This window comes from Bacillus sp. FDAARGOS_235 (assembly GCF_002073415.2).
Taxonomy (GTDB): domain Bacteria; phylum Bacillota; class Bacilli; order Bacillales; family Bacillaceae_G; genus Bacillus_A; species Bacillus_A toyonensis.
In genome coordinates this window covers 4,066,713-4,989,458 of record NZ_CP020437.2, presented here as the reverse complement: position 1 = coordinate 4,989,458, position 922,746 = coordinate 4,066,713, and the positions used below count along the sequence as shown (strand labels likewise).

The 922,746-nt window shown below is 35.3% G+C and carries 945 protein-coding genes, 15 pseudogenes, 8 riboswitches and 2 other annotated features (1 of these 970 cut by a window edge); of the genes and pseudogenes, 217 read left to right on the top strand and 743 right to left on the bottom strand.

All coding sequences use genetic code 11. The annotated features are described in order from the left end of the window. From A6J74_RS28125 to A6J74_RS28110, 4 genes are all read right to left on the bottom strand, one after another. Positions 1-1,202, bottom strand: partial view of a putative mucin/carbohydrate-binding domain-containing protein gene (locus A6J74_RS28125; RefSeq protein WP_000826218.1) — the 5' portion only. It extends 1,027 nt beyond the left edge of the window; 1,202 of the gene's 2,229 nt are visible here — the first part of the coding sequence; it begins with the start codon at positions 1,200-1,202; the stop codon falls past the left edge of the window. A 339-nt stretch (positions 1,203-1,541) separates the two neighbouring features. Next, the gene (locus tag A6J74_RS28120; RefSeq protein WP_000158953.1) at positions 1,542-2,141 is read right to left on the bottom strand and encodes a nitroreductase family protein; all 600 of its coding nucleotides are present in this window, start codon (positions 2,139-2,141) and stop codon (positions 1,542-1,544) included. 549 nt (positions 2,142-2,690) lie between these two features. Further along, on the bottom strand, positions 2,691-3,206 hold the full coding sequence (locus A6J74_RS28115) for a heme-degrading domain-containing protein (protein ID WP_002039094.1): 516 nt from the start codon (positions 3,204-3,206) through the stop codon (positions 2,691-2,693). Between the two features lie 499 nt (positions 3,207-3,705). Further along, positions 3,706-4,077: a DUF1304 domain-containing protein gene (locus tag A6J74_RS28110; protein ID WP_000402901.1), complete on the bottom strand. Its 372-nt coding sequence runs from the start codon at positions 4,075-4,077 to the stop codon at positions 3,706-3,708. Between the two features lie 487 nt (positions 4,078-4,564). Between A6J74_RS28110 and A6J74_RS28100 the strand changes: the two are divergent. Further along, positions 4,565-4,693 (top strand): annotated as a pseudogene (locus A6J74_RS28100) (VOC family protein); the annotation flags it as partial. Positions 4,694-4,857: 164 nt separating this feature from the next. Here the strand turns inward: A6J74_RS28100 and A6J74_RS28095 are convergent. From A6J74_RS28095 to spxA, 8 genes are all read right to left on the bottom strand, one after another. Then, positions 4,858-6,177 carry an aromatic amino acid transport family protein gene (locus tag A6J74_RS28095; RefSeq protein ID WP_001014167.1) on the bottom strand — a complete coding sequence of 440 codons (1,320 nt, stop codon included), beginning with the start codon at positions 6,175-6,177 and terminating at the stop codon, positions 4,858-4,860. A 972-nt stretch (positions 6,178-7,149) separates the two neighbouring features. After that, on the bottom strand, positions 7,150-7,368 hold the full coding sequence (locus A6J74_RS28090) for a helix-turn-helix domain-containing protein (RefSeq protein ID WP_000974630.1): 219 nt from the start codon (positions 7,366-7,368) through the stop codon (positions 7,150-7,152). A 10-nt stretch (positions 7,369-7,378) separates the two neighbouring features. Next, a complete protein-coding gene (locus A6J74_RS28085) occupies positions 7,379-7,861 on the bottom strand; it encodes a DUF2975 domain-containing protein (RefSeq protein ID WP_000815888.1) in 483 nt (160 codons plus the stop codon). 296 nt (positions 7,862-8,157) lie between these two features. After that, entirely contained in the window at positions 8,158-8,490 is a 333-nt protein-coding gene (locus A6J74_RS28080) for an IDEAL domain-containing protein (RefSeq protein ID WP_000987479.1), read from the bottom strand. Positions 8,491-8,651: 161 nt separating this feature from the next. Beyond that, positions 8,652-9,065: an Rrf2-family transcriptional regulator SaiR gene (gene saiR, locus A6J74_RS28075; RefSeq protein WP_001083461.1), complete on the bottom strand. Its 414-nt coding sequence runs from the start codon at positions 9,063-9,065 to the stop codon at positions 8,652-8,654. Between the two features lie 218 nt (positions 9,066-9,283). Next, positions 9,284-9,418, bottom strand: coding sequence for a BA3454 family stress response protein (locus tag A6J74_RS28070; RefSeq protein ID WP_000573526.1), 135 nt, complete (start codon positions 9,416-9,418; stop codon positions 9,284-9,286). A 111-nt stretch (positions 9,419-9,529) separates the two neighbouring features. Continuing rightward, the gene (locus tag A6J74_RS28065; RefSeq protein ID WP_000573525.1) at positions 9,530-9,664 is read right to left on the bottom strand and encodes a BA3454 family stress response protein; all 135 of its coding nucleotides are present in this window, start codon (positions 9,662-9,664) and stop codon (positions 9,530-9,532) included. Positions 9,665-9,710: 46 nt separating this feature from the next. Next, positions 9,711-10,106 carry a transcriptional regulator SpxA gene (gene spxA, locus A6J74_RS28060; protein WP_000236192.1) on the bottom strand — a complete coding sequence of 132 codons (396 nt, stop codon included), beginning with the start codon at positions 10,104-10,106 and terminating at the stop codon, positions 9,711-9,713. Positions 10,107-10,633: 527 nt separating this feature from the next. Between spxA and A6J74_RS28050 the strand changes: the two genes are divergently transcribed. After that, complete coding sequence (locus A6J74_RS28050; protein ID WP_000860824.1) at positions 10,634-10,978, top strand: winged helix-turn-helix transcriptional regulator; 345 nt, start codon at positions 10,634-10,636, stop codon at positions 10,976-10,978. A gap of 227 nt (positions 10,979-11,205) precedes the next feature. Here A6J74_RS28050 and A6J74_RS28045 read toward each other — a convergent pair whose 3' ends face one another. Together A6J74_RS28045 and A6J74_RS28040 are read right to left on the bottom strand one after the other, a co-directional pair. Then, a complete protein-coding gene (locus tag A6J74_RS28045; protein WP_000146293.1) occupies positions 11,206-11,943 on the bottom strand; it encodes a GntR family transcriptional regulator in 738 nt (245 codons plus the stop codon). A gap of 32 nt (positions 11,944-11,975) precedes the next feature. Beyond that, positions 11,976-13,037, bottom strand: coding sequence for an oxidoreductase (locus A6J74_RS28040; RefSeq protein ID WP_000176604.1), 1,062 nt, complete (start codon positions 13,035-13,037; stop codon positions 11,976-11,978). Positions 13,038-13,650: 613 nt separating this feature from the next. Between A6J74_RS28040 and A6J74_RS28035 the strand changes: the two genes are divergently transcribed. Both A6J74_RS28035 and A6J74_RS28030 read left to right on the top strand, forming a co-directional pair. Then, positions 13,651-14,661 (top strand): aldo/keto reductase, encoded by a 1,011-nt coding sequence (locus A6J74_RS28035; protein WP_000040531.1) that lies wholly within the window; start codon positions 13,651-13,653, stop codon positions 14,659-14,661. 79 nt (positions 14,662-14,740) lie between these two features. Continuing rightward, the gene (locus A6J74_RS28030; RefSeq protein ID WP_000951541.1) at positions 14,741-15,157 is read left to right on the top strand and encodes an SRPBCC family protein; all 417 of its coding nucleotides are present in this window, start codon (positions 14,741-14,743) and stop codon (positions 15,155-15,157) included. Between the two features lie 44 nt (positions 15,158-15,201). Here the strand turns inward: A6J74_RS28030 and A6J74_RS28025 are convergent, their stop codons facing one another. The 5 genes from A6J74_RS28025 to A6J74_RS28005 all read right to left on the bottom strand — a co-directional run bounded on the left by A6J74_RS28025 (position 15,202) and on the right by A6J74_RS28005 (position 18,985). Further along, positions 15,202-15,768 carry an SGNH/GDSL hydrolase family protein gene (locus A6J74_RS28025; RefSeq protein ID WP_000855189.1) on the bottom strand — a complete coding sequence of 189 codons (567 nt, stop codon included), beginning with the start codon at positions 15,766-15,768 and terminating at the stop codon, positions 15,202-15,204. A gap of 16 nt (positions 15,769-15,784) precedes the next feature. Further along, entirely contained in the window at positions 15,785-16,612 is an 828-nt protein-coding gene (locus A6J74_RS28020; RefSeq protein ID WP_002048673.1) for an MBL fold metallo-hydrolase, read from the bottom strand. 25 nt (positions 16,613-16,637) lie between these two features. Next, on the bottom strand, positions 16,638-17,195 hold the full coding sequence (locus tag A6J74_RS28015; RefSeq protein WP_001017279.1) for a DUF7010 family protein: 558 nt from the start codon (positions 17,193-17,195) through the stop codon (positions 16,638-16,640). Positions 17,196-17,222: 27 nt separating this feature from the next. Then, entirely contained in the window at positions 17,223-18,071 is an 849-nt protein-coding gene (locus A6J74_RS28010) for a phosphotransferase (protein WP_000355232.1), read from the bottom strand. Between the two features lie 164 nt (positions 18,072-18,235). Beyond that, positions 18,236-18,985 (bottom strand): Nif3-like dinuclear metal center hexameric protein, encoded by a 750-nt coding sequence (locus tag A6J74_RS28005; RefSeq protein WP_001027988.1) that lies wholly within the window; start codon positions 18,983-18,985, stop codon positions 18,236-18,238. An 84-nt stretch (positions 18,986-19,069) separates the two neighbouring features. Here A6J74_RS28005 and A6J74_RS28000 point away from each other — a divergent pair, with 84 nt between their 5' ends. Continuing rightward, positions 19,070-19,279 carry a hypothetical protein gene (locus A6J74_RS28000; RefSeq protein ID WP_000801649.1) on the top strand — a complete coding sequence of 70 codons (210 nt, stop codon included), beginning with the start codon at positions 19,070-19,072 and terminating at the stop codon, positions 19,277-19,279. 31 nt (positions 19,280-19,310) lie between these two features. Here the strand turns inward: A6J74_RS28000 and A6J74_RS27995 are convergent, their stop codons facing one another. The 3 genes from A6J74_RS27995 to A6J74_RS27985 all read right to left on the bottom strand — a co-directional run bounded on the left by A6J74_RS27995 (position 19,311) and on the right by A6J74_RS27985 (position 22,570). After that, positions 19,311-20,087: a GNAT family N-acetyltransferase gene (locus tag A6J74_RS27995; RefSeq protein ID WP_000240318.1), complete on the bottom strand. Its 777-nt coding sequence runs from the start codon at positions 20,085-20,087 to the stop codon at positions 19,311-19,313. Positions 20,088-20,277: 190 nt separating this feature from the next. Then, a complete protein-coding gene (locus A6J74_RS27990) occupies positions 20,278-21,780 on the bottom strand; it encodes a class I adenylate-forming enzyme family protein (RefSeq protein ID WP_001259977.1) in 1,503 nt (500 codons plus the stop codon). A gap of 256 nt (positions 21,781-22,036) precedes the next feature. Then, on the bottom strand, positions 22,037-22,570 hold the full coding sequence (locus A6J74_RS27985) for an NAD(P)H-dependent oxidoreductase (protein ID WP_000855237.1): 534 nt from the start codon (positions 22,568-22,570) through the stop codon (positions 22,037-22,039). A gap of 124 nt (positions 22,571-22,694) precedes the next feature. On the opposite strand from A6J74_RS27985, the gene A6J74_RS27980 reads away from it, so the two are divergent. Beyond that, positions 22,695-23,018 (top strand): winged helix-turn-helix transcriptional regulator, encoded by a 324-nt coding sequence (locus A6J74_RS27980; RefSeq protein ID WP_001072967.1) that lies wholly within the window; start codon positions 22,695-22,697, stop codon positions 23,016-23,018. A gap of 261 nt (positions 23,019-23,279) precedes the next feature. Here A6J74_RS27980 and A6J74_RS27975 read toward each other — a convergent pair whose 3' ends face one another. Beyond that, positions 23,280-24,080: a hypothetical protein gene (locus tag A6J74_RS27975; protein ID WP_000418467.1), complete on the bottom strand. Its 801-nt coding sequence runs from the start codon at positions 24,078-24,080 to the stop codon at positions 23,280-23,282. 357 nt (positions 24,081-24,437) lie between these two features. On the opposite strand from A6J74_RS27975, the gene A6J74_RS27970 reads away from it, so the two are divergent. Next, the gene (locus A6J74_RS27970; RefSeq protein WP_000795997.1) at positions 24,438-25,640 is read left to right on the top strand and encodes an ankyrin repeat domain-containing protein; all 1,203 of its coding nucleotides are present in this window, start codon (positions 24,438-24,440) and stop codon (positions 25,638-25,640) included. 284 nt (positions 25,641-25,924) lie between these two features. Here the strand turns inward: A6J74_RS27970 and A6J74_RS27960 are convergent, their stop codons facing one another. From A6J74_RS27960 to A6J74_RS27935, 6 genes are all read right to left on the bottom strand, one after another. Continuing rightward, positions 25,925-26,200 carry an ArsR/SmtB family transcription factor gene (locus A6J74_RS27960; protein WP_000660069.1) on the bottom strand — a complete coding sequence of 92 codons (276 nt, stop codon included), beginning with the start codon at positions 26,198-26,200 and terminating at the stop codon, positions 25,925-25,927. Positions 26,201-26,451: 251 nt separating this feature from the next. Beyond that, positions 26,452-29,802, bottom strand: a complete 3,351-nt coding sequence (locus tag A6J74_RS27955) for a trifunctional glycoside hydrolase family 18/polysaccharide deacetylase/glycosyltransferase family 2 protein (protein WP_000414308.1) — start codon at positions 29,800-29,802, stop codon at positions 26,452-26,454. 204 nt (positions 29,803-30,006) lie between these two features. Further along, positions 30,007-31,344, bottom strand: a complete 1,338-nt coding sequence (locus tag A6J74_RS27950) for an anti-sigma factor domain-containing protein (protein ID WP_000981230.1) — start codon at positions 31,342-31,344, stop codon at positions 30,007-30,009. Further along, on the bottom strand, positions 31,334-32,056 hold the full coding sequence (gene sigI, locus A6J74_RS27945; protein ID WP_002093524.1) for an RNA polymerase sigma factor SigI: 723 nt from the start codon (positions 32,054-32,056) through the stop codon (positions 31,334-31,336). The genes A6J74_RS27950 and sigI overlap by 11 nt, the downstream gene beginning before the upstream one ends. 583 nt (positions 32,057-32,639) lie before the next feature. Further along, positions 32,640-33,401: a glycosyltransferase family 2 protein gene (locus tag A6J74_RS27940; RefSeq protein ID WP_000140994.1), complete on the bottom strand. Its 762-nt coding sequence runs from the start codon at positions 33,399-33,401 to the stop codon at positions 32,640-32,642. 98 nt (positions 33,402-33,499) lie between these two features. Continuing rightward, positions 33,500-34,132 carry a LysE family translocator gene (locus A6J74_RS27935; protein ID WP_000254117.1) on the bottom strand — a complete coding sequence of 211 codons (633 nt, stop codon included), beginning with the start codon at positions 34,130-34,132 and terminating at the stop codon, positions 33,500-33,502. A gap of 418 nt (positions 34,133-34,550) precedes the next feature. On the opposite strand from A6J74_RS27935, the gene A6J74_RS30535 reads away from it, so the two are divergent. Both A6J74_RS30535 and A6J74_RS27925 read left to right on the top strand, forming a co-directional pair. Continuing rightward, a complete protein-coding gene (locus tag A6J74_RS30535; RefSeq protein WP_002104975.1) occupies positions 34,551-34,748 on the top strand; it encodes a hypothetical protein in 198 nt (65 codons plus the stop codon). A gap of 18 nt (positions 34,749-34,766) precedes the next feature. Beyond that, on the top strand, positions 34,767-34,988 hold the full coding sequence (locus A6J74_RS27925) for a hypothetical protein (RefSeq protein ID WP_000265911.1): 222 nt from the start codon (positions 34,767-34,769) through the stop codon (positions 34,986-34,988). A 435-nt stretch (positions 34,989-35,423) separates the two neighbouring features. On the opposite strand, the gene A6J74_RS27915 is transcribed toward A6J74_RS27925, so the two are convergent. Then, entirely contained in the window at positions 35,424-36,134 is a 711-nt protein-coding gene (locus A6J74_RS27915; protein WP_000033276.1) for a hypothetical protein, read from the bottom strand. Between the two features lie 1,116 nt (positions 36,135-37,250). Then, positions 37,251-37,730, bottom strand: a complete 480-nt coding sequence (locus A6J74_RS27905; protein ID WP_000801034.1) for a GyrI-like domain-containing protein — start codon at positions 37,728-37,730, stop codon at positions 37,251-37,253. A gap of 109 nt (positions 37,731-37,839) precedes the next feature. Between A6J74_RS27905 and A6J74_RS27900 the strand changes: the two genes are divergently transcribed. Continuing rightward, complete coding sequence (locus tag A6J74_RS27900) at positions 37,840-38,802, top strand: helix-turn-helix transcriptional regulator (protein WP_000755055.1); 963 nt, start codon at positions 37,840-37,842, stop codon at positions 38,800-38,802. A gap of 165 nt (positions 38,803-38,967) precedes the next feature. Here A6J74_RS27900 and A6J74_RS27895 read toward each other — a convergent pair whose 3' ends face one another. The 8 genes from A6J74_RS27895 to A6J74_RS27855 form a co-directional block, all read right to left on the bottom strand. Further along, the gene (locus A6J74_RS27895) at positions 38,968-39,717 is read right to left on the bottom strand and encodes an ABC transporter permease (protein ID WP_000837814.1); all 750 of its coding nucleotides are present in this window, start codon (positions 39,715-39,717) and stop codon (positions 38,968-38,970) included. Next, positions 39,718-40,479 (bottom strand): ABC transporter ATP-binding protein, encoded by a 762-nt coding sequence (locus A6J74_RS27890; RefSeq protein WP_000063311.1) that lies wholly within the window; start codon positions 40,477-40,479, stop codon positions 39,718-39,720. It abuts the gene before it with no gap. Positions 40,480-40,801: 322 nt separating this feature from the next. Then, a complete protein-coding gene (locus A6J74_RS27885) occupies positions 40,802-41,143 on the bottom strand; it encodes a DUF1048 domain-containing protein (protein WP_000891987.1) in 342 nt (113 codons plus the stop codon). 75 nt (positions 41,144-41,218) lie between these two features. Further along, positions 41,219-41,539: a PadR family transcriptional regulator gene (locus tag A6J74_RS27880; RefSeq protein ID WP_000429488.1), complete on the bottom strand. Its 321-nt coding sequence runs from the start codon at positions 41,537-41,539 to the stop codon at positions 41,219-41,221. A gap of 486 nt (positions 41,540-42,025) precedes the next feature. Then, a complete protein-coding gene (gene hcp, locus A6J74_RS27875) occupies positions 42,026-43,312 on the bottom strand; it encodes a hydroxylamine reductase (protein ID WP_002093521.1) in 1,287 nt (428 codons plus the stop codon). Between the two features lie 740 nt (positions 43,313-44,052). Beyond that, complete coding sequence (bla2, locus tag A6J74_RS27865) at positions 44,053-44,826, bottom strand: BcII family subclass B1 metallo-beta-lactamase (protein ID WP_000742460.1); 774 nt, start codon at positions 44,824-44,826, stop codon at positions 44,053-44,055. A 136-nt stretch (positions 44,827-44,962) separates the two neighbouring features. Beyond that, the gene (locus A6J74_RS27860; RefSeq protein ID WP_000739854.1) at positions 44,963-45,700 is read right to left on the bottom strand and encodes a glycoside hydrolase family 25 protein; all 738 of its coding nucleotides are present in this window, start codon (positions 45,698-45,700) and stop codon (positions 44,963-44,965) included. A gap of 34 nt (positions 45,701-45,734) precedes the next feature. Beyond that, positions 45,735-46,016, bottom strand: a complete 282-nt coding sequence (locus tag A6J74_RS27855; protein ID WP_001028133.1) for a MazG nucleotide pyrophosphohydrolase domain-containing protein — start codon at positions 46,014-46,016, stop codon at positions 45,735-45,737. A 124-nt stretch (positions 46,017-46,140) separates the two neighbouring features. Here A6J74_RS27855 and A6J74_RS27850 point away from each other — a divergent pair, with 124 nt between their 5' ends. After that, the gene (locus A6J74_RS27850; protein ID WP_000171769.1) at positions 46,141-46,431 is read left to right on the top strand and encodes a DUF3784 domain-containing protein; all 291 of its coding nucleotides are present in this window, start codon (positions 46,141-46,143) and stop codon (positions 46,429-46,431) included. A 29-nt stretch (positions 46,432-46,460) separates the two neighbouring features. Here A6J74_RS27850 and A6J74_RS27845 read toward each other — a convergent pair whose 3' ends face one another. Beyond that, on the bottom strand, positions 46,461-46,742 hold the full coding sequence (locus A6J74_RS27845) for a hypothetical protein (protein ID WP_000397728.1): 282 nt from the start codon (positions 46,740-46,742) through the stop codon (positions 46,461-46,463). Between the two features lie 133 nt (positions 46,743-46,875). Between A6J74_RS27845 and A6J74_RS27840 the strand changes: the two genes are divergently transcribed. After that, positions 46,876-47,070 carry a hypothetical protein gene (locus A6J74_RS27840; protein WP_000819659.1) on the top strand — a complete coding sequence of 65 codons (195 nt, stop codon included), beginning with the start codon at positions 46,876-46,878 and terminating at the stop codon, positions 47,068-47,070. Positions 47,071-47,170: 100 nt separating this feature from the next. After that, positions 47,171-48,208: a serine hydrolase domain-containing protein gene (locus A6J74_RS27835; RefSeq protein WP_001050191.1), complete on the top strand. Its 1,038-nt coding sequence runs from the start codon at positions 47,171-47,173 to the stop codon at positions 48,206-48,208. 36 nt (positions 48,209-48,244) lie between these two features. Here the strand turns inward: A6J74_RS27835 and A6J74_RS27830 are convergent, their stop codons facing one another. From A6J74_RS27830 to yeiL, 4 genes are all read right to left on the bottom strand, one after another. Next, the gene (locus A6J74_RS27830; protein WP_000666948.1) at positions 48,245-48,493 is read right to left on the bottom strand and encodes a hypothetical protein; all 249 of its coding nucleotides are present in this window, start codon (positions 48,491-48,493) and stop codon (positions 48,245-48,247) included. 280 nt (positions 48,494-48,773) lie between these two features. After that, a complete protein-coding gene (locus A6J74_RS27825) occupies positions 48,774-49,817 on the bottom strand; it encodes a flavin-containing monooxygenase (protein WP_000653873.1) in 1,044 nt (347 codons plus the stop codon). A 150-nt stretch (positions 49,818-49,967) separates the two neighbouring features. After that, positions 49,968-50,321, bottom strand: coding sequence for a glyoxalase superfamily protein (locus tag A6J74_RS27820; RefSeq protein WP_000632408.1), 354 nt, complete (start codon positions 50,319-50,321; stop codon positions 49,968-49,970). A gap of 13 nt (positions 50,322-50,334) precedes the next feature. After that, positions 50,335-51,027 carry a transcriptional regulator YeiL gene (yeiL, locus tag A6J74_RS27815; RefSeq protein WP_000754827.1) on the bottom strand — a complete coding sequence of 231 codons (693 nt, stop codon included), beginning with the start codon at positions 51,025-51,027 and terminating at the stop codon, positions 50,335-50,337. A 108-nt stretch (positions 51,028-51,135) separates the two neighbouring features. On the opposite strand from yeiL, the gene A6J74_RS27810 reads away from it, so the two are divergent. The 3 genes from A6J74_RS27810 to A6J74_RS27800 all read left to right on the top strand — a co-directional run bounded on the left by A6J74_RS27810 (position 51,136) and on the right by A6J74_RS27800 (position 52,644). Beyond that, on the top strand, positions 51,136-51,582 hold the full coding sequence (locus tag A6J74_RS27810) for a DMT family transporter (protein ID WP_002005482.1): 447 nt from the start codon (positions 51,136-51,138) through the stop codon (positions 51,580-51,582). Positions 51,583-51,595: 13 nt separating this feature from the next. Next, positions 51,596-52,060, top strand: coding sequence for a DMT family transporter (locus A6J74_RS27805; protein ID WP_000965802.1), 465 nt, complete (start codon positions 51,596-51,598; stop codon positions 52,058-52,060). 89 nt (positions 52,061-52,149) lie between these two features. Beyond that, positions 52,150-52,644 carry a YhfM domain-containing protein gene (locus A6J74_RS27800; protein WP_000901690.1) on the top strand — a complete coding sequence of 165 codons (495 nt, stop codon included), beginning with the start codon at positions 52,150-52,152 and terminating at the stop codon, positions 52,642-52,644. A 40-nt stretch (positions 52,645-52,684) separates the two neighbouring features. Here A6J74_RS27800 and aiiA read toward each other — a convergent pair whose 3' ends face one another. Beyond that, complete coding sequence (gene aiiA, locus A6J74_RS27795) at positions 52,685-53,437, bottom strand: quorum-quenching N-acyl homoserine lactonase AiiA (protein WP_000216616.1); 753 nt, start codon at positions 53,435-53,437, stop codon at positions 52,685-52,687. A 182-nt stretch (positions 53,438-53,619) separates the two neighbouring features. Here aiiA and A6J74_RS27790 point away from each other — a divergent pair, with 182 nt between their 5' ends. Then, positions 53,620-54,639: a zinc-binding alcohol dehydrogenase family protein gene (locus A6J74_RS27790; RefSeq protein WP_000643755.1), complete on the top strand. Its 1,020-nt coding sequence runs from the start codon at positions 53,620-53,622 to the stop codon at positions 54,637-54,639. Between the two features lie 45 nt (positions 54,640-54,684). Here the strand turns inward: A6J74_RS27790 and A6J74_RS27785 are convergent, their stop codons facing one another. From A6J74_RS27785 to A6J74_RS27735, 11 genes are all read right to left on the bottom strand, one after another. Then, complete coding sequence (locus A6J74_RS27785; protein WP_001284434.1) at positions 54,685-56,076, bottom strand: amino acid permease; 1,392 nt, start codon at positions 56,074-56,076, stop codon at positions 54,685-54,687. Positions 56,077-56,593: 517 nt separating this feature from the next. Beyond that, on the bottom strand, positions 56,594-57,523 hold the full coding sequence (locus tag A6J74_RS27780) for a GNAT family N-acetyltransferase (RefSeq protein ID WP_001013823.1): 930 nt from the start codon (positions 57,521-57,523) through the stop codon (positions 56,594-56,596). Positions 57,524-57,636: 113 nt separating this feature from the next. After that, positions 57,637-58,836, bottom strand: a complete 1,200-nt coding sequence (locus tag A6J74_RS27775) for a multidrug effflux MFS transporter (RefSeq protein ID WP_000758025.1) — start codon at positions 58,834-58,836, stop codon at positions 57,637-57,639. Positions 58,837-59,441: 605 nt separating this feature from the next. Then, on the bottom strand, positions 59,442-60,749 hold the full coding sequence (locus tag A6J74_RS27770; protein WP_000434824.1) for a condensation domain-containing protein: 1,308 nt from the start codon (positions 60,747-60,749) through the stop codon (positions 59,442-59,444). Positions 60,750-61,183: 434 nt separating this feature from the next. Continuing rightward, complete coding sequence (locus A6J74_RS27765) at positions 61,184-61,369, bottom strand: hypothetical protein (RefSeq protein WP_001253134.1); 186 nt, start codon at positions 61,367-61,369, stop codon at positions 61,184-61,186. 188 nt (positions 61,370-61,557) lie between these two features. After that, positions 61,558-61,782, bottom strand: a complete 225-nt coding sequence (locus A6J74_RS27760; RefSeq protein ID WP_000486799.1) for a hypothetical protein — start codon at positions 61,780-61,782, stop codon at positions 61,558-61,560. 631 nt (positions 61,783-62,413) lie between these two features. After that, a complete protein-coding gene (locus A6J74_RS30155; RefSeq protein ID WP_000099743.1) occupies positions 62,414-62,563 on the bottom strand; it encodes a hypothetical protein in 150 nt (49 codons plus the stop codon). Positions 62,564-62,841: 278 nt separating this feature from the next. Further along, positions 62,842-63,378: a DinB family protein gene (locus A6J74_RS27750; protein ID WP_001172125.1), complete on the bottom strand. Its 537-nt coding sequence runs from the start codon at positions 63,376-63,378 to the stop codon at positions 62,842-62,844. Positions 63,379-63,959: 581 nt separating this feature from the next. After that, positions 63,960-64,184 carry a hemolysin XhlA family protein gene (locus tag A6J74_RS27745; RefSeq protein WP_000390465.1) on the bottom strand — a complete coding sequence of 75 codons (225 nt, stop codon included), beginning with the start codon at positions 64,182-64,184 and terminating at the stop codon, positions 63,960-63,962. A gap of 411 nt (positions 64,185-64,595) precedes the next feature. Beyond that, positions 64,596-64,874 (bottom strand): hypothetical protein, encoded by a 279-nt coding sequence (locus A6J74_RS27740; RefSeq protein WP_000693588.1) that lies wholly within the window; start codon positions 64,872-64,874, stop codon positions 64,596-64,598. 664 nt (positions 64,875-65,538) lie between these two features. Further along, the gene (locus A6J74_RS27735) at positions 65,539-65,928 is read right to left on the bottom strand and encodes a hypothetical protein (protein WP_000608945.1); all 390 of its coding nucleotides are present in this window, start codon (positions 65,926-65,928) and stop codon (positions 65,539-65,541) included. A 579-nt stretch (positions 65,929-66,507) separates the two neighbouring features. On the opposite strand from A6J74_RS27735, the gene A6J74_RS27730 reads away from it, so the two are divergent. Beyond that, positions 66,508-67,251, top strand: a complete 744-nt coding sequence (locus A6J74_RS27730) for an SDR family NAD(P)-dependent oxidoreductase (RefSeq protein WP_000768009.1) — start codon at positions 66,508-66,510, stop codon at positions 67,249-67,251. A gap of 113 nt (positions 67,252-67,364) precedes the next feature. Here the strand turns inward: A6J74_RS27730 and bshB2 (A6J74_RS27725) are convergent, their stop codons facing one another. Together bshB2 (A6J74_RS27725) and A6J74_RS27720 are read right to left on the bottom strand one after the other, a co-directional pair. Beyond that, positions 67,365-68,027, bottom strand: a complete 663-nt coding sequence (gene bshB2 / locus A6J74_RS27725) for a bacillithiol biosynthesis deacetylase BshB2 (protein ID WP_000439466.1) — start codon at positions 68,025-68,027, stop codon at positions 67,365-67,367. A 15-nt stretch (positions 68,028-68,042) separates the two neighbouring features. After that, positions 68,043-68,393, bottom strand: a complete 351-nt coding sequence (locus A6J74_RS27720; protein WP_000407039.1) for a YojF family protein — start codon at positions 68,391-68,393, stop codon at positions 68,043-68,045. A 261-nt stretch (positions 68,394-68,654) separates the two neighbouring features. On the opposite strand from A6J74_RS27720, the gene A6J74_RS27715 reads away from it, so the two are divergent. Continuing rightward, positions 68,655-69,980, top strand: a complete 1,326-nt coding sequence (locus A6J74_RS27715; RefSeq protein ID WP_000438005.1) for an ArsB/NhaD family transporter — start codon at positions 68,655-68,657, stop codon at positions 69,978-69,980. Positions 69,981-70,051: 71 nt separating this feature from the next. Here the strand turns inward: A6J74_RS27715 and A6J74_RS27710 are convergent, their stop codons facing one another. The 5 genes from A6J74_RS27710 to A6J74_RS27690 all read right to left on the bottom strand — a co-directional run bounded on the left by A6J74_RS27710 (position 70,052) and on the right by A6J74_RS27690 (position 74,127). Then, positions 70,052-70,279: a coiled-coil domain-containing protein gene (locus A6J74_RS27710; RefSeq protein ID WP_001047296.1), complete on the bottom strand. Its 228-nt coding sequence runs from the start codon at positions 70,277-70,279 to the stop codon at positions 70,052-70,054. 99 nt (positions 70,280-70,378) lie between these two features. Continuing rightward, entirely contained in the window at positions 70,379-70,930 is a 552-nt protein-coding gene (locus A6J74_RS27705) for a GNAT family N-acetyltransferase (RefSeq protein ID WP_000178483.1), read from the bottom strand. Between the two features lie 224 nt (positions 70,931-71,154). Then, positions 71,155-72,054 (bottom strand): iron-hydroxamate ABC transporter substrate-binding protein, encoded by a 900-nt coding sequence (locus A6J74_RS27700; protein ID WP_000728190.1) that lies wholly within the window; start codon positions 72,052-72,054, stop codon positions 71,155-71,157. A 21-nt stretch (positions 72,055-72,075) separates the two neighbouring features. Then, a complete protein-coding gene (locus tag A6J74_RS27695; RefSeq protein WP_000653816.1) occupies positions 72,076-73,092 on the bottom strand; it encodes a FecCD family ABC transporter permease in 1,017 nt (338 codons plus the stop codon). Further along, positions 73,093-74,127, bottom strand: coding sequence for a FecCD family ABC transporter permease (locus tag A6J74_RS27690; RefSeq protein WP_000902729.1), 1,035 nt, complete (start codon positions 74,125-74,127; stop codon positions 73,093-73,095). A 275-nt stretch (positions 74,128-74,402) separates the two neighbouring features. On the opposite strand from A6J74_RS27690, the gene A6J74_RS27685 reads away from it, so the two are divergent. After that, positions 74,403-75,167 (top strand): DUF817 domain-containing protein, encoded by a 765-nt coding sequence (locus tag A6J74_RS27685; protein WP_000499378.1) that lies wholly within the window; start codon positions 74,403-74,405, stop codon positions 75,165-75,167. 128 nt (positions 75,168-75,295) lie between these two features. Here A6J74_RS27685 and A6J74_RS27680 read toward each other — a convergent pair whose 3' ends face one another. Continuing rightward, positions 75,296-76,333 (bottom strand): DUF4003 domain-containing protein, encoded by a 1,038-nt coding sequence (locus A6J74_RS27680; protein WP_002048703.1) that lies wholly within the window; start codon positions 76,331-76,333, stop codon positions 75,296-75,298. Between the two features lie 192 nt (positions 76,334-76,525). Next, the gene (locus tag A6J74_RS27675; protein WP_001081119.1) at positions 76,526-76,981 is read right to left on the bottom strand and encodes a DinB family protein; all 456 of its coding nucleotides are present in this window, start codon (positions 76,979-76,981) and stop codon (positions 76,526-76,528) included. 192 nt (positions 76,982-77,173) lie between these two features. Here A6J74_RS27675 and A6J74_RS27670 point away from each other — a divergent pair, with 192 nt between their 5' ends. After that, positions 77,174-77,662: a DinB family protein gene (locus A6J74_RS27670; RefSeq protein WP_000902402.1), complete on the top strand. Its 489-nt coding sequence runs from the start codon at positions 77,174-77,176 to the stop codon at positions 77,660-77,662. Positions 77,663-77,775: 113 nt separating this feature from the next. Here the strand turns inward: A6J74_RS27670 and A6J74_RS27665 are convergent, their stop codons facing one another. The 3 genes from A6J74_RS27665 to A6J74_RS27655 form a co-directional block, all read right to left on the bottom strand. Then, complete coding sequence (locus tag A6J74_RS27665; protein ID WP_000771157.1) at positions 77,776-78,252, bottom strand: DUF2690 domain-containing protein; 477 nt, start codon at positions 78,250-78,252, stop codon at positions 77,776-77,778. Positions 78,253-78,269: 17 nt separating this feature from the next. Next, on the bottom strand, positions 78,270-78,782 hold the full coding sequence (locus tag A6J74_RS27660) for a YjfA family protein (protein ID WP_000473732.1): 513 nt from the start codon (positions 78,780-78,782) through the stop codon (positions 78,270-78,272). A gap of 299 nt (positions 78,783-79,081) precedes the next feature. After that, positions 79,082-79,975: a LysR family transcriptional regulator gene (locus A6J74_RS27655; protein WP_000403868.1), complete on the bottom strand. Its 894-nt coding sequence runs from the start codon at positions 79,973-79,975 to the stop codon at positions 79,082-79,084. Between the two features lie 123 nt (positions 79,976-80,098). Here A6J74_RS27655 and A6J74_RS27650 point away from each other — a divergent pair, with 123 nt between their 5' ends. Next, positions 80,099-81,064, top strand: coding sequence for a quinone oxidoreductase family protein (locus tag A6J74_RS27650; protein ID WP_000645240.1), 966 nt, complete (start codon positions 80,099-80,101; stop codon positions 81,062-81,064). 66 nt (positions 81,065-81,130) lie between these two features. Here A6J74_RS27650 and A6J74_RS27645 read toward each other — a convergent pair whose 3' ends face one another. The 4 genes from A6J74_RS27645 to amyS all read right to left on the bottom strand — a co-directional run bounded on the left by A6J74_RS27645 (position 81,131) and on the right by amyS (position 86,506). Continuing rightward, positions 81,131-81,841 carry a histidine phosphatase family protein gene (locus A6J74_RS27645; RefSeq protein WP_001042060.1) on the bottom strand — a complete coding sequence of 237 codons (711 nt, stop codon included), beginning with the start codon at positions 81,839-81,841 and terminating at the stop codon, positions 81,131-81,133. Positions 81,842-82,001: 160 nt separating this feature from the next. Further along, complete coding sequence (locus tag A6J74_RS27640; protein WP_000256477.1) at positions 82,002-82,526, bottom strand: GNAT family N-acetyltransferase; 525 nt, start codon at positions 82,524-82,526, stop codon at positions 82,002-82,004. Between the two features lie 6 nt (positions 82,527-82,532). After that, positions 82,533-84,434, bottom strand: coding sequence for an endonuclease MutS2 (locus A6J74_RS27635; protein ID WP_001095216.1), 1,902 nt, complete (start codon positions 84,432-84,434; stop codon positions 82,533-82,535). A gap of 530 nt (positions 84,435-84,964) precedes the next feature. After that, a complete protein-coding gene (gene amyS, locus A6J74_RS27630; RefSeq protein WP_000919644.1) occupies positions 84,965-86,506 on the bottom strand; it encodes an alpha-amylase in 1,542 nt (513 codons plus the stop codon). 217 nt (positions 86,507-86,723) lie between these two features. Here amyS and A6J74_RS27625 point away from each other — a divergent pair, with 217 nt between their 5' ends. Together A6J74_RS27625 and pepF are read left to right on the top strand one after the other, a co-directional pair. Continuing rightward, positions 86,724-87,515, top strand: coding sequence for an arylamine N-acetyltransferase family protein (locus A6J74_RS27625; RefSeq protein ID WP_000129201.1), 792 nt, complete (start codon positions 86,724-86,726; stop codon positions 87,513-87,515). Positions 87,516-87,633: 118 nt separating this feature from the next. Then, positions 87,634-89,421 carry an oligoendopeptidase F gene (gene pepF, locus A6J74_RS27620; RefSeq protein ID WP_000137585.1) on the top strand — a complete coding sequence of 596 codons (1,788 nt, stop codon included), beginning with the start codon at positions 87,634-87,636 and terminating at the stop codon, positions 89,419-89,421. Positions 89,422-89,471: 50 nt separating this feature from the next. On the opposite strand, the gene A6J74_RS27615 is transcribed toward pepF, so the two are convergent. From A6J74_RS27615 to A6J74_RS27575, 8 genes are all read right to left on the bottom strand, one after another. Further along, the gene (locus A6J74_RS27615) at positions 89,472-90,518 is read right to left on the bottom strand and encodes an agmatine deiminase family protein (protein WP_001244197.1); all 1,047 of its coding nucleotides are present in this window, start codon (positions 90,516-90,518) and stop codon (positions 89,472-89,474) included. Positions 90,519-90,625: 107 nt separating this feature from the next. Next, positions 90,626-92,368, bottom strand: a complete 1,743-nt coding sequence (locus A6J74_RS27610; protein WP_000823352.1) for an amidohydrolase — start codon at positions 92,366-92,368, stop codon at positions 90,626-90,628. Positions 92,369-92,551: 183 nt separating this feature from the next. Beyond that, positions 92,552-93,373 (bottom strand): MerR family transcriptional regulator, encoded by an 822-nt coding sequence (locus tag A6J74_RS27605; protein WP_000288097.1) that lies wholly within the window; start codon positions 93,371-93,373, stop codon positions 92,552-92,554. Positions 93,374-93,475: 102 nt separating this feature from the next. Further along, positions 93,476-94,453: an agmatine deiminase family protein gene (locus A6J74_RS27600; protein ID WP_000435610.1), complete on the bottom strand. Its 978-nt coding sequence runs from the start codon at positions 94,451-94,453 to the stop codon at positions 93,476-93,478. 254 nt (positions 94,454-94,707) lie between these two features. After that, the gene (locus tag A6J74_RS27590) at positions 94,708-95,640 is read right to left on the bottom strand and encodes a bestrophin family protein (RefSeq protein ID WP_000233832.1); all 933 of its coding nucleotides are present in this window, start codon (positions 95,638-95,640) and stop codon (positions 94,708-94,710) included. A 182-nt stretch (positions 95,641-95,822) separates the two neighbouring features. After that, entirely contained in the window at positions 95,823-96,239 is a 417-nt protein-coding gene (gene psiE / locus A6J74_RS27585) for a phosphate-starvation-inducible protein PsiE (protein WP_000916784.1), read from the bottom strand. A gap of 322 nt (positions 96,240-96,561) precedes the next feature. Then, positions 96,562-97,719, bottom strand: a complete 1,158-nt coding sequence (locus tag A6J74_RS27580; RefSeq protein ID WP_000758193.1) for an agmatine deiminase family protein — start codon at positions 97,717-97,719, stop codon at positions 96,562-96,564. Between the two features lie 300 nt (positions 97,720-98,019). After that, complete coding sequence (locus A6J74_RS27575) at positions 98,020-99,147, bottom strand: serine hydrolase domain-containing protein (RefSeq protein ID WP_000915198.1); 1,128 nt, start codon at positions 99,145-99,147, stop codon at positions 98,020-98,022. 257 nt (positions 99,148-99,404) lie between these two features. Between A6J74_RS27575 and A6J74_RS27570 the strand changes: the two genes are divergently transcribed. Continuing rightward, a complete protein-coding gene (locus tag A6J74_RS27570; RefSeq protein WP_000798811.1) occupies positions 99,405-99,635 on the top strand; it encodes a hypothetical protein in 231 nt (76 codons plus the stop codon). A gap of 112 nt (positions 99,636-99,747) precedes the next feature. Here A6J74_RS27570 and A6J74_RS27565 read toward each other — a convergent pair whose 3' ends face one another. Then, complete coding sequence (locus A6J74_RS27565) at positions 99,748-100,980, bottom strand: MFS transporter (protein WP_002039244.1); 1,233 nt, start codon at positions 100,978-100,980, stop codon at positions 99,748-99,750. Positions 100,981-101,066: 86 nt separating this feature from the next. Between A6J74_RS27565 and A6J74_RS27560 the strand changes: the two genes are divergently transcribed. Both A6J74_RS27560 and A6J74_RS27555 read left to right on the top strand, forming a co-directional pair. Continuing rightward, entirely contained in the window at positions 101,067-101,918 is an 852-nt protein-coding gene (locus tag A6J74_RS27560; RefSeq protein WP_000351717.1) for a LysR family transcriptional regulator, read from the top strand. Further along, a pseudogene (locus A6J74_RS27555) lies at positions 101,911-102,421 on the top strand (DUF3916 domain-containing protein). Before A6J74_RS27560 ends, A6J74_RS27555 begins: the two are co-directional and overlap by 8 nt. Before the next feature lie 106 nt (positions 102,422-102,527). Here the strand turns inward: A6J74_RS27555 and A6J74_RS27550 are convergent. After that, positions 102,528-103,472, bottom strand: a complete 945-nt coding sequence (locus A6J74_RS27550) for a glycerophosphodiester phosphodiesterase (protein WP_001226355.1) — start codon at positions 103,470-103,472, stop codon at positions 102,528-102,530. Between the two features lie 574 nt (positions 103,473-104,046). Beyond that, entirely contained in the window at positions 104,047-105,660 is a 1,614-nt protein-coding gene (locus A6J74_RS27545) for an FAD-dependent oxidoreductase (RefSeq protein ID WP_000804116.1), read from the bottom strand. Positions 105,661-106,170: 510 nt separating this feature from the next. Between A6J74_RS27545 and A6J74_RS27540 the strand changes: the two genes are divergently transcribed. The 5 genes from A6J74_RS27540 to A6J74_RS27520 all read left to right on the top strand — a co-directional run bounded on the left by A6J74_RS27540 (position 106,171) and on the right by A6J74_RS27520 (position 110,724). After that, positions 106,171-106,515: an ArsR/SmtB family transcription factor gene (locus A6J74_RS27540; RefSeq protein ID WP_000571879.1), complete on the top strand. Its 345-nt coding sequence runs from the start codon at positions 106,171-106,173 to the stop codon at positions 106,513-106,515. Positions 106,516-106,546: 31 nt separating this feature from the next. Further along, positions 106,547-107,545, top strand: coding sequence for an NADP-dependent oxidoreductase (locus A6J74_RS27535; RefSeq protein ID WP_001202456.1), 999 nt, complete (start codon positions 106,547-106,549; stop codon positions 107,543-107,545). A gap of 178 nt (positions 107,546-107,723) precedes the next feature. Next, complete coding sequence (locus A6J74_RS27530) at positions 107,724-109,190, top strand: protein adenylyltransferase SelO (RefSeq protein ID WP_000164897.1); 1,467 nt, start codon at positions 107,724-107,726, stop codon at positions 109,188-109,190. A gap of 254 nt (positions 109,191-109,444) precedes the next feature. Beyond that, complete coding sequence (locus A6J74_RS27525; RefSeq protein WP_001102708.1) at positions 109,445-110,539, top strand: response regulator aspartate phosphatase; 1,095 nt, start codon at positions 109,445-109,447, stop codon at positions 110,537-110,539. Next, positions 110,536-110,724: a Phr family secreted Rap phosphatase inhibitor gene (locus tag A6J74_RS27520; RefSeq protein WP_000592018.1), complete on the top strand. Its 189-nt coding sequence runs from the start codon at positions 110,536-110,538 to the stop codon at positions 110,722-110,724. Before A6J74_RS27525 ends, A6J74_RS27520 begins: the two co-directional genes overlap by 4 nt. 73 nt (positions 110,725-110,797) lie before the next feature. On the opposite strand, the gene A6J74_RS27515 is transcribed toward A6J74_RS27520, so the two are convergent. From A6J74_RS27515 to A6J74_RS27490, 6 genes and pseudogenes are all read right to left on the bottom strand, one after another. Further along, entirely contained in the window at positions 110,798-111,397 is a 600-nt protein-coding gene (locus tag A6J74_RS27515; protein ID WP_000275803.1) for an FMN-binding negative transcriptional regulator, read from the bottom strand. Positions 111,398-111,538: 141 nt separating this feature from the next. Further along, entirely contained in the window at positions 111,539-112,066 is a 528-nt protein-coding gene (locus tag A6J74_RS27510) for a GrpB family protein (RefSeq protein ID WP_000813515.1), read from the bottom strand. A gap of 23 nt (positions 112,067-112,089) precedes the next feature. Next, complete coding sequence (locus A6J74_RS27505) at positions 112,090-112,437, bottom strand: DUF4260 domain-containing protein (RefSeq protein WP_001172067.1); 348 nt, start codon at positions 112,435-112,437, stop codon at positions 112,090-112,092. A gap of 39 nt (positions 112,438-112,476) precedes the next feature. After that, positions 112,477-112,605 (bottom strand): annotated as a pseudogene (locus A6J74_RS27500) (transporter); the annotation flags it as partial. 50 nt (positions 112,606-112,655) lie between these two features. Beyond that, positions 112,656-114,047: an FAD-binding oxidoreductase gene (locus A6J74_RS27495; protein ID WP_000406563.1), complete on the bottom strand. Its 1,392-nt coding sequence runs from the start codon at positions 114,045-114,047 to the stop codon at positions 112,656-112,658. 129 nt (positions 114,048-114,176) lie between these two features. After that, positions 114,177-114,575, bottom strand: a complete 399-nt coding sequence (locus tag A6J74_RS27490; RefSeq protein ID WP_000737890.1) for a DUF2871 family protein — start codon at positions 114,573-114,575, stop codon at positions 114,177-114,179. A 255-nt stretch (positions 114,576-114,830) separates the two neighbouring features. On the opposite strand from A6J74_RS27490, the gene A6J74_RS27485 reads away from it, so the two are divergent. Beyond that, a complete protein-coding gene (locus tag A6J74_RS27485; RefSeq protein WP_000636222.1) occupies positions 114,831-115,334 on the top strand; it encodes a GNAT family N-acetyltransferase in 504 nt (167 codons plus the stop codon). 372 nt (positions 115,335-115,706) lie between these two features. Here A6J74_RS27485 and A6J74_RS27480 read toward each other — a convergent pair whose 3' ends face one another. Next, positions 115,707-116,744 (bottom strand): glycosyl hydrolase family 18 protein, encoded by a 1,038-nt coding sequence (locus A6J74_RS27480; RefSeq protein ID WP_000769449.1) that lies wholly within the window; start codon positions 116,742-116,744, stop codon positions 115,707-115,709. Positions 116,745-117,475: 731 nt separating this feature from the next. Between A6J74_RS27480 and A6J74_RS27475 the strand changes: the two genes are divergently transcribed. After that, the gene (locus tag A6J74_RS27475) at positions 117,476-118,120 is read left to right on the top strand and encodes a TetR/AcrR family transcriptional regulator (protein ID WP_000255295.1); all 645 of its coding nucleotides are present in this window, start codon (positions 117,476-117,478) and stop codon (positions 118,118-118,120) included. 152 nt (positions 118,121-118,272) lie between these two features. Here the strand turns inward: A6J74_RS27475 and A6J74_RS27470 are convergent, their stop codons facing one another. Further along, positions 118,273-121,002, bottom strand: coding sequence for a sensor domain-containing protein (locus A6J74_RS27470; protein WP_001225481.1), 2,730 nt, complete (start codon positions 121,000-121,002; stop codon positions 118,273-118,275). 1,020 nt (positions 121,003-122,022) lie between these two features. Here A6J74_RS27470 and A6J74_RS27465 point away from each other — a divergent pair. Continuing rightward, the gene (locus tag A6J74_RS27465; RefSeq protein WP_002104930.1) at positions 122,023-122,367 is read left to right on the top strand and encodes an ATP-binding cassette domain-containing protein; all 345 of its coding nucleotides are present in this window, start codon (positions 122,023-122,025) and stop codon (positions 122,365-122,367) included. Positions 122,368-122,670: 303 nt separating this feature from the next. Here A6J74_RS27465 and A6J74_RS27455 read toward each other — a convergent pair whose 3' ends face one another. Next, entirely contained in the window at positions 122,671-123,414 is a 744-nt protein-coding gene (locus tag A6J74_RS27455; RefSeq protein WP_001220647.1) for a M15 family metallopeptidase, read from the bottom strand. 257 nt (positions 123,415-123,671) lie between these two features. Here A6J74_RS27455 and A6J74_RS27450 point away from each other — a divergent pair, with 257 nt between their 5' ends. Continuing rightward, complete coding sequence (locus tag A6J74_RS27450; RefSeq protein WP_002104927.1) at positions 123,672-123,926, top strand: SunI/YnzG family protein; 255 nt, start codon at positions 123,672-123,674, stop codon at positions 123,924-123,926. A 101-nt stretch (positions 123,927-124,027) separates the two neighbouring features. On the opposite strand, the gene A6J74_RS27445 is transcribed toward A6J74_RS27450, so the two are convergent. Together A6J74_RS27445 and A6J74_RS27440 are read right to left on the bottom strand one after the other, a co-directional pair. Continuing rightward, a complete protein-coding gene (locus A6J74_RS27445) occupies positions 124,028-127,294 on the bottom strand; it encodes a VaFE repeat-containing surface-anchored protein (RefSeq protein WP_000044813.1) in 3,267 nt (1,088 codons plus the stop codon). 509 nt (positions 127,295-127,803) lie between these two features. Then, a complete protein-coding gene (locus A6J74_RS27440) occupies positions 127,804-128,097 on the bottom strand; it encodes an ArsR/SmtB family transcription factor (RefSeq protein ID WP_000209596.1) in 294 nt (97 codons plus the stop codon). A 646-nt stretch (positions 128,098-128,743) separates the two neighbouring features. Here A6J74_RS27440 and A6J74_RS27435 point away from each other — a divergent pair. Beyond that, complete coding sequence (locus A6J74_RS27435; RefSeq protein WP_000473492.1) at positions 128,744-129,097, top strand: hypothetical protein; 354 nt, start codon at positions 128,744-128,746, stop codon at positions 129,095-129,097. Positions 129,098-129,484: 387 nt separating this feature from the next. Here the strand turns inward: A6J74_RS27435 and A6J74_RS27430 are convergent, their stop codons facing one another. Next, a complete protein-coding gene (locus A6J74_RS27430; RefSeq protein WP_000773514.1) occupies positions 129,485-129,925 on the bottom strand; it encodes a hypothetical protein in 441 nt (146 codons plus the stop codon). A gap of 637 nt (positions 129,926-130,562) precedes the next feature. Between A6J74_RS27430 and A6J74_RS27425 the strand changes: the two genes are divergently transcribed. Then, entirely contained in the window at positions 130,563-131,816 is a 1,254-nt protein-coding gene (locus A6J74_RS27425; RefSeq protein WP_000513031.1) for an ATP-binding protein, read from the top strand. 368 nt (positions 131,817-132,184) lie between these two features. Here A6J74_RS27425 and colA read toward each other — a convergent pair whose 3' ends face one another. Then, positions 132,185-135,100 (bottom strand): collagenase ColA, encoded by a 2,916-nt coding sequence (colA, locus tag A6J74_RS27420; RefSeq protein ID WP_000679545.1) that lies wholly within the window; start codon positions 135,098-135,100, stop codon positions 132,185-132,187. A gap of 203 nt (positions 135,101-135,303) precedes the next feature. After that, positions 135,304-135,981, bottom strand: a complete 678-nt coding sequence (locus tag A6J74_RS27415; protein ID WP_000052098.1) for an MgtC/SapB family protein — start codon at positions 135,979-135,981, stop codon at positions 135,304-135,306. A gap of 314 nt (positions 135,982-136,295) precedes the next feature. Between A6J74_RS27415 and A6J74_RS27410 the strand changes: the two genes are divergently transcribed. Then, complete coding sequence (locus A6J74_RS27410; protein ID WP_001100446.1) at positions 136,296-136,814, top strand: GNAT family N-acetyltransferase; 519 nt, start codon at positions 136,296-136,298, stop codon at positions 136,812-136,814. A gap of 47 nt (positions 136,815-136,861) precedes the next feature. Here the strand turns inward: A6J74_RS27410 and A6J74_RS27405 are convergent, their stop codons facing one another. Continuing rightward, positions 136,862-137,770, bottom strand: coding sequence for a VOC family protein (locus A6J74_RS27405; RefSeq protein WP_000249862.1), 909 nt, complete (start codon positions 137,768-137,770; stop codon positions 136,862-136,864). Positions 137,771-137,944: 174 nt separating this feature from the next. After that, complete coding sequence (locus A6J74_RS27400; RefSeq protein ID WP_000488649.1) at positions 137,945-138,856, bottom strand: VanW family protein; 912 nt, start codon at positions 138,854-138,856, stop codon at positions 137,945-137,947. 381 nt (positions 138,857-139,237) lie between these two features. Here A6J74_RS27400 and A6J74_RS27395 point away from each other — a divergent pair, with 381 nt between their 5' ends. Both A6J74_RS27395 and A6J74_RS27390 read left to right on the top strand, forming a co-directional pair. After that, positions 139,238-139,564 (top strand): hypothetical protein, encoded by a 327-nt coding sequence (locus tag A6J74_RS27395; protein WP_000283716.1) that lies wholly within the window; start codon positions 139,238-139,240, stop codon positions 139,562-139,564. A gap of 114 nt (positions 139,565-139,678) precedes the next feature. Continuing rightward, entirely contained in the window at positions 139,679-140,770 is a 1,092-nt protein-coding gene (locus A6J74_RS27390) for a DUF3900 domain-containing protein (protein ID WP_000345043.1), read from the top strand. A gap of 451 nt (positions 140,771-141,221) precedes the next feature. Here A6J74_RS27390 and A6J74_RS27385 read toward each other — a convergent pair whose 3' ends face one another. The 8 genes from A6J74_RS27385 to A6J74_RS27350 all read right to left on the bottom strand — a co-directional run bounded on the left by A6J74_RS27385 (position 141,222) and on the right by A6J74_RS27350 (position 146,346). Beyond that, positions 141,222-141,569, bottom strand: a complete 348-nt coding sequence (locus A6J74_RS27385; protein WP_000609017.1) for a hypothetical protein — start codon at positions 141,567-141,569, stop codon at positions 141,222-141,224. A gap of 385 nt (positions 141,570-141,954) precedes the next feature. Further along, positions 141,955-142,800: an exonuclease gene (locus tag A6J74_RS27380; protein ID WP_000786410.1), complete on the bottom strand. Its 846-nt coding sequence runs from the start codon at positions 142,798-142,800 to the stop codon at positions 141,955-141,957. 189 nt (positions 142,801-142,989) lie between these two features. Beyond that, a complete protein-coding gene (gene cspB, locus A6J74_RS27375) occupies positions 142,990-143,190 on the bottom strand; it encodes a cold shock-like protein CspB (protein ID WP_001179148.1) in 201 nt (66 codons plus the stop codon). 216 nt (positions 143,191-143,406) lie between these two features. Beyond that, positions 143,407-144,306: a WD40/YVTN/BNR-like repeat-containing protein gene (locus tag A6J74_RS27370; RefSeq protein WP_000449503.1), complete on the bottom strand. Its 900-nt coding sequence runs from the start codon at positions 144,304-144,306 to the stop codon at positions 143,407-143,409. Between the two features lie 16 nt (positions 144,307-144,322). Further along, positions 144,323-144,766, bottom strand: coding sequence for a flavodoxin (locus A6J74_RS27365; protein ID WP_001062761.1), 444 nt, complete (start codon positions 144,764-144,766; stop codon positions 144,323-144,325). A gap of 139 nt (positions 144,767-144,905) precedes the next feature. Beyond that, a complete protein-coding gene (locus tag A6J74_RS27360; RefSeq protein WP_000070943.1) occupies positions 144,906-145,526 on the bottom strand; it encodes an acetate uptake transporter in 621 nt (206 codons plus the stop codon). A gap of 86 nt (positions 145,527-145,612) precedes the next feature. After that, complete coding sequence (locus A6J74_RS27355) at positions 145,613-146,008, bottom strand: NUDIX hydrolase (protein ID WP_080609740.1); 396 nt, start codon at positions 146,006-146,008, stop codon at positions 145,613-145,615. Beyond that, positions 146,005-146,346 (bottom strand): ASCH domain-containing protein, encoded by a 342-nt coding sequence (locus A6J74_RS27350; protein ID WP_001268354.1) that lies wholly within the window; start codon positions 146,344-146,346, stop codon positions 146,005-146,007. Before A6J74_RS27350 ends, A6J74_RS27355 begins: the two co-directional genes overlap by 4 nt. A 139-nt stretch (positions 146,347-146,485) precedes the next feature. Between A6J74_RS27350 and A6J74_RS27345 the strand changes: the two genes are divergently transcribed. Then, a complete protein-coding gene (locus A6J74_RS27345) occupies positions 146,486-147,043 on the top strand; it encodes a CatB-related O-acetyltransferase (RefSeq protein ID WP_000966319.1) in 558 nt (185 codons plus the stop codon). A gap of 52 nt (positions 147,044-147,095) precedes the next feature. Here the strand turns inward: A6J74_RS27345 and A6J74_RS27340 are convergent, their stop codons facing one another. Beyond that, positions 147,096-154,568: a DUF7507 domain-containing protein gene (locus A6J74_RS27340; RefSeq protein ID WP_001116424.1), complete on the bottom strand. Its 7,473-nt coding sequence runs from the start codon at positions 154,566-154,568 to the stop codon at positions 147,096-147,098. A 116-nt stretch (positions 154,569-154,684) separates the two neighbouring features. Here A6J74_RS27340 and A6J74_RS27335 point away from each other — a divergent pair, with 116 nt between their 5' ends. Further along, positions 154,685-155,434, top strand: a complete 750-nt coding sequence (locus A6J74_RS27335) for a (S)-benzoin forming benzil reductase (protein ID WP_001271043.1) — start codon at positions 154,685-154,687, stop codon at positions 155,432-155,434. A gap of 35 nt (positions 155,435-155,469) precedes the next feature. Here A6J74_RS27335 and A6J74_RS27330 read toward each other — a convergent pair whose 3' ends face one another. The 6 genes from A6J74_RS27330 to A6J74_RS27305 form a co-directional block, all read right to left on the bottom strand. Beyond that, positions 155,470-156,309 (bottom strand): GNAT family N-acetyltransferase, encoded by an 840-nt coding sequence (locus A6J74_RS27330; protein ID WP_002093485.1) that lies wholly within the window; start codon positions 156,307-156,309, stop codon positions 155,470-155,472. A gap of 60 nt (positions 156,310-156,369) precedes the next feature. Beyond that, a complete protein-coding gene (gene argH / locus A6J74_RS27325) occupies positions 156,370-157,878 on the bottom strand; it encodes an argininosuccinate lyase (RefSeq protein WP_000813956.1) in 1,509 nt (502 codons plus the stop codon). Positions 157,879-158,100: 222 nt separating this feature from the next. Further along, a complete protein-coding gene (locus A6J74_RS27320; protein WP_000751360.1) occupies positions 158,101-159,210 on the bottom strand; it encodes a serine hydrolase in 1,110 nt (369 codons plus the stop codon). 115 nt (positions 159,211-159,325) lie between these two features. Continuing rightward, positions 159,326-160,273 carry a nucleoside hydrolase gene (locus A6J74_RS27315; protein WP_073990662.1) on the bottom strand — a complete coding sequence of 316 codons (948 nt, stop codon included), beginning with the start codon at positions 160,271-160,273 and terminating at the stop codon, positions 159,326-159,328. Positions 160,274-160,381: 108 nt separating this feature from the next. Then, positions 160,382-161,815, bottom strand: coding sequence for a sodium/pantothenate symporter (gene panF / locus A6J74_RS27310; RefSeq protein WP_001104810.1), 1,434 nt, complete (start codon positions 161,813-161,815; stop codon positions 160,382-160,384). A gap of 3 nt (positions 161,816-161,818) precedes the next feature. Beyond that, positions 161,819-162,097 carry a YhdT family protein gene (locus A6J74_RS27305; RefSeq protein WP_000800723.1) on the bottom strand — a complete coding sequence of 93 codons (279 nt, stop codon included), beginning with the start codon at positions 162,095-162,097 and terminating at the stop codon, positions 161,819-161,821. A gap of 272 nt (positions 162,098-162,369) precedes the next feature. Here A6J74_RS27305 and dhaS point away from each other — a divergent pair, with 272 nt between their 5' ends. After that, positions 162,370-163,854, top strand: a complete 1,485-nt coding sequence (gene dhaS, locus A6J74_RS27300) for an aldehyde dehydrogenase DhaS (protein WP_000080298.1) — start codon at positions 162,370-162,372, stop codon at positions 163,852-163,854. A 50-nt stretch (positions 163,855-163,904) separates the two neighbouring features. Here the strand turns inward: dhaS and fabG (A6J74_RS27295) are convergent, their stop codons facing one another. Further along, the gene (gene fabG / locus A6J74_RS27295; RefSeq protein WP_000506443.1) at positions 163,905-164,645 is read right to left on the bottom strand and encodes a 3-oxoacyl-ACP reductase FabG; all 741 of its coding nucleotides are present in this window, start codon (positions 164,643-164,645) and stop codon (positions 163,905-163,907) included. A 285-nt stretch (positions 164,646-164,930) separates the two neighbouring features. Here fabG (A6J74_RS27295) and A6J74_RS27290 point away from each other — a divergent pair, with 285 nt between their 5' ends. Continuing rightward, on the top strand, positions 164,931-165,080 hold the full coding sequence (locus A6J74_RS27290; protein WP_001035815.1) for a YfhD family protein: 150 nt from the start codon (positions 164,931-164,933) through the stop codon (positions 165,078-165,080). A gap of 74 nt (positions 165,081-165,154) precedes the next feature. On the opposite strand, the gene A6J74_RS27285 is transcribed toward A6J74_RS27290, so the two are convergent. The 17 genes from A6J74_RS27285 to fdhF form a co-directional block, all read right to left on the bottom strand. Beyond that, positions 165,155-167,008 carry a terpene cyclase/mutase family protein gene (locus A6J74_RS27285; RefSeq protein WP_000928185.1) on the bottom strand — a complete coding sequence of 618 codons (1,854 nt, stop codon included), beginning with the start codon at positions 167,006-167,008 and terminating at the stop codon, positions 165,155-165,157. Between the two features lie 99 nt (positions 167,009-167,107). Continuing rightward, positions 167,108-167,533, bottom strand: a complete 426-nt coding sequence (locus A6J74_RS27280; protein WP_000447810.1) for a divergent PAP2 family protein — start codon at positions 167,531-167,533, stop codon at positions 167,108-167,110. Positions 167,534-167,612: 79 nt separating this feature from the next. Then, a complete protein-coding gene (gene rarD, locus A6J74_RS27275) occupies positions 167,613-168,554 on the bottom strand; it encodes an EamA family transporter RarD (protein ID WP_080609737.1) in 942 nt (313 codons plus the stop codon). Positions 168,555-168,646: 92 nt separating this feature from the next. Next, positions 168,647-168,895, bottom strand: a complete 249-nt coding sequence (locus tag A6J74_RS27270) for a DUF1294 domain-containing protein (RefSeq protein WP_000871326.1) — start codon at positions 168,893-168,895, stop codon at positions 168,647-168,649. Between the two features lie 182 nt (positions 168,896-169,077). Then, positions 169,078-169,479, bottom strand: coding sequence for a hypothetical protein (locus A6J74_RS27265; protein ID WP_000367294.1), 402 nt, complete (start codon positions 169,477-169,479; stop codon positions 169,078-169,080). A gap of 42 nt (positions 169,480-169,521) precedes the next feature. Continuing rightward, positions 169,522-169,746, bottom strand: coding sequence for a hypothetical protein (locus tag A6J74_RS27260; protein ID WP_000752368.1), 225 nt, complete (start codon positions 169,744-169,746; stop codon positions 169,522-169,524). Between the two features lie 15 nt (positions 169,747-169,761). Then, the gene (locus tag A6J74_RS27255; protein WP_000957522.1) at positions 169,762-170,811 is read right to left on the bottom strand and encodes a P-loop NTPase; all 1,050 of its coding nucleotides are present in this window, start codon (positions 170,809-170,811) and stop codon (positions 169,762-169,764) included. A gap of 118 nt (positions 170,812-170,929) precedes the next feature. Further along, positions 170,930-171,166: a molybdopterin converting factor subunit 1 gene (gene moaD / locus A6J74_RS27250; RefSeq protein WP_000628491.1), complete on the bottom strand. Its 237-nt coding sequence runs from the start codon at positions 171,164-171,166 to the stop codon at positions 170,930-170,932. Positions 171,167-171,170: 4 nt separating this feature from the next. After that, entirely contained in the window at positions 171,171-171,635 is a 465-nt protein-coding gene (locus tag A6J74_RS27245) for a molybdenum cofactor biosynthesis protein MoaE (protein WP_000531609.1), read from the bottom strand. Continuing rightward, the gene (locus A6J74_RS27240; RefSeq protein WP_000533691.1) at positions 171,616-172,920 is read right to left on the bottom strand and encodes a molybdopterin molybdotransferase MoeA; all 1,305 of its coding nucleotides are present in this window, start codon (positions 172,918-172,920) and stop codon (positions 171,616-171,618) included. The genes A6J74_RS27245 and A6J74_RS27240 overlap by 20 nt, the downstream gene beginning before the upstream one ends. An 18-nt stretch (positions 172,921-172,938) precedes the next feature. After that, entirely contained in the window at positions 172,939-173,955 is a 1,017-nt protein-coding gene (locus A6J74_RS27235) for a molybdopterin-synthase adenylyltransferase MoeB (protein WP_000392759.1), read from the bottom strand. A gap of 24 nt (positions 173,956-173,979) precedes the next feature. Then, positions 173,980-174,759, bottom strand: coding sequence for a formate channel (locus A6J74_RS27230; protein WP_000863999.1), 780 nt, complete (start codon positions 174,757-174,759; stop codon positions 173,980-173,982). 191 nt (positions 174,760-174,950) lie between these two features. Beyond that, entirely contained in the window at positions 174,951-175,967 is a 1,017-nt protein-coding gene (gene moaA, locus A6J74_RS27220) for a GTP 3',8-cyclase MoaA (protein ID WP_000836454.1), read from the bottom strand. A 20-nt stretch (positions 175,968-175,987) separates the two neighbouring features. After that, on the bottom strand, positions 175,988-176,785 hold the full coding sequence (gene fdhD / locus A6J74_RS27215; protein WP_000802702.1) for a formate dehydrogenase accessory sulfurtransferase FdhD: 798 nt from the start codon (positions 176,783-176,785) through the stop codon (positions 175,988-175,990). A 16-nt stretch (positions 176,786-176,801) separates the two neighbouring features. After that, positions 176,802-177,146 (bottom strand): Na-translocating system protein MpsC family protein, encoded by a 345-nt coding sequence (locus A6J74_RS27210; protein WP_000163332.1) that lies wholly within the window; start codon positions 177,144-177,146, stop codon positions 176,802-176,804. A gap of 115 nt (positions 177,147-177,261) precedes the next feature. Further along, entirely contained in the window at positions 177,262-177,744 is a 483-nt protein-coding gene (locus A6J74_RS27205) for a helical membrane plugin domain-containing protein (protein WP_000729912.1), read from the bottom strand. 14 nt (positions 177,745-177,758) lie between these two features. Continuing rightward, on the bottom strand, positions 177,759-180,698 hold the full coding sequence (gene fdhF / locus A6J74_RS27200; protein ID WP_000999391.1) for a formate dehydrogenase subunit alpha: 2,940 nt from the start codon (positions 180,696-180,698) through the stop codon (positions 177,759-177,761). 360 nt (positions 180,699-181,058) lie between these two features. Between fdhF and A6J74_RS27190 the strand changes: the two are divergent. Together A6J74_RS27190 and A6J74_RS27185 are read left to right on the top strand one after the other, a co-directional pair. Next, a pseudogene (locus tag A6J74_RS27190) lies at positions 181,059-182,237 on the top strand (spore germination protein); the annotation flags it as partial. Beyond that, positions 182,233-182,727 (top strand): annotated as a pseudogene (locus A6J74_RS27185) (Ger(x)C family spore germination C-terminal domain-containing protein); the annotation flags it as partial. The pseudogenes A6J74_RS27190 and A6J74_RS27185, both read left to right, overlap by 5 nt. A gap of 79 nt (positions 182,728-182,806) precedes the next feature. Here the strand turns inward: A6J74_RS27185 and A6J74_RS27180 are convergent. The 6 genes and pseudogenes from A6J74_RS27180 to A6J74_RS27155 all read right to left on the bottom strand — a co-directional run bounded on the left by A6J74_RS27180 (position 182,807) and on the right by A6J74_RS27155 (position 191,509). Next, on the bottom strand, positions 182,807-184,189 hold the full coding sequence (locus A6J74_RS27180; protein WP_000054729.1) for an APC family permease: 1,383 nt from the start codon (positions 184,187-184,189) through the stop codon (positions 182,807-182,809). A 497-nt stretch (positions 184,190-184,686) separates the two neighbouring features. Next, positions 184,687-184,827: a hypothetical protein gene (locus tag A6J74_RS27175; RefSeq protein ID WP_001116187.1), complete on the bottom strand. Its 141-nt coding sequence runs from the start codon at positions 184,825-184,827 to the stop codon at positions 184,687-184,689. A 57-nt stretch (positions 184,828-184,884) separates the two neighbouring features. Then, on the bottom strand, positions 184,885-188,247 hold the full coding sequence (locus tag A6J74_RS27170) for a tubulin-like doman-containing protein (protein WP_000175115.1): 3,363 nt from the start codon (positions 188,245-188,247) through the stop codon (positions 184,885-184,887). A 76-nt stretch (positions 188,248-188,323) separates the two neighbouring features. Then, positions 188,324-190,423 carry a vWA domain-containing protein gene (locus A6J74_RS27165; protein WP_000702105.1) on the bottom strand — a complete coding sequence of 700 codons (2,100 nt, stop codon included), beginning with the start codon at positions 190,421-190,423 and terminating at the stop codon, positions 188,324-188,326. Between the two features lie 257 nt (positions 190,424-190,680). After that, positions 190,681-191,013 (bottom strand): annotated as a pseudogene (locus tag A6J74_RS27160) (VOC family protein); the annotation flags it as partial. 160 nt (positions 191,014-191,173) lie between these two features. After that, positions 191,174-191,509: a hypothetical protein gene (locus A6J74_RS27155; protein WP_000842915.1), complete on the bottom strand. Its 336-nt coding sequence runs from the start codon at positions 191,507-191,509 to the stop codon at positions 191,174-191,176. Between the two features lie 136 nt (positions 191,510-191,645). On the opposite strand from A6J74_RS27155, the gene A6J74_RS27150 reads away from it, so the two are divergent. After that, on the top strand, positions 191,646-192,038 hold the full coding sequence (locus A6J74_RS27150) for a hypothetical protein (RefSeq protein ID WP_000555013.1): 393 nt from the start codon (positions 191,646-191,648) through the stop codon (positions 192,036-192,038). Between the two features lie 40 nt (positions 192,039-192,078). On the opposite strand, the gene A6J74_RS27145 is transcribed toward A6J74_RS27150, so the two are convergent. The 10 genes and pseudogenes from A6J74_RS27145 to A6J74_RS27100 form a co-directional block, all read right to left on the bottom strand. Continuing rightward, a complete protein-coding gene (locus tag A6J74_RS27145; RefSeq protein ID WP_000440863.1) occupies positions 192,079-192,798 on the bottom strand; it encodes a class I SAM-dependent methyltransferase in 720 nt (239 codons plus the stop codon). Between the two features lie 82 nt (positions 192,799-192,880). Beyond that, on the bottom strand, positions 192,881-194,575 hold the full coding sequence (locus A6J74_RS27140) for a peptide ABC transporter substrate-binding protein (RefSeq protein ID WP_000823458.1): 1,695 nt from the start codon (positions 194,573-194,575) through the stop codon (positions 192,881-192,883). A gap of 444 nt (positions 194,576-195,019) precedes the next feature. Next, positions 195,020-196,735 (bottom strand): peptide ABC transporter substrate-binding protein, encoded by a 1,716-nt coding sequence (locus tag A6J74_RS27135; protein ID WP_000823479.1) that lies wholly within the window; start codon positions 196,733-196,735, stop codon positions 195,020-195,022. Positions 196,736-197,039: 304 nt separating this feature from the next. Beyond that, entirely contained in the window at positions 197,040-198,743 is a 1,704-nt protein-coding gene (locus tag A6J74_RS27130) for a peptide ABC transporter substrate-binding protein (RefSeq protein ID WP_000730158.1), read from the bottom strand. A gap of 347 nt (positions 198,744-199,090) precedes the next feature. After that, positions 199,091-199,309, bottom strand: a pseudogene (locus A6J74_RS27125) (C4-dicarboxylate ABC transporter); the annotation flags it as partial. A gap of 22 nt (positions 199,310-199,331) precedes the next feature. Then, positions 199,332-200,369 carry an LCP family protein gene (locus tag A6J74_RS27120; RefSeq protein WP_000526735.1) on the bottom strand — a complete coding sequence of 346 codons (1,038 nt, stop codon included), beginning with the start codon at positions 200,367-200,369 and terminating at the stop codon, positions 199,332-199,334. A gap of 17 nt (positions 200,370-200,386) precedes the next feature. Further along, positions 200,387-201,385: an ECF-type sigma factor negative effector gene (locus A6J74_RS27115; RefSeq protein WP_000376642.1), complete on the bottom strand. Its 999-nt coding sequence runs from the start codon at positions 201,383-201,385 to the stop codon at positions 200,387-200,389. 12 nt (positions 201,386-201,397) lie between these two features. Further along, positions 201,398-201,931 carry an RNA polymerase sigma factor gene (locus A6J74_RS27110; protein WP_000864737.1) on the bottom strand — a complete coding sequence of 178 codons (534 nt, stop codon included), beginning with the start codon at positions 201,929-201,931 and terminating at the stop codon, positions 201,398-201,400. A gap of 195 nt (positions 201,932-202,126) precedes the next feature. Beyond that, positions 202,127-202,933, bottom strand: coding sequence for an ABC transporter permease subunit (locus A6J74_RS27105; RefSeq protein ID WP_001041420.1), 807 nt, complete (start codon positions 202,931-202,933; stop codon positions 202,127-202,129). Continuing rightward, positions 202,926-203,819, bottom strand: a complete 894-nt coding sequence (locus A6J74_RS27100; RefSeq protein WP_000626573.1) for an ABC transporter ATP-binding protein — start codon at positions 203,817-203,819, stop codon at positions 202,926-202,928. The genes A6J74_RS27105 and A6J74_RS27100 overlap by 8 nt, the downstream gene beginning before the upstream one ends. 164 nt (positions 203,820-203,983) lie before the next feature. Between A6J74_RS27100 and A6J74_RS27095 the strand changes: the two genes are divergently transcribed. Beyond that, positions 203,984-204,577, top strand: coding sequence for a TetR/AcrR family transcriptional regulator (locus A6J74_RS27095; protein WP_001013009.1), 594 nt, complete (start codon positions 203,984-203,986; stop codon positions 204,575-204,577). Positions 204,578-204,602: 25 nt separating this feature from the next. Here A6J74_RS27095 and A6J74_RS27090 read toward each other — a convergent pair whose 3' ends face one another. The 8 genes from A6J74_RS27090 to A6J74_RS27050 form a co-directional block, all read right to left on the bottom strand. Beyond that, on the bottom strand, positions 204,603-205,634 hold the full coding sequence (locus tag A6J74_RS27090) for an oxidoreductase (protein WP_000719743.1): 1,032 nt from the start codon (positions 205,632-205,634) through the stop codon (positions 204,603-204,605). A 267-nt stretch (positions 205,635-205,901) separates the two neighbouring features. After that, positions 205,902-208,325: a DNA topoisomerase IV subunit A gene (gene parC, locus A6J74_RS27085; protein WP_001147488.1), complete on the bottom strand. Its 2,424-nt coding sequence runs from the start codon at positions 208,323-208,325 to the stop codon at positions 205,902-205,904. A gap of 1 nt (position 208,326) precedes the next feature. Continuing rightward, complete coding sequence (gene parE / locus A6J74_RS27080) at positions 208,327-210,291, bottom strand: DNA topoisomerase IV subunit B (RefSeq protein WP_001062195.1); 1,965 nt, start codon at positions 210,289-210,291, stop codon at positions 208,327-208,329. Positions 210,292-210,665: 374 nt separating this feature from the next. Beyond that, positions 210,666-211,079 (bottom strand): CoA-binding protein, encoded by a 414-nt coding sequence (locus A6J74_RS27070; protein WP_000151385.1) that lies wholly within the window; start codon positions 211,077-211,079, stop codon positions 210,666-210,668. A gap of 79 nt (positions 211,080-211,158) precedes the next feature. Continuing rightward, complete coding sequence (locus A6J74_RS27065) at positions 211,159-212,400, bottom strand: S1C family serine protease (RefSeq protein ID WP_000542629.1); 1,242 nt, start codon at positions 212,398-212,400, stop codon at positions 211,159-211,161. A gap of 203 nt (positions 212,401-212,603) precedes the next feature. Then, the gene (locus A6J74_RS27060) at positions 212,604-213,281 is read right to left on the bottom strand and encodes a response regulator transcription factor (protein ID WP_001044679.1); all 678 of its coding nucleotides are present in this window, start codon (positions 213,279-213,281) and stop codon (positions 212,604-212,606) included. 18 nt (positions 213,282-213,299) lie between these two features. Next, positions 213,300-213,752, bottom strand: a complete 453-nt coding sequence (nrdG, locus tag A6J74_RS27055) for an anaerobic ribonucleoside-triphosphate reductase activating protein (protein ID WP_000867069.1) — start codon at positions 213,750-213,752, stop codon at positions 213,300-213,302. Next, positions 213,749-215,605: an anaerobic ribonucleoside triphosphate reductase gene (locus A6J74_RS27050; protein WP_000941742.1), complete on the bottom strand. Its 1,857-nt coding sequence runs from the start codon at positions 215,603-215,605 to the stop codon at positions 213,749-213,751. The genes nrdG and A6J74_RS27050 overlap by 4 nt, the downstream gene beginning before the upstream one ends. Positions 215,606-215,830: 225 nt before the next feature. Between A6J74_RS27050 and plsY the strand changes: the two genes are divergently transcribed. Next, positions 215,831-216,427: a glycerol-3-phosphate 1-O-acyltransferase PlsY gene (gene plsY, locus A6J74_RS27045; protein WP_000258971.1), complete on the top strand. Its 597-nt coding sequence runs from the start codon at positions 215,831-215,833 to the stop codon at positions 216,425-216,427. Between the two features lie 108 nt (positions 216,428-216,535). After that, positions 216,536-216,826, top strand: a complete 291-nt coding sequence (locus tag A6J74_RS27040; protein WP_001054451.1) for a HesB/YadR/YfhF family protein — start codon at positions 216,536-216,538, stop codon at positions 216,824-216,826. Between the two features lie 28 nt (positions 216,827-216,854). Here the strand turns inward: A6J74_RS27040 and A6J74_RS27035 are convergent, their stop codons facing one another. After that, complete coding sequence (locus tag A6J74_RS27035) at positions 216,855-217,274, bottom strand: acyl-CoA thioesterase (RefSeq protein WP_000495823.1); 420 nt, start codon at positions 217,272-217,274, stop codon at positions 216,855-216,857. Between the two features lie 109 nt (positions 217,275-217,383). On the opposite strand from A6J74_RS27035, the gene A6J74_RS27030 reads away from it, so the two are divergent. Beyond that, positions 217,384-218,676 (top strand): glycoside hydrolase family 18 protein, encoded by a 1,293-nt coding sequence (locus tag A6J74_RS27030; protein ID WP_000614830.1) that lies wholly within the window; start codon positions 217,384-217,386, stop codon positions 218,674-218,676. A gap of 83 nt (positions 218,677-218,759) precedes the next feature. Here A6J74_RS27030 and sspN read toward each other — a convergent pair whose 3' ends face one another. The 4 genes from sspN to A6J74_RS27010 form a co-directional block, all read right to left on the bottom strand. Further along, a complete protein-coding gene (gene sspN, locus A6J74_RS27025; RefSeq protein WP_000527987.1) occupies positions 218,760-218,894 on the bottom strand; it encodes an acid-soluble spore protein SspN in 135 nt (44 codons plus the stop codon). A gap of 43 nt (positions 218,895-218,937) precedes the next feature. After that, the gene (locus A6J74_RS27020; protein WP_001254699.1) at positions 218,938-219,081 is read right to left on the bottom strand and encodes an FbpB family small basic protein; all 144 of its coding nucleotides are present in this window, start codon (positions 219,079-219,081) and stop codon (positions 218,938-218,940) included. 148 nt (positions 219,082-219,229) lie between these two features. After that, a complete protein-coding gene (locus tag A6J74_RS27015; RefSeq protein ID WP_000528769.1) occupies positions 219,230-220,177 on the bottom strand; it encodes a 3'-5' exonuclease in 948 nt (315 codons plus the stop codon). Positions 220,178-220,292: 115 nt separating this feature from the next. Further along, the gene (locus A6J74_RS27010) at positions 220,293-220,868 is read right to left on the bottom strand and encodes a redoxin domain-containing protein (RefSeq protein WP_000269081.1); all 576 of its coding nucleotides are present in this window, start codon (positions 220,866-220,868) and stop codon (positions 220,293-220,295) included. Positions 220,869-221,118: 250 nt separating this feature from the next. Between A6J74_RS27010 and A6J74_RS27005 the strand changes: the two genes are divergently transcribed. Beyond that, positions 221,119-221,376: a hypothetical protein gene (locus A6J74_RS27005; protein WP_001083872.1), complete on the top strand. Its 258-nt coding sequence runs from the start codon at positions 221,119-221,121 to the stop codon at positions 221,374-221,376. A 23-nt stretch (positions 221,377-221,399) separates the two neighbouring features. Here the strand turns inward: A6J74_RS27005 and A6J74_RS27000 are convergent, their stop codons facing one another. Then, positions 221,400-223,049, bottom strand: a complete 1,650-nt coding sequence (locus A6J74_RS27000) for an ABC transporter ATP-binding protein (protein WP_000666371.1) — start codon at positions 223,047-223,049, stop codon at positions 221,400-221,402. A gap of 117 nt (positions 223,050-223,166) precedes the next feature. Next, on the bottom strand, positions 223,167-225,890 hold the full coding sequence (acnA, locus tag A6J74_RS26995) for an aconitate hydratase AcnA (protein ID WP_000238588.1): 2,724 nt from the start codon (positions 225,888-225,890) through the stop codon (positions 223,167-223,169). Positions 225,891-226,180: 290 nt separating this feature from the next. Here acnA and sspO point away from each other — a divergent pair, with 290 nt between their 5' ends. Beyond that, positions 226,181-226,330, top strand: a complete 150-nt coding sequence (gene sspO / locus A6J74_RS26990; RefSeq protein WP_000043209.1) for a small acid-soluble spore protein SspO — start codon at positions 226,181-226,183, stop codon at positions 226,328-226,330. A 39-nt stretch (positions 226,331-226,369) separates the two neighbouring features. On the opposite strand, the gene pdaB is transcribed toward sspO, so the two are convergent. Continuing rightward, the gene (gene pdaB, locus A6J74_RS26985; RefSeq protein WP_002039311.1) at positions 226,370-227,095 is read right to left on the bottom strand and encodes a polysaccharide deacetylase family sporulation protein PdaB; all 726 of its coding nucleotides are present in this window, start codon (positions 227,093-227,095) and stop codon (positions 226,370-226,372) included. Between the two features lie 46 nt (positions 227,096-227,141). Further along, positions 227,142-227,405 (bottom strand): hypothetical protein, encoded by a 264-nt coding sequence (locus tag A6J74_RS26980; RefSeq protein WP_001146300.1) that lies wholly within the window; start codon positions 227,403-227,405, stop codon positions 227,142-227,144. A 121-nt stretch (positions 227,406-227,526) separates the two neighbouring features. Between A6J74_RS26980 and A6J74_RS26975 the strand changes: the two genes are divergently transcribed. Together A6J74_RS26975 and A6J74_RS26970 are read left to right on the top strand one after the other, a co-directional pair. Next, positions 227,527-227,649: a small acid-soluble spore protein P gene (locus A6J74_RS26975; RefSeq protein ID WP_000517651.1), complete on the top strand. Its 123-nt coding sequence runs from the start codon at positions 227,527-227,529 to the stop codon at positions 227,647-227,649. Positions 227,650-227,774: 125 nt separating this feature from the next. Next, positions 227,775-228,155 (top strand): Hsp20/alpha crystallin family protein, encoded by a 381-nt coding sequence (locus A6J74_RS26970; protein ID WP_000516750.1) that lies wholly within the window; start codon positions 227,775-227,777, stop codon positions 228,153-228,155. A 50-nt stretch (positions 228,156-228,205) separates the two neighbouring features. Here the strand turns inward: A6J74_RS26970 and A6J74_RS26965 are convergent, their stop codons facing one another. Further along, positions 228,206-229,444, bottom strand: coding sequence for an MDR family MFS transporter (locus A6J74_RS26965; RefSeq protein WP_000676818.1), 1,239 nt, complete (start codon positions 229,442-229,444; stop codon positions 228,206-228,208). A gap of 67 nt (positions 229,445-229,511) precedes the next feature. Beyond that, positions 229,512-229,919: a hypothetical protein gene (locus A6J74_RS26960; protein WP_000965132.1), complete on the bottom strand. Its 408-nt coding sequence runs from the start codon at positions 229,917-229,919 to the stop codon at positions 229,512-229,514. Positions 229,920-230,055: 136 nt separating this feature from the next. On the opposite strand from A6J74_RS26960, the gene A6J74_RS26955 reads away from it, so the two are divergent. Beyond that, positions 230,056-231,258, top strand: coding sequence for a serine-tRNA(Ala) deacylase AlaX (locus tag A6J74_RS26955; protein ID WP_000435882.1), 1,203 nt, complete (start codon positions 230,056-230,058; stop codon positions 231,256-231,258). Positions 231,259-231,457: 199 nt separating this feature from the next. Here the strand turns inward: A6J74_RS26955 and A6J74_RS26950 are convergent, their stop codons facing one another. Continuing rightward, entirely contained in the window at positions 231,458-231,901 is a 444-nt protein-coding gene (locus A6J74_RS26950; protein WP_000432590.1) for an NUDIX hydrolase, read from the bottom strand. A gap of 104 nt (positions 231,902-232,005) precedes the next feature. On the opposite strand from A6J74_RS26950, the gene A6J74_RS26945 reads away from it, so the two are divergent. Beyond that, positions 232,006-232,587 (top strand): DUF6434 domain-containing protein, encoded by a 582-nt coding sequence (locus A6J74_RS26945; RefSeq protein WP_001247737.1) that lies wholly within the window; start codon positions 232,006-232,008, stop codon positions 232,585-232,587. Positions 232,588-232,595: 8 nt separating this feature from the next. Here the strand turns inward: A6J74_RS26945 and A6J74_RS26940 are convergent, their stop codons facing one another. From A6J74_RS26940 to A6J74_RS26910, 7 genes are all read right to left on the bottom strand, one after another. Further along, positions 232,596-233,687, bottom strand: a complete 1,092-nt coding sequence (locus A6J74_RS26940) for an acetyl-CoA C-acyltransferase (RefSeq protein WP_001077971.1) — start codon at positions 233,685-233,687, stop codon at positions 232,596-232,598. After that, entirely contained in the window at positions 233,680-235,143 is a 1,464-nt protein-coding gene (locus A6J74_RS26935; protein WP_000511382.1) for an acyl-CoA synthetase, read from the bottom strand. Before A6J74_RS26935 ends, A6J74_RS26940 begins: the two co-directional genes overlap by 8 nt. Before the next feature lie 65 nt (positions 235,144-235,208). Next, the gene (locus A6J74_RS26930) at positions 235,209-235,784 is read right to left on the bottom strand and encodes a biotin transporter BioY (protein WP_001093347.1); all 576 of its coding nucleotides are present in this window, start codon (positions 235,782-235,784) and stop codon (positions 235,209-235,211) included. 123 nt (positions 235,785-235,907) lie between these two features. After that, positions 235,908-237,521, bottom strand: a complete 1,614-nt coding sequence (locus A6J74_RS26925) for a long-chain fatty acid--CoA ligase (RefSeq protein ID WP_000980192.1) — start codon at positions 237,519-237,521, stop codon at positions 235,908-235,910. A 143-nt stretch (positions 237,522-237,664) separates the two neighbouring features. Continuing rightward, positions 237,665-238,453: a helix-turn-helix domain-containing protein gene (locus tag A6J74_RS26920; protein WP_000505596.1), complete on the bottom strand. Its 789-nt coding sequence runs from the start codon at positions 238,451-238,453 to the stop codon at positions 237,665-237,667. Positions 238,454-238,719: 266 nt separating this feature from the next. Next, complete coding sequence (locus A6J74_RS26915) at positions 238,720-239,280, bottom strand: GNAT family N-acetyltransferase (protein ID WP_002109358.1); 561 nt, start codon at positions 239,278-239,280, stop codon at positions 238,720-238,722. After that, on the bottom strand, positions 239,277-239,480 hold the full coding sequence (locus A6J74_RS26910; protein WP_000810202.1) for a hypothetical protein: 204 nt from the start codon (positions 239,478-239,480) through the stop codon (positions 239,277-239,279). The genes A6J74_RS26915 and A6J74_RS26910 overlap by 4 nt, the downstream gene beginning before the upstream one ends. 153 nt (positions 239,481-239,633) lie before the next feature. Between A6J74_RS26910 and A6J74_RS26905 the strand changes: the two genes are divergently transcribed. Both A6J74_RS26905 and A6J74_RS26900 read left to right on the top strand, forming a co-directional pair. After that, positions 239,634-240,446 (top strand): hypothetical protein, encoded by an 813-nt coding sequence (locus A6J74_RS26905; RefSeq protein ID WP_000061811.1) that lies wholly within the window; start codon positions 239,634-239,636, stop codon positions 240,444-240,446. 171 nt (positions 240,447-240,617) lie between these two features. Beyond that, positions 240,618-240,830: a CsbD family protein gene (locus A6J74_RS26900; protein WP_000160404.1), complete on the top strand. Its 213-nt coding sequence runs from the start codon at positions 240,618-240,620 to the stop codon at positions 240,828-240,830. Between the two features lie 24 nt (positions 240,831-240,854). Here A6J74_RS26900 and A6J74_RS26895 read toward each other — a convergent pair whose 3' ends face one another. From A6J74_RS26895 to A6J74_RS26885, 3 genes are read right to left on the bottom strand one after another with little or no spacing between them, the layout of a single operon-like run. Then, positions 240,855-241,106, bottom strand: a complete 252-nt coding sequence (locus A6J74_RS26895; protein WP_002039315.1) for a DUF2164 domain-containing protein — start codon at positions 241,104-241,106, stop codon at positions 240,855-240,857. 17 nt (positions 241,107-241,123) lie between these two features. Continuing rightward, positions 241,124-241,576 (bottom strand): peptidoglycan recognition protein family protein, encoded by a 453-nt coding sequence (locus A6J74_RS26890; RefSeq protein ID WP_000402959.1) that lies wholly within the window; start codon positions 241,574-241,576, stop codon positions 241,124-241,126. A 15-nt stretch (positions 241,577-241,591) separates the two neighbouring features. After that, complete coding sequence (locus A6J74_RS26885; RefSeq protein ID WP_001223363.1) at positions 241,592-242,395, bottom strand: protein phosphatase 2C domain-containing protein; 804 nt, start codon at positions 242,393-242,395, stop codon at positions 241,592-241,594. Between the two features lie 144 nt (positions 242,396-242,539). On the opposite strand from A6J74_RS26885, the gene A6J74_RS26880 reads away from it, so the two are divergent. Further along, the gene (locus tag A6J74_RS26880) at positions 242,540-243,349 is read left to right on the top strand and encodes a YitT family protein (protein WP_000617799.1); all 810 of its coding nucleotides are present in this window, start codon (positions 242,540-242,542) and stop codon (positions 243,347-243,349) included. A 19-nt stretch (positions 243,350-243,368) separates the two neighbouring features. Here A6J74_RS26880 and A6J74_RS26875 read toward each other — a convergent pair whose 3' ends face one another. Next, positions 243,369-243,740: a VOC family protein gene (locus tag A6J74_RS26875; protein ID WP_000834553.1), complete on the bottom strand. Its 372-nt coding sequence runs from the start codon at positions 243,738-243,740 to the stop codon at positions 243,369-243,371. Between the two features lie 235 nt (positions 243,741-243,975). On the opposite strand from A6J74_RS26875, the gene A6J74_RS26870 reads away from it, so the two are divergent. After that, the gene (locus A6J74_RS26870) at positions 243,976-245,508 is read left to right on the top strand and encodes a BA3702 family sensor histidine kinase (RefSeq protein ID WP_000087665.1); all 1,533 of its coding nucleotides are present in this window, start codon (positions 243,976-243,978) and stop codon (positions 245,506-245,508) included. A gap of 53 nt (positions 245,509-245,561) precedes the next feature. On the opposite strand, the gene A6J74_RS26865 is transcribed toward A6J74_RS26870, so the two are convergent. From A6J74_RS26865 to hutP, 10 genes are all read right to left on the bottom strand, one after another. Next, a complete protein-coding gene (locus A6J74_RS26865; protein ID WP_000975464.1) occupies positions 245,562-246,173 on the bottom strand; it encodes an alpha/beta hydrolase in 612 nt (203 codons plus the stop codon). A 24-nt stretch (positions 246,174-246,197) separates the two neighbouring features. Further along, positions 246,198-247,136: a ring-cleaving dioxygenase gene (locus tag A6J74_RS26860; protein ID WP_000412734.1), complete on the bottom strand. Its 939-nt coding sequence runs from the start codon at positions 247,134-247,136 to the stop codon at positions 246,198-246,200. Positions 247,137-247,513: 377 nt separating this feature from the next. After that, positions 247,514-249,088 (bottom strand): FMN-binding glutamate synthase family protein, encoded by a 1,575-nt coding sequence (locus A6J74_RS26855; protein WP_080609731.1) that lies wholly within the window; start codon positions 249,086-249,088, stop codon positions 247,514-247,516. A gap of 67 nt (positions 249,089-249,155) precedes the next feature. Further along, positions 249,156-250,283 (bottom strand): alkene reductase, encoded by a 1,128-nt coding sequence (locus A6J74_RS26850; protein WP_000204426.1) that lies wholly within the window; start codon positions 250,281-250,283, stop codon positions 249,156-249,158. Between the two features lie 564 nt (positions 250,284-250,847). Further along, positions 250,848-251,309, bottom strand: a complete 462-nt coding sequence (locus tag A6J74_RS26845) for a CarD family transcriptional regulator (RefSeq protein ID WP_000486323.1) — start codon at positions 251,307-251,309, stop codon at positions 250,848-250,850. 280 nt (positions 251,310-251,589) lie between these two features. Continuing rightward, the gene (hutG, locus tag A6J74_RS26840; protein WP_000399847.1) at positions 251,590-252,561 is read right to left on the bottom strand and encodes a formimidoylglutamase; all 972 of its coding nucleotides are present in this window, start codon (positions 252,559-252,561) and stop codon (positions 251,590-251,592) included. Next, the gene (hutI, locus tag A6J74_RS26835) at positions 252,540-253,811 is read right to left on the bottom strand and encodes an imidazolonepropionase (protein ID WP_000887554.1); all 1,272 of its coding nucleotides are present in this window, start codon (positions 253,809-253,811) and stop codon (positions 252,540-252,542) included. Before hutI ends, hutG begins: the two co-directional genes overlap by 22 nt. 12 nt (positions 253,812-253,823) lie before the next feature. Further along, a complete protein-coding gene (gene hutU, locus A6J74_RS26830; RefSeq protein WP_000416716.1) occupies positions 253,824-255,482 on the bottom strand; it encodes a urocanate hydratase in 1,659 nt (552 codons plus the stop codon). A gap of 23 nt (positions 255,483-255,505) precedes the next feature. Continuing rightward, positions 255,506-257,023, bottom strand: a complete 1,518-nt coding sequence (gene hutH, locus A6J74_RS26825) for a histidine ammonia-lyase (protein ID WP_000631856.1) — start codon at positions 257,021-257,023, stop codon at positions 255,506-255,508. A gap of 103 nt (positions 257,024-257,126) precedes the next feature. Continuing rightward, on the bottom strand, positions 257,127-257,567 hold the full coding sequence (gene hutP, locus A6J74_RS26820) for a histidine utilization transcription antiterminator HutP (RefSeq protein ID WP_000926519.1): 441 nt from the start codon (positions 257,565-257,567) through the stop codon (positions 257,127-257,129). Between the two features lie 195 nt (positions 257,568-257,762). Here hutP and A6J74_RS26810 point away from each other — a divergent pair, with 195 nt between their 5' ends. Next, entirely contained in the window at positions 257,763-258,710 is a 948-nt protein-coding gene (locus tag A6J74_RS26810; protein WP_001129127.1) for a class I SAM-dependent methyltransferase, read from the top strand. 25 nt (positions 258,711-258,735) lie between these two features. Here the strand turns inward: A6J74_RS26810 and A6J74_RS26805 are convergent, their stop codons facing one another. Next, positions 258,736-259,296 (bottom strand): DJ-1/PfpI family protein, encoded by a 561-nt coding sequence (locus A6J74_RS26805; protein ID WP_000725025.1) that lies wholly within the window; start codon positions 259,294-259,296, stop codon positions 258,736-258,738. Beyond that, entirely contained in the window at positions 259,293-259,880 is a 588-nt protein-coding gene (locus tag A6J74_RS26800) for an AAA family ATPase (RefSeq protein ID WP_002093451.1), read from the bottom strand. Before A6J74_RS26800 ends, A6J74_RS26805 begins: the two co-directional genes overlap by 4 nt. A 245-nt stretch (positions 259,881-260,125) precedes the next feature. On the opposite strand from A6J74_RS26800, the gene A6J74_RS26790 reads away from it, so the two are divergent. Together A6J74_RS26790 and A6J74_RS26785 are read left to right on the top strand one after the other, a co-directional pair. Next, positions 260,126-260,422 (top strand): hypothetical protein, encoded by a 297-nt coding sequence (locus A6J74_RS26790; protein ID WP_000262403.1) that lies wholly within the window; start codon positions 260,126-260,128, stop codon positions 260,420-260,422. A 106-nt stretch (positions 260,423-260,528) separates the two neighbouring features. Then, complete coding sequence (locus A6J74_RS26785) at positions 260,529-260,960, top strand: DUF2621 domain-containing protein (RefSeq protein WP_000889376.1); 432 nt, start codon at positions 260,529-260,531, stop codon at positions 260,958-260,960. Between the two features lie 70 nt (positions 260,961-261,030). On the opposite strand, the gene A6J74_RS26780 is transcribed toward A6J74_RS26785, so the two are convergent. The 3 genes from A6J74_RS26780 to A6J74_RS30755 all read right to left on the bottom strand — a co-directional run bounded on the left by A6J74_RS26780 (position 261,031) and on the right by A6J74_RS30755 (position 262,501). Beyond that, the gene (locus tag A6J74_RS26780) at positions 261,031-261,537 is read right to left on the bottom strand and encodes a CcdC family protein (RefSeq protein WP_001028440.1); all 507 of its coding nucleotides are present in this window, start codon (positions 261,535-261,537) and stop codon (positions 261,031-261,033) included. A gap of 90 nt (positions 261,538-261,627) precedes the next feature. Then, complete coding sequence (gene ccdA, locus A6J74_RS26775; RefSeq protein WP_001152675.1) at positions 261,628-262,335, bottom strand: cytochrome c-type biogenesis protein CcdA; 708 nt, start codon at positions 262,333-262,335, stop codon at positions 261,628-261,630. A 16-nt stretch (positions 262,336-262,351) separates the two neighbouring features. Beyond that, complete coding sequence (locus tag A6J74_RS30755; protein ID WP_073990665.1) at positions 262,352-262,501, bottom strand: peptidase T; 150 nt, start codon at positions 262,499-262,501, stop codon at positions 262,352-262,354. 317 nt (positions 262,502-262,818) lie between these two features. Here A6J74_RS30755 and A6J74_RS26765 point away from each other — a divergent pair, with 317 nt between their 5' ends. Together A6J74_RS26765 and A6J74_RS26760 are read left to right on the top strand one after the other, a co-directional pair. Further along, positions 262,819-263,727 carry an EamA family transporter gene (locus tag A6J74_RS26765; protein WP_000947024.1) on the top strand — a complete coding sequence of 303 codons (909 nt, stop codon included), beginning with the start codon at positions 262,819-262,821 and terminating at the stop codon, positions 263,725-263,727. 156 nt (positions 263,728-263,883) lie between these two features. Beyond that, entirely contained in the window at positions 263,884-265,029 is a 1,146-nt protein-coding gene (locus tag A6J74_RS26760; RefSeq protein ID WP_000146709.1) for a M20 peptidase aminoacylase family protein, read from the top strand. Between the two features lie 37 nt (positions 265,030-265,066). On the opposite strand, the gene A6J74_RS26755 is transcribed toward A6J74_RS26760, so the two are convergent. From A6J74_RS26755 to A6J74_RS26745, 3 genes are all read right to left on the bottom strand, one after another. Further along, the gene (locus A6J74_RS26755) at positions 265,067-266,011 is read right to left on the bottom strand and encodes an ABC transporter permease (protein ID WP_000482778.1); all 945 of its coding nucleotides are present in this window, start codon (positions 266,009-266,011) and stop codon (positions 265,067-265,069) included. Beyond that, the gene (locus A6J74_RS26750; RefSeq protein WP_000180632.1) at positions 266,004-266,915 is read right to left on the bottom strand and encodes an ABC transporter ATP-binding protein; all 912 of its coding nucleotides are present in this window, start codon (positions 266,913-266,915) and stop codon (positions 266,004-266,006) included. The genes A6J74_RS26755 and A6J74_RS26750 overlap by 8 nt, the downstream gene beginning before the upstream one ends. 90 nt (positions 266,916-267,005) lie before the next feature. Then, on the bottom strand, positions 267,006-267,581 hold the full coding sequence (locus tag A6J74_RS26745) for an FtsX-like permease family protein (RefSeq protein ID WP_000050639.1): 576 nt from the start codon (positions 267,579-267,581) through the stop codon (positions 267,006-267,008). A 174-nt stretch (positions 267,582-267,755) separates the two neighbouring features. On the opposite strand from A6J74_RS26745, the gene A6J74_RS26740 reads away from it, so the two are divergent. Then, on the top strand, positions 267,756-268,355 hold the full coding sequence (locus tag A6J74_RS26740) for a hypothetical protein (RefSeq protein ID WP_001222411.1): 600 nt from the start codon (positions 267,756-267,758) through the stop codon (positions 268,353-268,355). Positions 268,356-268,447: 92 nt separating this feature from the next. On the opposite strand, the gene alsR is transcribed toward A6J74_RS26740, so the two are convergent. Next, positions 268,448-269,347 carry an acetoin biosynthesis transcriptional regulator AlsR gene (gene alsR, locus A6J74_RS26735; protein WP_000423218.1) on the bottom strand — a complete coding sequence of 300 codons (900 nt, stop codon included), beginning with the start codon at positions 269,345-269,347 and terminating at the stop codon, positions 268,448-268,450. 152 nt (positions 269,348-269,499) lie between these two features. Between alsR and A6J74_RS26730 the strand changes: the two genes are divergently transcribed. Together A6J74_RS26730 and A6J74_RS26725 are read left to right on the top strand one after the other, a co-directional pair. Then, positions 269,500-269,865: a CidA/LrgA family holin-like protein gene (locus A6J74_RS26730; RefSeq protein ID WP_000872363.1), complete on the top strand. Its 366-nt coding sequence runs from the start codon at positions 269,500-269,502 to the stop codon at positions 269,863-269,865. Then, a complete protein-coding gene (locus A6J74_RS26725; protein ID WP_000578968.1) occupies positions 269,862-270,539 on the top strand; it encodes an LrgB family protein in 678 nt (225 codons plus the stop codon). The genes A6J74_RS26730 and A6J74_RS26725 overlap by 4 nt, the downstream gene beginning before the upstream one ends. An 11-nt stretch (positions 270,540-270,550) precedes the next feature. On the opposite strand, the gene A6J74_RS26720 is transcribed toward A6J74_RS26725, so the two are convergent. After that, on the bottom strand, positions 270,551-270,964 hold the full coding sequence (locus A6J74_RS26720; protein WP_080609725.1) for an NUDIX hydrolase: 414 nt from the start codon (positions 270,962-270,964) through the stop codon (positions 270,551-270,553). Between the two features lie 140 nt (positions 270,965-271,104). On the opposite strand from A6J74_RS26720, the gene A6J74_RS26715 reads away from it, so the two are divergent. Then, complete coding sequence (locus tag A6J74_RS26715; RefSeq protein ID WP_000624210.1) at positions 271,105-271,305, top strand: DUF3903 domain-containing protein; 201 nt, start codon at positions 271,105-271,107, stop codon at positions 271,303-271,305. 318 nt (positions 271,306-271,623) lie between these two features. Here the strand turns inward: A6J74_RS26715 and A6J74_RS26710 are convergent, their stop codons facing one another. From A6J74_RS26710 to A6J74_RS26640, 14 genes are all read right to left on the bottom strand, one after another. After that, positions 271,624-272,379, bottom strand: a complete 756-nt coding sequence (locus A6J74_RS26710; protein WP_000974639.1) for a sulfite exporter TauE/SafE family protein — start codon at positions 272,377-272,379, stop codon at positions 271,624-271,626. Positions 272,380-272,487: 108 nt separating this feature from the next. After that, positions 272,488-272,634, bottom strand: coding sequence for a BC1881 family protein (locus tag A6J74_RS26705; RefSeq protein WP_000849372.1), 147 nt, complete (start codon positions 272,632-272,634; stop codon positions 272,488-272,490). 248 nt (positions 272,635-272,882) lie between these two features. Continuing rightward, positions 272,883-273,386: a hypothetical protein gene (locus A6J74_RS26700; protein WP_002109353.1), complete on the bottom strand. Its 504-nt coding sequence runs from the start codon at positions 273,384-273,386 to the stop codon at positions 272,883-272,885. A 70-nt stretch (positions 273,387-273,456) separates the two neighbouring features. After that, a complete protein-coding gene (locus tag A6J74_RS26695; protein ID WP_000386795.1) occupies positions 273,457-274,464 on the bottom strand; it encodes a nuclease-related domain-containing protein in 1,008 nt (335 codons plus the stop codon). 276 nt (positions 274,465-274,740) lie between these two features. After that, a complete protein-coding gene (locus A6J74_RS26685; protein ID WP_001181408.1) occupies positions 274,741-275,784 on the bottom strand; it encodes a GH25 family lysozyme in 1,044 nt (347 codons plus the stop codon). Positions 275,785-275,918: 134 nt separating this feature from the next. After that, the gene (locus tag A6J74_RS26680; protein WP_000818435.1) at positions 275,919-277,682 is read right to left on the bottom strand and encodes an ABC transporter ATP-binding protein; all 1,764 of its coding nucleotides are present in this window, start codon (positions 277,680-277,682) and stop codon (positions 275,919-275,921) included. Then, on the bottom strand, positions 277,682-279,433 hold the full coding sequence (locus tag A6J74_RS26675; RefSeq protein WP_080609722.1) for an ABC transporter transmembrane domain-containing protein: 1,752 nt from the start codon (positions 279,431-279,433) through the stop codon (positions 277,682-277,684). Before A6J74_RS26675 ends, A6J74_RS26680 begins: the two co-directional genes overlap by 1 nt. A gap of 124 nt (positions 279,434-279,557) precedes the next feature. After that, entirely contained in the window at positions 279,558-279,779 is a 222-nt protein-coding gene (locus tag A6J74_RS26670) for a YneF family protein (protein ID WP_001123316.1), read from the bottom strand. A gap of 78 nt (positions 279,780-279,857) precedes the next feature. Continuing rightward, positions 279,858-280,298: a sporulation inhibitor of replication protein SirA gene (gene sirA / locus A6J74_RS26665; RefSeq protein ID WP_000860637.1), complete on the bottom strand. Its 441-nt coding sequence runs from the start codon at positions 280,296-280,298 to the stop codon at positions 279,858-279,860. 156 nt (positions 280,299-280,454) lie between these two features. After that, complete coding sequence (gene tkt, locus A6J74_RS26660) at positions 280,455-282,455, bottom strand: transketolase (protein ID WP_000019759.1); 2,001 nt, start codon at positions 282,453-282,455, stop codon at positions 280,455-280,457. Between the two features lie 289 nt (positions 282,456-282,744). Beyond that, the gene (phnE, locus tag A6J74_RS26655) at positions 282,745-283,548 is read right to left on the bottom strand and encodes a phosphonate ABC transporter, permease protein PhnE (RefSeq protein ID WP_000047884.1); all 804 of its coding nucleotides are present in this window, start codon (positions 283,546-283,548) and stop codon (positions 282,745-282,747) included. Further along, positions 283,548-284,342, bottom strand: a complete 795-nt coding sequence (phnE, locus tag A6J74_RS26650) for a phosphonate ABC transporter, permease protein PhnE (RefSeq protein WP_001000771.1) — start codon at positions 284,340-284,342, stop codon at positions 283,548-283,550. The genes phnE (A6J74_RS26655) and phnE (A6J74_RS26650) overlap by 1 nt, the downstream gene beginning before the upstream one ends. Beyond that, the gene (gene phnC / locus A6J74_RS26645; protein WP_000569223.1) at positions 284,339-285,112 is read right to left on the bottom strand and encodes a phosphonate ABC transporter ATP-binding protein; all 774 of its coding nucleotides are present in this window, start codon (positions 285,110-285,112) and stop codon (positions 284,339-284,341) included. The genes phnE (A6J74_RS26650) and phnC overlap by 4 nt, the downstream gene beginning before the upstream one ends. 95 nt (positions 285,113-285,207) lie before the next feature. Continuing rightward, positions 285,208-286,146 (bottom strand): phosphate/phosphite/phosphonate ABC transporter substrate-binding protein, encoded by a 939-nt coding sequence (locus tag A6J74_RS26640; protein ID WP_000915069.1) that lies wholly within the window; start codon positions 286,144-286,146, stop codon positions 285,208-285,210. 185 nt (positions 286,147-286,331) lie between these two features. On the opposite strand from A6J74_RS26640, the gene A6J74_RS26635 reads away from it, so the two are divergent. Beyond that, positions 286,332-287,915, top strand: a complete 1,584-nt coding sequence (locus A6J74_RS26635) for a bifunctional metallophosphatase/5'-nucleotidase (RefSeq protein WP_001075251.1) — start codon at positions 286,332-286,334, stop codon at positions 287,913-287,915. A 30-nt stretch (positions 287,916-287,945) separates the two neighbouring features. Here the strand turns inward: A6J74_RS26635 and A6J74_RS26630 are convergent, their stop codons facing one another. Further along, positions 287,946-288,185: a DUF896 domain-containing protein gene (locus A6J74_RS26630; protein ID WP_000931861.1), complete on the bottom strand. Its 240-nt coding sequence runs from the start codon at positions 288,183-288,185 to the stop codon at positions 287,946-287,948. A gap of 45 nt (positions 288,186-288,230) precedes the next feature. Then, a complete protein-coding gene (locus A6J74_RS26625; RefSeq protein ID WP_000991792.1) occupies positions 288,231-288,887 on the bottom strand; it encodes a YneB family resolvase-like protein in 657 nt (218 codons plus the stop codon). 141 nt (positions 288,888-289,028) lie between these two features. Between A6J74_RS26625 and lexA the strand changes: the two genes are divergently transcribed. After that, positions 289,029-289,649 carry a transcriptional repressor LexA gene (gene lexA / locus A6J74_RS26620; protein ID WP_000413736.1) on the top strand — a complete coding sequence of 207 codons (621 nt, stop codon included), beginning with the start codon at positions 289,029-289,031 and terminating at the stop codon, positions 289,647-289,649. Between the two features lie 114 nt (positions 289,650-289,763). Here lexA and A6J74_RS26615 read toward each other — a convergent pair whose 3' ends face one another. From A6J74_RS26615 to A6J74_RS26440, 36 genes and pseudogenes are all read right to left on the bottom strand, one after another. Continuing rightward, positions 289,764-290,567 (bottom strand): DUF4097 family beta strand repeat-containing protein, encoded by an 804-nt coding sequence (locus tag A6J74_RS26615; RefSeq protein ID WP_000976110.1) that lies wholly within the window; start codon positions 290,565-290,567, stop codon positions 289,764-289,766. Then, the gene (locus A6J74_RS26610) at positions 290,568-291,110 is read right to left on the bottom strand and encodes a DUF1700 domain-containing protein (RefSeq protein WP_001031393.1); all 543 of its coding nucleotides are present in this window, start codon (positions 291,108-291,110) and stop codon (positions 290,568-290,570) included. After that, positions 291,103-291,426 (bottom strand): PadR family transcriptional regulator, encoded by a 324-nt coding sequence (locus tag A6J74_RS26605; RefSeq protein ID WP_001102631.1) that lies wholly within the window; start codon positions 291,424-291,426, stop codon positions 291,103-291,105. The genes A6J74_RS26610 and A6J74_RS26605 overlap by 8 nt, the downstream gene beginning before the upstream one ends. Positions 291,427-291,653: 227 nt before the next feature. After that, positions 291,654-293,453: an ABC transporter ATP-binding protein gene (locus A6J74_RS26600; protein WP_001106590.1), complete on the bottom strand. Its 1,800-nt coding sequence runs from the start codon at positions 293,451-293,453 to the stop codon at positions 291,654-291,656. Next, positions 293,450-294,652, bottom strand: coding sequence for a nucleotidyltransferase domain-containing protein (locus A6J74_RS26595; protein WP_000409751.1), 1,203 nt, complete (start codon positions 294,650-294,652; stop codon positions 293,450-293,452). Before A6J74_RS26595 ends, A6J74_RS26600 begins: the two co-directional genes overlap by 4 nt. A 1-nt stretch (position 294,653) precedes the next feature. Then, a complete protein-coding gene (locus tag A6J74_RS26590) occupies positions 294,654-295,127 on the bottom strand; it encodes a lasso peptide biosynthesis B2 protein (RefSeq protein ID WP_001028388.1) in 474 nt (157 codons plus the stop codon). A 36-nt stretch (positions 295,128-295,163) separates the two neighbouring features. Then, entirely contained in the window at positions 295,164-295,472 is a 309-nt protein-coding gene (locus tag A6J74_RS26585; protein ID WP_000260275.1) for a lasso peptide biosynthesis PqqD family chaperone, read from the bottom strand. Next, complete coding sequence (locus tag A6J74_RS26580; protein ID WP_000460441.1) at positions 295,435-296,406, bottom strand: aldolase; 972 nt, start codon at positions 296,404-296,406, stop codon at positions 295,435-295,437. The genes A6J74_RS26585 and A6J74_RS26580 overlap by 38 nt, the downstream gene beginning before the upstream one ends. Positions 296,407-296,482: 76 nt before the next feature. Further along, the gene (locus A6J74_RS26575) at positions 296,483-296,608 is read right to left on the bottom strand and encodes a paeninodin family lasso peptide (RefSeq protein WP_000712621.1); all 126 of its coding nucleotides are present in this window, start codon (positions 296,606-296,608) and stop codon (positions 296,483-296,485) included. Between the two features lie 15 nt (positions 296,609-296,623). Beyond that, entirely contained in the window at positions 296,624-298,561 is a 1,938-nt protein-coding gene (locus tag A6J74_RS26570; protein ID WP_001274520.1) for an asparagine synthase-related protein, read from the bottom strand. Between the two features lie 291 nt (positions 298,562-298,852). Continuing rightward, positions 298,853-300,016, bottom strand: a complete 1,164-nt coding sequence (locus tag A6J74_RS26565) for an aminotransferase class I/II-fold pyridoxal phosphate-dependent enzyme (RefSeq protein ID WP_000557691.1) — start codon at positions 300,014-300,016, stop codon at positions 298,853-298,855. 30 nt (positions 300,017-300,046) lie between these two features. Further along, positions 300,047-300,742, bottom strand: coding sequence for an HAD family hydrolase (locus tag A6J74_RS26560; protein ID WP_000236583.1), 696 nt, complete (start codon positions 300,740-300,742; stop codon positions 300,047-300,049). 1 nt (position 300,743) lies between these two features. Then, positions 300,744-301,721 (bottom strand): ATP-grasp domain-containing protein, encoded by a 978-nt coding sequence (locus A6J74_RS26555; protein WP_000509383.1) that lies wholly within the window; start codon positions 301,719-301,721, stop codon positions 300,744-300,746. After that, positions 301,708-302,313, bottom strand: coding sequence for a sugar transferase (locus A6J74_RS26550; protein WP_000825901.1), 606 nt, complete (start codon positions 302,311-302,313; stop codon positions 301,708-301,710). Before A6J74_RS26550 ends, A6J74_RS26555 begins: the two co-directional genes overlap by 14 nt. 611 nt (positions 302,314-302,924) lie before the next feature. Then, positions 302,925-305,159 (bottom strand): right-handed parallel beta-helix repeat-containing protein, encoded by a 2,235-nt coding sequence (locus A6J74_RS26545; protein ID WP_080609716.1) that lies wholly within the window; start codon positions 305,157-305,159, stop codon positions 302,925-302,927. A 338-nt stretch (positions 305,160-305,497) separates the two neighbouring features. Continuing rightward, a complete protein-coding gene (locus tag A6J74_RS26540) occupies positions 305,498-307,057 on the bottom strand; it encodes a lipopolysaccharide biosynthesis protein (RefSeq protein WP_001222558.1) in 1,560 nt (519 codons plus the stop codon). 18 nt (positions 307,058-307,075) lie between these two features. Then, a complete protein-coding gene (locus A6J74_RS26535) occupies positions 307,076-308,344 on the bottom strand; it encodes a hypothetical protein (protein ID WP_001084457.1) in 1,269 nt (422 codons plus the stop codon). Between the two features lie 43 nt (positions 308,345-308,387). Next, complete coding sequence (locus A6J74_RS26530) at positions 308,388-309,356, bottom strand: polysaccharide pyruvyl transferase family protein (protein ID WP_000370972.1); 969 nt, start codon at positions 309,354-309,356, stop codon at positions 308,388-308,390. Between the two features lie 63 nt (positions 309,357-309,419). Continuing rightward, the gene (locus A6J74_RS26525) at positions 309,420-310,628 is read right to left on the bottom strand and encodes a glycosyltransferase (RefSeq protein ID WP_000730211.1); all 1,209 of its coding nucleotides are present in this window, start codon (positions 310,626-310,628) and stop codon (positions 309,420-309,422) included. 119 nt (positions 310,629-310,747) lie between these two features. Then, positions 310,748-311,920 carry a glycosyltransferase family 1 protein gene (locus tag A6J74_RS26520; protein ID WP_000510526.1) on the bottom strand — a complete coding sequence of 391 codons (1,173 nt, stop codon included), beginning with the start codon at positions 311,918-311,920 and terminating at the stop codon, positions 310,748-310,750. Positions 311,921-311,955: 35 nt separating this feature from the next. Further along, positions 311,956-313,017: an EpsG family protein gene (locus A6J74_RS26515; RefSeq protein WP_000154274.1), complete on the bottom strand. Its 1,062-nt coding sequence runs from the start codon at positions 313,015-313,017 to the stop codon at positions 311,956-311,958. Between the two features lie 35 nt (positions 313,018-313,052). Continuing rightward, entirely contained in the window at positions 313,053-313,946 is an 894-nt protein-coding gene (locus tag A6J74_RS26510) for a glycosyltransferase family 2 protein (protein WP_000793795.1), read from the bottom strand. 5 nt (positions 313,947-313,951) lie between these two features. Beyond that, a complete protein-coding gene (locus tag A6J74_RS26505) occupies positions 313,952-315,061 on the bottom strand; it encodes a glycosyltransferase family 1 protein (RefSeq protein ID WP_000537132.1) in 1,110 nt (369 codons plus the stop codon). Further along, positions 315,046-316,203, bottom strand: coding sequence for a glycosyltransferase family 4 protein (locus A6J74_RS26500; RefSeq protein ID WP_000253762.1), 1,158 nt, complete (start codon positions 316,201-316,203; stop codon positions 315,046-315,048). Before A6J74_RS26500 ends, A6J74_RS26505 begins: the two co-directional genes overlap by 16 nt. Positions 316,204-316,236: 33 nt before the next feature. Then, the gene (locus A6J74_RS26495) at positions 316,237-318,063 is read right to left on the bottom strand and encodes a polysaccharide biosynthesis protein (protein ID WP_000222377.1); all 1,827 of its coding nucleotides are present in this window, start codon (positions 318,061-318,063) and stop codon (positions 316,237-316,239) included. A 295-nt stretch (positions 318,064-318,358) separates the two neighbouring features. Next, the gene (locus A6J74_RS26490) at positions 318,359-319,021 is read right to left on the bottom strand and encodes a CpsD/CapB family tyrosine-protein kinase (protein ID WP_000323603.1); all 663 of its coding nucleotides are present in this window, start codon (positions 319,019-319,021) and stop codon (positions 318,359-318,361) included. After that, positions 318,970-319,710 carry a YveK family protein gene (locus A6J74_RS26485; RefSeq protein WP_001031073.1) on the bottom strand — a complete coding sequence of 247 codons (741 nt, stop codon included), beginning with the start codon at positions 319,708-319,710 and terminating at the stop codon, positions 318,970-318,972. The genes A6J74_RS26490 and A6J74_RS26485 overlap by 52 nt, the downstream gene beginning before the upstream one ends. Before the next feature lie 341 nt (positions 319,711-320,051). After that, positions 320,052-320,282 (bottom strand): BhlA/UviB family holin-like peptide, encoded by a 231-nt coding sequence (locus tag A6J74_RS26480; RefSeq protein ID WP_073990767.1) that lies wholly within the window; start codon positions 320,280-320,282, stop codon positions 320,052-320,054. 171 nt (positions 320,283-320,453) lie between these two features. Further along, complete coding sequence (locus A6J74_RS26475; RefSeq protein WP_000716771.1) at positions 320,454-321,449, bottom strand: GH25 family lysozyme; 996 nt, start codon at positions 321,447-321,449, stop codon at positions 320,454-320,456. 68 nt (positions 321,450-321,517) lie between these two features. Then, entirely contained in the window at positions 321,518-322,339 is an 822-nt protein-coding gene (locus tag A6J74_RS26470; RefSeq protein ID WP_000190134.1) for a M23 family metallopeptidase, read from the bottom strand. 255 nt (positions 322,340-322,594) lie between these two features. After that, positions 322,595-323,563 (bottom strand): lysozyme family protein, encoded by a 969-nt coding sequence (locus A6J74_RS26465; RefSeq protein ID WP_000025073.1) that lies wholly within the window; start codon positions 323,561-323,563, stop codon positions 322,595-322,597. Between the two features lie 238 nt (positions 323,564-323,801). Continuing rightward, positions 323,802-324,188, bottom strand: a complete 387-nt coding sequence (locus A6J74_RS26460) for a hypothetical protein (RefSeq protein WP_000464429.1) — start codon at positions 324,186-324,188, stop codon at positions 323,802-323,804. 397 nt (positions 324,189-324,585) lie between these two features. Then, positions 324,586-325,455, bottom strand: coding sequence for a DnaD domain protein (locus A6J74_RS26455; protein WP_000511428.1), 870 nt, complete (start codon positions 325,453-325,455; stop codon positions 324,586-324,588). Positions 325,456-325,603: 148 nt separating this feature from the next. After that, a complete protein-coding gene (locus A6J74_RS26450; protein ID WP_001189063.1) occupies positions 325,604-325,798 on the bottom strand; it encodes a hypothetical protein in 195 nt (64 codons plus the stop codon). Between the two features lie 11 nt (positions 325,799-325,809). Beyond that, a pseudogene (locus A6J74_RS26445) lies at positions 325,810-326,567 on the bottom strand (ORF6C domain-containing protein). 186 nt (positions 326,568-326,753) lie between these two features. Next, the gene (locus A6J74_RS26440) at positions 326,754-327,017 is read right to left on the bottom strand and encodes a helix-turn-helix domain-containing protein (RefSeq protein WP_000283429.1); all 264 of its coding nucleotides are present in this window, start codon (positions 327,015-327,017) and stop codon (positions 326,754-326,756) included. Positions 327,018-327,219: 202 nt separating this feature from the next. Here A6J74_RS26440 and A6J74_RS26435 point away from each other — a divergent pair, with 202 nt between their 5' ends. Next, positions 327,220-327,879, top strand: coding sequence for a LexA family protein (locus tag A6J74_RS26435; RefSeq protein WP_002104824.1), 660 nt, complete (start codon positions 327,220-327,222; stop codon positions 327,877-327,879). A 611-nt stretch (positions 327,880-328,490) separates the two neighbouring features. On the opposite strand, the gene A6J74_RS26430 is transcribed toward A6J74_RS26435, so the two are convergent. From A6J74_RS26430 to A6J74_RS30150, 3 genes are all read right to left on the bottom strand, one after another. Beyond that, positions 328,491-330,089 carry an SIR2 family protein gene (locus A6J74_RS26430; protein WP_098155535.1) on the bottom strand — a complete coding sequence of 533 codons (1,599 nt, stop codon included), beginning with the start codon at positions 330,087-330,089 and terminating at the stop codon, positions 328,491-328,493. A 174-nt stretch (positions 330,090-330,263) separates the two neighbouring features. Continuing rightward, positions 330,264-330,476 (bottom strand): DNA-binding protein, encoded by a 213-nt coding sequence (locus A6J74_RS26425; RefSeq protein ID WP_080609713.1) that lies wholly within the window; start codon positions 330,474-330,476, stop codon positions 330,264-330,266. A gap of 233 nt (positions 330,477-330,709) precedes the next feature. Beyond that, on the bottom strand, positions 330,710-330,862 hold the full coding sequence (locus tag A6J74_RS30150) for a hypothetical protein (protein WP_000383803.1): 153 nt from the start codon (positions 330,860-330,862) through the stop codon (positions 330,710-330,712). A gap of 159 nt (positions 330,863-331,021) precedes the next feature. Here A6J74_RS30150 and A6J74_RS26415 point away from each other — a divergent pair, with 159 nt between their 5' ends. From A6J74_RS26415 to A6J74_RS26405, 3 genes are all read left to right on the top strand, one after another. Continuing rightward, positions 331,022-331,690: a hypothetical protein gene (locus tag A6J74_RS26415; protein ID WP_080609710.1), complete on the top strand. Its 669-nt coding sequence runs from the start codon at positions 331,022-331,024 to the stop codon at positions 331,688-331,690. A gap of 318 nt (positions 331,691-332,008) precedes the next feature. After that, a complete protein-coding gene (locus tag A6J74_RS26410; RefSeq protein ID WP_098155538.1) occupies positions 332,009-333,385 on the top strand; it encodes an AAA family ATPase in 1,377 nt (458 codons plus the stop codon). Continuing rightward, entirely contained in the window at positions 333,366-334,343 is a 978-nt protein-coding gene (locus tag A6J74_RS26405; protein WP_255410452.1) for a DUF4435 domain-containing protein, read from the top strand. Before A6J74_RS26410 ends, A6J74_RS26405 begins: the two co-directional genes overlap by 20 nt. Positions 334,344-334,481: 138 nt before the next feature. On the opposite strand, the gene A6J74_RS26400 is transcribed toward A6J74_RS26405, so the two are convergent. The 21 genes from A6J74_RS26400 to A6J74_RS26300 form a co-directional block, all read right to left on the bottom strand. Beyond that, positions 334,482-335,537: an N-acetylmuramoyl-L-alanine amidase gene (locus tag A6J74_RS26400; protein ID WP_080609705.1), complete on the bottom strand. Its 1,056-nt coding sequence runs from the start codon at positions 335,535-335,537 to the stop codon at positions 334,482-334,484. Next, on the bottom strand, positions 335,534-335,764 hold the full coding sequence (locus A6J74_RS26395; protein WP_080609702.1) for a BhlA/UviB family holin-like peptide: 231 nt from the start codon (positions 335,762-335,764) through the stop codon (positions 335,534-335,536). The genes A6J74_RS26400 and A6J74_RS26395 overlap by 4 nt, the downstream gene beginning before the upstream one ends. A gap of 122 nt (positions 335,765-335,886) precedes the next feature. Next, complete coding sequence (locus tag A6J74_RS26390; protein ID WP_080609700.1) at positions 335,887-336,285, bottom strand: hypothetical protein; 399 nt, start codon at positions 336,283-336,285, stop codon at positions 335,887-335,889. 14 nt (positions 336,286-336,299) lie between these two features. After that, positions 336,300-341,684 carry a phage tail spike protein gene (locus A6J74_RS26385; protein WP_080609698.1) on the bottom strand — a complete coding sequence of 1,795 codons (5,385 nt, stop codon included), beginning with the start codon at positions 341,682-341,684 and terminating at the stop codon, positions 336,300-336,302. Then, positions 341,681-343,138 carry a distal tail protein Dit gene (locus A6J74_RS26380; RefSeq protein WP_080609695.1) on the bottom strand — a complete coding sequence of 486 codons (1,458 nt, stop codon included), beginning with the start codon at positions 343,136-343,138 and terminating at the stop codon, positions 341,681-341,683. The genes A6J74_RS26385 and A6J74_RS26380 overlap by 4 nt, the downstream gene beginning before the upstream one ends. A 41-nt stretch (positions 343,139-343,179) precedes the next feature. Further along, entirely contained in the window at positions 343,180-345,573 is a 2,394-nt protein-coding gene (locus A6J74_RS26375; protein ID WP_105299446.1) for a phage tail protein, read from the bottom strand. Between the two features lie 266 nt (positions 345,574-345,839). Further along, complete coding sequence (locus tag A6J74_RS26370) at positions 345,840-347,087, bottom strand: hypothetical protein (RefSeq protein WP_016126312.1); 1,248 nt, start codon at positions 347,085-347,087, stop codon at positions 345,840-345,842. Positions 347,088-347,317: 230 nt separating this feature from the next. Continuing rightward, positions 347,318-347,680 (bottom strand): hypothetical protein, encoded by a 363-nt coding sequence (locus tag A6J74_RS26365; RefSeq protein ID WP_000415924.1) that lies wholly within the window; start codon positions 347,678-347,680, stop codon positions 347,318-347,320. Positions 347,681-347,686: 6 nt separating this feature from the next. After that, positions 347,687-348,274, bottom strand: coding sequence for a major tail protein (locus A6J74_RS26360; protein ID WP_016126314.1), 588 nt, complete (start codon positions 348,272-348,274; stop codon positions 347,687-347,689). After that, on the bottom strand, positions 348,275-348,604 hold the full coding sequence (locus tag A6J74_RS26355; RefSeq protein WP_016126315.1) for a hypothetical protein: 330 nt from the start codon (positions 348,602-348,604) through the stop codon (positions 348,275-348,277). After that, the gene (locus tag A6J74_RS26350; protein WP_080609687.1) at positions 348,601-348,957 is read right to left on the bottom strand and encodes an HK97 gp10 family phage protein; all 357 of its coding nucleotides are present in this window, start codon (positions 348,955-348,957) and stop codon (positions 348,601-348,603) included. The genes A6J74_RS26355 and A6J74_RS26350 overlap by 4 nt, the downstream gene beginning before the upstream one ends. Then, positions 348,950-349,249 carry a phage head closure protein gene (locus A6J74_RS26345; protein WP_080609683.1) on the bottom strand — a complete coding sequence of 100 codons (300 nt, stop codon included), beginning with the start codon at positions 349,247-349,249 and terminating at the stop codon, positions 348,950-348,952. The genes A6J74_RS26350 and A6J74_RS26345 overlap by 8 nt, the downstream gene beginning before the upstream one ends. Continuing rightward, positions 349,246-349,518, bottom strand: coding sequence for a head-tail connector protein (locus A6J74_RS26340; protein ID WP_141438375.1), 273 nt, complete (start codon positions 349,516-349,518; stop codon positions 349,246-349,248). Before A6J74_RS26340 ends, A6J74_RS26345 begins: the two co-directional genes overlap by 4 nt. A 2-nt stretch (positions 349,519-349,520) precedes the next feature. Next, positions 349,521-349,811, bottom strand: a complete 291-nt coding sequence (locus A6J74_RS26335) for a hypothetical protein (RefSeq protein WP_080609678.1) — start codon at positions 349,809-349,811, stop codon at positions 349,521-349,523. Between the two features lie 36 nt (positions 349,812-349,847). Next, on the bottom strand, positions 349,848-351,011 hold the full coding sequence (locus A6J74_RS26330) for a phage major capsid protein (RefSeq protein ID WP_080609676.1): 1,164 nt from the start codon (positions 351,009-351,011) through the stop codon (positions 349,848-349,850). 13 nt (positions 351,012-351,024) lie between these two features. After that, positions 351,025-351,609: an HK97 family phage prohead protease gene (locus tag A6J74_RS26325; RefSeq protein ID WP_080609674.1), complete on the bottom strand. Its 585-nt coding sequence runs from the start codon at positions 351,607-351,609 to the stop codon at positions 351,025-351,027. Then, positions 351,575-352,786 carry a phage portal protein gene (locus A6J74_RS26320; RefSeq protein ID WP_080609672.1) on the bottom strand — a complete coding sequence of 404 codons (1,212 nt, stop codon included), beginning with the start codon at positions 352,784-352,786 and terminating at the stop codon, positions 351,575-351,577. Before A6J74_RS26320 ends, A6J74_RS26325 begins: the two co-directional genes overlap by 35 nt. Positions 352,787-352,801: 15 nt before the next feature. After that, positions 352,802-354,490 carry a terminase large subunit gene (locus tag A6J74_RS26315; protein WP_016126323.1) on the bottom strand — a complete coding sequence of 563 codons (1,689 nt, stop codon included), beginning with the start codon at positions 354,488-354,490 and terminating at the stop codon, positions 352,802-352,804. Beyond that, positions 354,487-354,861 (bottom strand): hypothetical protein, encoded by a 375-nt coding sequence (locus A6J74_RS26310; protein WP_000985228.1) that lies wholly within the window; start codon positions 354,859-354,861, stop codon positions 354,487-354,489. The genes A6J74_RS26315 and A6J74_RS26310 overlap by 4 nt, the downstream gene beginning before the upstream one ends. 271 nt (positions 354,862-355,132) lie before the next feature. Beyond that, positions 355,133-355,438 (bottom strand): HNH endonuclease, encoded by a 306-nt coding sequence (locus tag A6J74_RS26305; protein ID WP_044880923.1) that lies wholly within the window; start codon positions 355,436-355,438, stop codon positions 355,133-355,135. Beyond that, positions 355,439-356,032, bottom strand: a complete 594-nt coding sequence (locus tag A6J74_RS26300; protein ID WP_016126325.1) for an NUMOD4 domain-containing protein — start codon at positions 356,030-356,032, stop codon at positions 355,439-355,441. Positions 356,033-356,166: 134 nt separating this feature from the next. On the opposite strand from A6J74_RS26300, the gene A6J74_RS26295 reads away from it, so the two are divergent. Then, entirely contained in the window at positions 356,167-356,373 is a 207-nt protein-coding gene (locus A6J74_RS26295; RefSeq protein ID WP_000834523.1) for a hypothetical protein, read from the top strand. Between the two features lie 57 nt (positions 356,374-356,430). Here the strand turns inward: A6J74_RS26295 and A6J74_RS26290 are convergent, their stop codons facing one another. Beyond that, positions 356,431-356,745: a hypothetical protein gene (locus A6J74_RS26290; protein WP_080609670.1), complete on the bottom strand. Its 315-nt coding sequence runs from the start codon at positions 356,743-356,745 to the stop codon at positions 356,431-356,433. Between the two features lie 260 nt (positions 356,746-357,005). Next, positions 357,006-357,620, bottom strand: a complete 615-nt coding sequence (locus A6J74_RS26285) for a hypothetical protein (RefSeq protein ID WP_016126327.1) — start codon at positions 357,618-357,620, stop codon at positions 357,006-357,008. A gap of 180 nt (positions 357,621-357,800) precedes the next feature. Here A6J74_RS26285 and A6J74_RS30145 point away from each other — a divergent pair, with 180 nt between their 5' ends. Together A6J74_RS30145 and A6J74_RS26275 are read left to right on the top strand one after the other, a co-directional pair. Next, a complete protein-coding gene (locus A6J74_RS30145) occupies positions 357,801-357,962 on the top strand; it encodes a hypothetical protein (protein ID WP_000352022.1) in 162 nt (53 codons plus the stop codon). 270 nt (positions 357,963-358,232) lie between these two features. Beyond that, positions 358,233-358,655, top strand: a complete 423-nt coding sequence (locus A6J74_RS26275) for a type II toxin-antitoxin system HicB family antitoxin (protein WP_016126328.1) — start codon at positions 358,233-358,235, stop codon at positions 358,653-358,655. Positions 358,656-358,808: 153 nt separating this feature from the next. Here the strand turns inward: A6J74_RS26275 and A6J74_RS26270 are convergent, their stop codons facing one another. The 6 genes from A6J74_RS26270 to A6J74_RS26245 all read right to left on the bottom strand — a co-directional run bounded on the left by A6J74_RS26270 (position 358,809) and on the right by A6J74_RS26245 (position 365,449). Next, a complete protein-coding gene (locus A6J74_RS26270) occupies positions 358,809-360,656 on the bottom strand; it encodes a P-loop NTPase fold protein (RefSeq protein WP_016126329.1) in 1,848 nt (615 codons plus the stop codon). Between the two features lie 97 nt (positions 360,657-360,753). Next, positions 360,754-361,029, bottom strand: a complete 276-nt coding sequence (locus tag A6J74_RS26265; RefSeq protein ID WP_044880924.1) for a helix-turn-helix transcriptional regulator — start codon at positions 361,027-361,029, stop codon at positions 360,754-360,756. 239 nt (positions 361,030-361,268) lie between these two features. Then, positions 361,269-361,403, bottom strand: coding sequence for a hypothetical protein (locus A6J74_RS30525; RefSeq protein WP_255410451.1), 135 nt, complete (start codon positions 361,401-361,403; stop codon positions 361,269-361,271). Between the two features lie 212 nt (positions 361,404-361,615). Beyond that, on the bottom strand, positions 361,616-362,470 hold the full coding sequence (locus A6J74_RS26255; RefSeq protein WP_044880925.1) for a retron system putative HNH endonuclease: 855 nt from the start codon (positions 362,468-362,470) through the stop codon (positions 361,616-361,618). A gap of 32 nt (positions 362,471-362,502) precedes the next feature. Further along, positions 362,503-364,620, bottom strand: a complete 2,118-nt coding sequence (locus A6J74_RS26250) for an AAA family ATPase (protein WP_016126332.1) — start codon at positions 364,618-364,620, stop codon at positions 362,503-362,505. Positions 364,621-364,945: 325 nt separating this feature from the next. Continuing rightward, complete coding sequence (locus A6J74_RS26245; protein WP_080609668.1) at positions 364,946-365,449, bottom strand: sigma-70 family RNA polymerase sigma factor; 504 nt, start codon at positions 365,447-365,449, stop codon at positions 364,946-364,948. Between the two features lie 616 nt (positions 365,450-366,065). On the opposite strand from A6J74_RS26245, the gene A6J74_RS26240 reads away from it, so the two are divergent. Continuing rightward, positions 366,066-368,033: an SIR2 family protein gene (locus tag A6J74_RS26240; protein ID WP_255410450.1), complete on the top strand. Its 1,968-nt coding sequence runs from the start codon at positions 366,066-366,068 to the stop codon at positions 368,031-368,033. A gap of 187 nt (positions 368,034-368,220) precedes the next feature. Here the strand turns inward: A6J74_RS26240 and A6J74_RS26235 are convergent, their stop codons facing one another. Further along, positions 368,221-368,595, bottom strand: a complete 375-nt coding sequence (locus A6J74_RS26235) for an ArpU family phage packaging/lysis transcriptional regulator (protein WP_080609664.1) — start codon at positions 368,593-368,595, stop codon at positions 368,221-368,223. Positions 368,596-368,599: 4 nt separating this feature from the next. After that, the gene (locus tag A6J74_RS26230; protein WP_065223348.1) at positions 368,600-368,887 is read right to left on the bottom strand and encodes a hypothetical protein; all 288 of its coding nucleotides are present in this window, start codon (positions 368,885-368,887) and stop codon (positions 368,600-368,602) included. A 125-nt stretch (positions 368,888-369,012) separates the two neighbouring features. On the opposite strand from A6J74_RS26230, the gene A6J74_RS30140 reads away from it, so the two are divergent. Further along, positions 369,013-369,177: a hypothetical protein gene (locus A6J74_RS30140; RefSeq protein WP_080609662.1), complete on the top strand. Its 165-nt coding sequence runs from the start codon at positions 369,013-369,015 to the stop codon at positions 369,175-369,177. Positions 369,178-369,314: 137 nt separating this feature from the next. Here A6J74_RS30140 and A6J74_RS26225 read toward each other — a convergent pair whose 3' ends face one another. Beyond that, positions 369,315-370,070 carry a DNA cytosine methyltransferase gene (locus A6J74_RS26225; RefSeq protein ID WP_080609660.1) on the bottom strand — a complete coding sequence of 252 codons (756 nt, stop codon included), beginning with the start codon at positions 370,068-370,070 and terminating at the stop codon, positions 369,315-369,317. A gap of 48 nt (positions 370,071-370,118) precedes the next feature. Next, the gene (locus A6J74_RS30520) at positions 370,119-370,394 is read right to left on the bottom strand and encodes a hypothetical protein (RefSeq protein ID WP_255263926.1); all 276 of its coding nucleotides are present in this window, start codon (positions 370,392-370,394) and stop codon (positions 370,119-370,121) included. A 357-nt stretch (positions 370,395-370,751) separates the two neighbouring features. Between A6J74_RS30520 and A6J74_RS26215 the strand changes: the two genes are divergently transcribed. Beyond that, positions 370,752-371,135, top strand: coding sequence for a DUF7668 domain-containing protein (locus A6J74_RS26215; protein ID WP_080609656.1), 384 nt, complete (start codon positions 370,752-370,754; stop codon positions 371,133-371,135). A 75-nt stretch (positions 371,136-371,210) separates the two neighbouring features. Here the strand turns inward: A6J74_RS26215 and A6J74_RS30135 are convergent, their stop codons facing one another. The 15 genes from A6J74_RS30135 to A6J74_RS26150 all read right to left on the bottom strand — a co-directional run bounded on the left by A6J74_RS30135 (position 371,211) and on the right by A6J74_RS26150 (position 377,526). Further along, positions 371,211-371,378, bottom strand: coding sequence for a hypothetical protein (locus A6J74_RS30135; protein ID WP_176543021.1), 168 nt, complete (start codon positions 371,376-371,378; stop codon positions 371,211-371,213). A gap of 37 nt (positions 371,379-371,415) precedes the next feature. Further along, positions 371,416-371,988, bottom strand: coding sequence for a dUTP diphosphatase (locus A6J74_RS26210; RefSeq protein ID WP_078206683.1), 573 nt, complete (start codon positions 371,986-371,988; stop codon positions 371,416-371,418). Between the two features lie 94 nt (positions 371,989-372,082). Further along, entirely contained in the window at positions 372,083-372,205 is a 123-nt protein-coding gene (fbpA, locus tag A6J74_RS26205; protein ID WP_000553935.1) for a Fur-regulated basic protein FbpA, read from the bottom strand. A 2-nt stretch (positions 372,206-372,207) separates the two neighbouring features. After that, entirely contained in the window at positions 372,208-372,837 is a 630-nt protein-coding gene (locus tag A6J74_RS26200; RefSeq protein ID WP_098155541.1) for a hypothetical protein, read from the bottom strand. Beyond that, entirely contained in the window at positions 372,834-373,004 is a 171-nt protein-coding gene (locus A6J74_RS30130; protein ID WP_080609654.1) for a hypothetical protein, read from the bottom strand. The genes A6J74_RS26200 and A6J74_RS30130 overlap by 4 nt, the downstream gene beginning before the upstream one ends. Positions 373,005-373,020: 16 nt before the next feature. Beyond that, complete coding sequence (locus A6J74_RS26190; RefSeq protein ID WP_080609652.1) at positions 373,021-373,851, bottom strand: ATP-binding protein; 831 nt, start codon at positions 373,849-373,851, stop codon at positions 373,021-373,023. After that, positions 373,787-374,545, bottom strand: coding sequence for a conserved phage C-terminal domain-containing protein (locus A6J74_RS26185; protein ID WP_080609650.1), 759 nt, complete (start codon positions 374,543-374,545; stop codon positions 373,787-373,789). Before A6J74_RS26185 ends, A6J74_RS26190 begins: the two co-directional genes overlap by 65 nt. Then, positions 374,542-374,814, bottom strand: coding sequence for a hypothetical protein (locus A6J74_RS26180; RefSeq protein ID WP_080609648.1), 273 nt, complete (start codon positions 374,812-374,814; stop codon positions 374,542-374,544). The genes A6J74_RS26185 and A6J74_RS26180 overlap by 4 nt, the downstream gene beginning before the upstream one ends. Before the next feature lie 22 nt (positions 374,815-374,836). Then, positions 374,837-375,463: a hypothetical protein gene (locus tag A6J74_RS26175; protein ID WP_080609647.1), complete on the bottom strand. Its 627-nt coding sequence runs from the start codon at positions 375,461-375,463 to the stop codon at positions 374,837-374,839. Between the two features lie 33 nt (positions 375,464-375,496). After that, on the bottom strand, positions 375,497-375,661 hold the full coding sequence (locus A6J74_RS30125; RefSeq protein WP_176543022.1) for a hypothetical protein: 165 nt from the start codon (positions 375,659-375,661) through the stop codon (positions 375,497-375,499). Positions 375,662-375,731: 70 nt separating this feature from the next. Then, entirely contained in the window at positions 375,732-376,049 is a 318-nt protein-coding gene (locus tag A6J74_RS26170; protein ID WP_141545853.1) for a hypothetical protein, read from the bottom strand. Beyond that, positions 376,039-376,197, bottom strand: a complete 159-nt coding sequence (locus A6J74_RS30120; RefSeq protein ID WP_176542664.1) for a hypothetical protein — start codon at positions 376,195-376,197, stop codon at positions 376,039-376,041. Before A6J74_RS30120 ends, A6J74_RS26170 begins: the two co-directional genes overlap by 11 nt. A 2-nt stretch (positions 376,198-376,199) precedes the next feature. Beyond that, positions 376,200-376,466, bottom strand: a complete 267-nt coding sequence (locus A6J74_RS26160) for a hypothetical protein (protein ID WP_000483547.1) — start codon at positions 376,464-376,466, stop codon at positions 376,200-376,202. A gap of 108 nt (positions 376,467-376,574) precedes the next feature. After that, positions 376,575-377,282 carry a Rha family transcriptional regulator gene (locus A6J74_RS26155; protein WP_080609642.1) on the bottom strand — a complete coding sequence of 236 codons (708 nt, stop codon included), beginning with the start codon at positions 377,280-377,282 and terminating at the stop codon, positions 376,575-376,577. Further along, on the bottom strand, positions 377,257-377,526 hold the full coding sequence (locus A6J74_RS26150) for a helix-turn-helix domain-containing protein (protein WP_098155543.1): 270 nt from the start codon (positions 377,524-377,526) through the stop codon (positions 377,257-377,259). Before A6J74_RS26150 ends, A6J74_RS26155 begins: the two co-directional genes overlap by 26 nt. A gap of 142 nt (positions 377,527-377,668) precedes the next feature. Here A6J74_RS26150 and A6J74_RS26145 point away from each other — a divergent pair, with 142 nt between their 5' ends. The 4 genes from A6J74_RS26145 to A6J74_RS26130 are packed head-to-tail and all read left to right on the top strand — an operon-like array spanning position 377,669 to position 379,946. After that, the gene (locus A6J74_RS26145; protein ID WP_016126352.1) at positions 377,669-378,133 is read left to right on the top strand and encodes a helix-turn-helix domain-containing protein; all 465 of its coding nucleotides are present in this window, start codon (positions 377,669-377,671) and stop codon (positions 378,131-378,133) included. A gap of 22 nt (positions 378,134-378,155) precedes the next feature. Then, complete coding sequence (locus A6J74_RS26140; protein ID WP_080609640.1) at positions 378,156-378,584, top strand: ImmA/IrrE family metallo-endopeptidase; 429 nt, start codon at positions 378,156-378,158, stop codon at positions 378,582-378,584. Positions 378,585-378,600: 16 nt separating this feature from the next. After that, positions 378,601-378,759: a hypothetical protein gene (locus tag A6J74_RS30115; RefSeq protein ID WP_080609638.1), complete on the top strand. Its 159-nt coding sequence runs from the start codon at positions 378,601-378,603 to the stop codon at positions 378,757-378,759. Between the two features lie 41 nt (positions 378,760-378,800). After that, positions 378,801-379,946, top strand: a complete 1,146-nt coding sequence (locus A6J74_RS26130) for a tyrosine-type recombinase/integrase (RefSeq protein ID WP_080609636.1) — start codon at positions 378,801-378,803, stop codon at positions 379,944-379,946. Between the two features lie 114 nt (positions 379,947-380,060). Here the strand turns inward: A6J74_RS26130 and glnA are convergent, their stop codons facing one another. From glnA to hflX, 4 genes are all read right to left on the bottom strand, one after another. Beyond that, positions 380,061-381,395 carry a type I glutamate--ammonia ligase gene (glnA, locus tag A6J74_RS26125; protein ID WP_000135333.1) on the bottom strand — a complete coding sequence of 445 codons (1,335 nt, stop codon included), beginning with the start codon at positions 381,393-381,395 and terminating at the stop codon, positions 380,061-380,063. 48 nt (positions 381,396-381,443) lie between these two features. Then, the gene (gene glnR / locus A6J74_RS26120; RefSeq protein WP_000656783.1) at positions 381,444-381,833 is read right to left on the bottom strand and encodes a transcriptional repressor GlnR; all 390 of its coding nucleotides are present in this window, start codon (positions 381,831-381,833) and stop codon (positions 381,444-381,446) included. Positions 381,834-382,007: 174 nt separating this feature from the next. Then, positions 382,008-383,279, bottom strand: a complete 1,272-nt coding sequence (locus tag A6J74_RS26115) for a methionine gamma-lyase family protein (RefSeq protein WP_000460315.1) — start codon at positions 383,277-383,279, stop codon at positions 382,008-382,010. Continuing rightward, positions 383,272-384,546, bottom strand: a complete 1,275-nt coding sequence (gene hflX, locus A6J74_RS26110; protein ID WP_000391423.1) for a GTPase HflX — start codon at positions 384,544-384,546, stop codon at positions 383,272-383,274. The genes A6J74_RS26115 and hflX overlap by 8 nt, the downstream gene beginning before the upstream one ends. 92 nt (positions 384,547-384,638) lie before the next feature. On the opposite strand from hflX, the gene A6J74_RS26105 reads away from it, so the two are divergent. Then, entirely contained in the window at positions 384,639-385,262 is a 624-nt protein-coding gene (locus A6J74_RS26105; protein ID WP_000312260.1) for a trimeric intracellular cation channel family protein, read from the top strand. A 100-nt stretch (positions 385,263-385,362) separates the two neighbouring features. Then, a complete protein-coding gene (locus A6J74_RS30110; RefSeq protein WP_000181509.1) occupies positions 385,363-385,500 on the top strand; it encodes a hypothetical protein in 138 nt (45 codons plus the stop codon). A 32-nt stretch (positions 385,501-385,532) separates the two neighbouring features. Here the strand turns inward: A6J74_RS30110 and spoVK are convergent, their stop codons facing one another. Further along, positions 385,533-386,489 carry a stage V sporulation protein K gene (gene spoVK / locus A6J74_RS26100; RefSeq protein WP_000438193.1) on the bottom strand — a complete coding sequence of 319 codons (957 nt, stop codon included), beginning with the start codon at positions 386,487-386,489 and terminating at the stop codon, positions 385,533-385,535. A 265-nt stretch (positions 386,490-386,754) separates the two neighbouring features. Between spoVK and A6J74_RS26095 the strand changes: the two genes are divergently transcribed. Together A6J74_RS26095 and A6J74_RS26090 are read left to right on the top strand one after the other, a co-directional pair. After that, positions 386,755-387,720: a tyrosine-type recombinase/integrase gene (locus A6J74_RS26095; protein ID WP_000450335.1), complete on the top strand. Its 966-nt coding sequence runs from the start codon at positions 386,755-386,757 to the stop codon at positions 387,718-387,720. Positions 387,721-387,833: 113 nt separating this feature from the next. Next, complete coding sequence (locus A6J74_RS26090) at positions 387,834-391,586, top strand: Gly-Xaa-Xaa repeat protein (RefSeq protein ID WP_080609630.1); 3,753 nt, start codon at positions 387,834-387,836, stop codon at positions 391,584-391,586. 80 nt (positions 391,587-391,666) lie between these two features. On the opposite strand, the gene hfq is transcribed toward A6J74_RS26090, so the two are convergent. Beyond that, positions 391,667-391,891: an RNA chaperone Hfq gene (gene hfq, locus A6J74_RS26085; RefSeq protein WP_000813896.1), complete on the bottom strand. Its 225-nt coding sequence runs from the start codon at positions 391,889-391,891 to the stop codon at positions 391,667-391,669. A gap of 21 nt (positions 391,892-391,912) precedes the next feature. Next, positions 391,913-392,866, bottom strand: a complete 954-nt coding sequence (miaA, locus tag A6J74_RS26080) for a tRNA (adenosine(37)-N6)-dimethylallyltransferase MiaA (RefSeq protein ID WP_000504365.1) — start codon at positions 392,864-392,866, stop codon at positions 391,913-391,915. Between the two features lie 180 nt (positions 392,867-393,046). Here miaA and A6J74_RS26075 point away from each other — a divergent pair, with 180 nt between their 5' ends. Then, complete coding sequence (locus tag A6J74_RS26075) at positions 393,047-393,292, top strand: hypothetical protein (protein WP_000814421.1); 246 nt, start codon at positions 393,047-393,049, stop codon at positions 393,290-393,292. 62 nt (positions 393,293-393,354) lie between these two features. Here the strand turns inward: A6J74_RS26075 and entD are convergent, their stop codons facing one another. The 8 genes from entD to gabP all read right to left on the bottom strand — a co-directional run bounded on the left by entD (position 393,355) and on the right by gabP (position 402,332). After that, positions 393,355-394,287, bottom strand: a complete 933-nt coding sequence (gene entD / locus A6J74_RS26070; RefSeq protein WP_000734608.1) for a cell wall-binding protein EntD — start codon at positions 394,285-394,287, stop codon at positions 393,355-393,357. A 347-nt stretch (positions 394,288-394,634) separates the two neighbouring features. After that, on the bottom strand, positions 394,635-396,491 hold the full coding sequence (locus A6J74_RS26060; protein WP_000704651.1) for a PTS fructose transporter subunit IIABC: 1,857 nt from the start codon (positions 396,489-396,491) through the stop codon (positions 394,635-394,637). Between the two features lie 13 nt (positions 396,492-396,504). Beyond that, positions 396,505-397,416 (bottom strand): 1-phosphofructokinase, encoded by a 912-nt coding sequence (pfkB, locus tag A6J74_RS26055; RefSeq protein ID WP_000640839.1) that lies wholly within the window; start codon positions 397,414-397,416, stop codon positions 396,505-396,507. Next, on the bottom strand, positions 397,413-398,165 hold the full coding sequence (locus A6J74_RS26050) for a DeoR/GlpR family DNA-binding transcription regulator (protein ID WP_000957292.1): 753 nt from the start codon (positions 398,163-398,165) through the stop codon (positions 397,413-397,415). The genes pfkB and A6J74_RS26050 overlap by 4 nt, the downstream gene beginning before the upstream one ends. A gap of 158 nt (positions 398,166-398,323) precedes the next feature. After that, positions 398,324-399,487 (bottom strand): iron-containing alcohol dehydrogenase, encoded by a 1,164-nt coding sequence (locus A6J74_RS26045; protein WP_001179087.1) that lies wholly within the window; start codon positions 399,485-399,487, stop codon positions 398,324-398,326. A 117-nt stretch (positions 399,488-399,604) separates the two neighbouring features. Beyond that, positions 399,605-400,147: a DUF420 domain-containing protein gene (locus A6J74_RS26040; protein ID WP_000228316.1), complete on the bottom strand. Its 543-nt coding sequence runs from the start codon at positions 400,145-400,147 to the stop codon at positions 399,605-399,607. A gap of 318 nt (positions 400,148-400,465) precedes the next feature. Continuing rightward, the gene (locus tag A6J74_RS26030) at positions 400,466-400,804 is read right to left on the bottom strand and encodes a hypothetical protein (RefSeq protein ID WP_002039366.1); all 339 of its coding nucleotides are present in this window, start codon (positions 400,802-400,804) and stop codon (positions 400,466-400,468) included. 133 nt (positions 400,805-400,937) lie between these two features. Then, positions 400,938-402,332: a GABA permease gene (gene gabP, locus A6J74_RS26025; RefSeq protein ID WP_000360092.1), complete on the bottom strand. Its 1,395-nt coding sequence runs from the start codon at positions 402,330-402,332 to the stop codon at positions 400,938-400,940. Between the two features lie 269 nt (positions 402,333-402,601). Here gabP and A6J74_RS26015 point away from each other — a divergent pair, with 269 nt between their 5' ends. Next, positions 402,602-403,684: a chitinase gene (locus A6J74_RS26015; protein ID WP_000932453.1), complete on the top strand. Its 1,083-nt coding sequence runs from the start codon at positions 402,602-402,604 to the stop codon at positions 403,682-403,684. A gap of 57 nt (positions 403,685-403,741) precedes the next feature. Here the strand turns inward: A6J74_RS26015 and A6J74_RS26010 are convergent, their stop codons facing one another. Both A6J74_RS26010 and A6J74_RS26005 read right to left on the bottom strand, forming a co-directional pair. Next, on the bottom strand, positions 403,742-404,959 hold the full coding sequence (locus A6J74_RS26010) for a M20 metallopeptidase family protein (protein ID WP_000573500.1): 1,218 nt from the start codon (positions 404,957-404,959) through the stop codon (positions 403,742-403,744). A gap of 112 nt (positions 404,960-405,071) precedes the next feature. Next, positions 405,072-405,965: a metallophosphoesterase gene (locus tag A6J74_RS26005; protein ID WP_001091710.1), complete on the bottom strand. Its 894-nt coding sequence runs from the start codon at positions 405,963-405,965 to the stop codon at positions 405,072-405,074. Between the two features lie 63 nt (positions 405,966-406,028). On the opposite strand from A6J74_RS26005, the pseudogene A6J74_RS26000 reads away from it, so the two are divergent. Then, a pseudogene (locus tag A6J74_RS26000) lies at positions 406,029-406,249 on the top strand (formate/nitrite transporter family protein); the annotation flags it as partial. A gap of 140 nt (positions 406,250-406,389) precedes the next feature. After that, positions 406,390-406,662 carry an HU family DNA-binding protein gene (locus A6J74_RS25995; RefSeq protein ID WP_001043903.1) on the top strand — a complete coding sequence of 91 codons (273 nt, stop codon included), beginning with the start codon at positions 406,390-406,392 and terminating at the stop codon, positions 406,660-406,662. Positions 406,663-406,693: 31 nt separating this feature from the next. Here A6J74_RS25995 and A6J74_RS25990 read toward each other — a convergent pair whose 3' ends face one another. From A6J74_RS25990 to A6J74_RS25965, 6 genes are all read right to left on the bottom strand, one after another. Further along, entirely contained in the window at positions 406,694-407,161 is a 468-nt protein-coding gene (locus A6J74_RS25990; protein WP_000954488.1) for a GNAT family N-acetyltransferase, read from the bottom strand. Positions 407,162-407,332: 171 nt separating this feature from the next. After that, the gene (locus tag A6J74_RS25985; RefSeq protein WP_001005320.1) at positions 407,333-409,750 is read right to left on the bottom strand and encodes a heavy metal translocating P-type ATPase; all 2,418 of its coding nucleotides are present in this window, start codon (positions 409,748-409,750) and stop codon (positions 407,333-407,335) included. Between the two features lie 95 nt (positions 409,751-409,845). Continuing rightward, a complete protein-coding gene (copZ, locus tag A6J74_RS25980) occupies positions 409,846-410,052 on the bottom strand; it encodes a copper chaperone CopZ (RefSeq protein WP_000436967.1) in 207 nt (68 codons plus the stop codon). A gap of 203 nt (positions 410,053-410,255) precedes the next feature. Further along, the gene (locus A6J74_RS25975; protein WP_000349642.1) at positions 410,256-410,558 is read right to left on the bottom strand and encodes a metal-sensing transcriptional repressor; all 303 of its coding nucleotides are present in this window, start codon (positions 410,556-410,558) and stop codon (positions 410,256-410,258) included. Between the two features lie 450 nt (positions 410,559-411,008). After that, positions 411,009-411,236, bottom strand: coding sequence for a hypothetical protein (locus A6J74_RS25970; RefSeq protein ID WP_000849103.1), 228 nt, complete (start codon positions 411,234-411,236; stop codon positions 411,009-411,011). 308 nt (positions 411,237-411,544) lie between these two features. Beyond that, positions 411,545-412,615, bottom strand: a complete 1,071-nt coding sequence (locus tag A6J74_RS25965) for a helix-turn-helix transcriptional regulator (RefSeq protein ID WP_000273065.1) — start codon at positions 412,613-412,615, stop codon at positions 411,545-411,547. An 87-nt stretch (positions 412,616-412,702) separates the two neighbouring features. On the opposite strand from A6J74_RS25965, the gene A6J74_RS25960 reads away from it, so the two are divergent. Next, entirely contained in the window at positions 412,703-413,392 is a 690-nt protein-coding gene (locus A6J74_RS25960) for a class I SAM-dependent methyltransferase (protein WP_001104348.1), read from the top strand. Positions 413,393-413,436: 44 nt separating this feature from the next. Here the strand turns inward: A6J74_RS25960 and A6J74_RS25955 are convergent, their stop codons facing one another. The 6 genes from A6J74_RS25955 to A6J74_RS25930 form a co-directional block, all read right to left on the bottom strand. Next, positions 413,437-414,255 (bottom strand): alpha/beta hydrolase, encoded by an 819-nt coding sequence (locus A6J74_RS25955; protein WP_001098325.1) that lies wholly within the window; start codon positions 414,253-414,255, stop codon positions 413,437-413,439. 14 nt (positions 414,256-414,269) lie between these two features. Beyond that, complete coding sequence (locus A6J74_RS25950; RefSeq protein WP_000025775.1) at positions 414,270-415,091, bottom strand: ABC transporter ATP-binding protein; 822 nt, start codon at positions 415,089-415,091, stop codon at positions 414,270-414,272. Positions 415,092-415,105: 14 nt separating this feature from the next. Beyond that, complete coding sequence (locus A6J74_RS25945; protein WP_000920443.1) at positions 415,106-416,128, bottom strand: FecCD family ABC transporter permease; 1,023 nt, start codon at positions 416,126-416,128, stop codon at positions 415,106-415,108. After that, positions 416,121-417,128, bottom strand: coding sequence for a FecCD family ABC transporter permease (locus tag A6J74_RS25940; RefSeq protein ID WP_001173039.1), 1,008 nt, complete (start codon positions 417,126-417,128; stop codon positions 416,121-416,123). Before A6J74_RS25940 ends, A6J74_RS25945 begins: the two co-directional genes overlap by 8 nt. Before the next feature lie 27 nt (positions 417,129-417,155). After that, entirely contained in the window at positions 417,156-418,121 is a 966-nt protein-coding gene (locus tag A6J74_RS25935) for an iron-hydroxamate ABC transporter substrate-binding protein (protein WP_001035500.1), read from the bottom strand. Positions 418,122-418,424: 303 nt separating this feature from the next. Next, a complete protein-coding gene (locus A6J74_RS25930; RefSeq protein WP_080609627.1) occupies positions 418,425-419,183 on the bottom strand; it encodes an exodeoxyribonuclease III in 759 nt (252 codons plus the stop codon). A 154-nt stretch (positions 419,184-419,337) separates the two neighbouring features. On the opposite strand from A6J74_RS25930, the gene A6J74_RS25925 reads away from it, so the two are divergent. Genes A6J74_RS25925 through A6J74_RS25915 form a run of 3 tightly spaced genes read left to right on the top strand, consistent with a single transcriptional unit; the run spans position 419,338 to position 421,353 of the window. Then, positions 419,338-419,934, top strand: a complete 597-nt coding sequence (locus A6J74_RS25925; RefSeq protein ID WP_000551292.1) for a bifunctional transcriptional activator/DNA repair enzyme AdaA — start codon at positions 419,338-419,340, stop codon at positions 419,932-419,934. Beyond that, complete coding sequence (locus tag A6J74_RS25920) at positions 419,915-420,445, top strand: methylated-DNA--[protein]-cysteine S-methyltransferase (RefSeq protein WP_001089819.1); 531 nt, start codon at positions 419,915-419,917, stop codon at positions 420,443-420,445. The genes A6J74_RS25925 and A6J74_RS25920 overlap by 20 nt, the downstream gene beginning before the upstream one ends. Next, complete coding sequence (locus A6J74_RS25915) at positions 420,442-421,353, top strand: DNA-3-methyladenine glycosylase 2 (RefSeq protein WP_000123492.1); 912 nt, start codon at positions 420,442-420,444, stop codon at positions 421,351-421,353. Before A6J74_RS25920 ends, A6J74_RS25915 begins: the two co-directional genes overlap by 4 nt. A gap of 39 nt (positions 421,354-421,392) precedes the next feature. On the opposite strand, the gene pepT is transcribed toward A6J74_RS25915, so the two are convergent. After that, positions 421,393-422,625 carry a peptidase T gene (pepT, locus tag A6J74_RS25910; RefSeq protein ID WP_000807008.1) on the bottom strand — a complete coding sequence of 411 codons (1,233 nt, stop codon included), beginning with the start codon at positions 422,623-422,625 and terminating at the stop codon, positions 421,393-421,395. A 196-nt stretch (positions 422,626-422,821) separates the two neighbouring features. On the opposite strand from pepT, the gene A6J74_RS25905 reads away from it, so the two are divergent. After that, the gene (locus A6J74_RS25905; protein ID WP_001241268.1) at positions 422,822-423,466 is read left to right on the top strand and encodes a YczE/YyaS/YitT family protein; all 645 of its coding nucleotides are present in this window, start codon (positions 422,822-422,824) and stop codon (positions 423,464-423,466) included. Positions 423,467-423,585: 119 nt separating this feature from the next. Here the strand turns inward: A6J74_RS25905 and A6J74_RS25900 are convergent, their stop codons facing one another. The 3 genes from A6J74_RS25900 to A6J74_RS25890 all read right to left on the bottom strand — a co-directional run bounded on the left by A6J74_RS25900 (position 423,586) and on the right by A6J74_RS25890 (position 425,716). Beyond that, on the bottom strand, positions 423,586-423,903 hold the full coding sequence (locus A6J74_RS25900) for a hypothetical protein (RefSeq protein ID WP_000738320.1): 318 nt from the start codon (positions 423,901-423,903) through the stop codon (positions 423,586-423,588). Positions 423,904-424,228: 325 nt separating this feature from the next. Next, on the bottom strand, positions 424,229-424,804 hold the full coding sequence (locus tag A6J74_RS25895) for a histidine phosphatase family protein (RefSeq protein ID WP_000102868.1): 576 nt from the start codon (positions 424,802-424,804) through the stop codon (positions 424,229-424,231). 108 nt (positions 424,805-424,912) lie between these two features. Beyond that, the gene (locus tag A6J74_RS25890) at positions 424,913-425,716 is read right to left on the bottom strand and encodes an alpha/beta fold hydrolase (protein WP_000882567.1); all 804 of its coding nucleotides are present in this window, start codon (positions 425,714-425,716) and stop codon (positions 424,913-424,915) included. A 435-nt stretch (positions 425,717-426,151) separates the two neighbouring features. Here A6J74_RS25890 and A6J74_RS25885 point away from each other — a divergent pair, with 435 nt between their 5' ends. After that, complete coding sequence (locus A6J74_RS25885) at positions 426,152-428,872, top strand: sensor domain-containing protein (RefSeq protein WP_000773577.1); 2,721 nt, start codon at positions 426,152-426,154, stop codon at positions 428,870-428,872. Positions 428,873-428,976: 104 nt separating this feature from the next. Here A6J74_RS25885 and A6J74_RS25880 read toward each other — a convergent pair whose 3' ends face one another. Genes A6J74_RS25880 through A6J74_RS25865 form a run of 4 tightly spaced genes read right to left on the bottom strand, consistent with a single transcriptional unit; the run spans position 428,977 to position 432,331 of the window. Next, entirely contained in the window at positions 428,977-430,041 is a 1,065-nt protein-coding gene (locus A6J74_RS25880) for an undecaprenyldiphospho-muramoylpentapeptide beta-N-acetylglucosaminyltransferase (RefSeq protein WP_001035077.1), read from the bottom strand. Between the two features lie 48 nt (positions 430,042-430,089). Continuing rightward, on the bottom strand, positions 430,090-430,440 hold the full coding sequence (locus tag A6J74_RS25875; RefSeq protein WP_002104803.1) for a DUF6572 domain-containing protein: 351 nt from the start codon (positions 430,438-430,440) through the stop codon (positions 430,090-430,092). Continuing rightward, the gene (locus A6J74_RS25870) at positions 430,437-431,348 is read right to left on the bottom strand and encodes an SDR family oxidoreductase (RefSeq protein ID WP_000739100.1); all 912 of its coding nucleotides are present in this window, start codon (positions 431,346-431,348) and stop codon (positions 430,437-430,439) included. Before A6J74_RS25870 ends, A6J74_RS25875 begins: the two co-directional genes overlap by 4 nt. Beyond that, complete coding sequence (locus tag A6J74_RS25865; RefSeq protein ID WP_000932618.1) at positions 431,345-432,331, bottom strand: UDP-N-acetylglucosamine 4,6-dehydratase family protein; 987 nt, start codon at positions 432,329-432,331, stop codon at positions 431,345-431,347. Before A6J74_RS25865 ends, A6J74_RS25870 begins: the two co-directional genes overlap by 4 nt. A gap of 415 nt (positions 432,332-432,746) precedes the next feature. Between A6J74_RS25865 and A6J74_RS25860 the strand changes: the two genes are divergently transcribed. Both A6J74_RS25860 and A6J74_RS25855 read left to right on the top strand, forming a co-directional pair. Then, positions 432,747-433,925, top strand: coding sequence for a DUF2515 domain-containing protein (locus A6J74_RS25860; RefSeq protein ID WP_000376157.1), 1,179 nt, complete (start codon positions 432,747-432,749; stop codon positions 433,923-433,925). Then, a complete protein-coding gene (locus A6J74_RS25855) occupies positions 433,900-434,301 on the top strand; it encodes a CBO0543 family protein (protein ID WP_033661972.1) in 402 nt (133 codons plus the stop codon). The genes A6J74_RS25860 and A6J74_RS25855 overlap by 26 nt, the downstream gene beginning before the upstream one ends. Before the next feature lie 22 nt (positions 434,302-434,323). Here A6J74_RS25855 and A6J74_RS25850 read toward each other — a convergent pair whose 3' ends face one another. The 10 genes and pseudogenes from A6J74_RS25850 to A6J74_RS25805 all read right to left on the bottom strand — a co-directional run bounded on the left by A6J74_RS25850 (position 434,324) and on the right by A6J74_RS25805 (position 442,555). Beyond that, a complete protein-coding gene (locus A6J74_RS25850; RefSeq protein WP_000214609.1) occupies positions 434,324-434,749 on the bottom strand; it encodes a YfmQ family protein in 426 nt (141 codons plus the stop codon). 56 nt (positions 434,750-434,805) lie between these two features. Continuing rightward, complete coding sequence (locus A6J74_RS25845) at positions 434,806-435,477, bottom strand: LrgB family protein (RefSeq protein ID WP_000242990.1); 672 nt, start codon at positions 435,475-435,477, stop codon at positions 434,806-434,808. Between the two features lie 23 nt (positions 435,478-435,500). Next, positions 435,501-435,857: a CidA/LrgA family holin-like protein gene (locus tag A6J74_RS25840; protein ID WP_000878481.1), complete on the bottom strand. Its 357-nt coding sequence runs from the start codon at positions 435,855-435,857 to the stop codon at positions 435,501-435,503. Between the two features lie 33 nt (positions 435,858-435,890). Then, positions 435,891-437,324 (bottom strand): MocR-like pyridoxine biosynthesis transcription factor PdxR, encoded by a 1,434-nt coding sequence (pdxR, locus tag A6J74_RS25835; RefSeq protein ID WP_000454969.1) that lies wholly within the window; start codon positions 437,322-437,324, stop codon positions 435,891-435,893. 68 nt (positions 437,325-437,392) lie between these two features. Further along, positions 437,393-438,166, bottom strand: coding sequence for an alpha/beta fold hydrolase (locus tag A6J74_RS25830; protein ID WP_002048821.1), 774 nt, complete (start codon positions 438,164-438,166; stop codon positions 437,393-437,395). 23 nt (positions 438,167-438,189) lie between these two features. Beyond that, on the bottom strand, positions 438,190-438,870 hold the full coding sequence (gene bshB2, locus A6J74_RS25825) for a bacillithiol biosynthesis deacetylase BshB2 (protein WP_033657348.1): 681 nt from the start codon (positions 438,868-438,870) through the stop codon (positions 438,190-438,192). A gap of 54 nt (positions 438,871-438,924) precedes the next feature. Beyond that, the gene (locus tag A6J74_RS25820) at positions 438,925-439,116 is read right to left on the bottom strand and encodes a hypothetical protein (protein WP_000006467.1); all 192 of its coding nucleotides are present in this window, start codon (positions 439,114-439,116) and stop codon (positions 438,925-438,927) included. A gap of 225 nt (positions 439,117-439,341) precedes the next feature. After that, a pseudogene (locus A6J74_RS25815) lies at positions 439,342-439,452 on the bottom strand (GntR family transcriptional regulator); the annotation flags it as partial. A gap of 38 nt (positions 439,453-439,490) precedes the next feature. Beyond that, complete coding sequence (locus A6J74_RS25810) at positions 439,491-440,477, bottom strand: phosphatidylinositol-specific phospholipase C (RefSeq protein WP_001060371.1); 987 nt, start codon at positions 440,475-440,477, stop codon at positions 439,491-439,493. A 236-nt stretch (positions 440,478-440,713) separates the two neighbouring features. Next, positions 440,714-442,555, bottom strand: a complete 1,842-nt coding sequence (locus A6J74_RS25805; protein WP_000781569.1) for a S8 family peptidase — start codon at positions 442,553-442,555, stop codon at positions 440,714-440,716. 295 nt (positions 442,556-442,850) lie between these two features. On the opposite strand from A6J74_RS25805, the gene A6J74_RS25800 reads away from it, so the two are divergent. From A6J74_RS25800 to A6J74_RS25785, 3 genes are all read left to right on the top strand, one after another. Then, on the top strand, positions 442,851-443,648 hold the full coding sequence (locus A6J74_RS25800) for a cell wall hydrolase (RefSeq protein WP_000771179.1): 798 nt from the start codon (positions 442,851-442,853) through the stop codon (positions 443,646-443,648). 303 nt (positions 443,649-443,951) lie between these two features. Next, positions 443,952-445,289, top strand: coding sequence for an NAD(FAD)-utilizing dehydrogenase (locus A6J74_RS25795; protein ID WP_000272423.1), 1,338 nt, complete (start codon positions 443,952-443,954; stop codon positions 445,287-445,289). Positions 445,290-445,745: 456 nt separating this feature from the next. Next, positions 445,746-447,665, top strand: a complete 1,920-nt coding sequence (locus A6J74_RS25785) for an LTA synthase family protein (protein WP_000791016.1) — start codon at positions 445,746-445,748, stop codon at positions 447,663-447,665. Between the two features lie 113 nt (positions 447,666-447,778). On the opposite strand, the gene A6J74_RS25780 is transcribed toward A6J74_RS25785, so the two are convergent. Both A6J74_RS25780 and A6J74_RS30515 read right to left on the bottom strand, forming a co-directional pair. Beyond that, positions 447,779-450,562: a dynamin family protein gene (locus A6J74_RS25780; protein ID WP_001217640.1), complete on the bottom strand. Its 2,784-nt coding sequence runs from the start codon at positions 450,560-450,562 to the stop codon at positions 447,779-447,781. A 329-nt stretch (positions 450,563-450,891) separates the two neighbouring features. Then, positions 450,892-451,029: pseudogene (locus tag A6J74_RS30515) on the bottom strand (IS6 family transposase); the annotation flags it as partial. A gap of 113 nt (positions 451,030-451,142) precedes the next feature. Here A6J74_RS30515 and A6J74_RS25775 point away from each other — a divergent pair. Continuing rightward, positions 451,143-451,331 carry a hypothetical protein gene (locus A6J74_RS25775; RefSeq protein WP_000461139.1) on the top strand — a complete coding sequence of 63 codons (189 nt, stop codon included), beginning with the start codon at positions 451,143-451,145 and terminating at the stop codon, positions 451,329-451,331. Positions 451,332-451,609: 278 nt separating this feature from the next. Here A6J74_RS25775 and mutL read toward each other — a convergent pair whose 3' ends face one another. From mutL to A6J74_RS25310, 90 genes and pseudogenes are all read right to left on the bottom strand, one after another. Then, positions 451,610-453,553 (bottom strand): DNA mismatch repair endonuclease MutL, encoded by a 1,944-nt coding sequence (gene mutL / locus A6J74_RS25770; RefSeq protein WP_000516451.1) that lies wholly within the window; start codon positions 453,551-453,553, stop codon positions 451,610-451,612. 8 nt (positions 453,554-453,561) lie between these two features. Beyond that, positions 453,562-456,234 carry a DNA mismatch repair protein MutS gene (mutS, locus tag A6J74_RS25765; protein WP_000195987.1) on the bottom strand — a complete coding sequence of 891 codons (2,673 nt, stop codon included), beginning with the start codon at positions 456,232-456,234 and terminating at the stop codon, positions 453,562-453,564. A gap of 326 nt (positions 456,235-456,560) precedes the next feature. Beyond that, positions 456,561-457,103, bottom strand: coding sequence for an outer spore coat protein CotE (gene cotE / locus A6J74_RS25760; RefSeq protein ID WP_001288802.1), 543 nt, complete (start codon positions 457,101-457,103; stop codon positions 456,561-456,563). Between the two features lie 126 nt (positions 457,104-457,229). Continuing rightward, positions 457,230-457,661: a YlbF/YmcA family competence regulator gene (locus A6J74_RS25755; RefSeq protein WP_000870465.1), complete on the bottom strand. Its 432-nt coding sequence runs from the start codon at positions 457,659-457,661 to the stop codon at positions 457,230-457,232. Positions 457,662-457,664: 3 nt separating this feature from the next. Continuing rightward, the gene (gene miaB / locus A6J74_RS25750) at positions 457,665-459,194 is read right to left on the bottom strand and encodes a tRNA (N6-isopentenyl adenosine(37)-C2)-methylthiotransferase MiaB (protein WP_001005380.1); all 1,530 of its coding nucleotides are present in this window, start codon (positions 459,192-459,194) and stop codon (positions 457,665-457,667) included. A gap of 431 nt (positions 459,195-459,625) precedes the next feature. Further along, complete coding sequence (locus A6J74_RS25745) at positions 459,626-460,492, bottom strand: 2-oxoacid:ferredoxin oxidoreductase subunit beta (protein ID WP_000190160.1); 867 nt, start codon at positions 460,490-460,492, stop codon at positions 459,626-459,628. Beyond that, a complete protein-coding gene (locus tag A6J74_RS25740) occupies positions 460,479-462,236 on the bottom strand; it encodes a 2-oxoacid:acceptor oxidoreductase subunit alpha (protein ID WP_000625412.1) in 1,758 nt (585 codons plus the stop codon). The genes A6J74_RS25745 and A6J74_RS25740 overlap by 14 nt, the downstream gene beginning before the upstream one ends. Before the next feature lie 227 nt (positions 462,237-462,463). After that, complete coding sequence (locus A6J74_RS25735; protein WP_000688026.1) at positions 462,464-463,387, bottom strand: dipeptidase; 924 nt, start codon at positions 463,385-463,387, stop codon at positions 462,464-462,466. A 58-nt stretch (positions 463,388-463,445) separates the two neighbouring features. Next, a complete protein-coding gene (gene spoVS, locus A6J74_RS25730; protein WP_000404341.1) occupies positions 463,446-463,706 on the bottom strand; it encodes a stage V sporulation protein SpoVS in 261 nt (86 codons plus the stop codon). Between the two features lie 149 nt (positions 463,707-463,855). After that, positions 463,856-464,650 carry a TIGR00282 family metallophosphoesterase gene (locus A6J74_RS25725; protein ID WP_001221099.1) on the bottom strand — a complete coding sequence of 265 codons (795 nt, stop codon included), beginning with the start codon at positions 464,648-464,650 and terminating at the stop codon, positions 463,856-463,858. Between the two features lie 147 nt (positions 464,651-464,797). Then, complete coding sequence (gene rny, locus A6J74_RS25720) at positions 464,798-466,363, bottom strand: ribonuclease Y (RefSeq protein WP_000204713.1); 1,566 nt, start codon at positions 466,361-466,363, stop codon at positions 464,798-464,800. Between the two features lie 484 nt (positions 466,364-466,847). Further along, positions 466,848-467,270, bottom strand: a pseudogene (locus tag A6J74_RS25710) (recombinase RecA family protein); the annotation flags it as partial. Between the two features lie 268 nt (positions 467,271-467,538). Continuing rightward, positions 467,539-468,162: a PDDEXK family nuclease gene (locus A6J74_RS25705; protein ID WP_000301533.1), complete on the bottom strand. Its 624-nt coding sequence runs from the start codon at positions 468,160-468,162 to the stop codon at positions 467,539-467,541. Positions 468,163-468,259: 97 nt separating this feature from the next. Then, a pseudogene (gene recA, locus A6J74_RS25700) lies at positions 468,260-468,868 on the bottom strand (recombinase RecA); the annotation flags it as partial. 144 nt (positions 468,869-469,012) lie between these two features. Continuing rightward, a complete protein-coding gene (cinA, locus tag A6J74_RS25695) occupies positions 469,013-470,251 on the bottom strand; it encodes a competence/damage-inducible protein CinA (protein WP_000990726.1) in 1,239 nt (412 codons plus the stop codon). A gap of 20 nt (positions 470,252-470,271) precedes the next feature. Continuing rightward, positions 470,272-470,850, bottom strand: coding sequence for a CDP-diacylglycerol--glycerol-3-phosphate 3-phosphatidyltransferase (pgsA, locus tag A6J74_RS25690; protein ID WP_001052980.1), 579 nt, complete (start codon positions 470,848-470,850; stop codon positions 470,272-470,274). 63 nt (positions 470,851-470,913) lie between these two features. Continuing rightward, the gene (locus tag A6J74_RS25685) at positions 470,914-471,828 is read right to left on the bottom strand and encodes a helix-turn-helix domain-containing protein (protein WP_000137455.1); all 915 of its coding nucleotides are present in this window, start codon (positions 471,826-471,828) and stop codon (positions 470,914-470,916) included. Positions 471,829-471,849: 21 nt separating this feature from the next. Beyond that, complete coding sequence (locus tag A6J74_RS25680; RefSeq protein ID WP_000574107.1) at positions 471,850-472,635, bottom strand: DUF3388 domain-containing protein; 786 nt, start codon at positions 472,633-472,635, stop codon at positions 471,850-471,852. A 138-nt stretch (positions 472,636-472,773) separates the two neighbouring features. Then, positions 472,774-473,022 carry a DUF3243 domain-containing protein gene (locus A6J74_RS25675; protein WP_000114447.1) on the bottom strand — a complete coding sequence of 83 codons (249 nt, stop codon included), beginning with the start codon at positions 473,020-473,022 and terminating at the stop codon, positions 472,774-472,776. A gap of 75 nt (positions 473,023-473,097) precedes the next feature. Beyond that, positions 473,098-473,811 (bottom strand): elongation factor P 5-aminopentanone reductase, encoded by a 714-nt coding sequence (gene ymfI / locus A6J74_RS25670; protein WP_000759598.1) that lies wholly within the window; start codon positions 473,809-473,811, stop codon positions 473,098-473,100. A gap of 100 nt (positions 473,812-473,911) precedes the next feature. Continuing rightward, on the bottom strand, positions 473,912-475,198 hold the full coding sequence (gene yfmH / locus A6J74_RS25665; protein WP_000411962.1) for an EF-P 5-aminopentanol modification-associated protein YfmH: 1,287 nt from the start codon (positions 475,196-475,198) through the stop codon (positions 473,912-473,914). After that, on the bottom strand, positions 475,199-476,473 hold the full coding sequence (yfmF, locus tag A6J74_RS25660; RefSeq protein WP_000772426.1) for an EF-P 5-aminopentanol modification-associated protein YfmF: 1,275 nt from the start codon (positions 476,471-476,473) through the stop codon (positions 475,199-475,201). It abuts the gene before it with no gap. 209 nt (positions 476,474-476,682) lie between these two features. Continuing rightward, entirely contained in the window at positions 476,683-477,642 is a 960-nt protein-coding gene (locus tag A6J74_RS25655) for an ABC transporter permease (protein WP_080609625.1), read from the bottom strand. Continuing rightward, the gene (locus tag A6J74_RS25650; RefSeq protein ID WP_001085263.1) at positions 477,643-478,701 is read right to left on the bottom strand and encodes an ABC transporter permease; all 1,059 of its coding nucleotides are present in this window, start codon (positions 478,699-478,701) and stop codon (positions 477,643-477,645) included. It lies immediately after the preceding gene. Continuing rightward, positions 478,694-480,226 carry an ABC transporter ATP-binding protein gene (locus tag A6J74_RS25645; protein WP_000456934.1) on the bottom strand — a complete coding sequence of 511 codons (1,533 nt, stop codon included), beginning with the start codon at positions 480,224-480,226 and terminating at the stop codon, positions 478,694-478,696. Before A6J74_RS25645 ends, A6J74_RS25650 begins: the two co-directional genes overlap by 8 nt. A 118-nt stretch (positions 480,227-480,344) precedes the next feature. Then, a complete protein-coding gene (locus A6J74_RS25640) occupies positions 480,345-481,430 on the bottom strand; it encodes a BMP family lipoprotein (protein WP_000725766.1) in 1,086 nt (361 codons plus the stop codon). Positions 481,431-481,518: 88 nt separating this feature from the next. Continuing rightward, positions 481,519-482,244, bottom strand: a complete 726-nt coding sequence (locus A6J74_RS25635) for a GntR family transcriptional regulator (protein ID WP_000114182.1) — start codon at positions 482,242-482,244, stop codon at positions 481,519-481,521. A 233-nt stretch (positions 482,245-482,477) separates the two neighbouring features. After that, positions 482,478-482,579: riboswitch (purine riboswitch) on the bottom strand. 204 nt (positions 482,580-482,783) lie between these two features. Beyond that, the gene (locus A6J74_RS25625) at positions 482,784-485,168 is read right to left on the bottom strand and encodes a DNA translocase FtsK (protein WP_001118764.1); all 2,385 of its coding nucleotides are present in this window, start codon (positions 485,166-485,168) and stop codon (positions 482,784-482,786) included. 218 nt (positions 485,169-485,386) lie between these two features. Next, the gene (locus A6J74_RS25620) at positions 485,387-485,590 is read right to left on the bottom strand and encodes a YlzJ-like family protein (RefSeq protein WP_000605018.1); all 204 of its coding nucleotides are present in this window, start codon (positions 485,588-485,590) and stop codon (positions 485,387-485,389) included. Further along, the gene (tepA, locus tag A6J74_RS25615) at positions 485,587-486,336 is read right to left on the bottom strand and encodes a translocation-enhancing protein TepA (RefSeq protein ID WP_000139820.1); all 750 of its coding nucleotides are present in this window, start codon (positions 486,334-486,336) and stop codon (positions 485,587-485,589) included. Before tepA ends, A6J74_RS25620 begins: the two co-directional genes overlap by 4 nt. A 103-nt stretch (positions 486,337-486,439) precedes the next feature. Continuing rightward, positions 486,440-488,110, bottom strand: coding sequence for a ribonuclease J (locus A6J74_RS25610; RefSeq protein WP_080609623.1), 1,671 nt, complete (start codon positions 488,108-488,110; stop codon positions 486,440-486,442). A gap of 603 nt (positions 488,111-488,713) precedes the next feature. Next, entirely contained in the window at positions 488,714-489,592 is an 879-nt protein-coding gene (gene dapA, locus A6J74_RS25605; RefSeq protein WP_000564769.1) for a 4-hydroxy-tetrahydrodipicolinate synthase, read from the bottom strand. 11 nt (positions 489,593-489,603) lie between these two features. Beyond that, positions 489,604-490,836 carry an aspartate kinase gene (gene dapG / locus A6J74_RS25600; protein ID WP_000692465.1) on the bottom strand — a complete coding sequence of 411 codons (1,233 nt, stop codon included), beginning with the start codon at positions 490,834-490,836 and terminating at the stop codon, positions 489,604-489,606. Positions 490,837-490,859: 23 nt separating this feature from the next. Then, positions 490,860-491,906: an aspartate-semialdehyde dehydrogenase gene (asd, locus tag A6J74_RS25595; RefSeq protein WP_000414844.1), complete on the bottom strand. Its 1,047-nt coding sequence runs from the start codon at positions 491,904-491,906 to the stop codon at positions 490,860-490,862. 150 nt (positions 491,907-492,056) lie between these two features. Continuing rightward, positions 492,057-492,656 carry a dipicolinate synthase subunit B gene (gene dpaB / locus A6J74_RS25590; RefSeq protein WP_001049474.1) on the bottom strand — a complete coding sequence of 200 codons (600 nt, stop codon included), beginning with the start codon at positions 492,654-492,656 and terminating at the stop codon, positions 492,057-492,059. Continuing rightward, positions 492,653-493,555 (bottom strand): dipicolinic acid synthetase subunit A, encoded by a 903-nt coding sequence (gene dpaA, locus A6J74_RS25585; protein ID WP_000954729.1) that lies wholly within the window; start codon positions 493,553-493,555, stop codon positions 492,653-492,655. Before dpaA ends, dpaB begins: the two co-directional genes overlap by 4 nt. 167 nt (positions 493,556-493,722) lie before the next feature. Continuing rightward, positions 493,723-493,974 carry a YlmC/YmxH family sporulation protein gene (locus A6J74_RS25580; protein WP_001239743.1) on the bottom strand — a complete coding sequence of 84 codons (252 nt, stop codon included), beginning with the start codon at positions 493,972-493,974 and terminating at the stop codon, positions 493,723-493,725. 129 nt (positions 493,975-494,103) lie between these two features. Beyond that, complete coding sequence (locus A6J74_RS25575) at positions 494,104-495,345, bottom strand: M16 family metallopeptidase (protein ID WP_000592990.1); 1,242 nt, start codon at positions 495,343-495,345, stop codon at positions 494,104-494,106. Positions 495,346-495,431: 86 nt separating this feature from the next. After that, entirely contained in the window at positions 495,432-496,331 is a 900-nt protein-coding gene (locus A6J74_RS25570) for a polysaccharide deacetylase family protein (RefSeq protein WP_000868233.1), read from the bottom strand. Between the two features lie 151 nt (positions 496,332-496,482). Continuing rightward, positions 496,483-498,621 (bottom strand): polyribonucleotide nucleotidyltransferase, encoded by a 2,139-nt coding sequence (gene pnp / locus A6J74_RS25565; RefSeq protein WP_000076735.1) that lies wholly within the window; start codon positions 498,619-498,621, stop codon positions 496,483-496,485. Positions 498,622-498,781: 160 nt separating this feature from the next. Next, on the bottom strand, positions 498,782-499,051 hold the full coding sequence (rpsO, locus tag A6J74_RS25560) for a 30S ribosomal protein S15 (RefSeq protein ID WP_001229392.1): 270 nt from the start codon (positions 499,049-499,051) through the stop codon (positions 498,782-498,784). Between the two features lie 100 nt (positions 499,052-499,151). Further along, positions 499,152-500,123 carry a bifunctional riboflavin kinase/FAD synthetase gene (gene ribF, locus A6J74_RS25555; protein ID WP_000766713.1) on the bottom strand — a complete coding sequence of 324 codons (972 nt, stop codon included), beginning with the start codon at positions 500,121-500,123 and terminating at the stop codon, positions 499,152-499,154. A 43-nt stretch (positions 500,124-500,166) separates the two neighbouring features. Beyond that, complete coding sequence (gene truB / locus A6J74_RS25550; RefSeq protein WP_000399359.1) at positions 500,167-501,090, bottom strand: tRNA pseudouridine(55) synthase TruB; 924 nt, start codon at positions 501,088-501,090, stop codon at positions 500,167-500,169. 85 nt (positions 501,091-501,175) lie between these two features. Continuing rightward, on the bottom strand, positions 501,176-501,532 hold the full coding sequence (rbfA, locus tag A6J74_RS25545; protein ID WP_000776439.1) for a 30S ribosome-binding factor RbfA: 357 nt from the start codon (positions 501,530-501,532) through the stop codon (positions 501,176-501,178). 15 nt (positions 501,533-501,547) lie between these two features. Next, a complete protein-coding gene (locus A6J74_RS25540; RefSeq protein ID WP_000582364.1) occupies positions 501,548-501,829 on the bottom strand; it encodes a DUF503 domain-containing protein in 282 nt (93 codons plus the stop codon). After that, positions 501,826-503,886, bottom strand: a complete 2,061-nt coding sequence (gene infB / locus A6J74_RS25535; RefSeq protein WP_000036352.1) for a translation initiation factor IF-2 — start codon at positions 503,884-503,886, stop codon at positions 501,826-501,828. The genes A6J74_RS25540 and infB overlap by 4 nt, the downstream gene beginning before the upstream one ends. A gap of 4 nt (positions 503,887-503,890) precedes the next feature. Next, on the bottom strand, positions 503,891-504,202 hold the full coding sequence (locus A6J74_RS25530; protein ID WP_001286525.1) for a YlxQ family RNA-binding protein: 312 nt from the start codon (positions 504,200-504,202) through the stop codon (positions 503,891-503,893). Next, on the bottom strand, positions 504,203-504,475 hold the full coding sequence (rnpM, locus tag A6J74_RS25525) for an RNase P modulator RnpM (RefSeq protein WP_000071127.1): 273 nt from the start codon (positions 504,473-504,475) through the stop codon (positions 504,203-504,205). Between the two features lie 11 nt (positions 504,476-504,486). After that, complete coding sequence (gene nusA / locus A6J74_RS25520; RefSeq protein WP_000102596.1) at positions 504,487-505,593, bottom strand: transcription termination factor NusA; 1,107 nt, start codon at positions 505,591-505,593, stop codon at positions 504,487-504,489. A gap of 17 nt (positions 505,594-505,610) precedes the next feature. Beyond that, complete coding sequence (gene rimP, locus A6J74_RS25515) at positions 505,611-506,081, bottom strand: ribosome maturation factor RimP (RefSeq protein WP_000359095.1); 471 nt, start codon at positions 506,079-506,081, stop codon at positions 505,611-505,613. A gap of 333 nt (positions 506,082-506,414) precedes the next feature. Beyond that, positions 506,415-510,716 carry a PolC-type DNA polymerase III gene (locus A6J74_RS25510; RefSeq protein WP_000060010.1) on the bottom strand — a complete coding sequence of 1,434 codons (4,302 nt, stop codon included), beginning with the start codon at positions 510,714-510,716 and terminating at the stop codon, positions 506,415-506,417. A 124-nt stretch (positions 510,717-510,840) separates the two neighbouring features. Next, positions 510,841-512,541 carry a proline--tRNA ligase gene (locus A6J74_RS25500; RefSeq protein ID WP_000814324.1) on the bottom strand — a complete coding sequence of 567 codons (1,701 nt, stop codon included), beginning with the start codon at positions 512,539-512,541 and terminating at the stop codon, positions 510,841-510,843. 109 nt (positions 512,542-512,650) lie between these two features. After that, entirely contained in the window at positions 512,651-513,907 is a 1,257-nt protein-coding gene (rseP, locus tag A6J74_RS25495; RefSeq protein ID WP_001090232.1) for an RIP metalloprotease RseP, read from the bottom strand. A 17-nt stretch (positions 513,908-513,924) separates the two neighbouring features. After that, a complete protein-coding gene (dxr, locus tag A6J74_RS25490; RefSeq protein ID WP_000790354.1) occupies positions 513,925-515,067 on the bottom strand; it encodes a 1-deoxy-D-xylulose-5-phosphate reductoisomerase in 1,143 nt (380 codons plus the stop codon). Between the two features lie 23 nt (positions 515,068-515,090). Further along, positions 515,091-515,882 (bottom strand): phosphatidate cytidylyltransferase, encoded by a 792-nt coding sequence (gene cdsA / locus A6J74_RS25485; RefSeq protein WP_000813595.1) that lies wholly within the window; start codon positions 515,880-515,882, stop codon positions 515,091-515,093. A 17-nt stretch (positions 515,883-515,899) separates the two neighbouring features. Then, complete coding sequence (uppS, locus tag A6J74_RS25480) at positions 515,900-516,676, bottom strand: undecaprenyl pyrophosphate synthase (protein WP_000971308.1); 777 nt, start codon at positions 516,674-516,676, stop codon at positions 515,900-515,902. 85 nt (positions 516,677-516,761) lie between these two features. Further along, entirely contained in the window at positions 516,762-517,319 is a 558-nt protein-coding gene (frr, locus tag A6J74_RS25475) for a ribosome recycling factor (protein WP_000531505.1), read from the bottom strand. A gap of 2 nt (positions 517,320-517,321) precedes the next feature. Next, the gene (gene pyrH / locus A6J74_RS25470; protein WP_000042662.1) at positions 517,322-518,044 is read right to left on the bottom strand and encodes a UMP kinase; all 723 of its coding nucleotides are present in this window, start codon (positions 518,042-518,044) and stop codon (positions 517,322-517,324) included. A 66-nt stretch (positions 518,045-518,110) separates the two neighbouring features. Next, on the bottom strand, positions 518,111-518,998 hold the full coding sequence (gene tsf, locus A6J74_RS25465; protein ID WP_001018579.1) for a translation elongation factor Ts: 888 nt from the start codon (positions 518,996-518,998) through the stop codon (positions 518,111-518,113). Positions 518,999-519,101: 103 nt separating this feature from the next. After that, positions 519,102-519,803 (bottom strand): 30S ribosomal protein S2, encoded by a 702-nt coding sequence (gene rpsB, locus A6J74_RS25460; RefSeq protein WP_000111485.1) that lies wholly within the window; start codon positions 519,801-519,803, stop codon positions 519,102-519,104. 347 nt (positions 519,804-520,150) lie between these two features. Next, positions 520,151-520,930: a GTP-sensing pleiotropic transcriptional regulator CodY gene (gene codY, locus A6J74_RS25455; protein ID WP_000421291.1), complete on the bottom strand. Its 780-nt coding sequence runs from the start codon at positions 520,928-520,930 to the stop codon at positions 520,151-520,153. A 77-nt stretch (positions 520,931-521,007) separates the two neighbouring features. Continuing rightward, positions 521,008-522,399 (bottom strand): ATP-dependent protease ATPase subunit HslU, encoded by a 1,392-nt coding sequence (gene hslU, locus A6J74_RS25450; RefSeq protein WP_000550076.1) that lies wholly within the window; start codon positions 522,397-522,399, stop codon positions 521,008-521,010. 22 nt (positions 522,400-522,421) lie between these two features. Further along, the gene (hslV, locus tag A6J74_RS25445; RefSeq protein WP_000526274.1) at positions 522,422-522,964 is read right to left on the bottom strand and encodes an ATP-dependent protease proteolytic subunit HslV; all 543 of its coding nucleotides are present in this window, start codon (positions 522,962-522,964) and stop codon (positions 522,422-522,424) included. Positions 522,965-523,006: 42 nt separating this feature from the next. Then, positions 523,007-523,906, bottom strand: a complete 900-nt coding sequence (gene xerC, locus A6J74_RS25440) for a tyrosine recombinase XerC (RefSeq protein ID WP_001101240.1) — start codon at positions 523,904-523,906, stop codon at positions 523,007-523,009. A gap of 65 nt (positions 523,907-523,971) precedes the next feature. Next, positions 523,972-525,276 carry an FADH(2)-oxidizing methylenetetrahydrofolate--tRNA-(uracil(54)-C(5))-methyltransferase TrmFO gene (gene trmFO, locus A6J74_RS25435; RefSeq protein WP_000212000.1) on the bottom strand — a complete coding sequence of 435 codons (1,305 nt, stop codon included), beginning with the start codon at positions 525,274-525,276 and terminating at the stop codon, positions 523,972-523,974. Between the two features lie 48 nt (positions 525,277-525,324). After that, complete coding sequence (topA, locus tag A6J74_RS25430) at positions 525,325-527,403, bottom strand: type I DNA topoisomerase (protein WP_001286961.1); 2,079 nt, start codon at positions 527,401-527,403, stop codon at positions 525,325-525,327. Positions 527,404-527,547: 144 nt separating this feature from the next. Continuing rightward, entirely contained in the window at positions 527,548-528,417 is an 870-nt protein-coding gene (gene dprA, locus A6J74_RS25425) for a DNA-processing protein DprA (protein ID WP_000818051.1), read from the bottom strand. 88 nt (positions 528,418-528,505) lie between these two features. Continuing rightward, positions 528,506-529,408: a succinate--CoA ligase subunit alpha gene (gene sucD / locus A6J74_RS25420; protein ID WP_000115185.1), complete on the bottom strand. Its 903-nt coding sequence runs from the start codon at positions 529,406-529,408 to the stop codon at positions 528,506-528,508. 19 nt (positions 529,409-529,427) lie between these two features. Beyond that, complete coding sequence (gene sucC, locus A6J74_RS25415; RefSeq protein WP_001020779.1) at positions 529,428-530,588, bottom strand: ADP-forming succinate--CoA ligase subunit beta; 1,161 nt, start codon at positions 530,586-530,588, stop codon at positions 529,428-529,430. Between the two features lie 194 nt (positions 530,589-530,782). Further along, complete coding sequence (locus tag A6J74_RS25410) at positions 530,783-531,556, bottom strand: ribonuclease HII (protein WP_001171132.1); 774 nt, start codon at positions 531,554-531,556, stop codon at positions 530,783-530,785. A gap of 56 nt (positions 531,557-531,612) precedes the next feature. After that, the gene (gene ylqF / locus A6J74_RS25405) at positions 531,613-532,503 is read right to left on the bottom strand and encodes a ribosome biogenesis GTPase YlqF (RefSeq protein WP_000236689.1); all 891 of its coding nucleotides are present in this window, start codon (positions 532,501-532,503) and stop codon (positions 531,613-531,615) included. A 20-nt stretch (positions 532,504-532,523) separates the two neighbouring features. Beyond that, positions 532,524-533,075, bottom strand: coding sequence for a signal peptidase I (gene lepB, locus A6J74_RS25400; protein WP_000712442.1), 552 nt, complete (start codon positions 533,073-533,075; stop codon positions 532,524-532,526). A gap of 101 nt (positions 533,076-533,176) precedes the next feature. After that, positions 533,177-533,521: a 50S ribosomal protein L19 gene (rplS, locus tag A6J74_RS25395; RefSeq protein WP_001186517.1), complete on the bottom strand. Its 345-nt coding sequence runs from the start codon at positions 533,519-533,521 to the stop codon at positions 533,177-533,179. Between the two features lie 146 nt (positions 533,522-533,667). After that, positions 533,668-534,402, bottom strand: a complete 735-nt coding sequence (trmD, locus tag A6J74_RS25390; protein WP_000686907.1) for a tRNA (guanosine(37)-N1)-methyltransferase TrmD — start codon at positions 534,400-534,402, stop codon at positions 533,668-533,670. Then, complete coding sequence (rimM, locus tag A6J74_RS25385; RefSeq protein ID WP_000170280.1) at positions 534,402-534,917, bottom strand: ribosome maturation factor RimM; 516 nt, start codon at positions 534,915-534,917, stop codon at positions 534,402-534,404. The genes trmD and rimM overlap by 1 nt, the downstream gene beginning before the upstream one ends. 121 nt (positions 534,918-535,038) lie before the next feature. After that, positions 535,039-535,266, bottom strand: coding sequence for a KH domain-containing protein (locus A6J74_RS25380; protein WP_000737399.1), 228 nt, complete (start codon positions 535,264-535,266; stop codon positions 535,039-535,041). Positions 535,267-535,280: 14 nt separating this feature from the next. Further along, the gene (gene rpsP, locus A6J74_RS25375; protein ID WP_000268750.1) at positions 535,281-535,553 is read right to left on the bottom strand and encodes a 30S ribosomal protein S16; all 273 of its coding nucleotides are present in this window, start codon (positions 535,551-535,553) and stop codon (positions 535,281-535,283) included. A gap of 101 nt (positions 535,554-535,654) precedes the next feature. Further along, on the bottom strand, positions 535,655-537,004 hold the full coding sequence (gene ffh / locus A6J74_RS25370; RefSeq protein ID WP_000863463.1) for a signal recognition particle protein: 1,350 nt from the start codon (positions 537,002-537,004) through the stop codon (positions 535,655-535,657). Between the two features lie 12 nt (positions 537,005-537,016). Beyond that, on the bottom strand, positions 537,017-537,349 hold the full coding sequence (locus A6J74_RS25365; RefSeq protein WP_000891061.1) for a putative DNA-binding protein: 333 nt from the start codon (positions 537,347-537,349) through the stop codon (positions 537,017-537,019). A 133-nt stretch (positions 537,350-537,482) separates the two neighbouring features. Next, complete coding sequence (gene ftsY, locus A6J74_RS25360; RefSeq protein ID WP_000007643.1) at positions 537,483-538,472, bottom strand: signal recognition particle-docking protein FtsY; 990 nt, start codon at positions 538,470-538,472, stop codon at positions 537,483-537,485. Positions 538,473-538,486: 14 nt separating this feature from the next. Further along, a complete protein-coding gene (gene smc / locus A6J74_RS25355; RefSeq protein ID WP_000479010.1) occupies positions 538,487-542,056 on the bottom strand; it encodes a chromosome segregation protein SMC in 3,570 nt (1,189 codons plus the stop codon). Between the two features lie 146 nt (positions 542,057-542,202). Then, positions 542,203-542,940: a ribonuclease III gene (rncS, locus tag A6J74_RS25350; protein ID WP_001146877.1), complete on the bottom strand. Its 738-nt coding sequence runs from the start codon at positions 542,938-542,940 to the stop codon at positions 542,203-542,205. A 59-nt stretch (positions 542,941-542,999) separates the two neighbouring features. Then, positions 543,000-543,233: an acyl carrier protein gene (gene acpP / locus A6J74_RS25345; RefSeq protein WP_000786062.1), complete on the bottom strand. Its 234-nt coding sequence runs from the start codon at positions 543,231-543,233 to the stop codon at positions 543,000-543,002. Positions 543,234-543,302: 69 nt separating this feature from the next. Continuing rightward, positions 543,303-544,043: a 3-oxoacyl-[acyl-carrier-protein] reductase gene (fabG, locus tag A6J74_RS25340; RefSeq protein WP_000911780.1), complete on the bottom strand. Its 741-nt coding sequence runs from the start codon at positions 544,041-544,043 to the stop codon at positions 543,303-543,305. Then, positions 544,043-544,987, bottom strand: a complete 945-nt coding sequence (fabD, locus tag A6J74_RS25335) for an ACP S-malonyltransferase (protein ID WP_000515916.1) — start codon at positions 544,985-544,987, stop codon at positions 544,043-544,045. Before fabD ends, fabG (A6J74_RS25340) begins: the two co-directional genes overlap by 1 nt. Positions 544,988-545,001: 14 nt before the next feature. Then, positions 545,002-545,994, bottom strand: a complete 993-nt coding sequence (plsX, locus tag A6J74_RS25330; protein ID WP_000684090.1) for a phosphate acyltransferase PlsX — start codon at positions 545,992-545,994, stop codon at positions 545,002-545,004. Continuing rightward, positions 545,991-546,584 carry a transcription factor FapR gene (gene fapR / locus A6J74_RS25325; protein ID WP_000747351.1) on the bottom strand — a complete coding sequence of 198 codons (594 nt, stop codon included), beginning with the start codon at positions 546,582-546,584 and terminating at the stop codon, positions 545,991-545,993. Before fapR ends, plsX begins: the two co-directional genes overlap by 4 nt. An 88-nt stretch (positions 546,585-546,672) precedes the next feature. Continuing rightward, positions 546,673-548,721 carry an ATP-dependent DNA helicase RecG gene (gene recG, locus A6J74_RS25320; RefSeq protein WP_001000818.1) on the bottom strand — a complete coding sequence of 683 codons (2,049 nt, stop codon included), beginning with the start codon at positions 548,719-548,721 and terminating at the stop codon, positions 546,673-546,675. A gap of 289 nt (positions 548,722-549,010) precedes the next feature. After that, entirely contained in the window at positions 549,011-550,687 is a 1,677-nt protein-coding gene (locus A6J74_RS25315) for a DAK2 domain-containing protein (protein ID WP_000027120.1), read from the bottom strand. A gap of 22 nt (positions 550,688-550,709) precedes the next feature. After that, positions 550,710-551,072 (bottom strand): Asp23/Gls24 family envelope stress response protein, encoded by a 363-nt coding sequence (locus A6J74_RS25310; protein WP_000021109.1) that lies wholly within the window; start codon positions 551,070-551,072, stop codon positions 550,710-550,712. Positions 551,073-551,448: 376 nt separating this feature from the next. Between A6J74_RS25310 and rpmB the strand changes: the two genes are divergently transcribed. Then, positions 551,449-551,637 carry a 50S ribosomal protein L28 gene (gene rpmB / locus A6J74_RS25305; protein ID WP_000124776.1) on the top strand — a complete coding sequence of 63 codons (189 nt, stop codon included), beginning with the start codon at positions 551,449-551,451 and terminating at the stop codon, positions 551,635-551,637. A gap of 73 nt (positions 551,638-551,710) precedes the next feature. Here rpmB and spoVM read toward each other — a convergent pair whose 3' ends face one another. The 17 genes from spoVM to A6J74_RS25220 all read right to left on the bottom strand — a co-directional run bounded on the left by spoVM (position 551,711) and on the right by A6J74_RS25220 (position 569,704). Further along, positions 551,711-551,791: a stage V sporulation protein SpoVM gene (spoVM, locus tag A6J74_RS25300; RefSeq protein WP_001213599.1), complete on the bottom strand. Its 81-nt coding sequence runs from the start codon at positions 551,789-551,791 to the stop codon at positions 551,711-551,713. Positions 551,792-551,857: 66 nt separating this feature from the next. After that, the gene (locus A6J74_RS25295; RefSeq protein ID WP_002048799.1) at positions 551,858-552,538 is read right to left on the bottom strand and encodes a thiamine diphosphokinase; all 681 of its coding nucleotides are present in this window, start codon (positions 552,536-552,538) and stop codon (positions 551,858-551,860) included. Between the two features lie 100 nt (positions 552,539-552,638). Then, positions 552,639-553,283: a ribulose-phosphate 3-epimerase gene (gene rpe, locus A6J74_RS25290; RefSeq protein WP_000589965.1), complete on the bottom strand. Its 645-nt coding sequence runs from the start codon at positions 553,281-553,283 to the stop codon at positions 552,639-552,641. 2 nt (positions 553,284-553,285) lie between these two features. Continuing rightward, on the bottom strand, positions 553,286-554,167 hold the full coding sequence (gene rsgA, locus A6J74_RS25285; protein ID WP_001113946.1) for a ribosome small subunit-dependent GTPase A: 882 nt from the start codon (positions 554,165-554,167) through the stop codon (positions 553,286-553,288). Positions 554,168-554,436: 269 nt separating this feature from the next. After that, complete coding sequence (gene prkC, locus A6J74_RS25280) at positions 554,437-556,410, bottom strand: serine/threonine protein kinase PrkC (protein ID WP_000904737.1); 1,974 nt, start codon at positions 556,408-556,410, stop codon at positions 554,437-554,439. A gap of 8 nt (positions 556,411-556,418) precedes the next feature. Then, positions 556,419-557,171, bottom strand: coding sequence for a Stp1/IreP family PP2C-type Ser/Thr phosphatase (locus A6J74_RS25275; RefSeq protein ID WP_000648690.1), 753 nt, complete (start codon positions 557,169-557,171; stop codon positions 556,419-556,421). 4 nt (positions 557,172-557,175) lie between these two features. Then, the gene (gene rlmN, locus A6J74_RS25270; protein WP_000450536.1) at positions 557,176-558,264 is read right to left on the bottom strand and encodes a dual-specificity RNA methyltransferase RlmN; all 1,089 of its coding nucleotides are present in this window, start codon (positions 558,262-558,264) and stop codon (positions 557,176-557,178) included. Positions 558,265-558,268: 4 nt separating this feature from the next. Further along, positions 558,269-559,603: a 16S rRNA (cytosine(967)-C(5))-methyltransferase RsmB gene (gene rsmB / locus A6J74_RS25265; protein WP_001249655.1), complete on the bottom strand. Its 1,335-nt coding sequence runs from the start codon at positions 559,601-559,603 to the stop codon at positions 558,269-558,271. Further along, positions 559,600-560,544 carry a methionyl-tRNA formyltransferase gene (fmt, locus tag A6J74_RS25260; RefSeq protein WP_000598797.1) on the bottom strand — a complete coding sequence of 315 codons (945 nt, stop codon included), beginning with the start codon at positions 560,542-560,544 and terminating at the stop codon, positions 559,600-559,602. The genes rsmB and fmt overlap by 4 nt, the downstream gene beginning before the upstream one ends. 23 nt (positions 560,545-560,567) lie before the next feature. After that, positions 560,568-561,038: a peptide deformylase gene (gene def, locus A6J74_RS25255; RefSeq protein ID WP_000279472.1), complete on the bottom strand. Its 471-nt coding sequence runs from the start codon at positions 561,036-561,038 to the stop codon at positions 560,568-560,570. A gap of 11 nt (positions 561,039-561,049) precedes the next feature. Beyond that, the gene (priA, locus tag A6J74_RS25250; protein WP_000666740.1) at positions 561,050-563,455 is read right to left on the bottom strand and encodes a primosomal protein N'; all 2,406 of its coding nucleotides are present in this window, start codon (positions 563,453-563,455) and stop codon (positions 561,050-561,052) included. Then, positions 563,452-564,657 carry a bifunctional phosphopantothenoylcysteine decarboxylase/phosphopantothenate--cysteine ligase CoaBC gene (gene coaBC / locus A6J74_RS25245; RefSeq protein WP_000911718.1) on the bottom strand — a complete coding sequence of 402 codons (1,206 nt, stop codon included), beginning with the start codon at positions 564,655-564,657 and terminating at the stop codon, positions 563,452-563,454. The genes priA and coaBC overlap by 4 nt, the downstream gene beginning before the upstream one ends. Before the next feature lie 171 nt (positions 564,658-564,828). After that, positions 564,829-565,041, bottom strand: a complete 213-nt coding sequence (gene rpoZ / locus A6J74_RS25240) for a DNA-directed RNA polymerase subunit omega (protein WP_000933967.1) — start codon at positions 565,039-565,041, stop codon at positions 564,829-564,831. A gap of 2 nt (positions 565,042-565,043) precedes the next feature. Beyond that, positions 565,044-565,661: a guanylate kinase gene (gmk, locus tag A6J74_RS25235; RefSeq protein ID WP_001257739.1), complete on the bottom strand. Its 618-nt coding sequence runs from the start codon at positions 565,659-565,661 to the stop codon at positions 565,044-565,046. A 13-nt stretch (positions 565,662-565,674) separates the two neighbouring features. Further along, a complete protein-coding gene (gene remA, locus A6J74_RS25230) occupies positions 565,675-565,938 on the bottom strand; it encodes an extracellular matrix/biofilm regulator RemA (RefSeq protein ID WP_001251456.1) in 264 nt (87 codons plus the stop codon). Between the two features lie 67 nt (positions 565,939-566,005). Next, positions 566,006-566,881, bottom strand: a complete 876-nt coding sequence (locus A6J74_RS25225) for a YicC/YloC family endoribonuclease (protein ID WP_000625871.1) — start codon at positions 566,879-566,881, stop codon at positions 566,006-566,008. Positions 566,882-566,980: 99 nt separating this feature from the next. Then, positions 566,981-569,704: a calcium-translocating P-type ATPase, SERCA-type gene (locus tag A6J74_RS25220; protein WP_001104768.1), complete on the bottom strand. Its 2,724-nt coding sequence runs from the start codon at positions 569,702-569,704 to the stop codon at positions 566,981-566,983. Positions 569,705-569,809: 105 nt separating this feature from the next. Here A6J74_RS25220 and A6J74_RS25215 point away from each other — a divergent pair, with 105 nt between their 5' ends. The 3 genes from A6J74_RS25215 (at position 569,810) to A6J74_RS25205 (ending at position 573,529) form a co-directional block, all read left to right on the top strand. Then, entirely contained in the window at positions 569,810-571,519 is a 1,710-nt protein-coding gene (locus A6J74_RS25215; protein WP_000863272.1) for an Rqc2 family fibronectin-binding protein, read from the top strand. Between the two features lie 330 nt (positions 571,520-571,849). Next, positions 571,850-572,920, top strand: coding sequence for a M24 family metallopeptidase (locus A6J74_RS25210; RefSeq protein ID WP_000172784.1), 1,071 nt, complete (start codon positions 571,850-571,852; stop codon positions 572,918-572,920). An 84-nt stretch (positions 572,921-573,004) separates the two neighbouring features. Then, positions 573,005-573,529: a DinB family protein gene (locus A6J74_RS25205; protein ID WP_001012024.1), complete on the top strand. Its 525-nt coding sequence runs from the start codon at positions 573,005-573,007 to the stop codon at positions 573,527-573,529. A 32-nt stretch (positions 573,530-573,561) separates the two neighbouring features. On the opposite strand, the gene A6J74_RS25200 is transcribed toward A6J74_RS25205, so the two are convergent. Continuing rightward, positions 573,562-573,930, bottom strand: a complete 369-nt coding sequence (locus tag A6J74_RS25200) for a YoqO family protein (protein WP_001208472.1) — start codon at positions 573,928-573,930, stop codon at positions 573,562-573,564. 16 nt (positions 573,931-573,946) lie between these two features. Then, entirely contained in the window at positions 573,947-574,312 is a 366-nt protein-coding gene (locus tag A6J74_RS25195) for a YoqO family protein (protein WP_044810435.1), read from the bottom strand. 296 nt (positions 574,313-574,608) lie between these two features. Here A6J74_RS25195 and A6J74_RS25190 point away from each other — a divergent pair, with 296 nt between their 5' ends. Further along, positions 574,609-575,994: a hypothetical protein gene (locus A6J74_RS25190; RefSeq protein ID WP_000537882.1), complete on the top strand. Its 1,386-nt coding sequence runs from the start codon at positions 574,609-574,611 to the stop codon at positions 575,992-575,994. Between the two features lie 165 nt (positions 575,995-576,159). Beyond that, positions 576,160-576,414, top strand: a complete 255-nt coding sequence (locus A6J74_RS25185; RefSeq protein WP_001003941.1) for a YbeF family protein — start codon at positions 576,160-576,162, stop codon at positions 576,412-576,414. A gap of 90 nt (positions 576,415-576,504) precedes the next feature. On the opposite strand, the gene pyrE is transcribed toward A6J74_RS25185, so the two are convergent. The 39 genes from pyrE to panE all read right to left on the bottom strand — a co-directional run bounded on the left by pyrE (position 576,505) and on the right by panE (position 620,203). Continuing rightward, entirely contained in the window at positions 576,505-577,137 is a 633-nt protein-coding gene (gene pyrE, locus A6J74_RS25180) for an orotate phosphoribosyltransferase (RefSeq protein ID WP_000711460.1), read from the bottom strand. Further along, positions 577,134-577,850, bottom strand: a complete 717-nt coding sequence (gene pyrF, locus A6J74_RS25175) for an orotidine-5'-phosphate decarboxylase (protein ID WP_000083496.1) — start codon at positions 577,848-577,850, stop codon at positions 577,134-577,136. Before pyrF ends, pyrE begins: the two co-directional genes overlap by 4 nt. Continuing rightward, positions 577,835-578,764, bottom strand: coding sequence for a dihydroorotate oxidase B catalytic subunit (pyrD, locus tag A6J74_RS25170; RefSeq protein ID WP_001081058.1), 930 nt, complete (start codon positions 578,762-578,764; stop codon positions 577,835-577,837). Before pyrD ends, pyrF begins: the two co-directional genes overlap by 16 nt. Continuing rightward, positions 578,761-579,540: a dihydroorotate oxidase B electron transfer subunit gene (pyrK, locus tag A6J74_RS25165; protein ID WP_000983367.1), complete on the bottom strand. Its 780-nt coding sequence runs from the start codon at positions 579,538-579,540 to the stop codon at positions 578,761-578,763. Before pyrK ends, pyrD begins: the two co-directional genes overlap by 4 nt. Continuing rightward, positions 579,537-582,755: a carbamoyl-phosphate synthase large subunit gene (gene carB / locus A6J74_RS25160; RefSeq protein WP_001126140.1), complete on the bottom strand. Its 3,219-nt coding sequence runs from the start codon at positions 582,753-582,755 to the stop codon at positions 579,537-579,539. The genes pyrK and carB overlap by 4 nt, the downstream gene beginning before the upstream one ends. Next, positions 582,740-583,837 carry a carbamoyl phosphate synthase small subunit gene (locus A6J74_RS25155; RefSeq protein WP_000828663.1) on the bottom strand — a complete coding sequence of 366 codons (1,098 nt, stop codon included), beginning with the start codon at positions 583,835-583,837 and terminating at the stop codon, positions 582,740-582,742. Before A6J74_RS25155 ends, carB begins: the two co-directional genes overlap by 16 nt. Then, the gene (gene pyrC, locus A6J74_RS25150) at positions 583,834-585,120 is read right to left on the bottom strand and encodes a dihydroorotase (protein ID WP_001108362.1); all 1,287 of its coding nucleotides are present in this window, start codon (positions 585,118-585,120) and stop codon (positions 583,834-583,836) included. Before pyrC ends, A6J74_RS25155 begins: the two co-directional genes overlap by 4 nt. Then, positions 585,104-586,018, bottom strand: a complete 915-nt coding sequence (gene pyrB / locus A6J74_RS25145) for an aspartate carbamoyltransferase (RefSeq protein ID WP_000018838.1) — start codon at positions 586,016-586,018, stop codon at positions 585,104-585,106. Before pyrB ends, pyrC begins: the two co-directional genes overlap by 17 nt. A 148-nt stretch (positions 586,019-586,166) precedes the next feature. Further along, entirely contained in the window at positions 586,167-587,450 is a 1,284-nt protein-coding gene (gene uraA / locus A6J74_RS25140) for a uracil permease (RefSeq protein WP_000435917.1), read from the bottom strand. Between the two features lie 146 nt (positions 587,451-587,596). Next, on the bottom strand, positions 587,597-588,139 hold the full coding sequence (gene pyrR / locus A6J74_RS25135; protein WP_001156491.1) for a bifunctional pyrimidine operon transcriptional regulator/uracil phosphoribosyltransferase: 543 nt from the start codon (positions 588,137-588,139) through the stop codon (positions 587,597-587,599). A 204-nt stretch (positions 588,140-588,343) separates the two neighbouring features. Further along, complete coding sequence (locus A6J74_RS25130) at positions 588,344-589,252, bottom strand: RluA family pseudouridine synthase (RefSeq protein ID WP_000005847.1); 909 nt, start codon at positions 589,250-589,252, stop codon at positions 588,344-588,346. A 4-nt stretch (positions 589,253-589,256) separates the two neighbouring features. After that, positions 589,257-589,715: a lipoprotein signal peptidase LspA gene (lspA, locus tag A6J74_RS25125; RefSeq protein WP_000642173.1), complete on the bottom strand. Its 459-nt coding sequence runs from the start codon at positions 589,713-589,715 to the stop codon at positions 589,257-589,259. Positions 589,716-589,839: 124 nt separating this feature from the next. Further along, a complete protein-coding gene (locus A6J74_RS25120; RefSeq protein ID WP_001002952.1) occupies positions 589,840-590,169 on the bottom strand; it encodes a TraR/DksA C4-type zinc finger protein in 330 nt (109 codons plus the stop codon). A gap of 156 nt (positions 590,170-590,325) precedes the next feature. Continuing rightward, positions 590,326-593,091 (bottom strand): isoleucine--tRNA ligase, encoded by a 2,766-nt coding sequence (gene ileS2, locus A6J74_RS25115; protein WP_000455941.1) that lies wholly within the window; start codon positions 593,089-593,091, stop codon positions 590,326-590,328. A gap of 71 nt (positions 593,092-593,162) precedes the next feature. Further along, positions 593,163-593,387 (bottom strand) — a binding site (T-box leader). Positions 593,388-593,438: 51 nt separating this feature from the next. Then, complete coding sequence (gene divIVA / locus A6J74_RS25110; protein WP_001131611.1) at positions 593,439-593,945, bottom strand: septum site-determining protein DivIVA; 507 nt, start codon at positions 593,943-593,945, stop codon at positions 593,439-593,441. Between the two features lie 89 nt (positions 593,946-594,034). Then, on the bottom strand, positions 594,035-594,802 hold the full coding sequence (locus tag A6J74_RS25105; protein WP_000029703.1) for a YlmH family RNA-binding protein: 768 nt from the start codon (positions 594,800-594,802) through the stop codon (positions 594,035-594,037). A gap of 15 nt (positions 594,803-594,817) precedes the next feature. After that, the gene (locus A6J74_RS25100; protein ID WP_000214326.1) at positions 594,818-595,081 is read right to left on the bottom strand and encodes a YggT family protein; all 264 of its coding nucleotides are present in this window, start codon (positions 595,079-595,081) and stop codon (positions 594,818-594,820) included. A gap of 6 nt (positions 595,082-595,087) precedes the next feature. Further along, positions 595,088-595,558: a cell division protein SepF gene (locus A6J74_RS25095; RefSeq protein WP_080609620.1), complete on the bottom strand. Its 471-nt coding sequence runs from the start codon at positions 595,556-595,558 to the stop codon at positions 595,088-595,090. Between the two features lie 19 nt (positions 595,559-595,577). After that, positions 595,578-596,252: a YggS family pyridoxal phosphate-dependent enzyme gene (locus tag A6J74_RS25090; RefSeq protein WP_000218001.1), complete on the bottom strand. Its 675-nt coding sequence runs from the start codon at positions 596,250-596,252 to the stop codon at positions 595,578-595,580. Further along, complete coding sequence (pgeF, locus tag A6J74_RS25085) at positions 596,249-597,067, bottom strand: peptidoglycan editing factor PgeF (RefSeq protein ID WP_001209015.1); 819 nt, start codon at positions 597,065-597,067, stop codon at positions 596,249-596,251. Before pgeF ends, A6J74_RS25090 begins: the two co-directional genes overlap by 4 nt. A gap of 118 nt (positions 597,068-597,185) precedes the next feature. Beyond that, positions 597,186-597,470, bottom strand: a complete 285-nt coding sequence (locus tag A6J74_RS25080) for a YlmC/YmxH family sporulation protein (protein WP_033657297.1) — start codon at positions 597,468-597,470, stop codon at positions 597,186-597,188. Positions 597,471-597,641: 171 nt separating this feature from the next. Further along, a complete protein-coding gene (sigG, locus tag A6J74_RS25075) occupies positions 597,642-598,421 on the bottom strand; it encodes an RNA polymerase sporulation sigma factor SigG (RefSeq protein ID WP_000197755.1) in 780 nt (259 codons plus the stop codon). Positions 598,422-598,578: 157 nt separating this feature from the next. Continuing rightward, positions 598,579-599,298 (bottom strand): RNA polymerase sporulation sigma factor SigE, encoded by a 720-nt coding sequence (gene sigE, locus A6J74_RS25070; protein WP_000976947.1) that lies wholly within the window; start codon positions 599,296-599,298, stop codon positions 598,579-598,581. Positions 599,299-599,317: 19 nt separating this feature from the next. After that, the gene (spoIIGA, locus tag A6J74_RS25065; RefSeq protein ID WP_000261971.1) at positions 599,318-600,235 is read right to left on the bottom strand and encodes a sigma-E processing peptidase SpoIIGA; all 918 of its coding nucleotides are present in this window, start codon (positions 600,233-600,235) and stop codon (positions 599,318-599,320) included. A 385-nt stretch (positions 600,236-600,620) separates the two neighbouring features. Further along, positions 600,621-601,775 carry a cell division protein FtsZ gene (ftsZ, locus tag A6J74_RS25060; protein WP_000888977.1) on the bottom strand — a complete coding sequence of 385 codons (1,155 nt, stop codon included), beginning with the start codon at positions 601,773-601,775 and terminating at the stop codon, positions 600,621-600,623. Positions 601,776-601,814: 39 nt separating this feature from the next. Beyond that, a complete protein-coding gene (gene ftsA / locus A6J74_RS25055; RefSeq protein WP_001087556.1) occupies positions 601,815-603,122 on the bottom strand; it encodes a cell division protein FtsA in 1,308 nt (435 codons plus the stop codon). 401 nt (positions 603,123-603,523) lie between these two features. Further along, positions 603,524-604,294 carry a cell division protein DivIB gene (gene divIB / locus A6J74_RS25050; RefSeq protein WP_000798216.1) on the bottom strand — a complete coding sequence of 257 codons (771 nt, stop codon included), beginning with the start codon at positions 604,292-604,294 and terminating at the stop codon, positions 603,524-603,526. 98 nt (positions 604,295-604,392) lie between these two features. Then, positions 604,393-605,298, bottom strand: coding sequence for a UDP-N-acetylmuramate dehydrogenase (gene murB, locus A6J74_RS25045; protein ID WP_000437055.1), 906 nt, complete (start codon positions 605,296-605,298; stop codon positions 604,393-604,395). Positions 605,299-605,360: 62 nt separating this feature from the next. Then, a complete protein-coding gene (murG, locus tag A6J74_RS25040) occupies positions 605,361-606,455 on the bottom strand; it encodes an undecaprenyldiphospho-muramoylpentapeptide beta-N-acetylglucosaminyltransferase (protein WP_001265419.1) in 1,095 nt (364 codons plus the stop codon). A 101-nt stretch (positions 606,456-606,556) separates the two neighbouring features. After that, a complete protein-coding gene (gene spoVE / locus A6J74_RS25035) occupies positions 606,557-607,648 on the bottom strand; it encodes a stage V sporulation protein E (protein WP_000753526.1) in 1,092 nt (363 codons plus the stop codon). A 90-nt stretch (positions 607,649-607,738) separates the two neighbouring features. After that, positions 607,739-609,091, bottom strand: coding sequence for a UDP-N-acetylmuramoyl-L-alanine--D-glutamate ligase (gene murD / locus A6J74_RS25030; protein WP_000860109.1), 1,353 nt, complete (start codon positions 609,089-609,091; stop codon positions 607,739-607,741). Beyond that, the gene (gene mraY, locus A6J74_RS25025) at positions 609,092-610,066 is read right to left on the bottom strand and encodes a phospho-N-acetylmuramoyl-pentapeptide-transferase (protein WP_000893065.1); all 975 of its coding nucleotides are present in this window, start codon (positions 610,064-610,066) and stop codon (positions 609,092-609,094) included. A gap of 22 nt (positions 610,067-610,088) precedes the next feature. Next, entirely contained in the window at positions 610,089-611,564 is a 1,476-nt protein-coding gene (locus A6J74_RS25020; RefSeq protein ID WP_000766294.1) for a UDP-N-acetylmuramoyl-L-alanyl-D-glutamate--2,6-diaminopimelate ligase, read from the bottom strand. Positions 611,565-611,772: 208 nt separating this feature from the next. After that, a complete protein-coding gene (locus tag A6J74_RS25015) occupies positions 611,773-613,689 on the bottom strand; it encodes a stage V sporulation protein D (RefSeq protein ID WP_001266239.1) in 1,917 nt (638 codons plus the stop codon). A gap of 81 nt (positions 613,690-613,770) precedes the next feature. Further along, complete coding sequence (locus A6J74_RS25010; protein ID WP_000739950.1) at positions 613,771-615,921, bottom strand: penicillin-binding protein; 2,151 nt, start codon at positions 615,919-615,921, stop codon at positions 613,771-613,773. A gap of 21 nt (positions 615,922-615,942) precedes the next feature. Beyond that, complete coding sequence (gene ftsL / locus A6J74_RS25005) at positions 615,943-616,305, bottom strand: cell division protein FtsL (protein ID WP_000182809.1); 363 nt, start codon at positions 616,303-616,305, stop codon at positions 615,943-615,945. Between the two features lie 15 nt (positions 616,306-616,320). Continuing rightward, entirely contained in the window at positions 616,321-617,253 is a 933-nt protein-coding gene (rsmH, locus tag A6J74_RS25000; RefSeq protein ID WP_000472506.1) for a 16S rRNA (cytosine(1402)-N(4))-methyltransferase RsmH, read from the bottom strand. Positions 617,254-617,622: 369 nt separating this feature from the next. Then, the gene (gene bshC / locus A6J74_RS24995) at positions 617,623-619,239 is read right to left on the bottom strand and encodes a bacillithiol biosynthesis cysteine-adding enzyme BshC (RefSeq protein WP_000405028.1); all 1,617 of its coding nucleotides are present in this window, start codon (positions 619,237-619,239) and stop codon (positions 617,623-617,625) included. Positions 619,240-619,318: 79 nt separating this feature from the next. Beyond that, the gene (panE, locus tag A6J74_RS24990; protein WP_002093362.1) at positions 619,319-620,203 is read right to left on the bottom strand and encodes a 2-dehydropantoate 2-reductase; all 885 of its coding nucleotides are present in this window, start codon (positions 620,201-620,203) and stop codon (positions 619,319-619,321) included. A gap of 294 nt (positions 620,204-620,497) precedes the next feature. Between panE and A6J74_RS24985 the strand changes: the two genes are divergently transcribed. Further along, positions 620,498-620,971 (top strand): N-acetyltransferase, encoded by a 474-nt coding sequence (locus tag A6J74_RS24985; protein WP_001212123.1) that lies wholly within the window; start codon positions 620,498-620,500, stop codon positions 620,969-620,971. 33 nt (positions 620,972-621,004) lie between these two features. Here the strand turns inward: A6J74_RS24985 and A6J74_RS24980 are convergent, their stop codons facing one another. The 3 genes from A6J74_RS24980 to A6J74_RS24970 form a co-directional block, all read right to left on the bottom strand. Further along, positions 621,005-621,511: an RsfA family transcriptional regulator gene (locus A6J74_RS24980; protein ID WP_000246458.1), complete on the bottom strand. Its 507-nt coding sequence runs from the start codon at positions 621,509-621,511 to the stop codon at positions 621,005-621,007. Between the two features lie 129 nt (positions 621,512-621,640). Beyond that, a complete protein-coding gene (gene rpmF, locus A6J74_RS24975; protein ID WP_001984764.1) occupies positions 621,641-621,814 on the bottom strand; it encodes a 50S ribosomal protein L32 in 174 nt (57 codons plus the stop codon). 61 nt (positions 621,815-621,875) lie between these two features. After that, the gene (locus tag A6J74_RS24970; protein ID WP_000872142.1) at positions 621,876-622,376 is read right to left on the bottom strand and encodes a YceD family protein; all 501 of its coding nucleotides are present in this window, start codon (positions 622,374-622,376) and stop codon (positions 621,876-621,878) included. A 213-nt stretch (positions 622,377-622,589) separates the two neighbouring features. On the opposite strand from A6J74_RS24970, the gene A6J74_RS24965 reads away from it, so the two are divergent. Continuing rightward, positions 622,590-623,771: a nucleotidyltransferase gene (locus A6J74_RS24965; RefSeq protein WP_002048873.1), complete on the top strand. Its 1,182-nt coding sequence runs from the start codon at positions 622,590-622,592 to the stop codon at positions 623,769-623,771. A 26-nt stretch (positions 623,772-623,797) separates the two neighbouring features. On the opposite strand, the gene A6J74_RS24960 is transcribed toward A6J74_RS24965, so the two are convergent. Together A6J74_RS24960 and A6J74_RS24955 are read right to left on the bottom strand one after the other, a co-directional pair. Next, the gene (locus A6J74_RS24960; RefSeq protein WP_000476315.1) at positions 623,798-624,823 is read right to left on the bottom strand and encodes a SepM family pheromone-processing serine protease; all 1,026 of its coding nucleotides are present in this window, start codon (positions 624,821-624,823) and stop codon (positions 623,798-623,800) included. Further along, positions 624,816-625,607, bottom strand: coding sequence for a patatin-like phospholipase family protein (locus tag A6J74_RS24955; protein ID WP_000662585.1), 792 nt, complete (start codon positions 625,605-625,607; stop codon positions 624,816-624,818). The genes A6J74_RS24960 and A6J74_RS24955 overlap by 8 nt, the downstream gene beginning before the upstream one ends. Positions 625,608-625,720: 113 nt before the next feature. On the opposite strand from A6J74_RS24955, the gene ylbJ reads away from it, so the two are divergent. Further along, complete coding sequence (gene ylbJ / locus A6J74_RS24950; protein WP_000273078.1) at positions 625,721-626,950, top strand: sporulation integral membrane protein YlbJ; 1,230 nt, start codon at positions 625,721-625,723, stop codon at positions 626,948-626,950. Here ylbJ and coaD read toward each other — a convergent pair. Both coaD and rsmD read right to left on the bottom strand, forming a co-directional pair. After that, positions 626,942-627,433: a pantetheine-phosphate adenylyltransferase gene (coaD, locus tag A6J74_RS24945; RefSeq protein ID WP_000200597.1), complete on the bottom strand. Its 492-nt coding sequence runs from the start codon at positions 627,431-627,433 to the stop codon at positions 626,942-626,944. The genes ylbJ and coaD overlap by 9 nt on opposite strands. Then, positions 627,430-627,996, bottom strand: coding sequence for a 16S rRNA (guanine(966)-N(2))-methyltransferase RsmD (gene rsmD / locus A6J74_RS24940; RefSeq protein WP_001266984.1), 567 nt, complete (start codon positions 627,994-627,996; stop codon positions 627,430-627,432). Before rsmD ends, coaD begins: the two co-directional genes overlap by 4 nt. A 649-nt stretch (positions 627,997-628,645) precedes the next feature. On the opposite strand from rsmD, the gene A6J74_RS24935 reads away from it, so the two are divergent. Continuing rightward, complete coding sequence (locus A6J74_RS24935) at positions 628,646-629,035, top strand: DUF7147 family protein (protein ID WP_000616007.1); 390 nt, start codon at positions 628,646-628,648, stop codon at positions 629,033-629,035. 56 nt (positions 629,036-629,091) lie between these two features. Here A6J74_RS24935 and A6J74_RS24930 read toward each other — a convergent pair whose 3' ends face one another. The 6 genes from A6J74_RS24930 to A6J74_RS24905 form a co-directional block, all read right to left on the bottom strand. After that, entirely contained in the window at positions 629,092-629,358 is a 267-nt protein-coding gene (locus A6J74_RS24930) for a YlbG family protein (protein ID WP_002093356.1), read from the bottom strand. A gap of 125 nt (positions 629,359-629,483) precedes the next feature. After that, entirely contained in the window at positions 629,484-629,936 is a 453-nt protein-coding gene (locus tag A6J74_RS24925; protein ID WP_000634357.1) for a YlbF/YmcA family competence regulator, read from the bottom strand. A gap of 114 nt (positions 629,937-630,050) precedes the next feature. Then, entirely contained in the window at positions 630,051-630,623 is a 573-nt protein-coding gene (locus A6J74_RS24920) for a histidine phosphatase family protein (protein WP_000134950.1), read from the bottom strand. A gap of 77 nt (positions 630,624-630,700) precedes the next feature. Beyond that, positions 630,701-630,946: a YlbE-like family protein gene (locus tag A6J74_RS24915; RefSeq protein WP_001206442.1), complete on the bottom strand. Its 246-nt coding sequence runs from the start codon at positions 630,944-630,946 to the stop codon at positions 630,701-630,703. Between the two features lie 11 nt (positions 630,947-630,957). Continuing rightward, the gene (gene ylbD, locus A6J74_RS24910) at positions 630,958-631,404 is read right to left on the bottom strand and encodes a YlbD family protein (RefSeq protein WP_001143329.1); all 447 of its coding nucleotides are present in this window, start codon (positions 631,402-631,404) and stop codon (positions 630,958-630,960) included. A gap of 111 nt (positions 631,405-631,515) precedes the next feature. After that, complete coding sequence (locus A6J74_RS24905; protein WP_000735382.1) at positions 631,516-632,550, bottom strand: CAP domain-containing protein; 1,035 nt, start codon at positions 632,548-632,550, stop codon at positions 631,516-631,518. A gap of 206 nt (positions 632,551-632,756) precedes the next feature. On the opposite strand from A6J74_RS24905, the gene A6J74_RS24900 reads away from it, so the two are divergent. Continuing rightward, a complete protein-coding gene (locus tag A6J74_RS24900; RefSeq protein WP_001160934.1) occupies positions 632,757-633,122 on the top strand; it encodes a YugN family protein in 366 nt (121 codons plus the stop codon). Positions 633,123-633,168: 46 nt separating this feature from the next. Here the strand turns inward: A6J74_RS24900 and A6J74_RS24895 are convergent, their stop codons facing one another. The 7 genes from A6J74_RS24895 to ctaB form a co-directional block, all read right to left on the bottom strand. Next, complete coding sequence (locus tag A6J74_RS24895; protein WP_000535796.1) at positions 633,169-634,167, bottom strand: formamidase; 999 nt, start codon at positions 634,165-634,167, stop codon at positions 633,169-633,171. A gap of 242 nt (positions 634,168-634,409) precedes the next feature. Beyond that, positions 634,410-635,315 (bottom strand): cytochrome c oxidase assembly factor CtaG, encoded by a 906-nt coding sequence (ctaG, locus tag A6J74_RS24890; protein ID WP_000069006.1) that lies wholly within the window; start codon positions 635,313-635,315, stop codon positions 634,410-634,412. Between the two features lie 86 nt (positions 635,316-635,401). Beyond that, positions 635,402-635,734 (bottom strand): cytochrome c oxidase subunit IVB, encoded by a 333-nt coding sequence (gene ctaF / locus A6J74_RS24885; RefSeq protein WP_001007827.1) that lies wholly within the window; start codon positions 635,732-635,734, stop codon positions 635,402-635,404. A gap of 3 nt (positions 635,735-635,737) precedes the next feature. Further along, on the bottom strand, positions 635,738-636,361 hold the full coding sequence (gene ctaE, locus A6J74_RS24880) for a cytochrome c oxidase subunit III (RefSeq protein WP_000557861.1): 624 nt from the start codon (positions 636,359-636,361) through the stop codon (positions 635,738-635,740). Further along, positions 636,361-638,196, bottom strand: coding sequence for a cytochrome c oxidase subunit I (gene ctaD / locus A6J74_RS24875; protein WP_170957719.1), 1,836 nt, complete (start codon positions 638,194-638,196; stop codon positions 636,361-636,363). Before ctaD ends, ctaE begins: the two co-directional genes overlap by 1 nt. 60 nt (positions 638,197-638,256) lie before the next feature. Then, positions 638,257-639,306: a cytochrome c oxidase subunit II gene (coxB, locus tag A6J74_RS24870; protein ID WP_000745274.1), complete on the bottom strand. Its 1,050-nt coding sequence runs from the start codon at positions 639,304-639,306 to the stop codon at positions 638,257-638,259. A 93-nt stretch (positions 639,307-639,399) separates the two neighbouring features. Continuing rightward, entirely contained in the window at positions 639,400-640,323 is a 924-nt protein-coding gene (gene ctaB, locus A6J74_RS24865; RefSeq protein ID WP_001015063.1) for a protoheme IX farnesyltransferase, read from the bottom strand. Positions 640,324-640,821: 498 nt separating this feature from the next. Between ctaB and ctaA the strand changes: the two genes are divergently transcribed. After that, complete coding sequence (gene ctaA, locus A6J74_RS24860; RefSeq protein ID WP_001188753.1) at positions 640,822-641,757, top strand: heme A synthase; 936 nt, start codon at positions 640,822-640,824, stop codon at positions 641,755-641,757. An 84-nt stretch (positions 641,758-641,841) separates the two neighbouring features. On the opposite strand, the gene pyc is transcribed toward ctaA, so the two are convergent. The 3 genes from pyc to A6J74_RS24840 form a co-directional block, all read right to left on the bottom strand. Next, the gene (gene pyc, locus A6J74_RS24855) at positions 641,842-645,288 is read right to left on the bottom strand and encodes a pyruvate carboxylase (RefSeq protein ID WP_000164045.1); all 3,447 of its coding nucleotides are present in this window, start codon (positions 645,286-645,288) and stop codon (positions 641,842-641,844) included. A gap of 332 nt (positions 645,289-645,620) precedes the next feature. Further along, positions 645,621-646,799 (bottom strand): FtsW/RodA/SpoVE family cell cycle protein, encoded by a 1,179-nt coding sequence (locus A6J74_RS24845; RefSeq protein WP_000822961.1) that lies wholly within the window; start codon positions 646,797-646,799, stop codon positions 645,621-645,623. Positions 646,800-646,924: 125 nt separating this feature from the next. Further along, positions 646,925-647,212 (bottom strand): Fpa/YlaN family protein, encoded by a 288-nt coding sequence (locus tag A6J74_RS24840; RefSeq protein ID WP_000135695.1) that lies wholly within the window; start codon positions 647,210-647,212, stop codon positions 646,925-646,927. 150 nt (positions 647,213-647,362) lie between these two features. Between A6J74_RS24840 and A6J74_RS24835 the strand changes: the two genes are divergently transcribed. Next, complete coding sequence (locus A6J74_RS24835; protein ID WP_001289791.1) at positions 647,363-647,860, top strand: hypothetical protein; 498 nt, start codon at positions 647,363-647,365, stop codon at positions 647,858-647,860. Between the two features lie 42 nt (positions 647,861-647,902). Here A6J74_RS24835 and A6J74_RS24830 read toward each other — a convergent pair whose 3' ends face one another. Together A6J74_RS24830 and A6J74_RS24825 are read right to left on the bottom strand one after the other, a co-directional pair. Beyond that, positions 647,903-649,231: a PhoH family protein gene (locus A6J74_RS24830; protein WP_000358079.1), complete on the bottom strand. Its 1,329-nt coding sequence runs from the start codon at positions 649,229-649,231 to the stop codon at positions 647,903-647,905. 246 nt (positions 649,232-649,477) lie between these two features. Next, positions 649,478-649,933, bottom strand: a complete 456-nt coding sequence (locus A6J74_RS24825; RefSeq protein WP_000024575.1) for a pyridoxamine 5'-phosphate oxidase family protein — start codon at positions 649,931-649,933, stop codon at positions 649,478-649,480. A 145-nt stretch (positions 649,934-650,078) separates the two neighbouring features. On the opposite strand from A6J74_RS24825, the gene A6J74_RS24820 reads away from it, so the two are divergent. Then, positions 650,079-650,279, top strand: a complete 201-nt coding sequence (locus A6J74_RS24820; RefSeq protein WP_002093346.1) for a YlaI family protein — start codon at positions 650,079-650,081, stop codon at positions 650,277-650,279. A 35-nt stretch (positions 650,280-650,314) separates the two neighbouring features. Here A6J74_RS24820 and A6J74_RS24815 read toward each other — a convergent pair whose 3' ends face one another. The 3 genes from A6J74_RS24815 to typA all read right to left on the bottom strand — a co-directional run bounded on the left by A6J74_RS24815 (position 650,315) and on the right by typA (position 652,910). After that, positions 650,315-650,590 (bottom strand): hypothetical protein, encoded by a 276-nt coding sequence (locus A6J74_RS24815; protein WP_001258146.1) that lies wholly within the window; start codon positions 650,588-650,590, stop codon positions 650,315-650,317. 15 nt (positions 650,591-650,605) lie between these two features. Further along, positions 650,606-650,908, bottom strand: a complete 303-nt coding sequence (locus A6J74_RS24810; protein WP_000893661.1) for a YlaH-like family protein — start codon at positions 650,906-650,908, stop codon at positions 650,606-650,608. 157 nt (positions 650,909-651,065) lie between these two features. Continuing rightward, entirely contained in the window at positions 651,066-652,910 is a 1,845-nt protein-coding gene (gene typA, locus A6J74_RS24805) for a translational GTPase TypA (RefSeq protein WP_000914753.1), read from the bottom strand. A gap of 140 nt (positions 652,911-653,050) precedes the next feature. On the opposite strand from typA, the gene A6J74_RS24800 reads away from it, so the two are divergent. Then, on the top strand, positions 653,051-653,230 hold the full coding sequence (locus A6J74_RS24800) for a DUF5325 family protein (protein ID WP_000400129.1): 180 nt from the start codon (positions 653,051-653,053) through the stop codon (positions 653,228-653,230). A 44-nt stretch (positions 653,231-653,274) separates the two neighbouring features. Here the strand turns inward: A6J74_RS24800 and A6J74_RS24795 are convergent, their stop codons facing one another. Beyond that, entirely contained in the window at positions 653,275-654,066 is a 792-nt protein-coding gene (locus A6J74_RS24795; RefSeq protein ID WP_001158714.1) for an inositol monophosphatase family protein, read from the bottom strand. Between the two features lie 88 nt (positions 654,067-654,154). Beyond that, on the bottom strand, positions 654,155-654,343 hold the full coding sequence (locus tag A6J74_RS24790; protein ID WP_001250164.1) for a hypothetical protein: 189 nt from the start codon (positions 654,341-654,343) through the stop codon (positions 654,155-654,157). 206 nt (positions 654,344-654,549) lie between these two features. On the opposite strand from A6J74_RS24790, the gene A6J74_RS24785 reads away from it, so the two are divergent. Continuing rightward, the gene (locus A6J74_RS24785) at positions 654,550-655,176 is read left to right on the top strand and encodes a YktB family protein (protein ID WP_000175081.1); all 627 of its coding nucleotides are present in this window, start codon (positions 654,550-654,552) and stop codon (positions 655,174-655,176) included. 80 nt (positions 655,177-655,256) lie between these two features. Here A6J74_RS24785 and A6J74_RS24780 read toward each other — a convergent pair whose 3' ends face one another. Beyond that, positions 655,257-655,526, bottom strand: coding sequence for a UPF0223 family protein (locus A6J74_RS24780; protein WP_000456543.1), 270 nt, complete (start codon positions 655,524-655,526; stop codon positions 655,257-655,259). Between the two features lie 378 nt (positions 655,527-655,904). Between A6J74_RS24780 and speA the strand changes: the two genes are divergently transcribed. Together speA and A6J74_RS24770 are read left to right on the top strand one after the other, a co-directional pair. Next, positions 655,905-657,377 carry an arginine decarboxylase gene (gene speA, locus A6J74_RS24775; RefSeq protein WP_000084886.1) on the top strand — a complete coding sequence of 491 codons (1,473 nt, stop codon included), beginning with the start codon at positions 655,905-655,907 and terminating at the stop codon, positions 657,375-657,377. A gap of 75 nt (positions 657,378-657,452) precedes the next feature. Continuing rightward, positions 657,453-658,283 carry a protein-glutamine gamma-glutamyltransferase gene (locus A6J74_RS24770; protein WP_000635336.1) on the top strand — a complete coding sequence of 277 codons (831 nt, stop codon included), beginning with the start codon at positions 657,453-657,455 and terminating at the stop codon, positions 658,281-658,283. A 37-nt stretch (positions 658,284-658,320) separates the two neighbouring features. Here A6J74_RS24770 and A6J74_RS24765 read toward each other — a convergent pair whose 3' ends face one another. The 4 genes from A6J74_RS24765 to A6J74_RS24750 all read right to left on the bottom strand — a co-directional run bounded on the left by A6J74_RS24765 (position 658,321) and on the right by A6J74_RS24750 (position 659,302). Next, on the bottom strand, positions 658,321-658,449 hold the full coding sequence (locus tag A6J74_RS24765; RefSeq protein ID WP_000536785.1) for a GapA-binding peptide SR1P: 129 nt from the start codon (positions 658,447-658,449) through the stop codon (positions 658,321-658,323). Between the two features lie 45 nt (positions 658,450-658,494). After that, the gene (locus A6J74_RS24760; protein WP_000536788.1) at positions 658,495-658,623 is read right to left on the bottom strand and encodes a GapA-binding peptide SR1P; all 129 of its coding nucleotides are present in this window, start codon (positions 658,621-658,623) and stop codon (positions 658,495-658,497) included. A gap of 59 nt (positions 658,624-658,682) precedes the next feature. Further along, positions 658,683-658,811 carry a GapA-binding peptide SR1P gene (locus A6J74_RS24755; protein WP_000536778.1) on the bottom strand — a complete coding sequence of 43 codons (129 nt, stop codon included), beginning with the start codon at positions 658,809-658,811 and terminating at the stop codon, positions 658,683-658,685. A gap of 194 nt (positions 658,812-659,005) precedes the next feature. Beyond that, positions 659,006-659,302, bottom strand: a complete 297-nt coding sequence (locus tag A6J74_RS24750) for a DUF3055 domain-containing protein (RefSeq protein WP_000462031.1) — start codon at positions 659,300-659,302, stop codon at positions 659,006-659,008. Between the two features lie 133 nt (positions 659,303-659,435). Between A6J74_RS24750 and A6J74_RS24745 the strand changes: the two genes are divergently transcribed. Next, the gene (locus A6J74_RS24745; RefSeq protein ID WP_001163290.1) at positions 659,436-659,828 is read left to right on the top strand and encodes a DUF1885 family protein; all 393 of its coding nucleotides are present in this window, start codon (positions 659,436-659,438) and stop codon (positions 659,826-659,828) included. Between the two features lies 1 nt (position 659,829). Here A6J74_RS24745 and A6J74_RS24740 read toward each other — a convergent pair whose 3' ends face one another. Beyond that, positions 659,830-660,057 (bottom strand): hypothetical protein, encoded by a 228-nt coding sequence (locus tag A6J74_RS24740; RefSeq protein ID WP_000705227.1) that lies wholly within the window; start codon positions 660,055-660,057, stop codon positions 659,830-659,832. 268 nt (positions 660,058-660,325) lie between these two features. On the opposite strand from A6J74_RS24740, the gene A6J74_RS24735 reads away from it, so the two are divergent. After that, a complete protein-coding gene (locus A6J74_RS24735) occupies positions 660,326-661,720 on the top strand; it encodes an MBOAT family O-acyltransferase (RefSeq protein WP_000232073.1) in 1,395 nt (464 codons plus the stop codon). 13 nt (positions 661,721-661,733) lie between these two features. Continuing rightward, positions 661,734-662,951 (top strand): DHHW family protein, encoded by a 1,218-nt coding sequence (locus tag A6J74_RS24730; RefSeq protein WP_000793843.1) that lies wholly within the window; start codon positions 661,734-661,736, stop codon positions 662,949-662,951. Between the two features lie 98 nt (positions 662,952-663,049). Here the strand turns inward: A6J74_RS24730 and lpdA (A6J74_RS24725) are convergent, their stop codons facing one another. The 4 genes from lpdA (A6J74_RS24725) to pdhA form a co-directional block, all read right to left on the bottom strand. Next, positions 663,050-664,462 (bottom strand): dihydrolipoyl dehydrogenase, encoded by a 1,413-nt coding sequence (gene lpdA / locus A6J74_RS24725; protein WP_000260107.1) that lies wholly within the window; start codon positions 664,460-664,462, stop codon positions 663,050-663,052. 5 nt (positions 664,463-664,467) lie between these two features. After that, positions 664,468-665,757 (bottom strand): pyruvate dehydrogenase complex dihydrolipoyllysine-residue acetyltransferase, encoded by a 1,290-nt coding sequence (gene pdhC / locus A6J74_RS24720; RefSeq protein ID WP_000863414.1) that lies wholly within the window; start codon positions 665,755-665,757, stop codon positions 664,468-664,470. Positions 665,758-665,850: 93 nt separating this feature from the next. Next, complete coding sequence (gene pdhB / locus A6J74_RS24715) at positions 665,851-666,828, bottom strand: pyruvate dehydrogenase complex E1 component subunit beta (RefSeq protein WP_000068163.1); 978 nt, start codon at positions 666,826-666,828, stop codon at positions 665,851-665,853. A gap of 3 nt (positions 666,829-666,831) precedes the next feature. Further along, positions 666,832-667,947 carry a pyruvate dehydrogenase E1 component subunit alpha gene (gene pdhA, locus A6J74_RS24710; protein ID WP_000536895.1) on the bottom strand — a complete coding sequence of 372 codons (1,116 nt, stop codon included), beginning with the start codon at positions 667,945-667,947 and terminating at the stop codon, positions 666,832-666,834. Positions 667,948-668,461: 514 nt separating this feature from the next. Between pdhA and A6J74_RS24705 the strand changes: the two genes are divergently transcribed. Further along, complete coding sequence (locus tag A6J74_RS24705) at positions 668,462-668,608, top strand: YjcZ family sporulation protein (RefSeq protein ID WP_000274562.1); 147 nt, start codon at positions 668,462-668,464, stop codon at positions 668,606-668,608. Positions 668,609-668,776: 168 nt separating this feature from the next. Further along, the gene (gene def / locus A6J74_RS24700) at positions 668,777-669,334 is read left to right on the top strand and encodes a peptide deformylase (protein ID WP_000957052.1); all 558 of its coding nucleotides are present in this window, start codon (positions 668,777-668,779) and stop codon (positions 669,332-669,334) included. 59 nt (positions 669,335-669,393) lie between these two features. Here the strand turns inward: def (A6J74_RS24700) and A6J74_RS24695 are convergent, their stop codons facing one another. After that, positions 669,394-670,167 (bottom strand): Cof-type HAD-IIB family hydrolase, encoded by a 774-nt coding sequence (locus tag A6J74_RS24695; RefSeq protein WP_000998284.1) that lies wholly within the window; start codon positions 670,165-670,167, stop codon positions 669,394-669,396. A 546-nt stretch (positions 670,168-670,713) separates the two neighbouring features. On the opposite strand from A6J74_RS24695, the gene A6J74_RS24685 reads away from it, so the two are divergent. Both A6J74_RS24685 and rnjA read left to right on the top strand, forming a co-directional pair. Next, entirely contained in the window at positions 670,714-670,926 is a 213-nt protein-coding gene (locus tag A6J74_RS24685; RefSeq protein ID WP_000576438.1) for a DNA-dependent RNA polymerase subunit epsilon, read from the top strand. Positions 670,927-670,930: 4 nt separating this feature from the next. After that, a complete protein-coding gene (rnjA, locus tag A6J74_RS24680) occupies positions 670,931-672,598 on the top strand; it encodes a ribonuclease J1 (RefSeq protein WP_000670378.1) in 1,668 nt (555 codons plus the stop codon). Positions 672,599-672,636: 38 nt separating this feature from the next. On the opposite strand, the gene A6J74_RS24675 is transcribed toward rnjA, so the two are convergent. From A6J74_RS24675 to A6J74_RS24630, 10 genes are all read right to left on the bottom strand, one after another. After that, positions 672,637-673,302 (bottom strand): potassium channel family protein, encoded by a 666-nt coding sequence (locus A6J74_RS24675; protein WP_001290442.1) that lies wholly within the window; start codon positions 673,300-673,302, stop codon positions 672,637-672,639. An 83-nt stretch (positions 673,303-673,385) separates the two neighbouring features. Next, positions 673,386-674,252, bottom strand: coding sequence for a hypothetical protein (locus A6J74_RS24670; protein ID WP_001167326.1), 867 nt, complete (start codon positions 674,250-674,252; stop codon positions 673,386-673,388). Positions 674,253-674,499: 247 nt separating this feature from the next. Next, entirely contained in the window at positions 674,500-675,630 is a 1,131-nt protein-coding gene (locus A6J74_RS24665; protein ID WP_000218680.1) for an N-acetyldiaminopimelate deacetylase, read from the bottom strand. A 61-nt stretch (positions 675,631-675,691) separates the two neighbouring features. Beyond that, on the bottom strand, positions 675,692-676,414 hold the full coding sequence (gene dapD, locus A6J74_RS24660; protein WP_000783253.1) for a 2,3,4,5-tetrahydropyridine-2,6-dicarboxylate N-acetyltransferase: 723 nt from the start codon (positions 676,412-676,414) through the stop codon (positions 675,692-675,694). Positions 676,415-676,485: 71 nt separating this feature from the next. Beyond that, on the bottom strand, positions 676,486-677,370 hold the full coding sequence (locus tag A6J74_RS24655) for a transcriptional regulator CcpC (RefSeq protein ID WP_002039481.1): 885 nt from the start codon (positions 677,368-677,370) through the stop codon (positions 676,486-676,488). 182 nt (positions 677,371-677,552) lie between these two features. Then, the gene (gene cbpB / locus A6J74_RS24650; protein ID WP_000623575.1) at positions 677,553-677,996 is read right to left on the bottom strand and encodes a cyclic-di-AMP-binding protein CbpB; all 444 of its coding nucleotides are present in this window, start codon (positions 677,994-677,996) and stop codon (positions 677,553-677,555) included. Between the two features lie 169 nt (positions 677,997-678,165). Further along, positions 678,166-678,357, bottom strand: a complete 192-nt coding sequence (abbA, locus tag A6J74_RS24645) for an antirepressor AbbA (RefSeq protein WP_001188532.1) — start codon at positions 678,355-678,357, stop codon at positions 678,166-678,168. Positions 678,358-678,474: 117 nt separating this feature from the next. Beyond that, the gene (locus tag A6J74_RS24640) at positions 678,475-678,993 is read right to left on the bottom strand and encodes a ribonuclease H-like YkuK family protein (protein WP_000348651.1); all 519 of its coding nucleotides are present in this window, start codon (positions 678,991-678,993) and stop codon (positions 678,475-678,477) included. A gap of 74 nt (positions 678,994-679,067) precedes the next feature. Further along, positions 679,068-679,217 (bottom strand): hypothetical protein, encoded by a 150-nt coding sequence (locus A6J74_RS30105; protein WP_000440536.1) that lies wholly within the window; start codon positions 679,215-679,217, stop codon positions 679,068-679,070. 215 nt (positions 679,218-679,432) lie between these two features. Then, a complete protein-coding gene (locus A6J74_RS24630; RefSeq protein WP_000055152.1) occupies positions 679,433-679,669 on the bottom strand; it encodes a YkuJ family protein in 237 nt (78 codons plus the stop codon). Between the two features lie 233 nt (positions 679,670-679,902). On the opposite strand from A6J74_RS24630, the gene A6J74_RS24625 reads away from it, so the two are divergent. Then, positions 679,903-680,139, top strand: a complete 237-nt coding sequence (locus A6J74_RS24625; RefSeq protein ID WP_000717877.1) for a glutaredoxin family protein — start codon at positions 679,903-679,905, stop codon at positions 680,137-680,139. Positions 680,140-680,251: 112 nt separating this feature from the next. Here the strand turns inward: A6J74_RS24625 and A6J74_RS24620 are convergent, their stop codons facing one another. The 4 genes from A6J74_RS24620 to fadH form a co-directional block, all read right to left on the bottom strand. Further along, positions 680,252-680,740 carry a DUF3993 domain-containing protein gene (locus A6J74_RS24620; RefSeq protein ID WP_080609615.1) on the bottom strand — a complete coding sequence of 163 codons (489 nt, stop codon included), beginning with the start codon at positions 680,738-680,740 and terminating at the stop codon, positions 680,252-680,254. A gap of 55 nt (positions 680,741-680,795) precedes the next feature. Then, complete coding sequence (locus A6J74_RS30100; RefSeq protein WP_000544074.1) at positions 680,796-680,924, bottom strand: hypothetical protein; 129 nt, start codon at positions 680,922-680,924, stop codon at positions 680,796-680,798. Next, on the bottom strand, positions 680,924-682,141 hold the full coding sequence (locus A6J74_RS24615; protein ID WP_000564311.1) for an EAL domain-containing protein: 1,218 nt from the start codon (positions 682,139-682,141) through the stop codon (positions 680,924-680,926). The genes A6J74_RS30100 and A6J74_RS24615 overlap by 1 nt, the downstream gene beginning before the upstream one ends. 255 nt (positions 682,142-682,396) lie before the next feature. Continuing rightward, the gene (gene fadH / locus A6J74_RS24610) at positions 682,397-683,161 is read right to left on the bottom strand and encodes a 2,4-dienoyl-CoA reductase (RefSeq protein WP_000660910.1); all 765 of its coding nucleotides are present in this window, start codon (positions 683,159-683,161) and stop codon (positions 682,397-682,399) included. 241 nt (positions 683,162-683,402) lie between these two features. On the opposite strand from fadH, the gene A6J74_RS24605 reads away from it, so the two are divergent. After that, complete coding sequence (locus A6J74_RS24605) at positions 683,403-684,260, top strand: metallophosphoesterase (protein ID WP_002048880.1); 858 nt, start codon at positions 683,403-683,405, stop codon at positions 684,258-684,260. 97 nt (positions 684,261-684,357) lie between these two features. Continuing rightward, the gene (locus A6J74_RS24600) at positions 684,358-684,594 is read left to right on the top strand and encodes a hypothetical protein (protein WP_000283739.1); all 237 of its coding nucleotides are present in this window, start codon (positions 684,358-684,360) and stop codon (positions 684,592-684,594) included. A gap of 168 nt (positions 684,595-684,762) precedes the next feature. On the opposite strand, the gene A6J74_RS24595 is transcribed toward A6J74_RS24600, so the two are convergent. After that, on the bottom strand, positions 684,763-686,871 hold the full coding sequence (locus A6J74_RS24595; RefSeq protein WP_000421687.1) for a polyphosphate kinase: 2,109 nt from the start codon (positions 686,869-686,871) through the stop codon (positions 684,763-684,765). A gap of 117 nt (positions 686,872-686,988) precedes the next feature. Then, a complete protein-coding gene (locus tag A6J74_RS24590) occupies positions 686,989-688,518 on the bottom strand; it encodes a Ppx/GppA family phosphatase (RefSeq protein WP_000661381.1) in 1,530 nt (509 codons plus the stop codon). Between the two features lie 176 nt (positions 688,519-688,694). Between A6J74_RS24590 and A6J74_RS24585 the strand changes: the two genes are divergently transcribed. Next, positions 688,695-689,153 carry a YkyB family protein gene (locus A6J74_RS24585; RefSeq protein WP_000804859.1) on the top strand — a complete coding sequence of 153 codons (459 nt, stop codon included), beginning with the start codon at positions 688,695-688,697 and terminating at the stop codon, positions 689,151-689,153. Positions 689,154-689,184: 31 nt separating this feature from the next. Here the strand turns inward: A6J74_RS24585 and A6J74_RS24580 are convergent, their stop codons facing one another. Beyond that, positions 689,185-689,847: a YkyA family protein gene (locus A6J74_RS24580; RefSeq protein WP_000922477.1), complete on the bottom strand. Its 663-nt coding sequence runs from the start codon at positions 689,845-689,847 to the stop codon at positions 689,185-689,187. 645 nt (positions 689,848-690,492) lie between these two features. Beyond that, positions 690,493-691,146 (bottom strand): diguanylate cyclase domain-containing protein, encoded by a 654-nt coding sequence (locus A6J74_RS24575; RefSeq protein WP_000680808.1) that lies wholly within the window; start codon positions 691,144-691,146, stop codon positions 690,493-690,495. Between the two features lie 164 nt (positions 691,147-691,310). Here A6J74_RS24575 and A6J74_RS24570 point away from each other — a divergent pair, with 164 nt between their 5' ends. Then, entirely contained in the window at positions 691,311-691,544 is a 234-nt protein-coding gene (locus tag A6J74_RS24570; RefSeq protein ID WP_000939445.1) for an SPP1 phage holin family protein, read from the top strand. Between the two features lie 31 nt (positions 691,545-691,575). Here the strand turns inward: A6J74_RS24570 and A6J74_RS24565 are convergent, their stop codons facing one another. Beyond that, on the bottom strand, positions 691,576-692,076 hold the full coding sequence (locus A6J74_RS24565) for a hypothetical protein (protein WP_000708172.1): 501 nt from the start codon (positions 692,074-692,076) through the stop codon (positions 691,576-691,578). A gap of 434 nt (positions 692,077-692,510) precedes the next feature. Between A6J74_RS24565 and A6J74_RS24560 the strand changes: the two genes are divergently transcribed. The 3 genes from A6J74_RS24560 (at position 692,511) to metE (ending at position 697,538) form a co-directional block, all read left to right on the top strand. Beyond that, on the top strand, positions 692,511-694,052 hold the full coding sequence (locus A6J74_RS24560) for an MDR family MFS transporter (protein WP_000449890.1): 1,542 nt from the start codon (positions 692,511-692,513) through the stop codon (positions 694,050-694,052). 116 nt (positions 694,053-694,168) lie between these two features. Beyond that, the gene (locus A6J74_RS24555; protein WP_000062054.1) at positions 694,169-694,726 is read left to right on the top strand and encodes a PadR family transcriptional regulator; all 558 of its coding nucleotides are present in this window, start codon (positions 694,169-694,171) and stop codon (positions 694,724-694,726) included. 206 nt (positions 694,727-694,932) lie between these two features. Beyond that, positions 694,933-695,121, top strand: a riboswitch (cobalamin riboswitch). Positions 695,122-695,249: 128 nt separating this feature from the next. After that, positions 695,250-697,538, top strand: a complete 2,289-nt coding sequence (gene metE / locus A6J74_RS24550; protein WP_001007623.1) for a 5-methyltetrahydropteroyltriglutamate--homocysteine S-methyltransferase — start codon at positions 695,250-695,252, stop codon at positions 697,536-697,538. A 37-nt stretch (positions 697,539-697,575) separates the two neighbouring features. Here metE and A6J74_RS24545 read toward each other — a convergent pair whose 3' ends face one another. Together A6J74_RS24545 and nucA are read right to left on the bottom strand one after the other, a co-directional pair. After that, positions 697,576-697,965 carry a competence protein ComJ gene (locus A6J74_RS24545; protein WP_000424018.1) on the bottom strand — a complete coding sequence of 130 codons (390 nt, stop codon included), beginning with the start codon at positions 697,963-697,965 and terminating at the stop codon, positions 697,576-697,578. A 35-nt stretch (positions 697,966-698,000) separates the two neighbouring features. Next, positions 698,001-698,435 (bottom strand): DNA-entry nuclease, encoded by a 435-nt coding sequence (nucA, locus tag A6J74_RS24540; RefSeq protein WP_000811503.1) that lies wholly within the window; start codon positions 698,433-698,435, stop codon positions 698,001-698,003. 238 nt (positions 698,436-698,673) lie between these two features. Here nucA and A6J74_RS24530 point away from each other — a divergent pair, with 238 nt between their 5' ends. Beyond that, positions 698,674-699,423, top strand: a complete 750-nt coding sequence (locus A6J74_RS24530) for a DUF3967 domain-containing protein (RefSeq protein WP_000387494.1) — start codon at positions 698,674-698,676, stop codon at positions 699,421-699,423. Between the two features lie 38 nt (positions 699,424-699,461). Here the strand turns inward: A6J74_RS24530 and A6J74_RS24525 are convergent, their stop codons facing one another. After that, the gene (locus A6J74_RS24525; RefSeq protein ID WP_000420366.1) at positions 699,462-700,736 is read right to left on the bottom strand and encodes a sensor histidine kinase; all 1,275 of its coding nucleotides are present in this window, start codon (positions 700,734-700,736) and stop codon (positions 699,462-699,464) included. Between the two features lie 311 nt (positions 700,737-701,047). Between A6J74_RS24525 and A6J74_RS24520 the strand changes: the two genes are divergently transcribed. Together A6J74_RS24520 and A6J74_RS24515 are read left to right on the top strand one after the other, a co-directional pair. Next, entirely contained in the window at positions 701,048-701,248 is a 201-nt protein-coding gene (locus A6J74_RS24520) for a hypothetical protein (RefSeq protein ID WP_000929282.1), read from the top strand. 118 nt (positions 701,249-701,366) lie between these two features. Further along, positions 701,367-702,530 (top strand): aminotransferase A, encoded by a 1,164-nt coding sequence (locus A6J74_RS24515; protein ID WP_000434560.1) that lies wholly within the window; start codon positions 701,367-701,369, stop codon positions 702,528-702,530. A 13-nt stretch (positions 702,531-702,543) separates the two neighbouring features. Here A6J74_RS24515 and malR read toward each other — a convergent pair whose 3' ends face one another. From malR to A6J74_RS24495, 4 genes are all read right to left on the bottom strand, one after another. After that, positions 702,544-703,566 (bottom strand): maltose operon transcriptional repressor MalR, encoded by a 1,023-nt coding sequence (gene malR, locus A6J74_RS24510; protein WP_000219032.1) that lies wholly within the window; start codon positions 703,564-703,566, stop codon positions 702,544-702,546. Between the two features lie 285 nt (positions 703,567-703,851). Next, positions 703,852-704,694 carry a maltosaccharide ABC transporter permease MalD gene (gene malD / locus A6J74_RS24505; protein WP_001022595.1) on the bottom strand — a complete coding sequence of 281 codons (843 nt, stop codon included), beginning with the start codon at positions 704,692-704,694 and terminating at the stop codon, positions 703,852-703,854. Then, positions 704,695-705,996: a maltosaccharide ABC transporter permease MalC gene (gene malC / locus A6J74_RS24500; RefSeq protein ID WP_001195001.1), complete on the bottom strand. Its 1,302-nt coding sequence runs from the start codon at positions 705,994-705,996 to the stop codon at positions 704,695-704,697. A gap of 76 nt (positions 705,997-706,072) precedes the next feature. Beyond that, positions 706,073-707,332: an extracellular solute-binding protein gene (locus A6J74_RS24495; RefSeq protein WP_000709915.1), complete on the bottom strand. Its 1,260-nt coding sequence runs from the start codon at positions 707,330-707,332 to the stop codon at positions 706,073-706,075. Between the two features lie 326 nt (positions 707,333-707,658). Between A6J74_RS24495 and A6J74_RS24490 the strand changes: the two genes are divergently transcribed. Continuing rightward, positions 707,659-709,419 (top strand): alpha-glycosidase, encoded by a 1,761-nt coding sequence (locus tag A6J74_RS24490; RefSeq protein ID WP_000910467.1) that lies wholly within the window; start codon positions 707,659-707,661, stop codon positions 709,417-709,419. A 39-nt stretch (positions 709,420-709,458) separates the two neighbouring features. Here the strand turns inward: A6J74_RS24490 and malL are convergent, their stop codons facing one another. Beyond that, positions 709,459-711,135: an oligo-1,6-glucosidase gene (gene malL / locus A6J74_RS24485; RefSeq protein WP_000415210.1), complete on the bottom strand. Its 1,677-nt coding sequence runs from the start codon at positions 711,133-711,135 to the stop codon at positions 709,459-709,461. Between the two features lie 265 nt (positions 711,136-711,400). Between malL and A6J74_RS24480 the strand changes: the two genes are divergently transcribed. Beyond that, positions 711,401-712,501, top strand: coding sequence for an ABC transporter ATP-binding protein (locus A6J74_RS24480; RefSeq protein ID WP_000818939.1), 1,101 nt, complete (start codon positions 711,401-711,403; stop codon positions 712,499-712,501). A gap of 64 nt (positions 712,502-712,565) precedes the next feature. On the opposite strand, the gene A6J74_RS24475 is transcribed toward A6J74_RS24480, so the two are convergent. The 3 genes from A6J74_RS24475 to A6J74_RS24465 all read right to left on the bottom strand — a co-directional run bounded on the left by A6J74_RS24475 (position 712,566) and on the right by A6J74_RS24465 (position 713,846). Continuing rightward, positions 712,566-713,075, bottom strand: a complete 510-nt coding sequence (locus A6J74_RS24475) for an SDR family NAD(P)-dependent oxidoreductase (protein WP_080609612.1) — start codon at positions 713,073-713,075, stop codon at positions 712,566-712,568. Between the two features lie 64 nt (positions 713,076-713,139). After that, a complete protein-coding gene (locus A6J74_RS24470) occupies positions 713,140-713,238 on the bottom strand; it encodes a hypothetical protein (RefSeq protein ID WP_000145640.1) in 99 nt (32 codons plus the stop codon). A 152-nt stretch (positions 713,239-713,390) separates the two neighbouring features. Continuing rightward, a complete protein-coding gene (locus A6J74_RS24465; RefSeq protein ID WP_000769093.1) occupies positions 713,391-713,846 on the bottom strand; it encodes an RDD family protein in 456 nt (151 codons plus the stop codon). 131 nt (positions 713,847-713,977) lie between these two features. On the opposite strand from A6J74_RS24465, the gene A6J74_RS24460 reads away from it, so the two are divergent. Beyond that, entirely contained in the window at positions 713,978-714,409 is a 432-nt protein-coding gene (locus tag A6J74_RS24460) for a DUF3997 domain-containing protein (RefSeq protein WP_000758796.1), read from the top strand. Positions 714,410-714,455: 46 nt separating this feature from the next. On the opposite strand, the gene A6J74_RS24455 is transcribed toward A6J74_RS24460, so the two are convergent. Continuing rightward, positions 714,456-715,220, bottom strand: coding sequence for a hypothetical protein (locus A6J74_RS24455; RefSeq protein ID WP_000973887.1), 765 nt, complete (start codon positions 715,218-715,220; stop codon positions 714,456-714,458). 36 nt (positions 715,221-715,256) lie between these two features. Beyond that, positions 715,257-715,985: a DUF4184 family protein gene (locus tag A6J74_RS24450; RefSeq protein WP_001116885.1), complete on the bottom strand. Its 729-nt coding sequence runs from the start codon at positions 715,983-715,985 to the stop codon at positions 715,257-715,259. 116 nt (positions 715,986-716,101) lie between these two features. On the opposite strand from A6J74_RS24450, the pseudogene A6J74_RS30750 reads away from it, so the two are divergent. Together A6J74_RS30750 and A6J74_RS24440 are read left to right on the top strand one after the other, a co-directional pair. Further along, positions 716,102-716,346 (top strand): annotated as a pseudogene (locus A6J74_RS30750) (hypothetical protein). Between the two features lie 10 nt (positions 716,347-716,356). After that, complete coding sequence (locus A6J74_RS24440; protein WP_000567990.1) at positions 716,357-717,109, top strand: AAA family ATPase; 753 nt, start codon at positions 716,357-716,359, stop codon at positions 717,107-717,109. Between the two features lie 28 nt (positions 717,110-717,137). Here A6J74_RS24440 and A6J74_RS24435 read toward each other — a convergent pair whose 3' ends face one another. The 3 genes from A6J74_RS24435 to A6J74_RS24425 all read right to left on the bottom strand — a co-directional run bounded on the left by A6J74_RS24435 (position 717,138) and on the right by A6J74_RS24425 (position 719,303). Continuing rightward, complete coding sequence (locus tag A6J74_RS24435; protein WP_000552062.1) at positions 717,138-718,313, bottom strand: acetyl-CoA C-acetyltransferase; 1,176 nt, start codon at positions 718,311-718,313, stop codon at positions 717,138-717,140. 139 nt (positions 718,314-718,452) lie between these two features. Next, positions 718,453-718,902, bottom strand: coding sequence for an NUDIX hydrolase (locus A6J74_RS24430; protein WP_000540531.1), 450 nt, complete (start codon positions 718,900-718,902; stop codon positions 718,453-718,455). A gap of 107 nt (positions 718,903-719,009) precedes the next feature. Continuing rightward, positions 719,010-719,303: a DUF3928 family protein gene (locus A6J74_RS24425; RefSeq protein ID WP_000288323.1), complete on the bottom strand. Its 294-nt coding sequence runs from the start codon at positions 719,301-719,303 to the stop codon at positions 719,010-719,012. A gap of 177 nt (positions 719,304-719,480) precedes the next feature. Here A6J74_RS24425 and A6J74_RS24420 point away from each other — a divergent pair, with 177 nt between their 5' ends. Next, positions 719,481-720,098, top strand: coding sequence for an ImmA/IrrE family metallo-endopeptidase (locus A6J74_RS24420; protein WP_000371630.1), 618 nt, complete (start codon positions 719,481-719,483; stop codon positions 720,096-720,098). Between the two features lie 29 nt (positions 720,099-720,127). On the opposite strand, the gene A6J74_RS24415 is transcribed toward A6J74_RS24420, so the two are convergent. The 4 genes from A6J74_RS24415 to A6J74_RS24400 are packed head-to-tail and all read right to left on the bottom strand — an operon-like array spanning position 720,128 to position 722,335. Further along, a complete protein-coding gene (locus tag A6J74_RS24415) occupies positions 720,128-720,412 on the bottom strand; it encodes a hypothetical protein (RefSeq protein WP_001190630.1) in 285 nt (94 codons plus the stop codon). A 51-nt stretch (positions 720,413-720,463) separates the two neighbouring features. Then, positions 720,464-721,225 carry a DUF1129 domain-containing protein gene (locus A6J74_RS24410; protein ID WP_000868628.1) on the bottom strand — a complete coding sequence of 254 codons (762 nt, stop codon included), beginning with the start codon at positions 721,223-721,225 and terminating at the stop codon, positions 720,464-720,466. Positions 721,226-721,238: 13 nt separating this feature from the next. After that, on the bottom strand, positions 721,239-722,006 hold the full coding sequence (locus tag A6J74_RS24405; RefSeq protein WP_000952881.1) for a DUF1129 domain-containing protein: 768 nt from the start codon (positions 722,004-722,006) through the stop codon (positions 721,239-721,241). After that, positions 722,006-722,335, bottom strand: coding sequence for a PadR family transcriptional regulator (locus tag A6J74_RS24400; protein ID WP_000107973.1), 330 nt, complete (start codon positions 722,333-722,335; stop codon positions 722,006-722,008). Before A6J74_RS24400 ends, A6J74_RS24405 begins: the two co-directional genes overlap by 1 nt. A 196-nt stretch (positions 722,336-722,531) precedes the next feature. Between A6J74_RS24400 and A6J74_RS24395 the strand changes: the two genes are divergently transcribed. Beyond that, entirely contained in the window at positions 722,532-723,308 is a 777-nt protein-coding gene (locus tag A6J74_RS24395) for a 3-hydroxybutyrate dehydrogenase (protein ID WP_000258447.1), read from the top strand. 118 nt (positions 723,309-723,426) lie between these two features. Here A6J74_RS24395 and A6J74_RS24390 read toward each other — a convergent pair whose 3' ends face one another. The 4 genes from A6J74_RS24390 to A6J74_RS24375 form a co-directional block, all read right to left on the bottom strand. Further along, on the bottom strand, positions 723,427-723,588 hold the full coding sequence (locus A6J74_RS24390; RefSeq protein WP_000393323.1) for a YvrJ family protein: 162 nt from the start codon (positions 723,586-723,588) through the stop codon (positions 723,427-723,429). A gap of 66 nt (positions 723,589-723,654) precedes the next feature. Then, a complete protein-coding gene (gene mtnA, locus A6J74_RS24385) occupies positions 723,655-724,716 on the bottom strand; it encodes an S-methyl-5-thioribose-1-phosphate isomerase (RefSeq protein WP_000103030.1) in 1,062 nt (353 codons plus the stop codon). Then, the gene (mtnK, locus tag A6J74_RS24380; protein WP_000542699.1) at positions 724,713-725,894 is read right to left on the bottom strand and encodes an S-methyl-5-thioribose kinase; all 1,182 of its coding nucleotides are present in this window, start codon (positions 725,892-725,894) and stop codon (positions 724,713-724,715) included. Before mtnK ends, mtnA begins: the two co-directional genes overlap by 4 nt. Positions 725,895-725,984: 90 nt before the next feature. Beyond that, positions 725,985-726,125, bottom strand: a riboswitch (SAM riboswitch). Between the two features lie 72 nt (positions 726,126-726,197). After that, complete coding sequence (locus A6J74_RS24375; protein WP_002093326.1) at positions 726,198-727,061, bottom strand: carbon-nitrogen family hydrolase; 864 nt, start codon at positions 727,059-727,061, stop codon at positions 726,198-726,200. Positions 727,062-727,075: 14 nt separating this feature from the next. On the opposite strand from A6J74_RS24375, the gene A6J74_RS24370 reads away from it, so the two are divergent. The 6 genes from A6J74_RS24370 to A6J74_RS24345 all read left to right on the top strand — a co-directional run bounded on the left by A6J74_RS24370 (position 727,076) and on the right by A6J74_RS24345 (position 732,097). Beyond that, on the top strand, positions 727,076-728,266 hold the full coding sequence (locus A6J74_RS24370) for a pyridoxal phosphate-dependent aminotransferase (protein WP_000765541.1): 1,191 nt from the start codon (positions 727,076-727,078) through the stop codon (positions 728,264-728,266). Between the two features lie 52 nt (positions 728,267-728,318). Continuing rightward, positions 728,319-728,424, top strand: a riboswitch (SAM riboswitch). A 64-nt stretch (positions 728,425-728,488) separates the two neighbouring features. Then, positions 728,489-729,733 (top strand): 2,3-diketo-5-methylthiopentyl-1-phosphate enolase, encoded by a 1,245-nt coding sequence (mtnW, locus tag A6J74_RS24365; protein WP_000014211.1) that lies wholly within the window; start codon positions 728,489-728,491, stop codon positions 729,731-729,733. Beyond that, a complete protein-coding gene (locus A6J74_RS24360) occupies positions 729,730-730,389 on the top strand; it encodes a 2-hydroxy-3-keto-5-methylthiopentenyl-1-phosphate phosphatase (RefSeq protein WP_000027454.1) in 660 nt (219 codons plus the stop codon). The genes mtnW and A6J74_RS24360 overlap by 4 nt, the downstream gene beginning before the upstream one ends. Further along, positions 730,386-731,024, top strand: coding sequence for a methylthioribulose 1-phosphate dehydratase (locus A6J74_RS24355; RefSeq protein WP_000811318.1), 639 nt, complete (start codon positions 730,386-730,388; stop codon positions 731,022-731,024). Before A6J74_RS24360 ends, A6J74_RS24355 begins: the two co-directional genes overlap by 4 nt. Next, complete coding sequence (locus A6J74_RS24350; RefSeq protein ID WP_000057312.1) at positions 731,002-731,514, top strand: 1,2-dihydroxy-3-keto-5-methylthiopentene dioxygenase; 513 nt, start codon at positions 731,002-731,004, stop codon at positions 731,512-731,514. The genes A6J74_RS24355 and A6J74_RS24350 overlap by 23 nt, the downstream gene beginning before the upstream one ends. A gap of 307 nt (positions 731,515-731,821) precedes the next feature. Then, positions 731,822-732,097 carry a hypothetical protein gene (locus tag A6J74_RS24345; RefSeq protein WP_000054649.1) on the top strand — a complete coding sequence of 92 codons (276 nt, stop codon included), beginning with the start codon at positions 731,822-731,824 and terminating at the stop codon, positions 732,095-732,097. Positions 732,098-732,152: 55 nt separating this feature from the next. On the opposite strand, the gene A6J74_RS24340 is transcribed toward A6J74_RS24345, so the two are convergent. The 4 genes from A6J74_RS24340 to A6J74_RS24325 form a co-directional block, all read right to left on the bottom strand. Further along, positions 732,153-732,485, bottom strand: coding sequence for a DUF3909 family protein (locus tag A6J74_RS24340; protein ID WP_000365606.1), 333 nt, complete (start codon positions 732,483-732,485; stop codon positions 732,153-732,155). A 5-nt stretch (positions 732,486-732,490) separates the two neighbouring features. Further along, positions 732,491-733,369 carry an NAD(P)-dependent oxidoreductase gene (locus A6J74_RS24335; RefSeq protein ID WP_000428222.1) on the bottom strand — a complete coding sequence of 293 codons (879 nt, stop codon included), beginning with the start codon at positions 733,367-733,369 and terminating at the stop codon, positions 732,491-732,493. Positions 733,370-733,373: 4 nt separating this feature from the next. Continuing rightward, positions 733,374-734,510: a serine hydrolase domain-containing protein gene (locus tag A6J74_RS24330; RefSeq protein ID WP_000591853.1), complete on the bottom strand. Its 1,137-nt coding sequence runs from the start codon at positions 734,508-734,510 to the stop codon at positions 733,374-733,376. Between the two features lie 91 nt (positions 734,511-734,601). After that, positions 734,602-735,894 carry a GGDEF domain-containing protein gene (locus A6J74_RS24325; RefSeq protein WP_001023176.1) on the bottom strand — a complete coding sequence of 431 codons (1,293 nt, stop codon included), beginning with the start codon at positions 735,892-735,894 and terminating at the stop codon, positions 734,602-734,604. 330 nt (positions 735,895-736,224) lie between these two features. Between A6J74_RS24325 and A6J74_RS24320 the strand changes: the two genes are divergently transcribed. The 3 genes from A6J74_RS24320 to A6J74_RS24310 all read left to right on the top strand — a co-directional run bounded on the left by A6J74_RS24320 (position 736,225) and on the right by A6J74_RS24310 (position 737,857). After that, on the top strand, positions 736,225-736,842 hold the full coding sequence (locus A6J74_RS24320; protein ID WP_000180374.1) for a nitroreductase family protein: 618 nt from the start codon (positions 736,225-736,227) through the stop codon (positions 736,840-736,842). A gap of 234 nt (positions 736,843-737,076) precedes the next feature. Further along, entirely contained in the window at positions 737,077-737,295 is a 219-nt protein-coding gene (locus A6J74_RS24315) for a hypothetical protein (protein WP_000100489.1), read from the top strand. Positions 737,296-737,491: 196 nt separating this feature from the next. Beyond that, complete coding sequence (locus A6J74_RS24310) at positions 737,492-737,857, top strand: DUF3915 domain-containing protein (RefSeq protein WP_000468033.1); 366 nt, start codon at positions 737,492-737,494, stop codon at positions 737,855-737,857. 97 nt (positions 737,858-737,954) lie between these two features. Here the strand turns inward: A6J74_RS24310 and ptsP are convergent, their stop codons facing one another. The 4 genes from ptsP to glcT form a co-directional block, all read right to left on the bottom strand. Continuing rightward, positions 737,955-739,667, bottom strand: a complete 1,713-nt coding sequence (gene ptsP / locus A6J74_RS24305) for a phosphoenolpyruvate--protein phosphotransferase (protein ID WP_000174209.1) — start codon at positions 739,665-739,667, stop codon at positions 737,955-737,957. Beyond that, positions 739,667-739,930, bottom strand: coding sequence for a phosphocarrier protein HPr (gene ptsH / locus A6J74_RS24300; protein WP_000411080.1), 264 nt, complete (start codon positions 739,928-739,930; stop codon positions 739,667-739,669). The genes ptsP and ptsH overlap by 1 nt, the downstream gene beginning before the upstream one ends. Positions 739,931-740,065: 135 nt before the next feature. Continuing rightward, positions 740,066-742,129, bottom strand: a complete 2,064-nt coding sequence (gene ptsG, locus A6J74_RS24295) for a PTS glucose transporter subunit IIABC (protein ID WP_080609609.1) — start codon at positions 742,127-742,129, stop codon at positions 740,066-740,068. A gap of 339 nt (positions 742,130-742,468) precedes the next feature. Continuing rightward, a complete protein-coding gene (glcT, locus tag A6J74_RS24290; RefSeq protein ID WP_000073869.1) occupies positions 742,469-743,317 on the bottom strand; it encodes a glucose PTS transporter transcription antiterminator GlcT in 849 nt (282 codons plus the stop codon). A 165-nt stretch (positions 743,318-743,482) separates the two neighbouring features. Here glcT and A6J74_RS24285 point away from each other — a divergent pair, with 165 nt between their 5' ends. Then, on the top strand, positions 743,483-744,289 hold the full coding sequence (locus A6J74_RS24285) for a Cof-type HAD-IIB family hydrolase (protein ID WP_000594219.1): 807 nt from the start codon (positions 743,483-743,485) through the stop codon (positions 744,287-744,289). Positions 744,290-744,362: 73 nt separating this feature from the next. On the opposite strand, the gene phnF is transcribed toward A6J74_RS24285, so the two are convergent. The 6 genes from phnF to scpA form a co-directional block, all read right to left on the bottom strand. Next, complete coding sequence (gene phnF / locus A6J74_RS24280) at positions 744,363-745,094, bottom strand: phosphonate metabolism transcriptional regulator PhnF (RefSeq protein ID WP_073990542.1); 732 nt, start codon at positions 745,092-745,094, stop codon at positions 744,363-744,365. Next, positions 745,024-745,812 carry a glucosamine-6-phosphate deaminase gene (gene nagB / locus A6J74_RS24275; protein WP_001024199.1) on the bottom strand — a complete coding sequence of 263 codons (789 nt, stop codon included), beginning with the start codon at positions 745,810-745,812 and terminating at the stop codon, positions 745,024-745,026. The genes phnF and nagB overlap by 71 nt, the downstream gene beginning before the upstream one ends. Positions 745,813-745,816: 4 nt before the next feature. Next, positions 745,817-746,959 carry an N-acetylglucosamine-6-phosphate deacetylase gene (nagA, locus tag A6J74_RS24270; protein WP_000856951.1) on the bottom strand — a complete coding sequence of 381 codons (1,143 nt, stop codon included), beginning with the start codon at positions 746,957-746,959 and terminating at the stop codon, positions 745,817-745,819. A 214-nt stretch (positions 746,960-747,173) separates the two neighbouring features. Beyond that, on the bottom strand, positions 747,174-748,076 hold the full coding sequence (locus A6J74_RS24265) for a ComEC/Rec2 family competence protein (RefSeq protein ID WP_000676376.1): 903 nt from the start codon (positions 748,074-748,076) through the stop codon (positions 747,174-747,176). Positions 748,077-748,155: 79 nt separating this feature from the next. After that, the gene (gene scpB, locus A6J74_RS24260; RefSeq protein WP_000375175.1) at positions 748,156-748,728 is read right to left on the bottom strand and encodes a segregation/condensation protein ScpB; all 573 of its coding nucleotides are present in this window, start codon (positions 748,726-748,728) and stop codon (positions 748,156-748,158) included. Between the two features lie 160 nt (positions 748,729-748,888). Beyond that, complete coding sequence (scpA, locus tag A6J74_RS24250) at positions 748,889-749,632, bottom strand: segregation/condensation protein A (RefSeq protein WP_001199746.1); 744 nt, start codon at positions 749,630-749,632, stop codon at positions 748,889-748,891. A gap of 169 nt (positions 749,633-749,801) precedes the next feature. On the opposite strand from scpA, the gene A6J74_RS24245 reads away from it, so the two are divergent. Then, positions 749,802-749,897, top strand: a complete 96-nt coding sequence (locus A6J74_RS24245) for a YjcZ family sporulation protein (RefSeq protein ID WP_000510194.1) — start codon at positions 749,802-749,804, stop codon at positions 749,895-749,897. 98 nt (positions 749,898-749,995) lie between these two features. Continuing rightward, the gene (locus A6J74_RS24240; protein WP_000283584.1) at positions 749,996-750,514 is read left to right on the top strand and encodes a DUF309 domain-containing protein; all 519 of its coding nucleotides are present in this window, start codon (positions 749,996-749,998) and stop codon (positions 750,512-750,514) included. Positions 750,515-750,534: 20 nt separating this feature from the next. Here A6J74_RS24240 and ribT read toward each other — a convergent pair whose 3' ends face one another. Both ribT and A6J74_RS24230 read right to left on the bottom strand, forming a co-directional pair. Beyond that, positions 750,535-750,903, bottom strand: a complete 369-nt coding sequence (gene ribT, locus A6J74_RS24235) for a GNAT family N-acetyltransferase RibT (protein WP_000908405.1) — start codon at positions 750,901-750,903, stop codon at positions 750,535-750,537. A 471-nt stretch (positions 750,904-751,374) separates the two neighbouring features. Beyond that, a complete protein-coding gene (locus tag A6J74_RS24230; protein ID WP_000853789.1) occupies positions 751,375-751,812 on the bottom strand; it encodes a peptidylprolyl isomerase in 438 nt (145 codons plus the stop codon). A gap of 188 nt (positions 751,813-752,000) precedes the next feature. Here A6J74_RS24230 and A6J74_RS24225 point away from each other — a divergent pair, with 188 nt between their 5' ends. Continuing rightward, positions 752,001-752,867, top strand: a complete 867-nt coding sequence (locus A6J74_RS24225) for a DUF1002 domain-containing protein (RefSeq protein WP_000850510.1) — start codon at positions 752,001-752,003, stop codon at positions 752,865-752,867. A 30-nt stretch (positions 752,868-752,897) separates the two neighbouring features. Here A6J74_RS24225 and A6J74_RS24220 read toward each other — a convergent pair whose 3' ends face one another. From A6J74_RS24220 to dacF, 14 genes are all read right to left on the bottom strand, one after another. Next, entirely contained in the window at positions 752,898-753,701 is an 804-nt protein-coding gene (locus A6J74_RS24220; protein WP_002048921.1) for a Cof-type HAD-IIB family hydrolase, read from the bottom strand. 96 nt (positions 753,702-753,797) lie between these two features. After that, entirely contained in the window at positions 753,798-755,270 is a 1,473-nt protein-coding gene (gene spoVAF / locus A6J74_RS24215; protein WP_000165603.1) for a spore germination protein SpoVAF, read from the bottom strand. Further along, positions 755,257-755,826 (bottom strand): stage V sporulation protein SpoVABEA, encoded by a 570-nt coding sequence (gene spoVAEA, locus A6J74_RS24210; protein ID WP_001254416.1) that lies wholly within the window; start codon positions 755,824-755,826, stop codon positions 755,257-755,259. The genes spoVAF and spoVAEA overlap by 14 nt, the downstream gene beginning before the upstream one ends. Positions 755,827-755,831: 5 nt before the next feature. Beyond that, complete coding sequence (gene spoVAE, locus A6J74_RS24205; RefSeq protein WP_000348323.1) at positions 755,832-756,182, bottom strand: stage V sporulation protein AE; 351 nt, start codon at positions 756,180-756,182, stop codon at positions 755,832-755,834. A gap of 3 nt (positions 756,183-756,185) precedes the next feature. Beyond that, positions 756,186-757,202, bottom strand: coding sequence for a stage V sporulation protein AD (gene spoVAD / locus A6J74_RS24200; protein ID WP_001241169.1), 1,017 nt, complete (start codon positions 757,200-757,202; stop codon positions 756,186-756,188). A 13-nt stretch (positions 757,203-757,215) separates the two neighbouring features. Further along, positions 757,216-757,674, bottom strand: a complete 459-nt coding sequence (spoVAC, locus tag A6J74_RS24195) for a stage V sporulation protein AC (protein ID WP_080609606.1) — start codon at positions 757,672-757,674, stop codon at positions 757,216-757,218. 14 nt (positions 757,675-757,688) lie between these two features. Beyond that, on the bottom strand, positions 757,689-758,105 hold the full coding sequence (spoVAB, locus tag A6J74_RS24190; protein ID WP_000568663.1) for a stage V sporulation protein SpoVAB: 417 nt from the start codon (positions 758,103-758,105) through the stop codon (positions 757,689-757,691). Continuing rightward, positions 758,098-758,694, bottom strand: a complete 597-nt coding sequence (locus A6J74_RS24185; RefSeq protein ID WP_002044763.1) for a stage V sporulation protein AA — start codon at positions 758,692-758,694, stop codon at positions 758,098-758,100. Before A6J74_RS24185 ends, spoVAB begins: the two co-directional genes overlap by 8 nt. A 139-nt stretch (positions 758,695-758,833) precedes the next feature. Further along, positions 758,834-758,935 (bottom strand): methionine/alanine import family NSS transporter small subunit, encoded by a 102-nt coding sequence (locus A6J74_RS24180; protein ID WP_002093318.1) that lies wholly within the window; start codon positions 758,933-758,935, stop codon positions 758,834-758,836. Continuing rightward, positions 758,932-760,458 carry a sodium-dependent transporter gene (locus A6J74_RS24175; RefSeq protein WP_000450075.1) on the bottom strand — a complete coding sequence of 509 codons (1,527 nt, stop codon included), beginning with the start codon at positions 760,456-760,458 and terminating at the stop codon, positions 758,932-758,934. The genes A6J74_RS24180 and A6J74_RS24175 overlap by 4 nt, the downstream gene beginning before the upstream one ends. Positions 760,459-760,593: 135 nt before the next feature. Next, positions 760,594-761,352: an RNA polymerase sporulation sigma factor SigF gene (sigF, locus tag A6J74_RS24170; protein WP_000350732.1), complete on the bottom strand. Its 759-nt coding sequence runs from the start codon at positions 761,350-761,352 to the stop codon at positions 760,594-760,596. A 12-nt stretch (positions 761,353-761,364) separates the two neighbouring features. Beyond that, on the bottom strand, positions 761,365-761,805 hold the full coding sequence (gene spoIIAB / locus A6J74_RS24165; RefSeq protein WP_001243394.1) for an anti-sigma F factor: 441 nt from the start codon (positions 761,803-761,805) through the stop codon (positions 761,365-761,367). Continuing rightward, positions 761,806-762,156, bottom strand: coding sequence for an anti-sigma F factor antagonist (gene spoIIAA / locus A6J74_RS24160; RefSeq protein ID WP_000059133.1), 351 nt, complete (start codon positions 762,154-762,156; stop codon positions 761,806-761,808). A gap of 170 nt (positions 762,157-762,326) precedes the next feature. Beyond that, positions 762,327-763,517, bottom strand: a complete 1,191-nt coding sequence (gene dacF, locus A6J74_RS24155; protein WP_000831987.1) for a serine-type D-Ala-D-Ala carboxypeptidase DacF — start codon at positions 763,515-763,517, stop codon at positions 762,327-762,329. A gap of 166 nt (positions 763,518-763,683) precedes the next feature. Here dacF and A6J74_RS24145 point away from each other — a divergent pair, with 166 nt between their 5' ends. The 4 genes from A6J74_RS24145 to A6J74_RS24130 are packed head-to-tail and all read left to right on the top strand — an operon-like array spanning position 763,684 to position 767,078. After that, positions 763,684-764,103, top strand: coding sequence for a GntR family transcriptional regulator (locus tag A6J74_RS24145; RefSeq protein ID WP_000548029.1), 420 nt, complete (start codon positions 763,684-763,686; stop codon positions 764,101-764,103). Then, positions 764,069-764,950, top strand: a complete 882-nt coding sequence (locus A6J74_RS24140) for an ABC transporter ATP-binding protein (protein WP_000922131.1) — start codon at positions 764,069-764,071, stop codon at positions 764,948-764,950. The genes A6J74_RS24145 and A6J74_RS24140 overlap by 35 nt, the downstream gene beginning before the upstream one ends. Then, positions 764,940-766,001 (top strand): ABC-2 transporter permease, encoded by a 1,062-nt coding sequence (locus tag A6J74_RS24135; RefSeq protein WP_000468553.1) that lies wholly within the window; start codon positions 764,940-764,942, stop codon positions 765,999-766,001. The genes A6J74_RS24140 and A6J74_RS24135 overlap by 11 nt, the downstream gene beginning before the upstream one ends. A 12-nt stretch (positions 766,002-766,013) precedes the next feature. Next, positions 766,014-767,078, top strand: coding sequence for an ABC transporter permease subunit (locus tag A6J74_RS24130; protein ID WP_000486529.1), 1,065 nt, complete (start codon positions 766,014-766,016; stop codon positions 767,076-767,078). A gap of 24 nt (positions 767,079-767,102) precedes the next feature. Here the strand turns inward: A6J74_RS24130 and A6J74_RS24125 are convergent, their stop codons facing one another. Together A6J74_RS24125 and A6J74_RS24115 are read right to left on the bottom strand one after the other, a co-directional pair. Then, positions 767,103-767,648, bottom strand: a complete 546-nt coding sequence (locus A6J74_RS24125) for a hypothetical protein (protein ID WP_000821090.1) — start codon at positions 767,646-767,648, stop codon at positions 767,103-767,105. Positions 767,649-767,750: 102 nt separating this feature from the next. Then, positions 767,751-768,170 carry a MarR family winged helix-turn-helix transcriptional regulator gene (locus A6J74_RS24115; protein ID WP_001003306.1) on the bottom strand — a complete coding sequence of 140 codons (420 nt, stop codon included), beginning with the start codon at positions 768,168-768,170 and terminating at the stop codon, positions 767,751-767,753. A 159-nt stretch (positions 768,171-768,329) separates the two neighbouring features. Here A6J74_RS24115 and A6J74_RS24110 point away from each other — a divergent pair, with 159 nt between their 5' ends. Continuing rightward, positions 768,330-769,001: an SIMPL domain-containing protein gene (locus A6J74_RS24110; RefSeq protein WP_001161463.1), complete on the top strand. Its 672-nt coding sequence runs from the start codon at positions 768,330-768,332 to the stop codon at positions 768,999-769,001. 134 nt (positions 769,002-769,135) lie between these two features. Further along, positions 769,136-770,425, top strand: coding sequence for an NCS2 family permease (locus A6J74_RS24105; protein WP_000676245.1), 1,290 nt, complete (start codon positions 769,136-769,138; stop codon positions 770,423-770,425). Between the two features lie 35 nt (positions 770,426-770,460). Here the strand turns inward: A6J74_RS24105 and corA are convergent, their stop codons facing one another. The 9 genes from corA to spoIIM all read right to left on the bottom strand — a co-directional run bounded on the left by corA (position 770,461) and on the right by spoIIM (position 778,791). Then, positions 770,461-771,423, bottom strand: coding sequence for a magnesium/cobalt transporter CorA (gene corA / locus A6J74_RS24100; RefSeq protein ID WP_002039517.1), 963 nt, complete (start codon positions 771,421-771,423; stop codon positions 770,461-770,463). Positions 771,424-771,632: 209 nt separating this feature from the next. Beyond that, complete coding sequence (locus A6J74_RS24095) at positions 771,633-772,937, bottom strand: pyrimidine-nucleoside phosphorylase (RefSeq protein WP_001243092.1); 1,305 nt, start codon at positions 772,935-772,937, stop codon at positions 771,633-771,635. A 7-nt stretch (positions 772,938-772,944) separates the two neighbouring features. Beyond that, positions 772,945-773,766 carry a purine-nucleoside phosphorylase gene (locus tag A6J74_RS24090; RefSeq protein ID WP_001078444.1) on the bottom strand — a complete coding sequence of 274 codons (822 nt, stop codon included), beginning with the start codon at positions 773,764-773,766 and terminating at the stop codon, positions 772,945-772,947. A gap of 12 nt (positions 773,767-773,778) precedes the next feature. Beyond that, on the bottom strand, positions 773,779-774,963 hold the full coding sequence (gene deoB / locus A6J74_RS24085) for a phosphopentomutase (RefSeq protein WP_001046074.1): 1,185 nt from the start codon (positions 774,961-774,963) through the stop codon (positions 773,779-773,781). A gap of 364 nt (positions 774,964-775,327) precedes the next feature. After that, positions 775,328-776,056 (bottom strand): FixH family protein, encoded by a 729-nt coding sequence (locus A6J74_RS24080; protein WP_016109062.1) that lies wholly within the window; start codon positions 776,054-776,056, stop codon positions 775,328-775,330. A 294-nt stretch (positions 776,057-776,350) separates the two neighbouring features. After that, a complete protein-coding gene (gene xerD, locus A6J74_RS24075) occupies positions 776,351-777,241 on the bottom strand; it encodes a site-specific tyrosine recombinase XerD (RefSeq protein ID WP_000390076.1) in 891 nt (296 codons plus the stop codon). Positions 777,242-777,247: 6 nt separating this feature from the next. Further along, the gene (locus A6J74_RS24070; protein WP_001250432.1) at positions 777,248-777,478 is read right to left on the bottom strand and encodes a YqzK family protein; all 231 of its coding nucleotides are present in this window, start codon (positions 777,476-777,478) and stop codon (positions 777,248-777,250) included. 103 nt (positions 777,479-777,581) lie between these two features. After that, entirely contained in the window at positions 777,582-778,037 is a 456-nt protein-coding gene (fur, locus tag A6J74_RS24065; protein WP_000392657.1) for a ferric iron uptake transcriptional regulator, read from the bottom strand. Positions 778,038-778,143: 106 nt separating this feature from the next. Beyond that, a complete protein-coding gene (gene spoIIM, locus A6J74_RS24060; RefSeq protein WP_000269108.1) occupies positions 778,144-778,791 on the bottom strand; it encodes a stage II sporulation protein M in 648 nt (215 codons plus the stop codon). A 126-nt stretch (positions 778,792-778,917) separates the two neighbouring features. Between spoIIM and A6J74_RS24055 the strand changes: the two genes are divergently transcribed. Beyond that, positions 778,918-779,469, top strand: a complete 552-nt coding sequence (locus tag A6J74_RS24055) for a GNAT family N-acetyltransferase (protein ID WP_000803486.1) — start codon at positions 778,918-778,920, stop codon at positions 779,467-779,469. 25 nt (positions 779,470-779,494) lie between these two features. Here the strand turns inward: A6J74_RS24055 and A6J74_RS24050 are convergent, their stop codons facing one another. Beyond that, entirely contained in the window at positions 779,495-780,034 is a 540-nt protein-coding gene (locus A6J74_RS24050; protein WP_000067046.1) for an NUDIX domain-containing protein, read from the bottom strand. Between the two features lie 74 nt (positions 780,035-780,108). Here A6J74_RS24050 and mciZ point away from each other — a divergent pair, with 74 nt between their 5' ends. Together mciZ and A6J74_RS24040 are read left to right on the top strand one after the other, a co-directional pair. Next, positions 780,109-780,237, top strand: a complete 129-nt coding sequence (mciZ, locus tag A6J74_RS24045; protein WP_000870289.1) for a Z-ring formation inhibitor MciZ — start codon at positions 780,109-780,111, stop codon at positions 780,235-780,237. A 53-nt stretch (positions 780,238-780,290) separates the two neighbouring features. Then, on the top strand, positions 780,291-781,205 hold the full coding sequence (locus A6J74_RS24040; RefSeq protein ID WP_000747219.1) for an aldo/keto reductase: 915 nt from the start codon (positions 780,291-780,293) through the stop codon (positions 781,203-781,205). Positions 781,206-781,270: 65 nt separating this feature from the next. Here the strand turns inward: A6J74_RS24040 and A6J74_RS24035 are convergent, their stop codons facing one another. The 3 genes from A6J74_RS24035 to A6J74_RS24025 all read right to left on the bottom strand — a co-directional run bounded on the left by A6J74_RS24035 (position 781,271) and on the right by A6J74_RS24025 (position 783,076). Beyond that, positions 781,271-782,098 (bottom strand): aldo/keto reductase, encoded by an 828-nt coding sequence (locus A6J74_RS24035; protein WP_000547987.1) that lies wholly within the window; start codon positions 782,096-782,098, stop codon positions 781,271-781,273. A gap of 121 nt (positions 782,099-782,219) precedes the next feature. After that, positions 782,220-782,744: a GrpB family protein gene (locus A6J74_RS24030; protein WP_001227193.1), complete on the bottom strand. Its 525-nt coding sequence runs from the start codon at positions 782,742-782,744 to the stop codon at positions 782,220-782,222. Positions 782,745-782,812: 68 nt separating this feature from the next. After that, a complete protein-coding gene (locus A6J74_RS24025) occupies positions 782,813-783,076 on the bottom strand; it encodes a YqkE family protein (protein ID WP_000727568.1) in 264 nt (87 codons plus the stop codon). Positions 783,077-783,277: 201 nt separating this feature from the next. Here A6J74_RS24025 and A6J74_RS24020 point away from each other — a divergent pair, with 201 nt between their 5' ends. Further along, on the top strand, positions 783,278-784,867 hold the full coding sequence (locus A6J74_RS24020; protein ID WP_000265571.1) for a bifunctional metallophosphatase/5'-nucleotidase: 1,590 nt from the start codon (positions 783,278-783,280) through the stop codon (positions 784,865-784,867). Between the two features lie 129 nt (positions 784,868-784,996). Here A6J74_RS24020 and A6J74_RS24015 read toward each other — a convergent pair whose 3' ends face one another. After that, a complete protein-coding gene (locus tag A6J74_RS24015) occupies positions 784,997-785,473 on the bottom strand; it encodes a ribbon-helix-helix domain-containing protein (RefSeq protein WP_000151924.1) in 477 nt (158 codons plus the stop codon). A gap of 122 nt (positions 785,474-785,595) precedes the next feature. On the opposite strand from A6J74_RS24015, the gene A6J74_RS24010 reads away from it, so the two are divergent. Both A6J74_RS24010 and A6J74_RS24005 read left to right on the top strand, forming a co-directional pair. Continuing rightward, a complete protein-coding gene (locus tag A6J74_RS24010; RefSeq protein WP_000898944.1) occupies positions 785,596-786,594 on the top strand; it encodes an alpha/beta fold hydrolase in 999 nt (332 codons plus the stop codon). 133 nt (positions 786,595-786,727) lie between these two features. Beyond that, positions 786,728-788,047 (top strand): Na+/H+ antiporter family protein, encoded by a 1,320-nt coding sequence (locus A6J74_RS24005; RefSeq protein WP_000994821.1) that lies wholly within the window; start codon positions 786,728-786,730, stop codon positions 788,045-788,047. Between the two features lie 23 nt (positions 788,048-788,070). On the opposite strand, the gene A6J74_RS24000 is transcribed toward A6J74_RS24005, so the two are convergent. Both A6J74_RS24000 and A6J74_RS23995 read right to left on the bottom strand, forming a co-directional pair. Further along, positions 788,071-788,934, bottom strand: coding sequence for a LacI family DNA-binding transcriptional regulator (locus A6J74_RS24000; RefSeq protein ID WP_000201332.1), 864 nt, complete (start codon positions 788,932-788,934; stop codon positions 788,071-788,073). Between the two features lie 99 nt (positions 788,935-789,033). After that, positions 789,034-789,516, bottom strand: a complete 483-nt coding sequence (locus A6J74_RS23995; protein ID WP_000233395.1) for a GNAT family N-acetyltransferase — start codon at positions 789,514-789,516, stop codon at positions 789,034-789,036. 81 nt (positions 789,517-789,597) lie between these two features. On the opposite strand from A6J74_RS23995, the gene A6J74_RS23990 reads away from it, so the two are divergent. Further along, positions 789,598-790,521 carry an alpha/beta hydrolase gene (locus A6J74_RS23990; protein ID WP_000819220.1) on the top strand — a complete coding sequence of 308 codons (924 nt, stop codon included), beginning with the start codon at positions 789,598-789,600 and terminating at the stop codon, positions 790,519-790,521. Positions 790,522-790,532: 11 nt separating this feature from the next. On the opposite strand, the gene A6J74_RS23985 is transcribed toward A6J74_RS23990, so the two are convergent. Beyond that, a complete protein-coding gene (locus tag A6J74_RS23985; RefSeq protein ID WP_000360799.1) occupies positions 790,533-790,778 on the bottom strand; it encodes a DUF2552 family protein in 246 nt (81 codons plus the stop codon). Between the two features lie 252 nt (positions 790,779-791,030). Between A6J74_RS23985 and A6J74_RS23975 the strand changes: the two genes are divergently transcribed. From A6J74_RS23975 to ribH, 5 genes are all read left to right on the top strand, one after another. After that, the gene (locus A6J74_RS23975; protein ID WP_002039507.1) at positions 791,031-791,273 is read left to right on the top strand and encodes a CDGSH iron-sulfur domain-containing protein; all 243 of its coding nucleotides are present in this window, start codon (positions 791,031-791,033) and stop codon (positions 791,271-791,273) included. Between the two features lie 189 nt (positions 791,274-791,462). After that, positions 791,463-791,606, top strand: a riboswitch (FMN riboswitch). A gap of 307 nt (positions 791,607-791,913) precedes the next feature. Beyond that, on the top strand, positions 791,914-793,026 hold the full coding sequence (ribD, locus tag A6J74_RS23970) for a bifunctional diaminohydroxyphosphoribosylaminopyrimidine deaminase/5-amino-6-(5-phosphoribosylamino)uracil reductase RibD (RefSeq protein ID WP_000132003.1): 1,113 nt from the start codon (positions 791,914-791,916) through the stop codon (positions 793,024-793,026). After that, positions 793,008-793,652, top strand: coding sequence for a riboflavin synthase subunit alpha (gene ribE, locus A6J74_RS23965; RefSeq protein WP_000493931.1), 645 nt, complete (start codon positions 793,008-793,010; stop codon positions 793,650-793,652). The genes ribD and ribE overlap by 19 nt, the downstream gene beginning before the upstream one ends. 12 nt (positions 793,653-793,664) lie before the next feature. Then, entirely contained in the window at positions 793,665-794,858 is a 1,194-nt protein-coding gene (gene ribBA, locus A6J74_RS23960) for a bifunctional 3,4-dihydroxy-2-butanone 4-phosphate synthase/GTP cyclohydrolase II (RefSeq protein WP_000469017.1), read from the top strand. Between the two features lie 18 nt (positions 794,859-794,876). After that, positions 794,877-795,338, top strand: coding sequence for a 6,7-dimethyl-8-ribityllumazine synthase (gene ribH, locus A6J74_RS23955; RefSeq protein ID WP_000230897.1), 462 nt, complete (start codon positions 794,877-794,879; stop codon positions 795,336-795,338). A gap of 22 nt (positions 795,339-795,360) precedes the next feature. On the opposite strand, the gene A6J74_RS23950 is transcribed toward ribH, so the two are convergent. The 8 genes from A6J74_RS23950 to A6J74_RS23915 all read right to left on the bottom strand — a co-directional run bounded on the left by A6J74_RS23950 (position 795,361) and on the right by A6J74_RS23915 (position 802,124). After that, the gene (locus tag A6J74_RS23950; RefSeq protein WP_000549775.1) at positions 795,361-795,681 is read right to left on the bottom strand and encodes a hypothetical protein; all 321 of its coding nucleotides are present in this window, start codon (positions 795,679-795,681) and stop codon (positions 795,361-795,363) included. Positions 795,682-795,863: 182 nt separating this feature from the next. Beyond that, a complete protein-coding gene (gene bioB / locus A6J74_RS23945; RefSeq protein ID WP_000815851.1) occupies positions 795,864-796,862 on the bottom strand; it encodes a biotin synthase in 999 nt (332 codons plus the stop codon). 1 nt (position 796,863) lies between these two features. Continuing rightward, the gene (bioC, locus tag A6J74_RS23940) at positions 796,864-797,673 is read right to left on the bottom strand and encodes a malonyl-ACP O-methyltransferase BioC (protein WP_000608928.1); all 810 of its coding nucleotides are present in this window, start codon (positions 797,671-797,673) and stop codon (positions 796,864-796,866) included. Continuing rightward, positions 797,639-798,379: an alpha/beta fold hydrolase gene (locus A6J74_RS23935; protein WP_000661287.1), complete on the bottom strand. Its 741-nt coding sequence runs from the start codon at positions 798,377-798,379 to the stop codon at positions 797,639-797,641. Before A6J74_RS23935 ends, bioC begins: the two co-directional genes overlap by 35 nt. Beyond that, positions 798,376-799,563 (bottom strand): 8-amino-7-oxononanoate synthase, encoded by a 1,188-nt coding sequence (bioF, locus tag A6J74_RS23930; protein ID WP_001077303.1) that lies wholly within the window; start codon positions 799,561-799,563, stop codon positions 798,376-798,378. Before bioF ends, A6J74_RS23935 begins: the two co-directional genes overlap by 4 nt. Further along, entirely contained in the window at positions 799,529-800,257 is a 729-nt protein-coding gene (bioD, locus tag A6J74_RS23925) for a dethiobiotin synthase (protein WP_000012507.1), read from the bottom strand. The genes bioF and bioD overlap by 35 nt, the downstream gene beginning before the upstream one ends. Further along, on the bottom strand, positions 800,254-801,645 hold the full coding sequence (bioA, locus tag A6J74_RS23920; RefSeq protein WP_000217835.1) for an adenosylmethionine--8-amino-7-oxononanoate transaminase: 1,392 nt from the start codon (positions 801,643-801,645) through the stop codon (positions 800,254-800,256). The genes bioD and bioA overlap by 4 nt, the downstream gene beginning before the upstream one ends. Positions 801,646-801,767: 122 nt before the next feature. After that, positions 801,768-802,124: a hypothetical protein gene (locus A6J74_RS23915; RefSeq protein ID WP_000727842.1), complete on the bottom strand. Its 357-nt coding sequence runs from the start codon at positions 802,122-802,124 to the stop codon at positions 801,768-801,770. A 140-nt stretch (positions 802,125-802,264) separates the two neighbouring features. Beyond that, positions 802,265-802,485: a binding site (T-box leader), on the top strand. Positions 802,486-802,763: 278 nt separating this feature from the next. On the opposite strand from A6J74_RS23915, the gene nhaC reads away from it, so the two are divergent. Then, the gene (gene nhaC / locus A6J74_RS23905) at positions 802,764-804,137 is read left to right on the top strand and encodes a Na+/H+ antiporter NhaC (RefSeq protein ID WP_000253727.1); all 1,374 of its coding nucleotides are present in this window, start codon (positions 802,764-802,766) and stop codon (positions 804,135-804,137) included. A 58-nt stretch (positions 804,138-804,195) separates the two neighbouring features. Here nhaC and cpdB read toward each other — a convergent pair whose 3' ends face one another. Continuing rightward, positions 804,196-806,547: a bifunctional 2',3'-cyclic-nucleotide 2'-phosphodiesterase/3'-nucleotidase gene (gene cpdB / locus A6J74_RS23900; RefSeq protein WP_000748632.1), complete on the bottom strand. Its 2,352-nt coding sequence runs from the start codon at positions 806,545-806,547 to the stop codon at positions 804,196-804,198. Between the two features lie 365 nt (positions 806,548-806,912). Between cpdB and A6J74_RS23895 the strand changes: the two genes are divergently transcribed. Continuing rightward, on the top strand, positions 806,913-807,692 hold the full coding sequence (locus A6J74_RS23895) for a GDSL-type esterase/lipase family protein (RefSeq protein ID WP_000755809.1): 780 nt from the start codon (positions 806,913-806,915) through the stop codon (positions 807,690-807,692). A gap of 72 nt (positions 807,693-807,764) precedes the next feature. Next, positions 807,765-808,211 (top strand): MarR family winged helix-turn-helix transcriptional regulator, encoded by a 447-nt coding sequence (locus A6J74_RS23890; RefSeq protein ID WP_000445820.1) that lies wholly within the window; start codon positions 807,765-807,767, stop codon positions 808,209-808,211. Positions 808,212-808,235: 24 nt separating this feature from the next. Here the strand turns inward: A6J74_RS23890 and A6J74_RS23885 are convergent, their stop codons facing one another. From A6J74_RS23885 to argC, 7 genes are all read right to left on the bottom strand, one after another. Further along, complete coding sequence (locus A6J74_RS23885; protein WP_000291941.1) at positions 808,236-808,442, bottom strand: hypothetical protein; 207 nt, start codon at positions 808,440-808,442, stop codon at positions 808,236-808,238. Positions 808,443-808,500: 58 nt separating this feature from the next. Continuing rightward, positions 808,501-809,061 (bottom strand): DUF2062 domain-containing protein, encoded by a 561-nt coding sequence (locus tag A6J74_RS23880; RefSeq protein WP_002044856.1) that lies wholly within the window; start codon positions 809,059-809,061, stop codon positions 808,501-808,503. A gap of 137 nt (positions 809,062-809,198) precedes the next feature. Then, complete coding sequence (argF, locus tag A6J74_RS23875; RefSeq protein ID WP_000108847.1) at positions 809,199-810,149, bottom strand: ornithine carbamoyltransferase; 951 nt, start codon at positions 810,147-810,149, stop codon at positions 809,199-809,201. 12 nt (positions 810,150-810,161) lie between these two features. After that, positions 810,162-811,322 carry an acetylornithine transaminase gene (locus A6J74_RS23870; protein ID WP_000200530.1) on the bottom strand — a complete coding sequence of 387 codons (1,161 nt, stop codon included), beginning with the start codon at positions 811,320-811,322 and terminating at the stop codon, positions 810,162-810,164. Further along, positions 811,319-812,086 (bottom strand): acetylglutamate kinase, encoded by a 768-nt coding sequence (argB, locus tag A6J74_RS23865; protein ID WP_001286767.1) that lies wholly within the window; start codon positions 812,084-812,086, stop codon positions 811,319-811,321. Before argB ends, A6J74_RS23870 begins: the two co-directional genes overlap by 4 nt. Positions 812,087-812,097: 11 nt before the next feature. Then, complete coding sequence (argJ, locus tag A6J74_RS23860; protein ID WP_000598404.1) at positions 812,098-813,321, bottom strand: bifunctional glutamate N-acetyltransferase/amino-acid acetyltransferase ArgJ; 1,224 nt, start codon at positions 813,319-813,321, stop codon at positions 812,098-812,100. A gap of 10 nt (positions 813,322-813,331) precedes the next feature. Then, complete coding sequence (gene argC, locus A6J74_RS23855) at positions 813,332-814,369, bottom strand: N-acetyl-gamma-glutamyl-phosphate reductase (protein ID WP_000861262.1); 1,038 nt, start codon at positions 814,367-814,369, stop codon at positions 813,332-813,334. 224 nt (positions 814,370-814,593) lie between these two features. Between argC and A6J74_RS23850 the strand changes: the two genes are divergently transcribed. After that, positions 814,594-814,779 carry a YqzH family protein gene (locus A6J74_RS23850; protein WP_001003216.1) on the top strand — a complete coding sequence of 62 codons (186 nt, stop codon included), beginning with the start codon at positions 814,594-814,596 and terminating at the stop codon, positions 814,777-814,779. Positions 814,780-814,810: 31 nt separating this feature from the next. Here the strand turns inward: A6J74_RS23850 and A6J74_RS23845 are convergent, their stop codons facing one another. Then, positions 814,811-815,605, bottom strand: coding sequence for an SDR family oxidoreductase (locus tag A6J74_RS23845; protein ID WP_000147784.1), 795 nt, complete (start codon positions 815,603-815,605; stop codon positions 814,811-814,813). A gap of 9 nt (positions 815,606-815,614) precedes the next feature. Beyond that, a complete protein-coding gene (locus A6J74_RS23840) occupies positions 815,615-816,568 on the bottom strand; it encodes an MBL fold metallo-hydrolase (RefSeq protein WP_000125108.1) in 954 nt (317 codons plus the stop codon). Between the two features lie 165 nt (positions 816,569-816,733). Between A6J74_RS23840 and proI the strand changes: the two genes are divergently transcribed. Further along, positions 816,734-817,573, top strand: coding sequence for a pyrroline-5-carboxylate reductase ProI (gene proI, locus A6J74_RS23835; RefSeq protein ID WP_000027275.1), 840 nt, complete (start codon positions 816,734-816,736; stop codon positions 817,571-817,573). Between the two features lie 49 nt (positions 817,574-817,622). Here the strand turns inward: proI and sdaAA are convergent, their stop codons facing one another. The 4 genes from sdaAA to rnz form a co-directional block, all read right to left on the bottom strand. Then, positions 817,623-818,501, bottom strand: a complete 879-nt coding sequence (sdaAA, locus tag A6J74_RS23830) for an L-serine ammonia-lyase, iron-sulfur-dependent, subunit alpha (RefSeq protein ID WP_000489451.1) — start codon at positions 818,499-818,501, stop codon at positions 817,623-817,625. 18 nt (positions 818,502-818,519) lie between these two features. Further along, entirely contained in the window at positions 818,520-819,179 is a 660-nt protein-coding gene (sdaAB, locus tag A6J74_RS23825) for an L-serine ammonia-lyase, iron-sulfur-dependent subunit beta (protein ID WP_000877455.1), read from the bottom strand. A gap of 48 nt (positions 819,180-819,227) precedes the next feature. Then, on the bottom strand, positions 819,228-819,362 hold the full coding sequence (locus tag A6J74_RS30510) for a hypothetical protein (RefSeq protein WP_255257361.1): 135 nt from the start codon (positions 819,360-819,362) through the stop codon (positions 819,228-819,230). 692 nt (positions 819,363-820,054) lie between these two features. Continuing rightward, positions 820,055-820,978, bottom strand: a complete 924-nt coding sequence (rnz, locus tag A6J74_RS23815) for a ribonuclease Z (RefSeq protein ID WP_000397436.1) — start codon at positions 820,976-820,978, stop codon at positions 820,055-820,057. Between the two features lie 189 nt (positions 820,979-821,167). On the opposite strand from rnz, the gene A6J74_RS23810 reads away from it, so the two are divergent. From A6J74_RS23810 to A6J74_RS23800, 3 genes are all read left to right on the top strand, one after another. Continuing rightward, complete coding sequence (locus A6J74_RS23810; protein WP_000665711.1) at positions 821,168-821,419, top strand: DUF3932 family protein; 252 nt, start codon at positions 821,168-821,170, stop codon at positions 821,417-821,419. 195 nt (positions 821,420-821,614) lie between these two features. Then, positions 821,615-821,782: riboswitch (M-box (ykoK) riboswitch) on the top strand. 332 nt (positions 821,783-822,114) lie between these two features. Continuing rightward, positions 822,115-824,820: a magnesium-translocating P-type ATPase gene (gene mgtA / locus A6J74_RS23805; protein ID WP_000481704.1), complete on the top strand. Its 2,706-nt coding sequence runs from the start codon at positions 822,115-822,117 to the stop codon at positions 824,818-824,820. A gap of 124 nt (positions 824,821-824,944) precedes the next feature. After that, on the top strand, positions 824,945-825,646 hold the full coding sequence (locus A6J74_RS23800) for an MgtC/SapB family protein (RefSeq protein ID WP_000262352.1): 702 nt from the start codon (positions 824,945-824,947) through the stop codon (positions 825,644-825,646). Positions 825,647-825,687: 41 nt separating this feature from the next. Here the strand turns inward: A6J74_RS23800 and A6J74_RS23795 are convergent, their stop codons facing one another. After that, positions 825,688-826,926, bottom strand: coding sequence for a DNA polymerase IV (locus A6J74_RS23795; protein ID WP_001208869.1), 1,239 nt, complete (start codon positions 826,924-826,926; stop codon positions 825,688-825,690). Positions 826,927-827,067: 141 nt separating this feature from the next. Here A6J74_RS23795 and A6J74_RS23790 point away from each other — a divergent pair, with 141 nt between their 5' ends. Next, positions 827,068-827,268, top strand: a complete 201-nt coding sequence (locus tag A6J74_RS23790) for a hypothetical protein (RefSeq protein WP_002093303.1) — start codon at positions 827,068-827,070, stop codon at positions 827,266-827,268. Between the two features lie 46 nt (positions 827,269-827,314). On the opposite strand, the gene A6J74_RS23785 is transcribed toward A6J74_RS23790, so the two are convergent. Together A6J74_RS23785 and A6J74_RS23780 are read right to left on the bottom strand one after the other, a co-directional pair. After that, positions 827,315-828,433, bottom strand: a complete 1,119-nt coding sequence (locus A6J74_RS23785) for a tripeptidase T (RefSeq protein ID WP_000609821.1) — start codon at positions 828,431-828,433, stop codon at positions 827,315-827,317. Positions 828,434-828,560: 127 nt separating this feature from the next. Beyond that, positions 828,561-829,106, bottom strand: a complete 546-nt coding sequence (locus A6J74_RS23780) for a GNAT family N-acetyltransferase (RefSeq protein WP_002044843.1) — start codon at positions 829,104-829,106, stop codon at positions 828,561-828,563. 187 nt (positions 829,107-829,293) lie between these two features. On the opposite strand from A6J74_RS23780, the gene prli42 reads away from it, so the two are divergent. After that, on the top strand, positions 829,294-829,386 hold the full coding sequence (gene prli42 / locus A6J74_RS29855) for a stressosome-associated protein Prli42 (protein ID WP_000549039.1): 93 nt from the start codon (positions 829,294-829,296) through the stop codon (positions 829,384-829,386). Between the two features lie 72 nt (positions 829,387-829,458). Here the strand turns inward: prli42 and A6J74_RS23770 are convergent, their stop codons facing one another. The 19 genes from A6J74_RS23770 to A6J74_RS23665 form a co-directional block, all read right to left on the bottom strand. Further along, entirely contained in the window at positions 829,459-829,698 is a 240-nt protein-coding gene (locus tag A6J74_RS23770; protein WP_000281158.1) for a DUF3894 domain-containing protein, read from the bottom strand. A gap of 114 nt (positions 829,699-829,812) precedes the next feature. Further along, positions 829,813-830,373 (bottom strand): L,D-transpeptidase, encoded by a 561-nt coding sequence (locus A6J74_RS23765; protein ID WP_001146537.1) that lies wholly within the window; start codon positions 830,371-830,373, stop codon positions 829,813-829,815. 16 nt (positions 830,374-830,389) lie between these two features. Next, complete coding sequence (locus A6J74_RS23760) at positions 830,390-831,358, bottom strand: aromatic acid exporter family protein (protein WP_000472694.1); 969 nt, start codon at positions 831,356-831,358, stop codon at positions 830,390-830,392. Between the two features lie 100 nt (positions 831,359-831,458). Continuing rightward, entirely contained in the window at positions 831,459-832,181 is a 723-nt protein-coding gene (locus A6J74_RS23755; protein ID WP_000590222.1) for an amino acid ABC transporter ATP-binding protein, read from the bottom strand. Further along, the gene (locus A6J74_RS23750; protein ID WP_001046918.1) at positions 832,174-832,833 is read right to left on the bottom strand and encodes an amino acid ABC transporter permease; all 660 of its coding nucleotides are present in this window, start codon (positions 832,831-832,833) and stop codon (positions 832,174-832,176) included. Before A6J74_RS23750 ends, A6J74_RS23755 begins: the two co-directional genes overlap by 8 nt. Positions 832,834-832,869: 36 nt before the next feature. After that, positions 832,870-833,649, bottom strand: a complete 780-nt coding sequence (locus tag A6J74_RS23745; protein ID WP_000735465.1) for a transporter substrate-binding domain-containing protein — start codon at positions 833,647-833,649, stop codon at positions 832,870-832,872. A 250-nt stretch (positions 833,650-833,899) separates the two neighbouring features. Continuing rightward, positions 833,900-834,313, bottom strand: coding sequence for a BrxA/BrxB family bacilliredoxin (locus A6J74_RS23735; protein ID WP_001979317.1), 414 nt, complete (start codon positions 834,311-834,313; stop codon positions 833,900-833,902). A gap of 143 nt (positions 834,314-834,456) precedes the next feature. After that, on the bottom strand, positions 834,457-834,864 hold the full coding sequence (locus tag A6J74_RS23730) for a YjdF family protein (RefSeq protein WP_002044836.1): 408 nt from the start codon (positions 834,862-834,864) through the stop codon (positions 834,457-834,459). Between the two features lie 119 nt (positions 834,865-834,983). Further along, positions 834,984-835,448, bottom strand: coding sequence for an NUDIX hydrolase (locus tag A6J74_RS23725; RefSeq protein ID WP_000542539.1), 465 nt, complete (start codon positions 835,446-835,448; stop codon positions 834,984-834,986). 70 nt (positions 835,449-835,518) lie between these two features. Continuing rightward, a complete protein-coding gene (locus A6J74_RS23720) occupies positions 835,519-836,223 on the bottom strand; it encodes a DUF421 domain-containing protein (RefSeq protein ID WP_000550952.1) in 705 nt (234 codons plus the stop codon). Between the two features lie 99 nt (positions 836,224-836,322). Then, complete coding sequence (locus tag A6J74_RS23715; RefSeq protein WP_000831188.1) at positions 836,323-837,501, bottom strand: FtsW/RodA/SpoVE family cell cycle protein; 1,179 nt, start codon at positions 837,499-837,501, stop codon at positions 836,323-836,325. Positions 837,502-837,841: 340 nt separating this feature from the next. Next, entirely contained in the window at positions 837,842-839,155 is a 1,314-nt protein-coding gene (locus A6J74_RS23705; protein ID WP_000257669.1) for a dihydrolipoamide acetyltransferase family protein, read from the bottom strand. A gap of 15 nt (positions 839,156-839,170) precedes the next feature. Then, positions 839,171-840,154 (bottom strand): 3-methyl-2-oxobutanoate dehydrogenase subunit beta, encoded by a 984-nt coding sequence (gene bfmBAB / locus A6J74_RS23700; RefSeq protein WP_000290072.1) that lies wholly within the window; start codon positions 840,152-840,154, stop codon positions 839,171-839,173. 13 nt (positions 840,155-840,167) lie between these two features. Beyond that, the gene (bfmBAA, locus tag A6J74_RS23695) at positions 840,168-841,169 is read right to left on the bottom strand and encodes a 3-methyl-2-oxobutanoate dehydrogenase subunit alpha (protein WP_000852549.1); all 1,002 of its coding nucleotides are present in this window, start codon (positions 841,167-841,169) and stop codon (positions 840,168-840,170) included. Between the two features lie 27 nt (positions 841,170-841,196). Continuing rightward, the gene (gene lpdA / locus A6J74_RS23690; RefSeq protein ID WP_000090439.1) at positions 841,197-842,618 is read right to left on the bottom strand and encodes a dihydrolipoyl dehydrogenase; all 1,422 of its coding nucleotides are present in this window, start codon (positions 842,616-842,618) and stop codon (positions 841,197-841,199) included. 4 nt (positions 842,619-842,622) lie between these two features. Beyond that, positions 842,623-843,726 (bottom strand): butyrate kinase, encoded by a 1,104-nt coding sequence (buk, locus tag A6J74_RS23685; protein WP_000056190.1) that lies wholly within the window; start codon positions 843,724-843,726, stop codon positions 842,623-842,625. An 87-nt stretch (positions 843,727-843,813) separates the two neighbouring features. Next, positions 843,814-844,914 (bottom strand): leucine dehydrogenase, encoded by a 1,101-nt coding sequence (locus A6J74_RS23680; RefSeq protein WP_000171363.1) that lies wholly within the window; start codon positions 844,912-844,914, stop codon positions 843,814-843,816. A gap of 34 nt (positions 844,915-844,948) precedes the next feature. After that, a complete protein-coding gene (gene yqiS / locus A6J74_RS23675; protein WP_000763063.1) occupies positions 844,949-845,848 on the bottom strand; it encodes a phosphate butyryltransferase in 900 nt (299 codons plus the stop codon). A gap of 195 nt (positions 845,849-846,043) precedes the next feature. Next, positions 846,044-848,116: a sigma-54 interaction domain-containing protein gene (locus A6J74_RS23665; protein ID WP_000811003.1), complete on the bottom strand. Its 2,073-nt coding sequence runs from the start codon at positions 848,114-848,116 to the stop codon at positions 846,044-846,046. A 137-nt stretch (positions 848,117-848,253) separates the two neighbouring features. Here A6J74_RS23665 and A6J74_RS23660 point away from each other — a divergent pair, with 137 nt between their 5' ends. After that, positions 848,254-848,487 carry a DUF2627 domain-containing protein gene (locus A6J74_RS23660; protein WP_001190186.1) on the top strand — a complete coding sequence of 78 codons (234 nt, stop codon included), beginning with the start codon at positions 848,254-848,256 and terminating at the stop codon, positions 848,485-848,487. 100 nt (positions 848,488-848,587) lie between these two features. On the opposite strand, the gene A6J74_RS23655 is transcribed toward A6J74_RS23660, so the two are convergent. Continuing rightward, entirely contained in the window at positions 848,588-849,316 is a 729-nt protein-coding gene (locus A6J74_RS23655) for a glycerophosphodiester phosphodiesterase (RefSeq protein ID WP_000172598.1), read from the bottom strand. A gap of 50 nt (positions 849,317-849,366) precedes the next feature. Here A6J74_RS23655 and A6J74_RS23650 point away from each other — a divergent pair, with 50 nt between their 5' ends. Then, a complete protein-coding gene (locus tag A6J74_RS23650; RefSeq protein ID WP_001247671.1) occupies positions 849,367-849,513 on the top strand; it encodes a YycC family protein in 147 nt (48 codons plus the stop codon). Between the two features lie 228 nt (positions 849,514-849,741). On the opposite strand, the gene A6J74_RS23645 is transcribed toward A6J74_RS23650, so the two are convergent. From A6J74_RS23645 to accB, 17 genes and pseudogenes are all read right to left on the bottom strand, one after another. Beyond that, complete coding sequence (locus A6J74_RS23645; protein WP_000395075.1) at positions 849,742-851,067, bottom strand: glycosyltransferase family 2 protein; 1,326 nt, start codon at positions 851,065-851,067, stop codon at positions 849,742-849,744. Positions 851,068-851,266: 199 nt separating this feature from the next. After that, positions 851,267-852,685: a glycan biosynthesis hexose transferase WsfD gene (wsfD, locus tag A6J74_RS23640; RefSeq protein WP_001193753.1), complete on the bottom strand. Its 1,419-nt coding sequence runs from the start codon at positions 852,683-852,685 to the stop codon at positions 851,267-851,269. A 402-nt stretch (positions 852,686-853,087) separates the two neighbouring features. Then, positions 853,088-853,313, bottom strand: a pseudogene (locus A6J74_RS30745) (hypothetical protein); the annotation flags it as partial. Between the two features lie 246 nt (positions 853,314-853,559). Next, positions 853,560-854,354 carry a sporulation transcription factor Spo0A gene (gene spo0A, locus A6J74_RS23635; protein WP_000411416.1) on the bottom strand — a complete coding sequence of 265 codons (795 nt, stop codon included), beginning with the start codon at positions 854,352-854,354 and terminating at the stop codon, positions 853,560-853,562. A 288-nt stretch (positions 854,355-854,642) separates the two neighbouring features. Then, positions 854,643-855,941: a SpoIVB peptidase gene (gene spoIVB / locus A6J74_RS23625; protein WP_002048975.1), complete on the bottom strand. Its 1,299-nt coding sequence runs from the start codon at positions 855,939-855,941 to the stop codon at positions 854,643-854,645. 118 nt (positions 855,942-856,059) lie between these two features. Continuing rightward, positions 856,060-857,799, bottom strand: coding sequence for a DNA repair protein RecN (gene recN / locus A6J74_RS23620; protein WP_000947738.1), 1,740 nt, complete (start codon positions 857,797-857,799; stop codon positions 856,060-856,062). Between the two features lie 261 nt (positions 857,800-858,060). Continuing rightward, the gene (argR, locus tag A6J74_RS23615) at positions 858,061-858,510 is read right to left on the bottom strand and encodes an arginine repressor ArgR (protein WP_001032581.1); all 450 of its coding nucleotides are present in this window, start codon (positions 858,508-858,510) and stop codon (positions 858,061-858,063) included. A 142-nt stretch (positions 858,511-858,652) separates the two neighbouring features. Continuing rightward, on the bottom strand, positions 858,653-859,495 hold the full coding sequence (locus A6J74_RS23610) for a TlyA family RNA methyltransferase (protein ID WP_001274740.1): 843 nt from the start codon (positions 859,493-859,495) through the stop codon (positions 858,653-858,655). A 3-nt stretch (positions 859,496-859,498) separates the two neighbouring features. Then, positions 859,499-861,391 carry a 1-deoxy-D-xylulose-5-phosphate synthase gene (dxs, locus tag A6J74_RS23605; RefSeq protein WP_000366442.1) on the bottom strand — a complete coding sequence of 631 codons (1,893 nt, stop codon included), beginning with the start codon at positions 861,389-861,391 and terminating at the stop codon, positions 859,499-859,501. A 301-nt stretch (positions 861,392-861,692) separates the two neighbouring features. Continuing rightward, positions 861,693-862,583, bottom strand: coding sequence for a (2E,6E)-farnesyl diphosphate synthase (gene ispA / locus A6J74_RS23600; protein ID WP_000150368.1), 891 nt, complete (start codon positions 862,581-862,583; stop codon positions 861,693-861,695). Further along, positions 862,583-862,813 carry an exodeoxyribonuclease VII small subunit gene (gene xseB, locus A6J74_RS23595; RefSeq protein WP_000428977.1) on the bottom strand — a complete coding sequence of 77 codons (231 nt, stop codon included), beginning with the start codon at positions 862,811-862,813 and terminating at the stop codon, positions 862,583-862,585. The genes ispA and xseB overlap by 1 nt, the downstream gene beginning before the upstream one ends. Further along, positions 862,803-864,161, bottom strand: coding sequence for an exodeoxyribonuclease VII large subunit (gene xseA / locus A6J74_RS23590; protein ID WP_000415263.1), 1,359 nt, complete (start codon positions 864,159-864,161; stop codon positions 862,803-862,805). Before xseA ends, xseB begins: the two co-directional genes overlap by 11 nt. A 26-nt stretch (positions 864,162-864,187) precedes the next feature. Beyond that, the gene (gene folD, locus A6J74_RS23585; protein WP_000226729.1) at positions 864,188-865,048 is read right to left on the bottom strand and encodes a bifunctional methylenetetrahydrofolate dehydrogenase/methenyltetrahydrofolate cyclohydrolase FolD; all 861 of its coding nucleotides are present in this window, start codon (positions 865,046-865,048) and stop codon (positions 864,188-864,190) included. Positions 865,049-865,071: 23 nt separating this feature from the next. After that, the gene (nusB, locus tag A6J74_RS23580; protein ID WP_000830246.1) at positions 865,072-865,464 is read right to left on the bottom strand and encodes a N utilization substance protein NusB; all 393 of its coding nucleotides are present in this window, start codon (positions 865,462-865,464) and stop codon (positions 865,072-865,074) included. A gap of 347 nt (positions 865,465-865,811) precedes the next feature. After that, the gene (locus A6J74_RS23575; RefSeq protein WP_000807630.1) at positions 865,812-866,204 is read right to left on the bottom strand and encodes an Asp23/Gls24 family envelope stress response protein; all 393 of its coding nucleotides are present in this window, start codon (positions 866,202-866,204) and stop codon (positions 865,812-865,814) included. Between the two features lie 22 nt (positions 866,205-866,226). Beyond that, entirely contained in the window at positions 866,227-867,579 is a 1,353-nt protein-coding gene (accC, locus tag A6J74_RS23570) for an acetyl-CoA carboxylase biotin carboxylase subunit (protein ID WP_000592880.1), read from the bottom strand. A 16-nt stretch (positions 867,580-867,595) separates the two neighbouring features. Beyond that, complete coding sequence (gene accB / locus A6J74_RS23565) at positions 867,596-868,084, bottom strand: acetyl-CoA carboxylase biotin carboxyl carrier protein (protein WP_000472854.1); 489 nt, start codon at positions 868,082-868,084, stop codon at positions 867,596-867,598. Positions 868,085-868,554: 470 nt separating this feature from the next. Here accB and A6J74_RS23560 point away from each other — a divergent pair, with 470 nt between their 5' ends. Then, positions 868,555-868,749 carry a hypothetical protein gene (locus A6J74_RS23560; protein ID WP_000638008.1) on the top strand — a complete coding sequence of 65 codons (195 nt, stop codon included), beginning with the start codon at positions 868,555-868,557 and terminating at the stop codon, positions 868,747-868,749. 125 nt (positions 868,750-868,874) lie between these two features. Here the strand turns inward: A6J74_RS23560 and A6J74_RS23555 are convergent, their stop codons facing one another. Genes A6J74_RS23555 through A6J74_RS23515 form a run of 9 tightly spaced genes read right to left on the bottom strand, consistent with a single transcriptional unit; the run spans position 868,875 to position 874,399 of the window. Next, on the bottom strand, positions 868,875-869,534 hold the full coding sequence (locus A6J74_RS23555) for a SpoIIIAH-like family protein (RefSeq protein ID WP_000914719.1): 660 nt from the start codon (positions 869,532-869,534) through the stop codon (positions 868,875-868,877). Between the two features lie 15 nt (positions 869,535-869,549). Further along, positions 869,550-870,212: a stage III sporulation protein AG gene (gene spoIIIAG, locus A6J74_RS23550; RefSeq protein WP_000368888.1), complete on the bottom strand. Its 663-nt coding sequence runs from the start codon at positions 870,210-870,212 to the stop codon at positions 869,550-869,552. Continuing rightward, positions 870,202-870,834, bottom strand: coding sequence for a stage III sporulation protein AF (spoIIIAF, locus tag A6J74_RS23545; protein ID WP_001161043.1), 633 nt, complete (start codon positions 870,832-870,834; stop codon positions 870,202-870,204). The genes spoIIIAG and spoIIIAF overlap by 11 nt, the downstream gene beginning before the upstream one ends. A 12-nt stretch (positions 870,835-870,846) precedes the next feature. Continuing rightward, entirely contained in the window at positions 870,847-872,019 is a 1,173-nt protein-coding gene (spoIIIAE, locus tag A6J74_RS23540) for a stage III sporulation protein AE (protein WP_000944633.1), read from the bottom strand. A 10-nt stretch (positions 872,020-872,029) separates the two neighbouring features. Then, complete coding sequence (spoIIIAD, locus tag A6J74_RS23535; RefSeq protein ID WP_077393170.1) at positions 872,030-872,413, bottom strand: stage III sporulation protein AD; 384 nt, start codon at positions 872,411-872,413, stop codon at positions 872,030-872,032. A 23-nt stretch (positions 872,414-872,436) separates the two neighbouring features. Beyond that, positions 872,437-872,640 carry a stage III sporulation protein AC gene (gene spoIIIAC, locus A6J74_RS23530; protein WP_000020914.1) on the bottom strand — a complete coding sequence of 68 codons (204 nt, stop codon included), beginning with the start codon at positions 872,638-872,640 and terminating at the stop codon, positions 872,437-872,439. Positions 872,641-872,654: 14 nt separating this feature from the next. Next, the gene (gene spoIIIAB, locus A6J74_RS23525; protein WP_015000953.1) at positions 872,655-873,170 is read right to left on the bottom strand and encodes a stage III sporulation protein SpoIIIAB; all 516 of its coding nucleotides are present in this window, start codon (positions 873,168-873,170) and stop codon (positions 872,655-872,657) included. Beyond that, the gene (gene spoIIIAA / locus A6J74_RS23520) at positions 873,164-874,090 is read right to left on the bottom strand and encodes a stage III sporulation protein AA (RefSeq protein WP_000665879.1); all 927 of its coding nucleotides are present in this window, start codon (positions 874,088-874,090) and stop codon (positions 873,164-873,166) included. The genes spoIIIAB and spoIIIAA overlap by 7 nt, the downstream gene beginning before the upstream one ends. A 27-nt stretch (positions 874,091-874,117) precedes the next feature. Next, a complete protein-coding gene (locus tag A6J74_RS23515; RefSeq protein WP_000816054.1) occupies positions 874,118-874,399 on the bottom strand; it encodes a YqhV family protein in 282 nt (93 codons plus the stop codon). Between the two features lie 191 nt (positions 874,400-874,590). Here A6J74_RS23515 and A6J74_RS23510 point away from each other — a divergent pair, with 191 nt between their 5' ends. Next, complete coding sequence (locus A6J74_RS23510) at positions 874,591-875,169, top strand: GNAT family N-acetyltransferase (RefSeq protein ID WP_001164996.1); 579 nt, start codon at positions 874,591-874,593, stop codon at positions 875,167-875,169. Next, positions 875,150-875,470 carry a hypothetical protein gene (locus tag A6J74_RS23505; protein ID WP_000866179.1) on the top strand — a complete coding sequence of 107 codons (321 nt, stop codon included), beginning with the start codon at positions 875,150-875,152 and terminating at the stop codon, positions 875,468-875,470. Before A6J74_RS23510 ends, A6J74_RS23505 begins: the two co-directional genes overlap by 20 nt. Positions 875,471-875,504: 34 nt before the next feature. On the opposite strand, the gene efp is transcribed toward A6J74_RS23505, so the two are convergent. Genes efp through A6J74_RS23485 form a run of 4 tightly spaced genes read right to left on the bottom strand, consistent with a single transcriptional unit; the run spans position 875,505 to position 878,131 of the window. Further along, a complete protein-coding gene (gene efp, locus A6J74_RS23500) occupies positions 875,505-876,062 on the bottom strand; it encodes an elongation factor P (protein ID WP_000626519.1) in 558 nt (185 codons plus the stop codon). 21 nt (positions 876,063-876,083) lie between these two features. Then, positions 876,084-877,145, bottom strand: coding sequence for a Xaa-Pro dipeptidase (pepQ, locus tag A6J74_RS23495; protein ID WP_000411034.1), 1,062 nt, complete (start codon positions 877,143-877,145; stop codon positions 876,084-876,086). 4 nt (positions 877,146-877,149) lie between these two features. Next, entirely contained in the window at positions 877,150-877,590 is a 441-nt protein-coding gene (gene aroQ / locus A6J74_RS23490) for a type II 3-dehydroquinate dehydratase (protein WP_000735144.1), read from the bottom strand. Positions 877,591-877,642: 52 nt separating this feature from the next. Beyond that, positions 877,643-878,131 (bottom strand): YqhR family membrane protein, encoded by a 489-nt coding sequence (locus tag A6J74_RS23485; RefSeq protein WP_000076902.1) that lies wholly within the window; start codon positions 878,129-878,131, stop codon positions 877,643-877,645. A 244-nt stretch (positions 878,132-878,375) separates the two neighbouring features. On the opposite strand from A6J74_RS23485, the gene A6J74_RS23480 reads away from it, so the two are divergent. Together A6J74_RS23480 and A6J74_RS23475 are read left to right on the top strand one after the other, a co-directional pair. Beyond that, positions 878,376-879,296: a DUF1385 domain-containing protein gene (locus A6J74_RS23480; RefSeq protein ID WP_000797102.1), complete on the top strand. Its 921-nt coding sequence runs from the start codon at positions 878,376-878,378 to the stop codon at positions 879,294-879,296. A 79-nt stretch (positions 879,297-879,375) separates the two neighbouring features. Further along, the gene (locus A6J74_RS23475; protein WP_001014465.1) at positions 879,376-879,777 is read left to right on the top strand and encodes an SA1362 family protein; all 402 of its coding nucleotides are present in this window, start codon (positions 879,376-879,378) and stop codon (positions 879,775-879,777) included. On the opposite strand, the gene A6J74_RS23470 is transcribed toward A6J74_RS23475, so the two are convergent. From A6J74_RS23470 to splB, 3 genes are all read right to left on the bottom strand, one after another. Then, complete coding sequence (locus tag A6J74_RS23470; protein WP_000643926.1) at positions 879,774-880,436, bottom strand: HAD family hydrolase; 663 nt, start codon at positions 880,434-880,436, stop codon at positions 879,774-879,776. The two genes, A6J74_RS23475 and A6J74_RS23470, sit on opposite strands and share 4 nt — an antisense overlap. Before the next feature lie 53 nt (positions 880,437-880,489). Next, positions 880,490-880,918: a transcriptional regulator MntR gene (mntR, locus tag A6J74_RS23465; RefSeq protein ID WP_001143071.1), complete on the bottom strand. Its 429-nt coding sequence runs from the start codon at positions 880,916-880,918 to the stop codon at positions 880,490-880,492. Between the two features lie 144 nt (positions 880,919-881,062). After that, a complete protein-coding gene (gene splB / locus A6J74_RS23460; RefSeq protein ID WP_000802126.1) occupies positions 881,063-882,088 on the bottom strand; it encodes a spore photoproduct lyase in 1,026 nt (341 codons plus the stop codon). A 116-nt stretch (positions 882,089-882,204) separates the two neighbouring features. On the opposite strand from splB, the gene A6J74_RS23455 reads away from it, so the two are divergent. The 3 genes from A6J74_RS23455 to A6J74_RS23445 all read left to right on the top strand — a co-directional run bounded on the left by A6J74_RS23455 (position 882,205) and on the right by A6J74_RS23445 (position 884,242). Then, entirely contained in the window at positions 882,205-882,522 is a 318-nt protein-coding gene (locus A6J74_RS23455; protein WP_000556090.1) for a PadR family transcriptional regulator, read from the top strand. 5 nt (positions 882,523-882,527) lie between these two features. After that, positions 882,528-883,199, top strand: coding sequence for a DUF1129 family protein (locus A6J74_RS23450; protein ID WP_001095941.1), 672 nt, complete (start codon positions 882,528-882,530; stop codon positions 883,197-883,199). 200 nt (positions 883,200-883,399) lie between these two features. Continuing rightward, on the top strand, positions 883,400-884,242 hold the full coding sequence (locus A6J74_RS23445; RefSeq protein WP_000111888.1) for a hypothetical protein: 843 nt from the start codon (positions 883,400-883,402) through the stop codon (positions 884,240-884,242). Positions 884,243-884,270: 28 nt separating this feature from the next. Here A6J74_RS23445 and A6J74_RS23440 read toward each other — a convergent pair whose 3' ends face one another. Then, positions 884,271-885,107, bottom strand: a complete 837-nt coding sequence (locus A6J74_RS23440; RefSeq protein WP_000514090.1) for a lipoate--protein ligase family protein — start codon at positions 885,105-885,107, stop codon at positions 884,271-884,273. Positions 885,108-885,277: 170 nt separating this feature from the next. Here A6J74_RS23440 and A6J74_RS23435 point away from each other — a divergent pair, with 170 nt between their 5' ends. Beyond that, the gene (locus tag A6J74_RS23435) at positions 885,278-885,661 is read left to right on the top strand and encodes a rhodanese-like domain-containing protein (protein ID WP_000108653.1); all 384 of its coding nucleotides are present in this window, start codon (positions 885,278-885,280) and stop codon (positions 885,659-885,661) included. Between the two features lie 35 nt (positions 885,662-885,696). Here A6J74_RS23435 and A6J74_RS23430 read toward each other — a convergent pair whose 3' ends face one another. Continuing rightward, positions 885,697-886,233, bottom strand: coding sequence for a hypothetical protein (locus tag A6J74_RS23430; protein WP_002048959.1), 537 nt, complete (start codon positions 886,231-886,233; stop codon positions 885,697-885,699). A gap of 314 nt (positions 886,234-886,547) precedes the next feature. Here A6J74_RS23430 and A6J74_RS23425 point away from each other — a divergent pair, with 314 nt between their 5' ends. From A6J74_RS23425 to A6J74_RS23405, 5 genes are all read left to right on the top strand, one after another. Next, positions 886,548-887,525, top strand: a complete 978-nt coding sequence (locus A6J74_RS23425) for a LacI family DNA-binding transcriptional regulator (RefSeq protein WP_001273954.1) — start codon at positions 886,548-886,550, stop codon at positions 887,523-887,525. A gap of 97 nt (positions 887,526-887,622) precedes the next feature. Continuing rightward, complete coding sequence (locus tag A6J74_RS23420; RefSeq protein WP_002005730.1) at positions 887,623-888,204, top strand: TetR/AcrR family transcriptional regulator; 582 nt, start codon at positions 887,623-887,625, stop codon at positions 888,202-888,204. A 71-nt stretch (positions 888,205-888,275) separates the two neighbouring features. Then, positions 888,276-888,608, top strand: coding sequence for a DMT family transporter (locus A6J74_RS23415; RefSeq protein ID WP_000312340.1), 333 nt, complete (start codon positions 888,276-888,278; stop codon positions 888,606-888,608). A gap of 1 nt (position 888,609) precedes the next feature. Then, the gene (locus A6J74_RS23410; protein ID WP_000312621.1) at positions 888,610-888,924 is read left to right on the top strand and encodes a DMT family transporter; all 315 of its coding nucleotides are present in this window, start codon (positions 888,610-888,612) and stop codon (positions 888,922-888,924) included. Positions 888,925-888,939: 15 nt separating this feature from the next. After that, positions 888,940-889,197, top strand: a complete 258-nt coding sequence (locus tag A6J74_RS23405; protein WP_000267968.1) for a DUF3975 family protein — start codon at positions 888,940-888,942, stop codon at positions 889,195-889,197. Positions 889,198-889,207: 10 nt separating this feature from the next. Here A6J74_RS23405 and A6J74_RS23400 read toward each other — a convergent pair whose 3' ends face one another. The 11 genes from A6J74_RS23400 to gcvT all read right to left on the bottom strand — a co-directional run bounded on the left by A6J74_RS23400 (position 889,208) and on the right by gcvT (position 897,793). Next, positions 889,208-889,399: a hypothetical protein gene (locus A6J74_RS23400; RefSeq protein WP_001042435.1), complete on the bottom strand. Its 192-nt coding sequence runs from the start codon at positions 889,397-889,399 to the stop codon at positions 889,208-889,210. 250 nt (positions 889,400-889,649) lie between these two features. Further along, a complete protein-coding gene (locus tag A6J74_RS23390; RefSeq protein ID WP_000595334.1) occupies positions 889,650-890,246 on the bottom strand; it encodes an ABC-2 transporter permease in 597 nt (198 codons plus the stop codon). Between the two features lie 32 nt (positions 890,247-890,278). Next, on the bottom strand, positions 890,279-890,911 hold the full coding sequence (locus tag A6J74_RS23385) for an ABC-2 transporter permease (RefSeq protein ID WP_001186575.1): 633 nt from the start codon (positions 890,909-890,911) through the stop codon (positions 890,279-890,281). A gap of 14 nt (positions 890,912-890,925) precedes the next feature. Next, the gene (locus A6J74_RS23380) at positions 890,926-891,594 is read right to left on the bottom strand and encodes an ABC-2 transporter permease (protein WP_001249435.1); all 669 of its coding nucleotides are present in this window, start codon (positions 891,592-891,594) and stop codon (positions 890,926-890,928) included. Further along, a complete protein-coding gene (locus tag A6J74_RS23375; protein WP_000891283.1) occupies positions 891,575-892,447 on the bottom strand; it encodes an ABC transporter ATP-binding protein in 873 nt (290 codons plus the stop codon). Before A6J74_RS23375 ends, A6J74_RS23380 begins: the two co-directional genes overlap by 20 nt. Positions 892,448-892,450: 3 nt before the next feature. After that, entirely contained in the window at positions 892,451-892,825 is a 375-nt protein-coding gene (locus A6J74_RS23370; RefSeq protein ID WP_001021357.1) for a GntR family transcriptional regulator, read from the bottom strand. A gap of 116 nt (positions 892,826-892,941) precedes the next feature. Then, positions 892,942-893,133, bottom strand: a complete 192-nt coding sequence (locus A6J74_RS23365; RefSeq protein ID WP_000535934.1) for a hypothetical protein — start codon at positions 893,131-893,133, stop codon at positions 892,942-892,944. A 70-nt stretch (positions 893,134-893,203) separates the two neighbouring features. Continuing rightward, positions 893,204-893,407 (bottom strand): DUF3929 family protein, encoded by a 204-nt coding sequence (locus A6J74_RS23360; protein ID WP_002039587.1) that lies wholly within the window; start codon positions 893,405-893,407, stop codon positions 893,204-893,206. A gap of 449 nt (positions 893,408-893,856) precedes the next feature. Then, the gene (gene gcvPB, locus A6J74_RS23355; RefSeq protein ID WP_000795714.1) at positions 893,857-895,332 is read right to left on the bottom strand and encodes an aminomethyl-transferring glycine dehydrogenase subunit 2; all 1,476 of its coding nucleotides are present in this window, start codon (positions 895,330-895,332) and stop codon (positions 893,857-893,859) included. Next, positions 895,329-896,672 (bottom strand): aminomethyl-transferring glycine dehydrogenase subunit 1, encoded by a 1,344-nt coding sequence (gcvPA, locus tag A6J74_RS23350; RefSeq protein WP_000903222.1) that lies wholly within the window; start codon positions 896,670-896,672, stop codon positions 895,329-895,331. Before gcvPA ends, gcvPB begins: the two co-directional genes overlap by 4 nt. Before the next feature lie 20 nt (positions 896,673-896,692). Continuing rightward, positions 896,693-897,793, bottom strand: coding sequence for a glycine cleavage system aminomethyltransferase GcvT (gene gcvT, locus A6J74_RS23345; RefSeq protein ID WP_000631761.1), 1,101 nt, complete (start codon positions 897,791-897,793; stop codon positions 896,693-896,695). Between the two features lie 390 nt (positions 897,794-898,183). On the opposite strand from gcvT, the gene A6J74_RS23340 reads away from it, so the two are divergent. Beyond that, positions 898,184-899,866 (top strand): DEAD/DEAH box helicase, encoded by a 1,683-nt coding sequence (locus tag A6J74_RS23340; RefSeq protein ID WP_001100044.1) that lies wholly within the window; start codon positions 898,184-898,186, stop codon positions 899,864-899,866. Then, positions 899,853-900,647, top strand: a complete 795-nt coding sequence (locus A6J74_RS23335; RefSeq protein ID WP_001183954.1) for a YqhG family protein — start codon at positions 899,853-899,855, stop codon at positions 900,645-900,647. The genes A6J74_RS23340 and A6J74_RS23335 overlap by 14 nt, the downstream gene beginning before the upstream one ends. A gap of 50 nt (positions 900,648-900,697) precedes the next feature. Here the strand turns inward: A6J74_RS23335 and A6J74_RS30505 are convergent, their stop codons facing one another. Next, positions 900,698-900,829, bottom strand: coding sequence for a hypothetical protein (locus A6J74_RS30505; RefSeq protein ID WP_000064664.1), 132 nt, complete (start codon positions 900,827-900,829; stop codon positions 900,698-900,700). Positions 900,830-900,926: 97 nt separating this feature from the next. Beyond that, positions 900,927-901,154 (bottom strand): hypothetical protein, encoded by a 228-nt coding sequence (locus tag A6J74_RS23325; protein ID WP_000032702.1) that lies wholly within the window; start codon positions 901,152-901,154, stop codon positions 900,927-900,929. A gap of 72 nt (positions 901,155-901,226) precedes the next feature. Here A6J74_RS23325 and A6J74_RS23320 point away from each other — a divergent pair, with 72 nt between their 5' ends. Then, positions 901,227-901,343, top strand: a complete 117-nt coding sequence (locus A6J74_RS23320; RefSeq protein WP_073990725.1) for a GTP pyrophosphokinase — start codon at positions 901,227-901,229, stop codon at positions 901,341-901,343. Positions 901,344-901,483: 140 nt separating this feature from the next. After that, on the top strand, positions 901,484-902,116 hold the full coding sequence (locus A6J74_RS23315) for a VC0807 family protein (RefSeq protein WP_001073100.1): 633 nt from the start codon (positions 901,484-901,486) through the stop codon (positions 902,114-902,116). 65 nt (positions 902,117-902,181) lie between these two features. On the opposite strand, the gene A6J74_RS23310 is transcribed toward A6J74_RS23315, so the two are convergent. The 10 genes from A6J74_RS23310 to comGA all read right to left on the bottom strand — a co-directional run bounded on the left by A6J74_RS23310 (position 902,182) and on the right by comGA (position 907,800). Beyond that, positions 902,182-902,382 (bottom strand): YqzE family protein, encoded by a 201-nt coding sequence (locus A6J74_RS23310; protein ID WP_000106086.1) that lies wholly within the window; start codon positions 902,380-902,382, stop codon positions 902,182-902,184. Between the two features lie 38 nt (positions 902,383-902,420). Then, positions 902,421-902,918 (bottom strand): shikimate kinase, encoded by a 498-nt coding sequence (locus tag A6J74_RS23305; RefSeq protein ID WP_000836652.1) that lies wholly within the window; start codon positions 902,916-902,918, stop codon positions 902,421-902,423. Between the two features lie 120 nt (positions 902,919-903,038). Beyond that, positions 903,039-903,689 (bottom strand): 2OG-Fe(II) oxygenase, encoded by a 651-nt coding sequence (locus tag A6J74_RS23300; RefSeq protein WP_000183875.1) that lies wholly within the window; start codon positions 903,687-903,689, stop codon positions 903,039-903,041. Between the two features lie 174 nt (positions 903,690-903,863). Next, complete coding sequence (gene comGG, locus A6J74_RS23295) at positions 903,864-904,235, bottom strand: competence type IV pilus minor pilin ComGG (RefSeq protein ID WP_000743702.1); 372 nt, start codon at positions 904,233-904,235, stop codon at positions 903,864-903,866. Further along, entirely contained in the window at positions 904,232-904,705 is a 474-nt protein-coding gene (gene comGF / locus A6J74_RS23290) for a competence type IV pilus minor pilin ComGF (protein ID WP_000477944.1), read from the bottom strand. The genes comGG and comGF overlap by 4 nt, the downstream gene beginning before the upstream one ends. After that, positions 904,675-904,977: a hypothetical protein gene (locus tag A6J74_RS23285; protein WP_000829525.1), complete on the bottom strand. Its 303-nt coding sequence runs from the start codon at positions 904,975-904,977 to the stop codon at positions 904,675-904,677. The genes comGF and A6J74_RS23285 overlap by 31 nt, the downstream gene beginning before the upstream one ends. Next, complete coding sequence (gene comGD / locus A6J74_RS23280) at positions 904,970-905,425, bottom strand: competence type IV pilus minor pilin ComGD (protein ID WP_000810404.1); 456 nt, start codon at positions 905,423-905,425, stop codon at positions 904,970-904,972. The genes A6J74_RS23285 and comGD overlap by 8 nt, the downstream gene beginning before the upstream one ends. After that, on the bottom strand, positions 905,422-905,721 hold the full coding sequence (comGC, locus tag A6J74_RS23275) for a competence type IV pilus major pilin ComGC (RefSeq protein WP_001178691.1): 300 nt from the start codon (positions 905,719-905,721) through the stop codon (positions 905,422-905,424). Before comGC ends, comGD begins: the two co-directional genes overlap by 4 nt. Before the next feature lie 11 nt (positions 905,722-905,732). Continuing rightward, positions 905,733-906,770: a competence type IV pilus assembly protein ComGB gene (comGB, locus tag A6J74_RS23270; RefSeq protein ID WP_002093281.1), complete on the bottom strand. Its 1,038-nt coding sequence runs from the start codon at positions 906,768-906,770 to the stop codon at positions 905,733-905,735. Next, positions 906,757-907,800, bottom strand: a complete 1,044-nt coding sequence (gene comGA, locus A6J74_RS23265; RefSeq protein WP_001013172.1) for a competence type IV pilus ATPase ComGA — start codon at positions 907,798-907,800, stop codon at positions 906,757-906,759. Before comGA ends, comGB begins: the two co-directional genes overlap by 14 nt. Positions 907,801-908,004: 204 nt before the next feature. On the opposite strand from comGA, the gene A6J74_RS23260 reads away from it, so the two are divergent. From A6J74_RS23260 to A6J74_RS23250, 3 genes are all read left to right on the top strand, one after another. Then, a complete protein-coding gene (locus tag A6J74_RS23260; protein ID WP_000434112.1) occupies positions 908,005-908,700 on the top strand; it encodes a helix-turn-helix transcriptional regulator in 696 nt (231 codons plus the stop codon). A 125-nt stretch (positions 908,701-908,825) separates the two neighbouring features. Next, positions 908,826-909,068 (top strand): DUF2626 domain-containing protein, encoded by a 243-nt coding sequence (locus tag A6J74_RS23255; RefSeq protein WP_000440717.1) that lies wholly within the window; start codon positions 908,826-908,828, stop codon positions 909,066-909,068. 107 nt (positions 909,069-909,175) lie between these two features. Further along, on the top strand, positions 909,176-910,570 hold the full coding sequence (locus tag A6J74_RS23250; RefSeq protein ID WP_001094350.1) for an L-cystine transporter: 1,395 nt from the start codon (positions 909,176-909,178) through the stop codon (positions 910,568-910,570). Between the two features lie 62 nt (positions 910,571-910,632). Here A6J74_RS23250 and A6J74_RS23245 read toward each other — a convergent pair whose 3' ends face one another. Both A6J74_RS23245 and A6J74_RS23240 read right to left on the bottom strand, forming a co-directional pair. Next, complete coding sequence (locus tag A6J74_RS23245) at positions 910,633-911,025, bottom strand: hypothetical protein (protein ID WP_000875407.1); 393 nt, start codon at positions 911,023-911,025, stop codon at positions 910,633-910,635. Positions 911,026-911,112: 87 nt separating this feature from the next. Then, complete coding sequence (locus tag A6J74_RS23240; protein ID WP_001008324.1) at positions 911,113-911,328, bottom strand: DUF3912 family protein; 216 nt, start codon at positions 911,326-911,328, stop codon at positions 911,113-911,115. A 252-nt stretch (positions 911,329-911,580) separates the two neighbouring features. On the opposite strand from A6J74_RS23240, the gene A6J74_RS23235 reads away from it, so the two are divergent. Continuing rightward, positions 911,581-911,892: a hypothetical protein gene (locus tag A6J74_RS23235; RefSeq protein ID WP_001092832.1), complete on the top strand. Its 312-nt coding sequence runs from the start codon at positions 911,581-911,583 to the stop codon at positions 911,890-911,892. Positions 911,893-911,927: 35 nt separating this feature from the next. On the opposite strand, the gene A6J74_RS23230 is transcribed toward A6J74_RS23235, so the two are convergent. From A6J74_RS23230 to A6J74_RS23205, 6 genes are all read right to left on the bottom strand, one after another. Next, positions 911,928-912,416 carry a hypothetical protein gene (locus A6J74_RS23230; RefSeq protein WP_000764243.1) on the bottom strand — a complete coding sequence of 163 codons (489 nt, stop codon included), beginning with the start codon at positions 912,414-912,416 and terminating at the stop codon, positions 911,928-911,930. Between the two features lie 66 nt (positions 912,417-912,482). Then, on the bottom strand, positions 912,483-912,860 hold the full coding sequence (locus A6J74_RS23225) for a nucleoside 2-deoxyribosyltransferase (RefSeq protein WP_000675235.1): 378 nt from the start codon (positions 912,858-912,860) through the stop codon (positions 912,483-912,485). 94 nt (positions 912,861-912,954) lie between these two features. Then, positions 912,955-913,215 carry a DUF3966 domain-containing protein gene (locus A6J74_RS23220; protein ID WP_079519680.1) on the bottom strand — a complete coding sequence of 87 codons (261 nt, stop codon included), beginning with the start codon at positions 913,213-913,215 and terminating at the stop codon, positions 912,955-912,957. A gap of 95 nt (positions 913,216-913,310) precedes the next feature. Then, complete coding sequence (locus tag A6J74_RS23215) at positions 913,311-914,369, bottom strand: undecaprenyldiphospho-muramoylpentapeptide beta-N-acetylglucosaminyltransferase (RefSeq protein ID WP_000724783.1); 1,059 nt, start codon at positions 914,367-914,369, stop codon at positions 913,311-913,313. Between the two features lie 18 nt (positions 914,370-914,387). Further along, positions 914,388-917,786, bottom strand: coding sequence for a methionine synthase (metH, locus tag A6J74_RS23210; protein WP_000649700.1), 3,399 nt, complete (start codon positions 917,784-917,786; stop codon positions 914,388-914,390). After that, a complete protein-coding gene (locus tag A6J74_RS23205) occupies positions 917,786-919,618 on the bottom strand; it encodes a bifunctional homocysteine S-methyltransferase/methylenetetrahydrofolate reductase (protein ID WP_000770363.1) in 1,833 nt (610 codons plus the stop codon). The genes metH and A6J74_RS23205 overlap by 1 nt, the downstream gene beginning before the upstream one ends. 70 nt (positions 919,619-919,688) lie before the next feature. Then, positions 919,689-919,798: riboswitch (SAM riboswitch) on the bottom strand. A gap of 202 nt (positions 919,799-920,000) precedes the next feature. Further along, positions 920,001-920,110: riboswitch (SAM riboswitch) on the top strand. Between the two features lie 95 nt (positions 920,111-920,205). On the opposite strand from A6J74_RS23205, the gene metI reads away from it, so the two are divergent. Further along, a complete protein-coding gene (metI, locus tag A6J74_RS23200; RefSeq protein ID WP_000103907.1) occupies positions 920,206-921,318 on the top strand; it encodes a cystathionine gamma-synthase/O-acetylhomoserine thiolyase in 1,113 nt (370 codons plus the stop codon). Continuing rightward, the gene (gene metC / locus A6J74_RS23195; RefSeq protein WP_000122270.1) at positions 921,315-922,478 is read left to right on the top strand and encodes a cystathionine beta-lyase; all 1,164 of its coding nucleotides are present in this window, start codon (positions 921,315-921,317) and stop codon (positions 922,476-922,478) included. The genes metI and metC overlap by 4 nt, the downstream gene beginning before the upstream one ends. The last annotated feature ends 268 nt before the right edge of the window (positions 922,479-922,746 follow it).

The following is a 922,746-nucleotide window of genomic DNA, read 5'->3' as shown; positions in this document are numbered from 1 at the left end:
CTTTCAAAGACAGGTGTAAAATCAACTTGTCCATTCTCACTATAATACTGATTCATTAAATCTGGTAAAGAATGGTCACCTTTTTTGAAAGCTGTATTGCTAGCTAGTTTTCGATAACCTTGATACATTTTCGCAAAAGCTTCATCGCCAGCTTTTTGTTTCGCCATCGTTAAAAGAATAAGTTTTTGTCGTAAATCTAAGTCATCATAATTTTTATTTTCTTTCATTAAAGAATTGTATAAATTCCGTTCTACTTGTTCCTTCTTCCCAAAATTAAACAACCAACCAACTTGATCTGCTTTTTTGCTGTATTTACTATATTGATATTGAACACCAAATAGATTATTAGAAACTTCTCCTGTAAATATTCCTTGATTATCAAAACCAGCTTGGTATCCATGAGCGATTTCATGTAAAGTTCCCCAACTTAGTTTATCTAACCACATCTTTGTACTATCTGTACTATTGGCTGTCCAATTTGCGCCATAATAGGCACCGCCAGCACCGGATATATCTGCTTTTAAGAAATAACGATTTTGACTTTTTTTATTTTCAACCGTTGAGCCATCTAAACCAATAATTGAATCATACATCGCAAAAATATCCTCATAATATGCAATTAACTCATCCAACGATTGAAAATCTTTTAAAGATCTTACTAACTCTTTATCTTTTTTAGGTACAAATAATTGAAAACTCTCCCCTTGAATTAACGCATACTCCCCATCAAATTGATCCCATGTACTAAAAAATTGAGATACACTTCCTTGTTGTTTATAAATGGGAAGAGGCTTAGTAGAACTTTCATTTCCTATTTGGTACTCAAGTGTAGCGTGCTCTTCACCATACGGAGTATCTATGAAAGGAACTAAAGGCGTATCGCCTTGAATCGTAATCCATTCATTTCCTACTTGTATGGATTTTTCATTTTTTGAGTCATTAGACAATAAACGTACTGTTAATTTGTCTTTAAAATTAGGATTCGTTTGTCTTACCTTTAATGGTGTATTTCTCTGCAAAATAAATCCTAAATCATGTCGATCATGATATTTCCCCTTACTTATGCCCGCCTGAAATATCCAAGTAGGCTCTTCTAAACTAGTAATTTCTTTTACATTTGTTCGTTCATCAGCATGTAAGTGTATATTTCCTATGAGGAAAAACATTGTATACATTATGCCTATAACAAGTAATCTTTTCATTTGCATATCTCCTTTTCTATTTTTTATATACAAAATACAATAAAACAAATTCCTCCTTCGTTACTTAAAACTGTAGTCCATAAGTTATTTCCCAGTGTAATTATTATAGTTACATTAATTCATGATTATCAATCATTAGATATATGTAATTTTACATATACAAATTTTTAACATTTAATAATAAAATATCTTTGGCTATACTCCTTTATCACTTTCAAAAATTAATCAAAAAAACACGAAGACTTAAATGTCTTCGTGTTTTTTTTAATATATATCGTTACACTTGTGATTGAATTAATAACTAGAATCTTTTTACTCATTCCTTATGAATAATGTTTATTATTTATGAAATTTCACACGCTCTTCAAGCGGTTGGAATTCTTTTTCACCTGGTGCAGCTGTTGGATTACCAAATGGCATTTGTGCAATTAGTTTCCAATTAGCAGGAACATTCCATTCTTGTTTTACCTCATCATCAATTAATGGATTATAATGTTGCAAAGATGCCCCTAATCCCTCAGCTTCTAAACCTGTCCACACGACTAATTGGTGCATACCTGATGCTTGGTGTGACCAAATTGGGAAGTTTTCAGCATATGCAGCAAATTTTTCTTGAAGCGATTTAACGATAGCCTCATCTTCAAAGAATAATACTGTTCCATAACCAGCTTTAAAAGAATCCATTTTTTGTTGCGTTCCTGAAAAATCTCCATCTCCAACTACTTTTCTTAATGTTTCAGTTGTAATATCCCATAATTTATCATGAGCTTCACCAAATAATACAACTAATCGCGCAGTTTGAGAATTGAAAGCTGATGGAGTATGTTTCACAGTAAACTCCACGATTTCTTTAATTTTTTCATCTGATACTTGTACCTCTTTATTAATTCCATAGTAAGTACGTCTTTCTTTCAGTGCGGTATAGAAATCTTTTGTCATAATTCATTTCCTCCTAATTTTTAATATTCTTCAAAATGATATATTGCGAAGATAATATGGGTTAAAATGAGTTCATTTTTGAATCATTGAACTCCATAACACCAATTGCTAGTCATTCTGAATCTAACTAAACTGCTTCATTTAAACCACTTTAGTTTACTAAAAAAACATTTTATAACATCGTTGAGACAATCTAGTGATCATTCGGTACTATTTTACCCATTCTCTATTCATGTATCCTGCTTGTTTCATATTTACACAAATATGAAAATAACCTTAAATTGCTGGTCAAAAAAGCCAGGTAGCATGAATAACACATTACCTGGCTTTTTACAGTTTTAATTTAAATTCAGCTAAACATTACCAATGAATAGTATTAAAAACTATACCCGTCACTTATTTAATGATTAACATCTTATAAATTACATGTCAAACTTTAATACTGTTTTAACATCCATACTCTTACAGCAAACAAACAATAAAAAACACAAAAACGAACAGGAATGTGTTCGTTTTTGTCTCTATATTTAACAATTGAATTTACTTTTATTATTGATTCAAATGATGTTTAACTGCTCTTATTACCAATTCGTGATCTTCTTCTGGCGGCAATCCTGAAACTGTTATCATTCCAATAACTCCTACGTTTTTTACTCTGATAGGAAAGCACCCACCAAACGCAGCATATTCCGAAGTATCTAAAAGATATTTTTCATTATATGAGATTCCAGTTATTTCACTTTGTATCTGCATATAATAAGAGCTATGATCATGCAGGGAAACAACTCGTTTTTTACGCTCAATCCATTTCGTATTTTCCGCATTTGTCCCTGTCATCTTAAAATGAAATAATTGCACACCGTTTTTTGTTATATCAACAGCAATCAATTTCCCCTCTCGCTTTGCTGTTTCAACGATAAATAAACCTAGTTGCAAGGCATCTTCATTTGTAAAAGAGGAAAATTGAAGTGTTTCCTCCTCTTTTAAAATTTGTTTACTAATTTCATTCAAATTTGAAGTACTCATATCTTTAACCTCCATAATCGTTTTATGCCACTCTGGCATTTTTTCGAAATTATTAGGCCATATAGTACAACCTTTTAATCAATCTGATTCTAAATAAACTGCTGTAACATCGTTGGTAAATAGTAGTACCGTAAAGCTTGTTTTCTTCTTACTGGTGCTATTATGAATGATATTCAAAGTTATAAAAAGTACTATTCTACTTATCCCTATCTTACAGAGACTATTATGAAATATATTTAACATCTTAAAAATGTATGTACTAAAGAATAATATTTTTAATCACTAACTTTTTTGATCAATCGTTATAATCCAATGTCATCAAAATTTTTATCAATTATTACACTATCCAACAATAGGAGGAAACAAAGATGGATGAAAATGTATCCAAAAGTTGAAAAGCAGTTGAGTCCCTTGAGGGAATAGTTATAATTCACTACATATAGAAATAGACATACAAAAACGCCATCCTTTCCTATGATTCTACAGAAAGAATAGCGTATTTTTCAAAAATGAGTTCTTTTATTGAGAAACTTTGATTCTATATTATAGATAAAAGAGCAACTAGTGCTAAAACAGCTGGAAGTCCTTGTTTCACAATAATTGATTTATTAGATGTGAAACCTCCGAAAATAGCTGCTATCACCACACAAATCACGAAAAATAATTGGACCATATAACCAATTGGATTGAGCCCAAGTACAAGTCCCCAAATGAGACCAGCCGCTAAAAATCCATTATATAAGCCTTGGTTTGCAAACATAATGGCTACATTTCGATCTCCTTCTAAATGCTTCCGTAATTTGAAAGCACGTTTCGCTACTTTTGAATCAATAAAAAACATTTCAAGGATCATGATAAACAAATGTTCTAATGCTACGATCCCGACTAAAATAGCTACGATTATTTCCACACTATTCTGCCCCCTACACTCTCTATTCTTTAATATTCTCTACATTTTTTTGCATCTGTAATAGAACATGAATAAGTATTTTGCGTTCTTCTCCACTGATATTTACGAACATTTCCTTCATAAAATGTTCCTTTTCTTTCTTGTCAAAATATTAATTGATATATCAATTATTGATACATCAATTAATATACATCTCTCTTTTTATTTTTGCAAGTTCTTTTGTTCAATTGGTTTTATTTTGTTCCAGCAACTTTAAACCAATTCAAAACATCAGTTCGCATTTCTAGAAATCATAATTACTTTAAGTTCATTCTGACAATCATATTTAACTAAATATATAAAAGAATTGAGTTATATCTCCATCAATTTATAAAAATTAATTTTTTCTAAAAACAGATACTTTACGTTTTTTATAGTAATAAAAATCATTTTTTGTTTCAGAGGCAATCCATTTTGTTAGCTTGATGGGCATAGGATAGCACCATATGACGAACCAATTATCTTTCAAGAAGACGGCTAGAAATCTGGATTTGGTACAGGAGTTGCCTACTTCCCCGATCCAGATGGTACTAATTTAGAGCTAATTGCTCCAAAAGGGCCATTCAGACGTGAATAGTTAAAATAAATTAATACCGAAACAAGCCATCTTCTGCCTGGAAGATGGCTGTTTGTCGGCAAGTTGATGGAATGACTAAAAAAGGACAAACTCTCCAATGCGAGAAGTTTGTCCAAAAAGTTTTTCGTGTCCACTATTTTCACACTAAAATTAACAATCGTGAATTAGAATAATGACTTAATACTTGCTAAAACAGTAAGTACACCTACAATAATAACAAATACGTTACTCATTTTCCCTTTGTATTTAGCTAGTACTGGTACTTTATTGATTGCATACATCGGTAATAGACATAAGATAGCAGCAACTAATGGACCGCTTAGAGAATCAATAAGTCCAAGAATACTTGGATTTGTATAAGCAACAAACCAGCATGATAATACAACAAAAGTAAGGACGATTGTCTTAATTGTTTTTTCTTCTATATCTTTTCCACGTGATTTACCGAACTTAATAATCATGTCACGCATTACTTCAAATGCTCCGATATAATGGCCAAGGAAAGATTTTGTAATAGCCACAAAAGCAATGATTGGAGCTGCAATAGTGATTACAGGTGAATTAAGCTCATTAGCAAGATATGAAAGGATTGATAAGTTTTGCTCTTTTGCCATTTTTAAATCCTCTGGAGTCAAGCTTAATGTACTACTCCAAACGAAGAACATAACTACAGCGAATGTCATGATATAACAAACTTTTTGTATTTGCGCACATTTAGCATCAGTAGCTTCTATTCCATACGTAGCTCTCTGTTTCACAACAAATGATGAAATCATAGGTGAATGATTAAATGAGAATACGATGATTGGTAGAATCATTAATATCGTTCCAAAATAGCCTGTACCTGTTGAAGCAGTAGAAACAGCTGAAAAACTAAGCATTGACGTATTCCACTGTGGAATTAAAGATATTGCGATAAAAAGTAGAGAAGCTATGAAAGGATACACTAGCATACTCATTACCTTTACAGTAATATCTTGACCAAAATTCAGTATAGCGATAAGACCAAGAACTAATACAAGTGATAAAATAGCCCTTGGAGGTTCTGGCATGTGCAATTGATGCACGATAAAACTACTTGCAGTATTTGTAAGCGCAACCGAATACATTAGTACGATTGTATAAATTGAACCGAAATATACGATGTTAAAAATGATACTCGCTTTATTTCCGAAATACTCTCTAATTGTACCTGTGATCCCCTCATCAGCAGAATTAGAAGCGTATATCATTTTAGCAAGTGCCCTATGTGAGTAATACATAACTGGATATGCAAGCAATGTAATTAGTAGTAATGATAATAAACCACCTGAACCTGCATTAATCGGTAAAAAGAGCACCCCTGCTCCAATTGCAGTTCCAAATAGGCTCAATGCCCATGTAGTATCCTGCTTATGCCACTTTTTCGGATCTGCATATTGCTCATTTTTTAGTGCGGTATTTTCAGCTTGAACTTCTATTTTCTTTGCAGTATTCCCGTTCATATAATAACTCCCCCTTGTATCCTATTCTTACGTCTCTCTTTATAGCTAACGAATATCTTCCTTTTTTGGAAAATGAATTCCTTACAAGTTGCCCCACATTGCATGTCCTTCATCATAATGAATCCAAATTGAAACATTCGCTAGTTAGCGTCCTAATATAATTGTTAGCGTTAACAAAAAAGTTTACTCGTAGTATCCGCTCTTTATATAAAGAACCCTTAAGAGAACAATATAGAATAGACTTCATAAATACGTTGCAACATTTCTAATAACGGTGTATTACTTTAGTGGTTTCTCTTTTTTTACTTATAACAGTAATTTCAGCTAAACCGGCCTCTCTTCATTTATGAGGCATTTCTTTCTCAATTCTACACATCACTTTAATAACTTCGGCAGCATTTATGGTATTGATTACACAAGCCACTGAAGCACTTTACATACATTTCCGCCTCTAATCACACACCTTTCTTACTAGTAATCGCATTTTTTATATTTTCTCCAGAGATAATAAATTTTCTCTCGACGCCCTCATTATAACGTGTATATTTATAAAATTAATATTTTTATATTTTCAGATTTTTTTACCAGGAAAAATTTTCAATATATAATGAATTTCAGCCATAATGCAGTAATTTTTTCCATTATTTTAAGATATACCAGTTACTTAATGCATTCCACCTCATACACTAAAACTATTGTAATAAATAATTAATGAATATATTTCCAAAATAGAAAAATAAATTTTTGGGATATATATTATTAATACCGAATTTATATACATTTATTGGAAAGTGATATCTCTTTTCCACCAAAGTTTTCTATAAGAATTGAACTCATTTTTCGGACAATACGTTTTTTAACTTGATGACAATAAGGAAACCCACTAGCATTTTACAAAAACTACGCTAAGCCGAAAAATATAATAAGCCCCCCATATGGAAGGCTTATTTACAAAATAATCATTGTCTATTTTTATTGATTCTCTTCGTCTCTTTTATACTCCAAAATATCACCTGGTTGACAATTCAAAGTCTTACATATCGCTTCTAATGTTGAAAAACGAACCGCTTTTGCTTTCCCGTTTTTCAAAATAGAAAGATTTGCCATCGTAATCCCAACCCTCTCTGAAAGCTCCGTTACGCTCATTTTTCGTTTTGCTAACATCACATCAATATTAATAATGATTGCCATATCCTCCACCTCAGACCGTTAAATCATTTTCTGATTTTATATTAATAGCTTCTTGTAAAAGTCTTTGTAGAACAGCAGCAAAAACGGCAATTACCATAGAGGCGAAAATAATAACCAATCCAATTGGTATAAAACTTGGAGGGTCAACTCTTGCCGCCATAAGATAATAGAGTGGCATACCTAGCAAGTACAAGGTACTAATCGTGATGGCACTGTATTTAATATTCTTTAAAGCCTTTACCGATAATTCCGAGAACGCTTCGTTCTTATCAATATAGCTTAAAAGTTTAAATGCTTGATACAGAGCAAGGTAAAAAGGTATCGCTGCCGCGTACATATCGATTAAAACGAGAGATTTCATATAAGCAATATTCGGATACAATTCTCCAGCAAAATCCCCAATCTTAGGCACCAAAAATATGCACAATATAAGGACTAGGATTCCTATAAAAATAATAGCTAGCTTTAAAAAGAGTGTCGTAACTTGTTTCATAAAAGCACCTCGCTTATTTAATAACAAAATGATTTTATCACACCATTTATTGTTTAACAATAAATATTAGTTGTTTTTTATTATATTATTATTGTTAATATAATATCCTTTTCATTTCAACAAAAATAAAAAGCATTTCTCATTACAAAGAAATGCTTTTACTTTAAAATATTAATTTTATAAATCATGTTATTGAATTTCTCCTGAACTCCCTAATTTAATGGGTTTTTTTCACACAAAACAATTGATTTTATCACAACTAAAGATTCCAAAAAAAATTATATTTAATATAATTTTTAAACTCCCCCATTCACTAGCTCGTTTATCGAATTTAATTTTGAAGAAAGCTTGATAAACCATTCTTCATCCCCTGTTAATAATGCAAGATCTATAAGATAAAGGATTTGTTCCTTGTTTATTGCTTTTGATTCAGGGAGTTTTTTTACGTGTTTACTTAAAAAGGACATTGTTCTACTTATTGTATCTCTGTTGTCACATTTAACAACATTAACCTTAACTACTTCCCCTACATGATCAAATGATTCAATATAACCAAGTATTAATTCACCCTCTACTGATATTCCTCGAACCCAATCTCCTACTTTTAAAACAGGATTATTTGACATCATACTTTTTCACCTTCCTACAAATGATTTTAGAATTAATTTATTAGGATTCGTTCCTCGTTTTTTAGAGACGACAAACAAGATAGACAAAACAACTCGAACTGTAATATTTTCCATTACATTTAGATATTAAGAACTCCACGGCCATATAGAAATTAAGCCGTTTATCGTTCTTGATTGATTAGATCGACTACTTCTTTCATCGTATAGTTCTTTAAATATTCACCTAGATGTTCTTCAGCACCTAAGAAAATAGTGAAAAGAACTTTTCGCATATTCGAACCTACAATACACTGGTCATTCGATTCTGGACATTTAGGTTGCAAAGCACCTTCTGAGGTTATTTGATAAATATGCCAGAGATTAACTTCACTTAAATCTCGAGCGAAAATAAAACCTCCACCAATTCCCTCTTTTGATTGTATAAACTTATGTTTTTTTAACAAACTTAGCACTTTGCGAATGCGTACTGGATGAACACCTGCACTTTCTGAAATAGCATTGCTTGTTGACATCCGGTCTGGCTGTAGTGCTAAATAAGTTAAACTGTGAATGGCCAAGGTAAAGTCACTGTTCATGGTCTTCCTCCTACGATATAAATTGCTAATCACTTTCCAACTTACTGTAACTATAAATATTACAGATAGGTTTGTCAAACGTTAAGATTTATAAATAATTTTTACTATGAAGAAATACATTCATTTATATTCTATACGAGCTCACCGATGTCTATTAGTTACATTTATCTTTTTGAACTACCTATTATCATTTATGTTTTTTAAGTCTAAAAATAATTTTAAAAATCCCACTGTTTCTTGACTTGTTCTTCTGCCAACTGTTTAATTTTTGTCCAGATTGTATCTTTGCTCACAATAACATTTGTTTGATAATTTCTATTTTTATAATTCACTGTAACGCATACTTCAATCATCTCTTGCTTCCTCCTTTCAAAAAAATTTCACTTATTTATATTTAATCCCTGAAAAGTTTTGGATTTAGCTAGAATCTCTAACCTATAACTTCATTTTTTAAATAATCAAACTTAAAAACCCCACTGTTTCTTAACTTGATCTTCTGCCAATTGTTTAATTTTTGTCCAGATCGTATCTTTGCTCACAATAACATTTGTTTGATAGTTTCTATTTTTATAATTCACTGTAACGCATACTTCAATCATCTCTTGCTTCCTCCTTCCAAAAATTCCCTTTAAGAAATATTACTTATTAATTAGCCAACTTTTGCAATTCTATGTTCAGAACTGTTCGAACGCTACGTGGTAAAAATTTACGAATTTCTTCCTCGTTAAAACCAATCTGCAATCTTTTTTCATCCAACATTATTGGGCGGCGCAACATTTGAGGATACTCAATTATTAATTTATAAAATTCATTAAGCGATAGCGCCTCGATATTTATATTTAATTCCTGAAAAATTTTGGATCTAGTTGAAATAATTTCAGTAGCCCCTTCTTCAGTTAAACGAAGAATTGATTTAAGTTCATCGACTGTAAGAGAGTTTGATACGATATTTTTTTCGGTATAATCAATTTGATTCTCTTCAAGCCATGCTTTTGCTTTTCGGCATGAACCACAGCTTGCTGTCGTATATAAAATCACCATATTTTATTCACTCCTTTAATGTTCTTTATCAAACGTACAATTATTTTAAATATGGATTATTGAAATGTATTAAAAAAAATTACAGTTTAGAATCAAATTCACGTAATGTTATTTATTCGACAATGTTTAATTTATCTCAACTATCCGTTTCCTTTTAAAATGATGCTTTCATACAATTACTGTATCTACATTTTACAGACGATGACAACTTACTTCTTAAAACTATACTGTAATTTTAAACTTTACAGTTAGATTAATCAACTGTTAAGTCTTGGATTAAATCTATCAACGTAACAAATCGTTTTCTTTTGTGTGAATGTCCCCATAGTTATTATTCTCACCAATTTCAAATGCACTTCAAAGTATATTATACTCATTTCTTGCTTACATGTGCTATTATGGAATATATTTAGCACAATAAATAGTACGCACTTTAAAGTGTTATAGGCACTAAAAAGAAATAATTTTAGTATTCAAACGTATGTAGGCCCAAAACTGTCATCTAAATTCATCAAAGGAGTTTTTTTATGAAAACATATAATATTCCTGTAGAAGCGACTTTAGAAGTTATTGGTGGAAAGTGGAAAGTTGTTATCCTTTGTCATTTAAAAAAAGGAACAAAAAGAACGAGTGAATTAAAACGTTTAATGCCTGGTATTACACAAAAAATGTTAACACAGCAATTACGTGAACTGGAAGAAGACGATGTAATCCAAAGAAAAGTATATGATCAAGTACCACCGAAAGTAGAGTATTCTTTAACAGATTACGGTTCATCTTTAGGAGCCATACTCGATTCCCTCTGCGCTTGGGGAGAAGGTCATCTTGAAAAAAACGGGAACACATCCATGCTTATTACAGCTGATGAATAATAAAGTGAAACTTTAATCAGTGGGGGGTGTTCACCCCCCACTGATTATTAGCCTTCACCAATCGGGCTTTTATGGGCAGTGAGACTCCCACCTAACCTCTTTGCTTTCGCTGAATTTTGAGGTGGGAGTCTCACTGCCCTCAAATAGCGGGATACCTATTCCTCTATTTGTGTAAATTCTACCGAAGACATAAAAAAAGGTTGAGACACTACTTGCCTCAACCTTTTTTATGTCTCTTTATAACTTTTTGCGGTAATAACTGTTTCAAATTCAAAGGTTTCTGGTAGATGATCGGCATAAGAGTACTCGAATGTGCGTCCATCCGTTAAGTAGGCCACTTGTTCAACTCTCATTAGAAAATCTTGATTTGTTAAGTTCATAAACTGCTTTTCTCGATCATCTGGTCGAACTCCTTTAACCCTGACAACGGATGTCCCTACTTCAAAACCAAGTTTATTTTGAATGTGTGAGTATATCGATTCCTCTAAAACGGAAGCTTCAACACCTGGGATGACCGAAATCGGCATCCACGTATGCTCCATAATCGTCGGAATGCCGTGGATGATTCGAAGGCGGATGATTTTATAGACGAAATCACCGATTAAAACTCCCAATTTTTCAGCAACAATTTCATCGGCACCGACAATCGTAAACTCGATAATTTTACTTTCTACCTCACTGCCGTAAACAGCTTTCGTACCTGTTAAAGTTTGAATCATTCGTGCCTTTTCCTGTTGACGCCAATCTTGAACCACGGTTCCACTTCCACGCCTGCGGATGATGTAGCCATCTCTGACTAACAAATCCAGCGCTTTTTTAATAGTAAGTGCTGAAACGCTAAATTCTTCAGCAAGGACGGGGCTACTCGGGATTTTTTCGTTAATTTTATATTCGCTGTCTAAAATTTGCTGTTTAATTTTTTGGTAAATGCCGAGGTATTTTACTTGTGTTGATCCACTTGCCATTTCCATACCTCCTTTATACTGTATTCCCTCTTCTATTCATTCAAATGTAAAGCCTCAAGTTTGTAAACAGAAGGTGATGGAGCAGCAAATCCGTTTTCCAAGATTTCAATATTCGTTACTGCTTCTTCGTCTTTCACAAGTTTTGGTGCACCATTTACGATTGTTTCATACGCTGCATCATAGAAACGACCGTAATCACCAAGCGGCGTTTTAATTTGTTTTTCAATCCAATCACCGTTTGCGTTACGATATTTAGCAATTCCATAGTACATCGGCGAATCTTCACCAAATCCTGCACTCTCAGGCATAATACCCGCTTTCAGATCATTTTCCTGCTGATCTTCACCGTATTTAATAAATGAACCATTTGTTCCATGAACGATAAAGCGTGGATAATCTTTCGCTACGACATGGTTCGTTTTCAGCTTAATCTTCAACTGATTTCCGTAATGTAGACCAACATCGAAATAGTTATCAACCGCACCTTCCACTTCATTATTACGAATATCGTATGTCACCGTATTTGGACGGCCGAATAGTGAAATCATGCGGTCCATCGTATGAATACCTAAACTGTAAAATGAACCTTCTTCTTGTGGAGCTTCATGAGTGATTGAACCAGGACGGAAATAATCAATATGTGATTCAATCTCAATAATATCACCAAGGAATCCTTGTTCAACTACTTGCTTCACAGCTAAAAAATCACCATCAAAACGGCGGTTTTGATAAGGCATAACGACTACGCCTTTCTCTCGTCCTAATGCTAATAATTCTTTGGCGTGTTCTACTGTATCGCAAAATGGTTTTTCAACGATAACTGATTTTCCAGCTAATATAACTTTTTTTGCTAATTCATAATGCGTATGTGCTGGCGTACAAATTGTCACAACTTGAATTTCTTTGTCATTCAACAATTCGTCTAAATCAGTAGTGAAGTAAACACCTTTTTCCTCATATGGAGCCGCTAATTTTTCATTTATTTGACGTACAAAAATTGTTTTTACTTTTATATTATTACGTGTCTTTAGATAAGGTAGGTGATAACGGTTAGCTGATTTTCCAAATCCAATAAAGCCCATTGTTAATGTCATGTTCTTCAACTTCCTTGCTCATAAATTTTCGTTTCTATATTTATTATATATTTTTATGATAAAAAGTATATAGTTTTATTTTTGAAATTATATATTAAATAAAAAGTCAGGATAAAAATCATTTCGATTTTCATCCTGACTTTTTACTATTTTTGTGTAATACCAAACATTAATTTTTTTAATTCGCACGTTCTCTATTTGTCTTTCTTTAAATGACAAAGAATAACTACTTTCCACGAATAATTTCTAAAGTTTCCTCCACAGGAATAGTGTGTGTCTTCATGTAAAAACCCCTTTAATAATTTTATAAAACAAATAAGCTAAAATATTTTAATATTACTTTTAAGTATCTATAGCACTTTAAAGTACGTACTTTTCATTATGTAAAATACATTTCATAATAGCATTTGTAAGAGTTGCATAAGTAATTCAGTAGTAAATATTACCTATGTTATCTTTTAGGTATCCATCGTACTTTAAAGTACTTACTTTTTTAACTGTTTCAATACTTTTATCATGCATTTTGCCGGACGATGAAATGGCATGTTTTAATTTTCACATCCATTCACAATGATTAATTAATTTTTAAATACATTTTAGGAGGATATCTATAATGAGTAAATTACTAAAAGAAAAAATCGGTTTTGGTACAGCTCCACTAGGGAATATGTACCGTAATATCCCAGAAGAAGAAGCAATCGCTACAGTGGATGCTGCTTGGGAGAATGGCGTTCGTTACTTTGATACAGCTCCACTTTATGGATCTGGATTAGCGGAAATCCGTCTTGGTGAAGCACTATCAAAAAGAAATCGTGATGATTACTTTTTAAGCACGAAAGTGGGTCGAACTATTTCGGATGAGCTAGAAGATCCATCTGCACGTGATTTAGGTGAAAAAGGCGGACTTTTCGAATTTGGTCGTAAAAATAAAATGATCAATGATTATAGCGCAGATGCAACACTTCGTTCTATCGAGCAAAGTTTGAAACGTTTAAAAACAGATCGTCTAGACTTTGTTTTCATTCATGATTTAGCACAAGACTTTTATGGCGACGAGTGGATTTCACAATTTGAAACGGCTCGAACAGGGGCATTCCGTGCGCTAACACGTTTACGTGAAGAAGGAGTCATTAAAGGTTGGGGACTTGGAGTAAACAAAGTAGAATCAATTGAACTTATGCTTGATTTGGAAGAAGCGAAGCCAAATATCTCCTTGTTAGCTGGTCGTTATTCACTATTAGACCACGGGCGTGCCTTGCAACGAGTAATGCCTGCAGCTGTTAAGCATAATATGGATATTGTTGTTGGTGGCCCATACAGCTCAGGTATTCTTGCTGGAGGTGCTCACTTCGAATATCAAAAAGCATCACCAGAAATTATTGCAAAAGTTGAGAAAATCAAAGCTCTTGCAAATCGTCATGAAATCAGCATTAAAGCTGCTGCTTTACAGTTTTCATTGGCTAACCCAGCGGTTGCTGCCGTTGTTCCTGGTGCAAGTAAACCGGAACGAATTGTAGAAGACCAAAATGCATTAAACACAGTAATTCCCGCAGCATTCTGGGAAGAAATGCGCGAACAAAAACTAGTAGCACCTAATGCACCACTACCAATCAACGTAAAATAAAGTGAAACTTTAATCAGTGGGAGCATCCCCCACTGATTATTTCCCCGCAAATAGCGAGTTAAAAAGGAGCATAATAAATATGGCACATACTACTACATCTATGACAATTTTCGGTTCCCTTGAACAAGTATGGCAATTAATCGGAGGTTTCAACTCCCTTCCAGACTGGTTACCTTATATACCTAGCAGTAAATTAACTGAAGGCGGTCGTGTACGTCACCTAGCTAATCCAGATGGTGATACGATTATAGAACGCTTAGAAGTATTCAATGAGAAAGAACGCTACTACACGTATTCAATCATGAATGCACCATTCCCAGTCACTAATTATCTATCTACAATCCAGGTGAAAGAAGGTACTGAAAGTAACACATCGTTAGTAGAGTGGTCTGGCACTTTCACCCCTGTAGAGGTTAGTGATGAAGAGGCAATAAATCTGTTTCATAGCATCTACAGCGATGGACTGAAAGCATTGCAGCAAGCATTTCTAGATTGAGCTACTAAAAACAATGAAAAGCAAAGCGATATCGCTTTGCTTTTTTATAAAATCCCTTTTAACTTTTCACCAATCAACTTCGCTACATACTCATACCCTTCTGGTCCAAAGTGTAGCCCATCTCTTTCATCATTTTCTACAAATGTTTTATAATTCCGTTCTTGAATCATTTCAGCATACAAATTTAGAAAATAGCTTCCTGTTTCTTTCGCCACTTCCTCTACCACGTCTGCATACTGACCGAGCACTTTATTTGTTCTATTATGCTGTCTTTCTTCATCAACTGGTGCAGGACTAATAAGCAGTACTTTACCTGACGAAATATGGTTCACAATCTTCTCTAAATTTTCTTTGTATGTTTGTAATGACCCTTGTGAAAAAGAAACTGCATCATTCGTGCCAAGAAAAACTGTTACGAAATCTGGTTTATGTGATAATACATCTTCTTCAATCCTATTTAACGCATCGAATGTATTATCACCTGGAACACCTGCATTCACCACTTCCCAATTTGAGAATATCCTTTGTAACCTTGGTGTTAATCTAGGTGTACCATCAAAAAATACATCATCAGCTGTAATACTATCACCGAAGCATACTAACGTTTTCATTAAACTTGCTCTCCTTTTACGTATGAAATAACTTTCCTTCTACCGCCCTAATATATCTTTCAGCAGAACGTTCCACTGCCTCATTTGCATTCTCTTTTACTACGCGATGAAAAGCGTTGTATAAACGATTAAACTGTAACGGCTTCACTCGATTCACCATTTCTTCCACTTTTCTCGCTGGTAATGGAATTAAGTTTGGATAGCTGTACATAAAACTTACCCATCGCTCATCCGCTACAACTTGAATAATATCACCTGTTAACAAAATTCCTTTTCCATCATTACCTTCTTCCCAATGTAAGACAGATCCACCTTTAAAATGACCTCCTAGACGATGAATGACCAATCCATCAGCTAATTGTAAAGACTCACCAGACCAATAAATAATACGACTACTCGGGCGCATCACCCACTCTTTATCATCTTCGTGTATATAAATTGGTACATCAAATGTCTCTGCCCATTCTACTTGCGTTGAATAATAATGAGGATGAGACAATGCAATTGCATCTAATCCGCCAAGCTCTTTTATTTTCGCAATTGTCATTTCATCTAAATAAGTAATGCAGTCCCATAGTAATCGATATGATTCTATTTTCACTACAAATGCTGTTTGACCGATCGCAAACCCTGGTTTGGTCGTAATACTATAAAGCCCGTTTTCTTCTTCGATTATTTCATTTTTATATGTATCACTTATTTGCAAGTTTTCTAAAGTCGTCCAAGACTGCCCTTTCGGATTCACATATTGCCTTTCTTCATCACAAATATGACAACTCACCGGTTCCTCTACACTCGCTGCATACTGCACACCACACGTTGTACAAACGAAATTTTTCATCATAATTCCCCCTATCCCTATATTTTTATTAAGCTGATTTTTGTTGATACTGATCTGCTTTTTTATTTTCAATTAATAAACTTATATAAGTAAGTAAATAAACAGCTGTAACCGACAATGGAATCACCGTAAATCCTTTTTCTGCAAACAGAATCCCGCAAACTGACGTCACGAATACAGTCCCTACTGACAATAGACCATAACTTTTGCTTTCATAAATCCATACGTACGGGATAAAATGAACACCTATTAACATTGCTACTACAAAAGGTAACCATTCTGGAAATTGAAAATAGGCAAGTAATACAAGCGGAATATTCAATACATTTATCCCACCAATTAATCCTGCCAAAATCCCTAACGGATTTCCTTTCGCAAACATATCAATTTTCAATATAGCAGCTATCATTAAGCCGAAAGGAAACACACATCCCATACCGATTAAATATACCCACACCACTTGTTTTTCAGAAAGAACAAAGCCCGTTATACTCATAACCATCCAAAATAAAACACCAGCTAATATAATCGGTAATCCTCTCTTCGTTTTGATTGCTAAATCCTTTTTCGCTTCTGCAATATTCATCTCACCATCTCCCCAAAAATATTTGTGCTATAAAGTAGTCTCAACCTCGCCCATCCAATAACGCCAAGCTGCTAAATAATCTTCTAAATCTTTCGGGTGGTGTCTTAAACACGTATCTATCCGCAAATATAAACCTATGACCATTTCTTCATATAAATTACGGTCTTCTCTATGAAATACACTTTGTTTCATCACATAATCAATTGCTTCTTTCGTTAAATCTTCCGGAGTTGAACAAAACGCGTAAATTAAATCGTATATAGGATCTCCTAATACTGGTAAAGGATCAATTACTCCATGTAACCTATTCTCTTGAACTATAAAATTATGGAATCTGAAATCGCCATGTAATAAAAATGGCTCATCTATTCCAGCCCCTCTATTCGGACTATTTGCTAACTTAAAAACAAGTCTACATTCTTCATCACTTATGTACGACTTTACATTTTCGTGAGCTTCCATCACAGTTACTGTTAAAAATTCATTCCAAGATTGAACCGTACTGTCCTTCCATCCCCAGCCACTCACCTTTGGAACTTTTTCATACTTATTGATAACGTCCTTTACAAGTTTGCACAGTATACTTCGTTTATGGCCAGATTTGCACGAAGTAGTCCCCTCAAGAAATGAATAAACAATATATCGACTTAACGGATCCTTATATAAAAGCTTTGGAAACGCATCATTCTTTTTATAAAACTGAAGAAAATAAGCTTCTTCACGTATTACATCCGATTCATTCAGTTTTACAACGTATTGTTCATCCAACAAATATATTGTACTTGTCGTTCCCCCGTTCAAACCTTTCATGTTTTTTGGATAATGTAAAATAACCTTCTCTTTAACTAGTTGTGCAGCGATTATTGAAATGTCCATTCCCTCACCCTTACACTCTGAATATTCCCTTAATTCAAAAGGAAACTTTACTATTATTTGACAGACATAAGGGGATTCCTCCCACCCATCTTAATATAACAAATTACACTTTCATTACTTCATCATATAATTCATTCCATTTATGATATTGCGATGCGATTTCTTTATTCCAAATGATCTTCATTTAATCTAGTAATTTCTATTGCACGATCTCTCTCTTGTAATTTACGAGCCAAACTTTCTACACCAAACACTTCTGTAAATGTGTGGCTACCTACTATTAAGTTGATACCTTTAAATTTTGCATGTTGCACTGTATATAATGTTTTTTCTCCTGTTATATACGTATCACAACCTTTTTCTAATGCTCGCTCAATCAAATTTGTATTGTTACCTGCACCAGTTAAAATCGCAATCCGTTTTATTGGTTTATCGTGATTCCTCCAGCTCTTCACTTTCTCTTCCATTCTTTCTTCAAGTTTTTCAACCAAGTTTGAAAATGCAATCGCTTCTTCAAATTCTCCTATTCCAGGTAATTCCTCTTCCTCATACGTAGAGTATTCTAGAATTGTATCTATCCCCATTTCATTAAATAATGACGTACACGTACCAAATTCAATAAAATCTAACGGCAAATGAATCCAAAAATGATTCATTTCATATTGTTTTAATTTCTCAATACAAGCCTCTTCCATGCCAAACAAAAAATTCCAAGGAGCATGATGTGTAACTATCATATCGACTCCATTTTTATACGCTTCCTCAATCGTCTCTAGTGTCAAATTTGTTGTGTAACCGATTTTGTGAAACTCCTCTTTACTTATATGAGTATAACCATATTCATCATCGCCGTATTTATGAAGATGCTCTCCAAATAGCGATTTTATATGTTCGTTAAACTGCGTTATATTCATTTTCATTTCTCCTTTCATTTACTTTTATATTTCATAAATAAGGAAATACTAAATAACAACGTTACATACATATAGGAGGACAATATGAAACCTGAATTTTTAAAAGCTGTACATGATGCGATTGGAAATGTCGAACACATTCATATAGAAGAAAGCGGCGCAGACAGTTTACTTATTCACCACGATGATGCGCAGCAATTAAAACAAGTTGCTGAGACTTTAGAAAATAATAATTTTCGCTCCGCTTTAAGAACAACGGGAAATGCTTCATATATTGAAGTGTTGAATAGATAAGGAGAAGTCCCGGTTATATGCCGGGCTTTTTCTAACCCTCATTAAAAATTTTATAATAAAGCTCTATCTCCGTTTTAAACAAACAATTATTTCTCCAAAATATCCTCTGCATCTTTTCATTCGACGTATGTGTGCTCCCAATATAATAGGTAGCACCCATTTCCTTTAACATATGTAGAGATTGAAGATGCAGTTGGGAAGCAATTCCTTTCCCGCGACAATAAGGCATTACCCCAAAATAAAATAATCGTCCTTCACTTTCTGTTCCAGATTCTATATGCGGTATGGACATACCAATTGACTCATTTTTATCATAAAAAACAATACATGACTTTTCCCTGCCCTTACCTAACTCTGTTTGCACTGAATAAAAATGCTCATCGATAGTTAAAATTGAAGTTTGATTTCCTGAATTCAACATACATTGCTTCCAAATGTATTTAAATTCTTTTTCTGATAAGGTTTCTTCTATTGAACAATATGTATATTGTTTTTCAAGCGCCTCTACATTGTTTAACCCTCTACACACTTCTATTTTTGCTGCGTGCAAAGAAAAACCTGCATCAAGTAACACTCTCGTACTTGAGTTATAACCATTAAACCTTTTGTTTAATACAATACTCGCTCTTTTTAACTCCCAGTTAAAACAAACCTCTTCAAATCTACATATCTTCTCTGTATAAGTTTGTACATCATAAAATACATCCTCTTCTATTTCTTCAATTGTGACTGCATTTGGTAAGCCATTTAATATTTTTTTAGAAGAGCCAAATAAATTTTTGATAACTGTAAGATCGTTCTTCACCACTTCGTTTCCCCTACCCCTGGTTCAATACATTCACCTGAAGTTTCATTTATATCTCACTCTCGGTTATTGATTGAATATTCTTTATTATCTTACGCAAAATACAAAATTTAGTAAATTATTATGTTTTTTATAAACAAAAATCCAGTTATACATACTGCATAACTGGATTTCTCATTATTTAATACCCTTTTTATTTTGCAAAAAAAGCATCCCTTAATTCCCTCTTCAACACTTTCCCTAAAGCATTTTTCGGTAAGTCTTCCATAAATACAACTTCTGGTATTTTATAGCTTGCCAATTTTTCTTTACAATGCTGCATAATCTCTTCTTCTGTTAAAGATGTTTGAATGTCTTTTACAATATACGCTGTTGGAACCTCTCCCCAAAAATCATTGGGAACTCCAACTACTGCAACTTCTAAAACACCATTGATTTCATGAATAACATCTTCTACTTGATCTGGATATACGTTGTCACCACCGCGTACGATAACATCTTTATATCTTCCCATAATATGTAGGAATCCATCATCATCTATCATGCCAGCATCACCCATGTTAAACCAATTATCTTTTACTACCTTTTTCGTCGCCATTTCATTATTCCAATATCCTTTAAACATGTACGGGCTTCTTACGTGAATCTCTCCAACTTCATTTGTTGTTAGTTCATGTCCTGTTTCTGGGTGAACAATTTTTAACTCTACATGTTTTAGTGTTTTCCCTACAGAAGACATCTTTTCATTTCCCATCATTGGATGCCATGAAGTTACAACCCAACCTTCTGTACTACCATAGCCTTGCACCATATAGATTCCTATTTCCAAATATTTTTGAATGAGCGTTTCTGGCACTTTTGTTCCACCGCTTTGTGCTACTTTAAAGGTTGAAATATTACGTTCTTTTTTATTTAGTTCATCAAGCATGTAGCTATAAACAGCCGGGAATGCAAGCATCGTAGTAATTTTCTCTTCTTCAATCTTATCCCAAATAAGAGTAGGATTCGAATCAGCTAAGAAAATCATCGTAACACCATGATAAATGCAATTTAAAATAGAAAGCACGCCACTCATATGAAACAATGGATGCACGGATAAAAAGCGTTCACCTGCTGGAATTTCTCTTTGCCCCGCAATCTCAGTAAAATAGTGATGTAAGTTTTTATGACCAATTACACATGCTTTTGCCTGTCCAGTCGTTCCTGAAGTAAATAAGTAAATTGCATCATCATCTTCATGAACGTCTACGGTCGGCTCTGTAATTGGCTGTTCTTGTAATTTTAATTCAAATGAACCAAAGCCTTCTTTTGTCGTTTCAATTACATAAGGAATTTCTTTAACAGCATCAACCTTTAATAAAACTTCACTAAACTCTTCATCAATAACTAGCACTTTTAATTTCGCTTCTTTTACAATCATTTCCAATTCATAAACAGTAAGCTGATGATTTAGCGGGATAAATATCGCTCCAATTTTTAAGCTTGCCATCATAACGCTTGGAAACGGGTGATTATTTTTGCATAAGATTCCTATACGATCCCCTCTTTGCACACCGTTATGTAACAAATAATGCGCAAACTGATTTACTCGTTCATTATACTGCTGAAATGAATATCTTTTTTCTCCGCCTACAAGCGCTTCCAAATTTGGTGATTGCATTGCTCTCTTTTGTAATAATTGTCGCATCGTTCTCAAATAAAACTCCCCTTTATATATGTTAGGGTTTTTATTTTACCAGATTAACTATTAATTTACTAAAGATTACACTTAGTGAATTTAAAACGAATAAAGTGAAACTTTAATCAGCCCTCACCAATCGGGCTTTTACAGGCAGCCCAAATCTCACCTAACTCCCTCGTATTCGCTGATTTTTGAGGTAGGAGTCCTGCTGTCCACAAATAGCGGGATTTAAAAATAGCCATCTACTTATCAAGTAAATGGCTATTTCTCCTTATATATTAGAATACTTCTTATTCATCACATATTGCACATACTCAGGCGCACTATTATTAATCTCTTCATCACTTAGCTTATATTCTGCACCATATAAATAAAACGAAGGTATAAACTCCATTCCCGTGTATAAGCTTGTAGCGTGAAATGGTTTCGTCAACTCAGCCATTGTGATCCCGCTATTTTCATAGTCTATTTCTAATCCACCTATAGAAATAGCTACACCAAACTCTTTTCCCTTCACTTTATCCCCTTTAGATCCGTAAGCAAATCCATATGTTAATACATCATCGAACCATTTTTTTAATAATGGTGGTGAGCTATACCAGTAAAGTGGAAATTGGAATATATATCGGTCGTGCTCTACTAACAGCTTTTGTTCTTCTTCAATATTAAACTCCCAATTTGGTGCCACTTTATATAATTCATGCACCGTAATTTCATCCGAATATTTCTCAAGTTCTTCTACCCATCTTTTATTAATTCGAGACTTTTCAATATCAGGATGTGCTACAATTACAAGTGTTTTCATATATTTTCTTCCCCCTTATAAATAATTCAAACGCTTTAGTATTAGTATGAATGAGTCACATATAATTGAAAAGTACGTACTTTCAGGTACTATAGGAACCTTGAGGTACCTTTGGAGGTGTTATATGAATCAAAATGATGACTGCCCAATTGCAACGACACTCGATGTAATTGGCGGAAAGTGGAAAGTTTATATTTTATGTGTTTTGATGGATGGAAAAATGCGAACAAATGAAATTAAACGAGAAATTCCAAACCTTACACAAAAAGTTCTTACACAGCAACTTCGGCAACTTGAAGCTGATGGGATTATCCATCGTACCGTATATCAAGAAGTACCACCAAAGGTTGAGTACACGATAAGTGAACACGGAAAATCTTTAATGCATATTATGAATGAACTATTTGAATGGGGAAAAGATCATCAGATGAAAAGATTAAATGACTAAAAGAACACTATCAATTTTGTTCAATCTTCTATGTCAAGAATTTTTCTAAAATTTCATAATAGGGTACCGTAACATGTGATTAACCTAAGGTTGAAAATTCCCCCAAAAATGGTAATTTTGTATTTTTATCGTTTTTTTGGGATAACTTGTTTTCTTAAGTTAATGGACATGGGACGTACCCACCATCTATCAATCCAAGAAGATTTAATTAGGAAAATGAAATTTTATAAAGTTTCGTATATACTTACTACATTTCCCTTATTAAACGCTCGCTCTATTTTTTCTAATCTCAATTGTACGTAAGCTATAAAGGAGCACCCCTAAACCAAGAATTTTTTCATTATTAGACGCATTAGAACCTAATGTAATAGTAGGTACATTTAAACCCATAAACCTTTCACTCCATTCTATAGGCATATATCCTTGTTTACCGATTGCTAATGTACGTCCTTCTATTGTACGGAGAGTGCTTTGAATAAAATCAAACTCAACTTCTACATCTGACAATTTTGTAGCTTTATCAGTCATCAAAGTACCACGTATCATAGTAAATCCTTGTATCATTTTTTCTTTAAACATACCAATCTGGTTATAATTCGAATCATAAGTTACCCAATCATATCCGTCCACTTCAGTATGAAAATATGCTATAATTTCCCCGCTACTTGTTTCTAATCCATAAACATCTTTATTATGTAAAAAAGGTATCACTGAAAAAAGAATATTAGATGAAACTATCTTTGTTCCTGCAATATATCCACCATCAGGATGATATAAACCAAATTGCTTGTTTCGTTTAGGTAATTCTAATACGACAAAAGTATCAACATCCCAAAATGTTGCATTACTTTTTATAGTATTTTTTTGTATCAGCTTCCCTTTTCTTAACTGCCAAAATCCAATTCCAAAAAAGATAGAAGAAGCGATAACAAAAAAGATAATCTGCCCCCAATTAACATGTCCCCAATCGTCATATACAGCGCATAACGCAAGAATAAAAATACCCGTTCCAATTAACAGTTTAAACTTCCCTTTTCTCTTATAGTAATCAAATAATTCCATTTCTATATTTCCACCCCTTATTTGTGTTCCCTGACTATTAATATATCAAAAATACAGAATGCCCTCTATCCAAAAATATGGGTTCCACTGCCCATGTCATTTGTTACTCTTCATAATTATCAACTTAATAAATTTTATTGCTGTCAATTGAGTTTTCATAAACTTTGTACATAAAGAACAGATAACTTAATGAACATGAAAGCCTTTTACCAACAAACTAAGATGAAATGTTATAATATATGTAAAAATCAAATATTCTTTAAAAATTACGTAAAGTGCTGCTTAAGATTATTAGTATGTTAGAGATTCCAAATAATTATAACGTTACCAGTTCAAATATTAATAGAGGTGAAATCATTGAAGAATCAATATATAGCAACACTTGTCGAAATCGTGTTAAAGCATATACCCAATGCAGCTGAGAAATCGATGTTATTTGCATTTTACAATGGGGTCGTCACGACGTATAGTTACTTTCATTATGAATCTATGAAAGTATTTGAACATGGCTCAGAAGGACTTCCATCTAATGAAATTATGGACAATATTCAAAGAGTACGTCATACCGGGGAATCGAACTGGACTGCATTTGTTTTAACTGTCAAAACAAATGGTTTATATGAAGTTGATTATTATGACGATTTAAATCCTACTTTAGAATGCAGTTCTGCACTACTTTTACTTGCATACAGCCATTATCATATTGAACCAACCTCTGATTTTGGTAAATCACAACTACAAAGCGCTATTAAAGCCGAAAGTTTTAAGAAAACGTTAAACTACGCGTGTATGAGAAATGACATAGAAACAGTTAAAGAAAAGTTAGTAAACATTAAATTATCTACATTAAATAAAAAAGGACCTGATAGAAAAACGCCACTTCACATTGCTTGTCTAAATGGCAATATTGAGATTGTTACATTACTAGTAGAAGCAGGAGCAGATTTGAAAATTAAATATCATGGAGAAACACCTTTTGCCCTAGCATGCGGAAAAGGTAACGTAGAAATTATTAAATATTTAATTTCTAAAGGTGAAAATGCAAATGATATCATGGTCGGAAAAGTCACTCCTCTTCATTTAATTAGTAGTTCTGGTAATCAAGAAATTGTTCAATATATTTTAGAGCGTATTACAAATATAAATGCGGTGACAAACAGTAAACGTTCAGCTCTCCACTACGCAGTGGAGGATAACAATCTTGAAGCAGCAAAGGTTTTAATAGACAACGGTATTGATATGGAATTACTAGAAGAATACAAAAGGGGTGCATTAAGCCTTGCTTGCGGCCGCAATAAACCAGAGATGGCAGCGCTGTTGTTAGAAAATGGAGCTAATATCCATAGTACAGGACAAGGAAAAATCACACCGTTACATAGTGCATGTGAACAAGGCTTTATTGAAGTAGTTCGAGTGTTACTACAACATCAACCGAACTTGCATGAGAAAGCAACATTATACAGTATGCCAAAGAATGAAAAATTAAAAGAAACCCCCATCGAAACAGCCGAACGCCTTGGATACGATGAGATAGTCGAACTTTTGAGCTCAAAATTATGAGAAAGAATGAAAGTAAAATCAATATTTTTGTATTTTAGAGATAATACCATATCACTATCAAGCTAATTAAAAAGATACTCCTTAAAAGTAAAAAACGCTATTCTCTCTGTAAAATCATAGAAAAGAATAGCGTTTTTCATTTTGAAATCGTTTCATTTTGCTACTTGCTAGCTTCACGTTAAGAGTAGCAAAAAAATTGTCCAACAGGATGCCTATATCATTTAAATAAATAGTGTTATGGATAGTTATATAATTTGTTACTGCGAAGTCTAGCAAGTCATCATTTATACTAAACATGCCAATATTGATTTTGTGCGATTGTCCGTTACCTCATAATAAATTTCTAATCCTTTTCGAGTACCTGTTACGATTTTAGCAGCCTTTAGTTTGGATAAATGTTGACTAATTGTACTTTGGGGCATTTGTAAATTTCCATACATTGTTGTTACATTTGTAGCGCCTTTTGCAAGCATTATTTTTACTAAGGATAAACGGACAGGATGTGCCAATACCTTTAATACTTCAGCGATTTCTACATACATTTCTTTTTTTTCTTTCATGTTTCTTTCTCCCCTTTTATATAAATATTAATGATATCCATATATATAATTCGTAAGCATATATGTTTTTGTGTCCGTCATTTTAAAAAAATATAAAAAAACTTTACCCCGAAAACAAAGGAGTGCCTTAACATAACGTTTCACTATCAGTAATGAATAGAAATTTCGTTATGGAAGCAGAAGGTTTTATGTTACTACTCTATATTCAACTAGCTAAAATCAATGAAAAAGAGAGCAGATAATCTGTTCTCTTATGATGCCTCCTTATGTTCCGTGGAATGTTTAACACTCCCCATTCTCTTTAGTTTATTCCACCCTACTGCTACTCCTCGAATCGATGAGAATATAGATTTAATGACAACATACGTCATAAATTGACGATAAATAAAGCGTTGTAAAATTAACCATGCTAATGGTTTTGGATTCTCTTTCTCTAATTTAAATGCAAATAGTGAAGCGAGAAGATCTATGACAAAGAATACAAGATAAAATCCTAATACTTTTAGCGGATTGCTACCAAAAAGCCCCATAATCATTAATATATCTGCTAAAGGTGCAATAAATTGCAGAACATATTGGAATAACCACATATTGGGCAATGCAATAAATCCTAATGCTTTATGTTTGGAATGAAACAGCGCTTTTCGATGTTTCCAAAGACATTGGAGTGTACCGTATGACCAACGATATCGTTGTTTAATGAGACTTTTCACATCTTCAGGTGACTCCGTAAAAGCATATGCTTTTTCTTCATATACAATTCTATGTCCTTGACGTAAAAATGTAATAGTAAGATCCGTATCTTCTGCCAATGTGTCTTCGCTTAAATAACCAGATTCAACTACATTCTTTTTACGCCATGCTCCAATCGCTCCAGGAACAACTGTAATACAATTTAACTCATCAAAAGCTCTACGTTCTAAGTTAAATCCTGTAATATACTCAACATGTTGCCAAGTAGTCAATAAATTCCGTCTATTCCCAACTTTAACATTCCCTGAAACTGCCGCTACATTATGATCTTCAAAGTGTCTAATCATTAAAGAAATAGCATCTTGTGCAATAATAGTATCCGCATCTAACGTAACAATGATTTCTCCTCGTGATTGCTGAAACCCTAAATTCATTGCCGATGATTTTCCGCCGTTTTCTTTCTGAATTAAACGAACTTTAGGATGCTTATAAAATGTTTCTTCCATTACTTTTGACGTACCATCTTTCGATCCGTCATCCACAACAATAACTTCAAACTCTCTATAATCACTATCCAAAATGGAGCGAATCGTCTTAGCTATCACCTTTTCTTCATTATATGCTGCTATGACAACAGTAACGAAAGGTTGATAAGAAGAATTAGTAAATAAGCGGGCGCTTACTGTCTTTTTCTGCTTGTATGCAAAATAAATTAAAAATAGGAATCGAAAAATACCTAATCCAATAGCAATATAAAAAATCGTTGTTAATATATGCTTTGCATATCCCGCTCCTGAAAAGACAGCTTTATTGTAAAGTAAATATTGCTTACCCTCAGAAGAAACAGGTGGCATAATTTCATCTCGTTCTTTATTCATTAAATCTGAAATTGTTACAAAACTATATCCATGCTTTTTTAGGTCTTTAATAATGATCGGGAGCGCCTCTACTGTATGGGTACGATTCCCTCCCGCATCATGGAGAAGAATAATATTTCCCTCTCCCTTATAAATAGGATTAAGAGCACGTCTTACTAATTCATTTGTTGATGGTGTTGCCCAGTCTTCGGGATCAACTTTTTCCCCTACCATTGTATAGTTCATATTTTGTGCACGTAAAATAGGCAATATTTCATTTGATGAATCCGGGTTAGCATCCGCTTCATATGGTGGTCTAAATAAAACCGTAGAATGTCCAGTTACTTCCTGAATTAAACGTTGCGTCGTATTAAGTTCTACTTTCGTTCGTAGTAAAGACGTATCAGCTATGTTAGGATGCTTGAAAGTATGATTGCCAATTTCATGCCCTTCATCGTATATTCTTTTTACAATATTAGTATTTAGTTGCGCGTTTTCACCAAGTACAAAAAAAGCAGCATTTATTTTATTCTCTTTTAATATATCTAATATTTCTGGCGTATATTTCGGGTCTGGTCCATCATCAAATGTTAATACTACTTGTTTTCCATTTGGTTTTCCATATCGTTGCACTTCATACGCAGATGGTAAGGAGTGATATACTTCATCTGTAAGGTAACCATCTTTGCCTACTTTAAAATCTCTCATTCCATTTTTTCTTTCATTCTCAATCTGTAACATTTCACCTTGTCCAGAATAATTTACTTCATCTAAACTATTGATTTTATGTAATACATTAGGATTTTTTTGTACCTCAATAGGATTTTTTAAAACCTTCCATATTGTAGGGTCTTCTGCTCCTAGTCTCCATAATGCAAACCCCTTTGCATTGTTGTCCATTGCGATTTTTACTTGATTATAGAGAGTAACACCGTCTAAGAACCAAGCAGTATGTTCTTTCTCTCCTGTTTTATATCTAAAATAAGGGTTTCCACTCATCTTATCCCATTGTATTTTCATATTTGAATCATGAGCCATTGCCATAACTTCTGAGAAAGTTAAAGACTTCGCAGCTACTTTACTATTTACTTCCCAATCATATCCATAGTTACCGAAAGCAACTATAAGCTTATTAGACGGAATATTCAGTTCTTTCAATGTATGTTGGAACCATTTATTTGAAGCAATTGGTCCTGGTTCCCCAGCTCCATAGTGCTCATCGTACATCATTACAATCATTCGATCTATTATTTTTGCTAACGTACTATAATCAAAAGCCTTATCATTAGCTGGAACATCTTGTGTAACGAGTAAATCATGTTCATGAAATTCCGTAGTAAGTTCTTTCATAAAATTTGTTAAGTTTTCTCTATCACTTTCAGGTACAGCCTCAAAGTCAATATTAATACCTGAAAACTGATTCTTTTTAACTTGGCTTACTAAATCATTAATAAACTTTGTCTTTACATCGTTTGAAGAATTCAGTAACTTATGAATTAGCCCACTATCAGGACCAGAAGCTTCCTCAGTATAGTTAGTAAGCAAAGGCATAATCTTCACTTGATTTTTTTCTGCCAACTTTACTATCTCAGGTTTTATCTCACTTCTAATCGTTAAATCTGCTTTTAAATGATACCACTCTGGTACTAACGTAGTTAATGAATCGATATTTTCTTTTAAAGAAGCGGTACTATTTTCATCCCAGTTTACATAAAAACCATACACTTCTTTAGGTTGTTTACTATCCTTCGGCGAATTCACCAAATTTTTATTATCCTTCGTTTCGGTATTTAGTTTAAATTCTTCCTTCTTTAACTGCTGATCACTAAGTTTTTGATTAATTGGTACAAGTTTAGTATCTTGTTGTACAGCGGTATTCATATTTGGAATTTCTGGTGTTGAAAAAATACTTTGAAAGAAAAAATAAAATACAACACTTACACTAACTATTGAGATACATAGAAACCAAATAAAGGCTATGTTTCTCCTTCCTTTCGGATCATAAAAAACAGGTTTTTCTTTATCTTTCTCTTGTTGAATGTTTTTCTCCATTATATTTTTCACATACTCCTTCTTAATAGAACTATAAAATAATAAAGTGCAACTTTAATCAGCCCTCACCAATTGTGCATTTACAAGCAGCCCAACTCCCACCTAACTTCTTTGCCCCAGCCAAATTTTGAGATGGGAGTTTTACTGCCCACAATAGCGAGATACATCCTTTTAGCTTTGAAATGACTCTCTCACTTCCAGATTCTATTGATTCTTCTTTTCATTCCCTTGCTGGTGGCCTCTATTTTCTTGTTGAGACCCCCTACTATTGTTCCCTTTCTCGTTTCCATCATTTTCTTTCTGGGATCCTCTTCCATTGTTCCCTTGCTGATTCCCATTATTTCCTTGTTGAGGATTTCTTCCATTGTTCCCTTGCTGATTTCCATTTTTCTCTTGTTGAGATCCTCTTCCGTTGTTCCCTTGCTCATTTCCATTATCCCCTTGTTGGGATCCTCTTCCGTTGTTCCCTTGCTCATTCCCATTATTTCCTTGTTGAGATCCTCTTCCGTTGTTCCCTTGCCCATTTCCATTATTCCCTTGTTGTGATCCTCTTCCGTTGTTCCCTTGCCCATTTCCATTATTCCCTTGTTGTGACCCTCTTCCGTTGTTCCCTTGCTGATTCCCATTATTTCCTTGTTGAGATTCTCTACTGTTATTCTCCTGCTGATTCCCTCTATTTTCTTGCTGAGATCCTCTTCCATTGTTTTCTTTTATTTGCTTCGATGGCTGTTCCTCTGTTTTCTTTTGTTCTTTCTGCTCTTGCTTTTCATATTTTTTTTCGTCTACAGGAGACAAATCCAGTGATGCATTAGGAGATGACTCCGGCTGTGATTGCACCTCTTCTTCATTTTCCACCGGATTAGACGGCATGGCAGGGGGAGTAAGCGATTTGTTCTTTTCATTCTCTTGCTTTATATAGACACCTGTGCCAATTCCAGCTTTTCTAGCATTCTCTCGTACTTGCATCGTGCTACTTTGATATTCAACTGTAATATGTTTTAGCTCATATTCTTTCTTTAATTCTTTCATTGCCTTTTCCAACTGTGGTTCTAGTGCCTTGTCCTTTGCAACAGCTGTTAGCATAACTTGCTTATCATTCGTTAAATACTTATCCTCTTGGCTTTGCTTTATAATAGTACGTATTACTTCTTGCAATTGTTTATTTTCCCATTGCTTCAATTCTTTTAAAATACGCCTTCCATCATCATTACAAGCCTGTAAATCTATAACACGAAAATCCCTCGTTACGCTCACCTCTAAACTTGGATTTATATCAACTGAGACGTAAGCAAATACTTTTTCTTCTGGTTGGTTGTAGAAAAACAACACTGCAAATAGAAAACAAGCAACAAGTATTGATGCAGGCTTTAAAAAGGAAGGAATCGAAAAATGCGATGCTTTTTGTTCTTGCTCATCAAATGAGATTTCCTCCCCGATCATGCAAGAATCCCCTTTTCTTTTACACGTAATAAACTCTCCATTTGGTGTTAAAACAACTACGCTATGCTTTTTTATATCCATCACAATTCCTTTATTCATCATGCTTTTCCCCTCTTATGTAATCCAGAATATATGTATAGTTGTTTGCAAAAATAATACACATTGCAATAATGTATTTTCTATGTCGTTCCAACGTTTTACGACTTACCCTAACACGCGGTTCAATATGTTTAAGCGGTAACTTTTTCTTTCGGAACAGCTCTTCCATCATTTCCTCTTCTTTTATAATAATTTTCACAATTTCTATTAAGTGCTCACGCGTATCACGATGCTTAGGAGATTCTTTAGCAAGCTCTGAGAATGTGATTTTAAACTCAGCTAGCACACTTTGAAAATGAAGAATTTCCTCCTTACGGTTACTATTTTCCATCTCTTTCATATACTCCGTAAGCGACACTTGCATTTCTAACATTTCCTCTTGCTCATCTTCTTTTAAAAAGACAAAGTTATGTTTAGACTCTTTACGTATATAGTCAATTACATCTCTTTTTATAAGAAGATCAGCAAACGCTAAAAAGGATTTTCCTTTTGTATATGAATACTGTTCAATTGCTTCGTTAAACGCAAACAATCCAATGCTATATTCATCATCCTGTTCTGTAATATATCGGCGGCAGACAGATGAAATTGATTTTCTAATAAAAGGCTGATACTGTACGATAAATGCTTCTTTATCTGCTTCGTTGTTTTGTATGTTACATACGATATCTTCTATTTTCGGTTTTCTTAAGATCTTCATTACTAAACTCAACACTTGTAATCTCCCAGCCTCCTTCAAATAGCAAAATGGCCACTACACAAGTGACCATTTAACCAGATTTTCTTGGTACTTTTCTTCGGTCTTGTTTTCTTGCTGTTAGTTATATTTTTAGAGTCTAACTTTTTCCAACGTTTTCTTAATGATTTTCCTTTTCTCTCGGCACTAAAGTTAAGTTTGTATTTTTATCTACTTTCTTATTTTCTACCGTTCGTTTTGCTTATTCTTTTTCTATTTTATCTGCAATCCTTGAATAACTCTCCTCTATACCATTGGTAATTTCATCCTTTTATTTTAGATGCCCACCTAATCTAGTAATTTTATTAATACTTCTATATTCTTTCATAGTCATTTTTCTTCTAATTATTTTCTTCACTATACATATTCGGAGGAATACATAGTTTTATGGGGGTCAAAAAATATTTTTATAAAAAATACATATTTATTTCAAAAATAAAAAACCATCAATTTGAAAAAGGATAATCAAATTGATGGTTTTCTTATAATATCTATTAAATTAAGTTGGATTCTCATTATATCTAAAAAAGTACTAGCTATCCTCTGCCGATTTTCTCCATTTTTATCTTTCTTGGTTATCATAATATGTCTTATCTGCGTATTTTCTATCATTTCCTTTTAGATAAGCTAAAATTACTTTTGGATTTTTAAGTAAAGTCCAGTCTCCATATGTATCAAATCTTCTGCATGAAGTTATCATTCCATTTTTAATAGTACCGAATTTCTTATTATTTTTCTTTCCCCATTCTTTTAACCGTTTAGCGAAATCTGCATCTTCTGCCATAAGCATGTTTTCATTAAATCCGTTGATTGCCATAAAGTCTTTTCTATAGCACCAAAAAATCCCTACAGATATAGCTCCGTACTTAAAAAGTAAGGGAATTATTATTAACATTGCGGAGAGAAATATTCCTAAAGATATTCTTTCAAACTTCCCATTTACCCCACCACCAATGTATTTACCTGAAGTTAAATATTTATCTACATTAGACAACATAGACTCTGTCATTATGGTATCAGCGTCTATAGTGACGATTATTTCTCCATTAGCTATTTTAGCCCCTGCATTTCGAATTTTAGATAAGTTTTTATCGTTATTTTTCAATGTAACACAATTATAAGATTTTGCTATTTCCTCTGTTTTATCTGTGCAACGATTTAAAACAACTATAACTTCCGTTTGCTCTTTATATGCCTCTGATGCCTTTGCAATTGAATCTAAACATTTTCTAATGTACTTTTCTTCATTATGTGCAGGAATTATAATAGAAAATTTCACATCTTTTTTCAAATTGACTCCTGAAAATTCGTTTGTCTCAGTCATAATATTCCCCCCTTATTTTATAAGGTAAATATCTGCTATACATAACTTATATTAATATTTATTAGGTTATATTATAGAAACTGCAGATAAAGAGGCTCTTACTGTCGACGTTCAAAAGCAAGACGTACAGCAAGCCCCGTTAAAACACTTGCCATAAGCCAACGCTGTACTCGTAGCCACGTTGGGCGTGTGCCAAACCATTTTGCAATTTTACTTGCTGTACATACAATTACAAGGTTAACTATAAAGCTAACAGTGATTTGCGTAAGCCCCAAAACTGCACCTTGAAAAAGCAACGATCCCTTCTCTGGATCTTCAAATTGAGGTAGAAGTGATACATACAAAATAGCAATCTTTGGATTCAGAAGATTCGTCATGAGTCCCATCAGAAATAATTTCCTTGGTGGCTCATTAGAAATCATACGAGGTTCCATAATAGATGTAGCACCCGGTTTTATCGAATTCCAGGCGAGCCAGAGCAAGTAAGCAGCACCTGCCCACTTTACTGCTTCATATACAGCGGGAACAGCAACGAATAGAACTGTAAGTCCAAACATAGTTGCGATTATATAGATTACAAATCCGAGCATGATGCCCAATAAAGAAATAAATCCCGCCATACGTCCCTGCGTAACGGAACGGGAAATGAGGTAAATCATATTAGGCCCAGGTGAACAAACCATGCTAAGCGAAACAATTGCAAAAGCTACCAAGGTACTCAAGCTGACCATAAACCTTCCCCCTTTATGTTACATAAAATTTCCTATTGTACATTTTATCATGATTGAGGAGAGAAAAGATTCATACTTCTCGCTCCCTTAAGTAAAACTTTAAAATCTCCTTGAATAAATCTATTTTTTAAAATGAAATATCAACGGCATTTTATGTCTAATTCGTATAGGTGTTAGCAAGTTCGTTTGCAAACTTGTTAGCACTTTTTATTTGATCGAATACCAATGGTTATTTACTACACCGTTTAACTCATCCGCTAATGCATCCAATCTTCCCCCTTCCCCTTCACCAAGTTCTTTCAAATAATTTCCATGGTAATTTCTTTAAATCATTTTATTACATCCTATTCTTGTAAATCTAATTATTTGAATGTAAAATTATAAATAAGTTTTAACATTTTGAATCGAGGTGAAAATCATGAGAAGTTTTGGCTCATTAATGATCTCTACTGTTTGTTCAGTACTTCTTATAATTTGGAATGTCTATTCCTTCTATAACGGATTCACAACAGGACGCACATACTACTGGATTAATGGCATCGCAGCTGTTATCTTCCTTTTATTCTTTTTCCTCAACATGCGTGATTTTAAAAAGAAAAACTACAGAGCCTCATGACAATAAGAGTTGATACATATGTGGAAAAGAATTAAGAATTATAGATTGAGCTTAAAAGATTTAAAGTTCATGTTATGGTTGTTCAGTATAACTTGTTTTATATACAGCTACAATTTCATTACAGGATTAGCTTTTGACCACAAATTCCAAGTCTATTATTTAGGTGGTGCTATAGCTACATACGCCGCATTTATAGATACTAAAAATAGGATTAAAAATAAAATTTATAAGACAGCGTAATTTAAAAGGAATCCTTTATGGTTTCCTTTTTTCTATGCAAAATAAAAAAGAAGCGGATTCGCTACTTTTACTTGTTCCAATCTTTAAAATCGGTATATTTACTATAAGCTGTTTCGGTTGCATTTCCTTGCCAACGATTCTTAGCGTTTTCTCTTTTATCTTTCACATTAAGTTCGCTTATATCTTCATTTTCGCTTAGCCATTCTGGATTATCATAGCGTATTTATTGTTGAACATCCCTGTTTTAACGTTTTGAATCGTTCGCCTAAAATTTATTATACAAAATAAAAATAGCTACTCTTGAAAAGTTTCACATTTTATTTTAAATTAAATGCAATTTAATAAAATACACCTCTCATACATCACTGTTTTTTCGTTTATTGAGTCCGTTTGTTTTGTACAAAAAAAGCACCTAAATGGGCGCTTTTCACCGAATCATCTTTTTTTATATCTTTTTCTTCTGCTTCTTTTTACTTCCTTCATTTCTTCTTGCATAACTAGTTTTTCAAGGTATAAACGTACTAGCTTATAATCACTCTCTTTTCGCTGCTTTTCTTTCTCTTCTTTTTCTCTCTGCTCTCTTCTCTTTTCCTGCTCTTCCTGCTCTTCCTGCTCTTCCTGTTCTTTCTCTTTCTGCTCTCTTCTCTTTTCTTCCTGCTCTTTTTTCTGTTCTTTCTCTTCAATACATATGTCAACCAGTTTACTAAAGAAAATAATCTTACTATGCTTCTTTTTACCAGGTCTCAATACGAAAAGAATAAAAGTTATGATTGTAAAAATCCAGAAACCTGTTACGGTAAATCCACTAATCTGCATAGAATTAGTGGATCCATTAATCATCTTTGCATTAACGAAAAATCCAGTCGCAAGTACAGAAAATAAAACCGTAACAGCTGGTAGAATCATTGAATCCATTTTAAGTGGATCATGGTACTCAGATAAACTTTCTATTCTTGCTTTCACATACTTTAAATCATTTTTTTCTAACTCCATTAATTTATCCTTATTAGATAAACTATCAGTATCATTAGAAAACTCCTTGGTATGTACATAACTATCCACGATAAATTCAACAAATTTCTTATCTTTTTTATAAAGCAGATTTTTTTTAAAATCCTCTTGGTCCTGTTGTGTAAATTTAGACACTAGCATTCACCCTCAATTTCGACATTTAAAATTAATCAAAAGTAATACTATCTTTTTATCTAAATTTTAAATTAATATTCAAAAAATGAATAGCAAAATCTTCACTATTACACTATCCTTGTATCTAAAGTTAATGAGAAGTAACCTTTTTTATAAATTCCTTTATATCACTTATGAATCTAGTATAGAAAACACTAAACTCAATAAGAAACACAAAAGCCACGACACTCACGCACCGTGGCTAAATATTTAAATGTAATTGGTCTTTTAGTCCTTATTGCGGATTCTTACCTCCCATGCCAGTTCTCCAGTAACATTTTGATAAAGCGGCTATGATCATTGATTATGAGCGCATAGATACGTTATCCCCACGTTATGCTCTTTTCAAAGAACGAGTAACTGTAGGAATATCGTATCATCGATTCCAATGTAAAAAGGCACCTGATTTAGTGCCCAAAATAGTGCCCTAAAGGGCGATACTGGGCCGCCTGGCATTATTTCACTGACATTTAACCAAAGTGATAATACTGCAACTAGCCCAACTACCCTCGTATTACCAGCTATTAGTGTAGGCGTTAATGAAATAGTAAAGTTAGAAGGGGTTTTCCGAACTAATTATACTTCTCTAATTCCTCTCACAGAATTTAGTGTATCTTCAATTCTTATTCTGAAAAGAGATGCCTTTATTATTACGGTTCAGTCAGAATCTCAAGATAATATTCAAAAACCAGCGAATGTTTCAACTAATTGAACACACAATGTTTCAGTAGTCTGGATAGATACCCCTCCCCCGGCACTTATATATACAGTCTAAATCTGAATGCCTCGGGAATTGGTACATCAACTAACACTATTAATGAAAGTAATTTAACTGCTACAGTAATTAACATTTAAAGTTTAATTACAACGTTAATTTATTTTATCTTTTACGACTTTAAGTTGTACCCTTATGCTAGAAGAACTCCTAGCTTTTTTGTTCACCCAACACAATCTTACAGTAATTCCCTTTTATCAGAATATAGTGTGTAGCTGACTATAAATATTATGTTCACAGAAAAAAGGCCAACAATACAAGATCGTTAGCCTCTACTTTCCATATTCGCACCTTTTATCACTTTACTTCCTAACAACCGGAATCCACATTTCACCAAATAATAAGCCATTTCTCTGCCCCATCTCAACCGTTGTATTCGGTCCACCAACATAGGCAAAATCCTTTGCTTCTGGTAAAGCTTGACCGAAGGCGATGCCAGTAAGCTTATTACTTAGCTCTTCAGCCGTCTTACCTTCACCTTTCACTACTACATATTCCCCCTTAGGAAACTGAATCACTCTAGATTCTTCTTCTATTTGTGCTTCTGTCATGACACCCGCATAATACATCATTTTGTTATTCACCGCTTCGCTCACGGAAAAAATGTATTCATTTGTAGCTAAAGCTTTTAAAGTGTCCAGCCTTCCATCTTCTTTAACAGCCGACCAAAAGTCTTCCTTTTCTTTATTTATTCCAGCAAAGTCTGTGTATTCACTCTTAATTTCAGTTCCAATACCTAACACGATAAAGCTATCTTTTTCTTCTATAGTATAATTTTTCATATACAAAACCTGCCTCTTTTTTTATTAATCAAACGATTTATCTTTTCATCTGATACGTTTATAATACCTTTAAACCATGTCAAAAAATGATACTGTTTAGGAGACCAAAATGAAAAAAGTCGAACGGATTAATACAATTATGCGGTATATCAACAACCGCTCCCACTTTACAATTTCTGAAATCATACGAGAATTTAACATCTCACGATCGACAGCTATTAGAGACATTAGAGAAATTGAAGCTATGGGGATGCCACTTGTCGCTGAAGTTGGAAGGACCGGAGGATATTTTGTTATGCATAACTCTATCCTGCCCGTTGTTCGCTTTACTGATAATGAAGTGAAAGCTCTTTTTATTGCCTTTATGGCTACGAGGAATCAACAACTTCCCTATCTAAAAAGTCGTCAGTCATTAGCAGAAAAACTACTAGGACTCATTTCAGAAACCCAGCAAGATGACCTTGTTCTTTTAAATCAACTCTTGCTGTTTGAAGGGACTAACCCTCATAATCCCGATCTACTTGAGCTTTCTGACCTCCCCCATCCTATGTTAGAAAAACTCATTCAACTCCTTCTTTTGGATAACCATTTATTGATTACCATCAAAGAAGAAAAGGAAATCAAATCTTATCCAATTTATCTACTACACCTTTATCAAGAAAAAAGCCATTGGATCATTGAAGGGTTTGACTTAAAAGAAGAAAAGAAGATAATGTTTCCTGTCGATGACCTCACCAATATCGAACCATACACGACGAAAAAAAGGCTAAATAAGAAAAAGATTTTAGAAAAACTAAGTAAGAAGGACGAAATAATCAACTTGGTACTTGAACTTGGACCAAAAGCGATTGCCCAGTTCAAAAAATACCATCCTTTAAAAGGATCAATATCTTATACAAATCCTTACCAGTCTACAGCCATTTTAAAAACTTTTATCAATGTTAACAATCCCGATGAAGTGACGGAAATAACAAATTGGCTACTTTTCCTAGGGAAGGATATTAAAATCAGGGAAATACCCGATGAAGTATTAGCAGATTTACAAAAACGAGTGTGCTTATATATTCCATAAGCAGTGAGCCTCAAATATTAAGCTTTATCACTGGACAATCATCCTATTTTTAAATACCATTTCATTTACTACAATGAGAGCATGAAAAATAATAAAAGCACGGAAAATCTCCCGTGCTTTTCTAAACGTATATATTATTCCTGAAGGTTTCGTTTATCTCGTTTCTTACCCTAACTGACGTTTAAATGCTTTACTAGCAAAGAAGTAAGCAATAACCATGATTCCGACGCACCAAGCGAGGGCAATCCAAATATCGTTTCCAACAGTTCCTTCATATAATAGAGCACGAATCGCATTCACAATTGAAGTCACAGGCTGGTTCTCAGCGAACGCACGAACAATTTTTGGCATCGTTTCGGTAGGGACAAAGGCCGAACTAATAAATGGAAGAAAAACTAGCGGGTACGAGTAAGCAGTCGCCCCTTCCATAGACTTCGCTTTCAATCCTGGAATGATAGCTAGCCATGTTAGCGCCAACGTAAACATCCCTAGTATCCCAGCTACTGCAAGCCAATCTAGAATATTAGCGCTGGAACGAAAGCCCATTAAGAGTGCAACAAGAATAACCACCACGATAGTAAGTACATTAGCAACAAGAGAGGTTAAAACGTGGGCCCACAATATAGATGAGCGCTTAATAGGCATCGTAATGAAACGTGCCATCAGCCCACTCTTTACATCCGTAAATAGTCGCACGGAAGTGTAAGCTACACCGGATGCGATAGCCATTAGCAAAATTCCCGGCAATAAATAATTGACGTAATTTTCCGTTCCTGTTTTTATTGCGCCGCCAAACACGTAGACAAATAATAGCATCATCATAATCGGTGTAATCGCTACCGTAATAATTGTATCCGGACTGCGCATAATGTTACGCATTAAACGACCTAGTAATACACCAGTTTTACTTTTCATTTACATCTCCTCCTTTTTACCGATAATCGCAAGGAAGATTTCTTCCAATGTCGGTTGCTTTTCGATATACTCCACTTTTGCCGGTGGGAACATCTCTTTTAGTTCAGCAAGAGTACCTGTCGTAATAATTTTTCCGCCATGCAAAATAGCGATACGGTCTGCCAGTTGTTCTGCTTCCTCCAAGTACTGAGTCGTAAGCAAAATAGTTGTACCGCTACTGGCAAGTTCCTTAACTGTATCCCACACTTCGATTCGCGCTTCAGGATCAAGTCCAGTCGTTGGTTCGTCAAGAAAAATAATTGCTGGCGCTCCAATCAAACTCATCGCGATATCAAGCCGGCGCTTCATTCCGCCTGAATACTGATCTGCCCTTTGGTTTGCCGCATCAGTCAGGCTAAATCTTGCAAGTAGATTGTCAGCAACTTGAGCGGGATTGGAAACACCACGTAACTTGGCGATCATTATCAAGTTTTCCCTCCCAGTAAGCATACCGTCTAAAGCTGCGAACTGCCCTGTCAAACTGATACTTTGACGAACATGATCTGGTTGACGCTGTACATCAAATCCGCAAATGCTTACTTCACCGCCATCTTGCTTCATTAGCGTCGAAAGGATGTTGACCGTTGTTGTCTTTCCCGCTCCATTTGAGCCTAGCAGCGCGAAAATTTCTCCACGCTGCACCTCAAAATCTACCCCTTTTAAAACTTCCTTGTCTTTAAAGGATTTTTTCAAGCCTTTTATAGAAATCGCTGCATTACTCATACTTTTTTCCTCCCTATAAAGTGAAACTTTAATCAGTGGGGGTTTTGTTCATCCCCCACTGATTATTAGTTGAATCAATCGGGCTTTTACGGGCAATTGATCCCCGACCTAACTTCTTTGCTTACGCTGAATTTTGAGGTGGGGGTCTTACTGCCCGTTAATGCGGGATAAAAATGTTTTGCGAAGATAATTTATTTACCTCTACCTATTTAGTATCACTGATATTCTGTATTACTTAGTACTGAGTTAAAAATATAACTGAATAGCTATGGTGGCAATTCATATGTGTAACCAGCTAATCAGTCGGTATTACTTATTCCATTTATTTTTTTCTCAATTTCGTCATAATACTTTCATTCAAATCTTCACGATACTTGGAGACGTAAGTTTTAGCGTTTGCCACTAGTTCGTCAGCAAAGGATGCCACGTCATCCCCAGTAATGTCAAGCACTTGTCTTCCTTCCGCTGCACCCGCTTCGAACAAATCGATTAATTCATACTGTATGTGTAACATATCCATCCCGTTACCCGCTGAGAAATTCCACATGTAGTTTTGAATTTTCTTAAATACAAATTGGTAGTCCTCTGGCAGAGCCTCAACTCGTGCCATCATCATTTTGTACTCTTTTTTATCACCAATTAACTTTTTAAACATTTCTAACATCTTATTTTCCTCCTTTTTTATAAAACCGAGCAAGAAATTCCCAAAGTATCGGCCGGAACATTTTATCTTATGAACCTATTTTGACTTCAAGACGTTAATTTTTGACGATACAAAATCCCATTTTTTCCAAAACAATTCAAGCTCCTGGCGGCCTTCTTCATTTAATGAATAAAACTTACGAGGCGGTCCCATATCTGATGGTTTCTTTTCAATATTCACAAGCTTTTTCTTCTCTAATCGTACGAGGATGGTATACACCGTACCTTCCACAACTTCGGTAAACCCAAGATCATTCAGGTGGCGGGTAATCTCATAGCCATACGTTTCACGGCGACTAATGATTTCCAGTACACACCCTTCCAGTGAACCTTTCAGCATTTCAGTTAAATTTTCCATGTCCTGATCCTCCTTTACCCCCTATTCTGTCTGACTTATATTCAGTATTACAGAGTACTAAGGCGAATTTTTTACTGAGTGGTTTTTTTGAATTCATACTATTCAGTATCACTTATTACATCTACATTGTATGACTAAGTAGTGATAGATGTCAACTGATTTTCAAATTTTTTCTAAAATCCGCTATTACCTATTGTCTACTGCAAATATTTTGAGAAACAACACTACTCAGTATTGCTTATTACAAGTACATTGTATGACTAAGTAGCGATGAATGTCAACTCGATTTTTATATTTTTTCTAAAATCAACTATTACCTATTCGATACAGCCTATTTTCTTTTTTTATTTTGCCCCATACCTATCCCACTAAGAAAAGAAAATACCCCAAAACAAAAATTCTACATTTTTATTTTGGGGCGCTATACTATACCAAAGTTAATGAATATGGCTAGCTCTTCTTATTAATAAGACAGATCATTTTTTATTACGATAACATCATAGCCATATCTTCTGCTGCATTTGTAATCAGTTTTAAACCGAATGTTTCTTGTAATACATCAAGTACGCCAGGTGAAATAAATTCAGGAGCCTTTGGACCGATGCGAATATCTTGAATTCCAAGACTAAATAGCCCGAGCAAAATGGCAACTGCTTTTTGTTCAAACCATGATAGGACAATACTTACTGGCAATTCGTTCACTTCACATTGAAAAGCATCTGCTAAAGCAGCCGCTATTTTCACTGTAGAAATGGAGTTGTTACATTGTCCTAAGTCAATGTAACGCGGAATTTCCGTGCCAGGTACAACACCGTAATCCACATCATTAAAGCGGAATTTCCCACAAGAAGTTGTTAAAATAACCGTTTCTGGCGGAAGTGACGTTGCTAATTCACGATAATATTCTCCGCCTTTTCCCGGTGCATCACAACCGGCGATAACAAAGAAACGCTTTATTTTCCCTTCTTTTACTGCATCAATAATTTCTGGAGCTAATGATAATACTGTATTATGATGAAACCCTGTAACTAACTGTTCATCCGACTCCATATGTACTTCTGGAAGTTCTAGCGTTTTTTGAATTAATGGTGTAAAATCATCATTTTCAATTTTTTGTATACCCTCTAAGCCTGCAATGTCATATGAAAAGAATCGATCAGAGTACGAGCCTTTAATTGGCATAACACAGTTCGTTGTAGCTAATATGGCACCAGTAAATTTTTCAAAAAGGCGTCTTTGATCATACCATGCCTTACCGATGTTTCCTTTTAAATGTTTATATTTTTTCAGCTGCGGGTATCCGTGTGCTGGTAGCATTTCAGAATGCGTATAAATATTAATGTCTTTTCCTTCTGTTTGCTTTAATAGTTCTTCTAATGCAAATAAATTATGACCCGTAACTACAATTGCTTTACCTTCTACACGATTTTGTGTAATTTGTACAGGCTCTGGCACACCAAAATGATTCGTATGTGCCTCATCCAATAACTCCATCACCCGTAAAGCTGATTTCCCAACTTTCATAGCCATATCAATATGCTCTTGTTCGTTAAAATTAGAATTTGTTAATGTCATATATAAAGCTTCTTGTGTTGTAGCATCTACAAATGCATCCGTATACCCTAGCTGAGCAGCATGAGTACGATAAGCCGCAATTCCTTTTAGCCCAAACACAATCGTGTCTTGTAAACTAGCAATCGTTTCATTCTTTCCACAAACACCCATTACTTTACATCCGCCTGTTGGCGTTTGTTCACATTGATAACAAAACATATCATCCCACCCTCTCCCAATCATTCATTACACCTTAAGCATAATACCCATTGAAAAAAAGTGATGTGATATCAATCACAATAATATATAAAGATTTGTGACAGTTCATATTGTTGACATAATATTTTTATTGACACTAAAAAATATACATTAGTGTGTCCACATCTTTCGATACTTTTAAATAGCTAAATAATTAATTTGGAGAAATATATACAACGAAAAAAATTTTTGAATCCCTTGTACAAATAGTTGCAATTCATCACATATGAAAATAGATATAAAAATACGCTCTTCTTTCTATCATTCAATAGAAAGAAGAGCGTATTTTTAATTTTAAGGAACTGTCATTTTTTATTAAAGTCTTTATTGTAAACCTTTTTATTTACAATACATTTACACTATCTTAACATTATTTACATTATTTATATGATATATTTAAATAGAACCTACTTAAGAAATTTCATGTATATTGTATCTTTGTGATCTCTTATCTGATTGATAAAAAGATCATGTTATATTTTTATAGCAGGGGTGAATTAGGATGACTGAAACTTTAAAAACACTTATAATGCTTGATGCTACTTACGTTGTTATTGCAATTATGACGGTACTAGTATTTGTATACTTGGAATTAAAATCTCAGTAATATATGCTGGCATAATCGACAAATTCAGCATTTAAATATAGTTAGAAGAAAGAGAGGAGAAAATTATTTCTCCTCTCTTTCTTCTAACAATGTCTTATTTTAGTAAATCCAATGTATGTAAAAGTAACCCTTTGTCCCCTACATCACCATGACCAGGTACGACAGAATTCATATTTTTATATCGTTTCAATACATTTCCAATCGATACAGACCATTCATTTACGTACGCATCCGCCACATTTCCTAAATCTTTTGCTTCCGCAGATTTTACTAAACAGCCTCCAGCTAAAATTTGATATTGTGGCAACCAAACAACAATATTATCTTCTGTATGTCCTTTCCCTGGATAGAACGTTTCTACTTTTGTATTGCCAAACTTCAAACTCGTAATTGTTTGTAAATCTCCAAGTGGCTCTTCATATCCACTTTTCTTTGCTAGTTCCGCAGTTAATGCTGTACTATGTGCTTTAATGCCTCTTTCTTTCAACGTTGTTATTCCGCCAATTCGATCAGCGTGCGCATGTGTAATAATGACATCCGTTACCCGCTTCTTAAATTTCTTTTCTACCATCTCGATCAATTCCTTCGTTAATTTGTCATCCCAAGAAGAATCAACAAGTACTAATCCTTTAGAAGTAGTAAGAACTAGACCGTTCGAAGGAACCGCTTCTCCATTAAAATAACCTAACTCCGTATGAACCCATACATTTTTGTTTAACTGAGATATTGAAATAGTTCCCGTCTCATTTTTTATTACTTTTTGCTCTAGCTTTTGTTCTGCTTTCACAGAAGAAATTGTACTAATAAATTGAGTTATTCCTAGTAAACTAACACATACCCCTAATTTTAATAATGTATTCTTTTTCATTTTCTCCATCCTTCCTTTCAAACTAAATAGTTATTACCTATATTAGACAATTCATCTCCAATCTTTGTTCCATCATGTCTTACATATTTTTTTAGAAATAATAAAAAAGCGTACAAAATGTTGTACGCTTTAAAACTTAACCTTTCACTCCATAATTCTCAAACTCTTCCTCATTCCCATAAAATACATTCAAATCAATATACTTTTCTTTTCCATTATAACCGCTTAATTTCCCACGATTCGTGTATTGCCAAAACGTCCATTTTCTCTCATCAGATAAACTTGTTTTTGTAAGAACACTACGAATCCATATATCACATTTGGGATACCCATCCTTTATATACAAATCATATGCCTCTTGAGTTGCATACAATATTACTTTCTTACCGTAATGTTTTTCTAGCATTTCAATCATGACCGACAACTCTTTCGCAACATCTTCACGCTTAGGCGGATTATCTTTTTTGTTAGCGTAAAACTCAACATCAATTACGGGTGGCAGTGCTTGTTTATATTTTGGAACAGTTCGTATAAATTGCTCTGCTTGTGTTTCACCCTTACTATCGAAACTAAAAAAATGATACGCTCCGATGCGCATATCTGTCTTATTCGCATTCGTCCAATTTTTCGAAAAGTACTCATCCACAAACGAGCTTCCTTCAGTCGCCTTTATAAACGCAAACTTCATATTTTGCTTTTCCAACTCTCTCCAATCTATATCCCCTTGATACGATGCGACATCTACACCTTTTATTTCATACTTATCAGCACTTATTTGATTCGGAATGAATATGCCTTGAAAAACTAAGTAAACGACAACACTTATTACACTAATTAAAGTAAAGATTCCTCCTATAAAAAGATTCTTTTTCATTCATATCACCCATCTTTACAAATTAAAATTCTACTTACCATTCACGCTTTTTATTAATTTTCATTTTTTCTTCAAACGCCTTCTCTAAATCAACATTTAATTTATTTGCTAAATCACATACATTCCAAATTACATCAAACATTTCTAAACCGATCTCTCTTTTCGCATCTTGTATTGTATCACGCTTTAATATGACTTCCGCTAATTCACCTAATTCCGCCATCGTATATATGGTGCGCTCTTCAATTGTTGTATCTTGAAATCCTTTTTCTTTACTGAAATTTGATACATACCTCTGAAACTCCACAATATTCATACTTAATCTCCCCTCATTACCAATACTCCATTTTTCTATTACACTTAAAACCAAAATTATATTTTGTTAAATTATAACATTCGGACTATAATTTATTTATAGCCCATTAACGGAGGTGTTTGCAATGACTCTCTTCGCTTCCCCATCATTATTCATAGTGGCAATCCTTTCATTTGCACTAGCTTATTTCATTGGAGTAAAACAATACACTTGGCTCTTATCAGGATTCAACGAACGCCGCGTGCCTGATAAAGTGAAGTTATCAAAAATAGTTGGTCTTTATAATTTAGTTGCTGGTGTCATTGCCACAATCGGTAGTGTCTTCACTACTCCTAATGTCACGATCGTTATTCCTATCATTATAATTGGACACTTTATTATCGCCGCTTATGTAAATACACGCATGGTGCAGTGAAAAAAGATCACCCAAATGGATGATCTTTTTTATAATTTATCAACATATTGCTTCGCTTCTAGTAAGGAAAAACCAAAAGCTTCTCTTACTCTCTTAACTGCTGTAATTTTTTTGCCTTCTTCTACAAGCTGGCGTAGTTCTTTATTAATTTCAGGTTCTCTTTCTATAATTCCCATTTCTTTCGTAATTAATTGTAATCTATCTTCAATTCTCTTTAAACGCGCATCATTTTTCTTTTCAATTGTAGTTAATTTTTCAGCGATATAAATGAAACCAAAGGCTACTATCGGTATAACCATCCAGAATTCCATGAATGTTCCCCCTTACTAACTTTCATTTGTTTTATTTCACTAAATTATGTAAATTTTACCATATCAAACATTTAATGTATAATACTACTATATCAAACTGTTAATAAAACCTATTATTTTAGGGGGACACTTTATGAAAAGATTTTTAAATACGTTACTTCAATTTGTAGTTCTTTCAATCGTGCTACATTTATTATTTGATATAGTTGGTTGGCTTGTTTTCAATGCACCAATTAAAAACAAACAAATCATTATTTTTTTAATAACAATCTCATGGGTTATGTACATGTACCGAGACAAATTTTTTCAAAAGTTCACTTCAAACTAACTAAAAAAGAAAACACTTCATTGGTGAATCACGAAGTGTTTTCTTTTTTTTACTACTGTATAATAAAAATAATATTCTGTCTTTAAAGAAAGGAGTCACCATGAACTTAAAAAGTAGCAATATATACGAAAAAATGAATCAATATTCCGTTGCAGGTTTAAGCCTCGCTGTTATACGTAATGGCAAACTAGATGAAGCGACTGCCTTTGGAACACTTGAAGCTGGAACAACTAGAGCTGTTACTACAAATTCTCTCTTTAATTCTTGCTCTATCAGCAAATTCATCACTACAATGCTCGTACTAACATTATCAGAGCAAGGTATCGTATATTTAGATGAAGACGTAAATGATAAACTCACATCTTGGAACATTCCTACCAATCTATTTACTTCACAAAAAAGCATCACTTCGAGAAACTTATTAAGCCATCAATCTGGACTCATTGATCCACCTAATAGTTTTGAACATTATACACCTGCAAAAGGATTACCTAATATGTCTGAGCTCCTTTCCGGTAAAACACTATATTGCCCCGTACCTATAGAAGTAGCTTATAAACCAGAAAGTGAATTTCATTACTCGGACGCAAACTTTTGTATAATCGAGCTACTACTAGAAGATATTACAGGAAAATCATTTAATCAGTTATTAGAAGAACATATCTTCCAGCCACTACAAATGAAAAATAGTACACTCTTCTCTCCAAAAGACATAGATAAAACTGATGTTTTTGCTTGCGGCCATAATAAAGATGGAACTGTAGCAAATGAGAGATTTCCATTTTATCCATTCGCAGCTGCTTCAGGCATTTGGACAACACCAACTGACTTATCAGCTTTAGTTATTGAAATCATTCATTCCTTACAAGGAAAGGGCAAACTAAAACTTTCTCAAAAATTAGTAATAGACATGATTTCTCCTCAAGGTTGCTCAAAATGGACTGGATTAGGTGTTTTTCTAGATGATTCTAATGGAAAATTACAGGTTTATTCACTCGGATGGGGCGTTGGATTTCAATGTATGATGGTTTGTTATCCATACTGCGGGAATGGTGCTGTTATTATGACTAATTCCGATTTAGGTGTTCATCAAATGGAAGGGATCATTGGTGAGGTTGTAAAAACGTTATCCTTATAATGAAAATAAAGAAGCTGTTCCTTCCAGCTTCTTTATCTATATAACATTTTTCGCAACAATTTTTATATGTTCTGGTGCGATAATCTCCGTTATACTTTCTTGGAAATCTTCCCGCAACATTTCTTCCAAATGTTCTAACTGCACTTCAACATGTGTGCATTCTAAATTATGTATATTTAACAGTGCATAATGATCTTTTTTCTTAATTACTAAATATTGATTTTCCTCTGTCACAAGTACAGAACCTAATCGGACTCCTAGTAAGCGTTGATCATCAAACTTCATAATTACTTCTCCTTCCCTCATATAAACAAAACTACAATGAAAATAATTACATTTATGGAAAAACACACTTATTTAGACTATATCATAATTTACTAAAATAGAAATATCTTTTTCTGTTTTAATAAAAATCCCTATTTTTTCATATATTTCGATACAAAAAACTTTCTCAATATTAAATTTGAATTTTCAGTTTTTAATTCTATGAAAATCTATTATAATAAAGTTAATAAATGTTTGACCTCTCCTAATTCATGTACATATGGATGATCAGTAGTTGCTGCTACTGATCTATTTTTTTGATTTCAGAAAGTACATACGCTGCATCCTTTCCTACACCACAAATAAGTGCGGACCCCCTTTGAGATTGCCATGGTAAACCGATATAATACAATCCTTTTACTGGACTGATTCCCTTTATATGATTAGGAAATCCTTTCTCATTCACTGCCTGTTCAATTTCAATCCAATTATAATTTTGTACAAAACCAGTTGACCATATAACGCTTTCTGCACTATAAGTATCACCATTCTGAAACATAATGTTATTTCCTGATGCACTTACTACTTTTTCTTGCAGTTTGATTGCTCCATTACGAATAAGTTTCTTACCTTCAAAACCGAAAATAGGGTCCTTTCTCTTCTGAAACCATCTTCCCCTCTTTGTATTTATTTCAGCGTACAATAAACCCACTTTTTCTAGCAGATTAAAAATACTTTTTCCAAAAATTTGTAACGGTAAAAACGTTATAGGATGACTAATAGATACCGTAACTTCATGCGTTTTTGCAAGTTCTACTGCTATTTGCATTCCTGAATTTCCGCCACCTACTACAAGTGCCTTCCCCTGTGGAATTTGCGATGATGATCTATATTGTGATGAATGTATTTGAAAAATATGTGATGATAGATTTGCTGAAACTGAGGGAATAAATGGTTGCTGAAAACCACCTGATGCAATAATAACTTTTTTCGTTTGTAAAATTTCTGTAGGAGTATGTAATTCAAATATTTCTTTTTCTTTCTTTATTTTTAGAACTTCCGTTTGTAATTGTACCGGTAATTGAAAATGTCTTGCATATTCTTCTAAATAAGTTGCAATTTCATCTTTACATGGAAATTCATTTTTTTCACCTATTAACGTCATGCCCGGCAAGCTGCTGTAAGACCTTGAGGTAAAAAGCTGCAAAGAATCATATCGATTTCTCCATGAATCACCAACTCGTTTTCCTGCCTCAAGTAATAAAAAATTATACCCTTCTTGCTTCAAGTAATATCCCATTGTTAATCCAGCTTGACCCGCCCCAATAATAATTAGATCTTTCATTCTAATCCCTCCTCTTCTTAAACATATGAATACTTGTTCATATATTCATACGTTTCCATAATCATAACATTTTCTTTTTATATGATTCAATATCTACTCAAAATAAAAAAGAGCAGTTCACTGCTCTATGAACTACTCTTCATTCCATTTCTACAATTTTTCCTCGTACAGTGTAATTCTATTTGAAAACGGATCAATTACAGTTAATTCAATTGTACCCCAAGGTGTTTTTTCTATATTCGGCTTCGAATAAGCATATTCTTTACTTAATAATACAGAATGATAATCCTTTACATCATCTATTTTGATCCGAATCGCACCACCTGGTGAGGCATCACCATGATGTTCTGATAAATGTATCACAGCATCCTGTAACGAAATTTGCAAATATAATGGCCTATTTTCCTCATACCGATGTTCCCAATCCAGTTTAAATCCTAAAAAACCTAAGTAAAATAGTTTTGCTTTTTCAATATCAAAAATTCTAAATATAGGTGTTATCATTTATACTCTCCTCCTATTTATAAACATCTGCTGCCAATTCTCTCAAAACATCCACGTTTACTACTTCATAGCATCCATCGTTCTTCTTTATTATCTCTTTATCACAAAAAATATTTAATGTTCGCAACAAATGCCGATAGCTCGTTCCTAACAATTCCGCTATTTCCGTTAAATTCCCACTAAATACAATTCTATTTTCATGCTGAACTGCTCGTTCCCCTGCTGCTAACATGTAACTCGCAAGTCTATTTTCAAGCGGATACAATAAATTAATTGTACTGTTTTTTGAAAGTCGGTTTAATTTATGTGCTAATGATCCGCAAATACATCTTAAAAATTTCGCATCATGAAATAGCTTATTTCTCACTTTTCCTAATGGTAAACCAACACAATATGAATCTGCCATTACTTGTACATTTGAAGTAATCCTTTGGGAATGAATTAACTCCACATCTCCAAGTAACTGCAAACTATCATAAAAACACAGTAATACGGATTTCCCGTTACTTAATGTGTTAAACGCTTTCGCTTTTCCTTCAACAAAGAAATATAAATAATCTATCTCTTCATTTTCTCTACAAATAAACTCATTCTTTTTAAAAAATATAAGTTCCATATATGGCTTCATATCATGACTAAAAAATGAATCAATATTATTTTTCTTCATATACTCTGCTAATTTAATAGAATTACATACTTTCTTCATAGTTCCCCACCTTTACAACTCATCCCCATTGTAATCAAAATTTTCTTCTTCCACTATGACATATGTCATAACAATACACAATTTCAGCATGATACAGTCATTACAAATATGAAATACAAAGGGGATATTACATTGTATAACTTTCTTTCTGTCTTTATTGGTGTGCTCATCGCCGTTATGCTTCCACTGAATGGGATTTTATCTGAGTTAATTGGCAAGTACACAGCAAGCGTTGTCATTCACCTTGTCGGTTTAATTGCAGTTATCTTCATTTTAATCATAAACAAAAATAAAATTCGTTTCGATAAAAGTATTCCACTTTTTTTATATAGCGCTGGAGCGATTGGAGTATTCACTGTTCTTTTTAACAATATAAGTTTCTCCGTCCTTGGTGCTTCTATTACGATCGCATTAAGTTTACTCGGTCAATCTATTGCTTCCATCATTATCGATCATTTCGGCTTATTAGGAATGAAAGTTGCAAAGTTTGAAAAGAAAAAACTAATTGGATTATGTTTCATCTCTTCTGGAATTATAATCATGACAATTTATTAATGGGGGCAAGAAAATGTTATATATTACGATCGCTATTTTAGCTGGTGTTTCTATCGTTGTTGCTAGAATTATTAACGCGAATTTAGCAGCGAAAATCGGAAATTGGGAAGGCACTTTTTTTAATTATATTACTGGATTATTTTTCTCTATGTTATTTTTAATTTTCAGTTCAGATTCATTGTATATTCCAATGCAGACGTTACAATCTATTCCTATTGCTGTGTACTTAGGCGGATTAGTAGGCGTTATCGTTATTTCATTATCCAACTATATTACTCCTAAAATATCAGCCTTTTATTTAACATTACTCATCTTTATCGGACAATTATTTGCGGGGACTATTATTGATTTCTTCCTGACAAATGAACTCTCAATCGGTAAAGTTATCGGTGGCATTTTCGTATTAATTGGGCTCACTTACAATTTACTCATAGATCGCCCGATAAAAACTGTGAAGCATAACCAAGTTCAACTATAATACTTTACGCTTACCTATCATATATTAATAGAAAAGCTCTTCACACGAAATAATAGAGAGGAGAAAACCCTATTAAAAAAATTATTTTATTGCTAGGTAGCGTATTAATTATTTGTGGAATTGTATGGTTTATAAACTCGGGGAAATCTATTCAAGATCTCTATACTGCAAATAAACCGAAAAAGAAAGCTACTATTATTTCAAGCTCGCGAGATCCAAATGAGCCTCCTGTTTTTTTAGGTAAACAGGAAATAAAAGATATACATGTAGAATCAATTAAAACAAAAAAGGATATCTTTCTCACAAAAACAGATGAATTAAAAACGTTTATTAACAGTATGAATACCGCAAAAAAAGGCAAATTAACATTAGATGAAGAAGGATCAGACTTAATAGATTGTGATATGTGGATTACTTTCGAAGATGGAACTTATAAAAAATATTTCATATGGGTAGTTGATCATCACAGCAGCGAAGTGATGATTGCTCAGCAAGATACTCCTGATGATGTAAACCTTACGTACTATCAGTTAAACGAAGATAGTTCAAAAAAAGTTTATAATTTATTTAAAAAAATTATTTAAACGAAAAAGTCATGAGCACGCGAACTCATGACTTTTTGCACTATATATATTCCGGGAACACTTTACAGCTCTTTTCCTGTTCTATATCATGTCCAAAGAAAACAATTGGGTTCTCTTTCCTAACAATTTCTTTTAAACGCTTAATTGAAGATAAAGCTAATTCCGAATCAACCCCCGCGAACGGCACTTCATCTTCAAAATTCTCTTTCGTATACGATGCATCGATCGTTAATAACACTGGGCCAGAGTTTTCCGTCTCAATGAATAGTGACTGATGTCCTGGAGTATGTCCTGGTGTATACAATAATTGAACACCTGGTACGACTTCATAATCCCCTTCAATGATTTTGTAGTTTAAATTCGGCAATATACATTCTTTCAAATATTCTTCACTATGTTGTGCCGTCTCATATTCAGCACGCTGCACAAGAATCGGTGTATTTGTAAAAGTACCATTTCCCCCTGCATGATCAAAATGCAAGTGAGAACTAATAATATAAAGAAGGTCTTCCGGCTCATAACCAACGCGTTTTAAAATATTTACGATCCTATCTTCTTCAGTCATTTTCGGTAAAATCTGCCCTTCAACAAATGTACCGTCAAATAAATTTTCATTATTAACCGCACTTTCTGGCATACCTGTATCTACTAAAATTGGCCCTTCTTCTGTCTCCAATAAATAACACCATACTGGTAAGTTTAATAAATTCCCCGGTGTGAGCGTACTATTAACAGAAGAATGATCTAACATACAACGACCAGCTGGCACGAAATAAAGCTTCTTTACCGTCATTATGTATCCACCTTTACATTTCGTTTTGAATAAAACAATACAGTAAAAAATTCTACTTTTTAGAAATAAACTCCTTCTACTCTTTCATTCCAGCATACAAAAAAATGTAATTTTTACATAACAGCATTTCACCATCTATAATAAAGGAGTAAATGATTCTTACTTTAATGGAGGGACTACAAATGAAAGCAATTGGTTTACATGAATACTTACCTATTGAAGAAGAAAACAGTTTAATTGATATTGAAGTTGAAAGACCTGTTGCCGTAGGAAGAGATATACTTGTTAAAATTAACGCGATTTCCGTTAATCCAGTTGATGCAAAAGTTCGCTCTCCGAAAGATAAAAAAGAAGATGTAGCGAAAATACTTGGCTGGGATGCTAGTGGTGTTGTCGTACAAACTGGCGAAGGTTGTACGTTATTTAAAGAAGGCGATGAAGTGTTTTACGCTGGAAGTATTACGAGACAAGGTACATATAGTGAATACCACCTAGTCGATGAAAGAATCGTTGGTAAAAAACCTAAAACTTTAAGTGATACTGAATCTGCCGCAATTCCTTTAACAGCTATTACGGCGTGGGAAGGTTTATTCGAGCGTTTAGGCATTAATTACGCTAAGAAAAGCGAAAATACATTTAAAAACATTTTAATTATCGGCGGAGCTGGTGGTGTCGGTTCAATCGCAATTCAGCTTGCGAAATGGGCTGGATTAAATGTAATCGCAACTGCGTCTCGCGATGAAACGATAGAATGGGTGAAAAACTTTGGAGCTGACCATACAATTAACCATCATAAACCTTTAAAAGAGCAACTACAAAGCCTTGGATTCAACGATGTAGATTATATTTTCTGCTTAAATAATACAGATCAGCATTGGCATGGTATAGGTGAAGTAATTAAACCACAAGGTAAAATTTGCTCTATCGTAGAAAATGAACATCCTCTTGAAATGGGCATTCTAAAAAGTAAAAGTGCGACCTTTGTTTGGGAGTTTATGTTCACAAAGCCGATGTATGAAACTGGTGATATGATTACGCAGCATGAACTATTAAATAAAGTGAGCGAATTATTAGATGAAGGTATTTTAAAGACCACTTTAAATGAAACATTAGCACCAATTAACGCTGAAAACTTAAAGAAAGCACATGCATTACTTGAGAGTGGACGTACAATTGGGAAGATTGTATTAGAGAAGTTTTAATAAAAAAGTCCGATTTCTAAAGAAGAAATCGGACTTTTTTTACCTTTATTTACTTGAAATCTCTTGATCATTTTGAGTATCTAATGGCGCTCGCTTCCCTATTCCGAAAGCATAGAAACTAATTGTAACGATAGCTAAGAAAACAATACCTACAACTAGTGAGATACGAGTATCATCGTTAAACCACATTCCGATTAATACCATAATTAAAAAGGCAATCGTTAAATAGTTTGTAACAGGAGCAAATGGCATTTTGAACGGATGATCTTTCATCTCTGCCCCTTTTTCTTTTCTAAAACGAATTTGACTAATTAAAATGACGAACCATGGTACCATACCTGGAAGTACACTCGCACTATACACATATACAAATAAGTTTTTTGGCGCAATATAACTTAAAACTACACCAACCGCTAAACCAATTATTACACCAACTGTACCAAATAATGGAACACCGTTACTAGAAATTTTCGTAAAGTATTTCGGTGCTTGTCCATTTACACCTAACGTATACAGCATACGTCCAGCACTATAAATACCACTATTACAGCCAGACATCGCCGCTGTAATAACAACGAAGTTAATAAGTCCAGCTGCTGCCGTAATACCAACCTTCGCAAAAGTTGCCACGAACGGACTACCAATTGTACTTAATTGATCCCACGGATACACAGTTACAATAACGAAAATAGCACCAATATAGAATATTAAAATACGCCAAATTGTACTTTGAATCGCTCTTGTAAGTGTCTTCTTCGGATCTTTCGCTTCACCAGCAGTGATCCCAATTAATTCCACACCTTGATATGCTCCAACTACAAGTGATAATGCAAAGAAGAATCCTGAAAAACCACCTGTAAAGAAACCGCCATTTGACCAAAGATTAGATATGCCAATCGCTTCTCCGCCGTTACCAATTCCGAAGAAAATAAGGCCAAATCCAGCAATAATCATTAATAAAATTGTAACGATTTTAATCATCGCAAACCAAAATTCAAATTCACCAAATGACTTAACAGAAATTAAGTTAGCTGCACCAAGAATAACCATTGCAATCACACCTGGTATCCAAGCCGGTAGACCTGGGAACCAATATTGCATATACGCTCCAACTGCGATAATCTCTGACATCCCAACGATAACCCACTGGAACCAGTTACTCCACGCTGTCATATAACCAGCTAACGGGTGAATATACTTATGACCGAACGTCGCAAATGAACCTGTACTTGGCTCCATATACAACATTTCTCCCATGGCACGCATGATGAAGAAGATAAAAATACCTGCAATTGCATAGGCAAGCATTACTGACGGACCTGTCCACTTAATCGTGCTAGCTGAACCCATAAACAAACCAACACCAATTGTTCCGCCTAAAGCAATCATTTGAATATGACGTGCTTCTAAACCTCTTTTCAATTCTTTGTTTGCCACTTCACTTCCCCCTCTTAGATGATTCATAGCCGCATTTTAAAATAAGATGCTTTCCCCTAATTCCTTTTGGCCTGAAAATGATGAAGCAAACGTCATTTTACACTAGCTTTAAAGCTATCCTAAAATCGTTTTTTGCCTCTTACAAAATTCTCAAAACCTTTCATCTTCCAATATTCTATAAATCTTAAAATTACTTATTTTATATTAATTCATTTATCTGAAAAATTCAATTATTTTTTCAATAAATTAATATGCATAATTATGTTTAATTTTTAACTGAATTAGCAATAAAATACATCTATTCAAAATGGTTCCGATATGAATATTATTACAATATAAATAACCGAGGAGAGCATATCTTCCTCGGTTTCACATCTCATGTACTTCAATCTTTATAGTTGATAACGTATTTTAAAAGAATTTCATTCCTATTGCTACTACCATTTTCAAAATTTATTTTCATACTTTTTAAACACTCTATTAACATCTCAAACAAGAATATAATATATTAGTAAAGTTACATACCATATACACCCTTAGCAAGGATCTCCTTATCAAAGCGAACAAATTTACTCTGTACTTCCATTCCAGCTGCTTCATATACGCGAGGTGCGCCTATAATATTTTCAGAATCTACATTCAGTTGAACTTTTAAAGTCCCTTCTTCGTACAATTGACTAAATGCATGGTTTAATAGTGATAATCCTAACCCTTGTTTCCGCTTAGAACATCTTACACCTAGATGCGTAATTTCAGTTTTATTATCAGTACCCTTTTTACTAAATATAAAACCAACTACCTCATCCCCAGCCATTGCTAGTGACCATAATGTAGGATGAAACCCATCTCTTTCAGTACGTTGCAAAAACTCTTCTAACGTAGAAGGTTGCGAATTCCAGTGCTCCGCAAAGGCTTCATTAAAAGCTTGATGTAATCTCCCATCATCCACACCCGGTATGTAATGTCGCACTGTAACCCCATTTGGCCATATTGGTGATGGAACATTCCCCTGCAATTCAATCCCCATCCTCCACCAAATACGAGTTGGAATAAAACCAGCTTCTTCTAACATTTTTTCCTCATAGAAATTATTTGCTTGTGTTACAATCGTGCCATTCGAGCAAGACGAATTACTAACAAGCTCCTTAGCCCACCCTTCAAGCTTTGACCATATTATTTGTTCAATACCTTGATTCATATAATTAGAATGAATAAGTACAGCAGATGGAAACTGTCTTTCACTCCCTGTCAAAATACCATAAGCAATTATTTCTTCTTTCATAACAACGTAAGAACTTTTACTAACATCAATACCTTTCCATGAGTTCGTAATATCCTCTACCGTTGTATCAACTTCACCGTAAATGGCTTGATCATAAATTGTACATAGTTTTAAAATTTGTTGTAAATCTTCTTGTGTAGTTGCTTTAACATTTAGACCGTTCATATTGTACCTTCTTTCTTTTTAATTAACTTAATTTCAAAACTATTCTAATGATTTATTAAAAAATAATAAAAAAGAGCCTCATTTTCCAATGAGACTCTTTTCCTAATACATAATTAAACTGCTTTTTCAACTCGTTTACCAACAATAAATACCTTAGTAAACACCAACATGATAGCTACAATAGCTAGAAAATAAAGTGGCATCACCAGTAACGAGCCCGTATGAAGTTGACTCATTCCCCAAATTGTCACCGTCACTATTATATAGTACCCTAAGCTAAACAATGCTCCAGCTGTACCAATGACATCTTGAAAATCTACTAATGCTAAACTTAAACAGTTAGGTAATGCTACCCCAATTCCTAATAGCAATATAAACATCGCTACTAAAAATCCAATCATATATATTATGTTTGGATTTGATCCAACTGAAGTAATAATAGATAAAGCGCCTGCTCCACCTGTCATTACAAAACAACCGATATATATAATTTTCTCTGGTTTATAAGTGGTAAGTAACCGCTTTGAAAATTTCGCCCCAATAATAGAAGCGGAAGCAACAACAATTCCTAGAAATCCGTACATACTAGGCGATAACTTAAAGTATTCAATAAAGATAAACGGCGCTTCTGCATAATAGCTAAATAAAACGCCATTCGCTCCTCCAATTAATAGCCCATATGTTACTACTTTCGGATTTGTAATCAACCGTTTTAAAACAGAAAACACATTTATTTTATCCGTTACTGCACCCGTTTTTGTTTCTGGAAGAGAAACAAACGTATACAGCAAAATTCCGATACTCATAACTACTAAACTTAAAAATACTATTTTAAATCCAAACATTTGATCAAGAAAGCCACCAATTAACGGTCCTATTGCTGGTGTAAAAGCAATGACTGCCGAAATTTGAGCAAACATAACGTGACGTTTATGCCCTTCTACACTTTCACGAAGAATCGTTTGCGTCACAACTGATCCTGCACTTGCTCCAAACGCCTGAATAAAACGACTTAACAATAAAAATTCAATGGAACTTGCAATAAAGCATAAGAAGCTCCCCGCGCCATATATGACAATTCCAAGTAACATCGCCGGGCGACGACCAATTATATCGGATAACCATCCAATAAAAAATACACCTAAAGCAAATCCAGCAAAATAAACACTAAGCGTTAACTGCACCTCATTATTACTTACATGTAACGCCTTTGAAATGTCTGGTAAAGACGGTGTATAAATTGTTTCACTAATTTGCGGAAATGCCACAAGAATAATCATTAACCAAAGTGATGGTACTGAGACTTTTTTCATTTTTCATACCCTCCTATAACTTTGAAAATCTCAGAAATAAAAAGACTTTCCTAAGCTACGGAACAGGAGGGGCCATTATAGAAATCCGATCATAAAACAACAAAGAAAACACCTCAATTACGTATGTTAATACTTATAGGAGGGTAATATTAACATTGATTTTTAAATATACTTTTTCAATTATATTACATATTATCTCTACTTTTCTAGTGTTGATGCCTTGATTATTTGTTAGAAGATTATCATTTTTATATTATCTGAAAACTAATTCATTTCAAAAAACAGTAAAAAGAGCTGATTCAAAATATAGTTTAAGTCAGCTCTTTTCTCACTTTTTTAGTACTTGTATGCTGATCTATTTTGTTTTTCTCGTGTTGCAAATTGTTTTTCACTACGATTCCCCATAAATCTAAAACATAAAGATAGGTGCAATCAGAGAAAATTTAACAAAAATAATTTATGAAGCATTTGAAGATAAACTTTTATCTGGAGTAAGACCTTTCCGTTAAATATAGCGTTTATAAAAGGGATTAGCCGTACATAAGACGAGCGCCTAAAATACAATTCTGTTAGAAAATTTTGCGCTATATTCTCTTTTATTTTATTTATGATAGCTGATTAATAACACATTCTAAAAATTTGTCTACCTTTTCTTTTGATGTATCCGGCGCATGATAACCAATCGTAAATGTAAGTCTTCCATTATAAGTGCTTGCTCCCATTGAAAAGAATGGTGCATACATAATGGGTGATGTCATATACCCGTCCTCAGCTTGAATTTCACCAAACTGAATAGGTTCATCAGCGATTACCCCGAAATTTGTCATTAATGGCAACGCCATCCCCATCTGTACAGCCTGCTCGTATTGCTGATTATACATTTCCTTCACCGTAGATAGCTTCATACCTGCCAGTATCTCCATTCCTGCCGCTGAAGAAAGACCTGGATTTTGGCCCTTTATTTTATCCATTGATTGTTTAACTCGAACAAGAGTCTGATTAAATGATTCACCATCTTCCATTTTAATCACTGGCATTTCCATTCCGGATAAGTTGCAAATAGCACCAGTCGTATAATTAGGCAGATATCGACGTAAATCAATTGTCAAACCGATCATTTTTTCTGCGGTGCGAGGTTCTGCATACACAGTGAAATGTGATAAAGCACGGAAGTATGCAGTCATGATTACATCATTCAAGGTAGCCTGTTGTGCTTTTGTCCATTTGGTTAGACATAGAGTTTGTTCACGGCTCAACCGCCCTACAGACATTTTGGGGGATTTATTTTTGTTGGGTTGAGATGGAAAAGACCATAACGATGCCTGCTGTTCTTGGTTAGGACGATACGCACTTTTTACGTCCGATATTCCAGCATATTTGAATACATGTGATTGATCTCGAAAACTCTCATTTCCCTCACCAAATTCCTTTATAATTTGATCCTTAGATCCTCCTAAGGAAAGGTGCGTATAAATTGCTCCAAGCAAATTAATATATTCCTTGACTCCTGCACCATCTGAACATAGATGAGATAATTTCACAACTAACATATCTGTTGTAGTGCCTCGTAATAATATTGTTTGAACCATAGGCCCCTGAATACGATCACCAGGTTCCTTAATAAAATCTATTGCCATTATTTCAAGTTCTTGATCATTTCCTTCTGCAAAAAAGCAAATAGATGAGTTAGTGCCAGATGAATGTTCCTCCCAGTAAGGAGTATCATTTTCTACAAATCGACTATTCAAAACTGGCTGCAATTGTAATGTTATCCTTACTGATTGTTCAAGTATTTCCTTTGATAGACCTACAGGAAAATAAAGAACCGCATTAATTTGTTGATCTGCAGAATAAAGACCTAATAAATAATTCATTCGATCTTGAGGTGTTACTGAATACTTTCCTTGTTCCATAATTTTGTCCCCCTTTTAAGATTTTTTGTATAACCTTATGCTCCATCTAGTTGTAACTTTTCTAGTCATTTTTCTTCAAGAGCTAATACTGCTTATTTTTCGAATTTTTTCACGAAAGCACCTTTTCCATACTGCTTCCATTCCTTTTGCAGCTTTTTGTAGGTGATATACCCATTATTTTATTGTTATCGATATCCCCCACCTTTTAATAAAATCAAACAAAAACACTTTTAGTCTACTCATATACAAACATATTATAATAATGTTTACGAATTATCAATAAAACAAATAAATCATTTTTTATATCTGTTAATTAAAAACAATAATATAATACGTTTAGGGATTACTTCATAAACAACAAACAAGACGCCACCCAAATCATGGGAACGCCTAGAATAATGCTACAAACTTAATGAAATCTATTTATCCTCACGTCATTTATTTCTTTGCTTCCATACCCCATTCTCTTTACGATAAGTATGCTTTCCATTCATGAATCCAGCTGTATTACCAGGAATGCTATATTTCTTATTTTTAGCCTTCTTCTTCATCCTCTTCTCTTCTTGAATAGCCTGTAAATCCACCTTCCATTGTTTCAACAAATCCTTTTTACGTCGCATCGAATTTGTACCCCTCAGATTCAAATATAAATCTATTAATTATATTATATACATTTTATTATTCCTTCGATAAAAAGAGAGCACCCTCGCCCAGGTGCCAAGAGATACATATATATTGAGATAACTAACACGCTAGAAAAGACTTCAACCGAATCACACGGCAACACCTATTGATAATTGCTATTAATTTAATCATTAACAAATATATCTGGCCCCTTCTTCAACATGTACGAGAAGCCCGAAATAAATACAACACTAAATATAATAATAGAAGACCACATATTAAAATGATACTCTTTACCTGCAACCAAATTATATATGTTATGGACCAAGAAATTAGCACCTATAATAATTCCACCTAACATTGAACTAATTAAAATGCTCATTAAATAAAACTTAAGCTTTTGAAACATTTCCCCTCTACCTCTTTTCTAAAATAAACTTTATTTAGGTTATCCTAGAAAATTATACCATTTAATTCCCAAATGTTATTAAAGCTATATTTTAATTAAGGTTATTTTAAGGAAGGCATCATTTATTCCAATATCTAGTTTGTTCAAATTTTCGTTTAACATGTACCAAATTATGTTTTTCCTTCTAAATAGACCAACAATATATTAAAATACTTTATATATCAAGGAGGTTTATCATGATCAACTTTCATAAAACATTCCCCATCTTAGGATTCTTTTTATTTTTATACAGTTTTATCAGCATCATTTTTTTATTACTATTCCTTAGCGTTTAGTAACAACACGTATAAATATATGTTTAATGTGTAATTTCTATATTAAAAAAGAAAAAACAATAGTTTTGGATGCTTTTCTAGTTTTATTTTAAGATACCTCTTTGTAATCTGTAATAATTTGCTGACTCTCATCATCATCATTATCAATTTCTTTTCTTAAGTATTCAAAGGTAATTTCGATTTCTTCCTTATTCTCATAATAAATCCCTTTTGTACTTTTAATTTCTTGGTCTAGTTGTTTTCCTCTGTCTTGAAGCGGGTTTATTTCTGCTCTTACGAAAAGGCTTTTTAGAATTTCAAAAGCCAGAAAAAAAGTTTTGGATTACACTCAAATCTTTAATTCTAATCGGAATAGCCTGAATGTTAATAGGACTTTTTATGTAACCTACATAATCAGTAAATCCCCTGAATAAAACTCCATATTCCGTCAACACTGTAGATGACATTAGATTTTTCTCCTTGCTCCCCCTTGGAGATGAGCAGTTAGCTTTTGCTAACTGCTCCTTTATTTATAACAAAAAGTAAGGTAAAAGTTACTCTTTACCATTTTAATTAAACAACTTACTATCAATCCCCCTTTCTTTAAACCCTTGTTGCTAATGTAGTCATTCTTTTCTTATAAATTAAGCTTGCCACTGTTAAGTAATATTTGGTCATTGAGAAAAAATAAAAAGATGATGAATCGTAATTTTTTTACAAATCATCATCTTTTATTTTCCGTATTTTAACATTCTGTAAATGCATTAGCCCCAAAATAACGTACTTTTATAATTTGCCGATGATGAAGCTCATGACCAGAAATAATGTTTGCTAATGCACGAACCGTGACTTCAGAATTGTTCGCAATTCCCCTTTGCAACCAGGCATCTTTATCTAAACTTTTAAGTAAATGCACAGTAGATTGGCGAACAACTGTTAAATTCGTAAGAAGATCTTGCATAGATTGCTTATCAAAAGCTGCTCTAAGAACATACATATCGTCATTATAGCCAGGGAGTTCTGCTGTCTCACCTCTTGCTATGGACAGCAAACGATATGCCATAATACGTTCAGTATCTGCAATATGACCGATTACTTCTTTTATACTCCATTTATTAGGGGCATATCGAAAATGTCCTTCACTATCAGAAATATCCTTCAATAAAAGATTCGTTTCCTTCATTTGTTGCTCTAGAATATGTATGATATCTCCATCTGGTACTAATTTTATGTACGTTGAGTAGTATGGATTATATTCATTTGTTCCTGGTCTCTTTTGCATACTTATCCTCCTCAGTATTTCATTTACACCCTACCTCAAAATGTTATCACATTAATCTAATTATTTAAATTACAAAACAAACGGTCTCCATATATGTTCATCAACTTAAGGTAAGCGGTTTGATTCTATTACAAAGTTTTCTACATGAGGCTACAATCTAGAACATTTTTCAATAGATCCATATTGTTCTAGTAGTAATTAAAAATTTTAAAACTAAAAAAGGACTCTATTTATGTAGGTCTATTTTTCAGTATTTATAATTGATTTGTATCTAAAAATAAACATTTTATACGTATACATGCATAGTATGTTTTATCTAACTGCTATATGCTTTGTGCCAAGTATAATGTGAAGGACCTAAATACTCTTTTCGTTGACAAATAATGCTCGGTTCTTATAGTATCCATTCCTAATTGGATTCAGTTTATAAAACTCGTTTAGCACATTGTTTCAGTTTTTTTGCAAAAAATAGGTTCGTCCTCCACCTTCATTTAACGCTTGGAGGAAAGCCATTTCTCATTCGTATAATAAAAAGAGGGAGAATTGCCCCTCTTTCGTTTATATTGAGTCATTTTACAAGGTTAAATAATCCCTTTTAATATCAATCCTAAAACTGACATTACTATCGCACTAATAATAATTCGCAAAATCCAAGTTGTGTTTGTACTTATTTTCTCTAATTGCTTATTGATTGTTGCTATGTCTTTCTCATTAATAGTGGTACGCGTTTCTAAAGTACGAATGTCTCTCATAATTTCTTTTTGCTCTGCTTTTAGGCTGTCAATTTTCGCGTAAACATCTTCCATATATTCACACCCTCTGTTCATCTTAATAGAAAAATCTATATATATATTATGAGACAACCCTTTTACCCGTGAATACATTCCGTATATTCGCGCACCAAATTATTTGTACAATCTAATTGAATTATTTACATATTTCCATTTTTCTGTATAAACAAGCATTTAAATAACATGCGATATGAATAAGCATTGAATTATTCTACTTTCATAACGTATCCTGAACACTCTTTATATGCCGTTTCATAAAGACTTTCATCTTATTTAAAGGCTTTTTTATTTCTTTAATAACAAACAAGGTGCAATCCAACATACGGGAGCACCTACAATAATTACTATTATTTAAATCACCATTCTCATATTTACAACTCATTATAGTCAGTATAATTTTCTGAAGAAATTCTCTTTTTTAGCTGCTTAATGTAAACTAATATTAATTTGAAATAACTGTAATGATAAACTTTCTAGAACAATAAATATACTAGCTGAAACGGACCTATAGCCGATATTTTTTCCAGTAACATTAATGGTGATTTCAGCTAAATTCGTTTGAATATTATTTCCCTCAAAAATCTTATCTTCAACCTTTACAATATCTGCTTCAAAATCTACTTCTTTAAAGGTTTTCAATAATTTTGTTTCTAATAAACTAAAATCAAAGTTTTCATCTTTTATTACGGCAAATTTAATCTTCATATTGATTTCCTCATTTTTAATAAATTAAAATCATTAAATCAATATAAATATATATTATTCTATTAGTTAATTCAAAATATACGCTTCGTATGTATCATTACTAGATATCATTTCTAATGAATTAAGTGAAAAAGAAACGAAATAAACAAAGTCTCTCTTTCAACCACTTAACCAATTAATATAGAATCCCCCTTGTGTCCAATGACTAAAATTTTTTCATTTTAAACCCGTAGATTCTGAGAATTTCTTATTTTAACATTACTAAACCACTTCACGCATTCTGTAGCATTGGTAATAACAATATAATGAAGCAGATTAATATTAGAAGTACCACTTATGTTTAATATAATGCGGCTCTAAATTATTTTGCTCATTGCTGCTTTTTTATTTCTCACTTGAAAATTATGTAATATATTTCAAATAAATTATCATCTTCCCCGTATTTTTATGATTGATTTTTTGTTCATAAATTCGTAACACATATACATGAGTTATCATGCTAAAATTAGTTTATTCGAAAAAGTTATTCTTAATGAATCGATAATTTTTAATACCCTGTTTAAAGCCTCGCCCCCCTGCGAGGCTTTTCCTATTTAACTAGAGTAGTAGTTGTGCTGTTACGCATTCCTATCTTTAGCTATATACTATAAATAACACTGCATGTTCATTTTAACTTTTCAGCATCAGCACACGTAAAATTCTCTCCTGCATCATTTGATTTACAAATTTTATTTATCGATTTTTCGGTTATTTTTTCATTTTCATTAGAAACTCGGTCTAAATCCATTCGAAATACTTGTTCCGGATTCTCCTTTGAATTTCCTTCAATATGAATTGTACGATCGAACATCTCAGCCGTGAAGCTGCTAGATGTATTTATCATTTCCACTCCATTATTTTCACCTACATAGCGTTCAACTACTTTTTCGGCTGCCTTTAATTGCTGAGATGTAGGATACGGTATAGATTCCGCTAAAATAACTACACCTACTAAATAAGTAATATACAAACCACCTGCAAACAAGATAACTTTTTTTACTGTTTTATTAATCATGCTCTAACTCCTTTTTCTTCTTTTGCTATTAAGATATATAACTTTCCTAATTTCTATCAATTTCTTTTTAGTACATAACATTCGTTTTACATTTTATAAAAAGCACCTCTCTTACTAATTTTCAATTTGATATTAACACGATATTTATCGTTTTTCAATAAATAATTATTATATAACATTTTATTTTTACTGTTTTTTTAGTTTTAGTTAATCTAAAAACAACCCATTTATTTAATTGCACTACATCATCAGCAAGTTTAAAAATTTGTTAATTACTAAAATAAAAAAGAGAAACTATATGTAAATACCCCTCGTTATATCTATGTAGGTTAGTCGTTAAACTTCAGCAGTCACTTTATTCGAGAACGCTTTACCGAATATTCAATCTAATGATAAAATTGACCCAATTAATATTTTCGTTCATCACTGTATAAAAAAGTACAATAAAGAAAAATTCAGTACTTTCACAGTTAAGTAAACGCGAACTTTTTCTTCTATCTACTTACTATTTAAGGTTAATAGTGACATAACCAGCTCAAAAAATTCGACTTAAATTCATTAATGAATGGAGAGGTTTATATGAAATTAAAAGACAAAGTAGCAATCATAACTGGTGGTGCAAGCGGGATTGGCGAATCCACCGTTCGTCTTTTTATTGAAGAAGGTGCAAAAGTAGTTATCGCTGACTTTTCTGAACGTGGAAAAGACCTATCAGATGAATTGAACGCAAATGGATATGATACGTTATTTATTAAAACTGATGTAACAAAAGAGGCAGATATTAAACAGCTCATTCATGAGACAGTAAGTACATACGGTAAATTAGATATTATGTATGCAAATGCCGGCGTTGCTGATGATGCACCGGCAAACGAATTATCCTATGAAAAGTGGAAAAGAACTATTGATATTAATTTGTCTGGGGTATTCCTTTCTGATAAATATTCGATTGAACAATTTCTTAAACAAGGTACAGGTGGTGTCATCGTTAACGCTGGTTCGATTCATAGTTTTGTTTCATTACCTACCCCAACAGCATACTCCTCTGCAAAAGGTGGTGTGAAACTATTAACTCAAAATTTATGTACTGCCTACGCTAAATATGGAATACGTATTAATGCGGTGTGCCCTGGTTATATTGACACCCCTTTACTAGGTAGTGTTAATCCTCAACAGAAAGAATATTTAGCTTCCCTTCATCCACAAGGCAGACTTGGAACACCAGAAGAAGTGGCTAAAGCTGTCTTATTTTTAGCAAGTGATGATGCTAGTTTTGTTAATGGTACAACACTTCTTGTTGACGGAGGCTATACTGCACGTTAATGAAAAAATTTCAATGCACATCTCTAAGAAATATAGTCTTTAACAAGAAAAAGCGCCATCACAAGTGACGGCGCTTTTTCTATGTAAGAGCAACTAGAAGATATACTTCTAGCCTACTCCCATTTATAAGTCCAAAATTGTTCAAGTTGCAGCCATTTCAATGTTGCTGCATCTTTGTTTTTTATTTTTGCATGTGTTTCTTCAAGCATTGCTTCTGTTTGTGAACGATGCGCGCCTAGTGCAGCTAATTTATGTTCAAATACTTCACTAATATTATTTACAACATCCGGTTCACCGAGCACTGCTTCACGATTTCTCGTAATCGCAACCGCATGAATAACTGGACGTTCTTCTTTTGGCATACGTGATACAGCGCGAACGACAGCGCGGCCAAATGCATCATGATCTGGATGTACGCCGTGTTCTGGATAAAATGTAATAATTCGAGATGGATTTACTTCTTGAATTATCGCTTCGATTTTATCTGCAACGAAATCAACATCTTCAAATTCTAACGTTTTATCATGGAAACCGAGCATTCTTAAATCTTGAATCCCCATCGCTTCACATGCATCTTTTAATTCTTTTTCACGGATATTTGGAATCGTTTCACGGTTAGCGAATACATTCTTCCCCATGTTACGTCCCATTTGTCCAAGAGTACCACATGCATACGTTACAGGTACTCCTTGATCTGTTAATAAGCGAATTGTCCCTCCCGCAGCAAATGCTTCATCATCTGGATGCGGAAATACAACAAGTACATGTCTCTCCATAAGTTTCCCTCCTTCTTACTTAAATGGCGTTAAGCTTAACTCAAGTGCTACCGCTAAGCGACCTTGGTTATCATGCCCTGCTAGTAATAAACGCTCTTTATCGTCTACTTCCCAGTGCGTAATACCTTCTGCATATACCCAGCCATGATCCATTTTCAAACCAACTCGGTATGGGTTTGTTCCAGTTATTTTCCCGCGCTCAAAGCGAATAATTGCATTTCGAATGAATGCTCCAACTGTCATCATCTTTTCATTAAAGTGTGACGCATACGCTCCGTTCGTTGTTTCTAAATGAATATATACATCTTTATTTACAAAACGTTCAATTTCATTTTGAATAAGAGAACTATCTTTTACTATTTCCATCGGAATTCACCTCTTTAAACCATTTTACGCAAAAATAATGTAAATTGCTATCTCTATATTAGAGGACAACGCTCACTTTTCCTAATAATTTGCACTGTGTTTTGTTATTTTTTTTATCATATGTGGAATTCAGAACTTTTCCTTCACTTCGTTAAATAGTTTTCTTTCTTTTTTGAATTTGCTACAATATATTTTATCCCGTATGAATGCATCGGGATACGTTTTGACAATTGAATACATATTTTAAAGAAGGTGACTCGCTTGGAACAATCAGCACATGAAGTAGCAAATTGGCAATATTATTTTGCAATTGCCGTATTTTTAGTCACGTATGGTTTTATTATTTCTGAAAAATTGAATCGTGCTGTAATTGCACTATTCGGTGCTGCTATTATGATTATTTTTGGAATTGTAGATTTACACACTGCTTTCACATCACATATTCAATGGGAAACGATCACCCTTTTAATCGGGATGATGATTCTCGTACATATTACGAGTCAATCAGGCGTATTTGAATTTGTAGCTATTAAAGCAGCAAAAGCAGCTGACGGAAAACCGATTCGCATTTTATTATTACTATCCTTATTAACCGCCGTCGGTTCTGCATTTTTGGATAATGTAACGACTGTTTTATTAATCGTTCCTGTTACACTATCCATTACACGTATTTTAAAAGTTAACCCTGTTCCTTATTTGATTTCAGAAGTACTGTTTTCAAATATAGGTGGAACAGCAACTTTAATTGGTGATCCACCTAACATTATGATTGGATCAGCTAATAAGCATTTAGACTTTAATGCCTTTTTACTAAATTTAGCTCCAATCGTAATTATTATTTCTATCGTTACACTTGGCATTATTTACTTCATGTATCGTAACAAACTAAAAACAACGCCTGAACAAATCGAAAAACTAATGGCGTTAAACGAAAAAGATTATATTAAAGATCAAAGCCTCCTTTTAAAATCGATTACAATTTTAGGACTAACTATTTTAGGCTTTGTACTTCATTCTATTATTCATGTAGATGCTGCCGTTATCGCAATGACAGGCGCTACACTTCTTATGTTAATCGGCGTAAAAGAACATGAAATAGAAGATATATTTGCCCACGTTGAATGGGTAACCATTTTCTTCTTCGCCGGACTATTCGTTCTCGTTGGCGGATTAATTGATATCGGACTTATTTCTTCACTCGCAAAAGAAGTAATCGACGTAACAAATGGTGATATCGGTTTCGCTGCGATACTTATTTTATGGGTATCTGGCATCGCATCTGCGACAATTGACAATATTCCATTTGTCGCAACGATGATTCCTCTTATTCAAGATTTAGCTACTGGCCTCGGATTATCTGTTGATTCGCCGCAAATCGAAGTGCTATGGTGGGCGTTATCTCTTGGAGCTTGCTTAGGAGGAAACGGAACATTAATCGGAGCATCAGCAAACGTAGTTGTTGCTGGTATTGCAAAACGTGAAGGACATGGATTTTCTTATATGGACTTCTTAAAAATCGGTTTACCGTTAACAATCATTGCACTATTGTTATCACATGCTTACATTTATTTACGTTATTTAATGTAGAAGTTGTACTGTATGAAATTCTATCGTCAAATACAAAAGGTTTGCAGCATAGTGCTGCAAACCTTTTTTCATCACCAAAATATACCGATAATTGCTAATCCACCTAAAATCATACCACCAATTTGCCCGACAATTGTCGGTGATAGTTGAACACCTTTTCTCACTTCAACAACTGGTCTTTCGTGCCTTAGTTGCTGCACCTCACTTTCAAGTTGGTGCACACTTCCGTGTAACTCTTTAATAAGTTCTTTTAATTCGGCGACCTCTTCATTTACTGGTTTTGCCTTTTCCAAATTCATTTTGCATGACTCCTTATAAATTCAATCAGTACACTGTAAATTTTCGCCAATTACAATTATATCTCCTGCATACTACATATATAATTTCGAATGTACTTTCTAACCTTGCAGCTCTATCCATTCATCCCGCAATATCCCCATAATGATACGATCAAAATACTTTCCATCTCTTTGAACCGCTTCTCTCATACAGCCTTCCATTTGAAAACCTATCTTTTTATACAATGCAATGGCAGGTTTATTATACGAAATAACATCGAGACCGATGCGGTGTAAATTCAATTCATAGAAAGCATACTTTAGAATAAGATGTATTGTTTCTTTCCCATATCCTTTTCCTCTATCATTCGCATCTCCTATACCAATAGCTAATACACCTGTTCTGTTATTCCACTCTATACCATGAATCGCCACAAAACCAATTAAGCGATCTTCTTGAACTGTCCTTACCATGAAAGAAACACTATTCGATCTCCGTCCTGTTAATAGCCCATCACTTGCTATTTCATTTAAAGATTGCGGGAATGCTACATCTGTATCTACATTTCTTAAATACTCACTATCTTCTTGCCACATAGCCATTACTTCAACATCTTTTTCTCTACTAGCTGATAATTTGATCGTTTTATTTTGAAAAAGATTCATTGTCATTTCAAACTCCCCCTTTTTAAGTAACGGGGATACTTATTTTAGCCTATTTATCCCCTTGTTCCATAAACAGCTTTATAAACGGGATACTTACAATAAGCGCTGACATTGGCACATCTCCTCTATACTAAATTAACTTCATTGTATAATTTTTCATTTATTCTAACAATAAGAATTACAAAAAGACCCTCCAAATTTAGAGGGTCTTCCCTAATAGCAAAACTGTATTATTTCGTAAACATTTCCTCCGCTTCATCCATCGCCATTTTGTTTCCTAAAGCAGAATAGTCAAGCCATGGTTGGTCATTAATAGTATATACGTGCTTACCTTTAACAGCTTTTAAGTCTTTCCAAATTGGTGTTTCTTGAAGTTGTTTAAATGCAGCTTTTGCCTTATCGTCTCTATTTACAACAACGAAAATAGCATCTGCATCAAAGTCAGGTAATACTTCTTGTGAAATCACTTCGAAAGGACGGTTTCCATCAATTTTCTCTACACCATTTGCAGGTTGTAATCCTAAGTCTTCGAATAAAATTGGTCCCATCGGTCTTTTCGTACTAAATACACGTAATTCTTTTGCAGTAACGCGAATTGCCATTACTTTTTCGTTATTACCCAGCTCTTTATCTATTAAATTTTTCACTCGTTTTGATTGTTCTTCATAGTCTTGAATATATTTATCTGCTTCTTTCTCACGGTTTACAAGTTTACCTACTTCTTTTAAATGATCTCTCCACGTACCTTCATCTAAATTAAAAGTATGTGTTTTTGCAATTTTTTCGTATTTCGCTAAATCTTTGCCAGCATATTTTTCATCCACATAAATTTCAGATGGCTTTAATTGTAGTAATGCTTCCATATTCGGATCTGTTACAACCCCAAGTTTCTTCGTATCTTTCAACTGCTCTTTTGCGTGTGGTAAGAAATCTTTTAAATCTCCACCAATTACAGAACCTACTGGTGTAATTCCTAATGCAAGTAAATTATTCGTTAAGTGAATAGACATAGAGGCGATTTTTGGCTCATTACTTTTTTTCGTTGCCTCTTCATTAGCTTTCGTTTGACCACATGCTGCTAGTACTAAAATACACATGATGCTAAATAAAATAGTAAGTTTCTTTTTCATATGTTCTCCTCTTTGAAGTAGTTATTTTGTTTTTGTAAGTAAATAAAGAAAATACGGTGCTCCTAAAGCCGCTACTACTACACCAGCCGGAATAGAATTCGGCTCAAATATAGAGCGTCCTATCGTATCTGCGAGCACTAAAATAATCATTCCGATTATGCCAGCTAACGGAAGGAAGTGTTGATAGGTAGTACCTACTAACTTTCTTGCGATATGCGGAGCAACTAAGCCGATAAAGCCAATCCCCCCTGCCATCGATACACTTGCGCAAGATAATCCAACCGCTGTAGCTAAAAGTAATAACCGTTCTTTTTGCACAGAAACACCAAGTCCTGCTGCTACACTATCACCTAGTGACAATGCATTTAACGTTTTAGATTTTAGCCACGCATAAGGGGTTAGTATGAAAATCCAAGGTAATAATGCCAGGACATGAATCCAATCCCTTCCCCACACGTTACCAACTAGCCATCTAGAAGCGAATGTATACGTCTCATCATTTAACTTGAGAGAGAAAAATAGCGAAATTGCACTAAAGCCAGCTGAAACTGCAATACCAATGAGAATAAGTCTAATGGGAAGTAAACCTTTTGACCGATCACTCGCAAGTAAAATAATAAGAAATGCAGCTAATACTCCTCCGCCAAATGTAAATAACGGTATTAAAATGGATGCACTCTCATTAATAGAATGAAAGAGAGTAACAAATACGATAAGACCGAAAGATGCACCTGAATGCAACCCTAAAATACCAGGATCTGCAAGTGCATTACGGGATAACCCTTGCAAAATCGCACCGGAAATACCAAGACCAATACCGGCTAACATCGTGATTATTATTCTTGGCATACGATAATCATATAGCACGGTTGCACTCTCAAAATCACCATAACCCAAAAGTGTTTCAATTACTCTAAGTGGCGCTATACTCAGTGTCCCTGTATTTAAACTAATTAAAATTACAGCGATACTTATACATCCGAAGATTGTAGTTACAGTAATAGCTCTCTTTTTATCCGTGTTAAAAAGATCCTTCACTTATAATTCCCTCCCAACTTTACGTGCTATATAGAGGAAGAACGGAACTCCAACAAGAGCTACCATAATCCCTATCGCAAGTTCCTTAGGAGGATTTACTGTTCTTGCCCCTAAATCAGCTACAACTAATAACATAGCTCCTAATAATGCTGACATAGGAATAATGAGTCTATAATTAACACCAACTAATTTTCTAGCAATGTGCGGGATAACTAGTCCTACAAATCCAATAGAACCAACAGCTGAAACAGAAACACCTGCCAGAATAACTACTATAATCATCCCTAGTATTCTCGTTCGGTTCGTTTTCACTCCTAAATTTGTAGCAACATCATCTCCCATTGATATGAGTGAAATAGATCTTCCTAACACTATCGCAAAAATAATCGTTATAAGAATAATAGGGACTAAAAATTTCAAGTGTTCCCACTTAACCCCTGCAACACCACCAGCATACCAAAACGCTAAATCTTGGCTTAAATCATAATAAATCGCAACACCTGAACTTAATGAATGTAAAAGCGCTGCCATAACCGCTCCAGCAATCGTTAACCTCATTGGTGTTAACCCGCCTGATGTTGCTGATCCAATAACAAAAATAAGTACTGTACTTAAGACAGCTCCAATAAAGGAAACAATCATTAAATAGGAATACGGCATATGTGGGAAAAAAGCAAAACTAAGTGCTACTACAAACATCGCACCTGCATTTATTCCGAGTACACCTGCATCAGCTAAAGGATTTCGTGTTACACCTTGCATAACAGCACCAGCAACCGCAAAAGCTGCCCCTACAACTGCTGCACCAATTACTCTCGGGAGCCTTAATTCATAAATAATTTGGTGCTGTGTTAGTTTCGGATTGTAATCCAAAACCGCTACCCACACCGTTTGTAAATGAATATCCTTTGCACCAAATGAAATGGCTAAAAATATAGATCCAATTAAACATAAAATTGTTAAGCTCATGAAACATATGAACTTAATATGTATCCAGCGGTTATTACCAGCATGTACAGTAGACTTATGTAACATGTTTCATTTCATCCTTTATATTCAGTTGTTTTTTATAATTATTTTTTATTTATAATTAATATTGATAATAATTATCATTTTCATTTAGATATTATATCCCCACTTTTTTTAAATAGCAAACTATTTTTTACTTTGTTAAAATATTAAAATACTTATTACAATTCCCTTCTAAAACTTACAAATACATGCAAAATAGACTACTAGCTTATTTTTAAAATCGTAGTATACTTAGTCATTATTTCGAGTTTTCTAACAAACTTATCAAAGGAGACCCAATGTTCTATATAAAACAATTACTACATTTCACTTACGAACAAGCATTATCTTGTTTATTCCCAGTCACTATTTTTTTAACACTAGCCCTTTCAAAAATCATTTCTATCCCAGGGTTATATCGCTATGATTTCATACTCATCGTATGCCTTCTTATGCAGTGGATTATGTACAAGACTGGTCTTGAAACAAAAGACGAACTAAAAGTAATTACCATCTTCCACCTCATCGGCCTTTTACTAGAAATATATAAAGTACATTTCGGTTCATGGAGTTATCCCGAAGAGGCATATTCGAAGGTTTTTGGAGTTCCGCTTTACAGCGGTTTTATGTATGCGAGTGTCGCGAGTTACATATGTCAAGCGTGGAGAAGGTTGCATTTAAAAATGCATCATTGGCCGAAAGCTATTTTTGCCGTGCCGTTAGGAGCTATGATTTACTTCAATTTTTTCACACACCACTTTACATACGATTTTAGATGGATATTAACTTTACTACTATTCATTGTTTTCTCTCGCACATTTGTACAATTTTCATTACAAGGCGTTACATATAAAATGCCACTCGTTCTCTCCTTTTTCCTTATCGGATTTTTCATTTGGATTGCAGAGAACATCGCAACATTTTTCGGAGCATGGCAATATCCAAATCAACGGGAAGCATGGAGTCTCGTTCACTTAAGCAAAATTAGTTCATGGTTTTTACTCGTTGTTATTAGCATTATGATTGTCACGCAGCTCAAACATTTGAAGGAATCAAAAAGATAATGCTGATTATGTAAAAACAGTTAGCCCATCACTCATTAGAGAGTGATGAGCTAACTGTTTTTAGTAATATTTTTTAAACCGTCCTTATCAAGGAAGTTATAATTTACAAGAGTATAAGCAATTACACATTATGAACTGCTACTAGCAGAAGATGTTGCTACAGATGAAGCGGCAATCGTTGCCATCATGGCTGCCTGTTGTGCTTGTATGAGGACTTCTATCATTGTTTGTAAACCTGTGTTAGTAGCTTTACTTTCCTCACCTTTCTGACTTACGAACAGTTGAATAGCAATAAGAATAGTTGTATCTGTATGCCAACGGAACAATTTATCCCCCTGCAATTTTTCAATAAATGCTCGAATAGAATGAATCTCTTTTTCTCCGTCCTCGAGTAACGCTAGTAGCCCGATAGCTGGGTAATGCATCTGTTTTACTTTTACCTTTTCTTGCTTTAACAAATTCCATATATTTGTACATTTTGCAACTAATAGTTCTTCCCTGACATCCTTCTTTAGTGAAAGAATATGACTCAAAAATTGAAGATCATTCCCTTTACGCAAACCAGCTGTCGCTAGTTTCTGATAAAGACGTTCCACTCGGTCCATAAGTGTTTCTACATGCTCTGATTGTCCTGCTAATAAAACTGCGAGCGGATAATCATTTGTACTTGTAAGAAAGAGGTGATCCTTTTTCATGCGTTTATATACTTGCATCGAACGCTGAATATGTGTGCCATGCTGTTCATTTTCTTCTGTTAAAAGCACAGCTGCTGCGAGATAAGTAAATATACTCCGGCTAAAGCCACCAGCGACCAATTGTTCATATAAATCTAAAAACTTCTGAAAAGCTTTCTTATAATCTGTAAAGTGAATATCTAATGTTGCGGCCACTACAAAACGATGATAAGACTTTAAGTATGAAAACATCCCTACCTGATTCTTAATATAACTACTAATTTCTAAAAAACGTCCGAGATCAAACAACTTATCACTACCTGCATACATAGCAGCAATCATCATTGCTGTTCGAGAATCACTCGTTTTCCATTTTAGTTCTCCCTTTAACTGTACATATGTATGTTTATATTGCTCCAACTTTTGCTCTAATGTAATCATAGTATTCACCCCTATTTCTAGTTCTTCTCTATCATTATACGTATATTCCATATTTAGGAATACTATAATTAATAATCACACCATAAAAATTATAAAATTCTCTTATCCTTCTTCATCAGCATCACGATGATAATCCCTAATCCTTCAAGAAGTTATACAAAAAAGGTAGATAATAATTTATCTACCTTTTTTGTATATATTATTTAACATTACACCTGTATTGCTTGTTATATGCAATTAAGACTAAAGAGCTTTAATAATACGTTCCATCGCTTTCATTTGCCCAATATGATCAGCTTCATGATAAAGCATCATACCGTAAAGCTCCCCTACTGTTTCCAATCCTAGGAATGGCTCTGGCAGTTTATTTTCAAATGCTTCTGCTGGAATTTCGTTAATACGTTTTGCTTGTTCTTTTAATTGAGCCGTTAACACTTCTAACGATGGTCCTTCTGTTTTCCATTTAGATGGTCGTGATCCATACCCAAACATACCTGGATATTCAGTTGGTAATTGTTTGAATTCTTTTCCAAACATGAAAACTTCTGCTGCTGTTAACACGTGACCGATATGCCAACGAATTGTATTGTTAAAACCCTCTGGCTGCGTATCCGCAGTTTTATCATCTAACGTTTCCATAAATTTAAGTAACGCCCCGCGCGTTATTTCAAATTGTTTTAAACCCACTAGTCTATTCATTTTATCGTTCTCCTTCTTGATGTACAATTTATTATGAACTAAGAATGTTCAACTTATTAATGTTTCACCTTGTTTAATCTATCAGAAACAAATAAGAAATACATCTAATATGCTTATTAAAAATAATAAAAAGGTTCACTCCTCGTAAATATAGAATTACTTACTATGTAAATAAAAGAGGAGTGTACTTGCATGTTGCATATTTTAAAACAACAATATAATCTTATTAGCTCTACAAGAGAAACTCTATTTTCGTTTTTGGAAGAAATCCCAGTAGAAAAATTACATAGCACAGTTCCTAATTTCGGAAGCGGTAGCATTATAAAGACTCATATTCATGTAGCCGATTGCTATCGATACTGGCTTGGATCATTCGCATTCAAGCAAAAAAGAGCAGATTTTTTATTTGCTAGCGATTACGAAATTGAGCATGCAGATGTGGAAAAAGTCCGTGCTAGATTTAAATTAGTAGATGAGACTGTACAACGTTTTTTAGATGAATACAATGATCGTTGGCTTGAAAACATAGCAAATGAAGTGAAATGGCAAAAAGAACCTTGGAGCACAACACCGCTATGGCTTTTAACTCATACGGAGACTCATGAGTTTCATCATAAAGGACAAATTGTATCAATGGCTCGTCACCTTGGATATACTCCTCCTGATACAGACCTTAGTTAATTCAATGGTTCATGATTACCAAAAAAATTAGAATGAATACAAATCGAGCATGTTTTGAAATCCAATCAAAACATGCTCTTAAAATATTCTATCTTACAATCTCTATATCCTCATCAATACCAAATAGTCTCAGCATAATTATATGCATCACTATTTGGTATTGCATGTTTCCCCTGCGCTTGCGCCTTTCTTGGATCTAAATCATATACCATTGGCGTATAGCATGATGTTTGCCCTTTATTTACAACACCATTTCCTCCAGCACTTCCGCAAGTGTAGGCCTTTCCATCTGTTTTTCTAACAATCCTTGCATCAGCTTCGTTATTATAAACTGCCGGGCGGGTTACAGTAACTTTTGCCCATGCTGTTTTACACGTCGTGCTAAATTTTAATTCTACATAAGAATTTGAATCAATCCACTTCTTTTCTTTCGTTACTGCGGATTGATCACAGCTGTTATAGTAAGGACTTTTCCCATCATATGAATGATCTTCTGCGTATACTTTATCGCTATTAGTCGTGCTAAACATACTAGTTACAATGAGTAAAGATAGCAATAAACATGCACTCGTCTTTTTTAAAAGTTTCATATAATTTCACTCCTTTCTTAATAACGTGCTGTTTTTCCGTAACCGTTATTAAACGTAACTGCTTCAGCATCTGCTGTGTATCCGAAATCAGCAGTTAAATCAAATACCATTCCTGTATAAGTGCTCGTTTGACCTGTTTTTATTGTGCCGTTCCCCTGATTAGAAGTAACTGATTTTTGGAATACACCATTTTTGTATTTATTCACAACAGCGTACGCGTACACTCCTCCCGAAACAGCTGGTGCTGGTTGATCTAAAACAAACTTAGCCCATGCTGCATGACATTTATTACTGTAACGTAAATACACTGTCCCTACTTTTTTACTACCTTCATATACAGCTGTAGATTTTGCATTAAATCCATCTGCATCACACGTTGTACTTCCCCCGTATACTTTCGTTGTTGCTGGATTTTTCCCGTCATAATAACTACTTAAATCAGTAGCTGCAAATGTACTTCCTTGAAAACTAAATAATACACCTATACTTGCCGCACTTAACACGCATACTTTCATTAACTTTTTAAACATTTTAAATTCCTCCTCACAATAAGTACGTATACTAAAGACAAGCTATACTGCTATGTAAGTCCTCCTTTCACGCTTCCTAGAGGCATCTTACAGAAACGAATAAACGTTGTAAATTCCCTTATGATTATTGGAATATACGAAAAATTTTACTTATCCTTTTAAGAAAAAAATTGAGAAATACACATTTTATAGCATTCTATATTTAAAACATAAAAGAACCGATACTTGTTATATTCAAGCATCGGTTCTTTATACAAAATTGCCATTTTTTCTTTTATATAAAATAAATATTTCTCCACTTAATCCGTTACAAAAAACTCCCTCGTTACATCAATAAATTGTCGCAGTGGCACTGTCATCCATTTATCTTTATGCCAAGCAATTTGTGTATAAATCGGAGCTATTGTTTCTTTTAACACTAACTCCTTTAACGTCCCTTCCCGTATATCTTTTTCTACTACTATTGCTGGCAAAACTGCTATACCTAAATCCGCAATGACACATTGTTTAATTGCCTCGACACTAACAAACTCAATCTTATTTGCTGGATATACGTCTTCCGCACGAAATAACTCTTCAAATAAAGTCCGATATGAGCACCCTAGTTCAGTTAACAAAAGTGTTTCACTCTCTAAATCTTTTATAGAAACGGAAGCCTGTTCGAGTAAACAATGCCCTGGAGCCGCTACTACTTTTAATTCTTCTTTCATAAGTGGATTCACATGCAAAGCATCTTCTGTTTTACATTCGTCCAAAATAAATGCAAGATCGACTTTCCCCTCCATCAATTGTTCCTTCGCATCTTTATTGGAATGCGCTGGTTTAAATATAAGCTTTATTTTGGGGAATTGTATTTTAAACCTCTTTAATATAGACGGAAGCCTATATGTACATTGACTTTCTTGTGCACCAATTATTAACGTACCTGCTATTTCCTCATCATCTTTCACAGCCGTCTTCGCTTCGTTACTAAGTGCGATTATCTTGTCCGCATATAGTTGAAACTTTCTTCCTGCTTCAGTTAAGAAAAGACGTTTCCCTAACCTCTCAAATAGTGGTGTACCGAGCTCAGCCTCTAACGTTTTAATTTGTGCTGTAACACTCGATTGGGCAAAGTTTAATTTCTTCGCAGTTTGTGTAAAGTTCAAAGTTTCCGCGGCTATTTTAAATGTAATTAATTGTTTTATCTCCATTTATCATCCCTCTTTTCAATCGATATTTTCGATTGATTCCATCGAAATAATCCTCTTTGCCTATCGATGTTTATATTGTATGATAAAGAGCATCGACAAACAATATAAATGGAGGTATTCCATATGAAAGCACTTTGTTTCGAACAGTTCGGAAATCCGGATGTACTACAATATAAAGAAATACATGATCCAATCATAAATTCAAATGAAATTCTTGTCCGCACGAAAGCAATCGGTTTAAACTTTGCTGATATTTATAGACGCCGCGGTGATTATCATCTCGCTGGTAACCCGCCATATATATTAGGTTATGAAGGGGCTGGTATTGTTGAACAAGTAGGAGCTGACGTTACTACTATCAATCCTGGAGACCGTATTGCATTTGCTGACGTCCCATTTGCAAATGCAGAATTAGTTGCCGTTCCATCAGAGAAAGCAATTCCACTTCCAGATTCTATCCCGTTTGAAACAGCCGCTTCTGTCTTATTGCAGGGCTTAACAGCACATTATTTAACGAAAGATAGCTATCAAATAAAACAAGGTGATGTTGCTTTAGTACATGCTTCGGCTGGTGGTGTTGGTCAACTTCTTATACAAATAATTAAACTACTGGGCGGAAAAGTAATCGGCCTCACATCATCAAAAGAAAAAGCAAAAGTAGCCACGTTAGCTGGTGCTGATCGCGTATTTTTATATACTGAAGAATGGCATACGAAAGTACTTGAAGTGACTAATGATGCCGGAGTAAATGTTGTATATGAATCAGTAGGTTCTACATTAGAGGAAAGTTTTAAAGTTACTAAAGTTGGTGGTACCGTTGTATTCTACGGAATGGCTGGTGGTAATCCCGTGCCTGTTGATCCGCGTATGCTTATGGATACTTCAAAAACTTTAACTGGCGGAGACCTTTGGAACGTGCTTACTACTTTTGAAGAACGTAAGCAGCGCTCTACTCAATTATTTGATTGGATCACTACTGGAAAATTAAACATTGCGAGTCCTACTACATTCTCTTTACAAAACGGTGCCCGCGCCCATGAATTATTAGAGAGCCGTAAAAGCACAGGGAAGATTTTATTGATACCATAATCGTTCATATTTAAAAAGGAAGCTAGATTTTCTAGCCTCCTTTTCTTATCTCTATTTGAGATTTAATTATATTTCCACACTTTCTTTCCCTTTTGCAACATACCTCATATCTCCAACCGACTCGACTGTGTATGTTCCACCTTGATATACAATCTTCGTCACACTAGCATTTTCCACTCCAAGTTTTGTTTTACTACTATCTATCATTTCTATTAAGGCAGTAATCAAAAGCCCATGAACGACAACTAAAACGGTACCGTCTCCATTTGCAGCAGCTTCTTCACTAATTTTATCAATCTCTGTTTTTATACGAGTAGAAAATAATTCCCAATCTTCCGCTTGTTTCGTAGGGTCTGCTGCTCTAATAAGATTAATTACTTCTTGAATAGAAAGCTTCATAAGTTCTTCTGGTGCTGCAACACCCGCAGCTTTTCCAACCGCATCCCACATATTTTCAAGTTTTTCACCTTCAAAAATACCAAAATTTAATTCTCGCAAATTTTTTCTTTTCTCAAGTTTCAATTTTGATTGCTCACTATATTTTAATACTAAATTAGCAGTTTCAATCGCTCGGCCGCTATCGCTACTATACACATTCGTAAAATGAACATCTTTTAATCCTGTTCCTAAATTTGAGGCAACTTCCACACCTTTTTCTACTAACGGAGAGTCTGCCCAACCTTGCGCGCGATGGTTCGTATTTAATATTGTTTTACCATGTCTTGTAACATATAACGTAACTACATTCTCATTGCTATTTGTTTCTCGCTTATTCATTCTATTCTCTCCCTTTACGTTTCTATATCAATTTTACCACCTCAATTATTCATTGAGCAAAATATACGTCAGTAGATCTGCTGAATAAAAAAATCTATCTTTCTGTATATCTCTACAAAAAGATAGCATCTTTTATGATTACATTTCTTAGCCAATACTTCTACTCAGCAAAAGCACTCGAATATTGTACAATTCCTTCTACACCTTGAAGAGTGTTCTCTCTTAGCTCCATCACCATAAACACTTCATCTGGCACTTCAAATGGCGCTTTTATATTCCACTGACTTGCGCGTTCAAAACCGAATTTCGGATAGTACTCTGGATGCCCTAATACTACAACTGACCCGTATCCTAATTCTTTCGCTTTTTCTAAAGCAGCCGTGATAAGTTTTCCACCAATTCCTTTCTTCTGATGGCTTGGTGCTATTGACACTGGTGCAAGTGCTAATGAATCTACAGTAGTCCCACCTTGTTCTATTGTAATTTTCGATAACATAATGTGACCGACTATTTCCTTATCTACTGCAACGATGGATAACTCCGGAATAAATGCGTCACATTCTCTAATACGTTTTACAAGTTCATGCTCTTTTTTATCACTAAATTCTTCATTTAAAAATGCCTCTTTTACAACTTCTTCTGTCTTTCTATAATCATTTTTTTGTTCTTGTCTAATCGTTACCATTCTATATTATCCTCTATTCTTTCTTATTTCTTTTTGGATTTTACGAAGTGCTTTTTTCGATCCACGCTCTATATCATGTTGCATTTTTCTTTCTTTATAATCAACAAATAGTGTACTTAAATCGTACCCTTCTGGATATAATTCTTTCGCTGCTACCTCTAAAGTAATGCGTTTTACATTCACTTCAACGAATTCACCGTTATAATATACAACGACGTTATAGAAATTATCTTTTTCCTTATAAAGGATACCAAAATCATCATAATCCAATAAATTCACACGGTCGCCGACTTTGTACTCATAATGAGATTCTCTTTTCGCTTGCACAAATTTCGGTTTTCTAATTTTACTTTCATTCACTTTTTCTATAGCGTATTCTTTATTTCCCATATACTCTTTCGCTCTTTGCAGTACATGTTCTTTTACGTTCATTTTATTCGCAATCCAAAGCGCATTACTTTCACCTGATTTACCGATAACTAATTTATAAAGTGGCTCTAGTGTTTCACTATTAAATTGCATTGCTGCGTTCATAAAATCACCATGCATTTCTGAAAAGCGTTTAATTTCACCGTAATGCGTACTCGCAATTGTAATACATCCCGCAAGGTAAAATTCTTCTAAAATAGATATCGCAAGCGCCGCACCTTCATTCGGTTCTGTACCGCTCCCTATTTCGTCAAATAGTAGTAACGTATTATTATTTGACATCCTCATAATTTCAGACAGATTTTTCATATGAGATGAAAAAGTGCTTAGTGCATTTTCGATACTTTGATTATCACCAATGTCTACAAATACATTTTCGAAAATAGCAATTTCCGTTTCTTTATCTCCCGCAATATGAAAGCCTGACATTGTCGCTAATGTTAATAGTCCGATTGTTTTTAACACAATTGTTTTGCCGCCTGCATTTGGTCCTGTAATAATTAAACTACGGTACTCTTGACCAATTTCAAAGTTTAACGGTACAACTTGCCCCGTTAAAAGCGGATGCTTACAATTCATTAAATGAATGTTTCCGTGATCGTTTAGCTTCGGTTCTATTCCATCGATTGATTTACTAAACTTCGCTTTCGCAAATACCATGTCATATTGACTTATCAGTTCCATATTAATTTTTATACTATAAATATTTTCTACTACCATTCCTGATAGTGTCGCTAATATTTGATACTCTTCCATTGCTTCTTCTGCTTTCAAACTTGCTAGTTCCACATTTAGCTTTGTAACCGTATGTGGTTCTATAAATACAGTAGAACCTTTTGCAGAAGCTTCAACAATACTCCCAGCAACTTGATTTTTATAGGAAGATTTAATTGGAATCGTATAACGGTCATCCTTTTTACTAATAAAGAATTCCTGAATAAATTTCTTATTTGCACTACTATTTAAAAACTTCGTTAAACGCTCTTTTATTTTTCCATCTACAGAATCGATATTATTTCGAATTCGTTTTAACTCTTTACTTGCAGCTGCATCAATACTATTTCCTTTAATTGAAAAGTTAATTTCCTCTTCAATGCTTTTATATTCAGTCATTGAATTTGCATAGGAAGCTAATACTGGTGCAAAAAATTCTTTATCTAACATAAACTTTTTAATCTTTCTACATCCACGTAAAAAGTCTGAAACACTTACTAATTCCTCTGGATCTAAAATCATCCCTTTTTCTAATTTTTGAATTGTACTCGCGATATTTGAAATTCCGAAAAAAGGCACATGTCCTTCTGCATCTAATATAGTCCTTGCTTCTGTCGTTTCATTTAAACGATTTCTCACTACTTTTATACTTGTACTCGGCTCTAATTTATTTAATAATTCCTTACCTAATCCACTTACACAATAAGATTTCACTATTTCCTTTAATTCGTTATATTGTAACTTTTCAAAAGTCATCGTATTCATTTTGTTTCTCCTCACTATGATTGATGTTTATCATAAATGAAGATACCTACTCATTAGATCCCAATGAGTTTTACATTATTCAATTACCATTTTTATACATTTAAAACGTATACAAAAAAGCTGCGGGGATACCGCAGCTTTTACATTTACAAGGCATGTGTAATAACATATGAGGAAATAAACCATAAAAAACGAATGGAAATCCTCTCATTACACGCTTTATAAAGTATTGTAGGTATCTTCATAGGTTTCGAAATAAACGCATGACAAAATTAGGGGTATGATATACATAAAAATCCCCTGGTCTTATCCGATTTATTTCATTAAATTTTTCCTATTTAATACCTACCGCACTCACAAAAAGCACCTCTCATTAATTTATATTTTATGGTCATTGAAATCTAATTTATTGAAATCATCATACTATATGTTTTGCAAGAAGTAAAGGTGTCATACTTTTATAACTATACAGAATGTAAAAAGAAGAGGAAACTTATATTTCAGTCTACCTCTTCTTTTTCATCACCAATTTACTGTTGAACATATATAGAAACAGAGCCTCCACTTACATGGAATTGCCCCGATCCATCTTTATTAATTGTTACAGTATTTGTTTGATTACCCGTAATATCGTACCATACTTCCCCAGCGTTATTCTTTCCAACATCCATCCACTTTGATCCTCCTGGTCCATCGGAGATTAATGCCGCTAAACCAGACTTAGCATGTACACTATCTCCTTCTCTTGTCCAGCCAATCACATCTGGATGGTCTAAATAATCACGCTGCGTACCATATGCAAAGTTTTTTCGTGCCGTCAAAATTGGATCAATTTTATCTTTTAACGCTGGAATTTCATAACTACTATTTCCGCTTGTCCCATAGTAATCACCATAAAAAACTGAAGGATAGCCCTCTGCACGAGTTAAAATAAATGCATATGCCAGCGGCTTAAACCACGGACTTACTACAGATTCCAATGATTGCCCAGGTTGAGAATCATGATTCTCAACGAGAGTAACTGCGAGTGCAGGATGATTTTTCATTACTGTTCCATTTAAAATATTTCTCATATCATAATTCCCATTTCCTGTTGAAGCATAATGAAAATTGTAATGAAGCGGTGCATCAAATACAGATTGATTATAATTGACTTTCGCCAAATAATTGTTTAAAGTCTGGATATCATTTTGCCAATATTCAGCCACCGTAAACATTTCTTTCCCCGTTTGCTGTCTGACATGATTTACCCAATCGCGTAAATATTCATGATCAATATGTTTAACAGCATCTAAACGAAATCCATCTAAATTTAATTCATTCGCATACCACGTTCCCCAACTTTTCATTTCATTCGCAACATCTGGATGATCAAAATCAAGATCTGCATACATCAAATAATCATAATTTCCATTTTCGCTAGACACTTCCCAGTCCCACGCTTTACCTATACCCCTAAATTTATAAATTCGGTTTAATTTCCTTCCTTCATCCCAATCCGTTCCGTCAAAATGATACCATTTCCATTTGAAATTAGAATAAGCATCTCTGCGCCCTGGAAAGTTAAAACCCGTCCACGCACTAATTTCATAATCACCTGATACTTCAATATTTCGATTGTTACGGTCTACCTCAACAGCTGTTACGGTTTCAGTATAATCAGCCCCACCTTTATGATTCATAACTACATCACCGTATACGTCGATGTTTTGCTTATGTAAAGCGTCAATTGCAGATTTCAACTGTGCCTTTGTCCCATATTTCGTCCGCACCGTTCCTTTTTGATTGAACTCCCCTAAATCGTATAAATCATAGGCCCCATACCCTACATCATTTTGCGAAGTCCCTTTATATGCAGGTGGTATCCATACAGATGTGATTCCCTTATGAGCTAAACTTTCAGCATCATAACGCAAACGATTCCAATGATTCCCATCATTCGGAGCGTACCACTCAAAATACTGCATTAATGTTCCATTATTTATCGTTGCTGCTTCCGCCTTATTCCTCCCATATATATTAGGAAAAAGCAAAATAAATAATAAACAGACTACCGTAATCCTTTTCAACATATTTACACCATCCCCTTTAAGAAAACGTTTGCATAACTCATTAAAATTATTATAATATTCGTTCTACAGTTAGTAAAGTAACAATCTTTTAATCTCTCACATTATTTTTCAAAATATGAATTTAACTATTCCACAAGTACCCCCACATAGTTTAAAATTCACATCGTATTCAAAATTGTATACAATTTATCTATAAAAGTATGACGGAGGGATTTCTATGACAGACTTTCAAAAACAATTTTTCGCACGTTTACATATAGAAGAAAAAGAAACCATATCATTTGAAGATTTATCTCAACTTATGTATGGAATGGCGCAAACTGTTCCATTTGAAAATTTAAATGTTCTCGAAAATAACTTTAAAGAAATATCAAAAGAGAATTTAAAAGAAAAAATTTTAGTAAACAACCGTGGCGGTCTTTGTTATGAACTAAATCCTACTATGTATTACTTTCTTAAAGACTTTGGATTGGATGTTTATTTAGTTTCAGGAACAGTTTACAATGCTGCGAACTCTATATGGGCTGTCGATTCCGGACATATCGCAACTGTTTTAAAACATCATCATGAACTTTATTTAATTGAAGTGGGGTTCGGATCATACTTACCTCTTGCACCTGTTCCTTTCTCAGGTGAAGTCGTTCACTCAGTAACAGGAGATTATCGTATTCGCAAAGAAACAACTGAAAAAGGAAATTACATTTTAGAAATGCGTAAAAACAATGAGTTTCTAGATCAATCTTCTGCTGATGATTGGACATTAGGCTATGCATTTTATATAGAAGAAGTGGATGAAACGAAAGCGAATACAGCACAAAAAATCATCGTTGAACATGAGGGCTCACCATTTAACAAAGTACCTCTTATTGTAAAACTTACACATGACGGACACGTTTCTTTAACAAAAGATCGTCTTACAATAACAAAGGACGGTACAAAATCTAAAGAAGAAGTTACAGACGAGCAATATACAAACCTTTTACATTCGAAGTTCGGAATTACACTATAACTGTTTAAGCCTTGCTATTTACAGCAAGGCTTTTCAATTTTCAGCAGGGATTTTTTGCAATTTGTTGTATTTCATAGTTATATAGGAATATGACTACACGTTTAGAAAGGAAATGATTATGACAGAACTTAAAGATCGATTACAAGTACCCGATAATGAAAAATGGAAGTTAACAGATATTTACGATACGATTGATGATTGGGAAAATGATTATAAAAAAATAGAAATGTTAACAATTGAACTAAAAGAATTTAATGGAGATATTCACGATGGCAATCGTTTATTAGCTTATTTAACAAAGAGTGAAGAAATATCTAGCATATTATCTTTAATGTTCGCTTATGCGCGATTACAATCTGATCTTGATACACGCGATACTGACGCCCAATCCCTTGTCGATAAAGTATCACAATTACATGTAAAGGTAAGCGCAGCGAAATCATTCTTCTCCCCATTCTTACTTAGCGTAGAAGAAAACACTTTACACTCTTACATAGAAGAAACGGAAGGGTTACTATACTATAAAGAAGACTTATTTGAATTATACCGTTATAAAAAACACGTATTGAATACGGATCAAGAAGAAATTTTATCCCAAATGGGTGAAGCACTTTCCTCTCCGCAACATACATTTGGTATGCTAAATAATGCAGATATATCATTTGGTGAAGTGACGAATGATGATGGAAAGAAAGTGAACTTAACACGTGGAATGTATTCGAAGTTAATAGAAGATGAGAATCGTGAGAAACGTAAAGAAGCTTATAAGGCATATTACAAACCGTATGTTCAGTTAAAGAACTCAATCGCTTCTACATTATCTTCTGCTATTAAAAATAATGTTACTGTTTCAAAGCTAAGAAAATATCCATCAGCTTTAGAGAAATCATTATTTGGCGATATGGTTCCGAAAGAGGTATATGAAAACCTAATTGATACAACGAAAAAAAACATTCAAACATTACATACATACAATGAAATTCGTAAAGAAAAATTAAATGTAGACGAACTAAGACAATACGACTTAAGCGTCGATTTAGTACAAGGTGTAAAACAAGACATTCCATATGACGAAGCGTTTGATACTATGATTGCATCACTTGCTCCTTTAGGAGAAGAGTATATTGAAACATTAAAAGGTTTTAAAGATAAACGATATATAGATGTGAGAGAAACACCTGGAAAACGTTCGGGTGCTTATAACTTTGGGGTATATGGCGTTCACCCATTCATTCTTTTAAATCATCACGATGATCTAAATAGCCTTTTCACACTTACTCATGAGTGTGGTCACGGTATGCATACGCATTATTCACACGGATACCAACCAAGAATTTCTGCACACTATTCCATTTTTGTTGCAGAAGTCGCCTCTACAGTAAATGAAGTGTTATTAATTCACTACTTATTAAAAGAAGCGAAAGAAACGAACGTACGTAATCATTTAATTAACTACTTTATCGATAGCTTTAAAGGTACTTTCTTTACACAAATCATGTTTGCAGAATTTGAAAAAATCACACATGAAATGGCCGAACAAGGTAAACCATTAAACGCCCAAGTCTTTAGCGAAATTTATGAAAAGCTATTTAGAGAATATAACGGTGATTCACTTGTATTTGATGAAGAAGTAAAATATGGATGGTCTAGAATCCCTCATTTCTATCGTCCATTTTACGTGTACAAATACGCAACTGGATTCGCCTCTGCCATTCAAATTGCCGATAAATTATTAAGCGGTGATCCAAATGCACAAAAAAACTATATCGAATTCCTTAAAGGCGGAAGTTCTGACTATCCATTAAACCTACTGAAAAAAGCTGGTGTTGATTTAACTACGCCAGAACCGATTGAAAGTGCATTAAATCGCTTTACTCAACTTGTTGAAGAGTTTTCAGCATTATAAAAAAAGCATGCAGAGTATATACTCTGCATGCTTTTTTCATTCGAATCACTTTATTCTACATGTTGCTGCGTCACACAATGAATCATACCACCATACGCATACAGTGCATTTACATGAATACCAACGATTCTTCTTCCTGGAAACTGCCCTTCAATGATTTGCAGTCCTAACTTATCATGTTCATCACCGTATATAGGAACCAATACAACTTCATTTCCAATATAGAAATTCAAATACGAACCTTTACAGTCTGCCTCTTTTACCACTTTTCTTGTTACTGGTACTGGGATGAGTTGAAATGGACTTCCATCTATATTTCTCGCTTGTCGCAATTCTTGATAATGCTTTTCTTGCGCATCCAAAAGGTACGCCTCTCCTTCCCTGAAAGGATCATATTCATAAAGAATCGTATTTTCATTTACAAAACGTGCTGCCCCATCAATATGATAATCCGTATCTTCATCATAATTATCTTCACCACGAATACCAGTTATCCATATAAAATTCGTTACCCCTAAATACTTCGTTAACTCCATTTCAATCTCTTCCTGACTTAGTGTAGGATTTCGATTTTCATTTATAATAGAAGTTTTTGCCGCCATTAAGGTCCCGTTTCCATTTATCTCTATTCCTCCACCTTCTAGACAAACACTTGCTGCAACTTTTGGGATACTATACATTTCACTTATTTCGTCCGGAATAACAGCATCATTTTCATACGGATATTTATCCCCCCAACCATTAAAAATCCAGTGCGTTAAGCAGAGATTTTCTTCCTTATCTTTTACAAATATCGGTCCATTATCTCTTATCCATATATCATCAGTTTCTTGAACTAAAAAATCAATTTTATCCATATTTACGTTCTCTTCAATTAGCTTCGATTGGACATGTGTTTTTTCTTCTTCATCATATACAACAATATGCACATTCTCTCCGTAATGAAGCTCCTTCGCCATCGTTACCCAAATATCATCTAACTTAGCTCTGTAACCTTCACCTCTATGCGTTTTATCATGAGGCCATTGGAGCCATGTCCCCTCATGTTTCTCCCATTCTGCAGGCATATAAAACAAACTATTTTCTATATTTCTCATACATGTTCACCCCTTCTCTAAATGTAAGTCCAGTCCATACTTTGACATCGTGTTAAGGTCAACAACAATATATTCATTTGCTTGTAACTACTTCATAACGTTACTCTTTATTCTCCCTTGTGATACACTACTTCTCCTTGTAAAACTGTCATTAATACTTTCACACTCGGAATCTTATCGACACTCATTTTAGTAATATCCTCATTTAGTATTACGATATCAGCCGATTTTCCTACTTCAATTGAGCCAGTAATCTTATCAAGTCCTAGTGCCTTAGCTGGCTTAATTGTATAAGCATCAATAGCAGCCTGTACATTAGACAAGCCTTTCTCATCAATACTTAATGCGTTCGAAATCGTCACAAGTGGATTCAATTCATTTACATCCCAATCACTACTAAGTGATACATTTGCACCTGTTTTCCAAATTTGTCCTAACGGCATAATTCGTTTCATTTGCTGGTCTGTAAAATACGTACTTGCCCAGCTTTGTTTAGGATCTTCCGCAAAATCATGACCGACTTGAAAATCAGCGCTAACTCCTAAATGAGCAAAACGATTCATATCACTATCTTCTACCATTTCCACGTGCGTAAGCGTATACGGCTGTTTTGCCCCTTCTTTTTTCGCTGCTTCAATTGCATTTAAACTCTCTCTTACTCCACTATCTCCAATTGTGTGAATAAGTGCACCGTAACCAAGTTTATTAAGTTCAGTTAACCACCATTTCATTTTTTCTTCTGGAATATAGTTCAAACCATACGGGGTTCCTTTAAACCACTCAAATTTATATTTTTCAAGCGTTTTCGCTGTACTGTTAATACTAATTCCATCACTATACATCTTCACTTGATTAATAAGCATGCGTGACGACAAACCATCTCGCTTAATCTTTTGGAAATACTCGATTTGTTCTGCTTCATTTAAGTTCAGATACACCCACGGACGAAGTACTACCCGTGACGTTAACTTTTTCTCATCATTTACTTTATTCCAAACATCTAACCAGCCTCGTTTCCAATAGAGACGTCCATCCCCCACTGTAGTAATACCATTCTTCGCAACTTCATCTAAGCCGTCCAGCAAACCTTCATAATTTTTTTCGAACAAATTCGGTTGGGCATTCCATGCTTTTTCCATTACGATATCTCCAGCTGTATCATAAAGAATACCAAACGGTTCTCCTGTTTCTGGATCCCGAATAATTCTTCCACCTTGTGGATCTTTCGTATCTTTATTTATCCCAGCCAACTCCAATGCTTTCGAGTTAACCCATACAGAATGAGAGGTTCTTTCCATAATTATTACTGGGTTATTAGGAAATAGCTCATCAAGAACTTGTAATGGCGTTTGTTGTTCTGACTTTTCATCCATATTTTTTAACAGCTCTTCCAAACTAAATCCTGTTCCACTTATCCATTCCCCATCTTTCACATCTTTTTTACAAGCATTTAAATACGAGCGTTGTTCTTGCAACGCAGCTTCTGGTGAGACACTACAATTCCCTGCTGCTGGTGATTTCGCTTCAAAAATATGATTATGATTATCCACAAAACCAGGAAGAAGTTGACGTCCTTGTAGATTTATCACTTTCGTATCTTTATTAATCAATTTTTCTACATCCTTATTTGAACCGACAAAAGTAATTTTCCCATCTTTAATCTCTATAGCTTCTGCCATTTCTTGCTTTTCATTAGAAGTGTAAATTGTACCATTTTTAAACACTACATTTTTGGGCAACTGACTAGGTAGAGCAGAGCTACCATTCTCACCTTCTCCTACTTCAGGCGTACACGCTGAAATCCATACCATACTTAGAATCAAACAAATAATCATGATTTTTCTTTTCATATTCTTTCTCCTTTTTATTATGATAAAATGAAACTTTAATCAGTGGTGGACTCCATCCCTCACTAATTATTTGCCCACATCCATCAGGCTTTTACGGACAGCCTGACTCCCAAAAAATAGCGGGATAAATTGCTTTCGTATATAGAATAAGGATTGACATAATGTTAATGTCAATCCTTATTCTCATTCTATTTTCGTAACTAAAAAACAAATTTGTGTCACATACTCTTCTGTTAAACAATCACATTCTGGTCCCTTTATATAGACTTCATATGGATGACTCTCTAGTATATAGCCATTCCTTTCAACCCACTCTTCTAACGCCATATAAGCATAACCTATATAGTCATAGCTGCCATAATGCAAAGTGGTAACAATTTGATGCTGCTTTAACCTTTTTATGTCGCACTCTTGTAATACACCTTTATTATCTTCATCCATAATCGGAATTCTTAATTCTATATAGCTGCGATTTGGAATATACTCTTCATCATAAAAAACTGTAGATGGAGAACCGACTATTTGAAAGCTATTTTTTTGTACTTGTTCATATAAGTCATAAAAATAATCATCCATATCGTCTATATCTATTTGTAACTTTTGAGCAATTACTGTTATTTCATTTCTCATTCCAATTAATATATCGTAACTTCTATGGCGAGCAATATTTAGACCTTTATTCATATTTACTATTTCATTCATTTCTGAAATAACCTGTAAATTTTGTTTCACTTCATGAGATAACTCCATAATTTGAGATTGCATATGTTCAACAAACGAATCTTGATCTGCTGACTGGAGAATGATTTTAATTTTTGGTAAAGGAAACTTGTACTCCCTCAGCTTTTTAATTTTTAACGCTACTTCCAGCTGCCCTTGTTCATAATATCTATATCCATTTACCGGATTCACATATGCTGGTTTTAATATCTCTTCTTTGTCATAATGCCTTAGCATCCGTGTACTCATTTTACAAATTCGTGAAAATTCAGTAATTGTATACATATAAATACCCCTTGAATACATTTTCTTATAAACTTATTCATCCCGATTGGTATGGGCTAATAATTAGAGGGGATGACCTCCTCTAATTAAAGTTTCACCTTATTAAAACCAATCAAAAATTTTTCTAATTGAAGAACTTTCACCCTGACTGCTCAATCTTTTCATTTTTGAAGGCAATAAATGACTCGGACAATACCACGTTAAACAATTCATTGCACCTCCCATAGTCGATATTTCTCCTACATGAATTTGAATGACTTGTTTTTCCGTATGCTGTTGAATATATCGTAAAACTTCCCCGTCTTTTGCTAATCCAAACTTAGGAACATAAAGGGCGTCACATGTTTCTAACATATTTATATATAAACCTTTTGCCGATGCAATTTCTTGATCATATTGCCCTTTCTCTGTATATGACGAAGGAACAACGATAAATTCAGCTTCTGGCATTTGCTCTTGAATAATCTCTTGCACATGATATCTAAATTCATTATCACCTAGAAAATCACTAATAAACATTGTGTGTTCATCAATAAATTTAACCATTCCGTCCGCGTGCGCAAGTACATCTCCTTCTTCAGCAGGAATAATAATAACCCGGCTTACATCTAAATCCCACTCTAATTGCTCAATTATTTCCTCTTCCGTCCAATCATCGTTGTCATCAAATATGCGTTCTGTTAATATAACAGTATCTTTTTTATTCCAAATAAGATTGCCACCATCCAATATTAATGGTGATTTCACATACTCAAATTCATTTTTCTTCAACCATTTATTAAATTGTTGATCTAAATATCGCCCTTGATCCTCTGGTAAATAGTTTGGGTAATATTTAAATTTAACAAGATGATTCGTTATAACTGGCGCAACATCTCTTAGCCAAATATCATCATACTCAAAGAAGTTTGTATGAAAGTCTTGCTCTTCAACAGATAAAGATATAAGTTGATCGGTAAATGATTTTTTTTCATTTAAGTATTCATTAAAGTAAATAATGTCTTCATACAATGGTTGATAATATTCATTCGATTCGTCTGGTATTGCAGTAAAAATAATGCCACTATGTTTTTGTTCCATTTTATTTACCTCGCTTTTTAATAATGATTACATAACTGATTTCAATCAGCCAACTATTCCCCAATCCATTTCTCTTTTCATTACAATTTTTGAAACGTGCACATTTCATGAATGGATTATAGCACGGAGAAATATTATATATTTATATAAAAAATATATAGCTGTCGTTAAGCCGTAAAGTAACTCTTGACAAGATTTGAAAATAACGCTTTTCATACAACATTAAAAATATAATCATCATACCCAATGAATGATTAGCTGATTTTTCTATCAAGATTCATATCCATTACTTCGAGCAAACCGTTTTGATTACATAAATCTAATACATGTGTTTCTACTCCTATACAAATCCCTTCTAATGGAAGATCGTTTGGGTCCTGGCCAAATGGATCTTCAATTTCAACCCCTATTGCTTCAATCCCTATAAATGCAAAACTTATAAACGTAGTTGCAAGTATTGTAAACCATCCAAGACTATCAACAAGCCCGATCGGTAAAGTCCCGCAAAATATGAGCAGTAAAATTTTAATATGAGCAAAATATGCAAATGGGATAGGCGTTGTTTTAATACGATCACATCCACCCACAGCCGTAAGCAAATTATTCAAATCAGCTTCCATATTAATTATTACATTTGGATGAATTCGACCCGTTTTTAAACCTTTTGATAGTATAGTTTTTAACATAAAAGCTATACTAATTGGTAAATGAATAGACTCCGCCAATATTTCCTTTTCCTTCTCGGAACAAATATTAAGCAATGCTTTTATTTCAGTTAGATCTTTATCGTCTCTCAAATGCCCTTTCGCTATCTTAGGAAAAGCAATTAATAAATGTAAAAATTTTAGCTTTTCCTGATCCGTCTTTTTCTCTTCAGACTCCCAATGACATAAAAAACTAACTGCTAAGTTTCTAGTAGAAGCACCAATCGTGCCAAATAACTTTCTACCTTCCCAGTACCGATCATAGGCAGTGTTCGTACGAAAAACTAACAGTAGACCTAAAGCTCCTCCAACAATTACCCAAGGAGTTTGATTAATTTTTATTTCTGCATAATAGTAATTAATCACAGTGATTACTGTTGAAATGCACATATATAATAAAATTTGTGGGAAAATATCTCTTATAACTGTTCTCTTTAATGTAAATATTCGATGTAAACTATTTTGATTATTGTAATGTACCATATTTACAAAAGCCTCTTCCCTTTTTAACTTTTTATCCTTAAAAATTACGAAAGTATACAATTAAATAGTAGAATCATAAACCCTATCATTACGAAACTGGTGAAAATTATTTCTTTCAATACTCTTACTCCTTTTTGAGCCAAAAGATATACCACTTTTAAAATTTAAACAACAAATGTTCACTATTCTAAATCACGACGCATTATTTTAGAGTTCGCAATGAATAAAGCACTAATTAATACAAGAATCGCGCAGGCGTATAACAATATATCTATTGGACTATCATGATTTATAATAATGAGACGAACGATAGCTGTTATACCTATATATATAAAATATCGTAATGGAAAATGAAAATTCATTTGAAAATACTTTATAATCATTACGATGAATTCAAAATATAAAAAGAATACGACGATACTATCGATCAAATGATAACTAGATTCCTCACCATTTAATTTCAGTTCTTGTATAAATTGAATGACTTCTTTCACAAGAAACACACTTAGAACAACCCCTAAACAAATCAAAGCTACATTTAAAATGTACTGTAGAACGATAGGGAAAAACGAAAATACTATTTTTAAGTTCTTTAACACAAACATTTTCTCCTTTTCCATATAAAGTAAAACTTTAATCAGTAGGGGGGTTGTTCACCCCCTACTGATTATTAGCCCACACTAATCGGGCGTTTATGGACAGCCCGACTCCCACCTAACTTCTTTTTTCGAGTCGAGTTTTAAGGTGAGAGTCTTACTACCCGCAAATAGCGGGATAAAACGAAAAGCGACAATACACTATACTCCGATTATCATTATATTAAAACGTTTTATTTTTACGAATAATAAAGCATGACAAAATAGGTAAAAATAGTATTTCATCTATTTTGTCTATACAGCAGTATAACGAAACTCCAAACGACTATTTCAATTGAATTGGTTGTTGTTGTGTCACACAATGAATCATACCGCCATTTTTATAAAGCTCTCTCACATCAATACCTACTACTTTACGATCCGGGTATAACTTCTGAATCGCGTCGTTTGCGATTTTATCATTTGGATCATTATAATTAGGCACCAATACCACTTTATTCCCAATATAATAATTGATATATGATCCCTTATAATCAAGAGTTTTCCCATTTTCTAAAGCAACCTTGTCTTTACTAAGTGGTAAGTATTCATACTTATACTTATTTCCTGAAGCATTTTTTGCATCTAACAATGTATCCATATCTTTGTTAGACAAACCCCATTCGGCTAGATCGTCTTCTTTCATCGTTACAATAGTAGATTTATTATGGAATTTAGCAAATCCATCAATATGAAAGTCCGTAATATCTAAATTAGGTACTCCATCTAACCAAATAATGTTTGACACCCCAAGGTCACTTATATATTTTTCAATTTCCTTTTCCGATAAATCAGGATTTCTATTTTTATTCGTTACAGAACTTCGAGTTAATAAAGCAGTCCCATTGCTATCTAATTCAATTGCGCCACCTTCAAGGACAAATTTCCCCCAATCAATTCTTTCAATCCCTAATTGCTTACTAACGTTCTCACGAATACGAGCATCATTTTTGTAAGGTGTTTTATTCCCCCAACCATTAAATGCTGGATCTAATATTTTTAGATTTTTATCATTGTCATAAACAAAAATTGGTCCACTATCTCTTGCCCATACATCATCCGTAGGTGCTATAATGAAATCAATCTTCTCCATATTTAGCCCTTCATCTGTTAAAAGCTTATTGATTCTCTCTTTTTCTTCCTGGTCATATGCAACAATGTGGACTTTTTCACCCGTAGTTAAAGCACTTGCCATCTTAACCCAAATAGGTTCAACTTCTTTTTGATACTCTTGACCATATGTGTATTCATGTGGCCATTGTAGCCATGTACCTTCATGTTTATCTGTTTCATCCGGCATCGTGTATTTTCCAATCTTTTTCTGTACCTCTACCTTCTCATTCTCTTTCCCTTTTGCATTTTCATTTCCACCTTCATAAGAACATCCACTTATAATCGTTGTAGCTAATGTAGCTATCAAACAAAACTTCACTACTTTTTTCATTTTCTGCCCCTCCTGTTCTTGTCTTCAATAATGTAAAGCTTCACATAGTGTGAAGCTCAAGATTTTTCATCGATGTAAAAATTACCAATTATTCTCCCACGTGATAATCGTAAAATTCCAATAAAAATAGAGGGCATTCACAAAGTAACCCCCTCTATTTAACATTACTATTTTTTAACTTCCTTCATAAATTTATTCTAATCTTACTCCCTTCTCATACTTGCTTGTTCACTAAATAAAACATTATTAAATAAAAAAATCGGTATTGATCATTTCATATCAATACCGATTTTTAAACATTTATTTTTCTTCTATTAAATCATTCGCCATTTTTCTAAACTCTTGATTAAACGTATCATTCATACCATTCTGTACGTTAGAGAATAATATAACAAACGTTCGTTTATCCCAGTTAAAATTATTAAATGTGTTCCAACCAGCTAATACCCCATGATTATGATAATAGTCTGGGTAAATATAGAAACTAAATCCATATTTTCTTGCAGGTGATACAGTAAACATATCAGATAAGCCTTGCTTAGAAAGCAATTTCCCATCCATAATAGCCTCATCTAATTTTTTCATATCTTCAACAGTCGTATACATTTCACCACAACCATATAGCCAGTTCATTTTTAAGCGAGGCGCATCTATTAATTCATTATCTTTTTTCGTATAACCTTCTGCTAAGAAAATATCTTCCGGTAGAGTTGCCCCCATTCCAGATTCATGCATTCCAACAGGATTAAAAATATTTTCTTTCACATATTCAGCAAGCGGTTTATTCGTAATCTTTTCGACAATATACGCTAACACCATATAATTATAATCTGTATATTTCCATCCTGTCCCTGCAGGAAATTGTAACGTTTGCGCACCAATCCACGTTACTAACTTTAAACGTGACGCTGCATCAACACTCCCTTGCCCCTGTTCTGGTAACCCGGACGTATGTGTTAACAAATTTCGTAACGTAATGTTTTTATCTGCCGGAAACGATGGAATATACTTATTGACATTGTCTTCAATATTTAATTTCCCTTTTTCTCTTAGTTGCATAATAGATATCGCAACGACTGTTTTCGTAATGGAACCGATACGATACTTCGTTCTTGGCGTTGTTAACATTTTATCTTTCACATTCGCATAGCCGTAACCTTTTCGTAAAATCACATGACCTTTGCTAGCTACTAGAACACTCCCATTAAACCCTTTATCTTTTAAATATTGATCTAGTTTTCCCGCTGCACTTTCATAGCGTTTTTTCTCGTTTATACTAACTTCTTGCTGCTCGTCCTTTTGCTTATCAATTATATTCGAAAATGCCTTTATATCATATTTTTTATCTTTCTTTGCATGTATTAGTGCAACGACACTCCCACAAAAAACAGCAAAAATAAAGAAAACGATTAACCATTTCTTTAACATAATAGGAACCCTCTTTTTCTAGTTTCACTTAACGTGCATCCATTCTATTCTATATCTTTTAATTTTCAGATATTTTATAATATTACTTGCTATTCTCTTTATTTAAATTAGATTCCTTTTTATCACATTCAACTTTCAACTACTCTCTATTGTATTTCTTTCTTAAAAAATATCCAGCATACAATCGGATGCGCCTGACTATAATTTCAATTTCTTATGTAACATTTATTACACATCATACAGAATGGAGATGTAATATGAAAAATACCGATAGACGCAATCGTTTAGATGATAGAATGTTTCATTATCGGATAACAAAGAACAATATAGTTTTCATTGAATATTACGGAAAACAAATTATGATTTTAAAAGGAAATGACGCTGAAAAATTTTTAAACAAAATAAATCATGCAAATAACGATAAAGAACAACAACTGATTATGGCTAAAATTACAGGTAATTTCAAAAGAGGAAATGAACGTAATTGAAAACGAATCTCATTTTCTTTTTTTGATTATACAGCATATTCAATAAGAAATGTCGCTCATATGGCATTTCTTTATATTTTCTTCACCAAAAATTCACATTGCTAACTTTCCTTTATTTTTTATTCTCCCTATATAAGCTGAGTACTGAAATACTTAGTAATACAACTATACACAACCACGCATACGTATACCCTTTCTGATCTACAATATACCCAAATAAGACAGGTGCAACAATAATAGCAATTTGATTTAATGTAAGAGCAAAACTCACTGTCATCCCTACAGATTCTTCACTTGCCGTTTCTGCAACTTCAATTATAAAAAGACTGAACCAGCCAATCGAAAAGAACCCTAACAATGCACTTACAACATACAAGAACTCACTCCTTATTGTATGTATATTCATTACTAACATAAGAATAAAACAGATAGAAGTACAGACCGATATAAATAAAGGGATGCGCCGGTTTCCCTTATAACACAAATCACTAACAGCTGCCAATGTAATACGGCCAATCATTCCAGAAAAGAACATAACTGAAAATACTTTTCCGGCTAAAATAGGTGTAATTGATTGTTCCATTACTAAAAAATTTATAAAATGTCCAACTAACAACATTTGTAATGAAATCATGCAAATACCAGTTATATAAATTGGATACAACGCTTTTTTATGCATCACTGATTTTAACTGCACCCAAAAAGAGGTTTTTATACGTTCTTCTTTCCCTTCCTTCCGAACACATGAATCTCGATAAAATATAGAAAATAAAAGACCACCTATTATACAAATGCTTCCTATTACATGTATCGCATAAGACAAATTATATTTTATTACAAGTAACGGAATTAATACTCCCGCTAGTACACCACCAATCGGTATACCGGCTTGCCTGATCCCCATTGCTAACCCACGATTTTCTTTTGAGAACCATTTTAGTATCACTTTACTTCCTCCCGGCTGGGAAACACTATAAAACATTCCTACTAACAAAAGGACAAAGAGTAACCCTTTAAATCCATTTACTATATTAGTCAGTAAGAGCGAACCACCGAGTAAAAATGAACTGATAGTAATTAACCACTTTTCATTATATTGATCAAGTAGCTTCCCAACAAAAAGCATGCAAAATAGCGGTCCAATATTTACAACACTTACTAATAACCCACTCTCCATATTCGTAAGTGCGTATTCTTCCTTCCAAAATAAAGCGAAAGCTCCGACACCATACGTTATAAGTGTCGCTGTCGTTTGAGCAATCGTCGCAAAAATTAACATCATCCACTTATAAGTACTGTTCACATTCTCTTTCATTAGCATTAAGATCCCTCCATCCCCTTCCATTGTATGAAATTTTTGATATCATATAAAATAAATATTAATCATATAATCCATCAAAAAAATTGATACCTTTTTCGGAGGGATGATACGTGGACATAAAAGATTTAACTGTTTTTTACGAAGTTGCAAAAGAAAGAAATATATCTCATGCAGCAAAAAATTTAAACTATGTGCAATCTGGCGTAACGATGCGTATGAAACAACTAGAAAACGAATTAGGTGTGCCTTTATTTTATCGAAATGGAAAAGGTGTTACTTTAACTTCTAACGGCGAGATTTTATTAACATACGCAAAACAAATCATCCACTTAATGGAGCAATCTGTTAAAGCGGTCCAAAGTAATGGAACCGAACCAAAAGGCACTTTAAAAATCGGATGTACAGAATCCACAACAGCTGTTCGGATTCCTTCCATATTAGCGAACTACTATGAGAATTACCCACAAGTCGAATTAGTTTTAGAAACAAATACGACGGAACAGCTAACCCATCTCGTATTAGACCGAAAACTAGACGGAGCATTTATCGCTGGAACTACTCAGCACGCTGAACTTCGTGCAAATGTATTTCGTGAAGAAGAATTAGTTCTCATTAGCAAAAATCCTTTATCCTCTTTCCAAGACATAGGAGACATGAATTTACTTACCTTTAGTCACGGGTGCTATTATAGAAGGTTATTAGAAGACTGGCTTCAAGAAGAAGGAATTTCACCTAAACGAGTTTTAGAGTTTGGAACGATTGAAGCGATACTCGCATGTGTAAAATCAGGTATGGGCATAGCAATTATGATGAAATCTATTTTAAATGGTCATAAACATGACGTATCATTCAACCCTTTACCAAATAGCTTCAAAAAAATCCCTACTACTTTTATTACTAGAAAAGATATTTTTCACTCAGCTGCATTACAAAAATTTATGGAGATGACCCACAATGCGTGAAAAGAAAATACGTGGTATGAAACGAAAAACAAACACTATGATAAAACGAATTGAGGAATATACGAATACATTCCCTTCTACTTTCTATCATGATGAATATTGGTATATGCCTTTACCTGTTTCACAAGCTTTTATTAACTCTCAAAAAAACACCTAGGAAAGTAAAGAGATTGTGTATTCAAACTTTATTAAATCAAGCAAACCAATTATTGAAAATGAAACCGAACGACACAAATACATATCGAGTTGTAGTTATGATTTCCATTGCAGATTTATGGCGCTCTCAAATTATCATATTTAAAAACGATGACTACTTTCATACTTTTTTCCATAGAAATAGTGAATTACAAAAATGGATTCCGCTTTCAAATGAATCTGTTTTTTTGGAAAAATGGGGAATTAAAATTTGGCATACCGTCAAAACATTGCACTTTCAAGAAATCATTCATGACGAAGATGAATGCTCTAAAAAAGAGATTTGGTTTATTGGAGAATTAGCGTGAAGAATGCACTGAACTCTATTATTTGAATCTACCCTGAAACAGTAACCACTCATTTTACATCATAGAAAAAGGTATACCTAAAATATTGGTATACCTTTTTCCCTATTTATTTTCCTTTTAAAACACTATGTAACCGATCCGGATAATTTGTAAACATTCCTGTAGCACCCCATTTAATTAACAATCTCATATCTGGTTTCTCATTAATTGTATACGGATGAATAAGCAGGTGATTTTCCCTAGCCTTTTTCATATATGACTCATCAATAATTAACTCTCCATTATCATTACGTAAGTTTGGCCCAATACCGACTGCATACTTTTTAATTTCTTGAAAATCATCATGCGTTACACTTTTCGGCTCATGTGTAATGCCAGACCATTCAACAATCTCGTTGTTATCATTTGGATAATACCAAAGTAGTTGGACTAACGGAATATTTTCATTCATACTATGAATCTTTTTTAAGCTATCTTTACTAAATGATTGAATCATAACACGACTAGAAGACATGTTCTGACCTATTAAATTATATTTTTTTAATAACGCTAATAATTTCTCTTCCATTCCTGGATACACATCTGGCGATTTTGTTTCAATATAATACTTCATACTTCTTCCGTACTTCTGAAAGATTTCTTCAAGAGTCGGAACTTTTTGACCAATATACTCTTGCTTAGCCTTTTCTGGATAAGCTTTATTGAACCATGACCCTGCATCTAAACTCTTTATTTCACTTAACGTTTTATCTCGTACTTCACCTGTACCATTTGTAGTTCGATCAACTGCTGTATCATGCATTGCAATTAATTGGCCATCCTTTGTTAATTGAATATCTAACTCCAAATAATCCGCTTTCATTTTTTTCACAAGATCATAAGAAGTAAAAGTATGCTCAGGTGCATGTCCACTTGCTCCGCGATGTGCAATATTTAAAAACTTATTCGTATTCCATTCATGCTTCCCTTCTGATTTCGCATGAACAGCTCCCCCAGCAAAGATACTTCCCGTCATAAAGAAAATAACTAAAACGCTAATAATTTTTCTCATCCTTCTAACCCTTCCTACGTTGCAAATTTCAACAAGCTAATGAGATTTACACGAAATAGAAGACATACTTTCATTATTTTTATAAGCCTATATTAAAATTCCAATCTTACAAATATATTTTCTCTATGTTATTAATAAAGAAAACTATTTCATTCCTATAGCCTCCTTTTCACATGTAACTCCCTATTGTGTACGGTTCATTCAATAAAAAAAGCCATAATTTATTTAGAGGACACTCCTGTATCCCTAAATAAATTTATGGCTTTTCTCAAATATCTCCGGCCTCTATTAACTTGTCGAAATTAATCATACCAAACCTATTAAATTTTGTGAATATGATTTTTTAATAAAGTAAAACTTCAATCAACCAAGTTTTATGCATCCTCCATTGAGTATTAGTCCACACTGATCAGACTTTTATGGACAATGATTAGCTATAATGTCTTTTTGTTTTTATCAACTATTTTATTTACATAATATTATTATCTTTTATAACAACTTTCATTTTTTACAATTCTTAGTTGAAAAGTGGATAATTTATATACAACCACACTTCCTTATTTATTTGAAAATTTCATAATAAATTGTTCATAACCTCTTCAAGTACTGTGTTTATTGGAGATATAACCTCTTTCCCTGAACGCCACCCTATAAAGCCATCAGGTCTAATCAATACAGCACCTCCATTCTCTATCCCATATAATTTGCTAAAAACATCTTCTTGAGCAATAAAGTCTCCACTTAGACCAACTCGATACACTTTTATATTTATTCCTAATTTAGATGAAGCATCATGTGCAGCTTCATCCCAAGAACAATTTTCTATTCCTGTAAGTAATACAAAATTGTTACCGAATAAGTCTAGTATAGAAGCTTCTTTCCCTTCATACACCCCAAAAAAATGTGGTGCTCGCGTGCCAGGTCTTCCGTTCAACTCTACTACATCCATTCTATGCGGAGTGTTGGAGTCATCTATAATCGCCTCTGAACAATACTGATACCCAACAGTTACAGCTAAACCATCCATATTATTCAAACTGCCTTCCTCTCTATTCGCAGCACGAAATAATAAACTACTCGCATAATCCGTCGTTAATTTTGCAACAGGGTATCTCTCATCATGGTATGTTTCTAACAATTTCGGTTTTGCTTTCCCTTTTATAACAGCAGCTAACTTCCAGGCTAAATTATGCGCATCTTGTATTCCCGTATTTGAACCAAATCCTCCTGTTGGCGGCATAATATGTGCAGAATCACCAACTAAAAAAATGCGATTATCTTGAAATTTTATTGCTGTACTTTCACTCGCTTCCCACGGTAGAACACTTAATATTTCTGATTCAACATTTGTACTTCCAATTGCTATTTGAATAATTTGTTTACAACGTTCTATATTGAAATCCTCTGGCCCCTCTCCTTTTAATGGATCGTAGGCTACATGATAAATCCATTTTTTTACGTTATCAACCGGGATGAGTGCACCAAGAACCTCCGGATGAAGTACCATAGAAAAACCGAATGCGTCTCCTTGTATAAACTCACTTAAATCAGCTTCAAAATAAATATTCATATAATAGCCACCAATGGTTCCACGACCCTCAGTTTTAATCCCTAACTGCTCACGTATTTTACTTTTCGCCCCATCTGCTGCAATTACATAATCACAATGTATGACACTCTCTTTTTCTGTTTCACGATCTCGAATCGTTGCTTTTACCCCGTTCTCATTTTGTTCAAATAAAATTAATTCATGATAAAAAGATAGTTCTCCGCCTAATGTCTTCGCTTCTTGTAACATCATTTCTTCTAAAATAATTTGATAACAAGCAGTTTGTTTTGATGCGCTAATCTCTTCTATTTTTTGAAGTAACTTTTCATCGTTTCCATACTGAGTGGCTCTCATTTTTTCCAATTCTTCCTTATTCGCCTCAGCTATTGTACGGACCGCTATTCTTCCTCGGCAATTTTCTAGTGCTTTCCCCGCCAATTTAATTCTATTTTCTAAACCTAATTCTCGAAATAACTCCATTGTACGTAAAGTAAGCCCGCCTGCTTTCGGATGAATTGCAGTAGACGGATGTCTTTCAATAAGTAAGTACCTAATATTATGTTTTGCAAGAAATAACGCAGACGCTAATCCTGATAATCCCCCTCCAACAATTAAAACTGGTACATAATTTGGTTTCATATATTTATCCTCCACATCATTGTTCTGAGCTCAGTATCATAAATATAATTAAAAAAACCATTAAAATATAGACTTATATTTCATTTTGAATTATCATATAGATAGATTACGCCCCAAAATCCCTTTTACCTTTTCATACATCTATAATCCACCTGAATTGTGTGTGTATGAAAGAGTAAAACAAAAGAACTTACTTTACGTTGAGCCATGTTCTATCATAGAAATCAGAAATAATACAAAAATTATAAGCGATCATAACCTTATGGATTATATAAGGTTGCGATTGCTTATTTTATTGTTAAATCATTTTTCATTTTTAAAACTTCATCTATTGAGTTATGTAGTCCTTCCAATCCCTTTTCTATCCCTCTATAATTTTCAACAATAAAAAATTCATTCGTCTCGATTTTCTTTCCCAATATTGCAGCTCATACAACAATCATGTAGCATTACCGTATCGATGCAATGGTTCATCATCTTAAACCTTTCGACTAATTTATTGGAGGCAAAGTGATTGAAATGAATAAACAAGAACAATTAAATGTTATAAAAAAAGATTTTATTGACTCTCAAAAAGTATTATTAGCAATTGGCGATGAAACAAGGCAAGCTATTTTGTTAGTTCTCATGGAAACGGAATGTCAAACCGGATTACGTGTAGGAGAAATTACGAAGCAAACACACCTTTCCCGCCCAGCAGTATCACATCACCTTAAGATTTTACGAGAAGCTGGTATTATTTTAATGCGAAAAGAAGGCACAAAAAACTTTTATTATATTGATATACGTACAAAATTAGGTTTATTAAAAAATCTTGTGTTAGATATTGAAAAGCTATTGCACAACTTTTATTGAAATAAAGATACGGTATTTGGAGGTATAAGAAATGAGAGCAATGATAATTGATAGATATGGAAAAGTCCCAATGCGTATGACAGAGGTACCTACTCCTAAAATAAATGAGTATGAAGTGCTCGCAGAAATTCATGCAGCTAGCATTAATCCAATTGATTTTAAAATACGCGACGGAAAAGTAAAAATGTTACTGAAATATGAAATGCCCCTAATACTTGGTAATGACTTTTCCGGTGTCATCGTAAAGGTTGGGGCAAAAGTGACTAACTTTAAAGTCGGTGATGAAATATATGCACGCCCAAGAAAAAATAAGATTGGTACTTTCGCGGAGTATATAGCCATTCATGAAAATGATATAGCTTTAAAACCTAATAATTTAAGTTTTGAGGAAGCTGCTTCGATTCCACTCGTTGGCTTAACATCATATCAAGCATTACATGACATCATACAATTACAAAAAGGACAAAAGATTTTAATTCACGCTGGATCCGGTGGTGTTGGTACTTTTGCTATTCAGTTAGCAAAAATAATGGGTGCCACTGTTACAACGACTGCTAGTGAAGCTGGTGTAAATTTAGTAACGTCTCTTGGCGCAGATGAAATTATTAATTATAAAACAGAGAAATTTGAAGATATACTAAAAAATTATGATGCGGTATTTGATACAATCGGCGGTGCAACACTTGAAAAATCATTCAATATTATAAAAAGCGGAGGAAACATTGTTTCCGTTTCAGGCATGCCGAATGCTCGCTTCGGTAAAGAATTTGGTTCAGGATTCTTTAAAACTCTCTTATTTTCATTAGCCAGCAAAAAACTTACCGCACTTGAAAAAAAGCATAATGCTCAATATTCATTTTTATTTATGAAGCCAAGCGGGGATCAATTACGTACTATTGCAAACTATATTAAAGCTGGACAAATCAAACCTGTAATCGATCGAGTTTTCCCTTTTGAAGATGCTCAAAAAGCAATGGAATATTCAGAGTCTGGAAGAGCAAAAGGAAAAATAATTGTAAAAATGAAATAATAATAAAACCTCCATTTTCTTAAAATGGAGGTTTTAAATTTGCTGTTAAATAGACATTGTGCAATGAAGTCCTTACAATAGATTGCAAGGGGAAATATTATATTATACTTTTAGTTAACTTTACAAAGAATACATACGTACAAATACATATCCTAATTACAAAAGAGGAGGAGATAAAATGACTAAAAATAATGAAGCTGGTTGGAATTTAGATAATAGTTATACGACTTTACCACAATCATTCTATACAGAAATCCCCCCTACTCCCGTAAGTTCACCGGAGCTAGTTAAACTAAATCATTCACTAGCAATATCTCTCGGCTTTAATCCTGAAGAATTGAAAAAAGAAGTTGAAATTGCTATTTTCGCTGGTAATGCATTCCCTGAAGGAGCTCATCCATTAGCTCAAGCGTATGCCGGTCATCAATTCGGACATTTTAATATGTTAGGCGACGGTCGTGCCCTTTTAATTGGCGAACAAATTACTCCTTCCGGTAAACGTTTTGACATTCAACTGAAAGGTTCTGGCCCTACTCCGTATTCACGCCGCGGTGATGGTCGTGCTGCACTCGGTCCGATGCTACGTGAGTATATTATCAGTGAAGCAATGTATGCACTTGATATTCCAACTACTCGAAGTTTAGCAGTTGTCTCAACTGGCGAACCAACATATCGTGAAACAAAGTTACCTGGAGCAATTTTAACTAGGGTTGCTAGTAGCCATATACGTGTTGGCACATTTCAATATGCTGCCGCTCGTGGTTCTATCGAGGATCTTCAATCACTAGCTGACTATACGATCAAAAGGCATTATCCAGAAATTGAATCTCATGAAAATCCATATACTGCATTACTACAAGAAGTCATTAAAAGACAGGCAAGTCTTATCGCTAAATGGCAACTTGTTGGATTTATCCATGGTGTAATGAACACTGACAATATAACGATTAGTGGGGAAACGATTGATTACGGTCCTTGTGCATTTATGGACAATTACGACCAAGGAACCGTATTTAGCTCTATTGACACACAAGGCCGTTATGCATATGGAAACCAACCATATATGGCTGCTTGGGATCTCGCTCGTTTAGCTGAATCTTTAATACCTATCCTACATGAAGATGAAGAAGCAGCATTAAAGATTGCACAAGACGAAATTTCAAAATTTAGCGTACAGTATGAAAGCAATTGGTTCCTTGGAATGAAAAAGAAATTAGGACTATTTAGCAACGAGGAACAAGATCAATCACTTATTGAGCAACATTTAAAAATGATGGAGAAATATAAAGCGGATTATACAAATACCTTCCGTTCTTTAACTCTCGATACGTTAGAAAATACCCCTCTATTCGAAAGTCCAGAATTTAAAGAATGGTACGGACTATGGCAATCTCGATTAGAAAAACAAGAAGAATCAAAAGAGAACGCCTATGAGATGATGAAAAATAATAATCCGTCGATCACTCCAAGGAACCACCGTGTGGAAGAAGCATTAGAAGCAGCTGTTACAGATGGAGATTATAGCGTAATGGAGAAACTTCTTGAAGCTTTATCAAATCCTTATGCTTATTCTGCAGAGCAAGAAGAATACTGCGTTCCACCTGCGCCGACGAATCGTCCTTATCGTACTTTTTGTGGGACTTGATTGTTTAATATGTAACAAGGTGTGTTCATACCAATTGTGTGAACGCACCCTTTTTATATCCCCCACTCAACTAAAACTTTAAAATGCACATCCCCCGATGCCATTTCTTTAATCCAAAACAAATTCTACACTATTCCAATAGACTTACTCGTAAGCTTGTTAAACAAATATTGAGAAATATAAAACATCATTTCTAAATATTTTTATTTTTGATACTATATTTTATAAGAATATTCAAAAAGTGAGGGGATTTCATGAACGTTCAACTACAAGGTAATGAACAAATTACAAAATTATTTAATGACTGGTATTTGGCTATGCTAAAACAAGATGTATCCCAAGCGACAAACTTAAAGCATGAAATTGAGGAAAAGGAACTAAACTTCGAGGAAGATGAAAATTTAGCATTATATCATTCCTTACTAGAGTTTCGACATAAAGTTTTGACAGATAGTTTAAGTATTTCAAAAGATAGCTTTGATAAAATAGATTCTTACGTAATCTCATCCAATCATCCACTGTCTTACTACTATCACTTCTTTAAAGGCATCTATGCAACTTTAACCACAGACTATAACATAGCTAGCGAACATTATGAACAGGCTAAGTTATTATTAGTAAATAACACTGATAATCTAGAGCATGCTGAATTTTATTATCGAATGGCGATTTTCCATTATCACTTTTACCAACCAATTGAATCCATTGAATATGCAACTAAAGCTAAAGAGATTTTCGATAAACAAACTGGCTACGAAGTTAAAGTTGGATTATGTAAAAATACATTAGGTGCCTCATTTGTATATTTAAAACAATATGAACAAGCGGAAGAACAATATAATTCAGCAATACACCTTTTACAAAAATCTAATGAAAAAGAATTAATTTTAAGTGTACGTAATAATTTGGGTTGGTTATATGCGAGTCAAAACCTCTCCACACTCGCAATCCGTCACCTATCAGAAGTAACTGAAAAGAAGCCTACACATTTCAAAGCTCTCTTCTTGCAAGCAAGAGAACACTCTAAACTAGATGAAACAATTATCGCTGAAGGATTAATCCAAAAAGGGTTAAAAATTTGTACGGAATTAAATAATGAAGAATATATATATCATTTTAAAATTCTAAACGAACTAAATAATAATGTTGGTTCTGAAGAATTAGAAACAATTATTCTTAAAGGAATTACGTTTTTCGACAAAGAATTATTATATAACTACACTCAAGAATACTCAGAAAAATTAGCTGTTAAATTTTATAGTGAAAATAACCACATTAAGGCAAGTGAATATTTTCATAAAGCGTTACAAGCAAAAGAAAAAACGTTTGAGAAAGGGGCATTGAAATGATAAAAAAAATTAGCTCTGTTTTTTTAGGACTATCTGTTTTCGGTATTTTGGCTACTGGTATTCATAGTTCATTTACATACCAAGCGGGTCATGCTGATCTTCCTGCACCACAAAGACCTGACCTTGTTCAATCCGTTGGCGTAAGTACAGACTACAACTCAACAACAACTGAAAAAGCACTTTAAAAAATGAAAGACCTTCAATTAAGAAGGTCTTTTTAAATACGCTTATTTAGAATATTTCCCTTTCATGCAGGTTTTATTTTCTCATCAACTCCGCAATCCTCTTACTCCCCTCACTACCAACTTTCTCAAGTTTCTCCACAACTAAATTCCGTCTCTCTATAGAATGATTTTGACTTAACTTCGCTTTTCCTTCTATTTTATTTATCTTTATTTTAAACCCAACTATCCCCTTACTTAACCCTGCCATATAATCCGGGTCTACATCATCAAGTGAGTAGGTGCTCTGTGGATCTTCATATTTATGTACTAAGTCTTGAAGAGAATTTAATAATTCCTGTTTATCTTCAACAACTTCTAACTCTCCATATACATGTACTGCAACATAGTTCCATGTTGGTACAGCTTTGTTTGTTTCATACCATGACGGAGAGATGTAACTATGCGGCCCTTGAAATATAGCTAATACTTGCTGATTCTCACTATCTTTCCACTGTGCATTCGGACGTGCGAAGTGACCATATAACGTGAGCGTTTCCCTATTTAGCACCAACGGTAAATGCGTTGCATATGGTTCCCCGTTATGTTGAGAAAATAATGTCGCAAAGCTATTTTGTTCAATTGTTTCGTACTTCATCTCTTCATCTTGTATTGCAAAATATTTTGGTATGTACATTAGCTCCCTCTTTTCCGCTCTTTTCTATTTTCTTTCCTATTATATTTAGTAATCGCATCAATCAACAGGGCCAGTTTGTCATTATTTTATAGTGGCAGCATTCAATTTAATAAGAATAGGTCGCATGTACTTAATGCGACCTTAGTTTATTTTTCCAAATATATTTGTAATAAATGCTGTTTTACCTTCGCCATAGCTCGATCGATTTTTCGACTCTCTTGCTAACTCTTCCTTCAAGTTTCCATACTCATTAGCTACTTCAGTATGTTCACGCAGGTAATCTCGAAACGCTATATGCCTTCTCAACTCTTCACTATTTTTATCACACACATATAAATGATGTTCCATCCAAACTGTATTTCCCTCGTTCCATGGAACGAACGCATCCTTTCTTCCAAACGCTTCTCTTCCTTTAAAGCTCCATTCTAACTGATGATAGTACCCTATCTTCTCCAGTTTTTTTACTACCTCATGAAAAATTTCGTACTCTTCTATTACAACATCAATATCTAATATTGGTTTTGATGCAAGCCCTTTAACAGATGTACTCCCAACATGTTCAATAGATACAATGCTGTCTTCCATTACATTGTTAATAAGAGTGTGTATTTTATTAAATTCACTTTCCCATTTGACATCATATTCTTCGATAGCAATTCTCTGCTTCAACGTATCCCTCTTCTCAAAATAAATTATAAACGTTGAATATGAGTATCCTTAAAATCCGTCTCATATTTCAACCCATATCCAAACATTCGATCCATTCCAATATGTGCTATCCATATTAAACCAATCATAATAACTATATCTATCTTAAAATAAACACCTATGATAACAATTAATATCGATATGATATATGTGTGAAATAAATTATAAATGTTAGCACCAACGTGATTATTGATCCCATACGCTAACATGGATAAATCCGGCGCTAAAAGGAATACAAAAAATATAATCCAACTAAATTCATATATCGAATACATATAAATCGTGGCTAAAAATACAACCATTCCTTCAAAATGTACAATACGTTTTTGCATTATTTATCATTCCTCTATTTCAAATGAAATGCTTATCTCTTATTTTTCTATATTTATTGATAAATTTTCCCTTTGTATTTTTGACCAAACTGTCGCTAATATTGGCCCTGCAATGTTATGCCATACTGCCGCTAATACACTTGGGAGTGCAGCAGCCGGTCCAAAATGCAAAATACTTTCCAGCTATATTACTTATCGCTTCTAGTATTTTCATCCACTCAGCCCCTATCTTTTAATTGAAACACCTTATTCGGATTCAAAATATTTTGCGGATCAAGAGCTTTCTTTATTTTCTCCATTACAAATAATGCCGCCCCATGTTCTTCTTCTTGATACTTTCGTTTTCCGATTCCAACGCCATGTTCTCCTGTACACGTTCCTCCTCGTTTAAGAGCATACAGAACGATACTTTCGTTTATTTCGTCTGCCTTCTTCACTTCCTCTTTATCATTTGTGTCAATCATTAAGAGTACATGGAAATTCCCATCCCCAACATGACCGAGAATACCACCAATAAGGCCTACTTTATCTAATACCTCTTTCGCATGTTGAATTGCGCCAGCTAATTCCGAAATTGGCACACATACGTCTGTACTCATTAGCTTTTTACCAGGATAACTATGCACGTAAGAGTACGCTAAGTTATGTCTTGCATCCCACAGTTTATTTCTCGCTGCTGTTTCCGTCTCAAACGCAATTTCTATACATTTATGATCAAGAACGATTTCTTTCGTAAATTCAATATCTTGCTTTAACCCTGCTTCATTGCCGTGAAACTCTAAAAACAGCGTCGGTTCTTCTCTGTAACTTGTTTCATTGTAATGATTTACTTGTTTCATAGATAATTCATCAACGAGTTCAATTCTCGCGATTGGAATACCTGCTTGTAATATGTTAATTACAGCTTCTACTGCATCATTTATAGTTGGAAACGATGCCCTGGCAGCCATAACATGCTCTGGTATACCATATACTTTTAAAGTTAATTCCGTAAAACATCCAAGCGTCCCTTCTGAACCTACGAAAATACCATTTAAATGATAACCTGATGATGACTTCGCTGCTAAATTCCCCGTATGTATTATGCCTCCATCAGCTAGAACCACTTCTAAATCACGAACTTGATCACGCATTACGCCATACTTAACCGCTGTCGTTCCGCTTGCATTTGTAGCAGCCATTCCACCTAACGTTGCATCGGCTCCTGGGTCTACACTAAAAAACAAACCGTATTTCTTCAGTTCTTTATTGAGCTGAGAGCGGGTCACTCCTGGCTGTACTCTCACAAGAAAATCTTTCTCCCTTATTTCAAGTATTTTATTCATAAGAGAAAAATCCATTGTGATTCCCTTTTCATACGGAATTACATGTCCTTCTAAACTAGAGCCTACCCCAAATGGAACGACAGATCTTTTATGCTCACTCGCTACTTTCATTATCCCGCTAACCTCTTCGGTCATTTTTGGAAAAACAACTACATCAGGTAAACTACTAGTATGGTAAGATTCATCTTTACTATGTAACTCTCTTACTGTTTCATTTATTACTACTCGCTCTTCAGGAAGTATATCCTTTAATTCATTTACTAAATGCTCAATTGTTATTTCCATAACTAACTCTCCTTTTTTAATTTTAAAATAAGTATACCATTTTTATACAAAATAATTAGAAAAATGAGATTTTTTAACTTTAAGCATACAAAAAAGAACTTGTAGCACTCGCTACAAGTTCTTTTTAAACTACATTTTATATGACTTCTTTATTAACAACATAAACCAAATTAAAGTAACTGCCATCAATGAATGAGAGAAACCTACAATATACGTTAACTCTTTAAAATCCGCTCCATTTAATTGAAGAAGCCCTCTCGCTGCCAGCGAACCTAACATTAAAGTTAATGCAATGTTATGTAAAACAAACCATTTATTAAATCCTTTCACTTCATGAAACGCGAATACTTTTGCTAATCCTAAAGCAATTAAAAAGAAGAAAAAACCAAGTACAAGTGTATGTGTATGTAAAAGATTTAATAAAGTAGAGCCTAAAATCCCTTTATACTTCCCATACTCCCTAGCAAATATTCCTGACAATAAACCGATAATTAAATACGTAAACGATGCATTATATAATTTTTTCATTATATACCTCCTTGAGTAGAATGTGTAGTGTGTCATATTTAGTAATAATGATAGTTATATAGTAAAAACTCCTAGTCACCTAGGAGTTATTGTATAAGCATCTCACTCTTTACAATCAAATCTAATTATAAAATATCCTTTTATACAAAACAAACGAACTTTATGTGAACAAGTAGAGCGTAATTAAAATATGTTGCACTTTTGTATTACGCAATCCATACTAATTGTTATAACATTTAAAGGTGGTGCAATAGATTGATAGTTCTTGAAACTGAACGACTCACTCTTCGTTGGCTCGATATAAAAGATGCTCCGTTTATTCTTGAATTAGTAAACGATCCTGCATGGATTCAGTTTATTGGCGATAAAGGGGTTAGAAACTTAGAAGACGCAAAAAATTATATCGTAAACGGACCAGTCGATATGTATAACAAACTCGGATTTGGCCTTTACTTAGTAGAGAGAAAAGAAGACCTCACGCCACTTGGCATGTGCGGTCTTATTAAAAGAGATTCATTAGAAGATGTTGATATCGGCTTTGCCTTTTTAGAAAAATTCCGTTCAAAAGGATATGGCCACGAGTCTGCTTCTGCGGTAATCGAATACGGTGTACAAAAATTTGGACTGAAACGAATTGTAGCAATTACTTCAATAGATAACACCGCCTCAGGAAAGCTTTTAGAAAAAGTAGGATTGCAGTTCGAAAAGATAATTTCAGACTCAGGAGAAGATTTAAAATTATTCGGGTATAACGTATAATACTTAAGACGCAATTCATTGAACCTCTTCCTATAACTGAAGGTTTTGGCAAGGAAAAGAACAGCCAATTACTTAAAAAGTATTTCTGGCATTTGTTCCACGAGCAGACAACCAAAATGGTGTCCTATATTTTATTGCAAGAATTCCTAAATCTCCCCAAAATTCATTGTAAATTTATAATGAGTGAGTTCATTTGCATATAAAAAAGACAGGGATAATTAGAATATTACTTCATTGAAAAAAACAAAAAGGAACCCTTTACGGATTCCTTTTTGTTTTTCACTCTTTTTCAAACAGTGCATTTTTGCACCTAACTTTAGTATAACCTATAATTTCTATAAAATAAATATGATTTATTATTATGTCCAGGAATTATTTTAAGCCACTAGATACTGCTGTCCAGAATTGTTTATTCTCCTGTCCTATTGCATAAACGGAAACCCCTGCAAGATTCTTTGTGATTGTATAGTGAGTTTTTTGTTTAATACTTGTTTCATCCTCATACCAAACTTCATGCTTATGATTATTTTTATCCGTATACGTAAACACCATCGAACCAGACGCTCCATCACGACGCGGTTTTGCATTTGTTTTTTGAATAAGTTCATTTGTGTCCTTCCAAGCAAGCATTTTGCTATTACTTTTATCACTCAAATCCCAATCATTTCCGTATGCAGGGATACCCATAATAATTTTTTTATTATCTACCACTCTAGTAGTGTAATTTAGATTTTCTTCTAACCATGGCTTACTAATAGTAGATCCTGGTTGACTCCATGTACCATGTTCATCGTAAGTCATTACTTGAAGAAAATCTACATTTTCACCTAATTGAGCATAATCAAATGGCCATGTCCATGTATTCTCACGATCATCCTCATTCTTGGCAGGAACCGATACCACAACAGAATGACCTGAACCATGGAATTTTTTTGATGTCTCTTTTACAAAAGTAGTAAGTAAGTCCCGATCTTCTGGCTTAATATTTTCTAAATCAATATTTACGCCATCATACTTATATTTAACAACTATATTATATATTTGATTTATTAATTTTGTTCTTTTCCCTGAATTAGAAAGAACGTTATGAGCTAAATTCTCGTCAAAGTAATTAATATCATTATTAAAGTTAGATAAAGCTGCATAAATTTTTATTTTATTTTTTTGCGAATAGGACAATACTTCTTTAGGTGCTTCCCCTTGCACAGTACCATCTGCATAAAAGAAAAAGTTATCTGTTGATACTTGATTCATTGCTGGTTGTGTTACCTTTAGAGAATCAGTGGATGTACCATATAAGGTATACCCGAGAACAATAGGTTGTTCTGTGCTATCGGCAGAAACTAACATAGTATTGTATGCTAGAATTGCAGATAGGCTGAAAGCGATTATGTACGGTTTTAACTTCATTTTTCTATCTCTCCTTTTTTGAGTAATATATATTCACGAATATAAATCTGATTATCTTTATAAAAAGATTATATAGATACAATATAAATTACTCTATAGTAAATTACCTCAACTGAAAAATTCTCTCCCTTCATCACTCCAAGCGTTTACACCGTGTAAACACCACAAACAAATAGTAACCCTAAGTATTTTTAATGTCAACACTCATTTTTATTGTGTGCAATAGACAATACTAAAAATTCTAGACCAGATATATAATCTTGCTTAAAATTAAGAATTTCACAAAAAGATAGTTACAACGTGTTAACACACATATATAATTCAAATCGCTAGGGTATTTACACGATGTTAATACCTTTATCCTCTCTAAAAATGATAGTTTGTACACTATACAAAAGCTCTAAGGAACTTGTTGAATGAAAAAATTCAGGAAATAACAAACATTACTTAGCAAGTACTTTCAGTTTAAAAGAAGGTATAGTTTTTACATTAGTAAATACAGACGCAGCTGAGAATTTGAACACTAAAACGAACATACGCACAAAAACCAAAATCACAAACTCGTTACTAAATAAGCAATTTGTTTAGTAAGGTAATAATATAAACTGATACTATATGTTTTTATATAACCTGATTACCATATGACTAATATTGATTTGTAATTTATTTCATATTAAAATGGTGAGTAATATTAATAAATAAAAACTATTTACAATATGGAGTGCAAATTAATGGTCTCAACACGGAAACAAGAATTAGAACAGATGCGTAATGCTAGAAGAATACAAATTTTAGATGTTGCATTGGAGTTGGCCTTAGAAAAGGGATTAATGGATATCACTATTGTGGATATCGTTAATAAAGCAAAAATTAGTAGAGTTACCCTTTACAAATACTATAAATCCATTCATGAAATTTTATTTAATATTCAAATCCGAATCTTAACAGAGTTACTAGAAGCTGAAAAAGAAGAAGTACAAAACGGAACTAACGCTTTCGAAAAGATGGAATCTATGTTTAAATTTATTAGTCATCAATATCAAACAAACTCCTCCCAATTCCGCTTCATAGGCTTGTTTGATCAATTGTATTCTAAATCGTATCCTACACCAGAGTTAGAAGAAAAATATACATCTATTACAGGGCAAGCTTTATTCACATTACAAGAATTAATCGAAGAAGGAATACAAGATGGTTCATTCCGTAAAGATATAGATCCTCGATTACTTGCCTTAACCATTACCCATATCTTATTGGGTACCTTATATCGAATGGCTACGAGAAGTGATGTGTATGAAAAAGAAAGTATTGACTGCTCTGATGAACTGTTACAAACTTTAATTAACTTTTTAATTACTTCTGTTTCTCACAGATAACTATCTAGGCTTCTTCACATTTAGAAAAGCTATTTATATTTTAGGTTGAAGGTCTAACTAATTATCTATTGATAAATAAGTATAAAAAAGAAGTTCTACTCAATATAGATAGAACTTCTTTTCACTTTACTTCACATATACGGAGTTCTCACTTATTCATTCCACATCGTGTTTAAAAACATGAGAAACTCATCTTCATTTACAGGTTTACTGTAATAATAGCCCTGAATTAAATAGCATGCATTTTGTTGTAACACTGTTAACTGTCCCTTCGTTTCCACCCCTTCTGCTATCACTTTCATATTTAAAGTATGCGCTAGTGAAACAATGGTTTGTATAATTTCATCTCCATCAGTAGAAGTTTCGATCCTATTAACAAATTCTCTCGGAATTTTCAAAGTATCAATTGGATACAGTGGCAGATACGCTAATGAAGAATAACCTGTACCAAAATCGTCAATTGATAAATGTACACCATATGATTTTAATGCTTTTAACTTCGATAAAGTTTCTTTTTCATCTACCATTGCTATTCGCTCTGTTAATTCCAAATCAATAGAACTAGCAGGTACTCCTATTTCTTCTATGGTCGATATAATTATTTGGACAAAGTCTTTCTGTTCAAACTCTATAGCTGATAAATTTATCCCCATCTTTAGATTTGAATAGCCCGCAGAATGCCATTCTTTCAGCTGTCGACACGCTTTCTGTAATGTCCATTTCCCAATTGAAATAATCTGCGACGTTTCTTCTGCGATAGGTATAAACTCAAAAGGAGAAATCAGCCCGAGCTCTGGATGTTGCCAACGTAGTAAAGCCTCTGAACCAATAACCTTACCTGCCTTACTATCAATCTGTGGTTGATACAATAAAAACAACTCATTATTTTCAATTGCATTTGGTAAATCCTGTTCTAATCGTAATCGACGGGTTATTTTTCGAGATAATGTCTCGTCATACATACAAACAGCATTGTTACCTTTTTCCTTTGCACTATACATAGCAATATCAGCATGTTGTAAAAGTGTAGTAGTATTTATTCCTCCAAACGGATACACTGCTATTCCTATACTAAGAGATAAGTAAAAACTATGCTGATTTACTACAAATGGTTCTTCAGTTATACGAAATAAAGTTTCACACAAATCCAATAGCTGTTGCTCTGTTTGGTTATGGATAATGATCGCAAACTCATCTCCCCCTATTCTTGCTAGAGGAATAGTCGGTGACAGACATGTCCTAAAACGGTTGGCAACTTCTTTTAAAACCCTGTCACCAATCGAATGACCCAGTGTATCATTAATAGTCTTAAAGCGATTCAAATCAATATACAAGAGCCCAAGCTCATCCTGTGTTTTTTGTGCACGCTTAATAGATTTTTCTAATTCCTGCTGGAAGAATATACGATTTCCAATCTCCGTCACCGTATCATGGAATGCAAGATAATTTATCTCATCCTGCTGTTGTTTCATCCTCGTTATGTCTTTTACCATTACATAACTCCCAAAGGTTTGTCCTTCTATCATAATAGGAACTATAGTGACATACCAAAAGAGTATATCCTTCTCATTGTTATTTTTCACACGTAACTGTAACGAAGATGAACTACATCGTTTTCCTTTCTTTATAGCCGATTCCAATTCAGATTTATCCTCATCTAAAAAAATAGAGAAGCACTCTTTCCCTATTAATACAGCACTGTCTTTTCCTAATAACATACTTCCAGCCTGGTTTATATTTAATACGGTACCATTTGAATCAATCGTTAATATAGGATCCGGATGATACTCATATAGTGACTTAAATCTCTCTTGATTTTTTACCAAATCATTAGATTTGTTTATTAAATCCATTGTTCTTTGAGATACTGTTTGTTCTAATTGATTATTAAACACTTTTAATGTTTCAGTTAAATCTTTGTTTTGCATTCGTACGATTGTATGACGAATCAGTACAAATACAAAAGCAATACAATTTCCCATAATCAGTGTAGATGAAGAAGTTTGCTCTTTCAAAGTAAAGCCAATTAAAACTGTAACTGCAAGATAAGGGAAAATGACAAGAATTTTCTTTCCAAATGTCGGATTAATAATAAAATAATTTCTTTTAGAAGATGCATTCTTTGGAATTGTAGCAGCAATAGCGATAAATAATAGGAAAACTCTATACAAACACCTTAATAATATAACTGAACGATCTGATAAATCGTCTTGTAAATAAAAATACAAGTAGTCCGTAATAGCCAATCCGGTTAATACTAGGATAAAAATAAACAATTTACTTTTTGTATTGAAAATAGCTGGTCGAAAGATTAGGGTAACTCCAAGTAATAGAAGCAATAAATCTAAAATCGGAAAAATAAATGAGAGAAAAACATCTCCAATTGATAAAAATAAGATATTTGCAGAAGGTTTATTAAATAGGTACCACTCTAATGTAAAAATAGCAGTAACAACAATACATAAATCACAAAGTAAATACGCTTTCTCCCACTTGTTACATTCCATCATGATTTTATAAAAGAACGCAAAGAGAAAGAAGAATAAGAAAAACAACAAAAATACATCAGAGATATTAAAATTTTGTATTGGCAATTCCACATTAAGTACTTGAAAAGCGGATATGAAATTCCCTATCAAGAAACACCCTATTGCAATAATAATGCAAACCCAGAATACTTCTAACTTAATTTTTCTAGCTAATATAGAATACAGTAATGAGATAAACACAGTAGTTTCAATGACTAAAGATGATAGTCGGATATTAAAATCTGATACGAAATAATGATTCGGAAAAACAAATAAAAATATAAAGCAAAAGCTTATATAAGCTATTAAAGCCAATATCAATACATAAAATTGCACATATGCATGTTTACGCAATGGACTCACCTTCTTGAGTTTTTTCTATACTTTTATTAAAAAATGTCTTGATAGTGGCACAACTCCTACTAATTAAAATGTGTGCCACCTATTATCCATATTATGACCTTTTTAAAAGATTTCTTTCTACATACAACAGTCTTGTTAATTTTTTGTATATGTTTACAATTTTTAATACCGAGGATTCCAAAAAGGATAAGTTGAAAAATGTAGTTTTTTAAGTGTTGTGCATAGTAAATTTGGATGGTACAACTTAACTACTCTTTAAATATGAGATAGAATATAATCCTCTATTGGATTATATTTAGTTGCTAACTATCACACTTAAAAGAAATGAAAATATACTATCATTAACATGGAAATTCGAATTAATTTACGAAACTAACTGTAACTATTATAGTTACAACTAAGATTGATGTCAATTTCAAATCTCTCCCCTTTTAATGGACAAAAGGCATGAAATATTGAACAATAATACGATATTTATAAAAAGAAGGTAATGTTTTATTTCCTTACTCAAAGAATTATAAATGATTTAGGATTAGGTGAAGCTGATTCTGATATTGCATCTCAAAAAAGAATGTTACTTTAAAAATAGAATTATGAAAGGAATGATGGATGAATAATGATTAACTAATTTATATTTTAAGTTGAATTTTATAACTTCAAACTACAAAATATAGGGTTAGTCTATCCATTTTTAAAATTCAGTTCATACTTTATTTGTCATGATTCAAATAATTAATAAGTACTTATTAATTATAGACGAAAGACTAATCTCTCCGATTACAAATTGGGGGATTTTTTTATTCCCGTTTTATGTTAGTTGAAACTTATTAATTGTTACATACACCTAACAAATAAAGGAGCGAAAAAAATGAGTACTTCAGACACTATTATTACACATGTAATGCTCTATATAAGTCGTTAATATCCATCAAACTTATATAGAGGAATTAAAAAATGGATGGATGTTCCTCCTTTATATGAAACGTTTCGATATATAAAGGAGGAATTATTATGTCAATGATAAAAGTCCAAGACTTAACTTTTTCATACCCACGTAGCTTTGATACTATTTTTGAAGGTGTAAACTTCCAAATAGATACGGATTGGAAACTGAGATTTATCGGTAGAAACGGACGAGGTAAAACGACATTCTTTAATTTATTGTTAGGGAATTATGAGTATAGTGGGAAAATCCTTGCTTCAGTAGAATTCAATTACTTCCCCTATCCTGTTGCAGATAAGAACAAACTTACTCATGAAATCCTTGAAGAAATTTGTCCCCAAGCAGAAGATCGGGAATTTCTACGTGAAATATTCTATAAAAAGCTCATTTATATATATGGGACGAACCACTAAATTTTATAGATATCTATTCGCGTATGCAGATTGAAGAGCTTATTCAACAATTTAATCCCACAATGGTTATTGTTGAGCATGATAAGGTATTTCAACAAACAGTTGCAACAAAAACTATATCTATGTAGCTCAAAGCGAACACTTGAAAATATAATCAGTACATCGAATCATTAACTGAAAAATACTTTGATAAAATGATGAAAAAGGCCTAGTTTCTCTATAATACATTGAGAAATTAGGCCTTTTAATAAGAAAAGTAGGATTCTTAAACATTAAATACAGTTTAACTTTTCAATTCTATTTTCACAGATTCATATATTCTTCTAAAGTCAGGTTTTTCTTATATATATTTTCAGCAATATGTCCTACATAGCGAATATGCCAAGGTTCATATGCATAACCTGTAATACTTTCCTTCCCCTTAGAATAACGAATGATAAATCCTGCACGATGCGCATTTTCTTTCAACCATTTGCCTTCCTTCGTGTTCGCAAACGCTAGCTCTAGTTCATTATTTGCACTTTTAGATGAAACGTCCATCGTTAATCCTGTTTGATGTTCACTATGTCCAGGCTTTGCCGAGAAACGATCCGTATGCTCTTGTCCTTTCTTTTTAACATTGTTGGCATACAGAGTTTTTTGATATTCATAGGAACGAAACCCTGAAACAGCATTCAACTGGATCCCCTCTTGCTTAGCTAGAAGGAATAACTTTTCTAGCGCTTCAGCTGCTTCTTTACGCAGATAACTCTTTTCTACCGTTCCACTAAATGAGAATGGTACATTCGGTACTACTAAATCCTTTGGCTTATAGTCTTCGGGCAATCCATATTCCTTATTTACTACAGCCTGTATACTAGCAAAAGAACTTGCTATCTTATTTGAAGTCCCATTTTGCTTACTATTATTCTCATTATTTATGGAGTTTTCACGAGTTTCATAATTTGTCTTTTCTGGTTCTTTACCAATAGATTGATTGGTGTAAACGATAAAGACACCTAGTATCACAATCATACAAGTGAAAATCCCTACTAATTTAATTCTCATTATTCATTTCCTTCCTAACACGCTTACTGTTTCTCGTTCATCATACTTGAACCATATCAAATCCATATTAATTTGACGTGAACTTTTCTTCATACAGTATTCCTTACTAAAATGACAGTATATCTTCCTATTTCTTTGCCACTCTTAAGATTCCAATATATAAAATCCATTCTATTCCTACATATAGAAAAACAATCTGAAAATTTGTATAATAAGATGAAAAGTGTAGCATTCTATTATAGAAAGGTCTTGGTATGATGCTAGGTATTCATGTAAAAAAAACAAAGGAAGAGTTAATTATTTCATGGCAGTTGGCGAAGGTTACGATTCCATTAGGTGATGTGATTGAGGTTATCGAAGATTCTACCTATGCTGGCGTTGAAGAATCAAATGTGATTCGTATTGGAACAGCATATGGTACAACGGATCGTATTTTAATTAAAACGGTAAAACAAAATTATGTATTATTTACTACGAATAAATTTTCGATTTTAAATGCTATTCACGCTTAAAATCGAATGTCCAAACTGACTCAAACAAAATCCGAGTTAAGTTCAAAAATGAAAGGTCTTCTAATTATTAGAAGACCTTCTTTGTAAAAATGATATAGTTATTATGCGTTTCTACGTTTGATAAATAATACAGTTCCAAGAGCTAATAATAAAAGGCCAACGCCCATTGAGATCCACATGGATAAATCTCCACCTGTAACTGGTAATATTCCTGATTTTAATGTCTTTTCTGCTTTTTGTTGTTCTGGTGTTGGAATGCTTTTATCTGGATGCGGCTGATCTGGTTTTGGTTGATTAGGTTTTGGTTGTTCCGGTTTTACTTCTTTAAATTTCACTGTTTGCCCCTTATCTTCGATGTCAACATGTATAGCTACCAAGACATTATCTTGATACAATTCTTCAAACACTACCACTTCTTTACCTTGTAATGCAGAAGCATTAAATGTGAAATCTAGTGTGATAGAACCATTTTTTTCTTTTGCTGTAAATTTAGATTCTACTGTTACTTCTTTACCATCAACTACTAATGGTTTTTTTGTTGCTTTATCCATTAGTTTGCCTTTTACAACGTACTCTTTACCTACGATTAAGTCTTTGTATTCCACTTTATCTTGGATTGTTACAGATTTAGAAGCATCTAACTCTTTAGAACCATCAGCTTTGTTTGTAGCTGTCGTTTTAATAGAAGGCTCTACAAATTGAACTGTTTGACCTACATCGTTAATGTCAGCGTGAGTTGCTATTACTTGACCTTCATGTAACAAGTCTTCAAACACGACTACTTCTCTTCCTTGCTGCTCAGCACCAACGAAAATAAAGTCTAATGTTACAAAACCATTCTTTTCTTTTGCAATAAATTTAGTCTCAGCTGTTACTTCTTTACCACCAATTAATAATGGTTCGTTAATAGCTTTGTTCATTAATTTCCCTTTTACAGTGTACTCTTTACCAACAACTAAGTTAGTATACTCCACTTTATCTTGGATAGTGATAGCATCCTTTGCATGAATCTCTTTTCCACCATCAGCTTTGTTTGTAGCAGTTGTTTTTACTAATGGCTTAACGAACTTAACTGTTTGACCTTTATCATTGATATCAGTATGTGTCGTAACAACTTTTCCGTCTTTCAGTAACTCTTCGAATACTACTACTTCCTTTTCTTCTAAACCAGTTGCATCAAAAGTGAAATCTAGTGTGATAGATCCGTTTGCTTCTTTTGATGTAAACTTAGTTTCAGCAGTTACTTCTTTACCATTTACAACTAATGGTTTATTAGTCTTTTTATCCATTAATTTACCTTTTAAAGTGTACTCTTTACCTACTTGTAGGTCTTTGTATTCCACTTTATCTTGGATTGTTACAGACTTAGAAGTGTGCATTTCTTTTGTGTCATCAGTTTTATCAGTAGCTGTTGTTTTTATTGAAGGAATCTTTTCATCTTTGACAATATGTTTAATGATTTGACCATTCTCTTTGATCTCAAAAGAGAACGTTTCTTCATTCAATACATAACCTTTTGGTGCAACAGTTTCTTTATATGTGTATTTTCCAAATGGTAACTTTTCAAACTTCGCGATACCTTTATCGTCTGTTTTTCCTTTTACTACTTCTTTTCCTGCTTCATTATAAATAGTAAACTCTGCATTTGGAAGTTTGTTGTTTCCATCAGCTACATCAACTTTTGTAATTTCTAGATCACCTTTGATAAGATGATTAACTGCTAATAACTCAATAATTTTCCCATGTTCCTTTATTTCGAACACAATTGGTTCTTTAATAAGAACATAACCATTTGGAGAAGCCTTTTCTACAAATGAATATTTACCATATGCTAAATTTTTGACGTTAACTTCACCATTTTTATCTGTCTTATATTCACCAATAACTTTCCCACTTGCATCTTTTAACTCGAATACTGCACCTTCTAATTTTTTGCTGATATCTTCATTATCTACTTTAAGTAATTTTACACTACCTTTTACTTCGGTATTTTCCACTGTAAAAGTAAGTGTTTTATTGTGCTCTTTAATTTCAAAAGGATACTTTGTTTTATTTTCAATATATCCATTAAGTGTTTTTGTCTCTAAGAAATAATACTTACCATACGTAAGACCTTCAACGTTTGCAATTCCATTTTCTTTTGTTACTACTTTTTTCACTTCTTTTCCATCTTCAGTGAAGACTGTGAATTCAACATTTGGTAAAACCTTTCCTGAATCACTAAGTTTTTTAATTTCGATGTTACCTTTTACTTTATTGTTTACTACTTGAACAGCTCCTGTTTCCCCTGTTTTAACTTCAATAGTTTGTGGTTTATCACCTGAAACATAACCTGTTGGTGCTTTAATTTCTTTTACTGTATATGTACCAATTTGTAGGTTATTTAATTCTGCAGTACCATCAGCACCAGTCGTGATTTTTCCAACTGATTCATTATTTGCATTAAAGACTTCAAATACTGCACCAGCTAGAACTTCCCCATTTTCTCCAACCTTTTTAATTTTTAAAGAACCAGTTGCTTCCCAATTTACTGCAAGATCACCACTAAGCTTTTCTTCATTTCTTTCTAATAATACTGTAGCATTCTGAACAGTATCCGTGCCGCGGTAAGCAATTGCTTGAACTTTAGTTAAATTAGCAGCAACACTTAAATTAAATTCACCTGTTTTTGTGTTCTTAGGAATTTGGATACGGAATTTTTCCCCAACTGAAAGCTGATCTCTCACTTCACCATTTTCACTAACAATTTTAACTCCATTAGGGGCATTTTTCGCTACTACCTTATAAGAACCACTCTTAGCATTTGTTTGCACTGTGTATAGATTCGTTTCAAAGAACTCACCCTTTAATTCTGCTTTTTGCTTTTCAGCAGGAATCACATTCATAAAAATATCTTGCGTCTCTTCACTATTATTAGCATTACTAATAATAGCCTTAGCTGCTTTTTCAACATTTTTATTCTCATGTTTTAATTCATTTACATCAAGTTGTCCTAATGCATTCCAGACCGCAAGCTGAGTTGCATAATGCGCTTCATTTTTATTAGCTACTCCCAGCTGTTCAGTACTTTTTTGTGGGAAACCATTTAATAAGACCTTATATACTACATTATCTGTTTTCCCCATTTCAGGAAGATCTTCACCATTTGGTGATTTTAATCCAAGAGTTAAGCAATAAGCAATTTGACCACTTGAATTTTTAATAATTTCAGTTCGAATGTACTTACCTAGACTATTACTATAACTCCAGTCCATTGAATATTTTTCATGCGTCATAACTTCTGCACTAGCCCTTGGTAAAAACACATTAAGGAATAATGCCAGTACTGATAATAATGTAAAAACTCTTATAATAACTCTCTTACTCAATTCTGAAACCTCCCTAAAATAAATTTATCTGAGTATATATCGCAATATCTAAAACATTCACGAGCAACCCGATTATCATTATAAAACAACAAATTACAAATATTAAACAAAATTGGCTAAATAGTCATAAAATTTACACATTTTAATATTTTTCAAGTTTTTAAATGAGTTTACTATATACAGATTCCAAAACACGACTGCAATTAACCAGATAAATATGTATGTTAAATATGTAACTAGTAGTTCTTTTGTTCAAGTTAGTAATCTTCTATTTTATCCAACCATTACTGTAAGAAAATCCACCCAATTGCTTTTACCTAATAAATAAAAAAAGGCATCAAAAGTTTCGCTTTGTAATCATATATTTTGGCATATTTAATTATCTTTAAAAGAGGCCACTATTTAAATTACTAGTTTACTTCTTTCCATTTTATTTATAAATATGTACAATTTGTTCAACAAAAAAAGTTCCCTATTTTATATGAGGAAACTTTTTACGTAGTATGAACCTAAAAACCTAAAATCCCTATAATCTGGCGGGCCTTAGCATTATCAATATAATAATGCATCTCTAATCCTCGTCTTTCTGCACGGAGTACGGTTCCCTTTAATTTTGATAGATGCTGTGAAACAGTGGATTGCGGGAGTTTTAATATTTTCGTTAACTGTGTAACATTACACATTTTATGGTGCATTAATTCATTTACAATTTGTAATCGAACGGGATGTGCCATTACCTTTAATACATCTACATCTTCTTCACTGATTTTAACTCGATTTCTATTAGATAGTAATGTTGTCATTTCACATTCTCCTTTATTATTTATTTCTATTTTCCTATTATCCTTATAAGTAGTACTTATAGATGATTACCATTTGTCCTGTTGAGAAAATATATTCTCTTTATTAAATAAAAAAAAGACCCCTATCCTGAAAAACAGTAATTACTACTTCATTGAATTAATGTCCTCTAATTTTCAGCCAAACTATATTTTAGAAAGATTATTTCATAGTCTATTACATGATTTTGAGCAAGGTTTAACATACTTTGTTAAGCGAAAAATCTATAAGAAATCTTCCTTCATTTCGCCTTATACAACTTATACTATTTATTTCTCAACACAAATAAACGAAATTAAATTCCCAATAACGATACCTTCAGCTGTTAATTCTCATTCCTTTGTGAAAGTCCCTCTCTTTAATAACAGGGACTTTTAACTTTCCCCAATTAAAAAATAGCCTTTTCATTTCATTTTCTTGTTACCTCGAATAATATGTACCCCTCTTTTAATCTATTAATTCCTTATTACACTCCTCCATTTAGATATAAGGGGAACTTCTCATTCAAAGAATAAATTATGCAACATTGCATTTGATAACCATTTTAATTGTAACTATAATGATTACAGGGTTGCTATTAATCCAAATATTCTACATGGAGGTTTTATTATGTTCAAAAAAATTATTGTATCTTCTATGGCGCTTACTATGTTCGGTGGAGCTACAACTATGCTAGAGGCACCTACTGCTCAAGCAGCTTCTTATAACTCAACATCATCCTCTTACTTTGATGTCACTCCTGAAGAGGCCGCGGCTTTCTATCAATCTCAAGACTATAAAAAATTAAAAGTATTTATGGATGACTTTGAAGCTAGAAATCCTTATACTCCTGGTGGGGGCTACGCTCAAGGTAGTGTACGTATGCAAAAATTCAACGATGCTCTTAGAAATGCTAAATTAACAAATGTCTACCAAGAATTTATTAGAATCTCATACTACAATCATTATCCAGAACCAAAATAATAACAACGAATAAAATATTTATTATTTCTATAACTTAGCCTAATTTTAAATGTATAGCCTAAAAATAATGATTAGAAACCACTCCTATAAGAGTGGTTTTTCTATTTCCCAATATAATTTAGCTGCATGTTAAGTCACCTTTATTTTGAAATCTTTCATAATGGATATTCTCTCGTTTACACAAACTAGTAGATTAGCGAAGAAAATATCAAAATGTCTTTATAAGTGGTTGGAAGTAATTCTTTTCTGTTTCATAACAAAAAACGAGCACCCTCTCACAATTACATAAGGATGCTCGTTTTTACTTTTATGGGGGACTCTCGGGTCAATATCATCTCTTTCCAGAAGGTAAAAATTAAATCAGCTCATAAACAAGTTTTTTTAAATTTAATTCATAGATCTTACTGCAACTTGGAATTGTCCCTTAGAACCATCATCATTTGAAACGTAAATTTTATATGTTCCAATCGGTAATGGAGATAAAGCATTCCGTACATTTGTAACATTAATTTGTTGTTCTCCAGGTTTTATATAACCACCAACAATTAACTCCGTATTTGGGCCTTTTACACTATACCCCATTGTATTTTGGCCATTATTTTTCATAAAGAAGCTTAAATCAGTACTCCCATTATATACAAAAGAAGTGACAGCCTCTCCACTATAATCCATTGTTTGAGTTAATAATATGTCTGCAGGAACGTGTTCAACTATATTAATTGCATCATTCGTTTTGTGCACTTCTTCAGCATAAGTATTATTCCCTAACACACCAAGTGTTAATGCCGAAATCACTCCACAACTAAGCACTAGTTTATTTAACTTCATTTTAAAGTTCCCCCTTGATGTTTGTATTCTATTACCATCATACATTCTTTTTTAAGTGCGTTTTTATGTAATAATTCATATCCTTAAATATACATATAATAACTTTACGTATTAATATTTATTGAGTAACTCACATAGATAAAGCTACAGTATTATGTTTTATAAAAAAGAACATGTTAATTTCAAAGGTTTTTTCACACAAAATGTATACGATTCATTACCACAATACTCGAGTGAACAGTGTTTTCATTTCATATAAATTATATGAATAAAAAAATTTTAAATTTTCACTTTGTAATTCGGTAAATTCCATGTTAATATAACGAAAGCTACAAAACAATGGTCGTCATATATATTGTTTTCACAGAATATTCACACTCAGAAACCCATTATTTTACCAGTAATTCAATCCCAATTTTATCTATACAAAAGTTATTTTCTAATTTCATATGTACATAAATTCAAGTAGATTTTTTATCTATTATTTTTTCTATCTTCCTCATCAATTCTAATACGAGTAATATAATAACATTTTTTCAAGTACCCTTCCTTTTTTAGATAGAAAGTCTACTAATACTAAACATCTAGGTCCAACTTATACATAATCCTACTTACAAACTATCGGAGATGCAAAACTATGGGAATTTCTACTCTCTTATTAAATACCTTTATTATAATAATTTGTATCCTTAGCTATCACGTATTTTGGCTAGAATTTAGAGAAAAAATAACATGTAATAATATGTTAATTTCTACTCTCTCCTCTATTGCTATTATTTTTTGTATGACTTTTCCTTTTCATTTACATGCTGGCTTTATTTATGATTTACGTTTTATTCCTATCATATTAGTTTTTCTGTATGGAAATACAAAAAACATTGTTCTTATAGGAATTTTATATCTTTCTTATCGCTTTTACTTAGGTGGAAATGGCGTTCTTCCATCATTTATTATCTTTACAATTATTTCTGGTATAACAATGCTCTTCCGTTACTTATTACCTATGCATTTTAAAGAAAAAAAGATATTATTAAGCTTACTCCTTATTTTAGTATGTACAGCTTCACTTTCTATCTGCGGTATTGTAACTCAAATAAATACAGGAGGTAAAATAGACGCTACTCTCATAGAATTTTTATTAAATTATATAATCATTAATATTTTCACATTATTATTATCAGTTTATTTAATAGAGGGAATGATTGAGAAATATAAAATGAAAGAAAAACTGCAACGGGCTGAAAAATTTTATATAGTTAGCGAACTAGCGGCGTCAATTGCACACGAAATCCACAATCCACTAACCACGGTTCATGGATTCACTCAATTATTAAATGAAAAACATGCCTCTAAGCTATCTCAGGATCAGTACTTAGAAATCATGTTAATTGAAATGCAGCAAATACAATCTACTATCAATAACTATTTATCTTTAACCAAACCAAAGAACACCCTAAAAGAGAAAATAGATATTAATTACATATTAAATCAGGTGAAAGAAACTATTTCACCACTCGCTCTATCATACAAAGTTGACATAAAACAAAATAGTACAGATTCCTTTTATATAAATGGGGACCCCGAAAAATTCAGACTCTGTCTAAACAACATCATACAAAACGGAATTGAGGCTATGAAAAATGGTGGAGTATTACAAATAAATATACAAAAAATAAAAGGTAATATTATAGTTGATATTATTGATTCAGGTGTTGGAATGTCATCTCAACAAATAAAACGAATTGCTTTGCCGTTTTATTCAACAACAGAAAAAGGGACTGGACTTGGTACTATGATTGCTTACAGTATTATTAAAGAATTAAACGGAGATATAGAGATAGAGAGTGAATTAGGTAAAGGGACACGCTTTTCTATTAGTATCCCCTGCTAATGTAATGAAAGTTATTTAGATGATAAAAATTTTCTACTTAACTTTTTAAATAAATGAATTTTAAAAATCCCGCTACCTTACGTATCAATTATCTTACTTTCAAATAATAAGGATCAGAGTTTATCTGTAAAAACAGATAAACTCTGATCCTTTAATTAAACGTACTTAAAATTCACTACTTTTCTTACATTTTGATGAACTAATAATTTATCGATTTCATCTCATTTACTGTTCAGATTTGTTTAATTTAAATATAAGATCTCTCGACACTTAATCTGTTAATGCCATTAGAGTCATTGTCTACAGTTGTTTTTTCATTAAAAGCATAGATCTTTTTGCTATTCATCGAAAAAACAATTTCCCTTTTACTACTTCACTTCTACCGTATAATTCCCTGTTCCCCCACCATACTGATACACATGTAAATAATATTTCCCTGGATACGTATAGTAGCTACCTACTAGTTGATTTCCTTGTTGCTGGGCATACGTAACATAATTATTTAAATCTGCTTCTGAATAAAGAACCCAGTTTACTCCAATATTATTTTCTTTCGTTACATTGATTTGAAGGTTTTTAGCTGTTTCTACATTTATTTCAAAGAAATCACTTGTATCACCATTTCCTAAACTAGCACGTAAAATTTGATTCAACTGCAGTTTATTTGCGGTTTGGAATGAATTGTTTGGCTCTTTTTCTACACTGTTATCTTCTTTCTTTTTAACTGTCACACTCGTTGTAGCAGTATTAGTTGCTCCCTTATCGTCTGTTACTGTTAATTTCGCTGTATATGTTCCTTCTTTTGTATAAATGTGCGTTGAGTTTTGTTCATTACTTACAGTACCGTCTCCAAACTCCCATTTATAAGAAGCGATTTTTCCATCTTCATCTTTTGAACCATCGCTTTTAAAAGAGATTGCTTCGTTCACATTTCCGCTATACGGACCATTTATAACTGCGACCGGCGCTTTATTCACAGCTCCTTCTTCTGTATTCATACCATGGAACACAACGTCATACTCAAATTGTCCTGATGCATTCACACGATAATTCACAAAATAAGCTGTTACTGTTTTATAGCCTGTCCATTCTTTTGTACTTAAACGTTTTAACGTATCATTCACCTTTTGTGTAATTGTTTTCCAGTCTTCATATTCTCCTTTTGCAGCAGTACCTGTATATGTTCCTTGTAGTGTAAATGTATTAAAGAACTGTGATTTATTTTTCTTTACAGATACATTTTTTACATTTGCTTCCGCCGTAATTTCTGCTGCAATATCTGAAACTGGTTTCGATGCGTGCGTTGCTAAATAATCCTCTGATACTAACGGAACATTATATTTATCACGATTATCAACTAACATTTGCATATAGTCTTGATACTCTTTATTTAAATTCGTATCTTTACTTAACGCAGAGCGATATGCATCATATGCTGTCACATCATTTTTCCTAATAAGGTCATGAACTTTATCAAACATATCATACCTCTTATTGTACATGTACGATTGTAAAGCGAAGGAATAATTATAGAAATCCCACGTTCCATACTTTGCATTTAACGTTCGCTCGGCCGTATAACGCTCTGCTGGATTTGAAGATAATCCTCCTATAATGCTCTTTCTCGGTACAACATTATCCGTTCTCGTTGCTCCTGCAAAAAATTCAGCATTTCCTTCTTCAAACCAAGATAATCTTTCATTTTCATACATCTTACCTTGTCCCCATAGTCCTGGCACTTCATATCTACCTTGTAAATAATGCGTGAACTCATGTCGGAATAACTCTTCTAAACTATAAATACTTTCTTGTGGTGTACGTTCATAAGTAAAGAATGTACCTGTTCCTTCTATATAAAGACCACCATTATTCGTTTCATACCCGTACAATTGACGATTAAATTGATATTCTGCTGGACTATTATAAATAACCATCGTCAATACATCATCTGGATTCCCTTTTTCTAATGGCTGGTCACTTTCAACGGTACGATGGAATTGTGCCTTCACTTCTTTCGCTGCCCAATATAGACGTTTTACTTTTTCCTCAGTCACTTTATCTCCAGCTTTTAAAACAATTGCACCATCATCAAACGTATACGTTTTCGGTAAATATTTTTTCTTACCATCTTCTCGTATTTGATCTAAATTAACCATATTTCCATTTGCATCTTTTCCGCCATAATTTGTCGCGATTTGCTCAGCTGCTACGAAATATTGCTCCCCTAAGTACGGGTATATATTCATCGCATCTGTTACAACTTGTAACCCTTTCGTCCCTGTACTATGGAACGTACCGAGTCTACCTGTATAATAAATGCCATTGTTAATAAGCCATCCGTTTTTCGCTGTAATCGTTCCCATTAATGCAAAACGACTTAGCTCATTAATATAACTATCTATTTTCTGATACCATACTGTATCTTTCGGTACTTTTCTCGTATCGTACAAATATGATTGAATATCGTAATCCACACCTTGCATAATATCGTAAATCGCATTTCCAGCTGAAAGATTATCTACCAATGTAGAAAAACTATCATTATATTGTTTAAAAATCTTCGCAGCCGATGTTATCGTTTCCACATCACTCGAAGCGTTTCCTATTAATTTTCCGTATGATGATACAACTCTATTTTGTTCTAATGTACCGAGCTTAAAATTCGGGTTGCTCGCAATCGTTTTTAATGCAGGTAAGCATTTATCATGATAGCTTCGTTCATTCAGTTTACTTAATTCTGTATTATAAAATCCTAAATAAAACCCGGATCGCAATACCTCTACTAATGTCTCAATCCCTTTTGAATCATCTTGCGTATAAGTTTGCCCTTGCTGCTTTAATTTATCAATAATCGCCTGCATCCTACTATCATTTTGATAGAATGCTAGACTGTCTTTATTAAACTGAAATAACCCCGTAATTTGCTCCCAGTCGATTGTTACAAGTAAATCTACTAATTGCTGATTGCTTAATTGATTTAATTCAGCAATTGTATAAGTTTTCGCTACAGCTAATTGTTTACTTTCTTTTTTGACTTCTGGCGGTCTTTGCGATAAATCAGCAAATTGTAGCCTTTTTTCAAAAGACTTATTTTCTAGCACTTTTGATGAATGAGCTAATTCTTGCACTGGCAATTGTACACCAACTGGCTCCATTTTGAGCACATTTCGATAAGAAACTTGCTCTTCCTTAGTATTTTCCGCCGATATGCTCCCTTGAAAACTCCCTAACAGTAAACTAGCAAAACTTACCCCTACTAAAACTTTTTTTGAATAGCCTTTCATACTCTCCCCTACCTTACATTTTTTAGTTTCCTACACTAATATCTTACTATTCTGACTTTTTGTTCTGTATTGAGAAAAAATAAGGTAACGTTCACATATGTATCCATTCATAGTAAAATTAACGCTTGACTCTCCATGCGATTTGTGTCAAAAAAGGATAGATAATAGCGAAATTTCTGCTACATCTAACCTCTTTTTCAACGCTATGAATTTAACTTTACAAATGTTATTTCTGGTAATGTTTGTATATATTGAATGAATGCATTCTTTTCTTCAGGTGATATATTTTTCAGCTGCATTCCTACCTTATAAACTACACCTGTATCTTGCTGTAAAGATTCCACTTCATATGAAAGTATTGGAATACCTTTCATATGAAGCTTCTCTAATATTTGTTGTATCGTTTCATGTTTATTCATACAAATTTGCACTGCTATATTTTGCGGAAATAAAAATCGCACTTTAAAAATACGACTTACAATCTCTAACCCAATTAAAACGAGAATCGTAGCTCCAATCCCTACTACATACATACCCGCTCCAATTGCTAATCCAATTCCTGCTGTAGCCCATAAACCAGCCGCTGTAGTTAATCCTTTCACTACCTGTTTTTGAATAATAATTGTACCTGCACCTAAAAAACCTACTCCACTAACAACTTGCGCTGCAATACGACTTGGATCAAGGGACATATGATTTTCAAACATAATATCTGAAAAGGCATATTTCGAAACAACCATTAGTAAAGCGCTCCCTACCGCTACGAGGAAATGAGTCTTTAATCCAGCTTCTTTTGATCGAATTTCCCTTTCAATACCAATCATTGCTCCTAATAAACCAGCAATACCAATTCGTAAAATAAAATCAATATGTAAGCTCACGAACACTTCCCCCTTTCATTCATTATAGATGGATAAAACAAAAATTATCACACACATCCATTTATCGATATAAAAACATTCCATCAAAATTCACTTACTATTCCAACTCTTTTATGCTAATATTTTAAATATTAGCATAAACAAGATAACCTATTTCTCATAAAAAAAAAACCTTTAAGTTCAACACCTTACTTATCTTCAGTTAAAAATTGCATATGAAGTGCAAGAAATGAGGTTGAGAAAGTCGGAAAACGCTTTCATTTTCTACCTTGATTTTTGTGAAATAAAACATAAATAAAAGGAGCTTACTAGCAATGAATGTCTTTTTGATTACACCTACTACTGATTTACAAGAAGAATACTTAGATTTTTATAACGAATGGAAAGATAGCGGTGAAACGATGATTCCGTGGGTTATTTCAAAGGCCCCTTCTAACTTTCCGGCTATGATTCAAGAATTACTCGATGCACATAACGGAGTAAACCTTCCTGAATCTTGGGTACCAGACTCTACGTATTGGCTCGTTACAGATGAAAATAAAATTGTAGGAGTTGTTAATATACGTCATAGTTTAAACGAACATTTATTTAACGCTGGAGGTCATATCGGTTATGGCATTCGCCCTTCTGAAAGAAGAAAAGGTTATGCTACGAAGTTATTAGAGTTATCGCTAGAAAAAACGAAGGAATTAAACATCGAGAAAGTACTTGTCGTTTGTGACGAAGTGAATACAGGATCAGAAAAAACAATCTTACATAACGGCGGGCTTCGTGATGATGATTTCATTGAGGAAGATGGAAATATTGTAAGAAGGTATTGGATTGAACTATGAATAATTAAAAACAAGCCAGAAAGTGATTACACACTTTCTGGCTTGTTTTATGCTACTTCTATTTCAAACTGTACTGTAATACCACTTGGATCTACTACTGTAAATCCATTTGTAGTTTCATTTATTTCATGTTGTTTTTCTATTAATCTTTCTTTCACTTCATCTAACGCTTCTTTATGCGGTAGTACAATCGTATATACCTTTAGTCCAGTTGCATGTGTTGGTGGGTGCGGATTATTTACTCCGTTCCACGTATTTGCACCGATATGGTGATGATAGCCTCCTGCCGAAATAAATAAGCAATCCTCTTCACGCTGCTGTACCTCAAAGCCTACCGTCTTTACATAAAACTCATGTGACTTTTCTACATCAGCTATTCGTAAATGTACGTGTCCAACGACAGTATCAGCAGGTAAACCAGCAAACTCATAATCAACGAGCGTTGCCAATGCTTTTAAATCAAGCGGCGTACTTCCTCCTGGTCCTTCTCCCCATTGATCGCGCGGGCGGTCTGCATATATTTCAATTCCATTACCCTCTAAGTCTTGTAAATAAAACGCTTCGCTATACGTATGATCACTTGCACTATTAAACCTTGAAATTGGTAAAATTTCATTTGAATATGTATAACGCCCTTCTTGTTCAGCCGGGCTATCAATTACATTCTTATTACGAAGAACCCCAAATAGTGCCGAAGCAAAAGCTTCACGAGTCGGAACTAAAAAAGCAACATGATATATACCAGTCGTACGTGGTTCTTGTAGTGCCCCATCCTCCAACTTTTCAAGAACAAGCAGCGTATTCTTACCACCCTTTCCAGATAAATACGCTTTATTCCCCTCTTGTTTAATTACTTCTAAGCCTACTACATTCTCATAAAAAGCAATTTGACGTTCTAAATCTTTCACTTTAAATGCAACATGACCAATACGTGTTTTCGGATGAATTTGTACCATGGATAACTCCATCTCCTTATCCCAATATTTTTCCATTACATATAACCGTTACTATGAAGAATACAACCAAAATCACCCTATGTAAATAAGAAAAGTCAGAATTTATGCATATTTTTATTTTCTTAATAAAAAAGCCACCTCTTCTAACTTTCAGAAAAAGTGACTTTATAACTCTTATCTCATTTTATGTACTTCAGCAACTAACTTTCCGCCCTGAATGCCCATATAAAGCTTCACAGGTGCGTCGTTCGTATTTTCAAATACTAAGTCTAAGTATGGATATGCAATTGTAGCATCTCTTCCTTGTGGCACATAACCAACTGTTTTAGAATGCGTCGTTCTCTCTACCATTTTCAAACCAGCTTGATCTGCTGCATTGTATAAAGTCGAAGATGTTTGACAAACACCTCCACCATATCCATCTACTAATTTACCATCTACAATTTCTTTTCCTAATTGATATCCTTTATCTGGCGTTGTATCACCGATTAATGCATTAAAAGAGAAGCGGTCTCCTTTTGCTAATACAACTCCATCTATGCTCGCCGCTGACAAACGAATATTCTCAATACGGCCACCTGTTGATCCACCTAAATTCGTTTCATATCTACCAATTACCGTACCACTTCCTTGCGCATCACTTAATGTTGCCGTAGGCTTTTTCTCTGTGATTGGTAACTGATATGAAGAATCCCACATACCAACATTTAACAATTTATCTACTAATTCTTTTTCCATTAATTCATAAGAAGGTTTTCCTTCTTGCCAACTTCCATCAGGTGCTATACGTGATGGAACCATCTTTTTATCAACGGTTTTCCCAACCTCACTAGCAACCTTCGTTACCGATTTTTTAAATTTTGCTTCGTCTTCAAAATAGCCTAAACTAGACAAATCTATTTTTTTCACTTCAGTACCTGTTCGACTATCAACTAAACTAATAGAATCCTGCACTTCTGCTTTAGCCGCGACAGTGTGTCCACCAATATCACTTACTAATGCAACATCACTTACTTTTGTACCACAACCACTCACTACAGCTACGCATAGCACCCCAACTAAAATACCCTTTATTTTACGGAACAATATACTCTCTCCTTTTCCCCAACACTGCTTTTATGTATTATTTCATTTTTATGTATATTTTGTTACAATCATTTTACAATATGTTTATAAAATGTTACAAGTTATTTTTTACTCTATTTAAATTACTCTTTTCTTTTGTAAATGTCTATACATATTTTTATGAAAATGTAAGTTTAGCAAATTTGTAACCTTTATGTAACCTCTCCCCTTCTATCCATTATATACCATTAAATAAATGAAAAACAAATGTAACAACTCCCTGTTCTTATTTATAAAAGTAAATCACGTAAATATATTTAGGTATTTGCCGTGCCACTGCTCCGCTTTTACACATACAGTATCGTGTATTTAACCTATTTTAAAGAAATGGAGGACGTTTTTATGTATCCCTACAATCCATATGATCCATATAACCAATACGGTTATCAGCCTCAATATGATTTACAAGCACAATACCAACAATATATAGATCAAACAGAACAAGTTAATCCATATGACCAAAATAGACAATTTCAACTTCCAATCTCTTTCCCTGGTACTGGAAACCGTCAACTAGAACGACGAGTAAATGAGCTTGAGCAAAGAGTACGTCAATTAGAAAATACTGTTGAGCGCCATACACGTAGACTAAATCGCTTAAACCAACGTTTACGTACAGTAGAAAACAGACTTAACATTCCATTTGCAGCGCTAGAAGACGGATTTTAATTTTGAAAATAAAAAATATATAAGGAAGGGTCTTCCCTTCCTTATATAAATTGACGAAAGTTTTCTCCATCTCTATACTGATAAGAGTTAATGAAATGAAACAAGGTGATAAATATGGATTTTGAAATAAATTATCTTTCTTTTTATGTTGTACAAGTAGAAGGAAAAGGTGAAGCAGTTGATAAACGCTATAAACATTTTCAAACATTAGACGCTGAAGAATATGAAGATAGCTCTTTAAAAGAATTTTTGAATGGTGAATTATTAAAAATTTCAAAGCGAAAAGTAGAACGTCATGCCAAAACGGAACAAGCCCCAACAAAGATTGGGCGCTTTATTGTAGAAGAAGGGCACGAACTCGATTCAAACCCTCATTACAACCTATTTAATCGTATTCGTTTTGCAGAAACAAAAGAAAACTTCAAAGATATGAGCGAGCCTCTCGTTTATACATATCTTGACACAAGCGCTGTTCGTGGTGGTGTATTTTTAATTGCTCAAGCAAAACTACGTAAATACTTTGATGACCCGTTCGTATTCGTTATGAAATGTGACTTTGAACCGAAAGTTGCCTCTATTTCAGATGAATCAACGCTTATTCGTAACGTTGAAATGGCCATCACAACGAAGAATATGAAATCTATCCAATATCCGTACATGCCTGAAGAAGGTATGGTTGAAGTAGGCGAACTAAAAATACACCAAGCATCACATGCCCGCTACTTCGAGGACTTCTTAAAATTCGTCGAATACGAACGCTCTATGCCTGAAATTATGAAAACACAAGTAATGGACATGGTATACGACCAAATTGAAGATGTATTTGAAGAAGGTACTGAAGAACGCGAACAATTCGACCAAGCAATGGAAGTATGGGCTGCCAGTCCGAAGCGGGAGATTATGGAACAATTTTCAACCGAAGAAGTAATGGAAGCTACCGCTCAAATCGTCGAGCACGCCCCAGAAGTGGAATTAAAGCTAAAAGCAGATCATATCTCTGTGAAGGCCCTGCTTGCTGATTTCGGAGATCAAATACATATCGCGAAGGTAAATGACCGATACGTATTAATGATTGAGGCTGATACACTTACGTTTGAAAAAGGCTTCTCTCCTATTGAGTTTCTGAAGCCAGATGAGTTGCAAGATGTGATTGAGCGGATTGAGAATAAGCAACAGTTTTCATATGATCCGAACGGGGTTGAATAAAGAAAATCAAGTAACCAATAAACATGTTTTAAATAACAACTATGTGTCTACAAATGAGACCACACAATACTAAAAATTTCGATTCTAACATTGAATAAATGCTTCCCTATAACTATTTTTTTACTGAGCGCTATTAACAAAGCGCTCTTTTATTTTGGACTTACTTGACGTTTACTTTAAAAACCGATTCTACTAAGAATCGGTTTCTCTGCTTTATAACAAGATGTGCTTATTTATTAAATTTTTTTGATTTAAGATAAAATTTGTTGCAGTATCTAAATAAATTCGTTCCTTGTTGTACAAACATATTTCCAGTTGAAATATCCTTTTCAATATGTTCTTGTATACAACGTACTACAATTTTTTCACTTTTTACTAATAGACCCAGTCCTTCTATAAGTTTTTGATGTTTTTCCTTATAGTCACTATGTATGTTATTAAAATAAAAATTTCACTTTACTACCTCAAATTTATTGTACTCGTAAAAAGATAATTGAAAACGATATTCTGGATGCTCTCTCACCCAATCGTAGGCTTCTTCTAAAATATCCATTTTATTTTGTAGGTCATTAAGTTCACTGCATTCGTCCCTTCTCTGTTTGCACAGAGGGCAGAACCCATTCACTATCGTGGCACTCATCGCACAAATAGTTTTATTTTCTAAGTCAACTAATATATGAAGAATAAGAGAATGTTCTGCTGTTGTAGTCACCATCATTTCAGCAATCCTATCCTCATTCCAAAAGACACCGTTTAATTCCATCTTTACGTTAATATCTTTGATATCCAAATTTATCATCATCGCATCTCCCATATATATAACGCTTATCTTACTCTTCAATTTTAATCTTTAATCCACCGCGGTTTAAAGATATATTAAGCTTTTTCTAACTCCTTTTTACTATAAGAGGAAGTGTAATAAAAATAAAAAGTGATGTGAATATAATATAAAAAATAAAACAGTTAAAATGTTAAAGATTGCTTCCATTTAACTGTACCCTCTTTCATTTTTATGAGCTCTTATTTTATTAATATATTTTAAAATTCTTACGACGCCTTAATTTTCAAAGCAATTATAATAGCCAAATTACAACAACAAATTGATTCCTAATTAAATTTGAATACTTTACTCATCCGTCAATACGATGACTTTAAATTTATATAGCTAGAAATGGAGGAGAATGTCACCTAGACTGTGCATTCTCCTCCATCTCAGCCAAATATTTAAGCTGCCGCTCCGCTTTTCTCACCGCTGTAGGGAAATGTTTTTTCAGAAGTTCTACTGTATTTTCACTTATATAATACCTTTCCGTTATACTTTCCCACGTTTCACTACTTTCAAATGTACTCCACACAAATGGTCGTTCTGCATGTTTCTTCAGTTCTTTAAACACCCATTTTCGCATCTTTTTTTTCGCTTTTTCTGTTAGTTTTCCGTTCTTTACAAGTTCAAGCTCACCATGTCTCTTGTATCGCTTATTAATATCTCTCTCGCTATATATTTTAAGAAGTATATTTGCTGTATTCTCAGCATCTGCTAAAGCGCGGTGCTGCTTTCCTTCCCACGTTAAACCGAGTTGTTCTACTGCAGATTGTAAACTTGGTGTATGCTCAAATAATTCTTCATACGCTTGGAAAACAAATTTTTGCAAATCAAATCTACTGTCTTTTTCCATACACGGGCATTCTAGGCCATGTAATGTACAATCATGAGATAGAAAATGATAATCTTCTTTTCCCCATGAAATAAATACAGAATCTTCTCCAATGAACTGAATAAATTTCTCTATAATTTGAGGGAATTTCTCTACACCAATTAAATCTTTTTTTGTAATTCCCGTTAATTTTGTCGTATGACGAGTAAGTCGTGCACCCGGTTTTACTAACTCCGAAAATTCTCCAATTACCTTCATTGTACTTGCTTCTATTTTTACAGCTCCGATATCAACTATCTCTGACGGATCTTCTGATTTATACGGTCTAAAATTTCTCTCTATATCAAACACAATAAAATGTGTAGCGTTTTTCAATTTATTTACCTCTTTCTAAAATCCTTTTCACACACATACTTTATTTTCAGTATCTATTTATTCATACACTTTATGCATGAAATACCTCGTATAAAAAACAAAAATTCAGTCTTATTATCATATGTACATTGGAGGATATTCAATAAGAACGCAAAAAAAAGAAGGGCGAGCCCTTCTTTTTTTCAAAAATTACTTCTTGTTAACGTTAGTAGCTTGTGGTCCACGGTTACCTTGTTCTACTTCGAAAGTAACTTCTTGACCTTCTTCTAAAGTTTTGAAGCCGTCGCCTTGGATAGCTGAGAAATGAACGAATACGTCTTCTCCGCCTTCAACTTCGATGAAACCGAAACCTTTTTCTGAGTTAAACCATTTTACTTTACCGTTTTGCATGAAAAAAATCCTCCTACAATGTACCTATATGTACATATTCATTTTCAACCACCTTACAATAATAAACCAGACATTAAAAAACTGCAACCCCTGAGGAGATTTAACATTGCTATCCTCCTCGGAAGTTACAGCTCATTTAAATCTCTATATTATTAAAAGTAAAATGGTTTAAACATACTATATCATATCAATATAATAAAAGCAAAGTTTTTTTTGCTAAACAACTTTTTTCTTCCACTGCATCGCTTTTGATTCACCTGATCCAGCTACAACATAGCCTTCTTTTTGATTAACAATGCGCCAACCATGCCCTTTAACCGAGTCACATACTGTAACAATCCCTTCATTAAGATGCACACGGCAAACCGTGCTAACGCCCGCCTTATTTTGCGTTGAAGTCGTATATAGCACATGTTGATCTACACTTAAGTCTAAATAGCTACTAGCTTTCTGCTCACTTTGACATGTATGCCAATATAGTTTTTCATTCTCAATACTTTCATCTATTTTACAAAAAGAAATATTACCACCAATTCCTTTACACGATCCACTTGCTGCTACTAGATAAGAATTATGTAGAGTCAACGCAGAAATCATTTGATTCATCGCTATTTTAATTCTTTTTAATTTACGTTTCTCTAAATCAAAAAGCCAAACACCACCATATTTCGCATGTATTTTCGTACCAATAAATAAGTAATGTTTATATAAGAATAACGAACGAATAGACGGTGCATCACTGCCATAATCAAGAAATGGATGAATGGTCTCCCATGTAGAACCGAAATTATTAGAAAGATACAATGTTTTATCTCCATGAGCAATGACAGTTCCTTGTACATTACTACACACATTCCAACTCGTTGCTTTTGTTGGAAAACGCTGAATTGTCCAGTTCTCTCCACCATTCATGCTACGAATAAAAGTCCCTTCGTCGCCTACACCATAAACTATATTATCTACGCTATGTAAATCCCGAATTCGTTTTTGAAAGCCATTTAAAATCTGTTTCCATTCTCCGTCTTGTTCAATAAATAAGCCATCATATGTAGTAGCTAACATAAGTTTTCCATCTCTTAATTTTGTAATAGCAGTTGCACTTAACATTGTCTCCACGTTGACACTCCCATTCTTAGAACTTCTCAGCAAATGCAATTGCAAAATTACTGCATTTTTCAATATCCTCTTCATCTTCTGGAGATAATTCAATTTTCAATCCTTCTTGTACAAGTTCTGCACCGCGTTCTACAAGACGTTCTTCAAATATCGTCACCGCTTCACAAAACAGTTCATATGCCGTATCACCTGATCCAAATACAGCTGCTTTTTTTCCTGACAAATCTATATTTTCTAAATCCTCGTGGAAATCTTCTGCCTCAAACGGCAATTCACCATCGCCCCACGTATAAGATCCTAAAATAATTCCATCATAAGCTAGCAATTCTTCAGCATCCATGCCTTCCATCTCTTGCAATACTACTTCATGATCAAAAGCATCCAAACTTACTTTTATTAAATCAGCAATACTCTCTGTATTTCCTGACATACTCGCATACGCAATTAAAATTTTCGCCACTTTGGCATCCCCCTCTTGCAATGAATGATTCTCATTCTCATTATATTAATAATGAGAATCAATTTCAATTATATTTTTCATTTTTATTTATTCCATACAAAAAAGCACAGATGACTATACAATCACCTGTGCTTTTTTATTACTTTTTAAAAATACCAAATGGCTTTCCAACTGGTAAAACAACTTTTCCGAAGTGTGTATTTAACACTGCTGCGGCTGAACCATAGAAAGATAATAATGAAATACATAGTTCAGAATATGCTGCTAAATTATGCATTGCGTGCGGCATAACACCTAAAGTACTTAATGAAAGACCAATAAATAAGAAATCAATAAGTACGAAAATCATAAATAATACTTTATGTGTTTCCATTGCACCAATCGTCATAAAGATTGTGAAAATTAAATATCCGATAAAGGCTACACCAAGCTGTTTTGAATCTGCAGTTTGGGCTAATTTTTCGCCGAATACTCCAAGTTGAATTAACCAAGTCATTCCAACACCTAACCAAAACAGGCCGTACGCACCAAATGCTGTCGTACCGAACGTGTTGTTATGCTTTGCATCGTGAATGCATGCAAAGATTTGTGCAAATCCCCCTAAAAAGATTGCCCATGGTAATACAAGTGAAACGCCATCTGTTAAACCTAACTTTTGAGATGATGCTACAAGTGTTACCATTGCTAATCCAAATAGACCGATTCCAGATGGATCTGCTGTTGTCATTTTCACATGATGTGTAGTAGTTTGATTGCTCATATAAACCTCCTGATTATAAACATACTCGAATACAATACTTAAATCAGCAGGCTATGTCAATGGTTTTTTTTGTATGTTGTCAGACCTTACATCTTATAATAATCGAATATACTTTCGACCACTTCGTAAGGTTTTATATTCACATTTTTCAACTCATTTATCGGTATCCATAACGGAATATAACAACCTCTATCTTTCTGCTTAAACTCCTCACCTTTTCCGCTTCCGAATACTCCGTCCGTAATATAGGCTTCATAATAATATTCGGTACCTTTATACTTTATCTTTGTAATAAGGTGCTTTACTTCTATATGTAACCCTAATTCTTCGTATATCTCTCGCTTCGTTGCCTCTTCCGATGTTTCTCCTTCTTCTATTCCACCGCCTGGAAAAACGTAATATCCTTCATCGTCTCGAACACGTTTTATTAGAGCAATTTTTCCATCCTGTACAATAATAGCCACGCCGCGATTTCTCATCATTTTATTACCTCAATACGAACCGCAACTGTTCCCCACTTTTCTTCTTGTTCTTTCGTATATATTTTGTATGTACTTTCTAACATTTCCTCTAAACTATCATTTTCACAATCCAATAACTTTTTATCAATTTGCTCGTACATTTCTTTAAAGCTTTCGTATCGCTTTACTTCCGTTACTTTTACAACCATCGTTTCTGCTGTCGTAAGGTTCGTAAATACAATTTCATCGCCTTGTTTTATAAGTTGACGTTTTTTATCGTATAAGCGTACTTCATATACCTTTTTTCCTGATTGAATTGACTGAAAAGGTTTATTATATAACCCCATTTCGTATCTCATCCACTCCACTCCCCGTTATTCATTTTCTCTACTAACATACTTACATCTTACTAATTCATACAACACAGTTCGCCTTACTCCACCTTGCATATAATGTTCCATATCCATTACTTGCTTTAGAAAGGATGCTAAATTTGTTATGTTATATTTAAATCAAAAACCTGAATATAGTAAATATGATATTGGTGATTATACTTATAGTAAAGTAGGTCCAACTATTTTTTCTTGGAATGATGAAACGAAATTGAAAATAGGTAAGTTTTGTTCATTAGGAGAAGAAGTCGTTTTCATACTTGGCGGCGAGCATCGTGCTGATTGGATAACGACTTACCCATTTAATGCTCTCTTCGATGAAGGAGCACATATTACTGGTCATCCTTCATCAAAAGGTGATATCGTAGTCGGCAATGATGTATGGATTGGTTATCAATCCTGCGTTTTATCTGGTGTTACAATTGGTAACGGGGCCATTATCGGCGCAAAGAGTGTAGTTACAAAAGACGTACCTCCATATGCAATTGTAGCTGGGAACCCTGCCAAACTAGTTCGCTATCGTTTTTCACAAGAAACCATTGAAAAACTAGAAAAACTTGCATGGTGGGACTGGGATATTTCTGTCATAAAAGGAGCTATTCCATTTCTACTCTCCAACAAAACCAATGAATTTTTCACCTCACCCGAAAAAGAATCTACATGATTGATACACATAAAAAAGAGCATCCTATTCTTACAGGATGCTCTTTTGGTATTTATTTTTTATTTATTTGTAAGTGATTACATGGAGAACATTGAAATGGAATTTTATCTAAGCAATTAAAGTTCGTTTCGCAAATTTGTTCTATCGTTGGAACAAATGGGATGACTACCATGTTACTTTCTATTATTTGTGTAACAGGTGGCAATACTGTACCTACTTGATGTTCAAAGCGAATACTCGCTTGGTTAATATAATTTCCTGAACCACTTGGTGCGCTCTGAACTACTACTTGAAACGAAACTGTCCGCGCTTCACCCGGATTTAAATTTCCTATAAGAAACCCTGATACTGGACTTACATTTCGTAATGGAACACTATCGACTATTACGCTTCCAGGGATAAATCGAACACTACTATCTAACATGTCTTGAAAACGAATATTTTGCATGACAGTATCACCTGTATTTGTAATGACTGTCGTAAACGTAATGACATCTCCAATTGTTGCTGTTTGAAGATTTGCCGTTTTTACGACTGTCGTTGAGACATTTTGAGGGATAAACGGGATAACAACTGTATTACTATCACCTTCAACTACTACAGGCGGCTCATTCGGATTTACAGTTGCGAGCCCAGTCGCTGTAGCAGTATTTGTAACTAAATTATTTATTTGTCCTCCCGTTATTACAACTTGGAAATTAATAATTGCCGCATCATTTGGCTGAAAATCACCTAACGGAATACCCGTATTCGGATTGGCAAATGGAAGAGGTACATCATTTACCGTTACCGTGCCATTTATAAATAACGTATTTGGATCAATGATATCTGTTAAAACAATATTCGTCACAGGAACTGTACTATCATTTATGACGGCAATGCCGTAAGTGACAACATCTCCTACCATTGCTACTTCAAAGTTTGCTCCTTTTGCAACAAATAAGATTGCAGTATTTACCGTTACAATAACTGTATTACTCGTGTCCATCACTGTAACTGGCGGTTCACCTGGTACTAAAATATATTCTGCTGATGCCCCAGCAACGTTCACTACTGTACCACCATCTGGAAAACTCGTAATCGTAGCTTCATATGTTACAATCGCCGTCTCACCGACTGGAATGTCCAAAATCGTAAATCCAACCTGCGGATTTACTCCCGGACGCGCTACTCCATTTACCGTTACACTATTTGGTACAAAAACAGCTTCCGGAGATAGCACATCAATAAATTGAACATTCATTGCGTCAGCCGTACCAGTATTTAATATACGAACACGATACGTTACCGTTTCTCCTACTCCAACAATTGAATGATCTACTTCTTTCAGCATATCTAAACTGCCTCTATTTACTGGTGTGACTGTCGTATTACTTGAATTGGTAATTGTAAACGGTGGTTCTCCTGGAATCAATTCGAAATTACCAGTTACTCTCGCTGTATTCATAATGCTACTAGAAGGCGGAATTGAAATTACATTTACTTCAAATGTGATTAATACGCTATCCCCTACTGCAAGATCCGGTAATGAAAAGCCTACAAAAGGATCTAAACCTACTTGCGGAATCCCATTTATTTGTACACTTCCAGGAACAAATTCTAAACTAGGTGATGGAACATCGATAAACTGAACATTCGTCGCTGTTACCGTTCCCGTATTTGTAACTTGCACACTATACGTTAACGTATCTCCTAAACGTGTCGCTTCTTTATTTACAGATTTTATAATGCTGAAACGTCCTCTATTTATTCTTGTTATAGTCGTATTACTCGGATCTGTCACTATAACCGGTGGTTCTCCTGGCACTAAAGTAAAACTTCCTGTTATATTTGCAACGTTCGTAATTGTTCCTGATGACGGGATGGTTGTAACTGTCGCTTGAAACGTCACTATAACCGTTTCACCAACTGGTATATCTCCAACTCCAAAGCCAGTAATCGGATTTAAGTTTAGTTGCGAAACTCCATTTACCGTTACACTATTTGGTACAAATGACGCTCCTGCTGAAATCGTATCAACAAACTGAACATCGTTAGCTATTACTGTTCCTGTATTCGTTATTTGAACCGTATACGTTAATACATCTCCAACGAGAGTAGCCGCTCTATTTACTTGTTTAATAACATTAAATTGTCCTCTATTGACAGTTGTGAGTGTTGTATTGCTCGGTTGGTTTACTATAACTGGTGGTTCTCCTGGTACTAATACAAAGCTACCTGTTACATTTGCCGTATTGACAATTGTTCCGTTTGATGGAACACTAACAACTGTTACTTGAAATGTTACTTCTACACTTTCACCTGGATTTATATCTGGAAGCGGGAATCCATTATTCGGATTGAATCCAGGTTGTAACACACCGTCTATCGTTACACTGTTCGGCACGAATGCTATAGAAGAAGGTAATACATCACTATATTGAACATTCGTTGCTGTCACTGTCCCTGTATTTTGAACTACTGTTGTATAGGTGATTGTATCCCCTACTGCAACAATCGGCTGACTCACTGATTTTAATACATTCAAACCAGATTCATTTATTTCTGTTAATGTCGTGTTACTTGTCGTCGTTTCAGTAATAGGTGGTTCTGTTTCACTTACAGCAAATGTCGCGGTAACGTCTACAAAGTTAACAACTGTACCACCTTCTGGTATGCTCGTTACCGTCTCCTGATATGTGACAAGTACAAAATCATCTACAGGTATATCTGGAACTGTAAAACCAATGAAAGGATCTAATCCTGGTGCCGGTACCCCGTTTATGCTCACACTTCCTAGTACAAATGCTACACCCGCGGAAGTAGTATCTATAAATTGAACATTCGTCGCTGCCACTGTTCCAAAATTAAAAATCAATACATCATACGTTAAAATTTCTCCTACAGTCGCTACTTCTTTATCTACTAGTTTTAACGGAAAAATAAACGCTATATTAATTGTCGTAACGACTAAATTCGTTAATATCGTTTCCGTAATCGGTGGTTCCTGCGGATTCGGTTGTGAAGTAAATGTAACGTCAGCATCGTTTAATATGACTTCATTATCTGGAATCTCTGTAATTGTCACTTGGAATGTTACCGTAATACTTCCACCAGCAATTAATAATGGAGTAACAGTAAATCCTATTTCTGGATTTAAACCAAATTGCTGAACCCCACCTATCGTTACACTATTTTCGACAAATGTCGTTCCTTCCGGAATGACATCTTGGAAGAGTACATCTGTAACAGGTATAATTCCTACGTTCGTAATTAGCACGCTATACGTTAATACATCTCCAACAGCCCCAGTCGCAACGTCAACTGCTTTTGTTGCTGTTACTTCACCAGGAGGAGGTAACGGTATTGTAACTACTGTCGTATTACTTGAATTTGTCGTTGTTACAGGTGGTTGTAAAGGATTTAATAAGAAAGTGGCTGTAGCAGATGCCGTATTTAATACTGCTCCGCGTGGGGATGGCGTAACTACTGTAACTTGGAACGTTACTGTCACTGATGCCCCAGCTGCAATATTAGGAAGCGGGAAACCAATATTCGGATCTAAACCAAGCTGTGAAATTCCATTTATCGTCACACTGTTTGCGACAAATGCTGTTTCTGGAGCAATTGGATCGATGAAAGAAACATTCGTCGCTGGTACTGTGCCGTTATTTCGAATGACAACAGAATACGTATAAGTTTCTCCAAATGCCGCTTGTTGTACAGATGAAGATTTTTGTATATTTAACTGTGCTGTGTTTACTTGTGTCACGACAAAATTGCTATTCGTAACAGTCGTTATTGGAGGGTTTGCTGGATTTATAAGAAAACTTGCAGTAACGTTCGATTGGTTTCTAATATTTCCACCGCTCGGAACACTCGTCACTGTAACTTGAAACGTAATCGTAGCCGTTTGTCCGACCGGAATATTTGGTACTGGGAAACCTGCCATAGGATCCGCGCCTTGCTGAACAACTCCATTTATCGTCACACTATTTGCTACAAACGCAGTTCCAACAGGAATCGGATCTTGAAAAATAATATTCGTTGCAGGAACAGTTCCTGTATTTTGAATAAGAATTGTATACGTTAACGTATCTCCTACGCCTGCTTGCGGTGTGTTTACACTCTTTATTACATTAATTGATCCTACATTTACTCGCGTCACAACAATATTACTAATCGTTACAATTGTAATTGGTGGCTGCAGAGGACTTACTTGGAAATCAGCAGTTACATTCGCATTATTCGGAAGAACTCTATTTGGTGGTACACTCGTGATCGTCACTTGAAAAGTAACTGTTACCATCCCTCCTACTGGAATATTAGCAAGTGGAAATCCAGTTGTTGGGTTTAAACCTGGCTGAGGCGTTCCATTTATTGTTACACTATTTGCTACAAACGTTGTTCCAGATGGAATTGGATCAAGGAATGATACATTTGTCGCTGCTACTGTTCCACTATTTTGTATACGAACTGTATACGTTAACGTATCTCCTACACCTGCTTCAGTAGCACTTACACTTTTCATTACATTTAACCCTGAAGAATTCACGACTGTCATAACAGTATTACTTGGTACTGTTACAGTAATCGGTGGCTCTGTCGGATTTACAAGGAAATCTCCAGTTACATTCGCATTATTTACGACATTATTTCCTTGGGGAATTTCATCAATTAATACTTCAAAAGTAACAATTACACTCGCACCAGTAGGCAAATTATTTAATGGGAATCCAAGTTCTGGATCTGCCCCTTCTTGTAAAACACCATTAACAACTACACTATTTTCAATAAATAATGTCCCTTGTGGAATTGAATCTTGGAAAAATACATTTGTAGCTGGTACACTACCTGCATTTATAACTTCGATTGTATATACTAAAACATCCCCTACCGTTGCAACATCTGTATTCACTGCTTTCACAACTTCAAAATTCCCTGATTGTACAGTTGTATTCACAATATTACTCGGTACATTGATTGTTACTGGCGGTTCGCTCGGATTCACTTGAAAACTTGCTGTTACATTTGCTTGATTTAAAATATCTTCATTTTCTGGATCCTGTACAATTAATACGTCAAATGTGACTACAACTGTTTGAGCCGCAGGAATATTTGGAAGAGAAAATCCTGTATTCGGATTCAATCCACTTTGCGGTACTCCATTAATTGTTACAGAATTTGCAACGAAAGAAACAGCGGAAGAAATAATGTCTTGGAAAAGCACATTTGTTAACGGAACATTTCCTGTATTTTGGACGGCAATTGTGTATGTTAAAGTGTCCCCTACTGCCGCTTGCGTTGTATTCACTTCTTTTATTACATTTAAACCACCCGTATTAACTTGTGTCACTACAGTATTCGTTTGTCTATTAATCGTTACTGGCGGCTGATTTGGTTTAACGACGAAATTAGCAGATACATTTCCACGATTCGCAATCGTACCTCCTGATGGCGTAGATGTCACTCGTACTTGAAAAGTCACTGTCCTACTTCCGCCGGGAGATATATTTGCTACCGCAAACCCAGTCGCTGGATTTGCCCCAGGTTGCGAAACCCCATCTACAGTCACACTATTTGCAATAAAAGTCGTTCCAATTGGGATTGGATCTTGAAAAACAACATTCGTCGCAAGTACATTTCCTGTATTCTCAATTGTAACGGTGTACGTAAGAACGTCATTCACTGTCGCAAAAGCTCTATCCACTGTTTTTCTCGTTCTTATATCAGCTATATTAATTGTAGTAACTACGGTATTACTCGTCGCTTGACCTGAAATTGGTTGTTGACCAGGCACTGGGGTAAAGGTAAAGGTTGCACTTGCACGGTTCGGTATTGGATTGACAAGAGGGTTCGATGTCACTCGTACTTGAAAGCGTACTACAGTCGTTTGCGATGCATTAATACTTCCAAGATTAATACTACTTGATGGATTCGCTCCTGGACGTGCTACTCCATTAACCGTAACACTATTAGCTACAAATGTTGTTCCTGCAGGGATACTATCAACAAAAATAACATTGTTTGCAGCAACATTCCCATTATTCGTCACATTAACTGTGTACGTTAATACATCATTAAGAGTTGCCGTCTGTAGATCTACAGATTTTTGCATACTTATAGTCGCTTGATTCACTGTCGTTTGTACTGTGTTTGAAGAAGACGTACTTGTAATAGGGGCACTACCGACAAAAGGACGGAATTGATATGACACCATTGCACGATTTGGAATAGGATTTGGGTTCGGGAACGATGTTATTCGAACTTGAAATGTAACAATTCTTTGCGTGTTATTTGGGATTGTACCTAAATTAATTCCATTCGCGGGATTCGCACTCGGTTGCGTTACTCCACCTACCGTTACACTACCTGCTACGAATGTAGTTCCGTTCGGAATACTATCTTGTAATACAACGTTTTCTGCACTTCCTGTTCCTGTATTCGGGACCGTAATCGTATAGGTGAGAGTATCCCCTACCCCTGCAACGGTTCTATTTACCGATTTAACAGGATTAATGATTGGACCTGTTGCATCAATTTGAACACCAAAACCAGCTGCAGCGTATCCATCTCCATTTGTGACAAAGCGAACAGTTGCTGACGTCTGATTGTTTACTAAAGATGAGGAGGCATCTACATTCGTAATATCCCACCCTTGTCTTCGGATCGCTAAAGCTATTCCTAACGGCTGATTCAGATTTCCAAATGTTCCGCTCGTATCTAAATTTCCATTGTCATTACAAATTTGTGACTGAAAGAAATTATTTGCAGGATTTCTCGGTCCGAATAAAGTAACTGTAGCATTTGCATTCGGCCCAAAACGAAGTTGATCTCCAACAATGTTAGCATCACCTTCTTGGGCAGTTACAAGTACTCTTCCTGTAACTGTTCCCGTAGACGGCGTTGCAAAACCTGAAATAACAGCATCTACTGGTGGTGATGATGCCTCAATAATTTCTTGTCCTGCATACACCGATAAATTCCTTAGTGGTAAACTCACATTTTGATAAACTACCTCAAGCGTCCAGCCAACCGAACGACTAATTGTTGAATCAGCTGAAGTTCTTGCAGCTGGCACGGCACCTGTTGTATATGTGCCAGCCCCACCTGCACTAATAAGGTTCGTTACGTTAGCAGAACGACTATAATAAAACTGCTTCCCTACTGAACCTTGCTGGGCAGTTGCTGGGTCTGGTGTAACAGAAAATGTCCCCGCTGGTGTTGTAAAGGTAATATTATCATTTAAAAACGCAGTAACATCCTCCGTATCAGTCCGGTATGTGCCAGCCCACACAAGTTCTGCGTATAAGACACTACTCCCTGCTGGAAGGTTCAAAATTGCACTTGCAGAATTTAATCGCCAATCATTTGTCGTTCCTGCTGGGAATCCTGGCACTTGAAGCGATGTATTTACCGTAGTAAATACATCAATCGTACCGAAATTATTGCCTGGTGCAGGAGATGTAGGACTGAGTCCCAACGTGTTCCCAGTGAACGTGACGGCACCAGTAACTGTCGTTGTAAAGCGATTCATAAAAGGCACGTAATCATCTCATTTCATTTATAGTAAAAAGTGCTCTATACTATAAAATGTAGACAAACTATAGAGTGTACGTTGTCCAACAAAATTCCGCACATACGAGAGGAGTTTATAAAACTATGCGCTACGTTATCATAACAGGAACTTCACAAGGTTTAGGTGAGGCAATTGCCGCGCAATTATTAGAAGAAAGCACAACCATCATCTCTATTTCTAGAAGAGAAAATAAAGAGCTTACTAAACTTGCAGAACAATATAACAGCAATTGTATTTTCCATTCCTTAGATCTTCAAGATGTACATCATTTAGAAACTAACTTTAACGAAATCATTTCATCCATTAAAGAAGACAATGTATCTTCTATTCATTTAATTAATAATGCGGGTACAGTTGCACCTATGAAGCCGATTGAAAAAGCAGAAAGCGAACAATTCATTACGAACGTTCACATTAATTTACTTGCCCCTATGATTCTTACATCTATGTTCATGAAACATACGAAAGACTGGAAAGTAGATAAACGCGTTGTAAACATTTCATCTGGTGCAGGAAAAAAACCTTACTTTGGCTGGGGCGCTTATTGTACTACGAAAGCTGGTGTGAATATGTTTACACAATGCGTAGCGACTGAAGAAGAGGAAAAAGAATATCCAGTAAAAATCGTCGCTTTTGCACCTGGTGTTGTGGATACAAATATGCAAGTACAAATTCGTGAAACAAATAAAGAAGACTTCACAAATTTAGACCGATTCATCACACTAAAAGAAGAAGGAAAGCTATTATCACCTGAATATGTGGCAAAAGCTATTCGTAACTTACTAGAAACTGAGAACTTCCCGCAAGGCGAAGTTATTAGAATTGATGAATAATAAAAAGGCGTGCTAAAATAGCACGCCTTTTTATTCTACTTCTCTAAAAATATGAGCACAGACTCCGCAATTTGTTCATAACCAATTTCTTGATAAATTTTATTAGATGTCGGATTGGCTAAATCAGTATATAGTGTAGTCGTCTTGTACCCTTCGTCTAACATACGTTGACTGAGTGCCGCTACACAATTAGATGCGTACCCTTTTTTTCGTGCTTCTTTCGGGGTATAAACGAAATTTACTGTTATATTATTTGTAGTTGGTCTCGTTTTTGCAGCTACAGAAACGAGTTTCCCATCTACTTCTAGACCAAATAGACGATTATTAGTGATTAATGTATGTGCGGTTTGTTCCGCTTCTTCTTTCGTAGTTGGGAGCTTCACATCTTCACAAAATTGATATATCCATTTTTCTATTAATGGCAACTCATCATTAGTTATTTCTCGAAAAATTCCATCCTCGTTCCACTTCTTCTTAATTTGTTGTAATGCATATACACCTTGTTTCATTACAACATTCGTTTTCTTATTTTCTAACACCGCAAGCTCTTCAGCTAATTTCTGTACAATTTCCTTATTACCGATCAATCCAGGAATGTCCGGATATACTTTCGATAACTCTTTTGCAAGTTTCACTATATCTACTTCCGAATTTTCAGAAGTTGCAACAATCATTTGTATCTTCTCTTCTGTTTGAAGAAATACAACTGTAATTTCTTCTCCTCGTTTCGCTACCCCCATAAACGTCGGTTCTTGAGCTACTTGTAATATACCTAACATTAAATTATTTTCCTGCTCATTCTTTTCTAAAAATGGTGTAACATCTTCTTTAAAATGAAGAATCTCTTTATATACGTGTAATTGAATCATCGACAATCTCTTCTCTCCATTTATATTTTAATTAAGTATTGGCGATTAATTCATTAAATCCTTCTTTTACGATTCGATAATATTTGAAACTAATATGTTCAAATTATATTCAGCTCGTAATATTCTCCGTTTTTCCGTTTCAAATCGCTCTTCTTCATTTTTAAATGACTCTTTACGCTTTTGAATCATTCGTTCCATCTCTTTTTTACTCGGTCCTCCGTATACATTTCTTTTTTGAATAAAAGCTTCTGGCGATATAATTTCTTTCCACTCTTTTTCCAATAAATGTATTTTAAATTTTTCTTGTAAGTATATATTTACATCTTTGAAATGTAATTCATGAAGCTCCTTTTTCTGCACCAATGACATATTAGCAATCGTACTTGCTGCATGATGAGCATGCCGAAATGGAATTTTATAGTTTTTTGTTAAAACATCTGCAAAATCAGTTATCGTTATTGCATGTTTATAGGAACGACTTTTTAACGTTTCTTCTTCTACTTTCATCGTTCGAATGACTGCATTCATAATAGAAAATACGCGAATCGTCTTTTCGATTCCTTTATATAAATACGGCTGTAAGTCATCTTCCGTATCGACAATATCCCCAAATGGTGTATTATGAATCATTTGAAATACTGTAAATGCTTCTCCTAAAGCGCTACTCGTAATAGCACGAGCATGCTCAATTGAAACTGGATTTCGTTTTTGTGGCATAATACTACTAATTTGCACATATGGCTTCGCAACAGTAATACCATCATATTCTTTCGTCGCTAATAATAAGAAGTCATGAATCCATCTACTCGTATTTGTCATCATTATCATAAGTAACGAGCTAACATCTAATAAATAATCCGCTCCAGCGACAGCATCATATGAGTTCTCAATTACATTTGTAAATCCAAGTAAATGAGAAACTCGTTCTCGTTTAATCGGAAAACTTGTTGTTGAAAGTGCAGCTGCCCCCATCGGAGACTGATTTAAAATTTGGTACGTTTTTTTCATTCGTTCTAAGTCTCTTTGCATCGTATCATAAATTGCTAACATATAATGACCAAACGTTGTTGGCTGTGCTGGTTGTGTATGTGTATAAGCTGGCATAATTGTTCCCTTATGATCATCAGCAAGTTGCAATATACTTTCTTGCAATAATAAATGGTGTTCCATTAATCGTAATACATATCGTCTTAAGCTCATACGATACATCGTTACTCCCATATCATTTCTACTTCGACCGATATGCATATTACTTACAAAATCACACTTTGCTTCCTGAGAAATTAAATGTTCAACTAAAAAAAAGAGATCTTCATGTTGTTCTGTATATCGCAATTGATCTTTGGGCATTCCTTCTACCTTTTTTAGTGCTTTTAATATAACTGTAGCTTCTTCTTTTTTTATTAAACTTTCTTCAGTCAGCATCATAATATGCGCTTTATGCACTTGAAACATATCTTTTAATAAGTGGTTATACTGAAAATTAAATACATGTTGTAATACACAATCCACATATGTTTTCCCAGGGAAATCAGCGCCTTCATTCTTTATAAATTCTTCTTTACTCTGTTTCATCACCTTTTCCCCTTTCACCTAAGTATTACTACCCATCATACCCAGAGATAGTAAAAAAGTGCTTATACATAAAGTGAAACTTTAATTAGCCCTTACCAATCGGCCTTTTACAGGCAATTGTACTCCCACCTAACTCTCTCGCATTCGCCCAATTTTGAGATGGGAGTCTTACTGTCCACAAATAGCGGGACAAAAATAAACTCGGTGCTTTATGCACCGAGTTTATTTAATAAAAGTCGCATCATACTTATCACTTTGCAACACTTGGAAATGTAAATTTGCTAAATGTTTACGTATTTCTGCACTGTCATCTTCATTTAAATTATTCGCTAAGAATACAATTTCTGTACAGTTCCCGCGCTTATCCATAGCATAAACCGCTTTTGTAACCGTCCATGGCGTATACCCATTCTTTTGTCCTGCGTGTCTGAATGTTTTACGATATTTCTTGGCACTCATATCTGTTTCAACGATACTCGCCCACACTTTTTCTTCAGCTTCTGTCAGGCCACCTTTATGGTTTGCCTTTTGCAGCAATACCATATAATCGTTTGCGGACGCAGCTGGTAATCTATCTGACCAAATTTTATCATAACGTTCCTCTAAATAAAGAGGAATTTCTTTCTGTAATAATGACCCCTTCTTTTTTAAGCGCTCATGAATAATCATCGCATATTCACGATATTGCTCTTGAGTCATTTCTTTTAATTTTTTCTCTATTTTATATTTTGGAACATGTAATTCTTTATGCAAATATCCTGGGATATATAAAGATGAAACAATCGGAAATAGTGGTTGATGTGCAGGGAGCGATAAACTTTGTAAATTTCGATTAATATTATCTAATCCTAACACTTCCATTAAATATTCCGCATTAGCATTCGAACTAAACTTAACCATTCCTTTTGCCACGTCTTCTAAAGTAACGGCTCCTTCAGTTATCTTGCCTGTCTTCTCCAAATACCTTTGCCATCTATCTTGTGCACCACCATCTGTATTCGGTACATAATATCGATTGACATCATTAATTGAAACGAAACTAGCCGGGTCAATTTTCCCTTCTGTAACTTGTTTCGTATATTCAAGCGCCACAATTAATTTCATCGTACTAGCAACTGGCAATACAACATTTGGATTTACAGAATAAACAACTTTATCATTTCTCTTTACTAGAAGCGCACTATTTTTTTCATCTTTATGTTCTTCAATAAAAGATGCAATATACTGTGCATCATCATTATTTGAACTCCATACTTTTTTCACTAAAAAGTTACCCGATATTAGCAAAACGAAAATACCCACAATTACTGCGCATACTATAGTTTTTTTCAAGTAAAATTCCTCTCCTATTGTATAACTCTTCTCTCTATCTTTAAAAAACAAAATAATGGAGATGGTCATTTAAATAACCATCTCCATTATTTTAACTTGTATACTCCTATTATGTCTACGTCATGATTTTCACAAAATCCTCAAGAAATTTTTTATAATGTAATGACCAACCAATTCGTACCCAATTTTTCAAGGCTTTTGCATCAGGTTGAGGACGGAAATCTGCAATACTTTCTCCTTTTGCAATTCCAGCTGTATCTACATCGACACGACGATATACATAATCTAAAAGGGATGGATTTGCCGCAACCATCATTGTAACGACGTCATGTACTGGACTTCCTTTTATTTTCGGATTTAACTTTCTATAAGCTTTATAATAATACGTAAATATCGGCTCGATTAACTTATTAAAACTCGTTTTAGAATGTTTCGTAATATATTTTACCATCTCTGGCGTTATAATTGCCTCGGATGTAACATTAAGCGGCACTAATGTTACATTCTTCGCATTTTGCATAACTAACTGTGACGCAATCGGATCGCCATGAAAATTCGCCTCCGCCACTGGTGTAACATTGCCAGGCATTAAAAAAGCACCGCCCATTATATAATATTCTTTTACATATTTCATCATCGGCTTTTCTAAAATAAACGCTGTCGCTAATGTCGTTGACCTACCAGCATCAACAATGATTAATTCTCCTTTATATTTTTCAAGAATATCGAAAAACTCACAAAAAGGCTTTATATTTGGAGAAAGGTTTTTCGGAGGACGAATTGGCCCTAAACCTTCCGTCCCGTGAATTTCTGGATAATACGTTGTAATATCTCCAGATAAAGGGATTTTCGCACCATTAATAACTGGTATATCTTCCCTACCTGCTAACTGTAATAAATACGCTGCATTACTTGTCGCTTTTTCTTGTGTTACATTCCCATATCCAGTTACTACACCAACAATATCAATATCAGGATGCAACAATCCATACATAATTGCTAAAGAGTCATCTATTCCCGGGTCTCCTAAAAATAACACTTTTTTCATCGACCTCAACTCCATCCCCTCAGTTGTTATTAATTTATGAATAGCCCTACATATACAGAATAAAAAAGATGAAATTTATATAAAAAAAACGCAGTCCTATACGGACTACGTTCTTCATCTAGCCTATGCTGTTTTTTTCACAGCAATCATACTTCCCACTATGTAAGCGATAAACGCAAAGCAAATTGGGAAGACAACTGTATGTATACCGAACGGATTTGGGTAGAAAAGATGAATACACATATATGAGCCTACCCCAACTAAAATGGAAGCAAGCGCTCCAGTTGCATTCCCTTTTCTCCAATATAACCCTAAGACGATCGGCCAAATGAATGCTGCTTCTAATCCACCGAAAGAAAATAAATTTAACCATATTAAAAAATCTGGTGGTTTAATCGCCGCTGCATAAACGAGCAGTCCTACAATACCCGTAATCCACAAACTTCCTTTTTTTATCGTACTGTCTGCTGCATCTTTATTTATGTAATTTACATATATATCTTTAATAATCGATGAACTTACAAGTAACAATAGCGAATTTACTGTAGACATAATCGCTGCCATTGGTGCCGCTAAGAAAACACCAGCTAGCCAAGGCGGCAACACTTCCATCGCGAGTAGCGGCATGACTTTATCTGGTACCGTTATACCAGGAAGTACTACTCGTGCAAATACACCCGTTAAATGCATCCCGATCATAATTGTACCAACAACAACCGTTCCAATGATTAGAGCTTGATGCATAGCTTTTGAATTTTTATAAGACATAGCACGCACACTAATTTGTGGTAAACCGACAACGCCAATTCCAATTAAAATCCAAAACGATGTAACATATGATTTCGTTAAACTACCATCTGCTCCGAATGGTGTAATTAAATTCGGATTGATTTGAACAAGTTCCTGCATAATCTTTTCAATTCCACCACCAGCAATAACAGTAGCAACTAAAATGATTGTCGTTCCAACTAACATAATGATACCTAATAACGTATCTGATAACGCAACTGCGCGGAACCCACCAATTAATACGTACACAAGTACAGAAAAAGTAAATAAAAATAGTGCTGTTGTATAAGATAGACCTGTTAGCGACTCAATTAATCGTCCACCGCCGACCCACTGGGCTACTGTTGCTGAAAATAAAAAGATAATAATACATAACGCCGAAAGTATAACAACCGCTTTATTATTGTATCTTCCTTTTAAATAATCGATAAGCGTAATTGCTTCCATCTTCCTAGCAATAATTGCAAACTTTTTACCGATAACTGTTAAAACGATATACCCTGTTACAACTTGAATCGCAGATAATAATACCCATCCAAGTCCCATATTGTAAGCAATACCAGGGCCACCAATGAAACTACTTGCACTACCGTACGTAGCAATCATTGTCATCGCTAATAATAAACCGCCAAGCTCACGTCCACCAAGAAAATATTCTTGCAAAAATTTATTATGAGCAGTCGCTTGCACGCGTCTTGAAGCATATATACCAATTAAAAATACAACGATAAACGAAATTATCATTGGAATGATTACATACCAATTCATCTATTATTCCTCACTTTTTTCTTCCTCATCGAGTGAAATATCTTGAAATACAAAACGAACAACTAAACTAAGCAAAATAACCATTACGACAAATCCAACAATACAACTATAAAAAAACCATGCTGGAAAACCGAATACATATGTATATTCACTTGGATTTTTACTACCAAGCCCATAAGCAAATCCGTACCATATTATAAAATTGATAATAGCAAGTCCAAGACCAATTAACGCTTCTCTATGGGCGATTCGAAAGCGTGGATCATCATGATAATTCTTCATTTTCTCCCTCCTCTCACGATGTATTATTGTACCATTGTTCTTCTAGTTTTTCCTACTAGAAAGCAAAAACAAGCAGGATTTTTTATAATTATATAGAAGACTCTCTTACATTACATATTTTTTACAATTGTAACACAAATGAAATTTGAATTTTCAGTAATTGTTAATTATGATTTTAATTAGAGGCTTTCCATCTAGTTCCTACATCCTTGATTTCGGAATAAACGCCGTCTCGTACTGCGTTTACATTATATTTTCAAGGGGGTTATACAATGAGTCAACTAGCTGTAAATCTTCATGAAAAGGTAGAAAAGTTTCTTCAAGGCACGAAAAAGTTATATGTGAATGGATCTTTCGTTGAAAGCGCTTCCGGTAAAACGTTTAAAACGCCTAACCCTGCAACTGGCGAAACGCTTGCCATCGTTTCTGAAGCTGGTCGCGAAGATATTCATAAAGCTGTAGTCGCAGCTCGCATGGCTTTTGACGAAGGTCCTTGGTCTCGCATGAGCACTGCTGAACGAAGCCGCCTTATGTACAAGCTTGCCGATTTAATGGAAGAACATAAAGAAGAGCTTGCACAGCTCGAAACGTTAGATAACGGAAAGCCAATCCGTGAAACAATGGCAGCAGACATACCACTTGCAATTGAGCATATGCGCTATTATGCTGGCTGGGCGACGAAAATCGTTGGTCAAACAATTCCTGTTTCCGGTGATTACTTTAACTATACACGCCATGAAGCTGTTGGTGTCGTTGGTCAAATTATCCCTTGGAACTTCCCGCTTCTTATGGCAATGTGGAAAATGGGAGCGGCGCTTGCTACAGGATGTACAATCGTTTTAAAACCTGCAGAACAAACTCCACTATCCGCTCTATACTTAGCTGAATTAATTGAAGAAGCTGGATTCCCGAAAGGTGTTATTAATATCGTTCCTGGATTCGGTGAATCAGCTGGACAAGCTCTCGTTAATCATCCACTCGTTGATAAAATTGCATTTACTGGTTCTACTCCAGTTGGCAAACAAATTATGAGACAAGCATCCGAATCATTAAAACGTGTTACTTTAGAACTTGGTGGTAAATCACCAAATATTATTTTACCAGACGCCGACTTATCTCGCGCTATTCCTGGTGCACTTTCTGGTGTTATGTTTAACCAAGGACAAGTATGCTCTGCTGGATCACGCTTATTTATTCCGAAGAAAATGTATGATAATGTCATGGCTGATCTCGTCCTTTATTCTAAAAAATTAAATCAAGGTGCTGGTCTAAGTCCAGAAACTACAATCGGTCCTCTCGTTTCCGAAGAACAACAAAAACGTGTAATGGGCTTCATTGAAAAAGGGATTGAAGAAGGCGCTGAAGTACTTTGTGGAGGAAGTAATCCATTTGATCAAGGCTACTTCGTTTCTCCTACAGTATTCGCCGACGTCAATGATGAGATGACAATCGCAAAAGAAGAAATTTTCGGTCCAGTTATTTCTGCAATACCGTTTAACGATATTGATGAAGTAATTGAACGTGCGAATAAATCACAATTTGGCTTGGCAGCTGGTGTATGGACAGAAAATGTTAAGACAGCACACTATGTTGCAAGTAAAGTACGCGCAGGTACAGTATGGGTAAACTGTTATAACGTCTTTGATGCAGCATCTCCATTTGGAGGATTTAAACAATCTGGTCTTGGCCGTGAAATGGGATCTTACGCATTAAATAACTATACAGAAGTGAAGAGCGTTTGGTTAAACTTAAATTAAATCGAAAGAACCTGATCCACTCGGTCAGGTTCTTTTCATTATGTATTCCTTTAAACTTGCAGCCCTCCGCTCACATTTAATACTTCCCCTGTAATATAGGATGCGTATTCTGACGCTAAAAAGGCCGCCGCGTTCGCAATATCTTCTGGCGTTCCAATTCTACCAACCGGAATTGCTCCAACCATTTTTTCTTTTACTTTGTCTGGTATTGTTTTTGTCATATCCGTATCCATAAATCCTGGACAAATTGCATTACAAGTAATACCGAAGCTTCCAACTTCTTTCGCTGCTGTTTTCGTTAAACCGACAACGCCAGCTTTCGTTGCCGCATAATTTGCTTGTCCAATATTCCCTTCTCTACTTATTGAAGAAATATTAATAATGCGCCCATATTGTTGTTGTCTCATATAAAGAAGAGCTGGCTGCATACAATAAAAAACGCCAGTTAAGTTTACTTGTAATACTTGTTCCCAAGCTGATTTCTCCATTTTATGTAACATTGCATCTTTTGTAATTCCAGCGTTATTTACTAAAATATGCAGTGTCCCAAATTTTTGAACTGCATACTCAATTAATGATTTCGCTTCATTTTGATTACTTACATCACATCGATATAAGCTTACTTCATATCCTTCGTCCGATAATTCACGTGTCGTTTTTTGTAGTTTTTCTTCATTTACATCACTAATTAAAACTTTAGCCCCAAGCCTAGCAAAAACTCGTGCAATTTCTTTTCCAATTCCTTGGGCGCCACCTGTTACAACAGCTGTTTTCCCATTTAAAAATCCCATCCCTATCCCCCATTTCTATTACTTATACTGTATATTTCGGCTTTTTGCTTTCCAAATCCTCTTTGTATAAAAAAGTCTATTTGTGTCAAACTAACTTTGCAACGTCGCATAAAGTGAAACTTTAATCAGTGGGAAGTTTGTTCATCCCCCACTGATTATCAGCCCTCACCAATCGGGCATTTACGGGCAGTTAATCTCCCACCTAGCTTCTTTGTTCCATCTGAATTTTGAGGTGGGAGTTTTACTACCCGCTATGCGGGATAAAGTGCAAGGAGATTGTGTCGAATGAACAAAAAAAATTTCAAACAAAGCAAAGCCACTGATGGTATTGATGTTGAGTTCTCTCGTGAACTCGCTGACCACAACGACTTAGAAGCAAACGCACGTGCAAATGCCGCTGATGCACGTCAAAAACGCCAGTCAACAGAAAAATAAGGGGAAATCATAACCTTATTCTTTTCAACAGGGACCTACTACCCAACAAAATAAACCGAGAAACATCTCTCGGTTTATTTTTTATATTTTTTTGCATAATGCGCCAAAGTAAGTAACGGATATATATGAGCGTAGCTATGGTAATGAATATAAAACCCACCTGGTAAAGCTGTTCCAGTAGGATATTTTTCATTTACATAAGGATTCGCAAGCAAATATGAAATACCTTTTCGAATAGCTGGTGTTTCTTTATCATAGTAAGAAATAAGAGCATCTAAAGCCCATGCTGTTTGCGATGGTGTACTAAATGGTAAAGTAGCAAATCTTTTTTCCACACTACTTTGACAAGATTCTCCCCAGCCACCATCTTCATGCTGTATATGTTCAAGCCATAAAGTTGCTCGTTTTAAAGAAGGGTGAGCAGAAGTAATTCCTAACGCCCGTAAGCCAGTCATCACTGCCCATGTACCATATATATAACAAATGCCCCATTTTCCATACCACGATCCATTTTCCTCCTGTTCATTCATTAACCAGTTGATTGCACTTTGTTTTTGTTTCTCGGGCAATTCATTTTGCGTATATGTCCCGAAAAACTCTAACACTCTGCCTGTAATATCTGGTGTAGAAGGATCCGTAATCATATCGCTTGCGTTTTCGATTGGTAAATTCGCTAATAACTTGCTTGTCACGCCTTTTTCAAATGCTCCCCAACCACCATCATTATTTTGTAATCCTTTAATCCAATTCGTCCCTTTCTTCCAAGCATCATCCACATTTCCGTTCCCTCTACTTTGTGCCAATGCTCTTAACACAGCTGTTGTATCATCAACATCAGGAACTGTCGTATTCACATCAGAAAAACCCCAACCGCCCGGAATAAGCGCGGGCGCATGCACACTCCAATCAGCTTTTTTCTTATGTTGTTTTTTTAATAAATATGCTGACGCATTTTGAATCATTTTACTTTCTTTCGAAACACGAGCCTCTTGCAACGCATAACTAAGTAATGCTGTATCCCATACAGTTGACGGGGAATTTTGTAAATGGTTCCCTCTTTCCATCTTCCATATATAAGATGTTATCCCCGTTATAGCCTTTTGAATCATTGGCGATTGAATAGAATGTCCTAGCGCAAGTAAAGCATAAATCATATAAAACGAAGCACTTGCGTAACTATATAACGTCCCATTCTCATCGATACGCTCTTTCATAAAACGTTCTACTTCCTCATTTCCTTTATGATGTAAGGAAAGCGGATAAGATATAATTTGTTTCACATTACCTAATAATGTTTGAAACATTGGAGATTGGTCCTCCCGAAACCATTCTCCGCCCCCGCCCGCAATATGATTTAAATTAGGCAGTAACTTTTTCACTACACGAAACCTTTTATTTAAACACAACATCATCGGAATTAAATGGATACGTGCCGAACTACTTAATTCAAATATACTGAGTGGGGAATCATTTTGCAGAAACATAATCGGTGTTGGCAAATGAAAGAGCGAAGGATATTCATACTCTCCATGAATTGCTAATAAAAACTTCGTCATAAAATGAGCACGCGCCACTCCCCCACGTTCTGTAATAAACATTTCCGCTCGCTTCATATTCGCATCTTCTTTTGTATACTTTTTCGAAGCAAGTAGGGCAGCATAAGATTGAATGGTAGCAGATAAATTGCCCCCCATTTCATCATCATACAATTTCCATGTCCCTTCATTCGTTTGGAGTGAAGCTAATCTTTTTACAAATGGTTCTACCTCTTTATCTCTACCTAATAATTTTAATAAAAATATCATATGGCAATCAGTTAATGGTGCTCCTTCAAAACAGAATCTCCACGTACCATCTTGCCTTTGCATCGTTTGAAGTGCAGTTGTCCTTCTCGCTATTTCTTCATGCACTTTTCCATATAATAACAAGGCATTCACCTACCCTTTCGAAATCCGTATAACGATATTCAAAAAAGCAACCGAATATGTGTAAAAACAAAGAAAAGCAGAACACATATTATGTTCTGCTCATAAGCAATATCCCACTCCGACAATAACCCCTAATAAAGCACCGACTACTACTTCATACGGTGTATGTCCGACAAGCTCATTTAACTTCTTATATTCTGTTTGTTTACCATGAAAAAATTCATTCAATATTTTCGCCTGTTTACTTACCGCAAGCCTTACTCCTGAAGCGTCATACATAACAATGATTGCAAAGATTGCAGCCACTGCAAATATGGTACTTTCCACACCTTCCACAACTCCAACACCTGTCGCAAGCGCTGTAACAGTTGAAGCATGAGAACTTGGCATCCCACCTGAAGCAAAAAATTTTGCAAAATCAAATTCACCCGTTTTAACTAATTTAAAGACTACTTTTGTTAACTGTGCTATAAACCACGAAATTACAGCAGCCATCAGCGGATCATTATGTAAAATTGTTTCCATGTTCTCAGCTCCCTACTAGCTATAATGGAAATTCTATATAGTATCAGTATAAAGAAAAATGCGTAGAAAATACTACGCATTATGATACTTTTGCTGATTTATTTTTTATAAATTTCGGTTGTTTCTGCACTAAAAATTTTGTCTTCGCTATTGAAAATACAAATAAAGCAACCCATATACAGAAAAATGCCATCATATGAGTAGTTGTAAAATGTTCACCAAATACAAATACACCTAAAATTAAACTAATCGTTGGCGCAATATATTGTAAAAAGCCTACCATATAAAGCGGAATAAGTTGTGCTCCTTTTGCAAAATAAAATAGTGGTAGCGCTGTAACAACACCTGCTCCTATTAAAAGTAACGTCGATAGCATTGAAATAGCTCCAAATGAACCGAAACCATGTACCCCTGTCATAACGAGATAAATGAACGCAAACGGCGTCACTAACATCGTTTCCATCGTAAGCCCAATCGTCGCATCATAGTTTAACAATTTTTTTGTTAATCCGTATAATCCAAATGAAAAGGCAAGTGATAAAGAAACCCACGGGATAGCCCCGAAACGTACTGTTAAAATGATAACCCCTACTCCAGCTAAACCTACTGCAACATATTGCCAAAAGTTTAACTTTTCCTTTAATACGACTGTACCAAGTAAAATACTAATAAGTGGATTAATATAATACCCAAGACTCGCTTCAATGACATGATTATGATTAACGGCCCATATGTAGACAAACCAGTTCCCACTAATCAAAATTGAAGCAATTGTTAATGACATTAATAATTTAGGTCGTTTAAAAAGATTCACAAATTCCCCAATAAACTGGCGAAACCTCTTCGTAACAGCTAATACGATTAACATAAAAACGAACGCCCAAACAATGCGGTGTGCTAATATTTCATCTGCTGGAACTTCCTCAACCCATTTCCAATAAATCGGTAGGATTCCCCACATCGTATAAGCACCAGCCGCATATATAATCCCTTTTTTTTGCTGTGCTGATTGACTCCCCATCTTCCTTTTTCTCCTCTTCTCATTTTTTCTCCATTATACGGTTTCTTATGCTCACTTTACCAATAATCAATCTGTAATTCTTTCGACATTTCTCATATAGCGAAAAATAAACATACCGTTATTACAACAAGTAACGGTATGCCGAAAACAAATTTCTTTTTATGCGTTTTATGGTGAAACATATACATACCGATCCAAGCTCCAACCGCTCCTCCAGCTGCCGCTGATAAAAACAACGTGCTTTCTGGCGTTCTCCACTGTTTCTTCTTGGCTTTTCGTTTATCAAGCCCCATAAGGCTAAAAGCTATAACATTAATAATAATAAAATAAATCCATTTCATCGCTTTCTCTCCCTATGAAAAATTCGCTTAATGGTAACATGAAAAAACGATAGAAACAACTGAAGAACACTTTTTAGCAAACTAGTTTCATTCCTTTATTTTAATTGATTATCTTTACATTTATATAATCAATATAAAGCGCGATTACAACTATTAAAAAGAAAGATGTTATGAACAGAACTTTATATTTCACTTCCTTCACCCACCACAACCACATCATCAAAAAAACTTCTCTCAATCTCTTTCTCATCAAAATGAAGAACAACAATTAACCCTACATATAAAGAAACGAAATTCAAAAACCATTCCCCATTATCATCTTGCTTAGCTAAACATTTAAATATCTCTTGAAATTGCATACGTTCATCAGAAGCAACGATCGGACGCACACCAAAATATTTCAACACAAGATTTAACTTAAGATTTATAGATAAAGACAAACTATATTTTAAGAGCTCTGTATAATTTGTAACATTTTTTTCGCTATACAGTTTCACAAGCATTTGATGTAAAGTATGAATCGATAATTCTACGTCAGTCACTTTTGTTGTTTCTATCGTTTCAATCATCTTTTTCATATCCATCACATTCACCCCTTCTGAAAAAACTTTAAAGCCAGAGAGTATTTAATTCATAATGTGCAATAATTGTGCATTTCTCTTCTCTCGTTCTTCTTCACTGACTAAGTCATACTTTTTTAATAAATGAAAGATGTCGTTTAATATTTCCTGTGAATGTTTATTTTGCAAAAATCCATTCAAATCTTTGAAAAGAATTTCAGATAAAAAATCCTTTTGACTTTCAAGCTTATTCATTACATCTTCAATAGAATGATCAATATTACATGCCATATTAAACTTCCTCCTCTATCCTCTATAAATAATATCTTCTGCTAATGCAGTAAATACTTCTCCAACGAGAGAGTCTTCATCATATACAGATGAATCGTTATTTTCTTCACGTTTTGCAAAAGGTATTTGTGCAATTACTTCCGTTTGCAATTGTTCTGCTAACATTTCGCCGCCCCCTTTTCCGAAGAGATAATTTTTAAATCCATCTTGCTCTTCGTAATAAGCCATATTTTCCACAATTCCTACAATCTCGTGTTTTGTATGTTTTGCCATTACACCTACTCTAGAAGCTACAAATGAAGCTACATTGTGCGGCGTTGTAACGATAATTTCTTTCGCTTGTGGGATCATCGCTGCAACATCAATGGCAACATCTCCTGTACCAGGTGGTAAATCGAGAAGTAAATAATCTAAATCTCCCCAGTGTGTATTCGCAAGGAAGTTTTGAATCCATTTATTTAACATCGGTCCACGCCACATGACTGGATTATTTCCTTCTGTAAAAAATCCCATTGACATAATTTTAACACCATGACTAACGACTGGAATTGCTGTTTGATCAATCATTGTTGGTTTTTGATTCGTTTCCATCATAGCCGGAATGCTAAAACCATATATGTCTGCATCTAAAATCCCAACCTTTTTACCCATTCTAGCTAAGGCAGTAGCAAGATTAATTGTCACCGTTGATTTTCCGACTCCGCCTTTCCCACTCGTTACAGTAATAAAATGTACACCTGAATCATGACGGAGCATGCTTGGCATACCTGTTTCTGTTCTACTATTTTTCTTTAATTTTTCTGTTAGCATAGCTCTTTCTTCTTGTGTCATCGAACCAAATGTTACATCCACTTTAGATGCACCAATTGCGTGAAGGGACTCTTCCACATCTTGTTGAATTTTCGCCTTTAACGGACAACCTTGAATGGTTAACACTACTTCAAGCTTAACCTCTGTTCCATGTATTTGTACATTTCTAACCATATTTAATTCTACAACACTTTTGTGTAACTCTGGATCCTCTACATGTTGTAATGCGTTCATTATTTGTTCTTGAGTAAGCATAGAGCTCATCCCTTCTCTTATTCTAATTTATATATAGCATCTTCTTATTACTTCAACTGATGAAAGTTTCCATCTATTTTTTAATGTCTTTAATAGTCATCGTTGCGAGAAAGCATTATTATCCCCCACTTACAGGCGGGATTAATGCGACGATATCTCCAGCTTTTATCATCTCTTCATTCGTTACAAACTCTTCATTAATTGCAACCATTACTGTATCCAAAGATTGCAAATGATAACTATCTTTCAACCATTCATTTAATTGTCCAACAGTCATTTCTTTTTTTTCTGAAATTATTAATTGATCCGATCCGACTTCCTCACGCAAATTTGCAAACAGTAAAATTGTAATCATTTTCTCATTCTTCCTTCTTCGGTTTTCCTTCTGGATATGATGTATTTTCAAGTTGATCTCCAATCCACATCGTTCCATCTTCCCAAAATTCTTTTTTCCAAATTGGAACGATGCGTTTTATGCGTTCAATCGCGTACTCATTCGCTTCATAAGCTACTTTACGATGCGGTGATGAAACTGCAATAACTACCGCAATATCCATTATTTCCAGCAGCCCTACACGGTGCGTAATGGCTACTTGTGCGTCCGGCCATTTCCCGTTAATTTCCTCACCAATTCTTGTAAGTTGTTTTACTGCCATCGGTTTATATGCTTCATACTTTAAATGTAGCGTTCGTTTTCCTTTTGTTAATTCTCTCACCGTACCAATAAATGTTGTAATCGCACCCGCTTCTCTTCTTGCGACTTTATTCGTTACTTCTTCCACTAAAATTGGTTTTTCTACAATCTCAAATAGTGATTGCCCCATTAGAAACACCTCTCTTATAAAATGTCCAAAGCCATTCACTACCTTCGTTATCTTCTAATAAAAGAACATCGACAAACATTTCTTTTTTATATCCTCTTGTCCCGCCTGGCAATACGATAAAAGCGTTCGATTCTGCTAATGAAGAAACCGAGCTAGACTTATCAAATCCTGATGGATATGCAATTAATTGCCCTTCATTACATGTCAGTTTTGCTCGTACAAATCTTGTAAATGGATTTGGTTTCAGAAGATCTTTTCCTAATAATGCTTTTTCTCTTTTCAAATGCGCTTTTTCACTAAACATATACGCACGAATACATGGTCTTACAAACAACTCAAATCCTACATAACATGCTGATGGATTTCCTGATAAACCAAATAATAGCTTGCCATTTAATTGTGCTACAGTCGTTACACTTCCTGGTCGCATTGCAACCTTATTGAAAAGAACGGATGCACCTAACCTTCCATATATAGCTGGTAAATAATCGTAATCTCCTACTGATACACCGCCCGTTGTAATGAGCATATCTACTTGACTTAACGCATCTTTCACAGCTGTAAAACACGTATCAAAATCATCACTAAACTTCCCAAAGTATTTTACTCTTCCGCCCACTCTTCGAATTTGAGACAGTATCATGTACGTATTACTATTTCGAATTTTCCCTGGCTCTAACGACTCATTTACATCAAGTAATTCACTACCAGTCGCTAATAGTCCAATTACTGGCTTTTTCGCAACTGGCACTTCACTATAACCGAATGTAGCAAGAAGAGCTGAAATACCTGGATTAATGTACGATCCTTTCTTTGCAAGCACCGTTCCTTTACGAGCATCTTCACCTTGAAAAGAAATATTATCACCCGTTTTGAATGAGCGTTTCACTTCCATATAATCGTTCCCATTATCCTCATATTGACGAGTCAGTTCTAACATAACAACCGCATCACAATCATTTGGAATTTGTGCTCCTGTCATAATTCGAACTGCTTGAAACGAACCTACTTTCTCATCGAATAGTGATCCTGCACCAATTTCACCAACTACTTCAAATACAATTGGCGTTTCATAACTTGCTAAATTCGTATCTTCTGCTCTAATAGCAAACCCATCATACGGTGAACGATTGAATGAAGGTACGTCATGATCAGCTACTAAATCCTCCGCTAACATACGTCCGTAAGCTAATTCAATAGGTAGTAGCTCTTTTAAGCCATTGTTAGCAAATCCCATCACTTTTCGAATAGCTTCTGCAACCGTAATTGGCACTCTTCTTCCCATTATTGACAATCCTTTCTATTAACCGAATAAGCGATAATATAGTTGTTTCGCTTTTGGAATTTCGTTTGTACCATGAATGAACACACGACCATCTTGAAAAATAACGACGCGATAATCCTCTAATTGACAAGATAGTAAATATGGATTCCGCTCTACTTCCCCAAGTTTTTTTAATACTTTTTCTACGTCATCAAAATTGTATTGCCTATTTTCTATTGATCTTATTTGAACTGTATTTCTTCCGCATAAAACAGCTACCTTCGTTTGGTTTTCGTATGATAAATAAGGATAAGCTCGATTTAAACCGCACGATGGACAATCGTCCGTTTTTATTTTTCCTAGTTTTATAAAATGATTTTGATTACTCCATATATCAAACATGAAAAACGTCTTTCTAATTACTGAGTAATCTTCCACTAAAATTTTGAGTGCTTCTGCCACTTGATATGCCGCAACGATTTGAACAGCTGGACTAATAATCCCAGCCGTGTCGCACGTCACACCTATAACGGGAACATTCTTCAGTACACAATGTAAACACGGCATTTTTTGCGGAATAATCGTATAACTCATACCGTACGATCCAACACAAGATCCATATACCCACGGAATATTATGTTTTTGTGATAAATCATTTATGATAAATCGAATATCAAAATTATCTGTAGCATCAATGATTACATCGACATTTTCTAATGGCCCTTCCATGTTTTCTACACTTGCATCCATTATGAAAGCATGTATTTGTACTTCTGAATTAATTTGTTCCAACCGTTTTTTAGCAGCAATTGCTTTCGGGATTTTCCCTCTTGCATCTTCTTCAGAGTAAAGTTGTTGTCTTTGTAAATTACTCCACTCTACGTAATCACGATCAATAATTGTCAACTTACCAATACCTGCACGCACGAGACTTTCTGCACTTGTACTTCCTAATGCACCTGCTCCTACAATTAACACATGCTTATTCCGAATTTTTTCTTGCCCTTTACTCCCGATTGGTTTGAACAACTGTTGCCGAGAATACCGCTCCTCCATTGCATACCCTTCCTTTCAAGAAATCTATTTCACATTAGAGTCTTGTTTTTGATAACAAGCAAAGTAAGCAAACCCTACAAATCCAGCTCCTCCAATGACATTTCCGATAAAAACAGGAACAAAGTTTTTAGCGAGGTCCAGCCACGTCAGATGACCTGCAAAAATAACCGCTGATATGACAAACATATTTGCTACTACTTGTTGAAATCCAATCACTACAAATGCCATAATTGGAATCCAAATCCCAATTATCTTTCCGACAAAATCACTCGTCCCGTAAGCGAGCCAAAGCGCAAGACAAACGAGCCAATTACAACCAATCGCCAAAATTAAAGTTCTCCCAAACGATTCGTGTAACTTTCCTTCCGCTATCGCTAACGTTTTATTTAAATAATCTCCCTCTGTTAATCCGCCAAGATGTCCAAAGCAATACGCAACGAAAATTGCACCAACAAAGTTCATTACAGTAATCCAAGCCCAATTATTCAGTACACTTATCAATGTAATTTTCTTTGCATAAAGCGCCATAGACAGTGACATCATATTTCCTGTAATCAATTCTCCTCCTGCTAACACTACGAGCATAAGCCCAATAGGAAACACTGCTCCTCCTAAAACATTCACTAAACTTCCCCAATGCTCCGGCAAATTACCTAATACTCGAATGTTAAGTAAAAACCCTAATGATATAAATGCTCCTCCTAAAAAACCGAGAATAAGCATTGCTGGCAGCGTCTGGCTTACTTTTTGAACACCGGCCTCGATTACGAGTTCAGCAATTTGTTCCGGTTTATGAAATGCCATTACCAATTCCTCCATTTTCTCCAAATAAAAAAGCAGCTTCAAAAAACCTCCTGAAAATAAAGGTTTTTGAATGCTGCTTAATGTCTCTGCACATCTTTTACAGAGAGATCAATCATCACTTTTACTATGAAATAGAAAGTCCACATCTCTTGCACACTTTCCATTTTCCACTATTATGTCAGCCTTATATATTAACCACCGATATGTGACATTTCAATTTTAGGCATTGTTTTCTTATTAGTATGACTTAAGCGTTCGTCTGAATATCGATCTTCTCGATTATTCCAAATGTCGTGAATTACAGCTGTAATTTCCTCATCCGTATCCCCCGATCGAAGCAATGCTCTCAAATCATTTCCTTTAGAAGCAAATAAACAAGTATACAATTTTCCTTCTGCAGAAATGCGAGCTCTCGTACATGATGAGCAGAAAGAATCAGTTACAGATGAAATGATACCTATTTCCTCATCACTGCCTATATAACGGTACCTAGTAGCTACTTCACCTGGATAATTTGCTTCTATCCGTTCTAACGGCATAACTTCACGAATTGTATTTACTATTTCTTGTTTGGAAATAACTTCACCTAACTCCCAACCGTTATAATTTCCAACGTCCATATACTCAATAAAACGAAGAATATGCTTATTTTCCTTAAAGTATTGCGCCATCTGCAAGATGTCCTGTTCGTTTTTCCCCTTTTGAACGACCATGTTTATTTTAATTTTCATACCAACTTCAGCCGCAGCCTGTATACCCTCAAGAACCCTTTGCACTTTGCTTCTATTACCATTTAAATAGAAAAAGCGCTCTTCTTCTAAGGAATCCAGACTAACTGTCACACGTGATAACCCCGCTTTATATAAATCAGGTGCAAACTTTTTAAGTAACGATCCATTTGTTGTTAAACCGATATCCTCCACACCATCTATTTTATTAAGCCGCTCAATAAGCTCTGGAAGCCCTCTTCGAAGTAACGGCTCTCCGCCTGTAATCCGTAACTTTCTCACACCTAAAGAAACGAAAATACGTGTTATCCTTTCAATCTCATCAAAAGATAAAATTTTATCATTAGACAAAAACGAATAATCAGGACCAAATATTTCTTCTGGCATACAATATCGACAGCGAAAATTACAGCGATCAGTAACTGAAATACGTAAATCCTTTAACGGACGATGCAATTTGTCTAATGTAATTGATTTCATCTTCCTTGCCTCACTTTTACTTATTTTATATTTAAAACACGTTCTGGATGCGTATATATATTTAAAGACTGATTACGAATAAACCCTATCGTAGTAATCCCTAACTCTTCCGCTAACTGCAAAGCTAATTCAGTTGGCGCTGATTTTGACAGTATAATTTCACAGCCGATTTTTGCAACTTTCAATAATATTTCTGAAGAAATACGACCACTAAAAACAATGATTTTATCTTTTATAGAAATATTATTTTTTAAACAATAACCGTAAATTTTATCTAGCGCATTATGCCTACCAATATCCATTCGGCCTAAAATAATACCATTTACATCACATAAAGCTGCGTTATGCACTCCGCCAGTATGTCGAAATGTATCCGCAGATTGCTGCATTTCATTCATTAAACGAAAACAATCTTCGACAGCAACCTTTACATGGACACCATTCATTTTCTTTACGCTTAGTGCATCATTTGCAAAAACAAACCCTTGCCTACTCATACCACAGCACGAAGTAATATAACGTTTATTTTGCATTTGTTCGTAATACGGGTTTATTTTTGTTGTCGTCACATGTACAAATCCTTCTTTCTCCTGTACCCATATGTGATCAATATCTTCATACTTCCGAATAATTCCTTCAGATGCTAAGAAGCCTATTACCATATCTTCTATATATTCTGGAGTACTAACCATTGTAACAAACTCCTGTCCGTTCATTTTAATTGTGACTGGAAACTCTGTTACAATGCTGTCCTCTATATGCTTAAACACCCCTTGTTCATAACGGAAAACTTCTCTTTCTACCTGTATCGGTTTCACGATCAGCATCCTTCTCTCACGTTATATTTTTATCAAAAACAAATACCGAAACAGCAATATCTTCTTCTACTTTCATATCTGAAAATAAGTTCACTAAGTTCGCTCCAACAAGTTCCTCCAAATGTTCACGAGAATTCGCAGCGTAAACTTCTTGAATCATTTTCGTTCTAGCCATATGAACCATTTCCGCGCCATCCATCGTACTTGAAATGAATTTCTCAGTAGGTGTTAAGTTCCCATACAGTGTTGCAATCGCCATATTTTCAGCAAATACAGTATGAATTCGTTCTGGTCCTTTTCCGAATAGTTCCTTTCGGAGTTTTCGTATCATATCATTAAATTCATGTACCTTTTTCGTCATAAAATCATACCTCCTAAAAGCCTCATTTTACTTTATTATATATTTTACCAAAATGATCTTTTCGCCCAAACTATTTCGTACAAATATTTGGACGAAAAGGTTAACTTCATGAAGTTTATTCGTCTTTTAATCCTTTACCCATACCTTTTAGGAAATGAAGACCAAACCCGATAGCACGGTTAATATTTGGATCTTTTAATACTTTCATAAGATCGAATATCCCCACTTTTTTATTACTTTCTAGATGCTCATTACCTTCTTCCAGTCCTACTAATAAACTACCTATAAGTTTTTTCGTAAGTTCTGGGTCAAGTTCTGTTAAAGCACCTGCAGCACCCATCATATTATTAATTAAATTTGTAACAGGTTTACGAGTTACTTGACCGAGAACGATCTTTGCGATTGGTTCTTTCGCTTTCAGCATAGAATTTGCTGCTTCTAGCATGCCAATATCATTTAATTCCCCGACAATATGAAACATTTGATTTAAAGCTTCTTCATTATTAGCTAGAAGCTCCTTTAAATCCTCTAACTTTTGCTGTTTTATTTCTTCCTCAGTTAATTCATGTTTTTGAATCGTTTTAATAGGTGCAGCCATATTTTTTCTCCTCCCTACTTATCCGTTAAATGTACATACCCTGGACGTGCCCACTTACGATCTACCTCAATACCAGCTTGAGGATGACGTTTTTTATTACGCGGGTTCGCTTTTGGCATCGGATTTTCGCCATTAACTTCTAACACTTCCATGCGCACTTTCGTCTGTTTATAAGCAGGTGTATTCGTACGTACGTCAACAGCAGGGCCTGTTAAGAAATTAATTGCCGATTCATTATCTGTAGAGTTCATCGGTACATATAACTCATTCGCTTTTACACGATCCGTTACAAGTGCCCGTAATTTTAGTGCTCCAAAAGGAGAAACAAGGCGCACTAATGAACCTGTTTTCACGCCACGTTCTTTTGCAAGTTCTGGAGAAACTTCAACAAAAACGCCAGGTACTTTCGTTTGAATACCTGTTGATTTATTTGTCATATTTCCTTCATGGAAATGTTCTAACATACGACCGTTGTTAATGTGAAGGTCGAACTCCGCTGGGAATTCAGCTGGACGTACCCAGTCAGCAATCGCAAAACGCGCTTTTTTATCTGGGAAATTAAATCCATCTTGGAAAAGTAGCGGTGTATTCGTTCCATCAAAACTTCCCCAATGGAAACTATTCCATCCTTCAAGTACTTCATAGTTTGCTTGTGAGAATAGCGGTGATAAGCTTGCCATTTCAGCAAAAATTTCACTTGGGTGACTATAATTCCAGTTTGCACCTAATTTATTCGCAATCTCCTGCACGATCCACCAGTCTGGCTTCGCATCACCAAGCGTAGGAAGAACTTGATACAATCTTTGCACACGTCTCTCTGTATTTGTGAAAGTACCTTCTTTCTCAAGAGATGGTGCTGCCGGTAATACAACATCTGCGTATTGAGCAGTTTTAGAAAGGAAAACATCTTGTACAACGAAGAAATCAAGGCTTGATAACACTTCATGTACATGATTTGCATTCGAGTCTACAAGAGCCATATCCTCTCCGACAAGATACATAGCTTTCATCTTTCCTTCTTCAATTGCGTGAAGCATTTCAATATTATTAAGACCTGGTTCACTATCAATTTCCACTCCGTAAGCCATTTCAAATTTCGTACGTTCCATATCGTTCGTAACGTGCTGATATCCAGGAAGCCATCCTGGTAAAGTTCCCATATCACAAGCACCTTGTACGTTATTATGACCTCGAAGTGGGTAGGCACCTGCACCTGAACGACGATAATTCCCTGTTGCAAGAAGTAAGTTTGAAATTGCAGCGGAAGTATCAGAACCACCTGTATTTTGCGTTACCCCCATACCCCAAAGGATACATGTACCATCTGCATCACGAATCATTTCAGCCATTTGGATAAGTGTTTCTGTTGAAATACCTGTTACTTCTTCTGCATATTCAAGTGTATATTCTTTTAAGCTCTCTTTAAAATCTTCAAAGAAGTTTACATTTTCATTAATAAACTCCTGATCATGCCAACCTTGATCAATCATATATTTCGCAACAGCCATTAACCATACTTGGTCTGTTCCTTGTTTTGGACTAATAAAGACATCTGATCGCTCTGCCATTTCTGTTTTACGAAGATCCGCTACAATTAACTTTTGTCCGTGTAATTTATGTGCCCGTTTAATACGTGTAGCTAAAACAGGATGACCTTCTGTCGGATTACATCCTACAATAATAACAAGACCAGATTGCGCAATATCTTTAATCGTTCCTGCATCACCGCCCATACCAATTGTACGGAATAAACCATCCGTTGCTGGTGATTGGCAATAACGTGAGCAATTATCAATATTATTCGTTCCAAATACTTGCCGAGCTAATTTTTGAATGGCATAATTGTCTTCATTCGTAATTTTAGAGGAAGAGATAAATCCGATAGAACCTTTGCCGTACTCTTCTTTAATAGCGCCTAATTTATTTGCAACTACATTCAGTGCTTCTTCCCATGTAGATTCAACAAACGTTCCATTTTTACGAATTAATGGTTTCGTAATTCGTTCTTTAGAATTTACGAAGTCCCAACCAAATTTCCCTTTTACACAAGTTGAAATTGCGTTAACTGGCGCATCTGAAGATGGTTGTACTTTAAGGATTTTACGCCCTTTCGTCCACACTTCAAATGAACAACCGACACCGCAAAATGTACATACTGTTTTCGTTTTCTTCGTACGAGTCTCACGCATGGCCGCTTCCACTTCTGATACCGCAAAAATACCGCTATATCCAGGCTCAACTTCTTTAATTAAATCTACCATCGGTTCAAGAATATCCGGCTTTAATCCCGTCATAAATCCAGCTTCACCAAGCATTGATTTCTCCATTAAAGCATTACAAGGACAAATCGTTACACATTGCCCACAGCTCACGCATGAAGAATCATTGATATCTACACCATTATCCCAAATAACACGAGGACGCTCGGCTTCCCAGTCGATAGATATCGTTTCATTTACTTGTAAGTTTTGGCACACCTCTACACATTGACCACATGCGATACATTGATTAGGGTCGTAGCGATAAAACGGATGAGTCATATCAACTTCACTTACATCTATTTTTGGTTCGTAAGGATATTTTTGATGTTCAATCTCCATTAATTCTGCAGTATTATGCAGTTTACAGTTCCCATTATTGTTGTCACATACCGTACAATATAATAAATGGTTTTCTAATAATCGATCCATCGCCTCTGTTTGTGCTTCTTTCGCACGACCAGAACCGAGTTCAATGTCCATACCTTCCGTCGCCACTGTCGAACAAGATCTCATCAACTTTCCATCAACTTCTACAATACAAGTGTCACACGTTTGAATAGGGTCTACTTCTGGTACATAACAAATTTGCGGATGTTCAATCCCGTTGTCATTAATGATGCCTAATATCGTTGAACCGGGCTCCGCTGTATACTTTTTTCCGTCAATTGTAATATGAACCATGTTGTCATTCATGGTCTTTCCCCCTTTTTGAGAATAAAAAAACTCCACCACGAAAATATACGCACCACATTTTGGGCACGTTATCATCATGGTGGAGTAGTGTATTAGCACATCTTGCTAAAATACCAATCCATTTATTCATAAATAAAACGATAGATTCATAACAGGTCATATCACGATTCCATCTTTAACACTATTATTATAGCGTTAAAGTTAAAAATATACAATATGTAATTTAAACTACGCATATGTCTGCATGCAACTATCCATAATAACCCATATAAAGTGAAACTTTAATCAGCCTTAACCAATCGGGCTTTTACGGGCAGCCCGTTAATCCGGGATAAAACATAACAAGGAGAAAGTGAACAAATGGGGTCTTTTAACAAATGGATACGCGGTGAAAAATCTTTTTCTGCACAAGAGCAAGCTGATCATACATTACATAAGCCTATTTCTTCTTCTCTTCCACTTAATTTAAAACACTTGTCCAAGTTATTTAGTGGTATTCCAGAATTAATTACACGTACTTTTCCGTTAAAAAACGGCCAAGAGGTTGCTCTTATATATATGGAAGGACTTGTAGATAAAACTGTTATTAATGTAGATATTCTTCGTCCTCTTTTATTTAAAGAGTGGAATGAGGACGATTTTTGGGAATCTTCCGTTTCTATCGGAAATATAAAAAAGGTTCAGAAGTGGACAGACATTGAACAATCCCTTTTACATGGTAAAAGTATTTTATTTATAGATGGGCAACTATCAGCTTTAGAACTAGATACGCAAGCGGCACCAAAAAGAAGCATTGAAGAACCTACAACAGAGACATCAATAAAAAGCTCACATGAAGGATTTAATGAAGTAGCGAGCGACAGTTTCGCTCTTATTTGCCGATATATCCCAAATCGCGAATTAAAGGTGAAGGAATTCACCGTTGGCGAGCGAGCAAGTTCTAAAGTTTTTTTACTTTACCTAGCAGACATCGCAAACGAAGATGTCATACAAGAAATGACATGCCGCATTGAATCAATAAAAGTGGATGCTATTCTTACTACCGGTGAATTAGAAGGTTTTGTTGAAGATAATTCATACACGCTCTTTCCACAATTATCAATAACCGAACGTCCTGATACGACGGCCCATCACATTTTGAATGGGCGAATCGCTGTTGTTGTAGATCGCTCACCCGGCGTATTAATTGGACCTATGACCTTTTCAGCTTTTTTTCAAACAATAGATGATTACAGCTTCAGGCCAATGATTCCATCTTTTATACGTCTCCTTCGTTTCACAGGGTTATTTATTGCAATTTTTGCTCCTGCTCTTTATATTGCTATGATTTCCTTTCATTATGAAGTGATTCCGCTTAAATTATTGTTAACAATCGGCGAGTCTCGTGCTAAAATTCCTTTTCCACCTATATTAGAAGCACTTTTGATGGAATTAGTACTTGAAATGCTCCGTGAAGCTGCGGTTCGGCTTCCGGGTCCCGTTGGACAAACGATCGGCGTCGTAGGAGGAATTGTAATTGGACAGGCTGCAGTGAAATCGTTATGAAAGCGCACTTCTTCTATTACAAAAGAAGGCTAATACACCAGTTTCTCTTACAATGAAGATCCCTTCTACTCGAGTTGAAAGTAATAGTAATTTAAAAGATACAGAAGGCAACGATTTCGTAACTATAAATGTTCTTAGCATGAATCGTAACATTCGTTCAGGCTATAGCGATAACCGTTTCAAATTTAATATTAAAATGAATTTAAAAATTGCTATATCTGAGATTACATTCAATATGGATTTAGATAAAGATAAAAAGAAATTAACTTCATTTATCGCAAAACAACTAAACAAAGATTTAAACGAATTAATTCACAAAATTCAAAAACAGCAACTGGATCCATTCGGATTTGGTGATTATGCGAGGGCTTTTCAATATAAAGAATGGAAGAAGGTTGAAGACGATTGGCCTAATTCCTTTTCCAAAGCTAGCGCAAAAGTAACACCGACTATCAAAATTTTAGAAAGTGGGATTATTAAATAAAAAACACGCTATCTGTTCTTATAAGTATAAAGAACAGATAGCGTGTTTTCATTTACATGACAAGTATTATTTCAACAGACTATACTCTATTTCCGTTTCTAACATTACTATGTTTTTTTGCGTATATAAAATATATAAAAACACCGATTATAATCCATGCCACAAAACTAATTAAAGTAAGCTTAGAAAGGTTCAAAGCTAAATATATACAACTTACTATTGAAACGATAGGTAAAAAAGGTACTAGGGGAGCACGGAATGGTCTTTTCATATTAGGATGTGTCTTTCTTAGTACAATGACAGCTATAGATACAAAAACAAATGCTGTTATCGTTCCCATATTCACTAAATTAGCCAATAAGTTCAAATCCACTAATCCCGCTAATAAAGCTGCTAGTATACCTGTAACCCATGTATTAAAAAATGGCGTTTGTAAACGTTTATGAACACTGGAAAGTCTGTTTGGTAACAACCCATCTCGACTCATCGAGTAAGATACACGAACAAATGCAAACATAGCTACTAACAGAACTGTCGTTAGCCCCGCTATTGCCCCCACCGATAACAAGCCAGCAATTCTATCTTCTCCTACAGTGCGCAACGCATATGCAACTGGATCAGCAACATTCAATTCCGTAAACGGAACCATTCCAGTCAACACGAATGAAACTCCTACATATAGAACGGTACAAATGAATAAAGAAACAAGTAGCCCAATCGGTACGTTACGCTGTGGACGCTTCACTTCCTCTGCAGCTGTTGCAACTGCATCAAATCCTAAAAAAGCAAAGAATACAGTGGCTGCTCCTCCTACCACACCGTGAAAACCAAACGGTAGAAATGGTTGCCAATTTTCTGGTTTTACATATTGTGTCCCTACAATAATAAATCCTACAATAACAGCCAGTTTAATAATAACCATTATATTATTAATTCGGGCACTTTCTTTTACACCACGACTTAATAAAAATGTTACAACTAAAATAATCAGAACTGCTGGTAAATCAATAATTCCACCCTTCCCCATGCCAGGTGCTGATGCAAAGATTGTAGGGATGTGAATATTAAACCCTAGTAGCAATGACTGAAAATAAGCTGACCATCCTGCTGCCACCGCAGAAGTTGCTAATAAGTACTCCAACATCACACACCAACCAACTATAAATGCAAAAATCTCACCTAATGTCATATATGTATACGAATATACACTTCCTGAAACTGGGACTGCAGATGCAAATTCAGCATAACAGAAAGCTACACATGCACATACAATGGCCGCTAATATAAATGATAATACAATCGCTGGACCAGCATGTTTCGCCGCTACGATACCAGTTAATACAAAAATCCCTGTACCAATAATCGCTCCAATTCCTAAAAGAGTTAAATCAATCGCTCCTAAAGTTTGATTCAATACTTTTTTCTTTTCTTCATCCATTGTTTTCTTTATTAAAAGACTCATTCATTGAAACCTCTTTTTCAAGTTTATCTCTTACTAATTACAATCTTTATTACTGTTCTGTTTAGAAAATAAAATTATACACAATTTACTCCTTTTCTCTTATAGACTTAGCAAACTTAAAAACAGAAAAATCAATCTTTTTAACTCATAGTAAATTTTAAAAATAATTATTGCGAAAATACATCTCTAAGAATGCTGATTGAATTTATCATACAATTAATTATATTGTCAACAATATAATTAATTAAACAAAGACGGTTAATTATGTATCAAATGTTATTTTTAAACATAATTATTTTCTCGAAAACATTGTTTTTTTCTGTTTTCATGTTCATATTCATTTTCCCTCACTGATTTTCATACAATTTTCATTACATAGAATTCAAATGAAATCATCATACCTTTAATCAAAATACTATCTTTAAATAATAATTCATTTGAAGTTATGCAACCTTTTTAAGCGAATAAAAAAGTGCAGATTTTCATCTGCACTTTTTTTATTCTTTCATTTCAGCTTCTGCACTACTATTTTCAAGATTCTCTTTCTGAGCTTCTTCTTCTATCTCAGCTGAAATCATTCCATAATAAAGTTCTGGATACAATCCAAATATTTGATATACACTTCCTAAAAACGGCATCAGAATCCCTCTTTTCTAAAGTTGTATTGCCACTTTTAAGGATTCCCTTTTCATTCATTATACATTCGTTTTTGGCGTTTCTTCTTCATCTTGAACACTTAATAAATTTTGCCACTTTTTATAAGGAGCGCTATTTGGATCCACATACCCTTTCGCATACGAACGATCCCACAATTGTTTAATAAACATTTCTTTCTCTTTCTTCGCAACCATATCTGCACCTGTACCGTAATAGTTTTGGAAGTATAGTTCGATTTCATCAAGGAATAATCTTAATAATTCATCTGACGTTTCTTCTAACGTCGGATCATACTTCGCCTCACGGTCATACATTAAAATCATATCTAAAAGATTGTGAACATGTTCTTTTCTAAGCCATCTTACATCTTGAGCTCCTAATACGAACGGATGTGTATATAAATGTCCACCTTGAATCATTGCCTTTTCTTGCTCTTCTTCAAATCTGGACAAGATGTTTTCATAAATAAACGGATTATGAAGTAATGCTCTGTGTAATTTATAACTTTCACTTGAAATATTTTTCCCCATCGACTGAATTAAGAAGCTACGTCCAACGCCGTTATATTGATACACAAACTGCCCATCAACAGCAACTAAACTAATCCAGCGATACATATACGCATATAGAAGGGCACGATTACATTTATCGTAGTCTAACTTCGTTTGAGTCGCATTCAAGTCGGGCATAAAGGCTGGTAAGTGCCAATACTTATCTAAATGCGGCGTTAAACTAGATTTTTTACTATTTAATTTGTTCACACGGCGATAATATGATTGGAAGTAGTCACCTTTATCATTCATAAAACCGTTCGCAATGTGTCCTGATGATAATTTAGGAAAATCTTGCAATGATAAACCGTAATGTGCCCGGTAACAGATCACTTCAAATGGTGAAAAAGCTTCATGTACTGTATCTTTTTCTTTAAACATTTCTTGAATTAATTCTTCTTGCAGTTCTTTCTTTAAAGTTGGATGTATACCCCAATATTGTAATTCCCTATGGTGAGAAACTTTCGGCACGAATGGACTAGCTAAATGGAACAGATCTTCAATTTTTTCACGAACGTATTCATCACGATCACGCTTCTTATAATCCGCTTCTTTTCGCAATGCCTCTATAATATTAAGTTCTAATTTATCACGATAACGTACTTGTAATTCATCATAACAATAGCTCAATATATGTTCACGATAAAAATCTTCTACCTTTTTCGATTGAATCTCTTCCGTTTTCGCATCCCGACAATATTCCCCATACAAACTCATATAAATTTCTGCTGATATATCTTTCGGCAATACACCTAAATTTAAATGTTGCTGCATATCTTGCCATATTTTTTCTTGCAACTTCTCTTCCGCTAATACGTATACATTCGTTGGGTTTGTTTTCCCTTCAAACTCCTTACTTCTTTTTTGAATTTCAAACAATAAATTTTCACGTGTTTCATGTAAATTATCAAAAAACCTTTCCCAATATTGAATCATTTTATTAACTGCTTGATATAACGATTGATAAACGAGTTCTAACAGCATTTCTTTTCTGTACTCATTTAATTTGTGTACATATTGCGTTACGATATCTTCAAATTCTTTTTTAAATAAACGTTGTTGATTATTCACCATTTTTCCAAACCAACCTTGTTGCTGAGCGATTTCAACGCGGCGTACAGCAGTTACCGTTCCATCTATATTACCTACATTAAATTTTTTATCATAATTTTGAATTACATTACGCTTCTGTTCATTATTTTCATGTAGTCGATTCATTTTTTCTACTAACTGCTTTCGAATTTCATATAACATAAAACGCGCTGCTACTGGATGAACAGGGTCTGTTTTCTTTAAAAACCATGTATTTAATTGATAGGACTGTCCTTCAGACCCACTTGGTGAAAAACGGTCTGATTCAATCATGTCATATAAAAGTGTCGTTACATGTTCATGTACACGGCTCGGAATCGCATACGCATATAAACGAACCGCATGATCTACTCTCGCTACTTCTCCTTTCATTTGTTCCATCATTTTTAGTTTCGCAGCTGAAATTTTACACTCGTGCTGCAAACGATTTAATTCCTCATCTTTTTGCACTGTGCGCTGTACATAGCTTTCTACAGCTTCTAAAAACAGTTTAGATTTCGCAACTCCGAGCTTACCGCCCTCTGCTCCTTCACGCGTTTCATTGTACATTTGTCTATAGAAAATATGGGCTTGTTCTGGACGGGTAGCAAGATGTTCTAAATCCTCTAAATAACTTTTGCCACGCTCTGGCTTTTCACGCTGCATACCACGTTTTACATCTTGGTCGTACCTTTGCTTCTTTTCTTGAAAGAGTTGATCCAAATGAAGCCACGATTCGTCTAAACCTTGCACAGCCCATTTTAAAGCACAATATTTTAACACATGTTCATATGGATAAATGAGCTTTGCTGTTCCTGCCCCGCAATATCGTCCTTTCCCGCTTGATTCTGCCAATTGCTGAATTTGATTATCTTCCTGTGCAAAATGACTTGTGGACATCGGACTAAATAACTGTAAATAAATCGTATTTGCCATCTGCTCCATATAATCCGATAAATTGTGTAAATGGTGTCCATGTAAGTTTTCGTAATCGTATAAGAAACAATAATTGTACGGTAAATGATGTTGTTTAATCGTATGATTCGTTCTTCCATCCTCATCTACTTGATCCGGACGGTATTCTAATTCAATCGTTACACCACCGCGTTTTGATAATTCTCCAGTTGAACCGAGCGTAATGGCATGCAATTCTTTTAAAGACGCATAACCATTTGCTTGCACCGTTTCAAATTCTTTCGCACTAACCGTTCTCGTCTTCACTAACACATCAGGCATTAAAAATGCACCGCGTATTAAAATGTTATGATGCTGCAGTTTTTTCCGAAGCATTTCACGTAAATATAATGCAATTTGCAGAAACATCCCCGAACCTGTTCCGCCTGCTAGTGATGTTACAATAATAACTCGCACACCATATTCCGTTTGATCACTTGTAACCGGAAAAATCTTCTCAATTTCTTGCCAAAAGGACGTCAATTTATCTTCTTTCATCGCAGCACGTAACGCTAAACGTGAAATGACGCGTAACTGTCCTGCTCCTTCTGTTAATGGTTTATCAAGTATAGTTGGATCCATTGGAAACCACTCTGGAATCGTTGGATCTCCTGCAATATACTCTCTAGGCGTTTTACTTGAACTCGTTTGTGTCTTAAACTTTCGAATATGATCAAATTTACTCAATGTATTCACATCTGTATCAAATACGTGCATCGCTACCTTTTTTCGGCGCTCTTCAGGCAGTTTTTCATATATTTGATGCGTCACAGTACTACCGATTCCACCTAATCCAATTAATATCGTTGGAACTTGTAATGTCATGTGAACCACCTTCCTATTCTTGCTTGTTTAAAAAGAAAGGGAAAGAAAGCTAAGACTCCCCTCTTATCCCTACCTACTATTCACATTCATATTTGTAAATCTCCTTACCATATCCTCTATCAATTAATAAAAGTTCATTTGGATATAGTGTCTTATGCTCCATTCCTACTTCTTCCTCTGTTATAAACATCCCATCAATAATCATTCCTACTACTTGTGACTCTTTCGCTACAAAGACAGATTTCGAACCTTTCTTCGCTATAAACGTAACGGATTGCACAGTTTTTCTTTCTGCTCGAAATGGGATACCAAAATAATGTTTCCACCATTTATTTCGAAGTAATTCTGGTTCAGATTGATATAACCAATCTTTCGCTACTTCTTGATCCCATTCGTAATACAATAGTGCTTTCCGGTGAAATCTTGGACGAACAATCCATCCTAAAACGATTATGCCTACTACTAGCAGCAATAAAGTGATAGGAATGACAAACTTAAAAATAAGCGCATACTTTTCATAAAACGGCGCACTTTGAATATGGAGTGATATTTGCTTCTTTACTTCTTGTAATTTCGCATCTTGTATAACGATGGTAGCTTCTACGGTGCCAGTATCTGTGAAATTGAATGTGTCGGAGTAATAAGGACGAGGATAAACGTAAATTTGATTACCACGTTGTTTTATTTCATAGTTGATTGATTGTTTAGATGTGACACCAGTAGATTTTAATAGTTTCTTTACAGCCCCTTCTGTCATCGGCTTACCATCTAACTTTGGTTGTAAAATAAACGGTTTACTATTCTCTAAATTCGTTACTTTTTCTTCATAATCTTTCGTAACAGTTTGAAGTGATAATTTTGGCTTTTCTGTTGTTTCAATTTTGAATTCTTTCGTCTGTCTGTAAAATCCCTTTATATTCATATGAACTTTTCCACGTACTAACCCTTTACCAATCTTCGTTTCGTAATAAAACACATGCCTCTTATCGTTCCACTTCATCGGATATTGTTTTCCGTCTATTTCTACTTCTGCTTGAAAGTAAGAAGACTGAATTGGTAACTCAGTAGGCTTTGCTTCAATAACAGCAGTAACACCTTCGTACATTTGTTCAACATTTTTTTGACTATTATCATCTTTGTCATAAGTAGAAACCGTATAGTTAAGCGCTGGTTCAACAAGTACTTGCAATCCTTCTTTCTCAATATCCCGATCCACTTCTATCGTATATGTTCCTGGTTTAATGACTTCCTGATTTTCCGTGCTTATATGAACTATATTTCCGAATAATTTCGCTTCTCCGGGTGCATGTATGGAAAAAGAAGACTGTAACTGTAATGGTTTCGAAATTTGTGTGACCTGATAATTAGACAGCGAAGGCGATTGTCGTACAAGTGTCATACGCTTTAATGGGAACGGCGTTGTAATCTCTACTTTCTTTCCTACTACTTTCGTTTTTACAATCGATTCAACGGAGGAGAATGGATCACGATTCGCAACTAATGCTGCCACTTGATTTACACTTTTTACAATACCATCCTCTCCGCTTGACGGCATTGTAACTCCGTTTATCTCTTTCTTCCATATTTCTTTAAACGTATTTAATTGTTCTTTTTCTTGCTGCCCTAAATCCTCTTCCATCGTAATTAAGATAGGATGTAAAGATATCTTTTTTACATCCATTTCTTTCTTAAAGTCTGTTAGTTTCTTTGTAATTTGTTCTTTTCCGCCAACTTTATCTTTTTCTAGATCATTAAATGCCCCGTCAGTTAATACAATAAGCCAAAATTCACGTTTTCCATCTATATCTGCTTCCTTTTTTATAGATTGCATCGCCGTCTCTACTGCGCTAAAAGGAGTATTTAAATACGTTTTCCACGCTCCAATTCCTTCAATTTCTGTTTGCCTTTTATCCTTCGTTAACGAAATGTTTAACGGATTATTCGGCTTGCTCATTGGAACATAAGAAAATGTATCTTTTTCATCTAATAGCGCAACTAAACTTTGCAAAGCGTAATTGGCATATTTCCAGCGATCGTTATTTCTCATGCTGCCCGAATCATCATATACAAGTGAAACGACCCTTTCCTTTGCCTCCTCTCCTTTTGCAAAAGTCCAATAAGGATGTAACCATATAAATAGAAACAACATGAATGTGGCACAAATTCGAATTTTCATGATGAGGCTTCGCCACCTTTGTAGACAAATTCCTATGTTTAAATTTATGAGAGGAAACAAGATATATGACTTGTATTTTAGGACAACTAACCCACCATAACTTTATTATGTAAACATATATATACACTTGGTAATATTCTTTATAGCATTTTCTATCCAATTATATAGGCAAAAAAGCCTGTCTAAGCTTCATACTTAAAACAGACTTTTCCTACTTTTCATATTAAAAACACACAACAAAAAGTTTGATTTTTTAATTAGCACATTACTTCAATTGTAAATCCACCAGGCGCTTCAACATAAAACGTATACGCATGTGCATGTTTAGGAGGTTCAACCAAAAATCCATCTTCCTTCAATCTTTGATTCATTTTATTTATTAGTTCCTCATTTTCTTGCGGAAATCCTACATGAAATGTTTTAGGATACTGAACTTCTTTCCCTTTCATTAAATTTAGTATAAACCCATCCTTATCACGCATAACTGCAAAGCCATTTCCCCTCGTTCCACTTCAAATTAATCCAAAATATTTTTCTAAAAATTCTCTAGTAGCTACTACATCTGTAACCGTTAAATTAAGATGCCTAACTTTCTAATACTTTATCATATAAAGTAAAACTTTGATCAGTGGGGCGTTTACGGACAGTCTGGCTCCCCCTAACTTTTTTGCTCCAGCCAAATTTTTTGGTAGGAGTTTTACTGCCCAAAAATAGCGGAATAAATAAAAAACACGCCTTTCACAGCGTGTTTCATTGCTTCACATATACTTCAACAATTGGATTATCTTTGTTATCTGCATGTAAGCGTATATTCGCTTCACTCGTATTATAAATGCTGGCTAATAGCATAATCGTTAACAAATTAGGAGTCTTAGCATCACTTCCGTATTTTCTTTCAAGCGCTTCTTTATATTCAAACTCTAAATCCCCCTGTATATATGTATACACTTCAAATCCATCTTCTAAATTGCAAACTACTGTATCAATAATATCCGCTCCTACTTTTTTCTTCATTTCATCTCGCAATGCTTCTATAAATTCTTTCCACGGTACTTCGTATGTTTGAAACTGATCTGTAGATTTCATTGCCTTTCCCTCCTTACTATATCCTTTCTTTATATTTCCCCTTTCATATAACAATTATGATAGGTAGGTCATTCGTACAAGCCGCACTTGTCCCCCTTACATATCGTATTACTGTAAGGGGGAAGGAGGACAGAACATGCATAGACAAAGATGTTATGATACGTGCCGACGTTATTTCGGTAAAGTTGTTCGAATTGAAGATCGTGATGGTCGCATTCACTTAGGCAAAATAATCGATGTGACAAATGAATCTGTATGGATCGAACCAATGCAACAGCGCTCATCTTTTGATACAGGATTCGGATACTATGATGCATATACAAACGGTGGTTGTGATCTTTGCGGCGGCATTAGCAGATGTGATAGTTGCGGATTCGGTTGCGGTGGTGGATTCAGTAGCTGTGGATGTGGCGGTCGTGGTTGCGGTAATTGTGGTGGCGGCGGCTGGGGTGGCGGTTGTGGCTGGGGCGTTGAACTTGGATTTGGTTTCATCTTCGGAATTACTTTAGCTGCATTATTTTTCATTTAACATAGTAAAGAGTTGACTACCTTTAGCCAACTCTTTTTCTCTACTTTTCACATATAAATATACGGTGTCCTAAAACATGTTGGTACATACGTCGTACGTTTTCATGTTGTACCCATGCCTCATATAACTCATTCGGAATATATGTTGATACATTCCATTCCGGCTCTTCTATATAGCTAGATATCGTTTCTGCAATTGTACCACCGCCAGCAATTGTAATTCTTTTGAAATTTGCTTTCTGAAATAGTTGTACCCACTCATTCTCAGTTAATAATTCTTTCATGCCATATAATTGGGCAATTTTTTCTTCCTCACTCTTCTCAATATGTGTATTAATAATCATTTCAATGACAACAAGCTTACCATCCTTCTGTAATACACGATAGCACTCTGATATAACCCTTTCTTTATCTGTAAAAGCGAGTATCGATTCCCCAAGCACAAACTCAAATGAATCATTTAAACAAGGTAATCGCTCTGCATCACCTTGAATCAATTGTACATTCAATCTTTCAAACAACCATCTATCTTTCGCTTTTTGAATCATAATTTCATTCTTTTCAATCGCTGTTACTTTATAACCGAATTCTTTTGTCATGTAAGCCGCTGTTTTCCCCGTACCACAACCTATCTCAAGGACATCCGCTCCTTGTCTAAGAGGCAGTTGTGCTAGCAATTGTTTTGTTAACGTAAAACCACCAGGATGAGCACTTCCTATTCCGTAATAAGCTAAGAAATCGATGTAAGTATTTCGTTCCATGGGATTCTCCCTTTTTTATTTTATATATTCAAGGAAGAATGAAAAGTGCATAAAAAAAGGGCGCATCACGCGCCCCCTCAGCTTATTTTTCCTCACCGATATATGCCCATTTGTAGCTGTAATCTCCACCAACTGGGTGGTGAACAATTCCTTTTACTTTCGCTCTTTGAACAATTGCATCACCACGTTGATATAATGGTGCAATTGCTGCATCTTCAAGTAACATTTTCTCAGCTTTCAGTAAGCTATCCCAACGCTCTTTCGTTTTCGTTAATAGCTCACCTTTACCTTTTTCTACAATTTCATCATATTTCTTATTTGAGTAACCAGTTTGGTTATGAGGTCCATCTGTAACGAACATATCAATGAATGTCATTGGATCTAAGTAGTCAGGTCCCCAACCAGCGTAAGATAAATCATAATCTAGATCTGATTCTAATTTTAATTTTTGTTTAAACGGCTGGTTTTTCAAGTTCACTGTTAAGCCTGGTAAGTTTTTCTCAAGCTCTCCTTTTAAGAACTCCCCTACTTTTTTCGCATTATCGCTATCATAGTTTAGCAGCTCAATTGTTACTTGATCTTTTCCAAGCTCTTTTTTCGCTTTGTCCCAATGCTCTTTTGCCTTTTTCACATCCGTTTTTAAAATATCTCCATTTTCTTTACGGAAGTCTTTTCCATCCGGACTCTTAGCAAATTCTTTTGGTACTAAGTAATCTGCAGGTGTAGATCCGTCATTTAAAATAACATTCGTTAAACCTTTTTTATCATACGCCTTTGCAATTGCTAAACGTAAATCTTTGTTCTTTAACACCGTATCTTGACCACCACGTTTTTGATTTAAACGTAAGAAGAACGTTGATGGTGTTTTTTGTGTATAGAAATCTGGATTCGATTTATATTTGTCAACAAATTCAGATACTAATCCTGAACGGTCAATCTGTCCACTTTCATATAAGTTGACACGTGTACCGCTATCTTTTACTACGTTAAAGTTGATTTCTTCTAACTTAACTGTTTTATTATCCCAGTACTGTGCGTTTTTCTTTAATTTCCAACCTTCTTCATGTTTCCAGTCTGTTAATGTAAATGGTCCGTTGTATAATGTTGTATCTGCTTCTAAACCGAATTTTGCACCTTTTTCATTTACGAATTTTTCATTTTGTGGATAGAATGTTCCGAATGAAGTTAATTCAACAAAGTAAGGAACTGCATTTTCTAATTCTACTTCTAACGTATAGTCATCTACAGCTTTTACACCTAACGTATCAAGCGCTGCTTTTCCTTCATTAATTGCTTTTGCATTTTTTACATCGAACATAATGTATGCATATTCCGCTGCTGTATTTTTATCTACAGCACGTTTCCAAGAAAATACGAAATCTTTCGCTGTTACAGGCTCTCCATTTGACCATTTTGCATTTTTATTTAATGTAAATGTATACTTCTTACCATCATCACTCTTTTTATATGATTCAGCAACCCCTGGTGTTGCTTTATTATCTTTATCCAGTCGATATAAACCTTCCATTACGTTGTTTAAAGCAAGAAACGATACTTGGTCTGTCGCTTTAACAGAATCCATAGATGGAATCTCTTGGCTCTCTGTTAAATTCAACACTTGCTTCGCTGCTAATTTTCCGCCTTCTTTTTCACCGCTTTTTGGTGTTGTGCTTGCCTTATCTTTTTCCCCTGATCCAGAGCAAGCTGTTAATGCCATACTCATTACTAAAACTGGTGCTACGACCGCTGTCAATTTTTTCATCTTTTTTCTCTTCATTTTCTTGTACCCTCCCCAATTATATGTACGATATTAACATTTAGAAATTCTCTATTAACTTTCGTTATCAGAAAATTCTTATTAATTAATATTCTACTATTTTTCTGAGTTTTGTAAAGCATTTTTGTAAATTTTCTAAATATTTATTTTTTTGTGATAGTAACTTGTTGTTTTAACTACTTTATGAATTATCCCCCGTCTACTATATGTAAACATCCCTCCCCTTATTCCACTCTATTACTACGTTCTATATTTTTCTTATTAGCATGAGATCTCTTACTATCATTCATCTGTCTTACTACTTACTGAACTCTCTCTAATGTCCTCCGATAGAATCTTCCTAATTCCCTACCCGTTTCTCAATAGGCTAACGAGATATATTTCCCTTATACATACTAAAAAGCATTTCAAAAGCAGCTCAGCCACTTTTGAAATGCTTTCACTTTATTTTTTTCCGCCATCCTCAGTTACATACGCCCACTTAAAGCTATATTCTGGACTGATGTTATGTTTCACGATTCCTTTTACATTCGGTTTCATTACGTACGATCTTCCTGTTTGATATAAAGGAACTAATCCTGCATCTTCTTCAAGGAATAATTTTTCAGCTTTCCCTAACGTTTCCCAGCGTTTTTTCGCATCACTCATTAATTCATTACCTGCTTTTCCTACCATTTCATCGTATTTTGGATTTGAATAACTCATTTGGTTATACGGGCTCTTCGATTCAAACATATCAATAAATGTCATTGGATCCGCATAATCTGGACTCCAACCTGCATAAGAGATTTCATAATCTTGTGCAGTCTCTAATTTTAATTTTTGTTTGAACGGCTGAATTTTCGTATTAATCGTTACACCTTTTAAATTTTTCTCAATTTGATCTTTAACATAATCAGCAATCTTTTTCGCAGTTCCATCATCATAGCTTAGTAATTCAATTGTAACTTGATCTTTTCCAAGTTCTTTTTTCGCTTCTTCCCAAGCTGCTGCACCTTTTTTCGGATCATATTTCAGACCATTTTTAAATGTATCTTGATAATCTTTTCCATCAGGTCCTGTCGCAAGCCCTTTCGGAACCAATTGATCCGTTGCTTTTGATCCATTATTTAAAATTACATTCGCCAATCCTTTTTTATCGACTGATAATGCAATTGCTTCACGAAGCTTTTTGCTCTTTAATGGCGTATCTTGTCCGTTACGTTTTTGATTTAAACGTAAGAAGAATGTACTTGATTCTGCATACTCACCGTACTCATCTTTATTCGATTTATATTTATCTACAAATTCTCCTGATAGTAATGTAAAGTCAATTGATCCTGTATCATATAAATTTACTTTTGTAGCTACTTCTTTTACAACACTATAATTAATTTCTTCTAATTTCACAGTCTTTTTATCCCAGTACTTATCATTTTTCTTCAGCTGCCAACCTTGTTCATGTTTCCATGAAGACATAACAAATGGCCCGTTATATACAGTTGTATCTGCTTCTAAACCGTACTTATCACCTTTTTCTTTTACGAATTTTTCATTTAATGGATAGTATGATGGGAATGCTAATAAATTTAAGAAATACGGTACCGGTTTTTCTAATTCTACTTCTAGCGTGTAATCATCTACCGCCTTCGCTCCTAATTCAGTTATAGGTTTTTCACCTTTATTAATCGCTTCTGCATTTTTAATATAGTAAGCAATAAATGCATATTCTGCCGCAGTATTCTTATCAAGTAAGCGCTGCCATGCGAAAACGAAATCTTTCGCTGTTACAGGATCTCCATTCGACCATTTTGCATCTTTTCGCAGTTTAAACGTATACTTTTTACCATCTTCACTTTTCGTACTAGATTCTGCCGCAGCAGGAATTGGCTTATTATCTTTATCAAGACGATATAGGCCTTCCATCGTGTTTCCTAAAATTTGTGCCCCTAACGTATCAGTAGATTTAGAAGTATCCATCGTCGGAATTTCTTGATTTTCCGTACGATTCAATACTTGCTTCGCTGCATATTTAATATCAGATGTTTTTTCTTCCCCACTATTAGATGTAGTAGTCGTTTTCTTTTCTCCACCTGAACTAGAGCACGCTGTCAATGCAACACTCATCGCTAAAACTGGTACTACAACTGCTGTTAATTTTTTCATTTTTTTTCTCTTCATTTTTTAACCCTCCCTAATTATATGTACATTACCAACCTTGAGAGACTCCTTGTTAAATATTTTTCAGAAAATTACAACTAATGTTATTCTACTCTTTTTTTCACATTTGTAAATAGTTTTATTTTAAATATTCTGATTTTAAACTTCGTAATTTAGTATGATTTATCCCCCATCTACCATATGTACATACTTTACTCCTTATTCTTCTCTATTTTGCTATACTACAAATTTACATTTTAATTTCCAATATACAAAAAAGCATTTCAAGGTAGCTAAGCTACTTTGAAATGCTTTTTCAACTCTTTTATTTTTCAGCAACATATGCCCATTTAAAGCTATATTCCGGACTGATATTATGTTTTACAATACCTTTAATATTTTGTTTTAGAACATATGCATCACCACGTTGGTATAAAGGTACAAGTGCTACATCTTGCTCAAGAAGTAATTTCTCAGCTTTCCCTAACTCTTCCCAACGTTTCTTCGCGTCACCCATTAATTCAGTGCCAGCTTTTTTGATCATATCATCATACTTCGGATCAGCGAAGCTCATTTGGTTATGAGAATGTTTAGACTGGAACATATCTAAGAATGTCATTGGGTCAGCATAGTCAGGTCCCCAACCAGCATATGATATATCATAATCTTGCTCTGTTTCTAGTTTTAGTTTTTGTTTGAATGGCTGAAGTTTAATATTAACTGTTACACCTTTTAAATTTTTCTCAATTTGGTCTTTTACATATTCCCCTACTTTTTTCGCATTACCAGTATCATAGTTTAATAGCTCAATTGTAACTTGGTCTTTACCAAGTTCTTTTTTCGCTTCTTCCCATGCGGCAGCAGCTTTTTTCGCATCTGGTTTGATACCATTTTTAAATGTTTCTTGGAAGTCTTTGCCGTCTGGTCCAGTCGCTAACCCTTTCGGTACTAAGAAGTCAGCTGGTTTAGATCCGTCATTTAAAATAACGTTTGCTAGGTTTTTCTTATCGATAGAAAGCGCGATTGCTTCACGTAATTTCTGACTCTTTAATGGTGTATCTTGTCCACCACGTTTTTGGTTCATACGTAAGAAGTATGTACTTACTTGTGAGTATGTACCAAACTCCTCTTTGTTATTTCTATATTTATCAACGAATTCACCTGATAGAAGTGCGAAATCAATTGCACCTGTATCAAATAAGTTGACCTTTGTATTTATTTCTTTTACTACACTATAGTTGATTTCATCTAACTTTACAGTCTTTTTATCCCAATATTGATCATTTTTCTTTAGTTTCCAGCCTTGCTCGTGCTTCCAATCAGTAAGAACAAATGGTCCGTTATATACTGTTGTATCAGACTCTAAACCGAATTTATCCCCTTTTTCTTTTACAAACTTCTCATTTAATGGGTAGTACGATGGGAACGCAACTAAGTTTAAGAAGTATGGTACCGCTTGTTCTAATTCAACTTCTAATGTATAGTCATCTACCGCCTTAACTCCTAGTTCAGTTACTGGTTTTTCACCTTTATTAATTGCCTCTGCATTTTTAATCGGGAATGCGATAAACGCATATTCTGCAGTTGTTTTTGGATCTAATAATCGTTGCCAAGCGTACGCAAAGTCTTTTGCAGTTACAGGATCACCATTTGACCATTTTGCATCTTTACGTAGTTTAAATGTATATTTTTTACCATCTTCACTTTTTGTGCTAGATTCTGCTGCAGCTGGGATTGGTTTATTATCTTTATCTAATCGATATAACCCTTCCATTGTGTTCCCTAAAATTTGAGAACCTAATGTATCTGTATTTTTTGAAGTATCCATTGTTGGGATCTCATTTGTTTCTGTACGATTTAGCACTTGTTTCGCTGCTAGTTTTCCTTCAGATTTACTATCTCCACTAGAGCTAGAGTTTGTGCTTGTCTTCTTATCTCCACCTGATGTAGAACATGCTGTTAACGCCATGCTCATTGCTAAAACTGGTGCTACAACTGCTGTTAGTTTTTTCATTTGTTTCTTTTTCATTTTGTACCCTCCCTAATTCTTAACGATAGCTATTAAAGAATTTTCTGATAATTCTGTTTTTCTTTATATATTTATCAGACGATTCTTACTAATTCTTATTCTACTAATTTTTTAATTTTTGTAAAGTATTATTATTGAAAATTTTTAAAAAATTATTTTTTTACAGTAATATTCATAAAAATGCCATAAGTTGTTCAAACCTTATTTCTCCTTTATACACATTCATTGATTTAATCACTTTCATCTCATTTACCGCTTGAATACTTGTTAATTATTGCTAATAAATAATGCATATATCTAAAAACATCTTTTCTACAAAAATAAAAAAGTCAGCTAAACTGACTTTTTTACCCGGCAATTTTTTCTCTTTTCATTTCCTCTACCACTCTCTTATACTTCTCATCATCAAACTCATTTTCACTTTTTGCAACAACTACAGTCGCAATACCGTTACCAATTAAATTAACGATAGCACGTGCTTCTGACATGAAACGATCTCCCCCAAGTAGTAGCGCTAACCCTTCTAATGAGATAACATTCATTGCAGATAGAGTAGATGCTAATAAAAAAGCAGACATTTCGTCTGCTTTAATTCTCCTCAATCTGCTTCGCACTTAATCCTAGATGTGTTCTAAGAGTATCACTCAAACTTTGTAGGTCTTTTTTATTAGGATTATAGTAATAGACACGTTGTCCATTTGGGCCATTAGGTAAATAAAGATCATCACCAGCTAATTGAGTCTTTTCAACTGAACCATTTAAACCATATTTATAAAAAGATAAAATATCATCCATGGCTAAATTTGTTTTAAAATCACCATCAACCGCCTCAACCATTTTCTCTAGTTTTGTAATCGAACCCGCGCTTTTTAATTTATTTAACATCGCTTCAATAACAAGTTGTTGACGTTGCCCTCTCATTGCATCACTGTCAATATGACGCGTTCTTGCCAGCGCAAGTGCTTCTTCTCCTGTTAATTTTTGTAGTCCTTTTTTCAAATGAATCGCATCCGGTTCATCTTTACTATTTTGTTCTGTAAATTCAACTGGGACATCTATTTCAATACCATCTAATCCATCAACAATTTTAATAAATGAGCTAAAATTAAACTTCACAAAATAATCAACGGGGACTTGTAACAATTTTTCTACTGCTTCAACAGATGCTTGTGGCCCTCCATCTTTACCATTTTTAACAAGCCCTCTTCCATATGCATGCGTTATTTTATCCTTTTTCTTTTCAATCGGGACATATGTATACGTATCACGTGGTATACTTGTTAATTTCACTGTCTTATCATCTTTATTAAAAGTTGCCAGCAATAACGCATCTGTATGAAATGCACCACTATACTCCTTTTGACGTTCTTGATTTTCATCAATGCCCATAATTAAAAGTGAAACATTGTTTGCAATTGGTTTTACTGCTTTCTCACGTAAATTTGATTTTTCACCACGCGCTAAATTCAAATTAGATTTTTGTACAAGATTAGAAGTTTTCATATATACATAGGTGCCATATCCACCCCCGCCAAATAGTAATACTCCTAGTAGTAAACTTATTATCGTTGTCTTTTTATATTTCCGCTTATTTTTCTCTTCTCTTGAAGACGAATGATTCCCCATTTATTCTCCTCCTGTTTCTATTCATCCAATATATTTTTCATTTTTTCATATTTCGTGCTATCCTTTTGAAACATACTTTCTTTCAGCCCTTTATCTATTTGTATCCATTCGGTAGTAACTGAATATTGAATCATACCTTCATGAAAACTAAGAAACTTTAACATAACCCCTGTGTTTTTCTCCACAACCATTTCAAATTTCCCTCTTACATCTTCAGAGGCGCTAATAGGCATCTCTATATTAATTACCCCTTCAATTTTGTAACAATCGAGTCCTAGATATTTCGTTTCTTTATAATTCCAATCTTTATATCGAATTAACAAATCTGCGAATTCTGATTGAATACTATGCTTAGCCAATCCCACATATTCGCCATCATACCGTTTCCTCTCACCTGATTTTCTCAACAATCTTTCCGTAGGATTTAGTTTTAATAGTTCATTATTTCTTTCCTCTGGGCTCCATTTTGACTCTTTATATGTATAGTTCTCATCATCAAACTCTTTTTTTCTACCCTCGTTATATATAATCGTTCTTTTTTTCAATCGTTTATCTTCTTGAGATGCAATGCCTCTTTGTTTCTCCGTATCAATCGCATACTTGTATGTTGTAGCCATTCTTGTAGAGCTAGAATATTCCTCAAATTGTCCTGAAATATTTTTAAAATGATCAATTGAATCCAACATCTTTATATGAATTTTTTCCTTATCTGGATAATTTACATTCAATTTTATTTCTTCTTCATTTTCATAATCAGAAAACGCCTTTTTCTTCACATATTCAAATACTCCACCATTTTGTGCAAAGCTTTGTATAGAAAATTCAGACATAGAAACAATAGAAAGCGCTAGAACCGCGGCACTAATTACCATCATATGAACTCTGTAACTCTTCTTTTTTACTGGAAGATTATGCAGTGTATCATTAATCTTTCCATTTAACTTTGGCGGTAAAATAACATTTTCATCTTTTATTCTCTTTTTTAATTTCTCATCAAATGATTTTTCACTATCCATTCTATACACCCCCTATTCCATCTTTAATCGCTCTTCTAATAGTTCCCTTGCACGTGACAACCTTGACTTAACCGTCCCTTTTGGAATTTCTAAAAGGGACGCAATACTCTCTTGATTCATATCTTCATAATAATAAAGTACAGTTACAGCTCTTAATTCTTCCGTTAAAGACTGAATGGCATTACAAAGATCAATATCTTTATATCGGTCGAACGCTACCATACTACTATCATGATCCTCGATTATAATTAGTTTTTTATATGACTTAATTATATTGTTACACTCATTTATTAAAATTCGAATTAACCAAGTTTGAAAAAACGCTTCTTTTTTTAGTTTTTTTATATTTTCATAAGCTTTTAAAATTGTTGTCTGTATCGCATCCTCTATGTTTGTCTCATCATGTAACATCGCCTTTGCAATGCGATACATCTTCACTTTCTCCGTATGTATAAGCGCCATAAAGGCTTCATGATCACCTTTTTTCGCTAAGGAAACATCCGTTTCTTCTTTTACAATCATTTTATATAAAGGGATTACTTTCACAATTGCTCCTCCTGTTTCATCCTCACTTCAAATTTAACTTTACACGTATTAGACTGCGTAGCCTATAAAAAGGTTCATTTTTTCGAATATTTTTGTAAATAAAAAGATAAATATCCTTTTTATGGTGGCAAACAATGAACATATCGGTTCAAATTTACAAACAAAAAAGTCCACTTTCACAGTGGACTTGCTACTTTATAACGGTAAATCTCTCTTTCTAAACATAACTATTGCTAACAAAAAGATGCAAACTGCCCCAACGGTTAAACCTAAACTTACCGGCCATATATTATATGTTCCTTCAGCAATTTCTTTCGGACGAAACAGCGTAAATAAAGATAGGCTTTTCATCCACTCTAACTTATCACTTAATTTCCCTACCATATCTAGTACGAAAAATAATATAGTTAAACTTGCTGAATAACTAAGTGCCTTTCTTTCATCATTACATATACAAGAAAAGAAAAATGAATATGCACTAACGACTAAAAATATGAGCCCTCCGACTACATTAATCTTCAAAAATAATTCTTTATTTAAATTATTATCTTTTAAAAACCATTCTGCTCCTACTATACCTGCTACATACGTGACAATTACAATGATAAGTAGCCCCAATATGAGAACAGTAGCTTGCGTAATAGCAATTTTCACTCTGGATACAGGCGTTGCTAGCAAGTATGCCATCGCTCCTTTATCTACATGACGCGCAATTAAATGTGTCGCAACTGTTACGCAAAAAATTGTTAAAATGATAATAAACAATAGACTGTAATACTCCCCAGCTAAAAAATCCATTACGTTTTGAATCGGACTTTCCATACCAACAATTTTTTTCACACTATCAGGCATAGCACTTATTAATTCATTTAATCCTTTCGCTGATACCATTGATGGGAATATCCAAATTAATAACCATAAATAGAGAGCCGCACCAATCGCATAACTAAAAATACTTTTTTGTGTTTCTTTCAAACTAGCTAAAAACAATTGCTTATTCATGCGTTACCCCTTCTTTCTTATCGTAATAATGCATAAATAAATGTTCTAAATCCATCGCTCTCGTTTGAAGTGCCGTTACATTATAGTTTGAAAGTGTTTGTAAAACAGTTTGATAGTTTCCTTGTACAATAATAGATGCCTCTCTGCCTTTTACCGCTTCAAATTGCAAATTACACTTTGTAAGAGATTCAATTTCTTCTTGCGATGATACAGTTACATCTATTACCTGTCGTCTCATACTTTGTAAATCATGAATATTTTCAACTGTTACGAGTCGACCATCTTTAATAATAGCTACTCTGTCACAAGTTCTCTCAATTTCAGTAAAAATATGTGAAGACATAAGAATCGTTTTTCCTCTTTGTTTTTCCTCTACTATTAGTTCTATAAATACTTGCTGCATCAGTGGATCAAGTCCAGATGTTGGTTCATCTAAAATTAACACCTCTGGATCGTGCATAAATGCAGCGACTATCCCTACTTTTTGCTTCATTCCTTTAGACATTTTGCGAATCGGTGTTTTCACATCAAATTGCAGACGATCTATCAGTTCATCTCGTCTTTTCGTATCCTTTAATCCACGCATTCCTTGCATTAATTTTAAAAACTCTAATCCGTTCATTCCGTCAATAAAAGAAATTTCACCCGGTAAATAACCAACTTCCCTTTGAATTTTCGCTGCTTCATTCCAACAATCTAATCCCAAAATTGTCGCTTTACCAGCTGTCGGTTTTATAAATCCCATTAAATTACGAATTGTCGTTGATTTTCCGGCACCATTCGGTCCTAAATAACCAAATACTTCTCCCTCTTTTACATCAAATGTAATATGAAACAAACCTTTTCCATTCGAAAACTGTTTTGTAACATCTTGAACTGAAATCATAAGTCCACCTCATTTTTTGAAATATTTAATATATGATATTTCAAAATTATTGTACTCCTCATCTTTCATATTCGCAACAACTTTTTGAAATATTTATTAGTCCATATTTCAAAAATATTGTTTTCCATTATTTTTTCTTGTATATTTTAAGTGAGGTGATTACATTGAACGGCTTTGAAAAAGTGAAAGAAAAGAAAAAACGCGCCATTAAAGAGGCGGCCTTCGTATTATTTTCAGAACGTGGATTTAATGAAGTAAAAATAGAACATATTGCAAAAGAAGCAAACGTTTCTCAAGTTACAATTTATAATCATTTCGGAAGTAAAGATGCGTTATTTAGGGAGCTTATACAAGAATTTATCATATCTGAATTTCAATATTATAAAGGGCTTGCAGAAGAAAAATTACCTTTTCATGATATGATGCAAAAAATGATTGTAAGAAAAATGAATACTGGCGGGTTATTTCAACCTGATATGTTACTACAAATGATGCAAAGGGACGAAGAACTCCGTAAGTTTATTTATAGTTATCAAAATGAAAAAATCCTTCCCTGGTATTTAGAAATATTAGAACGAGCTCAGCGTAAAAACGAAATTAATCCACACCTTACGAAAGAAATGATGTTACTTTACATTCAAATGTTTACTAAGTTAGGTGATGATTTCGGGGCACAGCTTCTTGAAGGAGATCGAGAAAAACATATACAAGATATCGTTACGATGTTCTTTTACGGCCTTTCTGTTCCAACAAAATAAAAAAGACACGAAATTCGTGTCTTTTTTATTTTACCGAAATGACTCTACCCGTTTCACTACTTTCAACCGCTAATTGAATTAGTTTAATAACATTTAAACCATCTTGCGCTGTTACAGGTAGTTTCTCACCATTTAATATACTATCTCTTACACCTTTATAGTACATGTCATAGCAACCGACTTCTGTTGAAATACGATTTAAAGTTTCTTCTGTTTCTAAAGTAGCAAAATTCTCTTCAGCATCTACCCCATAACCTATATCGCCTGGCTTCATTCCATTTTTTAATTGTTCTTCCTGCGAATCCATACCGTATTTCACGATAGAACCTTTGTCCCCATGTAATGTAAAATGCGGTCCTGCTTGTTTCACGTAACTGCTACTACGTAAAATGACACGCTTAACTCCATAATGAAGTATTACGTGGAAATAGTCATCAATCTCCGCACCTGGCCTTTGTTTTATTACATCTGCGCTTATCGCATCTGGTTTTCCGAATAATGATAGCGCTTGGTCAATTAAATGCGATCCTAAATCATATAAGATACCTGAACCTGGTAAATTCTTTTCTCTCCATCGATCGCGTACATGTGGACGGAAACGATCAAAATGCGCTTCATATGCGTATACATTTCCTATTCTATTTTCTTCTAACAATTTCTTAATTGTTAGGAAATCATTATCAAAACGACGATTATGATATACACTTAACATCACATTATACTGCTTTGCTAATGAGATAAGTTCTTCCCCTTCTTCAATTGAAACAACAAATGGTTTTTCCACTACAACATGCTTACCATGTAAAATCGCTTCTTTTACATATGGAAAATGAGTTGTATTCGGTGAAGTAATGACAACTAGTTCAATATCAGATCGCTTTACTAATTCATCAATTGTGTCAACAACAGCAACATTTGGTAAAGTTTGTTTCACTACTTCTTCTTTTGAAGATAAAATAGCTCGAATATCATATTCTTCTATCGTTTGTAATAGCGGGATGTGAAATGTTGTACTAGAAAATCCAAATCCTACAATCCCTACACCTATTTTTTTCATGTTGCCCCTCCAATTATCCCGCACTAACGGACAGTAAGATCCCTCCTCAAAATTCAGCGAAAACTAAAAAGTTTGGTGAGGGCCTTACTGTCCGTAAAAGCCCGATTAGTTCAACTAATAATCAGTAGGGAATAAAGCCCCTCACTGATTAAAGTTTCACTTTATGAGAACGATTTCATTTCACTATTATAACAAGATTATTTTCATATACATAATAATTCGCTTAGAAAAAAGCATCTCGCTATTATTCATAGCAAGATGCTTCCTTTATTCCGGTCTTTTCTTCGTCCACGTTTCTACTACTTCACCAGTATCATTAACATCTAGTACTAAACTACCATTACTATACCGGTCTTTGTTTCGATACGCTTTCGGATCAACCTCTTCTACAATATTTTTCTCTGTCTTCATGTAAACTAGTTCATCGTCTCGTACAATTTCAATACCTACAATACGGTATGGATTACGTTTTAACTCTTTGAAAATAACAAGACCTCGCTTCGCTCTCGTTGACTTTTCAATTTCTGATGCTTTTAAACGCTTTATAGCACCGCGTTGCGTTACGAGAATAAGTTGATCTTTGTCACCATTTAACGGTTTACCAGAAGCGACATAGTCATCTTCTTTTAAATTAATCGCTTTTACACCAGCAGCTCTTACACCAACTGGACTTACTTCATCTTCATGGAAAATCAGTGCATATGCACCATGTGTCGCAAGAACGATATCACTCGTTCCATCTGTCGCAAATATATCAACAACTTCATCATCTTTTTTCAAGTTTACAGCAACGAATGCCCTTGAATAGCGCTGAACTTTATATTGATTTAATTCCGTCTTCTTAATCATACCATTCCGCGTTACAAATACGATAAATCGTTTTTCTTCCTCAAAGTTCGGTATGACAGTTGCCCAAATAATTGTTTCATCTCGGTCAAGTGAAACAATATTTGCAACGTGCTGACCTAAATCTTTCCAACGAATTTCCGGCATTTCATATACAGGAAGATAAATATAATTTCCTTTGTTCGTAAATAAAAGAACGGTTTCTGTCGTGTTGGTATCGAAACGCTCAAGTAAGATGTCACCCTCTTTCATACCGAAGTCTTTCCCGTTCGATGCATTATGCGAACGCCAACCAGTTCGTTTCACATATCCTTCTTTCGTTACAGTAACGATGACATCTTCTTGCGGAATCATAACTTCCACATCGATTTTAATTTCTTCAATTTCCTCTTCAATTATCGCACGACGATCATCACTATATGTTTTCTTTACTCTCTTCAAATCTGTTTTAATAACTTGAAGAAGTCTTTTTTCACTTTGTAAAATCGCCTGTAACTCTATAATTTTCTTATTAAGTTCAGCTGCTTCTTGCTCTAGCGCAGTAATATCCGTATTCGTTAAACGATATAGTTGCAGTGAAACAATTGCTTCTGACTGAGCTTCTGTAAATCCAAATCGTGCGCTTAAATTATCTTTCGCATTACGTTTATCTTTAGACCCTCGAATCGTTTCAATCACTTCATCTAAAATTGATAATGCTTTCTTTAAACCTTCTACAATATGTTGGCGATTTTCTGCTTTTCTTAATTCATATTGTGAGCGTCTCGTAACAACTTCTTTTTGATGGCCAATATACGCATCCAAAATTTTAGGTAATGTCATAAGTGTTGGACGACGATTATTTATCGCTACCATATTAAAGTTATATGGAATTTGTAAATCTGTATTTTTATATAAATAGTTTAAAATACCTTCAGCATTTGCTTCTTTTTTTAATTCTACAACGATGCGGAGACCTGTACGATCTGTTTCATCACGCACTTCAGCAATGCCATCTAATTTTTTATCTAGACGTAATTCATCCATTTTTTTAACAAGATTTGCTTTATTTACTTCATACGGAATTTCTGTAATAACGATTTGTTGCTTTCCACCACGAATCGTTTCAACCTCTGCTTTTCCGCGAATAATAATTTTACCTTTACCTGTTTCATATGCTTTTTTAATGCCATCTATCCCTTGAATAATACCACCTGTAGGGAAATCTGGTCCTTTAATAACCGCTAACAAGTCATCCACAGAACTATTCGGTTGATCGATACGCATCATTGTAGCATCAATTACTTCTCCAAGATGATGCGGTGGAATTTCTGTTGCATAACCAGCAGAAATCCCTGTAGAACCGTTCACTAATAAGTTCGGGAACATTGCAGGTAATACAACTGGTTCTTCACTCGTATCATCAAAGTTTGAAACGAATTCTACTGTTTCTTTATCGAGATCACGTAATAACTCTGATGCGATTGGTGATAAACGGGCTTCTGTATAACGCATTGCCGCTGCTGGATCACCATCAACACTACCATTATTACCATGCATTTCAACTAAAACATTACGTACTTTCCAAGTTTGACTTAAACGTACCATCGCCTCATATACAGAGGAATCACCATGTGGATGGTAATTACCAATAACGTTACCAACTGTTTTAGCTGATTTACGAAACGCTTTATCATGTACGTTTCCTTCTACATACATAGAATATAATATACGTCTTTGTACTGGCTTTAAACCGTCACGCGCATCTGGAAGCGCGCGGTCTTGAATTATATATTTACTATAACGTGCAAAGCGGTCACCTAACACGTCTTCAAGCGGGAGGTCATGAAACTTCTCTGCCTGCATGTTATTCCACCTCCGTCTCCATAATCATTTCGTTTTCTAAAATATTTCCTTCTTCTTGCATACCAAATTGTACATTACGCTCAATCCATTTACGGCGCGGTTCTACTTTATCACCCATTAATGTCGTAACGCGGCGCTCTGCTCTTGCTGCATCATCAATTTTCACTCGGATTAATGTACGCGTTTCAGGGTTCATCGTCGTTTCCCATAACTGATCTGCATTCATTTCACCAAGTCCTTTATAGCGCTGCAACATATAACCTTTACCGACCTTTTTCGTTACACCATCTAATTCTTCATCAGACCATGCATATTCAATTACTTCACTTTTCCCTTTCCCTTTACTTACTTTATATAAAGGTGGAAGTGCAATAAATACTTTACCAGCTTCGATAAGTGGTTTCATATATCTGTAGAAGAAAGTTAATAACAATACTTGAATATGAGCTCCATCCGTATCTGCATCGGTCATAATAACAACTTTATCGTAGTTAATATCTTCAACAGCGAATTCATTTCCTACTCCGCCGCCAATTGCATAAATAATTGTATTAATCTCTTCATTCTTAAAAATATCAGCAAGCTTTGCTTTCTCCGTGTTAATTACTTTACCACGCAACGGTAGTACCGCTTGAAAACGACGATCTCGCCCTTGCTTTGCTGAACCGCCGGCCGAGTCACCCTCTACTAAATACAATTCGTTTTTTTGAGGGTTACGTGATTGTGCAGGTGTTAACTTCCCGCTTAAAGTACCTTCTGATTTTTTCTTTTTCTTACCACTACGTGCTTCTTCTCTCGCTTTACGAGCAGCCTCACGTGCTTGCGCTGCTTTAACTGCCTTTCTTACAAGAAGTGTAGCTACATCCGGGTTTTCTTCTAAAAAGTAAGCTAAATGCTCTGATACAATTGCATCAATAGAAGAACGAGCTTCACTTGTACCCAGTTTCCCTTTCGTTTGTCCTTCAAACTGCAGTACTTCTTCTGGTACACGTACAGAAACGATAGCCGCTACACCTTCACGAATATCTGTACCTTCTAAGTTTTTATCTTTTTCTTTTAATAATGAAACTTTACGAGCATACTCATTAAACACACGTGTCATCGCTGTTTTAAATCCAGCTTCGTGTGTTCCACCATCTTTTGTACGTACGTTGTTTACAAACGAAAGAATATTTTCTGAGTAACCATCATTAAACTGGAATGCTAGTTCTGCTTCAATCCCATTTTGTTCACCAGTGAAATATACAACTGGATGAATTGAATCTTTTTCTTCGTTTAAGTATGAAACGAAAGCTTCAATTCCTGTTTCATAATGAAATATATCTTCTAAATCATTACGTTCGTCTTTTATCGAGATTTTCATTCCTTTTAATAAGAATGCAGATTCACGTAATCTCTCACATAATGTTTCATAATTGTAATTTGTCGTACTGAAAATCGTTGTATCTGGTTTGAAGTGCATTGTCGTACCAGACTCTTTTGTTTTCCCGATTTTCTCTAACGTCGTTGCAGGAACGCCACCATTTTCAAAGCGTTGTTCATAAATGTTACCATCACGTTTAATTGTTACTACTAACCATTCTGACAAGGCGTTTACAACTGATGCCCCAACACCATGTAAACCACCACTCGTTTTATAGCCACCTTGACCAAACTTACCACCTGCATGAAGTACAGTTAAAATAACTTCAGGTGTAGGTTTCCCAAGTTTATGCATTCCCGTAGGCATTCCTCGCCCTTTATCAATAACGCTAATACTATTATCTTTATGTATTACGACAGAAATTTCGTCGCCAAATCCCGCTAACGCTTCGTCAACGGAGTTATCTACTATTTCATATACTAAATGATGCAATCCACGGCTATCCGTACTCCCGATATACATACCCGGGCGTTTTCGAACGGCTTCAAGTCCTTCTAACACTTGAATTGCATCTTCATTGTATTGGAACTGATGCTTCGCCAAACTCCTTGCCCCTTTCCTAATCAAATCAGAACATATGTTTCTATTATAGAATAACGCCTCGACTATAGTTTTGGCAAGTTATCTTATCTCTTTTATATACCATTTTCAATAGAAAAATCCTTGTTTTTTCACAAGGATTCCTCTAGGCTACTATTTCAGAAAAATAATCGTTTGTCAACGAGAAATGGATATGTATTCCAAGATTACACATTCCAAACCTTTATCATGATCCAAATGATCAATATCCAAAACGGGATAACAAGTAACAATCCCCAAAAACAGCCTTTAAAAAATCTCATGATGAACACCTCGTTCATCGGCCCTACTTATCTATAACGAGGGCTGAATCAATCTTTCTATCTTTAAAATCTATACTATTTTGTCATCGCATGTTCTACTTTAATACAACGGTCCATTATTACAGTATAGTCTTTTTCTTTTAAAAGTTTATACGTATCTTCATCTTGTACTCCTAGTTGTGCCCAAAAAACATCTGCATCAATCTCTACAAACTCTTTCGCAACACCCATTAAAAATTCTGAACGGCGGAATACGTTTACGATATCAACATGTTCTTTAATATCCGCCAGTGAAGGAACTGCCTTTTCTCCAAGTACTTCATCAACTGTTGGATTTACCGGTATAATGCGGTACCCTGCATCTTGCATCGCTTTTGAAACCATATACGATGTACGTTCTGGTTTATCTGATAATCCAACAACCGCAATCGTTTTACTTTTCTTCAATACTTCACCAATTTCCGTACGAGTTGGGTTTTCAATTGTCATAATTAGTCCCTCCTATTCCTTTAGTATATCCGATAAAGAAAGTCTCTTTCAACATGAAAGAGACTTTCTTTTATTCCGATTATTGATTCTTAGTAGCTGAATTATCTGCTAACGTAGCTGATTTCGTCATTTTTTGACCATTGCGATAGAATGTAACTTCTACTTTCTCGCCAACTTTTTTCTTTTCATATAAATATTTACGGAATTGAAGAGCATTCTCTACCTTTTGATTATCTAATGCTACTACAAGATCATATTGCTCTAAACCTGCTTTTTCTGCCGGTGATATTGGATAGATTTTACCTAATACAACGCCATTTGTTACTTCTTTTGGCACTTTCAGCTGATTTACTGCATAAGTTTGCACATCTTCTAATGAAACGACACCTACTCCAAGCGCTGGACGTTTCACTACTCCATCTTTTTCAAGCGATTCGATGACTGGTTTTGCAATATTAATCGGAATTGCAAATCCGATTCCTTCAACTTCTTGCTGCGCAATTTTACTCGAATTAATACCGATTACTTCACCGTTTTGGTTAAATAATGCACCACCACTATTACCAGGGTTAATCGCTGCATCTGTTTGAATAACTTGTGCTTGCCAATCTGGGCGTTTGTCCCCATCAATATCAACTGGAATTTCGCGTTCTTTACTACTGATTATACCTTCCGTTACACTGCCATCAAATCCAAGTGGGTTTCCAATTGCAATCGCTTTTTCACCAGCACGAAGTTTACTGGAATCACCTAGACTTGCAACTTTATTTACATTAGATCCGTCAATTTCAACAACAGCTAAGTCTAACCAAGGATCCTTACCAACTAGTTTTGCATCAACTTGCTTTCCATCACTTAGTTTCACAGCAAGTTTATTCGCTCCATCTACTACGTGGTTGTTCGTTACGATATATGCTTTATTTCCTGCTTTTTTATAAATAACACCTGATCCTGAACCAGCTTGTTGTTCTTGACCTGTCGGTTGCATTGCAAATGGATCGACACTTTGTTGCATATTAATAACACCTACAACAACATCTTTCGCACCTTCAACCATACCTGGCAAATCAGTTTCGTTTTTTGATTTATTGACAACAGGAACTACAGTACCTTCTACTTGTTTATTAGAATTGAATGATGAAACTGCCGCTCCATTATTTTGCACCCATGGCATATAAGGTGCTGCAAAACTAATCGAAACCGCTCCGACTACAGCTCCCACTAAACCTGTGAAGAAATAACCTTTTTTACTTCCTGATTTTTTCACTTCTCTCGTTTCACTATGCTCTTCATTCAAATTTGGTCCGTCGTAATATCCCATTTTTATTTCCCCTCTCTGGTGAATTCGTATTTTCAGTATAGTCACGTTTTGTGTCCTTCTTGTGAACTCATCGTGAAATCCAATTAAAAAAATACTCCTATCTACCATTGTAGACAAGAAAATTATTTTTTGAACATTCTACCTTCAAAAAGAGGATATAAAATTGCTAAATTCCCAGGCTAAAGTGCACAAGTCATTCCAGATTATTCTTCGAATTTATAACCAACTCGAATAACAGTACCGATATGCTTCGCTTTATCTCCTAGCTTATTTCGCAATTTTTTAATATGCGTATCAACCGTTCGGTCATCACCGTAGTAATCATATCCCCATAACTGATCTAATAAATGTTGACGTGACAACACAATTCCTTTGTTCTCCATTAAATAAACAAGAAGTTCAAATTCTTTATGCGTCAATATAATTTCTTCTCCATCTACTAAAACAGTTCTAGATAGACGATTCACTTCTATTCCGGCTAAAGACATAGCATTTTCCTCCGCTACTCCTACCGCACCATCCGCACGTTTCAATAACGTCTTCGCGCGAGCTACTAACACTTTCGGGCTAAATGGTTTCGTTACATACTCGTCTGCACCTAATTCGAAACCTAGCAATGTATCATCCTCATCCGAACGTGCTGTTAGCATAATAATTGGTACTGCTGATTCTTTTCTAATTCGTCTACAAACAGACCATCCATCTATTTCTGGTAACATAATATCTAACATAATTAAATCAATTTCATGCTCTGCAAATAACTCTAGCGCTTTTTTTCCATCTTCTGCTTCAATCACTTCAAAGCCTTCATTACGAAAATAATCACTAACAATTTCACGTAATCTTCTTTCGTCTTCAACAAGTAATACTGTTTTATTCATATAATCTATCCCGCCTTTTTACTCTTTCAATCGAATAATACGTTGATTGGAGCTTCCGCGAAATGGAAGTGTTAAATCTCTTTTCTCGATTTCAAATCTTCCATCGACTAAAACATCCCCATAGTGTAACAACTCTATCATATCATTATTTTGAGAACTCTGTATCTCTTCTAACGTATAACCTGTATACATCCATAGATTTTTTTTCAAATCTTTCACGGCTTTTGCTACTTTTTTCACTTCAACAGCTTGAAAAAACGGATCTCCACCTGAAAATGTTACATCAGTTAATGGATTACTTGCAATCTCTTTCACAACTTCTTCTACCGTCATTTCAGTTCCATTGCAAATATTCCAAGATTTCGGGTTATGACACCCGAAACAACGATGCGGACAGCCCGCAAAAAACACGACTGTCCGCAACCCTTCTCCATCTACTACACTATCATGAATGATATTCATCACTTTCATTTATGCTTCACCCGATCCATCTCTTCGCTACGTTTCGCACTATTCCACTTCGACATATCTCCCACAAGATAGCCAGTTATACGGCGAATTCTTTCTATATTGGTCTCGTCTTCATTTCCGCAGCTTGGACATTCATTTCCAATAACTCCGTGATAGCTGCAGCATGTACAACGATCAACAGGATGATTAATTGAACCGTACCCAACGCCATGCTCTGCCATCGCTTGTACAATTTGTTTTAACGCCTTTTGATTATGCATCGCTGCTCCGTCTAGCTCAATATACGTAATATGTCCCCCGTTACATAGAGCATGGAAAGGTCCTTCTAAACGAATTTTATTTATCGCTTGAATACTATAGTAAACTGGGATATGGAATGAATTCGTATAATAATTATGGTTCGTTATACCGCTAATCACCCCAAATTCTTCTCTATCTTTTTTCACAAACTTCCCTGATAACCCTTCTGCAGGAGTTGCAATTACTGAGAAATTCAGTTCATGTTCTTCCGTTGCTTTATCCATTCTATCTCTCATAAAGGAAATGATTTCATACCCGAGTTTCCATGATTCTTCATCTTCTCCATGATGCTTTCCTGTTAAAGCTACTAAGCACTCCGCAAGACCGATAAAACCAAGACTTAACGTCCCTTGCTTTAAAATGGATGCTACAGAATCTTCAGGCTGTAACTTCTCTCCACCGCGCCATACACCTTGTGAATATAAAAATCGAAAATCTCTTGCTCGCTTCGTACATTGATACTCAAATCTCTCTAATAATTGCTTAATCCCTAAATCTAAGTAATAATTTAACGCTTCAAAAAATGCTTCTTTTGAACCACTAATTAACGCTAATTTCACTAAGTTGATAGACGTAAATGATAAATTTCCTCTCCCAATCGCTGTTTCTTCTCCATGTATGTTAGACATGACACGGGTACGACATCCCATATAACATACTTCACTTTCCGGTCGTCCGTCATAATGCACTGCATTAAATGGCGCATCTAAAAATGAAAAGTTAGGGAATAATCGTTCAGCCGTTGTCTCTAACGCTAATTCAAATAAATCATGGTTCGGATCACATTCTTCAAAGTTCACACCTTTTTTCATTTTAAAAATTTGAATCGGAAAAATTGGTGTTTCTCCTTTACCAAGACCAGCTTGTGTCGCTTTTAAAAGTTGTCTAACTAATAACCGTCCCTCTTTTGATGTGTCTGTTCCATAATTAATAGAAATAAACGGTACTTGTCCCCCGCCCCTACTGTGCATACTATTTGAATTATGAACGAAAGCTTCACACGCCTGATACGTATCATTTTCTGTTTCTTTCCATGCAAATTCTTCTATTTGTTCTTTCGTAAGCGAATATGACTGTAATCGTTTCTTATGTCTCGCTACTGTTTTTCTCACATATGGAGCTAAATCAATATCAAAGAGTGCAAACGATTGACCACCGTGCTGCATATTTTGATTCGCCTGAAAAATAATAGACGAAAGAGCCAATGCACTTTTAATATCCTGCGGTTGTCTCATATGCCCATGTCCGGTATGAAAACCGTTCGCAAGCATTTGCGCTAACGGAATTTGCGAACAAGTCGTCGTTCCTGTCGCATAAAAATCTAAATCATGTGGATATAATATATTTTCATTTATCGCTTTTTTCACTTGGTCTGACAATAAATTTTCAACTGCATAATATTTTGCACTCTCAGATGCGAACGTTCCCATTACTCCCATCGGAGAGCGCCCATCTACATTTGCATTCTCTTGCATTAAATCTTGTTCATTGCCGTGGACAATTGTCCCAAACACTTTCATTAATTCTTCTCCACGTGTATTTCGTTGTAACATTTATAACCCTCCATCAATATGTTGTTATCTTTTGATTAAAATGTTACAACATATAGTCTTGTTGTTTCTGTGAGAAATGTAACATTCCTGTGAATTTTTTTTCACGAAATAATGAATTTTTCATTTACAAAAAAGAAATGTGCTCTTTACAAATGTATGGTACAATAAACGGGAAAAACTCTTTTTACCCTTTATCAACACATTTGAATAAAGGAGACTGAACTTATGGTTACTACATATCTTTTATTTATCGTTGCCTACTTACTTGGCTCGATTCCATTTGCATTAGTCGTTGGAAAAATCGGCTATGGAATCGACATTCGTGAGCACGGAAGCGGTAATTTAGGCGGAACAAATACATTCCGCACATTAGGGAAAAAAGCAGGTTTTACCGTTACAATTGCTGACATTTTAAAAGGGACATTAGCAACAGGTCTACCGATAATTTTCGGATTAGATATTCACCCACTATGGTTCGGATTAGCAGCTGTTCTTGGACATGTATATCCGATTTTTGCAAAATTCCGTGGTGGTAAAGCAGTTGCAACTTCTGCCGGGGTGCTATTATGCTACTCACCAGTTGTTTTTGCAATATTAGCTGTTGTATTTTTCACCCTTTTATTTACAACAAGATACGTATCACTTTCTTCTATGGTAACAGCTGTCGTTGCTGTTATTGCATCCATTGTTAGCGGGGATAAAATCTTCATTATTGCGATGTGTTTATTAGCAGGTATGGTTATTTATAAACACCGTGCAAATATCGGACGAATTATAAATAAAACTGAACCGAAAGCAAACTTCTCAAAAAAGCAAAAATAAGGTTGTAACCCACATAACGCAAAAAGAAAACGTGAAGCATATTAATAGCGTCTTTTTGCGTTATTTTTTATACTAAAGAAAAGGCAACATAATTTGGAGGAACTATACATGAATCTTTCCGTAACAAAAGAAGCAGCACAATGGTATAAAAACGAATTAAATTTACAATCAGGTGAAACACTACGCCTTTTCGTACAATACGGCGGTTGCAGTACTGTGCAAAAAGGACTTTCTTTAGGTATTCGTAAAGATGACCCTGCACATCCTGCTGTTCAAACTCAAGAAGAAGGTATTAACTTCTTTATTGAAGGCGATGATGAGTGGTTCTTCGATGGACATAATTTATCTGTTACACTTAACGACGGTGATGATTTCCCTCAATTTAATTATGAGAAATAAAAAAAGCGTGGCTTCTGCCACGCTTTTTTTATTTCTTTTTAATTTCCTCATATTTCGCATACCACTCAGGATATAATTTTTTAAATGATACAGGGCGGAACCCTTCTTTTTTCGCACAAATATTCGTTGTACTTGCAGTAATGCAAAGCTCACCATCACCGTTATATATTTCATAACCATATACAACACGAAGCGGGCTCACAGTATCAATCCACGTTTTCACAATTGCTTTTTCTCCGTAACGCATCGCTTTACGATATGAAATTTGCAAGTCTAATACAGGAGAAATAATTCCCTCTTTCTCCATTTCAACATATGAAAATCCTAATTCTTGTATAAGTTTCGTGCGCCCAAGTTCCAGCCACACTAAATAGTTTGAATGGTAAACAACACCCATCTGGTCTGTTTCCGCATAGCGGATTTCAACTTCATATTCTGCTACAAACATTTCTATTCGCCTTCTTTCACTTCTGCTACCTTGCATACATTTAATCATAATACAGTGGAATCAAAAATAAAATAAAAACAGTGAATCTTTTACCGAAAGGGGCAAACACATGATCCAAATTGTAACTGTTCGTAGCGGTGATAGTGTTTATGGTTTAGCATCAAAGTACGGATCTACACCTGAAGAAATTGTAAAAGACAATGGACTAAATCCTGCTGAAACACTCGTTGTTGGTCAGGCACTTATCGTTAATACAAAAGGAAATAATTATTATGTACAGCCTGGTGACAGCTTATATCGAATTTCTCAAACGTATAACGTTCCTCTCGCTAGCTTAGCTAAAGTTAATAATCTTTCATTAAAATCTATTCTCCATGTCGGACAACAATTATATATACCAAAAGGTACAAAACGAGCAGTAGAATCCATCGCTTATTTACAGCCTTCAACAATACCGATAAAAGAAAGTTTAGTAAATGCTACACGTGCTATTAATCCATTTTTAACATATTTAGCCTACTTCAGCTTTGAAGCAAAAAGAGACGGCACTTTAAAAGAACCAACGGAAACAGCGAAAATCGCTAATATTGCAACGCAAGGTAAAACCATCCCTATGCTCGTTATTACAAATATTGAAAATGGAAATTTCAGTGCCGATCTGACATCGGTTATTTTACGCGATGCAACAATCCAAAACAAGTTTATTACTAACATTTTGCAAACAGCTGAAAAATATGGCATGCGAGACATTCATTTCGATTTCGAGAGTGTGGCACCCGAAGACCGCGAGGCATACAATCGCTTTTTACGAAATGTGAAAACACGCTTACCTAGCGGGTACACATTAAGTACAACGCTTGTACCGAAAACAAGTTCCAATCAAAAAGGGAAATTTTTTGAGGCTCACGATTATAAAGCACAAGGACAAATTGTTGATTTCGTCGTCATTATGACATACGACTGGGGTTGGCAAGGCGGGCCACCGATGGCGATTTCTCCTATTGGTCCTGTGAAAGAAGTACTTCAATATGCGAAATCTCAAATGCCACCACAAAAAATTATGATGGGGCAAAATTTATATGGTTTCGATTGGAAACTTCCGTTCAAACAAGGAAATCCACCTGCAAAAGCAATCAGCTCTGTTGCAGCTGTTGCACTAGCTCGTAAATATAATGTTCCTATCCGCTATGATTTCACGGCTCAAGCTCCTCATTTCAATTACTTTGACGAAAACGGCGTACAACACGAAGTTTGGTTTGAAGATTCACGGTCCGTACAAAGTAAATTTAATTTAATGAAAGAACAGGGCATCGGTGGTATTAGTTATTGGAAGATTGGTTTACCATTCCCGCAAAATTGGCGTTTACTCGTTGAAAACTTTACGATTACAAAAAAGGGCTGACTTTTGTCAGCCCTTTTTTCATATTACTGTTACAAAACGTCTTTCATTCCCTCATAAAAAAGAAGAATGATAACATTCTCCTTTTAACCGTTATCAACAATCGGTTGTTTACCAGTTTGGTCTTGCATTTGTTTTCCTTTATTGCCACCAGCTTTTTTCGATTGCGTTCCAATATGATTCGGTGCAAAATCTTTTGAATTCTTTTTCGGATTACCCATTACTATCGCCTCCTTAACACTAGTATCGTACTAGTGTTAAGAATTATTCAGCTTGCTTAAAAAGTTTCATTTCATAACGTTTCTCAATACGCTCTTCAATGCGATCAATTGCATCACGATCGCTTAATAATTGTTGTTTATTTTCATTTACAAGTTCTTCAAACGATTTGCGGCGACTTCTTCTCATGCTGTTCACCCTCTCTCTTTCTCATTCTTACTACATAGTATGAGCAAACAAAAAACTCTTTAATCAGATTTGCAAGAAAATTTCATGTTTTAGTACTCCTAAAAAAAAAAAAAAAACGCTATGTACAATAATTTGTACATAGCGTTTTTTATACCATAACATTTAAATACTCTTTGAGCTTCTCATCTGCATTCGTTTCATTTTCTCTATACGTATCAAGTGCTTGTAATACAAAATCATACTGTTCTAAAATATAACTTTCTAATTTCAAGACATCCGCTAAGCTATTAAGCATAACTCTTGTATTACCAACTTCACTTTTTAGAGCTGGTTCACATATTAAGCTCGTACATATTTCTTTCACATCATCTTCTACTATTTCTGTTAATACGTATTTCTTTCGTCCTTTTACTTTTAATCTCATAACTGGATAAAAAGCTTTTATATCTAAATAACTTCCTACGTTCATACAACGCAGCCATTCTACATTGCGTTTATTGCGGACAAGTATTTCTTTCACCGCTTCGTATACCGCAGTTTCATCAAGCACAGCCTTATTTACTTTTCGTTTCCCTTTTTCTTCAATAGATGTACATTTTTGATAAACAGCTGCACACGTAATACAGTCGTCAAATGCATTATGAGAACTTAGACGAATTCCAAGCATTCGCTTTAACGTCTCAAGTTTATGATTAGGTGCGTGCTTCATATATTTTTTTGCTAAAAACACAGTGTCAATCACCTTATTTTTAGGTTCAGGAAACCCAAGCATATTTACATTACTTTTCAAAAAGCGCATGTCAAAAGAAGCATTATGAGCCACAATAACATTTGTATGTAAAAATGCTAAAAATAAAGGTAAAACTTCTTCAATCGTGGGTGCATCTGAAACACGATAATTTGTAATACCTGTTAAACTCGTAATTCGGCTCGGAATCGGACGCTCTGGATTCACGTATGAAACAAATTGATCTACCAGTTCATGATTACGATATTTCACAGCTGCAACTTGAATAATTTTATCATTATAAGGGTTAAATCCTGTTGTTTCAAAATCAATTACAACATAATCTAACGGTAAGGATACATTCCCCACTCCATACACTCCTTTATCTCTAAACGTTTATATTTCTTACATCATATCATGAAGTTATTACTACTTGAAAAAGAAAAGGCAGAAATGGGAACTCTCCACCTCTACCTTTTCACCGTTATTTTAATTTAGCAATTCGTTTTTCCATCTCTTTTTGCGTCATCGGTCCAATGAACTTATCCTGAATGACGCCTTTCGTATCTATAAAATACGAAGTTGGGATCGTAATTACTTTATAAGCTGTTGTCACATCAATGTTCTTGTCCAATAAAATAGGAAAAGTAATCCCTTTTTCCTTAGCAAAATTGCTTACTTTTTCTTCTCCCCCACCTTTTTCTGAAGGCGTATAATTTATTGCTAAAATTTCTACGTTTTCTTTATGTTCTTTATAGAAAGCCTCCATATCAGGCATTTCTTGCTGACAAGGCCCACACCACGTTGCCCAAAAATTTAAAATAACTTTCTTTCCTTTTAAATCCGATAGCTTTACATTCGTTCCATCTAACTTAGTTAATTCAAAGTTTGGTGCACTCTTTCCTACTTCAATACCATTACTTGCAATCATCTCTTTCATAGCAGCTTCACTTTTTTCTTGCTTCCCTTGTACCGCCTGATCTTTATTACCGAACTGTTCATAAGCTGCATATCCCGCTAAACAAAGTAACACTACAATAATCGTAAGCTTCCGCCACATTTTATATCACCCTAACGTGTTTATGTACTTTTAACAAATTCATCAAAATACTATATACCTTATTTTAGCTTATACGGACGAGCTTGGAAATATTCACAGTCAAAATAATTAGAATATTCTCATTTAAAGTGAGGTTTTTTCCTTTTTATCATATAATTAGAAAAACAGATGAGGTATTTTATCTTCTTATTGACCCACTTACCTATTTACTCTCGTAGTTATATAACCTTCAACAAAAGGGGGATTGTTTATGAATTCATTCGAAAAAATAACATTATATATTCTTAGTTTTCTTTTATACCCAATCGGCATTATTACATGGATCATTTCACTCTTTAGTAAAGATCTTAAAAAAAAGAAAGTAGGGCGTATTTGTCTCTACATCTCTCTAGTCTCATTCGTCCTTTTCGTAATCCTTGGAATTACAACTTTCCTTATGACTGCTACTTTTAACATTGATCTAAATCACTCCGAATCTATCGAGTATCAAATAAATGACGCTGAATAAAGATAAGGGCATTGCTCTTATCTTTATTCATATCTTTGTAAAAACGAATGACTATTTATTAATTTTTCAGGACTTCCACCTGCAACAATACGTCCTTCCTTCATTATGACAACACGATCTGCTAATATCGCTTTCTCGACATCATGTGTTACCACAATTCTCGTGACCTCTCTTCCTAATCCTTCTATCATATTCCAAACAGTTTCTTGGTTGCTCGGATCTAATCCCGCAGTTGGTTCATCTAAAATAATAAGATTCGGATTTGAAACAATGGCACGTAATAATGCAAGACGTTTTCTTTCCCCTCCAGAAAATTCTACACCGCTTTTATGTAGTTCAGTTTCAATCCCTTCTGATAAATCTCTAATAATCGGTTTCACATTTACAAGTTCAATATTTTTTTCTAATTGATTTTCTAAATACTCTTCTCCGAAATGCACATTCTCTTTTACTGTCGTCCGAAAGAAACGAGGTTCTTGCCACACTGTAGTCATACGAGCCTCATTACCATAATAAACAATGCTACCGTTAGATGGTTTATACAAACCTGTCATTAATTTTAAAAGCGTCGTCTTTCCTGCGCCACTTTCTCCCACAATAATAACAAGTTCACCAGGGTGAATTTGCAAATCAATATTATGAATTCTGCATTTCTCTCCATCACTTTCCTGAAATGAAACATTTGTTATCGTCATCCCCATCGCTCTTTCTACCTTACTATCTGCCCCTCGTTTATCTAAAAAAGAAAAAACTCTATTTGCCGAAGCAGCTGCAACTTGTGTCATCATTAATAAATCGCCAACGTAACGAACTGGAAAAAAGAGCATTTCAATTGTAGCTAACACGGCAACAAGTGCGCCAACTTCCATTTCCCCCTTCATTATTTTCTGCGCGCCTATAATGAGAACAACGATATATGCCCCTGTTTCAATCACTGTTCCAACTACTCCAATACAGTGTTGCATCATCGTCTTCTTTACTTCTGTTTTATAGGATTGTGCTGTTACTCCTTTAAATAAGCGAATGGCCCACTTTTCTTTTTGCAAACTACGTAAATCTTGTACGCCTTTTACAAACTGCGACACCATCTCTACAACACTTGATTGATTGTTTTGAGCGATGCTTGCGATATTCCTGACCTTTTTCCCCATCAACATCGGAACCATTGCACTAAAAAATAAAAACGGAGTTACCCACAATATAAACTTCATATCTATATGTTGTAGTGCTATGAACGCACCTATAAATTGCGCAATAGCGTGTATATATTCTATTAATATAGAACCATATAATCTGACCCAATTCGGAATATCAGACACAACTAGCGTCTCTAACTCTCCTTGCTTAATCTTCTCACTCTCTTCAAATGGTAATAAGAAAAAATGACGCAATACATATATACGCTTCTTTCGCAATATTCGTTGACTCGCTTTTGAGCTTACATAATCAAATGAAAGATTGTTCACCCACATCAACAAGCGGCTCCCCGCAAACAATGCAATATATACATACGCAGCTTTTAACTCCCGCTGAATCAGGTTATCTACAATTAGCCCCATGAATAGTGGACGGAATAAGTTTAAAATAGCAGCAAAGCATCCACTACATACAGCTGCTATTACTAATAATTTTTCTTTCTGTAACGGTAACAATATTCTTTTATATTCTTTCATGACGTTTCCTCCATTTTTTATAGTAAAAAGAAAGGGATGAAACCAAATGGTTTCATCCCTTTCCATAAAATAAGGAAGCTAACAGTTGTTAGCTTCCTTCTCGTTCATTTCAATTATTTAGTTCGACACTTTAGATTCTTCAATTTTCTCACGAAGAACCATTTGTAAGATACCACCGTGACGGTAGTAGTCAATTTCAACTTCACTATCGAAACGAGCTACTACTTCAAATTGTTTTTCGTTGCCATCTGCATCAGTTGCAACTACTTTTACAAGATCGCGTGGTCTAACTGTTTTGTCAATTTGAATTTCAAATGACTCGTTACCAACAAGACCTAACGTTTCAGCGCTTTCGCCATCTTTAAATTGAAGTGGTAACACACCCATTAACACTAAGTTACTACGGTGAATACGCTCGAAGCTTTCTGCGATTACTGCTTTAATACCTAATAAGTTTGTACCTTTCGCAGCCCAGTCACGAGAACTTCCCATACCGTAATCTTTACCAGCAACAACTAGAAGGCCTGTGCCATCTTCTTTATATTTCATAGCAGCATCATAGATAGATGTTACTTCACCAGTTGGCCAATATGTTGTATATCCGCCTTCTGTTCCTGGTGCGATTTGGTTTTTAATACGGATGTTCGCGAATGTACCACGCATCATAACTTCATGGTTACCACGACGAGAACCGTAAGAGTTAAAGTCAACTGGTTGTACGCCATTTTCTAATAAGTAGCGTCCAGCTGGTGTGTGCTTACCAATTGAACCTGCTGGTGAAATATGGTCTGTCGTTACAGAATCTCCAAATTTACCAACAATGCGTAAACCTGATAATGTTTCAACTTCACCTGGTTCTTTAGATAATCCTTCAAAGAATGGTGGGTTTTGAATGTATGTTGAATCATTATCCCAGGTATATAAAGCTTCATTTGAAGTTTGGATTTCATTCCAACGCTCATTGCTATTAAATACTTGTGCATATTCTTTCTTGAACAGTTCAGATGTAACAACACTTTGAACTACATCTTCAATTTCTTTAGCTGATGGCCAAATATCATTGAAGTATACAGCATTGCCATTTGCATCTTTACCAATTTCATCATTTTTCAGGTCAATATCAACAGTACCTGCAAGTGCATATGCCACAACAAGTGGTGGTGATGCTAAATAGTTTGCTTTTACAAGCGGGTGAATACGACCTTCAAAGTTACGGTTACCAGATAAAACAGATGTTACTAATAAATCGTTTGCTGCAATTGCTTCTTCTAATTCCTCTGCTAGTGGACCAGAGTTACCGATACAAGTCGTACAGCCGTAACCAACTGTTTGGAAACCTAATTGATCTAAATATGTTGTTAAACCTGATTTATCTAAGTACTCAGTAACAACTTTAGATCCTGGTGCTAATGATGTTTTTACGTACTCAGGTACTACAAGCCCTTTTTCAATTGCTTTCTTCGCAACTAGACCTGCCCCAATTAATACGTATGGGTTTGATGTATTTGTACAGCTTGTAATTGCAGCGATTGCAATTGCACCTGTTTTCATCGTTACTTCTTTATCTTCTAATGTAACCTTCACTTCTTTATCGAACTCTTGCGCATTAAATCCAAGTCCTTGTGTTCCAACTGGTGCTACAACAGCTTTGTGGAACGCATCTTTCATATCTGAAAGTGGAATTAAATCTTGTGGGCGTTTCGGTCCAGAAAGGTTAGATTCAATTGTATTTAAATCAATTTCAACAAGATCAGTGTAAATTGGATCTTTGCTGCCCGCTGTATAGAATAAGCCGTTCGCTTTACAATATTCTTCAACAACGCGAATTTGTTCTTCATCTCTACCTGTTAAACGTAAGTATTCTAATGAAATATCGTCAATTGGGAAGAATCCACAAGTTGCACCGTATTCTGGTGCCATGTTTGAAATTGTTGCACGGTCAGCTAAAGGCATGCTCTTTAGTCCATCACCGAAGAACTCAACGAATTTACCAACTACACCTTTTTGACGTAATACTTGTGTTACTTTTAATGCAACATCAGTTGCTGTAGTACCACTTGGAAGTGTGCCAGTTAATTTCACACCGATTACTTCAGGTACTGGGAAGTATGAAGGCTGTCCAAGCATTCCTGCTTCTGCTTCAATACCACCAACGCCCCATCCAAGAACGCCGATACCGTTAATCATCGTTGTATGTGAGTCTGTTCCAACCAATGAATCTGGGTATGCAACTAAATCGCCTTCAGCATTTTTCACCGCGTGAACAACTGGTGCTAAATATTCAAGGTTTACTTGGTGTACGATACCTGTTGCTGGTGGAACTGCACGATAGTTATCAAATGATTTTTGTGCCCAGCTTAAAAATTTATAACGTTCTTCATTACGTTTAAACTCTAAGTCCATGTTGAATGCAAGCGCATCTGCCGTACCCGCTCTATCAACCTGTACAGAGTGATCAATTACAAGGTCTACAGTAATTTCTGGATTAATTTTATCAGGATCTCCGCCCATGTCTGCCATTGCTTTACGAAGCGAAGCCAAATCTACAACAGCTGGAACACCTGTGAAGTCTTGTAAAATTACACGAGATGGTTTAAATGGAACATCGATATCTTGAACATCTTTCGTTCCCCATTTCGCTAAATTTGTAACATGTTCTTCTGTAATTACGCGTCCGTCTACTTGACGAAGTACAGATTCAAGTAAAACTTTCACGGAATATGGTAATTGAGATACGTTGCCAACCCCTGCGTTTTCAAGCGCTTTCAATTGATAATAATGATACGTTTTTCCATCTACTTCGAAAGTTGCGCGTGATTGAAATGGATTATGTTTGACCATTATGTTTCCCCCCTGTTAAACGTGACTAAGTTGTCTGAATATAAAATGTAGACAAACTTTTCAATACCTTACGATAATATCTTATTACAACTTTCTAAATAAGTAAATAATAAGAAACTTATGGATTATCATAAGTTTTCTTTATATTTCTAAATTTGAATAGTGTTCATGCTCCTTATGAATACTATTACCATAAAGTAAAGTACTCTTTCAGCGCTTTACTTTACGTTCATATATGTTATGAACAACTCATGTTTTATCTATAAAAAAACATTATAGAGGTGAGAAAAATGAGTAAACAAAAAGCAAATCATACTATTTCAGGAATGAATGTTGCATCCGCACAAGGACCAGGTACTGGTTATAACGAAGAGTTTTCAAATGAGGCTTTAACTCCAGCAGAGCGACAAAATAATAAGAAACGTAAAAAGAATCAGTAACAAAAAAACCAAAAGGTATGTCTGCCTTTTGGTTTTTTTCTAATGCTTATAACGTAATAACTCCGAAACCGTTACAAATCGATATCCTTGCTTTTTAAGCTCAGGTAAAATTTTCGATAACGCTGCCACTGTTTGACTACGATCACTTCCTCCATCGTGCAACAGTACAATATCTCCACTTTTAGCATGTTTCACAACATGATTTACAATGGACTCAGTACCTGGATTCGCCCAATCACGAGGGTCTTGATGCCACGACCATAGAACAGTTTGATAACCAGCTTCTTTAGCTGTTTTAAATACAGCATCGTTAATATATCCGCCTGGAGGACGGAACAACAAAGGTTCTTTCACCCATTTTTTAAAGTATTTCTTTCCATCTAAAATATCATTTTCTAATTTTTCATCAGATGAATTACTCGCATACAAATGATTCATCGTATGATTTCCAATTTCATGCCCCTCTTTTAACACTTGCTTTACTAAATATGGATTACGCTGCACACGGAATCCAATCATAAAAAAAGTCGCTTCTGCTTTATATTGACGTAATAAATTTAATATTTGTGGTGTATAAGTTGGATCAGGTCCATCGTCAAATGTAATTGCGATAATTTTTTCACTATTAGGTACTTCCCACGTTACATAGCCAGTTGGTTCTAGCTCTTTTCTAAGCAACATTTTCGCTTCCACTTTTTCCACTTGAAATATATGTACTGCACATAGTAAAGAAAAAACTAATAGAAAAACCTTTTGTTTTAACATAGCGTTCGTTAAAGTAATAAGGTTGTCGAATACGCAACAACCTCTTTTACTTTTCTAGTTGATCTACATTTCGCATAATATTTTGAAGATTATTTTCGTATTGCTCAAGTTGTGGACGTTGTGTTTCCGAAGCTACTTCTAGTGCATTTTGAATTTGTTCATACGCTTCCTGAACCTCTTGACGTAACTCTTTTAAATCATGACCGTAGTTCGGATCATTTTTCACGATATTGTTAAATGAATTTTCTGCTTGTGTAACCCCTTGCTGCGCTGCTTGAAAAGCTTGTTGCTTATCTTTATGATATGGCATTATACAATCCCCTTTCCATAATAGTTAGTCCCATTTATCTTTACCCTTTTTTCTAAAAACATTCTCGTATAAATTTACAAACTTCTCTCATTCTAAATAGAAAGAGGAGGTGTCACATACAATGGGAAAAAACAATCGTGAATCGAAAGAAAAAAAAGGACAACCTGAACCATTAAGCGGATCTCATAAAGTAAAAAATCGTAACCATTCACGCCAAAAAAACCATGCGCATCATGATATGTAATAAGAAAATATTCACATACTGTGTATATTCGACATAAAATGTTTATATTTTGCCATTTATTCTTCACCTCTATTTCATTCATGCATAACATGATATGAATTGATATTTTACGGAGGGTGTCTTACATGGGCAAGAAAAAGAAGGATTGTCTTTTTCATGTTGATGGTTTCGAAGAATGGATGGATCAATTTTGTTCTGATACTTGTAGCAACTTTAGTTTTCCAAATGAAATTCATATCGATCTTTGTGAAACAGAGGAAGAATACATTTTGGAAACAGATGTACCAAATGTGACTGAACAAAATGTACGCATTAAAAAGATGGAGACAGGCCTAAATATATGCATACTTCATAAAAATACTTCTTTACAGCGAACAATCTCTTTACCTACTACTATCATTTATAAGAAGATGCTAGCCTGCTTAGAGAATGGATTTTTAGCCATTCATATTTCCAAAAATGAAGTTGCCAATAAGCATGAAAAGAAGGTTCTTTTTTCAAATTGAGAGTTAACGTAAATACAAAAATAAGCCCCAGCAAGTTGCTGGGGCTTATTTTATTTCACTTGTATTTCTATATTATAATTTCTATCGTACCTTTTTTTCAATAAACCTTTTGTAACTAAAAGTACAGGAAATGCTACAGTTGAAAATAGGGCTAGCGCTAAAAATACTACAAACCCATTTTGATACCCGTAATAATCGAGTAGTACTCCCCCAAACCAAGGACCAATTACTCCTCCAATTCCTGAAAAGCCCATCGCTCCGAAGTATGTTCCTTTCAGGTTGGAATCAGCGATCTCATCAATAAATACATCTGTCATTGAAAACATTAAAACTTCTCCAAATGTGAAAATAATGGTACAAATAGCTGCTCCTAACATAGATTCTACTAGTCCAAATCCAAATAATCCCCCACTCACAAATAACGTTCCAACCATAATTGATGCTAACGGTGTATACTTTTTACACATTTGAATGACAGGGTATTGAATAACCACTACTACAATTGCATTTAAAGCTAGCATATATGAGAACAACTTTACCCCATCCTGAAATATATGTGCATTAGCAAAATATTGAGATACTGTCGTCGTTAAATGTGAAAAACCACTATTACTCAAAATAATACCGACTAACGCAACTAAAAATACTACATCCTTTCGCAATATACGAATTGCATTTAGCATTGTAACAGGATTTTCTGTATTCATTTTCTTTTTATTAAGTGGATATTTCTTAAATTGCAGTGCTAATATAGCTGTATATAGAATGTAAACTCCAGCGGCTACTAAAAAAGGAATTGTTGATTTTGCACTTCCGAGCTGTAATCCAACAATTGGTCCAATCGCAACCCCAACATTTATTGCACCATATCGTAAGTTATAGACGAGTAACCGATACTCTGGCTTTGTTAAATCTGATAATAACGCTCTTGATGTCGGTTCAAAAAAAGAACGACATAATCCATTCAAAGCGTTTAATAAAAAGAAACTCAAAACATGATCTGCAACTGAAAATCCGATAAATACAAACACCCAAACAATCATGGACCATATTATAATCATCTTCCGACCAAATCGATCCGATAAATTGCCCCCAATAAAACTAGCAAACACTCCAACAAGCGCACTCGTTCCAATAATAGCACCCGTCATTCCAGCTGAAACGTCTTTAACAGTTGTTAAATAAATTGCTAAAAAAGGAATACTCATTGAAGTTGCAAACCTCGCAAATAATGTCCCTATTATAATTGTCATGCCAAGTGGATGAATATTTTGTAACTTCCCCTTCATCTTTAAACCTACTCTCCCTTTTCTTACATAAAAAAAGAAAGCAAAGGATCTGCTTTCTTTTTCCTTTTTATACTTGAGATGTTTGCACCCGAGCCGCTCTCGATATGTCCATATCAATGCCATATGTAAACTGTAATTCTTTACAAATATCTTTAATTAAAATTGCTACGTTATACTTTTCATTAAATTGTAAAACAATACTTTCTACTTCTTCATATGTATACTTATATTCGCCAGTAATTACACTTTTTAAATCAAAGCATTCATTCATACAAAGCTGCACAAGTAATTGATCATACTTCTCTATCACATCTTCTTTTTTCCACAGTAACTCTTTTACATATAACCGATCAAATTTCACGCTTTCTCGATTACACTCCGTTAAAATCCGGGTCATTTCATTTAATTCTCGGTATAATTCAGAAATATTTCTGTTTAAACTAAGCAGTTTATCTACGCCGTTTTCATATAGCATTTCATTCCACCCCCGCATTTTCTTTTTCTTATTATAGCAAGAAAATTCTAAAAATAGTTTCTTTCTTCTGAAATATTAGGAAACTTATTTCAATTGTTTTACAATGAAACTAGTGAATACGAAAGGGGAAAGAAAATTGGAGCAAAAATTATATTACATCGACGCTTATACGAAAGACTTTACTACGAAAATTATAAAGCAAGATTATGATAAAGAAGATAACTTATATGTTGTTTTAAATGAAACGGCATTTTACCCAACAGGCGGTGGACAACCATATGATACTGGCACACTAAATGGTACCTTAGTCACTAATGTTGAAGAAGTAAATGGAGAAATCCGCCACTTCATTGCAGAACAATTAGAAACAGCAGAAGTAGAAGGTAAAATTAATTGGGAGCGCCGTTTTGATCATATGCAGCAACATGCAGCTCAGCACATTTTATCTGCTGCTTTTTGGGATCATTTTAACATACCCACTATCGGATTCCATCTTGGAAAAGAAACGGTGACAATTGATTTAGAAACAGAAAATCTTCCTGCAGAAACGATTGAAAAAGCAGTGCAAATTGCCAACAATATTGTTTTTGAAAACCACCCAATCCGTATTCAGTGGATGAACTTAGAGGAAGCGAAAACGTTACCTCTTCGTAAAGAACCGACTTTAACCGAAAATATACGCGTTGTTATTATCGAAAACTTTGATTATAACGGCTGTGGTGGAACTCATCCGAGACGTACAGGTGAAGTAGGTCTTATTCAAGTACTTAATTGGGAGCGCAATAAAGGTGGTATTCGATTAACGTTTATCGCTGGCTGGCGCACACTGAAATTAATGGGACAACAGCAACAAATTATGAAAGATGTTTCTAAACAATTAAATAGTAGCGAAACTGATATTCCAGCAAAAGTAGCACAACTTCTTATCTCTCAAAAAGAAAACGAAAAAGCGATACAGACAATAAATGAAAAATTATTATTTGCAGAGGCAAATGAACTATTACAACAGCCTGCAGAAATACATGCTGGATTCCTTATTTCTAAAGTATTTACAAATCGTTCTATGCAAGAAGTTGCCAAACTATCTGCTATCATTATAGAACAACAAGAGCATGCAATTACATATTTCGTCATTGAAAATGATGACAAACTACAATGCATCCTCGCTTGTGGAAAAACAGTAACGCTCGATATGAATGCTCTTTTAAAAGATGCACTTCCTGCAATTGAAGGAAAAGGTGGCGGAAATAAAAAGAGCGCTCGCGGTGGTGGGAAAGCGATTATGAGCGGTGATGAGTTTTTACATCAGCTTATTTCTTCTTTACAATCTGCAGTGTAAAACATTTCTTAAGGAGATGTCTTCTAGCGAAATTTCAAACTAGGGACATCTCCTTATTTTTTGCTTCATACATAGTAATACGATAAATGAAATTTCAGGAACGACATTTTGACTTTATCAATCATAACTTACCATATATCGACGATTCGACAAGAAATATCGATTTACCGAAAAAAGCAATATTCAAAGTAGTTTATATTTACAAGCCAATATTTTGTTTTAAACCTTGGTAACTTCCTGCATTCAGAAATTTTTCAGATGCAAGTTTAGTAAATTTCTCAGAAAAACCATAACTACTTAATTCTTCTATTCGCACCATTTGTACATCCTGAATTGGATTATGATCAAACTCGTTAGAAGGTAAAGTGATTTCACCTTCCATCCTTTCAAGCAGAAATGTAATATGTAATAAAGACGGGAGAGCATCTGGTTTATCACAAACATACAATAAATTCTTAACCTTAACATCTAATCCCGTTTCTTCTTTCATTTCTCGAATCATCGCTTCTTCTAACGTTTCACCATTCTCTACCCTTCCCCCAGGTAAAGACCAATCTCGATTAGCAACTTTTTGCTTTACTAGCAATACCTTTTCGCTTTCAATTAAAATTCCAGTAACACGAACTTGCATTACATTTTCCATATGTAATCTCCTCTTCCTATTACATTTACAAATTAATCCTTCCACAAAAAGAACGTACGTTTTATAATTAAAGAAAATTATGGAAGAAAGAAGTTGTTACATTCATGCGTCCACCTTTAACAAAGTCTATATCTCTTGAAGATTTCCAAAACTATTATTGGTTGAAAGCTGAACTACAAATATTTTGTCGTGAGTATGATTTACCAGCTAGTGGCTCTAAGATCGAAATAAGCGGTCGTATCTCACATTATTTAACTACAGGTAAAGTATTAAAAAACAGTTCTCATCAAAAGGTGAGTAAAGCTTCCCTATCCAATAAAGATCTTTCCCTGCAAACGATTATCACTGAAAATCATCGATGTAGCGAAGATGTACGTGCTTTTTTTAAAGAAAAAATTGGAGAAAACTTCCGCTTTACAGTAGCTCTTCAAAAGTTTTTTAAAGAAAATATCGGAAGAACATATGAAGACGCTATAACGTTTTGGTATGAGGAAAACGAACGTAAAAAAGACCCTGCGTATAAAACAACTATTGGTACACAGTTTGAATACAATCGTTTTATTCGCGATTTTTTTGAAGATCCAAATAACAAAGGAAAATCAAAAGCTGACGTTATCGTTGCTTGGAACGAAATAAAAGTAAAACCTGGTAGCAATGCTTATATTCCTCAAAAAGTAGAAAACTAGTTATCTTGCTAGTCTTCTACTTTCTCAAATAATAGAGCAAGTCCTATTCCGCCCCCAATTCCTAATGTCGCCATTCCATATTTCATAGAATCTCTTTTTGTCTGATAAAACAAACGTGTCACAAGCATAGCGCCAGATGCACCGTACGGATGCCCGAGCGCAATTGCACCACCATTCACATTGAGCTTCTCATATGGAATTTGTAATTCCTTTGCACAAGCAACAATTTTCGAAGCGAACGCTTCATTCATCTCAATACAATCAATATCTTCTATTGCTAAATTCATTTCTCTAAGTAGTTTTTGCACGGCAAATATCGGACCAGTTCCCGGGAGGTTTGGATCCACTCCAACTACAGCACTGCGAACGAAACGAAGAACTGGCTTATATCCTAATTTTCGAGCTTGCCCCTCTTCCATTACAAGTACAGCACACGCCCCATCATTTACACCACACGAATTCCCTGCCGTCACCGTTCCATTTTGTAAAAATGCAGGTTTTGTTCTCTTAATCATTCTTTCATACTGCATTTCTCGCTTTATTACTTCATCTAGTAATCCATTAAGTGACAATACTTCATCTTGTATATATCCATTTTCTAATGCTTGTAGCGTCCGCTTATAACTTAAGCAAGCGTACTCATCTTGCATTTCTCTCGTTATGTTATAACGCTCTGCAACAAATTCAGCCGCTACTCCCATATCAGGATCACCTATTGTTTCAGGTGAAAATCGCGCTCTATTTTGAAAAGGTGACGTACTTGTACTCTCTACTCCCCCGGCGATATAGCACTTACCTGCCCCACCTTGAATGAGATGACACGCGGTACGAATCGCTTCTAAACCAGCACCACATTGCCGATCAATCGTTACACCAGGAATATGATAACTAAGTCCTGCTTCTAAAACAGATAATCTTGCAATATTACCCCCTGGTCCAACAACATTCCCTAATATAACATCGTCTATTTCCCTCTCAATTCCTTTACCTAGAAATGAAAGAAGTGGTGCTACTAATTGCTGAACTTCATAGTCTTTCAATATCCCATTCTTCTTACCAATGGGCGTTCTTTTCGCCTCTACAATAACTGCTCTATTCATGTATCTTCTCCTGATTTCTAACTATACTTTCGGCTGCAATGCGGGCTACTTTCCCGCTATTTGTATAAGGTATTTCATCTACAAAATACCATTCTTTCGGTATTTTAAAAGAGGATAATCTCTGTAAGCAAAAGCTCTTTAATTGTTGCTTCGTAGCACTTCCTTTTACGATAGCGACAGGCTTTTCACCCCAATAACTATCTTTTACACCAACAACAACAATTTCTTCAACAGCTTGATGCGTATATAACACACTTTCTATCTCTTCTGGATAAATATTAATTCCACCAAATAGAATCATATTTTTCTCTCTACCAACTATATATATAAACCCTTCCTCATCTTGATAGCCTACATCATGTACTGTCATCCAGCCCTCTTCAGTTAGCTCTGGAACTAAAACACCATCTAATATGTATCCCATAAAAAACTGATCACTTTTCACATAAACTGTTCCTATCTCACCTAGCTGTACTTCTTCTCCTGCTTCATTACATATTCGAACTTGCACATTATGACAGGGTTTCCCTACTGAATTTGGCTTTTTTTCACTCTCATCATCGACTAATGCTGTTACAAAACTTAGTTCCGATGCACCGTAAAATTCGTATTTTTTTGCATAAGGAAATATACTCTTTATTTTTTCTTTCGCTTCAGCTTCCCATTTTGCTCCTGACGAAATAATTTTCATCTTATTTTCTATTATTCTATTTTCTTTATATAAAGACTCCAGCATTGTTGGTACTGTATACATGACCGAAATATTTTCAGTCTCTAACTTATCCAACACTTGATCTGGAATAAACTTTCTCATAACGTGCACCGTTTGTCCTTCATATAATGCACTTATTGCGCCGTATAAGAAAAGAGAGTGAACGAGCGTTCCAGCTATTAAAATAGAATCCTCCTTTCTCATATGAAAGTCATATACATTACAATCAAAACTATGAACCCACGATTGTTGTGCACGCAAAAATGCTTTTGCCTTTCCAGTCGATCCTGATGTAAACCCCATATAAAAAGGGGCATTTTGTACATTTTCTCCGAGATAATCTCTAGGAAGGTAGTTCTCTATTATTTGTTTCCATTCATCAATTGCAAATACTCTTCTTTCTTCATCTAAAATATCATTTAACTTATACCCTTCCGTCACAACCATATCCGAATTACTAATTGCTAGTCTTTCTTTTAGCTCATCCTTTTTCCATTTCACATCTAATGGTACACAAACCCACCCAGCCATAGCAGCACCCGCAAATAGTTGTAAAAACTCCATACGATTTTCTAATACAATTGCTATTGTTTTATTCTTCGATTCTGTTACGCGCAACCAGTTTGCTACTTTACAAACTGATTCAAACCACTCTTTATATGTTAAAGCTCTATCATTTTCCTTTATCGCTATTTTATTCGGTTGTAAAGAGGCATGCTTTTTATATTCTTTTATAATCCCCATTTGAGATGTCCTTTCTTTACAAAATAACAAAAAGAAACACGTAATGAACGTGTTTCTTCTCTTTATCATCCCGCATTTGTATATTTTCCATTCTTTAAAGCGGGCGTAATAATGTGTTTCAATGAACGATGTAATTTTGTCACGAGAATTGCTGCAATAATTGCTTTTATGCAATCCCCTGGTAAAAACACAGCACTCACTTTCATTGTCTCCCATACAGAAACATCCATTAAGAAAGCTTGTACAGTAATGCCAAATACGTAAACTACGAAAATACCACCAATTATATTAATACATAATACTTTTATAATAGAAACTTCACGTAAACGCTCAATTAAATATCCAATTACAAACGCTCCAACGATATAACCAAGTAAATATCCTGCACTTGGTCCAACAAATACACCTGGACCCCCACGTCCACCCGCAAGTAATGGTGCTCCAACTCCAACTATAAGTAAGAAAACGAGCTGACTTAATGCCCCAAGACGTGATCCTAACAGGCCACCTGCAAGCATAACACCAAGTGATTGTAATGTAATCGGAACTGGTGTGATAGAAAGAGCAATTGGAGGTATTAACCCTAACACTCCCATAATAGAACTAAATAAAGCGACGAAAACTAAATTTTTTGTATTCATATTTGCTTCTCCTATTTGTAAACTTAAAATCGTTTTTAGATAACATATTATAGGAGTTATATTATCTTCCTATTTTTCTTTTGTCAACCATAAATTAATATAAGTTTACAAATGACAATTCTGTTATTTCTCTTTATGCAAATGCTCAAGTTCTTTTCGAAGTGCCTGTTTTAAAAACTTTCCAACAGATGTTTTCGGTATTTCTTCCATAAATACAATATCATCTGGTAACCACCACTTCGCAAACTGCGGTTTTAAAAACTCATATATTTCTTCTTTTGTAACCGTACTATTTTTCTTTTGAACAACGCAGGCAACTGGGCGTTCTTGCCACTGCGGATGAGGAATTGCAACGACAGCCGCTTCAAATATAGCATCATGTGCCATTAAAGCATTTTCAAGATCGACTGAAGAAATCCACTCGCCCCCGCTTTTAATAACATCCTTCGTACGATCAACAATTTTCACGCAGCCTTCCTCATCAACTGTAACGACATCGCCAGTATATAACCAACCGTCACGGAATCCTTCGACAGTACGATCATCGTTATAATAGCTTTCAGCGATCCAAGGTGCTCGTAAACATAATTCTCCCATCTCCGTACCATCCCACTTCACTTCACCATTTGTACCGACTACTTTCATCTCTACACCAGGTACAAGATATCCTTGTTTGGAGCGGATTTCTAATTGCTCTTCATATGATAATTCTGTTTCATAACTTTTTAAACGTGCAAGCGTTACGAGTGGACTCGTTTCAGTCATACCATATGCATGTACGAAAGGAACATTATATTTTTGCTCAAATGCTTTAATAACGCTTTTCGGTGCAGCTGCACCACCGCATAATATTCTCGTTATACTAGATAAATCGTAACTATTATTTTCTAACTCTTGTAATACACCGAGCCAAATTGTCGGCACACCTGCTGCTATCGTTACTTTTTCAGCTTGAATCATTTCTAATAAAATTTTTGGCGTAAACATCGGTCCTGGGAGAACTTGTTTTGTTCCAAACCAAGTAGCAGCGAAAGGAAGCCCCCAAGCGTTCACATGGAACATCGGTACAATTGCCATCGCCGCATCACTTTCCGATAAAGCAGCTGTATCCGCTAAACCAAGTGCCATACAATGCAATACAGTACTACGATGCGTATATACAACACCTTTTGGGTTTCCTGTAGTCGCTGACGTATAACACATACCAGCAGGTGTATTTTCATCAATATCTTTTACAAATTGGAAATTTGGATCGCCTTCTTCTAATAACTTTTCATAATGATATACAGGTTCTAGCGTATTATTTGGAAGTTCATCTTTATCAGTCATAATAATGTAGGCTTGTACAGTTGATAATTGTGATTGAATATTTTCAACGAGTGGTACGAGATCTTCATCTATAAGTAGAATGCGATCTTCTGCGTGCTGAATAATGTATGAAATATGTTGAGGAGATAAACGAATATTAATTGTGTGTAAAACGGAAGCAATACCTGGAATAGCAAAATACGCCTCCACATGTCGATGATGATTCCACGCTAACGTTCCTATACGCTCGCCTTCTTTTATTCCTAATTTTTTTAGCGCACTTGAAAGTCTTCTCGTCCTTTCCCCTAACTGCTTATACGTTAACGTTGTAACTGTATCATGTGTCCGTGAAACAATTTCTTTCTTCGAAAACAGTTTCTCTGCTCTTTCCATCATAGAACTAATTGTTAGCGGTACATTCATCATCATATTGTTTACAGCCTCCCTTTAAAGCGTTTTCATTTTCGTATATTATAACAGACTTCTACAAATAATTACGATATTTTTCTGTATTTTCTGAATTATTTCTTTGGAAATAATTCAGAACAATAAAAAACATGTTTTTCTCTTGCTTATAAACTATCTACCTTTTTTCTTACTTTCTTTTTGAGTTTAAAGATAAAACGATTACTATATTCTTTATTTTCTACTAAAATTCGATACGTCTCTAACACGCCTAACACACGAACAAAAAGATAAACTCCAATAGCAATAAGTACAACACAATAAGGGTAATACTGCACGAGCTCTCCTGACGTGATTCGTTTTTTCTCAAATAAAAATGGTATTGCTCCTGCTGCGATAAAACAAAATCCAACGATCACTACTGCTGCATACTTCTTCTTAATAGTCGCATATCTTTTTGTCAATTCTTTTAGAAAGTTTTGATCAAACAGTAATTCTTCCTTTTTTAATACATTGTATCGACTCTCTTCTAGTGTTACAGGTACCATCATTGCTCCAATTCCAAGGACCGCAATGATAATGACAAGAAATGTAGACAGTGTTGCATTTTCTTTAAATAATAAATACGGTATTGTAGATAAAATAAGCAAGCTAAATCCTAATGCGATATATTTAGAAATTTTTTGTCCATACACTACATACCCTTCCGCCATTTCCTTACTTACATAATAACCATTTTCCTTTTCATTACTTTGCTTGGCAGTTTCTTTTAATAAGTAATCAAGAGAGACTTCAAATACATTTCCAATCATTATTAACTTTTCAGTTTCAGGAAAACCTTGACCGTTTTCCCATTTACTAACTGCTTCCCTTGTCGTGTTTAGTTTCTCAGCTAACGCTTCTTGAGAAAGGCCCTTTTCCTTTCTTAATTTAAAAAGCTTTTCACCAAATCCCATATGTGTGTCCCCCTTTATTTTCTTAACTAAATTGTATGTAAACATTGTCTTTATCTCTATCTTCCTGCGGTTGCACTTTGTCAACTTACGGTTGCGATCATGTTATATAGAGGTTTTCTATACGATTTAGCTAGTTTTCTTCTATAATTGTGATATTAAGAAACACAATACCTTTCAATAACCAATTATAACAATTAAAGGTAATTATTGTTATAAAAAATAAAAACCCCCTTATTAAATTAAAGGAGTTTTCAATATAAAATATTTCATTGATTCATATATCTTTCCCTAGATATACAATATCTTTTCGTATCACGATACTTACCTTTAATGAACAAATCCTTTTGAATTGTACATTCGTATTCCATATTCAAACGTTTCATTAATTTTTCAGATGCTTCATTTTCTGAATTACATCCTGCTTCAATACTATTAAGACGTAACTCATTAAAACCATAGCTAAAAAAAGCTGACGCCACCTCAGTAGCTAATCCTCTACCCCCATATTTTCGTGATAAGGCGTATGCAATTTCCGCTTTATGTTCAATTACATCATATTTTATAAATCCACAAGTCCCTATGAGTTTTTGTTCCTCTCTTAATACAATTCCAAGGGGGGCTACTTTTTCTTTTTCATATTGACTCACAATTTCTTCTATATATTTTTGTGTGTCATGTAACGATTGATGAGCATCCCATACAGTATACGTTGACATTTCTTTATCTGAGGCATACTCATATATATGTAAAATATCACTCATATTAATTCCCCGTAATATAAGATGTTTCGTATACAACGCTGGATATGACCACCTCTCAACAATCATAACGGCTTCTGCTTAAACTTTTCATAATTCCGTACCTTCAATGAAAGGATATTCCCGCAATCTGTACAAATATAAGCATCTACTGGTGAAGATGTGAACATCGTTTCCTTTTTCCGTATTTGTGCATAACCGATAAACTCACCTTCTCCTATGTTTTGAGAGCCGCAATTAGGGCATGTCTGCACGTCTTTCTGTTTCATGAGAGCACCACCTTTAATCTGTTTCCACTTCCCTTCGACAGTTCACTTCCATTTCCCTTCCAAAAAACCTCTTATTCTCTTACATTTCAACAGGAATCTCAGAATAAAAATCGTATATGTACTATGAACTATATTAATTGACGGAGGAATCTTATGAGTATGATTATGACATTCAATGTAGCACAAGAAATTGAAAACGCAGAAATAGATATGCTCTCTTCTAGATTAGCGCTACTACAAGCAATAAGCGGAAATCCAATGCAAATACAAATGAAAAATTTCGGGAGTGCCACTGCCTTTTCATCAAAAGTAATTACTGGTCCTGCTTTTAATACAGTAAAAGGCATTACATATACAAATACAGATGCGATAGATGAAATCATCTCTTATTATGAATCACTACAAATCCCTTGCCATTTTGAAATTACACCAGCGCAAGGTACAGCTGAACTATTTCAATACTTATCAAAAAAAGGTTTTTATCAATCTAGCTTCCATACCGCTTTATATAGTATACCGAAAGAAGATCCATCCCTTATTCCTTCTAACATTTCAGTGCGCCAACTAAAAAAAAATGAATTTGATATTTTTGCAGACATATATGTACGCGGATTTAATATGCCTTCCTTTACAAAGGATGGTGTACGTCAAAATAACGAAATTCTTTACAATGAACCAGGCTGGTATTTTTTCATAGCAGAAGTTCAAAATATTCCTGCGGGCATTGGTGTCCTATATATAAATAAGGGAATTGCATCATTAGCTGCTTCTGCTACTTTGCCAGAATTTCAGCGTATAGGCTGTCACACTACATTAATTCAAAAAAGAATTGAGGCAGCTATTAAATCCGATTGTAATTTAATAATTGGACAAGCAAGGTTCGGTAGTAGTAGTCAAAATAATATGGAACGCGCTCATTTGAAAATCGCTTATACAAAATCAATATGGACTGCAAAAGACATGTAATTAACATTCTTTCTCTTTCCATTACAATTTTATACATTGTTTGACAATTCCTTTTCTATCCTATTAATCATTTGAATATTCAAACTAGATTTGTTACGCTATTATTAGATACATCATTCAACTTGCAATATGAAAAGAGAATTCTAATCAAACTACAAGGAGGAGAAATGTATGACAAAGCATGATCATGGTTTAAAAGAAAAAGTAGAAGGTGCCATTGATAAGGTAAAAGGTGAAGTAAAAGAAGTTGTCGGGAAAGTAACGGATAACAAAAAATTACAAGCCGAAGGAAAATGGGATAAAATAAAAGGCAATGCAAAAAGCACTGTCGGTAATGTAAAAGAAAAAGCACACGAGTATAAAGAACATAAAGAAGACAAATAAAAAAAGAGCCATTCGGCTCTTTTTTTATTTCCCTTCATTCTTCTCTAACACATACAAATCTTCTTCAATATTCGTTAATTTCTCGCTTACAAGCTTTCTTGCATCTCCAATTGCTTGATTATAGGCAAATGGACCAACTAATTTTATCATTTCTTCTATTAAACGTTCTGCTTGGAAACGTCCAATTTCATCTAAATCTTCTTCCATGAAGAATTGCTGAATTTGTGCTACAAGCTCTTCTTTTTTATCATTTGGTATTTTTATATTCATCATCATTTGTTACTCCTCTATATTTAAGATACTATTTTTCTTAACTCTACCATAGAAAAACGATTTCCAGGACAACTTTTTGTTACTCCTACTAGCTCCCTATGACCTAGTATATTTTCCTTCTTTATAGCAAACTGTTTCATAAACATTTTACATAAAGAATATAATGCATTCATTTGTGCAGTAGTTGGATCATACTTATCAAAATTACCCGTCATACATATTCCAATTGTATCTCGATTATTGTCTTTCGCATGTGCTCCAATATGTAACCCTCTTCCTTCAATTACCGTTCCGTCCTCTTCAATAAAATAATTGTAACCAATCCCGCTCCACCCTCTTACAGTTTGGTGAAATTCATGTGTTTTATACACATCCCATCCATCTTCTGACGTATGGTGAATAATAAGTTTATTTACTTTCCCTAAAGGAACTAACTCATCTTGAAATATTAAATTTACACATTTAATTTCCATATGAACTTCCTCCTCTTAAAAATCGATCATAATAATTGTCTTATCATCTGGCCTTATTCTCTTTTTCCCTTCTAACTCTTCAATGATTGCTACGTATTCGTTTATACTATTCTTTCTTATATATGCAACAGTTTGTTCGAGTGACCAATCTGGATGAAATAACCCATCTGAACAAATAAAAATCCCACTCACTTCATCTATATGTAATTCACCGTGTTGTAAATAATGGATGGCTTCTTTCATTCCGTTTGCAACGGAATACCCGCCCTCCATATTTGCAAGATAACGATTGTATTTTAACTGTTCTCGAACATCTTGAAAAACATGTTCTTCTGGCACAAATAAACCTTTTTTACGATCTTCTTCTCTCTTCTTTTTAGCTCGTTTACTAATTCCTTTAACTGTGTCTTTCGTTACTACTTGCATCGTTCCATTTTGAAGAATTGCAACGATCATACAGTCCCCTAACTGCGCATATTCAATTTTCTCACCATTTATTTGAACTGCTGCAATACATGTACACCACAAATGCTCTTTTTTTCTCGTATCAACCTTATATTCTAGCATCTTGTTCTGCAATAACTCATTTGCTCTTGCAACTGCGACTTGTAAACTAAGATTTTCCCGTAATGAAGTAAAATGTCTTGCAAATAAATGTGAAGCGATGTATGCTCCATTATGTTCCTTTTCGTCACGAAACGGAACGAGCGGTGTTGCACCATCACATACACCATAAATATTTTTGTCTTCATTACAAAAATAAGAATCCTCACACGCTTGCTTCAACGGGCTTTTTTGTTGATAAGTCGTTATCCTCATTTCTGTATCCCCTTTCAAATTACAAAACAATCAAATTGTTTCGATTAATCTAATTTTCCGAAATAAACTGTTTTTACCCAAAACTTTCAATATCATATATAATCTTGAAATAATATGAATTTTTTAGTGAAGGACGGGAAAAAGATGATCAGATTTCTCGGTGTTATTATTGGTTCTTTTATTATTGCGATTGCCTTTAATCTTTTCCTTATCCCCCACAAAATTTTAAGTAGTGGAATTGGCGGAATTGCTATTATTTTAGGGATTGTAACTCCTGTAAACACAGGTATTATTAACTTCGTATTAAACTTACCTATCCTTATTTTAGGATACATAGGTCTTGGAAAAAAAGTAATTTTTAACACAGTTATCTCTGTAATTGTATTATCTGTTGCATTATACTACGTTCCAGTAAAAATCGTAGCAACAGATCCACTTTTATCATCTATCTTCGGAGGTGTTATTGCCGGAGCTGGTATTGGTCTTGTTTTTAATTGTAATGGATCCACTGGTGGATTTGATATTATCGGTATGTTGTTATCTCGTAAGCGTGACATTAAACTTGGTGGATTCCTTATTGTTTTAAATGCAGTCGTTGTAGTAATTGCAGGATTCTTCTTCACTTGGGATGTTGCACTTACAAGTTTACTTTCAATTTATGTAACTGGTAAAGTAATTGATGCTGTTCATACGAAACATCGTAAAGTTACACTTATGATTGTAACAAATGAAGCGGAAAAAATGAAAAAACAGCTTCTTTCAACTGTTGTACGTGGTATTACATTACTTGATGGAGAAGGTGCTTATTCAAGCGAGAAAAAACGTGTACTTATGACAGTCGTTTCTCGTGAAGAATTAGCAAGTATGAAACTAACAATTTCTGAAATTGATCCGCATGCGTTCGTTAATATTACAGAAACTGTAGAAGTATTAGGGCTTTTCAGAAGAGGTTAAAGACTAGGTGGGAAGCCACCTAGTCTTTATTTTGCATAAATTCAATTCTATTTCCAAATGGATCAGACACATAAAATCTAATCACATCTGGCCGGGCATGATCATCAATCACTTCAATCCCTTGTTCTATAAGCATTTGCTTAAATTCATTAATTTGAGTCACATAAAAAGCTGGATGTGCCTTTTTAGCTGGTGTAAAATTCTGTTCCACACCAATATGGATTTCTTGATTCCCACACTTAAACCAACATCCACCTCGTTTTTTTAACTCTTCTGGCTTTGGAATTTCTTCCATACCAATTTTTTTACCATAAAATGCACGTGCCTCTTCTTCACACCCTACAGGTGCAGCTACTTGTACATGATCGATTCCTTGAATAAAACTTTTCATTTTCTCTCCCCCTCTTCTATTCTAATATTATAAAGAAAACACACCCCTGTAACTTACAAAAACTTTATAAAACAATATAAGCTTCCCTTATTACCACCTTATATTCCTTTTGCAAAAAATAAAGAAAACAAATTTTTTTCTGTAACTTCCATTTTTTATAGAAATACACATTACATCTATATTATAGTTATTATTAGACAAATCTTTTAGATGCTAGTTGTACGGAGGAAATATTATGAGTCGTAAAAAATATTCATCAACTCTAAGAAAACGTCATCCGAACATTTCTGGACGTTTGCGAAACCATATACAAGATCGTTCTTTAGCAGAAATGTACGCATCTCTGTTCGAACATAATCCTGATAGTATTATTTCATTGAATTTAGAGGGAACTATTCTACATATCAATCCTTCTGCAGAAAGAATACTAGGCTACACTTCTTTAGAATTAGAACGGAAAAACATTATCTCTATTTTAGAAGCTCATATTTCTGAGCAAGTATTACAGTATATAAAGAATACCGAAGCAGACAATCAGCAAGAGTATATCCTATCTATTTATCATAAAGAGGGCTATTTATTAGACGTCGTAACAAAACTAGTTCCTATTTTTGTCCAACATCGTCTAACAGGTGTCTATGCGATTATGAAACCTCTTGAAAAATCAGAAAGAATCGAAAAAATGTTACAAGAAAGCGAGAAAAGATTACGTACATTAATGAATGCAATGCCTGCGTTTGTTATATTTAAAGATCATGAAGGTCGCTGGCTTGAAGCAAATGACTATGCACTTTCCTGCTTTAATTTCCATCATGTACCTTATCACGGGAAAAAGGACAGTGAACTCATTCAATATAATGCAGCGTACCGAGAAGCTTTTTTACACTGTGAAGAAGTAGATGAACTAGCATGGCAACAAAGACAAATTCTTCACGGGGAGGAATTTATTATACACAGAGATGATTTCGACCTCATCTTAAGTATATCAAAAGTCCCTCTTTATCATCCTGACGGTTCCCGTAAAGGCCTTATCGTGATGGGAAGGGACGTTACCGAGCTAAAAGAGACTGAAAAATTATTACGGAAATCAGAAAAGCTCGCCGTAGTTGGACAACTGACAGCTGGAATTGCCCATGAAATTCGAAATCCACTCACTTCTCTAAAAGGTTTTTTAACATTGCTACTTCCTGAAATAAATGAGGAGAATAAATGGTATGTAGATGTGATGCTAAGTGAAATATCACAAATGGAATCCATTACGAGTCAATTTATGGCGATGTCTAAACCTCAAGTTTTATCCGTTCAAACTTACAACATACAAACTTTAATTGAAGAGGTAGTCACATTTCTTTTACCGACTGCCATCATGCATAGCGTCCATATTATTATGGATCATTTTAACCATAAACATGACATTCAATGCGACGGTAATCAATTAAAACAAGTTTTTATTAACATATTAAAAAACGCAATAGAAGCGATGCCAAATGGCGGTAATATTTTCATTCAAATCAAATCGTTAGACAATAATTTCATCGTAATTCGTATAATTGACGAAGGCTGTGGCATTCCAGAAGATCGTATATCACGTTTAGGTGAACCGTTTTATAGTTTAAAAGAAAAAGGTACCGGCCTAGGACTCATGATGTGTTACAAAATAATTGAAGAGCACCATGGTAAATTACACATTTCAAGTGAACTAAACAAAGGTACCATCGTTGATATTCAATTACCACTTTCTTCATCCCATCTTGCAATCCAGTCTTAAATAAAAAAGAAGCATCTGCTAACGATTAGCAAATGCTTCTTTTTTATTTCTTTCTATAATACTGTATTGTCATACCATTCTTTTGCTTTTTCTACTTCACCCATTGTTAATTGATGCCCTCTATTTTCCCAATGCATTGTTACATTAGCGTTTGCATTTTCTAATAACGTCTTCAATTCTTCTGACTCAGAAGGCGCACAAATTGGATCATTTGTCCCAGCTGCGATAAATACCGCTGTTTCTGCTAAATTAGGCAATTGGATTCCTCTTCTAGGCACCATTGGATGATGAAGAACAGCAGCTTTTAACGCATCTTCATAATGGAATAATAAGCTCGCTGCAATGTTCGCTCCATTTGAATAACCGATAGCTATAATGTTATTTCTATCAAATTCATATGTTTTTGCCGCTTCGTTTAAAAATTCATTTAACTCCTTCGTACGGAAAATTAAATCTTCTTCATCAAAAATACCTTCTGCTAATCTACGGAAGAAACGTGGCATCCCATTCTCTAATACATTTCCACGAACACTTAATACCGAAGCTCCCGGATCAATTATTTCTGCAAGTGGTAATAAATCTAGTTCATTACCGCCCGTACCATGAAGTAATAACAACACTGGTTTTGAAGTATCTTTTCCTTTTTGAAAAACATGTTTCATCATAATCCTTTTCCCCTTTCAATCACTTTAATCTAAATTTCTCACTTCAAATGGTAACAGTGTTTGTTCAATCTGTTTTCTATTTGGTTCATATCGCTCCGGTAACTTTAATTCCTCACCCATCGTCTCTAACGATTCGTCATGAGCAAAACCAGGAGGATCTGTTGCAATTTCAAATAAAATTTCACCGTGTTCTCTAAAATAAATTGCATTAAAATAATTTCGATCTTGTACAGGAGTTACACCGTACCCAAAGCGAGATACATGTTCTCTCCAATCTAGTTGATCAGCATCGTCGCTCGCTCTCCAAGCAATATGATGAACTGTACCAACGCCCATCTGACCGCGTCCAATTGTTGATAATTTTAAATCAATAATATTTCCAATATCAGCAGAAGAACGGAATCGGACAAATTCACCCTCTTCTCCAATTTTCTCAAGACCCATAACGTGTTCTAACAATTCAGCTGTTTTTTGAGGTTGTGCAGATAAAAGAACAGCACCGCCAAATCCTTTAATTGCTACTTCTGGCGTAACTTCTCCAAAAGTCCAATTATTTAATTCGCCTTCTTCTCTTTCAACTAATTCTATATGCAAACCATGTGGATCATCAAATTCTAAATATTGCTCCCCAAATCGAGTCATCTTTGTATATGAAACATCAAACTTTTCTAGTCTACTTTCCCAAAACTCCATTGCACCTTTTGGTACGACATATGAAGTAATGCCTACTTGACCGTCTCCAATAATTCCTTGGCGAGCACCTGCCCATGGGAAAAACGTAATAATTGTTCCAGGTTTTCCTCCTTCATTACCAAAATAAAGATGGTATGTACCTGGATCATCAAAATTCACTGTTTGTTTCACTAAACGTAATCCTAATACACCAGCATAAAAGTCTACATTTTCTTGTGGGTGCCCTACAATTGCTGTAATATGATGAATCCCCATTGTTTTCTTTTCCATTTCTGCCACTCCTTTTTTATTTCATTATAAAAATTTGTTTTACATTCAAATTCATTATTCATTTTGTCGATACTGCAAAGTAAAATCCGCTATTATAATTTTATCTCGAATCCGAGATAAACACTTTAAAATTACACATTAACATTCGATCCACTGGAATTATCTCGAATTCGAGATAATTCACAAAAATATATTTGTTCGATTTATAATCATAATAAGTCTTTATTTAGAATACGATTTATCTCGAACTCAAGATTTATTATAAGTTACTTATTTTTCATTGTCAATCTGTTCCTTATTTAAATTATTGTTCTCTTGATTAACTTTATTATCGAATAAAAAAGTCATACAAATGTATGACTTTTAACACATATATTTTATCTCCTATTTACTATAGGGAACAATTCTGACAGCGGTACAATTCCTCCTCTTTCATCCTTAAATATAATATGCTCCCTCGTTAAATGGCGCGGGCTTTTCACCCCCGCTGCTGCCGCTAATGAAAACAGACTATATCTCATACTAATAATGTAATTCATCACTCGCCATTTCTTCTCATACGGATCTAACGCTTTTTGGTAGTGCGGATTCGTCGTTGCAACCCCAGATGGACACTGTCCGGAATTACATTGAAGCGCCATAATACAGCCGCTCGCCATCATAAATCCGCGGGCTGAATTTACAGCATCCGCTCCAATTGCTAAAGCAATTGCCACCTTATCCGGTGTTATTAACTTCCCAGAAGCAAACACTTTGAATTTATCACGGACACTATAATGATTCGCTGTATCAATAAATGTAAGTAATGCTGGAATAAGCGGCAGTCCCATACTATCTGCCATCGATTTATACGTTGCCCCTGATCCGCCTTCTGAACCGTCTATTGTAATAAAATCTGGATAAATGTTTAATTCTTTCATTGTTTTTATTAAATCTTCCAAAGGCTCCTGCTGACCAATTACAATTTTCATCCCGACTGGTTTACCACCACTTTCTTGCAACTGCTGAATAAAAGCAAGTGTATCCACTGCATTATTTAAAAATGAAAATCGATTCGGCGAATTAATTGTCTCTCCTTCTCGTACATTCCGAACAGAGGCAATTTTCTCATTTACTTTTTGTCCCTCTAGATGACCACCACGTATTTTCGCACCTTGCCCAAATTTTAATTCGAATGCCTTGATATTACTTTCTTTCGCTTTCTCCATAAATTTCTCCATTGAAAAATTGCCATTCTCATCACGGTATCCAAATAATCCAGGGCCAATTTGTGCAACGATATTCGCACCTGTATGTAAATGTTCTGGAATTACGCCACCTTCTCCAGTATTAATCCACGATCCGCCTGCCATTTTCGCACCAAAACCGCTCGCTAAAATATAATTCTCTCCAATCGCACCGTAAGATGTCGCTGATGCTCCAAACATTCCATGTAATTCCCATTGGTATTTGCGATTTTCACCGACTATAATTGCATCGTCATCTTCATATAACCAAAGATTTGTTGTATCCGCTGTCAATTTCTCTCTTCTTGAAAATAACCCTTCTTTATGAATCACATATTTTTTCCCCTCACGTTCTTGCCTAAGATTCACACTTAATTCATCTGTTAAAATTGGAAACAATGTATTCGCAATATAATAGCCCGATGCATCAAAATCTCGTTTCGATCCAAAACCAAGTATTTCAGAACGATATTTCGCTAAAAACATAACACTTTGAAAATCGTAACGTGAAAAAGGTTTTCCATCCGTATCATGATCAAACCAATATTGCCGAAATTCCGGCCCTATTTTTTCAAGTAAATAGCGCATTCTCCCTAAGTATGGATGAAGTTTTAATATAGAGTGATGCGTTCTTTTTTTTATAAAAAATGTAATAATAAAAAATACGATTAAAAGCAACATCAAAAAAAGCAATATACTAATAATAACGAGTAGCGTTTCACTCATCCCGCTTCCCCCTATGAAATTCCATAATAAAAGGAGAACACTTTATATGTTCTCCTTTTATCTTTATTCACACTAATGTAGCAAGATGCTCTTTCGCGTCATATTCAACTAAACTTTCAGCATGTTTAATTCGATGAACAAAATCTGGATTAGCGATCAATGGTCTTCCGAATGCCGCTACATCAATCGTTCCTTCTTGCAACGCTTCTTCAGCCTCTTTCGGATTTAAATTACCAACCCCAACAATCGTGCCATCCCAATATTTTCTTACTAATTGATGAAAATTTTTGCCATCAGCAATCACTTGCGTATAATTCATCGTTGAAGGGTGAATCATCGTTAATCCTACTTCTTTGAACATATTTACAAACGTTTCAATTGCAAGTTCTGGATTTCCCCACATATAAGTAGGATTATCACCTTTGAAAGCAGAGAAGCGCAGAAGTGTTTTATCAGCTCCAACTGCTTCTATTACAGCCTCAGTTACTTCTTTCATAAATGTTAACCTTTGCTTTAAATCACCGCCATATTTATCTGTTCGCTTATTCGCAAATTCATAAGTAAATTGATCTATTAAATATCCGTGCGCACCGTGAATCTCTACACCATCGAATCCTGCTTCAATCGCATTTTTCGCTGCTTGTGCGTATTGACCAATAACCTCTTTTATTTCTTCTATTGTCATTGCTTCTGGTGTATCAAACGTTTTACGGAAACGCGGAACATTTCCCTCTGCAGCGATTGCTGACGGTGCTTGTGGTAATTGACCGCCAATTATTTCGTGATGGCTCATACGTCCAACATGCCATATTTGAGCAATAATAGTCCCGCCTTCTTTATGTACTGCTTCCGTAACAGGTTTCCAAGAATCTATTTGTGCTTGTGTATACATACCTGGTACCCCTGGGTTCCCTTTTGCTCTTGGGCTAATGACAATTCCTTCTGTAATAATTAACCCAATGCTATCAGCAGCACGCTTGCGATAATACTCAACTACGTCAGCACCAACTACACCCGTTTCACTGTCTGCAAAGCATCTCGTCATCGGTGCCATCGCTATGCGATTACGAAGAGACCAAGACCCAATTTGTATCGGATTAAATAACTTCGTTTCTTCAACGTTTTCAAAAGTTCCACCAGCGTTTATATTCGTTCCTTCATAAATACTTGCGGTTTTATTATTTGAACTTGTCATTTTTCTTCCCCCTAAAAAATTCTTACTATAATTGCATCATACTTACTTTTAAATAGTAGCGTCAATTTATACGACTTTGCCATGAAACATTCGAATATCAAAAAAATAGAATGCTCTAAATAAAATTAAAAAGGTTTCCTTAGTAGGAAACCTTTTTAGTTGACCATATATGGCTATCAATTCGTCTATCTCCTTAACATAAAGAATCCCTTATCAATAGAAGTGAAAATGGTTCTGTATTCTTCTAAAAATAATAACTCATATACCTAAAACAATGAAAGCCCTACCTCTCTTTCATCCTTACGGCTCCTCGTCCGTGCCAGTGTGAATCAGGATTGCAAAAATCAAGTAACTATTTTATCGAAGTATTGAATTAAACTTCGAACATTCGTAAAAGAAATTTAAAATAAAAATGGATTTGATTGTAGTAATAACAAAAGAGGTTAATGCTTTAAAAGTGGTTTGAAAGAGTTGAATGTCTTTGAAATGATTAATTGCCTATAATTATGTTCCCAAAAAATTCAAGACCTTTTTTGGGATGCAATACATTATTTGTAATGAACCTTAACAAAAGCTTTTTATTTGATTTTCTGTGATACCTTCAATTAATCCAAGTTCACTAATCAAAAATTCATGTGCGTTATCTAACATTTTCTTTTCGCTTGCATTAAGTGCTTTTTCTTTTTGTATACGCATTAAATCACGCACAACTTCAGCACCTTCTTGCATTTTACCCGTTTTTATTTTATCAGTGTTCACTTTATACCTTTGTTTCCACGTAAGTAATCTATCTGATTCCCCATGCTGAAAAATATCTATTATGTGTATTAATGCCGTGATATCCGTAACTGGTCGTATATTTGAATTCAATATTTTCCCTTCAGGAATCATTATTTCCATATTATTAGCCGACATTTTTATAACATAATATTGTTGTTTTTTTCCTGCGATTTCTTTCTCTTCTATGGCTTTAATTATACCTGCTCCCTGCATTGGATACACAATGTTATCCCCAATTTGAAACAAATAATCCACCTCCATATATGGTAACCTTCTCAAGCTTAACATATATTCATTTTTTTAGCAAAATTTTTATTTTATCATAAAATTATTTCCCGTGTCAATTCATTCAAAACAATTTAATTAATCCACAAAATAACACTACAAAACCGCAATTCCTCCAACTTTTTCATAAGCACCCATTTTAATTTTACAAACCTCTTACAATACAAAAACACATTACTACAATATAAGTAGTAATGTGTTTTTATAAGACATAGCTAAAGATTCATTTTTAATTTCCAACCTATATACTAACTTGCTTACGAATCGTTTCTCGCGCTAAAAGAAAACTCATAATTACTTGCGCAGCTACTCTGCTCGTCATATCCCTGAAATCAAGAGTTGGATCAATTTCTACTATATCCATCCCTTGCACGAGGGGTTCTTTGCCAATAAATTCAATCGCATCAAGTAAAGTTGAGCTATCCATTCCTCCAGGGCCAATTGCTGGACAACCTGGCGCGAATGCTTGATCTAGTACATCCATATCAAGAGAAATGTAAATAGAAGTCACACCTTGTTTTCTTAATACTTCAATGCTTTCTGTCATAATATCTTTTATTTCTCGCTCTCGTACATCTTTCATTGTATACACTGTCACACCGTGCTCTTTTGCATATTCATGGTACGCACGTGCATTAGAAAAATTACGAATTCCAATTTGAACGAGTTGTTTTCCTGTAATGACACCATTTTCTAGTAAACTACGGAACGGTGTACCATTTGATGGACCACCATCATCTAAATTGCGCAAATCATGATGAGCATCAAATTGAATAATACCGATCTTTCCTTTACTATTTGCAAATCCTGTTATACTCGGAAAACTAATCGAATGGTCCCCACCAAGAACGATTGGTATCATGTTTGGATTTACTTTCGTTAGATGCCCAACCGTTTTCGCAATTCGGTCATGACTTTCTTTTATATTTGTCACATGCATCGTAATATCACCGCAATCATATAAAACACTTTCTTTCATATCGTGTTCTTCTGTAATTGCATACGTGCTATATGCATCTAACATCGCACGAATTGTTTTTGGAGCAAAACTTGCTCCTGAATGACTAATAGATGGTTTAGAAAGGGGTGCTCCAATTAAGGCAGCACCGAATATTTCCACGCCTTCCTCCCAATCTTTAATCATCTCACTCCATTTCGTCACTTCACGATCAATAAACTTTGCATTTTTCTTTAAATAGTGGCCGTGCTCCACGATTGTTCACCTCTTGTATATGCGATATTACCATTCTTCCATACTGTATTCACATGACTTACGCCGTAATGATACGGTACGTAAGCAAAATTGTAAGCATCCCATAAAACTAAATCTGCCTTGCGACCAACTCTAATTTTCCCAGCTACATCACCTCGATTAATAGCATACGAAGAGTTAACTGTTACCGCGTTCCAAACTTCTTCTGGTGTCATTTTCAGTTTGAGCATTGCGATGCTCATAATAAGCTGAATGTTTTCAGTTGGACAGCTGCCTGGATTAAAGTCTGTAGCTAACGCAACTGCAACACCTTCATCAATCATTTTACGACCGCGAGCAAAGCTTTCTTTATTTAAATAGAAAGTTGTTCCTGGTAATAGCGTTGCTACTGTATTAGAGTTTGCAAGCATTTCAATTCCTTTATCAGAAGCGCCAACTAAATGGTCCGCTGATGCTGCACCAATTTCAGCTGATGCTTCCGCACCACCAAGAGGGTCGATTTCATCTGCATGAATTTTCACGTCAAAGCCAAGTTCTTTCGCTTTTAATAAAAACTCTTTTGATTCTTCTACAGAGAACACACCTGTTTCGCAGAAAATATCAACGAATTCCGCTAATTGCTTCTCTTTCATTTCTGGCAGTAGGTCTAGCATCCATTGTAAAAATTCTTTTGATCTTCCTTTATACTCTTTCGGAACTGCATGGGCACCTAAAAATGTTGAAACTAAATCGATTGGATGCTCTTTTTGTAATTGTGCAGTTGCCTCTAATTGTTTCCATTCCGTCTCATCATCTAATCCGTAACCACTCTTCGCTTCTACAGTTGTCACACCGAAAGATAGCATACGGTCTAAATGGAATTTCGCTTTTTGAACAAGTTCTTCTTTCGATGCTTGTTTCGTTGCATTTACAGTCGAAAGAATGCCTCCACCTTGTTCTAAAATTTCTAAGTACGGAACTCCTTGTAATTTTAGCGCGATTTCATTTTCACGAGATCCACCAAATACAAGATGAGTATGCGGGTCAACAAGACCAGGAGAAACCATTTTACCGCCGCAATCAATAACTTCTTTCGCTTGTATTCCTTTTGCTTCTTCCGCTGTTCCAACGAAAGTGATTACGCCATTTTCAATTCCAACCACACCGTTTTCAATAACAGGAAGCGTGTTCATCGCTTCCCGTCTTAACAAGCCATCTTCTTGATCCATTGTTAGTAATTGACCGATATTTATTAGTAAAGTGTCCAGCATGTTTTCTCCTCCTTATTTCATCATTGGAATGTTAACGCCTTTTTCTTTCGCTGTTTCAACAGCTAAGTCATATCCAGCATCTACGTGACGAACAACACCCATTCCAGGGTCAGAAGTTAATACGCGCTCAATACGTTTTGCTGCCGCCTCTGTTCCATCTGCAACGATAACCATTCCAGCGTGAAGTGAATACCCCATGCCAACGCCACCACCGTGGTGAACAGATACCCAGCTTGCACCGTTTACACTGTTAATTAATGCATTTAAAATTGGCCAATCTGCTACTGCATCACTACCGTCTTTCATCGATTCCGTTTCACGGTTTGGAGATGCTACTGATCCGCAATCTAAATGGTCACGGCCGATAACGATCGGTGCTGATAATTCACCATTCGCCACCATTTCATTAATAATGCGGCCAAACTTCGCACGCTCACCGTAACCTAACCAACAAATACGTGATGGAAGACCTTGGAACTCAACTTGCTGACGAGCCATACGAATCCAGTTACATAAATGTTCATTATCAGCGAACTCACGTAAAATTACTTCGTCTGTTTTATAAATATCTTCTGGATCACCAGAAAGTGCTACCCAGCGGAATGGTCCTTTTCCTTCACAGAATAATGGACGAATAAATGCTGGAACGAATCCCGGGAAATCAAAAGCATTTTTCAAACCTTCATCGAAAGCAACTTGGCGAATGTTATTTCCATAATCAAATGTAATTGCGCCTTTTTCTTGCATCGCAAGCATTGCTTCCACATGTTTTGTCATGCTTTCTTTTGATAATTGTACGTAACGTTCTGGATCTTCTTCACGAAGTTTCGCTGCTTCTTCTAATGTGTAACCTACTGGAATATAACCGTTTAATGGATCATGAGCAGATGTTTGATCCGTAACTAAATCTGGCGTAATATTACGCTTCACTAGTTCTGGTAAAATTTCTGCCGCATTTCCTAATAAACCAATAGAAATCGGTTCTTTCTTCTCTTTATACTCGTTCGCAACAGTTAACGCTTCTTCTAATGATTCTGTATACATATCACAGTATCTCTTTTCAATACGACGATCAATGCTGCGCTTATCAACATCAATAGCAATGACAACACCGCCGTTCATCGTTACAGCAAGAGGCTGTGCACCACCCATCCCACCTAAACCAGCAGTAAGTGTTAATGTACCTTTTAATGAACCACCGAAATGTTGACGAGCCGCTTCACCAAACGTTTCATATGTTCCTTGTAAAATCCCTTGAGTTCCAATGTAAATCCAACTACCCGCTGTCATTTGTCCGTACATCATAAGACCTTTTTTCTCTAATTCACGGAAGTGATCCCAGTTCGCCCATTTTGGTACTAAGTTTGAGTTCGCTAACAGAACGCGAGGTGCATCTTCATGTGATTTGAAGATTGCTACTGGTTTCCCTGATTGAACAAGTAACGTTTCATCGCTTTCTAACGTTTTTAATGAATCTACAATTGCCTGATAGCTTTCCCAGTTACGAGCTGCACGGCCAATTCCGCCATATACAACTAATTCTTCTGGTTTTTCAGCAACTTCAGGATCTAAATTGTTCATTAACATACGAAGTGCAGCTTCTTGAACCCACCCTTTCGTTTGTAACTCCGTACCTCTTGGCGCGCGAATTGTTTGTTTTACTTTTTCCATTTCAATCTCTCCCTTTTCTCATTTTATAGTGCTGCGTTTACATCTAATCTTTCTTTTATCAAATCATTCGTTTTTAACCAATGCGTAATATTTTCAATATCTGTTGAGAATATACGGTCATTTGTAATAGAAGGTACTTGCTGACGGCCTTGATGGTAGAAGCTCTTCGTCACTGTACTCATGTTTTCAATTCCGCGATATTCCGCTGCTTGCATCGCACAAATCATCTCAATTGAAAGAACACGTCTTACATTTTGAATAATTTGATGTGCATGGCGTGAAGCGATTGTTCCCATACTTACGTGATCTTCTTGGTTAGCTGATGACGGGATTGAATCAACACTCGCCGGATGTGCTAACGTTTTATTTTCAGAAACAAGTGACGCAGCTGCGTATTGCATAATCATTGCACCAGACTGCAGTCCTGGTTCTGGACTTAAAAATGGAGGTAAATCATTTAATTGCGGATTTACTAAACGCTCAATACGACGTTCTGAAATATTTGCAAGTTCCGCCATTCCTACTTTTAAGAAGTCCATCGCAAACGCAATCGGTTGACCATGGAAATTACCACCCGAAATTACTTTTTCTCCGCCATCAAAGATAAGCGGATTATCTGTTGCTGCATTCATTTCAATTTCTAATTTTTCTTTCACATAATTTAAAACTTGCCAAGAAGCACCGTGTACTTGCGGGATACAGCGAAGTGAATATGCATCCTGTACACGTAGTTCTCCTTGTTTTGTTGTTAACTTACTATCTTGAAGGATGTCACGAATTCTGCTCGCGACTTCCACTTGCTCTTTATAACCACGTGCTTTATGAACATTTTCATCAAATGCATCAATAATGCCTTGTAATCCTTCAATTGTCATCGAAGCAATTAATTCCGCTTGATATGCAGTTGCTTCTGCTTCTATATAAGAAAGAACTCCTTGCGCTGTCATCGCCTGTGTACCATTGATTAATGCAAGCCCTTCTTTCGCTTCAAGTTCAATCGGTTCAAGACCTTCTTCTGTAAGAGCAACCATTGCATGGACTCTTTTCCCTTTATAGAACACTTCACCTTCGCCTAATAATACGAGCGCAAGATGAGATAAAGGTGCTAAGTCTCCACTCGCACCAAGTGAACCTTGTTGCGGAACGACTGGGTGAATTTTGCGATTTACAAACTCAAGAAGCATATTTACAACAAGCGGTCTAACGCCAGATACTCCTTTAAGCATCGTGTTCGCTCGTAAAATTAACATACCGCGTGATACTTCTTCAGGGAATGGATCGCCTATCCCGCATGCATGTGACTGAATTAAATTGTGTTGAAGTGCCTTTACATCCTCCTTTTGAATAAACACATCACTAAACTTTCCAAATCCAGTTGTAATACCGTAAACAACTTTCCCGTCTTCTACGATTTTCTCAACTACTTCGCGGCACTCCGCCACCTTTTGCATACTAGTTGGGCAAGCTGTTACACCTTCCCCTTCAAGTAATAACTTCTTCATTTCTTCAACTGTCAATGTATGTCCTGTTAACGTAATCATTCTTTTTTCCTCCTTAAAAAGGCAAAAGGGGACCTTATCTTTTTAAGACAGACTTCTGTCCTAAAAAGTAAGGCCCCCTTCTAACTAATAGACTATGGGCAAATCATATGTGATTAATTCCTAAACCAATCGCCTCATGCTCAGATCCTTTTACAGGTGCACCAATCGTTCCATAAAGTGCAACAGCAACCCATTCGCCTTCTTTTTTTCCGTCGTATGGTGTACCGCGCACAATTGCAAAACGAAGTCCTACTGTACGAAGAACGTCTGCTAACTGAATTTGACCTCTCGTCACTCCGTACAAAGCTTCCATTATTGCATGATAAAGTGCATGTGTTTCTCTGTAAACATCCGTTTCAATAACTCGGTTGCTTTTAGCCGCTGTTTCCATTGCCGCTACGACCTTTTGCGAATTCATAGAACCCACTTTCCCTGTACAATATTTCCAACCTTTTGGAATAGATAATACAGGGCTTTCATTCTCATCCGCAAGTGCCAACAGCATGGCCATACGACCAATTCGATGTGTTCCTTGAAGAAGCATGTGACTCTCTCATTTCTTTTAATTATTTGAATATTTCTTAATTTAAGAATAAATGAAAACGGTTAAATCGTCAATAGTTTAAACTCATATTCAAACATTTTTTCACCTCCCCTAATTTTGTGTACACAAATTATTTACACAAAATTTCCAGGCATGCTATATTTTCACTAACAGATGAAAAGAGGCGAGTTTTCAGTGGCGAAACGAAAAGATATTCATTTTCGAATTGAAGAAAATTTACTTGAAAGGTTTGAAGCAGCACTCCATTACGAAGGCTTAAAGAAGACAGATGTATTAACACATGCGATTCAGCAATTTTGCACGAAGGTGGAATCCGAAAAAATGAATGATGTAAAACGCCAATACAACGTCAGCAACCATTTACAAACACGTATCCATACGCATAAACGTTTCGAAGAGAAACAAGTGAATTTAGATGAAGTCGTCCTTGAACATTTACAACTTCAAGGAAAAGAAAACATATTAGAAGTTGGGTGCGCGAGTGGAAAATTCCTTTCCCTTTTACAAACTAACGGTCATAAAGGCCAATTAACCGGATTTGATCAATCGAAAGCCATGCTTTCTGAAGCCGCTAAAAAAAGTAATAGAATTGAATGGAAACAGGGTGATGCTAGTAAACTTCCATTCGAAGATAATTGTTATGACTGGATAATCGCAAGACATATGTTATACCACGTGAAAGATGTAAAAAGAACCATTCAAGACTTTTATAAAGTCATTCGTCCTGGCGGTACACTTTTAGCTACAACAAATTCTAACGTTTCATTACCTCGTATAGTTGAAATGTGTAACAAGATGTTAGCCGCATTTGATTTACCGCAAACATCAGCAGCGGTTGCTCCATTTTGTTTAGAAAATGGTAAGGAGATATTACAATCTGTTTTTCCAACTGTTGCAGAAACAGTTATTCATAATGCACTCGTTTTTCATCACGCTACTCCGATCGTAAACTATATTTCTAGCATGTTCCCATCACTGAATATACCAGACAATATGTATCTTCACGCCGAAATGAAGGAATGGCTACAAAAAGAAATAGAAAATGAATTATCACTTCATAACGGTATATGGCATGATCCGAAAACGGTAGCGATTTATCGATGTAAAAAAGAAAAAAGCTAGCAAATGCTAGCTTTTACACGTTTTCTCATAAAAGTTTCTCCATCACTACATTGCCTTTACCACAATAAAAATTTGTATTATGTTCGTCTGCTACTCCAAAATAAGAAGCAATCGCTATTCCGAATGGTACAAATGCATGCCCTTGTGCTGTAATTATATTTGAGTGCTGCACAACTTCTTTATACACGAAATTTTCTACTGGAAAACAATCGAATCTTTTATAATCTATGGTCGCTGTATAAGATCCCCCTTTCAATAAGCCTGCCTTTGCCAACGCATACGGTCCAGCACAAATTGCTGCCACTAATTTTTCTTGTTCATAAAATTGATGAATGATTGAAAAAAGAGGTTTTGCATCTTTCAACTGTACTTCTTCTCCACCTGGAATAAGTATCCCTTCATACTCATCTACACGCACTTCACTTAATTCTATATGCGGCTGCACTTGCAACCCCGTTTCACTTATAACCAATTCCTTAGTTAAACCTGCTGTAATGATTTCATATTTATTTCTCAGCAATGCCGTTGCTACCGTTATTTCAAACTCCGCAAATGTTGGGTATACGAATAATACTATTTTCTTCATAGCCCTCTCTCCTTTAGCCATCGTATAAAATATGCTTCTAATTCGTCCACTGATAATGCATTCGTGTCCACATAAGTTACAGGAAATTGTTTATACCATTCTTTTTCAGTTTCTACTAATTTAAGTTGTTCTTCAAATGTACTTCGGTTTCTTACCCTATCATTATTTTTTCTATCATATACATTCTCTTTCGAAACGTCTAAATAAAAAATTGCATCCGAACGGCATTTTCTTAGTTCACATAAATCATCTTGCAATTCTGTTTCTATATCCCACTCTTTTCCTATTAATTTCGGATAAAAAAGTGTATAGAACTCAATATCTTCTGGCCCACGATCAAAAATCACCGTTGATTCCTGGATATTTTGAAACTCTTTTATTTTTGCTCCAATGAACATTTTTTGATTTGTTATAAAACCATCTTTTGAATTCATATCTAAATTTAATTCTATTCGCTTTTCTACAATTCGATATGGATTTTCATATATAACCGATAACCCATGTTGCTCTAGCCTTTTAGCTACTGTTGTTTTCCCACTTGCCATCGGTCCTTGTAGTGAAATTACATATGCCATCCCACTCATTCCCTTTCCATATAATATATTGATAATATACATAATTTTGAAAACTATCAACAAAATATATATCATCTTGTTTCTTATTCTTATGTAACTTATAATAAAAGATAGAGATTATGACGAACGCAAAAATAATGTAAGCTTGGAAATCCAAGCTTACATTATTTTTTGCTTTCCCTTTTCTAATAAAAAGAGTATACTAAATTAGAACGTATGTTCTTAACGATTACATACAGTAAGGAGATAGAACAATGGTATACGACACAAAAGCAATTTCTTGGAATGAATCTTTAAAACAACTTCAACGCCGCTATACAAACAAACAAGTTGACCGAAAAGAATTTGAAGATATTGAACTAATGGAATTCTTCCGCGATAACGACTACATTTCTTTACCTACACATATAAGCGGCCTATCAACAGCACGTTTTACTTCTTACTCTATTTTCACAACTGAAGATAAAGATCGTAAAGTTGGCACACTTATTATTGAGTATGTTGAAGACGATAATAATAATTTATGTGTTGAACAACTATACTTTGTTTAAATGATTACGCTTGGTCAAAATGACCAAGCGTTCTTGCTTTCTATGAATCTCAATGTTTATAATATGAATAAAAGAAAATCGAAATCATTTAAAGGGGGGGATATACTTGCTCGAAGGATGGTTCAGTTGGTTCATTGTATTATGGACTGTCATTTTATTAGGACTTATGTCTATCGGTGGATACTTTATGTTCAGAAAATTTTTAAAACGATTACCAAAAGAAGATGGTATGTCCATTTTAGATTGGGAAGAACACTACATAAATAAAACGAGACATTTATGGGCTGACGAACAAAAACAATTGCTAGAAGAGCTTGTAAGTCCTGTTCCAGAACTATTTCGCGACGTTGCCAAATCCAAAATCGCTGGTAAAATTGGAGAACTTGCATTACAAGAAAATGCCTCTCAAATTACACAAGACTTAATTATTAAAGGATATATTATTGCCACACCAAAGCGTGATCATAAATTTTTAGTAAAAAAACTACAAGAAAAAGAGATTGATTATTCAAACTACAAGTCTTTACTCGCAAAATAACTTCACATTATTTTCGATAAAAAAGACAGCGCCTTTGACGCTGTCTTTTTTATTTTATACATATACAGTTTTAAGTTAGCTTCATATCTTTTTCATTATAAAAACCATCTTCTTTTTCCATTTCCTTCTGTAATTTCGTAAAGGAACGGTACATCGCAATTCTCCATGATACAATCATCGCAAACGCAAGTAAGAAGAACATGCCGCTAAGTTGTCCTAAATCAAGAGATTGACTTAAGTATGTTTTAAATACAATCCGTACTACAAGTAATCCAATTAATATAAAAACAAATGCTTTTGAACGCTTCAAGTAAATCTCTTGTCCTCTAATTTCAAATTTAGATGTTTTAATAAGAAAAATAGAGAAAATCAAACCAACACCAATTGCTTCTAACATTTCTGCTGGAGTTAATCGAAATTCAGGAAAAACATACATCAATGCTCCCGTACTCATAAAAAATGGCGGAAGTATAATTTTTTTCAATGTTGCAGGTTTCTTAGCTGCTTTTAAACGAATAAACATCGCACCGACAGCCATACAAACAGCAACGATACTTGATAAAAGAACTATGTTCATATTTTCTCATCCTTTTTTGTGGCTATATGCAAAATATACTTTCATTATATGCTTTTCCGTTAGTATTTCCAACATTTTCACAGAATAATACTAAAAACCGGTAAAACCACCAAATAAACTTGAGAAATATACGATAATTTTCGTCATCCAATTAAAGTATAAGAAGATACCCATGACAATCATAATGTATCCTCCGACTTTCATAAAGGCCATACTATTTCTTTTAATCCAAGACATTTTCGTAATAAAGAATGAAAGCACGAAAAATGGGATAGCAAATCCAAGTATGTAAGCAATCATATAAATCATTGCTGATTCTGGGTTTGTTGCTGCTAATCCAATTACGGACACTAAAATAGGTCCAGTACATGGCGTCCATCCTGCAGCAAAGGCCAATCCAATTAGAACTGATCCAAAATAGCCACTCGGACGATTTTTAAATGTAAATTTGCGATCTTGCATTAAAAACTTCGGCTTAAATACCCCAACAATAATAAGACCGAACACGATGATAAATATACCACCTAGCTGTCTAATTAAATCTTTATAATCTGTAAAGATTCCTCCAATAAAACTTGTACCAAATCCAATTGCAATAAATATAATTGAAAATCCAAGTAAGAAAAACGCTGTATGTATCATACTTCTTTTGCGAAGCATTGCATTTTCTTCTTTCAATTCAGAAACCGACATACCTGTTATGTACGATAAAAATGCCGGATAAAGCGGTAAGCAACATGGGGAAATAAATGATAAGAACCCAGCGCCAAACGCTAAAAAAATACTAATATCTTGCATAATTCCACTCCTCTCCTTACATATTGTAGCAAAAACACATAAAAATACTATGAACAATTCGTGAACTCACTTTTACAACGTGGTAATAAGAAAAACCACTCTTTCTCACAGTTTCTAATAAAACGTTTTCATTTCCTTCTATTATATAGAAAAATCTCAATTGGATTAGGAAACCCTTTAATTGTTATTAACATAACAAAGGTAACATAGTTTCTCAAATGATTAGCACGTATACGTACGTTTATATACATATTGATTTAAAAAATATTTTTTCAAATGCTGTCTTTATACAATACAAAGCTGATTTTACAATACTTTTATAATTAACAATTTCAAGATTATGCATAAATATCATACTTTTATTATTATTCTATAAAATGTCGCACTTTTCTTTTATTTGACCCTACATTTTTAATTTTGTATACTTCCCTCTAGATATATTTTCGTTACGGAACAACTTCACATAGATGGGAGGAATTTTTCATGCTTCGTTATTCTCTTTTAGTTTTATTAGGAGCGTGTAGTTATGGAATTTTAGCTATTTTTGTTAAACTTGCATATGCAGAAGGATTTTCACTTGGAGAGGTAATTGGCAGCCAATATTTGTTCGGTTGGATTATTTTGCTGGCTATTACACTTCTATTTTCTAGACACCGCGTTCCATTAAAACAAGCATTAATTTTATTCGTTGCAGGAACATCTGCAAGTTTTACTGGAATTTTTTATTATGCTTCATTAAAAACTGTACCAGCTTCTATCGCAATTATTCTTTTGTTCCAATTCGTTTGGGTCGGTATTATTATTGAAGCTATTGTAACAAAAACATTACCTTCAAGGGAAAAAGTTATTTCGGTTATTTTCTTACTTGTAGGTACATTTTTATCAAGTGGTTTACTGGAAAAATCGGCAGGTACTTTCGATACAACAGGAATCATTTTAGGGCTATTATCTGCTATTACATTTGCAACATACATTTTTGTGAGCGGAAAAGTTGCTGTTGAAGTACCTTCATTACCACGTGGTGTCCTGTTAATGGCTGGCGCTTTAACTTTAGTTATGATCGTATTCCCACCAACATTTATTATGAACGGTGCCATTTCTCAAGGACTTTGGAAATACGGCTTAGGATTAGGAATATTTAGTATCGTTATTCCGTCTATTGCCTTTACAATTGGTATTCCAAAAATCGGTTCTGGCTTAGCGACTATTCTTGGTGCAGCAGAGCTACCAGTTACAACAATTATGTCTGTATCCGTTTTAAAAGAAGCTGTACTATCTTCACAGTGGATAGGTGTATCACTTATTTTAATCGGTATTGCAATTCCGCAAATTGCATATGCAAGGCGTGGATGTTATCAAAAACATCATACACATAAAAAAGTGGCAGCATAAAGTAAAACTTTAATCAGTGGGGATTTTGTTCATCCCCACTGATTATTAGCTCACACCACTCGGGCATTAACGAGAGAGGATTTTCATTTGAGAATCCTCTCTTTTATTGTTGTATACTTATAGTAAATACTTCGCTTAAGAAAGAGGGCATAATACGTGGCATCTATTCCAAATCAACTAACAGAAAAACTTATTTCCATTCGCCGACATTTACATGAGTATCCAGAACTATCATATGAAGAGTTTGAAACAACAAAAGCGATAAAAACTTGGTTAGAAGAAGCAAATATTACTATTATTGATTCCAATTTAGAAACAGGAATTATCGCAGAAATTTCTGGTAATCAAAATGGTCCAATTATAGCAATTCGTGCTGATATTGATGCCCTTCCTATTCAAGAAGAAACAAACTTACCATACACTTCAAAAATTCAAGGTAAAATGCATGCTTGCGGACATGATTTTCATACAGCAGCTATTTTAGGTACAGCTTTCTTATTAAAAGAAAAGGAATCTTCCCTAAATGGAACGGTTCGCTTTATATTCCAACCAGCTGAAGAAAGTAGCAACGGTGCTTGCAAAGTTATTGAAGCTGGACATTTACATGATGTACAAGCTATTTTCGGTATGCATAATAAACCTGATTTACCAGTAGGTACAATTGGCATTAAAGATGGTCCACTAATGGCTGGAGTAGATCGATTTGAAATTGAAATTCACGGTGTCGGGACGCACGCAGCTGTACCAGATGCTGGTGTTGACCCTATCGTCGCATCCTCTCAAATTGTTATGGCACTACAAACAATTGTAAGTCGAAATATTAGCTCTTCACATAATGCCGTTGTAAGTGTTACAAACATTCATTCAGGAAATACGTGGAACGTTATTCCTGAAAAAGCAACATTAGAAGGAACAGTTCGTACATTCCAAAATGAAACACGAGAAAAGATACCAGCTTTAATGGAACGTATTATTAAAGGAGTTTCTGATGCATTAGGCGTAAAAACAGAATTCCGTTTTTATTCAGGTCCTCCTGCTGTTCATAACGATACATCTCTAACCGACTTATCTACTCAAGTTGCCGAAAAAATGAATTTAAATATTATTTCTCCTAACCCATCAATGGCCGGAGAAGACTTCTCCTTTTACCAACAAGAAATACCAGGTTCATTCGTCTTTATGGGAACGAGCGGTACACATGAGTGGCATCATCCTTCTTTTACAATTGATGAACGAGCACTCCCTATAAGTGCAAAATACTTTGCTTTGCTAGCTGAAAAAGCTCTTAAACAATTCTCATAGAAAAAAGCCGTTAAGGGGTACTTAACGGCTTTTCTTATTAAGTTAAATCGCGTTTTAAAAATACTGTATAGGAAATACTTAAAAATACAAATAAATACAGCAATAACATACATGAAGCAAATGGGAAGGTTACTCCTTCAATAAAACTTCCATTCTTGGCAATACCGTATAAATCTGTGTTTGCCGGCAATAAATATTTCACCCAATTATATCTAGTTGCTGCTAGTAACGCAATATTTCCTGATAAAGCAAGAAACAGTGAAATACCGATTGCGCCCCCACTAGATCTTGTTAACACAGAAATCATAAATGCAAACGCTGCGTACACAAGAGTTGGCAACCACGATAAAATGTAATATTTACTTACTTCCACAAAAATATTTTGTTTTATAATATTTCCATCTTGAAAAATAAATTCACTCCATGCAGGCTGTTGGAATTTATAAATAACAAGTCCACTTAAAGCGGAGAAAATCATATTAAATATAAACAATAAAGCTGCAAATATAACGATTGCTAAAAATTTTGCTGTTAAAATTTTAAATCGACTTGCCGGACGGATTGTTAAAAATTTATATGTTCCCCAGCTATATTCATTCGCAAAAATTGTACTTGCATACACGAGGATAAATGGAAGCAAAATTGGAAATACGATAAAACCTGTATCTCTCATGAAAGAAAGTGGAGAACTGCTTGCTGGTGCTATATCCGTATCTAAATGCTTCATTTTAAGCTGATATTCCTTTACAAGCTCGTCCCCCGACCTTTCTGCTAAAATAGCTTCTTTTTTCATACCAAGCTTTTTCTCAATTTCTACCGTACGTTCTGTATAATCTGCTTTCCAACCCTTTGTTTCTGGTTCTAAATACTTTACCGTAACCCATCCTAATCCAATTATTAATACTGCAATAACCGCAAAAGGAATAATCGTTCTTTTACGCTTAAATATTTTATACAGCTCGTTATACACTAAATTAAACAATATCTTTTCCCCCTGTTAATTCTAAAAATTGCTCTTCTAACGTTTTTCTTTCTTCATATACACGATAAACTTGAATATTTTTCTCAAGCAAAGTACGAATAACATTTGGGATTTCTTCATCTTTTACATTGATAAGTAGATCATTACCTTTTATTACAACATCACATTCTAACATTTCCGCTGCTTTATTTGCATCATCTACACGTATACGGATCGTCTCCATCTCTTCACTATGACTATGCTGAATATTTTGCGTCGCTACATATTCTCCGTGTTGAATAATAATAACTCTGTCACACATTAATTCAACTTCTGAAAGTAAGTGACTAGATACAAGTACTGCTTTTCCTTGTTCATGTGCAATTTTCTTTATGTACATTCTCATTTCATGTATTCCACTTGGATCTAGTCCATTCGTTGGTTCATCTAGTACCAATACATCTGGATTATGAATAAGCGCCTGAGCAATCCCTAAACGTTGTCTCATACCGAGTGAATATGCTTTTACTTTACGGTCAATTACTTGTCCCATTCCTAACAATTTCACTACTTCATCGATACGTTCTTCTGTCACATTCCCATTCATTCGGCCGAAATATGTTAAATTTTCGTAGCCGCTCAAAAAAGGATAAAATTCCGGTGTCTCAATTACTGCACCAATTTTCGCAGCAGTTTTTTCAAATTGCTGTTTTACAGATTGACCATCAATCCATACTTCACCTTCTGTCATACGGATCATACCGACCATCATTCTCATTAAAGTCGTTTTTCCAGCACCATTTGGTCCTAGCAGGCCAACAACTTCACCTTTTTTAACTTCGAAACTAATATTTTCTACAAGTGTCTTTGAACCGATTCGCTTCGTTAACCGCTCAACTTTTACAATTGATTGTTCATTTGTCATTCTATACAACCTTTCCTTCCCATTCTTTGTCAGGTCTTTTCACTCTAACACGATTATTTTCATGTGTAAAATAGAAAAAGGCATGATTTCTCATGCCTTTTTCTCAAACTGAAACAAATTTCCGTCTTTTAAACTTCGAACAAATCGACAACATTGCATCATCGATAATACGACGACAGCCATCATAATTATACTAACAACTGCTATTGCATATATTGTAATTGGTGCACTATTTATCCCTTGTATCCCTGCTATTTTCATAAAGATAATCGTGAATAATTTCAAAAATAACATCCCATGAACTAGACCGAAAACAGACGCTGCTCCATAAATGAATAATTGCTCCTGACATAATAAACATAGTATTTCATTTTTTTTCATATTCCCTACTACATAAGATTTAAATTCCTCTCTCCTCACTTGCAGAAGAGAATTCGTCATTTTATACGCAATAAAAATACATATAAAAATCAATAAAATAAACAGCGTGTAAAAACACATTTGAAACAAAAATGTTGCCCCTATTTTCCCAGTCGCTAGTTCATTAAATTGTAGCGACATCATAAAAAACAAAATTGCAGTACACATGGCAATCCACATGAATTGCTTCATCCTTTTGACAGCAAATGTTCTTATATTTTTTCTCGCTAACCGACATAAAGACATAAATTTCTTCCCCTACCTTATAACATACGCATTCTATACTACTAGTGTATAAAAATATGACATTACAAACATCGCACTACAATCTGAATCTTTTCTAAGTCTTTAGTCCTAGAAAGGAAAATGGGAATTTATTCATATTTAAATTATAATTGTAAAAAGAGGAGGGTTTATACTATGCGTATAAACGTATTATTTATCTTATCTTTACTTTTCTTTACTAGTTGTAACCAAATACAAAATAATGAAGTTGCTTCTGTAGAAGCTTACAAGTTAACAAAAGAACAGTCTTCTATTTTACAAATGACGCCTATTCAAGAAGGAAATAGTATGTTTTATAACGTTACACTTAATAATGATAAAGATGAAATAAATGCTACGATTGATTATTATCAAAATGGTAAAAAAGTAAAAGAGATTACTAACATCGCTTCATCACATTTTCTAGAAAAGAAAATAAAACTCTCTTTCATACCACCACATTTCCAATTTGATAAAGATGTAAAAGAAAAAGGTCAATGGTATATTAATATTGACGGTGGTTCAACGCTTGCTCCTGAAGAAGCACCTCTAGGTGTAAATAGTTCTGCAACTATTACAATTCAATCTGCAAAAAATTTAAGATATAATCAGAAAACAATTTTAGCTGCTGTAATCCAAACAAGTAAAGAAACTGTAAGCGTCCCTACAATTGATGAAGAAACAGGTATTGATCTACTCTTAAAAGAAAATGAACACGTTTATCTTTTCAGTATCGAGCTAAAAAAAGAAAAATAAAACAGAAATGCACTTAAGCTGCATTTCCGCTTTATTGTTTAATAAGGTGTACTTTTATATATTCGAATTAAATCTATTTACCGTTACTAATATTACTCATCTTCTACTTCTATTCGTTTCTTCTCTCTTGCAATTTTTAAAAACTCTAACAGCTCTGGATTACTATTCATTTTTTTATAAGCTACCGACATTTCTGCAACAAAATTAGAATCATATAATTCTTTATATACAACTTCTGTTTTATATAATTTATTTGCCGATACAGGGATTACTGTAATCCCAATCCCTGCTGCTACAAGCCCCATAACTGTTTGATATTCTGTTGCTTCTTGTACAATTTGAGGACTAAAGCCAACCTCTCGACAAAGAGATAAAATTGTATCATACAACGCCGGCCATACTGGTCTCGTAATAAAAACAAACGGTTCATCGCGTAAATCTTCTATATGTATTTCATCTTTCTCTGCAAGTGGATGTGCCTTTGGCAAACATAAAGTACAAGATAACCTTTGAATTGGTTCTAACTCTAATAATTGTGTTGAAATTGGCGGCCGTAAAAATCCAATATCAATACGATTATCATGAAGTGCATGCACTTGATCTGGTGTAGATAATTCATGTAATGCGACAGACACTCTCGGAAATTTCTTTCTATACTCCCTGACGATAGACGGTAAAATATCATATATCGCCGCACCTACAAAACCAATTGAGAGTGATCCAACTTCTCCCCTTTGCGCACTTTGTGCAACTTCTACTGCTTTTTCAATTTGCTCAAACGCTTTTTTTACTTCTTTTAAAAACATTTCTCCTGCTTCTGTTAATTCAACCTTTCTCTTCGTTCTTGAAAATAACAGAACTCCCATTTCTTTTTCTAATTGCTGAATTTGTTGACTAAGTGGCGGTTGTGTCATTTGTAAACGAGCAGCCGCTCGTCCAAAGTGTAACTCTTCTGCCACAACAACAAAATATTGCAAATGCCGTAATTCCATTTTGGACACCCTTTTCAATTTCAATTAATACGTCTAATATATTAATAACATATAATTTATATATTAGACAAATATTTTGAATGAACGTATAGTAGAAATTGTTAATTCTTTTTTACAATTTTTATGTAAAAAAAGAAAGAGGTGGTTACTGTATGAAATGGTGGAAGTTAAGTGGACAAATTTTATTATTATTTTGTTTCGCTTGGACAGGTGAATGGATCGCAAAACAGGCACACCTCCCAGTTCCAGGAAGTATAATCGGTATTTTTTTATTATTAATTTCATTAAAATTTAACCTAGTTAAAAAAGAGTGGATACAGGACGGAGCAGACTTTTTATTAAAAGAACTTATTTTATTTTTTATTCCTTCTGCAGTCGCTGTTATTCGTTACAAAGATACACTATCACAATATGGAATCGATCTCATTTTAATTATTATGATTAGTACACTTTGTGTTACTCTCGTAACAGGACTATTAACAGAATTGCTACTTAAGCGGAAAGGATCAACGCAATGATCGGCTTTCTTTGTTTACTATTAACACTATTGACATATTGGATATCTAAAAAAATATATCAACGTTGGAATTGGAGCTTACTTTCTCCTCTCCTTGTCTGTCCCATTATTTTAATCGCTTTATTGCTTGGACTAGACACACCTTATGAAACATATGAATCTGGTGGTCAATGGCTAACAGAATTATTAAAACCTGCAACAGTTGCTTTTGCATGGCCAATCTATAAATACTTTGATTTATTAAAGAAACACGGAATCGCCATCTTACTTAACGTCATCGTTGGTTCATTTTTATCAGTTATTACTTCGGCACTACTAGCAAATTATTTTCAAATTGATTCGTCACTAGAACATAGTTTAGCACCGCATATTGTAACGACACCAATCGCAATGGCTATTTCAGAAATGATTGGTGGCATGTCACAATTAACAGCTGTATTTGTCGTTTTAACTGCCTTAACAGGAGCATTACTCGGCCCTTCCCTTATACGTATTTGCCGCATTAAAACCGCGCTCGCAAAAGGTATTATGTTAGGAACGAGCGCAAATGGAACTGGTACATCAAAAGCATTCGAAATCGGCCCTGTTGAAGGAACAATCGCAAGTTTATCCATGCTTTTAACAGCGGGTGCTAGTTTAGTTATCGTTCCGCTTTTCTTATCTTGGATACATTAAAAAGCAAGTATTTACATACTTGCTTTTTCATTTATATATTGACATATTAACTCGTAATCCTCCGGAAAAGCTAGCGATAATTTTTCAACTTCCTGTATCCCTTTCCAGTCAATTTCATGTATTAACTCATCAGGATCTTGAATTTTCATACTACCGCCTATTTTTTTAACAAAGTAATAATGAACATACACTGGAATTCCGTATGTAATACCTTCTTTTTCGTATATTTTATTTACAACTTCCACATTGTAGCCTGTTTCCTCCCAAACTTCCCTGATACAACATTCTTCTAGTGTTTCTCCCTTTTCAAATCCTCCACTTGGTACAGACCACCTTTTTTCTTCCCCTTCTTTGCCTTGTAGCACCATTAAAATTTCATTTCTGTCATTCATACATATAGCTGCCGTACCTATCCATCTCTCCATAAACATCCCTCCCCTACTAAAATTCGCCTTCTTTTTTATTTTCCCCTTGAAAAAAGAGGAAAAAAATAAACGGTGACGAAAGAATACATCAACTTCATAGGCAGTCCCTTCTTAGAAATTAAAAACGGAAGGATGAAATTATGATTTCTAAATATGTTGTGGAATGTGTCTTTTGTGAAGAAAATCGAAAACCTCGCCAAGCTACCGTCACAGTTCCCGCCACTTCTCAACTACTAGCTATTCAAAAAGTTCGGGCTGAATGTAAACGTCGCTTTGGAAAAACGTTATTATTGCAAACAGAGGTTAAAGAAGAAATAGTTTTGGAACAAAAAGAAAGCTGACCATCAATTGGCCAGCTTTCTTGTCCGATCATATTTTCACATGAAGATTAGGGGCATCCTCTTTAAGGATCGGGATTTTCCCATTATGTACGTTCCATAATGGTCATCGAACAATATATTTCTATGCAATTAAGTATTGAATAGAATAGGGCAAAACTTGTTCGCATTTTTAGAAAAGGGATAGGGATATAATTCAAGTAGTACTTCGAATACTCGAACTTTATACTCATAATATTAATGCAAATTCTTTTATATGGGAAATATGAATTACTTATATAATTCATTCGTAAAATATATTAATATCTTGCTATAGTAGTTTTATTCCATCAATAACATACATCCGGCTAAAACTGGCGTCATAATCATTGAAAATCTCAACAGCATGCGTGGTGCATAATTTGTAAACTTCGCACCGATATATGCTCCTAACATCGTCCCAATTAATACTTGCAATAACAATATATAATCTAAATACCCTTCCGAACTATATCCAATCCCGCCTCCAATTGCAATGGGTAATATAACAAGCATAGTCGTTCCTACAGATTGCTGTATCGTTAATCCTAAAAGAACCATTAGTCCAAGTTGTATAAAAGGGGCTGAACCAATCCCGAATGAACCAGCCAACATTCCAGTAACTAATCCTAAACATATACATTTCATCAAGTTGTTTTTTGAAAGTTTTTTCTGTCCACATAAGGGTGGCTGTTGCTTATTTAGAGACATAATCAATTTAATAAACATAAAAATTGCTGATAAAAATAACATCCCAGCTGTAAACCAATGGAGAAGATGTGCTGGTATAAGCGAACCAAACTTTGAACCGATATAAGAACCAAGCGCTCCAAATCCACCAACAATCCCGCCTATCATAAGTACAACATTTCCTTCACGATAATGACTTATAACTCCAGATAACGTCGTAAATGCCATAGCAGTTAAAGATGTTGCAAGTGCAACGTGAATAGGAATATGAAATACTAAAGTGAGTATCGCGATAATAAATCCAGCTCCCCCTGCTCCAACAAATCCTAATAAAATACCCATTAATAACATCGTTATAATAATTGCCACATACTCTCCCTCCAGTATCCCAATTATCTACTATACGCCCTCTTCCATACAAATAAAAAGCATCCTATCCGGATGCTTTCACTACTTTTCTATATTGAAAATATGTAATCAATCTTGATTAATTAAAATAACAGCAGGACCAGCAACGACTACTCCAGCTACTTCTATCTTTTCAAATTCCTTTACTGTAATAGATATAACACCTTCTCTTTCCATCAATTCTTTACTCAGGACTTCAGTCGGTATCGTCTTCACCGTCTTACCTCCTTTTCATTTATACAATATGATAAAGCGACACTTTAATCAGTGGGGGTTTTGGCCACCCCCACTGATTATTAGCCCTCATCAACCAGGCTTTTGCGAGATAAAAACAACCCAATACATCCATATATATGCATCACCTCCACTTTCATTCCTTATTCCATCCAAAATTCATATTCCCTTTCTATAACATATTGAAAAATAAAAAGAAGCTATAACATATAGCTTCTCTCTAAGTTTCTTTACCCTCTCTGTACCTTATATGTCAAAACTCTACCATCTCTATCAAATTGGAAAATAAGCTGTTCACTATCTATTGGAATGAAGCCACGTTCTGTCCCAAGATAGTACAAAGTGATGACCCCTTCTTCCTCATTTCTCGTTTCAGTAGGCGTTCCTAACAATTGTGTAATTTCTTCATTTGATTTCCCTATTAATTTATATTTTTGCATGAAATCATCTACCATATGTACCCGTTTCTCTTCGTCATTTAACCACCGATCTCGATTAAAATTGGAAGTGTACTCATTCATACTTAATTGTACAGCACACACTATTAATGGAATGATCCCTACTATCATTACACGTAACATTTGTTTCTTTTCTTTATTACGACTTGTAGAAGCACGTAAGATGACTCTTTGAATCATGACTAATAAAATAAATGGCATAACTACTACAAAAATACTCTTTACACTTAATGACATATGAACTATATCGATAACGAAAATAAACGCAATGTACATGACTATATACAAACAAAAATAAACATACAAAATCCCATGTAATAGAGCACCCAGAAAAATCTCCCCCTTTTTAATTCACCTGGCAAAGCATTTCTCTTATCTTTTGTAACTCTTGCGCTGTATATATTACTTCCCCTGTTAAAACTTCATTTTTGAAAAACGCTACGATTTGCTCCCTATCTTTTAATCTAGGTGTGTCCTCATTAGAAAGATCTAGTACTTCTTTACCACTCTCATTATAAAAATATACAATTGGCTTTACGTTTTCTTTTACAATATCAACTTGCAATTCTTTCAAACAATTGTATAAAATTTGAGATTGTTTCTTCGCTTTATATACTGGATTCCCTTCATTTTTCACTTGTATAGTTAACGAATCTTCACCTGTAATACATTCAAGCGTCTCTTCTTTTTTAATTTCTTGTTGATACTTACCTATTTCATCAAGCATAAATGAATATATACTAGCATTCTCTTTCGTTACACCATGAATTAATTTTCCTGTCCACTCTCTCGTCTCAAGTAAATACATACCAGTTTTATATAAGATAAGATGATGGATTCGAATATCGTTTATTCCAAGTTTATCTCTAATAAAAACATTCGGCATAATATGAAATTCATCTTCTTGTATGATTTCTTGTTCTAAAAATCCTTGCTTCATATAATGTAATGTTTCATGCGTATTTACTTCAGCGCTATTTTTAGTATACTCTCGTAAATCTGCAATTAACTTTTGAAACATATGTATTTCATTACTATGTTTATCTTGCATTTCACTACGTTCTTTACTATGTTGCATAGCTAATTGATTTTTCATCATACGCATATTTTCAAGTTCTCTAGCTGTACTAACTTGTAAATCATTATACTTTTTCTGTTCCATATTTTTTAACGTATTTTGTTGCTCTTTATGTTCTGTAACCGTGGCTGCAATTTCACTTTCATACGTTTCAATCGCTTGCTTTTTTTCAAATTCCACCTGCTGGCTCTCTGATTCCAACTGTTTATTTTTATAAAACAGTACGAATACTGCAGCTAATAATATTAAAATTACACCTATTAGCACATAATCCATATTTTTACTCCTTTATTTCAATTTTTGATTATTTTTTATAAATATCCCCATTGTATTATACTATGCTTTTAATATACAACTTGTGAAAATTACTTTTTTCATAGAGTGACACTTTAATCAGTGTTTTGTTCTATCACCCACTCATTATTAGCCCTCACCAATCGGCCTTTTACGGGCAACTCCCACCTATCTTCCTCGCATTCGCCGAGATTCTTACTGCCTGCAAATCGCGGGATAAAAGGTATCTCAGGCGAGATACCTTTTACGTTGACTTTATTATACACCATACTGAATATAACTCGAATCATAATATATCCATTCATTTCCACCTAATCCGAGCCAGCCATCTTGCTTACACCATACTCGATATGCCTCACCATGATGTAACTGTCTTATAACATTTCCACTTAATGATGGAGCATCCCGTAGATTCACATTGTCACCAGTAATAGTCGCCACATAATGTTTATACTGAATATAACTCGAATCATAGTATATCCATTCATTTCCACCCAAAGCAAGCCAACCATCTTGTTCGCTCAAAACTTCATATGATTCACCTCGATTTAGCTGGCGAATTACACTAGATTGTAAAGATGGTCCAGTCCGTAAATTTACATTATCGCCATTAATTACAGCAACACCGTAAACTGGAGTTGCATTATTAGGCGGAGAAACATTCCCTCCACCACTCGATCCATTCCCTTGCAAAGCTTCTAATGAAACTGCTGCTGATACATCACAATTTCCTACACCTGAAATTTGACCAGAATCAGTGTATTGCCACGCTGTCCACTCTGTCCATCCACCAGCATCAGCAGGCGGTGTACTAGAATATCTAGCAATCCAAAGTGGAATATCACTTAACCCGTTAATTCCAAACTCATTAATATACCAAACTCCTGTATATAACATTACATTTTTTCCAGTAGCCTGTTTCACATAATTTATGAAACTTCTTGCCCAATTAGATATAGCGGTACCAGTTAAATTACTATTACTCGGATCTGTTGGTGACTCTAAATCTAGAACTGGCATTAAGTCTGTTTGATTGCTTTGTAATATACTCACAAAATATTTCGCTTCTGAAATTGCATCATTTTGTTCTGGATGTGCAAAATGGTATGCACCGATTAATACATTCGCATTTCGTGCCGCTTGTACATTTTGAACAAAAGTAGGATCAAGATACTTTACACCTTCTGTCGCTTTTGCATATGCTGCTGGAATGCCAGATGCCTTCACTGCATTCCAATCAATACTCCCTTCCCAATGAGACACATCGATAAACGTAACATTTGAACTCGATCTGTTTTGCATATAAAATCTCCTATCAAATTTTTTCATTCCGTATACATACAATATGTACAACTTTACTAAATGGACACGACATGTATGCTATAAAAACAAAGAGTAAATATATTTTATATACAAAGTAAAAAAGACCTTGTATATTACAAGGCCTTTTGCAAGCTTCCTTTATTTTGTAGTAAATACATATTATAATACAACCCTTGCTCACTCAGTAACTCTTGATGTGTTCCCCTTTCTACTATCTCTCCATCATGCATAACGAATATTTGATCTGCATCTTGAATTGTAGATAACCTGTGAGCAATCGCTATCGTCGTTCTACCTTTTCTCATTTGCTGCAACGCTGTTTGAATAGCCTCTTCTGTTTCTGTATCGATATTAGCTGTTGCCTCATCTAATACTAACACTTTCGGATTAGTTGCTATCGTTCTAGCAAAAGCAATTAATTGTCGTTGACCACTAGAAAATTCAGCTCCTCTTTCTACTACTTCTGTTTCATACTGCTTTGGTAATTTTTCAATAAACGTATTGGCTTGCACAAATTGCGCAGCTTCTTTTACTTCTTCATCTGTAATTTCTTCATTGTACATACGAATATTTTGCTTTACATTTCCTGCAAATAAAAATGCATCTTGCAATACGAGTCCTATTCTCTTTCTAATTTCTCGTTCTTCAAATTTCTCTAAATCTACACCGTCTATTACAATGTTTCCCGACTTAATATTATAAAATCGCATTAGTAAATTCATAATGGTACTTTTTCCGCTACCAGTATGCCCAACAAAAGCAACCGTTTGCCCTTGTTTCACATGAAAAGATACATTTTTTAAAACATCACGCTTTCCATCATACGAAAAAGTAACATTTTTAAATTCAATATCTCCATTAACTACTTGAGGATTCCCATCCCCTTTTTGAACCGGCGCTAAATCTTTCTCATCTATTAAATGAAATACACGTGATGATGAAACAAGTGCCTGTTGGAAAAATGATAATTTCATCATCATCTCATTTACAGGTTGGAAGAAACGATGAATATAGTTAACAAACGCATATAAAACTCCTACTTCAACGGGACTCTTTAAAGCGTCAATTCCGAATAAACCAAGTACTAATGCAATTGCTACAATATGAACTAAATCCGTTGCTGGACGTAAAAGTAATGCGTCTAACTTTAACGTGCGTCGTCCTGCACTATAATGTTTATTATTCACCTCTTCAAATTCTTTTCTCATACGTTTTTCTTGTCTGAATACTTGAACAATATTCATTCCTTGAATGGACTCATTTAACTTCGCATTTAATACGCTTAATTGATTACGTACTTCTAAATAAAAAGCTGCACTTTTCCGGCGATATAGCACCATAATAGCAAACATAATTGGAATTAATATAAGAGAAAATAGTGCTAATTTTACATCTAATAAAAACATCGCCACTAAAATCCCTACTAAAAACACTACATTTTTTACGAATGTTGATAGTACACTTACATAAAAATCCTTAATCGCTTCCGTATCATTTGTTATGCGAGATACGAGTGTACCTATCGGCGTACGATCAAAGAAACTTAATGACAATTTTTGAACGTGTTCATACACTTCAACTCGCATATCTTGAACAATCTTAAAAGCTATATTTTGAAAGTACAATAAATCTAAATACGTAAATAATACTTTTAATAAATGTGCAATTATATACACTACAAATAGAGTAACAAGTGCTGATTGATCAAAGTTACGCGGTACTAAATGTTCATCAAGAAATTGTTTAATTAAAAAAGGACCCATCATTTCAGTTACAGTTGCACCAACTAGGAATAAAAATGCTAATGCTAATAACCTTTTATATGGTCTCATATAAGAAAGTAATCTTCTTAAATCACTCCGCTTTTTCTCAGCCATCATACGCCTCCTTTCTCTACTAACGCCTCTAGTTGCTGGCTTTCGTACATTTCTTTATACCAACCATTTTCTCCCATCAATTGTTCATGTGTTCCTCGTTGCACTACCGCTCCTTCATCAATCACAAGAATAATGTTTGCATGCTGAATTGCACTTAAACGGTGTGCAGTAATAATCGTCGTTTTTTCTGCTCTTTCCCGTTTCAATGCGGATAATATAGTTTCTTCTGTTTTTGCATCGACAGCTGATAAACAATCATCTAAAATTAAAATTTCAGCATTCGTTAATAAAGCACGCGCAATTGAAATCCGCTGTTTTTGACCTCCCGATAGTGAAACACCTCTTTCACCTACTACCGTATCATACCCTTCTGAAAATTGAACGATATCATTATGAATACAAGCAATTTCAGCAGCACGCGCAATTTCTTTATATGTAGCATCGACCTTTCCGAATGCAATGTTCTCTCCAATACTCGCTGAAAATAAAAAATGATCTTGCGGCACGTATGAAATTGCAGAACGTACACCATGAAGTGTTACATCTCGAATATCCCGCTCACCAACTTTTAATTCACCATTAAAATGATCATATTCTCGAATTAAACATTTTAACAACGTCGTCTTCCCTGCACCGGTACGTCCCACAATACCTAGCGTTTCACCTTTTCTTAAATTAACATAAATATCTTTTAAGTTTAATAGTTCATTTTTCTTATAAGAAAATGAATCAATAGCAAATGAAACATCACCACTTGCTATAGTATTTATAGTGTTTTCCTTATTTACTACATCTGAAGTTTGTGAAAGTATTTTCTCCACACGATCATACGAAGCGCGTCCACGTTCCATAATATTAAACAACCATCCAAAAGCTAACATTGGCCATACAAGAGTCCCTAAGTATGTTGTAAACGTTACTAGCTCTCCTACAGTTAATTCGCCCCGTACTACTAATAAAGATCCGTAACAAACTGCGATTAAAAACGAAAACCCGACAATAAGTGCAATCGTTGGATCGAATAACGAGTCAATACGTGCGACTAACATATTTTTATGTACGACATCTTCTGATTTCTTCCGAAATGCTTCCAAATCCTCTTTCTCTTGTCCAAGCGAGCGAATCACCTTCATCCCACTCATACTTTCTTGTACTTTATCATTGATTTCAGAAAACGATTGCTGCGCTTTATGAAATCTTCTATGCAATAAAGTTCCATAATAATTTGTAGAAATCGCTACAATTGGCATCGGAATTAAACTTAATAATGTCAACTTCCAACTAATTGTAAACCCCATCGCCACAAGTACACATCCTCCAACTGCTAATGAGTCAACAAGTGTTAAAACACCCGATCCAGCAGTTTGCTGAATTGCCTGAATATCATTGGTCGCATGCGCCATCAAATCGCCTGTACGACGTGATTGATAGAAAGTTGGACTCATCTTTGTAAAATGTTCATATAAATTCTTTCGTAATTGACGGGCTAATTTTAAAGAAGATCCAAAAATCATAATACGCCACAAATAACGCAATATGTACATAGTAATTCCTACAACAACTAACAGAATAACCCACTTCAACAATTTTTCAGATGTTAATGTTCCATTATTAATTTCATCTACTACAATACCTAGTACTTTCGGGGCTACAAGTTCAAGAAGCGCGACACCAAATAACATAATAATCCCAATTATGTACGCTCGTTTTTCTTGTTTAAAAAACCAAGCTAAATTAAAAAATACTTTCATATTTATCCTCCTCCCTTAAAATGAGCGATGTTTTCAGTTTAACAAAAATACAGAATTTTTAAAAGTTTTAAATACTTTCAAAATCCAATAGGAAAGGGCACTCTTATCGAGTGCCCTTTAGCGCTTATTTTGTTTGTTGCTTGCTCATCGCGCTCATCATTTGATTGATTTTCTTTTGGGAAGGTTTTTGTCCCATTTGCATCATCATCATTTTTAACATTTGTTCATTAATTGGTGGATTTTTTTCTAAGTAGTTCATCATGTATTTGCGGGCAATGAAAAATCCTAACGCCACGCCTGCTACTAGTGCTACTACGCCCACTAGAATACCTAACCAAATTGGCATATATTTTCCTCCTTCATGTTGTCTACCTTACAGTGTACTAAAACCTTTTCAATAAGACAAGATAGAATTCGACATTTTTTACACATATGTTCGTACTTGTTTTAAAGGATTCAACCATCCGTACTTTGTATTTTCATAATCCATAGCTAAAAATGTTAGTTCACACTTTCTTAACACCTCAAAGAAAGTCGTTTCCATAGAGACATTTCCAGAGGTATCCATGCGAATATAGTGTGGTTTCACTATTATTTCGCCATATTCCGCTCCCGTAAAAAGTGTATGCGTATGATGTGTTCTATCATATTTACCAAGAACACGCAAAGCTTGCTCTAATTTATGATGAATTTTCATTACTTGTAATGGCATCGTTATATACATCATTTGTTTATATAACACTTTTTTCTCCGAAAGGGACCCAGATTCTGAAAATCGAGCAAATAAATCAAAAAACAAATATTCACGACCAAAATAAGCTTTCGCAATATCCTCTTGAATTAAATACAATTCATACGTTTTCATTTTCAGCCTCCCAATCTGGACAACCTTTTCTCTTCATTATATAGAAGAAAATTTGCAATGATTGTCTGACTGCGGAGAGATAAAAAACTTTTTCTGTCGAAAAAACTCATTTACATAGAAAAACCTCTCCATGCCGGAGAGATTTTTCTAAAATCATTAAAGCATTTCTTTTACTTTACGAACAACGTTCTCTACAGTAAATCCATACTCTTCCATAATCTTCTCACCAGGAGCAGAAGCACCGAATGTATCGATACCTAACACATCTCCTTCAAGACCTACGTAACGGTGCCATCCGAATGTAGCACCCATTTCGATTGCGAAACGTTTTGTTACTGCTTTTGGTAATACAGATTCTTTGTACTCAGCAGTTTGAGCTTCAAAGCGATCCATAGATGGCATGCTGACAACAGCTGCGTCAACGCCGTCTACTGCTAACGCTTTTTGTGCTTCAACAGCTAGACTTACTTCAGATCCAGATGCAAGTAAAATTACATCAGCTGTTTCTTTCTTGCTTGCAGAAACTACATATGCACCTTTTGCAACTTTTTCATACGTATCTTCTTTTGCGCCTTCTAATGTTGGAAGATCTTGACGAGTTAATACTAAAGCAGTTGGTGTTTTTGTAGATTCTAAAGCTAATCTCCAAGCCGCAACAGATTCGTTACCGTCAGCTGGACGAATAACAGATACATTTGGCATTGCACGAAGCGCTGCTAATTGCTCAACTGGCTCATGTGTTGGACCGTCTTCACCAACAGCGATACTGTCGTGTGTGAATACATACGTTACTGGCAATTGCATTAATGCTGCAAGACGAATTGCTGGACGTAAGTAGTCAGAGAATACGAAGAACGTACCACCGTAAGTTTTTAAACCACCATGTAGTGCAATACCGTTCATTGCTGCACCCATTGCGAATTCACGTACACCGTACCAAATGTTTTTACCGCTGTAATCTTCTCTTGTAAAGTCTTTTTCGTTATTCATATATGTTTTGTTAGAACCAGCAAGGTCAGCAGATCCACCGAAGAATGATGGTACAGACTCTGCAATTGCATTAATTACAGCACCTGAAGAATTACGTGTTGCTGCTTTTGATCCTAATTCATAAGTTGGTAAGCTTTGTTCCCAACCTTCTGGAAGAAGACCGTTCATTGCTGCTTGCAGTTCGTTTGCTAATTCTGGATATGCTTGTGCATATTCACCTAACATCGTGTTCCAAGCTGCTTGCGCTGTTTCACCAACATCTTGTACTGTTTTACGGAAGTTGTCATATACTTCTTCTGCTACATGGAAGTCTTGTTCAGCAGTCCAAGCGTATGCTTCTTTCGTTAATTTTGTTTCGTCTACACCAAGTGGAGAACCGTGTGAAGCTGATTTTCCTGATTTGTTTGGAGAACCGAAACCAATTGTCGTTCTTACTTCAATTAGCGTTGGGCGTTTTTCGTCAGCTTTCGCTTCTTCAATTGCTTTCGCGATTGCTTCAATATCGTTTCCATCCTCAACACGGATTACTTGCCATCCGTATGCTTTGTAACGATCTTCTACACTTTCAGAGAATGAACGATTTAAATCGCCATCTAATGAAATATCGTTTGAATCGTAAAGCACAACAAGACGCCCTAATTGTAAATGAGCAGCTAATGAAGATGCTTCAGCAGAAACGCCTTCCATTAAATCTCCATCACCACAAATAGCGTATGTATGATGATCTACTACATTATACGCATCACGGTTATATTTAGCCGCTAAATGTCTTTCAGCCATTGCCATACCTACAGCAGTTGCAATACCTTGTCCAAGTGGACCAGTAGTTGCGTCTACACCTGCAGTATGACCGTACTCAGGATGTCCTGGAGTTTTACTTCCCCATTGACGGAAGTTCTTTAAGTCATCCATTGTTACATCATAACCAGATAGGTGAAGTAGGCTGTATAATAACATTGAACCATGACCTGCAGATAATACGAAACGATCGCGGTTAAACCACGTTGGGTTATTTGGATTATGTTTCATAAATTGAGTCCATAATGTATAAGCCATTGGTGCTGCACCCATTGGCATTCCTGGGTGACCAGAGTTTGCTTTTTCAATCGCATCGATGGATAATGTGCGAATCGTGTTGATAGAAAGTTGTTCGATTGAATGTGACATGCTATTCTTCCCTTCGCTTATATTAGTAAACGTTTTATACATTTATATGATAGCTTCCCACGCAAGATTATACAACATGTATCGACAAATATGTTGATGTTTTTTTGATTTTTTATAAAAAAACCAATGATTTCGGGAATGTATGGGTATTCAATATGACATACTTTTTTATTGTTTTTATTTTAAAAAGAAAGGGAATTATCTGTATATTTATACAAACGTACAGACTTCTTTTAATAAACACTTAAAAAGACAAAAAAGCATCTGACTTCGATGCTTTTAAAATCCGTTAAACAATCCGTTTTCGAATCGAACTTGAAATAAAATCGATTATAATTACCATTAGAATGATGCCCAATAAAATAATTCCCACACGAGACCAATTCCGTGAACTTAATGCAAAAATTAATGGCGTACCAATACCACCTGCTCCAATTACACCTAAAATCGCAGCGGATCGCACATTAATTTCGAACCTGTATAACGTATACGATAGAAAATCTGGTAACACTTGTGGTAATACCGCATACCAAAGTATTTGAAACCGATTTGCACCTGTTGATATTAACGCCTCGGTCGGTCCCTTATCTATATTTTCAATTCCTTCCGAATATAGTTTCCCTAACATTCCGATAGAGTGTAACCCTAAAGCTAGAACTCCGGCAAAAGAGCCTGGCCCAACAGCTTTTATAAATAAAAGAGCCATAACTAATTCAGGAAATGTACGAACAAAACTAAGTACAAATTTCCCAGCACCTGAAGTTAATTTTCCACTACTCATATTCGTTGCCGCCCAAAAAGCAAATGGAACAGATAAAAAGGCAGAAATAAATGTACCTAATATTGCAATTGCCAACGTATCAATCAAACCATGTAATAAATCTTCACCATCAGGCAAAGATACATATGACCAATCTGGGTTCAACACGCCTGTCATAATTGCTTTTGTAATTTCTCCCGCTGTATTTTTTATTCCCTCGAGTGGGACACCTGAAAAGGCCCATACATATATAACTGTTAGTGCTATAAAAATAATCCAGCGATTTACACTCGGTTTCTTCGGTTTTGGTACGATTATCGTCGTTTTACTCATTATAATTTCTCCCGCAACAATGTACTTATATAATCAATTAACAATACAACAACAAGGGTATAAATAATAATGGAAGCAGTTTGTTGATATTGTAAAAATCCAAGTGTACGATCATAATATAAACCAATGCCACCTGCTCCTACTAAACCTAGAACGGCTGCGGCACGTACATTCACCTCAAATGTATAAAGTACGTAGGAAACAAAGTGCGCTTTCACTTGCGGAATGACCCCATAAACAATCCATTGCACCTTATTCGCTCCTACAGCTGTCATCGCTTCTAATGGACCTGGATCAATTGATTCAATTGACTCATACAATAATTTCGCTACGAGCCCAACCGAGAAACAAGTAAGAGCCAAAATACCTGGAAGTGGTCCTATTCCAAAAATCGCTACAAAAATAGCCGCTAATAATAAATCTGGTATCGTTCGTATAAAATTTAAAATCAATCGAGCTGGACCGTACAAAAATACACTAGTAAATACATTACTTGCTGCAAATAGTGCAAGTGGAATGGCTAAAATCGCTCCTAAAGTCGTTCCAATAATCGCCATGCGTATTGTATCTAACATTGCTGTTGTAATAACTTGAAAATAACTCCAATCTGGTGGCACCATTTCCTTCAATAAATCCATCATATTTGGAAAACCAACTACTAGTTTTGAAAATGATGCGTCGACCTGTACACTACTACCCCACAACAGTAAAATAACTAGAATAACCGTTAACATATGTTTCAATTTACTCGGCGGCTTCGGTATCGATTTCGAATATATCGTCACGTCATTCATTTAGCTGCCACCTCTAATAGTGAGCTTTTCTGAGCTACGTCCCCATAAATTTCAGCAAATTTTTCATCCGTTGCCTCATCTACTACACCATCAAAAACAATTTCACCTGCATGTAATCCAATAATGCGTGTAGCATATTGCCTCGCTAAATCAATAGAATGTAAGTTTACAATTGTCGTAATTCCAAAATCTTCATTAATTTTTTTCAAATCATCCATTACTTGCTTTGTTGTCAGTGGGTCTAACGAAGCAACAGGCTCATCTGCCAATATAATTTTCGCTTCTTGTGCCAATGCTCTAGCAATCGATACACGTTGCTGTTGTCCTCCTGATAATTCATCTGCTCGTGCATATGCTTTTTCTAAAATATTTACCCTGTTCAAAGCCTGAAATGCAAGTTCCAAATCTTCCTTCGGAAACAAGCCTAACGTTGTACGTAATGTCGAATGATATCCAACACGCCCGGCTAATACATTCTTCAGTACCGTGGATCGCTTTACAAGGTTAAAGCTTTGAAAAATCATACCAATATCTCGGCGCATGCGTCGTAACTCTTTGCCTTTTGCAGCAGTAATAGACTCACCTTCAATAATAATTTCTCCTTCTGTAATCTCATGAAGGCGATTTACTGATCTGAGGAGTGTAGATTTTCCAGCCCCAGATAGCCCGACCATTACAACAAATTCACCTTTTTGAATTTTTAAATTTATGTTTTTCAATCCTTTCGTACCATTTGGATACACTTTGGAGACATTTTGAAACTCTATCACACATCTTACCTACCTTCTATGTATTATCAATAACTGAAAAACGGCAAACTAACTGAAATCACACACTTTCCAGTTAGTCGCCATTTCCATATGTATTATTGTGTTTTCACTTTCTTTCCATAGTCACGAACGATATCAAATTTACTATCATCAGATTTCACATATCCTTCGTGTGAGTATACCTCTTTAATGATTTTGTGCCCTTCTTCATTCTTTCCTATTTCAATGAAAGCATCTTGTAATTTCTTGCTCCACTCCGCATCTAAATCAGAACGTACAGAAATCGTATCGTTTGGAATTTTCTCCGTAAATTTTACTATTTTCGTTTGATCGAATATATTCGGATAATCTTTTTTTACAATATTACGAGCATCTTGGAATACAACAGCTGCATCAACATCACCATTTAAAAGAGCAATAAGTGACTGATCATGACCTTTTAATGTAACAGGTTTCACATCCTTTAGCGGATCGACTCCCTCTTTTAACAATACAGCTGCAGGCCATACATACCCTGCTGATGATGTTACATCTTGATAACCAATTTTTTTACCCTTTAATTCTTTTACACTGTTAATATTAGAATCTTTCTTAACAACAAACTCTGATTTATAAAAATCTACTAAGTCCTTTGTGGGAGCTCCAGTTTCATCATCTACCCCAAAACGTTGCGCCTGTAATATTACGTTTGCAGCCTTTTTCTCATGCGCTAACACATACGCTGTTGGAGGTAAAAATCCTACATCTACTTGTTTTGATGCCATAGCTTCTACAATTGTATTGTAATTCGTTGAAATACTAACTTTTACCGGAATGTTTAATTTATCACTTAATAGATTTTCCAATGGTTTTGCTTTTGCCTCTAACGTATCTGCATTTTGAGAAGGAACAAATTGAACATTTAACGTCTTCGGTACATAACCTTTTTTCGTATCCTCATTTTTACTTGCACTTGATTCCTTCGTTCCACAGCCACTTAATAACCCCGCTGCTAGTACAACTGTTGTGCTCATTGCAAAAACTTTTTTCAACATGTGAATGCCTCCATTTTTCGTTGTTATAAAATAACCTTCCGTAAACATGAAGAAATATATCACATATTTTTACAAACAATTACTTATTTACAGAATCTTTACACATTCTATACATTCTGATTAAAATTCTTTTCATATATTTGATATGATTAATTGAAAGATAACAATAGAAAAGGTGAATGGTATTGAATCAAAATCAAATTGTAACTTTAAATATTTTATTAACAAGCGATGTACATGGTACTGTGTATCCAATTCACTACCAAGATAACTCCAAAGCAGAAATTGGTTTAGCTAAAATTTCTACTCTTATAAAAAAAGAACGTTCCAAAAATACAAACGTTCTTTTAGTTGATAACGGTGATTTCATACAAGGAACACCTTTAACTTATCATTACGCTACATACGAAAAAGATAAGAAAAATCCAATGTCCTTATTGGCCAACTATTTAAATTATGATGCTGCAATTATCGGCAATCATGAATTTAATTATGGAATGGATATATTAAATCATGCTGTAGAAACTGCAAACTTCCCGTACTTATCAGCAAACATTTTAGATAAAAACATAAAAGAACCTTATTTCGGGAAACCCTATATAATAAAACATATTGAATCAAATATAAAAATTGCTATTTTAGGGGCAACAACACATTACATCCCGAATTGGGAACAGGCCCATCATATTAAAGATTTACTATTTGAAGATGCATTAGAAACAATAAAAAAGTGGGTTCCTTACATCCGTAAACATGAGCAGCCCGATTTACTAGTCGTAGCCTATCACGGGGGATTTGAACGCGATTTTCAAACAGGAGTACCGACTGAAGTTTTAACAGGTGAAAACCAAGGATACGCAATGTATGATGAAATTGATGGTATAGATATTTTACTAACAGGCCACCAACACCGAGAAATTGCTCAAACTTTAGATAATGGTGTAACAATTTTACAGACCGGATGCAATGGACACTCCGTTGGAAAGGTAAAAGTAATATTCGAAAAAACAGAACAAAAATGGGTAAAGAAAAATAGTTACGCACAATTATTGCCTGTGCAAGGAATCGAGGCCGACAAAGATGTTCTTTCCTTGGTCGCCGATTATGAAGAGAAAACACAAAAATGGCTTGATCAGCCTATTGGCATCATTCATGGAGACATGCGAATTTCAGATGCTATGCAAACTCGTTTGCAAGACCATCCTTTTATTGAATTCATAAATAAAATCCAGATGGATATAGCTAACGTTTCTATTTCTTGTACAAGTTTGTTTCATAATACATCTCCAGGATTCCCGAAACATGTCACAATGCGGGATATCGTTTCCAATTATATTTACCCAAACACATTAAAAGTTATTCGAGTGACTGGAGCCGATATAAAAGATGCTCTCGAACTTTCTGCTTCTTATTTCACATTAAATAAAGTTGGAGATATAATTGTTAATCCTGCATTCATAGAACCAAAACCTGCGCATTATAATTACGATATGTGGGAAGGGATTTCGTATGTATTAAACATTTCAAAACCAATTGGTGAAAGAGTAGAGTCTTTACAGTATAAAGGCGCTACACTCGATATAAATGAAGAATATGACGTTGTTATGAATAATTATCGAGCAAACGGCGGAGGGAACTTCTTCATGTTTCAAAATAAACCAGTAATAAAAGATATTCCAACAGATATGTCTGAACTTATTGCTAACTATATATTGAAGCATAAAAGAATAGAAGCAACGAGAAATAACAACTGGAAAGTTATTAAATAACAAATAAAAAAGATGGGCTTCGCCCATCTTTTAATTTAATTTTGCATTATCTTGCTTTTTTAAAGCTTTTAATTTCGCTGGTGTAACATCTGTACCTTCTTCGTTAACGACTTTAATTCCTTTAAGTTCGTTTAACATATTTTGACGAAATCCTTTTAAATATTGTTCTCGTAGCGATTGACGCTCACGTTGTTCTTCTTCAGTTAAACCTTCAGCTTTTGCTTTTTTCGCTAAGAAGTTAATGCGTTCAACGAGTTCGTGATTAAGCATCTCGAATCCCCCTTCTAATCAAAACTGATTATTATCATACAATAGTTACTCTTCTTTATCAAGCAATTGCTTTGTATACTCTACGTATCTACGATGTACAGTCGCTTTTGAAACATTATGACCAAATCCACGAAGCGTTGCCGCAATTTCTTCGAAAGTGAGTTCACTCTTGCGCAAACGTACAATTTCCTCAATTGGCACTTCTTTTTTCTCTCGCCCTACGCTTAAATGACGATTTTTCAAATTATTTTCTGGCCGATAGCCTTTTTCTACCGCGCGTTGCATACCACGTTTAATTTTCAAGTTATGAATCTTTCTTTGATATTCTTCAACAATACTAATTATATCTAATACCATCGAATCAGAATCCGACAATTGTAATTCACCATTATGCGTATGTGTATATACTTTTATTCCCTCTTTATGTAAACAATGCATTAACGCAATCTTCGCATTCCCTCTACCAAGACGTGTTTCATCTTGTATTAGAAGTGCATCAACTTGTTCATCTCGAATTGTATCTAATACTTCTAATATGCCATCACGTTCAATTGTATAGCCACTAGCCTGTTCCTCAATCACTTTTGTCACATTCATTTCATAGCGCTCAGCTAAATGCAATAATTCATCCTTTTGACGCAATAACGATGTTTCTTGTGCTTCTTTTGTTGTACTCACACGTGCATAAACAATTGCATTCATTTTGAACCCTTCTTTCTCGCTATATTTTCTCTCTAGTGTATCATAAATCTCCCTTTTGTTCGAACTTATGTTTGTAGAATGTTTTTTCGCATGTTATACTTATTAATAAGAAAAACGAAAGAAAACGAGGTGTTAGAAAACATGGAAAAGTTAACGAAACGCCAGCAAGACATTCTCGACTTTATTAAGCTAAAAGTACAAGAAAAAGGATATCCACCTTCCGTACGTGAAATCGGTCAAGCAGTCGGTCTCGCTTCTAGTTCTACAGTGCACGGACATTTATCACGACTAGAAGAAAAGGGCTATATCCGACGCGATCCAACAAAACCACGAGCAATCGAAATTTTAGGCGATGACCGAATGGATACAGAAACACAATCTGTTATTCAAGTTCCAATCGTCGGAAAAGTTACTGCCGGTTTACCGATTACAGCAGTCGAAAGTGTAGAAGAGCACTTCCCACTTCCAGCTAGTATCGTTTCTGGATCAGATCAAGTATTTATGTTACGTATTTCTGGAGATAGCATGATTGAAGCTGGTATCTTTGATGGAGATTTAGTTGTTGTCCGCCAACAACAATCTGCATACAACGGTGAAATTGTCGTTGCCTTAACAGAGGATAACGAAGCAACTGTTAAACGTTTCTATAAAGAAAAAGACCACTTCCGTCTACAGCCGGAAAACTCTTCATTAGAACCTATCATTTTAAAACAAGTGTCAGTTATTGGAAAAGTAATTGGCGTATATCGTGATTTACATTAAAAATAATAAAAGAAGATAATTCCCTTATTTATATAGGGAATTATCTTCTTTTATATATTGGTAGATTTTAATTCATTCCAAAAAACTCGAATGAATCTATCTTCTCATCTATTATTAACGTGTTTCTATAGTAACATCTCCAGCAGCCGTTTTGCCGCTAATCTTTTTACTCCCATTACCAATTGTTACGTTTTTATTTTCCTCATTAAAAATTGTCACATCTCCACCAGGAGTTTGCCCAGTTATTACTGCATCTTTTGGTTTTTCCGATAAAGTAATAGTTACATCTCCAGCAGTTGAGCTTGCCTCTACATCATACTTAGGATCATGATCCATAATATATACATCCCCACTAGTCGTTTTTGCTGTTACTTTCCCCATAACCTTTTTAAAGTTCACCTCACCAGCTTTTGTAGATCCCTCTACGTTCTTAGCTGTTACATACTTCAAATCCACTTCTCCTGCCAGCGTTCCAACATTTACGCGGTCACTTTTCACATCACTTATTTCTATTTGTCCAGCTGCTGAATTTACTTTGATCTCTTGGTAAGAACGTTCTGGTACAAATATAGTCAATGTAGACGTTTGAAATCCGAAATTGTAAAAGGAAAAATCAAACGAAACATCTTTTTTTCTTTCCCCAATAACTTTTAATGTGTCACCATCTTCAGTAATACGAATTTCTTGTTTACTTACATCTCCTGTTTGCTTTACATAAAAAGAGGCATCCGGAGATTTTTGGACGACAATATCCCCAGCCCCTAACTTAACTTCTATATTTTTTAACGTTTCGTTTTTAATTACGTCTTCTTTATCGCCTTTTTCTGCAGTTTGTACTGCTTTTTCATATGTTTGTGAAATCCCTATTACTCCAATAATGATACAAGCGATAGCTACTAACAATATTTTTTTCATCATCTACTCCCCTTTTATCATTTTGAAGTTCCATATCACATAACGTACGCACAATCTTTTAAACCACTTCGTACTATAATACGCTATCATACATAACAACAAACCTACTCCAACAAATGTTATACTAACGAAAAGATCCAACCATATAAAAGTGCCCATAAATACTTTTACGATAACGAAAAATGGTGTCACTACACTAGCAATCCCACCGACCCAAAAAGAAAATATAAAACCGATAATTGCAACTAAAGGGCCTAACACGATAATAAAATTAAATAAACTAAGTCCAATCGCCGCCATGACAGCTCTTGTAACATTTGAAGTCGATGGATCTTTTTTCATTTCATCGAAACGATACATCGCAAGTAATTCTTTTGCAATTACTTTAGGAGAACCAAGTCCTTTTATTATTTCTAATTCAGTTTTCCCTTCTTCTATCCCAAACTGAAAGTGCTCTTCATAATCAAATAAAATATCTTTCCTCTCTTCTTCCGGTAACTTTCTAAGCTGATTCGATAATTCTCTAAGGAATTGTTCTTTATTCATCCCAATTCACCCCTTCAATAATTTCTTGTACCCCTTTCGCAAAATCACTCCACTCTGTTACTAACAAATGAAGTTGCGTCTCTCCTTGCTCTGTTAGCTGATAATATTTACGAGGCGGTCCTTCCGTGGACTCTTTTAAATACGTTTGAAAATATCCCTCTTTCGTTAAACGACGTAATAATGGATATACTGAACCTTCCGATATTAAAAATTTATTTGAAATTTGCTGTACAAGTTCATAACCGTAACTATCTTTACGTTTCACAAGTGCCAAAACACATAGCTCTAACACACCTTTTTTAAACTGAACGTTCAAATGTAATCCTCCTTTCTTAGTTTAGTACTGTTCAATACACGGTACTAGATATATCCATAATATACCACTTGGTACTATTTATTGCAAGGTACTTGTTTATATGTATTCACTGACTTTAAAAACGCGCAAATAAAATCCCGAATAAGATTCTGTTGTAGTTCACCATTATTCGAGATTTTATTCGATTCGAACTGCATTCATACAAAGCTTCATTCAATTTTTCTCCTCTAAGAACCAACTTCCATTTGTGACCCTAGTAAATTTCGAAATACACCTTTTCTTTCTTTAGCTAGTTGATTAAATTCACCTTTTTGAACAATTTCACCTTTTCCTAAAACAATAACTTGATCTGCATTGCGTATAGTAGATAAGCGATGTGCAATAACAACAATAGTCATTGTTCCTTTCAATCTTTCTATTGCTGATTGGATTTTCACTTCATTTTCAGTATCTAACGCACTCGTAGCCTCATCTAATACTAAAATCGACGGTTTTCTTAAAATAGCTCGAGCCAATACAAGTCGCTGACGTTCACCACCTGAAAGCCTCACCCCACGATCTCCAATCAGTGTATCAAGTCCATTTGGAAGCATTCGTACAAATTCAGTTGCTGCCGCAAATTCTAATGCAGCCCAAATTTGTTCTTCATTTACATTCGAGTCAATCATCATTAAATTCTCTCTTATACTAGCATTAAATAAGAACGGATCTTGTGGTACATAGCTAATAGCCTGTCTTAATGATAATAAATTATCAGTTGTAAGAGGGGTACCATCTATTAACACTTGACCTTTTTCTGGTTGGATTAACCCCATTAACACATCAATTAATGTACTTTTCCCAGCACCAGAATGTCCTACAATTGCCGTCATACTATTTATTGGAATTTGTACATTAATGTTTTGAAGTGCATATAAAGCTTCTTGCTTATTATAACGAAAAGAAACATCCTTACACTCAATACCTTGTTTTATACAAATCGGCTTTATATGTTTTTGCATGTATATATCCTGCATTTCAACCGCTTCATTACACTCCTGTTGCAATTCCCATAATGACTTAAAGGCAGGAATGCTTGCAGCCAGTTGTTCTAAATTTGACTGAATCGTCATGAACCTTGGCCATAATCTTGAAAAAATGAGAATGATTAATAGTAACTGGGCCGTTTGCGCTTGAAACATATTTACTGACAAAAATATAAAAAATGCAATTAATATAGCCATTGAAATTTTATAAAACAATTGAGAGTTTGACCTTATTCTCATATACTCCATTTGTTCGCTACTCATCTTTTTTGTTATAGATTGAAACCACTCCAAACGTGATCCTTCCAAAGTATTGCTCTTTATATCTTTAATTCCATTGAAATGATCTGTTATACCAGAAAGATAGTCTTTTGCCAATTCTGAGGTCTTACCGCCTAGTATCCGTGCTTTTTTTATAAAAACACGAGAAGCTACCAAGAACAATAAGCCAAAGCCCAAAACAAATACAGTGACTTGGGGAGATAATAAAAACGCAAGCCCTACCTGTATGAATGTAAATAGAATAGTAGCTAGCAATTGTAAAATTAAATTAATCCCATAACTAACACGAGCTAATTCTGTAGTTAATATATTAATTAGATTTGTTTTCCTTTTTTCTAAAAAAAATCTCCACTTTGCTTTTAAAATCATACTATATGTTTCTACTCTTAACTTTCGTACAAAAACTTGTTGCGTTCTCGCATCTCTTAACGTTATATTTCTTTGCAGTATATTTTGACTTAACACTATTAATACATATATACCTAAAATAGAAATTAAACTTGTTGTTTTAGGGAAATTCTGCAAAATTCTATAGACAGGTGCAATAAAAGAAGTCTCCTCACCTGTATTAATTATTCCAGTCATACTTATCATAGGAAGTAATAAAATAATACCTATCCCTTCAAGTAAACTGATTAACACCATACCAAATAAATTCACATACAGTATTTTTCCTGCTGAAGAATATAATTTCTTCATAAAATATATAATATAATTCATCGATGTTCCCCCAATAACAAAGCAAACTTCTTCGTTTTTCTCCAAATACATAGAAACGGACGTAAAGGAAAATATAAAAAATGAAGAAATTTAGGTAACGGCAATGTTTTCGCATCAATTGGATAAGGATATAGTTGGCTCATAATAAATAAAGTTTTTTGCTGATTAGACATTAACGAAAATAAATGTCGACTATGATAAGCAAGTACTTCTTCAGGAACCGGATCGGTATGCAAGTTTATCATTTGCTTGAAATAAAACAAGGCTTCTTGCGCTAACTGTTTTGAATGTTTTTTAGCTACTAATTCCATCATTCTTTCATCCATCCGTACACCTAGCAATTGAGATGACAAAATTAATGCTTGTCCTCCTAAATGTAGCATTTGATATGTTTTCATTAGTTTATGAATCTCACTCCAATTAAGATCTTGATTGACAATTTTTTTTATATCTACTAACCAGCGTAATCTGGACCAACCATGTCTAGCACCATGAGATACAAGAAATAAAAATAAATCTTCCTTCCCTAGCATATATACGGAATTACTCGTAAGGGTGCTTTTTCTCTTTCGCTTCCAAAGCTCTTCAAACCCAGGTTCCTTACTAGGTCCGGGATTTAACCGCCAATGAATCTCAAGCTTAATCTGTTTTGTCGGATGAAAAAATGTTATATGATGATGCCTCCATTTCCAATCATTTAATATCGTTTGAATATAATCGTCTTTTACATACCCCTGCTCTAAAAGTAGCATTTCTACTTTTTCTAAATTTTGAATTGGAATAAGAACGTCCAAATCACAGGATGTTCGTAAAGAAATATCTCCATATAAATCCTGAGATAGTACAGGCCCTTTTAGAAAAATCATACGAATCTCATTTTCATTACATATTTTATTTATTCGTTCCATTTCAGCACTTAAATAAAGCATTTGAAATGTATTTTTTTTATATTTTCTATTCAAGGATTGTACAATATGTGAAGGAATTATTTCTTCATCTACCTGTTTAAGTTTTTGATATATCACCGGATAAACGCGATGATGCACAACCTGTTCAAGAAATAATTCCCAATCAATATCCGAAAACCATTCATTGCTGTAAGTTTGCATTGTTTCATCATCTTTTAACTTCAAAATTGCAAAAAGAAGTTTCAATTCCTTAGACATGAACTCTACATTAAGACCAAAATCTTTCTCCATTTTACTCTCCTTTAATAGTGTTCTCACTTAGCCTCTTTGCAAATGATCCAACGACAGTGAATTTCTCCATTCCTTCCGATCCAGTAACATAAAAAGAACCGCTACGTAACCATGCATGTGCAATTAGTGCCCCACTATTATCCTTAGCAGTTCCTAAATAAAGAGTACTCTCAATGTCACGTTTTTCAAGCATTTTCATCCCAGCTATCGCTTTAACGAGACATTGACTTTCCCAAAAAGTATAACGACTCATAATAGAAATTGCTTCGGACACCTCCTTTAGTGTATCCTCGTGTTGCTGAATTTGAGCAACTGATGTTTCGTTCATGTAATCCCCTAAAGAAGGTGCAACTTTGGAAAAGGTAATACTTTTTAGTACACGCGCCCATCCTAAAAAAATAAAAGCCTCTAAAAATAAAAGCTTTGTTTCCATGTTCAGCAATAAAAATACCCTTAACCTTTTCACAATATTCATTAATCCCTTCCTAACAGTTCTTTTGAAATTACAAATCTATCTATTAGGCTGATCTTTTATTTGAATTAACCCTTCTTGAAATAAACACTCTAAAAAGGAAAGAACTTGCTCTTCACAATCTTTTCGTTCAATATCATAGTTGGATACTAGCATAGTAACAAGCTGATTAATTATTATTGGCTTTTCAATAAGCTCCCATATTTCTCCGCCTATTTCACCTAAGTTATAGTACTTTCCTTTCTGGACATTTAACATAACTTTTTCTCCATCCATATCGCTTACTATATTACCTTTACTTTGGACAACGTTATGTTTTAATGATATTTTTCTCGAGTGGACAACCATCAACCATACTCCCTTTCTGTATAGTATTTAAAATAACTTCCACAAGCTCATGAGCTGTAAATCTTGAAGTCGGGCGACTTACTTGAAACATTTCCATTCCACTTGCAATATGAGTTGAAGTTTCAAAATGCCATTCCATTAATCCTAATTTAGAAATCAAAGAACTCCTAAAAGTATGACGGTATAATTTATACAAGCGTGCGAGCCCTTCTATACGGGTCGTCTCAATATCTTCTCCCTGTGTTTTTACTAATTCAATAACACCAGCAAGAGGTAATGGATCTGGAAAGAATTGAGAATTCACAGGAACAGCATACTTCGTTTCTCTTTCAAACAAAGGGCTCAATTGCGCTACTTCCATCCCCAACTCATTTATGCTCTCTTGCCATAATTTTTGTTGTGCGTAAGAAGGATGAACTATTGCAGTATTTTTATTCAAAAGAGACACAGCAACTACATCATCACTTAAAAGCTGATATCCTTTATTCAAAAAAGCCGAGGCTAACGTTGATTTTCCAGCTCCTGAATCACCAATTAATGCGTATGCTTTTCCATCTATGGCAATTACACTCCCATGCAATGGGAGTGTTTTACGTTGCATTAAAAGCGCCCCCATACAAGTTCCTAGAATATATAAGCGAATTTTATCTTCTTCTGCGTCTGCCATAGGTGAAAAGGTGATTTTCTCGCCGGCCTGTATAGAAAATATTGCAGTTTGAGGAACATGAAACATAACTACATTATCCTCCACTACAATTGTTTTTTGCTTTTCCGCGCTATATTTACACCACTGTTCTGACAAATCCGTTATTTCAACTTGAACATCTGCCACCTCTTTTTTTTCATTCAGCTGAGACAATTCGGGTAATGGAATTTCACTTACTATTTTTAACCCGAAAGCTTGATATAACACATTCCCCATAGAATCAAACATCCTATCCCCCACATTGTCAATTTTTTGAAAGCTCTTATATAATAAAGCTATATAAGAGCTTTATTTTTCCAATGACTTAACTGTACTTAACTGGATCATCTGGGTCAGGTTGAACAGCATCTGGATATTTATGCCCAGGCCCAGCCATAGTCATATTAATATTAAGTACTTCTAATACAGGTTGTTTCCATTCCTTTTTCATACGTATCACCTCCTTTCATATTGCTTTTTTTATAAATCGATAGAAGATTAAGCTGCGCATTAAAACTCTAAAATCTAAATCAAATGCATATTCTGGTCGAGGTTCTTTACAAATTTTTGAGATAGCTTTCTTAATTACCTCTACATTTAGAAATTCAGAGATTACTGGATCTACACTAAGTTCTTCAACTTCCTCAATAAATTCATTCCAAAAAGGAGCCATACGGTAAACACCATCTGCACCTTGAATACCGCGAACCCGTTGATTCAATCGTACTTTATCAGGAAGGAAGCTCTTTGTGGCTCTCCGGATCAGGGCTCTATCTAAACCATTTTGAACATACTGTTCTTCTGGGACTGACAAACAAAATTGAATCAATCGTAAGTCATTTGTGGGATCACGATCCCATAAGGCATAACGTAATGATAATTTCGTTTCATACGTGCCATTTATGCTCCAATAATATGGTTTTTCAAACTGTTCTCTTTTCATTTCATATGCATTAGAAATAGCGGTGCCTGTTATATCGATTTCTTGTTCTCTAAGTCTGTCAAAAACATTCATTTCCCTTGCAAATTCCGGATTAATTATTACGGAATTTGCATCTTGTTTTCCTGAAAAAAGTAACTGATGCAAAAATGGAAATGCCTTTCGTCTTACCACTTCAAAAACACGTGATTTTTTTACTCCTATATTTCTACTATATAAATATAGTTCACGATAAAAACGAATCCAATGTAGCTTTTTCAATAACATTGCCTGGTAATCTAAAATAGGTCCCCATGATACTGTCCAATTACCTCTTTGACCACTAAGAAGTACTCCTATTCCCTGCTGAGATGCTTTTTCATAAACTCCACTCAACCAAAAAGTATTCTCAAAAAATTTATATGGCATCTCCATTGTTTCCAGCCAATCATCAATTTCCGATAGTGGGCTTCTCTCTGGCAATTCTAAATAATAATCCTGTATATTCCCTACATGCTCTACAGTCGATTGAATAAATGGTCTTTCGTCAGCTATCCTACCTTTGTGTGTCCAATCTTCAAATCCTTCTACTGGAACATAACTATACGTATGTAATTTTTTATTTTCAGTCCGTAAATCCCTTGCAGCAAAACTAACGACAGAACCTGAGTCTAACCCTCCACTCAAATGGGCTCCGACTTGGTGGTGTGTTCGCAAACGTGCCTTCACTGCACTTTTATACACCTCTCGAAACGCCTCTTCATACTCTTCATTTGATTTTAAATTAAGCATTTTCCCAACAGTTGGTGTATAGTATCGTGAAAACTTTACTTCGCCTTCCTTTACCAAAATAGTGTGTGATGGAGGCACTTGTTCTATATATTTGTAAACTGTTAACTGTGGATCTACCGATTCGAAATTTACAGGTATAGCTAAAAATTCAGCAAGCCACTGCTCATTCAATTTTTTCTCAATATACGGTAGAGTAAATAACGGATTTATAATGGTACAAAAAGCAAGTTTTTCCTCACCACGATAAAAATAAAGGGTCCGACTTCCTGAAAAATCTCTGGCACCAAAAAGAATTTGTTTTTTCTCATCCCAAATCATAAAGGCAAAATCGCCTACCAAATATTTTGGAGCCGCTTCCCCCCATTTCTGATAAGAGAGTAAAATCAACTCACTATCTGTCATGTTTTTTCTATCCGAATAATCCACTTGTAATTTTTCAAATAACTCATTACGATTATCAATAATAGCATCTGCTGTAATTGCCAATTGCTTTTCATAATTATAAAAGGGTAATTGTTCACCAACTGACTCTGGTGTAATCCATTGTGCATGACATCCTAGAAAAGCATTTTCTTTGTGCCATATTTGAATATCGTCAGCAGGGTACTTTTGTAATTCACTCATTAATCGTGTGCCATGTTCAATTGATATAGGTTCATTATTAAAGTGAATAATGCCAGTTATAGCGCTCATTTCTTCCTCCTAATATATGAAAAGTTACTACAATTACTATTTACATATTAAATTCGTTAAACATACCCCTTTATCATTCTTTTTAAAGAACGAAATTTTTTATTTTTATTACTTTCTCAATTACATGCTTTAATTTACTCTCAGACTTATATATTATAGACATTTCCAAATCTATACTCCTCCCTTTTTTTATGTAAATTGAAACTGAACACTAGAAAAGATTCATTATAAAGAACAATTAGTGGTACGTATACAAATCTAATTCAAATTCCATTTTCACTTACTTTTCTTTTAATTCTTCCATTCTACAGCTTTTAAAATGCTTTGAATTACCCTTTGTTGATCTTCTGCTAACATATTAGATCCTGAAGGCAAACAAATTCCACTTTGAAATAGGTACTGCGACACATCTTCATTTTTGCTATGCGGATAATACTTCATCTCTTTAAAGAGCGACTGCATATGAAGTGGCTTCCACATAGGACGCGCTTCAATGTTCTCTTCTGCTAAAATTCTCAACAATTTCCCAATAGAAATCCCAGATTCCTTTTCATCAATTGTCAATGTAGTAAGCCAACGATTTGGGCGAGTATGTTCTAATTCAGGCATAAAATAAAACCCTGGCATGTGAGATAGCGCTTCGTAATACCGTTTATATACAAATCTTCTAGCTCTCACCCTATCTTCTAACACTTCTAATTGTCCTCTACCAATACCAGCTAAAATATTACTCAGTCGATAATTATACCCTATCTCACTATGCTCATAATGTGGAGCTGGATCCTTTGCTTGTGTCGCTAAAAATCTCGCTCTTTCCAATGCTTCTACATCATTAGAAACTAGCATTCCACCACCTGAAGTTGTAATAATTTTATTTCCATTAAATGAATAAACACCAAATTTCCCGAATGTACCGCTTGCTTTTCCTTTATATGTAGAACCAAGAGATTCTGCTGCATCCTCAACTATAGGAACATTATATTGATGACAAAGTGAGAGAATTTCATCTAGTTTAGCACTCTGACCATATAAATGAACAAGAATGATAGCCTTAGGCAAATTCCCCATTTTATTAGCTTCATATAATGCATGTGCCAATGCACTCGGTGACATATTCCAGGTTTCCGGTTCTGAGTCAATAAATACCGGTTCCGCTCCCAAATAAACAATCGGATTTGCACTCGCTACAAAAGTAAAACTGGAACAAAATACTGTATCTCCCTTTTGAATACCTAATAACTGCAAAGCTAAATGAATAGCAGCAGTACCTGAACTAACTGCAGTACCTCCTCTAACTCCTACAAAAGATGCAAGTTCTCGTTCAAACCCATCGACATTTGGCCCAAGAGGAGCAACCCAGTTTGTATCAAATGCATTTTGGATATATTTTTGTTCATTCCCACTCATGTGCGGAGAGGAAAGGTAAATTCGCTTTTTATGCTGAACTGTGTGCATGTAAACACATCCTTTATACATATTTAAATACTATGTATCTAAAAACATATGCTTTAATACAGATATATCAGATAATCTCCTTAAATTATCAATTGTATAATGTGCTTTATAAGCTTGCTCAACTATAAGATTATGGTAAATTCCATCTTCTCTACTAATATGGATCGTTAACCATTTCAATTTCTTGGCCGTTATAAAATCCTTACTTAAATTATCTCCTATATAGACACATTGCTCATGAGGCACCTGTAATTCCTTACTTATTTTTTCATAAGGAATTTTGCTTGGTTTCCAACATTCTTTTCCTAGCTTATCAGTGAGAATTATTGAATGAACCCTCTCTTTTAACTTTAATGCATTTATTTTTCTTTTTTGAGCAACTAAATATCCATCTGAAATAAGTCCTATTTTAACGGTATTAACCAAATTATTTAGTACCCAATCCGCTTCATCCAACAATTGAATATCTGGTTTATGGAACCTATACTGTTCTATCAAATTACTAATCAATTTTTCATCATAATCAATGTCTAACTTTTTAAGTGTTTTATTAAACACAAACTTTCTTTCACCTGAATTGAATAATCGAATTGCGATATTATAAAAACCAATTTTTCCATAGTTATCTTTAATCCAATCATCCACTGCTTTAAAGCCACTTACGACATAATCTTTCTCTTTATATAAAGTATCATCCATATCAAAAACAATTGCTTGAATCACCATATTAAATACTCTCCATAAAAACCGCTTCGTCATATCTAAGCATTGTTAAATTTTCTCTCCAATTAAAGTCTTTATCTATAAAGACTTCCCCCTGACACATTTTAATTGTCCAAAGTGGAAAATTCGCTCCTGCTTCTATTGATAGTGGTATTCCTCCTCCAAAACGAGGGTTTATTTCAATAAACGTAATTTGCCCATCCTCCTTTTTAAAACATTGTAAAGTAATACATCCAATAGGATTAGGAAGAGCTTTTATTACAGTTTCTGCTGCTTGGATGATGTCAAAATCTTTCTTGGTCACACCTTTACTTACCTCACCTGCTCGTGTCTCTATACGCAATCTAGGAACGATCGTTTTTATATTCCCATAGAAATCTACCATGACATCTATAGTGTATTCCTCTCCTGAAACGTACTCTTGTATCATAGCGTTAGGTATATACTCCTTAAAAAATTCCAATTCCTTTTCATTCATTATTTTTGTTACACCTTTACTAGAACTGCCATCATAAGGTTTAATTAATAGTGGAAATTGATATTCCTTTCTTCCAATCTCTTCATCACTATACACTCTAGGAGTTGGTATATTATTAGAGACAAAAAAGTTATATGTGTATTTTTTGTTATTAGCAATTTTATTTAATTCCATACTAGAAACTAGTACTTTTACACCAATACCTTCAAAAACCTCCGAATTATTAGCCATAAGGATTAATTCCGTATCAATTAACGGAATTATTAGATTTATCATTTCAGATCTACATATTTTTAACAATTCATTTATATATCCTTCTTCATTTACACGCGGAACAATAAAATGCTTATCGCTAAAGTAAATGGTAGGAGCAGTTTCTTTTAAGTCTGCAGTAAAGATTTTCCCTTTGATTCCTACTTGTTCAAATACCTCCTTAAATTTTTTAATTAAAGTGACCCTCCTACCAGAGCTAGTAAACAAAATGTTCATTTTATTCCCCCCCATGCTCGATTCCCCCCTTAAAAACTGGCATAGTCACATGCTTATTATTTGTTATCCCTTCCGATTTTAAAACCTTACTAAAAGTTAGATATAAAATTTTCAAATCTAAAAGAAAACTTTGATTCTCAACATACCATACATCTAATTTAAATTTCTCATCCCATGAGATACTATTTCTTCCATTAATTTGAGCCCATCCAGTGATTCCGGGTTTAACATTATGCCTTTTAGCTTGCTCTTGCGAATATAAAGGCATATATTCCATTAATAATGGTCGAGGGCCCACCAAACTTAATTGACCTTTTAGCACATTTATTAATTGTGGTAATTCGTCCAAACTATATTTCCTCAGGAATTTTCCAACTTTAGTTAATCTAGCGTAATCTGGTAAGAGCTCCCCGCTATTATCTCGCTCATTGGTCATCGTACGAAATTTATAAAGATAAAAGGGTTTTCCATGTAACCCTGGACGTTGTTGTCTAAATAAAATAGGTGATCCTATCTGGGTTTTAACTATAATTGCTACTAAAAGAATAATGAAAAAAAAGCAAATTAATAATAATAAAGAAATAAAGATATCCAACAGTCTCTTCATTACCAATCATTCCCCCATCTTAAATTATTACAAATGCTTTTCCAAAGTGAAATAATATATAAAGTATTCATTACGGATTGAAATCAAGTATTTTCAAGTTGTAAGTAAAGAATTGTATTCAATTTTTCTTTACTTATCACCTGCAAACATTTTCTTTAGTACACAACTTTAAAACTTAATAAGTAGAAGAAAGCAATACACATAGGTGCAAAATATATTTTCCAAATGCTTATCCAAGAGACTATTACACACTGTAAAAATCTCAAAAAGTATATTCACAAAAACAATTTTATAAACAACGCTTAATAGTATAAAAAAACATTTATTATTAAAACATTCTCCTACTCACTATTTTTTAGTATGCAGTTAACGTAATAACAAAAAGCTATTATGTTTATAAAAAACATAATAGCTTTTCTCTTTTCTATAGTAGTAACTAAAAGTCAATAAGCATATTATCTATTAGGAATTAGACTATTTCGAATGATTACATTGGACAAAACCCTTCCATGTACCATTATATAATACTTTATAGACATATTTATTAAGAGCCACTCTACTTCATTTCTCATAACTTTTTGAAACTATTCAAATTTAATTATCACCATGCATTAATTTGAATCGATTACACCATTAACAATATTTCCTTGTAAAAATTCCCTCCCCATAATTGTAATTTTCGCATTATTTAACACGTTATTTTGAATTACTACTTGAGGTGTACTACTCGTTGTTCTATTATCTATCCCAACTTGCATCAAATTTGTGGAATTTATAATATTATTTTGAATTATCACTTGCTTACCAGTAAACGCTGCATCCAAAACAATAATAGCTCTCTGAAGAGTATCATTTGTAATTTTTATAGTATTTCCCCTTAACACTATTTCATCAGATACATTTTGAATATTCAAGACCGTACCATTTGGTTTTTCTATATGACAATCTATCATCTTGAATGCTTTGAGGTTATTCACTGTAAATAACGTGTTATTTCTATCTATACTAAAGAACTTGCAACCTTTTAATTCTAAAGTGCTTCCTGTACTTGCTATCCCCAAAAAGATTACATCCTTAAAAAAGCAATTTGTATACGTCCCTGCAACTAGGGTTGGGGGTTTAACATTATTAAATATAATATTTTCAAATATCCATCCTGATTTAACTGTTCCTACTGGTACATAATTTAAATACAAAACGTCTTGTCCTTCAAATATACAATTTGAGATAGTTTGCGGTTCATTTTTCAGCTCTAATGTCCACTGATACAATGATGACAAGGAATTAAGTTTATCTGTATCGTTTATAAAACGACAGGAATCAACTTTAACCGCATATGGAAAGGGAGTATCAATAATCATTTTACTATTAGAAAAAACATTATCCGATATATTAATAGATCGATTTACATATACACCTTGAACATTTACTTGCGCTCCGTATACATAATTATTGGAAAAAATAACATCTCCTAACAAAGAGACCTTGGTTAATCGGATATTATTCCCTGTTACGATTACCCTATCTGCACCACCATTAATAGACAACCCAACATAAGCATTTGTAATGGTATTCATAATAGAATTATTCGATATATAGATAAATTTCCCATTTACAACAATAATATTATAATTTTTATTATCATGAAAATTATTTCTTTCAATATATATATATTGATTTAAATCATATCCATCTTCAATATCTAGTCCACTTTGTGGATTGGTACCTGCGATGTGATGAATATCATTATCTCGAATATATACATTCTTTGCCCCACATACACTAATCCCTTGTCTACGGCAATCATGTAAATTACATTTTTCTATATAAGTATATTGCGAAAAAGAAGGTACCCTAACATTTATTAAACAATTTGCAGGAGCAGGAACATTCCCTTGATGCAAAACAACTTTAGCATAACTTGCTCCATTAGGGACTTCTACTTCATCAAAGAATTGTACATTGGTTTTTGAAGATAAAAATATATTGTTTGAAGTGTAAAAAATGACATCATAATAATCGCATTTTATTTCAGAACCCAATGCTCCAAATCCATTTCCATATAATCCAAAGTAACCATACTTTACAATAGCCACTTGGTTCATATCAATTTGCAAATTGGAACGTATCTTTGTTGTACTACTTACCAATGAACCATCTGTTGTATTAATTGCTCCCTGTTCAAATGAACTTGCTAATGCTGTAGGAAAAGGTGAAATCTGCCCAAAAGTACTGTTCAGTGTAATGGCATCTCCTGTACAATCTAAAATATCTAGATTATCTAAAGATACAAACCGTGTATTGTTCCCCCCATCAGCAGGTGGAGTAAAACTCCCCAATTCAATGCCGTACCCTGCCTCATGTGTTCCCCCACTAGAGTAATCATGTGTATATCTATCTCCTTGGATAATACCATTTGTTATCCTAGAATATACTTGATTTCTACGAAAACTTATAATTGCATATCCAGTCAAATTATTTGTTTCCATTTTTAATGTCGAACCGTTTAGATTCAAAGTTAAATGACTTGGTGGTTCGATGGGTGTTTGTTTATCAATCAAATATATTCCTCTAGGTAACACAACTTCCGTATAACCTTGTTGAGCCGCCCATACTAGAGCATTATTAATACCTTGGGAAGTATTGATAGCATCAGTCCCATCATTCTTAACATCCCATCTATCTAATTCTAATACATATATACTTGTAGAATTTGTAGCTTCAAATGATTTTGGAATCCATTTTAATTGCGTACTATCATAAGTTAAAATGTCATTATGAAAAGGAGGCTTGGACACCAAATCTAAATCATTCAAATTCCCAAGATTATCCCTTCTTCTCCACATCAATTCACACCTCTTTTTTGCTTTTCTACATCTTATGTTTCATAAGGTAAATTGATTGGATATAAGAGAAGTAATATCACTTTTTATTGTTTTTAGAGATCCATTATTTAGAAAGTCTTTTTACAATTCCTTTCTAAAAAGGTCTATTCTTACTAGCTGTTTTCATTTCAATACTCTTTTATTTATAACTATTTAAACTTACAATATTATTAAAAAGACACTATACTCTTTATACCTAACGCCCCTATTATTACCTACTATTATTTTCAGAACAACCTAAAATCTCTTCCGTAAATAAAGCATTTTTTACTGTGATATGGAAAAAATAAAATTATAATTTATGGATAATTATCATTCGGAAATTTCCGAGTTAATATTTTCGGCTTTATTTTTTTTATTAATATCCGGGTTAAATTAAGGAAATATCTATACTCTTCCGCCTCTTTAAATACCATCCAAAAGATCAGATTCGGAATAATCAGACACAAAATACTACGTATTGCCATGTCCATAAATATATTTATGTGAAAAATATAACCAATAAAATCCGTTGCTATAATAGAAAATAATACAAGCACTACAAACAAAATATATCTAATAAAATATACTTTTACAGATTTTTTGAAAATCATTTTAAATATAATATAAGGGTCATACCAAAAGTAAGTACATAATCTACTAATAACAGTCCCTAAAAGCACTCCTGCTATTCCTATTTGTTTCGCAAGAATTATAGAAACTACAATATTTATAATTGCCGCTATAATAGGTCTGTACTTCCCTTTTTTAAATAAACCTGTGGTTTCTCTAAACATTGTAGTTGTATTTTGCATTCCTGAAGTGAAAAAATTAAGTAATATGAAAAATAATACATACTTATTAAACACATATTCCTCACCTAACCAGATTGTTATAAAAGGATTTATCAAATTCCAAAGGCAAACTGTACAAAATCCATATATCCAAAAATTTAAAAAGTTAATTACACGAAAAATAAAATATTTTTTTTCTGCATTTTCTTTCACATTCAAATTTCCAACACTAGCAGTGATAGAATAAAACAAATAGCCTAATAAGGTATTTAATGTATTTAAGATCAACAAATAATTTGAATAAACCCCAACCCAAATAACCCCAATAAATTTCGATATAACTATATTATCTGTTGCATTAATTACTACACCACTAATTTTATATAGCAACAAGGAATACAAATTCTCAAAAAACTCACGTCTGTCTGTCTTAGATAATTTCGCATTATTTTTTTCTTTTAAAAATGGATATAATTTATTTGCCTTATTTGCAATATATACATTCTCAATTACTTTTAATGTTAATTGAGCTACCAGTACTACAATGTAATCACTAATAATTATTAATAAAACAATTTGTAATGCATTAGATATAATCATGAACAAAGTGTGTATTTTAGAAATAATATAGTTACTTTGATCAGCAATAATAATAGATTGCTTATATACAAAATAATATGATGACACTGAACTTATTAAAAATAAAAGATAGATAATGTTAATGTCTTTAATCGTAGTATCTGCATTCACTAAATGATCAAGAAATGGCAATAGAGATAACCCTATTAATAAAACTACTACTCCTATTAATCTGTATGCTTTTTGATATAAATTCATTAATGCCTGTATTTTATAAATATCCTTCTCAGCTAATGGCCTATATAAACTATATATTATAGCTGTATCAAATCCTAAATTAGCTAGGGAAAACATCAATAGTATACTTGTAAAAAGCCCATCCACACCTAAATATTCTATACCGAGTGTAAAAATAAAAACAGTTCGAACAACAAATCCCATACCAATACTAATTATTTGTCCAGACAAACCGAATAAAATATTTTTTAAGGAGTTTTGTATTCTCATCGTAATACCTTCTATATTTTAATTGTTTTGCGTACCCACTCTACTAAATTTGGCACTAATCTTCCTCTTTAAAATCGGGAAAAACTTTGTTATCCTGTATTTTAATAACGCTTTTCTTCGTTGCGCCTTGAAATCATAATCTAGAAACCAATTTAGTAAATTTTTATCTGTAATACAATCACAATTTTGTTTCATTCGCACTTGGATTAAATTCCAATACATTTCAATGAATGTATTAGTAAAAAACTTCACCTCATTATTTAAAGAAGTTTTAACGTACTGATAAAGATTACTTGGAATATTAAAACCATATTCACGAGGGTCTCTCCCTTCAGCAATAATTCCCATAATTGTTCTTAAACATTTTTCACATTTACAACAATTTTCTTCATTTTTAAAACATACCCTGATATTAACAGGTTCTTTACTAGCTGAATAATGGTCCACAACAACTTTAATCTTTTCTTGTCTAGTAAGTTCGTATCCATCATGAAAGACTGTTCCAGATGCATATTTTATTTCATTATCCACAGTTGGATCAGATGCACAAGTAACTTGATATAATGGGGAATTAGAACTTGCAATATATATACATTTTATCTTAAGTTTAAAAGCTATTGGAATAGCTGCAGATATTATTGCTAGACCATGATGCAATCCATGCCACCATGTATCGTTTAACTTTTCTCTAAAATCATGGTCAATGTTCCCTGCAATTATAAAGGTCCCATAGTTAGATTGTATAAAAATATTTTCTAGTCCATTATCCTTTACAAAATTTACGGCATTTTCTTTATCTGCCTCCCATACTTTACTACCCTCTATTTCATTTTCATGCCATCCATATTCAGTAACTAGCAAGGGGTGTTTATCTTTTATTCTTATAAATGTAGTAAGTGCATCCAATCCACCACTAAATAAAGATGCCGCTTCAAGTTCCGGAATGTAAACATTATCAATAATTTCTCCTACAACCATGGATCCTTTAAATTTCACACCAGGAAACATGTTTTGATATGCATTTTTTATATTATTTAAACAAATATAAAAAGATTTATCTAATTCATTTATTACTATTGTTGAATTAGTAATCCATACAAGAGGAACTACATTCGCAACAAACGGAATAGCCAAAATACTTAAAGAGATGTCAGATACATCATAGTTATATTCAAGAAACATATGATTACTTGTCTTAAAATACTTTTGTAAATCCCCCTTAATACTAAAATAATAATCAACTCTATTATTTCTTACGACAATTTTATCGAGAATTATACTATTCATTTGAGCCTCCTAATAAATCGCCATTTTTATCACAATACATTTGTTAATTAGAGAACTGTTTTAACCATTGATTTACTACATCAAAATTCACTTGAACATCCGTGATAAACTCTGCATTTATCATTTTTTCGAGATTATTTAAATCTTCTCTATCAATCAGATTTAAATTATACGTTTCCCCCATCCCCTTAGCTCTTTCATCTATAGAGATAATTATTGCACGTTTTTTATGACGCATAGCAAATATACCGCCATGTAAACGTGTTCCAATATAATCAACGGCTGTATTTAGGATTTTTTCATATGCCTCTATAGTAGGAGATATAATTTTTATACCTTGTATACCCTCTAAAGATTTTAAATATTCAAAATCATCAGCGTCTTGTATCCAAAAGTAGACATTTTCATAACTTTTGTTAAGTATATCTATCAGTAATTGATCTTTTTCACGATCTTTAGAATGATGAGTTAATGTAAAAACAACCGATTCCGATTTTCCACTCGGAATTCCCCTACAAAAATCAGGCGTAAAAGACCACAAAGTTGCACAACCAGTATTTAGAGCTTTAAACCCCATTTCTTCTAAAAATTTTTTTGTTCTTTCATCTCTAACGCTATGTATATATTCATGCGATAAAACTTTTCTATATAACATTTTTGTATAGGGATTTATTTTATTCCCTTTGCCTGCACCCACTCCAACCAGAATACTCCCCTTTAAAGGACCATAATTAAATATATTTATATTCCACTGTGGAAAATGAGTAAACATATCCATTGCTAGCAAATTCGAACCACCTACAAACTTATATTTCGCATCACTATAAATCTTTACCCTATTTGATTTTCTCGCTACTTGGTACCAATGAAAAGGTGAAACATGAGTAGGTAATGTTAAAACATATGCATTTTTAGTTATATCAGAAAGATGATGCTTTACACACTTCATTATTATATCGTCACCCTTGTTAAGAGAACCTACTGATGTATCTAATACTAAAACATTATCCATAAAAATAATTCCCCCAAGTATCTTTTATAAATAGTAAAAGATTTTTTAGTTTTATAGCTTAATCTATTCTAATTCAATTAACCTATATATCTTTTCCACTTCTATTTCATTACCATAATTTTTTTGGCTTACATTATTAACAATTTCATTTCTGAATTCAACATCATCAATCATTTTTTTTATTCCTTCGACAATTCCCTTTATACCCATTGGACAAATATATCCATCTACGCCGTTCTCTAACTGACTTTTGGCAGTTGAAAAATTAGTTATTAATACTGGTTTCTTAAGAATTTGCGCTTCCCGAACTGTTACTGCCTTCCCTTCGTATCTAGAAGGTTGTACATAAATATCACATGCTTTTATGTACGGGTACGGATTAATCTTCTTACCTAGTAAAACAAATTTATCTTGAAGTCCTAGTTTATCTATCAACAATTTAAGTTCCGCTTCTTGCGGCCCATATCCAACTATGTACCACTCGATATCATACCCTTGATCTAATAACTGTCTAAGCGCATATATAGCGTCATCAATTCCTTTAGCATGCGAAAGTCTAGCAACAGTAATTAACTTGATTCGCGCGCTATTTATTGATATTTCCTGAGTAATATCTCCTTCATTGGATTGTTCACAAACAAATTCAGAATCTATTATATTTTCTATCACTTGCACCTCTTTATTAATATAAGGTAGACTATTCAGGAATGTATCTCTACAACTTTCAGAAACCGCCACGATATCATCCATTTCCCTCCACATTTTACATTCCATTTCTTTGTTAAGTTGTATGTTCGAATAATCAGTATGAATCCACCCAATTTTTCTTTTCGCTCGAACTTTATCCCCTATAAAATAATGCGGCCATAAAAAACTTATCGCAACATCGTACTCTTCTCTCAATTTTGGAAGAAATGGAAGAGATATTCTCCATCCATATTGAATGACAAAGTATCCAGGTTCTTTACTATTTACAAACCTTCCATGCATAACACCCATAACTTTTCCTATCATCCTAGTAATTCCAATTGAGAAATGCCCTTCTTGTAATATCTGTTTAATTGATTTTCTAAAAGTAGTATATTGTTGCAATTCTTCTAATAAATTCGGCTCTTTGGGTAGTAAAGAGAAAAATCCTCCTTCATGTTTAAATAACATTAAATCTATATCATACTTACTGTAATCAATTGTATTTAATAAACCAATCAAACTTCTTTCTACTCCACCAATTTCCATATCAAAAGATGTAATTAATATTCTTTTCTTTTTCATAATAGGATACCTCACAAAATCTATTATTGATTTCTCTTCTTCATTTTATATTAGTATTTTGCTGTTACGCTTACCAATTTTCCTTATACATCAGACATATAAAATGAAAACAAATTAGATTACCCTACTTCTTCCTTGCACACAATTCCATATAACGATAGCCACTCGTAAATGTTATCGTTAATATCAAAGCCTAATTTCGATATATTGTTAATTATGAATTCCCTGTCTGGTCTTTCTTTTAACAAGGCTTTATAAATTTCTTTACACCATATTTCAATTTCTTCATCTAAGTCAACAAATGACATTATCCCTAACCCCATATCAGTATTATTAGGTAGTGTATCTGCTACAACACATGGTACACCTGCAGATTGCGCTTCTAAAGTTACAATACCAAACCCCTCAAACAAAGAAGGAAAAATAAAAACATCAAAGCTCTTCATGAGTCGTGGAATATCCTTCCTAACGCCCAAAAATCTAATGTTTTCAAAAATCCCTAATTGCTTTGCTTTTAATTCAATAGAAATCCTTAACGGACCATCTCCTACTAGAATAGCAACAAAATTTGAATCTCTTTTTAAAATTTGCTTTAAAACTTTTAGGATAAAAACATGATTCTTTGACTCTGAAAAACTTCCTATATGTCCTATTAATTTTGCTGTATTCGGTATATTAAGTTCCCCTCTTACGCTGACACTACTTCCAGCATCTATATCAGTAAATTGATTAATATCTATACCGTTTTTAATCAGTTCTATCCTCTGACTTTGAAGCATCCTTTCACCAAATAAAAAACGTGCTGCTTCAACGCTACACGCACAATAATTAGTTCCAGCATATTTAATAATAGATTGCAAAACCTTTAGGATAACTCTTGCTTTTATTCCAGAGTCTTGTGGCCAATTATTACTATGGGAATGACAAATCCTCTTTTTTATACCAGCTATTTTTGCCGCTACAGCAACGAAACCACCTTGATAATCCGTATGTGCATGTACAACTTCATATTGATTATCCGACATAATTTTCACAAGTTCTTTAACATAGGCAAAAGGTCCTATTTGTCCTAAACTAGGTACCTTATATATTCTCCCACCTAAGGCCATTATTTCATCTTCGTAATCATTTTTCTCATTTCGATGGGATACAAAATCAAACTGAAGCTGCTCCCTATCTATTTTCCTATATATATTCATTAATAATGTTTCAGCTCCCCCGCGATTCAGAGCGCTGACAATGTGTAAAACCTTCTTTTTATTTATAGGTTCAGGCTTAGAATCTATCCCCATTCAACAATCCTCTCCTAGCATTTTGCACTTTATTATCAAAGTAGATTACTCTTATAGATAATTCCCAAAGTAATTACATGTTCATATACAAAATAAATAAAATAGCACACTAGAACTGCATAATACATCAACTTTTGATCTTTATCTGTAAATGACTTCACAACCCAAGAAATTAATATTAACTGATACAATCCAAAATATATGGAGAATCTAGCAAATATCCAATTCTGTGTTGAAATAATCATAAAAACAACACCTAATATAGACATATTTACAATATAATCACTTTCAGGGAATAACGCCCTCATTTTATCTTTCCCAAGGTAAGCCAGTATAATTGGCACTATATTCACAGCAACCCTAAGTATATTGGCACCACCTTCATGAAATTCCTTATATTGACCATATTGAGTATTTCCAATAGCCGAAAATAAAATTTCCGAAAACTGATTAAAACCTATTACTACACATACCGCTAAAAAAAGGAGCAAATATGTCGTTCCTGACCAGGCTTTTTTTCTTACAAAAAAGTATATTGGCATTAAAACTAATGCACTTGCATGAAATGTTGATGCACATAATACAATTAATGTATATTTTTTCCATTTTCCTTCGAAAATATATTTTGTAGCAGCAAAAATAATTGCAGCGGCTAAATATTGCCTAATCCCATTCATTGATGTTAAATACATACCCGACGTAATATAAACATATAAACTCAATTCAATTAGTCTTGAATATTTATATAGTGTTGCTACAATGAGTACATTTGTTATCAATGCTGTAGTAAAAACCATTACTTGAGGATTATCCGTATATTTTTTCAAAACCATTTGAAAAATATTAAAGCCCATGTCTTTATTAGTTTGAACATATTCCCAATTAAACTCCGTTATTTTATATGCATGCATATAAAAATAAGTATCCCCAATATTATTTCGAAGCCCCGCCACCAACACAAGAGATAAAGCCGCCATTATAATCAACAGCCTATTGGGCTTTATCAATGTAAGACTATTAGTCACTGGTATAGCAAAATACCTTGCAAAAAATGCGAGCATGAATACTATAGCAAGATTCATCCAAAGTATGGTCATTATTCTGTCCTCTCATTTAATTACTAAATAAGTCTCTACATGTTTACTTTCATTTTTGTTTTCATTGTAATATAACTATAAAGGATAGCCCCAAATGGCAGTGCACAAAGTGTCAGTCCTTTACATGGCGATTCTTGTATAAACTTTCTATTTCTCGATATGAAACTACTAGATACATAATGTATAGCTTGCCTATACTTAAATAGTCGATTAGTAAATGGTAATTTCATAAGTTCCTTGCGATAAAAAGCAAAACCTTTTGGGTTTCTACGATATTGGTTTAGCATATTCATTGATGATCCATCAGCCATGTATTCCACATAACAAAGCGCTTCGTTCATTAGTAACATCTCATACTGTTGATCTAACATGTAATATTTGTATGCTAACCCTACATATTTTTCATTGTTAAAAATTGGGTATGGATATTTCTTAGTCAATTCTGTGCGATAGACCAATTTTTTATCACCTGTGACACCATGTTTATTGTAAAGATCAAAAAGCGTGGAGTGTTTAAGGTTCTCTGGTAACTTTGAGCCAATTATTTGTCCATTTGTATACAAATCCAATCCAATTATCCCGCTAACTTCTTCATTTCCATAGCTACTCCAAAAAGAAAGGATTTTTTCTACCGCTTCATCGGGCATATAATCATCAGAATCAATACAAACATTTAACTCCGTATCAATCATTTCATATGCTGTATTATGAGCACCATGCATCCCTTGATTTTGTTGCCAATGATACTTAATTTTGATATGTTTTTCAGCAATCCAGCTATCCACCAATTCTTTTGTGTTATCACTAGATCCATCATCTATTATTAACCATACAAAATCCTTACATGTTTGATGTTTTAAACTCTCATAACAATTTGCAAGACAATATGCTCTATTATAAGTAGGGGTGAAAATCGTTAAATTCTTCAAATTACTCACCTCGAAAGTACAGAATAATAGTCTTGAGTTAATTCAGCCGTATGTTTTATATCGTATCCTTTTGCGAATACTACTTGAGTTGGTGTTTTCCTCGAAAAATTACTAGTTTCTATATTTTTCATTTTTTCTATCCAAGCAAATTTATCTGTTAGAGAAACATGTTCAACTAAATTCATTCCCAAGTCCACCTCTTTCGTAATAGTATCAGATATAATACAAGGTAAACCAACTCCTTGCGCCTCTATGAGAGTGAGTGGCAATCCCTCATGTATGGATGGAAAAACAAATACATCAAATGCTTGAAGTATCCTTTCTATATCGTCTCGTATCCCGAGAAACCGTATATGCTTCTCCATATTCAATTCCCTTACTTTATTTTCAATTCCCACGCGAAGCGGCCCTTCGCCAGCTAATAAAAGAATTGAATCCGGCTTAAATCGAGTTAACTGCGCGAATAATTCTATAAGGTAAGCATGATTTTTTTGATGAGCAAATCTTCCAACATGACCTACAACAAGAGTATCTTTCTCAATTTGTAATTCTTCTCTTACTTGTTTTCGTATGTCTGGACAGAACAAAAATCTATCACAATCAATTCCATTTTTTAAGATTCTAGCTACATCGGCTTTATCCGCAAATAGCCATCTGGCAGCAGCATTTGAACATGCTAACAAATGTGTTGCACATATGGCTATTGATTTTCCCGCATACCATTTATAGATTTTTGCAGCAATACCACCCTCACTACTAGTATTATGACTATGCGCAATCCTAACTGGCACCCTTGCTTTTTTAGCTGAACGAAGTACAAATCCGCTCATCTTATCTATATGTGAATGAACGATTTTATATTGCGTATGGGTACTAAAGAAATTATCTAGCGCCTTTATATAGCCCCTATGACCAACATCTGTAACATATGGAATTCTATGAATTTCCCCGCCTAACTTTACTATTTCTTCATCAAACACTCCTTCTTTACAAGTTAAAAAATCAAATTGTACTTTTGAGCGGTCTATATTACGATACAAATTCATAATTAAAGTTTCGGCTCCGCCTCTATTCATATTTACGACTACATGTAGTACTCTCAATGGAGTGCCCAATTTAAATCCTCCATTTCATCCATATATGTTGTATAAATTTCTTTTTTCTCTTTTAACACTTCGTTAACTGAATATTTACTTGTAATAATAGTACGCCCACACCGTCCAAACTGAGCTTGTAATTTAATACTTTTAGAAATAGAATTTATTCTTTCAGACATCGTCTTTATATCATCACGATCTATAATCCAACCATTTTTATTATGAATAATTAACTCCCTATGTCCCCGATTGTCAGTGGCGATAACTGGAAGTCCACAAGCCATAGCTTCCATAATATTAACTGGTAAACCTTCCCGGTAACTCGATGCAACAGCTAGGTCACACATCTGCAGCAAAGGGGCTATATCATTTCTATAACCAAGAAAATGCACCATACTACTCACACCTAGTTGAGCCGCTATATTTTTGCACTCCTTCATTAAAGGCCCTTCACCAGCAAGTAGTAGCTTCGCATGCGGAATTTCATTTTTTAATTGTGCCAATGATTGAATTAAGAAGCTTTGGTTTTTGTTCTTATTAAATTCAGCTGCATAAAACATTAAAAAATCTTCAGAATTATAACCATTTTTATGTCTTAATTGCTCCTTTTCACTTTCATTAACAGGAATATATCGTTCTATATCTACTCCTACACCATGAACGAGTTTAATACTTCCCGCCTGAAATCGATGCTTTACTGCTAAACTGTAATCTTCTTGATTAATTGTTAGAAGACAATCCGTAGTAGTAGCTAAAATTCTTTCGATTGGATAGTATAAGAGCCAATTTATGAATGATGATCCTTTACAAAAATGAAATCCATGCGCTGTATATATAACCTTTGTGCCTTCTCTCCGCACTTTTCTAGCAGCTAGACGAGCAATTGCTCCTCCCATAGGCGTATGACAATGAATGATATTATATTTATTTTGATGAATAATTGATGTAAGTTTTTTATATGCATGAAAGTTTTGTACGCTAATCGGTGATCTTTGAAGAGGAATATTATATTTTTGAGTTACGTACGGAAGATGTATATTCCCATTCGCTGCAACATGCACTTCCCATCCTTGGTCTGCAAACCATTTCAAATACGGTAAATGAAAAGCTTTAAAATGATAATCCACAGTTGCACAAAACAGAATTTTTTTAGACACCATCCCACGCACCCGTCTTATAATAATTTTTTGCTATTAACCTGATACTGGTATTAATAGTTTTAAAGTTTTTCGCTGATTCACTAAATTTAACAATCGCTTTCTTAATTCCATCTCATCTAACTCTGTATATTCCAAAATTAACTTTTCTATTTCTTCTATACGAACATTCATTTCTTGCCCTACATAAATTCTCGGGTGAACTTGCTTCTCATTCATTTCATCTTCTTTTAGTAATTCTTCAAAAAGCTTCTCTCCTGGGCGTATACCGGTAAATTCTATTCCTATTTCATCCAAAGAGTTTCCTGATAATCGAATGAGATTTTTAGCAAGATCAACTATTTTTACTGGTTCTCCCATATCCAGCACAAAAATTTCTCCTCCTTTAGCTAGCGCCCCAGCTTGCACTACGAGTCTTGATGCCTCCGGAATTGTCATAAAATAACGAACCATATCAGGATGAGTAACTGTAATTGGTCCACCATTTTGAATTTGTTTCTTAAATAAAGGTATGACGCTTCCGCGGCTACCTAATACATTTCCAAAACGTACTGTAACAAACTTTGTATGACTTATTTTATCTTTGTGCTGAATGACCATCTCAGCTAATTTCTTTGTTGCACCCATAACACTCGTCGGGTTCACCGCTTTATCGGAAGAAATCATAACAAACGTTCCTACTCCATGTGTTCTCGCTGCCTCTGCTATATTCATAGTTCCAATCAAATTATTTTTAACAGCCTCTTCAGGATTGTTCTCCATTAATGGTACATGTTTATGTGCGGCTGCATGATATACAACATTTGGAAGATGTTTATTCATTATTAAATGCATCTTCTTTTCATCTTGTATATCCGCGATTTCTGGAATAAACACGCCTCTCATATCGTTATATTTTTCATTTAATTCCATTTCTATGGAATAAATACTGTTTTCTCCATGCCCTAATAAAATCAATTTTTTCGGTTTAAATTTCGCAACTTGTCTACAAATTTCCGAACCAATTGATCCACCTGCACCAGTAACTAAAATGACTTTATCCGTTATATAATCTGAAATAATTTCCACATCTAACTCTACAGGATCTCGCCCTAATAAATCTTCTACTTGAACATCTCTAAATTCATTTACTGAAACCTTACCTGTTACTAAGTCTTCTAACATGGGAAGGATTTGAGTTTTTACTTTTGTTTTTAAACAATCTTTTAAAATAACATTTCTCTCTCTCTTGTTTAACGAAGGAATTGCCAAGATAACTATCTCAATATTCAGTTTTTTAATAACATAATCAATTTGATTCATACCACCTATTACTGGAATCCCCCAAATATCAAGATTATGCTTTTTGACATTATCATCAATAAACGCGACTGGCATTAATTCAGCAGTATTATTCTTCAACAACTGCCTTGCAACCATCGTCCCAGCTGATCCAGCACCAACAATTAACGTTCTTTTTTTATCACCCTTCTTTACATAATAAATATCTCTGTACATTCTCCAAATAAAGCGGGAACCACCAATTAATAAAATATGAATCATCCAAGTTACAACTAACAATCGAAAATACATTTTTTGCATAATGATTTGCTGTACAACCGCTGTAGTAAGTATTGAAAATGTAACGACCTTGCATATAATTAGCAACTCTCCTATACTTGCATATTCCAAAGCTTTTTTATACAATTTATAAACAAAAGCAAATAAATGATGACTAACTAATAGAGTGATAGAGCTAATAACTGATGATAAAGTGATAACACTAAAGCTAGCATTTACAAAAAAATAACTAAAAAAAACTGCACTTAATACAATCAGTGAATCCATTAAAAGCAATAACGATATCCTCCGGCGATACGTCATATAACTTCCTCCTTTAATCAATTCCTTACTGAACTCTTTCAAAGTTAAAGTTTCTAACTATATACTCTTTATTAAAAGTACATAGCTAGAAACTTTAATAAAATATGGGCATCTAACCCTCCCTCACATTACACTTTTGATGACTCGCATCTAAGGTTGCTTTCACAACCCACAGCATAATCGAGTGCCTCCATTGATAGCGGTCAGGAGACATCACCACATCACAATTCTATTATTCTTTCTTTATAACGAACATTTTTATGTAAGAAGGTTAAATTTATTATTCTAATCCCCTTTATACTTTCCCATTCAAAATTGCACCCAATATTCTGCTTTTCGTAAAACTTAGCGCTCTTTTCGTTTCAAGCGCATCTTCGCTCACAGTACGATTATATCGGATCACCAAAAGTACTCCTTCACACTTATCAACTAATACACTCGTATCTGTTACTTCTAATACAGGGGAAGAATCAAATAATATGATGTCATACCGTTCCATTGCCTTTTGAATTAACATATCCATCTCACCTGAACCAAGTACTTCAGATGGATTGAATGGTACTGGACCGCTAGTTAATATATCAAGACGTTCCATCTCTGTTTTTTTTACAGCGCCTTCTAAATTTGTTTTTCCGTTCAATATATCAGTTAATCCAACTGTATTTTCTACTCCAAACATTTCCTGAATCGTGGGTTTTCGTAAATTTGCATCTACTATCAATACTTTTTCACCTTTTTGTGCTATTGAGACTGCTAAATTAACTGTAATCGTTGATTTTCCTTCACCATACCTTGGAGAAGTAATAACTATAGTTCTGCTTTTATGAATAGACGAAGATAATTGAAGGTTTGTTCGAAGCGAACGATACTGCTCCGAAATTTTCGATCTTGGAGCTGTATAAGCAATTATACTTTCTCCTTTAACTTTATTTGTTTTTCGTCTATTTTTGTAGGCCACTCCGTTCCATCCCCCAGTACCACTGTATTTTTTTTACTGAATTTGTCTTCCGTATTTTTCCTATTCATTTTAGAAATCCCGCCCAAAACAGGGACATCTAACAATTGCTCAATTCGTCGTTCCGATTTGATTCTATCATCAAATGAATCCAATAAAAAAATAAAACCGATACTGAGCACCATACCTACAGAGAACGCAATTAGTATCGTCTTAAGGTGATTTATATTTATAGGCATCGAATGTTTTTGAACTGGGTCTTCTGGTAATATACTCACATTATTAAAATTTAGTATATTTGCTACTTCTTTCTTATAAACAGCCGCTGTCGTATTTGCAATTTTATGTGCAAGTACAGGATCAATATCCACTACATTTATTCTCATAATCTGAGAGCCTTGTACACTTTCTATACTTATTTGTCCACTTAATGCACCTGCAGATCTGTTAATATTTAATTCAGCCGCTACTTTTTCTAATATTACAGGCTCATTTACCATCGCTTTTAATGTATTCATCGTTTCAGCATTAGCTTGAACAATAACCCTTGCTGAGGAGGCATACAAAGGTGTTTTCATATACATACTATACATCGCTCCTCCTACGGTTGTGAGAGTCGTAAACAACAGTAGTATCCATACCCTTTTCCATATAACAGTAAATAGATTTTTTAAATTTATTTCCTTATTCATTACTTCTCCCCCTCATTTAATACCAATGAGATTCCAGTTGACATTCCCATAAAAAACAGAAATAAAAGTAATATGTTTTATTTTTTAAATATACAAACATTTCTAATTAATGCCATTTTAGTTCTTTATACAGAACGAGTCAACATAAATTATTCTTGTTAAATGACTTCTTAATTACACCTCATAAATTACGACAATATTCACTGCAATTCATTGTAGATAAATGACGAAAAAGCCCTGATATCGTAGTATCAGGGCTTTTTTTCTTAGTATAGAGATGTATTTCGATTACGTTCTCATTAGTGAACTTGCTTGCGGAATAAATAGTTTAACATGATGCTTTATTTCATATCACCATGTCCCAAAATTTTTTGTTTAACATCTGATAAATCCTTCGCCAACGAACTAAACGCTTTTGCTTGTTCTTCAATGACTTGTTGGTTTTTTTCAATAACTTTTTGATATTGTTCTTCGCGCTGTTCATTCTTTTTTTGTGTAGTAATAAGCATCCACACAAATAACGCTGCGAATGCTCCTTGTTGAATCATTGAATTTAAGATCTGCTCTTCTATTATTCTCACTCCTTTTCTAATCTAAATAATTACTCATTCGAGTGACTCTAATCTTTTATCATCTTTTAACACCAATATGTCCTTATAGCTATCTCTGTCTTATAATTCTTGCTAAAGCTATCTTTTATGTCATAACTTTATAAAATACAAAAACAGTTACTACTGGAATTTTTATCGAATATCTACAATGTCAAAGTGTTCCTCAGGTGTCCAACGATTCCCACCAATATCAATCCAGCCTTCTTTACGGAAGAATACTGTAAGGGGTTCTTTTGAAGTAATACGTCCTTTGTATGAGCCGTTAATTCCATCATAAAAGTTTACTCCATATCCTTCTGGGTATTTTGATATTGCTTTGAAAGGTCTCCAATAATAATGCTCCGCTTTTACCCAACGGCTTCTACCTAAATCTAACCACACATCATTATCTTCTCCCCAGTACGCATTCCAGTACAATACTTCTGCTGCTGTTGTAAAGTTCCCCTGATAGTTGCCATGTGGTCTATCATGATAGTTAATACCATAACCTTCCCAGTATATTGACTTTGCGAACCCAATCCCTTCTGGTTGCGGTGTACCAACAACGCCACCTTTACCTGTAAACCATTCAAGAGATTTTTCTCCGTTTAAGTAATTTAAATCTACATTACCAGATACGCCCGCAAGACTACCACTTTCCGTATACTGCCATAAATCACAGTTATAGGCTGGTTTATTTCCATAACGTGGAATCCAAAGGAAATCCGCATTCACAGTATTTAGTCCATAGCTTGTATACATGTGATGTGATACATATAGACCTATTTTCCAGCCAGCTGCACGGCATGTATCAATAAATGCCTGTGAAGCTTTCGCTAAGTTAACTGCTCCACAACTTGCTAATGTATCATCTTCCACATCTAATACTAAAAATTTCGCTTCTTTGTCAGCGCGCGCCATAAAATCATTCGCTTCTACAATAGCATCCTGAACACTTACATAACATCCATAAGCATAGTGTGCAAATGGGACACCATAGTCTTTACAACCTTGTACATACTCTTTATAACGTGTATCAATTGTCCTTGATCCATACTGTACACGTATAATAGCAAGTTCAAGCTCTTTACTAGCTGCCGCCCAATTTATTGAACCATTGTGATGAGATAAATCTGCAATTTTCTTCATTTCTATTCCTCTTCTTTCCTATATCAAAATTTATGAATAAAAAAACAACTCTTAATAGAGTTGTTTTTTTATCGAATATCTACAATGTCAAAGTGTTCCTCAGGTGCCCAACTATTCCCACCGATATCAATCCAGCCTTCTTTACGGAAGAATACTGTAAGAGGTTCTTTTGAAGTAATACGTCCTTTGTATGAGCCGTTAATTCCATCATAAAAGTTTACTCCATATCCTTCTGGATATTTTGATATTGCTTTGAAAGGTCTCCAATAATAATGCTCCGCTTTTACCCAACGGCTTCTACCTAAATCTAACCACACATCATTATCTTCTCCCCAGTACGCACCCCAGTATAATACTTCTGCTGCTGTTGTAAAGCTTCCCTGATAGTTGCCATGTGGTCTATCATGATAGTTAATACCATAACCTTCCCAGTATATTGACTTTGCGAACCCAATTCCTTCTGGTTGCGGTGTACCAACAGCGCCACCTTTCCCCAAGTAGTCTAATGGATTCACAGCATTACTCTTATTAATATTCCAGCCGCCTTTATGCATTTCAAAATGTAAGTGCTGACCATAAGCCTGTCCCGTTTCTCCCATAACCCCAATTGTTTGTCCTTGTGTAACAGAATCGCCTTCTTTAACTGTACGAGAACCACTTCGCATGTGAGCGTATACAGTTTCCCATGTAACTCCATTAATATTATGAACAATCATAATACATTCACCGTAACTAGATGAAAAATACGAACGACTAACTTTCCCACTAGCCGCTGCATAAATCGGATGATAGCCTGCTTCAGCAAGATCTACCCCATGATGATCTGGTCTGTCACCTCTAAAACCACTTGTTACTCTCGTTGTATTTGTTGGATAAATAAATGTTGCCATATGAATCTTCCTTTCTATTTTATATTGTCTATATTTATTATTTTTAGATATATTGTAGGTTTTCCAACCTTAAAACGAACAAAACAGAGAATTTCTCCATTGTTATCTACCATCAAAATATTATTCTTTTAACCATAAGTTAAATATTATTAAGATTACCAAAGACTCTTGAAAAACTATTATTTTATATGACTAATTCTTCTTTCCTACATTACAGTTTACGTATAAAAAACAACTCTTGGTAGAGTTGTTTTTTTATCGAATATCTACAATATCAAAGTGTTCCTCAGGTGCCCAACTATTCCCACCAATATCAATCCAGCCTTCTTTACGGAAGAATACTGTAAGGGGTTCTTTTGAAGTGATACGGCCTTTATATGAACCGTTAATTCCATCGTAAAAGTTTACTCCATATCCTTCTGGGTATTTTGATATTGCTTTGAAAGGTCTCCAATAATAATGCTCCGCTTTTACCCAACGGCTTCTACCTAAATCTAACCACACATCATTATCTTCTCCCCAGTACGCACCCCAGTATAATACTTCTGCTGCTGTTGTAAAGTTTCCCTGATAGTTGCCATGTGGTCTATCATGATAGTTAATACCATAGCCTTCCCAGTATATTGACTTCGCGAACCCAATTCCTTCTGGTTGTGGAACACCGCCTGCATTAAAATCTACATATTGTTTAACAATTTCAGCGTAGAAAAAATTACCGCCATTTTTATATCGATAACCACCATTGTACGCAACTGCGATAGGATGACTATATTTAACCATAGCACCAGTTGTATTTCCAAGTGATGGCGCAACAACCGTCTTAGAATACAGATCTGCCACCGGTAATGAATGTTGTTTATTGTTAGAAGCTAACCAGCGAAGATAAGCTCGTCCAAAATTATATGATTGAACAATGGCACTTAAATCTGTAATACCATTTTTCTTTGCATCATCAAAAGCTCCTTTTAAATGCTTTACTCCGTAATACACTGAATCTTTAGGATTCTTGATTGTATTCATTGCCCATCCTTGTGATTCACTTGACTGCATAATATCCGGTGTTGTTTCAGAGTTCCCTCCACTTTCCACCATAATAATTCCAAGTACGTAAGGAACTAATTCCGAAACACCTTGTGCAGCACATTCACTTTCTACCATTGATTGCCAACGTAACACTTGTTGTGGCAGATTCTTTGTTTTAACTGAAGCAGCTAATATACTCATTACTAAACATCTCCTTATTTTCCTATTATTTTTGTCTAAAAAACTACTACCTCACTACATATGGTTATCAGCCAAATACCCATTAATCTATAAAATTACTTCATGTTGCTCACCTTCTTTCACAACAAAAAGAGCAACCATAAAAATAGTTGCTCTTTCGTCGAAATCTTATATTACTACTATAAATCACTTTTTCAATACTTTCTGTACACCGCATGTACCCTACAAAAAGGTAACATTAAAATCCATCTAAAAACTTGACAATTTTTCTTATTTCAGCGTGTTTGCGTCGAATATAGCCTGTACTATAATGCAATTCAAATGCTATTTGTTCTAAGGTCATTCCATCAACATATTTCATTTTAAGTATTTGATGATCCAGTCCTGCAAACTTATTCATCAAAAGCTTTAAATCAAATTCTTCATTCATCTTATGAGCTAATTCATATTCAATTGCTTCAATCCGGTCTTCTACCTTAGCCCCTTCCGACTCAGCGGTTAATCGTACATTTTGCAAGTCCCCACTAGTCCAGCGCTTTAATTCCGCTTTTGATTTGTCTAAGTTGTATTCTAAATAAGCGATTTCTTCTTCTAACTTCTTATAATCTTTGAGCCATTCAAACATCTGACGATTCACCTACTTCCTTTTTGTAAATTTAAATACTACTAATTTAATAAAACTTATATCCTTATTGGCTTTTTCAATCTTTGTTATTTGTAGAACATCTTTCATTTAATAAACACAACCATTTCCTACTATTTATAAATTCATTTTCTCTTTAGAATTCCAATACTGTAATTAACTCCTGAATAGATAATGAAAAACACCCTTCGAACAATCCTTGTAAGACATTAATAATCAAACAGAAATCACAAATTGTTAATACTTGCTCCAAACATTCACGAATATCTTCAAAGATGTTTAATATACATCAAACATTTTTGAAGAATATAATCATTTAATCTTAGCATTAAGATAATACATTTTTAAACACCAAAGTCGTCGACCATTTTATCTTTTCTTAAGACTTATATTTATTTAATACCTCTTTTAATCTCTCACGCTCTTCCTCAGTGTACTGCGCGGGTTTTCTTTCCACTTCTTGATTCGTGTGTTCGTCATCTTTATATAACCAATCTGGGACAAGCTCTTTTCTAGTCGAATAATTTCTACCTGATTCATTAAATTTCTTATTCTTACTCATTTTGAAACGTCTATCTAGCGCGGTCACATCAGCAAATGTTTTAACTTTTTGCTCCTTCCAATTACTCAATATAGCTTTAACGTAGTTCCATCTTGGTGCATTCTCATCAATAGCTTTATTAGTTGCATACTGAATTAACTCACTACTAAACAAATCACAAAAATCGCCTAACTCCGTAAATGCAATTTCACTTAACGGAATGCCTCTCTCTTTTAAAAAATTATAATTTTTTTTAAACTCTCTACCGAATAATATATGAGATTCTAATTTATCCTTATCATCATGATTAGTATTTTGTATTTTAGTATTTAGTTTATTGATATTTAGTAGTGTCGGATTTTCCTCATATGGCTTTCCTACATCTTGCTTTTCCACTTGTGGAATTCTCTTTTGTGGTGTTTCATAAATTTCCGTATCCCATCTTTTAATTTTTTTTGTATGTTCATCACGAACGGGATAACGCTTTACATACCCTAATTCTTTTAGTTCTTTAAAACCTGTACGTAATGAATCTTCTCCATCCTTTGCATGTTGAGCTAATTCACTAATATGAAAAGTCCAATCATCTGGTAGTGTAAGTGTATAAGCCAAAATTCCTTTTGCCTTCCATGACAACCTTTTATCTTTTAAACCAGTATTATTTATGACGGAATAATTACTATCTTTTTTCACTCGAATAATCCCCATACTAGTCACCTCATAAATTCTCAAAATCGATATTCAATGTTATACTTATTCAGAGATATTTTTTTATAAAATCCGCTGCAACGGATTCTTTTTTTATGTACTCATTTAAATCCATCATGCTATCCATATTTTTTCTCCTAAATCTTTCTTATTCCTCAAATTCAACATCAACTTGAATTTCGATATTCATAGAAATTTCTTGTGTTATACGAATAACATTTGGACTTATTCCTTTTTGGATAAGCTTTTTAATCTGCTGTTTTGCGGCATCTTTTGTTTTAAATTCACTGACAGTTGGTAGACCTACTAAATTGCCAGTAATCACTAAAATTTTCCGTTGCATGTTTCTTCCTCCTATTGAAATTCTGCCATATTTATTTGTGAGTTTTTAACTTTAATTTCTTCATTTAAAACTGTTGGAATTGAATATTCTTCATTAATTATTTGTATAGCTCTATCCAAATGATTACGTTTAATAGCTTTATAACTATTCACACCAAACTCTCGATGTAATTGACTATAAATATCGCTATACAGCTTTTTTCTAAGACTGTTATCCTGATAAGAATTCGAATTTTTACCCCCCAATAACAAAAAACCTAACCTTTTTACAGCCTTTGTTATTTCGTCACATTCAATGGCGTATAGCGGAGCGTTTTCTCGTAACCCCTTCACTTCAGTCTTAATCTCTTGTATTTCTTGCGTATGTCCTTCTAAAGCTGCAAACGTTAACTTTAGGACTCCCATAGCATCCTTTGGTATTTTGTTCTGACTTTGTATATACCTCCTCATCCGTTTGAACTCTTCAATAAATTTAATTTTCGTTTGCACAGCTTCTCTAGAGTTATACCCCATAGCAAGTAATACGAAAGCTTCTTCAGTTAAATTGTATTTAGACATGCGCTCACCCTGTGAATTGATATAAGTGGACTCGTAAGAATTTCCTTGCGCAAATTCTTCACCCGCATATACAATATTTTTACAATATCCTCCAAAACGTAGTAATGATCTTTCCCGAACGTTTTCGCAATTACCAAACTATCCGTTACTACCTCACCATTAACTTCAAATACTAGTTCACTATGTACTAATACTTCGGTTAAGTGATCCATTCTGATCTCCTCCTCATCTTTAATTTTCAATTACCTTCCTTACATTTACATACCCTTGCATCAAGCGTTATTATTTACCAATTTTCTTGGACATTAACCAATCCTCAACATTCAAATTATGTGATTTAATATAAAATATTTCCTTAACTCTCCAATAAAGCTTTGCTTAATAATTTCGTTATTGAGTTAAAAATTCAATATTTTATGTTCCAAAAAAGTAGGGTTTCTTTTCACACTACAATTCGGCTTGTTTTCTTCAAATTCAAAAAGATATTCTAAATTATGATCAGGAAAAAAGGTTTCCTTAATTTCAAGAGCCTCATCATAATAAAAACGAAATTTACCATTAATTTTGTCGCACACTGTTGCGTAGCGAAGATTCAGATGCGAAGAGATTTGGGTAATTACAATCCCTTTTCTCGCCATCTCTGCACGCAGATTCGGATACATTAGCTCACCTCCTTAATTTTTATACGAAATTGCGTTTATTTCCACTTTAATATATACGCATTTCCGTACAAAGTCAATGATATAATAGGAAAATACACTCAATATCGTACAAAACACTATTTACTTATAAATTCAGCTAAGTTATGATAGTAACAAACATACTCAATATCGTATACATTTTATAAGAAGGATGGTGAAGTTTATGGAAAAAGCAAAGATTGTAACACGCTTAATAAAAGAAGCTGGATATAGCAAAAGAGCTTTCGCAGAAAAAATCGGGCTCCCTCCCACAACACTGCAATCAATGTTATCAAGAGGAATCGGTAAAGCATCTGTTGATAATGTAATAAAAGTTTGTAAGGGATTAGGGATCACTACTGATGATTTAGAGGTGCTCACAACTAAAGGGGATAATACAGTTAAAGAAGAAGTTTCTATTTATGAAACCATTCAAAACGACCAATCAAACATTATCCATATCCCAATCATTGGTTCTGTCGCAGCCGGTACACCTATATTCGCCGAAGAAAATATCGAGGGTTATTTACCAATGCTAAGTACATTTTTAAATAAGCGTAAAAAGTATTTTTATCTTACTGTAAAAGGCACTAGCATGAATCTCGAATTCCCTGATGGTTCTTATGTTCTGGTAGAAGAAACTCCTTATGTTGAGAATGGGCAAATTGCTGTTGTAAAAGTCAATGGTTATGATGCAACTGTGAAAAAAATCTCAAAATCTGGAAGCATCATTACTTTAATACCATTGAGTAATCATCCTATCCATGAACCACAGACTTACGACCTTTCAGCTGAAGATGTAAAAATCATTGGTCGCGTTGTACAAGCAGTAAAAAATTATTAAATTTTTAGCGCTAGCAATTTATTGAAAAAAGAACCGATTCTAATAAAGGTTTATTGAAATTACCATCCCTATTATTAAGATACTCTTATACTGAAGATTTTTAGTGGCTGTTTTGTGGTTTCTTTTCATTTTGCGCCACTTGAAGTTAACTTTATAAAAAAGAAAAAAGCCCTGATACCGTAGTATCAGGGCTTTTTTCTCTCTTAGTATAGAGACATATATTGATCGCGTTCCCATTGGTGAACTTGTGTGCGGAATATATCCTCTGGATTTATCAAGTTTTAAATTGCGCTAAAAACGTTGATTTATCAAGGTTTTATAAAAGTGATGTTTCATAGTGATTCATCACTTTTTTTAATTTTGTGGGTGAAATGTGGGTGGGTTTGTGGGTGACTATATTTCATAGCAGATTTCAAATATATTGTTTATTTATATCTACTTTTCAAGTATCTCTCAAAACCTCTACACACAAAACCCCCACTTTATTTCAAACACGTTTTTATTATATTTACTACACTAAAAAAGTTATTGCCATCAAGTTCTAAATAGTTTAACATATACATATCATATTTATGCAAGAGCAGAGGGATAATGGCAATCACACACTGTGGTTAGGCGTTATCCTTTTTGCTGTATACAAGTATGTCATACAATAAAACCAGCCTTCTAAGCTCTGTAGATATTTTGATTTCCCCTTTTTCTTTTAAATCCTGTAGCTCTGAAATTAAAAACTCTTTTAATTCCTCTAATTTTAATCCTTTGATATGATATGAAAGTGTTTCGTAAACCTTTCCTTTCTTGGCATCTTGATGTGTAATGTTATGCACACTTGTATCATCTATTTTAATTACTGCTGAATTAACTATTGTTTTATAGTGTTTTTCAAATTTTGAAGCTTCTTTTATTTTTTGTTTTAGTTTTTCCTTTTCTGACGGATGAAGACTACTCTTTTCAATAATTAACCCATCTGATATTTTTTGGATTGGGAATCTTCCCTGCTGATTAGCCGCAAATCTCATTCTTATCTCAGTACTTATCTCATCTATATCTGAAATATAGTCTAATGTATAAGTAATAACATCGGGTATTTGAAATATGTATTTTGCATCTCCCAGAGCAACAGTAATATTTTTTGTTAATATATTCCCCTCTAATTTATCTAGTTCTTCAGGAGATAGTAAAACTGTATGTAATGCCCCTTTCTTCCCCCTGTCTATTATTAACTTTTTAATTACGTGTTGATATTTTCTCACTTCAGTAGGAGCTATACCTTGATTGATTGAACTTATGATACGGAAGATTTCTTTAAAGTTATCAGTCTTTATTATTTTTAATTTGCATCCCAAATCCTTATCATTTATTACTTCTTCAATAAATCCATCTTCATTTTCTTTTCTCTCTATTAAAACTAGTCTCTCTTCCAATAGTTGCATTTCTTTTTCTGAGAGCGACCTGGTAAAATCTTTAATTATTTTCCTTACATTAATATCAGTTAAAGAATACCCCATAAAAACAATTGGTGAATTCATCATCATCGCAATGATTTTTGCACTAATGAGCACCGAATTCTTTTCAAAGTTTGTATAATCCTGCTCGGAAATAATAATATCAGCAGGTTTTTCGATACATCCATGTATTTTATATAACTCTGCAAAACCGTATGTTTCTTCAAAGAAGCCCTTCTGTCCTATATACTTCTTTATTTCATAGTCACTTTCATTATTATAGGAATCTTCTATAAAACTATCATAATTAGTTGTTAGAACTATTTGAGTTTTCAATAACATCTTCTTAAAAGTTTGATACTCTTCTAACATTTCTTCTTTTAAATGATACTTTTTAAATCTTTCTGAAATTGCTTTTTTAAACGGTGAAATTTTTGTACAATATGCATCTTTTGTTGAAAATCCTTCAATTTTAATCGATTCGTTATTAAACGATTCATTATATTTCTCTTCAACAATAGAACCCATTTTAATATTAGCATAGTGCTCTACTTCTTTTTCTGAATAACCACTATTTTCTTTTTCTATTTTTGTTCTTATATTATTGAATTCACCATAAAAATTCCCAAGTTTTAATTCATTCCAAAACTCTTCCAACAGACTAGTCCAATCAGGAAAATTGTTCAAAAAACGTTTTGATATACCAGCACCTATAAATACAACCGGAAATTCATTATTTCGCTTTAACTTTTGGAGAACTTCCAATATTCTCCCTCCTATCCGTCTTTTATATCAAAATAATAACATATTGAAAATCAAAAATTAAGCCTTCCTAACTTACAATTAACTGCCTTACTTTTTTATATCGTCTATTAAATAATACCTAAAAAAAGTTATCCTAAAAAGGATAACTCTTCTTTCACTTCTAAAAAATCTCTACTACTTCCTCATCTGTTCTTTCCTATTTAAAATATCCTCTTTAAAAAACAACCGATCTCGAACCATTTCTTTAATCGGCACTAACGTCCCGGACTTCACCAACTTATTTAAATTCTGCCTCGAGCATTCCAAAATCTCCAATGCCTCTGAAGTATTCACAATTTCATCATTTACGAATTGTATTAGTTCTTCCTTAGATTCAAAGTTATACATTTTTCTTCTCCTTTATATACAAAATAGCCATGTTGATTACCATTAGAATTATCGCTAGTATGGTACCAACGATACAGATATAACCCCAAGTGTTTAAATTATCATAATCAAGAATAGATACAATAAACACTAAAACAATGACTACAGGTAGATTCGTCCAGATAAATTTTTTCATAATAATATGGAATGTGATATAATCTTAAATGCAGGAGAGGTTTCCCTCCCCTGTGTGCTTATTCTGAGTCGTTTCCTTGGTCGGGGCGACTCTTTTGTTTTTCCTCTTTCACCTTGTAGTATGTATCTACGATGTTTTTAACACCTGCGGTTACTTGAGAGAAAACCGTTGCTGTTGTAGCTATAGCACCTAAGATTATTATCCAATCCACTTTGTTCACCTCCTGTTCTTTATACTCTTATTATACACCTTAAGTTGACTTAAGTCAACTATATTCAAGAATATTTTTCCTGTAAATCTAATTTTATCCTATGAAATCGACATATATCTGTTATACTTAATATCGCAATATATTTTAGGAGGAACTAATTTGAAAAAGTATCTATTATTACTTGTCTCTGTATTTTTCTCCCTAGCACTTGTGGCTTGTGGCTCAGAAGAAAAAACAGAAGAAAAGAGTGCGCCTACTGCCTCAGACCAAAAAGGTATTAAAGAAAGCAATTCGAAAACTAACGAAAAAACATTACTAACTAAAGTTGGAGAAAAGCAAAAATACAATGCTCAAGGCGGAGTTATTGAGCTAATGAAAATTAAAGAAATTAATCAAACTATTGATGTAGCTCCAATTAAAATGACTGTTCAAAATATCAAGCTATTTCAACTATCTGACCTTCCAGAACAAATGTTAACTGAGGCTAAAGAAGTCTATCAAACAACACCCACTAACGATGGAAAACTAAATTATATTCAAGTTATTTACACAGTGGAAAATACCTCAGATGAAAATATTAACTTCCTTAATTTTGATAAGGTAGTACTAAATAATGGTGAACAGTTAGAAGCAAATCGCAATTTCATTACAGAAAAAAACACTTCCTTTGAATACTTTGGAAAAGTTAAACAAGAACGTGTCCTAGGTTTGTTCTTCAATGGAGATCCAAAAGATATTACTAATGTCAAATTCATTACAAGTTCAACTTACCAGCAAAAGTCATATGATATGATTACTGATGGTCAACAAGTTCAATTTGATTTATAAAATAGCAAAGCCCTCTCATTCGAGAAGGGCTTTTTTATTACTTATTTTTTAATACGTTTACATTATTTCAATTTGCATTAATAGAATTTGTTATAATTAACTTAATTTAAGGGAGGGAGATAGTTTGAAGGTTGTTGAATCTATATTTAGAGGGTTTCGTTTGTTAAGTAAAATCATAAATCCTATATTAAAGGCATTATCTAAAAGTAAATTTTAAAGTTCCACGCAACAAAAGACACCATGTTTTATCACTTTAATTAACTTATAATATTTTTGTATTAAACTTTAGGAATTAGGTATTAAAAAGGAGGCGTTATTTTGTATTCTATCGAAATAAAAGGTTTGTTTGGTGATAGAGATGTTAAATTTAATTTTGAAAAACCTTTATTAATTTTAATAGGGGAAAATGGCATTGGAAAATCTACAGTTTTAAGTATTCTAAACTGCATTTTAGATAAAAACCCAGAAGGCTTAAAGGAATATGATTTTGAGTTAATTAAATTTAAAATAAATGAAGAAACTCATTGCTTATATAGAGATGACTTAGATAATATAATCACTGACTGGGAATTCAACTATACTATTTCGAGTCATTCATCTCTTTATGACGAAGAGTTTTTAGCAAATATAGCCAGAGAATTAAAGATATCGACTCGTTTAGTTGAACAGCGTTTTACTAAAAATAGATTCAATTTAATTTATGAACGAATGGAGCATATTCAATCACAAGGAGTTGCGACTCCTTTTGCAGATTATTTATTTAAGGAATTAGAAAATGAAAATTATATGAGCCTTCCTATCTTCAAAGATTTTTTCGAACCCATTTACTCCGAGTTTAAAGGAGAGTTACTCTATTTTCCGACTTATAGAAGAGTTGAAGAGGAAGCTTATAAGGTAGGACAATTTATTGATAAGGACTTAGGAAAAAGTGTCATTAAGTTCGGTATGCAAGATGTACAAAAAATCTTCAATAACATTATTGAGCAAATTAAAACAGAAACTATAAACGGTGTTCAGAAAGTGATGGATAGCCTATTTACAGATTTACTTTCTGAACCAAATTTATCTAATGAATATAATTCAATTGATTTAAAAAATAAAAGAGAAGATTTAGAAATAATTTTACAACGATCTGAAAACAGCTTACCTTTTTCTATGAAAAAAACATTAGAAAAATTAGATCTTATTTTAGATAAGAAAGAGTTAACAGACAAAGAACAGTTTATACTTTATTTTATAACGAAATATCTGAAAATTTATGAGTCCAGCAAGATTCATGATGAAAAAATAAACCTATTTATAAAAGTATGTAATTTATATTTTAAAGATAAAGAATTTATTTATGATGCAAAAAATGTGCATATAAATTTAGTTTCAAAATATGATTCCTCTAAAGAAATTCAGTTAAAATCGTTATCATCTGGCGAAAAACAAATAGTCTCTTTATTTGCTAGTTTATACTTAACAGGTAAAGAAGATTTTGTTATTTTATTCGATGAACCTGAACTTTCTCTCTCAATAAAATGGCAAGAAAAATTATTGAATGATATTTTACAATCACAAAAATGTAATTTTATGATGGCTGTAACACACTCACCTTTTATTGTTCCTAAAGAATTAAGAAAGTATACTCTTTCCTTTGGATCTACAGTTCAAAGAGAGGGGGGATATGTTGATGGAAGCATTTTTGAATGATTTTTTTGAAAAACAAGAAGAAGAATATGTAAAAGAATTTGCATTTTTACACGAGTATGACAATTTAGGTAATCAATTTTATTGCATTTGTGAAGGAAATGAAGATAGAATTTGCTATTTACCTAAAATAAAAAGTATTTTAAGAAAAGATATAAAAATATATGAAGTAGGCGGAAAAGATAACGTACTTGAAATATTTAATAGGTGCGAAAAACAACAAGGCTATAACTTAAATAAAATCATGTTTATTGTAGATCGTGATTTTGATGAACCTTTAAATAATCAAAAAGTTTATGAGCTACCAGTATACTCAGTAGAAAATTTATATGCAAATCCAGATGTATTGAAAGACTTTATTGAATTGACAGTTGAAGTTACTAATCAAGAAACTATTAGTAAAATACTAGAAAATTATTTACTTAGAGAAAAAGAATTTAATTCTTTTGTTCAAGAATTAAATATATGTCTTTATTACACAAAAAAAATATATGAATTCAAACAAGATAGTCTTGATGATACGTTTGCTTCTTATGCAGGGGTTTCTTTACCAAGTATCGATGACGATGAAGTAAAAAAGCTTATTAAAGTCACTTTACTTAAAATAGATATACATAATGATTTTAACTCAATAAGAGAAAAATATAATTTTTTAGACCCAGAAGACATAGAAAAAATGAAATCAAATACATTTTCTCTTGTAAATGCTCAGAAAAATTATAAAGGAAAATACCAACTCTATTTCTTTCTTTCCTATATAAAAGAACTAATTAAAGATTTAAACTTAGGTAGAGCTAAAGCTACAAATAGAATTTTAGCAGATAAAAATTACGGATGTGACATAGAAATGAAAGATAATACTTTATTTAATATTTTATCTAACTATGTTCAACTTCCTTTATGTTTTGAAACATACGTAAAAAGATTTATTACGGAACACGAATTAACTTCTGTATCTTAAGGATGGAGGAATCAACAATACATTTTTAATTAAACTGTACTCAAATCAACCAGATGTATGCAGTTGATTTGAGTACAAAATAAACTTTTAAAATTCATTTTATATAATCAAAATTACTTTACTATTTCCCCTTTTCAATTACTTCACATATACATATAATTCACTTGCAGTTATATAATATGTTTTACCTTTACTATTCTGTACTTTGTATTGCGGTGAACCATTCACTGTGACTTTTGAGCTTATAATGAATCCCAGCCCTTTATCTACTACTCCAGCAACATCTTTATCCTGCCAAGATGGAGTTTCATAGAAACGTAAATTTTCCACTTTAGAAATAACCCTTTTACCAGTTATAGTAGAAGTTTCATTCCCTTTGTAACGGATGTATGAGGAATCATAATAAACCCATTGGTTACCACCAAGATTTAACCAGTTCCCTAATTTAACCCATACTTTATAAGCCTGTCCTTTTTGTAGTTTACGAATAACACTATTATCTGTTGATGGTCCAGAACGAAGATTTACATTGTATCCCTCGATATATGCAACGCCATTCCCCTCTACTGTACCAGGTACTTCATTTGGTTTTTGTGGTTTAGTATCCACTGTAACAGAGTTCCCGTTATAAGCTTTTAATACGTCCGCTCGGAATTTAGCCTCTGATACACCATGACTACGAAGATAATCAATTGGATCTTCATGGTCTGTACCACCTAATTTATAAGTAATATCCTTATGTGTCCATAATCCTTTAGAAGGATGAATATTTCGTTCTCGCAAGACTTCTCCAATCAACTCTACATATCGTTCGTAAGAACGTTTGAATTTCACTGGATCGCTTGTCTCACACAATTCAATATGAACAAATCTAGCATTCGCTGCTGGACCTGCACCCCATGCACGATATTTAGTAGATGCAATTTGAATGTTTTCATCCCAATCCGTGGCATAATGCACAAAAGCATTTCTCCATGTTCTAGCTTCATAATTTCTAATATTAATAGCTGGAGCTTCTGGTGTCGCTGTGGAATGCGCTACTACTCCCTCATATGCACCGACACCATATCTATATCCTTGCTTTGGTAAATCTGGAATAATCATTTCTCTATCTGCAAAAACACTTCCTACAGATGTTAATAGAATAATAGAAGCCATTGTGACTGAACTTACTACTCTAATAGATTTTTTCATTTTACATCACCATTCCCCATAATTTTTTGTTTGATATCTGATACATCATTTGCTAATGAACTAAAGGCTTTTGCTTGTTCTTCAATTACAACCTGGTTCTTTTCAATGACCTTTTGATACTGCTCTTCACGCTGTTCATTCTTTTTTTGCGTAGTAAAAAGCATCCACACGAATAATGCTGCGAACGCTCCCTGCTGCATCATTGAATTGAAAATTGCATCTTCCATTGTTCTCATCCCCTTTGCAAAATAAAAAGAGCAGCGAAATCGCCCCTCTTTGTTATAAAAGCAGTATTTTATTCAAAATTAAAAACAGCTCATGGCTGCCCTACTTGTTTACATGTATTTAGTTAATACTGATCTGCAGATAATGCTCCTTCTATCATTCTATTTTCTACTTCTTCCACATGTTCAATTATCACTTCATCAGAAGCCCCTGGGCTCTTTCCAGTTAGCTTTACATAATCGTCTGCACAGATAAGACTTACTTTACCGAAAAGCTCAATCTCGTAAACTCTGCCACCCTTATTACATAAGTCACATGCAGTAGCAATGCGCATACTCAGCGTACCATCAGGAAGCCCCCAAACCTCTACTTTTGTATCTTCTTTGATACCGCAAAATTCTAGCATATCGTTTGGAATGCTAACTGTGACCTGATTTTCATCTTTCTTCAAATCAACTACTCTACCTAAGAATGGTGACTGTTCATTAGGTGGCATTGGACGCATAAACTTATCTGGATTCATACTCATCTCCCTCTCTATGTTCTAGAAGTCATCTTTGTGAAATCAACATAATTCCATCTACCATCATGGAAATACCACCCTAAACCTAAGCTACCATTTGTATAATGAATAGAACCTGCATTAGCACCAAAGTATCCACCACATACGTTAATCCCATTACATTCAATTGATTGTGTCGTTGCCACAGGATCTTTTGATTCAATTCGGAATCTATTTTCATTGTTGTAAATGTGACCGATGTAACTTCTACGTTCTCCACCGCCACGGGGATAAAAACTGAGTCCCGCACGATCATCTCCAACGAGTGCCATCATTTCGCCATTGCTTATGATTTCAAGTGGCGCATTCATATAATTCCATTTGTTCACATGATTGTGGTAAATAACATTATCTTTTGTACCAAGTGCAATTGTAGAAAAAGGCAGTGTTCCGTTTACGAGTTCTCCATGTGTTGTATCCCAGTTATAAACGGAAGGAACGTCACCTTCCACCAACTGAACACCTGATACAGCAATTGCTTGCATATTATTTAAGAGCCCCTCGCCAAATAAATCAATATAAACATAACCATTTCCTTCTACATAGTTACTCGGCACAGTGAAGGTTAAAGCGTATCTTACTATTTTCCCAGTTTGAATGCTTGGTGCATCGTAAGTTTTTGATGCTCGTCCAAGCTCCACGGGAGTGTCACCGTTATATTTACCGAATACCGCTCTCATGATTGGCTTGTTTGTAATGTTTACACGATTATCATTGGTAGTTGCTCTGAAATGAGCCGACAATGTGTATTTCTTACCTGGTTTTACACCATCAAATAATGTAAAACGAATCCAGTTTCCTAAATCTATCCGCAACGGATTAACCATTGGCTCATAATTGTTAACCACTGGTTTCTCAATATATGGATTAGACATAATTGTCCATGTAGGACTGTATTCAATCTTCAAAAAATAATTATTAAAATTCTTAAAAGAAATGTGTGAAAAGTCATGATCTGGAATGAGATTCTTCCTTGGTGTTACTGAAAATTTCTGCCCACGCTCATCTTCAAAAAAGAAGTCAGCCATTTTTGCTGTAATACCATTCTTATCGATCGTAACTTTCCCATTTTCGATTTTAATTACATCTGCATTAATACCTGTTGCAGTGAGCCATTTTACAATGGTATCAGCGTTAATCTGTAACTTAGCAACATTAATTTGAATCTTTTCAGCTGTTTGGTTAATAGCCGAGATAATATCGCCTTTTTGGACGGTACTAGTAATCGCTTTTTCAGTTACCTCAATACGTCCCTCTTGTTTTTCTACATACGCTTTATCCGCATATCTTCCGTCAGCCTGTTGTTTTGTATATACTTCGGTTTTTACTGCAGCAAGTTTAATTCCCTCCGTATTGGCGGAAATAAGGCGCTCTAATTCAGTTGTTTTCTGGTTGTAATCTAGTGCAGCTACTTTATTGGAAATATCTTCAATCATTTTATCAACATTAGTTTGATCTTTTGGATGCAACCAAAATTCTGTAGCTACTTTACCACGCTGCAGCATAGGCATACAGAACCAAGCTCTACCATTTCTTTGTACGTATGGTCGAAACCTTACAAATCCAGTTCCTGCCGGAGCTTTAGCTGTACAAATAGCTCTGACCCAAGTATTGTTAATGATTTGAACTCTTTCTCTAGCAGTTGAAATTCGGGTTGTTTTATTTGATTGCCAAAATTCCAACTCGATAAATACACCATTATCAATTGGAACTTTTCCATCAGTGTTAAAGTAAGCAGAAGTAACAATATCTTCATTAGGAGAACAATCTATAAATTGACTAAAAGCACCCCACCATACATCCTGGGTTTGTCCTGTAGTGTTCATAGAAAACGAATTGTATCCTTTATACTTTAGGTTAGGATCTATAGAGTGCCCAGTAGCCCACCCCCAGTATTTATTCCCTTGAGTGAAACCAGCGTCACGAATCTCATTAATAGATCCAAGACCGCCTACATAGTTCTCAACATCTTTCATCTTCACAGTCAGATCCAGTGCATCAGAATGTTGTTTGATTGTAGATTGCGCGTCGGAAATCTGTTTACCTTGTGCCGTTTGTGTTTCTAGTAACTTGCCAACGTTTTGAGAAACACCATCAGCCGTTTTTTCTACTGCTGTTACACGCTTATCAAATCCACTTTGATTATTGTCTACTTTTGTTACTGTTTCTTTGATTCCATCCACACTTTGCTCCAGTTCATATGTTGACTTACTGAAGTCAGTTGGAACAGATCCTTTTTCGAGTTTAGCTTTCTTGAAACGGAACCTTTTCCCTTTAGATGCTTCATTTCTAGAAAAACGAATTCTAAATCCCCATCCAGTAGCACGAACATCGATTTTAAACGTCCATGACTCACGACGCCAGTCTTTAGCTGGCACAGGCTTTTGTACTGACTCACTCCACGATCCGTTGATGTATTGGAATAAAATAAAATCTAAAAGAACATCATTTTGAAGGTCTAAAGATATTGTTATATCTTTCCCTTTTTCAAAGTCTCCTATCTTAGTGTTATCTAGATGGAATTGATAAAAGGCGTCTGTATGATCTTGACATTCAATCGCTACGTATTCGCCAGGTTGAACAAATGATGTGACTTTATTTAATACCGCGCCACCGATCATCCCGATTGTTTGAGGTCTTTCGTTTGGACCTGTATTGATTAGCCAGTTTTCACCACCTACAGTACGAGCTTCAACCTGTTCTAACTTTGTTGAGATATTCCCAGCTTCTTCTTTAATTTCAGTTGTTGTTTTACTTAGACCATTTGTTGTTTGTTGCACATCAGATATTGTCTTTTTTGTACCTTCCACCGTTTGCTCGACTGTATTTAATTTATTGCTGATATCAGTATCTTTTTTAGTTAGTGATTCAATAGAAGTTTTAAATCCGTCTGCAGTTTGCTCTGATTTAGTAACACGTTCTGTAAGCTTTCCTTGTGCGTTTTGTATATCTGATACAGAAGAATTTATGCCTTTAATGGTAGATTCGATATCTACTGTTTTTTTAGTGAAATCAGTTGTTGTTACTTGATCTTCGGGTGCTGGTGTCCATGCAGTCGGTACTGTGCCAATTTCTAATTTAGCCTTTTCAATTAACGTGTCCCCAGTGAAATCACGTGCTAAAGCGTAAACTGTGATTTCTTTAATAGGCTTATCCATTACTACAGCACTTGCTGTGAACCTTTCCTGGTTATACTGTTTACCTATTGTTAGGCGGTTTTCTACGCGGCAACTTGGATAATGAAAAGTATTGTCTGTGAAAGTAATCTTCACTTCGAAACCAATCCATTTATTCGTTGTACCCCATGCAGTAACTTTACCTGTAAAAAGGAAACTCATGGCAAGAGTCTTCCCTTGCATTAAAGTGGCTGCATCCTTCGCTACATCAAAATAGGTATGTGGCTTGTTTTCCCCATTCTTCACCGAATGCGATTTAGTAGCTGTTTCTAGTAATAGATTTCGGACACCAATTTCCGTATTTTCAACTATCGCCTTAAGCTCAGTAAGAGTGTTTTTTGAACCATCAGCGGTTACCTTAATATCATTCGTTTTCTGCTCCAACTGTGATAAACCTTCACTTGTTTTCTTTAACTCTGACTTCTCCGCTTTCTGTGTAAGAGCTTCATTAGTTTGCCCAATAGATGTATTAACGTCCTTGAACTTCTGAATATTCCCCTGCTTATCAGTTTCGTAGATTTGTTTCCCAATAAACCCATCTTTAATTTCATCTTTCGTATAAACACCGGCTTTATCTGCTTTATCTTTTAATTGGGTATTAATCCATGTTTGATCTACTTTGTCATCAACTTGTTTTTGAACATTAACTATTTGCTTAACTATTTCTTGCGCTTTACCTTCCACACTTTGAACCTTTTCATTTAATTCGCTTTTTGTAGCCTCAATATCTTTGGTTACCTGTTCCAATGTTTCTTTCTTAACGGATTCCACATCAGGAACAACAGGATCCCATTTACCATCCTTCCACAATTTCAGAATACCAGGCTTACCTTTGCTGATATCTTGCCACAACGTTTTTCTATCCTTTAAGTTTGCTATTGGTGGATTTACGCCTTCAATAATATCAACGGTATTATTTTTCAAGTTTTCAGCCACTTGTTCAGCAATTTTCTTCGCTGCTTCCGATTCTTTTCGAATGACTTCTGTTTCTTTTACGTTTTCTTGAAGCTTTTTATCTAACATATCTAGTAATTCTTTAGATGCTTTATTTGATAAGCTACCCATGATTTGTGCGTATAACCTATCGATCAGGCTTCGTGTATCTGCAATTTCACGATAGTCACCAAAGATATATTTATCTTTTGATGGATCAGTGTCACATTCATCAGCTGCTATTAATCTAGCTTCTAAGAAAAGTGGTGGACTAAACCCGATATCTTTTATTCGTACCGTATCTCCTTTACGAACCGCTTCATGAGATAAACCAAATACTTCTTCAAGTGCTACTGCATTTACTTCATATGAAGTAGAACTACCAATTCGCTTCTTTAATTCTGCTTCTGTTAATTGTTTGAGTCGTTGCTTCGTCATATCTTGATCTTCTGTTTGTGGTGAATAAATATCGAATAAATGCTTGCCATCTTTTGACCAACGTTGTAGAGCATCATTATTTCCTACATAAAGTTTTCCATCGTTTATTTCTTCAAATGTGAGAAATTCACCGGTTTCACTATTTTGTGGGCCGACACCTACAAGAGCGGTTACTACATCTTGACTATTCTCAATACGCCGGATGCCTTGTACATCTTTTCCTAGTAAAAACTCTTTCCCATTGTCACGGCCAACCTTTTTTACTAAATCTACATAACGACCGACAATAAAAGATCCTAGTATTTCTGTTTTAAAACGAATTTCAAGTTCAAACGTAGATGCGATTTGCTTTAAGAGATCAAGCGGATTTGTGAAATCTTTAATGTTAATGGTACGTATACCAACATACTCCGTAATCCCACGTTTCCATTCTGTACCTTGTAAAGCAAAGTCCATAGATTCATTGACTGTAGTAGCTTGCAAAGTTTGTGGTTTAATTACAGTTTCTTTCTTTAGTTTTGTATGTTCACCAAGTGCGTAAATCTTTTTCGGACGACCTGTTGTATCCTGTTCTACTTCTGTAATAATGTATGAAACAAAAGTACCGTCACGAGTTTGTTTAACGACAAGGTTCTGTTGTATAAGTGATGCCGCTATCTTTGTACCATCAGCTGTTGTGAACTCAAATTTATCTTTATTATCTTTAAGGTCCCATTGGCGTAAATCATCCCAATAATCCTGTTCTTTGATAACACCTATGATTTGTTCTGTTTTAAAATCCACAATATGTAATAGATTATTTGCTTTACTCATCTGTAACGCTCCCTATACGTGACATCTACCTGTCCAATGCTGTTTGGGAATATTTCGATTTCATTCTTTCCTTTTTCGACACGTATATAGTCACTCAAAAAATCCTTTATATTAATCGCATCTGCTCCGTTAATACGAATACTCGCATCCGATGAATCGATTTCTACAAGATCTCCTTTTTGAACAATATAAGGTATTTGACGTTCTGTATTGCTATTTACTTTTTGCACTTTAATATCATGTACAGCCGCAATTAATGATGGTGCATCATTAAACGAGCATATATGAACAACAATTTGAGCTACCTTTTTCATAAAGCTATTGCCCGTATCCCACCATTGGGCAAATTTTTCTGTATGGTAATTTCCTTTTTCATCGATTAAAGCAATATCACCCTGCCAATAATTTCCGACTCGTGCAATGTGTAGACGTCCATAAAAATCATTCCATGTTGTACGATAATAACCAGTTTCCGCTATAATCAGATGATTATAGTCACCGTTTCCTGCCATAACCTCACCGAAATTCTCGCTAGAATTTCTATATGCATCAAACATACCTACTTTTCCAACTACAACGCTGTTTTCATCTAATAAATAAAGTTCTACACGTCCCATAGTTGCAGGGTTTAAGTTTCGACATTCAACTATTGCATCAAGTGTGAAATCTTGTAGCGGTCCACCTGTAATGCTTCTTTTCACTGCTGGTCCGTGCCAAAATTGCCCTTGACCGTAATCAGATGGCATGATACGTGCGCCATCCGCTATCATTTTCCCTGCTACGATTCCATAATCTGAAACAAAATCTTTTCCCACTTCCGTCCAACCCACTAGAGAATTCGCTTTATCATGCATAACCAATTCATACCGACTTATTGGCGTTTCATCTATCTTAACTGGATATCCTATACGAAAATGTTGATTTCCATTTTTATTTATAATATCGATGAATGTGGAAGGATTCTCTACCTGTATCTTGAATTTTGGTTCTGAAAATACACTTCCTTCATTCAAAACATCCATTTTAATAATATTATTTGGTTCTAGTTTTGCTTTTGCATTTCGAATTGGTCCTAATTTATAAGGCATTGGACAAATGAATTTGATTGTTCCTATTCCAAGTGTTACAAATTCATCTGGATCAAAGCTATCATCCACAATTGCTAAATACGTTCTGTTTGGTTCTACGTCAAAAATAAGCTCTGTTGGTTGATCAGTTATTAGCCAACTTGCAATTTCCTCTTTCAACTTTTCTAAGTTAGATCCATCAGGTACTATAATTCCTACCGGAATAGATAAAACGCGCATTTCTGTTTGTGTGTTTAACAGTCTTGCTCCTGGATATCCTGGAACGTTTAGAAAATTTCGTTTCAATGGTGCCCAAGTAGGTCTTTTCCATCCTTTCGCAATTTGAATAAAGTTTTTACGTATTTTGTTAAATGTAAAAGAACTCATGTTGACACCTCATTTCTTTATAAAATAAAAGAAACCCAAACCTAAAAGGCTGAGTCTCTTTGTTTTTCTCTTTCTTGGTACTCGGTTGTATATCGATACGTACCACGCGCCACATCTCGCCCCTCTATAACAACAGGAACCTCAACAACCAAATCACCACCAAGCATCGGAATTGCTCCGTCACCAGATGATCCAAATGAGTTATTAAATACTTGATTTGATACACTGCTTGTCATAGCTTGTCTACTATTTGACATACTTCCATACACACCACTCATAACAGACTTTAAAACCGATAATTGGCTCATAGAACTAGCCATCATGCGACTCATATCACCCATTAATTGATTCATAGTCCCAGTAATACCGAGTGATTTTTCTTTCGATGATAAAGGTGTAACTGTAATTGAATTACCCTTCTTCTTAAATAACTCTGGTCCGGCTTCTCCTGTGATAAATGAACCATCACCTACAGGCTTTCCACCTTTAGCAAGCATTGGTACATGAGGAATAGTTGGTGCACTAACACCTGGTATATTGTTTAATAATTCTGCTGGTGTGTTAAAACCGTCTATGAACTTATTTATGATACGAATAATTCCATTAATCGCTGTTTTAATACCGCTTTTAATTCCATCCCATACACCTAATACAGCTGATTTCATTCCTTCAAAAGCTCCACTAACAGCACTTGTTACCCAACGAACAGGAGTCATAATTGCATCTTTCAGTCCATTCCAGACAGAAGATGCGGTTGACTTTATACCTTCCCAAATGTTTGAGAGTGTTGATTTAATACCATTCCAAATACTACTACTTGTACTACTAATCATATTCCATACAGTTGAAATTGCTTCTTTGATGTTATTAAAGACAGAACTTGCTGTGGAAACAATTGAGTTCCATAAGCTAGAAAGGAAGCTTTTAATCGTATTCCAAACTGCGCTTGTTGTGGAATTAATCGTGTTCCAGGCATTCACAATCCAGTTTTTTATTACATCAAAAATTGGTGTTACGATAGCGACTAATCCATTCCAGCATGCTTGCAAGAAATTCTTCAATGTATTCCACACCGTCATTGTGGTGGAACTAATAACATCCCATACATTCACAATCCAATTTCTAAGTGTTTCAAAGACAGCTGTCGCAATCGAAACAATGCCATTCCAACAAGCTTGAAGAAAAGCAACTATAGCATTCCACACTGTTGTTGCAGCTAAACTAATAGCATCCCACACAGAAACAATAAAACTCTTTATTGATTCAAATATTGGAGTAGCAAAGTATAAAATAGCTGTCCAAACCGCCTGTAAGTATTGCGTAATGAAATTCCATACCGTTTGAATAACTGTGGAAATACCATTCCAAATCAAAGAGAAGAAATCAGCAATGCCTTGTAAAATAGGAGTTAGAAAGGCAACTAATCCATTCCAGGTGCTAATGAAAAACTCACTAATCGCTGTCCACACTTCGGAAGTGGTTTGGCTGATACTATTCCAAACTTCTGATAATGTTTCAACTACCCCATCCCAAATACCAGTCAAATACTCAACAATTGAATTCCATGTTTCCGTAGTAATTTCAACAATCGAATTCCATGTTTCAGATAAGGACTCCGTTATCCCATTCCATAGTTCTACTAAAAACTCTTTAATTGAATTCCATACAGAAGCTGTAGATTCACTAATACTTTCCCATGTTTCTGTTGCCCATTGGGATATGCCGTCCCAAATTCCTGTTAGAAATTCTGTAATTGAATTCCATACCTCCATGGTCCATTTTTTGATATCGTCCCAATTTTTATAAATCGCAATGCCTAGAGCTGCTATAACCCCTATAATAATAGGAATTGCAGCAACAAGCGTGGCGGCTATTCCTGCTCCGATACCAAACAAGCTCATGACCGCCACGACTATAGGAGCAAGCGCCATAATCGCACCAGAAATAACCCCGATAGCTACTGCAATTGCTGCTAATGTTGCTGCTAATTCCGGATTGTCAGAAACCCATTCTGCAAATTTAGAAACAAGATCTGCTACCACTAATAAAACTGGTTCAAGAGCTATCTTTAAATCTTCCATAGCTTTTTGAAATTTAACAGCTGGACTTGCATCTATTTTAGAAGTTGCTCCATGTAAATCTTCTACACCTTTTTTCAAATCAACTTGCTTACCTTCTGCCTTTAGAATCGTATTAATAATTTTCTTTCCTTGGTCTTCCCAAAGGGTTCCGAACATCTTCGTGCCAAGCGCATTTCTGTCTGTCGCATTTTCAACACCAGCTAAAGCCTTGGTTGCTTCAAGCATCGCTTTTTGTCCATTTTCACCACCGCCAGCAATTGCTTGTCCCCATTTTTCAAACTGATTGGCTGAAATCTTTGTTTTATCTAAAACCGCTTGCATGGACTTATCTACACCAGCACCAAACTCAGCCATTTTGATACGACCTTCTTTAATACCCGATATGTTCAACAGGATTCGCAACATCCTGTCAGTTCTCTTATGAACTTCTGTATATCACTATACAGACCAGACTATATCATCATCTTTATATAAGATGCTCCCCATTTCGGATGTCATTGGCTTACACCCTACGTCTTTCGACTAGTCGTTACACACTTCCTATTTATTGGCTTGGCTCGGTATTGTCTCTTATGTGAGAGTTTCACCGAATTAGAGGAGTTTGCTATGAATGTCTCCACTCATAGGGACAATTTTTTATCCAATAGGTTGTCTATATTCCAACTTTTCGTGTCTACACCTGCTGACATAATTCCTTGAACTTCTTTAGCTGTAAAACCAGCTTGAACCATTTGGTCACCATATTCAGCAATAATGTCTAATTGTTCTGGTGGAAAACCTGTTTTTAATAAAGTATTAACTAATCCTAAAGCCTCTTCATTAGTAATCCCTAATGTTGCACCAATCTCATTCGCTTCCTGTATAAGCTCATTAAAATCAATCCCTGCATAACTTGAAGCTATAGTTGCCGCTCCTTTAACTACAGCCGCATTCGTTTCATCAGAAGCATCCTTATTCAATGCCCACTGTTTTCGAACACCCTCTAAGGCTTCTTCTGCATCCACACCATAAGTAGTTACACCCCTTACAGCTTCTTCTACTGATTTTTTCGAAGACTCCGGAACATCAAAAGTGATATCAATCTTTGTTTTTAATTTAGACATGTCCATTGCTTGCTCAACTGCACTTGCAATACCGCCACCGGCTGCTATACCACCTATGACATTTTCTAACCCTACTTGTAATCCTTCAAACTTTTCCTCTGTCCTTCTAGCTTCTTGTTGTAAATCTCTTAACTCATTTCGTACTTGTTGTATGGAGTTTCCAGCATCCACAGAGCGAAGCGCACGTTGTAATTTTTCAATATCTGTTTCTGCTCCTAAAGCTTCACGACCAATAAGACCAATTGCCTGTTCTAACTGGCGACTTGTAGCCGATCCACTTTTAATTGCATTTACAAGACGATTACCTAATGCTCCTGCAAAGTCATCAACGCTTTTTCCTGTAGCACTAAATAAGGTTTCTAATTGCCTAGTGGAGCTTGCTACACTTTCTTGCTCAGCTTTCATGTTTCCAAGCTTATTTTTCAACCCATCAAGTGAGCCTTGTGTAAATTCAATTTCACGCCTAAACGCACGATATTGTTCTTCAGAAATTTTACCGTTTTGAAATTGAGCTTGGACTTGTTGTTCCGCCACCTTCAATTTATCTAACTTTTGCGTTGTATTTTCAATTTGTTGTGTAAGTAATTTTTGTTTTTGAGAAAGCGCCTCAATATTCCCAGGGTCAAATTTTAAAAGGCGCTCAATATCCTTTAACTCTTTAGCTACATCATTACTCCGCTTATTAACATCTTTCAAAGCATTTTGAAGACCTGTGGTTTCACCACCGATTTCAACTGTTATTCCTTTAATTCTTCCTCCTGCCATCATCTCACCTCTTTCTTAGAACGAATCGAAGTCTTTTTGATTTGCTTTACGAGCTTTTTCTTTATCTGGATTCTCCATTTCAGCGAATTCAGCAATATAATCAAAACAATCACCAATAGTCATTTCTTCTAAATCACCATGTGATAATTTCGCTTTATAACAAAGAGCAAGGAAAGTATCAGTGGATAATTCTTCATCACTGAAATTCCCTCGCTCTTCATTATTTTTCTTTATTTTTTTTTTGCCCCCATCGTACTTTGAATCAGATCCATGATTTCTGGAATAATTTCAGAAATAGGGAATTCATCAAATCCATCTAACCATGTAATCGGATCAGCGATTTCGGGGTTTGCTGTTTTTGCATATAACCAAACTAAATCATAAATAACTTCAAAATCTACTTTACTTAAATCAGCATTTGCTAAATCAATAGTAGGCTGTGAGCCATTTTGAGGTGTGATTGGTGAAATGATTCCTAATCCAAACATATCTGCAAATAAATCACGTCTAAATTGCGCTTTATACTTTTTAACTGTTGCTGCTGTGCTTTTTAATCGGACCTGTTTTCCGTCTATTGTAATTGTCTTTTCCATCTAGAATTACGCCCCTTTTGATAATGTAGTTTTTGTATATACTTTTTTATACCAATCATCATAAACCGCTGGTGTTGTTTTAGATGTAGTTTTTGTTTTAACCATACGTTTTCCGTTAATATCTATTGGACTAGATACAAATTTAAGTTCGTTGGTATTTGGTTCAGCAGAACTTGTTTTTGTTTTAGACGCAACTGTAGGGCGACTTGCTGAGTTGTTAAACAGAACGTGACGAGTTGCTTTTTCGTCTCCATCAAATTCAAATAGCAATGCAAATTGTTTTCCTTTCGCATCAGCCAATTCATTTAGTACGCCATCTTCCGCATCTAACTCTTCACCCAATACATCTACAGCAAATTGTTCTGGGATAGTAGCAATGCTCAATGTCCCGTCATAACCCTGGTTATTACTTGCTGAATAATAAAGCATGTCATCAGCATAGAATTCAATTAAGTCTCCACGTGGATCTAATGTTAATTCAACTGCGCCTGGAATTGGGATTGGGGTTTTAAACTTTACGACTCCATCTAGAATTTCATAGAGTGCATAATAAACGTTCTTTAAACCGAAAGTAACTTTATTTTCCTTATTCATTTATAACAACCTCGTTTCATATATTTTTTGATACAATTTTTCAGATTCAATAAAAGTCCCAAACGATTCATAAGGAATATCATGATCATCTAGGACTTGTTCTAATTTGGATTCAGCAATTAAATCTTTTTTAATTGTATAAAGCTCAATAGTTACATCATTTATTTTGTGATAGACTTTGTTATCAGCTGGCATATTAGGAGAACCATCTACAAAGTAACAAATATAAGGCGGTGTTGGCACAGGATTACCTGGCGTTTCGGTGAAATGCGAATAAGCCACAGGATTACCTGTAGCATCAAGGATTTTTTTGAATTCACCTAATGTCATTGCCCTATCGCCCTTTCGACACGCTCAACAAAGTCATTAATCGCATGTTCTTCAGCCGGAGCAATATGAACTTGAGCTGGAACACGTCCGCCACTTGCCTTCGCATGACCTTTCTCTAATAAGTGTGTAAGTTGTGGCTTTAAAGCATTATGAACAATAACTGCATTACCATCCTTTTTCTTACGCCAGCCTTGACTATACTTCCCTGTTTTATTAGGACTTTTTTGTTTTAATTCATTTACAAGATTGGTCGCAACCTTTTCTTTAGCATCCTCTATATCTTCTTCTACTAGATTAGTGTATCTTTGTAATTCCCTAGCAATATCACTTGCAAGAGTATCAATATTAGACACCAGCTTTCACCTCACAATAAAGTTCGATTTTTTCATCATCTCTTTCATACGTGCGGTAAATGCTATATTCTTTATCTCGATACTTCACTTTTCTTTCATCCTGGTAATCCCAGACATGGACAATCAATATATGACTGGCCTTGATATTACTTTGTCCGGCTTGAAAAAATTCTGATTGAGGAACTGATTTTTTCTTACCAAATATCTGTCTACTAAATACTTCATTTTCCTCAACTTGTCCTAATTCATCTTTAGTAATTGTTATTACTGGGAATAGTAAAATATCATTCATTTGTAGTCACCCGCTAAAGTTAGATGATTCTTAAGCATGTTATAAGATGCAAAAAAACGTTCTGCCTCTTTTGCGTCTGAAATAAAATTAGCTTTTACATACGTAATAATTGCTCTTTTAATTAGAGGATCAGTGTCATCATTTGCCTTGAGATGAGAAACACCTGATAACTTCAAATCATATCGAGATGCTTCAATTAGATCTTCAAGTTCATCATCAAGAGCATTATGTGAGACACGTACCGCTTTCTTCACAACATCAAGCATCATTCTCATTCACCAACTTGCGCTAGCTGTTTTAAAGCTTCCAAAGCGGCATCTTTACCTTTAATCTTTTCACCATTTGGAAGTTCGTAATATCCTCCTCCAACATGAACTGGTCCTTTTGAGTCTTCTTGTTTATCTATAATTCGTTCTTTATTCAAGAAACCTTCATCTTGTAGATACATTACACGTTCTGCATCATTTGATTCATATGAATTTGCAACACTATAATGAATGAAAGTGAATTTATCTCGAAAAGCTCTTTTTACAACATATTTATTCAATGGTTTCCCACTCACTGTTAAACCTCCTTATACCATAAAGAAAAGCGACTATTATACAGTAGCCGCTTTCTTCACTCGTAAGAATCCATTTTTAGAAATTACGTTACCGCCAGCAAATACTGAGCCTCTATGAGCGATCATACCCTGCTTGAATAAGAAGTCAGTTGAACGTTGCACATCCATATCAGAGAAGATAGTAAGTTGGTAGTTTGATAATGGACCATAGGCCATATTGTATTGACCAGTTGTAGTCGCTGCATCAGATACTGCTTTACAAGCACTATTGATGATGAATGGTACGCCATCAATTGTTCCAGAATTCCCTTGGGAAACAACGTTGTACACTTTTTTACCATCAGAAGTACGAAGTTTAGCGAATGATTTTAAATCCTTCTTATTCAGAATTAAAACAGCCGCATCTTCAACATCTTCATCTCCACCATAGCTATAGATAATGTCATCTAGAGTGGCATCATCAATTTTTGAGATTTCTAAATCTGTTGCTGGATCAATCGCTTTAGCTGCTGTTGAAAAAATACCAACAAGTCGATTAGTTGCACCTGTACCAATTAAAATTTCACGAGTTAACTTTTTACGAGTGGCTACAGTGATACCTTTCATGACTTCACCATCGTAATCAGCTGCTGGTAACTTCTGAAGCTCTTCTGTGTCTTCTGAATAAGCTGTAACCTTTGTTTTTGTGATGTCTGCATATCCAAACGTTGTTTCTGATGTATTGTAGTCATTTCCTTCAGTTGTGTAATCACCTTCTCCATAACTTTTAATATACGGCTGTTGGTAACTCTCTCCACCTTTTAAAGTTTTAGAAGAAACACGATCAATCAGTGTAGATACTTCATTGAAAGTTGGACGAATATCCGTTGCACTATGCTTAGGTAAAACTACATTACCACTTCCAACTGTAACAGCACGGTTTTCCATTAGAGCCTGTCCACGTTTTTCAGAAGTCTCTAATTCTACGTCTTGTTTTTGAGGTTCATTGTTAAATGTTTCAACTGTACGCATTTCAGGCATTTGATTATTATTAATCTCCTCTGCTTCTTTTAATAATCTTTGTCGTGTTTCAATTTGTTTTTGTGTTTCTTCAAGATCTCTTAATTCTGTTTCTAATGCTGCTAAATCTACTTCCTTATCGCTTTGTAACATTGAGCGAATTTCTGATTTCCTAGTTAAAATTTCTTGTAATGTTTTCAAATGAATCTCTCCCTTATAAATATGTTTTTAAAATTAGTTTTTCACGTAATTCTTTTTGATTGCGTTCCTTCACAAATTGCTTATATGGGTCATGACTTCTAGCTGAAACTTGTGAATCAGGATAAGCTGGGAAAGCTACTGGACTAATCTCTAGTAACTTAGCTTTTGTTACACCACGAACTACATTGTCCGGATCTGATTCATCCCATTCTTCTTTGACCATTTGGAACCCAAAGGAAACACCGTCTACATCACCGCGTTTAATCGTCTCGTATGTGTCATTTCCGAGTGTTGTATTGGCTAAGTCTAGTTCAAACCTCAGTCCAATCTCATCTTCAAATAAACGAAGAGTACCATTTTTAGTTCGTCCTAATACTTGTGATGTGTCGTGGCTCCATAAAGCTAATTGATCATCTTGAGTCAAGGACTCTGTGAAAGCTCCTTTTTTAAATTGCTCTTTAAATCGTTGCCAATAGCCCATTGTTACAGATTTCATTTCCCATTTAACTGCATAACCAGAAATTGTTCGAAGGCCATTTTCTAATTCCCTAATTTCAAGAGCACTACTCAGTAGTTCCCTCTTTTCCGTCTTGTTCATTGTCATCACCTCCTTCATCAGTGACATTTCCTTCTTTAACTAAAGCTGTATCTAATCTTCTAATCGGCTTAGATCCACCTTCAATTGGTCCAAGTGAAAGAATTGAACGCCATTCATTTGGTGTCATAGCTCCTCTATCAACCATTTGAACTAAGTCCATCTTTGTGCTTAAAGAAGCGTATTGAAGTGAAGAGGATTCAAAGATAATCTTGTTACCAAATCCCCTTTCTCGACGCGAAAAAAGCTTCCTGGTATATTCCCCAGCAAGCTGCATTGCAAATGGCTCAATTTCCGATTCATAATAAGCTGTCCATTCATCCTCGTTGTATTTACTTTGGATAATCTTTTCGTTTGTATTAAAGAAATTATAAATACGTTGTACGGTTTCTTGCATCTGCTTGGAATCCGGTACAAACGCTTCAGGTTTCACTTGTTCTAAATCATACCTCGGATCAGAAGAAGCTGCTCCACCATCATTCGAGATATTCAAATAGTTATTCACAAAGTTTTTAACCTGACTATCAATATCTTCTTGTTTTAATACTGACTTAAACTTAAGAATCCACTTTACTACTGCACTATTTTTAATAGCTTTAACAATACCTTGATCAGTAGTTGTAACAATCTCCATTAACTGAGCTAATGCATTACCAGGATGTTCTCCGAAAAAGTCATTATCATTAAAGTCTTTACGCAAATGAATGATATCTGTATACGGAATCGTCATCTGCTTACCATTTTTAAAATAAAACTTTAAAAAGATGTCTCCCTGTGCACCTTCTACAACTTCAACTGTTGTACATGGAATAGGATAAATCTCAGTAGGATAACCAAAATTATCACGCTTAATATAAGCGAATGCATTATGATTCAATTCTAATTGAACAGCCATTTTCTCTTGAAACATTTGTCCTGTCATCAATGGATTAGGCTCTTCCAGTAAAAATCTCATATAGGAATCTGGATTCACCTTAAATTCAGTAGAGTTATCTCGTATATGCTTGGCTATCAGCTTACCGACTGCTTTTGCTTTAGGTCGTATACAAGCTCGTATAATATCACTTTGATAGATGTCCCCATTCCACGCAAAAAAACCTCCACCATTATCGTTTATCATTTCAAAACGAGTTGTAGTAGGAGCCTGTTTCTTTCCAAATATCTTATCAAATAACCCCAAATTCTCACCTCCTTCTTAAATCATGTTGAGGTAGTCATTTCGTTTTTCTTGAAGAACTACATATGCATTTAAAAGCGCTGCTGTACCATCAATACGACGTCGTTGGTTCTTTGTTTTATTTGGTTGTATATTTAAATTTTTATCAACGTCTACGGCTGTGTTGGAAAGACACCACTTATCAATTGCGTTGTTGTTATAGTTGACTAATTTAGATTCCAAGTCAGCTCCTAAAAGTCTCATCGGGCTAGACAGAGTCTGTTTACCTTGTGCGATAGGAATCATAGATTCTTTGCCAAAATATCCTTCCATCTCCTCAACCCAATACTTAGCTGACCATCTATCATAGCCAATCCAAGGTAGATAAATACCATATTCATCTCTTATTTCTAAGAACCATTTCGTGACAAATTTATAATGAACGGAATTTCCCGGTGTTGTTCTTAATATTCCTTGCTCGTGCCATAAATTATATGGAATTTTATCTTCTTTACTTCGCTGCTCTAATAAATCTTCTGGAAGCCAATACATCTGCTTCACATAAATATGTGGGTCTTCTGGGACCATAAAAATAACCTTCGCTGCTGTTAGATCGGTGGTTGAAGATAAATCGCAACCACCAATTCCATAGGAAGGTTTCAATTCTTTGATATTATAAGTAGCTGAGTTATTCAATTGTTCAAATGTTAACCATGCTTCTGATGATGTTTCACGAATATTAAAGTCTTTCGTCAATAAATTGCTCACTAATAAAGAATTAGCCTTTGCTTTATTTACTTTCGTTTCTAAATTATCTATTTTCTTTATGGTACCCAAACCAGGATTTGCTTTAGCCCATTTGGTTTTGTCAGTCCACTCTTCTCTTTTATCAAGTTCATAAATAACAGGTAAAAAGCGGTCATCTTTATAGCCATCTTTATCCTCTAATCCATTCAGTAACATTTCTGCTTCATCATACTTCATATCATAAACAGATTCTCTTACTGTTCCAGCTGTTGTAATCATAAGAATCAATGGCTGTTCACGTGCTGACGTACCATCGACAATTACGTCATACAAATTTTTATCCTTCCATGCATGAATTTCATCAAGGGAGGCTCCGTGAACATTTAGCCCATCTAATGTATCACTATCACTACCTACTGGTTTAAATACACTATCATTAAAATCTGCTGTTAATTCTTTGACTAAAGTTTTTATTCTTTTCGACAAAGCGGGTGACTTTTTAACCATTCTTTTTGATTCTGACCAAACAATTTTGGCTTGTTGTTCTTTAGTTGCTACCGCATATACCTCGGAACCACCTTCACCATCTGCTACTTGAAGATATAAGCATATACCAGACGAAAGTGTCGACTTGCCATTTTTACGTGCAACTACTAAGAATGCTTCTCGATATTTTCTAGTTCCATCAATTTTATGAACAAAGCCAAAAGTCGCGGCTAAGAATGCTTGTTGCCAAAGTTCTAAATCAATTGGTTTTCCAGCCCATTTTGCTTTACTATGCTTACAATAATTTTCGATAAATTCAATAACATGATTAGCTCTATTAGAGTCATACTCATACTCAGAATCATTATTATAAACATCACTAACGAGTTTATTATAAATACGTTTAACCTTGTCACCTACTACAATTTCACCGGATTCAATTTTATTGTAATAATCTATTATAGGATTATGTGATAGTGGATATTGTTTTCTCATCGATTCTGCACAAACTTTTCAAATCCATCGTCGGTTTCTTCTTTCTTCTTTAGATCCGGCTTAGGAACATAATCACCTAATTGCTTCATTATGCTTTGATAGTTTTTGTTCATTGCTATATATCGTCGAGCTTGCGGACGTTCCCTCTCATACGGCTCTTGATTCTCTGATTGTGAGAACATTTCATCATAACCATTCTCATCGAGGTCTTTTCGAATATCTTCTAATCGAACACGTAAATCTGCCGCTTCCACAATTAATCCCTCTACTACCAAGAGGGTATCTTTTGGCATTTCTTTATATATTCGTTTAAGTCTCGTTATCTCTTTATTAACCCGTTCTTCTTTTGTTAATTCCTTCTTTATTGCCATAAATAACACCTCATCTCTTATGCATTTGGGGTAGGGGGTCACGTGAAATGACCAATTTATTTTTTGAAGCTCCATCATCGGTTCCAAAGCCAAAGACCCCTTATCAAGAGATAGGGGGGATATAGTTTTTCAACTTACTCAATTACTTTCGTAATCTCAAGCTATCAATATCTTTCGACTAACCAAAAAACAAACCAAGTAAGTAAAGCTAGAGGAATTATCATACCTAAAGTAGATATAAAGAATACTATAAATACTTCAAAGTATTCTATCATCTATCCCTCCTAATCAAATCACCATGTTCATCAAACATTACATCTTCTCTAATCAATACAGCTTTACCAAATGTCTTAGTGTTATGACAAGGTAAGCATAAGTACTGTAGGTTCTCATGATTCAATGTGATATCTGGATTGTCTATATTCTGTGGTGTAATCTCAACAATATGGTCAACTATATAGCCATGTACTTCTTTACAATGCTCACACATACCATCTAATGTTGTAGCAATGTACGACTCTCTGCACTTCTCCCAACCTTTTGACTTATAGAATTTCCGACTATATTCTTTAGCTATTTAAACCACACCCTTAAACTTCCATACATATCCATACGCCTTTTCTAATTTTCCATTACAGCACTCTGAAATATTCCCTTTGCTGTATCCGAGCTGCTTATTAATATCAGCAATACTATTCCATTCTTTTATCAATTTACCTGAACTATCATATTGAATAACTACTTTGCTATTCTTTAACCGAATAGATTCATAATCAGTATTCTTTGTCTTCCTTTGCTTTTTAGTACCATGGTTTTCATTTTCTTTTCTAGTGCACCATTCTAAATTACTAACTGTATTGTTAGTTTTATTTTCATCAATATGATTAACTTCTGGTTTATTGGCAGGATTATTAATAAATGTTTCTGCAACCAACCTATGAACATTACATTTCTTGACCTTCCCTTCTAAGTACAACCCAACCTGCAAGTACCCACTCACAGAGTTAAGTGTTAATTTTAATATCTTCCCATGCTGTATCCTTTCATGATTCCCACTATGTCTAACAATCCTATCTAAACTTTTAACTCTGCCTAAACTACTGACTTGATATTTACCTTCGTAATCCTCTATATCATTCCACACTTCAAGTTCATTATTAACCCTTGTCATTCACCTACCACCTTCTATATTAATAGGAGGTAATTTGTCTAACTCCCCCATATGGTAATCCCTTTGTAAACCTTTTTATTTAAATGTATAATTGTATTAAAAGTCAAACATTTCAGAATCATGGAGGGAGAATCATGAAAAGTTTTGGTACGTTAGTAATCTCTACCGTCATTTCAGCAGGATTAGTATATTATAATGTCGATTCCTTTTATAATAAATTTACATCAGGGAATACATATTACTGGGTAAACGGTATCCTAGCTGCTGGATTCCTTATATCCCTAATTATCAACATAAAAGATATCATCAAGAAAAACTACACAACTTCTGAATCGAATTAAGGAGCCTATTATGGTTCCTTTTTCTATGCAAAATAAAAAACAACGGATTCACTATTTTTATTTATCCCAATCTTCAAGGTCTTTATATTGCTTTTTATATTCGTTTTTTAAAACATTCTCATGCCATGCATCATCTACGTCCGGTCTTGATTGTTTATTATTGTATTCATTCACATCACCGTTTTCATTTAACCATTCAGGATTCCTATGAACATAACGATAAATAAATTGTCTTGCTTCTTTTAACGAGTTAAACTCTCCGAAGTATACCTTTTGTTCTATTCCTACCGCATAACCATGTACAAAGTAAGTTGTCCCCTTTTCTCCATGCGTTTCAAAAAAAGGCCTTTTTGACTCATCTATTTTTCTCATATCAACATCCCCTTTCTAATTAGATTCATTATACAAAATAAAAACGACTAATTTTGAAAGGTTTCATAATTTTTCGTTCATTGTGTTCGTTTGTTTGTTATCTTTCCTTAACAACAAACAAGACGCTACAAGAATTTATATAATTTATAACCCAATACGGTAAATGAAGTTTTATATAACATAATTGTCGTTAGCACCTATCTATTATTAGGTGGCTTTTGTACGACAAAAACTATATGGTTTATAACTTTTTAATTATATTAACGATATCTCGATGAGCCTTTTCTACTAGAAGCTAATTTATTTTTATTTGCTCTTTCTTTTTCCGCTATTTCTTGTTCCTCTTTTTCTTTTTCCTCAGTTTCCTTTTTTTCAATACACTTATCAATAATTTGCTTATAAAAATGAAACCTTCCAAAATTATTTCTATAATTCTGTACAGCAATTCCTACAAAACCGAGTACGACCATTAATATTAAGAAAACAATCGCTCCACTTGCAAAGACTGTATTAAATGTAAATGCTAAACTATCTGCCTTTTGATTTATATCGCTTATCTCGTCTCCTTTAAGAAAAAGCATTGCAGCATTTAAAGAAAAACCAGAAAAACAAGTAAATAGCGCTATAAACGTACCCACTAGAATTGTAATAAAAGAGTTGTAGAATGTTTGAGTTGGACCAAATAACTTACTTTGTTCTACTTCTCCTTCCAAAATAACACTCATTGACTCTAAGTCTTCTTTTGTATGTCCCTCTTCTAGCTTATTAATAAATTCCGAGCATTGTTTAACAGTTAGTTGTTTGTACTTAACATTGAAATATTCTCTTATTTTCCCATCAAGATATTTTCCAATCCTATTATTATTTATATCCATCGCACCATACCTCCTCCAAATTTATAAATCATTATATTACTGTAATTAAATTCAATCAATAAAAAAATCCATGAAATTAATATATTTAATACTAAAAATTGCTAATAAATATCAAAAAACCATTGATACGTATTATAATACGTGTTATAATAAGAGTATAGAAAGGAGGGAATAAGGGAGATGGACATTCTAGATATTTTAGACAAAGTAAGCGGGATTTCTTCTTTCATCTTAGCGATATACATACTTCTCAAAGAAAGCAAAGAAGAAAAAAATAAGCGTCCTCAACGCAAAGGTTCAAGCCGACCAAGCAGAAAACCTAAGCGAAGAAAACGCAAGTAACCCATTGGGAAACTCAACCAACTGGTTGGGTTTCTCAAAAAAATATTATCATCTCCCATATCAATATGTCAAAAACTTCATTGATTTTAAATACTATTTGTTTATTTTTAACAATTCGTTTCTTTATTGTTACCGACTTTTCTAATTTACAAATGTTAGACACTATCTACTTAATAGTGATTATTTTATGGATTCTGGTCTTTACCATTTCGATTATCAAGAAATTTAAGAAGTAAATCCATTACACTATATTTAGCAGGAGGAAAACAAATGAGCACTTACCAAGATCGCTACATCTACCCATCTATTTTTGATTTTTCTAATGAGCAGGTTACTGTTACATTTCCTGACTTAGCAGATTGTCATGCTAATGGTAATAACTATGAGGATGCTTTTGAAATGGCTAAAAAGACATTAGCAACTCATCTATATGAAATTGAAGAAAATAAAGGCATTATTCCGCCTGTATCTAATCCAGCTTCTATCCAAACTAAAGAGAATCAAGTTATTGGCTTAATGGAAGTCTGGATGCCACCATTCCGTAGTGAGATTGAAAATAAAGCAGTAAAGAAAACACTAACTATTCCTCATTGGCTTGATAAGATGGGAAAAGCTAATAATGTAAACTACTCACAAGTGTTACAAGATGCACTAAAAAAGCATTTAGGTGTTAATGAAAACAAGAATATATAAAAGAGATGATTTATTTTCATCTCTTTTTTCTTTTGCAATACAAAATAACCGTCCAACATTGAACGGTCATCTTGTATTAAAAGCTATATAAAGTTTTATCTATACATAAGTAGCATCTGTATGAAAAATAAGAAAGAAAAATTTTCAGTCTTTTTATTTTGTTATTTCACTTATACACTCTGCTAATTCTCTTAATAAAATCACTTTCGGAGAAATTTCTTTCCCTTTTATGTGGTTCTCTATCTCTTTTTTAAGTTCCTTTAACACAGGTAACTCTACCGAAAGTTCTTCTCTCATGACATCTTTATAACGCCTCTCTATAACGTCAATAAAGAAGTACAAATCACGATTTTCAAGACTAAATATCGTCTCTTTTATTAATTGGAACTCTAAAATATGAAATATCGGGATGTTTTGATATTCAACATCCATTTCCCTCCCAAATTTAGGAACATCAACTTTTATTAATTGGAACAAGTTAAAAATATCCTGTTTTTCCTTTTGTGCTTTTAACCCATCAATTGACGAACACAATTTATCCAATATTAACTTTCTATTTCCACTAGCGATTGTTCTGGCAGCTGATAAACCTTCTTCTCTATCTTCTTCATATTCAGCTTTTTCCTTAGCCTTATCTATACCACTAAGTATCGCTTCTGTAAGTTCATCAATGCTCTTATCAAAGAGTTTCAATTTAATAAGTTCTTCAAATCGGTTATATGCAATATAATAAGTATATAAATCGCAATCTCCCTGTTCTAATTTTTCAAAAGTCAATTGAGTTAATCTCCTGAAATCTTCATCGGAATGATACCAATATTCATGCGTAAGAAATGAATTATATTTCAATTCTTTTTCACCATTTTTTGTAATTCCATCCATTTCATTTTTAAAGGTTGCTATATCAAGAATACCTTTCCTTACAAATGTTTCAATAAATTTAATATATCTAATGTTGTTTTCTTCAAGAAGATATTTCTCATCAAATGCCTTTAAAGATTTCCAAGGTTCATCTTTTACGTTATCCATTAAACGAACATGATAGAAAAATTCTTTATCTGATGTTATTTTTTCTAGACTATCACTTTCCTTCATTCCAGAACGAATCTCAAAACTAATAGCCAATGTAAAATAAAGAATTTCTCTCATAACTTTTTCGCTAATCTTAGGATAATTCTCTTGTATCTCATTATAAATAACTTCAAAATCAAAAATTATTTGTTTTAAGATACGAATATTATTGGTATTACTACTATGAAATAATTTTTCAATTAGAACCATGTTATCCTGTAACATCTTTTTGCAATCCTGATTTTTCATCGAATTAACTATTTGCTCCACTACTACTGTATGATCAGGTTTATATAATAAAGTACGCCCAATAACTTTTTCCTTAATTTTCTTATATTTTTCTTTCTCTTCTATCGCTTCTTCATTCGCAATTATTATTACTTTCGCATTGCCATGTTCCACTAATTCATTTATATAGCCTAACAACTCATTAATTGGTATTGAACTTCTTTCTAAGTCATCAAAACAAAAAACCACATCACTTAAATTTATTAATTTTTGAATATCTGTTGTTTCTAACTTGAAACTATTTGCACTAACCCCCAAAAATTTCGCATCTTTTAACCCAGAAAGAACAATACTTCCCACTTTAATCACTTTTTCATTTTTAAATGGATTAAATTTATTATTAAACAGATTAAATTTATTTTTATTTTCTCCTTTATTTTTATATAAATATAAATTTAATAAAAGTTTCTTTCTCACCTCATCAACATTAGAAAGACCGTATAACGAGATGTATACATGTTTATATGTGTCATCGGAATTATCTTGTATAATAGGTATTTCTTCGATTTCCTCTATGAGGTTATTCTCCCAAAAATGCGTTTTCCCACTACCCCATGCTCCATTTATAAGTACTGCATAAGACGTTTGCTCTTGTTTTACAAAACTCTTTATACTTTCTACTATATATTGACTTTGACTCATCTTCTCTTCTCCCCATTGAATTTTTTGATTTTTTCCTTAAGCATTCAAACCCCTAAACATTGATATCCACCTTCCACTATCAAACATCCCTCTTTATTTATTCTTCATATGGTCTATATTTACTACGCAAGACTTCTAATTCTTTCTTCTTCTCTTCAATGTCTTCACGTAGAAATAAACTAACTCGTTCCATCTTCTTAAATGGCACAAGCTTACCATCTTTAATCATTTTACTAATTCTCGCTTTACTAATCCCTAAAACATCCATTACCTCTGGTGTTGTTAATACCTCATCATGTAAAAAAGAAAGCAGTTGCTCTTTATCTTCAAACTTGTACACTTTATTCACCTCTTTTTTCTTTAAAAATCCCATAAAGTCGTAATGACGTATTTATTATATAAAGGACTAAAAGAATGATTAACGCGATATCCAAAACAGTTTTAAAAATACTCGCTTCGAGTGAATCTCGAAAATACGCAAAGTAAAACAGTGTAACGAAAATAATTAAGATGTTAGATGAATTACTTGTTTTCTTCATATTGTTTACAAATTGGCAAGTTGTTATAATGTGTATAGAAGAGAGAAGGTGGGCTTCTCTCTTCCGCTCAAAATCATTTTCGTTTACGTCTGGCTGGGCGTTTTCGTTTGGTTTTGAGCTTTTTCACTTTTTCGTGGATAACTAGGACTTTTTCGATGATTGTTAGTGCTGTAAGTACCACTCCTAGTATCAGTGCTAACTTTGCCAATTTGTTTCCCCCTTTCTTTCTATATTTATTATGCCACACCTATTAACTTAAGTGAACAGGTGTTAAATTTATTTTTTAAAATATTTTTTCTACTATAAGCAGGATTTTCATTATGTATCTTTTATGTTTTTTTCCAAATAAAAAGCACCTTATGCAGATGCTCTTTCTACTTACAAACTATTTATTTGTATCTCTTTAAAAGTTTTAATCTCTTATTTATATGCTAATTTTTTTTTACGCACTGATTTTTCATATCCAATCCTTAATTCCTCTAATTCTGTCCCATAGTCTTTTCGAAACTTTTCAGTTAGCTGAATTACCATTTGGCGATAAGGCATTTCAGGATTATTAATATATTCAAGAATGAAATCATAATTGTCTAGGATTTCTAATGTCTGTTCTTCTAACCGTTCCTTTGCCTCTGAATCAGTATCTAAATGTTTCTTGAAATAAATATTATTTTTAAAACCCGTTAATATTTGTCTTTTCTTTAAAAAAATATCCTTTGCTAATCTTTCACGAAGTTTAGTTAAATCTTTTCTATAAAGACCGTAATGTCTTATAGATAATTTCCCCTTATCTGTTTTAGATTCAATGTAACCTTTCTCAGTATATTTAATGTGATCTTCAGGAGCTTCTTCACAAGGATTTATTAACAATGGTGCTTCTTGAGAAATTTGATTTGGATTTGCAGTCCGATTATTTTCATTTACTAGAGGGAAGAAATTCCCCTTGATCTTATTACATTTAGGACAAGATACCAATAAATTGTCCCACTTCATAGCTAACCAATAATACCCTGGATACTTCAGATTTTCTTTAACCTTTATTCTAATTGCTCCTTTAGGTCTGAAGTGTTCAATTTCTTCATAGGATATTGCTCGAATTTCACTTTCACAATATGCGCATTTCCCATGAAACATTTTGGCTAATTTTTTTACTACACTTGGATTTTTATAAGCAGAAAAATCAAATTTTCTTGTTTGAGTTTGAAAATATGTTATTGCCTCCGCTAATTCTGTAGATCCAATAGAATTTGTGTTAGTTAAATCTAATTCTTTTGGCAATTTCCCTCTTTTGACATATATCATAAAAACCCTTACCCTTCAAAATATTCTATAGTTTCTTTAATCATCTTTTTAAAGTCCTGTTCATTATAATTGGAATTTCTATCTCGAGATTTTGCCAAGTATTCATCTACTACTTCATAAAACTTTTGTTCCCTAATCGTCGTGCCTGTTTTATCATATTTTTCTAATTTATTTTTCAAATACCTTATCTCTTGTTTCTCTTCTGAATTAGGTTCGGGATTTGATAAAAGTAAATAATATCTATCAAATAATTCATTTAACTCCGGCATCGTATCATACAGCCCAAAAAATTTAGATGTTAATAGCACTTCCACATTAAACCCTTTTTGCGAAGGGAGTTTTTGAGTAATATACGGATTTTTATCCTCATCTTCTAATAACACGGCAATTTCTCCATCAATAAGTCCACGAAGTGATAATGGATTATGCGATGTTGCGATAAATTGGATTTTCGGAAAAGCTTTCTTCAATCTAGATACAATTTCAATATTCCATCTAGGATGTAAATGGGCATCTATCTCATCAATTAAAACTATTCCCTCCGCATCAAAACTGCGCCATCGATTTTTCATGACCATCATTATATCAGTAGCAAGTGCAATAACAGTTTGATATCCATCACTTAATTCTTCTAATTCAACAGTTGAATTTGGTAATCTAAAAAGTAATAACCTTTTAGATTTATTCCTAACAACTCTCACATCTTCTAAAATAACTGATTCTATAGCTCGCCTTACATTAAAAAAGTCCTCATCACTTAAAGACAGCAAATACTCCTCTACATGTACTAATGGTATAAATGGATTAAAAAGATTACCTGTTCTTGCCCAAGTAATGTTCATACCTTCTTCCATGCTATCCCGTGGGAGTAAACGTGTAGATCCATAACCTAATAATAAAATCCTCGGTTCTTGATGGTTCTCCCCCCTAAATTCTCTCGAATATTTATTAAAGTGTAGACTAATTGGTTCCATCATCCCCGATAAATATACTTTAATATACCCCTCAGATGCATTATGTCGTAAATATTCATTAGGACTTTTATTAATTTTCCATAATAGTTTATCTCTTTCTTTTTTCCCCATCAACGCCAGTGCAATGGCTTGTAAAATTGAACTTTTACCTATACCATTCTCACCAAGGAGCATTAACCACGGTGCATCTTTACTTTTACTTAAAGTCAAATCAAGTTTTAAATCTTTAATAATTTTAAAATTACTAATCTCAATTTTTTCAATAAATCGTTGCACACTAAAATATTTAGATATATCATTATCATCTGTCACATTATAAAGGTTTATTTTTTTTTCCGTATCATAATACTTTCGTTTCGTTGATTCGATAAAGTTATCTTTATTTGCGGCAACGAAATAATGCAACTCACTTTTCGTCATAATTCCCTTTAAATATTCATCTAATTCTTCAGTATACTTCATACTTCCATTTAAAATTAATTCAGAAAGAATATGCCTTTTTAAACCAGCAAATATTGATTCTTGATTTATTTCTTTAATAATTCTTCCCATGCCCTCACCATGCCTACGTAACATACCACTGCTCTCTATATAAAAATTACACATTTCAACAAATTGTTCAGCCTCTTCTCTTCTAGCTTTCCTCAATGAATCTCGATTTAAGTTTAATATCTCTATTGAAATATGTCCTTTTTTTGTTCGTGGGTATATGCTTCCATCACTACTATAACTAAAATGCTTCTCTGGATAGTCTCTATAAGGATTTAGTAATAACCTCTTTTCTTTAGTTAATTCTTTCTGACTTGCATTAAAAGAAGCCATCTCACCTTCTACTGGAAATCGATTACTTTTGGCACGATTACACTCTACACAAATAGAAAATAGATTATCGATATCATTTTCCAACCAGTTATAAAGTTCCTCATGAAAAATTCCATCCATAGTATTTAGCGCACCATTTATTGGTCTATAATAATCAATTTGTATATCTATACGTTCCATCGAATTTTCACAATAGGAACATTTCCCATTAAAACACTCCGATATTAATTTTTCTAACTCACCTTTCTCATTTAGTATGTACTGTAATCCTAGAGCTGATAATTCATTAGATAGCCAGTTTATTGCACCATTCTTATATATTCGAATCATAAACTTTTCCCCTTAATAATTTACTAGACACAATTTACAATTGTCCGTATAACTCACTGTTTTTAGTTTAATTATTTCAAAACTAACAAATGTAAAAGATTATAACCAATCTTCTATACATTATATTAATATATAGAAGATTATTGGTGTTTATGATTAAAATATCTTTTAATCATAAACATTTCTTAATTTCACTAAACCCTATTTCTCATACTTTTGAAATTATTGTAACAAGTTGTTTTCATCGGTATCTCTTTGAAATATTCTCAAATTTATCTATTATTAATTATATATAATTGATAATTTTTTACAATATTAAAAAACCTCATCCGCAATTGCAGAAGAGGCTCTCATTTACCTGTCTTGCTATTTTCTTTTCAGCACGTTCTATCATAGATTGTACCGTACTACATGTAACATCTAAGTATCTAGCAATCTCTCTATATGTTAAACAATATCCTCTAGACATTAAATACACTTCTTTCTCCCGTTCTGTTAACAATGATAATGCATCTTCCAACCTAATCTTATCCCATTCACCAATTGCATGTTCTTGCTGATGATTATCCCACTCATATAAATTATCCTCCATGCTACGGAAATACCTTTGCATCAGTAACGGATCACACGCTCTTTCTCTCTGATAAGCAGCTAACCTTTCAACCCCTCTACGAGTTCCCGGTCTTCTCGCCTTTTTCATCCATTCTAAGGAGTAAGAAATGTCGCTAATCATATCAGTGAGAATCTTTATATCTTCCTCTTTAGCATCCTTTTGCGCCTCGCTCAATTGTCTTAAAGTCATGTTATATTGCTTAATCAAATCCTGCATAACCTATCCCCTCCTTATAAACAAAAAAGAACAACGTATATAGACTGTACTTCTCTACATAACAGTGTTCTTTTATTACTTTCATATTTAATTTCTACGCTTCTCTCACTACACAAGTGAATCCCACTTATACAGTCAGAGAAACGGAAAACCGTTCCTCATAGACACAAATCTGTAAGTGTAGCTGATGCTTCTAATTAGTTTGGTAAAGTTCAAGAGAGAAATCAAGTGTTGAGGTGCCCCACGCCTCTTTGAACCGAGGAAAGTATGATTAGCAATTGGACATTCGGAAGGAACATCCTCGGCTCAAAGAGAGGTGTAACCCTCTCCCCCGTTGGTCGGACCCTTACTTACGTTTATTCGTGAGTAAACTATAATTAATTGCCCTAGCCCGAGACGTTTAAAGAAATCAAGAAACGACATACAGTATCATTTCCGTGGCAGTTCTTATTACAGTTTCAATGATACAAGGATAAATATTATATTTTTTATCAACTTTTTATCTTTTTTTTAAACGGAAATCTTTTTAGATAAATAGTGATACAGCATAGAAATTTAAAGACTCTCTCTAAAATATTTGTTATTATTTGTATATAATACTAAAGAGGTGAACATTGTGAATAATGAGAGTTTAACAGAAGAGAATACTGACATATATCGCGATTTAGAAGATATTGTTTCGGCTCTAAAAATGGCTAAAGAAGAGAATATTAATGTAAATTTATTAATTGGTGCCGGATGTTCTGTAACAGCCAATATTCCTGCAGCTCAAGGAATGATAGATACTATTAAAGAAAAGTATCCCCGTGAGTTTAAACGTGCCAAAATTAAAGATTACCCTAACTGCATGTCTAAACTTACACCTTCTGAACGAAAAAATTTAATTTCTCAAATTATTAAAGATGCCAAAATTAATTGGACACATATAGCTATTGCACAACTACTAAAAAACGGATACATAAATCGTATTTTGACACCTAATTTTGATAATTTAGTTCAACGTGCTTGTTCCTTAGTAGGTGAGTTCCCAGCAATTTATGACTTAACTACCTCCTCTGAGTTTAGAACAGATTTATTATTCGATAAATCTGTAATTCATTTACACGGACAACATACAGGCTTTATTTTATGTAATACAGAAAAAGAAGTAGAAGCTCAATCCCAAGTATTAAAACCTATATTTGAGCAACTTGACCGAAAAAGTTTATGGATTGTTGTTGGCTATAGCGGAAATAACGATCCTATATTTAAATTATTAGCGAGAAAAGAAGTTTTTGAACATCGTCTTTTTTGGATAGGTTATGAAGATTATGAACCTTCTACAATGTTAAAGGAAAACCTTTTATTAGATGGAAAATATGCATTTTTCACAAAAGGTTTTAATTCTGATGATTTCTTTGTAAGTGTAGCTCAACAATTAAAGTGCTTCCCACCTGCTTTTGTCCAAAAACCATTTACATATTTATCAGAAACACTTGATACACTGGCAGAATATAAAGTACCTTCCATTAGAAATGATTTATCCAAAAATAATGATTTAAATGAATCTAACAACCTTCATATTCTTACTAAAAATGTAGTAGAAAAAGCGATTGAGACAATCGAGAGCGATTATACATTGATGGCTCAACATTATTTTATGGCTGGACTTTTTGATGAAGTCATACAACTCGCAAATGAAAAAAATGATGAAGATAATTTCGAATTTGAATATCAAGTAATAAACGCTTTTAGTCATCGCAATAAAGGTAACGATTTATTAATCGCTCTAGAGAGATTAAATAAACTAGATTCTAAGTTCCCAGGTAAGGTACAAATTAAAAAAGATCTATCAGATCTGTATTTCTCAGCCGGACTAAAAGATATACTACAAAATTCAGAAGAATTCAGTTTAGAGAATCAAAAGCTTTTAAGTTTATCAATTGAAAATCTTGAAAAAACATATGACCTCATACCATCCGCAATAAACTTCTTTCGATGGGAACTCTACTTAACATTTCTATATAAGGTCCTATTCTTTAAAAACAATCAAGATTTCAATAAATTATTACAAACATCATTGACTACTCTTTTAGCAAAATTACAAAACACTACTTTTGATGTACTTGATTCAAAAATACATGAAATTGCTTCTTTAAGTATTGAACATCAAAATTTTGAATTTGCTACTTTTATATTAGACGAACTAAATAAATTAGATAAATTAGATAAATCATGTCAAGCATATATTGCGGCTACACGAGGATTATGGTTCTTTAGAAACAAAAATATCTCCCCTGATGTGGCTCTTCAAACTGGATTGAATTATTACAAAGAAGGGCTTGAATTCCTAGAAAAAGAGGAGAATTTCGATACATCACAACATAAATATATTGGATTAAAACAGCATTTTCTATTTGAACATGCCATGTTTCTTTTGCTTCATAAAAAAGATACAGAGATTGCAATAGCTAATCTTAATAAGTGTGTTGATTTAGGTGAAATTAATGGTGTGTATAGTGAAATACGAAAAGAAGCTATTGACTTTTTAGAATCTTTAAAACCTCAGAATGTTACTGCAGCACAAGTAGCATCTACTATCTAACAGAAATAAATATTAATAACATCGTTGTTGAATAAATCACCTGAGTAAACAAGTGATTTATTCAACTTAATTTAAAATTAAGACCTACGATACTTTTAACACTACTTTTCTACTTCATTTAGTGATACTGATTTTAATTTACAAACAAACTTCATTCTATTAATAATTAATTTATATAAATAATTTGCTATTTTTCCACCTCAATTCCTAACTTATAAGCCAGCTCACACAAAGCCTTATTCCTCTTCCTATAATAATCCGGCTGAGACATATTCAATATCCTACACATCTTTATCCAACTAGGCTTCTCTTTCCCTAGATAAGCTAACTCAATAAGTTGCTTATCCCACTCATCTAGCTTCTCCACACCTTTTCTTATTTCTTGAATATAGTTGATTCTTGCTAAAACTGTTTCACTCATGCCAATCACCTTTCCATCTTGTACACGCTCTATATCTCTTTCATCTATACTCGATAATAATAAGTGATACTTTTTCAAAGCTTGAAGCACATTCTTCTTTGTCTGCTCTTTGTTAAGAACAGGTAGGGCAATATCCAACATACTCTCACTCCTTCACCATTTTCAAAAATGTATCCAACGGCATAACTACCAACCACGGTTTTCTATCCGCTTTTATTGCTAATGCATCTGGCTGTTCACGTTCATCCTCCAACCAGTTATATAACGTCTTGAATCCTTCTTTTCTCGCTTTCACTTCCCATTCAAGACCTAAACCCTTCACGTCATTTGAGTACCCGTCTATTGCACCAGAGAGCGGTACACGAGCACCGCCTATTAAACTAGCAAATTCTCTTTCACGTCTCATTCCTTTATCTCTTTGACTTTTCCCCATCTATAAATCTCCATTTCTTTAAAAGGATTATTTTGTTTAAATCTTCCTTAAATCTTGTTGTTACTCCTTAATATCTAAATGAATTCCTGTATAATACAATTTAGTAATTAATAGGAGTGTTAAATATGCCCGATACATTAAGAATCATTATTTATATCATTGCAGTGGTTGGTGCATTTGCTGCTTTGATAAAAGAGTTTAAAAAGCCTCAAAAAAGTATCTTTTTGATTTCGTTCAATTTTTTGATTCTCATAGGCTTTACATATTTATTAACAAAGAAGTTGATGTAATTTAAGTAGTAAATACTTCCTCTACCCCTGAATAAAACTCAATATTACGTCAATAATACAGATACACCAGTCTCCAATTCCCCTGGAGTCGAGCAGTTAGCTTTTGCTAGCTGCTCTTTTTCTATAAAGTGAAATTTTTATAATAAACCTTCAATCTTTGCTATTGCCTCAAATATAGGATAGATCTGTTGCGGGACCACTGCATTGCCCAAGAACCTCAATCTATCTTCGTCCAATCTTGTGGCAGCCCCATCATCCATTCCACAAACTGTGGGTTTATTTTCTTCCCAATATGTTCTGGAAAGTGCTCCCCGATTGATCCCGGTAGTGTTTTCCCGTGTTTCCCATTTGTTTCTGAAGGGCACAACTCTCGGATCGGTTTGTAATTTTGACTTGTCGTTGGAGTGGCCAACAATAAATGTCCGGTATCTTTGATGTGGTGCGCCGACACTGACAGCCGGAAATACAAACGTCCTTGTCGAGTAGTTTTCTTCTTCCAAATCGGAGAGCACGGTGTCCAAGCCCATTGTGACGTGTCCAGCAACATTTTCTCCAACAAACCAAGTGGGTCTGATTTCTTTAATGAGTCGGAAAACTTCTGGCCATAACCACCTTTCGTCTTTTGCACCTCTTCGCTTTCCAACAAGACTTTCCCCCTGACAGGGATATCCTGCTGAAATAACTCCAATTGAATCAACGTCAACACCTCCATCTATTAATGATTGTTTCGTAAGTTTATATAAATCCGGGAAAATAGGAATGTTAGGATAGTTCTTTCTAAGTACACTTTGATTGAACCCTTCTATTTCGCAAAAGGCTGCTGTTTCAATTCCAGCCCAATCCGCTGCCATGCTTATTCCTGCTATTCCCGAACACAGATCTAACATTTTCATTTCCTATTCCCCTTTGTTTTAAAATAGCGTTTTTGTTGAAATTCAACTTCAATTCACTTTGATTATGGTATAATCTGTATAATTCATTTTTTCAAGAAAGGCTAAAACAATGAGAAAATACTTTGGTTTCATTTCAATGTTTTTAACTGCATTCTTATTTTTCGGTTCATTTTCTAGATATGTACACTTTGGTTCTTTAACTGGTATTTTTATACTATCTATCTCAATTGTTTTAGCTATTCTTGCTCCGAAAGGAGATACAGCGAAAAAAATCACTTTTGCTATTTTAATAATTTTAGGTATTTTAATTGCTTGCGCACTAATTATTGGTGCTATTATTGGTGCGGGAATGGCTGAATCGCAACTACAACATTTGAAATAATTCTTTTTCTCTCAAATAAGGATTTTGTTCTAAATACAATTGTTGATATTTTCATTTTCCATTCCCCTTTGTTCATAATTTTGTAAAACATATACACAAGTTTGTATGTTAAACTAAACTCATTCGAAGAAGTCATTCGTTATTAATTGAATCAATGATTCTTAATATCCCATCCCCCGCCCTAGCCCCCCTGCTAGGGCTTTTTTATTGTTCAAATAACTATTTTATTCCATTTTGATTTATCATTTATCCATTCAATGTATAATGAACTAAATACTTTAAGAAACGAGGTTACTGCTTTGAATCATAACGAAATAAAAGAAATCATTATTACATTACTAAAACCAATCGTGAAAAACTTAGTTGACGGTAATCTTTCTATACTATCGGCTAATGGCCAAATAGAGCCTGAATTAACAGAACAAGATATTCTAGAAGAAATAAACTTTTACCCAGGCACTATGACTCTTCCACCAGATAATGCTTATCATAATTGGGATGAAACTATACATCTCTTCGAAAAAGATAAACCAATCAAAATCAAAAACCTGAAACTTACCTACCATCTTGATTTTGATTTGTTTTTTGATAATGAACTAAGCGACTTAACTCTTCAATGCAATATTTATGAAGATAATCATTCAAACTTATCTATCAAAATCGAAAATCTCCACGTACTTTAATAATTACAGAGCAGCTATTAATAGTTGCTTTTTTATTTAAAATAACGCTTTTATTTAGTTTTCTTCCTCTACAGGCTACATTGCTTCTAATTGAACTGACATAACTACATAATGTTGTTCATTACATTTTTCACAAAAACCATGATAATGTTCATCGTTAACGTTCCCTTTTGCACGCACCTCTGTACGGTTAAAAGAATCGCAATGTTTGCAATACCACTTCACTATTATTGTTTCAATCATTTAAATCTCTCCATTTCTTAATAAAATTCAAATTTGATTAATATCCGTTATCCTGTCTCTCAAAGTTTTCCGCATTCTTCTCCTTATACGAATCAATGACGTCCTCATAAGTAAATCCATACAAATAGCAAATACGAAAGAAAATGCCAAACGCTCTTCTCAAATGCCCCATCGTTGTGGTTAAATCTCTGTACTGACACCATGCCCTTTTTGCAGTCAACACATCTTGCATGTACCATTCGAACAGCATATTTACATTACTTGTATCTTTTCTCATAATCGATTGCATACTGAATGATGGAATAAGTTCATGTCTCCATGTACATTTATCTAATTCAATTACTATATTCATAAGAAAATGGAGACCATCGATTAACTCTTCTAATAGTCCATTCTTTGGAACTCCAAATCCTGTACTCCACATCTTAAATGCTCGAGTTTCGTTCCATGCTTCACTGATTTCCACCAGTAATGCACGAAACAACATATCCATTTTGTCATTTCCTTTATATCCAATTCGTTTATCCAGTTCTTTTTGCATTTCAAATAGTTCCGTAATATCAAAGTTTTGTTTCTTCTCTTCAGATGTAATTGTGTGTAACTGAATCATTATAAGTTCACTCCAAGTTTGTATTTTAGTAAGAATATAGTCACACTGATTAAAATCCAGCTGACTAAAATGATCGCCATTTCCTTTTTAAAGCTCACTCTTCTCCCTCCAACATTTCCACTAACTCCTCAAACGAGCATTCGAACAAATCTCGAAGCCCGTCCTTGGATTTATAAATACCTCTATCAATCAGTTGATCTATGATGTGTTGATGCAAAACTACCCCACCATGTCCTCGACACAAAATTGTAATTCCATACTTTTAGCAGGAAAGTATTTTACTGGAGTATCTTTTTCATTAATTGCTACACAACCTAAAACACCCTCAAATTTGTTATCCTCAGTCTGAACAACCACTTTATATAGGACATCTTCACGTTCACAAATATCACCTAATATAAACTCGTCCATTTTACGATCCTTCTTATAAAACACCATGAAGCGCTCAAATTCTTCTAACTCTTCATCTGTTGCCTTTCGGAATGTACGTCCCTGATATTTTTTAAAGGAGCATCCATCTTCATAGAAACGATACTCACCAACTTTTAATCCCATAATTAAGTAATATTTGTCCTTAGTCTCCTCTCTTAAGACCCCATACCATTTCCCATTTAAACTTTCCATTACAAACATTTCACCGTACTCTAAATTCAATGGCTTTTCATAATCTACAAACTCGTTTTCAAAAAAGAAATTCATACCGATTGCAGATGGTACAATACGCTGACTACTAATTCCTAAAACCTCATGTTTCCCTTTTTTTAATGTGTGTGCAAAATAATCATTCTTTTCTTTAATCCAATTTGTTTTCATTCTTTCAATCGCTTCAAATCCTGTATATGTTTTCATTCTTTCTCCTTCGCTTTCTTTAACATTTCTTCAATCCGTTTTCCCGTTGTATTTTTATAGTCTTCACATGTCCATTCAGCGTTGTTTGTCGGAGATGGTGTAAATACCATTCCCCAACTACTAACGCTTGAAATATGGACATCAGGACGAATTACAGTAATGGTCATATTAGTTCGTCTCCCTTTAAAAAGGTAACTTTCTTTTCCGCTTATCTCTTGTAAACTTAAACTCAATATGCCTGTATGTGTTGAACATACGAGATGTAATACGCTCATCGTAAGCTTTTATAACAGCTTCACCTGTTAAGTTTGTTGTAATGATTGTTTTCTTTCCCTGTCTTCCATCAAAGACTTTAAACAGTACACGATTCACAAATGCAGTTGCCTTCGGATCAGCAGCATCCATATCACCTAGTTCCGCACCTAAGTCATCAATCACTAATAAATCTGCATTAATTAGTAAATTAACAATGCTATGCTCAGATTGCTCAGATTGCCCATTGAACGTAGAACGTATATAGTCAAACAGTTCTGATACAGAAACATAAAGAACAGTTCCTGCGCTATTCTCATTCATTTCATGAGCAATTGAATAGGCAAGATGACTTTTACCAGCACCCACTTTTCCAACTAGAATTAAATTAAACCTCACATCATTTAAATAATCTTCAAGTGCTTGTTTTGCTAAAGTGTAATTCTTTTCATCTTCTTCACAATCAGATTTAAAAGTTGAGAATCTAGCAAGTTTAATTGTTTCATCTTTAATCAAGCTCTTATCGTAAAACATACTTTTACGTTTTCTCTGTTCCTTCTCATCTCGAAATACATTCATTTCAGCTTCTAACTTTTGATTGTCTTCTGCCAACTTACATACTGGACAAACTACTTCATCATTTATCTTCATGTATCTAACAGTACGTTTACGTTCTTTTTTACAAACCTCACATGTATCAGAAAGGAAGATCATCTTCTTCGAAAGGGTCTTTGCTATATCTGTTACCTTTATTAGAGCCATGTTTTCCTTCCACCTTTCCTTGTTGTAAATAGCCTTCAAACTTTGTACCAAATAATGTTTCTGGTCTTAGATACTTTGCTTGTTCCGTCCTTAGCCATTCTCTAGCCTTTGTATCAATCACAGTTTTAAAGTCATCCACAATGAATCCTTCTACTAATCTAGTTTTAATCAATATTTGTGTTTTCTTAGATGTTAAACGGTAACTACTACCACACACGTCGTTGAGATAGTTTACTATCTCGACTATATATTCTTTAATCTCTGATGTAGTCTCTGTGTTAGTCTCTGGTATTGGTTTACCCAAATTGGGTACATCCATTTGCCCATTTTGGGTAGACCGTCTACCCAAGTTGGGTACATCGTTTGCGGATTCTAACAAACGGAGTTTTTCATAATTAATGGAATACCATTTCGTCTTATCAAACTTAGCTCGATTATAGTTACCTATAACAAGAAGCTGTTCATCTTCTAAATTCTTTACAATACGTCTAATGGTATTCTCACTCCAAAATGGAAATTGTTTAACCCATTCTGCCACACTGTTATATACCCAGTTTCTTTCATCATAAAAATGCTTAGATCTATTTAGCCAATAATGTATTTGTTGTAGAAATATTGCCTCATTTAAACCAATTCTGCTTGCCAGTCCTGGAAGAACAAGTAATGGTTCTTCATGAATTAATAAATTACTCATCTCTTCACCTTCCCCATAACAACTTCATAGTAGAATCCACGGTCACGATCCATCACAAGGCAACCTTTAAACAGATGAGGATTTTCATCATTTCTATGTTTAATTGTTTCTAACACCTTTCGAATAGGAAATAAATAATCAAACCCTTCATTCTCTAAACGACGACAGCGCTTAAGTAATTCAGATAACCTTTTATCACGCAAATATCGAGTTCCTAGATTTCTATTCAAAGCTAGTGGCATTGATCCATCTCTTACTACCGTTTTCATTTCAGTCACCCACCTATTGTGCTTACTGTTGCTTTTCTTTCGCTTCGTTCTTTTCAGCTTTAGATAGTGCTCGTTCTATTGACCAACCTCTATACAGCCTTGTTCGAACAGTTGCATAAGGTATTCCTAGAATTTCACATGCCTTTGTTATCGGCAATTTTTCTCCATTTATTTCTACAAGACGATTGCTCCTTCTGTTTAACGCCTGTTCTTGAGGCGTAGCCCATCTACAATTCTCTTTGGAATACCCTAAATTGTTGTCAATTCTATCTATAGAAAGTGAATCAGAATAGCCATCTTTCATATCCTCATAAAAGTTAAGGAATTCTTTCCATCTATTGCACACAGAGATGCCTCTACCACCGTATCTGTTATAATTAGAAGCATTTTCATCTGTACATCTTTGAACCATAGAGGCCCAAATGGTATAAATCCTTGTATATCTGAGATTGTGTTTTACTGAATTATATTTCCGAAGACATCCACAACTTCGGGTTTTTCTAAGGATCAAACAACTTTTACAAACAACCTTTTCATTTCCACATTCACATCTGCAAAGGATAGTTCTTGGTTTCGAATGTCCTCCCTTAAATTCTTTAATAGCGATCAACTTTCCAAACTTTTTACCGACTACATTATTTTCTTTCATTGTTTTTGCCTCCTAACATATTTTTATAGCCTCCTAGAATGGCATACTGCCATACGGTTTATTAGTTAATATGGTAATCACATAATCTATATCTAACTTTCTACAAGTATCTGCTTCCTGTGCGGATATAAGTTTCAAGCTACTTACAGCCTTTTCAACCTGCTTTTGTAGTAATTGATTTTCTATTGGCTCTTCCACGTATTCACCCCATGTGATATACTGACTTCAGATTTGTTTTTAAATGGAACCCATTGCCGTGGGTTTCTTTTTATTTACATAAAACCTTTTGAATAACATCCTCTTTAATGCCAACCTCTCGCATACGCTCTACAACATGCTGAACTCTATTATTTTCTTTCTTTTTAAATATCAATTCCTTTAATTGCTTATCACACTCTTTGGCCTTTTCTCCACATACCTCATACTCTTTACAAGTCTCATAGAATTCTTTTGTTTTACCCTCCACATTTTTCTTACTTGCAATACGAGTTAACAAAAATTGATTCTTTATGTAGTTCTCCTTCTTATTACGTAATGATTTCGCTAACTCAGCATCCTCGGGTAGCACCAAATTTTCAATCCCCACTAGATTCACCTGCCTTTTTAAAAAGAGCATTTAAACATACAAACCTATTCTCAATTAATCGACGCTGCTTTTTATTTGGTAATTTATAATGAGCTAGTAGTCTAAGATAATCTGATACTTTTACATTGTTGTAATCAATTGTAAACATCATTAATCCATCCTTTCCTCTGCCCATTCAACTAAAAATGCTTGTACTTGTTTTGCTGGGAAATACCATTTCTTACCCACTTTGAATTTTGGGAACCTTGGGTCAAAGAAGAACTGATCCTGAATTGTATTCCACGACATACATACACGTTTTTTAAGTTCCTTAGTATCCCAAAATGCTAACTCAGCATCGTACTCTTTAACCTTCTTTTGAATTTCTTCCACACATAATTCCTTCACAACATTTTCGTCTATTTGAACATTGAACATAATTATTCCCTCCTTATTTTTAAAACATTGGTCTCCAACTGTTTATAAAATGCAATCATTTTCCATGAAGAATTACTGAGAACGCAATTTTGCGTTTTCTAAAATCTTTCAAATCATTGGCCTCCAGCCATTTACAAAATTCAAAGCTTCCTCGAAATCCTTCTTCAAAATATCGCGGTAACTATTCACATTGAATGCATCTTTCAAATTACGTCCTAATAATCCGAATAGCTTGCGAGTAGAATCATGTACTTGTCTATCTACATGACCGTTCTCCCATAAAAAATAAATCCGTTTAGCTTTCGTTTTTTCAATTACTCTTTGTTGTCCGTAATCTACAGTTAATTGCTTTTCAACTACCTGCTCTAATGAAGAAACTCTTTTATTTAAGTTACTAGTTCCTGCTGCTATCAACTCGATTTGTCCAAATGTATCCCCAGGAATTCGCATCCTTTTTTCAATGTGTTCTTTCATTCTTTTAAACTCTCGTAAAAACTCTACTTTCATTTTCATTGCCTCTAGAGTCACATAGGACATTGCAACAATTGCAAATGCATCTTCTGTTAATAGGTATTTTTTATACCATTGTTTGTTTTGAGGATGTTGGTAATGGGTCTGCCCAAAGTTGGACTCACCCCAGGTTAGCTCTCCTGCTTCTTTTAATTTCTCTAGCTGTACTTCAATATCACGTACAACATGTTTATGTTCTTTCTCAAACATTTTAGCGATTGTCAAACTATCAGTTACTACCTGCCCATCATTTTCAAAAACTAAAGTATTATGCACCATTTCATTCACTACTGATAATTGATTCATGATAAACCTTCTCTCTATTACCTTTTGGCAATACATCAACAAAAATAAAAAACTTGCAAAAATCCTCACTATTAAAAGCCTTTAAAAGTTGGGCTATAAAGCTATTTCCAGGTTGCCTATCCCCATTAAATACTCGATAAACCGTTGGGGGTGAAACCTCCATACGCTTTGCTAAATCGTAGTTTGACCAGCCTCTTAATTCCATCTCTTTTAGGACCGAATCTTTCTTCAAAGCAATTCTCATTTTTATCACCTCTCAGTTGCCTTATGGCAATATCAACACCAGTGTTGCCAAAAAGCAACGCTTTTTATGTAACAAATAAATTTATTACCTTGTGGCAATAGCCAAAAGGCAATATACTTTAAATTACATTGGAGGGATAGCTATGAATAATACTTTTGGTGAAAAATTAAAGGAGCTACGGGTAAACAAAGGATTAACAGTTAATCAACTTGCCCTTTACTCGGATGTTAGCTCCTCTCAAATATCTCGTATTGAAAATGGAAAGCGAGGAATTCCGAAACCTGAGACAATAAAAAAACTTGCAGAAGCTCTTCAAGTACACTACGAAGAACTTATGGAAGCTGCTGGTTATGTTGAGAAGAATAATGAGACTACTCCAAAACCAATACCTCCTTTATCCGAAAAGGATGAATTAGATATCGCCAAACGAATGGATGAAATAAAAAAGGATCTTCAAAATCAGGATGGCCTAATGTTCTCCGGTGAGCCTATGAGTGAAGAAGCCGTAGAATCTTTATTAGATGCAATGGAATACATCGTGAAACAAACTAAAGTAATCAATAAAAAATACGTTCCTAAGAAATATCGTAATACCGACGATAACTGATGCGAGCTTAGGAGGGAAAACATTGAAATTCGTCATAAGAGATCTAGTCCAACAACTTTGCACAAAATACAACACGAATAACCCCTATGAACTTGCAGATTGTTTAAAAATAAATGTACTAACTTGGGAATTACATGAAGAAATAAACGGATTTTATAAATATGAAAAAAGAAATCGTTTCATTGTTATTAATAGTCATTTGTCTCCATCCATGCAAAGAACTGTTTGTGCGCATGAGTTAGGACATGCAATCCTACACACTCATGCAAACACACCTTTTCTGCGTAAGAATACATTCTTTTCAGTTGATAAATTAGAGATAGAAGCAAATACGTTTGCTGCGCTTTTGTTAATTGATAAAAAGACCATTCAACCTGGTGATACAAAAGCATGTATAGCATACAAAAATAATATTCCAATTGAACTGTTAGAATTTTATAAGCCTTACTAAAAGGAGGTGAGACATTTTGATTATTGATTTAAACGCTGAACGAGAAAAACGAAAGAAATCCATCGTTAAACAAGAAGAAATGACAAAGATACCTATCGTTACAAAAATCTATACAGTAGATGATGAAATAAAATATGAAGTTTCGGGTTATCCCGTGAAGTGGTTAGATGCGTAATCTGGCCATTTTACAATTATAAGGAAAGAGGGAATGTTATAATGGCTAGCTTCAGAAAATTCGGAGATGTTTGGGAATTCCGAGTAAGATTTAAAGACCCTTATACTCAAAAATACAAAGAAAAATCAAAACGTGGATTCAAGACGAAAAAAGAAGCACAACTTGCGGCTGCTGAAGAAGAGAAAAAATTATTAAACGGTTTAGAAGTTGAGATTACTCCTACTTCGTTAAAACATTACCTTAGAGACTGGTTAAAATTATTTAAGCAAGACAATGTAAGGAAAAACACTTTTATCTTGCATGAACGTAACATCGAAAAGCATATCATCCCCTACTTTCAAAACATGAACCTAAAAGAACTCAAACCAATGATGTATCAAAAATTTATTAATTCCTTAACTGATCAGGGATATAGTAAGCGAACTGTTCAGATTATCCACGGCACAATGAACAATGCTATGAAAAAGGCTGTTAGCTTAAAAAAAATCGAAAACAATCCTTGTGAAGAAGTGGTTATTTCAAATAAGAACAATAAAGAAAGAGAAGGGCTAAAGTATATGCGAAGTGAAGACATTACCCTTTTCCTAAAGACTTCTTATCAATACAACTATATTTATTACATCTTTTTCAAAGCACTTCTGAATACTGGTATGCGTAAAGGTGAAGCTGCTGCTTTACAATGGAAAGACATAAATTTAAAAGAACATACTATTACTATTTCTAAAACATTAGATTTTACAGCTAAAACAAAAGAAGAATTATTTGGAGATACAAAGACATTTACTTCTAAACGTACTATCATGATCCCTAAATCATTAGTCGATGAGCTACTCGCACATAAAAAGTGGCAAAATGCTAATAAGCTTGTTTTACAAGATGCGTATGAACATGAATTAGACTTAGTCTTTTCAAGAGTAGATGGAAATTTCTTACCGAAGTCAACATTATTCAATGCATTCTCACGCATACTTAAGAAAGCAAATTTACCTAGACTAGAAATACATTCATTACGACACACCCACGCAGTTCTTTTATTAGAGTCTGGTGCAAGTATGAAATACATTCAAGATCGACTAGGACATAAGAGTATAGAAATCACTGCTAACGTTTACTCTCATATTAGCGACAAAATTAATAAGGATTCTATTTCAGGGTTTGAAGCTTATATGAATAACGTATTGGGGTAAGTTTGATTTTTTTGTGGGTGTTTTGTGGGTGAATTACTCTCCTTTCAAATAAAAGTGTTTTACCCACAAAATAAAAAAACCCTCAACACGTTGTGTGTCAAGGGTTTGAGCCTCTTAGTATAGAGACATATATTGATCGCGTTCCCATTGGTGAACTTGTGTGCGGAAGATATCCCACTCAATCTCTTTTGCTTCGATGAAGTGCTCAAGTAAATGTTCTCCTAGTGCACTGCATACTACTTCATTAGATTGTAATGTAACTAACGCTTGCGCTAATGTTGCTGGTAAGTCAACGATACCTGCTTCTTCGCGCTCTTCTTTTGTCATTACATAGATGTTACGGTCTACTGCAGCTGGTGGAGTTAATTTATTTTTAATTCCGTCAAGACCTGCAGCTAATAATGTAGCCATTACTAAATATGGGTTTGCAGCTGGGTCAACACTACGTACTTCTACGCGTGTACTAATACCACGAGATGCAGGGATACGTACTAATGGGCTACGGTTTTGTGCAGACCATGCTACGTAACAAGGAGCTTCATATCCAGGTACTAAACGTTTGTAAGAGTTTACAGTTGGGTTTGCTACCGCTGTAAATGCTGGTGCATGTTTTAAAATACCTGCGATAAAGTGACGAGCATCATCACTTAATTGTAAATCACCGTTTTGATCGAAGAATACGTTCTCACCATTTTTAAATAGTGATAAGTTACAGTGCATACCTGAACCGTTCACACCGTATAATGGTTTTGGCATAAATGTTGCATGTAAACCATGTTTACGAGCAATTGTTTTTACAACAAGTTTGAATGTTTGAATGTCATCACATGAGCGAATTGCATTTGCATATTTAAAGTCAATTTCGTGTTGACCTGGTGCAACTTCATGGTGAGACGCTTCAATTTCAAAGCCCATTTCTTCAAGCTCAAGAACGATATCACGACGACAGTTTTCCCCTAGATCCATCGGCGCAAGGTCGAAGTATCCACCGTTATCGTTTAATTCTAATGTTGGATTTCCTTTTTCATCAACTTTGAATAGGAAGAATTCTGGCTCTGGTCCAAGATTGAAATCTGAGAATCCTAAAGCTTCCATTTCTTTTAATACACGTTTTAAATTGTTACGTGGATCTCCGTCAAATGGAGCACCATCTGCAGTATAAATATCACAGATTAAACGAGCTACTTTACCTTTTTCAGCTGTCCAAGGGAAAATTACCCAAGTATCTAAATCCGGATATAAATACATATCAGATTCTTCAATACGTACGAAACCTTCAATAGAAGATCCATCAAACATCATTTTGTTATCAAGAGCTTTTGTTAATTGGCTCACTGGAATTTCTACGTTTTTAATTACTCCTAAAAGGTCCGTAAATTGCAGACGGATATACTTTACATTCTCTTCTTTCGCCAAACGGAAAATATCTTCTTTTGTGTACCTAGCCATTATAAATTCCTCCTTAGTCCCTCTAAACACCTTCAGAATCAGTTATCTTTAGTGAAAAAACCTTGAAATGTCACCTTGTCGCAATGAAGTTCGATTAAATCTACCTGTATGTTGTAGTTCATCTCGAAGTATTTTGCGAAGCTCCGTTTTTGAAATTTCTTTCGTTTCTTCTTTTACTTTCACTGCTTCTGTTTGATTTTCTTTCATTAGTAACACTTGCTTAATACCAGCCATATTTAAGCCTTGATCTAATAAATCTTTAATCTCTAACAACTTATCTACATCGTTAAATGAAAATAATCTACGATTCCCCTTTGTACGGGTTGGAGAAACAAGATTGTGCTCTTCATAGTAGCGAATTTGACGTGCAGACAATTGTGTTAAATCCATAACAATACCAATAGGAAACAGCGGGGCAGAACGTCTATCTTCTTTCATTGTTTCAGTTCCTCCTTCGCCTTAACTGCTTCTCATTTTATATTATGTTATGTTTAGTGTCAATAGATGTTAGCTTTTCTTACATGATTTTTTAAAGTTTTTTTCATTCTTTTTTCTAATGGCACAAATCATTACTTTTACACGAAAAAAGCTGCCGAAATCGACAGCTTCCCTTTAAGAAATTGTTAATAATTTTTTTTCGATTAACGCATCAATCGCAGAACAAATTGCAATCTTCACATGAGAATACGTTAATCCACCCTGTACATAAGCAACGTAAGGCGGACGAATTGGGCCATCAGCCGACAATTCAATACTTGCACCTTGAATAAACGTTCCCGCAGCCATAATTACATCATCTTCATAACCCGGCATATAGTTTGCGTACGGAGTGAAATGAGAATTAATCGGAGATGCATATTGAATCGCTTGACAAAAGGCAATCATACGATCTTTATCATCGAATTGAACAGATTGAATTAAGTCCGTTCTTGGCGCATTCCACGCTGGTGACGTGTTCATTCCTAACTTTTCTAAAAATGCCGCTGTAAAGATTGCACCTTTTAGTGCTTGTCCCGCTACATGCGGCGCTAAGAAGAACCCTTGGTACATTTCTTGTAAACTGTATAAAGATGCCCCTGCTTCAGCACCAATCCCTGGAGATGTTAAACGATATGCACATGCTTCAACATATTGTTCTTTCCCAACAATGTAACCACCAGTTTTAACGATTCCACCGCCTGGGTTTTTAATAAGCGAGCCCGCCATTAAATCTGCACCTACATGGCACGGCTCTTGTTCTTCAATAAACTCGCCATAACAGTTGTCAACAAATACAACTACATCAGGTTTAATTTCCTTAACAAACGAAATCATCTCTTTAATTTGAGAAATAGTAAACGACGGACGAGTAGCATATCCCTTTGAGCGCTGAATACCAATCATCTTCGTATTACTATGAATCGCAGCCGCAACAGCTTCAAAGTCCACAAGCCCCTCTTCCGTTAACGAAACTGCGTTATAACCGATATTATATTCTTTAAATGACCCTACACCTTTTCCGCGTACACCAACGATTTCCTCTAACGTATCATACGGTTTCCCCGTTATGTATAGTAGCTCATCTCCCGGACGTAAAATACCAAATAAAGCTGTTGAAATCGCATGAGTCCCCGAAATAATTTGCGGACGAACAAGACCCGCTTCCGCTCCAAATACATCAGCATACACTTTTTCTAATGTGTCACGACCAATATCGTCATATCCATAGCCAGTCGTTGGAATAAAATGCGAGTCACTAATTTTATGTTTACGAAAACTTTCTAATACACGAAATTGATTACTTTCAATCACTTCATCTGCACGTTTATGCACTTCTGTAATTTGACTTTCTACTTCTTTTACAATAGGAGCCATTTTTTCTCCATTTTTTAAACGATCAAACATTATCATTTTCTCCTTCTTCCACTAAAAATCTCTTTAACTGCCCATTATATGGCGAATAGGCAAATATATATCCTGTACAACTATATACAAATTTATCTTCCAGAAATTCCATCTTTGTTAATAGAGTTTCCGTCTTTAATAACGTTAACAACTTACCTTCACTCGGAGGAATCTCCACTTGATATGGATCCATTTCTTCCTTCATTTTCGTTTCTATCGCTTCTTTTATATGTAATAAATCGATTTCTTCAAAAGCACTAGTCATTAAGAAGTCGCTTTTCGGAAACGGAATAAAATTTTGATGTAATGCATCTTTTTTATTGTATAACGTAATAATCGGAATATGATTAATTTCAAGTTCTGACAATAACTTCTTTACCGTTTTCTCATGCCCTACATAGTTTGGATCTGCAGAATCAACAACATGTAAAATAACATCTGCTTCACCAGCTTCTTCTAGTGTTGAACGAAAAGCTGCAATTAACGACGTAGGTAAATCTTGTATAAAACCAACCGTATCAGTTAGCAACACTGTATAACCAGAAGGTAACGGCATCTTCCTTGTTGTCGGATCTAACGTTGCAAACAATAAGTTTTCTTCAAACGTATCCGCCTCCGTTAATCTATTAAATAGCGTCGATTTCCCTGCATTTGTATATCCTATTAATGAAACTTGAAATACTTTATTGTCTTTTCTTCTCTCACGGTATCTTTTTCGATGTTCCACAACAACCGCAAGTTGTTTCTTTATTTCATCAATACGCGATCGAATATGACGACGATCCGTCTCAAGTTTCGTCTCACCCGGCCCTCTTGTTCCAATACCACCACCAAGACGTGATAAAGACAAACCTTGCCCCATTAGACGCGGCATTGTATATTGCAACTGGGCTAACTCCACTTGAAGCTTACCCTCTCTAGACTTCGCACGTTGCGCAAAAATATCTAATATGAGTTGCGTTCGATCGATTACTCTTGCATCTAATACTGAGGATAAATTCCGAATTTGACTCGGCGTTAACTCGTTATTAAATATAATAACATCCGGCTCTAATTCTTCTGTTAACATTGTAAGCTCTTCTAATTTACCTTTACCTATATAAGTCACTGGATGAAACTTCGGTCGTTTTTGCGTTGTTGACACTAACACTTTCGCTCGCGCAGTCTTTGCTAACGATGCAAGTTCTTTCATGGAATGCATAAACTGTTCATCGTCATCTTGCTGTAATTGACAGCCTACTAATATGACTTTTTCTTTTTCTTCCATCAAATATGTTCACTCATCCTTTTCGAAATTTAAACCTTCTAATATAATAGCAGAGGAAGCACATTTCATCTAGTTAGCGGGGGAGAAAATTCATGGCATGGGAGATTTTTAGCATCATAGGCACAATCGCATTCGCACTAAGCGGAGCCATTGTTGCAATGGAAGAGGATTATGACATTTTCGGGGTGTATATTTTAGGAATGGCAACCGCATTTGGGGGAGGTGCCCTTCGTAATTTACTAATCGGTTATCCGATTGTCGCGTTTTGGCAACAAGACATGTTATTCCAAATCGCACTTTTATCAATGACAATTATTTTTCTTTTTCCAAATAAATTAATTAAACATTGGAAAAAATGGGAAAACATTACTGACGCTATCGGCTTATCAGCATTCGCCATACAAGGGGCATTATATGCTCAAAAACTAAATTTACCCATTAGCGCTACAATCGTAGCAGCTGTTTTAACCGGTATTGGCGGCGGGATTATTCGCGATCTTTTAGCCCGTAGAAAACCTCTCGTCCTTCGAGCTGAAGTATATGCTTTTTGGACGATTCTAGCAGGCTTCTTAATTGGGGCTCAAATTATTGTTAGTGATTGGGCTCTTTACACCTTATTCATTTTAATTGTTTGCTTCCGCATGCTTTCTATTCATTACAAATGGCATTTACCGCATCGACGTATCGACACAAACGAACGTTCAATGCATAAATAGCAATTCTAACCTCTTTACATATCGTAAAGAGGTTTTTCTTTTCTAACGATTTTTTCTTTACTTAATGTTTATACTAATTTTTAAAGTGAGGTGAATACAAATGACAAACCACGTTAATAAAGGAGCTCAAAAAAGCTCAGTAAACCAATTTGGGCACGATTCTAATTCAGCACACGAAAAGAGCGCTAAAATGGAACGTTTCCATAAATCTCACCAAGAAAAAGAAAAAAAAGAATAAACGAACATATGCACAAAAAACAGACGCACAGTTTATGTACTGTGCGTCTCCTCTTCCAACATTAAATCAACACTTGATATTCCAATTAAATCATACTTATCATACGTATCTTCTTGCAACAACCGCATAGCCTGTGTACGAATCGATTTTTCAACAATATTCCGTACGTATCGGCCATTACTAAACGATGTAATTTGCGACGAATACTTTACAGCATGTAAATGATCTCTAAATTTCCATTCCGCTTCCTTTGATAACTGGTATTCACGCTCTTCATACATTCTCTTCCCAATTTCCAACAACTGATTTACCGAATAATCCGCAAACTCAATAATAAACGGAAAACGAGATTGCAGTCCTGGATTTAATGAAAGGAAGTGATTCATCTCTCTTGAATACCCAGCCAAAATCAATACAAAACCATGTTGTTTATCCTCCATATGCTTTACGAGCGTATCAATTGCTTCCTTTCCAAAATCCTTCTCTCCACCTCGAGCTAAAGAATACGCCTCATCAATAAACAAAATACCTCCCATTGCTTTTTTTATTAAATCTCTTGTTTTTTGAGCCGTATGGCCAATGTATTCTCCTACAAGATCAGCACGTTCCGCTTCAACTAAATGCCCTTTTGATAGAATATTCATCTCAAACAACAATTTCCCTATCATTCTAGCAACAGTTGTCTTTCCTGTACCTGGATTCCCTTTAAACAACATATGGAGTACTTGCTTCTCAGATTTCAATCCCATTTCTTGTCTTTTTTTATTTACATAAATCCAAGCATATATTTCTTTTATTATCTTTTTTATATCATCCATCCCAACGAGTTTCCCCATCTCTTCTTCAATTCTTTGCAGCATCTCATGTTTAATTGTAGTTTCATTTGAAATTTCCGTTTTATTTTCTGATGCTGGTAAAGAAATTTTCTTTCGATGGTTTAACACAATATTAATTTGATTATTATTTTTCTTTCGCATCGATTGTTCCATACAATCACCTCATTTTATCCCGCAATTTGCAGGCAGTAAGACTCCCACCTCAAAATTCAGCGAATGCGAGGAAGTTAGGCGGGGGATAACTGCCCGTAAATGCCCGATTGGTGTGGGCTGATAATCAGCGGAGGATGAACACCCCCCCACTGATTAAAGTTTCACTTTATCCACTCAACACATATTATTATTCCCGTCCTTCTTACAAATGCCTATTTTCAGAAAAATTTGCTATAATATAAGAAATAATTAAGGTGGTGGGACTATGGAGACAACGGAATTCCATGATACAATACAAGCCTTTTCTATTTTTTTATTGAATAAAGGCCGAAAAACCTCAACCATTAAACGTTATGTTTATGACATTGAAGATTTCGGACATTGGTTAGAAAAAAACAAAAAGCTCCCTTCCAGTAATATATGGGCTACACTTTGTACAAAAGACTACGAAGATTACTTTTCCGACTTAAAAACGAATCGAAACTACTCAGAAAAGACGATGCATCGTGTATTTATTGTACTAAATAGAATGAATCATTTCCTAAACATCCCTAATCCATTAAAGAATATGGAAATTTCCATTCAACCAGATCGCGCACTACGAAATGAAGATTTTATTTCATCTAATGAAGAAAAAAAATTAAAGCGTATCGTCACTTCATTGGAAGGACTATCAGAAAAACAACGTCCTGTACGACCTTTATTGATGGATCGTAATATCACTATTTTAAACCTATTAATTGACTATGGTTTATCCCTACAAGAGCTTACAGCATTAACTATGTATCATGTTCACTTTGAAACTAATACATTATCTATCCCAGCAACCGCAGGAGTAGAAAGAACGATTACATTAACAAAAGAAGACAAAAAGCAATTATACACATACTACAAAAGCATCCCTGAACCCGTTCGTCCAAAATACCATAGTAATGACCCACTGTTTGTCGCATTCGATTTTAACCGCGGAACATACAGATGGGTATACGAAAATGATTCACCGAAGGGATTAACAGAAATCGCTATCCAAAAAATGATTCGCCTTGAAGTAGCTAGAGCTAATTTACGCAAAGGAATCTCAGGGCAACACTTTCGTAACACCTATATTTTAAACTTAATAAAAAAAGAAACGCCGGAATCAGAAATTATAAAACTAGCTGGATTCAAATCAAAAGTTTCACTAAAACGATATTATAAATACGCAGAAAATAGAAAAAACGCCTTATTGTAAGGCGTTTTTTCTATTTTTTCTTTAAACAAACGATTTTATTATGACCATTTAACTAATTTTTGCATCTACTATGATGAGTTTCATTCACATTCTCATTAGAAAGGAGCGATTTAATGTCTCGTTATGACGACAGTCAAAACAAATTCTCCAAACCATGCTTTCCAAGTAGTGCCGGACGAATCTCAAACACACCATCCATCCCAATTTCTAAAGCACAAATTAGAACATTTCGAGCGATTATTAACGATTTAATTAAAATAATTCCAAAACTTTTCGCTAATCCATCCCCTAAAAACATCGAAGATTTAATTGATACATTAAACCTACTAAGTAAGTTCATCTGTTCGCTAGACGCTACTTCCTCCCTGAAAGCGCAAGGATTAGCTATTATAAAAAACTTAATAACTATATTAAGAAATCCAACCTTCGTAGCAAGTGCTGTATTTGTTGAACTCCAAATTTTAATTAATTATTTACTTTACATTACAAAGTTATTCCGAATCGATCATTGTACACTCCAAGAACTCCTTAAATTAATTGCAGAGTTACAAACTACTCTAGTTAATTCAGCTTCGTTCGGCAGAGGGCCTACTGGACCTACTGGACCTCGAGGTAACACGGGCTCTACCGGTGCTACCGGTGCCACGGGCGCTACTGGACCTCAAGGTGTTCAAGGTAACACTGGGGCTACTGGTGCTACCGGTGCCACGGGCGCTACTGGACCTCAAGGTGTTCAAGGTAACACTGGGGCTACTGGGGCTACTGGTGCTACCGGTGCCACTGGCGCTACTGGACCTCAAGGCGTTCAAGGTAACACTGGCGCTACTGGACCTCAAGGCGCTCAAGGTAACACTGGTGCCACGGGTGCTACTGGACCTCAAGGTAACACAGGGGCTACTGGGGCTACTGGTGCCACTGGACCTCAAGGTAACACAGGGGCTACTGGCGCTACTGGTGCCACTGGACCTCAAGGTGTTCAAGGTAACACTGGTGCCACGGGTGCTACTGGACCTCAAGGTAACACAGGGGCTACTGGTGCCACTGGACCTCAAGGTGTTCAAGGTAACACTGGGGCTACTGGTGCTACTGGACCTCAAGGTAACACAGGGGCTACTGGCGCTACTGGTGCCACTGGACCTCAAGGTGTTCAAGGTAACACTGGGGCTACTGGTGCCACGGGCGCTACTGGACCTCAAGGCGTTCAAGGTAACACTGGTGCTACTGGTGCCACTGGACCTCAAGGTATTCAAGGTAACACGGGGGCTACCGGTGCCACTGGCGCTACTGGACCTCAAGGCGTTCAAGGTAACACGGGGGCTACCGGTGCCACTGGCGCTACTGGACCTCAAGGCGTTCAAGGTAACACTGGTGCCACGGGTGCTACTGGACCTCAAGGTGTTCAAGGTAACACTGGGGCTACTGGTGCCACTGGCGCTACTGGACCTCAAGGCGTTCAAGGTAACACTGGGGCTACTGGTGCTACCGGTGCCACGGGCGCTACTGGACCTCAAGGTGTTCAAGGTAACACAGGGGCTACTGGTGCCACGGGCGCTACCGGACCTCAAGGCGTTCAAGGTAACACTGGTGCTACTGGTGCTACTGGTGCCACTGGACCTCAAGGTATTCAAGGTAACACGGGGGCTACCGGTGCCACGGGCGCTACTGGACCTCAAGGCGTTCAAGGTAACACGGGGGCTACCGGTGCCACGGGCGCTACTGGACCTCAAGGCGTTCAAGGTAACACTGGTGCCACGGGGGCTACTGGACCTCAAGGTGTTCAAGGTAACACTGGGGCTACTGGTGCCACTGGCGCTACTGGACCTCAAGGCGTTCAAGGTAACACTGGGGCTACTGGTGCTACCGGTGCCACGGGCGCTACTGGACCTCAAGGTGTTCAAGGTAACACAGGGGCTACTGGTGCCACTGGCGCTACCGGACCTCAAGGCGTTCAAGGTAACACTGGTGCTACTGGTGCTACTGGTGCCACTGGACCTCAAGGTATTCAAGGTAACACGGGGGCTACCGGTGCCACTGGCGCTACTGGACCTCAAGGCGTTCAAGGTAACACGGGGGCTACCGGTGCCACTGGCGCTACTGGACCTCAAGGCGTTCAAGGTAACACAGGTGCCACGGGTGCTACTGGACCTCAAGGTGTTCAAGGTAACACAGGGGCTACTGGCGCTACTGGTGCCACTGGACCTCAAGGTGTTCAAGGTAACACAGGGGCTACTGGTGCCACTGGCGCTACTGGACCTCAAGGTGTTCAAGGTAACACAGGGGCCACGGGTGCTACTGGACCTCAAGGTGTTCAAGGTAACACAGGGGCTACTGGCGCTACTGGTGCCACTGGACCTCAAGGTGTTCAAGGTAACACAGGGGCTACTGGTGCCACTGGCGCTACTGGACCTCAAGGTGTTCAAGGTAACACAGGTGCCACGGGTGCTACTGGACCTCAAGGTGTTCAAGGTAACACTGGGGCTACTGGTGCCACTGGCGCTACTGGACCTCAAGGCGTTCAAGGTAACACTGGGGCTACTGGTGCTACTGGGGCTACTGGGGCTACTGGGGCTACCGGTGCCACTGGCGCTACTGGACCTCAAGGCGTTCAAGGTAACACAGGTGCTACTGGTGCCACTGGCGCTACTGGACCTCAAGGTGTTCAAGGTAACACTGGTGCCACGGGTGCTACTGGACCTCAAGGTAACACAGGGGCTACTGGCGCTACTGGTGCCACTGGACCTCAAGGTAACACAGGGGCTACTGGCGCTACTGGTATAGGAGTTACCGGACCTACTGGACCTTCTGGTGGACCTACTGGACCTACTGGACCTACTGGACCTACTGGACCTCAAGGTGTTCAAGGTAACACGGGGGCTACCGGACCTCAAGGTGCTCAAGGTAACACAGGCGCTACCGGACCTCAAGGTGCTCAAGGTAACACAGGCGCTACCGGGCCTCAAGGTATTCAAGGTAACACGGGTGCTACTGGTGCCACGGGGCCTCAAGGCGCTCAAGGTAACACAGGCGCTACTGGCGCTACCGGACCTCAAGGCGTTCAAGGTAACACAGGTGCTACTGGTGCTACCGGACCTCAAGGCGCTCAAGGTAACACAGGCGCTACTGGCGCTACCGGACCTCAAGGCGTTCAAGGTAACACGGGCGCTACTGGACCTCAAGGCGTTCAAGGTAACACAGGTGCTACTGGTGCTACCGGACCTCAAGGCGCTCAAGGTAACACAGGCGCTACTGGCGCTACCGGACCTCAAGGCGTTCAAGGTAACACAGGTGCTACTGGTGCTACCGGACCTCAAGGCGTTCAAGGTAACACAGGTGCTACTGGTGCTACCGGACCTCAAGGTGTTCAAGGTATCCAAGGACCAACGGGTGCCACTGGCGCTACTGGTATAGGAGTTACTGGACCAACCGGACCTTCTGGCGGACCTACTGGGCCTACTGGACCTACTGGACCTAGCTTCCCTGTAGCAACAATTGTTGTAACAAATAACATTCAACAAACAGTACTGCAATTTAATAACTTTATTTTTAGTACTGCAATTAACGTAAACAATATGATCTTTAACGGCACAAATACAGTTACTGTTATTAACGCTGGCATTTATGTAATTAGCGTATCCATCGCTACAACTGCGCCAGGATGTGCTCCACTTGGAGTAGGAATTTCAATTAATGGAGCAGTCGCAACTGACAACTTCTCTTCAAGTTTAATAGGTGACTCACTTTCATTTACTACAATTGAAACGTTAGCAGCTGGTGCAAACATCTCTGTCCAATCTACTCTTAACGAGATTACGATCCCTGCAACAGGAAATACTAACATTCGCCTTACTGTATTTAGAATCGCTTAAATTTCACTATGTATTGTTTATGACAAATAAAAAAAGAGCGAGAAACTCGCTCTTTTTTTGTTATGTACAATAATTCATTACTACTCTAATTCAATCGAAACATTTTTTTGTGGTACGAATGTAGAAATTGCATGTTTATAAATAAGCTGTTGCTTACCTTCTGTTTCCAGTAGGACTGTAAAATTATCAAATCCTTTAATTAATCCACGAAGCTGGAAACCATTTAATAAGTACAGCGTAACAAACGTATTTTCTTTACGGAGTTGATTTAAAAACTGATCTTGAATATTGATTGATTGCTTCATGTCGAATCCTCCTCTTTTTCTCTACTTACTATTATTCGACTTTAGTTGTAACTTTCCTTCTATGTATCGTAAAATTTCTGACGTTTTTTCACCATCTGTAACATCAAACCATGTGACATCCATTTTATTACGGAACCACGTTAATTGACGTTTTGCATAACGACGTGAATTCGTCTTTAATTGTGATACCGCTTCTTCTAAAGAGACACGATTCTCAAAATAATCATATACCTCTTTATACCCAATCGCTTGAATAGATTGACAATCTCTTATCCCACGATTATACAGCCCTTCTACTTCCTCTAATAAACCTTGTTCCATCATTAAATCCACTCGTAAGTTAATGCGATCGTATAGCATTTCTCGATCCATTGTCAAGCCAATTAATGAAACATCATATAATAACTCGTTTTCTTGTTTTTCGAGTTGATCACTCATTTTTTCGCCCGTCGTGTGGAAAATTTCTAACGCCCGAATGACACGACGCACATTATTAGCATGAATACGCTCCGCGCTTTCTGGATCTACTTCTTGCAATTTTTCATGTACATATTCCACACCACGTTCTTGAGCTAGCTTTTCCATTTGCTCTCGGTATATAGCATCACCAGCATCATCTGTAAACTGATAATCGAATAAAACTGATTGTATATAAAGACCGGTTCCACCAACAATAATCGGTAATTTACCCCGCTCTGTAATTTCTCGAATATGTTTACGAACACGTTCTTGAAATTCTGCGACAGAAAATGAATCTTCCGGATCTTTTATATCGACCATATAATGTGGAATTCCGTCCATCTCTTCTTTTGTCACCTTTGCTGTTCCAATGTCCATCGTGCGATAAATCTGCATGGAATCTCCACTTATAATTTCACCATTCAACGCTTTGGCAAGGTCAATACTTAACTTCGTCTTTCCAACAGCAGTTGGTCCAATGATGACAGCAACCTTTTCGCGTTGCATTTCTCCCATATCATTCAACTCTCTTTATGTAATATACTCCATCTATTGATTATATCCAATCTTAACAATTTTAACGGTACGATTGCAAGTTCTTTCATTCTGGTACATGAAATTTCATATAAAAAAGAACATAGTTTGTCCAATTCTGCATACACATGATAAAAATAGCTTTGAGAGGATGAGTTGACTATGAAACAATCTACCATCAATTTTTCATCTTTAACAAAAGACCTTATTTTAGCCACTGCTACAAAAGAACAAAACTGTTCACAAGAAGAATTATACTTCGCTCTAAATTGTTTGCTACGTTCTTTTCATTCTACGCTCCAAGAAACAACATTACATCCAGAAAATAAAAATACAGAGTATATGCAGACTCAATTTTGCAGTGCATATAAAATTCTTACAGGTACAACTATTTATCCCTTTCAATAATCCATAAAAAGCGGTTGCTTGAAAATATGTAAGCAACCGCTTTTTAAATTAATACATATACACTATTGTATAACTTTCACTTTTACAGACTTACGGCCCCAGCTATTAGCACTACCATCTGAGCCCACTAATACATCAATACGATTTCCTTTAATAGCACCACCAGTATCTCCAGCAATCGCTTCTCCATATCCTTCTACCCATACTTTCGATCCAAGTGGAATTACCTTTGGATCAACAGCAATTACTTTCATATTTGGATTCGCTGTTAAATCATGCCCCATTGCAGTTAATACACGACCACCATACGTACCATTCTCACTTGGATTTGCTGTATACGCCGTCGCTTCTACTGTTATTTCACGTCCACCAGCAGGGGCACTTGTTTGAGTAGATTTCGCAACTTGTTTCGTAGTTGACTGCTGTTTTACCACAGGTTTATTTGATTCTACATTCTTAACAGACTCTTTGCTCTTAACTGCTTTATTATTTTTAACCGGCGTATTTACTCTTTCCGGCACTTCTTCTTGCGTTACAACTTCTTTCTTTTCAATTACCGGTGCCGTCCCTGTTAAAAATGGCACGTGAACATATGCAACTTTTCCATTGTAGTCGAATTGTAACCATTCATTTTGAACTTGATTTGTCGTTTCAATCAAATCATTTTTATTAAATTTACCAAGAATTTCAGAGTCAGTATTCGCTCCAGCACGAATATTTAATACATTCGCAGTTACATAATACGTACTTTTAGTAAATTCAGCACTTACAAATGCTTCTTTACCGTCTAATTTAATTTTCGACCATCCGTTTTCTGTATTTATAACATCTAATTTATTTCCACTTAACATTTTACCTACAAGCTTTGACTCTACATTTGGGTTTTCTCTCACATTTAATACGTCTGTTGTTACAATCGTTTCTGCTTTCGCAGAACCTGCAAAAATCCCAAGACCAAAAACTGCCGCTGTTGCTATACCTAATAATTTTTTCATGAATAGCCTCCATTTGCTTTGTTTTCGTATTTTCATTATAGCAACAGATTTTTTAGTTTTTTAGAAATCACACAATTACAAAGCATTCGTAATATACGATTAACGAGTTGTAACATAAATTTCCATATTAATAAAATGCCTTTTCAATAGAAACCCCAATATTTTTCATATATTTTCCACATACAAGCATGAAAATTTTTTTCCAAAAAAAATTACAGTATTACTGTTTTGTTACAAAAAAACCATATTCCATTACATCTTTACCATAAAACATCATTCTCCAATTATTAATCTCTTTTTTTGTAATAAAAAAGAGTAACTTATAGTAGCTACTCCTTTTTCATTTGTTATTTAACTTTCTTTTTCCAAATTCCCATCATAAGAGCAGAAATAGCTGTCCCTACTAGTATAGAGAAAATATATAGCAACGGTTTATTTACTAATGCTATAACAAATAACCCACCATGTGGTGCCGGTAATGTAATTTGGAATAACATAGATAACGCGCCTGCAATACTTGAACCAACAACACAACTTACAATTACTCGAATCGGATCTGCAGCTGCAAATGGAATTGCACCTTCTGTAATAAACGATGCTCCCATAATATAATTTGTTAAACCAGATTTACGTTCCGCTTCTGTAAACTTTGTTTTAAAGAATGTAGTTGCAAATGCAATTGCAAGTGGCGGTACCATACCACCAGCCATAACAGCAGAGTGAACTCCAAAGTTCTGCGCTTCTATTGCAGCAATACCAAATGTAAATGCGGCTTTATTAATTGGACCACCCATATCGATTGCCATCATACCACCTAAAATAAGACCTAGTAATATAGCATTTGTACCGTTCAAACCATTTAACCATCCTGTTAACATTTCATTCAATGCTACTACAGGTGGATTTACTACTTTTTGCATTACAACTCCTGTAATTAACAATCCAAAGACTGGATATAACAAAACAGGTTTAATTCCTTCTAACTGCGCTGGTAATCCTGAAAATAATCTTTTCAATCCTAAAACAACATATCCAGCTAAGAAACCAGCAATTAATCCACCTAAAAACCCAGCATTCGCATGTGCCGCTAAAAATCCTCCGACAACACCAGGCATAAAACCAGGACGATCAGCAATAGAACTCGCAATAAATCCAGCTAAAATTGGTACAAGGAATAAAAACGCCCCTGTTTTTCCTCCACCAATAGACATGAACAATTCAGCTAATGGACCTTCCGCCTTTATACCACCAAACGAAAACGCTAGCGCTATTAAAATTCCACCGCCAACAACAAACGGAAGCATATTACTTACACCGCTCATTAAATGCTTATAAATTCCTAATCCTTTTTCCTTCTCTATACTCTCTGACTTCCCATTCTCTTTTACACCTTTAAAGATTGGTGCATCTTGTTTGACAGCTCGATTAAGAAGCTTTTCCGTTTTTCTAATCCCATCAGCTACTGGCACTTGAATGACATGTTTTCCAGCAAAACGATTCACTTCTACTTGTTTATCTGCCGCAACGATAATGGCCGTTGCACGTTCAATGTCCTCTTTCGTTAAACCGTTTTTTATACCTGTTGATCCGTTCGTTTCAACTTTAATCGCAATCCCTAACTCTGCCGCTTTCGCTTTCAAACTATCAGCAGCCATATATGTGTGAGCGATTCCAGTCGGACAAGCTGTAACAGCTAATACGTATGGTTCATCCCCTTCTGGTTTCGCTACTTCAACTTCTTCTTCTTTTTCATTCTCTTTTTCATCAAATAAGCGAAGAAGCTCCTCTTCATCCTTCGCTTCTAATAATTGCTTGCGAAAGCCTTCATCCATTAATAATGTAGAAAGACGGGACAACGTTTCTAAATGTGTATTATTCGCTCCTTCACTTGCAGCAATCATAAAGAATAAATGTGCAGGCTGTCCGTCAAGCGATTCATAATTGATACCGCTTACACTTCTACCAAAACAAATCGCCGGTTGCTTAACAGCCTTCGTCTTCGCATGAGGTATGGCAATGCCTTCCCCAATTCCAGTCGTACTTTGGGACTCCCGCTTTAAAATAGCTTCTTTAAATTCCGTTTTACTATTTAAACGATTTGCCCCACTTAATTTCTCAACTAATTCATCTATGACAGCTTCTTTATTTGAAGCTGTCAAATTCATAATGACTGTATCCCTTTTTAATAGTTCTGTAATTTTCATATGTTACTTCCCCCTATCGCTTAACTACAATTACTTGCGACAATAATTCTTCTACTTTTTCCTTTTTACATAAATCTGCCGAAAATGCTGTTGCACTCCCTGTTGCAACGCCATATTGGAATGCCTTTTCAATTTCTTTTGTCTGTTCGTATTTACCTACAAATCCAGCAACGAGAGAATCTCCTGCCCCAACTGAATTAATAACAACACCTTTTGGAACAGTTGCTTCATATATACCTTCTGCCGTAAATAATAAAGCTCCATCTCCGGCCATTGATACAATAACGTTCTCTACACCTTGTTCGACTAATTTTCTTCCATACGGTAAAATCTCTTCTACCGTTGAAAGCTCCACTCCAAATAACTCACCAAGTTCATGATGATTTGGCTTTATTAAAAATGGCTTATTTTTAATTACATGTTGCAGTGCACTTCCACTTGCATCTACTACTACACGAATACCTTTTTCAGCTCCAAACGCAGCAATTGATTCATAAAAGGTATTTTGAATAGAAGCCGGTATACTTCCAGCAAGTACAACACAATCTTCACGTTGCATACTTTCAATTTTTTTCATCAATTGTCCAAACTGTTCTTTTGTCACAATAGGACCTTGTCCATTTAATTCTGTTTCTTCTTCCCCTTTTATTTTTACATTAATTCTAGTATCTTCATCTACTTGGACGAAATTTGTTGTTACACCTTCATCATGTAATACATCTTGAATAAACTGACCAGTAAATCCACCAGTAAATCCAAGTGCAACATTTTCAACACCTAAACGATGAAGAACGCGAGAAACATTAATCCCTTTTCCTCCAGGGAACTTCATATCTTTCTCTGCCCGATTTACTGTGCCTAAATCGAAAGAATTAACTTGTACTACATAATCAATAGATGGGTTTAAAGTAACTGTATAGATCATTGTTTATCAGCCTCAATTACATTGGTTTGTCTTTTATATTTTTCTAAATCCATTTCTAAATGGTTTGTAATAATATTTGCATCTTCAACATTGGCAATTTTCGCAAACGCAACTTCTGAAAACTTACTTTCATCAATTAAGAAATACCCTTCGTTCGCTAATGTTAATGCCATTTGTTTTAAAAGCGCTTCTTCTGGATCTGGTGTTGTAAAACCAAACTGTTCATGTACGCCATTCGCTCCTAAAAAACATTTATCAAAGCGATACTTCTGCATACTTTCCTGTGCCATCGCACCAATTAAAGCCTTCGTCCTACTCTTCATCATTCCGCCTAGTAAATACGCACGAATATTATTTTCAACTAAAGCTTCAATATGCATAAGTCCATTCGTCACGACAGTAACATCTTTATTTATTAGAAATGGAATCATTTCAAATGTTGTACTTCCTGCATCTAAATAAATACAATCCCCTTGTTCCACAATAGTAGCTGCATACTTAGCAATTTGATGTTTTATTTGAATGTTTTTGGATGATTTTTCAGTCATCGTTGGCTCCTGTCCCTTTGCTGTTAAAACAGAGGCACCACCATGAACTCTTTTTAATAACCTTTGTTTTTCTAATTGTGCTAAATCACGACGAATTGTTGATTCAGAGCTTTCTGTTCTTTCAACTAATTGCTGTAATTTAACTACTTTCTGTTCTTTTACAAGTTGCAATATCATTTGATGACGTTCAGGAGTTAACATTTTACTCACCTCTTCTTTGATTACAGTATAATGAAAACGATCACAAAAATCAACCATATACATTCATAAATAATCAAAAACAATCAAAAACAGTTATAGACAACAAAAAAGAAACCCATTTGATTGTTATATCAAATGGGTTTCTTTTCTCGATTCACTTATAAAGAAGCTTTATATATGTTTAAAACATCATCTTTATTTAATTTTTTAAAGTTACCAAATTCACCATAAGCCATCGCTTTATCCGCCATTAAATCAATTTCATTTTCTCCAATAGTATAATCAGATAATGCTACTGGCGCCTCAATTGAAGTCCAAAATTGACGCAGTGCCTCAATTCCTTCTAACACCACTTCTTTATCTGTTTTGCCATCTGTTTCTATATCAAATACACGAATAGCGAACTGTTTAAAACGACTTACATTTTCATCTATAACATGCTTCATCCAATTCGGGAATAGAATTGCAAGGCCGCCGCCGTGTGGTATGTCATGAACAGCAGAAACTGCATGCTCAATATTATGAGTTGCCCAGTCTCCTTTTACTCCCATTGCTAAAATGCCGTTTAACGCCATAGTACCGCAATATAAAATTGTTTCCCTATGCTCATAATTTTCTAGATCACTTAAAAGCTTAGGAGCTGTTTCAATTACTGTTCTTAAAACAGATTCACAATAACGATCTTGTAGTTCTGTATTTGTTCCATGATGGAAATATTGCTCTAATACGTGTGACATAATATCTACCATACCGTAAATTGTTTGATCTTTCGGTACAGACGCAGTATGAACTGGATCTAAGATTGAAAACTGCGGGAAAGTAACCGGGCTACCCCAGCCGTATTTTTCATTCGTTTCCCAGTTTGTAATTACCGAGCCTGCATTCATTTCAGATCCTGTTGCTGCAAGAGTAAGTACAGTACCAAATGGTAATGCCTCGCTAGCAAATGCTTTTTTCGTTACAATATCCCATACATCTCCATCGTACTTACTACCAGCGGCAATCGCTTTCGTACAGTCGATTACACTTCCTCCACCAACTGCTAAAATAAATTCGACACCATTTTCTTTACAAATTTGAATCCCTTTTTTTACTGTTGATACACGAGGATTCGGTTCAACACCAGTCAATTCAAATACTTCCGCATTTATATCTTTTAAAATAGAAATTACATTATCATATATACCGTTTCTTTTAATGCTGCCTCCTCCATATACGAGAAGAACTTTTTTACCGAACTGTGGAATTTCAGTTTTTAACTGCTCTAATTGTCCTTTACCGAAAATAAGTTTTGTCGGATTACGAAATACAAAATTTTGCATATCTTTTTACCATCCCTTCTATTTAAAAAGCAACTATACTTTTGTATACCATATTTTTTTCATTTCACAAAAATATTTGCTTAACAAAAAAATCCCAGCCTTTAGGGCTGAGATTTTTTATTGATAATAAGGTGAGATCATTAAGTAAACAATAACACCAGATAGACTTACATATAGCCAAATTGGCATCGTCCATCGTACAATTTTACGGTGACGTGTTAATTGATTCGTAAAACCAAATACAAGTGCGAACAATGCAAGTGGTACAATAATTGCCGCAAGGATAATATGTGTAATTAAAATGATGAAGTACACATATTTAATAAATCCTTCCCCGCCAAAATGTGTTGCTGGCGCCAAGTAATGATACGATAAATACGAAACACAGAATAGCAAAGTCGTCGTGAATGCCGCAAGAATGAAACCACGGTGCATTTTCACATTCTTTTTAATAATAGAGTATAAAGCTGCTAATAAGAATACGAACGTAAAGCTATTAAAAATTGCATTTAACATTGGTAAAATCGTTACATCAAAATGTACTTCTCCTTCATAGCCAACAGGTCCAAAGAACAAAAATAAAATAATCGCATTTACAATTACAGAAAGCGTTATCACAATAGGAGCATAGCTTTTCTGATTTGTTGATTGATCCACCAAAATGGTCACTCCCTCTTCCTTCAAATATGTATACGTAACCTCACTATTTTAACATATTATTCACAGTGTAAATGTGACAATAGTTTGACACAGTAAGACAAGACAAAGAAAAAAATCCTTCTTAATAAAACTTCTTAAGAAGGATTTTATCGCTTTATTATTCAAATAGCAATGCAATTAGTTTTTGTTAAAAAACGTATTGCTATATGCTTGAAAAATTTCAGATACTTGATATCCCATTAATGAAATTGCTGTTAATGAAAAGAAACCAATCATAAGAAATCGAAACCACATATAAATCTCCTCCTTGTATTTAGCTTAAAAAACGTTAGCTATATTACAAGTTACGTGGCACTCTTCATCATCACTTTCTTTCTTCTTTACAATTGCTGTTATAAATCGAATCATAAAGAATAGAACAAAAGGAATTTGTTCGTAATTCACCTTGGCATAGTTCAGCAACGGCTCGCGCTGCACATCGAACGGGGATGAGAAGGAATAGAACATACCTTGCTCTTCCATATATACAATTACAATTTTCATGCAAAATACTATTCCTAGAAACGAAACAATATCTTGCCATTCTGTCGTATATAACAGGTTATACAGCTCTAATACGTACTCTTCCATCATCATCCCCCCTTCCTTTTTTACCATTTTGCTCGCCTTCGTATAAAAAGTCAAGAAAAAAGTTTATATTCACTATGACAATAGTAATTACTCGTTTCTATGTTTATATATGATTCTTTTATAGCAATGATTGGGTGTAACTCTATTCCAAAACAATAAATTAGAATCGAACGGATTCTTCATTTCTACTTTTAGGTTTCAAAACTGTGCTATTTTTATTTCTATTAAAAATAAAATAAGAAAGTATTATAAGAACAGTAACAAGCATCGTTAAAAGTGCTTGTGGACGCAAAGATTCAATTGCAAGCATTGCAACTAAAACTGCTATAATAGCAGCAATTGTAACATACGTTACATATGGGAAAAGCCACATTTTCACTTTCAAATTTCTTTGTTCTACTTTTCCCATTTTTTTACGCATCTTTAAATGCGAAACTGCAATAACGAGATAAACGAGTAACGCGATCCCACCAGAAGCATTCACTAAAAATAAAAATACTTTATCTGGAGATATGTAACTAAAAACAACTCCAATATAAGCGAAGAAAGTTCCAAATAAAACTGCTCGAACTGGAACACCACTACTGTTCAATTTTAAAAACACCTTTGGAGCATCTCCTCTTTCTGCCATCGAAAAAAGCATTCTTGAGTTTGTATATAAGCCCGAATTTAAACAAGAGAGTACAGCTGTTAAAACGATAAAATTCATAATTTGTGCTGCCGCTGGTATTCCTATATGTTCAAGTACCGCTACAAATGGACTTTTTAGTATGTTTGCTGAATTCCACGGAAGGAGTGTAACGACTATAGCAATAGATCCAATGAAAAATACGAGAATACGCCAAATTACACTATTTGTTGCTGTTTTTACTGCTTTTACAGGCTCAGCAGACTCACCAGCCGCTACTGCTACAATCTCTGACCCCATAAATGAAAATATAACGACGGTAATTCCAAGCAGCACCGAACTTATCCCATTTGGCATAAATCCCCCTTGTCCTACTAAATTTGAAGTGCCAGGTGCTTCCGTTCCTGGTACAAATCCTAAAATAACAGCAAGTCCAAGACAAAGGAATAAGACGATACTTATTACTTTAATAAAAGAAAACCAATATTCAAACTCTCCAAATGATTTCACTGAAAAAACATTCGTCAACGTTAATAAAATCGTTAATATTAGGCTTAATAACCAGAGTGGGATGTCTGGAATCCAGTATTGAATAATACCAGCACCTGCTGTGGCTTCTATTGCAATAACAATTACCCAGAAAAACCAATATAGCCACCCAATTGTATACCCGGCCCATGGACCAATAGCTTCTCGTGCATATGTTGCAAATGAACCACTTGTCGGGTTAATAGCTGCCATTTCCCCCAACATTCTCATGACGAAAATGACTAAAAGTCCTGCTAATGCATATGAAACGATAGAACCTGGCCCGGCCGAATGTACAACTGCACCACTTCCAACAAACAAACCAGCCCCTATTACACCACCAATTGAGATCATCGTAATGTGGCGTATTTTTAGGTCTTTCTTAAGATTTTTATCCAAATCTTGTACATCCCCTTCCAAACTTTATTTTGAAATTTATGTAAGAGTATTATGCAAAAAACCTTGTCTTACATTTCTTAATATATCAAAATATTCTGAATTTAAAAATTATAAATCCACCTCCTTCATAAATTATTACATTAGGTTTAATAATTTTCCATACACAATTGTTGAGAAAATTATTAAACCTAACAAAAGATAAAATTTTCAGATATCATTAAAGAAACAAGATTATACATCTAGACAACTTTTTGTATAGGAGTGTTGATATGTTAAACAAGTTCAAATTCATTTGTTGTATGTTAGTAATTTTCTTACTGCTACCGCTAGCCCCCTTCCAAACAAAAGCAGCAAACAATTTAGGATCAAAATTACTCGTTGGATATTGGCATAACTTTGATAACGGTACTGGCATTATTAAATTAAAAGATGTTTCACCAAAATGGGATGTAATAAATGTATCTTTCGGTGAAACTGGTGGTGATCGTTCCACTGTTGAATTTTCCCCTGTGTATGGTACAGATGCAGAGTTCAAATCTGATATTTCCTATTTAAAAAGTAAAGGAAAAAAAGTAGTTCTTTCAATAGGTGGACAAAATGGAGTCGTTTTACTTCCTGACAATGCCGCTAAACAACGTTTTATTAATTCCATACAATCTCTAATCGATAAATACGGTTTTGATGGAATGGATATTGACCTTGAATCAGGTATTTACTTAAACGGCAATGACACTAATTTTAAAAACCCAACAACTCCTCAAATCGTGAATCTTATCTCAGCAATTCGAACGATTTCAGACCATTACGGCCCAGATTTCCTACTAAGCATGGCCCCTGAAACAGCTTATGTTCAAGGCGGGTATAGCGCATATGGAAGCATATGGGGTGCATATTTACCAATTATTTACGGAGTGAAAGACAAACTAACTTATATTCACGTTCAACACTATAATGCTGGTAGCGGCATTGGGATGGACGGTAATAATTATAATCAAGGAGCCGCAGACTACGAGGTCGCGATGGCAGATATGCTCTTACATGGCTTTCCTGTAGGCGGTAATCCAAATAATATTTTCCCCGCTCTTCGTTCAGATCAAGTAATGATTGGACTTCCGGCGGCACCAGCAGCAGCTCCAAGTGGCGGGTATATTTCTCCAACTGAAATGAAAAAAGCTTTAAATTATATCATTAAAGGCGTTCCTTTCGGAGGAAAGTATAAGCTTTCTAATCAAAATGGCTACCCTGCATTTCGTGGTCTAATGTCTTGGTCCATTAATTGGGATGCAAAAAACAACTTTGAATTCTCCAATAACTACAGAACATATTTTGATGCTATTCCTTTGCAAAAATAATAAAAAACAGCAATAGGTTATATAAAGTAACCTAGTGCTGTTTTTTATTTATGTAAATTACTTTTTCACATCCATATCTACAGTACGAAGAGATTCATCTCCATTTCGTAAATAGCTATTTACGAGACTTAAAAGTAACTTCCCACCAACTAACATTGCACGTTCATCAAAATCAAATTGAGGATGATGATGCGGATATGTTGCTCCTATTTCTTCATTACCCGCACCTGTGAAGAAAAATGCTCCTGGAACATGTTCTAAGTAGTATGCAAAATCTTCACCACCCATAATAGGCGCCACTTCAATGACCCTTTCTCTTCCAAGATCACGTTCTGCAACCTCCATAAAATGACTCGTTTCCTCTACATGATTTATTAATATTGGATAGCCACGTTTATATTGAATATTAACTTCAGCCTGAAGAGACTGACAAATCCCCTCAACAACTCGTCTAAATTCCTTCTCCATATATTCTCTTACTTCAGGATCTAACGTTCGAATGGTTCCTGTAAACGTAGCAGTATCCGCAATAATATTATCCGCTTGACCAGCATGGAATGTACCAACTGTTAAAACTACGGATTGAAGTGGATCGACTTTTCTACTAACTAACAGTTGCAACTGGTTAATAATTTGTGTTGCAACAATAATAGCATCTACAGTATGATGTGGCATACCTCCGTGACCACCTCGCCCTTGAACCTTCACCTCAAAAGAATCAGCTGCCGCCATCATTGCTCCTGCTTTCGCACCAACAATTCCTACAGGCATTTGAGAAGATACATGCGTACCAAAAACAACATCTACTCCTTCTAAACAACCATCCTCAATCATAGCGATAGCCCCGCCAGGCTCTTTCTCTTCTGCATGTTGGTGTATAAGAACTATTTTTCCAGAAAGTTGGTCTCTATGATCACTTAATATTTTTGCAACTCCTAAAAGTGTTGCTGTATGTCCATCATGGCCACAAGCGTGCATTACGCCCGGAACCTTTGATTTATATGAAACTTTCTTTTCATCTTGAATAGGTAGTGCATCAAAATCAGCACGCAACGCGATTGTCTTCCCAGATTTCCCACCTTCAATTACGCCGATGATTCCTCTTTCCCCGACATCTGTTTTCACATCAATATGAAAACTTTTTAAGATTGCAGCTATTTTTTTCGGTGTTTCTATTTCTTGAAACGATAGCTCTGGGTATTGATGAAAATCTCTTCGCCACGAAACCATTTGGTTATACAAACTTTCCAACTCTTTATGCCATGTTTCTATCATAGAAATTCCCCTTTCTTTTTTAACACTTTAAATTTAATTTACATAACATTCTGTATTTAATCAATAAAAAGGAGAACTTTCTCTGAAAGTCCTCCTACTATTCTAGAATCGTCTAATTACTATTTTGCTTCAACACAAATACTGAAAGTTCAGGTACACTCCAAAATCTAACCGGCATTCGGGTTGTCCCAATACCTCGATTTACATATAAATGTAACGGCTTATTCTTCCCTTCTAATTCATACATACCTTCAACATAGCTCTCAGCTAATTTTGTAGTAATTAATGGACCTATAAAAGGAATTTGAACTTGTCCTCCGTGACTATGCCCTGAAACTTGAAAATCAACTGGATAACAAGCTACTTTGTCTACAACATCCGGCTCATGTACTAATAGCATATTGAAATCTTGTTGCCTTACATGTTTTAAAGTCGCGTCTATTTGTGGCTTCCCTAATAAGAAATCATCCAAGCCTGATATTGTAATATATTTGCCGTTTCCCACTTTAATTTTCTGCACTTCATTTACTAATACAGAAAAACCAGCTTCCTCCATATACTTTTTATAAAACACACTACCACCCCCGCCCCTATCATGATTCCCAAACACAGCATATTTCCCTAAGGGAGCATTAATTTTCTGCAAAATAACCTTCGCTTCATCTTTTTCCGCACTATAAGATCCAAACTTATCTATTAAATCTCCTGTGAAAACAACTATATCTGGATGCAATTCATTCATCTTCTCCACCAAATTTTCTAGTTGTTTCAATGTAAACTCTGGTCCTAAATGTACATCTGAGAATTGCAATATTTTTTTATTATTAAACTCTTTAGGAATCGTCGGGGCTTCTATTTCATTCCACGTAACTGTTATTAGTTTTCGTTCTATTTCTGTCGCATAGAAATACAAGCTTACTGGAATCATTACTATACTTATGAAACTTATAATAAGTTTCTTTAAGATTGATTTTTTTTGTTCTTTTTTTACATGATGCGTATTCATGTTTTCACCTCTAGATGTAGTTTAAAATCCTTTTGTTACATTGATGTGACAACATGAAAAAAATTGGGGTTTCAACACGTTGTAGCAAATATGTTTGTTATCCCAGCTGCAATTTTTACCGGTCATGTAACTTGGATTGAATATTTCCCAAACTTCTTGTTTTCTTTGGGAATTTAGTAGGCGGTTTGTATTTTGTAGAACTACCTTATTTCATATCTTATAATAAGAAACTACCTACAAATAAAGAGAAGACTGAAATACAGAACAAATCTATATCCGCTTAAATGGAATGGTTATAAAGTAGGCTAAAAAATATTACAAATTTCATTTTTTTCGTGAATATATCTACGTACACTTGTTCTCGAATGTTTTATACGTTATAATAACAACTTAAATAGCATTATTTACATATGAGGTGAAAAACATGAATAAAACAGAATTAATTAAAAACGTAGCACAAAATGCTGAGATTTCTCAAAAAGAAGCTACTGTAGTTGTACAAACTGTAGTAGAATCAATCACTAACGCTTTAGCTGCTGGTGAAAAAGTACAACTTATCGGATTCGGTACATTCGAAGTTCGTGAAAGAGCTGCTCGTACAGGCCGTAACCCACAAACTGGTGAAGAAATGCAAATCGCAGCTTCTAAAGTACCTGCTTTCAAAGCTGGTAAAGAACTAAAAGAAGCTGTAAAATAATGAAAAAATAGCCTTCTCGTTTATGAGAAGGCTATTTTTTCATAACATAATTAATAAAAATCTGACCATTGTGCTGTTTTTTTTGTTCCTTTATGCAAATAAAACCTTTCCTTTCAAAGAAAGATTTTGCTGTAATACTCGCCTCTGTATATATATCCCCGTGCCCTAAGTTCACTGCTTCTTTTTCTAACTTCTGTAATATGTATGAAGCTACCCCTTTTCCTTGATAATCTTTATGCGTAAATAAGCGATCTATGTAATGCTCATCATTATAATCCCCAAACCCCACTATCACACCTCTATACTCAGCAACGTAACAAATATTCTTTTCTAAAGACTGTAGCCATCTTTCTCTATCTAGTCGCTTTGGCGCCCATGCCTGTAGCTGTAACTCGTTATAATCTCTCGCATTCACCATATGAACTGTTTCATAGAACAATTGTAATACTGGTTCTAAATCCTCTTTCTGGAATGTCCTAATTATAATATCCGTTAACATATATGAGTCTCCTTACTAAACTAACACTCGGCTTTCTACTATAATAAGATTCAATATTGCTGCTTCATTATACCTTTTTTCTTTTTATACAAACAAAAAAACAACACTTATTCAAAGTATTGTTTTTTTGTATAAAAGCATTTTCAATTACTCTATAAATTAAAATTTTTATTATTTTAATTTCACTCTTTGCAATCTTAATGCATTTAATACGACTGATACCGAGCTAAATGCCATCGCCGCTCCTGCAACCCAAGGTGCTAAGAAACCTAATGCTGCAATTGGGATCCCTAAGCCATTATAAGCTAACGCCCAGAATAGATTTTGCTTAATATTTCTAATCGTCATTTTACTCATAAAAATTGCATCGGCAATACTATTTAAATCACCACGGATTAACGTAATATCCGCCGCTTCCATCGCTACATCCGTTCCTGTTCCAATTGCCATACCAATGTCTGCTGTAGCAAGAGCAGGAGCATCATTTATTCCATCTCCAACCATCGCTACTTTCTTACCTTGCGCTTGCAGTTTTTTCACTTCTTCTGCTTTTCCTTCTGGCAATACTTCTGCAATTACGTGATCAATACCAACTTGCCCTGCAATTGCCTGAGCAGTTTGTGTATTATCCCCTGTAATCATAACAACGTCTAGACCCATTTTCTTAAGTCGTGCGATAGCTGCTTTTGAAGTATCTTTTACAGTATCCGCAACAGCAACTATTCCAGCATACTCCTTATCTATCGCTATTAACATTGCTGTTTTTCCTTCTCGCTCTAGCTCTTCCATCGATTTAGAAACTTCTTCAATATCAATATTAAACTTCGTCATTAATCGACGTGTACCAATTAATAATTGTTTCCCTTCAACAATCGATTCAATACCGAACCCAGGAATTGCTTCAAATGTTTCCGAACTTGGTATATCAATTTTCTTTTCTTTAATTCCTTCTACTATCGCTTCTGCAAGTGGGTGTTCAGAATTTTTTTCTGCCGCTCCTACTAAACGTAGTATTTCTTCTTCATGGAATCCATCTGCTACAATTATATCTGTTAATACTGGCTTCCCATTTGTCACAGTACCCGTTTTGTCTAAAATAACCGTATCTAATCGGTGCGTTGCTTCTAAATGCTCTCCACCTTTAAATAAAATACCATACTCAGCTGATCTTCCTGATCCAGCCATAATAGATGTAGGTGTCGCAAGACCTAACGCACATGGGCAGGCGATAACAAGTACTGCTATCATTTTCTCAAGCGCTCCGCCAAAATCACCAGGTGTAACAAATATCATCCACACTGCAAATGTAATAATAGCAATCACAACTACAACCGGTACGAAAATACCAGAAATTTGATCAGCTACCCGTTGAATAGGCGCTTTCGATCCTTGCGCTTCTTCTACTACTTTAATAATTTGAGCTAATGCCGTATCTCTACCTACCTTAGTTGCTTTAACTTTTAAAAATCCATTTTTATTTATTGTAGAACCAATTACTACATCTCCAATTGTTTTATCAACTGGAATACTTTCACCCGTTAACATCGATTCATCAATCGCAGATTTTCCTTCTACAATTTCTCCATCAACTGGTATTTTTTCACCAGGTTTTACATAAACGATATCACCAGCTACCACTTCTTCGATTAAAATCTTCATTTCTGTTCCATCTCGTACAACTGTAGCTGTTTTCGCTTGTAATCCCATTAACTTTTTAATTGCTTCTGATGAACGTCCCTTTGCCTTTGCTTCAAATAATTTACCTAAAATAATTAATGTAATAAGTACCGCACTCGTTTCAAAATATAAATCTGTCATATGTTCCGAAGAACCAATAGATTGAATACTTAAATATACACTATAGAAATAAGCGGCCGACGTTCCAAGTGCCACGAGAACATCCATATTCGCACTTTTATTACGTAATGCTTTATAAGCTCCAATATAAAACTGTCCACCAATGATAAATTGAACAGGAGTTGCAAGAGCTAGCTGTACCCAAGGGTTCATTAGCATATCAGGTAAATAAATAAACGATGTAAATGAGAAATGACTCACCATTGCCCACAATAACGGGAATGATAAAATAAACGAAATAATAAATTTTTTCTTTTGTCGTTTAATTTCTTGTAAGCGATGATCTGTTGATCCATCTCGCTCATCTGATTTCACTTCTAATTTATATCCTAACTTTGTAATCGTACTCTTCATTTCATTTACACTGACTTCATCAGGATTAAAGTCTACCGTTGCCGACTCTAAAGCGAAATTAACCGTCGCTTTGTTCACACCATCTAACTTATTTAAACGCTTTTCAACTCTATTCGCACATGCTGCACATGTCATTCCTGAAACAGTAAATTCAGCTTTATCACTTACAATTCCATATCCTAACGATTCAACTTTTTCTTTAAAGTGTTGCGGAGTTGTTTTAGTTGGATCGTACATTATTTTTGTTTTTTCAAGTGCAAAATTTACATTTGCATCATGAACACCTTCTACTTTTTTCAGACCTTTTTCAATTCTATTGGCACATGCTGCACATGTCATTCCTGATATTTGAAGATTGGCCTCTTTTTGTTCATTCATGTCTCTCACCTCTATATACCCTTGTGAGGTATAATTATTAGCAAAATAAATCGTACTTCGTTTAAAGTACGATTTATTTCCATATCTAAAAATAATTATTGAACATCGTATCCTTGATCTTCAATTACAGCAACGATATCTTTTAATGTTATAGCAGACGAGTCGATAGTAACTTCAACAGTTCCTTCTGCTAATTGAACCTTCACTTTTTCAACACCGTTTAGCTCTTTCACACTGCTTTCGATAGAGTTTACACAATGTCCACAAGACATACCTTCAACTTTTAATGTTAACTGTTCCATTTAAAATCCTCCTCTTGTTTCTTCATTGTTTGTTAACCACAACTACATTTTACCATACCCCCCTAAGGTAATCAATGGTTTTGTATCATGATTTTTCAATTATTTTCTAAACGTTTATTTTACACACACTTTTTCACTACAATACACCTAAATCCAATATACGGGTAAACAAAAAAACAAGCCAGTTACATACTAGCTTGTTTTTACGCTTTTGAAAAACGTTCAAATACTGTCATTAATTCTTCAATTGCTTCGTCACCATTTCCATTTTTAATAGCTCCTGAAACACAATGACTCGTATGATTTTTTAAGACACCCATTCCTACTTTTTTCATCGCTGCATTAATCGCTGAAATTTGCACTAAAATATCAACGCAATAACGATCATTTTCAATCATATTTTGAATACCACGAACTTGTCCTTCGATTCTCTTCAATCTATTTATAATTTGCTCTTTTTCTTTTTCTGATCTATGTGTTACTGATTCATGCTCTTTATGATCCATATTATCACCTTCTTAAAATTTCTCTTCATCCAATAAAACAATTGCTTTTATGAGTATACCAATTATAGCATTAAATATCTATGTATGATACCCCATATGAGTATATTTCCACTTTATGATTATTCTTAACACATTATTAGCTTCTCAGTCTCAATTTTTATTATACCCTTTCCTTTTTGTAAAAAAATCATTATATCTCCAATCAAAATCCAATAAAGTGAAATTTTAATTAGCCCTCACCAATCGAGCTTTTATGGGCAGCCCGACCTTCACCTACCTTCTTTGCTTTCGCTGAATTTTGAGGTGGGGGTCTTACTGCCTGGCAAATAGCGGGATAAATTGAAACAATAATAAGCGGGGATTGTCCATCCCCGCTTATTATTCGCCTACAAATATAAAAGCCTCAATCTTCACACGTTTAAATTGAGACTTTTTTCTTCCTATATATAGTTATTGCTGATCACATACTTTTGTATCATTCACTACTGAAGTTCCTTCAACGGTCACCGTATGAAAACAATCATTCACTCGAACTGTCACAACATTATCTTGCCGATCAATGATATGATATTCATTAAAATTTTTATTCAGAGCACTGCGAATTTGTTCTCCTTCATAAATTGGGATGCCATGTGATAGAACCCAAATCAGTCCAGCGATAGCAAGAATAGTTTTCATACGATCTACCTCCTTGAGAATATAGTGAACTTTTAATCCGCGCTTTTTCAGCTCTATTCCTCTTGATTTGAATGAATCAAGCCTTTTTGGAAATAAGTTCATTTCGTCTATTTTATGTTTATGCTAATTGTGACGGAAATGTGACAACTTTTTGTCTCTTTAGACGAAAAGTTGAAACAAAACTTTCAAAAAGGACAATTCTACTTATGAAAAAAGGTTACGGAATGTTTCATCCATAACCTTTTTTCAGCCCTATTTTACAACTCAGCCACCGTACTTCATGTGATTTTAGTAGACTTGTTTTATTTTTATTTATCAACATCAAAGCAAAATCTCGAAAAAACTTCCCACACAAGTTCATTTCTACTACTTACCCCAGTCTTTTCAAAAATGGATTTTAAATGATCTTGTACTGTGTATATAGATATACACAGTTCTTGGGCTAATTCCTTTGTCGACATACCTGTAAGAATTTTACGTACTACTTGCTTCTCACGTGTTGTAAAACTATAAACTTCCATAATAAGCGGAAAAATTTCTTCTGGTCTTGCTCTTTCGAAAAGAACAACATAACCAGCCTGAAAACTACTTGTACATTCTAACTTACTGGCCCGAATGATTAGAAAATGTCCATAGGCTAAAGGTATACAAACTTTTTCTTCTCTCCGTATGCAATCTACATTATATTCGTTAGCCTTTACTTTCGAACAAACTGCTCGTATTGGTCTTGGTATTTCTTTTATATTTAACTGTTCATACTTTCTAAGATTTGAGAGCCAATCGCTGCCATCTTGATTCCAATATAATAAATTAAAATCCTCACTTAATATAATCGTGCCTGTCCCTATCACCTTCTCTTCTGAAAAAGGTATAGGAAATGCCTTTTTTAAAGCCTCTCCAGCAATTGGGACTATCGTTGCTAAGTACTTACAATCATCGATATGAAAAACGGGACTGGTACTCCCTCGAAATAAACTAAGATGCCCAAAACATTTCCCCTTACTTATACAAACGCCCCTTAATTCATCTCCAAAACTTGCTGGTTTTAAAATATTTCGGTATCTAGAACTTTTCTTTTGCTCACCATTTGTCGCCATACTAAGAGCAGCAACATGAGGTGAGTGTTCTGATAAATATTTAAATTTATTAAAATCATCATCTAGAAATTCATTCATAAACAATTGTGGATGAATCTTTTCAACACTTGCATCCGTAAATGCCCCAGTAGATAAAAAAGAAATTGGGTCTATAATTGTAAAACAAGCGGCTTCAAAATCAATAACTTTACGAATCAAGTGGAGAAATGACTTTTGAAATGTCCTTATAGAACTTATACGATTCGCTAGCATTGTAATTTCTTTCGTTGTTTTTTCATACATCCTCTTCCCCCCAGATTTATGGGATTGTTCACCTTCATACATTTATTTCATAATAAAGCTATAGTACATATACTTAGGAGGTCAAAAATGAATTGGAATGATACTACCGTAAGTTCATATGAACAAAGAATTCCATTAAAAATCCCAAGCTATTACACCCTATACGACATGATAAATCATTTCTTGTTTACTACACTCCCTAAAGAACATATCAATCCGAATTTACTAGTTATAGGTGCTGGAGGTGGACAAGAGATCCTCTCAATAGGTAAACAAAATAGCAATTTATCTTTTACAGGTGTTGATCCATCTGAAAGCATGCTACAGTTAGCTAAAAAAAGAATTGAAAACGAAGGCGTACAGAACCAAATTCACTTCGTACACGGAACTGTCCATTCATTATTACCAAATTCGTTATTTGACACCGCTACCTGTATGCTTGTTCTTCATTTCATCCCAACTATTGAGGAGAAAAAAGAGCTTCTTCATGAAATTAGTAGGCGCTTAAAACCTGACGCTCCATTCTTTCTCTCTACAATAAATGGTGTACCCCATACAAGTATGTTTTCTGCGCAATTGAATGCTTGGCAAAACTACATGATACAAAATCAAATTCCATTAGAAGATTGGGACCGGTTTGAAAATTCTTTTGAAACAGACATATTTCCTATTTCCGAAAATAATCTACTTGCTATTATGGAGGAATGTGGATTTACTCAAATCAATCGCTTTTTCACTAGCTTTTTAATTGATGGATACGTAGCAATAAAACAATAATGAAAAAAGGTAAGCAATCGCTTACCTTTTTTCATATACTTCTTCTACACTTGACTAATAAATCGCAATCCTTTACTTAAAGACGTTGGGACAACAGATGCGTGATTCTCCCCTTCCGCTTCATAAAACTTAAATTTAAGTTTATCATGTGTTACTTGGAGAAGTCGCTCTGATAATTCATTTGCACCTACAACCATATGCTCTCGTTCTAGTGACCCAACTGTAAGGAATACCCCTGTTTCAAACTTAGCATTGTTTAATTCATTTATAAGGTTCTCTTCTTTTTCAAGTACAGATCGGTTATTCCACCAAATAGATGGACTACTAATAAAATAATTTTGAAAGGCATTTACGTTTGTAAATAGTATGTGTAAAGCAAATAGGCCACCTAGCGAATGCCCAAATAACGTTTGTTTTCCTTTATCAATCGCAAAACTTTTTTCAATTTGCGGTTTAACTTCTTCTTCAATAAAAGTAAAGAAGTTATGTGCTCCTCCTGTTTTAGGCCACGGTTTACCGTCTGGTTTTAAAGGAGCATCTTTTGAAATTACGCTAGGTGTAAAATCATAGCATCTTTCTTCTCCTGAAAATGCTCCTTCAATTGGATAACCGATACCTACTATAACGGCTGGTGAAACACCTGTTTTTTCAGCCCTTACTGATTGTATTTTAACCGCTTCATGAAATGTTTGAAAAAAGGCATTGCCATCTAATACGTATATGACAGGGTATCCTGAATCCGGTGCTGGTTGCCTCGGCTTTGAAATATGAATTTGATATTCCTTACCCTCTACTTTTGAATACATTTTCCACTGTTCTGTATTAGATGTAATAATCTGCTGTTTTTCAATAGTAGTATTCACCCTATCTCCCCCTTTTAACTCGTTACATATATTTCTACTTTTTCTTCTTGAGATACAACACTATCATAACCGAAACAAACAGGAGCCCCATTATACGGGTCAATCATGACACGCGCATCAATATGAAATACTTCTTTTAATACTTCATTTGTAATAATTTCTTCTGGACTACCAGTTGTAACAATTTCCCCATCTTTCATTGCAATAATTTCATCGGAAAACCTTGCTGCGTGGTTAATATCATGCAATACCATTACAATCGTACAATTATGTTCTCTATTTAACTTTTCTACAATTTGCAATACATCTAATTGGTGAGACATATCAAGATATGTAGTCGGTTCATCTAATAGCAACACTTCTGTCTCTTGCGCTAAAGCCATCGCTAGCCATACCTTTTGTCGTTGACCACCTGATAAATTTGCAATTTGTCTCGTTCTAAATTCTGAAGTTTTCGTTATATCTAATGCCCAATCAATCATTTCTTTATCTTTTGAGGTTAACTTGTTTACGTTATTTCGATGTGGATAGCGTCCATAAGAAATTAATTCTTCTACTTTAAGCTCTCCTGGTGCAATCGGAGTTTGCGGAAGTAAGGCTAACAGCTTGGCAATTTCTTTCGTTGGAATTGTATTTAAATCCTGTCCTTGCAAATAAACTTTTCCGCTTTTTTGCTTTAAAATTCGTCCCATCGTTTTTAATAGTGTTGATTTACCGCACCCGTTTGGCCCTATAATTGTCGTTACTTTTCCTTCTTGTATTTCCACATTTAAATCGCGAAACACTGTAAGTTTTTCATAACTCGTTTCTAAATTTTTTGCACTTAAAATACTCACTTTTATTCCTCCTCTTACGCTTTCGCCTTATAAAGTAAATATAAGAAATACGGTACACCGACAATAGAAATAACGATTCCAACTGGTAACTCTACAGGTGTGAAAACTGTTTTTGCAATAAAGTCTGAAGCAATTACAAGAAACATTCCGATTACTCCGCACGTAGGAATGATATGCTTATGCTGAATACCAACAAGTCTTTTCGCTATATGCGGTGCCATTAGTCCGATGAAACCAATACTTCCTGAAACAGCAACACATGCGCTCACAAGTCCGATACTACTTAATAGTAAAATTGATTTCTCTCTTTCTACTGAAACACCTAAACTCGTAATACTCGTTTCTTCCAATTGAAATAAATCTAATAAATAAGCTTTCTTCTGTATAAGTGGAATTAAAATGATAAGCCACGGTAACATAGCAATAATATACTTCCAGTTTGCACTATATATGCTTCCAGACACCCAAACTGCAGCCATCTCAAAATCAGATGATTTCATTTTGAGTGATAAATACATAGAGAATGCGCCAAACCCTGAACCGATTGCAATCCCTGTTAACAAAAGTCGCTGCGAATCTAACTTACCGTTTTTCCAAGAAAACAGATAGATTATAATGGCTGCACCTAATCCACCAACTAGGCCAAACATCGGCATCATCATTATAGAAATCCAGTCTGTGCTCTTTAATTGTCCTTGAAAGAAAAACATAAAAATGACGATAGCTGTACCTGCTCCGGCATTTACTCCTAAAATACCTGGGTCCGCCAAACCATTTCTCGTAATCCCTTGAATTACAGCACCCGCAACGCCTAATCCTAATCCTACTAATCCAGCAATTACAATGCGCGGAAGACGAAACTCAAAAATAACTAAATCATGCTCTGGTAACGGATCTATTCTAAAAAGTGTTTTAAATACATCTGTAATCGTAATATCAAACGTTCCATTCGTTAAACTAATATAAATGGCACATAGTATTAAAAATATAATAATCCCCATCGTCATTCCAAAACGTTGACTTGAACTTTTAAGCATGTCTCTCTCCTCCTCTTGTACGGATTAAATAAAGGAAGAAAGGAATCCCAATTAAAGATGTAACGACTCCAATTGGCGTTTCAAATGGATAGTTTACAAATCTACTTAATACATCACATAAAGCTAAGAAAACTCCACCAATAACACCCGCACATGGTAAAATCCACTTATAATCTACCCCAATAATAAAGCGAGTAATGTGTGGAATAATTAAGCCTACAAAACCAACTTTTCCTACTAAAGCAACTGCTGTTCCTGTTAAAAAAATTACTGATAAAATTGCCATCGCTTTTACTAGTTTTGTACGCTGCCCTAGATTAATAGAAACTTCTTCTCCTAAAGAAAGAATGGTAATAGATTTCGCTATTAACAGCGCTAAAACTATCCCAATTATCCCAAAAGGTATCGTGATTTTAATTATATTAGGGTCCACTTGGTCTAACTTTGCATTAAACCAAAAACTAACATTTTGAGAGATTTGGAAATACGAAGCCATCGCAGCTGATACACTGCTTAAAAATGTTCCAATAACTGTCCCTATAATTGCTAACCTAACAGGAGATAAGCCATTTTGAAGAAGTGAGCCAAAACCAAACACGATACCGGCCCCTAGTGCAGAACCAATCATTGAACATAAAACCATACCGATTGATGACATTCCTGGAAGAAAAATCATACATAGTGTAATAACAAAGGCTGCACCATCCGTCACACCCATAATAGAAGGGGATGCAAGATAGTTTCTTGTCATCCCCTGCATAAGTGCTCCTGATATGGCTAGAAATGCTCCGACTAAAAGAGCTGCAACTACCCTTGGTAAACGTGAAGTAATAATAATATTATGATTTACATCGCTTGAATCAAAATGAAATAATGCGTTCCACACTGTTTCAGCATCAATACTTTTCGCACCATACAAAATAGAAAGTATAACTGTAGCTAAGATGAGTATGGGTGCTATACATAATATAGTTACTGGTACTGCATTTGTTTTCTGCATATCATTCAACGCACCTTACTTATTGTATTATTTAGATAAATTTTTCACTGCTTCTTTTAAGAATGCTGTTTTACTCCAAGCTGTACCACCTTGTGCCATTGGATCCACAACGTTTACAAATACTTTCTTTTCTTTCGCAGCATTCATACTTTGCCAAATTGGATTGCTTTCAATTTCTTCTAGTACTTTCGGGTTTTTATTTTCACTTGCCTCGTATTGTAAGAAAATATAATCCGGGTTAAGTTCAGCAAGTTTTTCAAATGAAATTTTCTCTTGTGCTTTTACAGTTTTCAATTGTTCTGGAGCAGTTAGTCCAAGATCTTTATAAATGACAGGGTTAAAGTATACACCTTCAGGATATAGGAATAATTCGTTTGCTCTTAGTCTAACGACAAGTACTTTTTTGTCTTTTAACTTATCTCCTAGTTTTGCTTTTGCTTTTTCAGCGTCCGCATTGTAATCTTTAATAATCTTTTCTGCTTTATCTTTTTTACCAGTTAATTCTCCCATTAACTTTAAGTTATCCTCCCAATTTGTTGAAACGTGTGATACCGGGAACGTCGGAGCTACTTTTGTAAACTTTTCAGCTGTTTCTGCTGGGAATTTCGTACTTGATGTAATAACATCTGGTTTTAATTGAAGTAATGTTTCAAAATTCGGTTGCATTTTCTCACCAACAGATTTTGCACCCTCTAAATCTTTTTCAAGATACTTTGGTAATTTACCACCTACAGTAATCGCACCAACTGGTTTAATTCCAAGTACGGCCGCATCTTCCATTGACTCTAAACTAGCTGTCGCAATTTTATCTACTTTTGCTGGCACTGTATACTCTTTACCTAAATATGTAATTTTTCGCTTTTCGTCTTTTTTCGTTTCCGTAGCTTTTGTCTGTTGCTTTTGCTCCCCTGAAGTTTTATCCGCACTATTACATGCCGCTAACCCTACACTTAAAACTGTAACCATCCCTAACGTAAATAACTTCTTGTTCATCTTTATATATCTCCTCTCGAAACCTGTAAATAGATTATTTTTATATAAAAACTTAACTACATGAAACTTGTTCCATGCATATAATTCATTAGATTAATAATTTTATCCGGAACTCATTCTCGTTCACTTCCCCTAAACTATAATTCTTTCACACTTCATCCATTGATAACCCTTTTCACTGATAATGATTATCGTTACTAAGTATATATTTAATATGCAATTATTTCAAGAATGATTTGAAAAATTTTAACAAACTGAATTAAAAAGAAGTATCCGCCTATTATTAGCGAGATACTTCTTTTTTTAGAAATTTATATGTAATTCAACTGGGCAATGGTCTGATCCCATTATTTCACTGTTAATTTTCGCATCTGTTATTTGCCCTTTTATTCTTTCAGAGACAACAAAATAATCTAAACGCCATCCGATATTTTTCGCTCTTGCTCCCATAGGATAGGACCACCAAGAGTATGCGCCTTCCTGATTAGGATAAAGGTGACGATACGTATCAACAAATCCTTCTTCTAAAATACGTGTAAACTTCTCCCTTTCCTCATCAGAAAATCCAGGGTTTTTACGGTTACTTTTTGGATTTTTTAAATCTATTTCTTTATGAGCAACATTTAAATCTCCACAGAAAACAACTGGTTTCTTTTCATCTAATTGCTTTATATAAGTCCTGAAATCATCTTCCCATTCCATTCTGTAATCTAAACGCTCTAATCCTCGTTTTGAGTTTGGCGTGTATAACGTTATCATGTAAAAATCTTCGAATTCTAAAGTAATGACTCTTCCTTCTTGATCATGCTCTTCAATGCCTAAACCGTACGTAACAGAAAGCGGTTCTTTTTTCATAAAAATTGCCGTTCCTGAATAGCCTTTTTTCACAGCATAATTCCAATATGTATAATATCCCTCTGGATTTAAATCAATTTGTCCACTCTGTAATTTAATTTCTTGTAGACAAAATATATCTGCATTAGATTCCTCAAGGTATTCTAAAAATCCACCTTTTGCGATAACTGCACGTAAACCATTTACATTCCATGAAATTAACTTCACTTATAATCCTCCTCTTGCTGTTCACTTTCAAAGTTCATGCTATCACAAAATAGAAAAACAATCATATTTTCATCTTTGTAATCTTGCTCTTACATTTTTGAATACGTACATACGCACTTTATTCAGGTTATACTAATTTCAGAGGTGATGTTCTTTGCACAATGAAGGATTTACGTTAACAAGTGAGTATTGGCAAGCAATTATTCATAATGATTCTTCCTATGACAACAAATTCTTTTATGCTGTGAAATCAACTGGTATCTTTTGCCGACCATCGTGTAAATCAAGAATACCGAATCAAAACAATGTACGAATTTTTCTTCATGCAGAACAAGCATTGCATGAAAATTTTCGTCCGTGCAAACGTTGTAAACCAAATGGGATCACTTTACCAAATGAAGAGTGGGTAGTACAAATTAAAGAGTATATTGCAAAGCATTTTGACGAAGCATTAACTCTCGACATACTGGCGGAAATGTGCCACGGTAGTCCCTTTCATTTACAACGCACTTTCAAAAGAATAACAGGAATTAGCCCAATGGAATATATACAGCAATTCAGGATTGTGAAAGCGACGGAATATCTTTCACATACAAAGCAATCCGTTAAGGAAATTAGTACTGCTGTCGGGATAGAAAACCAAGAGTATTTCGCAACTTTATTTAAAACGAAAACTGGATTTACTCCTACTGAATATCGAAAAAAGAACGTAATGAAAGAGGGAGACAATAATGAATTCCTACAAAAATAAATCTATATATTGGACGCTACTTACACATAAAAATTGGTGCTTTCATATTGCGGCAACTGAAAATGGAATTTGTTTTATTGGATCACAAGACGCAAACTTTGAAGAACTAAATATATGGGCTAGAAAAAAAAAGCCCCAACATATATTGACTTGCAATCCAGATTACATGCAAACATATACGAAAGAAATTATCGAGTATTTAGAAAACAAGCGTGAAACTTTTACTTTCCCTATCGATGCTTACGGAACTGCTTTTCAATTATCCGTTTGGAATACGGTACGTGAAATTCCTTACGGGAAGACCTATTCTTATTCAGAAATTGCAGAAAGAATTCAAAAACCTACAGCTGTGCGTGCCGTTGCTTCTGCTATTGCCGCCAACCCTCTTCTCATTACGATTCCTTGCCATCGCGTTATAGGAAAAGATGGAAAACTAACTGGTTTTAGAGGCGGATTAGAAATGAAAAAAGAATTGCTCACATTAGAAAAATTACAGGTGGAATTCATATGACAGCAGAATATAATAACGCATTGACTTTAGCAGCTCCAAAAGAATTTAATTTCCAAGAAAACTTACGCTATCTATCACGTTCTAACAATGAATGTATGTTTCACATTGAAGATAACAAAATTTATAAAGTCATTCCTGTTGAACATGTAAACCCTTTAGTTGAAATTAGTATAAATACTGACGGAAATATTCAAATACGTTTTTTAGGAGAATCCTATAACTCTGAAAAATGGGTATGTGATGCTGTAGCTAACTATGTAATAGAGTGGTTTGATTTCACTACCGATTTAGCTCCTTTTTATACATTAGCTAAACATGATCCACTCCTTCAAGGCCCTATTCAAGATTATTATGGGCTTCGCACATTAGGTATTCCAGATTTATTTGAAGCACTTTCCTGGGGAATTATCGGTCAACAAATTAACCTCGCATATGCTTATACGCTAAAAAGAAGATTAGTTGAACAATTTGGAAGTTACGTAGAATGGAACGATAGAAAACATAGGATATTCCCATCACCTGAAACAATTGCAAATTTACATGTAGAGGATCTTAAAAAATTAAAAATGACGACTAGAAAATGTGAATATTTAATCGGTATTGCGAAGCTTATTACAGAAGGGAAACTATCAAAAGAATCGTTACCACAAACACAAGATGTAAAAATTGCTGAAAAACAATTAACCGCTATCCATGGTATAGGACCGTGGACTGCCCACTATGTTTTAATGCGCTGTTTACGCTTCCCTTCAGCCTTTCCAATTGATGATGTTGGTCTGCATAATGCAATTAAATTTATTACAGGTTCCCAAAATAAACCGACTAAAAATGAAATAAAAGACTTTGCGGCAAACTGGACAAATTGGGAATCTTATGCAACTTTTTATTTGTGGCGAGTGCTATATTAAAAAGAACCAAGTAGCACATTCGTACTACTTGGTTCTTTTCTAAGCTTGTTCTTCAAATCGTCTTGCGATTTCTACAATAACTTGAACAGCTTTTTCCATAGTATCTACCGAAACGTACTCAAATTTACCATGGTAGTTTTCACCACCAGTGAAAATATTTGGCGTCGGTAATCCCATATATGATAATTGTGATCCATCTGTTCCACCGCGAATCGGGTGAATGTTCGGTTCGATATTTAAACTTTTCATCGCTTCATATGCAATATCAACAATTTCTCTTACCGGTTCAATTTTTTCAAGCATGTTATAATATTGATCATTCATTTCTAAAACGACCGCATCTTGCCCATACTTCTCTTGCATTTGCTTCACAATATTTTCAACGTTATTTTTACGTGTCTCAAAATTTTCACGATCAAAATCTCGAATAATGTAATACGCCTTACTTTGCTCAACATCACCATTTAAAGAAAGTAAATGATAGAACCCTTCATAACCTTCCGTATATTCTGGTGCATCTTCTACCGGTAGATGCCCATTAAACTCCATAGCAAGTTTAGTTGCGTTACGCATTTTATTTTTCGCTGTTCCAGGATGTGTATTCGTTCCGTTAAACGTTAACTTAGCACCTGCAGCATTAAAACTTTCATACTCTAAACCACCTAATGGACCTCCATCCATCGTGTAAGCAAATGATGCACCAAACGCTTCTACATCAAAATGCGCTGGCCCACGACCAATTTCTTCATCCGGTGTAAATGCTACTCTTATTTTCCCGTGCTTAATTTGCGGATTATGTATTAAATAGTTCATTGCAACCATAATTTCTGTAAGACCAGCTTTATCATCTGCTCCTAGAAGTGTTGTACCATCAGTTGTAATAATCGTATGACCTTTATATGATGGTAATTCCGGGAACTGCTCTGGTGTTAATACAACATTTAACTCTTCATTTAACGTAATTGCATGACCATCAAAATTTTCATGAATTTGTGGTTTTACGTTTTTCCCTGTAAAGTCTGTTGCCGTATCTAAATGGGCTAAAAATCCGATTACAGGCACATCCTTGTCCGTATTAGCGGGAAGTGTTGCCATCACATAACCATTGTCATCCATCGTTACTTCTGTTAACCCAATTTCTTTTAACTCTTCAACTAATAACTTACCAAATTCAATTTGTCCGGGTGTTGTTGGTACTGTATGGCTTTCTTCATTTGATTGGGTATCAATTTTTACATATCTCGTAAATCTTTCAATAAGTTCTTGTTTCAAGTTCGTTCACTCCCTTTTCTGTTTCTTTCTCCATTATAATCCTTAAAACGAAATATTTTAACTTTTTTGACTGTGAAGATGTATATTTCATTTACATTGTTAACAATTTTAAACGAATGATAAAAAGACATAATATTTGTACATTAAAACCGTAACAGGTAACATACATAATTATAAAATATGGGAGGTTTTAAAGATGAGGCTAACTCTCTTTCGCTATTTTCTTTTTTTCTTAGGATTAATTTTCTTTGGCCTTGGAAACGCTCTTGCAGTCAAAGTTAAATTTCTCGGTTTGCATCCGTGGGAAGTTTTAAATATGGCCCTCTACCAAAGATTTGGATGGACCATTGGTACGTGGAGTGTCATATGTGGATTATGTCTCGTTCTCATTTCTTTACTAGTAGATCGAAAATATATAAACGTGGGCACATTTTTAAATGCACTACTTATCGGTCCTATTATGGACTTTTTCTTACAATCAAATATCCTTCCAAACGCTACTCATTATTTATGGATAAACTTACTCATCTTATTTTCCGGTATTGCAATCACAGGTATTGGGGGAGGTATGTATGTTGCGGCTGGAATTGGCGCTGGACCTCGCGATGGATTCATGCTTACTATTTCCGACAAAACGGGACTGTCTATTAGTCGTGCTAGAATCATAGTAGAATGCGTTGTATTAGTTATTGGATATATGCTAGGAGGTCCTGTTTTCATCGTAACGTTTCTATACACTTTTATTCAAAGTCCAATCTTTCAGCAATCATTTACAGTATTTCAAACACTTTTACATACTTTACATAACAAAAATAAAGAGCAAATTAATGAAAATATATAAAATACAACTGAATACCTATTGCTCTTTTCATTAACTTTCTAACAAATAATTCACCCTATTTACGATTCCCACCGCAAATAGGGTGTTTCTTTTTTTATCTCACAATATAAAAATATATACTACTCACTCACAGTAAAAGTATAGATATCGTCATAAACACAACCATTTACCCTAATCACATACTCGCCAGGTTTACTAAAACTAATTGTATATTTATTTAGCTGAATTGCTTCTTTATCTCCCGAAAGAACATCAATACTTCTACCACTCAATAAATAATGCTCACTTTGATTCATCTTTACATGAATCGCATTAACATTCTCCTCTTGCACTTGCGATGTTTCTGCAGCACTTATACTCGGTTCTAAAAAAAGTAGTCCGCTTAATCCAATTGTCCCCGCTAAAGCTACTCCCGCAAATTTCTTCATCTTTTTCATCACAATGACCTCCTTCTAAATTTAGCGCAAAGGCGATGTCTCCCCCTTACACCACAAAGCCTATATGTAACGGAATAAAAAGTAAACACGTACAACAAGACAAAATTCTACATCTTTTTCTCCTAATGCATATAAATCCAACGTTTGGAGTTTTGACACATTTAAAATTGTTTCCCTAAACCAATTCCCCCATAATTTATTCAAACACTGAATAATTACTTATTGATGTAACATTCTAAAAATAGTTGATAAAGATGCTTTCTATTCAAATAAAAAAGATTTTGCTATAAAAGTAACTTTTACAGCAAAATCCATGCAACCAATTTTATTCAGCTTTCCATAATCTCTCTACATTCATTAATTGTTCTTCTTTAAATTCCATCTTATATATATCCGGTTTTGCTGTATTCATTAAAAATTCAAGCCCATATTGCTTATCAAAATAGTTCATCATCAATGTCATGACAAGCCCATGTGTACCAATTACAATTTTGCGCCCTTGAAAACCCATTAAGATTTCTTTTAATACTTTCACTACTCTTCTCTGGCAATCCGCATATGACTCTCCTTCCGTTCGTGCAAAGTCCGGATTAGAGAACATCTTCTTTACAAGTGGATACACCTCTTTGTCTAATATAATCTGATCCTCACTTGCAAATCGACACTCTTTAAGATTTTCATATACTACTATTTCTTTTTCATAGAAATTAGCTGCCTCTTCTATCGTTAACATAGCTCTCTTATACGGACTTGAAATGAAAGTATCAATTCCCTCTGTTTTTAATATCTCAGTTACTCTATGAGTATCTAAATTTCCTTTCTCAGTTAATCCACGTGTTCTTTCATTCCCCTCTATTTTAAGTGATTCACCATGTCTAACCATGTAAATAAATGTACTCATAATTCCTCCTTAAGATTGTTTATACATCACGTTAATCTGTCCCATCCAAAAACTTAGGCGTAATCGCAATATTAATTTATTCTCCTTTAATATACTTTATACACTTTGCTAAGTTGTTCTTCTAATCCACTCTCCTACTAAACTCTCAAATAGTTCAGGCTGTTCAATTTGCAAATTATGTCCTGCCGTGTCTAACACAGCTAATGTCGCTCTTGGATAATTTTCAATCATTCCTATAATATCTTGATACCCTACTGTTATATCTTGTCTTCCAGCTAATAAAAGAACGGGTTTCTCATATTTCTTACGGTGAAAATCTATAGTAAGAGGGTAATTCTTTTGCAACCTTTCAATAAATTCATAATTAGCAACATCTAATCCTGGCTTAATTTCTTCTTTGAATCGTGTATATGTATATTCATTTGCTACCACTGCCAAATCGCAAAATTCTTCTCTTTCGATAGAAGTGAGCGTATTTAAAAACTCCTCGTCTCGTACAAGTACCTGTTTATCCGGTAAAAGTCTTTCTTTTGGTTGTGCTACAACAACAGGACATACTAACAATAATCCATTCACCTTCTCAGACATCTTTGAGAGTATCCCTCTAGCCAAATATCCTCCGTACGATTCTCCTACCAATAAGAATTTTTCAGTAGAAATAATCTCCTCAATAAATGCAATAAGTACTTCTAATATATGGTCTGAACTATTTATCCAATCTGGAGCGTTCGATTTTCCCATGCCAGGTAAATCAATATAAATTTTTTGATATCCTTCATATTTCTGAAATACTGATTCCATACATCTTTGCATTAACCTATGATCAGGGGCACACCCATGTATAATAAGGACTGGTTTCCCCTCTCCAACAATTTCGTAGTATATTTCTGCATCTTTAATTCGACATAACATTAAAAGTTCACCCTCTTTTTATAGTTTTAATGGCAACACTATCAAACCCACAAAATCATACTTTCTTATCATATTACTTCCCAGAACTTATTTTCAATTATAAATTTTCAGATTTTAAAACAGAAAGTCTTCCCTTTCGTTTTATAACTTAGAAGGAAGTCCCTTGTCATTTTATATGTAATGTTGCATCTCTGCTTGCAAATCACTAAAAAACCTTTAAAATCTAAAGGATGACTAAATATACAAATTCTATCTATATTCCTTATAAACTAAAAATTATTGAACGCAATACTTTTTCAATTTTAAGAAGTATTACACTCTTCAATTCTTTTCTTATTAGCATGCTTTTTATATGGAAATCTGATACAATCCTTAAGTAATATTATTATGTATAGATATTACGAATATGGTACGTAATTAAAGAAGGTGATTTTATTGAAATTAAATAAAAATTTACAACTATGCATATTAATTACAACATTAGTATGCTATTCAATCTATTTTATGTTTTTCTTTCTGTTCCCTACTCATTTTTCAAATTTCAATGTACGCTTCGCTTCACTCATCATTGAAGCCATTACATTTGTATCACTAATTTACTCTATATATTCTAAAAAAGTTAGTTCAAATCCTTTTTGGATATGTATCACAATAGCAATTGGTAGTTTTTTATTAGGAAAAATAGTATATACGTATCAAGATAAGTTTTTTGAGATTCCAATACATCGTTTTACTGTTTCTGATGTGTTTTACATGTTTTTTCTAGTCTTCTGCCTTATCGCTTTCTGCTATAAAATCTTAAAAGAATGCAACAAATGGGAAAAGGCATTCTTTATTTGTGATCTATGCATAGTACTCATTTCCGTATTCACATTAGAATGGTATTTATTTAATCAGCCAGATTTAAATATATTTTCCCTTTCACTGGGAGATATTTTTCTTTCCTTTCTATATCCAATTGCAGACCTATTACTTCTTCTACTAAGTGTTAGTCTCTTTTTCCGCCCAACTGTTTTTAATTCCAAACGGAAAATTTATATTTTTATTTTTGTATTAATAAGTTCTGCAACTTTTAACTATATTTACTTCTACCTATATAGCCATTTAGCAAATGATACTATAACGCTATTACGTCTTTTATATAGAGTACCTATATTACTTATCGCAATAGCTGGTTCCATTTCAGACGATTATAATAGCAATAAAAATTATTTTACTGTACACCCTAAATTAGGGAAAAAAGTTTTAGTCGTATTCCCCTACCTTGCCGTCGCAATACTAATCGGGTTTACGTTAAAAGAACAAACATCATCTTCCACTCTCATTACAGGAAATTGTATCGCTTTTGTTTTTGTACTTATTCGACATTCTATTGTGGGTATGCAAAATGCTACTCTAACAAAACGTCTACAAGCATTTAATGCTCAACTTGAAGATAAAGTTACTTTAAGGACTTCTGATTTAGTCCATAAGTCAGAGGCTCTATCTGAGAAACAGCAAAAATTCGAATCATTATATGAATATCACCCTGACCCTATTTTTACAATTGATTTAAATGGAGTGTTCTTAAATGTAAATAAGGCAGGAAGCGTCCTACTCGGAGCACCAACAAACGAGTTACTCGGTGAGACATGTTTCTCGATCATTTTAGATGAAGATAAACACAAACTGTTAACTGCATTAGAAAAAGTTAAACAACAAAAATCGGCATCCTTACAACTTAGTTCTCAATATAAAGATGGTTTTATTTATTTTTTATACGTTACCATCGTCCCTATTATGATAAATGGACAAATTTCAGGAAGCTATATTATGGTAAAGGATATTACCGCACACAAAAAACAACAAGAAGAAATAAAATATTTAGCATTCCACGATGCTGTAACGAAAATTGGGAATCGAGCCTATTTCCATAAGAAATTAAGAAAAGTTATAAAGAATGCTCAAACAATAAATAGTGAGTTCGCATTATTATATTTAGATTTAGACCGCTTTAAAGCAATTAACGATACACTTGGGCATTCGTCAGGTGATTACATATTAGAAGAAGTGGCACAGCGATTCCAATCATGTCTTCCATCACATACTTATGTATCAAGAATCGGTGGCGATGAATTCACAATCTTAATTGAAAACTATACTGACCATGATTCCTTATTCCAGTTATGTAACGAATTATTTGAAAGTATGAAAAAACCATTTGTCATACATGAACAAAAATTAAATGTATCACTTAGTATTGGTATCGCTATTTATCCACATTCTGGAATCGATGCCTCTACACTTTTGAAAAATGCTAATGTCGCAATGTATGATGCGAAAGAAAAAGAGCTTAATTCAGTCTCTATTTATGACGATGTAATCGCTAAAAAAATTGAAAGACGATTACGATTAGAGAAAGATTTACCAAATGCACTTCAAAATGAAGAATTATTCCTTTTATATCAACCTCAAGTTGACAGTGAATCTAACAAAATTATCGGTGCTGAAGCTTTGATCAGATGGAACCATCCCGAATTAGGTGTTATTTCTCCATACGAATTTATTCCTATTGCTGAAGAAACACTACAAATTATTCCAATAGGAAAATGGACATTACAACAAGCTTGTGAGCAAATGAAACGTTGGCATGTACTCGGGTATTCTCATTTAAAAATAGGAGTAAATTTATCTGCTAAAGAATTTGAACAAGAAGATTTTGTAAAGTCTATTTCATTTACTTTAGCAACTACAGGCTTACCAGCAAGTTCTCTCGATCTTGAATTAACAGAACGAATTGCAATGATGGATGAAAGAGAAACATTAATAAAACTGCGTACACTAAAAAATTTAGGAATTCACATTTCAATCGACGACTTTGGTACAGGCTATTCTTCGCTTGCTTACTTACCTTTATATCCAATCGATACTTTAAAAATCCCGAGGGAATTTATGACAATGTCTGAAACGTGTGAAGATGGAATGGAAATCATTAAAACAATCATCACATTAGCACATACATTAGAGATGTCGGTTATCGCTGAAGGTGTAGAAACGAAAGAACACGTGAATTTCCTTCAAAAAAATAAATGTCAGTTTATTCAAGGTTACTATTACAGTAAACCTATTTATTCTAATGCATTTACTAAGCTGTTAAAAAACGGTATTCGTCTATAGTATATAGCTCTATACAGAATATAATAGGCTATATAATAATGAATTTGAAAAACAAAAGGAAAGAAGATACCTTCTTTCCTTTTGTTTTTCTATTTAACTTTCTATTATTTCACCACTTCATTTATTAAATCTATTAATTGATGAATCCCCTCATCATTTGTTTTCTTATATCCATTCATGTTTTGAACATATCTCTCCTTATTTGCATATAGCCGGTTTACTGCATGTGTAAATGCACTATTACTTGCTCTGTCTTGAAGTAAAACTTCCGCATACCCTTGCCTAGAAAAATAGTCAGCATTTAAAACTTGATCCCCTCTACTGGAACCGTTAGTTAACGGGATAAGCAACATCGGTTTCTTCAAAAATAACAATTCAGAAATAGCAGTAGAACCCGCTCTGGAAACGACAACACTTGCCATATTCAATATATGCGGCAATTCTTCCCCTATATATTCAAATTGCATATAACCTTCCATGCCAATAGATGAATCTACCTTTCCTTTACCGCACATATGAACAATATTAAAACTTAATAATAATGTATCTAAACTTTTCCTTACCATATCATTTATCCACTTAGCCCCTTGACTCCCACCCATAATTAACAATACTGGCTTATCTTGCTGAAATTCACAATAACTTCTTCCTCGTAATACGCTACCTCTCTCAATTTCTTCCCTTACAATTGGTCCTACATAAACTTTTTTCTCGTTACTTACATTCTCCCCTGTATGAGGAAATGTTGTGCATAGTTTTGTAGCAAAAGGCAATGCTATTTTATTTGCTAACCCTAACGTACTGTCTGGCTCACGTATTACGATTGGTACATGATTTAACCATGCCCCTATAACTACAGGAACTGAAACAAATCCTCCTGCCGAAAAGATAACGTCTGGCTTCACTTTCTTAATTAATTTATAACTTTGTAAGCAGCCTTTTATAATTTTAAAAGGATCTTTAAAGTTCTCCCAATCCCAATATCTCCGAAGCTTCCCCGTTGAAATACTATTGTACTTAACATTTTGAACTAATAACTTTTCAATTCCATTTTGAGATCCAATATACTCAACTCCCCATCCTTTTTCCATAAATTTAGGAATCAATACCATATTAATCATAACGTGTCCTGCTGTACCGCCCCCAGTAAAGAGAATCTTTTTATTCATAACTTATATCCACCTTTATCATTAAAAATCTTGCTTTATATCAATCTATTACATGTAAGTAAACTTACTATTATTTATATAAATATTTAACTCAAATCCTATATCTTGCAAAAGATCTTTGATGAGTTCATAAAAATCATTTCCATACTCACTACATTCACACTGAGTAAAGACTTGGATTACAGGCCTAATTCCCATCTCTACTGCTGGATTTTTCCGATTAACCTTTTCCACGTATGCTCGACATTTATTTATCGCCTCATAGATGTGCAAAACATGCGCTTCTTCATCTTTCCAATCCAGCCTATCGACAATCGAAAGAAATAGTGTATTTTGATTATTTATTGCTTCATAACCATTCACATTCATATACTTCTTACACCCTTTTTTATTTTTCATTGCATGCAGATGTCACTGCACTTCGCATATTCAAGTACATCTTTTAATGATTGATGAAATTGAATTTCTGGGATCCAACCTAACTTTTTTATATCCTCTATTACTAAGCTCTCATTTGAGCTGCTTCCACTATTCTCTGTTTCTTTTATAGTAAAATGGAGCTGTGTTAATCTTTTATATTGTTCTAGTACATCTAATAAAGATCGTCTCACTCCTGATCCAATATTATATTGTTTCCCATTTATACCATTACGTAATAACACATGATACGCTTTAACCGCATCACGTACATCTAGAAAATCCCTACTATCTTTCAAACTGCTTACTTCAATAATCGCTTTACTCCTACCCGATTCTATATCTATCATTTTTTTTGCGAGAATCGAACAAATGCCATTCGATTCTCCTGGACCAATTAAGTTTGAGGGCTTTGCAATGATAATATTTGAATCCATTAATCCGCCCCAAGCCTCTGCAATAAGGACTTGCATCGTTTTACTTAAACTATATGGATTTGAAACTTTTATGTTATTCATACTATCTGCTTGCAATGCAGATCCTATAACTAATGTTTTACAATGCGAAGCTTCCTGCTTAATCGCTTCTAATAAATACAAAGTCCCTATTACATTAATCTCCATGTATTCAAGAGAAGCTGTCCAAGACTCTATAACTGAATTTCTTCCTGCTAAATGCAATACATAGTCTGGTTTTATTTGTTTCATTACCTTCATTACTTCGCTCTTATTAGTTAAATCACAAGTAATACTATTTCCGATGTTTTCTCTATGTGGACGGTTTTGAAACATAGGAATTACATGAAAGCCCTGCTCTAAAAAATATTGGCAAGCATGTCTACCTGTGAAACCATTTGCACCAGTTATTAAAAGGCTTGCATTTTTTTTCATCGTAGAAATCCTCCCTTTAATAGCATTTGTTTCACCTCATCTTTTGCAAGTAAGTCTTGTTGAGAACTAAAACTCTTCACATCCACAAGCGGATAACTAGCATAATATTCTTGAAGTCCCTCTATAGGAATAGTCGGTAGTACCACAAAATAATTTTGATCAAAACTTATACTTGTTTTACTCTCTACTTCAGATAAAAGCATTTCACTTAATTTTTCACCTGGCCTTATCCCTACTTCTTTTATCTTCACGTATTCTTTTTTCGAATCTTCGATCAACACCTTTGCTAAATCTGTAATTTTACATGCCGGCATTTTCATGACAAAGATTTCCCCTCCTCTTCCGTCAAATGCTGCTTTAAATAACAACCGAACAGCATCTTCAATCGTTAAGAAAAATCTAGTCATATTTACATCGGTAATTCCTATTTGTGAAGACTTCTTAATTTGCTTTTTAAAAAGCGGCACTACACTTCCGCTCGTCCCTAAAACATTTCCACCACGAACACAAATGAATTTTGTTTTCTGCGTTTGCACATTCGCATGAACCATTAATTTTTCACCAATTGCTTTTGTCATCCCATACGTATTTGATGGATCCGCTGCTTTATCTGTTGAAACATATATAACTTTCTCAACTTGCATCTGGATAGATGCTTCAATTACATTTTGCGTACCATGTATATTTGTTTTTATAGCTTCATAAGGATAATACTCACATACTGGAACATGTTTTAAAGCTGCAAGATGGAATACATAATGTACATCTTGGCAAGCATAGACGAGTTGGTCTTTATCACGAATATCTCCAATGATAAATTTTAATCTAGTTTCATTTATAAACTGTTGCTGCATTTCAAACTGAACCGTTTCATTCCTTGAAAAAACTCTAATTTCTTTCGGTGATTTTTCTAATAATTGTTTTATAAGTTCATGTCCCCACGAACCTGTACCACCAGTAATTAAAATTATTTTATTAAGCATTTCTTTTCCTCCTGCTGTACATTTCATAAAAATTGTATTTATTAAAAGCTATTGAATTATTTTCAATTGATTCAAATCATAATTGTCATTTGTTACATTAAATTGACAAAATAAAAAAACAGAAACTATTAAGCATAGTTTCTGTTTTTTATTTCGCTTCATAACGGTAAGATTTTTTATACTATTTGCATGATAAATAAATTCCTTGTAAAAAACACCGCTCATTTATTTCTTATACTCGTAATAAAATAAAGTGAAACTTTATTTAGTGGGGGGACAGCCCGACCTCCACTGAACTTCTTTGCTTCCGCTGAATTTTGAGGTGGGGATCTTACTGCCCGGCAAATAGCGGGATAAATAGAATGATTCATAGCCAATAATCACGTTTAAACTTATGAAAAAGGGAGGTAACGGAATGGACCGAAGCAATTCAAATCATACATATAACGGACCTTCCAAAGCACTGCCTCTCTCCCTATTTGATGTAAAAAATGAATTGAAACAAAAAAGCAAACTCATTCATTCTGACACCATGTATACATTAACGAAAGAAGAGCAATTCATCATCAACAATATAAAAATACAGACAGAACAACTAAATAAAAATAATGTTACGAGAACACGCGCGTACTACCAATTTTACATTCGATATCCAGAAATACATTGGGCACTACTTGGACATATGGTATCACGTAACGGTGGTTGGAATATGACTGATTTAAAAGGAGACTTATATACGAAACTTTTATCAGAGAAAGATCAAATTACATTTTTTTCTTTTTTAGAAAGAGGGAATTGGCTCATTTTTCAAGATGTATATCCTCAATTTTTACTTTATGAACAAAGTGTTAAAAAAGCAAAAAAGCTATTTCATCTTCTCCCTCACCTAAATGTTTCTACATTTATGGAAACGATGTGGAACGATTTTTGGAAAACTGGGAACAAAAAAACATTAACAATCGCAACTATTATTAATGAGCAAAACTACTTAGAAAAAAGAGTGATTCAAAATGCACACTTTCAAAAGACCGTACTCAATAGTATCGGATTTAAACTCTTTGATTTCTTTCAGTTTAATCATATCCTTTTCCCTTTCTACGAAAATAATACAAATCAAAAAACTTTATTAATTGGCGATACAATGAAACATTTTACTTCCTTGCATGAACGAATCTTAATTGGAAAAAGGTTGTATTCATTATTATTTCGAGATACACATATTTTATCTCAAATCATATATTGGGCCGAGCATCATCCACATACAGGCTCAAGGAAAGATTACTGGCCTCATTTATTTTCAAGTGTAAATGAATCTTTTTCCCGTGAGTTTTATAAACGCCGAATAAAGAAATGCCAGTTGCGTAGTGGCGCATATCGTATATACAGCCCTGCACTCATCTATGCATGGCGAGATATGAAGCATGAAGAAGTTGAAAGTGAAGATTGGTTTACGGACTGGCAAGTTGTAAATTACTTAGTGGATAAGGAGGAAAATATGAATGGAAAAATTACAGAAGACTACTGCAAAACACTCGAAAAAATTGAACTGGCAATTCTCGCAAAGAAAAATGTCCTCCTTCGAGAAGAAGAATAATTTTCTAGCATTAACAGTTACAATCTTACTCTCTTCAATTATCGGAACTTACTTAGATGCTTTCTTTGTCCATAAGCACATATATTTCTTTCCAGTTAGGCCCTTCCCATCCATATTTTCAGTTAACATTGGCTTTACGTTGTTTGTACTACCGATTTTAACAATCATTTTCATACAAATTTCAAAAACATTATCTGCCGTTTCTAGAACTATATTTATTATTTCCATAGGTATTTGTGCTAGCATTTTTGAACAAGTTGCTGAAGGTTTAGGTTTATTTATACATAGTGCAGACTGGAACCATACATATTCTTTATTTGGTTATATGGTGTTCCTTTCTTTTATTTGGAAAGTATATAATTGGATACAAAAATAAAGAGACCATTATAGGTCTCTTCTTAAGCATACTCTTCAGTTACTGCTAATGGTGCAAACGTTTGAAGACTTTTAGAACGTAAACGATAGGCAACAACTTTCTTCTTATATTGCCTTATTACATCAACATGTTCTTCATAACTATATATCGATAACGTAATTACTCTTTTTCCTTTTTTCGTTTCAATGATTATCGGCGTGCCTTCACCTTGTGGCGGAAAATAATGTTTATCTAAAAATAAAGCCTCGTTAAAATCATTTATAACTTGCAGTTTCATTTCGCCCTCTATATTCTTTCCATCTAGCGATACAGTCGTATGTTCTTCATCAAGTTTTTGATGTAATTCAAATCTACTAATAATGGATTCTACAACAGAAGTTGGCATACTAGAAACTAGAACTTTAATGGCACCAAAAATAAATAATGTAACTATAAACCATGTTGTCACTTTTATCATCTCCATACATTTTAAAATAAGTAGCATTATACTTCTTATTACAACTTTTAAAATATAAATTTCGTTCCATAAGGTATTAATATACTAATGAGTATTCCTGTTACAATCATCGTTACTGAACCGATAGTCGCTTCTTTCTCGCCTTCCTTCACGAGTCGACTCACACCGATAATATGTGATGCGCAACCCATCCCCACTCCTTTTCCAATCGTACTTGTTATCCGGAAAAACTTAAGTACTGTCGGTCCGATAATAGCACCTGTTATTCCTGCAACAACTACAAAACTAGAAGTCATAGTTGGAATACCACCAATTTGATCCGCTAATGAAATGGCAATTGGCATTGTCGCTAATTGCGGAAGAGTTGTTAGTATAAATTCCTTATCTATATTCAAAATCCCACCAATCACTACATTCATACTCGTTAAAGCCACTATACCTATCAATACGCCAATAAGTATCGATAAAAAGTTTTTCATAAGTATCTTTCGTTCTTTAAATAGAGGTATGGCTAACGCTACAATTGCAGGACTCAAAAAGCCTGAAAGAACGTCCCCACCATTTTCCTTATACTCATGATGAGAAATGCCAAACATCAGAAATAAGCAAATCATAGTTGCTGTAACTGTTAATACTGGTAACATAAATGGAAACGTATATTTTTTATACAGCTTTGTCGCAAATAAATATATGACTACAGTAATAAGTATTAAGACCATTTGAATCGTGCACCTTGTCGATTTTATTTTTTGAATGTTACTAATAATTGACTTACATACCCTGAAACAATCAATGTTACTACCGTACTTGCAACAACTAAAAGGAATATAATACTTCCTTTACTTAAAAGAAAAGATCCATATTCCATTAATCCTGTTGTCGAAGGAATTAAAAATAACGGTAAAAATACGATTAACTTTTCTGCCCCTAACTCAAACCACTTTAATGGAAAAATACGAGTAGAAAGGAGTAGAAACAGCATTAACATTCCTATTAAACTTCCTGGCATCGATAGATGGAATATTCCCTGAATCCACGTACCAGCTAAGCTAAACACATATAGCACGCCTACTTGAAGTAAAAGCGTCACATACTTCATTTCTTCCCCTCATTCCAATATTACGCATCACTATTATGAAATTTCGTTTAGCGTTTCCGCAAACCTCGTAATTCCAAGTTGGATTTGTTCTACATTTACTCTCCCAAAAGTAAAACGAATATATTCACTTTTAGAACCTAAAACACTTCCAGGGACAAATGCTACACCATTCCGTATAGATTCACCTAATAAATGATATTCATCAAACGTTCCTTGTACTTTGCACCATACATGTATTCCACCCTCTGGAACAAAAAATTCAACGCGGTCCCCTAATATTTCTTCAAGCTTTCTAATTAACTCATCTCTTCTTTGTTTCAATTGTCCACGAAGCATTGTAATATGCGTATGAAAATCTTCTGATTCTAAAAATTGATTTGCTACCCACTGTGTAAATACACTATGACCAAAATCAACTTGTTGCTTCGCATCTGCTAAACGTTCTATTACGCGCGTAGGACCAATTACCCAGCCAATACGTAATCCTGACGCAACAATTTTTGATAATGAACTTATATAAAGAACATTCCCATTCTGATCCATTGATTTTAATGTTGGATTCACTTCTCCATTAAAAGAAGTTAAACTATATGGATCATCCTCTACAATCGGTATACCGAATTCAGAAGACAGTTCTAAAATCTTTTTACGCCTCGCTAACGAAAGCACAGTGCCCGTCGGATTTTGATAATCCGGATTCAAAAACACCATACGAATACGATGCTTTTTGTGCAAATCGATTAAGTCATCTGGATTCATTCCATGCTCATCAACAGGTAAATGGAATATATTTAAACCGGCCGATTTAAACATGGGAAGCGAGAAACAATACGAAGGATCTTCAATTGCAATGGCATCGCCCGGTTTTAATAAGCATTGAACGATAAGATTAAGTGCCTGTTGTGCTCCAGATGTAATCAGAATCGAGCTTGATTCTGATTCAATTTGTTTGTATTGCTGAACATGTACTGCAATTGTTTTTCTCAACATCTCATTTCCAAGTGGATGGTCATAACCGAGGTTTTCCATAAATGTTTTCTCCGACAAAATCGTTCGAAATCTATCGCTCGGAATTAATTCTGGTGACAATTCTCCACTCGCTAAATTAATTAAGTCATCTTTTTGTGTTTCCGTTCGAATTTGTTGAACAAGTGGTACGTTAGGTAAGAACGATCCATCCTCAACGTACCTCCCCCAGTTCGGTATTCGTTTATGTGACACACCCCATATGTCTGTATTCACCCGAGTTCCGCTTCCTTTTTGCCGTTCTACTACTCCAAGTGATTTTAACTCTTCATATGCAGCTACTATTGTGCTCCGGTTCACTTGTAATTCCTTTGCTAGCATACGCTCAGAAGGTAACTTGCTATCAGAAGGAAATTCACCTGAAGAAATACCCCTTTCAATATAATCAGCAATTTGTTTATATACGGGTGTCTTATCTGCACGATTTGGTTTCCATTCCATCTAGTTCCCTCCTCTCAAAACGAACTATCCTTTACTCATTAATAACAGTATTTACTGTAACAATCGTATTAATTAAGCGCATGATTTAAAAATGTTTCTACCGTCATATTAAAGCTAGTTGGCTGCTCTAAATAAGGTAAATGTCCACTATTTTCAAACTCAATGAAAGTCGTATTTTTTAAATGTATTTCAAACTCTCTTACATATTTCTCAGGGACAAAATCATCATTTCCCCCTCTTATTATTAAAACAGGACATGAAACATTTGCAAGAAACGGTCTCTGATCATAATCAACTAATTCAGCAAATAATCTTTGAATATGCAATGGGTTAATAGACTGTAAAGATTGATAAAATCCCCGGACAATCCCTTCATTATCTGCTACTCCCATCGCCTTCAATAATGTATCCGCCCATGTTTTTCCGTTATCCTGTAAGCTAAGTAAATCATATACTTCAAGTCGCTCTTTACGATCCTTTAGTTCCAAATAAGGAAATGCATTTACAACAATTAAGCTAGAAACAAAGCTTGGATATTGTATAGCAAAATCAATTCCTACTCTAGCCCCTTTTGAAAGACCACAAATGACTACTTTTTGTAGCTTTAAATAATTGCATAACTCATACAAAACATTTGCGTATTCTTTAAAGTTAATTTCTAGTCCTTCAGATTTCCCATGCCCAGGTAAATCTATTGAAATCACTGTCCAATTCCCCTTGAAATATCGCCTTTGATATAACCAATTATTTGCGTTTCCTCCAAGACCGTGTAAAAACAATATGACGGGACCCGATCCTTCTATATTATAAAAAACCTTTCGATTCTTATATTCAAAATACATATTCATCACCTTCAGCTATAGCATCACTTATTTTTATCTTTGAACGGGTATATCCAAAACGGTTCTCTCTCTAACCACTCGACTGTTTCCGGAACACCATCTTCATACTCTCTTTTCAGTTCCGCTACCTTAGTCGCAAATTGTGATGCATGTGCTTGCAATGCGTCCAACTTTTTTGGAACATATTCTTTTACTCCATTTTTAAAACTTGGTGGCCCTATTTCTGCTTCATGATTATTTGAAAAAGCTACAGCATAAAATGTTGGCCTCTTATTTTCCGGAATATTAGCTAACGCCCTGGCTACTGCTTCTCCTGTTGCATTATGATCTGGATGAACTGCATATCCCGGATAAAAAGAAATGACTAACGAAGGATTCAATTCTTCCACACAATTTTGTATTACACTTCTTAATTCTCCAGGAGTTTCAAATTCAAGCGTCTTATCACGATATCCCATCATACGTAAATCTTTAATCCCTAAAATATTAGTTGCGCTCTTTAGTTCTTTCTCTCTTATAGCATATAATGATTCACGTGTTGCAAAAGGAGGGTTTCCCATCGCTCTCCCCATTTCGCCAAGCGTTAAACAAACATACGTAAGAGGAACATTCTGCTGAGCATAAGCTAAAATTGTTCCAGCCACGCAATATGATTCATCATCTGGATGCGGAAAAACAATTAAAACGTGGCGCTCATTTTTTATCAAAGTACTACTCCTCCATCATACACAATATGAATGTGTTCCTTTAAAAAGTTATTAAATCACTACCGCATACCACGTTACCCCAACAAGTAGAACGAAAAGAAGGATAATATAGATAGTCGATAAGTTTTTCACATTTCTCTTTGTAGACTTGCCGTAATTCTCCTCCACATTTCGTGCAACTAGTACGGTCCCAAACAGCGATACAATTACAATAATAACTACTAGTGAAATTGCAAAACTCATTGTATTTTCACCTCTCTAAGGCTAGTCTATTTTAATTAAGAACTTCAATAAAAAACTTCCTCTTTAAAGCATCAAAAAAATACTACCTTTCTTCTCTTATCATAATGGATGTTTGTAAAAAACGGACCAACCACTTTTATGTTTTTTTGCTCATCCACTTTAAAATAAAAAGCAACTAATCACCTAGATCAGTCGCTTTTTCAAAAGGTTATTTGTATTCATTTTTCACTTGAAATGAATTCGATTTAAAAGTTTCGTCTTTTCATAATGAAACATTGATTGCGATAGCTCGAAAATTGTTCCATTTACAAGAAAAACTGTCTTTTCAATTAAGAAGCGACGTATTTCACCGCTTCTTACTATGACCATATTTACTATTTTACAAGTGACTTATTCGCTCTTATAACTTCTTGATAAAGTAATGGTGACCATTTTTCATTTATATAATCTTGTATTATCCAGCCCACTCTCGTAGGATTCTTTTGCTTCATATAATTTGCAATTTCAGGATTTATGTAGGACGCATAATAATATGGACTATTCCATGCTGTACCACCAGAAGACAAGCTTGTAAAATTAATATATAGATGATTAACATCTTCACTATTGTTAATCGTTTCATTTAATGTATCTTTAATAGCGTTTACTTTCTCATCATAACTCACTTTATATTTATCTTGTACTGTGACATTTACATTTTGATTTATAGTTGAGGTAAACGTCTCATTGTCTGGCCAATAGGAATTATTATATCCCCCAGATTCATTACTACCACTATATCGTTTTAGTAATACAATTTTCCCACGAGCATCTCCAAGCTTTATATTCCCTTCTGTTTTTAAAAAGATTGGATCACGAAAATAATTTTTCTCAAACGTACTACTAAATGAGCTTTCCGCCCCTTTCATATCCTCATACTCTTTTTTTAAAGACATAATAATCGTTTCACTTGGATTATCTTTTAAAAATTGTTTCGCTTCGTTTATAAATTCGTGCAGTGTTACATAAAGATATAATGGCCCATGATGAAGAACTATCGTATTATCATCTGTTAAACGCCCTCTTATATCAAAAATTCTAGCTCCATGATCCATTTGATAACGAAAATCATATTCTTGCGTCATTCCCCACACTTGCTTTATCGGATTTTGCAACTTGAACGTTCCACTATCATGTGTTCCTGGAATTGAAATTCGTGCTAACGGTATGTCATCATTTATAGGTTTCATCCATCTAGACCAATTTTCAAGCTCATTAATAGAGCTAGCTGCAACGGTTTTCTTATCATTGAAAGCAAATACAAAGGCGCTAAGTACCATACTACATATGAATAACTTCAAAATAAACTTCTTATTGTTCATTATTATTCCTCCCTTTTCTGTTTCACATCAAACTTATTGAATATAATATAATCTGGTGAGTAAAAAATAAATGACATTTCATAAATATGAAATATTGCATAGAAGTAACGTTTAACTAATCGGACGAATACGAGGTGGAATTCTTACTGCCGACAAATTGCGAGATAAAGTAAAAAAACATTCACGTATCCTGAATTAAAATAATCGAAAGGAACTTCATCTGAAGTTCCTTTCGATTATTTTATATTTAATACATATGAACCATCTTTATTCTCATACTTATAGACATATAAATAATATTTACCTGGCTTTGCATTATAGGTTCCTTTAACTACATTTCCTTCATTTTCACCATATGCTACATAGTTATTTACATCCGATTCATGATGAAGTACCCATGTCATTCCAATATTTTTTTCATTTAGTAGAGAGATATTAATAGTTTCTGGCGAGTCAATTTGGAAAGTAAATACATCTACGTTATCACGATTATGTAGTGTCCCTTTCATTGGTGTATGAAAGTTAATTTTATTTGCCTGTTTAGGTTCATTATTTGGTTCATTTTCTGTTACTTGTAACTCATTCCCACCGTTTAGTTCTCTTCGTTCATACCCTAAATTTACTAGGATAGACTTCAAATCCGGTAAAACACCAATTTTATCTGAATATGGATCTTTAGACTTCGTTCCAGTGTTATGGTTACTTAATATCGTTCTCAATTCACTTGGTCTATATGGTTGTCCTACATTTTCTTTAGCAATACTTTGTACTAAAGTCGCTGCTCCAGCAATAATAGGCGAAGCACTAGACGTGCCACTAAAGCTGGATGTATAAAGATTTACAGCACTTCTACTTTGCTCAGCTGTAGTTGTATCTACGTTTTCTCCCCAGCCATACACATCAATACGGCTTCCATAATTCGAAAACCACATACGTTCATGAGGGAAAGATGAAGAACCCGCTCCTACCATAATTGCACCCGAATCTTTAAAATCTTTACTATTACGATTTAAAACTTGTTTACCATTTCTATCTTTAAATTGATCTAAATCATTCCAACCATTTGCTCCAGCCTCTATAATTACAACACCCTTATCTGTACCCGCACGAATTGCATCAAAGATATCTGGTTGTACTTCAACAGGTAAATATTTATCACCATATCCATCAAAAGAAGCTTGTGCCTCTAATAATAAAACATCCCCAGCTTCTAAATGATTTACAGCACTTAATATTGCATCAGCTGTATTATACTGTCCGTTATCTCTTATTTGAGAAATCACTTTTGCTTTCGCTTTTGGTGCAATCCCAATATTCCCTACTTCATTATCTTCAGATGATACAATTCCTAGTACAGACGTCCCATGACCGACATGTTGATCTATATTTCTTCCAGACATCAATTCAATATTTCGATGTACTAAATCCTCATGATTTAATAACCAACCATATTCCATATCAACAAAGGTTACATCATTTCCATTACCGCCTTGAACGCCCCAGGCGAAGGGTGCATTAATACCGTATGGTGCTGCTTCAAGATAACCTTGTTTATTAAATCTAGGATTATTATTAGGAGTAAGAGATACACTTAATTGTTTCACTTCAGGCGGTATTATTTTTTCTTGTTTCTTCATATACATATCTTCTATTAAAGAAGATGCTTTTAACTTATCTACTAGTGTTTCTTCACGCCCATCATTTTTGGTTTGAAGAATATAGTAGTTTAATAGGCTTGTAGATACATTATTAGGTGCTTTCACTTCAAGATTTTGTATTTCTTCCGGACTTACAGATGTGAATAGACGAGTAAATGTTACGTCTGAATATTCCGCCAAAAAATCTTCTAATACTTTATCGTTCGTTTCAGATTGTATCTGTTTTTCAATACCATCTTCATATGGTAATTTCAAATCTGCACTGAATTTTACAATGATTTGTTTATCTGTTTCTTGTTCTATCCCTAATTTACTCTGCTGTTCTATAGAATCAGCAGTTACAATATTAACACTGTCCCCTATTCCTAAAAATGTTGAGACGATCACAGCTGAAACACCTACTCTTTGAAACATTTTCATTACATAAATCCTCCTAATTCATAATAATTAATAATCATTATATTAATCTATAATGATTTTATTTCTATAACATATTACCTTTCTACTAAATAGATTATAGTAAGCAGCAATATGAACTTCAATGTATTTTCATATGCAATATTTCATATTTGAATCCTATATGGATGTAAATAAAAAACTTATAATGATTATTTATTTTATATGTGCTAATATACTTACATTAAAATATTTATATTCCCATATTCTGAATTACATTATGCAACAGTTATACCTTACTTTATTAGGAGGATTTACAATGAAATTATTAAAACTAAAACATATAATTCCTTTATCTGCAGTAGCACTTACATTCGTATGTAATCAAAGTACAGCTGAAGCTTCCACCATTCATACAGTAAAAAAGAATGATACACTTTGGGGCATTAGTAAACAATATGGAGTTTCCATACAAGCCATTAAACAAGCGAATAATAAAGGAAACGATCAAGCTTTTATTGGAGAACAGTTACATATTCCAGGATCTATGAAATCAAATGAGGTTACAGTTCATCAAAACGAAAAAACTACGAACACTTCTGGACAAATTATTTACCAAGTACAACCGGGAGATTCATTAGAAACGATAGCAAAGCGCTACAACGTAACCGTTCAATCTATAAAACAAATTAACAACACAATCGGTAACAAACTTTATACAGGGCAACATTTGAAAATTAATTCCAGTATTTCCGAAAAAGAAAAAGACTTAATGGCACGCTTAGTTACCGCTGAAGCTGGTGGCGAATCATATAAAGGAAAAGTAGCTGTAGCAAAAGTTATCCTAAATCGAGTAAATGCAAAAGGGTTTCCAAATACAATAACAGGCGTTATTTATGAACCTATTAAATACGGATATGCATTTACTCCTGTTACAGATGGAAGAATTAATCAGCCTGCAAGCGCTGAAGCAAAAATGGCTGTAGAAGAGGCTATCTCCACAAAGGGAATACATTCTGATTGGCTTTATTTCTACAACCCAAAAACATCAACAGACAAATGGATTACGACACGTCAAACAGTAGCAGTAATCGGTAACCATGCCTTCGCTAAATAAAACTATACTTCCCTTCTAATTTATGCACTTAACAACTTTTTCAAATGATGAACAGACCTTTTTACTGAAAAGGTCCGTTCTTTTTATATGTAGACTTTTATGAATCATATGAAAAAGTGATTATTTAAAACGATATCTCCGTTCAAATAAAAACATTTATACTTCATCCACCACTTAGAGAAATTGAAAAAGTATAAAGTTCAAAAACTTTTTCTTTATTCATAAAAGCTATTTCTTAACTTCATAAAAGTGTTATACACTAGGAAAATAGTAAACAAACTATTCGTTAGCAGGTGAAAGAATATGTATGATGTTACAATTATCGGCGCTGGAGTAAGTAGCATTTTTATGGCTTATTCATTAGCCAAAAGTAACAAAAACATTTTAATTCTTGATAAAGGTAAACCGCTAGAACATCGAAATTGTCCTTTAGATCAAGGAAAAACGTGTGACTGTAACATATGTGATAAATATTTCGGTTTTGGTGGCTTAGGAAAGTCTGAAGGAAAATTTAATTATACAAATGGATTTGGAGGAGAACTCGAACAAAAAGTAGGTAAAGAAGGTTTTATGCAACTCATGGCTGAAGTAGATGAAATTCTATGTCAGTTTGGTGGAAATTCAGTTTCAAAATATTCTACAGAAAATGTAAATCTCACTAAGAAAGCTGCAACTTGTGGTTTACAAATGTTAACAACAGAAGTAAGGCATCTTGGTACTACAATTTCCAGTACCATTTTTCAGCAACTCTATGAATTTTTACTTACGAAAATAAATATCCAATTTCATATAGATGTAGAGCATATTATGAAACAGAAAGATCATTTTAATATAACTACAAATCAAGGAACAGTTCAATCTAAGCAACTCGTATTTGCAACGGGGCGCTCTGGGGCAGATTGGTTAAAAGAAATGTGCACTTCTCTAAATATTTCTCAGGAACAAACACGTGTAGACTTAGGGATTAGAGTAGAAATGAAAGAACATCAATTACGTTCTATATTAAAAGATACTTTTGAAACGAAACTTTCTTATCAAGGTGAAAATTTCACAGCAACTACTTACTGTATGAATCCAAAAGGACGCATTATTCGAAAGTACGAAGAAGGTTTAGTTATGCCTGACGGTCAAAATTTTCGAGAGCAAGGAACTGGCACTCCTAACTTAAATTTCACTTTGTTTATCCCGCGCTATTTCCCAACTCTTAAAGACGCCAATATATATGCAAACTCAATTATTAAAGGCATTAATCAAGGACGAGATCGGATTGTTATACAGCGCTTAGAGGACTTATTAAAGAAACAACCTACAATGGAAAAAGATATGAAACATAATCGTATACAACCTACACTACACGGAGATTATGGAGATTTGCATAAAGAAATTCCTCCATTATATATTGACGGACTCAAAGAATTTTTATTACGCTTAGAACATTTTATCCAAGAACCTATCGATAAAGATACTTTATTATATGGAATAGATGGAAAGTTCTATGCCCCTACGATAAAAATCAATAACCATTTTGAAACAAGTATGAATGGGCTATTTTTAGTTGGAGATTGTTCAGGTGTTACTCATTCATTATCTCAAGCAGCTGCAAGTGGTCTATATGTTGGAAAATATTTATCTGATATGTGAACTCTTTCATTACACTACTAGTCAAACGTTTTACGTTTCACCACCACTTTACTTAATGAAATGATTATCCTACAAAGAAGCATGATTTTACAGAATATATGAAAAACTACATTCTATGTAGTTTTTCATATAACCGTTTACTTTAAACTCACCTTTTATTCAAATTCCAACTCATTGAATGTCAATAGTTTAAAAAGCGTCTATTCCTTTTCACTTTCATTTGTTCGATATTTTGTAACATCATCATAGTGTTTAATATGTTAGGATGTCTATAAGTCACTTTCACTACAAATATGACTTTTTCTGCTTCGCATTTAAATTCCCCATTGTATGTATAGGAACACTGCAAATTATTACCATTAGAAAACATCATTTAAATGGTTCACCCTACTATAATAGTTATAAAAATATAACATATAACCTTAGTTAAATAAATTTTATAAAGAAGGTGTAAAAATGAAGAATAAAATAAATTTACAAATGCAAAATATAAGCTTTGTTATCATAATTGCTTTAGCAGTATGGTTAAAAACATATCTTATTACGCGATTCAGTTTTGATTTAAAAATTGAGTCTTCTACACAAGAGCTTATTTTGTTTATTAGTCCTCTCGCTGCATCGTTAGCATTTGTTGGATTAGCATTATTTGCAACTGGTGAAAAGCGCAATTATATAGCGCTATGTATTAATTTCTTATTAACGATCGTACTTGTCGGAAATGTAATGTTCTATGATTTTTATAGTGATTTCGTTACGTTACCAGTACTCGGACAAACATCAAACTTTGGCCAATTAGGCGGTAGTATTATAGAAATATTGAACTACAAAATTATACTCGCATTCGTAGACATTATTTTCTTCTTTATTTTATTAAAAAAGAAGACATTGGTCTTTAAAACAGAACGTGTAGCACATTCTACACGCTTACTATATTTCGTCTTAACAATTGCTGTATTTTCTGCAAATCTGCATCTTGCAGAAAAAGAACGCCCTGAATTATTAACGAGATCCTTCGACCGAGTAATGCTTGTCAAAAATTTAGGACTATACACTCACCAAATATATGATTTAACGCTGCAAGTAAAAGCAGGATCACAAAAGGCACTTGCTGATAGTAGTAAATTACAAGAAACTGAAAACTACGTAAAAGCAACCCAAAGTGAACCAAATCCTAATATGTTTGGCGCAGCGAAAGGAAAAAATGTAATTGTCGTTACTCTTGAATCCTTGCAAACCTTTTTAATAGGAGCATCCGTCAATGGTCAAGAAGTTACACCTTTCTTGAATGAATTCATAAATGAAAGCTATTACTTTGATAACTTTTTCCACCAAACTGGACAAGGAAAAACATCCGATTCTGAATTTCTAATAGATACATCGTTGTATCCATTAAACCGTGGAGCTGTATTCTTCACACACGGAAACAATGATTATACTGCAACTCCAGAAATTTTACGTGAACAAGGTTATTTCACTTCTGTATTCCATGCGAATAACGCAACATTTTGGAATCGTAACATTATGTACTCAGCTCTTGGTTATGATCGTTACTATAATGAACTTGATTACAAAATCACGCCCGAAACAAATTTAAATTGGGGATTAAAAGATATAGAATACTTTGATCAATCAGTAGATATATTAAAAACGATTGATCAACCATTTTACGCTCGTTTCCTTACTTTAACAAACCATTATCCATTTACGTATGATGAAGACACAAAATTCATTGAACCATATAACTCTGGTAATGGCGTATTTGATCGTTACATCGTAACATCACGTTACTTAGACGAATCCATTAAAAATTTTATTGAGCGTTTAAAGGCCGAGGGGCTTTATGATGATTCTATTATTGTATTATACGGTGATCATTATGGCATTTCTGAAAAACATAACCGCGCAATGGCGCAGTTTTTAGAAAAAGATCAAATTACAGAATTTGATACTTTACATTTACAACGTACACCTTTATATATTCATATCCCTGGACAAACAAAAGGTCAAACGATTTCAAAGCCTACTGGACAAATTGATGTGAAACCTACTATTCTAAATTTATTAGGGATTGATACTACGAACGATATCCGTTTTGGTCACGATATGTTTTCAGATGAATATACGGGATTTGTTGTTTTACGTGATGGTAGCTTCGTTACAGACAAATATGCATACAAAAACAACACTTTTTATGACCGGATAACAGGTGAAATTGTAGATTTACCAAAAAAAGAAGCTCAAGCACTCATTAACCGTGCACAAAATGAATTACGTATGTCTGACAAAATTATTGAAGGCGATTTATTACGTTTCTCAGAAAGTAATAAAATTAAAACTGGCGAAGTAAAAACTAAAATTAAAGAAACTGAAAAATAATCTATATATGCGAAGGGAGCAACTCATTACGGTTGCTCCCTTTTTCCCTTCTTATAACAACGGATATAAACAAAAAAACAACTCCAAAATCCACTTTTGGAGTTGTTTTACGTTTATTCTATGCTTGTTTCTAAATTTAAATCTGTATAGGCATTATACTCACCTATATTTAAGATTACTTCACATTGACGTAATCTCAATTCAAAGAGCATTATAGAATCATGATACACTTCAGGATTTGATTTCATTTTATGTAATATCTCTTGTTTTTCTTGTATTTCTAACTGCGTATTTTCTACAGCTTGTTTCAAGGAGTTAAATGGATTTCTAAAGAACATATTAATATCCCGCTCTTGTGTATTTTCAAACAGCTCAAATTGCAAGAAAAATTTCTTCATAATAGAAGCCGTTACTTCTGTATAATCTTCATTTTCTATATACTGTTTATATTTGTTATATAGCATAGATCTATTCTTTGGAAGAACCCCAAATAATTTACCGGCACTTTTCAGTAAAAATTGCGCTGGCGTAAATCGGCGTAAAATATTTACTTCTTCCATTTGTATTCTAGTCGTCATTCTATCAGTATCTCTGCGCCAGTCATCAAGCACTTTAAAGTCACATTCTAATTGTATTCGATTTTCTCCAAATAAAGAATTAAGTCCTTCACTGAGTTCTTCTAAGTGCGATTGACTTTGAAGTAACTCATTATTAGAAGTTTCAATCCAATTTTGCATAGAACGAGCAAAGTTAGGTAATACAGTTTGTTCTAAATATTTGTGTACTCTTTTGTTCATTGCTGTATTTAGTTCCATTTCAATGTTTCCAAAATCGCTTTCTTCACTGATTAAATCAGAACAACTCTGCAGTAGCTTCGGAATATGTTCAGTAAGATCATTCGTAATTTCTGTTTTCATTGTACGATACGATTGTGTAATGATATGAATTTTTTCCCTCTCAAAAGCAGTAAGGTTATTAATACTACCATTTAATTTAACTAACATATCTTCATTCCAATTCATAGCATCCACTAGATTGTTTTCCTTCTCAACGCGTTTATCTAAAAGGTATGTAATTGTTTTTCGAATGAAAAACAATAGCTTTTCAGTACGATCTGCATCGATATTTTTATAGTTAAAGTTAAAACGAATAAACTCAGTTAAATCATTTAGTTGTTGATTACTTGTATATAACGAAGAGTAAGGGAAAAGTCTCGCTTGCGGGAAATACGCGTTTATTCTCACTTGCGTATCATGTAAAACTCTTTTTACTTCTGCTTCACTGTAAATGTTATCGATTTTATTTAATAAGAAATGAATTTGTAGATTTGGTGTATGTTCTTGAATACTTAATAGAATGTCACGTTCTTTGTCAGTAAAAGGTGAATCCGCATTCAATACGAACAATAATTCGTCCACAGAATTCAGATATTCAAATATCTCATCTCTAGTATCGTTATTTCTATTAAAGCCAGGTGTAACTACAAATGTAAGTTTATTTTTACTTAAAAATTTGCATGGTAGTTTAAATTCAACACACGCTCTATCTCTATACGTTTGGTGGTGTAAAGACATCATATCATGGTAATCAGAGAAATTCTCAGTTGTTGTAATTGCTGAGTCTGTTATAGCGTTAATTTCTGTATGAGCATCATTTTTTAAAACCACTACATTTGAAATTGAGTTTTCTAATATATTTTCTCCTACTATAGAGTTAATAAATGCAGTTTTTCCATTTCCTGAAGTGCCCGTTACTAAAATACGATTTGTTCTTAAATCTGCAAGTTCGCTAACTAACCATCTAAATCGGTGACCCATTTCTATATCATGCTTTTGTGCCCACTGTGTAATAGATTCAAAAAGATGTAAACCATACTCTAAGCCATCCACATGATTAATAGAATACAACAGTAGGTTTTCTGCATTTTTTATATTTGCTGCATCTATTTTGGAAGGGAAAATCTCATCCCATGCCAATACAGCTGCTGATGGAAATACAGCATAAGAAGAATTGACTACCTTTAACCAATTTGTTAACAGATTTGGAATGATATCATGTAATTGTCTAAGCGTATATTGGCCTTGAATTAATTCAAAATACGTTTCTTCGTAAAGAGAAGAAATTTTGTCCCATATATCGGACGGATGTATTTCGATATGTAAGAAAAACTCATTTATTGTGTTAAGCCATAATAAGTAATTTTGTTCATTTTTATAACTGTTCCAAAGTGATGATACAATTTGTGTAAATTGCACTTGATCTACATGATTTAATGTAACTAATACTTCATGAAAATAGTCTGGTGAAATATTTTTAGTAAATCCTTTATCGATATACCCTTTTAGCACCTCAAACCAAGGATAAGATTCTGTTCGAACCAGCTCATTCACAGCAAGCTCTACTGCACTATCAAAATCTTGCTGTTCTTCATAAAAAGAACGGGCAATTTTGGTGACATTCGGATAATTGGGATTTAAAGAAACCGCCTCTTTAATTACAGCGAAAGCTGAGTCAAAATTATTTTGCTCGATGTGAAGAGAAAGTAATTGCAGTCCAATTTCAGTCATCAATATTTTGTTATCAGTAGTAATGGAAGTATAAACCTCTTCAGCAACTGATAGTCGGTTTAGTTCAAAGTAAGCATCCGCAATGTTTTTTTGTGCCCATGGTGCTAGTTCGTTGCCAACTTTCTCCCATTTGAAAATAGCTGATTCAAAATCTTGATGGTGATAATAAAATTCACCTTGTGCAAAACGAATATAAGACCCATCGGAAATTTCATGTTTTTCTTCGTTTACATAAACTTCCCCAAGTACGTCAAGAGGTGGTTTTGTTTCATTCTCCATTAGGAATGTTTCATAATACATCTTTTTTATTAATTGTTTTTCTATTCTCATCTTTTCCCCCACTATATCTTGAAAACACACTTTTAAGATATGTCAATACTTTTTTTATGTATGCTTTTTATCTTAACAAAGAATTTCTTTTGGAAAATTTCATTTTCCTTTCATTTTTCAAGTAAGATTGAATTTTTATGAGAAAAGTTTCAGTTCTTTTTCAATTCGCTTTCAGTTGTGAAACAACATTAAGTGTTCCTAATAACCTAATAACACTATAATATTCCGCATTATATTATCAGGAAAACTATATATATTACATTATAAAAACAATCTATAACGAATATATATGCATTGTTTGTTTCACCGATAAATAAAAAAACTCACCACATAATGGTTATTAGATAGACCAATATGCTACGTCCTTTCAGAATTTCAAACACACCACGATAACTTAAACAACAATAATAGTGAACGGCTATCATTACAATACCTCTCTCAAATTGTTTTCCTTTAAAATATTTCAGTAGTTATGTAATTAAATTGTTCTAACCTATATAAATAACTAGTCCAAAAAAACTCTATATGCATATCATGTTATAGTAAAGAATTCAGGAAATCCTAAAAAGGAGGCATTTTCATGTTTGAAGATAAATCTAAAATAAATTACCCATATGAATTTACTGAAACTACAACAGTCCCTCTAAAGAACCCCATTGATAAAAAATTCAAGAACGGCACAGGTACACATAACTTCCCAATTAAAAAGCATTATAAAGAGCAGGTTTTATATACTGAAAAAATTAATAATAATAATAAAAACAAATAATCCTATAAATCCTTATAACAATTAACCAAATAAGAATCAATATTTGGCCATGCATAGTTATATGTTTAATAATGTAGAAATCTTTATTATACAATTTACGTACCTTTAAAAAGTGCTGATATACGGCGCTTTTTTATACATAGATAAATTAAAGCTTACTTAGTCTAGAAATAAACTGTAAAATCAATCCACCTTATTTTCGTTTAACAATTAACTCTACATATTAAAAGGGAGCAACATTTACTGTTGCTCCCTTTTAATATCTAATTTTAGTATCCCTACATAACCCTCTTAAACATCTTCTCCAACTCATAAGTAGAATGATGTACAAGAATCGGTCTCCCGTGCGGGCATGTGTATGGATTTGTTGTTGTACGAAGTTCTTCAAGTAAAGCAAATATTTGATCGTTCGTTAAATATTGATTTGCCTTGATAGATGCTTTACAGCTCATCATAATGGCTGCTTCTTCACGCAACTTTTTAATATCAACTTTTTTTAGTTTGACAACTTGCTCCATCATCTCATCAATGATTTCTGTTTCTTGTCCTTTCGGGAACCACGTTGGATGCGAGCGAACAATAAAAGATTGATGGCCGAATTGTTCCAAAAATAGGCCGACTTTTTTAAGTTCTTCTAGTTGCTCTTCGACACGTAAAAATTCAGTAAGAGATAGGTCAATACGGTACGGTACAAGTAGTTCTTGTACTTCTTGCGCTACTCGTCCTACTTTATCACGGAAGTACTCATAATTAATACGTTCCTGTGCGGCATGTTGATCAATCATATATAACCCATTATCATTTTGAGCGAAAATATATGTTCCGTGCATTTGTCCAATTGGATAAAGCGGTGGTAAATCGTTACCGTTCATTTCAATCTCTTTTATTTCCCCGACCTCTTCTTCCAATTCCTCTAATTCAAAGTCGTCATCGTTACTGTTCCACGATTTCTCTTCTCGAATCGGTTCTTCGATTATCGGTTTAGAGGATGGCTGCCAACTTTGCTCTTCTCTTACGAGCGACTGTGGTGGTTGCCATTCTCGCTTCGCCGGTTGCCAAAGCTGCGCTGGTTGTTTCACAGTTGTTCGTTCTTCTTGTTTTTCATCCATGTCAGTCGGTAAAACGATGTTTGGCATCTGTGGTTCTTTCGGCTTTGTATGCTCAAACTGGAACTGTTCTTGCACACTTTCGTCTTTTTCTTTTTTCTTCGTTGTTACGCCTGCATCTGGAATGAGCTGTATTTTTTTAAATGCTGCTTGCAATGTTTCTTCGATAAGCTTTAGCAATTCTTGTTCTTTACTAAATCGAACTTCTAATTTTGCTGGATGTACGTTAACATCAACAAGCATTGGGTCCATTTCAATCGATAAGAAGCCGATTGGATATCGTCCAACTGGCAGTAATGTATGGTATCCTTGCTGAACTGCTTTCATTAATACGAAATTTCGCACGTAACGGCCATTTACGATCGTTGACATATAGTTACGAGACGCTCGCGTTACTTCTGGTAATGTTACATACCCTTTAATTGTGAAATCTAAAGATTCAGCTTCAATTGGAATAAGCTTTTTGGCAACTTGAATGCTATAAATTGATGCAAGTACTTGCCTTACATCACCATTTCCGGATGTATGAAGCAATTTCTTTTCATTATGAAACAGTTTTAACGATACTTCTGGATGTGACATTGCAATACGATACACGATATCTGTAATATTCCCAAGCTCTGTATGAATTGTTTTCATATATTTAAGACGCGCTGGTGTATTAAAGAATAAGTTTTGTACTGTAATATCCGTTCCTTTTCGGCTCGCTGTTTTTTCTTGTTTTATAATGTCTCCACCTTTAATGATAAGGTGGGTACCCGGCGCATCACCTGTGCTAGTGATTAATTCCAATTCACTAACTGAGGCAATACTTGGCAATGCCTCACCGCGGAATCCGAGCGTTCTTATACGGAACAGATCGTTTTCATCTTTAATTTTGCTCGTTGCGTGGCGTTCAAATGCAACGATACAATCTTCTTCGGCAATGCCATCTCCATTATCAATGATGCGAATTTTTGATAAACCAGCTTCTTCTAAGTGGATTTCAATAGATGTACTATTCGCATCGATAGAATTTTCCACAAGTTCTTTTACGACTGAGGCAGGGCGCTCTACTACTTCCCCTGCCGCAATTAAGTTAGAGAGTTGATCATCGAGTTTGCGAATTTTTCCCATCTACTTACTCATCCTTTCTTTAACTTTTTCTGTAAGCGATACAGTTCGTTCATCGCTTCTAAAGGCGTCATATCTAGTAAATCAATTTTTTTAATTTGTGCAAGTACTGCGCTTTCTTTTTGATCAAGCACAGGCTTGTCTTGTTTTTTTGAAGATTGGTCTCCTCCAAAGAAAGATAGTTGTGACTCTTCTTCAGTCTCTTCTTTCTTTTCTTGTATTTCTGCCGGTTCTTCTTTTACAACTACAGGTTCTGGAACAACTTCTTGCACCTTTACTTCTACACGCTTTGGAATAATAATTTCTTCTTGTCCTTCTAGTTGCGCTAACACTTCTTTTGCACGAGCGATTAAGCTATCTGGAAGCTCAGCAAGTTGCGCAACGTGAATTCCGTAACTTTTATCGGCTGCTCCATCTTGAATTTTATGAAGGAAGACTACTTTTCCATTCTCTTCAATAGCTGAAACATGTACATTTTTCAGTTGATCTAAACTTTCTTCTAGCACCGTTAATTCATGATAATGCGTAGAGAATAATGTTTTTGCACCAATTTGGTCATGAATATGTTCAATGATTGCTTGTGCAAGCGCCATACCATCATACGTTGATGTACCGCGTCCAATTTCATCAAATAAAATTAAACTTCTTTCTGACGCATTTGCAATCGCATTTTTCGCTTCTAACATTTCAACCATAAATGTACTTTGACCTGAAATTAAATCATCCGCTGCACCAATTCTCGTAAAGATTTGATCGAATACAGGTAATACCGCTTCTGTCGCTGGTACGAAACAACCAATTTGTGACATAACAGTAACAAGTGCTAATTGTCTCATATACGTACTTTTACCAGACATGTTCGGTCCTGTAATTAAAAAGACATCCATCTTCTCTGGCATAATACAATCATTTGGTACATACAATTTCCCGTTCAATACTTTTTCAACGACAGGATGGCGACCATCTTTAATAAAGATTTCACGCTTCGTTGTTAGCACGGGTTTTACAAACTGCTCTTCTTCACTTACAGTCGCAAAGCTTTGTAGTACATCTAATTCACTAATTACTTTCGCTAAATGTTGTAATTTCGGAATGAATACTTTTACTTCTTCACGAAGTGCTGTAAATAAATCATATTCCAGTTGTACAATTTTCTCTTCTGCTTCTAAAATTAACGTTTCTTTTTCTTTCAGTTCATCTGTAATGAAACGCTCAGCATTAGCAAGCGTCTGTTTTCGCTCATAGCGCCCTTCTGGAAGCGCTGCAAGATTCGCCTTCGTCACTTCAATGTAGTAGCCGAAAATACGGTTGTATCCAATTTTTAATGATTTAACCCCTGTAATATCACGCTCTCGTTTTTCAAGCTCCGCGATCCACGTTTTCCCATTTTTGCTCACGTAACGATATTGATCAAGCTTGTCATTATAACCGTCTTTAATAATATCTCCATCTTTAATAGAAAGTGGTGGGTTTTCCTGAATACTTCTTCCTAGTAATTCAGTTAAGCTCTCACATGGATCCGCACCTTGAATTAACCTTGCTGCATAAGCATTATCTAAAAGACTAATCGCTTCTAAAATAGCTGGTACTTGAAGTAAAGAACGTCTTAACTGTAATAAGTCCCGTGCATTTACATTACCAAATGCAACTTTCCCTGCTAAACGCTCTAAATCATATACTTCTTTTAGCTTTTCTTTTAAATCTTCACGTAAGAAGTAATCATTTACAAATGTTTCTACCATTTCTAAACGTTCTTCCACTTTCTCTTTCTGAATAAGCGGACGTTCCATCCACTGTTTTAACATACGGCCACCCATAGCTGTTTTCGTTTTATCTAATAGCCATAATAGTGAGCCTGTTTTTTCTTTCGTACGAAGAGTCTCAGTTAACTCTAAATTACGTTTTGAGTGCACATCAATTTTCATAAATTGATTTGTATAATAAATTTCTACTGGTTGCAAATGATCTAATGAACGTTTTTGTGTTCTTATCACATAGTTAAATAAGCGTCCAATCGCTTTAAGTAACTTTGCTTGTGAAACATTTTTCACAAGATGTTCTAACCCTTCCGGAATCGTTGTTGCATCTTCATACGAAATCGTCATTTTTAATGTTTCAGTCAATTTATTTAATTCATCTTTTGAAAATGTAGAATCTACAACAATTTCTTTCGAACCAGTTGCATACACCTCTAATAAAATATCTTCTACTGAACCTGTTAACAACGTCACTGTATTTTGTCCAGTCGTTAAGTCATTACAAGCTAGCGCATAAGATCCATCTTCGAAATGTGTTAATGCTGCTAAAAAGTTATTCTCTTTCTCGTCTATTGTACGCCCTTCCATCATCGTTCCTGGCGTAATTAGTTGTACTACTTCACGACGTACTACACCTTTAGCTGTTTTTGGATCTTCCACTTGCTCACAAACAGCTACTTTATATCCTTTTTCAACAAGTTGTTCAATATAATTTTTAGCTGCATGATGCGGTACACCGCACATCGGTATACGATCACTACTACCACCATCTCGGCTCGTTAATGTAATTTCAAGTTCATGAGCTGCTTTAACCGCATCTTCAAAGAACATTTCATAAAAATCACCTAATCGGAAAAATAAAAAGGCATCTTCATAGTCTGCCTTAACCTTTAAGTATTGCTGTATCATAGGCGTATATTGCGTCATGTCTTTCCTCCATAATTTTTACATAATAATCTATATTCATCCCGCATTAACGGGCAGTAAGATTCCCACCTCAAAAATCGGCTGGAACAAAGAAGTTAGGTGGGAGATCAACTGCCCGTAAAAGCCCGATTGGTTCAACTAATAATCAGTGGGGATGCCCCCCACTGATTATTAGTTGAACTTTATATATGTCACACTTCACGGACATCCATCTCTCCTATTTCAGGAGTCTTTCTTCATTATAACATATTTCATAAAGATTCATGTTCATTCAGCACCACTTATGTAAAGTAAAAAGCTAGGAAGAACTTCTCCCTAGCTTTCTATTACTCTTCTTCTGCGTCAACGATAAAGTTCGGATCTAATTCTTCAAACTCATCATCATCGACTTGGAAATCCTCATCTGATTCTACACAACCTTCAGGATTTACACTTACACAAATTTTTGTTTCCCCAACTACTTCTGTTACAAATTCACGTTCTACAGTTACAACAATTTTATTCCCATTTGGCGATACAAGAGCTTCTAAACAATTTGGCGGTTGAATGACACGAGCAATAATTTCTAAATCGTCACCAGAGAAGTTCTTATCACGATAACCAATGCTTACTTCGTCAGTGTAGTTCACACGTTCTGTTACAACTTCAGTCTTTGTATTGCCATCAAACGAATACCAAGTGTTCACATCATAGAAACCTTCAATTTCTACATGTTTCCCATTCTTTCTCGCTTCGTACGAGTGGTTAATTACCCAGCACCCTAAAATACTTGTTGGCTCATTATTCGATTCACATGTATGCGTTGACTTTGTATACTTACGTCCTTTTCCAACCACTGCTTTTGTAATAATCTCTCTAAATTCGGACATTCGTAACCCTCCTCAATCACTATTCACTTAATCATATGCGTGACAATAGCGGAATGTGTCATTCTTTTTTTGAGAAGAACTTACGTTTAATCCACTAAAAAAAAGAGATGTCAATATGACATCTCTTTAACAACCACAATTTCCTTTTTTACTTTCTACCGCCGCACCAGTTTCACCCTTAAGTACATCGCCGCCAGTTGAAACTAATATTTCATCTGTAACATTATTAGAAATGGTACTCGCAACTAACTGTAGTAAGTCATTTACATATGTTTGTGAAGATTTAAACTCCTGCACAACTGGAATATTGTCTAACTTATCTTGAAGTGCGTCAATTTCAGCTTCTACTTTTTTCAAAGCTTCCCACTTCCCGTAATGTTGCAAGTTAACTGCTTGTTTTTGCAATGCTTTAATTTCATCAATTGCGTGCTTTACATTTTCATTTTTATGAATTTGCGCCTCTGCTTTCTTAAAAAAATCAACTTCTTCTGTTTCAGAAATCATTTTCGCTAATTCTTTCGCTTGCTCTACAATTTCGTCTTTCGTATATACTTTCATCTATTATTTCACCTCAATCGGTTCCTCAACTAATTCCCCGTTAAGAGACCAAGTTTTTGCTTCCGTTATTTTTACTTTCACAAGCTGACCAATTAAAGATTTTGAAGCGACGAAGTTTACAAGTTTATTCGTACGAGTATAACCTGCAAGTACTTCCGGATTATTTTTACTTTCCCCATCAACTAACACTTCTACAACTTGACCTTTATAACGATTATTCTTTTCAACTGCCAACCCATTTACGAGTGTGTTTAATCGTTGTAATCGTTCTTTCTTTACTTCCATAGGCACATTATCTTTCATTTTTGCAGCTGGTGTACCTTCTCGCGGGGAATAAATAAATGTAAATGCAGTATCAAATCCTACTTCACGATATAACGACATCGTTTCTTCAAATTGCTCATCTGTTTCATTTGGGAAACCGACGATAATATCAGTTGTTAATACTGCGCTTGGAATTGTTTCTTTAATTTTTCTTACAAGTTCTAAATAATGTTCACGTGAATATTTACGTGCCATAATTTTCAACATATCTGTGCTTCCAGATTGAACTGGTAAGTGAATATGTTCCACTAGATTTCCACCTTTTCCAAGCACTTCAATTAAGTGGTCATCGAAATCACGTGGATGACTCGTTGTAAAACGAATACGGGCAATATCAACTTTACGAAGTTCGTCCATTAAATCGCCAAGACCGTATTCTAAATCTTCAAAGTCTTTACCATATGCATTTACGTTCTGTCCAAGTAGCGTAATTTCTTTATAACCATTCGCAGCTAAATGACGAATCTCTTGAATAATATCTTCTGGACGCCTGCTTCGCTCTTTTCCGCGTGTATACGGTACAATACAATATGTACAGAATTTATCACAGCCATACATAATATTTACCCAAGCTTTAATATCGCCACGACGTACTTTCGGAAGGTTTTCAATTACGTCTCCTTCTTTTGACCAAACTTCAACTACCGTCTCCTTCGAGAACATTGCATCTTTTAGAATGTACGGTAATCTATGAATATTATGCGTGCCAAATACCATATCTACATGCTGATTTTTTTGCATGATTTTATTTACAACAGATTCCTCTTGAGACATACAACCACATACACCAATTAAAAGGTCCGGATTTCTACGTTTTAATGATTTTAAATGACCAAGTTCACCAAACACTTTATTTTCAGCGTTTTCACGAATTGCACAAGTGTTTAATAAAACTACATCTGCATCTTCAGTTGAAAATGTCGGTTCATATCCAAGTGTTGTGAAAATACCTGCCATTACTTCCGTATCATGCTCATTCATTTGACACCCATATGTACGAATATAAAACTTTCTTCCTGCACCAAAATTACGAAACTCTTCAGGTAAGCCAAAATCCCGTTCAATTTTAACTTCTTCTTTTCCACGCTTTTTGGCATCTTTTAAGGAAGGTGGTTGATATACGCTTTCAAAGTATTTGCTATAATCTTTCTCTTCTTTTTTCGTAGAGGAATTTGCTTGTTGACTTGCTAATCGTTGTTGCTCGTTCATCGGTAATCTCCTTTCACCCTTAACTATACACACTCTGTAGTCTATTTTAATGCGCTTAGACCCACCTTAAAAATGGTTAGATAGCTTGATTGAGAGATAACTTGTCCTTTGAAACTTGAGTAATCGATCTAATCATCCGTAAGAATGAAGTCTTCCCCACACAAATAGACATTCCCTTTTTATTATTTCATCTTGTACTACCCAAAAGCATATTGCTTTATCCCTATACACATTACCATAGTATGAAGCGTTTAGCCAATTTTGACAAGGAATAGGACCTGCCTTATCTTACATTTCATAAGCAATGAACTTGCCATTTCCATACAACGATCCTTATATTATTTTACCATTCTGAATTTTCTAAGTAAACAAAGCTATCCTATATTTTTTATTCAGTAAAAAAAGGTTGCCAAATGGCAACCTTTTAATCGTTACATAAATTCAGCAACAAGCTCATCAAACATTTTCTGATCCATATTTAAATCAGCTTGTACTAATGGCTTTTCACTATAGCCTTTTACAAGTTCTTGATATGATGGTTGCGCAGTATTTTGATAAATTAAACCTGTTACTAATCCGTTATTTTCCATTAATGTTTGCATAGCCATCATGCGATTAGATGGATCATATCCCTCTACTGTACTTAGTTTCGTTAAGTTCTCTTTGAACCAATCGTACGTATTTACTTTATTATAAGTAACACATGGACTAAATACATTAATTAATGAGAACCCTTTATGGTTAATACCAGCTTCAATAATTTGCGTTAATTCTTTTAAATCACTTGAAAAGCTTTGCGCCACAAATGTTGCACCAGCTGTTAATGCCATTTCCATAACATTTAATGATGGTTCAATCGAACCTTGTGGTGTACTTTTCGTTTTAAATCCAGCTTCACTACGTGGTGAAGTTTGGCCTTTTGTTAATCCGTAAATTTGGTTATCCATTACTATATACGTAATGTCAATGTTTCTACGAATAGAATGGATTGTATGTCCCATACCAATCGCAAATCCATCACCGTCACCACCTGATGCGATAACTTTTAAATCACGATTTGCCATTTTCACACCTTGTGCAATCGGAAGGGCACGTCCATGAATACTATGCACACCATATGAATTAATATAACCTGATATACGACCTGAACAACCAATACCAGAAACAACAGCAAGTTCATCTGGATTTAAGCCAACGTTAGCTGCCGCACGCTGAATTGCAGCTTGCACCGAAAAGTCTCCGCAACCTGGGCACCAGTTTGGTTTTACACTGTTACGAAAGTCCTTAAATGTTGCCATTTAATACAACCCCTTTTTTGCATTCGTTGTAAATCTCTTTTGGCAAGAATGGGTTTCCATCATATTTTAAAAGACTAGAAATTTTCTCACCACTACCAAGATTCATTTTCATAATGTTAGCAAGCTGACCAGTCGCGTTGTTTTCTACAACTACAACACGTTTTGCATTTTTCACAAGTGGATCGATTTCAGCTTTCGGGAACGGGTGAATTAAACGGATTTGAGCATGGTTTACTTTCATACCCTCTTGTTCTAAACGCTCCATTGCCTCTTCGATCGCACCACGAGTTGAGTTAAATCCAACAAGCAATACATCTGCTTCCTCATGCTTAACATTTTTATAAACAGGGGTATTAAACTTCAAGTTCTCCATTTTACGGAAACGTTTGTCCATTTGATCTTTACGGTTTATTGCCGATTCAGATGGTTTACCAGTTTCATCATGTTCTACACCTGTAACATGGTGAATACCATTTTTCATACCAGGTAAAACACGTGGTGAAACGCCATCTTCTGTTACTTCATAACGCTTGAAGTATGCTTTATTTTCACGTTCTGGTAATTCTGCTTCTAAATCCAGCTTACCGCGACGAATTTCCACTTTATCTAACGTAAGCGGTTCTACAGTTTGTTTACCTAAAGAAAGCTGTAAATCCGTTAAGAAAATAACAGGCACTTGATATTCTTCAGCTAAGTTAAACGCTTCTACAATATCATAGAAAGCTTCTTCCACTGTACTTGGCGCCATTACGATTTTTGGAATTTCACCATGCGTACCGTAAATCATCGCCATTAAATCAGACTGCTCTTGTTTCGTTGGTAACCCCGTACTTGGACCACCACGTTGCGTATCAACAATTACTAGCGGTGTTTCTGTAATACCTGCTAACCCAATCGCTTCCATCATTAAAGAAAGACCAGGCCCTGCAGATGCTGTTAATGTACGAACACCAGCATAGTTTGCGCCAATTGCCATTGTACAAGCTGCGATTTCATCCTCAGTTTGGATTACTGTTCCGCCGACTTTAGGCAATTTTTTAATTAAGTATTCCATAATTTCAGATGCAGGTGTGATTGGATATGCTGACATAAAACGAGCGCCACCAGCTACCGCACCAAATGCGATTGCATCGTTTCCAATCATAAACATGCGTTTCTTACCATCAGCTTTTTCAAGCTGCATCATGTTAACTTTCTCACCTAGCAATTCTTTCATATATTGAGAGCCGCGTTTAATTGCGTCCATATTCTTTTGAACGACTTGCTCTCCTTTACGACCAAAGATTTCTTCAACAACATCCAAATAAGCTGTTTCGTCTAAACCTAATACCGCACTTGATGCTCCAACAGCAACCATGTTTTTCATTAATGATGTGCCTAATTCTGAAGCAATATCTGTAAACGGTATCACATATAAATTTACATCTGTATTGTCAGGTATTGTTGGATTAAATTTCGCATCCGCAACGACAATTCCGCCTGGACGTAGTTCGTGGAAGTTAAAATCAATTGTTTCTTGATCAAAAGCAATTAAAATATCTAAGTCATCTGAGATCGCACGTACTTCTGTTGTACTTACGCGAATTTTATTATTTGTATGGCCGCCTTTTATACGTGATGAGAAGTGGCGGTAACCGTATAGGTAATATCCTAATCGGTTTAATGCTATACAGAAGATTTCCCCTGTACTTTCAATTCCTTCACCTTGTTGGCCTCCAACTTTCCATGAAAGTTGACTAATCATCTCCTACACCCCTTTTGGCTGCATTCATTGTAGTGTATTTTTTTACAGTATTAGTTTAGCATTTTTTATGCAAATAAACTACAACGGACGCAAATTATGCCTCTTCTGATTTCCCTGAATCTTAAGTATAAAGCTATTTCGTTTTTCATTCTAGTATTAGGTCCTAAAAAAAGCAATAATATCAATTGAATTTATTTTAATTTTTCTGAATTTTTAAAACAAAACACTTAAAAACTTATATGTTCAACAAAGTTATCATACAAAAATCGTTCTACAGTTGATGCAGCATAGTGTTTATATAGTTCATTAATTACATTTTCATAATCTTCATACACCGATACATTTGCAACTGTTTCTAAAATCCCATCAAAATCTGAACCAAACCCTATGTTGTTTTCTCCACCTAGCGAACAAATATAATCGATATGTTTTATTATATCTGTAATATTCGCTTGTTTTTCATTTGTAAGAAACTGAGGTACAAAAGTGACACCAATCATGCCATTTCGCTTTATAAGGAATTGAATTTGTTCCTCATTTAAATTACGTGGATGGTCACACAGTTTATAGCAATTTGAGTGAGATGCAATAGGATTATTTGCAATTTCTACCACATCCCAAAAACTTCTCTCATTTAAATGGGACAGATCGGTCCATAAATGCAACGTATTAAGTTCTTGTACAACTTGTCTACCGAAAGTAGTTAAGCCTGCTCCACGTGTCTCTAGCGCCCCATCAGCTAACAAATTCGCATAGTTCCATGTTAATCCAAAGGAACGTAAACCTAATTGATAAAACAAACGTAATTTCATCGCTTCTTTTCCAATTGCTTCGCATCCTTCTAATGTTAAAAGAGCTCCAATCTCGTCCTGTTTTAACATACTTATATCAGCTTTCGTTCGGATCAACTTCACACCTGGTAGCGATAAAATTTCATTATAAAAAATATCTATCATTTGTAATGCCGCTTCAAAACGTTTTTCATATGCTACTGTTTCTGGCACATATATAGCAAAACATTGTATACTTCCTTTTCTTTTCTTTAATTGTTCAAATGTAATATGTAATTGTGAATCATTTTTAAAATTCTTTTTCCCCTTTGCAATCCATAACTGTAAGAGTACATCACAATGAGCATCAAAAATTTTCATTTTCATTCCTCCACTATAAAAATAACCTGTTTGCATACTGCAAACAGGTTGTTTAAACTTAACGAGGTTCTACAATTAATTTTATTGCTGTACGCTCTTCCCCATCAATCATAATATCTGTAAACGCTGGGATACAAATCAGGTCCAAACCACTAGGCGCTACAAACCCTCTTGCAATTGCTACTGCCTTTACCGCTTGGTTCAATGCACCTGCACCAATAGCTTGAATTTCTGCTGTTCCGCGTTCGCGAATAACACCTGCAAGTGCACCAGCTACAGAATTAGGGACCGACGTTGCTTTAACTTTTAATATTTCCATTCCGCGTTTCCTCCTCGTTTCTTTAAAAAGTATTAGCAATTATATCACTTTAACTTATATTCACGAGGAATGGCGCGTATTCCTGCTAAATTTTCGTAATTTTTCTAAAAAATTAAAATATAATAACTTATTTAAATCTTTACGGAGATTTACTCAAAAAATGGTTGATCGTCATTAATTAAAATGCGCTCAATTTTCTTTGCTTTTCCTGTATTCGGATCCACATCAATTAGCACTGCACTTAATTGTGTTCTACCATTCGTCACTTCAAATCTTACCGGTAAGTTTGTTAAAAACTTCTTCAAGACCGCTTCTCTATCCATACCTAAAATTCCGTCATACGGGCCTGTCATACCAACATCTGTAATGTATGCTGTTCCGCTTGGTAAAATACGATTATCTGCTGTAGGAACATGAGTATGTGTACCTACTACCGCTGTAGCACGACCATCTACATACCAACCTAGCGCTTGTTTTTCACTTGTAGTTTCCGCATGAAAATCAACAAAGATAATATTCGTACGTTTTTTCGCAATGTTAATTAATTCATCCACTTTTCGAAATGGACAATCAATCGGAGGAAGGAACGTACGCCCTTGTAAGTTAATAACTGCAACTTCTGTTCCATTACAATTCACAAATATAAGACCTTTTCCCGGTGTTCCTTCTGGGAAGTTAGCTGGTCTTGCAAGATATTTTGCATCATCAATAAATTCAAATACCTCACGATTATCCCAAGCATGGTTTCCAAGTGTAACCGCTTGTGCGCCGCACTCTAAAAAGTTTCGATAAATTTTTTCTGTAATACCACGCCCACCTGCTGCGTTTTCTCCATTAATGATTGTTACTGTAGGTGTATATTTTTTCTTTAACGCCGGTACGTATTGTTGAATCATACTTCTACCAGGAGATCCTACTACATCCCCAACAAATAATATTCTCATATGTCTTACCCTTTCTATGTACTACATTTTTTATTACTATAACTTCAAGCAATTTCCTTACAACAAATTTATTATAAGTTTGTTTCACTTGATTTTCTTTATTTTATCCAATTCCAACACAAAAAAATAAAGTGGTGTTTCACCACTTTATTTTGCGTATTCCACTGCACGTGTTTCACGAATAACAGTTACTTTAATATGTCCTGGGTAATCCAGTTCATTTTCAATACGTTTTCGAATATCACGAGCTAAACGATGAGCTTCTAAGTCATCGATTGTATCTGGTTTTACCAGAATACGAACTTCACGTCCTGCTTGAATTGCGAATGATTTTTCAACGCCTTCATAAGACTCTGAAATCTCTTCTAACTTTTCAAGACGACGAATGTAGTTTTCAAGCGTTTCACTACGAGCTCCCGGTCTTGCAGCTGATAATGCATCTGCTGCTGCAACTAAAACTGCAATGATAGAAGTTGGTTCTGTGTCACCATGGTGAGATGCAATACTGTTTATAACTACAGGATGCTCTTTATATTTCGTCGCGAGTTCAACACCAATTTCAACGTGACTACCTTCTACTTCATGATCAATAGCTTTCCCGATATCATGTAATAGACCTGCACGTCTTGCTAGTTTTTCATCCTCACCAAGCTCTGCTGCCATAAGTCCAGTTAAATATGCAACTTCCATAGAGTGTTTTAAGACGTTTTGTCCGTAACTTGTACGGTATTTCAAACGACCTAAAATCTTAATTAAATCTGGATGTAATCCGTGAACACCCACTTCAAACGTTGTTTGCTCTCCGACTTCGCGAATATACTCGTCCACTTCACGTCTTGATTTTTCGACCATCTCTTCAATACGCGCTGGGTGAATACGTCCGTCCTGTACTAGTTTATCAAGAGCGATACGAGCTGTTTCACGACGAATTGGGTCGAATCCAGAAAGGATTACCGCCTCTGGTGTATCATCGATAATTAAGTCAATACCCGTTAACGTTTCTAACGTACGAATATTACGACCTTCACGCCCGATAATACGTCCCTTCATTTCGTCATTTGGAAGATTTACAACCGAAACGGTTGTTTCAGCAACATGATCAGCTGCACATCTTTGCATTGCAAGAGATAAAATCTCTTTTGCTTTCTTATCCGCTTCTTCTTTCGCGCGAATTTCACTTTCTTTTACCATAACGGCAATTTCATGAGAAACTTCACTTTCCACTTTACCAAGAATAATTGCTTTCGCTTGTTCGCGTGTCAGATTGGAAATGCGCTCTAATTCTGTTTGTTGCTTTTGAACTAACTCTCCCACTTTGCTTTCCAACTCTTCAATCTGTTGTTGTTTCGCTACAAGAGAATCCTCTTTCTTCTCTAACTGTTGCTCGCGCTTATCGAGCGTTTCGTCTTTACGATCAAGGTTCTCTTCTTTTTGCATTAAACGATTTTCTTGTTTTTGTAATTCGCTTCTACGGTCACGAATTTCTAATTCAGCTTCTGTACGAAGTGTATGAATTTCATCCTTTGCTTCTAAAAGCGCTTCTTTCTTAAGTGCTTCTGCATCACGATTCGCTTCGTCTAAAATACGTCTCGCTTCATTAGCTGCACCATTAATCTTCGCTTCAGCAATAGACTTTCGAACAAAAAAGCCAACAACTGCACCGACTGCTGTTGCAAGCAAAATGGAGATGAGTATCCAAAATGTACTCGTCATGATTTCACCTCCCCTTGCTATGAATGAAAAAAGACTGTCGGCATGTACATTGAATTACAACATACAGCAAAGACCGTCGTCCCGCTTTTTTAAGGGACTTTCTTCATTTCACAATTAAAATGTCATATTATTATTTCGGCAAGATTTAAACCTTACTCCGAATATTACTTCTCTTCTTGAGAAGAGTATATCGTATATAAGAAAAAATATACATTCTCATTGTATCTATCGGAATTTTCATTGTCAAGCGTTGTCTACTTTTACTTTCTTTACCTTCAGTCCTGAATGTTATCTGAATTTGAAAAATTGATAGCATATTATCCTGGAAAACCTTAGTAAATACCATTTTATTCCCTTAAAACATATGAATATCCCTCTTTACACATCCCGTTTGAGTCAAAAAAAATTTTTTTAACTACTGCGATATACACGATTTTAATAGAAGGTAAAAAAATAAAAGACACGGGAACGTGTCTTTTATTTTTTAATCTTGAAGAGTTGAATCTTCCGTGTCTTCCACACCTGAGTCTTCACCAATTCCGTGATGATCACGAACAAAGAAGGCAATTTCCTCTCTTAAATCCGTATTCTCTTTTAAGAATTGTTTTGAATTTTCACGACCTTGTCCTAAACGTTCTTCATTATACGAGTACCAAGCACCACTCTTTTGAACGATATCAAGTTCAGAAGCCATATCTAAGATTTCACCTTCTCTTGAAATACCTTCTCCGTACATAATATCAACTTCAGCAACACGGAATGGTGGTGCTACTTTATTTTTCACTACTTTTACTTTCGTTTTATTACCAACGATGTCGTTACCTTGTTTTAATTGCTCAGCACGACGTACTTCAAGACGAACTGTTGAATAGAATTTCAACGCACGACCACCTGGAGTTGTTTCTGGCACTATCTATAGATTTTCCATCTCTATAGTCCGGACTATCTCTTCATCTCTTTACAGAGAGCCTTGCACTTCCAGCAGTAGCCTATCATCTGCCGTACCCTACTCAGTTAACTAAAAGTCCTTTTCGGTAGTCTCTACACCTTCCCCATATCACTATGGAGCTTGGCACGGTATTACCCTAAATAATGGTGGGCTTCACCGTTAGCAACTATATGGATAGTTACACCCTTAGGCAATAAGGTTCACAAGGTTTTTTTACATGCTATCACTAGCAAGGGAAACCCATGGTAAACTCCTTAATCTTTTGCAAGACTTTTTCTTTATTTGCTAACTCTTCTTCATGTATAACAAGATATTTATAGCAGCCCTCTTCCATAAATAAAAGTTTTCTTTTATCTCGTTCTTTTATCTTTTTGAGTGAGTGTGCCCATTTCCCATGGACATCTAAACAATATTTTCTACCTAAGTAGAAATCAATAGACCACTTATCGATTCTTTTTTGCTTAATGAACGCCAGATCTAAACTTAACAACATCTGTTCAACCTGTTGTTCCAGTAAAGTATCATAATTTTTCTTTCTGACCTTTACATTAAGCTCTTTTCTCCTTTTAGCAACACATGTATCGGATACGCCATACTTAATAGCAATTTCAACATGTGATAAATATGGATTTTTCAATTCTTGTTCAACTTCTGCGGTTTTAGGCAAGTAAATCTTTCTATATCTGGTTCTTTTAATTCCGAGTAACTTTAATATTTCACCTACTCGCCTTTCATCAAGATTAATTTCTTTACCTATATCTTTCAATTTGCTATCCGCATGTGTCACAATAAAATCCACTTGCCATTGTTCTATGTTTCGATAAGTTCTATTTCCAATTGTCACTGCCACTTTAATCTCTCCCTATAAGAAATCCCTTATAAAGACTTAGTCGAAGAAGACAAATAAAGACTCAAGTACATTACTTTGATTAAGCAACTTGTAGTTGATTTCCGAACATAACCCCAACTTTTTCACGAATTTGGTTGATAAAGATTGCGATTGTTTTTGATTTATTGATTGCACCTGAAAGCTTACGAAGTGCTTGTGACATTAAACGTGCTTGTAAACCTACGTGTGAGTCACCCATGTCTCCTTCGATCTCTGCTTTCGGTACAAGAGCTGCTACAGAGTCAATTACGATAATGTCAACCGCGCCACTTCGTACAAGTGCTTCTGCGATTTCTAGTCCTTGTTCCCCTGTATCAGGCTGTGATAATAGTAATTCATCTATGTTAACGCCTAATTTTTGTGCATATACAGGATCCATTGCATGCTCCGCATCAATAAACGCTGCTTGTCCACCTTGACGCTGTACTTCAGCGATTGCATGTAATGAAACTGTTGTTTTACCTGAACTTTCAGGTCCGTAAATTTCAATAATACGGCCACGTGGGTATCCGCCTACCCCTAGTGCCACATCAAGTGCTAAAGAACCACTTGAAATTGTAGAAATTCTACGCTCAGCTTGTTCTCCTAATTTCATAATTGAACCTTTACCGAATTGCTTCTCTATTTGTTTTAACGCCATATCTAATGCCGCTTGACGATCACTCATTCAAAATTCCTCCTTAACTGAATTGCTAATCTTATTATACCTATTTTCAATTCAATTTGCCAACAAAAATCGAACATTTATTCGATTTTTTTATTTTCCATTACATAAAACTGCATTTAACCATTAAAAAAAGCTAAAAGAGACTTATATCTCTTCTAGCTTTTTATACAAATGATAAAACCCATATTTTGCTGAGCGTTCCCTAATTTGTTGACGACTTCCGCTTAAATTTAGAGGAAAGACTACAGTTGGTTCATCTTTAATCGCCAATCCAACAAATACTGTTCCCGGCTCTTTATGTTCTGAAGCATCTGGTCCTGCTACCCCAGTGAAACTAATTCCGATATCCGCTTTTAATAATTCTTTAACATTTTCAGCAAGATAACGAGCACATTCTTTACTAACTGCACCGTCAGTAGACAACACTTCCTCAGGTACATGTAAAACATGTTGCTTCACATCATTATGATAACAAATGACACCGCCTTTAAATACTGAAGACACACCAGCACTTTCTGTTACTTGATTACCGAAGAGACCACCTGATAAACTTTCTGCACACGCTAAAGTTAATCCTTTTTTCTTCAATAACTCTATCACCTTATAGTGCAGAAACTCTTGGTCATACCCGTAGAAAAATTCTCCTACTCTTTCTAAAATCAAATCTTCCATATGCTGAATGAGTTTCTCCGCTTCATGAGCATTTTGATGCTTCGCAGTTAAACGTAATGTCACTTCTCCATCATTCGCAAGCGGGGCGATTGTCGGGTTCGTTTGTCCATCAATTAAATCTTGAACTTTCACCTCTAATTGAGATTCCCCAATTCCGAAGAAGCGAAGCACGCGAGAATAAATGTTTTCTCCTGTTGTAAAGTTACGTAAAAAAGGCTCTACATAACTTACATACATTGGCCTCATTTCTTTCGGTGGTCCTGGTAATAAAATATAAACTTTTCCGTTCTTATTTAAACCCATACCAGGTGCCATACCGTGATCATTTGCAAATACAGTTGCTCCATTCAAAACGAGTGCCTGCTTTTTATTATTTTCAGTGAACTCACGACCTGTACGCTTAAAATAATCGCTTATTAATGCTAATGCATTTTTGTCATATACAAGCTCTTCCCCTAAGCTAGACGCAATTGTTTCCTTCGTCAAATCATCTTTTGTCGGGCCTAATCCACCTGTAAAAATAAGCATGTCCGCACGTTCTTCTGCAACTTCAATCGCCTGCTGTAATCGTTTGTTATTATCTCCAACTACAGTATGGTAGTACACATTAATGCCAATTGAAGCTAACTTTTCAGATAAAAACTGGGCGTTTGTATTTGCAATTTGTCCAAGTAATAATTCCGTTCCAACCGCAATAATTTCAGCATTCATCCCAATTCCCCCATAAACTTCTATTTTGAGTTTACAAAAGCAGCTCTATTTTTCCAGAAATAATCCCATCCTGAAATAACAGTAAAAATTAATGCAATCCATATAAAGATATCAGCAACTGGAATATGGATTAAATTTAACGGTACATCGTGTAATAAATACGCTGCAATCGCAATAATTTGTGTCCATGTTTTAATTTTCCCTAATTGATTCGCTGCAACGACTTCCCCTGTTCCAGCAAGTACAAGTCGTAAACCTGTCACAGCAAACTCACGACTTATAATTACTATAACGATCCAAGCTGGTACAGATCCCATCTCGACTAATGTGATAAGTGCTGCCGAAACAAGTAATTTATCTGCTAACGGGTCAAGGAATTTCCCTAAGTTTGTTACAAGATTATACTTTCTTGCGTAATGTCCATCAATCCAATCTGTAGCTGAGGCAATAATAAAGATAAGCGCCCCTACTAAGTGTTGAATTGGTAGATCTACATCACCAATTGTGTATGAACCCCAATCAAAGGGTGCTAACATAATTACCATAAAAACTGGGATTAAGAAGATTCTAGATATTGTAATTTTATTTGGTAAATTCACAGCTATTCCTCCATCATATCAAAAACATTTGTTCATTGAAAAAAGTCATCGAAGCGATGACTGTTATTGTGCAGGTTGCTCTACCCCTTGGTTTTTTATCACCAATCTTTGGTGAAGTTCTTTTTCTGGATCCAATGGGTAAGCGACCACTTGGCCATTCAGTTTAACTTCAACATTCGTTGCATTTCCAATATTAAGTCGCACTTCTTTTGCTGTTGATAAATCACGTTTTTCTGTTTGACCACTTTGTACTGTAGTGTTTAGAATTTCATTACCCGCATCGTCCTTAACATCTACATAACTTGTACCCTTCGCTGAAATTTCCAGTTCTAATGTTTTATTATTATGAATTTCCAAAGTAGATACCTTACCACTTGTTCCAACTACTTTTACTTCTTGTTGTCCAGTTGGTTCCTCTTTCTTTGGCTCTTCTTTTTTTGGCTCTTCTTTCTTTGGTTCTTCTTTCTTTGGTTCTTCCGCTTTCGCTTCATCTTTCTTCGTATCTAGCGGAGAATTTTCTGCTTTTTTAACTTCAATTTTCTCACTTTGAGTAGCCGGAACTCGTCCGTCATCTTTACCAGTCAGTGCTTGAATAACAAACCAAACTACGACTCCAAATGCGATTACTAACAATGCAATTAAGATTTTCGGCATATGATCTGCCATTGGCAATGATGAAGATTTTTGCATTGTTTCTTGTGTTTTTTGTCCAGTTGATACTTGTGGAACATCACGATTTTCAGATTGTGGTATCGTACTCTGATATTCTACAAGCAGTTCCTCTCCATTTAATCCAGCCGCATCTGCGTATTGTTTAATGAATGCACGTGCATAAAAAGCTCCTGGCAATACGTCATAATTGCCTTCTTCAATCGCTACTAAATGGCGTTTTTGAATTTTTGTAATCTCATGCAGCTGATCAATAGACAAGCCTTTTGCTTCTCTTGCTTCTTTCAGCTTTTGTCCTAATTCTGTCACTACTAACACCTCAATATTTCTTTAAAAGTCGAACATAGAGAAATTATTTTGCGTACCTTGCTCAATTTCATCTACTAAATTATATTGAATTTCTTCATCATAATCGTTACGTAACTCGATAATATAATCAAAATCATCCAATGTGTATTCTGACTGACTCACAAATACATCAGGATGTTCCACAACTTTCGTTGCAGGCAATCTCATAATTTCACGAACGAGTTGCCAATGCCTTTCATTGGCACGCTTTGTTGACACAATTCCATCTAGGATGAAAATATTGTCATCGCTATACTCATCTTCAATCAATTGACTACGAACAGTTTGCTTAATGAGAGTAGATGATACAAATAACCATCGTTTATTTGCACAAACACTTGCGGCAACAATGGATTCTGTTTTTCCGACACGAGGCATTCCTCGTATCCCAATTAGTTTATGGCCTTCTTTTTTCATGATTTCCGCCATAAAGTCTACAAGTAATCCTAATTCATCACGCACAAAACGAAATGTTTTCTTGTCATCTGCATCTCGTTGTATGTACCTACCATGTCTAACCGCTAGTTTATCCCTTAGCTTTGGCGGACGATATTTCGTTACCGTTATGTTATCCATCGTATTTAAAATTGATTCAAGTCTAGAGATCTGCTCTTGATTATCACACATAAGGAGTAACCCACGTCGTGCATTATCAACACCATTAATTGTGACAATATTAATGCCGAGCATACCGATTAACGAAGAAACGTCACCAAGCAAGCCAGGTCGGTTTTTATGTATTTCATATTCAAAATACCATTCAATCATCCAAGATCACTCCCCTTGCTTACTTTACACCTACGTACTATATTATATGATTTCACCTTAATAGGGAAGCTAAATGTATAATCTCTCCCGTGTAATTATTATACAAAAAAAGTAGAGAGGAGAATCTCCTCTCTACTTTTACTTATGTTGTACAAACTTAACCATTAAATTTGCGATTGTATGCTGCTCTTGTTCATCAGCAACTTTCCAAAGCTCAGACAATAATTTTTCTTGATCGTTACGCGCTTCTACTTCATTTGCTAAATAATCGCCAACACGAAATGCCATATCTGATACGGCACCATTATTAAGCCCTTTTCCTTCCGCTTGTTCTAAACGTTCTCCTAAAAAGCTCTTCCACTGATCAAAATTATCTAACACTGACATAATTAAGCACCTCACTATTGAGTAATAAAATCATGCTTAATTTGTGCAACTTTTCATTTTTTATGTAAGAATTTTTTAACAATGCCAGCCACCATTCACACCGATAATTTGTCCAGTTATGTAAGATGCTCCTGGTGATACGAGAAATGAAACTGTCTTTGCTACCTCTTCTGGTAAACCTATTCTGCCTAATGGTATCTCTTCAGCAATGCCAATCTTATCTTCTTCAGAAAAGACACTTAACATTTCCGTTTCAATTGCACCTGGTGCTACTGCATTCACACGCAATCCACTTAAAGAAACCTCTTTTGCTAAAGCTTTCACATATGAATTTTGTGCTCCCTTTACCATTGAATATAACACTTCACAAGAAGCCCCTATTTGCCCCCATATAGATGAAACAACTACAATATTTCCACTTCTCCGCCCAATCATAGGTGGAAGTGCCTTTGATAGTAATTTATATACACTCTTAACTTGAAGTTCTACCATATAATTCAACTCATCATTTGTTACATCTGTCACTAATCCAAAGATACTCTTCCCAGCTGCGTATACGATAACATCAATAGGATGTTCAATTTGTCCCCACAACTGCTCTGCCCCATCATTAGAAGCTAAATCCGCTTGAACAGGAATCACTTCACCCCATTCCTTCTGTAACTCATTTACCTTGTCTTCACTGTTATTGTAATGAACATATACAGTATATCCATCTTGAATTAATTGTTTTGAAATAGCAGAGCCAATCCCTCCGCTCCCTCCAGTTACTAATGCATACTTTTTCATAATTACCCTCTCTTATCTCTACAAGCTCATTTTTCATATAACTAAATAATACCCTCATCTTACAATTTATCAATGATAAGATGAGGGTATCTTTTAAATTTTATTTTTTCGGTAAAACTTGACAAACGCTCATTTTTTCTTCTGATAATAATAATTTCGCTACTTCTTGTAAATCTTGAACAGTTAGACTTTCTAATTCAGTCAATGCATCAAACAAGCTAGATTCATTAAACGCATATCGCGTAAATTGATTTGCAATATATTCCGGTGAATTCAACGAGCGTAAAAAGCCACCAATTTTCTTTTTCTTTACTCGTTCTAATGCTGCCTCATCTAATTGATCATAATTTGTGTTTAATAAAATATCTTTCAAACGCTTTTCCAATTCATCCGGTTGCTTCGTATCACCGCCAACCATTGCAAAACCGAAGTTATTCTCTTCCGTATAATCATACGAGAACGAATCATCAATAAGCCCTTCATTATATAACGATTCGTAATGAACCGAGCTTTTTCCAAATAAATAATCTAAAAGTAACGTAAGCGCGATTTCTTGTTTTAAAAGAGCTTTCCCTTTTTCTTTTAAATTTGTCGCTTTAATACCGACTAAACATTTCGGTGTTTGTACAGGCATTGAAATGATTTTCTTCTTTTCATTTACCTCATTTGGTTCATCTTCAAATGAACGTACAATTTCCGGCTGATTTTTATAATCTTTTTTCGCTTGATTTTCACGCACTAAGTCCATTGTTTCCTCTGGATCAATTGCACCAACAACAAATAGTAACATATTGCTCGGATGATAAAATGTTTCGTAGCATTCATATAATAGGTCTTTCGTAATTTTACTAATAGACTCGATTGTCCCTGCAATATCAATTTTAATGGGGTGCTTTACAAACAAGCTATCAATTAATCCAAAGTATAAGCGCCAATCTGGATTATCTTGATACATTTGAATTTCCTGTCCGATAATCCCCTTTTCTTTTTCAACAGTTTTTTCAGAGAAGTAAGGCTCTTGTACGAAATTTAACAACGTATTTAAATTTTGTTCTACATTTGATGTGCATGAAAAAAGATAAGCTGTTCTTGTAAAGGATGTGAAAGCATTTGCCGATGCTCCTTGTTTACTAAACAATTGAAAAGCATCGTGATCTTCTTTTTCAAATAATTTATGCTCAAGAAAATGCGCAATTCCGTCAGGTACACGAATCATTTCTTCTTTACCTAATGGTACGAATGTATTATCCATAGAACCATACTTTGTCGTAAACGTTGCAAATGTTTTATTAAATCCTTGCTTCGGTAAAACATATACATCTAATCCATTCGGAAGTTTTTCATAATAGAGCGTCTCTTTTAATTGCTCATAAACAATCTTCTCCATTTATTCTCCCTCCGTTCCTTGTAAAAAGTAAATTGTATCTAGTTCAATATTTTTAGCAACTTTCACAATCTCTTCTTTCGTCACACTTTCTATACCTGTTAGCCATTCTTCAACTGGACGTGTACGATCTGAAATAATACCATGATATAGCATTTCCACAAATCCACGTGGCGTATCAATTGCTTCTAATATTTGATTTTGAATGACACTTTTCGTTTGATGCATCTCTTCTTCAGAAAAATCACCATTTTGCATCGCAAGCATTTGTTCTTTAATAATTTCAACTGCTTTTTCATAATTTTTTGCTTCAATCCCTGACATAACAAACAACAAGCCTTTATGACTTTCAAATCTTGATGCTGCATAGTACGCTAAACTATTCTTTTCGCGGACATTTACGAATAACTTCGAATGAGAAAAACCTCCAAATAGCCCATTGAACAATTGCAGTGCAAAATAATCTTCATCTTTATATGTGACAAACGTACGATAACCAATGTGTAATTTACTTTGTTTTAATTCTTGTTTTTCAACAACTTCTTTTTCTTCATTATTTCGCTTATGAAGGAGTACGTTTCTTTCTCTCACAGGACGCGCTGTAATAGAAAAATACTTACTTACAAGATCAACTGCGTTTTCTGAAATATCACCAATAATATATAGATCCATTTCATCTTCCGCTAACACCTTTTGATAATATTGATACAAACTTTCATTTGTAATAGAAGTAACACTCTCTTTTTTTCCATTTGCACTTAATCGATACTGTTCTACTTTGCACATTTCTTCGATTAAACGCTCATTTGCATAGCGCATTTTATCATCATAAGTAGCTTCAATTCTCTGCAAAAGCGCTCTTTTTTCACTTTCTACAATAGAAGGTAGGAAACTATTTCCCTCTGTTGCTGGATGTAAAACAATATCCGATAACATAGAAAGCGCTTTTTCAAATAACGGTGGTGCATCGTGTAAATATACTTCATTTGCAATGTCTACATAAATGGAGATGATATGGTCTTCCCCTTTTTTACTTACATCTACTCCCAAAGAAGATCCGTATAATTCTTCTAAATATTGACGTAGACGAATTACAGAAGGAAGTTTTTCTGTCGCACTTTGCAATACGTATGGCAATAGGGCACGCTCTGTCACCGTCTCCTCATTTAAAGGTGCTTTAAAACGAAATACAAAGGTATTTGTTTTATATTTATCAGTCGGAATAATATGTACTCGCAAACCACCTAACTCATGTAATTGTTGTTCCATTAGTTTCATTTATAGCCCTCCTTTACGTATATAGGAATATTCCTCTTCAATATACAGTTTTTAGAAATAAAAAACCAATTTTTCTTCCTTATTATGCTTACAAATGACTTTTTCTAAAAACTATAATATGTAAGGAACATAGTAAAATTTCGTATTACATATATTCTATGTAAAAAAGCTCACACTAATGTGCGAGCTTTTTTCTACTTACAAATTACTTATCGTTTTCCTTTTTCATAAGGAGTTCCTAATGCTTTCGGAGCTTCAGAACGACCTACAAAACCGACAAGTGCTAATATTGTGAATACATACGGTAATATCGTTAATAAAACACTTGGAATCTGGTCTAATACAGGAATTGTTCCACCCGTTACACTAAGAGACTGAGCAAAGCCAAAGAATAGAGCTGCACCCAGTGCGCCTAGCGGATTCCACTTCCCAAAGATCATAGCAGCTAAAGCTAAGAAACCTTGTCCTGTAATAGTTGCTCCTGAGAAGTTATTAGAAATGGACATTGCAAAAATCGCCCCACCAATTCCGGCAAACACCCCTGATATACAAACGCCGATATAGCGCATTTTATATACGTTAATCCCCATCGTATCCGCTGCCATTGGGTGTTCACCAACAGCACGCAATCGAAGACCAAACGGTGTTTTATAAATAACATACCAAACAACAAATGCTAAAACAATCGCAATATACGACGTTATTGGTACATTTGAAAAGAATATTTTCCCTATAACCGGAATATCCGAAAGACCTGAAATATCAATCTTTTCAATACGGTACTGAATAAAGTCAGTCTGCCCTTTATCAAAGATCTTCTTAATTGCAAATACTGTTAAACCAAGAGATAAGAAGTTAATTGCTACACCACTTACAACTTGATCCGCTCGGAATGTAATAGATGCTACTGCATGAAGTAATGCAAATAAACCACTACCAATTGCCGCAAACAATAACGCAATCCACGGAGTCATCGTTCCCCAAGTATCACCCATTAATAAGTTTGTAACAACTCCAATAAATGCACCAAATAGCATTAGTCCTTCTAATCCGATATTTACAACACCCGATCGTTCACTAAATACACCACCTAGTGCTGTGAAAATTATAGGTGCCGATGTATATAACGTACCCGTCACAAGAATGGCTAATATATCTAAAAAGCTCATTTATTTCCCCTCCTTGCTCATGCGTGTAAGCGCCCATCTTAACACATAACTACATGCAACAAAGAAGATGATACATGCAATAATTACGTTTATAAGCTCTGATGGCACATCTGCCTCAAAGTTCATTTGAGGGGAAGCACTTTTCAAACCACCAAATAATAAAGCTGAAAGGATAATACCAAACGGATTATTTCCTCCAAGTAAGGCTACGGCAATCCCGTCAAACCCTACCCCTGTAAAGGAGGACATCGCTGTCATGCTTTGGAATGTTCCTAATCCTTCCATCGCTCCACCAATCCCTGCGAACGCACCAGCAATTGTCATGGAAAATACTACATTACGAGAAACTTTCATCCCTGCATATTGAGAAGCATGTTGATTAAATCCTACTGACTTTAATTCATAACCTAAAGTTGTTCGATCTAATAAGAACCACATTAAAATAGCGATTAAAATTGCTACAATAATTCCCCAGTGAAGGCGTGAACCGTCAGTAATGGATGCAAGCCAGTCTGAAGATAATGACGCACTCTCTTTAATGTCGTACGTTTTATCATTACCCTCGTGTAAAAAGCGCTTAATAATATCATATGTTACATATAACGCGATATAGTTCATCATAATTGTTACAATAACTTCATTAACTTGAAACTTTCCCTTTAAATATCCAGGGATGAAACCCCAGATTCCGCCTACTAACGCTGCGAATAAAATAGATAATGGAATGTGAAGAACAGCTGGTAGCGAGACTGCATAACCGAACCAAACCGCTGCAAGCCAACCAACTAACAATTGACCCTCTACCCCGATATTAAATAAACCTGTACGAAATGCAAACGCCACCGATAAACCAGCAAGAATAAGCGGTATCATTGTACGAAGTGTTTCACCAATCGCACTTGGACTGCCGAACATGCCTGTCCAAAGTGCACTATAACCAACAATTGGGTCATAGCCACTAACTAGCATTACAATCGCTCCTACAAGTAAGCCAAAAATAACGGATAGTACTGGGACTAAAATATTTATCGTTCGTTCTGTTAAAAGTTTTTTAGCCATTTGTACCCACCTGCTCCTTCTTTGTTCCTCCAGCCATTAACAATCCAAGCTGTTGTTCATTCGTTTCTTTCGCATCAACTATTGCTACAATTGTTCCTTCATAAATAACAGCAATTCGATCGCTAACATTTAAAATTTCCTCTAACTCTAGTGATAAAAGTAATACACCTTTTCCTTTATCTCTTTGCTCTATTAATCTCTTATGAATAAATTCAATTGCCCCTACATCTAAACCACGTGTCGGCTGTGCTGCAATTAATAAATCTGGATCACGGTCTACTTCACGTGCAATAATTGCCTTTTGCTGATTTCCCCCAGATAGTGCACGAGCTAACGTTTGCTCACTAGGTGTACGTACATCAAACTGTTCAATAAGTGCCTTTGCTTTTTCTGTAATTTTGCTGAAATTTAAAATCCCTTTCTTTGAAAACGGATTTTTATAGTACGTTTGCAAAACTATATTATCTCTAACAGAAAAATCAAGAACGAGTCCGTGTTTATGACGATCTTCTGGAATATGACCAATTCCTTCTTCTGTTATTTTTCTAACAGGCCAATTTGTTATTTCTTTCCCTTTAATTGCAATAGAACCTGACTCAACTTTTCGTAAACCAGTAATTGCTTCTATTAATTCACTTTGTCCGTTTCCATCAATTCCTGCAATACCGACAATTTCCCCCGCACGAACAGTTAAGTCAAGGCCTTTTACAGCAGGTAGTTGACGTGCATCGTGAACAACAAGGTTTGCAATTGAAAGTACCTCTTCTTTTGGCTTCGCGTCTATTTTTTCTGTTTTAAAATTCACTTGACGTCCGACCATTAATTCTGCAAGTTTATTTTCATCCGTATTTGCAACGTCAACCGTTCCAATCCCTTTTCCTTTACGAATAATCGTACAACGATCGCAAACTTCCATAATTTCTTTCAACTTATGTGTAATAAGAACAATAGATTTCCCTTCTTGCACAAGCTTTTTCATAATTTGAATTAGCTCATGAATTTCTTGTGGTGTTAACACAGCTGTCGGTTCATCAAATATTAAAATTTCTGCCCCGCGGTAAAGTGTTTTTAAAATCTCAACACGCTGTTGCATACCGACAGAAATATCTTGTATTTTCGCATATGGATCTACAGCTAAACCGTATTGTTCAGACAGTTTTTGAATTTCTTTAGCAGCTTCCTCAACAGCAATTTTCCCTTTTTTCTTCGGTTCGTTTCCGAGAATAATATTCTCTGTAACTGTAAAATTATGAACAAGCATAAAGTGCTGATGTACCATTCCAATACCAAGGTCATTTGCTATATTCGGATTTGTAATCTTTACAGTTTTTCCTTTAATTTTAATTTCACCTTGTTCTGGCTGGTACAAACCAAATAGTACATTCATCAATGTGGATTTCCCTGCACCATTTTCTCCAAGTAAAGCATGTATTTCTCCCTGCTTTACTTGCAGCGTAATATCATCATTCGCTACAATGCCTGGGAATACTTTCGTAATGTTATTCATCTCAATTACGTATTCCATTGTGTTCCTCCTTTTAACAGGGAACATTCCCCTATTACACTATTAACTTATTAAGCAATTCGGAAGTTTTATACATACAAAGGTTAGTTCTATGAACTAACCTTTGCTATTTCTCTATTTATTTTTTTAGAGAAGCTTCATATTCTTTATACTCTTTATCTGTAGCTGGTACTTTAATTGCACCATCTGTAATTTTCTTTTCAAACTCTTCTACTTTTGTTAAAATTTCAGGGTTAACTTTTTTCACGTTGTCAGTTGTTTTTGCAATACCAACGCCGTCATCTTTTAAGCCAAACGCTTCTATTTTACCGCCTTTTAATTTACCGTCTTTCGCTTCTTGTGCTACTTTTTCAACAGCGATATCTACACGTTTTACCATTGAAGTTAATGTTACATTTTCAGGCATACCTTCTTGGTTTTGGTCACGGTCAACACCGATTACCCAAACGTTTTCACCTTTTTTCTTACGGTTTTTCGCTTCAGTGAATACACCATTACCTGTACCACCAGCAGCATGATAAATTACATCTACGCCTTGACCATACATTGCTGAAGCAAGAACTGTACCTTTTTCAGGTTTATCAAATGCTTCTGCATATTCAGATACGATTTCAATATTTGGATTTACTGCCTTTGCACCAGCTTTAAATCCATTTTCGAATTTACTAATTAAATCACTCTTCATTCCACCAACAAATCCTACTTTATTCGATTTCGTTGACATAGCTGCTACCGCACCTACAAGGAATGAGCCTTCATGATCTTTAAATGTAATGCTTGTTACGTTTGGTGCATCTACAACAGTATCAACGATTGCGAATTGTTGTTTTGGAGATTCTTTTGCTACTTCTTTAATTGCACCTTCTAATTTATAACCAATTCCGAAAGATAAATCATACTTATCTTTTGAAAATTTCTTTAAGTTCGGAATATAATCTGCTTCTTTTTCAGACTGTAGGTAACGATAATTTGTCTTTTCCTTTAAATCGTTATCTTTACCAAACTTTTTTAGCCCTTCCCAAGAAGATTGGTTGAATGATTTATCATCAACGCCTCCAACATCTGTTACCATACCGACTTTGAAATCTTTATTGTCTTTACTGTCTTTCTTGTCACTGCTCGCTTTATCCGAGTTACCACATGCACCTAAAACTGTACTTGCTGCTAATGTTAATGATAATAAAAGACCTGCTTTTTTCTTCATACTAGAAACCCCTCCTAAAATGATATATATTTCTTCTTACGCTGCTGTCCCTTACTTCTTGCTGTCACCTCCCTAAAAAGGAACTTACTTACATACGTTTTCTTAATACGTGGAAGCTAAACTTATCAGCTCTAAAGTAATTAATAGAATATAAGATTGGCTCATCATTTTGATCATAGTGCATTTGTTTTAATACAAGCAGTGCTGTTTCAGGCTCACATTCTAAAATCGGTGAGATTTTCGGATGGTAACCAATCGGCTCAATATGAGCAACCGCATACGTTATGCGCTTATGCGTGTTATTATGTATCACTGTAAGTAATGATTCTTCATTGTAGCCCGATAAATCCGGCAATATTTCTTTTGCAAGTTTATCAATGCAATATACAACAGGTTCCCCATCCGCTGTACGCACACGCTCAATCATCACTGCATTAAAACCATCTTCACTATTAAACTTCTCTTTTTCTTCTTCGGTTAAAGTTGTTGTAGATGATGATAAAAAGATTGTTCCTGGTGTTTTCCCCACACTAGAAATCATATCTGTAATACTAGAAAGTTGTTCTATTCCAGAAGAAAATAATGGCTTTGCATTTACAAACGTCCCTACACCATGTCTACGAATGACAACATTTTCTTCTTCTAAAATACGCAATGCTTCCCTTAAAGTAGCTCTACTTACGCCAAGTTCTTTCGCTAAATCAAACTCTGATGGCAGCTTTTGTCTTTCTTTGTAAGCCCCATCTTTAATTTTTTCTTTGATGTGATCAATCACCCGTAAATATAGGTGACGACTATCGGATTTTACTGACATAAGACTCCCCCGCATTTCAATTATTCGACCTCTGATGTAAGACTTCTTTTCTCTTTTTTCAACTTACAACATAGTAAACATGACTAATCACTAAAAATAAACACAATTGTCGAATAAATATTAATAATTTTTTTAGATAAAATTTTCACTCTTTACTGCATAAAAAAAACTTTGCACCATAAACATTCCTCTTTTCGAGAAAAAGTTCGGCACAAAGATCCCTTACATCCTTTGTTACACACTTTTCCCCTCATAGTCTAGCAATTCATGGTTGCCAGGTAGAAACTTATGGACCTTATCTCCAAGATTATATGAGGCAGTGATTCTTTTCGAAGTAATCTTACCACTTGCTCTCATACGTGTCAACAAAATTTAACATTTTTCTACAATGAATATCGAACATTTATAAAAAGGCACACTCATAGCATTCGTATTCTAAAGAACCGACTTGAATGTAAGCCCTTTCTTTCTTGTTGAATATAGTATATAACAAAAACAGTATATAAAAAAGCCTAATTGCAAAAACAATTAGGCTTTTTTTAAGAACTTTTTTCTTGTACATCATTAATGAGCACTTCTCTCGGTTTACTACCCTCATATGGACCTACTACACCGTTCATTTCCATTGCATCAATTAGACGAGCAGCTCGCGTATAACCTACTCTAAATCTACGTTGCAACATAGAAACAGACGCTGTTTGCATTTCCACTACGAGCTGAACTGCTTCATCGTATAATTCATCTTCAACTTGCTGCTTTGTCTCAGGGACATCTTGTGGAATCATATCCTCTTGATATTGTGCTTTTTGCTGCCCAATAACATATTCTACAACTCTCTCAACTTCATCATCTGATAAAAATGCACCTTGTACACGAACAGGCTTTGATGCACCAATTGGTATAAATAGCATATCTCCACGACCTAGCAGCTTCTCTGCGCCACCACCATCAAGAATTGTACGAGAATCCGTTTGAGAAGATACAGCGAATGCAATACGTGATGGAATATTCGCTTTAATAACACCTGTAATAACGTCAACCGATGGGCGCTGCGTTGCAATAATTAAATGAATACCAGCCGCACGAGCCATTTGTGCCAAGCGCATTATCGCATCCTCTACATCCGACGAAGCAACCATCATTAAATCTGCTAACTCATCCACAATTACTACAATATACGGTAATTCAGGTTGTTTCGCTTCCGATTGATTATTATGCGCTTTAATATAATCGTTATACCCTTCAATATTCCGCGTACCACTATGAGCAAACAACTCATAACGGCGTTCCATCTCACTTACAACCTTTTTCAAAGCTTGCGATGCTTTTTTCGGATCAGTTACAACTGGTGTTAATAAATGGGGCACACCATTATATACATTTAACTCTACCATTTTCGGATCGATCATCATTAATTTTACTTCATGCGGTTTTGCACGCATTAAAATACTAACTATAATCCCGTTAATACACACACTTTTCCCACTACCTGTCGCACCGGCTACTAGTAAATGGGGCATTTTATTTAAACGGGCCAATACAGCTTCACCTGTAATATCTCGTCCAAGACCAATTAACAACTTCTCTTCTGGATGATTATTAGCCTTAGAGTCCAGCACTTCCCTAAGTGTTACCATAGAAACTTCTGAGTTCGGAACTTCAATCCCTACAGCTGATTTCCCGGGAATAGGCGCTTCAATACGAATGTCTTTCGCAGCTAAAGCAAGCGCTAAATCATCACTTAAACTAACAATTTTACTTACCTTTACTCCCATATCAGGATACACTTCATACTTCGTAACTGCAGGACCTCTGTGTACTTTTGTCACTTTCGCTTTCACACCAAAACTTTGGAATGTACGTTCCAATTTACGAGCATTTTCATAAATTTCCGCATTTTCATTTGTAACTTGCTTATTTTTTGGGAACTTTAATATATCAAGCGAAGGAAGCTTATAATCTTTATTTTCAACATTTGAAAATTGCATCGGTGGGGCACTTGTTTCCGCCTCTAAAGATTCCACAATTTTTTCTCCACGCTTTTTCTTAGGCTCTTCAATAGGTGGAGCTTCTTCAATAAACGGTGAAGTAATTGGATCTGTTACATGTTCTTCTTCCATCCGTTTATCCTCTTCTTCATTTACAGGATAATTCTCAGTGAAATTTGAAATAATGGGGGGATCAATTTGCATCTCTTCCATCGGCTCAATCACTTCTTCTTGCTCCACAGCACGTGCGTGTCTTGAACTTCTTGTTGTTTTTTTCTTTTCTGTTTGTTCAGCAATCCTTTTTGATCGCCAATCTTTATAATCCCCTTGCATAACTTGAAATTGACTTCTAAGAATTCTACCCACCGGGGCAAGAACTTCTCCAATATGCTTATTTGTTATACAAAGTATTCCAAGAATAACTAAAATAATTCCAATGATATAGGCTCCTACTTCATCAAATAAGAAGTAACATGTTGCGAACATGAGCGCACCAAACATCCCACCGCCTAAGTGAACGCTATCTGGCCCTTTTTTCATTTCAAGAAAGAAGTTATCTTTCGTACTCACAATAACAGAAGTATTTTGCACTGCTCCATCTTTCGTAAGAAGGTTAAATAATGTAATATGACTGAACATTAATATCGCCAATACAATTAAATAAAAACCGATTAACCGTTTATTTAAAAGGTTCGGCCATCCACGTTTTATAACAAACGAAACCGATAAAGCTATTACACCTAACACACCAATTATGTACCACTCACCAAAGAAGAAGCGAAAAAATAACACAAACGATTTCCCTACAACGCCTAGCTGTAAAATCGTAATGATTGAAAGTGCAAAAAGAGCCAAACCGACGATTTCATAATATAGAGTTGGCTTTATCGTACGTCTTGCCTTTGCCTTCGTCCCTCTTTGCTTTTGTTTTGCCATTTCTTCACCTCGTGTTCTACATATAAATAAGGACAACCTCTAAAAAAACTCTACTTATATGTCTGTTTTCTCTATTCTTTCAGGTCTTTATCTCTTCTATTTTTACACTTCTTGTAAAATGTTAAATAAACAGAAGAAAGCAGCCCCCTACTCATGGCTGCTCAACCGTCTTGTTTTTTATATTATACCATAGCTTCTGAACAAAATCCTTCTTTTTGCTAAAAGGTTATTTTCTGACCAGGCTCATACTCTAAGTAGTGAAATGGATTCGTACTTAACACACGCACAATAGAATAACACCCATGTTCCTCTTCAGAAACCATCAATTCAACACCATGTATATTTACAACTTTTTGACTTTCACATTGCGAATAATCGGCAGGGTATACAAGTTGCTCTGGCATAATTGTATATAGAATCATTGTAGCATCGTTCCTTCTGCATTATCATCTGCGCGAGCCTCTATTAATTCGTTTAGTTTTTGAAGTGCACTCCCAATGCCACCCACATCATCAATAAGACCATACTTCACTGCATCTCCACCAATTACATTCGTCCCAATATCTCGGGTCAAATTCCCTTTCGCAAACATAAGTTCTTTAAAACGATCTTCCGTTACTTTCGAATGTTTCGTCACAAATCGAATGACTCTTTCTTGCATTTTATCCAAATACTCAAATGTTTGCGGCACACCTATAACAAGACCGGTTAAACGAATTGGGTGAATCGTCATCGTCGCTGTTTCTGCAATAAATGAATAATCAGTCGAAACTGCAATTGGTACACCAATCGAATGCCCTCCGCCTAAAACAAGAGATACCGTCGGTTTCGAAAGCGAAGCTACCATCTCAGAAATCGCTAGCCCTGCTTCAACGTCTCCTCCAACTGTGTTTAATATTAAAAGCAAACCTTCAATTTTCGGATTTTGCTCAATCGCGACAATTTGCGGGATAATGTGCTCATATTTTGTTGTTTTATTTTGCGGTGGCAACTGAACATGACCTTCCACCTGTCCAATGATTGTTAAACAATGAATACGTGATTCATTCATTTGCGGCACATTCGTTTGTCCAAGCTGTTGAATTTTCTCCACTATTGAAGCTTCTTTCGGAACTTCTTTCGGCCCAGCTTCTTTTTCTTCATTTGTATAACGATCACGTTCTGTCATATCGCATCCCCTTTCACTCGTATATAACTATTATTTCTTAAGTTATAAATTTCATTCGATAGGGTTTAAAAAGAAAAAAGATCACCCGTAAAGGTGATCTTTTTTACACTTCCATAATAATCGGTAAAATCATAGGTTTTCTCTTTGTCTCTTCGTACAAGAACTGCCCTAATAATTCACGAATATTTTGTTTTAACATAGACCATTCAATTGAATATTCTTTAATTGATTGCTCAACAATCATGCGTACAATCTCTGTAGATCGCTCAATTAATGCTTCTGATTCACGAACATATACAAAACCACGTGAAATGATTTCTGGACCAGAGATAATTTTCTTTTCATCTTTACCAAGTGTTACAACAACTACTAATATTCCATCTTGAGATAACATCTTTCTATCTCGAAGAACGATATTACCAACGTCACCTACACCTAACCCATCAATTAAGACATTACCAGCTTGCACTTTACCAACTAAGTTTGCTTCATTATCACCAAAAGCAATTACATCGCCTTTTTCTACGATAAAAATATTTTCTCTTGTAATACCTACATCTTCAGCTAAATATGCATGTGCTTTTTGCATACGAAACTCACCATGTACGGGTACAAAATACTTAGGTTTCATTAAATTTAACATTAGTTTTAATTCTTCTTGACTACCATGACCTGAAACGTGAACTTTTCTTTCACCGTAATAAATAACTTCAGCTCCAGCTCTAAATAACAAATCAATAATTTTCGATACAGATATTTCATTCCCCGGAATTGGAGAAGCTGCAATAATAACAGTATCACCTTTACGAATTGAAATTTGTTTATGAGCTTGCTTCGCCATTCTAGAAAGTGCTGCCATCGGTTCCCCTTGACTACCTGTCGTTAAAATAGCTACCTTTTTCTCTGGGAAGTTGTCTACTTCTTGTAATGAAATAACCATACCTTCTGGAACATCTAAATAACCAAGACGTCTTGCAATGTCTACTACTTTCACCATACTACGTCCTACTACCGCTACTTTTCTTCCTGTTTCGGCAGCCGCGTCAAATACTTGTTGAATACGATGTACGTTCGATGCAAATGAAGCAACGATAATACGACCTTCTGCACCGTAGAACACTTTAGAAATTTCTACACCAACTTCTTTTTCCGAACCTGTATAGCCTGGACGCTCAGCGTTTGTACTATCAGATAATAAGCAAAGTACGCCTTCATTTCCGATTTGTGCCATTTTCCCAAGATCTGCTCCATTATTTCCAATTGGAGTTTGATCAAATTTAAAGTCTCCTGTATACACTACAGCACCTTTTGATGTATGGAAACAAACACCAACAGAATCCGGAATACTATGTGTCGTTCCAAAGAATGACACTGTTGTAGTATTAAACTCTACTGTTGAATTTGAATCGATTGTTTTTAAGTCCACACGGCCTAACATGCCCGCTTCACCAAGTTTTTCTTGTATAAGTCCTACCGTTAATTTCGTTGCATACACTGGAATAGATAATTTACGAAGTACATAAACAATTCCACCAATATGATCTTCATGACCGTGAGTAATAAATAAACCTTTTACTCGCTCTTGATTTTCCACTAAGTATGTAATATCAGGAATAACGATATCAATCCCAAACATTTCATCTCCTGGGAACATTAATCCTGCATCTACAATAAAGATTTCAGAATCAATTTCAACACTGTACATGTTTTTCCCGATTTCACCTACTCCACCAAGAGCAAATACTTTAACAGACTCATTCTCTTTTCTCTTCATGTTGTTGCCTGGTTTAAAAATCTTGCAAACACTGATTTCACTAAAATTGTAGAGACACCAGGGGAAACTCTACAACCACCATATATTCACCGTCCAAGACGAATGTCCTTACCGTTATGCGATATCATGTCCTTGTATATTTTTTAAACCAGGTTTCACCTCTCTTTCATTATATAAATCAAATATCTTATTCGATATGATATGAAAATTTAATTAAATTATAATTTCTTCCAATTTTGCTAAGCATACCCGTACTAAGCTACTTAGCCATATTATACCTGATACAAGAAATAGAACACAAGTTAAATTATATGAAAGACTATATAAGAAGCTAAATTGAGGTTGTAATTTGCGAGGTTTTTTTCCACATACTACCTATTATTTTTTCTACTTATATAAGATATTAATGGAAAAATATACATGTGTGTTCTGTATATAAATATAAAGCACTATTCACTAAAAACACATGATCTCTATAATCAATTTCTAACCAATATTATGCCGTCCCCTTCTTATTACACCTCATTAACTATGCTGTTTTTACCACTCACGTATATTTAATCTAAATAAAAATGACCTAGTTTCACACTAGGTCATTTCTTATTAACGAGGAATAGATTGCATTACAGATTGTAACGTTACTCTTTCTTCTTCTGTTAATGGAAGAAGCGGTAAACGTACAGAACCTACATCTAATCCAACCATTTGTAACGCTGTTTTTACTGGCGTTGGGCTTGGCGCCATAAATAATGAATCCGTTACTCTTACAAGTAATTGATGTAATTTTTGCGCCTTCTTAAACTCTCCCGCTTGGAATGCTGTAATCATTTCTTGCATTTCATCTCCGATAACATGAGATGCTACTGAAACGATACCTTTCGCTCCAACCGCCATAGCCGGTAACGTTAAACCGTCATCACCGCTGTATACTGCAAAGTCGTCCGCTGTTTTTTCAATGATTGCTGTCATTGTTAGTACATCGCCGCCTGCATCTTTAATCGCAACAATGTTTTCTATTTCTGATAAACGAACAACTGTATCAACGGAGATTTGTACAATAGATCGTCCTGGAACGTTATATAGCATAACCGGAAGTGGCGTGCTTTCAGCAATCGTTTTAAAGTGCTGATACATTCCTTCTTGACTCGGTTTGTTATAATACGGCGCTACTAGCATAACTGCATCAACACCAACTTCTGTTGCCTTTTTAGTTAAGTCAACAGAGGCATGTGTATTATTGCTACCTGTTCCAGCGATTACGGGCACCCTTTTATCGACAACAGATACGACATGGCGATATAACGCTACTTTTTCTTCTGAAGTTAATGTAGGAGATTCACCTGTCGTTCCTCCTACCACGATTGCTGTTGTACCGTTATCAATTAAATAATTTACCAATTTCGTTGTCTTTGCAAAATCGATATTCCCGTTTATATCAAACGGTGTTACCATCGCAGTTGCAATTGTCCCAAAATCTATCATGGTCTCACTCCTTATTGTTCCAGTTGCTTTTCTTTTGAAAGCTCAAACGCACTATGTAATGCATTTACAGCCTCCACTAAATCAGTTTCTTTTACAAGAACCCAAATTGTCGTATGACTATCTGCCGATTGCAGAATTTGAATACCTTTTTCTGCTAAAGCTGTAACGATTTTCGCAGTAACCCCTGGGATTCCTGCCATTCCAGCTCCAACGATAGATACTTTGGCACAATGCTCTGTCACAATTGGCTCATATCCAAGTTGTTTCAACACTTCGACAGCACGAGCTGATACATTATCATTTACTGTGTAAGCTACACCAGTAGGAGAAATGTTAATTAAATCAACACTAATGCCTTCGTTTGCCATTTCTTTAAATACATGTTGTTGCAAATCATATGCCGTTTCTTTTGCAAGTACTTTAATTTGCGTTACGTTTGATACGTGGGCAATACCTGTAACAGGACGTTCTTCTACATCCTGCCCTTTTGTAGCACCATCGTATGCTGCAATAAGCGTACCTTCGCTATCAGAATACGTAGAGCGTACACGAAGCGGTACTTTTGCATGCATCGCAATTTCAACCGCACGTGGATGAACGACTTTTGCACCTTGGTAAGCCATATTACAAATTTCGTTATACGTTACCGTTTGAAGATGACGTGCATCTTTTACAATACGAGGATCCGCAGTCATAACACCTTCTACATCTGTGAAGATATCAATAAATTCAGCATGAAGCGCAACACCTAATGCTGAAGCTGAAGTATCGCTACCTCCGCGTCCAAGTGTTGTCGTATCACCTTTTTTCGTTTGCCCTTGGAATCCTGTAACGACGATTACATCTAGATTTTCTAATTCTTCATGTATACGATCGCAATTCATTTCAACGATTTTCGCATTCGTAAAGTCATCATTTGTTACAAAACCAGCTTGTGCACCATTTAATGCCGCTGCTTTTATACCGTTCTCATTTAACATATTAGAGAAAACAATTGCAGAGATTAACTCTCCACATGATAATAATAAATCTTGCTCACGTTTAGAAATAGTAGATTCCTCTTGATTTACAAGACTTAATAACGTATCCGTTGCATACGGTTCACCTTTACGGCCCATAGCAGATACGACAGTAACTACTTTATATCCAGCAGCTAACGATTTTTTTATATGATGAAGCGCATGCTTACGTCCATTTTCATCACGTACTGATGTGCCACCAAATTTTTGAACAATTATTTTCATATTTTGCACCTTCTCTTAGCCGTTTACACTAATTGTAATTTTACTAAGCGCTCTGCAATTTGAACAGAATTCCATGCAGCGCCTTTTAATAAGTTATCAGATACGACCCAAAGATGGAATCCTTTATCGTTATTTAAATCTTTACGGATTCTTCCAACGAATACTTCGTTTTTACCTACTGCAGTAGCTGGCATTGGATATAACTGCTCTTCTGGATTATCTTGCAGAACAATACCTTCTGCATTTGCAAGTAAGCTCTTTAATTCTGCTACTGTTACGCCTTCTTTTTCTACTTCGATGTAAACAGACTCAGAATGCCCTGATACAACTGGTAAACGTACGCATGTTGCCGCTACTTCTAATTCAGGCATATGCATAATTTTTTTCGTTTCATTAATCATTTTCATTTCTTCAAATGTAAATCCATTATCTTGGAACTTATCAATCTGTGGAATCGCATTAAAAGCAATTTGGTAATGTTTTTTATCACCTGATACAGGTAAAACATTCGCCTTAGCTTCTTCGCCATTTAAGATTGCTTGTGATTGTTCATGAAGTTCTTCAATCGCTGCCGCACCAGCACCTGATACAGCTTGATATGTGGAAACGATTACTCGTTTTAAACCATATTGCTGACGAACTGGCTCAAGAGCTACTACCATTTGAATTGTAGAACAGTTTGGATTTGCAATAATACCATTATGTTCTTTTAAATCGTTTTCATTTACTTCAGGTACAACAAGTGGCACGTTTTCTGTCATACGGAATGCACTTGTATTATCAACAACAATCGCACCGCGCTTTGCTGCTTCTGGCGCTAATTGTTTCGATACAGATCCACCAGCACTAAATAGTGCGATATCTACTCCTTCAAAACTTTCAGGAGTCGCCTCTTGAACTGTAAATTCTTCGCCTTTAAATACAAGTTTCTTACCTGCAGATCGTTTAGATGAAAGTAACGTTAATTTCCCGATTGGAAATTCTCGTTTCTCTAAAGTATTTAACATTTGTTCACCAACTGCGCCGGTTGCTCCAACTACAGCGACATGAAAAGTTTTTTGCTTTTCCATCACTATGCCCCTTTCTAGATACCAATCCTTCTATAACTTAGAATTAGAAGGAGTATACAATACCCCTTCTAATCTTAATAACGTTAATTTTATCATATTCTACAGTAAGAATGATGGTTTCATCAAAAATTGTCCGTTTTTTTTCGTTTTTTAATTCATATATCTGAATTTTTCTACGACAACCGGTTGCAATTGTTTTCCTTGTAACGCTTCTAATACTGTATCTTCCAGTAGCTCCATACGAGCTACCATTGAGTTCGGTTTTTTCTCTGGTGCGTCTTGGCCGAATGGGACGAAGTAGATGTTTTTTGTGGCCATTAGGCGCATGAGATTTACCCCGTTTAATCCTAAAGCATCATTCGTCGAAACCGCCAATACGACAGGCTTACCATTTCTCAGCGTCGCTTTTGCTGCCATTAATACTGGAGAATCTGTCATTGCATTTGCAAATTTACTCATCGAATTTCCTGTTAGTGGTGCAATTACCATACAGTCTAATGGAATTTTAGGTCCTAGCGGTTCTGCGCCAACGATTGAATTAATTGCTTTAAATCCTGTTGTTTCTTCAATCTTTTTAATCCACTCTGCTCCCTCACCAAATCTCGTATTTGTTGATTGAACAGTGTAAGAAACAACGGGACGTATTTCTGCTCCCTCAGCAATTAATTTCTCTAAATGAGGCATCACTTCTTCATACGTACAATGTGAACCTGTAAACCCAAATCCAATTCTTTTCCCTTTTAAATTCATTCCCCATTCTCCTTTCTTGCTATTACGTCTTCTGCTAATAACTGAGAAAGAACGTTCGCTAAAATTTGTCCTGCTGTTTTCGGAGCAACAATCCCTGGCAATCCAGGTGCTAATAGCGCTTTAACTCCTCTTTTTTCTGCGTATCTAAAGTCGGTACCACCTGGTTTAGAAGCTAAATCAATTACTAACGTATGAGCTGGCATTTTTGAAATAACATTCGCTGTCACAACGAGATGTGGAATTGTGTTAATCACAATATCCATATTTCCTACTTCTTTCTCAATGTTTTGCATATGAAAAGGAGAAAACATCATCTCTGTAATACGTGCAATATGTTCCGATCGTCTTGCTCCAACTTTGACGTGGGCTCCTAATGATTGAAATGCTCTGGCAACACTCATCCCTGTTCTACCAAATCCTAAAACCATTACATTGGACCCATGAATTGTATAGTCGGTATGTTGAATTACCATCATTAATGTGCCTTCTACAGTCGGAATAGAATTGTAGATTGCCACATCATCACGATCAAATAATTTAACAAGTTTTCGGTTTGTAGTAGATACGAGATTTTCCAAGTAAGGCGTACCAATACCTGAATATATAGTAAAGTGTTCTGGTGTATTTTCAATTTGTTCTTTCGTTATAGCAACTTTTTCATTTGAAAAAATAGTATCTACTTCTCCTTTGGCATTTGTACCTGCAACTGGCAAAATGATTGCATCTACAGAAGTAAAATCTAAATTTTGTATACTTTCTTTTGCTGCCCCTGTGAAGCCATGATCCAACTGATCAAACCCTATCAATGAAAGTTTCGCATCCAATTCAACTAGTTTACGAATTACTTCTAGCTGCCTTGCATCTCCTCCTATGACAGCAATATGCATCTCAGTCAACATTCCCTAATTCACCTTCTTTTTCTGTCATTTATAAGAAAAGTGCCTACTTTTTCTTTTTCCTCCACATCATATGTAATGTACGAGTTTGAGGTGATTGAAAAACAAAAAGCACATATGATTTATCAGCTTTATATATACAAAAAAAAGACGGCCGAAATGGCCATCTTTCACTCCGAATTTGAATGGTCAGATATATCACAAAGTATCATGTCATGCCCCACTTTCTTAATATCTCTCCATTCCACCCTTACCTCTTGTTGTCCTTTTTTAAAACCTCCCCATTTTGTAACAGGTATGATAAGCGCTTGTATTTGTCCATCGCTCTCATTAATTTCTAAATCTAGATGCCCTAAAACCCCCATTTTTTCCGCTCTTTCTAAATCTACAATTTCTTTACCACTTAATTCACTTAATCGCATACACTCTCCCCCTACCGAATTTTCAATTTAAGTTATCCATTATTAGTACCTATTCTGTATGTCTAAAAAAAATAACCGTATCTCATTTAAAAGAGATACGGTTATTTTCGAGTACATCACAAAAATCAATTATAGTTTTATTCCTTTTGGAAGTTTTCCATCTGGACTAATAAGTGCAGCAGAGAATTCATCCGTAAACATATTGCGAATTAACTCATCTACATTTTGTTTTGTTACAGTGTTTACACTTTCAATAATCTCATCAAGTGAACGATGCTTACGAAGCAGCAATTCATTTTTACCGTTACGGCTCATACGACTATTCGTACTTTCTAAACTTAACATTAAGTTTCCTTTTAATTGCTCTTTACTATTCATAAGCTCTTTTTCTGTAATACCTGTATTTTTCAATGTTTCTAGTGTTTCTTGCATCGTTTCATACAGTGTATCTAATTGTTGGCTACCTGTTCCACCGTACAGTGTTAACATACCTGTATCTTCATAAGAAGAGTGGTAAGAAAATACCGAGTAAGCTAACCCACGTTGCTCACGTACTTCTTGGAATAAACGGCTACTCATACTACCGCCTAAAACGTTATTTAATACGATTAAGTTATAAATATCTTCGTGTCCCATTTGTAAGCCTTTATATCCTAAACATAAATGAGCTTGTTCTGTTTCTTTTTTACGTGCTACCTTATTAAAATGGAAAATTGGGCTATGTACTTGTTCACGGTTTGTTGTTCCTTCATAACTACCGAAATATTGCTCTACTGTTTGTAAAAATGCTTCATCAATATTTCCTGCAACTGAAACAACTACATTTTCAGGTGTATAATGATCTTTTATATATTGACGTAGTGTATCACCTGTAAACGTATCAAGCGTTTCTTCTGTTCCTAAAATAGGATATCCAAGCGGATGCGTTTCATATGTCGCTTTCGTTAACATATCATGCACAATATCATCTGGAGCGTCTTCGTACATTTTAATTTCTTCACATACGACATTCTTCTCTTTTTTCAGTTCTTCCTCATCAAATGTTGAATTAAAGAACATATCTGCTAAAACATCTAAAGCATATTTAGCATGCTCATCTAACACTTTTGCATAGTAACATGTATATTCTTTTGAAGTAAAAGCATTTACTTGCCCACCAATGCTATCAAATGATTCCGCAATTTCGCGCGCACTACGTGTTTCCGTCCCTTTAAAGAACATATGCTCTAAAAAGTGGGAAATCCCGTTATTTTTTTCATTTTCATTTCTTGATCCTGCATGGATCCAAATACCAATCGCAACCGATCTTACAGTTGGTATGTTCTCCATAACTATTCTTACACCATTTTTACAAGTATATTTTTTAATCAAAAACTTTCCTCCTACTACCAGTTTCTCTAAATTAACGCTATTATTTAATGATAACAAGTTTAAGGATGAATGTCATGCAAATGTATTTAATCCACACGTTTTTCATCCAGTAATTCTGTTATATTCCCCACTCTATATCCTTGTTCCTTCAATTTTATAATCATTGTATCTAATGCTTCTGCTGTAGATGAAGTAGGGTGCATTAATACAATGGCACCTGAATGTATTTTTCTCATTACTCTCTGCAATAATACGTCTGGCTCTGGTCGCTTCCAATCAATTGTATCTACTGTCCACATAATCGTTCCCATTTGGAAATCATCTGCAATTTGTACGACTTCATCTCGAAAACTTCCACTAGGCGGGGCAAACCATCTTACTTTTTGATTCGTGGCTGCTTCTATCATTCGATTTGTTTTTTGTAACTGTTCTCGTATTTCATCAGACGATAATGTTTTCATATTAGGATGTGTGTAAGAGTGATTTCCAACTTCTTGATTTGCATCGACAATCATTTTTGCAAATCGTAAATTTTCTTTCACCCAACGTCCTTCCAAAAAGAAAGTTGCCTTCACATCATGTTTTTTCAATATCTCTAATATACGAGGCAAATACTCATTTCCCCATGCCACATTTATTGTTAATCCAACCATCTTTTTATTTGGATGTCCCCTGTAAATTGGGGCTGGTGATAAATCTGCTAAATGGACACTCGGTGATACTTCCTTGAATTCAAGATGTTTTTGATCAAATTTCTTTAGCTTCTTCATATTGTTATAGGATGCTTCAATATCGACTTGTCTTCCATTATATCCAGGTGTTGCTTTCCATATCTTATCAATGATCGCATTTTGAGGTGCAATCTCATATTGTTTTGCATGTTTTTGAATTTCTTCATACAAGTTATCCTGTGCAAAAACGGAATAAGAGCCTAAACTGACATATAAAAAAAATACACATATGTATGCCAATATACGAACTTTCATATAAACCCTCCCATTAACTAAATAAAAAATATTTTTCTTCTTATCTTTGTTAATTTGAGCGTTATAATGAAAACTATACCTATACTGACATAAAAATATGTGTACATCATGTTTTTTACATAACAAAAAAGCCAGTTGAACTGGCTTTTACTTATTGCTGCTCTTGTTTGTTTTCTTCTTTAGCAGCTTCTTTTTCTTGCTCTTCTTTTAGCAATACTTTTCTAGATAGATTTACGCGACCTTGCTTGTCAATCTCGATAACTTTAACTGTAATTACATCACCGATTTTCACAACGTCTTCTACTTTACCTACACGCTCAAGTGCAAGTTCAGAAATGTGAACTAATCCATCTTTACCGCTGAATAATTCAACGAAAGCACCGAATTTCTCAACACGTTTCACTTTTCCTTCGTAGATTTCACCTACTTGTACTTCGCGAACAATATCTTCGATAATTTTCTTAGCTTTGTCATTCATTTCTTGATTTATTGAAGAAATAAATACTGTACCATCTTGCTCGATGTCAATTTTAACTCCAGTTTCTTCAATAATTTTATTAATTTGTTTACCGCTCGGTCCAATAACGTCACGGATTTTATCTGGATTAATTGTCATTGTAATAATCTTTGGAGCGTAAGCTGATAATTCAGTACGTGGCTCTGCAATAACAGATAGCATATGATTTAGAATGTGCACACGACCAACTTTCGCTTGTTGTAATGCCTCTTCTAAAATTTCACGAGATAAACCATCGATTTTAATGTCCATTTGCAGTGCAGTTACACCTTGTGCTGTACCTGCTACTTTAAAGTCCATATCACCTAAATGATCTTCCATACCTTGAATATCAGATAAAATTGTGTAATGCTCACCAGATTTAACTAGACCCATTGCAATACCAGCAACTGGGGCTTTAAGTGGAACACCAGCATCCATCATTGCTAAAGTACTACCACAAATACTTGCCTGTGAAGTAGAACCATTTGATTCTAACACTTCAGATACAAGACGTACTGTATATGGGAAATCTTTTTCAGATGGAATTACAGGCTCAAGAGCACGTTCTCCTAGTGCACCGTGACCAATTTCACGACGACCTGGTCCACGCATCGGTCTTGTTTCACCAACACTAAACGATGGGAAATTGTAATGGTGCATGAATCTTTTTGATTCTTCTACACCAAGACCATCTAAAATTTGCACATCGCCTAAAGCGCCTAATGTACAAATACTTAATGCTTGTGTTTGTCCACGTGTGAATAAACCAGAACCGTGTGTACGAGATAAAATACCAACCTCTGATGCTAAAGGACGAATTTCATCACCTTTACGGCCATCTGGGCGGATTTTTTCAACTGTAATAAGACGACGTACTTCTTCTTTTACAATTTTATATAAAATCTCATTTACTTGTCCTAATGTGTCAGCGTCAGCTTCCTCAGCTTCGTAATGCTCAATTACACGCTTTTTCACTACGTTGATTGCATCTTCACGTGCATGTTTCTCATGTACTTGAATTGCAGAATGCATATCCTTCTCAGCCATCTCACGTACAGCTTGGTTAAGATCAGCATCAACTTCATATAGTTTTATTTCTAATTTCGCTTTACCTACAGCTTGTACAATCTCTTCTTGGAATGCAATTAGACGTTTAATTTCGTCATGTCCAAACATAATTGCTTCTAACATTGTTTCCTCAGGTACTTGATCTGCTCCTGCTTCAACCATGTTAATTGCATCTTTTGTACCAGCTACAACAAGGTGAATATCACTTTGTTCTTGCTGTTCTACTGTTGGATTAATAACGAATTCGCCATTAATACGACCAACTGTTGCACCAGCGATTGGGCCTTCAAATGGAATATCTGAAATCGATAACGCTAATGAAGAACCAAGCATAGCTGCCATTTCAGAAGAACAATCTTGATCAACACTCATTACAATGCTGACAACTTGTACTTCGTTACGGAAACCATCTGCGAAAAGCGGACGAATTGGACGGTCGATTAAACGACTTGCCAAAATTGCTTTTTCACTTGGACGACCTTCACGTTTAATAAAACCGCCTGGAATTTTTCCGACTGCATATAAACGCTCTTCATAGTTTACTGTAAGTGGGAAGAAATCTACATTTTTAGCCTCTTTTGATGCAGTTGCTGTAGATAGAACCGCTGTATCGCCATATCTTACTAATACTGCCCCGTTCGCTTGTTTTGCAAGCTGACCAGTTTCAACTGTTAGCTGGCGACCAGCTAAATCTATCGAGAAGACTTGCTTTTCTTGACTCATTTAAGTACCCCTCTCAATTTAAAGTATTCAATTCTTCTATGTAAATGGATAGTATATCACAATATTCTACCTCTAGTATTGCCGAAAATTAAGTAAGCTATAAAGCGTAGAAGATATATTTTTACCTAACAAAAAAGCGGGAATATTCCCGCTTCTTTGACTATCGACGTAAGCCAAGCTTTGTGATTAATTCACGGTAACGTGTGATATCGCTATTACGAAGGTAAGTTAGTAAGTTACGACGTTTACCAACCATCTTTAATAGACCACGACGTGAATGATGATCTTTCTTGTGAGTACGTAAGTGCTCGTTTAGAGTGTTAATTTGCTCCGTTAGGACAGCAATTTGAACCTCTGGAGAACCAGTATCAGTCTCATGAGTTCTAAATTGTGCAATGATTTCATTTTTACGTTCTTGTGTTAAAGCCATCCTATTTCACCTCCTATTAATTAAACCCCCAATTACCGAGCAAGCGTCGGTGAGTCGCAATGCCAAGCAATGGTTGTCATAAAGTACATAACATAGAATACTACTTTTCATTTGAAAAAGCAAGTATATTCTTTTCACTCGCAAAATATTCTTGTGCTGTTTTCTTATCTTTTGCGATTTGTTCAACTAGCTCATCAATACCATTGAATTTCTTCTCTTCTCTTATACGCATATGCCACTCAACTGTAACACTTTGATCATATATGTCTTTGTTGAATTCAAATAAGTGTACTTCAATAGATAATTGACGCTCATTTTCTTTAAAAGTTGGTTTATATCCAATATTACATACACCATCGTACCATTCATCGTGAACTTTTAATCTCACTGCATAAACACCTACAGGTGGCAATAAATACTCATCACTTAAACCTACATTAGCGGTTGGAAAACCAATTTGTCGTCCACGTTTATCGCCATGTACAACCGTTCCTCCCACTGTATAGGCTCTACCTAAAATAGATGGAATTTGTTCCATTTCACCATTTCGAATTAACTTTCGTAATGCTGTAGAACTTACCTTCTCTTCTTGAAATTCAACTTTTTCAATCACAGTTTGTGTAAACTCCCCTCTTGCATGAAATGGTAAAGTCTCCATCTTCCCTTTTCCTAAACGTCCATATGAATAATCAAACCCTGCTACTACATGCTTTACATTTAAACCAATAATATAATCATCTACAAATTGCTGTGGCAATAAACCTGCAAACGATTCATCAAATTTAATAACATATAATATATCGATTCCTAAGTTTTCGACTATTTTTTCTTTATCACGCATCGGTGTAATATACTCCACATGCGCTTCCTTTTTCCCTAAAATAACAGATGGATGGGGATGAAATGTCATAACTGCACTTTTATATCCGCGTTCATCCGCTATTTGTTTCGCAGTTCGAATCACACACTGATGCCCTAAATGAATGCCATCAAAAAATCCTAATGCCATTACAGTAGGTGGTAATTCTAATTTATTTTGTTCATGTGGATGAGTTAAATGAATAAGTTTCACGCTTGAATTCACCTTTTTCTGTAATAATCCTTCCAATAATTCATTATAGCTTTAGTTCTTGATTATTCACAAGTACTTTCATTGGCTTTAGCATACCAGGGTGTTTTGGATGATGCTCATAAATTGCTAAGCAACGGTCATTTTTATCAAATACTGTAATGAATGGTGCTGTTATTTCTAATTCATTCTTTAAGAACATACCATTTTTTATTTTTTCTGCTTGCTTTTCATCTACAACCATTTTTGGGAATTTACTTAACGCTTCATCAATTGAAATGAAGATAGACTCTACTGTTCCATTTTGCACGTTTTCTTCAATTTCTTCAAATGATATGCAATCTTCTAGTAAAAATTCACCAGATGCCGTTCTTACAAGATGGGACATGTGTGATGGAAAACCTAGTTTTTCACCAATCATTACTGCTAGCGTTCTTACATATGTCCCTTTACTACACGTTACACGGAAACGGAATGAAATGTTTTCCCCTTCAAACATTTCACGGTCATCAAGTAATATGAATTCATGAATTGTAATGGTACGAACTGGACGTTCAACTTCTTGTCCCGCTCTTGCATATTCATATAATTTTTTTCCGTTAACTTTTACAGCTGAAAACATTGGAGGCGTTTGTTCAATCGTACCTGTTAATGCTGCGAGAACTCCTTCTACTTCCTTACGACTAATACTACGATCGACATTTGTCGTTTCCACAACTTCACCAGAAGCATCTTCAGTTGTTGTTGAAAATCCTAATGTTACTTCACCTTCATATGTTTTTGTTTCACTCGTTAAAAACTGTGCAATCTTCGTTGCTCGTCCAACACAAATCGGTAATACCCCTGTTACATCTGGATCTAATGTTCCCGTATGACCAATTCGTTTCTCACGTAATATCTTTCTTAATTTAAATACACAATCATGTGATGTCATGCCTTTTGGCTTATGTAATAATACTACACCTTCCATATATGTTCACCTCATCATAATTCTTTCATAATAATTATCCAAACTTATTTTTCATTGAAAAAATGGATAGACAAATGTCTATCCATTATTCTTCACGTTTACCGTCTTTATTAATTTCATGTAAAAGTGTATCAATTCGATGACCATATCCGATAGACTCATCAAATTCGAAAGAAATTTCCGGTGTTTTACGAAGACGAATACGTTGGCCTATTTCTGAACGAATGAAGCCTTTTGCCTTCGCTAAACCTTTTAATGTACTTTCTTTCTGTTCATCGTCACCTAAAACAGAAATATACACTTTAGCGATTTGTAAATCTCCACTCACTTGCACATCTGTTACTGTAACAAATCCGACACGTGGATCTTTAATTTTACGACTGATAATGTCGCCTAATTCTTTTTTCATTTGCTCGCCTACACGGTTTGCACGTAATTTCATAACTCTTCACCTCATTCAGTACCATTCCAATTGTGTTATCGTACGTTCAATTTCAGGAAATGAATCGATGTACTCAAGTACACGATTCATTTCTTTTTCACAGATAACACGATTTGAGGATACGGAAACAATTGCAATTTCTGTACGTTGCCATACATCTTGATGCCCTACTTCTGAAACAGCTACGTTATAACGCTGCTTCACACGAGTGAGCACCCTTTGCAAAATTGCTCGTTTCTCTTTTAAAGAATGCACATCGTAAATCATACACTCGAATGAGAGTGAAGCGATAATCATCGCTTCACTTCTTCCATAATGTATGCTTCAATGATGTCCCCTTCTTTAAGATCATTATATCTCTCAATTGTAATACCACACTCATAGTTTTGTGCAACTTCTTTTACGTCGTCTTTGAAACGTTTTAACGTATCAAGTTGTCCTTCGAAGATTACTACGCCATCACGGATAATACGAACGCCACTATCACGTGTGATTTTACCATCTATTACGTAACAACCTGCGATTGTTCCAACTTTTGTTACTTTGAACGTTTGGCGTACTTCCGCTTGACCGATTACTTTTTCTTCGAATTCTGGATCCAGCATCCCTTGCATTGCTGATTCGATTTCTTCGATTACTTTATAGATAATACGGTGTAAACGAACATCAACGTTCTCTAATTCAGCTGTACGCTTCGCATTCACATCAGGGCGTACGTTAAATCCAATTACAATTGCATTAGATGCAGAAGCTAAAATAATATCAGATTCTGTAATCGCACCTACACCAGTGTGAATGATTTTTACTTTTACGCCTTCAACATCAATCTTACGAAGTGATGCAGCCATTGCTTCAACAGAACCTTGTACGTCTGCTTTCACAATTAAGTTAATTTCTTTTACATCGCCCTCTTGGATTTGTTGGAATAAATCTTCAAGGCTTAATTTAGATTTTTCACCACGTTGAGCAACTAACGCTTCTTGTGCACGTGATTCACCGATTTGACGAGCTTTCTTCTCATCAGCGAATGCCATGAAACGATCTCCCGCTTGTGGTACTTCATTTAAACCTGTAATTTCAACAGGAGTTGATGGACCAGCAACTTTTACTCGACGACCAATATCACTTACCATTGCACGAACACGACCGAATGATGTTCCAACAACAATTGGATCTCCAACTCGAAGTGTACCGTTTTGAACAAGTAATGTCGCGATAGTTCCTTTACCTTTATCAAGCTGCGCTTCAATTACAGTACCAGTTGCATAGCGATTTGGATTTGCTTTATATTCTTCTACTTCACTCACAAGAAGAATCATTTCTAGCAAGTTGTCAATTCCCTCGCCTTGAATTGCAGAGATTGGTACGAAAATTGTGTCTCCGCCCCATGCTTCTGGAACCAATTCATATTCTGTTAATTCTTGCATTACGCGATCAGGATTTGCCGCTGGTTTATCCATTTTATTCACAGCAACAATAATTGGTACTCCAGCTGCTTTCGCATGGCTAATTGCTTCCACTGTTTGTGGCATAACACCGTCATCAGCTGCAACAACAAGAATTGTAATATCCGTTACTTGTGCACCACGAGCACGCATCGTTGTAAATGCTGCGTGACCAGGCGTATCTAAGAATGTAATTTTCTTATCGTTTACTTCAACTTGGTATGCACCAATGTGCTGAGTAATCCCACCAGCTTCGCCAGCAGTTACTTTTGAATTACGAATAGAGTCAAGTAAAGTTGTTTTACCATGGTCAACGTGTCCCATAATTGTAACAACAGCTGGACGCTCTTTTAAGTTTTCTTCATCATCTTGCTCATCGATGAATGTTTCAAATTCAGTTTCACTTACAACTACTTCTTCTTCTACTTCAATACCGTAATCAGTAGCAATTAACTCAATTGTATCTTTATCTAAGTCTTGGTTAATTGTTGCCATAATTCCTAGCATGAAGAGCTTCTTAATAATTTCAGACGGCTCTTTGCTTAATTTTTTAGCAAGCTCACCCACTGTAAGGCTTCCAGAGAAAGTAATTTTATCTGGTGTTTCTACAATTTGCGTTTGTTGTCTTCCAGCAAAGTTATCTTGACGCTTGTCTTCGTTATCTTTGCCTTTTTTCTTCTTCTTATTACTGTTCTTTTTACTGCGAACAACTTTCTCTTCTACTTCAAACTCATCTGCAACAGAAGGTTTTTCTTCTTGGTACTCATTATCTAATTTGTTTACTACTTCATCGTCTAACATTGTCATATGATTCGAAACCTCGATATTCATTTCTTTTAGTTTTGTCATAAGATCTTTACTTGAGATATTATGTTGTTTTGCATATTCATGCACTCGAATTTTACTCATACCTTCACCCCCGGTAATTTGTATCGAGCATGCTACGCAGCTTTTTCGCAAAGCCTTCATCTAACACAGCTACAACGACTCGCTCATCTCTCCCAATCGCATGCCCTAATTGTTGTCGATTTTCGACCTTTCTCATTGGTACGTTGTAATACGTCGTTTTATCCGTCATGCGTTTTGTTGTATTCACTGACGCATCTTCAGATAGCAACACAAGCTTTGCTTTGCCACTTCGTACTTCTTTTAAAACAAGTTCTTCACCCGAAATAATTTTCCGAGCCCGGTTTGCTAGTCCTAAAAACGATTTCCAATCGGACACTTATTTCGACTCCTTCTCAACAAGCTCAAGAAGCTCTTCGTATAGAGAACCGTCGATTTTCGCTTTTAGATGATGTTCCAAAACATTTTTCTTTTGAGCTTGAAGAATACTTTCTTTATCTTTTGATAAATAAGCACCTCGTCCTGATTTCTTTCCAGTTAAATCAATGGACACTTCTCCCTCTTTGGAACGAACAATGCGAACGAGCTCTCGTTTTGATTTCATTTCTTGCGTTGCAACACATTTTCGTAACGGAACTTTTCGATTGCTCATACTCATCACCTCTATTCGATTTCGTCTTCAACTGAATCGAATCCGAATGCGATTACGCTATCTTCTTCTGTTACAATACCTAGTTGTTTCGCATCAGACTCACTCTTAATATCAATTTTCCAACCTGTTAATTTAGCTGCAAGACGTGCGTTTTGTCCACGCTTACCGATAGCTAATGAAAGTTGGTGGTCTGGAACAACAACAGTTGTTGCTTTTTCTTCTTCATCTACAAGTACTTTAACAACTTGTGATGGGCTTAAAGCATTTGCAACATATTCTACTGGATCATTTGACCAGCGAACGATGTCAATCTTTTCACCTTTTAATTCATCTACAATGCGTTGTACACGTTGTCCTTTCGGTCCTACACAAGAGCCTACTGGATCAACATCAATGTTCTCTGCATGTACAGAAATTTTAGAACGATCGCCTGCTTCACGTGCCACAGAACGAATTTCAACAGTTCCATCATAAATCTCAGGAACTTCCATTTCGAATAAACGTTTTAAAAGACCAGGATGTGTACGTGATACGTAAATTTGTGGTCCCTTCGTTGTTTTTTCTACTTTCGTAATGAATACGCGAATGCGATCATGTGGTTTGTATTGTTCGTTTGGCATTTGCTCACTTACAGGTAATAAAGCTTCTACTTTCCCTAAGCTTACATAGATGAAACGAGCATCTTGACGTTGTACAATACCAACCATGATGTCTTCTTCACGGTCACTAAACTCCGAGTAAATAACACCACGCTCTGCTTCACGCACTCGTTGTGTTACAACCTGTTTTGCAGTTTGTGCTGCAATGCGGCCGAAATCTTTTGGTGTTACTTCAATTTCTAGTACGTCACCATCTTGATAGTTTGGATTAATTTGTCTTGCTTCTTCAACAGAAATTTCAAGACGTGGATCAAACACATTATCAACAACGTCTTTACGTGCTAAAACTTGAATTGTTCCCACTTCTGGGTTAAAGCTCACACGAACGTTTTGTGCTTGGTTAAAATTGCGTTTATAAGCAGAGATTAATGCTGCTTCAATCGCATCAATAATAATATCTTTGCTAATTCCTTTTTCTGACTCTAATACGAGCAAGGCATCTAACAACTCAGTGCTCATGAAGATCCCCCTTCTAACTAAAACGTAACAGCAAGTCGCGCATTTGCAACTTTATCCATTGGAATTTGGATTTCTTTTTTACGTGTTTTAATTGTTAATAATAGTGTAATTGTAGTACCATCGTAGGAAAGTAGCTTTCCTTCAAACATTTTTTCACCATCAATCGGCTCATATGTTTTAATTGCCACTTGTTTTCCTACCGCTTGCTGGAAGTCTTTCTCTTTCTTTAATGGGCGTTCTGCTCCAGGAGATGATACATCCAAAAAGTAAAGATGAGGAATTGGATCCTCTTTATCTAAAGCTTCGCTTAAACGTTCACTTACCGCACCGCATTCTTCAATGTCGACTCCCTTTTCAGAATCGATGAATACGCGTAAGAACCAGTCCTGTCCTTCTTTCACATACTCTACATCTACAAGTTCAAGATTTAACTCTTCAACGATCGGCTGCGCAAATGCTTCTACAACTTCTGTGACTTTCTTATCCATAAACAGCCTCCTTCCTGCCGCCATGTACCATTTACAAGAAAAGATTCCGTCCATAAAAACGGTCTATCTTATTCTTTCTCGTTAGCTAACAAAAGCCCCTGCCGTTAAGCAGGGAATATCTGTCTTAGTATTACCAAATTTAAGAAGTAAAACTTGTAACAAAATATGTATATACGACAGAAATTTCTTACCTCTCTACATCAATAAAACGTAGATAGTAACACGAAAGAGTGGGTTTCCCCACTCTTTTTTTCACACAATATACATGACATGGTTATCTCGGTTAATAGTATACCATAGCAAATACTGATTTGCAAAGACTTTTCCTACCTGCTAGAACAGTGATAATTGGTTTTGATCAGGTAGATCACCTAAGCAACCTTGACTATCTAAATACTCAATAATCGTTTTAGAAACCTTACTGCGCTGCTGTAAATCTTCTTTTGATAAGAAATCTCCATTTTTACGAGCTTCTACGATACTTAAAGCTGCGTTTGTACCAAGACCAGGCACCGCATTAAATGGAGGAATTAATGAGTCTCCATCAATAATGAATTCTGTTGCATGCGAGCGATATAAATCAACCTTTTGGAATGAGTATCCACGCTCACACATTTCAAGTGTCATTTCTAGTACCGTTAATAAACTCTTCTCTTTCGGCGCTGCATCTAATCCTTTTTGCGCAATTTCATCAATCTTTACACGTATAGATGCTGAACCTTTTGCCATCGCCTCTACATCAAAGTCATCTGCACGAACCGTAAAGTATGCCGCATAGAATAAAAGTGCAAAATGTACTTTAAAATATGCGATACGTACAGCCATAAGTACGTAAGCAGCCGCATGGGCTTTAGGGAACATGTATTTAATCTTCTTACATGAATCAATATACCAACCTGGTACATTATTACTTTTCATGTCCTCTTCCCATTCTTCCGGTACACCTTTACCTTTACGAACCGACTCCATAATTTTGAAGGCTAATGATGGATCTAAACCTTGATAGATTAAATATACCATGATGTCATCACGACAACCGATAACTTCACTCAGCGTACATGTACCGTTATAAATTAACTCGTTTGCATTACCGAGCCATACGTCCGTACCATGTGATAGTCCAGAGATTTGGACTAACTCTGAGAATGTCGTTGGTTTTGTCTCTTCTAACATTTGTCTTACGAATTTCGTACCGAATTCCGGTATACCAAGTGTACCTGTTTTACAGTTAATTTGTTCTTCCGTTACTCCTAATGATTCCGGACCTGAGAAAATTTTCATTACTTCCGGATCATCTGTTGGGATTGTTTTCGGATCAATACCACTTAAATCTTGTAACATACGAATAACTGTCGGATCATCGTGTCCTAGTATATCAAGTTTCAATAAATTATCATGAATTGAGTGGAAATCAAAGTGTGTCGTTCTCCACTCAGCCCCTATTGAATCTGCCGGATACTGTATTGGTGAGAAATCAAAGATGTCCATGTAATCTGGCACAACGATAATACCACCTGGATGCTGTCCAGTTGTACGTTTTACACCGGTACACCCTGCTACTAAGCGGTCAATTTCTGCATTTCGTATCGTTAAATTATGATCATTTGCATAACCTTTTACATATCCATAAGCCGTTTTTTCTGCAACTGTACCAATCGTTCCTGCACGATATACATAATCTTCACCGAACAGTATTTTCGTATAGTTATGGGCACGTGGTTGGTATTCGCCGGAGAAGTTCAAATCGATATCGGGTACCTTATCTCCTTTAAATCCAAGGAACGTTTCGAACGGAATATCATGTCCATCTTTTACATATGAAACATTACATGTTGGACATTCTTTATCTGGTAAATCAAAACCAGAACCTACCGAGCCGTCATTAAAGAATTCTGATTGCTTACACTTCGGACATACATAATGTGGTGGTAATGGATTTACTTCTGTAATTTCCATCATCGTTGCAACGAATGATGAACCTACAGATCCACGCGAACCTACTAAATATCCGTCTACTAACGATTTTTTCACCAGCTTATGTGAAATTAAATAAATTACAGCAAATCCATGTCCGATAATACTTTTTAATTCTTTTTCCAATCGGGCTTCTACGATTTCTGGTAGCTCTTCCCCATAAATGCTACGTGCCATTTTATAACTCATATCACGCGTTTCATCATCAGCACCTTCAATTTTCGGTGTGTATAAATCATCTTTTACTGGATGAACATCACCAATTAATGACGCAATCTTTTGTGTATTCGTTACTACAATTTCTTTCGCTTTGTCTTCACCTAAAAATGAAAAACACTCTAACATCTCATCTGTTGTACGGAAATGTACCGGCGGTAATGAATGTCGATTTAACGGATTTGCTCCGCCCTGCGAACTCACTAAAATTTTACGATACATAGCATCCTCTTGATCTAAATAATGCACGTTCCCTGTAGCGACAACCGGTTTATCTAACGTCTCACCCAGTTTTACTAAGTTAGAAATAATTGTTTTTAATTGTCCTTCATCTCGAACAAGTTCACGTTCTACTAAATGACGTAACACCTCTGGAGGCATTACTTCAATGTAATCATAGAATTGCGCAATTTCTTCTACTTCTTCAGGTGCTTTTTGCATCATTGCCTCAAACACTTCACCTTTATCACAAGCCGTTCCTACTAAAATTCCTTCACGATATTTTTTTAATAGTGACCTTGGTACACGTGGCACACGGTAAAAATAATTCAGGTGAGAATATGAAACAAGTTTATATAAATTTTTCAATCCAACATCTGATGTAGCAAGTAATGTCATATGACTTGGACGCCCACGTTTATACGCATCCCCTTGTCCCATACTATCATTTAATTGATCATGATATTCAAATCCCTTTTCAATTACATCTTTTAGCATTTTCACAAGTAAGTATCCCGTTGCTTCAGTATCATAAATCGCACGGTGATGTTGCGTTAATTCAATATCAAGCTTTTTACACATCGTATTTAATCGATGGTTTTTCATTTCCGGGAATAAGAACCGCGCAAGTTCTAACGTATCAATAACAGGGTTATTCGTTTTTGCTAGCCCTGCCTTTTTAAAACCTACGTTAATAAAGCCCATATCAAAGCTTGCGTTATGAGCAACAAGTGTATGGTCACCCATCCATTCCTCAAACTTTTTAAACACTTCGTCCACTTCTGGTGCATCAGTTAACATATCATCTGTAATACCTGTTAATTCAATAATCGTCGCAGATAATGGTTGATGCGGATTTGCGAAAGATTCAAAACGATCAATGATTTCGCCACCTTTTATCTTTACGGCAGCTAACTCAATGACTGTATCGTATACAGCTGATAAACCTGTCGTCTCAACGTCGAAAACAACATACGTTTCCTCTGCAAGTAAACGATGCGCTTCGTTATATGCGATCGGTACACCATCATTAACTAAATTTGCCTCTACACCGTATATAACTTTAACCCCAGCCTTTTTACCCGCAGAGTATGCTTCTGGGAAAGACTGAGCAACAGCATGGTCTGTAACTGCAATAGCCTCATGTCCCCATTTACCAGCTTGAGCAACAAGCCTAGAGACAGGCGTAACAGCATCCATTTGACTCATTGGGGTATGAAGGTGAAGCTCTACACGTTTTTCACCTTCTGGCGCCTTATCTTTACGAGATGGTCCTGTTATTTCATTAATATCGTTTGCAATCATTACTAAATCTCGAACAAATGTATCATTTTGAACAGAACCACGTGCTTTCACCCACATTCCTTTTCTCAAGGATTGCAGCATTGGAATATCTTCTTTGTCACGCGAAAACATTTTGATCATAATAGAATCCGTATAGTCCGTTATTTTTAAAGTTAATAACGTACGCCCACTACGAAGCTCTTTTGTTTCTACATGGAATACATACCCTTGAACCGTTTTTCTTCGTTCTTCATCTTGAATTTCTCGCATCGGTGTAATCTCTTCATCTGGCTTAATAAGATATCCGAGTACAACCGGTCCTTCATGCACAACGCTACTTTCTTCAGCTTGCTTCTTCGCCATTTCTTCCATAGCTTGTATTACACGCTCACGGTCTTCTTGCTGAGTTTGCTCACGAAACTTTTGCATTTCTTCTGCATTTTGCTTTATATGTGTGTCTAACTGAAAACGTGGGAATCCAAAAGCTTCGTATTGATCACCTACTGGTTTCGTAACATTTTTCTTTAAAGCAGTAGATTCTAACTCGTTATTCACATTTATTAACAACTTCACTCCATTTACCTGAGGTAGTTGCTTCTTTAAGTAAGCAAACATAGGTGAAAATGTAATTCGCTCCGTACAAAGCGGCCAATATGCCTTCACTTCTTCTTCTGTAAATTGTTTATTCTCTGCTTGTAATGCAAATGTTGTTCTTGCAATATGAGAAAATGATTGCTTAAGCTTCACTTCTAGCAATTCATATAATTCTGTCGGCAAAATACGTGGCACTTGTAAGTCAAAATGCCAACCTTTATTCGCTTTATCAATAACTAGCTTTTCAATACCACCGCCCTGTAAATATTGATTTATAAGGTCTTCTGGTATTTGCAACTGCTGGAGCAAAATTTGAAATCGCTCTTGTTGTTCATTTGTTAATGACATAAGCACTCTCCTTCCATTTGCTATTATAAATTGAAACGTACTACAAAGAAAGATGTCTCCCTTCTTCTTTTACAAAATACGTTTACAAAGAAAGAGAAGGTACCTCATTACGAGGTACCTCTTCTTATTTTAAAATATTAGCAATATATGTTTGAAGTTCTTCTACTTTCACTTCTTCAGACTCGCCTGTAGCACGTACTTTCACTTCTACAATACCTTCATCTGCTTTTTTACCAACCGTAACGCGAACTGGAAGGCCAAATAAATCTGCATCTGCAAATTTAACACCTGCACGTTCTGCACGATCATCTAGTAATACTTCATATCCTTGCTCTTGTAATGAGTTGTAAATATTTTCACCCATTTCACGTTGTGCATCAGATTTCATATTTACTGGAATTACATGCACATGGAACGGTGCTACAGCTTTTGGCCAAACTAAGCCGTTCTCATCATTAAACTGCTCTGCAATTGCTGCCACTGTACGAGATACACCGATACCGTAACAACCCATAATAAGTGCTTGTGTTTTCCCGTTTTCATCTAGGAATGTTGCGTTCATCGCTTCACTATAGCGAGTTCCTAATTTAAATACATGACCAACTTCAATTCCGCGTGCGAAAAGAATTGTTCCGTTTCCATCTGGAGATTGGTCTCCTTCTTGGATGAAGCGTAAATCTGTATATTGACTTACTTTAAAGTCCCGTTCTGGATTTACATTTACATAATGGAACCCTTCTTCATTCGCTCCTGAACATCCGTTTACAATTGATGCTACAGCATGGTCAGCAATAATTTCGATATCACCTGTTACACCAATCGGTCCTAATGAACCAACTTCACAATTTAATAATTCTTTTACTTCTTCATGAGAAGCAAGCTCAACAACTGAAGCGCCGTATACATTTTTCACTTTTACATCGTTTACTTCATGATCACCACGAACAAGTACAACTACTAATTTCTCGTCTACTTTAAATACCATAGACTTAATACACTGTTCTGCTTCAATGTTTAAGAATGCAGATACTTCTTCAATTGCTTTTTGATCTGGCGTTGCTACTTTTTCAAGTGCCTTTTCTGCTTCGTCACTCTTCGTATACGTAGCTACAACAGGAGCCATTTCGATGTTCGCTGCATAATTGGATGTATCCGAGTATGCAATAGTATCTTCACCAACATCAGATAATACCATAAATTCATGTGTATCTTTTCCGCCCATTGCTCCAGAGTCAGCAATAACCGCACGGAAATTTAAGCCACAACGAGCAAAAATGTTAGAGTATGCTTTATATAAGCGATCATACACTTCATCTAAGCTCTCCTGCGTAGCGTGGAAAGAATAGGCATCTTTCATTAGAAACTCTCTTCCACGTAATAAACCGAAACGAGGTCTTTGTTCGTCACGGAACTTTGTTTGAATTTGGTATAGCGTTAACGGTAATTTTTTATATGATTTTACTTCATCACGTACAAGATCAGTAATTACTTCTTCATGTGTCGCCCCTAAAGCAAATTCACGAGCGTTACGATCTTTCATACGCATTAATTCAGATCCGTAAGAATACCAACGGCCTGATTCTTGCCATAATTCTGCAGCTTGCATCGCTGGCATTAATAATTCTACAGCTCCTGCGCGTTCCATTTCTTCTCGAACGATACGTTCTACTTTGTGTAGTACTTTTAAACCAAATGGTAGAAAACTATAAATACCAGAAGCATTTTGACGCATAAAACCTGCGCGAAGTAATAATTGATGACTCTTAATTTCAGCATCAGCTGGAACTTCACGTAATGTAGGACTGAATACCATACTTTGTTTCATTTATTCGCACCTCTTCATTTTACTCTTACACGCAGTAAAACCCCTCACCTCGGGTTAGGTGAGGGATTTTATTCTACGAGCTCTATTTCATTATAAGTTTCACTTTATTTTACAAGAAAAACTTACGAATGTCATTCCATGTTACAACTAACATTAGTAACATTAATAATGCAAAACCAATAAAGTGGACCATTCCTTCTTTTTGACGGTCAATCGGTTTTCCTCGTAACGCTTCGATTAGGAAGAAGAATAAACGTCCACCGTCTAAAGCAGGGACTGGTAATAGATTAAATAAACCAAGGTTTATACTTAAAACTGCCGCTAAACTTAGCACACGCGTAAATCCATAATCTACGACTTGATCTGTTAGATTATAAATTCCTACTGGACCTGACAACTCATTAATAGAAAATTGACCAGTTACTAATTTCACAAGAGACTCAAAAATTAGTTTCGTCCATTCGTACGTTTGTTCAAATCCTGATTTAATCGAACCCATCACTGTTTTCTCTACAGGAGAGTAAACACCAATTCTACCAACTTCTTCTTTACCTTCTTTATCGAGTGTTGGAGTTACTTTTACATTAAGCTGTTCATTATCACGCTTTACTTGTAACGTAATTTCTTTATTCGGGTTTTCACGTACAATGGCAACAACATCTTTCCATGTACTTGTACTTTTCCCATCAATTGCTTGAATTGTATCGTTTTCTTTTAATCCAGCTTGCTGCGCTGCACTATTTTCCATTATTTTTCCGACCATTGGTTTGTCAATGGGAACCCCTTGTACAAATCCAAGAATCACAAAAATAACAAATGCTAAAATAAAGTTCATTGCAGGACCCGCAAAGATTGTTAAAGCACGTTGACCCAATTTTTTAGAGCCAAATTGCCTGTTATACGGAGCAATTTGAATTTCTTCTCCAGCAGTAATGATACGAGCCTTTTCATTCACTCGGAATGTTTGAAGCTCTTCCTCATACTCTTCATAGCCTGAAATCGTTAGATTATGCTCTAAATCGGCTTGTTCGACTTCAATAACACGAACATTTGGATATTTTTCATATCCATCAAAAACTAATTTCACAGCTTCGTCTTTTTCATTTAGCACAAGGCCAACCTTTTTCCCTGGCTTTAACTCAACTGTGTCCGCATCCTCGCCAGCCATTCTTACATAGCCACCAAGGGGCAGTAATCGAATCGTATACACCGTTTCATTCTTTTCAAATGAGAATATTTTCGGACCAAAACCAATCGCAAACTCGCGGCATAAAATGCCTGCTCTTTTCGCGAAATATAGATGCCCTAGCTCATGGAAAAATACGAGTGCACCGAAAATTAATATAAAGGCAATCGCTGTATTCAATTCCATAACCACCTTTGCTAAATTTGTTCCATCACAAACCGTCTTGTGGCTGCATCAATTTCCAGAATTTCCTCTAAGCTCGGACGTGCAATGACATTGTGATGGTTCATTGCTTTTTCAATGAGGTCTTCCACTGTTAAGAAACCAATTCTCTTTTGTAAAAAAGCTTCAACAGCTACTTCATTTGCAGCGTTCATTACAGCTGGCATACTTCCACCTGTTTTCCCAGCCTCATACGCAAAACGTAGACAACGGAAACGTTCTTGGTTCATTTTTTCAAAATGCAATGTTCCCATTTCCCATAAGTTTAACTGTTTTGTATCTGAAAGAGGTAATCTATCAGGATATGTAAGCGCGTATTGAATTGGTACTCGCATATCAGGTGAGCCAAGCTGCGCCATTACACTACGATCTTCAAATTCAACCATAGAATGAATAATACTTTCTTTATGTAAAACAACATCAATTTGCTCATAAGGGATACCAAAAAGCCAATGTGCTTCAATTACTTCTAGTCCCTTATTCATCATTGTAGCAGAATCAATTGTAATTTTCGAACCCATTGACCAGTTTGGATGTCGAAGCGCATCTTCTACGGTCACATGATGCAATTCATCTCTCGTTTTATCACGGAAACTTCCACCAGAAGCCGTTATAATGAGTCGAGAAATTCTTTTTTCATTTTCACCATTCAAGCATTGAAAAATAGCTGAATGTTCACTATCTACCGGAAGTAACGAAACATTATGTTTTCGCGCCGCTTCCATTACTAGATGCCCTGCAGTTACTAACGTTTCTTTATTTGCAATTCCAATTGTTTTTTTCGCCTCAATTGCACGAAGTGTTGGTAACAACCCTACGCTACCTACAACGGCATTTACTAAAATCTCCGCATCTGGATGTAATGCTACTTCTAAAAGACCTTCACTACCATACACAACTTTTGTATTACCAGAAACAGCTTGTAATTTTATAACATCTTCTGCTCTTTGCACAGAAACGATTTGCGGAGAAAATTCTTGAATTACTTTTACTGCGTAGTCAATATTTTTCCCTACAGAAAAAGCAACGAGACGGAATTGGTCTGGGTGCGAGCGTAACACATCTAAAGTTTGTGTACCAATTGATCCGCTTGCACCTAATAAACTAATGTTTTTCATGACTCCAACCCCTCGTTCATTTATTAATTGTATTGCAATAAGAAGTAGAGAATTGGTAACACAAATAACCAACTATCTGTTCGATCTAATATACCACCATGTCCAGGTAAAATTGTACCTGAATCTTTTACGCCATAATGACGTTTAAATGCAGATTGTACTAAATCACCAATTTGTCCAAAAATAGAAATGATAATTGTCAGCACAATTAAAATTACTACATTCGATTCAACTGGGAAGAACACGTTGTATACAAGTGCCACAATAATTCCACAAACGATGCCACCTACTGAACCTTCAATCGTTTTATTTGGACTAATTTCTGGCCATAATTTTCTTTTTCCTAATGCTTTTCCTACGAAATATGCACCTGAATCAGTAGCCCATATAACAAATAATGCGCAAAACACATATTTAATTCCTAATATTCTCGTTTCATTCAGATATAAGAATCCCATTGCAACATATGTTGTTGCCATAAGTAAAAATGAAGCATTATCAAAAGTAAATGTATTCTTAGAAAGGACTGTATATGATAAAAGTAATAAAACAATCACAAACGTAATTTCTAATTTACCTAATCCAATCCACCTAAATAGTTCTGATGCACTACTTGGAACTAAAATAGTCCATAATAATACCGCAGCTAAAACTGTTGGTACTGAAATAAGCGTAAGCTTATTCATTCGAATTAACTCATATAAACCTATAGAAGCAAGTGCATACACTAAAACCGTAAAAGGCACGCCACCGTAAATTACGATGGGAATGAATAGCGCGGCAGCAACCACTCCAGTAATAATTCTCTGTTTCACTACCAAACCCTCTCTTTCTACACGCCTCCGAATCTGCGCCCTCTATGTTGAAAGTCTGTAATCGCACTAAGCAAATGTTCTTCCGTAAAGTCTGGCCAATACACATCCGTAAACCAAAATTCCGAATATGCAATTTGCCATAACATGAAATTACTAATACGTAGCTCTCCGCTTGTACGAATTAACAACTCTGGATCAGGTAAAGAACCCGTCATTAAGTAGGAAGAAATCATTTCTTCACTTATCTCTTCAGCACGAATTTTTCCTTCCTCACTATCTTTCATCATATGTTGCACAGCAGAAACGATTTCATCTCGACTTCCATAGTTTAACGCGAAATTGAGAATTAATCCCGTATTCTCTTGCGTATCTTCCATGGCTTTTTCCATCGCTCTGCGTGTATGCGTAGGAAGACGATCTTTTTGCCCTATTACTCGGACTTGTACGTTTTCTTCAATCAATTCTGGTAAAAATGTACCTAGAAATTCTTCTGGAAGCCTCATTAAATAGTCAACTTCCTTTTTCGGTCTTTTCCAGTTCTCAGTTGAAAAAGCATAAAGAGTTAACACTTTCACATTAAGCTTACTTGCAAATTTTGTGATTTTCTTTACAACTTGCATACCTTCATGATGTCCCGCAATACGAGGCATAGCTCTCCTCTTTGCCCATCTTCCATTACCATCCATAATGATGGCAATATGTTCTGGTATATACCCTTTTTTCACTTCTTCAACGAGATGATCAAACGATGCGTCCTTTTTACTTTTAAAAAAAGGAAAGTTTTTAAACATCATTCATACCCTCCAGCAAGCAGACATATGCCTAAAAGTGTAAAAAGACCCCCTTAAGAAGAGGGTCATATTTGCGAAGTTATCGCTATTACACTTCCATGATTTCTTTTTCTTTGTTTTTTGCGATTTCGTCAACTTTTGCAATATATTTATCTGTTTCTTTTTGGATATCTTCAGTATATCCTCTTAAATCATCTTCCGTAATCTCGCCAGCTTTTTCAAGCTTCTTAAGATCATCGTTACCGTCACGACGTACGTTACGAACCGCAACTTTTGCTTCTTCAGCATATTTTTTCACAACTTTTACAAGATCACGACGACGCTCTTCTGTTAATGCAGGGAATGCAATACGAATTACAGTTCCGTCATTAGAAGGGTTTAAGCCTAAATCTGCTTTTAAAATTGCTTTTTCAATATCACCGATAGAAGTTTTATCATACGGTTGAATTACAAGCAAACGTGCTTCTGGAACTGTAATGTTCGCTAATTGCACAACTGGTGTTGGTGCACCATAGTAATCAACTTGTACCTTATCTAATACAGACGAGCTTGCACGACCAGCGCGAACTGTTGCTAATTCACGAGAATAAGCAGCAACTGCTTTTTCCATTTTTTCATTTGAAGACTTCAATACTTGTTGTCCCATAATTATTTCCCCCTTACGACTGTTCCGATATTTTCGCCTAAAACGGCACGTTTAATATTACCTTTTTCCATAACTGAGAATACAATTAATGGAATATCATTATCCATACATAGAGAAGAAGCTGTAGAATCCATTACACCTAAACCTTCTTTTAATACATCTAAGTAAGTAAGCGTTTCGTACTTCGTAGCAGTTGGATCAATAGATGGATCTGCACTATATACGCCATCCACATTATTTTTCGCCATTAAAATAACGTCCGCTTCGATTTCCGCTGCACGTAATGCTGCTGTCGTATCTGTAGAGAAGTATGGGTTACCAGTACCTGCGGCAAAGATAACAACACGTTTTTTCTCTAAGTGACGAATTGCTTTACGACGAATGTAAGGCTCTGCCACTTGACGCATCTCAATTGAAGTTTGAACGCGAGTTTGAATTCCAATATTCTCTAAACTATCTTGAAGAGCTAGTGAATTCATAACTGTCGCTAACATGCCCATGTAATCTGCTCCTGCACGATCCATGCCCATTTCGCTTCCAATTTTCCCACGCCAAATGTTACCGCCACCAACAACAACAGCAACCTCTACATCAAGTTCTGCAATTTCTTTCACTTGTTCCGCAACTGACTTGATAACAGCTGGGTTAATTCCAAATCCTTGCTCGCCAGCTAAAGCTTCTCCGCTCAGCTTTAAAACGACACGATTATATTTCGGTTTACTCATAATGAACCTCCAATTGCTTACATCTTTATTTTAAAAAAGGGAACACAATGTGTTCCCTAATCTGTATTAGTTGTTACCTTTTACTTGGTTCATTACTTCTTCAGCAAAGTTGTCTTCGCGTTTTTCGATACCTTCACCAACAGCGTAGCGAACGAATCCTTTTAATGTTCCGCCTTTAGACTCAACGAATTGACGAACTTTCATATCAGGGTTTTTAACGAATGCTTGGTCAAGTAAGCAAATTTCTTCGAAGAATTTGCCAAGACGGCCTTCTACCATTTTTGCAACGATTTTTTCAGGCTTGCCTTCGTTTAAAGCTTGTTGTGTTAATACTTGACGCTCATGCTCAACTTCTTCAGCTGTTACAGCATCACGGTCAATGTATTTAGGGTTAACTGCTGCAATGTGCATTGCTACATCTTTAGCAGCTGCTTCGTCAGTAGAACCTTCAAGAACTGTTAATACACCAATACGTCCACCCATGTGTAGGTAAGCGCCGAATGCATCAGCATCCGTTTTTGATACGATTTCGAAACGACGAAGTGTAAGTTTTTCACCAATTTTAGCAATTGCTTCATTGATGTGCTCTTCTACTGTTTTACCGCCTTCAATTGTTTGAGCCATAGCTTCTTCAACGTTAGCTGGTTTGTTAGCTAATAAGTGAGCAGCTAATTCTTTAATTAAAGCTTGGAAACCTTCGTTTTTCGCAACAAAATCAGTTTCAGAGTTTAATTCTAAGATTAAACCGTCGTTACCGTTTGTTTCGATGAAAGTTAAACCTTCAGCAGCGATGCGGTCAGCTTTTTTAGCAGCTTTCGCAATACCTTTTTCACGTAAGAAGTCAATTGCTTTCTCCATGTCGCCGTTTGTTTCAGTTAAAGCCTTTTTGCAGTCCATCATACCTGCGCCTGTTTTTTCACGAAGTTCTTTTACCATTTGTGCAGTGATTGCCATGTTTTTCATCCTCCTAAAATATGTATTTATACCTTTTAAAAAGGTTTTTATACCTTAAAAAAGGTGATAAAAGGCCGAACCCCTTATCACCTTTCCAAATTTGTTACGCAGTAACAGTTTCTTCACCTTGTTTTGCTTCAAGGATCGCGTCTGCCATTTTAGATGTAAGAAGTTTTACAGCACGAATTGCATCATCGTTTGCTGGGATAACGTGATCGATTTCGTCTGGATCACAGTTTGTATCAACGATACCGATGATTGGAATGTGTAATTTGCGTGCTTCAGCAACTGCAATACGCTCTTTACGAGGGTCTACTACGAATAATGCACTTGGAAGACCTTTCATATCTTTAATACCGCCTAAGAATTTCTCAAGACGCTCTAACTCTTTTTTAAGTTGAACAACTTCTTTCTTAGGAAGTACTTCGAAAGTACCATCTTCTTGCATTCTTTCGATGTCTTTAAGGCGCTTGATACGCTTTTGGATTGTTTGGAAGTTTGTTAAAGTTCCACCTAACCAACGTTGGTTAACGAAGTACATACCAGCACGAGTTGCTTCTTCTTTAATAGCTTCTTGTGCTTGTTTTTTAGTACCTACGAATAAAATGTCTCCGCCTTCAGCAGCGATGTCGCGCATCGTTCTGTAAGCTTCCTCAACTTTTTTCACAGTTTTTTGTAAGTCGATGATGTAGATACCGTTACGCTCTGTGAAAATGTAACGCTTCATTTTTGGGTTCCAACGACGTGTTTGATGTCCGAAATGAACACCAGCTTCAAGCAATTGCTTCATAGAAATTACTGACATAATATAGTTCCTCCTAAATGGTTTTTGATATCCTCCGTTTACTTCATCTCTAAGCGAAACTACAACCGTAGCACCAACACTTAAATCAGTAAACGTGTGTACTTTGTACTGACACCACTGCTTACTATATCATACTGAAATATTACAATCAAGTCGAAAATGCGAACAATGTAAAACTTTCTTTATTCACACTCGAATTCTAGTATTACCAACCTGTATTTCTTTTAAGCGAAAAAATAAAATTCAATTCATAGTTTTCCAAAGAACACGATTATGGCGCTTTTCACAAACAACATCAATCTCTTATATACAAAAAACTCTCCTCATTTGAGGAGAGTTTTTATAAATTAGTTTGTTTTTAATTTAGCAAGTTCATGTAAAAATTTGTCGTTTAATACTTTAATGTATGTTCCTTTCATACCTAAAGAACGAGACTCGATTACACCAGCACTTTCTAATTTACGTAGTGCATTTACAATCACAGAACGAGTGATTCCTACACGATCAGCAATTTTACTTGCAACAAGTAGACCTTCTGTTCCGTTTAACTCTTCGAAAATGTGCTCAATTGCTTCTAACTCACTGTAAGATAATGAGCTAATCGCCATTTGAACAACAGCTTTACTACGTGCTTCCTCTTCGATTTCTTCTGCTTTTTCACGTAAGATTTCCATACCTACTACAGTTGAACTGTATTCAGCAAGGATTAAATCATCATCTAAGAACTCTTGACCAAGACGAGCTAACACTAATGTACCTAGACGCTCACCGCCACCAACGATTGGTACGATTGTAGTTAAACCTTGACCGAATAATTCTCTATTTTCTACTGGGAATGCTGTGTAAGCACTGTTTACATCTAAGTTTGAAGATGTTTCCGTTACATTGAATAAGCTTTGCGTATATTCTTCTGGGAATTGACGCTCTGCAAGCATTTGTTTCATACGCTCGTTCTCGATTTGTTGGTGAATTGCATAACCTAGTAATTTACCACGACGACTTACTACGAATACGTTCGCTTCGATTACTTCACACATTGTATCAGACATTTCTCTAAAGTTTACAGGCTTTCCTGCTGCGCTCTGTAATAACGCATTTAATTTTCTTGTTTTTGCTAATAATTCCATTTCAAAAGTTCCTCCTACATGTTACTCACATATTTTTTCATCACTTGGAAACTAGGGCGAGTCACCTGATGACACTATTACAAAATAAACTGGCTCACATCTTTATTTTTAGCAATTGTTGCTAATTTCTCCTCAACGTATTGAGGTGTTATCGTTATTTTCTCTAACGTAATTTCAGATGCTTCAAACGATAAATCTTCAAGGAGCTTCTCCATAATCGTATGGAGTCTTCTGGCTCCAATATTATCTGTATCCTGATTAACTTGATAAGCAATCTCAGCAATCTTACGAATAGCTTCGTCTGAAAATTCAATTTCTATACCTTCAGTCGCTAATAATGCCATATACTGTTTAATTAACGCATTGTCAGGCTCGATTAATATTTTAACAAAATCATCTGTCGATAATTTTGTTAATTCTACTCGAATCGGAAATCTCCCTTGCAATTCCGGAATTAAATCCGACGGTTTAGACATATGAAACGCTCCAGCTGCAACGAATAAAATATAATCCGTTTTTACTGATCCGTATTTTGTCGCAACATTCGATCCTTCTACAATTGGTAAAATGTCACGTTGCACACCTTCACGTGATACATCTACGCTATTCGACTGCTTACCAGCAATTTTGTCAATTTCATCGATAAAAATAATCCCGAGCTGTTCAGCACGATAAACAGCCTCTTGTGTAACTTCATCCATATCAATTAAGCGCTGTGCTTCCTCATTTGTCAAGAGTTTTCTTGCTTCTTTTACAGAAAGTTTACGTTTTTTCGTTTTTTTCGGCATAAAACTTCCTAATGCATCTTGGAAATTCATTCCCATTTGTTCCATACCAGTTCCTTGTAACATATCAAACATTGAAGACTGTTGCTCAGTCACTTCAATCGATACAATTTCATCTTCAAGAAGTCCTGCAGCAAGCTTTCTTTCCACGTCTTGACGTTTCTTTTCGATTTCAACATCTTCTTGCTCATCGGATGTTTGATTCGAATTTTGAGCACCGCCAAAAAGCATTTCTAATGGATTTTTAAATCCAGATTGCTTCTCCGGACTTGGCACTAAAATTTCAACAAGACGTTGGTTCGCTTGCTCTTCTGCTTTATCTTGAACTTTAACTACCATTTCTTCTTTCACGATGCGTACTGACGTTTCTACAAGGTCACGTACCATCGACTCTACATCTCTACCTACATATCCAACTTCTGTGAATTTAGTAGCTTCAACCTTAATAAAAGGTGCTCCAACGAGTTTCGCCATTCGTCGTGCTACCTCTGTTTTACCAACACCTGTCGGTCCAATCATTAAAATATTTTTAGGTGCAATTTCATCACGTAAATTTTCAGCTAGTTTACTGCGACGATATCGATTTCTTAAAGCTACAGCAACCGCTTTCTTTGCATCTTTTTGACCGATGATGTATTGATCTAATTTTTCCACAATTTGGCGCGGAGTAAAATGTAAATGCATATAAAATGCCTCCCTTACGATTCTACAATTCTTCAACAATTATGTTGTGGTTCGTATAAACACAAATATCGCCTGCAATTTCTAGACTCGCTTTCGCAATCTGCTTCGCAGTTAAATGTTCACTTGCATATTGTTTTAAAGCACGACCTGCAGAAAGTGCATAATTTCCACCAGATCCAATTGCTAAAATACCATCATCCGGTTCAATTACTTCTCCTGTGCCCGAAACAAGGAGCATAGTTGTTTTATCCATGACAATGAGCATCGCTTCTAACTGACGCAGCATTTTATCCCCACGCCATTGTTTCGCCATTTCAACTGCAGCACGCTGCAAGTTCCCGTTATACTCTTCTAATTTCCCTTCAAACATTTCAAAAAGAGTAAATGCGTCCGCAACTGAACCTGCAAAACCAGCTAAAACTTTCCCTTGGAAAAGTCTACGAACTTTACGAGCTGTATGTTTCATTACAACAGCATTCCCCATCGTTACCTGGCCATCTCCAGCCATTGCACATTCTCCATTATGATGAACTGCAAATATCGTTGTAGCGTGGAAATTTCCCATAGAAAAAACTCCTTTATATGTTTTTATAGCTTTAAAAGCAATTTATGCCCGCGGGTGATGCTTCATGTAAACAGAACGCAATCTTTCTTTAGAGACATGCGTATAAATTTGTGTCGTCGACAAATTTTCATGACCTAACAGCTCCTGTACAGTACGTAAATCTGCCCCTTCATCTAACATGTGTGTAGCAAATGTATGCCTTAACATATGGGGACTTATCCGCATTGTCAATGAAGCCTTCTTAATGAGTTCGTTTAATACATAGCGCACACCACGACTTGTTAGCGGCGTACCTTTCGCATTTAAAAATACCATATGAGATTGTTCTTCAGTCTTGTTAGCTAACTGTTTTCTCCCGTTCTCCATATAAGTAATTAAAGCATCTTGTGCATAACTTCCGAACGGAATATACCTTTGTTTTTTTCCTTTTCCCATCACTAAAATTGTTCCCACTGCAAAGTCAATATCGGTAAGTTGTAGGTTGACACATTCACTCACACGGATCCCCGTCGCATACATCAACTCTAATAAAGCTTGATTCCTTTGACCTAGCGGCGTTTCCGTATCAGAAACTTCAAATAATTCCTCTAATTCTTCAGCATATAAAAACTTTGGGATTGACAATTCTTTTTTGGGGAGTGACGCAAGTGCAAACGGGTTATCTTTCCGATAACCTTCACGCATTAAAAAACGATATAAACTTCGTAAGCTTGACACTTTTCTTGCGACAGATTTACGGGCTAACTTTTCATCGTGCAACGTCGTTAAGTACAAACGAACATCCGCGTATGTAACATCTAAAAAAGAGGATATGCCTTCTCGCTCCATAAATTGCACAAAATGTTCTAAATCATTTTGATAACTTGCAATTGTATATTTTGAATAATTTCTTTCAATTTGTAAATATCCAACGAATAATTGTAACAATTTCTTCACATTCACATAACTCACCTCAATAAAGGCTACTAAATCGTATCACAACTTAGTAGCCTTTGCAAGAAATTTAACTAAATATTTACAAAATTTTGAATTGTTTCTAAAGCACGTGTAGCATACGCTTCATTTCGTTCTGCCTTCTTTTTGATCTTCTTCTCTAACGGTGCAAATAGACCGAAGTTTGCATTCATAGGCTGGAAGTTTTTCGCATTTGTCGCAGTAATATAATTTGCCATACTTCCCATTGCAGTTACAGGTGGTAATACAACTGGCTCTTCGCCTTTTACAAGTCGAGCAGCGTTAATACCTGCTAATAACCCTGATGCCGCCGATTCAACATATCCCTCTACTCCAGTCATTTGACCAGCAAAGAATAAATCATCACGTTGTTTATATTGATACGTCGGACGAAGTAAATTAGGCGAATTAATAAACGTATTACGATGCATTACACCGTAGCGTACAATTTCTGCGTTCTCCAGTCCTGGAATTAACTGTAACACTTCTTTTTGTGGTCCCCACTTTAAATGCGTTTGGAAACCTACGATATTGTATAACGTTCCCGCTGCATCATCTTGACGTAACTGAACAACAGCATATGGCGTTTTCCCTGTTTTCGGATCTTCTAATCCAACAGGTTTCATTGGTCCAAATACTAGCGTCTGTCTTCCTCTGCTTGCCATAACTTCCACTGGCATACAACCTTCAAAGAAAATTTCCTTTTCAAATTCTTTTAAAGGTACTGTCTCAGCAGCAATTAAAGCCTCATAAAAACGATCAAATTCTTCTTCTGTCATAGGACAGTTTAAATATGCCGCTTCTCCTTTATCATAACGAGACTTTAAATATACTTTGTTCATATCAATGCTGTCTTTTTCAACGATTGGTGCTGCTGCATCGTAGAAATAGAAATAATCTTCACCTGTTAGTTCTTTTAATTGTGCAGCAAGATCAGGAGATGTAAGTGGACCTGTTGCAATAATTGTTGGTCCTTCTGGAATTTCAGTAAGCTCTTCATTCACTACAGTTACATTCGGATGATTCTTTACGTATTCAGTCACTTTAGCTGCAAACTCATGACGGTCAACTGCTAAAGCTCCTCCAGCTGGCACAGAGCACTCATCAGCTGCACGAATAATGACAGAATCCATTAAACGCATTTCTTCTTTAATAACTCCAACGGCATTTGTTAATGTGTTTGCACGTAATGAGTTACTGCACACTAATTCAGCAAACTTATCTGTGTGATGAGCTGGCGTTTGCCTTACTGGTCTCATTTCATATAATTTTACTTGGACACCACGTTTTGCAATTTGGTAAGCTGCTTCACTTCCTGCAAGACCTGCGCCAATGACGTTTACTACTTGTGTTGTCATATATATCACCTTTCCTTTTCTTCCCGAAAAAAATGTGAGCAGTTACGCTCACATTTGTTGTTCTTCTTCATAATCACACGAAATACATTGTACTTGCACGCCTTTTTTCAACTTCTTCTCTACAAGCATCCCTTCACACTTCGGACATTTACGGCCAATCGGCTTATCCCAAGATACAAAGTCGCATTCTGGATACGTACCGCATCCGTAGAAAAGACGTTTCTTTTTGTTACTACGACGTTCAATAATTTGTCCTTCTTCACACTTCGGACAAATTACACCGATTTCTTTCACAATCGGTTTTGTATTACGACAATCAGGGAAATTCGAGCAAGCCATAAACTTCCCATATTTACCCATTTTAAAGACCATTGGATGACCACATAATTCACAGTCTTCCCCAGCTGGTTCATCTTTAATTTCCACTTCACGCATTTCTTTTTCCGCTTTTTCTAAGCGCGGTTCAAATCCTACGTAGAAATCATCAACAATTTTCACCCAATTCGCATTTCCTTCTTCCACTTCATCAAGGCTTTGCTCCATGTTAGCTGTGAATTCAATGTTAATAATTTCTGGGAAAAACTCTAAAATAAGTTCGATTACTATTCCACCCAATTCAGTTGGAACGAAACGTTTATTATCTAAAGCAACATAACCGCGTTTTTGAATTGTTTCAAGTGTCGGCACATAAGTGGATGGTCTTCCAATCCCAAGTTCTTCAAGTGTTCTTACTAAACGAGCCTCTGTATAACGTGGCGGTGGTTGGGTATAGTGTTGTTTCGGCTCTATATCTTTTGAAAATACCGTTTCTCCCACTTCTAACGGTGGCAACATCTTATCCTTTTCTTCCGCACCATCATCTTTTGACTCAACATACACTTTCATAAACCCCGGGAACTTTACAACCGAGCCACTTGCACGGAACTGAACATTGTTATTAATGAGTTTCGCTGTAACAGTATCCATTATAGCAGACGCCATTTGACTTGCAACAAATCGCTCCCAAATCAATTTATACAACCGAAGTTGGTCACGACCTAAGAAACTTTTTAGTTCCTCTGGCTTTCTCATTACCGAAGTAGGACGAATTGCCTCATGCGCATCTTGTGCATTTGATTTTTTCGTTTCTTTCTTCTTCTCTGTTCCTATGTATTCCGCACCATACGCCTCAGTAATGTAAGTACGAGCCTCTGTTTGAGCTGTTTCTGAGATACGCGTTGAGTCAGTTCTCATATACGTTATAAGACCCACAGTCCCTTGTTTCCCAAGATCTATCCCTTCATACAGTTGCTGTGCAAGCATCATTGTTTTCTTTGCTCGCATATTTAACTTACGTGCTGCTTCTTGTTGCAAGGAAGATGTTGTAAACGGTAAAGCGGGATTACGTTTTCGCTCTTTTCTCGTTACATTTTCAACTGAAAACGCATTATCTTTCATCTGTTCAATTATTTCATTCACTTGCGTTTCATTCGTTAATTGAACCTTTTCACCATCTACACCGTAAAAGCTTGCTTCAAATGTATCTTTCCCTTTTACAAACTCTGTTTTAATTGTCCAGAATTCTTCAGGCTCAAAGTTTTGAATCTCCCTTTCACGTTCGATAATTAAACGAACTGCTACAGATTGTACACGACCTGCACTTAATCCTTTTTTTACTTTCTTCCATAATAAAGGACTAATATTGTAACCAACTAGACGATCAAGTATACGTCTTGCTTGTTGTGCATCTACTAAATCCATATTAATTGCACGAGGATGTTTAAATGATTCTTTTATTGCATCTTTTGTAATTTCATTGAAGACAACTCGACAATCTGATTCAACATCCACATTTAACGTATTCGCTAAATGCCAAGCAATTGCTTCTCCTTCACGGTCTGGATCGGCCGCGAGATAGACTTTCTTTGCTTTTTTTGCCGCTGATTTTAAATCTTTTAAAACGGGACCTTTACCACGAATGGTAATATACTTCGGGGTGAAGTTGTTCTTTACTTCTATCCCCATTTGGCTTTTAGGTAAATCGCGAACATGTCCCATGGACGCAACGACTTTGTATTTTTTCCCTAAATATTTCTCAATGGTCTTCGCCTTAGAAGGCGACTCCACGATTACGAGGTAATCTGACATGCTAGTGCCTCCTTAAGAGGTGGATTCAAGTCTTCATTAATCTTATTGATTTCTCTTGTTTTTGTCAATCAAGAATGAATATACCATACAGTGCCAATCTACCATTTGTCAATAATTGTTTAATAAAAACATAAAAATATAAGGTTAATTTATTATTTCTTCAAAGATATCCTCTGCATTTCGTACTAGTTTTGCACCTTGTTGAATAAGCTGATTCGTTCCCGATGCACTATCAATAAATATTGGTCCAGGAAGCGCAAATACCTCTCTATTTTGCTCTAATGCAAGGTCTGCCGTAATAAGTGACCCACTTCTTGATTTTGCTTCTACAACTAAAACCCCTTTACTTATCCCGCTAATAATTCGATTTCTTTTTGGAAAATACCATTTTTTCGGTGCATAGTGCGGAGGATACTCTGTTAATAGCAATATATATTCCTCCCACTTTTCATATAAACGTCTATTCTCTTTCGGATACATATAAGATAATCCGTGTCCCAATATCGCAATAGTCGGACGATGTTTCTTTACTGTAACTTCATGAGATATTGTATCTATCCCTTTTGCAAATCCGCTCACAATAAGCCATTCTCTTTCTAATAAAGGATGTAAAATAAACTCCATACTCTCACGACTGTATAACGACGGTTCTCTCGTTCCAACAACCGCTAATTTATTTACTTTATTTAGAAAATTCTTCTCTCCTTTTCCATATAAAACAAAAGGAGGGTCTTGTATTTCACGTAATAATTGCGGGTAATTTTCATCCCATATAGTCACATAAAAGATTTGATTTCTCTCTAAATAAGATATATATTGCAAAAGGTTTGAATTTTGGAGGAAATGTACTAGTTCTGCAGATTTTTTCGGGGATATTCCAGTGTAGTTTTCTATTTGTTTTTGGTTAAAATTGTATATTACCTTCAATTCTGGATCGACATATAGCAGCCTCTCCATCGCCTTCCAATGATCCGCTAACACGTAATGAAGATGTAATAATCGCTCTCTTTTCATCCTAATTCTCCTTACCCATAATTTTTATTATGTAAACAGAAAAATTGTAAAAAGACACCCTCAAATAAGAAGGTGCCTTTCAAAAAGATTAATAGTTTTTACAAGTTTCAAATAATCCCTTTTCTTTTAAAACAGAGATTAACGTTTCACCCATAACAGCTGGTGTTTCAGCCACTTTAATACCACAAGCTTCCATTGTTTTAATCTTTTCAGCAGCAGTTCCTTTGCCGCCAGAAATGATTGCCCCCGCATGACCCATACGTTTGCCTTCAGGCGCTGTTTGGCCACCAATGAAGCCTACAACTGGTTTTGTCATATTAGCTTTTACCCATTCAGCTGCTTCTTCTTCTGCCGTACCTCCGATTTCACCAATCATAATTACAGCATGTGTTTCTTCATCTTCATTAAATGCTTTTAACGCATCAATAAAGTCTGTACCGTTAACAGGGTCCCCACCGATACCTACAGCAGTAGATTGGCCAATACCTTCTTGTGTTAACTGGTGTACAGCTTCATATGTTAATGTACCAGAACGAGATACGATACCTACATGACCTTTTTTGTGAATGTATCCTGGCATAATACCGATTTTACATTCATCAGGTGTAATGACACCTGGGCAGTTTGGTCCAAGTAAACGTGTATGTTTACCAGCCATATATCTCTTTACGTTAACCATATCTAATACAGGAATTCCTTCAGTAATACATACTACTAAATCAATCTTCGCATCAACTGCTTCCATAATTGCATCAGCAGCAAAAGCGGGTGGAACGTATACAACTGAAGCGTTTGCGCCTGTTGCTTTCACAGCATCTTCTACTGTATCAAATACTGGTACACCTTCAATATCAGTGCCGCCTTTACCAGGTGTTACACCACCGACAATTTTCGTACCGTATTCAATCATTTGTTTTGTATGGAATAATCCTTGAGAACCAGTAATACCTTGAACAATAACTTTTGTATCTTTATTAACTAATACGCTCATTTTTCTCCCCCGCTTTCTATTAGCCCACTAGTGAAACAATTTTCTGTGCACCGTCTGCCATAGATTCTGCTGCAACAATATTTAAGCCAGACTCATTTAAAATTTTCTTACCTAATTCTACGTTTGTACCTTCAAGACGTACAACTAAAGGTAATTCAAGACCTACTTGCTTCGTTGCTTCAATAACACCTTCTGCGATAACATCACACTTCATAATGCCACCAAAAATGTTAACGAAGATACCTTTTACATTTTTGTCAGAAAGGATAATTTTGAATGCTTCTGTTACTTTTTCAGCCGTTGCACCGCCACCAACATCTAAGAAGTTAGCTGGGTCACCATGGTAATGTTTAATGATATCCATTGTAGCCATCGCTAAACCTGCACCATTTACCATACAACCGATATTTCCATCTAAAGGAATGTAGTTTAAGTCATATTTAGATGCTTCAACTTCTTTTGAATCTTCTTCATCAAGATCACGAAGCTCTAAAATGTCTTTATGACGATATAATGCATTAGAATCAAAGTTTAATTTTGCATCTAACGCCATTACTTTACCGTCACCTGTTGTAACAAGTGGATTAATTTCAGCGATAGAGCAATCTTTTTCAATAAACGCACGATATAAGCCCATCATAAACTTCACAGCTTGTCCTACAAGCTCTTTTGGAATATTGATGTTAAATGCGATTCGACGCGCTTGGAAACCTTGTAAACCTACTGCTGGATCAATATATTCTTTAAAGATTTTTTCAGGTGTTTTTTCTGCTACTTCTTCAATTTCTGTTCCACCTTCTTCAGATGCCATTAAAACAACTTGAGAAGTTGCACGATCTAACACTAGACCTACATAATATTCTTTCTTAATATCGCAACCTTCTTCGATAAGTAAGCGTTTTACTTCCTTACCTTCAGGACCTGTTTGATGCGTTACAAGTGTAGTCCCTAAAATGCTTTCTGCATATGTACGAACTTCTTCTAAATTTTTCGCAACTTTTACACCGCCAGCTTTGCCGCGTCCACCAGCGTGAATTTGCGCTTTAACTACACATACATCCGTTCCTAATTCTTTCGCTGCTTCTACAGCTTCTTCTACTGTAAATGCAACTTTCCCGTTCGGAACGCTAACCCCATAGCTTTTAAGGACTGCCTTACCTTGGTACTCATGGATATTCATGGTCCCATCCTCCCCTGTTTTCCTGTTTTACTCGAAAAGTTTTTTAATGTTTAAAAAACATTACATTGCCATTGTATAAGATGATTGGCACGCTGTCTACAATAAAGTGTCAGAAAACTGAAATCGCTTTATTCTTTTTCGAAAATAATAATGTTCATATACCAAAATAAAAAAATAAGCTGTATATTCACAGCTTATTTTTGAATCATATCTTTAATTGGCGCAAATGATTTCCGGTGTTCCTCTAATACTCCATGCGCTTCAATCGCTTCTAAATGCTGTTTCGTTCCATACCCCATATGTTGTCCAAATCCATATGCAGGATACTTTTCCCCAAGCTCTTTCATCATACGATCTCTCGTCACCTTCGCAATAATAGATGCAGCTGAAATAGAAACACTTTTCGCATCACCTTTAATAATGGATGTTTGTGGAATTGATGTAGGAAGCTTCATCGCATCAATTAATAAATATTGTGGTGTACAAGATAAATTCGCAACAGCATCTAACATCGCTTGTTTCGTCGCTTGATAAATATTTATCTCATCTATGACTTGCGGTGATACAATTCCAACTCCAATCGCAATTGCTTGTGCTTTTATTTCATCATAAAAACGCTCTCGCTTCGCTTCACTCAGCTTTTTTGAGTCATCTAACCCTGGAATATAAAAATCATCTGGAAGAACGACAGCTGCCGTCACAACGGGCCCAGCTAATGGTCCACGCCCTACTTCATCAATGCCAGCAATATATGTGATTCCTTTTTCACGTAACGCATTTTCATACTTAGACATTTCTAGAAATTTTTCTTTTTCCTTTTGTGCTAACTCTTTTTGTTTGTACCATTTCAAAATAAGTTTTTGAATGCCCTTTCGTTCATCTTTCATTAACATTTGAAAGCGATCATCTTCTTCACTCATAATTTCTTGCAGTAAATTCTCCGCTTCTTGTATTGTCATTTTTTGCATATAAGTACACTCCTTTATAAACGTATACAAAAAGAAAAGACGTACAAACGCACGTCTTATACTTCTTCTATTTTCTCTACCTCTTCTACTTGCTCCACAAACTCTTCTGGTGTTTCAAACGTCATTTTACCAAGTTTTCCACCGCGAAGTTCACGAAGTACCAGTTCAGATGTTTTATCATAATCAATCATTCCGCCGCCCATTAAACAGCCTCTGTATTTTCCAATTGCATCAAATAACTCTACAATATCTTCTGGAATTTCATCTAAATTATATCGCTCTTTTAAACGTTCTGGATAGTGTTTCTCCATAAAACGTAATGCATAAACAGCTACATCTTGTAAATTTAAAATTGAATCTTTAATTGCACCCGTTGTCGCTAAACGAAGACCCACTAATTGATCTTCAAATTTAGGCCACAAAATACCTGGTGTATCTAACAGTTCCATTTCTTTCCCAACTTTAATCCATTGTTGAGCTGTTGTCACACCTGGACGATCTCCTGTTTTAGCAATGTTTTTCTTCGCCAATTTATTAATTAACGTAGATTTACCAACATTCGGTATACCGACAATTAAAGCACGAATTGCTCTCGGTCTAATCCCTTTCGCAACCATCTTATCAAACTTCTCTTTAACAAGCACTTTACAAGCCGCAGTAATTTCCTTCATACCTTGTCCAGCTTGCGCATTAATTGAAATTGCCATATGCCCTTTTTCTTTAAAATATGCAATCCATTCTTTCGTTAGACGATCATCTGCCATATCCGCTTTATTTAAAACAACAAGCCTTGGCTTATGTGTAATAATCTCATCAATCATCGGGTTTCGAGATGATAATGGTAATCGAGCATCTACAAGTTCAATTACAACATCAATTAATTTTAATTTTTCTGTTACTTGGCGTCTAGCCTTAGCCATATGCCCCGGAAACCATTGAATTACCATGTTGCCACCTTCTTTTTCATTTATTTCACAATACGTGCATCTTTTAACGGCCAATATAGCATATTGGCTTTACCAAGTACTTGATCCATTGAAATCGTACCAATCGAACGGCTATCTTTACTAAAACGACGATTATCCCCTAAAACAAATAATTGATCTTTTGGAACAGTTTTCTTTCCCGTCATTTCTTCAAGAGTAAAATCATATGTAAGTGGTCCATCAGCAAGCTGTTTTTTCTGCTTATCTAAATACGGCTCCTCATAAACCTTTCCGTTAACATATAGTTTGTCATTCCGATACTCTATTTCATCGCCTGGCAGGCCAATAATACGCTTAATATAATCTTTATCTTCCGTTGCGCGGAATACGATAATATCGAAGCGTTTTGGGTCTCCTATGTGATAACCAATTTTATTTACAATCATTCGATCTCGATCATGTAAAGTTGGCGCCATTGATACCCCATCTACGAGAATTGGTGCAAAGAAAAACTGTCTAATAACACCAGCTAATACAACAGCAATCAAAATTGCTTTGATCCATTCCCAAAGTGAACTCGTCTCTTTTTTCATGTATTTCCCCTCCACGGTTATGTAAGCTGCTCGTATTATACCAAAATTTTATATAGATTGGAAAAAGGGAGCTTGCGCATTTACAAGCTCCCATACATGTCTTATCGAATTTCTTTAATACGTGCTTTTTTACCGCGAAGGTTACGTAAGTAGTATAACTTAGCACGACGTACTTTACCACGGCGAAGTACTTCGATGTTCGCGATTCTTGGCGTGTGAACTGGGAATGTACGCTCAACACCTACACCGTAAGAAATCTTACGAACTGTGAATGTTTCACTGATTCCGCCACCACGACGTTTGATTACAACACCTTCGAAAAGCTGAATTCTTTCACGAGTTCCCTCAACTACTTTTACGTGTACACGTAAAGTGTCTCCAGGACGGAATGAAGGAAGGTCAGTTTTTAATTGGCCTTTTGTAATTTCTGCGATTAATTGTTGCATATTAAATTCTCTCCTTTAAACAGATGCTCTTATAAAGTCTTATTAAATTACAGCGGAACATCGTTAATACGGCTACTGATTTCAGTAGCACAAATGTTATAATAGCATATTGCTAGGACTGTTGCAATAGAAAATATATGAAGCCCTTATTGTTCTTCTTTAATCTGTTCCAACCATTTCTTTTCTTGCTTAGATAATTCTCTTTCTTCCAATAAATCCGGTCTACGTGTGTACGTACGACGCAAAGATTCTTTATGGCGCCATTCATCAATATTTTTATGATTTCCTGACATTAAAACATCTGGTACCTTCATACCACGAAAATCAGCAGGACGTGTATAATGTGGATGTTCCAATAACCCTGTACTAAACGAATCTTCCACTTGTGAAGCATGATTTCCTAGTACTCCTGGCAGGAGACGTACTACACTATCAGTAATAACCATAGAGGCTAATTCTCCACCTGTTAATACGTAGTCACCAATAGAAATCTCATCAGTTACGAGATGCTCACGAATCCGTTCATCATACCCTTCATAATGCCCACATACAAAGATTAAATGTTCTTCCTCTGCAAGCTCTTCCGCTTTCTTCTGAGTAAATCTTTCCCCTTGCGGACACATTAAGACAACTCTCGGCTTACGCTCTGTTTCTTTCGTTAAATCTTCCACCGCATCAAAAATAGGCTGAGGAGTAAGCACCATACCAGCACCTCCGCCGTAAGGGTAATCGTCTACACTATTATGCTTACTCGTTGTATAATCACGAAAGTTAACAACACGAAGGCTTACCGCTTCTTTTTCTTGCGCCTTCTTTAAGATGGAAGACCCAAATACACCGGTAAACATGTCTGGAAACAACGTTAAAATATCAATTTTCATTATAGTAGCCCTTCCATTACATGAATGGTTACTAATTTATTTTCAATATTAACTTGAAGTACAACATCATCAATGTAAGGAATTAAAAGATCTTGGCCTTTTGGACGTTTAATTACCCAAACATCATTTGCACCAGGAGATAGAATCTCTTTAATCGTTCCTAACGCTTCTCCTTCTTCCGTTACAACACTACAACCAATAATTTCATGGTAGTAGTATTCACCTTCAGCAAGTTCGCCTAACTGCTCTTCTGGTACTTTTATTAAAGAACCTTTAAACTTTTCTGCTTCATCTACATTGTTGTATCCTTCAAATGTTAATAAATCAAATGTCTTATGTTGACGATGAGAAGTTACCTTCACCGGAAGGAAGTCTGTACTTTTCTCATTCGATATGTATAGAGTGTTTCCTACTTTATATCGCTCTTCCGGAAAATCAGTACGAGAAATAACACGAATTTCTCCTCTTACGCCATGAGTATTTACAATTTTCCCTACATTAAACCATTTTGTCATAAATAGTATGTCACCCCTGGTTTCTATATAAATTAAGCATCTCCATTTCACATATGGAACATGCAACTTCTCTTTAAATGTTAAAAAAGGGAGAGGATATAACTCCTCGCCCTTTTTACGTTTATTGAATTTCCAGTGTTACTTTTTCATCATTATGATGTCCCACTGAATACAAGAGCATTCGAATCGCTTTCGCAACTCTCCCTTGCTTACCAATGACTTTTCCAACATCCTCAGGATGTACAGTTAATCGATACTTTATCTCTCCGTTGTAAAGTTCCTGTGTAACTTTTACATCTTCAGGATGATCGACAAGAGGCTTGACAATCGTCTCGACTAACTTCTTCATAGTCATTGCCTCAATTACTTACCTTGTTTAGATAAGTGGAATTTCTCCATGATACCTTGGTTAGAGAATAAGTTACGAACTGTATCAGATGGTTTAGCACCGTTTCCTAACCATTTTAATGCTGCTTCTTCGTTGATCTTAACTTCAGCTGGTTGAGCAACCGGATTATAAGTACCGATTTCCTCAATGAAACGTCCGTCACGAGGAGAACGAGAATCTGCAACAACTACACGATAGAAAGGAGTTTTTTTAGCTCCCATACGTTTTAAACGAATTTTAACTGCCATTTTATAAAGCACCTCCGAATTTATTTCACACAGATAATTATATTAGCAAAAAGACTATTGCTTTGTAAAGTATTTTTTCTTAACAGAGCCATCTTTTTTTCTTACATGAATGGAAACTTCATTCCACCTAGTCCTTTTTTCTTACCTTTTTGCATTCCAGTCATCGTTTTCATCATTTTCTTCATATCATCGAATTGCTTGATTAGACGATTGATTTCTTGTACGGTTGTACCGCTACCTTTGGCAATGCGTTTTTTTCGACTAGCGTTAATTATTTCCGGTTGTTCACGTTCTAATTTAGTCATAGAACGAATAATTGCCTCAATATGCCCAATTTGCTTTTCATCAACTTGCGCATTTTTCAGCCCTTTAATTTTATTTGCACCAGGAAGCATCCCTAACAATTCGTCAAGTGGTCCAAGTTGACGCACTTGTCCAAGTTGTTCTAGGAAATCGTCAAGTGTAAACGAAAGCGTACGCATTTTTTGCTCAAGTTCTTTTGCTTTCTCTTCATCAACTGTAGCTTGCGCTTTTTCAATTAATGTTAAGACGTCGCCCATCCCTAAAATGCGGGATGCCATACGTTCTGGATGGAACGCTTCAATCGCATCTAGTTTTTCACCCATACCAGCAAATTTAATTGGTGTATTTGTTACAGCCTTAATAGATAATGCCGCACCACCGCGCGTATCACCATCTAGTTTCGTTAATACAACACCCGTTAACCCTAACTGATCATGGAAACTTTGTGCAACATTTACCGCGTCTTGTCCTGTCATCGCATCGACAACAAGGAAAATTTCATCCGGATTCGCAACTTCTTTCACTTTCGCTAATTCATCCATTAGTTCTTCATCAATATGCAGGCGACCTGCTGTATCGATTAAAACATAATCGTGATGATCTTCTTTTGCCTTTGCAATCGCTTGTTTCGCAATTTCAACAGGACTTACTTGATCTCCTAAAGAGAAAACAGGCATGTCCAATTGCTTCCCTAATGTTTCAAGCTGTTTAATCGCTGCTGGACGGTAAATATCCGCTGCAACAAGCATCGGTTTACGATTATGCTTTTTACGAAGCAAATTCGCAAGCTTACCTGTTGTCGTCGTTTTACCCGCACCTTGCAGACCAACCATCATTATAACAGTCGGTGGCTTATTAGCAACAGCAATTTTGCTTTGCTCTCCGCCCATAAGTTCTGTAAGTTCTTCCTGTACAACTTTAATTACTTGTTGTCCAGGTGTCAAACTTTTCATTACATCTTGTCCGACAGCACGCTCAGACACACGCTTTACAAAATCTTTTACTACTTTAAAGTTAACATCCGCTTCTAAAAGAGCTAGACGAACTTCTCTCATCATTTCTTTCACATCGGCTTCAGAAACTTTTCCTTTGCCGCGGATTTTTTGCATTGTCTGTTGAAGTCGGTCGGCTAATCCTTCAAATGCCATATTGCCGCCCTCCTAATCTAATTTTTCGATAGCTTCAACAACTTGTTTCATTTCTTCATTCACATGCTCTTCTTCGCTGATTAGCTGTTTTAGCTTTGCAACAAGTCGCTGTCGCTCTTGAAACTTTTGAAGTAATACTAATTTATCTTCATATTCTTCAAGCATCGCTTCAGTCCGTTTAATGTTATCATACACGGCTTGGCGACTTACATCAAATTCTTCCGCAATTTCACCAAGAGATAAATCATCTAGATAATAAAGCGACATATAACTTCTTTGTTTTTGCGTTAACAACGATTGATAAAAATCAAATAAATAGTTCATTCTCGTTGTTTTCTCGAGCATGTTGGATCATCCTTTGTTAAGTGATTTCCCTTTACATCAATTAGTTTACATGGAGTATAAAAGAGTGTCAAGTTTTTTTCTTAACATCACTTATTTTTTATAGAAAAAGAAGCGGTAATACCGCTTCTTTCATTTATACTTCTTCTGTTTCCACTAAATTTGCAAATAAACCATACACATATTGTTCTGGATCAAACTGCTGCAGATCATCCATTTGCTCTCCTAAGCCAACAAATTTCACCGGTACATCCATTTCGTTACGAATTGCTAATACGATACCACCTTTAGCAGTTCCATCTAACTTCGTTAAAACAATACCAGTAACATTCGTTGCTTCACGGAATGTTTTCGCTTGACTTAAACCGTTTTGACCTGTTGTTGCATCAATAACTAGTAACACTTCATGAGGAGCTCCTGGTACTTCACGCTCAATTACACGCTTCACTTTCTCTAACTCTTTCATTAAGTTCACCTTATTTTGCAAACGTCCTGCTGTATCACATAGTAATACATCTACTTTACGCGCTTTTGCAGCTTGTACAGCGTCATACATTACCGCTGCAGGGTCAGAACCAGACCCTTGTTTAATGACTTCTACACCAACGCGATCGCCCCATACTTCTAATTGTTCAATCGCGCCAGCACGGAACGTATCTCCTGCTGCCAATAGGACTGACTTACCTTCTGATTTAAATCTATGTGCCAGTTTACCAATTGTCGTCGTTTTCCCTACACCGTTAACACCTACAAATAAAACAACTGTTAATTGATCTTCTTGCATATTGATTTCATTACTAAAGTCGCTGTCACCTTTATAAATGCCAACTAACTTTTCCGAAATAACAGCTTGTACTTCTTTTGGGTCCTGAATATTTCGGCGCTGCACTTCTTCTTTCAACTGATCAATTAATTCCATTACAGTCGAAACCCCTACGTCTGCGCCGATTAAAATCTCTTCTAACTCTTCAAAGAAATCTTCATCCACTTTACGGTAACGATAGACTAAATCATTTACTTTATCCGCAAATGAATTTCTCGTTTTTTCCAATCCGTGTTTAAATTTCTCTGTTACTGTATCCGTTTGTTTTGAAATTTTTTCTTTAAGTTTTTTAAAAAAGCTCATGCTTCCCATCCTTCCTATTTACTCGCCACAAGTTCTTCCCCGTCATCTAAACGAACAGAAACAAGCTTAGATACACCTGATTCTTGCATCGTTACACCATACAATACATCAGACTCTTCCATTGTACCTTTCCTGTGTGTAATTACAATAAACTGCGTCTCATCACTAAATTTCTTTAAATATTGCGCAAAACGAGCAACATTCGCTTCGTCTAGAGCCGCTTCTACTTCGTCTAGTACACAGAATGGTACTGGGCGTACTTTTAAAATACCAAATAAAAGCGCTATTGCCGTTAAAGCACGTTCTCCACCTGACAGTAAACCTAAGTTCTGCAATTTCTTTCCTGGTGGTTGTGCAACAATATCAATACCAGTATTTAATATGTCTCCAGGATCCGTCATTACTAAATCCGCTCTACCGCCTCCGAATAATTCAGTAAATACAGATTGAAACTCCGTTCGAATCCCTTCAAAAGTAGTGGAAAAACGTTTTTTCATTTCTTCATCCATCTCAGTAATAAGTTGGTGCAATGTCGCTTTCGCTTCTTCTAAATCATCTCGTTGCTCTAGTAAGAACGTATGACGTTCCGCTACTCGCTCGTATTCATCAATTGCACCCAAGTTTACTGTACCTAACTCTTCTATGGATAGTTTTATTAATTTCACCTTTTTACGCGCATCTTCTGCAGGCATCATCATTGTATACTTCAGTTTTGCTGCTTCAAATGAAATCGTATATGTTTCACGTAAATGTTGCAATCTATTTTCCAACTCAACATCAAGTCGGTTAATTTTCACTTCTTGATCTTTCAACAACTCAAGAATATATTTATGCTTGCCTAACGTTTCCTTCACATTACGTTCTAAATGCTCCACTCTCTCTTGTAATGATACACGTTGTTCACGGCGAGAGCGAATTAATTCTGAAGTTTGATTACGATCATATGCTTTTTTCTCAATCATATTCGTAATTTGTTCTTCACCACTTGAATTAGATGTCATTTCTTGCTTTAAGAATGCTAAATCTTCTTTTGTTTTTACAAGTGTTGTATCAGTTTCTTCTTTTTCCTTCGTTAATCGTTCAACTTTTTCTTTTTGATTAGACAAACGTTGTTGTTGTTCAGCCGCTTGTACTTTCAGCTCAGTCATTTCCTTCTGAACTTTTTCTTTTGAAGAATGTTGCTCACTTTTTTGTTTCGTTAACGCGACGATTTTGCTATCTAATTCCGAAATCTCTGCTTGAAGAGTTGCTAAAATCTTTTCTAACTCTCCTTTACGTCCTTGCATTTTCACTTGATCTTGTAAAAATCCTTCTATCTCTAAGTCGTATATAGATAAGCGATCATTAATTCGATGTTCTTCTAATTCTAATTGATTAATTTCTTCTCTTAATTTTTGTTCATCTGCACGCTCAGTTTCTACACCTTGGCGTAGTTCGCGTATTTGTACTTCTTTTTCTTGAATCTCTTGCTTTACTGCTTTAACAAAGTTTTCTAGCTTCGTTGTTTTTTCTTCCATATCAGTGAGCTTTTTAGTCCATTCTTCAAGTTCACGCTGACGTCCTAATAAAGAAGATTTCGCCTGTTTTACAGCTCCACCAGTCATTGAACCCCCAGGATTCACTACGTCACCTTCAAGTGTTACAATACGATAGCGATATTGTAATTGTTTCGCTAATTCATTTGCACCGCGTAAATCTTTCGCAACAACAACTGTACCTAATAGGCTCGAAACGACATTCTCGTATTTATTATTGTACTGCACAAGTTCTGCCGCTACTCCTACAAACGATGGATGTTGATTCACAACACGTAACTGTTCAAATGATAACGATCTACTTTTAATAACAGCTTGCGGTAAAAACGTTGCACGTCCATGTTTATTCTGCTTTAAAAATGCAATTGCATTACGAGCATGTTCCTCTGTTTGTACAACGATATGCTGCATTGCTGCACCTAGAGCAATTTCCATTGCAACTTCATATTCTTTCGGTACCGTTAACAGTTCCGCAACAGCACCCTCGATACCTTGCAACCTATTTTCTCTAGCTTTCAATACTTCACGTACACCTTGGTAGAAACCAGAATAGTCCTCTTGCATCTCTTCTAGCATTTCTTTTCGTGAGCGCGCCTGTTGTACAAATTGATATGCTTGATACAGTTTTGTTTCATTTTCACTATACTGCGCCTTACATTTCCCGAGCGCCGCTTCTGTTTTCTGTATGTTCGAAATGATACCAGCTATTTTTTCTTTCACTTGTTCATAACTTTCAACAAGTTTCGTCTTTTTCGCTGTGATTTCCATACGCATTTCTACATATTTCGCATTCTCTTCATCAAGACGTTCATTTTTAGAGTTTTGCTGTTTAGACTGTTCTTCAATCATAGATAATTCATTACGCTGACTAGCTTGTTGATTTAAAAGTTCAATATAATCCCCTTTTAAATTCTCAATCTGTTCCTCTAAATTATCCGCAAAAGTTGCAAGCAGTTGTTCATTATCAAGCAAATTTCTCTCCAATTCTTTTACTTGATCTACAAATTGCATTAACACTTCTGTACTTGATTCAATTTCACCATCATAACTTTTAGCTTTTTCTGTCAATTCAACAATTAACTGTTCAAGTTGTGCACAATGCGTCGTAGCATTTTGCTTCCTCTCTTTTAACAGCTCACGTTGTCCTTCTAATTTTTCTAGCTCTTTGCTAGAAAGAAGAAGAACTTCTTGCAAGGAATCTACAGACTCATCTACCGCTTGTAATTGTCCACGTAACTCCTCAAGCTCTTCTTCACTTTTTTGTAAATGCGTTGACATTTTAGCTTCTTCGTTTTTATTATGCCCAAACTGACTTCGAAGCGCTTCCCATTTCTCATGCAATTCTTCAATTTCATGTACAATAAGCGCAGCTTCTACTTTCTCTAACTCTTCTTTTTTCTCAAGATAATCTTTCGCAATAGAAGCTTGTCTCTCTAACGGTTCTACTTGAATACTCAATTCATGAATAATATCTTGTACACGATTTAAGTTTTCTTGTGTATCCGCTAATTTCCCTTCAGCTTTCTTTTTGCGAAGTTTGTATTTCAGCACACCTGCCGCTTCTTCAAATACACCGCGACGTTCTTCTGATTTACTACTTAAAATCTCTTCCACTTTCCCCTGACTAATAATTGAAAAGGCTTCTCTTCCCATGCCAGAGTCCATAAATAAATCGATAATGTCTTTCAATCTACAAGATTGTTTATTTATATAAAAGTCACTATCACCTGAACGAGATACACGGCGCGTTACACTCACCTCGTTATATTCAATCGGTAAACGTTGATCTTCATTATTTAAAGTTAATGTTACTTCAGCTACATTAACCGCTCTCCTCGTTTCACTACCGGCAAAAATAACATCCTCCATCTTTGCACCACGTAATGATTTTGCAGATTGTTCACCAAGTACCCAGCGAATTGCATCAGTAATATTACTTTTCCCGCTCCCATTAGGCCCTACTACAGACGTAACACCTGGAACAAAATCGACAGATACACGCTCAGCAAAAGATTTAAATCCTGCTATTTCTAATCTTTTTAAAAACACGAAAGGTCTTCCTCCTATTCTCCGTTGTTATATACGTTGTCTGTACGAAACCAAGCTATAATACGGATTTACTTTCCTTTCATTTATCTACAAAAGAAAAGTTTCATTCTATGCATAAGGAATCCCCCTATTCAAAGGGGGATTCCTTATAGTTGTTCTTTTAATTTTTTCAATGCTTCTGCAGCAGCTTGTTGCTCTGCTTCTTTTTTCGACTTACCACTACCAAGACCTAACGCTACATTATTTAATGTAACACGTGACACAAATTCTCGATTATGGGCTGGTCCTTTTTCTTGCAAAATTTGATACTCAATGTTGCCACTACCATCACGCTGGATCAATTCTTGCAATTGACTCTTATAATCCATCACATGAGAAAAAGCACCTTCATTAATTTTCGGATACACAATTTCTTTTAAGAATCCCCAAACTGTTTCTAGCCCTTGATCAAGATAAAGGGCACCAATAAACGCTTCAAAGACATCCGCTAATAAAGCTGGTCGTTCACGTCCACCTGTCATTTCTTCACCTTTCCCTAATAAAACAAGGCTTCCAAATGACAGCTCATTTGCAAAACGAACAAGAGATGGCTCACATACAATAGCTGCACGTAGTTTTGTTAACTCTCCTTCGCTCATTGTCGGATATTTTTGAAACAGATACTGCGATACAGTAAGTTCCAATACTGCATCTCCAAGAAATTCGAGACGCTCATTGTCTTCATGCGGTTTTTTTCGATGCTCATTCACATACGATGAATGCGTAAATGCTTGAGTCAATAATTTTTCATCTGTAAACGTAATACCTATCTTTTCTTGAAACACTTTAAACGCTTCACGATATTTTGTTTCGTATTTTTTTTCTCTATATTTTCGGTACGGCATAGGTCCCTCCAGATATAAGCCGAGAAAGCCCCGCTAAATAACGGGACTTCACTTAAGCATTATAGATGACTCTCTATGTAAGTCACAGCATCGCCAACAGTAGCAATCTTTTCAGCATCTTCATCAGAAATTTCCATTTCGAATTCATCTTCTAATTGCATTACAAGTTCTACTACATCTAGGGAGTCTGCGCCTAAATCTTCTTTAAAGCTTGCAGCTGGTACTACTTCAGTTTCTTCTACACCTAAACGATCAACGATGATTTTTGTTACACGCTCTAAAACATCTGCCATTCCATTCACCTCCCCTCAAATATTATATTAAATATTGTCCAAAAAAACTAGATGAAATCGATTCTTTTATTACATTACCATTCCGCCATCAACATTTAACGTTTGTCCTGTAACATATTTGCTTTGATCCGAAGCAAAAAACGTTACAGCATTCGCGATATCTTGCGCTTCACCAAACTGTGCAGCCGGAATAACTTTTAACATTTCACCTTTTATATTTTCATCTAATACGTCCGTCATATCAGTTGCAATAAATCCAGGAGCAATTGCATTAACAGTTATATTTCGACTTGCTAATTCTTTTGCTGATGTTTTTGTTAATCCAATTACACCAGCTTTAGCAGCAACATAATTAGCCTGCCCTGGATTTCCTACAACACCAACAACAGAAGCAATATTTATTATTCTACCATGACGTTGGCGCATCATATAACGAGATACTGCTTTTGTACATAAGAATACACCTTTTAAGTTTGTATTAATAACTGTATCCCATTCTTCTTCTTTCATACGCATTAATAAATTATCTTTTGTTACGCCAGCGTTATTTACAAGAATATCGACTTGTCCAAATGTATCTACTGTTTGTTTCACCATATTTGTAACATCTTCAGCATTTGCAACATCTGCTCTTACCGCAATTGCATCTGAACCTAATTTCTTGATTTCATCTACTACTTCATTCGCCTTTTGTTCATTACCAGCATAATTTACTACTACATTTGCCCCTTGTTTCGCTAAATCGATTGCAATCGCGCGACCAATTCCACGTGAAGCACCAGTTACTAATGCTACTTTCCCTTTTAACATCAGTTTTCTCCTCTCAAATTTGAAATGGTATCTTTTAATGTCGCTTCATCATATATGGCATATGCTTTCACTGATGAATCAATCGACTTCATAAGCCCAGCAAGTACTTTTCCAGGTCCAATTTCAATAAATATATCCACACCTTGTTTCACCATAGTTTCAATAGATGGGTACCATAATACAGGTGAATACAGTTGTTCAATTAGCTTCTCTTGAATATCTGCACCACGTGTAATAACATCTGCTGTAACATTTGCTATAACAGGAATATTCGTATCCTGAATTGTAATTTCATCTAACACACTTTGAAACTTCTCAGCAGCTGGCTTCATAAGAGAGGAATGAAATGGTCCACTTACTTTAAGCGAAATTGCTCTTTTAGCACCATTTTCTTTCGCTCTTTGAGAAGCAAGTTCTACCCCTTGATTTGTTCCAGAAATTACAATTTGCTTCGTACTATTCATGTTTGCAATCTGTACTGCATACCCTTCACTTGTTACTTCTTCTGTAACTCGTTTCAGCATATCTGGATCAGCACCTAAAATAGCTGCCATTGCCCCTTCCCCACCAGGAACGGCTTCTTCCATATATTCGCCACGTTTTCTTACAGCATATACAGCATCTTCAAAAGTTATAGCACCAGCTGCCACAAGAGCGCTATATTCACCTAAACTATGTCCTGCTACAAAATCAGGTGTAATGTCATACTCTTTCAAAGCTGTCAAAATAGCAAAACTCGTTGTTAATAATGCAGGTTGTGCATTTGTCGTTAATGTAAGCTTTTCCTGCGGCCCTTCAAAAATCACCTCTGAAAGTGAATCGTGCAACACCTCATCTGCTTTCGCAAACACTTTCGCAACCTCGTTATTATTCTCCGCTAACTGTCTACCCATTCCAACTGCCTGTGAACCTTGGCCCGGAAAAAGAAATGCTATTTTTCCCATTTCAAATCCTCCTCTTATTGAAGCGGCTCCTTCTCCATTACACTTGAAATTGTAGGAATTACTTCTTTCGCTACCATTTCTCTCGTTTGACGAATCGCACTAAATATCGATTGGTCATTTGAAGAACCGTGAGCCTTAATGACAGGAGCTTTCAATCCAAACAATGCCGCTCCTCCATACTCCGAATAATCCATTTTATCTTTTAATACCATAAGTTTTGGTTTTAATACCGCTGCTGCTAATTTGCTCGTAAACGAACTCATTAATTGCTCTTTTAACATAGAGAATAGCGCAAGCGCGGTTCCTTCTAGTGATTTTAGAGCTACGTTCCCTGTAAAACCATCACACACAACAACATCTGCTACACCTTGCAATAAATCTCTTGATTCAACGTTTCCAACAAAATTAATTGGTGCATCTTTGAGCATAGCAAAGACCTGTTTTGAAAGCTCGTTTCCTTTTCCATCCTCTGTTCCAACATTTAAAAGTCCAACACGAGGGTTTTTAATTCCTCTTACCTTCTCTGCGTAAACAGAACCCATCACTGCATATTGATATAAATGAACTGGTTTTGCATCAACGTTTGCTCCAACATCTAACATAACAAAACCTTCTCCATCAACAGTTGGCATTGTCGGTGATAAAGCTGGTCGTTCAATTCCTTCCATACGACCGACAACAAATAATCCTGCTGCCATTAAAGCCCCTGTACTACCTGCTGATATACAAGCATCTGCAATACCATCTTTCACTTGCTGCGCTGCTAGTACCATTGAAGCTTGTTTTTTTCGACGAACCGCCCTTACTGGCTCATCTGTCGATTCAATTTTTTCGTCTGTATGAAGGATAGTAATTCGCTCTTCACTCGTTAAGTATTGACGGATTTCTGCTTCTTTCCCTACTAACGTAATATGTAAATCTGAATATTCCTTAATAGCTTTCATTGCTCCTAATACTACAGCCTTTGGAGCGTGATCTCCGCCCATTGCATCTATTGCGATTTTCATAAGTTGTTACCTTCCTCACTATTATTACTAGATCGATACATTTCAAAAGTGCCTGTAAAAACAAGTTCTTCTCCAACAAAGCTACGCACTTTGACAACCGTCCGTCCTTTATCATTCTCTACATCTTCAACGCGCGCTTTTGCAACTACACGTTCTCCTAATTTTACAGGACGAATGTATCGAATGGTAGACTTTGCAGTTAAAGCTAATTCTTCATCAATAACTGCAACAGCTAGTGAGTTTGCTTGCGCAAACAAATGATGCCCACGAGCAATTTGATTTCTTTTAAATACATGTTCTACCTTTACTTCAAAGATAGATATCGCATGTCTATCTAATTCTATATCGATAATTTCTCCGACAACCTCTTCTAACGGTAAAGATTTCACATCTTCTTCATGTTGTTTTGTAGCCACATGCTTAATTCGTTCTCTCAATTCAGGAATAGATAACTCCATACGATCCAGACGAACAGTCTGTATGCTCACTTGAAATTTTTCTGCTAAATCTTCATCCGTTATAAAAGGATTCGTTTCTATTGTTTGTTGTAATAATTCTTGTCTTTCTTTTTTACTTCTTCTCTTTTTCATACCGCACCATCCATTTTTATGACTAGGTACTAACAGTAGTATATAATCATTAAAAGTAGAATGCAACAAAAACTTTTGCAGACTACTTTTAATCGAGCTTCTCTCCCTGGAACACACCTGTTCCGTCAAGATAAGTACGCAACGAAGCATACTGATCATTATGCCAAAACGCTTCTGAATCAACTAGTATCGCCGCATCTTGTCTCGCTGTTTCTAACGCCCGATAATCATGTACCATATCAGCAACCTTAAATTCTGGTAGACCACTTTGCTTACTTCCAAAGAAATCCCCAGGACCTCGTAACTCTAAATCTTTTTCTGACAATACAAATCCATCATTTGTTTCAGTCATAATACGCATTCTTTCTTTTCCTGTTTCTGATTTCGGGTCTGCAATTAATAAGCAATATGATTGTTCACTACCACGCCCAACACGCCCCCTGAGCTGATGAAGCTGCGATAAACCGAAACGCTCCGCGTCATAAATAACCATAACAGTCGCATTTGGTACATTCACACCTACTTCAACAACTGTTGTCGAAACAAGAATTTGCACTTTATTTTCACTAAACTGTCCCATTATCTCTTCTTTTTCTTGAGATGATAGTCTCCCATGCATTAATCCAACTTGACACTTACCTTGATAATGATGAGTCAGCATACTATGTAAATCGATAGCATTTTGTACATCAAGTTTCTCAGACTCTTCAATAAGAGGACAAATAACATATGCCTGTCTTCCTTTTTTTATCTCTTTCTCCACAAAGCCGAGAACACGGTCTAACATATCATGTTTTGCCCAATACGTTTCGATTACCTTTCTACCAGCTGGCATTTCATCGATAATAGAAACGTCCATCTCTCCAAATGCCGTAATAGCTAACGTTCGCGGAATTGGGGTTGCCGTCATAAACAATACATCTGGACTTTCACCTTTCTCACGTAAAACCCGGCGCTGCGCTACACCAAATCGATGCTGTTCATCGGTAATAACGAGACCTAACCTATGAAATATAACTTCATCTTGAATTAAAGCGTGCGTCCCAACAAGGATATCTACTTCTCCCTGCTCTAATCTCGCCAAAATTTCCCGACGTCTCGCACCCTTAACAGAACTCGTTAACAGTTCAACCGTCATACCGAAACGAGAAAACGTCTCCGCAAGCGACTGATAATGTTGTTCGGCTAAAATTTCTGTAGGAACCATTAAAGCACCTTGATAATGAGCTAATTTTGCGGCATAGAGACCAATCGCAGCAACAACTGTTTTCCCAGAACCAACGTCACCTTGCAACAGCCTGTTCATCCGATAAGGAGATGTCATATCCTTTAAAATTTCATCTACAACCCGGCGCTGTGCACCAGTTAACGGAAACGGAAGTGCATCGATAAATTCTTGTAATTCTGTTGACGGGATTTCCTTCTTCGTACCTTTTGAATTTTCTCTCTCCATTTTCCTTAGTGTTTGCATTTTTAGCTGAAATAAGAAAAACTCCTCATATACAAAACGGCGACGAGCTTGCTTTAAATCTTCTTGCCCTACCGGAAAATGCAACGCCCTGAGTGCTTCATAACGTGGTAATAATTTATACCGATTTAACAAACCATCTGGTAGCACTTCGACTATAGAATCTCCATACTCCTTTAGCGCTTGTGCAATAAAACGGCGCATCTGTTTTACTGTAAGCTTTCCTTTCACTGAATATACAGGCTCTACTTCTTGTTGACGAACAACCGATCCAAAATGAAGCTCTGATACAGCAATTGTTTGACGATGTTGATCCCATTTACCAGTAATCGTTACCGTTTCATCCAAATTTAACTTTTGCTTATAGTAAGGTCTATTAAAACATACAGCCGTAATTAAATAACGACCGACGAGAACACGAACTGTAAGACGTGATTTTTTCTTACCATAGTATTGTAGTAACGGAGCACTATGAACTTTCCCTTCAACTGTTACACGCTCATCATGCTTTACTTCAGCAAGATCTTTCATCGCATAATCTTCATAACGGTACGGAAAATGCTCTAATAGATGAGAAACTGTATAAATTCCCATCTCGTGTAGTAATTCAGATGTTTCTCCTCCGATTCCCTTTACATCTGTAACAGGAACTTGTACAACGTCATTCAAGATTCTCACACTCCGTCACATTATTTTCTTTGTTACACTCTATTTGAGTATCAATTAACATCTGCAATCGCTATCTTTCACCTTATATATTCTATCATAGGCATTCTAAGAGAAACTACTCAAATCCCTTATACACAACAAGTAAAAAAGAGCCTCACTATTAGCAGCAAGGCTCTTTTCTTTATTCCATATGCTAGCCTTTTGAATAAAAACTAGTAATAACGTTCACATTACTACTTCTGATCCATTAGCAAGTAAGTGATCCATTTATTTTCAAAACGAATCTTTTTTATTCTACAGAGAAGATGAAAGAATACACTGGTTGATTCCCAGCATGCACTTCTACTTCAGCATCTTCAAATTTCTCTTCTACAAATGCAACTAACTCAGCTACTTCTTCATCAGTTGCATCTTCACCTTGTAGAATCGTTACGATTTCAGACTCTTCATCAATCAATGTTTCTAATAATTGCTTTGCAGCTCCTACTTTTTCAGCATTTGTTGATACGATTTTTCCATCCGCAATGCACATGAAATCGTCTTTTTGAATTGCTACACCGTCAATTTCCGTATCACGAACAGCATACGTAATTTGACCCGTTTTCACATGAGATAAAGCTTCTTTCATGTTTTCTTCATTTTCTTCTAACGTTCCAACTGGATTAAATGCTAACATTGCAGCCATACCTTGAGGAACTGTTTTTGAACGAATAACAATAACTTCTTGATCAACAACTGACGCTGCTTGTTCTGCTGCCATCACGATGTTTCCGTTATTTGGTAAGATGATGATTTTTTCAGCATTCGCCTCTTCAATCGCCTTCACAATATCCTCCGTACTCGGATTCATCGTTTGGCCACCTTCGATTACTTTCGTTGCACCAATGCTCTCAAATAAAGTTTTAATACCAGATCCCATAGCTACAGTTACGATACCATATGGTTGTTTTTCTTTCGATTGAGTTGTTTGCTCAGGAACCATAGTAGGTTCATCTAATAAAGCGGTATGCTGTTCACGCATATTTTCTACTTTAATCTTAATTAAACTACCATAGCGTTGCCCATAATTCATAGGATCTCCAGGATGTTCCGCATGAATATGAACCTTAACAACCTCATCATCTGATACAACAAGTAGTGAATCTCCGTATACACTAATATCTTCACGGAATTTTTGTTCAGAGAAATTATGTTCCTTCATTTTTTCAGGCTCTAATTTCACCATGAATTCCGTGCAATATCCATACTTTATATCTTCTGTACTCAATTGGCTTTGTACACTACGGTGATGTTCTGCGCGTACCATGTCATTCATAGATGGTTGGGCAGACACATCAGAAGAAATTGTTTCTCCTTTTAAGTCAGCTAAAAATCCTTCATATACAACAACAAGACCTTTACCACCGCTATCTACAACGCCAACTTGCTTTAATACAGGTAATAAATCTGGCGTACGATTTAACGATGCATTGGCTTCTTTCACAACGTCTTCCATAAACAAAACAAAGTCGCGCTGTTTTTTCGCAACTGTCACTGCATATTTACCCGTTTCTCTTGCAACCGTTAAAATCGTTCCTTCAATCGGTTTCATAACCGCTTTGTAAGCCGCTTCTACCCCAGCATCTAAAGCTGCAGCAAAATCAACTGTTGTTAATTCTTCTTTTTGTTCAATGGATTTTGAAAAACCACGGAATAACTGAGATAAAATAACACCAGAGTTACCACGAGCTCCCATTAATAATCCTTTGGCTAAACTTACACCGACTTTACCAGCGTGCTGTGAAGGATTTGCTTTCACTTCACGTGCGCCTGAAGTCATTGATAAGTTCATGTTTGTACCGGTATCGCCATCTGGAACTGGAAATACGTTTAATGCATCAACAAGCTGAACATTATTTGTTAAATTATTCGCTCCTTGCATGATCATTTGTGATAAACGTTTCCCATCAATTTTTTGAATTGACACAGATTTTCCTCCTTAATGCACATTACAAGTTTATTACTTTAACTCCTTGTACGTAGATGTTTACAGAATCTACTGCTAGTCCTACAGTTTGATCTAATGTATATTTCACTTTCGTCTGCACGTTATGTGCTACTTCTGAAATTTTCGTACCATAGCTCACAATAATATACATATCAATATGTACTTCATCTTCATCTTTACGAACAATAACACCTCTAGTGAAGTTTTCTTTTCGTAAAATGTCTGTTAATCCATCTTTTAACTGATTTTTTGATGCCATACCTACGATACCGTAGCAATCTACCGCGGCACCTCCAGCAATTGTTGCAATTACATCTGTACTAATATCAATTTGTCCGTACTTCGTTTTAATTTCAATTGACATCTCGTTTCCCCCTTCATAAATGGTGAAAGTGAGCTAGACTACTTTAGTTACTATCATATAATCTTTTCAAAGAAAATTCCATCGTTCTTTCTTTTCACTCTCATATTTTATGTTTTATACTACACTTTTCTATGATGAGCAAAATAGTCCATTGTTATTATACAACATGTACCACTATAATATGTCAAGCAAATTTTCTTGATTTCAACTTTTCTTCACTTACATATAGTGTCAAGTAATTTTTCTTGATTTCTTTTTTCTACAGTGTTGCATTCTCTTTTTAGTTGTGTTAAATTATAGTAGTGTTTTTAGCATCGCAAAAAAGACTAACATTGAAAAATTACGTATGGTAAGGTGTCAAGGGAGGGAAATATAAATGGCTCGTGTTTGTGCTATCACTGGAAGAAAAGCTCGTTCTGGTAACTCTCGTTCTCACGCAATGAACGCTACAAAACGTAAATGGGGCGCTAACCTTCAAAAAGTTCGCGTACGCATCGACGGTAAAGTTCAACGTGTTTACGTTTCTGCTAGAGCATTAAAATCTGGCAAAATCGAACGTGTTTAATAATAAAAAAAAGAGCCGCTAGGCTCTTTTTTTACTATACCAATGGAAAAAGCACCTATTATCGGTGCTTTTTTTAGTCTTTTTTGAAGGTGTTTAACATCGCACGAACAATTCCACCAAGAAATTTAGGTAACTTAATTGTATAAAATCTCATGGTTTCCCTCCTAATCCCCTTTACTCCACTTGCCCACTATATGATGCAAGGAGCAAAATTGTTTCTTCAATCAGTGCTTCTTATCATCATTAATATGCCAGATGCGAATGAAAAAGTACCTTTTTCCTCAATGAGTTCATTACTAATACAAAGTGTCGATCCCCACTCTATCGTTTTATTAGTAAGAGGGTACTTAAATCCTTGTAGTGTAATACCTTCTACACTTTCAGTAACTGGCACAAATGATACATAGGGGAAATTTTTATTTATTCCAATTGTATATGTACCAACTTTTTTCACCATTATTTCATTTTTATTATCCACAATACACATTTCCACTTTTGCTTCTAAACCCTTTAAAAGCATCTGTATATTTGCTAAACCATGATCCAACCGCCCACCAGTTGCACCAAAAATACGAATTAATTTGGGTTTCTGTTCTAAAGCCCAACTAATTGCAATCTCTAAATCCGTTTGATCTTTTTCTCGTGGAACAATATGTAATTCATCTGTTTGCTGTCCCATCCATACTAATTCTTCTTCAGTTACTGAATCGTAATCTCCGAACGCAACAGATGGAGTAATCCCTCTTTTTAGTAAATGGTACACTCCTCTATCAACCGCCGCCCACACTATTTCTTCATTTTCATATCGAGAAAAATCTGCGCAATATTCTGCAGGGCCTCCTGCTAAAATATGAATAATCATTTTTCCTTCCCCTTCTATTGTAAAAAGGCAATCTGCCATTCGGTAGATTGCCTTTTTACATATTTTTCGCTCTATCCTTTCTAAATAGTGAAGTCTTACTAAACCCGAAACTTCACTAGGATAGGGATCTGTTCATTCATTATCCACGAATGATACGGATCGCTTCACCGCGGTCTTTTTGATTGTATACCGCTGATCCAGCTACAAGTACATTTGCTCCTGCTTCAACACAAAGTCTTGCCGTTTCAGCGTTGACACCACCATCAACTTCAATTTCGACTTCTAGATTTCGCTCTTTAACCATTTCTGCAACTTGTTTAATTTTCGGTAATACAGAATGGATAAATTTCTGTCCACCAAATCCAGGATTCACCGTCATAAGTAATACCATATCTATATCTTCTAACACATGCTCAATCACCGAAACTGGCGTATGTGGATTTAATACAACCCCTGCTTTAATGCCATGAGATTTAATTAACTGAATTGTACGATGTAAATGAGGACACGCCTCTACATGAACAGTAATAATATCCGCTCCCGCTTTCGCGAAAGTTGGGATATAGTTATCAGGATTTTCAATCATTAAATGCACATCTAACGGTAATGATGTAATCGGACGGATCGCTTCTACAATTAATGGCCCAATCGTAATATTCGGTACAAAATGCCCGTCCATTACATCGACATGAATGTAATCAGCTCCGCCTTTTTCTACATCTTTAATTTCTTCCCCTAATTTTGAAAAATCTGCTGATAAGATCGATGGTGCAATTTTAATCATAACTAATACCTCGGCTTTCTCTCTCTAATTTCTTCTACGAATTGTTGGTAATTCTTATAACGATATTCTGTAATCTTTCCTTCTTCAACCGCAGCTTTCACCGCACATTTCGGTTCAGAAAGATGTGTACACCCTCTAAATTTACAGTATTGGCTCGCTTCTTTCAACTCAGGAAAACAATATGTAAGATCTTCTACCTCTATATCTATGAAATCAAGTGAACTAAAACCAGGTGTATCCGCAACAAGTCCACTTCCAACTGCAATTAATTCCACGTGTCTTGTCGTATGTTTTCCGCGTCCTAAATGTGAGGAAATATCATTTGTTTTTAGTTCTAAATCCGGACGTAATACGTTAAGCATCGAAGATTTCCCAACACCTGATTGGCCAGCAACGACAGAAACACAACCTTCTAAAAATGGTTTTAAAATAGCAATACTTTCCGATGTATTTATAGAAGTAAATAATACATCATAACCCATTTCACGATAATCATTTGCATAAGCTTCAACGGTTTCTCGCATCTTTTCATCCACTAAATCCATCTTACTAATACAAATAATCGGCTTAATGTTATGATATTCAATCAGCACTAAAAATCGATCTAACAGTCCAGGATTAAAATCTGGTTCTACTGCAGAGAAAACAAGGATTGCTTGATCCACATTAGCAATAGGAGGCCTAACAAGTTCATTTTTTCGATCAAATACTTCAAGCACGTAGCCTTCCGTTGGGTTATCTGCTTGAAAAACGACTTGGTCTCCTACAAGTGGTGTAATTTTATTTTTTCTAAATACACCACGCCCACGACATTGTGTAACCCCTTCTTCATGTTGTACATAATAAAATCCACTTAAAGCTTTTACAATTTTTCCTTCTGGCATATAATTCTCCTTTATTTTGTATAAAGTGAAGCTGTAATTAAAACGAATAGACTAGAGTTCTTTAAACAATTATTTTAAAACCCACCAATATATAACCAGGTTCATATATTTAATCTCTACCATCAATTCGAAATATTTTTTACAACAATATCACTTGTATAGCTTTTTGAATCATATATTTTTGCCTGTTATACAGTCCACCTTGTAGACAGCATAACAGGCAAGGGTAATGCATTCCATTCTCTATAAAAAGAAAATGGAATTCACTATTATTGAGTTGGATATGGTACTTCCTTATCGATAATCGTTACTCCATCCCGTACGATTTTATAGTGACCCTTTGAGCCTTCTTGAATTACAAATTCTAAAGAAATTGTTGCCGACTCTGAAATCGTTCTAGTTTCAATTGGTCTATCCATCTTTTGTTGCATATCTTCTTTATAAATTTCTATTGTTTGCGGTTTTTTCTCACCTATTATAGAAGACTCATATGGGATAGAAATGTTATCCACCTTCACTGTTTTTGTTACTTTCGGCTTAGGGCCATTCGAGATGATAAGTGTCACTTTATCTCCTTCTTTTAACGGAGTTCCTGGTTTTGGCGATTGCGAAATTACAAGACCTTTATCAACCGTATCTGAATACTCTCGTTTTATATCTGGAGTTAATTTTCTCTCATTCAAATCACCAGTTGCACTATTTTCAGTCCATCTTGAAAAATCACCTGGTCTATTTTGATAAGGACCTTTACTTATCCAAACTTTCAGTTCTTGCTCCGCCTCTACAACCATTTGATCAGGTGTCGGTATTTGTTCTACAATTTCACCTTTTGGTTTATCATTTTCAATATAATTTTCAGTAACCTGTTTATATCTTTCTTCTAACTCGGGTTTTACACTCTCAAAGTTTTGACCTGTAAAATCCTTCATCTTACTTTTCTTTTTTCCACCTGATTGATAGATAGTAATTTTAGAACTTTCCTTCACTACTCTTCCTGCTACAGGATCAGTTTTTATTACATCTCCAGCTTCCACATCATCTATATATACAATATTAGGTTCTGTCACTTCAAAACCTTTTTCTACCAACTTATTTACAGCTGTCGTATATTTCATACCAGCCACATCAGGAACTTTTACATCTTTCGGAATAAAGAATCCCGGAATAACAGTAAGAGCTAATGTTATTCCAATTGCTAAAAGTAAAAATGTCGTAATTAAAACCTTAATCCATTTATTACTTCGTTTTTTCTTCTTATCTAATTCAGTATGTTCTTTTCTTTTTGGTTCATCCACTTTACTTCCACTTAAAACAATCGTTTCATCAGTTACATTTTCAAATAATTGTTCTTGTTGGATAATTGGAATCGCTTTCGTCGCTTCCATATCTTCTGGTATGTAAAATGGCTGTTCATTAATTCGTTCTGGATATAAAGCCGTTTCAATATCTCGTTTCATCGCATTAGCAGATTGGTATCGATGGAACGGATCTTTAGCAGTTGCCTTTAATATAATATTCTCAACACTTTGCGGAATATTTTCATTCCATCTTCTTGGAGACGGTATTTCACTTTGTAAATGTTTTAAAGCTATTGCAACAGCAGATTCACCAGAAAACGGTTGTCTTCCTGTTAACAATTCGAACATAACAATACCAAGCGAATAAATATCTGATTGTTTATTTGCTATCCCGCCGCGCGCTTGTTCTGGTGATAAATAATGCACCGAACCAAGTACTGAATTTGTATGTGTAATAGTTGTTGCACTTGTAGCTGTCGCAATTCCAAAATCTGTTACTTTTACTACTCCATCAGCTCGAATTAAAATATTGTGCGGTTTTATATCACGATGCACAATTTCAAAATGATGAGCGTGTGCCATGGCGGATGTTAATTGCTCCATAATATCAAGAGCTTCCCCTATAGGTAACATCCCTTGCTCAATTATGTATTGCTTTAATGTTTGTCCAGGTACATACTCCATTACAAGATAATATATACCATCTTCTTCTCCAACATCATACATATTCACAATATTTGGATGCGACAACGTTGTAACAGATTGCGCTTCTCGATGGAAACGTTTAATAAACTCTTCGTTATTGGAATAGTCGAGTCTTAATATTTTCACCGCTACATCTCGGCCGAGTATGTCATCATGAGCTAAATATACATTGGCCATCCCTCCACCGCCAATCATTTTTAGCAGCTTATAACGGTCATTTAAGCGTTTTCCAATCAGCACGTTGCACTTCACCTACTTTCGTTTGTCGAATCCGCATAATCAATAAGAACAAGAGTAATATTATCCTCTCCACCACGATCATTCGCCAATTGAATGAGACTTTGCACCTTAGCTTCGAGCTGTTCATTTAACTGTAAAATTTGTTGCATATCAGTCATAGGGACTTTATTAGACAATCCATCAGAGCAAAGAAGCAATTGATCATCTTCTTCAAGTACCAATGTTTTAACATCTAATCCGACTTTTTCTTCTGTTCCTAGCGCTCTTAACAAAACATTTTTTTTCGGGTGGTATTCTGCATCTTCCTTTGAAATTTCACCATGTCTCACAAGTTCATTTACAAGTGAATGATCTTCCGTTACGAGCGACATTACTCCCTCTGATACCATATAACAACGACTATCTCCTATATGACCTATTGTTACAAAATTAGGCGTACAAATTGCTATGATAATCGTTGTTCCCATACCATCACACTCTACGTGTTGTTTAGAATATTCAAAAATGCGTTCATTAATAATTCCAACACTAGTATGTAACCACTCTTCTACTTTTTTAGGCTCATTCATATTATGCGTTTGCTTCCAATAATCATGGAATAATTGAATGGCCATCGAACTAGCTACATCGCCAGCTCGATGACCTCCCATTCCATCTGCTACTACCGCTAAAATATTTCCATCTAAATTGTGAAAAACTCCTGCACTATCTTCATTATGTTGACGAACTTTCCCTTTATCCGATAGAAACACGGCTTTCATCTCGTCACCTCGTCTCTTCTTTGCGCTCCTTCGCACGCAACTGACCGCAGGCAGCATCAATATCGTGACCTTGTTCACGGCGAATTGTTACATTCACTCCACGATCTTTAAGCGTTTTTTCAAATAAGAAAATTTGCTCACGTGGTGTTCGTACGTAATCACGTTCTGGTACGTAGTTAACCGGAATTAAGTTCACATGACACTTTACACCTTTTAAGAGCGCAGCAAGTTCTTCAGCGTGCTCAACTTGGTCATTTTCTCCTCCAAATAGTCCATATTCAAATGTAATACGACGCCCTGTTCTATTTACATAGTATTTAATAGCTTCCATTAAATCAGGTAGCTTATAAGCACGGTTAATCGGCATTAATTTTGAACGTAATTCTGAATTTGGAGCATGCAATGAAATCGCAAAATTAATTTGTAACTCTTCTTCAGCAAACTTGTAAATTTTCGGAATAATACCACTCGTCGAAACTGTCATATGTCTTGCACCAATATGAAGTCCTTTTTCATGGTTAGTGATGCGTAAAAATCCCATTAAATTATCATAGTTATCAAATGGTTCTCCAATTCCCATAACAACAAGAGAACTTACACGTTCTTCCGTTTCATCAAGCGCGCGTTGCACTTCTACTACTTGCGCTACAATTTCTCCAGCTTCTAGGTTTCGTTTTAACCCGCCAAGTGTAGAAGCACAGAACGTACAGCCAATACGACAACCAACTTGTGTTGTTACACAAATAGAATTTCCGTATTCATGTCGCATTAATACCGTTTCAATAGAGTATCCATCATATAACTGGAATAAGAATTTAATCGTTCCATCCGAAGACGTTTGTTTTACTAACGTGTTTAAAGTAGTAATATCAAAGGAATTCGACAATTTATCACGCAATCCTTTAGAAAGGTTTGACATATCCTCATAATTTTTTACACGTTTTTTATATAGCCAGTCAAAAATTTGTCCAGCACGGAACTTCGGTTCTCCTTGTTCCTTTAACCAATCTTGCATTTCATGAAGTTGTAAAGAGTAAATTGATGGTTTTTTCGTTTCTACATTTTTCTTTTGTTTTTTTACAGTCGTTTCCATGATGCTACACCTTCTTCCTTAAACAAGCAATATAAAAGCCATCCGTTGCAAAATAATGCGGTAAAATTTGTACTTGACCTTCATTAATATACGGACTTAATTTTTCTGGCATACGTTCTTTTATCGTAGTATCCCATTCAAATTCAGGATGTTCTTTTAAAAATTTATCTATTACTTGTTCATTTTCTATTTTCTCAATTGTGCACGTACTATAAACAAGACGACCGCCTTGTTTTAATAATGGTGCTATCTTTTCTAATATCGCAAGTTGAATCGTCGATAATCTTTCACTATCGCCTTTATCTTTTCCTAACTTAATATCAGGTTTACGTCTAATTACCCCAAATCCAGAACATGGTGCATCTACTAATATTTTATCAAAAGTTTCATTTGCAAAGTGCTCTTGCACTTTTCTAGCATCTAACGCTTTTGTTTCTATATTTTCTAGACCAAGTCGCTCTGCTTGTTGTTTAATTAAACGCACTTTATGCGCGTGTAAATCAAGAGACATTACTTTACCAGTTCCCTTTAAACGCTCAGCTATATGCGTAGTTTTACCACCAGGAGCAGCACAACTATCAAGAACTGTCTCTCCCTCATTCGGGTCTAAAGCACGTGCAACAAGCATAGAGCTTTCATCTTGAATAGAAAGGAACCCTTTTTTAAACGCTTCTGTATGCGCTACATTCCCTCTTTCAATTTGAATTGCATCATCTGACAAATCGCCAGACTTTGCTTCTATTCCTTCACTTGCCAACAACTCAATTGCTTCTTCTACCGTTACTTTATCAACGTTCACACGTGCTGTAGGTACTGGTGGTAACATGTTTACTTCACACATTTTCTCTGCTGTCTCTAAACCATATTCAGATGCCCAATCTTGTACTAACCAAACTGGGTGACTCGTTGCAATTGCAAGACGTTCCACTGGATCTTTGATTTCATCTAATGAAGGTACACCTTCTCGCTGAATTGAACGCAATACTCCGTTCACCATGCCTGAAATCCCTTTATGCCCACGACGCTTTGCTATTTCAACCGCTTCATGAATAGCCGCTCTTTCTGGCACTCGGTCCAAATATATCATTTGATATAAAGATAAGCGAAGCAATACTCTTACCCACGCCTCAACCTTCTTTTTTAAAAAAGGCTGTAAATAATAATCTAATGTGTCACGACGTTGAATCGTTCCATATACAATTTCAGTTAATAAACCAATATCTTTTCTATCAATTGCATTTTTTTCAATTAGATTATTTAAAAGTAAGTTACTATATGCACCACTTTTTTCTACTTGAATTAAACCATCAAGAGCTAATTCACGAACATTTTGTCTCATGCATTTTCTCCTAACTTCGTGCCAATTTCAGGTTTTGTCCCACGTAAAAATTGTGAACAACTCATACGCTTTTTACCCGACGGTTGCAATTCAGTAATTTTAACACCTATTTCATTCCCTGTTGCAACAACAAATCCATCTTCTTCAAGACCAACTATTGTACCTGGTTCAGCTTTCGCTTCTAGAGAAACTTTCTCTCCCCACCATACTTTAACAACTTGTTCTGCTAAAGTCGTATATGCAACTGGCCATGGGTTCAATCCGCGAATGTGATTGTATACTTCTTCACCTGTTTTTGTCCAATCAATTTTCTCTTGCTCACGTTTTATATTATATGCGAATGTCACTTCATCTTCATTTTGTTTAATCGGTTCTAACTTACCTTGAATTAATAAAGGTACTGTTTTAGATAGAAGATGTGCACCGGCTTCACTTAACTTATCAAATAACGAGCCCGTCGTTTCACGCTCTTCAATTTCCACTTCTACTTGCGTTAAAATATCACCAGCGTCTAATTTTTCTACCATATACATAATTGTAATTCCTGTTTTTTCTTTACCTTCCATAATTGCATAATGAATCGGTGCACCACCGCGTAGTTCTGGAAGTAAAGAGGCATGGACATTAATACATCCGTACTTTGGCGCTTCTAAAATTTCGTTTGGTACAATCTGACCGAACGCAGCTGTTACAATTAAATCCGCCTCTAATGCTAATACTTTTTCATATTCGTCTTTTTCACGAATTTTCAGTGGTTGTAACACCGGAATACCATGTTTCTCCGCTTCAACTTTAACAGGTGTAGGTGTTAATACTTTTTTTCTACCTACCGGACGATCTGGTTGCGTCACAACACCTACTACATCATAGCCATCTTCGATAAGACGACGAAGCACCGGCACTGAAAAGTCCGGTGTTCCCATAAATACTACTTTAATCATTTAAAAACCGCTCCTTTTAACACCTATTCTAATTCGTTTTCTTCATAATATCTTGTCACTTTCGATGTAAATAGAACACCGTGTAAATGATCGATTTCATGTTGAATTGCACGCGCTAAAAATCCTTCCGCTTCTAATAAAAACACTTTACCTCGGCGATTCTGTGCTCTTACTTTAATATAATCTGCACGTTCCACTTCACCATAAAGTCCCGGGAAGCTTAAACAGCCTTCGGGACCTACTTGTTCACCACGTTTTTCTAATATTGATGGATTGATTAACTCGATTTTCCCAGTATCATCATCGACATCAACAACTGCTACTTGCAAGCTTACCCCTACTTGAGGTGCAGCTAAACCGACTCCGTCCGCCATTAACATTGTTTCATGCATATCTTTCAACAATTTCACTAACTTTTTATCAAAGTTAATTACTCTTTCACATGGTGTTTCTAACACTTCATTTGGATGCTTTACTATTTCTAAAACTGCCATATTTCCCTCCGCTACATTAACATTGTTGGATTAAAATCAATTGAGATTTGTAGCTCTTTTTGCATTTCTGCTTGATAATGTTCATTTACCATTTTGAGCACGTTCTTTAAGTTTGGTTCCCGTTTGTATTTTATCATGCATTGGTAACGATATCTATCTTTTATCCTTGGAATTGCTGAAGCAACTGGCCCTAACACCATCGTTTGCTGCGAACAATGCATTCGTAAATGACCGACAATTTTTTCCGTCACTTGCACTGCCTTTAATAATTCTGGATGAGATACCGTTACAAGTACAACATAGTAATAAGGTGGATATTGTCTTGTTCGTCTCATTTGCATTTCTTGGTCAAAAAACACATCATATTGCTGGTTCTTTGCTAACTCTATACTATAATGTTCTGGCGTATACGTTTGAATTACAACTTCCCCTGGCAATTCATGTCTACCTGCCCGTCCACTTACTTGCGTCAATAATTGATATGTTTTTTCACTCGCCCGAAAATCAGGTAAGTGAAGCATCGTATCTGCAGTTAAAACACCAACGAGCGTTACTTTCGGAAAATCAAGTCCTTTGGCGATCATTTGTGTCCCGAGTAATATATCTGCTTTCTCTTCACCAAATGCCTTTAATAACTTCTCATGCATTCCTTTGCGACTTGTCGTATCTACGTCCATTCGAATGACTCGCGCTTCTGGAAATAGTTTTGTAATTTCTTCTTCTACTTTTTGTGTGCCTGTACCAAAGAAACGAATATATGTACTTTGACAAGCTGGACACGCAGTTGGCATATTCTCCTCATAACTGCAATAATGACATTTTAAACGATGGTTCATTTTATGATACGTCAGCGAAATATCACAATGTGGACATTGTACAACATACCCGCAATCACGACACATCACAAATGTTGAATGACCTCTCCTATTTAAAAAGAGAACCATTTGTTCTTTCTTTTCTAGTCGATCTGCTATTTTTTCATGCAACGCCTTCGAAAACATTGATCGATTCCCGTCGCGAAGTTCTTCACGCATGTCAACAATTTCTACTGTTGGTAAAGCTTGTTCGTTCATACGTTTTTCCATCGTTAATAGTTCATAAACACCTTTTGTCGCTCTTGCAAATGATTCAAGTGTAGGCGTTGCACTTCCAAGAACGATTGGACATTTATGATATTGCCCTCTCCACACCGCTACATCTCTTGCATGATACTTCGGGTTATCTTCTTGCTTATAACTCGATTCATGCTCTTCATCAATAATAATAATCCCTAAATTTTCAAAAGGAGCAAAAATAGCTGAACGGGCACCAACTACCACTTTCACTTCTTTTCTTAAAATTTTACGCCATTCATCATATTTTTCACCAACAGACAGTGCACTATGAAGAACCGCTACTTGCGAGCCAAATCTACCTTTAAAACGATCTACCATTTGAGGCGTTAGCGCAATTTCAGGAACGAGTACAATAGCTTCTTTTTCCTTCTTCAGCACCGCTGCTATAGATTGTAAATATACTTCTGTCTTTCCGCTTCCTGTAACACCATATAGTAAAAATGGATTGTAAGTTTCATTTGTAATTGATGATAAAATAGGTGTAATAACTTGCTTTTGTTCCTCTGTAAGTGGAAATGGTTTCGTTTGTTCAAAATCATCATCGTCATACGGATTCCGGTATACTTCCACATATTTTTCTGAGATTAGCCCCTTTTTAACAAGTGATTTTATTGGAGCATCTGTTATTTGTAGCTCTTCTGTTAACAATTTCAACGGTACACTTTTATAATTTTCCACAAAATAATAGAGTACATCTTGTTGTTTTTTACTTTTCAATTCAAATGCAGCTAATTCTAATTTATCTTCCGGCAACTCTGGCTGAACGACTCTTTGTTTCTTCTTCTGCACTTTATCTTTCACTTGATATACGACTTCCATCGTACCATTTTTAATTTCTTGTTGAATAGCGCGGTATAAATGTGGCTGCGCCTCAATAACTTCCCAATCGATTGCTTCCTTATCCTGAAATAAATACAGTATTGCAGGTGCTACTTCTTCTTGTTTACGAAGTTGTAGACGCTTTTTATACGTTGCTTTTATCGCTGTCGGAAGCATGACTTGAAATGCTGAAATCATATAACATAACGTTTCACTTGTAAGCCAATATCCAAGCTTTAATAATTCATCATTTAAAACCGGTGTTACATCTAATATTTCATGGATTGTCTTTAATTTCTTACTTTCCACGTCAACCGAATCTTTAATCTCAATAATAAAACCTTGCAATTTTCTTGGACCAAATGGAACTACTACACGCATTCCTGTCTGTACAATATCTTCCCATTTTCTAGGGATAATGTAATCAAACGGTCTATCTGTCTGACGGGCAGGTACATCAACAATTACACTTGCAAATTTCATAAACGATCATCTTCTAACATCATTTCAATTTGCTTTAATATTTCGCGAGCTACCTCTTTCTTTGTTAAAAGTGGCAACTCAATAACTTTTCCATCTTTTCTATACATTGTTACAATGTTCGTATCTGTGCCAAATCCAGCTCCTTGCGCTTTTACATCATTCGCAACAATCATATTCGCATTTTTCTCACGTAACTTTTTCGTTGCGTATTCCTCTACGTTTGTCGTTTCAGCAGCAAAACCGATAAGTAACTGTTTACCCTTCTTCTCACCTAGCGTTTTTAAAATATCTACCGTTCTCTCTAATTCAATTACAGCATCACCATTCTGCTTTTTCATTTTATTATCATGAACATATTTCGGGCGATAATCTGCAACAGCTGCTGTTTTGATGACAACATCTACATTTTGATAATGTTGAAGGACTGCTTCTAACATACCCTGCGCTGAATCCACTTGTATCGTTGTTACATGTAGTGGCGGATTTAATGCCGTCGGCCCCGAAACAAGTATGACATCAGCCCCTAAGTTCGCTGCTACTTCTGCAATCGCATACCCCATTTTTCCAGAAGAAAAATTCGTCATAAAACGAACTGGATCAATCTTTTCACGCGTCGGGCCAGCAGTTATTAACATTTTCTTACCTTGTAGTGGTTTTTGTTCCGTGAATGCTTCTTCTAACCGCGCAATAATTGCTTCAGGTTCCTCTAGTCTTCCCTTCGCTACATAACCACACGCTAAAAAGCCTTCCCCAGGCTCAATAAATGTATATCCTAACGTTTTTAACGTCATCATATTTTTTTGAACAATTTTATTTTCGTACATATGCACATTCATAGCAGGTGCAATCCATACTGGAGCTGTAGTAGCTAACAAAGTAGTTGTAATCATATCATCCGCAATACCACCAGCTAACTTCCCGATACAATTGGCTGTAGCAGGTGCAACAAGTACTACATCTGCCCAATCTGCTAAATCGATATGAGCAATAACAGCTGAGTCTTTCTCATCGAATGTATCTGTATATACATCATGACGAGAAAGTGCTTGGAATGTAAGAGGCGTAACAAACTTTATTGCCGACTCACTCATGATCACCTTTACAATAGCACCAGCTTGTGTCAATTTACTAGTTAACGCAGCCGCTTTAAAGACCGCAATGCCTCCTGTTACACATAGGAGTATCTTTTTCCCTTTTAGCATATGGCTCGTCCTCTTTCTTTTTCAAACTTATAATACTGAAACAGGTTTCTCAGCTCTTCAGTACCAATATTTCATCCTATCGTAAAAAAATAACAACCTACTTGTAAATAGGTTGTTACCGTTACATAGAAAATTATAAAGTCTATGTTTTAATTTGTCGAAAATAATATCTTAATCAATTATTTTGCCTTCGCTTGGTACATATTTTAACACTTCTACATCGATTTCTTCTAATGCTTTACCTACACATTTATGAGAAACAGGTTGTTCAATAACACAGTTGTTAGCAAGTTGCATTTCACGTGCACGCTTTGCAGCTACTGTTACAAGTGTATATTTAGAATCGATTTTTGTTAGTAATGAATCAATTGATGGATTTAACATAATTATAGACCCTCCGTCATTTCTTTATAATATTTTGCTACTCTTTCGCGGCGGCAATGTTCACCAACCACAATTGCTTTAATTCTATCACAAGCTAATTCAACTTGATCATTTTCTACAACATAGTCGTAAGCGTCCATCATTTCGATTTCTTCTTTCGCTACAGTTAAGCGATTTTCAATAACATCTTCAGTTTCTGTACCACGGCCGACAATTCGGTTTTTTAGCTCAGATAAACTTGGGGGTGCTAAGAAAATAAATACACCTTCTGGGAAAGCTTTCTTAACTTGAATTGCTCCTTGCACTTCAATTTCTAAGAATACATCTTTTCCTTCTTGTAATGTTTTTTCAACATAGTCAATCGGTGTTCCGTAATAATTACCTACGAACTCAGCCCACTCAAGTAATTTTTCATTACGAATCATTTCCTCAAATTCTTCTCTCTCTTTAAAGAAATAATCCACACCATCTACTTCACCTTCACGCGGCTTACGTGTCGTTACTGAAATAGAGTATTGAAAACGTGTATCCTCATGGCTAAACAGCTCTTTTCGAACCGTTCCTTTACCAACCCCAGAAGGTCCTGAAAGAACGATGAGCAATCCTCTTCTACTTCTCATAAATATGTAAAACCTACCCTTCCTCACTTAAATCTTCTTTATTATTCAAACGATGTGCAATCGTCTCTGGCTGAATTGGACTTAATACAACATGCCCATCATCCATAACAATAACCGCCCTTGTTTTTCTCCCATACGTAGCATCTAGTAAAGCATTATGTTCACGTGCTTCCTGTACTGTTCGTTTAATAGGAGCTGACTCCGGACTTACAATAGCAATAATTCGATGAGCAGATACAATATTTCCGTATCCAATATTTAAAAACCGCATGGCCATAGTTTGCGCCTCCTAGTAAGTCTATCCGATTTCTCCACCACGTATAACTTTATATATTTTTTGAAAGCTACTCAATATTTTGTACTTGTTCACGAATTTTTTCAAGGTTATTTTTCATTTCTACAACATATTTTGAAATTGTTAAGTCATTTGCCTTCGAACCAATCGTATTAATTTCTCGATGCATCTCTTGCACGATGAAGTCCATTTTTCTTCCAACAGGCTCTTCAATCTGCAGTGTTTCACGAAATTGTTCTAAATGACTTTGTAAACGAACTAACTCTTCATGAATATCACAACGCTCTGCAAACATCGCGACTTCTGTTAGCAATCTTTGTTCGTCTAGATCTTGATTATGTAATTCCTTTAAGCGATTTTCTAATCGTTCACGATATTTTTGTGTAACAATCGGTGCATGTGGAATAATTGCATTTACACAATTGTGAATCTCTTGTAAACGATACGCCATATCTTTATGTAATCGTTCTCCTTCGCCATCTCTCATCGTTTTCAACATTTGAGCAGCTTGGCGAACAGCCTCATATAAACTATTCTCAAATTGTTCATTTACGTTTTCTATTTCTTCAATTGCCGTTACTTCTGGCATTGCCATTAATTGCCCAAGTGTAATAGAATCTTGCAATTGAAATTTTCCTTTTATATCTTCCATCATCGATTGGTACTGCTTGAGAAGCGACCAATTCACACTTAATTTTCTTTCAACAAGCCCTTCACCCGTTATACTAATAGACACTTCAATGCGCCCACGTCGAACTTGCTGTGCGATTATTTTACGAATTTTGTCTTCAAATACCATCATTTGCTTCGGAAGTCGAATACTCATCTCAAGAAAACGGTGGTTCACCGATTTCATTTCTACTGTAATCTGAAAAGTATCACTTTCTACTTTCGACCTTCCAAACCCTGTCATACTAGAAATCATTTTTATCACATCCAAGCCATGAAATAACTCAATGAAAAAGGTAATAGAGACAAGGCTCTACTACCTTCTGTAAATTATATCACATTTTCATATCATTGACTATTTCAAGTTTAATCCCTTCTTATATAAAAGTGGCTTTTTCTCCTTACCTTTTTTCCTTGTTAATAAAGAACCTACTAATAAGAAAGTCGGAATTGATGACAAACCTCCAATTAACAACCAATCTCTTGCTTGTATTGGCATTGTACTAAAAATTGGTTGTAACGGTGGATAATAAATAACAACGAGCATTAACAACAATGAAATGATAACAGCCCCTACTAAATACACGTTCCCAAATGGATTGCGATGAAAGACAGAATGTTCACTTCGGCAATCAAACACATGAATAAGTTGCGCAAGTACCAAAGTCGCAAATGCTACTGTCTGTGCATATTTCAGTTCATTCGGATGTTGATTATATGCGATAATAAACGCTACTAACGTCACTGCTCCAATGAGGAACCCTCGACTTATAATTTTCCAGGCAAGCCCTCTGGCGAATACTCCCTCTTTCGGATGCCGCGGCGTTCTCTTCATCACATCTCCTTCCGCCTTATCCAAACCTAATGCCATCGCTGGTAAACCGTCGGTAACTAAGTTCACCCATAATATTTGAATTGGAACCATCGGCAATGGCAGTGCCAGTAACATCGCAAATAACATAACTAAAATTTCGCCGACGTTTGATGCTAACAAATATCGAATAAACTTTCGAATATTTTCGTATATGTTTCTACCTTCTTTAATCGCTGATTTAATCGTCGCAAAGTTATCATCTAACAATACAAGCGAAGAAGCTTCTTTCGCAACGTCTGTTCCTGTAATACCCATCGCTATCCCAATATCCGCTGTTTTTATAGCTGGTGCATCGTTTACTCCATCTCCTGTCATCGCTACTATATGCCCTTTATTTTGCAATGATTTAACAATTTTTAATTTATGTTCTGGTGATACACGAGCAAATACGTAAGTATCTTCTACAACATTTTCTAGTTCCTCTATATCCATATTTGCTAGCTCAACACCTTCCACCACACGACCTCCTGGTGGTAAAACCCCTAATTGTTCCGCAATCGCCATCGCTGTTACTTTATGATCTCCTGTAATCATCACTGTTCGAATACCAGCTTCTTTACACTCTTTTACCGCCTGCGCTACCTCTGGTCTTGGCGGATCGATCATACCTTGTATCCCGATTAACATAAAATCTTTTTCAACATCTCTCTCATGTTCAGTGGAATCTGTTACTTTTAATGGCTTAAATGCAACCGCAATTGTTCGAAGCGCTTGGCTACCTAAACTATGAATAGCCGCCTGTACTTCTTTTCTATATAACTCACTCATCGGTTGCTGCTTATCACCCCATAAGATTGTTTGGCTCATTTGCAGGAGGACGTCTGGAGCTCCTTTCGTAACAACAAACTTTTTCCCATCTCGATCACGGACAATAACACTCATCATCTTTCGAGTCGAATCAAATGGGAACTCACGAATAATCTCGAACTTCCCTTTCAGTGCATCACGTGTTATTCCCGCTTTCATTGCTGCAGCTACAAGTGCTCCCTCTGTTGGATCCCCATCTAATACATACGCCTTTTTCTTTTGAATAATATTTGCATTGTTACATAGTGAACCGAATGTAAGTAGCTGATAAAGCGCTTTTGTCTTAGCTGGATTAACTTCTATTTCACCTTTCATAAAAGATCCATTAGGTTCATATCCTTGACCAGTCACTTTCCACAACTCTCCACCTGACCACATATGTGTTACCATCATTTTGTTTTGTGTCATTGTTCCTGTTTTATCAGAACAAATTACAGAAGCACAACCTAATGTTTCTACAGCTGGTAACTTTCTTACAATTGCTCTCTTTTTTATCATACGCTGTACACCAAGTGATAAAGCTACTGTAACGATTGCGGGCAATCCTTCTGGAATAGCAGCAACAGCTAAGGATACACCTGCTAAAAACATATGGTATACTTCATTCCCTTGATACACACCTGCTAATACAACGAGTGCTGTCAAAATAAGAGCTACAATAATTAATATTTTCCCGAGTTGCTCTAATCTTCTTTGCAGTGGTGTTTCCATTTGCTCTGCATTTTGCAACATATTTGCAATTTGGCCCATTGCGGTATTCATACCAGTCGCTACAACGACTCCTGTTCCAGATCCTCGCGTAATCATCGTACCCATAAAAGCCATATTTTTTTGATCACCAATTGAAACATCTTGCCCTTGCAATGCTTCTATCTTCTTTTGTACAGGTACTGACTCTCCTGTCAGGGCAGACTCTTCGATATATAAACTCGATGCCTCAACGAGACGGACGTCAGCCCCAATACGATCACCACTGGAAAATTTAATAACATCACCTAAAACAAGTGCTTTAGATGGTGCCTTTACCCACTTTCCATTCCTCATTACCGTAACTTGCGGGGCGGCTAGTTCTTTTAAAGCTTCCAATGATTTTTCAGCCTTTCTTTCTTGAAAAAAACCTAGAATACCATTGATAATGACAATGGCAACAATAGCTATAGAATCAATATATTCACCTAAAAATGCAGAAACAATTGTTGCTCCAAATAAAACAAGTACCATAAAATCTTTAAATTGTGCTAAAAATACCATTAGTGCAGAAGGCCTTTTTGCTTCTTCTAATTCATTTGTACCAAATTTCTTAATTCGCCCTTCTGCTTCTTTCTCTGTAAGTCCAACCTTTACATTCGTATTCGTTCTTTCTTCCACTTCATGTGCCCGCATTCCATACCAGTTCATCCTGCCATCGACCTCCTGATTCCAGACATACTCTATTGAAAGCTTATTCAGCCTCGTCCAAAAAAATGCTATAATTAACTTTTAGTTAGAAAGGAGTGTTCATTTATGGCATTCGATGGATTATTTACAAGAGCAATTACACATGAAATTGCAAATTCTCTTTACACAGGAAGAATTTCCAAAATATATCAACCTTCAAAATACGAGATTTTATTACATATTCGAGCAAACGGAAAGAACCAAAAACTAATTCTTTCGTCTCACCCTACATATGCGCGTATGCACTTAACGAATCAAAACTACGATTCACCAGCAATACCGCCGATGTTTTGTATGCTTCTTCGTAAACATTTAGAAGGCGGATTTATTGAAAAAATTGAACAAATTGACTTAGAACGTATTATTCAAATTACAGTTCGCAGTCGGAATGAAATCGGAGACGAATCATTAAAAACATTAGTAATCGAAATAATGGGACGACACAGTAACATTATCTTAGTAGATACGAAAACAAATGTTATTTTAGATAGCTTAAAACACATATCTTTAGCGGTAAACCGCCATCGTACTGTATATGCTGGAGCTGAATATGTTGCCCCTCCAGCACAACATAAGGTTAATCCGCTTCTTATCGAAACAGCAGCTGATTTTATTAGACCGCTAGACTTTTTATCCGGAAACATGGACAAACAACTTGTCGGAGCATTTATGGGAATTTCCCCATTATTCGCAAAAGAAGTTGTAAAAAAAGCAGGTATGGCAAATGAAAAAGCATTATCTGAAGCGTTTTTCTCCATACAAAAACCATTACTAACTCATGCATATTCACCAACAATGATTACTGCAAACGGAAAAGAATTCTTTTATCTTTTCCCTCTTACACACTTGCAAGGAGAAGAAAAAACATTCTCATCTGTTAGTGAATTGTTAGACCGTTTCTTTTTCGGAAAAGCGGAGCGAGACCGTGTAAAACAACAAGCTCATGATTTAGAACGCTTTATGCAAAACGAAAAAAACAAAAATGAGAAAAAACTTATTAAACTTGAAAAAACATTACAAGATGCTGGAAAAGCAGATAAATATCAACTATTTGGAGAGCTACTTACAGCCAATATGTACGCTTTGAAAAAAGGCGATAAAGATATTGAGGTCGTTAATTATTACGATGAAAATGGCGGTACTGTAAAAATCACATTAGATCCTTTAAAAACACCGTCTGACAATGCACAACGCTATTTCCAAAAATACCAAAAAGCAAAAAAATCAGTTGTTGTGGTAGAAGAACAAATCGAAAAAACCAATGAAGAAATTCTTTATTTTGATAGCTTACTTCAACAAATGGAAGCTGCTTCTTCAAAAGATATTGAAGAAATTCGTGAGGAATTAGCCGAAGAAGGATATGTGCGTAATCGTAAGACGAAAAATGCAAAGAAAAAGCCTACAAAACCAGTATTAGATAAATATGTAGCTAGTGACGGTACAGAGATTTTCGTTGGTAAAAACAATAAGCAAAATGATTATTTAACAACGAAATTTGCCCGTCGGGATGAAATTTGGTTACATACGAAAGACATACCTGGTTCTCACGTTGTCATTCGTTCTTTAGAACCTGCTGAAGAAACTTTACTAGAAGCTGCAAAAATTGCCGCTTATTACAGTAAAGCAAAAGAGTCTAGCTCTGTACCTGTTGATTTTACAAAAATACGCCATGTGAAAAAACCGAGTGGTGCAAAGCTTGGATTCGTTACGTACGATAACCAACAAACAGTATATGTAACACCAGATGCTGACATCGTAATGAAATTAAAAGCGTAAATATAAAAAATGCGTTGCTAGATAGCAACGCATTTTTTATATTCATTCACATTCGTTCCTATATCCATTAACTAATTCACACTATCTTTCTTTTGTCATTTTATATATTGTCAAAAAGATTGACAGTGTCATTACGCATTTGTATAAATTTTTTTACAGTATGTATATAAAGTTCAACTCAAGTCAATGTTTTTATCCCCTACTAATTGCAATCTGAATTTTATTAACGGCACGCCTCCCACAAAATAGCTGGATAATCGTTTATTTTCCCTAATATATATTTTGGCACGCTATTTGCTTTATTCAATACTGTGAAAAGGAGGAATTAACATGACTTTAAAAATTGATAAAATCCAAAATCAACTACATCATTATGGACTTGACGGATTACTTATTACAAAAAAAGAAAATCGCCAATATGCAACAGGCTTTACAGGTAGTGCTGGTGTCGTCTTACTCTCTGCAGATCAAGCTGTTTTCATAACTGATTTTCGCTATGTAGATCAAGCCAAAGTACAAATAAAAGACGCGGAAATCATTATGCATAAAGGGAATTTGGAAGAAGAAGTTGCCAATCAAGTATCCAGATTAAACATTCAAAAACTTGGAATTGAAGAAAATAACATGACATTGCAACAATATAAAAACTTACAAAAATACGTACATGCGGAAATGATTCAAGTGTGCGAAATCATCGAAAATATTCGTATTATTAAAGACACGCCTGAAATAGAAACAATGAAAATTGCAGCTACTATTGCTGACGAAGCATTTCACCACATCCTTACCTTTCTAAAACCAGGAATAAGTGAAACTGATGTACGAGATGAGTTAGAATTTTTCATGCGAAAAAGAGGAGCTACATCTTCATCATTCCAAATCATTGTAGCTTCTGGCGTTCGTTCTTCTCTTCCTCATGGCGTTGCATCAAATAAAATAATCGAACGAGGCGATATCGTTACATTAGACTTCGGTGCACTTTACGACGGATATTGTTCCGATATAACACGTACTGTAGCGATCGGAGAACCGTCAGAAGAATTCAAAAAAATATACAATGTTGTACGAGAAGCATTAAAACGTGGAACTGAAGCAATTAAGCCTGGAGAAACTGCGAAAAGTATCGATGATGTAACGAGAGATTACATTACAGAACATGGATACGGTCAATACTTTGGCCACTCTACCGGGCACGGTCTTGGGTTAGAAATACACGAACCGCTTCGCCTATCCCAAGAAAGTAAGGCAACTTTACAAGAAGGTATGGTTGTTACAGTTGAGCCGGGCATTTACATACCAAACTGGGGCGGTTGTAGAATTGAAGACGATATCGTCATTACAAAAGAAGGCTATGAAGTTATTACAAAATCAAATAGAGAACTAATTGTTATCCCTTGTTAAAATCATGGCCCTTTTTAAAAGGAGTTTTTCTCTACACATAGAATTCCTTCTCTGGAGTATTCGTTTAAAGAGGGGGAATTTAAATTGAATTTTGTAATCGATAAGATAGATGGTTTACAGCTTGAATTTTCAAAACTTGTTTCCATGATGAATTACGCCCGTTACACAACGATGCAAGCAGTGGAAGGTTTAACAATTGATGAACTTGATTATTTATATGACGAAGAAGCAAATTCAATTGGCATGCTATTATATCACATGGCTGCTATTGAATTTTATTACCAAATTCATACCTTTGAGGATCGTGAACCGACAGATGCCGAATTAGAACGTTGGTTACCTGCTGTAGAGTTAGGGGCTATTGGACGAGAAAAAATAAAAGGAAACTCCATCGAATTTTACATCCATACATTACAAGAAGTACGCTCTAAAACAATTGAAACTTTTCAATCCTTACCCGAGGAATGGTTATTTAAAACGACAGACTTTTGGCATGACAAACCAGCAAATAACTACTTTAAATGGTTCCACGTATTTGAAGATGAAATTAACCATCGTGGACAAATTCGTTTAATAAAAAAGATGCAAAAAGCTCATTCAGTAAAATAAGAAAGTGCCACCTTATCCGGTGGCACTTTCTTTTATTCATTTACAAATATTTTCCTGTTTGCTTTTTTAGCAATAGCTGTTACCACTATTAAAATGAATAGTAAGTATAACCATTTTGCAACAAGTAACCACCCTTGAAAAATTGCTATGTCATTCATTTGTTCATAACCTTTTTTTAGCAAGAACGGAATTGTACTAATTATAATAACAAACTCAATGCTATAAATAATTTTCTTTTTCCGACTATACGTTTTCCACTCTTTCCAGCGGTACAAGGGAGCAAAAATGAATATGCCTATACATAATATAAATGGTGTCCATTCACTTTTTAAAAATTGTGCTGAAATGATAGATACTATTAAACAACCGAGCACACCATAATACCCTACTTTCTCTCTCATTCGTACTACCCCCATTCTATTCGCTCTTTACTATATAACTCCCTATTCTTATCATGACTCTTAGGAAAATAACGACTACAATTACAAAATAAAGACCTTTCGCAGACGACATCCATTGTTGAAAAATAGACATTTGCTTCTGACCTTCTATTAAAATAAAACCTACTACAAATGAACTAACAACAATGATATCTATCATAATTCCAATACTTTTCTTACTATGCTGTTTCATGTCATCCCAGCGAGATAAAAGCAAAAACACAAACCCGAGAACAGGCATAATACTTATCCATTCATTGTTTGTAAATAGATCTAAAATGATTAATAGACTACAAGAAATGATAAAGTGAAACTTTAATCCGTGGGGGTGTCCCCCACGGATTATTAGTTGAACCAATCGGGCTTTTACGGGCAGTTGATTTCCTACCTAACTCCCTCGCATTCGCCAACTTTTGAGGTGGGAATCTTACTGCCCGTTAATGCGGGATAAATCCCCAAAAACCAACTTTTTTTGCGCATACGCCCTCCTCCAGTTCCATTTTTAGGATTAATTGTATTGTAACATCCATTTTATACCCTTACCATTACAGTACATGAAATTTTATTTTTCCCTATACTCACATACATTCACCGCTTTCATACAATGAACTACACGAACGCCTAAAGGATGTGAATGTTGTGGGAGTTGAATTAACGCTTTTACATGCTCTCTATATTCTTTGTTTACTCACTATTATTACCTTTTTTATTTTTAGAAAAGATACAACGATCATTTGTATCATTTTTATCCTTTTATTAGCATTAACCGCTACAAGTTCTATCCCTCTTGCCGTTAGCAGTATTTTTCAAAGTTTTATTTATGCCATAACTGAACTATTACCAACTATATTGATCATCTCCATTATCGTATCGATGAGTAACCTACTCGTTCATACTGGCATAAATGATACGATGATTTTACCATTTACAAAGATGATTCGTACACCTACACTTGCCTACTGGATTATCGGCCTTTTAATGATGACAATTTCTTTCTTCTTTTGGCCTTCCCCAGCTGTCGCGTTAATGGGGGCTATTTTATTACCCGTCGCTGTACGCGTCGGCCTGCCACCAATTGGGGTTGCAATTGCTATGAACTTATTTGGACACGGAATTGCTTTATCCGGCGACTTCGTTATTCAAGGTGCCCCGAAATTAACAGCGGATGCAGCTGGTTTACCAGTTTCTAGCGTCGTATCCGCAAGTGTCCCCCTCGTTATCGTTATGGGCGTTGTTACAACTTCTGTTGCTTTTTTCTTCTTACGAAAAGAATTTCATACAGGCTTATCGTTGCAAGACTCTTCTTCAGCAACTGAACCATCCAAAACTATCATTTTATTATCTCCTCACATAAAGAAATGGCTCGCCATATGTATCCCTATCGTATATATCATTGATATCCTTTGCATGATTCAATTTAAACTACAAGGAAGCGATGCAACAGCACTTATTGGCGGGACGACTGTTATTATGATTATCATTATTGCTCTCATCGCCTACAAAGGAAATGGCCTGAATAAAACGACCGATTATTTTATAGAAGGGCTCCAATTTGGATTTAAAATCTTTGGTCCAGTTATCCCAATTGCTGCACTTTTTTATTTAGGGGATAGCGGATTTGTAAAAATTATCGGGGACTATTTACCGAAAGGTTCACACGGAATCATTAACGACTTAGGAATCGCCTTATCTCAAACTGTTCCTTTAAACCAATATGTATCAGCGGGAACACTAACTATCGTTGGTGTCATAACAGGGTTAGATGGATCTGGCTTTTCCGGTATATCACTTGCTGGTTCGATTGCCAATCTTTTCGGCACAGCACTGGGGAATGGAATAGCTACATTAACAGCACTTGGGCAAATTGCTGCAATCTGGACCGGAGGCGGGACTTTAATTCCTTGGGCGCTTATTCCTGCCGCTGCCATTTGTAAAGTAGATCCATTTGAACTTGCACGCCGAAACTTTTTACCAGTTATAATTGGCTTAATTGTCACCACAATCGTTGCGATGTTTATTCTATAAAGTAAGCAGGTGTTCTCTTGCTTACTTTTTTATTGTGAAATCAATCATTTATTACGGACTTTCAAAAGGGATTATGTATATGTTAGCGAAGTTATATTAGGAGAGTATTTATTTCAAAACGTTTACGAGAAACAGATTACTTCCATTCGAAAAGGGGACATAACTATGAATGAATTGATTTTCGTCTTATTAATTTGTCCATTACTTATCTTTATCGTTTCTGTTATTGGAACCCGCAAGACGCAAACATATTACGTAATGCCGATTGTAACGTTTGCTAGTTTTTTAATACTAGGTGTCATCGCCTTTACTCCAAAATTTTTCTTTTGGATTGGCATGTATAGCATTTTCTCATTTATTGTTTCTTATATGACTCTCTTGTTTGTGAAAGGATATGAATTTGTAGAAAGCACTAAGTAGTTAGTAGTAAGGGGCTTTGATATTGATGGGAATTTGCTTGAATTTATATAAAAAGACGACCGCGTTCCCCCGCAGTCGTCTTTTTTCATATTACGCTGTGATCCAAGCTTCGTTAGCTGGATTTTTACGCCACTCTTGTAATTTTTTCGTTTCAGCTTGTCCGATCATACCTTTTTCTGCTGCTACTTCAGTTAATGCACTGTAGTCGCTTAAAGAGTATGATGCTACGTTAGCTGCTTCTAGTTTTTCTTTTCCTGCTTCTAACTCGTATGTGAAGATTGATACGATTCCTAATACTTCACAGCCTGCTTCGCGAAGTGCTTCTACACATGTAATTGCACTACCACCAGTTGAAATTAAGTCTTCTACTACTACAACTTTTTGACCTTTTTCAGCTTTTCCTTCAATTTGATTCCCTTTACCGTGGCCTTTTGCTTTACTACGTACGTAGCACATTGGTAAATTCATACGATCGCTTACCCATGCAGCGTGCGCAATACCAGCAGTTGCTGTTCCTGCAATAACTTCTACAGTTGGGAAGTGCTCTTTAATTAACTCTTCTAATCCAGCTGCAATCGCTTGACGTACTTTTGGATAAGATAAAGTTAAACGGTTATCACAATAAATTGGTGATTTCATACCTGAAGACCAAGTGAATGGATCATTCGGTTGTAAAAATACTGCTCCAATTTCTAATAAATGCGATGCGATTTCTTTTTTCATACTGTTACACCTTCCCACTGTTGTTTTACTGTTTTATACGCTTCAAGCGGATTTTCTGCTTTTGTAATACTACGCCCAACTACGATGTAGCTTGAGCCAAGTTCCCTCGCACGTTTCGGTGTTGCTACGCGCACCTGATCATTCACATCATCGCTTGCAAGACGGATCCCCGGTGTTACTGTTACAAATTCATTCCCGCATACTTCACGTAATTTTGGAACTTCAAGCGTTGAGCAAACAACGCCATCAAGTCCACTTTCTTTCGTTAATTTTGCATAATGAGCAACCGCTTCTTCTAACGTTTTCTCAATGCCGATCTCTTTTTTCATCATAGCTTCCGAAGTGCTTGTTAGTTGTGTAACTGCAATACAAATCGGTCTCTCTTTTCCTTCTTGCTTACCTTCCTCTAATCCCTCAATCGCAGCTTTCATCATACTGCTTCCCCCAGCAGCATGAACATTTACCATATCAACATCTAGACTAGCTAGGCTACGCATAGCGCTTTTTACTGTATTCGGAATATCATGAAGTTTTAAATCTAGAAAGATTTTATGTCCTTTTTCTTTTAAGTACGTAATAATCGCAGGGCCTTCTTTGTAAAATAACTCCATACCAACTTTGACAAATAACTCTTCCCCTTCAAAGTGGCGCAAGAATTGTTCTACATCTTGTTTCCCCGGAAAATCTAGTGCAACGATTAACGACTGTGACATGTTTGCTTCCAGCTCCTTCCTTGACATTCCGAAATGTGATCAAATCCTAATTCATCTAGTAATGCTGGTAACTCTTCAATAATTGTCGGACATACGAACGGATCTATGAAGTTCGCTGTACCTACTGCAACTGCGCTTGCACCAGCGTAGAAGAACTCAATTACATCTTCTGCTGACTCAATACCACCCATTCCGATAATTGGAATGTTAACCGCTTGGCTTACTTCATGTACCATACGAATTGCTACTGGCTTAATCGCAGGACCTGATAGTCCGCCCGTACGGTTTGCTAAAATTGGTTGGGCTGTTTTTAAATCTAGACGCATACCAAGCAATGTATTAATCATCGTTAAACCATCTGCACCTGCATTTTCAATCGCTTTTGCAATTTCCACAATGTTTGCCACGTTCGGTGACAATTTCACGTATACAGGTACTTCAGAAACCTCTTTTACTCGCTTCGTTAAATCAGCAGCAATTTCAGGATTTGTACCAAAAGCGATACCACCTGTTTTTACGTTCGGACAAGAAATATTTAATTCTAGTGCATGGACATTAGGCGCTTTAGAAATTTCCTTTGCAACTGCTACGTAATCCTCAGCTTGTGAGCCCGCAACATTCGCAATGATTGGAAGATCAAATTGTTCTAACCATGGTAATTCAGAATTCATTACTTTTTCTAAACCTGGGTTTTGAAGTCCGATTGCATTTAACATGCCGCCTGGTGTTTCAGCAACACGAGGCGTCGGATTTCCATAACGTGGTTGTTCTGTCGTCGCTTTAATCATGATTGATCCTAGTACACTTAAATCGTAAAACTGTGCATATTCACGACCAAATCCAAAGCATCCAGATGCTGGTATAATTGGATTTTTTAATGACAATCCTGGTAATTCAACTTGCAATCTGTTCATAGTACAACCTCCCCAATTGGAAATACCGGTCCGTCGCTACACACCTTCTTATAAGAATGTCCACTTGGATCTTCTTGTAAGTGGCATACACATGCGAAACAAGCTCCAATACCACAACCCATACGTTCTTCTAATGAAATATAGGCTTTTTTCTCTTTGTAACGTCCTTCTAATGCACGAAGCATCGCTAACGGGCCACATGAATAAAGAATGTCAAAGTCGATTCCGTAATTATCAATTACATCTGTAACAAATCCCTTTGTACCGTGTGTGCCGTCTACTGTTGCAACGTACGTATCACCAAGTTCTGCAAATTTTTCTTCATAGAAAACAACTTCTTTCGTTTGAAAACCTAAGATGTGAATCACACGTACACCTTTTGCAACGAGGCGCTGTGATAATTCATAAAGTGGTGGTACCCCAATTCCCCCGCCTACTAATAAAGCCGTTTGTCCTGTTTCTGCTTCTTCTACAGGAAAACCGTGTCCTAGTGGTCCTAGTACATCTACCATTTCACCTTGTTTTCTAGTTGCTAATGTTTTTGTCCCTTGTCCTTCCGTACGATATAGCATTGTAAACTCGTTCTTCTCTTGATCTACATTACAAATACTAATCGGGCGGCGCAGAAGGGGCGCAATGCCCTCTGCTACCTTAATGTGTACAAACTGCCCTGGTTCGTTCATTTGCTGTACTAACGTTCCTTGAAGCACTAATTCGTAAATGTTTTTTGCGATTTCTTTTTGGTTAACGACGATCATATTTTGCTTTTGCATCATGCATGTACCACCTCGTGACGCTTTGTTTGCGTAATTTCTTTCATTGAATGAGCTGAGAATGTCATAGATTCTAATACTCGTAAGATTGCTCTCGTTGTATCAAGTGATGTTAAGCAAGCCACACCGTTTTCTACTGATTCACGGCGAATGCGGAAACCATCACGCGCTGGTTGTTTTCCTTTTGTTAATGTATTGATTACAAACTGTGCTTTTCCTTGGCGGATAATATCTAGTAAGTTGTAGTCTTCAGAATCAATTTTGTTTACAACTTGTACTGGGATATTTTGCTCTGCTAATGTTTGTGCCGTTCCAGCTGTTGCTAATAAGTTATAGCCGATTTCATGGAAACGTTTTGCAATTTCCATCGCCTCTTCTTTATCTTTATCCGCTACAGTGATGATTACGGATCCGTGCGTTGGGATGTTAATTCCTGAGGCAACTAGCCCTTTGTATAATGCTTTTTCAAGCGTTAAGTCTTTCCCCATTACTTCCCCTGTTGATTTCATTTCAGGTCCTAATGTTGTATCAACTGAGCGTAGTTTCGCAAATGAGAATACTGGTGCTTTTACATACACTTCTTTCTCTTCTGGGTGATAGCCCGTTCCGTATCCTTGCTCTATTAGGTTTTGACCTAAAATAACTTTCGTTGCAACATTCGCCATCGGTACGCCTGTAATTTTACTTAAGAATGGTACTGTACGGCTCGCACGTGGGTTTACTTCAATTACATACACTTGATCTTTGAATACTACAAACTGGATATTTAGTAACCCAACAATGTTTAATCCTTTTCCAAGTGCAATTGTATGTTCAATAATTTGTTCTTTTAGTTCGTCAGATAAGCTTTGTGGTGGATATACTCCAATTGAATCCCCAGAGTGAACTCCAGCGCGTTCAATATGTTCCATAATACCTGGAATGAACACATTCTCACCGTCTGAAATTGCATCTACTTCAATTTCTTTACCAACCATGTAACGGTCGATTAATACCGGATGCTCTGCATGAACTTTAACTGCATTTTTCATGTAGTGCAGTAGTTCTTCTTGACGATATACGATTTCCATCGCACGTCCACCTAGTACGTAAGATGGTCTTACTAATACTGGGTAACCAATTTCTTCAGCGATTGCTACCGCTTGTTCTACAGTTGTTGCTGTTTTACCAACTGGTTGCGGGATTCCTAATTTTGTTAATGCAGCTTCGAATTTATCTCGATCTTCTGCGCGGTCTAAATCTTCAAGTGATGTTCCTAAAATTTTCACACCGTGTTCTTCTAATTTCGCCGCTAAGTTAATTGCCGTTTGTCCACCGAATTGTACGATAACACCTTCTGGCTTTTCTAAATCGATAATGTGCATTACATCTTCAATCGTTAATGGTTCAAAGTATAATTTGTCAGAAATACTGAAGTCTGTTGAAACTGTTTCTGGGTTGTTATTTACAATGATTGCCTCATATCCAGCTTCTTTAATTGCCCATACAGAGTGAACTGTTGCGTAGTCAAACTCAACACCTTGACCGATACGGATTGGACCAGACCCTAGTACAACCACACTCTTACGATCTGTTATAACCGATTCATTCTCGTCACCGTATGTGCTGTAGTAGTAAGGTGTTGCAGATTCAAACTCTGCCGCACAAGTATCTACCATTTTATAAACAGGAGTCATATTACTTTCTTTACGCATATCGTAAATTTCACGCTCTGTTTTGTTCCAAGCATTGGCGATGTAATGATCACTGAATCCCATTTCTTTTGCAGATTGTAACACTTCCATATTTCCTGCATTTTCTTTTACTTCGTGTTCCATGTTTACGATGTTTTCAATTTTTTGTAAGAAGAAGAAGTCCATTTCACACCATGAATTAATTTCTTCTTTCGTTACACCTTGACGGATTGCTTCTGCTACAACGAACAGACGCTCATCGTCAGCTTTTATAATACGTTTTTTCATTGTTTCTTTATCAAGTTCTTTTAAATGGTCTAATTCTAAGTGATAAATCCCTAGCTCTAAAGAACGAACCGCTTTTAATAATGATTGCTCTAAGTTACGTCCAATTGACATAACTTCACCAGTTGCCTTCATTTGTGTACCAAGCGTTCTGTTTGCTGATTCGAACTTATCAAATGGCCAACGTGGAATTTTTGAAACGACATAGTCTAATGCTGGCTCGAAGCAAGCGTATGTTTTTTGTGTTACTGGATTTACAATTTCATCTAATGTTAAACCGACTGCAATTTTCGCTGCTAACTTCGCAATTGGATATCCAGTTGCTTTAGATGCTAGTGCAGATGAACGACTCACACGCGGATTTACTTCGATTACATAGTATTGGAAGCTATGCGGATCTAGTGCGAGCTGTACGTTACAGCCACCTTCGATTCCTAATGCACGAATAATTCGTAATGAAGTGTTTCGTAACATTTGATACTCACGGTCACTTAATGTTTGACTCGGTGCTACAACGATTGAATCACCTGTGTGAACCCCAACTGGATCGATATTTTCCATGTTACATACTACAATCGCGTTATCATTCGAATCACGCATTACTTCATATTCAATTTCCTTACAACCAGCAATGCTCTTTTCTAATAAACATTGTGTCACTGGACTATGTTTTAATCCACCTGATACGATTTCAATTAGTTCTTCTTCATTACTACAGATTCCGCCACCTGTTCCCCCCATTGTAAATGCTGGGCGAACAATAACTGGATAACCAATTTCTTTTACAAATTCATGTGCTTCTTCTAGCGTATGAATAATGGTACTAGATGGAATTGGTTCATTTAATTCCTGCATTAATGTACGGAATAAATCACGATCTTCCGCTTGCTCAATTGCTGATAATTTTGTTCCTAAAATTTCAACTCCGCATTCTTCAAGTATGCCTGATTTCGCAAGTTCAACAGCCATATTTAGGCCTGTTTGACCACCTAATGTTGGTAGGATTGCATCTGGACGTTCTTTACGAATGATACGGCTTACGAATTCTAATGTTAATGGTTCTATATATACTTTATCTGCTGTTGCAGTATCTGTCATAATTGTTGCTGGGTTAGAGTTAACAAGGATTACTTTGTAACCTTCTTCTCTAAGAGATTGACAAGCTTGTGTACCAGAGTAATCAAACTCTGCTGCTTGCCCAATTACAATTGGTCCTGATCCGATTACTAAAATTGTGTTAATGTCTAGGCGTTTTGGCATAACTCTTCCCCTTCTTTCTTGAAGTTTTCAATCATTTCTAAGAAATCTTCGAATAAATCATTTGCATCTTCTGGTCCCGCTGAAGCTTCTGGATGGTATTGTACTGTAAATGCTGGAAACTTCGTATGACGAAGACCTTCTACTGTTCCATCATTTAAAGCAACATGTGTAATTTCAAGATTTGTATTTTCAACTGACTCTTCTTCTACTGCGTATCCATGGTTTTGGGAAGTAATTGCTACTTTTCCAGTTGCAAGATTTTTTACTGGATGATTTAAACCACGATGACCGAACTTCAACTTACTTGTATTTGCACCAGATGCTAATGCGAATAACTGATGTCCTAAGCAAATCCCGAATAAAGGAACTTTACCGATAATGTCTTTTAACATTTCAATTGCTTCTGGTACATCTTTTGGATCCCCAGGTCCATTACTTAACATAATTCCATCTGGGCTAAGGCGTAAAATCTCTTCTGCTGTTGTATTGTAAGGTACTACAATTACATCACAGTCACGCTTATTTAATTCTCTTAAAATACCATGTTTCATTCCGAAGTCTACAAGTACAACTCGATGACCACGGCCTGGGCTTGGGTATGGGTCTTTCGTTGATACGCGTTTTACATGATCTGTAAATACTGTCGCTTTTAATTGGCCCACAATGTACTCTACATCTGCATCCATGTTACAAAGTCGTCCGCGTAATGTACCGTATTGACGAATTTTTCTCGTTAATTTTCTCGTATCAATTCCTGCTAATCCTGGAATTTTTCTTTCTTTTAAGTAATCATTTAACGAAATTTCATTACGGAAGTTTGATGGATGATCACAAATTTCATTTACGATTAAACCATTTACAGATGGGTGAATGGATTCAAAATCGTCACGGTTAATGCCGTAGTTTCCGATTAATGGGTACGTAAATGTTACGATTTGACCGCAATATGATGGATCAGATAATGTTTCTTGATATCCAGTCATTCCTGTTGTAAATACAACCTCACCTGACTTTTCGATTTCGCCTCCGAAACCTTTTCCAATTAATACTGTTCCATCTTCTAAGATAAGTTGTCTTTTCATACTAATGCACTCTCCTTTTGCCATGCGATCTTACCGCCAACGATTGTCATTACCGGCCATCCTTGGCATTTCCAACCTGCGAATGGTGTATTTTTTCCTTTTGATAAGAATGTTGTTGGATCAATCTCTTCTTCTTGTTCTAAATCAATGATTGTAATATCAGCTACTCTACCTTCTTTCAGGCGACCTGCTTCTAAACCGAATGTATCAGCTGGTTTTTCTGTTAAGAATTGAATTAACTGTTCTAATGTAATAATTCCTTTTTTCACAAGGTTTGTGTATAGAAGTGGGAATGCTGTTTCAAAACCAGTAATTCCGAATGGTGCTCTTTCAATTCCTTGTGCTTTCTCTTCCGCTGTATGCGGTGCATGGTCAGTTGCGATCATATCGATCGTTCCATCTAATAGCCCTTCAATTAACGCTGCGTGGTCTTCTTTTCCACGAAGCGGTGGGTTCATTTTAAAGTTAGGATCAGCTGATGGGATATCATCTTCACATAACACTAAGTGATGCGGTGTTACTTCTGCTGTTACTTTAATTCCAGCACGTTTTGCATCACGGATTACACGTACAGACCCTTTCGTACTTACGTGACATACGTGATAGTGACAATCTGCCGCCTCAGCAAGCAGTATATCCCTTGCAATATGTACAGATTCACATACTGATGGGATACCGTTTAATCCGTGTTTCTCAGAAAACTTCCCTTCATGTACACAACCTTTATTAATAAGTGTATTTTCTTCACAGTGTGCAACTACTGCCATATTCAACTTCGCTGCACGCTTCATAGCAGCTAGCATCATGCTCGCATCTTGTACGCCTACTCCATCATCAGTGAAAGCGAATGCTCCAAGCTCTTTTAACGTTTCGAAATCTGTCATTTCAGAACCTGCTTGACGTACTGTAATTGCTCCATATGGTAATACATTTACGTGTGCTTTTTCTTTAATACGTTTTTGTAAGTCTTCCATATGTTCCCTGCAATCTGGTACTGGACGTGTATTTGGCATTGCGCAAATTGTAGTGAATCCACCTTTTGCCGCTGCTAGTGTGCCTGTTGCAATTGTTTCTTTATGTTCACCACCTGGCTCACGAAGATGTACATGTACATCTACTAATCCAGGTGCGATTAACTTTCCGTTCACATCGATTACTTCAGCATTATCTGCCGTAATATTTTCTGCTACTTTCGCAATTTTACCGTCTTGTACGAGAAGATCTGTTGCTACGATTATTCCTTCTTCATTCATATAACGACCATTTTTAAACAAATAATTCATGTTTCATTCCTCCTAATACATTTGGTAAGGCGCGTTTTAGTACAGCCATTCTTACGTAAACTCCATTTTCCATTTGTTTAAATATGCGTGAACGCTCACACTCAACAAGTTCACTTGCAATTTCCACATCCCGGTTGAAAGGAGCTGGATGCATAATAATGCTTCCTTCTTTCATACGTTTTTCTCTTTCAAGCGTTAATCCGTGTTTTTCATGATACTCTTTCATAATGTCTGTTTCATAATGATCATGACGCTCATGCTGTACACGAAGTAACATCATTACATCAACTTCTGGAACTAGCTCATCTAAGTTTTTGTACGTTCCAAATGTGTTTTTTTCATCTTTCCACTCTTCTGGGCTTGCAAAATAAATCGTTGCCCCAAGCTTCGTTAATGTTTCAGCATTGGATCGTGCTACTCGGCTATGGCGAATATCTCCAACAATTGCAATCTTTAAACCTTCAAAACTTCCAAACTCTTGTTTAATTGTTAGAAGGTCGAGCAGACATTGCGTTGGATGATTTCCGCATCCATCTCCAGCATTTAAGATTGGAATGTTTACTTGATCTTTTAGCTCATCGAAGTAACGATCTTGCTCGTGGCGGATGACTACCGCTTTTGTTCCGATTGATTCCAGTGTTTTTATCGTGTCGTATAACGTTTCTCCTTTTTGTACGCTAGATGAATCTGCTGAAAAGTTTAATACGTCAAGTCCTAATCTCTTCTCAGCAACTTCGAAGCTAAATCTCGTTCTCGTACTATTCTCAAAGAACAAGTTCGCAACAAAAGTTTGCTCTGTTGTTTTGCTCTCTTTCCCATTCGCGAAATCTTCTGCGTCTTTTAGGATTTCTGAAATTTCTAGTTCCGATAATTCACTCATCGTTAACAAATGGCTCATCGTCATCCCTCGTCTTTCTAATTTTTATGATAGCATTTATGGATATTTATAACAACATTTGCATAAAAATACCCTAGTCATGTGAGACTAGGGTGCAAGGAAGAAGCCACCCTTTTCTGTCTCACAGGACTGAATTAAAAGGTTGTTTTTATGAAGCAATCTGCTTAGATTGTTTTATTTGTTTCGTTTCTGGTAGTAGTAGATTTAACAGTACACCTACAATTGCTGCTAGTGCCATTCCTTCTACTTGGAACGATTCTCCTACGTGAAGTACCGCTCCGCCAATACCAATTACTAGTATAACTGATGCAATCATTAAGTTTCGTTTGTCACTTAAATCTGTTCTATCATCTACCATCATGCGTAAACCACTTGATGCGATTACACCGAATAGTAAGATTGATACACCACCCATAACTGGTGTTGGAATCGAGTGGATCAGTGCTGAAATCTTCCCGATAAATCCAAACATGATTGCGAATACTGCTGAACCGATGAATAAGTATACACTATACGCTCTCGTAATTGCTAGCACACCGATGTTTTCACCGTATGTTGTATTCGGTGGTCCACCGATTAGTGATGCGATTAATGTTGCTACCCCATCCCCAAAGATTGAACGGTGTAAACCTGGTTTTTCAATTAAATCTCTTTTAATAACATTTCCAAGTACAATTTGATGTCCGATATGTTCTGAAATTGTTACTAGTGCTACTGGCACCATTAAGAGTACAATCTTCCACGAAAACTCTGGTGTGTATGTTACAAACGGTACTGTGAAATCAGGTACGACAAACCATTTCGCCTCAGCTACCGGTTTTAAATCTACTAGCCCTTGGAAGTAAGCGAAGATATATCCGCCGATGATTCCAAGTAACACCGGTATGATGCTGAAAAATCCTCTTCCAAATATGGAGCAAATGATTGTAATTGCTAATGTTACTAGTGCTACTGAAAAGTGTGTAATGCTATATTTACCATCCGCACCGTTCATCGCCATGTTCACTGCTGTATGTGCTAAAGCTAAACCGATTACCATTACTACCGGACCAACTACGATTGGCGGCAGTAATTTCATAATCCACGCTGATCCAGATTTCTTAATTCCGATTGAAATTAAGATGTACACCATTCCTGCAAGTAAGCCACCAAGCATCGCTGCTCCGGGGCCACCTGCTGTTTTTGCTGCAATAATCGGTGCGATAAAGGCGAATGATGATCCTAAATACGCAGGTACTTGACCTTTCGTTATAAGAAGAAACGCTAGCGTTCCTAATCCACTTGATATTAACGCTACTGACGGATTCAATCCTGTTAAAAATGGAACAAGCACTGTTGATCCAAACATCGCGAACAAATGTTGTATACTTAAAAATAACCATTTTCCCGGTTTCGGTACTTCATTAACGTCTAACACTGGCTTTTGTTCCATTGTTACATCCTCCTTCAGTTTAAATCTTTGCAATAAAAAAACTCTTTGTGCCTGTGCACAAAGAGTCCTATACTTTCGTATGCCAAATTCGACATATGAAAGCCAAGACCCTTTGGCAGCCTCACAGGACTACATTTAAAAGGGCTTTACTTATCGTATATACTTACTCGATCTTGTTGATCTGTCTCTTGCAAATCAACTTCGATACGCTCTTCACTTGATGTTGGAATGTTCTTTCCTACATAATCAGCGCGAATTGGTAATTCACGATGTCCTCTATCTACAAGAACAGCTAATTGAATTTGTGATGGTCTTCCTAAATCCATAAGAGCATCCATCGCAGCTCGAACTGTTCTTCCTGTATACAATACATCATCTACAAGGATTACTTTTTTCTTCGTAATATCTACTGGAATATCTGAACCTTTTACTAGTGGTTCTTTATTCTTTGATTGAAGTGTTAAGTCATCACGATATAAAGTTATATCTAACTCTCCTACTTCCATCTCTTTTCCTTCAATTTGACCAATTCGTTCTGCCAAACGTTGTGCAATAAAAATTCCACGTGTTTTAATTCCGACAAGAACACAATTATCCACACCTTTATTTCGTTCCACGATTTCATGACTAATTCGTGTTAAAGCGCGGCGAATCATTTGGTCATCTAAAACGACAGCTTTTTCCTGCATGCTCTACACCTCCAAGCTATTTTTCTTGCGTGAGAGTAATGGTATAAAAAAAGTCCTCTCAGCGTGTGCGAGAGGACTTTTGAAAAAAGGGTACAACATACCCTAAGTATTTCAAACCGTTACCTTCTCAACCTCACGGGGCTGTGTTAAAGGATCATTATTTAACTGTTGTCAGTATCTCAGTTTTCTCATGATTTGTCAATACTATTTCCGTAAAATATTTAAAGTCTCTTCAAACACTTCTGGAATCGGTGCCTCAAACTGAATATATTCACCAGTACGAGGGTGGTCAAATCCTAAAATACCTGCATGAAGTGCCTGTCCATTCATGTCTAATGTTTTCTTTGGTCCATACTTTGGATCTCCTGCAAGTGGATAGCCAATATATTTCATATGAACACGAATTTGGTGTGTACGTCCTGTTTCTAAGCGACATTCTACAAGTGTGAAATCTTTGAAACGATCTAACACTTGGAAATGCGTAACAGCATGCTTACCATTTTCATCAACTGTCATACTTTGACGTTCTTTCTTATCACGAGCAATCGGAGCATCAATCGTTCCCTTATCATGCGGAATAACACCGTGTACAATCGCTTTGTAACGTCTTGTTACTGTTTTTGCTACAAGTTGATTTACAAGTGATTCGTGTGCCATATCATTTTTAGCAACCATTAATAGGCCAGATGTATCTTTATCAATACGATGCACGATACCAGGACGCATTACACCGTTAATGCCTGATAAATCTGTACAATGATGCATAAGACCATTCACAAGTGTGCCACTTGTATGACCTGGTGCTGGATGTACAACCATACCACGTGGCTTATTTACAACAAGTACATCTGCATCTTCATAATAAATTTCTAAGTTCATATCTTCCGCTTGAATATCTAACTCTTCCGGATCAGGAATCGTTACTGTAATTTCATCATTTTCTTTAACTTTATAATTTACTTTTACCGATTTCCCATTCACTGTTACAACATCATCTTTAATCCATTGCTGTACTTGTGAACGTGACCATTCACTGTTAATTTCTGCAACGAATTTATCGATTCGCTCACTTTTTTGTTCTTCTGCAACTGTTACCTGTACTACTTCACTCATTCAATTACTCCTTCGTTTTCTTGCCTTCTAATAATGTTTGAATAATAATTAATACAACACCAATACATAACGCTGAATCAGCTACATTGAATACTGGATAGTTGTACGAGAAAATATACACGTGAATAAAATCCACTACTTCTTGTCTAAATACACGATCAATAAAGTTACCAATTGCTCCACCTAAAATTAGACCTAATGAAATTCCTAGAAGCTTGTCTGTTTTTGCATATTTTTTCATATACATTACGATAAATACTACAAAGACAACCGTAATAATGTAGAAAAACCACATTTTATTTTCTAAAATCCCCCAGGCAGCTCCTCTATTTCGATGTGATGTTATGTATAATACATTATCGATTATCGGAATGCTCATACCCAATTCCAAGTTCTTTACAATTAGCCACTTCGATATTTGATCGATGGCAATGACAAATAACGCTATTACATAATATATCATTTTCATTTCCCCCACAAAGACAGTGTACCTCAAAATTTTAGCATAGCTGCTACCTTTTCACAATGAACCTTTATAGAAGAATAAAATAAATTAAAAAAAGGTAATATAATATCGTTGTGCGTATTCATACATTTACCTTTTCATAGAAAAATTCATGAATCGTACGGGCAGTCGGCATTGTTTTCATTTGCTTTGTCGAAATTACTCTCCCCGTCTCTTCACAAATACCGTACATATCTATTTCCATTTTAAATAATGCGCGTTCTACATCCTTTAAGTCCTCTTTTATATCATGTAATAGCAATTTTTTCTTTATCTCTTCCTTAATTTCATATCCAAGCTCTTGGCTGAACTCAGCATCATATTTGTGCATTACTTCTTTAGCTAGTCTCTCTTGCAACTCTTTTCTCATCAATTGCAATTCTTCTTTTATTTCCATGTAAATTTCATTCACGTGTACATTCCTCCTAGCTGTAATGTACAGTTAGTGTGTCCGAAATTTATTTGCTTACCTCACACACATTTTTCCTTCACAGGAAAGAGCCTGAAAGTTATTTCGATATACCATCAATAAAAAAACTGACTGCATCAATAGCAGTCAGTTTTTTTATTATTTTACATAGTTTTCTTTAACAACTGATGCACAACGCTCACATAATGTTTCATGTTCAGCATCTTTACCAATTGTTTCTGAAACTACCCAACAACGTTCGCATGTTTCACCAGTTGCTTGAGAAACGACAACCGCTGTATGCTCATACTTAGGCGCATCTGCTGGAGCTTCTTCCATCATACCACCAAGTTTATATTCAGAAACGATGAATAATTGCTTCAAGTCTTCGCTAATAGACTCTAACATTACTTTCATTTCTGCAGTTGGATAAAGAGTAATGCTCGCATTTAATGACTTACCAATTACTTTCTCATTACGAGCTACTTCTAACGCTTTTAATACGTCATCACGTAATGTCATAAATGCATCCCATTTCGCTTTTAACGCTTCCGAACCCTCTACTTCTGTAGCTTCCGGCATGTTAGTTAACTGTACGCTTTCTTCTGTTACACCTGGAACATATGGCCATACTTCATCAGCTGTATGAGGTAAGATTGGTGTTACAAGTTTCGTTAATGCAACAAGAACGTCATATAATACAGTTTGAATTGCACGACGATCCGCGTGATTTGCACCTTCAATGTATAAAATGTCTTTTGCAAAGTCTAAGTAGAATGAACTTAGATCAATTGTACAGAAGTTGTGAATAGCATGATATACAGCAGCAAAGTCATATGTTTCATATGCTTCTTTTACTTTTGTAATTAAGTCATTTAACTTCACTAACATGTAACGATCTACTTCACGAAGTTCAGCTACCGCTACTGTGTTTTCACTTGGCTTAAAGTCATCTAAGTTGCCTAATAAGAAACGGAATGTGTTACGGATTTTACGATACACTTCTGCTACTTGTTTTAAAATATCATCTGAAATACGTACGTCAGATTGATAGTCAACAGATGATACCCATAAACGTAAAATATCTCCGCCTAATTGATCCATAATTTTCTTCGGTACGACGATGTTTCCAATCGACTTACTCATTTTACGTCCTTCACCATCTAGTACGAAACCATGGCTTAGTACGCCTTTATATGGAGCTTTACCTGTTACAGCAACTGCTGTTGATAATGAAGAGTTAAACCAACCACGATATTGGTCAGATCCTTCTAAATATAAATCAGCTGGACGTTGTAAGTCATCGCGCTCTTCTAATACCGCTTGGTGAGATGAACCTGAGTCGAACCATACATCCATGATATCTGTTTCTTTACGGAATTCACCATTTGGGCTACCTGGATGTGTAAATCCTTCTGGTAATAAATCTTTCGCTTCACGCTCAAACCATACGTTAGAACCGTGTTCACGGAATAAATCTGCTACATGGTTAATTGTTTCATCTGTAATAATTGGATCACCATTCTCAGCATAGAATACAGGAATTGGCACACCCCATGCACGCTGACGAGAAATACACCAGTCACCACGGTCACGAACCATGTTATGAAGACGAGTTTCGCCCCATGCTGGTACCCATTTCGTTTCCGCAACAGCTTCTAATAACTCTTTACGAAATGCTTCAATAGATGCAAACCACTGTGCTGTCGCACGGAAAATAATTGGTTTTTTCGTTCTCCAATCATGTGGGTATGAATGCGTAATGAATGTTAGTTTCAGTAACGCGCCTACTTCTTCTAATTTTTCTGTAATTGGCTTGTTAGCTTTATCATAGAATAAGCCTTCAAATCCAGGTGCTTCATTTGTTAATACACCTTTATCATCAACTGGGCAAAGTACTTCTAATCCATACTTTTTACCAACAACGAAGTCATCTTCCCCATGTCCTGGTGCTGTATGAACACAACCTGTACCTGCCTCTGTTGTTACGTGATCTCCTAGCATAACTAATGAATCACGCTCGTAGAATGGGTGTTTTGCAACTGTATACTCAAGTTCGCTACCTTTTACCGTTTTCACAACTTCAGCTTTTTCCCACTCTAACGTTTTTGCAACTGTCTCAAATAATTCAGAAGCGATAATATATTTCTCGTCATTTACTTTTACAATGCTATATTCAAGCTCTGGATGAACAGAAATACCTAAGTTCGCAGGTAATGTCCAAGGAGTTGTTGTCCAAATGATAAATTTCTCATCACCTTCTAATACGTTCTTTCCGTCTTTTACAGGGAACGCTACATAAATAGATGCTGATTTTTTATCTTGGTATTCAATTTCAGCTTCTGCTAAAGCAGACTCACTTGTTGGAGACCAGTAAACTGGTTTTTGCCCTTTATAGATGTAACCTTTTTTCGCCATATCACCAAACACTTTAATTTGTTGTGCTTCATAAGCTGGCTCTAAAGTAATATATGGATTATCCCAATCTGCACGTACACCTAGGCGCTTAAATTGTTCACGTTGACGTTCTACTTGTTCATATGCATACTCTGCACATAACTTACGGAACTCAGCAACTGTCATTTCTTTACGTTTTACACCTTTATTCGTTAACGCTTGTTCGATTGGTAAACCGTGCGTATCCCAACCTGGAACATATGGTGCACTGAAACCAGTCATTGACTTATAGCGAACAATAAAGTCTTTTAACACTTTATTTAATGCATGTCCCATATGAATGTCACCATTCGCATATGGAGGTCCATCATGCAACACAAATAAAGGACGGCCTTTTGTATGTTCTTGTACTTTTTCATAAATATTCATTTCAGCCCATTTTTCTTGCATTGCAGGCTCACGTTTTGGTAAATTCCCACGCATTGGGAACTCTGTTTTTGGCATCAGTAATGTATTTTTGTACTCCATGCTCAATTCCTCCTTACATGTATAAAAGAAATACTTAAAAAACGGAATAAAAAAGAGACCTTCTCATCCCAAAAAGGGACGAGAAAGTCTCCCGCGGTACCACCCTAGTAGATTCTATACATATGTATAAAACCCTCTTTATATTCTTAACGCGAATACACGCCTACGCTTACTCTATTTGTTCAGCGCGGAACTCCAGGGTGATATTCCCACTAATCTCCTTATCCTGAGCTTACACCGTCCTCAGTTCGCTATATAAGGTTTGAAAAGGTACTTATCCCTATCTTCGTTTTTCTTAATAAATATGTTGTTTAAAATTATATGTAATAATGAGAAAAACGTCAAGCTTACACTGTTTCTTCTTTTTTCAACAGCTCATCTACTTCGTCTTCTAACTCAATTAGTTTATCCCAATCATCGTTGTTTAGCATTTCAAGCTGTGTCTCTAATAACATACGGAAACGAGTTCGGAATACTTTCGCTTGTTTCTTTAGCTCTTCAATATCAAAAGCAACTTTTCTTGATTTTACTAAAGCTTCGTTAATGATACGATCTGCATTTTTTTCAGCTTCACGTACGATTAATTTCGCTTCTTTTTGCGCATTACGTTTTACTTCTTCCGCTGCTTCTTGTGCAACAACGATAGATTTGTTTAACGTATCTTCAATGTTAGAAAAATGATCTAACTTTCCTTCTAATTGCGCAACTTTTTCTTCTAAAGCTTTTTTCTCACGAATGACTAATTCATAATCTTTGATAATTTGATCAAGAAACTCATTTACTTGATCTTCATCATAGCCACGGAATCCGCGACCAAATTCTTTGTTATGAATATCTAATGGTGTTAACGGCACAACGCCACCTCCAAGTAGTTATCTAAATTTCCTCTTTCAATTATATCTTTTCTTCGACAAAATAGGAGGATTTCCTTCTAAAAAACCAATCATTTTAGTATACCATACAAAATTCTCCATTTGTCGCGTTTTGTTCTACCTTCTACAGAAAACAATTTACTTCGCCCATATCCTCTCACCGAAAACACATCTCCTGGATAACATTCATAAGAAGTTTGCTCTACTGTTTTCCAATTGACTTTTACTAAACCATTTTTTATGAAAGGTTGCACTTTCTGTCTGGATATATGTAACATTTCAGCCAACATAACATCTAAGCGAAGTGAAGAAACCGTTCCAGATTTCTCTCCCCACGTTTCATGAGTCTGTAGAATTTGTTCTCCTTGTACTGCTGATAAGGAGACTTTTACTTTCCCTATTGCTTGTAAGTTCATCTCAATGTAAGATACGATTTCTTTCGCAACTACAATTTGGGCACGATTTTCTTGAAGCAAAATATCACCACATTTTTCTCTCGTTAAACCAAGTGACATAAATGTACCTAATATTTGCCTATGTTCTAGCGTATAAAACTTGGAAGGATAGTCAATTTCTAATACTTCTACTTGAAATTCTTCTTCATTTAATTCTAGATAGTCTGGATAAATAAGTGCTCTTCTACGCTCTGCGTAAGGCGTTGCACCATCAAATTGCACAGCAACATCTCCTTGTCCAATTACCATAGAAACAATTTGTTGCTGTCTTGGATCAAGGAAATCTGTTAGTTTCACTTGATGGTACTCTGCTGCTCGCTTCCACTCTAGCACTTTATCTACAAAGACCTCTTCATCAGGTCTGAAATGTTCGTAAATGCTCATGTATTTAGCCTCTTATTACAAGAAATAGCTGAACAAACTGAACAAACCACTTTTAGCAAGTTTTAACGCAAAAATCGCAACGAGTGGAGAGATATCAATCATACCAAACGGCGGAATAAATCTGCGAAATGGTTCTAAATACGGTTCACAAATACGTGCAAGAAAATCTCCAAAAGTTGATTCCTTTGCACCAGGAAACCATGATAGGAGGATGTAAATGATAAGTGCCCACGAGTAAATCTCGATAGCAGTAAGTAAAACATTTAAAACGGTTGTCATGGCGTATTACCACCTCTTTATATTTGTTTCTTCTTCTTCGCCGAATAATTCTGAAATTGCACCAACAATATCTACATTTTCAGGTGTACACATAAATGTTTTCGGTCCTATTTTTTGAATGTCCCCGCCTATAGCGTATACAGTACCACTTAAAAAGTCAACGATACGTACTGCTTGATCAGTAGACATTCTTTGCAAATTAATTACAACAGCTCGTCTACCTTTCAAATGGTCCGCAATACCTTGCGCTTCCGAATACGTGCGTGGTTCTAATAAAACAACTTTTGAAGATTGCTTTGCCGTTTCAATGCTCACAACATTTTGTTTCGGTTGTGCTTTCGGAAACGTAACATCTTGTTGTTCCAGCGGATCTTGCTGCTTCTTCATATCCGTTTGCTCCTTTTCATAGCTATATTGAGCTGCTTCTTTTTCTTCTGGTGTATCAAAAAAGAAGTATTTTACTTTTGACCAACTCATAATAAGATTCTCCTTCCTTTTACGCTTTTCCTACTAAAATCGTTCCCAAACGAATATATGTAGCACCTTCTTCAATTGCAATCGTGTAATCATTGGACATTCCCATTGATAATTCTTTACATGGCGCATGTAATAGATTTAGCTCCTGCACCTCTATTTGTAGCTTGCGCAAGTCCTTAAAGCAGCGACGAACTTCTTCCTCTTCTTCTGTAAATGGCGCCATCGTCATTAGTCCAACCACTTCAATCTTATCCAATTCTTGCAAACTTTGAATAAAAGAAACTGTTTCTTCTATTGCCAATCCTTGCTTTGATTCTTCAGATGAGGTTTTCACTTGAATAAAGCATTTCACTTTCTTATCAGCACGTTTCTGAATTTCTTTCGCCAGAGAAAGACGATCTAACGAATGTAAATAATCAATTTCATTAATGATTTCTTTTACTTTTCTCGTTTGTAATGAGCCAATAAAGTGCCAATTAACTTTTGAGCCAAAATGCTCGTATTTCTGTAAGAAACCTTCATTTCTATTTTCACCTAAATCGATAATTCCAGCTTCCATTACTTCGTTTGTTTTTTCAATCCCTACAGTTTTTGTAACTGCAACAAGTTTAATATCTTGCAACGAACGTCCAGCTCGTGTGCAAGATTCTTTAATAGCTTCGTTTACAATTATTAAATTTTCTTGTACTGTCACTTGTTTTCTTCCTCCTTAAAACCTATGAAACTCAACATTCTCCCTGTCTTCCCTTGATCACGACGATGAGAGAAAAATAGTTGTTCTTCACAGCTTGTACAAAGAGATGACATTACAATATGTTCTTCTTTTATGCCTGCTTGTACACATAATACACGATTAATTTCTTTTAAATTAATTGCGTACTGTCCATCAGAAATTTTTTTATATGGGACAGAACCGTTTACTACTTGCTGTGCCGCTGTTAACACTCTATCATCAACAACATAACAACAAGATCCGATTGCCGGTCCAATTGCAACATGAATTTCATCACTTGAAATCCCTTCTGCACTCCATTTTTGAATCATTTCATTTGCAATCTCTTTTACAGTCCCTTTCCACCCAGCATGCGCAAGTCCTATCATACCATGTGATGGTGCATAAAAATAGAGTGGGACACAATCCGCGTAACAAGACGTTAAAAGAACATCGTTATTAGTCGTATAAATGCCATCTGTTTTTGAAATGCCATCCTCATATGAATAGACGCCACTTCCTTTTTCTTGTTGTCCTACTTTTTCAACCTGGTGATCATGAACTTGTTCAGAGCAAATCCAGTTTTCCAATGGTTTTTGTAACTTATTTGCTAAAATGCGTCTGTTTTCATGAACGTTCTCCACGATATCATTCACATGTAATCCTAAATTCATCGCATGAAAGGAGCCCGTACTTATCCCACCATCTTTTGTCGTAAATCCAGCAGTAATGTTTCCAAGTTCTTTCCACGCTTGTAAATACAGTATACCGTCCACATATTTAAATGGTTCTCTCATAAAGCGGCTCCTTTTTAATTAAAATAACAGAAAAAAGCATGGTACTTCCTGTCTATTTTACCATACTTTTATTTTTTCATAATACCAACAGAAAAAAAAGAGGAATTTGTAATATTCTTTATGAAATTGTCGTTGTTTGTATTGATTCTGTTACAGAATTAACAGGATTTACTCTTACAAGTATGACATCTTCCCCGATTTTCATAACTTCCTCCCAAGGAACTATAATTTCTACGTCTTTCCCAAAAATCCCAAGCATACGTGCCTGTTTGGAAATAATAATAGAGCAAATCTTCCCTGTATCGATATCAATCTCAATATCTCCAATATTTCCAAGCCTTTTCCCATCTGAAATATTTATAACATCCTTCATCTGTAACTCTGAAATCCGTATCACTCTCATCCTCTCCCTTATATGGCGAATTGGAAGTACACAGACTACTGTATTTCATATTAACAGGAAGTAACCGCTACTAAGGTTCATATTATTTTCATTATATGAACACGACCTCATTGCTATGAACGCAAACTATAATAGTACATATAAAAAGGCCTCACCATAAATGGTGAGACCTTATCCTTGAATCGTTTTATTCATTTGTTTAATAGCCGATTTCTCTAAGCGTGATACTTGAGCTTGAGAAATCCCGATTTCTTCTGCAACTTCCATTTGTGTTTTTCCTTGAAAGAACCGTTTTCGAATAATCATCTTTTCACGATCATTTAAACGCTTCATGCCTTCTTTCAGCGCTAACTCTTCAACCCACTGCTCGTCCTTTTGTTTTTCATCACTTAATTGATCCATAACAAAGATAGGATCTCCCCCATCGTTATAAATCGGCTCAAATAATGACACTGGATCTTGAATCGCATCTAAAGCAAATACAATCTCTTCGTGAGTCACTTCTAGCACTTTTGCAATATCCATTGCTGTTGGTTCTTTTGAATTTTCTGCGATCAATTTTTCTCTTACTTGCAACGCTTTATACGCAATATCTCGTAACGAGCGAGATACGCGAATCGGATTGTTGTCACGCAAATATCTGCGTATTTCTCCAATAATCATCGGCACAGCATACGTTGAAAATTTTACATTTTGGCCTAAATCAAAGTTATCAATGGATTTCATAAGTCCGATGCAACCAACTTGAAATAAATCGTCAACATATTCTCCTCTGTTATTAAATCTTTGGATGACGCTCAATACAAGACGTAAGTTTCCATTCACTAATTTCTCTCTTGCGCTTATCTCTCCACTTTGCATTTCACGAAATAATTTACGCATTTCTTCATTTTTTAGTACTGGAAGTTTTGCTGTATCAACACCGCAAATTTCTACTTTGTTTCTCGTCAAAGTGTTCCCTCCTATCGGGAGTTGCTGTACAGTGTAAAGTATTTCCTTTGAAGGGGATTTTATGCATGTGGTTTTCTCTTCATTTTTCATTTTAATTCCCCCTTCTTCTACAACTAAACAAAATAAGACCAGCCTACATAAAGGCTGGTCTTATTCTTTACACCATTTTATTAAATTCTTTTCGTAACCTTTTTATGATTCTTTTTTCTAAACGTGAAATGTATGACTGTGAAATCCCAAGCATATCCGCCACATCTTTTTGCGTCTTTTCCTCTTCTCCAGCAAGCCCAAATCGAAGCTCCATAATTTGTTTTTCCCGATCATTTAATTGGTGCAATGCTTTCATTAGAAGATGACGATCTACAGTAGCCTCTAAATCTTTTGTAATAATATCATCATCTGTACCTAATACATCTGATAACAACAGTTCATTCCCATCCCAATCAATGTTAAGCGGTTCATCAAAAGACACTTCCGAACGATTTTTATTATTTCGGCGCAAATGCATTAAAATCTCATTTTCTATACAACGAGATGCATATGTTGCTAATTTTATTTTCTTTTCTGGATTAAATGTATTTACCGCTTTAATAAGGCCAATTGTTCCTATACTGATTAAATCTTCAATATTTATCCCTGTATTTTCAAATTTCCTTGCTATATATACAACTAGCCGTAAGTTGCGTTCAATAAGTAATGACCTTGCCGCTTGATCGCCTTTTGGCAATTTATTCAAAAGAACTTCTTCTTCTTCTTTCGTTAACGGCGGTGGCAACGCTTCACTTCCACCAATATAATAAATTTCATCGGTCTTAATTCCTAGTTTCAGCAATACTTTATACCAAAGGTATACTAAATAAAATTTTAATTTCATCATATTATCCCGCCTCTCATAATTAAGCAATTACCATTTTTTGCGAAATCAACATTTTTGGATGTACAATGCATTGATACTCTCCATTGGTAGACAGTTGTTGTGTATTTAACCCAATCAATACTTTGTTTACAACGATTGAACTACCTTCATGATCAACTTGCACACTATCAGGCTTAATTGCCCACAAAAATTGACTCTCTACTCCTACTGCTCGGAAAGGAATTAAGCGTAATTTTGTCGCCCATCCAGAATCTTTTTCTGGTATTTGAGGAATTTCTGTTTTGGAATAAATTTGTTCTGTTAACCAAGATGGCAAACAATGTTCTAATGATGAAATATGCATAATCATTACGGGTGTTTTTGTTAACGGGTCGTAAAGTTGATTCCCACTGTCAATTAAACCTGCTAGTTCCAATTCTTCTTCAGCTAATTGAATTTTCACTTTCACGATTTGGTCATAGTGTATTTTCGTGATTTCTACGCTTTCAATACGCTTTTTAGAAAAATAATAAATTACTGGAAAACCTAAAATAACAAACAACCAACTAATTGGATCACCGTAAGAAATCGATTGAGATTGAACCAATCCATTTACCATCTCATTCGTTTGCAAAAAGAAATGAGTTCCCATTAATCCTCCACCAACCATAAAAGTGACAAAGTAAAAAGTAAAAACAGTTTGTGTATAATTTCTAAACGTTGTAAACCCAAAGGCTGTATACACAATAAGTAACGAGTACAGTAGTTTCATAATCGGATGTGTCATCATAGAAGCAAAAGGAGTAAAGGCAAAAATAACAATGGTGGAACCTATAAATGCCCCTAACACAAGCCTCCATTTTTTGATCTTCTTTTTTAACACGGTAGCTGTTAATAAAAGTAAAAGAAAATCAATGCAGGCGTTTAACAACCAAACAACGTCGGCGTAAACAACCAAACAATTCACCTCTTTTTTTAAGTTGAGACTAGTATAATGCATATCCAATGGGAAAGTGTGTCAATTTGCGGAGGTGTTTTTTTGTTATTTTGTGATTTCTAGACATAATCTGTCGGTAAAAAATAAAAGTATAGTTTCATAGAATGATATGTTTTTATTTTTTACCGACAGATGGGCTGAACTATATGTAACGAAAATTAAAAATCCTGTACTACAACTTTAACGCGCAATTTTAATCAGTAGAATCGGTTCCTTTTAACCCACATAAACCGAGCTTTTACGGGCCGTTAATGCGAGATAAATTTAAATATACAAAATAAAAAAAGACCTGCTTAGCAGGTCTTTTCCATTCAGAAACAAAAAAGGAGCATGAATGCCCCTTTTTTTATCGTCTACGACGGTTACGTAAAAATGCTGGAATATCGATATCATCTGAATCTGAATGACGCTCATGTACAACCGGCTCTTCACGCTTCATTTCACGTTTTACTTCACGTTGTTTTGAAGGCTGAGCTACTGGTTGTTGCTGTTGTTGCGTGTGATTCGCATTCGGACGAATCATTGGTTTTGGTGGTTGAGTTGCAATACTATCATCAAAACCAGTTGCAATTACAGTTACAATGATATCATCTTTTAATCCTTCATTAATAACAGAACCGAAGATCATATTTACTTCTGGATCCGAAGCTGAAGCTACAATGTCTGCTGCTTCTTGTACTTCGTATAAGCTTAAGTTAGCTCCACCCGTAATATTCATAATAACACCTTGAGCTCCATCAATAGATGTTTCTAGTAATGGACTAGAAATCGCTTTTTTCGCAGCTTCAGCAGCACGATTTTCCCCATTACCAGAACCGATACCCATTAAAGCAGAACCTCTATTAGACATAATTGTTTTTACGTCTGCGAAATCTAAGTTAATTAGACCTGGTGTAGCAATTAAATCAGAAATACCTTGTACACCTTGACGTAATACGTTATCTGCTTCACGGAACGCTTCTAACATTGGCGTATTTTTATCAACAATTTCTAATAAGCGATCGTTTGGAATTACAATAAGTGTATCTACATTTTCTTTAAATGCCGCAATACCAGATGCAGCTTGTGTTGCACGCTTACGTCCTTCAAACGTAAATGGACGTGTTACAACACCAACTGTTAATGCACCTAGTTCTTTTGCAACTTGAGCAACAACTGGAGCTGCACCAGTTCCAGTTCCGCCACCCATACCAGCAGTTACGAATACCATATCTGCACCACGAAGTGCTTCTTGGATCTGTTCTTTACTTTCTTCTGCCGCTTTTTTCCCTACTTCAGGGTTTGCGCCTGCACCAAGTCCACGCGTTAATTTTCCACCAATTTGCATTTTTGTTTCAGCTTTTGATAGATTTAACGCTTGTGCATCAGTATTCACAGCGATAAAGTCAACACCTTGTACACCGTGCTCAATCATACGGTTTACAGCATTGTTTCCGCCACCGCCGACACCGATAACTTTTATATTCGCTAATTGATCTTGAGTAGTATCAAACTCTAACATGTCGAAATCCCCCTAGAACCTCATTTTTCGTGTCCAATTTTAATCCCATAAATAACGGAATACACGTTTTACTTTTGACATCATACGGTCATCATTTTGATTATTATTGTTTTGATTACGGGTTTTTTGTTTCGCAGGTTGTTGTTGTACCGGCATTGGTGCTGGTGCTGGTACTGGTTCAAAATGTTCTTGCTTTTCCTGCACATTTTTCCCACGTAATTTAGCTTTTTGATATGAATGTTTAATTAATCCAACTCCACTTGTATATTGGGGCTCACGCACACCAATATAGTCAGGAGTTGCTACACGAACATTTTCATGTAAAATATCATATGCAAGATCAAGAACACCTGGCATAGAAGCTATTCCACCAGTTAGTACATACCCAGAAGCTACTTGCTTTACTCCTAACTTACGTACTTCATCTTGAACAAACATTAAAATTTCCTCTACACGAGCCTCGATAATATCCGATAACTCCAACTGAGAATATTGTTCTGTTTGATCGCTTCCCATAATAGGAACCGTAAACATTTCTTCTTCCGATGCTGTATCATAAAAAGCATGTCCATATTTCAACTTAATTTGATCTGCATTTTCTGTTGAAGTTTTCAACCCAATCGCAATATCCTTCGTTATATGGTCTCCACCTAATGGTAATACGCTTGTCGCTTGTAACTCTCCATCTTTAAAAATAGATAAAGTCGTAGATCCTCCCCCCATATCAACAAGGGCTACTCCTCTATTTTTTTCATCCGAAGATATAGCAACTGTTGCAGCCGCTAAAGGTTGAAGACAAATATCAACAATTTCAAGACCTGCTTTTTCTACACAACGAAGTAAGTTATGTAGTAAAGTTCTCGATCCTGTAATAAGTGTACCTTCCATTTCTAATCTTACACCGATCATTCCACGTGGATCGTTAATCTCGTCAAGACCGTCTACGATGAACTGTCGAGGTACCACATCAATAAACTCACGTTCTGGAGCAATTGACACAACTTGTGCTGCATCTAGAACGCGTAAGACATCTTCATTCCCGATTTCACGATCTTCATTTGAAACAGCGACTACTCCATGACAAGGAAGTAGCTGTACCTGGTTTGCATTGACACCTACTACAACTTGCTCAATGTGGATTCCCACCATGCGCTCAGCTTGTTCAATTGCTTTTTTAATTGATCGAACAGTCTCATCTATATCGACTATCGATCCCTTCTTTAAACCATTCGATTTTACATTTCCAACACCAATAATGTTTAAGCTGTCATTAACCATTTCACCAATGATGACTTTAACATTGGATGTACCGATGTCAAGACTAACATATATTTCATTGCTGTTCATTCTTTGGCACCTCCTTCTTTATTTATACCATACAACTCAATATATGGAACAACAATCGCAACTTTACTATTTATAAGAAAAATATTCAACGTCTTTATACGTTTCCCTTTTTTAACCCTATATTTTTCTTATTTTTATTTAACATTCATTTAAGAATATCGCAGTAACCTGTGAAGAACTGCTTATCTTGAAATAATTTTATTTCAAGTGTAAAAATTACCGCCAAGTATAAGTCTACACTAAGATGTACTCATAGAAAAGTGAAACTTGTACCAATCCTAGTATGAATCTAAGAATTTTTACATATTTTTCATCAAATGAACCATTCTAGTAAATTCGTATGCATATGATAGAACATTCGTTTCTCTTTTTTCTATATTAATGCAGTGAATACTACCGTTCTATTCTTTTTTTTCTTCTACACCTAACTCTTTCGTATATGCACCTACTTCTAAGTCAATTAACACCTTCTTACCTGGCTCAATTGTTTTTAAAATAAGTGGATAAGTTTCCATACGCTTTGCGAAATTTTGAATCGTAGTGCTCACTTCATATCCTTCATTCATATATAAAGTAAGATGGTCTTCATTCGCATTCGTCGGTGAATAACGAATTTCAGAAATAGACCTTAAAATAGTCGGAGTTAACTTTTCTAGTTCAGCAATTAGTCCCTTCATTTTCTCCTCTTTAAAAGGTTCAAAAATTGGTGCTGCAACAGGAAGTTTTCCATTCGGGAGTACATCAAGTGTTTTCCCATTTTCTAATAACGGTTGTAATTTTCCATCTTTGTTTATATAACCAATCGTTACATATTCTTTAATATGAACATCAATTTTGTTTGGAAAACGTTTTTTTACATTTACTGCTTTAATTTCTTTTCGTTTCGTTAAATTTTCTTCCGCTTTATGTGCTGTCACTCGGAAATAACTTGTATCATATGTCACACCTGATTCCTTCATTACTTGGTCATCTGTCATATAATGATTTCCATACACACTTATCTTTTTTATATTACTAAGCGGAGACCGAAAATAAATTAAAAAGAGTACTAATAAAAATAAAATTGATATGTATAAAATCAACCGATGATTAACATTTTTTTTGTTTTTTTTCTTTTGATTTTTTAATTTTGGTACACGATCTTGTAGTTTAATCACTTTACTATTTTTCATGTACGATCCCCCTATGTAACATAAAGAACGGCATGTTCCTCATGCCGTTCTTATCTTCTTATTATAACATAAATGATAATGAGCGGAATGAATAACCGTTATCTTCCAATGATTTCTACTTCTGTGTGCATTTCTACACCAAATTTATCCTTAATTGTATGCTTTATTAATGAAATCAAATCTAATACATCTTGCGCTGAGGCTCCCCCAGTATTAATAATAAAATTCCCATGCATTTCAGAAATTTGAGCTCCACCTATTTGATAGCCACGAAGCCCAGCTTTCTCTACTAAATCTCCTGCAAAATACGGGATTGGATTCCGAAACACACTTCCAGCACAAGGATGATTCCACGGTTGTGTTTCACGGCGGTAATCTTTATTCTTTTGCATGTTTCTTACGATTTTCTCACGCTCTCCTACCTGTAATTGAAACTCCGCCTCCAAAACAATACCAGGACGTTTCGTTTGCAATACAGATGTACGATATGAAAACTCCATTCCTCTATTCGTTAACCATTCAATTGTTCCGTTTTCAAATAGAATTAGAGCCTTTGACAATATGTTTGATATGTCTGATTTATGTGCTCCAGCATTCATATACACTGCACCACCGACACTCCCTGGAATACCACTTGCAAATTCCAATCCAGCCAACCCTTGGCGACTAAGTAATGTTGACAATTTAATAAGGGGATATCCGCCACCAACTCTTACCCTATGTTTTTCGACCTCTAAGTGGTCTAATCCTTCTCCTAAACGAATAACAACGCCTTCTATCCCTTTATCAGATACAAGAAGGTTTGAACCTCGACCAATTACAGTCCACTTTATTTTATATTTCTTTACTAACTGCAATATTGTCTCAATACCGGCAACATGCTTTGGCACAATTAAAATATCAGCTGGTCCACCTATCTTCATAGTTGTATAACGTGCTAACGGCTCGTTAACTAACACGCGACCAACATTTGCTTCTATAAGCTCATTTACTAATTGTTCCATAGACGCTCTCCCCCAATATTAAGTTTCCTTATTACAGTAATATGCAGGGCGTTCACCTAACGTTATTTTTTCACAAGCTTATTCATTACTCCATACAACTTATTTGCTGCATCAGGAATACCTAGTTGCTTAGCAGCTAGCTTCATATTTTGTAATGTTTGTGTATCTAATAAAATCTCATCAATATCACGAATAAGCGTTTCAGCTGTTAATTCTTTTTCAAGTAACATTTTCGCCGCTCCTTTATCAACAACTGAAAGTGCATTCTTCTCCTGATGGTTATTTGTTACGTACGGACTCGGAATTAACACACTCGGCTTACCTAATGCTGTTAATTCTGCAAGTGTTGTTGCTCCGGCTCTTGAAACAACAAGATCAACGCCAGTTAGTACCTCTGGCATATTATGAATGAAAGGTTTAATAATAACATTATTCGGATTGCCTTTTTCCTTCACAGCATCCATCACTTTGTCATAATGCACTTCACCTGTTACGTACAATACTTCGTAACTTTTATTTCCAAACTGTTCAATTGCTTCTACGAAAGCATCGTTAATCGGTCTAGCTCCGCGACTTCCCCCAAAAATAAGTACGGACTTTTTAGGAAGAGATAGACCAACTGAACGTTTCCCTTTCATTCCGTTTTGATCCATTACCTCTGATGCTCGCGGATTACCTGTCATTACCACTTTTGACTGTGGAAAATGTTCTGTAGCTGCTTCAAAACAAACCGCAACTTTATCAACGTAACGACTTAAAAATTTATTCGTTACACCTGGTACACTATTTTGTTCATGTACAATAGTTGGAATACCTAGTTTTGCTGCCGCATACACAACAGGTCCACATACGTATCCACCCGTTCCAATCACTATATCCGGATTAAAACGACGAATATATCGTTTACTATCTTGTACACCCTTTAGAAAACGCATAACCGTTTTCACATTATCTAACGATATTTTTCGTTTAAATCCACTTATAACAATAGATTGGAACGGAATACCAGCTTTTGGAACGATGGTACTCTCTAATCCATTTTCTGTACCAATGTATAAAAATCTTGCTTCCGGATTTAATTTTTTTATTTCTCTAATTAAAGCAAGAGCTGGATAAATATGGCCTCCAGTACCCCCACCACTTACTAATACTCGCACTACTAATTCCTCCACTTCCCTGTTCTTATTCAATTGTATTTATTTCCATATACATATTGTATTTTCCACACATACGAAAAACCCTGTCTTTTAAACAGGGTTTAATAGCGAGAATGGCGACTTATATTCAATAATACACCTACTGCCATTAACATTAAGGTCAAACTTGATCCACCATAACTTAAAAATGGCAAAGTAATACCCGTAACAGGCATTAGTCCCGTTACAACACCAACATTAATCATTACTTGAATCGCAATCATCGCCACAATACCTACTGCTAAAAACGTACCATATAAATCTGGCGCTCCTAATGCTATACGAATCCCGCGCCATAGTAATAGACTAAATAATAATAACACAAATGAACCGCCAATAAAACCTAATTCCTCGGATAAAATTGCAAATATAAAGTCTGTTTGTGGTTCAGGTAAATAAAGAAATTTTTGTCTACTTTGCCCAAGTCCAAGCCCAAATAAACCACCAGGTCCAATTGCGAGTAACGATTGAATAATTTGAAATCCACTTCCGAGCGGATCTGACCACGGATCTAAATATGATGTGATGCGTTTCATTCGATATGGTGCTGATGCAATTAACCCTACAAATCCTGCTACACCAAGCAAACCAAACATTGCAAAATGAAAGACCCTTGCTCCCGAGATAAATATCATAATAATACATGTCCCAACCATTACCGTTCCCGTACCAAGATCTGGCTGTAACATAATCATCCCAAAAGCAAGAAATACAAAACTAAGAGCAGGTAGTAATCCACGTTTAAACGATGTAATTAACTTTTGTCGTTCCGCTAAAAATTTCGCTAAAAAAATAATCATCGCGAATTTCATAAACTCTGACGGTTGAATGGAAAATGCACCGATTCCAATCCAACTTCGTGCTCCCCCACGGACAAGACCTACTCCTGGAATTAGAACGAGAATGAGAAGAACGAAACAAACTAGCAAAATTACTTTTGAATATGTCCGCCACACCCAATAATCAATTTTCATGATAAAAAACATAGCCACTACACCAATACTCGCAAACAACAATTGTCTTTTTGCAAAAAAGAATGAATCCCCCATTTTATAAGAGGCCCAAACCGCACTCGCACTATAAACCATAATCATTCCGATTGTTAACAACGCAAGTGTAACGATAATAAGAATATAATCAGGCGTCTTCTTCATTAGCCATGAACACCACCTCTTTAGGCAGAATCTTTTGCCCTATGTAACAAAACATCAGCAGGTGTTAGCCTACTGATGTTTTGATTTACTTTATATAAGTTTATGCACAGCTTGTATAAAAATGTCTCCTCTTTCTTCAAATGTTTTAAATTGATCCCAGCTTGCACATGCTGGGGAAAGAAGAATTACATCGCCCTCCGTAGAATGAGCGTAAGCTTTCACTACTGCTTCATCTAAAGTGTCGACACTTTCAATTATATCTAATCCCACTTTTTCTGCTGCTCTTACTAATTTTGGTGCTGTTTGTCCAAATGTTACAAGCGCTTTTACATTTTTGAAATATGGAATTAAATCATCGAATTCATTTCCACGATCAAGCCCACCTGCTAATAACACAATTGGTTGTGTAAACGCAGATAAAGCTTTCTCAGTCGCTAACATATTCGTCGCTTTTGAGTCATTATAAAACTTACGGTTGTTAATAGTTGTTACATATTCTAATCGATGTTTTACACCTGTAAAACGTTTTAACACAACCGTAATAGCTTCATTAGAAACACCTAATAGTTTCGCAATACTCATCGCAGCTAAAATATTCTCTAAATTATGCTGACCAGGTAAAACAATATCGCTTACTTCAACAACTTTTTCACCTTTGAAATAAAGAGCGTTATCCTTTATACACGCACCATCTTCATTTTCTTTCGCTGTCGAGAATAGTATTTTTTGACCTTTACTATAAGCAGATAAAGCCATCACATCTGCATCATCTGCATTTATTACACTATAATCGTTTTCTGTTTGGTTTTTAAAAATATTAGCTTTTGCTAAACCATATTCTTTTTTCGTCCCATGATAATCTAAGTGAGCCTCAAATAAGTTTAAAAACACAGCGATTTTAGGCTGGAAAGATTCTACTCCCATCAGTTGGAACGATGAAAGTTCTGTAACTACAACTTCATTCTCTTTTGCATCCTGTGCTACTTCACAAGCTACAGTGCCTATGTTCCCTGCAATAATAGGATGCTTTCGTCCTTCTTTTAGCATTTCAAACGTAAGCATTGTCGTCGTCGTTTTACCGTTAGACCCCGTAATGCCAACAAATGGCGCTTCTGAAATACGGTATGCTAATTCAACTTCCGTAACGATTGGAATCTGCTTTTCTTTCGCAGCAACTAATATTGGGTTAGAATACGGAATCCCTGGATTTTTTACTACAAGAGAAATATTTCTCTCTAATAATTCCAAAGGATGCCCCCCGCATACAACGTCCATTCCTTTTGCTTGTAATTCTGCAGCAAGCGTATTTTCTGCTAAAGGCTTTCCGTCATTTACAATAACATTTGCCCCTAATTTTTGTAACAAGGTAGCTGCTGCATAACCACTTTTTGCAATGCCTAATACAAGAATATTTTTATTTTGAAATTCAGTTACAGTTTTCAATTACATCCACACCCCGATATAAATTCCTAACATAGCTAATAAAAATCCTACAGACCAAAACGTCACAACGACGCGCCATTCTGACCAACCACATAATTCATAATGATGGTGTAATGGACTCATTTTAAAGACACGCTTTCCGGTTGTTTTAAACGAAATGACTTGAATAATAACAGATAAAGTTTCCATTACGAATACTCCACCAATAATTACAAGTAACAATTCTTGTTTTAGTAAAATTGCTACAGCTGCGATCGCTCCACCTAAAGCTAAGGAACCCGTATCTCCCATAAATACTTTCGCTGGATTCGCATTGAATACTAAAAATCCAAGTACAGCTCCTACAACTGCCATACAGAATATTGCTACTCCGAATTGCTCTTGTGCCACAGCAATAATACTAAACGCTCCAAATGCAATAGCGGCTGTTCCCGATAATAAACCATCTAAACCATCAGTTAAGTTAACTGCATTCGACCCACCAATAAGCATAAATAATACAAGAACAAAATACGCCCAGCTTAGTTCAAACTTAACATCCGTCCCTGGAATCATAATGTATGTGTGAAATGCTTGCCCTTTTCCAATTAAAAAGAACGCAATTGCAATAATAAGCTGTCCTAGTAATTTTTGTTTCGATGTTAAACCAAGATTTCTTTTCTTAACTACCTTTATGTAGTCATCTAAAAAACCAATTAATCCATAACCAAATGTCACCAATAATAGTAACGAAACCTCTGCACCTAAATGATTAAACTTAATTGCCATAATTAAGGTCGTTACCATCATAGATACATATATGACAATACCGCCCATCGTTGGTGTCCCTGATTTTTTTTGATGTGACTTCGGTCCCTCATCACGAATACTCTGTCCGAACTTTAATTTTCTTAAAAATGGAATAAACAGTGGCGAAAGGGCAACAGAAATTAAGAATGCTACCCCTGCCGTTACTAATAAACCTTGCTCAAGCACATGTAGTCCTCCTCTCACGTTGTTACTCTTCGTTGTTTAGACGCCCTGTAATTGCTTCTTTAGCAACTTCACGATCGTCAAAATGATGAACTTCTTTACCAATAATTTGATACGTTTCATGCCCTTTACCAGCAATAATAATAATATCTTCTGCTTTGGCTTTCGAAATAGCATAACGTATCGCTTCTTTTCGATCAACAATTACTTCATAATTATTCCCTTTTGCACCTTTTATCATATCATCTAGAATAGCCACTGGATCTTCGCTTCTTGGATTGTCTGATGTATAAATCGCTTGAGTTGCATATTCTACCGCGACACTTGCCATCACTGGCCTTTTCGTGCGATCTCTATCACCACCACAACCAACGATACAATACACATCACCGTTCGCAAACTGTTTCGCTGTTTTTAGAACGTTCTCTAAGCTATCAGGTGTATGTGCATAATCCACAATAACTGTGTAATTTTGTCCACCATCAACAACTTCAAAACGTCCAGGCACACCAGCAAGCTCTTTAATTACATCAATAATTGTTTGTAAGCTTACGCCTGAAACAAGCCCTGCTGCTGTTGCAGCCAACACATTGTATACATTAAACTTACCAATTAATTTCATCGTAACATCTACACTTTCATACGGTGTTACAAGTGTAAATGTCGTACCACCGCTCGTCATAACGATATCTTTCGCCATAATGTCACTTGAAACATCTATACCGTAAGTTACAACAGTTGCCGCTGTGCTTCTCATATACTCTTCCGCAACTGGATCATCGCTGTTTAATACAGCGTATTTTTTACGATTATGATTATAACTATTGCCCAGCTGTGCAAAAAGCAAGCCCTTCGCATGTTTATATTCTTCCATCGTTTTATGATAGTCTAAATGATCTTGTGTTAAATTCGTAAATACTGCAACATCATAATCGCATCCGTGTACACGCCCAAGATCTAAAGCATGAGATGAAACTTCCATTACTGTGCTATCTACACCTTGTTCAACCATTTTTGAAAACGTCTGTTGAAGTGTTAGTGCATCTGGCGTTGTATTTTTCACCTCAAATGTTTCATCACCGATTTTCATATTAATCGTTCCAATTAGCCCTGTTTTATGACCATGTGCGCGCATAATTTCATCCATAATATGCGATGTTGTTGTCTTTCCATTTGTACCTGTAATACCGATTAAATGTAACTTGTGTGTTGGTTGACCATAAAAATAATCAGCTAAAACCGCTAACGAACGAAAAGTATTTTTCACAAGTACAACTGGAACGTCAACATCAATTGGTCTTTCCGCAACAATAGCAGCCGCTCCTTGTGCCGCTGCTTGCTTAGCAAAATCATGGCTATCAACCGTATACCCTTTCATACATATAAATAAGCTTCCCTCTTTCACTTTACGTGAATCAGCTTCAATAGATGTGATTTCTGGATTTTCTTTTGGAACAACTGGAAAATCATGCAAACATGATACAAGTGTATGCAACTTCATTTCACTAAACCCTCTCTACATTGTTTATTTATCTCTTTTTTAGTAAGCAACACATTACCTCCTAGTTAATTTAAATAGGAGGTACGTGCTACTATCGTCTAATACATAGACCTATTTATTAATGAGACACTTGCTGTCTCAAATTAAGTAACTCTTCTATAAAGAACTCACTTCCACCAATTGTAACATAAAACGCACTATGTTACCTTTAATTCCCGAAGTAAATTCTAATTTTTGAGCCTTCTTTTACCTTGGCCCCAGCTTCTGGTGATTGTTTAATTACTCTCTCTCCATCTCCGCTTATATCAAGCTTCAAATCAACAAGTTGAGTTTGTAAATCCTTCTTTTTCATGCCAATTAAATTCGGAACTTCTACAGTTGGTGTGTCGCCCCATTTATATTCTTTCTCAACTTGTTCTTTTCTCGGTTTCACTCCCATAACAGGAAGTGCATCCCGAAGAATATTCCCAACAATTGGAGCCGCTACTACTCCACCAAATTGAGTGACTCCTTTTGGATTATCAACAGCTACATAAACAACAATTTGCGGATCATCCGCTGGAGCAAAGCCAATAAAAGACACTATATAATTATTCTCTAAATATTTACCATCTTTCACCTTTTGAGCAGTACCTGTTTTTCCACCTACACGATATCCGTCAATAAACGCACCTTTACCAGACCCCTTCGCTACAACATTCTCTAATGCATAACGAACTTTTTCTGAAGTTTCCTCGGAAATAACTTTCCTTTTATCAACAGGTGTTTTTTTACTAACAACTTGATTATTTTTCGGATCAATAAACTCCTTAGCTATATATGGTTGGTATAACGTTCCACCATTTACAGCCGCTGCTACAGCTGCTACTTGTTGAATTGGTGTAACAGAAACACCCTGACCAAATGAAGTTGTTGCTTGCTCAACTGGACCAACTTTATCTAACTTAAATAAAATCCCACTACCTTCACCTTGTAAGTCGATTCCAGTCTTCTGTCCAAAGCCGAAATTACGAATGTATTTAAACAATCTGTCTTTACCCAGTCGATCACCAAGTTCAATAAACCCTGGGTTACACGAGTTTTGAACGACCTCTAAAAACGTCTGGCTACCATGACCTCCAGCTTTCCAACATTTTAATCTAGCCCCACCAACTTCAGCTGCTCCATCATCATAAAACGTATCTTTCTCTAAGTCTACCAAATTTTCATTCAAAGCGGCCGCTAACGTAATGATCTTAAATGTTGAACCAGGCTCATACGTACTCCATACAGGTAAATTTCTATTATACACTTCTGGAGAAACACTTTGAAAATCTGCTGGATCAAAACTCGGTCGACTCGACATGCCTAAAATCTCACCATTTTTTGGATTCATTGCAATGGCAATCATACCATCGGGATTATACGTTGACTCTGCGATATTCATTTCTCTTTCCATAATTCTCGTAATACGCGCATCAATTGTTAAGCCTAAGTTCAGTCCAGCTTCTGGTTTTTTGAAATCATCACCAATGTTAGGCATTCTTTGTCCTTTTGCATCTGCAAAAAAACGGACATGACCTTTATCACCATTCAGCTCTTTATCATAATATTTTTCTAACCCCATAAGACCTTGATTATCACTACCTGCAAACCCTAATACGTGTGATAAAAAATTTCCAAATGGATAGTACCGGATAGAATCCTCTGCAATATAAACTCCCTTTAAACTTAATCCTCGTACCTCTTTCGCTTTGTCATGCGATATCTTCCTGCCACCCTTATCTAACCTTACAATTGATTCCTTTTTTGTAACCCTCTTATAAATCTCGTCTTTTTCCACACCTAATACTGCAGCTAACTTCTCTGCAGTCTCTGCTGGTTTTTCAATTTGCCTCGGCACTACAAATACCGTCGGGGCACTTTTATTTGTGGCAAGTTCCACACCGTTTCGGTCTAAAATTTTCCCTCTTTCAGGCTCAAAAGTAATATTACGACTCCACGAATCTTTCGCGCGATCCGTTAACATATTCCCAAGAAAAAACTGTACATATCCAAGACGAATATCGATGATAGTGAAAATAAGTATACCTGATATAAGTATAAAAATAAGTCGTTTTCTAACCGTTACATTTGATACACGCATATTGGAACAAGCCTCCCTTACGCCTAGCTTGTTCCAATATATGCTTGTACTTATTTAATTAGAACTCCTTGCTTCTTACCATTACGGTTTTTCTGCTTCTTGTTGCGGTTCAAGTGGTGGTACTAGTGTTACACCTAATTCTGTACCCGGTTGCAGTAACGTTCCTTCTGCTACACTTTGTTCAGTTACGTATCCGGTACCAGAAGGTTTTAAGTTAAGCTGTAATGTTTTCGCCAAATTCATAACATCACGCAGTGCCCACCCTTGTATATTTGGCATTGTTGGCTTATCTCCCACTAAAAAGACTCGATCACCTTTTAATGTTTGTTCAGTCGCTTTTGGTACTTGTTGCTGCACTTTTCCTTCACCTAGTATGATTGGACGGAGTTTTGCTTTTTCAATTGCTTTCCCCGCTTCAGTCATCGTTTTACCAGTTACATCTGGAACAGCAGTTTGTTGCTCTTTTAAATGCTTCTTCGGATCTTTCACTTCATTTGGCTTTATCTTTAAATACTCTAAACTATTTTTTGTTACATATTTAAAAATATCAGCTAACGGCTGTGCGCCGTTCTCATCATCTTTCAATTTCGGCTGTTTAACAGCTACATACACAACAAGTTGCGGATCCTCCATCGGCGCCATCCCTAAGAATGAGAATATATAATTCTCTCTTCCTGTCATATAGCCACCTTTCCCATCCGGCATTTGCGCTGTCCCTGTTTTACCACCAACTGAATATCCATCGACTTTATAAGCAGTTCCTGTTCCTTTCGGAGATGTAACAACACGTTCTAACAACTGTCTTACTTGCGCTGCTGTTTCTTTTGTAACAGGCTTTCCTACTTCTTCTGGTTTATGCTCTAATTTTACTTCCCCTGTTATCGGATCTACAATTTTGTCAATCGCATATGGTTTCATCATTTTCCCATCATTTGCAATAGACGTTGCAGCTTGTACAAGCTGAATTGGCGTTACAGTAGAACCTTGTCCAAAAGCCGTTGTTACTTGCTGTATTTGCTGATCAAATAAAATTGTATTAGAACCTTCACCAGGTAAATCAATATTTGTTTTCTCATCTAGCCCAAAAGCATTAATATATTTACGGAAACGTTCTGGACCAAGTTTTTGATCACCTAAAATAGCAAACGCTACGTTTGAAGATCTCTCCACCCCTTCATCGAATGTAATAGAGCCCCAGCCAGCACCGCCATTATGATCATTTATCTTCCGATTTCCAACTTGATATGTACCAGACTGATAATAATCTTGTCCTTTGTACACACCTTCATTAATAGCTGCCGCTAATGTGAAAATTTTCATTGTTGACCCCGGTTCAAATGCATTTGAAATCGCATCATTGAAGAAATATTTAATTTGACGATCATTAGGATCATAACTAGGTTTAGTAGACATCGCTAATATTTTTCCAGTTTTCGGATCCGCAACAATCCCTATTAAACTTTCTGGATCATATTGTTTACTTGCCGCTTTCATTGCATCTTCTAAATAACTTTGGATTCGTTGATCCATTGTTAAATACACATTATCTCCATTTTTAGGTGCCTTTACATTCACTTTTCCACCATCGAGAGATACACCTTTACGATCACCTGTATAAGCTACTTCTCCATTAGAAGCACTTAAATATTTATCCAAACTTTTTTCTAAGCCAAATTGTCCTACCGAAGTTCCCTTTTCATTTGGTTTCGCATGACCTATGACGTAAGACGCAAAATCACCGTTTGGATACACTCTTGCATTTTCTGTAATAAAAGATATTCCCGGCAAATTCAATGCCTCTATTTGTTTCTTCTGTTCTCTCGTCAAATCCTTGCCTAGTGTTCCAAATTCGACTTGACTTCTGCCTTCCTTATTTAATGCAGCTAAAATATCCTCTTCGCCTTTTCCTAGTACTCCTGCAATTTTCTTTGCAGTATCCTCTTTATTCTCAACAGGTTTCGCACCTTTTAATTCAGCTACAAGTTTATAAGAGTTTGCATCTTGCGCTAACACATGACCATTTTGGTCATAAATCGTTCCTCGATTCGCTTCGAGAACTCCTGTTTTACTATGTTTTTGCTTAGCAAGGTCATCCAAATCCTGATTATGCACTGTTCCTGTCGCTTGTATGTAAAAAAATCGGGCTAATAATAGCAAAAAGAGCAGGAGGAAAAATATCATAAAATAACCTGCTCCTTTATTGGTATGAAATTTAGTCATATTTTTCTTCATCTTTCCTTCACACCTATTGCCTTACTTGAGGCCTTTCACATTATTCGCATTAATTTCTAGCCCATGTTTTTTTGCAACTTCAGCGATTCGTTCATAGCGACTTAGCTTCTCTACTTCAGCTTGCAATTCTTGATTTTCTTTTTGCTGCTGTACAATTTTTTCTTCGATCGTCGCTGCTTCTACATTAACTTGATAAAGCCCTGCTTTATTCCCAATAAACGCTACACAGGCATACAATAAGAAGCCAATAAACGCTACATACATCAGTTTTTCGACCCTTGTGATCTTTGCTTTAACCTTCGGCTTAACCATCTGCTGTGGGGGCGTTTGAATTTGTACCTCTTCTTGCGCTTGTTGTTTGTACTTTACAGCTAAATTAGTCATACCTCTCTCTCCTTTTTATCGTTTTTCAGCGATTCTCAACTTCGCAGAACGCGCTCGATTATTTTCTTCCAGCTCTATATCAGAAGGTAAAATCGGTTTTCTTGTAATAAGCTTTAATTTCGGCTTAAATTCATCTGGGATAATTGGTAACCCTGGCGGCAATTGCGGCGTTGTACTATTTCGCTTAAATGTTGTTTTACAAATACGGTCTTCTAATGAATGGAATGTTATAACACTAACTCTTCCACCAGGCTTGACCATCTCAATAGCAGATTCCAACGCTTCTTCAAATACTTTCAATTCATCATTTACAGCAATACGGATTGCCTGGAAAACTCGCTTCGCAGGATGTCCACCAGTTCTACGCGCAGGAGCCGGAATACCTTCTTTTATTAGTTCCACTAATTCTCCTGTCGTTTCAATAGCTTTATTTTCACGATACGCTTCAATTTTTCTTGCTATTTGCTTTGAAAATTTCTCTTCACCATACTGGAAGAAAATTCTTACAAGTTGTTCATATGACCAGCTATTTATAACATCATATGCTGTTAATGGGGCATCTTGATCCATCCGCATATCTAACGGTGCATCATGATGATAACTAAAGCCTCGCTCTGGTGTATCTAATTGTGGGGATGAAACACCTAAATCGAATAAAATACCGTCTACCTCTGTTATGCCTAATTCCTGTAGTTTTTCAGATAAGTAACGGAAATTGCTCTTTACCGTTATAAACTGCTCACCGTATGAAGAAAATTTTTCTTTTGCATTTTGAATCGCTATCTCATCTTGATCAAAAGCAATTAATTTTCCCCCATCAGTCAATTGGGATAATAAATAAGAACTATGTCCTCCTCCCCCCAGTGTACAATCTACATATGTACCATCTGGCTTTATATCTAAGCCGTCTACTGTTTCTTTCAAAAGCACTGTTACGTGTTTAAACATTGTTGCACCTACTCTTTTTCCAATTAATTTATGTTAAATGTATTTCTTCCTCTAAACGTATTTCTCACGATCAGAGAATGAAATACTACTAAAGAACGACTCAGTTAACTTACCAACAAAGGCAGCATACTATACAAATCGCTATTTTCTTTTATTATATACTAAATTTTATCATTTTTTACGGGAATTTAAATAAAAAACTGTCGAAAAAGAGAATAATACGTTTACATTTTGTGTGATTTTGTCATATATTTAAGTATCCTACATATATACAATCTCTACCAGTTACAAAATGATAATTCAGAAAAATTTCACTTCACAGTAAATTCAACAGAATAAAAATAAAATCCTGCTCCAAAGAGCAAGATTCTATAGTTTTATAACATGATGTTTTCCATCCCAAGAAAATGAATTCTCCATCACTCGATCAACGAAATCCAAACCGAACTGATTTAAATAATAACATACATTCCACACGCGCTCTTGCGGAGCTCCTAATGGACGAATTGCACATTGTATACGGCGGAATTTATTTAGTTGAACTTCATGTTTTTTCTCAACATTTCTTTTCAACATTCTTTCTAACAGTTCAATTTGTTCATTAATTTTCAACTCATTCTTCCCTGCGAATTCACTTAATCCTGGATCTATTTTTTTCACAAACTGTTGTAATGATGTATGAATATCAATAATTTCTTTTTTCGCCTCTATAAATCGATCGTCGATTGGTTCCTCTATTTGATCAGACAACCAGTTTTCACGTAATTTATCTACATCATGTAAAAACGGATCATTTTCTTGCAACTGTAAATCATTTAAATCTGTCGCTATATCTCTCTCTATATAAGTCATTGTAAGACGAGGAACGACAGGCGGCATTTGGAAACCAACAGTATGGAATACTTGTTGCAGTTCACTCCAATAAGCTATCTCCCCTGGACCTCCAATAAACGCTAGCGTAGGAAATACATACTCTTGCATAAGAGGACGTGTTACAACATTATTACTAAAACGCTCTGGACTTCTCTCCAACTCTTCAATCAATTCTTCATATGAAAAAGAATGTGTCCCATCTTTTCCGACAAACTTTCCTTGATTGTCTTCAAGCAGCACTCGCTCATTATCGATTTCCATGAATATATGCACTGCATTAGACTTTGTTTCAATAATTGGCTTATACCCTAATTCTTTAATTACTTCCTGCTGATTGTGAAGCCCCTCTTGCACTTCTTTATACTTGCTTATAATACGTTTGAAGAATGGAACCTCTAACTTCCTTAATTCAGGATGATGCGAATCAACAAGAATTAAACCAGAATTAGCAAACATTTTTGTAATAAGGTAAGCAAAGAAATCTACATACGTATTCGATTTATTCAAAGCATCATCTACAAATCGTAATACATCCTTTGTAAAATTCGTTTCTGGGTATGTTTTAAAAATCTCTTCCATCCATTTTCTACAATCTTCAACAGACAGTTCAGACTCAGAAGCACTCGCCTTTTTCGGATTACGGTCATGAAAAATAGTCTTTTTTATTTTTTTATTTTTCGTTACAAAAGTATGATTAATCTCATCCATATCATGATCTTCACCAGCAATCCAGAATACAGGAACGACTTTAACGCCTAAACTTTCTTCCTTTTCCTTTGCAAGCTGTAAAATTGAAATAACTTTATGAATTGTATAAAGCGGTCCAGTTAATAACCCCGCTTGTTGTCCAGCTATAACAACATATGTATTTTCATCTCCAAGCGCTTTTACATTTTGAATTGTAGATTCTCCCGCTTGCAATTTTGTATTATATTCTAATAAATGCGCTACTAACTCTTGGCGGAAAAACTTCCTTTCACGCAAATCATGTAAACGTTGTTTAAAAGCAACTTCTGTTAACATATAATCAAAACACGACTGTATCTCTTTTTTACCGTTCATATAGTCCGCTACAATACCTTGTTGCGGAACAGAGATTTCGTTTATCTCCATATAATTCTTCCTTTCGTATCCAGTTCTCTCACCAATCCACATTGTAGTCAATGTTTCACGTAAAAGCAAAGAATAACACTTATTCTTTTACTTCTAAGCCTTTTATTGCATCGAACAAAAATTGAAGTGTCGGAACTGGTCGTTGCTGTTTCTTAGCTTCCTCTAACACATATCCAACAATTGCATCGATTTCCGTTTGTCTATTCGCTCTTACATCTGCTAGCATAGATGATGTATTATGAGACGTTCTTTCACATATACCTCGTACCATTTCCCATACCATTTCTTGTTCTTCACTAACAAGAAATGCAACTTCCCTAAATACTTGCTCCATCATTTGATAAAAAAAAGGATTCGTAATTAACTCACCGTTCTGAACCCGCAATAACGCTGTCAATGGATTAATACATACATTTACTACTAATTTTTTGTACATAATACCTTTCCAATCAGCCTCTATTTGAATTGGAAAATGAGCAAAAGGAAAATAATCGAATACTTTTTTAAAATATAAAAATGGACCGCGCACTACCCCAAACTTCGTTATACCTATTCCAGTATGATGGACCGTATACCTTTCTTCTTTTTTCGCACCGTGTTCTACAATACCAACAGCTATATTCTCATTTCTTATTTTCTGTATAGCATGAAGATGCGACATTCCGTTTTGCAAAAAGATTAATGATGATTCTCCTTGCACAAACGGTAATATGTCATTTATATGGTATTGCTTCACAGCAATAAATGTATAATCTAACTTCTGATCTAACATATATTCTATCGGTAAAATGGATGGAAATACCGTTTCACGTTTCCCATCTCTAATACAAGTTACACCTGTTTTATTCAATTCTTCAGCCTGCTTAGCCGTCCTTGTAAACAACGTGACATCTTGATTACTTTTTTGTAAATAAAATGTATACAATAGACCAATAGCACCTGATCCTACAATTCCAATTTTCATTTTCACCCAAGGAATTCATATTAAATTTCCTTGCCTTCCCTCCCTTTATATCTTTCTAATTCACATGCATACATCCTACGCTTGCACTGACTCCTAACAGATAAATGCAACCTCTTCTTTCACTATGTATATACTACCTATTAACGTGCTTCTATTCTTAGTTTAGCAAATCCTCAAAAAAATAATAAAAGAAATATACTATCTTCTTCATAAAAATAAAAAAATAAGTTATAATATTATTATAAATATTTTTACTTTTCTGGATTCAACAAGATAAGAAAAGGATGTGATGTAATGAGATTCCCAAAAGTTGAGCGCTTGCTCATCAATTATAAAACATTAGATGAATTTAAAAAATTTAAAGGTTGCGGAGCTCTAGAACTATCTATGTTGGAAGAGTTACAAGCAAACATTATTGAAAACAATAGCGAATCACCATTTTATGGTATTTATTATGGCGGATCACTAATCGCACGTATGAGTCTATATATGAAAAGGGATGGTGGCGAACCATTTGACATTACTGGCCCTTACCTAGAACTTTATAAACTTGAAGTGTTACCAACTTTTCAAAAACAAGGATTTGGACAAATGCTTGTGAATTATGCAAAACAACTACAGTTCCCAGTTAAAACGATAGCACGTATCCATTCAGCTGGTTTTTGGGATAAATTAAATTTCCAACCTGTATCAGTAACTAATGGTGATTTTTATATTTGGCATCCAGAAACAAATATGAATGCGATTACAAACGAGGAATCTGCATAAGAAATAAAAAAAACAGCTGCGTAACAGCTGTTTTTATTTCTTTAACTTCTCTAACTTTCCATTCGAACGAACACTATTTCTTTCCGCTACCATTACACTTCTTTTTTGATCGATATAATCAAGTAATGTTCTATACTCTTCCTCATATACTGATAATCGCTCTAGAAGTCGTTCTCTCTCTGTCTGTAGCGATTCAACTTGTTTTTGCAACACCATTAAAGAGTTTTCATCTTTATAATTTTGCAAGAAATCAATAACATCATTCAGTGTAATTGACGTAGGCTCTAATACCTCCGTCTCTTTCACTTCATAATTTTCTACTTTACGAAGTTGTTTCGCTTCTTCAATACGTTCTTTATATTGCTTTCTCACGTAAGAATTCCATCTAAATCCACATGCTGCTGGTGTACGAGACAAATGTCTTCCCACTTCTTTAAAGGCAGAAAGTTGCGTTCCACCTTCTTGAATATGCCGGAGTACTACTTCTGCCAGAAGCAAATCTTCATCATCAGTCCAAGCATCTTGTCTTGTTGTCGCCATCTCTCTAGTCCTCCCTATGCATTTTTTATTAAGCATATGCAGTTACTAGAAAAGATAGAATACAACAACTAAAGAATAAAACAAAAAAAATAAACGCAGAAGATATCTTCTACGTTTATTTTCCCGCAATTACTTGCTGATTACTTCTTTACCTTTGTAAGTACCGCATGCTTTACATACACGGTGAGCTAATTTCGCTTCACCACAGCTTGGGCACTCTACCATACCAGGTACTGATAATTTGAAATGCGTACGACGCTTTCTTTTTACTGTTTTAGAAGTTCTTCTAAAAGGTACAGCCATTCTTCCCACCTCCTTAAAAGAAATAATTATTTTCATATGAAGGCCTAAACCAGTCTTCCGATTATTTGTCAAAAAACTTTGCAAGTCCTGCCAATCTTGGATCAACAGCCTTTTCTTTGTTTTCTTCCGAAATCACTTGCCAGTCTTGACCTTGCATCGGTGCTCCACCAGAAACATCATCACTGAAAATTTGCATTGGAATCTCCAAAAGTATATTTTCCTTGATTACGGGCAGTAAGTCAAGTACTTCTCCTTCTAAACAATGAATTTCAGCTTCTGTTTCAAACTCTTCTTCTGAAGTTTGGAACACCTCAGTTGTTTTAATGTCAAATGGTAATGTCACATCTACTAAAGAGCGAGAACATGGTAAAACCATGCTTCCAGTTATATGTAGATGGAACGTAAACTTCCCGGAGCCAAAATCAACTCTTCCTGTTACATGAACAGGATTAATTTCACGAATATCTTTCTCGACCTCTTTTAGCTCACTTACATCTACCATCTCATCCAATGTCAATCCTTTATTTCTCAATTTATTCAATTGATGGATGGACCATTTCATATCATATCACCTCAAGGCAACAAACAAAATTATAGCTAGCCATTTTATATTTGTCAATGTTTTTTCTTTACACTATAATGAAGTCATCATAGTAAATAATATATAGAGTATCATGTTTTCCAAAAAGATGCTACATCGAAAGGAGAGATTATCATAAAAGCCAGTGGTATTGTCGTTGAATATAACCCTTTTCATAACGGTCATGATTATCATGTGCAACAAACAAAAAAGTTAACACACTCTGATATTATAATTGCCGTTATGAGTGGCCCTTTTTTGCAGCGTGGTGAGCCCGCACTCATTTCCAAATGGTATCGCACTAAAATGGGCTTAGCAAGCGGTGTAGACCTTATTGTAGAGCTTCCATACGCATTCGCAACACAAAAAGCTGAAACTTTTGCAAATGGTGCTATTTCCATCTTAAATGCCTTACGCGTTTCTGAAATTTGTTTTGGCAGTGAAGATGGACAAATCGAAAATTTTTATAATACCATCTCTGTACAAAAAAACGAAGAAGCGACTTTTAATCGTCTCGTAAAGCAATTTATGAGCGCAGGTAATAGTTACGCCAAAGCTACATCTGAAGCCTTTCTACACATTTTACCATCCAAAAAAAACATCGATATGTCACAACCAAATAACATTTTAGGCTTTCAATACATAAAAGCAATTCTGGCGCAAAATAGTTCTATGCAAGCACAAACTATAAAAAGATACGCATCTCATTATCACGATGAAACATTTAGTAACCAACATATCGCAAGTGCAACGAGTATTCGTAAACAACTCTTTAGCGAAAATGGTTCATTTACAGAAATTGAGCCTTTTATCCCGAAAGCAACCGCTTCTCTTTTAGCAACTTATAAACAAAACTTCGGGATATTACATAATTGGGAACAATACTTTTCATTTTTTAAATACAAACTTATGACGATGTCTCCAGGGGACTTACGACATATATATGAAATCGAAGAAGGTTTAGAGCATCGTATTTTATCAAAAATACAAAACAGCTCTTCCTTCCACTCATTCATGGAAGCATTAAAAACAAAACGTTATACATGGACTAGATTACAAAGAGCCTGTACACATATTTTAACAAACACGACAAAAGAAGAGATGCATATGGCAAATATAGAACAACATGCACCGTATATTCGTCTACTCGGCATGTCACAAAAAGGACAAACTTATATTTCAAAAAACAAGAAAAAAATAGAACTTCCAATCCTTACTCATACAAAAAGTTTTGACCATCCTACTTTACATATAGAGCGAAAAGCAAATTCTGTATATTTCTCTATCATGCAAGAACCATTACGGACACAACTACTAAAACAAGACGTAATACACCATCCAATTCGTTACGATGAAACAACTACAACGTTTCTATAAGAAAAACCTCTCTATTTCAGAGAGGTTTATTTTTTCTCACCCATTTTTTCCAAATACTTCAACGCATCATCCAGCGTATCCACTGGTACAACCTTCATTTTTGTTTTAATATCTTTCGCAGCCTCAAGTGCATCTTTATAGTTGGATTTCTCCGCACCTTTTTCATTTGGCGCAAAAAACACCTCAGCACCCGCATCACTAGCAGCTACCACTTTTTGCTGTATACCACCAATTGGGCCAATTTCTCCCTTTTCATTAATTGTACCTGTTCCAGCAATTTCATGTCCTTTTGTTAAATCTTCTTCCACAAGTTGATTATATATTTCTAATGTAAACATTAAGCCTGCTGATGGCCCACCTATTTCATGGGAATCAATTTTCACTTTCGGATCTACTACTAACTCTCTTTCCGTCACGATAGAGACACCTATACCTACGCGGCCATTTCCATTAGGAATTGTCTTTACATTTAAATTTTCTTTTAACTGTTTTCCGCCTCGCATGTACTCAATATTTACTGTATCTCCTTCTTTTTTCCCTGTCATATACTCAATAAATTGATCCGTCTTTTCGAATGTTTTTCCGTCGACAGCTATGATGATATCTCCAAGCTTAAGCTTCCCCTCTGACGGCATACCCTTCGCTACACCAGCAACTAATACACCTTTATTTTCAAAAGAAACAGTACGATTCGCTTGTTTATACGCATTATAAATTGCTGCATTTTGCGAGTCTTTCATTGCATAATTTTGGCGGAATTGATATTCTTCATCACTCTCGCCCCTTTGCAATATTTCTTCCGCCTTCGAAACATGTGTATATTTATTAAATTGTGCCGCTATTAAATTCACCACATTTGCCGGCCCCATCGAAACCGTTACAAGCATAAAATCACCAGATTCTTTTGTTCCACCCTCAACTTGGACATACGGCTCTAATTTCGCAGCCATTCCTGGTTTTGTTACATAGTACGGTAAACGCACATAAACAAGTAACATCGCCAATATCACACCTATTAAGATTGCATATATAAACCGAAAACGCTTAAACATTATGTTTCTCCTTCCACTGCTCAATTAATAAATAAATATTTGAAACATGTTTTTCTGCTTCTACTTCTCCGACTCGAATAATGTCTTCAATGTTTGTAAAAGCACGTGAACTAAATTGTTCCACAGCTGGTCGCATCATTAAATCTGATGCAATTTGCCGATTCATTACAAGCTCATGCTGCATAATTTCAATACTTTGCATAATTACATCATAAATAGATGTAACCTCACCATTCACCTTAATCGGAGATACATCAACAGCAATAACAATATCGGCACCTAACTCTTTTACAACCGAAACTGGGATGCGATCAATCACTCCACCATCTACTAATAATCGTCCATTTACCTTTTCTGGCACAAACACTCCAGGGACAGATATACTAGCCCTCACCGCATCTGCAACAGGACCACTTGTAAAAACCACTTTCTCCCCCTTCAATATGTCAGTAGCCACAACAGCTGTCGGGATATCTAACTCTTCTAAATTTTTATTATATGTAAACATTTTAATCATATCTTTGACACGTTTACCAGCAATAAACCCCATTTTTGGTACCGTGAAATCTAAATAGTATTTCCTCTTAAAAACAGTCGCCAATTTATACAATCGTTCAACGTTACAGCCAGCTGCATAAAATGTACCTATTAAGGCCCCCATACTACTCCCTGCAATCATATGAATCGGGATACCCGCTTCCCTTAAAACTTTTATAACGCCAATATGAGCAAATCCTTTCGCTCCCCCAGATCCAAGCGCTAAACCAATCTTCGGTTCTTTCATTTTTCTCACCCTTTAATTTTTTTCATCCCTTTTTCATACTTATGGTCTAAATTCACCACGTATCCACGTATACTGAAATGAACGTTTTTTGGGACAAAGGGGGATTTACTTACATGTATGAAAAATGGAAAACCGCTTTCCTTACCATATCAACACTATTTTTAACCTTTTCTCTTGTACTCCACCCCCAAGCTGCTTTGCAAGCTTCCATTCGAGGGTTAAATATATGGTGGGAAGTTGTATTCCCTTCACTATTACCGTTTTTCATCATTGCGGAACTTCTAATTAGTATCGGTGTTGTAAAATTTATAGGCGTTATATTAGAACCACTCATGCGACCACTTTTTCGCGTTCCAGGAATAGGTGGATTTGTTTGGGCAATGGGCATGGCCTCAGGGTTCCCTGCTGGCGCCAAATTAAGCGCTAGACTGCGAAAAAGCGATCAAATAACACAAATTGAAGCCGAGCGCCTCGTATCTTTCACAAACTCTTCTAATCCACTTTTTATTTTTGGAGCTGTTTCTATCGGTTTTTTCAATAATCCGAAATTAGGAATCGTACTAGCTGCTGCACATTATTTAAGCAACTTTGCCGTCGGATTAATAATGCGTTTTTACGGGCATAACACATCTTACACAAATGATAAACAAACTACTAAAAAACGTCCTTTTCAAAACCCTTTTTCAATCCTTCACCAAACACGCTTGCAAGAAAAAAGACCAATAGGAAAATTACTTGGGGACGCTATCGTTTCTTCCATTCAAACATTACTTATGATTGGCGGATTTATTATTTTATTTTCTGTGTTAAACAAAATGATTACTGTATTCCATATTACAGCAACTCTTTCTTTTATTATGCAACATATTTTATCATTCTTCCAACTAAGTACTGATTTTAGTATTCCGATATTATCAGGTATTTTTGAAATGACACTCGGAAGCCAAATGATTAGTCAAATAAATGAAACACCCCTTCTGCAACAAGCGATGGTAACAAGCTTCATTTTAGCATTTAGCGGCCTTTCAATTCAGGCACAAGTTGCTAGCATACTAGCTGAAACGGATATCCGATTTAAGCCATATTTTTTCGCACGACTTATCCAAAGTATTCTTGCTCCTATTTTTACGTTTATATTTTGGAAACCTTTTTATGAGAAAGTAAGTTCTTTCTCACCTATGGAAAAAGATATTCCCGTATTTTTATCCAATCATTCTTCTACACTACTTGAAATTTGGACATCTTTTGTACACTACGGACCGATTTTCACATTATTTTGTTTATACTTATATGTTATCTTATTGTTTTTACGCATGAATAAAGAAAAACCCCGTTCACTTTAACGGGGTTTGAAACTTTTCTTTTAAAGCACGCTCTACAATAGGAGGCACAAGATCTACTACACTTCCTCCATACCTCGCAACTTCTTTCACAATACTCGAACTTAAAAATGAATATTGGTTGTTTGTCATTATAAAAAAGGTTTCAATATTTTCATCTAATTTTCGATTCATAGAAGTAATTTGCATCTCATATTCAAAGTCAGAAACCGCTCGTAAACCACGTAAAATTGCATTTGCATTACGCATTTTTGCATACTCCACTAATAGCCCGCTATGCGAATCCACTTTTACATTTGGGATATCCTTTGTTGCTTCTCGAATTAAATCTAGACGTTCTTCAACTGAAAAGAATGGTTTTTTTGATGAATTGTTTAAAACAACTACGTACACTTCATCAAACACTTTTGCTCCCCTTTTAATAATATCAAGATGCCCAAGGGTAATTGGATCAAAACTCCCTGAAGAAATAGCTATACTTGTCATTCTGTCTCCTCACCTTCATACTTATAAATCGATATTGCTGTAATCCCATAATTTTCAGCTCTTACTTTTACAAGATTCCCTATAGAATCAGGTAAAACAACATCATTACCATGCTCTGACATAATTAATCCATCTCTATGTAGCAATCCATGTTGATCCATCACACTAATCAAAGATACAATTTTTTGATCTTTGTATGGAGGATCTATTAGTATAAGATCGAATGACATTTCACGCTTTATGAGCGCTTTCACCGCACGCTCTGCATCATTTCGATACACTTCAGCTTGTTCATGTATTCTACAACTTTCTAAATTTTGATGAATGACTTTTATCGCTTTACTATCTCGATCAACAAAAATCGCTTTTTCAATCCCTCTACTTATAGCCTCAATTCCAAGGCCACCACTACCGCCAAATAAATCAAGAGCGGTACCACCATCAAAATAAGGGCCTATCATATTAAAAATAGATTCTTTTACTTTATCCGTCGTTGGACGTGTTGTATTGCCGGGAACCGCTTTAAGTGGGTGCCCTTTACATTTTCCTGAAACTACTCTCATCTGTTGTCACTACCTTTATTTCAATCTATCGAGCGCTTATAAAATAATTTCCCACTTCAGTAACCGCTGCAAAACTATATGTAACTTTCACCTATCCATAAGAAACTTTCTCTAAAAATAACCGCTCGTCATTTTTTATGTATTTATCTCGCCATTCGCTAACACAAACCCATTATGTACATTAATTCCACTTTCCCCCGCATTAACGGGCAGTAAAACTCCCAACTCAAAATTCGGTTAGAACAAAAAGTGAGGTGGGAAATTAACTGCCCGTAAACGCCCGATTAGTGAAGGCTAATAATCAGCGGGGATGCCCCACTGATTAAAGTTTCACTTTATCTTTTTTTATCCTATCATAAAATAAAAAAAAGAAAAATAAAAAGCCAAACATAAAATTTAAATTCATTATGTATATCTTCATTTAGATTGGACATAAATAATTATAACAACATCACCTTCGATGTTGTTGCCAACCGCGGAGAAGACTTACGTTTCCCCATAAGTTCTTCCTCCGGTTTCTCCTCTCCCTTTGCCTTCTTACTAGTACATACTAGTATAAGAAGGGCCCTGCTTTGCAGGGTTTTTTTTCTTTGTCTACTTTTCATTTAAAAAGTGAGATGGTACAGTAAAAGAAAGAGGAGGAAAAGATATGATTCAACGCTTTATAGAACTTGGAGAAGGCTACTCTGATTTATATGAATTACTTGAAATTGCCAAAGCAAACCAAGAACGTATAACACATATGTTACAATTTGAAACAATTAAAAACGAAAAGAAAGTATGCTCGCTTGTTGTAATATTAAAACCGACCACTACTGGTGATTTCCAGCCATTATACATATGTCGTGAAGGTATTCCTATGCCTGAAAATAAAAAAAGTAAACGTGTCATTTTATTTGAAGAAATGGCAGAAAAACTAGGAAAAAAAGTGACCACATTTACTGTAAAACCGTCCACAACTTTCCCAGAAAAAGAACTATTTTTCAATCATCTAATTGGTATTTTACGAATGAATAATTTCATTCCTCCAATGAAATAACACTTTATTTAAAGTAAAAAAATCCCACGCTAAACGTAGCAGGGGATTTTTTTACTTTAACTATAATCGTATTCTTTTGCCCGATCAGGACGGGAATTTTCAAATTCCGTTTTTAAAAACGGACGGTACGACTGTTCTATCTTTTTCACAAAAGGAAGTTTATTCAACTTATGCATCATATGCTCAATTTGTTCCATATCACAATATACAACGGCATATTTTAATCGTTTTGATATGTAATGTATGTTACCATATTTTCTTAAAATCTTGGCATGTTTCAATGAATGTAAATAAACAATCATACTTTGTCGTTGCCCGAACATAATCTTCTCCATCTTCTCCTTTTAAAAACTTATATTTTATATTTTTGAAAACTAACCAGAAATTTATGACATAATGAAACAAACTCTGTATACGTTTTCTTACATCTTCTAAAAAACGGGGTACATCACCCCGTTTTTTTACAACCGCAACCTCCGCCAGTACCGCAACCTCCGCCACAGCCACCAGCATCGAAAAATGGATTTCCTGTTGGAACTTTAATAGAAGAGGATACCTCAGAACCAATTGCTACACTAACTTCATCTAATAACTTTTGTAAAGCAGTTTCTGCTCGTTTAAAGGTTGCAATCTTATCATGCAAGTCTACAGAACGCTTTAATTCCCTCATTTTTGTTGACACGATAGTATAGTCAGGATGGTATTTCCCAAAACGCTGCACTTCCTCATATCGTTCCTTCATCGCTGTAAATTGCTGAATTAATGTCTGAACTTCCACATCCTCATGCAATTCTTTATAACACTTACGATAATCTTCTGCTATATCTGAACAGATGATCGCTTTTGCAAGCTGCTCTGCCTTATCTAATATTAATACGCTTTCTAGCGTCGCTACAATCATGAGAGACACCTCCGAGTATTCATCATACCACATTTAGAATAGAACTACTAATTGAAGTGACTCACTTAAAAGAAAGATATGACTCTAACTATTTTCAAACAATCTCAGATACGCTTATACATTAATATGTTCCGCAATATTATATTTAAGAACATCCCATTCTCCGCCGTTTTCTTTCACATAACTAATACATGCATTTTTTAACGGGGTCTTAAACGTAATTTCATCTGGTGCAATTGCATGTAAAATAGCTTTTATCGCATGTGAATGAGCAACAATAATAATACGTTTACCAGAATGAGTTACTGCAACATCTTCTAAAGCAGCAAAGCAACGAGCTACAATTTCTTTATCTAACTCCATACCTTCTACTTTACCCTCCGCAATTAACTCTCTAACAGTCGCAACCGGCTTCCCTGAAGCTTCTCCAAAATTCCGTTCAACAAATCGTTCATCTAATAAAATGGATTGTAATCCAGCTGCCTCTGCGATTGCCTTAGCCGTTTCTTGTGCTCTAATTAACGGACTACTTATAATAATATCCCACGATTCTACTTGCAAAGCAGCCGCACTTTGACTCGCTTGCTTTTTCCCAACTTCATTAAGTGGAATATCTTCACGCCCCTGAATAATCTCTTGAAAATTCCAATCAGTTTGTCCATGTCGTACTAAACAAATTTCCGTCATGCTGCAACTCCTTTTTTAAATAATCCGCTTCTATTGTAACAAAAGTTCTGCATGACGGACATAGTTTTCCCTTCCAATTATGTCGTATTTTGCTGCTTCATATACTGAAACATATCAATCATGATCGAAGCAACCGCCAATTGATTTTGAAATTTTTCTACTTTATCTGGTATCGTTTTTTTGAAATGTTGCATAGCAGCCAGCTCAAAAGCTTCTTTTTCTTCAGGATTTCGGGTTAACTTCCTATACCAGTATGGCTGCTCCCTAATATAACGCGATAAGTCCTCATCAGCCTTTATAAACTCCATAAGTTCTTCTCTCATCATCTTTCCCCCTAATCCTTTTGAAAGAAAAATGGATTATTTTCTTTGGAAGTACTTTGTTCTTGTTGCGTGCGACTTCCTTGAAACTGTTGAATAACTTGTTGCACACTCCCGATAGCACTCGTCACATTAGCTAAATGATGCTGCATTTGTTCCACATCTAGCTTTTTAAAAAAAGAAAGCATTTGTCCCATCACATCAGCAGTTTTTTCCTCTTCAGTTCGATTGTCTTTTTCCTTCTCTTTTTTATTTTCTTTTACTGAAGAAAAGGCAGGCGCTCCATCAGGTCTATAAGTTGCCCATATTGGATCTTCCTCACCAAGTAAGTACCATTCTTCATAAAATTGCTGCCAAGTTTTTTGACCACTTCTAACGTCATGAACCATTTTAGGGTGATGGTTTACAAATTCTTTAAACTGTTGAACCGATGGATGTAACGGTCCTTTTGTTGTTGGCATAATCCTCACCTCTTCATGTATATCTACTTATATTGTAAGAAAAAAAAGGCGCATGGTTCGCCTATTTTTAGACGATTCATGCACCTTTTTTACACTACTTAAAGTTTCACTTTATTTTCGAATAAAGTTTTGCGTATAAAATTTATCATATACCCCAACACCTAATCCGGTAAATTGTTCATTAAATAAATTTTTTCTATGCCCCTCACTATTTAACCAACCTTGTACCGCCGCAATTCCATCACTATGTTGTGCCGCTATATTCTCACCAGCAAGCTGAAACCCTACTCGTCCTCGTTGTAAACGATCTCCTAACGTGCCTAATGTAGGTGAATCATGTGAAAAGTAATTATTGTCTTTCATATCTTTGCTATGTCCAATAGCAACATCTGCTGTTTGTTGATCCCACGTTAACAATGGTAGTTCATGACGACTTCGAATAATATTTGTTAAATCAAAAATTTGTTGCATATTCCCATTCTCTACTTGTTTCATCTTTTCTGGTGTTAATGGTTGTTCTGCTATTAATTCACCTGAATAAACAAGCTGATACGGTCTTTGGCGCAATAACGTTTCATCATCCATATAACGAACACCAACGAGTTCATGTGTGAAATGATCAAAATATAATTGTGCCCATCCATCTTCTACAGGTACTAACGGCTGTTCCATTACTTCCGTATCAGATAACTCAAATTGATAACTATTCTTCCCTCTTTTTAATGAAATCTCATGCGAGAGCGGATTCTTTTTGTATACATCTTCATATTTTTCATTTATATAATAAGGCGGTACCTTAACTTGTTCACCAGCAACATACGCTGTTACAATTTTACGTTCAGCAACTCCAAATTGAACGTACTGATTTAAATCTTGATTGTACACCCACCATTCATAACCGTAAGCAGATGGCTCTATTCGAGCTGGTTCTCCCCACTTTGCCAATAGATTTTCAGAATCTCCACCAATCATATTTAAAACAGTGTCTGAGGAGTCCTCATCGACTTGTTTTTTCTTTTTCACAATTTTATTTTCTTGTTTTGATTGAGATGGGGTTAATATATATTGTGAAACGAGTAATTTCCCGTATAAATCAACAGCTAAAATTAAAAATGTAATCATTACGATACGCAATAATTTCTTCAAACGATATACCTCCTGCACAAAACATAAAATTGAGATATACACAAATCCTTTTATTTCCTTTTTTGTGTGTACCGTACTCTTTTCACTATATCATATTTTCACAAAAAAAGTCTGGATTATCCCTTTTCTCTCAATATGAATTGCACTTTCTTATTATTCATACTATTATAAAAATAATGATGTAACATTAAAAAAGGAGGTATTATATGCAATTTACAAATACGAAATTTAATGGGGCCGTCGTTGATTTATCCCTTTTAACTGAGATTATGGAAAAGAACCATTTTGTACTAGCTGGACAGTGGGATTACGAAAGAGTTACATACGATTATAAATTTGAAATATTAAAGGATATTTATTACTTACGAGTGCGCGGAGTTGCTGTTGAAGGCGACATTGGCAGCAGACACGCTGAAGTAAAACTACTCCCTCCCTTATTAGGAAAACATTATTATCCTCACGGTGTTGAATATGGTGATGATGAGACTTTCCCAACAAATGTACTCCAAAAAAGCGAACAACTCCTACAAAATGTCGAAAAAGAGTTAAAAGCATTTCAAATTATTGAGTAAACCGAACAAGCGCATCAATATGATGCGCTTGTTCTATTTATCTTCCTTAAGAATGAATCGTCTTTTTAACTGGATACCCATAAATGGATCCATCTTTCACTTTAATCTCATCTTCCCAGGGAACTTTATACTTACCTTCAGCTAAATCTTTTACAAACGTATACGGGTTCTCTTTCACTCCACCAGGAGTCGCTACATATCCCCTTGAGCCTAAATTATATATATTATTTTCGAGCCCCCATCCTAATCTAGCCTGATCTGCTAGCTCTGGATATACTTCGGCAGTAACAATCTCCCAAGGGTTTCGGTGCCCCTGCACTAAAGTAGTCCCATCAAAATTACATACTTGTCCTTCACCAAAGTAATAAAATACACCATCATAACCCGCTAAGTTCACTGACAATGTATACATTAAATTTTGCCATGCATTTGAACGATTGGTTAACATCCATTGTTCACTAACTTGTGTGCTATATCCAGAAATACGGATCAAGACATTCGCGCCTTTATAGGCTGCTTCACGGGCTACTTCAGGGAACATGCCATCATGACAAATACAAACAGCTAATTTACTCCCTCCAGGTCCATCACAAACAGGTAAGCCTAAATCTCCAGCTTTCCAAGGCTCGACCGGCACCCAAGGATTTAACTTACGATACTTCAAAATCATTTCACCCTGTGGATCAATAATAATCGCTGTATTATAAGGTTCTCCACCATCAGGATTTCTTTCCATTATAGAAAAAACACCATACACTTCAGATTCTTTACATGCCTCAGCAAATAAGTCTGTTTCTGGCCCAGGCACTGTACATAAAAACTCTTCTGTAGTCCATTTTTTTGTATTGAGCCCTTGTGTACTATATTCGGGAAATACTATTAATTCTAATCCAGGATAACCTGATTTAGTTGAATGAATTGTTTTTATGATTTGTTTAATTTGTTTATCAATGTCTGCACGTGACTCTACTACCGGTACTGGATATTGAATTAACGCTGTTAAAAAACCACTAATCGGCTTTACCATACTTCCGCTACTACCCATTTAAATTCCCCCTTAAAATAGTTCGTGTTTATTAAAGATAACAATATAAATTTGTAACTCTCTAAAAAACTTGCACTACATATGGAATTATTACGCATGAAAGCTAGTAGTAAATTTTATATCCACTTTTAGTACACGCCAACACTAACTTAACACAAAAAGATTGAAAATTCAATCTTTTATAAATACCTAAAGCTAAAACTAAAAAAAAAGAAAAAGCATATGGAATCCCATACACTTTTTTACTTAGTCTGTAAATATGGCGGCAATTGTTGCAACTGCTCCTTATCCTTTTCGCGTTCTCTACGCGCCCATTTAAAGAATACATAGCCGATAATCGTACCGTACACTATTTCCTGGACAATTTTCATAATGATACCGCCCGTTTGTTGGTCTTGTACTACTGGCATCCAGTGCAAAAATTCTGGTCCAGTTATATTTAATTCTGATAAAGTTCCCGCAGGTACGCATAGTTCCATCGCTTTCATCCAAGCAGCTGAATCCGTATACGTTGCAAATAACGGTGCAGTTGCAAAAATTATTAATGCACAAGCTGGCGTTAATAATATACCGTTAGCAAACATATAACCAAGTTTCTTTATATCACTTAACGTTTGATATTCTGGTAACGGATTTAACATCGGCCACCACATCATGATTGCCGCAAAAAATAATATAGCGAGGCAAATCGGATGGGCAATTTGACTTTGTTTTACTGCATCAAAAACAACTGGCAAATGATAAAAAGAAAACAGTCCATTAAATACAAACAATGCAATAAGCGGTTTAGCAAAAATTTTCAACACAATCTGAACTAGCTTAAAAGAAGTAATATAACGATATAACCAAACTGGTATACCAAGTAATAATAAAGGCGGAACTGCAATATACATGACTGCCATTTCAAACATATGTGCACTAAATATAATATGGCCAATTAAATCAATAGGTCCACCCTTTACAAAATACAAAAGAACAATTCCAGACGTAAAATAAAAAATTTGCTTTTTACTTACCTTCGTCGCATTTTCAAATCGAGTTCTATATGGTCCAATAATTAAGAAGTATCCAATAAGAATCGAAAGCATAAATAATAAAAAGAATGGACTCCATAAAGCTTGAAAGCCAAATATCCATAAGTTACTCATTGTCACCCCCACCTTCCTAATGGTTATCCTTCCACATAATGTGAAGAGGGGGCTGTGACAACACAAGCCCCCTTATTCTTCACTTTTCAAATCCACACGATTGTCATAAAAGCTAAAATTGTAATTAATCCTATTAACAGGCCAGAATACAGAAAGAAACTTGCAGCCTCATGCCCTTTATGGCTCATATGCATAAAATAATACAATTGAAAAATCACTTGCACCACTGCTAATAGTAAAATAAACGGAACAGAGAAGGTTGGACTAAAAGTTTTTGGATATGCTACCGCTACAAATGCAACTAATGTCAGGAAAATCATTAGCGCAAACGTAATAACTTGGTGCTTCATCTCCTCTGCACTTTTTCTCTTCCGATAAACAAGATCCACCTTAGGATTATTTGTTTGTCTTATCGCCATTGTTTATCCCACCATTCCCATTAAATATACTACAGTGAAAATAAACACCCAAACTACGTCAATAAAGTGCCAATAAATTGATGCAACATAAAACTTTGGTGCGTTGTATAAATTTAAACCACGCTTCGCATTTCTAAAAATTAATGTTAAAATCCAACACAATCCAAACAATACGTGAAGTCCATGTGTACCAACAAGAGCATAAAATGCAGAGCCAAATGCACTACTTCTCATAGTATGCTTAAATTCATGTGTATAATGATAAAACTCATATATTTCAAATCCCAAAAACCCTAAGCCAAGCAACACTGTTACAAGTAGCCAAAGTTGCATTTTCTTAAAATTAAAGTTTTTCATATGGTACATCGCATATACACTCGTTAAACTACTCGTTAATAAAAGCATCGTCATAATGAAAACGAGCGGCATTTGAAACATCTCTTGAGATGTTGGTCCACCATTTGTAGAGTTTTTTAATGCTAAATATGTGCCAAACAAGGAAGCGAACAATACTGTTTCGCCTCCAAGAAATAACCAAAAACCGACAAACTTATTTTTCCCCTCAAGGGTTGCTTTTTCAGGCTCTGCTGGAAATGTTTCATTCGTTAATTTTTCATCTACATGCATTATGCCTTGCCCCCCTTATCCTCTAAATCTTCCTTATGAATATGATATCCATGATCATCGACTACTGAACGAAGGAACATTGCGCCAAATGTAATGATTAAACCAATAATTGCTACTAATAACCAGAACTTATCTTTTCCACCTTGCATATACATTGCACCGAATGCCGCTATGAATAAGCCTAGAGAAATGATAAATGGTGAAAATGAAGCATTTGGCATATGAATATCACCAACTGGTTCCGCCGCCGTCATCTCTTTATTACCTTCACGTTTTTCAATCCAAAACGGATCTAACCCGCGAACAAATGGTAATTGTTTGAAATTATATTCCGGTGTAGGTGCTGGCATTGTCCATTCTAGTGTACGTCCATCCCATGGATCACGACCAGCCTTCTCTTTTGATACAGTTGTTTTTATTACATTGAATAGAAGAACAATCGTTCCAAGAGCCATAAACACAGCTCCAATAGAACTAATCATATTCCCCATTTCCAATCCTTGCCCCTCAAGATATGTGTAGTAACGACGTGGCATACCAATCAATCCAAGGAAATGCTGAATAAAGAATGTTAAATGGAAACCGATAAAGAATAACCAAAATGTTATCTTACCTAATGTTTCATTTAATATTTTATTAAACATCAGTGGCCAATAATAATGAGCCCCTGCAAGTAAACCAAATACAACACCACCGACGATTACATAATGAAAGTGCGCTACTACGAAATAGTTATCATGAAATTGATAATCAGCTGGTGCAGATGCAAGCATAACGCCTGTAACTCCACCCATTACGAATGATGGAATAAAAGCTACCGCCCACATCATCGGTGTTGTAAAACGAATACTTCCGCCCCACATTGTAAAGAGCCAGTTAAATATTTTAATACCTGTCGGAACCGCAATTGCCATTGTCGCAACTGAGAAAATAGCATTTGCAACTGGACCAAGGCCAACAGTAAACATGTGATGCGCCCATACCATGAATCCTAAAAATCCAATTAATACTGTCGCAAACACCATCGATGAATAACCAAATAATCGTTTTTTCGAAAATGTCGCGAAGATTTCTGAGAATATTCCGAAAGCTGGGAGTATAAGAATGTATACTTCCGGATGACCGAAAATCCAGAATAAATGCTCCCATATAATTGTGTTCCCACCTAATGCTGGATTAAAGAAACTTGTTCCAAATAAACGATCTAACATTAAAAGTCCTAATCCTACAGTTAACGGCGGAAAAGCAAATAATATAAGTGAAGATGTTACAAACGTTGTCCATGTAAACATCGGCATACGCATATACGTCATTCCTGGCGCACGCATATTAATGATTGTAACAAGGAAGTTAATACCTCCAATTAATGTACCAATACCTGAAATTTGCAAGCCGAGTACATAAAAATCAACACCATGGCCTTTAGAAGCTAAAGCTAATGATGCATAAGATGTCCATCCTGCATCAGGTGCTCCACCTAAAAACCAACTTAAATTTAAAAATACTCCACCAAAGAAAAATAACCAAAATCCGAGTGAATTCAAAAACGGGAACGCTACATCACGCGCACCAATTTGAAGTGGCACGGCGGCGTTCATAAATGCAAACACGAGTGGCATAGCTGCGAGGAAAATCATTGTTGTACCGTGCATCGTTAATACTTGATTATAAGCATCCCCAACAAGAAAAGCGTTGTTAGGAATCGCTAATTGAAGGCGAATAAATAGTGCTTCTATTCCGCCTATTATAAAAAACAATCCACCTGCAATTAAATAGAGAATGGCAATCTTTTTATGGTCTACTGTCGTTAAATAATCCCATATGACAGCACCCATCCCCTGTTTTTTTGCTACAGAGCTCACGTTTTCAACCTCCCCTTCGCGAATAATCCCTCTTTACTTTTCAATCTTTAACGTTTGTAAGTATGCATTTAATGCATCAATTTGATCATCCGTTAAGTTGCCATATTTACCAGTCATTTTATTTCCTGGCTTCATATTTTCAGGATCTTTCAGCCATTTTTTTAAGTTTTCTTCATTATTTTCGGCAATACCAGCAACCGTATCACGATCAGCAAAGTTCGCTAAGTTTGGTGCGATACGAGCGGAAGGTGGTCTACTATCATTAGATCCAACTGCATGACAACCAATACAGCTTTTATTAAATATTTCTTGGCCCTCTTGCGCCTTTGTTGAAGCTACTTCTTTTTTCCCATCAATCTTCTTCATATCAGCAAGCCATTTTTTGTACTCGCTTTCATCTAAAGCTTTCACTTTAAATTGCATTAAAGAATGTGACGGGCCGCAAAACTCTGTACAAAAACCATTATAAGTGCCCGATTTATCTGCCTTTAACCACATTTTGTTTACATTGTCTGTATTTGTATCCATTTTACCAGCTAAAGATGGAACCCAGAATGAATGTTTAATATCGGCACCCTTCAAACTCAAATACACTTTCTTACCTGTGGGGATAACTAAATCTTGAGAAGTTACTATTTTTTCTGATTTATAAGAAAATTCCCACCAATAAAGATTCGCTGTTACATCAACAACGATCGTATCTTTATCAATATTCTTTTTCTCCATCGCACTTACATCAGCAAGTTTGAATGTATATGTAACCGTCGGAACAGCTAAGATTAGTAAAAGAATAATCGGAATAACTGTCCATATAATTTCTAGTTTGTGATTCCCTTCAACTTGTTCTGGAATATAATCTTCCTGACCTTTCTTTTGTCGGAAACGCACAATTACATACAAGAAAATAATAGTAACTACTAGTACTACTCCTACCATGATCGCACTCGCTAGTAAGAGCAGATCATATTGCATTTTTGCTACTTCTCCTTGCGGAATTAAAGTAGATTGAAAGGCTTTACCGCATCCCCCTAACAGTAAAGCCAGCAGTGAAACGAACGAAAGCAGTCGCCACTGTTTCTTCATACAAACAACCCCCACTTTCCTTGTGAATTAGATTGTACTTTATAGTTAAGTAAAGTAAATCTCAACGTAAAGAAATCCAATTATGTCGTTGTCTTAGAAGAATGTAACTACAATCATTGATACAAATAAGATTGTTAAATAATTTAGGGAATAAACAAACATTTGTACGGACCATTTGATGTCATCCTTCTTACGGAAGCCATAAAATCCTAAAACGATCCATCCGATGTTAAGCAATGTTGCAAGTACCATAAATGTTATCCCAAGTCCACTCATATAAAATGGTAGTGGTAATAAACATACTGTCCAAATCATAATTTGGCGTTTCGTAATTTCAAATCCATGAACTACAGGAAGCATTGGAATTCCTGCATTTCGATATTCATCAACACGTTTCATCGCTAACGCAAGGAAATGTGGGATTTGCCAAATAAACATAATTAAAAATAACATCCAAGCAATTGGATGGCCTAAAGATGGATCAATTGCTGCCCATCCAATTAAAGGTGGAACTGCTCCAGAAATACTACCTACAACAGTATTTAGCGTATACTTTCTCTTTGTCCATAAAGTATATAAGACAACATATGTGAAGGCACCAATAAATCCCATTAATACTGCCATCGGTGTTGTTAATAATAAGAATACAAATCCAAGTAGTAATATAACTAGTCCAAATGTAAGTGCAAAACCTGGTTTATACTTTCCTGTAACCGTTGGACGGGTTTTTGTTCTTTCCATTAACGGATCGATGTCTCGATCAATGTAGTTATTTAAACAACATACCCCTGCCATAATTAATCCGGAACCAACGATTGTAAAAAATAGCTTATCCAGATTGTCCATCACACTTAATCCATTAAAGTGTAACGCCAACCAAAATCCTGTAAATACAGTAAGTGTATTTGAGTTTACAATCCCCATTTTAACGAGCGCTGATAAATCTTGTAACCGAGTTGTTTCGGGTACACTTGTTACAGCTGACTCATCATGCAGCTCACTTGTTGCATGGTTCATCACTTTAACCCCCTCTTAAAACTTTCATCTTTCTTTTTGCGCCTATTTCGAATGAAATAATTCGCTTCTATATAGCAATATTATTACAGTAGAAATATTGTTAACCCATTCTACTACTAATCTACGCCCATACTCCAATATATTAAATCATATTTCCCGAACATTTTGTGAAGAAAACATGAACTTTTTGTGTCGAATATAAAAAAGCTTACTTCTTACTTATCCTTATCATAACATGATGTTACTTTCTATAATAAACTATTTTGTCATATTTAACACGTATTCTCCCCATTTCTTTTCAAAACAGCCTATTTTCCTCCTAAAAATTCCCTTATAAATTCTATTTTCACACCCTTTTTCTCCCCTTTGTCTTCCCCCTCCATTTCTTTGCTATTTTATTATTTTTTATATATCATAGGAACTAGCGCGTTTTATTCTATACATAATGGAATGAAAATATTTCGCAATAACTTCATAGCAGAAAGATGGTGAAAGAGATTGCAACGCTTTATTAAATGGTTAGCAGTCATTACAAGTCTTGATTTATTAGTAGTATTATTAGGAGGCGCTTTAGTTACAAAAACAGGTTCTGGCCAAGGCTGCGGTAAATCATGGCCGCTTTGTAATGGTGAGTTAGTTCCATCTAATTTATCGATGGAAACTATTATTGAACTAAGTCACCGCCTTACATCAGGATCAGCAGGAATACTTGTCACTCTCCTTTGTATTTTATCCTGGAAGTATTATAAACATGTGCGCGAAACAAAAACGTTAGCAATTTTATCCTTCGTATTTTTAGTTGCACAAGCATTAATGGGAGCGGCAGCCGTTGTTTGGGGTCAAATGCCAGCTGTACTTGCTATCCATTTTGGTATTTCCTTAATTTCATTCGCTTCTGTTATTTTGTTAACGTGTCTTATTTTTGAAATTGATCAGAAATTTGATGCACGTTCACTTATTATGGATAAAAAAATGAAATTTCACATTTATGGTGTAACAATTTACAGTTATATCGTCGTCTACACAGGGGCTTTAGTACGTCACGAACGAGCTAGCTTAGCCTGTCCGGACTTTCCTTTATGTAGTAAAAATAGACCATGGCCGACTCAATTACATGAGTGGGTTCAAATGGGGCATAGAGCTGCAGCGATATTAATATTCCTTTGGATACTATACGCAATGATTATTGCTATTCGTCAATATAAGCAACAAAGCGTAGTATACTGGGGATGGATTATTTCCTTTATTCTTGTAACACTTCAAGCTATTGTTGGGATTTTAGTTGTATATACAAATGCTAGTTTAGCAATGGCATTATTACATTCCCTATTCATTTCTTGCTTGTTTGCTGTATTATGCTATTTAGTTATGTTAGGAACAAGAAGTAAAGTGAACGCAAAAGAATCCGAATCAACTTCTAAACAAACAAAATAATTTAAAACTGAAATCCCTTGCCGAATCGGCAAGGGATTTTTTGCAATAAAAAAAGAGCTGTATTTACACAGCTCTTTCCTTATTTTAGTGATCTAATTCAATAAGTAAATCACCCGTTTGAATTGCATCACCATCGTTAACATATACTTTCTTCACTTTACCATTGAACGGCGCTTGAACTGTCGTTTCCATTTTCATCGCTTCTGTAATTGCCATAGAATCGCCTTTTTTCACTTCATCGCCTTCTTTTACAACTACTTTAATAACCGTTCCTGGCATCGTTGCGCTAATATGGTTTGGATTTTCACGGTTTCCTTTCACACGTTGTGCAACTGTTGCTTTCACACTTTCGTCTTTCACAACAATCTCACGTGGTTGTCCGTTAAATTCTAAGTAAAGAATACGATTTCCATCCGGCTGAGGTTCTCCAATTGATACTAGTTTAACCATCAATGTTTTACCTTGCTCAATTTCCACATCAATTTCTTCACCAAGTCTCATACCATAGAAGAATGTCGGTGTATCAAGCACAGATACATTACCATACATCTCAGCAACTTTTTCGTAGTCCATAAATACTTTCGGATATAACGCGTACGCAACTACATCAAAAATCGTTACTTCGCGTCCAAGTTTATGGAATAACTCTTCTTTTAAAGCATCAAAATCTACTGGCTCTAACAATTCACCCGGTCTTACTGTTAACGGCTCTTTCCCTTTTAAAATAATCTTTTGTAATTCTTTCGGAAAACCACCGTACGGTTGACCTAAATCACCAGAGAACATTTCAACAACAGATCCTGGGAAATCCAAAGCATGTCCACGCTCTAAAATATCTTGTTCTGTCAAATGGTTTTGAACCATAAATAATGCCATATCACCAACAACTTTTGAAGATGGCGTTACTTTTACAATGTCTCCAAACATGTCATTCACACGACGGTACATTACTTTCACTTCATCGAAGCGATCTCCTAAACCAACCGCCTTTGCTTGTTGCTGAAGATTACTATACTGCCCACCCGGCATTTCGTGCATATATACCTCTGTGTGAGGTGCATTCATACCACTTTCAAACGGTGCATAGTATTTGCGTACATCTTCCCAGTAATGAGATAGTTTTTCTAATGAATCTATATTAACATCTGGTTGTCTTTCATTTCCGCCTAATGCGTAGTATAGTGTGTTCGCACTTGGTTGTGACGTTTGACCTGCCATTGAACTCACCGCTACATCGACAATATCAACACCCGCTTCAATTGCCTTCGTATACGTTAATATACCGTTTCCGCTCGTATCATGTGTGTGCAAGTGAATCGGAATCGATATTGTCTCTTTTAATGCAGAAACTAAATCGTATGCAGCATTAGGTTTTAATAAACCTGCCATATCTTTAATACCTAATATATGAGCACCTGATGCTTCTAATTCTTTCGCCAAGTTTTTATAATAATTCAAATCATATTTACTACGTAACGGATCATGAATATCTCCTGTATAACACATTGTCGCTTCTGCAATTTTGCCAGTATCTCGTACAGCATCAATCGCAACTCTCATACCTTCTACCCAGTTTAAACTATCAAAAATTCGGAATACATCAATGCCAGCTTGAGCAGAACATTCCACAAATTTTTGAATTAAATTATCTGGATAGTTTTTGTAACCAACTGCGTTTGAAGAGCGAAGTAACATTTGGAATAAAACATTCGGCATTTTTTCACGAAGATCTAGTAATCGTTCCCATGGATCTTCTTTTAAGAAACGATACGCAACATCGAACGTTGCACCGCCCCACATTTCCGCTGAGAATAAGTTCGGTAACATTCTCGCTGTCGGCTCTGCAATTTGATGTAAATCTTTTGTACGAATACGAGTTGCAAGTAGTGACTGATGCGCATCACGGAATGTTGTATCAGTTAAAAGTACACGTTTTTGATCTTGAACCCACTTTACTAATCCATCCGCTCCACGCTCATCCAAAATTTGTTTTGTTCCATTTTGTATCGGCTCTGAGTGTACTACATTTGGTATACGAGCATCCGGGAAAATTGGTTTCTCTTTTTTCCCTACTCCCGGGAAACCATTTACTGTTACTGAACCAATGTAATTTAACATTTTCGTTCCGCGGTCTTTACGTTTCGGGAATAAGAACAGTTCAGGTGACGCGTCAATAAACGACGTATCATATTCTCCTGATAAGAAGTTTTTATGTTTTACTACATTCTCTAGGAATGGAATATTTGTTTTAATACCACGAATACGGAATTCTTTTAAGTTACGTTCCATTTTTGCAGCAGCTTGTTCAAAAGTAAGAGCCCAAGTCGTAACTTTTACAAGTAAAGAATCGTAGTACGGTGTAATAACTGCACCTTGGAAACTATTACCTGTATCAAGACGAACACCAAAGCCACCGCCTGATCGGTACGCCATAATTTTTCCTGTATCCGGCATAAAATTATTTAGTGGGTCCTCAGTCGTTACACGAGATTGGATTGCAAATCCGTGCACAACCACTTCTTCTTGCTTCGGAACACCTACCATTTTACTATGTAATGCATGTCCATCAGCTATTAAAATTTGCGATTGAACGATATCCACTCCTGTAATCATCTCTGTAATCGTATGTTCAACTTGAACACGTGGGTTTACTTCTATGAAGTAAAACTCATCACCTTTTACAAGAAATTCTACCGTTCCTGCGTTTAAATAGTTTACATTTTTCGTTAACTTCACAGCAGCTTCACAAATACGTTGACGCAAATCATCTGAAAGCGAAACGCTTGGTGCGATTTCGACAACTTTTTGATGGCGACGTTGCACAGAACAGTCACGCTCGAATAAGTGAACAACATTGCCTTCTTCATCTGCTAAAATTTGTACTTCTATATGTTTAGGTTTTTCAACGAATTTTTCAACGTATACTTCATCATTACCAAAGGCTGCTTTTGCTTCTGATTTCGCGCGATTATACGATTCTCTTAATTCTTCACTAGCTCGTACTATACGCATACCTCGACCGCCACCACCAAGGGACGCTTTAATAATAATCGGGTAATCATACTTTTCAGCAAACTCTTCGACTTCTTCTATTGAATCTATTGGGCCATCACTACCAGGAATAACCGGAATTTGTGCTAGCTGCGCTTGTGTTCTTGCTTTCACTTTATCTCCAAACATATCTAAATGCTCACTTTTCGGACCAATAAAGATAATTCCTTCTTCTTCACAACGTTTTGCGAATTGGATATTTTCTGACAAGAAACCATATCCAGGGTGGATTGCATCTACATGATTGCTTTTCGCAATCTCAATAATGCCCTCAATATCTAGATAAGCATCAATTGGCTTTTTCCCTTCCCCAACTAAATAGGACTCATCGGCTTTATAGCGATGATAAGAACCGCTATCCTCTTTAGAATAGATTGCAACTGTTTTTAATCCAAGTTCCGAACAAGCTCGAAACACACGAATTGCAATCTCTCCACGGTTAGCTACCAATACTTTTTGAATACGTTGCAGCTTTGTCATGATTTTCCCCCTCTACTTTCCTACCACTCTAGAGATAAAATATATACACACCATAAAAAGCGTGAAGTTCTTCACTTTCCACATTATATTATACTTAGAAAGTTTCACTTTATTTTTATCCATCATACCTTATTTTTTAACAAATGATAAGTTTTCTGTGCAATTTGTTTCACAAAAATAGTATAGCATACCTCTTCCTTTTCGAACAACCTAATTGTATATCACATTTGTTTTAATGTGATATATCTTTTGGATATAAAAACAATTAATATATCACATTTGAAATTACTTTAAATAAAAAAACACATTGTGCTCTACAGCGCAATGTGTTTTTATTTTACAACTACAAGATGCGGTCCACCCTGTTCTCTTTCTTTAACTAACTCATTTTGTTGTTTTTCTTGTCTTTTCACATGACTAGCAATATTCAATAATATCCCCATCGCAAGTAGATTAGCTAACAAGGAACTTCCGCCGTAACTAACAAAAGGTAACGGTACCCCAGTAAGCGGTATTAATCCAGACATACCACCGACATTGATAAACGTTTGAACTCCAAACAAACTTGCAATTCCGATGGCTATTAAACTTCCAAATGGATCTGTACACTTTTGCGCCACTCTAAATGAGCGAATGATAATTAACAATAAACAGATTAAAATGATAGCTACACCTATAAAGCCTAGTTCTTCAGATATAATCGCCATAATAAAATCCGTTTGGGGCTCTGGTAAGTATCCATACTTTTGCACACTATTCCCTAACCCTCTACCATTTAACCCACCTGAAGCAATTCCAATAAATGAATTTACCAATTGGAATCCATCATTTTGAGGATCGTTAAACGGATCTAGAAAAACTGAAAATCGCGCTTTTTGGTATGAACTTAATTTATAATTCCCAATAAAATACAACATTGGGACCCATACTACAGACGTTAATAAGAATCTTTTTATCCATAAATTAACACTAACTCCTGAACAAAGAAACATGATTCCTACCGTTCCCGCAATTAACATATCGGTACCTAAGTCATTTTGCTTTAAAATTAAAAACATGATTAAACCAATACCTAAAAGTACCGGTCCCGATCCTTTGAAAACAGACGTATTTGTTTCTTGCCTTTTCGCAAAAAAATGAGCCAATACGAGAATAACTGTTATCTTTACAAATTCCGCAGGCTGTATTCCAAATATCCATCCATTTGCACCATTTACTTTCTTAGTGAAAAAGGCTGCTGCCGCTAATAAGGCAACACTAGCACCGTAACTTCCCAATAAGAAAATTCGTTTTCTCCACACTTTATATGGGATAATAGCCATAATTATTAATACCATTGTCCCAGCAGCTAAAGTAAGTAATTGTCTTTTAAAAAAGAAATTTGCTGGTTTATCAAACCGCGAAATCGCAACAATGGAACTAGAACTATATACCATTATGACTCCCAGCACACATAAAATAACAAGAGGAAGTAATAATGAATAATCCATTGATTTCCATATTCTTTTCATTTCATTTCCTCTCTCTGTTTCAAATTAATTATTGTTGTATTCCATATGTATATACGTTCTTCCTGCTTTATTATACAAATAAAAAGCTCAAACTGTTTTAGTTTGAGCCCCCTTATTTGAACCCGTTATTGTTGTTTGTTTGTAAATGCTTCATGAAGTGCAGATAACTCACGTTCGAGCTCTCCTAACATTGCTTTCCCTTGCTCTTCTGCAATAAGACCAAGGCGAACCGCAAAATCGACCTCGCGGGATAGTCCAAACATTTGTGTGTCTAAAACTTCTTCATATAATGGACATTGCGGCATTGTAAGATGGTCCATTTGCACCTTAATAAGTCTTAAAATCTTCTCTGCATCCGCTTGTAGAAGGGCTAGTGCCTTTTCCTGATGATTTGAAACTGTCTCAGACGCCAAATTGATTCCCTCCGTTTCCGTCCTACTCTCTCATATCTATTAATATTAGCGATAGTTTTAATAAATTGCAATAGAAACATTTTTTGTGACAACAGTGTCTAATACTATTATACTGAAAAGTGGGAGTATAACACAAATGGGGGAACAACAATGAGCGAAATTTTATTTATTAATGGAAAAGTACGTTTTCCAATCACTATTGATCCAACTGTTTGGATTTTTGACGATCGAAAAGTAGATTTGACAACTTACTTTGATGAAACTAGAGAAAACACGTCTGAACTAGAAGCTTACTTAAAGAACACTTCAGAACATTGGGATCGTGAAATCCGTGATGGTGCTGCCTTCCCGCCAATACAACAAAGTGTAAAGAAATATAAAAAAGAACAGCTGATTACTGGGACATTTGGTATACCATTTCATCCATTTCTTGCTAACGCCGAAATTTTAGAGGACGCTATGCAAGTTGAAATTGAAACAGTAGATACTACCATTACACTACCATTAGAAACGGTCAACAAGGCCATTCTTGGTTTTTCAAAAGAAGGAAAACCATTAAAAGAGGACGGACCTGTACATCTATATTTCAATGATGGATCTAATAGACAAAATCCAATCCGTAACATCCGTAAATTCACAATTATTTAACGAGTATACTAAAAAAAGGAGTGAGCTGAAGCTCACTCCTTTTTATAATAAATCCGCTGCTAGTTGAGCTAAATTCGAGCGCTCCCCTTTAACAAACTTTACATGACCACTAATACGTTGCTCTTTAAATTTCTCGACAACGTATGTTAAACCGTTATTATATTCATCTAAATATGGATGATCGATTTGCTGAGGATCTCCCATTAATACAATCTTACTTTTCTCTCCTACTCTCGTTAATATCGTCTTCACTTCATGCTTCGTTAAATTTTGTGCCTCATCAATAATAATGAATTGGTCTGGAATACTTCTGCCACGTATATAAGTAAGAGCCTCTACTTCAATCGAACCCATTCCAGCTAAAATAGCATCTAATTCCCCTGGCTTTTTCGTATTAAATAAATACTCTAGATTATCAAAAATCGGCTGCATCCATGGTCTTAACTTTTCTTCTTTTTCTCCTGGTAAATAACCGATATCTTTTCCGACTGGAACAATTGGTCTTGCAACAAGTAATTTTTTATATAACCCTAAATCTTCCGTTTGCATTAATCCCGAAGCTAACGCAAGTAACGTTTTTCCTGTACCAGCTTTCCCCGTTAACGTTACAAGCGGAATATCTTCGCGAAGCAACAATTCTAATCCCATTATTTGCTGCACGTTTCGTGGTCGTATCCCCCACACTTGCTCATTGTGAAAAATAAGTTTCTTCACCTTCTTACCTAAGTGATCTACAATGCCAAGTGCAGAACTAGAACCCCCAAGTGCATCCTTCATTACCACAAACTGATTTGGATAAAAAGGATGATTTGCAATTTCAGATAAAGGTAATTCACCTTTTTCATAAAAATAATCCAATTGTTCTTTTGATATATACCCTTCTAAAAAACCTGAATATATATTATCTACTTCAATTACGCGATCACTCAAATAATCTTCAGCCTTCAATCCAATTGCATCAGCTTTTACCCTTACGAGCACGTCTTTACTTACTAAAATAACAGACTTCCCGTCCTCTTTTTCTTGTTCTTCTAAAGATAGATTTTTTGCTACTGCTAAAATTCGATTATCATTTGTTTTTTCTACAAAAATATCTTGTAGTTGAACAAATGAACGATGATTTAATTCAATACGAAATGTACCGCCGTTTTCTAGCGGAATACTTTCATGCAGCTTTCCTATTTCACGAAATTTATCTATTAACTTAGATACATAACGAGCATTTCGTCCTACTTCGTCCATATAACGTTTCTTCGAATCAACCTCTTCTAATACAACTGCCGGAATCACTACTTCATTGGTTTCAAATGAAAAAATAGATAAAGGATCCTGCAAAAGTACATTCGTATCTAACACATAAATTTTATCCAACCTGTTACCCCCTGACTCCACTTTTAAATTTGTAGAACAAGGGTTTCATCCATAAAATATGGACGAACCATTGTTATAATTATATGTACCGTATAAACGAGGTAGAATCGAAAATTATAGCAATTAAACCTTTTCTTTATTTTTTATTCATTTCTATTCAATATATTACTTTTAATTTTAATTATTAACGTTAAACCACAATAACTGATTCCAAAAGTTAATGAACAATTTTCTTATTCATCTCACTTATAATTCTTTTATCCCTACCAACACTTGGTTATCCAGTTTTTTTGCTGCCCGAAGATCGTATGTTTTTTCATATTTTGGTTCAATTGCAAGTTTTGCTCCATAAAACATAACATCACGTACTTCTTGCACACTTACTTCTATTACAGCTAATTTTAGAGGAATGCCTTCCATTCTATCTGTCAAAATTTCACCTGCACCACTTATGGAAAATACGGATCCATTCGCCATTATAGTCAATACCACTCCCGGATTGCGCCTTATATTTTCCACAATACGTGAACGTTGATCTACCGCAAATCGAATACTAGTTTCACTCACTGCATACACCCAAGAAATAGCACTTACGTTAGGAACTTGTTTTTCGAAATCTGTTGTTGCTACCATAACAATACATTCTTTACGGAACGTTTGTACTAAATCATCTGTTAATGTAGGCTCTACTACATTCGCCATATTTCCACCTCCAAATATACTTAATATATCCTTATCATAACTTATTTTTCGAATTGCGAAAATATTATTTTTTCCTCCTATTATTCAAAAACATCATACTTCCATGATATACTTATACCGATAGAATTCGTATTGAGGTGACGAAATGAGAGTCAAATGTATGATCTGTGATAAAAAAGATATGTTAGATGACGAAAATCCTACGGCAAAAAAACTGCGTAATCGCCCTATTCATACATATATGTGCATGGAATGTTCGGAACGAATTGCAGAGCGTACGATGGAACGTCATGCAAGTGGTAATTTCCGATTATACCGTGATAAAAAAGTTGAAGACGATTGGTAAAATATAAATAAGTCCTTAATCATATCGATAAGGACTTATTTATATTTTTCAGGTTCACGATTCATCTGATCCAAAAAACAATCAATAGCTTCTAATGGAAATCTCACAGATTTTCTTTCCCCATCAATTTCATATGTAATCAAATACATTTCCTCATTCTTTTTAACTTCCACATCCCTTAATTTATGTTCTTCATATATCATATTTTGAAATAACAAATACGTTTCTTTCGCAGCACTATCATCGGGGCGTGCTTCCGCAACTGTTTTAATCGTTAACCAATTATATAGTGCATCTTGTACTGAACGCATGTCATTAATTCCCCCTCATCCTACTTTTTCTTGTTTTGCTTGACGTAAGCGCAATCTATAAATTCCTAGTACAATTGCTGCTACAACAAGCCCCTCCCCAACAGGTAAAAATACAGCAAAAAAGGTTAACACTGTACATCCAATTGCTAAAGAAATATATATCACGATATTTTTTAGTACAGATAATTTTCTAGCAAATCCTAAATTATAAACGAGAGCACTTAATATAATAATCGTTCCATAAAGTAACCACATTCCTAACTCTGGATTTTCATCCACCTTACATAATTTAGCAAAAAAAGACATCCTTTCTAACACACTCTTCCCCCCTAGCTATAAAAACAAGTTTTCTTTATACACTTAATACAAGAGTAACTCGCAAAAAAAATACTGTCCACAAAAAAGAATAAATATTCTAAAAATAAATAAAAACAAAAAAACAACTACCTTTTGGAAAGGTAGTTGTTTTTTGTTTTTACGCTTCTACAGATTTCTTTTTCTTAGCAGCTCTTTCGCGCTCGCTCTTATCAAGAATCTTTTTACGTAGACGAATTGATTCCGGAGTCACTTCACAGAACTCGTCATCGTTTAAGTACTCTAATGACTCTTCTAAAGTCATTAAGCGTGGTTTTTTCATTGTTGAAGTTTGGTCTTTCGTTGCAGAACGAATGTTAGTTTGTTGTTTCATTTTTACAACGTTAACTGTTAAATCATTTTCACGTGTATGTTCTCCAACAATCATACCAGCATATACTTCTGTACCTGGTTCAACGAAGATTACACCGCGATCTTCAACTTGCATAATACCGTATTGTGATGCTTTTCCTGTTTCAAGTGAAACTAGAACACCTTGACGACGTCCACCTACTTGTCCAGCGTGTACTGGTTGGTAGCAATCGAATGTATGGTTTAAAATACCGTAACCACGAGTTAATGTTAAGAATTCTGTTGTGTAACCAATTAAACCACGTGCTGGAACCATGAAAGTAAGGCGAACTTGACCGTTTCCGTTATTCACCATATCTAACATTTCACCTTTACGTGCACCCATTGATTCCATAATAGAACCAGTGTATTCTTCAGGCACATCGATTTGTACGCGCTCTACAGGCTCACATCTTACGCCATCAACATCTTTAATAATTACTTCAGGCTTAGATACTTGTAGTTCATAACCTTCACGACGCATGTTTTCAATTAGGATAGATAAATGTAACTCACCACGTCCAGATACGATCCACGCATCAGGAGAATCTGTATTATCTACACGTAAACTTACATCTGTTTCTAATTGTGAACGAAGACGCTCTTCAATTTTACGAGATGTAATGTATTTACCTTCACGACCTGCAAATGGGCTGTTATTTACAAGGAATGTCATTTGTAGTGTTGGCTCATCAATACGTAATAATGGTAAAGCCTCTTCATGCTCAACTGGGCATACTGTTTCACCAACGTTAATGTCTTCCATACCTGAAACAGCTACTAAATCTCCAGCTTTTGCTTCTTCAATTTCTTGACGTTTTAATCCAATGTAACCAAATAATTTCGTTACACGGAATTGTTTTACACTTCCATCAACCTTCATTAATGCAACTTGTTGTCCTACTTTCATAGTACCGCGGAATACGCGTCCAACTCCGATACGACCAACATAGTCATTGTAATCAAGAAGTGCTACTTGGAATTGAAGTGGCTCTTCACTGTTATCAACTGGTGCTGGAATATGTTCAATAATTGTGTCAAACAATGATTTCATATTCTCTTCTTGATTTGCTGGATTTGAATCTAAGCTTGCTGTTCCGTTCATTGCTGATGCAAATACAACTGGGAACTCTAATTGATCTTCGTTTGCACCAAGCTCGATGAATAAGTCAACAACTTCATCAACCACTTCGTCAGGGCGAGCAAAGTCACGGTCAATTTTGTTTACAACTACGATTGGTGTTAAGTTTTGCTCAAGAGCTTTCTTTAAAACAAATCGTGTTTGTGGCATACAACCTTCATATGCATCAACAACAAGTAGAACACCATCAACCATTTTCATGATACGTTCTACTTCTCCACCGAAGTCCGCATGACCAGGTGTATCTAAAATGTTAATTCTTTTATCTTCATAGTGAATCGCAGTATTTTTCGCTAAAATTGTAATACCGCGTTCTCTTTCTAGATCATTTGAGTCCATTGCGCGTTCTTCAATATGTTCATTCGCACGGAACGTCCCCGCTTGACGTAATAACTGGTCAACAAGTGTTGTTTTACCATGGTCAACGTGGGCAATAATTGCTATATTTCGTAAATCTTGTCGTTTTTTCAACATGTCCAACTCCTAATGTCTTTTTAATCCTTCTCTATTATAAGAGCGAAGGGGATACAATGGCAATCAAAATAAAATCAAGAATGAAAATATAGTTGTATTCTTACTTTTGTGAAAGTAAAATGAGATTGGAGGGTGAAGAAATGGAACACATTCAATATCGCTTTTTATTAACTGCAATTATCGGTGTTATTTTCTTAATCGGTATCGGCATTATGGTTGCTGAAAATAGTCCCATTGGTATTATTATTTGCATTATCGGCACATTTGTTACAGTTGGATATGGTTTTGTAACAAAAAGAAAAATGCGTAAATCGCAATAATGTTAAAAAGTAAGAAGCTTGTATATAGCCTCTTACTTTTTTTGTTACTGCGATATAAATGATAATACTTCCTCATATACTCCCGGTTTTGCAACTAATACACTGCTTTTCTCTATAATAGACAGCGGAGCTCCGGAGAATGTTGTCACCTTTCCTCCAACTTCCTCAACTATGATCTGCCCCCCACCAAAATCCCATGGTGATAATCTCGGCGTTACATATGCATCTATTCTTCCCGTTGCAACGTATACCATTTCTAATGCTGCACAGCCATATGATCTCGTACCCCTTGCTTTCTTAACAAGTGCCATCATACTTTCCATATTAAGCAATGGATTGTCGGTAAGCCATATCGCATTTAAAGCTATAATACCATTCTTTACTGTTCCTTTTTCCAATAGAGGAATTGGCGTATCATTACAAAACGCTCCAACTCCCTTTACCGCATGATATAATTCATCATGAACAGGATCATAAATAAGACCAATTTTTCCGATACCGTTCTCATAAATTCCAATTGAAATTGCGAAATTTCTTTTTTGATGTACAAAATTCATTGTACCATCAATTGGATCAATTAACCAAACAACCCCGTCAGAAGAAGTTATCTCATCTCCATAGCCTTCTTCTCCTAAAATATTATGGGTTGGGAATGTTTCTTTAATTTTCCCAATTAAATACTGTTCTATTTCCCGGTCCATGTTTGTTACTAAATCAGCTGCATTTGATTTCGTTTCTATAATAAGTGCTTGTTTCAGTGATGCCATTAAGCGCTCTCCTGCATCTCGAATCCACCGTTTGGCGTGTGCATCGATATCTTTCCATACCTCTTGCATGTTTAAACACTCCGATCTATACTGTTCACAGAAAAAACGAACCCTTTATAAGGTTCGCACCAACTAATTTTTTATACATATACTATTATTACGCTTCTAAACGAATCATTTCAAGTCTCAACACTTCTAATTTTTGTACGCACTCTTCTTTTTTCTGTTTGTCATCCTCCATCATTGCATCATATAAAGTTGCTAATTCATAATCTAGCTCCAAACGTAGCACCGGTATTCTCTTTTCAGCATCTGTTCTCTTTAACGCATTAATCACCTGTCTCATATTATTTGCCTCCTCCCAATATTCGTCTGCCCTCGGACTAGAATTAATTCAATTTTCTGATTTTTTGTTTTATACTATACTATGTTGGATAAATCATCTATGCAACAAAATTATATTTTTTTATTTAAATTTTTTTGTGCTGTTTTTTTTATGAATAGTACAAGCTATGCTAAAATAAAAACAAAATAGGAGTTGGAGGAACAATCATGACACTACAAACATTCAAATCAACTGATTTTGATGTCTTTACAGTTGATGGTCTCGAAGAACGAATGAGTACAATTAAAACGAACATTCATCCTAAGCTAGAAGCTTTAGGGGAACAGTTTGCAGAGTATTTATCCAAACAAACTGATGAGAACTTTTTTTATCATGTTGCAAAACATGCACGCCGCAAAGTCAATCCACCAAACGATACTTGGGTTGCTTTTTCAACAAATAAACGAGGATATAAAATGCTACCACATTTTCAAATTGGTTTATGGGGTACTCACGCCTTCATATACTTTGGTTTAATCTATGAGTGTCCACAAAAAGTGGAGACGGCTCACGCCTTCTTAGAACATTTAAATGATTTAAAAACAAATATTCCAAATGACTTCGTTTGGTCCATTGACCATACTAAACCAAGTGTAAAATTGCATAAAACGCTTGAAACAGAAGACTTACAAAAGATGATTGAACGTTTAGCTACTGTGAAAAAAGCAGAACTATTAGTTGGTATTCATATATCACCAGAGGAGTTTTCAGCAATGACCAACGAACAATTCCTTGCTAAGATTGAATCTACGATGCAATCACTCCTTCCTTTATATGCACTTTGTAATCGATAGTAGAAAACGGACAATTTATATTGTCCGTTTTTAGTTGTTATCACATTATATCACTTCAGTTTTTATTTTTCAAAATATTTTTACATTTTTACAAGCTTTTGTTCTTCGACTTCTTTCGCCCTTTGAATAGTACGATATATAGAATATCCACTTACGTCCTGAAACTCTTTATCAATTTTCTTTTCTTCTGCTTTTGATGGAACAATCTCTTTAAAACGACGATATAATCCCATTAATTCTTCTCTTCTAATTCCTTTTTCATATGCCTTCTCAATTGCTTCATAAAACTTCACAATGGCAACCATTTCTTCATTTGACCAATCGTAATCTAACGGATATTGATATTCCATTTTGCACCTCATTTATCATTTCTACGTGTTTCATTATGCTATCTTAAAGAGAATTTTTTATTCTTCATTATAGCCACTCTGCATTATACACTATTTATTCATTTTAATGGAATTGTCTTCCTCTATGAGTTGACTTGGAAATAACTATTACACATACTCACCATAAAAATATTTTTTTATATACATCTATAATTATTGGTGATATAATGCTTTTGTTTTATAGAAAATAAAGTGTGACTACCATCCAAAAGGATTTTGTGAATGGCAGGAAAACAAGTCTCGTTTTAAAAGTTAATTACCTTACTTTCCTTTTAGAATGAGATGAAATCATATAAAACAAATTCTAATAAATATTACAAAAAAGAAGGGGTGTATAGATTGTCCCAATACGAAACACCATTGTTTACCGCTTTAGTTGAGCACAGTAAGCGAAATCCAATCCAATTCCATATTCCTGGTCATAAAAAAGGACAGGGCATGGATCCTGAATTTCGCGAATTTATTGGGCATAACGCATTAGCAATTGATTTAATTAATATTGCGCCACTCGATGATTTACATCATCCAAAGGGTATGATTAAAGAAGCACAGGATTTAGCTGCTGCTGCATTTGGTGCAGATCATACTTTCTTTTCTATTCAAGGTACAAGTGGCGCTATTATGACAATGGTGATGAGCGTTTGCGGTCCTGGCGACAAAATCCTAGTACCACGAAACGTGCATAAATCAGTAATGTCAGCTATTATTTTCTCAGGTGCAAAACCTATTTTCATGCATCCTGAAATCGACCCAAAACTTGGTATTTCTCATGGAATTACAATTCAATCTGTCAAAAAAGCACTTGAAGAACACTCAGATGCCAAAGGCTTACTTGTTATTAATCCAACCTACTTTGGCTTTGCTGCAGACTTAGAACAGATTGTACAATTAGCACATTCGTACGATATCCCTGTACTAGTCGATGAGGCTCATGGTGTTCATATTCATTTTCACGATGAATTACCGATGTCAGCGATGCAAGCTGGTGCAGATATGGCAGCAACAAGTGTTCACAAATTAGGAGGCTCTTTAACTCAAAGTTCTATTCTTAATGTGAAAGAAGGTCTTGTGAACGTAAAACATGTTCAATCTATTATTAGCATGCTTACGACTACATCAACTTCTTACATCTTATTAGCATCTCTTGATGTTGCAAGAAAACGTCTTGCTACAGAAGGAACAGCGCTCATAGAACAAACAATACAATTAGCTGAACATGTTCGTGATGCTATAAATGCTATTGAGCACCTTTACTGTCCTGGAAAAGAAATGTTAGGTACAGACGCTACTTTTAACTATGATCCTACAAAGATAATTGTGTCTGTGAAAGATTTAGGTATTACCGGCCATCAGGCTGAAGTATGGCTTAGAGAGCAATATAACATTGAAGTAGAACTCTCCGATTTATACAACATACTATGTCTTATCACTTTTGGAGATACAGAAAGCGATACAAATACGCTTATTGCAGCATTACAAGATTTAGCGGAAACATTTAGAAATAGGGCAGATAAAGGTGTTCAAGTACAAGTAGAAATTCCAGAAATACCGGTGCTAGCACTTTCTCCACGAGATGCTTTTTATTCAGAAACAGAAGTCATTCCATTTGAAAATGCGGCAGGTCGTATTATAGCTGATTTTGTTATGGTTTATCCACCAGGGATTCCAATCTTTACTCCGGGGGAAATTATTACACAAGATAACTTAGAGTATATTCGTAAAAATTTAGAAGCAGGTTTACCTGTACAAGGTCCTGAAGATATGACATTACAAACATTACGTGTTATTAAAGAGTACAAGCCTATCAGTTGATAGGCTTTTCTTTCACCTTTTTTCCCTTTCTTCATACGCTACTAAAGAATGTAACGTATAGGTGGGGATACCATTATGATTGTAATAGGTCGTTCTATTGTACACCCTTATATCACAAATGAATATGAGCCATTTGCAGCTGAGAAGCAACAAATTTTATCCATAATGGCAGGAAATCAAGAAGTTTATTCCTTCCGAACTGCTGACGAACTCAGCTTTGATTTAAATTTGCGAGTTAATATTATTATTTCTGCATTAGAACTTTTTCAAAGTGGATTTCAGTTTCGTACGTTTCAACAATCCTTTTGCAACCCTCAGTTTTGGAAAAGAACATCTTTAGGGGGATTCCAACTACTTCCAAATATACCACCTTCTATTGCCATACAAGATATTTTCAAAAACGGGAAACTATATGGGACTGAATGCGCAACCGCTATGATAATTATTTTTTACAAAGCTTTACTATCATTGTATGAGGAAGAAACCTTCAATCGCCTCTTTGCAAATCTTTTACTTTATACTTGGGACTACGATCAAGATTTAAAACTCATAACAAAAACAGGTGGCGACCTTGTTCCTGGCGATCTCGTTTACTTTAAAAACCCACAAGTGAATCCAGCTACGATTGAGTGGCAAGGAGAAAACACAATCTATCTAGGAAATTTCTTTTTTTACGGACATGGCGTAGGTGTAAAAACAAAAGAAGAAATTATCTACTCATTAAATGAACGACGCGTCCCTTACGCTTTTATTTCAGCTTTTTTGACCGATACTATTACTCGTATTGATAGCCGTATAATGAGTCAATACGCCTCTCCAAACACACCACAAACAGCCATAGGGTTTATTCCGATTAGAGATGATGCAATCGTTGCTACAGTTGGCCATACAACTACAATTTATTAAAAAAAGCGCCTACACATGTAGGCGCTTTTTTTAATAATTAAGCTTTTGTATGTTCTTTATGGTCACATTCGCAATGAGATCCACATTTCCCATATAATACTGTTGATTTTTCATCTTCAAAATGTGCGATTGTTCCTTCACATACTTGGCATACGATTGTTCCCATTTTTCATTTCCCCCTGATTTTTAATAGTAATCTACTTATTTATCATTAAGCTTTCGCATTATCTCTATTAGCACAATCACAATTTGTACCACATTTCCCGTAAAGTACTGTCGTTTTCTCATCTTCAAAATGTGCGATTGTTCCTTCGCATACTTGACATACGATTGTTCCCATTTTTCATTTCCCCCTAAGTTTATGGTCCTAAAAACTTTCAGTTGTCCATGTCCTATCAATTATTGGGCTTTTGTATGCTCTGTGTGATCACATCCGCAAGATCCACATTTCCCGTAAAGTACCGTTACTTTCTCATCCTCGAAGTGTGCAATTGTACCTTCACAATCTTGACATACGATTGTTCCCATTTTTCATTTCCCCCTAAGTTTATAATCCCAAAAACTTTTGTAACCGCTTAACTTTCTGTCTTTATTTTAATATGTTATACTTTTTACGTCAATAGGTTTTTAGTATAACACATTAAATATTTTAATTTTAAATTAGTATGCGATATTAACATAAAAAAACAGCCATATTTATACGTACGACTGTTTCAAATTAATTATTCTTCATATTCTGCATGCAATGAAGTAGATGGAACGAGAAATTTAAAAAACTGAGCTAACTCCGCTGCTTCCTCTTGAGATCCTAACTTGAAAATTTCCTGCATATATTGCACATTCTCTACATCATCTTGTCCCAGTAAAGTAGACCTTCCCGTTTGCATACAAACAATGAGTGGCTTTCCAAAAAACATATTTGTATAAACAATCCCAAAGTCATAACGAGTATCATGTGTCATAAATCCTAAAAATCGTACCTTCACACTTTCATGCTCATCATACAATTTTTCAAACATTGGTTTCCACCTCTCTACATCACCTTTCCTACTCATACATATATTAAACAAAAAAAGCAATACTCCTTTTAATTGTCAAAAAATTCAGTAGGTTGTAGAATGATATTATTCTACTAAGCTAGGGGGAACTTATATGCAACATGCCTTTATTACGCTTGTACCTAAATCCAATCAACACTCTGTTTCAACAGATGATATAAAACAACTTTTTCAGTACTATAAAACAGTTACTTCCCAAACCGGAGTTCAAATTAATTACGCTTATACAAATACCGCTTTTCCTTATGAAATTTTAGATACATCAGCAACAACATTAAAGCTTCAATCCAGTCATGATCGATATGACTCAATTTATGTCGGTGTTGGAATAGAAAATGAACAATCTTTCATTCAAATTTCTTTACCCTCTAATGCAACATTTGGTGATAAAGGAAAAGCAAATGAATTTTGCCGTTTTCTAGCGAAGAAATTAGAAGGAGAATTACAATTATTTAATGGAAGGATAATGTATTTCTATAAACGTTAGTTTAAAAACAAAAATAAACGATTAGAAAAATCATACTATTCGTGCAAGTAAGAAGCATTGCTTTTCTCCTTGCACTTAGTATGACATACGCTATCACATACGCTAAATAAAAAAATATGAGAAAAAGAAAAATTTTATAATGAAGTTTATCACGACTTGACAATAATAACACTGCTGAAAATCCACTCCATAAAACTAGATGTAAAAATGAAACTAGCGTAATTTTCATAGCGTTACCTCCTATTTCTTCTATTATATTGTGCAGCCCATCCCTCTCCTTATTTTAAAAACAAACTTCTACGTGTATAAAATATTTGAAGCTTCTACTTACTCTATGATTTATCTTCTACCATTTATGTAAGCTCTTAACTATTTTATATGCCAAAGCTTCCTCGTTTTTTACGTTACATTCTCTTTCTTTCCTTACAATATAGATTATTCCATTAGTAGCGTGGTATAATTCCTTTGGATTAACTATAGAAAGGAATCAATGATACATGGTATTTAGTAACCTATTTTTTTTATGTCTTTTTTTACCTGCAATTCTTCTAGTGTACTATTCAGTACGTAAAGAATTACAAAACATCGTTCTTTTGTTATTTAGTTTATTATTTTATGCCTGGGGAGAGCCTATATATGTCTTCCTTATGCTTTTTTCTATTTTCATTAACTATTGGTTCGGGTTATGGCTTAATAAAGGACAAATATCTAATACAAATAGAAAACTCATTCTTACTATAGCAATCGTTGTCAATATTGCTATACTAGGATATTTTAAATACGCTAATTTCTTAGTAGATAATATAAACGGGATTTTTCATACAAACATTGTACTCGAAAAAATCCCATTACCAATCGGGATTTCATTTTTCACTTTCCATGCAATGAGTTATATTATTGATATTTACAAAAGAAAAGTAGAGGCTCAGCGAAATCTGTTTGATTTGGCGCTATACTTTACTATTTTCCCTCAATTAGTTGCGGGACCAATTGTGCGGTATAACACAATAGCTCATCAATTACATGTTAGAACCGTTAATGCTGATATGTTTTCAGAAGGCATTCGTCGTTTTATCCTTGGATTAGGAAAAAAAGTTTTGATTGCAAATCAATTGGGAGCTATTGCCGATGAAATATTTGCAATGGACCCAGCAACAATGAGCGTATCTACTGCTTGGATTGGTGCGATCGCTTATACATTACAAATTTATTTCGATTTTTCAGGCTACAGTGATATGGCCATTGGATTAGGAAAAATGTTCGGGTTTGATTTCTTAGAAAACTTCAATTATCCGTATATATCAAAATCGATTTCTGAATTTTGGCGTCGCTGGCATATTTCCCTTGGTTCATGGTTCCGTGATTATGTCTATATCCCACTAGGTGGCAATCGAGTATCTAGCTGGAAAATCTATCGTAATCTCTTTATAGTATGGGCGCTAACAGGTTTTTGGCATGGGGCTAGTTGGACATTTATGATTTGGGGTATCTATTACGGATGTTTAATTGCTTTGGAAAAATCCGGGTTTGAGAAAATCTTGCAAAAATTATGGTGGCCAATTCAACATGTATACGTGCTGTTTTTAGTGATTATCGGTTGGGTTTTCTTCAGAGCTGACAACTTTAGCTACTGTTCTAAATTTTTACAAGCAATGTTCGGATTAAATGGATCGTTGACTGACATTACTAGTTATTTCTATGTAATGAATTATTGGGGAATCTTTATACTTGCAATAGTGACATCAGCTCCAATTTTCTCTTGGATTAAGACTCTATTTGTAAATAAAAAGATAGTAATTTTATCTCCACTTTACTATTTGAGTGTTTTAATCATTACTATGATGTACTTAACGAATGCAACTTACAATCCATTTATTTACTTCCGCTTCTAAAGGAGGGCTAACTATGAAAAATTTAACTAATCGTATATTAATCACTGGATTTCTCGCTATTATTTTCGGGATGTGTATATGGACAGCCAAAATAATATATTGGGATAAAAAAAGTTTTTCTAATTTTGAAAACAGAGAATTAGCTTTAGATCCAGTCCTAACTATGGATACTATAAAATCCGGAAAATATTTCAAAGATACTGAATTACACTTTACAGATCATATTGCCGCACGAGATAAATTTATTGAAACTTACACAAAGTTACAATTAAAATTCAATCGAACTTTTGTAAATAATAATTTCGTCGCAGATGACGGTTTCATTTTGTCTGCACCTACAAATATTGATATGCGTGATCAAATAAAGCAATCTGTAAGTGAACTAGACAACTTAAGAAATCAATTTACAAAAACAGAATTTTATTTCCTGTTAGCTCCAAGTAAACTAACGACATTTTCGTATAAGTACCCACCATATGTAGATCGTGGGTATGATCAAAAACATCGTGATTATTTTGTACAAGAATTACAGAAAATAAATTTCCCATTTATTGATGTTCTACCTGCTATTCAAAAAGAATTTACTCACGAACAATTAGAAGAACTATACTTTAAAACGGATCACCATTGGAATATGAAAGGTGCGTTTTATGCATATGAACAAACAATGAATTACATTGCTAATCACTCTAAAGTATTTACAGGAAATGTTGTTAATCGAGATGATTATAAAACCACTATAGAAGAACCTAATGGGCAATTTATCGGTAGTTGGAATAGACAATTATACAAATTAATAAAAACACCTGAAACAATTCCATATGTACAATTAAAAGAAAACCCAAATGTGTGGGATAATTATACTGTCTATCTCGGTCCAAAATCAGAAGAAACAAGTAAAATACCGATGAAAGAATTCTTTGCAGTGAACAAAAAGAAGCTTTCACCAGACTATGCATCGGTTTATCAAACAGACTATTCACAGATTAACATCTTAAATCCAAATGCAAAAAGTAAATTGCATGCTGTCATTATTAAAGATTCTTATGCAGATGCAACTTATCCTTTATTCGCACAAGAATTCGAACAAACAACTTTTATTGATCCACGATTTGGGGCAAGTAAAAATATTAAACAAGATCTTGAAAAACTAAATGCTGATATCGTCTTATTTCTTTATAATGACACTAGTACAAGTAAAGAAATGTATCAATTTGAAAATAAAGAATAAAAAACAAGAGGTGATTCATTCCGATTTACCTCTTGTTTTTCTATTCATATAACACATACATAAAAAAACGTCTTCTAAATTTAGAAGACGTTTTTTTATTATTTTACAATGTGAATTGGCATTCCAAGAGCAACTTCAGCTGCTTCCATTGTGATTTCACCTAATGTTGGGTGAGCGTGGATTGTTTGAGCGATATCTTCAGCTGTCATTCCAGCTTCGATAGCTAAACCAATCTCAGAGATAATATCAGAAGCACCTGCGCCTGCAACTTGAGCACCTACAAGAAGACCATCTTCTTTACGTGTTACAAGTTGTAGGAAACCGTCAGTGCTGTTTAATGATAACGCACGACCGTTTGCAGCGAATGGGAACTTAGATACAGTTACAGTCATTCCTGCTTCTTCAGCTTGTTTCTTAGTGTAACCAACAGATGCTAATTCTGGATCAGTGAAGCATACTGCAGGAATTCCGATGTAATCGATAGCTGATGCATGGCCACTAATTGCTTCAACAGCTACTTTACCTTCGTAAGAAGCTTTGTGAGCTAATGGTGGTCCAGGAACGATATCACCGATTGCATAGATGTTTGATACGTTTGTACGGCATTGCTCATCGATTTCGATGATACCGCGGTCAGTCATTTTAACTCCAACTTGCTCAAGACCGATTTCTTGAGTGTTTGGACGACGACCTACAGTTACTAATACGTAATCTGCTTCTACAGTTTGGATTTCACCTTTAACTTCAAAGCTAACTTTTACGCCAGTTTCTGTTTCTTCAACGCCTTTAGCCATAGCTTTTGTATGGATATTTACGTTACCTTTTTTCTGTAGAGCACGTTTAACAACAGAGCTCATAGCTTTTTCGAAACCAGCTAAGATTTCGTCGCCAGCTTCTACTACAGTAACTTCTGTACCGAAGTTAGCATATGCAGTACCTAATTCCATACCGATGTAACCGCCGCCGATTACAACAAGTTTTTTAGGAATTTCAGGTAAGCTTAAAGCACCTGTAGAGTTGATAACACGTTTAGAGTATTTGAATCCTGGAATTTCGATTGGTGTAGAACCAGTTGCAAGAACAGCATTTTTAAACGTATAAGTTTGAGCTGCATCTTCAGTCATAACGCGTAATGTGTTAGCATCTACGAAGTAAGCTTCACCGCGAATGATTTCAACTTTATTACCTTTAAGAAGGCCTTCAACACCGCCAGTTAATTTCTTAACTACGCCGTTTTTCCATTCTTGAACTTTTGTAAAGTCAACTTTTACGTTCTCTGCAGTGATACCCATGTCATCAGAATGCATTGCATTCTCATAACGATGACCTGCATTGATTAACGCTTTTGAAGGAATACATCCAACGTTTAAGCATACGCCACCAAGGTTAGCTTTTTCAATAATTGCTACCTTTTGACCTAATTGTGCTGCACGAATTGCCGCAACGTATCCACCAGGACCTGCACCAACAACGACTGTATCTAATTCAATTGGGAAATCTCCTACTACCATTGTTATTACGCCTCCATTACTAATAATTGTGGGTCATTCAATAGACGTTTAATTTGGTTTAATGCTTTTTGAGCAGTTGCGCCGTCAATTAAACGATGGTCAAAGCTTAGAGATAATGCTAATACTGGAGCTGCAACAATCTCACCATTTTTCACAACTGGCTTCTCAGCGATACGGCCGATACCAAGGATTGCTACTTCTGGGTGATTGATAACTGGAGTGAACCATTGTCCACCTGCAGAACCAATGTTTGTAATTGTGCAAGAAGCACCTTTCATTTCAGTTGGAGCTAAACGACCTTCACGTGCTTTACCAGCAAGATCATTGATCTCGTTAGAAATAGTGAAGATAGACTTGCGATCTGTATCTTTAACAACTGGTACTAATAGACCTTTGTCTGTATCAGCTGCGATACCGATGTTGAAGTAATGTTTGTGAACTACTTCTTGAGATGCATCGTCTAAAGAAGTGTTTAACATTGGGTATTCACGTAATGCAGATGTTAAAGCTTTAACAACGTACGGAAGGTAAGTTAATTTAATACCTTTGTCAGCTGCAACAGCTTTGAACTTCTTACGGTGAGCAACAAGCTCAGTTACATCAACTTCATCCATTAATGTTACGTGAGGAGCTGTATGCTTAGAGTTAACCATTGCTTTCGCAATCGCTTTACGGATACCACTCATTTTCTCACGAGTTTCTGGATATTCACCAGCTGGGATTGGTTGTGCTTTTGGTGCTTCTTCTTTCGCTGCTGCTGGAGTAGCTTCTACTGCTGCTGGAGCCTCAGTTGCTGCTACAGTTTGTCCACCATTTGCAAATGCATCGATGTCAGCTTTCACAACGCGACCGTTCTTACCAGATCCAGCTACTTTATGAATATCTACACCTTTTTCACGAGCATATTTACGAACAGATGGCATAGCGATAACGCGCTCATTTACTACTTCTGCAGTTGCTGCTGGAGTAGCTTCCGCTGCTGGAGCTTCTACTGCTGCTTCTTCAGCTTTTGGAGCTTCATCATGATCGTCACCTTTAAATTTAAGGTTTTCGTATCCAGGAGCATCAAATTTAATTAATGTATCTCCTACAATTGCAACTGTTCCTTCTTCTACAAGTACTTCAAGTACTTTACCTTTAACAGGAGAAGGGATTTCTACTACTGCTTTATCATTTTGTACTTCAAGAAGTACATCGTCTTCATTTACTTCATCGCCTGGTTTAATAAACCATTTTACGATTTCACCTTCGTGGATACCTTCACCGATATCTGGTAGTTTAAATTCAAATGCCACGGAATTCAGCCCCCTGATTCATTTCATTATTATGGAATATGTACAAAAGAAACCAGCATGTGCTGATTTCTTTTGCACATGAAAAGCTAAAAATTAGAAGTTCATTACTTTGTTAACAGCTTCAACAATATCTTTATGGTTTGGTAACCATACGCTCTCAGCTTGAGAGAATGGGAATACTGTATCAGCAGCTGCAACACGTACAACTGGAGCTTCTAAGTTTAAGATTGCACGGTCGTTAATTTCCGCTACAACGTTAGCTGCAATACCAGCTTGTTTTTGAGCTTCTTGAACTACAACTACGCGACCTGTTTTTTCAACAGAAGCGATGATTGTTTCGATATCTAATGGTTGAACTGTACGTAAGTCAACAACCTCTAAAGAGATACCTTCTTTTTCAAGTTCTTCAGCAGCTTTTAATGCAGCGTGAACCATAGCACCGTAAGCGATAACAGATACATCTGTACCTTCACGTTTGATATCAGCTTTGCCTAAATCAATTGTGTATTCGCCTTCTGGTACATCTTGGCGGAATGAACGATACAATTTCATATGCTCTAAGTAGATAACTGGATCGTTGTCACGAATCGCAGAGATTAAAAGACCTTTAGCATCGTATGGAGTAGATGGAATAACAACTTTTAGACCAGGTTGTTGAGCTACTAATCCTTCTAAGCTATCAGCATGTAGTTCAGGAGTATGAACACCACCACCGAATGGAGAACGAACTGTTACTGGAGCAGTCCAACGTCCACCAGAACGGTAACGCATACGAGCTAATTGACCAGAAATTGAATCCATTACTTCAAATACGAAACCGAAGAATTGGATTTCTGGAACTGGACGGAATCCTTCAAGTGCAAGACCAACTGCAAGTCCACCAATACCAGACTCTGCAAGTGGAGTATCCATTACACGATCTTCACCAAATTCAGCTTGTAAACCTTCAGTAGCACGGAATACACCGCCGTTTACACCAACGTCTTCACCAAATACAAGTACGTTAGGGTCATTTTTCATTTCAACGCGTAAAGCATCAGTGATTGCTTGAATCATTGTCATTTGAGCCATGGCTTACTTCGACTCCTTTTCTTTGTAGATTTCATATTGTTCAGCTAAGTTGTAAGGCATTTTTTCGTACATGATTTCCATTAAATCAGTTACTTTTTGTTTTGGAGCTTGGTCAGCCTTAGCAATTGCTTGTTTGATATCTTCTTTTGCTTCTTCGATTACTGTCTCTTCAACTTCTTGAGACCATAGGCCTTTAGCTTCTAAGAACTTACGGAAGCGTACGATTGGGTCTTTTTGTTCCCATTCGTTTTCGATATCTTTTGTACGGTAACGAGTTGGGTCATCACCAGCCATTGTATGTGGACCATAACGGAATGTTAAAGTCTCGATTAAAGTAGGGCCTTCGCCATTTACTGCGCGCTCACGAGCGAAAGCAGTTGCTGCGTATACAGCTAATGGATCCATACCGTCTACTTGAATTCCGTAAATACCTGCTGCTACTGCTTTTTGTGCTACAGTTTTAGCTGCAGATTGCTTTTCTACTGGAGTAGAGATTGCATAACGGTTGTTTTGAACAACGAAGATTGCTGGAGCTTTGAATGCACCCGCAAAGTTCATACCTTCGTAGAAGTCACCTTGTGAAGCACCACCGTCACCAGTGTAAGTAATTGCAACAGATTTTTTACCACGTAGTTTCATACCTAACGCAACACCAGCAGTTTGGATGATTTGCGCACCGATAATGATTTGTGGAGCTAATGCATTTACATTCTCAGGCATTTGGTTACCCATGAAGTGTCCACGAGAGAATAAGAATGCTTGATATAATGGAAGTCCGTGCCATACTAATTGTGGTACATCACGGTATCCTGGTAAGATGAAGTCTTCTGCTTCAAGTGCGAAATGACTCGCTAATTGAGAAGCTTCTTGTCCAGCTGTAGGTGCGTAGAAACCTAAACGTCCTTGACGGTTTAAAGAAATAGAACGTTGATCTAATACGCGAGTATACACCATACGACGCATTAATTCTTTTAATTGATCATCAGATAATTCAGGCATAGCTGCTTCATTCACAACTTCACCGTTTTCATTTAAAATTTGTAATGTTTCAAATTGAGCTGCGATAGCTTTCATTTGCTCATCAACATTAAATAGGGTCTTTTTTGTTTTAGTACCCATTCCGTTCACCTCTTCCTCTCTTGAACCATATTCTGAAACGCTTTCACTGGCTATTTTCCAGTTTAAAAAGCGCAACGATGTAAACCAACATGTTTATCTGTCGGTTGAGAATAATTTTGTGTACCTAACAATCTGTACTAATGTTTTTTCAGAAACATATTAATACAATCTTGATCACGTTTTTTAGTTTACAACTATTCTAATTACGATGTCAATTACTTTGAATACGTTTTTTTATAAATAATATGCAGGTTTCTACTACACAAACGTGTTTTTATTTTTTACATCTGTATTAGTAAGCGTTGACCTACTGTTATATTATTCCCTTTTTCACTTATTTTTTCTCTTAGAATAATATGTAAACGATTTAATTCTCTTTAGTTTTTCTCTCTTCGTAACAAAAATATACAAACTATCCTTCCTTTTTTAGGTAAATACCTATACATTTCTCCCCTCTCTTCCATACATTATAGTAACCGCAGTATTAGCGGGAAATGATAAAGGAGGTCATCTCATGTACGGATACTCATATTGCTATCCAACTTGTTCATATCCTTCCTACGGTTATGGCGGTTCTTGTGGCGGGTCTGGACGCGGCTTCGCCTTAATCGTTGTGTTGTTTATTCTTTTAATTATCGTTGGTGCTGCTTGCATTCGCTAATGTAAAACGAAACAACTATGGAAAGAAAAAGACGGCTTTGCCGTCTTTTTCTGTTTATCACATACATAAATACTCTATAATAGAACGATTTCCAAAATGCCTTCCCTTTCTTGCCGATGACTTTTTCCATCTCCTTTGGTAGACTAAAGAGGAAAGGAGAGATTACATATGCTTACAATGAAAGATGTTATTCGCGAAGGAGATCCTATTTTGCGCAACGTTGCAGAAGAGGTGTCATTACCGGCAAGCGAAAAAGATACAACTACCTTAAAAGAAATGATTGAATTTGTAATAAATAGCCAAGATCCTGAAATGGCTGAAAAATATAGTTTACGCCCTGGAATCGGATTAGCGGCTCCGCAAATCGGTGTTTCAAAAAAAATGATTGCAGTTCATGTAACCGATGCGGACGGTACATTATATAGCCATGCATTATTCAATCCAAAAATCATTAGCCATTCTGTTGAACGTACATATTTACAGGGTGGTGAAGGCTGCCTATCTGTAGACCGCGAAGTACCTGGTTATGTTCCTCGTTATACAAGAATTACAGTAAAAGCGACTTCTATTAACGGAGAAGAAGTAAAATTACGTTTAAAAGGTTTACCAGCAATCGTATTCCAGCACGAGATTGACCATTTAAATGGTGTTATGTTCTATGACCATATCAATAAAGAAAATCCTTTTGCCGCTCCTGATGATTCAAAACCTTTAGAGCGCGAATAATAAAAAGGCGGGAATTAATCTCCCGCCCCTTTATTTTATGAAATGGGTTCCATATTTACTTATAACAAGCCAGCCCATTTTAATCCATGATATATACCGTCTTCACTTACATCCTTTGTCACATGATTTGCAAGTTTTTTCAAATCTTCATGACCATTCCCCATCACAATGCCTGTCCCAACTGCTTCAATCATTTCTAAATCGTTTAAACCATCCCCAAATGCATACACTTGTTCACGGCTAAATCCTAATTTTTCAATGAACTTCTCAATCCCTTTTGCCTTAGAACCACCATTAGGAATGATATCCATTGAATACGCATGCCAACGAATAAAATGAAAATCTGGATATTGATTAATAAACTTTTCCTCTTCATTTACTTCACAAAAAAGAAGCGTTTGATAAATATCGCGTTTTTCGTAAAAATCAGGTTCATATGCCGGATGCTCGAACTGCAAGCTTCCAAAACCTTCTTTCACATAATCATGATATTCCACTGTCGCTCTCATTTCTTGATGGTCAAGATATACAAGTGGATATCCTTCTTGTTTTGCAAACTGAGTAAACTTATGCAAGGCAGCTGGGTGTAACGGATTATTAAATACTACTTCATCTTCAAAGACAACATACTGTCCATTAAAACTAACATAATTATGTATATTGAGTTCCTTACGAATATCTTCAAACATAAACGGTGCGCGTCCTGTCGCAATTGCTACATGCACCCCTTTTTCCTGCAAATGTCTTACTGCATCTCGTGTAGATTGCGGAATTTTTTTATCGTGATCTAATAATGTTCCATCAATATCAAAAAAGACAATTTTATCATTCATTTGTCAAAACCCTTTCTGGCACTCTTTACTCCTATTTTGATAATCGCTTTTCAAATTCTAAAAAAAAGTATAACATATTAAACATCTGTGAAGAAAGCGTTCACTTTCTGACCTTATTTATGAAACATGCATATATATATTAGTAAAAAAGGTGAATACTTGTTCTAATGAATTTTCTTTTCCATTCTTCCTCATACTATATCTATAACTAACGGCTACTAATCGTTACTATAGAATAACTTTCACTGTATGAGAAAGGACAAGGTTTTCCATTCACTTTCCCCTCTTTCTTATGTCAGAGATAGAGTTTTCACTAGTAATATGCATGTTTAGAATAAGGAAAGGAAGGAGTAATCATGCTGAAGAAGCTGAAGAAAAAGCTTAAGCGTTATTTAAACGATTTAGTCCGGAAGAAGACAATCGCTTAAATTATGCCCATTTCGGGCTTTTTCTTCATTCTCATTCGAAAAAACATGAAAATCGTGACTGTTTGCTTTATAATAAGTAACAGATAATGCAAAACATAGACAAGGAGAGGTTTTCCAAATGATTTTTAAAGTATTTTATCAAGAAAAATTAACTGAGGTCCCAGTACGTGAAAATACAAAAGTTGTATATTTAGAGGCTACGTCTGAAAAGGATGTTCGTAAAAAATTAAATAAGTTCGCATATAATATCGAGTTTGTTCAGTCTGTTACTGGCGCTCATCTTGAATATGAAAAACAAAACGCTGATTTAGTATTAGCGGAGATTGTATAGCCATATGAAATTTCTAAAAAATGATCAAGTTGCCGTTTTTGCTCTCGGTGGTCTTGGTGAAATCGGTAAAAATACATATGCTGTTCAATTTCAAGATGAAATTATTATAATTGACGCTGGAATTAAATTTCCAGAAGACGAACTCCTCGGGATCGATTATGTAATACCTGATTACACTTATTTTGTGCGAAACGAAGATAAAATTAAAGGATTATTCATTACACATGGTCACGAAGATCATATCGGTGGAATCCCTTATCTATTACGTCAAGTAAACATTCCAATTTACGGTGGAAAATTAGCAATTGCACTAATAAAAAACAAATTAGAAGAGCACGGATTACTTCGTAAAGCGAAGCTTTATGAAATTCAAGAAGATGATGTTATTAAATTTAAAAAGACATCTGTTTCCTTCTTCCGTACAACTCACAGTATTCCGGATTCATACGGAGTTGTTGTGAAAACACCTCAAGGACAAGTCGTTCATACAGGTGATTTCAAATTCGATTTCACACCAGTCGGTGAGCCAGCAGATTTAACAAAAATGGCTGAAATCGGAAAAGACGGTGTACTTTGTCTCTTATCTGACAGTACAAACAGTGAGGTTCCAAACTTTACGATGTCTGAGCGCCGTGTTGGCGATAGTATTCAAGATATATTCCGCAAAGTAGAAGGTCGTATTATCTTCGCAACCTTTGCATCGAATATCCATCGCTTACAACAAGTTGTTGAGGCTGCTGTTGAAAATAATCGTAAAGTAGCTGTATTTGGTCGAAGTATGGAAGCAGCTATCGAGATTGGACAAAACCTTGGGTATATCCGATGTCCAAAAGATACATTCATAGACACATCTCAACTAAACCGCCTACCAGCTAATAAAGTGGTTATTTTATGTACTGGTAGTCAAGGTGAACCAATGGCAGCACTTTCCCGTATTGCGAATGGTACTCATCGTCAAATTCAAATTATTCCTGGCGACACAGTTGTTTTCTCTTCTTCACCAATCCCTGGTAACACAATTAGTGTAAGCCGTACAATTAACATGTTGTATCGTGCTGGTGCTAATGTAGTCCATGGCAAGCTGTCAAACATTCATACGAGTGGACATGGCGGACAAGAAGAGCAAAAACTAATGCTACGTCTAATTAAACCAAAGTATTTCATGCCAATTCATGGTGAATATCGTATGCAACGTATGCATATGAAATTAGCGAATGATTGCGGTATTCCAGAAGAGAACTGTTTCATCATGGATAACGGAGATGTTCTTGCCTTGCGTTCAGATGAAGCAAGTGTAGCTGGAAAAATTCCATCTGGTTCTGTCTATATCGATGGAAATGGTATTGGAGATATCGGTAATATCGTATTACGCGATCGTCGCATCCTTTCTGAAGAAGGGCTTGTAATTGTAGTTGTAAGCATTGATATGAAGGAATTTAAAGTTGCAGCAGGACCTGATATCATCTCGCGTGGTTTCGTTTATATGCGTGAAAGCAGCGATTTAATCAACGATGCTCAAACATTGATTACAACACATTTAGAAAAAGTAATGGAACGGAAAACAACACAATGGTCTGAAATTAAAAATGAGATTACAGACACATTAGCACCATTCCTATACGAAAAAACGAAACGTCGCCCAATGATTTTACCAATCATTATGGAAATATAAGAAAAAGGACAATGCCTTCATGGCATTGTCCTTTTCTCTTATCTTAAAAAGTGTTTAAAACGATCTACTTCGTCATCATGACCAATTACAATTAATATATCCCCCGCTTGAATATTTTCCGTAGCTCGAGGAGAGACGATAACTTCTTTACCACGTTTAATTGCTACAATATTCAATCCAAACTTCGCACGAATATCTAATTCAATTAAAGAGTGCCCATCAATTTTTTTATTTGCAATAATCTCTACAATACTATGCTCATCTGAAAGCTCAAGATAGTCTAATACATTACTTGATGCAATATTATTAGCAATCCGTTTTCCCATATCACGCTCTGGATGTACAATGTGATCTGCACCTATCTTACTTAATACTTTTTCATGATAGTCATTTTGAGCTTTTACAGTAATATTTTTTACACCTAACTCTTTCAAAATTAACGTTGTTAAAATACTTGAATTTAAATTATCTCCAATAGCAACGACTACATGATCAAAATTACGAATACCGAGACTTTTCAATACCATCTCATCTGTTGAATCTGCAATTACAGCATGTGAAGCTATATTTGCAAACTCATTAATTTTATCCTCATCTGAATCAATTGCCATTACTTCCATACCTAATTGAGCTAGTTCTCGGCAAATACTTCCACCGAAACGCCCAAGCCCGATGACAGCAAATTCTTTTTCTTTCTCACTCACAGGAATTCCTCCAATAACTTCAAGTACTATGTATTTTCATTGTAACATACTTTATATACGTCACAAAAACGTGTAAATCATACTTATTTTTGTTTTTGTATATAAAAATATTGTTGTAAATAAAAGGCGATACCAACAAGTAACATACCAAATACAAATATATTTCCAAACGAACTAAATGTTTCAAAAACGAACAATAACGTTTCTTGGCCGAAAAAAGCAAATAGAAGCTGCGTAAAAGCAAATACAAGCGCCCATATGTAATGATGTTGATGGAATAAATAATGCGTTGCGCCTAAAAAAGCAATAAATGAAACGATGAAAATCCACCAATTTTCTAACAACAGTTGCCAATTAGAAAATTGGTATCCATTCACTAATATCGCAATAATCCCGATAACCGCCATTGTTGGCACACTCCAGAATAGTGCTCGCCCTCTAAAGAAGCGGGTACCTTGAACATCTCCTTTTTCATATGCAATGTATGTTAGTACTACTGTACTTATATACAAAACAGAAAGAATCGTTAAAACGATAATAAGCCAAAAGTGTAATTGATAATATTCATGCTCTATATTTGTCACGATTGCAGCTAGCATACACGGGATTAACATTCCCGTCCAACCATCTACTTTTCTTTCATTCCAAAAGACCGTATTACCAATTCGTATACCTAGCAGCATAAAAATAATGATACCTAGTACAAATAATGTAGTTTTATTCCCTACTAAACTCGTTGAGAAAGCAATTAATCCAATAAATAAAAAGAGCACAAACCCATTCATAATTTCTAGTACAGGTGATAAATATCTCTTCACCCATTTGTATGTTTCGTCATATTCATTATTATCTACTAGACGATAGGCATAAAAACTTATCCCAAAATAAACCGCCGCAATAATAACATACGCATATAAGACGAAACATAAAATCGCACTGCTAATTTGCACGTAATTCCCCACCCTTTTTTCTATGTTTCACATTGATTTTACACACTTTTCATACTAAAAGTAAACATATATAAGTTAGTCAAATAATTAATAATGAGCAGTGGCTAAAACCCCCTGCTCATTATTAAAACAGTACAATTAACTTTAATTCTTTCATTTGTATGTAAATGTCTAAAATCAATCTATACGAGCGTTACTTACACCTCAGAACAAAAATTTTTTTGGAACCTTCAAGAGAGCGGAAGTTTTATTTTCTATTTCCTTTCCACTTTACATATTGGCTTAAAAATGTAATTGCCTTTTCAATCACTTCTTCGTCTGGTTTTAATTTCGCATGATGTAAACCATATTCTGAATTTACTCCAAGCCAAAACATAAATCCAGGGATTTCTCGAAGCATATAACCAAAATCTTCACCTGTCATTGCCTCAGTACATGTAATAACATTCATATCAGTTTGTTTATGTACAAATTGCATAAACTCTCTCGTTAACTCTTCGTGGTTATATACTTGATGATACATTGCTCCGTAATCTATAATCGCCTCACACTGGAAAGAAGCTTCGATACCTGCAACAATTGCCTCAATTCTGCTTTTCACACGCTTCATTGATTCCACTGATAATGTTCGAATCGTTCCTTCTAAACGAGATTTTTCTGCGATAATATTTTGAACTGTACCACCTGTTATTTTTCCAATTGTAATTACCGCACTGTCAAGAGGATTCACATTACGACTAATAACGGATTGAAGTTGTGTAACAAGGTGACTGGCTGCAACAATCATATCATTCGCAGTATGTGGATAAGCCGCATGTCCACCTTTTCCTTTTAAATCAACATATAATTCTGATGTATTCGCAAATAACAGACCTTCTTTTGTCGCAATTGTTCCTACAGCGTATTCTGGTGCAATATGAAGACCAAGAATTATATTAGGCTTCCATCCTTTTAGCTCTTCACTTTCTAACATAGGAAGAGCGCCACCTGGACCTTCTTCTGCCGGCTGGAATAGAAACACAAGGTCATCATCTATTCTTTCACTCACAGCTGCTGTTAGGAGGCCTAGACCAATTGTTGTATGCAAATCATGTCCACATGCATGCATCATTCCTTCATGTACAGAAGCAAATTCGTATCCAGTTTCCTCTGTTATTGGCAAACCATCTATATCTGCACGATAACCTATTATTTTCTCTGGGCTTTTCCCATTTACTTTAACAATTACACCTGTTTTCCATGTTCTCACTTCCAAATATTCGTTAGGAAGTGTTTCTATATACTCTAAAATGTACTGTTGTGTTTTCCACTCTTTAAATCCAATTTCCGGGATTTTGTGTAAATCTCTACGAACTTGGACAAATTTGCTTACTGTCATTTTTGCACCTCTATCTATAAAAAGCGTAAGAGCCTATTTATGCTCTTACGCTTTTTGTTTTTTATTTCTCTGGGTTTAATTGACGAAGCTCTTGTTTGATTTCAGTTTTCGCTTTTGTCTTCTCATCAATTTCTTTAATTACACGTGCTGGAGTTCCCGCAACAACTGTATATGGAGGCACATCTTCTGTTACAACAGCTCCTGCTGCTACAACTGCACCTTTACCTACTGTAACGCCCTCTAAAACAACTACATTTGCACCAATTACAACATCGTCTTCAACGATAACTGGTTTTGCAGAAGGTGGCTCAATAACACCCGCAAGTACAGCACCTGCACCTACATGACAGTTTTTGCCAACCGTTGCACGTCCACCAAGCACTGCGTTCATGTCGATCATAGTACCTTCGCCAATTACAGCACCGATGTTAATTGTTGCATTCATCATGATAACAGCGTTGTCACCAATTTCAACGTGGTCACGAATAATTGCGCCTGGCTCAATACGAGCTTTAATACCTTTTAAATCAAGCATTGGGATTGCAGAATTACGACGATCGTTCTCAACTACATAGTCAACAATGTGCTTGCTATTTTCATCAAGAATTGTCTTAATTTCAGACCATTCTCCGAATACTACACCAGATTTTTTATTTACAAATGCTTGTACTGTTTCAGGGAACGTTACTTCTTTTAAATCCCCTTTTATGTATACCTTTACAGGAGTTTTCTTTTCACTTTTTTGAATAAACGAAATAATTTCGTTAGCGTCCATCATTTTCATTCTTGTTGCCTCCTAAATCCATTTATATTGTTACTCTACCAAACGATAGAGCGAGTAGCAAGACAATAATCTTATTTTTCCCTTTGAATTTCTTCTATAATTTCTAAAAACGCTTGTACTTGCTTCAATTGTCTTGCTGATTCACTCGTTAACAACCATGTTTCTCTCGTTAATTGAACAGGTGTTTTATACATATTTTCCTGCACTTCTTTTAATACTGTAGAAGGCAATAATGCATAACCTATACCATTTAGAACAAGTTGTTTGCACGTCTCAATTTGATCAACTACAATTGTTCGCTTAGGTGGGTTAGAGAATAACCCATACCACCAATTTTGTATTTGACCATAATAAGTCGAATCACTTTTAAATTGAATAAACGGTCTATTTGTTTCTTTTAACATCGAAATATCTTTTATTTCTTTATCGACTAAATATAATTCATCTTCAAATAATTGTTGCTTTTGTCCTTTATATTCCTGTGATCCCCTTAATATAGCTACATGAACATCGCCCTCATAAAATTGCTTTTGCACTTCACTACTCCAGCCAGTAAACAGCGATATCTTCACAGAAGGATACTTTTGTACAAACTTTTTCAACACAGGAGGGAGCCAATATTGACCAATAACCGATGCAACAGCTATTTTTAACGTTCCATATGTTTCCGTTCTAAAAACTGCCAGTTCGCTCTTAATATTCTCTTCTCTTTGTAACATTTCTTTTGCATAATTTGCGACTTTTTCCCCTTCAGGTGTAATTGTCAATCCTTTTTGTGAACGAATAAAAAATTTCATTCCCCATTGTTTCTCCATAGATTGTAATCGTTGACTAAGCGCAGGTTGGGAAACAAATAAACGTTCCGCCGCTTTTCTCATATTTGATTCCTGGGCTAACACAACCATCATTTGAAAATCATCAATTTGCAACTTTCTCCCTCTTTCCTTAGCTTCCATACACCTTATTTCAATAAGCTTTTCATCCTGAATTTAACTGAATACTTTTATACAAAAAATACAATTTTTCAGTTCGAACTTTCCTTATGTTTTATGTCTTTTTAAATATAATACATACACAACTGATATGCACGAAAAAAAGTGACTTCTCCGTTTCTATGAAGTCACTTTCCTCCTATTGTCTATCGATTATGCTGCCGTACTTTTTTATTCAATAATTTTAAAATAGCTCTACGTGTTAAAATCCCCTCGAAATACCCTTCTTCATTTACAGCACAAATAAAAGGATGATCAATTGTCATTTCTAAAGCTTTTGCAAATGAATCTTCTAACTTAAGAACCGGAATATCTTCCTTCATCACTTGTTCTACTTTCATATCATCAAGTCTTTCAAACTCAATGCGCTCTAACCCTAACATACCATCTAAAATCATAGCAGTACTAATCAACCCATGTAATTTATACATTGGGTCTAAAACAGGTATTGCCGAATATCCAGATTTCACAAGAACGAGTAAAGCATGCTCTAATCCATTCCCAATTTGGACATGTGCTACTTTTTCTGATGAAATCATTAAATCTTTCACAAGAATTTGCTGAAACTCGTCTTTTGGAATACTAATCATGTTACATCCCCCATTTTCCCTTTTTCCTGCTTATATTCACCGATTCTATTCTTATTTTATGACAGCGTTTTCACATTATTATTTTGTCCTAACTTTATTTCAATAAAAATACAATTACACAGCTATTTTAGCATACAACACAAAAAAAAGACTACCATTACGGTAGCACTTAATACCCTTTATTTTTTAATCTGTAAAATAACCTTGTGATTTTTTTATATTGCGTCACATCTGTCTGTTTCAAACCATTCTCAATATCTGTAAGTTCTACAGCTAAAATTTCACTCGCATAATTTTGTTGAAATAAAATATCTAGTAACAAACTTTCTTCTTCTTTCGTTAAAACAAATTCCCTTTGCATATACCCCTCTCCTTATAATCCCATCGTTACTCTCATTATATAAAATTTCCAACTTATTTAGTAGATGTAATATTCAGTTTTTAATAAAAACATGTAACAATTGTAACCATATAAAAATTATTTCGTATATCGATTTGCATAACTAAATGCCGCATAAGCATCCGGCTTAATTTTTGCAGTTAATCCCATCGCTTGAATTTTCGCTGTCATATCTAAAATAAATTCTTTTGTTAAACCATCATTCCCTATGTCCAAATGAATTTCCATTATGAACCCAGCCCCCTCTTGAGCATATGGATGCAATAAATCCCATATGGTTTGTATATGGTTAGGAGTAAATAGGCAAGCGATTTCTTGACTAAACTGTGTTTCTAAATATATTTTCTCCCGTAATGTTGCCGGCTTATCTTTTACTGACCTATGGTGTAAACATCCCCAAGCCCCTTTTCCAACACGGTGAATATGGATTGCCGTAATAAATCTCGTATCTTTTTGATGTGCCTGTGAGTCTGTCCCAATAGATAATCGATATAAATTTCGTGGATCCTTTTCAATGAAACTACAAATGCGGTTAAAGACCGTATCAAAATTCAAATGTCTCTCTGAAACATTATAGAATTTATGCCCACCGTCCACATAGTCACGTCCTTTCCATTAGACAGACTTTTCGTATTCTCATTGTATGGGACAAAAACAAAAATTATAACTTACTATCCTTTATTCGTCTCAATATTTCGCATTACAAAATGACAAACTTGGCAAGTATAAATTACATTTTGATTCGATTGAGCCGTTAATACATGAATAATCTCTGCAGAATTGTGGCAATTAGGACAGATCACAACTGGTAAACGTTCCACATAACACACCTCCTATTTATTTTTATCACGCTATTTTCGAGCAGTAAAACTCCTGATTGATGTAGGCCAATCATCAGTCGATAATAAGCACTTCCACTGATTAAAGTCTTACTTTATTACCATTGTAGGAAAAACGAAAAATTCCTATACATATATACTGGAAAGTAAAAGAACTAAAAAAGGTACTGCGATAGGCAGTACCTTTTTTATATGTATCAAGAAATGATATCGTAAATCTCAATTGCAACCATATCGATATTATCGAATTGATACACTTGAGGTTTTTCACCTTGTTGATACACTTCTAATTCATACATTTCACTTTTATCGAAAAATTTCACGCTACATTTGCGCTCACCGTTCACTTCAAAATAGCGTTGTGCTACTTCACCGCTTACAGCTTGTTCTTGTAGACTAACAAGTCGTGTTAAAATTCCTTGGAGTAGAGACATGAAATCTCTCCTTTCTCTAATCTTCCTACCAATAGGTTTTACAGCTATACTCATTCTATCCGTCATAACAGAAAAAATGTTCCACAGTCTAGGATAAAGGTTATTGGCCAGAAACTCAACTAAAAATTTGTCGAAATGCAAAGGAAAACACAGAAAGAACATCTTTTTCCTTCTTTATTGCGATTTCCATACTGGAATAATATAATAAAAAACAGAAAAAAGGAGGAATTACAATGAAAAAAATTGAGGTTTACACACAACCTGATTGTCCGCCATGTGTCATTGTGAAAGAATTTTTAAAGCATAATAACGTTTCATATGAAGAATTTGACGTAAAAAAAGACGCTGCTGCTCGAGATCGACTTTTATACGACTATGATTCCTATTCAACTCCAACAGTTGTAATCGACGGTGAAGTGGTTGCAGGTTTTCAAATCGAAAAATTACAACAGCTACTCAATATAGAATAGGAATAGGTAAATACCTATTCCTATTTTTATCTCGTTATTTATGGGCAGTAAAACTCCCGATTGATGAAAGCTAATAATCAGTGGGATATAAAGCCCCCACTGATTATTAGCTTTATAATTGTTGTAACCTTTTTATTTCAGTTAAAAGTTCTTGGCTTTCATGATACCCTGCTAATTTCCATTTATCTTGATCCCTTTTCAATGTTACAATTTGATATTGTCCACTTTTCGCCCGCTCATATACATATAAATTTTTATGCTCTTCATCATACGCCATTTTCGTTTCCGAATTAAAAGAAAACGGTGCTTCTTTTGCTGGAAGTAAATATTCATCACTTTGTTTATCACTTCTACTATTTTCATCTGTAAATACTTGAAGGAAATTATCTGTAAAATACGGTGATAACGTCTCTATCATCTTATTCATCGGCAAATGCTTCCCGCGAATTGAAAATTGGGTTTCATAGCCTTTTTGTATCGTTGTAAACACGTCTTTCCGATCGACTTTCAATTCCTCTTTTCCTAAAACAGTTGTAACACTATAACCAACTAGAAAGGCAACACATACAAATAGAACAAGCCATATTCCATATTTCCTCATTTTTTCACCTTCCTTTTAAAAGAACTTGTCTTTGTAGTATTCATTGTAACAATGATTATGCAAAGAAAGGGATGGTTTCGTTCGTAAAATCTTTACAACGATAGACAGCATTTTCATCACCATTTTCACTATTACCAATTTCTGATAAAAACAAACAAAAAAATGCACGAATCTCTTCGTGCATTAAAATAAAACATCTTCTTCATATAAATATTCATAAGATAAATCTATAAATAAAAAGTTTTCATCATCAATCGGGAAAGAAAATGTTCGTACCATTTCACCAGTTTCAATATCGGCATATAAATCTGAAAGTCTCGCCTTATTTTCAAAACGCATTTTCATAATATTCTCAAGAAAATACGGACGCCAACTCCAGTTCTTCATATAATACTCCGGCATCACAATCCATTCCCCATCTTTTTTCATAACATTACCTGATTGTTGAAAACCATCTTCATTGCAAATAAATATGCGAAAACTACATTGTGATATACTTTGGCTAAATTGTAATAACCAATCATTTATATCTTCATTCTTTTTTTGTTTTGACAGAACATCACCAATTCGATCACGTAACATCTCTGTTAAATGATAAATTTTTTGCAACTTCTTTTTCTCATGCTGAATAAATTGATGACATTCATTACCAAGTCTCTCTTTTAAAACATTCGTTTCAATAAAATCAGGTAAACATTCTTTTAAATAATTACCTTGATAGTATCTACCACCGTTTTTCCAAGCATATTGTAGTTGATAAAAAGCATCAATTTCTTCATATAACAACGTTGCACCAATTCTTCTTGCAAGTAAAGATAAGGAATATAAAATATCTTGATAAGATTGTATAAGTGCAGTTTGCCTTAAGTTTGTTAAATCTACTTTTAAAATATCAGGTGCTAACACGCTAATACGTTCTAAATTACTTGTACCCGTTCCAACTTTATTAATCGAAATCTGAATACCATATGTACGATAATACATAAGCAAATGATTAAATTGCTCAATATCTTCTTTACATTCATGCTCTGTTATCTCTAAAACAATGTGGTTCAAATTTAAACCTTGTTTTTCATACATCAATAAAAGTTGAAGTAAACTTTCATCTTCGTCATTCATTAATACGTTAGCATTTCGATGTATAAATAATAACAATTTTTGATTGCTTTCTAAATAACGGTTTAAAGCTTTTTCTACTATAATATTATCCGCTTCCAGTTGAAACTCACTTGGAATAGAATCATCATGAAAGAACGAAGCTAAACTTTGTATGCCCTCTTCTGTTTGAATACGTCCTACTACTTCATATCCAATTACTGTATGTTCATCAGCACTAAAAATAGCTTGATAATAAGGAAGGACTTTATCCAAGTTACTCATTACATCTAATGCATCTATCAACGTGCTTCCCTCCCTTTACTTTTCAAAAATTATAACACGATATTTACGGAAAAATAATAAAAAATCCCTTCAGTTTTCCTGAAGGGATTAGAGGGGTAAAATGCTAAGGGGAATTAGCAATTCTACTATGAAGAAAAAAGAGGTCTTAAATATACCGTATATATGACCTCTTGTAAATACCTTTCTTTCACATGTCACAATTCCGTCACATTTTACCACAAAAAAATGAATCAAACATTCATTTGGTCATCCCTCTTAAAATGGATATTGATGCAAGTGTTGTCCTCCATCCATTGTCATGCATGTTCCATTTATGTATGCAGCTTCATCTGAACATATATAATAAGCTAGACCCGCAATTTCTTCTGGCGTACCTAGTCTTCCAAGTGGCACACTTTGTAGTGTACGCTTAGCCATTTCTTCTGAAATCCATAATTTATCGGCACCGCCCGTACGTTCAATCGGCCCTGGTGCGATAGCGTTAACTCGTATTCCATATTTACGTCCCCACTCAACAGCAAGCGTTTTAGTCATTGCTAATACGCCAGCTTTTGCTGCAGCCGAATGAATAACTCCTGGACCTGCATCCCATGCATATGTCGCTACCATATTAATGATATTTCCTTTTATACCTTTCTCAATCCAATACTTCCCGACAGCTTGACTGCAATAAAATGTACCATTTAACACAATATTAATGACCGAATTCCAGCCATTCACAGATAAATCTTCTGCTGGACAAATAAAGTTGCCAGCTGCATTATTTATTAAAATATCAATTCGTCCGAACTTTTCATCAATATGTTCAATCATTTTCTGAATATCTTCAGTATTTCGTACATCCATTTGTACAGGCAATATTTGCCCTGGAAACTGTTCAATCTCTAACTTTGTTTCCTCCAGTTTTTCTTTTGTACGCCCTGTAATAACAACTCGTGCCCCTTCTTTTGCAAAACGAGTTGCCATTCCTTTTCCCATTCCACTCGATCCACCTGTTATAATTACTACCTTCTCTTTCATATATATCCCTCCCAAAAATGAATACACATTCATTTTATCATTTTATTTGATAGAAATCTTTATATTTTTAAACTTTTCTGATATTTTAACTTAAAGAGACTTCTTTTCATTCATTTTTCCGTAAGCTATACTACTTCTTTATTATTTTAAATATATTAAAAAAAACTGAAAGGAGATTTGAGTAGCCTGTATATGGAACGAAAACACATGATATAAATCAAATAGGTATACTCATACTTTTATGAAGCAAATTACACGAAGAGATTTTTTGAAAAATGGAATACGCACTTGTCTATATTCATTTATAACCACTAGTATCGGTTACTATTACGCTAAATACATAGAGCCGCATATGATCTCTTTTACAGAGCACACACTAAAATCACAGCTCATACCAAAAAGTTTTCATGGTATGAAGATTCTTCAATTTAGCGATTTACATCTCGGATACTATTTCTCGCTCCAACATTTATCTCAAATCATTTCTAAGATTAATGCTGCAAACCCAGATATTGTCCTTTTTACTGGTGATCTCATTGATAATTACCAAACATATACTGATACTCCTTTCGTTGCATCCATTTTAAAGAATATACAAGCACCCTTCGGTAAATTTGCTATTTATGGTAACCATGATCACGGCGGATATGGAACTGAATACTATGATCACATCATGCGTGAATCTGGATTTGAACTATTACAAAATAGCGAAAAACGAATTCGTCTACTGGATAATAGTGAAATTTCTATTTTCGGACTCGATGATATACTACTTGGCAAACCAAAAATAGCGGAAACACTACAACAAGCGCGGCAAAATACTTATAACATTGTTCTTGTTCACGAGCCAGATATTGCGCCACAAATTGCTACATATCCAATCAACTTGCAACTTTCTGGTCATAGCCACGGCGGACAAGTAAAAATCCCTTTTTTAGGTGCTATCGTTACCCCATCACTTGCCAAACACTACATTGAAGGCTTCTATTCCATTCAAGACTTATCTCTCTATGTCAATCGCGGACTTGGAAGAACACGTGTCCCATTCCGGTTTATGTCAAAACCTGAAATTACACTCTTCACCCTACAACATTCGTAATAATTCGCCTATTTTCTTACATATCCTTTCTTGTACGCGCTCATCCACGTTTCGTTTACCATATGATAAAAGTGAGTCCAATAAAGGAGGTTTGTTCATGTATCCATATTATCAACCAATCCCAGTTCGTTCAGCACCTATTGGCCCAGTAGGCGACTCACGATTCTTTCCGTTTTTTGGCGTTCCATTTCTAGCTGGAATTGCTGGTGGATTGCTCGGCGGAGCATTAGCTTTCGGCCCTAGACCATTTTATCCACCTTATCCACCACCTTACCCGCCACCAGCACCTTATCCTTGTTATGGTGGACCTTGTCAACAACCATACTATTATTAATGTATGCCAACAATTCTACCAACGCTATTCTCTCTATTAGACAATCGATTAATATGCTTACAATAAAAACTATTCTCTCTACACATTCTTCTATTTTGAGAACGTATAATAAGTAGAGAACAAAGTAAAAAACCTCTTATTAATAAGAGGTTTTTTACTTTGTTCTTGCTATTCAGCATCTGTATTTTGATACGCCATCTTAAACAACTTCACTTGGCTATCAATCTCCTCTGCACTACTATTAATAACATAATAGTAGTCACCGTCTTTATTTTGTTCGCGTGTTTTCACATTATCTGCTAAAGTAAGCTGTAAAATCGCCTTTATTCTTGCTTTCATTTCAATATCTAGAATTGGGAAGGATATTTCTACTCGTTTCTCCATATTTCGCGTCATCCAATCAGCTGAAGATAAATATATTTTCTCCTCTCCATTATGATGGAAATAATAAATACGGCTATGTTCTAGATATCTTCCTACAACACTAACTACACGAATATTTTCACTTACATTTGGAATACCAGGTCTTAAACAACATGTTCCTCGAACGATGAGCTCTACCTTTACTCCCGCTTGTGATGCTTCATACATTTTTTTTATTAATGGTTTATCCGTTAGTGAATTCATCTTAGCGATAATATAGCCATTTCCATATTGCCTATGATAACGAATTTCTTCATCTATTAAATCCATAAATTGCTCTCTTATATCAAATGGTGCAACTGATAAATGGTGAAAATGCGGTTTCGTTGTATAACCACTTAAATAATTAAAGAAATTTGTTGCATCGACCCCAAAGTCTTTTCGTGATGTAATATAGCCAAAATCGGTATATAACTTTGCTGTTGCATCATTATAATTTCCGGTTCCAAGATGTACGAATCTTTCGATTTTTCCGTTTTTTCTTCTTACAACTAGCGTAATTTTACTATGCGTTTTCAAGTGACTTACACCGTAAATAACGTGACACCCAGCCTGTTCTAATTCTTTAGCCCAATGAACATTATTCTCTTCATCAAACCTTGCTTTTAACTCCACCAACACTGTGACTTGTTTTCCTTTTTCAGCTGCTACTTTTAGCGCCTGAATAATCGGAGAATCACCACTTACTCGATATAATGTTTGTTTAATCGCAAGTACATTCGGATCGTCTGCCGCATCACGGACAAAATCAACTACTGGCTGAAACGATTCAAAAGGATGATGTAATAAAATATCATGCTCAATCGCCTTTTCAAATACATCTTCCTCATCACCTAAGTCTTGAGGTGGTTGCGGAATAAGGGCTGGATAAATGAGATGTTCATATAATGGTGCTAATTTTTTATATAAAGAGAATAAACATGTTAAATCTAACGGTCCATCCATTATATATACATCTTCATCTTTTACTTCCAACACCTCGTATAATAATGTTAATACTCTTTCATCAATGTGTTCTTTGCCAACTTCTAAACGTACAGCAGCTCCCCACTTACGCTTTTTCAACTCTTTTTCAATTACCTTTAATAAATCCCTCGCACCCTCTTCATGAATTGTTAAATCCGCATTACGTGTAATACGGAAACGAGTAACAGATGATACTTTATATCCTGTGAATAATTTATGAGTAAAACTACTAATTACGTCTTCTAATAAAATAAATTTATGCTTTTGCCCTTCACTCGGTAAAAATATGAAGCGTTCAAGTAATGAAGGAACTTGCACAATTCCTAACTTCGTACGGTTTTCTTCCTCCACTTGCTTCTCATCATATAAAAGAGTAGCTAAGTTCAAACTTTTATTTAATAACATCGGAAATGGACGGTATGCATCGATAGCTACAGGCGTTAAAACCGGAAAAATTTGCTCATCAAAATAATCTTCTATAAATTCTCTCTGTTCTTTCGTCAAATCATGGAATGTTAAACGCTCAATCCCCTCTAATTCAAGCGCTGGCAATACGTAATTTTTAAACGTATCATATTGTACGGTCATTAATTCATGGGCTTTTATCTCAATTTTATTTAATTGTTTTTTTGGTGTTAAGCCAGCTTTATTTTCTGGTTGATTAAACCCAGCACTCACTTGATCTTTCAAACCCGCTACACGTACCATAAAGAATTCATCTAAATTCGAGCTAAAAATACTAATAAACTTTAATCTTTCCAAGAGTGGATTATTTTCATCTTGCGCTTCTTGTAGTACACGTTCATTAAATGCTAACCAACTTAGCTCTCGGTTATTATAATATGCTGTATCATTTAAATTTACGATGTTCCCCTTCAACAATTCCATTCTCTTCACACTTCCCCTTGAAACTTTTTTACTATAATTTAGTTACTTTTATTTTAGCAAATTACAATATTATAAAGTGTAAATTTTTTGTAAAGACATCCGTACAACCTAACATTTTCATTCAAATGACAAGTTAATATTCGTTTTTAACACTCTTTCTAGCTGCTTTTTTTGTTTTTCAGCTTGTACTTTTTCTGCTAATGCCGATTGCTCACATAAAATTCTAAACGTTAATCCTTCTTTATTTTCTGTTATGGATATCGTATCGACAAGCGATCTTTGTCTTACATTTAAAGCAGCTGAAAATTGTAAAACAGCCCCTAATAGGCGGATTTTTTTTTGTTCGCTTTTATCAAACCAACCTTCAAATGGAGATAAATGTTGTTTAAATAGCATTTTTGATTTATAAGATGCAATAAGCGCTAACCTCACTCGATCTTTATGCATCATGCCATCAATTGTTTTATTCGCCAATAAATAAAACGTGTGTAAACGACTCGCTTCTTCGTCTATATATTTTCCAATGTTAAATACTTTCGCTGCTTGATGGAATGCTTCCCAGTCTTTTATCGAAACAGAAATCAGTCCCATTTCTTCGAGTTGTTTACAAATCAATCTTCCATGTTTAATAAGTTGAATGACAAATTCCATATCCATTTCATATTCGTGTGATAACAAATGTAAGCTTTCTTCAACTACATTCGGATAATATGAAATCCCTAAATCTTTCGTCAACTCTTCATAGAAAACACCTTCTCTTAATCCTTTTTTGCTTAATACAAATGCCGTTGCTTCTATAATATTTACAAGTTTATGAAATACTTCAACCGCTGGAATAATTGTATCAGCTCGATCTTTTGCCAATCCTTCCATTTTCTGAAGTTCGATAAACGATTGTTTTTCTAATGTACCTTTTACATTTTCAATATCTTCTTCTTTCATTTTGTATAAATGTACTCCCGCTATAGGATAGTTTATTAAATTTTGGTGGATTTTTGCTAAGTTTCTCGCACTACCACCAATTGCAATAAGAGGCAATTTCTTATCAATTAACCATGGTAACGTTCGAAATTGACACTCTAAATACTCTCGAATTTCCTCTAATTCATCTTTAGTAGGAATATCACCTTTAATAAATAGATGTTTTAAAGAAAGCGCACCAAAAGGAAAACTATGGTACTCTAAAATCTCTCTATTTTTAATATATGTAACTTCCGTACTTCCGCCACCAATATCTACTGTTATTCCTTCCGAAAACGAAGTAGAATTCATAACTGCTAAATAGCCGTAACGTGCTTCCTCATATTCTGATAACACTCTAAGAGTAAAGTCTGTTTGTCCTTCAACAAGTTTTTTAATCTCCTCTTGATTCTCAGCCTGTCTAATTGTTGCCGTTGCAACACAAAGTACATGATGCAGCTGATGGAATTTTGTACTTTCTTGAAATTGAAATAATGTTTGTAACAATACTTCCTTACCTTCTTCATTCAAAACACCATCGATTAAATAATTTCTTAACCGAGCAACCACTTTCGTATTTTCAATTTCTTTATAAAAACCTCCATTTTGCTTTTCATAAATAACTAAACGCATTGTATTAGATCCAATATCTATAATGGCATATTGTTGTTTTAATAGTTCTTTCAAACTTCTCACTCTTTCATTATCAAATTTCAAAACACATTCTATTACTATTATACAAAATAGTTGTTTTTTGTAACAATATTGCTTTAATATTGAAAATGTATACAATCACTTTTTGCATATAATAAAAACCTCTTTTATTTATGTTATAATAATGAAAAATTGAAAGGAGATTCAATATGAAACCTTCACAACCACAATCTCAATTACAAAACCAACATCCTATTAATCGACTAGCTCAATCTATTTTCGTTGTGAATCGTCATGCCAAAGCTGCAACTAACCCTAAATATTTATACTGGTTAAAAAAGACAGCTTTAGAGCGTTTAATCGCCGAAAAAAAAGCAATTAAAGAAGGATTACATTTCTCTAGAAATCCACGTTTTAGCCAACAACAATCTGATGTTCTTATACGGTTAGGCGATTATTATTTCCACATCCCTCCTACGAAAGAAGATTTTCGAAACCTACCACATCTTGGTCATCTTGAATCCTCCTACCGAAACCCGAAAACAACCTTGTCTTTAACAGTTTCCAAAAAAACACTTCAAGATTATATTGGTCCTGAAGCACTGAAACAAGAAAAAAAATTAAGTGAACCTGTTCCATGGTATAGCCGCACTTATACAAAAAAATAAAACAGTTTGGCCTATGTTAGGCCAAACTGTTTTATTTTTTCTCTTCTTTAATTTTAATATTGGCTTGCTTGTAAAATGCAACTTTTTCTGTATTATAAGATTTCGTGAATTCATTAAACTTATCTTTTTCTGACTCAATATCCTTATACGATTGATTTACTACTTTAACTTTCTCACTAATATCTTTTAATTTTGTACCTTTATCTTGTAACATTGTATATAATTCTTTTTCTTGTTTTAACGATTTATTATAGCTGTCATACATTTTGTTAAATGAATCATGTCGTTTCTCATATGTGCTTTTCACTTTATCCGCTTGCTCTTTCAATTTCTTATCTTCAATTTTCTTCACATATTTATCTGCTGATTTCACTTCTTCTTGCGCCTTATTTAAAGATTCTTTTTCTTTTTTAAGCACTTTTTCTCGTTCATCTGTATTTTTCACTGCTTGGTTCAGTTTTTCCTTAACAGTTTGATTATTATCTTTTCCTTCTTGAACAATCTGGTTATATAATTCTTGTCCCTCTTTTTCTAAAGTTTCAAGTTTCTTTGCATCTTCAAACATTGTTTTTTCTTGCTTGGCAGCATTTTCAAATGCTACATATAATTCCTCTTCTGGTTTTGGCCCAAAACAACCCGCTAATAAAACCATTGATAATGTGGCTACAATTGCTAATTTACTATATTTCAACATCTTTTCCTCCTACTTATAAACGATCCTTGTGTAAAAAAGCTATAAAAATCATATAATCCTTCTATACACTTCACACTCGCATCTTTTTTACGAAGATCATCAGTATTGTTTATCATGCTTGTACACATTTATTACTTGAAATTATTTTTCACGTTATTCTCTTTGAATTATGTAGCAGTTTCATGTCCATCTACTAAGTATATTTCACTTTGCACTTTTCATTCTCTACTCACACTATGTATTACCTTAAAATACAATGGAATTCACCAGAGCCATAATAATTAGAAGAACAACTATAATAATTCACCTGATAAAAGATGATTGTCGATCTCTCACATCTATCATTCCCTTTCCGCTTTCTATCAAATAATCTCTTTGTTCATTTTACACAGTACAAATACTACCTCGCAACAACTTACAAATATTCTTTTCCTTTCCTAAAAAGGAAAAGTGTAGAGCATGTTTTCCTCTACACTTTTAAAATGAAACACATTGTGCAAATGCATTGACACATCCATCATAATTATATGCCTATTTCATATATTTTTAAAGACTTTTATTACAATAAAAGTTGTTTTTGTAATAAAAGTCAAAAAAATGTTACAATCCGAATTTCTTCATATCATACTTCTTCAACTCAAAGTTTTACTCATTGTCTTTCAAATTTCTATACTGGTACAATTGATTCTGTGCCTTTCTTAACAATTCTTCAAAAGTTTTCCCTTCTACTGGATAACTAGCAGCCCCAAATAATAACGTCACACTTAATAAACCACTTTCTATTTCACTTTCAATATTTTTCATTAATCGTCGTGTTATTGTTGATTTTTCATGACCATTATCAATCGCTACAATAACATATTTATTTTCATCCCATTTTGTAACGACATCACCTTTTCGAATCGTCTTTACAATAGTAGACTCCACTCTCTGTACTAACGCTTCCAACTTTTTTTCTTGCACTGTTTCCTTTAATCCCTCCCATTCTTTAACGGAAAGAATGTACACTGTAATATTGCGAGAATCTCGTTCAGATAAAGCAGCTACTTTTTCAAAAAAATCAACAACAAAATCATTACTTGCCATTCCCCCTACTTCCATATTCATACGTCCGTTTTCTCTTTTATCATACCAATGGCCAAAGTAACAACTTAGCAACAGTTGCAAAATATAAATAATAAAGACAGTATAAAATGATCGCGAATCTAATTTTGCAATTACATCCTGAAGCGCAATCCATTCCGTAACAGCAACAGTATTCCCTAGTAATAATCCACTAATCTTCCCTTTATGTTTCATACTTCCTCTCCTTTCTATACCAATATATGTTTCTATAACAATAATGTTTTTCTACCAAATAAAAAATGTACATATTCTATGTACATTTCCGCTAGAGCTTGTATTCCTTTTTTATTCTATTTCATATATATACTATATATCGTTTATAGAAAGGAGTGACCTATATGCTACAAAAAGAAAATCTATCAGATGCTATACGTTTACTAGCTGGTTTTTTGTTATCATTAAAGCTACTATTTACCTCTTTCGGAATAAACTTTATTACGAACGATCAAATCGACGCTATTGTAAATGTTATTTCATTTCTATTCATTCTATATTTTGGTTATAAAAATAACTATGTAGGAAAAAAAGGAATCGAACAAAAGAAAATACTCAAGAAGCACAACCTCCATTAAAAAAGGAACCTTTCGCACAGGTTCCTTTTTATCATTGCCGCACCACAACTTCATTTGTTTGCAATGGGCCATATGAGACTGCTTTATGTTGAAATGTGTATGTAGCCTTAAACAATGCAGTTTTAACCGCTTTATCTTTATTTGCTTTTAATTTACAACTTAGTTCCACCTTCTCGTTCGGCAATAAATTATCGATTCTCCACCTTACAAGCTGGAATAAAAACTCGCTCATCCCCTTATTAACCTGCAGAGAATTCGGAATATACAAAAAGTAATCTCTAATCATATGACTTACAACGACTCGTGAAATCACTTCAATTCCTTTATTTTCAACTTCAATTCGCATAATAAGTATGTCGTTTACATCATAGATTAGTTCATATGAAAATTTTTCTTCATACATACTACGGATTTGTAATGTAACTGCTACATTAGGAAGTTCGCCTTCCTTTTTTGAGCCATCAATCCACAATACCGGCTGTAACGGTATTGTATCCCTTCCTTGATCCGAAATTCGCTTCCATATTTTCATAATATATATTCACCTCATTTCAGATGTACCATCCATACAATTCTATTCTTTCGCTTTACACAATAAACTACAAAAATGATGAACGCTTGTTACAAACGATATTTAATAGTTCCCTTCCTTTTATCCTATTCGACAATATAAAGAAAAAACCATTTTTCAACTGTTAACAGGAAGTATTCTTACTGAAATATTTTTTACAATTTACTTCATTGACTTTATAACAATATTCAGTATTGCTCACTCTTTTTCTTTCCATACAAAAGGATATTTTGGTGAAAGAAAAAGTTTGCCTTTTAGTCAAATTTGACTATAATATTCTTTATGGCATGTCAGTGCACTTATGTAAGAGAATTTAAGAGGAACTATGCTTTAGATTTTTATGCGTTGCATTTAAAACTTAATATAGTTTACTTATTATTAAAGGAGGGGCATATTTGGAAACTCAACTATCAAAAAAAGACTCCAACAATACAAAGTTTGTTGTTGCTGGTTTACTACTTGGTATTTTAATGGCAGCAATGGATAATACAATTGTTGCAACCGCAATGGCGACGATTGTCGGAGACTTAGGAGGATTTGACAAGTTTGTTTGGGTCACATCGGCATATATGGTAGCAACAATGGCAGGGATGCCTATTTTCGGAAAACTTTCTGATATGTACGGACGGAAACGTTTTTATATTGGTGGACTCATTCTTTTCTTATTCGGTTCTGCACTTTGCGGGACAGCATCTAGTATTGAACAATTAAGTATTTATAGAGCAATTCAAGGTATTGGTGGTGGCGCCCTTATGCCTATCGCCTTCACAATTATGTATGACATATTCCCGCCAGAAAAACGTGGGAAAATGACAGGGCTATTCGGTGCAGTTTTCGGGACATCAAGTGTATTTGGACCTTTATTAGGTGCCTATATTACGGACTATATAAGCTGGCATTGGGTCTTCTATATTAATATTCCATTAGGGCTTATCTCCTTCTTCTTCATTACTAAATACTACAGTGAATCTCTAGAATTTAGAAAACAAAAAATTGATTGGGCTGGTGCTATTACACTTGTCATTAGTATTATTTGCTTAATGTTCGCACTAGAACTTGGTGGTAAAACGTATGCATGGGGCTCTAATGTAATTATCGGTTTATTTGCAACTGTTGTTATTATGCTTATTATTTTCTTCTTCGTAGAACGAAAAGCAACTGAGCCTATCATTTCTTTCCATCTATTTAAAAAACCTTTATTTGCAGCTAGCCAAGGCGTTGCCTTTTTCTATGGTGCTGCTTTTATCATCTGTACAGTTTATATCCCAATCTTCGTTCAAGGTGTTCTCGGAGGTTCAGCCTCAAATGCTGGATTAATTTTAACACCAATGATGGTCGGCTCTGTAATCGGAAGTCAAACAGGTGGACAGTTAGCTTCACGAACAAGCTATCGTAACATTATGATGGTATCTGGCGTTTTCTTCGTTCTTGGTATTTATTTACTAAGCACCTTAACAATGGACACACCTCGTATGCTCGTAACGCTATTTATGGTCCTCGCTGGACTTGGGGTTGGTTTCTCATTCTCAGTTTTAAGTATGTCTTCTATCCATAAATTAGAAATGAGAGACCGTGGTTCTGCTACATCAACAAACTCATTCTTCCGTTCACTCGGTATGACTCTTGGTGTAACGATTTTCGGTACAATTCAAAATCATATTTTTATTAATAAATTAAACACTGTGTTCCCTCCTGAACTTGCAAAATTAGCTCCAAAAGGTGGAGACACAAGTTTCTTATTATCACCAGGTGCTACCGAGAAGATTCCAGCAGAAATATTAACTGGTATTAAAGAAGCTCTCGCTACATCTATTGCCAACACATTCTTCTGGGCACTGATCCCAGCTGTACTAAGTATTATTTGTATTTTACTTATGGGAAATGAACGCCTATTTACAGGACCGAAAGCGAAACAAAAGCAAAAACAAGTAAGTTAGTATAAAAAAAGGAACGGCATATCCCTTTATGAAAAAGGATATGCCGTTTATAATATGTATAAAATCAAACTTTAATTAGTAGGGATACAGTTTTTATGTACAGGAGTTGAGACAGAATGAGCATGAAATTAGTCATTCTCGGCTTGCTACTCGAAGGAGATAAACATCCATATGAAGTGCAGCACATAATGAAAGACAGACAGATGGATTATTATATTAAATATGCAAAAGGATCACTTTATTACGCCTTCGAGCAATTAGAAAAGCAAGGTGCAATTCGCATTACAACTATTGTTCGTGATACGAATAGACCAGATAAAACAATCTTTCATATAACAGAGGAAGGTAAACAACTATTTCACACGTTACTCTTAAAACAGTTCGAAGCAAAAAACCAAATATATAAACCAATTTATTCAGCACTTTCTTTCACTCATTTTGGTGATGATCAAGAATTGGTTCCAATTTTAGAAAAAAAGAAACATGATACCGTTCAATATTTACATAAAATGCAAACTATATATGATTGCAGTAAAGGAAAAATTCCACGTGCACAACTATATATTTTACAAAGTGTTATTGAGCATATTACCGTTGAATTACAATGGTTAAGCACCCTCCTTAACGATGCCATAGCAGGACGACTTTCAAAATTTGATGCAGATGAAAATTGAGCGAGTAAAGAAGACGTTCCCTCTTCTTTACTCGCTCAATTTTTCTATATTTTCACATTCCATTATATATCATTAATCTGAAAAACACCTAAATTATTCAGAATATCAAGAAATAAAACCTTTAGAATTTTCTTATTTTAAAACAGTAGACAAAATTCCAAAAATTGTGTTAGAATTTGTTTCAATATCATATCGCTTGTTAAATTCCTTTCAAAAGGAAAATAGGTACACGAAAATTTCGTTTCGTGTTTAAAAGGGAAGCTTGGTGAAACTCCAACACGGTCCCGCCACTGTAAATGCTGAGATTTCTTTGTTAGTGCCACTGTGAGAACGGGAAGGTGAAAGAAATTATATGAAGCATAAGTCAGGAGACCTGCCTGTTTTAACAACACTGATAGATTCACGGATGATGATGAGGTGTTAAAACAAAAAGGAAGGCTTATTTTCTATGTCTTTGTACTTTTTGTTATAAGTATTTCCTAGTAAACGGAAATGCTTACTTTCAATTAGGGAGGAATTTAAAATGGCAATTCAAACAAGTAACTTAGGTTATCCACGTATCGGACTACAACGAGAATGGAAAAAAACATTGGAAGCTTTTTGGTCCAATAAAATTGATGAAGAACAATTTTTAACAACGATGAAAGAAATTCGCCTTCAACACGTAAAAGTACAGCAAGAAAAAGGAATTGAACTCATTCCAGTCGGCGATTTTACATATTATGATCACGTTCTGGATACTGCTTATATGTTAGGTTTTATCCCGTCACGTTTTTCTGAGTTTACATCTTACCTTGATGTATATTTTGCAATGGCGCGTGGCTCTAAAGATCACGTAGCTTCCGAAATGACTAAATGGTTTAACACAAACTATCATTATATTGTTCCTGAATATGAAGAGGGATTACAAATCTCTTTAAAAGATAATCGTCCACTTCGCTTATACGAAGAGGCAAAACAAGAATTAGGCGTAGATGGAAAGCCTGTTATTTTAGGACCATATACTTTCTTAAAATTAGCAAAAGGCTATAAACAAGATCAATTTGCTACTATTTTAAAACAGTTAGTTACACCTTACGTACAACTACTTTCAGAACTACATGCGGCTGGTGCACAAATCATTCAAGTTGATGAACCGATTTTCGCTTCTTTAACTAAAGAAGAAATTCAGCATGCGAAAGAAATTTATGAAACTATTCGTAAAGAAGTTCCAAACGCGAATCTTCTTTTACAAACATATTTTGATAGTGTAGAAGAAAACTATGAAGAAATTATTACATTCCCTGTATCTAGTGTTGGTTTAGATTTCGTTCACGGTAAAGAAGGTAATTTAAATGCTATTGCGAAATACGGATTCCCAGCTGACAAAACTTTAGCAGTCGGTTGTATAGATGGCCGTAACATTTGGAGAGCGGACCTTGATGAAATTCTTACGTTATTTACAACGTTACAAAAACAAGTCCAAACAAAAGATTTCATCGTTCAGCCTTCTTGTAGTTTAATGCATTCACCAATTGATAAAACCGAAGAAACTCACTTATCGACTGAACTATTTGATGCGCTAGCATTTGCAAACCAAAAATTAGAAGAACTAGTTCTTATTCATTCTGCTTTGACTCAAGGTACAGAAAGCATTAGTAACGAACTTGAAACATATCGCAATGCGCACCATACAATACGTTCATCTGCTGCACGTAACCGAGAAGATGTCAAAGCAGCACGAACAGCACTAAAAGAAGAAGATTTTTCACGCCCTCTTCCATTTGAAAAACGATACGAATTACAACAAGTTGCTCTGCAGTTACCGTTGTTACCAACAACAACTATCGGTAGCTTCCCGCAAACAACTGAAGTTCGTCAAACGCGAAAAGAATGGCGTAACGGCGTTATCTCAAATGAACAATATGAGCAATTTATTGAAAAAGAAACAGAAAAATGGATTCGTTACCAAGAAGAAATCGGTCTTGATGTTCTTGTTCATGGTGAATTTGAAAGAACTGACATGGTCGAATACTTCGGTGAACGTCTTGCTGGTTTCTCCTTCACTAAAAACGGTTGGGTACAATCGTATGGTTCCCGTTGCGTGAAACCACCTGTTATTTATGGTGATGTTGCCTTTATAAATGGAATGACTATTAAAGAAACTGTATACGCACAAAGCTTAACAGAAAAAGTAGTAAAAGGTATGCTAACTGGACCTGTCACTATTTTAAATTGGTCATTCGTTCGAAATGATATTTCAAGAAAAGAAGTTTCCTATCAAATTGCATTAGCACTTCGTCATGAAATTGAATTACTTGAATCGTCTGGAATTAGAGTAATCCAAGTCGATGAGCCAGCGCTTCGTGAAGGAATGCCACTAAAAGAAAAAGATTGGGATGCATATATTACATGGGCAGTTCAATCCTTCCTTTTAGCAACATCTTCTGTAGCCAATGAAACGCAAATTCATACGCACATGTGTTACAGTAACTTCGAAGATATTGTAGATGCTATTCGTGCATTAGATGCGGATGTCATTTCTATCGAAACATCACGTAGTCACGGAGAATTTATTGATACATTAAAACATACAACATATGAAAAAGGGATCGGTCTAGGGGTATACGATATTCATAGCCCACGTGTACCGAGTAAAGATGAAATGTTTGAAATCGTAGAACAATCTTTACAAGTATGTGATCCTAAATATTTCTGGATTAATCCTGACTGTGGTTTAAAAACAAGAAAAACAGAAGAAGTTATTCCAGCTTTAGAACACATGGTGCAAGCAGCAAAAGATGCTCGTTCCCTTTTAAAAACAAATGCATAACAAAAATGGGTTATCCTTCCTTAGGATAACCCATTTTTTATTCTTTACTTTCAAAAAAGAATTCGTATTGTAGTTTATATAACTCATCATCCGTTGGTTCTTCAAGAGGAATTACCTGCAATACAACTGTATACTCACCATTTGGAATAGGAATTTGAAATTTATTTGAAAGAATACTCGTTACAACGATACATTCATTTTTAATTGTAAAAGGAACCGTAACTGTTCTAATTACTTCTTCTTTTTCAATATGTTTTCCACAAGTCACTTTTATTTCACAAGTATAATCAGAAAGTGCTTCAAAAATAACAGTTCCATCCGCCTTAGCATAACCTCTATCAAAATCTTCATCCGTCCAGTCTACGTAAGGCTGTTCACCGTCATAGTTCATCAACATTAATTGTGAATAAGAAATTGTTAACTCCATCGTTCCCCTTCTCCTTCATTATGAAATATGTAACACTACTTCACTTCAAATTTCACACGCGTACCATCTGGATATTTATCTAACTTATTTCCTACCCAAGAACCTGCTCCGCGATTATCCGCTGGACTTATATATTCAATATGCGCCCCTTTTCCGCCTTCTTTACACATCGCCATTGGCCATTCATCACGATCATAGCCTTTTTTTGATGGATATGGAGCTAACGATAATTTCCTTCTATCTCCAGCACCACCACGATCAATTGTACAAACTTCTGAATGTCCTTCTTTTATAGCATCCGTAATATGTTTCCCTGTCTCTGGATATCGCTCTTTCGGAAATTCTAGAACTTGATCATACGCATTCGTTTTTTTGATACTTGTTTCCTCTGGAACAAGTACTTCATACACCGCTACTACAATAGAAAGAATTGCAATAATTGAAATGATAATACCTTTTAATTGCTTCATGTATACCTCCATGATTCTACCAGTTTCTTTTCCTCCGTTATTATAACAAACTTCTCCTGTATATGTTTTCAGACATTATTTTAGCTCTTCTTCGCCATTCCGCCAAAAATCTCTCATTTTTCTTCATCTTTTCACTAATGCTGTAGAAAACTAATAACCTTCCGACATTCTTTTTCAAAGGAAGTCCTCATAAAAAGATTGAAATGATATATACGATACTTTTTGGGGAGGAAATAACATGGAAGCTATCTATAAAACAAAAGATGTCACGAATAAAACAGGCATCCCAAAACATATAGTCCGTAAATATAGTCAACTGTTAGAGGAACATGGGTATATCATTTCAAAAACAGCTGATGCTCGTATTTATAAACTGGATGATTTAAAACTATTGAAATCTATACATGAAAGAGCTGCTAAACTGCAAGAAGATATTTCAGAAACGATACCTATTATTTTAAAAGAAAAAGAGGCCCCGCCTGTACCCGCTATACAAGATAAGCAAGAAATACAAACGAAAGAAAAAGAAGATGGGCGTAACTTTGAGGAGTTCATGTTAAAACTCGAAATGCTCGCTCAATTAAATGAAGCAATTATTCATCAAAATTCTACTCTAATTACACAAAATCGTTTGAAAGATGAAAAATTAGATGAATTGATGCAACAAGTTTATGTAAAAGAAGGCTCTCAAGAAAAAATGCTACAAGAGTTAGTTGATCACGCCGCTCAAACAGATGCCTTGCAAAAAGAAAAGATGGACTTATTAATGAATCATATGTATAAACGAGAATCCAAGCAAGAAGAAAAAATGAATAAACTCGTTAATCAAATTTATCATAAAGACAGTAACCGTGATACACAACTTATGCAAGTTATTCGCGAAATTCAAGAAACAAAAAGAATGGTCGCCGCCTCAAAAGAACAAGGTTTCTTCCATTCATTTAAAAGTTTATTTAGCCGAACAAAACAAGAAAGAACAAACGAATAAACAATATACAATAAAAAGTTACCTTCCATCGGTAACTTTTATTCCTTACTTCTTACAGCTGGTAATATAATAATCGCTTCAGTACCTTTTCCGCTTTCGCTTTTATATTCCAGTGTACCATTATGCGCTTGTAAAATACTAAATGTCACCATAAGTCCTAATCCTGTCCCTTTTTCTTTTAAAGAATAATACGGTTGTCCAAGCCTTGCTAACTGTTCTTTTGTCATACCAACGCCACTATCTTTAACTCTTATTACGATTGTTTCGTCTTTTTGAACAGCCGTTACTTTTAAATATCCTTTATTTCCTTGAATTGCTTCAATACCATTTTTAACAACATTCATAATAGCTTGCTTCAATTTCGTCTTATCACCAATCGTATAAAGGCTCTCAGAAATCTCAACTTGCAAATATACACCTTGCATCGCTGCAAATGATGACATTAAAGTAGTCATTTCTATAAGTTGCGCGGATAAACAAATGTGTTCTTTTTTCTCAATTTGCGGTCTTGCTAAATTTAAATAATCTGAAATAATTTGTTCCGCCCGATCTAATTCAGCTAATACGAGACGCATATAGTCCTTATTCTTCATTTCTTCCGTACTTTCTAGCAATTGGATAAATCCACGAACAACAGTGAGCGGATTTCGAACCTCATGTGCAACACTTGCTGCTAATTCACTTACGATATTAAGTTTTTCTGATTTTTGCATCTCAGTACGTAGTAATGCGTTTTCATTTAAATATTCCGTTAAATACACCTGAAATACCATAGTCATAACCATAATAAGCGAGGCAAATATAAATCCGCTATATATTTGCGAAATATACGGTGTAAAACCTGTTTCTAACAGCACATTAATTATACCAAATACTAGAAAAACCAACACATAAAATGACGAAATCATAAATGCTAAAATTAGCTTCTTACCCCTTGAAAAAAGAGACCATTTCTTTGATAAGAACAATGGAACTATCAATAGAAATATTACTTCTACAACTGGAAGAATGCTCATTCCTTTTAGTGCCCATTCATATGTAACAAAAATAACTGCTGGGATTAAACCGACAATCCCACCATATAAAAAACCACTGACAATTGGGATTGGGTGAAAGTTATACCCGCAAACATTGTCAAAACAAATAGAATATGTCATGGAGAGAACGAGCGTAACGCTAGATAAAAACATAATAAAGTAACGATTCGGCTTCGGAGGCATTTCTTGATAGCGATTTAAACGAATCGCTTCATATAAAAATAATGGCAAAATAATGATGGCAATTTGGATCAATAAATCACGGATAAGCTCCATAGCCTCTCATCCCCTATATGTATTTTGATATGATTATATCATTTTATTAGTTTATTTGTTTTAAAATTTTGATTTTTCTTAACATATTTGTTAATTCTTTGTTAACAACACATATTAATTGTTACAGATTTTCGAAATGATTGTAAACCCTGTACCAAATTTCCTTCATGCAGTATACAATGAATACGGATTACAAAGAAAATATAAAAAATACTTCACTAGACGGACAACTATAGTAAAATACAGCATATAATCCATACTATCTATGTTTACAAATAAGTGATCATTACTTTAGTAGGAGGAAGATAAATATGGCAGGTACTACGCTTGTTTTAAAAGAAGAAAATTTGGTAGTTCTAGAAAATGTTGAAAAATCAGTGTATGAGGAATTACAGCATAAAACAGGAGAAGCAGATTGCACATGTGCTGTGAACGAATCAGTTGTTCACCTTGGCAAAGTATCCTCTGTACTTTGGAATGAAGATGAAATAGATTGGGAATACGGATACTAAAAAGCCGCTTATAGCGGCTTTTTTTCTGTTCTCTCTTTCTAAATTTCATATACAAAGCGCAATCATAGAAAGTATGATAAAATGAACTTAATTTTCAAACGGAAGAAAGGGAGATACAATGGAACAATTCATTAATCCTAGAGTAAAGGACATCCAAATTTCTGGAATCCGCCAATTCTCTAATATGATTCAAAACTATGATAATCTTATCTCTTTAACAATTGGGCAACCCGATTTCCCTACACCTTCTCTCGTAAAAGAAGCGGCAAAACGGGCCATTACAGAAAATTATACAAGCTACACACATAACGCTGGTTTACTAGAATTACGAAAGGCCGCTTGTAACTTTGTAAAAGATAACTACGATTTACATTATTCAGCTGAAAACGAAACCATCGTTACAATCGGTGCTAGTGAAGCAATTGACGTTGCATTCCGAACGATTTTAGAGCCCGGGACAGAAGTAATTTTGCCTGCTCCTATTTATCCAGGTTACGAGCCTATTATTCGACTATGCGGCGCAACGCCAATTTTTGTAGATGTTCGTGAAACTGGATTTCGTTTAACTGCTGCAGCACTAGAAAATGCTATTACAGAAAAAACGAGATGCGTCGTACTGCCATATCCTTCTAATCCAACTGGTGTAACTTTATCAAAAGAAGAATTAAAAGATATTGTATCAGTCTTAAAAGATAAAAATATTTTTGTTCTTTCAGATGAAATTTACAGCGAACTTGTATACGAAGAAAAACACACATCTATCGCCCATTTCCCAGAAATGCGTGAAAAGACGATCGTCATTAACGGTTTATCTAAATCACATTCTATGACTGGCTGGCGTGTTGGACTTTTATTCGCACCAAACTATTTAGCAGGACATATTTTAAAAGTTCATCAATACAATGTAACATGTGCTACTTCAATCGCCCAATATGCCGCAATCGAAGCATTAACTGCCGCTAAAGACGCACCGAAGATGATGCGCCACCAATACAAAAAACGCCGTGATTACGTATATAATAGACTCACTCAAATGGGGCTAACAGTTGAAAAACCAACAGGTGCATTTTACTTATTCCCATATGTTGGCCATTTAACATCTTCATCATTTGATTTTGCACTTGATCTAGTAAAAGAAGCTGGACTAGCCATCGTTCCTGGAACAGCATTTTCTGAGTATGGTGAAGGTTATCTTCGCCTTTCCTATGCATATAGTATCGAAACTTTAAAAGAAGGCTGTGATCGTTTAGAAGCCTTTCTACAAAAAAAAGCTAAGAGTTAAACTCCTAGCTTTTTTATGCATAATGATCACATGTTTGACGCTTCAATAATTTATGCGGAATAATGATACACTTGGCAGTAGATTCAGCATTCTCTACTTTATCAACTAAAGCTTTTGCTGCTTCATATCCTAACTGATATATATTCACATCAACTGTTGAAAGCGGCGGACTCGCAATTTCTGATAATAAAGCATTATTAAAGCTTACAATTGAAACGTCTTTCGGTACAACGAATCCTTTTTTAGAAAGCGCACTTAACACACCAAGTCCAATTAAATCATCCGTAGCTATAATTGCTGTCGGTGGTTGTTTTAGTCCCATTAACTCTTCAACAGCTTGTTGACCACTTTCCCTTGAAAAATCAAAATGTAAAATATACTCTTTCGGTAATACAATGTCTGCTAATTTTAAAGCATCACTCATACCTGCTAAACGATCTCTTGTTACAAGTAAATCTGAGCCACCACCAATGAACGCGACCTGTTTATGTCCTAGTGAAATTAAATATTCTGCCACTTCTCTTGCAGCTGTATAATTGTCATTATCTACATATGTGATTTCATCTTTTCGATCATATGGTTTTCCAATTAAAACAAACGGGAAGTTTTGGTCATGCAAGTATTGAATAATCCGATCGTTCTCTCTTGAATATAAAAGAATAATACCACCAATTTGACGCCCTTGTACCATTTTTACAACACCATTAAAAATTTCATCTTCCGTTTCACCTGTCGACATATAAAGTGCATACCCTTCCACATGTGCAAATGAACTAATTCCTCTTATAACTTCCGGGAAAAACGGATTTTGAAAAGCTTTACTTGCAGAGCTTGGCATAACAAGACCAAGTGTCTTCGTCGTTTGGTTCGCAAGGTTTCTTGCATTTAAATTTGGATGATATCCTAATTCACTCATTACTTTTCGAACACGGCGCTTTGTCTTTTCACTTATACTTGGATTATCAGCAATTACACGAGAAACAGTTGATGGTGCTACGTTCGCCTTCTTCGCCACATCTTTAATTGTAACTGTCATAAAAAATCCCCTCCTCTCACTTCTCTGCCATTTTTCATATATTTTATCTTGCACTCGTTGCAAGTCATAGGAGAAGTCATAAACTTTCATTTATTTATTTTATCTTGCAAAACTTATCATATTCTCCCTCTCCATGTATTGTAAGGGATATAGCTCTTTTTTCCTATACTATAATATACTATTTATTTCACTTATTTTCACATGTGATGTCAAATCTCTTTTCATCTCCCTATAAAGCTTTTTATAGGGAGATGAAAAGAAAAATGGGACGTAATGTCCCATTTTTCATCCTTTCGTACCTCCAGCTGTTAAACCAGAGATAAAGTATTTTTGTAGTGATAGGAATAAAATTGAAATTGGGATTGCAATTAATACTGAACCCGCTGCAAACGTCGTAAATTCATTACCAAATTTCTTCGCTACCATTTCATATAATCCAACTGCTAAAGTATAATTTTCTGGTGTGCGCAAAATGATACTCGCTAAAATGAAATCTGTAAATGGACCGATGAAAGTGAATAACGCTACAACCGCTACGATTGGCTTTGCAAGCGGCATAATGATTTGCCAAAAAATACGAAAATGCCCTGCTCCATCCATACGAGCTGACTCATCCAATTCTTTCGGAATCGTATCAAAATACCCTTTCATAAGCCATGTATTCATAGGGATTGCCCCGCCTACATAAATTAAAATTAATGCAAGGTGTGTATCAATTAATCCTGTTAACTGCGCTAATACGTATAGAGCGATTAACGCTGCAAAGTTCGGAATCATTTGCAGAATTAAAAATGTTAGTAAGCCATTTTTTCTTCCAACAAAACGGTATCTCGAAAATGCATAAGCAGTAAAACTAATTGCTAACACTGAGAAAATCATCGTTAAAACACTTACTTTTAATGTGTTTTTATACCATAGTAAGTAATTACTATTCTCTAGATCTAATAACTTACGATAATGATCTAACGTTGCATTTTGCGGAATAATACTTGATCCAGATAAACTATCACCCGGATTAAACGATGAGCCAATAATCCATAATAATGGATAGAAAATTATGGCACACATTACAAAAATAACGAAATAGCTTAATGAGAGACGTAACATCTTCTGTCTTTTAATATTCATTTACATCATATCCTCTTCTTGGAATGATTTTGTTCTCTTAAATTGCCATAACGCAACTGTAATAACGATTAACGATAAAATCATTGTAAGAGCTGCTGCTTTCCCGTACTGCGCTGAAGTCATCGTCAACTTATAAATCCATGAAATTAAAATATCTGTTCCACCTGCATCTTGTCCAGCTACAGCAGGTCCTCCGCCGTTAAATAGATAGATAATACTAAAGTTATTAAAGTTAAACGTATATTGCGTAATTAATATTGGTGCTGTTGCATATAAAACAAGTGGCAATGTAATTTTACGAAACTGTTGCCAAGCTGTCGCTCCATCTACTGTAGCCGCTTCATATAATTCTCCTGGAATCGATTGCAAAATACCTGTTGTCATTGCAAAGACGAATGGGAACCCAAGCCACGTTTGAATCATAATTAAAGCTATCTTCGCCCAAAATGGATCTGTCATCCAAGCTATCTTTTCAATTCCGAATAACGCCAATACTTGATTGTTAATTGCTCCAAACGTTTCATTAAACATACCAGAGAAAACAAGAATAGATACGAATGCTGGAACAGCCCACGGTAAAATGAAGATTGTTCGAATAATTGCCTTCCCTTTAATACCAGGCTGATTTACGATAATCGCTAAAAAAATACCGAGTGCAACTTGTAATGTCGTTGCAACGAATGTCCAAATGACCGTCCAAGAGAATACACTTAAAAATGTCTCTCTCCACATCGGTAGTGTGAAAATATCAATAAAGTTTTTAAAGCCCACCCAATCTACTAATTTAGCTGGAGGAGAATGATATAAATCATAGTTCGTAAATCCAATTAAAATTACGAAAATGATTGGAAATACAACAACAAAGATAAGTAGTAGAAAACCTGGCGAAACCATTAAATACGGAAAGCCTTGATCTAATAAATTACGGTATTGCTCTTTTACAGAGTTTAAAGGTGTTCCGATATCACGTTTCTTTCCATTTTGATACGCATCATATAAATTAAATGCATATATTCCGAGTCCAAACCCGATAACGATAAGTGCTAAGATCCCTTCCACTAATAGAAAGACAGAATGATCACGTGGAACTTCTGTACCAAGCGTTACAATCCCCCATAATCCCATATTTAATAAATCAGCAAAGGCTACAATAAATGAACCTGTTAATACTAGAAAAATAAGACCTTTTACAAATTGTTTATTATACATTTGGCCCACGCCCGGAATGATTGATAACATGGTTGCCATTTTCCTATGTTTTGAACCGTTCATATCTTTCATTGGTTCCATAGATGTTTGCATATTCCTTCCCCCTTTTTTCTTCCTACTTGGAAGGGAGAGAATTCGTGCCCCTCATATTAGAGGCACGAACTTCACCTTATTTTTTCTTGTTATGATTTGCCTCAATATTACCTTTAATTTGCTTCACTGCACTATCAAGAGCTGCTTTTGGCGCCTCTTTATCTGTAACAACTAATTGAAGGGCATCTCCAGCTGGTTTCCATACTTCTTGCATTTCTGGAATGTTTGGCATTGGAATTCCATTTTCTGATTGCGTTGCAACCGCTTTTGCAGCTTCGTTATCTTTAATAATCGGATCTTCCATTACTGATTTTACTGGCGGAATTTCTTTCGTTTTCTCAAATCTAATTTTCGCGTTTTCTTCATTCGTTACCCATTCAGTGAATTTAGTAGCTAAATCATTTTGTTTAGAGAAGCTTGTTACATGCCATCCTTTTACCCCAACGAACGTTTTCATCGGTTGACCATTTGGTAATTTTGGCATTGGAGCAACACCATAATCAATTCCGTTCTTTTCCATCGCTTGGAACGCCCATGGTCCGTTCATGATAGAAGCTGCTTTTCCTTCATTAAATAATCCATCAGCAGCAGGTCCACCAGATTCACCGATAATACCTTTCGGGAATAGTTTTTCTTTGTACCATTTCTGAAGATATTCAGCACCTTGTACAGCACCACTATTATTTAACCCAACATCACTTGCATTTGGTTTTCCATCTTTTTCACCAAACACATAACCACCCATACCTGCCATGAATGCATTAGCAAAGTAGAAATTATCTCCTAATGTTAAAAATCCGTACTTGCCATCCTTTGTAAAATCTTTTGAGAAGTTAAACAATTCGTCCATTGTTTCTGGTGCTTTTTGCATAAACTTTTTATTGTAAATAAAGACTGGTGTTTCAATCGCTTTTGGTAAGCCATATAGTTTCCCGTTATATGTCTGTGCTTCTATTGATAAATCAGTAAACTTACTCTTAACAGCATCATCTGCTTTCACTTCAGAAAGTAAGCCCTCTGTTACTGCATTTCCGATTTGATCGTGTGGCAATGTTACAACATCCGGTCCAGTCCCCGCTGGTCCATCAAGACGTAACTTCTTCACTTGATCTGTCATTTGCATTTCAACAACTTTTACTTTTACTTTATATTTTTCCTCAAAGCTTTTCACTGCTGGTTCTAAACCAACGCCTTTTTTATCATCTTCCCAAACGAGAAGGTCATAGTCTTTCTTCGCTTTACTTTCCTCTTTTTTCCCTGAATCTTTCGGCCCACATGCAGATAACATACCAATTGATAATGCCGAAACCGTTAATAATGATAATGCTTTCTTCATCCCCAAAAACCTCCCTAAATTGTCTATGTACCTCACTAATTGAAAACGTTTGCATTTGAAAGTTTAATAGAAGCGCAAACCTTATCTCAAATCTATGAAAACGTTTGCGCTATTTGTCTATCATTATACATTCTTTTATTCATTTTGCAAATATTAATTTTAAAAATAATGTCATTATGCTCTTTATACATTGACTTTATATGAAATGAATACTACTCTTATAAGCAATATTAAAGCTAATAGAAAGGCAATCGTTTGCAATACAGGCTTTATTATTACATTTAAGGGAATAATATGTATAGAGATATTAAAGGGGGATTTTCTATATGCTTAAAGAAGCCGTTTACCATAGGCCGAAAGATAATTATGCATACGCTTACGATGAAAAAACAATTCACATCCGAATACGTACTAAGAGAAACGATGTTCAAATCGCCACTCTTATTTATGGTGACCCTTACGAATGGACAGATGGAAAATGGATTACGTCAAATACGCCGATGAACAAAACTGGTTCTACTGCATTATTTGATTATTGGTCCATTTCAATCGAACCAAAATTTAAGCGCTTACGTTATGGATTCGAATTAAAAACTGAGACAGAAACTCTTATTTATGCAGAACGAGGCTTTTTCTCAAACATTCCAGATGACGATGTCGGTAACTTTTTCTGCTTTCCATTCATTCATACAAAAGACGTTTTCATGGCACCACCTTGGATTAAGGACACAGTATGGTATCAAATCTTCCCAGAACGATTCGCTAACGGGGACAGCACATTAAATCCAGCAAACACCCTCCCTTGGGGAAGTACCGAACCAACTCCAACTAATTTTTTCGGAGGAGATTTTGCTGGTATTATTCAAAACCTTGATTACCTTGTTAAACTTGGGATTTCCGGAATATACTTCACACCTATTTTTAAAGCTCATTCAAACCATAAATATGACACTATTGACTACATGGAAATCGATCCGCAATTCGGGACGAAAGAAACTTTCAAAGAACTTGTTGGGGCATGTCATAAACACGGTATAAAAGTAATGCTCGATGCTGTGTTTAATCATAGTGGCTACTTTTTCGATAAATTCCAGGACGTACTAGAACATGGTGAAAAGTCAGCATATAAAGAGTGGTTCCACATTCATGAATTCCCAATTATAACCGAGCCACTTCCTAATTATGATACTTTCGCATTTACACCGTATATGCCTAAATTAAATACTGCACACCCAGATGTAAAAGAATATTTACTTGAAGTAGGGCGTTATTGGGTAAGAGAATTCAATATAGACGGTTGGCGCCTTGATGTAGCAAATGAAGTTGACCACTGCTTTTGGAGAGAATTCCGAAGTGAGATAAAGGCGTTAAATCCTGAAATATATATTTTAGGAGAAATTTGGCACGACGCCCTCCCATGGCTACACGGAGATCAATTTGATGCTGTCATGAGCTATCCTGTTACAAATGCTCTACTTTCTTACTTTGCTAACAATTCCATTAAAGCAAGTGAATTCATGAAACAAATTACAGAATCCCTACATTCCTACTCTATGAATATAAATGAAGCCGCATTTCATTTATTAGACAGCCATGATACACCAAGAATATTAACAACATGTAACGGAGATAAAAATAAGTTAAAGTTACTCTATGTATTCCATCTTTCTTACATCGGCTCTCCTTGTATTTATTATGGAGACGAAATCGGTATGGATGGCGGCATGGACCCGGATTGCCGCAAATGTATGATTTGGGATACAAAAGAACAAGACCATGTATTATTTACACATATACAAACATTACTTTCATTACGAAAACAATATAAAGCATTTGGAGGACATGGTACATTCCAATTCATCGAAGCAAATGATGAACATAATTACATTTCTTATACGAAAACATATGGAGATGAAACTATCTTTTTCGTTTTAAATCCTACTAACGATGAAATTACAGCTTCACTCCCTATCCATATTACAAGGAAGAAAATAGTCAATATATATACAAGCGAAGAATTTTCAGCAGAAGCAAGTGTATTACAAGTTACACTTCCACCGCACGGATTCTCAATATTAAAATGGTAATAGAAAAAGCCTTATGCCGCTCGGACATAAGGCTTTTTCTTATTTCAATTTATACACCATTGCTTCATATGGACGCAATGTAACGTTTTCCATTAATCCATTTTCCGAGTCATAATTGTGTATTAACAGTTCTGATTCACTATAAACAATATTCTCAGGCAATTCAAATACACATTGATCCGCAGTGAAGTTTGCAATCACAAGTAGCTTTTCTTCTCCATATGTTCTTACATAAGCAAAAATAGAAGGGCTATTATCTAGTATTAAATCATACGATCCATACACAACTATTTCATTATTTTTGCGTAACTCAATTAATTTCTTATAGTAATAAAAAATTGATCCTTCGTCTTGGATTGCTTGTTTCACATTAATCTCTTTGTAATTAGGGTTTACCGTAATCCAAGGTTCACCCGTTGTAAATCCAGCGTGATACTGATCATCCCACTGCATCGGAGTTCTAGCATTATCACGACCTTTTATATAAATAGATTCCATGACTTTTTCTTTATCTTCACCACGGTCTATCACTTTTTCTTTATACATATTTAGCGTTTCAATATCTCGATATTCATCAATTGATTCGAATCGAACGTTAGTCATTCCGATTTCTTCTCCTTGATAAATATATGGTGTTCCTTTCATCATATGAAGCACCGTCGCTAACATTTTCGCAGATTCAGTACGATACATCCCATCATTACCAAAACGAGATACAACGCGTGGCTGATCATGGTTATTCCAATACAGGCTATTCCATCCTGTATGCTCTAATGCTTTTTGCCACTTTGTTAAATTCTGTTTTAAAGTAAGAAGTGGACATGGTTTTACATCCCATTTTCCGCCTTCTCCTGAATCTAAATCCATATGTTCAAATTGAAATACCATTTGTAGTTCTTTTCTAGCTTCTCCTGTATACAATTTAGCTTCTTCTGTCGTTACACCAGGCATTTCACCAACCGTCATAATATCATAATGAGACAATACTTCTTCATTCATTTCATGCAAATATTTATGAATGTTTGGACCGTTCATAAAATGCTTATGACCTGAAACATACCCCTCTTCTTCTGTTTCAACAGTCGGTAAACCTTCTTCTTTAGAAATAAAATTGATAACATCCATGCGGAATCCATCAATTCCTTTTTCTAACCAAAACTTCATCATTTCATAAACATCTTGTCTTACCTGTTCATTATCCCAATTTAAATCCGGCTGTTTTTTAGAAAACAGATGTAAATAATACTCATCTGTCATTTCATCATATTGCCATGCAGATCCACTAAAAGCTGCTCCCCAGTTATTCGGCTCTTTCCCTTCTTTTCCAGAACGCCATATATAGTAATCTCTATATTTATTATCTGTTGATTTACGTGATTCAATAAACCAATTATGTTCATCAGAAGTATGATTAACAACTAAATCCATCATAAGTTTCATATTACGTTCATGCATTTCATGTAATAGCTCATCCCAATCTTCCATTGTTCCGAACTCGTTCATAATTTTACAATAATCACTTATATCATAACCATTATCATCATTTGGAGATTCATAGACTGGCGATAACCAAATTACATCAATCCCTAATTCTTTTAAGTAATCTAGCTTTGAAATAATACCACGAAGATCCCCTATACCATCACCATTACTATCCATAAAGCTACGAGGATAAATTTGATATACTACACTTTCTTTCCACCATTGTTTTTCCATTATGCTACCCCATTTCATTAGTAATTCATTCTTCTCTTTCTCCCAAGGCGCAAACGTTTTCACTAATGAATGATAACAGATTCTATCTTAATTTAAAATAGCGCTTACAATTTTTATCCTTCTTTTTCTAGGAAAACATATGAAAACTACTACATATCACTCGAATAAATGAAAACGTTTTATTTTTTTATTTATTTTTTGAATCTATTCGTTTATAATAAATTCAAAGAAAACGTTTGCATAATTTTTTCTAGGGGGAAATACCATGGCAGAACTGAAATTAGAAAACATTTATAAAATATATGATAATAACGTAACCGCTGTAACAGATTTTAATTTACACATTCAAGATAAAGAGTTTATCGTATTTGTTGGTCCTTCTGGATGCGGAAAATCTACAACATTACGAATGGTAGCTGGACTTGAAGATATTTCAAAAGGAGAATTTTCAATTGATGGTAAGCTAATGAATGATGTTCCTCCAAAAGATCGTGATATCGCAATGGTTTTCCAAAACTATGCTCTTTATCCACATATGAGTGTATATGATAATATGGCATTTGGATTAAAGCTTCGAAAAATACCAAAAGATGAAATCGATCGTCGTGTGAAAGATGCCGCACGAATTTTAGGGCTTGAACAATATTTAGATAGAAAACCAAAAGCGTTATCAGGTGGACAACGCCAACGTGTTGCGTTAGGTAGAGCAATCGTTCGAGACGCGAAAGTTTTCTTAATGGATGAACCATTATCAAACTTAGATGCAAAACTCCGTGTTGCAATGCGCTCAGAAATTTCTAAGTTACACCATCGCCTTGGAACAACGACAATTTATGTAACACATGATCAAACAGAAGCAATGACAATGGCTTCCCGTCTTGTTGTTATGAAGGACGGAAAGATTCAACAAATTGGAACTCCAAAAGAAGTATATGAAACACCTGAAAACATTTTTGTTGGCGGATTTATTGGCTCTCCAGCTATGAATTTCTTCCGTGGTACATTAACTGAAACTGATTTCGTTATAGATAATTCATTGAAAACCAAAGTATCTGAAGGAAAAATGAAATTATTACGTGAACAAGGTTATGTAAATAAGGAAATCGTTTTAGGAATTCGTCCTGAAGATATTCATGATGAACTACTATTTTTAGAGGCTTCACAATCTACTACTTTCACATCAAAAATTGAAGTTGCTGAGTTGTTAGGTGCTGAATCCATTTTATATATGAAACTTGGAAATCAAGATTTTGCAGCACGTGTTGATGCAAGACATATATTCTCACCTGGAGACCAAATTAAATTAGCATTTGATTTAAATAAAGCGCATTTCTTTGATAGCCAAACCGAACAACGTATTCGCTAAAAAAATTTTCTTGTATATAACATACAAAAAAACCGTCCACATACATTGAGGGCGGTTTTCATTATTATACTAGGGCTTCTACTGTATGAAATGATTGTCCTTTCGTGCTAATACTACCGAAAATCGGTAAGTCACTAAGCACCACTTCTTCTTGCTGTTTCATAAAAGATGACGTTAATTGTTTTATCTCTATCCAAACGTCATTAATACAAAGTACATTGGAATCGTTCTCTTGTTGGCGAGAAAAAATAGAATCTATTTTATATAAACCAGCATTTTGAAAAAGCATATCAATGCGACTGAATGCATTCAAAGTAATACTGATAACACGTTGCCAATCTCCTTGTTTTTCCATATCATAGGATACAAAAAGGGCTTCTCCGCCTAGATTCGTAATTTCCTCCACTGTTGCTTGTCCACTATCTTGATCAATGTCCGTCACAATTACTTTTGCGCCTTGTTTAGCCAACAAAAGAGCTGTATTACGTCCAATACCGATGCCACCGCCAGTTACGATAGCAACTTTTCCTGCAAGCTTCATTTTCATTACCCCTTCTATAAGTCTTACCGTCATTCAGTATACTCCTTTATAAGATTAGTCTGCAAGCAAGAAAAGTTACTCTTTTATTTGTAAGCGATTACTTTTTTACTCCTTCTTTTTTCTTACTATTACACTGATCGAAAACGAGACCAACGAAAATTAAAACCCCCCAAAAGATTATGCTACCTCCCGTCATTACAACTTCCCCCTTCATTATATAAAGATATTATTTTCATTTATTATACCATTTTCTTAATTTTCAATCTATTGAAAAAGGACTTTCTACTTCGAAAAATATCCTTCCATAATAAAAAACCTTTTTATGTACAAGCATAAAAAGGTTTTTTATTATACTAGATTCATCACTTTTGTCTTTGTAATTAAATCATGAAAACCGCAATTATCTTTGCGGAACAACATCATATATACGTTGCATATTAACGGAATTCCAAGTAACAACATGTTCGGTAATAACAATACAAAAAATCGTAAAGTTAATGTTTGCAACGTTAATTTTTCACTCGTCAATGAAATCAATTTTGTTCTCGTTATTTTTTTCCCAAGTGTAACACCGTTCCAAATAAAAGGTAACAAAATAAAATATAGAACCATTAATATGAAAACTACTGCGAGATCATATCTATAGTCACCGAAACTTATATTAAACCGATTAAAAATAGCACTATAGTTTCCGGTCATAACAGCTACTACTGCACCATACATAACCGAGATTAAAAACATGTCAATTAGGGAAGCACCTATGCGATTCATTACAAGCGCTGGACGATGCATCTTCAACTTCATTTTATGTCGACTCCTTCGTATCCTTCTTTACCCGTTACATCGTACCACTTCTAAAAAACATTGTAAACTGGCGTTTCTCTTACTTTTCTTGTACAATGTGTTACAACAGCATTGTAAAGGAGGTTCCCATATTGAAAAAATGGATAATCCTATTCGTCGCCGTCCTATTAACTGCTTGTACAGGAAATACAAACCATGTATCTTATACGATTAACGATGAATACGAACTCATACGTACTTCTGGAAATGCATTTGAACTGTTCCCTACGCAAGATGCTGTATATGCCACACAATACATCCCTGCCAAAATTACAGACATCGCTTGGGATGATAAATACATTATTGTAAAACAAACAGAGGAAAAGTCAGATCCAAATAACCCTGACGCAGCAATTGCAAATAAAAAAAGTGAACATTATTGGATTATTGACGTAAAGCACAATAAACGTTTCGGTCCCTATAATGAAAAACAATTTAATGAACAAAAAGATGCGTTTAAAATTAAAGTGCCTTTTCAAAATGTAGATTCATACATAAAAGAAATAAAAAAACAGTCAGCATAATATATAGAATGCTGACTGTTTTTCCTTATATCATTTTAAAAACATATTACTCAGAAAGTGAAATGTTAAAACTTTGTGATTCTTTAACAGTTTCTTGTGTTTCTGTGTCTCCTGCCATTAAATCATCCGTTGTAAATTTAATATCCTTTACCTTTTCTTTTCCATCATCAAGTATTAAACCGATAATTCCATCTCTTGTTTCACCAGGCTTATAATCTTCTCTTGATACATTTTTCGTACCAACGAGCGTATCTTCATCATATAAAAAGTTTTGAGTCGCTACTTTAAAATGTTGCTTATCATTAATCGTAACATCATTCATAGAGAAAAATTGCATATTTTTATTCCCGCTATTTTCCACCTTATATGTAATTTCAACGTAACGAATCGTATCACTAATCTCTGTTCCACTTAGCGATGCATATAATTCAGCATCTTCTTGACTTACCTTATCGCCCAATCTACGCTTTACTTCGTCAGGAGTTAATGCCGTATATGCTTTTAATGTATTTTTTGCGTCTTCACTCATTTGTGATAAAGAGATTACTTTCACATCTTGTACATGAATTTTCATTGGTGCTACTTCAAATGTTTGATTCACAGAATGTATCTGCTCTAACTTGAAAGTACCCCATCCTGTTTCTTTCACTTTTTGCCCAATTTTTTTTAGCTCACGCCCACCATATTCTTTTGTTTCAGGAATAGATTCTTTCTTCTTCGGTTCAGCTTTCTTTTCTTCTTGATGGAAGCAACCACTTAACATAAGAAGAAAACTACATAAAACAAAAATACTTTTCCATGCTTTCATCATTTAATTTCTCCTAACACTATCATTCATTAAAATAAATTAGTCCCTAGTCTTGTAAACTATAGAAACAATAAGAAGTCCACAAAACGAACTTGTCAGTCCAGATACTATTATACCCCCTATTTGGAAAATATGAAAATAGGGATTTACGAACGCATGAACGATAAATATAATAGTTGCCACAATGATTGCCGAAACCCAATACTTCCTTTTTTCTGAAGCTATAATAATATCTTTCCCTGTTTCATCTTTATACTTCCATAGTACGTGTAATAGTAATAATAAACCAACACATGTACTCCCATGTTGCATATATTTATACACCGGAATACTATGTAATTCTCTTTGTAACAATGGTATTTCCATAACGAAGTAGCCTGTATTATGAGTAAACGCATCCCAAACAACATGCGTGAGCATACCAAATAAAGCAGAATAGCAAAATACAAAGAAATCCTTCCATGTATGAAGTCCCCACCTCTCATCTACTGCATATGTATAGTAGCCAGCAAATGGTTTAGCTAAATGTGTTATAAACGGCTTTTTTAAAATGTAATGATATATGTATGCTAATAGAAAGACAAGAGGTAAATTTAAATATAAGAACCCAAGCCACGTATGTCCAATCACGCCATACGGTCTAAAGTGTAAAAAATATTCAAAGTCAGGTGCCATACTACCTAATATAAGAGCCGTTACTGAAATATAATTAACCTGCTTTTTAGAAAAAGGGAGAACAGCTGCTGGATGCGCAAATGTAAACGGCATATTTTAACTCCTTTTCATATTTCCAATAGAATATCATCTATCATAACGAGAGAATTGACCTTCATGCAATGTTTATTTTCACATTGGAATATGATAGTTTCCATGTTATAATCCTCATGAAATATTCAGAAAATAAAATGGGAGTTCTCATGTCATTAACACTTTTCTTTTTTCTATGGAAGAACTTAAAAATTATAAAATATACGCCTGCTCTCGTTGGCTTTATAAGCGTTCTTTCCATTTTTATATTGCAGAGAATGACGTTCGGCTGGGAAAATCTCGGTTTTGGCGCACTTTATTAGCAAGTCGTCTTACACTTGTATTTTTTGCTTTTTTTAAATCAAAATCCGTTATGAATTGAGGTTTATATATTGATTGACGTACCCTTTTTAAAAAGTGTCACATTAAAAAAAGAAGATATCCCTAGCTTTTCCGCATATCCTTACTGTTTACCCGCTATTCGAACATTACAATCGCTCCTTTTCCATCCAAATGTAACATTCATTATTGGAGAAAACGGAACAGGTAAATCAACACTACTTGAAGCAATTGCAATTGCTTTAGGTTTTAATGCTGAAGGTGGAACGAAGAATTTCCGTTTTAGCACAAATAATTCACATTCATCTTTACATGAATATCTTCGAATTTCAAAAAGTTTTAATACACCAAGCGATGGTTTCTTTCTTCGCGCTGAATCATTTTATAACGTCGCTTCTTATATCGATGAAATGGATGCTGATCCAGAAGCACGCGGAAATCCAGTTATTGACTCATATGGTGGTATCTCACTACACAAACAATCACATGGCGAATCATTTTTCTCCTTATTTATGAACCGTTTTTCAGGACAAGGTTTATACATTTTAGATGAGCCTGAGGCAGCTTTATCCCCGATGAGACAACTTTCCATGCTCATTCGAATGCACGAACTAGCTGAACAAGGTTCACAATTTGTTATTGCCACGCATTCCCCTATATTAATGGCTTATCCTGAATCTACTATATATTCTTTAACACAAGAGGGGATTCACGAATCATCTTTAGAAGAAACGGAGCATTATCAAACGACGAAACTTTTCTTTGAAAATCGCGATCGATTATTCCATCATCTATTTGAGTCGTAAAAAAGAAGCAGCAAACGCTGCTTCTTTTTTATAATGCTTCTATAAATAAGGCAACCCCGATACCGCCACCGACGCATAAAGAGGCAATTCCTTTTTCTAATCCACGTCTTTTTAATTCATGAATTAAACTTACAGTGATACGAGCTCCTGTACAACCGATTGGGTGTCCAAGTCCTACACCACTACCGTTTACATTCACTTTTTCACGGTCTAAACCTAATTCTTTCTCTACAGCTAGGTATTGCGCAGCGAAAGCTTCATTAATTTCAAGTAAATCTGCATCTTCTAATGACCAATCTACTTTTTCTAATCCTTTACGAATTGCTGGTGCTGGTCCAATTCCCATAATTTTAGGATCTACTCCAGCTACTGAATAGCCAACAATTCTAGCTAACGGTTGTAAGCCTTTTTCTTTCGCTTTTTCTTCACTCATTAATACTAGAACTGCACTTCCGTCATTAAGACCAGATGCATTCCCTGCCGTTACAGATCCATCTTTACGGAAAGCTGGTTTTAATCCAGCTAATTTTTCCGCTGTAATATCTGCACGCGGATGTTCATCCTTAGAAAATACAATTTCTTTTCTACGCTCTTTTATTGTAATAGGAACAATTTGATCGTCAAAGTATCCAGACTCGATTGCTTGTAGTGCCAATGTATGACTGCGAAGCGCAACTTCATCTTGTTCCTCTCTTGTAATTTCATATTGTTCAACTAAATTTTCCGCTGTTTCACCCATCATAATATGATGAATCGGATCTTCTAGCACTTCCCACACCGTATCACGAATTTCTCCGTGCTGTAGACGTTGTCCCCAGCGGTGCTGTTTCAATGCATAAGGGCTCGAACTCATCGCTTCTACTCCACCTGCAATAACAACATCACTCACACCTAATTGAATTTGCATTGCAGCTGACATAATTGCTTGCATACCTGAAGAACATTGGCGTTGGATTGTATAGCCCGTAACTGTGTCAGGAAATCCTGCCGCTAATGCAGCCGTTCTCGCCGTATTTGCTTCATCAGTTCTTTGAATACAATGACCTAAAATTACTTCATCAACTTCATGTGGTTCTACCCCGCCTCGTTTTACAGCTTCCTGAAGTACAGGAACAGCTAATTCTACTGGTGTTATATTTTTTAGTGCTCCTCCGAAAGTTCCAATTGGTGAACGAACTGCAGCTGTAATGACAACATTATGCATTTTGTACTTGCCCCTCTCTTATGTACCCTAGTCAGTTTTTAGGTGAAATTCCATAAGATGTATATCTAAAACTATCATACTATAAACATACTAAAAAATCAAAATATTTAATATAATAAAAATAGAAGGAATTAACCTTCTATTCTGTTAATGCGTATAGGAATTTTTGTAAAATCTTCTCTGTTGTTTTATTCAAATTCGGTAACTTATCTACCGGAAAATATTGAAGCTGTAATCCTTCATGATCAAGCTTAACTTCCCCACTCACATGATGCCCCTGATACAGATGAATGACATTAAAAATTTCATCTCCATTTGGATATTGGAAGTACACTTCTTTTCCCGAAAGAACCCCGATAAATTGCATAATTTTCGCGTTTAGTCCCGTCTCTTCAAATAGTTCTCTGCGAGCAGTTTCTTCTGTCGTTTCTCCTAGCTCCATCGCTCCGCCAGGTACACCCCAATCATATGTGTCTGAACGATATTGAAGCAATACTTCTTGCCTATCATTTAATATAATAATTGCTGATCCTACTAAAATAAGTGGCCTTGTACCAACGACTTTACGTAACTCTTCAATATACCCCAATATGTAAACTCTCCTTTCCTCACCCTCCCTTATCATAACAAAATTTTTCTCATTTTGTTGATGTAAATTTCAAGAAAAAAAGGAAGCTTTCGCTCCCTTTTTTCACTTTATTTCTTAAAACTTTCATATTTTACAGCTTCAAAAGCTTCTTCAATTTCATCATTACGATAATGAACGTATGTAAAACGCCCCAATTCTACTAATCTTGCTATTTCTTGTAACGCTTTATGTTGATCATATGTTTCCCCCAGCTTAATATGTACGTAAAACTTCATTAATGGATGTTCATATACAGGTTCTCCCACCTCTACATATACATCTTCAACCCCTTGCACAACTTTTACATAACTCGCAAATTGATAAAGAGCTTCTCTGTCTGAAACGATTTTTAATGTATACATATATTCTCCCCCTTTCCTTTACTATATCAAAAAGATGACCATACTACGTTATAGAACTATGAAATTTTTTCGACTTGTAGTCTATATATTCATGTAATAAACAAGGCGTTTATCCATACATAGCACCTTTTTCTCACATATATTATAGGAAGAATTTTTTCATTTGAGGTGTTCCCTATGGATCCATACGTCAATATATGTATTTGCATTACGCCAGGCGCCAACATTTCTGAAGACCGTATCGCAAAAGATTTAGCAGTCGCAGAATCAATTTGGCACCCCATTACATTTCAAATTCAAGAAGTAATTGTATTAAATGAGCTTTTTCGTTTTTCAGACCGTGAAATTAGTTATAAAAATTCTATTCAAAGTCAGGAAAAATTAGCATCCTTTTTCCAAACGTGTGTAAATGAAGCTCCAGAATGTGATCTTTATATTTGTTATATTGGCAGTGATTATTTTAAAGAAACAGCAGTAATTGCCTGTGCTTACTCTTTAGCTAAACAACAACAACTTACTGGTTATATCGTTTTAACAAATTCAGCCGCTCCTATGAAAAATATATATACGCTCGCTCACGAAATTGGCCATATTTTATTCACAAGGCGCGTTCACGGAAAACTTACACATGCAGATCCTCATTCTCCAACTGGCTCGGAACACCACCCTTCTCCATCAAATCTGATGTACCCTATAGTCCCCCGTCCAGAAAACGTCCATATTCATTCCTTATTAACAAACGAACAAAAAGAACTCTCTTTACAAAGCTCTTTATTACAAAGAAAAAAACAGTAACAATCTTATTACTGTTTAAAACAACTTATTTAATCAACAAACCAAGTCCCGGCTGCTAGAAATAAAAATAGACAACTAAACGTAAATGTAATCCCTCTAAAAATCCCTATATAATATTTCTTTGGAAATAATTTTTTGCATATCCAGAGCAGCCTTTTTCCTATTAACCCGAAGAACAAAATATATCCTGATGTGTCATCTAATAAAGTATCAAAATAGTTATCATGTACCTTTTTCGAAAAGGTAGTATATAGCCCGAAAATTGTTAAACCTAGAAATATAATAGATAATATACCTAGAAATATACTTTGCATATTTGTTCCCCTCTCAATAAAATATTCCGTTCGCTCAATATCAGTAAAACACTAGTTTACAGTTTTTTGCTCTTCATTTTTTAAAGACCATCGCATTAATACATATAAACTTCCATACAGAAGTAAAGGCTCTAGTATTCCCCAATATGGGTTTTGCTTTCCTAATTCTTTAAATACAAACATAATTAATAGCGGTATAATAACAACTAGCATTCCAATCCATCCAAGTATGTACGCTTCCCCAATTAACAATACTAATAAGACAATTCCAGCTAGTATGTAACTTTGTATAGTAGTTAATTGCAATACAGGTGTCCCATACCATTTATTCATAAACATTAATAATACTAGTAATAAAATTGGTAGCAAAGCTGCTACATAAATAATGCTAAATTCTTTTATTTTGCTTTTAAATGATGACATCTTAAAAGCAAAAATAATACCCACAATAGTAATCATTAAAACAATTGGGTATCCAATCAATTGTACATTCGTTAATGTAAATTCATGATTCGGACTTTCAAATAAAATATTTGTAACTAACCAGTATCCACCAATACCAATAATCATTCCTAAAATACTTTTTATACTCCCGCTTTTATCCTTCTCCATCTCTTTCACCAATTCTTCTGCATACTCTTTTGGTGAATCACCAAATATATCACTTACCGTCTTCCCCTTTTTTTCACCTTCTATTAAATGAAGTTCTGCATCTTCTAGAAAAGCGTCCACATCTTCTTCTTTAATCCCTTTTGTTATTAAATATACTTTCGTATCGATTAAAAACTCTTCTCCTTCTTTAGAAACCTTCATTATAACCCCTCCCTTAATTAACCGTTTCTCTTCTATTCGTCTTCATCATAATTTCAACGAAAATTAAAATAAATAAACTTCCGTATAAACATATAATCTGAAATAACATTGGCATGAGATCTTCTGATGTAAATGCTTGAAATACTAACATAATAGAAAGAGGAATAATTAAATATAAGTTTTTAAACCATCCTTCAAAATACATGTTTATAGCTACTGTCATGATAAAGATCCCACCAGCTAACATATAACTTTGCATTTGGGTGAATGTAACCATCTTTGTAGGATATATTACATCTAATACCGTAACAACTCCTAATAAAAACATTGGAGCAATCATGACTAAAGACCACATAGAAAACCACGTTTTTGTAAAGCTTGTTACAAAGGTCATTTTACGAAGCAAAAAATTAGGGCCTAACACAGCTAACATTAATGTGAAACTATAACCAATGCACTGAATAAGTGAAATTTGTAACTTTCCGTTATTCACTATTAAAATAGAAGCAATAATCCAAAATGCTACGATATTCATTACTGTAAAACCAATTTGCTTCCACGTTTCCTGTCTATCTCTTTCCATCACTTTTACAAGTTCATTAGCATATTCTTTCGGCGAACTTCCAAAAATTTCTTCTACACTTTTCCCGTCACTCTCACCTTCTATTAAATGCAACTCTGCATCTTCTAAAAAGCTTTCCATATCGCTTTCTTTCACACTCTTTGCGGTCAAAAACAATCTCATATCTAACAAAAACTTTTGTGCTTCACTTGATAGCATTATTTTCTTCCCTTCCCTTCAAGTAGACGTTCTACACTACTTTGCATCGCTTCCCAGCGACCCATAAATTCATCCAGTTCATCTTCTCCCTTTTCTGTTAACGTATAATACTTCCTTTTTGGACCAGATGGAGATTCCTTCATTACACTTGATATTAACCCCTCTTTTTGCATCCGTATTAACAACGGATAAATACTTCCCTCACTCGCCATTGTAAAACCATACTTCGCTAGCTTTTCACTCATTTCATAACCGTATATTTCACCTTCAGAAATAATAGCAAGTAAGCATCCTTCTAAAATCCCTTTCAGCATTTGACTTGTCGACATAATTGAAATCCTCCCACTATCTTGTTTTACAAGATAGATAAGCGTAAGTATCTTGCTTTACAAAATAGTATAGCAGAGACTATTTTGTAAAACAAGATAGCTAACGGATTTTTTCCAAATGTTTGCAGGAATTTCGTAGTTCCCCCTCTAAATAGAGCAATGAGGGAACTTTTATTATGAAGGAGTGTTTTCCATCATGGTTACAAATCGAGTTGTCTTTTTAACAGGTGCTGCGAGTGGTATTGGTTATGAAATGGGGAATACCTTTGCAAAAGAAGGCGCAAAAGTTGTTATTACTGATCGCCTTGAAGATCGTGCGAAAGAAGCTGCTGAGCAATTACAAAAAGAAGGCTTTCAAGCTATCGGTTTACAATGTGACGTTACATCTGAAGAAGAAATTACAGTAGCGCTTTCTCAAACAGTTAGTCATTTCGGTTCATTAGACGTATTAATTAACAATGCAGGAATGCAACATGTTTCACCGATTGAAGATTTTCCAACTGAGAAATTCGAGCTTCTTATTAAAATTATGCAAATCGCTCCATTTATCGCCATCAAACACGCTTTTCCTATTATGAAAAAACAAAAATACGGCCGGATTATTAACGTCGCTTCTATTAATGGCCTTGTCGGATTCGCCGGAAAAGCTGCCTACAATAGCGCAAAACATGGCGTAATTGGACTGACAAAAGTTGCCGCATTAGAAGGTGCTACCCATGGAATTACTGTTAATGCACTTTGCCCTGGTTATGTCGATACCCCTCTTGTACGTAATCAACTACAAGACTTAGCTACTACACGAAATGTACCGCTTGAAAATGTTTTAGAAGATGTCATTTATCCACTTGTACCACAAAAACGTTTATTACAAGTACAAGAAATTGCTGATTATGCTATGTTTTTAGCGAGTGAAAAAGCAAAAGGCATAACTGGTCAAGCTGTCGTTATCGATGGTGGTTATATTGCTCAATAAAGTGAAACTTTAATCAGTGGGGCTTCATCCCCCACTGATTCGTAGCCCTCACCAATCGGGCTTTTACGGGCAGTTAATGCGTGATAAAAAAATAAAGTTTGCTCACGAAGAGCAAACTTTATTTTTTATCACGAGGATCATCGTACTTTAGTAATTGCTGTGGCAGTTTCTCTATCGCAACAGTTATCCCATCTAATTTACTTTCAATCCGATGGAGTAAATATAATGTTACAACAATTGGAAAGCCTACATTACCTATCATCCCAATCCACTCTTCCATCCTTCTCTCCTCCTTTCATTATATAAATAAGGGGAAAAGGCACATTTAGGCATAAAAAACAAGCTATTATGTATTAGCTTGTTTTTCAAATAATGATGCAATTTCTCGCTCATAATCTCCACGTATAATACCTTTCTCAGTAATAATACCTGTAATTAATTCATGCGGTGTTACGTCAAATGCAGGATTATAAACATCTGTACCAATCGGTGCCACTTGTTTGCCAAAAATTTTCGTAACTTCTGTTTCATCTCTTTCTTCAATAACAATTTCGGTACCTGTTTGTTTCGTAATATCAAACGTAGATAACGGAGCTGCAACGTAAAATGGAATTTCGAAATACTTTGCTAATATAGCTAAATTCATTGTTCCGATTTTATTTGCCGTATCTCCATTTGCGACAATTCGATCTGCCCCTACGATAATTGCATCAATTTCTTTCGTACGAATTGCATGAGCTGCCGTATTATCTGTAATAAGCGTCACATCAATACCCGCTTGCTTTAACTCCCATGTCGTTAAACGGCCACCTTGTAAAACCGGTCTCGTTTCACATGCATACGCATGTAAGTGTACACCTTTTTCTTTCCCGATATAAAACGGCGCTAATGCAGTACCATACCTTGCAGTTGCAATACTTCCAGCATTACAAATTGTTAAAATGTTATCACCGTCTGTAAAGCATGTTAACGCATGTTCCCCAATACTCCGGCATACCTCTTCATCTTCCTGCTGAATGCGAAGCGCTTCTTCTTCTAATGTTTTTTGCGCTTCTTTTATTGTAATAATCTCTCGAATAGATTCTCTCATACGATCAATTGCCCAAAACAAATTCACTGCCGTCGGTCGTGATGTCCCTAAATAGTTACAATCTCTATTAAATATCTTCTGAAATTCTTCAATATGTATCGTGTTATATTTTTTTGATGCAAGCGCCAAACCAAATGCTGCTACAATTCCAATTGCGGGTGCTCCGCGTACTTCTAGCATTACAATACTTTTCCATACCTCTTCAATAGTCGTCAACGTTTTATATTCTGTACTATACGGCAACTTTGTTTGATTTAATACCGCAATTGCATCACCTTTCCAACTTACAGACCTCGGAACAGTTACAAATGTACTCATGCTTTTATGCCTCCTGAAACTGTCTGTTGAAATAATGTTCGAAACAGTTGAATATCAGCACACTTAGATTCATATTTTATTAGTTCTTTTCCTAAGTACAGCGCTTGCTTCTTAGCTTGAATTCTTCTTTCTTTATTTGCTATTTCATCTAAATCCGCTACATGAGCTAAACCAATTGTTCTACGAATCAGTTCACATCCGGCAAATCCGACGGCATCAGTAAAGATATTTTGCAAAATAATTGGTAACCATTGTTTTTCTTTCGTATATGCTTCTACCCCTTCTCCAATCCATAACTTCGTAAAAGTTTCTACAAAATAACTCCATGTCTTTTCTATATGGAAAAATAGTACACTTCTCTTTTCTTCTTCTCTCGATAAAGCATTTAATAATAGATTTGCGATAAATTGACCGATATCAAAGCCAAATGGACCGTACGTTGCAAATTCTGGATCAATCACTTTCGTTTCAGAAGGTGATGAAAAAATACTACCAGTATGTAAATCACCATGAATAAGCGCTTCTTTTCTCGTTAAAAACTTATATTTATATTGTGCTACTTTTAGTTTTAAAATTTTGTCACTCCAAAGTTCATCAATCACTGACTGTAAATCTGACTCATAATCATTCGTATCGTAATGTCCAAACGGATCCGTAAAAACTAAATCTTCTGTAATTTTACTAAGGTCTGGATTTACAAATGTACCTTCTAGCATCCTTTTCTCTTCTGACTGTAAACCGAAATCTGAAGTATAAAATAAAACATGTGCTAGAAAACGACCGATATGCTGGGATAAAAGTGGATATCCTTCTCCATCTATTAATCCTTTTCTTGTAATTGTTAGTCTTGATAAGTCTTCTATTACTGTAACTGCTAACTCTTCATCATGACTGTACACTACCGGAACATAATCTGGTACATACTTCGCGAAAATTTGTAATGCCTTGCTTTCAATCGTCGCTCTTTTTATAGACAACGGCCAGCTCTCACCAACTACTTTCGCATATGGAAGTGCTTGTTTTATTATAATTGATCTCTCTCCATCAACTAATTTGAACACGTAATTTAAATTTCCATCTCCTATTTCATGACAAACTACATTCGCCTTCTTGTCAAAATATCCATGTTCTTTCGCATATTGTACAGCTGTTACTTCTGTTAATGAATAATATCCCATCGTCTTTTCCTCCTTTTTAAATTCAGAGGTTTTTCTAACGCAGAAAAACCTCTTTCCACTAAGAAAGAGGTTTGAAGTTTATCTTCTCCCCTCTTATCTGCCAGAAATTTTACTTTCTGCTGGAATTAGCACCGTGCCTTTTGGCGTCATAAACGCCCCATTTCACAATGGTATTACGGTCGGTTGCTGGGCTTCATCGGGCCAAATCCCTCCACCTGCTCTTGATAAGAGTTATATAATTTTTTAGAATTTTTAACTTTATGTTGAAGACTATACCAAGAATAAAAATCACTTGTCAATATTTTATTTGTATAGTTCTGGACGGCGATCTGCAAAAACTGGAATTCCTTTACGTACCTCTTTAATCTTTTCGAATGTAAGTTCTCCAAATAAAATGGATTCCTCTTTATTTGCCTCTACCACGACTTCACCCCAAGGATCCACAATTAGAGAATGACCTGCAAACTCATTATTCGGATCCTTTCCTGACCTATTGCATGCAACAACATAACATTGATTTTCAACTGCTCTTGCTTGCAATAGCAAACGCCAATGTGCTAAACGAACTAATGGCCATTCTGCTACAACGAAGAAAACTTTTGCCCCTTTAGCAGTATGAACGCGCATCCATTCTGGAAAACGAATATCATAGCAAATTGTGCCAGCGCACTCGATATCATCTAGTTTAAATTCACCTGTTTTATTACCCGCCATTAAATATTTGTGTTCATCCATAAGCTGAAATAAATGTACTTTACTATATTCATTGACTAGATCTCCTTCGTTGTTTACGACATACATTGTATTGGTAACCCCTTGCTCTGTTTGCTTTGCTATAGAACCACCAACAATATGTACACCATATTGCTTCGACCATTCTTTCAACCTTTCTTTCGTTTCTAATCCATCTCTATCTGCAATTTCAGAAAGCCTCGTTAAATCATATCCTGTTGTCCATAGTTCTGGTAAGACGATAACATCTGGTCTTTCCTTCATCGCTTCGCTTATTTTGTTTTTAGCGTTCTCCATATTTTTTTCTACATCTCCAAATACAATATCCATTTGAATACATGCGACTTTCATTTTTTCAGCCCCATTCTTAATTTTCTCTTTACAAAATACTGGAAAGATTATATCATTTGTCACTAGAATTGTAACAACTTTCAAAAGAGGTGGAAAGTATGAAATTATTTCAACCTTCTGAGATAGTAACATCATTGCCAACACAATTTTTCGCTTCACTTGTTGCAAAAGTTAACAAAGTCGTTGCGGCTGGTCACGATGTTATTAATCTAGGTCAAGGTAATCCAGATCAACCAACACCGCAGCATATCGTAAAAGCTTTACAACATGCTGCAGAAAAGACCATTCATCATAAATATCCGCCATTTCGCGGACACGAAAGCTTAAAAGAAGCCGTGGCAACATTCTATCAACGTGAATATGATGTAGTAGTAAATCCAAAAACTGAAGTTGCTATTTTGTTTGGTGGAAAAGCTGGATTAGTAGAATTACCAATGTGTTTTACCAATCCTGGTGATACGATTCTCGTTCCCGATCCAGGCTATCCAGATTATTTATCCGGAGTTGCTTTAGCAAAAGCACAATTTGAAACAATGCCGCTTATTGCCGAAAATAAATTTTTACCAGATTATACAAAAATTGATGACGCTATTGCGAAACAAGCAAAGTTAATGTTTTTAAACTATCCAAACAATCCTACTGGTGCTACTGTATCAAAAGATTTCTTTGATGAAACCATTCATTTTGCTAATAAACATAATATATTAGTCGTTCACGATTTTGCTTACGGTGCGATCGGATTTGATGGTCAAAAACCGGTTAGTTTCTTGCAAGCAGACGGTGCAAAAGATATAGGAATTGAAATTTACACATTATCCAAAACTTTCAATATGGCTGGATGGCGTATTGCTTTTGCCATAGGGAATGAAAGTGTCATCGAAACAATTAACCTATTGCAAGATCATATGTATGTTAGTATTTTTGGTGCAGTTCAAGACGCTGCCCGCGAAGCGCTATTAAGTTCACAATCTTGCGTCGTAGATCTTGTAAATAGTTACGAATCTCGAAGAAATGCTCTTATTTCAGCTTGTCACTCTATCGGTTGGAATGTAGACATCCCAACCGGATCCTTCTTTGCATGGCTTCCTGTACCAGAAGGCTATACATCTGAGCAATTTTCTGATATTTTGCTAGAAAAAGCACACGTTGCAGTTGCTCCTGGTGTTGGATTTGGTGAACACGGTGAAGGATACGTCCGCGTTGGTCTCTTGCACACAGAAGAACGATTACGAGAAGCAATTAATCGAATTGATAAATTAAATTTTTTCAAAAAGTCGTTGACAACATGAAAAATATCTGACAAAATTCAGTTATCTTAAAAATTTAAACATTTCTAAATACTTCTTATCAAGAGCAGGTGGAGGGACGAGCCCGACGAAACCCGGCAACCGATCTACAATTGTAGACACGGTGCTAATTCTCGCAGCATTACGCTGACAGATAAGGAGCTGGTTGTAAAAAAACCTCTCCTTAGCTGAGAGGTTTTTTTATTTAACTAGGAGGTTATAACAATGAGCGGAATTATAGCGACGTATTTAATCCATGACGATTCACTTAACTTAGACAAAAAGGCTGAACAAATTGCACTCGGTTTAACAATTGGCTCTTGGACTCATTTGCCACATTTATTACAAGAACAATTAAAACAACATAAAGGCAACGTCATTCATATTGAGGAATTAGATGAACAAGAACATATCAATTCGTATCTACGCAAAAAAGTAAAACGTGGGATTATTAAAATCGAATACCCATTATTAAATTTCAGTCCAGATTTACCAGCGATTTTAACAACTACATTCGGAAAGTTATCACTTGATGGCGAAGTGAAATTAATTGACTTAACGTTTTCAGACGAATTAAAAAAGCACTTTCCTGGTCCAAAATTCGGTATAGACGGTATTCGAAATCGTGTACAAGTGTATAACCGTCCCCTTTTAATGAGCATTTTCAAAGGAATGATTGGACGAAATATTGGATACTTAAAAACTCAATTACGCGATCAAGCAATTGGTGGTGTGGATATCGTAAAAGATGATGAAATTTTATTCGAGAACTCCTTAACACCACTTGCGAAGCGAATTGTATCTGGAAAAGAAGTTTTACAATCCGTATATGAAACATACGGCCATAAAACATTATATGCCGTAAATTTAACAGGGCGAACTTTCGACTTAAAAGAAAATGCGAAACGCGCAGTGCAGGCTGGTGCTGATATTCTATTATTTAATGTATTTGCTTACGGACTAGATGTACTACAATCACTGGCAGAAGATGATGAAATCCCAGTTCCTATTATGGCACACCCTGCTGTAAGTGGTGCTTATTCAGCATCCAAGCTATATGGGGTCTCATCTCCATTATTACTTGGAAAGCTACTACGTTATGCTGGTGCTGATTTTTCTTTATTCCCGTCTCCATACGGAAGTGTTGCGTTAGAAAAGGAAGAGGCTTTCAACATTTCAAACTATCTAACTGAAGACGATGCGTTTTTCAAGAAAAGTTTCTCTGTCCCATCTGCTGGCATTCATCCTGGTTTCGTTCCCTTTATTCTACGAGACTTCGGTAAAGATGTTGTTATTAATGCGGGCGGCGGCATACATGGGCATCCGTATGGGGCGCAAGGTGGTGGAAAGGCTTTCCGCACTGCAATTGATGCTACTTTGCAAGGTAATCTACTCCATGAAGTAGATGACATAAATTTGCATAGCGCACTACAAATATGGGGAAATCCCTCTTATGAGGTGAAATTATGAGTATTCAAGTATTTTGTGATTTCGATGGTACGATTACAAATAACGATAACATTATGTCGATTATGGAAAAATTCGCACCACCAGAAGCAGAAGAAATAAAGCAAAGAATTTTATCACAAGAGCTTTCTATTCAAGAAGGTGTTTCTCAATTATTTCAATTGCTACCTACTAATTTGCATGATGATATAATTCAATTTTTAAAAGAAACTGCCGAAATTCGTAGTGGCTTTCGTGAATTTATACAATTTGTAAATGAAAATAATATTTCTTTTTACGTTGTATCAGGTGGAATGGATTTCTTCGTCTATCCACTCTTACAAGGAATCATTCCAAAAGAGCAAATTTACTGTAATGAAACAGACTTTTCAAATGAATACATTACAGTTAAGTGGCCTAACCCTTGTGATCATTACTGTCAAAATCATTGTGGATTATGTAAATCATCTTTAATCCGCAAATTAAGTGATACAAATAATTTCCATATTGTAATCGGAGATTCTATTACTGATTTACAAGCTGCGAAACAAGCAGATAAAGTATTCGCTCGCGATTTCCTTATTACAAAGTGTAAAGAAAATCATATTGTTTATACACCGTTTGAAACATTTCACGATGTTCAAGCTGAATTAAAACATTTGTTGGAGGTGAAATCATGAAACAACTGTTTCGTCAATGGTATGACTTAAGCGAGATTAAAAAAGAATTAACAACTCGAAATTGGTTTCCAGCAACAAGTGGCAATATTTCTATAAAAGTTAGTCATGAGCCGCTTACTTTCCTTATTACAGCAAGCGGTAAAGATAAAACAAAAACCACTCCAGATGATTTTCTATTAGTAGATCATGCAGGAGTTCCTGTTTTAGAGACTGAATTACGCCCTTCAGCAGAAACAATATTGCATACACATATTTATAACAATACGAATGCCGGGTGCGTACTTCATGTTCATACAACGGATAACAATGTCATCACAAATTTGTATAGCGATACAGTCACCCTTCAAAATCAAGAAATCATTAAAGCTCTTGATATTTGGGAGGAAGGTGCAACAATTCACATTCCTATTATCGAAAACCATGCTCATATCCCAACACTTGGGGAAAACTTCCGAAAACATATACAAGGAGATTCGGGAGCAGTATTAATTCGAAATCACGGCATCACTGTATGGGGCCGTGATAGCTTTGATGCAAAGAAAAGATTAGAAGCTTATGAGTTTTTATTCCAATTTCATATAAAACTATTATCAATTCAAGGAGGCGTTTCTAATGGCGCAAATTCGTATTCATGAAGTAAATACTCGCATTGAGAATGAAGTGGAAGTATCAAAATTTCTACAAGAGGAAGGCGTTTTATATGAGAAATGGAATATTTCTAAACTTCCTACTCATTTAAATGAAAATTATTCGTTAACAGATGATAACAAAGCTGAAATATTAACTGTTTTTTCAAAAGAAATCGCTGATGTTTCAGCACGCCGAGGTTATAAAGCGCATGATGTAATTTCACTTTCAAGTAGCACACCTAACCTTGACGAATTATTAATTAATTTCCAAAAAGAACACCATCATACTGATGATGAAGTTCGCTTTATTGTCAGTGGCCATGGCATCTTTGCTATTGAAGGCAAAGATGGAAAATTCTTTGACGTTGAACTTGAGCCAGGCGACCTAATCTCTGTTCCTGAAAATGCAAGACATTATTTTACTTTGCAGGATGATCGTCAAGTTGTAGCTATTCGTATTTTTGTTACAACTGAAGGCTGGGTTCCAATCTATTAAGGTAGCTAGTTGAATAAAAGGACTTGGACCCCCTTTTCCAACCTTTTATTCACTCTACATATATACATCCTCCTATGGAACAGGCTTATTTCAAAAAATGAAATAGGCCTGATTTTTTATTTATTCAAAGCATCTTTCCTCTTCTTCCAAGAAACAATCTATCCACTCGATTTTTCAAGTGTATTTCTCAACCCTTTTTGAACATTTGTTGAACTTTTTTTGAATTTTTTCTGAAAATTCTGTTTTATATATGATATACTACAACTAATAAGAAGGAAAATAATATTGCAAACAGAGGGGGATAATCATGAGTTTACTTATCGCACTTATACTAGGAGTTTTATGCGGAGCTATTCCTGTTATTTTAGGAGCTATTATGGAAGAGTTAGAAGTTGGTGTTTTAGGTTTTGTCGCCTCTTGTGTAAGCGCTTTATTTTTTGGTTTATACGGCGCTATTCCTGTTGCTATTCTGTGCGCATTTTATATATTACGCCACGCTCGCTCAAAACAATTTGGCGCTAACCACATGGCGCAAGTTATCCCGTTCCCGGTTGAACGGTGCCGTCGAGCTTCTAGCTTATAATTATAAAAATGAAATATATTTACCTAAATAAATAAAAGTCCTCAAATGAGGACTTTTATTTATTTTCTTCTAGAAATTGAAACAATTCTTGTAGATGTAACGCATCTTCACTATAGCTAACAGACACATGACATATATCGTCAATCTCAGCTTGCATATAAAGATCCACTCCATCACGATCATATTTTAATGCCAAATAAAACTCCATTTCTTCTAACATCTTTTTTGAAGTTCGAATGACATAATGCCCTTTCTCATCTCTTCCATATTCAAAGTTTGGTTCAAAATCATATTTTTGTTTAAAGGCTTCCTTTTGTTTTTCATTGATTTGTATACAAGTTGCTCGCTGCACAGCATCAATCATCTCATCAAACTTTTGGAGATCCATCTCATTTACCCCCTTATATACTTTTTATATAACACTTGTGTTCCGCTATTTTCTTCTCCATCCATAATTAACTCTTCATACAATTCTTTCGCCAAGCTTAAACCTGGTACTGGTAATTGTAATTTTTCAGCCTCATCTAAAGCGATTTTCATATCTTTCATAAAATGCTTTACGTAAAACCCTGGCTCAAAGTCTCCTTTTAACATTCGAGGAGCTAAATTATTTAATGACCAACTACCTGCTGCACCTGTTGAAATACTCTCTAATACTTTATCTGGATTTAGTCCAGCCTTTTTCGCGTAAGCAACAGCTTCACATACTCCAATCATGTTGGATGCAATTGCAATTTGATTGCACATTTTCGTATGTTGTCCACTCCCAGCTGGTCCTTGTAACTGAATATTTGTTCCTAGTTTTTCAAATAACGGTAAACATCTATCATATATGTCTTTCTCTCCACCGACCATAATTGCAAGTCTTGCTTCTTTAGCACCAACATCTCCTCCAGATACTGGGGCATCTAACGTAAATACATTCTTTCTTTTACCAACTTCATTTATACGTTTTGCCAATGTTGGTGTAGATGTCGTAAAATCAATGGCTATCGTGCCTTCATTTGCATTCTCTATAATCCCTTCACTTCCAAAGTACACTTCTTCAACATCATGTGGATATCCAACCATAGTCATTACAACATCTACTTGCTTCACTAACTCTTTCGGTGTATCACACCAATTTGCACCATCTTGTACTAATGAATCTGTCTTCGCTTTCGTTCTATTATATACATATACTTTATGACCTTCTTGCATTAAATGACGAACCATACTTTTTCCCATTACACCAATACCGATGAAACCTATTGATAAAATTTTGTTTTCCATATTCTCATCCCCTTTGTTCTAATAAATCATTTACCATCTTTCGAAACTCATTATTAAAATCATCATCCATACTATTTTTCACATTTGAAAATAAAATAACAAAAGTCCCTTTTTCTTTATTAAAATTATTGAAAGTGTTCCAACCAGATAGTACACCATGATTATGAAAATAATCTGGGTATATATAAAAACTAAATGCATATTTCCGTTCTTCTGAAGGTGAAAACATCGCTTGCATACTTTGTTCAGAAAGAAGTTTCCCATTTATAATTGCTTCGTCTAATTTCTTCATATCTCCAACTGTCGTATACATCTCGCCGCAACCGTATAACCAATCCATTGACAATTTTTGTGCAGGTTCAAGTACATTATCTTTCTTAACGTACCCTTTAGTAAAATGCTGACCTCCCGGCGCCATATTTCCTATACCAGATTCGTGCATTTCTGCTTTAATAAATATATTTTCTTTTATGTAATCTCCTAACGTTTTTTTTGATATGCTTTCTATAATATAAGCAAGCACCATATAATTATAATCTGTATATCTCCAACCTGCTCCTGGTGGAAACTCTACTTTTTGACTCCCAATCCAATTTACTAAGTTTATACGAGAAGCCGCATTCACTTTTCCTTTGCCGCTTTCCGGTAAACCCGATGTATGCGTTAATAAATGATATAAAGTGATATTTTTATCTGCTGGAAATGAAGGAATATATGTATTTACATTTTCCTGAATGTTTAATTTCCCTTGTTCTTGTAGCTGTAAAATAGATGTAGCAACTACTGTTTTCGTAATAGAACCGATACGATATTTTGTTTGAGGTGTATTTTCTATTTTATTTTGAACATCAGCATATCCATATCCTTTATTCAATATAACACGCTCTTTATCAGTCACCAAAACTGTCCCATTAAATTGCTTTCCTACTAAATATTGATCTAATTTTTGAGATATACTAGCATAATCAATTTGTCTCTCTTCTTTTTCTTCTATATTATCTTGCACTTCTGACCCAATAGCCGGGGCCACATTAGTAGTTAACACTGTTTGTTCCATTACACTGGGAGCATAGAAAGCATAGTATACTCCACCGCAAACAACAGTACATAGTGAAGCAACTACTATTATTTTTTTTATCATATTGTTCCTCCATAATTACTTCATTACATATGGTCTCCCTACTACTATTATCAGGCAATAAAAAAAAATCGCAACAATTAGTTGCGAAAAATCACATTTTTTCTTTTCTATATATACATACCTGATTTTTCCCATTTTTTTTCGCTTCATATAATGCAATGTCCGCTCGCTGCATTAATTCTTCTCTTGTAATTCCTTTCTCATATAACGCTACTCCAAAACTCGCTGTTAATTTCGAAATTCCAGAGAATTGTTTTGTTTCAATAAAAAAGCGCAATGATTCTGCAACTTGAAATGCTTCTTTTTCTACTGTATTTGTCACTAATATAATAAATTCTTCTCCTCCCCATCTTGCAAATACATGTTGTTGCTCTACTTTAGACTTCATAAGTTCTGCAAGTTGTATTAATGCTAAGTCTCCAAAATCATGACCATATGTGTCATTTACTGTTTTAAAATTATCTATATCAAATAATATAATTGCCATTTTTTCATCGTTACGTATTACATTATCCCACTCTACCTCTAATATTTGTTGGAACTTCAAACGATTATAAATCTCTGTCAATGAATCTATCATGGCAAGTCTTTCTTGTTCTTGATAGATTTCATCTAATTCTGTAATCTCTGTACACTTTACAATAAATCTCGATAAATCTTCTGGTAACGGCGTCGCACGTAATAAAAAAGTTGATACAATTCCTTCATAATTAGACATCTTAATTCTTCTATCATATGATAATGTATCATCTAACCATGTTATATCATGAGTCGTCGAATAATATCCATTTTCTCTAATAAAATGTTCGGCAAACACTAAATGTTGCTCACGATAATCAAACAAATTTTCATATCCAAAAAACTCTAAAAAATTCGTATTACAATCAACAATCTCATCATCTTCTACTATAAATAATAGATCATTGTGAAAATCAAACATCATCTGCAGTAGTTCTTGTTGCAAACTTACTTGCCGCACTAAAGAAAGTTGATACAAACTTTTATTTACTTCCTCTAACACTACTTGTGGAGTTACTGGGGCTATCACAATATTACGTATTCCTAACGTAAGCACCTCTGTAAACTCATTTGTTATTTGTTGATCCCAAATGACAATGAATGTACTATGTGGATTATACATATTCTTTATATATTTTATTTGAGAAAAATCTGTTACATACATAATTACAATATGCGGTTTAGTCTTATGAAACAATAGTTCTCCTTCTTCAAAACTATTTGCTATAAACATGCATTTGGGATGAATATTTTCAATCGTTTGTTGATGTGTGCATCCATTTTCTATATAAAGGACATTTAACTTAAGATCTTGTAATACATTTTGGAAAACCGTATTCTCTAATAAAAAATGTAGTATGTTCATCACTAGTCTTCACTCACTTCATATATCTTGTTCTACAGAATTCCTCACAAACGTTTTATAAATAGCTATTCCCAAAAACTTTAATGCGTGAGGGATACATAGTAACAAGCTAATTGAGAATGTAATCTTCGCTTTTTCACTCTATAAATTCCTTTTTTAGTGTATGATTATAGGAATTGTATCGTTTGTATGAATGCCCTAGCTTACTCTTTAAAACTTGACAATTAAAATAAAGATATTATATTCTTAAACTCGACAACTTACAAAATGTAAGTAGAAGATATTACATTTATTTTTAAATAATTTGATATGTAATTTGGAGGATATATAATGACAAACGATAACTTTTTTAACGTTCTATATGAACGCACGTCTACACGTGCATTCAACCCAGACAAAGAAATTTCATCGACAGAATTACATGAAATTTTAAAAGCAGCTGCACAAGCACCTTCTGCTTGGAACCTGCAACACTGGAAATTCCTTGTTTTCCAAGGAGAAGATGTACAAAAACGATTACATCCAATTGCTTATAACCAACAACAAATTCTCGATGCTTCTGCAGTAGTCGCTGTTTTAGGTGATTTAGAAGCTTATAAAAATGTTGAACCCGTTTATGGTCCAATTGTTGAACAAGGCTTTATGAAAGAAGAAGCAAAAGAGCGCTTAGCTAAAAACATTGAATCTGCATATACTCGTGAACAATTCCCAAGAGATGCTGCTTTTTCAAATGCATCTTTAGCAGCAATGCAACTTATGCTTGCAGCTAAAGCAACTGGCTGGGACACTTGCGCTATCGGTGGTTTCAATCCACAAGCACTTACAGAAGAATTCAATGTTTCATCTCGATACGTACCAATTATGCTTATTACAATTGGTGAATCAACTTTAAAAGGCCACCCTGCACCACGAATGAGCGTAGAGCAAGTGAGTGAATGGGCAAAATAGTAAAAACGAAGGTAATTTCATTACCTTCGTTTTTTTATACTCTGTCACACATCCGTAATATTACAATGTGTTATTCGATATCTACAGATAGATAAACAGTACAGTTTATGTTAATTCCATAAACAAATATGACGTTTTGTGTCGAAATTTGTTAAAACATCGAAATATAACCGTGTATTTTTGTTACAATTATGATACAATGATAACAAATAGATAACAAGAGAGGGATTTTCATTGAGTTCATACGGAAGCTTTATCGCACTTTTAAGTTACATAGTAACTGTACTACTTCTATATTTTATTGGCGATGCTGCAAACATATCAGTGTTACAATTCCCAAAAGAAGAAGCGTTCCAATTAGACGCAGAAAAACATACTGCGCGATCCATTGCACCATTACTCTTAGCTCTCCCAGTATATATCATTGTTTTATATAAAAGTAAAAAAGTGTAAAGCCTACCTATTTCATTCATTTTGGTGGTCTTTACACTTTTTTGTGATATTTCCCCTATTTTAAACATCATTCCGTACTAAACACCCAGCTAGTCTTTTAAAATGAGAAAATACCCTAGAAAAAATTCCACGCTCTGTCCAGTCACTAACTACCGAACTTACATAGATTATAAGTGTGAAGGGGGTGATGAGGATTATGTTTGGATCATTTGGATGCTGTGATAACTTTAGAGACTGTCATCATCGTGAAAGAGAGTGTGACCATCGCGACCATCGTGAGAAAGAGAGAGAGGTAAAACCACAACAACCAGCTGTATGTAACGTACTTGCTAGCATTTCAGTTGGAACAGAGCTTTCTCTTTTAAGCATTAGAGGTAATGGTACTTTCAACAATGTAATTTTTGAAGGTTTCGCTAACGGTGTTGCTCTTTTCTCTGCTTTAGCTCGTAATAACAAAGACGACAAAGATAACAATAAAGACGATAAGAACAATCAAAATCGAAATACTTTTACTGGTATTTTACGTGTATGCCCAACTGATATCGTTGCAATCGCTATCTAATTCTGTCTCTTATCCTCGATAGTAAGCAAATAAGATTTACTTTTCTCATAGAAAAAACCTGAGACCGATTTCAAATCGACTCAGGTTTTTTTATTGATTATATGCTTTTAACTAATTCAACAACTTCTTCAGCAGTTGACATTGTTAATGCTTTTTCTGCTAATGTTTCCATTTCTGCTTTTGACAACTTGCTTAGTTGTGTTCTTGCAGGAAGGATAGATGTTGCACTCATACTGAACTCATCTAAGCCTAATCCTAATAATAATGGGATAGCAAGTGAATCTCCCGCCATCTCACCACACATACCAGCCCATTTGCCCTCTTTATGAGCAGCATCGATAACCATTTTTACAAGACGTAAAATAGATGGGTTATATGGTTGATATAAGTAAGCTACACGTTCGTTCATACGGTCTGCAGCCATTGTGTATTGGATTAAGTCATTTGTTCCGATAGAGAAGAAATCAACTTCTTTTGCGAATTGATCTGCTAATACTGCTGAAGCTGGAATTTCAACCATCATACCCACTTCAATAGAATCAGAAACAGTTGTACCCGCTTCTACAAGCTTTGCTTTCTCTTCTAATAAAATCGCTTTCGCTTGACGGAACTCATCAAGAGTTGCAATCATTGGGAACATAATTTTTAAGTTACCGTATACGCTAGCACGAAGTAATGCACGAAGTTGTGTACGGAACACATCTTGCTCATCAAGACATAAGCGAATTGCACGGTATCCTAAGAATGGGTTCATTTCTTTTGGTAAATGTAAGTATGGAAGTTCTTTATCTCCACCGATGTCAAGTGTACGAACAACAACAGGTTGACCTTCTTTTACACCTTCAAGAACTGCTTTATACGCCTCGAACTGCTCTTCTTCTGTTGGAAGATTGTCACGGCCCATGTATAAGAATTCTGTACGGTATAAACCAACGCCTTCTCCGCCATTATCGATAATACCTTGTACATCATTTGGTGTTCCGATATTAGCAACAAGCTCAACGTGATGTCCATCGCTCGTTACAGTAGCTTGGTCTTTTAATTTTGCCCATATTGCTTTTTGCTCTTCAAATTTCGCTTTCTTTTCTTCAAAAGAACGAAGAGTTTCTTCCGATGGGTTTACAATTACTTCTCCATCTAAACCGTCAATGATTACGATATCGCCATTTTGGATTTTCTCCATAACAACTTTCGTACCAACAACTGCAGGAATTTCCATAGAACGAGCCATAATTGCAGAGTGAGATGTACGTCCACCGATATCAGTCGTGAAACCTTTTGCATACTTACGGTTTAACTGAGCTGTATCAGATGGTGTTAAATCTTCAGCAATAATGATTACTTCTTCAGAAATTGTACCAGGGTTTGAGAAGTTAATTCCTAGTAAATGTGCAAGAACGCGTTTTGTTACGTCACGAATGTCCGCAGCACGTTCTTTCATATATTCGTTATCCATGTTTTCAAACATAGAAATAAACATTGATGCAACTTCATCCATTGCAAATTCAGCATTTACTTTTTCGCTATTTACTTTATCTTTTACCGGGTTTACTAGTTCTGGATCATTTAATACTAATAAATGTGCTTCAAAGATCGCAGCTTTATCAGCACCCAGCTCAGCAAAAGCGTGGTCCTTAATTGCTTCTAATTCAGTTTTTGCTTTCTCAAGCGCAGCGTCTAAGCGTGCAATTTCAGCAGCTTCGTTTGTAATTGATTTCTTTTCAATGTTAAATTCAGGATTCTCAAGTCTGAAAGCCTTTGCAATAGCAATCCCACTTGATGCAGCGATCCCTTGAATATTAAGAGTCATTATTCTCCTAATCCTTCGTTTTTCATAGTTTCTTCGATAGCTGCTAGTGCTTGAGCTGCATCATCACCATTTGCAGTGATTTTAATTTCTGCGTTTTGTTGAATGCCTAAAGACATAACGCCCATGATTGATTTTAAGTTAACGTTTTTTCCGTTATACTCTAAGTTAATGTCAGAACCAAATTTGCTTGCAGTGTTTACAAGTAGAGTTGCTGGACGTGCATGAATTCCTGAGTCGCTTGTTACTTTAAAGATTTTTTCCATGATAATTTATCTCCTTTAAATTACAGTTTTTTTTAGTTGTATAGACGTGAGTACTACATCATCTATTGTATATAATAGGCGATGTTCGGTCAACCACATCGCCTATTATAATTATAAACATTTTGCGTCAAATTCCTACTGAATGTCAATAATAGCGTTTTCGCCCTTCTTAACATTTCCATCTTTTTTCAATTCGACTTGTTGCCCTTGTTGTAAATTTGTAAATACAATTGGCGTAATAATAGATGGTGCATTTTCTTTTATGAATGTAAGATCTACTTTTAATAATGGTTGTCCTTGTTTCACTTTGTCGCCTTGCGCTACAAGTGCCTCAAATCCTTCACCATTTAATTTTACAGTATCAATACCAAAGTGAATTAATATCTCTTTTCCACCCTCAGATTGAATACCAATCGCATGCTTTGTAGGGAATACATTGACGATCTCACCATTAACTGGAGAAACTACTGTTCCTTCTGTTGGCTCGATTGCAAATCCGTCTCCCATCATTTTTCCTGAGAATACTTGATCAGGTACTTCTGTAATCGGTAAGATTTTCCCTTCAATTGGTGATACGATTGTTTCATTTTCATCAACTTTTTGAGGAGTTTCTTCTACCTTTACAGGCTCTTCTTTTTCAACATGAGGTGTACGGCCTGACATAATATCATGAATTTGTGATTTTAATGTGTCAGATTTTGGTCCGAAAATAGCTTGAATGTTATTTCCAACTTCAAGTACACCAGCCGCTCCAAGTTCTTTTAAGCGGTCTTTGTTTACATTCTTTTGTTCGTTAACTTGAACACGTAAACGAGTAATACAAGCATCTAAAGAAGCAATGTTTTCTTTACCACCAAGTGCTACTAATACTTCTCGAGGAAGTTCACCTGCTTCTGTTTTTCCTGCGCCGTCATTCGCATTTGCTACTTCACGACCAGGTGTTTTTAAATTCCATTTACGGATTGCAAAGCGGAATCCGAAGTAGTAAATAACTGCTAGTACAAGACCAACAATAATTACCCACCACCATGCTGTACGGCCTGGTAATACACCGAATAACATAAAGTCGATTAAACCACCAGAGAATGTCATACCAATTTTAACACCTAAAATTTGCATTGTCATAAATGATAGACCAGCAAATACAGCGTGAATTCCGAATAATACTGGTGCTACGAATAAGAATGAAAATTCAAGTGGTTCTGTAATACCTGTTAAGAAAGATGTTAATGCAGCAGAACCTAAAATACCAGCTGCTAATTTTTTATTTTCTGGACGTGCTTCATGGTACATTGCTAAAGCTGCTGCTGGAAGACCGAACATCATGAACGGATACTTACCAGTTGTAAATGTACCTGCTGTTAATTCTACACCATCTTTTAACTGTGCCATAAAGATTTTTTGGTCACCGCGGATTAATTCGCCAGCCGCATTTGTGTACTGACCAAATTCGAACCAGAACGGTGAATAGAAAATGTGATGTAATCCAAATGGAATTAATGAACGTTCAATTAAACCAAAAATAAATGCTGCTAACGTTCTATTCGCATCAATCATTTGATGTGAGAACGTATTTAAGCCACCTTGAATGTATGGCCAAATGAAGCACATGATAATACCTACTACTAAAGAGAATGTTGCAGTTGCGATCGGTACGAAACGCTTACCTGCAAAGAAACCTAGGTATGAAGGTAATTCAATATTGAAGTATTTATTATAGCAATATGCCGCTACTATACCGACGATAATACCACCAAATACTCCTGTTTGTAGCGTTGGAATTCCTAATACATTCGCATATGCTGGATCTGCAAATCCAATTTTCACTGGGTCTGCTCCAGAACTTGTTACTTTTACTAACTTATCTACTTCTAAGAACACACTCATCGTTTTGTTCATAATTAGGTAGCCAACGAATGCTGCTAAACCAGCTACTCCGTCTCCACCTGCTAAACCAACTGCTACCCCAACTGCGAATAATAATGCAAGGTTAGCGAAAATAATATCACCAGATTGTTCCATAATTTTTGCAACCATTACGAACCAATCTGCTTTTAAAGCAGGAATAACATTTGTTAACTGTGGATTTTGAAATGCATTACCAAATCCAAGTAAAATACCTGCTGCCGGTAAAATCGCTACTGGAAGCATTAACGCTTTCCCGACTTTTTGAAGAACACCAAAGATCTTCTTAAACATGGAAACCCTTCCTCTCTTATCTATATTGATACCTTCCGACAAACGCCAAAAAGGCATGAGGAAAAAAAGATAGAACGATAGCTATACAAAGGGTAGTATATCCCTTTCTCTAGCTTACATTCCTGGCTTTTCTCCACTCATGCCTGATCGAATCAGTAACACGTGTCAAAAATAGGTTTACGTATAAGTTCACTATAATTAAGGCAAACGTTTTCGTTACTTACCTTAATGTGTTTGTCGAAATTTGTATAACTTTGCAATAGTTATTATACATAACTATTGTAAGCGATTCAATGATTTTTTTTAACGTTTTCATTTTAGACAAAAATATATGTCTTTTTACACATGCTCCGCTTTCACTAATCGTTGCAAGTGCATTGTTAAATAAATACTTTCAGCTTCATATACAGGCAATTGCAATTCTTTTTGCATGACCTTAACCAGCTTCCAGGCTAAATTATAACAGACGGGATATTCTGCCTTTAATAAATCAGCAAAGCTTTGTGATTCCTCAACTTTTTCTCCCTTTTTCACCCGTTCAATAGCATATTGTAAATGACGAATAAGGCGCAAATAGTGAATACTTTCTTGGTCTAATGTAATTTGTAAGCTTGTTTCAATTAAAGATACAAGTTGTGCAATGAGACGGGAGTTTTGATTAACTGAAGATAAATCTGAATTTGTAAGTGAACTGTAAATATGGAGTGCAATAAAACCAATTTCTCCTTCTGGCAATGTAATTTGCAAACGAGAATTTAAAAGGTCTACAACACCTTCAGCAATTTCGTATTCTTCTGGATATAGCATTTTCGTTTCAACCAGAAAAGGATTATCTATTGTAAGTCCTTGTTTTAACCGCTTAACTGCAAAAGAAATATGATCTGTTAAAGCGATGTGAATATGTTCATTTAATGGCGATTTTGCCTTTTCTTGAATGTAGAACATAATGTCATTCATTAATTCAATTAATTTTTCACTCACATGCGGCACTAACAGTTTGTATTGTTCTCGATCACGTTCATTTTTTAAAACAAACATTTTTTCAATTTGTAATTGCTCCAATACATCTTTCGCTTTTTTTCCAAATCCAATTCCTTTACCAATCACTACTACTTCCTCGTGTTCAGGATGGCTAGCAATGATGACATTATTATTTAAAACTTTTTTAATTTCTAGATAATTACTCATATAACACCACCCTCGTACTTAAATAGCCTGCTTTTATGTTACAGAATATTCTTCTTTGTCGTCAATGTAAAACATCTACCATTTAATAAAAATTCATTTTTTAGACATGTTTGTATATGATGCGTATAATGTAAGGGCAACTGTACATAGAAAGGAGATTGCAACATGATTAAAATGTTTGTAAGTGATATTGATGGAACAATGATGCAACACGGAGGTTTTATCGACGAACAAGATATTATCGCTTTGCGCAGCTTAGCTGAACAAAATGTAATTCTTTGTTTCGCTTCTGGAAGACTTGATAATGAAATTGCAGACTTAATGAGAGCGGTTAATACAAATTTCCATCGCATTAGTGTAAATGGTGTTTTTGTATATACACATGAAAATAAGAAGCTATTATCTGCAACTTTCGATTCCAGCATTCTTCCAGATTTGTTAGCTATGACAAATGAAGACCCTTATTTCCGTTATGTAAGTGATGAACATAGCTACTACATTGAAGAAAAAACACCGTTTATTCATGAACTTGAACAACAAGTAACGATGACTTCTGTTGAAGAACCTAATCTATTACAGAAAATTGATGATACAATTTTTCCAAATAAAATTTCTGTCGGTGGAACGAAGGAAAGCTTACAACTCCTTCAGAAAAAAATTGATGAAAAATTTCATGGGAAAGTTAGCACCTTCATTTCGGCAGAACAATGTTTAGATGTAATGCCACCTAATATTAGTAAAGGTTCTGCTATTTCTATTTTATTAAAAGAATTTCAAATACAACCAGAGGAAATTGCTTGCATAGGGGATTCTTATAATGATATTCCAATGTTCTCTTTAACTCCTCACAGTTTTGCTATGTCTCAAGCAGATGACGCAGTAAAAGAGCACGCTCACTATGTAGTAAATACGGTTAAAGATGCTGTTAACCACGTAATTACTCATAATAAAAATACGACTCACTCCTTATAAGGATGAGTCGTATTTTTATTTCTTTACATGTTAAACACTTTAAAATTTACTGTACTTTACAAACTGAAATATATTATTTGTTACGTGCGATGTTTGTAATAAATTTATAACGATCCCCACGATAAATACATTTCACATACTCTAACGGTATCTCACCTTCTGAATATGACCATTGGCGCATTACAAGCACAGGCGCCTTTTTAGGAATATGCAGATGTTCAGCTTCATTATCCGTTGCAATGGAAGCTTCAATTGATTGAGTAGCGCTAACAAGCTTAAAGCCCAGTTTTTTCTCTAAATGTTCATATAAAGATTGTTGCAATATTTCTTCGTTAATATCTTTTACAAGAGCTGGCGACAAATATGTCGTCTCAAAAGCAATCGGTTCATCATCAGCTAAGCGAATACGCCTCACTTCATAAACCGACTCCCCCTCCTGTATTCTCAACCGGTCTGCTATTTTCGCAGTAGCTGGAACTAGGCGGAAACTAAGTAATTGACTACTTGGGTTCATCCCGCGAGAAATCATATCTTCTGTGAATCCCGTCATTCCTTGCAATTTTTGTTCCACTTTCGGAAGTTGGACAAACGTTCCAATTCCACGTTTCCGATATAAATAGCCTTGTTCCACTAAATTATTAATCGCCTGTCTGATTGTCATACGACTCACTTCGAACTTATCACAAAGTTCATTCTCAGATGGGATTTTGTCTCCCGGCTTCCATTCGCCGTCCTCAATTAGCTGTTTCACCCACTCTTGAATCTGATAATAGATCGGAAATGGTGAATACTTGTCGATGTTCATCAGCAATCGCCTCACTGCATAAAGATAGAGCTTCTTGATCAGCGATTACGGTTACATTCGGATGACGTTGTAAAACTGTAGCAGGACACGCTTCACTATATTCACCTTGCAATAACTCTTTAAGTGCTTCTGCCTTTTTAGGCCCCATAGCAACAAGTAGAATTTGTTTTGCTTTCATAATGCTTCCAATTCCCATTGTAATCGCATGAGTTGGCACATCTTCTTCTTTTTCGAAGAAACGAAGGTTTGCTTGGCGTGTAGATTCTGTTAATTCAACAATGTTAGTTGGAGAATTAAATGCTGTTCCTGGCTCGTTAAATCCGATGTGACCGTTTTCACCGATTCCAAGAATCTGTAGGTCAACTGGGTTAGCAGCTAGAATGCTCTCGTAACGTGTGCACTCTTCCTCTAAATCACTTGCCATCCCGTTTGGTACATAAGTTTGTTTAAATGGAAGATAATCAAACAACTGTTCTTGCATGAAATAGTGATAGCTGTTTTTATCTTCGTGTGGTAAATTTACGTACTCATCTAAGTTTACAGTGGTTGCATGACTTGTATCAAGTTTATTTTTTCGCATTTCTGCATAAATACCTAATGGAGAGCTTCCTGTAGCCATTCCTAATGTTGGATTTTCTTTTGATTTTACAACTTCTTCAATTAATTTATAACCTGCTTCTGCTAATTCTTCTGGAGTTTTTACAACAAGAATATTCATTTAATTACTTCCCTTCCTTCATATGAATTCCTAAACGAACGGTATCATATACATGTAAATTTTCAGTCATCACAACAAAGTCTGCATCTTTCCCTACCGCTAACGCACCTTTTTTATTTAATCCAAACTCTTCTGCCTGGTTAACTGATGTCATACGTACTGCGTCTTCGATTGAACATCCTGTAAATTCAATTACATTTCGGAAAGCTTGATCCATTTTTAGAATACTACCAGCTAACGTTCCATCTTCTAATCGAGCACTACCATCTTTTACATGTACTGGCTGTCCGCCAAGTTCATATAATCCATCTTCAAGACCTTTTGCTCGCATTGCGTCAGTAATGACACTTACTTTTTTCGGTCCTTTTAATTTATATGCTAATTTCACCATATCAGGGTGAATATGAATGCCATCTGTAATTACTTCAACCATTACATCTGGATTTAATAACACATGACCAACAACTCCTGGTTCACGGTGATGTAATCCACGCATTTGATTGTACAAATGTGTTGCATGTGTAATGTTTCTATTTTTTAGTTGCGCATCAATTGCATCTGTATGCCCCATTGTGCCAACAACACCAGTTTCAGCAAGATACTGTTCAAACTCTAATGCTCCTTCTTCCTCTGGTGCATATGTGACTAACTTAATTAAATTACCGCTTGCTTCCTGCCATTGTTTAAACTGTTCAATATTCGCAGGAACGATATGTTCTAGTGGTTGTGCACCTGCACGTTTTTTTGAAACATACGGTCCTTCTAAATGAATATATTCGAAATGTGCTCCTTTTTCTTTCGCTTCCTTTGCAGCACTTAGTGCCGCTTCTATCGCTTCTGGAGCTTGTGTCATTGTTGTCGGGAAGTAAGTTGTAACCCCTTCTTTTAACATTTCTTTACCTAGAGTTACTAATCCATCGCTATTTGCATCCATCGCATCAATATCGTATCCACCATGAATATGAACATCAATCATACCTGGAATTACAATCTTCCCTGTAGCATCAATAACAGTTTCATCTTCTTGTGGTACATATTGAGCCATCAAACCAATTTCTTTAATTGTTTCTGCGTAACGAATAAATCCGTTTTCCACTACTTCTTGACCTGTGTAAATTTTGGCATTGATGACAATTTGCGTTTTCATTTTCATCGACCCTTTCCCATGAACTTTCCTACTTGTTCTTATTACCTTATTCGCCTAATTCCATCTTAATATACGCACGAGTAGTTGTCTATACATTCTAATGAAATTTCCATTTTGTTTAACGAAACATATATTATAATTACGTCTCTCGTAATTATAATATATGTTATTCATTTTTTCCAAAAAGGGACGGTCTCCATCTCTAATGTATGAATTACTTCAATAATGGCATGAATCCACTAGACCCTATCATAATATGTTCCCCATCTGTATTCACTTCTACAGTGCGTTTATTTGTTCCATATATCATTATACCGTGCCGTTTCAATCTCCTTACTACACTTTGGTGAGGATGGCCATACGGATTGCTACTCCCATACGAAAGAATAGCGAACTGTGGTTCTACTTTTTTTATAAACGTTTCACTTGTTGAAGTATATGAGCCATGATGCCCAACTTTTAATATATCTGCATGTACATCAAATTGCTTTAATATCTCATGTTCCGTCCGTACATCAGCATCGCCCATCAATAAAAAGTCAGCCTTTCCATATCGAACCTTTAAAACAATTGAGGATTCATTATTTTCATCTTTCGATTTCCCATTGTTTAATACCTGTATAGAAACATGTGGATCTAGCGGTATATATTGTCCTTCCTTTACCGAAACAAAAGGTATTCCCCTTTTCTTAATATTATTTCGATACGTATGATATGTAAAAGAGCTATATGTTTTTCCACTATCTAGTATAAGTGAGACCGGCATTTGCTCTACAATCGGAATTAGTCCACCAATATGATCCATATCAGGATGCGTACTGACAATAACATCTAAATGGTTTATCCCTTTTTCGATTAGTTTTTGAATAATAACCTCTCCTGCTTCATAAGGTCCTCCATCAATTAACATTGTTTGTCCATTTGGCAATACAATAAGTGTTGCATCACCTTGTCCAACTTTTAAAAAGTTCACTTGCATTTTACTAAGATGTTGCCGCTGCATATGTAAAGGAGACGTAGCATGAATAGACATCATATATCTTTTAGCCGAGGTACTATTTAAAGAAAAACATAATAAAACAGAAATTAACAACAAAATACTTCGTATACCCTTCATAACTCGTCTCCTTTTTTTCACTTAGTATGGCACGGGATATAATTGATATACAAAAAAAGCTTAGCAAAATGCTAAGCTTTTATTTTGATATTTCTTGTAAAGAACCGAAGAATAAATCTGCTTCATTCATCTGTTCACTCTCTTCAGAAAGTAGCGGTAAATCATCTAATGTTTTCAATCCAAATGTGTCCAAAAATTCTTTTGTCGTTCCATATAAAATAGGACGCCCTGGACCTTCTGCTCGGCCAGTTTCTTTTATAAGTAAGTGTGAAACTAACGTTTGTAGTGCCTTGTCCGTTTTTACCCCTCGAATCTCTTCCATTTCTGTCCTTGTAATCGGTTGACGATATGCAACGATCGCTAACGTTTCAAGAGCAGCTTGAGAGAGTGAGGCAGCTGTTGGGATATCTATTAATTTCTGATAGTACGAAGCATGTTCTTTCTTTGTAGCAAAGCGATATACTTTTGCATATTGTACAATTTGCAAACCGCGATGTGCACCTTCATATTCTTTTTGCATTTCTTCTAAAATATCTATTACTTCATTCACTTCAATTTCAAGAACTTTCGCTATTTGTTCTGGATAAATCCCTTCATCACCAGAAACAAACAAAAGCCCTTCAATGATTGATTTTTGTTCTTTTCTATCCATTGTCCGAGCTCCTTCCTCCTATTTTCTCATTAAAAATACACATCAAAAAACCGAATCACAATCAATGCGTTCGGTTCAATATTTCTTTTCTTGTTCCAAACGATTCATTAAAACGTAACATGAGATAAACTGTTTCTCTATCCCATTTCCCATACAAGCTCTATGGGGATTTATTAGAACTCGATACAAAAATTTCATCAAAATTATGTTCTTGTTCTATGCTAATTTGTTGTTTTTTCATAAGCTCAAGAACCGCTAAAAATGTTACAACCATTATTTCACGTTCTTCATCAGCAAACAAATCATAAAAACTTTGACGGCCACCTTTTATTTCTAACTGTTTTAGAATATCAGCCATTCGTTGTTCAATTGGTATTTCTTGACGAGTAACTCGTGCTGTTACAGGTTTCTTTGCTTTTTTACGGCGCATTAATTTTTGAAATGCCGCTAGCATATCATATAACGTAACATCAAGAGGTAAGCTTGTCTCCTCTTCTTGTTGCAACGATGCAAAATCAATTGGCGGACGTGTATATAGCTGTGCTCTTTCTTGTTCTCTTTCTTTTAACTCAGTAGCAACTTGCTTATATTTCTTATATTCAATTAACCTCTCCATCAATTCTTGACGAGGGTCATCAATAAAGTCATCACCATTATCAAGTACATCTTCTTCATGTTTCGGCAACAACATTTTACTTTTAATTTGCAATAACGTTGCAGCCATTACTAAATACTCACTTGCAACATCTAATTGTAGTTCTTTCATCGTATGGACATAAGACAAATATTGTTCTGTAATATCCGCTACAGGAATATTATATATATCAATTTCATAACGATGTATTAAATGTAACAATAGATCTAAAGGCCCTTCAAAAGCCTCTACTTTAAAATTATACTGCACAAAGCATCCCACCACATTTTTTCTATAACAACATAAGTATAGAGCATACTCATGTTCTATCCAACCTTTTTAAGAAATTTAATTAAAAATAGACCTATGCCTATGTCATCATGCCCACAGCTTCATATGATAACAGTGTAGTAAGAACAATGTAGGAGGTCAAAAAACTATGGGTCACGTTGATTGCGGTTTTAGCGGTGGGTTCGCATTACTTGTTGTACTGTTTATTTTACTAATTATTGTAGGGGCAGCTTGCTTCTGCTAACATGAACAATAAACGACTAGGGAAAATCCCCTAGTCGTTTATTGTTCATATTTCTATGATACACTTGTATTTATAACCGTTAGATAGGGGCGAAAAATATGTATCCTACCGAATACATACAATTTTTAATTCATTTTCACGGAGACTATGACTATTTTGAATGTCACGAAATATTGGAAGAGTATTGGAAAACCAAACCGAGAGGAAATCGTGATGATTACTTAGTCGGTCTCATTCAAGTGGCAGTTTCTTTATACCACCAAAGACGCACTAACTGGAATGGCGCCACAAAGATGATGAAAAGTGCAATCACAATTTTAGAAAAAAACAGTGCACTTTTACAACGTTTAGGAATCAATCAAACGCAACTTCTACCCTTACTCAATGAAAGAGTGCAATCTATACAAAAAAAAGAAAGTTTTGTACCGTTATTTTTACCATTATCGGACACATCATTAGAAAAGAAATGTATGCAGTTATGTCAGAAACAAAACCTTCCGTGGAAAGATATGAACGCTACTCCTAGTGAATATATCCTACACAAGCACACATTACGTGATCGAACAGAAGTCATCACTGAACGCAAAGAACAATTACAAAAAAGAAAGCAGAGATAATAAACTACTTATCCCTGCTTTCATGAATGTATATTTTGTTCAAGCCCTTTACACTTTTCGCAAAAACTTGCTGTTTGCTCATTTCCGCAAATTGTAAACTCAAGAAATTTGCTCTTTAACTCTTGAACCATCATCGTCCCAATTCCCATATGACGATGAGACGGGTTCACACTCAAATGCTGAATTTCTAATACTTGATTCTCTTTTTTTACAATCCCCATTATTCCAACAAAATCTTCATTTTGCTTCCACAAATACAATTGCCAATCCTCTTTCGCTTCATACTCTTTCATTGTCAATTGTAATGTTTTCACATCTTTTTCAGTTGGCATAAACGAAAGAAGCCCCATTGCAATTTTTTCATAACTTTTTTTAAAACGAATTAACATAACCCTTATCCCTTCTTACAAAAGTTACAAACTATGAATCCCCTCAATCACTCTTTTCATATCACATTCATTTTACAATATTTTCAACAGAGTGAGAAGAGCCTAAAACAACTTGATAATCATACAAAGCGAAAAGAAGAAAGTCAAATATATGTTTCAGTACTATTTCTTTCTAAGTAGATTTTAAAAAAAGACAATGCTATATGATAGTTAAAAGTAACATCCGCTACTCATTACCGCTTCATTATTAGTCACCATAGAGCAACTTAATTCTAGCAAAATTAATATAATAAAAAATGTTTATTGAAACATATAATCTAGTGTATTCTATGTAATTTGTTAAAAGTTTGTTCTCATAAGTCATATATTTTAGCAACAATTACAGTACAGTTTGTATCATGTACTGTAAAGAAAATACTCATTCCTATTAAAAAAATAAAAAAGAGAGCAAAAGCTCCCTTTTTCCATAACTTACTCTTCCCAAACTTTAACTTCTTTCATTACATCGCCTTGACGCATGTTTAATACTGTTTCAATACCGCTTGTCGCTTTACCAAATACAGTATGTACGCCATCTAAATGCGGTTGTGGCTCATGAACAACAAAGAATTGGCTACCACCTGTGTTACGGCCAGCATGTGCCATAGAAAGTGATCCTACAAGGTGTCTATGAGGATTTCCATCAGTCTCACATGGGATAGAGTAACCTGGGCCACCTGCACCTGTTCCTGTTGGGTCTCCACCTTGGCTTACGAAGCCAGGAATAACGCGGTGGAATGTCACACCATCATAAAATCCTTGCTCTGCTAATTTTTTAAAGTTTTCTACTGTTTTCGGTGCTTCTTCTGGGAAAAATTCCAATTCGATTTTTTCACCATTTTCCATTAATATATATCCTAAAGTTTTCATATGTATATGTCTCCTTTCAAGTATCTCAGCACTATATTACCACATTCATGACTAGAAACAAAAAAGAATCCGACAATCTACATACTTCTTTTTCGAAATGTGGACAAAGCTAGGTGACAAATAAGAAATATATACTATAATAACTGTGTTGCCCGAAAATTTTAGAAAGAGAAAGGGAGCGATTTTTCGTGAAAACGAAATTACTAGCTCTGCTATTAGCTGTAACGGTATTTATGATGCCAACAGCTTCATTTGCAGACATCATTGAGGGAGAATCAATTGTTACACTAGGAGAAAACTTATCTGAACAACAAAAACAAGATCTGTTAAAAGAAATGAAAGCACCGAAAGATGCTACAATTATTACTGTGTCTAATGCGGAAGAACATAAATTTCTAGAAGGAATTGTTCCAAAAGCACAAATTGGTACGCGAGCAATTTCCTCTTCTATGATTACATACACAAAGCCAGGATCTGGTCTCATTGTACGTTCAAAAAACATTAATTCAATAACAGATGCAATGTACACAAACGCACTTATTACAGCAGGTGTGAAAGATGCAGAGATTCAAATTACTGCACCATTTAAAGTTTCAGGAACTGCTGCTTTAACAGGTTTAATGAAGGCCTATGAAACAACATCGAACAAAGCAATTCCTGAGGAAGTAAAAAAAGTAGCCAATGAAGAAATGGTGCAAACGGCCCAGCTCGGTGATAAAATTGGTGAAGAAAAAGCAGTTCAACTTGTTGCAAAAATTAAAGAAGAGATTGCAAAAGAGCAGCCAAAAACAACGGAAGATTTACGTTCATTAATTAAAAAAATTGCTGATCAACTCGGCATTACATTAACGGATGAACAGTTGGATAACTTAGTAGCGTTATTTGATAAAATGAAAAATCTTAATATCGATTGGAATCAAGTTGGCAGTCAGTTAAATAAAGCAAAAGAACACGTTTCTGCCTTTTTAGGGTCTGAAGAAGGGCAAAGTTTCCTAGATAAAGTGAAAGATTTCTTCTCAAGCATCATTGATTTTGTTAAATCTTTATTCAAGTAAAAAGAAGCTCGTCAGTGACGAGCTTCTTTTTTATACAAGTAACGGTAATTTCATAACAGCTTCTTCAACCGAACGAACAACATGATTTGCTTTCTTCTTCACATATGGATGAGCATGATGAAGAGTAAATGAATGCGGGGTTACTTCAAACATTGAAATGTCATTAAAAGAATCTCCAATGCAGGCAACTTCATTTGCTTCAATTTTTAAATGTTCCATTAGTCGCCTTAAAGCACTCCCCTTACTTACACCCCTTGGCATAATATCAACATAACGTTTACCTGATATAAAAACTTCCGCTTCACTGTGAAACGTATTTCGTAACTCTTGATCTAATGCTACAATTTTCTCTTCTTCTCCAAATACAAATAATTTCGCTGGATGTACAGTCTTACCAAATTCTTCTTCTAACGCTTCTATTTCAGCAATATGTACCCCCATATACTCTTCAAAAGTATGATGATTTTCATTTTTTCTTTTTGTATATCGCTGCTCATTTGCACAAACAATATCTGCTAGTCCTTTGTTATGTATATATCGATATATTTCCTGGGCAACACTATCTTCAAAACTTGATTCATGAAATATTTTACCGTCCGGCAGTAACATTGTCGCCCCATTTAAACCTGTTGTGTAATACGGGAATGAAAACTTTTTTACGACTTCATCAATTCGGTGAGTAAAGCGGCCAGAGGCAAAACAAATATTTGTCCCTTTTTCAGCTAGCCAACAAAGTGCACGTTCATCTTCTTTTTGCATATCATTCACATTGTAAACGAGCGTGTCATCTAAATCACTTACAAATAATTTAATCATGTCCTCTTCCCCTTTCATACACAATATCTACTCTAAGTGTACACAAAAAATGTTTGGTTTTTGTTAAAAAAAAATAAATTTTCAATAAAAAAATAAACGGGAGCATAATCCCGTTTATTTTTGTCTTCTTACATTTTGAGGTCGCACAATACTAGGACGCACTTTTAAACTAGACATAGTTGGTCGGAGTAAAATTTTCGTTAACGCGCCCCAATCAAATGGTAGAAACGGCCATAAATACGGTGTTTGTAAACTTTTTATAGACGTTAAAAATAAAATCAATATCGTCATTCCAATTACAAACCCTATCTCATGGAAGAGACCTGTTAAAATAATTACAAACAATTTCCCAACCTTATTTCCTAGTCCTAATTCATAGCTCGGTGTTGCATATGCCCCAATCATCGAAACAGCTACATATAAAATAACTTCTGGTACAAACAACCCTACATCAATGGCAATTTGACCAATTAATATAGCAGAAATTAACCCCGCCGCAGACGATAACGACGTCGGAGTGTGAATGGCAGCCATTCTTAAAAACTCAAGTCCGACCTCTGCCATTAACACTTGTAATAAAATTGGTAAATGCGTCATCTTAGTCGGTCCAATAAAAGCAAGATTCGGTGGCAAAAGAGTTGGATCAAATACAAATACTAACCAAAATGGTAATAAAAATAACGAGAAAATAACACCTAAAAAACGTACCCAACGTAAAAATGTACCTACAGCTGGATTTTGTCTAAATTCTTCTGCATGCTGTAAATGGTGGAAATATGTTGTTGGAGTGATCATAGCACTTGGTGATGTATCAACAAGTACTAACACATGTCCTTCTAACAAATGGTTCGCTGCTACATCTGGCCTTTCTGTGTAGCGAATAAGCGGGAATGGATTATAACCTTGTTTGACTACAAATTCTTCCACCGTTTTATCCGCCATCGTAATCCCATCTACTTCAATATTATTTAATTCTTGTTTTATAATCTTCACTAAATCTGGATTTGCAACATCTTGTACATATGTAATACAAATATCGGTTTGTGATCTATCCCCTACTCGAACCATTTCATTTCGAAGACGTGGGTCGCGGATCCTTCTACGGATTAACGCTGTATTTACAACAATATTTTCAACAAAACCATCCCTTGCACCACGTACTACCTTTTCTGTATCTGGTTCTGTCGGTGTCCGCCCCGGATAACTACGAACATCAATTGCAAAAGCTTCCGTTTCACCTTCCACAAATATAACAATAAGCCCTGATAATACTTGGAGCATTACTTCATCCATCGTTTTTACTTTACTTACTTGTTGATGAATTAAACGATTCTCTAAAAGCTTTACTGTATCTTCTTCTACATCCCTTATTTCATTTGTATCCACCGCTTCTTCTAAAATAGGGATAATATAATTCGTATCACAAAGTCCATTTACAAATAACACACCAATTTCTTTGTTTAAAATTTGAAATTTACGAATACCAACATCATATGTGACACCCAATCCAACAGTTTGCTTTAAGTAATTTTCATTATCACTTAAAAAAGACGAAATCGGGATATTCACTTTTTTAGGCTTCGTCATAAAACCCACTCCTTTCCAAAATTAATTGAATTGCTTTTCTAGTAATAGGTGATCCTCGCTCCCATTCATCATTTCCACACATCTTGCCAATATCACCGACCCCCACAATGACTGGAACATTCAAATCATCTAAACAATAAATCGTATCCCCACTAATCCTGCCAATTTCACCATCTGGAAGTCCAAATTTATCAACACCGTATTCTGTTAAATTCCCATTCCGATCTACGCTTACATCTACACGCGCCCATTCCCAATGATGTGTATTAGATGCTACCGCTAAAATACCAAGTACATCAATTTGTTTATGTGTGGCTACATATTTTAAAGCCTTTTCACCAGATCCTTCTCCAATAAATCCACTGTCATCAAACATGACAAATACAGGGTCATATGGCGTTTGCATAATAAGCTCAACAACTTTCTTCCCTGTCAATTTGGTTGGATTACTTTGCGATGCTGAAATACACCTGCCCCCAAATTCCTTTGTTAACAGCTCAATTGTCCGCTTTGCATATTCATCTCCATCTGTTACCAAAACAACCCTTCGTCTCATTTGATTTATCCTTTCGGTTTACATATAAGTGCTACAAAAAATGAAAATAATATAGCTGCGGAAATGCCCGCAGACGTTAAACTAAACATGCCGATACCAATTCCTAAATACCCATGTTTTTCCGCCGCATGCATTGCTCCGTGTAATAGTGAATGTCCAAAACTTGTAATAGGGACTGTTGCTCCAGCACCTGAAAATTTTATAAGCTTATCATACAATCCGAATCCGTCTAAAATGGCTCCGACAACTACAAAACTTGCCATTAAATGGGCCGGTGTTAACTTTGCAAAATCTAACAATACTTGTCCAATTACACAAATCGCTCCTCCTACAAGAAATGCATATACAAAATCCACAATTCACTCTCCTTTAACTCTTTCAAACACAACACCATGCGCAATTGTTGGAATCGTTTCCTTTTGTTGCATCATCATTGGGCTCAATAAAGCCCCCGTTGCAACGACAAAAATGCGTTGTAAATTCCCTTTTTGCATTTCACGTAATAAGTGGCCGTATGTGACAACAGCGGAACAAGCACAACCACTGCCACCTGCAAACACTTCTTCTTGATTTGAATCATAAATCATTAATCCACAATCATTGTATATATGCCCAAGGTCATAACCTTCCTCAAGTAAAAGTTGTTTTGCAATTGGTGTCCCAACAGCCGATAAATCACCAGTAACAATCAAATCATAATCAGCTGCGCTTCTTCCTAAATCTTCAAAATGCTGTTGGATTGTATGAGCAGCAGCTGGTGCCATTGCCGATCCCATATCTAAAGGGTTCATAATTCCTAAATCTTGCACTTTTCCAATCGTAGCTGCCGTAATTTTAATTGCACTTTTTTCTTTGCTAATTAATATGGACCCTGCACCTGTAACAGTTGAATTTGCGGTTTCTGGCTTTTGTCCCCCATACTCTGTTGGATAACGAAATTGCCTTTCAGCCGTTGCATTATGACTACTCACCGTAGCTAAGACACGATTCGCAAATCCACCGTCTATAAATGCTGATCCAACTGCTAAAGTTTCCATTGACGTCGCACAAGCGCTAAACATTCCTAAAAAAGGAATCCCCCACTGACGCGCAACATAATTCGCTGTCACTGTTTGATTTAATAAATCGCCCGCTAAAAAGAAATCAATTTGTGATGTTTTTATATTCCCTTTTTGCACTGCTTGTTGCATTGAGTCTGACATTAATTTTCGTTCAGCAAGTTCCCAGTTTTCCTCTCCACAATGCAAGTCATTATATGAAATATCAAAATATTTTCCAAGAGGGCCTTCAGCTTCTTTCGGACCGACAGCAGTACCCGTTGCATTTACGTAAATATCATTTTGAAATACCCACGTTTGTTTTCCTGTCAACCTCATACTCGCCCCTCCTTTAAGACATAAAAATTTTAAAAGTATATCTTATTAATCCGATAATATATGCTCCAACAACGCCAAACACGATAACACTTCCTGCAAGCTTAAACATGTTTGTAGCAATCCCTAGAACAATCCCCTCACTCTTATGTTCTAGCGCAGCGCTCGCCATAGAATTTGCAAATCCTGTAACTGGTACTGCCGATCCTGCTCCAGCAAATTGACCGATTTTATCATATACACCACATCCTGTTAAAATCGCCGACAATAAAACAAGAGTTGAAACTGTCGGATTTCCTGCCTCTTGTTCACTAAAGTGAAAATAATGTATATAAAATTTCATCAATATTTCTCCGACTGTACAAATGAGCCCACCTACAAGAAATGCCTTCACACAATTTAGTAAATAGTTTGGCTTTGGATGGTACTCCTTCACTTTATTTATGTAATCATCTTTCAGTTTTCGGTTTGTCATTTATATATTGCCTCCTACTTTACGAAATAAATCCAGTGAAACAATGAGCCTATTACTTTGCCAAGTACAAGAGCAATGAGTAAAACAACAATTTTCCCCTCTACCCCGACTCGTTTCGCTAAAATAGGTAAAACATTTAATACTTCCGTTAATGCCGCAGCAAGCATTCCAATGAATGTACCACAAAATAAACCTAATATTACAAGCCAATATTGCGATGTTTGAAATGTAATGTTTTTCAAACTACACCAAGCCCCAGTTAAAGTTCCCGCAATGACAGCCCACTCAAAATATTGAATATGCTTTCCACTTCTCGTTAATTGAGCTAAACGAGGGATTATACCAAGTACAGCCAAAAAGGCAACATATCCGCTACCTACTGCAATCCCGCCAGCTAAACCAATTAATATAACAAACCCACATTCAATCATCGGCAAGCTGTTTCGTGTTATCCTTGTTTTCATTAACAATTACATATTGATCAAGCGACTGTTGATATTGAAACATCTCAACTTCTAACGGACTCGGCTCTTCATTAATTCGCTTTTGAAATACATGATTAAAAAATAAAACCATACCTAATCCAAGACCTACTGAATAGGGAACTTGAAATAATAGTGGTTGCTCCTTAAACTCTCCAGTAATCATGTAATATAACCGCTGGTGTACTTGTTGCATACTTACATCCTCATGGAAATAAATGATCGCAAGGGCCGCCCCAATGAACAACAACAACCATACAAGCCCAAAGAAAATTGGGGGCACTTTCTTTTTTTCATATATAATTTCAACAAGAGTTTGTCCAGAACCTAGTAAATTAATTTGTACATGAGATGCTTTTTGTTGAATAATTTCAATTACTTTCATAACATCAATTACAACATGCGTCTTATCATGTGCTGTTACGTTGTAAACTATTTCATTTTGTAAAGACTCAACTACAAAAGAATCTCCTGCAAGTTGAGCGACATCACTCAGCTTTATTTCATACGCAGGAGAAATTTTTAAACGATTGCGCATTTTAATATAAATCGTTCCTTCCAATTTTCATTCACCCCTTCACTCTTCCTCGTAGTTGTAGTATGGTTATTGAATTTTTTTCTAATACAATTTTTTCATAAAAAAACATCTGTACCGTTTCGGTACAGATGTTTTTAGCTTATGCCTTTTTCTTAAATAAATTTGCGATACTTAATGCAAGTCCTCCCCAAATGACTACGATACCAATAACCATCATCATAATCGCTGATCCACTCATCATGAAACACCTCGATCTTTCCATTCTTTTTCAAGCTGGGCAGAATCTGAATGTATTTGTGCATTCCATTTTTTCAAACCAATGACTAGTGCGACTAGAAGGAATGCTGCCGCTATCGACCAACCATATGTTACAACAAATTCCGTCGGATAATCTCCGTAGTTCTTTTTAATATTTTGGATTACACCATCAATTAACATATACCCTAACATGAGTGGAGTAATAACGAGTAAACTAACTCTCCAAAACGTTCCTAATTTTATATCAGATACAAAGTTAGCATGATTTTGGTAAATAGGTAGACGGCGCAAGATAAGACCTATCGTAACCACTTCAGCTAGTGCAATTGTAATTAATCCAAAATTATTAGCGAAATAATCAACAACATCTAGAAACATAAGCCCACCACGTGTTGCAAAAACAAGAGAAACTAACACGAGAAGTGTTCCCATAATTCCAATCGTCTTTTGACGACTCAAACTAAATTTTTCAGATACAGCCGCAAAACATACTTCCGCAAGTGAAATGAGTGATGTAATTCCAGCAACAGTTAACGATAAGAAAAATAATACTCCAAATAACGGTGACATCGGTAATTCATTAATAATTTGTGGGAATACTACAAACGCAAGCCCTACGCCAGCACTCGCAACTTTATCAACTGGTACCCCCATGTTATTTGCCATAAATCCAAGAGCAGCAAAAACTCCAATTCCGGCTAATAATTCAAATCCTGAATTTGCAAACCCTGTAATAAAAGCATTATTTGTTGTATCTGAGTTTTTCGGTAAATAACTAGAATACGTAATCATAATTCCGAATGCTAGAGATAAACTAAAGAAAATTTGTCCATAAGCAGCAAGCCATACTTTCCCATCAAAAATACGACTCCAGTCTGGTTTAAAGAATGCATCTAACCCTTGCATCGCACCTTCCATCGTCACTGCACGAACAACGATAATTAAAAACATAACAACTAATAAAGGAATAAAAATGCGGTTAACAACTTCGATTCCTTTTTTAACGCCTTTGAATGCAACGCCAAGCACAATAATCCAAACGAGAGCTAACGGAATTAATACTTCTGGCACAAGCCCCCCAAATTGCCCTGGTTTATCTGCAACATGTAAATATTCTTTAAATAAAAATGATTGCGTGTCTTTCCCCCACGCTCCAGTAATTGCAAAATACGTATACGAAATAGACCAAGCGATAATTACTGCATAATATGTTGAAACGATAAACGTTACACACATTTGCCACCATCCAATAAATTCAGCACGTGGATGAATACGGAAGAATGTAAGTGGTGCAGAACCACGATGACGATGCCCAAGAGCGAATTCGAATGCTAGCAATGAAATACCAGTCGTTAATAATGCAAATAAGTACGGTAAAAAGAATGCACCTCCTCCATTTTCATACGCTGTATAAGGAAAACGCCATATGTTTCCTAATCCAACGGCTGAGCCGACCGCTGCGAAAATAAATCCAGCCCTCGTTCCCCATTGTTGCCTCGTTTCCATGTTTCCTTCCCCCTTTATGACAAGTTCATACTTGGATTATATTTTAAATTAACTAAATTATCAATAAATTCTGTTAATTTTCGCGAAAATTAACAACTCCCTCCTATTAAAGTCATAAAAAAATCGAATAGACAGTTATTCATCTATTCGATCTTTCATCTGTTTTAATATTTTCTTTTCAAGTCTTGAAACTTGTACTTGCGAAATACCTATGCGCTCTGCTACTTCTGATTGGGTTTGATCTTTATAATAGCGCAAATATACAATAAGACGTTCTCGTTCATCTAATTCTCTAATTGCTTCTTTTAAAGCTATTTTATCAAACCATTTCGTTTCAGATTGATCTGCAATTTGATCTAAAATAGTAATAGGGTCTCCATCATTTTCATACACGGTTTCATGTATCGATGAAGGAGGACGACTCGCTTCTTGCGCCAGAACAACTTCTTCAGGTGTTAGTTCTAGCGCCTCTGCTACTTCATTAATCGTTGGAGCCCTTCCGAATTCTTTCGAAAGCTCGTCTCTCATCTTTCGAATTTTGTTGCCTGTTTCTTTTAAAGATCTACTTACTTTCACTGATCCATCGTCACGTAAAAATCGTTGAATTTCTCCAATAATCATTGGAACTGCATATGTTGAAAATTTCACGTCGAAAGATAAATCAAATTTATCTACCGATTTTAAGAGCCCAATACATCCAATTTGAAATAGATCGTCTGGTTCGTATCCTCGATTCAAAAAACGCTGTACAACCGACCATACTAGACGCATATTACTTTGAACAATCGTATCTCTTGCTTGTTGATCTCCACCTTGACTTTTTTGAATTAACGCTTTTAGCTCGTGGTCCTTTAACTGAGGTTTCTTCTTCTCATTTTTGACCTCTATGTCCATAGGCTATTCTCCTTAATTGCATAGAGCGTTACTATTTGATAAGTATTTTGTCAAATGGATTGTTGTCCCGAAAGATTCGTTTGAAATAACTTCTACTTCATCCATAAAATTTTCCATGATAGTAAATCCCATTCCGGAACGCTCTAATTCAGGTTTAGTTGTAAAAAGGGGTTGTCTTGCCTCATCTAAATTAAAAATGCCAATCCCTTCATCTCGAATCGTGAGTTTCACCATTGCCTCTTCCAAAATTACAGAAATATAAACAGTACCTTCTGCATTTCCTTCGTATCCATGAATAATTGCATTTGTAACCGCTTCTGACACAACAGTTTTAATCTCCGTTAGCTCATCCATCGTTGGATCTAGTTGCGCAATGAATGCTGCCACTGTAACGCGAGCGAATGATTCATTTTGACTTAATGCTGAAAATTGAAGGTTCATTTCATTTCTCATTTATGCCACCCCCAACGTCGCGAGCGCGTGCGCTTCACTTTCTTCTAAGCGAACAATTTTGAATAAGCCCGACATTTCAAATAAACGCTTAACAGGCGGTGAAATTGCACAAACAACCATTTCTCCACCTAATCCCTTTACATGCTTATATCGGCCTAATATCACACCTAAACCAGAGCTATCCATAAATGATAAGTTCTCTAGGCTCAAAACAATGTGATGAACACCATGTGTCTCAATCATATCTGTCACTTTCGTTCGCAACTCTTCAGCAGTATGATGATCTAATTCACCCGCTAGTCTCACACATAGGACGTCACGTTTTACTTCTAATTGCATGGAAAGACTCACACGATTTCCTCCTTATGCTCAAACTTTACTCATTTACATACATAAAGATTTTCGTGATACAACATAAGAATCCTTCCTACTGACAAAAGAAGAACTATTTCGCCATAAAGTGAAACCATTCAACAATTATTTACTTACATACGAATAGAAAAGCGGCAAAATGTTTGCCGCTATTTTGATGTTGAAAACATCCCAAAACTTCTTTTAAATAACTCCCACCAGCTTGCTGCAGCAACATCTTCTTTTGCTACGATTGTTTGTTTTAATAAAACCTCTTTATCTTTTTTAATAACAAGCGTGCCAAGTGCATCACCTTTTTTAATCGGTGCTTTCACTTTCTTTTCAGCAATTACTTCTTGCTTTACTTTGTCCATATTTTCGCCCTTCTTCATAAGAAGAGACACATTATCTGATGCAACTAAATCTACTTTTTCTTTTTTACCTTTTCCTACTTGTACAGTCTTAATTTTTTCACCGCGCGTATACATTTTCTTCGTCATATATTGACCAAATGCATAATCAAGAAGCTTCGTCACTTGATTGTTCCGTTCTTTAGATGTAGGTGCTCCCATAACAACTGAAATAACACGCATGCCATTTTTTTCAGCCGATGCTGTTAAGCAATATTTTGCTTCTGTTGTAAAGCCCGTTTTTACACCATCTACTCCAGGATAAAAACGCACTAACTTATTCGTATTGACGAGCCAAAACTTCTTATCCGTATCTTCTCGTAAATAATCTTCGTATTTACCTGTGTATTTGCGAATAAGTGGATACTTCATCAATTCTCTCGCCATTATAGCCATATCATTTGCTGTAGAATAATGATCTTTAGCCGGGAGACCTGTCGGGTTTTGAAAATGTGTATTTTTCAACCCTAAATCTTTCGCTTTTTTGTTCATCATATTTACAAATCCTTCTTCTGAACCAGCGATATGCTCTGCTACTGCAACAGATGCATCATTTCCAGATGCAATGGCAATACCTTTTAGCATTTCATTTACGGTCATCTCTTCCCCAGGTTCTAAAAAGATTTGTGATCCACCCATTGAAGCTGCATGTTCACTTGCTCTAACTTTATCGTTTAGTTTTAGTTTTCCTTTTTCAACTTGTTCCATAATTAATAGCATTGTCATAATCTTTGTCATACTAGCAGGTGGTAACTTTTCATTCGGATTTTTATCAAATAAAACTTTACCTGTATCTTGCTCAATTACGATTGCTGACGATGCTTGCTCCGCTAACTTCGGCGCGGTTTCTTCTGTTTTCTCCTGCTTCGTTTTCTCAGATTGTGCAAAACTAACTGAAGTACCAGAAAGCAATAACATGAAACAAACAAGTATTCCAAAAACTCGCTTCATGACTAACCCTCCATTCTATATCAGACCTATTTTTTCCAATTTATTATTTTTTAATACCATATTTTTCTATTTTTTTCAGTTGACAAATACATTCATACCCTATATTGTATTAAGTGTATTACACACATTAGTACACTTAATACATATGAGGAAGGAGACATTGCTCTTGCATATTCAACTTGATCCAAGAAGCAACACTCCGATATGGGAACAAATTGTTCAAAATATAAAAGAACTCGTATTAAAAAACATGTTAGCTCCAAGTGATAAACTTCCTTCTGTACGCGAGCTCGCTTCATTACTTGTTATAAATCCAAATACAGTGAGTAAAGCGTATCAAGAATTAGAGCGACAAGGGATTATTGAAACGTTACGAGGAAAAGGAACATTTGTATCCCAATCGATTACCCCAACATTAGACGAAAGGAAAATCGCTATGGTTGAAAAGCAATTTCATCAATTATTACTAGAAGCCTCTTATCTTGGGATTACGAAAGATAAAATTCATGATTGGATAAATTCATACTATAAAGAGATTGGAGGAAATATGGATGCTGAAAGTGACAAGTTTGAAGAAAACAATTGATAATCAAACGATTTTAGACGATGTTTCTTTCACATTACAAAAAGGTAGTATCGTCGGATTACTCGGAAGAAACGGTGCGGGGAAAACAACTTTATTACGAACGATGATCGGCATTTTAGACCCAGATGAAGGCACGGTTACATATGAAGATACAGATATTCATATGCATCCTGAAATGAAACAAAAGGTCGTATATGTCCCAGATTCTACTAACATACTGAACGGATATACAGTAAAAGAAATCGTGAAATTTTATAAAGCAGTTTATACAGCATTTGATGAATCATATTTCTACGAACTGCTTGAACGTTTTAACTTACCAAACAAGCGGATTCGTAGTTACTCAAAAGGAATGAAAGCGCTGCTTGCGATCATTTTAGCCGTTGCTACAAAAGCAGAGTATATCATTTTAGATGAACCGACAAATGGGCTCGATCCTATCGTTAAAAGACAGATTTTGCAGTTTCTCGTTGGAGAAGTTGCAGAAAAAGAGATTACCATTTTCATCTCAACTCATCATTTAGATGAAGTGGAACAAATTGCAGATACAATCATTATGTTAAAAGGCCATACCGTGGCATCTATTACTTCACTTGATGATGCAAAATCACGATTTGCAAAAATACAAGTAGCTTATGAACGGTCATTACCTCAAAAACTAGAAAACTTAAGCAATATTAAAATATTAAATCAAACAGGAAAAGTATTTACGATTTTAATCGAAGGAAATGTTGCTACAACGCTTGAAAAGTTTTATAAAGAGCAACCAATACTTATTGAAGAGTTAACAATGTCACTTGAAGATGTCTTCGTTACGATACTTGAGGAGGATGGGTATGTTTCATAAGGCACTATGGATGTGGAATTGGAAACGCGGGAAATATGCTGTATTACTCTTTTTCTTGAGTACACTTTATCTTTTATCTTTCGGATACTATAAAGCAGCTCAGCAACAACTTGCTAATTATTATGAACTCTCAGAAAAGGGGGCTTTCTATTACTATTATGCTTTTTTGTCAAATACAGGTAATAGTTTTTGGCTAACTATTCTTATTATTTGTTTAGCTTGTCTATTAATAGGTTGGGAACGTAGCAACCAATCTAATACCCTACTTATGGAAATGCCATTTACAAGAAAAGATATTTTCTTCTCTAAATGGGCTTTCGGTTCACTATGGATTATAGGGTCTCTCCTTGTAAACTGGATCCTTATGTACATTATTTATAGAACAACCATTCATTTTGAGTATCAAACATTCAGTCCATTTCATCGATACTTTCTTTATGCAATTGTTTCTTATGTTGCAGTCTATACAGCTGCATTATGTATCGGTACTTTTACTGGGAGCATTGTTTCACAAATCGCTTTTTGTATTCCATGGCTACTAATGGGACTTACATTTACTCCATTATTGTACAATTTTACAATAAACCATTTACAGGCTACAGATACTACAAATACCAACTTGTATCACCAGCTTGATGAAATCAATCGAAAAACAAATATAGTTGCACCAATATATAATTTCGCGATCTATTACCAATATAATCCTGAATCGCGCAAAAAAGAAAATGACCCAACTACTTTAAGAGATCCAGCATCTTATACGTATTATTCGGCTAAATCAGTGTTAGTCCCTATTTTGTATACAATATTTTACTTACTACTTGGCTCATTTTTATATACACGATCGCCTAATGAAAACACTCAAAAGATATTTATTTTCCAAAAACATTTACGAATATGGATATGGGGAACAACCATTTATTTTGCATTACTAGGTGGCTATAAAATAAATCAATTTAGTTTCTTATTTAACTACTATATCGGTTTGTTTCTCGCTGGAATCATTACTTATATTGTATTATCACGCCTAACAAATTATAAAGTTTTTTAAAGGAGAGATCCTATGTTTCAAAAAGCACTATGGCTAAGAACGTATCAACAAAGTAAATATGTTTTATGGCTCTTTTGGTTCGTTAGCTTATACAATTTGTCATACAAATACTATTTGGCATCGATTGAACAACAATACCTTCTAAAAATGCAAAAAGAAGGCGAATATGTATATCATTACAATTTCGGTTTATTACTTATGGACCCTGTCATCTTTCAAGGTGGTGCACTTATCATTCTAGCCTGTACGTTAATAGGTTGGGAAAGGCAAAATAACTCCATCGATTTTCTTTGGTCTATGCCTTTTAAACGTTCACACCTTTTTATGACAAAATGGTTGTTTGGTATTTGTAACATTGTAGCAGCTGTTAGTATAAACTGGGGACTATTTGCTATTATGAAAAAGTTAACTTTTCATAATAAATATCAAGTATTTTCCCCATTTCATTCTTATTTTATATACATGTTAATTGTATTAATTGCTATTTATACACTTGCCTTATGTATAGGGACAATAACTGGGAATCTTATCTCGCAAGGACTTCTCACTGCAGCTATATTCATATTCCCATTATTACTTCCAACACTTATCTCAGGAGTCATCGCTGTCCACTCAAATATTGACTTTCATGAGAACAATGGCAATATGCATCGGGTTATGGAAAACATGCGGATTTCTGGTCCGGCAGAAAATTTTACTATTCGCTTTGATTACGATCCACAAAGTTCTTATATTGATGATGATGGAGTGCGTCATAACGAACCAAACTTTACAAAAATCCCTTCAGCAAAATTATTGATTGCACCTATTATATATATCATTATTTTGTTACCACTCAGTTTATATTTATATGTTCGTTCAGTCAATGAGCGAAATGGAAGTTTCTTACTATATCCGAAGTTTCAAAAAATAGTTATGAGCCTTGCTATTTTCTTTATGGGAATAGTTGGTGGTTTAGTCTTGGGGAGAGACAAATCATTACTGAATTTTTACATTGGATTTTTCGTGACGAGCATAATTACCTACTTCCTTCTACCTAAAATATTAAAATGGAAAGTCTCTTGGAATTTCAAATAAAATAACCTCCTCTTATTGAGGAGGTTATTTCACATTCTCTCTTCTTTTCCCATACTCTTTTTCTTGCTTCGTTCCAAATCCGTCACCATTTGCTACGATTTGATCTGTTGGAGCAACTATACTTTCAGCAATTCTCCATTCTCCCCCTTGTTGAATAAACACTTGCATAAAATAATTCATTCCATTTAACTGATACGGATTTTCTTTTTTCACTTCATAACGAGCTGCAACATAATACACTTGAACATTTTCAGCCTCAAACTTAGAAATATATTGTGATAATCTCGGGATGTATTGTGATGCTTTCTGAAGTGGAATTTGTTTTACTTTTACAAGAGAAGACTTTGTCACATTGCTTATCGTATCTTCATGCCGCATGTTATCACTATGATGAAATAAAATGGCATTCTGCATAGAACGAATCCATAGTTTTGAATATAAAACAGGTTGCTTATTTGAAATATGTTGTAATTCTTTTTGAACGACATGAATTGGCGTTGCGGCATCCACGAACTTATTAAAGCAGAACATACTTCCAATCATAATGAAAAGCGTAAAAATACGTTTCATAATTTTTCACTCCGATTCTTTTTAATTAAAGTATTGGAGTTTCAAAATATTTTTATTCAAAAGAAAAAGGATAGGAAAGCTTTAGCTTCCTATCCTCATTTATTATAATACGCGGCCAAATAATTCTAATACCATTTCTATTTCTTGGTCGCTCCAACCTTTAAATCTCTCTTTATAGTATTCCTTACGCACAGCTTCAAGTTTTTCAGTTACTTCTCTTCCGTGTTCTGTAATTTCTAAGTACACGATACGACGGTCTGAATTTGAACGCTTTCTTTCTACAAACCCTTTTCGTACGAGACGATCTGTAACAGCTGTAATATGACTGGAGGTTACGTTTACTTCACTCGCAATTTGCGAAGCCATCTGTGGACTGTTTAAAAATAACGCACGTAATACAGAAAATTCATTATATGGCATATGTTCTGCAAAGCGTGTATTAATATCATTTTGTAATAAACGTATCATCTTTCGAAATGATGCGGATAAATCTAAAATCAGTGTTTCTCTTTTTTCGTTCACTAGCCTCGTCCCTTTTTTATCATATTTACACATATTATAATCTATAAATACCTATGTTGTATATGCTTTCTTTCCTCAACATTCTCATTTATGTAACTTTTTTCATATAAATTTCTTTTTTGTTCACACATATACATATAAAAAGGATGGTGATGGAAAATGCAGGGTGGAATGAATCCTTATTTACACAACGTACGCACAGCTAATACTGGTAAAGAAGCGACTATTACTGTACAAGGTGAAGGTGTTGTCAAAGCGAAACCAAATGTTGTTCTATTAACACTTGGCATTCGAACTGATAGTAAAAATGTGAAACAAGCGCAAGAAGAAAATGCAGTACAATCAAAACAATTGCTGGATGCACTTAAACAGCTTGGTATTGCTGATAAAGATATAGAAACGATTTCTTATACGATCACTCCTCAATACGAGTATGTAAATGATAAAGCGTTACTACAAGGATATCGTGTGGAACATTTGTATGAAATTACCGTTTTAAATGTACAAAAAGCAGGGGAAGTATATGATATAGCCGTTTCAAATGGAGCAAATTTAGCAAAAGGTTTACGTTTTCGAATATCTCATCCAAATAAATATTATGAGCAAGCTCTTATTCAGGCTCTGCATCAAGCGGTAGAAAAAGCTCGTGCTATTGCGAGTACATACAATTTAAATATTAATCCTGTCCCCCTCTCACTCGTTGAAGAATCTGCTCAATTACCACGGGAGATTGCTTCCTATGCTACTTTGCATGCGCAAACAGCTCCACCTATTCAATCGGGAGAATTAGAAATCATTTCAACTATACGGGCTATTTTTACGTATTTATAAATAATTTCGTTTATAAGTAAACGTTATCATTTTCGTTGTTGTAAAAACATGATGTTCTGATATAATAAAGGACGGTGAGCTCTTACAAAAGAGATATCACGGGTGGGAGAGGGATATGAAAAAGAAGGTTTAACATGAAAGGAATACTTGAAAGAACATTTAAATTAGGCTTACACGAAACATCACCAAAACAAGAAGTTTTAGCTGGAGTTACGTCATTTTTCACAATCGTATATATAATGATTGTAAATGCGTCAATCTTATCAGATGCCGGCATTCCACTTGAGGCTGGAATTTTAGCAACTGTTTTCAGTTCATTTGTCGGATGTCTGCTCATGGCATTTTGGGCAAATGCACCTGCTATTCTTGTCCCAGGTATGGGTGTAAATGCATTCTTCACGTACACAGCTGTGCATACGCTCGGTTTAACTTGGCAAGAAGCATTAGCAGCTGTCTTTATCTCTGGTATTATTTTTGCAATTGCTGCGTTTACACCAATTGCTCGCGTGCTTTCAGTATCGATTCCAAAGTCATTAAAGGAAGCTATTACTGTCGGTATCGGATTGTTTTTAGCATTTATCGGATTGCAAAAAGGTGGTTTAGTCGTTTCGAATCCAAATACTGCTGTTGCAATGGGGAAATTAAGTAACCCTGTCGTTCTTGCGACATTGCTTACTCTTATCGTTGCACTTGTATTATTTATTCGTAACGTACGTGGAAACTTTTTATGGACGATTGCAATAGGAACTGGTATTGCATGGCTATTTGGTCTTGTTGATACGAGTCAAATGGGAAATAGTTCATTCTCATTCGCTAATTACGGCGATGTGTTTGGAGCTATGTCATTTGGGAAACTTTCTTCCTTACCGTTTTGGATTGCAACATTCTCCTTAAGCATGGTGCTTATTTTTGAGAACATGGGACTTCTGCACGGTTTATTAGAAGATGACCGCAAATTCCCACGTGCTTACCAAGCCAATGCGATTTCAGCAATGACATGTGGTCTATTTGGCACAAGTCCTACCGTTTCAACAGTAGAGAGTGCCGCAGGTATTACTGCAGGCGGAAAAACAGGTCTGACGTCTATCGTTACTGGGATGTTATTCTTTGCATCACTGTTCGCTCTTCCGTTTGTCAAATTAATTCCTGATAGTGCCATTGCACCAATCTTAATTATTATTGGCGGTCTGATGATTACAAGCATTCAACAAATTCCTCTGAACGACTTTTCAGAAGGATTTCCAGCGTTTTTAATTATCGTTATGATCCCGCTCACATATAGTATCGCTGATGGCATTGCGTTCGGATTTATTGCTTACCCTATCTTAAAAGTTGCACTTGGAAAGCGTAAAGAAGTCGCACCATCTATGTATATCGTTACATGCTTATTCTTAGCCATGTTTGTATTACATGCTATTGGTTAAATAAAAAAACACCGAGGTGAATACCTCGGTGTTTTTTACTTAAACCATCCTTTTTTATAAAACCAGGCCATCATTCCGCCACCAATTAACGCCATTAACAATAAACAAATAAAATAACTATACTTCCCACCAAGCTCTGGCATATGTGAAAAGTTCATTCCATATACTCCTGCAATAAATGTTAGTGGCATGAAAATAGTAGAGAAAACAGTTAGTGTTTTCATAATGTTATTCATATGATGTGAGTTTAATGAAAAGTAGCTATCCCGAATATCTGCCGTCAACTCTCGGCTCGCTTCAATCATTTCAGTTAATTTAAGCAAATGGTCATGTATATCTTTAAAGTAAATCTCATGATCACTTATGCCGTAAAAACGAGTTGAATTTAAAATACGATACAATAAATCACGCATCGGAATAATTGTCCGCCTTAGCTTAGATAAATCCGCACGTATATCAAATACCTCTTCTAGCACGCTTCCTGCTGTCTCACCCGTTAAATTATCATCAATCGCATTTAAATGGTCTTCAATGTAATAAACAGGTGCGAAATAGTCATCTACAATTTGGTCAATAATTGTATGTGCCACATGCAAAGGACCTTTCTTAATACGTTTCTTTTCACCAAGTGTTTTCCATACTCTTTCGATTGCATTGTTATGAGAAAAATGGAAAGAAACAATATAACGATCACTAATAAATAAATCGATTTCATGCGGTTCTAATCCATCCTCACCAAATCCATGTAGAACTAAAAAATTATATCCATCATAAAAATCAACTTTTGGCCTCTGTACATATTCTATACAGTCTTCAATTGCAAGGGGATGGAACTTAAAATGGTCTTGCAAAATATATGTATACTCTTCTTTCGTTGGCTTATATAAATCTAGCCAATACCATACAATATGGTCTTTCGTTGTTTCTTCTAGCGAAACGTCATATAATACTTCATCTGTTTTTGTTACTGCACATATTCTAATCATAATTTCACCCACTATTATTATAAACAAAAAATAGTAAAAAAAGCCAAGGAGAAATCTCCTCAGCCTTTTTTTATCCCGTATTAACGTGCAGTAAGACCCCTACCTCAACATTCAGCGAAAGCAAAGAAGTTAGGTCTGGGATCAACTGCTCGTAAACGCCCGATTAGTGAAGGGTAATAATCAGTGGGGATAAAGCCCCCACTGATTAAAGTTTCACTTTATTACTTCGTTACAATTCCATGTACTAAAGTTGGTGCATCTACGTGTTCTTTAGAGATTTTCATGTTCTCATAAATTTTTGCTTTTACATCTTCAACATTTTCACGGTTTGCGTAAATCGTAACAAGGGAGTCACCTTTTCTCACGCTGTCCCCTACTTTTTTACGAAGCATTAAGCCAACTGCTAAATCAATTTCAGATTCTTTCGTTGCACGTCCTGCTCCTAAAAGCATTGCTGCTGTTCCGATTTCATCTGCAACGATTTCCGATACATAACCGTCCTCTTTCGCTTCTACTTCAATTTTAAATTGTGCTTGTGGCAATTTAGAAGGATCATCAACAACAGATGCATCTCCGCCTTGTGCTGATAAAAACGTTTTGAATGATTCTAACGCTTTACCGTTGTTCATTACTTCAATTAACTTTTCACGCGCATCTTCTAAAGATGAAGCTTGCCCAGCAAGGTATACCATTTGACTTCCAAGTGTTAAACATAACTCTTCTAAATCTTTCGGTCCCTTACCTTGTAATGTATCAATTGCTTCTTGTACTTCTAATGCGTTACCAATAGCCTCACCAAGTGGTTGACTCATATCAGAAATAACAGCCATCGTATTACGGCCAACGTTATTACCGATACGTACCATTGCTTCTGCTAAACGTTTTGCATCTTCATCTGTTTTCATAAATGCACCTGCTCCAGTTTTCACATCAAGAACAATTGCATCTGCACCAGCAGCAATTTTTTTACTCATAATCGAGCTTGCAATAAGCGGAATTGAGTTTACTGTTGCCGTTACATCACGAAGTGCATACAATTTTTTATCAGCAGGTGTTAAGTTTCCACTTTGACCGATAACAGCAATTTTATTTTCATTTACAAGACGCATGAATTCATCATTTTCAATTTCCACATGGAATCCTGGAACTGCTTCTAATTTATCAATTGTGCCACCAGTATGTCCTAAACCACGCCCAGACATTTTCGCAACTGGTACACCTAAAGCAGCTACTAATGGACCTAATACAAGTGTCGTTGTATCACCAACTCCACCTGTTGAATGCTTATCTACTTTTACCCCTTCAATGGCTGATAAGTCAATTGTATCACCGCTATTTACCATTGCCATCGTTAAATCTGCACGTTCTTGATCATTCATATCTTGGAAGAAAATTGCCATTGCAAGTGAACTTACTTGATAATCAGGAATATCACCATTTGTATATCCTTCAACAATAAAGTTAATTTCTTCTGTCGTTAATGCTTGTCCATCACGTTTTTTTGCAATTAGGTCCACCATTCTCATTGTGAGGTCACCCCTTCATTTGTTTTACGATAGCTTTTACTAATGCTAAGAAGTTTGCTTTAACACGTTCTGTCGTTTCAATTACTTCATCATGGTGAAGTGGCTGATCTAAAATACCAGCTGCCATGTTTGAAATACAAGAAATACCTAGTACTTTCATACCAGCATGACGAGCTACAATTACTTCAGGTACTGTTGACATACCAACTGCATCTCCGCCAAGTGTACGAAGCATACGAATTTCAGCAGGTGTTTCATATACAGGACCTGTCATTCCAACGTATACACCTTCTTGTACTTTAATGTTTAAGTCTGCTGCAACTTGTTTCGCCATTTCGCGAAGTTCTGTCGTATATGATGTAGACATATCAGGGAAACGTACACCCATTTCAGAATCATTTGGTCCGATTAATGGATTCGTACCCATGAAGTTAATGTGATCTGAAATTAACATAAGGTCACCTGGCTCGAACGATGTATTTACACCACCAGCCGCGTTCGTTACAACAACAGTTTCTACACCTAACTCTTTCATAACACGAACTGGGAATGTTACTTTTTGCATGTCATATCCTTCGTAGAAATGGAAACGTCCTTGCATTGCTACTACTGTTACACCTTGAAGTGTACCGAATACTAATTGACCTGCATGTCCTTCTACAGTTGATACTGGGAATTCAGGAATTTCGCTGTAAGGCACTGTTACCGCATTTTCGATTTCATCTGCTAATACGCCTAGTCCAGATCCAAGGATTAGTCCTACTTGTGGTGTTTCTTGAAATTTCTCTTTTAAGTATGAAGCTGATTTTGTAATAAGTTCACGATTCATTTGTTTATCCCCCTATTTCTTTAGCTCGTTTAAGAAGCTTGTTCCGTATTCTGGCATTTTCACACCGAAGTTTTCTGCTACAGTTGCACCAATATCAGCAAATGTTTGACGAAGTGGTAATTCTTGTCCGCCTTCTTTCATGCTTGGGCTATATGCTAATAACGGTACATATTCACGTGTATGATCAGTACCAGGATGTACTGGATCATTACCATGGTCTGCTGTAATTAATAATAAATCATCTTCTTTTAGTTTTTCGAATACTTCTGAAAGACGTGCATCATATTCTTGCAGTGCTTCTCCATATCCTTGTGGATCACGGCGGTGACCAAATAATGCATCAAAGTCAACTAAGTTTAAGAAGCTAAGACCTGTAAAGTCCATGTTTAATGTATCTACAAGCTTATCCATTCCATCCATATTAGACTTCGTACGAAGTGATTCCGTTACCCCTTCACCATCATAAATATCAGAGATTTTACCGATAGCAATAACATCATAGTCGCTATCTTTTAATTCATTCATTACTGTGCGACCAAATGGTTTTAATGCATAGTCATGACGATTTGGTGTACGTGTGAATTTCCCTGGTTCTCCAACGAATGGACGAGCGATAACACGACCTACCATGTACTTCTCATCTAGTGTTAATTCACGTGCAATTTTGCAAATTTCATATAACTCATCAAGTGGTACTACTTCTTCGTGTGCTGCAATTTGTAGTACGCTATCTGCAGAAGTGTAAACAATTAAAGAGCCTGTTTCCATTTGCTCTTGACCAAGTTCATCAAGAATCTCAGTTCCAGAAGCTGGCTTATTACCGATAATTTTACGGCCTGTTTTTTCTTCTAATTCATCAAGTAATTCTTTCGGGAATCCTTCAGGGAACACTTGGAATGGTGTATCAATGTAAAGGCCCATGATTTCCCAGTGTCCTGTCATTGTATCTTTACCAGTAGATTTTTCTTGCATCTTTGTGTAATATCCAAGTGGTTTCTCTACTTTAGAAATACCTTTCATTTCACGAATGTTACCAAGACCTAATTTCACCATGTTTGGCATTTGTAATCCATTCATATGTTCAGCAATGTGACCAATTGTGTCAGAACCTAGATCACCAAATTGTTCAGCATCTGGTGCTTCACCGATTCCTACAGAGTCCATTACGACTAGGAATATACGTTTATATTTATTCATAACTGCGACCTCCTATAAGTTCAGTTCTACTTCTTGTAGTATGTTCAAAACGCTATAAAGTGAAACTGTTATTCATAAGAATTCTCTTTCCTTCTCATTGTCAAACAGTACTTCTTTAAATCATTCTCTAACCTATTTCGTTTTACTTGAAACGACTCAAAAACATTTCTAGTTTTTTCTAAGTCAGATGTCAGACATCTGATATTGATATCATAACATGTTTACGCTTTCTTTTTAATACATTTTCGTAGAATTTCTTATTTTATTCACACTTCTATTGTAATCCATTCGGCGAAGAAGTGCTAATTATTTTATGATTTATTTCTTCATATAAAAATAAAAAGCAGCTCTAAAGAGCTGCTTTTTATTTTACTTCTACTGTTTCTTCTTTATGTTCATGCAGTTCGCCTTTTCTTACATGTACTTTCACTTTGTAAGCACCGTTTTCTTTGAAAGTATGTTTACTTTCATACTCTCCTTTATTCCCTTCTTTTGCTGGAATAAATTCGTGCTTTTCAACGCCATCTTTCCAAATCTCAAGTTGCACTTCAGCACCAGTTAACGCTTCTTCTTTTTGCTTTAAATGAACTTTCATCGTTGATTCAGCATTTGCTTTTATGTCACCAGCCATAAGATGAATCATTGTGTCACTTTTATGATCACCATGTGCCTCTTCTTTTTTCGCATCTTCTACTTTTGCGTTTCCTACAGCGACTTTTACTTCTGGCATTACATGCATTTCACGTGCATTTGTATGAGCGATAATATGATATACGCCATCCGTTTCGAATGTTTTCTCTACTGCATAAACACCTTTTCCTTTATGCTTACCATTTAACATCTCGTGTTTTTCGTCACCAGTTTTCCAAATTTCAAACTTTACGTCATCAGCATCTGTTACTTTTTCTTTTCCTTGTGTAACAAGTGCTTGTACTTCTGTTTTTTCACCTGGTTTAATTTCTTTCGGATTTGTTTGGACTGCTACTTTTACAGCTTCAAGTTTCTGTTCTTTTTTCGGTTCTTCTTTGTTTGTATTACAGCCAGCCAACGCTAGCATCGCGATAAATAAAGTTATAATCAGTTTTTTCATCATCATTTCCTCCTTTATACTTTATCCCGCATTAACGGGCAGTAAGACTCCCACCTCAAAATTCCGCTGAAGCAAAGAAGTTAAGTGGTAGATCAACTGCCCGTAAAAGCCCGATTGGTTCAACTAATAATCAGTGGGAATGAACAAAAACCCCACTGATTAAAGTTTCACTTTATTTAGTATAGAGGAAATACATTGTAATATTCCAGTCTTCTGCTGAAAACAATATACGAAATGTTTGTGAAGTTTCTGTGAAACGGCTTACTCTTCTTAATCTATGAAAAAAGAGCATAGTAACTATGCTCTCGGATGAAACTGTTTATATACATCTTTTAATCTAGCTTTTGAAACGTGCGTATAAATTTGCGTCGTTGAAATATCTGCATGTCCAAGCATTTCTTGTACCGCACGTAAATCTGCCCCATTTTCTAATAAATGCGTAGCAAAAGAATGACGTAACGTATGAGGTGTAAGTTCTTTTTCAATATTCGCTTCTTTCGCTAATCGTTTTAATATTTTCCAAAAACCTTGCCTTGATAATCGATTACCGTGATGGTTTAAAAATAGTGCATCTACTACTTTTTTACCCATCAATTCTCTTCTTCCTTTTTCAATGTACTTTTGAATCGCTTCTGTCGCTAAACTTCCTAATGGAATAATTCTTTCTTTATTCCCTTTCCCAATGCAGCGAACAAATCCCATCGTTAAATGTACATCTTCTAAATTTAAAGCAATTAATTCTGAAACACGAAGTCCTGTTGCATACAATAACTCTAGCATTGCCTTATCACGAATCCCAAAAGCACTTGTCATTTTTGGTGTCTGCAGTAACGCCTCTACTTCATCGATTGATAATACTTTTGGTAACTTTCGTTCTCCTTGCGGCGTTTCGATATGTACTGATGGGTCGTGCTCTACCGCTCTTTCACGAAGTAAAAATTGGTGAAATGAACGAATTGATGCAATATGACGTGCTAATGTTTTCGAAGATTTTCCGTTTTCTTTTAAATACTGCAAAAAGTTAACAATATGCAAACGTGTCACTTCATGAAAGGTTTTCATCTGTTCTACATTTTGCAAATACTTTACATAGCTTTTTAAATCACGTTCATAAGATACTACTGTATTTTTCGCTAATCCCTTTTCGACAATCATATAATGAATAAAATCTTTTAATTGATCTTCCAATCTACACTACTCCCCATTTTCATAGAAAAACATCATTCTATTTACGAAAGCATCCTTTGCCGGTTCTTCATTCCCTGATACTTTTTCTACAGTCTCTTCTTTTGGCTTTTCATAACGATGATAGCTTTCGTATTCTTCATTTATCCATAGTATAGCGAAATAAAACAAAATCGTACAACTTGTAAATAATAAAAATACTTTTATTCCATCAAAAGTTAATTTTAAAGCTCGGCGCATTGTAAATTCCTCCAAAATATAAGTTATTACAACATATGCCAAGCTTTCACCAATTTATACCTTATTCAAATAAAAAACCTCTTCCTAGATAAATAGGAAAAGGTTATTTTTCATCCGTTTCATTTTCTTGACAGTTTTTACAAATCCCATGGAATGTTAAACGATGATCTTTCACCTTAAAGCTCCAATCTCGTTCTACTTTCCTTTCCACTTCACCAAGTAAATCTTCTTGTATTTCTTGTACAGCACCACATTGTGTACAAATCAAATGATGGTGGAAACGCTGCGCACCTTCTTGGCGTAAGTCATAGCGTGAAACACCGTCTCCGAAGTTAATCTTATCGACAACTTTTAACTCAGATAATAACTCTAAAGTTCGATAGACGGTTGCTAATCCGATCTCTGGCGACTTTTCTTTTACAAGGAGGTAAACATCTTCTGCGCTTAAATGATCTTCTTCATTTTCTAGCAGCACACGAACTGTTGCTTCACGTTGCGGTGTTAATTTATAGCTCGCTGCATGTAATTGCTTCTTAATTCGTTCAATTCTTTCTTCCATTCGGTACTACTCCCTCCTCGCCACTCTTACACCATTATATCAGAAGAAGGGCTTCTGTCAAAAGAAAAACAATAAAAACAAATTGATAATTATTCTCAAAAAATATTTATTTTTTGTTAATAGCCTCAACAACTTCTTTCATTAAAACTGGTGATGCATATGCTTCAACGCTAGAAGCAAGAGCTAACACCACTCCGATCACTAGAAAGAAGCATGTATAACGAATTAATAATGGTAATAGTGGCTCGGTTATTTTCCTAATAAACTGATGCCTAATCATACGTAAGGAAAAGCTTGCAGCAATTGTTGTCATAACGAGAAAGACTGGAATGATAATTAAATTTTGCGGCAATACAGATACAAATGCTAATAATAATCCATTCCATCCGTGCTGACTTACTAAAAAACCTACTGTAAATCCAACAACTACTCCTTTTACAAATAATAAAATAAAAATGAGGGGCAACCCAATAATTGAAATCCCTAAAATCCAAATAAAGCCGATATATTTTAATTGCGAAAAGTAACTTTCTCGAAACATTTCGCCTGCAATAGCAAATTCTCCTTTAGAAACTTGTCCAAAAAAACGTTGTAAATAAAATGATAAATCTTGCTTTTGATTCATTTGTAAACTATTCACAAGAATAGCTCCAAATATTACTCCCATCAATAATAAAACAGCATTAAATATATATAATGAAGAGTTTTCCTGTATGTGAGACATTACGCGGTTTTGCCAAGTTTTTCGCCACATTTTTCTTCCCTCCGTTCACACTCTTACTAAAAATGTATGAAAGAAAGAAAAAAAGTATGACGAATTAACATTGAAATTCCGCTCTACTTTGCTAAACTAAAAAGTAGAGAATAGGAGGGATTTCTCTTGAAACCATTATTATTAGATTTTCCAACATTATTTCAAACTGAACGCTTACAAGTTCGCAAGCCGTTTCCAGGTGATGGTGCAGAAGTATATGAAGCAATCCAAGCTTCTCTAGAAGACTTAGTACCATGGATGCCAATTGACGCTGAAACAGAAGAGAGTGCTGAAGAAATCGTTCGTAACGCTCACGGGCAGTTTTTACTTCGTGAAACACTTGATTTTCACTTATACGATAAAGTATCCGGTACATTCATCGGAGCTATTACGCTCAAGCCTGAAAACTGGGATATTCCAAAGTTTTCACTTCATTTTTGGCTCCATAGTGCTTATACAAAACAAGGCTATATGACTGAAGCTGTTAAAGGTGCCATTCAATTTGCCTTTGATAAGCTAGGTGCTAGAAGGATTGAAATTCGTACTGATGCAACAAATGCCAATGCATGTAACTTAGCAGAACGTTTAGAATTTATTCTAGAAGGTACAATGGAAAATGATTTCCTTGCGCCAGATGGTAGCTTACGTGATGCACGTGTATATGCAAAAATCAATTAAAAAACACTCGCCTTTGGCGAGTGTTTTATTTTTGTAATTGTAAATATTGCACAGCGAACATCGTCTTCGCATCATGGATACGAAGGTCTTTCATAAGATCAATCGCTTCTTCTAATGATACTTCCATTAATTCCACAAACTCATCTTCATCTAAAGCTGCTTTATTTTCTTTTTTTGTCAAACCTGTCGCTTTATATACATATAAAATTTCATCTGCAAATCCTGGAGATGTATAGAAAGAAGTAATGAGCTCCATATTTTCACATACATATCCTGTTTCTTCTTCTAATTCACGAACTGCTGTCACCTCTGGCTTTTCCCCAGGTTCTAATTTCCCAGCAGGAATTTCAATAATCGCCTTCTCAAGCGCTTTACGGTACTGCTCAACAAGCACAATTTTCCCCTCATCAGTAATAGCAATAATAGCAACTGCACCAGGGTGATTTACGATTTCACGTTTACTCATTTCTCCATTTGGTAATACTACATCATCAACACGAACTTTTATAACTCTACCATCAAAAATCGGCTCAGTTTTTACCGTTCTCTCTGCAAGATTACTCATACTATTTCATCTCCCTGTTCTATTTCCTATTCTTTCTTCATACATTTTACCACATTGAAAGGAGCGTGATAGAAATGAAAGTTTATATTTTACCAAATCGCATCACGTTAGTCGGCAAAGCATGGCAAATTCGCCATAAACTAAAACAATATGGCAAAGAGTATACAACCGTACAAGAGTGGATTACAGCGAATAAAAAGTAAACGTTTGTCAACCTCTTTTCCCTTTCGTACAATAAAGGAAAGGAGGTTGACTTATGAAAAAACGTCAATTAGGAAACTCAGATTTATTTGTGACAGAAATGGGACTTGGCTGTATGTCTCTCGGCACATCTGAAACAGAAGCTATGCGCATTATCGATGAAGCAATCGATTTAGGAATCAATTTTTTTGACACAGCGGATTTATATGATTATGGATTAAACGAAGAATTTGTTGGAAAAGCATTGAAGGGAAAACGAGACCAAATTGTTCTTACAACAAAGGTTGGAAATCGATGGACAGAAGAAAAAAACGGCTGGGCTTGGGACCCTTCTAAAGCCTACATAAAAGCCGAAGTAAAAGAAAGTTTACGTAGACTTCAAACTGATTATATTGACCTTTATCAACTTCATGGCGGAACGCTGGAAGATCCGATAGATGAAACTATTGAAGCTTTTGAAGAATTGAAAAAAGAAGGTATTATTCGCCATTACGGTATTTCTTCTATACGTCCAAATGTCATCCGTGAGTATGCAAAACGCTCAAATATCGTTAGTGTACTAATGGAATATAGCCTTTTAAATCGTCGTCCAGAAGAATGGTTCCCACTTCTTAATGAACACCAAATTAGTGTCATTGCCCGCGGACCACTTGCGAAAGGAATTTTAACTGACAACAATGCAAGAAAGATAGAAAGAGTAAAAGAAAAGGACTATCTCTCTTATTCTTACGATGAATTAAACACTGCACTCGGGAGTGTAAAAGAAGTTATCGGAGAAAAATCTTTAACAGGAACAGCTATTCACTATTGCTTACATAACGAAACTGTTGCAGCTGTTATACCTGGTGCAAGCTCTATTCAACAATTACAGATAAATGTACACGCTTGCCAACAGTTACCTGTAACAAAAGAAGAATATATACAACTTCAAAAAATCGTTAAGCATGATTCATATGCCTTGCACCGTTAAAATATCGATTTACTGATAAAAACAGATGACTGCCCCCAACATTAAACATTAGGAGGCAGTCTTTTTTATAACGTATCATATTTGTCCGGATTCGTTCCTACATGTAAATTGCGATTTAACGTATTAATTTGATTCATCTCTTCTTCAGTTAATGAGAAATCAAAGATAGTAAAATTCTCCTGAATACGAGATGGTGTCACAGATTTAGGAATCGTTACTATCCCACTTTGAATATCCCATCGTAATATAACTTGTGCGGGTGTTTTTTCATATTTGTTAGCAATCCCCTGAATAATTGGGTGCTCGAATACTTCGCCGCCCCTCATTAACGGACTCCACGCTTCCATTTGAATTTGCTCACCTTCACAGAAATTACGCAATTCAAATTGTGTTAACATCGGGTGAAGTTCCACTTGGTTTACCATAGGCTTCACTTTACAATTTGGTAATAACAGTTCTAAATGATGTTTATGAAAATTAGAAACACCAATCGCGCGTACTTTACCTTCTTCATACAATTTTTCTAAAGCTCGGTACGTTTCAATATACTTCCCTCTAATTGGCCAGTGGATTAAATATAAATCTACATAGTCCATCTGTAATTTCTTTAAGCTGTTTTCAAATGCTTCGAGTGTCTCCTCGTATCCTTGATCGTCGTTCCAAACTTTTGTTGTAATAAATATGTCTTCTCTCGAAATTCCTGATTCACGAACTGCCTCACCGACACCGCTTTCATTTTCATATACAGCTGCTGTATCAATCGAACGGTATCCAACTTCTAACGCTGTTTTTACTGCTTGCTTTACTTCGTCGCCTTCTTTCGCTTTATAGACGCCTAGACCAATCATCGGCATTTTCACGCCATTATGAAGTGTAGTTGTTGGAATATGCACAGTCGTTCTCCCTTTCATTGTTACATTTTATAAACCACTACTTTATTTCAACAAGATTCATCCAAAAAGTCAAAATATACGTATAGTTGACATAATAATTTTATACACTAAAAATACGAACTCAATTATTTACGTTTCCTTTTCTCCATTCTTTTGCTTTTTCATCAATATTACGTACAAACTCGTTTTTCCCTTCCGTATATAACGTGCCATCATATGTATATTTTTCGGCTAGTTCTCTCTTTAAAACTGCATACGCCTTTGCTTCTTCACAATGCGCCATCATATAATCACGAAACGCTAAATGCCTTACTATCTCAGGATTTCCTTTTTCAAACACGTGTAAGTGATACGAGCGTTTTTCCTCCGTTCCATGAATAAAATAACGGCGTCTTGAAATACCATTTTCTCCTTTTACGATGTAACCAAGCTCTTTAAATCTTTCATTCCAACGATCTACACGATCGATACTTTCTACCTCCATAATCATATCGATAATAGGTTTAGCTGCTAGTCCTGGCACTGATGTACTGCCAATATGATGAATCTCCACTGTTTCTGGCAGCACAGACTTCAATCTTTCAGCTTCCATTTGAAATTTTTCAATCCAATGATTTTCATATGGTACGACTACAATTTTTCTCATTTTAACTCCCCTTTTCTTACAAGCTCGTCAAAAAAATGACCAGCGATATACACTGATCATTTTCGTTATTATTTAAAGTCTTTCCAAGTAAGATTACTTTCACTTAACAGTTCTTCAAATGATTTATTCTTTTCACGTTCTTTTTGCTCTTGACGCTTTCTTTCTAGTTCTGCTGCCTCTTTTTTCTCTTCTCTCACTTGCAACTCTTTCTTCTTATTCTTTAATTGCTGCATAAGTGAATCATTTAATTGATCACCTAATGTAAGTGATTCTTTCTTCGGTTGGTTCATTTGAGATTGTCTTTGCACTTGCCTTTGTTTCTTTTTCTTCATACCGCTCACCTTTTACTTTTTTCTCCATTATAGAGGATACATGCTGAAATCGACAATAAAAAAGGTTCATTACTCTATTATTCATTATTTGTAAATTTGTTAATTTTTTTAAAAAACTAAATTTTTATATAGATATAATCCTATGAATCTATTAAAATTATGTCGTATGATGTCAGATTATAAAAAAAGGAGAAATGAATTATGTGGAAAAAAATTATTCCCGCTGTCGCAGTTTTAAGCACCATTACTTTTTCAAGTGTATTCGCCGCTCCCCCATCTCAGACTCCAGCCGAACAAAACCGTTACATAGACGTACAAATGCTTGGCATTAATGATTTCCATGGACAACTAGATACTGTTAAAAAAATTAATAATAAAGAAGCCGGTGGCGCTGATTACTTAGCCACTTATTTAAAAGAACGTAAAAAACAAAACCCTAATACACTTCTCGTACATGCTGGCGATATTGTCGGAGCTAGTCCACCAGTTTCAGCATTGTTACAAGACGAACCAACGATTGAATTTTTAAATGACTTAAAATTTGATGTAGGTACAATCGGAAACCATGAATTTGATGAAGGCATCGATGAAATGAAACGACTCATTTACGGTGGTTACCACGAAAAAACAGGGAATTTCAAAGGAGCAAACTTCCCTTATGTCGCTGCAAACTTCTATAACAAATCAACTGGTCGCTTATTCTTACCACCATTTACTGTAAAAATGGTAGATGGTGTTCCTGTAGGATTCATCGGTGTCGTTACAACTGATACACCAAATGTCGTTATGCCTACTATGCTTAAAAATGTACAGATCACTGACGAAGTGGAAGCGATTAATAAATCAACGCAACAATTAAAGCGTCTCGGTGTTAAATCCATCGTCGTCCTTGCACATGTTGGCGGAACGACAGATGAGTCTGGTATAACAAATGGCGACCTTAACCGAATTGCAAATGAAGCTGATCCAGAAGTTGATGTTATTTTCGGTGGGCATAGTCATACGTATGTAAATGGTACTGTTAATAATAAACTTATCGTACAAGCGAACTCTTACGGGATGGCTTTCTCAGACGTAGATGTAACAATTGACCGTAAAACAAAAGATATCGTAAAGAAAAAAGCTGAAGTTGTTACAACATACCATGAAGGTGTCGAACCTGATAAACAAGTAAAACAAAAGTTAGATCAATATAAAGAAAAAATCGCACCTCTTGTAAATGAAGTAGTCGGAAAATCTACAGCACCTATTGACCGTAAACAAAACGATGCTGGTGAATCTACACTTGGAAATTTAGTTGCCGATGCACAGCGCCAAACGATGCAAACTCAAATCGCACTTATGAATCCTGGTGGGATTCGTAATGACTTAGACGCTGGTGATATTACATGGGGCGAATTGTACGGCATTCAACCTTTTGGAAATCAGTTGATTAAAGCAGATTTAACAGGTCAAGATATTCGTGATATTTTAAATCAACAATGGCAAAAAGGAACAACGAGAATGCTGCAAATTTCAGGTATTCAATATACTTGGGATGCAAGCAAACCAAACGGTGAAAAGGTTACGAATATACGCTTAACAAATGGAGAAGAATTATCTCCATCTAAAACGTATAGCGTAGTTGCAAATGCTTTCTTAGCTTCTGGTGGTGATGGATTCGTATCATTTAAAAATGGTAAAAATGCAGAGACTGGTCCAAATGACTTTGAAGCACTAGTTGATTATGTAAAACAAGTAAAAGAGCCAATTCAACCAACTATTGATGGTAGAATTCAAAAAATAAATTAAGTACGCTCGAAATACGCACTCTGTACTTTTCATTGCAAAGGATATGCACTTATCCTTTATTCTAGCCGTAATATACATGAAACAAAGAAAAGGATACTCGTTCTTATAATGAACACAGTATCCTTTTCTTCAATTATCAAAATGTGATGTGTTGTTAAAGTCATATTGCTGTAAAAATTGTTGTAATGCCTCTTCTACAAGTTTAGATTTTTGAATCCCTTTTGATTCTGATATGATGTCTAATCTTGCTAATATTTCTTTATTAATAGAGAAGGTACGTTTCTTTTTTTCTGTACTTTTACTCATAATTGGTGCACTTACTTCTTCTCTCTTTCTTAATAATTCATAAATGCTTTGTAATTGCTCATAAATTAATACTTGATAATCTGTTTTCGCATATTGAAGGGCGGTCGCTTCTTGGAGTTGTAAGTGACGTGGTTCTTCTCCATCTCCTACAAAAATACGTTTCTTCCGTTCTCCATCATACTCGTATCCAATCCACCTTAATTTCTTCGATAATGTATACGGACTTATTTCAAGGCGCTTTGCTATAATAGCGATGGATTCACGCCTATTTAAACAATCTATAATTTCTCCAATCGTCACAATTTCCCCTCCTCCCATGTTGAAATGACACTAGCATGGTATGTTACAATGATTTTCTAACAGTATATGCAAAATAAATAGCCTGTGCGATTCATACGATTTCAGAAAAGGAGGTTTTCAATATGCTTTTTCGTAGCTGTACCCCACAGTTCTATAATGAAAATAAACAACTCATTCCTAATAGTATTGCTACGATGGAAAGCGTTATGATTAACAACCGAAAACAATTCCTCCTCATGCGTGGTCAAAACATAGAACAGCCTATTTTATTATGCTGTCACGGCGGACCTGGCATGGCACAAATCGGATTTATTCGCCATTTCCAAAAAGAATTAGAGAAGCACTTTATCGTTATTAATTGGGATCAACGCGGGGCAGGTAAATCCTTTTCAATGAAAGATTTCGGAGCAAATTTCACAATCGAACAATTCGTTTCCGATGCAAAAGAAGTGATTCAATATGTACTTAAAAGGTTCAACAAACAAAAACTATTTCTCGCTGGTCATTCTTGGGGAAGTATTATTGGGCTTAACATAGCACATCAATATCCAAAATATATCGAGGCTTACATCGGTATAGGGCAAATTGTACATATGAAACAAAATGAAGAATTGCTATATCAACATTTAATTCATTCTGCCAAAAAACATGATCATAAAAAAGCATTAGCTTCCCTTTTAAAATTAGGCAAACCACCATTTTTAGATACGAGACGTCTTATTATTCAAAGAAAGTGGCTTGGCACATTTGGAGGCGCAATCCAAAACGGATCTTCCTTTTCTTTCATACGAAAAGGTTTCTTTTCTCCTGAGTATACGCTATTAGATTGGTTCAAGTTTCTCGCAGGAAATTTAAAATCTGGCGTTTTATGGGAAGAAATGCTGACAATCGATTTCTTTTCGTCTATTTCAAGTTTATCTATTCCGGTATATTTTTGTTCTGGTCGCTATGATTATCAAACTCCGTATGCACTCGTTCAAGAATATTGTGATGTTATTGAAGCACCCATAAAGAAAATGATTTGGTTTCCAAATTCAGCACATTCTCCTGATCTAGAAGAACCAGAACTATTTGCTAATTCTTTACAATCCATCAAACAAGAGCTATCTTTTCATCATTAAATAAAAAAGGCTCTTTTACATTTCATAGAAAACATTTTATAATAATATGTCGCAAGTATTATGTATAAATATAGCAAACTGCTTCATATTCACTTGCCTTAACAGAATAAAAATTAGGGAGATTATATCTATTATGAACGCTGTACTCGTCGCAGTAGCAGTCATGCTATTGCTTAGTTTGTTACGTGTCCAAGTCATTGTCGCCATTATTATTGGAGCTCTAACAGGCGGACTTATCGGCGGACTCGGTATTTCAGAAACAATTAACACTTTTACAACTGGTCTTGGAAACAGTGCCCCTATCGCATTAAGCTATGCAATGCTTGGCGGTTTCGCTATTTCTCTTTCTAAAACAGGACTTCCAGATGCCATGATTCAAACCGCATTAAAATGGATTGGCAACGAACAAGACACAAAAAAACAAGTTTATTCTAAAATACTGATTTTATTCATCATTTTAACAATGGCTTGTTTCTCACAAAATGTTATCCCTGTTCATATCGCTTTCATCCCAATCTTAATTCCTGCACTTTTAAAAGTATTAAACGAGCTGAAAGTAGATCGTAGACTTGTCACATGTATTATTACATTCGGGTTAATTACACCTTATATGTGGATCCCTGCAGGATTCGGAAAAATTTATCATGACGTATTGCAAACAAATGCTGCCCAAAGCGGCCTTACATTTGATGTCGCGCTTATCCCAAAAGCGATGACTATTCCAGCAATCGGAATGATTATCGGATTATGTGTAGCGGTATTCATTACGTACCGAAAACCTCGTACATATGAAACAGAACAAATTCATACCGCTGAAAGTGAAATCGTTCCCTATACAAAGCGAAGCATCACTTTCGGATTATTATCTATCACAGCTACATTAACTGTTCAATTAGCAACAGAATCAATGATTTTCGGTGCCTTAGCGGGGATTATTGTCTTATCAATTAGTGGTAGTCTCCCCCTTAAAGAAGCAGATGCAATATTAACAAGTGGAATGCGTATGATGTCCTTTATCGGATTTGTCATGATTTCTGCCGCTGGATTTGGCGCTGTTCTTCGAAAAACAGGACATGTTGAATCACTTGTGCAAACGAGTGCACATTTCATCGGAAATAACAAACCGCTTGCTGCATTTCTTATGCTCGTTATCGGACTTCTCGTTACGATGGGAATTGGTTCATCCTTTTCAACCATTCCTATCTTAACAACAATTTTTGTACCCCTTTGCATTCAGCTTGGATTTAGTCCAATGGCTACAATTGCAATTATCGGTACAGCAGGAGCGCTAGGTGATGCAGGATCTCCAGCATCTGATAGTACACTTGGACCAACATCAGGTTTAAACGCTGACGGTCAACACCATCATATATGGGATACATGTGTACCGACTTTTCTGCATTATAATATACCGTTACTTATATTTGGCTTTATTGCCGCAATTACATTGTAAAAGGTGCGTATAAAACGCACCTTTTACTTTTTCATTTTCCCTTTTAATTGTTGAAAAGCTATTTTCGCTTCTTCTTCGACGTAATTTTCAATTGCTGGTAGTGATGGACCTATCCATTCACTCTCGATACTCCCATTCGGTCCAATAATTTTTAATTTTTCTGGTATATGTATATTTAGAAATTTGGCTGCTCGAATTAACTCGGTAGCAACCTTATCACTTGAAGCTACAATTCCATCTATATACGGATGAGTTTGCAATAACGTAATAAACTGTTTATTCGTATACCTTTGTACACATGCTTCTCGATAAGAGATCCCTTCATCCCAAACAGCGTCTAAAAATCCTGATATACGCTCTTCCATTTCTTCACTTTCTTCCCCCTCACCGAAATAAGCAAGAAAGTGACATGCTTTCTCTTTTAATAAAGAAACAGCCCTCTGTCCACTTTCATAATGATTTGTAAGAGGTTGTTTTTCCTCCATCACAACAAATGGGAATTCGATTTTCCCTAGACTTTTAAAAACTGATTTTGTCAAAATAACACCTGCAACGTTATTTTGCTTCAACATATGTATGTATCTATCTTTATTCTCTATATTACAAACGATTATTTGATAGCCTTCTTTATATGCTATTTCCTCAATACAATGTAGCAAAGTGATGTTTAATGGGTTACATAAATTCTCTACAAGTAATGCAATGATTGTTGAATTCTCTTTAAATAATGGCTTTGCTGCACTGTTTGGCCTATAACGTAATTCCTCAATTGCTTCCTTTACTTGTTTTACTGTTTCGTCATGAACGTATCCTTTTTCATTAATAACTCGTGAAACGGTTGCGACTGAAACACCTGCCAATTTTGCAACATCACGTATAGTTGCCACATCGTCACCCCTTAATATGGTAATAGATTACAATTTTAAGGTAACTTAAATTACAGTATTCGTCAAGAATAATAACTTATATTTCTGAAAATTGTTACATCATTTCAATAAACGATACTCCATCTGAATTTCATGTAAAATCGGGATATTATCATATCCAATGCGCGGAATTTCTTGCTTTATTTTTCGCGCCTCTTCTACTGCATTTACATATAAATTTGTCATCATGAAATTACGTTTTTGATAAAAGCGTAACGCGTTCATATTATCATTTGTTGTAATGAGCCAAACTCCTTGGCACTGTGCTTCTTGAGCAACTTGCAATACGCAATCCACAAGCTTCGTCCCGATCCCCTTCCTTTCTTGAAAACTATCTAACGATACAATTTCACACAAATTCCCAGTCACTTCATACGTTATAATTCCGATTATTCTGTCATCTAAAAACGCAACAAATCCTGGTAGCTCTTCTAACTGATGCCCCTTACCACGCGAAACCATCAATGAGCTCCCCCAGTTTTCACACATGAACATTCGGATTTTTTCTTTCATTGTTGATGTAATTTTTTTTATATGCACCATTTCCTATTTCTCTCCTTTTCTATCCTTGTGATACAATGTAAGTGTATCACATGTAACGGTATTTGGAGGATGAGGTAAAGTATGAAACGTTTTTTTGCAGCATTGTTTACTATACTAGGTGCGATAACTGCCCTTGGGATTTTCTTTACAAATAAAGTGATGTACTTGAAGAAAAAAACAGAGGAAGAAGTTCTAGAAAGAGAATCGAAAAAACATTTTCGTATAGAAGATTTTGACGCTCTTCATAAAGAAGAAATTCATATCCCTTCGCAATTCGGATATGATCTTCATGGATATTACATTCCTGCAGGTCATTCCAACAAGTTTATGGTTTTTTGTCACGGCGTAACTGTAAACAAAATGAACTCTGTAAAATATGCAAACTTATTTTTAAGCAGAGGATTTAATGTCCTTATTTATGATCATCGTCGTCATGGTAAAACCGGAGGAAAAACAACAAGCTATGGATACTATGAAAAACATGATTTAAAATCAGTAGTTGACTGGCTAAAAAGTCGTTTTGGCACAAATATAATACTCGGTATTCATGGTGAATCTATGGGCGCTGCAACACTACTTCAATACGCAGGACTTGTAGAAGATGGTGCTGATTTCTATATTGCAGATTGTCCTTTTTCTGATTTCTATGGGCAATTACAGCACCGCTTAAAGGTTGAATTCCATTTACCCAAATGGCCTTTATTACCATTAGCAAATGCTTTTTTAAAAGTTCGTGACGGGTATACAATTCGTGAAGTTTCACCAATCGACTGTATAAAAAACATTAACAATCCCGTTCTCTTTATTCATAGTAAAGATGACGATTATATTTTAGCCGATATGACAAAAGCTCTATATGAAGCAAAAGAAAATAATAAACAACTTTATATTGCAGAACACGGTGCACACGCTTGCTCTTATAACGAAAATAAAGAGGAGTATGAAGCAGCTCTTGATCAATTTTTGAACACATACGTAAAAGAAACAAAAAACAGGCTTGCATAAGCCTGTTTTTTTCATTGTGATAAAACGTCTGTAACTTGTTCCATGTTTTCAGAAATCCATTGCACAGCTTCATCTAGCGTTGGAAATTCTGTCGTTTGAAACGTTACCTCATCTTGAAGTAACCAAACATCCTTCGCTTCTTGTCCTACACCGGCAATCGACCAGTGCAATAAACTATATGGATGATTATCATTCAAAAATGATGCCCACGTGCGCTCATTTGCAATATTTCGTAATGTAAGTAATTGTTTATCCATCTTTCGTCACCTTACTCTAGTCAGTTATAAAAAACATTATAACACTCTCTTCTCTCCCAAAGAAAGTGCTCTTTTTATCCCGCGTTAACGGGCAGTGAGACTCCCATCTCAAAATTCAGCTGAAGCAAAGAAGTTAGGCGGGAGATTAACTGCCCGTAATCGCCCGATTGGTGAAGGCTAATAATCAGTGGAATGAACCCCCTCCACTAATTAAAGTTTCACTTTATATTGTCAAGTGCTTCCCTTGATTATATGATGAAATTAAGCGTTTGGGAAGGAGGGATAGCGTTGGCAAAAGTACAAATTAAAGTAAATGATAATGGCTCTTTTCGCGTTACAGGGGACGTGGAATTAGTCGACTCACAAGGGAATGTATTCCCAGCAAAACCAGCATTTTCTTTATGCCGTTGTGGTTTATCAAAAAATATGCCTTATTGCGATGCTTCGCATAAAGGTAAATTCGAATCTGTTGTTAGAGCACCAGAGGCAAAGTAATTTCGTATGTGACATGCACATTTTTTGTGCATGTTTTTTCTTTTAATCAAAGTCTGGATATTCCTTTTCCTAACAACATTTCTAACACTTTTGTCTCCATTTCAATCTCCATGTATTTTCACACAATTCTTCACATTCAAATATTTTTTGCTAGCCTTTTTTCTTTTTTGTGCTATAATTTGACCAAACAGCATCCTTCGGGGTCGGGTGAAATTCCCAACCGGCGGTGATGAAGTGAAAACTTCTAAGTCCGTGACCCGTTTTCAACTCGAAAACGGTGGATCTAGTGAAACTCTAGGGCCGACAGTATAGTCTGGATGGGAGAAGGATATGTTTCTAGTTTTTTATATAGTGAATACACTTTTATTTCAGTATGCATATTTTTATACATTCATTTTGAATTTATATATATGTTTAGTTTTCTATACTCATTTTTTATACTGAAATAAAAAAGAGACAACTAGCGTTTAAAAAATTCGATATTTTGCTAGGTTTTTTCCTTATGCAAAAATGTCAATCATCGCTAGGTTTCTTTCCTGTACTTTCGTATTCGAACTATAATTCTAGAAATCACGTCTCCCAAACCCCAAGGATATTAAATCCTTGGGGTTTTTTGATTTTTTTAGGAGAGGTGAAGAGAATGACTGATCAAGAATATATGAGGATTGCCTTGCAATTAGCTAAGGGGACATCAGGACAAACGAGTCCGAATCCTATGGTTGGTGCTGTTGTTGTAAAAGATGGAAACATCGTCGGAATGGGCGCTCATTTACGTGCTGGTGAAGAACACGCGGAAGTTCATGCCCTTCATATGGCTGGTGAGAAAGCCAAAAACGCTACCGTCTATGTAACACTTGAGCCGTGTAGCCACTTTGGAAAAACACCACCTTGCTGTGAATTACTCATCGAAAAGGGAGTTAAGCGCATTGTCATTGCTACCCTTGATTGCAACCCGCTCGTTTCTGGTAATGGAAAAAAGAAATTAGAAGAGGCAGGAATCGAAGTAACTACGGGTGTTCTTGAAACGGAAGCAGTTTTATTAAATCGCTACTTTTTTCACTACATGAAAACGAAACGCCCATTTGTCACGATAAAGACCGCGATGAGCTTAGATGGCAAAACAGCCACTGTAACTGGTGAAAGTAAGTGGATTACTGGTGCAGAAGCACGCGCTGACGTTCACCAATATCGCCATACACATGATGCAATTCTTGTTGGAGTGAATACAGTTATAGCCGACAATCCACATTTAACAACAAGAATTCCAAATGGCGGGAAACATTCTATTCGCGTTATTTTAGATACCCATTTACGAACGCCACCATCTTCTCATGTCATAACAGATACTTTAGCACCGACATGGATTATTGTAGGTAAGGATGTAAATAAAGAGAAAATAGCTTCTTATGAATCTAAAAATATAGCGATATTCCAAATGAAAACGAAGCAAATTGAAATTCAAGATGTTTTAGATCTACTCGGTGAAAAACAAATCCTGTCTCTCTTCATCGAAGGTGGACAAACTGTTCATGCAAGTTTCTTACAAACAAACAATTTCAATGAAATTGTAACCTATATAAGCCCGAAATTAATTGGCGGGAAAGGTGCTCCTACTCTTTTTGGAGGAAACGGTTTTTCAAAATTACAAGATTCGCTTTCCTTGAAAATTCAAGAGATGAAACAAATTGGCGATGATATCAAAATTGTTGCGACTGCCCGAAATGAGGTGACGAAATGTTTACAGGAATTGTAGAAGAATTAGGAACGATCACAAACATGCAACAAAGCGGAGAAGCGATGAAATTAACGATCCATGCAAATAAAATTTTATCTGATGTCCATTTAGGTGATAGTATCGCGGTTAACGGGATTTGCTTAACTGTAACGAGCTTTACAACTACTTCATTTACAGTTGATGCAATGCCTGAAACGATGAAATCAACATCACTTCGCCTGCTTAAATCACACTCTAAAGTAAATTTAGAGCGGGCCATGGCTGCAAACGGGCGCTTTGGTGGACATTTCGTTTCAGGACATATCGATGGCATCGGGACAATTTTAACTAAAAAACAACATTACAATGCCGTCTATTACAAAATAGCAATTTCCGATGAATTGCTACGCTATTGTTTGCATAAAGGATCCGTTGCTGTTGATGGAACGAGTTTAACGATATTTGATATAGACGAATCTTCCATAACAATTTCACTCATCCCACACACAGTAAGCGAATCTGTCATCGGAGAAAAGAATGCCGGAGATATCGTAAACATTGAGTGTGACATGATTGGTAAATATATCGAACGCTTTATTTCTAAACCTGTAAAACGAACGGGGTCAATGTCCGAAAGCTTTTTACAAGAAAACGGATTTCTATAAGGGGGAAACATAATGTTTCATCGTATTGAAGAAGCTCTAGAAGATTTAAGACAAGGAAAAGTCGTTATCGTATGCGACGATGAAAACCGAGAAAATGAAGGCGATTTTATCGCTTTAGCAGAGTATATTACGCCAGAAACAATTAATTTTATGATTACACATGGTCGCGGCCTCGTTTGCGTACCGATTACGGAAGGGTACGCAGAGCGCCTACAATTAGAACCAATGGTATCTCATAATACAGATTCACATCATACTGCGTTTACAGTGAGCATTGATCATGTTTCTACAACAACAGGGATTAGCGCTCACGAACGTGCAACTACGATACAAGAATTGTTAAACCCTGCATCTAAAGGTGCTGATTTCAATCGACCTGGACATATCTTTCCATTAATCGCAAAAGAAGGCGGTGTCCTTCGCCGTTCAGGTCATACAGAAGCTGCTGTCGATTTAGCAAAACTTTGCGGAGCAGAACCTGCTGGTGTCATTTGCGAGATTATTAATGAGGACGGTACGATGGCACGTGTACCTGATTTACTACAGTGCGCAAAACAATTTGATATAAAAATGATTACGATAGAAGATTTAATTGTTTATCGCCGCCATCATGAAACACTTGTGACGAGAGAAGTGGAAATTACCTTACCTACAGATTTCGGTACTTTCCAAGCAATTGGCTATTCTAACTCATTAGATACGAAAGAACATATTGCGCTCATAAAAGGTGATATTTCAACAGGTGAGCCGGTGCTTGTACGTGTTCATTCTGAATGTTTAACAGGAGATGTATTCGGTTCATGTCGCTGTGATTGCGGACCACAACTCCATGCAGCACTTGCTCAAATTGAGCGTGAAGGAAAAGGTGTTCTTCTTTATATGAGACAAGAAGGACGAGGCATCGGGCTTCTTAATAAGCTTCGCGCTTATAAATTGCAGGAAGAAGGATTCGATACTGTAGAAGCAAATGAAAAACTCGGCTTCCCTGCTGACCTTCGTGATTATGGTATCGGCGCTCAAATATTAAAAGATTTAGGCTTACAAAGTTTACGATTATTAACGAATAATCCAAGAAAGATTGCTGGCTTACAAGGTTACGATTTAGAAGTAGTCGAGCGTGTACCGTTGCAAATGCCAACAAAAGAAGAGAATAAAACATATTTACAAACGAAAGTAAACAAATTAGGACATTTATTAAACTTATAATCAAAGGAGAGATTTATTATGGTATTCGAAGGTCATTTAGTTGGTACAGGATTAAAAGTTGGGGTTGTTGTTGGACGTTTTAATGAATTTATTACAAGTAAATTACTTGGCGGCGCTTTAGACGGATTAAAACGTCACGGCGTAGAAGAAAATGATATTGATGTCGCTTGGGTTCCTGGTGCATTTGAAATTCCTTTAATCGCTAAAAAGATGGCCAGTAGCGGAAAGTATGATGCTGTTATTACTTTAGGTACTGTAATCCGCGGAGCTACTACACATTACGATTACGTTTGTAATGAAGTAGCAAAAGGTGTTGCGTCTTTATCACTACAAACTGACATCCCTGTTATTTTCGGTGTATTAACGACAGAAACAATTGAACAAGCGATTGAACGTGCAGGTACGAAAGCTGGTAATAAAGGATATGAATCAGCCGTTGCTGCCATTGAAATGGCTCACTTATCAAAACAATGGGCATAAAAAAAGAGGCTGCGGCCTCTTTTTATTTTTTCGCTTTTTTTCGTACATCTTTTATTAATTCATTCATCGTTTTTCCTTCTGTCTTTATACGAAGTGCTTGCGCTGTTCTCCATACATTCTCTCTTTTTTTCGCTTCTTCTATAATAGTAATTTCTTTTCGTACTTCCTTTAAATCTTTCCCTTCCGTTTTCAATCCAAAATGTTCAGCTTTCGTTCGAAAATGTTGTTCAATTCTTTGTTGCATCTCTTTTTGTTCAGGATTTTCAGCGGCCTTAACTGGATCAGTACTTATTGCTTTTATTAAAATTAGACAGGTCATAATCGCTAATATGTATTTGTGCATGTAAAATCCTCCAACCCAATATAAAATACATATTTACTATGTACAACTAGGGCTTGGAAAATTCGTCTGCAAAAATTCTTTTTCTCACTCAAAACCCATTCGTATCAAGTGATAATAGCCTTTTATTACATTTTATTTACAAAAAAAGCAAACTCTTTTACAAGTTTGCTTTTTCCTCTATCTTATAGTGCACATTCCTCAATCTCAAATCCTAAATCTTCAATCATACCCCAGTCTGCAGTTGGCTCTTGTCCAGCTGTCGTTAAGTAATCCCCGACAAAAATAGAGTTTGCTGCAAATAAGCCGAGTGGCTGTACAGAACGTAAATTAATTTCGCGACCTCCTGAAATACGAATTTCTTTTGTTGGGTTTACGAAACGCATCATCGCCAATACTTTTAAACATTCTACAGGTGTTAACTCTTTTTGTCCTTCAAGCGGTGTGCCCTTTACAGCAACGAGGAAATTACACGGAATAGAATCTGCATCTATACGTTGTAATTCAAATGCTATTTCAGCACGTTCTTCAATTGTTTCTCCCATTCCAAAAATCGCCCCAGAGCATGGTGAAATACCAGCTTGTTTCGCTTTTTGAACCGTATCAACACGATCGTCATACGTATGAGTTGAGCAAATGCTTTCATAATTGTTTTCATGTGTATTTAAGTTGTGGTTATAACGATGAACACCAGCTTCTGCTAAGCGTCCTGCTTGATCTTCGTTTAAGAAACCTAAACAGCAACAAATCTTCAAATCTGTCGTTTCACGAATTTCCTTCACAGCCCCAATTACGTGATTTACTTCTTTATCTGTCGGGCGACGGCCAGATGCTACAATACAATATGTACCCGCTTTACGGCGAATTGCTTCATGTGCTCCTTCTACAATCTTCTCCTGCGTTAACCATGCATATTTATCAATTGGTGCTTCTGAAATAATAGACTGTGAACAATACCCACAATCTTCAGGACATAAGCCAGATTTCGTATTAATAATCATATTCAATTTTATTTTCTTACCAAAATGATGATGACGAATGATGTAGGCTGCATTCATAATTTCTAAAACTTCTGTATCATCAGCTTCTAATATTGCTATTGCATCTTCTTTCGTAATCATTTTCTCTTCTACTACGTCGTATGCAAGTTTTTTCCAATCCCTTTTTGTTTGTACTTGTTTCATTTCATCTCTTCCCCTCTTTTGTTATATACGTAAATAAAGCATGATACGTTGCCATTATCCCTTCATTTCCCGTGAAGTCTCTTTCGTATATACGAAGCATCGCACGAAAGAGTGAGGGACTTTGGCAATATGATTCTTCATTACTATTGGTCGCTCCTACTTTTCGAATAGAATGCAGAAACTCTCTAACTTCTGCAAAACTCTCTATGTAACATGTTTCAGAAACATGTACATCCCCTGTTTCTATCTTGCATATATGGCGTAACTGATCTTTCGAATAAAAACGTTGACCTATCACTATTTCATTTCGTATATTTTTTTCTTCTTTCGCCCTCCGAAACGAATTGTGAAGCTCTTGAAAAGTTTCTTGTCCAAACGTTGAAAAGAGTAGTATCCCATCTGTAGACAAATGATGAAATAGATTTCTAATCACTTGTTTTAAATCATTTAGCCATTGAAATGTAGCATTTGAAATAATGACATCATATGATTCTTCTAATCGTAATCGTTCGATATCTTCACAGTGAAACGTTACATTTTTTACATTTTGTCTAGTTTTCGCAACCGCAATCATACTTTCAGCAAAATCAATAGCTGTAATATGCGCTTTTGGAAATAAGTTTGATAATTTCTCTGTGACATAACCTGTCCCGCATCCAAGTTCTAAAATACGTATCGATGAATTTGCACTATATCGTCGATTCAATGTAGAAAGTAATGAATGTGCCATCTTTTTTTGTACATTTGCATATTGATCGTAAGATACAGCTGCCACGTTAAACCGTTTTTGCAGTAACGTTTTGTTGATCATGTCGTATCCCCTCTACAAATTGAATTACCTCATTTGCACAATATTCAAAATTCGTTATACATAATGCGTGTCCTGCCTCACTTACTACCTTGAGTGTTACATTTGTATTGTCCGCCATACTATGAGCAGCAGACAATGGACATATTACATCCTGCTCTCCATGAATAAATAGTATAGGTGCTTGAATTTCTTTCAGCTCTCCTCTCATATCTGTTTCTATTAAATAATCCAAACCTAATTGTAAAGACTGAATAGAATCCCCTTTAAAATGTTTTACAATATCTTCAAAACATTTATTCTCTTTCAACTCATCTTTCGTAAACATATTTTCATAGAACCGCTTGAGCGTATCTTCTTTCTTCCCCACCAAATTCTTTTTCAGCCGTTCTACATGCAAAGAATTCCATCCACTTGTATAGTCACTCGTATTTGTAAATTTAGCAGTACCACCAATTAATACGATACCTTTCGCCTTAATCTTTTTATAGGCTTGAATTGCCGCTAAAGCTCCTAATGACCATCCAACTAAAATTACATTTTCATCATGCGCTACATCTATTATTCGTTCCGCAAACTCGCCTATCTCTTTCACGTTACGCCAATCTATGCATTGAACAGGATATTCTTTGAAATACGGAAGTACTAAATCCCAAACATTTTCTTCCATTCCCCATCCAGGGATAAAAATAATCTTTAGCTCTTTCATACGAAAAGCTCCTCTTCTTTCGCAATGTGAATAATTTGGTCAATGGCCCATTTTAAATCAGCTATTGTATGTTGTGACGTAACAGCAAAACGGACCCGGGAACTATTAATTGGAACCGTCGGTGGACGAATTGCAATTGCTGCGATGTCTACCTCTTGTAATCTTTTACTAAACCGTAAAGCATTTTCATTTGAACCGACTACAATCGGTACAATATGAGTTGAGCTATTCCCAATATCAAAACCAGCTTCTCGTAAATGGGTTCTGAAATATGCACCATTCGCTATAAGACTCTCTCTTCTTTCGTTATCTTCTTTCACAATTTCAATTGCTTTTCGTATCGCCCCTAATATTCCTGGTGGTAAGGCTGTAGTAAAAATAAAGCTTCTCATCATATTTCGTAAATACTCTATATAAATTGCATCGCCTGTCAAATACGCACCATAGCACCCTAAAGCTTTACTAAACGTCCCCATATGTATATCAATTTTTTGAGCAATGTCTTTTTCTATATGAGATAACCCAGCTCCATCGATTCCATATATTCCACTCGCATGCGCTTCATCAACTATAATGATTGCCCCGTATTTCTCCTTAAGCTGCACTAATTCTCTCAAGTATGCAGTATCACCATCCATACTAAAAACAGTATCAGTTACGATTAATTTCCTCTTTTCAGGTGACGCTATTTTCAATAACTTCTCTAAATGATCCAAATCATTATGACGATACCTTTTATGTTCTGCGCCGCTTAATATAATTCCATCAACAATACTTGCGTGATTTAATTTATCACTAAACACAATATCGTGACGACAGGCTAAAGCAGATATAGCACCTACATTTGCTGTATATCCACTATTTACAATTAGTGCTCTTTCAGTACCTTTCCAGTTGCATACACTTCTCTCAACCTCTTCATACAATGGATAATTTCCTACAACGAGGCGAGAGGCCGTCGCACCAGTTCCATATTTTTTTGTACACGCAATAGCAGCTTCTTTTAATCTTTCATCCCCAGCTAATCCTAAATAATTATTTGATGCTAAATTTAACAACCTTTTTTTATCTCGAATAAGCCACGTCTCTTCTGCTTGCTCTGTTACATGCAAATTACGATACTGTCCTTGCTCATGTAATTGTTGTAATTTAGATTGAAGATGTGTGCGCCACGTTTGATTCATTTTGAATGAACTCCTCTAATTTTGAAATCATAATATGTTCTTTTGCTGATTCCAATAATTTTTCCCTAGTAAATTCACCTTCAAGAAATGGTAATAAACCTAAAACTGGTACTCCACTTAACTCCTCAATCATTTCTTTATTTTCTTGCACTCTTTCTTTGTCACATTCTTTACAACTAGACAAAATTACACCTGCTACTGTTAAACCGTGTGCCTGTGCATAAGAAATTGTTAAGACAGTATGATTTACTGTCCCTAGCGTAGGGCGAGCTACTATAATAAGAGGCAACTGTAATTGTTTTGCGAAATCAATTACTAAACTATCTTCAGTATATGGGACTGCAAGCCCGCCTGCCCCTTCGACAAATACGCTATTAAACTCTTTTAATAGTTCTTCATAGTGCCTCATAATGTCTTTTAACTTTACGACTCTTCCAGCTCTTTTCATCGCAAGTCTCGGAGCAAGCGGTTCTTCAATGGAATAAGGACAAATTTCATCTTCTTTTGTCGGTACACCCGATAATGCTTTTAATCTTGCTGCATCTCCCTCAGGGTTTGATGCAACATGTCCACTTTGCAACGGTTTATATACACCTACGTTATATCCCAACTCTCTATATACACCTGCTAACGCACCTGCAACCACAGTTTTTCCAACTTCAGTATCTGTTGCTGTTATGAAAAAACCGCTCATTCTTCTCCCTCCGTAACATCTGAGATTGCTTTATATAAAATGCGTAACATATCATCTATCTCATCAATTGTAGAAGCAAGAGGAGGCATAAATACAATCGTGTTACCGAGCGGTCGTAAAATCATGCCAAGATCTCTTGAGCGTTTACATACTTGCACACCGACTCTTTCTGTCCATTCAAACGATTCTTTCGTTTCCTTATTCTTCACTAGTTCAATACCAATCATTAACCCGCACTGACGAATATCACCTACATGTTTATATGCAAAGAGCGCTTCTAATTGCTTGGCTACATATTCTGTTTTACGTGCAACATCTTCTATTAAATTTGTTTTTTCATATAATTCTAGATTCGCAATTGCTACTGCACACCCTAACGGATTACCTGTGTAACTATGACCATGGAAAAATGATTTTTGTTCCTCATATTCTCCTAAGAAGGCATTATATATTTCGTCTGTCGTTACCGTAACTGCAACCGGTAAATAACCACCTGTTAAACCTTTCCCAGCGGTTAAAATGTCTGGCGTCACATTTTCATGTTCACATGCAAACATTTTTCCAGTGCGCCCAAATCCCGTTGCTACTTCATCCGTAATAAATAAAACATTATATGTTGTACATAAATCCCTTAGCCCTTTTAAGTATCCTTTCGGCATTGTAATCATACCGCCAGCACCTTGCATTAAAGGTTCTACAATAATAGCTGCAATTTCTTCATGTTTTTCTTTCAGCATTTCTTCCATTTCTTCTAAATGTTTTTTTACAATTTGTTCCTTATTATCTCCATAAGGAGAACGATATGTATATGGATACGGCATTTTAATTGCTTCAAATAAGAGTGAACTATACACTTGGTGAAACAAGTCTATTGCTCCTACTGAAACAGCACCAATCGTATCACCGTGATATGCTTCTTTTAATGTAACAAATCTTTGTTTTCTCGGTTTCCCTTTATGTTGCCAATATTGGAAAGCCATCTTAATTGCAATTTCAACAGCTGTAGAACCAGAGTCTGAATAGAACACCTTCTTCAATCCTTCTGGTACAACCTCAATAATTTTTTCTGCTAATAAAATTGATGGAACGTTAGCAAGTCCTAACATAGTAGAATGAGCAATTTTATTTAATTGCTCACGAATTGCTTCATCTAATTCTGGCACTTGATGTCCGTGAACATTTAGCCAAATAGATGAAACCCCATCCCAATATTCATTTCCATTTACATCGTATAGCTTTCTTCCCTCTCCACGTTCAATAATGACAGGATCTTCTTCTAAATAACCTTTCATTTGTGTAAATGGGTGCCATACGTAAGCTTTATTTTTCTCTGATAATTCTTCATATGTATAAGATGATTTTTCAGTCGTATTACTATTCACAGTCACAATTGTCACCCCTAATGTTAACTAGTTTATAGATATAGTTAACATTAAATCCAAAAGACTGTCAATTATTTTTAAATTAAACAGTTCTTAAAAAAGAACAACTTATCATACGATAAGTTGTTCTACTTTCCATGCTGTATCTTTCCGATTTCTAAAATAATCTCTTCATCTTTTTTTCCTTCTGTATCAATTCCCAGTTGTTTTGCATGCTCAATTAATAAATCATGACGCTTCTCAAATCTAGCTGTGTTTACTTCTTTCGTAATTTCCTCTTTTGTTTTCTCATCAGTAGAAACTCCTAGTTTCGCAGCTGCTTTTTCCATCGACTTCTTCTCTTCCGTTTCTTTCACTTTCTTCACTTCTGATTGCTGGATTTGCTTTTGCTTCACCTGCTCTGATTCAGCTGCAAAAGCTGTGTAAATTCCAGCACTTCCGCCAATGACTAGTAAGGTGGTAAAAAGAATTAGTTTTTTCTTCACTCTTTTCTCCCCTTTCGAATTCATTATAACGCACATTTTTCAATGTTAAAACCTATCTCCTTTATTTCCCTAAAAAAATATTACACATTTTTATTGACATGTATGATGAATATATGATAAAAATTTAACTAACATCATATGAATCGGCGTTGATAGGATTTAGTAGTATTTCGATTTCTGATTTCAGAGAGCTGGTGGTCGGTGCGAACCAGTACAGAGCGAATTATGAATTACCCCCTGGAGCTTCTTTTACGAAACGTAAGGAGTAGTGAAAGACGGTTATAGACCGTTATGTCTAAAGAGTGGTGAAACGACACTGTTTCACAATTTAGGGTGGTACCGCGAATTTTTCGTCCCTGCATATATTGCAGGGGCGTTTTTTATTTTATTAACGCATATCATACGACCCTTTATTTTGTGATACATTCATTTTACAAGCTAGGGTGGTACCGCGATTTCTTCGTCCCTGCATAATTATATGCAGGGACGTTTTTTTATCCAATCATTTCCGTATCATATAGAAGTATTAACAAATTACCGATAATTTGTCAAAAAATTCTAAAATTTAAAAGGAAATATACAATATTGGCGAATTTTATATAAAAAAGACTATTCTCGATTAATTAGGAGGGGAAAACAATGGTTTCAAAAATTGAATCTGTTCTTTTAACAATTTTTATCTTTTTCTGTATTGGTTTTAGTGTTATTCAATTAGAAGTTTCACCGCATATCCCGATTTTATTCGGTATCGTTATTTTATTAGCGTTTGGGTTTATGAAAAAAATCTCTTGGTCTACTATGGAAAAAGGGATGATCAGTAGTATTTCAGCGGGGATTCCATCTATTTTTATTTTCTTACTTGTAGGCGTATTAATTAGTGTATGGATCGCAGCTGGAACAATTCCAACTTTAATGGTATACGGCTTCCAACTTGTATCTCCGAAAATTTTCGTTCCAACTGTTTTTGTTGTTTGTGCGATTGTTGGAACGAGTATCGGTAGTGCATTTACAACTGCTGCAACTGTAGGACTTGCCTTTATGGGCATGGGTAGTGCTCTTGGATACGATCCAGCGCTTATCGCTGGTGCAATTATTTCTGGTGCATTCTTTGGGGATAAAATGTCTCCTTTATCTGATACAACAAACTTAGCTCCTGCTGTAACCGGTGTAGATTTATTTGAACATATTCGTAACATGCTTTGGACGACAGTTCCAGCTTTCATTATTGCTTTTATTGCATATTTCATTTTAGGCAGTGGATCTGGAGGCAATGTTGATTTCACATCCTTTATTAGCACGTTAGAAAAAAATGCAACAATTTCTATCGTTACACTTATTCCAATTTTATTACTGTTCCTATTCGCATTCAAAAAGGTTCCAGCAGTTCCAACATTACTTGCTGGAATCGTAGTAGGAATCATTATTCTCTTTATTTTCAAACCTAGTACATCTCTAACTGATTTAATGAAAATTATGCAGGACGGTTATGTTTCTAAAACTGGTATAAAAGATATTGATAGCTTATTATCTCGCGGCGGTTTACAAAGTATGATGATGTCCGTTGCCCTTATTTTCCTAGCTCTTTGCATGGGAGGATTACTACAAGGAATGGGTATTATCGCGCAGCTGATGAATATCATCTCTAGCTTTGTTAAAAATAGTACACGCTTAATTATTTCTACTGCTTCAACTGCAATTGGTGTAAACTTCTTACTTGGTGAACAGTACTTATCCATCGTTTTAACAGGACAAGCATTTGCTAATAAATACGATGAAGTCGGTTTAGAACGTCGTAATTTATCACGAGTACTAGAAGATGCTGGTACAGTAATTAATCCACTCGTACCATGGGGTGTAAGTGGCGTATTCTTAACAAACGTCCTTAGCGTTCCAACATTCGATTACCTGCCATACGCAATCTTCTGTTTAGCTTGTCCAGTTGTAACCATTATCGTCGGCTTTACTGGATTCGGTCTTTCATGGAAAAAAGAAAAAGCAGTACCAGTTTCATAATATACAAGTAAAAAAAGGATTACCGATTGCGGTAATCCTTTTTTTATACAACACTTTACTATCTATTTGCTTTCTTTCTTCTAAATAACATAAGTAATCCCGCTCCAACAAATGCAAGACCCGCTCCAATTGTAGAAGCAACACTTGCACCTGTTTTCGGTAAATCACGTTCATCTTTGTCAGCTTCTTTATTTTCACTTACAGTTGTCGTTGTTTCTTTTGTATTTTGATCATCTGTTGTAGTTTGTCCAGATCCTGCATTGTTTCCACTATTACCTTCATTTGTTGGTGGTGTCGTTGGATTCCCTCCATTATTACCTTCACCTGTTGGTGGTGTCGTTGGATTCCCTCCATTATTGCCTTCACCTGTTGGTGGTGTCGTTGGATTTCCTCCATTATTACCTTCACCTGTTGGTGGTGTTGTTGGTTTTTCTCCACCATCGTTCTTCTTCGTTATATCAATTGCATATTTAGCAAATTCATTTTCAGATGGTCCAACATATGATATTTTCCCATCTTTCTTTATATACTTTTGTGCATTTGGTGAAGAATCGAATGTTGTATTTAATTTATCTGCAACAATCGGCTTAAATGTCCAGTTTTGATCGGCTGCTGGATTAATAACTGGTGTTTCTTGCATATACTTCACAATGATTTGACGTGTTTCATCTTGTGATTGGTATACAACTTCCCCTTTACTTACACCTGGGAACGTTTGGCTACTTCCACGATAGTTATTTGTAGCGACGATAAATTCTTGATTGTCAGCTACTGGCTTACCTTCATACGTCATATTTACAATACGATTCGCATTCGCATTTTCCTTTATAACTTTTCCATCTTTATCATATTTTGCTGGTTGCGTCACATCAATTTCGTATTTTAAACCATCTAAAATATCAAAGTTATATGTAGGATAGCCTATATTTACTAACGGCTGTTCTTTTGTTTCCTTTGGATCAATTTTATTAAACTGACCTGCAGACATTTCAAGCCATTCTTTCACTTGTGCCCCATTTACTTTTACAGCATATAAAGTATTTGGATATACGTATAAATCTGCAACGTTTTTAATTGCTAACGTTCCAGCTGGAATATCCGTATAATATGTAGCACCGTTTCGGCCACCTGCTTTAAATGGTGCGCCTGCAGATAAAACTGGTATTCCTTTATATTTACTATATTGTCCATTTTCAGCAAACAACTTTTCGACATACCATTTTTGGGCATTTGTCACAAGTTGCACAGAAGGATCATCTTGTACTAATGAGAAATAACTATTAATTGGCGCTGTCGTTTTTCCTACAGCTGTATTCACATAATCAATTGTCGCTTGATGATCATCTTTAATTTCATTAACTAAATTTTGATCAGGTCCTACATTACCTTCATTATTAACAATCGGACGAAGTTGTGGCTTCGATTGCTCTTTTTGTACTTCCCATTTTCCGCTTACCTTTTTCAATTGCATATCAATAATACCTAAGTTACTTCCAAACACACCAGGCATTACAACTGGAACACCATTAAATACATCCTTCACTTCAGTATGTGAATGTCCCATTAATACTGCATCTACACCAGTAACTTCTGTTAAATAATACGATGCGTTTTCCATGCCAACGTTGTATCCACTCTTATCAACACCAGAATGCGCTAGTGCAACGATAACATCTGCACCTTCCGCTTTCATTTTCGGCACCATTTTCTTCGCTGTTTCAACTATATCTTTCGCTTTAACTTTTCCTTCTAAATTTGCTTTATCCCAGTTCATAACTTGAGGTGGAACAAATCCCATTACCCCAATTTTCACCTTCTGTTTTTGACCTGATTCATCTTCTACTTCTTTTTCAAAAATATGATATGGTTTAAAGTAATTTTGGTCGTTCTCTTCATTATTATCTTTATCATCTTTATAGACGTTCGAGTTAATAACCGGGAACTTTGTTTTACTAATCACTTTGTTTAAATAATCTAAACCATAGTTAAATTCATGATTCCCAAGAGAGATGACGTCATACTTCATTAAATTCATTACACGATATAATGGATGTGTATAACTAGGATCCACAGGATTTTTCGGATCGTTTATTTTATTCGCTACATAATCACCAAGCGGTGTCCCTTGTAATGCATCCCCATCATCAAACAGGACAGAGTTCTTCGCTTCTTCACGTGCTTTATTAACAAGTGTTGCCGTTTGCACGAGACCTACTTTATTATCTGTTTTCGTTTGATAATAATCGTAATTCATTAAGTTAACGTGAATATCTGATGTTTCTAGAATTCGTAAGTTAACTGTACTCTCCCCAGTATTCTCATCCGCATGAGCTGTTGTTGGCAGTACTTGCGGCGCTATTACACCTATAGCAAGAGTTGCTCCAGCTAGCATTTTTTTTGACTTTTTCACAAAAAATCCCCCTTATACAATTACCAGAAATAATGAAATGAATCCCTATCGGTCCATAATCACATACCTTTTTTCTTCTATTAGAGACACGATTTTCATTTCATCCTGCGCTAACGAGTAGTCCCCTTAAACGCTCGATTGATGAAGACAAACAATTAACGGGAGATAAAGCTCCCACTAAGTAGCATTTCACCTTATCTGACATTATCATATATAAAACTCTTTCGTATCGTCAATATTTTTTGACAAACTTCAACAAATTTTCTGTAAAGTTATTGTAAACTTTTCATAAACATATAATATGCCCTTACATTGCTAATATTGCTGAATATGATACAATTACCAATTACAAGGAGGATGAATTTATGAAAAAAGTCATCTTAATAGTTGTTTGTCTCCTCCTTCTAATCATTTCTTATTCTAATTTTGAAAAGAACGATGAGACAAAACAAAACGAACCTGAAGACAAAACAGAGAAAACCTCTGCTCCAAGTTGGATTGATAAGCAAACAAACGACTCCTTTTATCACCTCGTATTAGGTGATTCACTCGCTAAAGGATATGGATCGACACAAGGTGGATTTGCTGAATTAGCTTCCAGACAAATAGAAGCACAAATTCATAAACCAATTACAGTAGAAAATCTTGGGATAAACGGCCTTACTACAGATCGTCTCGCTAAAAAAGTTCAATCAGAAGATGTAAAGCAAAAAATTAGAGCTGCAAATATAATTACGATTAATATTGGAGGAAATAATTTATTTCGCTTAAATCGTGATGTCGGTGTTATAGATGGTATTAAAATGTTAAATAAAGAAAAAGCTCATTTTGAAGCGGATATAAAAACTATTGTAAAGACAGTTCGAGATCAAAATCCGAACGCTTTACTCATTCTCTCAGAACTCTATAACCCGTTACAACTCGATGACTCCATCGCAAGTTATGCAGACATGTTTTTAGACGGATGGAATGAATCCGTTTATTCCATTTCAAAAGCAAATCAACCGTCTATCGTTTTACCAATTCGTAAATTAATATCGAATGATAAAAAAGATTTACTATTTGACCAAGTGCACCCAAATGATAACGGCTATGCGATTATTGCTAATACATTTACAAAGCAAGTGTTATCCTACAAATATTAAAACTGCTGTGAAACAATTCTATTTTTATACCATGTCTTTTTTGTTACAATGAAAGTGGAAGGGGGCCTTTATATGGAATCACGCGAGTGGGAACGTATTGTTGATCATCTTCTTTCGCTAGTGCCTCTTTTTTATCGCAAATTTATGCTTCCTGGAGAATTTTCTTCTCAAAGACATATGCCGCCATCACATACACAAGTATTACTACTTTTGCATGAAAATGGCACATTAGCAGTTTCCGAAATCGGCAAGCGGCTAGCGATTTCAAGGCCTAACATGACACCTCTATTAAACAAACTTATTCAAGAGGAACTAATAGAGCGTCATTATAGCGAAAAAGATCGACGGGTCATTTTAATTTCTCTAACAGCTGAAGGGAAATTATTAGTAAATCAGTATCAGCAATTCATTTTAGACAAACTAAAAGAAAATTTCCAAACATTATCTGAGGAAGAGCGCGAAAAGCTCATTCAATCTCTTCAAACCATTCAAAATTTAATTTTGAAAACAAACGCATAAAGCTGCTTCTAAATAGAAGCAGCTTTATGATTCATAATAATTACCGTAGTATACATTTGAATATGGCCATGTCGTTAAATATGGTTTTTGATCTTGCGTAGGTTGTTGTGGTGGTATTTGTGGCAATTGCTGAAATTGTTGCTGTTGATACACTCCAACTTGCTGTCTCATATCATTTACCGGATAATAATTTGTATATGGGTATACTTGAGGTACATAGTAATAATACATCCATTCTCTCCCCCTTTTTCTTAAACATATTCAAAGGAGAAAATGAATGTGCCATTCTTTATATTTGTACAAGTGGTTCTCTCACTTTTTTCTTTCTGTTCTTCAAACGTAACTTACGATTCTTTTCATATAAATAATGCACTACGAAATATGAAACTACACCGAACACAACTCCTAAAATCGTCATTCCAATTAATACATATACTTCACTCTGTAATAAGCTCTTTAACATCGTAAAAATGTGACTTGAAAACAAGTCCGATATCGTAAATGGTTCATGATGTATTTGTTGTACATGAAATGGATAAATCATTTTCCCTAGCGCATACGCAAGCGGAAATAAAAACACTGGGAGAAACGATATTTTCCCAATAATATTGCCAATAACTGCAGCAGGAAATGATCCTTTTGCTAATCGAACGATTGGATAAAATATTACATATACGAGCGATGCTGTATAAATTACTAACATTTCTAAACCAAAACCAATAGCAAAACCTAACGACACTTTCTTTGCTCCTTCTGGCGATCGAAGCAACTTATAATATTGAAACTTTAATATTCTCCACATCCGCTGAAAAAACGAATATGTTTGCTTAGTTGTTTTCACTCTCATCATCTCTTTAACTATATTTTATATGTAGTATGTCCTTACACGCACTGAATAACAAATTTAGTTTTCTCTTTCTATTATAAATGATATAAAAATGATTAACCAAATATACATCCGACATTTTAATATAAAAAACCTTCCTTTTAGGAAGGTTCTTCTACATTATTAAATAAACTTACTAATAATGCTTTTTGAGCATGTAATCGATTACCAGCTTGCTCAAAAACGATAGACTGTGGTCCATCAATAATTTCTCCTGTTACTTCTTCTTCACGATGAGCAGGTAAACAGTGTAAGAAACGATATGTTTGCTTTGCATGCATAACAAGTTCTTTATTGATTTGATAAGGTTGAAATAAAGTATATTTCTCTTCTTCTCCATCTTGCCCCATACTCATCCAAACATCAGTATAAATAAAATCTGCTTCCTGTACCGCTAATTCAGGATTATGCAAAATTTCAATTTCAGCGCCTGTTTCTTTAGCAATCGCTAACGCTTTTTTAACAATTTCCTCATTCGGTTCATACCCTACGGGTGTTGCCACAGTCATATTCATTCCGACTTTTGCACTCGCTAACAGTAACGAATGACACACATTATTCCCATCACCTACATAAGCCAATTTAATTCCTTTAAATGTATTCACTTCTTCATATATCGTCATTAAATCTGCTAATGCTTGACAAGGATGATGATCATCCGTTAATCCATTAATAACAGGAATGCTCGATTCTTTTGCCAACTCTTCTACATCCGCGTGTGAGAATGTACGTATCATAATCCCATCAATATAATGAGACAGTACTTTCGCAGTATCAGAAACGGTCTCTCCTCTTCCGATTTGCATCTCCTTCCCACTTAAAAACATTCCATGTCCTCCGAGCTGTACCATTCCTGCTTCAAAAGATACACGAGTACGAGTTGAATGTTTATCAAAGATAAGCCCTAATATTTTACCTTGTAATAAAGGCTCTTGCTTATTCTTTTTTAAATATATAGCGAACTCAATTAAAGAAATAATTTCTTCTTTCGTTAATTCTTCTAGTGTTAAAAGATCTTTCGTATTTAATTTCGGTACTTGTACAGTTGACATGAAATTTCCCCCTTATATGATTGATACGTTTTTTGTACAAACTACTTTTTTTATCATATATACTGCCTGTTCTAACTCTTCATTCGTTACAATGAGTGGCGGTAATAGTCTTATGACATTCGGCCCTGCTTGTAATACGAGTAGCCCGTCTTTTTCAAGTTGTTCTATAAAATTTGAAACTTCATGCTTATATTCGATTCCAATCATAAGCCCCTTGCCACGAATATTTTGAATACATTCGACATGACATAACTCTTCTTGCAATCTCTTTAATACGTATTCGCCCTTTTCCTGTACGTCTTTTAAAAAGGATGGTTCCTTGCTTACCTGTAACACTTCTTTCGCAGCAGTCATCGCAATATAATTCCCTCCAAAAGTTGAACCGTGTGATCCCGCATTAAAAGAAGAGCCCAGTTCTTTCCTACCAATTACTGCTCCAACGGGAATACCATTTCCAAGAGCCTTAGCGATAGTAACGATATCAGGTTTTATTCCCATTTGTTCGTAAGCGAATAGTGTTCCGGTTCTTCCTATACCCGTTTGTACTTCGTCTATAATAAATAGAGAACCGTACTTATTACATAATATTTCGATTTCTTTCAAAAAAAACGAATCAGCTAGTATGACCCCGCCCTCTCCTTGAACAACTTCTATCATTACTGCCGCAACTTCTTCATTCATTACTTCCTCTAATGCTTGTATATCGTTAAAAGGGATATGTAAAAAAGACGGAAGTAGTGGACCAAACCCTTCTTTCACCTTATCTTGACCTGTTGCACTCATCGTTCCAAATGTTCTACCGTGAAAAGACTGCTCACATGTTACGACTAGAGATTTTCCAGTATGCTTACGAGCTAGCTTTAAAGCTGCTTCATTCGCCTCTGCCCCGCTATTACAAAAAAACACATAATCTAATGCTGTATTTTCTGTTACTAACGATGCAACCTCTTCTTGTAAGGAGTTTGTAAATAAATTCGATATATGCCATATGTCTCCAAGTTGCTTTTCAACCGCCTTTACAACAGTAGGATGACAATGTCCTAAATTACATACTCCAATACCGGAAGTGAAATCTACATATTGCTTACCATGTTTATCAATAACTTTCGTTCCATTCCCCTTTACAAACTCAACGTTTCTTCTTCCATACGTTTGAAAAAGATGACTCGTCATACAATACTCACGCCTTTCGTTACCGTCGTTCCGATACACTCGCCTGTGACCTCAGTAAAATCCTTTGTACCATTCACAATACTTACCTTTTGTACTCCCATTTTTAATGATGTAAGTGCCGCCTGTACTTTCGGAATCATCCCGCCTGTAATAACACCTTTTTCTATAAAAGTTGCAATTTCAGACTCATCTGTTTTCTTTACCAATTTCCCTTCATGTAATATCCCATCTACATCTGTAATGAAAATAAGTTCTTTTGCGGATAGCGCATCCGCAATCCCAGCTGCAGCAGTATCCGCATTTATGTTATACACCTCATTACCATTTATTCCGATTGGGGCAATAACAGGAATATAATTCATATCTATTAATTTTTTTAATAAGGTTGTTTCTACATAACTTACCTCTCCTACATATCCTATTTCTTCGCTGGCAGGTTGAACTTGAAGTAAATTACCGTCACACCCTGAAAGCCCTACGGCCAGTAAATTATGCTTTTGTAAATTCATTACAAACTTTTTATTTGTACTACCACATAGCACCATTTGAACAACATCCATCACTTCTTTTGGTGTTACTCGTAATCCATCTCTTTTTTCCACTTTGATATGACACTCTTTTAATTTGGCATCAATTTCTGGGCCACCACCATGGACAATCACTATCTTATACTTCTGTTGCAATTTCTTTATACAATCAAAAAACACATCATTTAATTGATCCAACATGCTACCGCCGCATTTAATTACGATATAATCACTCATCTTCTCTCTCCTTATGTACGATAACAAGCGTTTATTTTTACATAATCATAACTTAAGTCGCATCCCCAAGCTGATCCGGTCTCTTTTCCTACATGTAAATACACATCAATAATAATTTCATGTTCTTTTAATTTCTTTTTCATTTCCTCTTCAGAAAATATTTGAGGTTCACTATTTTTTAGCACAACGATAGATTGAAGAGTAATATCAATTGTATTTGGATTAATCGTTACTTCACTTTGTCCAATACTGCTAATAATTCGCCCCCAATTTGGGTCTTCACCGTGTATTGCGGTTTTCACAAGACTTGAACCAACTATTTGCTTTGCAATTTTCTTTGCCTCTTCACTCGCTTTAGCCCCTAGCACATTTACTTCTATTAACTTCGTAGCACCTTCACCATCTTGTGCAATTTTTTTTGCTAAATCTTCACATACCTTCTGTAAAGTAAATACGAAAGTTTCCCAGTCTGTGTGTTCCATATTGATTGGTTTCGTTTCCGACAATCCACTTGCCATAACGATGACCATATCATTTGTAGAAGTATCTCCATCTACCGTAATTTGGTTAAATGTATGATTCGTAATTTGTGATAATGCTGTTTGCAATACTTCATGCTCTATATTGGCATCTGTTGTAATAAAACTAAGCATCGTTGCCATATTCGGATGAATCATTCCTGAACCTTTAGCAACACCAGCGATAGTCACTTCTTTTCCATCAATAATCATCTCATAACAAGTTTCTTTCGTTATAAGATCCGTCGTTAAAATTGCTTCACAAAAAGAATGAGCTTCACTTACCTCTTTTGTCGGTATAAGAGATGTAACTCCCTTGCGGATGCTATCCATCGGTAAAGGTACTCCAATTACACCAGTTGAACCGACCGCAACGTAATTTTCTTTTACACCAAAGTGTTCTGCCCCTAATGTTCGTATCTCGTAAGCATCTTGTAGCCCTTTCATTCCTGTACAAGCATTTGCATTTCCGCTATTAACGATAATTGCTTGTAATTTCCCTTCAGTTGCTATACTATCTTTCGTTACTTGCAGGGGTGCTGCTTGTATTTGATTTGTTGTATAAACAGCGGCGCACGATGCTGGTACGTCACAAACGATTGCACCTAAATCCTTTTTCTCCTTTTTCAAACCATTGCTAGTACCGATTGCCGAAAAGCCTTTCGGCGTTACAATTGAACCACTTTCTAATTTTGTAATAGACGCTACTTTAATCATCATGTCCCCCTTATGGATAAAGCGGCATATGTTGTAAACCTGTTGTCTCTTCCAATCCCGCTAATACATTTGCGTTTTGAATCGCTTGCCCAGCCGCACCTTTCATCATATTGTCTATAACAGAAACGACCGTAACTCTTTCTGTTCTTTCATCGTAAGCTACCCCAATATCACAATAATTTGAGCCCCTTACTTCTTTCGGACTTGGAAATTCTCCATGAGAGCGAACTCGAACGAAAGCTGAGTATTCATACGTTTCTTCATACAATTTTTGAAGCTGCTCTATTTTCATTTCCTTTTTCACTTTCGCATAAAGTGTAATCATAATCCCCCGTGATATCGGTATTAAATGTGTACTAAACGTGATTGGCTTCATTTCACTATTCCACTCTGCAAGCATTTGCTCAATCTCAGGAATATGCTGATGCTGATTAACTTTATAAATGTGTAAGTTATCATATAACTCAGGAAAGTGAGCCATTGTTGTTGGCGTTTTGCCCGCTCCAGATACTCCTGATTTCGCATCAATAATAATGGAATCTTCTTCAATTATGCCGCTACGCATTAACGGCGCTATCGCTAATAATACAGCTGTAGCAAAACATCCTGGGTTTGCAATTAAATCTGCATTTTGAACCTCAGACCTTTTCCATTCACTTAGCCCATATACTGCTTTCCTAAGAATTTCTTCTTGTGCAGCTGGCCTTTTATACCACAGTTCATATGATGAGGGATCTATCATACGAAAGTCTCCAGATAGGTCAATTACTTTTAAACCTACCTGTAATAATTTTGGAGTTAATTCTGCCGATACACCTGCTGGGGTTGCTAAAAATACAATTTCTGCTTCCTTCTCTATTTCCTCCACATCAATTTCTTGTAACGTATGGACAAGGATATTTCGAAAATGTGGATATACATTCGCTATACACTCACCAACTTGCGAAAAAGAATGGAGAGATGATATCGAAAAATACGGATGCTGCTCTAATAACCGAATTAATTCAATACCTCCATATCCAGTTGCTCCAATAATTGCGACTTTCATAAGTTCCTCCTCATATTGATTCTTTAGATTAAGTATGATTATAATATTGTATATTTATAGAGTCAATTAAATATTTATAAATTTTTAAAACTAAAAAAACTTAATTTTACTAGAAAAACAATATACTCAACCGAATTTTTATACAATAATAGTGCATGGTAGTTTTTTCATTTCACTTCAAGTACAATAAAACAATACATACGTACATACAGGCGGAGAAAAATATGAACGAAAAGTTAATTGAGAAAATGATTATAAAAAGTTTTCAGCAATATCAATGCAATCCTGTATCAAAAGAGGATCAGGAAATGTTAGTAAAACATATTCAAGTGATTATTCATTCGAATAATCAAATTGACGTATACGAGGCAATTGAGGATACCGTTTACGATTATGTGACTGGAAAATAAAAAAAATAGGAGATTTCCATATGGAAATCTCCTATTTTTTACTTAATGATTTTCCTGCTACACGTTCAAATAAACCAGGGAATAACGCATAGAGCTTAGGCCCCATTCCCATCCACTTCGGCAAATTCACTTCACGTTTTTTCGTTTGCATCGCCTTTACGATTTGTTCTGCTACATATGTTGGTTTTAACATGTAACGTCCCATATTTTTTACATATGTACCAGATTGATCAGCTATTTCAAAAAAGTTCGTATCTATCGGTCCTGGGTTAATTGCTGTTACATAAATATCTGTATTCGATAATTCCATGCGCAAACTATTCGTAAACCCTAATACGGCATGTTTCGTTGCTGCATACGCACTCGATTTCGGAGTTGCAATTTTCCCAGCAAGTGAAGCTATATTAATTATATGTCCTTCATTTCTTTTTACCATATAAGGTAATACCGCTTTCGTACAAGCTACTAGTCCAAATACATTTACTTGGAACATATCCTTTACTTCATCCATTGATGCCTCTTCAAACGTTTTAAAAATACCAAAACCCGCATTGTTTACCAATATATCAATACGTCCCACTTCTTGTAATACCTTTGAAAAAACAGACTGTACTTTCGTCTCTTCACTTACGTCTAATACATAATAATAGCAAGGCGTATTATAAGTTTTTTTTATTTTGTCTGCTAACGCTTGTAGTTTCTCCTCTGTTCGAGCCATTAATACTGGAATCGCTCCCTGCTCTGCAACTTGCATTGCAACTTGCTCTCCAATTCCACTAGAAGCGCCTGTAATGACGATTACTTTTTCTTGTAAGCGTCCTGTCATTGCTGTCACCTACTTTGCATAATAAATCAATTGTTGCGAAGATTCATCAATCATCACTTGTTGATTATATGCTAAAAAGTCTAATTGTCCAACAGTTTCGGAGATAGTAAGCGGCAATTGTTCTTTATATAATACTGGAAATAGCTTCACACATACTTCAAATGCTGTCATCGGTTTTTCCTTTAATAACTCAAGTACTTTAAATGCACGTGTTTCTTGCTTTTGTAACCTCGTTTCAATAAGTTGTTTCACATTTAGAACATCTTCCCCATGCCCTGATAAAATACGTGAAATATTCATTTCACTTAAACGTTTTAACGTTTGATTGTATTGTAGCAATGGACGTGCTCTTTCCGTTTGCCCTTCATATGGTGGTTCTAATATTGGATTTGAAGAAATATGACTAATGAGAGCATCCCCACCAATTAATATCCCATCGGATTCTCTATATAAAGAAATATGAGTAGAAGCATGGCCTGGGGTTTCAATTACTGTAAACCCAGGTAAAGAATCAATACGATCCCCCTCTCTCACAGTATGTGTTAACGATCTATTACAAGAATATTTAAGTGTCCTTGTCGTCAATAATGCCTCGTCATTCAAAAATGCTGCTGGAACACCGAACTGCAAGGCTGTCTCTCTAAAAAACTCATGATACCGCTTTAAAAACTCTGGATTTTGCGTGATCCACGGCTCATTCCAAGGGTGTCCAATAATATTCGTTTTCTCAGAAAATATATTTAAAAGTCCACAATGATCCGCATGATGATGCGTAATCACTATCGTTTCAATATCTTCTATCGTATAACCTAATGCACCTAATTGACTTTCTAACGCATTTTTTGCCTCTTCTGTATTCGTCCCTGTATCAATTAATGTTAATGTCTCCCCCTCAACTAAAAACACATTCACAGTCTCAACTGCAAATGGCACAGGAATCTCCATTCGGTGAATCGCCGTCATGCTTAGCCCCCCTGACTCTTTCCGGTTCAAAAATGAATACTTCTTCAGTTTACAACTTCTACATAAATTTGTCATTATTTTCAGATAAAAAGAGGTGTTTTCTATAAAAAACCGAATGTATGTACATTTATAAGTATTTCTAACCAAGTTTAAAGGAGGAACATCATGTCTATTCAAAACATATCCTTTCTCGGTGCAGGCTCTATTGCCGAAGCGATTATTGGTGGATTGTTACACGCAAATGTAGTTAAAGGAGAACAAATTACCGTAAGTAATCGTTCTAACGAGACAAGGTTACAAGAGCTACATACAAAATATGGTGTCAAAGGTACGCATAACAAAAAAGAACTACTTGCTAATACAAATATTCTTTTTCTAGCAATGAAACCAAAGGATGTTGCAGAAGCGCTTACCCCTCTTAAAGAATATATAAATAAGGATTTGCTTATTATTTCGCTATTAGCAGGTGTTTCTACTCACTCGATTAGAAACCTACTTCAAAAAAACGTTCCGATCATTCGTGCAATGCCAAATACATCTGCCGCTATTTTAAAATCAGCTACCGCTATTTCGCCTTCAGAACATACAACAGCGGAACATATTCAAACTGCAAAATCTTTATTTGAAACGGTCGGTCTCGTCTCTGTTGTAGAGGAAGAAGATATGCATGCTGTCACTGCATTGTCTGGAAGTGGACCAGCTTATATTTATTACGTAGTAGAGGCGATGGAAGACGCCGCAAAAAAAATTGGTTTAAAAGAAGATGTTGCAAAATCGCTTATTCTTCAGACGATGATTGGTGCTGCTGAAATGCTAAAAGCAAGCGAAAAACACCCTTCTGTTTTGCGAAAGGAAATTACATCTCCTGGCGGAACTACCGAAGCAGGCATTGAAGTATTACAGGAAAATAAATTTCAACAAGCACTCGTTTCTTGTATTACACAGGCAACGAAACGATCACATGATCTTGGAAAAACATTAGAACAACTCACAAAAGAAAAATAAAAATGGAGCTCAATCTTACTTGAGCTCCATTTTTTATCATCATATACTTTTAGTTATTACTCTTTCCAAAAATCTCTTCTTGTAGACGACGACCTGTCGGTGTTGCTGCAAGCCCGCCTTCAGCTGTTTCACGAAGTGCTACTGGCATCGTTTGTCCGATTCTAAACATTGCCTCAATCACTTCATCACATGGAATTGTACTCGTTACACCAGCTAATGATAAATCCGCTGAAATCATCGCATTTGAAGCACCCGCTGCATTACGCTTTACACAAGGTACTTCTACAAGTCCTGCAACAGGATCGCACACTAAACCAAGCATATTCTTTAATGAAATTGCCATCGCTGTAGCTGCTTGATCTGGTGTTCCACCAGCCATCTCAACTGCTGCTGCCGCTGCCATTCCACTTGCTGAACCAACTTCTGCTTGGCATCCTCCTGCCGCACCAGAAATACAAGCATTATTCGCAACTACCATACCGAAAGCTCCTGCTGTAAATAAAAATTCAATCATTTCTTCACGTGTAGGTTGTAATTTTTCTTTCAGTGCAAACAGTACACCTGGCACTGTTCCAGCAGAACCTGCTGTTGGTGTTGCACAAATAATCCCCATCGCCGCGTTTACTTCATTTGTTGCAACAGCTTTACTCACTGCGTCCAAAATCGTATCTCCAGATAAGCCTTTTCCGCTCTTCATATACGCTTGAACTTTTACAGCATCACCGCCAGTTAAACCAGTTGGTGATTTCACGCCGCGAATACCACGTTCTACTGCTTGTTCCATCACGACTAAGTTCTTTTCCATACCAGCAATTACTTCTTCACGTGAAATATGTCTTGTTTCCATTTCACATTGAATCATAATTTCTGCGATTTTTACATTTTGTTCTTTAGCTTGCGCCACTAGTTCCGCTGCGTTCCGAAACATGGTGTGTCCCCCCTGCAATTAATCCATAATAGTTACTTGACAAATATTTTGTTGCCCTTTTATTTCTTCAATCACTTCATCTGCTAACAATTCATCTGTTTCAATGACCATAAGCGCTCTTCTTCCTTTTTCTTTACGAGAAACGCTCATTGTACTAATGTTAATCTCGTGTTTCGCAAGAATGGAAGCTACAGCTGCGATAGCACCAAAGCGATCGTTATTTACAATAAGTAGTGCTGGACTCGTGCCTGTTAATTGAAGATCGAATCCGTTTAATTCTACAACTTCAATTTTACCGCCACCAATTGAGCAAGCAACAACTTCAATTTCCTCTTCACCTTTATACAGACGAATTTTCGCTGTATTTGGATGCGGAGCATTTGCATCTTCTTCAATGAATTCCACTTCAATCCCGCGTTCTTTTGCAATATCTAACGCACTTGGAATACGTAAATCATCTGTTTCAAATCCAAGTATTCCACCGATTAGCGCTACATCCGTACCGTGACCACGGTATGTTTTTGCAAATGAACCATATAATGAAATGCTAACTCTCTCTGGCTCATGACGAAACAGCTGACGAGCAACTTGCCCCATTCTTGCCGCGCCTGCTGTATGTGAACTTGATGGACCAATCATAACCGGACCAATAATATCAAACACTGAGCGGTACTTCATCATAACTCCCCCTAAACCTCTATGAAAAAAATTTATTCTACTATTTTATTAAGCTGCCACATTTGTTGCTGTTCCAGTTCTACCACGAATTTGTTCCGCTGTACGAATTGGATAGTTTTTGAATAAAATGAACCAATATCCTGAAATAATACCAGATACCATAATACATAAGAAATATAGCATTACTTTCATTTAAAACGATATAAGATAACCAGCAATAAATCCTGGTAGCAATCCAAAGTTTAACACAGAAGCCATTGCAAGCATAGCATAAACAGGTGATATAACCATTGTTAATACAACTAAATTTGCACCCGCTACTCAACCTAGACTACCTGCTGATGTTCTGAACTCTTTTAAAGAGTGGTATACCAATTAAATCCCCACCAACTTATTATTAAAAAAGCTTCTACTAAACCACTTGCAACAGCTACACTAGCTAATCATACCGTTTAGCTAAAAAGTAAAAAAGACTTAGTACAAATAATGATATCTTTCCTATTATAATCTCCATATTACTCTCTCATGTTTTAGTCAACTTCACTTGTTACGACAATGACTAATATGCATGTGACTTATAATAAATTGTAATCTGCCCTCATTATAGCTTGTTTTTTATAAAACGCTTACTTTTGTTGAATTTTAAAAGTTCTGAATAAAAGTCCCTTTCTGCTATTTGTATTACTTGTATGTCATCTGACTTATATAACAGTTTTTCTAAATAATCATTATTACGTATTTTTATCCTATATATTCAAACCATTCTAAGTTTCTGTATCATCCAAGTTTAAGTATAAAATAATAACAGTTTTATTTTTAAAATTTTTTAGACATAAAAAAATGGTAACCTAATGTTACCATTTTTTCAAAAATCATTATTTTTCTACTGGAAATGATTTTAAATCTGTCGCTATTTCTGTATTAGGAAATAACTCTCGTGCCTCTTTCAATAATTCCTTATATGTATCTCCTTGATAACGAGAACTAATGTGAGTTAATATTAATCGTTTCGCATTTGCATGAAGTGCAATGCTCGCAGCTTGCTTAGATGTGGAATGAAAATAATCATGCGCTTGTTGTTCATCGTCTGCCGCAAAAGTTGCTTCATGAACAAGTACATCAGCATTTTGTGCTAGCTCTCTACTCGCTTCGCAATATCGTGTATCACCTAAAATGGTAATAATTCTTCCCTTTTGAGGCGGACCGATAAAATCTTTTCCATTTAGTATCGTACCATTCTCTAATTCAACTACTTCTCCATCTTTTAAACGCTTAAAGATTGGCCCTGGTTTCACTCCCATTTCGAGCAATTTATCGACTAAAAGAACACCTTGTATATCTTTCTCTACAATACGATATCCAAAACATTCAATGCCATGTGACAATTTTTTCGTTTCTACATAAAACTCATTATCTTCAAACACAGTACCTTCTTCTGTTATCTCAACGATTTCAAGTGGATATTTCACATGTGTCGTACTTACTGATAATGCCACTTCAATAAATTGTTTAATTCCTTTTGGTCCGTACACTGTTAATTTTGTTGTTCCACCTTGAAACGAACGGCTACCCAATAAACCCGGCAATCCAAAAATATGATCGCCATGTAAATGCGTAATAAATATTTTCTCAATGCGGCGTGGACGTACAGACGTATGTAGTATTTGATGTTGCGTCGCCTCGCCACAGTCAAATAACCAAGTCTGTCCTCGTTCTTCTAACAACTGCAAAGCAATTGCTGAAACATTCCTTCCTTTTGAAGGAACACCTGCACCAGTTCCTAAAAATACAAATTCCACTTTCTTTCCTCCAGCTCTTTATATAATCTATCTTTCATCTTACGGAATGTTATTTCAAATGGCAAATTGAATTTACATAACCAATCATCTAGACAACTATATAACACGAACGTTATACTCAAAAAATTTAGCTATCGTTCGTGTTTTGTGGTAAAATGATTGTACTACATTTTAAGGGAGCGTTTTATTATGAAAGAAGTATTTCGTTTACAAACTGATTTTTCATCTTCATTTGATCGCTGGGTAAGTTCTTTCGTGTCTGATCACCCAGCACAATTAGAATGGACGACTTTAAAAGAATTAATCCATGAATATACAACATCACATACAAATGAGACATTACCAACATATATTTCTTCAGCTTTAACATATTACGCACAACGCGTTTCAACAACAAATAACTCAGAAATTGTTATTTTTGAAAATCCTACAATCTCATAATCTATTATAAAAAGCACTGTAATGAGTGCTTTTTATTTATATTCATTATTTTTTATTTTTCCAACTTATTCTCAAAAAATACAACTTATTTCATACTATATACCCTTCATAAATCTATTTGATTTTTCAAAAAAACAGATTAAAAAGATATTGACACTACGATTTTACAGTGCTAACATTCAACATGTAATTGAATATGGTCTCTGTTAGGTGAGGCTCCTGTATAGAGAAACGCTGCTGCCCAAAAATGTCGAGAGACGCCAATGGGTCAACAGGAAAGGTCGGAATGAAGGCCTTTTTTAACGTAGCTGGTTTCAGTACCTATGCTATACAGTGCTAAAACTCAACGAGGGAGAGGTGCATGTATTTTGTCATACACAAAAACTGTTTTTAGCTATGTTTACTAACAGGCTTTCGTGTGGACGTTTTTTAACTGTGAATTCAGACCTTTACTCGTTGTGAGTAAAGGTCTTTTTTATGTCTTTATGCACCTGACTATGAAACAAACATAGCATATTCAGAAACTATTAAATTGGACGGAGGTGAGGAACAGTGGCAAGTGATGATTCGGCCCAGATACCCATATGTTTTACGTTAATATTTCATCATGTAGGTAGGAAAGAAGCTGTTCCTCCTAATTTTAAATAGTCGAGTAACAGTTTGTTTCCTCCTTCATGCCAGAGGAGGAACTACCGATGTTTAATTTTCAAAGACAAGAAACAAAGCATGCTTACGATCAAGATAGCATGCAAACAAATAACAAAGTATTAGTGGAAGTTGCAACACAAGATATAAACTCTGCATTAAAACTTCTAGAAACTACAGAAAATGGACTCTCTAAACAAGAAGCGTCCCGTAGACTTTCTTTATATGGTCCGAACGAAATTGCTCATAATAAAACATTGCCGTGGTACATTCAATTTCTGCTGGCATTTAAAAATCCATTTATTTTTGTTTTATTAGCTCTTGGAGCGCTCTCTTTTTTCACAGATGACATGCAAGGAACAATTGTCGTATCTGTAATGGTACTTCTAAGTTCAGCGATTCGCTTTTTACAAGAATTCCGCTCTCAAAAAGCCGCGGATAAATTAAAGGCGATGGTTCGAACAACCGCGAGCGTCTTTAGAATAGATGGATTTGTACACGAAACAAAAAACGTAACGAATTTAAATCGAAATTATACAATAGAAATTCCAATTGAAGAACTTGTACCTGGCGATATTATTTCACTTTCAGCCGGTGACATCGTTCCAGCTGATGTGCGTATTTTATCGGCTAAAGATTTATTTGTTAATCAGTCTTCATTAACCGGGGAAGCACTTCCTGTAGAAAAATACGAAAACTGCTACCATACAGAAAACAAGCATATCTTACCAAAAAATATGAAAAAAAATTTCAATCCACTCGATATGGAAAACCTTTGCTTTATGGGTACGAATATTGTAAGTGGTAGCGCAAAAGCTGTTGTCGTTTCAACAAGTACCGATACGTATTTCGGCTCTTTAGCGAATAAAGTAATCGGGAAGCGCGCAGAAACAAGCTTTGATAAAGGTGTAAACAAAGTAAGCTGGCTCTTAATTACATTCATGCTTATTATGGCGCCCATTGTCCTTCTCATTAATGGATTCACAAAAGGTGATTGGCAAGAAGCTTTCTTCTTCGCTATCGCTATTGCAGTTGGTCTTACACCTGAAATGTTACCAATGATTGTAACTGCTAATTTAGCTAAAGGTGCTGTGAACATGTCTAAGCAAAAAGTTATTGTAAAACAGCTAAATTCTATTCAAAACTTAGGCGCGATGAACATTCTTTGTACAGATAAAACTGGGACATTGACAGAGGATAAAGTTGTTCTTGTTAGACATTTAGATCCTACTGGTAATCCATGCAATCGTGTATTACAGTTTGCATATTTAAATAGCTTCTATCAAACTGGATTGAAAAATTTAATAGATAAAGCTGTTATTGAGCATACAGAAGAAAAACAAATGTTCGACCCTTCAACGTTTCAAAAACTAGATGAAATTCCATTTGATTTTGCCCGCCGTCGCATGTCCGTCATCGTCAAAGACATCTCAGGTGAACATACAATGGTTTGTAAAGGTGCCGTGGAAGAAATTTTATCCATTTGTAACTACACTGAATCAAACGGAAAGATTGTTCAACTTACCGAGGAAATGCGCTCAAATGTCAAACAACTAAGTGAGACATTGAATGGCGAAGGTATGCGTGTAATTGCTGTAGCTTATAAAAAAAATAGAAAAATAAATGATAAAGAGTACGCGGTAAAAGATGAAACTAATATGATTCTCGCTGGATATATTGGCTTTTTAGATCCACCGAAACCATCTGCATCTGTTGCTATTCAAGCATTACAGAAACATGGTGTACAAGTAAAAATTTTAACTGGTGATAATGAAATTGTTACAAAAAAAGTTTGTAAAGAAGTTGGATTGGATATTGGTGAGCCTATCCTTGGCTACGAGATCGATTCTTTACCAGATAAAGCATTAGCAAAACTAGCCGAAGAAACAACAGTGTTCGCAAAAATAAATCCAATGCAAAAATCTCGCATTATTCGTGCCTTACAAGGGAACGGTCATACAGTAGGTTATATGGGGGATGGTATTAACGATGCCGTAGCATTACGTGATGCTGACGTTGGAATATCTGTTGATACTGCAACTGATATCGCAAAAGAGTCTTCCGATATTATTCTACTTGAAAAAAGTTTAACTATATTAGAAGCGGGTATTTTAGAAGGACGCACTACGTTCGGAAATATTTTAAAATATATTAAAATGACGGCTAGCTCTAACTTTGGAAATGTATTTAGTGTGTTAGTGGCCAGTGCTTTCATTCCCTTTTTACCGATGCTTGCCATTCACCTTTTAATTCAAAACTTGCTTTACGATATTTCACAGCTGTCTATTCCATGGGACAAAATGGATAAAGAATTTTTAGAAAAACCGAGAAAATGGGATACTGCAAACTTACGGAACTTCATTATTTGTATCGGCCCAATTAGTTCCATATTTGATATTATCACATACGTAGTCATGTGGAATGTCTTCGGTGCAAATACACCTAGCGAACAATCATTATTCCAATCTGGTTGGTTTGTCGTTGGACTGCTCACACAAACTTTAATCGTTCACATGATAAGAACACAGAAGATTCCATTCATTCAAAGTACTGCATCAGCACCGGTACTGTTATTAACCGCTTGTATTATGGCAATCGGAATTTATATTCCATTCTCACCACTTGGTGCGGCTGTTGGTTTACAAGCATTACCACTTAGCTATTTCCCTTGGCTAGTAGGAATACTATTAGGCTATGCTTTCTTAACACAATTCCTGAAAAAAGTTTATATTAAAAAGTTTCATAGCTGGTTATAAAGTGAAACTTTAATCAGTGGGGGTCTTACTGCCCGCAAATAGCGGGATAAAAACGAGAATGAGTGGTACTCCCCACTCATTCTTAAAAACATCACACGTACTTATATGTATGGAGGTGACCATGATGGTATGGTATGACATTGTATTAAGATTATTTATCGCAATTATTATAGGTGCTTGCATCGGAATGGAAAGGCAATGGAGACACCGGATGGCCGGTTTACGGACAAATGCTCTCGTATCACTTGGTGCCTGTATATTTGTTTTATTATCCGTCATGCTTGATCATGATGCTAGCCCCTCACGTATTGCTGCTCAAGTTGTTAGTGGGATTGGCTTTTTAGGAGGCGGTGTGATTATCCGTGACGGTTTTAGTATTAGAGGATTAAATACTGCGGCTACTTTATGGTGTGCTGCTGCTGTCGGTACTCTTACAGGCGCTGGTTTTCTCCTTGCAGCTATATTAGGTGCAGCCGGCGTTTTACTAGCAAATATACTACTTCGCCCGATCGCTCTCTTTATGAATAAAAAATCAAAAGAAGAATCACCTGAACAAACAAACTACTTCCTTTCTCTTACTTGTTCCGAAGAAAATGAAGCACATATTCGTTTTTTACTCATGCACATGGTAAGTACAGAAGGTCTCGGTTTAAAAGAGTTATATAGTGAAGATGTAGATTCTAAGCAAAAAGTCTGTATACAGGCTACATTACATTGCAAGACAAATGCGGCTATCTTAATTGAAAAAATAGTAAGTAGAATGTTATTAGAATCTGGCGTTACTGCTGCTGGGTGGAGGACTTCTTTAGATTTAGAAGCAAGTTAAATATGAAAGGTGTCATGCTATTTACTACTTCATGACACCTTCTACATAAACTTATTTTCTAACTTTTGTTGAAACGACTTCTCTTGCTTACGTAGTAGTTGACTACCTCGTTGTAAAAGCGGTGTTCCATACTTATCATTAATTTGATCAATGACAGCAAGTAGTGGTTCTTTTTTCGCATCCTCTTCAAATGAAAACAAATCTAATTGTTTCACCGATTCTGTCTTCCACTCTATTTCAGTAGCTGTAACACCTAATAAACGAACGGAATCACCGTCCCAATGTTGCTTCCATAAACGGGATGCTGCTTGAAAAATATCGCGTTCTTCCCAAATTGCATTTTTCAATTGCTTACTCCGTGTTACCGTTCGCCTATCATGGTATTTAATCATAATTTGAATATTATAGCTGACAAGAGTTCGCTTTTGTAATCTTTTACTCACTGATTTTGATAAACGTTCTAACATATCAAGTAACTCTTTCTCTTCATCCATATCCTTTGAAAAGGTCGTCGAATTACCGACACTTTTATGCTGTCCCATTTGACTCGGATCAACTTCTCTATCATCCATACCTTTTGCACGCCTTTGTAAATCAACACCGTGCTTTCCAATTTTAGCGCGAATGATATGCTCGTCTCCCTTTGCCAATTGTTCAATTGTCTGTATATGAATATCATTTAATTTTTCAGCTGTTTTCTCACCAATTCCATGCATGGCTCCAACTGGAAGTGGCCAAATCAATTCTGGAATATCACGTTTTCGAAGTACAGTAATACCAAGTGGCTTTTTCATATCTGAAGCGGTCTTTGCTAGAAAAAGATTTGGAGCAATTCCAATACTACACGGAAGCTGTAACTCTGTTAACAACGCTTGTTGAATCATCTTTGCTATTTCAAGAGGCGAACCGAGTGCATAGCAATCTGTAATATCTAAATATCCTTCATCTATAGAGACTGGTTGTATCTTTTCTGTAAAACGGGAAAGGATTTGAAACATTTGAAATGAAGCTTCACGATATAATGTAAAATTTGGATGCCTTACAACTAATTGTGGGCATAACCTTTTCGCTTCCCAAAGAGGCATCGTCGTACGTATTCCATATTCTCTCGCCTCATAACTACACGTTATAATAATTCCTTTTCTCTCTTTTTCATTTCCAGCAACCGCTAATGGCTTTCCTTGTAATGATGAATCATGAGCAATTTCAACAGATGCGAAAAAACAATTCATATCCACATGTAAAATAACACGGCCATTTTTCGGATACATTTCTCGCATAGTACTCCCCCCTCAAAAGAACATTTGTTCCTTCATTATACCAAATTCATGTACAATATAATAATTACTTATTCTTTTTATCCTTATTTTTGCTATACTTAATACGAAATATGGATATTATTGTAAAATGAGTGACTTATTATGAAATCTAATAGTAAACTTAACTCTACCTTTCTCATTATTATATTAATCCTCTTAATTAATTACTTACTACTCCCCATTTTTAATATTAATACAGCTGGACTCCTCCCTCGTTTACTAAGTATCGTAACAACTTATATACTGCCATGGATTTTCTTATATTGGTTTATCCGCCTAGTGAAAGCAGTTGAATCAAAATAAAAAAGACGTGTAAACCATAATTGGTTCACACGTCTTTTTTATTTTATTACTTCGCTACTTCTTCAATAATTGCAACAACTAATTCTGCTGTTTTCACTAATTCTTCAACAGGAATCTTCTCGTTTGTTGTATGAATTTCTTCATAACCAACCGCTAAGTTAACTGTTGGAATACCGTGTCCTGCAATTACGTTTGCATCACTTCCGCCACCACTTTGGTGAAGAGAAGGTGTGCGACCAATTTTTTCAGCTGCACGTTTTGCAACTTCTACAACGTGGTCGCCATCAGCAAATTTAAATCCTGGGTACATAACGTTTATTTCAACGTCTGCTTGACCACCCATATCTTTTGCAGTTGTTTCAAATGCTTCTTTCATTTTCGCAACTTGTTCTTCCATTTTCTCGTTGATTAAAGAACGAGCCTCTGCAAAGATTTGTACATGATCACAAACGATATTTGTTTGTGTACCACCTTCAAAACGTCCAATATTTGCAGTCGTTTCAGAATCAATACGACCAAGTGGCATCTTCGCAATTGCTTTCGCTGCGATCGTAATTGCAGATACACCTTTTTCTGGTGCTACACCAGCATGAGCTGTTTTCCCGCGAATAATTGCGTTCACTTTCGCTTGTGTTGGAGCTGCAACAACGATTTCACCAACTTTTCCATCGCTATCTAATGCGTAACCATATTTCGCTGTAATGCGCTCACGGTCTAATGCTTTTGCACCAACAAGTCCAGATTCTTCTCCAACTGTAATAATAAATTCAATTTTACCATGAGGAATATTTTTCTCTTTTAACACACGAATTGCTTCAAACATTGACGCTAATCCTGCTTTATCATCCGCACCTAAAATTGTAGTACCATCTGATACGATATATCCATCTTTAATAGAAGGCTTAATTCCATTACCAGGAACTACTGTATCCATATGAGAAGTAAAGTAAATTGTATCCACGCCATCTTTTGTTGCTGGTAAAGTACAAATTAAGTTACCTGCACCATGACCAGTTACAGACATTGTGTCATCTTCAAATACTTCTACACCTAAATCTGTAAATTTCTTTGTTAATACTTTGCAGATTTCTGCTTCAAATTTCGTTTCAGAATCTACTTGTACTAATTCCATAAATTCATTTACTAAACGTTCTTGATTAATCATAAGACTGCGCCTCCTGCACTACCATTATGTATGTAACACTACTAATTATAACAGAATTCCGCAAAAGTTTCGAAATACAAGACAAAAAACAGACGGTTTATATGTCTAGATAACCATCTGCTTTCGATTACTCATTTAACAATACCCAGCGCATATGATCTTCCCACACTCCATTTACCATTAACATCTTCCTAGATACCCCCTCATACTGGAAGCCTATTTTCGTCACTACTTGTATAGATGCTAAATTACGCGGCATAATTGGTGCTTCTATACGATGTAAATGAAATTCCTCAAAAGCAACTGCAATTGCTTTTCTAAGCGCTTCTGTCGTATAACCTTTATTTAACTCTTCCTTATCTAATTTATAACTGAGTACACAAGATTGATAAATACCACGAACGATTAAATTAAATGAAATACAGCCAATTATTTTCGTGTCATCACCTTTTTTAAAAATCCATAGCCTAATGATCTTACCTTCTGTAAACTCTTTTCTATCCTTTTGTAGCTTTTTCTTTTGATAATCTAACGTAAAAAAATCCTCCGGTCTATACTCTTCCCAAGCTTTTAAAAATTCACGATTTCTGTCGTAATATTGAAGAATTTTTTCAGCATACGACTCATCGATTTCCCTTAAATGTAAGCGGCCTGTCTCATATATTTTCATCATCGTATCTCCATTCCTCAGCTTGCAAAACAAAAACTCACAATCTATCTTTTAATATATTCTCTATGCATACTTAAATTTCCTGTTATATTTTGCAACCCCTTCCCGAAATTTGTCCTTTCTCTCCCCTTGTCCACAGTTTCATTTCTCGTTACAATGAAGGTGTACTGATTTGCAAGGAGGTTTAACGATGCATAAAAAAGCTCAAAAAGTTATGGTTTATATCATGCTAATTTCTATGCTTGTAACAACATTACTTGCTGGCGCAAGTATGTTTTGGTAAAAAGGGCGATGTGTTCGTCCTTTTTTTACGTTTTACACATAATAAAATAAACCATCTCGACATCGAGATGGTTTATTTTATATAAAGCACAACCGCTACAATACTAAAGGAAAATGCCATTACTAACGCTATCACAAAACTCGTGTACTGTTTGTGTTGAAACGCCCCAATAACAAAAGTAAGATTAAGTAATGCCATCAATACAATCGCTACAACGTAAGAGCATATATTAAAAGTTGCCAATATGAATGTAATCACAAATAGAAAGCCAATAAAAAACTGCATATACGAAATTTTTGGATTCAAGTACATATGAGCAACCCCTTTACCTATTTTTATCCCGCATTAACGGGGAATAACCTCGCACTGATTAAAGTTTCACTTTATCTTTCTATATTTTCATTAACGCATGGTTATGTACACATGTCAAGACAACTTATGATAAAAGAAAAAGCCAACCTTTGCGTTGGCTTTTTCATATGCAATGGCACCTTTTTCTTTTGCCAATTGCTGAAATGTTTTTTTCGACTTCACAATCCACACTTTTGTTCCAATTGGAATGCGATCAAATAAATATTCCACATCGTTTTTCTTCATTCTTATACATCCTTGTGAAATATACTTTCCAATTGAACTTGGTTGGTTTGTTCCATGTATTCCATATTTACTCCCATCAGTTCCTCTTGCATTAAACCCAATCCACCTTGATCCAAGTGGATTTTTTGGTGAACCACCTGGAATATCTTTTGCAATATAGTACGGGTCCTTCGCTTTCATTACAATATCAAAAGTTCCTTCTGGGGTTAATTCATTCGTTTTTCCTGTCGCTACGGGAAAAATCTTTTGAATTTTCCCATCGTCAATGTAAGCTAGTTTATTCGTCGCTTTATTTACAATAATGAAAGGATCTCCGGCACGTGGATTATCACCAAGAGGCCAAATCGGCGATAAAGAAAGACATAATATGAAAGAGAGAAGATACGGCATAAATAATTCCTACCTTCTATATAAGTTCTTTTATATTATCCTTTCCCTTAAAGCGACTTTTAATGAGTAAATATTGCTCCATTTCATATACAAGTTGAACAAGTTTTGCACGTATTTCAAATTCTTCACGTGTGACTGGTAACGGCATTTCTCTAAACAATTCTCTCATTTCTTGAAGCTGCCTTAAGGAAATAACACCTGTACTTTCAGGGCTAATTGCATTCCCAATATTTTCAACAACATCGGCAATCATATCAGCTTGTTCATATGTCCACGATAAAGAGGCTGCCAATGGTATCATTCGCTCTAAAATTTCGAATTGTTGCATGCGCATATTAAAGTAACGATAGTAATAATCATCTTCGCGCATAAATGCATTCTCAAGCTTCTTAAAAGATAAATCTCTTGCTTCATTTAGCATATTCTCGGTTTCAATGAGTTCTGCCCCGCTCCAACTACTTTCTCGATTTCGTAAATACACAACCATTTCAAACAATATCGTTTTAAAATTACTTTCTATTTTATTCCGATACTCTCTTAGCTTATTTTCACTACTTGGCATATACATGTTCACTAATAACGCCACACTAATTCCTATCGTTAATATAGCAATTTCATTTCCAACTATAAGCCATGTAATGTGTTTCAATGAATATAGATGCATAACAATAACTGAACTCGTGACGATGCCTTCTTGAATTTTCAACATAACTGCAGTCGGAATAAATGTAAGTAATAATACGCTAATTGCAAGTGGGGTATAGCCAATTGTTTCAAAAATGCAAAATGCGAATACCATTGATAATACACAAGCTAAAAATCGATGTACCGATACTTGAAGTGATTTACGCTTCGTATTTTGTACACATAATATAACTAAAATACCTGCTGAACTATAAAATTCTAACCCTAATAACTGAGCAATAAAAACTGCCGCTCCTGTCCCTATTGCTGTTTTTACTGTACGGTATCCAATTTTAAACATATCATTACTCCTATATGTATAAACGTATTTACAGTTAGTATAAAAAAAGGATGACACAATGTCATCCTTTTCTACTTATTATTCACATAACCTTTTCATATTACAATATTTTTTGTAAAAATTGTTGCGCACGTTCACTTTTTGGTGCTGCAAAAAATTGTGCTGGCGGACTGTCTTCTACAAGGTTTCCTCCGTCTAAGAAAAGAACGCGATCTGCCACCTCTTTTGCAAATCCCATTTCATGCGTAACAATCGCCATCGTCATTCCTGTCGTCACTAATGATTTCATAACTTCTAGCACTTCTTTCACCATCTCTGGGTCTAGCGCTGATGTTGGTTCATCGAACAGCATAACTTCCGGTTCCATCGCTAAAGCTCTCGCTATCGCTACACGTTGCTTTTGTCCCCCTGAAAGGCGATTCGGATACGTATCTTTTTTATTTAACAAGCCTACTTTTTCTAAAAGTTTCTCGGCTTTCTTTTCAGCCTCTTGTTTCGTTACTCCTTTTACATTGATAGGAGCATACGTAATATTTTCTAATACAGTCATATGAGGGAATAGGTGAAAATGCTGAAATACCATTCCTACATTTTCACGAACGTGCATTATATTCGTTTTCGGATTCGTTACTTCTTCCGTTCCAATCCAAATGCGACCATTTGTCGGTGCTTCTAACACATTCATACAGCGTAAAAATGTTGATTTCCCTGATCCGGACGGTCCGATAATTGCAACTACTTCCCCTTTTTCAATCGTTGTTGTAATGCCTTTTAATACTTCGTTTTTCCCGAATGATTTATGAAGGTTTTCAATTTTAATCACTTTTTTTCATTCTCCCTTCAATTGCCTTCCCGACTAATGTAAGAATAATGACTAGCGTATAGTAGATCAGACCAACAAATAGTAGCGGCTCAAGATATTTAAACGTTTCACCGCCTACAATGTAAGCGCGGCGCATTAAATCCGTCGCACCTATTACTGTGACTACAGCAGACTCTTTCGTAAGCGTCGCAAACTCGTTTACAAGTGCCGGTAATATATTTTTTAAAGCTTGGGGAAAAATAATATTTCGCATCATTTTTCCATATGGAATTCCTAAAGCCATCGCTGCTTCAGTTTGTCCTTTATCAACCGCTTGAATGCCGGCACGGATGACTTCTGACATATATGCACCTGAATTCAAACTAAATGCTAGTACAGCCGCTAAAAAGGCCGGTATCTCATAACCAATTATTTGCGGGACACCAAAATAAATAATCATTAATTGCAATACAAGTGGTGTACCACGGAAAATTGATGTATAAAGATCTGCCGCTATATTTAATGCTCGTATTCTAGCAATCTTACAAAGTGCTAATAACGTTCCTAAAATAAATCCTGCTAAAGCTGATACTGCTACAATTTTCAAAGTAACTTCTAGCCCTTTTAATATATACGGTATCGAAGGCGTAATCGCCGAAAAATCCAAGTTCATTCTTTTCATTCCCTTCACAGAAAAGTGAAAGGCAGCTTATTTTCCGCTGCCAAACCACTTCTTCACTAATTTATCCATTTCTCCGTTTTCTTGCATTTTTTTAATCACTTTATTAAATTCAGCTGTTTTATCACTATTTTTCGGAAGGGCAATTGCTGCTCCTACTTCTTCTGGCGCTTCTTTAATTTCAATTCCTTGTAAATCTTTCATTTTCTCTAAATAATTTTTCGCTACTGTATCTTCTAAAATCGCCGCATCAAAACGACCCGCTTTAATTTCTTGTACAATTTCTGGTATACGGTCACGTCCCTCAGCTTTGAAATCAACTTGTTTTTTAAATTCCGCCGCCTTCTCTTCTTGAATAGATCCTGTTTGTACCCCTACTTTTTTCCCTTTTAAATCTTCTACTGATTTAATGTTAGAATCCTTTTTAGAAACAATCATGTTTTTCGCAACAAAATATATATCTGTAAAATCTACATTATTTTTACGCTCTGCCGTTGGCGTCATACCTGCCATTACAAAATCAACTTTTCCTGAGCTAAGAGACGCTAATAAACCACCAAAATCCATATCTTTCACTTTCACTTCATACCCAAGTTCTTTTCCGATATACTTTGCAATATCAATGTCAAAGCCAATAATTTCCTCACTCTTTGAAGCTTCTACATATTCATAAGGTTTATAGTCTGCTGAAGTTCCCATTACAAGTACTTTCTTATTTCCTTTTTCTTCTTTTACGTCCCCATTACTACACGCACTAAACATACTTACAATTAAAATAAGTGCAAACGATATCGATAATAACTTCTTCATCTTTCTTCCCCCTAATAATGTATATTTAAAAGTTTAATAGAATATTTATTCGATGTTTGTATTGTATCAGCAGTTTTATTTTTATGCAATATATAAAATAAAAATAAATTAAATAACATTAAATAACGCATTCTTAATGCATAAAAAACTGCATAATAAAACAAGATGATGTATATTCCATCGCTTTGTATAATTAATAAAAAAAGGCGGTACACCCACTTAATCGTGGGCGTACCGCCTTTTCACTTATCTATAGTTCTTCACAATTCTCTTCAAAATACGATTGTAATTTCGCAATAACTTGCATCGGTTCATGACCTTCAATTTCATGACGTTCTACCATCGTTACAATTTTTCCATCTTTTAATAAAGCAAATGATGGAGAAGAAGGTGGATACCCTTCAAAATATTCACGAGCTCTTGCTGTTGCTTCTTTATCTTGACCTGCAAACACCGTTACAAGATGGTTAGGACGTTTATCATAATGTACGGAATGCGCAGCAGCAGGGCGAGCAATACCACCTGCACAACCACATACAGAGTTTACCATTACAAGTGTTGTACCATTTCTTTTAAACGCTTCTTCAACTGCTTCTGGTGTCGTTAATTCTGTATATCCAGCAGAAACGATCTCTTCACGCGCTTGACGAACAACATCATTCATAAAAAAGTTAAAATTAATCAATCTTTTCCCTCCTCTAAATCTACCTATTTGTATCTTACCAGTTAATGTTTATGAAATACAAGTAAGTTTACTTGTATTTAAGCATAGAAAAGGTGTTAGAGCTCTTGCTCTAACACCTTTTCTCAATGACCACGATGTTTTTGCTTTGCTTTTTGTACTTTTATAAAACGTTTTCTCTGCTTTTCAGCTTCCCGTTTCTCTTTAGATTGCACTTTCTGTTCTTGTTTATGCAGTTCATAAGATAAACTAATTGCTTCTTGTGCCTTTGTAAAACGTTTTACATTTACTTCTTTTGCCGCTTCTCGTATGATACGTTTTATATTTTTTGGACGCTGTTTTTCTTTAACGTCCACACCACATTTTGCAACGTGCTGGAAATATGCTAACATTGGACCATTCACAAATATAAGTACTTCCTCGTCTGAAGGTTCCATTCCAAAAATATACCTCGCTCCATACAATTTCCCTTTTTCTTTATGCGTAATAATTCCTACAAAAAATTGACCGTCGTGATATACTGTCAAATCCATTGACAGCCCCTCCTTTAATAAAATTAGAAATATTGGACATCCCGGAGGGGAAGGTTACTGACATGAAATCATGCGTCTGGACTACCGACCAGAGCTGTGTTTTTATATTTCTTTCATTATTATATATTCATTTCCATAATTTTCATATATTCAACAATCATTTTTTTATGCGATCCAACAATATAGTCAGGTAGCTCCGTTACTGGAAAGAATTTAAGCTGAACCGCCTCCTCTTTATTCATAACAAAATGTCCTTCGTATTCATCCGTATAATAAGCTGTCGTTACAGATTGAAATTCATCACCGTTTGCTAATTTTGTAAAGTAGTTCGCTCCAGAAAACACATTGATTAATCGTAAGTTCTTTACTTCTATACCTGTCTCTTCATATACTTCACGGTAAGCTGTTTCTTCTGGTGATTCACCAAGCTCCATGAGCCCGCCAGGCAGCCCCCATTTTCCATACGGTTCTGTTCGTTGTTGCAATAATACATCTCCATGTTCATTTATAACGAGTACAACAGCACCAACTAAAATTAAAGGGCGATGACCAACTATTTTTCGTAATTCTTCTACATATCCCATCGTATCGCCTCCTTTTTCGTTGTCCACACTATTGTATCATATGTATGAAACGACAAAATGCGTATATTTTTCATTTTTTTAACAAAATATTTATTTTATGTGCTTCATCTACTGTAGCTAACATAATAGATTCGACTTCTGTACTCTCCTCTAGAAATTCTCTCGCCCACGCTTCTGTTTTTCCTAATAAAGCAAGAACATCTTTCTGAATCCTCCCATCCTTTACTAATACAAAAGAAACTGGAGATTTTTTTCCCGCCACTTTAAGATCAAGTCGCGAAACTGCTTCATATTCTGGATATCTAAATATAGAAACGACACCGTTCGCTTCCCATAATGCTAATTTGATTGTTTGAATATCGCTCACATTTCGCATACGAAGTTCCGAAAATAAATATTCCACGGTAATTCTCGCTTTTTTCAAATTGCTAAAATCAATGGAACCATTGTGTATAAGAATGATAGGTGCTGGCTCTAAAAAACGTCTCCATCTATCCCATTTCAGCATTAAAACTGAGCTTATAATATGAAGTACAACGAGTATGAACGTTGTAATCATCGAACCGAGTAACCCTACTTTTTCATCAGACAATGCGTTAGAAATATTCCCACCAAGCAATAGCACTAATACAACATCTAAAAAACGAAGTTGTGCGATAGATCTTTGCCCCATCGCTTTCGTAACTAATATTAAAAATACGTATGCTATTATAGCCCGTACAACCCATTCCATATTTGAAAGGTGCCGTGCCCCTTCAAAAATATGCATATGCATCATTCGCACCCCATCTCAAACTGCTAGTCTGTTTTAGTTTGCAACGTTTAAGAGCATATATGTAAAAAAGCTAGTTCGTTTTTACACGAACTAGCTTTTTTACTTAACTGAAAACATATATTTTTTATACGTTTTCCGTACCGATAATATGAGACCCATCATAATCATATTCGAGAACAAGGAACTTCCCCCATACGATAAGAAAGGCAATGCAATCCCTTTTACAGGCATTAATCCAACGATCATACCGATGTTTTGGAATATTTGAACCGTTAATATCCCAATTGATCCAGCACATAATAATGTACCGAATAAATTATCAGCAGAATAACCAATAATAATTGTTCTATATAGTAGTAATAGGAACAAGAACACAACTAACGCTGCTACGATAAATCCACCTTCTTCGGCAATTGTAGCGAAAATAAAGTCAGTATGCTTCTCAGGGATATAGACGTTCCCTTCGCGAAATCCTTTCCCTTCCATACCGCCACTACCTACAGCTAAAATCGATTGCTGCGTTTGATAACCTTGATCTGTATGTTCAAATGGATCTAACCAACCTAAAATACGTGATTGTTGGTGAGGTTTTAGTAAAGTAACTAACTTATTAAAGAAGAAATCCTCATACCTTACGTAAATAAATATTAACGTAGTTAATATGGTGACTGGAATAACTGTACATAACGCTATCAATTTCTTCTGAATACCTGACATAAATAAAATACATGCAATGGCAGCAGCATATAAGAACACCATCCCTGTATCCGGTTGGCTATATACAACAGCCATAGGCGGGAGGGATACTAGCACGATTTTACCTACTAATTTTAAGTCCGTTTGGAATGTCCTTGCCATATACTGTGCATTATGTTTCACTGCTATACTTGCTACTACGAGAAGCAATGAAATTTTGAAAAACTCAGACGGCTGAATTTGTCCAACTAGCGGAAATACAAACCATCTTTTTGCACCTAATTTTTCAGGTGTGAAAGTGGAAACTGGTAATATTTTCAAAAGAATAAGTGAAGCAAATCCAACGATATAAAGTGGCCAAGACAATTTTTGTAATTGATCTAGGTCAATGCTTGCAACAAGCAATAACAATACAACCCCAATTATGTAGTTCAAACCCTGTTTCATCGCAAAGTTTGCCTCTCCATATTGGCCAGTTTGCTGACTGCTATATATAGCAGCTATACTCGTAACACATAGTGCACACAAAATTAAAATTAATTTTACATCTAAACTTTTTAGAAACTCGGTACTTCTTTTCATGACATCCTCCTGAAACATTGTTACAGCAAAATAAAAAACCAGGAGTCAACATTCTTCATGTTTTGACGACTGATTACACATTATCTATAAAACACTTATATAGAATAACTCTCTTTTTCATACAATACAATATATTATACTACAGTTTCGTCAGTAAGATTTGCCAAAAAAATTATTCTTTTCTTATTTTATATCCATATACCATATATCAGCAATGTATTTTCATAAATTCCTAATACATAATCGTTCATTGTAAGATTACTGGGAAAGATATTATACATATAGTAGGTTGTAGATGAAGAAATAAGATGATAAAAAGCTCGCATAAGCGAGCTTTTTATTAATATACAGATGTATTATTTTCTGACGTATTTTCTAAAATTTCTTTTACACGTCCTAAGAACTTACCACAAATTAAGCCATCTAGTACACGGTGATCAAGTGATAAACATAAGTTAACCATGTCACGAGCACCGAACATACCGTTATCCATAATTACTGGGCGTTTTACAATTGATTCAACTTGTAAAATAGCCGCTTGAGGGTAATTAATAATACCCATAGATTGAACAGAACCAAATGATCCTGTGTTATTAATTGTAAATGTTCCACCTTGCATTTCGTCCGCTTTTAACGATTTCGTACGTACTTTTCCTGCAAGCTCTGTAATTTCACGAGCGATACCTTTAATCGTCTTCTCATCCGCGTGTTTAATTACTGGTACAAATAGTTCTTCCTCTGTTGCAACAGCGATAGAAAGGTTAATATCTTTCTTCTGAACGATTTTATCGCCAGCCCACATAGAATTGATTTGAGGATACTCTTTTAACGCTTGTGCTACTGCTTTTACGAAGAAAGCAAAGAACGTTAAGTTAAAGCCTTCGCGCTTCTTAAAGTCACCTTTAATTGAATTACGGTATGACACAAGGTTTGTCACATCTACTTCAATCATCATCCAAGCGTGTGGCGCTTCATGTTTACTACGTAACATATTCGCTGCAATTGCTTTACGCACACCTGTTACTGGAATTTCGATATCGCCAGGCATTGTCGGTACAGAAACTGGTTTCGCAGCTTCTACTTTTTGCGCTACTGGCGCTGCTTTTGATGCTTCTGGGCGCGCTTCTACTACTGCTACAGCTTCCTCTTTTTTCGCACCTACTTGCGGAATGTTTCCAGATTCCACTAGTTTTAAAATATCTTTACGAGTGATACGACCATTTGCTCCCGTACCTTCTACTAAATCTAAATCAACGTTATGCTCGCCCGCAAGTTTTAATACCGCTGGTGAAAAACGTGGTTTTCCATCAGTTGGTTGTTTTACTTTCGGCGCTTTTTCAGGCGTAGTTACTTCTGCCTTTGGTTCTTCTTTTGTTTTTTCTTCTACAGCTGTTGCTGCTACTTCATCCGCGCCTTCTACTTGAATGACACAAACTACTTCACCTACAGCTAACGTATCACCTTCACCAGCGATTAACTCTTTCACAATACCAGTGAAAGAAGATGGTACTTCTGCATTTACTTTGTCAGTCATTACTTCTGCAAGCGGATCATACTTATTTACGTGATCGCCAACATTAACGAGCCATTTACTAATTGTGCCCTCTGTAACGCTCTCCCCGAGCTGAGGCATTGTAATATTTTCTACAGCCATGTATAGTCCCCCCGATTAAAATTCCGCAAGTTCACGCATTGCTTTTTCAACTTTATCTGGATTTACCATAAAGAATTTTTCCATTGTTGGTGCATATGGCATTGCTGGAACATCTGGGCCTGCAAGACGTGCAACTGGTGCATCTAAATCAAACAGACAATTTTCAGCGATAATTGCCGCCACTTCACTCATAATGCTTCCTTCTTTATTATCTTCTGTTACAAGAAGAACTTTACCTGTTTTAGAAGCAGCTTCTATGATTGCTTCTTTATCTAATGGATACACAGTACGTAAATCAAGAATGTGTGCAGAAATGCCATCTTGCGCTAACTTCTCAGCTGCTTGAAGAGCAAAGTGAACACATAATCCGTAAGTGATAACAGTAATATCATCACCTTCACGTTTTACATCTGCTTTTCCGATTGGTAATACGTAGTCATCTTCTGGCACTTCACCTTTAATTAAGCGATAGGCACGCTTATGCTCAAAGAATAGTACCGGATCTTCATCACGAATTGCAGCTTTTAATAAGCCTTTTGCATCATATGGTGTAGAAGGGATAACAATTTTTAAACCTGGTTGGTTTGCAAACATCGCTTCTACAGATTGTGAATGATACAATGCACCGTGAACCCCCCCGCCAAATGGCGCACGAATTGTAACTGGACAAGTCCAATCATTGTTAGAACGATAACGAATTTTTGCTGCCTCAGAAACAATTTGGTTTACTGCTGGCATGATGAAATCAGCAAACTGCATTTCAGCGATTGGGCGCATACCATACATTGCCGCACCAATTGCTACCCCAGCAATTGCAGATTCTGCAAGCGGTGCATCAAGTGCACGATCTTCACCAAATTGATCGTATAAACCGTGTGTCGCTTTAAACACGCCACCTTTTTTACCAACATCTTCTCCTAAAACGAATACTTTCTCATCGCGTTCCATTTCTTCGCGCATTGCTAATGTAATAGCATCAATATAAGACATTACAGCCATGAAACGTTCCCCCCTATTCTGCGTATACGTGCTTCAATGCATCTTCAGGTGCTGCATACGGAGCATTTTCTGCATATTCTGTTGCTTCATTTACGATATGCATAATTTCGTCTAACATTTGTTTTTCAAATTCCTCAGTTAACACGCCAGCTTCTTTTAAATAAGCTGCAAATGTTATAATTGAATCTTTTTTCTTTGCTTCTTCTACTTCTTCTTTATCACGATAAACACGATCATCATCGTCACTAGAATGTGCTGTTAAACGATATGATACTGTTTCAATTAAAGTTGGACCTTCACCACGTCGGCCGCGGTCTGCTGCTTCTTTTACAGCTTTATATACTGCAAGCGGATCGTTTCCGTCTATTGTATATCCAGGCATACCGTAACCAATTGCACGATCTGATACGTTTTTACATGCTAATTGTTTTTCAACCGGAATAGAGATTGCATATTTGTTATTTTCACACATGAAAATAACAGGTAGTTTGTGTACACCAGCAAAGTTTGCCCCTTCATGGAAGTCACCTTGGTTTGAAGAACCTTCTCCAAATGTAACGAACGTTACTAAATCTTTCTTCTCCATTTTTCCAGCTAACGCAATACCAACTGCATGTGGTACTTGTGTTGTTACTGGAGATGAACCTGTCACAATACGATTTTTCTTTTGACCGAAGTGACCAGGCATTTGACGACCACCAGAGTTTGGATCTCCAGCTTTCGCGAAAGCTGACAACATAAGCTCTTTAGCTGTCATACCAAACGCTAGTACAACACCCATATCACGGTAGTATGGTAATGCATAATCTTTCTCCCTATCAAGAGCGAACGCTGCTCCAACTTGTGCAGCCTCTTGTCCTTGACAAGAAATTACGAATGGAATTTTACCTGCACGGTTTAATAACCACATACGTTCGTCAATTTTACGTGCAAGTAACATCGTACGGAACATTTCTAATACTTGCTCATCACTTAAGCCAAGCTCTTCATGGCGCTTTTCTTTTACTTCTGCCATTTTTCATAACCTCCTAAATCCACATTTTTATGCGTGTAACGCTCTTCCATCTACAGCAAGTGCTGCTTCACCAATCGCCTCAGATAATGATGGATGCGGATGAATTGTATGTGCTACTTCCCAAGGTGTTGCATCAAGTACTCTTGCAAGACCAGCTTCAGAAATCATATCTGTTACGTGTGGTCCAATCATATGAACACCAAGAATGTCATTTGTTTCCTCATCAACTACAAGCTTTACAAAACCATCAGATTCTCCGTATACAAGCGCTTTTCCAATTGCGCGGAATGAGAACTTACCTACTTTTAACTTATAGCCTTTTTCTTTCGCTTCTTGTTCTGTTAAACCGACAGAAGCAACTTCTGGACTGCTATATACGCATTTTGATACCATAGAGTAATCAATTGGCGTAACTTCTTTCCCTGCAATATGTTCTACTGCAACAATTCCTTCGTGAGAAGCAACGTGAGCAAGTTGTAAGCCACCGATTACATCTCCAATTGCGTAAATATGAGATTCTTTCGTTTGATAAAACTCATTTGTTTGAATGTATCCTTTTTCCACAACGATATCCGTATTCTCTAAACCAATATTTTGCGTATTGGCTTGTCTTCCTACAGATACAAGCATTTTTTCTGCTTTAAATTCTTTATTCTCACCGTTGTGTTCAGCTTGAATTGTTACTCCATTATCTTTTACCAATGTTTCTGGTAATACTTTTGCACCAGTCACCACTTTAATACCTTTTTTCTTGAACAGACGTTGCATTTCTTTTGAAACGTCCTGATCTTCTAGTGGTAAAATCGTTTTCGCATACTCTAACACTGTAACTTCTACACCGAAGTCAGCAAGCATAGATGCCCACTCAATACCAATTACACCGCCACCAACGATAATGATCGAACTAGGAAGCGTTTCCATTTTTAGGGCATGATCTGAAGACATTACATACTCTCCGTCTAACTCTAAACCTGGTAATGAATTTGGACGAGAACCCGTTGCAACAAGTACATTTTTTGGAATTAACATTTCATTCTCTTCTCCACTTGCAAGTTCAACTGAAATTGTCCCTGGCATCGGAGAAAAAATAGACGGGCCAAGAATACGACCAATACCTTCAAACACATCAATTTTACCTTGTTTCATTAAATGTTGAACACCTTTATGAAGCTGCGTTACAATCTTCTCTTTACGCTCTTGTACTTTTGCAAAGTTTAGTTCTACATTACTTGCAATAACTCCGAACTCTTCGCTTTTTTTAGCAGTTGCGTATACTTCCGCACTACGTAAAAGAGCTTTACTAGGAATACATCCTTTATGCAAACAAGTACCACCAAGATTTTCTTTTTCAACAAGTGCTGTTTTTAATCCTAGTTGTGATGCGCGAATTGCAGCAACATATCCACCTGTACCGCCGCCAACGATGACTAAATCATATTCTCTTGCCATTATCTCAACCCCTAGCTACTGTTTGTTTTTCTCTTACCACATACTCTTTCGGCGCTTCTTCTTCACGTAATACACGAAGTGCTCCTTCTGCTAACGCTTCTAACTCATCTTCCCCTGGATGTACGATAACATCTGCAATCCAATCCACTCGTTCTTTTATTTCATCAACAAGTATTTTACTGTATGCAAGTCCACCAGTTAATACGATTGCATCGATTTTTCCGTGAAGTACAGCACTAGCTCCGCCAATCTCTTTCGCAACTTGATATGCCATTGCTTTATAAATAAGAGTTGCTTCAGGATCGCCTTTTTCAACCATTTGTTCTACTTTAATTGCATCATTTGTACCGATAAGACTTACAAGTCCACCTTGTCCGACAAGTTTTTTAACCATTTCGTCTCGGTAATACTCACCAGAGAAACACATCTCAACTAATTGTCCTACTGGTACTGTACCAGCACGCTCTGGACTAAATGGTCCTTCTCCGTTTAAGCCATTATTAACATCGATAACTTTTCCTTTTTTATGAGCACCAACTGTAATACCGCCGCCCATATGTGTAACTAATAAATTTAAATCCTCGTATTTGTGGTTTAATTCTACAGCCACTTTACGAGCAACTGCTTTTTGGTTTAATGCATGGAAAATACTTTTACGTTCCATACCAGCAATACCGCTTATACGAGCAATCGGTTCCATTTCATCTACAACGACAGGATCCACAATGAATGCTGGAATATTTAATCCAGAAGCGATTTCATATGCTAAAATGCCTCCAAGATTCGAAGCGTGATGACCGCTAAATCCATTTTTCAAATCTTCTAACATTGCATCGTTTACTGTGTATGTTCCGCCTTCTATTGGACGAAGTAATCCACCACGCCCACAAACAGCGTTCAATTTTGAAATGTTAATACCGTGAGAATGTAAAACTTCTAATATTGTTTCTTTTCGAAACTCATATTGGTCGATAATTCGTTTATATTTCCCAATCTTTTCTTCATCATGACGAATTGTTTCTTCTAAAACAGGTCTTTCATTATCAAAAACACCAATTTTTGTGGATGTACTACCCGGGTTAATAACAAGAATTCGATTTAAGGACAATGTTGCTACCTCCACTAATAAATTCAAAAGGACGTGGAAACCTCATAAGAGGTAACCACACCTTTTGTAAAAGTTATATATGAATGATTAGCGACGGCTAATAATGTCGTGACCGTTGCGTAAGTATGTGCTACGAGAGTTTTTCAAGCTTGCAATGCGCTCTTCAGCTAAACGATCTGCTGCTACATAAGTTGCTATGCCATCGCGTTTTGAAATTTCGATTACTTTTGCAATTGTGTCATAAATTGACTCAACACGTTTTAGCGCACGTTCTCTATTATATCCATATAATTCGTCTGCTACGTTAATTACGCCACCTGCATTAATTACATAGTCTGGTGCGTATACAATACCCATTTCATGAATGATGTCGCCGTGACGATCTTCTTTTAATTGGTTATTTGCAGAACCCGCGATTACTTTTGCTTTAAGTTGTGGAATAGTTTCATCATTAACTGTTGCGCCTAATGCACATGGTGCGTAAATATCACATTCAACACCGTAAATTTCATTTGGCTCAACTGCTGTTGCACCGAATTCTTCTACTGCACGTTGTACAGCTTCTTTATTAATATCTGTAACAATTAATTTTGCTCCTTCAGCGTGTAAATGTTTGCATAGATGATATGCTACGTTACCAACACCTTGAACAGAAATTACTTTTCCTTCTAGATTATCTGTACCGAACGCTTCTTTCGCAGCTGCTTTCATACCACGGTATACACCATATGCAGTTACTGGAGATGGGTTTCCAGAAGAACCGAATGAAGGTGAAATACCTGTTACAAAGTCAGTTTCTTCATGGATAATATCCATATCATCTACTGTAGTACCAACATCTTCAGCTGTAATGTAACGTCCGTTTAATCCTTGAATATAGCGTCCTAATGCACGGAACATCGCTTCACTCTTATCTTTACGTGGGTCACCGATAATTACTGTTTTCGCTCCACCTAGGTTTAAACCAGCTGCTGCGTTTTTGTATGTCATCCCTTTTGCAAGACGCAATGCATCTTCAATCGCCGCTTCTTCAGAATCATATGTCCACATTCTTGTTCCACCAAGAGCCGGTCCAAGTGTTGTATCATGAATTGCAATAATTGCTTTTAAACCTGATTCTTTATCTTGACAAAATACTACTTGCTCATAATCATATTTTTCTAAGTATTCGAAGATTTCTAATGTCATTGTCGTTTCCCCCTAATGTTTTACCCTTTTTGGTTTATTTTGAAGCAGTCGTAACTGCCAATGCTAATGAATATACTTTTGTTTCTGCTGAATCAGCACGAGATGTTAAAACTATCGGTGCTTTTGCGCCAGCAATCATCGCTCCTACTTTTGCATCTGCAAAGTAAACGAGTGATTTATAGAGCACATTTCCAGCTTCAATCGTTGGGACGAGTAAAATGTCTGCCTTACCTGCTACATCACTTACTATGCCTTTATGCTCTGCTGCGATTTGTGATACTGCATTATCTAAAGCAAGTGGTCCATCAACGATACAATTTTTAATTTGTCCGCGGCGATTCATTTGTGTTAACATCGCTGCATCAATTGTCGCCTGCATCGCTGGATTCACAACCTCTACTGCTGCGATTGGTGCCACTTTTGGCAACTCGATTCCTATTGCCCGGGCAACTTCTACAGTATTTTGTATAATAGCAGTTTTTTGTGTTACATCAGGTGCGATGTTCATCGCTGCATCTGTAACGAAAATAAGACGATCGTAATTTGGAACTTCAAATGCTGCTACATGTGAAAGCACGCTACCTTTACGTAACCCCCACTCTTTATTTAACACAGCCTTTAAAATATTCGCTGTTGGGATGTTGCCCTTCATAAGCACATCTGCTTCACCGTTTCTCACAGATTTAACAGAAAGCTCTGCAGCCTCAGCACTTGACGCTGCTGCAATCACTTCAATGTGGTCTGAAGTTTGTAAACCATGTTCTTGTAGCATCCCCATTATTTTTTCTTGATTTCCATATAGACGAAATTGAGCTAGCTGTAATTTAATCGCTTTCGCTACAGCTTCAATTACTTCATGATCTTCAGCTACTGCTACAGCTACAGTTTTTTTAGGCTGTCCTGCTGCTTGATCAATTAAGTGTTCTAACTTCATATTTTGTAATCAACCCTTTCCATCGTCCCTCGTTTATTTATAAAGCAAATACCGTGCCAACTTTTTAAAGTGGTCTTACCAATAATGAAAACGCATTCAAAATGCAGTAAAATCAATACTTTGCAAAATAACGAAACATTCTGTCTTAATTTGTCGCTTTTTATATACCATGCAATAAATTGCACGGTACGCAATTTATTGCATGCTATTTTTTGCACACTCACACTTTTCTAGCTTGTAATATAGATTTCGAACTGAAATTCCTAATGCTTTTGCAGTTTTCGTTTTATTCCCATCAAATTTCTCTAGATATCCACGAATAATATTCCCTTCAAACTCTGTCACTAAATGTTCAAGTGGCTTTTCTTCTAATTCAGGTAATAAGTTATTTTGAGCTAACTCCGCCTGCTCTTCTTTATGCAAAGGGGGTAAATGCTGTACATCAATATATATCTCGTTATAATTCATAAAGATAATCGCTCGTCCTAAAATATTTTCAAGTTCCCTTACATTCCCTGGCCATTCATATGATTGTAGATAGGAAATAGCCGAATCAGTGAGCCCCTCTACATTCCGACCATAATCTTGGTTTATTTTTTGTATCAATCGTTCAGCAATTGCCGGTATATCTCCTTTTCGCTGACGAAGAGACGGAATTTGAATTGGAATTTTATTTAATCGATAATATAAATCCTCTCTAAACTCTCCTTCTAGAATAGCCTTTTCTAAATTCACATGTGTCGCTGCAATTACCCGAACATTAATAGGTATCGCTTTCGTTCCACCAACTTTTACAATTTCTTTTTCTTGCAACACGCGAAGGAGTTTCGCTTGCGTATTTGCAGACAACTCACCTATTTCATCTAAAAAGATACTACCGTTATTCGCTTCCTCAAAGAATCCGCGTTTCCCCCCTCTTTTCGCTCCAGAAAACGCACCCTCCTCATAACCGAATAATTCACTTTCTAACAACGTCTCCGAAATCGCCGCACAGTTTACACGGACGAACTTATTATATTTTCGATTACTTCCATTATGGATCGCATGTGCAAATAATTCTTTACCCGTCCCAGATTCTCCGCGTAACAATACTGTTGCCGGTGTATTCGCCCCAAGTTTCGCCTGCTCGATAGCTGCAGTTGTTTCATCTGAATTTCCGACAATATCATCAAATGAATATTTTGCTTCTAATGTACGAATAATCTGTCTCGCTCTATTCAACTCATTTGTTAACTTTTGAATTTCTGATACGTCACGAATTACACCGACGCTTCCTTTTAATATCCCATCAACAATAACGGGTGCTACGTTTACAATTACATCGCGCTTCTTTTGCCCAATCTTCATATGTATTCCGCGTACCGCCCTACGCGTTCGAAGTACTTTCATATGCATACTTTCACCTTCTACAATATCAGTTGTAGCCGGTTGTCCAAGAATATCTTCTTCTGTTAAACCCGTTAACTTCGTATAAGCAGGGTTTATAACTAATCCTCTTCCTTTCTCATCGACAACCGAAATTGCTTCTTCAGATGAGTTGATAATTGCCTCGAGTAACGTTTGAATTTCTTTTAAATCTGTAACTTCTTCCGCTAAATCTACAACTTCTGTAATATCTTTAAAAATCGCAAATGCCCCTTGAACCTCTCCTCCTTCTTTTAATATTGGAATACGTGTTGTAATAATTTTCTTTTCATTTTCTAACGTCAGTTCATAATTTACTTCTATTTGTTTCGTACGTATAATGCGAAGCAGCTTACTAGTTGGAATAACTTCCAAAATATATTTCCCTATCGCGTCTTCTTTTTTATATCCGATAATACGCTCTGCACTTTTATTAAAAAGACGGACTTGTCCCTCTTTATCAATTACAATCATACCGTCATGTGTAGAATTTAAAATTAATTCTCCTTGTTGCGTCTGTTCCTCTAACTGTCCAATTAAACCTTCCTTCTCATGCGCTAATTTTGTAACAATTTTCGCAATATCACCTGGAATGAGAAGAGTATCTTTATGCTTTTTCTCTAGTAAAACTTTATGTAAACCATCGTCACCTGTCATATCAAATATGACATCGATATGCATAGAAAGAAACGGAGTTACACTCTCTCCAATCACAATCCCATTTTCCTTAGCAATTTGTAATCCTTGCGCAGTCGGATTTATATCAATAACTCCTATAATTTGAAATATATTCGAACTTTGTAACAGATTCAGCAGTGTACTTCCACCTTCACCTGCACCAACAATTAAAACCTTTTGTTTCATACATTACACTTCCTCTCGAAGTATCTCTGCAAAATTTTTCACACCTTTATCTTACTCGCTTAGCCCCCTCTTGACAAACCCCCTTCTCATATAACATCATTGGAATATACTAAATAATCTGAAAAGGAGCGTTATGTATGCAGCGTTACCTTGCTCTACTATTAGCACTCATCCCTATTTCATTAGCTGTATTCGGCATTAAGTTAATGAGAGATACTGTGTTTGGGATTTTATTCCCCCCAATTTCTATACTATGGTTACAGTTTTTTATTGGCGCTCTCTGCTTCGCACTCGGGTTTTACATCTTTGGTGGCTTCGTCTTACACCGAGACCGTAAACGCAATAAAGTTCAAGCTCGCTTTAGAAGATAAAATAAAACTTTAATCACTAGGGTTTTGTCCATTTCTAACTGATGATGAGTCCTACAACAAAGAGCTTGATAAATAAAAAATGAGACCTTTATATTAGGTCTCATTTTTTTATCGGCAATAAAGTTCTTGCTGTTTCAGGATAATCGGTAATAATCGCCGAAATATTCATATCAAAATATTTACGCATAAGAGTTTCTTCATTTATTGTATAGGGGCGAACCTCTACACCACTTTCCATTGTTAGTATAGCTATGGCATCTTGAAGGTAACGATAATTAGGATGTACTGCTGTTGCGCCCATTTTTTTTGCATATGCCCACGGACTATGCAAACCTTCACGATATAAAATAGCTGTTTGAATATCCGGAGCCATCATATGACATTTTTTCATACTGTAGTGATTAAACGAAGAAAATACAACACGATCTTCTAGACTAAACTTACGTACAAGTGTTATAACCTCTTCTTCTAAACCTCTGTATGGGATTTTATTATTTTTAAATTCAATATTGAGTAGCAATTTCGTTTTGGCGAGCCATTCTAATACTTCTTCTAGAAGAGGTATTTTACAAAAACCTACTTTATCACCGAATTTATAACTCGCATCCAACTTACATAAATCCTCATATAAATAATTTCGAACCGCACCTTTTCCATTTGTTGTCCGATCCACTGTTTCATCATGAATGACGACAACCTTTCCATCTTTCGTTAGTTGAACATCAAGCTCAATTCCGTCCGCTCTAAAAGCCTCCGCCGCTTCAAATGAAACCATTGTATTTTCCGGATACGTTCCCGCTGCACCACGATGTGCAAATATAAGAGTCATCCTCACTCCCCCAATCTTATGCTATACTATACGAAAAAGGAGGTACTTCTATGAGACCATTACAAATTTCTCCAGACACTGCAGTTCGCTTATCAAAAGCATTAGGTGTGCCGCTCGAACAGCTCATGCATATGCCACAACACATTTTAATTCAAAAGCTAGTTGAATTAGAAAAACAAAATAAAGACGAAGAATAATATGGTCCTGTTTTGCAGGACTTTTTAATTTATCCTTACTACATATACTATCACAAGTACATCTTCCATACAGCGAAACTTCCACCAGATAAGTTATCTTGTCTTATTCTCCTACTGATCCCACAACTAATCGCTTTCTTACAAGCATTCTTTGAACAAAAAAATGAAAGAGCGTTGCCTCATGGCACCGCTCTTTCATTTCTCTATTGGAAATATATTAAACCTTTATCATTTATCCACTTTATGATTTATCGTTGTCTTATTATGCTCTGTTTTCACCCATGTATGTTGTTGCTTCCATTTAATTAGACCAACAATTTGAGCATAAACAAACGTATATGCGTAATAAAAGATAGAAAAACTCATTTGGATAAGTTTATACTTTCTATTTGTATCTACCTTAACTGCATAATACATACAAACAACAAATTGATACAGGAATAATATTAAAGAAAGAATACTCGCACCTAAAATCATCGCAACTAAACGTTTCCCTATTGCAGGGATATCTTGATATGATTGCGTCGCAACAACATATCCTAAAGCAATTAAAATACCTATCAAGGTTATTGTCATTTGAACTGCACGAGTCATTCCGAATAGATAAAACAACTGGTCAATAATTCTTATTTTCCCTTTTTCAGTAAACAGTTTTTTTACCATAGGTTTAAAGTTTGTAAATGCAACATACCAATGCCCTTGAGACCAACGCGTACGTTGTTTAATACTAATTTTAAAGTTATCTGGTTTTTCATCGTATACTCGAACAAAGTGATTCCATAATACTCTTCCATTATCTTTAACAATTTCCATCTCTAATTCTAAATCCTCTGTTAGCGAATCAAAACGGAAACCACCATGTTTCATTAAGTACTCCATTTTAACAATGAACCCAGTTCCACCAATAGCATTCGGTAATCCCAGACGATATTTTGCCAGCTGGAAGAAACGATTTGTTAAGTAATAGCTCATAGCATAACCAAGCGATAAATTAGTCGCTGAGTTTTTTGAATCTAAATAAATTTGAATCGCTTCTGGCTTATCTTTAGCAATGTACTGTGAATTTAACTCTTGTAAAACATTCGAATCGACATGATTATCAGCATCTAAAATCATTAAACAGTCATATTTTTCAGTCAGTTTATCAAATCCTAAATGACGTAACGCATATTGTAAACCTGCTGGTTTCCCTACGCCTTCACGAGGAAATAGCTGTTCACTTGTATTAACATATTTCATTCCCTTTTCTTCACAAATAGCACCTGTTCTATCCGTACTATTATCATTTACAACATAAATATCATACAAATCATCTCGGTATTGAATTTTTCTTAAATTATCAATAGTTGAACCAATTACTTTCTCTTCATTATGTGCTGCAACTAATATTAAAAACTTTGTCTTATCTTCAATTATTTCATAATCACGTTTCGCTTTACCAAATCCAAAAAAGGAAATGATTACATAGTATACCGTATTAATATTAACATATACTGTAATGATAAAAAACAATGCTAATAACACGGTAACTACTTTTCCGCTCAAAAATTCCATGTCCATCCTCCTAAAATCTTTCCAATATACACCATTATAGACTCTTAAATAATAATAATCTAGTTCGTTTCGTATTTCAAATAGTTTTTCTTACATAACGATGAAGATTAGTATCGTAAATAATCATAAAATACAGTGGAATTTTAGTCAGCTTTTTTTATCTATCTCCACTGACTATTATCCTCTATTAATTAAGCTTTTATTGTAATCTACCTTTCGCTAACCACCAAATCCCACTTACTAACATTACGTCTAAGCAAACTGTAAATAAAAATAAATGTTTAGCGAAATCCCCTTCTCCACTTCCAACAAATGGGACCACATAAGAAATCATGCCAATTATAGCTACCGCTGTAAATATGTCAGGAATAAGCCGCTCACTATGCGTCTTAGCTCTTCTGTATTCTAGCAAAATTCCTAGTCCATATAAAACGTATAAAAGAACAATCCATATGAATCCATTTGGATGATATTGCTCTTTCACATGACTCCATAAAGAAAATGTCTCCACTTGAGTAGCGGGAACTGGATTATCTTTTTTCTCATAATTACCAAGAAAAGCAACCCCATCAACGGACGGTCGGATAGTCCAAGCATATTCAGCTGTTGCCTCTAGTTTACTCCAAAATCTTTGTGGATGCGTCAAATAAAATTTGGCGATATCAGGAAATTTTATTTTATTATATAATTCTTTGTGCAATCTCGGGTCTTCCTGTGGTATCGCTGCATTAGACCAAAAATGAGTTCCTGCATTTACAGCAAGTTCTGGATCAACTCCAAGATCACGTAAATCTTGTTCTGGGTTTGGAGAATCTTTAAGAACCCCATAAAATACTGTTTGATATATATTAATTTTATCAATCCAGGCAGGTGAGCTTTTATAACAAATGAAAGATAAAATTAAAAGTAATGCCGTCATTGATACAATTACACTTCTCCATACTTTATCCTTGCGTATAAACCATAGTCTAATAGTAAGTAATGCTGCTATAAATCCTGCTGGTGTATACTGCGTTTTAGAACAAGCTAGCATTATTGCTGATATATAAAACAAAATAACTAACCAAATAGACGGATGTTTCTGACGCGCAAGTTGTATTCCTAATGCAATTGTTAAAAATAGAAACACATACGTTACAGCTTCACCATACATAGAATTAAAATATAGTATGTATCCAATATCTGCAAAAACAACAATTGTTAACGTTACAAGAAAACCATTCACGATTTTATTATTCGTTTTATTCAGTTTGACAATTAGATATAGTGCTAGAAGAAAAATCATAATATATTCGACCGCTAGAACTCGTATATCAAACCAAGGTCCTGGTAATATTTTACCAATCCATAAAGCTGGAACCATGAGAAACAACTGCGAAGAAACATAATCACCTGCAGCTGGATTCACATAAGCATATAAATGATGGATAAATGAAAAGTATTTATCTACCCTCGCTTCATTTGGATCTGGATAAGCCAATCCAATTTGAATCATAATACGTTCAAAGTCACCATTGTCAGCGAGACCAACAATAGGCTTAATAAGTAATAAACCAATCATTACTATTGCCGCAACAACAACTGCTATAACTTCCCATTTTAACCACTTTGTCTGCATTTTTTATCTCCTTTATATGCATGCCATTACGTCATCGTTTTTTGCCAGACAAACATGCAACTAGCATTATCCTTCCAGCTCTTTTTAAGTGTAAATTACAACCTATTTTGTCATATTTTTAAGAAAAGAATCTAGAAATACGAAAGCTTATAGTAAATATACCTCTTTATTTACTATAGCTTTCACAATATAAAAATCAACAAAATTTTACATCATCTACCTTAAACTGTCAATTGTTAATCTGATCTTTCAACATAATATTTTATTTATTAATTTAAATATTAGCTTCTTTCAGCAATAAAAAATTCAATTGGCCTCTTATTAGGACGTCGTTCGCACTAATAAGAGGCGAGGGATGGATACCTCCACTACTTATAGTTTCACTTTATTACACTTGTTTTGCATCGCTGTAGTTGCTTCGCTTTCAGTAGAATTTCCAGTAACATATAGATCCCCCTCTACCTACTACCAGCGATTCTCCTTTTTATCTATTTCAGCACTTGCTTGTTTATCTACTGGATAATCTGCAAGTTTTAATATCCAAAAGGTCGCCACCACCACAAGCCCCTATAACCACTACTATCCCTAGCCAAGTTAATATTTTATTTTTCCGCTCTCGTCCCCCCATCTGTATTTATTAAAACCTCTCGCAAAATATTATATAAAAGACCGTGCCCTTATAAGTAATCCTTCTAAATATAGACTTTATATCCTAGGGAGTTGAATGAGCCTTTAATTTACAAAAAAATTTTACTTCTCTACAAAATAAAAAGGCAAATGAATCATAAAATTCATTTGCCTTTGAATGAAACTTTTATTTTTTTAAAATTAGTATTGTTTCTAGATTTCATCGTCAGCTTTGCTATTTATACTCTCAGCTAGCCTTATGTTCAAGTCTCAACTTATCCGCAACCATTGCGATAAACTCAGAATTCGTAGGTTTTGCTTTTGACATGGATACTGTATAACCAAATAAGGACGAAATAGAATCAATATTTCCACGGCTCCACGCTACTTCAATCGCGTGACGGATTGCACGCTCGACACGGCTCGCTGTTGTATTATATTTCTTTGCAATATCTGGATATAATACTTTCGTAATAGACCCTAGTAATTCGATATCATTGTACACCATAGAAATCGCTTCTCGTAAGTACATGTATCCTTTAATATGAGCAGGTACACCAATTTCATGAATAATACTCGTAATACTTGCATCTAAGTTTTTCGGTTTTCCATCTATTGTTGTTGCTGATCGGAAAGATGGTAATGGACGTTTAATAGTAGCATTTGCCTTGCCACTCACTTGACGAATATGACTAGTTAAATTCTCCATATCAAATGGTTTTAATATGAAATATGAAGCACCTAGGTCAACTGCTTTTTTCGTCACATCTTCTTGTCCAAATGCTGTTAACATAATTACGCTAGGCTGTCTTAACCTTTCAATATGTCGCATTTTCTCTAGTACAGCTAAACCATCTAAATGTGGCATAATAATGTCTAAAACGAGTACATCAGGCTGCTTATCTGTTAATAAGTTTAAACACTCTTGACCATTATAAGCAGTACCGATTACTTCCATATCATCTTGAGCAGCTACATAACTCTCTAGCATTGATACTAATTCTTTATTATCATCCACAAGACATACTTTAATTTTCTCCACAGCTTTTCCTCCCTTACCGAATCGATTCTCCGACATGTGTATCCTTCTAGGCTACATGAATTGTTCGACAATTGTGTGAAAATTCCCTTTTAAAGTTTGTTACTTTCCGATAAAATCACAAAAAAATATGTTTATCGTTCATTTATTCCCTTTCGCAACACATTCCATCATAGAAATACAACGAAACGTTCAACCCTTTGCTTATATTTTACAACAAAAAACATCTCTTGCGGAGCTTTTACAAAATTTCAACGAATTTTTCAATAGAAAAGCGAGCTAATGAATAAATTAGCTCGCTTTTTTTTCTTGATCATAAATATTAATTCCAGCCTCATGTAACATCCATTCAATATGAACACCGTACCCTGATGTTGGATCATTGACAAATACATGTGTAACGGCTCCGATTACTTTCCCGTTTTGTACAATTGGACTTCCACTCATCCCTTGTACGATACCACCTGTTTTTGCTAATAAACGCTTATCTGTTACTTTTATTACCATACCTTTTGTAGCTGGAAATTTTTGCGGTACCGTACTAACAACTTCAATATCAAATGCTTCTACTTTATCTTGATCAATAACTGTTAATATTTTTGCCGGTCCTTCTTTTACTTGATGAGATAATGCGATAGGCATTGCTTTATCCATTACGCCGTTTGTCATATTTGTATTTAATTTTCCAAAAATACCATACGGACTATTTATTGTAATATTGCCAATCACTTCACGATCTGGTGAGAACCTTGCTAACTTCTCTCCTGGATTCCCATGACTACCTCTTTCAATCGATGTAACTGTCGAACGCATAATTTGTCCATCTTCAACTTGAATCGGCTTTTTCGTATCATTATCAGAAATGACATGACCCAGTGCTCCGTATTTCATAGAATCTGGATGAACAAATGTCATTGTTCCGATTCCAGCTGCCGAATCACGTATATATAAGCCAATACGATAAGACGATTCCCCACTGTCTTTTTGTGGTGTTAATTTCGTGCGAATGTATTTTCCATCTCTTAACAAAACAAGGTTAAGTGGTTCACCTGTTTCACCACTACTATGAATAAATGGTGCGACATCACTCATTCTTTCAATTGTTTTACCATTAATTTCAGTAATCATATCTCCAATTTGCACACCAGCTGTTTCACCAGGAGATATTTTACCTTTTTCAGTTTGAATTAAATGATGGCCTACAACAAGTACACCTTTTGTGTTTAATTTCACACCAATTGATTGTCCACCTGGAATAACTTTAAAATCTTTTAATACTTTCACATTTACTTTTTTTACTGGAAAACCAGCGATTTGGAACACCATGTCCGCTTCACCATTTTGATGAGAATTTACCATAAGTCCTTGTTTTTGTTCATTCGAACTCACTGTAAATACATGGCTATTTGTAGATGAAGCTTTAAAAACTGGTAATGAAGCTATTTCTGATTGTTGTCCTTCAAAAACAACAAGTTGCTTCGGGGATGAAATAAACGTCCGAAGCGGCTTAAAACATCCAATAAAAACTAAAGAAACAAGGAGACAAAGACCTATTATTTTTCGAAATCTTTCTAATTTCAATTTGTTCACTCTCCTCGCTCCTACCCCACATTCAGCCTCTTGGCTTCACTTTTTAATCTCTCCTTGCAGTGCTTTATTTATAACCGGAAGAATTAAGAAATCTTCATTTGAGAAAAAAAGCTATCCATTACTGGATAGCCTCTGCTGTCTGTTTAAAATGATGCGCTTGCGTAAGTAACTCTTTCGCATGTTCTGTCGTTAAATCTGTAATTTCCACACCAGAAATCATTCGAGCTATTTCTGTTACTTTATCCTCCATAGTTAAAACGGTAACTGATGTAATTGTCCGATCATTCGCTACCTGTTTTCGAATAAATAAATGCGAATCCGCCATTGAAGCTACTTGAGGTAAGTGCGTAATACAAAGCACTTGTGAGTTTACTGATACACGATAAATTTTTTCCGCAATAGCCTGTGCAACTCGACCACTCACACCAGTATCCACTTCATCAAAAATAACAGATGCAATACCTTGATGTTTAGAAAAAATACTTTTTAAAGCTAAAATAATACGAGATAACTCTCCACCTGAAGCGACCTTTGAAAGTGGTTTTAACGGTTCACCGGGATTCGTTGAAATATAAAACTCCACGTGATCATAGCCGTCCGCCGTAAGGCGCACCGGTGCGCCTTCCACAAGAGGTTCTTCTGCATTTCCTTCTCTCTTCATGATTCTCACTTCAAATTTCGTTTTTTCCATATATAGTTCTTTTAATTCTTGATGAATAGCATTTGTAAGATGCTCTGCAAGTTCATGACGCATATTACTTAACAACGTTGCTTCTTTCAGAATAACACTTTCTAATTCCTTTAACTGCTTCTTCGTCGTTTCAATATGAACGTCTTTATTTTCAATCGTAAAAATTTCTTGCTCAATTTTATCAGCATACGCTAAAATCTCTTCTACATTATTTCCATATTTTCTCTTTAGCATACGAATTTCATTTAAACGTGTTTCAATTTCATCTAGACGATTCGGATCATATTCCATCATATCGAGATTTTCTCTAAGTTGATACGCAACTTCTTCTAATAAGTAATAGCTATTTGCAATTGAATCATGATTTTCTTGATATACTTCATCTAAATGTGTAATACTCTCCATTTGTCCCATTGCACTTCTTACATTATCTAATCCTTGTCCGTCAGCACTTAACGAACGATATGCATCACCTAACGCTTTATAAATCTTTTCAAAATTAGAAATTTGCAATCGTTCCTCAGTTAATTCATTTTCTTCATCCTTCTTTAAATCAGCCTTACGGATTTCTTCATGCTGAAATTGAATTAAATCTAAGCGATGTGCCATTTGTTGTTCATTTTCACTTAACGATTTCAATTGTTTTTTTAATTTCTCATAGTCAGCGTAAACAGTTTGATATATATCCAACTGTTTAACAATACGCTCCCCATCAAAATGATCGAGCATAAACAGATGTCGCTCTTCATTCATTAAGTCTTGCGTTTCGTGCTGTCCATGAATATCAACAAGCGTTTTGCCAATCTCTTTTAATATACTAAGGGTGACAAGTTTCCCATTTACACGACATACACTTTTTCCGTTTGCAGCAATATCACGCTTCAAAATAATCATGCCGTCTTCTATTTCTATATCTAACTCTTCTGCCTTTTCAATACATGGATGCTTGTCGTCTTCCACATAAAATAACCCTTCTATCTCAGCTTTTTCTGTTCCGTATCGAACAAATTCCGCTGAACCACGGCCACCTACAAGTAAACTAATCGCATCAATAATAATCGATTTTCCAGCTCCTGTTTCACCACTTAAAACTGTTAAACCTTTTTGAAAAGAAATATTTAATGCCTCAATAATAGCAAAGTTTCTAATCGATAATTCCGATAACAATGCCCCATTCACCTCGTTATAAACTAATCCCCTACTAAGGGCTTTTCTCAGTTCTTTATTCAAATAGTCATACTATATGTTTGTATGTACTCTTCTAACCCGCTCCATTGTACCAAACATTCGTTTTACGGGTCAATCCACCTATTTTCTAATTTTATTCAAACAAAATATTATATTACAATTAAAAATTCACATTTTTAACCGCTAAAAAAATCCTGTTCACTTTCCACTTTACAGAGGAAAGCAAACAAGATTTTTTTGTTACAACATATTTAAGAAACGATCAGAGACAACACCTGTATCCTCAGGTGTACGGCAAATAATTAAGCAAGTATCATCACCACAGATGGTTCCGATGATCTCATCCCACTCTAAATGATCAATAAGTGCTCCAAGTGAATGAGCGTTACCAGGCAATGTTTTTAGCACAAGCATATGTCCTGCCGTGTCTAATTTTACAAATGAATCCACTAGATTTCGTTTTAATTTTTGTAACGGGTTAAACCGTTGATCTGCTGGCAAGCTATATTTATAGCGACCATCATGTAATGGCACCTTCACTAAGTGCAGTTCTTTAATATCGCGCGATACTGTTGCTTGCGTTACATTAAATCCCTCATTACGTAAAATATCAACTAATTCATCTTGTGTTTCGATTTCTTTGTTCGCAATAATTTCCCTGATTTTAATATGGCGCTGACCTTTATTCATACATTTGCACCTCACACTATCTCTTACCATAGTTTAAACATTGGTATACTTCACTTATTTATGTTAACTTATAATTCGTTACTTGTACACAATTGTTTTTACAATCATTATACAATTACAGCAAAAAGAGGAACAACATATGTTATTCCCCTTTTCCTTTTTGTTTTAGAACGTCATGCGCTTCTGTAACAACTTGCTCAATAGAAATTGGAGAATGATTTTTGCCACTCTCATCACGTTCACCATGCCATTTTAAATGAATTAAGAATTCAATATTACCGTCTCCACCCGTAATCGGTGAGAATGTTAAACCTTCTACATCATAGCCTTCTTTTAAAGCAAAATCGACAATCATTTCTACGACAGCTTCATGCACTTTTCTATCACGAACAATGCCTTTTTTCCCAACTTGCTCTCTTCCAGCTTCAAACTGCGGTTTAATTAACGCTGCTACATCACCGTTAAGCATAAGCATTGTTTTTAAAACTGGCAGTATTAGTTTTAATGATATAAATGAAACATCTATACTAGCAAATTGTGGTAAACCACGCTCTAAGTCTGCTGGTGTCACGTAACGGAAATTTGTACGTTCCATTACGACAACACGCTCATCTTGACGCAATTTCCACGCCAATTGATTATATCCTACATCTAATGCATAAGATAGTTTCGCTCCATTTTGAAGCGCACAATCTGTAAAGCCACCAGTTGATGAACCAATATCTATCATAACTTTATCTTGTAAATCTAGATGAAATGTCTCCAGTGCCTTTTCAAGTTTATAACCACCACGGCTTACATACGGCATAACTTGTCCCTTTACCGTAATCTCTGTATCTTGTGGGATCTTCTCTCCTGGCTTATCGAGTCTCATCTCATTCGCATATACGAGTCCAGCCATAATAGCACGTTTCGCTTTCTCACGTGTTTCTATAAGCCCTCGCTCTACTAATAGTACATCTACTCTTTCTTTTTTTGCACTCATTTGTTACGCCCTTTTTTGTTTTGATGGAATCATTGTATGAATACGGTCTACAACAGCATCTGTCGTTAAACCAATTTCTTCTAATAATTTTGTTACACTACCGTGCTCTATGAAACGATCTGGAATACCCATTCTTTCAATTAATGCACTATGGTATCCGTTCTCAGATGCAAATTCAACTACTCCAGTTCCAAAACCACCGATTAAACAAGCTTCTTCAATCGTTAAAATCGGTATATTTTTTCCTAAGAGATCATGTAAATACGCTTCATCCATTGGTTTAATAAAGCGAGCGTTCACTACTTTCACTGAAACTCCAGCCTTTTCAAGACGCTCTGCTGCTTCCATTGCCATTGGAATTGTCGTACCAAATGTTAAAATAGCTGCCTGCGTACCTTCTTTTAACGTTTCCCATGTGCCGATTGGAATTGCCTTTAATTCTTCGTCCATATGAACGCCAAGACCATTACCACGTGCATAACGTAAAGCGATTGGTCCATCTTCATATTGCATCGCCGTATACACTAAATGTTGCCCTTCATTTTCATCTTTTGGCATCATTATTACCATATTCGGTAAATGACGTAAAAACGAGATATCAAATACACCTTGATGTGTTTCACCGTCTGCTCCTACTAATCCAGAGCGATCTATTCCGATGAAAACATTTAAATTTTGACGACATATATCATGAACAACTTGGTCATATGCTCTTTGTAAAAACGTTGAATAAATTGCTAAGAATGGTTTCATCCCTTGCGTTGCCATACCTGCTGCCATTGTTGTAGCATGCTGTTCTGCAATACCTACATCGATCATACGATTCGGGAATTCCTTTTGGAATTTCTCAAGTTTCGATCCAACAGGCATTGCAGGCGTAATTGCAACAATACGCTCATCTTCTCTCGCCAACTTAAGTACTGTTTCACTAACAACAGCACTCCATGCTGGTGCAACTTCCTTCGGTTTAACGAAGTCACCTGACTCAATTTTATACGGGCCTGTTCCATGCCAAGTTCCAATTACGTCACTCTCAGCTGGTTTATAACCTTTTCCTTTTTTCGTAATCACATGAACAAGTACTGGACCTTTTGTTTTCTTTGCATATTGCAACGTTTCGAATAACTTTTCATAATCGTGCCCATCGACTGGACCTAAATATGTAAAGCCTAACTCTTCGAAAAAGACGCCTGATACTAGTAAATATTTAAGACTATCTTTTATTTTCTCTGCTGTTGCAGCCACTTTCCCACCGACTGCTGGGATTTTTTTCAATATATACTCTAGTTCATCTTTTACCCAATGGTATTTTCCTGCGGTACGTAAACGACCAAGTACATTATGAAGCGCACCAACGTTTGGTGCAATTGACATTTCATTGTCATTCAAAATAACAATCATGTCTGTCTTTTCATGCCCAATATGGTTCAATGCCTCTAAGGCCATTCCACCTGTTAAAGCACCATCTCCAATGATTGGTATAACATATTCTTTCGTTTTCTTTAAATCACGTGCTAAAGCCATTCCCATTGCAGCAGATAGTGATGTCGAGCTATGACCTGTTTCCCATACATCGTGCTCACTCTCACAACGTTTTGGAAAACCACATAGACCTTGATATTGCCTTAATGTACCGAATTCCTTCGCACGTCCTGTTAAAATTTTATGTACATAGGATTGATGTCCTACATCCCATAAAAATTTATCTTTCGGACTATCAAATAATTTATGCAGAGCAATTGTGAGTTCTACTACACCTAAGTTAGGTGCAATATGTCCACCTGTTTGAGAGAGCTCTTCAATTAAAAATTTACGAATATCCTCACTCAATCCCTCTAGTTCACTGATAGACATATCTTTCAAAAAACTAGGGTTTTGAATTTGCGTTAGATCCACATGGATCACTCACTTTCATTTCATAATCTGTCAACATGTCAAATATTATAAAAAACATTTACACAACACAAGAAATTTTCTTTTCTATCCTTTATCTTACCCTGCTATCAACCAGTCTATTGTGCCCTAATCCTATTATAAACCATATTTCTTTATGCGTTGAAAAAAATAGCCGCTAACACGAAGTGATAACGGCAATGTAATCTACATATATTTTTGCCAATAACAAGAAAAGAAAAACCTTTTCCTACATTTATATCATAAAATGATGAATGACTCAACAAATGAAAACGCTGTTATATTAGTTATTACGTTTTGCAATCAAATCGCAAATAGATAGTAAATATTCATCTTGTAATTGCAAGGAGCTAATCGCATCTTTTGCTTTTGCAATTGTTTCTTCTAAAATATTCTTTGCTCTATCTACAGTAAATAACGTCGTATATGTGCTCTTTTCGTTGGAAACATCACTACCAATCGGTTTTCCAATCTCTTCTTCGGTTCCTTCTACATCTAAAATATCATCTCGAATTTGGAAAGCTAGGCCAATATTTTTTGCAAACTCAAGTAACTTTTCTTCCTGCTCTTTTGTAGCATTAGAAAGTATCGCTCCTGCAAGTACAGCGAATTCAAGTAGTTTCCCGGTCTTATGCTTATGAATATACTCTAACTCATCAATCGTAAGTTGTTTCCCTTCAGCTTCCATATCCGCCACTTGTCCGCCAACCATTCCTTCCGGCCCAGCTGCTTTTGCAAGCTCAAGTACAAGTCTTACTTTTTTTTCAGCAGAGATTTCTTTTTGCTCATATGCCATAACAATTTGAAAAGCATACGTCAACAAACCATCTCCTGCTAAAACTGCCATTGCTTCACCAAATACTTTATGATTCGTGGGCTTTCCTCTTCTTAAATCATCATCATCCATACAAGGTAAATCATCATGAACTAACGAGTATGTATGTATCATTTCAAGAGCACAAGCTGCACCTACTCCAAGATTTCTTTCTTTCCCAAACGCTTGTAATGTTGCAAATAAAAGTAACGGGCGGAGACGTTTTCCACCCGCTTCCAAAGAATATGCCATCGCTTCACGAAGTACATTTGGACATTGTAATTCATTTGCATAGCTTACAAGCTTCTCTTCTACGAAAGTTTTACTTTCTTTCAAAAAAGTATCAAAAGCGATTGTCACTATGCTTCATCTCCTAAAGCAGTAAACGGTTCAAGCTCTCCATCTTCTCCAAGAATAACTGCCATTTGTTCTTGTACGTTCTTCAACTTCTCATCGCAAAGCTTAGATAATTCCATACCCTCTTTAAAATAAGAAATCGCTTCTTCTAAAGGTACATCACCTTGCTCTAGCTTAGATACGAGATGCTCAAGTTGCGAAATTGCCTCTTCAAAACTCACTTTATTTTCCATTATTCAATTCACGCTCCTCTATGCCTGATACGCTACAATCTAGTATTCCATCTTGTAATTGCACTGAAACAGCATCTCCAAGGCTGATATCTTTCACACTTTTTAACACTTGCTTCTCTTCATCATATACAAGCCCGTACCCTCTCATCATTACTTTAAGCGGACTTAATGCTTCAAGTTTTTGAGCAGCTCTTACAAAGGCAAATTCTTTCGTTTGAAGTAAAGTTTGCATTTCACGTTGTAATTGCTTTTGCAACGTTTCAATCGCTACCTTTGTTTGTATAATTTTTTGAGATGGGTGGTGCTTCTCTAAATAAAATGAAAGCTGTTTTAACTGATTCACCTTTTTATCAATGTAGCGCTCTTTCGCTAAAACAAGCTGTTCTAACGCTCTATCTAATTGCTCTTCCTTTTGTTCATATACTTGTCTTGGATAACGGAATGCATAAGATTTTTGCAATACTTGTAATTTTTCTTCTTTTTTATGTACTAACTCTCTCATTGCTCTTTGCAATCTTAGAGTTCTTTGTAATACCTTTTCTTGTAACTCTATAACGTTCGGTGCTGCTAGTTCAGCTGCTGCAGTCGGTGTTGGTGCACGTAAATCGGCAACAAAATCTGCGATTGTAAAATCTGTTTCATGCCCTACTGCTGAAATAATAGGAATTTCGCTCTTAAAGATTGCTCTTGCAACCACTTCCTCATTGAAAGCCCATAATTCCTCAATAGAACCTCCCCCGCGCCCAACAATTAATACATCTATATCTCCCATTTCATTCGCTGTACGAATCGCTTGTACAATCGAGGGAGCTGCTGACTCCCCCTGTACAAGTACTGGAAATACAATAACATTCCCAATTGGATAACGACGTTTAATCGTTGTTATGATATCACGAATCGCAGCTCCTGTTGGCGACGTAATTACCCCTATTGTTTTAGCATAAGGAGGGATTATTTTTTTATAAACTTGAGAAAACAATCCTTCTTCCTCTAAACGAACTTTTAATTGTTCGTAAGCCAAATGCAAATTTCCGACTCCGTCAGGTTGCATGTCTTGAATATATATTTGATAAGAACCACTCGCCTCGTAAACAGAGATTTTCCCTTTTACAAGTACCTTCATCCCATTTTCAGGTCTGAATTTAATATTACGATTATGACCCGCAAACATAACCGCTGCGATTCTGGCATTTTCGTCTTTCAATGTAAAATACATGTGACCACGACTATGATTTTTAAAGTTGGAAATTTCACCTTTTAACCAAACAGACTGTAAATGCGGGTCATATTCTATTTTTGTTTTTATATAGCGTGTTAATGCTGTAACGGTTAAATATTGTTTCTCCATTTCTCTCTCCTCATAGCCGACTCAAATTATTTACAAACGACACCTGCGCGTTTGGCAGATTCAACAGTATTATGAAGAAGCATTGTAATCGTCATTGGACCAACACCCTTTGGCACAGGCGTAATGTAACCCGCAACGTCTAACACGTTGTCAAAGTCAACATCACCACAAAGCTTGCCTGTTTCTAATCGATTCACACCAACGTCAATTACAACCGCGCCTTCTTTCATATAATCAGCTGTTACCATTTTAGGTCGTCCAACAGCTACGATTAAAATATCAGCTAACTTCGATAATTCTTTAATATTTTGCGTCTTAGAATGACAATATGTGACAGTTGCATTTTCATTTAAGAACAATTGCCCCACTGGTTTGCCGACAATATTACTTCTTCCAATTATTACAACATGTTTTCCCGAAATATCAAGATTCGTTTCTTTTACTAATTCTACAATACCATGCGGTGTACATGGAAGGAATGTATCTTGTCCCGTCATCATACGTCCCACGCTGATTGGGTGAAATCCATCTACATCCTTTTCTGGTGAAATTCTTTCAATGATAGCTTTTTCTTCAATATGTTTTGGTAAAGGTAATTGCACTAATATGCCATTAATGCGGTCATCGCCATTTAAGCGATCGATTTCAGCAAGCAAACGTTCCTCAGTAATCGTTTCAGGAAGTTCAATTAGCTCAGAATAAATTCCTACTTGTTCACAGCCTTTTTCTTTTCCTTTTACGTAAGAACGAGATGCTGGATCTTCTCCCACTAAAATCACTGCTAATCCTGGTACAATCCCTTGTTCTTTCAACTTCACAACTTCTTCTGTTAATTGTGCTCGTTTTTTCTCCGCAACTTCATTTCCTTTGATGATTACTGCTACCATTTTAAGATTCCCCCTTAAAGAAATTACAGTGTATCTTTTATATTAGATAAAACGCCGTTAATAAAACGACGAGATTCCTCATCCCCAAATGTTTTAGCAATTTCAATTGCCTCGTTAATTGTTACGTTGTGTGGAATTTCTTCCATGTACTTCATTTCATACACAGCTACACGTAAAATACTGCGATCAACAATACTAATACGCTCAAGCTTCCACTTTTTTAAGTTTTGACGAATTGCTGCGTCAATCTCTTCTTTATTGTCTACAAATCCTACAACAAGTGATTCTAAAAACTCATTTGTTTCTTCACCTTCATCTAGCGTATTTTCCACCGCTACCTTCGGTTCTAATTCACCTGTAATATCCATTTGGTATAATGCTTGCATAGCTCTTTCTCTAGCCGTCCTACGTTTCATTGTAACTCTCCTTTATGCTTCAAGTCTTTCCTTATGCTTTGTTATATTATTATAATTTATAAGCCGTCAATTCACTTACTCTTACAGTTTTCATTGATTTTCCAACCTTATAATACAATGATAATAACACAATTTATCGTTTCACACACGGGTTACAAGGCTGAAAAATAATAAAAAGATTAACTTCAAGTTCCATATCTTATCACAATGTACGTTTTTTGGAAAAACGAAACATTTTCTTTTTTATTTCTTATTTTTTGAAATAGTATAACAATTAGGGGATTGTAATTTGTGAAGAAATGAAACGATAAAAAAGATGCCTATGTTACTAGGCACCTTTTTCATTCTTACACTGGTTCAATTTCTGTTTTTTGTGTTTCGAATGTTACGCCAACGATGTGAACATTCACTTCTTTTGGCTCAAGTCCTGTCATTGTAAAGAGTGCTTGGCGAATATTGTCTTGAATCTTTTGTGCAACAACTGGAATTGCTACACCAAAATACATTACAACATAAAGGTCGACGATAATATCTTCGTTTGCTAATTCAACCTTTACACCTTTACCATGATTTTTCTTACCTAACTTCTCAACAACATCTGTAGCAAAATTACCACGCATTGCCGCCACACCTTCTACCTCAGCAGCTGCAATACCTGCAATTACTTCAATTACTTCTGGTGCAATTTCTACTTTACCAAGAGTTGTATCTTGACCCATATCTAACATATGTTCAGCCATGAAAAAAACCTCCTTTAATGTATCACTGCGTCACAAGTTCATGCTCTTCCAAAAACTTCGTATTAAACTCACCTTTTACAAAATCAGGATGATCTAACAATTGCAAATGGAACGGGATTGTTGTATGTACGCCTTCAATGACAAACTCACTGAGTGCACGCTTCATTTTTGCAATTGCCTCTTCACGTGTTTTTCCGTGAACAATTAATTTAGCAACCATCGAATCATAGAAAGGTGGGATTGAATATCCCGGATATACAGCTGAATCGACGCGAATACCAAATCCGCCTGGTGGTAAGTACATTTCTACTTTACCTGGAGATGGCATAAATTTTTTGGCAGGGTTTTCCGCATTAATTCGGCATTCAATTGCCCAACCATTAAATTGTACTTCTTCTTGCTGTAACGATAACTTTTCTCCAGAAGCAACAAGAATTTGCTCTTTAATTAAGTCCATTCCTGTCACCATTTCAGTAACCGGATGCTCAACTTGAATTCTCGTATTCATCTCCATGAAATAAAAGCTTTTCGTTTTATATTCATAAATAAACTCAACCGTACCAGCACCTGTATAATCAACCGCTACCGCCGCTTTAACTGCCGCTTCCCCCATCTGCTTGCGAACATTTTCATCAAGTGCAGGTGATGGACTTTCTTCTAATAGTTTCTGCAAACGGCGCTGAATTGTACAATCACGCTCTCCTAAATGAATGGCATTTCCGTGTGTATCTGCCATTATTTGAATCTCAACATGGCGGAAATCTTCAACGTACTTTTCTAAGTATACACCAGGGTTCCCAAAAGCGGTACTAGCTTCTTGCTGTGTAATTTGAATTCCTTTTACAAGCTCTTCTTCATGACGTGCAACACGAATACCTTTTCCACCGCCACCTGCAGTCGCTTTAATAATAACTGGATATCCAATTTGATTTGCAAGCTCGATCGCTTCCTCGGTATTTTTTATAATCCCTTGTGAACCTGGTACAATCGGAACCCCTGCTTTTTCCATTGTATCACGAGCAACGTCTTTTGTGCCCATCTTTGAAATAGCTTCTGGACTTGGACCGATAAAAATTAAGTTACATTCACGGCATAACTCTGCGAAATCTGCATTCTCTGCTAAAAATCCGTATCCCGGATGGATAGCATCGCAGCCCGTTAACTTCGCAACGCTAATAATGTTCGTCAAATTTAAATAACTTTCTTTTGAAACTGTTGGTCCTACACAATACGCCTCATCTGCAATTTGTACGTGAAGTGACTCTTTATCTGCTTCTGAATAAATCGCAACTGTTTCAATATCCATTTCTTTACAAGCACGAATAATTCGTACAGCAATTTCCCCACGATTGGCTATTAATACTTTTTTTATCATCACAAAGACTCCCTTATTACGCTTTCACAAGAAATAGCGGTTGTCCATACTCAACAAGCTGTCCGTTATTAACAAGAATCTCAACAATTTCGCCCTCTACATCAGCGTCAATTTCGTTAAATAACTTCATAGCCTCGACAATACATACGATAGAATCTTTCGATACCCTGTCTCCAACACTTACATATGGAGGTGTATCAGGTGAAGATGAAGAATAGAATGTACCTACCATTGGTGAGGTAATCTTATGTAGGTTTTCATCTTGAACAGCTTTCTTCTCTTCTTGTTTTGGTGCTTCTACTTGCGCTGCCGCTACTGCTGTTTCAACTTCAACAGATGCTACTGGTTGCATAGCTTGTTTCGCTACAGGTGCTTGCATCGCAACAACTTCATTACCACGCTTTTTCATTTTGATTGTTGTACCGTCTTTTTTGTATTCAAATTCATCAATATTAGAGCTATCAATTAATTTAATTAATTCACGAACTTCTTGAATTTTAAACATGTAAAATCCACTCCCATACTCTTGTTTGTCCCGTTTTTACAGATTCTCATCACTAACACTAGATTGACTGTAAAAATACGATGTATTCTATTAGAAAATTTATTTTATTTACTAATAGAAATATTTACTATTTCCATCTTACGATAAATTTTTTAAACATTCCAATTTATATTTCTTTATAATAAATCGAAACTCCTGTAAAAATATTATTCCAATAAAAAATTTATTACCTAGTAATAATACCAAGTTTCACACGAAATTGGCAAGACCACTTCCTAAAAAACATTCCTTACCTTTTCAAAATGCTACACAGTAAACATATAATTGCCGCTCCACTCTTCACCACATCTATGGTTCATAACATATTTTTACCAAATATTATTTTTTTGTTTACACGCCGTTCATCATTCCTTCATATAAGAATAGTATGTTCAAAGTGTAGAAAATATATTGTATCGAGGTGTGGACATATGATATGGCTCATGCTCTTCTTACCTGCCGTAATGGTTTGGGCATTCGTTCTCTTCATCCACGTCAAATCTGGAAAAAGTAATCATCATCACCATGAACCGCTAATTTTTTATTCACAACGTATTTCTCCATTCCGAGTTGAACATAGTAAAAACACATACAAAGACGAAATAGAAAAAAGCTATCGAAAGTGATAGCTTTTTTCTATTATTATTTTTATCTAATTATTTTGAAGTACTCTATGTTCTTATTTACAAACAATGCGATTAGTAAAAATTAATAATCCGTGGGGGAAATCCCCCACGGATTAAAATTCTACTTATTTTGCTGATGGATCAAATTTCACACCTACATCTTTAGAACCGCCTTCACTTCTTACAAGCTGTATAATTTTATTCGCTTCTTTTTGTGAATGTTTCGCTGCCTTCACTGTTACTCTAATGTCAGTTCCATCAGCTCTTACAAGGGCATCTTTATATCCTCCTTGAGCTTTAATAACTGTTTCAAGTAAACCTTCTTTTGTTTCCATTGTAGCGATTGCATCCATACCATCTTTCGCCTTACTTCTTTCTTCAGCAGTAGCGTTAGAAGACTTTATTACATTTTGTAATTTTTCTCTTTCAGCACTACGCTTATCTTCCATTTGCATACGTAAAGCTGTGAAATTCTCATCACTCGATTGAACTGATACATTCCCCTCTTTTTTACTTGTTTCTTTTTTAGCATTTTCTTTTTTATCTGTCTCTTTATTTGTTGTCTCTTTATTTGGTGTTTCCTTGCTTGGAGTTTCTTTTGTTGTTTCTTTATTTGGCGTTTCGTTTGTTACTGCTTTGTCAGTACCTTGTTTTTCTTGTCCAATCTTTTCACCTGTTGCCGGCGATGCTGTATTCATTTTGTCAGGAGTTGTTACGTAATACACAGATAGTACAACAACTAAACTTAACATTGTTAATAGCCAAACCGTTTGTTTTTTTAACACTTTATTTCCTCCCTATCAATTTTTCGGTGAAACTGAAACACGATGGGCTGGTACATCTAGCAGCCTTATCACAGCTTCTTTTACCATTGCTTTAACTTGTATATTATCCACTCCTTTTGCTACGACGAGAACACCTCGTACTTTCGGTTTCTCTGTCCGTAAAACAACGGGAGTTTCTTTATCACCTTCACGTATAATGACAGTCTTTTCATCAAGAGACTCGTCCTCTACTTCCCTCTTACCGCCTGTTTTATCTGTTTCACCTGTTGTTTGTGAGCGTTTCACTGTATTTTTTTCTAAAATTTTTTCTTCAGATGAATCTAAATTCACCTTAATCGTTACGTCTTTTACTCCTGCTATTTCTTCTAAAGCAGCTTTTAATTCTTGTTCATACGCTTTTTCATATTTTTCTACATTTGACATACTATCATTACTTTTTTGTCCGAAAGTTGGTACGTCTTTTTCTTGGTTTTGAGTTTTTTGTTCTTTAAATACAGGTACTTCTTCTTTTTTACTTGAAAAGAGACTACTAGAAAACATAAGCAAAATTCCAAGTATGAGTAGGACAAGTAAAAACTTAGGTGTTACCTTTTTCCCCTTCTCGTTGCTTTCTTTTTGATCCCCATTCAATAAGTTTCGAAAAAATGAGAACTTCGAATTTTTATCTTTATTGTCCATTTACTCTACCTGTCCTCCCTTCCGTTTGAACTTGGATTTGTTTATTCTCTAGTTGCCACCTGCTTGAAAAGAAATCTTTCATTTCTACATTCGTTTCTTCTACCTTTTTTGGAGGTTCATTCGTATTAATTTCAATTGGCTTTACTGTTTCAATTGCGTCATTTTTACTGCGTTCTTTTTCCTTCAACGTCACAACAACAGATTGAATATCTTTGGCTGACTTTACTTCTTCTACCCTTTCCGTTGCGACTATTTGTATTTCAGAGACTGTCATACCATACTTTTTCTCAAACTCTTTTCCTACTTCTTTTTTCATTTTGGTAGCCATCTCTTCTAAACTATATGCACGTGTTAGAGCTTGTATTTCTTTTTTCTTCGAATCTATTGAATTTTTTACAGATCCCTCTGCTACATACTTTTCTTCATTAAAATTTGCGATTACTTCATTTACATCTGTTTGCAACAGTTTAAAAAGAGGTGTTAAAATTAATACAACTAATAGTAGACTTACGACGAATTTAACGTATTTTTGCAAATTCGAGTTTGGAAGAATAAGATGAAGCATTGTCGCTAAGAGTAAAAAAACGATAATATTTCTAATCCACTCTGTAACAAATTGCATACTCTTCACCTCCTATCGCATCATAAGCGTAATGTTCCCCGCAGCAATAATAATTGTGATACTTAAAAAGAACATAAATGATACGATAGCTAAGCAAGCAAACACGTAAATGATGCTTCGTCCAATGATATCTAAACATTGAATAATTGCTCCTCCGCCAACTGGTTGCAATACTGCTGCTGCGAATTTATAAATAAACGCGATACAAAAAATTTGAATCGCTGGAAAAGCGACAATTAAACATAAAATAACGAGCCCTATAATTCCGACTGTATTTTTTAATAACCCCGACGCACTAATAACAGTATCCGCTGCCTCTGTAAACATCCTTCCAACTACAGGAATAAAGTTCCCTGTTACAAATTTAGCAGTTTTCACAGCTATCCCATCAGCAACCGCTGTCGCTGTTCCTTGTACAGATAATACTCCTAAAAAAATCGTTAAAAAGATCCCGATAATCCCAACGCTAACGTTTTGCAGAAGCTTGGACAATTTCGTAACTTTATATTGATCACTCATCGTACTTACAATACTTAATATCGTTGCAAGTAATAAAAGTGGTAGAACGATGTAATTCATAAGAAGCCCACTCGTATTCATTAAGAAAATGATAATCGGATGAAAAAACGATACAGATACAACACCGCCTCCAGTTGCTATGAGTGCAAGCAAGATTGGTAATAGCGCTAATATGAAATCTACCATTGTTTGTATCGTTTCTCTTGCATATGTCATAACCACATAAAAACTATTTAATGCAAAAATAATAAGCACCATATATACAACTGCATCGGCAATTTTACTTACACTACTCTTTGAAAAGGCAGATTGCAGTGATTGCAACAATGCACTAAAAATTGTGAGCATAATGAGTGTTCCAAGTAGCTTTCCATTTGCAGCAAGCTCGTGAAACAAATATTTTAATAAACCTAGCATCCATTCTTTTATAGAGAATTCTTTTTCTCCCTTTACAAACTCCATAAAGCTTCCTTTTTGACTCTCTGGTAAATAACCTCCATATTTTGTAACAAGCCCGTCCCAAAATTGCTTCACATCTTCAATTCCGAGCTTATCCAATTGTTGATCAACGACGTTTGTTTCTACAGGAGAAGCTTGTACAACAACCGGTAAAGAAAAGAAAAGGAAGCAAGCAAATAGCAGCTTAGCTCCAAACTTCCTCAACATTCACTCCCCCTTATCCCGTCGGTAAAAATCCGAGAATAGTTTCAATTACGACTGTCAAAATAGGAATTGCCATAACGAGAATTAAGATTTTACCAGCTAGTTCAATTTTCGAAGCGATTGCACCTTGCCCAGCATCTTTTGTAATTTGCGCTCCAAACTCAGCGATATAAGCAATCCCAATAATTTTCAGTAACGTTTCTACATAGACGTTGCTAACTTTCGCTTCACTCGCTACTCTCTCAATCATTTGTAAAATAGAGTGAATTTGATCGATTAAAATAAGAAACATTACGCTACCTACAAAAACAATAAATAACGATGTAATGCTAGATTTATGCTGATTCAAAACAGCTGCTAAAAACGTAGCAACGAGGCCTAATCCGACAATTTGTATAATTTCGATTCGAACCGCCTCCTTTACTGGAAGAGAAAGACACTTTTAATCTTGTCGAACAACGTATTAATTAAAAATGCAACATGGAATAGAATGACGACAAAACCGACAAGGATAACCCAATTTGCAATATCCTCTCGTTTTAATTCTTTTAATACGGTATGAATGAAAGCTAAAACAATGCCGATTCCGGCGATTTGAAATATTAATCCAACATCAATGGACATCGCCTTTCTCCCTCCTATAGCAGTAAAATTACGATAAGTAGCCCCGCTAGTACCCCTAAGCTCTTAATCATTTTTTCATATTGCAGTTGTAACGCTTTCGCTTCTTCTTCCTCTCTCTCTAAATGTGTAATACATAATCGAATATGTTTTTGTTGTGATTCACGATCATGTTGTCCAAGTGTTTCACCAAATTGCTGCAAGATTTCATACTCGGTTTGTTGAAATGCTGTTAACTTCCAATTCTCTTTCAAACTTTCTATCCAAGCTTCCCTTACTGTTTGTTCCCCGTTTTCTAGTTTTTTGGCGAAACTTTGAAATATCCAATTTAATGGCTTGGGCATTTGTTTAACTAATCGTTCGGCGGCTTCAGATAAAGGTGTGTGCCCATACATAATTTCTGCCTCTAATGATTGGAGTGCCGATTTTAATAGTCTAAGTTGCCGCGGCCTCTCACTATATCTTTTTGCGTATGAAAACCCGAAAAAAGTGCTGACCGCAACGATTAACACTGCACCAATTATTTTCACCATACGCCCCCAGCCTTTCGATTCGGTAGTACTGGTTTTCCATATCTATCTTTCACTTGCATAACTGTTCCTGGGCCTCTTGCTTTTGATAACTCCACAAACCTATCAAATATGCCAAGCTCCAGCACTGCCTGTAGCGATGGACGTTTCACAACATCATCATAAGAAAACCCGTGTGCACTTATAAAAAGCTGGACCCCTGCATGCACCGCCTCCATAATTGCTTCACTATCTTCTTTACGTCCAATCTCATCTACGATCAAAACATCTGGACTCATAGAACGAATCATCATCATCATTCCTTCAGCCTTTGGACATGCGTCTAACACATCTACTCGTGTACCAAATTCATACTGAGGGATTCCTTTCACACATCCAGCAATTTCTGACCGCTCATCAACAATCCCCACTTTGCAAGAAGGAATTTTCGACGTACCAACCCCTTGACTCATGCAACGTGCTACATCTCTTAAAAGTGTCGTTTTCCCCGTTTGCGGCGGGCCAATTACCATCGTGTTTAACCATCTTGATTCATACAAATACGGCAAAAGCGGCTCAGCTATTCCTATTTTTTGACGAGCAATACGAATATTAAATGAAGAGACATCACGAATCATTTTCACTGTACTTTTCTCTGTAATGACTTTTCCCGCTAGGCCAATTCTATGTCCTCCTCGAAGTGTCACATACCCACGTTTCAATTCCTCTTCCATCGTATAAATTGAGAATTGACTTAACTTATTCAATAAGTAACTTGCATCTTCTGCTGTAGCGATATAGTCATAAAAAAACACCTCTCCATGCGCAATACACTCTAGCGGTCTTCCAATTCGAACACGAATTTCCTCTAAAGTATTGTATTGCTTACAACTTTCAACTAACTGTTTCATCATTTTTGGTAAAACCTCTAATACTTCTTTCATAGGCTTCTCCCCACTATACTCGACTTACTATTTCAACAATGCGATAAAAATGCAGCCAATTCCAAGTGCCAGAAAAAAGAGTTTCAAGAAAGAAATTTCGCTCGCTACACTCGCTATGCCTATTGTCATTGTTAAAATTAATACGGTCGGTCCAACAAACGCCAACATACCATTTATAAACAATGCTTTCTTCGCATCATTCACGTAAAGCATAAGCAAAGCGGCGAATATTTCCGCGCTACCCGAAAACAACCGAAGTAACCCCATTACGAGCACGGATGTTTCCATTGCCGCTAGCCACTGTTTCATTCTCCCACCTTCTCCCGTAACGGTTACGAATTCTACATTCCAAAAAAGAATATATTTGTACAACCATATGCAGAGGTTGTCTATTTCAGAAGTAAAAACATAATTTTTCTCTAACACCTTTATTTAAATCTGAATATTCGTGTTTTTTAATGGTATATTATGGTATATTTAATTTAAAAGGGGTATAGACGATGCAGCACGTTACTTTATTACCACTTGATTTACGCTATGCAAATGTGCTTTTTGAGCTATCAAGTGAACCACACGTAAAAAATGCATTAGGAATACAGGTAGAAAAAGTCGAAGACACGAAAGCATTTCTTCTTTTTGCAATAGAAGAAGAGCGCCAAAAGAAGTCTTTATCGAGAAAGATTGTAAATGAAGAGAATGAAATACTTGGCCTCACCACACTTAAACATATTAATTATGGGAAGAAACAATCTCACATTGGTAGTTGGCTTGGCTATCCATATTGGGGTAAAGGGTATAATGAGGCAGCTAAAAAAGAAATCTTTAAAATCGCTTTTTTAGACTTACAACTTACATACGTATTCACTGGTGCTAAAACGACTAACATTCGCTCGTTAAAAGCACAAGAAAAACTACCTTACATTTCATTGCATGTGAAAAACAAGTTTCCAGGCGAACATGCTGCACTGGAGAAAGAAGTAAAATCACCTTGCGTACTGCATGTCGTATCGCGTAAGAAATTTTTAAATTGGCTGGACGTACAAAATGAGGGGGGAAAATATGAAGGTTTTGAAAATTAGTTTAACAATTGTAGTAGAATTAGCTCTTATTTATCTTTTTTCATTATTGGTCGGTTGGTCATTTATAGAGACCTTTTTCCTTGGCAGTCTAGCAATATTTGCAATTATGTGGTTAATTATTATGAGTAACCATAGAAATAACATTACAGATCACGCAATAAGTAAAACATTAACTGGTGTTGAGACTGGTGAAATAAAACCATTTCAATTCATTTTCACACCATATATAGCGGGTACTCTTTCACTTGTTTTAGTTAGTTTTGTTGTCACCGCAATTTACTATATGCCCTATTTTCTATAAAAAAGCACTCGTGATAATCACGAGTGCTTTTTTACTATGCACGAGAAACGTATTTACCTTCACCAGTGTTGATGATAAGCATTTCGCCTTCGTTAATGAAGATTGGTACTTGTACAACAAGACCAGTTTCTAATGTAGCTGGTTTTGTTACGTTAGAAGCTGTGTCACCTTTAATACCAGGCTCTGTTTCTGTAACTTTTAATTCAACTGTGTTCGGAAGTTCAACACCAAGTACTTCACCTTGGTATGTCATAATAGATACTTCCATGTTTTCTTTTAGGAATTTTAATTCGCGCTCGATTTGGTTTTCACCAAGTTCGATTTGCTCATAAGTTCCGTTATCCATAAATACATGAGCCTCACCGCTCGCGTATAAGTATTGCATACGACGGTTTTCGATGTGTGCTTTTTCTACTTTTTCACCTGCACGGAATGTTTTCTCTTGAACAGAACCTGTGCGAAGGTTACGTAGTTTAGAACGAACGAATGCAGCACCTTTACCTGGCTTTACGTGTTGGAAATCAAGTACTTGCCAAAGGGCATTGTCCACTGAAATTGTTAAACCTGTACGAAAATCGTTTACTGAAATCATGTAAAAAAATCCTCCTGTGTATTACAAAATAATAAGTTCTTTTGGTGATTTCGTAATTACTTCATTACCTTCACTCGTTACAATGATATCATCTTCAATACGTACGCCGCCAATACCTGGAATATAAATACCTGGTTCTACTGTTACAGCCATACCTGGTTCAAGTACTGTATCAGAACGGAACGCTAAACCTGGCGCTTCATGGATTTCAAGGCCGATTCCATGACCAGTAGAGTGTCCAAAGTATTCACCATATCCTTTTTCCGTTATGTAATCACGCGTTAATGCATCTGCCTCGCGGCCTGTTAAACCAGCTTTAATACCGTTTACACCACGTAATTGTGCTTCTAAAACGACATTATAAATTTCTTTTAATTTATCAGATGGTTCACCGACTGCAATTGTACGAGTAATATCAGAACAATACCCTTTGTAATAAGCGCCGAAGTCTAATGTAACGAAATCTCCTGTTTCTATCACTTTTTCAGATGCCACGCCGTGCGGTAATGCCGAACGAAGACCTGAAGCAACGATAATATCAAACGAAGAAGATGTTGCTCCTTGTTTTCTCATGAAAAATTCAAGTTCATTTGACACTTCAATTTCAGATACTCCCGGGCGAATGAATGATAGAATATGCTCAAAGGCAGCATCTGCAATCTGTGCAGCTTCCTTTAATATCTTAATCTCTGAATCAGTCTTTATCAAGCGTAACTTTTCTACAAGCCCAGAAGTCGGGATAAATTCAGCTTCGATCGCCTCATTATGCGTTACGTAAGAGCTATATGTAAGAGTATCCTGCTCAAAGCCAAGCTTTTGAATTCCAAGTTCTTTCACTTGCTTTGCAACTTCATCAATAATTAATCCTGCATGCTGCACGATTTCATATCCAACAGCTTGTTTACTAGCCTGCTCTACATAACGAAAATCCGTAATAAATTGAGCACGCTCTTTTGAAATAAGTACAACCCCAGCTGTTCCAGTGAAGTTAGCCATGTATCTACGACTATGTTCATTTGTTAATAAAATACCGTCGATACCAGCCTCAGCAAATGCGCTTCTTAATCTTTCGATTTTCTCCATGACTTTATGCCTCCCTTAATTTCTCCATTAATGCAAATAACGCTAACTTATAGCCATAAAAACCAAATCCAACAATTTGTCCTGCACAAACAGCCGCCGTCACAGATTCGTGACGGAACGATTCACGCTGGTGAATGTTAGAGATATGTACTTCAATAACAGGAATCGAAATGCTCGCAATTGCATCTCGAATTGCATAGCTATAATGCGTAAATGCTCCAGGATTTAAAATGATCCCTTCATATATATCTTCAGCCTCATGAAGACGATCGATAATCGCACCTTCATGATTCGATTGGAAACATTCTAACTCCACTCCCATTGTTTTTGCTTCTTGCTTCATATCTGCTTCAAGTGTCGCTAACGTGCCCTTTCCATATACATTTACCTCACGAACACCGAGGCGATTTAAGTTAGGACCGTTTACGAGGAGTAACTTTTTCATATTCTTAAAACTCCTTAATATTAAATATCTATACAACATTTTAACATAGGAGTTACTTATTTGAATAGTTCGTCTTCTCTTCTCCTTCTTGCTCCGCTTTATTACTATTTACTGCGTAAGAAACAGAGTATGCAATAAACACACCATACAATATAAAAATACATATTGTCGTCACAATCGTCTCTTTCGGCAAATTGAACGCACTTTTAATAACAGGTGCCATTAAACCCATTCCGAAAAACAGTAACGCCCACCAAAATAGCCCATAAATAATCCCTGGAATGATTCCTTCAAATTTCGCCAAAAACGCTTTATACAAAAAGGAAATCAAGATTGAAAGAAGTCCCATGCAAACAATTCCTGACAGATTGCCCCATATCCCTTCTTTCCAACTCCCAAACGCAAATGGTAACAGTAAATAATTAGGTCCCGCTTCCGTGAATGAAAATATATGAAGGAAATACCATATTCCTCCCCAAAAAATTCCACCAAACAAACCGATTTGCACATAATTCCTTGTTCCTAATTGTTCTTGACTCACATCAACACCTCCGCTCAATAGTATGCCCGAAACTATTTTGAAGCATGTTTAAATACTGCGAAATTTGTCTATAAAAAGAATAAGAAATGTCCGACTCTCGTAACATTTTCTCTTGTCATATACTTGTATTTGTCGATAAAATAAAGGAAACTCGGTGATTGTCTTATTTCAAAACGACAGAACCCAGTATGACAATTGCCTCTTTTTCTACATAAGAGAGAAACAAATACAGGTTGGTGTTAACATGGCAGAAGAGTCAAAACAAATATATGGCGGGCAAGCAGTCATAGAAGGAGTTATGTTTGGCGGTAGAGAATATACTGTTACAGCGGTTCGTCGTAAAGATAAATCGATTGAATTTTATCGATTACCACGCGTTCGTAATAAAGCATTATCTATCCTAAAAAAAATTCCATTTTTACGAGGTATTGCCGCCATTGTGGACGCAAGTGCGAATGGAGCAAAGCATTTAAACTTCGCTTCAGAACGATTTGATGTCCACCCAGAAGATGATGAACAAATTGCAAATAAAAAAGAAGAACAATCAAAATTAACGATGGTATTAGGAGTTGCAGCAGTTGGCGTTTTATCTTTCATATTCGGTAAAGTCATTTTCACAGCAGTTCCTGCACTATTAGCTGAATTAACGAGACCGATTTTCCCATCTCATACAGGGCAAATCATTGTCGAAAGTGTCATTAAGCTCATGCTACTATTGAGCTATATATACTTTATTTCTTTAACCCCACTTATTAAACGGGTATTTCAGTATCACGGTGCAGAGCATAAAGTAATTAATGCTTATGAGAATAATCTTCCTATGACTGTAGAAAACGTCCAAAAGCAAACCCGCCTCCATTATAGATGTGGTAGTAGCTTTATTATATTTACAGTCATTATTGGAATGTTTGTTTATTTCCTCGTTCCTACAGATCCACTTTGGGCACGAGTAATAAACCGAATTTTATTAATTCCAGTCGTTCTCGGCATTTCGTTTGAAGTACTACAATTTACGAATCGATTGCGAGACATTCCTGTATTACGCATACTTGGATATCCCGGATTATGGCTGCAACTATTAACAACGAAAGAACCAACAGATGATCAAGTGGAAGTAGCTATTGCATCGTTTGAAGAATTATTACGTTTAGAAAACAAACAATAATTATTTAAAAATGGTGTTCAACTCCTCTCCTCATCGTTAATATACTAATTTTAATATATGTTTTTAGGAGGTGTTCCTTATGAACGGTCGTTCGTTTACTTTCGCTATATTTGTGCTTATAATTGGATTAGCAATATTCGGCCTTGTTTCATCTGTAATTACAAATCCAATGGGTGTATTAAGAAATATCGGGTATATGTTACTTGTTGTCGGTATCTTTTACTTGCTATACAAGATGTTTACTAATTCCAGTGGTTCTGCAAATTCGCAAAGCTCATATAAGCGCGCTGCAAAACAATCGAACCGCAAACATGGGAAACAAAATGTAGCACCCCTAAGCAATTCATTCTTGAAACGAAATACTTCTGATGACAAGGGCAAAAAGGGTAATTCTCCATCGTTGAAACGAAAAAGAAAACAATCTCATTTAACTGTCATTGAAGGTAAAAAAAACAAAAAGAAAGACCGTGCTTCCTTTTAGGAAATACGGTCTTTCTTTATACTTTCAAGCACTTCTTTCAAAGTTTTATCTATCATACTTTCAATTCGAAGGTGATGATTTTCAAATGGTAAATTTCTTGTCACATCATTTGGAACAACGACGCATTTTAATCCTGCCGCAACCGCTGCTTTCAATCCATTTAATGAGTCTTCAAATACAACAGCTTCTGATGGTTCAATTCCTAATTCCTCTATTGCAATTCGATAAAGTGCTGGATCTGGTTTTACCTTCTCAACATCTTCTCTCGTTTTAATTACTTCAAAATAATCTCGAATCTGTAGATCTTCTAAAAAACGAACAACCCATTCTCTAGATGAACTAGAAGCTAATGCGATTTTCAATCCCATTTCTTTCGCTTCTTCTAAATATTCTTTTACCCCATCACGCGCTTCTGGTATTTTCATTTTCTCTTTATGTAAAGTCGTCACCTTTTCTTTTAGTGCACGCTCGTTAAACTTTTCTTTTAATTGTTCCTTTAAATATGCATAAAGTACATTATCTGTCGTTCCAATACATTTCGCAAATTCCTCTAAAGGTAACTCTCCGCCGTACTCACGAACAGCATCTCTGAAAGAGTGAAACCATATTGTTTCTGTGTCCACAATTAATCCATCAAAATCAAAAATAATTGCTTTCATAATTCTCCCGTCCTTTTCGATTGAAATAAAAAAGGAAACGCCATCCGTTCCCCTTAATTACTTTTCTCTTCATTTGCTTTTTGAACACCACGAAGTGTTTCTACTCGAACCTCATCTTGTTCAAAATATTGTACTAAATCACCGATACGGTCAATTGCTTCCCAACTTAAATGATGTTCAATCCCTTCAACATCATTGTAAATCTTGCTTTCATCCAAACCAATAATACGCATAAACTGCTCTAGCAAGTCATGACGATATACGAGACGTTCTCCGATTTTTTTACCTTTTGATGTTAATACAAGCCCTCTATATTTTTCATAAATTAGATATTCATCTTTGTCTAATTTTTGCACCATTTTTGTTACAGAGGATGGATGTACACTAAGCGCTTCAGCAATATCAGATACGCGGGCATAACCCTTTTCATCAATCAACAAATAAATTTGTTCAATATAATCTTCCATACTAGGGGTAGGCATCGGTTTCCTCCATCCAATTTCATTTTGCTTATTCCGAACGAAGCAATCAATAAAATGATACACCAGAAAGAATAACGTGACAAGGTAGAAACGAGCCTAAATCTGCAAAAGAGAAAAGAACCCGCAATCAAATACAAGTTCCTTTCATGTGAAATATTGAATTTCTGCGTCAGGAAAAAAGTGACGAATATATCCTCGAATCGTTTCCTCCAATACTTCTGCATCATCTTTTTTATAGACGTATTTCCCAATACCGTATCGTCCCCATTTATATTTCCGCTTCTCTTCGTCCATTTCAAGTTTCGTATTCGGATAACGCGCTTGAATGACCTTTTTTGCCGGCTTCGTAAAGCGATGCTGAATTAATTCAAACGTTAAATTTGGTATCACCATATCTTTCAAGGCATTGTATAATCTCTCAAACAATTCACGATACCCCTCTTCCCATCCTTCATGCATATAAAGTGGCGCAACTATAAAGCCAAGTGGATAATTAGCCCCTGCCACTTTACGAGCAGCCTCAATTCTCTCTTCGAACGGCGATGTCCCCGGTTCAAAATTTTTAATCACATAACGTGAATTAATGCTAAATCGAAAACGCGTTTTCCCATTATGCTTTGCATCTAATAAATGATCAACGTGCGAATATTTCGTAACGAAACGTAAACGCCCATGCTCACTTTCTCCCATAAATTCGATCGTTCGCTTTAAAGCATGCGTTAAATGATCAATTCCAACGATATCTGATGTACACGCCGCTTCAAATCTTGTTATTTCTGGTGCCCTTTCATCCATATATTGCTGTGCCTTCTCAAATATTTCATCTAGATTCACATATACACGAACGTAAGGTTTACTACCAAGGGTCGTTTGCAAATAACAATAATGGCAATGTCCCATACACCCTGTTGCAAGCGGAATTGCATATTCAGCTGACGGCTTTGACGTATCAAACTTTAATGTCTTCCTCACCCCAACGACAAGCGTTGCCTTTGCATTGCGATACTTTTGCAAATCATTTTCACCTGGCAAATTTCTAATTTGATTATGGGATGTCGTTTCACGAATTTCTAATCCCATCTTCGTAAACTTCTCATACAGCTCTTTTCCAAGTGGATATTCGAGTGCCTTCGGTTCAAAGTAAACAAGTTTTGGCATAAACGGTTTCATATACTTCCCTCCTCTCGTTAGTATGGAGAACACGGAAAAATTAAAACGCATTAAAGTTTTCCACTTCAGTAACTTGCGTTGCAAGGCAAGTTACCTGAATAAAAGGTGGGGAAATCATGCATAGCCAAATGTTAAAAGGTGTACTCGAAGGTTGCATCCTATACATCATTTCGCAAGAAGAAGTGTATGGATATGAGCTGAGTACAAAATTAAATAAATACGGCTTTACATTTGTCAGCGAAGGAAGCATATATCCGTTATTGTTACGTATGCAAAAAGAGCGGCTAATTGAAGGAACATTAAAAGCTTCCTCACTCGGTCCAAAGCGAAAATATTATCATGTAACCGATAAAGGAATAGAACAGCTTGAAGAATTTAAACAAAGCTGGGGAATGGTTTCGACAACGGTGAACAACTTATTACAGGGAGAGTGATAGGGATGAATACGCAAGACATGATTGAATTGAACAACAAAAAACGCAAACTTCTAACATTTGAAAACGAAGCTTCTTATGGCGATATGCTAGTATATCTTCGGTTATCTAACGTACCTGAACAACAAGTAGAAGAACTATTATTAGAAATATTAGATCATCTCATCGAAGCACAAAGAGAAAATAAAAATGCTTATGATATTTTCGGCAATGACTTACAATCTTATTGTGATGAACTCATATCGGCTTTACCAGCTCAAACAAAGTTAGAAAAAACTTCTTTAATCGGTTTTGTTATTAGCTTACTTCTTGCTATACAGTTTGGAATGGACGCCATTGCTTCTCTTTTCATTTTCTTTTTTGAAAAGAAAACCGAAATAATAAGTCCACCTTTTAGTATCCTGGGAACCACTTTGTCTGTTTTACTAATTGTACTAGGAATCCTACTTATTTTATATTTACTAAAGCGTTACTCCTTTAATCAAAAGATGAATTGGAAAAGACGAATTCTATTTGGTATCGCTTTTGCTACTCCATTTTGTTCAGCTGTATTCTTAAATATTTATTTTAAAAAGCAACCTTATCTCATTTACCACCTAACCTTTTGGCAAAATGCCTTAATTGCTATCTTATTTTTCATTTTATATAAATTACTATACAAAAAATCAAATTTTTAACAGCCTTTCAAAAGGCTGTTTTTCTTCTGTCTAATTTTACAAATTGAAAAATTTCATAAAGAAAATAAGAAAAATGCAAAATAATTAAAGTTAATTGTTGACGTGATGCTTTTATTATCGGTATCATAAATCTTCGTGAGCAATTATTTTTCGTTATACGATTTTTTTATTATTACTGAATTTTTGAGAGGAGAAATTAGATGTCAGTTAAGAAGAAAACGCAAGTACGCACCGGCAAAATGGTACGTGAACTAATGTTAGCAGACGAAGATGTAAATGCTTCGCTAATTATGGTATACAGTGAAAACGGTGTAAACGCAGAAATTAAAATCGAGGGCTTAACGCCGAAATGTAACGAAGAATTATTTTTGAGCGGAAACGTGGATTGGAACAAGAGTGTTATTTATAAAATTGTTGATTTCACTGGAAACGCTGAAGTTGGTAAAGTTACATTATCAGCGATGAACAAAAACAATGTTTCTCTAGAAATAGAACGCGTTATGTGGAGTAAAGAAAATAAAGAGGCTGCTGGTCAAGAAGAAACACCGGTAGAAGCCACACCGAAAAAAGAAGTAGTTGTAGAAGCTCCAAAAGCAGTTACACCTGCTCCTAAACCTATTACGCGTGTAGAAACACCTGCTATGGCCCCTAAGCCTACTCCGGTACCGACGCCGAAGCCAGTAAGCGTAGAAGCAGCTGTAGAACTAACTACTCCAGCACCTGTGAAAAAAGTAGTCCCTACTTCAGTTACAAAGCCAGAGACAGTACCGGTTGCTCCAGCAAAACCGAAACAACCTGCTTTGACTGAAACAAATTCAAAACTACAAGAAAATTATGTGAAACTCGTGAAAAAGACAATTGAAGTTTGTCAAGATTACGAGCTTGGCATCGACATAGATGATTCTATTGAAGGCTTAAAAGAAGAACTACAAAGCCAAGGTATTAGCGTTACATTCGACAAAGAAATTATGGACGTTGTAAATCGCCTTCGTTCTTTACAAGATAAAGGAATCAAAGTAGAAAAAGTACTTAATTTACTATAAAAAAATAAGAGATGGCAATCGCCATCTCTTATTTTTTATAATTCCATTCCTTACTTTCATACTTTTCTTTTGCTAACGTTTGAACTTCATGTAACTGTTCTTCTGTTAATTCATATGGCACAAGCTCTATATCCAATCCTTTTTCAAACCCAACCTCGAACGCTTTAATTAACTGTTCGATCGTAAATGTACGGTCTGTCAATTTATTAATTGCTACCGCTTTAGAAGAAAACATACTTTTCATACGTTCTTTCACACGTTCATTTGGGAATAAAAATAGGTCGTATAGTTCGTCTAAATCTATTTCTAACGGAATCGATCCGTGCTGTAAAATAACACCTTTTTGACGTGTTTGAGCACTACCTGCGATTTTTCTTCCTTCAACTACAATTTCATACCAAGATGGCGCATCAAAACATACTCCTGAACGCGGATTTTTTAAATTCTCACGATCCGCCTCTGTTTTCGGAACTGCATAATACGCTTCTAATCCTAATGCCTTAAAACCGTCCAATAAGCCTTGCGAAATAACGCGGTATGCTTCCGTAACTGTTTTTGGCATATTTGGATGATCTTCAGACACAATAACACTGTACGTTAATTCTTTGTCATGTAGTACACCCCTGCCGCCTGTTTGACGACGAACGAACCCATATTTCTTTTCGTTAACTACATCCATATTTATATCTTTTTCAACACGCTGGAAATACCCGACTGTTAATGTTGGTACTTCCCATTCATAAAAACGAATTGTTGGTTGCATCTTCTTTTCACTTTGCCAATTTAATAAACATTCGTCTAACGCCATATTAAACGCTGGTGAACATTGACCAGAGTTAATATAACACCATTTTTCTTTTCCCATCCTACACCTCATATAACCAATTATTTTTCACATTCTCTAGTCTACCAAATTCGACAAAATTTGTGAAAGAATACGAAATTTCTCCTTATATACAAATGAATCTGTTGCATAAATACATATGGGCATTATAATATTGAAAGTAGGATAAGAAAAAAGGGAGCGATAGAACCGTGTCAACAACTTGGATTATTTTATTAGCCGTAATCGTAGCGTTCATCGGTTACACTGTATGGATGTATTTCTATCAGAAAAAATTAATTAAAACTCTTACAGAAGAAGAATTTCGCGCTGGCTACCGTAAAGCACAGCTTATCGATATTCGCGAAGCAGACGAATATAACGCAGGACACATTTTAGGTGCACGTAACATTCCGTTATCACAAATTCGCCTTCGTCATAAAGAACTTCGCCAAGATCAACCTGTTTACTTATACTGCCAAAGCGGATTCCGTACAGGCCGTGCAGCTCAATACTTAAAAAAACAAGGTTACAAAGATTTCTACCAATTACAAGGTGGATTTAAATCTTGGACAGGTAAAATTAAAAAGAAATAACATACAAAAACTAGCTGCATGCTGCAGTTAGTTTTTTATTTCATATTGTTTGCAATGTAATATAGATTCTTTTTTATTACATCTGCATCGTTCTCTTCTACATTACGATATAATAACTGATATTCAATCCCCTTTTCTTTCCATAGAAGCGTAGCAAATTCCTCTCCTCTCTCGAAGTCATCTTTATTTTTAAAATAAGCAGACGCTCCATTATTCAATTTCATTTGTTCTTGAAATCGCTTTTCTTCTACAAAATCCGGAAAACTGTAAGGGAAATTTGCAACAGTTAGCTCAATATACTCATGTCTACCTTGCTCCTGTTGTTTATATTTAATCGTTAAGACAGCATTCTTCTTTTCAATCGTTCTTACTTCACCCAACACATCACTCGTAATGTCATACGGTAAAAAGGTAGGAACTTTAAATTTCGCCGGAAAATATTTTGGAAGTTCTTTTAACGGAATCGGATCCGTAACGCGATCTGTAGCCCCACCTGTTGTTCCCACAAATGTTTTTTCTTCTTGCATCGTTTGCTGAAATGAACATGAGCTAAGTAATACACTAGAAAACACGAAACAAATGATTCCTTTTTTCAATTTGTTTCCGCCCTTTCATACCGCCCTCTTAACGAACAAAGCGTTTATATGTTGTTCATATTCGCTTGAATGCCACACTCCACCTTTGAAAACTTTCCTCGTTATTCTCACACATTTTGACAAAACTGCTTTCAAACAAACAGAAAGACTTCGCTATTCTTACGCCCAAACGAAATGGTTACGCGAATAATAGAAGTCCTATTTATAACATAGATTGTGAAAAGCTTTTCAGGTCAAGATTTTTTCATTCTACTTATTTTCCCTTTATAATAAGTAAAGAGGTGATCCATATGGCCAATATAAAACAAATCGCTAAAACTGCTGGTGTATCTATATCAACCGTTTCCCGTGTCTTAAATAATCACCCTTACGTAAAAGAAGACAAACGGAAACGAGTTCTAGAGGCGGTTGAAGAATTAAACTACGCAAAAAATATAAATGCTATTCATTTAATAAAGGGGAAAACATATACAATCGGGGTTATGCTCCCTTTCATTAATGTCCCTTACTTCAGTACCATTATTGAAGGAATCGGAAACGAAGCGTTAGCAGCTGGATATCACATTAATTTATGCCAAACAAATTACGATAGTATTGAAGAAATTCGTGTTCTTGAAATGATGAAAATGAAACAATTTGACGGGATGATTATTTGTTCTCGAACGAGTTCATGGGAACAAATCGAACCTTTCGCAAAATTCGCCCCTATTATTTCATGTGAAAAAATGAACCACCCCCTCATTTCATCTGTCTACGTAGATCATTATGAAGGATTCCGGCTCGGTACTGCATATTTACTAAGTAAAGGCCATGAAAAAATCGGAATTTGTTTAGCAAGAAAAACGAGTGTAAATTCTATGGAACGTGAAAAAGCGTTTGCTGATACACTTCATAACGAAGGTCAAACGTTACATCCTGAATGGATTTTTCATCAATGCTATACAATGCAGGACGGTGCACAAATACTCCACCGTATTTTACATATGAAAAATCGTCCAACTGCTATTTTCACAGCGAATGACCAAGTAGCTGCCGGTTTATTAACAGAAGCAAAGAAACATGGTGTTCGCGTCCCTGAAGATCTCGCTATTTTAGGATTCGATAACCATGAAATTTCAAAGGCGTTAGAAATTTCGACTATTGAACACCCTGGTCTTACGATGGGATCACGTGCTTTTACCTTATTCCATAAACAGATGCAGGACGAACAAATAACCGGGAACTCAGAAGAACTTCCATTCCATTTAATTGAGCGAAAAACAGTCTGAAAAGGAGCGTTAACTATAGCACTCTTTTTCAGCTTTTCACCTATTGACTTTGTGTTTTTTATCTCATATAATAAACCTAACGAACGGTAGGTAGGGGATGAAAATGACAGCAAATCGCATTAAAGCTGTAGCACTTTCTCATTTCGCACGCTACGGCTATGAAGGAACTTCATTGGCAAATATTGCCCAAGAAGTTGGGATTAAAAAACCATCGATTTACGCACACTTTAAAGGAAAAGAAGAGCTATATTTCATATGCTTAGAATCTGCTCTTCAAAAAGATTTGCAGAGCTTCACAGGCGATATCGAAAGCTTTTCCAATTCGTCCACTGAAGAATTGCTATTAAAATTATTAAAAGGCTACGCAAAACGATTTGGTGAAAGTGAAGAATCAATGTTTTGGTTACGAACTTCTTATTTTCCGCCTGATGCATTTCGCGAACAAATTATTAATAAAGCAAATGTACACATTGAAAACGTCGGAAAACTTTTATTCCCGGTATTTAAAAGAGCAAGCGAACAAGATGAGCTGCATAACATTGAAGTAAAAGACGCCTTAGAGGCTTTTCTATGCTTACTCGACGGTCTTATGGTTGAACTACTATACGCAGGTTTAAATCGTTTTGAGACACGTTTAGACGCTTCTTGGAAAGTATTTTGGCGCGGACTTTCAAACTGACGGATTGCTCCTTTGCAATGCGTCGTTTTTAAGCCCTTTACCTAACGACTGGTAGGAAGGAGAAATGACATATGGCATGGATTTATGTAATCATCGCTGGTATTATTGAAATCTTTTGGGTGATTGGACTAAAAAAAGCGGAGGCACCACTTGAGTGGGCTGGTGTTGCGCTATTAATTACAATTAGTTTCGTCTTATTATTTAGAGCTTATAAAGATTTACCTGTCGGCACTGTATACGCAGTCTTCACAGGAATCGGAGCGGGCGGAATCGTTCTTACAGAAATTTTCATCTTCGGAGAACCGTTCTCTATCGTAAAAGTTTTATTAATCGGTTTAATCTTCTTCGGAGTAATTGGTTTAAAACGAGTAACAGAAGAAAAAGAAACGAAGGAGGCCGCATAAAATGGCTTGGGTATTTTTAATTCTAGCTGGTATTTGTGAAATTATTGGTGTACTCTTTATGAAAGTAGCCACTGAAAAGAAAGGCTGGGCACCAAAAGTTATTTTAATCGCTAACTTCGGCGTAAGCTTCTTCTTCTTATCCCTTGCGATGGACACATTACCGATGGGAACTGCTTACGCGATTTGGACTGGAATCGGAACTGCCGGAAGTGCACTTCTAGGCATTCTTATTTTCCGAGAATCAGCGGATTGGCGTCGTCTTGCCTTCTTAAGCTGCATTCTATGCGGCGCTGTTGGCTTAAAACTATTAAGCTAACGTGAGGTGAATGTCATGTGGAGAGAAAAAGGAAAACAAATGTTAGCATGGATCACACTCGTGATCGCCATTCTACTGCAAGTAAGTTTTCATATAATAGAATGGTTGTTTCATAAAGTATTATCCATTCTTGCATTCCTTCCGAACATGACACTTGAAATTTTATTTATCGTTTGGTCCATTATCGCTTCCATTGCAATCGTAATTATATGGAGTATCGCCAAGCTATATAATAAGTTATTTAAAAAGGACAGTTACTCTGAAAAAGAGTAACTGTCCTTTTTTATATAGATTCAGACTTTCTATAGAAGTTTGATGTGATAAGACAAAGCAGACCAACTACGACAACACTCATACCAATTCCTTTATGCAAACTAGGAAATAGCATTGGTATATCCGAATAAAAGTTTGCTAATATGCAACCAATTGAAACTAAAAGTATTCCTATTCTATATAACCATTTTCTTTTGTTCATCATTCTCCCTCCTAAAATTTTTCATACACTCCTTCCTTTTGGACATACTACCTAAAAAAGGAGTGGATCCTATGCAAAATTCTATACATAAACAGATCCTATTTTTATTTTTCCTCTTTCTCATTCTCATTATCGTTTTCAGCTTTATATTACATACTCCAAAAGATGTTGTACCGAATAGCCTCTCTGTTTATAAACTATTACTTTCATATTGTCGATATTGAAGAAGGTGCCTTTTATGAGGCACCTTTTAAAATTCTCTCTTCTCATACAATTTCATTGAAACGAAGGCAGATACTATGAACATGCATATTGAACTAACGAATAATAAACTGTTATATAGTTGGATTTGTTCCAGGTTGATTTCAAAGAACATAGTACAAATGGCTGTCGGTGCTATTAGCATGAAAAGCGTAATAAAAATAGCTTTTTTATATGCTAGCCAAAATGATATCGGTAAAACCAAGCTTAAATATATTAAAATAAAGCTAATACTAGCAACCATTGTCGTTTCAATAAATTCAAATAGGTTAACCCCATTCTTCATTCCCATCGTGAAACAACCGACTATTACACTTATAAAAAGAATAATAATTGCTACTATATATTTCGCATACACAATTTGTTTTCTCAATATTGGTAAACTATTTACTATCACTTCACTCTCATTTTTACTATCTGCTTCAAATGTTTTTACTGTTGCCCCAATTGTAATAATTACTGACATAATTATGAACAGATTTTCCGTATCTGTTAAGGCCATATAAAAGAAAATAGGATACAGTATGTACCAAATTAAAAATTTCCATTGAATGATGAAATCTTTTAAAATTAATTGCTTAATCATGTATTACACCTCCTAACATGAAAATGCCACTTCTATAACTCTGCCTCTTGAAACATTTTCATTGAGAGTAACATTGATATGACTATACTTACTAACACTCCGATACCAAGAACACTCATCGCTACTGTAGCATCCTCAGAGTGAAGTACTTTTAACATAATTGTTTTATCACCAAAAACATTACACATAAGGCCAATCATACCTATTAAAGGAAAAATCATAATTACATACAAGACAGTAGTAGCTTTATTTCCTCCGATGTAATTAGTAGGTATCATTATCACACAATAAATCAAAGTTGCTACTATTGCTGAAAACATTGCATATCCAGGAATAACTATATCTCTGTCCAACAAAATATTCCCTAATATTACGACTATAAAAGTTGTACTCAAACCGACTATAATAAATAATGTAGTTGAAATATATTTAGCTATAACTATCTCTTTTCTCGTTATAGGCAAACTCACTAATACTTTTTCTGTTTTACTTTTTTCTTCATAATAAAAAGAAATATATATAATCATACTACATGTCATAAATAATCCTATTGCAATCCCCATCGGTTCTACAGAATTCCTAAAAATCGATAAAACGGGTATTAAAAAATAGAAAGGAATCATCTTCTTCTGTAAGAAAAACTCCTTCAAAATTAACTGTTGCATATGAATTCTCCTCTCTATAAATCACGGGCTCCATAAATTTTAATTGTTAGAAACATAGAAGCGATATAAATACTAACTAATGTAATGAATCCAACTATAAATACACCAATATGCATAGGATTCATAATCCACTCAATGAATGAAGGTGCTATTCCATTGATCTCATCACTAATAAATATCCAAAGTATCCCTCCGACTCCTATTGAGGCTGCTGATACTATACTTCTTACTACCTTCGACTTTGTACCATAATAACTAGGGAAAAACGTGACAACCAAAAATACGGCGTAAACAGCTCCATTTATTATTTCATACCACGGAATTTCAATGTATAGATTAGGATGATATGCACCGATATCACCGATGACCACAATGCCTCTTATAAGAAAAACAACTAACATCGTAGAGAGCATGCCACCTACAATAAATATTGCACAGGAAATATATCTAGCAATTATGATATCCTTTCGACTTAACGGTAAACTATTTATTACAATGTCACTTTTATTCCTTTCATCCATATAGATTAGCGTCATAACGGAGGAAAGGGTTATAAATAGACAACTCATCGGAAATAACAATTCACTCCCGGGCTCAAGTAAAAAGAACATAAGGGGCATAATAAGATTCACTAACCAAGTTACCCGAAAAAAGAACAAATCTTTATAGATGAGCTGACGCATAGGCACCTCTCCCTTTCGCAGTGTAAACGATAATATCATCTAATGTAGGCTTTTCTAGTACAACCTCATTTCCAAACCAATCGATAATTACTTGTTTATCCTTCGCTAAACCTTCAAAACCAAATTTATTTTTTCGTAATCCAACAAATAGCTCTTTTCCTTCTCGATCCAATAAATCATTACTTCCCTTTACGATTACGTAGCTCTCCATTAATTCATCTTTCTCACCAGTAAATATAATTTCCCCATCGTTGATAAAAGTAATATAATCTGCGATGCGCTCTAAGTCTGTTGTAATGTGCGTTGAGAATAATACAGATACTTCATCTTCCATTACAATTTCTTGCAATATATCAAGCAATTCACTTCGAACAACTGGGTCCAATCCTGCTGTTGGTTCATCCATAATAATAAACTCTGCATGATGCGAAAGCGCGATGGCAATCGCAAATTTCATTTTCATCCCTTTAGATAACTCTTTAATTTTTTTATACTTTGGAACTTGTAATCTCTCCATATACGATTGATACTGACATTCGTCCCACTTTTTATATAGCGGTGCAATAATACGCTTCATTTGTTCACACGTTAAATCTTCGTAGTAATGATTTTCATCATATACAAAGCCGATATTTTGTTTTATTTCCTTTTCTGCTTTCTTATTGTCCTTGCCAAAAATTTGTATATCGCCGCTCTCTTTTCTAATTAAATTCATAATCATTTTGATCGTCGTACTTTTCCCAGCACCATTCGGTCCGACAAATCCCATAATATATCCACGTGGCAGCGTAAAACTTATATTTTTCACTGCAAAATCTTGATATCTTTTACAAACGTTTTTTAGCTCTAACATTCCTTATTCCCCCTCATATAAACACGCAATCATCTGCTGTAAATCTTCAAGTGAAAGCTGCAACACTTTACTTTCTCTCACAATTTCTTCAGCCTTACTTTCCAATAAACGTAAGCGCTGTTCTTTTAATAGTTCATTGTTTTTACGTGAAACATAAGTCCCCTTCCCAGCAACAGTTTCTATATATCCTTCTTTTTCAAGTTCCTCGTACGCACGCTTCGTTGTAATTACACTAATTTGTAATTCCTTCGCTAAGCTACGAATAGACGGCAGTTGGTCTCCCCCCTTTAAACCACCATTTAAAATAAGCTGGCTTAATTGTTTCCTTATTTGTACATAAATAGGGTCTTGGGAAGAATTCGAAATAATAATATTCATGTTTTCCTCCAGTGTGCATATACTGTATATATCTTATATATACAGTATATGCACACCATCCTATTTTTGGCAAGAAAAAAAGACCAACATTTTCCTGTTGGTCTTTCGTATATGTATCACTTTTCAAAGCGATCTAACATTTCGTCTCTCATTCCGAAACTAACAACCGCAATTCCTACATACATAAACAGAAGGAATGCCGGATGAACTGTATTGTACCAGCTGCTATCAACAATTAAATAAATCGTTAACGCCACAACAAGAACAAACGCTAAAATAAACATATAAAAGTGTCTTGTACTACCCATGATAAACTCCTCTCTACTCTCTGCACCATTCAACAGTATATTTTATCGAATAATTCGATATGACTCAAGGTTAACTTTCTTTTATGTAATCAAGTTCTACCTTTACAATGTCCTCACATGCTATTGAAATGATTGTTCCTTGTTTATCAATCGCCGTCACTTCTCTATTATCCATTACACGATGTGCTACTCTTTCTAACACTTTTCCTTGGTCTCGATAGCAAAATTCTTTTACATCTTTAATTGTTTCTCCATTTTCTAAATGGTATACCATTCTATAACATCGATATCCCACACTTTCACCCCCGCCTTGCTCGTTTTTTCACATATACATAAAAATGAGTAATTTTTGCCTCATCACATCTTCTTAATTTCAATAAAATTCTAACAAAAATAAATACTTTTATCAAACCGACTTTTTCAACAAAACTACCTATAAAACTACATCTTTACACAATTATGAAACAAAAAATATAAAGTTTTAACATTTTCTTCACTATTTCTGCATAAAGTGAAACTTTAATCAGTAGGGATTTTTGTTCATCCCCACTGATTATTAGCCTTCACCAATCGGGCATTTACGGACAGTTTATCTCCCACCTGGCTTCTTTGCACCAGCTAAGTTTTGAGTTGGGAGTTTTACTGTCCACAAATAGCGGGACAAATTCTCCAAACAAAAAAAGAACCCGCATGTAGCGAGTTCTTTTTTATTTTTTATTCTAATCAAACTTGTACAGGAGCAAGCTTTTCATAACGTAAAACAGGTTTACGAGCAGCCATCGTTTCGTCTAAACGTTTAATAACTGTAGTGTGTGGTGCTTCTTGTACAACTTCTGGATTTTCTTCTACTTCTTTAGCGATTTGAATCATCTTATCAATGAAACCATCTAACGTTTCTTTTGATTCTGTTTCTGTCGGTTCAATCATAATACATTCTTCCACATTTAATGGGAAGTAAATTGTTGGTGGGTGGTAACCGAAATCAAGCAGACGTTTTGCAATATCTAATGTACGTACACCAAGTTTCTTTTGACGACGACCTGATAATACAAATTCATGCTTACAATGTCTATCGAACGGAAGATCATAGAACGGCGCTAATCTTCTCATCATATAATTCGCATTTAATACAGCATACTCAGTTACTGCACGTAGTCCATCTGGACCCATAGAACGAATGTATGTGTATGCACGAACGTTAATACCGAAGTTACCATAGAATGGTTTCACACGCCCAATTGCTTCTGGACGATCGTAATTGAAGTGGTAGCCATTTTCCGTTTTCTCTAAAATTGGTTTTGGTAAGTACGGAATTAAATCAGCTTTCACACCTACTGGACCAGAACCTGGACCACCGCCGCCATGCGGACCTGTAAATGTTTTATGAAGGTTTAAATGCACAACGTCAAATCCCATATCTCCTGGGCGCGCTTGGCTTAATACCGCATTTAAGTTTGCACCATCATAGTATAATTTACCGCCTGCATTATGGACGATTTCAGCCATTTCTAAAATATTTTCTTCGAATAGACCTAATGTATTTGGATTTGTTAACATAAGTGCTGCTGTTTCTTCGTTTACAACACGTTTTAAATCTTCTAAGTCAACAAGACCATGTTCATTCGATTTTACTGTAATTGTTTCAAAACCAGCTACAGTTGCAGATGCTGGATTCGTTCCGTGAGCAGAGTCAGGAACAATTACTTTCGTACGGTTAAAGTCACCGTTTGCTTCATGGTAAGCACGAATTAACATTAAACCTGTCCATTCTCCGTGTGCACCTGCTGCTGGTTGTAATGTAACAGTATCCATACCTGTAATTTCAATTAAATGCTCTTGTAAGTCGTACATTAATTCCATTGCACCTTGTACTGTCTTTTCATCTTGAAGTGGATGAATATTTGCAAATCCTGCAAAACGAGCTACATTCTCATTAATTTTCGGATTATATTTCATCGTACAAGATCCAAGTGGATAGAATCCAGAATCCACGCCGTGGTTACGGTTTGAAAGTGCTGTATAGTGGCGCATAATGTCAAGTTCAGATACTTCTGGTAGCTCTGCATCTTCTACTCGAATATAATCGCTCTCAAATACATCTTCTAGTTTCACTTCTTCTACATCTAATTTGGGTAAGCTATATCCTACGCGTCCTTGTTTAGTCACTTCAAAAATAAGTGCTTGGTCTTGGTTCTTCATTGGATAGCCCCCATTTCGTTTACAAGTGTGTCAATTTCCTCTTTTGTACGAAGCTCAGTTACTGCTAACAGCATATGATTTTCTAATTCTTTATAATCACGGCCTAGATCATAACCACCGATAATATTCTTTTGTAGTAATGCGTCGTTTACTTCTTTCACTGGACGTTTGCAATCTACAACGAATTCATTGAAGAATGGTCCAGCAAATGTAGCTGTGAAGCCTTTCGCTTCGAATTGACGTTTTGCATATTGTGCTTTAGAAATATTTTGACGTGCCATTTCTTTCACACCTTGTTTTCCAAGTGCCGTCATTGCAACAGAAGCTGCTAATGCATTTAACGCTTGGTTTGAACAAATGTTAGATGTCGCTTTGTCACGACGAATATGCTGTTCACGTGCTTGTAGCGTTAATACAAATCCACGTTTACCATCTGAATCTACCGTTTGTCCGACAAGACGTCCTGGAATTTTACGCATAAATGCTTTCGTTGTTGCAAAGTAACCACAGTGTGGTCCACCAAACTGTGTTGGAATACCGAATGGTTGTGCATCACCGATTACAATGTCAGCACCGAATTTCCCTGGTGGTGTTAATGCGCCTAATGATAACGGATTTGAAGAAACGATAAATAATGATTTTTGTTGATGAACGATTTTTTCAATAGCAGCTAACTTTTCAACTTGTCCGAAGAAGTTTGGATATTGAACGATTACACAAGCAACTGTATCGTCTACTTCGCTTTGTAATACGTCTAAATCTGTTACACCATCTTTATGATTAATTTCAACAACTTCTAGATGTTGACCTTTTGCATAAGTTTCAAGTACTGCTCTTGATTCTGGGTGCACTGCACTAGATACAAGAATTTTCTTTTTACGAGTATGGCCAGCCGCTAACATTGCCGCTTCAGCTAAAGCTGTACCTCCGTCATACATAGAAGAGTTTGCTACATCCATTCCTGTTAATTCACAAATCATTGTTTGGAATTCAAAGATTGCTTGTAATTCCCCTTGTGAAATTTCTGGTTGGTATGGCGTGTAAGCAGTATAAAACTCTGAACGAGAAATAACATGATCAACAATTACTGGAGCATAATGATCGTATACGCCTGCTCCTAAGAAAGAAGCATATTCTTTTAAATTAGCATTTTTACCAGCCATTTGAGATAGCTCTTTTAAAAGCTCTGGCTCTGATTTTGCTTCTTTAATTTTTAAATCCCCTTTAAAACGAACACTCTCTGGAATATCAGAGAATAATTCGTCGATTGTTTGAACGCCGATCGTTTGTAACATTTCTTTTTTGTCTTCTTCTGTCATTGGAAGATAACGATGCAACATGAAATCTACCCCTCTCCCCGTTACTTTGAACGTTTATAAAATGGTGTTGGAACAACTACTGCTTTGACGCGTTTATTACGAATTTCAATTTCTACTTCTGTATCAACTGCTGCGTATTTTACATCAATTAGTGCTAAACCAATGCTTTTCTTTAACGTTGGAGATTGTGTACCACTCGTTACTTCCCCGATTTTTTCTTCTCCTACAAATACAGGGTAATGCGTACGAGGAATACCGCGTTCGATCACTTCGATGCCGACTAATTTACGAGATGCACCGTTTTCTTTTTGCTCTTTTAACGTTTCTTTTCCAAAGAAATCTGCTTCTTTGTTTGGTTTTACCGCAAAGCCAATTCCTGCTTCAATCGGTGTAATATCTTTTGATAATTCTTGTCCGTATAACGGAAGTGTTGCTTCAAAGCGAAGTGTATCACGAGCACCTAAACCACATGCTTTTAAGCCCTCTTCTGCTCCAACTTCAAGAAGTTTCTCCCAAAGTTTTGCAGCATCTTCACTCTTACAGTAAATTTCGAATCCGTCTTCACCTGTGTAACCTGTACGAGATACAAGTGCAGGAATTCCATCTACAAGAATATCGTTTTTAAATTTAAAGAACTTAATTTCTTTCAAATCTTCTGACACAACTTTTTGTAAAATGCCTTCTGCTTTTGGTCCTTGAATTGCAAGCTGCGCAACTTCACTAGAAACATTGACTACTTTCGCATCGCCAATTACATGACTTGCTAACCATTCGTAATCTTTCTCGATATTTGATGCATTGATTACTAATAAATAGTCTTCTTCACCACGTTTGTAGATTAATAAATCATCTACTGTACCACCATTTTCGTAGCACATAGCTGTATATTGTGCGCCTCCTACCTTTAAGGTAGATACGTCATTTGTAACAACACGTTGTAAAAATGCTAAACTATCTACACCTTTTACCTCAACTTCTCCCATATGAGACACATCGAACAAACCTGCCGCTGTACGTACAGCTTCGTGTTCTTCTTTAATGCTTGAAAATTGAACTGGTAATTCCCAGCCACCAAAGTCGATTGTTTTCCCACCATACTTCGCGTATACATCAAATAACGGTGTACGTTGTAATGTAATCATGCTCTTTCCCCCTTATGCTCTGACAAATCAATAAAAGTTGCTTCCCATATCTAAACATTTTCATTCTGAAAAGATAGGATATACGGAATCTCACTATATTTTTTTATGAAAGCGTAAATAAAAAAGTACTTTCTTGGATAAAATACGAAAGATTCCACACATTTCACACCATTATCCTAACATCATTCGCTATATTTCATCAATATTCTAGCATAAAAAATAATTTAGAATTTTTCATTCTTAATCTTACTAAATACAACTTTTGAGATTTAATGCTTATTATTGTCTATCATATAGCCTTTAATAACGATAACAAAGCCTTCTTTCAAGGCGAATCATTATACATGTAAAAAATAATTACTTTAACTTATAAAAGGTGGGAGAGTCGTAATGAATGTTGATATTTCCGTAGATCGGACGTGGCAAAACAATTTTTTAAATAGAATTGAAGAAGATGGTCCTTGGACAAACTGGGATTTATACCATTTAGCTTATGAAACAGAAAAATCGTTACTTGTTCCTACTTTCGATGGACTACAAGCACCGAAGCACTTATCCCATTTCACACCGCTTCCTCATCAATTAGAAGTCGCTCAAAATGTTATTGAACAAATGAACGGTAAAGCGATACTAGCCGACGAAGTAGGGCTTGGAAAAACAATTGAAGCTGGACTTATTTTAAAAGAATATATGGTGCGTGGGCTTGTGAAAAAAGTACTCATACTCGTCCCAGCCTCTCTCGTGTCACAATGGGCATACGAACTAAATACAAAGTTTTTCATTCCAGCTGTAGCTCAAAAGAAAAGCTACTCGTGGGAGCAAGCTGACGTGATCGTATCATCAATTGATACTGCAAAACGTTCACCACATCGCGATATCGTTTTGAACTTAGAATATGATCTTATTATTATCGATGAAGCACATAAACTAAAAAATAATAAAACAAAAAACTATGAATTTGCACAGCGATTAAAAAAGAAGTTTTGTTTATTACTAACAGCTACTCCTGTTCAAAACAAGATTGATGAAATTTTCAACCTTGTTTCTTTATTAAAACCAGGACATTTGGGCAATCAATCCAACTTTGAAGAATACTACGCTTCAAAAAATCGTTCAGCCGAATCAGATGAAGACTTAAAAGCTCTCATTAACAAAGTAATGGTCCGAAATAGACGTCATAATACCGGAATTGATTGGCCGAAGAGGCATGTACGTACAATTTTTGTAGAGTTTAATAAAGAAGAGCAAGCTTTATATAATGCAATTGAACACTGGGGAGGACGAGATGCCTTCACATCCGCTTTCTCATCCTTAACATTAAAACGCGAGGCATGTAGTAGCCGTGAAGCTGTGTACTATTCATTAAAAAAGCATGTAGAAAAACGTCAGAAAGAAAATGAACAATATATAAAAGATCCATATATTGATGTACTAATGGACAATATTAATCATATTCCATTCAACTCAAAAGCAAATAAAGCTCTTGAGCTTATAAAAGAAATTGACGATAAAGTCGTCATCTTCACGGAATATCGAGCGTCACAAATGTACTTACAATGGTTTTTACAGCAGCACGGCATTTCTTCCGTTCCGTTCCGCGGTGGATTTAAACGCGGGAAAAAAGATTGGATGAAGGAACTTTTCCAAAAACACGCGCAAGTATTAATTGCAACGGAAGCTGGCGGAGAAGGAATTAACTTACAGTTTTGTAGCCATATGATCAATTATGATTTGCCATGGAACCCAATGCGTCTTGAACAAAGAATTGGACGTATTCACCGTCTTGGTCAAAAAAATGATGTTCATATTTATAACTTAGCTACAAAGCATACTGTTGAAGAACACATTTTGAAACTGTTATATGAAAAAATAAATTTATTTGAGCGTGTTATCGGTGAACTCGATGAAATTTTAACAAGAATTAATATGAAAAACATCGATGCGCATATTCAAGAAATTTTTGCGCAATCAAAAAGCGAAGGAGAAATTCGAATTAAGATGGAAAACTTAACATCTATTATCGACTTTGCGAAGCGAAATGAAGCTGAGGTGCAAGGCTATGCAGCAACATGAAATCCATAATTACTTAAACAATTTCTTTGAAGCGAATAACTGCGAAATTTTAGGACGTTCCCCTCACCTATTAGATGTGCAGTTAACAATTGAGATGGATAAATTATTAATGAACCGCCCTTTCTATTGGCACTATCTTGAAAAAACAGGAGGCGTACCGAATCCGATGCGCCTTACTCTTATTACAAATCCAGAAAACGAAGAAAACGATGGCGAACTTATTCACTACGGTTCACCACGACTACATCAAATTTTCCAGACAACGAAAGAATTAGGCTCTTACATACGTTTATATGAGGAAATAAAGCATAACGGGGCAACGCATACACCGCTCCATCCTTGGCTCGGTGTAAATATAAAAGTGTCTTATCAATGTGATCGAAAAAAAGACATCCTTCATTCCATTGGTATTCATCTCATCTCTGGAACAATGATGGCAAATTTTCATGAAACATTAACTAACATTAAACTTACACCGAAAATACCTGATTTTTGTTTTACGCTCTCTCCTATCATTAAGCCTCAAAGCGGCTTACAACGTATAGAGGACGCTTTAAAAAATATAATTGCAGAAGATGATCATGCGTGGGCGAAAGAAGCGAGGGTACGTTGGAATCACGATTTAGATCTTTTAAATCGTTTTTATGAAGATAGTGATGAACTTCCTGAAAGCTATGAAATTGAAAAACAAGCCTTGCAAGAACAATATGAACCACGTATTACAGTGCAAATTATTAACGGTGGCCTCTTTTATGTTACCGCTAATCATTTTCTATCTTAAAAAAGCTCCTTCCGTTTTTAGAAGGAGCTTTTTTTTATTTATTTTCTATCCTACTCGCTATCGTCACTACGCTCTTGCTGTTTTTTCTGTGCCATACGTTTCTGCTGTGCACGATCCTTTGCGCTCACATGATTTGCATCAGTTGGAAGGTTTTCTTTCGAACGTCCAATTCCATTGCTCATCTTTCCCACTCCTTTTTACGTTTTTCAAAACACATGTTTATTTTCAGCTAGAGTTACAATCCTTATACAAAAAAATAAGAGCAGCCATTGGCTACTCTTACTCACTCACATATTTTTGAAACATATCATGGATGCCTTTATTTACGAGGTTCGAGATCTGTTCGTCAGATTTATTCGGATAACGATCGCGCAATCTGATAGATGCCTTCACCATTAAATTTTCTAATACAGAACGGCCACCTTCTCCATAAATAATTTCAGCATACTTAACAAGCCTTCCATCCTCTACTGTTGCTGGATTATGATTGAAGAAAAATTTACTCATTGTTTCCACCTCTCTCTTTGATAACGTTTACATTTATATATTTTATTTATGTTATTTATTTCACAATATTGTATGCACGTATATTTAATTAGTTTCATTATAAAGCAACATATCGATAGTACATATGTGATTTTCCGTCCATTTTGTGAACAAACCAAAAATGAAAGCGTTTCCTTTATTATATACTAAAAAAACTTACTACGCTAGGGGCAATTTTTTCAATCTACTAATCCCTCAAAAATTGATATATTTTTTCTTTTCCAATCAAACCTTATACAATTTTCAGAAATTATATTATAAAATATATGTATGACTTAAGGAGGATTTGTATGAATCAAAATAAAAAAGCTATATTAGATCTTGTCTTTTATCTCGTAATCCCATTCCTCATTTGGAAATTTGCAAAACCTTATATTGATCCTTATTACGCGATGTTAATTTCCTCTGTTCCGGGGATTATTTATACACTGTATACCTTTAAAAAAGAAAAGCAGTTTAACGTGACAGGATTCTTTATTTTAATTACACTCATTTCTAATACGACGGTAGATTTATTATCTGGATCAGCTGAACGAATGTTGTGGAACGATGCGTATTATCACATCGTACTCGGTATTATCGTCATATGTACAATTTTTATAAAAAAACCACTTATGTTATATTTCGCAGCAGATATTGCAGCACTACAAGGGCATGACCGTGATAAAAGTCGTGAACTGTATCGTGATAGTCGTATATATCCAGCACTACAATATTTAACGCTATTTTTCGGGCTTCAATTTATATTAAAAAGCTTTTTAAAAATTTATTTCATCTCCGTTTTCGGTGTAGATGGCTACGGTGAAATGAGAGCGATTATGACTGCTGTCGGCTGGGGCATTTCAATTTGTATCGGAATAGGGTTCGTATGGGTGAACAATAAAATACATGCGGTTACTGAGGAAAAAGAGTCTGTACAGTAAATGAAAATCCCCTAGTATATAACGCTACTAGGGGATTTTCATTTTGCTAGACATATGACTAAAAGTTAACTTGATTTTTTCCTTTTATTTTTTACGTTTCGATAAAATAAAGCTGCACTAAGCGGCATAACACCAAACCATTTATTTAAAAATGGCTCTTTTTCAGAGCGGCGTTGTTCTTTCTTTTGTTTACGATCTTCTTTTGGTGCATCCATATATGACACAAACTGCTGCGTCACAAAGCGAACATAATCATTAGTAGACATATTATCATCACCTCTACTTGATTAGTATGTCCACTTTTTTATTCATTAATCTTTTCCTTTAATTCATTCATAATTTGCTTTACTGACTTATTTGTCGTGTCGATATGAATATGTGCCTCTTCATAATACGCTCGGCGCGATTCGAATTTCGTTACAAATGCCTCTATATCTTTCTTCTGAAATAGTGGTCGTGTCGTATCTTCACGAAGCCTTTCTGCAATTACATGCGGATCACAATATAAATACACGACAGTCCCGTTCTCTTTCATCCACTTTCGATTTTCCACTCGCTCAATAATCCCTCCACCAGTTGTAATGATTGCATTATGAACTGGTAGTGAACGTAACATCTCACTTTCATATTCTCGAAAAGTTATTTCGCCTTCTTCTGCAAAAATATTTCGAATTGCCTTCTCTTGCTTCTCTTCGATTTTTTGATCTGTATCTACAACATCCATTTGCAGTTCTTTACTTAACGCTTTTCCAATTGTTGTTTTCCCAGCTCCCATATAGCCGGTTATGTATATAGATTTCATTTTCTGTCCTCTCAATCGTCATGTATTAATTGTTATTATAACGAAAGATGCTACTTTGTTTAATAAAAAAACGTTTTGTTCTTCTTATACTAAGAAGAACAAAACGTAACATACTCGCTTTTACCTATAAGTACCTCTTCTCACCCACTGCGTTGCAATCCATTTCTCGCCTTTCGTTACAGGTGCCCCTCCATGTAACGTAAGCTCATTTAGTGATTGATCTTGATAAAAATACTCAAAGTATACTGCCATTCCCTTTCTAGGGTGTACAGAAAGATTTAATTTCGGGAAGAACGTTTCTCCGCCTTCTTCTACATCATTTAAGTACATTACAAGCGTGCTAATACGATTATTAGCAGCTGATCTACTATGTTCCGCAAAATAATCATAGTGCGCTTTATATTGTTGATCCACTTCATAATTTAAAATGTGCAATCCTTCTCCATGCGTCACCGGAACATTCATGATAGATGAAATACGTTTTTCAATCTTCGAAGTAAGTTCATTCTCTTCCAAAAATGCGCCGCTACTTGTTCGGATATCATTTACATCACGTGCTGAACCAATTGTAGAACGTTTTATTTTATTTTTAGACATTTCAATTAATTCGTTGCATTCTTCGTCACTTATTACATTTCCTAATACGACGATAAGAGGTTCTTCGAATTTCGAAATAATTTGTATTTCCCTATCTTCTGTCATAATCGTATTTCCTTTATGATCAAAAATAGTTTGTTCTTTATTTTCACCTATTTGATTGTTATTTGTCATTTCCCTATTCTCCCTAAAAAAAATGATTGGATAGCATGAATATATCATATTCTTTCTACCTTTCTCTTTTTTGAGAAAATTTAAACTTTTGATCGTTATATTTATCCATTTCCCAAAAGAAATTGAAGCTCTTCACAATGGAAATTCATGGTTTTACTCCGCATACTTTACCTGTCATCCTTCTATCCAATCAAATATTTTCTCATCATTTTTTCTATACCGAAAGCTCACCGTATAGAAAATTCTTTGTTTTGTCTCGCACTGCAAAGAAACGAGAATCATATCATTTTCAAATTCGTACTTTCCACTCACTTTTCCCTTTGTATATGGAAAGAAAAAGGTACCATCTCTTTCTGTTTTCTGTAAGTCTACTTTTATATCTGCAATAGCTCGATTAATCAACTCTTCCACTAAAAATTTTTTCTCTATTTCAGTATAAAATTTTTTATCAGAAAGCAACATATTCGTTTCGTATACAAAAAAAGAGGTTAATAAAATTAAAAAAATGATTGTTGCTGGCATTGTAAATCCATCTTGTTTTTTCATTCCTTTATTTCCATTTCGCTATATCTTACAACTACACCTTCATGTATTTCCCCACTAGTATCTTTCATATTTATAAAGAGCACATGAGGTGTTAGTTTGTACGAAACATTGCCAACCTTTTGTAATATAACTTCCCTTCCACGCATATTCACTTTTCTTATAAGATGATTATTCACTTTTTCATATATCACTTCATCCCCATTACGCAAACGGAAGCGTAAAATACTACCTTTATTTTCAAGGGCCATTATATGTTCCCCAAACGATACCTCACGAAACTCCAGTTGTACTTGGCCTAAAAACACATCCCACTCCCACTCATTTAATCCTTTTAAGTGTTTATTCTCCATTCCGATAAAATGAAGACTCGGTAAAAGTAAAAAGAACAGGGATACTAGAAACAAACATACGATCATTTCTATTAATGTAAATCCAACTTCTAATTTATTTTTCCTCCCACATAAAAACATTGTTCCATCATTCTTCCCTTCACATCTTTCCACATAGTACACACTTCACTTCCTCCCCAATATGTGTAATATACAAGTTCGTTTATAATTTTTTCTTTTACTCGCATTTCCTCATTCTCATACATATATAAAGCTGCTTCTTTTTTTAATAATACGAATGCCTTATAGCGGAGTTGTATATTTTTTCTTTCTTGCATGACCAATACTGTTTGCGGCAGCAGTACCGATACCGCCATCATTAGTATGCTTAACGATACAAGCATTTCAGCCATTATGGATCCTTTTTGATATTTCACGATACGTAAATCTCCCTCTTCCGAGCTGAAATACAATCTCATATTTATAACTTCGATACGAAAGTAAAATTGTACCACCTCTATTAATATTTCCGCTCGGATTATATGTCATCGGATTTGGAAATGTATGCAAATCAATTTGTATATCGTTACCGTAGTCTCTCGACACAATAAAATGATTCGTACCCGACTCCTCAATGTAATACGTGTTTTTCTCTTTATACCACCGTAGCGTATAGTATTTCTGACGATTTATCGCTAATTGTTGCATATACAAAATATCATTTGAAAATTGGCTCAAAAATTGTTCGACTTTTTGTTTTTCATATAATGAATGAACATTAAAATACGTAATCATACTTAAGACAGAAATTACAAATAAAACGAGCAACATTTCTAAAAGAGTAAATCCTTTTTGTTTCACAATGTCCCGATTGATACTGTGCCATCATCTGAAATATGAATAGATTCACCATTCGGACACTTATGAGTTGTAATATATTTTTCGTCACTTAGCTCTTTTAACGAAGGAATTTTATTATGCTGTAATTGATATACCTGTATTTGCGCTTCTATAGATTTCACATAGGCTGCGCATCCTTTTCCTTGAACTGATGAGCGCTGCTTCACTACATTCGGAATAATTAATAGTAATAATACAGTTATAACAACCATAACTAATAACATCTCTAACAGAGTAAATCCTTCCTCATTCTGCATGTAAATGCCTCCTAAATGGAATTCATCATTTGAAACATCGGCATAATCATCGCTAAATACATAAGAACAACTATTCCTCCAATGCATGTAAATAAAATCGGTTGAATGATAACTAACATACGTTTCATTTTTTGTTCCATCTTTTCTATAACAAGATCGCTATAGTCCTCTAATTCAACTGCCAAATTACCGTTTGCTTGTCCATGCCTAATAATATAAGAAAGTTCTTTTTCGTAATAACCACTTTTAGCAATGATAGATTGTAACGATTCTCCTGCAATTAATTGCCGTTCAATTCGGGCTGCTTCATACTGAAAAAATCGATTATATTTTTGCTCCATCATTATTGTGAGTGCTTCGAGCACCGATAGTCCGCCGTACAATAAACCACTCAATTGAGTGGAGAAATAATGCGAATGCTTTAAAATAAGAAATACTTTTATGAGAGGAATACGAAGCATGATTTTTACCTGTTCAATATGTGGGAGTTTCCGAAAATAAAACAAATATACGCTACATCCAATAATAAAGATAAGAATACCGCTAAAAATAATGTAAGGTATTCGTTTAATTGCACTTAAAATTTGTTCTGTAAATAGCGGCGCTGTAGAACCAAATGAACTATACACCATTTCAACCTGCGGTAATAAGATGAGATTGAAAACAGCAAGCATAATCATTAAAAAGAATGCTAATAACATAGGATACTGCATTATTTTCATCATATCTTTCCTATACTTATCCTTCTTATAAAGAAGTGCGCTCCCTTGTTGCAATGCAAAAGAAATATCACCATGTTTCTCAGCATAAAATAAATAACTTAACATCTCCTGATGAAACATTAATTGATGAAACGAATCGTGTAGACTTCTCCCCTCTTTTAATCCCTCAATCATATGCTGTAATTGTACTTTCTTTTCTAAGGGTAATTGAAACCGTAAAAATTCTAGTGCCTGCAAAAGGGAGTATCCTTTTTCTAATAGTTCTCCTAATCGTTTCAACAATACTAATTGCTCACTTAAACTCCATGTTTTCTTAAACATAAACATCTTCTTCTAAAAATCCTAAAGCATACCCTTTTCGTATCGAAGATTCTAATGTTTCATGTTTGTACGTAACACATTCTCCGTTCGCTTCTTTAATTGCTTGTTGCAAATCATATCCATCTAACAACTCGTAAACGCTTGCTTGTCTTACTTGCCGCATTGATTTACATAAAATTGAGCACTTTCCTCTGCAAAATGGACACTTTAATTCAACAAGTCGCTGTGCAGCGACAGCCAATAAAGCTTGTTCAATTTCTTGCCTCGTTATGCCATAATCCATAAATCTGAGTATCGCTCCTTTCGCATCATTCGTATGCAGGGTCGTCATTACTAAATGTCCAGTTAAACTTGCTCTTACAGCTATTTTTGCTGTTTCTTCATCCCGGATTTCACCAACTAATATAATATCTGGATCATGGCGTAAAATAGCCTTTAGTCCAGCCTCATAAGTGATACCTGCTTTTTCATTTATTTGAATTTGTAATAAATCGTCTTTTCTTTTTTCAACTGGGTCTTCAAGTGTTACAATTCGACGTGTTTTCCTTTTTCTAATTACCTCTAATAATGCATACATTGTCGTTGTCTTCCCAGAACCAGTCGGTCCAGTAAATACGAGTAGACCATGTGAATAACGTAAAAAAGAGAGGAGTTTTTCCGCCGTACTTGGAAATAACGAAAGATGAGATAACGGCTGCACAGATGCTTGTAAATGAAGGCGAATCACGAGACTTTCTCGATATACAGTCGGAAGTGTTGAAAGACGTAAATACACTTCTTGTCCATCAATTTGTAAATACAATGAACCATTTTGTGGCTTCCGCCTCTCTCCTATATCCATGGATGCCAAAAATTTAAAGTGCGAAACAAGTTTTTCTCCAAACTCCTTTTCAATACATTGTTTCGTAATTAAATCTTTTCCTATACGTAGCTGAACCGCTACATCCTTCTGCCGGGGCACAATATGTAAGTCCGATGCTTGTACCCTACACGCTTCTTTCAAAATTGTATTCGCAAAAATTTCAATTCCATTCATCATTTTCCCTCCTCACTATGTATATAGCATGAAAAAATGCACAATAAAAATTGGGACTTTTGTATTTTCATCAGAATAAAAAGGAAAATTATGTTTGTGAAATTATGAACAATTTCCGAATTATTGTCTGAAATTACCTATATGGAAGTTTATCTGTATTATAATGTTATTATCTTGGATAAAGTGATAAAGGTGGAGATCCTCATGGAACAAGCTTTAAAAATTACAGGTGTATTATCTGACCCAACTCGTTATTACATTTATAAATATATTTCTCAAAAACATAGTTACGTAACTGTACAAGAAATTGCAGATGAGTTTGACATTCATCCAAACGTAGCACGCTTACATTTATCTAAATTAGAAGATGTTCATATGCTTAAATCTGAAACAAAGAAAACTGGAAAAGGTGGAAGACCAAGCAGATTATATGTATTATCTGATGATGTTATCCAATTGCAATTTCCATTCCGTGATTATCAATTATTAGCAAAAATAGCGTTCAATTCTCTCCTTAGCCTTGGAGCTGCTGGTGAAAAAGCGCTATACGAAACAGGAAAACAATTCGGGGCAGAATTAATGCAACAACATATGCACCGCTTAAATGTGAGTGAAGAAGACTTAACAGTAGAACAAAAAATTCAAATTGCAAAAGAAGCTTTCTCAACAGCTGGTTTATCACCTGCATTTGAATTAAGTGCAGATGGAACAAAAATTTTCTATGATGTACACAATTGTCCATTTAAAGAAGTTGCTGTTCATCACCCAACTGAAATTTGTAATATGCATGGGGATATGATGAAAGGGATTTTTGAAATCCTATTCCCTAACATGGAATTAACACGAAATGATAGTCTACTAGATGGATGTAAATCTTGTAATTATAAATTAACAATTTAATTTCTCATATAAAAAGAAGCCAATTATAATTGGCTTCTTTTTATATGAACGAATATTTACAATAGTAAGAAAAATAAACTATAATGAGGAGAGGTTTACTTTTTCTAGAAAAGGAGGGAGATGGCATGGAGCGCATGTTTCGCGTTCTCGGCTTTTGGACTGGAATTTTCTCGGTTATGTTTTACGTAGGGGATATGCAACAGGCTGCACTACTATTTTTAGGACAAACAGGTTTCTTCGTACTTTTAAGTTATTTAAAATTAACAGAGCGTATGTATATATACGTATTTGGGGCCTACTTAACTGTTTTCTTCATAGGATTTACATACTACACGACGTTTTTACTTGTCCCTGGGGCTGGACATTAAAAGATGGCAATTTGCCATCTTTTTTTTAATCGCGGAATTTCCTAGTTGACTTATAGGTTTTATTACCTTATATTCTATATAACAGATTGGAATTAGGGGGAATCAACATGAATACACTGCTTGTCGGAATTAACGTTGTAGTCATGCTCATTTTAGTCGGCGTATTATATTATATGCAACGTAAGCATGTATCTTTTAATAAACGTGTATTTACTGCTTTAGGAGTCGGAATTTTATTTGGTCTTATATTACAATTTATTTATGAGCCTACTTCTAAAGTAATTATTGAATCAAATACTTGGTTTGGCTTAATCGGTAACGGTTATGTGAAATTGCTTCAAATGATCGTTATGCCACTTATTTTAGTATCTATTATTTCAGCCTTTACAAAATTACAATTAACGAAAAATCTTGGTAAAATCAGTGGCCTTATTATCGGAATTTTAATTCTTACTACAGGAATTGCTGCAGCTGTCGGAATCGCTGCAAGTGCAGGATTTGATGTATCAGCAACAGGCCTACAACAAGGTGATGCAGAATCTGCTCGTCTGAAACTAGTTGAAGAAAGATTTACTTCTATTGAAAAGACAACAATTCCAGACAAATTATTAGAGCTATTACCTACAAATCCATTTCTTGATTTAACAGGTGCTCGTCCAACATCAACAATTTCTGTCGTAATATTTGCAGCCTTTATCGGCATTGCCTTTATAGGTGTAAAACGAAAATATCCAGAACAAGCAGAGTTATTTAAGAAGATGCTTGATGCTGTATATGCAATCGTAATGCGTATGGTAACATTAATTTTACGCCTTACTCCATACGGCGTATTAGCTCTTATGGCAAAAACAGTTGCTGGTAGCGATATAAATGCTATTTTAAAACTTGGTAACTTCGTGTTAGCGTCTTACGTAGCACTTATCGTAATGTTCGTTATTCACTTATTATTAATTGCTCTATCTGGTTTAAATCCAATTCAATATTTGAAAAAGGTATTCCCTGTATTAACATTTGCATTCACATCTCGCTCTAGTGCTGGTGCAATGCCATTAAATATTGAAGCGCAAAAAGAAAAGCTTGGTATTTCCGAAGGGATTGCAAACTTCGCAGCTTCATTCGGGGTATCTATCGGTCAAAACGGTTGCGCAGGTATTTATCCAGCAATGCTTGCAATGATGGTCGCTCCAACTGTAGGAATTGATCCGTTACAACCACAATTTATTTTAACTTTAATCGCTGTCGTTGCTATTAGCTCATTCGGTGTTGCCGGTGTTGGTGGCGGTGCAACATTCGCAGCGTTAATCGTACTATCTACAATGAACTTACCAATTGGCATTGTCGCTCTTGTTATCTCGGTTGAACCATTAATCGATATGGGCCGTACAGCTCTTAACGTAAGTGGTTCTATGACAGCAGGTCTTATTTCTAGTAAATGGCTTGGTGAATTAGATCAAGATACGTACAATCAAGATGATACAAAAACTGGTGAAATTGCTTCATAATAAGAAAAAGACGCTAACATAAAACTGTTAGCGTCTTTTTTTACATCTCATCTTGAAAAGTATCACTCCAAGCATTCTTCTAGTTGCTCTTTTAACTCCTCCTCAATCTCATAATAAGAATCATCAACAAGTTTTCCTACTTTCTTACTCCCCCAAATTCTTGATTGAGTTAGCATTCCTAAAAGGATATTTTCACATTTCCAAATTGGAATGATATAAAAGTCAATCATCTCACCTTCTTCATCTACTATCGCCATAGAAACTGATGAATAATACCCCGTTTCAAAGGGATCCTCTTTTTCTCTTTCGAATCCAATGTCTAATTCCATATTTTTCTCAATATATAAATGCGCATACTCTCTAAAAAGTTTAAGTGATATTCGCTCTATCTCCTTTTCCATACATTGAATTTTCTCTTTCAATTCCAATGTAAAATCTCGTTCTTTATACTTCATTTCCGTCTCCTTACACATAGAAAAAGAGAATACAATAACATATTCTCTTTTCTCAAATATATTTCATTATCTCACAGCCCGTCCTTTTCACAAATAACCATTCTGCTCGCACCATTTATGAAATTGTCCTACGTCCACTCCAACTAACACGATATCCTTTAGCTCGACATCAATACTTTGTTCTCCAATTATAATAGCGAAGTGTGGTTTTAATTGTTCTTCGTTTTTCTTTACAATTCCAATTCGGTTCCGATGCGGGCCATCTTTTATATATGCTTTTTGCCCTACAATATCAAAGTTCAAGATTCTCACCTCTTTTACTGCGCTCAAATTGGAAATACAATCTCCACCTCGGAAAATTTCCTTTCATTGCACTATTTCTCTATATATATGACGAAACAATAAAAGAGTCCTTCCTTCTTTACAATTATTTTTTCTTTGTTTCATTTTTATGATTGAAACGTAAAGTTTATAATAAAATACACTTGGAAGCGCTTTCTATGTAATTTTTTATGTTATAATATAAAAGTAGAACTTCGTAAAGAGGGTTAAAAAATGAATACAAAAATAATAAAAAAAGTAATTGACGCATTAAAAGTATATGGCTTTCAGGATGTATCATTCTGTGACAAAACGAAACAATTTTTATTTCATAACGAAACGGATATTATGAGCGGCTATGCAGAAATAACATATAGTAGTCAATTTGAAAAATTTAACGTACAAATTCATCCAATTGAAACACATCATCAAGCAGAGTTACAAGAGATTGAAAGACATATACAAGCTTGTATAAGAAAAGTGGAATATTTAAACGCACTTCTTACTGGGCAGACAAAACTAGATGATAAAATTATTATTATGTAAAAAAAAGAACGTGATATCCTCACGTTCTTTTTTCATTATACGTTCATCTTTTCCTTCAGTTGTAATCCTGTAATGGATTCTAATACATCCATCGCTTCTCCAAACGTCATATCAAAAATCGTCTTATCCTCTATGTATGGAAACTGTCTGAAACGCTTTTCTAACATCTTCACAGCATCTGATGTAAAGTTTGCACTATCAACACCAAATTCTGTTTCAAGAAGCACGATCCAATCTAACACATGAAAACCTAATCCATTTACGAATGAAATCAGTTTCTCTTCTGGTTGTGAAGATAAGAATACGTATCGCTCCATCTCACTGAATAGTTCTTCGCCTAAAACTTCTGCTAATTCATCATCATGTTCGCGTTCAATAATCTCTTCATATCCGTAATCATCAGTAAGCTCTTCTACTTCTTCACTATCTGCAAAAAGCAATTGACTAAGAAGCGCATCTTTCTTAAATTCACTCTTTTGTACCACTTCTAAAAAACTTGTTTCCCAACCATTTTCTAATTTCATATTATATAGCTCCTTTATATACTTTCCTTATCATCACTGTACCCAAAAGATTATCTTTATAACCTTTTAAACATCCACATTATTCATAACGTGAGCTACAAACTCTTTTGCATCCCCTTCAAAAATATGTACTTCTGGCAAATGATAAAATGTTGTTTGCAGCGAATTTCCTTCATGATACATATATATTTTTTTCTCTAGTGCAATGGCCATTCCAAACTCTGTATGACTTCCATTTCCACCATCTAATATAAGTAAAAAGACATCGGCTTCCTTTATAGCATTCTTTTCCGCCTCACCAATTTCTCTTAATTGTTCTTGGTTAACTGCTCTTTCGTTTTTTGTCCAATCATATGTATGGTGCCATCCTGCTTCTTTTAACTGGCCTGATACAAAATGAACAATGTGTTTATTTTGAAATCCCGATGCTATATAAAATTTCATTTATGTTCATCCTTTAAATATGTATGGGGAAACTCCTTTTAGCGTTACTTGCTATAGATATAATAAAGAATGACATCAAAAAAAATCCCCATCTTTAGAACTTATTTGCGTTTAAATGATGGGTTGCTTCATGGTCTTCTTTTATTTTTTGTTTTTTATAACTTTCATCAGCTAACATTTCTAGTTCTGCTGTTATTTCTGATTTTTCAAGCTCTCGTTCTTGCGAAAATTTCCTTGAAATATAAACAATCACACTACCAACGTACAACACAAAGCATATAATAAGTGCAGTATTTTCATAGAGACTTAGCTCCAACACAGTCACTCCTAATCCATTCGTATTTTCACGCTTAATCAATTGGAATTTCCCTACTAACCATTTGTTATTGTAACATAAAAATATCAATTCTTGGAATCTTTCATCCTATTAAAAAAGACATGATTGTATAATCATGCCTCTGAAATATGTTTAATAATAGTTTTAATCGCTTCTTCTCCATTGTATTTCTTTAATGCCCTTTTATACACCTCATTATTTTGATCTAACTCTTCGACATGCTTTATAAGAGAATTCATAGTAACATCTTCTTCGTACAATACTGAGGCATAACCTTGTTTTTCGAAGGATTCTGCATTTAAAATTTGATCTCCACGACTAGCAAATTTTGATAAGGGAATTAAAACCATTGGCTTTTCTAATGTTAAAAACTCAAAGATTGCATTGGATCCCGCACGTGAAATAACAAAATCTGTTGCCGCTAATATGTCTGGTAACTCCTCATGGATATATTCAAATTGTTTATATCCTTCTTTATTTTGTAAGCTTTCATCAAGATTACCTTTTCCGCAAAGGTGAACAATTTGATACTTTTTAAGAAGTTTTGGTAACGCTTCTCGAACTGTTTCATTGATTTTCTTCGCACCCAAACTTCCACCCATAATTGTAATAATCGGCTTTTTACGTGAAAAACTTAAAAACGCTAAACCTTTTTCACGATTTCCCTTTAACACTTCTTCACGTACAGGAGCTCCCGTATATATTACTTTTTCTTTCGGTAAATGTTTCGCTGCTTCCTCAAATGTAACAAATATTTTCGAAGCAAAACGGAGCGCAATTTTGTTTGCTAGTCCTGGTGTCATATCGGATTCATGCAATAAAACTGGCACTCTATTTAACCATCCTCCAATTACGACTGGTACAGATACGAAACCACCTTTTGAAAAAATTACATCCGGTTTTAGTTTTCGAATCCTTACATACGCATCCATAACCCCCTTCATTACAAGAAAAGGATCTTTTATATTTTTCAAATCAAAATAACGACGTAGCTTTCCACTCGCAATACTATAGTACGGAATGCCCTCTTTTTCTATAATCGCTTTCTCAATCCCTTGATGAGAACCAATATAAGAGATGTCCCAATGCTGTTCTTGTAAATATGGAATGATGGCTAAATTAGGTGTTACATGCCCTGCCGAACCGCCACCTGTAAAGACTATTTTCTTCATACGTCTCCCCCTTCTACACTATAGTACACTAAAATACCTTGCCTCAGGGTGAGAAAATACCATAGCCGTTACTGATGCTTCTGGTTCCATCATGAATCCTTCCGTTAATGAAATACCTATTTCCTCTGGATGAATTAGACGGAACAATTTTTCTTGATCCGCAAGTTCTGGGCATGCTGGGTAACCAAATGACACACGTATTCCTCTATATTTCGTACGGAAACGCTCTTCCATCGTCAGTTCAGGTGAATCTGGAATGCCCCAGCGGTCACGAATGAGCATATGTGTTTTTTCAGCAAGCCCCTCTGCTAATTCAAGCGCTAACGATTGAATTGCATGACTGCGTAAATAATCTCCCTTCGCCTTCCACTCCTCAGCAATATCCCGAACTCCTTCCCCAACAGTAACAGATAAGAAAGCGACATAGTCCATCTCATCTCCAATAGGGCGCAAATAATCACCTAAAGTACGGTATGGTGCTTTTCCTTGTCTAGGAAATGTGAAACGCTCTATTACGCGCGTATGATCTTCTGGATCATATATTACGATGTTTTGTCCATCGCTTTGCGCTGGGAAAAATTGATACACTGCTTTCGGTTTTAACCAAGATTGTCCTTCCACCAATAATTCGTCTATTAAATCATTTAATTCGTGCGCTCTTTTATCCCCCTCTTTCAAAAGCTTCTTCACATTTCCTTTTAATCCAAGGTGATGTCCAAGTAACATTTGTCTATTTAAAAATGGGGCAAGATGTGAGACAGGAACATCTCGTAATACAATTCGTTTTGTTGAATCAGGCACCATAACCTCTGATTTTGGTAATGGCTCAATTACTGCTGGAATTTCCACTTTCTTCTCTTCTTTTTTTACGATATGAAGATGACGTTCTTTTTTATCCTGTTTCATCTTCTCACGCTCTTCTTCTTTTTGAAGCTTATTAATAATATCAAGACCTGTCATCGCATCGCTCGCATAACATACGAGCCCTTTATACGATGGAGAAATACGATTATCTGTAAACTTTCTCGTTAACGCTGCACCACCAACAACAATTGGAATATCAATATTCGCCGCTTTTAAATCCTCAGCAGTTGTTACCATTTGTTGTGCTGATTTTACTAGCAAGCCAGAAAGACCTATAATATCAGGTTTTTTTTCTTGCACTTCTTGAACGATTCGATCCGAACGAACATTAATTCCTAAATTAATAATCTCATATCCGTTATTTGATAAAATAATTTCAACAAGATTTTTCCCAATATCATGTACGTCCCCTTTAACGGTCGCTAATAATACTTTTCCTTTTTTCGCACTATCGCTAGATTCCATATGCGGCTCCAAATAACTTACAGCAGCTTTCATACTTTCAGCACTTTGCAATACTTCAGCAACTATAAGTTCATTATTATTAAATAATCGTCCCACCTCATCCATTCCTGTCATAAGTGGACCATTAATAATATCCAAAGGTTTTCTTCCCTCTGTCAGCGCGAGACTTAAATCTTCATGTAATCCTTGCTTTGTACCTTCTACAATATAGTTGGCTAGTCGCTCATCAAGCGTTAATATTTCTTGAACAACAACCTCTTTCTTTTTAGCAACACGATAAAAATTCGTAAATTCTTCTAACGTCTCTTTCGTCGTTTCAAATAATAATGCATCTGCAAGACGTTTTTCTTCCTCTGGAATTGACGCATAGCGCTCTAATTTCTCAGTATTAACAATCGCATAATCTAATCCTGCTTTCGTTGCATGATATAAAAAGACAGAATTTAACACTTCACGTCCAGCTGGTGGTAAACCAAATGATATATTACTCACACCTAAAATCGTTAAACATTCTGGTAACGCTTCTTTAATAAGTCGAATTCCTTCGATCGTCGCTGCCGCTGAACCGATGTATTCTTCATCACCTGTCCCTACTGGAAATACAAGTGCATCAAAAATAATATCTGACGGGCGTATACCATATTTCGTCGTCAATAATTCATAACTTCTTTTCGCAATTTCTAGTTTTCTTTCAGCACTTACTGCCATACCATCTTCGTCGATTGTCCCAACTACAATTGCGGCACCATACTTGCGAAGCAGTGGCGTTACCTTTTCAAAACGCTCTTCTCCATCTTCTAAGTTAATAGAGTTAATAACAGCTTTCCCTTGAATATAAGTAAGTGCTCTCGCCATTACATTTTCATCTGTTGAATCAATCATAATCGGTACTTTTAACACTTTCGTAACTTCTGATAAGAATTTTTCCATATCTTCTATTTCATCACGGTCAGGGTCTGCCATACAAATATCAATAATATGAGCATTTTTCTTCACTTGTGCTCTTGCCACTTCAGCAGCCTCTTCAAATTTACCTTCTGCCACTAATCGTTTAAATTTACGTGACCCTATAACATTCGTTCTTTCACCTACAAATAACGGTCTCATAGACTCATCATATTGCAGCGCCTCTAATCCACTAATTCCATGTCCGGCTCGTTCATTTTGCGCACGCGGTGTAAGAGATGCTAGCGCTTCTTTCATTGCTCTTATATGTTCTGGTGTTGTGCCGCAACAACCACCAATAATATTAATCCATCCTTCTTCAGCAAATCGCTTCACTTTTTCAGCGAGAGAAGATGGAGATTCATGATAATGTCCATCTTCATCAGGAAGACCTGCATTTGGATAACAAGAAATGTAACACTCCGATAAATCAGATAAAGAACGAATATGGTCTCTCATAAACTCCGGACCAGTCGCGCAGTTTAATCCAACAGATAATGGCTTCATATGTTCTACGGATAAGTAAAAAGCCTCAATTGTTTGCCCAGCCAGAGTCGTCCCCATCGGCTCAATCGTCCCAGAGATCATAATAGGAACAATTTTATTTAGTTCTTCAAAAGCAGCTTGAATTCCAATATAAGCAGCTTTCACATTACGCATATCTTGACTCGTTTCAACGAGTAACACATCAACTTCGCCATTTAATAATCCCCTCGCCTGCCTAGTATAAGCTTCTATTAGTTCTTCAAATGTAACTCCTCCTGTAACACTAATTGCTTTCGTTGTCGGTCCCATCGCACCTGCAACATATACTTCATTCCCACTTTCTTTAACAGCTTGTTTCGCTAATCGTGCTGCCTTTTCATTTAGTTCTTCATCTAAATGAGACAGCTCATAATCACTTAATACGATATTTGTCGCCCCAAATGTATTTGTTTCAATAATGTCAGCTCCAGCTTCAATATAAGCTTTATGAATCTTTAAAATAACATCCGGCCTTGTTTCTACTAAATATTCATTACAGCCCTCGTACTCTTCTCCTCCGAAATCTTCCGCAGTTAAGTCCTCTTGTTGTATCATTGTCCCCATTGCACCGTCTAATATTAAAATGTTATTTTGTAATTTTTCTTCTATACACTTCATCAATTAATACCTTCTTTCACTTCTTGCTTTTCTCTCACATATTTAACAAGATGTTCTGTAATTTCATATTTTAGAAATGGTGTAATTAAATAGATACCGTTAAAATATTTCATCGCTGCATCGATCAACTCTTGTGAAATACGAATCCCTTCCTCGATAGCTGCCTCTTTCGTTTCGTGTCCATCCATTCTCTCTCTTATTTCTTCAGGAAGAGTAATACCCGGCACCTCAAAATGGAGAAAGTCTGCATTCCGCTTACTTACTAATGGCATAATTCCAATAAAAATAGGTTGTTCCAAATGTTTTGTTGCTTCATATACTTCTTCTATTAAAGCAACATCATATATCGGCTGTGTTAAGAAATATTCAGCCCCAGCATCTATTTTTCGTTCCATTCGCTTTACCGCTGCTTTTAAATGCCTTACGTGAGGATTAAAAGCACCTCCGACTGAAAACCTTGTTGCCGGTCCAATGGATTTCCCTAAAATGGAACGTCCATCGTTCATTTCTTTAATCATTTTAATTAACTCTATAGAGGACAGATCATATACAGAAGTTGCTCCCGGAAAATCACCAACGCGCGCTGGATCACCAGTTAAAGCTAATACTTCCTCCATACCTAACGCTGATAAACCTAGTAAATGAGATTGTAGTCCAATGACGTTATGGTCTCTACACGTTAAATGTGTCAATACTGGAATATCGTGCTTCGTTAATAATGCGCCCATTGCCATATTCGAAACACGAGGCGATGCTAATGAGTTATCTGCTAGAGTAATAGCGTCTGCTCCCGCTCTTTTTAACGCTCTTGCTCCTTCAAAAAACCGCTGTGTATCTAACGTTTTCGGCGGATCTAATTCCACTACAACTGTCGTTTGTTTTTTTGCCTTTTCCGCAAGAGTAACCTGTACCTTCGAACGCTTCTCGTGTGTATGAACTACTTTCGGTCTTTGAATCGTGTCTTTTTCTATTACAGGTGTAACATTCGCAACAGCGCGCTTCATACTTTGAATATGTTCTGGAGTCGTACCACAACAACCACCCAATAACCGAATACCTTGCTCAATAAATTTCGGTGTCATCGCTTCGAAATAAGCTGGGCTTCCCTCATATACGTAACGTCCCTCCACATAATTTGGGAGACCTGCATTTGGGTATGCTGATAAATAGCCATTCTGCGGAATCGATATCATTTTGAAAGCTTCCGTCATATGAAGTGGCCCTAGTTGACAGTTCAATCCAACAACATTTGCACCGTAATCTATAAGCTGTTTTAATATTTCATTGACATCATTTCCATTTTGAGTCGTACCTGCTTCATGTAACGCTACTTGAGCAACAATCGGAATATTCGTTTGCTTACGCAATACTTTAACGGCATGAAGTAATTCAAATTCATCGTAAAAAGTTTCTAATAGTAATCCATCAACCTGTTCTTCTAGTAAAGCACCTGCCTGTTCAAGTAGCATAAATTCTCGCTCCATATCAGTCGTTGTGACAGCTCCGATATGTTTCATACCACCGATTGTTCCTAAAATTGCATTTCTGTTTGTAACAGATGCTTTCGCAAGCTTCACTGCCGCTTTATTAATTTGAACAACTTGATTTTCTAAGCCATACATACGTAATTTCGCCTCATTTGCTCCATACGTATTTGTTTGAATCACATCTGCACCAGCAGCTACATATTGTTTATGAATCGATATAATTAGGTCTGGATCAGATACATTCAATTCTTCAAAACTACTTTGCAAACCATGTGAATGTAATAACGTTCCAACCGCACCATCACCTATTACAATTCCTTTTGATAATAAATCTAGTAATTTCACGAATCTCCCTCATTTCTATCAATATAAAAACCCCCTCTTCACTTTGAAGAGGGGGACATAATTGTTCCGCCTCTTATTATGCAAAACATTCGTTTTGCAGGTATTAGCACCGTTTCAAACATTTCGTTTGAAGGTTGCCGGGTTTCACAGGGCCTTTCCCTCCACCGCTCTCAATAAGAGTTGTCTTTATTATTTTATTTATGTAGCTAAAAGGAAATGCGTTCCCCTTTTAACAATGTTTGTTAATTTTTTATAAATTTAGCATGCACAAATATAAAAGTCAATGACACTTGCGGAAAAATAAAAATTATTTAAAATAAAGTTGCAATTCAATTAACTTTTGTTGTAAAGTTAAAAACATAATAAAAATTTCATACGAACATTCTTATCTAGAGAGGTAGAGGGACTGGCCCTATGACGCCTCAGCAACCATTAACATTTGTTAATAAGGTGCTAATTCCAGCAAATTGTGAAAGATTTGACAGATGAGAAGAAGACTCTATTCAATCCGAAAGCCTTCTTCTTAGAAGGCTTTTTTTTATTTTATATTCAACTACTGGTTCAATTTAAAAAGGAGGAATTTTTACATGTCAACTATCGAAACAAAACTAGCACAAATCGGAAATCGTAGCGAAACTACAACAGGAACTGTTAATCCACCCGTTTATTTCTCAACCGCTTATCGTCACGAAGGACTTGGTAAATCTACCGGCTTTGACTATTCACGAACTGGAAATCCAACTCGTGGTCTTTTAGAACAGGCAATCGCAGATTTAGAATATGGCCAACAAGGTTATGCCTGTAGTTCAGGTATGGCAGCTGTTCTCCTCGTCCTTTCATTATTCCGTTCTGGAGATGAACTTATTGTATCCGAAGATTTATACGGGGGAACGTATCGCTTATTTTCCGAACACGAAAAAAAGTGGAATGTTCGATGTAGATACGTAAATACACAATCTATTAAACAGATTGAGCAAGCTATCACAACTGAAACGAAGGCTATTTTCATAGAAACTCCGACTAATCCATTAATGCAAGTTACTGATATTGCCGCTGTCGCAACTGTAGCGAAAAGACACAGACTACTTCTTATCGTAGACAATACATTCTACACGCCTTATATACAGCAGCCATTAACAGAAGGTGCTGACATCGTACTTCATAGTGCAACGAAATATTTAGGTGGGCATAATGATGTATTAAGCGGACTTGTCGTTGCAAAAGGAAAGGAACTTTGTGAGGAAATCGCTCATTATCATAATGCCTCCGGTGCTGTCTTAAGCCCATTTGACTCATGGCTATTAATTCGTGGTATGAAAACTTTAGCGCTTCGCATGAAACAACATGAAGAAAATGCGAAAGCAGTTGTTACTTATTTAAATGATGAGGATGGTGTGACAGATGTCTTTTATCCAGGGAGAGGCGGTATGATTTCATTCCGACTTAAAGATGAAGCTTGGATTAATCCATTCTTACAATCTTTATCCTTAATCACATTTGCCGAAAGCCTTGGTGGTGTAGAAAGTTTAATGACTTATCCAGCAACGCAAACACATGCTGATATTCCAGAAGAAATCAGAACGGCGAACGGTGTATGTAATCGTCTTCTTCGATTCTCCGTCGGCATTGAAAACAGTAATGATTTAATTCAAGACTTAAATCAAGCCATTAAACTTGTAAAAGAAGGTGTGAGAATATGAGTTATTCTATAGATACACTCTTACTACACAACCAATATAAACACGATGCACAAACAGGAGCTGTTAACGTTCCCATTTATAACACATCAACATTTCACCAGTTTGATGTAGATACTTTTGGCAAATACGACTATAGCCGATCTGGAAATCCAACTCGTGAAGCTTTGGAAGATATCATTGCTTTATTAGAAGGCGGAACAAAAGGATTCGCCTTTGCCTCAGGCATTGCAGCGATTTCTACTGCTTTTCTCCTTCTTTCACAAGGCGATCACGTTCTCATTTCAGAAGACGTATACGGAGGCACTTATCGAATTATAACTGAAGTACTCTCCCGTTACGGTGTTTCACATACATTTGTTGATATGACCAATTTAGAAGAAATAAAGCAAAATATTAAATCGAATACGAAACTCTTTTATGTAGAAACACCATCTAACCCACTTTTAAAAGTAACAGATATTCGCGAGGTTTCTAAACTCGCAAAATCTATTGGTGCTCTTACATTTGTTGATAATACTTTTTTGACACCATTATTCCAGAAGCCACTTGATCTTGGCGCCGATGTCGTTCTTCATAGTGCTACAAAATTTATTGCTGGTCACAGTGATGTTACTGCCGGATTAACGGTCGTAAAAGATGCCGAACTCGCTCAAAAGCTTGGATTTTTACAAAATGCATTTGGCGCTATTTTAGGACCTCAAGATTGTTCTCTCGTACTTCGCGGTCTAAAAACATTACATGTACGTCTTGAGCACTCAGCTGCAAATGCCAATAAAATTGCACACTATTTACAAGAGCATGCTAAAGTACAAAATGTCTATTATCCGGGATTACAAACACATCTTGGATTTAATATTCAACAATCTCAAGCAACGTCAGCTGGAGCGGTCTTATCGTTTACTTTGCAGTCAGAAGATGCACTCCGCCAATTTTTATCAAAAGTAAAATTACCTGTTTTTGCAGTGAGTTTAGGAGCTGTCGAATCGATTCTTTCCTACCCAGCTAAAATGTCCCACGCCGCACTGTCGCAAAAAGCTCGTGATGAAAGAGGTATCTCTAATTCATTACTTCGCTTATCAGTCGGTCTTGAAAATGTTAACGATTTAATATCCGATTTTGAAAATGCCCTCTCTTATGTAGAAGAACCTGTAAATGCGTAGAGAGAAAAGAAGATATGAGATTAAGTTCTCATATCTTCTTTTTATGCGGTTTAGTATATTCTTTTTAGTGTTTTTTCTTTTTGTACTCAAATTTTTTTGTCTTCTTCAACCATCCTCCTCGTTAGTCTAATGAGGGGTAGCGTCAGGAAAATGCGGATTTACAACGCTAAGGAAATATCACTTATTAAAAAAAGCCGATTCCCCTCTCAAGGAATCGACTTTTTTATTTATTCTTAATGAACTAACGCATGCGTTAGTTCATTAAGAA

What these genes read in the sequence shown, in the direction of transcription:
- A6J74_RS26345 (WP_080609683.1), bottom strand. Translation starts at nt 349,249, where the DNA reads ATGAATGATATTTTACTATTCCCAGTAATAACAATTACTAAAGATGAA.
- A6J74_RS25635 (WP_000114182.1), bottom strand. Translation starts at nt 482,244, where the DNA reads ATGTCAGTAAAATCCGATAGTCGTCACCTATATTTACGGGTGATTGAT.
- A6J74_RS27885 (WP_000891987.1), bottom strand. Translation starts at nt 41,143, where the DNA reads ATGTTAGAAATGTTTAAAAAGTTAATTGGTGATAAAAAAGAGTACAAA.
- A6J74_RS23645 (WP_000395075.1), bottom strand. Translation starts at nt 851,067, where the DNA reads ATGGAATTTTTGAGCGGAAAAGTAGTTACCGTGTTATTAGCATTGTTT.
- A6J74_RS23660 (WP_001190186.1), top strand. Translation starts at nt 848,254, where the DNA reads ATGCAGCGTTACCTTGCTCTACTATTAGCACTCATCCCTATTTCATTA.
- A6J74_RS27180 (WP_000054729.1), bottom strand. Translation starts at nt 184,189, where the DNA reads ATGAGTCTTTTAATAAAGAAAACAATGGATGAAGAAAAGAAAAAAGTA.
- spoVAD (WP_001241169.1), bottom strand. Translation starts at nt 757,202, where the DNA reads ATGAGGTTGACAGGAAAACAAACGTGGGTATTTCAAAATGATATTTAC.
- A6J74_RS24530 (WP_000387494.1), top strand. Translation starts at nt 698,674, where the DNA reads ATGGAAGCTATCTATAAAACAAAAGATGTCACGAATAAAACAGGCATC.
- rnjA (WP_000670378.1), top strand. Translation starts at nt 670,931, where the DNA reads ATGAAATTTCTAAAAAATGATCAAGTTGCCGTTTTTGCTCTCGGTGGT.
- A6J74_RS26015 (WP_000932453.1), top strand. Translation starts at nt 402,602, where the DNA reads ATGTTAAACAAGTTCAAATTCATTTGTTGTATGTTAGTAATTTTCTTA.
- A6J74_RS27605 (WP_000288097.1), bottom strand. Translation starts at nt 93,373, where the DNA reads ATGTATACAATTACTGAATTTTCACGAATTTGTAAAATGAGTACACGG.
- A6J74_RS26520 (WP_000510526.1), bottom strand. Translation starts at nt 311,920, where the DNA reads ATGGGGATAGATTCTAAGCCTGAACCTATAAATAAAAAGAAGGTTTTA.
- A6J74_RS26515 (WP_000154274.1), bottom strand. Translation starts at nt 313,017, where the DNA reads ATGACCATACTTTGGATGAATCTTGCTATAGTATTCATGCTCGCATTT.
- A6J74_RS27395 (WP_000283716.1), top strand. Translation starts at nt 139,238, where the DNA reads ATGTATCCCTACAATCCATATGATCCATATAACCAATACGGTTATCAG.
- parC (WP_001147488.1), bottom strand. Translation starts at nt 208,325, where the DNA reads ATGCAGGCAGAGAAGTTTCATGACCTCCCGCTTGAAGACGTGTTAGGT.
- fur (WP_000392657.1), bottom strand. Translation starts at nt 778,037, where the DNA reads ATGGAAGAAAGAATTGAACGAATTAAGAAGCAATTACATGCAGCGAGC.
- A6J74_RS26045 (WP_001179087.1), bottom strand. Translation starts at nt 399,487, where the DNA reads ATGCAAAATTTTGTATTTCGTAATCCGACAAAACTTATTTTCGGTAAA.
- A6J74_RS26855 (WP_080609731.1), bottom strand. Translation starts at nt 249,088, where the DNA reads ATGAGTGAAACGCTACTCGTTATTATTAGTATATTGCTTTTTTTGATG.
- A6J74_RS26925 (WP_000980192.1), bottom strand. Translation starts at nt 237,521, where the DNA reads ATGATGATGAATGTACCGCTAACAATTAGTTCTATGATGGAAAGAGCA.
- rbfA (WP_000776439.1), bottom strand. Translation starts at nt 501,532, where the DNA reads ATGAAATTACGTGCAAACCGTGTAGGCGAGCAAATGAAAAAAGAATTA.
- bshC (WP_000405028.1), bottom strand. Translation starts at nt 619,239, where the DNA reads ATGGAGATAAACGAAATCTCTGTTCCGCAACAAGGTATTGTAGCGGAC.
- A6J74_RS23715 (WP_000831188.1), bottom strand. Translation starts at nt 837,501, where the DNA reads ATGAAAAGAAGTACCGAGTTTCTAAAAAGTTTAGATGTAAAATTAATT.
- infB (WP_000036352.1), bottom strand. Translation starts at nt 503,886, where the DNA reads ATGAGTAAAATTCGAGTGCATGAATATGCAAAACAACATAATATCTCA.
- A6J74_RS23985 (WP_000360799.1), bottom strand. Translation starts at nt 790,778, where the DNA reads ATGGATAAACAATTACTTACATTACGAAATATTGCAAATGAGCGCACG.
- A6J74_RS26950 (WP_000432590.1), bottom strand. Translation starts at nt 231,901, where the DNA reads ATGGAAAATGTAATGCAAGTTCGTGTTACTGGAATTTTAATTGAAAGC.
- gcvPB (WP_000795714.1), bottom strand. Translation starts at nt 895,332, where the DNA reads ATGAAGAACCAAGACCAAGCACTTATTTTTGAAGTGACTAAACAAGGA.
- pdhB (WP_000068163.1), bottom strand. Translation starts at nt 666,828, where the DNA reads ATGGCTCAAATGACAATGATTCAAGCAATCACTGATGCTTTACGCGTT.
- A6J74_RS24330 (WP_000591853.1), bottom strand. Translation starts at nt 734,510, where the DNA reads ATGATAAAAAAAATAATAGTAGTTGCTTCACTATGTACTGTTGTTTGC.
- ileS2 (WP_000455941.1), bottom strand. Translation starts at nt 593,091, where the DNA reads ATGGAGTACAAAAATACATTACTGATGCCAAAAACAGAGTTCCCAATG.
- A6J74_RS27950 (WP_000981230.1), bottom strand. Translation starts at nt 31,344, where the DNA reads ATGATGAATAAAGGAATTGTGATGGATATAAAAAAGCATAGCGTAGTT.
- A6J74_RS25225 (WP_000625871.1), bottom strand. Translation starts at nt 566,881, where the DNA reads ATGATTTCTAGTATGACAGGGTTTGGAAGGTCGAAAGTAGAAAGTGAT.
- A6J74_RS27315 (WP_073990662.1), bottom strand. Translation starts at nt 160,273, where the DNA reads ATGGAGTTGAGGTCGATGAAAAAAGTGTTATTTTTAGGAGACCCGGGA.
- A6J74_RS23575 (WP_000807630.1), bottom strand. Translation starts at nt 866,204, where the DNA reads ATGGCTGAACATATGTTAGATATGGGTCAAGATACAACTCTTGGTAAA.
- A6J74_RS25295 (WP_002048799.1), bottom strand. Translation starts at nt 552,538, where the DNA reads ATGGCAGATTGCCTTTTTACAATAGAAGGGGAAGGAAAAATGATTATT.
- A6J74_RS24895 (WP_000535796.1), bottom strand. Translation starts at nt 634,167, where the DNA reads ATGGGTAGTAGCGGAAGTATGGTAAAGCCGATTAGTGGTTTTTTAACA.
- A6J74_RS25610 (WP_080609623.1), bottom strand. Translation starts at nt 488,110, where the DNA reads ATGAAGAGAAAAGAGAATGAGTCTGTTAAAGTATTTGCTCTTGGTGGA.
- A6J74_RS28050 (WP_000860824.1), top strand. Translation starts at nt 10,634, where the DNA reads ATGAAAACATATAATATTCCTGTAGAAGCGACTTTAGAAGTTATTGGT.
- A6J74_RS25810 (WP_001060371.1), bottom strand. Translation starts at nt 440,477, where the DNA reads ATGAACAATAAGAAGTTTATTTTGAAGTTATTCATATGTAGTATGGTA.
- A6J74_RS24340 (WP_000365606.1), bottom strand. Translation starts at nt 732,485, where the DNA reads ATGGATCTCCAAAAGTTTGATGAGATGATTGATGCTGTGCAGCGAGCA.
- spoVE (WP_000753526.1), bottom strand. Translation starts at nt 607,648, where the DNA reads ATGAAGAAGACGCCTGATTATATTCTTATTATCGTTACACTTGCGTTG.
- A6J74_RS24240 (WP_000283584.1), top strand. Translation starts at nt 749,996, where the DNA reads ATGTATCCTACCGAATACATACAATTTTTAATTCATTTTCACGGAGAC.
- A6J74_RS26190 (WP_080609652.1), bottom strand. Translation starts at nt 373,851, where the DNA reads ATGGCTCTAATAAAGGTAACAGATATAGCAAAGACCCTTTCGAAGAAG.
- saiR (WP_001083461.1), bottom strand. Translation starts at nt 9,065, where the DNA reads ATGAACAGTGACTTTACCTTGGCCATTCACAGTTTAACTTATTTAGCA.
- ctaB (WP_001015063.1), bottom strand. Translation starts at nt 640,323, where the DNA reads ATGAACCATGCAACAAGTGAGCTGCATGATGAGTCAGCTGTAACAAGT.
- sirA (WP_000860637.1), bottom strand. Translation starts at nt 280,298, where the DNA reads ATGAAAACGTATGAATTGTATTTAATTCAAGAGGATATTGCGAAAGCT.
- A6J74_RS24040 (WP_000747219.1), top strand. Translation starts at nt 780,291, where the DNA reads ATGAAAAAACGTCAATTAGGAAACTCAGATTTATTTGTGACAGAAATG.
- A6J74_RS26400 (WP_080609705.1), bottom strand. Translation starts at nt 335,537, where the DNA reads ATGAAAAAATCTATTAGAGTAGTAAGTTCAGTCACAATGGCTTCTATT.
- A6J74_RS25725 (WP_001221099.1), bottom strand. Translation starts at nt 464,650, where the DNA reads ATGAGAATATTATTTGTTGGGGATGTAGTAGGATCTCCTGGTAGAAGT.
- A6J74_RS26365 (WP_000415924.1), bottom strand. Translation starts at nt 347,680, where the DNA reads ATGGAAAAGACAATTACAATAGACGGAAAACAGGTCCGATTAAAAAGC.
- A6J74_RS27230 (WP_000863999.1), bottom strand. Translation starts at nt 174,759, where the DNA reads ATGGCATTTCATAAACCGGAACAAATTGCTGAACTCGTAATCGAGGCC.
- A6J74_RS27435 (WP_000473492.1), top strand. Translation starts at nt 128,744, where the DNA reads ATGTTCAAAAAAATTATTGTATCTTCTATGGCGCTTACTATGTTCGGT.
- gcvT (WP_000631761.1), bottom strand. Translation starts at nt 897,793, where the DNA reads ATGATTACATTACAACGTACACCGTTATTTGATGTATACGCGAAGTAT.
- A6J74_RS26890 (WP_000402959.1), bottom strand. Translation starts at nt 241,576, where the DNA reads ATGGAAATTAAATGTGTAAATTTAATATTTCAAGATGAGTTAGTTCCT.
- A6J74_RS24345 (WP_000054649.1), top strand. Translation starts at nt 731,822, where the DNA reads ATGAGTTTACTTATCGCACTTATACTAGGAGTTTTATGCGGAGCTATT.
- A6J74_RS26960 (WP_000965132.1), bottom strand. Translation starts at nt 229,919, where the DNA reads ATGCTATATGAAAACGGCGTAGATAAACTGCTTAGTTTAAACAGAAAT.
- A6J74_RS26175 (WP_080609647.1), bottom strand. Translation starts at nt 375,463, where the DNA reads ATGAAAGAAAATAATGTAGTCGGTAAAAAGTTTGGAAAGTTGATCGCT.
- A6J74_RS26150 (WP_098155543.1), bottom strand. Translation starts at nt 377,526, where the DNA reads ATGAGAATTGCTTTGAAGAAAGATTCGGTCCTAAAAGAGATGGAATTA.
- acpP (WP_000786062.1), bottom strand. Translation starts at nt 543,233, where the DNA reads ATGGCAGATGTTTTAGAGCGTGTAACAAAAATCATCGTTGATCGTTTA.
- A6J74_RS27570 (WP_000798811.1), top strand. Translation starts at nt 99,405, where the DNA reads ATGAAAAATACCGATAGACGCAATCGTTTAGATGATAGAATGTTTCAT.
- gcvPA (WP_000903222.1), bottom strand. Translation starts at nt 896,672, where the DNA reads ATGTTGCATCGTTATCTTCCAATGACAGAAGAAGACAAAAAAGAAATG.
- A6J74_RS25845 (WP_000242990.1), bottom strand. Translation starts at nt 435,477, where the DNA reads ATGGTCTTAATACTTATTACTGTAGTCATATATTTATTTGCGACAAAG.
- cspB (WP_001179148.1), bottom strand. Translation starts at nt 143,190, where the DNA reads ATGCAAAACGGTAAAGTAAAATGGTTTAACTCAGAAAAAGGTTTCGGT.
- xseB (WP_000428977.1), bottom strand. Translation starts at nt 862,813, where the DNA reads ATGGAAAATAAAGTGAGTTTTGAAGAGGCAATTTCGCAACTTGAGCAT.
- A6J74_RS28120 (WP_000158953.1), bottom strand. Translation starts at nt 2,141, where the DNA reads ATGACAAAAGATTTCTATACCGCACTGAAAGAAAGACGTACTTACTAT.
- coaBC (WP_000911718.1), bottom strand. Translation starts at nt 564,657, where the DNA reads ATGCTAAAAGGGAAAAAGATACTCCTATGTGTAACAGGAGGCATTGCG.
- A6J74_RS24020 (WP_000265571.1), top strand. Translation starts at nt 783,278, where the DNA reads ATGTGGAAAAAAATTATTCCCGCTGTCGCAGTTTTAAGCACCATTACT.
- A6J74_RS26095 (WP_000450335.1), top strand. Translation starts at nt 386,755, where the DNA reads ATGGAGACAACGGAATTCCATGATACAATACAAGCCTTTTCTATTTTT.
- A6J74_RS23725 (WP_000542539.1), bottom strand. Translation starts at nt 835,448, where the DNA reads ATGGGATATGTAGAAGAATTACGAAAAATAGTTGGTCATCGCCCTTTA.
- rpsP (WP_000268750.1), bottom strand. Translation starts at nt 535,553, where the DNA reads ATGGCAGTTAAAATTCGTTTAAAACGTATGGGAGCTAAAAAAACTCCT.
- mtnA (WP_000103030.1), bottom strand. Translation starts at nt 724,716, where the DNA reads ATGAGTACATTTGTAACTGTTCCGAGGTCTGTAAGTTGGAAAGGTGAT.
- A6J74_RS25105 (WP_000029703.1), bottom strand. Translation starts at nt 594,802, where the DNA reads ATGAGCATTTACGAACATTTCAGACCTGATGAAGAGGTCTTTGTAGAT.
- A6J74_RS23950 (WP_000549775.1), bottom strand. Translation starts at nt 795,681, where the DNA reads ATGCACAAATACATATTAGCGATTATGACCTGTCTAATTTTAATAAAA.
- A6J74_RS26395 (WP_080609702.1), bottom strand. Translation starts at nt 335,764, where the DNA reads ATGGAAGATGCAATTTTCAATTCAATGATGCAGCAGGGAGCGTTCGCA.
- A6J74_RS27850 (WP_000171769.1), top strand. Translation starts at nt 46,141, where the DNA reads ATGACTCTCTTCGCTTCCCCATCATTATTCATAGTGGCAATCCTTTCA.
- A6J74_RS24920 (WP_000134950.1), bottom strand. Translation starts at nt 630,623, where the DNA reads ATGACGGAAATTTGTTTAGTACGACATGGACAAACTGATTGGAATTTT.
- A6J74_RS24785 (WP_000175081.1), top strand. Translation starts at nt 654,550, where the DNA reads ATGACACTACAAACATTCAAATCAACTGATTTTGATGTCTTTACAGTT.
- A6J74_RS26050 (WP_000957292.1), bottom strand. Translation starts at nt 398,165, where the DNA reads ATGTTAACTCCTGAACGTCATCAAATGATATTGCAACTTGTAAAAGAA.
- A6J74_RS23505 (WP_000866179.1), top strand. Translation starts at nt 875,150, where the DNA reads ATGAAGGTTTTGAAAATTAGTTTAACAATTGTAGTAGAATTAGCTCTT.
- pnp (WP_000076735.1), bottom strand. Translation starts at nt 498,621, where the DNA reads ATGAGTCAAGAAAAGCAAGTCTTCTCGATAGATTTAGCTGGTCGCCAG.
- A6J74_RS27455 (WP_001220647.1), bottom strand. Translation starts at nt 123,414, where the DNA reads ATGAGAATTAAATTAGTAGGGATTTTCACTTGTATGATTGTGATACTA.
- A6J74_RS27175 (WP_001116187.1), bottom strand. Translation starts at nt 184,827, where the DNA reads ATGCCGTTTTTAGGAAGTGTATATCAAATATTTGGATTGTATCCAGAA.
- A6J74_RS25830 (WP_002048821.1), bottom strand. Translation starts at nt 438,166, where the DNA reads ATGTATTTTGAATATAAGAATCGAAAGGTTTTTTATAATATAGAAGGA.
- ftsA (WP_001087556.1), bottom strand. Translation starts at nt 603,122, where the DNA reads ATGAACAGCAATGAAATATATGTTAGTCTTGACATCGGTACATCCAAT.
- bioF (WP_001077303.1), bottom strand. Translation starts at nt 799,563, where the DNA reads ATGAATCAAACGTGGCGCACACATCTTCAATCTAAATTACAACAATTA.
- A6J74_RS24980 (WP_000246458.1), bottom strand. Translation starts at nt 621,511, where the DNA reads ATGGCGACAACAAGACAAGATGCTTGGACTGATGATGAAGATTTGCTT.
- A6J74_RS24800 (WP_000400129.1), top strand. Translation starts at nt 653,051, where the DNA reads ATGGAACACATTCAATATCGCTTTTTATTAACTGCAATTATCGGTGTT.
- A6J74_RS27350 (WP_001268354.1), bottom strand. Translation starts at nt 146,346, where the DNA reads ATGAGATACGAAATGGGGTTATATAATAAACCTTTTCAGTCAATTCAA.
- A6J74_RS25365 (WP_000891061.1), bottom strand. Translation starts at nt 537,349, where the DNA reads ATGCTCGAGAAAACAACGAGAATGAACTATTTATTTGATTTTTATCAA.
- A6J74_RS27810 (WP_002005482.1), top strand. Translation starts at nt 51,136, where the DNA reads ATGAAATACAAAGGGGATATTACATTGTATAACTTTCTTTCTGTCTTT.
- A6J74_RS25960 (WP_001104348.1), top strand. Translation starts at nt 412,703, where the DNA reads ATGAATTGGAATGATACTACCGTAAGTTCATATGAACAAAGAATTCCA.
- A6J74_RS23320 (WP_073990725.1), top strand. Translation starts at nt 901,227, where the DNA reads ATGCACGTATATTTAATTAGTTTCATTATAAAGCAACATATCGATAGT.
- A6J74_RS24970 (WP_000872142.1), bottom strand. Translation starts at nt 622,376, where the DNA reads ATGAAATGGTCCATCCATCAATTGAATAAATTGAGAAATAAAGGATTG.
- asd (WP_000414844.1), bottom strand. Translation starts at nt 491,906, where the DNA reads ATGGAAAAGCAAAAAACTTTTCATGTCGCTGTAGTTGGAGCAACCGGC.
- comGC (WP_001178691.1), bottom strand. Translation starts at nt 905,721, where the DNA reads ATGCAGAATGAGGAAGGATTTACTCTGTTAGAGATGTTATTAGTTATG.
- A6J74_RS24820 (WP_002093346.1), top strand. Translation starts at nt 650,079, where the DNA reads ATGAGAGTCAAATGTATGATCTGTGATAAAAAAGATATGTTAGATGAC.
- spxA (WP_000236192.1), bottom strand. Translation starts at nt 10,106, where the DNA reads ATGGTGATTTTATATACGACAGCAAGCTGTGGTTCATGCCGAAAAGCA.
- A6J74_RS24845 (WP_000822961.1), bottom strand. Translation starts at nt 646,799, where the DNA reads ATGAAAAGAATATGGAAATCAATGGATTATTCATTATTACTTCCTCTT.
- A6J74_RS27270 (WP_000871326.1), bottom strand. Translation starts at nt 168,895, where the DNA reads ATGAAATGGATTTATTTTATTATTATTAATGTTATAGCTTTTAGCCTT.
- malL (WP_000415210.1), bottom strand. Translation starts at nt 711,135, where the DNA reads ATGGAAAAACAATGGTGGAAAGAAAGTGTAGTATATCAAATTTATCCT.
- A6J74_RS24745 (WP_001163290.1), top strand. Translation starts at nt 659,436, where the DNA reads ATGCAACATGCCTTTATTACGCTTGTACCTAAATCCAATCAACACTCT.
- spoIIIAF (WP_001161043.1), bottom strand. Translation starts at nt 870,834, where the DNA reads ATGCAATTTGTTACAGAGTGGATTAGAAATATTATCGTTTTTTTACTC.
- dapD (WP_000783253.1), bottom strand. Translation starts at nt 676,414, where the DNA reads ATGAAAATGATGGACGCTAACGAAATTATTTCGTTTATTCAAAAAAGT.
- A6J74_RS26570 (WP_001274520.1), bottom strand. Translation starts at nt 298,561, where the DNA reads ATGAGCGCTATAACTGGCATTATTCACTTTAATAATGAACCTATATCA.
- argB (WP_001286767.1), bottom strand. Translation starts at nt 812,086, where the DNA reads ATGAGTGATTATATCGTAATTAAATGCGGCGGTAGCATGTTGGATCAA.
- A6J74_RS26315 (WP_016126323.1), bottom strand. Translation starts at nt 354,490, where the DNA reads ATGAGAAAACAATATCCACTATCACATAATCCTATAATAGATTATTAC.
- scpB (WP_000375175.1), bottom strand. Translation starts at nt 748,728, where the DNA reads ATGGATAGAAAAGAACAAAAATCAATCATTGAAGGGCTTTTGTTTGTT.
- A6J74_RS25625 (WP_001118764.1), bottom strand. Translation starts at nt 485,168, where the DNA reads ATGGCAAAACAAAAGCAAAGAGGGACGAAGGCAAAGGCAAGACGTACG.
- A6J74_RS23235 (WP_001092832.1), top strand. Translation starts at nt 911,581, where the DNA reads ATGAATACAAAAATAATAAAAAAAGTAATTGACGCATTAAAAGTATAT.
- fabD (WP_000515916.1), bottom strand. Translation starts at nt 544,987, where the DNA reads ATGGGAAAAATAGCATTTCTTTTTCCGGGCCAAGGTTCACAGGCAGTT.
- A6J74_RS30110 (WP_000181509.1), top strand. Translation starts at nt 385,363, where the DNA reads ATGACAAACCACGTTAATAAAGGAGCTCAAAAAAGCTCAGTAAACCAA.
- sigE (WP_000976947.1), bottom strand. Translation starts at nt 599,298, where the DNA reads ATGATGAAATTAAAATTTTATTTAGTATACCTTTGGTATAAAGTATTG.
- A6J74_RS27640 (WP_000256477.1), bottom strand. Translation starts at nt 82,526, where the DNA reads ATGGTAACGATTAGACAAGAACAAAAAAATGATTATAGAAAGACAGAA.
- ribBA (WP_000469017.1), top strand. Translation starts at nt 793,665, where the DNA reads ATGTTTCATCGTATTGAAGAAGCTCTAGAAGATTTAAGACAAGGAAAA.
- glcT (WP_000073869.1), bottom strand. Translation starts at nt 743,317, where the DNA reads ATGAGTAATTATCTAGAAATTAAAAAAGTTTTAAATAATAATGTCATC.
- A6J74_RS23780 (WP_002044843.1), bottom strand. Translation starts at nt 829,106, where the DNA reads ATGATGAAAATATATGAGACAGGCCGCTTACATTTAAGGGAAATCGAT.
- A6J74_RS23315 (WP_001073100.1), top strand. Translation starts at nt 901,484, where the DNA reads ATGAATCAAAATAAAAAAGCTATATTAGATCTTGTCTTTTATCTCGTA.
- A6J74_RS26975 (WP_000517651.1), top strand. Translation starts at nt 227,527, where the DNA reads ATGGGAAAAAACAATCGTGAATCGAAAGAAAAAAAAGGACAACCTGAA.
- A6J74_RS27210 (WP_000163332.1), bottom strand. Translation starts at nt 177,146, where the DNA reads ATGACGAAAAAGGTACATGAATTTAATGATATGATACGAAAACTCCGA.
- A6J74_RS28065 (WP_000573525.1), bottom strand. Translation starts at nt 9,664, where the DNA reads ATGATTGAAGTATGCGTTACAGTGAATTATAAAAATAGAAACTATCAA.
- A6J74_RS26555 (WP_000509383.1), bottom strand. Translation starts at nt 301,721, where the DNA reads ATGGGGGGGAATAAAATGAACATTTTGTTTACTAGCTCTGGTAGGAGG.
- A6J74_RS23245 (WP_000875407.1), bottom strand. Translation starts at nt 911,025, where the DNA reads ATGAAGTATAAAGAACGAGATTTTACATTGGAATTGAAAGAGAAAATT.
- A6J74_RS25745 (WP_000190160.1), bottom strand. Translation starts at nt 460,492, where the DNA reads ATGGCAACATTTAAGGACTTTCGTAACAGTGTAAAACCAAACTGGTGC.
- nagA (WP_000856951.1), bottom strand. Translation starts at nt 746,959, where the DNA reads ATGAAAACGCAAATTGTCATCAATGCCAAAATTTACACAGGTCAAGAA.
- A6J74_RS24220 (WP_002048921.1), bottom strand. Translation starts at nt 753,701, where the DNA reads ATGAAAGGGGAAGAGGACATGATTAAATTATTTGTAAGTGATTTAGAT.
- A6J74_RS24930 (WP_002093356.1), bottom strand. Translation starts at nt 629,358, where the DNA reads ATGTTCGGGCAACGACAAAGTATGATTGTTTATTTACATTCATTGAAA.
- pepF (WP_000137585.1), top strand. Translation starts at nt 87,634, where the DNA reads ATGACAGAACTTAAAGATCGATTACAAGTACCCGATAATGAAAAATGG.
- accB (WP_000472854.1), bottom strand. Translation starts at nt 868,084, where the DNA reads ATGTTTAAAATTCAAGAAGTTCGTGAATTAATTAAATTAATTGATAGC.
- pyrF (WP_000083496.1), bottom strand. Translation starts at nt 577,850, where the DNA reads ATGTCACAGTCGTTAATCGTTGCACTAGATTTTCCGGGGAAACAAGAT.
- argC (WP_000861262.1), bottom strand. Translation starts at nt 814,369, where the DNA reads ATGAAAGTCGCAATTATTGGAGCAACTGGATATGGAGGTATTGAATTA.
- A6J74_RS24130 (WP_000486529.1), top strand. Translation starts at nt 766,014, where the DNA reads ATGTTTCAAAAAGCACTATGGCTAAGAACGTATCAACAAAGTAAATAT.
- moaD (WP_000628491.1), bottom strand. Translation starts at nt 171,166, where the DNA reads ATGATTACAATTTTACTGTTTGCAAATTTGCGTGAGGAAGTCGGATCG.
- A6J74_RS24435 (WP_000552062.1), bottom strand. Translation starts at nt 718,313, where the DNA reads ATGCATAATGTTGTCATTACAGCTGCAGTTCGTTCACCAATTGGAACT.
- A6J74_RS27745 (WP_000390465.1), bottom strand. Translation starts at nt 64,184, where the DNA reads ATGGAAGATGTTTACGCGAAAATTGACAGCCTAAAAGCAGAGCAAAAA.
- A6J74_RS26715 (WP_000624210.1), top strand. Translation starts at nt 271,105, where the DNA reads ATGATTTCTAAATATGTTGTGGAATGTGTCTTTTGTGAAGAAAATCGA.
- uraA (WP_000435917.1), bottom strand. Translation starts at nt 587,450, where the DNA reads ATGGAACAAAAGCCAGTGTTAGACGTTAATGAAGTACCGAAACCGGGA.
- A6J74_RS27475 (WP_000255295.1), top strand. Translation starts at nt 117,476, where the DNA reads ATGGTCTCAACACGGAAACAAGAATTAGAACAGATGCGTAATGCTAGA.
- A6J74_RS28035 (WP_000040531.1), top strand. Translation starts at nt 13,651, where the DNA reads ATGAGTAAATTACTAAAAGAAAAAATCGGTTTTGGTACAGCTCCACTA.
- rpmF (WP_001984764.1), bottom strand. Translation starts at nt 621,814, where the DNA reads ATGGCTGTACCTTTTAGAAGAACTTCTAAAACAGTAAAAAGAAAGCGT.
- A6J74_RS25795 (WP_000272423.1), top strand. Translation starts at nt 443,952, where the DNA reads ATGTATGATGTTACAATTATCGGCGCTGGAGTAAGTAGCATTTTTATG.
- A6J74_RS23885 (WP_000291941.1), bottom strand. Translation starts at nt 808,442, where the DNA reads ATGTATTATTACTATGTACCTCAAGTATACCCATATACAAATTATTAT.
- rny (WP_000204713.1), bottom strand. Translation starts at nt 466,363, where the DNA reads ATGACGAGTACATTTTGGATACTCATCTCCATTTTGCTTGCAACAGCA.
- A6J74_RS26680 (WP_000818435.1), bottom strand. Translation starts at nt 277,682, where the DNA reads ATGGCTGAGAAAAAGCGGAGTGATTTAAGAAGATTACTTTCTTATATG.
- A6J74_RS26610 (WP_001031393.1), bottom strand. Translation starts at nt 291,110, where the DNA reads ATGAATAAAGAACAATTCCTTAGAGAATTATCGAATCAGCTTAGAAAG.
- A6J74_RS27260 (WP_000752368.1), bottom strand. Translation starts at nt 169,746, where the DNA reads ATGGCATGTAATATTGATCATTCTATTGAAGATGTAATGAATAAGCTT.
- copZ (WP_000436967.1), bottom strand. Translation starts at nt 410,052, where the DNA reads ATGGAACAGTTAACATTAAAAGTTGAAGGTATGTCTTGTGGACATTGT.
- A6J74_RS27345 (WP_000966319.1), top strand. Translation starts at nt 146,486, where the DNA reads ATGTTATATTTAAATCAAAAACCTGAATATAGTAAATATGATATTGGT.
- argF (WP_000108847.1), bottom strand. Translation starts at nt 810,149, where the DNA reads ATGTCAACTGTACAAGTACCGAAATTAAATACGAAAGATCTTTTAACA.
- rpe (WP_000589965.1), bottom strand. Translation starts at nt 553,283, where the DNA reads ATGATTAAAATTGCACCATCGATCTTATCAGCAGATTTTTCAAAATTA.
- ctaD (WP_170957719.1), bottom strand. Translation starts at nt 638,196, where the DNA reads ATGGGTGCTGTCATATGGGATTATTTAACGACAGTAGACCATAAAAAG.
- yfmF (WP_000772426.1), bottom strand. Translation starts at nt 476,473, where the DNA reads ATGAAACTAATGGAACAACAATTACATGAGTTAGGTGGTTTGCGAGTA.
- A6J74_RS25020 (WP_000766294.1), bottom strand. Translation starts at nt 611,564, where the DNA reads ATGAAGTTGCATACACTTGTATCATGTTTGCATGATTTTCCAGTTGTT.
- A6J74_RS23370 (WP_001021357.1), bottom strand. Translation starts at nt 892,825, where the DNA reads ATGAATATTATTATTTCGAATTCTTCCCAAGACCCTATTTATGTACAA.
- A6J74_RS24400 (WP_000107973.1), bottom strand. Translation starts at nt 722,335, where the DNA reads ATGTCGACAAGTCAAATGCTGAAAGGGATTTTAGAAGGATGCTTACTT.
- A6J74_RS27355 (WP_080609740.1), bottom strand. Translation starts at nt 146,008, where the DNA reads ATGATGAGAAATCGCGGCGTGGCTATTATTGTACAGGATGGAAAAATT.
- A6J74_RS23800 (WP_000262352.1), top strand. Translation starts at nt 824,945, where the DNA reads ATGGTATGGTATGACATTGTATTAAGATTATTTATCGCAATTATTATA.
- A6J74_RS23990 (WP_000819220.1), top strand. Translation starts at nt 789,598, where the DNA reads ATGAAACGTTTTTTTGCAGCATTGTTTACTATACTAGGTGCGATAACT.
- A6J74_RS26550 (WP_000825901.1), bottom strand. Translation starts at nt 302,313, where the DNA reads ATGAAGAGACTGTTGGATATCTTTATTTCTTTATTATTATTAATTTGC.
- A6J74_RS23510 (WP_001164996.1), top strand. Translation starts at nt 874,591, where the DNA reads ATGCAGCACGTTACTTTATTACCACTTGATTTACGCTATGCAAATGTG.
- cbpB (WP_000623575.1), bottom strand. Translation starts at nt 677,996, where the DNA reads ATGATTAGTATTCCAAAAGACGAGTTTCAGCAAATTCTTGTGAAAGAT.
- A6J74_RS30535 (WP_002104975.1), top strand. Translation starts at nt 34,551, where the DNA reads ATGAGAAGTTTTGGCTCATTAATGATCTCTACTGTTTGTTCAGTACTT.
- A6J74_RS25945 (WP_000920443.1), bottom strand. Translation starts at nt 416,128, where the DNA reads ATGCTTAAAAGTTCAAGTCAACGTTTTGGAATGACGATGGGGATTATT.
- A6J74_RS26030 (WP_002039366.1), bottom strand. Translation starts at nt 400,804, where the DNA reads ATGGTAAAAAAGGAAGGGGGGATGATGATGGAAGAGTACGTATTAGAG.
- A6J74_RS24815 (WP_001258146.1), bottom strand. Translation starts at nt 650,590, where the DNA reads ATGCGTTCAGTACAAGATGCACTATATAATTGGTTAACGATTAAAACA.
- dapG (WP_000692465.1), bottom strand. Translation starts at nt 490,836, where the DNA reads ATGAAAATAATTGTTCAAAAATTTGGTGGCACATCAGTACGTGATGAA.
- A6J74_RS27115 (WP_000376642.1), bottom strand. Translation starts at nt 201,385, where the DNA reads ATGGATAGTGAAAAATCATTTGATGAGAAATTAAAAAAGAGAATAAAA.
- A6J74_RS27145 (WP_000440863.1), bottom strand. Translation starts at nt 192,798, where the DNA reads ATGGAACGAAATACTTACATCGATTTCTTAGCTTATTACGGAATAGGA.
- A6J74_RS23935 (WP_000661287.1), bottom strand. Translation starts at nt 798,379, where the DNA reads ATGAAAGAGCTAAAGATTATTTTTATCCCTGGATGGGGAATGGAAGAA.
- A6J74_RS23995 (WP_000233395.1), bottom strand. Translation starts at nt 789,516, where the DNA reads ATGGTGCATATAAAAAAAATTACATCAACAATGAAAGAAAAAATCCGA.
- A6J74_RS23255 (WP_000440717.1), top strand. Translation starts at nt 908,826, where the DNA reads ATGGAGCGCATGTTTCGCGTTCTCGGCTTTTGGACTGGAATTTTCTCG.
- A6J74_RS27805 (WP_000965802.1), top strand. Translation starts at nt 51,596, where the DNA reads ATGTTATATATTACGATCGCTATTTTAGCTGGTGTTTCTATCGTTGTT.
- A6J74_RS25900 (WP_000738320.1), bottom strand. Translation starts at nt 423,903, where the DNA reads ATGAAAAAGATGAAGAAATTTGCGGGAGTAGCTTTAGCGGGGACAATT.
- A6J74_RS25650 (WP_001085263.1), bottom strand. Translation starts at nt 478,701, where the DNA reads ATGGCTAAAAAACTTTTAACAGAACGAACGATAAATATTTTAGTCCCA.
- def (WP_000279472.1), bottom strand. Translation starts at nt 561,038, where the DNA reads ATGGCAGTTTTAGAAATAGTAAAGCATCCAAATGAAGTGTTAGAAACA.
- A6J74_RS23365 (WP_000535934.1), bottom strand. Translation starts at nt 893,133, where the DNA reads ATGGGTAGTACAAGACACTTTTATATGTTTATTTTAGCGTTTGTTCTT.
- A6J74_RS24350 (WP_000057312.1), top strand. Translation starts at nt 731,002, where the DNA reads ATGGCGCAAATTCGTATTCATGAAGTAAATACTCGCATTGAGAATGAA.
- A6J74_RS25970 (WP_000849103.1), bottom strand. Translation starts at nt 411,236, where the DNA reads ATGAAAACTATTCTTGCTATCGCTGGACTGATTTGGGTTCTATCACAT.
- A6J74_RS27730 (WP_000768009.1), top strand. Translation starts at nt 66,508, where the DNA reads ATGAAATTAAAAGACAAAGTAGCAATCATAACTGGTGGTGCAAGCGGG.
- A6J74_RS24125 (WP_000821090.1), bottom strand. Translation starts at nt 767,648, where the DNA reads ATGAAACGTATTTTTACGCTTTTCATTATGATTGGAAGTATGTTCTGC.
- sspO (WP_000043209.1), top strand. Translation starts at nt 226,181, where the DNA reads ATGAGTAAACAAAAAGCAAATCATACTATTTCAGGAATGAATGTTGCA.
- A6J74_RS27005 (WP_001083872.1), top strand. Translation starts at nt 221,119, where the DNA reads ATGAATTCATTCGAAAAAATAACATTATATATTCTTAGTTTTCTTTTA.
- argJ (WP_000598404.1), bottom strand. Translation starts at nt 813,321, where the DNA reads ATGATTAAAGTAGCGTCTATTACAAAATTAGAAAGTGGTTCAATTGTA.
- rplS (WP_001186517.1), bottom strand. Translation starts at nt 533,521, where the DNA reads ATGCAACAATTAATCGCAGAAATTACAAAAGGCCAATTAAAAACTGAC.
- A6J74_RS24395 (WP_000258447.1), top strand. Translation starts at nt 722,532, where the DNA reads ATGGTTACAAATCGAGTTGTCTTTTTAACAGGTGCTGCGAGTGGTATT.
- A6J74_RS27450 (WP_002104927.1), top strand. Translation starts at nt 123,672, where the DNA reads ATGCTAGGTATTCATGTAAAAAAAACAAAGGAAGAGTTAATTATTTCA.
- A6J74_RS24570 (WP_000939445.1), top strand. Translation starts at nt 691,311, where the DNA reads ATGCTACAAAAAGAAAATCTATCAGATGCTATACGTTTACTAGCTGGT.
- A6J74_RS25620 (WP_000605018.1), bottom strand. Translation starts at nt 485,590, where the DNA reads ATGATTCTATATACAATTATGCCAGAGCAACTTGTATACCCTGCCGAT.
- A6J74_RS24025 (WP_000727568.1), bottom strand. Translation starts at nt 783,076, where the DNA reads ATGAAGAAAAAGAAACAAAGGCAAGTGCAAAGACAATCTCAAATGAAC.
- A6J74_RS24575 (WP_000680808.1), bottom strand. Translation starts at nt 691,146, where the DNA reads ATGAAACATAAAGGGAAGATTAGTGGATTATTACTAGGGAATACTGTT.
- A6J74_RS24410 (WP_000868628.1), bottom strand. Translation starts at nt 721,225, where the DNA reads ATGAAGGTTTCTAAAGAAGGAGAAGAGTTTTTAATCGATACGAAAGTA.
- A6J74_RS26740 (WP_001222411.1), top strand. Translation starts at nt 267,756, where the DNA reads ATGCGTATAAACGTATTATTTATCTTATCTTTACTTTTCTTTACTAGT.
- A6J74_RS27955 (WP_000414308.1), bottom strand. Translation starts at nt 29,802, where the DNA reads ATGGAGAAAAACATTCAACAAGAGAAAGATAAAGAAAAACCTGTTTTT.
- comGG (WP_000743702.1), bottom strand. Translation starts at nt 904,235, where the DNA reads ATGAAAAAACAAGATGGATTTACAATGCCAGCAACAATCATTTTTTTA.
- hfq (WP_000813896.1), bottom strand. Translation starts at nt 391,891, where the DNA reads ATGAAGCAATCAATCAATATTCAAGATCAGTTTTTAAATCAACTCCGT.
- A6J74_RS23225 (WP_000675235.1), bottom strand. Translation starts at nt 912,860, where the DNA reads ATGAAATTTTATATAGCATCGGGATTTCAAAATAAACACATTGTTCAT.
- A6J74_RS24310 (WP_000468033.1), top strand. Translation starts at nt 737,492, where the DNA reads ATGTTTGGATCATTTGGATGCTGTGATAACTTTAGAGACTGTCATCAT.
- A6J74_RS27775 (WP_000758025.1), bottom strand. Translation starts at nt 58,836, where the DNA reads ATGAAAAAAGTCTCAGTACCATCACTTTGGTTAATGATTATTCTTGTG.
- spoVAC (WP_080609606.1), bottom strand. Translation starts at nt 757,674, where the DNA reads ATGACAAACCGAAAACTGAAAGATGATTACATAAATAAAGTGAAGGAG.
- A6J74_RS27385 (WP_000609017.1), bottom strand. Translation starts at nt 141,569, where the DNA reads ATGATAAATTTGGATATCAAAGATATTAACGTAAAGATGGAATTAAAC.
- A6J74_RS27940 (WP_000140994.1), bottom strand. Translation starts at nt 33,401, where the DNA reads ATGACTGAGACAAACGAATTTTCAGGAGTCAATTTGAAAAAAGATGTG.
- deoB (WP_001046074.1), bottom strand. Translation starts at nt 774,963, where the DNA reads ATGAATAAATATAAACGTATATTCCTAGTCGTAATGGACTCTGTAGGA.
- A6J74_RS27845 (WP_000397728.1), bottom strand. Translation starts at nt 46,742, where the DNA reads ATGGAATTCTGGATGGTTATACCGATAGTAGCCTTTGGTTTCATTTAT.
- A6J74_RS25570 (WP_000868233.1), bottom strand. Translation starts at nt 496,331, where the DNA reads ATGAAAGTTCGTATATTGGCATACATATGTGTATTTTTTTTATATGTC.
- A6J74_RS26390 (WP_080609700.1), bottom strand. Translation starts at nt 336,285, where the DNA reads ATGAATCCAGATAAGTTTATGCGTCCAATGCCACCTAATGAACAGTCA.
- rimM (WP_000170280.1), bottom strand. Translation starts at nt 534,917, where the DNA reads ATGACAAAATGGTTTAATGTAGGGAAAATTGTAAATACTCATGGCGTA.
- A6J74_RS25915 (WP_000123492.1), top strand. Translation starts at nt 420,442, where the DNA reads ATGACAGCAGAATATAATAACGCATTGACTTTAGCAGCTCCAAAAGAA.
- A6J74_RS23400 (WP_001042435.1), bottom strand. Translation starts at nt 889,399, where the DNA reads ATGAACAAAAGAAAATGGTTATATAGAATAGGAATACTTTTAGTTTCA.
- A6J74_RS26850 (WP_000204426.1), bottom strand. Translation starts at nt 250,283, where the DNA reads ATGACAAGTTCAAATAATAAAACCGCAAGTATTTATGAAGGAACGAAT.
- ftsY (WP_000007643.1), bottom strand. Translation starts at nt 538,472, where the DNA reads ATGAGCTTTTTTAAAAAACTTAAAGAAAAAATTTCAAAACAAACGGAT.
- A6J74_RS27925 (WP_000265911.1), top strand. Translation starts at nt 34,767, where the DNA reads ATGTGGAAAAGAATTAAGAATTATAGATTGAGCTTAAAAGATTTAAAG.
- phnE (WP_001000771.1), bottom strand. Translation starts at nt 284,342, where the DNA reads ATGAATGACGTGACGATATATTCGAAATCGATACCGAAGCCGCCGAGT.
- A6J74_RS26700 (WP_002109353.1), bottom strand. Translation starts at nt 273,386, where the DNA reads ATGTACATTGCGTTTATTTTCGTTATCGATATAGTTCATATGTCATTA.
- A6J74_RS25935 (WP_001035500.1), bottom strand. Translation starts at nt 418,121, where the DNA reads ATGAACAAGAAGTTATTTACGTTAGGGATGGTTACAGTTTTAAGTGTA.
- ctaF (WP_001007827.1), bottom strand. Translation starts at nt 635,734, where the DNA reads ATGGCGATAAGACAAACAAATAATCCTAAGGTGGATCTTGTTTATCGG.
- A6J74_RS25675 (WP_000114447.1), bottom strand. Translation starts at nt 473,022, where the DNA reads ATGTCAGTGTTAGATAATTTTGATCAGTGGAAGAGCTTTTTAGGAGAA.
- folD (WP_000226729.1), bottom strand. Translation starts at nt 865,048, where the DNA reads ATGGTAGCAGTAATCATCAAAGGAAATGAAGTTGCGGAGAAAAAACGA.
- A6J74_RS27645 (WP_001042060.1), bottom strand. Translation starts at nt 81,841, where the DNA reads ATGAATAAGCGAGAAACAAATAGCAATGAGAATGTAGTTACGTTATAT.
- A6J74_RS27505 (WP_001172067.1), bottom strand. Translation starts at nt 112,437, where the DNA reads ATGCAAAAACGTATTGTACATTTTGAAGGAATGGTTGTATTTTTAGCC.
- A6J74_RS26405 (WP_255410452.1), top strand. Translation starts at nt 333,366, where the DNA reads ATGGAAGCATTTTTGAATGATTTTTTTGAAAAACAAGAAGAAGAATAT.
- A6J74_RS30120 (WP_176542664.1), bottom strand. Translation starts at nt 376,197, where the DNA reads ATGTTTACAATTGATTACAACAATGTAAAAGTATCAGATTATCTTAGA.
- A6J74_RS27840 (WP_000819659.1), top strand. Translation starts at nt 46,876, where the DNA reads ATGAAAAGATTTTTAAATACGTTACTTCAATTTGTAGTTCTTTCAATC.
- A6J74_RS27305 (WP_000800723.1), bottom strand. Translation starts at nt 162,097, where the DNA reads ATGAAGAATTATCATGATGATCCACGCTTTCGAATCGCCCATAGAGAA.
- nusB (WP_000830246.1), bottom strand. Translation starts at nt 865,464, where the DNA reads ATGAAACGTAGGACGGCTAGAGAAAGAGCTATGCAAGCATTATACCAA.
- pyrD (WP_001081058.1), bottom strand. Translation starts at nt 578,764, where the DNA reads ATGAACAGATTGCAAGTTGAATTACCAGGATTGTCATTAAAAAATCCA.
- mntR (WP_001143071.1), bottom strand. Translation starts at nt 880,918, where the DNA reads ATGCCTACCCCTAGTATGGAAGATTATATTGAACAAATTTATTTGTTG.
- A6J74_RS25785 (WP_000791016.1), top strand. Translation starts at nt 445,746, where the DNA reads ATGAAGAATAAAATAAATTTACAAATGCAAAATATAAGCTTTGTTATC.
- A6J74_RS24695 (WP_000998284.1), bottom strand. Translation starts at nt 670,167, where the DNA reads ATGAATGATAAAATTGTCTTTTTTGATATTGATGGAACATTATTAGAT.
- A6J74_RS30140 (WP_080609662.1), top strand. Translation starts at nt 369,013, where the DNA reads ATGCCCGATACATTAAGAATCATTATTTATATCATTGCAGTGGTTGGT.
- A6J74_RS24495 (WP_000709915.1), bottom strand. Translation starts at nt 707,332, where the DNA reads ATGAAGAAAGCATTATCATTATTAACGGTTTCGGCATTATCAATTGGT.
- A6J74_RS27960 (WP_000660069.1), bottom strand. Translation starts at nt 26,200, where the DNA reads ATGAAAGAAAAAAAAGAAATGTATGTAGAAATCGCTGAAGTATTAAAG.
- A6J74_RS25100 (WP_000214326.1), bottom strand. Translation starts at nt 595,081, where the DNA reads ATGACAACCGTTTTAAATGTTTTACTTACTGCTATCGAGATTTACTCG.
- A6J74_RS26745 (WP_000050639.1), bottom strand. Translation starts at nt 267,581, where the DNA reads ATGTCTTTATGTCGGTTAGCGAGAAAAAATATAAGAACATTTGCTGTC.
- A6J74_RS26525 (WP_000730211.1), bottom strand. Translation starts at nt 310,628, where the DNA reads ATGAAAAAGAAAAGAATATTAATTACATCTTTTGATATGGAAATTGGT.
- A6J74_RS26250 (WP_016126332.1), bottom strand. Translation starts at nt 364,620, where the DNA reads ATGATTCGAATATATAAGAATGGTGCAATAAACTGGCTATCTAATGAA.
- A6J74_RS23515 (WP_000816054.1), bottom strand. Translation starts at nt 874,399, where the DNA reads ATGAAACAGTGGCTAGCGGCAATGGAAACATCCGTGCTCGTAATGGGG.
- A6J74_RS27790 (WP_000643755.1), top strand. Translation starts at nt 53,620, where the DNA reads ATGAAAGCAATTGGTTTACATGAATACTTACCTATTGAAGAAGAAAAC.
- A6J74_RS25905 (WP_001241268.1), top strand. Translation starts at nt 422,822, where the DNA reads ATGAGGCTAACTCTCTTTCGCTATTTTCTTTTTTTCTTAGGATTAATT.
- A6J74_RS25510 (WP_000060010.1), bottom strand. Translation starts at nt 510,716, where the DNA reads ATGTCATTAACAAATGAACAACAAGAGCGATTTCAAATTTTGCTCCAG.
- A6J74_RS24735 (WP_000232073.1), top strand. Translation starts at nt 660,326, where the DNA reads ATGGTATTTAGTAACCTATTTTTTTTATGTCTTTTTTTACCTGCAATT.
- carB (WP_001126140.1), bottom strand. Translation starts at nt 582,755, where the DNA reads ATGCCAAAACGCCTAGACATTAACACAATTTTAGTAATCGGATCAGGA.
- A6J74_RS23765 (WP_001146537.1), bottom strand. Translation starts at nt 830,373, where the DNA reads ATGCCGTATCTTCTCTCTTTCATATTATGTCTTTCTTTATCGCCGATT.
- def (WP_000957052.1), top strand. Translation starts at nt 668,777, where the DNA reads ATGCTTACAATGAAAGATGTTATTCGCGAAGGAGATCCTATTTTGCGC.
- A6J74_RS23795 (WP_001208869.1), bottom strand. Translation starts at nt 826,926, where the DNA reads ATGCGAGAAATGTATCCGAAAAATGGCCGTGTTATTTTACATGTGGAT.
- A6J74_RS23760 (WP_000472694.1), bottom strand. Translation starts at nt 831,358, where the DNA reads ATGTTTAAAATTGGATACCGTACAGTAAAAACAGCAATAGGGACAGGA.
- A6J74_RS27575 (WP_000915198.1), bottom strand. Translation starts at nt 99,147, where the DNA reads ATGTTAAAGAAATGGTTAATCGTTTTCTTTATTTTTGCTGTTTTTTGT.
- A6J74_RS25410 (WP_001171132.1), bottom strand. Translation starts at nt 531,556, where the DNA reads ATGCAAAAAATGACAATACAAGAAGCGGAGAATTTACTGCAAGAAATT.
- A6J74_RS24470 (WP_000145640.1), bottom strand. Translation starts at nt 713,238, where the DNA reads ATGACGGGAGGTAGCATAATCTTTTGGGGGGTTTTAATTTTCGTTGGT.
- A6J74_RS24285 (WP_000594219.1), top strand. Translation starts at nt 743,483, where the DNA reads ATGATTAAAATGTTTGTAAGTGATATTGATGGAACAATGATGCAACAC.
- rsmB (WP_001249655.1), bottom strand. Translation starts at nt 559,603, where the DNA reads ATGAGACAAAATGTTCGTGAATTAGCTCTTGATGGTTTAATTCAAGTA.
- A6J74_RS24685 (WP_000576438.1), top strand. Translation starts at nt 670,714, where the DNA reads ATGATTTTTAAAGTATTTTATCAAGAAAAATTAACTGAGGTCCCAGTA.
- glnR (WP_000656783.1), bottom strand. Translation starts at nt 381,833, where the DNA reads ATGAAAGAAGATAGACGTTCTGCCCCGCTGTTTCCTATTGGTATTGTT.
- xseA (WP_000415263.1), bottom strand. Translation starts at nt 864,161, where the DNA reads ATGGAGAAACAATATTTAACCGTTACAGCATTAACACGCTATATAAAA.
- pyrK (WP_000983367.1), bottom strand. Translation starts at nt 579,540, where the DNA reads ATGATGCAAAAGCAAAATATGATCGTCGTTAACCAAAAAGAAATCGCA.
- fabG (WP_000911780.1), bottom strand. Translation starts at nt 544,043, where the DNA reads ATGTTAAAAGGGAAAGTAGCATTAGTAACTGGTGCTTCACGTGGAATT.
- A6J74_RS24780 (WP_000456543.1), bottom strand. Translation starts at nt 655,526, where the DNA reads ATGGAATATCAATATCCGTTAGATTACGATTGGTCAAATGAAGAAATG.
- A6J74_RS26970 (WP_000516750.1), top strand. Translation starts at nt 227,775, where the DNA reads ATGGGCAAGAAAAAGAAGGATTGTCTTTTTCATGTTGATGGTTTCGAA.
- A6J74_RS24770 (WP_000635336.1), top strand. Translation starts at nt 657,453, where the DNA reads ATGATTGTAATAGGTCGTTCTATTGTACACCCTTATATCACAAATGAA.
- A6J74_RS26885 (WP_001223363.1), bottom strand. Translation starts at nt 242,395, where the DNA reads ATGAGGATAACGACTTATCAACAAAAAAGCCCGTTGAAGCAAGCGTGT.
- A6J74_RS27495 (WP_000406563.1), bottom strand. Translation starts at nt 114,047, where the DNA reads ATGGAAATAACAATTGAGCATTTAGTAAATGAATTAAAGGATATACTT.
- A6J74_RS24515 (WP_000434560.1), top strand. Translation starts at nt 701,367, where the DNA reads ATGGAACAATTCATTAATCCTAGAGTAAAGGACATCCAAATTTCTGGA.
- cinA (WP_000990726.1), bottom strand. Translation starts at nt 470,251, where the DNA reads ATGAATGCTGAAATTATTGCGGTTGGAACGGAATTATTACTTGGACAA.
- malC (WP_001195001.1), bottom strand. Translation starts at nt 705,996, where the DNA reads ATGCAAACATCTATGGAACCAATGAAAGATATGAACGGTTCAAAACAT.
- A6J74_RS24140 (WP_000922131.1), top strand. Translation starts at nt 764,069, where the DNA reads ATGCTGAAAGTGACAAGTTTGAAGAAAACAATTGATAATCAAACGATT.
- A6J74_RS23300 (WP_000183875.1), bottom strand. Translation starts at nt 903,689, where the DNA reads ATGACAAATAACAATCAAATAGGTGAAAATAAAGAACAAACTATTTTT.
- A6J74_RS23455 (WP_000556090.1), top strand. Translation starts at nt 882,205, where the DNA reads ATGCATAGCCAAATGTTAAAAGGTGTACTCGAAGGTTGCATCCTATAC.
- A6J74_RS27665 (WP_000771157.1), bottom strand. Translation starts at nt 78,252, where the DNA reads ATGAAACTTTTAAAAAAGACGAGTGCATGTTTATTGCTATCTTTACTC.
- A6J74_RS24545 (WP_000424018.1), bottom strand. Translation starts at nt 697,965, where the DNA reads ATGGAGTTAACAATTTCTTATTCACAATTAATGTTGATGAACTATGAC.
- rpsB (WP_000111485.1), bottom strand. Translation starts at nt 519,803, where the DNA reads ATGTCAGTAATTTCTATGAAGCAATTGCTTGAAGCTGGTGTTCATTTC.
- typA (WP_000914753.1), bottom strand. Translation starts at nt 652,910, where the DNA reads ATGTTGAAAAAACGACAAGATTTACGAAATATAGCAATTATTGCCCAC.
- A6J74_RS23335 (WP_001183954.1), top strand. Translation starts at nt 899,853, where the DNA reads ATGCAGCAACATGAAATCCATAATTACTTAAACAATTTCTTTGAAGCG.
- acnA (WP_000238588.1), bottom strand. Translation starts at nt 225,890, where the DNA reads ATGGTCAAACATAATCCATTTCAATCACGCGCAACTTTCGAAGTAGAT.
- A6J74_RS27975 (WP_000418467.1), bottom strand. Translation starts at nt 24,080, where the DNA reads ATGGAATTATTTGATTACTATAAGAGAAAAGGGAAGTTTAAACTGTTA.
- prli42 (WP_000549039.1), top strand. Translation starts at nt 829,294, where the DNA reads ATGCATAAAAAAGCTCAAAAAGTTATGGTTTATATCATGCTAATTTCT.
- fmt (WP_000598797.1), bottom strand. Translation starts at nt 560,544, where the DNA reads ATGATTAAAGTAGTATTTATGGGAACACCGGACTTTTCAGTGCCGGTG.
- A6J74_RS26565 (WP_000557691.1), bottom strand. Translation starts at nt 300,016, where the DNA reads ATGCACACAGTTCAGCATAAAAAGCGAATTTACCTTTCCTCTCCGCAC.
- A6J74_RS24185 (WP_002044763.1), bottom strand. Translation starts at nt 758,694, where the DNA reads ATGCGCAATCGTTTAAAAATTTCTCCTGCGTATGAAATAAAGCTGAGT.
- A6J74_RS26075 (WP_000814421.1), top strand. Translation starts at nt 393,047, where the DNA reads ATGAAACAATCTACCATCAATTTTTCATCTTTAACAAAAGACCTTATT.
- bioB (WP_000815851.1), bottom strand. Translation starts at nt 796,862, where the DNA reads ATGAAACAAGTACAAACAAAAAGGGATTGGAAAAAACTTGCATACGAC.
- A6J74_RS23310 (WP_000106086.1), bottom strand. Translation starts at nt 902,382, where the DNA reads ATGTCTACTAATGATTATGTTCGCTTTGTGACGCAGCAGTTTGTGTCA.
- A6J74_RS24180 (WP_002093318.1), bottom strand. Translation starts at nt 758,935, where the DNA reads ATGATGAGTGGATCAGCGATTATGATGATGGTTATTGGTATCGTAGTC.
- A6J74_RS26640 (WP_000915069.1), bottom strand. Translation starts at nt 286,146, where the DNA reads ATGTTGAAAAAAGTTTTTGCAATGAGCACAACAGTTGTACTAGCAGCG.
- A6J74_RS27760 (WP_000486799.1), bottom strand. Translation starts at nt 61,782, where the DNA reads ATGTTTCAAAAGCTTAAGTTTTATTTAATGAGCATTTTAATTAGTTCA.
- A6J74_RS27480 (WP_000769449.1), bottom strand. Translation starts at nt 116,744, where the DNA reads ATGAAGTTAAAACCGTACATAATCGCTTTCAGCCTATCTGCAATTCTA.
- A6J74_RS24750 (WP_000462031.1), bottom strand. Translation starts at nt 659,302, where the DNA reads ATGTTTGAAAAATTGTATGATGAGCATGAAAGTGTGAAGGTACGATTT.
- A6J74_RS28010 (WP_000355232.1), bottom strand. Translation starts at nt 18,071, where the DNA reads ATGGACATTTCAATAATCGCTGCACAACTAGTTAAAGAGAAGGTTATT.
- A6J74_RS23480 (WP_000797102.1), top strand. Translation starts at nt 878,376, where the DNA reads ATGGCAGAAGAGTCAAAACAAATATATGGCGGGCAAGCAGTCATAGAA.
- uppS (WP_000971308.1), bottom strand. Translation starts at nt 516,676, where the DNA reads ATGATGTTTAAAAACTTTCCTTTTTTTAAAAGTAAAAAGGACGCATCG.
- cotE (WP_001288802.1), bottom strand. Translation starts at nt 457,103, where the DNA reads ATGTCCGAATTTAGAGAGATTATTACAAAAGCAGTGGTTGGAAAAGGA.
- A6J74_RS27880 (WP_000429488.1), bottom strand. Translation starts at nt 41,539, where the DNA reads ATGGAAAATTTAACTGAAATGCTGAAAGGTTCACTGGAAGGGTGTGTA.
- A6J74_RS24320 (WP_000180374.1), top strand. Translation starts at nt 736,225, where the DNA reads ATGACAAACGATAACTTTTTTAACGTTCTATATGAACGCACGTCTACA.
- A6J74_RS26720 (WP_080609725.1), bottom strand. Translation starts at nt 270,964, where the DNA reads ATGGAGAGATGGATAGGTACGGCAGCTATATGTATGAATGACAGAAAT.
- A6J74_RS24525 (WP_000420366.1), bottom strand. Translation starts at nt 700,736, where the DNA reads ATGGAGCTTATCCGTGATTTATTGATCCAAATTGCCATCATTATTTTG.
- A6J74_RS27490 (WP_000737890.1), bottom strand. Translation starts at nt 114,575, where the DNA reads ATGAAAAAATTATATAATGCATCGTTTACGTATTTAATTATCGGTTTA.
- A6J74_RS27040 (WP_001054451.1), top strand. Translation starts at nt 216,536, where the DNA reads ATGAATCTTTCCGTAACAAAAGAAGCAGCACAATGGTATAAAAACGAA.
- A6J74_RS25740 (WP_000625412.1), bottom strand. Translation starts at nt 462,236, where the DNA reads ATGATTAGTCAACTTTCATGGAAAGTTGGAGGCCAACAAGGTGAAGGA.
- pyrH (WP_000042662.1), bottom strand. Translation starts at nt 518,044, where the DNA reads ATGAGTAAACCGAAATATAATCGTGTCGTTTTAAAGCTGAGCGGAGAA.
- A6J74_RS23870 (WP_000200530.1), bottom strand. Translation starts at nt 811,322, where the DNA reads ATGACGAGTCATCTTTTTCAAACGTATGGAAGAAGAAACGTTGAGTTT.
- A6J74_RS24935 (WP_000616007.1), top strand. Translation starts at nt 628,646, where the DNA reads ATGATTCAACGCTTTATAGAACTTGGAGAAGGCTACTCTGATTTATAT.
- A6J74_RS26230 (WP_065223348.1), bottom strand. Translation starts at nt 368,887, where the DNA reads ATGGGGAAAAGTCAAAGAGATAAAGGAATGAGACGTGAAAGAGAATTT.
- A6J74_RS27235 (WP_000392759.1), bottom strand. Translation starts at nt 173,955, where the DNA reads ATGGAGGAGCGGTATTCTCGGCAACAGTTGTTCAAACCAATCGGGAGT.
- A6J74_RS24105 (WP_000676245.1), top strand. Translation starts at nt 769,136, where the DNA reads ATGAAAGGAATACTTGAAAGAACATTTAAATTAGGCTTACACGAAACA.
- A6J74_RS24230 (WP_000853789.1), bottom strand. Translation starts at nt 751,812, where the DNA reads ATGAAAACTTTAGGATATATATTAATGGAAAATGGTGAAAAAATCGAA.
- A6J74_RS23730 (WP_002044836.1), bottom strand. Translation starts at nt 834,864, where the DNA reads ATGGATTTGACAGTATATCACGACGGTCAATTTTTTGTAGGAATTATT.
- spoIIIAA (WP_000665879.1), bottom strand. Translation starts at nt 874,090, where the DNA reads ATGAAAGAAGTATTAGAGGTTTTACCAAAAATGATGAAACAGTTAGTT.
- A6J74_RS23785 (WP_000609821.1), bottom strand. Translation starts at nt 828,433, where the DNA reads ATGATTAATCAAGAACGTTTAGTAAATGAATTTATGGAATTAGTACAA.
- A6J74_RS26385 (WP_080609698.1), bottom strand. Translation starts at nt 341,684, where the DNA reads ATGAGTAAAGCAAATAATCTATTACATATTGTGGATTTTAAAACAGAA.
- abbA (WP_001188532.1), bottom strand. Translation starts at nt 678,357, where the DNA reads ATGCAAAGGGAATTTGTTTTAACGAAAGAAGAAGAAAGTTTGTTACTA.
- spoVS (WP_000404341.1), bottom strand. Translation starts at nt 463,706, where the DNA reads ATGGAAATATTAAAAGTTAAAGCAACGTCGGTCCCTAATTCTGTAGCT.
- dpaA (WP_000954729.1), bottom strand. Translation starts at nt 493,555, where the DNA reads ATGTTGACTGAGATGCATATTGCTGTCATAGGAGGAGATGCAAGGCAG.
- A6J74_RS26935 (WP_000511382.1), bottom strand. Translation starts at nt 235,143, where the DNA reads ATGGGGATTATAAAAGAATATAAAAAGCATGCCTCTTTACAACCGAAT.
- A6J74_RS27410 (WP_001100446.1), top strand. Translation starts at nt 136,296, where the DNA reads ATGAATGTCTTTTTGATTACACCTACTACTGATTTACAAGAAGAATAC.
- A6J74_RS30145 (WP_000352022.1), top strand. Translation starts at nt 357,801, where the DNA reads ATGGACATTCTAGATATTTTAGACAAAGTAAGCGGGATTTCTTCTTTC.
- A6J74_RS25185 (WP_001003941.1), top strand. Translation starts at nt 576,160, where the DNA reads ATGAATGAATTGATTTTCGTCTTATTAATTTGTCCATTACTTATCTTT.
- A6J74_RS26595 (WP_000409751.1), bottom strand. Translation starts at nt 294,652, where the DNA reads ATGGAGAAAGATTTTGGTCTTAATGTAGAGTTCATGTCTAAGGAATTG.
- A6J74_RS27565 (WP_002039244.1), bottom strand. Translation starts at nt 100,980, where the DNA reads ATGGAAGGGGATGGAGGGATCTTAATGCTAATGAAAGAGAATGTGAAC.
- tsf (WP_001018579.1), bottom strand. Translation starts at nt 518,998, where the DNA reads ATGGCAATCACTGCACAAATGGTAAAAGAACTTCGTGAAAAAACAGGC.
- A6J74_RS24625 (WP_000717877.1), top strand. Translation starts at nt 679,903, where the DNA reads ATGAAAAAAATTGAGGTTTACACACAACCTGATTGTCCGCCATGTGTC.
- metE (WP_001007623.1), top strand. Translation starts at nt 695,250, where the DNA reads ATGGCAATTCAAACAAGTAACTTAGGTTATCCACGTATCGGACTACAA.
- A6J74_RS25680 (WP_000574107.1), bottom strand. Translation starts at nt 472,635, where the DNA reads ATGATTGAATGGTATTTTGAATATGAAATACATAAAAACCGACCTGGC.
- A6J74_RS24390 (WP_000393323.1), bottom strand. Translation starts at nt 723,588, where the DNA reads ATGGAAGAGTGGATTGGGATGATAGGTAATGTAGGCTTTCCAATTGTT.
- A6J74_RS24600 (WP_000283739.1), top strand. Translation starts at nt 684,358, where the DNA reads ATGTATCCATATTATCAACCAATCCCAGTTCGTTCAGCACCTATTGGC.
- A6J74_RS27060 (WP_001044679.1), bottom strand. Translation starts at nt 213,281, where the DNA reads ATGAATAAAACAGTATTACTTGTTGAAGACGAAAGAAGATTACGTGAA.
- pyrE (WP_000711460.1), bottom strand. Translation starts at nt 577,137, where the DNA reads ATGAAAAAAGAAATCGCATCGCATTTATTAGAAATTGGAGCAGTATTT.
- A6J74_RS25220 (WP_001104768.1), bottom strand. Translation starts at nt 569,704, where the DNA reads ATGAACTGGTATGGAATGCGGGCACATGAAGTGGAAGAAAGAACGAAT.
- mtnK (WP_000542699.1), bottom strand. Translation starts at nt 725,894, where the DNA reads ATGGGATATTATTCATTAACAGAAGTAACAGCTGTACAATATGCGAAA.
- A6J74_RS28040 (WP_000176604.1), bottom strand. Translation starts at nt 13,037, where the DNA reads ATGACATTAACAATGGGCTTTATTGGATTTGGAAAATCAGCTAACCGT.
- A6J74_RS26005 (WP_001091710.1), bottom strand. Translation starts at nt 405,965, where the DNA reads ATGAATACGCATCATGTAAAAAAAGAACAAAAAAAATCAATCTTAAAG.
- A6J74_RS26470 (WP_000190134.1), bottom strand. Translation starts at nt 322,339, where the DNA reads ATGGCAACATTTATTTATCCAACAAATACAACGAGAGTAACAAGTGGT.
- fadH (WP_000660910.1), bottom strand. Translation starts at nt 683,161, where the DNA reads ATGAAAGAGAAGGTAGTAATTATAACAGGTGGATCGAGTGGAATGGGA.
- A6J74_RS26790 (WP_000262403.1), top strand. Translation starts at nt 260,126, where the DNA reads ATGGTATACGACACAAAAGCAATTTCTTGGAATGAATCTTTAAAACAA.
- A6J74_RS25540 (WP_000582364.1), bottom strand. Translation starts at nt 501,829, where the DNA reads ATGATTATCGCTTCACTCTCATTCGAGTGTATGATTTACGATGTGCAT.
- topA (WP_001286961.1), bottom strand. Translation starts at nt 527,403, where the DNA reads ATGTCAGATTACCTCGTAATCGTGGAGTCGCCTTCTAAGGCGAAGACC.
- A6J74_RS23790 (WP_002093303.1), top strand. Translation starts at nt 827,068, where the DNA reads ATGAAATCTAATAGTAAACTTAACTCTACCTTTCTCATTATTATATTA.
- A6J74_RS27610 (WP_000823352.1), bottom strand. Translation starts at nt 92,368, where the DNA reads ATGAAAAGAAAAATCATGATTATTTGTTTGATTCTAAGTATGGTATGG.
- A6J74_RS23810 (WP_000665711.1), top strand. Translation starts at nt 821,168, where the DNA reads ATGAAAGAAGTATTTCGTTTACAAACTGATTTTTCATCTTCATTTGAT.
- A6J74_RS25805 (WP_000781569.1), bottom strand. Translation starts at nt 442,555, where the DNA reads ATGAAAATGTTTCAAAGAGTAGGTGTTTCAGCTGTGATCGTCTCAACA.
- A6J74_RS28080 (WP_000987479.1), bottom strand. Translation starts at nt 8,490, where the DNA reads ATGATGTCAAATAATCCTGTTTTAAAAGTAGGAGATTGGGTTCGAGGA.
- A6J74_RS27280 (WP_000447810.1), bottom strand. Translation starts at nt 167,533, where the DNA reads ATGGAAACAATTTTACATAATGATCCGCTGATGGCTGCTGTAATTTCG.
- metC (WP_000122270.1), top strand. Translation starts at nt 921,315, where the DNA reads ATGAGTTATTCTATAGATACACTCTTACTACACAACCAATATAAACAC.
- A6J74_RS24095 (WP_001243092.1), bottom strand. Translation starts at nt 772,937, where the DNA reads ATGAGAATGGTGGACCTAATTGCAAAAAAACGTGATGGACAAGCATTA.
- A6J74_RS30510 (WP_255257361.1), bottom strand. Translation starts at nt 819,362, where the DNA reads ATGCTATATTTCTTATGTATTATGGTATCTGGTATTATTTCAGGATAT.
- A6J74_RS25130 (WP_000005847.1), bottom strand. Translation starts at nt 589,252, where the DNA reads ATGAGTGAAGTAGTACAGGTAACAGTTGCAGAAGAACAAAAAAGTGAG.
- A6J74_RS25095 (WP_080609620.1), bottom strand. Translation starts at nt 595,558, where the DNA reads ATGAGTTGGTCAAAAGTAAAATACTTCTTTTTTGATACACCAGAAGAA.
- A6J74_RS24465 (WP_000769093.1), bottom strand. Translation starts at nt 713,846, where the DNA reads ATGAAGTTGAAGATGCATCGTCCAGCGCTTGTAATGAATCGCATAGGT.
- rpmB (WP_000124776.1), top strand. Translation starts at nt 551,449, where the DNA reads ATGGCTCGTGTTTGTGCTATCACTGGAAGAAAAGCTCGTTCTGGTAAC.
- dpaB (WP_001049474.1), bottom strand. Translation starts at nt 492,656, where the DNA reads ATGAATTTAAAAGGGAAAAGAATTGGATTTGGGTTTACAGGTTCACAT.
- pgeF (WP_001209015.1), bottom strand. Translation starts at nt 597,067, where the DNA reads ATGAGAGAACCATTTAAATATGTGGACGGTATACTGTATTTACAAGCG.
- A6J74_RS24795 (WP_001158714.1), bottom strand. Translation starts at nt 654,066, where the DNA reads ATGCAAGAGGTATGGAAAGATATCGATGCACACGCCAAACGGTGGATT.
- lexA (WP_000413736.1), top strand. Translation starts at nt 289,029, where the DNA reads ATGGAAAAGTTAACGAAACGCCAGCAAGACATTCTCGACTTTATTAAG.
- A6J74_RS26630 (WP_000931861.1), bottom strand. Translation starts at nt 288,185, where the DNA reads ATGCTTAATCACGAACTCGTTGAACGCATTAACTTCTTAGCGAAAAAA.
- rsmD (WP_001266984.1), bottom strand. Translation starts at nt 627,996, where the DNA reads ATGAGAGTAGTTTCAGGAAAATGTAAAGGGCACCCACTTAAAGCGGTT.
- phnF (WP_073990542.1), bottom strand. Translation starts at nt 745,094, where the DNA reads ATGAACATCGACAAGTATTCACCATTTCCGATCTATTATCAGATTCAA.
- A6J74_RS26625 (WP_000991792.1), bottom strand. Translation starts at nt 288,887, where the DNA reads ATGAATGCAATTGTTTATGCACGTGTGAGTACAACAAAAGAAGCACAA.
- A6J74_RS26460 (WP_000464429.1), bottom strand. Translation starts at nt 324,188, where the DNA reads ATGTTTGAATGGCTCAAAGATTATAAGAAGTTAGAAGAAGAAATCGCT.
- nhaC (WP_000253727.1), top strand. Translation starts at nt 802,764, where the DNA reads ATGGTTTCAAAAATTGAATCTGTTCTTTTAACAATTTTTATCTTTTTC.
- spoIIIAC (WP_000020914.1), bottom strand. Translation starts at nt 872,640, where the DNA reads ATGTCCATTGATGTTGGATTAATATTTCAAATCGCCGGAATCGGCATT.
- glnA (WP_000135333.1), bottom strand. Translation starts at nt 381,395, where the DNA reads ATGGCTAGGTACACAAAAGAAGATATTTTCCGTTTGGCGAAAGAAGAG.
- A6J74_RS24245 (WP_000510194.1), top strand. Translation starts at nt 749,802, where the DNA reads ATGGGTCACGTTGATTGCGGTTTTAGCGGTGGGTTCGCATTACTTGTT.
- A6J74_RS26535 (WP_001084457.1), bottom strand. Translation starts at nt 308,344, where the DNA reads ATGAATAGTATAATTCTCGATAAAATTGTCGTAAGAAATAATAGAGTT.
- A6J74_RS24730 (WP_000793843.1), top strand. Translation starts at nt 661,734, where the DNA reads ATGAAAAATTTAACTAATCGTATATTAATCACTGGATTTCTCGCTATT.
- A6J74_RS25015 (WP_001266239.1), bottom strand. Translation starts at nt 613,689, where the DNA reads ATGCGTGTATCAAATGTAACGGTTAGAAAACGACTTATTTTTATACTT.
- A6J74_RS27390 (WP_000345043.1), top strand. Translation starts at nt 139,679, where the DNA reads ATGGATTTTGAAATAAATTATCTTTCTTTTTATGTTGTACAAGTAGAA.
- A6J74_RS24955 (WP_000662585.1), bottom strand. Translation starts at nt 625,607, where the DNA reads ATGAAAGAACCGAAGATTGGTTTAGCGCTTGGATCTGGGGGAGCGAAA.
- divIB (WP_000798216.1), bottom strand. Translation starts at nt 604,294, where the DNA reads ATGAAAAATAGTAAAGTGATTAAACTACAAGATCGTGTACCAAAATTA.
- A6J74_RS26160 (WP_000483547.1), bottom strand. Translation starts at nt 376,466, where the DNA reads ATGTTCAATGTTCAAATAGACGAAAATGTTGTGAAGGAATTATGTGTG.
- spoVAB (WP_000568663.1), bottom strand. Translation starts at nt 758,105, where the DNA reads ATGATTGAATGTGGGTTTGTTATATTAATTGGTTTAGCTGGCGGGATT.
- A6J74_RS24010 (WP_000898944.1), top strand. Translation starts at nt 785,596, where the DNA reads ATGCTTTTTCGTAGCTGTACCCCACAGTTCTATAATGAAAATAAACAA.
- efp (WP_000626519.1), bottom strand. Translation starts at nt 876,062, where the DNA reads ATGATTTCAGTAAACGATTTTCGTACAGGTTTAACAATTTCAGTGGAC.
- A6J74_RS24605 (WP_002048880.1), top strand. Translation starts at nt 683,403, where the DNA reads ATGAAGCAAATTACACGAAGAGATTTTTTGAAAAATGGAATACGCACT.
- A6J74_RS25895 (WP_000102868.1), bottom strand. Translation starts at nt 424,804, where the DNA reads ATGAGTACATTTATTTACATGGTTAGACATGGTGAATCACTTAAAATA.
- A6J74_RS25380 (WP_000737399.1), bottom strand. Translation starts at nt 535,266, where the DNA reads ATGAAGAAGTTAGTCGAGACGATTGTCAAGCCTCTTGTCGATCATCCT.
- metI (WP_000103907.1), top strand. Translation starts at nt 920,206, where the DNA reads ATGTCAACTATCGAAACAAAACTAGCACAAATCGGAAATCGTAGCGAA.
- yqiS (WP_000763063.1), bottom strand. Translation starts at nt 845,848, where the DNA reads ATGAAGTTAGAACACTTAATTGATCAAGCAGCAGGACAGCCTAAAAAA.
- moaA (WP_000836454.1), bottom strand. Translation starts at nt 175,967, where the DNA reads ATGAAATCAATTACATTAGACAAATTGCATCGTCCGTTAAAGGATTTA.
- A6J74_RS28095 (WP_001014167.1), bottom strand. Translation starts at nt 6,177, where the DNA reads ATGAACGGGAATACTGCAAAGAAAATAGAAGTTCAAGCTGAAAATACC.
- pdxR (WP_000454969.1), bottom strand. Translation starts at nt 437,324, where the DNA reads ATGGAATGGAAACCAAATCGTGCAGATAAGACACCCGTATATAAACAA.
- A6J74_RS25940 (WP_001173039.1), bottom strand. Translation starts at nt 417,128, where the DNA reads ATGCAGAAAACAAATGCAGTACCAGTAACTATATTATGTATAGCACCC.
- A6J74_RS25860 (WP_000376157.1), top strand. Translation starts at nt 432,747, where the DNA reads ATGGACCGAAGCAATTCAAATCATACATATAACGGACCTTCCAAAGCA.
- A6J74_RS26380 (WP_080609695.1), bottom strand. Translation starts at nt 343,138, where the DNA reads ATGAGTTCTTTTACATTTAACAAAATACGTAAAAACTTTATTCAAATT.
- spoVAEA (WP_001254416.1), bottom strand. Translation starts at nt 755,826, where the DNA reads ATGAGACGAAGGGTTGTTTTGGTAACAGATGGAGATGAATATGCAAAG.
- rnpM (WP_000071127.1), bottom strand. Translation starts at nt 504,475, where the DNA reads ATGAGCAATCGAAAAGTTCCGTTACGAAAATGTGTTGCAACGCAAGAA.
- A6J74_RS26145 (WP_016126352.1), top strand. Translation starts at nt 377,669, where the DNA reads ATGAATAATACTTTTGGTGAAAAATTAAAGGAGCTACGGGTAAACAAA.
- A6J74_RS26275 (WP_016126328.1), top strand. Translation starts at nt 358,233, where the DNA reads ATGAGCACTTACCAAGATCGCTACATCTACCCATCTATTTTTGATTTT.
- pyrB (WP_000018838.1), bottom strand. Translation starts at nt 586,018, where the DNA reads ATGAGCCATTTGTTAACGATGAGTGAATTATCGGAACTAGAAATTTCA.
- A6J74_RS23475 (WP_001014465.1), top strand. Translation starts at nt 879,376, where the DNA reads ATGAACGGTCGTTCGTTTACTTTCGCTATATTTGTGCTTATAATTGGA.
- A6J74_RS27750 (WP_001172125.1), bottom strand. Translation starts at nt 63,378, where the DNA reads ATGCAAAAGAGACCAGGAACAAATGAATATAATCCATACTACTCAACG.
- A6J74_RS23285 (WP_000829525.1), bottom strand. Translation starts at nt 904,977, where the DNA reads ATGGCTGAAATGCTTGTATCGTTAAGCATACTAATGATGGCGGTATCG.
- A6J74_RS24135 (WP_000468553.1), top strand. Translation starts at nt 764,940, where the DNA reads ATGTTTCATAAGGCACTATGGATGTGGAATTGGAAACGCGGGAAATAT.
- A6J74_RS26725 (WP_000578968.1), top strand. Translation starts at nt 269,862, where the DNA reads ATGATCGGCTTTCTTTGTTTACTATTAACACTATTGACATATTGGATA.
- A6J74_RS24665 (WP_000218680.1), bottom strand. Translation starts at nt 675,630, where the DNA reads ATGACAGTAAGCAAATTTGTCCAAGTTCGTAGAGATTTACACAAAATC.
- ftsL (WP_000182809.1), bottom strand. Translation starts at nt 616,305, where the DNA reads ATGACTAATTTAGCTGTAAAGTACAAACAACAAGCGCAAGAAGAGGTA.
- A6J74_RS27120 (WP_000526735.1), bottom strand. Translation starts at nt 200,369, where the DNA reads ATGGGGAATCATTCGTCTTCAAGAGAAGAGAAAAATAAGCGGAAATAT.
- A6J74_RS27615 (WP_001244197.1), bottom strand. Translation starts at nt 90,518, where the DNA reads ATGAGAAATATAGAAAATAGTTTGTTTTATATGCCTGCAGAATGGGAG.
- fdhF (WP_000999391.1), bottom strand. Translation starts at nt 180,698, where the DNA reads ATGAATGACAACATGGTTCATATTACAATTGACGGAAAAAAGTATACA.
- A6J74_RS26920 (WP_000505596.1), bottom strand. Translation starts at nt 238,453, where the DNA reads ATGGGATTTGGTGAAAAGCTTTTTAAATTAAGAAAGGAAAAGGGCCTT.
- A6J74_RS23425 (WP_001273954.1), top strand. Translation starts at nt 886,548, where the DNA reads ATGGCCAATATAAAACAAATCGCTAAAACTGCTGGTGTATCTATATCA.
- A6J74_RS26450 (WP_001189063.1), bottom strand. Translation starts at nt 325,798, where the DNA reads ATGCAACGGAAAATTTTAGTGATTACTGGCAATTTAGTAGGTCTACCA.
- A6J74_RS27685 (WP_000499378.1), top strand. Translation starts at nt 74,403, where the DNA reads ATGTTCTATATAAAACAATTACTACATTTCACTTACGAACAAGCATTA.
- A6J74_RS25580 (WP_001239743.1), bottom strand. Translation starts at nt 493,974, where the DNA reads ATGCGATTAAGTGAATTAAGTGGTAAAGAAATTGTAGATTTAGAAAGA.
- A6J74_RS24755 (WP_000536778.1), bottom strand. Translation starts at nt 658,811, where the DNA reads ATGGGAACAATCGTATGTCAAGATTGTGAAGGTACAATTGCACACTTC.
- A6J74_RS25155 (WP_000828663.1), bottom strand. Translation starts at nt 583,837, where the DNA reads ATGAAAAGACAACTTATCTTAGAAGATGGAACAGTATTAATTGGAAAA.
- A6J74_RS25640 (WP_000725766.1), bottom strand. Translation starts at nt 481,430, where the DNA reads ATGAAGAAAAAAGCAGGTCTTTTATTATCATTAACATTAGCAGCAAGT.
- remA (WP_001251456.1), bottom strand. Translation starts at nt 565,938, where the DNA reads ATGGCCATGCGGTTTTTAAATATTGGATACGGAAATATTGTATCTGCT.
- A6J74_RS27465 (WP_002104930.1), top strand. Translation starts at nt 122,023, where the DNA reads ATGTCAATGATAAAAGTCCAAGACTTAACTTTTTCATACCCACGTAGC.
- panF (WP_001104810.1), bottom strand. Translation starts at nt 161,815, where the DNA reads ATGAATTGGTATGTAATCATTCCAATGATAATTTCGTTTATCGTTGTA.
- A6J74_RS26780 (WP_001028440.1), bottom strand. Translation starts at nt 261,537, where the DNA reads ATGAACATAGTTCTTTTATCAAGTATCGTTGCTGTTTGTATGGCTGTC.
- aiiA (WP_000216616.1), bottom strand. Translation starts at nt 53,437, where the DNA reads ATGACGGTAAAGAAGCTTTATTTCGTGCCAGCTGGTCGTTGTATGTTA.
- A6J74_RS27205 (WP_000729912.1), bottom strand. Translation starts at nt 177,744, where the DNA reads ATGGCTGCACCTATTAAAACGATTCAAAAACATGAATTAACTGAGGAA.
- murB (WP_000437055.1), bottom strand. Translation starts at nt 605,298, where the DNA reads ATGGAACAATTAGTAAATGAGCTTATAGAAGCAAATGTTGGTCGCGTG.
- ylqF (WP_000236689.1), bottom strand. Translation starts at nt 532,503, where the DNA reads ATGGTAATTCAATGGTTTCCGGGGCATATGGCTAAGGCTAGACGCCAA.
- coaD (WP_000200597.1), bottom strand. Translation starts at nt 627,433, where the DNA reads ATGACAAGTATAGCTATTTCTTCAGGGAGTTTTGATCCAATTACCCTT.
- lspA (WP_000642173.1), bottom strand. Translation starts at nt 589,715, where the DNA reads ATGATATATTATGTAATAGCGTTATTTGTCATTGCCATCGATCAAATA.
- A6J74_RS28005 (WP_001027988.1), bottom strand. Translation starts at nt 18,985, where the DNA reads ATGAATATAACGCAGTTTAACGAACATATAAAATCGCTATTTGGAGAG.
- A6J74_RS27825 (WP_000653873.1), bottom strand. Translation starts at nt 49,817, where the DNA reads ATGAAAGATCTAATTATTATTGGGGCGGGTCAAGCTGGATTAACAATG.
- pepQ (WP_000411034.1), bottom strand. Translation starts at nt 877,145, where the DNA reads ATGGAGAAAATCGAAAGATTAAGAAGCGCATTTGCTGAGGCTGGTATC.
- A6J74_RS26585 (WP_000260275.1), bottom strand. Translation starts at nt 295,472, where the DNA reads ATGGTTGTCCACTCGAGAAAAATATCATTAAAACATAACGTTGTCCAA.
- A6J74_RS25775 (WP_000461139.1), top strand. Translation starts at nt 451,143, where the DNA reads ATGTTTGAAGATAAATCTAAAATAAATTACCCATATGAATTTACTGAA.
- A6J74_RS26500 (WP_000253762.1), bottom strand. Translation starts at nt 316,203, where the DNA reads ATGGTGTCTAAAAAAATTCTGTTTTGTGCAACTGTGGATTATCATTTT.
- A6J74_RS30130 (WP_080609654.1), bottom strand. Translation starts at nt 373,004, where the DNA reads ATGACCATTACTGTAATTCGTCCTGATGTCCATATTTCAAGCGTTAGT.
- bla2 (WP_000742460.1), bottom strand. Translation starts at nt 44,826, where the DNA reads ATGAAAAAGAATACATTATTAAAATTAGGGGTATGTGTTAGTTTACTA.
- trmFO (WP_000212000.1), bottom strand. Translation starts at nt 525,276, where the DNA reads ATGACAACACAAGTAGTAAACGTCATTGGCGCAGGTCTTGCAGGAAGT.
- spoIIM (WP_000269108.1), bottom strand. Translation starts at nt 778,791, where the DNA reads ATGTGGCGAAAAACTTGGCAAAACCGCGTAATGTCTCACATACAGGAA.
- A6J74_RS25215 (WP_000863272.1), top strand. Translation starts at nt 569,810, where the DNA reads ATGGCATTCGATGGATTATTTACAAGAGCAATTACACATGAAATTGCA.
- A6J74_RS25645 (WP_000456934.1), bottom strand. Translation starts at nt 480,226, where the DNA reads ATGGAATACGTAATTGAGATGAATAACATTACGAAAGTATTCCCAGGC.
- A6J74_RS26270 (WP_016126329.1), bottom strand. Translation starts at nt 360,656, where the DNA reads ATGAGTCAAAGTCAATATATAGTAGAAAGTATAAAGAGTTTTGTAAAA.
- A6J74_RS27010 (WP_000269081.1), bottom strand. Translation starts at nt 220,868, where the DNA reads ATGTGGCGGAAGCTTACGATTATTGTAGTGTTACTTTGTTTAGCGGGA.
- A6J74_RS25800 (WP_000771179.1), top strand. Translation starts at nt 442,851, where the DNA reads ATGAAATTATTAAAACTAAAACATATAATTCCTTTATCTGCAGTAGCA.
- A6J74_RS27030 (WP_000614830.1), top strand. Translation starts at nt 217,384, where the DNA reads ATGATCCAAATTGTAACTGTTCGTAGCGGTGATAGTGTTTATGGTTTA.
- plsY (WP_000258971.1), top strand. Translation starts at nt 215,831, where the DNA reads ATGGTTACTACATATCTTTTATTTATCGTTGCCTACTTACTTGGCTCG.
- A6J74_RS23250 (WP_001094350.1), top strand. Translation starts at nt 909,176, where the DNA reads ATGAATACACTGCTTGTCGGAATTAACGTTGTAGTCATGCTCATTTTA.
- A6J74_RS28000 (WP_000801649.1), top strand. Translation starts at nt 19,070, where the DNA reads ATGAAACCTGAATTTTTAAAAGCTGTACATGATGCGATTGGAAATGTC.
- A6J74_RS27135 (WP_000823479.1), bottom strand. Translation starts at nt 196,735, where the DNA reads ATGAAGAGAAAAAAAATGAAAAAATTAACAGCAGTTGTAGTACCAGTT.
- A6J74_RS24475 (WP_080609612.1), bottom strand. Translation starts at nt 713,075, where the DNA reads ATGACGGTAAGACTTATAGAAGGGGTAATGAAAATGAAGCTTGCAGGA.
- A6J74_RS25965 (WP_000273065.1), bottom strand. Translation starts at nt 412,615, where the DNA reads ATGTATGAAAAAACAACGAAAGAAATTACAATGCTAGCGAATCGTATA.
- A6J74_RS27140 (WP_000823458.1), bottom strand. Translation starts at nt 194,575, where the DNA reads ATGAAGAGAAAAAAGATGAAAAAATTGACAGCGGTCGTAGCACCAGTT.
- A6J74_RS24415 (WP_001190630.1), bottom strand. Translation starts at nt 720,412, where the DNA reads ATGCAAAGTATATTTCTAGGTATATTATCTATTATATTTCTAGGTTTA.
- hutH (WP_000631856.1), bottom strand. Translation starts at nt 257,023, where the DNA reads ATGATTACGTTAACAGGACATACATTGACAGTTGAAGAAATGAAGAAG.
- A6J74_RS26455 (WP_000511428.1), bottom strand. Translation starts at nt 325,455, where the DNA reads ATGGGGATTATTCGAGTGAAAAAAGATAGTAATTATTCCGTCATAAAT.
- bshB2 (WP_000439466.1), bottom strand. Translation starts at nt 68,027, where the DNA reads ATGGAGAGACATGTACTTGTTGTATTTCCGCATCCAGATGATGAAGCA.
- coxB (WP_000745274.1), bottom strand. Translation starts at nt 639,306, where the DNA reads ATGAAGAAACAGTGGCGACTGCTTTCGTTCGTTTCACTGCTGGCTTTA.
- A6J74_RS26245 (WP_080609668.1), bottom strand. Translation starts at nt 365,449, where the DNA reads ATGCAGGATTTGATTAAGCAATATAACATGACTTTAAGACAATTGAGC.
- rsmH (WP_000472506.1), bottom strand. Translation starts at nt 617,253, where the DNA reads ATGTTTAAACACGTAACAGTGCTTTTGAAAGAAACAGTAGACGGCTTA.
- pfkB (WP_000640839.1), bottom strand. Translation starts at nt 397,416, where the DNA reads ATGATCTATACAGTTACTTTAAACCCATCTATTGATTATGTAGTACAA.
- sucC (WP_001020779.1), bottom strand. Translation starts at nt 530,588, where the DNA reads ATGAATATCCATGAGTACCAAGGTAAGGCAGTCCTTAAAAGCTATGGG.
- dxr (WP_000790354.1), bottom strand. Translation starts at nt 515,067, where the DNA reads ATGAAAAACATTAGTTTATTAGGTGCAAGCGGATCAATTGGTACACAA.
- nusA (WP_000102596.1), bottom strand. Translation starts at nt 505,593, where the DNA reads ATGAGCACTGAGTTGTTAGATGCCTTGCTCGTATTAGAGTCAGAAAAA.
- A6J74_RS27440 (WP_000209596.1), bottom strand. Translation starts at nt 128,097, where the DNA reads ATGACAACATTACTATCTAATAGAAATCGAGTTAAAATCAGTGAAGAA.
- argH (WP_000813956.1), bottom strand. Translation starts at nt 157,878, where the DNA reads ATGAAACAGAGTAAAGAAGAATTTATAAAGAATGAAGGCGCTGATTTC.
- A6J74_RS23890 (WP_000445820.1), top strand. Translation starts at nt 807,765, where the DNA reads ATGGAATCACGCGAGTGGGAACGTATTGTTGATCATCTTCTTTCGCTA.
- pyrC (WP_001108362.1), bottom strand. Translation starts at nt 585,120, where the DNA reads ATGAATTATTTGTTTAAAAATGGTCGTTATATGAATGAAGAAGGAATA.
- A6J74_RS24005 (WP_000994821.1), top strand. Translation starts at nt 786,728, where the DNA reads ATGAACGCTGTACTCGTCGCAGTAGCAGTCATGCTATTGCTTAGTTTG.
- A6J74_RS24985 (WP_001212123.1), top strand. Translation starts at nt 620,498, where the DNA reads ATGAGATTCCCAAAAGTTGAGCGCTTGCTCATCAATTATAAAACATTA.
- A6J74_RS27705 (WP_000178483.1), bottom strand. Translation starts at nt 70,930, where the DNA reads ATGACAATGAATCTTTTTCAAAATAAAACGATCAAATTATCAGCTAGT.
- A6J74_RS26590 (WP_001028388.1), bottom strand. Translation starts at nt 295,127, where the DNA reads ATGAATATTGTGAAAAGGTTAAGGGTATTTTTATTGCTGAACATGGAA.
- A6J74_RS28025 (WP_000855189.1), bottom strand. Translation starts at nt 15,768, where the DNA reads ATGAAAACGTTAGTATGCTTCGGTGATAGTATTACAGCTGATGATGTA.
- A6J74_RS27670 (WP_000902402.1), top strand. Translation starts at nt 77,174, where the DNA reads ATGTTGCATATTTTAAAACAACAATATAATCTTATTAGCTCTACAAGA.
- rarD (WP_080609737.1), bottom strand. Translation starts at nt 168,554, where the DNA reads ATGGGGAGTCAATCAGCACAGCAAAAAAAAGGGATTATATATGCGGCT.
- A6J74_RS27835 (WP_001050191.1), top strand. Translation starts at nt 47,171, where the DNA reads ATGAACTTAAAAAGTAGCAATATATACGAAAAAATGAATCAATATTCC.
- lpdA (WP_000090439.1), bottom strand. Translation starts at nt 842,618, where the DNA reads ATGGCAAGAGAATATGATTTAGTCATCGTTGGCGGCGGTACAGGTGGA.
- A6J74_RS25865 (WP_000932618.1), bottom strand. Translation starts at nt 432,331, where the DNA reads ATGCTTAATAAAATAATTTTAATTACTGGTGGTACAGGTTCGTGGGGA.
- A6J74_RS26485 (WP_001031073.1), bottom strand. Translation starts at nt 319,710, where the DNA reads ATGAATAAGGAAATAAATTTAAAAAATCTATTTACTGTTATATGGAAA.
- A6J74_RS24070 (WP_001250432.1), bottom strand. Translation starts at nt 777,478, where the DNA reads ATGCGCCGAGCTTTAAAATTAACTTTTGATGGAATAAAAGTATTTTTA.
- aroQ (WP_000735144.1), bottom strand. Translation starts at nt 877,590, where the DNA reads ATGAAAAAGTTACTCCTCGTAAACGGTCCTAACTTAAATCGCCTCGGT.
- argR (WP_001032581.1), bottom strand. Translation starts at nt 858,510, where the DNA reads ATGAATAAAGGTCAGCGCCATATTAAAATCAGGGAAATTATTGCGAAC.
- hslU (WP_000550076.1), bottom strand. Translation starts at nt 522,399, where the DNA reads ATGCATTTACATTTTACTCCGCGCCAAATTGTGGAAAAATTAGATCAA.
- A6J74_RS27515 (WP_000275803.1), bottom strand. Translation starts at nt 111,397, where the DNA reads ATGTACATACCAAAATATTTTGCAATACAAGATGAAGAGATGAAGTAC.
- A6J74_RS26685 (WP_001181408.1), bottom strand. Translation starts at nt 275,784, where the DNA reads ATGCAAAACAGATCGAGTTCAAATGTTACGTTTATCGATGTGTCTCAT.
- A6J74_RS24265 (WP_000676376.1), bottom strand. Translation starts at nt 748,076, where the DNA reads ATGAAGGGTATACGAAGTATTTTGTTGTTAATTTCTGTTTTATTATGT.
- A6J74_RS23360 (WP_002039587.1), bottom strand. Translation starts at nt 893,407, where the DNA reads ATGGTATACCATTTAGAAAATGGAGAAACAATTAAAGATGTAAAAGAA.
- A6J74_RS26860 (WP_000412734.1), bottom strand. Translation starts at nt 247,136, where the DNA reads ATGGAAAAGAAAACAATGGGGATTCATCATATTACAGCAATTGTAGGG.
- A6J74_RS27690 (WP_000902729.1), bottom strand. Translation starts at nt 74,127, where the DNA reads ATGTTACATAAGTCTACTGTACATGCTGGTAATAACCGCTGGATACAT.
- trmD (WP_000686907.1), bottom strand. Translation starts at nt 534,402, where the DNA reads ATGAAAATTGATATTTTAACGTTGTTTCCAGACATGTTTACCGGTGTA.
- A6J74_RS26425 (WP_080609713.1), bottom strand. Translation starts at nt 330,476, where the DNA reads ATGTATAACTTTGAATCTAAGGAAGAACTAATACAATTCGTAAATGAT.
- gmk (WP_001257739.1), bottom strand. Translation starts at nt 565,661, where the DNA reads ATGAGAAGTAGAAGAGGATTGCTCATCGTTCTTTCAGGACCTTCTGGG.
- A6J74_RS25975 (WP_000349642.1), bottom strand. Translation starts at nt 410,558, where the DNA reads ATGGATCATAAAGAGCATGAATCAGTAACACATAGATCAGAAAAAGAA.
- A6J74_RS24580 (WP_000922477.1), bottom strand. Translation starts at nt 689,847, where the DNA reads ATGTTGAAATATAGTAAATTAGCAATTGTAGCCACATTATCAATGGTT.
- A6J74_RS25880 (WP_001035077.1), bottom strand. Translation starts at nt 430,041, where the DNA reads ATGAATAAAAAGATTCTCTTTACTGGGGGCGGTACAGCAGGACACGTT.
- A6J74_RS27895 (WP_000837814.1), bottom strand. Translation starts at nt 39,717, where the DNA reads ATGAAAAGTAAAACTGGTGTATTACTAGGTCGTTTAATGCGTAACATT.
- A6J74_RS24175 (WP_000450075.1), bottom strand. Translation starts at nt 760,458, where the DNA reads ATGGAAACGAGGCAACAATGGGGAACGAGGGCTGGATTTATTTTCGCA.
- A6J74_RS24790 (WP_001250164.1), bottom strand. Translation starts at nt 654,343, where the DNA reads ATGAGACAGGTGATTAATGCGTTAAAGAGAACAGATGCTGAAAAGAGA.
- A6J74_RS27360 (WP_000070943.1), bottom strand. Translation starts at nt 145,526, where the DNA reads ATGAGCAATCAAACTACTACACATCATGTGAAAATGACAACAGCAGAT.
- A6J74_RS26895 (WP_002039315.1), bottom strand. Translation starts at nt 241,106, where the DNA reads ATGATGATGAATATAAAAATACCAAATGATAAAAAAGAAGAGCTTGTA.
- A6J74_RS27905 (WP_000801034.1), bottom strand. Translation starts at nt 37,730, where the DNA reads ATGAAAAATTATACTATAGAAGAAAAAGATAGCTTTATCGTGTTAGGT.
- A6J74_RS26765 (WP_000947024.1), top strand. Translation starts at nt 262,819, where the DNA reads ATGCTTCGTTATTCTCTTTTAGTTTTATTAGGAGCGTGTAGTTATGGA.
- lpdA (WP_000260107.1), bottom strand. Translation starts at nt 664,462, where the DNA reads ATGGTAGTAGGAGATTTCCCAATTGAATTAGATACAGTCGTTGTTGGT.
- A6J74_RS26495 (WP_000222377.1), bottom strand. Translation starts at nt 318,063, where the DNA reads ATGACGTATCGCCGGAGGATATCGTTATTGCTTTTAATGGATTCACTG.
- pdhA (WP_000536895.1), bottom strand. Translation starts at nt 667,947, where the DNA reads ATGGGTACTAAAACAAAAAAGACCCTATTTAATGTTGATGAGCAAATG.
- A6J74_RS23305 (WP_000836652.1), bottom strand. Translation starts at nt 902,918, where the DNA reads ATGAAATCTATATACATAACCGGCTATATGGGAGCTGGGAAAACAACA.
- ctaG (WP_000069006.1), bottom strand. Translation starts at nt 635,315, where the DNA reads ATGAGTAACTTATGGATATTTGGCTTTCAAGCTTTATGGAGTCCATTC.
- A6J74_RS27100 (WP_000626573.1), bottom strand. Translation starts at nt 203,819, where the DNA reads ATGATTTCAGTTCAAGATGTTACAAAACAGTTTTCGAATGGAAAAGGT.
- ribD (WP_000132003.1), top strand. Translation starts at nt 791,914, where the DNA reads ATGACTGATCAAGAATATATGAGGATTGCCTTGCAATTAGCTAAGGGG.
- A6J74_RS24765 (WP_000536785.1), bottom strand. Translation starts at nt 658,449, where the DNA reads ATGGGAACAATCGTATGCCAAGTATGTGAAGGAACAATCGCACATTTT.
- A6J74_RS26325 (WP_080609674.1), bottom strand. Translation starts at nt 351,609, where the DNA reads ATGAACAAGACGGAAAAGAGGGAACTACTGAGTAGTGCTCTTGAAATT.
- A6J74_RS27655 (WP_000403868.1), bottom strand. Translation starts at nt 79,975, where the DNA reads ATGGAGATAAAACAATTAATTACATTTAAAATAGCCGCGGAAACTTTG.
- bfmBAB (WP_000290072.1), bottom strand. Translation starts at nt 840,154, where the DNA reads ATGGCTGTAATGTCTTATATTGATGCTATTACATTAGCAATGCGCGAA.
- sspN (WP_000527987.1), bottom strand. Translation starts at nt 218,894, where the DNA reads ATGGGTAATCCGAAAAAGAATTCAAAAGATTTTGCACCGAATCATATT.
- A6J74_RS26235 (WP_080609664.1), bottom strand. Translation starts at nt 368,595, where the DNA reads ATGTTGGATATTGCCCTACCTGTTCTTAACAAAGAGCAGACAAAGAAG.
- A6J74_RS23770 (WP_000281158.1), bottom strand. Translation starts at nt 829,698, where the DNA reads ATGTACTTGAATCCAAAAATTTCGTATATGCAGTTTTTTATTGGCTTT.
- A6J74_RS30100 (WP_000544074.1), bottom strand. Translation starts at nt 680,924, where the DNA reads ATGCACGAAGAGATTCGTGCATTTTTTTGTTTGTTTTTATCAGAAATT.
- A6J74_RS23650 (WP_001247671.1), top strand. Translation starts at nt 849,367, where the DNA reads ATGAGACCATTACAAATTTCTCCAGACACTGCAGTTCGCTTATCAAAA.
- bioC (WP_000608928.1), bottom strand. Translation starts at nt 797,673, where the DNA reads ATGATCAACAAAACGTTACTGCAAAAACGGTTTAACGTGGCAGCTGTA.
- spoVK (WP_000438193.1), bottom strand. Translation starts at nt 386,489, where the DNA reads ATGGAACAATCGATGCGAAAGAAAAATAATAATCAAATTAATATTGTG.
- mciZ (WP_000870289.1), top strand. Translation starts at nt 780,109, where the DNA reads ATGAAAGTTTATATTTTACCAAATCGCATCACGTTAGTCGGCAAAGCA.
- A6J74_RS27255 (WP_000957522.1), bottom strand. Translation starts at nt 170,811, where the DNA reads ATGCTTACTCAAGAACAAATAATGAACGCATTACAACATGTAGAGGAT.
- A6J74_RS24405 (WP_000952881.1), bottom strand. Translation starts at nt 722,006, where the DNA reads ATGCTATCAAGTGAAGCACAAAAGTTTTTGTTAGATATGAGATTGTTT.
- malD (WP_001022595.1), bottom strand. Translation starts at nt 704,694, where the DNA reads ATGAATATTAAAAGACAGAAGATGTTACGTCTCTCATTAAGCTATTTC.
- A6J74_RS24480 (WP_000818939.1), top strand. Translation starts at nt 711,401, where the DNA reads ATGGCAGAACTGAAATTAGAAAACATTTATAAAATATATGATAATAAC.
- A6J74_RS24705 (WP_000274562.1), top strand. Translation starts at nt 668,462, where the DNA reads ATGTACGGATACTCATATTGCTATCCAACTTGTTCATATCCTTCCTAC.
- A6J74_RS24360 (WP_000027454.1), top strand. Translation starts at nt 729,730, where the DNA reads ATGAGTATTCAAGTATTTTGTGATTTCGATGGTACGATTACAAATAAC.
- spoIIAB (WP_001243394.1), bottom strand. Translation starts at nt 761,805, where the DNA reads ATGAGAAATGAAATGAACCTTCAATTTTCAGCATTAAGTCAAAATGAA.
- pdaB (WP_002039311.1), bottom strand. Translation starts at nt 227,095, where the DNA reads ATGTTAAAACAAAAGGTTTTTCTATTAGTTTTTTCTTTACTATGTGCA.
- A6J74_RS26940 (WP_001077971.1), bottom strand. Translation starts at nt 233,687, where the DNA reads ATGAATAGAGCAGTTATTGTAGAGGCGAAAAGAACGCCCATTGGTAAG.
- A6J74_RS27050 (WP_000941742.1), bottom strand. Translation starts at nt 215,605, where the DNA reads ATGTTACAACGAAATACACGTGGAGAAGAATTAATGAAAGTGTTTGGG.
- A6J74_RS23410 (WP_000312621.1), top strand. Translation starts at nt 888,610, where the DNA reads ATGGCTTGGGTATTTTTAATTCTAGCTGGTATTTGTGAAATTATTGGT.
- A6J74_RS23405 (WP_000267968.1), top strand. Translation starts at nt 888,940, where the DNA reads ATGTGGAGAGAAAAAGGAAAACAAATGTTAGCATGGATCACACTCGTG.
- A6J74_RS23470 (WP_000643926.1), bottom strand. Translation starts at nt 880,436, where the DNA reads ATGAAAGCAATTATTTTTGATTTTGATGGATTAATTGTGGACACAGAA.
- A6J74_RS27590 (WP_000233832.1), bottom strand. Translation starts at nt 95,640, where the DNA reads ATGGTACATTACAATAATCAAAATAGTTTACATCGAATATTTACATTA.
- A6J74_RS27900 (WP_000755055.1), top strand. Translation starts at nt 37,840, where the DNA reads ATGAAAAAAGTCGAACGGATTAATACAATTATGCGGTATATCAACAAC.
- A6J74_RS26870 (WP_000087665.1), top strand. Translation starts at nt 243,976, where the DNA reads ATGAGTCGTAAAAAATATTCATCAACTCTAAGAAAACGTCATCCGAAC.
- plsX (WP_000684090.1), bottom strand. Translation starts at nt 545,994, where the DNA reads ATGAAAATCGCAATAGATGCAATGGGCGGAGATCACGCTCCAAAGGCT.
- A6J74_RS23735 (WP_001979317.1), bottom strand. Translation starts at nt 834,313, where the DNA reads ATGAATGATGTTGTTCGTCAAGCGCGTGAAGAGATCGTTTCTGCTGGA.
- A6J74_RS24900 (WP_001160934.1), top strand. Translation starts at nt 632,757, where the DNA reads ATGCAATTTACAAATACGAAATTTAATGGGGCCGTCGTTGATTTATCC.
- A6J74_RS28070 (WP_000573526.1), bottom strand. Translation starts at nt 9,418, where the DNA reads ATGATTGAAGTATGCGTTACAGTGAATTATAAAAATAGAAATTATCAA.
- spoVAF (WP_000165603.1), bottom strand. Translation starts at nt 755,270, where the DNA reads ATGACGAAGCCTAAAAAAGTGAATATCCCGATTTCGTCTTTTTTAAGT.
- pyc (WP_000164045.1), bottom strand. Translation starts at nt 645,288, where the DNA reads ATGACAAAGCTGCAACGTATTCAAAAAGTATTGGTAGCTAACCGTGGA.
- ribH (WP_000230897.1), top strand. Translation starts at nt 794,877, where the DNA reads ATGGTATTCGAAGGTCATTTAGTTGGTACAGGATTAAAAGTTGGGGTT.
- tepA (WP_000139820.1), bottom strand. Translation starts at nt 486,336, where the DNA reads ATGACAGAACGTGATCGTTATACAAATGAAGAAAAAGAAGCTGGGCCG.
- A6J74_RS26370 (WP_016126312.1), bottom strand. Translation starts at nt 347,087, where the DNA reads ATGGCAGGAGGAAGAATTAAAGGAATAACAGTTGAAATCGGTGGTGAA.
- A6J74_RS24420 (WP_000371630.1), top strand. Translation starts at nt 719,481, where the DNA reads ATGGATCCATACGTCAATATATGTATTTGCATTACGCCAGGCGCCAAC.
- A6J74_RS27535 (WP_001202456.1), top strand. Translation starts at nt 106,547, where the DNA reads ATGAGAGCAATGATAATTGATAGATATGGAAAAGTCCCAATGCGTATG.
- A6J74_RS26340 (WP_141438375.1), bottom strand. Translation starts at nt 349,518, where the DNA reads ATGATGCTTGATGTTGTGAAGAAAGCGGTACGTGTCTCACATAATGCT.
- A6J74_RS27545 (WP_000804116.1), bottom strand. Translation starts at nt 105,660, where the DNA reads ATGAAACCAAATTATGTACCAGTTTTAATTGTTGGAGGGGGATTATCA.
- codY (WP_000421291.1), bottom strand. Translation starts at nt 520,930, where the DNA reads ATGGAATTATTAGCAAAAACAAGAAAATTAAATGCGTTATTACAGAGC.
- A6J74_RS24760 (WP_000536788.1), bottom strand. Translation starts at nt 658,623, where the DNA reads ATGGGAACAATCGTATGTCAAGTATGCGAAGGAACAATCGCACATTTT.
- A6J74_RS27335 (WP_001271043.1), top strand. Translation starts at nt 154,685, where the DNA reads ATGCGCTACGTTATCATAACAGGAACTTCACAAGGTTTAGGTGAGGCA.
- A6J74_RS25080 (WP_033657297.1), bottom strand. Translation starts at nt 597,470, where the DNA reads ATGAGAGTGATACGGATTTCAGAGTTACAGATGAAGGATGTTATAAAT.
- A6J74_RS24915 (WP_001206442.1), bottom strand. Translation starts at nt 630,946, where the DNA reads ATGAGAGAAGAACTTATGGAGTTTATAAAGGCTGATGAGGACTTATCG.
- rimP (WP_000359095.1), bottom strand. Translation starts at nt 506,081, where the DNA reads ATGGATAAGAAAGTCACAGAAGTTGTAGAAGCATTTGCGCAGCCGATC.
- A6J74_RS25755 (WP_000870465.1), bottom strand. Translation starts at nt 457,661, where the DNA reads ATGAAAGTATATACGAAAGACGAAATTGTAGAGCAAGCGAAAGAATTA.
- ylbD (WP_001143329.1), bottom strand. Translation starts at nt 631,404, where the DNA reads ATGCCAACAACAAAAGGACCGTTACATCCATCGGTTCAACAGTTTAAA.
- A6J74_RS24370 (WP_000765541.1), top strand. Translation starts at nt 727,076, where the DNA reads ATGAAATTATTTCAACCTTCTGAGATAGTAACATCATTGCCAACACAA.
- A6J74_RS24030 (WP_001227193.1), bottom strand. Translation starts at nt 782,744, where the DNA reads ATGAGAAAAATTGTAGTCGTACCATATGAAAATCATTGGATTGAAAAA.
- A6J74_RS25820 (WP_000006467.1), bottom strand. Translation starts at nt 439,116, where the DNA reads ATGAGTTTTGCAATTTCACTAGTAGTTATTATTGTAATTGTATCGCTG.
- ribE (WP_000493931.1), top strand. Translation starts at nt 793,008, where the DNA reads ATGTTTACAGGAATTGTAGAAGAATTAGGAACGATCACAAACATGCAA.
- A6J74_RS26310 (WP_000985228.1), bottom strand. Translation starts at nt 354,861, where the DNA reads ATGGCAATAAAGAAGGAATTAACAAAAGAAGAACGGGTTAATAAAGAG.
- A6J74_RS23375 (WP_000891283.1), bottom strand. Translation starts at nt 892,447, where the DNA reads ATGTTAGAGCTAAAAAACGTTTGTAAAAGATATCAAGATTTTGCAGTG.
- alsR (WP_000423218.1), bottom strand. Translation starts at nt 269,347, where the DNA reads ATGGAATTACGGCATTTGCAATATTTTGTTGTTGTGGCAGAAGAGTTA.
- A6J74_RS28020 (WP_002048673.1), bottom strand. Translation starts at nt 16,612, where the DNA reads ATGATGAAAAATTTCGTTTGTACAACGTGTGGTGTGCAGTATGCAGCG.
- A6J74_RS23975 (WP_002039507.1), top strand. Translation starts at nt 791,031, where the DNA reads ATGATGAAATTAAGCGTTTGGGAAGGAGGGATAGCGTTGGCAAAAGTA.
- A6J74_RS24490 (WP_000910467.1), top strand. Translation starts at nt 707,659, where the DNA reads ATGCTTAAAGAAGCCGTTTACCATAGGCCGAAAGATAATTATGCATAC.
- A6J74_RS24740 (WP_000705227.1), bottom strand. Translation starts at nt 660,057, where the DNA reads ATGAAAATTACGCTAGTTTCATTTTTACATCTAGTTTTATGGAGTGGA.
- A6J74_RS27105 (WP_001041420.1), bottom strand. Translation starts at nt 202,933, where the DNA reads ATGAATAAGCAATTGTTTTTAGCTAGTTTGAAAGAAACACAAAAAAGT.
- A6J74_RS25995 (WP_001043903.1), top strand. Translation starts at nt 406,390, where the DNA reads ATGAATAAAACAGAATTAATTAAAAACGTAGCACAAAATGCTGAGATT.
- A6J74_RS27130 (WP_000730158.1), bottom strand. Translation starts at nt 198,743, where the DNA reads ATGAAAAAGAAACAAATGAAAAAACTAACAGCAGTTGTAGCACCAGTT.
- A6J74_RS26930 (WP_001093347.1), bottom strand. Translation starts at nt 235,784, where the DNA reads ATGAATACAAAAAATTTAGTTTTCGTCGCTTTATTTAGTTCTATTATG.
- rncS (WP_001146877.1), bottom strand. Translation starts at nt 542,940, where the DNA reads ATGCCGTACCGAAAATATAGAGAAAAAAAATACGAAACAAAATATCGT.
- A6J74_RS27000 (WP_000666371.1), bottom strand. Translation starts at nt 223,049, where the DNA reads ATGAAAGAATATAAAAGAATATTGTTACCGTTACAGAAAGAAAAATTA.
- A6J74_RS23750 (WP_001046918.1), bottom strand. Translation starts at nt 832,833, where the DNA reads ATGAACTTGGATTTTTCGGCGATTACGCCTTCGATACCGTATATATTA.
- frr (WP_000531505.1), bottom strand. Translation starts at nt 517,319, where the DNA reads ATGGGACAACAAGTATTGAAGTCTTCAAATGAAAAAATGGAAAAAGCA.
- A6J74_RS25990 (WP_000954488.1), bottom strand. Translation starts at nt 407,161, where the DNA reads ATGTTAACGGATATTATAATTAGGACATTCCAGAAAGAGGATTTAGAA.
- A6J74_RS26545 (WP_080609716.1), bottom strand. Translation starts at nt 305,159, where the DNA reads ATGTGGAGAAGAAGGGATAATCTTGGGAATTTGAATGATTTAGATTTG.
- A6J74_RS26540 (WP_001222558.1), bottom strand. Translation starts at nt 307,057, where the DNA reads ATGAGAATACAAAACTCCTTAAAAAATATTTTATTCGGTTTGTCTGGA.
- A6J74_RS24925 (WP_000634357.1), bottom strand. Translation starts at nt 629,936, where the DNA reads ATGATTGTAGCGACGCTAGAAAGCGTATTAATATTAGATAAGGCAGAG.
- A6J74_RS24450 (WP_001116885.1), bottom strand. Translation starts at nt 715,985, where the DNA reads ATGCCGTTTACATTTGCGCATCCAGCAGCTGTTCTCCCTTTTTCTAAA.
- phnE (WP_000047884.1), bottom strand. Translation starts at nt 283,548, where the DNA reads ATGAGTAAAACGACGATAATCGTACCAAAACCGAAGAAACCGAGTGTA.
- A6J74_RS25310 (WP_000021109.1), bottom strand. Translation starts at nt 551,072, where the DNA reads ATGTCAATTGAAATTAAAACGAAGTACGGACAAATTGATATTAGTACA.
- A6J74_RS24520 (WP_000929282.1), top strand. Translation starts at nt 701,048, where the DNA reads ATGGCAGGTACTACGCTTGTTTTAAAAGAAGAAAATTTGGTAGTTCTA.
- A6J74_RS23840 (WP_000125108.1), bottom strand. Translation starts at nt 816,568, where the DNA reads ATGACGGCGATTCACCGAATGGAGATTCCTGTGCCATTTGCAGTTGAG.
- A6J74_RS25655 (WP_080609625.1), bottom strand. Translation starts at nt 477,642, where the DNA reads ATGAGCTTTTTAGATATATTAGCCATTCTTGTGACGGGTACGTTATAT.
- ribT (WP_000908405.1), bottom strand. Translation starts at nt 750,903, where the DNA reads ATGTTAATTCGTTTTAAAAAAAGTTATGAAAAAATTGCAATGGGGCTT.
- A6J74_RS26210 (WP_078206683.1), bottom strand. Translation starts at nt 371,988, where the DNA reads ATGATTCAGTTACACACAATTACATCTGAAGAGAAGAAACAAAACTTT.
- A6J74_RS25200 (WP_001208472.1), bottom strand. Translation starts at nt 573,930, where the DNA reads ATGAGAGAGAAAGTAGGGTATTATGGTGTGCTCGGTTGTTTAATAGTA.
- mutL (WP_000516451.1), bottom strand. Translation starts at nt 453,553, where the DNA reads ATGGGAAAAATTCGCAAACTCGATGATCAACTCTCTAACTTAATTGCG.
- A6J74_RS23560 (WP_000638008.1), top strand. Translation starts at nt 868,555, where the DNA reads ATGATATGGCTCATGCTCTTCTTACCTGCCGTAATGGTTTGGGCATTC.
- sigF (WP_000350732.1), bottom strand. Translation starts at nt 761,352, where the DNA reads ATGGACATAGAGGTCAAAAATGAGAAGAAGAAACCTCAGTTAAAGGAC.
- A6J74_RS27650 (WP_000645240.1), top strand. Translation starts at nt 80,099, where the DNA reads ATGAAAGCACTTTGTTTCGAACAGTTCGGAAATCCGGATGTACTACAA.
- A6J74_RS27430 (WP_000773514.1), bottom strand. Translation starts at nt 129,925, where the DNA reads ATGAAGTTAAATAAACTAGTGCTTAGTTGTGGAGTGATTTCGGCATTA.
- A6J74_RS27855 (WP_001028133.1), bottom strand. Translation starts at nt 46,016, where the DNA reads ATGAATATTGTGGAGTTTCAGAGGTATGTATCAAATTTCAGTAAAGAA.
- A6J74_RS26285 (WP_016126327.1), bottom strand. Translation starts at nt 357,620, where the DNA reads ATGGATATAAATAATAATAGGATTGGAAAATATCTTGATGGGAAAATA.
- A6J74_RS26465 (WP_000025073.1), bottom strand. Translation starts at nt 323,563, where the DNA reads ATGAGTATATTAGCTGCTTCAGTTAAAACAAAGAATCTGCCACAACAA.
- A6J74_RS23420 (WP_002005730.1), top strand. Translation starts at nt 887,623, where the DNA reads ATGAAAATGACAGCAAATCGCATTAAAGCTGTAGCACTTTCTCATTTC.
- dhaS (WP_000080298.1), top strand. Translation starts at nt 162,370, where the DNA reads ATGAGTCAACTAGCTGTAAATCTTCATGAAAAGGTAGAAAAGTTTCTT.
- tkt (WP_000019759.1), bottom strand. Translation starts at nt 282,455, where the DNA reads ATGTCACATTCAATCGAACAACTTTCTATCAACACGATTCGCACATTA.
- ftsZ (WP_000888977.1), bottom strand. Translation starts at nt 601,775, where the DNA reads ATGTTAGAGTTTGATACTACTCAAGATCAATTAGCGAATATAAAAGTT.
- A6J74_RS26670 (WP_001123316.1), bottom strand. Translation starts at nt 279,779, where the DNA reads ATGCCAATTTGGTTAGGTATTCTAGTGGGCGTAGTAGCACTAGTAGCA.
- A6J74_RS24835 (WP_001289791.1), top strand. Translation starts at nt 647,363, where the DNA reads ATGAGCGAAATTTTATTTATTAATGGAAAAGTACGTTTTCCAATCACT.
- A6J74_RS27820 (WP_000632408.1), bottom strand. Translation starts at nt 50,321, where the DNA reads ATGATAACACCTATATTTAGAATTTTTGATATTGAAAAAGCAAAACTA.
- A6J74_RS28015 (WP_001017279.1), bottom strand. Translation starts at nt 17,195, where the DNA reads ATGAATATTGCAGAAGCGAAAAAGGATTTAGCAATCAAAACGAAGAGA.
- A6J74_RS24825 (WP_000024575.1), bottom strand. Translation starts at nt 649,933, where the DNA reads ATGGCGAATGTAGTAGAGCCTACATTAACAGATGATTTAGTACAAACG.
- ptsG (WP_080609609.1), bottom strand. Translation starts at nt 742,129, where the DNA reads ATGTTTAAGAAGATCTTTGGTGTTCTTCAAAAAGTCGGGAAAGCGTTA.
- A6J74_RS27625 (WP_000129201.1), top strand. Translation starts at nt 86,724, where the DNA reads ATGACAGACTTTCAAAAACAATTTTTCGCACGTTTACATATAGAAGAA.
- miaB (WP_001005380.1), bottom strand. Translation starts at nt 459,194, where the DNA reads ATGAACGAGCAACAACGATTAGCAAGTCAACAAGCAAATTCCTCTACG.
- comGA (WP_001013172.1), bottom strand. Translation starts at nt 907,800, where the DNA reads ATGAATGGAATTGAAATTTTTGCGAATACAATTTTGAAAGAAGCGTGT.
- A6J74_RS26880 (WP_000617799.1), top strand. Translation starts at nt 242,540, where the DNA reads ATGATCAGATTTCTCGGTGTTATTATTGGTTCTTTTATTATTGCGATT.
- A6J74_RS27600 (WP_000435610.1), bottom strand. Translation starts at nt 94,453, where the DNA reads ATGGAACAAAAACATAGTGGCATTATTTTTACTGCAATACCAGACGAA.
- A6J74_RS26105 (WP_000312260.1), top strand. Translation starts at nt 384,639, where the DNA reads ATGGCATGGGAGATTTTTAGCATCATAGGCACAATCGCATTCGCACTA.
- A6J74_RS26580 (WP_000460441.1), bottom strand. Translation starts at nt 296,406, where the DNA reads ATGTTTGATTCTATGGGGAATGTGTTATATCAAGCTTTCGGGTTAAAA.
- A6J74_RS28030 (WP_000951541.1), top strand. Translation starts at nt 14,741, where the DNA reads ATGGCACATACTACTACATCTATGACAATTTTCGGTTCCCTTGAACAA.
- A6J74_RS23385 (WP_001186575.1), bottom strand. Translation starts at nt 890,911, where the DNA reads ATGCAACAGTTAATTTTGAAGGAGTTTTTCTTACAGAAGAAGATGATT.
- A6J74_RS26375 (WP_105299446.1), bottom strand. Translation starts at nt 345,573, where the DNA reads ATGGCTGAGTTTGGTGCTGGTGTAGATAAGTCCATGCAAGCGGTTTTA.
- bfmBAA (WP_000852549.1), bottom strand. Translation starts at nt 841,169, where the DNA reads ATGGCAGAAGTAAAAGAAAAGCGCCATGAAGAGCTTGGCTTAAGTGAT.
- amyS (WP_000919644.1), bottom strand. Translation starts at nt 86,506, where the DNA reads ATGTTGAAAAGGATTACGGTAGTCTGTTTATTATTTATTTTGCTTTTT.
- A6J74_RS23380 (WP_001249435.1), bottom strand. Translation starts at nt 891,594, where the DNA reads ATGCGTCAGCTCATCTATAAAGATTTGTTCTTTTTTCGGGTAACTTGG.
- A6J74_RS27425 (WP_000513031.1), top strand. Translation starts at nt 130,563, where the DNA reads ATGGGAATTTCTACTCTCTTATTAAATACCTTTATTATAATAATTTGT.
- A6J74_RS23705 (WP_000257669.1), bottom strand. Translation starts at nt 839,155, where the DNA reads ATGGCTGTAGAAAATATTACAATGCCTCAGCTCGGGGAGAGCGTTACA.
- fapR (WP_000747351.1), bottom strand. Translation starts at nt 546,584, where the DNA reads ATGAAAAAGAGAAGAAGTAAAAAAGAAAGACAAGAATTATTACAACAA.
- A6J74_RS27680 (WP_002048703.1), bottom strand. Translation starts at nt 76,333, where the DNA reads ATGGAATATACGTATAATGATAGAGAAGAACTAGAAATAGGGGTGAAT.
- A6J74_RS23450 (WP_001095941.1), top strand. Translation starts at nt 882,528, where the DNA reads ATGAATACGCAAGACATGATTGAATTGAACAACAAAAAACGCAAACTT.
- A6J74_RS28090 (WP_000974630.1), bottom strand. Translation starts at nt 7,368, where the DNA reads ATGGCAATCATTATTAATATTGATGTGATGTTAGCAAAACGAAAAATG.
- A6J74_RS24620 (WP_080609615.1), bottom strand. Translation starts at nt 680,740, where the DNA reads ATGAGGAAATATGGAATATGGCTTGTTCTATTTGTATGTGTTGCCTTT.
- splB (WP_000802126.1), bottom strand. Translation starts at nt 882,088, where the DNA reads ATGAAACCGTTTATGCCAAAACTTGTTTACTTTGAACCGAAGGCACTC.
- A6J74_RS26905 (WP_000061811.1), top strand. Translation starts at nt 239,634, where the DNA reads ATGAGTATGATTATGACATTCAATGTAGCACAAGAAATTGAAAACGCA.
- A6J74_RS25010 (WP_000739950.1), bottom strand. Translation starts at nt 615,921, where the DNA reads ATGAAGAAAAATATGACTAAATTTCATACCAATAAAGGAGCAGGTTAT.
- A6J74_RS26560 (WP_000236583.1), bottom strand. Translation starts at nt 300,742, where the DNA reads ATGGTGATTCAAGCAATTGTTTTTGATATGGATGATACTTTATATAAA.
- A6J74_RS28085 (WP_000815888.1), bottom strand. Translation starts at nt 7,861, where the DNA reads ATGAAACAAGTTACGACACTCTTTTTAAAGCTAGCTATTATTTTTATA.
- A6J74_RS24555 (WP_000062054.1), top strand. Translation starts at nt 694,169, where the DNA reads ATGAGCATGAAATTAGTCATTCTCGGCTTGCTACTCGAAGGAGATAAA.
- A6J74_RS23680 (WP_000171363.1), bottom strand. Translation starts at nt 844,914, where the DNA reads ATGACATTAGAAATCTTCGAATACTTAGAAAAATATGATTATGAGCAA.
- A6J74_RS27405 (WP_000249862.1), bottom strand. Translation starts at nt 137,770, where the DNA reads ATGGTACAAATTCATCCGAAAACACGTATTGGTCATGTTGCATTTAAA.
- A6J74_RS27065 (WP_000542629.1), bottom strand. Translation starts at nt 212,400, where the DNA reads ATGGGATATTACGACGGACCAAATTTGAATGAAGAGCATAGTGAAACG.
- A6J74_RS26805 (WP_000725025.1), bottom strand. Translation starts at nt 259,296, where the DNA reads ATGAAGAAAATAGTATTATTCGTATACCCAACATTTGCGGAGTTTGAA.
- ffh (WP_000863463.1), bottom strand. Translation starts at nt 537,004, where the DNA reads ATGGCATTTGAAGGATTAGCCGACCGACTTCAACAGACAATGCAAAAA.
- A6J74_RS26475 (WP_000716771.1), bottom strand. Translation starts at nt 321,449, where the DNA reads ATGAAGAAAATTGCAGATTTATCTCATCACAATGGTTCAATAAATTGG.
- A6J74_RS26300 (WP_016126325.1), bottom strand. Translation starts at nt 356,032, where the DNA reads ATGACAAGGGTTAATAATGAACTTGAAGTGTGGAATGATATAGAGGAT.
- A6J74_RS23260 (WP_000434112.1), top strand. Translation starts at nt 908,005, where the DNA reads ATGGAACAAGCTTTAAAAATTACAGGTGTATTATCTGACCCAACTCGT.
- A6J74_RS26910 (WP_000810202.1), bottom strand. Translation starts at nt 239,480, where the DNA reads ATGAAACAGAAAGACGTGCAGACATGCCCTAATTGCGGCTCTCAAAAC.
- A6J74_RS26750 (WP_000180632.1), bottom strand. Translation starts at nt 266,915, where the DNA reads ATGACAAATGAACAATCAATTGTAAAAGTTGAGCGGTTAACGAAGCGA.
- A6J74_RS25870 (WP_000739100.1), bottom strand. Translation starts at nt 431,348, where the DNA reads ATGAAAAAAAATGCAAGCCTTTTAATAACTGGTGCAAATGGTTTCACA.
- A6J74_RS26440 (WP_000283429.1), bottom strand. Translation starts at nt 327,017, where the DNA reads ATGTATCCGAATCTGCGTGCAGAGATGGCGAGAAAAGGGATTGTAATT.
- A6J74_RS26965 (WP_000676818.1), bottom strand. Translation starts at nt 229,444, where the DNA reads ATGAAGGGGAAGTTACAAAATATTCATCCACTTGGCATGACAATTATA.
- A6J74_RS23325 (WP_000032702.1), bottom strand. Translation starts at nt 901,154, where the DNA reads ATGAGTAAATTTTTCTTCAATCATAATCCAGCAACAGTAGAGGATGGA.
- hutP (WP_000926519.1), bottom strand. Translation starts at nt 257,567, where the DNA reads ATGCTTCTTCAAGGAACACATCGAATTGGTCGTATGGCCATGCTGTTG.
- A6J74_RS27090 (WP_000719743.1), bottom strand. Translation starts at nt 205,634, where the DNA reads ATGAAAAAAATAGGTGTAGGGATTGTAGGATTTGGATTTTCTAGTACA.
- A6J74_RS27525 (WP_001102708.1), top strand. Translation starts at nt 109,445, where the DNA reads ATGAACGTTCAACTACAAGGTAATGAACAAATTACAAAATTATTTAAT.
- pyrR (WP_001156491.1), bottom strand. Translation starts at nt 588,139, where the DNA reads ATGCAGGAAAAAGCTGTCGTTTTAGATGACCAAATGATTCGCCGCGCT.
- hcp (WP_002093521.1), bottom strand. Translation starts at nt 43,312, where the DNA reads ATGTTTTGTTATCAATGTGAACAAACGCCAACAGGCGGATGTAAAGTA.
- A6J74_RS26730 (WP_000872363.1), top strand. Translation starts at nt 269,500, where the DNA reads ATGAAATGGTGGAAGTTAAGTGGACAAATTTTATTATTATTTTGTTTC.
- nrdG (WP_000867069.1), bottom strand. Translation starts at nt 213,752, where the DNA reads ATGAAAGTGATGAATATCATTCATGATAGTGTAGTAGATGGAGAAGGG.
- A6J74_RS23415 (WP_000312340.1), top strand. Translation starts at nt 888,276, where the DNA reads ATGGCATGGATTTATGTAATCATCGCTGGTATTATTGAAATCTTTTGG.
- hutI (WP_000887554.1), bottom strand. Translation starts at nt 253,811, where the DNA reads ATGCTGGACACTTTACTAATAAATATCGGTCAATTACTAACAATGGAT.
- A6J74_RS26355 (WP_016126315.1), bottom strand. Translation starts at nt 348,604, where the DNA reads ATGACATTAGGTGAATTCAAAAAAATCCTTGATGCTACAGGTAATCCT.
- proI (WP_000027275.1), top strand. Translation starts at nt 816,734, where the DNA reads ATGTCTATTCAAAACATATCCTTTCTCGGTGCAGGCTCTATTGCCGAA.
- mgtA (WP_000481704.1), top strand. Translation starts at nt 822,115, where the DNA reads ATGTTTAATTTTCAAAGACAAGAAACAAAGCATGCTTACGATCAAGAT.
- A6J74_RS30135 (WP_176543021.1), bottom strand. Translation starts at nt 371,378, where the DNA reads ATGATTGAAACAATAATAGTGAAGTGGTATTGCAAACATTGCGATTCT.
- A6J74_RS30505 (WP_000064664.1), bottom strand. Translation starts at nt 900,829, where the DNA reads ATGAGCAATGGAATTGGACGTTCGAAAGAAAACCTTCCAACTGATGCA.
- A6J74_RS27935 (WP_000254117.1), bottom strand. Translation starts at nt 34,132, where the DNA reads ATGGTCAGCTTGAGTACCTTGGTAGCTTTTGCAATTGTTTCGCTTAGC.
- dprA (WP_000818051.1), bottom strand. Translation starts at nt 528,417, where the DNA reads ATGAAAAGAGAGCGATTATTACATCTTCATTACGTGTTAGCGGATCAT.
- A6J74_RS26900 (WP_000160404.1), top strand. Translation starts at nt 240,618, where the DNA reads ATGACAAAGCATGATCATGGTTTAAAAGAAAAAGTAGAAGGTGCCATT.
- mtnW (WP_000014211.1), top strand. Translation starts at nt 728,489, where the DNA reads ATGAGCGGAATTATAGCGACGTATTTAATCCATGACGATTCACTTAAC.
- nagB (WP_001024199.1), bottom strand. Translation starts at nt 745,812, where the DNA reads ATGAATATTCTTGTTGTAAAAACTCCAGAAGAATTAGCAGAAGCAGGT.
- A6J74_RS26185 (WP_080609650.1), bottom strand. Translation starts at nt 374,545, where the DNA reads ATGAGTAATTTATTAATTCATGAAGAACCATTACTTGTTCTTCCAGGA.
- A6J74_RS27070 (WP_000151385.1), bottom strand. Translation starts at nt 211,079, where the DNA reads ATGACAATTGAAAACCCAACTCGTACGGAAATTGGTGAAGTATTGAAG.
- A6J74_RS24355 (WP_000811318.1), top strand. Translation starts at nt 730,386, where the DNA reads ATGAAACAACTGTTTCGTCAATGGTATGACTTAAGCGAGATTAAAAAA.
- A6J74_RS23895 (WP_000755809.1), top strand. Translation starts at nt 806,913, where the DNA reads ATGAAAAAAGTCATCTTAATAGTTGTTTGTCTCCTCCTTCTAATCATT.
- A6J74_RS27890 (WP_000063311.1), bottom strand. Translation starts at nt 40,479, where the DNA reads ATGAGTAATGCAGCGATTTCTATAAAAGGCTTGAAAAAATCCTTTAAA.
- A6J74_RS26180 (WP_080609648.1), bottom strand. Translation starts at nt 374,814, where the DNA reads ATGAAAACGGTAGTAAGAGATGGATCAATGCCACTAGCTTTGAATAGA.
- A6J74_RS26265 (WP_044880924.1), bottom strand. Translation starts at nt 361,029, where the DNA reads ATGGGATTTTTAAAGAAAAAAGAGGTGAATAAAGTGTACAAGTTTGAA.
- A6J74_RS26155 (WP_080609642.1), bottom strand. Translation starts at nt 377,282, where the DNA reads ATGAATCAATTATCAGTAGTGAATGAAATGGTGCATAATACTTTAGTT.
- A6J74_RS23655 (WP_000172598.1), bottom strand. Translation starts at nt 849,316, where the DNA reads ATGACTCTTATATTTGCACATCGTGGTGCAGCGGGAACGTATCCGGAA.
- A6J74_RS27530 (WP_000164897.1), top strand. Translation starts at nt 107,724, where the DNA reads ATGACTAAAAATAATGAAGCTGGTTGGAATTTAGATAATAGTTATACG.
- A6J74_RS25210 (WP_000172784.1), top strand. Translation starts at nt 571,850, where the DNA reads ATGACTTTAAAAATTGATAAAATCCAAAATCAACTACATCATTATGGA.
- dacF (WP_000831987.1), bottom strand. Translation starts at nt 763,517, where the DNA reads ATGAAGCGAGTTTTTGGAATACTTGTTTGTTTCATGTTATTGCTTTCT.
- hslV (WP_000526274.1), bottom strand. Translation starts at nt 522,964, where the DNA reads ATGGGAAATTTCCACGCTACAACGATATTTGCAGTTCATCATAATGGA.
- A6J74_RS27020 (WP_001254699.1), bottom strand. Translation starts at nt 219,081, where the DNA reads ATGAGAAGAAGTCGCCGCAAATCGTTTGAAGAACTTGTAAATGAAAAT.
- comGB (WP_002093281.1), bottom strand. Translation starts at nt 906,770, where the DNA reads ATGTTTATGTTTAAGAAAACATGGAGTTTAAGTGAGCAATTAGTATTG.
- metH (WP_000649700.1), bottom strand. Translation starts at nt 917,786, where the DNA reads ATGAAGTGTATAGAAGAAAAATTACAAAATAACATTTTAATATTAGAC.
- A6J74_RS23880 (WP_002044856.1), bottom strand. Translation starts at nt 809,061, where the DNA reads ATGATGAGAGTGAAAACAACTAAGCAAACATATTCGTTTTTTCAGCGG.
- A6J74_RS24595 (WP_000421687.1), bottom strand. Translation starts at nt 686,871, where the DNA reads ATGGAATTGTTGAAGGGGAACATCGTAAATTTAAATGATACAGCATAT.
- A6J74_RS27710 (WP_001047296.1), bottom strand. Translation starts at nt 70,279, where the DNA reads ATGAATTTGGAAAAGGCAAAACCAGTAAATGAAGAGGTCGCCGAATTA.
- A6J74_RS27860 (WP_000739854.1), bottom strand. Translation starts at nt 45,700, where the DNA reads ATGAAAAAGAATCTTTTTATAGGAGGAATCTTTACTTTAATTAGTGTA.
- A6J74_RS27980 (WP_001072967.1), top strand. Translation starts at nt 22,695, where the DNA reads ATGAATCAAAATGATGACTGCCCAATTGCAACGACACTCGATGTAATT.
- A6J74_RS26980 (WP_001146300.1), bottom strand. Translation starts at nt 227,405, where the DNA reads ATGCCATATCATAAAGATAAGCAACAAGCTTTTCAAGCAGCGCAGCAA.
- A6J74_RS27740 (WP_000693588.1), bottom strand. Translation starts at nt 64,874, where the DNA reads ATGAAGATTAAATTTGCCGTAATAAAAGATGAAAACTTTGATTTTAGT.
- yfmH (WP_000411962.1), bottom strand. Translation starts at nt 475,198, where the DNA reads ATGGAGAAGATTGTTTATGAGCAATTAAAAGAGACGCTCTATTATGAA.
- A6J74_RS26295 (WP_000834523.1), top strand. Translation starts at nt 356,167, where the DNA reads ATGAAAAGTTTTGGTACGTTAGTAATCTCTACCGTCATTTCAGCAGGA.
- spoIIIAE (WP_000944633.1), bottom strand. Translation starts at nt 872,019, where the DNA reads ATGTTGAGGAAGTTTGGAGCTAAGCTGCTATTTGCTTGCTTCCTTTTC.
- A6J74_RS28115 (WP_002039094.1), bottom strand. Translation starts at nt 3,206, where the DNA reads ATGCCAGAGTGGCATAAAACGATTATGGAGGTTAAAGATATGAGTACT.
- A6J74_RS27245 (WP_000531609.1), bottom strand. Translation starts at nt 171,635, where the DNA reads ATGGGGCAATCACTATTTGAGATTGTAGAAAAACCAATTTTAGTGGAA.
- A6J74_RS25890 (WP_000882567.1), bottom strand. Translation starts at nt 425,716, where the DNA reads ATGTTATGTCGAATTAAAGATGCAGAAATATACTACGAAATTGTTGGA.
- A6J74_RS26875 (WP_000834553.1), bottom strand. Translation starts at nt 243,740, where the DNA reads ATGAAAAGTTTTATTCAAGGAATCGATCATGTACAAGTAGCTGCACCT.
- A6J74_RS27290 (WP_001035815.1), top strand. Translation starts at nt 164,931, where the DNA reads ATGAACAAAAAAAATTTCAAACAAAGCAAAGCCACTGATGGTATTGAT.
- spoIIIAG (WP_000368888.1), bottom strand. Translation starts at nt 870,212, where the DNA reads ATGGACAATAAAGATAAAAATTCGAAGTTCTCATTTTTTCGAAACTTA.
- ptsH (WP_000411080.1), bottom strand. Translation starts at nt 739,930, where the DNA reads ATGGAAAAAATCTTTAAAGTAACAAGCGACTCAGGAATTCATGCACGT.
- rlmN (WP_000450536.1), bottom strand. Translation starts at nt 558,264, where the DNA reads ATGGAAACGACTGTAAAAAAACAAAAGAAAAATGTAGAAACGAAAAAA.
- ylbJ (WP_000273078.1), top strand. Translation starts at nt 625,721, where the DNA reads ATGTATGAAAAATGGAAAACCGCTTTCCTTACCATATCAACACTATTT.
- A6J74_RS26200 (WP_098155541.1), bottom strand. Translation starts at nt 372,837, where the DNA reads ATGAAAACATATACAGGATTTGAAGCGATTGAAAGAATGAAAACAAAT.
- A6J74_RS23390 (WP_000595334.1), bottom strand. Translation starts at nt 890,246, where the DNA reads ATGATTAAGCAATTAATTTTAAAAGATTTCATCATTCAATGGAAATTT.
- A6J74_RS27720 (WP_000407039.1), bottom strand. Translation starts at nt 68,393, where the DNA reads ATGGAAATAGTAAAAGATAGTTCTCTTATTCAAAATGAAATTGAACGT.
- spoVM (WP_001213599.1), bottom strand. Translation starts at nt 551,791, where the DNA reads ATGAGATTTTATACAATTAAGTTACCTAAATTTCTTGGTGGAATTGTT.
- A6J74_RS23340 (WP_001100044.1), top strand. Translation starts at nt 898,184, where the DNA reads ATGAATGTTGATATTTCCGTAGATCGGACGTGGCAAAACAATTTTTTA.
- A6J74_RS27735 (WP_000608945.1), bottom strand. Translation starts at nt 65,928, where the DNA reads ATGATTAATAAAACAGTAAAAAAAGTTATCTTGTTTGCAGGTGGTTTG.
- comGF (WP_000477944.1), bottom strand. Translation starts at nt 904,705, where the DNA reads ATGTTTTTATGTGGGAGGAAAAATAAATTAGAAGTTGGATTTACATTA.
- A6J74_RS24425 (WP_000288323.1), bottom strand. Translation starts at nt 719,303, where the DNA reads ATGTATACATTAAAAATCGTTTCAGACAGAGAAGCTCTTTATCAATTT.
- A6J74_RS24585 (WP_000804859.1), top strand. Translation starts at nt 688,695, where the DNA reads ATGAAACCTTCACAACCACAATCTCAATTACAAAACCAACATCCTATT.
- A6J74_RS27700 (WP_000728190.1), bottom strand. Translation starts at nt 72,054, where the DNA reads ATGAAAAAGAAACTTACTATTTTATTTAGCATCATGTGTATTTTAGTA.
- A6J74_RS27765 (WP_001253134.1), bottom strand. Translation starts at nt 61,369, where the DNA reads ATGCGACGTAAAAAGGATTTGTTGAAACAATGGAAGGTGGATTTACAG.
- A6J74_RS27550 (WP_001226355.1), bottom strand. Translation starts at nt 103,472, where the DNA reads ATGAGAAAAATTATTAGCGTTTTAGTTATTTTCTTTATGACGGGAAGT.
- sdaAB (WP_000877455.1), bottom strand. Translation starts at nt 819,179, where the DNA reads ATGAAGTACCGCTCAGTGTTTGATATTATTGGTCCGGTTATGATTGGT.
- A6J74_RS27780 (WP_001013823.1), bottom strand. Translation starts at nt 57,523, where the DNA reads ATGAACGGTCTAAATGTTAAAGCAACTACACAAGAAGATTTACAACAA.
- miaA (WP_000504365.1), bottom strand. Translation starts at nt 392,866, where the DNA reads ATGGGAGAAATGCAACGCGAAAAGGTTGCTGTCATCATTGGACCAACT.
- A6J74_RS27035 (WP_000495823.1), bottom strand. Translation starts at nt 217,274, where the DNA reads ATGTTTGTAGCAGAATATGAAGTTGAAATCCGCTATGCGGAAACAGAC.
- yeiL (WP_000754827.1), bottom strand. Translation starts at nt 51,027, where the DNA reads ATGAAGAAAGTATGTAATTCTATTAAATTAGCAGAGTATATGAAGAAA.
- wsfD (WP_001193753.1), bottom strand. Translation starts at nt 852,685, where the DNA reads ATGCAGACAAAGTGGTTAAAATGGGAAGTTATAGCAGTTGTTGTTGCG.
- A6J74_RS24455 (WP_000973887.1), bottom strand. Translation starts at nt 715,220, where the DNA reads ATGATGAAAGCATGGAAAAGTATTTTTGTTTTATGTAGTTTTCTTCTT.
- A6J74_RS26060 (WP_000704651.1), bottom strand. Translation starts at nt 396,491, where the DNA reads ATGAAAATTACAGAACTATTAAAAAGGGATACAGTCATTATGAATTTG.
- A6J74_RS30155 (WP_000099743.1), bottom strand. Translation starts at nt 62,563, where the DNA reads ATGTCATCTACAGTGTTGACGGAATATGGAGTTTTATTCAGGGGATTT.
- entD (WP_000734608.1), bottom strand. Translation starts at nt 394,287, where the DNA reads ATGAAAAAATTATTAGGTATAGCAACAGCGGCAGTTTTTGGTCTTGGG.
- rpsO (WP_001229392.1), bottom strand. Translation starts at nt 499,051, where the DNA reads ATGGCTTTAACACAAGAACGTAAAAATGAAATCATTGCACAATTTAGA.
- hutU (WP_000416716.1), bottom strand. Translation starts at nt 255,482, where the DNA reads ATGGAAAAAGTAAAACAAACAATTCGCGCGCCAAGAGGTACGGAGTTA.
- A6J74_RS27580 (WP_000758193.1), bottom strand. Translation starts at nt 97,719, where the DNA reads ATGAAAAAAGTAGTGAAGTTTTGTTTGATAGCTACATTAGCTACAACG.
- A6J74_RS25875 (WP_002104803.1), bottom strand. Translation starts at nt 430,440, where the DNA reads ATGAAAAATAAAAAAGGGTGTAAGAAGTATATGAATGTGAATGGTTAT.
- A6J74_RS24080 (WP_016109062.1), bottom strand. Translation starts at nt 776,056, where the DNA reads ATGATGAAAAAACTGATTATAACTTTATTTATCGCGATGCTAGCGTTG.
- A6J74_RS25735 (WP_000688026.1), bottom strand. Translation starts at nt 463,387, where the DNA reads ATGAAAATTTTTGATGCTCATTGTGATGTACTCTTACAGTTATGGATT.
- A6J74_RS23230 (WP_000764243.1), bottom strand. Translation starts at nt 912,416, where the DNA reads ATGAAATTAGAAAATGGTTGGGAAACAAGTTTTTTAGAAGTGGTACAA.
- rsgA (WP_001113946.1), bottom strand. Translation starts at nt 554,167, where the DNA reads ATGCCAGAAGGAAAAATTGTAAAAGCTTTAAGTGGATTTTATTATGTA.
- A6J74_RS24050 (WP_000067046.1), bottom strand. Translation starts at nt 780,034, where the DNA reads ATGAGTAATCTTGCAGAGAGAACGGTAAAAACTGAGCCGATTTTTGAT.
- A6J74_RS26915 (WP_002109358.1), bottom strand. Translation starts at nt 239,280, where the DNA reads ATGATTGTTGAGAGGTGGTCATATCCAGCGTTGTATACGAAACATCTT.
- nucA (WP_000811503.1), bottom strand. Translation starts at nt 698,435, where the DNA reads ATGAAGCAATTAAAAGGTATTATCATTTCAATTATTGCAATTCTTTCT.
- A6J74_RS24335 (WP_000428222.1), bottom strand. Translation starts at nt 733,369, where the DNA reads ATGGAAAACAAAATTTTATCAATAGGTTTCATCGGTATTGGTGTAATG.
- A6J74_RS26675 (WP_080609722.1), bottom strand. Translation starts at nt 279,433, where the DNA reads ATGAAAGTATTTTTTAATTTAGCTTGGTTTTTTAAACAAGAAAAACGA.
- A6J74_RS23845 (WP_000147784.1), bottom strand. Translation starts at nt 815,605, where the DNA reads ATGACAGGACGCTTACAAGAAAAAGTAATCGTCATTACAGGCGCTTCT.
- accC (WP_000592880.1), bottom strand. Translation starts at nt 867,579, where the DNA reads ATGATAAAAAAAGTATTAATAGCCAATCGTGGGGAAATTGCTGTACGA.
- fabG (WP_000506443.1), bottom strand. Translation starts at nt 164,645, where the DNA reads ATGGGATTTTTAAATGGGAAAACAGCTGTTGTAACAGGTGGCGCCCAA.
- lepB (WP_000712442.1), bottom strand. Translation starts at nt 533,075, where the DNA reads ATGAAAAAAGAGACGAGTTCACTTTGGGAATGGATCAAAGCAATTTTG.
- A6J74_RS23610 (WP_001274740.1), bottom strand. Translation starts at nt 859,495, where the DNA reads ATGAGTGCAAAAAAAGAAAGAGTAGATGTACTATTAGTAGAGCGAGGG.
- A6J74_RS26010 (WP_000573500.1), bottom strand. Translation starts at nt 404,959, where the DNA reads ATGATAGAAACATGGCATAAAGAGTTGGAAAGTTTGTATAACCAAATG.
- sdaAA (WP_000489451.1), bottom strand. Translation starts at nt 818,501, where the DNA reads ATGTTTCGGAACGCAGCGGAACTAGTGGCGCAAGCTAAAGAACAAAAT.
- A6J74_RS23850 (WP_001003216.1), top strand. Translation starts at nt 814,594, where the DNA reads ATGAACGAAAAGTTAATTGAGAAAATGATTATAAAAAGTTTTCAGCAA.
- A6J74_RS25855 (WP_033661972.1), top strand. Translation starts at nt 433,900, where the DNA reads ATGTCCTCCTTCGAGAAGAAGAATAATTTTCTAGCATTAACAGTTACA.
- A6J74_RS25840 (WP_000878481.1), bottom strand. Translation starts at nt 435,857, where the DNA reads ATGAAGTATGTGACGCTTTTACTTCAAGTAGGCGTGCTATATGTGTTT.
- bioD (WP_000012507.1), bottom strand. Translation starts at nt 800,257, where the DNA reads ATGAGCGGTTTTTTCATAACAGCAACAGATACTGAAGTTGGAAAAACT.
- A6J74_RS25500 (WP_000814324.1), bottom strand. Translation starts at nt 512,541, where the DNA reads ATGAAACAAAGTATGGTATTCAGTCCTACATTACGTGAAGTTCCAGCT.
- A6J74_RS26575 (WP_000712621.1), bottom strand. Translation starts at nt 296,608, where the DNA reads ATGAAAAAGGAATGGAAACAACCTGTATTAGAAGTACTTAATATTAAT.
- A6J74_RS23445 (WP_000111888.1), top strand. Translation starts at nt 883,400, where the DNA reads ATGTCAGTTAAGAAGAAAACGCAAGTACGCACCGGCAAAATGGTACGT.
- A6J74_RS27635 (WP_001095216.1), bottom strand. Translation starts at nt 84,434, where the DNA reads ATGAATACGATGACTTTTGAAAAGTTACAATATAACGAATTAAAGGAA.
- ctaE (WP_000557861.1), bottom strand. Translation starts at nt 636,361, where the DNA reads ATGCATGTAGATGAAAAATTAACGAATGAAACATTTCCAGCAGAGCCT.
- A6J74_RS26090 (WP_080609630.1), top strand. Translation starts at nt 387,834, where the DNA reads ATGTCTCGTTATGACGACAGTCAAAACAAATTCTCCAAACCATGCTTT.
- priA (WP_000666740.1), bottom strand. Translation starts at nt 563,455, where the DNA reads ATGAAATTTGCAAGTGTAATTGTTGATGTACCTGCCCGTCAGACAGAT.
- A6J74_RS27985 (WP_000855237.1), bottom strand. Translation starts at nt 22,570, where the DNA reads ATGAAAACACTTGTAATTGTAGCACATCCTGATATTGAAAAGTCTCGA.
- A6J74_RS24325 (WP_001023176.1), bottom strand. Translation starts at nt 735,894, where the DNA reads ATGAACATACTACATTTTTTATTAGAGAATACGGTTTTCCAAAATGTA.
- A6J74_RS26130 (WP_080609636.1), top strand. Translation starts at nt 378,801, where the DNA reads ATGGCTAGCTTCAGAAAATTCGGAGATGTTTGGGAATTCCGAGTAAGA.
- A6J74_RS23440 (WP_000514090.1), bottom strand. Translation starts at nt 885,107, where the DNA reads ATGGGAAAAGAAAAATGGTGTTATATTAACTCTGGTCAATGTTCACCA.
- A6J74_RS23215 (WP_000724783.1), bottom strand. Translation starts at nt 914,369, where the DNA reads ATGAAGAAAATAGTCTTTACAGGTGGCGGTTCGGCAGGGCATGTAACA.
- ccdA (WP_001152675.1), bottom strand. Translation starts at nt 262,335, where the DNA reads ATGCAAGATATTAGTATTTTTTTAGCGTTTGGCGCTGGGTTCTTATCA.
- hflX (WP_000391423.1), bottom strand. Translation starts at nt 384,546, where the DNA reads ATGGAAGAAAAAGAAAAAGTCATATTAGTAGGCTGTCAATTACAGCAA.
- A6J74_RS24960 (WP_000476315.1), bottom strand. Translation starts at nt 624,823, where the DNA reads ATGTTTAAGCGTTTTCGGTTTATATATGCAATCTTAATAGGTGTGATA.
- A6J74_RS25920 (WP_001089819.1), top strand. Translation starts at nt 419,915, where the DNA reads ATGAATTCCTACAAAAATAAATCTATATATTGGACGCTACTTACACAT.
- ymfI (WP_000759598.1), bottom strand. Translation starts at nt 473,811, where the DNA reads ATGAAAAAGTATGCATTAGTAACTGGAGGGAGCGGAGGGATTGGCTCT.
- A6J74_RS26945 (WP_001247737.1), top strand. Translation starts at nt 232,006, where the DNA reads ATGCGTCCACCTTTAACAAAGTCTATATCTCTTGAAGATTTCCAAAAC.
- A6J74_RS26865 (WP_000975464.1), bottom strand. Translation starts at nt 246,173, where the DNA reads ATGATGAAACATGTTTTTCAAAAAGGAAAAGATACTTCAAAACCAGTG.
- colA (WP_000679545.1), bottom strand. Translation starts at nt 135,100, where the DNA reads ATGAAAGGCTATTCAAAAAAAGTTTTAGTAGGGGTAAGTTTTGCTAGT.
- A6J74_RS27830 (WP_000666948.1), bottom strand. Translation starts at nt 48,493, where the DNA reads ATGAAGTTTGATGATCAACGCTTACTAGGAGTCCGATTAGGTTCTGTA.
- A6J74_RS27240 (WP_000533691.1), bottom strand. Translation starts at nt 172,920, where the DNA reads ATGGGAAGAAGAGTGCCAATTACGGTTGCAGAAGCTATTCGAAAAGTG.
- A6J74_RS27170 (WP_000175115.1), bottom strand. Translation starts at nt 188,247, where the DNA reads ATGACATTACAAGTTCCAACGATATTAATTGGATTAGGTGGAATCGGT.
- rpoZ (WP_000933967.1), bottom strand. Translation starts at nt 565,041, where the DNA reads ATGTTAAATCCATCAATTGATTCATTACTAACAAAAATCGATTCTAAA.
- spoIIIAB (WP_015000953.1), bottom strand. Translation starts at nt 873,170, where the DNA reads ATGGTGAAAATAATTGGTGCAGTGTTAATCGTTGCGGTCAGCACTTTT.
- A6J74_RS28045 (WP_000146293.1), bottom strand. Translation starts at nt 11,943, where the DNA reads ATGGCAAGTGGATCAACACAAGTAAAATACCTCGGCATTTACCAAAAA.
- A6J74_RS26360 (WP_016126314.1), bottom strand. Translation starts at nt 348,274, where the DNA reads ATGAATAAGGAAAATAAAGTTACTTTCGGTTTAAAGAACGTTTATTAT.
- A6J74_RS25985 (WP_001005320.1), bottom strand. Translation starts at nt 409,750, where the DNA reads ATGAATGAACAAAAAGAGGCCAATCTTCAAATATCAGGAATGACATGT.
- A6J74_RS27150 (WP_000555013.1), top strand. Translation starts at nt 191,646, where the DNA reads ATGCATAGACAAAGATGTTATGATACGTGCCGACGTTATTTCGGTAAA.
- A6J74_RS27265 (WP_000367294.1), bottom strand. Translation starts at nt 169,479, where the DNA reads ATGGATATGAAAAAGATGATTGAAACGATAGAAACAACAAAAGTGACT.
- A6J74_RS27520 (WP_000592018.1), top strand. Translation starts at nt 110,536, where the DNA reads ATGATAAAAAAAATTAGCTCTGTTTTTTTAGGACTATCTGTTTTCGGT.
- A6J74_RS26290 (WP_080609670.1), bottom strand. Translation starts at nt 356,745, where the DNA reads ATGAGAAAAATAGATGAGTCAAAAAGGCCTTTTTTTGAAACGCATGGA.
- A6J74_RS23665 (WP_000811003.1), bottom strand. Translation starts at nt 848,116, where the DNA reads ATGAAACAAAAGGTTTTAATTGTTGGTGCAGGTGAAGGTGGAAGTACA.
- truB (WP_000399359.1), bottom strand. Translation starts at nt 501,090, where the DNA reads ATGGAAGGTGTAGTATTATTACATAAGCCAAAAGGCATGACATCACAT.
- A6J74_RS24110 (WP_001161463.1), top strand. Translation starts at nt 768,330, where the DNA reads ATGCAGGGTGGAATGAATCCTTATTTACACAACGTACGCACAGCTAAT.
- A6J74_RS24565 (WP_000708172.1), bottom strand. Translation starts at nt 692,076, where the DNA reads ATGAAAATATGGAAGCGAATTTCGGATCAAGGAAGGGATACAATACCG.
- A6J74_RS27675 (WP_001081119.1), bottom strand. Translation starts at nt 76,981, where the DNA reads ATGAATAGACTAGTGGGTTTAAAACAATTTGAAATAACGCGCGGGGCG.
- A6J74_RS26600 (WP_001106590.1), bottom strand. Translation starts at nt 293,453, where the DNA reads ATGAATTATATTATATATTTTATGAAGAAATTATATTCTTCAGCAGGA.
- A6J74_RS27155 (WP_000842915.1), bottom strand. Translation starts at nt 191,509, where the DNA reads ATGAAATCTACAGATCAGTTTCAAACATACGAAGTACCGTGGAAAGAA.
- A6J74_RS26115 (WP_000460315.1), bottom strand. Translation starts at nt 383,279, where the DNA reads ATGTTTGATCGTTTAAAAAATGGAGAAAAAATGGCTCCTATTGTAAAA.
- A6J74_RS26695 (WP_000386795.1), bottom strand. Translation starts at nt 274,464, where the DNA reads ATGGATTATGTGCTAATAGGTGTAATTTTAATATTATTAGCTGCAGTA.
- dapA (WP_000564769.1), bottom strand. Translation starts at nt 489,592, where the DNA reads ATGATAGATTTTGGGACAATTGCAACTGCGATGGTAACACCGTTTGAT.
- A6J74_RS26530 (WP_000370972.1), bottom strand. Translation starts at nt 309,356, where the DNA reads ATGGATAATGTTTTAGTATTAGATACATCAGTAGGTTCTCTTAACAAG.
- A6J74_RS26800 (WP_002093451.1), bottom strand. Translation starts at nt 259,880, where the DNA reads ATGAGTGGGATGGCATATGTAATTTCACTACAAGGACCGATGGCAAGT.
- A6J74_RS26615 (WP_000976110.1), bottom strand. Translation starts at nt 290,567, where the DNA reads ATGATGAAAAAAATATTGTTAGTAGCTATCGCTTGTATCATTATTGGA.
- A6J74_RS23745 (WP_000735465.1), bottom strand. Translation starts at nt 833,649, where the DNA reads ATGAAGAAGTTATTATCGATATCGTTTGCACTTATTTTAATTGTAAGT.
- ptsP (WP_000174209.1), bottom strand. Translation starts at nt 739,667, where the DNA reads ATGACTCTTAATATTCAAGGGATCGCTGCATCAAGTGGGATTGCTATT.
- A6J74_RS27165 (WP_000702105.1), bottom strand. Translation starts at nt 190,423, where the DNA reads ATGAAAATTCGAATTTGTGCCACATTCATGTTGTTTCTATTTATATGG.
- mutS (WP_000195987.1), bottom strand. Translation starts at nt 456,234, where the DNA reads ATGACGCAATATACGCCTATGATACAGCAATACTTAAAGGTTAAGGCA.
- A6J74_RS26225 (WP_080609660.1), bottom strand. Translation starts at nt 370,070, where the DNA reads ATGAAAATGTTAGATCTGTGTTCGGGAATAGCAGGAATAAGCATGGCA.
- panE (WP_002093362.1), bottom strand. Translation starts at nt 620,203, where the DNA reads ATGAAAATTGGAATTGTAGGATCAGGTGCTATTGGTCTATTGTATACA.
- A6J74_RS26435 (WP_002104824.1), top strand. Translation starts at nt 327,220, where the DNA reads ATGGAAAAAGCAAAGATTGTAACACGCTTAATAAAAGAAGCTGGATAT.
- sucD (WP_000115185.1), bottom strand. Translation starts at nt 529,408, where the DNA reads ATGAGCGTATTAGTTAATAAAGATACAAAAGTTATTGTTCAAGGTATT.
- malR (WP_000219032.1), bottom strand. Translation starts at nt 703,566, where the DNA reads ATGACAGTTACAATTAAAGATGTGGCGAAGAAGGCGAACGTAGCACCA.
- A6J74_RS27770 (WP_000434824.1), bottom strand. Translation starts at nt 60,749, where the DNA reads ATGGAACAAGGAAAGTATTCAGTAACACCTCAAGATCGAATGAATTAT.
- A6J74_RS25275 (WP_000648690.1), bottom strand. Translation starts at nt 557,171, where the DNA reads ATGAAAGCCGTGTTTCTATCGGATAAAGGGAAAGTTCGTCAACATAAT.
- A6J74_RS23720 (WP_000550952.1), bottom strand. Translation starts at nt 836,223, where the DNA reads ATGCATATGCATATTTTTGAAGGGGCACGGCACCTTTCAAATATGGAA.
- A6J74_RS25780 (WP_001217640.1), bottom strand. Translation starts at nt 450,562, where the DNA reads ATGAGAATAGAAAAACAATTAATAAAAAAGATGTATTATGAAACATTC.
- A6J74_RS24630 (WP_000055152.1), bottom strand. Translation starts at nt 679,669, where the DNA reads ATGTCTCTACTCCAAGGAATTTTAACACGACTTGTTAGTCTACAAGAA.
- A6J74_RS24655 (WP_002039481.1), bottom strand. Translation starts at nt 677,370, where the DNA reads ATGGAAGCTAAGGAAAGAGGGAGAAAGTTGCAAATTGATGATTTTCAA.
- A6J74_RS27660 (WP_000473732.1), bottom strand. Translation starts at nt 78,782, where the DNA reads ATGTTTAAAAAGTTAATGAAAGTATGCGTGTTAAGTGCGGCAAGTATA.
- A6J74_RS24090 (WP_001078444.1), bottom strand. Translation starts at nt 773,766, where the DNA reads ATGAATCGTGAACTTATTACAAAATCAGCTTCATACTTAAAAGAGAAA.